Source organism: Paraburkholderia sp. OAS925, assembly GCF_040543975.1.
In the GTDB taxonomy this organism is placed as follows: Bacteria; Pseudomonadota; Gammaproteobacteria; order Burkholderiales; family Burkholderiaceae; genus Paraburkholderia; species Paraburkholderia graminis.
This window is the reverse complement of sequence record NZ_JBEUNO010000001.1, coordinates 3,335,911-4,249,516: the sequence shown is the minus strand read 5'-3', so window position 1 is coordinate 4,249,516 and position 913,606 is coordinate 3,335,911. Positions and strand designations below refer to the sequence as shown.

The 913,606-nt window shown below is 63.2% G+C and carries 799 protein-coding genes, 23 tRNA genes, 3 rRNA genes, 2 other RNA genes, 36 pseudogenes and 3 riboswitches (1 of these 866 cut by a window edge); of the genes and pseudogenes, 531 read left to right on the top strand and 332 right to left on the bottom strand.

Annotated elements, in window-relative coordinates:
* Window positions 1-107 precede the first annotated feature (107 nt).
* The 49 genes and pseudogenes from ABIE53_RS18800 to dsbD all read left to right on the top strand — a co-directional run bounded on the left by ABIE53_RS18800 (window position 108) and on the right by dsbD (window position 38,029).
* A tRNA-Tyr gene (locus ABIE53_RS18800) sits at window positions 108-193 on the top strand.
* A gap of 41 nt (window positions 194-234) precedes the next feature.
* Window positions 235-308, top strand: a tRNA-Gly gene (locus ABIE53_RS18795).
* A gap of 16 nt (window positions 309-324) precedes the next feature.
* Window positions 325-399, top strand: a tRNA-Thr gene (locus ABIE53_RS18790).
* A gap of 63 nt (window positions 400-462) precedes the next feature.
* Window positions 463-1,653: an elongation factor Tu gene (tuf, locus tag ABIE53_RS18785; RefSeq protein WP_012434572.1), complete on the top strand. Its 1,191-nt coding sequence runs from the start codon at window positions 463-465 to the stop codon at window positions 1,651-1,653.
* Window positions 1,654-1,717: 64 nt separating this feature from the next.
* Window positions 1,718-1,793 (top strand) — tRNA-Trp (locus ABIE53_RS18780).
* Between the two features lie 35 nt (window positions 1,794-1,828).
* The gene (gene secE, locus ABIE53_RS18775) at window positions 1,829-2,209 is read left to right on the top strand and encodes a preprotein translocase subunit SecE (protein WP_015003929.1); all 381 of its coding nucleotides are present in this window, start codon (window positions 1,829-1,831) and stop codon (window positions 2,207-2,209) included.
* Between the two features lies 1 nt (window position 2,210).
* On the top strand, window positions 2,211-2,768 hold the full coding sequence (gene nusG, locus ABIE53_RS18770) for a transcription termination/antitermination protein NusG (RefSeq protein WP_007180147.1): 558 nt from the start codon (window positions 2,211-2,213) through the stop codon (window positions 2,766-2,768).
* 161 nt (window positions 2,769-2,929) lie between these two features.
* Window positions 2,930-3,361 carry a 50S ribosomal protein L11 gene (rplK, locus tag ABIE53_RS18765; RefSeq protein WP_007180146.1) on the top strand — a complete coding sequence of 144 codons (432 nt, stop codon included), beginning with the start codon at window positions 2,930-2,932 and terminating at the stop codon, window positions 3,359-3,361.
* On the top strand, window positions 3,362-4,060 hold the full coding sequence (gene rplA, locus ABIE53_RS18760) for a 50S ribosomal protein L1 (protein WP_006053278.1): 699 nt from the start codon (window positions 3,362-3,364) through the stop codon (window positions 4,058-4,060).
* A 300-nt stretch (window positions 4,061-4,360) separates the two neighbouring features.
* Window positions 4,361-4,864, top strand: coding sequence for a 50S ribosomal protein L10 (gene rplJ / locus ABIE53_RS18755; protein ID WP_006053279.1), 504 nt, complete (start codon window positions 4,361-4,363; stop codon window positions 4,862-4,864).
* Between the two features lie 63 nt (window positions 4,865-4,927).
* A complete protein-coding gene (gene rplL, locus ABIE53_RS18750) occupies window positions 4,928-5,302 on the top strand; it encodes a 50S ribosomal protein L7/L12 (protein WP_029972178.1) in 375 nt (124 codons plus the stop codon).
* 369 nt (window positions 5,303-5,671) lie between these two features.
* On the top strand, window positions 5,672-9,778 hold the full coding sequence (gene rpoB, locus ABIE53_RS18745; protein ID WP_029972179.1) for a DNA-directed RNA polymerase subunit beta: 4,107 nt from the start codon (window positions 5,672-5,674) through the stop codon (window positions 9,776-9,778).
* Window positions 9,779-9,799: 21 nt separating this feature from the next.
* Entirely contained in the window at window positions 9,800-14,038 is a 4,239-nt protein-coding gene (gene rpoC / locus ABIE53_RS18740; RefSeq protein ID WP_029972180.1) for a DNA-directed RNA polymerase subunit beta', read from the top strand.
* Window positions 14,039-14,237: 199 nt separating this feature from the next.
* The gene (gene recQ, locus ABIE53_RS18735; protein ID WP_029972181.1) at window positions 14,238-16,085 is read left to right on the top strand and encodes a DNA helicase RecQ; all 1,848 of its coding nucleotides are present in this window, start codon (window positions 14,238-14,240) and stop codon (window positions 16,083-16,085) included.
* Window positions 16,086-16,307: 222 nt separating this feature from the next.
* Window positions 16,308-16,688, top strand: a complete 381-nt coding sequence (gene rpsL / locus ABIE53_RS18730) for a 30S ribosomal protein S12 (protein ID WP_006053290.1) — start codon at window positions 16,308-16,310, stop codon at window positions 16,686-16,688.
* Window positions 16,689-16,869: 181 nt separating this feature from the next.
* The gene (gene rpsG, locus ABIE53_RS18725; RefSeq protein ID WP_006053291.1) at window positions 16,870-17,340 is read left to right on the top strand and encodes a 30S ribosomal protein S7; all 471 of its coding nucleotides are present in this window, start codon (window positions 16,870-16,872) and stop codon (window positions 17,338-17,340) included.
* A 133-nt stretch (window positions 17,341-17,473) separates the two neighbouring features.
* On the top strand, window positions 17,474-19,576 hold the full coding sequence (gene fusA / locus ABIE53_RS18720; protein WP_029972182.1) for an elongation factor G: 2,103 nt from the start codon (window positions 17,474-17,476) through the stop codon (window positions 19,574-19,576).
* Between the two features lie 47 nt (window positions 19,577-19,623).
* The gene (tuf, locus tag ABIE53_RS18715; RefSeq protein WP_012434572.1) at window positions 19,624-20,814 is read left to right on the top strand and encodes an elongation factor Tu; all 1,191 of its coding nucleotides are present in this window, start codon (window positions 19,624-19,626) and stop codon (window positions 20,812-20,814) included.
* 144 nt (window positions 20,815-20,958) lie between these two features.
* Window positions 20,959-21,271: pseudogene (gene rpsJ / locus ABIE53_RS18710) on the top strand (30S ribosomal protein S10).
* 201 nt (window positions 21,272-21,472) lie between these two features.
* On the top strand, window positions 21,473-22,132 hold the full coding sequence (rplC, locus tag ABIE53_RS18705; protein WP_029971245.1) for a 50S ribosomal protein L3: 660 nt from the start codon (window positions 21,473-21,475) through the stop codon (window positions 22,130-22,132).
* The gene (gene rplD, locus ABIE53_RS18700; protein ID WP_007180136.1) at window positions 22,132-22,752 is read left to right on the top strand and encodes a 50S ribosomal protein L4; all 621 of its coding nucleotides are present in this window, start codon (window positions 22,132-22,134) and stop codon (window positions 22,750-22,752) included. Before rplC ends, rplD begins: the two co-directional genes overlap by 1 nt.
* Window positions 22,749-23,063 carry a 50S ribosomal protein L23 gene (gene rplW / locus ABIE53_RS18695; protein WP_007180135.1) on the top strand — a complete coding sequence of 105 codons (315 nt, stop codon included), beginning with the start codon at window positions 22,749-22,751 and terminating at the stop codon, window positions 23,061-23,063. The genes rplD and rplW overlap by 4 nt, the downstream gene beginning before the upstream one ends.
* Window positions 23,064-23,065: 2 nt before the next feature.
* Window positions 23,066-23,893 carry a 50S ribosomal protein L2 gene (gene rplB, locus ABIE53_RS18690; protein WP_029971246.1) on the top strand — a complete coding sequence of 276 codons (828 nt, stop codon included), beginning with the start codon at window positions 23,066-23,068 and terminating at the stop codon, window positions 23,891-23,893.
* Between the two features lie 10 nt (window positions 23,894-23,903).
* Window positions 23,904-24,179 (top strand): 30S ribosomal protein S19, encoded by a 276-nt coding sequence (rpsS, locus tag ABIE53_RS18685; RefSeq protein WP_004199273.1) that lies wholly within the window; start codon window positions 23,904-23,906, stop codon window positions 24,177-24,179.
* Between the two features lie 7 nt (window positions 24,180-24,186).
* Complete coding sequence (rplV, locus tag ABIE53_RS18680) at window positions 24,187-24,519, top strand: 50S ribosomal protein L22 (protein WP_007180133.1); 333 nt, start codon at window positions 24,187-24,189, stop codon at window positions 24,517-24,519.
* Window positions 24,520-24,530: 11 nt separating this feature from the next.
* Entirely contained in the window at window positions 24,531-25,337 is an 807-nt protein-coding gene (gene rpsC, locus ABIE53_RS18675; protein WP_012434570.1) for a 30S ribosomal protein S3, read from the top strand.
* A gap of 2 nt (window positions 25,338-25,339) precedes the next feature.
* Window positions 25,340-25,756, top strand: coding sequence for a 50S ribosomal protein L16 (gene rplP / locus ABIE53_RS18670; RefSeq protein WP_013340739.1), 417 nt, complete (start codon window positions 25,340-25,342; stop codon window positions 25,754-25,756).
* 10 nt (window positions 25,757-25,766) lie between these two features.
* Window positions 25,767-25,961, top strand: coding sequence for a 50S ribosomal protein L29 (gene rpmC, locus ABIE53_RS18665; protein WP_007180130.1), 195 nt, complete (start codon window positions 25,767-25,769; stop codon window positions 25,959-25,961).
* On the top strand, window positions 25,958-26,230 hold the full coding sequence (gene rpsQ / locus ABIE53_RS18660) for a 30S ribosomal protein S17 (RefSeq protein WP_007180129.1): 273 nt from the start codon (window positions 25,958-25,960) through the stop codon (window positions 26,228-26,230). The genes rpmC and rpsQ overlap by 4 nt, the downstream gene beginning before the upstream one ends.
* Before the next feature lie 289 nt (window positions 26,231-26,519).
* Window positions 26,520-26,888: a 50S ribosomal protein L14 gene (rplN, locus tag ABIE53_RS18655; protein ID WP_006052212.1), complete on the top strand. Its 369-nt coding sequence runs from the start codon at window positions 26,520-26,522 to the stop codon at window positions 26,886-26,888.
* Window positions 26,889-26,897: 9 nt separating this feature from the next.
* Window positions 26,898-27,206 carry a 50S ribosomal protein L24 gene (gene rplX, locus ABIE53_RS18650; protein ID WP_006052213.1) on the top strand — a complete coding sequence of 103 codons (309 nt, stop codon included), beginning with the start codon at window positions 26,898-26,900 and terminating at the stop codon, window positions 27,204-27,206.
* Window positions 27,207-27,223: 17 nt separating this feature from the next.
* Complete coding sequence (gene rplE, locus ABIE53_RS18645) at window positions 27,224-27,763, top strand: 50S ribosomal protein L5 (RefSeq protein ID WP_006052214.1); 540 nt, start codon at window positions 27,224-27,226, stop codon at window positions 27,761-27,763.
* Window positions 27,764-27,770: 7 nt separating this feature from the next.
* The gene (rpsN, locus tag ABIE53_RS18640) at window positions 27,771-28,076 is read left to right on the top strand and encodes a 30S ribosomal protein S14 (RefSeq protein ID WP_006052215.1); all 306 of its coding nucleotides are present in this window, start codon (window positions 27,771-27,773) and stop codon (window positions 28,074-28,076) included.
* Window positions 28,077-28,090: 14 nt separating this feature from the next.
* Window positions 28,091-28,486 carry a 30S ribosomal protein S8 gene (gene rpsH / locus ABIE53_RS18635; protein ID WP_006052216.1) on the top strand — a complete coding sequence of 132 codons (396 nt, stop codon included), beginning with the start codon at window positions 28,091-28,093 and terminating at the stop codon, window positions 28,484-28,486.
* Between the two features lie 18 nt (window positions 28,487-28,504).
* Window positions 28,505-29,035, top strand: coding sequence for a 50S ribosomal protein L6 (gene rplF, locus ABIE53_RS18630; protein WP_006052217.1), 531 nt, complete (start codon window positions 28,505-28,507; stop codon window positions 29,033-29,035).
* Window positions 29,036-29,047: 12 nt separating this feature from the next.
* The gene (gene rplR, locus ABIE53_RS18625; protein ID WP_006052218.1) at window positions 29,048-29,413 is read left to right on the top strand and encodes a 50S ribosomal protein L18; all 366 of its coding nucleotides are present in this window, start codon (window positions 29,048-29,050) and stop codon (window positions 29,411-29,413) included.
* Between the two features lie 14 nt (window positions 29,414-29,427).
* Window positions 29,428-29,946: a 30S ribosomal protein S5 gene (gene rpsE, locus ABIE53_RS18620; RefSeq protein WP_006052219.1), complete on the top strand. Its 519-nt coding sequence runs from the start codon at window positions 29,428-29,430 to the stop codon at window positions 29,944-29,946.
* Between the two features lie 10 nt (window positions 29,947-29,956).
* Complete coding sequence (gene rpmD / locus ABIE53_RS18615; RefSeq protein WP_006052220.1) at window positions 29,957-30,139, top strand: 50S ribosomal protein L30; 183 nt, start codon at window positions 29,957-29,959, stop codon at window positions 30,137-30,139.
* Between the two features lie 29 nt (window positions 30,140-30,168).
* Window positions 30,169-30,603, top strand: a complete 435-nt coding sequence (gene rplO / locus ABIE53_RS18610; RefSeq protein ID WP_006052221.1) for a 50S ribosomal protein L15 — start codon at window positions 30,169-30,171, stop codon at window positions 30,601-30,603.
* Between the two features lie 47 nt (window positions 30,604-30,650).
* The gene (gene secY, locus ABIE53_RS18605) at window positions 30,651-31,997 is read left to right on the top strand and encodes a preprotein translocase subunit SecY (RefSeq protein WP_006052222.1); all 1,347 of its coding nucleotides are present in this window, start codon (window positions 30,651-30,653) and stop codon (window positions 31,995-31,997) included.
* 8 nt (window positions 31,998-32,005) lie between these two features.
* Window positions 32,006-32,224: a translation initiation factor IF-1 gene (gene infA / locus ABIE53_RS18600; RefSeq protein WP_004521905.1), complete on the top strand. Its 219-nt coding sequence runs from the start codon at window positions 32,006-32,008 to the stop codon at window positions 32,222-32,224.
* A gap of 20 nt (window positions 32,225-32,244) precedes the next feature.
* The gene (rpmJ, locus tag ABIE53_RS18595; protein ID WP_004199844.1) at window positions 32,245-32,361 is read left to right on the top strand and encodes a 50S ribosomal protein L36; all 117 of its coding nucleotides are present in this window, start codon (window positions 32,245-32,247) and stop codon (window positions 32,359-32,361) included.
* Window positions 32,362-32,402: 41 nt separating this feature from the next.
* On the top strand, window positions 32,403-32,768 hold the full coding sequence (gene rpsM / locus ABIE53_RS18590; protein ID WP_006052223.1) for a 30S ribosomal protein S13: 366 nt from the start codon (window positions 32,403-32,405) through the stop codon (window positions 32,766-32,768).
* A 28-nt stretch (window positions 32,769-32,796) separates the two neighbouring features.
* Window positions 32,797-33,201 (top strand): 30S ribosomal protein S11, encoded by a 405-nt coding sequence (gene rpsK, locus ABIE53_RS18585; RefSeq protein ID WP_006052224.1) that lies wholly within the window; start codon window positions 32,797-32,799, stop codon window positions 33,199-33,201.
* 156 nt (window positions 33,202-33,357) lie between these two features.
* On the top strand, window positions 33,358-33,981 hold the full coding sequence (gene rpsD / locus ABIE53_RS18580) for a 30S ribosomal protein S4 (RefSeq protein ID WP_006052225.1): 624 nt from the start codon (window positions 33,358-33,360) through the stop codon (window positions 33,979-33,981).
* 123 nt (window positions 33,982-34,104) lie between these two features.
* Window positions 34,105-35,082 (top strand): DNA-directed RNA polymerase subunit alpha, encoded by a 978-nt coding sequence (locus ABIE53_RS18575; protein ID WP_006052226.1) that lies wholly within the window; start codon window positions 34,105-34,107, stop codon window positions 35,080-35,082.
* 167 nt (window positions 35,083-35,249) lie between these two features.
* Window positions 35,250-35,642, top strand: coding sequence for a 50S ribosomal protein L17 (gene rplQ, locus ABIE53_RS18570; RefSeq protein WP_006052227.1), 393 nt, complete (start codon window positions 35,250-35,252; stop codon window positions 35,640-35,642).
* A gap of 198 nt (window positions 35,643-35,840) precedes the next feature.
* Window positions 35,841-36,177: pseudogene (gene cutA / locus ABIE53_RS18565) on the top strand (divalent-cation tolerance protein CutA).
* Complete coding sequence (gene dsbD, locus ABIE53_RS18560) at window positions 36,170-38,029, top strand: protein-disulfide reductase DsbD (protein ID WP_029971249.1); 1,860 nt, start codon at window positions 36,170-36,172, stop codon at window positions 38,027-38,029. The pseudogene cutA and the gene dsbD overlap by 8 nt, the downstream one beginning before the upstream one ends.
* A gap of 149 nt (window positions 38,030-38,178) precedes the next feature.
* Here dsbD and hemB read toward each other — a convergent pair whose 3' ends face one another.
* Window positions 38,179-39,177, bottom strand: a complete 999-nt coding sequence (gene hemB / locus ABIE53_RS18555; protein ID WP_029971250.1) for a porphobilinogen synthase — start codon at window positions 39,175-39,177, stop codon at window positions 38,179-38,181.
* 263 nt (window positions 39,178-39,440) lie between these two features.
* On the bottom strand, window positions 39,441-40,094 hold the full coding sequence (gene yihA / locus ABIE53_RS18550) for a ribosome biogenesis GTP-binding protein YihA/YsxC (protein WP_006052231.1): 654 nt from the start codon (window positions 40,092-40,094) through the stop codon (window positions 39,441-39,443).
* A gap of 217 nt (window positions 40,095-40,311) precedes the next feature.
* On the opposite strand from yihA, the gene ABIE53_RS18545 reads away from it, so the two are divergent.
* The 5 genes from ABIE53_RS18545 to msrQ all read left to right on the top strand — a co-directional run bounded on the left by ABIE53_RS18545 (window position 40,312) and on the right by msrQ (window position 46,397).
* A complete protein-coding gene (locus ABIE53_RS18545; RefSeq protein ID WP_006052232.1) occupies window positions 40,312-40,965 on the top strand; it encodes a c-type cytochrome in 654 nt (217 codons plus the stop codon).
* Between the two features lie 116 nt (window positions 40,966-41,081).
* Complete coding sequence (locus tag ABIE53_RS18540; RefSeq protein WP_114156528.1) at window positions 41,082-43,280, top strand: cytochrome c biogenesis protein ResB; 2,199 nt, start codon at window positions 41,082-41,084, stop codon at window positions 43,278-43,280.
* Between the two features lie 4 nt (window positions 43,281-43,284).
* On the top strand, window positions 43,285-44,496 hold the full coding sequence (gene ccsB / locus ABIE53_RS18535) for a c-type cytochrome biogenesis protein CcsB (RefSeq protein ID WP_006052234.1): 1,212 nt from the start codon (window positions 43,285-43,287) through the stop codon (window positions 44,494-44,496).
* A 183-nt stretch (window positions 44,497-44,679) separates the two neighbouring features.
* Window positions 44,680-45,675 carry a protein-methionine-sulfoxide reductase catalytic subunit MsrP gene (msrP, locus tag ABIE53_RS18530; protein ID WP_006052235.1) on the top strand — a complete coding sequence of 332 codons (996 nt, stop codon included), beginning with the start codon at window positions 44,680-44,682 and terminating at the stop codon, window positions 45,673-45,675.
* An 11-nt stretch (window positions 45,676-45,686) separates the two neighbouring features.
* Entirely contained in the window at window positions 45,687-46,397 is a 711-nt protein-coding gene (gene msrQ / locus ABIE53_RS18525) for a protein-methionine-sulfoxide reductase heme-binding subunit MsrQ (protein ID WP_171800589.1), read from the top strand.
* 88 nt (window positions 46,398-46,485) lie between these two features.
* Here the strand turns inward: msrQ and lysA are convergent, their stop codons facing one another.
* Together lysA and ABIE53_RS18515 are read right to left on the bottom strand one after the other, a co-directional pair.
* Window positions 46,486-47,748: a diaminopimelate decarboxylase gene (gene lysA, locus ABIE53_RS18520; RefSeq protein ID WP_114156526.1), complete on the bottom strand. Its 1,263-nt coding sequence runs from the start codon at window positions 47,746-47,748 to the stop codon at window positions 46,486-46,488.
* Between the two features lie 9 nt (window positions 47,749-47,757).
* Entirely contained in the window at window positions 47,758-48,132 is a 375-nt protein-coding gene (locus ABIE53_RS18515; protein ID WP_114156525.1) for a lipoprotein, read from the bottom strand.
* A gap of 35 nt (window positions 48,133-48,167) precedes the next feature.
* Here ABIE53_RS18515 and cyaY point away from each other — a divergent pair, with 35 nt between their 5' ends.
* The gene (gene cyaY / locus ABIE53_RS18510) at window positions 48,168-48,485 is read left to right on the top strand and encodes an iron donor protein CyaY (protein WP_006052238.1); all 318 of its coding nucleotides are present in this window, start codon (window positions 48,168-48,170) and stop codon (window positions 48,483-48,485) included.
* 96 nt (window positions 48,486-48,581) lie between these two features.
* Here the strand turns inward: cyaY and ABIE53_RS18505 are convergent, their stop codons facing one another.
* Window positions 48,582-50,975, bottom strand: a complete 2,394-nt coding sequence (locus tag ABIE53_RS18505; RefSeq protein ID WP_114156524.1) for a penicillin-binding protein 1A — start codon at window positions 50,973-50,975, stop codon at window positions 48,582-48,584.
* Between the two features lie 254 nt (window positions 50,976-51,229).
* On the opposite strand from ABIE53_RS18505, the gene pilM reads away from it, so the two are divergent.
* From pilM to ABIE53_RS18470, 7 genes are all read left to right on the top strand, one after another.
* Window positions 51,230-52,222: a type IV pilus biogenesis protein PilM gene (gene pilM / locus ABIE53_RS18500; RefSeq protein ID WP_029971258.1), complete on the top strand. Its 993-nt coding sequence runs from the start codon at window positions 51,230-51,232 to the stop codon at window positions 52,220-52,222.
* Window positions 52,219-52,959 (top strand): fimbrial assembly protein, encoded by a 741-nt coding sequence (locus tag ABIE53_RS18495; RefSeq protein WP_192700436.1) that lies wholly within the window; start codon window positions 52,219-52,221, stop codon window positions 52,957-52,959. Before pilM ends, ABIE53_RS18495 begins: the two co-directional genes overlap by 4 nt.
* Window positions 52,956-53,891 carry a hypothetical protein gene (locus tag ABIE53_RS18490; RefSeq protein ID WP_029971260.1) on the top strand — a complete coding sequence of 312 codons (936 nt, stop codon included), beginning with the start codon at window positions 52,956-52,958 and terminating at the stop codon, window positions 53,889-53,891. Before ABIE53_RS18495 ends, ABIE53_RS18490 begins: the two co-directional genes overlap by 4 nt.
* Before the next feature lie 125 nt (window positions 53,892-54,016).
* Window positions 54,017-55,636, top strand: coding sequence for a type IV pilus secretin PilQ (locus tag ABIE53_RS18485; protein WP_244230945.1), 1,620 nt, complete (start codon window positions 54,017-54,019; stop codon window positions 55,634-55,636).
* A gap of 106 nt (window positions 55,637-55,742) precedes the next feature.
* A complete protein-coding gene (gene aroK, locus ABIE53_RS18480; protein ID WP_006052245.1) occupies window positions 55,743-56,294 on the top strand; it encodes a shikimate kinase AroK in 552 nt (183 codons plus the stop codon).
* Window positions 56,295-56,302: 8 nt separating this feature from the next.
* Window positions 56,303-57,379, top strand: coding sequence for a 3-dehydroquinate synthase (gene aroB, locus ABIE53_RS18475; protein ID WP_167450656.1), 1,077 nt, complete (start codon window positions 56,303-56,305; stop codon window positions 57,377-57,379).
* A gap of 68 nt (window positions 57,380-57,447) precedes the next feature.
* The gene (locus tag ABIE53_RS18470; RefSeq protein ID WP_029971264.1) at window positions 57,448-58,653 is read left to right on the top strand and encodes a deoxyguanosinetriphosphate triphosphohydrolase; all 1,206 of its coding nucleotides are present in this window, start codon (window positions 57,448-57,450) and stop codon (window positions 58,651-58,653) included.
* Between the two features lie 78 nt (window positions 58,654-58,731).
* Here the strand turns inward: ABIE53_RS18470 and ABIE53_RS18465 are convergent, their stop codons facing one another.
* Window positions 58,732-59,112: an ElaB/YgaM/YqjD family protein gene (locus ABIE53_RS18465; protein ID WP_114156520.1), complete on the bottom strand. Its 381-nt coding sequence runs from the start codon at window positions 59,110-59,112 to the stop codon at window positions 58,732-58,734.
* Between the two features lie 384 nt (window positions 59,113-59,496).
* The gene (locus ABIE53_RS18460) at window positions 59,497-60,222 is read right to left on the bottom strand and encodes an OmpW/AlkL family protein (RefSeq protein WP_006052249.1); all 726 of its coding nucleotides are present in this window, start codon (window positions 60,220-60,222) and stop codon (window positions 59,497-59,499) included.
* Window positions 60,223-60,409: 187 nt separating this feature from the next.
* On the opposite strand from ABIE53_RS18460, the gene ABIE53_RS18455 reads away from it, so the two are divergent.
* The 3 genes and pseudogenes from ABIE53_RS18455 (at window position 60,410) to ABIE53_RS18445 (ending at window position 67,774) form a co-directional block, all read left to right on the top strand.
* Window positions 60,410-61,117 (top strand): transposase, encoded by a 708-nt coding sequence (locus tag ABIE53_RS18455; RefSeq protein ID WP_006052250.1) that lies wholly within the window; start codon window positions 60,410-60,412, stop codon window positions 61,115-61,117.
* A 322-nt stretch (window positions 61,118-61,439) separates the two neighbouring features.
* A pseudogene (locus tag ABIE53_RS18450) lies at window positions 61,440-66,145 on the top strand (glutamate synthase-related protein).
* 159 nt (window positions 66,146-66,304) lie between these two features.
* The gene (locus tag ABIE53_RS18445; protein ID WP_006052252.1) at window positions 66,305-67,774 is read left to right on the top strand and encodes a glutamate synthase subunit beta; all 1,470 of its coding nucleotides are present in this window, start codon (window positions 66,305-66,307) and stop codon (window positions 67,772-67,774) included.
* A 185-nt stretch (window positions 67,775-67,959) separates the two neighbouring features.
* Here the strand turns inward: ABIE53_RS18445 and ABIE53_RS18440 are convergent, their stop codons facing one another.
* Entirely contained in the window at window positions 67,960-69,225 is a 1,266-nt protein-coding gene (locus ABIE53_RS18440; protein ID WP_114156519.1) for a D-amino acid dehydrogenase, read from the bottom strand.
* Window positions 69,226-69,293: 68 nt separating this feature from the next.
* Window positions 69,294-70,553 carry an MFS transporter gene (locus ABIE53_RS18435; protein WP_006052254.1) on the bottom strand — a complete coding sequence of 420 codons (1,260 nt, stop codon included), beginning with the start codon at window positions 70,551-70,553 and terminating at the stop codon, window positions 69,294-69,296.
* A 417-nt stretch (window positions 70,554-70,970) separates the two neighbouring features.
* Between ABIE53_RS18435 and ABIE53_RS18430 the strand changes: the two genes are divergently transcribed.
* Window positions 70,971-71,855, top strand: a complete 885-nt coding sequence (locus ABIE53_RS18430) for a tyrosine-protein phosphatase (RefSeq protein ID WP_114156518.1) — start codon at window positions 70,971-70,973, stop codon at window positions 71,853-71,855.
* A gap of 394 nt (window positions 71,856-72,249) precedes the next feature.
* Here the strand turns inward: ABIE53_RS18430 and ABIE53_RS18425 are convergent.
* Window positions 72,250-73,597: pseudogene (locus tag ABIE53_RS18425) on the bottom strand (ATP-binding protein).
* Complete coding sequence (locus ABIE53_RS18420; protein WP_006052257.1) at window positions 73,594-74,334, bottom strand: response regulator; 741 nt, start codon at window positions 74,332-74,334, stop codon at window positions 73,594-73,596. Before ABIE53_RS18420 ends, ABIE53_RS18425 begins: the two are co-directional and overlap by 4 nt.
* Window positions 74,335-74,797: 463 nt before the next feature.
* Between ABIE53_RS18420 and ABIE53_RS18415 the strand changes: the two genes are divergently transcribed.
* From ABIE53_RS18415 to ABIE53_RS18400, 4 genes are read left to right on the top strand one after another with little or no spacing between them, the layout of a single operon-like run.
* Complete coding sequence (locus ABIE53_RS18415) at window positions 74,798-75,007, top strand: hypothetical protein (protein WP_006052258.1); 210 nt, start codon at window positions 74,798-74,800, stop codon at window positions 75,005-75,007.
* Between the two features lie 45 nt (window positions 75,008-75,052).
* Entirely contained in the window at window positions 75,053-75,220 is a 168-nt protein-coding gene (locus ABIE53_RS18410) for a DUF6726 family protein (protein WP_321175810.1), read from the top strand.
* A gap of 3 nt (window positions 75,221-75,223) precedes the next feature.
* Complete coding sequence (locus ABIE53_RS18405) at window positions 75,224-75,943, top strand: hypothetical protein (RefSeq protein ID WP_006052260.1); 720 nt, start codon at window positions 75,224-75,226, stop codon at window positions 75,941-75,943.
* Between the two features lie 52 nt (window positions 75,944-75,995).
* Window positions 75,996-76,664 (top strand): flagellar basal body L-ring protein FlgH, encoded by a 669-nt coding sequence (locus ABIE53_RS18400; RefSeq protein WP_114156517.1) that lies wholly within the window; start codon window positions 75,996-75,998, stop codon window positions 76,662-76,664.
* A 20-nt stretch (window positions 76,665-76,684) separates the two neighbouring features.
* Here the strand turns inward: ABIE53_RS18400 and ABIE53_RS18395 are convergent, their stop codons facing one another.
* The 5 genes from ABIE53_RS18395 to ABIE53_RS18375 form a co-directional block, all read right to left on the bottom strand.
* Window positions 76,685-77,428 (bottom strand): response regulator, encoded by a 744-nt coding sequence (locus tag ABIE53_RS18395; protein WP_053858810.1) that lies wholly within the window; start codon window positions 77,426-77,428, stop codon window positions 76,685-76,687.
* Between the two features lie 90 nt (window positions 77,429-77,518).
* A complete protein-coding gene (locus tag ABIE53_RS18390) occupies window positions 77,519-78,160 on the bottom strand; it encodes a hypothetical protein (protein ID WP_029971271.1) in 642 nt (213 codons plus the stop codon).
* A gap of 94 nt (window positions 78,161-78,254) precedes the next feature.
* Window positions 78,255-78,725 carry a hypothetical protein gene (locus tag ABIE53_RS18385; RefSeq protein ID WP_006052265.1) on the bottom strand — a complete coding sequence of 157 codons (471 nt, stop codon included), beginning with the start codon at window positions 78,723-78,725 and terminating at the stop codon, window positions 78,255-78,257.
* Window positions 78,726-78,941: 216 nt separating this feature from the next.
* Window positions 78,942-79,742, bottom strand: coding sequence for an SDR family NAD(P)-dependent oxidoreductase (locus tag ABIE53_RS18380; protein ID WP_114156516.1), 801 nt, complete (start codon window positions 79,740-79,742; stop codon window positions 78,942-78,944).
* The gene (locus ABIE53_RS18375) at window positions 79,739-81,490 is read right to left on the bottom strand and encodes an ABC transporter ATP-binding protein/permease (protein ID WP_114156515.1); all 1,752 of its coding nucleotides are present in this window, start codon (window positions 81,488-81,490) and stop codon (window positions 79,739-79,741) included. The genes ABIE53_RS18380 and ABIE53_RS18375 overlap by 4 nt, the downstream gene beginning before the upstream one ends.
* A 416-nt stretch (window positions 81,491-81,906) precedes the next feature.
* A riboswitch (TPP riboswitch) is annotated at window positions 81,907-82,030 on the top strand.
* Between the two features lie 219 nt (window positions 82,031-82,249).
* Between ABIE53_RS18375 and ABIE53_RS18370 the strand changes: the two genes are divergently transcribed.
* The 29 genes from ABIE53_RS18370 to tatC all read left to right on the top strand — a co-directional run bounded on the left by ABIE53_RS18370 (window position 82,250) and on the right by tatC (window position 104,808).
* On the top strand, window positions 82,250-83,380 hold the full coding sequence (locus tag ABIE53_RS18370) for an FAD-dependent oxidoreductase (protein WP_006052268.1): 1,131 nt from the start codon (window positions 82,250-82,252) through the stop codon (window positions 83,378-83,380).
* Window positions 83,381-83,449: 69 nt separating this feature from the next.
* Window positions 83,450-83,647, top strand: coding sequence for a sulfur carrier protein ThiS (thiS, locus tag ABIE53_RS18365; RefSeq protein WP_006052269.1), 198 nt, complete (start codon window positions 83,450-83,452; stop codon window positions 83,645-83,647).
* 129 nt (window positions 83,648-83,776) lie between these two features.
* Window positions 83,777-84,592 (top strand): thiazole synthase, encoded by an 816-nt coding sequence (locus ABIE53_RS18360; protein ID WP_029971276.1) that lies wholly within the window; start codon window positions 83,777-83,779, stop codon window positions 84,590-84,592.
* A complete protein-coding gene (thiE, locus tag ABIE53_RS18355; RefSeq protein WP_192700437.1) occupies window positions 84,589-85,701 on the top strand; it encodes a thiamine phosphate synthase in 1,113 nt (370 codons plus the stop codon). The genes ABIE53_RS18360 and thiE overlap by 4 nt, the downstream gene beginning before the upstream one ends.
* A gap of 93 nt (window positions 85,702-85,794) precedes the next feature.
* Window positions 85,795-86,616 (top strand): ABC transporter ATP-binding protein, encoded by an 822-nt coding sequence (locus tag ABIE53_RS18350; protein WP_192700438.1) that lies wholly within the window; start codon window positions 85,795-85,797, stop codon window positions 86,614-86,616.
* 8 nt (window positions 86,617-86,624) lie between these two features.
* A complete protein-coding gene (gene mlaE, locus ABIE53_RS18345) occupies window positions 86,625-87,392 on the top strand; it encodes a lipid asymmetry maintenance ABC transporter permease subunit MlaE (protein ID WP_053859096.1) in 768 nt (255 codons plus the stop codon).
* Window positions 87,393-87,480: 88 nt separating this feature from the next.
* The gene (gene mlaD / locus ABIE53_RS18340) at window positions 87,481-88,035 is read left to right on the top strand and encodes an outer membrane lipid asymmetry maintenance protein MlaD (RefSeq protein ID WP_006052274.1); all 555 of its coding nucleotides are present in this window, start codon (window positions 87,481-87,483) and stop codon (window positions 88,033-88,035) included.
* An 11-nt stretch (window positions 88,036-88,046) separates the two neighbouring features.
* On the top strand, window positions 88,047-89,099 hold the full coding sequence (locus ABIE53_RS18335) for an MlaA family lipoprotein (RefSeq protein ID WP_114156512.1): 1,053 nt from the start codon (window positions 88,047-88,049) through the stop codon (window positions 89,097-89,099).
* 120 nt (window positions 89,100-89,219) lie between these two features.
* Window positions 89,220-89,852: an MlaC/ttg2D family ABC transporter substrate-binding protein gene (locus tag ABIE53_RS18330; RefSeq protein WP_006052276.1), complete on the top strand. Its 633-nt coding sequence runs from the start codon at window positions 89,220-89,222 to the stop codon at window positions 89,850-89,852.
* The gene (locus ABIE53_RS18325) at window positions 89,849-90,160 is read left to right on the top strand and encodes an STAS domain-containing protein (RefSeq protein WP_029971279.1); all 312 of its coding nucleotides are present in this window, start codon (window positions 89,849-89,851) and stop codon (window positions 90,158-90,160) included. Before ABIE53_RS18330 ends, ABIE53_RS18325 begins: the two co-directional genes overlap by 4 nt.
* A gap of 270 nt (window positions 90,161-90,430) precedes the next feature.
* The gene (locus ABIE53_RS18320) at window positions 90,431-91,363 is read left to right on the top strand and encodes an ABC transporter ATP-binding protein (protein WP_006052278.1); all 933 of its coding nucleotides are present in this window, start codon (window positions 90,431-90,433) and stop codon (window positions 91,361-91,363) included.
* On the top strand, window positions 91,360-92,124 hold the full coding sequence (locus ABIE53_RS18315) for an ABC transporter permease (RefSeq protein WP_006052279.1): 765 nt from the start codon (window positions 91,360-91,362) through the stop codon (window positions 92,122-92,124). Before ABIE53_RS18320 ends, ABIE53_RS18315 begins: the two co-directional genes overlap by 4 nt.
* A 15-nt stretch (window positions 92,125-92,139) precedes the next feature.
* Window positions 92,140-92,379 carry a BolA family protein gene (locus tag ABIE53_RS18310; RefSeq protein ID WP_006052280.1) on the top strand — a complete coding sequence of 80 codons (240 nt, stop codon included), beginning with the start codon at window positions 92,140-92,142 and terminating at the stop codon, window positions 92,377-92,379.
* 111 nt (window positions 92,380-92,490) lie between these two features.
* A complete protein-coding gene (gene murA, locus ABIE53_RS18305) occupies window positions 92,491-93,753 on the top strand; it encodes a UDP-N-acetylglucosamine 1-carboxyvinyltransferase (protein WP_114156752.1) in 1,263 nt (420 codons plus the stop codon).
* Entirely contained in the window at window positions 93,750-94,448 is a 699-nt protein-coding gene (gene hisG, locus ABIE53_RS18300) for an ATP phosphoribosyltransferase (RefSeq protein ID WP_053858805.1), read from the top strand. Before murA ends, hisG begins: the two co-directional genes overlap by 4 nt.
* A gap of 61 nt (window positions 94,449-94,509) precedes the next feature.
* The gene (gene hisD / locus ABIE53_RS18295; RefSeq protein ID WP_006052283.1) at window positions 94,510-95,832 is read left to right on the top strand and encodes a histidinol dehydrogenase; all 1,323 of its coding nucleotides are present in this window, start codon (window positions 94,510-94,512) and stop codon (window positions 95,830-95,832) included.
* A 200-nt stretch (window positions 95,833-96,032) separates the two neighbouring features.
* Window positions 96,033-97,103 (top strand): histidinol-phosphate transaminase, encoded by a 1,071-nt coding sequence (gene hisC / locus ABIE53_RS18290; protein ID WP_029971281.1) that lies wholly within the window; start codon window positions 96,033-96,035, stop codon window positions 97,101-97,103.
* Between the two features lie 85 nt (window positions 97,104-97,188).
* The gene (gene hisB, locus ABIE53_RS18285) at window positions 97,189-97,776 is read left to right on the top strand and encodes an imidazoleglycerol-phosphate dehydratase HisB (RefSeq protein ID WP_006052285.1); all 588 of its coding nucleotides are present in this window, start codon (window positions 97,189-97,191) and stop codon (window positions 97,774-97,776) included.
* Between the two features lie 51 nt (window positions 97,777-97,827).
* Window positions 97,828-98,448 carry a YchE family NAAT transporter gene (locus tag ABIE53_RS18280; protein WP_006052286.1) on the top strand — a complete coding sequence of 207 codons (621 nt, stop codon included), beginning with the start codon at window positions 97,828-97,830 and terminating at the stop codon, window positions 98,446-98,448.
* Window positions 98,445-99,086: an imidazole glycerol phosphate synthase subunit HisH gene (hisH, locus tag ABIE53_RS18275; protein WP_006052287.1), complete on the top strand. Its 642-nt coding sequence runs from the start codon at window positions 98,445-98,447 to the stop codon at window positions 99,084-99,086. The genes ABIE53_RS18280 and hisH overlap by 4 nt, the downstream gene beginning before the upstream one ends.
* Window positions 99,087-99,300: 214 nt before the next feature.
* Window positions 99,301-100,053 (top strand): 1-(5-phosphoribosyl)-5-[(5-phosphoribosylamino)methylideneamino]imidazole-4-carboxamide isomerase, encoded by a 753-nt coding sequence (gene hisA / locus ABIE53_RS18270; RefSeq protein WP_006052288.1) that lies wholly within the window; start codon window positions 99,301-99,303, stop codon window positions 100,051-100,053.
* 305 nt (window positions 100,054-100,358) lie between these two features.
* Window positions 100,359-101,132, top strand: a complete 774-nt coding sequence (hisF, locus tag ABIE53_RS18265) for an imidazole glycerol phosphate synthase subunit HisF (RefSeq protein ID WP_107710622.1) — start codon at window positions 100,359-100,361, stop codon at window positions 101,130-101,132.
* Window position 101,133: 1 nt separating this feature from the next.
* Window positions 101,134-101,544, top strand: a complete 411-nt coding sequence (hisI, locus tag ABIE53_RS18260) for a phosphoribosyl-AMP cyclohydrolase (RefSeq protein ID WP_006052290.1) — start codon at window positions 101,134-101,136, stop codon at window positions 101,542-101,544.
* Window positions 101,541-101,933, top strand: a complete 393-nt coding sequence (locus tag ABIE53_RS18255; protein WP_006052291.1) for a phosphoribosyl-ATP diphosphatase — start codon at window positions 101,541-101,543, stop codon at window positions 101,931-101,933. The genes hisI and ABIE53_RS18255 overlap by 4 nt, the downstream gene beginning before the upstream one ends.
* A gap of 121 nt (window positions 101,934-102,054) precedes the next feature.
* A complete protein-coding gene (locus ABIE53_RS18250; protein WP_006052292.1) occupies window positions 102,055-102,450 on the top strand; it encodes a DUF4870 family protein in 396 nt (131 codons plus the stop codon).
* 90 nt (window positions 102,451-102,540) lie between these two features.
* Window positions 102,541-102,906 carry a histidine triad nucleotide-binding protein gene (locus ABIE53_RS18245; RefSeq protein ID WP_006052293.1) on the top strand — a complete coding sequence of 122 codons (366 nt, stop codon included), beginning with the start codon at window positions 102,541-102,543 and terminating at the stop codon, window positions 102,904-102,906.
* Window positions 102,907-103,181: 275 nt separating this feature from the next.
* Window positions 103,182-103,424 (top strand): Sec-independent protein translocase subunit TatA, encoded by a 243-nt coding sequence (tatA, locus tag ABIE53_RS18240; protein WP_006052294.1) that lies wholly within the window; start codon window positions 103,182-103,184, stop codon window positions 103,422-103,424.
* Window positions 103,425-103,463: 39 nt separating this feature from the next.
* Window positions 103,464-103,994, top strand: a complete 531-nt coding sequence (gene tatB, locus ABIE53_RS18235) for a Sec-independent protein translocase protein TatB (RefSeq protein ID WP_107710621.1) — start codon at window positions 103,464-103,466, stop codon at window positions 103,992-103,994.
* Between the two features lie 34 nt (window positions 103,995-104,028).
* Window positions 104,029-104,808, top strand: coding sequence for a twin-arginine translocase subunit TatC (gene tatC / locus ABIE53_RS18230; RefSeq protein WP_107710620.1), 780 nt, complete (start codon window positions 104,029-104,031; stop codon window positions 104,806-104,808).
* A gap of 140 nt (window positions 104,809-104,948) precedes the next feature.
* Here the strand turns inward: tatC and ABIE53_RS18225 are convergent, their stop codons facing one another.
* Window positions 104,949-106,163, bottom strand: coding sequence for a Do family serine endopeptidase (locus tag ABIE53_RS18225; protein ID WP_029971284.1), 1,215 nt, complete (start codon window positions 106,161-106,163; stop codon window positions 104,949-104,951).
* 19 nt (window positions 106,164-106,182) lie between these two features.
* On the opposite strand from ABIE53_RS18225, the gene ABIE53_RS18220 reads away from it, so the two are divergent.
* The 8 genes from ABIE53_RS18220 (at window position 106,183) to ABIE53_RS18185 (ending at window position 112,703) form a co-directional block, all read left to right on the top strand.
* Window positions 106,183-106,929: a Nif3-like dinuclear metal center hexameric protein gene (locus ABIE53_RS18220; protein WP_006052298.1), complete on the top strand. Its 747-nt coding sequence runs from the start codon at window positions 106,183-106,185 to the stop codon at window positions 106,927-106,929.
* A 230-nt stretch (window positions 106,930-107,159) separates the two neighbouring features.
* Window positions 107,160-107,780, top strand: coding sequence for a ubiquinol-cytochrome c reductase iron-sulfur subunit (petA, locus tag ABIE53_RS18215; RefSeq protein WP_029971285.1), 621 nt, complete (start codon window positions 107,160-107,162; stop codon window positions 107,778-107,780).
* Entirely contained in the window at window positions 107,780-109,159 is a 1,380-nt protein-coding gene (locus ABIE53_RS18210; RefSeq protein WP_107710946.1) for a cytochrome b, read from the top strand. The genes petA and ABIE53_RS18210 overlap by 1 nt, the downstream gene beginning before the upstream one ends.
* 23 nt (window positions 109,160-109,182) lie before the next feature.
* Window positions 109,183-109,938, top strand: coding sequence for a cytochrome c1 (locus ABIE53_RS18205; protein ID WP_029971286.1), 756 nt, complete (start codon window positions 109,183-109,185; stop codon window positions 109,936-109,938).
* Between the two features lie 96 nt (window positions 109,939-110,034).
* Window positions 110,035-110,646, top strand: coding sequence for a glutathione S-transferase N-terminal domain-containing protein (locus ABIE53_RS18200; RefSeq protein ID WP_006052302.1), 612 nt, complete (start codon window positions 110,035-110,037; stop codon window positions 110,644-110,646).
* A 70-nt stretch (window positions 110,647-110,716) separates the two neighbouring features.
* Window positions 110,717-111,256: a ClpXP protease specificity-enhancing factor gene (locus ABIE53_RS18195; protein ID WP_107710947.1), complete on the top strand. Its 540-nt coding sequence runs from the start codon at window positions 110,717-110,719 to the stop codon at window positions 111,254-111,256.
* 19 nt (window positions 111,257-111,275) lie between these two features.
* Window positions 111,276-111,351 (top strand) — tRNA-Thr (locus ABIE53_RS18190).
* A gap of 224 nt (window positions 111,352-111,575) precedes the next feature.
* Entirely contained in the window at window positions 111,576-112,703 is a 1,128-nt protein-coding gene (locus tag ABIE53_RS18185; protein WP_192700439.1) for a methyltransferase, read from the top strand.
* A 180-nt stretch (window positions 112,704-112,883) separates the two neighbouring features.
* Here the strand turns inward: ABIE53_RS18185 and ABIE53_RS18180 are convergent, their stop codons facing one another.
* Window positions 112,884-114,176, bottom strand: coding sequence for a TIGR03862 family flavoprotein (locus tag ABIE53_RS18180; RefSeq protein WP_107710949.1), 1,293 nt, complete (start codon window positions 114,174-114,176; stop codon window positions 112,884-112,886).
* 413 nt (window positions 114,177-114,589) lie between these two features.
* On the opposite strand from ABIE53_RS18180, the gene ABIE53_RS18175 reads away from it, so the two are divergent.
* Entirely contained in the window at window positions 114,590-114,799 is a 210-nt protein-coding gene (locus tag ABIE53_RS18175) for a DUF1059 domain-containing protein (RefSeq protein WP_053859095.1), read from the top strand.
* A gap of 151 nt (window positions 114,800-114,950) precedes the next feature.
* On the opposite strand, the gene ABIE53_RS18170 is transcribed toward ABIE53_RS18175, so the two are convergent.
* Entirely contained in the window at window positions 114,951-115,271 is a 321-nt protein-coding gene (locus tag ABIE53_RS18170) for a type II toxin-antitoxin system HicA family toxin (RefSeq protein ID WP_006052307.1), read from the bottom strand.
* A gap of 394 nt (window positions 115,272-115,665) precedes the next feature.
* Here ABIE53_RS18170 and ABIE53_RS18165 point away from each other — a divergent pair, with 394 nt between their 5' ends.
* Window positions 115,666-116,508, top strand: a complete 843-nt coding sequence (locus ABIE53_RS18165) for a class I SAM-dependent methyltransferase (protein WP_053858801.1) — start codon at window positions 115,666-115,668, stop codon at window positions 116,506-116,508.
* Between the two features lies 1 nt (window position 116,509).
* Here ABIE53_RS18165 and ABIE53_RS18160 read toward each other — a convergent pair whose 3' ends face one another.
* Together ABIE53_RS18160 and ABIE53_RS18155 are read right to left on the bottom strand one after the other, a co-directional pair.
* Complete coding sequence (locus tag ABIE53_RS18160; RefSeq protein ID WP_107710950.1) at window positions 116,510-117,064, bottom strand: DUF1415 domain-containing protein; 555 nt, start codon at window positions 117,062-117,064, stop codon at window positions 116,510-116,512.
* 101 nt (window positions 117,065-117,165) lie between these two features.
* Window positions 117,166-117,831: a TetR/AcrR family transcriptional regulator gene (locus ABIE53_RS18155; RefSeq protein ID WP_107710951.1), complete on the bottom strand. Its 666-nt coding sequence runs from the start codon at window positions 117,829-117,831 to the stop codon at window positions 117,166-117,168.
* A gap of 160 nt (window positions 117,832-117,991) precedes the next feature.
* Here ABIE53_RS18155 and ABIE53_RS18150 point away from each other — a divergent pair, with 160 nt between their 5' ends.
* Complete coding sequence (locus ABIE53_RS18150) at window positions 117,992-119,275, top strand: MFS transporter (protein WP_053858798.1); 1,284 nt, start codon at window positions 117,992-117,994, stop codon at window positions 119,273-119,275.
* 162 nt (window positions 119,276-119,437) lie between these two features.
* Complete coding sequence (locus ABIE53_RS18145) at window positions 119,438-120,031, top strand: nitroreductase family protein (protein ID WP_006052312.1); 594 nt, start codon at window positions 119,438-119,440, stop codon at window positions 120,029-120,031.
* An 85-nt stretch (window positions 120,032-120,116) separates the two neighbouring features.
* Here ABIE53_RS18145 and ABIE53_RS18140 read toward each other — a convergent pair whose 3' ends face one another.
* Window positions 120,117-121,595, bottom strand: coding sequence for an MFS transporter (locus tag ABIE53_RS18140; protein ID WP_006052313.1), 1,479 nt, complete (start codon window positions 121,593-121,595; stop codon window positions 120,117-120,119).
* 185 nt (window positions 121,596-121,780) lie between these two features.
* Here ABIE53_RS18140 and ABIE53_RS18135 point away from each other — a divergent pair, with 185 nt between their 5' ends.
* Window positions 121,781-123,031 (top strand): Hsp70 family protein, encoded by a 1,251-nt coding sequence (locus ABIE53_RS18135; protein ID WP_107710952.1) that lies wholly within the window; start codon window positions 121,781-121,783, stop codon window positions 123,029-123,031.
* Window positions 123,032-123,154: 123 nt separating this feature from the next.
* On the opposite strand, the gene ABIE53_RS18130 is transcribed toward ABIE53_RS18135, so the two are convergent.
* A complete protein-coding gene (locus ABIE53_RS18130) occupies window positions 123,155-123,358 on the bottom strand; it encodes a cold-shock protein (RefSeq protein WP_007180251.1) in 204 nt (67 codons plus the stop codon).
* Window positions 123,359-123,786: 428 nt separating this feature from the next.
* Here ABIE53_RS18130 and ABIE53_RS18125 point away from each other — a divergent pair, with 428 nt between their 5' ends.
* The gene (locus ABIE53_RS18125; protein ID WP_006052754.1) at window positions 123,787-125,382 is read left to right on the top strand and encodes an APC family permease; all 1,596 of its coding nucleotides are present in this window, start codon (window positions 123,787-123,789) and stop codon (window positions 125,380-125,382) included.
* Window positions 125,383-125,522: 140 nt separating this feature from the next.
* Here the strand turns inward: ABIE53_RS18125 and ABIE53_RS18120 are convergent, their stop codons facing one another.
* The 7 genes from ABIE53_RS18120 to ABIE53_RS18090 all read right to left on the bottom strand — a co-directional run bounded on the left by ABIE53_RS18120 (window position 125,523) and on the right by ABIE53_RS18090 (window position 131,727).
* Window positions 125,523-126,308, bottom strand: coding sequence for a DODA-type extradiol aromatic ring-opening family dioxygenase (locus tag ABIE53_RS18120; protein ID WP_029971295.1), 786 nt, complete (start codon window positions 126,306-126,308; stop codon window positions 125,523-125,525).
* A 134-nt stretch (window positions 126,309-126,442) separates the two neighbouring features.
* Window positions 126,443-127,045, bottom strand: a complete 603-nt coding sequence (locus ABIE53_RS18115; RefSeq protein WP_107710953.1) for a UbiX family flavin prenyltransferase — start codon at window positions 127,043-127,045, stop codon at window positions 126,443-126,445.
* 40 nt (window positions 127,046-127,085) lie between these two features.
* Window positions 127,086-127,397, bottom strand: a complete 312-nt coding sequence (gene grxD, locus ABIE53_RS18110) for a Grx4 family monothiol glutaredoxin (RefSeq protein WP_006052757.1) — start codon at window positions 127,395-127,397, stop codon at window positions 127,086-127,088.
* A 157-nt stretch (window positions 127,398-127,554) separates the two neighbouring features.
* Complete coding sequence (gene prmC / locus ABIE53_RS18105; RefSeq protein WP_114156511.1) at window positions 127,555-128,424, bottom strand: peptide chain release factor N(5)-glutamine methyltransferase; 870 nt, start codon at window positions 128,422-128,424, stop codon at window positions 127,555-127,557.
* A 6-nt stretch (window positions 128,425-128,430) separates the two neighbouring features.
* On the bottom strand, window positions 128,431-129,513 hold the full coding sequence (prfA, locus tag ABIE53_RS18100) for a peptide chain release factor 1 (RefSeq protein ID WP_006052759.1): 1,083 nt from the start codon (window positions 129,511-129,513) through the stop codon (window positions 128,431-128,433).
* A 128-nt stretch (window positions 129,514-129,641) separates the two neighbouring features.
* Window positions 129,642-130,928, bottom strand: a complete 1,287-nt coding sequence (gene hemA / locus ABIE53_RS18095; RefSeq protein WP_006052760.1) for a glutamyl-tRNA reductase — start codon at window positions 130,926-130,928, stop codon at window positions 129,642-129,644.
* Between the two features lie 88 nt (window positions 130,929-131,016).
* Entirely contained in the window at window positions 131,017-131,727 is a 711-nt protein-coding gene (locus tag ABIE53_RS18090; protein ID WP_107710955.1) for a response regulator transcription factor, read from the bottom strand.
* A 199-nt stretch (window positions 131,728-131,926) separates the two neighbouring features.
* Here ABIE53_RS18090 and ABIE53_RS18085 point away from each other — a divergent pair, with 199 nt between their 5' ends.
* The 3 genes from ABIE53_RS18085 to ABIE53_RS18075 are packed head-to-tail and all read left to right on the top strand — an operon-like array spanning window position 131,927 to window position 134,725.
* Window positions 131,927-132,208 carry a hypothetical protein gene (locus ABIE53_RS18085; RefSeq protein ID WP_107710956.1) on the top strand — a complete coding sequence of 94 codons (282 nt, stop codon included), beginning with the start codon at window positions 131,927-131,929 and terminating at the stop codon, window positions 132,206-132,208.
* Between the two features lie 19 nt (window positions 132,209-132,227).
* Window positions 132,228-134,042, top strand: coding sequence for an aminopeptidase P family protein (locus tag ABIE53_RS18080; RefSeq protein WP_107710957.1), 1,815 nt, complete (start codon window positions 132,228-132,230; stop codon window positions 134,040-134,042).
* 59 nt (window positions 134,043-134,101) lie between these two features.
* Window positions 134,102-134,725: an HAD family hydrolase gene (locus ABIE53_RS18075; protein WP_107710958.1), complete on the top strand. Its 624-nt coding sequence runs from the start codon at window positions 134,102-134,104 to the stop codon at window positions 134,723-134,725.
* A 76-nt stretch (window positions 134,726-134,801) separates the two neighbouring features.
* Here the strand turns inward: ABIE53_RS18075 and ABIE53_RS18070 are convergent, their stop codons facing one another.
* From ABIE53_RS18070 to ychF, 8 genes and pseudogenes are all read right to left on the bottom strand, one after another.
* Entirely contained in the window at window positions 134,802-135,926 is a 1,125-nt protein-coding gene (locus ABIE53_RS18070) for a DUF748 domain-containing protein (RefSeq protein WP_029971301.1), read from the bottom strand.
* A 332-nt stretch (window positions 135,927-136,258) separates the two neighbouring features.
* The gene (gene ettA / locus ABIE53_RS18065) at window positions 136,259-137,926 is read right to left on the bottom strand and encodes an energy-dependent translational throttle protein EttA (RefSeq protein WP_006052766.1); all 1,668 of its coding nucleotides are present in this window, start codon (window positions 137,924-137,926) and stop codon (window positions 136,259-136,261) included.
* Between the two features lie 217 nt (window positions 137,927-138,143).
* Window positions 138,144-138,446 (bottom strand): DUF3761 domain-containing protein, encoded by a 303-nt coding sequence (locus ABIE53_RS18060; protein ID WP_006052767.1) that lies wholly within the window; start codon window positions 138,444-138,446, stop codon window positions 138,144-138,146.
* Between the two features lie 51 nt (window positions 138,447-138,497).
* Window positions 138,498-139,586 carry a sn-glycerol-3-phosphate import ATP-binding protein UgpC gene (locus tag ABIE53_RS18055; RefSeq protein WP_107710959.1) on the bottom strand — a complete coding sequence of 363 codons (1,089 nt, stop codon included), beginning with the start codon at window positions 139,584-139,586 and terminating at the stop codon, window positions 138,498-138,500.
* A 76-nt stretch (window positions 139,587-139,662) separates the two neighbouring features.
* Window positions 139,663-140,508 (bottom strand): sn-glycerol-3-phosphate ABC transporter permease UgpE, encoded by an 846-nt coding sequence (gene ugpE / locus ABIE53_RS18050; RefSeq protein WP_029971302.1) that lies wholly within the window; start codon window positions 140,506-140,508, stop codon window positions 139,663-139,665.
* A complete protein-coding gene (gene ugpA / locus ABIE53_RS18045) occupies window positions 140,505-141,389 on the bottom strand; it encodes a sn-glycerol-3-phosphate ABC transporter permease UgpA (RefSeq protein ID WP_006052770.1) in 885 nt (294 codons plus the stop codon). The genes ugpE and ugpA overlap by 4 nt, the downstream gene beginning before the upstream one ends.
* Window positions 141,390-141,464: 75 nt before the next feature.
* Window positions 141,465-142,800, bottom strand: a pseudogene (ugpB, locus tag ABIE53_RS18040) (sn-glycerol-3-phosphate ABC transporter substrate-binding protein UgpB).
* Between the two features lie 224 nt (window positions 142,801-143,024).
* Complete coding sequence (ychF, locus tag ABIE53_RS18035) at window positions 143,025-144,119, bottom strand: redox-regulated ATPase YchF (protein WP_006052772.1); 1,095 nt, start codon at window positions 144,117-144,119, stop codon at window positions 143,025-143,027.
* Between the two features lie 269 nt (window positions 144,120-144,388).
* Here ychF and ABIE53_RS18030 point away from each other — a divergent pair, with 269 nt between their 5' ends.
* From ABIE53_RS18030 to ABIE53_RS18015, 4 genes are all read left to right on the top strand, one after another.
* Window positions 144,389-145,561 (top strand): UbiH/UbiF family hydroxylase, encoded by a 1,173-nt coding sequence (locus ABIE53_RS18030; RefSeq protein ID WP_029971305.1) that lies wholly within the window; start codon window positions 144,389-144,391, stop codon window positions 145,559-145,561.
* Between the two features lie 175 nt (window positions 145,562-145,736).
* Entirely contained in the window at window positions 145,737-146,462 is a 726-nt protein-coding gene (locus ABIE53_RS18025; RefSeq protein WP_006052774.1) for a DsbC family protein, read from the top strand.
* A 94-nt stretch (window positions 146,463-146,556) separates the two neighbouring features.
* Window positions 146,557-148,347: a M61 family metallopeptidase gene (locus ABIE53_RS18020; protein ID WP_053858786.1), complete on the top strand. Its 1,791-nt coding sequence runs from the start codon at window positions 146,557-146,559 to the stop codon at window positions 148,345-148,347.
* Between the two features lie 153 nt (window positions 148,348-148,500).
* A complete protein-coding gene (locus ABIE53_RS18015; protein WP_006052776.1) occupies window positions 148,501-149,097 on the top strand; it encodes an FMN-dependent NADH-azoreductase in 597 nt (198 codons plus the stop codon).
* A 180-nt stretch (window positions 149,098-149,277) separates the two neighbouring features.
* On the opposite strand, the gene ABIE53_RS18010 is transcribed toward ABIE53_RS18015, so the two are convergent.
* The 8 genes from ABIE53_RS18010 to rpe form a co-directional block, all read right to left on the bottom strand.
* Window positions 149,278-150,132, bottom strand: coding sequence for a uracil-DNA glycosylase (locus ABIE53_RS18010; protein WP_006052777.1), 855 nt, complete (start codon window positions 150,130-150,132; stop codon window positions 149,278-149,280).
* Between the two features lie 100 nt (window positions 150,133-150,232).
* The gene (locus ABIE53_RS18005; RefSeq protein ID WP_192700440.1) at window positions 150,233-150,859 is read right to left on the bottom strand and encodes a CYTH domain-containing protein; all 627 of its coding nucleotides are present in this window, start codon (window positions 150,857-150,859) and stop codon (window positions 150,233-150,235) included.
* A gap of 51 nt (window positions 150,860-150,910) precedes the next feature.
* Window positions 150,911-151,708 carry an indole-3-glycerol phosphate synthase TrpC gene (gene trpC, locus ABIE53_RS18000; RefSeq protein ID WP_006052779.1) on the bottom strand — a complete coding sequence of 266 codons (798 nt, stop codon included), beginning with the start codon at window positions 151,706-151,708 and terminating at the stop codon, window positions 150,911-150,913.
* 43 nt (window positions 151,709-151,751) lie between these two features.
* Window positions 151,752-152,783, bottom strand: coding sequence for an anthranilate phosphoribosyltransferase (gene trpD / locus ABIE53_RS17995; RefSeq protein WP_044022011.1), 1,032 nt, complete (start codon window positions 152,781-152,783; stop codon window positions 151,752-151,754).
* A 17-nt stretch (window positions 152,784-152,800) separates the two neighbouring features.
* A complete protein-coding gene (locus ABIE53_RS17990; RefSeq protein WP_006052781.1) occupies window positions 152,801-153,394 on the bottom strand; it encodes an aminodeoxychorismate/anthranilate synthase component II in 594 nt (197 codons plus the stop codon).
* Between the two features lie 13 nt (window positions 153,395-153,407).
* The gene (gene trpE, locus ABIE53_RS17985) at window positions 153,408-154,901 is read right to left on the bottom strand and encodes an anthranilate synthase component I (protein WP_006052782.1); all 1,494 of its coding nucleotides are present in this window, start codon (window positions 154,899-154,901) and stop codon (window positions 153,408-153,410) included.
* 366 nt (window positions 154,902-155,267) lie between these two features.
* Window positions 155,268-155,984 (bottom strand): phosphoglycolate phosphatase, encoded by a 717-nt coding sequence (locus ABIE53_RS17980; protein WP_006052783.1) that lies wholly within the window; start codon window positions 155,982-155,984, stop codon window positions 155,268-155,270.
* Window positions 155,985-155,995: 11 nt separating this feature from the next.
* Window positions 155,996-156,679, bottom strand: coding sequence for a ribulose-phosphate 3-epimerase (gene rpe / locus ABIE53_RS17975; RefSeq protein ID WP_029971312.1), 684 nt, complete (start codon window positions 156,677-156,679; stop codon window positions 155,996-155,998).
* A 352-nt stretch (window positions 156,680-157,031) separates the two neighbouring features.
* Here rpe and apaG point away from each other — a divergent pair, with 352 nt between their 5' ends.
* Window positions 157,032-157,406: a Co2+/Mg2+ efflux facilitator ApaG/CorD gene (apaG, locus tag ABIE53_RS17970; protein WP_006052785.1), complete on the top strand. Its 375-nt coding sequence runs from the start codon at window positions 157,032-157,034 to the stop codon at window positions 157,404-157,406.
* 104 nt (window positions 157,407-157,510) lie between these two features.
* Here the strand turns inward: apaG and ABIE53_RS17965 are convergent, their stop codons facing one another.
* Window positions 157,511-157,756: a hypothetical protein gene (locus ABIE53_RS17965; RefSeq protein ID WP_165919889.1), complete on the bottom strand. Its 246-nt coding sequence runs from the start codon at window positions 157,754-157,756 to the stop codon at window positions 157,511-157,513.
* Here ABIE53_RS17965 and mltA point away from each other — a divergent pair.
* Complete coding sequence (mltA, locus tag ABIE53_RS17960; RefSeq protein ID WP_006052787.1) at window positions 157,701-158,825, top strand: murein transglycosylase A; 1,125 nt, start codon at window positions 157,701-157,703, stop codon at window positions 158,823-158,825. The genes ABIE53_RS17965 and mltA overlap by 56 nt on opposite strands.
* A gap of 259 nt (window positions 158,826-159,084) precedes the next feature.
* Here the strand turns inward: mltA and paaK are convergent, their stop codons facing one another.
* From paaK to paaN, 5 genes are all read right to left on the bottom strand, one after another.
* Window positions 159,085-160,389, bottom strand: coding sequence for a phenylacetate--CoA ligase PaaK (gene paaK, locus ABIE53_RS17955; RefSeq protein WP_006052788.1), 1,305 nt, complete (start codon window positions 160,387-160,389; stop codon window positions 159,085-159,087).
* A gap of 231 nt (window positions 160,390-160,620) precedes the next feature.
* Window positions 160,621-161,100 carry a hydroxyphenylacetyl-CoA thioesterase PaaI gene (gene paaI, locus ABIE53_RS17950; RefSeq protein WP_006052789.1) on the bottom strand — a complete coding sequence of 160 codons (480 nt, stop codon included), beginning with the start codon at window positions 161,098-161,100 and terminating at the stop codon, window positions 160,621-160,623.
* 1 nt (window position 161,101) lies between these two features.
* Window positions 161,102-161,893, bottom strand: coding sequence for a 2-(1,2-epoxy-1,2-dihydrophenyl)acetyl-CoA isomerase PaaG (gene paaG / locus ABIE53_RS17945; RefSeq protein WP_006052790.1), 792 nt, complete (start codon window positions 161,891-161,893; stop codon window positions 161,102-161,104).
* A gap of 45 nt (window positions 161,894-161,938) precedes the next feature.
* Window positions 161,939-163,141: a 3-oxoadipyl-CoA thiolase gene (gene pcaF, locus ABIE53_RS17940; RefSeq protein ID WP_006052791.1), complete on the bottom strand. Its 1,203-nt coding sequence runs from the start codon at window positions 163,139-163,141 to the stop codon at window positions 161,939-161,941.
* Between the two features lie 123 nt (window positions 163,142-163,264).
* A complete protein-coding gene (gene paaN, locus ABIE53_RS17935) occupies window positions 163,265-164,965 on the bottom strand; it encodes a phenylacetic acid degradation protein PaaN (protein WP_006052792.1) in 1,701 nt (566 codons plus the stop codon).
* A gap of 131 nt (window positions 164,966-165,096) precedes the next feature.
* Here paaN and ABIE53_RS17930 point away from each other — a divergent pair, with 131 nt between their 5' ends.
* The 6 genes from ABIE53_RS17930 to rrf all read left to right on the top strand — a co-directional run bounded on the left by ABIE53_RS17930 (window position 165,097) and on the right by rrf (window position 171,746).
* The gene (locus ABIE53_RS17930) at window positions 165,097-165,873 is read left to right on the top strand and encodes an enoyl-CoA hydratase (RefSeq protein ID WP_006052793.1); all 777 of its coding nucleotides are present in this window, start codon (window positions 165,097-165,099) and stop codon (window positions 165,871-165,873) included.
* A gap of 478 nt (window positions 165,874-166,351) precedes the next feature.
* Window positions 166,352-167,884 (top strand): 16S ribosomal RNA (locus ABIE53_RS17925).
* A gap of 72 nt (window positions 167,885-167,956) precedes the next feature.
* Window positions 167,957-168,033, top strand: a tRNA-Ile gene (locus ABIE53_RS17920).
* Window positions 168,034-168,089: 56 nt separating this feature from the next.
* Window positions 168,090-168,165, top strand: a tRNA-Ala gene (locus ABIE53_RS17915).
* 353 nt (window positions 168,166-168,518) lie between these two features.
* Window positions 168,519-171,401, top strand: a 23S ribosomal RNA gene (locus tag ABIE53_RS17910).
* 231 nt (window positions 171,402-171,632) lie between these two features.
* Window positions 171,633-171,746: ribosomal RNA gene (rrf, locus tag ABIE53_RS17905) — 5S ribosomal RNA — on the top strand.
* The 16S, 23S and 5S rRNA genes sit together here with 2 tRNA genes alongside, the layout of an rRNA operon.
* A 75-nt stretch (window positions 171,747-171,821) precedes the next feature.
* Here rrf and ABIE53_RS17900 read toward each other — a convergent pair.
* Both ABIE53_RS17900 and ABIE53_RS17895 read right to left on the bottom strand, forming a co-directional pair.
* Window positions 171,822-172,001, bottom strand: a pseudogene (locus ABIE53_RS17900) (lipocalin family protein); the annotation flags it as partial.
* Window positions 172,002-172,070: 69 nt separating this feature from the next.
* Window positions 172,071-173,267, bottom strand: coding sequence for a M20 aminoacylase family protein (locus ABIE53_RS17895; RefSeq protein WP_044022067.1), 1,197 nt, complete (start codon window positions 173,265-173,267; stop codon window positions 172,071-172,073).
* A gap of 181 nt (window positions 173,268-173,448) precedes the next feature.
* On the opposite strand from ABIE53_RS17895, the gene ABIE53_RS17890 reads away from it, so the two are divergent.
* Together ABIE53_RS17890 and ABIE53_RS17885 are read left to right on the top strand one after the other, a co-directional pair.
* Window positions 173,449-175,527: a molybdopterin-containing oxidoreductase family protein gene (locus tag ABIE53_RS17890; RefSeq protein ID WP_044022068.1), complete on the top strand. Its 2,079-nt coding sequence runs from the start codon at window positions 173,449-173,451 to the stop codon at window positions 175,525-175,527.
* 155 nt (window positions 175,528-175,682) lie between these two features.
* On the top strand, window positions 175,683-177,356 hold the full coding sequence (locus ABIE53_RS17885; RefSeq protein WP_029971524.1) for a long-chain fatty acid--CoA ligase: 1,674 nt from the start codon (window positions 175,683-175,685) through the stop codon (window positions 177,354-177,356).
* A gap of 178 nt (window positions 177,357-177,534) precedes the next feature.
* Here ABIE53_RS17885 and ABIE53_RS17880 read toward each other — a convergent pair whose 3' ends face one another.
* Window positions 177,535-178,704: a porin gene (locus ABIE53_RS17880; protein WP_006053201.1), complete on the bottom strand. Its 1,170-nt coding sequence runs from the start codon at window positions 178,702-178,704 to the stop codon at window positions 177,535-177,537.
* Between the two features lie 302 nt (window positions 178,705-179,006).
* Here ABIE53_RS17880 and coq7 point away from each other — a divergent pair, with 302 nt between their 5' ends.
* From coq7 to lpxC, 18 genes are all read left to right on the top strand, one after another.
* A complete protein-coding gene (gene coq7 / locus ABIE53_RS17875; protein WP_006053202.1) occupies window positions 179,007-179,645 on the top strand; it encodes a 2-polyprenyl-3-methyl-6-methoxy-1,4-benzoquinone monooxygenase in 639 nt (212 codons plus the stop codon).
* 412 nt (window positions 179,646-180,057) lie between these two features.
* Window positions 180,058-180,486: a division/cell wall cluster transcriptional repressor MraZ gene (mraZ, locus tag ABIE53_RS17870; protein ID WP_006053203.1), complete on the top strand. Its 429-nt coding sequence runs from the start codon at window positions 180,058-180,060 to the stop codon at window positions 180,484-180,486.
* A 15-nt stretch (window positions 180,487-180,501) separates the two neighbouring features.
* Entirely contained in the window at window positions 180,502-181,455 is a 954-nt protein-coding gene (gene rsmH, locus ABIE53_RS17865; RefSeq protein ID WP_006053204.1) for a 16S rRNA (cytosine(1402)-N(4))-methyltransferase RsmH, read from the top strand.
* Window positions 181,452-181,802, top strand: a complete 351-nt coding sequence (ftsL, locus tag ABIE53_RS17860; RefSeq protein ID WP_006053205.1) for a cell division protein FtsL — start codon at window positions 181,452-181,454, stop codon at window positions 181,800-181,802. The genes rsmH and ftsL overlap by 4 nt, the downstream gene beginning before the upstream one ends.
* Window positions 181,799-183,664, top strand: a complete 1,866-nt coding sequence (locus ABIE53_RS17855; protein ID WP_006053206.1) for a peptidoglycan D,D-transpeptidase FtsI family protein — start codon at window positions 181,799-181,801, stop codon at window positions 183,662-183,664. The genes ftsL and ABIE53_RS17855 overlap by 4 nt, the downstream gene beginning before the upstream one ends.
* Window positions 183,661-185,208, top strand: a complete 1,548-nt coding sequence (locus ABIE53_RS17850) for a UDP-N-acetylmuramoyl-L-alanyl-D-glutamate--2,6-diaminopimelate ligase (protein WP_006053207.1) — start codon at window positions 183,661-183,663, stop codon at window positions 185,206-185,208. Before ABIE53_RS17855 ends, ABIE53_RS17850 begins: the two co-directional genes overlap by 4 nt.
* Window positions 185,205-186,632: a UDP-N-acetylmuramoyl-tripeptide--D-alanyl-D-alanine ligase gene (locus tag ABIE53_RS17845; protein WP_192698728.1), complete on the top strand. Its 1,428-nt coding sequence runs from the start codon at window positions 185,205-185,207 to the stop codon at window positions 186,630-186,632. Before ABIE53_RS17850 ends, ABIE53_RS17845 begins: the two co-directional genes overlap by 4 nt.
* A gap of 17 nt (window positions 186,633-186,649) precedes the next feature.
* Window positions 186,650-187,819: a phospho-N-acetylmuramoyl-pentapeptide-transferase gene (gene mraY / locus ABIE53_RS17840; RefSeq protein WP_006053209.1), complete on the top strand. Its 1,170-nt coding sequence runs from the start codon at window positions 186,650-186,652 to the stop codon at window positions 187,817-187,819.
* A gap of 27 nt (window positions 187,820-187,846) precedes the next feature.
* The gene (gene murD, locus ABIE53_RS17835; RefSeq protein WP_006053210.1) at window positions 187,847-189,361 is read left to right on the top strand and encodes a UDP-N-acetylmuramoyl-L-alanine--D-glutamate ligase; all 1,515 of its coding nucleotides are present in this window, start codon (window positions 187,847-187,849) and stop codon (window positions 189,359-189,361) included.
* Window positions 189,358-190,629: a putative lipid II flippase FtsW gene (gene ftsW, locus ABIE53_RS17830; RefSeq protein ID WP_006053211.1), complete on the top strand. Its 1,272-nt coding sequence runs from the start codon at window positions 189,358-189,360 to the stop codon at window positions 190,627-190,629. Before murD ends, ftsW begins: the two co-directional genes overlap by 4 nt.
* Entirely contained in the window at window positions 190,626-191,744 is a 1,119-nt protein-coding gene (gene murG, locus ABIE53_RS17825) for an undecaprenyldiphospho-muramoylpentapeptide beta-N-acetylglucosaminyltransferase (RefSeq protein ID WP_192698729.1), read from the top strand. The genes ftsW and murG overlap by 4 nt, the downstream gene beginning before the upstream one ends.
* A complete protein-coding gene (gene murC, locus ABIE53_RS17820) occupies window positions 191,741-193,144 on the top strand; it encodes a UDP-N-acetylmuramate--L-alanine ligase (protein ID WP_006053213.1) in 1,404 nt (467 codons plus the stop codon). Before murG ends, murC begins: the two co-directional genes overlap by 4 nt.
* A gap of 1 nt (window position 193,145) precedes the next feature.
* Complete coding sequence (locus tag ABIE53_RS17815) at window positions 193,146-194,087, top strand: D-alanine--D-alanine ligase (protein WP_114156502.1); 942 nt, start codon at window positions 193,146-193,148, stop codon at window positions 194,085-194,087.
* Between the two features lie 34 nt (window positions 194,088-194,121).
* Window positions 194,122-194,874 (top strand): cell division protein FtsQ/DivIB, encoded by a 753-nt coding sequence (locus ABIE53_RS17810; RefSeq protein ID WP_029971515.1) that lies wholly within the window; start codon window positions 194,122-194,124, stop codon window positions 194,872-194,874.
* A gap of 27 nt (window positions 194,875-194,901) precedes the next feature.
* Complete coding sequence (gene ftsA, locus ABIE53_RS17805; protein ID WP_013340575.1) at window positions 194,902-196,134, top strand: cell division protein FtsA; 1,233 nt, start codon at window positions 194,902-194,904, stop codon at window positions 196,132-196,134.
* A gap of 117 nt (window positions 196,135-196,251) precedes the next feature.
* Complete coding sequence (gene ftsZ, locus ABIE53_RS17800) at window positions 196,252-197,448, top strand: cell division protein FtsZ (protein ID WP_029971514.1); 1,197 nt, start codon at window positions 196,252-196,254, stop codon at window positions 197,446-197,448.
* A 222-nt stretch (window positions 197,449-197,670) separates the two neighbouring features.
* Window positions 197,671-198,174, top strand: a complete 504-nt coding sequence (locus tag ABIE53_RS17795) for a peroxiredoxin (protein WP_006051820.1) — start codon at window positions 197,671-197,673, stop codon at window positions 198,172-198,174.
* A 295-nt stretch (window positions 198,175-198,469) separates the two neighbouring features.
* The gene (gene lpxC, locus ABIE53_RS17790; protein ID WP_029971512.1) at window positions 198,470-199,387 is read left to right on the top strand and encodes a UDP-3-O-acyl-N-acetylglucosamine deacetylase; all 918 of its coding nucleotides are present in this window, start codon (window positions 198,470-198,472) and stop codon (window positions 199,385-199,387) included.
* Between the two features lie 83 nt (window positions 199,388-199,470).
* Here lpxC and ABIE53_RS17785 read toward each other — a convergent pair whose 3' ends face one another.
* Complete coding sequence (locus ABIE53_RS17785; protein ID WP_006051822.1) at window positions 199,471-199,956, bottom strand: DciA family protein; 486 nt, start codon at window positions 199,954-199,956, stop codon at window positions 199,471-199,473.
* A gap of 1,216 nt (window positions 199,957-201,172) precedes the next feature.
* Between ABIE53_RS17785 and ltrA the strand changes: the two genes are divergently transcribed.
* The 5 genes from ltrA (at window position 201,173) to ABIE53_RS17760 (ending at window position 208,607) form a co-directional block, all read left to right on the top strand.
* Window positions 201,173-202,873 carry a group II intron reverse transcriptase/maturase gene (gene ltrA / locus ABIE53_RS17780; RefSeq protein ID WP_192698730.1) on the top strand — a complete coding sequence of 567 codons (1,701 nt, stop codon included), beginning with the start codon at window positions 201,173-201,175 and terminating at the stop codon, window positions 202,871-202,873.
* Between the two features lie 202 nt (window positions 202,874-203,075).
* Window positions 203,076-205,886: a preprotein translocase subunit SecA gene (gene secA, locus ABIE53_RS17775; RefSeq protein ID WP_006051823.1), complete on the top strand. Its 2,811-nt coding sequence runs from the start codon at window positions 203,076-203,078 to the stop codon at window positions 205,884-205,886.
* Between the two features lie 150 nt (window positions 205,887-206,036).
* On the top strand, window positions 206,037-207,278 hold the full coding sequence (argJ, locus tag ABIE53_RS17770) for a bifunctional glutamate N-acetyltransferase/amino-acid acetyltransferase ArgJ (RefSeq protein WP_006051824.1): 1,242 nt from the start codon (window positions 206,037-206,039) through the stop codon (window positions 207,276-207,278).
* Window positions 207,279-207,318: 40 nt separating this feature from the next.
* Window positions 207,319-208,188 (top strand): ATP-binding protein, encoded by an 870-nt coding sequence (locus ABIE53_RS17765; protein WP_006051825.1) that lies wholly within the window; start codon window positions 207,319-207,321, stop codon window positions 208,186-208,188.
* Window positions 208,185-208,607, top strand: a complete 423-nt coding sequence (locus ABIE53_RS17760) for an NUDIX domain-containing protein (RefSeq protein ID WP_006051826.1) — start codon at window positions 208,185-208,187, stop codon at window positions 208,605-208,607. The genes ABIE53_RS17765 and ABIE53_RS17760 overlap by 4 nt, the downstream gene beginning before the upstream one ends.
* 65 nt (window positions 208,608-208,672) lie before the next feature.
* On the opposite strand, the gene yacG is transcribed toward ABIE53_RS17760, so the two are convergent.
* From yacG to ABIE53_RS17715, 9 genes are all read right to left on the bottom strand, one after another.
* Window positions 208,673-208,870 carry a DNA gyrase inhibitor YacG gene (gene yacG, locus ABIE53_RS17755; protein ID WP_029971508.1) on the bottom strand — a complete coding sequence of 66 codons (198 nt, stop codon included), beginning with the start codon at window positions 208,868-208,870 and terminating at the stop codon, window positions 208,673-208,675.
* 141 nt (window positions 208,871-209,011) lie between these two features.
* Window positions 209,012-209,767 (bottom strand): cell division protein ZapD, encoded by a 756-nt coding sequence (zapD, locus tag ABIE53_RS17750; protein ID WP_006051828.1) that lies wholly within the window; start codon window positions 209,765-209,767, stop codon window positions 209,012-209,014.
* A 275-nt stretch (window positions 209,768-210,042) separates the two neighbouring features.
* Window positions 210,043-210,645, bottom strand: coding sequence for a dephospho-CoA kinase (gene coaE / locus ABIE53_RS17745; protein ID WP_006051829.1), 603 nt, complete (start codon window positions 210,643-210,645; stop codon window positions 210,043-210,045).
* Window positions 210,646-210,648: 3 nt separating this feature from the next.
* Window positions 210,649-211,602, bottom strand: a complete 954-nt coding sequence (locus ABIE53_RS17740) for a prepilin peptidase (RefSeq protein WP_006051830.1) — start codon at window positions 211,600-211,602, stop codon at window positions 210,649-210,651.
* A 27-nt stretch (window positions 211,603-211,629) separates the two neighbouring features.
* A complete protein-coding gene (locus ABIE53_RS17735; protein WP_006051831.1) occupies window positions 211,630-212,859 on the bottom strand; it encodes a type II secretion system F family protein in 1,230 nt (409 codons plus the stop codon).
* On the bottom strand, window positions 212,856-214,148 hold the full coding sequence (locus tag ABIE53_RS17730; RefSeq protein ID WP_006051832.1) for a GspE/PulE family protein: 1,293 nt from the start codon (window positions 214,146-214,148) through the stop codon (window positions 212,856-212,858). Before ABIE53_RS17730 ends, ABIE53_RS17735 begins: the two co-directional genes overlap by 4 nt.
* 185 nt (window positions 214,149-214,333) lie before the next feature.
* Window positions 214,334-215,629, bottom strand: coding sequence for an HlyC/CorC family transporter (locus ABIE53_RS17725; RefSeq protein ID WP_044021886.1), 1,296 nt, complete (start codon window positions 215,627-215,629; stop codon window positions 214,334-214,336).
* 204 nt (window positions 215,630-215,833) lie between these two features.
* A tRNA-Pro gene (locus ABIE53_RS17720) sits at window positions 215,834-215,910 on the bottom strand.
* A 48-nt stretch (window positions 215,911-215,958) separates the two neighbouring features.
* Window positions 215,959-216,951, bottom strand: a complete 993-nt coding sequence (locus ABIE53_RS17715) for a polyprenyl synthetase family protein (RefSeq protein ID WP_006051834.1) — start codon at window positions 216,949-216,951, stop codon at window positions 215,959-215,961.
* A 249-nt stretch (window positions 216,952-217,200) separates the two neighbouring features.
* Between ABIE53_RS17715 and rplU the strand changes: the two genes are divergently transcribed.
* The 4 genes from rplU (at window position 217,201) to proB (ending at window position 220,335) form a co-directional block, all read left to right on the top strand.
* A complete protein-coding gene (gene rplU / locus ABIE53_RS17710) occupies window positions 217,201-217,512 on the top strand; it encodes a 50S ribosomal protein L21 (RefSeq protein ID WP_006051835.1) in 312 nt (103 codons plus the stop codon).
* A 25-nt stretch (window positions 217,513-217,537) separates the two neighbouring features.
* Window positions 217,538-217,801, top strand: coding sequence for a 50S ribosomal protein L27 (gene rpmA, locus ABIE53_RS17705; protein WP_006051836.1), 264 nt, complete (start codon window positions 217,538-217,540; stop codon window positions 217,799-217,801).
* A gap of 228 nt (window positions 217,802-218,029) precedes the next feature.
* Complete coding sequence (gene cgtA, locus ABIE53_RS17700; protein WP_192698731.1) at window positions 218,030-219,151, top strand: Obg family GTPase CgtA; 1,122 nt, start codon at window positions 218,030-218,032, stop codon at window positions 219,149-219,151.
* Window positions 219,152-219,216: 65 nt separating this feature from the next.
* On the top strand, window positions 219,217-220,335 hold the full coding sequence (gene proB, locus ABIE53_RS17695; protein ID WP_006051838.1) for a glutamate 5-kinase: 1,119 nt from the start codon (window positions 219,217-219,219) through the stop codon (window positions 220,333-220,335).
* A gap of 115 nt (window positions 220,336-220,450) precedes the next feature.
* On the opposite strand, the gene ABIE53_RS17690 is transcribed toward proB, so the two are convergent.
* Window positions 220,451-221,008 (bottom strand): CNP1-like family protein, encoded by a 558-nt coding sequence (locus tag ABIE53_RS17690; protein WP_006051839.1) that lies wholly within the window; start codon window positions 221,006-221,008, stop codon window positions 220,451-220,453.
* Window positions 221,009-221,091: 83 nt separating this feature from the next.
* Entirely contained in the window at window positions 221,092-221,832 is a 741-nt protein-coding gene (locus tag ABIE53_RS17685) for an RNA pyrophosphohydrolase (RefSeq protein ID WP_006051840.1), read from the bottom strand.
* Window positions 221,833-222,129: 297 nt separating this feature from the next.
* Here ABIE53_RS17685 and ABIE53_RS17680 point away from each other — a divergent pair, with 297 nt between their 5' ends.
* Complete coding sequence (locus ABIE53_RS17680; protein WP_192698732.1) at window positions 222,130-223,866, top strand: proline--tRNA ligase; 1,737 nt, start codon at window positions 222,130-222,132, stop codon at window positions 223,864-223,866.
* 12 nt (window positions 223,867-223,878) lie between these two features.
* A complete protein-coding gene (locus ABIE53_RS17675; RefSeq protein ID WP_006051842.1) occupies window positions 223,879-224,478 on the top strand; it encodes a MarC family protein in 600 nt (199 codons plus the stop codon).
* A gap of 87 nt (window positions 224,479-224,565) precedes the next feature.
* Here the strand turns inward: ABIE53_RS17675 and ABIE53_RS17670 are convergent, their stop codons facing one another.
* Both ABIE53_RS17670 and ffh read right to left on the bottom strand, forming a co-directional pair.
* The gene (locus tag ABIE53_RS17670; protein WP_006051843.1) at window positions 224,566-225,117 is read right to left on the bottom strand and encodes a hypoxanthine-guanine phosphoribosyltransferase; all 552 of its coding nucleotides are present in this window, start codon (window positions 225,115-225,117) and stop codon (window positions 224,566-224,568) included.
* A 132-nt stretch (window positions 225,118-225,249) separates the two neighbouring features.
* On the bottom strand, window positions 225,250-226,617 hold the full coding sequence (ffh, locus tag ABIE53_RS17665; protein ID WP_006051844.1) for a signal recognition particle protein: 1,368 nt from the start codon (window positions 226,615-226,617) through the stop codon (window positions 225,250-225,252).
* 80 nt (window positions 226,618-226,697) lie between these two features.
* Between ffh and ABIE53_RS17660 the strand changes: the two genes are divergently transcribed.
* The 7 genes and pseudogenes from ABIE53_RS17660 to ABIE53_RS17630 all read left to right on the top strand — a co-directional run bounded on the left by ABIE53_RS17660 (window position 226,698) and on the right by ABIE53_RS17630 (window position 235,170).
* Entirely contained in the window at window positions 226,698-227,645 is a 948-nt protein-coding gene (locus ABIE53_RS17660; protein WP_006051845.1) for a cytochrome C assembly family protein, read from the top strand.
* A gap of 9 nt (window positions 227,646-227,654) precedes the next feature.
* Window positions 227,655-227,963 (top strand): PP0621 family protein, encoded by a 309-nt coding sequence (locus ABIE53_RS17655; RefSeq protein ID WP_006051846.1) that lies wholly within the window; start codon window positions 227,655-227,657, stop codon window positions 227,961-227,963.
* Entirely contained in the window at window positions 227,960-228,556 is a 597-nt protein-coding gene (gene ampD, locus ABIE53_RS17650) for a 1,6-anhydro-N-acetylmuramyl-L-alanine amidase AmpD (protein ID WP_006051847.1), read from the top strand. Before ABIE53_RS17655 ends, ampD begins: the two co-directional genes overlap by 4 nt.
* Window positions 228,557-229,126: 570 nt before the next feature.
* Window positions 229,127-232,133: pseudogene (locus tag ABIE53_RS17645) on the top strand (ribonucleoside-diphosphate reductase subunit alpha).
* Between the two features lie 715 nt (window positions 232,134-232,848).
* Window positions 232,849-234,081: a ribonucleotide-diphosphate reductase subunit beta gene (locus ABIE53_RS17640; protein ID WP_192698733.1), complete on the top strand. Its 1,233-nt coding sequence runs from the start codon at window positions 232,849-232,851 to the stop codon at window positions 234,079-234,081.
* 84 nt (window positions 234,082-234,165) lie between these two features.
* On the top strand, window positions 234,166-234,492 hold the full coding sequence (locus tag ABIE53_RS17635; RefSeq protein ID WP_006051851.1) for a hypothetical protein: 327 nt from the start codon (window positions 234,166-234,168) through the stop codon (window positions 234,490-234,492).
* Window positions 234,493-234,522: 30 nt separating this feature from the next.
* Window positions 234,523-235,170: a histone H1-like DNA-binding protein gene (locus ABIE53_RS17630; RefSeq protein ID WP_006051852.1), complete on the top strand. Its 648-nt coding sequence runs from the start codon at window positions 234,523-234,525 to the stop codon at window positions 235,168-235,170.
* A gap of 259 nt (window positions 235,171-235,429) precedes the next feature.
* Here ABIE53_RS17630 and ABIE53_RS17625 read toward each other — a convergent pair whose 3' ends face one another.
* The 10 genes from ABIE53_RS17625 to ABIE53_RS17580 form a co-directional block, all read right to left on the bottom strand.
* Entirely contained in the window at window positions 235,430-235,906 is a 477-nt protein-coding gene (locus ABIE53_RS17625; RefSeq protein ID WP_006051854.1) for an outer membrane lipoprotein, read from the bottom strand.
* Window positions 235,907-235,931: 25 nt separating this feature from the next.
* Complete coding sequence (locus tag ABIE53_RS17620) at window positions 235,932-236,870, bottom strand: carbohydrate kinase family protein (RefSeq protein ID WP_006051855.1); 939 nt, start codon at window positions 236,868-236,870, stop codon at window positions 235,932-235,934.
* Window positions 236,871-236,967: 97 nt separating this feature from the next.
* Window positions 236,968-237,468 carry a thiol peroxidase gene (gene tpx / locus ABIE53_RS17615; protein ID WP_006051856.1) on the bottom strand — a complete coding sequence of 167 codons (501 nt, stop codon included), beginning with the start codon at window positions 237,466-237,468 and terminating at the stop codon, window positions 236,968-236,970.
* Between the two features lie 73 nt (window positions 237,469-237,541).
* On the bottom strand, window positions 237,542-238,864 hold the full coding sequence (locus ABIE53_RS17610; RefSeq protein ID WP_006051857.1) for a zinc-ribbon and DUF3426 domain-containing protein: 1,323 nt from the start codon (window positions 238,862-238,864) through the stop codon (window positions 237,542-237,544).
* A 48-nt stretch (window positions 238,865-238,912) separates the two neighbouring features.
* Entirely contained in the window at window positions 238,913-239,815 is a 903-nt protein-coding gene (prmA, locus tag ABIE53_RS17605; RefSeq protein WP_192698734.1) for a 50S ribosomal protein L11 methyltransferase, read from the bottom strand.
* A gap of 3 nt (window positions 239,816-239,818) precedes the next feature.
* Window positions 239,819-241,186, bottom strand: a complete 1,368-nt coding sequence (accC, locus tag ABIE53_RS17600; protein ID WP_006051859.1) for an acetyl-CoA carboxylase biotin carboxylase subunit — start codon at window positions 241,184-241,186, stop codon at window positions 239,819-239,821.
* Window positions 241,187-241,350: 164 nt separating this feature from the next.
* Window positions 241,351-241,830: an acetyl-CoA carboxylase biotin carboxyl carrier protein gene (gene accB, locus ABIE53_RS17595; RefSeq protein ID WP_006051860.1), complete on the bottom strand. Its 480-nt coding sequence runs from the start codon at window positions 241,828-241,830 to the stop codon at window positions 241,351-241,353.
* A gap of 71 nt (window positions 241,831-241,901) precedes the next feature.
* A complete protein-coding gene (gene aroQ, locus ABIE53_RS17590) occupies window positions 241,902-242,357 on the bottom strand; it encodes a type II 3-dehydroquinate dehydratase (RefSeq protein ID WP_006051861.1) in 456 nt (151 codons plus the stop codon).
* Window positions 242,358-242,551: 194 nt separating this feature from the next.
* Window positions 242,552-243,121, bottom strand: coding sequence for a TlpA family protein disulfide reductase (locus tag ABIE53_RS17585; RefSeq protein ID WP_044021888.1), 570 nt, complete (start codon window positions 243,119-243,121; stop codon window positions 242,552-242,554).
* 9 nt (window positions 243,122-243,130) lie between these two features.
* Window positions 243,131-243,784, bottom strand: coding sequence for a hypothetical protein (locus ABIE53_RS17580; RefSeq protein ID WP_006051863.1), 654 nt, complete (start codon window positions 243,782-243,784; stop codon window positions 243,131-243,133).
* A 281-nt stretch (window positions 243,785-244,065) separates the two neighbouring features.
* Here ABIE53_RS17580 and mpl point away from each other — a divergent pair, with 281 nt between their 5' ends.
* The 16 genes from mpl to pyrF all read left to right on the top strand — a co-directional run bounded on the left by mpl (window position 244,066) and on the right by pyrF (window position 262,268).
* A complete protein-coding gene (gene mpl / locus ABIE53_RS17575) occupies window positions 244,066-245,460 on the top strand; it encodes a UDP-N-acetylmuramate:L-alanyl-gamma-D-glutamyl-meso-diaminopimelate ligase (RefSeq protein WP_006051864.1) in 1,395 nt (464 codons plus the stop codon).
* Window positions 245,457-246,059 (top strand): YqiA/YcfP family alpha/beta fold hydrolase, encoded by a 603-nt coding sequence (locus ABIE53_RS17570; RefSeq protein ID WP_006051865.1) that lies wholly within the window; start codon window positions 245,457-245,459, stop codon window positions 246,057-246,059. The genes mpl and ABIE53_RS17570 overlap by 4 nt, the downstream gene beginning before the upstream one ends.
* 239 nt (window positions 246,060-246,298) lie before the next feature.
* Window positions 246,299-248,419: a ribonuclease catalytic domain-containing protein gene (locus ABIE53_RS17565; protein WP_006051866.1), complete on the top strand. Its 2,121-nt coding sequence runs from the start codon at window positions 246,299-246,301 to the stop codon at window positions 248,417-248,419.
* Complete coding sequence (gene aroE / locus ABIE53_RS17560; protein WP_192698735.1) at window positions 248,416-249,279, top strand: shikimate dehydrogenase; 864 nt, start codon at window positions 248,416-248,418, stop codon at window positions 249,277-249,279. Before ABIE53_RS17565 ends, aroE begins: the two co-directional genes overlap by 4 nt.
* 46 nt (window positions 249,280-249,325) lie before the next feature.
* Window positions 249,326-250,048, top strand: coding sequence for a monofunctional biosynthetic peptidoglycan transglycosylase (mtgA, locus tag ABIE53_RS17555; protein ID WP_006051868.1), 723 nt, complete (start codon window positions 249,326-249,328; stop codon window positions 250,046-250,048).
* Between the two features lie 646 nt (window positions 250,049-250,694).
* The gene (locus ABIE53_RS17550) at window positions 250,695-251,702 is read left to right on the top strand and encodes an IclR family transcriptional regulator (RefSeq protein ID WP_006051869.1); all 1,008 of its coding nucleotides are present in this window, start codon (window positions 250,695-250,697) and stop codon (window positions 251,700-251,702) included.
* A complete protein-coding gene (locus ABIE53_RS17545; RefSeq protein WP_192698736.1) occupies window positions 251,699-252,883 on the top strand; it encodes a 2-dehydro-3-deoxygalactonokinase in 1,185 nt (394 codons plus the stop codon). The genes ABIE53_RS17550 and ABIE53_RS17545 overlap by 4 nt, the downstream gene beginning before the upstream one ends.
* A 36-nt stretch (window positions 252,884-252,919) precedes the next feature.
* Window positions 252,920-253,600 (top strand): 2-dehydro-3-deoxy-6-phosphogalactonate aldolase, encoded by a 681-nt coding sequence (locus ABIE53_RS17540; RefSeq protein WP_006051871.1) that lies wholly within the window; start codon window positions 252,920-252,922, stop codon window positions 253,598-253,600.
* The gene (locus ABIE53_RS17535) at window positions 253,597-254,373 is read left to right on the top strand and encodes an SDR family oxidoreductase (RefSeq protein ID WP_006051872.1); all 777 of its coding nucleotides are present in this window, start codon (window positions 253,597-253,599) and stop codon (window positions 254,371-254,373) included. Before ABIE53_RS17540 ends, ABIE53_RS17535 begins: the two co-directional genes overlap by 4 nt.
* Window positions 254,374-254,538: 165 nt before the next feature.
* Window positions 254,539-255,537, top strand: a complete 999-nt coding sequence (locus ABIE53_RS17530; RefSeq protein WP_006051873.1) for an arabinose ABC transporter substrate-binding protein — start codon at window positions 254,539-254,541, stop codon at window positions 255,535-255,537.
* 170 nt (window positions 255,538-255,707) lie between these two features.
* Window positions 255,708-257,240, top strand: a complete 1,533-nt coding sequence (araG, locus tag ABIE53_RS17525) for an L-arabinose ABC transporter ATP-binding protein AraG (RefSeq protein ID WP_006051874.1) — start codon at window positions 255,708-255,710, stop codon at window positions 257,238-257,240.
* Window positions 257,241-257,292: 52 nt separating this feature from the next.
* Window positions 257,293-258,309: an L-arabinose ABC transporter permease AraH gene (araH, locus tag ABIE53_RS17520; RefSeq protein ID WP_006051875.1), complete on the top strand. Its 1,017-nt coding sequence runs from the start codon at window positions 257,293-257,295 to the stop codon at window positions 258,307-258,309.
* A gap of 27 nt (window positions 258,310-258,336) precedes the next feature.
* Window positions 258,337-259,137, top strand: coding sequence for an SDR family NAD(P)-dependent oxidoreductase (locus ABIE53_RS17515; RefSeq protein ID WP_006051876.1), 801 nt, complete (start codon window positions 258,337-258,339; stop codon window positions 259,135-259,137).
* On the top strand, window positions 259,134-260,054 hold the full coding sequence (locus ABIE53_RS17510) for an SMP-30/gluconolactonase/LRE family protein (RefSeq protein WP_006051877.1): 921 nt from the start codon (window positions 259,134-259,136) through the stop codon (window positions 260,052-260,054). Before ABIE53_RS17515 ends, ABIE53_RS17510 begins: the two co-directional genes overlap by 4 nt.
* Window positions 260,055-260,288: 234 nt before the next feature.
* Window positions 260,289-261,368 carry an aldose 1-epimerase gene (locus tag ABIE53_RS17505; protein WP_006051878.1) on the top strand — a complete coding sequence of 360 codons (1,080 nt, stop codon included), beginning with the start codon at window positions 260,289-260,291 and terminating at the stop codon, window positions 261,366-261,368.
* A gap of 84 nt (window positions 261,369-261,452) precedes the next feature.
* Window positions 261,453-262,268, top strand: coding sequence for an orotidine-5'-phosphate decarboxylase (gene pyrF / locus ABIE53_RS17500; RefSeq protein ID WP_006051879.1), 816 nt, complete (start codon window positions 261,453-261,455; stop codon window positions 262,266-262,268).
* Between the two features lie 166 nt (window positions 262,269-262,434).
* Here the strand turns inward: pyrF and ABIE53_RS17495 are convergent, their stop codons facing one another.
* The 4 genes from ABIE53_RS17495 to thiL are packed head-to-tail and all read right to left on the bottom strand — an operon-like array spanning window position 262,435 to window position 265,068.
* Window positions 262,435-262,965: a cupin domain-containing protein gene (locus ABIE53_RS17495; protein ID WP_006051880.1), complete on the bottom strand. Its 531-nt coding sequence runs from the start codon at window positions 262,963-262,965 to the stop codon at window positions 262,435-262,437.
* Between the two features lie 28 nt (window positions 262,966-262,993).
* Window positions 262,994-263,494: a CinA family protein gene (locus ABIE53_RS17490; RefSeq protein ID WP_006051881.1), complete on the bottom strand. Its 501-nt coding sequence runs from the start codon at window positions 263,492-263,494 to the stop codon at window positions 262,994-262,996.
* A 28-nt stretch (window positions 263,495-263,522) separates the two neighbouring features.
* Entirely contained in the window at window positions 263,523-264,080 is a 558-nt protein-coding gene (locus ABIE53_RS17485; RefSeq protein ID WP_006051882.1) for a phosphatidylglycerophosphatase A family protein, read from the bottom strand.
* A complete protein-coding gene (thiL, locus tag ABIE53_RS17480; protein WP_006051883.1) occupies window positions 264,070-265,068 on the bottom strand; it encodes a thiamine-phosphate kinase in 999 nt (332 codons plus the stop codon). Before thiL ends, ABIE53_RS17485 begins: the two co-directional genes overlap by 11 nt.
* 96 nt (window positions 265,069-265,164) lie before the next feature.
* On the opposite strand from thiL, the gene ABIE53_RS17475 reads away from it, so the two are divergent.
* From ABIE53_RS17475 to ABIE53_RS17465, 3 genes are all read left to right on the top strand, one after another.
* Window positions 265,165-267,504, top strand: coding sequence for an NADP-dependent malic enzyme (locus tag ABIE53_RS17475; protein ID WP_192698737.1), 2,340 nt, complete (start codon window positions 265,165-265,167; stop codon window positions 267,502-267,504).
* Between the two features lie 420 nt (window positions 267,505-267,924).
* Window positions 267,925-268,341: a ribonuclease gene (locus ABIE53_RS17470; protein ID WP_006051886.1), complete on the top strand. Its 417-nt coding sequence runs from the start codon at window positions 267,925-267,927 to the stop codon at window positions 268,339-268,341.
* Window positions 268,342-268,348: 7 nt separating this feature from the next.
* On the top strand, window positions 268,349-268,918 hold the full coding sequence (locus ABIE53_RS17465; RefSeq protein WP_029971475.1) for a barstar family protein: 570 nt from the start codon (window positions 268,349-268,351) through the stop codon (window positions 268,916-268,918).
* Between the two features lie 184 nt (window positions 268,919-269,102).
* On the opposite strand, the gene ABIE53_RS17460 is transcribed toward ABIE53_RS17465, so the two are convergent.
* From ABIE53_RS17460 to speE, 3 genes are all read right to left on the bottom strand, one after another.
* Complete coding sequence (locus ABIE53_RS17460; RefSeq protein WP_006051888.1) at window positions 269,103-269,843, bottom strand: 16S rRNA (uracil(1498)-N(3))-methyltransferase; 741 nt, start codon at window positions 269,841-269,843, stop codon at window positions 269,103-269,105.
* Window positions 269,844-269,862: 19 nt separating this feature from the next.
* Window positions 269,863-270,276 carry a VOC family protein gene (locus ABIE53_RS17455; RefSeq protein WP_006051889.1) on the bottom strand — a complete coding sequence of 138 codons (414 nt, stop codon included), beginning with the start codon at window positions 270,274-270,276 and terminating at the stop codon, window positions 269,863-269,865.
* 115 nt (window positions 270,277-270,391) lie between these two features.
* On the bottom strand, window positions 270,392-271,273 hold the full coding sequence (gene speE / locus ABIE53_RS17450) for a polyamine aminopropyltransferase (RefSeq protein WP_006051890.1): 882 nt from the start codon (window positions 271,271-271,273) through the stop codon (window positions 270,392-270,394).
* Between the two features lie 301 nt (window positions 271,274-271,574).
* On the opposite strand from speE, the gene tkt reads away from it, so the two are divergent.
* Both tkt and gap read left to right on the top strand, forming a co-directional pair.
* The gene (gene tkt, locus ABIE53_RS17445; RefSeq protein ID WP_006051891.1) at window positions 271,575-273,596 is read left to right on the top strand and encodes a transketolase; all 2,022 of its coding nucleotides are present in this window, start codon (window positions 271,575-271,577) and stop codon (window positions 273,594-273,596) included.
* Window positions 273,597-273,704: 108 nt separating this feature from the next.
* A complete protein-coding gene (gap, locus tag ABIE53_RS17440) occupies window positions 273,705-274,715 on the top strand; it encodes a type I glyceraldehyde-3-phosphate dehydrogenase (RefSeq protein WP_006051892.1) in 1,011 nt (336 codons plus the stop codon).
* Between the two features lie 121 nt (window positions 274,716-274,836).
* Here the strand turns inward: gap and ABIE53_RS17435 are convergent, their stop codons facing one another.
* Window positions 274,837-275,532: a FadR/GntR family transcriptional regulator gene (locus ABIE53_RS17435; protein ID WP_006051893.1), complete on the bottom strand. Its 696-nt coding sequence runs from the start codon at window positions 275,530-275,532 to the stop codon at window positions 274,837-274,839.
* 228 nt (window positions 275,533-275,760) lie between these two features.
* On the opposite strand from ABIE53_RS17435, the gene ABIE53_RS17430 reads away from it, so the two are divergent.
* From ABIE53_RS17430 to ABIE53_RS17420, 3 genes are all read left to right on the top strand, one after another.
* Window positions 275,761-277,089: a C4-dicarboxylate transporter DctA gene (locus tag ABIE53_RS17430; protein WP_006051894.1), complete on the top strand. Its 1,329-nt coding sequence runs from the start codon at window positions 275,761-275,763 to the stop codon at window positions 277,087-277,089.
* 275 nt (window positions 277,090-277,364) lie between these two features.
* Window positions 277,365-278,375, top strand: a complete 1,011-nt coding sequence (alc, locus tag ABIE53_RS17425) for an allantoicase (RefSeq protein ID WP_006051895.1) — start codon at window positions 277,365-277,367, stop codon at window positions 278,373-278,375.
* 14 nt (window positions 278,376-278,389) lie between these two features.
* Window positions 278,390-278,926: an ureidoglycolate lyase gene (locus ABIE53_RS17420; RefSeq protein ID WP_006051896.1), complete on the top strand. Its 537-nt coding sequence runs from the start codon at window positions 278,390-278,392 to the stop codon at window positions 278,924-278,926.
* 148 nt (window positions 278,927-279,074) lie between these two features.
* On the opposite strand, the gene fur is transcribed toward ABIE53_RS17420, so the two are convergent.
* Window positions 279,075-279,503: a ferric iron uptake transcriptional regulator gene (gene fur, locus ABIE53_RS17415; RefSeq protein WP_006051897.1), complete on the bottom strand. Its 429-nt coding sequence runs from the start codon at window positions 279,501-279,503 to the stop codon at window positions 279,075-279,077.
* Between the two features lie 158 nt (window positions 279,504-279,661).
* On the opposite strand from fur, the gene ABIE53_RS17410 reads away from it, so the two are divergent.
* The 13 genes and pseudogenes from ABIE53_RS17410 to ABIE53_RS17355 all read left to right on the top strand — a co-directional run bounded on the left by ABIE53_RS17410 (window position 279,662) and on the right by ABIE53_RS17355 (window position 302,739).
* A complete protein-coding gene (locus ABIE53_RS17410; protein ID WP_006051898.1) occupies window positions 279,662-280,492 on the top strand; it encodes an outer membrane protein assembly factor BamE in 831 nt (276 codons plus the stop codon).
* Window positions 280,493-280,690: 198 nt separating this feature from the next.
* Window positions 280,691-281,488, top strand: coding sequence for a 4-hydroxy-tetrahydrodipicolinate reductase (gene dapB, locus ABIE53_RS17405; protein ID WP_044021887.1), 798 nt, complete (start codon window positions 280,691-280,693; stop codon window positions 281,486-281,488).
* A gap of 33 nt (window positions 281,489-281,521) precedes the next feature.
* Window positions 281,522-282,241 (top strand): MotA/TolQ/ExbB proton channel family protein, encoded by a 720-nt coding sequence (locus ABIE53_RS17400; protein WP_006051901.1) that lies wholly within the window; start codon window positions 281,522-281,524, stop codon window positions 282,239-282,241.
* Between the two features lie 20 nt (window positions 282,242-282,261).
* Window positions 282,262-282,735 (top strand): ExbD/TolR family protein, encoded by a 474-nt coding sequence (locus tag ABIE53_RS17395; RefSeq protein ID WP_006051902.1) that lies wholly within the window; start codon window positions 282,262-282,264, stop codon window positions 282,733-282,735.
* Window positions 282,736-282,889: 154 nt separating this feature from the next.
* Window positions 282,890-285,481: a leucine--tRNA ligase gene (gene leuS / locus ABIE53_RS17390; protein ID WP_006051903.1), complete on the top strand. Its 2,592-nt coding sequence runs from the start codon at window positions 282,890-282,892 to the stop codon at window positions 285,479-285,481.
* 91 nt (window positions 285,482-285,572) lie between these two features.
* Window positions 285,573-286,127 carry an LPS-assembly lipoprotein LptE gene (locus ABIE53_RS17385; RefSeq protein ID WP_029971464.1) on the top strand — a complete coding sequence of 185 codons (555 nt, stop codon included), beginning with the start codon at window positions 285,573-285,575 and terminating at the stop codon, window positions 286,125-286,127.
* A gap of 39 nt (window positions 286,128-286,166) precedes the next feature.
* Window positions 286,167-287,288 carry a DNA polymerase III subunit delta gene (gene holA, locus ABIE53_RS17380; protein ID WP_006051905.1) on the top strand — a complete coding sequence of 374 codons (1,122 nt, stop codon included), beginning with the start codon at window positions 286,167-286,169 and terminating at the stop codon, window positions 287,286-287,288.
* 242 nt (window positions 287,289-287,530) lie between these two features.
* Window positions 287,531-288,802, top strand: a complete 1,272-nt coding sequence (locus ABIE53_RS17375) for a glutamate-5-semialdehyde dehydrogenase (RefSeq protein ID WP_006051906.1) — start codon at window positions 287,531-287,533, stop codon at window positions 288,800-288,802.
* Between the two features lie 152 nt (window positions 288,803-288,954).
* Window positions 288,955-289,371 (top strand): CopD family protein, encoded by a 417-nt coding sequence (locus ABIE53_RS17370; RefSeq protein WP_006051907.1) that lies wholly within the window; start codon window positions 288,955-288,957, stop codon window positions 289,369-289,371.
* Window positions 289,372-290,475: 1,104 nt separating this feature from the next.
* Window positions 290,476-294,864 (top strand): annotated as a pseudogene (locus tag ABIE53_RS17365) (ESPR-type extended signal peptide-containing protein); the annotation flags it as partial.
* Between the two features lie 166 nt (window positions 294,865-295,030).
* A pseudogene (locus ABIE53_RS32005) lies at window positions 295,031-295,087 on the top strand (hypothetical protein); the annotation flags it as partial.
* A complete protein-coding gene (locus tag ABIE53_RS17360; RefSeq protein ID WP_376915639.1) occupies window positions 295,067-301,867 on the top strand; it encodes a YadA-like family protein in 6,801 nt (2,266 codons plus the stop codon). The pseudogene ABIE53_RS32005 and the gene ABIE53_RS17360, both read left to right, overlap by 21 nt.
* Window positions 301,868-301,992: 125 nt before the next feature.
* On the top strand, window positions 301,993-302,739 hold the full coding sequence (locus tag ABIE53_RS17355) for an OmpA family protein (RefSeq protein WP_006051910.1): 747 nt from the start codon (window positions 301,993-301,995) through the stop codon (window positions 302,737-302,739).
* A 79-nt stretch (window positions 302,740-302,818) separates the two neighbouring features.
* On the opposite strand, the gene ABIE53_RS17350 is transcribed toward ABIE53_RS17355, so the two are convergent.
* Entirely contained in the window at window positions 302,819-303,664 is an 846-nt protein-coding gene (locus ABIE53_RS17350; protein WP_006051911.1) for a MurR/RpiR family transcriptional regulator, read from the bottom strand.
* Window positions 303,665-303,954: 290 nt separating this feature from the next.
* Between ABIE53_RS17350 and edd the strand changes: the two genes are divergently transcribed.
* The 4 genes from edd to ABIE53_RS17330 all read left to right on the top strand — a co-directional run bounded on the left by edd (window position 303,955) and on the right by ABIE53_RS17330 (window position 308,814).
* A complete protein-coding gene (gene edd, locus ABIE53_RS17345; RefSeq protein WP_006051912.1) occupies window positions 303,955-305,883 on the top strand; it encodes a phosphogluconate dehydratase in 1,929 nt (642 codons plus the stop codon).
* Window positions 305,884-306,002: 119 nt separating this feature from the next.
* Window positions 306,003-306,644 (top strand): bifunctional 4-hydroxy-2-oxoglutarate aldolase/2-dehydro-3-deoxy-phosphogluconate aldolase, encoded by a 642-nt coding sequence (gene eda, locus ABIE53_RS17340; protein ID WP_006051913.1) that lies wholly within the window; start codon window positions 306,003-306,005, stop codon window positions 306,642-306,644.
* A 270-nt stretch (window positions 306,645-306,914) separates the two neighbouring features.
* Window positions 306,915-308,309: a GntT/GntP/DsdX family permease gene (locus ABIE53_RS17335; protein WP_006051914.1), complete on the top strand. Its 1,395-nt coding sequence runs from the start codon at window positions 306,915-306,917 to the stop codon at window positions 308,307-308,309.
* 10 nt (window positions 308,310-308,319) lie between these two features.
* Window positions 308,320-308,814, top strand: a complete 495-nt coding sequence (locus tag ABIE53_RS17330; protein WP_053858727.1) for a gluconokinase — start codon at window positions 308,320-308,322, stop codon at window positions 308,812-308,814.
* A gap of 96 nt (window positions 308,815-308,910) precedes the next feature.
* Here the strand turns inward: ABIE53_RS17330 and purB are convergent, their stop codons facing one another.
* Window positions 308,911-310,299, bottom strand: a complete 1,389-nt coding sequence (purB, locus tag ABIE53_RS17325) for an adenylosuccinate lyase (RefSeq protein WP_006051916.1) — start codon at window positions 310,297-310,299, stop codon at window positions 308,911-308,913.
* A 234-nt stretch (window positions 310,300-310,533) separates the two neighbouring features.
* On the opposite strand from purB, the gene ABIE53_RS17320 reads away from it, so the two are divergent.
* The 6 genes from ABIE53_RS17320 to ABIE53_RS17295 all read left to right on the top strand — a co-directional run bounded on the left by ABIE53_RS17320 (window position 310,534) and on the right by ABIE53_RS17295 (window position 316,362).
* On the top strand, window positions 310,534-311,490 hold the full coding sequence (locus ABIE53_RS17320; protein ID WP_006051917.1) for a LysR family transcriptional regulator: 957 nt from the start codon (window positions 310,534-310,536) through the stop codon (window positions 311,488-311,490).
* Window positions 311,491-311,640: 150 nt separating this feature from the next.
* Window positions 311,641-312,963: a Glu/Leu/Phe/Val family dehydrogenase gene (locus tag ABIE53_RS17315; protein ID WP_006051918.1), complete on the top strand. Its 1,323-nt coding sequence runs from the start codon at window positions 311,641-311,643 to the stop codon at window positions 312,961-312,963.
* Window positions 312,964-313,246: 283 nt separating this feature from the next.
* The gene (locus ABIE53_RS17310) at window positions 313,247-314,140 is read left to right on the top strand and encodes a glutamate/aspartate ABC transporter substrate-binding protein (protein ID WP_006051919.1); all 894 of its coding nucleotides are present in this window, start codon (window positions 313,247-313,249) and stop codon (window positions 314,138-314,140) included.
* Between the two features lie 82 nt (window positions 314,141-314,222).
* Entirely contained in the window at window positions 314,223-314,963 is a 741-nt protein-coding gene (locus ABIE53_RS17305; protein ID WP_006051920.1) for an amino acid ABC transporter permease, read from the top strand.
* Window positions 314,963-315,640: a glutamate/aspartate ABC transporter permease GltK gene (gltK, locus tag ABIE53_RS17300; RefSeq protein WP_029968252.1), complete on the top strand. Its 678-nt coding sequence runs from the start codon at window positions 314,963-314,965 to the stop codon at window positions 315,638-315,640. Before ABIE53_RS17305 ends, gltK begins: the two co-directional genes overlap by 1 nt.
* Window positions 315,637-316,362 (top strand): amino acid ABC transporter ATP-binding protein, encoded by a 726-nt coding sequence (locus tag ABIE53_RS17295; RefSeq protein ID WP_006051922.1) that lies wholly within the window; start codon window positions 315,637-315,639, stop codon window positions 316,360-316,362. The genes gltK and ABIE53_RS17295 overlap by 4 nt, the downstream gene beginning before the upstream one ends.
* A gap of 103 nt (window positions 316,363-316,465) precedes the next feature.
* Here the strand turns inward: ABIE53_RS17295 and ABIE53_RS17290 are convergent, their stop codons facing one another.
* Window positions 316,466-317,404, bottom strand: a complete 939-nt coding sequence (locus tag ABIE53_RS17290; RefSeq protein WP_083803853.1) for a class II glutamine amidotransferase — start codon at window positions 317,402-317,404, stop codon at window positions 316,466-316,468.
* Between the two features lie 251 nt (window positions 317,405-317,655).
* Between ABIE53_RS17290 and pyrC the strand changes: the two genes are divergently transcribed.
* The 3 genes and pseudogenes from pyrC to rnpB all read left to right on the top strand — a co-directional run bounded on the left by pyrC (window position 317,656) and on the right by rnpB (window position 320,112).
* Entirely contained in the window at window positions 317,656-318,726 is a 1,071-nt protein-coding gene (gene pyrC, locus ABIE53_RS17285; protein WP_053858725.1) for a dihydroorotase, read from the top strand.
* A gap of 18 nt (window positions 318,727-318,744) precedes the next feature.
* Window positions 318,745-319,611, top strand: a pseudogene (locus ABIE53_RS17280) (DUF3025 domain-containing protein); the annotation flags it as partial.
* 87 nt (window positions 319,612-319,698) lie between these two features.
* An RNA gene (rnpB, locus tag ABIE53_RS17275) (RNase P RNA component class A) lies at window positions 319,699-320,112 on the top strand.
* Window positions 320,113-320,199: 87 nt separating this feature from the next.
* Here the strand turns inward: rnpB and ABIE53_RS17270 are convergent.
* On the bottom strand, window positions 320,200-320,622 hold the full coding sequence (locus tag ABIE53_RS17270; RefSeq protein WP_006053300.1) for an OsmC family protein: 423 nt from the start codon (window positions 320,620-320,622) through the stop codon (window positions 320,200-320,202).
* Window positions 320,623-321,265: 643 nt separating this feature from the next.
* Between ABIE53_RS17270 and rplM the strand changes: the two genes are divergently transcribed.
* The 3 genes from rplM to erpA all read left to right on the top strand — a co-directional run bounded on the left by rplM (window position 321,266) and on the right by erpA (window position 322,641).
* A complete protein-coding gene (rplM, locus tag ABIE53_RS17265; RefSeq protein ID WP_020069304.1) occupies window positions 321,266-321,694 on the top strand; it encodes a 50S ribosomal protein L13 in 429 nt (142 codons plus the stop codon).
* Between the two features lie 11 nt (window positions 321,695-321,705).
* Window positions 321,706-322,098 carry a 30S ribosomal protein S9 gene (gene rpsI, locus ABIE53_RS17260; protein ID WP_007180423.1) on the top strand — a complete coding sequence of 131 codons (393 nt, stop codon included), beginning with the start codon at window positions 321,706-321,708 and terminating at the stop codon, window positions 322,096-322,098.
* A gap of 177 nt (window positions 322,099-322,275) precedes the next feature.
* On the top strand, window positions 322,276-322,641 hold the full coding sequence (gene erpA / locus ABIE53_RS17255; RefSeq protein ID WP_029968241.1) for an iron-sulfur cluster insertion protein ErpA: 366 nt from the start codon (window positions 322,276-322,278) through the stop codon (window positions 322,639-322,641).
* A gap of 99 nt (window positions 322,642-322,740) precedes the next feature.
* Here erpA and ABIE53_RS17250 read toward each other — a convergent pair whose 3' ends face one another.
* The gene (locus tag ABIE53_RS17250) at window positions 322,741-323,871 is read right to left on the bottom strand and encodes an anhydro-N-acetylmuramic acid kinase (protein WP_192698900.1); all 1,131 of its coding nucleotides are present in this window, start codon (window positions 323,869-323,871) and stop codon (window positions 322,741-322,743) included.
* Window positions 323,872-324,121: 250 nt separating this feature from the next.
* Here ABIE53_RS17250 and tyrS point away from each other — a divergent pair, with 250 nt between their 5' ends.
* From tyrS to ABIE53_RS17235, 3 genes are all read left to right on the top strand, one after another.
* On the top strand, window positions 324,122-325,375 hold the full coding sequence (gene tyrS / locus ABIE53_RS17245) for a tyrosine--tRNA ligase (RefSeq protein WP_006049907.1): 1,254 nt from the start codon (window positions 324,122-324,124) through the stop codon (window positions 325,373-325,375).
* Window positions 325,376-325,424: 49 nt separating this feature from the next.
* Window positions 325,425-325,895, top strand: a complete 471-nt coding sequence (gene dtd, locus ABIE53_RS17240) for a D-aminoacyl-tRNA deacylase (protein WP_006049908.1) — start codon at window positions 325,425-325,427, stop codon at window positions 325,893-325,895.
* Window positions 325,896-325,961: 66 nt separating this feature from the next.
* On the top strand, window positions 325,962-326,633 hold the full coding sequence (locus ABIE53_RS17235; protein WP_006049909.1) for a histidine phosphatase family protein: 672 nt from the start codon (window positions 325,962-325,964) through the stop codon (window positions 326,631-326,633).
* A gap of 130 nt (window positions 326,634-326,763) precedes the next feature.
* On the opposite strand, the gene ruvB is transcribed toward ABIE53_RS17235, so the two are convergent.
* The 3 genes from ruvB to ruvC all read right to left on the bottom strand — a co-directional run bounded on the left by ruvB (window position 326,764) and on the right by ruvC (window position 329,128).
* Window positions 326,764-327,828 (bottom strand): Holliday junction branch migration DNA helicase RuvB, encoded by a 1,065-nt coding sequence (gene ruvB, locus ABIE53_RS17230; protein WP_006049910.1) that lies wholly within the window; start codon window positions 327,826-327,828, stop codon window positions 326,764-326,766.
* A 121-nt stretch (window positions 327,829-327,949) separates the two neighbouring features.
* Window positions 327,950-328,531 carry a Holliday junction branch migration protein RuvA gene (gene ruvA / locus ABIE53_RS17225; RefSeq protein ID WP_006049911.1) on the bottom strand — a complete coding sequence of 194 codons (582 nt, stop codon included), beginning with the start codon at window positions 328,529-328,531 and terminating at the stop codon, window positions 327,950-327,952.
* 54 nt (window positions 328,532-328,585) lie between these two features.
* Window positions 328,586-329,128: a crossover junction endodeoxyribonuclease RuvC gene (gene ruvC, locus ABIE53_RS17220; RefSeq protein WP_006049912.1), complete on the bottom strand. Its 543-nt coding sequence runs from the start codon at window positions 329,126-329,128 to the stop codon at window positions 328,586-328,588.
* A 128-nt stretch (window positions 329,129-329,256) separates the two neighbouring features.
* Between ruvC and ABIE53_RS17215 the strand changes: the two genes are divergently transcribed.
* Window positions 329,257-329,496 carry a hypothetical protein gene (locus tag ABIE53_RS17215; RefSeq protein WP_006049913.1) on the top strand — a complete coding sequence of 80 codons (240 nt, stop codon included), beginning with the start codon at window positions 329,257-329,259 and terminating at the stop codon, window positions 329,494-329,496.
* A 151-nt stretch (window positions 329,497-329,647) separates the two neighbouring features.
* Here the strand turns inward: ABIE53_RS17215 and purH are convergent, their stop codons facing one another.
* From purH to ABIE53_RS17190, 5 genes are all read right to left on the bottom strand, one after another.
* Window positions 329,648-331,213: a bifunctional phosphoribosylaminoimidazolecarboxamide formyltransferase/IMP cyclohydrolase gene (gene purH, locus ABIE53_RS17210; protein ID WP_006049914.1), complete on the bottom strand. Its 1,566-nt coding sequence runs from the start codon at window positions 331,211-331,213 to the stop codon at window positions 329,648-329,650.
* A gap of 56 nt (window positions 331,214-331,269) precedes the next feature.
* The gene (locus tag ABIE53_RS17205; RefSeq protein WP_006049915.1) at window positions 331,270-331,503 is read right to left on the bottom strand and encodes a Fis family transcriptional regulator; all 234 of its coding nucleotides are present in this window, start codon (window positions 331,501-331,503) and stop codon (window positions 331,270-331,272) included.
* Complete coding sequence (gene dusB, locus ABIE53_RS17200; protein ID WP_044021263.1) at window positions 331,500-332,576, bottom strand: tRNA dihydrouridine synthase DusB; 1,077 nt, start codon at window positions 332,574-332,576, stop codon at window positions 331,500-331,502. Before dusB ends, ABIE53_RS17205 begins: the two co-directional genes overlap by 4 nt.
* A gap of 217 nt (window positions 332,577-332,793) precedes the next feature.
* Entirely contained in the window at window positions 332,794-334,068 is a 1,275-nt protein-coding gene (locus tag ABIE53_RS17195; protein ID WP_006049917.1) for a UbiH/UbiF/VisC/COQ6 family ubiquinone biosynthesis hydroxylase, read from the bottom strand.
* 6 nt (window positions 334,069-334,074) lie between these two features.
* A complete protein-coding gene (locus ABIE53_RS17190) occupies window positions 334,075-335,481 on the bottom strand; it encodes an aminopeptidase P N-terminal domain-containing protein (protein WP_006049918.1) in 1,407 nt (468 codons plus the stop codon).
* A 256-nt stretch (window positions 335,482-335,737) separates the two neighbouring features.
* Here ABIE53_RS17190 and ABIE53_RS17185 point away from each other — a divergent pair, with 256 nt between their 5' ends.
* A complete protein-coding gene (locus ABIE53_RS17185; protein ID WP_006049919.1) occupies window positions 335,738-336,352 on the top strand; it encodes a glutathione S-transferase C-terminal domain-containing protein in 615 nt (204 codons plus the stop codon).
* Between the two features lie 258 nt (window positions 336,353-336,610).
* Complete coding sequence (gene loiP, locus ABIE53_RS17180) at window positions 336,611-337,369, top strand: metalloprotease LoiP (protein ID WP_006049920.1); 759 nt, start codon at window positions 336,611-336,613, stop codon at window positions 337,367-337,369.
* Window positions 337,370-337,460: 91 nt separating this feature from the next.
* Here loiP and lnt read toward each other — a convergent pair whose 3' ends face one another.
* The 7 genes and pseudogenes from lnt to ABIE53_RS17145 form a co-directional block, all read right to left on the bottom strand.
* Complete coding sequence (gene lnt / locus ABIE53_RS17175; protein ID WP_006049921.1) at window positions 337,461-339,185, bottom strand: apolipoprotein N-acyltransferase; 1,725 nt, start codon at window positions 339,183-339,185, stop codon at window positions 337,461-337,463.
* Window positions 339,186-339,264: 79 nt separating this feature from the next.
* Window positions 339,265-340,158: a CorC family transporter gene (locus ABIE53_RS17170; protein ID WP_006049922.1), complete on the bottom strand. Its 894-nt coding sequence runs from the start codon at window positions 340,156-340,158 to the stop codon at window positions 339,265-339,267.
* Between the two features lie 384 nt (window positions 340,159-340,542).
* A complete protein-coding gene (locus ABIE53_RS17165; RefSeq protein WP_192698739.1) occupies window positions 340,543-341,310 on the bottom strand; it encodes a gamma-glutamylcyclotransferase in 768 nt (255 codons plus the stop codon).
* A 61-nt stretch (window positions 341,311-341,371) separates the two neighbouring features.
* The gene (gene ybeY, locus ABIE53_RS17160) at window positions 341,372-341,833 is read right to left on the bottom strand and encodes an rRNA maturation RNase YbeY (protein WP_006049924.1); all 462 of its coding nucleotides are present in this window, start codon (window positions 341,831-341,833) and stop codon (window positions 341,372-341,374) included.
* 58 nt (window positions 341,834-341,891) lie between these two features.
* Complete coding sequence (locus ABIE53_RS17155; RefSeq protein ID WP_006049925.1) at window positions 341,892-342,965, bottom strand: PhoH family protein; 1,074 nt, start codon at window positions 342,963-342,965, stop codon at window positions 341,892-341,894.
* 110 nt (window positions 342,966-343,075) lie between these two features.
* Window positions 343,076-344,462 (bottom strand): annotated as a pseudogene (gene miaB, locus ABIE53_RS17150) (tRNA (N6-isopentenyl adenosine(37)-C2)-methylthiotransferase MiaB).
* Window positions 344,463-344,615: 153 nt separating this feature from the next.
* The gene (locus ABIE53_RS17145; RefSeq protein ID WP_006049927.1) at window positions 344,616-345,608 is read right to left on the bottom strand and encodes a LysR family transcriptional regulator; all 993 of its coding nucleotides are present in this window, start codon (window positions 345,606-345,608) and stop codon (window positions 344,616-344,618) included.
* Between the two features lie 119 nt (window positions 345,609-345,727).
* On the opposite strand from ABIE53_RS17145, the gene ABIE53_RS17140 reads away from it, so the two are divergent.
* From ABIE53_RS17140 to ribB, 4 genes are all read left to right on the top strand, one after another.
* Complete coding sequence (locus ABIE53_RS17140) at window positions 345,728-346,126, top strand: VOC family protein (protein ID WP_006049928.1); 399 nt, start codon at window positions 345,728-345,730, stop codon at window positions 346,124-346,126.
* A gap of 42 nt (window positions 346,127-346,168) precedes the next feature.
* Window positions 346,169-347,356 carry an MFS transporter gene (locus tag ABIE53_RS17135; RefSeq protein ID WP_006049929.1) on the top strand — a complete coding sequence of 396 codons (1,188 nt, stop codon included), beginning with the start codon at window positions 346,169-346,171 and terminating at the stop codon, window positions 347,354-347,356.
* A gap of 242 nt (window positions 347,357-347,598) precedes the next feature.
* Window positions 347,599-348,288, top strand: a complete 690-nt coding sequence (locus ABIE53_RS17130; protein WP_006049930.1) for a helix-turn-helix domain-containing protein — start codon at window positions 347,599-347,601, stop codon at window positions 348,286-348,288.
* A gap of 115 nt (window positions 348,289-348,403) precedes the next feature.
* A riboswitch (FMN riboswitch) is annotated at window positions 348,404-348,588 on the top strand.
* Between the two features lie 154 nt (window positions 348,589-348,742).
* A complete protein-coding gene (gene ribB, locus ABIE53_RS17125; protein ID WP_006049932.1) occupies window positions 348,743-349,459 on the top strand; it encodes a 3,4-dihydroxy-2-butanone-4-phosphate synthase in 717 nt (238 codons plus the stop codon).
* A 62-nt stretch (window positions 349,460-349,521) separates the two neighbouring features.
* Here ribB and ABIE53_RS17120 read toward each other — a convergent pair whose 3' ends face one another.
* From ABIE53_RS17120 to glpD, 4 genes are all read right to left on the bottom strand, one after another.
* Window positions 349,522-350,208 (bottom strand): HAD family hydrolase, encoded by a 687-nt coding sequence (locus ABIE53_RS17120; RefSeq protein ID WP_006049933.1) that lies wholly within the window; start codon window positions 350,206-350,208, stop codon window positions 349,522-349,524.
* Window positions 350,209-350,365: 157 nt separating this feature from the next.
* Window positions 350,366-351,079: an MIP/aquaporin family protein gene (locus tag ABIE53_RS17115; protein WP_006049934.1), complete on the bottom strand. Its 714-nt coding sequence runs from the start codon at window positions 351,077-351,079 to the stop codon at window positions 350,366-350,368.
* 122 nt (window positions 351,080-351,201) lie between these two features.
* Window positions 351,202-352,710 carry a glycerol kinase GlpK gene (gene glpK, locus ABIE53_RS17110; protein WP_006049935.1) on the bottom strand — a complete coding sequence of 503 codons (1,509 nt, stop codon included), beginning with the start codon at window positions 352,708-352,710 and terminating at the stop codon, window positions 351,202-351,204.
* 202 nt (window positions 352,711-352,912) lie between these two features.
* Window positions 352,913-354,442, bottom strand: coding sequence for a glycerol-3-phosphate dehydrogenase (gene glpD, locus ABIE53_RS17105; protein WP_006049936.1), 1,530 nt, complete (start codon window positions 354,440-354,442; stop codon window positions 352,913-352,915).
* Between the two features lie 200 nt (window positions 354,443-354,642).
* On the opposite strand from glpD, the gene ABIE53_RS17100 reads away from it, so the two are divergent.
* Window positions 354,643-355,017 carry a hypothetical protein gene (locus ABIE53_RS17100; RefSeq protein ID WP_175130891.1) on the top strand — a complete coding sequence of 125 codons (375 nt, stop codon included), beginning with the start codon at window positions 354,643-354,645 and terminating at the stop codon, window positions 355,015-355,017.
* A gap of 242 nt (window positions 355,018-355,259) precedes the next feature.
* Here ABIE53_RS17100 and ABIE53_RS17095 read toward each other — a convergent pair whose 3' ends face one another.
* Together ABIE53_RS17095 and ABIE53_RS17090 are read right to left on the bottom strand one after the other, a co-directional pair.
* Window positions 355,260-355,457 carry a hypothetical protein gene (locus tag ABIE53_RS17095; RefSeq protein WP_006049938.1) on the bottom strand — a complete coding sequence of 66 codons (198 nt, stop codon included), beginning with the start codon at window positions 355,455-355,457 and terminating at the stop codon, window positions 355,260-355,262.
* Between the two features lie 318 nt (window positions 355,458-355,775).
* A pseudogene (locus ABIE53_RS17090) lies at window positions 355,776-356,556 on the bottom strand (DeoR/GlpR family DNA-binding transcription regulator).
* Between the two features lie 448 nt (window positions 356,557-357,004).
* On the opposite strand from ABIE53_RS17090, the gene ABIE53_RS17085 reads away from it, so the two are divergent.
* A complete protein-coding gene (locus ABIE53_RS17085) occupies window positions 357,005-357,832 on the top strand; it encodes a ferritin-like domain-containing protein (RefSeq protein WP_006049940.1) in 828 nt (275 codons plus the stop codon).
* A 135-nt stretch (window positions 357,833-357,967) separates the two neighbouring features.
* Complete coding sequence (locus tag ABIE53_RS17080; protein ID WP_006049941.1) at window positions 357,968-358,489, top strand: hypothetical protein; 522 nt, start codon at window positions 357,968-357,970, stop codon at window positions 358,487-358,489.
* Between the two features lie 46 nt (window positions 358,490-358,535).
* On the opposite strand, the gene ABIE53_RS17075 is transcribed toward ABIE53_RS17080, so the two are convergent.
* The 4 genes from ABIE53_RS17075 to ABIE53_RS17060 form a co-directional block, all read right to left on the bottom strand.
* Window positions 358,536-360,068 carry a DEAD/DEAH box helicase gene (locus ABIE53_RS17075; RefSeq protein ID WP_029968197.1) on the bottom strand — a complete coding sequence of 511 codons (1,533 nt, stop codon included), beginning with the start codon at window positions 360,066-360,068 and terminating at the stop codon, window positions 358,536-358,538.
* Between the two features lie 229 nt (window positions 360,069-360,297).
* Complete coding sequence (trhA, locus tag ABIE53_RS17070) at window positions 360,298-360,918, bottom strand: PAQR family membrane homeostasis protein TrhA (RefSeq protein WP_006049943.1); 621 nt, start codon at window positions 360,916-360,918, stop codon at window positions 360,298-360,300.
* 131 nt (window positions 360,919-361,049) lie between these two features.
* Window positions 361,050-362,348: a c-type cytochrome gene (locus ABIE53_RS17065; protein WP_006049944.1), complete on the bottom strand. Its 1,299-nt coding sequence runs from the start codon at window positions 362,346-362,348 to the stop codon at window positions 361,050-361,052.
* Window positions 362,349-362,369: 21 nt separating this feature from the next.
* Complete coding sequence (locus ABIE53_RS17060; protein ID WP_029968196.1) at window positions 362,370-363,101, bottom strand: c-type cytochrome; 732 nt, start codon at window positions 363,099-363,101, stop codon at window positions 362,370-362,372.
* Window positions 363,102-363,505: 404 nt separating this feature from the next.
* Between ABIE53_RS17060 and copC the strand changes: the two genes are divergently transcribed.
* Together copC and ABIE53_RS17050 are read left to right on the top strand one after the other, a co-directional pair.
* Window positions 363,506-363,883 (top strand): copper homeostasis periplasmic binding protein CopC, encoded by a 378-nt coding sequence (gene copC, locus ABIE53_RS17055; protein ID WP_006049946.1) that lies wholly within the window; start codon window positions 363,506-363,508, stop codon window positions 363,881-363,883.
* Complete coding sequence (locus tag ABIE53_RS17050; protein ID WP_006049947.1) at window positions 363,880-364,809, top strand: CopD family protein; 930 nt, start codon at window positions 363,880-363,882, stop codon at window positions 364,807-364,809. The genes copC and ABIE53_RS17050 overlap by 4 nt, the downstream gene beginning before the upstream one ends.
* Window positions 364,810-365,052: 243 nt before the next feature.
* Here ABIE53_RS17050 and ABIE53_RS17045 read toward each other — a convergent pair whose 3' ends face one another.
* The 3 genes from ABIE53_RS17045 to dgoD form a co-directional block, all read right to left on the bottom strand.
* Window positions 365,053-365,313, bottom strand: a complete 261-nt coding sequence (locus ABIE53_RS17045) for a YodC family protein (RefSeq protein WP_232292287.1) — start codon at window positions 365,311-365,313, stop codon at window positions 365,053-365,055.
* 17 nt (window positions 365,314-365,330) lie between these two features.
* Window positions 365,331-365,633 carry a hypothetical protein gene (locus tag ABIE53_RS17040; RefSeq protein WP_006049949.1) on the bottom strand — a complete coding sequence of 101 codons (303 nt, stop codon included), beginning with the start codon at window positions 365,631-365,633 and terminating at the stop codon, window positions 365,331-365,333.
* Window positions 365,634-365,965: 332 nt separating this feature from the next.
* On the bottom strand, window positions 365,966-367,114 hold the full coding sequence (dgoD, locus tag ABIE53_RS17035; protein ID WP_006049950.1) for a galactonate dehydratase: 1,149 nt from the start codon (window positions 367,112-367,114) through the stop codon (window positions 365,966-365,968).
* A 93-nt stretch (window positions 367,115-367,207) separates the two neighbouring features.
* Here dgoD and ABIE53_RS17030 point away from each other — a divergent pair, with 93 nt between their 5' ends.
* On the top strand, window positions 367,208-367,915 hold the full coding sequence (locus ABIE53_RS17030) for a FadR/GntR family transcriptional regulator (RefSeq protein ID WP_044021245.1): 708 nt from the start codon (window positions 367,208-367,210) through the stop codon (window positions 367,913-367,915).
* A gap of 25 nt (window positions 367,916-367,940) precedes the next feature.
* On the opposite strand, the gene ABIE53_RS17025 is transcribed toward ABIE53_RS17030, so the two are convergent.
* From ABIE53_RS17025 to ABIE53_RS17005, 5 genes are all read right to left on the bottom strand, one after another.
* Window positions 367,941-368,282 (bottom strand): hypothetical protein, encoded by a 342-nt coding sequence (locus ABIE53_RS17025; RefSeq protein ID WP_006049952.1) that lies wholly within the window; start codon window positions 368,280-368,282, stop codon window positions 367,941-367,943.
* Between the two features lie 106 nt (window positions 368,283-368,388).
* Window positions 368,389-368,465 (bottom strand) — tRNA-Met (locus tag ABIE53_RS17020).
* Window positions 368,466-368,581: 116 nt separating this feature from the next.
* Window positions 368,582-370,240 (bottom strand): MFS transporter, encoded by a 1,659-nt coding sequence (locus ABIE53_RS17015; RefSeq protein ID WP_006049953.1) that lies wholly within the window; start codon window positions 370,238-370,240, stop codon window positions 368,582-368,584.
* Window positions 370,241-370,457: 217 nt separating this feature from the next.
* Complete coding sequence (locus tag ABIE53_RS17010; RefSeq protein ID WP_006049954.1) at window positions 370,458-372,005, bottom strand: sensor histidine kinase; 1,548 nt, start codon at window positions 372,003-372,005, stop codon at window positions 370,458-370,460.
* 8 nt (window positions 372,006-372,013) lie between these two features.
* The gene (locus tag ABIE53_RS17005) at window positions 372,014-372,817 is read right to left on the bottom strand and encodes a response regulator transcription factor (RefSeq protein WP_044021267.1); all 804 of its coding nucleotides are present in this window, start codon (window positions 372,815-372,817) and stop codon (window positions 372,014-372,016) included.
* A 233-nt stretch (window positions 372,818-373,050) separates the two neighbouring features.
* Between ABIE53_RS17005 and recA the strand changes: the two genes are divergently transcribed.
* The 8 genes from recA to ABIE53_RS16965 all read left to right on the top strand — a co-directional run bounded on the left by recA (window position 373,051) and on the right by ABIE53_RS16965 (window position 381,728).
* The gene (gene recA / locus ABIE53_RS17000) at window positions 373,051-374,124 is read left to right on the top strand and encodes a recombinase RecA (protein ID WP_006049956.1); all 1,074 of its coding nucleotides are present in this window, start codon (window positions 373,051-373,053) and stop codon (window positions 374,122-374,124) included.
* Between the two features lie 7 nt (window positions 374,125-374,131).
* Window positions 374,132-374,977: a recombination regulator RecX gene (gene recX, locus ABIE53_RS16995; protein ID WP_053858707.1), complete on the top strand. Its 846-nt coding sequence runs from the start codon at window positions 374,132-374,134 to the stop codon at window positions 374,975-374,977.
* A gap of 268 nt (window positions 374,978-375,245) precedes the next feature.
* On the top strand, window positions 375,246-375,950 hold the full coding sequence (locus tag ABIE53_RS16990; RefSeq protein ID WP_006049958.1) for a DUF2889 domain-containing protein: 705 nt from the start codon (window positions 375,246-375,248) through the stop codon (window positions 375,948-375,950).
* Between the two features lie 29 nt (window positions 375,951-375,979).
* Complete coding sequence (gene sucC, locus ABIE53_RS16985) at window positions 375,980-377,149, top strand: ADP-forming succinate--CoA ligase subunit beta (protein WP_006049959.1); 1,170 nt, start codon at window positions 375,980-375,982, stop codon at window positions 377,147-377,149.
* A gap of 131 nt (window positions 377,150-377,280) precedes the next feature.
* On the top strand, window positions 377,281-378,162 hold the full coding sequence (gene sucD, locus ABIE53_RS16980) for a succinate--CoA ligase subunit alpha (protein WP_006049960.1): 882 nt from the start codon (window positions 377,281-377,283) through the stop codon (window positions 378,160-378,162).
* A gap of 144 nt (window positions 378,163-378,306) precedes the next feature.
* Complete coding sequence (locus ABIE53_RS16975) at window positions 378,307-379,011, top strand: TerC family protein (protein ID WP_006049961.1); 705 nt, start codon at window positions 378,307-378,309, stop codon at window positions 379,009-379,011.
* 145 nt (window positions 379,012-379,156) lie between these two features.
* Window positions 379,157-379,789, top strand: coding sequence for a pilin (locus ABIE53_RS16970; protein WP_006049962.1), 633 nt, complete (start codon window positions 379,157-379,159; stop codon window positions 379,787-379,789).
* Window positions 379,790-379,949: 160 nt separating this feature from the next.
* Complete coding sequence (locus ABIE53_RS16965; protein ID WP_006049963.1) at window positions 379,950-381,728, top strand: PglL family O-oligosaccharyltransferase; 1,779 nt, start codon at window positions 379,950-379,952, stop codon at window positions 381,726-381,728.
* 52 nt (window positions 381,729-381,780) lie between these two features.
* Here the strand turns inward: ABIE53_RS16965 and moaC are convergent, their stop codons facing one another.
* Window positions 381,781-382,257, bottom strand: coding sequence for a cyclic pyranopterin monophosphate synthase MoaC (gene moaC, locus ABIE53_RS16960; protein WP_006049964.1), 477 nt, complete (start codon window positions 382,255-382,257; stop codon window positions 381,781-381,783).
* Window positions 382,258-382,430: 173 nt separating this feature from the next.
* Here moaC and ABIE53_RS16955 point away from each other — a divergent pair.
* Window positions 382,431-384,162, top strand: a pseudogene (locus ABIE53_RS16955) (M48 family metalloprotease).
* Window positions 384,163-384,223: 61 nt separating this feature from the next.
* Here the strand turns inward: ABIE53_RS16955 and ABIE53_RS16950 are convergent.
* The 6 genes from ABIE53_RS16950 to ABIE53_RS16925 form a co-directional block, all read right to left on the bottom strand.
* Window positions 384,224-384,814 carry a DUF2946 family protein gene (locus ABIE53_RS16950; RefSeq protein WP_006049966.1) on the bottom strand — a complete coding sequence of 197 codons (591 nt, stop codon included), beginning with the start codon at window positions 384,812-384,814 and terminating at the stop codon, window positions 384,224-384,226.
* Window positions 384,807-385,946 carry a YheT family hydrolase gene (locus ABIE53_RS16945; protein ID WP_192698741.1) on the bottom strand — a complete coding sequence of 380 codons (1,140 nt, stop codon included), beginning with the start codon at window positions 385,944-385,946 and terminating at the stop codon, window positions 384,807-384,809. Before ABIE53_RS16945 ends, ABIE53_RS16950 begins: the two co-directional genes overlap by 8 nt.
* A 40-nt stretch (window positions 385,947-385,986) precedes the next feature.
* Window positions 385,987-386,433 carry a nuclear transport factor 2 family protein gene (locus tag ABIE53_RS16940; protein WP_006049968.1) on the bottom strand — a complete coding sequence of 149 codons (447 nt, stop codon included), beginning with the start codon at window positions 386,431-386,433 and terminating at the stop codon, window positions 385,987-385,989.
* Between the two features lie 168 nt (window positions 386,434-386,601).
* Window positions 386,602-387,627, bottom strand: coding sequence for a lipopolysaccharide heptosyltransferase II (gene waaF, locus ABIE53_RS16935; protein ID WP_006049969.1), 1,026 nt, complete (start codon window positions 387,625-387,627; stop codon window positions 386,602-386,604).
* A 167-nt stretch (window positions 387,628-387,794) separates the two neighbouring features.
* Entirely contained in the window at window positions 387,795-387,989 is a 195-nt protein-coding gene (locus ABIE53_RS16930) for a zinc-finger domain-containing protein (RefSeq protein ID WP_006049970.1), read from the bottom strand.
* A 44-nt stretch (window positions 387,990-388,033) separates the two neighbouring features.
* On the bottom strand, window positions 388,034-388,957 hold the full coding sequence (locus ABIE53_RS16925; protein WP_006049971.1) for a branched-chain amino acid transaminase: 924 nt from the start codon (window positions 388,955-388,957) through the stop codon (window positions 388,034-388,036).
* A gap of 289 nt (window positions 388,958-389,246) precedes the next feature.
* On the opposite strand from ABIE53_RS16925, the pseudogene ABIE53_RS16920 reads away from it, so the two are divergent.
* From ABIE53_RS16920 to ABIE53_RS16880, 9 genes and pseudogenes are all read left to right on the top strand, one after another.
* Window positions 389,247-389,995: pseudogene (locus ABIE53_RS16920) on the top strand (AzlC family ABC transporter permease).
* On the top strand, window positions 389,992-390,315 hold the full coding sequence (locus tag ABIE53_RS16915; protein ID WP_006049973.1) for an AzlD domain-containing protein: 324 nt from the start codon (window positions 389,992-389,994) through the stop codon (window positions 390,313-390,315). Before ABIE53_RS16920 ends, ABIE53_RS16915 begins: the two are co-directional and overlap by 4 nt.
* A gap of 267 nt (window positions 390,316-390,582) precedes the next feature.
* A complete protein-coding gene (locus ABIE53_RS16910) occupies window positions 390,583-391,776 on the top strand; it encodes a phosphoglycerate kinase (protein WP_006049974.1) in 1,194 nt (397 codons plus the stop codon).
* A gap of 400 nt (window positions 391,777-392,176) precedes the next feature.
* Window positions 392,177-393,613, top strand: coding sequence for a pyruvate kinase (gene pyk / locus ABIE53_RS16905; protein ID WP_006049975.1), 1,437 nt, complete (start codon window positions 392,177-392,179; stop codon window positions 393,611-393,613).
* Window positions 393,614-393,749: 136 nt separating this feature from the next.
* Window positions 393,750-394,814, top strand: a complete 1,065-nt coding sequence (gene fba / locus ABIE53_RS16900) for a class II fructose-bisphosphate aldolase (RefSeq protein WP_006049976.1) — start codon at window positions 393,750-393,752, stop codon at window positions 394,812-394,814.
* Window positions 394,815-394,968: 154 nt separating this feature from the next.
* Complete coding sequence (locus ABIE53_RS16895) at window positions 394,969-395,859, top strand: phosphoribosylaminoimidazolesuccinocarboxamide synthase (protein ID WP_006049977.1); 891 nt, start codon at window positions 394,969-394,971, stop codon at window positions 395,857-395,859.
* A 54-nt stretch (window positions 395,860-395,913) separates the two neighbouring features.
* Window positions 395,914-396,432, top strand: coding sequence for a 5-(carboxyamino)imidazole ribonucleotide mutase (purE, locus tag ABIE53_RS16890; RefSeq protein WP_006049978.1), 519 nt, complete (start codon window positions 395,914-395,916; stop codon window positions 396,430-396,432).
* Between the two features lie 107 nt (window positions 396,433-396,539).
* Entirely contained in the window at window positions 396,540-397,736 is a 1,197-nt protein-coding gene (locus ABIE53_RS16885) for a 5-(carboxyamino)imidazole ribonucleotide synthase (protein ID WP_006049979.1), read from the top strand.
* Between the two features lie 10 nt (window positions 397,737-397,746).
* The gene (locus tag ABIE53_RS16880) at window positions 397,747-398,826 is read left to right on the top strand and encodes an L-threonylcarbamoyladenylate synthase (RefSeq protein ID WP_006049980.1); all 1,080 of its coding nucleotides are present in this window, start codon (window positions 397,747-397,749) and stop codon (window positions 398,824-398,826) included.
* Window positions 398,827-398,993: 167 nt separating this feature from the next.
* Here the strand turns inward: ABIE53_RS16880 and ABIE53_RS16875 are convergent, their stop codons facing one another.
* From ABIE53_RS16875 to dacB, 3 genes are all read right to left on the bottom strand, one after another.
* On the bottom strand, window positions 398,994-400,247 hold the full coding sequence (locus ABIE53_RS16875) for an SGNH/GDSL hydrolase family protein (RefSeq protein ID WP_006049981.1): 1,254 nt from the start codon (window positions 400,245-400,247) through the stop codon (window positions 398,994-398,996).
* 82 nt (window positions 400,248-400,329) lie between these two features.
* The gene (locus ABIE53_RS16870; RefSeq protein ID WP_114156455.1) at window positions 400,330-401,292 is read right to left on the bottom strand and encodes a sterol desaturase family protein; all 963 of its coding nucleotides are present in this window, start codon (window positions 401,290-401,292) and stop codon (window positions 400,330-400,332) included.
* Window positions 401,293-401,449: 157 nt separating this feature from the next.
* On the bottom strand, window positions 401,450-403,171 hold the full coding sequence (dacB, locus tag ABIE53_RS16865; protein ID WP_044021249.1) for a D-alanyl-D-alanine carboxypeptidase/D-alanyl-D-alanine endopeptidase: 1,722 nt from the start codon (window positions 403,169-403,171) through the stop codon (window positions 401,450-401,452).
* Between the two features lie 155 nt (window positions 403,172-403,326).
* Between dacB and ABIE53_RS16860 the strand changes: the two genes are divergently transcribed.
* The 6 genes from ABIE53_RS16860 (at window position 403,327) to ABIE53_RS16835 (ending at window position 408,994) form a co-directional block, all read left to right on the top strand.
* Window positions 403,327-403,989: a response regulator gene (locus tag ABIE53_RS16860; RefSeq protein ID WP_006049984.1), complete on the top strand. Its 663-nt coding sequence runs from the start codon at window positions 403,327-403,329 to the stop codon at window positions 403,987-403,989.
* Window positions 403,990-403,993: 4 nt separating this feature from the next.
* A complete protein-coding gene (locus tag ABIE53_RS16855) occupies window positions 403,994-405,295 on the top strand; it encodes an ATP-binding protein (protein ID WP_006049985.1) in 1,302 nt (433 codons plus the stop codon).
* A 151-nt stretch (window positions 405,296-405,446) separates the two neighbouring features.
* The gene (locus tag ABIE53_RS16850; RefSeq protein WP_006049986.1) at window positions 405,447-406,955 is read left to right on the top strand and encodes a DegQ family serine endoprotease; all 1,509 of its coding nucleotides are present in this window, start codon (window positions 405,447-405,449) and stop codon (window positions 406,953-406,955) included.
* A gap of 255 nt (window positions 406,956-407,210) precedes the next feature.
* Window positions 407,211-407,708: a hypothetical protein gene (locus ABIE53_RS16845; protein WP_006049987.1), complete on the top strand. Its 498-nt coding sequence runs from the start codon at window positions 407,211-407,213 to the stop codon at window positions 407,706-407,708.
* 127 nt (window positions 407,709-407,835) lie between these two features.
* Window positions 407,836-408,228 carry a DUF427 domain-containing protein gene (locus ABIE53_RS16840; RefSeq protein ID WP_006049988.1) on the top strand — a complete coding sequence of 131 codons (393 nt, stop codon included), beginning with the start codon at window positions 407,836-407,838 and terminating at the stop codon, window positions 408,226-408,228.
* A 31-nt stretch (window positions 408,229-408,259) separates the two neighbouring features.
* On the top strand, window positions 408,260-408,994 hold the full coding sequence (locus tag ABIE53_RS16835) for an SRPBCC family protein (RefSeq protein ID WP_006049989.1): 735 nt from the start codon (window positions 408,260-408,262) through the stop codon (window positions 408,992-408,994).
* 226 nt (window positions 408,995-409,220) lie between these two features.
* On the opposite strand, the gene ABIE53_RS16830 is transcribed toward ABIE53_RS16835, so the two are convergent.
* Window positions 409,221-410,222, bottom strand: coding sequence for a helix-turn-helix domain-containing protein (locus tag ABIE53_RS16830; protein WP_006049990.1), 1,002 nt, complete (start codon window positions 410,220-410,222; stop codon window positions 409,221-409,223).
* A gap of 206 nt (window positions 410,223-410,428) precedes the next feature.
* On the opposite strand from ABIE53_RS16830, the gene ABIE53_RS16825 reads away from it, so the two are divergent.
* Window positions 410,429-411,055 (top strand): cysteine hydrolase family protein, encoded by a 627-nt coding sequence (locus tag ABIE53_RS16825; protein ID WP_006049991.1) that lies wholly within the window; start codon window positions 410,429-410,431, stop codon window positions 411,053-411,055.
* A 56-nt stretch (window positions 411,056-411,111) separates the two neighbouring features.
* Here the strand turns inward: ABIE53_RS16825 and ABIE53_RS16820 are convergent, their stop codons facing one another.
* Window positions 411,112-411,750: a TetR family transcriptional regulator gene (locus ABIE53_RS16820; protein WP_006049992.1), complete on the bottom strand. Its 639-nt coding sequence runs from the start codon at window positions 411,748-411,750 to the stop codon at window positions 411,112-411,114.
* A 427-nt stretch (window positions 411,751-412,177) separates the two neighbouring features.
* On the opposite strand from ABIE53_RS16820, the gene ABIE53_RS16815 reads away from it, so the two are divergent.
* The 3 genes and pseudogenes from ABIE53_RS16815 to ABIE53_RS16805 all read left to right on the top strand — a co-directional run bounded on the left by ABIE53_RS16815 (window position 412,178) and on the right by ABIE53_RS16805 (window position 418,155).
* Entirely contained in the window at window positions 412,178-413,410 is a 1,233-nt protein-coding gene (locus ABIE53_RS16815) for an efflux RND transporter periplasmic adaptor subunit (protein ID WP_006049993.1), read from the top strand.
* Between the two features lie 18 nt (window positions 413,411-413,428).
* The gene (locus ABIE53_RS16810; RefSeq protein WP_006049994.1) at window positions 413,429-416,623 is read left to right on the top strand and encodes an efflux RND transporter permease subunit; all 3,195 of its coding nucleotides are present in this window, start codon (window positions 413,429-413,431) and stop codon (window positions 416,621-416,623) included.
* 1 nt (window position 416,624) lies between these two features.
* A pseudogene (locus ABIE53_RS16805) lies at window positions 416,625-418,155 on the top strand (efflux transporter outer membrane subunit).
* A gap of 192 nt (window positions 418,156-418,347) precedes the next feature.
* On the opposite strand, the gene ABIE53_RS16800 reads toward ABIE53_RS16805, so the two are convergent.
* Window positions 418,348-419,757, bottom strand: a complete 1,410-nt coding sequence (locus ABIE53_RS16800) for a nucleobase:cation symporter-2 family protein (protein ID WP_006049997.1) — start codon at window positions 419,755-419,757, stop codon at window positions 418,348-418,350.
* A 30-nt stretch (window positions 419,758-419,787) separates the two neighbouring features.
* On the opposite strand from ABIE53_RS16800, the gene ABIE53_RS16795 reads away from it, so the two are divergent.
* The 4 genes from ABIE53_RS16795 to fghA all read left to right on the top strand — a co-directional run bounded on the left by ABIE53_RS16795 (window position 419,788) and on the right by fghA (window position 423,907).
* Window positions 419,788-419,985 carry a hypothetical protein gene (locus ABIE53_RS16795; RefSeq protein WP_006049998.1) on the top strand — a complete coding sequence of 66 codons (198 nt, stop codon included), beginning with the start codon at window positions 419,788-419,790 and terminating at the stop codon, window positions 419,983-419,985.
* Window positions 419,986-420,196: 211 nt separating this feature from the next.
* Complete coding sequence (locus ABIE53_RS16790; protein WP_006049999.1) at window positions 420,197-421,666, top strand: xylulokinase; 1,470 nt, start codon at window positions 420,197-420,199, stop codon at window positions 421,664-421,666.
* A gap of 229 nt (window positions 421,667-421,895) precedes the next feature.
* Window positions 421,896-423,002, top strand: a complete 1,107-nt coding sequence (locus ABIE53_RS16785; RefSeq protein ID WP_006050000.1) for an S-(hydroxymethyl)glutathione dehydrogenase/class III alcohol dehydrogenase — start codon at window positions 421,896-421,898, stop codon at window positions 423,000-423,002.
* A gap of 38 nt (window positions 423,003-423,040) precedes the next feature.
* Window positions 423,041-423,907, top strand: a complete 867-nt coding sequence (gene fghA, locus ABIE53_RS16780) for an S-formylglutathione hydrolase (protein ID WP_006050001.1) — start codon at window positions 423,041-423,043, stop codon at window positions 423,905-423,907.
* Between the two features lie 68 nt (window positions 423,908-423,975).
* Here the strand turns inward: fghA and ABIE53_RS16775 are convergent, their stop codons facing one another.
* The 3 genes from ABIE53_RS16775 to ABIE53_RS16765 are packed head-to-tail and all read right to left on the bottom strand — an operon-like array spanning window position 423,976 to window position 426,687.
* Window positions 423,976-424,758 carry a metal ABC transporter permease gene (locus tag ABIE53_RS16775; RefSeq protein ID WP_006050002.1) on the bottom strand — a complete coding sequence of 261 codons (783 nt, stop codon included), beginning with the start codon at window positions 424,756-424,758 and terminating at the stop codon, window positions 423,976-423,978.
* Entirely contained in the window at window positions 424,751-425,731 is a 981-nt protein-coding gene (locus tag ABIE53_RS16770) for an ABC transporter ATP-binding protein (RefSeq protein ID WP_175130890.1), read from the bottom strand. The genes ABIE53_RS16775 and ABIE53_RS16770 overlap by 8 nt, the downstream gene beginning before the upstream one ends.
* A complete protein-coding gene (locus tag ABIE53_RS16765) occupies window positions 425,728-426,687 on the bottom strand; it encodes a metal ABC transporter solute-binding protein (RefSeq protein WP_006050004.1) in 960 nt (319 codons plus the stop codon). The genes ABIE53_RS16770 and ABIE53_RS16765 overlap by 4 nt, the downstream gene beginning before the upstream one ends.
* 317 nt (window positions 426,688-427,004) lie before the next feature.
* Here ABIE53_RS16765 and ABIE53_RS16760 point away from each other — a divergent pair, with 317 nt between their 5' ends.
* The 6 genes from ABIE53_RS16760 (at window position 427,005) to ABIE53_RS16735 (ending at window position 433,140) form a co-directional block, all read left to right on the top strand.
* On the top strand, window positions 427,005-427,787 hold the full coding sequence (locus tag ABIE53_RS16760) for an L-iditol 2-dehydrogenase (RefSeq protein ID WP_006050005.1): 783 nt from the start codon (window positions 427,005-427,007) through the stop codon (window positions 427,785-427,787).
* A 91-nt stretch (window positions 427,788-427,878) separates the two neighbouring features.
* Window positions 427,879-429,201 carry an ABC transporter substrate-binding protein gene (locus ABIE53_RS16755; protein WP_006050006.1) on the top strand — a complete coding sequence of 441 codons (1,323 nt, stop codon included), beginning with the start codon at window positions 427,879-427,881 and terminating at the stop codon, window positions 429,199-429,201.
* 262 nt (window positions 429,202-429,463) lie between these two features.
* A complete protein-coding gene (locus ABIE53_RS16750) occupies window positions 429,464-430,399 on the top strand; it encodes a carbohydrate ABC transporter permease (RefSeq protein ID WP_006050007.1) in 936 nt (311 codons plus the stop codon).
* The gene (locus tag ABIE53_RS16745; protein WP_006050008.1) at window positions 430,396-431,271 is read left to right on the top strand and encodes a carbohydrate ABC transporter permease; all 876 of its coding nucleotides are present in this window, start codon (window positions 430,396-430,398) and stop codon (window positions 431,269-431,271) included. The genes ABIE53_RS16750 and ABIE53_RS16745 overlap by 4 nt, the downstream gene beginning before the upstream one ends.
* Window positions 431,268-431,969 (top strand): HAD family hydrolase, encoded by a 702-nt coding sequence (locus ABIE53_RS16740; protein ID WP_192698743.1) that lies wholly within the window; start codon window positions 431,268-431,270, stop codon window positions 431,967-431,969. The genes ABIE53_RS16745 and ABIE53_RS16740 overlap by 4 nt, the downstream gene beginning before the upstream one ends.
* 61 nt (window positions 431,970-432,030) lie before the next feature.
* A complete protein-coding gene (locus tag ABIE53_RS16735; protein WP_029968138.1) occupies window positions 432,031-433,140 on the top strand; it encodes an ABC transporter ATP-binding protein in 1,110 nt (369 codons plus the stop codon).
* 32 nt (window positions 433,141-433,172) lie between these two features.
* Here ABIE53_RS16735 and ABIE53_RS16730 read toward each other — a convergent pair whose 3' ends face one another.
* The 3 genes from ABIE53_RS16730 to dalD form a co-directional block, all read right to left on the bottom strand.
* On the bottom strand, window positions 433,173-434,120 hold the full coding sequence (locus ABIE53_RS16730) for a sugar-binding transcriptional regulator (protein WP_029968136.1): 948 nt from the start codon (window positions 434,118-434,120) through the stop codon (window positions 433,173-433,175).
* 123 nt (window positions 434,121-434,243) lie between these two features.
* The gene (xylB, locus tag ABIE53_RS16725; RefSeq protein ID WP_006050013.1) at window positions 434,244-435,725 is read right to left on the bottom strand and encodes a xylulokinase; all 1,482 of its coding nucleotides are present in this window, start codon (window positions 435,723-435,725) and stop codon (window positions 434,244-434,246) included.
* Window positions 435,726-435,839: 114 nt separating this feature from the next.
* Window positions 435,840-437,252 carry a D-arabinitol 4-dehydrogenase gene (gene dalD / locus ABIE53_RS16720; RefSeq protein WP_006050014.1) on the bottom strand — a complete coding sequence of 471 codons (1,413 nt, stop codon included), beginning with the start codon at window positions 437,250-437,252 and terminating at the stop codon, window positions 435,840-435,842.
* Window positions 437,253-437,638: 386 nt separating this feature from the next.
* On the opposite strand from dalD, the gene ABIE53_RS16715 reads away from it, so the two are divergent.
* From ABIE53_RS16715 to ABIE53_RS16685, 7 genes are all read left to right on the top strand, one after another.
* Window positions 437,639-438,631, top strand: coding sequence for an AraC family transcriptional regulator (locus ABIE53_RS16715; RefSeq protein ID WP_006050015.1), 993 nt, complete (start codon window positions 437,639-437,641; stop codon window positions 438,629-438,631).
* A gap of 122 nt (window positions 438,632-438,753) precedes the next feature.
* Window positions 438,754-439,701 (top strand): ABC transporter substrate-binding protein, encoded by a 948-nt coding sequence (locus tag ABIE53_RS16710; protein ID WP_006050016.1) that lies wholly within the window; start codon window positions 438,754-438,756, stop codon window positions 439,699-439,701.
* 71 nt (window positions 439,702-439,772) lie between these two features.
* On the top strand, window positions 439,773-441,293 hold the full coding sequence (locus ABIE53_RS16705) for a sugar ABC transporter ATP-binding protein (protein ID WP_006050017.1): 1,521 nt from the start codon (window positions 439,773-439,775) through the stop codon (window positions 441,291-441,293).
* Window positions 441,280-442,287: an ABC transporter permease gene (locus ABIE53_RS16700; protein WP_006050018.1), complete on the top strand. Its 1,008-nt coding sequence runs from the start codon at window positions 441,280-441,282 to the stop codon at window positions 442,285-442,287. Before ABIE53_RS16705 ends, ABIE53_RS16700 begins: the two co-directional genes overlap by 14 nt.
* A 43-nt stretch (window positions 442,288-442,330) precedes the next feature.
* Window positions 442,331-443,428, top strand: coding sequence for an erythritol/L-threitol dehydrogenase (locus ABIE53_RS16695; RefSeq protein ID WP_006050019.1), 1,098 nt, complete (start codon window positions 442,331-442,333; stop codon window positions 443,426-443,428).
* 45 nt (window positions 443,429-443,473) lie between these two features.
* Window positions 443,474-445,018 carry an FGGY-family carbohydrate kinase gene (locus ABIE53_RS16690; RefSeq protein ID WP_006050020.1) on the top strand — a complete coding sequence of 515 codons (1,545 nt, stop codon included), beginning with the start codon at window positions 443,474-443,476 and terminating at the stop codon, window positions 445,016-445,018.
* Window positions 445,015-445,752 carry an SDR family oxidoreductase gene (locus tag ABIE53_RS16685; RefSeq protein WP_192698744.1) on the top strand — a complete coding sequence of 246 codons (738 nt, stop codon included), beginning with the start codon at window positions 445,015-445,017 and terminating at the stop codon, window positions 445,750-445,752. The genes ABIE53_RS16690 and ABIE53_RS16685 overlap by 4 nt, the downstream gene beginning before the upstream one ends.
* 97 nt (window positions 445,753-445,849) lie before the next feature.
* On the opposite strand, the gene kynA is transcribed toward ABIE53_RS16685, so the two are convergent.
* The 3 genes from kynA to kynB are packed head-to-tail and all read right to left on the bottom strand — an operon-like array spanning window position 445,850 to window position 448,730.
* Entirely contained in the window at window positions 445,850-446,794 is a 945-nt protein-coding gene (kynA, locus tag ABIE53_RS16680; protein WP_006050022.1) for a tryptophan 2,3-dioxygenase, read from the bottom strand.
* Window positions 446,795-446,804: 10 nt separating this feature from the next.
* The gene (gene kynU, locus ABIE53_RS16675) at window positions 446,805-448,055 is read right to left on the bottom strand and encodes a kynureninase (protein ID WP_006050023.1); all 1,251 of its coding nucleotides are present in this window, start codon (window positions 448,053-448,055) and stop codon (window positions 446,805-446,807) included.
* Window positions 448,056-448,091: 36 nt separating this feature from the next.
* Window positions 448,092-448,730 carry an arylformamidase gene (gene kynB, locus ABIE53_RS16670; RefSeq protein ID WP_006050024.1) on the bottom strand — a complete coding sequence of 213 codons (639 nt, stop codon included), beginning with the start codon at window positions 448,728-448,730 and terminating at the stop codon, window positions 448,092-448,094.
* Window positions 448,731-448,859: 129 nt separating this feature from the next.
* Between kynB and ABIE53_RS16665 the strand changes: the two genes are divergently transcribed.
* Window positions 448,860-449,375 carry an Lrp/AsnC family transcriptional regulator gene (locus tag ABIE53_RS16665; RefSeq protein ID WP_006050025.1) on the top strand — a complete coding sequence of 172 codons (516 nt, stop codon included), beginning with the start codon at window positions 448,860-448,862 and terminating at the stop codon, window positions 449,373-449,375.
* A gap of 63 nt (window positions 449,376-449,438) precedes the next feature.
* On the opposite strand, the gene ABIE53_RS16660 is transcribed toward ABIE53_RS16665, so the two are convergent.
* Complete coding sequence (locus tag ABIE53_RS16660; RefSeq protein WP_006050026.1) at window positions 449,439-449,948, bottom strand: flavin reductase family protein; 510 nt, start codon at window positions 449,946-449,948, stop codon at window positions 449,439-449,441.
* A 257-nt stretch (window positions 449,949-450,205) separates the two neighbouring features.
* Between ABIE53_RS16660 and msrA the strand changes: the two genes are divergently transcribed.
* Complete coding sequence (msrA, locus tag ABIE53_RS16655; protein WP_006050027.1) at window positions 450,206-450,754, top strand: peptide-methionine (S)-S-oxide reductase MsrA; 549 nt, start codon at window positions 450,206-450,208, stop codon at window positions 450,752-450,754.
* A 34-nt stretch (window positions 450,755-450,788) separates the two neighbouring features.
* On the opposite strand, the pseudogene ABIE53_RS16650 reads toward msrA, so the two are convergent.
* The 4 genes and pseudogenes from ABIE53_RS16650 to ABIE53_RS16635 form a co-directional block, all read right to left on the bottom strand.
* Window positions 450,789-452,343 (bottom strand): annotated as a pseudogene (locus ABIE53_RS16650) (DUF72 domain-containing protein).
* Window positions 452,344-452,404: 61 nt separating this feature from the next.
* Window positions 452,405-453,619: a class I SAM-dependent methyltransferase gene (locus ABIE53_RS16645; RefSeq protein WP_006050029.1), complete on the bottom strand. Its 1,215-nt coding sequence runs from the start codon at window positions 453,617-453,619 to the stop codon at window positions 452,405-452,407.
* 143 nt (window positions 453,620-453,762) lie between these two features.
* Complete coding sequence (pdxH, locus tag ABIE53_RS16640) at window positions 453,763-454,404, bottom strand: pyridoxamine 5'-phosphate oxidase (protein ID WP_006050031.1); 642 nt, start codon at window positions 454,402-454,404, stop codon at window positions 453,763-453,765.
* A gap of 35 nt (window positions 454,405-454,439) precedes the next feature.
* On the bottom strand, window positions 454,440-454,643 hold the full coding sequence (locus ABIE53_RS16635) for a hypothetical protein (protein WP_149029195.1): 204 nt from the start codon (window positions 454,641-454,643) through the stop codon (window positions 454,440-454,442).
* Here ABIE53_RS16635 and tcdA point away from each other — a divergent pair.
* Window positions 454,642-455,493 (top strand): tRNA cyclic N6-threonylcarbamoyladenosine(37) synthase TcdA, encoded by an 852-nt coding sequence (tcdA, locus tag ABIE53_RS16630; RefSeq protein ID WP_006050032.1) that lies wholly within the window; start codon window positions 454,642-454,644, stop codon window positions 455,491-455,493. The genes ABIE53_RS16635 and tcdA overlap by 2 nt on opposite strands.
* Window positions 455,494-455,535: 42 nt before the next feature.
* Here the strand turns inward: tcdA and trxA are convergent, their stop codons facing one another.
* Window positions 455,536-456,384 (bottom strand): thioredoxin, encoded by an 849-nt coding sequence (trxA, locus tag ABIE53_RS16625; RefSeq protein ID WP_006050033.1) that lies wholly within the window; start codon window positions 456,382-456,384, stop codon window positions 455,536-455,538.
* A gap of 108 nt (window positions 456,385-456,492) precedes the next feature.
* A complete protein-coding gene (locus tag ABIE53_RS16620; RefSeq protein WP_006050035.1) occupies window positions 456,493-457,368 on the bottom strand; it encodes a pirin family protein in 876 nt (291 codons plus the stop codon).
* Window positions 457,369-457,541: 173 nt separating this feature from the next.
* Here ABIE53_RS16620 and ABIE53_RS16615 point away from each other — a divergent pair, with 173 nt between their 5' ends.
* From ABIE53_RS16615 to ABIE53_RS16605, 3 genes are all read left to right on the top strand, one after another.
* On the top strand, window positions 457,542-457,775 hold the full coding sequence (locus ABIE53_RS16615; RefSeq protein ID WP_006050036.1) for an antitoxin: 234 nt from the start codon (window positions 457,542-457,544) through the stop codon (window positions 457,773-457,775).
* Window positions 457,775-458,176, top strand: coding sequence for a type II toxin-antitoxin system VapC family toxin (locus ABIE53_RS16610; RefSeq protein WP_006050037.1), 402 nt, complete (start codon window positions 457,775-457,777; stop codon window positions 458,174-458,176). The genes ABIE53_RS16615 and ABIE53_RS16610 overlap by 1 nt, the downstream gene beginning before the upstream one ends.
* 85 nt (window positions 458,177-458,261) lie before the next feature.
* A complete protein-coding gene (locus tag ABIE53_RS16605) occupies window positions 458,262-459,143 on the top strand; it encodes an O-acetylserine/cysteine exporter (RefSeq protein ID WP_006050038.1) in 882 nt (293 codons plus the stop codon).
* Window positions 459,144-459,231: 88 nt separating this feature from the next.
* Here the strand turns inward: ABIE53_RS16605 and ABIE53_RS16600 are convergent, their stop codons facing one another.
* Window positions 459,232-460,860, bottom strand: a complete 1,629-nt coding sequence (locus ABIE53_RS16600) for an N-acetylmuramoyl-L-alanine amidase (RefSeq protein ID WP_006050039.1) — start codon at window positions 460,858-460,860, stop codon at window positions 459,232-459,234.
* A complete protein-coding gene (tsaE, locus tag ABIE53_RS16595) occupies window positions 460,842-461,405 on the bottom strand; it encodes a tRNA (adenosine(37)-N6)-threonylcarbamoyltransferase complex ATPase subunit type 1 TsaE (protein WP_006050040.1) in 564 nt (187 codons plus the stop codon). Before tsaE ends, ABIE53_RS16600 begins: the two co-directional genes overlap by 19 nt.
* A gap of 17 nt (window positions 461,406-461,422) precedes the next feature.
* Between tsaE and queG the strand changes: the two genes are divergently transcribed.
* The 3 genes from queG to xerD are packed head-to-tail and all read left to right on the top strand — an operon-like array spanning window position 461,423 to window position 464,152.
* Window positions 461,423-462,670, top strand: coding sequence for a tRNA epoxyqueuosine(34) reductase QueG (gene queG, locus ABIE53_RS16590; protein WP_029968112.1), 1,248 nt, complete (start codon window positions 461,423-461,425; stop codon window positions 462,668-462,670).
* Between the two features lie 46 nt (window positions 462,671-462,716).
* Window positions 462,717-463,187, top strand: a complete 471-nt coding sequence (locus tag ABIE53_RS16585; protein WP_006050042.1) for a methylated-DNA--[protein]-cysteine S-methyltransferase — start codon at window positions 462,717-462,719, stop codon at window positions 463,185-463,187.
* Window positions 463,184-464,152 (top strand): site-specific tyrosine recombinase XerD, encoded by a 969-nt coding sequence (gene xerD / locus ABIE53_RS16580; RefSeq protein ID WP_192698745.1) that lies wholly within the window; start codon window positions 463,184-463,186, stop codon window positions 464,150-464,152. Before ABIE53_RS16585 ends, xerD begins: the two co-directional genes overlap by 4 nt.
* Before the next feature lie 13 nt (window positions 464,153-464,165).
* On the opposite strand, the gene ABIE53_RS16575 is transcribed toward xerD, so the two are convergent.
* Window positions 464,166-465,734, bottom strand: a complete 1,569-nt coding sequence (locus ABIE53_RS16575; protein ID WP_006050044.1) for a class I adenylate-forming enzyme family protein — start codon at window positions 465,732-465,734, stop codon at window positions 464,166-464,168.
* 140 nt (window positions 465,735-465,874) lie between these two features.
* Between ABIE53_RS16575 and ybaK the strand changes: the two genes are divergently transcribed.
* Together ybaK and plsY are read left to right on the top strand one after the other, a co-directional pair.
* The gene (ybaK, locus tag ABIE53_RS16570) at window positions 465,875-466,366 is read left to right on the top strand and encodes a Cys-tRNA(Pro) deacylase (RefSeq protein ID WP_006050045.1); all 492 of its coding nucleotides are present in this window, start codon (window positions 465,875-465,877) and stop codon (window positions 466,364-466,366) included.
* A gap of 145 nt (window positions 466,367-466,511) precedes the next feature.
* A complete protein-coding gene (gene plsY, locus ABIE53_RS16565) occupies window positions 466,512-467,153 on the top strand; it encodes a glycerol-3-phosphate 1-O-acyltransferase PlsY (RefSeq protein WP_006050046.1) in 642 nt (213 codons plus the stop codon).
* A 137-nt stretch (window positions 467,154-467,290) separates the two neighbouring features.
* Here the strand turns inward: plsY and ABIE53_RS16560 are convergent, their stop codons facing one another.
* Window positions 467,291-467,776: a YajQ family cyclic di-GMP-binding protein gene (locus ABIE53_RS16560; RefSeq protein WP_006050047.1), complete on the bottom strand. Its 486-nt coding sequence runs from the start codon at window positions 467,774-467,776 to the stop codon at window positions 467,291-467,293.
* Window positions 467,777-467,946: 170 nt separating this feature from the next.
* Here ABIE53_RS16560 and murB point away from each other — a divergent pair, with 170 nt between their 5' ends.
* The gene (murB, locus tag ABIE53_RS16555) at window positions 467,947-468,993 is read left to right on the top strand and encodes a UDP-N-acetylmuramate dehydrogenase (protein WP_006050048.1); all 1,047 of its coding nucleotides are present in this window, start codon (window positions 467,947-467,949) and stop codon (window positions 468,991-468,993) included.
* A gap of 174 nt (window positions 468,994-469,167) precedes the next feature.
* Here the strand turns inward: murB and ABIE53_RS16550 are convergent, their stop codons facing one another.
* Window positions 469,168-470,394 carry an argininosuccinate synthase gene (locus ABIE53_RS16550; protein ID WP_006050049.1) on the bottom strand — a complete coding sequence of 409 codons (1,227 nt, stop codon included), beginning with the start codon at window positions 470,392-470,394 and terminating at the stop codon, window positions 469,168-469,170.
* A gap of 254 nt (window positions 470,395-470,648) precedes the next feature.
* The gene (argF, locus tag ABIE53_RS16545; protein WP_006050050.1) at window positions 470,649-471,578 is read right to left on the bottom strand and encodes an ornithine carbamoyltransferase; all 930 of its coding nucleotides are present in this window, start codon (window positions 471,576-471,578) and stop codon (window positions 470,649-470,651) included.
* A 494-nt stretch (window positions 471,579-472,072) separates the two neighbouring features.
* Between argF and ABIE53_RS16540 the strand changes: the two genes are divergently transcribed.
* A complete protein-coding gene (locus tag ABIE53_RS16540) occupies window positions 472,073-472,420 on the top strand; it encodes a DUF3579 domain-containing protein (protein ID WP_006050051.1) in 348 nt (115 codons plus the stop codon).
* A 187-nt stretch (window positions 472,421-472,607) separates the two neighbouring features.
* Here ABIE53_RS16540 and rpsT read toward each other — a convergent pair whose 3' ends face one another.
* Window positions 472,608-472,886 carry a 30S ribosomal protein S20 gene (gene rpsT / locus ABIE53_RS16535; protein WP_006050052.1) on the bottom strand — a complete coding sequence of 93 codons (279 nt, stop codon included), beginning with the start codon at window positions 472,884-472,886 and terminating at the stop codon, window positions 472,608-472,610.
* 553 nt (window positions 472,887-473,439) lie between these two features.
* On the opposite strand from rpsT, the gene murJ reads away from it, so the two are divergent.
* Both murJ and ABIE53_RS16525 read left to right on the top strand, forming a co-directional pair.
* Window positions 473,440-474,990, top strand: coding sequence for a murein biosynthesis integral membrane protein MurJ (gene murJ / locus ABIE53_RS16530; RefSeq protein ID WP_006050053.1), 1,551 nt, complete (start codon window positions 473,440-473,442; stop codon window positions 474,988-474,990).
* Window positions 474,991-474,995: 5 nt separating this feature from the next.
* Window positions 474,996-475,838: a SirB1 family protein gene (locus ABIE53_RS16525; RefSeq protein WP_029968099.1), complete on the top strand. Its 843-nt coding sequence runs from the start codon at window positions 474,996-474,998 to the stop codon at window positions 475,836-475,838.
* 125 nt (window positions 475,839-475,963) lie between these two features.
* Here the strand turns inward: ABIE53_RS16525 and ABIE53_RS16520 are convergent, their stop codons facing one another.
* From ABIE53_RS16520 to lpxK, 5 genes are all read right to left on the bottom strand, one after another.
* The gene (locus tag ABIE53_RS16520) at window positions 475,964-476,722 is read right to left on the bottom strand and encodes a 3-hydroxyacyl-CoA dehydrogenase (RefSeq protein ID WP_006050055.1); all 759 of its coding nucleotides are present in this window, start codon (window positions 476,720-476,722) and stop codon (window positions 475,964-475,966) included.
* Between the two features lie 172 nt (window positions 476,723-476,894).
* Entirely contained in the window at window positions 476,895-477,560 is a 666-nt protein-coding gene (gene adk / locus ABIE53_RS16515) for an adenylate kinase (RefSeq protein WP_006050057.1), read from the bottom strand.
* Window positions 477,561-477,768: 208 nt separating this feature from the next.
* Window positions 477,769-478,569, bottom strand: coding sequence for a 3-deoxy-manno-octulosonate cytidylyltransferase (gene kdsB / locus ABIE53_RS16510; protein WP_006050059.1), 801 nt, complete (start codon window positions 478,567-478,569; stop codon window positions 477,769-477,771).
* A gap of 325 nt (window positions 478,570-478,894) precedes the next feature.
* Window positions 478,895-479,098 (bottom strand): Trm112 family protein, encoded by a 204-nt coding sequence (locus ABIE53_RS16505; protein WP_006050060.1) that lies wholly within the window; start codon window positions 479,096-479,098, stop codon window positions 478,895-478,897.
* Window positions 479,079-480,095 (bottom strand): tetraacyldisaccharide 4'-kinase, encoded by a 1,017-nt coding sequence (gene lpxK, locus ABIE53_RS16500; RefSeq protein WP_006050061.1) that lies wholly within the window; start codon window positions 480,093-480,095, stop codon window positions 479,079-479,081. Before lpxK ends, ABIE53_RS16505 begins: the two co-directional genes overlap by 20 nt.
* 579 nt (window positions 480,096-480,674) lie before the next feature.
* On the opposite strand from lpxK, the pseudogene xseA reads away from it, so the two are divergent.
* The 4 genes and pseudogenes from xseA to ABIE53_RS16480 all read left to right on the top strand — a co-directional run bounded on the left by xseA (window position 480,675) and on the right by ABIE53_RS16480 (window position 485,785).
* Window positions 480,675-482,055: pseudogene (gene xseA, locus ABIE53_RS16495) on the top strand (exodeoxyribonuclease VII large subunit).
* 217 nt (window positions 482,056-482,272) lie between these two features.
* A complete protein-coding gene (gene sodB / locus ABIE53_RS16490) occupies window positions 482,273-482,851 on the top strand; it encodes a superoxide dismutase [Fe] (RefSeq protein ID WP_006050063.1) in 579 nt (192 codons plus the stop codon).
* 312 nt (window positions 482,852-483,163) lie between these two features.
* Window positions 483,164-483,739 (top strand): glycine zipper family protein, encoded by a 576-nt coding sequence (locus tag ABIE53_RS16485; RefSeq protein WP_006050065.1) that lies wholly within the window; start codon window positions 483,164-483,166, stop codon window positions 483,737-483,739.
* A 294-nt stretch (window positions 483,740-484,033) separates the two neighbouring features.
* Window positions 484,034-485,785, top strand: coding sequence for a PQQ-binding-like beta-propeller repeat protein (locus ABIE53_RS16480; RefSeq protein ID WP_006050066.1), 1,752 nt, complete (start codon window positions 484,034-484,036; stop codon window positions 485,783-485,785).
* 72 nt (window positions 485,786-485,857) lie between these two features.
* Here the strand turns inward: ABIE53_RS16480 and ABIE53_RS16475 are convergent, their stop codons facing one another.
* Window positions 485,858-487,453: an NYN domain-containing protein gene (locus tag ABIE53_RS16475; RefSeq protein WP_192698746.1), complete on the bottom strand. Its 1,596-nt coding sequence runs from the start codon at window positions 487,451-487,453 to the stop codon at window positions 485,858-485,860.
* A 138-nt stretch (window positions 487,454-487,591) separates the two neighbouring features.
* On the bottom strand, window positions 487,592-488,251 hold the full coding sequence (gene clpP / locus ABIE53_RS16470; RefSeq protein WP_006050068.1) for an ATP-dependent Clp endopeptidase proteolytic subunit ClpP: 660 nt from the start codon (window positions 488,249-488,251) through the stop codon (window positions 487,592-487,594).
* Between the two features lie 198 nt (window positions 488,252-488,449).
* Between clpP and ABIE53_RS16465 the strand changes: the two genes are divergently transcribed.
* Window positions 488,450-489,712 carry a sigma-70 family RNA polymerase sigma factor gene (locus ABIE53_RS16465; protein WP_006050069.1) on the top strand — a complete coding sequence of 421 codons (1,263 nt, stop codon included), beginning with the start codon at window positions 488,450-488,452 and terminating at the stop codon, window positions 489,710-489,712.
* On the opposite strand, the gene ABIE53_RS16460 is transcribed toward ABIE53_RS16465, so the two are convergent.
* The 3 genes from ABIE53_RS16460 to ABIE53_RS16450 all read right to left on the bottom strand — a co-directional run bounded on the left by ABIE53_RS16460 (window position 489,668) and on the right by ABIE53_RS16450 (window position 494,806).
* Window positions 489,668-490,942 carry an EAL domain-containing protein gene (locus ABIE53_RS16460; protein ID WP_044021278.1) on the bottom strand — a complete coding sequence of 425 codons (1,275 nt, stop codon included), beginning with the start codon at window positions 490,940-490,942 and terminating at the stop codon, window positions 489,668-489,670. The genes ABIE53_RS16465 and ABIE53_RS16460 overlap by 45 nt on opposite strands.
* Before the next feature lie 787 nt (window positions 490,943-491,729).
* The gene (mdtD, locus tag ABIE53_RS16455) at window positions 491,730-493,115 is read right to left on the bottom strand and encodes a multidrug transporter subunit MdtD (RefSeq protein ID WP_232292290.1); all 1,386 of its coding nucleotides are present in this window, start codon (window positions 493,113-493,115) and stop codon (window positions 491,730-491,732) included.
* Between the two features lie 281 nt (window positions 493,116-493,396).
* Entirely contained in the window at window positions 493,397-494,806 is a 1,410-nt protein-coding gene (locus ABIE53_RS16450) for an aminotransferase-like domain-containing protein (RefSeq protein ID WP_053858671.1), read from the bottom strand.
* Between the two features lie 173 nt (window positions 494,807-494,979).
* Here ABIE53_RS16450 and ABIE53_RS16445 point away from each other — a divergent pair, with 173 nt between their 5' ends.
* Entirely contained in the window at window positions 494,980-495,297 is a 318-nt protein-coding gene (locus ABIE53_RS16445; protein WP_006050074.1) for a DUF2917 domain-containing protein, read from the top strand.
* 99 nt (window positions 495,298-495,396) lie between these two features.
* Here ABIE53_RS16445 and ABIE53_RS16440 read toward each other — a convergent pair whose 3' ends face one another.
* On the bottom strand, window positions 495,397-496,623 hold the full coding sequence (locus tag ABIE53_RS16440) for a citrate synthase family protein (protein ID WP_192698748.1): 1,227 nt from the start codon (window positions 496,621-496,623) through the stop codon (window positions 495,397-495,399).
* A gap of 119 nt (window positions 496,624-496,742) precedes the next feature.
* Here ABIE53_RS16440 and ABIE53_RS16435 point away from each other — a divergent pair, with 119 nt between their 5' ends.
* Window positions 496,743-498,152, top strand: a complete 1,410-nt coding sequence (locus ABIE53_RS16435; protein ID WP_006050076.1) for a CoA transferase — start codon at window positions 496,743-496,745, stop codon at window positions 498,150-498,152.
* Window positions 498,153-498,216: 64 nt separating this feature from the next.
* Here the strand turns inward: ABIE53_RS16435 and ABIE53_RS16430 are convergent, their stop codons facing one another.
* Window positions 498,217-498,963, bottom strand: a complete 747-nt coding sequence (locus ABIE53_RS16430) for a GntR family transcriptional regulator (RefSeq protein WP_006050077.1) — start codon at window positions 498,961-498,963, stop codon at window positions 498,217-498,219.
* A gap of 228 nt (window positions 498,964-499,191) precedes the next feature.
* Between ABIE53_RS16430 and ABIE53_RS16425 the strand changes: the two genes are divergently transcribed.
* Entirely contained in the window at window positions 499,192-500,037 is an 846-nt protein-coding gene (locus tag ABIE53_RS16425) for an aldo/keto reductase (protein ID WP_006050078.1), read from the top strand.
* Window positions 500,038-500,068: 31 nt separating this feature from the next.
* On the opposite strand, the gene ABIE53_RS16420 is transcribed toward ABIE53_RS16425, so the two are convergent.
* The 11 genes and pseudogenes from ABIE53_RS16420 to ABIE53_RS16370 all read right to left on the bottom strand — a co-directional run bounded on the left by ABIE53_RS16420 (window position 500,069) and on the right by ABIE53_RS16370 (window position 512,739).
* Window positions 500,069-500,551, bottom strand: a complete 483-nt coding sequence (locus ABIE53_RS16420) for a hypothetical protein (protein ID WP_006050079.1) — start codon at window positions 500,549-500,551, stop codon at window positions 500,069-500,071.
* A gap of 114 nt (window positions 500,552-500,665) precedes the next feature.
* Window positions 500,666-502,810: an ABC transporter ATP-binding protein gene (locus tag ABIE53_RS16415; RefSeq protein ID WP_006050080.1), complete on the bottom strand. Its 2,145-nt coding sequence runs from the start codon at window positions 502,808-502,810 to the stop codon at window positions 500,666-500,668.
* Window positions 502,807-503,676, bottom strand: coding sequence for an ABC transporter permease (locus ABIE53_RS16410; RefSeq protein ID WP_006050081.1), 870 nt, complete (start codon window positions 503,674-503,676; stop codon window positions 502,807-502,809). The genes ABIE53_RS16415 and ABIE53_RS16410 overlap by 4 nt, the downstream gene beginning before the upstream one ends.
* Window positions 503,673-504,680, bottom strand: a complete 1,008-nt coding sequence (locus ABIE53_RS16405; protein WP_006050082.1) for an ABC transporter permease — start codon at window positions 504,678-504,680, stop codon at window positions 503,673-503,675. The genes ABIE53_RS16410 and ABIE53_RS16405 overlap by 4 nt, the downstream gene beginning before the upstream one ends.
* Before the next feature lie 59 nt (window positions 504,681-504,739).
* Entirely contained in the window at window positions 504,740-506,413 is a 1,674-nt protein-coding gene (locus ABIE53_RS16400; RefSeq protein ID WP_006050083.1) for an ABC transporter substrate-binding protein, read from the bottom strand.
* Between the two features lie 369 nt (window positions 506,414-506,782).
* Window positions 506,783-507,811, bottom strand: a complete 1,029-nt coding sequence (locus ABIE53_RS16395) for a HoxN/HupN/NixA family nickel/cobalt transporter (RefSeq protein WP_192698749.1) — start codon at window positions 507,809-507,811, stop codon at window positions 506,783-506,785.
* An 18-nt stretch (window positions 507,812-507,829) separates the two neighbouring features.
* Window positions 507,830-508,356: pseudogene (locus tag ABIE53_RS16390) on the bottom strand (cupin domain-containing protein).
* Between the two features lie 196 nt (window positions 508,357-508,552).
* Window positions 508,553-510,658: an elongation factor G gene (gene fusA / locus ABIE53_RS16385; RefSeq protein ID WP_006050086.1), complete on the bottom strand. Its 2,106-nt coding sequence runs from the start codon at window positions 510,656-510,658 to the stop codon at window positions 508,553-508,555.
* Between the two features lie 254 nt (window positions 510,659-510,912).
* Window positions 510,913-511,443, bottom strand: a complete 531-nt coding sequence (locus ABIE53_RS16380) for a DUF192 domain-containing protein (protein ID WP_006050087.1) — start codon at window positions 511,441-511,443, stop codon at window positions 510,913-510,915.
* A gap of 145 nt (window positions 511,444-511,588) precedes the next feature.
* Window positions 511,589-511,783, bottom strand: coding sequence for a hypothetical protein (locus tag ABIE53_RS16375; protein ID WP_027212290.1), 195 nt, complete (start codon window positions 511,781-511,783; stop codon window positions 511,589-511,591).
* A gap of 386 nt (window positions 511,784-512,169) precedes the next feature.
* A complete protein-coding gene (locus ABIE53_RS16370; RefSeq protein ID WP_006050088.1) occupies window positions 512,170-512,739 on the bottom strand; it encodes a pseudouridine synthase in 570 nt (189 codons plus the stop codon).
* Between the two features lie 339 nt (window positions 512,740-513,078).
* On the opposite strand from ABIE53_RS16370, the gene icd reads away from it, so the two are divergent.
* The 9 genes from icd (at window position 513,079) to ABIE53_RS16325 (ending at window position 519,441) form a co-directional block, all read left to right on the top strand.
* Window positions 513,079-514,335: an NADP-dependent isocitrate dehydrogenase gene (gene icd, locus ABIE53_RS16365; RefSeq protein WP_006050089.1), complete on the top strand. Its 1,257-nt coding sequence runs from the start codon at window positions 513,079-513,081 to the stop codon at window positions 514,333-514,335.
* A 251-nt stretch (window positions 514,336-514,586) separates the two neighbouring features.
* The gene (locus ABIE53_RS16360) at window positions 514,587-514,877 is read left to right on the top strand and encodes a DUF1330 domain-containing protein (protein ID WP_216649322.1); all 291 of its coding nucleotides are present in this window, start codon (window positions 514,587-514,589) and stop codon (window positions 514,875-514,877) included.
* Between the two features lie 168 nt (window positions 514,878-515,045).
* Window positions 515,046-515,459, top strand: a complete 414-nt coding sequence (locus ABIE53_RS16355) for a PAAR domain-containing protein (protein WP_029968055.1) — start codon at window positions 515,046-515,048, stop codon at window positions 515,457-515,459.
* A gap of 3 nt (window positions 515,460-515,462) precedes the next feature.
* Window positions 515,463-515,972: a DUF4123 domain-containing protein gene (locus ABIE53_RS16350; protein WP_006050092.1), complete on the top strand. Its 510-nt coding sequence runs from the start codon at window positions 515,463-515,465 to the stop codon at window positions 515,970-515,972.
* Window positions 515,965-516,432 (top strand): hypothetical protein, encoded by a 468-nt coding sequence (locus ABIE53_RS16345; RefSeq protein ID WP_006050093.1) that lies wholly within the window; start codon window positions 515,965-515,967, stop codon window positions 516,430-516,432. Before ABIE53_RS16350 ends, ABIE53_RS16345 begins: the two co-directional genes overlap by 8 nt.
* Window positions 516,320-516,922 (top strand): restriction endonuclease fold toxin 5 domain-containing protein, encoded by a 603-nt coding sequence (locus ABIE53_RS16340; protein ID WP_044021255.1) that lies wholly within the window; start codon window positions 516,320-516,322, stop codon window positions 516,920-516,922. Before ABIE53_RS16345 ends, ABIE53_RS16340 begins: the two co-directional genes overlap by 113 nt.
* A gap of 7 nt (window positions 516,923-516,929) precedes the next feature.
* Window positions 516,930-517,652: an immunity 52 family protein gene (locus ABIE53_RS16335; RefSeq protein ID WP_044021257.1), complete on the top strand. Its 723-nt coding sequence runs from the start codon at window positions 516,930-516,932 to the stop codon at window positions 517,650-517,652.
* Between the two features lie 24 nt (window positions 517,653-517,676).
* On the top strand, window positions 517,677-518,405 hold the full coding sequence (locus ABIE53_RS16330; protein ID WP_192698751.1) for an immunity 52 family protein: 729 nt from the start codon (window positions 517,677-517,679) through the stop codon (window positions 518,403-518,405).
* Window positions 518,406-518,631: 226 nt separating this feature from the next.
* Window positions 518,632-519,441: a hypothetical protein gene (locus ABIE53_RS16325; RefSeq protein WP_310072839.1), complete on the top strand. Its 810-nt coding sequence runs from the start codon at window positions 518,632-518,634 to the stop codon at window positions 519,439-519,441.
* A 174-nt stretch (window positions 519,442-519,615) separates the two neighbouring features.
* On the opposite strand, the gene ABIE53_RS16320 is transcribed toward ABIE53_RS16325, so the two are convergent.
* Complete coding sequence (locus ABIE53_RS16320) at window positions 519,616-519,822, bottom strand: cold-shock protein (RefSeq protein ID WP_007180614.1); 207 nt, start codon at window positions 519,820-519,822, stop codon at window positions 519,616-519,618.
* Window positions 519,823-520,370: 548 nt separating this feature from the next.
* Between ABIE53_RS16320 and clpS the strand changes: the two genes are divergently transcribed.
* Both clpS and clpA read left to right on the top strand, forming a co-directional pair.
* Entirely contained in the window at window positions 520,371-520,685 is a 315-nt protein-coding gene (clpS, locus tag ABIE53_RS16315; RefSeq protein ID WP_006050100.1) for an ATP-dependent Clp protease adapter ClpS, read from the top strand.
* A pseudogene (gene clpA, locus ABIE53_RS16310) lies at window positions 520,682-522,980 on the top strand (ATP-dependent Clp protease ATP-binding subunit ClpA). The gene clpS and the pseudogene clpA overlap by 4 nt, the downstream one beginning before the upstream one ends.
* Window positions 522,981-523,075: 95 nt before the next feature.
* Here clpA and dut read toward each other — a convergent pair.
* The 6 genes from dut to ABIE53_RS16280 all read right to left on the bottom strand — a co-directional run bounded on the left by dut (window position 523,076) and on the right by ABIE53_RS16280 (window position 530,495).
* A complete protein-coding gene (dut, locus tag ABIE53_RS16305) occupies window positions 523,076-523,522 on the bottom strand; it encodes a dUTP diphosphatase (protein ID WP_006050102.1) in 447 nt (148 codons plus the stop codon).
* Between the two features lie 17 nt (window positions 523,523-523,539).
* Window positions 523,540-524,559: an LLM class flavin-dependent oxidoreductase gene (locus ABIE53_RS16300; RefSeq protein ID WP_006050103.1), complete on the bottom strand. Its 1,020-nt coding sequence runs from the start codon at window positions 524,557-524,559 to the stop codon at window positions 523,540-523,542.
* Window positions 524,560-524,623: 64 nt separating this feature from the next.
* Window positions 524,624-525,838: a bifunctional phosphopantothenoylcysteine decarboxylase/phosphopantothenate--cysteine ligase CoaBC gene (gene coaBC / locus ABIE53_RS16295; protein WP_192698753.1), complete on the bottom strand. Its 1,215-nt coding sequence runs from the start codon at window positions 525,836-525,838 to the stop codon at window positions 524,624-524,626.
* 139 nt (window positions 525,839-525,977) lie between these two features.
* Window positions 525,978-526,484 (bottom strand): signal peptidase II, encoded by a 507-nt coding sequence (gene lspA / locus ABIE53_RS16290; RefSeq protein ID WP_035569887.1) that lies wholly within the window; start codon window positions 526,482-526,484, stop codon window positions 525,978-525,980.
* An 11-nt stretch (window positions 526,485-526,495) separates the two neighbouring features.
* Window positions 526,496-529,333: an isoleucine--tRNA ligase gene (ileS, locus tag ABIE53_RS16285; protein ID WP_006050107.1), complete on the bottom strand. Its 2,838-nt coding sequence runs from the start codon at window positions 529,331-529,333 to the stop codon at window positions 526,496-526,498.
* Window positions 529,334-529,499: 166 nt separating this feature from the next.
* Window positions 529,500-530,495: a bifunctional riboflavin kinase/FAD synthetase gene (locus ABIE53_RS16280; protein ID WP_006050108.1), complete on the bottom strand. Its 996-nt coding sequence runs from the start codon at window positions 530,493-530,495 to the stop codon at window positions 529,500-529,502.
* Window positions 530,496-530,612: 117 nt separating this feature from the next.
* On the opposite strand from ABIE53_RS16280, the gene purN reads away from it, so the two are divergent.
* The 6 genes from purN to nadC all read left to right on the top strand — a co-directional run bounded on the left by purN (window position 530,613) and on the right by nadC (window position 537,566).
* Complete coding sequence (purN, locus tag ABIE53_RS16275) at window positions 530,613-531,266, top strand: phosphoribosylglycinamide formyltransferase (RefSeq protein WP_006050109.1); 654 nt, start codon at window positions 530,613-530,615, stop codon at window positions 531,264-531,266.
* Entirely contained in the window at window positions 531,263-532,522 is a 1,260-nt protein-coding gene (locus tag ABIE53_RS16270; protein ID WP_006050110.1) for an RsmB/NOP family class I SAM-dependent RNA methyltransferase, read from the top strand. Before purN ends, ABIE53_RS16270 begins: the two co-directional genes overlap by 4 nt.
* Window positions 532,523-532,594: 72 nt before the next feature.
* Entirely contained in the window at window positions 532,595-533,968 is a 1,374-nt protein-coding gene (locus ABIE53_RS16265; protein WP_192698754.1) for a mechanosensitive ion channel family protein, read from the top strand.
* 202 nt (window positions 533,969-534,170) lie between these two features.
* Window positions 534,171-535,367, top strand: a complete 1,197-nt coding sequence (locus tag ABIE53_RS16260) for a DesA family fatty acid desaturase (RefSeq protein WP_006050112.1) — start codon at window positions 534,171-534,173, stop codon at window positions 535,365-535,367.
* A 130-nt stretch (window positions 535,368-535,497) separates the two neighbouring features.
* Window positions 535,498-536,637, top strand: a complete 1,140-nt coding sequence (nadA, locus tag ABIE53_RS16255) for a quinolinate synthase NadA (protein ID WP_006050113.1) — start codon at window positions 535,498-535,500, stop codon at window positions 536,635-536,637.
* Entirely contained in the window at window positions 536,637-537,566 is a 930-nt protein-coding gene (nadC, locus tag ABIE53_RS16250; protein ID WP_006050114.1) for a carboxylating nicotinate-nucleotide diphosphorylase, read from the top strand. The genes nadA and nadC overlap by 1 nt, the downstream gene beginning before the upstream one ends.
* Before the next feature lie 81 nt (window positions 537,567-537,647).
* Here the strand turns inward: nadC and nadB are convergent, their stop codons facing one another.
* The 4 genes from nadB to radC form a co-directional block, all read right to left on the bottom strand.
* The gene (gene nadB, locus ABIE53_RS16245) at window positions 537,648-539,246 is read right to left on the bottom strand and encodes an L-aspartate oxidase (RefSeq protein ID WP_006050115.1); all 1,599 of its coding nucleotides are present in this window, start codon (window positions 539,244-539,246) and stop codon (window positions 537,648-537,650) included.
* Window positions 539,247-539,484: 238 nt separating this feature from the next.
* Window positions 539,485-539,652: a 50S ribosomal protein L33 gene (rpmG, locus tag ABIE53_RS16240; RefSeq protein ID WP_006050116.1), complete on the bottom strand. Its 168-nt coding sequence runs from the start codon at window positions 539,650-539,652 to the stop codon at window positions 539,485-539,487.
* A gap of 10 nt (window positions 539,653-539,662) precedes the next feature.
* On the bottom strand, window positions 539,663-539,896 hold the full coding sequence (gene rpmB, locus ABIE53_RS16235; RefSeq protein WP_006050117.1) for a 50S ribosomal protein L28: 234 nt from the start codon (window positions 539,894-539,896) through the stop codon (window positions 539,663-539,665).
* A 283-nt stretch (window positions 539,897-540,179) separates the two neighbouring features.
* On the bottom strand, window positions 540,180-540,944 hold the full coding sequence (gene radC, locus ABIE53_RS16230) for a RadC family protein (protein WP_006050118.1): 765 nt from the start codon (window positions 540,942-540,944) through the stop codon (window positions 540,180-540,182).
* 177 nt (window positions 540,945-541,121) lie between these two features.
* Between radC and ABIE53_RS16225 the strand changes: the two genes are divergently transcribed.
* The 7 genes from ABIE53_RS16225 (at window position 541,122) to ABIE53_RS16195 (ending at window position 548,178) form a co-directional block, all read left to right on the top strand.
* Window positions 541,122-541,577 (top strand): FKBP-type peptidyl-prolyl cis-trans isomerase, encoded by a 456-nt coding sequence (locus ABIE53_RS16225; RefSeq protein WP_006050119.1) that lies wholly within the window; start codon window positions 541,122-541,124, stop codon window positions 541,575-541,577.
* Window positions 541,578-541,579: 2 nt separating this feature from the next.
* Window positions 541,580-542,539 carry a 4-hydroxy-3-methylbut-2-enyl diphosphate reductase gene (ispH, locus tag ABIE53_RS16220; protein WP_006050120.1) on the top strand — a complete coding sequence of 320 codons (960 nt, stop codon included), beginning with the start codon at window positions 541,580-541,582 and terminating at the stop codon, window positions 542,537-542,539.
* 545 nt (window positions 542,540-543,084) lie between these two features.
* Window positions 543,085-544,284, top strand: a complete 1,200-nt coding sequence (locus ABIE53_RS16215) for a branched-chain amino acid ABC transporter substrate-binding protein (RefSeq protein WP_006050121.1) — start codon at window positions 543,085-543,087, stop codon at window positions 544,282-544,284.
* 229 nt (window positions 544,285-544,513) lie between these two features.
* Complete coding sequence (locus tag ABIE53_RS16210) at window positions 544,514-545,464, top strand: branched-chain amino acid ABC transporter permease (RefSeq protein WP_006050122.1); 951 nt, start codon at window positions 544,514-544,516, stop codon at window positions 545,462-545,464.
* Window positions 545,465-545,486: 22 nt separating this feature from the next.
* Window positions 545,487-546,656 carry an ABC transporter permease subunit gene (locus tag ABIE53_RS16205; RefSeq protein ID WP_006050123.1) on the top strand — a complete coding sequence of 390 codons (1,170 nt, stop codon included), beginning with the start codon at window positions 545,487-545,489 and terminating at the stop codon, window positions 546,654-546,656.
* A 23-nt stretch (window positions 546,657-546,679) separates the two neighbouring features.
* Window positions 546,680-547,456: an ABC transporter ATP-binding protein gene (locus ABIE53_RS16200; RefSeq protein WP_006050124.1), complete on the top strand. Its 777-nt coding sequence runs from the start codon at window positions 546,680-546,682 to the stop codon at window positions 547,454-547,456.
* Between the two features lie 17 nt (window positions 547,457-547,473).
* Window positions 547,474-548,178, top strand: a complete 705-nt coding sequence (locus ABIE53_RS16195) for an ABC transporter ATP-binding protein (RefSeq protein ID WP_029968028.1) — start codon at window positions 547,474-547,476, stop codon at window positions 548,176-548,178.
* 142 nt (window positions 548,179-548,320) lie between these two features.
* Here ABIE53_RS16195 and ABIE53_RS16190 read toward each other — a convergent pair whose 3' ends face one another.
* The 3 genes and pseudogenes from ABIE53_RS16190 to ABIE53_RS16180 all read right to left on the bottom strand — a co-directional run bounded on the left by ABIE53_RS16190 (window position 548,321) and on the right by ABIE53_RS16180 (window position 551,286).
* Window positions 548,321-548,788: a GNAT family acetyltransferase gene (locus ABIE53_RS16190; RefSeq protein ID WP_044021325.1), complete on the bottom strand. Its 468-nt coding sequence runs from the start codon at window positions 548,786-548,788 to the stop codon at window positions 548,321-548,323.
* 19 nt (window positions 548,789-548,807) lie between these two features.
* Entirely contained in the window at window positions 548,808-549,992 is a 1,185-nt protein-coding gene (locus ABIE53_RS16185; protein WP_192698755.1) for an acetylornithine transaminase, read from the bottom strand.
* Between the two features lie 261 nt (window positions 549,993-550,253).
* Window positions 550,254-551,286 (bottom strand): annotated as a pseudogene (locus tag ABIE53_RS16180) (CDP-6-deoxy-delta-3,4-glucoseen reductase).
* Between the two features lie 137 nt (window positions 551,287-551,423).
* Between ABIE53_RS16180 and ABIE53_RS16175 the strand changes: the two are divergent.
* A complete protein-coding gene (locus ABIE53_RS16175; RefSeq protein ID WP_044021327.1) occupies window positions 551,424-552,482 on the top strand; it encodes a Rossmann-fold NAD(P)-binding domain-containing protein in 1,059 nt (352 codons plus the stop codon).
* A gap of 103 nt (window positions 552,483-552,585) precedes the next feature.
* On the opposite strand, the gene ABIE53_RS16170 is transcribed toward ABIE53_RS16175, so the two are convergent.
* Window positions 552,586-552,774 carry a hypothetical protein gene (locus ABIE53_RS16170; protein WP_192698756.1) on the bottom strand — a complete coding sequence of 63 codons (189 nt, stop codon included), beginning with the start codon at window positions 552,772-552,774 and terminating at the stop codon, window positions 552,586-552,588.
* 200 nt (window positions 552,775-552,974) lie between these two features.
* Window positions 552,975-553,694: a pseudouridine synthase gene (locus ABIE53_RS16165; RefSeq protein WP_006050131.1), complete on the bottom strand. Its 720-nt coding sequence runs from the start codon at window positions 553,692-553,694 to the stop codon at window positions 552,975-552,977.
* 93 nt (window positions 553,695-553,787) lie between these two features.
* Between ABIE53_RS16165 and ABIE53_RS16160 the strand changes: the two genes are divergently transcribed.
* From ABIE53_RS16160 to ABIE53_RS16120, 9 genes are all read left to right on the top strand, one after another.
* Window positions 553,788-555,041, top strand: a complete 1,254-nt coding sequence (locus ABIE53_RS16160; protein ID WP_006050132.1) for an MFS transporter — start codon at window positions 553,788-553,790, stop codon at window positions 555,039-555,041.
* Between the two features lie 157 nt (window positions 555,042-555,198).
* Window positions 555,199-556,182 (top strand): MurR/RpiR family transcriptional regulator, encoded by a 984-nt coding sequence (locus tag ABIE53_RS16155; RefSeq protein ID WP_006050133.1) that lies wholly within the window; start codon window positions 555,199-555,201, stop codon window positions 556,180-556,182.
* On the top strand, window positions 556,179-557,180 hold the full coding sequence (locus ABIE53_RS16150) for an isoaspartyl peptidase/L-asparaginase family protein (RefSeq protein WP_006050134.1): 1,002 nt from the start codon (window positions 556,179-556,181) through the stop codon (window positions 557,178-557,180). Before ABIE53_RS16155 ends, ABIE53_RS16150 begins: the two co-directional genes overlap by 4 nt.
* Before the next feature lie 59 nt (window positions 557,181-557,239).
* Window positions 557,240-559,162, top strand: a complete 1,923-nt coding sequence (locus ABIE53_RS16145; protein WP_006050135.1) for a dipeptide ABC transporter ATP-binding protein — start codon at window positions 557,240-557,242, stop codon at window positions 559,160-559,162.
* 123 nt (window positions 559,163-559,285) lie between these two features.
* The gene (gsiB, locus tag ABIE53_RS16140) at window positions 559,286-560,848 is read left to right on the top strand and encodes a glutathione ABC transporter substrate-binding protein GsiB (RefSeq protein WP_006050136.1); all 1,563 of its coding nucleotides are present in this window, start codon (window positions 559,286-559,288) and stop codon (window positions 560,846-560,848) included.
* Between the two features lie 118 nt (window positions 560,849-560,966).
* The gene (gsiC, locus tag ABIE53_RS16135; RefSeq protein WP_006050137.1) at window positions 560,967-561,887 is read left to right on the top strand and encodes a glutathione ABC transporter permease GsiC; all 921 of its coding nucleotides are present in this window, start codon (window positions 560,967-560,969) and stop codon (window positions 561,885-561,887) included.
* Window positions 561,888-561,894: 7 nt separating this feature from the next.
* Complete coding sequence (gsiD, locus tag ABIE53_RS16130; RefSeq protein ID WP_006050138.1) at window positions 561,895-562,800, top strand: glutathione ABC transporter permease GsiD; 906 nt, start codon at window positions 561,895-561,897, stop codon at window positions 562,798-562,800.
* Window positions 562,797-563,894 carry a DmpA family aminopeptidase gene (locus ABIE53_RS16125; RefSeq protein WP_006050139.1) on the top strand — a complete coding sequence of 366 codons (1,098 nt, stop codon included), beginning with the start codon at window positions 562,797-562,799 and terminating at the stop codon, window positions 563,892-563,894. The genes gsiD and ABIE53_RS16125 overlap by 4 nt, the downstream gene beginning before the upstream one ends.
* Window positions 563,894-564,730: a M55 family metallopeptidase gene (locus ABIE53_RS16120; protein ID WP_006050140.1), complete on the top strand. Its 837-nt coding sequence runs from the start codon at window positions 563,894-563,896 to the stop codon at window positions 564,728-564,730. Before ABIE53_RS16125 ends, ABIE53_RS16120 begins: the two co-directional genes overlap by 1 nt.
* A 22-nt stretch (window positions 564,731-564,752) precedes the next feature.
* Here ABIE53_RS16120 and ABIE53_RS16115 read toward each other — a convergent pair whose 3' ends face one another.
* Window positions 564,753-565,766, bottom strand: coding sequence for an alpha/beta fold hydrolase (locus tag ABIE53_RS16115; RefSeq protein WP_006050141.1), 1,014 nt, complete (start codon window positions 565,764-565,766; stop codon window positions 564,753-564,755).
* A gap of 215 nt (window positions 565,767-565,981) precedes the next feature.
* Between ABIE53_RS16115 and ABIE53_RS16110 the strand changes: the two genes are divergently transcribed.
* Complete coding sequence (locus ABIE53_RS16110; protein ID WP_175130889.1) at window positions 565,982-567,376, top strand: amino acid permease; 1,395 nt, start codon at window positions 565,982-565,984, stop codon at window positions 567,374-567,376.
* A 141-nt stretch (window positions 567,377-567,517) separates the two neighbouring features.
* Here the strand turns inward: ABIE53_RS16110 and ABIE53_RS16105 are convergent.
* Together ABIE53_RS16105 and hemN are read right to left on the bottom strand one after the other, a co-directional pair.
* Window positions 567,518-567,602 (bottom strand) — tRNA-Leu (locus ABIE53_RS16105).
* A gap of 106 nt (window positions 567,603-567,708) precedes the next feature.
* Window positions 567,709-569,094 (bottom strand): oxygen-independent coproporphyrinogen III oxidase, encoded by a 1,386-nt coding sequence (gene hemN / locus ABIE53_RS16100; RefSeq protein ID WP_006050144.1) that lies wholly within the window; start codon window positions 569,092-569,094, stop codon window positions 567,709-567,711.
* Between the two features lie 266 nt (window positions 569,095-569,360).
* Between hemN and ABIE53_RS16095 the strand changes: the two genes are divergently transcribed.
* The 3 genes from ABIE53_RS16095 to ABIE53_RS16085 all read left to right on the top strand — a co-directional run bounded on the left by ABIE53_RS16095 (window position 569,361) and on the right by ABIE53_RS16085 (window position 571,264).
* Window positions 569,361-569,669 carry a YkgJ family cysteine cluster protein gene (locus tag ABIE53_RS16095; RefSeq protein WP_006050145.1) on the top strand — a complete coding sequence of 103 codons (309 nt, stop codon included), beginning with the start codon at window positions 569,361-569,363 and terminating at the stop codon, window positions 569,667-569,669.
* A gap of 74 nt (window positions 569,670-569,743) precedes the next feature.
* Window positions 569,744-570,334, top strand: a complete 591-nt coding sequence (locus ABIE53_RS16090; RefSeq protein WP_006050146.1) for a DUF1439 domain-containing protein — start codon at window positions 569,744-569,746, stop codon at window positions 570,332-570,334.
* An 87-nt stretch (window positions 570,335-570,421) separates the two neighbouring features.
* Window positions 570,422-571,264, top strand: coding sequence for an undecaprenyl-diphosphate phosphatase (locus tag ABIE53_RS16085; protein WP_029968002.1), 843 nt, complete (start codon window positions 570,422-570,424; stop codon window positions 571,262-571,264).
* A gap of 107 nt (window positions 571,265-571,371) precedes the next feature.
* Here ABIE53_RS16085 and trmB read toward each other — a convergent pair whose 3' ends face one another.
* The gene (gene trmB, locus ABIE53_RS16080) at window positions 571,372-572,154 is read right to left on the bottom strand and encodes a tRNA (guanosine(46)-N7)-methyltransferase TrmB (RefSeq protein ID WP_006050148.1); all 783 of its coding nucleotides are present in this window, start codon (window positions 572,152-572,154) and stop codon (window positions 571,372-571,374) included.
* 548 nt (window positions 572,155-572,702) lie between these two features.
* On the opposite strand from trmB, the gene ABIE53_RS16075 reads away from it, so the two are divergent.
* A complete protein-coding gene (locus tag ABIE53_RS16075) occupies window positions 572,703-572,975 on the top strand; it encodes an aggregation-promoting factor C-terminal-like domain-containing protein (protein WP_006050149.1) in 273 nt (90 codons plus the stop codon).
* Between the two features lie 67 nt (window positions 572,976-573,042).
* Here ABIE53_RS16075 and ABIE53_RS16070 read toward each other — a convergent pair.
* The 4 genes from ABIE53_RS16070 to ABIE53_RS16055 all read right to left on the bottom strand — a co-directional run bounded on the left by ABIE53_RS16070 (window position 573,043) and on the right by ABIE53_RS16055 (window position 575,353).
* Window positions 573,043-573,116 (bottom strand) — tRNA-Gly (locus ABIE53_RS16070).
* Between the two features lie 85 nt (window positions 573,117-573,201).
* Entirely contained in the window at window positions 573,202-573,765 is a 564-nt protein-coding gene (locus ABIE53_RS16065; RefSeq protein ID WP_006050150.1) for a YggT family protein, read from the bottom strand.
* A gap of 233 nt (window positions 573,766-573,998) precedes the next feature.
* Entirely contained in the window at window positions 573,999-574,319 is a 321-nt protein-coding gene (locus ABIE53_RS16060) for an EthD family reductase (protein ID WP_006050151.1), read from the bottom strand.
* A 77-nt stretch (window positions 574,320-574,396) separates the two neighbouring features.
* A complete protein-coding gene (locus ABIE53_RS16055; protein ID WP_006050152.1) occupies window positions 574,397-575,353 on the bottom strand; it encodes a Rossmann-like and DUF2520 domain-containing protein in 957 nt (318 codons plus the stop codon).
* 274 nt (window positions 575,354-575,627) lie between these two features.
* On the opposite strand from ABIE53_RS16055, the gene ABIE53_RS16050 reads away from it, so the two are divergent.
* The 3 genes from ABIE53_RS16050 (at window position 575,628) to ABIE53_RS16040 (ending at window position 577,635) form a co-directional block, all read left to right on the top strand.
* The gene (locus tag ABIE53_RS16050) at window positions 575,628-575,789 is read left to right on the top strand and encodes a hypothetical protein (protein WP_165919826.1); all 162 of its coding nucleotides are present in this window, start codon (window positions 575,628-575,630) and stop codon (window positions 575,787-575,789) included.
* Window positions 575,790-576,157: 368 nt separating this feature from the next.
* Window positions 576,158-576,469, top strand: coding sequence for a hypothetical protein (locus ABIE53_RS16045; RefSeq protein WP_006050154.1), 312 nt, complete (start codon window positions 576,158-576,160; stop codon window positions 576,467-576,469).
* 191 nt (window positions 576,470-576,660) lie between these two features.
* Window positions 576,661-577,635 (top strand): threo-3-hydroxy-L-aspartate ammonia-lyase, encoded by a 975-nt coding sequence (locus ABIE53_RS16040; RefSeq protein WP_006050155.1) that lies wholly within the window; start codon window positions 576,661-576,663, stop codon window positions 577,633-577,635.
* An 81-nt stretch (window positions 577,636-577,716) separates the two neighbouring features.
* On the opposite strand, the gene ABIE53_RS16035 is transcribed toward ABIE53_RS16040, so the two are convergent.
* Complete coding sequence (locus ABIE53_RS16035; RefSeq protein WP_006050156.1) at window positions 577,717-578,415, bottom strand: LysE family translocator; 699 nt, start codon at window positions 578,413-578,415, stop codon at window positions 577,717-577,719.
* A 58-nt stretch (window positions 578,416-578,473) separates the two neighbouring features.
* Window positions 578,474-580,042, bottom strand: coding sequence for a UbiD family decarboxylase (locus ABIE53_RS16030; protein WP_006050157.1), 1,569 nt, complete (start codon window positions 580,040-580,042; stop codon window positions 578,474-578,476).
* Between the two features lie 614 nt (window positions 580,043-580,656).
* Here ABIE53_RS16030 and ABIE53_RS16025 point away from each other — a divergent pair.
* Complete coding sequence (locus ABIE53_RS16025) at window positions 580,657-581,871, top strand: lytic transglycosylase domain-containing protein (RefSeq protein WP_006050158.1); 1,215 nt, start codon at window positions 580,657-580,659, stop codon at window positions 581,869-581,871.
* Window positions 581,872-582,043: 172 nt separating this feature from the next.
* Here ABIE53_RS16025 and ABIE53_RS16020 read toward each other — a convergent pair whose 3' ends face one another.
* The 10 genes from ABIE53_RS16020 to ABIE53_RS15975 form a co-directional block, all read right to left on the bottom strand.
* Entirely contained in the window at window positions 582,044-583,240 is a 1,197-nt protein-coding gene (locus ABIE53_RS16020; protein WP_006050159.1) for a pyridoxal phosphate-dependent aminotransferase, read from the bottom strand.
* 152 nt (window positions 583,241-583,392) lie between these two features.
* On the bottom strand, window positions 583,393-583,827 hold the full coding sequence (nusB, locus tag ABIE53_RS16015; RefSeq protein ID WP_006050160.1) for a transcription antitermination factor NusB: 435 nt from the start codon (window positions 583,825-583,827) through the stop codon (window positions 583,393-583,395).
* Complete coding sequence (ribH, locus tag ABIE53_RS16010) at window positions 583,824-584,330, bottom strand: 6,7-dimethyl-8-ribityllumazine synthase (protein ID WP_006050161.1); 507 nt, start codon at window positions 584,328-584,330, stop codon at window positions 583,824-583,826. Before ribH ends, nusB begins: the two co-directional genes overlap by 4 nt.
* 48 nt (window positions 584,331-584,378) lie before the next feature.
* Window positions 584,379-585,515: a bifunctional 3,4-dihydroxy-2-butanone-4-phosphate synthase/GTP cyclohydrolase II gene (gene ribBA, locus ABIE53_RS16005; RefSeq protein ID WP_006050162.1), complete on the bottom strand. Its 1,137-nt coding sequence runs from the start codon at window positions 585,513-585,515 to the stop codon at window positions 584,379-584,381.
* 190 nt (window positions 585,516-585,705) lie between these two features.
* Window positions 585,706-586,020: a CcdB family protein gene (locus ABIE53_RS16000; protein ID WP_006050163.1), complete on the bottom strand. Its 315-nt coding sequence runs from the start codon at window positions 586,018-586,020 to the stop codon at window positions 585,706-585,708.
* Entirely contained in the window at window positions 586,020-586,256 is a 237-nt protein-coding gene (locus ABIE53_RS15995) for a type II toxin-antitoxin system CcdA family antitoxin (RefSeq protein WP_149029194.1), read from the bottom strand. Before ABIE53_RS15995 ends, ABIE53_RS16000 begins: the two co-directional genes overlap by 1 nt.
* 287 nt (window positions 586,257-586,543) lie before the next feature.
* Window positions 586,544-587,158 (bottom strand): riboflavin synthase, encoded by a 615-nt coding sequence (locus tag ABIE53_RS15990; protein ID WP_006050165.1) that lies wholly within the window; start codon window positions 587,156-587,158, stop codon window positions 586,544-586,546.
* A 15-nt stretch (window positions 587,159-587,173) separates the two neighbouring features.
* Complete coding sequence (gene ribD, locus ABIE53_RS15985) at window positions 587,174-588,331, bottom strand: bifunctional diaminohydroxyphosphoribosylaminopyrimidine deaminase/5-amino-6-(5-phosphoribosylamino)uracil reductase RibD (protein ID WP_029967988.1); 1,158 nt, start codon at window positions 588,329-588,331, stop codon at window positions 587,174-587,176.
* A gap of 58 nt (window positions 588,332-588,389) precedes the next feature.
* Entirely contained in the window at window positions 588,390-589,673 is a 1,284-nt protein-coding gene (hemL, locus tag ABIE53_RS15980) for a glutamate-1-semialdehyde 2,1-aminomutase (protein ID WP_006050167.1), read from the bottom strand.
* Between the two features lie 166 nt (window positions 589,674-589,839).
* The gene (locus ABIE53_RS15975; RefSeq protein WP_006050168.1) at window positions 589,840-590,427 is read right to left on the bottom strand and encodes a hypothetical protein; all 588 of its coding nucleotides are present in this window, start codon (window positions 590,425-590,427) and stop codon (window positions 589,840-589,842) included.
* Between the two features lie 250 nt (window positions 590,428-590,677).
* On the opposite strand from ABIE53_RS15975, the gene ABIE53_RS15970 reads away from it, so the two are divergent.
* The gene (locus ABIE53_RS15970; protein WP_006050169.1) at window positions 590,678-591,898 is read left to right on the top strand and encodes a Bcr/CflA family multidrug efflux MFS transporter; all 1,221 of its coding nucleotides are present in this window, start codon (window positions 590,678-590,680) and stop codon (window positions 591,896-591,898) included.
* A 162-nt stretch (window positions 591,899-592,060) separates the two neighbouring features.
* Window positions 592,061-592,291 carry a hypothetical protein gene (locus ABIE53_RS15965; RefSeq protein WP_006050170.1) on the top strand — a complete coding sequence of 77 codons (231 nt, stop codon included), beginning with the start codon at window positions 592,061-592,063 and terminating at the stop codon, window positions 592,289-592,291.
* 23 nt (window positions 592,292-592,314) lie between these two features.
* Here ABIE53_RS15965 and ABIE53_RS15960 read toward each other — a convergent pair whose 3' ends face one another.
* From ABIE53_RS15960 to rph, 5 genes are all read right to left on the bottom strand, one after another.
* Window positions 592,315-592,686, bottom strand: a complete 372-nt coding sequence (locus tag ABIE53_RS15960) for a DUF3800 domain-containing protein (RefSeq protein WP_006050171.1) — start codon at window positions 592,684-592,686, stop codon at window positions 592,315-592,317.
* A 157-nt stretch (window positions 592,687-592,843) separates the two neighbouring features.
* Window positions 592,844-592,933, bottom strand: a tRNA-Ser gene (locus ABIE53_RS15955).
* A gap of 55 nt (window positions 592,934-592,988) precedes the next feature.
* Window positions 592,989-594,218, bottom strand: coding sequence for a radical SAM family heme chaperone HemW (hemW, locus tag ABIE53_RS15950; protein WP_192698757.1), 1,230 nt, complete (start codon window positions 594,216-594,218; stop codon window positions 592,989-592,991).
* Window positions 594,215-594,862 (bottom strand): RdgB/HAM1 family non-canonical purine NTP pyrophosphatase, encoded by a 648-nt coding sequence (gene rdgB / locus ABIE53_RS15945; protein WP_006050173.1) that lies wholly within the window; start codon window positions 594,860-594,862, stop codon window positions 594,215-594,217. The genes hemW and rdgB overlap by 4 nt, the downstream gene beginning before the upstream one ends.
* Window positions 594,855-595,595: a ribonuclease PH gene (rph, locus tag ABIE53_RS15940; protein WP_006050174.1), complete on the bottom strand. Its 741-nt coding sequence runs from the start codon at window positions 595,593-595,595 to the stop codon at window positions 594,855-594,857. The genes rdgB and rph overlap by 8 nt, the downstream gene beginning before the upstream one ends.
* A 220-nt stretch (window positions 595,596-595,815) precedes the next feature.
* Here rph and ABIE53_RS15935 point away from each other — a divergent pair, with 220 nt between their 5' ends.
* From ABIE53_RS15935 to ABIE53_RS15915, 5 genes are all read left to right on the top strand, one after another.
* On the top strand, window positions 595,816-596,739 hold the full coding sequence (locus ABIE53_RS15935; RefSeq protein ID WP_006050175.1) for a YicC/YloC family endoribonuclease: 924 nt from the start codon (window positions 595,816-595,818) through the stop codon (window positions 596,737-596,739).
* Window positions 596,740-596,756: 17 nt separating this feature from the next.
* Window positions 596,757-597,440 (top strand): guanylate kinase, encoded by a 684-nt coding sequence (gmk, locus tag ABIE53_RS15930; RefSeq protein WP_006050176.1) that lies wholly within the window; start codon window positions 596,757-596,759, stop codon window positions 597,438-597,440.
* 60 nt (window positions 597,441-597,500) lie between these two features.
* A complete protein-coding gene (rpoZ, locus tag ABIE53_RS15925; RefSeq protein WP_006025620.1) occupies window positions 597,501-597,704 on the top strand; it encodes a DNA-directed RNA polymerase subunit omega in 204 nt (67 codons plus the stop codon).
* A 129-nt stretch (window positions 597,705-597,833) separates the two neighbouring features.
* Window positions 597,834-600,197, top strand: a complete 2,364-nt coding sequence (locus ABIE53_RS15920; protein ID WP_006050177.1) for a RelA/SpoT family protein — start codon at window positions 597,834-597,836, stop codon at window positions 600,195-600,197.
* A gap of 92 nt (window positions 600,198-600,289) precedes the next feature.
* A complete protein-coding gene (locus ABIE53_RS15915; RefSeq protein ID WP_006050178.1) occupies window positions 600,290-600,781 on the top strand; it encodes a phage protein NinX family protein in 492 nt (163 codons plus the stop codon).
* Window positions 600,782-600,898: 117 nt separating this feature from the next.
* Here ABIE53_RS15915 and ABIE53_RS15910 read toward each other — a convergent pair.
* Both ABIE53_RS15910 and ABIE53_RS15905 read right to left on the bottom strand, forming a co-directional pair.
* A tRNA-Arg gene (locus ABIE53_RS15910) sits at window positions 600,899-600,975 on the bottom strand.
* A gap of 68 nt (window positions 600,976-601,043) precedes the next feature.
* Window positions 601,044-601,120, bottom strand: a tRNA-Arg gene (locus ABIE53_RS15905).
* Window positions 601,121-601,240: 120 nt separating this feature from the next.
* Between ABIE53_RS15905 and greB the strand changes: the two genes are divergently transcribed.
* Complete coding sequence (gene greB, locus ABIE53_RS15900) at window positions 601,241-601,810, top strand: transcription elongation factor GreB (RefSeq protein ID WP_029967984.1); 570 nt, start codon at window positions 601,241-601,243, stop codon at window positions 601,808-601,810.
* Window positions 601,811-601,936: 126 nt separating this feature from the next.
* Here the strand turns inward: greB and ABIE53_RS15895 are convergent, their stop codons facing one another.
* Window positions 601,937-603,082: a porin gene (locus ABIE53_RS15895; protein ID WP_006050180.1), complete on the bottom strand. Its 1,146-nt coding sequence runs from the start codon at window positions 603,080-603,082 to the stop codon at window positions 601,937-601,939.
* Between the two features lie 538 nt (window positions 603,083-603,620).
* Complete coding sequence (locus ABIE53_RS15890; RefSeq protein WP_006050181.1) at window positions 603,621-603,884, bottom strand: hypothetical protein; 264 nt, start codon at window positions 603,882-603,884, stop codon at window positions 603,621-603,623.
* 429 nt (window positions 603,885-604,313) lie between these two features.
* Here ABIE53_RS15890 and ABIE53_RS15885 point away from each other — a divergent pair, with 429 nt between their 5' ends.
* Window positions 604,314-604,517 carry a cold-shock protein gene (locus ABIE53_RS15885; protein WP_006050182.1) on the top strand — a complete coding sequence of 68 codons (204 nt, stop codon included), beginning with the start codon at window positions 604,314-604,316 and terminating at the stop codon, window positions 604,515-604,517.
* 191 nt (window positions 604,518-604,708) lie between these two features.
* Window positions 604,709-605,864 (top strand): annotated as a pseudogene (locus tag ABIE53_RS15880) (exonuclease domain-containing protein).
* A 91-nt stretch (window positions 605,865-605,955) separates the two neighbouring features.
* Here ABIE53_RS15880 and ABIE53_RS15875 read toward each other — a convergent pair.
* On the bottom strand, window positions 605,956-606,552 hold the full coding sequence (locus ABIE53_RS15875) for a chorismate mutase (RefSeq protein ID WP_006050184.1): 597 nt from the start codon (window positions 606,550-606,552) through the stop codon (window positions 605,956-605,958).
* Between the two features lie 279 nt (window positions 606,553-606,831).
* Window positions 606,832-606,981, bottom strand: coding sequence for a hypothetical protein (locus tag ABIE53_RS15870; protein ID WP_006050185.1), 150 nt, complete (start codon window positions 606,979-606,981; stop codon window positions 606,832-606,834).
* A 675-nt stretch (window positions 606,982-607,656) separates the two neighbouring features.
* On the opposite strand from ABIE53_RS15870, the gene ABIE53_RS15865 reads away from it, so the two are divergent.
* Complete coding sequence (locus tag ABIE53_RS15865; protein WP_175130875.1) at window positions 607,657-607,857, top strand: hypothetical protein; 201 nt, start codon at window positions 607,657-607,659, stop codon at window positions 607,855-607,857.
* A 125-nt stretch (window positions 607,858-607,982) separates the two neighbouring features.
* Here ABIE53_RS15865 and ABIE53_RS15860 read toward each other — a convergent pair.
* The 5 genes from ABIE53_RS15860 to pepN form a co-directional block, all read right to left on the bottom strand.
* Window positions 607,983-608,058: transfer RNA gene (locus ABIE53_RS15860), tRNA-Thr, on the bottom strand.
* Between the two features lie 54 nt (window positions 608,059-608,112).
* Window positions 608,113-609,129 (bottom strand): class 1 fructose-bisphosphatase, encoded by a 1,017-nt coding sequence (locus ABIE53_RS15855; protein WP_006050187.1) that lies wholly within the window; start codon window positions 609,127-609,129, stop codon window positions 608,113-608,115.
* A 165-nt stretch (window positions 609,130-609,294) separates the two neighbouring features.
* Window positions 609,295-609,750, bottom strand: a complete 456-nt coding sequence (locus tag ABIE53_RS15850) for a HigA family addiction module antitoxin (protein WP_044021311.1) — start codon at window positions 609,748-609,750, stop codon at window positions 609,295-609,297.
* Between the two features lie 16 nt (window positions 609,751-609,766).
* Window positions 609,767-610,048 (bottom strand): type II toxin-antitoxin system RelE/ParE family toxin, encoded by a 282-nt coding sequence (locus tag ABIE53_RS15845; RefSeq protein WP_029967972.1) that lies wholly within the window; start codon window positions 610,046-610,048, stop codon window positions 609,767-609,769.
* A gap of 197 nt (window positions 610,049-610,245) precedes the next feature.
* Window positions 610,246-612,951, bottom strand: a complete 2,706-nt coding sequence (gene pepN, locus ABIE53_RS15840; protein ID WP_192698758.1) for an aminopeptidase N — start codon at window positions 612,949-612,951, stop codon at window positions 610,246-610,248.
* A gap of 270 nt (window positions 612,952-613,221) precedes the next feature.
* On the opposite strand from pepN, the gene ABIE53_RS15835 reads away from it, so the two are divergent.
* Window positions 613,222-613,920 (top strand): DUF4136 domain-containing protein, encoded by a 699-nt coding sequence (locus ABIE53_RS15835; RefSeq protein ID WP_006050191.1) that lies wholly within the window; start codon window positions 613,222-613,224, stop codon window positions 613,918-613,920.
* A 75-nt stretch (window positions 613,921-613,995) separates the two neighbouring features.
* Here the strand turns inward: ABIE53_RS15835 and ABIE53_RS15830 are convergent, their stop codons facing one another.
* Window positions 613,996-614,568, bottom strand: coding sequence for a TMEM165/GDT1 family protein (locus tag ABIE53_RS15830; RefSeq protein ID WP_006050192.1), 573 nt, complete (start codon window positions 614,566-614,568; stop codon window positions 613,996-613,998).
* A 10-nt stretch (window positions 614,569-614,578) separates the two neighbouring features.
* Window positions 614,579-614,797, bottom strand: a riboswitch (yybP-ykoY riboswitch).
* Between the two features lie 521 nt (window positions 614,798-615,318).
* Here ABIE53_RS15830 and ABIE53_RS15825 point away from each other — a divergent pair.
* The 18 genes and pseudogenes from ABIE53_RS15825 to ABIE53_RS15740 all read left to right on the top strand — a co-directional run bounded on the left by ABIE53_RS15825 (window position 615,319) and on the right by ABIE53_RS15740 (window position 632,459).
* Entirely contained in the window at window positions 615,319-616,020 is a 702-nt protein-coding gene (locus ABIE53_RS15825) for a beta-ketoacyl synthase chain length factor (RefSeq protein WP_006050193.1), read from the top strand.
* Window positions 616,004-616,798: a lysophospholipid acyltransferase family protein gene (locus ABIE53_RS15820; protein WP_006050194.1), complete on the top strand. Its 795-nt coding sequence runs from the start codon at window positions 616,004-616,006 to the stop codon at window positions 616,796-616,798. Before ABIE53_RS15825 ends, ABIE53_RS15820 begins: the two co-directional genes overlap by 17 nt.
* Window positions 616,773-617,072: a phosphopantetheine-binding protein gene (locus tag ABIE53_RS15815; RefSeq protein WP_006050195.1), complete on the top strand. Its 300-nt coding sequence runs from the start codon at window positions 616,773-616,775 to the stop codon at window positions 617,070-617,072. Before ABIE53_RS15820 ends, ABIE53_RS15815 begins: the two co-directional genes overlap by 26 nt.
* Window positions 617,069-617,326: an acyl carrier protein gene (locus tag ABIE53_RS15810; protein ID WP_006050196.1), complete on the top strand. Its 258-nt coding sequence runs from the start codon at window positions 617,069-617,071 to the stop codon at window positions 617,324-617,326. The genes ABIE53_RS15815 and ABIE53_RS15810 overlap by 4 nt, the downstream gene beginning before the upstream one ends.
* On the top strand, window positions 617,326-617,988 hold the full coding sequence (locus tag ABIE53_RS15805) for a COG4648 family protein (RefSeq protein ID WP_006050197.1): 663 nt from the start codon (window positions 617,326-617,328) through the stop codon (window positions 617,986-617,988). Before ABIE53_RS15810 ends, ABIE53_RS15805 begins: the two co-directional genes overlap by 1 nt.
* Complete coding sequence (locus ABIE53_RS15800) at window positions 617,988-619,694, top strand: ApeI family dehydratase (protein ID WP_192698902.1); 1,707 nt, start codon at window positions 617,988-617,990, stop codon at window positions 619,692-619,694. Before ABIE53_RS15805 ends, ABIE53_RS15800 begins: the two co-directional genes overlap by 1 nt.
* A pseudogene (locus tag ABIE53_RS15795) lies at window positions 619,694-621,419 on the top strand (glycosyltransferase family 2 protein). Before ABIE53_RS15800 ends, ABIE53_RS15795 begins: the two are co-directional and overlap by 1 nt.
* Window positions 621,406-623,019 carry an HAL/PAL/TAL family ammonia-lyase gene (locus ABIE53_RS15790; RefSeq protein WP_006050200.1) on the top strand — a complete coding sequence of 538 codons (1,614 nt, stop codon included), beginning with the start codon at window positions 621,406-621,408 and terminating at the stop codon, window positions 623,017-623,019. The pseudogene ABIE53_RS15795 and the gene ABIE53_RS15790 overlap by 14 nt, the downstream one beginning before the upstream one ends.
* Complete coding sequence (locus ABIE53_RS15785; RefSeq protein WP_006050201.1) at window positions 623,016-623,447, top strand: acyl-CoA thioesterase; 432 nt, start codon at window positions 623,016-623,018, stop codon at window positions 623,445-623,447. Before ABIE53_RS15790 ends, ABIE53_RS15785 begins: the two co-directional genes overlap by 4 nt.
* Complete coding sequence (locus tag ABIE53_RS15780; RefSeq protein WP_006050202.1) at window positions 623,435-624,115, top strand: outer membrane lipoprotein carrier protein LolA; 681 nt, start codon at window positions 623,435-623,437, stop codon at window positions 624,113-624,115. The genes ABIE53_RS15785 and ABIE53_RS15780 overlap by 13 nt, the downstream gene beginning before the upstream one ends.
* Window positions 624,115-626,580 carry an MMPL family transporter gene (locus ABIE53_RS15775; RefSeq protein WP_192698759.1) on the top strand — a complete coding sequence of 822 codons (2,466 nt, stop codon included), beginning with the start codon at window positions 624,115-624,117 and terminating at the stop codon, window positions 626,578-626,580. The genes ABIE53_RS15780 and ABIE53_RS15775 overlap by 1 nt, the downstream gene beginning before the upstream one ends.
* Complete coding sequence (locus tag ABIE53_RS15770) at window positions 626,577-627,773, top strand: beta-ketoacyl-[acyl-carrier-protein] synthase family protein (protein ID WP_114156382.1); 1,197 nt, start codon at window positions 626,577-626,579, stop codon at window positions 627,771-627,773. The genes ABIE53_RS15775 and ABIE53_RS15770 overlap by 4 nt, the downstream gene beginning before the upstream one ends.
* Before the next feature lie 5 nt (window positions 627,774-627,778).
* Window positions 627,779-628,264, top strand: coding sequence for a hotdog family protein (locus tag ABIE53_RS15765; protein ID WP_114156735.1), 486 nt, complete (start codon window positions 627,779-627,781; stop codon window positions 628,262-628,264).
* Window positions 628,261-628,986 carry a 3-ketoacyl-ACP reductase FabG2 gene (locus tag ABIE53_RS15760; protein ID WP_006050206.1) on the top strand — a complete coding sequence of 242 codons (726 nt, stop codon included), beginning with the start codon at window positions 628,261-628,263 and terminating at the stop codon, window positions 628,984-628,986. Before ABIE53_RS15765 ends, ABIE53_RS15760 begins: the two co-directional genes overlap by 4 nt.
* Complete coding sequence (locus ABIE53_RS15755) at window positions 628,986-630,212, top strand: beta-ketoacyl-ACP synthase (protein WP_175130874.1); 1,227 nt, start codon at window positions 628,986-628,988, stop codon at window positions 630,210-630,212. The genes ABIE53_RS15760 and ABIE53_RS15755 overlap by 1 nt, the downstream gene beginning before the upstream one ends.
* On the top strand, window positions 630,209-631,462 hold the full coding sequence (locus ABIE53_RS15750) for a beta-ketoacyl-[acyl-carrier-protein] synthase family protein (protein ID WP_006050208.1): 1,254 nt from the start codon (window positions 630,209-630,211) through the stop codon (window positions 631,460-631,462). Before ABIE53_RS15755 ends, ABIE53_RS15750 begins: the two co-directional genes overlap by 4 nt.
* Before the next feature lie 55 nt (window positions 631,463-631,517).
* Window positions 631,518-631,943 (top strand): hypothetical protein, encoded by a 426-nt coding sequence (locus tag ABIE53_RS15745; protein WP_044021313.1) that lies wholly within the window; start codon window positions 631,518-631,520, stop codon window positions 631,941-631,943.
* A gap of 72 nt (window positions 631,944-632,015) precedes the next feature.
* Entirely contained in the window at window positions 632,016-632,459 is a 444-nt protein-coding gene (locus ABIE53_RS15740) for an excinuclease ABC subunit A (protein WP_006050210.1), read from the top strand.
* A gap of 43 nt (window positions 632,460-632,502) precedes the next feature.
* Here ABIE53_RS15740 and ABIE53_RS15735 read toward each other — a convergent pair whose 3' ends face one another.
* Window positions 632,503-633,231: a class I SAM-dependent methyltransferase gene (locus tag ABIE53_RS15735; protein WP_192698760.1), complete on the bottom strand. Its 729-nt coding sequence runs from the start codon at window positions 633,229-633,231 to the stop codon at window positions 632,503-632,505.
* 120 nt (window positions 633,232-633,351) lie between these two features.
* Between ABIE53_RS15735 and ABIE53_RS15730 the strand changes: the two genes are divergently transcribed.
* Complete coding sequence (locus ABIE53_RS15730; protein ID WP_192698761.1) at window positions 633,352-634,584, top strand: NAD(P)/FAD-dependent oxidoreductase; 1,233 nt, start codon at window positions 633,352-633,354, stop codon at window positions 634,582-634,584.
* 36 nt (window positions 634,585-634,620) lie between these two features.
* On the opposite strand, the gene guaD is transcribed toward ABIE53_RS15730, so the two are convergent.
* From guaD to ABIE53_RS15680, 10 genes and pseudogenes are all read right to left on the bottom strand, one after another.
* Window positions 634,621-635,988 (bottom strand): guanine deaminase, encoded by a 1,368-nt coding sequence (gene guaD / locus ABIE53_RS15725; RefSeq protein WP_006050213.1) that lies wholly within the window; start codon window positions 635,986-635,988, stop codon window positions 634,621-634,623.
* A 112-nt stretch (window positions 635,989-636,100) separates the two neighbouring features.
* A pseudogene (locus tag ABIE53_RS15720) lies at window positions 636,101-637,148 on the bottom strand (adenosine deaminase).
* Window positions 637,149-637,196: 48 nt separating this feature from the next.
* On the bottom strand, window positions 637,197-638,213 hold the full coding sequence (gene xdhC, locus ABIE53_RS15715; RefSeq protein ID WP_053858611.1) for a xanthine dehydrogenase accessory protein XdhC: 1,017 nt from the start codon (window positions 638,211-638,213) through the stop codon (window positions 637,197-637,199).
* A gap of 144 nt (window positions 638,214-638,357) precedes the next feature.
* A complete protein-coding gene (gene xdhB, locus ABIE53_RS15710) occupies window positions 638,358-640,817 on the bottom strand; it encodes a xanthine dehydrogenase molybdopterin binding subunit (protein ID WP_192698763.1) in 2,460 nt (819 codons plus the stop codon).
* Window positions 640,817-642,361, bottom strand: a complete 1,545-nt coding sequence (gene xdhA, locus ABIE53_RS15705) for a xanthine dehydrogenase small subunit (RefSeq protein WP_192698764.1) — start codon at window positions 642,359-642,361, stop codon at window positions 640,817-640,819. Before xdhA ends, xdhB begins: the two co-directional genes overlap by 1 nt.
* A gap of 505 nt (window positions 642,362-642,866) precedes the next feature.
* A complete protein-coding gene (locus ABIE53_RS15700) occupies window positions 642,867-643,376 on the bottom strand; it encodes a disulfide bond formation protein B (RefSeq protein WP_006050218.1) in 510 nt (169 codons plus the stop codon).
* 162 nt (window positions 643,377-643,538) lie between these two features.
* On the bottom strand, window positions 643,539-644,918 hold the full coding sequence (locus ABIE53_RS15695) for an amidase (protein WP_192698765.1): 1,380 nt from the start codon (window positions 644,916-644,918) through the stop codon (window positions 643,539-643,541).
* Between the two features lie 80 nt (window positions 644,919-644,998).
* Window positions 644,999-645,679: a GntR family transcriptional regulator gene (locus ABIE53_RS15690; RefSeq protein ID WP_192698766.1), complete on the bottom strand. Its 681-nt coding sequence runs from the start codon at window positions 645,677-645,679 to the stop codon at window positions 644,999-645,001.
* Between the two features lie 78 nt (window positions 645,680-645,757).
* Window positions 645,758-647,119: an MFS transporter gene (locus ABIE53_RS15685; RefSeq protein ID WP_192698767.1), complete on the bottom strand. Its 1,362-nt coding sequence runs from the start codon at window positions 647,117-647,119 to the stop codon at window positions 645,758-645,760.
* Window positions 647,120-647,126: 7 nt separating this feature from the next.
* On the bottom strand, window positions 647,127-647,813 hold the full coding sequence (locus ABIE53_RS15680; protein ID WP_192698768.1) for a DUF2848 domain-containing protein: 687 nt from the start codon (window positions 647,811-647,813) through the stop codon (window positions 647,127-647,129).
* 181 nt (window positions 647,814-647,994) lie between these two features.
* Here ABIE53_RS15680 and ABIE53_RS15675 point away from each other — a divergent pair, with 181 nt between their 5' ends.
* The 4 genes from ABIE53_RS15675 to ABIE53_RS15660 all read left to right on the top strand — a co-directional run bounded on the left by ABIE53_RS15675 (window position 647,995) and on the right by ABIE53_RS15660 (window position 653,319).
* Complete coding sequence (locus tag ABIE53_RS15675; protein ID WP_107710726.1) at window positions 647,995-649,752, top strand: cation:proton antiporter; 1,758 nt, start codon at window positions 647,995-647,997, stop codon at window positions 649,750-649,752.
* A gap of 128 nt (window positions 649,753-649,880) precedes the next feature.
* Window positions 649,881-651,524: a gamma-glutamyl-gamma-aminobutyrate hydrolase family protein gene (locus tag ABIE53_RS15670; protein WP_029967929.1), complete on the top strand. Its 1,644-nt coding sequence runs from the start codon at window positions 649,881-649,883 to the stop codon at window positions 651,522-651,524.
* A 434-nt stretch (window positions 651,525-651,958) separates the two neighbouring features.
* The gene (locus ABIE53_RS15665; protein WP_114156370.1) at window positions 651,959-652,711 is read left to right on the top strand and encodes a DUF2968 domain-containing protein; all 753 of its coding nucleotides are present in this window, start codon (window positions 651,959-651,961) and stop codon (window positions 652,709-652,711) included.
* 176 nt (window positions 652,712-652,887) lie between these two features.
* Complete coding sequence (locus ABIE53_RS15660; RefSeq protein ID WP_376915525.1) at window positions 652,888-653,319, top strand: hypothetical protein; 432 nt, start codon at window positions 652,888-652,890, stop codon at window positions 653,317-653,319.
* Between the two features lie 1,512 nt (window positions 653,320-654,831).
* Here the strand turns inward: ABIE53_RS15660 and ABIE53_RS15655 are convergent.
* Window positions 654,832-655,365 (bottom strand): GNAT family N-acetyltransferase, encoded by a 534-nt coding sequence (locus tag ABIE53_RS15655; protein ID WP_192698770.1) that lies wholly within the window; start codon window positions 655,363-655,365, stop codon window positions 654,832-654,834.
* A 338-nt stretch (window positions 655,366-655,703) separates the two neighbouring features.
* Here ABIE53_RS15655 and ABIE53_RS15650 point away from each other — a divergent pair, with 338 nt between their 5' ends.
* Entirely contained in the window at window positions 655,704-657,005 is a 1,302-nt protein-coding gene (locus ABIE53_RS15650; RefSeq protein ID WP_192698771.1) for an MFS transporter, read from the top strand.
* A gap of 197 nt (window positions 657,006-657,202) precedes the next feature.
* Here ABIE53_RS15650 and ABIE53_RS15645 read toward each other — a convergent pair whose 3' ends face one another.
* Window positions 657,203-659,050, bottom strand: coding sequence for a tetratricopeptide repeat protein (locus ABIE53_RS15645; protein ID WP_192698772.1), 1,848 nt, complete (start codon window positions 659,048-659,050; stop codon window positions 657,203-657,205).
* A 125-nt stretch (window positions 659,051-659,175) separates the two neighbouring features.
* On the opposite strand from ABIE53_RS15645, the gene ABIE53_RS15640 reads away from it, so the two are divergent.
* The 3 genes from ABIE53_RS15640 to ABIE53_RS15630 all read left to right on the top strand — a co-directional run bounded on the left by ABIE53_RS15640 (window position 659,176) and on the right by ABIE53_RS15630 (window position 662,499).
* Window positions 659,176-659,535: an ArsR/SmtB family transcription factor gene (locus tag ABIE53_RS15640; RefSeq protein WP_035569918.1), complete on the top strand. Its 360-nt coding sequence runs from the start codon at window positions 659,176-659,178 to the stop codon at window positions 659,533-659,535.
* On the top strand, window positions 659,532-660,584 hold the full coding sequence (locus ABIE53_RS15635) for a cation diffusion facilitator family transporter (protein WP_114156367.1): 1,053 nt from the start codon (window positions 659,532-659,534) through the stop codon (window positions 660,582-660,584). Before ABIE53_RS15640 ends, ABIE53_RS15635 begins: the two co-directional genes overlap by 4 nt.
* Before the next feature lie 187 nt (window positions 660,585-660,771).
* Entirely contained in the window at window positions 660,772-662,499 is a 1,728-nt protein-coding gene (locus tag ABIE53_RS15630) for an FAD-dependent monooxygenase (protein ID WP_192698773.1), read from the top strand.
* Window positions 662,500-662,531: 32 nt separating this feature from the next.
* Here ABIE53_RS15630 and ABIE53_RS15625 read toward each other — a convergent pair whose 3' ends face one another.
* Genes ABIE53_RS15625 through ABIE53_RS15610 form a run of 4 tightly spaced genes read right to left on the bottom strand, consistent with a single transcriptional unit; the run spans window position 662,532 to window position 667,832 of the window.
* Window positions 662,532-662,783, bottom strand: coding sequence for a formate dehydrogenase subunit delta (locus tag ABIE53_RS15625; protein WP_006050235.1), 252 nt, complete (start codon window positions 662,781-662,783; stop codon window positions 662,532-662,534).
* Window positions 662,784-662,790: 7 nt separating this feature from the next.
* A complete protein-coding gene (gene fdhF / locus ABIE53_RS15620; RefSeq protein ID WP_053858598.1) occupies window positions 662,791-665,769 on the bottom strand; it encodes a formate dehydrogenase subunit alpha in 2,979 nt (992 codons plus the stop codon).
* Between the two features lie 15 nt (window positions 665,770-665,784).
* Window positions 665,785-667,350, bottom strand: a complete 1,566-nt coding sequence (locus ABIE53_RS15615) for a formate dehydrogenase beta subunit (protein ID WP_114156366.1) — start codon at window positions 667,348-667,350, stop codon at window positions 665,785-665,787.
* Complete coding sequence (locus ABIE53_RS15610) at window positions 667,347-667,832, bottom strand: NAD(P)H-dependent oxidoreductase subunit E (protein WP_006050238.1); 486 nt, start codon at window positions 667,830-667,832, stop codon at window positions 667,347-667,349. The genes ABIE53_RS15615 and ABIE53_RS15610 overlap by 4 nt, the downstream gene beginning before the upstream one ends.
* 134 nt (window positions 667,833-667,966) lie before the next feature.
* Between ABIE53_RS15610 and ABIE53_RS15605 the strand changes: the two genes are divergently transcribed.
* Together ABIE53_RS15605 and ABIE53_RS15600 are read left to right on the top strand one after the other, a co-directional pair.
* Window positions 667,967-669,046 carry a substrate-binding domain-containing protein gene (locus tag ABIE53_RS15605; protein ID WP_192698774.1) on the top strand — a complete coding sequence of 360 codons (1,080 nt, stop codon included), beginning with the start codon at window positions 667,967-667,969 and terminating at the stop codon, window positions 669,044-669,046.
* A gap of 121 nt (window positions 669,047-669,167) precedes the next feature.
* Window positions 669,168-669,431: a hypothetical protein gene (locus ABIE53_RS15600; RefSeq protein ID WP_029967912.1), complete on the top strand. Its 264-nt coding sequence runs from the start codon at window positions 669,168-669,170 to the stop codon at window positions 669,429-669,431.
* 87 nt (window positions 669,432-669,518) lie between these two features.
* Here ABIE53_RS15600 and ABIE53_RS15595 read toward each other — a convergent pair whose 3' ends face one another.
* The 5 genes and pseudogenes from ABIE53_RS15595 to ompA all read right to left on the bottom strand — a co-directional run bounded on the left by ABIE53_RS15595 (window position 669,519) and on the right by ompA (window position 672,931).
* Window positions 669,519-669,878 (bottom strand): COG4315 family predicted lipoprotein, encoded by a 360-nt coding sequence (locus tag ABIE53_RS15595; RefSeq protein ID WP_006050242.1) that lies wholly within the window; start codon window positions 669,876-669,878, stop codon window positions 669,519-669,521.
* Window positions 669,879-670,181: 303 nt separating this feature from the next.
* Window positions 670,182-670,551, bottom strand: a transfer-messenger RNA (tmRNA) gene (ssrA, locus tag ABIE53_RS15590).
* A 149-nt stretch (window positions 670,552-670,700) separates the two neighbouring features.
* Window positions 670,701-671,414, bottom strand: coding sequence for an HAD family hydrolase (locus ABIE53_RS15585; RefSeq protein ID WP_192698775.1), 714 nt, complete (start codon window positions 671,412-671,414; stop codon window positions 670,701-670,703).
* Between the two features lie 25 nt (window positions 671,415-671,439).
* Window positions 671,440-672,139, bottom strand: a pseudogene (gene ubiG / locus ABIE53_RS15580) (bifunctional 2-polyprenyl-6-hydroxyphenol methylase/3-demethylubiquinol 3-O-methyltransferase UbiG).
* Window positions 672,140-672,283: 144 nt separating this feature from the next.
* On the bottom strand, window positions 672,284-672,931 hold the full coding sequence (ompA, locus tag ABIE53_RS15575; protein ID WP_006050245.1) for an outer membrane protein OmpA: 648 nt from the start codon (window positions 672,929-672,931) through the stop codon (window positions 672,284-672,286).
* A gap of 487 nt (window positions 672,932-673,418) precedes the next feature.
* Here ompA and gyrA point away from each other — a divergent pair, with 487 nt between their 5' ends.
* The 17 genes and pseudogenes from gyrA (at window position 673,419) to cysM (ending at window position 693,056) form a co-directional block, all read left to right on the top strand.
* Entirely contained in the window at window positions 673,419-676,055 is a 2,637-nt protein-coding gene (gene gyrA / locus ABIE53_RS15570; protein WP_175130873.1) for a DNA gyrase subunit A, read from the top strand.
* 138 nt (window positions 676,056-676,193) lie between these two features.
* Window positions 676,194-676,796, top strand: a complete 603-nt coding sequence (locus tag ABIE53_RS15565; protein WP_006050247.1) for a DUF2059 domain-containing protein — start codon at window positions 676,194-676,196, stop codon at window positions 676,794-676,796.
* 316 nt (window positions 676,797-677,112) lie between these two features.
* Window positions 677,113-678,196, top strand: a pseudogene (gene serC / locus ABIE53_RS15560) (3-phosphoserine/phosphohydroxythreonine transaminase).
* Between the two features lie 75 nt (window positions 678,197-678,271).
* Window positions 678,272-679,354 carry a prephenate dehydratase gene (pheA, locus tag ABIE53_RS15555; RefSeq protein ID WP_006050249.1) on the top strand — a complete coding sequence of 361 codons (1,083 nt, stop codon included), beginning with the start codon at window positions 678,272-678,274 and terminating at the stop codon, window positions 679,352-679,354.
* Window positions 679,355-679,441: 87 nt separating this feature from the next.
* The gene (hisC, locus tag ABIE53_RS15550; protein WP_053858595.1) at window positions 679,442-680,554 is read left to right on the top strand and encodes a histidinol-phosphate transaminase; all 1,113 of its coding nucleotides are present in this window, start codon (window positions 679,442-679,444) and stop codon (window positions 680,552-680,554) included.
* 51 nt (window positions 680,555-680,605) lie between these two features.
* The gene (locus ABIE53_RS15545) at window positions 680,606-681,547 is read left to right on the top strand and encodes a prephenate dehydrogenase (protein ID WP_192698776.1); all 942 of its coding nucleotides are present in this window, start codon (window positions 680,606-680,608) and stop codon (window positions 681,545-681,547) included.
* Between the two features lie 33 nt (window positions 681,548-681,580).
* Window positions 681,581-682,885: a 3-phosphoshikimate 1-carboxyvinyltransferase gene (gene aroA / locus ABIE53_RS15540; RefSeq protein WP_192698777.1), complete on the top strand. Its 1,305-nt coding sequence runs from the start codon at window positions 681,581-681,583 to the stop codon at window positions 682,883-682,885.
* Window positions 682,886-682,919: 34 nt separating this feature from the next.
* Window positions 682,920-683,603 (top strand): (d)CMP kinase, encoded by a 684-nt coding sequence (gene cmk, locus ABIE53_RS15535; RefSeq protein ID WP_006050253.1) that lies wholly within the window; start codon window positions 682,920-682,922, stop codon window positions 683,601-683,603.
* Window positions 683,604-683,791: 188 nt separating this feature from the next.
* On the top strand, window positions 683,792-685,525 hold the full coding sequence (gene rpsA, locus ABIE53_RS15530) for a 30S ribosomal protein S1 (RefSeq protein ID WP_006050254.1): 1,734 nt from the start codon (window positions 683,792-683,794) through the stop codon (window positions 685,523-685,525).
* Between the two features lie 94 nt (window positions 685,526-685,619).
* Entirely contained in the window at window positions 685,620-685,943 is a 324-nt protein-coding gene (locus tag ABIE53_RS15525; RefSeq protein WP_006050255.1) for an integration host factor subunit beta, read from the top strand.
* Between the two features lie 383 nt (window positions 685,944-686,326).
* A complete protein-coding gene (locus ABIE53_RS15520; protein WP_029967902.1) occupies window positions 686,327-686,620 on the top strand; it encodes a LapA family protein in 294 nt (97 codons plus the stop codon).
* Window positions 686,621-686,690: 70 nt separating this feature from the next.
* Complete coding sequence (gene lapB, locus ABIE53_RS15515; RefSeq protein WP_006050257.1) at window positions 686,691-687,866, top strand: lipopolysaccharide assembly protein LapB; 1,176 nt, start codon at window positions 686,691-686,693, stop codon at window positions 687,864-687,866.
* Window positions 687,867-687,934: 68 nt separating this feature from the next.
* Complete coding sequence (locus ABIE53_RS15510) at window positions 687,935-689,338, top strand: UDP-glucose dehydrogenase family protein (protein WP_029967901.1); 1,404 nt, start codon at window positions 687,935-687,937, stop codon at window positions 689,336-689,338.
* Window positions 689,304-690,317 (top strand): D-glycero-beta-D-manno-heptose-7-phosphate kinase, encoded by a 1,014-nt coding sequence (gene rfaE1, locus ABIE53_RS15505; RefSeq protein ID WP_114156364.1) that lies wholly within the window; start codon window positions 689,304-689,306, stop codon window positions 690,315-690,317. Before ABIE53_RS15510 ends, rfaE1 begins: the two co-directional genes overlap by 35 nt.
* Before the next feature lie 141 nt (window positions 690,318-690,458).
* Window positions 690,459-691,451 (top strand): ADP-glyceromanno-heptose 6-epimerase, encoded by a 993-nt coding sequence (rfaD, locus tag ABIE53_RS15500; RefSeq protein ID WP_006050260.1) that lies wholly within the window; start codon window positions 690,459-690,461, stop codon window positions 691,449-691,451.
* A gap of 76 nt (window positions 691,452-691,527) precedes the next feature.
* On the top strand, window positions 691,528-691,893 hold the full coding sequence (locus ABIE53_RS15495) for a ComEA family DNA-binding protein (RefSeq protein WP_006050261.1): 366 nt from the start codon (window positions 691,528-691,530) through the stop codon (window positions 691,891-691,893).
* Between the two features lie 259 nt (window positions 691,894-692,152).
* Window positions 692,153-693,056: pseudogene (cysM, locus tag ABIE53_RS15490) on the top strand (cysteine synthase CysM).
* Between the two features lie 139 nt (window positions 693,057-693,195).
* Here the strand turns inward: cysM and mltB are convergent.
* On the bottom strand, window positions 693,196-694,368 hold the full coding sequence (mltB, locus tag ABIE53_RS15485) for a lytic murein transglycosylase B (protein WP_006050263.1): 1,173 nt from the start codon (window positions 694,366-694,368) through the stop codon (window positions 693,196-693,198).
* A gap of 313 nt (window positions 694,369-694,681) precedes the next feature.
* Here mltB and ABIE53_RS15480 point away from each other — a divergent pair, with 313 nt between their 5' ends.
* Together ABIE53_RS15480 and ABIE53_RS15475 are read left to right on the top strand one after the other, a co-directional pair.
* Window positions 694,682-695,605 (top strand): histone deacetylase family protein, encoded by a 924-nt coding sequence (locus tag ABIE53_RS15480; RefSeq protein WP_006050264.1) that lies wholly within the window; start codon window positions 694,682-694,684, stop codon window positions 695,603-695,605.
* A 13-nt stretch (window positions 695,606-695,618) separates the two neighbouring features.
* On the top strand, window positions 695,619-696,419 hold the full coding sequence (locus ABIE53_RS15475) for an enoyl-CoA hydratase (RefSeq protein ID WP_006050265.1): 801 nt from the start codon (window positions 695,619-695,621) through the stop codon (window positions 696,417-696,419).
* A gap of 3 nt (window positions 696,420-696,422) precedes the next feature.
* Here ABIE53_RS15475 and ABIE53_RS15470 read toward each other — a convergent pair whose 3' ends face one another.
* Window positions 696,423-697,355 (bottom strand): alpha/beta hydrolase, encoded by a 933-nt coding sequence (locus ABIE53_RS15470; RefSeq protein WP_192698778.1) that lies wholly within the window; start codon window positions 697,353-697,355, stop codon window positions 696,423-696,425.
* Window positions 697,356-697,595: 240 nt separating this feature from the next.
* On the opposite strand from ABIE53_RS15470, the gene ABIE53_RS15465 reads away from it, so the two are divergent.
* The 6 genes from ABIE53_RS15465 (at window position 697,596) to ABIE53_RS15440 (ending at window position 703,953) form a co-directional block, all read left to right on the top strand.
* Window positions 697,596-698,630: a methionine ABC transporter ATP-binding protein gene (locus ABIE53_RS15465; RefSeq protein WP_006050267.1), complete on the top strand. Its 1,035-nt coding sequence runs from the start codon at window positions 697,596-697,598 to the stop codon at window positions 698,628-698,630.
* On the top strand, window positions 698,620-699,273 hold the full coding sequence (locus tag ABIE53_RS15460) for a methionine ABC transporter permease (RefSeq protein ID WP_006050268.1): 654 nt from the start codon (window positions 698,620-698,622) through the stop codon (window positions 699,271-699,273). Before ABIE53_RS15465 ends, ABIE53_RS15460 begins: the two co-directional genes overlap by 11 nt.
* Before the next feature lie 15 nt (window positions 699,274-699,288).
* Complete coding sequence (locus ABIE53_RS15455; protein WP_029967888.1) at window positions 699,289-700,086, top strand: MetQ/NlpA family ABC transporter substrate-binding protein; 798 nt, start codon at window positions 699,289-699,291, stop codon at window positions 700,084-700,086.
* A 237-nt stretch (window positions 700,087-700,323) separates the two neighbouring features.
* A complete protein-coding gene (locus tag ABIE53_RS15450) occupies window positions 700,324-701,073 on the top strand; it encodes an electron transfer flavoprotein subunit beta/FixA family protein (RefSeq protein WP_006050270.1) in 750 nt (249 codons plus the stop codon).
* Between the two features lie 21 nt (window positions 701,074-701,094).
* Window positions 701,095-702,030, top strand: a complete 936-nt coding sequence (locus ABIE53_RS15445; RefSeq protein ID WP_006050271.1) for an electron transfer flavoprotein subunit alpha/FixB family protein — start codon at window positions 701,095-701,097, stop codon at window positions 702,028-702,030.
* 132 nt (window positions 702,031-702,162) lie between these two features.
* Window positions 702,163-703,953 carry an acyl-CoA dehydrogenase gene (locus tag ABIE53_RS15440; protein WP_192698779.1) on the top strand — a complete coding sequence of 597 codons (1,791 nt, stop codon included), beginning with the start codon at window positions 702,163-702,165 and terminating at the stop codon, window positions 703,951-703,953.
* 197 nt (window positions 703,954-704,150) lie between these two features.
* Here the strand turns inward: ABIE53_RS15440 and ABIE53_RS15435 are convergent, their stop codons facing one another.
* Window positions 704,151-705,494 carry a D-amino acid dehydrogenase gene (locus ABIE53_RS15435; RefSeq protein WP_374710183.1) on the bottom strand — a complete coding sequence of 448 codons (1,344 nt, stop codon included), beginning with the start codon at window positions 705,492-705,494 and terminating at the stop codon, window positions 704,151-704,153.
* A gap of 108 nt (window positions 705,495-705,602) precedes the next feature.
* Between ABIE53_RS15435 and ABIE53_RS15430 the strand changes: the two genes are divergently transcribed.
* Window positions 705,603-706,103: an Lrp/AsnC ligand binding domain-containing protein gene (locus tag ABIE53_RS15430; RefSeq protein ID WP_006050274.1), complete on the top strand. Its 501-nt coding sequence runs from the start codon at window positions 705,603-705,605 to the stop codon at window positions 706,101-706,103.
* Window positions 706,104-706,200: 97 nt separating this feature from the next.
* Window positions 706,201-707,346: a PA0069 family radical SAM protein gene (locus ABIE53_RS15425; RefSeq protein ID WP_029967878.1), complete on the top strand. Its 1,146-nt coding sequence runs from the start codon at window positions 706,201-706,203 to the stop codon at window positions 707,344-707,346.
* Between the two features lie 33 nt (window positions 707,347-707,379).
* Here the strand turns inward: ABIE53_RS15425 and ABIE53_RS15420 are convergent, their stop codons facing one another.
* Complete coding sequence (locus ABIE53_RS15420) at window positions 707,380-707,847, bottom strand: NINE protein (protein ID WP_029967875.1); 468 nt, start codon at window positions 707,845-707,847, stop codon at window positions 707,380-707,382.
* A gap of 436 nt (window positions 707,848-708,283) precedes the next feature.
* On the bottom strand, window positions 708,284-709,471 hold the full coding sequence (locus ABIE53_RS15415; RefSeq protein ID WP_374710190.1) for a PQQ-dependent sugar dehydrogenase: 1,188 nt from the start codon (window positions 709,469-709,471) through the stop codon (window positions 708,284-708,286).
* A 171-nt stretch (window positions 709,472-709,642) separates the two neighbouring features.
* Here ABIE53_RS15415 and rpsP point away from each other — a divergent pair, with 171 nt between their 5' ends.
* From rpsP to ABIE53_RS15385, 6 genes are all read left to right on the top strand, one after another.
* Window positions 709,643-709,897 (top strand): 30S ribosomal protein S16, encoded by a 255-nt coding sequence (rpsP, locus tag ABIE53_RS15410; protein WP_006050280.1) that lies wholly within the window; start codon window positions 709,643-709,645, stop codon window positions 709,895-709,897.
* A 132-nt stretch (window positions 709,898-710,029) separates the two neighbouring features.
* Window positions 710,030-710,788: a ribosome maturation factor RimM gene (gene rimM / locus ABIE53_RS15405; RefSeq protein WP_192698781.1), complete on the top strand. Its 759-nt coding sequence runs from the start codon at window positions 710,030-710,032 to the stop codon at window positions 710,786-710,788.
* A gap of 38 nt (window positions 710,789-710,826) precedes the next feature.
* Entirely contained in the window at window positions 710,827-711,594 is a 768-nt protein-coding gene (gene trmD / locus ABIE53_RS15400; protein WP_006050282.1) for a tRNA (guanosine(37)-N1)-methyltransferase TrmD, read from the top strand.
* 146 nt (window positions 711,595-711,740) lie between these two features.
* Entirely contained in the window at window positions 711,741-712,127 is a 387-nt protein-coding gene (gene rplS, locus ABIE53_RS15395; protein ID WP_029967865.1) for a 50S ribosomal protein L19, read from the top strand.
* A 92-nt stretch (window positions 712,128-712,219) separates the two neighbouring features.
* Window positions 712,220-712,939 carry an NUDIX hydrolase gene (locus ABIE53_RS15390; RefSeq protein WP_192698782.1) on the top strand — a complete coding sequence of 240 codons (720 nt, stop codon included), beginning with the start codon at window positions 712,220-712,222 and terminating at the stop codon, window positions 712,937-712,939.
* A 113-nt stretch (window positions 712,940-713,052) separates the two neighbouring features.
* The gene (locus ABIE53_RS15385; protein ID WP_006052832.1) at window positions 713,053-713,991 is read left to right on the top strand and encodes a CobD/CbiB family protein; all 939 of its coding nucleotides are present in this window, start codon (window positions 713,053-713,055) and stop codon (window positions 713,989-713,991) included.
* Between the two features lie 83 nt (window positions 713,992-714,074).
* On the opposite strand, the gene ABIE53_RS15380 is transcribed toward ABIE53_RS15385, so the two are convergent.
* From ABIE53_RS15380 to ABIE53_RS15370, 3 genes are read right to left on the bottom strand one after another with little or no spacing between them, the layout of a single operon-like run.
* Window positions 714,075-714,395, bottom strand: a complete 321-nt coding sequence (locus ABIE53_RS15380) for a putative signal transducing protein (protein ID WP_006052833.1) — start codon at window positions 714,393-714,395, stop codon at window positions 714,075-714,077.
* A gap of 1 nt (window position 714,396) precedes the next feature.
* Window positions 714,397-715,362 (bottom strand): ribosome small subunit-dependent GTPase A, encoded by a 966-nt coding sequence (gene rsgA / locus ABIE53_RS15375; RefSeq protein ID WP_029967858.1) that lies wholly within the window; start codon window positions 715,360-715,362, stop codon window positions 714,397-714,399.
* Window positions 715,359-716,618, bottom strand: a complete 1,260-nt coding sequence (locus ABIE53_RS15370; RefSeq protein WP_006052835.1) for a M48 family metallopeptidase — start codon at window positions 716,616-716,618, stop codon at window positions 715,359-715,361. Before ABIE53_RS15370 ends, rsgA begins: the two co-directional genes overlap by 4 nt.
* A gap of 154 nt (window positions 716,619-716,772) precedes the next feature.
* Between ABIE53_RS15370 and orn the strand changes: the two genes are divergently transcribed.
* Window positions 716,773-717,384 (top strand): oligoribonuclease, encoded by a 612-nt coding sequence (gene orn / locus ABIE53_RS15365; RefSeq protein WP_029967855.1) that lies wholly within the window; start codon window positions 716,773-716,775, stop codon window positions 717,382-717,384.
* Window positions 717,385-717,407: 23 nt separating this feature from the next.
* Here the strand turns inward: orn and mog are convergent, their stop codons facing one another.
* Window positions 717,408-718,064 carry a molybdopterin adenylyltransferase gene (gene mog, locus ABIE53_RS15360; RefSeq protein WP_051153924.1) on the bottom strand — a complete coding sequence of 219 codons (657 nt, stop codon included), beginning with the start codon at window positions 718,062-718,064 and terminating at the stop codon, window positions 717,408-717,410.
* A complete protein-coding gene (gene yjgA / locus ABIE53_RS15355; protein ID WP_114156731.1) occupies window positions 718,045-718,662 on the bottom strand; it encodes a ribosome biogenesis factor YjgA in 618 nt (205 codons plus the stop codon). The genes mog and yjgA overlap by 20 nt, the downstream gene beginning before the upstream one ends.
* 244 nt (window positions 718,663-718,906) lie before the next feature.
* On the opposite strand from yjgA, the gene pmbA reads away from it, so the two are divergent.
* Window positions 718,907-720,277 carry a metalloprotease PmbA gene (gene pmbA / locus ABIE53_RS15350; protein ID WP_053858577.1) on the top strand — a complete coding sequence of 457 codons (1,371 nt, stop codon included), beginning with the start codon at window positions 718,907-718,909 and terminating at the stop codon, window positions 720,275-720,277.
* A gap of 141 nt (window positions 720,278-720,418) precedes the next feature.
* Here the strand turns inward: pmbA and ABIE53_RS15345 are convergent, their stop codons facing one another.
* Window positions 720,419-720,919: a dihydrofolate reductase gene (locus ABIE53_RS15345; RefSeq protein WP_114156352.1), complete on the bottom strand. Its 501-nt coding sequence runs from the start codon at window positions 720,917-720,919 to the stop codon at window positions 720,419-720,421.
* A 783-nt stretch (window positions 720,920-721,702) separates the two neighbouring features.
* On the opposite strand from ABIE53_RS15345, the gene ABIE53_RS15340 reads away from it, so the two are divergent.
* Both ABIE53_RS15340 and thyA read left to right on the top strand, forming a co-directional pair.
* Window positions 721,703-723,097, top strand: coding sequence for a sigma-54 dependent transcriptional regulator (locus ABIE53_RS15340; RefSeq protein ID WP_006052841.1), 1,395 nt, complete (start codon window positions 721,703-721,705; stop codon window positions 723,095-723,097).
* 297 nt (window positions 723,098-723,394) lie between these two features.
* Window positions 723,395-724,165 (top strand): annotated as a pseudogene (gene thyA / locus ABIE53_RS15335) (thymidylate synthase); the annotation flags it as partial.
* A 425-nt stretch (window positions 724,166-724,590) separates the two neighbouring features.
* Here thyA and ABIE53_RS15330 read toward each other — a convergent pair.
* Window positions 724,591-724,851: a helix-turn-helix domain-containing protein gene (locus tag ABIE53_RS15330; RefSeq protein WP_192698783.1), complete on the bottom strand. Its 261-nt coding sequence runs from the start codon at window positions 724,849-724,851 to the stop codon at window positions 724,591-724,593.
* 222 nt (window positions 724,852-725,073) lie between these two features.
* Between ABIE53_RS15330 and ABIE53_RS15325 the strand changes: the two genes are divergently transcribed.
* From ABIE53_RS15325 to ABIE53_RS15315, 3 genes are all read left to right on the top strand, one after another.
* Entirely contained in the window at window positions 725,074-725,673 is a 600-nt protein-coding gene (locus ABIE53_RS15325; protein ID WP_192698784.1) for a hypothetical protein, read from the top strand.
* A 19-nt stretch (window positions 725,674-725,692) separates the two neighbouring features.
* Window positions 725,693-726,214 carry an HAD domain-containing protein gene (locus ABIE53_RS15320; protein ID WP_192698785.1) on the top strand — a complete coding sequence of 174 codons (522 nt, stop codon included), beginning with the start codon at window positions 725,693-725,695 and terminating at the stop codon, window positions 726,212-726,214.
* A 294-nt stretch (window positions 726,215-726,508) separates the two neighbouring features.
* Window positions 726,509-727,042: a hypothetical protein gene (locus tag ABIE53_RS15315; RefSeq protein WP_192698786.1), complete on the top strand. Its 534-nt coding sequence runs from the start codon at window positions 726,509-726,511 to the stop codon at window positions 727,040-727,042.
* 82 nt (window positions 727,043-727,124) lie between these two features.
* Here ABIE53_RS15315 and ABIE53_RS15310 read toward each other — a convergent pair whose 3' ends face one another.
* The 3 genes from ABIE53_RS15310 to ABIE53_RS15300 form a co-directional block, all read right to left on the bottom strand.
* A complete protein-coding gene (locus ABIE53_RS15310; protein WP_192698787.1) occupies window positions 727,125-728,885 on the bottom strand; it encodes a hybrid sensor histidine kinase/response regulator in 1,761 nt (586 codons plus the stop codon).
* A 260-nt stretch (window positions 728,886-729,145) separates the two neighbouring features.
* A complete protein-coding gene (locus ABIE53_RS15305) occupies window positions 729,146-729,361 on the bottom strand; it encodes a hypothetical protein (protein ID WP_376915802.1) in 216 nt (71 codons plus the stop codon).
* A 79-nt stretch (window positions 729,362-729,440) separates the two neighbouring features.
* On the bottom strand, window positions 729,441-729,956 hold the full coding sequence (locus ABIE53_RS15300; protein ID WP_192698788.1) for a hypothetical protein: 516 nt from the start codon (window positions 729,954-729,956) through the stop codon (window positions 729,441-729,443).
* 588 nt (window positions 729,957-730,544) lie between these two features.
* Here ABIE53_RS15300 and drmD point away from each other — a divergent pair.
* From drmD to ABIE53_RS15260, 8 genes are all read left to right on the top strand, one after another.
* Window positions 730,545-733,448 carry a DISARM system SNF2-like helicase DrmD gene (gene drmD, locus ABIE53_RS15295; protein WP_376915500.1) on the top strand — a complete coding sequence of 968 codons (2,904 nt, stop codon included), beginning with the start codon at window positions 730,545-730,547 and terminating at the stop codon, window positions 733,446-733,448.
* 3 nt (window positions 733,449-733,451) lie between these two features.
* Complete coding sequence (locus ABIE53_RS15290; protein ID WP_192698790.1) at window positions 733,452-737,723, top strand: Eco57I restriction-modification methylase domain-containing protein; 4,272 nt, start codon at window positions 733,452-733,454, stop codon at window positions 737,721-737,723.
* Window positions 737,724-737,753: 30 nt separating this feature from the next.
* A complete protein-coding gene (gene drmA / locus ABIE53_RS15285; RefSeq protein WP_192698791.1) occupies window positions 737,754-741,305 on the top strand; it encodes a DISARM system helicase DrmA in 3,552 nt (1,183 codons plus the stop codon).
* Window positions 741,302-743,137 carry a DrmB family protein gene (gene drmB / locus ABIE53_RS15280; protein ID WP_192698792.1) on the top strand — a complete coding sequence of 612 codons (1,836 nt, stop codon included), beginning with the start codon at window positions 741,302-741,304 and terminating at the stop codon, window positions 743,135-743,137. The genes drmA and drmB overlap by 4 nt, the downstream gene beginning before the upstream one ends.
* A complete protein-coding gene (gene drmC / locus ABIE53_RS15275; protein ID WP_376915497.1) occupies window positions 743,134-743,946 on the top strand; it encodes a DISARM system phospholipase D-like protein DrmC in 813 nt (270 codons plus the stop codon). Before drmB ends, drmC begins: the two co-directional genes overlap by 4 nt.
* A gap of 430 nt (window positions 743,947-744,376) precedes the next feature.
* On the top strand, window positions 744,377-746,137 hold the full coding sequence (locus ABIE53_RS15270) for a hypothetical protein (RefSeq protein WP_192698794.1): 1,761 nt from the start codon (window positions 744,377-744,379) through the stop codon (window positions 746,135-746,137).
* 35 nt (window positions 746,138-746,172) lie between these two features.
* Complete coding sequence (gene tcmP / locus ABIE53_RS15265; RefSeq protein WP_192698795.1) at window positions 746,173-747,372, top strand: three-Cys-motif partner protein TcmP; 1,200 nt, start codon at window positions 746,173-746,175, stop codon at window positions 747,370-747,372.
* Window positions 747,373-747,705: 333 nt separating this feature from the next.
* On the top strand, window positions 747,706-748,455 hold the full coding sequence (locus ABIE53_RS15260) for a DUF5131 family protein (RefSeq protein WP_192698796.1): 750 nt from the start codon (window positions 747,706-747,708) through the stop codon (window positions 748,453-748,455).
* Between the two features lie 8 nt (window positions 748,456-748,463).
* Here the strand turns inward: ABIE53_RS15260 and ABIE53_RS15255 are convergent, their stop codons facing one another.
* Window positions 748,464-749,738 (bottom strand): three-Cys-motif partner protein TcmP, encoded by a 1,275-nt coding sequence (locus tag ABIE53_RS15255; protein WP_192698797.1) that lies wholly within the window; start codon window positions 749,736-749,738, stop codon window positions 748,464-748,466.
* 711 nt (window positions 749,739-750,449) lie between these two features.
* On the opposite strand from ABIE53_RS15255, the gene ABIE53_RS15250 reads away from it, so the two are divergent.
* The 7 genes and pseudogenes from ABIE53_RS15250 to ABIE53_RS15220 all read left to right on the top strand — a co-directional run.
* Entirely contained in the window at window positions 750,450-751,646 is a 1,197-nt protein-coding gene (locus ABIE53_RS15250) for a tyrosine-type recombinase/integrase (protein WP_192698798.1), read from the top strand.
* Window positions 751,639-753,753 carry a site-specific integrase gene (locus ABIE53_RS15245; RefSeq protein WP_192698799.1) on the top strand — a complete coding sequence of 705 codons (2,115 nt, stop codon included), beginning with the start codon at window positions 751,639-751,641 and terminating at the stop codon, window positions 753,751-753,753. The genes ABIE53_RS15250 and ABIE53_RS15245 overlap by 8 nt, the downstream gene beginning before the upstream one ends.
* A gap of 2 nt (window positions 753,754-753,755) precedes the next feature.
* Window positions 753,756-754,610, top strand: coding sequence for a hypothetical protein (locus tag ABIE53_RS15240; protein ID WP_376915493.1), 855 nt, complete (start codon window positions 753,756-753,758; stop codon window positions 754,608-754,610).
* Window positions 754,585-755,643, top strand: coding sequence for a site-specific integrase (locus ABIE53_RS15235; protein WP_376915491.1), 1,059 nt, complete (start codon window positions 754,585-754,587; stop codon window positions 755,641-755,643). The genes ABIE53_RS15240 and ABIE53_RS15235 overlap by 26 nt, the downstream gene beginning before the upstream one ends.
* Window positions 755,636-756,085, top strand: coding sequence for a hypothetical protein (locus ABIE53_RS15230; protein WP_192698801.1), 450 nt, complete (start codon window positions 755,636-755,638; stop codon window positions 756,083-756,085). Before ABIE53_RS15235 ends, ABIE53_RS15230 begins: the two co-directional genes overlap by 8 nt.
* Before the next feature lie 12 nt (window positions 756,086-756,097).
* A complete protein-coding gene (locus ABIE53_RS15225) occupies window positions 756,098-756,931 on the top strand; it encodes a thymidylate synthase (protein ID WP_192698802.1) in 834 nt (277 codons plus the stop codon).
* 278 nt (window positions 756,932-757,209) lie between these two features.
* Window positions 757,210-757,419, top strand: a pseudogene (locus tag ABIE53_RS15220) (thymidylate synthase); the annotation flags it as partial.
* Window positions 757,420-757,516: 97 nt separating this feature from the next.
* Here the strand turns inward: ABIE53_RS15220 and ABIE53_RS15215 are convergent.
* Entirely contained in the window at window positions 757,517-760,282 is a 2,766-nt protein-coding gene (locus ABIE53_RS15215; protein WP_192698803.1) for a DUF6600 domain-containing protein, read from the bottom strand.
* Window positions 760,283-760,502: 220 nt separating this feature from the next.
* A complete protein-coding gene (locus ABIE53_RS15210; protein ID WP_006052844.1) occupies window positions 760,503-761,216 on the bottom strand; it encodes an ArsR/SmtB family transcription factor in 714 nt (237 codons plus the stop codon).
* A 234-nt stretch (window positions 761,217-761,450) separates the two neighbouring features.
* Between ABIE53_RS15210 and ABIE53_RS15205 the strand changes: the two genes are divergently transcribed.
* From ABIE53_RS15205 to ABIE53_RS15185, 5 genes are all read left to right on the top strand, one after another.
* The gene (locus tag ABIE53_RS15205) at window positions 761,451-761,588 is read left to right on the top strand and encodes a hypothetical protein (RefSeq protein WP_165919783.1); all 138 of its coding nucleotides are present in this window, start codon (window positions 761,451-761,453) and stop codon (window positions 761,586-761,588) included.
* A gap of 242 nt (window positions 761,589-761,830) precedes the next feature.
* Window positions 761,831-763,114, top strand: coding sequence for an MFS transporter (locus tag ABIE53_RS15200; RefSeq protein ID WP_192698804.1), 1,284 nt, complete (start codon window positions 761,831-761,833; stop codon window positions 763,112-763,114).
* Window positions 763,114-764,520: a GlxA family transcriptional regulator gene (locus tag ABIE53_RS15195; RefSeq protein ID WP_192698805.1), complete on the top strand. Its 1,407-nt coding sequence runs from the start codon at window positions 763,114-763,116 to the stop codon at window positions 764,518-764,520. The genes ABIE53_RS15200 and ABIE53_RS15195 overlap by 1 nt, the downstream gene beginning before the upstream one ends.
* 37 nt (window positions 764,521-764,557) lie before the next feature.
* Complete coding sequence (locus ABIE53_RS15190) at window positions 764,558-764,716, top strand: hypothetical protein (protein ID WP_165919784.1); 159 nt, start codon at window positions 764,558-764,560, stop codon at window positions 764,714-764,716.
* 269 nt (window positions 764,717-764,985) lie between these two features.
* Window positions 764,986-765,492: an acyl-CoA thioesterase gene (locus ABIE53_RS15185; RefSeq protein WP_006052848.1), complete on the top strand. Its 507-nt coding sequence runs from the start codon at window positions 764,986-764,988 to the stop codon at window positions 765,490-765,492.
* 211 nt (window positions 765,493-765,703) lie between these two features.
* Here ABIE53_RS15185 and fumC read toward each other — a convergent pair whose 3' ends face one another.
* The 5 genes from fumC to ABIE53_RS15160 all read right to left on the bottom strand — a co-directional run bounded on the left by fumC (window position 765,704) and on the right by ABIE53_RS15160 (window position 772,298).
* Window positions 765,704-767,104 (bottom strand): class II fumarate hydratase, encoded by a 1,401-nt coding sequence (gene fumC, locus ABIE53_RS15180; RefSeq protein ID WP_107706425.1) that lies wholly within the window; start codon window positions 767,102-767,104, stop codon window positions 765,704-765,706.
* 15 nt (window positions 767,105-767,119) lie between these two features.
* Entirely contained in the window at window positions 767,120-768,736 is a 1,617-nt protein-coding gene (locus ABIE53_RS15175; RefSeq protein WP_192698903.1) for a phospholipase D family protein, read from the bottom strand.
* A 160-nt stretch (window positions 768,737-768,896) separates the two neighbouring features.
* The gene (gene panS, locus ABIE53_RS15170) at window positions 768,897-769,856 is read right to left on the bottom strand and encodes a ketopantoate/pantoate/pantothenate transporter PanS (protein ID WP_029967821.1); all 960 of its coding nucleotides are present in this window, start codon (window positions 769,854-769,856) and stop codon (window positions 768,897-768,899) included.
* Between the two features lie 496 nt (window positions 769,857-770,352).
* Window positions 770,353-771,762, bottom strand: a complete 1,410-nt coding sequence (locus tag ABIE53_RS15165; protein WP_029967820.1) for an MATE family efflux transporter — start codon at window positions 771,760-771,762, stop codon at window positions 770,353-770,355.
* A gap of 317 nt (window positions 771,763-772,079) precedes the next feature.
* The gene (locus ABIE53_RS15160) at window positions 772,080-772,298 is read right to left on the bottom strand and encodes an RNA-binding S4 domain-containing protein (protein ID WP_006052853.1); all 219 of its coding nucleotides are present in this window, start codon (window positions 772,296-772,298) and stop codon (window positions 772,080-772,082) included.
* A gap of 346 nt (window positions 772,299-772,644) precedes the next feature.
* On the opposite strand from ABIE53_RS15160, the gene ABIE53_RS15155 reads away from it, so the two are divergent.
* From ABIE53_RS15155 to ABIE53_RS15145, 3 genes are all read left to right on the top strand, one after another.
* Window positions 772,645-773,124 carry a hypothetical protein gene (locus ABIE53_RS15155; protein ID WP_114156346.1) on the top strand — a complete coding sequence of 160 codons (480 nt, stop codon included), beginning with the start codon at window positions 772,645-772,647 and terminating at the stop codon, window positions 773,122-773,124.
* Window positions 773,125-773,232: 108 nt separating this feature from the next.
* Window positions 773,233-773,514, top strand: a complete 282-nt coding sequence (locus ABIE53_RS15150; protein ID WP_006052855.1) for a hypothetical protein — start codon at window positions 773,233-773,235, stop codon at window positions 773,512-773,514.
* 257 nt (window positions 773,515-773,771) lie between these two features.
* Entirely contained in the window at window positions 773,772-775,967 is a 2,196-nt protein-coding gene (locus tag ABIE53_RS15145) for an ATP-dependent helicase (protein ID WP_114156345.1), read from the top strand.
* Between the two features lie 494 nt (window positions 775,968-776,461).
* Here ABIE53_RS15145 and ABIE53_RS15140 read toward each other — a convergent pair whose 3' ends face one another.
* The 8 genes from ABIE53_RS15140 to fdxA form a co-directional block, all read right to left on the bottom strand.
* Window positions 776,462-777,229, bottom strand: coding sequence for a DUF4088 family protein (locus ABIE53_RS15140; protein ID WP_006052857.1), 768 nt, complete (start codon window positions 777,227-777,229; stop codon window positions 776,462-776,464).
* 715 nt (window positions 777,230-777,944) lie between these two features.
* A complete protein-coding gene (locus tag ABIE53_RS15135; protein ID WP_107706430.1) occupies window positions 777,945-778,274 on the bottom strand; it encodes an AzlD domain-containing protein in 330 nt (109 codons plus the stop codon).
* Complete coding sequence (locus ABIE53_RS15130) at window positions 778,271-779,035, bottom strand: AzlC family ABC transporter permease (RefSeq protein ID WP_107706431.1); 765 nt, start codon at window positions 779,033-779,035, stop codon at window positions 778,271-778,273. Before ABIE53_RS15130 ends, ABIE53_RS15135 begins: the two co-directional genes overlap by 4 nt.
* Before the next feature lie 49 nt (window positions 779,036-779,084).
* Window positions 779,085-779,915: a helix-turn-helix transcriptional regulator gene (locus ABIE53_RS15125; protein ID WP_192698806.1), complete on the bottom strand. Its 831-nt coding sequence runs from the start codon at window positions 779,913-779,915 to the stop codon at window positions 779,085-779,087.
* A 141-nt stretch (window positions 779,916-780,056) separates the two neighbouring features.
* The gene (locus ABIE53_RS15120; protein ID WP_107706433.1) at window positions 780,057-780,569 is read right to left on the bottom strand and encodes a CreA family protein; all 513 of its coding nucleotides are present in this window, start codon (window positions 780,567-780,569) and stop codon (window positions 780,057-780,059) included.
* 151 nt (window positions 780,570-780,720) lie between these two features.
* Window positions 780,721-780,796 (bottom strand) — tRNA-Asn (locus ABIE53_RS15115).
* Window positions 780,797-780,858: 62 nt separating this feature from the next.
* Window positions 780,859-780,934, bottom strand: a tRNA-Asn gene (locus ABIE53_RS15110).
* A 114-nt stretch (window positions 780,935-781,048) separates the two neighbouring features.
* The gene (gene fdxA, locus ABIE53_RS15105; RefSeq protein ID WP_006052862.1) at window positions 781,049-781,372 is read right to left on the bottom strand and encodes a ferredoxin FdxA; all 324 of its coding nucleotides are present in this window, start codon (window positions 781,370-781,372) and stop codon (window positions 781,049-781,051) included.
* Window positions 781,373-781,666: 294 nt separating this feature from the next.
* On the opposite strand from fdxA, the gene pncB reads away from it, so the two are divergent.
* The 5 genes and pseudogenes from pncB to ABIE53_RS15080 all read left to right on the top strand — a co-directional run bounded on the left by pncB (window position 781,667) and on the right by ABIE53_RS15080 (window position 787,715).
* Window positions 781,667-782,863 carry a nicotinate phosphoribosyltransferase gene (pncB, locus tag ABIE53_RS15100; protein ID WP_006052863.1) on the top strand — a complete coding sequence of 399 codons (1,197 nt, stop codon included), beginning with the start codon at window positions 781,667-781,669 and terminating at the stop codon, window positions 782,861-782,863.
* Between the two features lie 150 nt (window positions 782,864-783,013).
* Window positions 783,014-783,677: pseudogene (locus ABIE53_RS15095) on the top strand (LutC/YkgG family protein).
* 88 nt (window positions 783,678-783,765) lie between these two features.
* On the top strand, window positions 783,766-785,196 hold the full coding sequence (locus tag ABIE53_RS15090; protein ID WP_114156344.1) for a sodium:proton antiporter: 1,431 nt from the start codon (window positions 783,766-783,768) through the stop codon (window positions 785,194-785,196).
* Window positions 785,197-785,250: 54 nt separating this feature from the next.
* Window positions 785,251-786,240 carry a 2-hydroxyacid dehydrogenase gene (locus ABIE53_RS15085; protein WP_192698807.1) on the top strand — a complete coding sequence of 330 codons (990 nt, stop codon included), beginning with the start codon at window positions 785,251-785,253 and terminating at the stop codon, window positions 786,238-786,240.
* Complete coding sequence (locus ABIE53_RS15080; protein ID WP_192698808.1) at window positions 786,237-787,715, top strand: DNA recombination protein RmuC; 1,479 nt, start codon at window positions 786,237-786,239, stop codon at window positions 787,713-787,715. Before ABIE53_RS15085 ends, ABIE53_RS15080 begins: the two co-directional genes overlap by 4 nt.
* Window positions 787,716-787,822: 107 nt before the next feature.
* On the opposite strand, the gene ABIE53_RS15075 is transcribed toward ABIE53_RS15080, so the two are convergent.
* The 5 genes from ABIE53_RS15075 to ABIE53_RS15055 all read right to left on the bottom strand — a co-directional run bounded on the left by ABIE53_RS15075 (window position 787,823) and on the right by ABIE53_RS15055 (window position 794,789).
* The gene (locus ABIE53_RS15075; RefSeq protein ID WP_006053283.1) at window positions 787,823-788,098 is read right to left on the bottom strand and encodes a hypothetical protein; all 276 of its coding nucleotides are present in this window, start codon (window positions 788,096-788,098) and stop codon (window positions 787,823-787,825) included.
* Window positions 788,099-788,186: 88 nt separating this feature from the next.
* Window positions 788,187-789,491: a molybdopterin molybdotransferase MoeA gene (gene moeA / locus ABIE53_RS15070; RefSeq protein WP_029967808.1), complete on the bottom strand. Its 1,305-nt coding sequence runs from the start codon at window positions 789,489-789,491 to the stop codon at window positions 788,187-788,189.
* Window positions 789,492-789,553: 62 nt separating this feature from the next.
* On the bottom strand, window positions 789,554-790,192 hold the full coding sequence (gene mobA / locus ABIE53_RS15065) for a molybdenum cofactor guanylyltransferase MobA (protein WP_029967807.1): 639 nt from the start codon (window positions 790,190-790,192) through the stop codon (window positions 789,554-789,556).
* Window positions 790,193-790,199: 7 nt separating this feature from the next.
* Window positions 790,200-791,309: a GTP 3',8-cyclase MoaA gene (gene moaA / locus ABIE53_RS15060; RefSeq protein ID WP_006053286.1), complete on the bottom strand. Its 1,110-nt coding sequence runs from the start codon at window positions 791,307-791,309 to the stop codon at window positions 790,200-790,202.
* Between the two features lie 189 nt (window positions 791,310-791,498).
* On the bottom strand, window positions 791,499-794,789 hold the full coding sequence (locus ABIE53_RS15055) for an Rne/Rng family ribonuclease (protein ID WP_192698809.1): 3,291 nt from the start codon (window positions 794,787-794,789) through the stop codon (window positions 791,499-791,501).
* Window positions 794,790-795,516: 727 nt separating this feature from the next.
* On the opposite strand from ABIE53_RS15055, the gene ABIE53_RS15050 reads away from it, so the two are divergent.
* The 4 genes from ABIE53_RS15050 to ABIE53_RS15035 are packed head-to-tail and all read left to right on the top strand — an operon-like array spanning window position 795,517 to window position 798,658.
* Complete coding sequence (locus ABIE53_RS15050; protein WP_006051925.1) at window positions 795,517-796,554, top strand: RluA family pseudouridine synthase; 1,038 nt, start codon at window positions 795,517-795,519, stop codon at window positions 796,552-796,554.
* The gene (locus ABIE53_RS15045; protein ID WP_006051926.1) at window positions 796,547-797,206 is read left to right on the top strand and encodes an HAD-IIIA family hydrolase; all 660 of its coding nucleotides are present in this window, start codon (window positions 796,547-796,549) and stop codon (window positions 797,204-797,206) included. The genes ABIE53_RS15050 and ABIE53_RS15045 overlap by 8 nt, the downstream gene beginning before the upstream one ends.
* Complete coding sequence (locus tag ABIE53_RS15040; RefSeq protein ID WP_192698810.1) at window positions 797,203-797,622, top strand: Rieske (2Fe-2S) protein; 420 nt, start codon at window positions 797,203-797,205, stop codon at window positions 797,620-797,622. The genes ABIE53_RS15045 and ABIE53_RS15040 overlap by 4 nt, the downstream gene beginning before the upstream one ends.
* Before the next feature lie 40 nt (window positions 797,623-797,662).
* A complete protein-coding gene (locus ABIE53_RS15035) occupies window positions 797,663-798,658 on the top strand; it encodes a S49 family peptidase (RefSeq protein WP_192698811.1) in 996 nt (331 codons plus the stop codon).
* 90 nt (window positions 798,659-798,748) lie between these two features.
* Here the strand turns inward: ABIE53_RS15035 and ABIE53_RS15030 are convergent, their stop codons facing one another.
* Both ABIE53_RS15030 and ABIE53_RS15025 read right to left on the bottom strand, forming a co-directional pair.
* On the bottom strand, window positions 798,749-799,468 hold the full coding sequence (locus tag ABIE53_RS15030; RefSeq protein WP_006051929.1) for an SAM-dependent methyltransferase: 720 nt from the start codon (window positions 799,466-799,468) through the stop codon (window positions 798,749-798,751).
* Window positions 799,465-800,082, bottom strand: coding sequence for a Maf-like protein (locus ABIE53_RS15025; RefSeq protein ID WP_192698812.1), 618 nt, complete (start codon window positions 800,080-800,082; stop codon window positions 799,465-799,467). The genes ABIE53_RS15030 and ABIE53_RS15025 overlap by 4 nt, the downstream gene beginning before the upstream one ends.
* Before the next feature lie 306 nt (window positions 800,083-800,388).
* On the opposite strand from ABIE53_RS15025, the gene ABIE53_RS15020 reads away from it, so the two are divergent.
* The 22 genes from ABIE53_RS15020 to nagZ all read left to right on the top strand — a co-directional run bounded on the left by ABIE53_RS15020 (window position 800,389) and on the right by nagZ (window position 820,566).
* On the top strand, window positions 800,389-801,033 hold the full coding sequence (locus ABIE53_RS15020) for a YceD family protein (RefSeq protein ID WP_029967796.1): 645 nt from the start codon (window positions 800,389-800,391) through the stop codon (window positions 801,031-801,033).
* A 102-nt stretch (window positions 801,034-801,135) separates the two neighbouring features.
* Window positions 801,136-801,315, top strand: coding sequence for a 50S ribosomal protein L32 (gene rpmF, locus ABIE53_RS15015; protein WP_006051932.1), 180 nt, complete (start codon window positions 801,136-801,138; stop codon window positions 801,313-801,315).
* A 123-nt stretch (window positions 801,316-801,438) separates the two neighbouring features.
* Window positions 801,439-802,545 carry a phosphate acyltransferase PlsX gene (gene plsX, locus ABIE53_RS15010; RefSeq protein WP_006051933.1) on the top strand — a complete coding sequence of 369 codons (1,107 nt, stop codon included), beginning with the start codon at window positions 801,439-801,441 and terminating at the stop codon, window positions 802,543-802,545.
* Window positions 802,545-803,534 (top strand): beta-ketoacyl-ACP synthase III, encoded by a 990-nt coding sequence (locus tag ABIE53_RS15005; protein ID WP_006051934.1) that lies wholly within the window; start codon window positions 802,545-802,547, stop codon window positions 803,532-803,534. Before plsX ends, ABIE53_RS15005 begins: the two co-directional genes overlap by 1 nt.
* 103 nt (window positions 803,535-803,637) lie before the next feature.
* Entirely contained in the window at window positions 803,638-804,573 is a 936-nt protein-coding gene (fabD, locus tag ABIE53_RS15000) for an ACP S-malonyltransferase (protein WP_192698813.1), read from the top strand.
* Window positions 804,574-804,646: 73 nt separating this feature from the next.
* On the top strand, window positions 804,647-805,396 hold the full coding sequence (gene fabG / locus ABIE53_RS14995; protein ID WP_006051936.1) for a 3-oxoacyl-ACP reductase FabG: 750 nt from the start codon (window positions 804,647-804,649) through the stop codon (window positions 805,394-805,396).
* A 150-nt stretch (window positions 805,397-805,546) separates the two neighbouring features.
* Window positions 805,547-805,786 carry an acyl carrier protein gene (acpP, locus tag ABIE53_RS14990; protein ID WP_004197638.1) on the top strand — a complete coding sequence of 80 codons (240 nt, stop codon included), beginning with the start codon at window positions 805,547-805,549 and terminating at the stop codon, window positions 805,784-805,786.
* A gap of 243 nt (window positions 805,787-806,029) precedes the next feature.
* Window positions 806,030-807,268, top strand: a complete 1,239-nt coding sequence (gene fabF / locus ABIE53_RS14985; protein ID WP_029967791.1) for a beta-ketoacyl-ACP synthase II — start codon at window positions 806,030-806,032, stop codon at window positions 807,266-807,268.
* 70 nt (window positions 807,269-807,338) lie between these two features.
* Window positions 807,339-807,770, top strand: a complete 432-nt coding sequence (locus ABIE53_RS14980) for a protein YgfX (RefSeq protein WP_310072955.1) — start codon at window positions 807,339-807,341, stop codon at window positions 807,768-807,770.
* Window positions 807,771-807,885: 115 nt separating this feature from the next.
* Window positions 807,886-808,485, top strand: a complete 600-nt coding sequence (rpoE, locus tag ABIE53_RS14975) for an RNA polymerase sigma factor RpoE (RefSeq protein ID WP_006051939.1) — start codon at window positions 807,886-807,888, stop codon at window positions 808,483-808,485.
* Window positions 808,486-808,568: 83 nt separating this feature from the next.
* The gene (locus ABIE53_RS14970) at window positions 808,569-809,201 is read left to right on the top strand and encodes a sigma-E factor negative regulatory protein (RefSeq protein ID WP_006051940.1); all 633 of its coding nucleotides are present in this window, start codon (window positions 808,569-808,571) and stop codon (window positions 809,199-809,201) included.
* Window positions 809,202-809,205: 4 nt separating this feature from the next.
* Entirely contained in the window at window positions 809,206-810,249 is a 1,044-nt protein-coding gene (locus tag ABIE53_RS14965) for a MucB/RseB C-terminal domain-containing protein (protein WP_006051941.1), read from the top strand.
* A 35-nt stretch (window positions 810,250-810,284) separates the two neighbouring features.
* Window positions 810,285-811,811: a DegQ family serine endoprotease gene (locus ABIE53_RS14960; protein ID WP_107706443.1), complete on the top strand. Its 1,527-nt coding sequence runs from the start codon at window positions 810,285-810,287 to the stop codon at window positions 811,809-811,811.
* Complete coding sequence (locus ABIE53_RS14955; RefSeq protein WP_029967786.1) at window positions 811,808-812,083, top strand: glutaredoxin family protein; 276 nt, start codon at window positions 811,808-811,810, stop codon at window positions 812,081-812,083. The genes ABIE53_RS14960 and ABIE53_RS14955 overlap by 4 nt, the downstream gene beginning before the upstream one ends.
* 213 nt (window positions 812,084-812,296) lie before the next feature.
* Window positions 812,297-814,090: a translation elongation factor 4 gene (gene lepA, locus ABIE53_RS14950; RefSeq protein ID WP_006051944.1), complete on the top strand. Its 1,794-nt coding sequence runs from the start codon at window positions 812,297-812,299 to the stop codon at window positions 814,088-814,090.
* Between the two features lie 18 nt (window positions 814,091-814,108).
* Entirely contained in the window at window positions 814,109-815,002 is an 894-nt protein-coding gene (gene lepB, locus ABIE53_RS14945) for a signal peptidase I (protein WP_029967785.1), read from the top strand.
* A gap of 139 nt (window positions 815,003-815,141) precedes the next feature.
* Window positions 815,142-816,407: a ribonuclease III gene (gene rnc / locus ABIE53_RS14940; RefSeq protein WP_192698814.1), complete on the top strand. Its 1,266-nt coding sequence runs from the start codon at window positions 815,142-815,144 to the stop codon at window positions 816,405-816,407.
* A gap of 51 nt (window positions 816,408-816,458) precedes the next feature.
* Window positions 816,459-817,358: a GTPase Era gene (gene era, locus ABIE53_RS14935; protein WP_029967782.1), complete on the top strand. Its 900-nt coding sequence runs from the start codon at window positions 816,459-816,461 to the stop codon at window positions 817,356-817,358.
* A complete protein-coding gene (recO, locus tag ABIE53_RS14930; RefSeq protein WP_053858552.1) occupies window positions 817,345-818,268 on the top strand; it encodes a DNA repair protein RecO in 924 nt (307 codons plus the stop codon). The genes era and recO overlap by 14 nt, the downstream gene beginning before the upstream one ends.
* Window positions 818,265-819,029 (top strand): pyridoxine 5'-phosphate synthase, encoded by a 765-nt coding sequence (pdxJ, locus tag ABIE53_RS14925; RefSeq protein WP_006051949.1) that lies wholly within the window; start codon window positions 818,265-818,267, stop codon window positions 819,027-819,029. The genes recO and pdxJ overlap by 4 nt, the downstream gene beginning before the upstream one ends.
* Before the next feature lie 25 nt (window positions 819,030-819,054).
* A complete protein-coding gene (acpS, locus tag ABIE53_RS14920; RefSeq protein WP_053858551.1) occupies window positions 819,055-819,471 on the top strand; it encodes a holo-ACP synthase in 417 nt (138 codons plus the stop codon).
* 66 nt (window positions 819,472-819,537) lie between these two features.
* Window positions 819,538-820,566 (top strand): beta-N-acetylhexosaminidase, encoded by a 1,029-nt coding sequence (gene nagZ, locus ABIE53_RS14915; protein ID WP_192698815.1) that lies wholly within the window; start codon window positions 819,538-819,540, stop codon window positions 820,564-820,566.
* 73 nt (window positions 820,567-820,639) lie between these two features.
* Here the strand turns inward: nagZ and ABIE53_RS14910 are convergent, their stop codons facing one another.
* Together ABIE53_RS14910 and ABIE53_RS14905 are read right to left on the bottom strand one after the other, a co-directional pair.
* Window positions 820,640-822,022, bottom strand: a complete 1,383-nt coding sequence (locus ABIE53_RS14910) for a sigma-54-dependent transcriptional regulator (RefSeq protein ID WP_006051952.1) — start codon at window positions 822,020-822,022, stop codon at window positions 820,640-820,642.
* A 356-nt stretch (window positions 822,023-822,378) separates the two neighbouring features.
* The gene (locus ABIE53_RS14905) at window positions 822,379-822,585 is read right to left on the bottom strand and encodes a CsbD family protein (RefSeq protein ID WP_006051953.1); all 207 of its coding nucleotides are present in this window, start codon (window positions 822,583-822,585) and stop codon (window positions 822,379-822,381) included.
* A gap of 56 nt (window positions 822,586-822,641) precedes the next feature.
* Here ABIE53_RS14905 and ABIE53_RS14900 point away from each other — a divergent pair, with 56 nt between their 5' ends.
* Window positions 822,642-822,827: a hypothetical protein gene (locus tag ABIE53_RS14900; RefSeq protein WP_157140683.1), complete on the top strand. Its 186-nt coding sequence runs from the start codon at window positions 822,642-822,644 to the stop codon at window positions 822,825-822,827.
* Between the two features lie 17 nt (window positions 822,828-822,844).
* Here ABIE53_RS14900 and efp read toward each other — a convergent pair whose 3' ends face one another.
* Together efp and earP are read right to left on the bottom strand one after the other, a co-directional pair.
* On the bottom strand, window positions 822,845-823,402 hold the full coding sequence (efp, locus tag ABIE53_RS14895; RefSeq protein ID WP_006051954.1) for an elongation factor P: 558 nt from the start codon (window positions 823,400-823,402) through the stop codon (window positions 822,845-822,847).
* 317 nt (window positions 823,403-823,719) lie between these two features.
* Window positions 823,720-824,935 (bottom strand): annotated as a pseudogene (gene earP, locus ABIE53_RS14890) (elongation factor P maturation arginine rhamnosyltransferase EarP).
* A 153-nt stretch (window positions 824,936-825,088) separates the two neighbouring features.
* Here earP and uvrC point away from each other — a divergent pair.
* The 8 genes from uvrC to ABIE53_RS14850 all read left to right on the top strand — a co-directional run bounded on the left by uvrC (window position 825,089) and on the right by ABIE53_RS14850 (window position 831,459).
* The gene (uvrC, locus tag ABIE53_RS14885) at window positions 825,089-827,272 is read left to right on the top strand and encodes an excinuclease ABC subunit UvrC (RefSeq protein ID WP_192698816.1); all 2,184 of its coding nucleotides are present in this window, start codon (window positions 825,089-825,091) and stop codon (window positions 827,270-827,272) included.
* Between the two features lie 222 nt (window positions 827,273-827,494).
* Window positions 827,495-828,088 (top strand): CDP-diacylglycerol--glycerol-3-phosphate 3-phosphatidyltransferase, encoded by a 594-nt coding sequence (gene pgsA, locus ABIE53_RS14880; RefSeq protein ID WP_029967771.1) that lies wholly within the window; start codon window positions 827,495-827,497, stop codon window positions 828,086-828,088.
* A gap of 219 nt (window positions 828,089-828,307) precedes the next feature.
* Window positions 828,308-828,383 (top strand) — tRNA-Gly (locus ABIE53_RS14875).
* An 81-nt stretch (window positions 828,384-828,464) separates the two neighbouring features.
* A tRNA-Gly gene (locus ABIE53_RS14870) sits at window positions 828,465-828,540 on the top strand.
* A gap of 99 nt (window positions 828,541-828,639) precedes the next feature.
* Window positions 828,640-828,713: transfer RNA gene (locus tag ABIE53_RS14865), tRNA-Cys, on the top strand.
* Window positions 828,714-828,872: 159 nt separating this feature from the next.
* Window positions 828,873-829,631, top strand: a complete 759-nt coding sequence (locus ABIE53_RS14860; protein WP_192698817.1) for a TraB/GumN family protein — start codon at window positions 828,873-828,875, stop codon at window positions 829,629-829,631.
* Between the two features lie 186 nt (window positions 829,632-829,817).
* Window positions 829,818-830,798, top strand: coding sequence for a sensor domain-containing diguanylate cyclase (locus tag ABIE53_RS14855; RefSeq protein WP_192698818.1), 981 nt, complete (start codon window positions 829,818-829,820; stop codon window positions 830,796-830,798).
* Between the two features lie 136 nt (window positions 830,799-830,934).
* Window positions 830,935-831,459, top strand: a complete 525-nt coding sequence (locus ABIE53_RS14850) for a GNAT family N-acetyltransferase (RefSeq protein ID WP_192698819.1) — start codon at window positions 830,935-830,937, stop codon at window positions 831,457-831,459.
* A 138-nt stretch (window positions 831,460-831,597) separates the two neighbouring features.
* Here the strand turns inward: ABIE53_RS14850 and ABIE53_RS14845 are convergent, their stop codons facing one another.
* Genes ABIE53_RS14845 through ABIE53_RS14835 form a run of 3 tightly spaced genes read right to left on the bottom strand, consistent with a single transcriptional unit; the run spans window position 831,598 to window position 833,730 of the window.
* The gene (locus ABIE53_RS14845) at window positions 831,598-832,509 is read right to left on the bottom strand and encodes a cytochrome c oxidase assembly protein (protein ID WP_192698820.1); all 912 of its coding nucleotides are present in this window, start codon (window positions 832,507-832,509) and stop codon (window positions 831,598-831,600) included.
* 18 nt (window positions 832,510-832,527) lie between these two features.
* Complete coding sequence (locus ABIE53_RS14840) at window positions 832,528-833,016, bottom strand: copper chaperone PCu(A)C (protein WP_192698821.1); 489 nt, start codon at window positions 833,014-833,016, stop codon at window positions 832,528-832,530.
* A 9-nt stretch (window positions 833,017-833,025) separates the two neighbouring features.
* Window positions 833,026-833,730 (bottom strand): SCO family protein, encoded by a 705-nt coding sequence (locus ABIE53_RS14835; protein ID WP_374710184.1) that lies wholly within the window; start codon window positions 833,728-833,730, stop codon window positions 833,026-833,028.
* Between the two features lie 372 nt (window positions 833,731-834,102).
* Here ABIE53_RS14835 and otsB point away from each other — a divergent pair, with 372 nt between their 5' ends.
* On the top strand, window positions 834,103-834,852 hold the full coding sequence (gene otsB, locus ABIE53_RS14830) for a trehalose-phosphatase (RefSeq protein WP_192698823.1): 750 nt from the start codon (window positions 834,103-834,105) through the stop codon (window positions 834,850-834,852).
* A gap of 82 nt (window positions 834,853-834,934) precedes the next feature.
* Window positions 834,935-836,396 (top strand): annotated as a pseudogene (gene otsA, locus ABIE53_RS14825) (alpha,alpha-trehalose-phosphate synthase (UDP-forming)).
* A 149-nt stretch (window positions 836,397-836,545) separates the two neighbouring features.
* Here the strand turns inward: otsA and ABIE53_RS14820 are convergent.
* Window positions 836,546-838,381 carry an ABC transporter ATP-binding protein gene (locus tag ABIE53_RS14820; RefSeq protein WP_035569805.1) on the bottom strand — a complete coding sequence of 612 codons (1,836 nt, stop codon included), beginning with the start codon at window positions 838,379-838,381 and terminating at the stop codon, window positions 836,546-836,548.
* A 713-nt stretch (window positions 838,382-839,094) separates the two neighbouring features.
* Here ABIE53_RS14820 and ABIE53_RS14815 point away from each other — a divergent pair.
* The 3 genes from ABIE53_RS14815 (at window position 839,095) to ABIE53_RS14805 (ending at window position 841,884) form a co-directional block, all read left to right on the top strand.
* Window positions 839,095-840,159, top strand: a complete 1,065-nt coding sequence (locus ABIE53_RS14815; RefSeq protein ID WP_192698825.1) for a glycosyltransferase family 4 protein — start codon at window positions 839,095-839,097, stop codon at window positions 840,157-840,159.
* A 255-nt stretch (window positions 840,160-840,414) separates the two neighbouring features.
* Entirely contained in the window at window positions 840,415-841,266 is an 852-nt protein-coding gene (locus ABIE53_RS14810) for a hypothetical protein (RefSeq protein WP_053858542.1), read from the top strand.
* Window positions 841,267-841,419: 153 nt separating this feature from the next.
* Window positions 841,420-841,884 carry a DUF2214 family protein gene (locus ABIE53_RS14805; RefSeq protein ID WP_192698826.1) on the top strand — a complete coding sequence of 155 codons (465 nt, stop codon included), beginning with the start codon at window positions 841,420-841,422 and terminating at the stop codon, window positions 841,882-841,884.
* A gap of 72 nt (window positions 841,885-841,956) precedes the next feature.
* Here ABIE53_RS14805 and ABIE53_RS14800 read toward each other — a convergent pair whose 3' ends face one another.
* From ABIE53_RS14800 to ABIE53_RS14780, 5 genes are all read right to left on the bottom strand, one after another.
* Complete coding sequence (locus ABIE53_RS14800; RefSeq protein ID WP_192698827.1) at window positions 841,957-843,840, bottom strand: ABC transporter ATP-binding protein; 1,884 nt, start codon at window positions 843,838-843,840, stop codon at window positions 841,957-841,959.
* Between the two features lie 544 nt (window positions 843,841-844,384).
* Window positions 844,385-844,459, bottom strand: a tRNA-Val gene (locus ABIE53_RS14795).
* A gap of 48 nt (window positions 844,460-844,507) precedes the next feature.
* Window positions 844,508-845,251, bottom strand: coding sequence for a DNA polymerase III subunit epsilon (dnaQ, locus tag ABIE53_RS14790; protein ID WP_192698828.1), 744 nt, complete (start codon window positions 845,249-845,251; stop codon window positions 844,508-844,510).
* Window positions 845,252-845,326: 75 nt separating this feature from the next.
* Window positions 845,327-845,773, bottom strand: a complete 447-nt coding sequence (gene rnhA / locus ABIE53_RS14785; RefSeq protein WP_006051973.1) for a ribonuclease HI — start codon at window positions 845,771-845,773, stop codon at window positions 845,327-845,329.
* Window positions 845,770-846,642 (bottom strand): class I SAM-dependent methyltransferase, encoded by an 873-nt coding sequence (locus ABIE53_RS14780; protein ID WP_114156325.1) that lies wholly within the window; start codon window positions 846,640-846,642, stop codon window positions 845,770-845,772. The genes rnhA and ABIE53_RS14780 overlap by 4 nt, the downstream gene beginning before the upstream one ends.
* A 19-nt stretch (window positions 846,643-846,661) precedes the next feature.
* Here ABIE53_RS14780 and gloB point away from each other — a divergent pair, with 19 nt between their 5' ends.
* From gloB to ABIE53_RS14750, 6 genes are all read left to right on the top strand, one after another.
* Window positions 846,662-847,453, top strand: a complete 792-nt coding sequence (gene gloB, locus ABIE53_RS14775; RefSeq protein WP_192698829.1) for a hydroxyacylglutathione hydrolase — start codon at window positions 846,662-846,664, stop codon at window positions 847,451-847,453.
* 156 nt (window positions 847,454-847,609) lie between these two features.
* The gene (locus tag ABIE53_RS14770; RefSeq protein WP_192698830.1) at window positions 847,610-849,274 is read left to right on the top strand and encodes a transglycosylase SLT domain-containing protein; all 1,665 of its coding nucleotides are present in this window, start codon (window positions 847,610-847,612) and stop codon (window positions 849,272-849,274) included.
* A 637-nt stretch (window positions 849,275-849,911) separates the two neighbouring features.
* Window positions 849,912-851,066 (top strand): glutamine-hydrolyzing carbamoyl-phosphate synthase small subunit, encoded by a 1,155-nt coding sequence (gene carA, locus ABIE53_RS14765; protein WP_053858539.1) that lies wholly within the window; start codon window positions 849,912-849,914, stop codon window positions 851,064-851,066.
* 123 nt (window positions 851,067-851,189) lie between these two features.
* Window positions 851,190-854,444 carry a carbamoyl-phosphate synthase large subunit gene (carB, locus tag ABIE53_RS14760; RefSeq protein ID WP_192698831.1) on the top strand — a complete coding sequence of 1,085 codons (3,255 nt, stop codon included), beginning with the start codon at window positions 851,190-851,192 and terminating at the stop codon, window positions 854,442-854,444.
* Window positions 854,445-854,674: 230 nt separating this feature from the next.
* Entirely contained in the window at window positions 854,675-855,151 is a 477-nt protein-coding gene (gene greA, locus ABIE53_RS14755; protein WP_013340018.1) for a transcription elongation factor GreA, read from the top strand.
* Window positions 855,152-855,171: 20 nt separating this feature from the next.
* The gene (locus ABIE53_RS14750) at window positions 855,172-855,684 is read left to right on the top strand and encodes a DUF4149 domain-containing protein (protein ID WP_029967739.1); all 513 of its coding nucleotides are present in this window, start codon (window positions 855,172-855,174) and stop codon (window positions 855,682-855,684) included.
* 103 nt (window positions 855,685-855,787) lie between these two features.
* On the opposite strand, the gene ABIE53_RS14745 is transcribed toward ABIE53_RS14750, so the two are convergent.
* Complete coding sequence (locus tag ABIE53_RS14745; protein WP_029967738.1) at window positions 855,788-856,315, bottom strand: YhbY family RNA-binding protein; 528 nt, start codon at window positions 856,313-856,315, stop codon at window positions 855,788-855,790.
* Between the two features lie 213 nt (window positions 856,316-856,528).
* Between ABIE53_RS14745 and ABIE53_RS14740 the strand changes: the two genes are divergently transcribed.
* The 11 genes and pseudogenes from ABIE53_RS14740 to phoR all read left to right on the top strand — a co-directional run bounded on the left by ABIE53_RS14740 (window position 856,529) and on the right by phoR (window position 868,923).
* Entirely contained in the window at window positions 856,529-857,191 is a 663-nt protein-coding gene (locus ABIE53_RS14740) for an RlmE family RNA methyltransferase (RefSeq protein ID WP_006051982.1), read from the top strand.
* Window positions 857,192-857,325: 134 nt separating this feature from the next.
* Window positions 857,326-859,216, top strand: a pseudogene (ftsH, locus tag ABIE53_RS14735) (ATP-dependent zinc metalloprotease FtsH).
* A gap of 82 nt (window positions 859,217-859,298) precedes the next feature.
* Window positions 859,299-860,198, top strand: a complete 900-nt coding sequence (gene folP, locus ABIE53_RS14730; protein WP_083803855.1) for a dihydropteroate synthase — start codon at window positions 859,299-859,301, stop codon at window positions 860,196-860,198.
* 26 nt (window positions 860,199-860,224) lie between these two features.
* A pseudogene (glmM, locus tag ABIE53_RS14725) lies at window positions 860,225-861,584 on the top strand (phosphoglucosamine mutase).
* Window positions 861,585-862,081: 497 nt separating this feature from the next.
* Window positions 862,082-863,113 (top strand): phosphate ABC transporter substrate-binding protein PstS, encoded by a 1,032-nt coding sequence (gene pstS, locus ABIE53_RS14720; protein WP_006051986.1) that lies wholly within the window; start codon window positions 862,082-862,084, stop codon window positions 863,111-863,113.
* 204 nt (window positions 863,114-863,317) lie between these two features.
* Entirely contained in the window at window positions 863,318-864,319 is a 1,002-nt protein-coding gene (gene pstC / locus ABIE53_RS14715; RefSeq protein WP_053858536.1) for a phosphate ABC transporter permease PstC, read from the top strand.
* Window positions 864,316-865,212, top strand: coding sequence for a phosphate ABC transporter permease PstA (gene pstA, locus ABIE53_RS14710; RefSeq protein ID WP_107706458.1), 897 nt, complete (start codon window positions 864,316-864,318; stop codon window positions 865,210-865,212). The genes pstC and pstA overlap by 4 nt, the downstream gene beginning before the upstream one ends.
* Before the next feature lie 17 nt (window positions 865,213-865,229).
* A complete protein-coding gene (pstB, locus tag ABIE53_RS14705; protein WP_006051989.1) occupies window positions 865,230-866,078 on the top strand; it encodes a phosphate ABC transporter ATP-binding protein PstB in 849 nt (282 codons plus the stop codon).
* Between the two features lie 28 nt (window positions 866,079-866,106).
* Window positions 866,107-866,811, top strand: coding sequence for a phosphate signaling complex protein PhoU (gene phoU / locus ABIE53_RS14700; protein WP_006051990.1), 705 nt, complete (start codon window positions 866,107-866,109; stop codon window positions 866,809-866,811).
* A 26-nt stretch (window positions 866,812-866,837) separates the two neighbouring features.
* On the top strand, window positions 866,838-867,539 hold the full coding sequence (gene phoB / locus ABIE53_RS14695) for a phosphate regulon transcriptional regulator PhoB (protein WP_006051991.1): 702 nt from the start codon (window positions 866,838-866,840) through the stop codon (window positions 867,537-867,539).
* A gap of 70 nt (window positions 867,540-867,609) precedes the next feature.
* Window positions 867,610-868,923: a phosphate regulon sensor histidine kinase PhoR gene (gene phoR / locus ABIE53_RS14690; protein WP_192698832.1), complete on the top strand. Its 1,314-nt coding sequence runs from the start codon at window positions 867,610-867,612 to the stop codon at window positions 868,921-868,923.
* 98 nt (window positions 868,924-869,021) lie between these two features.
* Here phoR and ppk1 read toward each other — a convergent pair whose 3' ends face one another.
* A complete protein-coding gene (ppk1, locus tag ABIE53_RS14685; RefSeq protein ID WP_006051993.1) occupies window positions 869,022-871,085 on the bottom strand; it encodes a polyphosphate kinase 1 in 2,064 nt (687 codons plus the stop codon).
* Window positions 871,086-871,288: 203 nt separating this feature from the next.
* Between ppk1 and ppx the strand changes: the two are divergent.
* A pseudogene (ppx, locus tag ABIE53_RS14680) lies at window positions 871,289-872,916 on the top strand (exopolyphosphatase).
* A 101-nt stretch (window positions 872,917-873,017) separates the two neighbouring features.
* Here the strand turns inward: ppx and ABIE53_RS14675 are convergent.
* The 5 genes from ABIE53_RS14675 to ABIE53_RS14655 form a co-directional block, all read right to left on the bottom strand.
* Window positions 873,018-873,830, bottom strand: a complete 813-nt coding sequence (locus tag ABIE53_RS14675) for a GNAT family N-acetyltransferase (RefSeq protein WP_006051995.1) — start codon at window positions 873,828-873,830, stop codon at window positions 873,018-873,020.
* Window positions 873,831-874,088: 258 nt separating this feature from the next.
* Window positions 874,089-874,547 (bottom strand): SixA phosphatase family protein, encoded by a 459-nt coding sequence (locus ABIE53_RS14670; protein WP_006051996.1) that lies wholly within the window; start codon window positions 874,545-874,547, stop codon window positions 874,089-874,091.
* A gap of 291 nt (window positions 874,548-874,838) precedes the next feature.
* Window positions 874,839-874,915: transfer RNA gene (locus tag ABIE53_RS14665), tRNA-Pro, on the bottom strand.
* Between the two features lie 73 nt (window positions 874,916-874,988).
* Window positions 874,989-875,147 carry a DUF3309 family protein gene (locus ABIE53_RS14660; protein WP_006051997.1) on the bottom strand — a complete coding sequence of 53 codons (159 nt, stop codon included), beginning with the start codon at window positions 875,145-875,147 and terminating at the stop codon, window positions 874,989-874,991.
* Window positions 875,148-875,505: 358 nt separating this feature from the next.
* On the bottom strand, window positions 875,506-875,682 hold the full coding sequence (locus tag ABIE53_RS14655) for a hypothetical protein (RefSeq protein ID WP_006051998.1): 177 nt from the start codon (window positions 875,680-875,682) through the stop codon (window positions 875,506-875,508).
* A gap of 155 nt (window positions 875,683-875,837) precedes the next feature.
* Here ABIE53_RS14655 and ABIE53_RS14650 point away from each other — a divergent pair, with 155 nt between their 5' ends.
* Window positions 875,838-876,005: a hypothetical protein gene (locus ABIE53_RS14650; protein ID WP_006051999.1), complete on the top strand. Its 168-nt coding sequence runs from the start codon at window positions 875,838-875,840 to the stop codon at window positions 876,003-876,005.
* A gap of 505 nt (window positions 876,006-876,510) precedes the next feature.
* Here ABIE53_RS14650 and ABIE53_RS14645 read toward each other — a convergent pair.
* The 5 genes and pseudogenes from ABIE53_RS14645 to ABIE53_RS14625 form a co-directional block, all read right to left on the bottom strand.
* Window positions 876,511-877,860 (bottom strand): annotated as a pseudogene (locus ABIE53_RS14645) (MATE family efflux transporter); the annotation flags it as partial.
* Window positions 877,857-878,165, bottom strand: a complete 309-nt coding sequence (locus tag ABIE53_RS14640) for a DUF2288 domain-containing protein (protein ID WP_192698835.1) — start codon at window positions 878,163-878,165, stop codon at window positions 877,857-877,859. The gene ABIE53_RS14640 and the pseudogene ABIE53_RS14645, both read right to left, overlap by 4 nt.
* A 978-nt stretch (window positions 878,166-879,143) precedes the next feature.
* The gene (locus ABIE53_RS14635) at window positions 879,144-879,470 is read right to left on the bottom strand and encodes a hypothetical protein (protein ID WP_006052003.1); all 327 of its coding nucleotides are present in this window, start codon (window positions 879,468-879,470) and stop codon (window positions 879,144-879,146) included.
* Window positions 879,471-879,578: 108 nt separating this feature from the next.
* Window positions 879,579-880,301, bottom strand: a complete 723-nt coding sequence (locus tag ABIE53_RS14630; protein WP_114156320.1) for a peptidoglycan DD-metalloendopeptidase family protein — start codon at window positions 880,299-880,301, stop codon at window positions 879,579-879,581.
* Between the two features lie 175 nt (window positions 880,302-880,476).
* Complete coding sequence (locus tag ABIE53_RS14625) at window positions 880,477-881,385, bottom strand: aldose epimerase family protein (protein ID WP_192698836.1); 909 nt, start codon at window positions 881,383-881,385, stop codon at window positions 880,477-880,479.
* 588 nt (window positions 881,386-881,973) lie between these two features.
* Between ABIE53_RS14625 and ABIE53_RS14620 the strand changes: the two genes are divergently transcribed.
* On the top strand, window positions 881,974-882,804 hold the full coding sequence (locus ABIE53_RS14620) for an undecaprenyl-diphosphate phosphatase (RefSeq protein WP_006052006.1): 831 nt from the start codon (window positions 881,974-881,976) through the stop codon (window positions 882,802-882,804).
* Between the two features lie 70 nt (window positions 882,805-882,874).
* Window positions 882,875-882,951, top strand: a tRNA-Arg gene (locus ABIE53_RS14615).
* A 192-nt stretch (window positions 882,952-883,143) separates the two neighbouring features.
* Here the strand turns inward: ABIE53_RS14615 and ABIE53_RS14610 are convergent.
* A complete protein-coding gene (locus ABIE53_RS14610) occupies window positions 883,144-884,721 on the bottom strand; it encodes an acid phosphatase (protein WP_192698837.1) in 1,578 nt (525 codons plus the stop codon).
* Between the two features lie 213 nt (window positions 884,722-884,934).
* On the opposite strand from ABIE53_RS14610, the gene ABIE53_RS14605 reads away from it, so the two are divergent.
* Window positions 884,935-886,365: a cytochrome-c peroxidase gene (locus tag ABIE53_RS14605; protein WP_192698904.1), complete on the top strand. Its 1,431-nt coding sequence runs from the start codon at window positions 884,935-884,937 to the stop codon at window positions 886,363-886,365.
* 85 nt (window positions 886,366-886,450) lie between these two features.
* On the opposite strand, the gene ABIE53_RS14600 is transcribed toward ABIE53_RS14605, so the two are convergent.
* Window positions 886,451-886,690 carry a hypothetical protein gene (locus ABIE53_RS14600; RefSeq protein ID WP_053858528.1) on the bottom strand — a complete coding sequence of 80 codons (240 nt, stop codon included), beginning with the start codon at window positions 886,688-886,690 and terminating at the stop codon, window positions 886,451-886,453.
* A gap of 285 nt (window positions 886,691-886,975) precedes the next feature.
* On the opposite strand from ABIE53_RS14600, the gene ABIE53_RS14595 reads away from it, so the two are divergent.
* Complete coding sequence (locus tag ABIE53_RS14595) at window positions 886,976-887,365, top strand: hypothetical protein (protein WP_006052010.1); 390 nt, start codon at window positions 886,976-886,978, stop codon at window positions 887,363-887,365.
* A gap of 67 nt (window positions 887,366-887,432) precedes the next feature.
* Window positions 887,433-887,882, top strand: a complete 450-nt coding sequence (locus ABIE53_RS14590; RefSeq protein ID WP_029967715.1) for an NUDIX hydrolase — start codon at window positions 887,433-887,435, stop codon at window positions 887,880-887,882.
* Window positions 887,883-888,004: 122 nt separating this feature from the next.
* Here the strand turns inward: ABIE53_RS14590 and ABIE53_RS14585 are convergent, their stop codons facing one another.
* A complete protein-coding gene (locus ABIE53_RS14585) occupies window positions 888,005-889,714 on the bottom strand; it encodes a glutamine--tRNA ligase/YqeY domain fusion protein (protein ID WP_192698838.1) in 1,710 nt (569 codons plus the stop codon).
* A gap of 563 nt (window positions 889,715-890,277) precedes the next feature.
* Here ABIE53_RS14585 and ggt point away from each other — a divergent pair.
* Window positions 890,278-892,035 (top strand): gamma-glutamyltransferase, encoded by a 1,758-nt coding sequence (ggt, locus tag ABIE53_RS14580; RefSeq protein ID WP_114156318.1) that lies wholly within the window; start codon window positions 890,278-890,280, stop codon window positions 892,033-892,035.
* A 92-nt stretch (window positions 892,036-892,127) separates the two neighbouring features.
* Window positions 892,128-892,691 carry an RBBP9/YdeN family alpha/beta hydrolase gene (locus tag ABIE53_RS14575; RefSeq protein WP_114156317.1) on the top strand — a complete coding sequence of 188 codons (564 nt, stop codon included), beginning with the start codon at window positions 892,128-892,130 and terminating at the stop codon, window positions 892,689-892,691.
* Window positions 892,692-892,860: 169 nt separating this feature from the next.
* On the opposite strand, the gene ABIE53_RS14570 is transcribed toward ABIE53_RS14575, so the two are convergent.
* Complete coding sequence (locus ABIE53_RS14570; protein WP_114156316.1) at window positions 892,861-894,081, bottom strand: CaiB/BaiF CoA transferase family protein; 1,221 nt, start codon at window positions 894,079-894,081, stop codon at window positions 892,861-892,863.
* A gap of 302 nt (window positions 894,082-894,383) precedes the next feature.
* Here ABIE53_RS14570 and alaS point away from each other — a divergent pair, with 302 nt between their 5' ends.
* Window positions 894,384-897,008 carry an alanine--tRNA ligase gene (gene alaS, locus ABIE53_RS14565; protein WP_114156315.1) on the top strand — a complete coding sequence of 875 codons (2,625 nt, stop codon included), beginning with the start codon at window positions 894,384-894,386 and terminating at the stop codon, window positions 897,006-897,008.
* A gap of 235 nt (window positions 897,009-897,243) precedes the next feature.
* Here alaS and ABIE53_RS14560 read toward each other — a convergent pair whose 3' ends face one another.
* Entirely contained in the window at window positions 897,244-898,218 is a 975-nt protein-coding gene (locus ABIE53_RS14560; RefSeq protein WP_006052019.1) for a LysR family transcriptional regulator, read from the bottom strand.
* Between the two features lie 146 nt (window positions 898,219-898,364).
* Between ABIE53_RS14560 and ABIE53_RS14555 the strand changes: the two genes are divergently transcribed.
* The 9 genes from ABIE53_RS14555 to ABIE53_RS14515 all read left to right on the top strand — a co-directional run bounded on the left by ABIE53_RS14555 (window position 898,365) and on the right by ABIE53_RS14515 (window position 909,035).
* The gene (locus ABIE53_RS14555; RefSeq protein ID WP_114156314.1) at window positions 898,365-899,708 is read left to right on the top strand and encodes a YbfB/YjiJ family MFS transporter; all 1,344 of its coding nucleotides are present in this window, start codon (window positions 898,365-898,367) and stop codon (window positions 899,706-899,708) included.
* A gap of 307 nt (window positions 899,709-900,015) precedes the next feature.
* On the top strand, window positions 900,016-901,047 hold the full coding sequence (locus ABIE53_RS14550; protein ID WP_006052021.1) for a threonine aldolase family protein: 1,032 nt from the start codon (window positions 900,016-900,018) through the stop codon (window positions 901,045-901,047).
* 511 nt (window positions 901,048-901,558) lie between these two features.
* On the top strand, window positions 901,559-902,089 hold the full coding sequence (locus tag ABIE53_RS14545; protein WP_053858521.1) for an NUDIX domain-containing protein: 531 nt from the start codon (window positions 901,559-901,561) through the stop codon (window positions 902,087-902,089).
* Between the two features lie 173 nt (window positions 902,090-902,262).
* Window positions 902,263-902,727, top strand: coding sequence for an acyl-CoA thioesterase (locus ABIE53_RS14540; RefSeq protein ID WP_114156313.1), 465 nt, complete (start codon window positions 902,263-902,265; stop codon window positions 902,725-902,727).
* Between the two features lie 2 nt (window positions 902,728-902,729).
* On the top strand, window positions 902,730-903,668 hold the full coding sequence (locus ABIE53_RS14535) for a branched-chain amino acid ABC transporter permease (RefSeq protein ID WP_006052024.1): 939 nt from the start codon (window positions 902,730-902,732) through the stop codon (window positions 903,666-903,668).
* Complete coding sequence (locus ABIE53_RS14530; protein WP_192698839.1) at window positions 903,661-905,001, top strand: branched-chain amino acid ABC transporter permease; 1,341 nt, start codon at window positions 903,661-903,663, stop codon at window positions 904,999-905,001. Before ABIE53_RS14535 ends, ABIE53_RS14530 begins: the two co-directional genes overlap by 8 nt.
* On the top strand, window positions 904,998-905,750 hold the full coding sequence (locus ABIE53_RS14525) for an ABC transporter ATP-binding protein (protein WP_114156311.1): 753 nt from the start codon (window positions 904,998-905,000) through the stop codon (window positions 905,748-905,750). The genes ABIE53_RS14530 and ABIE53_RS14525 overlap by 4 nt, the downstream gene beginning before the upstream one ends.
* Window positions 905,747-906,469 carry an ABC transporter ATP-binding protein gene (locus ABIE53_RS14520; RefSeq protein WP_114156310.1) on the top strand — a complete coding sequence of 241 codons (723 nt, stop codon included), beginning with the start codon at window positions 905,747-905,749 and terminating at the stop codon, window positions 906,467-906,469. Before ABIE53_RS14525 ends, ABIE53_RS14520 begins: the two co-directional genes overlap by 4 nt.
* Window positions 906,470-906,740: 271 nt before the next feature.
* Entirely contained in the window at window positions 906,741-909,035 is a 2,295-nt protein-coding gene (locus ABIE53_RS14515; RefSeq protein WP_114156309.1) for a hypothetical protein, read from the top strand.
* A gap of 36 nt (window positions 909,036-909,071) precedes the next feature.
* Here the strand turns inward: ABIE53_RS14515 and iolB are convergent, their stop codons facing one another.
* The 4 genes and pseudogenes from iolB to ABIE53_RS14495 form a co-directional block, all read right to left on the bottom strand.
* Window positions 909,072-909,872 (bottom strand): 5-deoxy-glucuronate isomerase, encoded by an 801-nt coding sequence (iolB, locus tag ABIE53_RS14510; protein ID WP_114156308.1) that lies wholly within the window; start codon window positions 909,870-909,872, stop codon window positions 909,072-909,074.
* Window positions 909,869-910,781 (bottom strand): annotated as a pseudogene (iolE, locus tag ABIE53_RS14505) (myo-inosose-2 dehydratase). The gene iolB and the pseudogene iolE overlap by 4 nt, the downstream one beginning before the upstream one ends.
* The gene (gene iolD, locus ABIE53_RS14500; RefSeq protein WP_114156306.1) at window positions 910,778-912,805 is read right to left on the bottom strand and encodes a 3D-(3,5/4)-trihydroxycyclohexane-1,2-dione acylhydrolase (decyclizing); all 2,028 of its coding nucleotides are present in this window, start codon (window positions 912,803-912,805) and stop codon (window positions 910,778-910,780) included. Before iolD ends, iolE begins: the two are co-directional and overlap by 4 nt.
* Window positions 912,802-913,606, bottom strand: the 3' end of a protein-coding gene (locus tag ABIE53_RS14495) for a bifunctional 5-dehydro-2-deoxygluconokinase/5-dehydro-2-deoxyphosphogluconate aldolase (RefSeq protein ID WP_374710185.1). 1,265 nt of this gene lie beyond the right edge of the window; the window shows 805 of its 2,070 coding nt (coding positions 1,266-2,070); its start codon lies beyond the right edge, outside the window; it ends in the stop codon at window positions 912,802-912,804. The genes iolD and ABIE53_RS14495 overlap by 4 nt, the downstream gene beginning before the upstream one ends.

Genomic DNA, 913,606 nt, shown 5'->3' with positions numbered 1-913,606 from the left:
ACGGCAGTGCTAAAAACACTGCATATAAGTGAGAGCATTTGGGTTTGGAACAGTCGACTAACTCTTGACATCGAGCGGTTGTTCCCCCATAATCATCAGTTCTCTGCGGAGGGGTGCCCGAGTGGCTAAAGGGGGCAGACTGTAAATCTGTTGGCTTACGCCTACGTTGGTTCGAATCCAACCTCCTCCACCAGAATGCAAGTTGTAGCAGTTGTTGGGAATCCATGGGTCCTTGCGGGTGTAGCTCAATGGTAGAGCAGAAGCCTTCCAAGCTTACGACGAGGGTTCGATTCCCTTCACCCGCTCCAGCAATATAGAAGTAGCGCCCATGTGGCTCAGTGGTAGAGCACTCCCTTGGTAAGGGAGAGGTCGGCAGTTCGATCCTGCCCATGGGCACCAGAAGTACTCGGTGATTGTTTGCGCCCGGCGCAACGTACGGATAAATCCTCTTAGGAGTCGAAAATGGCCAAGGGTAAGTTTGAGCGGACCAAGCCGCACGTGAACGTCGGCACGATCGGTCACGTTGACCACGGCAAGACCACGCTGACGGCAGCGATCACGACGGTTCTGACGCAGAAGTTCGGCGGCGAAGCGAAGGCATACGACCAGATCGACGCGGCGCCGGAAGAAAAGGCACGTGGCATCACGATCAACACGGCACACGTCGAGTACGAAACGGCTAACCGCCACTACGCACACGTCGACTGCCCGGGCCACGCTGACTATGTGAAGAACATGATCACGGGCGCGGCACAGATGGACGGCGCGATCCTGGTGTGCTCGGCCGCTGACGGCCCGATGCCGCAAACGCGTGAGCACATCCTGCTGGCGCGTCAGGTTGGCGTGCCGTACATCATCGTGTTCCTGAACAAGTGCGACATGGTGGACGACGCCGAGCTGCTGGAGCTGGTCGAGATGGAAGTGCGCGAGCTTCTGTCGAAGTACGACTTCCCGGGCGACGACACGCCGATCATCAAGGGTTCGGCCAAGCTGGCGCTGGAAGGCGACAAGGGCGAGCTGGGCGAAGTGGCGATCATGAACCTGGCCGACGCGCTGGACACGTACATCCCGACGCCGGAGCGCGCAGTGGACGGCGCGTTCCTGATGCCGGTGGAAGACGTGTTCTCGATCTCGGGTCGCGGCACGGTGGTGACGGGTCGCGTTGAGCGCGGCGTCGTGAAGGTCGGCGAGGAAATCGAAATCGTCGGTATCAAGCCGACGGTGAAGACGACCTGCACGGGCGTGGAAATGTTCCGCAAGCTGCTCGACCAGGGTCAGGCAGGCGACAACGTCGGTATCCTGCTGCGCGGCACGAAGCGCGAAGACGTGGAGCGTGGCCAGGTGCTGGCCAAGCCGGGTTCGATCAACCCGCACACGCACTTCACGGCTGAAGTGTACGTGCTGAGCAAGGACGAAGGCGGCCGTCACACGCCGTTCTTCAACAACTACCGTCCGCAGTTCTACTTCCGTACGACGGACGTGACGGGCTCGATCGAGCTGCCGAAGGACAAGGAAATGGTCATGCCGGGCGACAACGTGTCGATCACGGTGAAGCTGATCAACCCGATCGCGATGGAAGAAGGTCTGCGCTTCGCTATCCGTGAAGGTGGCCGTACCGTCGGCGCAGGTGTCGTTGCCAAGATTCTCGAGTAACGCCAGATAGTTCTCGTTAATCTGTAGTTTCGGGGTTGGCGGTGTCGTCAACCCCAAATGGTTTAGGGGTATAGCTCAACTGGCAGAGCGTCGGTCTCCAAAACCGAAGGTTGGGGGTTCGATTCCCTCTGCCCCTGCCAACTCTCGCGTCAAATTGACGCTTCGTTAAGGTGTTATGGCGAATCCTTCCGTCGAAACTGTAAATACATCCGGCGACAAGCTGATGCTCGTCGCGGGCGTATTGCTAGTCTTGGCCGGGTTCGTGGGGTTCTTCTGGCTTAACGGTCAGGAATGGTACGTCCGCGGAGCCGCCTTGGCTGTTGGTGCAATCGCGGGTGTTGCAGTCGGTCTTCTATCCGCGCCTGGCAAGGGTTTCATCGCTTTCGCCAAAGATTCGTACAAGGAAGTCCGCAAGGTTGTCTGGCCGACTCGCAAAGAGGCTACTCAGACAACGTTGGTGGTGTTTGGCTTCGTGTTTGTGATGGCGATCTTTCTTTGGGTTAGCGATAAATCCATCGAATGGGCGATTTTCTCGGTGATTCTGGGTTGGAAATGATATGAGCGATACTCCGGCATCTCCGAGCGGCAAACGTTGGTACGTCGTGCACGCCTACTCCGGCATGGAGAAGAGCGTGCAACGCGCGCTTCAGGAGCGCATCGAACGCGCCGGCATGCAAGACCAGTTTGGCCAGATCCTCGTCCCGACCGAAGAGGTTGTCGAGGTGAAGGGTGGTCACAAGTCGGTGACCGAACGTCGTTTCTTCCCGGGCTACGTGCTCGTGGAAATGGAAATGACGGATGAAACGTGGCACCTCGTGAAGAACACCGCGAAGGTCACGGGTTTCGTAGGTGGTGCGCGTAATCGCCCGAGTCCGATTTCCCCGCGGGAAGTCGAGAAGATCATGTCGCAGATGCAGGAAGGCGTGGAAAAGCCGCGTCCAAAGACCCTGTTCGAGGTCGGCGAGATGGTCCGGGTAAAGGACGGTCCTTTCACCGATTTCAACGGCAGCGTCGAAGAAGTGAACTACGAAAAGTCGCGCGTCCGTGTATCCGTTACGATCTTCGGCCGTGCAACGCCGGTCGAGCTGGAATTCGGCCAGGTCGAAAAGTTGTAATCCAGAATTCCGCGGAGCGCGCCTATCGGCGCGTTTCGCACTTCGCGCTTACGGTCCGCGTAATGACCGTTGAGGAGCGTAAGTAGCCGGATTCCGGTGAACGCGCGCTACTACTCACTGAACGTTTGCAGCCAACGCGACGTTCCAACGAGGTTTTCAACATGGCAAAGAAAATCATCGGCTTTATCAAGCTGCAGATTCCTGCAGGTAAAGCCAACCCGTCGCCGCCGGTCGGTCCGGCACTGGGCCAACGTGGCCTGAACATCATGGAGTTCTGCAAGGCGTTTAACGCGCAGACTCAAGCTCTGGAACCAGGTCTGCCGATTCCGGTCGTGATCACCGCGTTCGCTGACAAGAGCTTCACGTTCGTCCTGAAGACGCCGCCGGCAACGGTTCTGATCAAGAAGGCAGCGAAGATCGACAAGGGTTCGAGCAAGCCGCATACCGACAAGGTCGGCAAGATCACCCGCGCTCAAGCTGAAGACATCGCCAAGACCAAGATGCCCGATCTGACGGCAGCTGATCTGGACGCAGCGGTTCGTACGATCGCTGGTAGCGCCCGCTCGATGGGCATCACCGTGGAGGGCGTGTAAATGGCTAAGCTTTCGAAGCGTCTGCAAGCATTTGCAGCAAAGGTTGACCGTCAGAAGCTGTACCCGATCGACGACGCTCTGTCGCTCGTGAAGGAATGCGCAAGCGCAAAGTTCGATGAGTCGATCGACGTCGCTGTTCAACTCGGCATCGACGCAAAGAAGTCGGACCAAGTGGTCCGCGGTTCGGTCGTTCTGCCTGCAGGTACAGGCAAGTCGGTGCGCGTGGCAGTGTTCGCGCAAGGCGAAAAGGCTGAGCAGGCTCGCGCAGCCGGCGCTGAAGTCGTCGGTATGGAAGACCTGGCTGAACAAGTCAAGGCCGGCAATCTGGACTTCGACATCGTGATCGCTTCGCCGGACACGATGCGTGTTGTTGGTACGCTCGGTCAGATCCTCGGCCCGCGCGGCCTGATGCCGAACCCGAAGGTCGGTACGGTCACGCCGGACGTCGCGACTGCGGTCAAGAACGCCAAGGCTGGTCAGGTGCAATTCCGTGTCGACAAAGCGGGTATCATCCACGCCACGATTGGCCGCGCTTCGTTCGAGCCGACGGCTCTGCGCAGCAATCTGAGCGCGCTCATCGACGCACTGCAAAAGGCCAAGCCGGCAACGAGCAAGGGCGTGTACCTGCGTAAGGTCGCTCTGTCGAGCACGATGGGTGTCGGCGTTCGCGTCGATCAGGCATCGCTCGCGGCACAGTAAGTAATTCATCGCCTCGATGAAAATCGGGGCGGTTTATGGGCTTTGGGCGGTTGTGAGGTGGCAGTTCGCATCAAGCAACCGGTTGTCAAAGACCGTTGGCGGGCACGCAGCAGGTAGGCGGACCCTTAATGCAAAGCCAACGCAGATGGCGAACCCGAAAAGGTTTTGTAGTGATGAAACCGGTTGGCATCCGCAGCAATGCGTGTGTCGGGCGGTCGAAATACTCCTGACTGGTCGGACGCCGTTATTGAACGCGGTACACAAGGCGCACGCTGCGTGTATCGAATCTGGAGGTTAACCGTGCCACTCAACAAAGAAAGCAAGCAGGCCGTCGTCGCTGAGGTTGCCGCGCAAGTCGCGAAAGCCCAGACCGTGGTTCTGGCTGAGTATCGTGGGATCACGGTTGGCGATCTGACCAAGCTGCGCGCGAAAGCGCGTGAGCAACAGGTCTACCTTCGCGTGTTGAAGAACACGCTGGCGCGTCGCGCTGTCGAAGGTACGCCGTTCGCTCCGCTGGCAGAGCAGATGACTGGCCCCCTGATCTACGGCATCTCGGAAGATGCAATTGCCGCTGCTAAGGTCGTCAATGACTTCGGCAAAAGCAATGACAAGTTGGTCATCAAGGCTGGTTCCTACGAAGGCAAGGTGATGGACAAGGCTGGCGTGCAAGCGCTGGCAAACATCCCGAGCCGCGAAGAACTGCTCTCCAAGCTGTTGTACGTCATGCAAGCACCTGTTTCTGGCTTTGCGCGCGCTCTGGCCGCGCTGGCAGAAAAGAAACAAGGCGAAGAAACCGCTGCGTAATGTACTTCAGTCGAGCGTGATTGATCGCTGGCTGTATCCGAATTCAATTTAGGAGTATTTCAAATGGCAATCGCAAAAGATGACATCCTCGAGGCAGTAAGCTCGATGTCGGTTCTGGAACTGAACGAACTGGTCAAGGCGTTCGAAGAAAAGTTTGGCGTGTCGGCAGCTGCTGTTGCAGTGGCAGGCCCGGCAGGCGGCGGCGCTGCTGCTGCAGCTGAAGAGCAAACCGAATTCACGGTCAACCTGGTTGACGTTGGCGCGAACAAGGTTTCCGTCATTAAGGCAGTTCGTGAACTGACGGGTCTCGGCCTGAAGGAAGCGAAGGACCTGGTCGACGGCGCACCGAAGCCTGTTAAGGAAGCGGTACCGAAGGCTGCTGCAGAAGAAGCCAAGAAGAAGCTGGAAGAAGCCGGCGCGAAAGCTGAAATCAAGTAAGTTTCAGCGCGCTGTGCGAAGGCTGGCGGTTTTTCACCGCCGGCCTTTTTGTGCTTTGTGGGGGACGCGTTTTTGCCTCGCTGTACGGCAATAATGTGACTCCCAGAAGCCAAAGAAAACCGCCTATCGGCAACATTGACCGGCGCTTCTCTTTGTCTTCTGAAGCGACTGCAGAAGGCAAGTTTGGTCGGGTAGCGGGCAACATAGGCATCCGCTGCCGTCAGCCAGCGGTTGGTAGCGGCCAACCACCAAGCTTCTAGGCTCGTTCAAGCCATCGGACGGCCATCGGGTCTCAGTCGGTGAACACTCGGGTTGTCTCATCAAGGTATCCTGCCTCGACAACAATGCCCGCCGTGATTCGGAGATCGTATGCAATATTCCTTCACCGAGAAGAAGCGCATTCGTAAGAGTTTTGCGAAGCGCCCCATCGTTCACCAAGTACCTTTCCTGCTGGCTACCCAGCTTGAATCATTCAGCACGTTTCTGCAAGCAGACACGCCGTCTACGCAGCGCAAGCCGGAAGGCCTGCAGGCTGCGTTCACATCCGTTTTCCCGATCGTTTCGCACAACGGGTTCGCACGTCTTGAGTTCGTCAGCTACATGCTGTCGCCGCCGGCATTCAACATCAAGGAATGTCAGCAGCGCGGTTTGACGTACTGCTCGGCGCTGCGCGCGAAAGTGCGTCTGGTGCTGCTCGATAAAGAATCGCCGAGCAAGCCGGTCGTCAAGGAAGTGAAGGAACAGGAAGTGTACATGGGCGAAATTCCGCTCATGACGCCGACGGGTTCGTTCGTCATCAACGGTACGGAGCGTGTGATCGTTTCGCAACTGCACCGTTCGCCTGGCGTGTTCTTCGAACACGACAAGGGCAAGACGCACAGCTCGGGCAAGCTCCTGTTCTCGGCACGTATCATTCCTTACCGCGGTTCGTGGCTCGACTTCGAGTTCGACCCGAAGGACGTGCTGTACTTCCGCGTCGACCGTCGCCGCAAGATGCCGGTCACGATCCTGCTGAAGGCAATCGGCCTGACGCCGGAACAGATCCTCGCAAACTTCTTCGTGTTCGATAACTTCACGCTGATGCCGGAAGGCGCGCAGATGGAGTTCGTGCCGGAGCGTCTGCGTGGCGAAGTCGCGCGCTTCGACATCACGGACCGTGACGGCAACGTGATCGTCCAGAAGGACAAGCGGATCAACGCAAAGCACATCCGCGACCTGGACAACGCGAAGACCAAGTTCATCTCGGTCCCGGAAGACTATCTGCTCGGCCGCGTGCTGGCGAAGAATGTCGTCGACGGCGACACGGGTGAAGTCATCGCCAACGCGAACGACGAAATCACTGAAACCGTCCTCGAGAAGCTGCGCGAATCGAAGATCAAGGACATCCAGACGCTCTACACGAACGATCTGGACCAGGGTCCGTACATCTCGTCCACGCTGCGTATCGACGAAACCGCGGACAAGATGGCCGCGCGCATCGCGATCTACCGCATGATGCGTCCGGGCGAACCGCCGACCGAAGAAGCGGTCGAGGCGCTGTTCAACCGTCTGTTCTACAGCGAAGACGCATACGACCTGTCCAAGGTGGGCCGTATGAAGTTCAATCGTCGCGTGGGCCGCGACGAGATCATCGGACCGATGACGCTGCAAGACGACGACATCCTCGCCACGATCAAGATCCTGGTCGAGCTGCGTAACGGCAAGGGCGAAGTGGACGACATCGACCACTTGGGCAATCGTCGTGTGCGTTGCGTCGGCGAACTGGCGGAAAACCAGTTCCGCGCAGGTCTCGTGCGTGTCGAACGTGCTGTCAAGGAACGCCTCGGCCAGGCCGAAAGCGAAAACCTGATGCCGCACGACCTGATCAACTCGAAGCCGATTTCGTCGGCGATTCGCGAGTTCTTCGGTTCGTCGCAGCTGTCGCAGTTCATGGACCAGACCAACCCGCTGTCGGAAATCACCCACAAGCGCCGTGTTTCGGCACTTGGCCCGGGCGGTTTGACGCGTGAGCGCGCTGGCTTTGAAGTCCGCGACGTGCATCCGACGCACTACGGTCGTGTGTGCCCGATTGAAACGCCTGAAGGTCCGAACATCGGCCTGATCAACTCGTTGGCTCTGTACGCGCACCTGAACGAATACGGCTTCCTGGAAACGCCGTATCGCAAGGTCGTGGACAGCAAGGTGACGGATCAGATCGACTATCTGTCGGCGATCGAAGAAGGCCGTTACGTGATCGCTCAGGCGAATGCGGCCGTGGCTGAAGACGGCTCGCTGACCGACGAACTGGTGTCGTCGCGTGAAGCCGGCGAAACGCTGATGGTCACGCCGGACCGCATCCAGTACATGGACGTGGCGCCGTCGCAGATCGTGTCGGTGGCCGCATCGCTGATTCCGTTCCTCGAGCACGACGACGCGAACCGCGCGTTGATGGGCTCGAACATGCAGCGTCAGGCTGTGCCATGTCTGCGTCCTGAAAAGGCCGTGGTCGGTACGGGTATCGAGCGCACGGTGGCGGTCGACTCGGGCACGACGGTTCAGGCATTCCGCGGCGGTGTGGTCGACTATGTCGACGCAGGCCGTATCGTGATTCGCGTGAACGACGAGGAAGCGGTGGCTGGCGACGTCGGTGTCGACATCTACAACCTGATCAAGTACACGCGTTCGAACCAGAACACGAACATCAACCAGCGTCCGATCGTGAAGGTCGGCGACAAGGTTTCGCGCGGCGACGTGCTGGCTGACGGCGCATCGACGGATCTTGGCGAACTGGCTCTCGGCCAGAACATGCTGGTCGCGTTCATGCCGTGGAATGGCTACAACTTCGAAGACTCGATTTTGATCTCTGAGAAGGTGGTGGCCGACGACCGTTACACGTCGATCCACATCGAAGAACTGAACGTCGTGGCTCGCGACACGAAGCTCGGACCGGAAGAAATCACGCGCGACATCTCGAACCTCGCGGAAGTGCAACTTGGCCGTCTCGACGAGTCGGGCATCGTGTACATCGGCGCGGAAGTCGAAGCAGGCGACGTGCTGGTCGGCAAGGTCACGCCGAAGGGCGAAACCCAGTTGACGCCGGAAGAAAAGCTGCTGCGCGCGATCTTCGGTGAAAAGGCTTCGGACGTGAAGGACACGTCGCTGCGCGTGCCGTCGGGCATGAGCGGCACGGTCATCGACGTACAAGTGTTCACGCGTGAAGGCATTCAGCGCGACAAGCGTGCGCAGCAGATCATCGACGATGAACTGAAGCGCTACCGCCTCGACCTGAACGACCAGCTGCGCATCGTGGAAGGCGACGCGTTCCAGCGTCTCGCACGTATGCTGACCGGCAAGGTCGCGAACGGCGGTCCGAAGAAGCTCGCGAAGGGTACGAAGATCGAACAGGCTTACCTGGAAGATCTCGACCATTACCACTGGTTCGACATCCGCCTCGCGGACGAAGAAGCAGCGGCACAGCTCGAAGCTATCAAGGACTCGATCGAACAGAAGCGTCACCAGTTCGACCTGGCGTTCGAAGAAAAGCGCAAGAAGCTCACGCAAGGCGACGAACTGCCGCCGGGCGTGTTGAAGATGGTCAAGGTGTATCTGGCAGTCAAGCGCCGCCTGCAGCCTGGCGACAAGATGGCCGGCCGCCACGGTAACAAGGGTGTCGTGTCGAAGATCGTTCCGATCGAAGACATGCCGTACATGGCCGACGGCCGTCCGGCTGACGTCGTTCTGAACCCGCTCGGCGTGCCGTCGCGGATGAACGTGGGTCAGGTTCTCGAAGTGCATCTGGGTTGGGCCGCGAAGGGTCTCGGCTGGCGTATCGGCGAAATGCTGCAGCGTCAGGCGAAGATCGCTGAACTGCGCGAATTCCTGACCAAGATCTACAACGAGTCGGGCCGCGCCGAAGAGCTGGACAGCTTCACCGACGAGGAAATCGTCGAACTGGCGAAGAACCTGCGCGAAGGCGTGCCGTTCGCAACGCCGGTGTTCGACGGCGCGACGGAAGAAGAAATGTCGCGCGCGCTGGATCTGGCTTTCCCGGACGACATCGCGAAGAACCTCGGCATGACGCCGTCGAAGAATCAGGTGCGTCTGTACGACGGCCGCACGGGCGAAATGTTCGAACGTACGGTGACGGTCGGCTACATGCACTACCTGAAGCTGCACCACCTGGTCGACGACAAGATGCACGCGCGTTCCACGGGCCCGTACTCGCTCGTGACGCAGCAGCCGTTGGGCGGTAAGGCGCAGTTCGGTGGCCAGCGTTTCGGTGAAATGGAAGTGTGGGCGCTCGAAGCGTACGGTGCATCGTACGTGCTGCAGGAAATGCTGACGGTGAAGTCGGACGACGTGACAGGCCGGACCAAGGTGTACGAGAACCTGGTCAAGGGCGATCACGTGATCGATGCAGGCATGCCGGAATCCTTCAACGTGCTGGTGAAGGAAATCCGCTCGCTCGGTATCGATATCGACCTCGACCGCAACTAATCGGACTACTGGAGAGAAGCGATGAAAGCTTTGCTCGATCTATTCAAGCAAGTCCAACAACCTGAAGTTTTTGACGCGATCAAGATCGGTCTGGCCTCGCCGGACAAGATCCGTTCGTGGTCTTTCGGTGAAGTGAAGAAGCCGGAAACCATCAACTACCGGACGTTCAAGCCGGAACGCGATGGTCTGTTCTGCGCGAAGATTTTCGGGCCGATCAAAGACTACGAATGCCTTTGCGGCAAGTACAAGCGCCTGAAGCATCGTGGCGTGATCTGCGAGAAGTGCGGCGTCGAAGTGACGCTCGCCAAGGTGCGTCGTGAACGGATGGGCCACATTGAGCTGGCCTCGCCGGTCGCGCACATCTGGTTCCTGAAGTCGCTGCCGTCGCGTCTGGGCATGGTGCTCGACATGACGCTGCGCGACATCGAACGCGTGCTGTACTTCGAAGCGTATGTGGTGATCGATCCGGGCATGACGCCGCTGAAAGCGCGGCAGATCATGACCGAAGAGGATTACTACAACAAGGTCGAAGAGTACGGTGACGAATTCCGTGCCGAGATGGGCGCGGAAGGCGTTCGCGAACTGCTGCGTGCGATCAACATCGACGAACAGGTCGAGATGCTCCGCACCGAACTCAAGAACACGGGTTCGGAAGCGAAGATCAAGAAGTACGCGAAGCGCCTGAAGGTGCTCGAGGCATTCCAGCGTTCGGGCATCAAGCCTGACTGGATGGTGCTCGAAGTGCTGCCGGTGCTGCCGCCGGAACTGCGTCCGCTGGTGCCGCTGGATGGCGGCCGCTTCGCGACGTCGGACCTGAACGACCTGTATCGCCGCGTGATCAACCGTAACAACCGGTTGAAGCGTCTGCTCGAACTGAAGGCGCCTGAAATCATCGTCCGCAACGAAAAGCGGATGCTGCAGGAAGCCGTCGATTCGCTGCTCGACAACGGTCGTCGCGGTAAGGCAATGACCGGCGCGAACAAGCGTCCGCTGAAGTCGCTCGCCGACATGATCAAGGGTAAGGGCGGTCGTTTCCGTCAGAACCTGCTCGGTAAGCGCGTTGACTATTCCGGCCGTTCGGTGATCGTGGTCGGCCCGACGCTCAAGCTGCATCAGTGCGGTTTGCCGAAGCTGATGGCGCTCGAACTGTTCAAGCCGTTCATCTTCAACAAGCTCGAAGTGATGGGTGTCGCTACCACCATCAAGGCTGCGAAGAAGGAAGTCGAGAACCAGACACCGGTGGTGTGGGACATCCTCGAAGAGGTGATCCGCGAACATCCGGTCATGCTGAACCGTGCGCCGACGCTGCACCGTCTTGGCATTCAGGCTTTCGAGCCGGTGCTGATCGAAGGTAAGGCGATCCAGCTGCATCCGCTCGTTTGCGCGGCGTTCAACGCCGACTTCGACGGTGACCAGATGGCTGTTCACGTTCCGCTGTCGCTCGAAGCGCAGATGGAAGCGCGCACGCTGATGCTGGCGTCGAACAACGTGCTGTTCCCGGCTAACGGCGATCCGTCGATTGTGCCGTCGCAGGATATCGTGCTCGGTCTCTACTACGCGACCCGTGAAGCAGTGAACGGCAAGGGCGAAGGCCTGACGTTCACGGGCGTCTCGGAAGCGCTGCGTGCCTACGAGAACAAGGAAGTCGAGCTCGCCTCGCGCGTCAACGTGCGGATCACCGAAATGGTCCACAACGAAGACAAGTCGGAAGGCGCGCCGGCATTCGTGCCGAAGATCACGCTGTATGCAACGACCGTCGGCCGTGCAATCCTGTCGGAGATTCTTCCGCCGGGCCTGCCGTTCTCGGTGCTGAACAAGCCGCTGAAGAAGAAGGAAATCTCGCGCCTCATCAACACCGCATTCCGCAAGTGCGGTCTGCGCGAAACGGTGATTTTCGCCGACCAGTTGATGCAGTCGGGTTTCCGTCTGGCAACGCGCGCTGGTATTTCGATCTGCGTGGACGACATGCTCGTTCCGCCGCAGAAGGAAACCATCGTCGGCGACGCTGCGAAGAAGGTGAAGGAATACGACCGTCAGTACATGTCGGGTCTCGTCACGTCACAAGAGCGCTACAACAACGTGGTCGACATCTGGTCGGCAACGTCGGAAGCGGTCGGCAAGGCGATGATGGAGCAGCTCTCGACGGAGCCGGTGGTCGATCGCGACGGCAACGAAACGCGTCAGGAGTCGTTCAACTCCATCTACATGATGGCGGACTCGGGTGCTCGTGGTTCCGCGGTTCAGATTCGTCAGCTGGCCGGTATGCGTGGCCTGATGGCCAAGCCGGACGGCTCGATCATCGAGACGCCGATTACGGCGAACTTCCGCGAAGGCCTGAACGTGTTGCAGTACTTCATCTCGACCCACGGCGCACGTAAGGGTCTGGCTGATACGGCACTGAAGACGGCGAACTCCGGTTACCTGACGCGACGTCTCGTCGACGTGACGCAGGATCTGGTGGTGGTCGAGGACGATTGCGGTACGTCCAACGGCGTCGCCATGAAGGCGTTGGTCGAAGGCGGTGAAGTCGTCGAAGCTCTGCGTGACCGTATCCTGGGTCGCGTGGCGGTGGCTGACGTCGTCAATCCGGAATCGCAGGAAACGCTGTACGAATCGGGCACGCTGCTCGACGAAGACGCGGTCGAGGAAATCGAACGCCTCGGCATCGACGAAGTGCGCGTGCGCACGCCGCTGACTTGCGAAACGCGTTACGGTCTGTGCGCAGCCTGCTATGGCCGCGACCTGGGCCGTGGCTCGCTCGTGAACGTCGGTGAGGCTGTGGGTGTGATCGCCGCTCAGTCGATCGGCGAGCCGGGCACGCAGCTGACCATGCGTACGTTCCACATCGGTGGCGCGGCGTCGCGTGCGGCAGTGGCTTCGTCGGTTGAAGCCAAGTCGAACGGTACGGTGCGTTTCACGTCGACGATGCGTTACGTCACCAACGCGAAGGGCGAGCAGATCGTCATCTCGCGCTCGGGCGAAGCGATGATCACCGACGACCACGGTCGCGAGCGCGAACGTCACAAGGTGCCGTACGGCGCGACGCTGTTGCAACTGGACGGCGCGCAGATCAAAGCCGGCACGCAACTGGCGACGTGGGACCCGATGACGCGTCCGATCATCACCGAGTACGGCGGTACGGTGAAGTTCGAGAACGTCGAAGAAGGCGTGACGGTTGCGAAGCAGATCGACGATGTGACGGGGCTGTCCACGCTCGTCGTGATCGACGTGAAGCGTCGCGGTTCGCAAGCCGCGAAGACGGTGCGTCCGCAGGTCAAGCTGCTCGACGCGAACGGCGAGGAAGTCAAGATCCCGAACACCGAGCACTCGGTGCAGATCGGCTTCCAGGTCGGCGCTCTGATCACTGTGAAGGACGGTCAGCAAGTGCAGGTCGGTGAAGTGCTCGCACGTATCCCGACTGAATCGCAGAAGACGCGTGACATTACCGGCGGTCTGCCGCGTGTGGCGGAACTGTTCGAAGCACGTTCGCCGAAGGACGCAGGTATCCTGGCGGAAGTCACGGGTACGACGTCGTTCGGTAAGGACACGAAGGGCAAGCAGCGTCTCGTTATCACGGACCTCGAGGGCAACCAGCACGAGTTCCTGATCGCGAAGGAAAAGCAGGTTCTGGTTCACGATGGTCAGGTCGTCAACAAGGGCGAAATGATCGTGGACGGACCGGCCGATCCGCACGACATCCTGCGTCTGCAGGGCGTCGAGGCGCTGTCGCGCTACATCGTGGACGAAGTGCAGGACGTGTACCGTCTGCAAGGCGTGAAGATCAACGACAAGCACATTGAAGTGATTGTTCGTCAGATGCTGCGCCGCGTGCAGATTACGGACAACGGCGATACGCGCTTCATCCCGGGCGAACAGGTCGAGCGGTCGGATATGCTCGACGAGAACGACCGTATGATCGCGGAAGACAAGCGTCCGGCAACGTACGAAAACGTGCTGCTCGGTATCACGAAGGCCTCGTTGTCGACCGATTCGTTCATCTCGGCGGCGTCGTTCCAGGAAACGACCCGCGTGCTGACCGAAGCGGCGATCATGGGCAAGCGCGACGACCTGCGCGGTCTGAAGGAAAACGTGATCGTCGGCCGTCTGATTCCGGCCGGTACGGGTCTCGCGTTCCACAAGGCGCGCAAGAGCAAGGAACTGTCCGACCGCGAGCGTTTCGATCAGATCGCAGCGGAAGAGTCGTTCGAATTCGGTACGCCGGAAACCCCGGCCGCCGAACAGCAGCACTCAGGCGAGTAAGTCCCGGCGGCGTAAGCCGCTTGGGCTCTAGCCAGCGAAGCCGCTCAGTTTCGACTGAGCGGCTTTTTTTATGCGCCTTTTTGCCGCGCGACGTCGCCGATTCCTAGCCCGGATGGCTAACGTTGTCGCAAAGCGCGGGCGCAGCACGAATGCGTTGGTAAAATTCGTGTCACCGCTTTACGCCGCCTCTCTCAAATTCATGTCCCGTCCGCTCGAAATCCTCAACGAAGTTTTTGGTTACCCCGCGTTCAGAGGACAGCAAGGCGAAATTGTCGAGCACGTCGCCGGCGGCGGTGACTGTCTCGTGCTGATGCCAACGGGCGGCGGCAAATCGCTGTGCTATCAGATTCCGTCGCTGGTGCGCCGCGAAGGCGGCTTCGGCACGGGCATCGTGGTGTCGCCACTGATCGCGCTGATGCAGGACCAGGTGGCTGCGCTCACCGAAGTCGGTGTGCGCGCGGCGTACCTGAACTCGACGCTCTCCAGCGCCGAGGCGATGGCTACCGAACGCGCGCTGCGCGACGGCGAGATCGACTTGCTTTACGTGGCGCCCGAGCGCCTGATGACGCCGCGATTCCAGGAACTGCTGGAACGCACGCGCATCGGACTTTTCGCGATCGACGAAGCGCATTGCGTGTCGCAATGGGGGCACGACTTCCGGCCGGAATACATTCAGCTTTCCGTGCTGCACGAGCGTTTCCCGAACGTACCGCGCATTGCGCTGACGGCGACCGCGGACGCCATCACGCGCGACGAAATCATTCATCGTCTCGCGCTCGACGACGCTCGCATTTTCGTCTCGAGCTTCGATCGGCCGAACATTCGTTATCGGATCGTCGAAAAAGACAACGCGCGCACGCAGTTGCTCGACTTTATCCGCGCGGAACACACGCGAGCCGACGGCACGACCGACGCTGGCGTCGTCTATTGTCTGTCGCGGCGCAAGGTCGAAGAGACGGCCGAGTGGCTCAAGGAAAAGGGCATGCGCGCGCTGCCGTATCACGCCGGCATGGAATTCGAAACGCGCCAGAAGCATCAGGAAATGTTCCAGCGCGAGGAAGGCATTGTGATGTGCGCGACGATCGCGTTCGGTATGGGCATCGACAAGCCGGACGTGCGGTTCGTCGCTCACCTCGATTTGCCGAAGAGCGTCGAAGGGTATTACCAGGAAACCGGCCGCGCGGGCCGCGACGGCATGCCGGCCAATGCGTGGATGGCCTACGGCCTCGGCGACGTCGTGCAGCAGCGCAAGATGATCGACGAATCGGACGCCGACGACGCGCATAAGCGCGTCCAGACCGGCAAGCTCGATGCGCTGCTCGGCCTGTGCGAGGCTGCGACCTGCCGGCGCGTGCGGCTTCTGGCGTACTTCGGCGAATCGAGCAAGCCTTGCGGTAACTGCGACAACTGCCTCGAGCCGCCCGCCACATGGGACGCGACGCGCGAGGCGCAAATGGCGCTGTCGTGCGTGTTCCGGGCGCAGCGGGCGAGCGGTTTTCACTTCGGCGCCGGCCATCTGATAGATATTCTGCGCGGCAACCGGAGCGAAAAAATCGTTCAGCGCGGTCATGAGAAGCTGACCACGTTCGGCATTGGCGCGGCGCTCGGCGAGCCGGAGTGGCGCGCGGTGTTTCGACAGCTCGTGGCGTTCGGCTATCTGACGGTCGACCATGAGGGCTTCGGCTCGCTTGTCCTGACCGAGGCGAGCAAGCCCGTTCTGAAAGGCGAACAGAACGTGACGATGCGCCGCTATGTGAAGCCGACGCGCACGCGTCAGTCGTCCGGACGAACCAGCGAGCGGGCGGACCCGACCATCGGAATGGGGCCGCGCGAGCGGGCGCGCTGGGAGCGTTTGCGCACCTGGCGCACGGAAACCGCGAAGAGCGACGGCGTGCCCGCCTACGTGATTTTCCACGACGCGACACTCGCGGAGATCGCGCGCAACGGCCCAGACTCGATCGAGGACTTGCGAGGCATTCCAGGCATGGGCGCGCGCAAGCTCGACCGTTTCGGGGACGAACTGCTCGAAGTCGTCGCCGCGGACTAAGCCGTCCGCGGTCGCCGCAACAGGTCCACAGGTCTGCGAAACATTGCAACCTGTTGACTCGCTTAGTATTTTCGGAATATTATGCTAGGTTCCGGTTCTTGGGATGCTTGCGCGCGGACTCTGTTCACGCGCTCGCGGTCGCAGCCGGAAGTTCGATGCGCAGTCGTTTTCGCTTTGCCCGAAAACAGATGCGTCGATTTTGTTCAATTTCAGGAATAGACAATGCCAACCATCAATCAACTGGTTCGCAAAGGCCGCACGTCGGAAACGACGAAGAGCAAGAGCCCGGCCTTGCAGGACTGCCCCCAGCGTCGCGGCGTGTGCACCCGTGTGTACACCACGACGCCTAAGAAGCCGAACTCGGCACTTCGTAAGGTCGCGAAGGTGCGCCTCACGAACGGTTTCGAAGTTATTTCGTACATCGGTGGTGAAGGCCACAACCTGCAGGAACACTCGGTCGTGCTGATTCGCGGCGGCCGTGTGAAGGACTTGCCGGGTGTGCGTTACCACATGGTTCGCGGCTCGCTGGATACCCAGGGCGTCAAGGATCGTAAGCAGGCTCGCTCGAAGTACGGTGCGAAGCGTGCCAAGGCCGGCAAGTAATTCGCCGGTCAGCAGCAGTTAAGGTCGCCTGCAAAGGCGGTAATAGCGGTGGTGCCGGAATCGCCGGTGCTGTCGAGTAAGTGGTCACCCGACCAGGCTGGTAAGTCGTAAGAGATGAATCGGGTTAGTTGGTGGCCGCGGGGCTAAAAGTAGCTCCAACTGAAAAGTTAAAGGAAGAAACATGCCGCGTCGTCGCGAAGTCCCCAAGCGGGAAGTGTTGCCGGATCCGAAGTTCGGTAACGTAGATGTAGCTAAGTTCATGAACGTGCTGATGCTGTCCGGCAAGAAGTCTGTTGCCGAGCGCATCGTGTACGGCGCTTTCGAACAGATCCAGACCAAGGGTGGCAAGGACCCGCTGGAAGTGTTCACGGTAGCGCTCAACAACGTCAAGCCGGTGGTCGAAGTGAAGAGCCGCCGCGTTGGTGGTGCGAACTATCAGGTTCCGGTCGAAGTGCGTCCGTCGCGTCGTATGGCATTGGCGATGCGTTGGCTGCGTGAAGCCGCGAAGAAGCGCAGCGAGAAGTCGATGGCCCTGCGTCTGGCAGGTGAACTCTCCGAAGCGGCCGAAGGCCGTGGCGGCGCAATGAAGAAGCGCGACGAAGTTCACCGGATGGCAGAAGCCAACAAGGCGTTCTCGCATTTCCGTTTCTAAGCTTCCCGCATCGGGTTAGCAGAAACAACGGAAAGAAATTCCGGGCGGGTGCGCTTACAAAGCGCCTCGCCCGTTTGTGTTACAGCGCGATGGGTATTTTTCTCGCATCGCGTTATCCCAATAGAGGATCAAAGTGGCTCGCAAGACACCTATCGAGCGCTACCGTAACATCGGTATTAGCGCTCACATCGACGCCGGCAAAACGACGACGACCGAGCGCATCCTGTTCTATACCGGCGTGAACCACAAGATTGGTGAAGTTCACGACGGCGCTGCGACCATGGACTGGATGGAGCAGGAGCAGGAACGCGGCATCACGATCACGTCGGCTGCTACGACGGCGTTCTGGAAGGGCATGGCCGGCGACCGCGCTGAGCACCGCATCAACATCATCGACACCCCGGGTCACGTCGACTTCACGATTGAAGTCGAGCGCTCCATGCGCGTGCTCGACGGCGCGTGCATGGTGTACTGCGCTGTGGGCGGCGTGCAGCCGCAATCGGAAACGGTCTGGCGTCAGGCTAACAAGTACAAGGTTCCCCGTCTCGCGTTCATCAACAAGATGGACCGTACCGGCGCGAACTTCTTCAAGGTTTACGACCAACTGAAGCTGCGTCTGAAGGCAAACCCGGTTCCGGTCGTGGTGCCTATCGGCGCGGAAGAAAACTTCACGGGCGTCGTCGACCTGATGAAGATGAAGGCGATCATTTGGGACGACGCGTCCCAGGGCACCAAGTTCTCGTACGAAGAAATCCCGGCTGAACTCCTCGATTCGTGCAACGAATGGCGCGAGAAGATGATCGAAGCGGCCGCTGAGTCGAGCGAAGAATTGATGAACAAGTACCTGGAAGAGGGCGAGCTCTCCGAAGCGGAAATCATCAAGGGTCTGCGCGACCGTACGATCGCTTGCGAAATCCAGCCGATGCTGTGCGGCACCGCGTTCAAGAACAAGGGCGTGCAGCGTATGCTGGACGCGGTTCTGGACTTCCTGCCGTCGCCGATCGACATTCCGCCGGTTACGGGCGAACTGGAAAACGGCGAGAAGGGTGAGCGCCGTGCTGCCGACGACGAAAAGTTCTCGTCGCTGGCATTCAAGATCATGACCGACCCGTTCGTCGGCCAGCTGATCTTCTTCCGTGTGTACTCGGGCGTCGTCAATTCGGGCGACACGGTGCTGAACGCGACCAAGGACAAGAAGGAACGTCTCGGCCGTATTCTGCAGATGCACGCGAACCAGCGCGAAGAAATCAAGGAAGTGCGCGCGGGCGACATCGCCGCGGCGGTCGGCCTGAAGGAAGCGACGACGGGCGACACGCTGTGCGATCCGCAACACCCAATCGTCCTCGAGCGCATGATTTTCCCGGAACCGGTGATCTCGCAGGCTGTTGAGCCGAAGACGAAGCCTGACCAGGAAAAGATGGGTCTGGCACTGAACCGTCTGGCTCAGGAAGATCCGTCGTTCCGCGTCCAAACGGACGAAGAATCGGGCCAAACCATTATTTCGGGCATGGGCGAGCTCCACCTCGAAATTCTGGTTGACCGTATGAAGCGCGAATTCGGCGTGGAAGCAACTGTCGGCAAGCCGCAGGTTGCGTACCGCGAAACGATTCGCGGCAAGGCGGAAGACGTTGACGGCAAGTTCGTCAAGCAGTCGGGTGGTCGCGGCCAGTACGGTCACGCGGTCATCACGCTCGAGCCGAACGAGCAAGGCAAGGGCTACGAGTTCCTGGACGAGATCAAGGGCGGTGTGATTCCGCGTGAATACATCCCGGCAGTCGACAAGGGTATCCAGGAAACGCTGAAGGCTGGCGTGCTGGCGGGCTTCCCGGTCGTTGACGTGAAGGTTCACCTGACGTTCGGTTCGTACCACGACGTCGACTCGAACGAAAATGCATTCCGCATGGCCGGTTCGATGGCGTTCAAGGAAGCAATGCGCAAGGCTCAACCGGTCATCCTCGAACCGATGATGGCTGTTGAAGTCGAAACGCCTGAAGATTACATGGGCAACGTGATGGGCGACCTGTCGGGTCGTCGCGGCATCGTGCAGGGCATGGACGACATGGTTGGCGGCGGCAAGATCGTCCGCGCAGAAGTTCCGCTGTCGGAAATGTTCGGCTACTCGACGTCGCTGCGTTCGCTGACCCAGGGTCGTGCAACGTACACGATGGAGTTCAAGCACTACGCTGAAGCACCGCGTAATGTGTCGGAAGCGATCATCAACGCCAAGTCGAAGTAATCGCGCGGCAAGTCATTCAACGATTAACTTTTTGAAAGAAGAGAAACATGGCTAAAGGTAAATTCGAACGGACCAAGCCGCACGTGAACGTCGGCACGATCGGTCACGTTGACCACGGCAAGACCACGCTGACGGCAGCGATCACGACGGTTCTGACGCAGAAGTTCGGCGGCGAAGCGAAGGCATACGACCAGATCGACGCGGCGCCGGAAGAAAAGGCACGTGGCATCACGATCAACACGGCACACGTCGAGTACGAAACGGCTAACCGCCACTACGCACACGTCGACTGCCCGGGCCACGCTGACTATGTGAAGAACATGATCACGGGCGCGGCGCAGATGGACGGCGCGATCCTGGTGTGCTCGGCCGCTGACGGCCCGATGCCGCAAACGCGTGAGCACATCCTGCTGGCGCGTCAGGTTGGCGTGCCGTACATCATCGTGTTCCTGAACAAGTGCGACATGGTGGACGACGCCGAGCTGCTGGAGCTGGTCGAGATGGAAGTGCGCGAGCTTCTGTCGAAGTACGACTTCCCGGGCGACGACACGCCGATCATCAAGGGTTCGGCCAAGCTGGCGCTGGAAGGCGACAAGGGCGAGCTGGGCGAAGTGGCGATCATGAACCTGGCCGACGCGCTGGACACGTACATCCCGACGCCGGAGCGCGCAGTGGACGGCGCGTTCCTGATGCCGGTGGAAGACGTGTTCTCGATCTCGGGTCGCGGCACGGTGGTCACGGGTCGCGTTGAGCGCGGCGTCGTGAAGGTCGGCGAGGAAATCGAAATCGTCGGTATCAAGCCGACGGTGAAGACGACCTGCACGGGCGTGGAAATGTTCCGCAAGCTGCTCGACCAGGGTCAGGCAGGCGACAACGTCGGTATCCTGCTGCGCGGCACGAAGCGCGAAGACGTGGAGCGTGGCCAGGTGCTGGCCAAGCCGGGTTCGATCAACCCGCACACGCACTTCACGGCTGAAGTGTACGTGCTGAGCAAGGACGAAGGCGGCCGTCACACGCCGTTCTTCAACAACTACCGTCCGCAGTTCTACTTCCGTACGACGGACGTGACGGGCTCGATCGAGCTGCCGAAGGACAAGGAAATGGTCATGCCGGGCGACAACGTGTCGATCACGGTGAAGCTGATCAACCCGATCGCGATGGAAGAAGGTCTGCGCTTCGCCATCCGTGAAGGTGGCCGTACCGTTGGCGCAGGTGTCGTTGCCAAGATTCTCGAGTAAAATCGCGGATTGACGTTTTGGCAGTAAAGCTTTTGCAGTAAGTGGTGCCCGGAGCCGGGCGCCCGCTTCCGGCGGGCATCCGGCTCTACGCTCTTTTATCGTCTGGCGGTGCAATACCGCCTCGCTCTTTTCCAAGGAATTGTCATGCAGAACCAGAAAATCCGCATTCGCCTGAAGGCTTTCGACTATCGCCTGATCGATCAATCGGCTGCTGAGATCGTCGACACCGCGAAAGCGGACTGGCGCAATCGTTCGTGGTCCGGTGCCGCTGCCGACCCGTATTCAACGCTTCGACATCCTGCGTTCGCCGCACGTCAACAAGACGTCGCGCGATCAGCTCGAAATCCGTACGCACCAACGCCTGATGGACATCGTCGATCCGACGGACAAGACCGTCGACGCACTGATGAAGCTGGACCTGCCGGCTGGCGTGGACGTCGAAATCAAGCTGCAATAAGGCCCTTGGGCCGCACCCGGCACGCCGGGTAACGCTAAGTCTTTGATTGCTTGCGGAAAACGAAAAGCCTCGCTATAATGCAAGGCTTTTCGCGCATTGGCGCAAAAAAGTCGGTGTGCTGCAGCGTGAATTCACGCCCGAAACGGCACCGGCATTTTGTAAATTAGCCCCGACCAATCGCAGTCGGGAATGGAGAAAACGATGAGCCTTGGACTCGTAGGTCGCAAGGTTGGCATGACCCGTATCTTCACGGCAGAAGGGGATTCGATTCCCGTTACCGTGCTGGACGTGTCCGACAACCGCGTGACGCAGATCAAGACTGTTGAAACCGACGGCTACACGGCCGTGCAGGTTGCATTCGGTACGCGCCGTGCATCGCGTGTGACGAAGCCGTTGGCCGGTCATCTCGCCAAAGCCGGTGTTCAAGCCGGTGAAATCCTCAAAGAATTCCAGATCGATGCCGCTAAGGCTGCCGAGTTGTCGAACGGCGCCGTGGTCGGTCCTGACCTGTTCGAAGTGGGCCAGAAGGTCGACGTGCAAGGCGTGTCGATCGGTAAGGGCTACGCCGGTACCATCAAGCGTTACAACTTCGCATCCGGCCGTGCATCGCACGGTAACTCGCGCTCGCACAACGTGCCGGGTTCGATCGGTATGGCGCAGGATCCGGGTCGTGTTTTCCCGGGTAAGCGCATGACCGGTCACATGGGTGACGACACGGTAACGGTGCAAAACCTCGAAATCGCTCGTATCGACGCTGACCGCAACCTGTTGCTGGTCAAGGGCGCCGTTCCGGGTGCGAAGGGTGGCAAGGTATTCGTTACGCCGGCCGTGAAGACGCGTGCCGTGAAAGGAGCGAAATAATGGAACTTAAGCTCCTGAATGCCAATGGTCAGGAAGGTGCAGGCGTTAGCGCGTCGGACGTCGTGTTCGGCCGCGATTACAACGAAGCCCTGATTCACCAGGTCGTGGTGGCGTATCAAGCGAATGCCCGTAGCGGCAACCGCGCGCAGAAGGACCGTGAGCAAGTCAAGCACACGACCAAGAAGCCGTGGCGCCAGAAGGGTACGGGCCGGGCCCGTGCCGGTATGTCGTCGAGCCCGTTGTGGCGCGGCGGTGGCCGGATCTTCCCGAATTCGCCGGAAGAAAACTTTTCGCACAAGGTCAACAAGAAGATGCATCGCGCAGGTCTCTGCTCGATCTTCTCGCAGCTGGCCCGCGAAGGCCGTATCTCGGTGGTCGACGAGCTGACGCTCGAAGCGCCGAAGACGAAGCTGCTGGCCGAAAAATTCAAGGCGATGGGTCTCGACTCCGTGCTGGTGATTACCGACACGGTTGACGAAAACCTGTACCTCGCGTCGCGCAACCTCGCCCACGTGGCGGTTGTCGAGCCGCGTTACGCCGACCCGCTGTCGCTGATCTACTTCAAGAAGATCCTGATCACGAAGGCTGCGGTCGCCCAGATCGAGGAGTTGCTGTCATGAGCGAGATTCGCAAAAACGATCATCGTTTGATGCAGGTCCTGCTCGCGCCGGTGATCTCCGAAAAGGCGACGCTGGTGGCCGACAAGAACGAGCAAGTCGTGTTCGAAGTCGCGCCCGATGCCACGAAGCAGGAAGTGAAAGCTGCAGTCGAGCTGCTGTTCAAGGTGGAAGTCAATTCCGTCAACGTGCTGGTCTCGAAGGGCAAAGCCAAGCGCTTTGGCCGTTTCATGGGCAAGCGCAAAGACGTGAAGAAGGCGTACGTCTGCCTGAAGCCCGGCCAGGAAATCAACTTTGAAGCGGAGGCCAAGTAATCATGGCAATCGTTAAAGTTAAGCCGACTTCGCCGGGCCGCCGCGCGATGGTCAAGGTGGTCAACAAGGATCTGTACAAGGGCAAGCCGTTCGCACCGCTGCTCGACGCGCAATCCTCGACCGCCGGCCGTAACAACAATGGTCACATCACCACGCGTCATAAGGGTGGCGGCCATAAGCATCACTATCGTGTCGTCGACTTCCGTCGCACGAAGGATGGCATTCCGGCAAAGGTCGAACGTCTTGAGTACGATCCGAACCGTAGCGCGAACATCGCGCTGGTTCTGTACGCAGACGGCGAGCGCCGTTACATCATCGCTCCGAAGGGTGTCACCGTCGGCCAGCAACTGATGTCGGGTTCGGAAGCGCCGATCCGCGCAGGCAACACGCTGCCGATCCGTAACATTCCGGTCGGTACGACGATCCACTGCATCGAAATGCTGCCGGGCAAGGGCGCGCAAATGGCGCGTTCGGCTGGTACGTCGGCGATGCTGCTGGCTCGTGAAGGCATCTACGCACAGGTCCGCCTGCGCTCGGGTGAAATCCGCCGCGTTCACGTTGAGTGCCGCGCGACGATTGGTGAAGTTGGCAACGAAGAGCATAGCCTCCGTCAAATCGGCAAGGCTGGCGCGAACCGCTGGCGCGGTATCCGCCCGACGGTGCGCGGCGTTGCAATGAACCCGGTCGATCACCCGCACGGTGGTGGTGAAGGCAAGACGGCTGCAGGTCGCGATCCGGTGAGCCCGTGGGGCACGCCTGCTAAGGGTTATCGCACCCGCAGCAACAAGCGCACGACGAGCATGATCGTCCAGCGCCGTCACAAGCGTTAAGGAGTAGGCAATGGCACGTTCTGTAAAAAAAGGTCCGTTCTGCGACGCCCATTTGCTGAAGAAAGTTGAGGCGGCAGCAGCTTCGCGGGATAAGAAGCCGATCAAAACCTGGTCGCGTCGCTCGACGATCCTCCCGGATTTCATCGGTCTGACGATCGCCGTTCACAACGGCCGTCAACACGTTCCGGTGTACATCTCGGAAAACATGGTCGGCCACAAGCTTGGCGAGTTCGCACTGACCCGTACGTTCAAGGGTCATGCAGCCGACAAGAAGGCTAAGAAATAAGGGGCTCATGATGGAAGTGAAAGCAATTCATCGCGGTGCCCGCATCTCGGCGCAGAAAACGCGCCTTGTGGCTGACCAGATCCGCGGTTTGCCGGTCGACAAGGCGCTGAACGTTCTGACGTTCTCGCCGAAGAAGGCTGCGGGAATCGTGAAAAAGGTCGTGCTGTCGGCGATCGCGAATGCGGAGCATAACGAAGGCGCCGATATCGATGAGCTCAAGATCACGAGCATCTACATCGACAAGGCTGCGTCGCTCAAGCGTTTCACCGCGCGCGCTAAAGGCCGCGGTAACCGCATCGAGAAGCAATCCTGTCACATCACTGTGACGGTCGGGAATTAAGGGGTCATACGATGGGACAGAAAATTCATCCGACTGGCTTCCGTTTGGCCGTCAGCCGCAATTGGGCGTCGCGTTGGTACGCGAACAACAACAATTTCGCGGCGATGTTGCAGGAAGACATCGGTGTTCGTGAATACCTGAAGAAGAAGCTGAAGAACGCGTCCGTCGGTCGCGTGGTGATCGAGCGTCCTGCAAAGAACGCACGCATCACGATTTTCAGCTCGCGTCCGGGTGTCGTGATCGGTAAGAAGGGTGAAGACATTGAACTGCTGAAGTCCGAGCTGCAAAAGCGCATGGGCGTTCCGGTTCACGTCAACATCGAAGAAATTCGCAAGCCGGAAACCGACGCGCAACTGATCGCGGATTCGATCACGCAACAGCTCGAGCGCCGGATTATGTTCCGCCGCGCGATGAAGCGTGCGATGCAAAACGCGATGCGTCTGGGTGCCCAAGGCATCAAGATCATGAGCGCTGGCCGTCTGAACGGTATCGAAATCGCTCGTACGGAATGGTATCGCGAAGGTCGGGTGCCGCTTCATACGCTGCGTGCTGATATCGACTACGCAACTTCGGAAGCGAAGACGACGTACGGCATCATCGGCGTGAAGGTGTGGGTCTACAAGGGCGACACGCTCGGCCGCAACGACGCACCGGTGGTTGAAGAAGTCGCCGAAGAAAAGCGTCCGCGCCGCAACGCACGTCCGGGTGGCGATCGCCGTCCGCGTCGCGATGGTGAAGGTGGTGGCCCGGCAGGTGCACGCCGTGGCGCTCCTCGTCGTGCTGGCGGTGCCGGCGGCGACGGGAAGACTGGAGAATAACGATGCTGCAACCGAAACGCAGAAAGTATCGCAAAGAGCAGAAGGGTCGTAACACCGGTGTCGCTACCCGCGGTAACGCGGTGTCGTTCGGTGAGTTCGGCCTGAAGGCTATCGGTCGTGGTCGTCTGACCGCGCGCCAGATTGAAGCGGCACGTCGTGCAATGACGCGTCACATCAAGCGTGGTGGCCGCATCTGGATCCGCATCTTCCCGGACAAGCCGATCTCGCACAAGCCGGCTGAAGTACGTATGGGTAACGGTAAAGGTAACCCTGAGTACTACGTCGCAGAGATTCAACCGGGCAAGATGCTGTACGAAATGGACGGCGTAACCGAAGAGCTGGCACGCGAAGCGTTCCGTCTGGCTGCAGCTAAGCTGCCGCTGAAGACGACGTTTATCGTGCGTCAGCTCGGCGCCTAAGGAGCAAATGATGAAGGCTTCCGAACTTCACCAGAAAGATCAGGCCGCGCTCAACAAGGAGCTGTCGGACCTGTTGAAGGCGCAATTCGGCCTGCGCATGCAACTCGCGACCCAGCAGCTTACGAACACGAGCCAGCTGAAGAAGGTTCGTCGCGACATCGCACGTGTGCGGACCGTCCTGACTGAGAAGGCGAACCAGAAATGAACGATAGCGTAAAAACCTCGCTCAAGCGGACGCTGGTCGGCAAGGTCGTCAGCAACAAGATGGACAAGACGGTCACCGTGCTGGTTGAGCACCGCGTGAAGCACCCGATCTACGGCAAGTACGTTGTGCGCTCGAAGAAGTACCACGCGCACGACGACGCGAACACGTACAACGAGGGTGACCTCGTTGAAATCCAGGAAACTCGTCCGATTTCGAAGACGAAGGCTTGGGTTGTGGCTCGCCTGGTCGAGGCTGCTCGCGTCATTTGACGCCGCATAGCTGCAGAAGTAGTTGAAATCGCAGTAGATTTCGCTTGCAAGACCGAGATTATTTGTTATAATCTCGGTCTTCCCTCTTTATGGGAGCCCCGTCGCGGGCGAAGTTGGTGGGGGAAGCGGTTCAGGCGCCAGTCTGTCCCGAAGGATTCACCGGATTGCGATGGCGGGTTTCGTTTGCCGTCGCTGCTGTTCTAACCCAAGCAGCCGATTGGCTGACGGGACCAAGACTGACCGGGTACGCCATGGTGGTGTGACCGGATTAAGTTGGGAAAGATAAACCATGATCCAGACCGAAACTCGGCTTGAAGTGGCCGACAACACGGGTGCGCGTGAAGTCATGTGCATCAAGGTGCTCGGCGGCTCGAAGCGTCGTTATGCCAGCATTGGCGACATCATCAAGGTGACCGTCAAAGAAGCAACGCCGCGCGGGCGCGTGAAGAAAGGCGAAATTTATAACGCCGTGGTGGTTCGCACCGCCAAGGGCGTGCGCCGTCAGGACGGCTCGCTGATCAAGTTCGACGGCAATGCTGCAGTGCTGTTGAATGCCAAGCTCGAACCTATTGGCACCCGTATTTTCGGGCCTGTCACGCGCGAGTTGCGTAGCGAACGATTCATGAAGATCGTTTCGTTGGCACCTGAAGTGCTGTAAGGAGTCGCGATGAACAAGATTCGCAAAGGTGACGAAGTTATCGTCATCACCGGCAAAGACAAAGGCAAGCGCGGCGTCGTGCTGTCCGTTGGCGAAGGCAAGGTCATTGTCGAGGGTATCAACCTCGTCAAGAAACACGTCAAGCCGAACCCGATGAAGGGTACGACGGGTGGTGTGGAAGCCAAGACGATGCCGCTGCAAATTTCGAACGTCGCATTGGTCGACGCGAATGGCAAGGCGTCGCGTGTAGGCATCAAGGTCGAAGGGGACAAGAAAGTTCGTTTCCTTAAGACGACCGGTGCCGAGCTGAGCGCCTGACGCTGCGGAGTAAAAAAATGGCTCGTTTGCAAGAGTTTTACAAAGAAAAGGTTGTACCCGGCCTCATCGAGAAGTTCGGTTACAAGTCCGTGATGGAAGTGCCGCGCATCACCAAGATCACCCTGAACATGGGCCTTGGCGAAGCGGTTGCTGACAAGAAGATCATCGAAAACGCCGTTGGCGACCTGACGAAGATTGCAGGCCAGAAGCCTGTGATCACGAAGGCACGCAAGGCAATCGCTGGCTTCAAGATCCGTCAGGGCTACCCGATCGGTGCAATGGTCACGTTGCGCGGTCAGGCAATGTACGAATTCCTGGACCGTTTCGTGACGGTCGCGCTCCCCCGTGTGCGTGACTTCCGTGGCGTGTCGGGTCGTGCGTTCGATGGTCGCGGCAACTACAACATCGGTGTGAAAGAGCAGATCATTTTCCCCGAAATCGACTACGACAAAATCGACGCACTGCGTGGGCTGAACATCAGCATCACGACGACTGCGAAGACCGACGACGAAGCAAAGGCTCTGCTCGCCAGCTTCAAGTTCCCGTTCAGAAACTGAGGTTACCGTGGCTAAACTGGCACTGATCGAACGTGAAAAGAAGCGTGCTCGCCTCGCTGCTAAGTACGCGCCTAAGCGTGCAGAGTTGAAGGCGATCATCGGCGATATGAGCAAGTCGGACGAAGAGCATTACGCAGCACGTCTGGAACTGCAACAACTGCCGCGCAACTCTAACCCGACCCGTAAGCGCAATCGTTGCGCGATTACCGGTCGCCCGCGTGGCACGTTCCGTAAATTCGGGCTGGCGCGTAACAAGATTCGCGAAATCGCGTTCCGCGGCGAGATCCCTGGCCTGACCAAGGCGAGCTGGTAATAGGAGAAACGTAAATGAGCATGAGTGATCCTATCGCCGATATGCTGACTCGCATCCGCAACGCGCAGATGGTCGAGAAGGTTTCGGTGACAATGCCCTCGTCGAAAGTCAAGGTTGCGATTGCGCAGGTCCTGAAGGACGAAGGCTATATCGATGATTTCGCAGTGAAGTCCGAAGGTGCGAAGTCTGAATTGAACATCGTGTTGAAGTACTACGCTGGCCGCCCGGTCATCGAGCGCATTGAACGCGTCTCGAAGCCTGGTCTGCGTGTGTACCGCGGCCGTAACGACATCCCCGTGGTCATGAATGGCCTCGGCGTGGCAATCGTGTCGACGCCCAAGGGCGTGATGACGGACCGCAAGGCGCGCGCAACGGGCGTTGGCGGCGAAGTCATCTGCTACGTCGCTTAAGGCCGAAAGGAGAGAAACATGTCTCGAGTAGGTAAGAGCCCGATCGCGCTGCAAGGCGCAGAAGTGGCCCTGAGCGATGATCGCATCACCGTCAAGGGCCCGCTGGGTACGATTACGCAGGCGGCAAACCGCCTCGTGAAAGTGGTGAACGACAACGGCATTCTGAAGATCGAGCCGGTTGACGAAAGCCGCGAAGCGAATGCGATGTCGGGCACGATGCGCGCACTGGTTGCGAACATGGTGAACGGCGTGACGAAGGGTTTCGAGCGCAAGCTGACGCTGGTAGGCGTCGGTTACCGCGCACAGGCGCAAGGCGACAAGCTGAATCTGTCGCTGGGTTTCTCGCACCCCGTGGTGCACCAGATGCCGGAAGGCGTGAAGGCTGAAACCCCGTCGCAAACCGAAATCGTGATCAAGGGGATCGACAAGCAGAAAGTTGGCCAGGTCGCTGCAGAAGTGCGCGGCTATCGTCCGCCGGAGCCCTACAAGGGCAAGGGCGTGCGCTATGCCAACGAGGTCGTGATCCTCAAAGAAACGAAGAAGAAGTAAGGGTGCGCAATCATGGATAAGACTCAATCTCGCCTGCGCCGCGCTCGTCAGACGCGTATCAAGATCGCTGAGCTGCAGGTCGCGCGTCTCGCCGTGCATCGCACAAACACGCACATCTATGCGCAAGTGTTCTCGCCGTGCGGCACCAAGGTGCTCGCCAGCGCGTCGACGCTCGAGGCCGAAGTGCGTGCGCAACTGGCTGATCAAACGGGCAAGGGCGGCAACGTCGCCGCTGCCACGCTGATTGGCAAGCGCATTGCAGAAAAGGCTAAGGCTGCCGGCATCGAATCCGTCGCCTTCGACCGTTCGGGTTTCCGTTACCACGGCCGCGTGAAAGCGCTGGCTGATGCGGCGCGCGAAGCCGGACTCAAGTTCTAAGGGAAGAATTCGTCATGGCAAAGATGCAAGCGAAAGTTCAGGCTGACGAACGCGACGACGGCCTGCGCGAAAAGATGATTTCGGTCAACCGCGTGACCAAGGTCGTGAAGGGTGGCCGCATTCTCGGCTTCGCCGCACTGACCGTGGTTGGCGACGGTGATGGCCGCGTCGGTATGGGCAAGGGCAAGGCGAAGGAAGTGCCGGTCGCTGTCCAGAAGGCGATGGAACAAGCCCGTCGCAACATGTTCAAGGTGCCGCTTAAGAACGGTACTCTGCAACACGAAGTGCACGGCAAGCACGGCGCATCGATGGTCCTCCTCGCCCCGGCGAAGGACGGTACCGGTGTGATCGCCGGCGGCCCGATGCGCGCAGTGTTCGACGTGATGGGCGTGCAGAACGTTGTGGCCAAGAGCCACGGCTCGACGAACCCGTACAACCTCGTTCGTGCAACGCTCGACGGTCTGCGCAAGCAGTCCACGCCGGGCGACATCGCGGCGAAGCGCGGCAAGTCCGTCGAAGATATTCTGGGCTAAGGTGGACACCATGTCTGAAAAAACTGTCAAGGTCCAGCTCGTCAAGAGCCTGATCGGCACCCGTGAAACGCACCGTGCAACGGTGCGTGGCTTGGGTCTGCGCCGACTCAACTCGGTCAGCGAGTTGCAGGACACGCCGGCCGTGCGCGGCATGATCAACAAGGTTTCGTACCTCGTTAAGGTCATCAGCTAAGCGGCTGACCAGGACTCAAGGAGTTGATAATGGAATTGAATGATCTGAAGCCGGCTGAAGGCGCGAAGCACGCAAAGCGTCGCGTTGGTCGCGGTATCGGCTCTGGCCTCGGCAAGACCGCTGGCCGTGGTCACAAGGGTCAGAAGTCGCGTTCGGGCGGCTTTCACAAGGTTGGCTTCGAAGGCGGTCAAATGCCGCTGCAACGTCGCCTGCCGAAGCGTGGCTTCACCTCGCTGACGAAGGAATTCGTCGGTGAAGTGCGTCTCTCGGATCTGGAAAAGCTGCCGGTCGACGAAATCGATCTGCTGGCTCTGAAGCAAGCCGGCCTGGTCGGCGAGCTGATCAAGAGCGCCAAGATCATCGCGACGGGCGAGCTGAAGCGCAAGATCGTTGTGAAGGGTCTGGGTGCGACGAAGGGTGCGCGCGCTGCTATCGAGGCAGCCGGCGGCTCTTTTGCCGAGTAACGCGCAAGTTATTTTGCCGTCACTAGCATTTGCATCGGAGAAGGTACTTGGCTAACAGCCCGAGTCTCGCAAAACCCGGTCGCAGCGCGGCGAAGTTTGGCGATCTGCGTCGGCGGGCAGTGTTTCTGCTGCTGGCGCTGATCGTCTACCGTGTCGGCGCGCACATTCCGGTGCCGGGTATCGACCCGGACCAACTGGCGAAGTTGTTCCAGAGCCAGTCGGGCGGCATCCTTGGCATGTTCAACATGTTCTCGGGTGGCGCGCTTTCGCGGTTCACGATTTTCGCGCTTGGGATCATGCCGTATATCTCGGCGTCGATCATCATGCAGTTGTTGGCAATTGTCTCGCCGCAACTCGAAGCGTTGAAGAAGGAAGGGCAGGCGGGGCAACGAAAGATCACGCAGTACACGCGTATCTTCACGGTCCTGCTGGCAACGTTCCAGGCTTTCGGCATTGCCGTAGCCCTGGAAAATCAGCCGGCTCTGGTGATCGATCCGGGAATGGTGTTTCGGTTGACGACGGTCGTGACGCTGGTGACGGGCACGATGTTCCTGATGTGGCTGGGTGAGCAGATCACGGAGCGCGGGCTTGGCAACGGTATCTCGATCATCATTTTCGGCGGTATTGCAGCGGGTTTCCCGAATGCAATCGGTGGTCTTTTCGAACTGGTGCGAACCGGCTCGATGAGCATCATCTCGGCGATTATTGTCGTCGCGCTGATCGCCGCAGTGACGTACCTGGTGGTGTTCATCGAACGTGGCCAGCGCAAGATCCTTGTGAACTACGCGAAGCGGCAAGTCGGTAACAAGATTTACGGCGGTCAATCTTCACATTTGCCGCTGAAGTTGAACATGTCGGGCGTGATTCCGCCGATCTTCGCATCGTCGATCATTCTCTTCCCGGCAACCATCCTGAACTGGTTCAGTTCGGGGTCGCGCACCAGTTGGTTCGCAGACACGCTGCACAACGTGGCCGAGGCCATTAAGCCCGGTCAGCCCGTGTACGTGTTGCTGTACGCGTTGGCGATCGTTTTCTTCTGCTTTTTCTACACCGCGCTGGTGTTCAACAGCAGAGAGACGGCCGACAACCTGAAAAAGAGTGGCGCTTTCGTTCCTGGCATCCGCCCGGGCGATCAAACGGCGCGATATATCGACCGCATCCTCACGCGTCTGACGCTGGCCGGTGCGATCTACATCGTGTTTGTTTGCCTGCTGCCCGAGTTTCTGGTGCTGCGCTGGAACGTGCCGTTTTATTTTGGTGGAACGTCGCTGCTGATCATTGTCGTCGTCACAATGGATTTCATGGCGCAGGTGCAGTCGTACGTTATGTCGCAACAGTATGAATCGCTGCTGAAGAAGGCTAATTTCAAAGGCGGCGGCGTCCCGATGCGTTGAAAGGACTTATGGCCAAAGACGATGTTATCCAGATGCAGGGTGAAGTCATCGAAAACCTGCCTAATGCTACCTTCAGGGTGAAGCTGGAAAACGGCCATGTCGTATTGGGACACATATCCGGCAAGATGCGGATGCACTACATCCGAATCCTGCCGGGCGACAAGGTGACGGTTGAATTGACGCCTTACGATCTCTCGCGTGCGCGGATCGTGTTCCGGGCGAAGTGATTTGAAAAAAGGGTAATATCATGAAAGTGATGGCATCGGTTAAGCGCATTTGCCGCAATTGCAAGATCATCAAGCGCAAAGGCGTTGTGCGCGTGATTTGCAGCTCTGATCCGCGCCACAAACAGCGTCAAGGCTGAACGCCGCGCTTTTGCTTGCGCTTTTTGTTTGAGGAAAAACAATGGCTCGTATCGCAGGGGTTAACATCCCGAATCACCAGCATACTGAAATCGGCCTGACGGCTATTTACGGTATCGGCCGCACGCGCTCGCGCGACATTTGCGTCGCTGCTGGTGTGGCATTTTCGAAGAAGGTCAAAGACCTGAACGACGCAGACCTCGAAAAGCTGCGTGAAGAAGTCGGCAAGTTCATCGTTGAAGGCGATCTGCGCCGTGAAACGACGATGAACATCAAGCGCCTGATGGATCTCGGCTGCTACCGTGGCGTTCGGCATCGTAAGGGCTTGCCCCTGCGCGGCCAACGTACGCGTACGAATGCCCGTACGCGCAAGGGTCCGCGTCGTGCAGCGCAATCGCTGAAGAAGTAAGCGGAACTGACAGTTACAGGAAAACGTAATGGCTAAGGCTTCGAACAACTCCGCGGCGCAACGCGTTCGCAAGAAGGTCAAGAAGAACGTCGCCGAGGGCGTGGTTCACGTTCACGCGTCGTTCAACAACACCATCATCACGATCACCGATCGTCAAGGCAATGCACTTGCCTGGGCAACGTCGGGTGGTCAGGGCTTCAAGGGTTCGCGTAAATCGACCCCGTTTGCAGCTCAGGTGGCGGCCGAATCGGCTGGCCGCGTGGCGATGGAATACGGCGTGAAGAACCTCGAAGTGCGGATCAAGGGCCCCGGTCCTGGCCGTGAATCGGCGGTGCGCGCGTTGCATGGTCTTGGCATCAAGATCACGGCAATCTCCGACGTGACCCCGGTCCCGCACAACGGCTGCCGTCCGCCGAAGCGTCGTCGTATCTAAGACGCTGTTTTCGCTAGCGCCTGTTGCCGCTGGTTCAAGTGACCGGCGAAACAGGCTGCTTGCGCTATTGAATTGACTAAGCCCACCGTTCGACCCAAAGGGTTCGGACTAGCGCGAGTGCGAGCATTCGCGTGATCAATCAACGAAGGAATCAACGTGGCACGTTATATCGGCCCTAAGGCCAAGCTGTCCCGCCGTGAAGGCACTGACCTCTTCCTGAAGAGCGCCCGTCGTTCGCTCGCTGACAAGTGCAAGCTTGACAGCAAGCCCGGCCAGCATGGCCGCACCTCGGGTGCGCGTACGTCCGACTACGGCACGCAGCTGCGCGAAAAGCAAAAAGTGAAGCGCATCTACGGTGTTCTGGAGCGTCAATTCCGCCGTTACTTCGCCGAAGCCGACCGTCTGAAGGGCAACACGGGTGAAAACCTGCTGCAATTGCTCGAGTCGCGTCTGGATAACGTCGTGTACCGCATGGGCTTCGGTTCGACGCGTGCTGAAGCGCGTCAGCTGGTGAGCCACAAGGCGATCACGGTGAACGGCGTCGTGTCGAACATCCCGTCGATGCAAGTGAAGGCAGGCGACGTCGTCGCAGTGCGCGAACAGAAGAAGAAGCAAGCGCGTATTCTCGAAGCGCTGTCGCTGGCTGAGCAAGGTGGCATGCCGAGCTGGGTCGCCGTGGATTCGAAGAAGTTCGAAGGCACGTTCAAGTCCAAGCCGGAACGCAGCGACATCGCTGGCGATATCAACGAAAGCCTGATCGTCGAATTGTATTCGCGGTAATCGGATTAACGGCCGGGGCACCTCGTTGCGTTGCGCAAGGGGGCGTCTCGGCTGTTTATTTTCAGGTTGTTACCGGTCAGCCTTATCGGTGTAACGAGCCGAGGGTATTGAAAAGGAAAACCTATGCAAACCAGTTTGTTGAAGCCCAAGATCATCGCAGTTGAATCGCTGGGCGAAAGCCACGCGAAAGTGGTCATGGAACCGTTTGAACGCGGTTACGGCCACACCTTGGGTAACGCGCTCCGGCGCGTGCTGCTGTCGTCCATGATCGGCTATGCGCCGACCGAAGTGACGATCGCAGGCGTCGTACATGAATATTCGACGCTCGACGGTGTGCAAGAGGACGTGGTCAACCTGTTGTTGAACCTGAAGGGCGTGGTGTTCAAGCTGCATAACCGTGACGAAGTGACGGTTACGCTGCGCAAGGAAGGCGAAGGCGTTGTGACCGCTGGCGACATCGAGCTGGCGCACGACTGCGAAGTGATCAACCCTGACCACGTGATCGCGCATCTGTCGAAGGGCGGCAAGCTCGACGTTCAGATCAAGGTCGAAAAGGGCCGCGGCTACGTGCCGGGCAATGTGCGTCGTTATGGCGAGGAGTCGGCCAAGATTATCGGCCGTATCGTGCTGGACGCGTCGTTCTCGCCGGTTCGCCGCGTGAGCTACGCCGTTGAAAGCGCTCGCGTCGAACAGCGTACCGACCTCGACAAGCTCGTGATGAACATCGAAACGAACGGTGTGATTTCGCCGGAAGAAGCGATCCGTCAATCGGCGCGCATTCTGGTCGATCAGCTGTCGGTGTTCGCTGCACTGGAAGGCACCGAAGCAACGGCTGAAGCGCCGTCGCGCGCACCGCAGATCGATCCGATCCTGCTGCGTCCGGTCGATGATCTCGAACTCACGGTTCGTTCCGCGAACTGCCTGAAGGCCGAGAACATCTACTACATCGGCGACCTGATCCAGCGCACGGAAAACGAGCTGCTCAAGACGCCGAACCTGGGCCGCAAGTCGTTGAACGAAATCAAGGAAGTCTTGGCGTCGCGTGGTTTGACGCTCGGCATGAAGCTGGAAAACTGGCCGCCCGCAGGGCTGGATAAGTAACTCGGCAGTCATCCGGGGCAGAGCCCGCCGCTGTACTGGCAAGGACGCGGATTTTCCTTTAAAATCCGCGTCTTGTCTTTTTTCACTACCGGCCCGTGCACTCGCTACTTTGGTAGATCGAGCGCGATAGAAGAGCTGGATCAAAACTTTGAATCGAAGGAATTAACATGCGTCACCGTCATGGTCTGCGGAAACTGAACCGCACGAGCAGCCACCGTCTGGCAATGCTCCGTAACATGTCCAACTCGCTGATCGAGCACGAAGTCATCAAGACCACGCTGCCGAAGGCGAAAGAACTCCGTAAAGTTGTCGAGCCGCTGATCACGCTCGGCAAGAAGCCGTCGCTGGCAAACCGTCGTCTGGCGTTCAACCGCCTGCGCGATCGTGACTCGGTCACGAAGCTGTTTGAAGTCCTCGGCCCGCGTTACGCTACCCGTCCGGGCGGCTACCTGCGCGTGCTGAAGTTTGGCTTCCGCGTCGGCGACAACGCACCGATGGCTCTGGTCGAACTGCTCGATCGTCCGGAAGTTGAAGAAGTCGAAGTGCAAGAAGCTGAATAAGCTTTGAAGCGCTGATAGCACAGAAGAAAGCCAGGCTCACAGCCTGGCTTTTTTGTTTATGGCGGCAGACGTAGTAGGCGCGCTGGCACAGGCGGCGAAACGCCGCATCCTCGCGTCCACGCGGTCGGGCAGCCAGCGGCGGTCCAAGACCAGGTGATACGATATTGACACGCAAATTGTGCCTGGCTGGAGCTTGCTGTGAACGTGAATGTGACTCTCCTTCTCACGACGGTGCCCGACGCGGCCGCTGCACAGAAGCTGGCCGCGGACGCATTGGCCGCACGCCTGTGTGCATGCGTCACGCAGCTCGGCCCGGTGCAGTCCAGTTACCACTGGCAGGGTCAGCTAGAAACAGCGCAAGAAATCCAGCTGCTGTTCAAGACCAGCGCCGCCCGCGCGCTTGAGCATGCTCGAGCAGTACCTACAGGCAAACCATCCCTACGACACGCCGGAAATCCTGTCATGGCAAGCTGCCGCGTCGGCCGCCTATGGCCAGTGGATCACTTCTGAAACCCAACGTCCCCTACATGTTTAACGGTCTCAACCGACGCGCGCGCCACGCGTTGCGTACCGCCCTCCTCGTTTTCGCGTGCCTGATCCTCGCGCAGTTCGGCTCGCTTGCCCGCGCTTCGGACGACTTCCTCGATCCTGCCGTCGCCTTCAAATTCAGCGCGACCGAGAAGCCCGGCGAGGTCGATGTGACCTACAAGATCGCGGACGGCTACTACATGTACCGCGAGCGCTTCGCATTTGCGGCCCGCAACGGAAACGCGACGATCGGCGAACCGCAGTTGCCGGCGGGTCATATCAAGTTCGATCAGACGTTCAACAAGAACGTTGAGACGTATCGCAACGAACTGACGATCCGGATTCCCGTGAAGCAGGCCGCAGGTGGGTTCGATCTGGCGGTCACATCGCAAGGCTGCGCGGACGCCGGCATCTGTTATCCGCCGATGGAGCGCGTCTACCACGTCAGCGGCGCAGCGCTGCTGCCTGCCGGCAGCGCGGCTGCGCCGCAGTCCACGGCAAACGACGCGCCGTGGTACGAACGCGCCACCAGCGCCGACTACGCGCAATCGCTGCTGCAAGGTGGAGGTTTCCTCGCGATCATCGGGCTTTACTTCGTTGCGGGCATCGTGCTGAGCCTGCTGCCGTGTTCCTATCCGATGATTCCGATCCTGTCGGCGATCATCATCGGTGAAGGCGCGCGGGTCACGCGGGCGCGCGGCTTCGCGCTGTCGCTTGCCTATGTCATCGGGATGGCGCTGGTGTACACCGCGCTCGGCATTGCCGCCGCGCTGGTCGGGCAGAGTCTTGGCGCCTGGCTGCAAAACCCGTGGGTGTTGGGCGCGTTCGGCGTGCTGCTGACCGTTTTCGCGCTCACGCTGATCGCCGGGTTTGACATTGCGTTGCCGCAGCGCTGGCAGGACGGCGCGTCGCACGCGTCGGCGGGACGTTCGGGCGGCAAGTTCGCAGCCGTCGCCGGAATGGGCGCGCTGTCGGCACTGGTGGTCGGCGCCTGCATGACTGCGCCGCTTTTCGCGGTGCTGGCCTTCATCGCGCATACGGGGAGCGCGGTGCTCGGCGGCGCGGCGCTGTTCGCAATGGGGCTGGGGCTTGGCGTGCCCCTGATGATTGTCGGTCTCGGCGCCGGGACTTTGCTGCCGCGCGCCGGCGCATGGATGGACGACATCAAGGTGCTGTTCGGCGTCGTGCTGCTCGCCGCGGCGCTGTGGATCGTGTGGCCCGTGCTTGGAGCAACCGCCACGATGTTGCTCTGCGCGCTCTGGTTGCTGATCGCCGCCGCATGCGTGGGCCTTTTTTCCGCGCCTGGCGTTCAGGCGTCGATATGGCGGCGGCTTGGACGCGGCATCGGCGCGGCCCTCGCTGTTTGGGCGGCCGTGCTGCTGGTCGGACTTGCTGCGGGTTCGTCCGATCCATTGCGTCCGCTCGCCGTGCTGGCGTCGCGGTCGGCGGCGCCGGCCGAGACGTCTGTGGCCGGCGCGCCGCAAACCGCGTCGCACGACGATCTGGCGTTCCAGGCGGTGCGTTCATCGGCGGAACTGGACGGCGCCGTCAAAGCGGCGGCACAGCCCGCCATGCTCGATTTTTACGCGGACTGGTGCGTAAGCTGCAAAGAGATGGAGAAATTCACCTTCAGCGATCCGCGCGTCCAGGCGAAGTTAAAGCAGATGAATCTGCTGCGCGCCGACGTCACCGCGAATAACGCCGACGATCAGGCTCTGCTCAAGCGATTCGGCCTTTTCGGCCCGCCGGGGATTATCTTCTTCGACCGCGGCGGCAAAGAGGTGCTGCGTGTCGTCGGTTACGAATCGGCTGACAAATTCCTGCGTTCGCTCGAGCGGGCGAGTGCGCCGCAGACCTGATCGCACGCAAATCACACGACGATGTGCAACGCGCGGGGCTTACGTCCGCGTAAACGCACAAAAAACGGAGGCGCGACTAAAAGTCCGCCTCCGTTTTCCATTTCTAGCGAGTTCTTCGCTACACCCGCTAACCTAAAACCCAACCCAACTCACTTCTGCGACCGCAGAATCCGCGCCGCATCCAGCGCGAAATACGTCAGAACGCCGTCCGCGCCCGCACGCTTGAACGCGAGCAGCGATTCCATCATCGCCTTGTCGTGATCGAGCCAGCCGTTCTGGGCCGCCGCTTTCAGCATCGCGTACTCGCCGCTGACCTGATAGACGTAGGTCGGGAACTGGAACTCGTCCTTCACGCGACGCACGATGTCGAGATACGGCATGCCCGGCTTGACCATCACCATATCGGCGCCTTCGTTGATATCCGCCTGGACTTCGCGCAGCGCTTCGTTCGAATTCGCCGGGTCCATCTGGTACGTCATCTTGTTGCTTTTGCCGAGGTTCGTGGCCGAGCCCACGGCGTCGCGGAACGGGCCGTAGAACGCGGACGCGAACTTGGCCGCGTAAGCCATGATCCGCGTATGCACATGGTCCTCGCTTTCCAGCATTTCGCGGATGGCGCCAATGCGGCCGTCCATCATGTCCGACGGCGCAACGATATCGACGCCGGCCTCGGCCTGCGCGCGCGCCTGCTCGATCAGGATTTCGACGGTTTCGTCGTTGATTACGTAGCCCGTCTCGTCGAGCACGCCGTCCTGGCCGTGGCTCGTGTACGGGTCGAGCGCGACGTCGGTCAGCACGCCGAGCTCCGGGAAGTGCTTCTTCAGTTCGCGAACCGCGCGCGGAATCAGGCCCGCGGGGTTGGCCGCCTCACGGCCATCGGGCGTTTTCAGCGCCGGCTCGATCGCCGGAAATAGCGACAGCACGGGCACGCCCAGCTCGACGCATTGCTCGGCGACTTTCATCAGCAGGTCGACGGAAACGCGATCGACGCCGGGCATCGACGGCACCGCTTGCCGAATATTCGTGCCCTCGACCACGAACACGGGATAGATCAGGTCGTTGGTGGTGAGAATGTTTTCGCGCATCAGACGGCGCGAAAAGTCGTCGCGGCGCATGCGGCGCGGGCGATAGTGCGGGTAGAAGCTCATGTGGGATAGAAAACGTGAGTGTCTTGAGTGGGGCGGTGACACGAGCGGCACCAACTGCAGGCGGCCACTCGCGGAAACTTTTCAAGACAATGGTATATCATACCGATCGAGCAAGGCGCCTGGCGCTGACCTCCCCGCTTCTCCTCCCTGAGCGGGTGCCTGTCGTTTTTCGATTAGGCTGTTTGACCCGCCGTTAATGCGGCGGGTTTTTTTATGCGCCGACGAAAACGGCGCTTTCCCCGATTCGAAAACCAGGACTCGGCTTACTGCGCGGCGTCCGTTTCGCCTTTGGCGCCGGGGATCAGCCAGCTTTCGACCAATTCATGCGCCTCGTCGATACCGACACGCTTGAGCGCCGAAAAAAGCTGCGCCGTCAGTTCGCCCTGGTAGCCCGCGGCACGATACTCGGCGAAACCCTTCTGCGTTGTGCGCAACGCATTCACACTTTCCTGGCGCGTCAATTTGTCGCATTTGGTCAGCAGCGCGTGAATCGGCTTGCCGGTCGGCGCGAACCACTCGATCATTCGCCGGTCCAGATCGGTCAACGGACGGCGCGAATCCATCATCAGAATCATGCCGCGCAATTGCGAGCGCGACTGCAGGTACGTGGAAAGCAGCGCCTCCCAGTGGGCCTTCGCCGCGCCAGGCACTTCGGCGTAGCCGTAGCCCGGCAGGTCGACCAGATGGGCGACCGGTTCGTCCTCGCGGCCGACCGAAAAGTAGTTGATGTGCTGTGTGCGCCCTGGCGTCTTACTCGCGAATGCCAGCCGCTTCTGATTGCACAGAATGTTGATGGCCGTCGACTTGCCCGCGTTCGAGCGCCCCGCGAAAGCGATCTCGGGCTGAGCGGTGGCAGGCAGATCGCGCAGGTGATTGACGGTCGTGAAGAAGCGCGATTGGTGGAGCAGGAAGGACATGAGCAGGCCAGAATTCGAGACGCCGGGGAACCCGGAGTGGGGACGGGTCAAGCCCGACTGGCGTCTTAGCGATTAGCGAGTTATTGTACAATACGATGGTTTACTGAAAACCTGAGGGGGCCAGCCCGCGTGCCTCGGCGGCTCCTGGCGGTCACTTGGGTCGCCGTCGTATTGTGCAAAACCTCTAAAATCCCACAAGACGAGACAGGGTGTGCGAATGAATCGACTGTGCAAGGCTCTGATGGTGTTTCAGGTAGCGGCAGGTCTTTCAGGTTTGGCAATTCAGGCACGAGCAGCAGATCCGGCAAAGCCGGACATCAACCGGGGGCAGGCAATCGCGGTGCAGGTTTGCGCGTCGTGTCACGGCGCAGACGGTAATAGCGCCGGCGGTGCCTATCCGAAGCTCGCGGGTCAGCATCCCGACTATCTCGTCAAACAACTCAAGGATTTCAAGCTGCAGCCCGGCGCCAAGCAGCCCGTGCGCAACAATGCGATCATGACGGGCATGGCGTCAGCGCTGTCGGATCAGGACATGGTCAACGTCGCTGCCTATTTCGCGACGCAGGCTCCGAAGCCCGGCTATGCGCACAACAAGAACACCGTGCCGCTCGGGCAGAAGATCTATCGTGGCGGTATTGCCGACAAGGGCGTGCCGGCATGTGCAAGCTGTCACGGGCCCACGGGTCAAGGTATTCCGTCGCAATATCCGCGTTTGTCAGGACAATGGGCGGAGTACACGGTGGCGCAGTTGAACGCGTTCACGCAAGGTCCGGGCGCGCGCAATAACAACGAGGCGATGCATGCTGTCGCAACGCGTCTGTCGGACAGCGAGATAAAGGCTGTAGCCGATTACATCGCGGGCCTGCATTAAGAGGTTCGCGCGCAAGTGCAACCGGCCCGTCGAGGCCGGTGAAAAACAAGAAAAGGGTGGGGGCGTCGTATCTACGATCGCCCTTCACCCTTTTTTGCTGTTCAGTCGGAGTATGAATGAGCGTCACCACGTCGGGTTTGCAGTCGAAGTCGGGCAATCGCGTCTTGCGCAGCGTCATCGAAGTATTGAGTTCGATGCGTTTTGCCATTGCGCTGCTTGTGATTCTGTCGATCGCCAGCATCATCGGCACCGTTCTCACGCAGGACGATCCCTACCCCAACTACGTCAATCAGTTCGGTCCTTTCTGGGCCGACATCTTCCGCTCGCTGAGCCTCTACACGGTCTACAGCTCATGGTGGTTCATGCTGATTCTCGGCTTTCTGATGGTGTCGGTGTCGCTGTGCGTGATCCGCAACGCGCCGAAAATGATCGCCGATACGAAGAGCTGGAAAGACAAGGTCCGCGAAGCCAGCCTGCGTGCGTTCCATCACAAGGGCGAATTCGCGGTGCATGGCACGCGGGCGCAGACCGCGGCGGTGCTCGCGAAACTATCGGCGAAACTCGGCTATAAGTTCGTCACGCGGGAGTCCGAGGGCGCGACGCTGATCGCGGCCAAACGCGGCGCGTTGACCAAGCTCGGCTACATTTCCGCGCACATTGCAATCGTCGTGATCTGCCTGGGCGGCCTGCTCGACAGCAATCTGCCGATCAAGCTGCAAATGTGGCTCTTCGACAAGTCGCCGATCCGCGCGAACACGGTCATCAACGACATTCCTCCGGAACACCGTCTGTCGCAATCCAATCCGACGTTCCGCGGTTACGCGTGGGTGCCGGAAGGGCAGCACGTGTCGACCGCGATCCTGAACCAGCCGGACGGCTCGCTGATTCAGGACCTGCCGTTCTCGATCGAGCTGCAGAAGTTCATCGTCGACTATTACTCGACGGGCATGCCCAAGCTGTTCGCGAGCGACATCGTCGTGGTCGATCACAAGACCGGCGCCCGTGTGCCGGCGCGCATCGAGGTGAACAAGCCGTTCGAATACGACGGCGTGTCGATCTATCAATCGAGCTTCCAGGACGGCGGCTCGCAAATGCAGATGACCGCGTTTCCGATGACCGGCGCAAGCGCGGCAACCGCGCCGTTCGGCGGCGCGATCGGCGGCAATGCGCCGTTGAGTTCCGCGACGCCGCTTGCCGACGGCCAGACGGTCGAGTTCACCGATTTCCGTGCGATCAACGTCGAAAACATTTCGAACGCCAACGGCCAGACGGATGCTCGCGGCGTCGCCGCGCACCGCTCGCTGAAGGAAGCGTTCGACGAGCGGCTCGGCTCCGGCGCGAAGACTTCGAAGCCGCTCGAGCTGCACAACGTCGGCCCTTCGGTGCAGTACAAGGTGCGCGACAAGGACGGCCAGGCGCGCGAGTACAACAACTACATGCTGCCGGTCACGGTGGGCGGCGAGCGGTTCTTCCTCGCCGGCATGCGCCTGAATCCCGACGATCCGTTCCGCTACCTGCGCATTCCCGCGGACAGCGGCGGCACCGTCAAGGAGTGGATGAACCTGCGCGCCACGCTGGAAAATCCGGCGGCGCGCGCACAAGCCGCTCGCCGCTTCGCGCAGCGTTCGGTGCCGGAAGCGAACACCGAATTGCAGCAGCACCTGGAAGAAAGCGCGCTGCGCGTGCTGACCCTTTTTGCCGGCGCAGACACAAGCGTCAAGATGCCGAACGGCCAGCCGGTGGGCGGCTTCCAGGCGATCGCCGGATTCATCGACCATTCGGTGCCGAAGGCCGACCAGGAAAAGGCCGCGGGTTTGCTGCTGCGTATGCTGGAAGGCTCGATGTGGGACCTCTGGCAACTGTCGCGCCAGCAAGTCGGCCAACCGCAGGCAGACGCGAACGCGGACGCGAGCCGCTTCGTCCAAAGCTCGATCAACGCGCTATCGGACAGCTTTCTGTATGGATCGCCGGTCTACTTGCAGCTCGATTCCTTCAAGCAGGTGCAAGCCTCGGTATTTCAGCTGACGCGCGCGCCCGGCAAAAAAGTCGTGTATCTTGGCAGCCTGCTCCTCGTATTGGGCATCTTCTCGATGTTCTACGTCCGCGAACGGCGCCTCTGGTTCTGGCTCAAAGATAGTGAGCAGGGCACGCATGTCGTGATGGCAATGTCGAGCGCCCGCAAGACGCTCGACTTCGAGAAAGAATTTGCTCAGACGCGCGACGCGGTCGGCGCCGCGCTGAGCGCGAAACCCGCTGATCCAGCATCCGGCAACGCGGGCGCGCAGTCCGCAAGCTCACAAGATTCGACCCGGTAATACCATGGACTTGACTCAGGTTTCCTCATCCTCTCCTTCCTCGTCCCGGCCTGCCAGGGCGGCCGCGGACGAAGCGCTCAACGCGGCTCAATACGACGAGCGGCCGTTTCTGAAGCGGCTCGGCATTGTCGACTGGCTGTTCGCCCTCGCGATGGTCGCGGGCGCCGGGTTCGCGCTGACGCGCTATCACCCGTTCATGAATTACTACGACAAACTGGTGCTGGTGTGCTCAGTGCCGGTGTTCGTCGTGCTCGGCTGGCGCTGGAAACCGGTGCGTCCGCTGATGGCGGGAATCGCGGCGCTGTCGCTGCTGGCCATCCAGATTTATCACGGCGATCTGAGCCGCGCCGACAACGCGTTCTTCCTGAAATACTTCCTGTCGAGCCAGTCCGCGATTCTGTGGATGAGCGCGCTCTTCGTCTTCGCGACCGTGTTCTACTGGATCGGCTTGCTGTCGCGCTCGCCCACGGGCGGCGCGATCGGCTCGCGCATGACGTGGGTTGCGGTGCTGATGGGGTTTGTCGGTCTGATGGTGCGCTGGTACGAGTCGTATCTGATCGGCGCGGACGTCGGCCATATTCCTATCTCGAACCTGTACGAAGTGTTCGTGCTGTTCAGCCTCATCACCGCGCTCTTCTATTTGTACTACGAGCAGCACTACAACACGCGCGCGCTCGGCGCCTTCGTTCTGCTCGTGATCAGCGCCGCCGTCGGCTTCCTGATGTGGTACTCGGTTGCCCGCGACGCGCAGCAGATCCAGCCGCTCGTTCCGGCTCTGCAAAGCTGGTGGATGAAGATCCACGTGCCGGCGAACTTCATCGGCTACGGCAGCTTTGCGTTGTCGGCGATGGTGGCGGTCGCGTATCTGGCCAAGGAGCGCGGCGTGCTGGCCGATCGTCTGCCTGCGCTCGAAGTACTCGACGACGTCATGTACAAGTCGATCGCCGTCGGCTTCGCGTTCTTCACGATCGCGACGATTCTCGGCGCGCTGTGGGCGGCCGAAGCGTGGGGCGGTTACTGGAGTTGGGACCCGAAGGAAACGTGGGCGCTGATCGTCTGGCTGAACTACGCGGCCTGGCTGCACATGCGTCTGATGAAGGGGCTGCGCGGCGCGGTTGCCGCATGGTGGGCGCTGACGGGTCTGCTGGTCACGACGTTTGCGTTCCTCGGCGTGAATATGTTTCTGTCGGGGCTGCATAGTTACGGCAAGCTGTAATATCCGCCGTTCTCGACCGACAAAGAACCGCCGCGTGTTTCACACCGGCGGTTTTTTTATGGCTGGCGGAATATTTGCGCATCGAATGTGTTTGTTTTATAGAGCGCGCATGGATAGCCCGACGAGCGATCATCACCTGGCCCCGTTAGATGTTTCAACGCAAGGGCCGCAAGGAGCAGCGCGATGTGGATCAAGCGAAGCGACAGGATTCAACTCACCGGCGACGATATCGCTCGCAGCGAAATCACGCCGCAGCACATTTTCGAAAACCGGCGGCGCGTGCTGCAGGCGGCCGGCGCGTTGGCGCTCGGCGGTCTGATCGGCGTGAACGGCGAAGCGCTGGCTGCGTACACGTCGACCGATCCGAAGGCGCAGAAGCTCAGCGCGAAGACCAACGCGAAGTTCATCGCGCTCGACAAGATCACGCCGTTCAAAGACATCACCACCTACAACAACTACTACGAGTTCGGCACCGATAAGTCCGACCCGGCGCAGCACGCGGGCACGCTGCGTCCGCGTCCGTGGAAGGTGAGTGTCGAAGGCGAAATCAAGAACCCGAAGGTGTATGACATCGACGAGTTGCTCAAACTCGCGCCGCTGGAGGAGCGCGTGTATCGGCTGCGCTGCGTCGAAGGTTGGTCGATGGTGATTCCGTGGATCGGCGTGCCGCTCGCGGAACTCATCAAGCGCGTGCAGCCGACCGGCAACGCGAAATACGTGCAGTTCATCACGCTCGCGGATCCGTCGCAGATGCCGGGGCTTTCCACGCCAATACTCGACTGGCCTTATTCCGAAGGCTTGCGCATGGACGAGGCGATGAATCCGCTCACGCTGCTCACGATGGGCGTCTACGGTCAGGTGCTGCCGAATCAGAACGGCGCGCCGGTTCGCATCGTGGTGCCCTGGAAATACGGCTTCAAGAGCGCGAAGTCGCTCGTGAAAATCCGCTTTGTCGAGAAGCAGCCGCCGACGAGCTGGAACACGTACGCGTCGAGCGAGTACGGGTTTTATTCGAATGTGAATCCGAATGTCGACCACCCGCGCTGGAGTCAGGCGACCGAGCGGCGCATCGGCGAGGACGGGTTTTTTACGCCGAAGCGTAAGACGTTGATGTTCAACGGCTACGGCGATCAGGTCGCGTCGCTGTATCAGGGCATGGACCTGAAGAAAAACTTCTGAGCGACATGACGATGGCTTCCGACACTCAATCCGTCGCTCGCACAGAGCGCAACGCGCCGCGAGCGCAGGCTCGCGCAACGCAGACGGCGGGCGCGACGGCGAAACGGCCGAGCGCCGGCGCGCGCTGGGTCGTGCCCGCGAAAATCGCGGTGTTTATCGCCGCGTGGTATCCGCTTGCGCGCATCGTGCTGTTCGGTATGACCGACCGGCTCGGCGCCAACCCGATCGAGTTCATCACGCGTTCCACGGGGCTCTGGACGCTCGTGTTTCTGTGCATCACGCTGGCCGTGACGCCGTTGCGTCGTCTGACAGGCGTCGCGGCGTTCGTACGCTTTCGCCGCATGCTTGGGCTCTACGCGTTTTTCTACGCGACGCTGCATTTCACGACGTACCTGTGGTTCGACAAGTGGTTCGACGTCGCTGAAATCATCAAGGACATTGGCAAGCGGCCGTTCATCACCGTGGGCTTTGCCGCTTTCGTGCTATTGATCGCGTTGGCTGCCACGTCGCCGCGCGCAATGGTGCGCAAGCTCGGCCGCCGCTGGCAGACTTTGCATCGTGCGATCTACGTGATCGGAGCGCTGGCGATTCTGCATTTCTGGTGGATGAAGGCCGGCAAGCACGACCTGATTCTGCCGAAGATCTACGGCGCGATCATGCTGGCGCTGCTGGGCTGGCGCCTGATCGTGTGGCTGCGAGCGCGCAGTTTGAAGCCGCGTTAGACGAGCGCGCGCCGCAAACAAAAAAGGCGATGCCACCGAGGGCATCGCCTTTTTTATTCAATCGCCGGTTGAGACGTCGCGGCGCTGGTTACGCCGGCAAGATCGCTTCGCCCGAAAACAGTTGCTGGACTTCCTCGCGCGCGCGGACCACATGCGCCTGTGTACCATCGACCATCACTTCCGCTGCGCGCGGACGCGTGTTGTAGTTCGAACTCATCGCGAAGCCATAGGCGCCGGCCGAACGAATCGCGAGCAGATCACCCGGCTCCACGGACAGCAGCCGCTCGCGTCCAAGCCAGTCGCCGCTTTCGCAAACGGGACCGACGATGTCGTAGACATGCGCCGGCACGTCGCGCTTAACCGCGGCGTCGATTGCGTGATACGCATCGTACATCGCGGGACGGGCGAGATCGTTCATGGCCGCATCGACGATGGCGAAGTTCTTTTCAGCGCCCGGCTTCAGGAACTCGACGCGCGTGAGCAGCACGCCCGCATTGCCGACGAGCGAGCGGCCCGGCTCGAAGTACACCTCGCGATGGCCGTGGCCGCGCGCCTCGATCCGGTCGAGCACGGTGCGCACGAACTCGCCGATATCCGGCGGCGTCTCGTCGTCGTAAGTAATGCCCAGACCGCCGCCCACGTCGATATGGCGGATCGTGACGCCGTCCTGCTCGATCTGCTCGACCAGTTCGAGGACTTTGTCGACCGCGTCGAGATAAGGCGCGATCTCGGTAATCTGCGAACCGATATGGCAGTCGATGCCGACCACCTCGAGGTTCGCCATGGCCGCGGCCGCCTGATAGGTCGCGCGCGCATCTTCGAACGCGACGCCGAACTTGTTCGACTTGAGCCCGGTGGAAATATACGGATGCGTTTTCGCGTCGACATCCGGATTCACGCGCAGCGAGACCGGCGCCTTCTTGCCCATTTGCTCAGCGACCTGGTTCAGCCGATCGAGCTCCGGTATCGACTCGACGTTAAAGCACTTGACGCCCGCCGCGAGCGCCTCGCGCATTTCGTTGGCATGCTTGCCGACGCCGGAAAACACCGTGTTTTCCGCTTTGCCGCCGGCGGCCAGCACGCGCGCCAGTTCGCCGCCCGACACGATGTCGAAGCCCGCGCCGAGGCGCGCGAACACGTTCAGCACCGCGAGATTGCTGTTGGCCTTGACGGCGACGTGCACGCTCGCGCGACGGCCGGCGCATGCGCCGGCGTACGCGTTCCACGCGGCGGTGAGCGCGGCGCGCGAATAAACATAGAGCGGCGTGCCGAACTGTTCGGCGAGCGAAACGGCGGACACGCCTTCGGCGTGAAGCACGCCGTCGACGTAGTCAAATGCAGGTCGAGTCATGCGAAGGTCTTATTGAGCGGGAGTGGCGGCGGGCTGCGAGGTCGGCTGCGAAGCTGCCTTTGAAGCCGATGCAGCGGAAGCTGCGGACGTAGGCGATGCAGACAGCTCATCTGCCGGTGCAAGCGAAAGCGGCGTGCCGGAAGTATCGGGAATGGAGTCTGAGTCGGCAGCGGTTTCTGCGCCCGGTTTCACTTCATCAGGCGACGGCGGCTGCGTGCGGTCGATCGGCTTGGCCGGCAACGGCGGCACCGTGGGCAAATAGAGCGAACCGCGTTGCCCGCAACCGGTGAGCGAACCGCCGAGCGCGCAACCTGCGAGAATGGCTAAACCCGCTACAATCGCGCGGCCGGGCGCCGCCGCGCGCATCCGAGATACGACTCGCATGACTGTCCCTGAATAAATAATCGATGGAGTTTAGCATGTCCGATAGTGATTACCTGACCCGCGCGGAGGCCGCGCTAGCCGTCATCGAACGCGCTTTGGACGACACCGAGGCCGACATCGAACTCGAGCGCAGCGGCAACGTGCTGACCCTCGAGTTCGCGAATCGCTCGAAGATCATCGTCAACCTGCAACCGCCTATGAGCGAGATCTGGATCGCCGCGAAAGCGGGCGGTTTTCACTACCGTTTCGTCGACGGCGAGTGGCGCGACACGCGCAGCGGCAAGGAGTTTTTCGAGGCGCTCTCCGAATACGCGACGCAGCAGGCTGGCGAACCGGTCCACTTCGAAGCCTGAACGCAGAGTCGGGCTGTCGACGGAAAGAAGGTCAAAAAAAAGCCGCCGCGCATGATCTGCGCGGCGGCTTTTTTCTTTAGCAAGCGGGACGCTATGTCAGTGCCCGCGGAACAGATTCATGATGTCCTGCTTCTCCTGCTCGCCGACCTGTCCCGGCGCGGCGGATGCTGCGCTCGCTTCGTCGAGCGCAGCCTGGCTGATGCCGACCGTCGAGACAAAGCCGTGCCCCGGCGTGAATTCGTCGAAATACAGTTCGGAGCCGATTTCGGTCACGCCATCGGGCTTCGGCATCTTGTAGTCCGGCACGCCTTTGAGCGCGCGTCCCATGTACTCGATCCACACCGGCAACGCGAGGCCGCCGCCGGTTTCCTTGTCGCCGAGACTGCGCGGGTTGTCGTAGCCGATCCACGCAATCGCGGTGAGCGTGTGCTGATAGCCGGCGAACCAGGCGTCGCGCGAATCGTTCGTCGTGCCGGTCTTGCCGCCGAGATCCGTGCGCTTGAGCGCGTTCGACTTCGCGCCCGTGCCGCGCTGCGCGACGCTTTGCAGCAGGCTGTTCATCACATACGCGTTGCGCGGCTCGATAGCGTGCGGCGCGCTTTGCTCGGCGACGAGCGGCTGCGCGTGCGCGACGACGACGCCGCGCGGATCGGTGACTTCGGCGATCAGGTACGGGTTGATCCGATAGCCGCCGTTCGCGAACACCGAGAACGCGCCCGCCATCTGCAACGGCGTGACGAGACCCGCGCCGAGCGCCATCGGCAGATACGCCGGATGGCGGTCCGCATCGAAGCCGAAGCGCGTGATGTACTGCTGCGCGTACTTCGTGCCGATGTGGTTGAGGATACGAATCGACACCAGGTTTTTCGACTTCTGCAAAGCGGTGCGCATGCTCATCGGACCGTCGAAACCGCCGCCGTAGTTCTTCGGCTCCCACGGCTGGCCGCCCGTTTCCGCGGCGCTGAAAAAGAGCGGCGCGTCGTTGATGACGGTTGCCGGACCGAGTCCCTTTTCGAGCGAAGCCGAATAGATGAACGGCTTGAAACTCGAGCCCGGCTGGCGCCACGCCTGCGTGACGTGATTGAACTTGTTCTTGTTGAAGTCGAAGCCGCCGACGAGCGCACGAATCGCGCCGTCCTGCGGCACGACGGAAACGAAGGCACCTTCGACTTGCGGCAACTGGGTGATCGCCCACTCGCCTTCGTCGTTCTTCACCAGACGAATGATCGCGCCGGGCCGCAGCCGCTGATTCGGCTGCGCGCGTGCGCTTAGCGCCGATTGCGCGAAGCGCAGGCCGTCGCCCTGAATGGTCGCCACATTGCCGTCGATAAACGTGGCCTGCACCTGCTTCGGGCTCGCCGCCGTCACGACTGCCGCGATGATTTCGCCGTTATCGGGATGCTCGAGCAGCGCGTCGTCGATGGCCTGCTCGCGGTCGTCCGCGTCCGACGGCAAGTCGATGAACGCCTCCGGGCCGCGATAACCGTGGCGCCGCTCATAGTCCATCAAACCTTTGCGCAACGCGCGATAGGCGACGTCCTGATCGGCGGAGTCGATCGTCGTCACGACGTTCAGGCCGCGCGTGTACGCTTCCTCGCGGTACTGCGCGTACATCATCTGCCGCACCATTTCCGCGACATACTCCGCGTGCACGCTGAACTCCTTGCCGGCGCCCTTCACGACAAGCGGCTGACGGCTCGCTTCGTCGTACTGCTGCTGGTTGATGTAATGCAGCTCGTACATGCGCTGAAGGATGTACTCCTGGCGCACCTTCGCGCGCTTCGGATTCACCACGGGGTTATACGCGGACGGCGCCTTCGGCAAGCCGGCCAGCATCGCGGATTCCGCGAGCGTCAGGTCCTTCAGATCCTTGCCGAAATACACGCGTGCCGCGCTCGCGAAACCATATGCGCGCTGACCCAGATAGATCTGATTCATATACACCTCGAGAATCTGATCCTTGCTGAGCTTCGACTCGATCTTGTACGCGAGCAGCATCTCGTAGATCTTGCGCGTATAGGTCTTCTCGCTGGACAGGAAGAAGTTGCGCGCGACCTGCATCGTGATCGTGCTCGCGCCTTGCGTCGCGTGGCCATTGGTCAGCGCGACGAAGCCGGCGCGCGCGATGCCCGTCAGGTCGACGCCGCCGTGATCGTAAAAGCGCGCGTCTTCAATGGCGAGCACGGCCTTCTTCAGGCTGTCGGGCACGTCCTGAATGCGGACGATGTCGCGGCGTTCTTCGCCGAACTCACCGATCAGCACGTGATCGGCCGTATAGATGCGCAGCGGCACTTTCGGCCGGTAGTCGGTGAGCGCTTCGAGCGAGGGCAGGTTAGGCGTCGCGACCACGAGCGCATAACCGAGCACCAGCAGCACGCACGCGATGCCCGCGACGATCAGGCCAAAAAACCCAAGCAGGAGCTTGAGCCACAACGGGCGTTTGCGCTTAGGCGGCGCGGGCGGCGGAGAGGTGGGAGACGTGGATTGCATATAGGCACCAAAAAACAGTCCCGCGATTATAGCCGCCCCGCTTTTCAGCTTTCGGCATGCTTACTGACAGTTCTTTACAAGTCTCCGCGCCACGTTGAATGAGGCCTCACTGTAGCTGCTTTGACGATCGCCGGCGCGTCGGTTTCGACGACGTTGGCCGTTTGGCTGAGTGTCGCTCAGACGCGCCGATGCGCACAATCCTCCTCGCTGCTCGCGTTCGAATCGTTCGCCGCGCGAGTCTCAGGGAGGGCGTGATGACAATAAGAAGTTCATGGCTGGAAGCTGTGCAGGCGGGTATGCAGCGTTTCGCTGCGGGTATCGACGTGAGTTCGCAGGACGTGCGGCTCGTCGTGGTGAGTCAGCGTGCGCGAGCCTGCGCGTCGTTGCAGATCGAATATGTGCGCACGGTGCCGTTGCCGCCGAATGCAATGGCCGGCATCGAGATCGCGGATCGCCAAGCGGTCTCGCGCGCGTTGCGCGATGCGTTTGCCGATCTGCCTCATTCATGCGCGACGTCCGCATTGCGATGCGCGATGGCGGTGCCCGCGTCCGCGACGCTGACCGCCACGGTCCCGCTCGCACGCCTCGCCGTGCAAAGCGGTGGCGCGGAAGACGGCGGATATGAACTCGCCGAGCTCGAACCGGCGGTGATGAGCGAAGTGGAACGCATCGCGGGACTCGAGCGGCACGCATTGGCCGTCGACTGGTTTGTCGATGACCGGCCGTCGCCGGTTCGTTCGGTGACGATTGCCGCGACCGCGCGTCAGCATATCGAAGCGCGCATCGAATGCGCGGCGGCCGCGGGCATTTCGCTGACCGCGATAGACGGCGAGCCGCATGCCGCGCTGCGTGCGATGCGCTATGCGGCGAGCCGCGAGCTCGATCCACATGAACCTTATGTGGCGTTGTGGATCGGCGCCGACGGCGTGCAAGGCTGGCGTCTCGTCGACGACAGCGTCGCCGCCGAAATGCGCTATCCCGCGCCCGAGCATTCCGATCTCGCCGACGCATTGCGCGATCTGGCGCATGGCCCGGAGTGCGACTGTGCGCTGGTGGGCGGCGAACTCGATCTGCTCGAGGGCGTCGGCTTCTCGATGGCGGATATCGCGGATGTTCTCGGCTGCACCGTGTTGCCGTTCGAGTGCGGCGCATTGGGCGGCGTCGCGCGCAAGCTGAGCGATCCGCTGCTGCACGAACCGGCAGGCGCCGTTGCATTCGGGCTTGCGTTGCGCGGGGTGCTCGAATGAGCGCGGCCGTTTTCGACGCACGACATCTCGGCGCGGCGGCGCAATCGCATGTCGCGCGCGACATGCGCCGGCTGCGCGCGGTGAATTCGTTCACGCCGAGGCTCGGCGGTTTCAATCTGCTGCCGCACAGACAACGCGACGCGCGGCTTGCGCGTCGGCGGTGCGTCCTTCTATGGGCCGCCGCCGCGTTGGCCGGCTGCGCTGCTGTGGTTGCGCTCGCCGGATATCAGATGGTCGAGAAAGCGCGGCTCGATGCGCAGCGCGAGTCAGCCGAGCAGGCGCTTGCGCAGCTCGCCGCTCCGCTGGCCGAGCATACGAAGCTGCTGCGCGCGCGCGACAGGCAACGCGATGAAGCCGCCCGCGCAAAACGTCTCGCCGAGCCGCTCACCTATTTGCGCGATCTGCTCGATGCGCTGAGTTTCGAACCTGGCGACGGTGTGCTGTTGCAGCAGCTTCGCCAGCGCGAGCATGAGACCGAGCTCGTGGCGAGTTCGCGAGCGCACATCGATTCCGCGCAGTGGCTCAAGCGCCTCGGTGCGATACGCGGCGTGGAGAGCGCGGAGATGAGCGAATCGCATCGCGCGTCGGGCAAGGCGAATGCCGCGGCGAGCACTGCCGGCTCAACGGAGTTCGGTGCCCGCCTGCGCTGGGAGCACACCATAAAAAATACGGCCGAGCATGCGGGCCTGGCGGCATCGCCGAAAACGAGCGCCGATCACAGCGGAGGTTTGAAATGAGTACGACGTTTATAGACTTCGGCGGCGCGCAACAGCCAGGTTCCATGCTGGCGCATTGGATCAAACGTGCGCGCGCGCCGCTTCATACGTGGAGCAGGCGTCGCCGCTGGGCGGTTGCGTTGTTGATTGCGCTGGTGGTGTTCGGCCTCGGCGCGCATGGATGGATCGTGGCCGATCTCGGGCGCCTCGAAGCAAGCCGCGCGGCGCTGCATGCGAGCGCGCAGCGTCTCGCGGAGGCAAAGCGTGCGCTTTTGCAATTGCCCGCGTTGCGTCGCGAAGCCGATGCGGCGAGCGGAACGACAGGAGGCGCGTGGCCGTCGCGGGCGCAATGGACTTCGGCGGATGACGTGCGCGTCGTCTCCGAACTCGCTGCGCAAAACGGCGTGATGTTGCTGGCAGTGGAGCCCGGCGCCGCGAGCGGCACGGGCGCACAAAGCGAGCGGCCGTTGCAGCTCTCTGCGCATACCGACTTTATCCATCTGATGTCGTTTCTGCGTGGCTTGACGGAGTTGCCGGTACTGATGGTTCCCGTCGACGTCACAATCAAGCGCGATGCGGCGTCGCTCTCGGTGAACGCGACGCTGCGCGTGTACAGCGGTTTGCGCCCGGCGCCTGTGAGCCTCTCGGTGCAGGAGCTCGCCGACGCAAGCCTTGATTCGGATGACGAAGAAGATGTCGTGTTCTTCGACCCGTTCTCGCCCGCCCAGATGCAGGCCGCGATCGACTTGCCCGGGCTCGCGCAACTGCGCCTTGTTGGATTGCTGCATGACCGTGCGCGCGGTCTGGCGTTAGTCGATACGCCGGACGGCGCAGCGACTGTCGCGTCCGGTCAGCAGATCGGCGACGAGCGCTTCACGCGCTTCGATGCGTCGGGTATCACGCTCGCCCGAGGTGATGCGACGCGCACGCTGCTGCTCGCGGAGGCTTCGTGATGAGCATCAGGAAGGTCTTGTGTGCCGACGCGCGGTCGATTGTGGGCGCTGTTCTTCGCCGTGCGGCCCGCGCATGCTCCGGCTCTGGGCTGCCGATTAGCGTGCATTTCAGCGTGTGCGTCAGCATGGCAATCGGCGTGGCGCTGAGTGCCGGCATCGCGCAGGCGGCGATTCCATCGCTGCCACCGTTGCCTGCCTATCTGCCGCTCGACGAGGCATCGTCGCCTTCCGACGCGCGCTACGATGCCCCGCCGCTGCCACGCGGCACGATCGCCGAGACGCCGAACCCGTTCCGCGACGATTCTCCCGATGACACGGCGGTCTCACACACGACGCCTGCGCTGGCCGATCGAACCCACACGGGCGATGCAACCGACCCCGCCGACGGCTCCGCGCCTCTTGGCCCGCAAGCGGCAGCCTTAAGTCGCGAGGCCGCTGCGACATCATCCGCGCTCGAAGGCCCGCCCGTCCCGTTGCCGCCGCTCGCACGCCTGAGCGGCGCGCCGAAAACCGCCGCCGACGCCTCGCTAGCAGCCGACGACAAGCCGATCTCGCTGAACTTCCAGCGCGCCGAGCTGGGCGCGGTGCTGAATGCGTTTGCGCAATTCACCGGCTTGAACATCGTCGCGAGCGAGAGAGTGCGCGGCGCCGTGTCGCTGCGCCTCGACAAAGTGCCGTGGCGCGTCGCGTTCGACACGCTGCTCGACGTTCACGGCCTCGCGATGGAGCGCCACGGCAACGTCGTGTGGGTCGCGCCCATCGCGGATCTGGCGGCGCGCGAGCGGCAGCGCTACGAGGCCCACGCGCGGGCCGCCGATCTCGAACCGCTCGCGAGCCGCACATTCCAGTTGCACTATGCACGCGCCGAAGACGTGCGGCGTCTGTTGACCGGCTCGGGCAACCAGCGCGTGCTGTCGAAGCGCGGCGCCGTGACCGCCGATCCGCGCACGAATCTGCTGTTCGTGACCGACCTGGAGGGCCGCCTCGCGCAGATAGCCGCGCTGCTTGCTTCCGTCGACCGGCCGACGCGGCAGGTGCTGATCGAGGCGCGCATCGTCGAAGGCGAGCATGGTTTTTCGCGCAATCTCGGCGTGCGGCTTTCGATGGCGGGCACCAGCGCCGACGGCACCACGCGTGGCCTCAGCGGCGGCAAGGACGGGCTGGTCGCCGATCTGTCCGCGCGGCCGATCGCGGGCTTCGACGCCGCCACGGCCGGGCTCACGCTGTTCGCGGCGGGCGCGACGCGGCTTCTGAACATCGAATTGAGCGCGCTCGAGGCCGAAGGGCGTGGAGAGGTCGTTTCCAGTCCGCGCGTCGTTACCGCCGACCGGATGAAGGCCGTGGTCGAGCAGGGCACCGAACTGCCGTATCAGGCGAAAGTCGGGCAGGGCGTGTCGGGCGTGCAGTTCCGGCGGGCCACGCTGAAGCTCGAAGTCGAGCCGCAGATCATGCCGGACGGCCGCGTCGTGCTAGACCTCGATGTGGCCAAGGACAGCGTCGGCGAACAGACCGACGCCGGTCCCGCGATCAACACCAAGCACGTGCAAACCCGGGTCGAAGTGGAAGACGGTGGTACGGTGTCGATCGGCGGAATCTACGCGACGGACGGTCGCGACGATGTGACTCGGGTGCCGCTCCTGGGCAAAATACCGGTTTTAGGCGCGCTTTTCCGCCATCGGGCCCATCGCGACCAGCGCAGCGAACTGGCTGTTTTCATCACGCCGCGCGTCGTTCAGACGAATTGAGGGCACGCGCCCGCCGCGCGAAAGCGGCGGCGCGCAGGCTCGACAAGGCAGCCGCTTTGCCAGTAAGCTGCGGCACGAACCATACCGGATTAGCCAGAGGACACCGTTGCAAGCGCGGGACGCACACGCCAATGTATTTTTTGTAGGGCTCATGGGGGCAGGAAAGACCACCGTGGGCCGGGCCATTGCGCGCCGTCTCGATCGCCCGTTCTTCGATTCGGACCATGAAATCGAAGCGCGTACGGGCGCGCGCATTCCGGTGATCTTCGAGCTCGAGGGCGAAGCCGGCTTTCGCGACCGCGAGGCGAGCGTCATTTCGGAACTCACGGAGCGCGACAACATCGTGCTGGCAACCGGCGGCGGCGCCGTGCTTCGGCCGGAAAACCGCGCGGCGCTGCAAAACCGCGGCGTCGTGATTTACCTGCGCGCGAATCCGCACGATCTGTGGCTGCGCACGCGGCGCGACAAGAATCGTCCGCTTCTGCAAACGGAAGACCCGAAAGCGCGGCTCGAAGCGCTCTACGAAGTGCGCGATCCGCTCTACCGCGAGTGCGCGCATTTTGTGATTGAAACAGGCCGGCCTTCGGTCAACGGACTCGTCAATATGGTTCTGATGCAGCTCGAGATGGCCGGCGTCGCCAAACATCCTGCGTCATAATGGGCCGTATGATTACCGTCAACGTCGAACTGGGCGAACGCGCCTACCCCATCCATATCGGTGCCGACCTGATCGGCCAGACTGCGCTGTTCGCGCCGCACATTGCGGGCAATTCGGTCACGATCGTCACCAACACCACCGTCGATCCGCTCTATGGCGACACGCTGCGCGCGGCGCTTGCGCCGCTCGGCAAGCAGGTGTCCACGGTCGTGTTGCCCGACGGCGAGGCGTACAAGAATCTCGAAACGCTGAACCTGATTTTCGACGCGCTGCTCGGCTCGCGCGCCGACCGCAAGACGACGCTGATCGCGTTGGGCGGCGGCGTGATCGGCGATATGACGGGTTTTGCGGCGGCCTGCTATATGCGCGGCGTGCCGTTCATCCAGGTGCCGACCACGCTGCTCTCGCAGGTGGATTCGTCGGTGGGCGGCAAGACGGGCATCAATCATCCGCTCGGCAAGAACATGATCGGCGCGTTTTATCAGCCGCGAGCGGTGATCGCCGACATCGGCGCATTGCGCACGCTGCCCGCGCGCGAACTGGCGGCGGGCATCGCCGAGGTCATCAAGACCGGCGCGATTGCCGACGCCGGCTTTTTCCGCTGGATCGAGGCCAACGTCGAGGCGCTCAATCGCTGCGAACCCGCGGCGCTCGCGGAGGCGGTCAAGCGCTCATGCGAGATCAAGGCGTCGGTGGTCGCGCAGGACGAACGCGAAGGCGGGCTGCGCGCCATTCTCAACTTCGGCCACACGTTCGGTCACGCGATCGAAGCGGGCCTTGGCTACGGCGAGTGGCTGCACGGGGAGGCCGTCGGCTGCGGAATGGTGATGGCGGCGGATCTGTCCGTGCGTCTCGGCTATCTGGACGAAGCGTCGCGCAAGCGGCTCGTCGACGTGATCGTCGCCGCGCATTTGCCGACCCGCGCGCCCGCGCTCGGCGAATCGCGCTACATCGAACTGATGCAGGTCGACAAGAAGGCGGAAGCCGGCGCGATCAAGTTCATTCTGCTGAAGCGTTTCGGTGAGACGCTCATCACTCAGGCACCCGACGCCGAGGTGCACGCCACGCTGGCCGCCGCCGTCTGATACGCGGACATTCCAGCAAGGCGCCGCGCACGGCGTCGAGCGGCGCCGCCCATGTTTCGGAGAAGCCGGTGACAGACAGGCGCAGCGACGATGTAAAGCAGCAACCCGCCGCAGCCGCGGCCGCGCTCGGCGCGCTCACGCAGGAAGCGCTCGAAGCGCATCTCGCGCCATATGCCGCGCACTCGGCGCATTCGCGCGGGCGCCGCTATCCGGAAGCCCCGCCGAGCGCGCGCACCGAGTTCCAGCGCGACCGCGACCGCATCGTTCATTCGACGGCGTTCCGCCGCCTCGAATACAAGACGCAGGTGTTCGTGAACCATGAGGGCGACCTGTTCCGCACGCGTCTCACGCATAGTCTGGAAGTCGCGCAGATCGCGCGCTCCGTGGCGCGTAACCTGCGCGTGAACGAAGACCTCGTCGAAGCCATTTCTCTTGCCCACGATCTCGGCCACACGCCGTTCGGTCATGCCGGCCAGGACGCGCTGAACGAGTGCATGCGCGAGCACGGCGGCTTCGAGCACAATCTGCAAAGCCTCGCAGTGGTGGACGATCTCGAGGAGCACTATGGCGCGTACAACGGCCTGAACCTGTGTTTCGAAACGCGCGAAGGCATTCTCAAGCATTGCTCACGTGAGAATGCGCGGCGGCTCGGCGCTTTAGGCGAGCGGTTTCTCGAAGGGCGTCAGCCGTCCATCGAAGCGCAGATCGCGAATGTCGCCGATGAAATCGCCTACAACAATCACGATGTCGACGACGGTCTGCGCTCGGGTTTGCTCACCGTCGAGCAACTCGCCGAAGTCGAGCTTTGGCAAACGCACTTCGAAGCGGCGCGGCGCGATTTCCCGCAGATCGAAGGCCGCAGGCTGATTCACGAGACGGTGCGGCGCATCATCAATACGCTGATCGTCGATCTTATCGACACGACCAAGCTGAACCTTGCGCATCATGCGCCCGATTCGCTCGACGCCGTGCGCGCGGCGCCGGCGCTCGTCGCGCATAGCGAGCCGATCGCGGCCCAGGCGGCGGCGCTCAAGCGCTTTCTGTTCAAGAACCTGTACCGCCATTACCGCGTGATGCGGATGGCCAACAAGGCGCGCCGCGTCGTCGTCGGTCTGTTCGACGCGTTCACCGACGATCCGCGGCTCCTGCCGCCCGGCTATCAGTCGACCGACGCCGCGCTGCAACCGCGCCTGATCGCGCATTACATCGCGGGCATGACGGACCGCTATGCGCTGAAGGAGTATCAGCGCCTGTTCGTCATCGACGACAACTGAGCGGCCACGACGGCGACGCCGTAGCGTGCCGCAGTGGCCGCGCGCCTGGCAAGCGCGCGCTCGCAGTAGCCGCGCCTGTCAGCGCACCCGCGAGGCAAACAGCGCGCCTACGATCAACGCGAGGCCGCCGACAATCGCCAGCGTCTGCCACGGATTCTCATGCACGTAGTCGTCGGCATCGGCTAGCGCGACGTTCGCGCGTTCGCGCACGGCTTCGCGCGTGTCGCTTAAACGGGCGCGCGCGTTGTCGAGCTGCTTGCGCAATTTGCCGCGCAGTGCGACGGCGTCGGCCTGCGTGCCGTCCGCCAGGGTGGACTCCAGCTCGGACATCAGCGTGCGCAGTTCGCCTGCAATGTCTTCGGCCGCGTGGCGGCTGTGTCGCGCAATGCGTCGCGCGCGGCGGCTCGTGCTGGTCCAGGATTCGCCGAGGGCGTCTCGCGTATTCGGAAGTGCTGTCATGGTCGCTCCGTCGATGAGGGTGAAAAAGGCCCACGTTCACGGTTGCGTTAAACCTGATCGCAACGCAGGAAACACCAGCAGAACGCAACTTCGGTGCCACAGCCGAATGCTCCGCCCACGGCGGCGCGCGCCGAATTTCCTCAGCACATATTGCCTTCGCGACGGGTCAAATTTACAAACGCAGCGGCAACGGGACGCGCGGCATCGGTAAAGCCGGCGCGGTGGCTCGCCGCGCGCACAAAATAAAAAACGCCGCCATTGGATGAATGACGGCGTTGTTCAAGCCCCGGAAATTCGACTACCCTAATCGCACGGCATAGTTCGATGCCCGCGCGTTGAACGCTGTGCGAAGCGGGCGTTCGGAGCGACTGCAAAAAGCGAGTGTTAAAAGCGGTAACCGATATTGACGTACGTAACGATCGGGTTCAGCTTGATCTTGGTTTCCGATTGCACATTGAGCGTGCCGACCGGCGTCTTCGCCTGCGTGTTCAGTTTGGCCGTCGTGCTGAGCGGCAGGTACGACACCGAAGCGCCTGCGAACCAGTGCTCGTTGAACGCGTAAGTGAAACCCAGATTAAACACCGGCTCCCACGAACTATCCGTAGTGACGCTGGTCGGACCATGCAGGACGTTTGCCTGAAATGCGCCGTTGGTGATCTTCTCGTCGGTGAACCAGATACGGCTCACGCCGATACCGAGATACGGACGGAACGTAGCAGTGGGGGCGTTGAAGTAGTACTTGAACAGCAGCGTCGGGCTCCACTGTTTTGCCTGCCCGATCTTGCCGAATTGTTCGAGGCTGCCGCTGCCGTTCAGGTCGAACGAAGGCGGATAGCCAACCACGAATTCGGTCGCGATATGGTCGGTGATGAAGTAGCCAAGAGCCAGGCCGATGGTGTCGGCCGAACTCAGCGTTGCTCCGGTGTTCGGTTCGGTGATGTTGGTCGGACTGCCGCCGATGCTCGTCACTTTCAGGGGCTTGCTGCTCGATTGAGGCGCAAGATGGAACCAGCCTGTTGTGACGGTAAAGCTACCGGCCGATTGTGCGTATGCTGCCGTTGTCATGCCGGCTAGCATCGCGGTCCCCACTACGGCCTGTTTTAATTTCATATGTGCTCCTCCAAAAAAGGCCCGCTCATTATGAACACAACGTTTGAAACTAACCATACGCGGCGGTTAGAGTTTTCTCCCTAAGCCACGCGCGCTTTCTGGCCTGGCCGCGCCGCGCCGAATCTCCGGCGCATGCGGCTCTTCGGACCTTCGGGTATGTACCAACGCGACTATCGGATACTTCAGCATGGCACGGCTTGCACGTCTTTATGTTCCTGACCAGCCGCAGCACGTCATCCTCCGCGGACTCGATCAGCAGCCTGCGTTCGTCGACGACCAGGACTATGAATTGTTCATCGACTGTTTGAAAGCGGCTTCCCGCGACCATCACCTGTCGATCCACGCTTATGCGTTGATGCCGGGCGCGGTTCAACTGCTCGTCACGCCGACCGAGGAGTCGAGTCTGCCCAAGGCGATGCAGGCGGTGGGGCGCCGCTATGTGGCGCACTTCAACCGTCGCTACGCGCGGCGCGGCACGCTGTGGGAAGGGCGTTATCGCGCCACGGTGATCGAGGGCGAGCGGTACTTTCTGCTGGCGAGCCGCGTCGTCGAAATGTGTCCGGTGCGCATGCAGCTCGTGAGCGCGCCGGAAGACTACCGGTGGTCGAGCTACCGGCATCACATCGGTCTCACGCTCGACAGCCTGATCACCGACCATCCGCTTTACTGGTCGCTCGGCAATACGCCATTCGAGCGGCAACGCGCGTACCGCGAGCTCTGCGAACAGCCACTCGACGAACGCGAGGCAAGCCAGCTTCAGCAGGCCACCTTAAAGGGCTGGGTGCTCGGCAGCGACACGTATCGCGAATGGGCGGCGCGCGCGGCGAACCGGCGCGTGTCTCCGTTGCCGCGCGGACGGCCGCGCAAGGTTCGCGAGACGCCGCAGACGCAATAAACGCAGCGAGCGCCCACGCTCGATAGGCAATCAGAATCAACGGTTTAGGTTTTGAACGGCATTCGGACATGCCGTTTTATTTTGCCCATTTTCGATATGGCACCAATAAAAGCGAGCCGCAATGCACCAAATTGATAATTGGGGATCGAACGCAACGTTTTATTTGCTATTCCGTTGATTCGTCGCGTATATTCCGAATTCCGGCGTTTTTGATATGTGCAGGATGCAGCCTCAGAAGCGCCTTCGCCGTTGCGGGTGTGCACGTGCGGCAATAGAAAAAACGGTTTAACGGCCTGTCCGGCCCCTCACAGACGGTGTCCCCATGAACGATCACCAGCAACCGGTTCACCCGGTTCCCGCCGCGCAAGGGTTGTACGACCCGCAAAACGAACATGACGCCTGCGGCGTCGGCTTCGTCGCTCATATCAAGGGCAAGAAAAGTCACGAGATCATCGAGCAGGGCCTGAAGATTCTGGAGAATCTCGACCACCGCGGCGCTGTCGGCGCCGATCCGCTCATGGGCGACGGCGCGGGCATTCTGATCCAGATTCCGGACGGTTTCTATCGCGAGGAAATGGCACGGCAAGGCGTGACCTTGCCGCCGTTCGGCGAATACGGCGTCGGCATGGTGTTCCTGCCGAAGGAACACGCATCGCGTCTCGCCTGCGAGCAGGAACTGGAGCGCACGGTCAAGGCCGAAGGTCAGGTCGTGCTCGGCTGGCGCGACGTGCCGGTCGATCACACCATGCCGATCTCGCCCACTGTGAAGGCGAGCGAGCCGCTGATCCGCCAGATCTTCATCGGCCGCGGCAAGGACATCATGGTGACCGACGCGCTCGAGCGGAAGCTGTATGTGATCCGCAAGACCGCGAGCCACCGCATCCAGGCGCTCAAGCTCAAGCACGGCAAGGAATACTTCGTGCCGTCCATGTCGGGCGCGCACGGTGGTCTACAAGGGGCTGCTGCTCGCGGGTCAGGTCGGCGTGTACTACCGCGACCTGCAGGACGAGCGCACGGTGTCGGCGCTCGCGCTCGTGCATCAGCGCTTCTCGACCAACACGTTCCCGGCGTGGGAACTGGCTCACCCGTACCGGATGATCGCCCACAACGGCGAAATCAACACGGTGAAGGGCAACGTCAACTGGCTGAACGCGCGTACCGGCGCGATCGCGTCGCACGTGCTCGGCGACGATCTGCCGAAGCTGTGGCCGCTCATCTATCCGGGCCAATCGGACACGGCATCGTTCGACAACTGCCTCGAACTGCTCGTGATGGCCGGCTATCCGCTCGTCCACGCCATGATGATGATGATCCCGGAAGCCTGGGAACAGCACACGCTGATGGACGACAACCGCCGCGCGTTCTACGAATACCACGCCGCGATGATGGAGCCGTGGGACGGCCCCGCTGCAATCGCCTTCACCGACGGCCGCCAGATCGGCGCGACGCTCGATCGTAACGGCCTGCGCCCGGCGCGCTACATCGTCACGGACGACGACCTCGTCATCATGGCGTCCGAAGCGGGCACGCTGCCTATCCCCGAGTCGAAGATCGTCAAGAAGTGGCGTTTGCAGCCGGGCAAGATGTTCCTGATCGACATGGAACACGGCCGCATCATCGACGACAAGGAACTGAAGGACAACCTCGCCAACGCGAAGCCGTACAAGAGCTGGATCGACGCCGTGCGCATCAAGCTCGACGAGATCGAGCCGAAGGCCGAAGACGTCGCGACGGAACGCCGCGAAGCCGCCGCGTTGCTGGATCGTCAGCAGGCGTTCGGCTACACGCAGGAAGACCTCAAGTTCCTGATGGCGCCGATGGCGCAAGCCGGTGAAGAAGCCGTCGGTTCGATGGGCAACGACTCGCCGCTCGCGGTCATGTCCAACAAGAACAAGACGCTCTATCACTACTTCAAGCAGCTGTTCGCGCAAGTCACGAACCCGCCGATCGACCCGATCCGCGAAAACATGGTGATGTCGCTCGTGTCGTTCGTCGGTCCGAAGCCGAACCTGCTCGACACGAACAACATCAACCCCCCGATGCGTCTCGAAGTGTCGCAGCCCGTGCTCGACTTCAAGGACATCGCCAAGATCCGCGCGATCGATCAGTACACGGGCGGCAAGTTCAGCTCGTACGAACTGAACATCTGCTATCCGGTTGCGTGGGGCAAGGAAGGCATCGAGGCGCGTCTCGCGTCGCTGTGCGCGGAAGCCGTCGACGCCGTCAAGTCCGGCTACAACATGCTGATCGTGTCGGACCGCAAGACCGACCGCGACAACGTCGCGATCCCGGCGCTGCTGGCCACGGCCGCTATTCACACGCATCTCGTGCAGCAAGGTTTGCGCACGAGCACCGGTCTGGTCGTCGAAACCGGATCGGCGCGTGAGACGCATCACTTCGCGCTGCTCGCGGGCTATGGCGCGGAAGCCGTGCATCCGTACCTCGCGATGGAAACGCTCGCGCAGCTCGCGGCCGGCCTGAAGGGCGACCTGTCGGCGGAGAAGGCGATCTACAACTTCACGAAGGCGGTCGGCAAGGGCTTGCAGAAGGTCATGTCCAAGATGGGCATTTCGACCTACATGTCGTACACCGGCGCGCAGATTTTCGAAGCAGTCGGCCTCGCTGAAGACCTCGTGCAGAAGTACTTCAAGGGCACGTCGTCGAAGGTCGGCGGCATCGGTTTGTTCGACGTCGCCGAAGAAGCGATCCGTCTGCATCGCGATGCGTTCGGCGACAACCCGGTTCTCGCGAGCATGCTCGACGCGGGCGGCGAGTACGCGTATCGCGTGCGCGGCGAAGAACACATGTGGACGCCGGATGCGATCGCCAAGCTGCAACACTCGGCGCGCAGCAACTCGTATCAGACGTACAAGGAATACGCGCATCTGATCAACGATCAGACCAAGCGTCACATGACGTTCCGCGGCCTGTTCGAATTCAAGCTCGATCCGGCCAAGGCAATTCCGCTCGACGAAGTCGAACCGGCGAAGGAAATCGTCAAGCGTTTCGCGACCGGCGCCATGTCGCTCGGCTCGATCAGCACCGAAGCGCACGCCACGCTGGCGGTCGCGATGAACCGCATCGGCGGCAAGTCGAACACGGGCGAAGGCGGCGAGGACGAAAACCGCTATCGCAACGAACTGCGCGGCATCCCGATCAAGAACGGCGACACGATGAAGTCCGTCATCGGCGACGAAGTGATCGTCGACATTCCGTTGAAGGACGGCGATTCGCTGCGCTCGAAGATCAAGCAGGTCGCATCGGGCCGCTTCGGCGTGACGGCGGAATACCTCGCGTCCGCCGATCAGATCCAGATCAAGATGGCGCAGGGCGCGAAGCCGGGCGAAGGCGGCCAGTTGCCGGGCCACAAGGTGTCCGACTACATCGGCAAGCTGCGTTATTCGGTGCCGGGCGTCGGCCTGATTTCGCCGCCGCCGCACCACGACATCTATTCGATCGAAGATCTGGCGCAGCTCATTCACGATCTGAAGAACGCGAACCCGGCGGCGAGCGTCTCGGTGAAGCTCGTGTCGGAGTCGGGCGTCGGCACGGTTGCCGCGGGCGTTGCCAAGGCGAAGGCCGATCACGTCGTGATCGCGGGCCACGACGGCGGCACGGGCGCGTCGCCGCTGTCGTCGATCAAGCACGCCGGCACGCCGTGGGAACTCGGTCTCGCCGAAACGCAGCAGACGCTGGTGCTCAACCAGTTGCGCGGCCGTATCCGCGTGCAGGCCGACGGTCAGATGAAGACCGGCCGCGACGTCGTGATCGGTGCGCTGCTCGGCGCCGACGAATTCGGCTTTGCGACGGCGCCGCTCGTCGTCGAAGGCTGCATCATGATGCGCAAGTGCCATCTGAACACGTGCCCGGTCGGCGTAGCGACGCAAGATCCGGTGCTGCGTGCGAAGTTCAAGGGCCAGCCGGAACACGTCGTGAACTTCTTCTTCTTCGTCGCTGAAGAAGCACGCGAACTCATGGCGCAACTGGGCATCCGCAAGTTCGACGATCTGATCGGCCACGCCGAATTGCTCGACATGAAGAAGGGCGTCGAGCACTGGAAGGCGAAGGGTCTCGACTTCTCGCGCGTGTTCTACCAGCCGCAAGTGCCGGCCGAAGTCGCGCGCAAGCACGTGGAACAGCAGGATCACGGTCTCGATCGCGCGCTCGATCACACGCTGATCGAGAAGGCGAAGGCGGCCATCGAGAAGGGCGAGCATGTGTCGTTCATCCAGCCGGTGCGCAACGTCAATCGTACGGTCGGCGCGATGCTGTCCGGCACGATCGCGAAGAAGTACGGCCACGACGGCTTGCCCGACGACACAATCCACATCCAGTTGAAGGGCACGGCGGGCCAGAGCTTCGGCGCGTTCCTCGCGAAGGGCATCACGCTGGATCTCGTCGGCGACGGCAACGACTACGTCGGCAAGGGTTTGTCAGGGCGGGCGGATCATCATTCGTCCCACGAACGATTTCCGCGGCAAGTCGGAAGAGAACATCATCTGCGGCAACACGGTGATGTACGGCGCGATCGAAGGCGAAGCCTTCTTCCGCGGCGTGGCGGGCGAACGTTTCTGCGTGCGTAACTCGGGCGCGACGGCGGTTGTCGAAGGCACGGGCGACCACGGCTGCGAATACATGACGGGCGGCACGGTGGTCGTGCTCGGCGAAACCGGGCGCAACTTTGCAGCGGGCATGTCGGGCGGCATCGCTTATGTGTACGACCCGGACAACACGTTCGCGGGCAAGTGCAACAAGTCGATGGTTGCGCTCGATCCGGTTCTGCAGCAGGCCGAACAGGAACGCACGGTCGACCGCGGCCTGTGGCACGCCGGCACCACCGACGAAGCGCTGCTGAAGGGTCTCGTCGAGCGTCACTTCCAGTTCACGGGCTCGCCGCGTGCAAAGGCGCTGCTCGAAAACTGGGACGCGTCGCGCCGTCAATTCGTGAAGGTGTTCCCGACCGAATACAAGCGCGCGCTCGGCGAAATGGCAGCGAAGAAAGCGAACAAGGAAGTGCTCGCCGCCTGAGCGCGGATTGAGCACTGACTGAACGCTGACTAAGCGCTGACTAAGCGCCGACCGCTCCCGCACAGTAGACGTCACCTTTAGCCGTACCCGCCGCCGCTCGACAATCCGATGCGCGGCGGGTCCAGATTACCCCTAGATACAGATAGAGAAGAGAACCACATGGGCAAGGCAACCGGTTTTCTCGAGTTCGAGCGCCGCCACGAGGCGTACGAAGCTCCGCTCACGCGTGTGAAGCACTACAAGGAATTCGTCGCGGCACTCACCGACGACGAAGCGAAGATTCAAGGCGCACGTTGCATGGACTGTGGCATCCCGTTTTGCAACAACGGCTGCCCGGTGAACAACATCATTCCGGACTTCAACGACCTGGTGTTCCATCAGGACTGGAAGACCGCGATTGAAGTGCTGCACTCCACGAACAACTTCCCGGAATTCACGGGCCGCATCTGCCCGGCGCCGTGCGAAGCAGCGTGCACGCTCGGCATCAACGACGACCCGGTCGGCATCAAGTCGCTCGAACACGCGATCATCGACAAAGCGTGGGCCGAAGGCTGGGTCGCGCCGCAGCCGCCGAAGCACAAGACCGGCAAGAAGGTCGCCGTGGTCGGTTCGGGCCCTGCTGGCCTGGCCGTCGCGCAGCAACTCGCGCGCGCGGGCCACGAGGTCACCGTGTTCGAGAAGAACGACCGCATCGGCGGCCTGCTGCGTTACGGCATTCCCGACTTCAAGCTGGAGAAGTGGCTGATCGACCGCCGCATGCGCCAGATGGAAGCGGAAGGCGTGACGTTCCGCGCCAACGTGTTCGTCGGCAAGGCGGACTCGCTGCCGCCGTACATCGGCAACACGGCGAAGGAAACCATCACGCCCGAGCAGTTGAAGGAAGACTTCGACGCGGTCGTGATCGCCGGCGGTTCGGAAACGCCGCGCGATCTGCCGGTGCCAGGACGCGAGCTGGAAGGCATTCACTATGCAATGGAATTCCTGCCGCAGCAGAACAAGGTCAACGCCGGCGACAAGGTCGCGAACCAGTTGCTCGCGAAGGGCAAGCATGTGGTCGTGATCGGCGGCGGCGATACGGGCTCGGACTGCGTGGGCACGTCGAATCGTCATGGCGCGAAGAGCGTCACGCAATTCGAACTGCTGCCGCAACCGCCGGAAGAAGAGAACAAGCCGCTCGTGTGGCCGTACTGGCCGATCAAGCTGCGCACGTCGTCGTCGCATGACGAAGGCTGCTCGCGCGATTGGGCGGTCGCCACGAAGCGCCTCGAAGGCAAGAACGGCAAGGTCGAAAAGCTGATCGCGGCACGCGTCGAATGGAAGGACGGCAAGATGGTCGAAGTGCCGGGTTCGGAGTTCGAAATGAAGGCCGACCTCGTGCTGCTCGCGATGGGCTTCACGCAGCCGGTGTCGCCGGTGCTCGAGGCGTTCGGCGTCGACAAGGATGCGCGCGGCAACGTGCGTGCTTCCACTGAGGGCGACAAGGCGTATTACACGTCGGTGGACAAGGTGTTCACGGCGGGCGACATGCGTCGCGGCCAGTCGCTCGTGGTGTGGGCGATCCGCGAAGGTCGTCAGTGCGCGCGTTCGGTCGATGCGTTCCTGATGGGTCATTCGGAACTGCCGCGTTAAACGTCTGTCTCGCCGCCAGCCAGGGTTTGCAGGAAGAGGTGGAGACGACGACGGTGCTTGCCTCGTGTTAAGCGGGCGGCACCGCCGAGAGCAGTGAGAACAAAGCCGGGCACCTGAGAAGGTGACCCGGCTTTTTAACGTGCGGTTTCTGCGTGCCTTAGTGCCTTAAATTGCGCAGAGACTAGCTACTTCCGATAACGCGCCAACGTCAGCCCGTCCAGATCGATCTCCGGTTCGCGCTGCGTGATCAGATCCGCAACCACACGCGCCGAGCCCATCGACATCGCCCAGCCCGTCGAGCCGTGGCCGAGGTTGAGCCACAGGTTGCCGATGCCCGAAGGTCCGAGCAACGGTGCGCCGTCGGGCGTCATCGGGCGGCGGCCGACCCAGAAATGCGCGGACGTCGGCGCCGCGGCGTGCGGAAACCAGTCGGCCAGCACTTTCATCAGCGTCTGCAACGCCTGCTCGCGCAGCGTCGCGTCGCGGTTGCCGAGTTCCGCCGTGCCGGCCACCCGCAGGTTATCGCCGAAACGCGTGATCGCCGTCTTCAGCGATTCGTCCATGAGCGCGGCGCGCGGGGCCTTTTCGTCGTCGATCACAGGCAGCGTCGCCGAATAGCCTTTCACCGGATAGAGCGGCACCTTCACGCCAAGCGGCGCGAGCAACGCCGCACTGTCGACGCCCAATGCCACGACCACGCCGTCGGCCGGCACCGTCTCCGCGCCGCGCTCGCTTTCGACACGCACCGCGCGCACGACGCCGCCTTCCACGTCGAGCGATGTCACGCGCGTGTCGAAGCGAAAGCGCACGCCATGACGTTCGCAGATGGCGCGCAGTTCACGCGTGAAGCGGGCGCAGTCGCCGGCTTCGTCGTCGGGAAGATGGACGCCGGACACCGGCGTCGCGCGTGCCCAGCGCAGGCCCGGCTCGATGTCGACGCATTGCGCGGCGCTCACTTCCCGATAAGCGATGCCCGCGTCGCGCAGCACCGCGAGCGCCGGCTGTGCGAGTTCGACGTCGTACTCGCTGCGAAAGAGCTGCAGATAGCCCTGGCTGCGGCCGTAATCGAACGGATGACGGCTGCGGAATTCGCGCAGACACTCGCGGCTGTAGTAAGCGATGCGCTGCATCCGCTGCTTGTTGACGCGAAAGCGCTCGAGCTCGCATTCGCGCAGCCAGCGCGCGATCCAGCGCCATTGAGCCGGGTCCAGCGTCGGCCGGAAAATCAGTGGCGAAGCGGGCTTGAACAGGTACTTGAGAATCTTGGCCGGCATGCCGGGCGCGGCCCACGGCGTCACATAGCCGGGCGCGATCACGCCCGCGTTGCCGAAGCTCGTGGCGAGCGCGACGTCCGGCTCGCGTTCGATCAGCGTCACCTCGCAGCCTTGCTGGCGCAGGTAGAAGGCGGTGGCGACGCCGATCACGCCGCCTCCGAGAACAATCGTTTTCATGTGCTGTTATCAGGCAAATCAGCGGCAACGTCGGGTCGCGATCTCAGGTCGCAACTCAGGCCGCCATGTCATGCAGCAGGATGCGCCGCGCCGAGCACCTTGCCCTTCGTCTCAGGCAGGCACAAAGCGGCGACGATCACGAGCAGATAACCCGAACCGGCGACAATCCCCATTGCCTTCACGAGCGACATGCCCTGCGAAAGCGTACCGACGAGAATCGGAAAGAACGAGCCGAAGCCGCGCCCCAGGTTGTAGCAGAAGCCCTGGCCCGATCCGCGAATCGCGTTCGGATACAGCTCCGACAGATACGCGCCCACGCCGGCGAAAATCCCTTGCACGACGATGCCGAGCGGAAAGCCGAGCGCGAGCATCATGCCGTCGGTGATCGGCAGCATCGTGTAGATCATGCCGAGCACGAACGAGCCGATCGCGAACAGGATGAACGACGCGCGCCGGCCGATCTTGTCGCACAGAATCGCGCCGACGATATAACCGGTGAACGAGCCGACAATCAGCACGATCAGATAGCCGCTCGTGTTGAACACCGACAGATGGCGCACGGTCTTCAGATAGGTCGGCAGCCACGTCGTAATCGCGTAATAGCCGCCGAGCATGCCGGTGCATAACGCGCTGCCGAGCAGCGTCGTGCGCAGATGAGGCAGCGAGAAAATCTGCAGGAAATGCGCGGTCTCCAGGCCGCTGTCGCGCGCACGGCGCGTCTCGAGATAAATGTCCGGGTCGCTCACGTTGCGGCGAATGTAGATGATCCACGCCGCGGGCAGGAGGCCGATCCAGAAACAGGCGCGCCACGCGACTTGCTCCGGCAGCAACGCAAAGAACGCCCAATAGACGATGGCCGCGGCCGCCCAGCCGAACGACCAGCTGCTCTGAACGGTCCCGACGGCTTTCGCTCGATGCTGCGGCGAGCGTATCGTCTCGGCCATCATGATTGTGACCACTGACCATTCACCGCCGAAGCCGATGCCTTGCAGCGTGCGTGTCGCGAGCAGTTGCCAGAACGAATGCGTGAAGCCGGACAGAAACGTGAACAGCGCGAAAGTCGCGATGGTCCATTGCAGCACGCGGATGCGGCCGTAGCGGTCGGCCAGAATGCCGGCGAGCCATCCGCCGAGCGCCGATGAAATCAGCGAACTCGTCGCGATCATGCCCGCTTCGCTTTTGCTCATGCCCCACGTCGCGATCAGCGTTGGAATCAGGAACGAGTAGATCATGAAGTCGAACGCGTCGACCGCGTAGCCGCCGAAACCCGCGTAGAGCGTGCGGCGTTCCCGCTGCGTCAATTCGGTGAACCATTGGAGAGAAGGCATGTTTGTTGTGTTCTCCTGGGCTTTTCTTGTGTGCGTGCGGCTCGAGGGGAGGTCTTTGTATTCTACGGGGCGAGGCGTCGTGCGGTCACTTGTGGTCAAAATTGGCAGCAGACGGTAAGCAGGGAGTAAGCAGCCGACAGGAGACGAAATGCCTGGGAGAATGGCTTAAGAAGCGCTTTTTCGCGCGTGATTGCAGCGGGCATATCGGAAGCGCGCGCGGCACGGGCAAAGACCAAGCTGACCGTTGCTTACGAACTAATACGTCGTAACCAAAAAAATATTGGAAACGTTAAACTGCGCCCGCAGCGCTCAGGCTGCACTTTTTTTACTCACCTCGCGCATGACACATCAGATCGCCTAATGCCCGCCACCGCGAAAACCTGTCCGGCAACTCGCCGCCACCTTGTTCCCCCGGCCATGCCCGCGCACTCGCTGGCGGCATGCGCGTCGCGACGGACGTTCCTGAAGCGCTCCGCCAGCGTGCTGCTGGTGTCCGGCGTGGGCAGCTCGCTGCTTTCCGCATGCGGCGGCGGCCTCGGCGACGAGCAGAGCGACACGCCGCGGCTTGCATCGGTGGACAATTTCCGCGATGTCGCGGGCGCTGCGGCCGGCTATCCGACCGTCGACGGCAAGAAGATGCGGCGCGGCCTCTTTTTCCGCGCGAATGTGCTGACGCTGAGCGTGGCCGATCAGACGGAAATGGAGCGGCTCGGCATTGCGAGCGTCTACGATTTGCGCACGCCGGGCGAAGTCGAGCGCACCGCCGACATGCTGCCGCACGGCGCGGTTTCGCAAACGCTCGATGTGCTCGGTGTGCGCGACTTCACGCCGCCGCCTTTCGATTCAGCCGCTGGCGCGACCGCGTTCATGGAGTCGCAGGCGCGCGACTATGTGACCGGCGCGGCGCAGCGGGCGAACTTCGGCGCGCTGCTGCGCCAGCTCGCGGACGGCACGGGCCCGCAGCTCTTTCATTCCAACGCGGGTAAGGATCGCGCCGGCTGGGTCGCGGCGCTGCTGCAGAGCATTGCGAATGTGCCGCTCGACGTGATCATGCAGGACTATCTGCTGAGCAATGTCTACCGCGCGCAGGCCATCAGGTCGCTGAAGGAAACATTGCGCGCGCAGGACGGCGACGCGCTCGCCGCGATTCAGGAACCGTTGCTTGGCGTGCAGGAAAGTTTTCTGCAGGCTGGCTTCGATCAGGTGCAGACGAGCTACGGCACGATGACGCGCTATCTGACTGACGGGCTTGGCGTATCGGAGGCGGCTATCGAGAGCTTGCGGAGCCGGCTGGTTGTTTGATGTGGCGGCGAGGGAGCGGGTTAGGCGCGTGGGCCGAGCGGGCTAGCTGAAAACAGCGGCTGAAGATGCGCGCCAAACGCGCGGGCCGAACGCGCCGGCCGAACACGCAGGTCAAACACGCAGGCCGAACACGCAGGCCGAACAGGCAGGCCGAACACGCAGGCCGAACACGCAGGCCGAACACGCAGGCCAAACACGCAGGCCAAACACGCAGTCAAAAAAAATCCGCCCCGGATACGCGGGCGGACTGAGAAGGGCGGCATCGAGGTTGCCGGGGCCAACTATAAGGCCCGCGGTCATGCGTTAGCCGATGCGGTAAGGCAGCGTAAGCGCGCGCCTTGCGCCGCGCCGCGCAGTGCGATCACGACCGCTACCGCTACCACGAGCCCACCTGTCATGTCGATGTCGACGCAGGCACCGCCACCACCCCCACCGGCAACTCAATACACACTTCCAGCCCACCCTCGGCGTGATTGCGCACGTGGCAACGTCCGCCGCGATCGTGCGCGAGCCGTGCGACGATCGCGAGACCGAGACCGCAATGGCCTTCGCCGCCGCGCGCGGCGTCGAGCCTCACGAACGGTTTCATCGCGGCGGCAATGCGGTCGTCGGGAATGCCCGCGCCATGATCCCGCACGCTGATGACCCAATGTCCGTCGCTGCGCGCGGTGCGGATATCGACGGGCGGCGCGCCATGTTCGAGTGCGTTATCGACGAGGTTGGTCGCCAGCCGATCGAGCAGCGTGCGCGGCAACGTGAACGACGGGCCGGCACGCAGATCCAGCGCGAACAGCCGGGCTTCGCCGCCCGCGTCCTGCGAGCCCGAGCCATCGACGGCGCTGTCAATCACACTGTCACCCACACCATCACTATCCGAAAACTGCTCGCGCAAGAATTCGTCGACCTGAACCGGCGGACCGGCATCGGCGGATTGACCGGCGAACTCCAGAAACTGCTGGACGATGTTAGTCAGCGAATCGACATCGCGAATCAGCCCGGCACGCTCGCTTTCCGCGACCAGCACGCTCGCGCGCAGCTTCAGGCGCGTGAGCGGCGCTTTCAGGTCGTGCGCGACGCCGGCGAGCATGACCGCCTGGTCGTCGCCGGCCTCGTTCAGGCGCCGCATCATGTCGTTGAACGAGCCAATCAGCTCGCGCAGTTCGCGCGGGCCTTGCACGGTCACCGGTTCCGGTCGGCCCGCCCGAACCGAAGACGCGCGCGGCGTCGGCGACGCGCGACAGCGGACGCTGCATCTGCCACACCGCGAACAGCGACAGGATCAACGCGGCGGCCAGCATCGAAATGGCTTCGATCAGAAAGCGCGGCGGCGGCGGCAGATCGACCGGCAGCACGACCCAGTTCGACTTGCCCGGAAACAGCACCCACAGTTGCGGCGGACGCAGATCGTCGACGGCAATCTGGGTGCCTGGCGGAAGCGTCTCACGCAGATGCTGCGTCAACTGAACAACCAGGTGCTCGGTGGGTTCGCGCAGATGGACGCTCGGCGGCATGTTCCAGGTCGGAACCAGATGCACGCGCATGGCCGGCGCGAGCGCGGCGCCCTTGATCGGCTCGCCGTTGATGGCCTGCAGCGCCAGCACGACGCCGCGCGCAAAGCCGTCGATCTCATGGCGCGGCGGCTGCATCACCACCAGCACGAACCAGCCGGCCTGAATCGCCAACAGCACCGCCGTCGAAAGCAACGCCATTCTGCCGAACAGCGTGTTCAGCGGGTTTCTCATGCGTTCGAGGCGGCCTCGTCGGAGAACGGTGTGCCGTCGGCGTCGGGTACGAAAACGTAGCCCTTGCCGCGCACGGTTTGCACGTAGCACGGATTGGACGGATCGTCCTCGATCACGCGCCGCAGTCGCCAGATCGGCACGTCGAGGCTGCGATCGCGGAAGGCGAGGTTGTCGCGGTGCACGAGGTCGTGAATCAGCACACGCGATAACACCTTGTACGGGTTGTTGACGAAGATCTTCAGTAGCGCGAACTCACTGTCGCGCAACGGCAGCTTCGTATCGGCGCGCGACAGCGAGCGTGTGGCGAAGTCCAGTTCGAACGGGCCGAACCTGTACGGCTTGCGGGCTTCCGGCGCGCTCGTGGTCGACGGCCCGCGGCGCCGCAGCACCGTGTGGATGCGCGCGAGCAGTTCGCGCGGATCGAAGGGCTTGGTCAGATAGTCGTCCGCGCCGAGCGATAGCCCGACGATGCGGTCGGCCACCGTGCCGCGCGCCGTCACGAAGATCACCGGAATGTCGTCGCCGGCGGCGCGCAGCGCGGTGAGCGCGCGCAGGCCGTCGGTGTTCGGCATCATGATGTCGAGCACGACGACCGACGGCCGTTCGCGCTCGAGCCGGCGCTGGAGATGGGTGCCGTCATGCAGCACCGACGCGTCAAAGCCGTTCGACTGCAAGAACTTGCAAAGCAGATCGCGTACGACCGGATCGTCGTCGACGATAAGGACCTGTGGATTCATGGCGAAATTCTAGACCGGCGCGCGCGACGCGCGGCCGACTGTTTTCTTACCAATGCTTACCCGATGCGGTGCGAGTTTTTCGGCGCGATTCTGGCGCAATTGGGCGCAATGTTCGCACACGCGAGCGTAAGGCCCGTCAACCAAGGTTCACAGCATATTTCAGCACTGCCGCTTCTGGCAACGCGGGCGCGCGTGCGGGCCTCGCATTCGATGTGCGCACGCGGTATTTCTCGAAACAGTTTGCGCACAACGGCAAGTGCCGGAAAGCACTCGCAACGCGTCGTAAGCACCGTCGAAAAGCGCGCTTTTCTTCGTGCATCGGCGAGGCGTGGGCGGCGAGATGATTCGTCCTGCGATACGTCGCGCCGCACGCCGGCAGAGCTTCAGGCTCTCATCCGGCGCACGCGGTGCGCGACCGACATCTTGCCAAACCCAGCCCAACCAGCGCCATGCGAGGCTCATCATGACTGTTCCCAGCAACCTCAATTCCACCCATTTTTCTTCGATTGCGCCCACCAAGGCGACGGAAAAGCCGGCGTCCAACGGCAGTTCCGCAGCGACAAGCGGGAGCGGCAGCGGCAACGCGCAAGCCAAGGGCTCGGCGACTCAGCCGCAGCCGCAGCCGTCGGTGCCCGCGGGCCTCGTCGGCCATCACGTCAACACGACCGCCTGACGTACCGAGGCGCGCGTGTCGACATCAATAATTTCCGGGCGCGTCGTGCGCGCCGCTGCGTGGCTCGCGCTCGGCGCGGCGCTGTTGCCGCTCGACGGCTGCGCCGTTGCCGCGCTGCCTTGCCGGCTGACCTCGGCGACGCTGAAGATCATCCCGGTCGTCGGCCATGCGGCGGCCACGCCGTTCGACATCTGCTCATCCGCGATCGATTGAAACATGAGACCACAACGGATTGCCTGCGCGCTGGCGCTGCTGTGCGGCACATTCTCGCTGACCGTGCCGGCGCAGCCGGCGGCGCGCGATGCGGGCGCCGCAGCTTCGGCGCCGGCATCGAAGGACGCATTCGCCGACGCCCGCCGACGCGCGCAGGACACGCCATTCGCATTCCGCGGCATTGCGCTCGGCATCACGCTCGATGAATTCCGCGCCGGTTCGAAAGTGCGTGCGACGCCGGTCGGCAGCGTGCCGGTCTGCGAGACGGACGTGCAGGCGGGCGCGCTCGGCATGCGGCTGAAGTCGCACGAGAGTCTGACCGTCGCGTGCCGCTGGGCGCATCGCGACGATAACGGTTGGGCGCTGTCGCAAGCGGTCGTCGACGGTGCGCCGGCGGCCGAGCATGTGCTGCGTTTCGCGCGCATGGAAGGGCAAAGCGCGCTGCGGCTCTACGAGATTTCCTTCGTGATCGACGAAGTCACCGCCGAAGATCTGCGCGACGCGCTCGCGGACCGCTACGGCCCGCCGCGTCATGCGACGCGGAACGTGTCGTCGCCGGGCGCGCTGCCGGTCTACGTGTGGGAAAACGCGGTCAGTTCGATCACGTTGTGTTTCCTGCCGGGCACGCGCAACGGCACGCTCACTTATCTGCTGAAGGGGTCGGACGCGTGGGTGAAGTCCGTCGTGCGGCAGTGGCAGGCGAGCGATGCAGAAGCCGGTTGATGCAGCGGCGCCGATGCGCGGATCAGCACCATTCAGCGAGGGAGTAAACCCGATGCCTACGCTACGTTTTTCCGTCGCGCTATGCGCGGCGGCATGTGTGTCCGCTTGCGCGAGCGGACAGAGGTCGATTGTCGAAACACCGATGGCGCCGCCGCTCGTGTCCGCGCCGCTGAACGTCAACACGCAGGGCGCGATCTATCAGGCGGGCACGCTGATGGTGCTGTACGAGACGCCGCGCGCGCAACACATCGGCGACGTGCTGACGATCCGTCTGTCCGAGTCGTATAGCGGGAACAACAGTTCGACGGCGGCCGCGAGCCGGGCGAGCAGCATCACCGCCGATGCCGCCGATAAATCGACGGGCGCCGCCGCGCGGCTCGCGAGGCTCTTCAACATCGGCTCGGCCAGCACCGAATTCAAAGGACAAGGCAGTCTCACCGACGCGAGCGCGATGACCGGCACGCTCGCCGTGACCGTGATCGGCACGATGCCGACCGGCAACCTGGTCGTGTCGGGCGAAAAGGTGATTTCGATGGGCGGCAACCGCGACCGCTTGCGGCTGTCAGGCGTGGTGAATCCTAAGGATATCGAAACAGGCAACTATGTCGCGTCGAGTAAGGTCGCGAATGCGCGCATCGAGCAGGCCGGCGCCGGCATGATCTCCGACGCGACGACGATGGGCTGGCTGCAGAGAATGTTTTTGAGCGTGCTGACTTTCTGAGGCGTCGTCAACGAACGCGCTCACTGCGCAGCCGCGCCCGCTCCGCGCTCGGCCGCGCCGATCTCGCCGTCCGGCACGAACACATAGCCGCGTCCCCACACCGTTTGCACATAGCGCGGCTCGGACGGATCGACCTCGATCAGCCGACGCAAACGCCAGATCGACACATCCAGACTGCGGTTGCGATGCGTCTCGCTATTGCCGTGCAGTTTTTCGAGCAGTTGCGCGCGCGTGAGCACGGTCATCGCGTGAGTGACGAACACTTTCAGCATCGCGAATTCGCTTGAGCGCAGCGTGATGCGTTCGCCGTCGCGGCGCAATTCGCGCGCCGGGAAATTCACCTCGAAGCGGCCGAAGCGATACGGCGCGCGTTGTTCGGGCGCGCTCGGCGCAATCGAGCCGCGCCGGCGCAGCACCGTGCGAATCCGCGCGACGAGTTCGCTCGGTTCGAACGGCTTGCCGAGATAATCGTCCGCGCCGAGTTCGAGACCGATCACACGGTCGATCGGATCGGCGCGTGCGGTCAGCAGAATCACGGGGATATCGTCGCCCGCCACGCGCAGCGCGCGCAGCGCACTGATGCCGTCGAGCTCGGGCATCATGATGTCGAGCACGACCAGCGCGGGACGCTCGTCCTGAAGCTTGCGCTGCAGCGCCATGCCATGTTCGAGCGTGGCAACCTTGAAGCCGCGCCCTTCGAGATACTGGCTGACGAGCTCACGTACGACGGGGTCGTCGTCGACGACCAGAATGGATTGGTTCATTCAGGTCATCTTAGTGATCCGCGCGCGCGCAGCAAAGCGGCTAACGCTTTCCAATCCTTTCTCGCGTAAGAGAAAGCAACCGGCATGCGGCTAGTTGACCTGCGAGGTCTGAATCGTCTGCCGTGTTTCGCGGCCGAAATCGGTCCGGTCGATCACCATCTTGTCGATCAATCCATTGAGTTTGGTCGACGCCGACGAGAAGCGGTCGCTGTTCAGGCCGCCCGTCTGGTAGCGCGCGGTGACGAGAATGCGGCCACTCTGCACGAGCGTCAAATCGATGACCGACAGATACTGGATCGCGTCGTCGCTGAACGAGCGGCGGCCGTAGTCGATCGCCGCGTTATAGACGAGGCGCGCCTCGCAGCCGGCGGGCGAGGTGCCGGGATTGTAGACATCCGAACGAATGCCGCGGCGATCGAGCGCGAGTTGCAGCGCCGGCACGAAATCGCCGACCGACACAGCAGTGTTCACCTCGATGCAAACATGCCGCACATCCGCGGGACGGCCGCTCACGAAGGTCGGCGACGAATAGTTCGCGGCGATGGCGTAGCCGGCCTGGATCACGGAGCCGGTGGCGTCGGCTGCCTGGATCAGCGTCCACGCGCAGCCGTTCAGTCCGACCGTCAGCGTCGTACAGGCGACGAACCGCGCGCTCGGCCGCCGCAACCTGACCCAGGCCGCGCGAGGGGCTCGCGTCAAAGCGTTAGCGCGTGTGGTGGTCAGGAAGGTCATCAAGCGGAGCCAAATGCGAGAAAGGCAAGCCATGCGGATCGGCTGAGCGAAGCGAAATGCGGCGGAACGCGCATCGTCCTCGACGTGTCTGCATTCAGCGCGCGACGCGCAGCCGCAACTCGTTTTGCCCTTGCACGCTCGCAGTGACATTCACGCGCCGCTCGGCGGTCGTCACGATGAAATGCTGGCGCGTCGGCGTGTTCACGTCATGCACGACGTTCGGAAAGCACGCGGCGATGTCGGCGCCGATTTCCTCGAGCGGATCGTTGACGACACCGTCGGCTTGCCAGTGCGCGCGCCAGTGGCAGTCGTACGCGTGCGCGTTGGCGCGGCAGTCTTCGGCGCTCGCGACGCCCGGCAGTTGCGCGGCCGGTTGCGTGTGCAATTGCTTGTAGTCGGATGCTTCGACGATGTGCCTGAGCGCGGGGCACACGTCGGCGGGTTCGTTCGGCGGCGTGGTTTGCGCGGCATGAGCAAGATGAGCGGCACTTCCGAGCAGCACGGCCGCGGAGAGAGCAAGGCCGAGCCGGTGAATCGAAGGATAAGAGCGGCGATCGAATGACATGAGCGAGAGTCCGTTAGCAGTGGATGGCGTGCGGGCCGCAGGGGACGGCGCGCACGACTATCGTCGCTGTTTCGGGCTCGTTTCAAAGGGCTGAAAAGCTTGCCCGCTTCGCAAATGCTTTCGAGGTGTTCTCGCGTGTTTCGGGATCTTGCCGCGGCTCGCGCGAATGTGAGTACGGGTGCGAGTGCGTTGGCGAACGGCGCGCGGCGGTGTGAATCAGCCGAGCGTCAGTCCGCCGTCGACGTGAATCACCTGGCCGGTGATGTGACGCGCTTCGTCGGAAAGCAGGAAGGCGATCAGCGCGGCAATGTCGGCGGGCTCGGCGATGTGGCCGAGCGGTGTCGATTCCGCGGCACGCGTCCACACGGCGGCGTTATCGGCGCTCGGTCCGCGGTCCTTGCGCGTATAGCCGGGCGCGACGCAATTCACGGTCACGCCATGCGGCGCGAGTTCGGCGGCTGCGGTTTTCGCGAGCGACTCGAGCGCCGCCTTGGCCGCGGCGGTCGCGGCAAACGGCGTATCCGCGCGATAACGATGCGCGACGAACGAACTCAGCGCGATCACGCGGCCGCGCTTCGAGGTTTCCAACGCAGGCGTCGCGCGCTTCACGAGCGCCGCGAAGGCGGCGGGCATCGCGGCGAATGCGGCGCCGAGCACATCGGAATCGAGCGTCTGGAGCGTCTGGCGCTGCGCATGCCCTGCGTTCGCGACCAGTTGATCGAGTGCGCCGAAGTTCGCGAGCGTTTGATGCACCACATGTTCCGCGGCGCCGCGCTCGGCGAGATCGCCCGTCACCGTTGCGCAGGCCGCGCCGTTCGCGCTGCAATCGGCGGCAACCTGCGTGAGACGCTCGCGCGACTCGCGCTCGGCGCCGCGTGCGTGCAGCATCAGCGCGGTGCGCGGCGCGGCGATCCGCCGGGCCAGCGCCGCGCCGATGCCGGAACCCGCGCCGGTGATCAGCACGACGCGATCAAAGCCCGCACTGGCTTCGCTCGCTGCGGCGCTCTCCGGGTTCATGCCGCGACCGCTTCGCCGGCGCGCTCGACTTCGAGCGTTTCGTCATGGAACGCCGCCAGCGATTCGCGATGCGCGACGCTGACGATGGCCGCCTTCGGCAGCCGCTCGGTGAAGAGGCGATAAAGACGCGCTTCGTTCTCGGCATCGAGCGCGCTCGTCGCTTCGTCGAGAAACAGATAGTCGGGCTTGTGCAGCAGCACGCGCGCGGCGGCGAGGCGCTGTTGCTCGCCCGGCGAGAGCACGCGCGTCCAGTGCGCGGATTCCTGCAAACGGTCCGCGTATTGCGACAAGTGGCAGACGACGAGCGCCTCGCGGCATTCGTCGTCCGTATACGTGTCGGCCGCCGACGGATACGCGAGCGCCGCCTTCAGCGTGCCGATCGGCATGTAGCTCACTTGCGGAATGAACATCATGCGGGCGTTGACGGGCGCATCGATCGCACCATCGCCGAACGGCCACAAGCCGGCGAGCGCGCGCATCAGCGTGCTCTTGCCCGAGCCGGACGGCCCGCGCACGAGCCAGCGCGAGCCCGGATGAATCACGATGTCGCGGATGCGCGAGAGCGGGCTGCCGTTCGGAAGCGCGAGCTGGAGGCCGTCGGTGGAGAGCTTGTCGGCGTCGACGAAATGCAGGTTGATGCCGCCGTGCGCGGTGGCCGGCGAGACGGATTCCTTCAGACGCGGCGCATGCACGACCCGCTTGAATTCGCGCAGACGGTTGACCGTGGCGCGCCATTCGACCAGCGTCGAGTAACTGTTGATGAACCACGAGAACGAATCGCTGACCGTGTTGAATGCGCTGGAGATTTGCATCAGCACACCGAACGTGAAGGCGCCCGCGAAATAACGCGGCGCGGCGACGACGAGCGGAAAGATGATCGCGATCTGACCGTAGAAGCTCAGCACGAAGGTGAGCCGCTTCGTGTACTTCATGACCTGCCACCAGTTATCGCGGATGCGGCCGAACAGCGAATGGGCGTTCGTCTTCTCCGTGTCCATGCCGTTGTAGAACGCGATCTGCTCGGCGTTCTCGCGCAGACGGATCAGGCCGAAACGGAAATCGGCCTCGACTTTCTGCGCTTGATAGTTGATCGGCACGAGCGGATGACCGACTTTCTGGATCACGAGCGAGCCGACCACTGCGTACAGCGCGGCTGCCCACACCATGTAGCCGGGAATCTGCAGCGGCACGCCGCCGAGCGTGATGGTCAGCGCGCCGGCCAGCGCCCACAGGATCGTGATAAACGAGACGAGCGTGACGACCGTGGACAGCAGATCGAGCGTGAGCGACAGCGTGGTCGTGGCGAACGACTGCAGGTCGTCGCTGATCCGCTGGTCTGGGTTGTCGGCGAGGCGGTCGCGCTCGATCCGGTAAAACGCGCTGTCGTGCAGCCACTCGTTCAGATAGCGCGTGGTCAGCCACTGACGCCAGCGAAAGCCGAGCATCTGGCGCATATAGCGTCCGTACACCGCGAGGATGATGTAGCCGAACGCGAGCCCGGAAAAGATCATCAGCAGATGCGGGAAGTCGCGTACGTTCTTGGTTTGCAGCGCGTTATAGAAGTCGGCGCTCCAGCGGTTCAGGCGGACGTTGATCCATACCACCGCGAGGTTCATCGCAATGATCGCGATGAGCATCCCCCACGCCGTCTTTTTTTCTTCCGACACCCAGTAAGGCTTGATGAGGCTCCATGCGGAGACTTTCTCGTCGGGCGGCAGCGCGGGGCTGACAGAAGTATTCGTTGTCATGAGCGTCCTGGGAGTGCTGTTCGATTCGGGCCGGTCCACGCGGGCCGACCCCTCGCGGGTCTTCGTATCTGTCGTGTCTTGTCTGTGCATATCTGCGCGGTCACGGCGGCTGACGGCCGGGCGCCGCGGCGACTGCCGATTCTGGCGCGAAGCCCTTAAGCGAAAATTAATTCGCGGCGCCGGCGCGAAGCCGGCAGTCATTGCTGCCGCCTCTGCGCGAGCACCGCCGCGACATAACCGCCGACCGTTCGCGCGATGCCGCGTTTTCCGCGTCATCTCTCGTGGCATTGTGCCAGAGCGCTGGGCCGCTCATCCGGCTAAAGCGTAAGGCGCAAAAGGTGGTGCCGGATCAAGCCGCGTGCGCCGCGATGCGCCGCTCGTTTGCGAGCGCCGCGCCTTTTATGGTCTAATGACCTTCGACGAAACAGGGGTGCTTTGCACTTGAGCGGCGTGATTCTCACGCTGCGGCTGCGAGGCTGAGAGAGACCCTTTGCACCCGATCCGGGTAATACCGGCGCGGGAAGTTTCCGGAAGCAGCCAGTCTTCCATTCCCCGCCGGGCGGCGTACTTCATTGGAGTACGCATGTTGCCTGGCCGGCCTTGCCCGCCGGTTTCGTCCTGGGTACGCGCTTTTTGTCGGCCGTACGGAAAGGACTCGATGACCGCCTATTGTTCAGTTATGTGTTTTGCTCCTTGTCGCGCCGTTCTTGACGCGCGCTGCATTGCTTTTGTCCGTCGTATCGAAGCGGAGCGCGCACGATGAGCCGCGCCGCACAACCCGATTTCGCTGTGCTCGGCGGCGGTCTGTGCGGGCGCCTCGTCGCGTGGCGGCTCGCCGGAGAAGGACATCGCGTGGCGCTTTATGAGCGCGGCGACGCCGACGGCTCGCAGGCTGCCGCGTGGGTCGCGGCCGCCATGCTCGCGCCGCTTGCCGAAGCCGCCAGCGCCGAACTTCTGATTACGCGTCTCGGCGCCGCATCGCTCGAAACCTGGCCGCAAGTGCTGGCCGGGCTGCCCGAGCCGGTGTTTTTCCAGCGCAATGGCACGCTCGTCGTCTGGCATCACGCGGATCGGACTGAGGCGCCGCTGTTCGAAAGACGCGTGCGCTCGAACGCGCCGGCCGAACTGCTGGACGGCGGCTTTGTCACGCTGGCCGGCGCGCAACTCGGTGCGGCCGAGCCTGCGCTCGCGGGGCGCTTCAATCAGGGCTGGCTGCTGCCGCGCGAAGGTCAACTGGACAACCGCCAGGTGCTGCGTGCGTTGGCGGCGGGTCTTGCGCAACGCGGTGTGGAAACGCACTGGAATACGCCCGTGCTCGATGGGGCGCTGCCGCCTGCGCGCATCACCATCGACTGCCGCGGCCTCGGCGCGAAACCCGTGCTGCCGACGCTGCGCGGCATCCGCGGCGAAGTCGCGCGCGTGCACGCGCCCGGCATTAATCTGACGCGGCCGGTGCGGCTGCTGCATCCCCGTTATCCGCTCTACATCGCGCCGAAGCAGGACGATTTGTATGTGATCGGCGCCACCGAGGTGGAAGGCGAGGACATGTCGCCCGTCAGCGTGCGATCCGCGCTGGAGCTGCTGAGCGCGGCGTTTTCCGTGCATCCGGGCTTCGGCGAGGCGCGCATTCTCGAACTGAATTCGCAGTGCCGTCCGACCTTGCCCGATCATCGGCCGGCGCTGTTGTGGGACGGCGCGCAGACGCTGCGCGTGAACGGGCTGTACCGGCACGGCTACATGATCGTGCCCGAGGTCGCCGACGAAGCCGCGCGCTTCGCGGCGGCGCTGCTGGACGGACGCATCGGCGACGCCGACGCGTTCGCGGACTGGCGGCGCGCCGCGCGCTGGAGCGAACTGTTCCACGAGCAGCGCGCGCGGGAGCCCGCATGAGCGCCGGCCGCCGGCGCGACGCTGCGAACGCCTGCGCAATTGCCATCGACTGAACCGTATTCGAACACCATGGACATTCATATCAATCAGAAGCCGTTGTCGCTGCCCGAAGGCGCGACTGTCGCCGATGCGCTCGCCGCGTACGGCGCGCGGCCGCCGTTCGCCGTCGCGCTGAACGGCGATTTCGTCGCGCGCACGCAGCATGCGGCGCGCGCATTGCAGCCGGGCGACAAGCTGGACGTCGTGCAGCCCGTGGCCGGCGGTTGAGCGCGTTGCCGCGCCAAACCAAGCCAGCCGTTCACGCAATCGCAGACGAGCGAACACGACCACGCACGACCACGCACGATCACGAGCAATCGCCGCCCGCCCCGCCTTGCCGGAGACCAGATGATGCAAATGACTTCCCCCCAAACCGCCGACGCGCTCACGCTCTACGGCCAACCCTTCGCGAGCCGGGTGCTGCTTGGCACGTCGCGCTATCCGTCGCTGCAATCGCTGTCCGATTCGATCGACGCCGCGCGCCCCGGCATGGTGACCGTCGCGCTGCGCCGGCAGATGAACGAAGGCGGCGCCGAAGCCGGCTTCTTCGATCTGCTCAAGCGCCACGGCGTGCCGCTTTTGCCGAACACGGCAGGTTGCCTGACCGTCGGCGAGGCGGTGGCGACCGCGCACATGGCGCGCGAAATATTCGAAACCGAGTGGATCAAGCTCGAACTGATCGGCGACGACTACACGCTGCAGCCCGATCCGGTCGGCCTGATCGAGGCGGCGGCGAAGCTCGTCAAGGACGGCTTCAAGGTGCTGCCGTATTGCACCGAAGACCTGGTGATCGGCCGCCGTCTGCTGGACGCCGGCTGTGAGGCGCTGATGCCGTGGGGCGCGCCGATCGGCACCGGCAAGGGCGTGATCAATCCGTATGGCTTGCGAGTGCTGCGCGAGCGGCTGCCTGACGTGCCGCTGATCGTCGACGCCGGGCTCGGCGTGCCGTCGCACGCGGCCCAGGTGATGGAGTGGGGTTTCGACGGCGTGCTGCTGAACACGGCGGTGTCGCAGGCCACGCATCCCGACGCGATGGCGCGCGCGTTTGCGCTGGGCGTCGAAGCGGGCCGTCAGGCGTTTCTCGCCGGACCGATGGCCGAGCGCGAAAGTGCGCACGCGAGCACGCCGGTGGTCGGCATGCCGTTCTGGCATCAGGACGGGAGCGCCGCATGACGCAGACCCTGGCCCTGAAAGACCGCGACCTGTTCTGGCCGCCCGCCGACGAGCTCACCGAAGCGACCGAGCGCATCCGCGCCCGTCTCGGCGACTGGCCGCCCACGCACGCGCCGTGGCGCATCTGCCTGACCGCGCCGGATCAGCCGAATGGCGGCGATCTGATCGTGCTCGCCGATGCCGCGCGGCACGGCGAACAGATGGCGCGCTGGCTCGTGCAGGGTGCCGCGGTGGTCGAGGCCGCCGAGAACAAGGCGACGCTGCATCTCGGAGGCGAAAAGTACCGTCTGGAAGGCCATCTCGCGGAAGACTGGATTCCCGCGCTCGCCGCGTTCCTCGACTGCGGTTTCGATCCGCACGACGCGCTCGTGCTGGCGCTCGCGTGGCGCGACGGCGACGAAACCCGGACCAACGCCGCCGGCGACTCGTTCCCGTGCGATCTGGCTGCCTTTCCGCGTCTTGCCGGTTTGCCGCAAGCGCCGGCGCAGCCGTTCCCGCGCTGCCCCGAACGGCTCGGACTTTATCCGGTGCTGCCGAGCGCCGAGTGGGTCGAACGCGTGGTCGGCTACGGTGTGAAAACGGTGCAGTTGCGCCGCAAGTCCGCCCATCCCGCCGACGAACTTCAGCGCGAGATCGCCCGCTGCGTCGCGGCGGGAAAGCGGCACGACGCGCAGGTTTTCATCAACGATCACTGGCAGGTCGCGCTCGATGCGGGCGCCTACGGCGTGCACCTCGGCCAGGAAGACGTGCACACGGCGGATCTGGCGGCGCTGGCGGCGGCCGGCATCCGGCTCGGTCTGTCGACGCATGGCTTCTACGAAATTCTGAAGGCGCTGCACTTCCGCCCGAGCTATATCGCGTTGGGAGCGGTGTTCCCGACCACGACGAAAGTGATGCCGACCGCGCCGCAGGGCGTCAAGCGCCTCGCGCGCTACGTCCCGCTGCTGGACGGCGTCGTGCCGCTGGTGGCGATCGGCGGAATCGATTTGCAGGTGCTACCCGAGGTTCTCGCGACGGGCGTCGGTTGTGCGGCGGTGGTGCGCGCAGTCACCGAAGCGTCCGATCCGGCGGCCGCCGTTGCCGCACTGCAACAAGCTTTTACGCAATAATCGTCATGATTGGTTAAGGGACAGGGCGCCTCACGGCAACATTTGCATGATGGCCCTATAATTCGGCCTTCCGTGCAAAAGGATTGTCACTCAGTGTCTTCCCCATCCGAGACCTTACTCGAGCTGCGCGACGTCGACTTCGGTTACGGCGACCGGCTCGTCCTGTCGAACCTGAACCTGCGCTTTCCGCGCGGCCAGGTCGTCGCGGTCATGGGCGGTTCGGGTTGCGGCAAAACAACGGTGCTGCGGCTGATCGGCGGTCTGGTTCGCGCGCAGCGCGGCGAGATTCTGTTCCACGGCGAAAACGTCGGCGCGCAAACGCGCGACGGCCTGTACGCGCTGCGCCGCAAGATGGGCATGCTGTTCCAGTTCGGCGCGCTGTTCACGGACATGTCGGTGTTCGAAAACGTGGCCTTTGCGCTGCGCGAGCACACCGATCTCCCGGAGGAACTGATCCGCGATCTCGTGCTGATGAAGCTCAATGCGGTCGGCTTGCGCGGCGCGCGCGACCTGCTGCCGTCGGAGATTTCCGGCGGCATGGCGCGGCGCGTGGCGCTCGCGCGCGCCATCGCCCTCGACCCCGAACTGATGATGTACGACGAGCCGTTCGCCGGCCTCGACCCGATCTCGCTCGGCATCACCGCGAACCTGATTCGCGCGCTCAACCGGGCGCTCGGCGCGACGTCGATTCTGGTCACGCACGACGTGCCGGAGTCGTTCGCGATCGCGGACTACGTGTATTTCCTCGCCAACGGCGGCGTTCATGCCGAGGGCACGCCGGCGCAACTGCGCGCGTCGACTGATCCGACGGTGCGGCAGTTCATCGACGGCGCGCCGGACGGTCCGTTCAAATTCCACTATCCGAGCAGAACGCCGCTCGCGGCGGACTTCGGCGTCGTCGGAGGGCGGTCATGATCGGCACATTGATCTCCTCGGTCGGCCGCGTGGTGCTCGACGGGCTCGGCACGGCCGGCTACGCGACGCGTTTTTTTCTCCGGCTGCTGGTCGAATTTTTCCCGCTGCTGCGCCGTCCGCGGCTTGTCACGAAGCAGATCCACTTCGTAGGTAATTATTCGCTGGTGATCATTGCGGTGTCGGGGCTGTTCGTCGGCTTCGTGCTGGGCTTGCAGGGCTATTACACGCTCAATCGCTATGGTTCCGAGCAGGCGCTCGGGCTGCTGGTCGCGCTCTCGCTCGTGCGCGAACTCGGGCCGGTCGTCACGGCGCTGCTTTTCGCCGGCCGCGCGGGCACCTCGCTCACCGCGGAAATCGGCTTGATGAAAGCGGGCGAGCAGCTCACCGCGATGGAAATGATGGCGGTCGACCCGGTCAAGGTCGTGGTCGCGCCGCGTCTGTGGGCCGGCATTATCGCGATGCCGATTCTCGCGGCGATTTTCAGCGCGGTCGGTATCGCGGGCGGCTATGTGGTCGGCGTGCTGCTGATCGGCGTCGATGCCGGCGCGTTCTGGTCGCAGATGCAAGGCGGCGTGGACGTCTGGCGCGACGTTGGCGCGGGCGTCGTCAAAAGCGTGGTGTTCGGCCTTGCGGTGACGTTCGTGGCGCTCTTCCAGGGCTACGAAGCGCGGCCGACGCCCGAGGGCGTGTCGCGCGCCACGACGAAGACGGTCGTGTATGCGTCGCTCGCGGTGCTCGGCCTCGATTTTCTGCTGACCGCGCTGATGTTCAGTTAAGACTGCGTTGCCTGTTTTGCCGCTGCGGCGCGTCACTGAGCGCGCGCGGCGGCGCGACGGCGGCGCGGCGATTCACTTTGGGATGACGATGAAAAAGACTGCTCTCGACTTCTGGGTCGGCCTGTTCGTGGTGTTGGGTTTCGTGGCGCTGCTGTTTCTCGCGCTGAAGGCCGGCAACATGAGCTCGCTGTCGTTCCAGGCGACTTATCCGGTCAAGCTGAAGTTCGACAATATCGGAGGATTGAAGGCGCGCGCGCCCGTCAAAAGCGCGGGCGTGACGGTGGGCCGGGTCGCCTCGATCGGCTTCGACAGCAACGCCTATCAGGCGCAGGTGACGATCGACATCGACAAGCAGTATCAGTTTCCGAAAGACACGTCGGCGAAAATCCTGACGTCGGGGCTGCTCGGCGAGCAATACATCGGCCTCGAACCGGGCGGCGATACTGAAATGCTCAAAGCCGGCGACACCATTTCGATGACGCAATCGGCAATCGTGCTTGAAAACCTGATCGGACAGTTCCTCTACAGCAAAGCGGCCGATTCGGGCGCATCGAAGCCGGGCGCCGCATCGGTGGCACCGGCGGCAGCACCCGCTCCGGCGCCCGCGGCGGCGGTGCCCGCTTCCGGCTCGGCCGGTCAATAAGGAGAACAACAATGCAGACCTTACAGGCCGGGGGCGCGCGCGTCTTCCGGATGGGTAGACTGGCGGTTGCGGCCGCGATCCTGGCCGGTTGCACGACGGTGCAGACGCCGACCAAGGGCGATCCGCTCGAGGGCCTGAACCGCACCATCTTCACGGTCAACGACAAGCTCGACCAGTACGCGCTGAAGCCGGTCGCGAAGGGCTATGTGTTCATCACGCCGCAGCCGGTGCGCGACAGCGTGACGAACTTCTTCTCGAACATCGGCGACGTCTACATTGCGGCGAACAACCTGCTGCAACTGAAGATCACCGACGGCGTGCAGGACATCATGCGGATCGTGATCAATACGATCTTCGGTGTCGGCGGATTGTTCGACGTGGCCACGCTCGCGAAGCTGCCCAAGCACGACAACGACCTCGGCCTGACGCTCGGCCATTACGGCGTGCCTGCGGGGCCGTATCTGGTGCTGCCGCTGTTCGGTCCGAGCACCGCGCGCGACGCGGTCGGCTCGATCGGCAATTACTATATCAACCCGCTCAGCTACGTCGATCCGGCGGGCTTGAGCTGGGCGCTGTACGGTCTGAACATCGTCAATACGCGTGCGAATCTGCTGAATGCGAGCGACGTGCTGGAAGGCGCCGCGCTCGACAAGTATTCGTTCGTGCGCAACGCGTATCTGCAACGCCGCGAGTATCTGCTGTCGGACGGCAAGCAGTCGCAGGCGCTGCCGAACTATGGCGATGAAGCGCCGCTGCCGAAGTACGAAGACGTCGACGGCACGCCCGCCGGCGCGCCGGCCGGTGCAGTGACCGGAACCGCGGGCGCGGCGGGAACGAGCGGTGCTGCCGCGAAGGCGTCGGCTGCATCCGGTGTGAGCGCCGCGACGCCGCCGCAAGCCGCGTCAGCCGCTGCAACGGCGAACGGCGCCTCGGCGCCCGAAGCGGCTTCGGGCGCGGAAACGCCGCCGCTCGACCTCAACGGCGGTCCGGAAACCACGCAGATTCCGGCGGGTCAACTGGTGCCGCCCACGCGCTTCAACTTGCCGTCGTTCAAGTTGCGATGAGCGTGCCGGCGCGGCCGTAACAGATCGATACGACTCTCGCAGTTTGCGCATGGATTGCCGCTGAACTCGCGTGTTAATGTCGCCTCAAACGGTTGCACTATTTTTTAAGCAAGGCTCGATATGAAAAAATTCTTTCTGATTCCGTTGTTTGCAGCGTTGTTCTCTTTCGTGAGTGTTGGAGCATCGGCGCAAGCCGTCGACAGCAGCGCGCCCGACGTGCTCGTCAAGACCGTCACCCAGCAGGTGATCGACGCGGTGCGCGCCGACAAGTCGATCCAGCAGGGCGACATTTCGCACATCACGCGTCTCGTCAACGAAAAGATCCTGCCGTACACGGACTTCCGCCGCACCACGCAACTGGCGATGGGCCGCAACTGGCGCACGGCGACGCCCGAGCAGCAGAGCCAGGTCGTCGAACAGTTCAAGATGCTGCTGATCCGCACGTATTCGGGCGCGCTCGCGCAGGTGCGCGACCAGCAGATCCAGTACAAGCCGTTCCGCATGAATCCGGACGACACGGACACGGTGGTCCGTTCGGTCGTGATGAACAACGGTTCGCCGATCGAGCTCGACTACCGTCTGTACAAGACGCCGCAAGGCTGGCGCGTGTATGACATCAACGTGCTCGGCGCGTGGCTGATCCAGGCTTATCAGCAGCAGTTCAGCGAGCAGATCCAGCAGAAGGGCGTCGACGGACTGATCCAGTTCCTCACGCAGCGCAATCAGCAACTCGCCGCGGGCAAGCAGTCGTGAGCGAAGTGCTGAGCCCCGTCGCTCAACGGTTCGCGAGCGGCGCGACGCTGACCCACGCGAGCGCGAAGGCCGCGCTCGCGGCGGGTCTCGAGCGAATCGCAGCGGGCGCGGGCGGCGTCGATTGCGCGCCGCTCACGCACTTCGATTCATCGGCGCTGGCCGTGCTTCTCGCATGGCGGCGGGCCGCTCAGGCGCGCGGCGGCGCATTCGAAGTTCTCAATCTGCCGGCCGGGCTCGCGAGTCTCGCGCAAGCCTACGGCGTCGATACGCTGATCGCCGGTTCCATCGAAGGCGCTCGCGCCGCGTGAGCGGTCCGGCGCGCTTCAGCGCCGGCTTCACGCGATTCTGCTCACGTCGTTCGCCAGCTTGCCGTCAGCGCCACACGCGCGCGCACCTGACGCGTTCATCACGCTTCCCGCTATCCCCCGACTGAGATAGGGCCGCCAGGTTTTGCCCTATAATCAAACGTTTTTTGGGCCACGGTTAGGGCAATCCCACCGGCCCCAATTCCGTTTTTTCCAGCACTTTGCGCCCGCCCAGGGCTCCTTTAAGCGCCGCGACGCACGCGGCGCACTGTCATGTCAGCCATAGAAATTCGTAACGTCAAAAAGCGCTACAAGGACTTGCAGGCGCTCAAGGGCGTCAGCCTCACGGTGGAAGAAGGCGAGTTCTTCGGGCTGCTCGGTCCGAACGGCGCGGGCAAGACAACGCTCATCAGCATTCTCGCGGGACTCGCGCGCGCGGACGAAGGCAGCATCGCGGTGCGCGGCCACGACGTCGTGGGCGACTTCCGCGCGGCGCGCCGCGCGTTGGGCGTGGTGCCGCAGGAACTCGTGTTCGATCCGTTCTTCACGGTTCGCGAAACCTTGCGCATTCAGTCCGGCTACTACGGGCTGCGCAACAACGACGCGTGGATCGACGAAATCATGGCCAACCTCGACCTCACCGAGAAAGCCGACGCCAACATGCGCGCGCTGTCGGGCGGCATGAAGCGCCGCGTGCTGGTCGCGCAGGCGCTGGTGCATCGGCCGCCGGTGATCGTGCTCGACGAGCCGACCGCGGGCGTCGACGTCGAGTTGCGCCAGACGCTATGGAAATTCATCTCGCGCCTGAATCGCGAAGGTCACACGATCGTGCTGACCACGCACTACCTCGAGGAAGCCGAATCGCTGTGCGACCGCATCGCGATGCTGCGTCGCGGCGAAGTGGTGGCGCTGGACCGTACCAGCACGCTGCTGCAACGCTTCGCCGGCATGCAACTGTTCGTGCGTTTCGCGCAAGGCGTGCTGCCCGCCGAACTGCGCCCGCTCGAAGCCGAGGGCGGCGCGGGCAACGGCAATGGCCGCCAGCATCTGCTGCGTCTCGCGAGCTATGACGACGTCGAGAAGATTCTCGCGCAATGCCGCGCGGCAGGCTGCACATTCGAAGAAATCGAGGTCCGTAAAGCCGACCTCGAAGATGTTTTCGTTCAGGTGATGAACGGTCCGGAAGTGATCGAGGGGCTCGCATGAGCGGCTATAGCGGTTTCGGCACGCTGTTCTATAAAGAAATCCTGCGCTTCTGGAAAGTGTCATTCCAGACCGTGCTTGCGCCCATCATCACGGCGCTGCTGTATCTGACCATTTTCGGCCACGCGCTGCGCAATCATGTGCAGGTTTATCCGGGCGTCGAATACACGAGTTTCCTCGTGCCGGGCCTCGTGATGATGAGCGTGTTGCAGAATGCGTTTGCGAACAGTTCGTCGTCGCTGATCCAGTCCAAGATCACCGGTAATCTGGTGTTCGTGCTGCTGCCGCCGCTGTCGCACTACGAGATGTTCGCCGCGTATGTTCTCGCGGCGGTCGCGCGCGGTCTCGCGGTCGGTTTCGGAGTGTTCATCGTGACGATCTGGTTTGTGCCCGTCAGCTTCACCGCGCCGCTCTACATCATTCTGTTTGCGATTTTCGGCGCCGCGATTCTCGGCACGCTCGGTTTGATCGCGGGCATCTGGGCCGAAAAGTTCGACCAGCTCGCCGCATTCCAGAATTTTCTGATCATGCCGCTCACGTTTCTCTCAGGCGTGTTCTACTCGACGCATACGCTGCCGCCGGTGTGGCGGGAAATATCGCGGCTCAATCCTTTTTTCTACATGATCGACGGCTTTCGCTATGGCTTCTTCGGGATGTCGGATATCAATCCGCTCGTGAGCCTTGCGATCGTCGCCGGTTTCTTCGTGGTGCTGGCCGTGGTGGCGATGCGCATGCTCGCGTCCGGCTACAAGCTGCGCCACTGACGAGGAGCTTCTCACATGTTGCCGACTCCCGAACAGGTCAAGCAATACATCGCCGCTGGGCTCGCTTGCCAGCATCTCGAAGTCGAAGGCGACGGTCAGCATTTCTTTGCGACCATCGTTTCTCCGAGCTTCGAGGGCAAGCGTCTGATCCAGCGTCATCAACTCGTGTATGCGGCGCTCGGCGACCGCATGCGCGAAGAAATCCACGCGCTCAGCATGAAAACGCTGACGCCCGCCGAATGGCAGAACGCGTAATCTGGAAATTTAGTGCGAATTACTCAGGAAGGACGCGACGCCGGCAGCGGCGCGTCGAACACAATCAAGGCAGTTCCGGCTGAAGTCCGGATCGATCAGGAACACACAGGCATGGACAAACTCGTCATTGAAGGTGGCTACCCGCTGTCGGGTGAGGTCGTTGTCTCGGGTGCGAAGAACGCGGCGTTGCCGATTCTGTGCGCGAGTTTGCTGAGCGCGGAGCCGGTGCAGCTCGACAACGTGCCCGATTTGCAGGACGTGCGCACCATGCTCAAGCTGCTCGGGCAAATGGGCGTGCGTATCGAAAGCGGCGAGGGGCGCGTGTCGCTCGACGCGTCGAAGGTCGACAACCTCGTCGCGCCGTACGAAATGGTCAAGACCATGCGCGCGTCGATTCTCGTGCTCGGGCCGCTCGTCGCACGCTTTGGGCACGCGCGCGTGTCGCTGCCGGGCGGTTGCGCGATCGGCGCGCGTCCGGTCGATCAGCACATCAAGGGCCTGCAGGCGATGGGCGCCGAGATCACGATCGATCACGGCTTCATCGAAGCGCGTGCGGAGCGGCTGAAGGGCGCGCGCATCATCACCGACATGATCACGGTGACCGGCACCGAGAACCTGCTGATGGCAGCCGTGCTCGCCGAAGGTGAAACGGTCATCGAGAACGCGGCGCGCGAACCGGAAGTGGGCGACCTCGCGCACCTGCTCGTGCAGATGGGCGCGAAGATCGAAGGCATCGGCACCGACCGTCTCGTGATCCAGGGCGTGGACAAGCTGCACGGCGCAAAGCACACGGTGATTCCGGACCGCATCGAAGCCGGCACGTTCCTGTGCGCGGTGGCGGCGGCCGGCGGCGACGTCACGCTGAAGAACGTGCGTCCGCAGACTCTGGACGCGGTGACCGCCAAGCTGCGCGAAGCGGGCGTGACGATCGACGAAGGCGACGACTGGATGCGCGTGCGCATGGACAAGCGTCCGAGCGCGGTGTCGTTCCGCACGTCCGAATATCCGGCGTTTCCGACCGACATGCAGGCGCAGTTCATGGCGCTGAACACGGTCGCGGACGGCAAGGCGCAGGTCGTCGAGACGATCTTCGAGAACCGCTTCATGCACGTGCAGGAGCTGAACCGCCTCGGCGCCAACATCACGACCGACGGCAAGACCGCGCTCGTGACGGGCGTCGAAAACCTGTCGGGCGCGAAGGTCATGGCGACGGATCTGCGCGCGTCGGCGAGCCTTGTGATTGCCGCGTTGCGCGCGGAAGGCGAGACGCTGATCGACCGTATCTATCACCTGGATCGCGGCTACGACCGGATGGAAACCAAGCTCAACGCGATCGGCGCGAAGGTGCGGCGCATTGCCGGGAGCCAGGCATGAGTTCGATGCCGCAAACGTCGAGCTCGCCGGCGGTCAGCGCGCCGTTGACGCTGGCTTTGTCGAAGGGGCGTATCTTTGAAGAAACGCTGCCGCTGCTCGCCGCGGCCGGCATCGAAGTCGCCGAAGATCCGGAAAGCTCGCGCAAGCTGATCCTGCCGACCACCGACGCGAACCTGCGCGTGATCATCGTTCGCGCGACCGACGTGCCGACCTACGTCGAATACGGCGCGGCGGACTTCGGCGTGGCGGGCAAAGACGTGCTGCTCGAACACGGCGGCAGCGGGCTGTATCAGCCGGTGGACCTGGACATCGCGCGTTGCCGCATGTCGGTCGCCGTTGCGGCGGGTTTCGATTATGCGAACGCGGTGCGCCAGGGCGCCCGCTTGCGCGTCGCGACCAAGTACGTCGAGACCGCACGCGAGCATTTCGCCGCCAAGGGCGTGCACGTCGACCTGATCAAGCTGTATGGTTCGATGGAGCTCGCGCCGCTCGTCGGTCTCGCGGATGCGATCGTCGATCTGGTGAGTTCGGGCAATACGTTGCGCGCCAACCATCTGGTGGAGGTGGAGGAAGTCATGCAGATTTCATCGCGCCTCGTGGTGAACCAGGCGGCGTTGAAGCTCAAGCGCGCTGCGTTGCGGCCGATTCTCGACGCGTTCGAACGCGCGACCAAAGCCGGCGTTGCGGCGGCCTGACATCCGCATCGAATCAGTCTGACCTTGCTTTAAAGCGCGCCTTACCGAAACGGATACCCGTATGTCTATCAAGATTCGCAAACTCGATTCCACGGCTCGCGACTTCCAGAAGTCGCTGCACGCGGTGCTCGCGTTCGAGGCGAGCGAAGACGAAGCAATCGAGCGCTCGGTCGCGCAGATCCTGAACGACGTGAAGGCGCGCGGCGACGCGGCGGTGCTGGAATACACGAACCGCTTCGACCGGCTCGACGCGAAGAGCGTCGCGGCGCTGGAGCTGCCTATCTCCGAGCTGGAAGCGGCGCTCGAAAGTTTGGAGCCGAAGCGCCGCGCGGCGCTCGAAGCGGCGGCGGCGCGCGTGCGCGGCTATCATGAGAAGCAGAAGATCGAGTGCGGCAGCCATAGCTGGCAGTACACGGAAGCAGACGGCACCGTGCTCGGCCAGAAGGTCACGCCGCTCGATCGCGCGGGTATCTACGTGCCGGGCGGCAAGGCGGCGTATCCGTCGTCGGTGCTGATGAATGCGATTCCGGCGCGCGTGGCCGGCGTGCGCGAGATCGTCATGGTGGTGCCCACGCCGGACGGCGTGAAGAATCCGCTCGTGCTGGCGGCGGCGTTGCTCGGCGGCGTGGATCGCGTGTTCACGATCGGCGGCGCGCAGGCTGTAGGCGCGCTCGCGTACGGCACCGAAACCGTACCGGCCGTCGACAAGATTTGCGGCCCCGGCAACGCGTATGTCGCGTCGGCCAAGCGGCGTGTGTTCGGCACGGTCGGCATCGACATGATCGCCGGGCCGTCGGAAATTCTCGTGTTGTGCGACGGGACGACCGATCCGCGCTGGGTCGCGATGGACCTGTTCTCGCAAGCCGAGCACGACGAACTCGCGCAGTCCATTCTGCTGTGTCCGGACGACGCGTTCATTGGCCGCGTGAAGGACGCCATCGACGAACTGCTGCCCACCATGCCGCGCCGCGACGTGATTCAGGCATCGCTCGAAGGGCGCGGCGCGCTCGTCAAGGTGCGCGACATGGCCGAAGCCTGCGCGATCGCCAACGACATCGCGCCGGAACACCTTGAGATATCGGCGCTGGAGCCGCATCAATGGGGACAACTGATCCGCCATGCGGGCGCGATCTTCCTCGGCCGCTATACGAGCGAGAGCCTCGGCGACTACTGCGCGGGACCGAACCACGTTCTGCCTACGTCGCGTACCGCACGGTTCTCGTCGCCGCTCGGCGTCTATGATTTCTTCAAGCGTTCGAGCGTGATCGAAGTGAGCGCGGAAGGCGCGCAGACGCTCGGCGAAATTGCCGCCGAACTCGCTTACGGCGAAGGCTTGCAGGCCCACGCCCGCAGCGCCGAGTACCGGATGCGGCAAGGCGGTTGAGGGGATCGGGGCTCAGTCGCTCCACCGCTGCGCGCCTTGCCCCGCATAAGCCGTTCGGCGAATCGCCGCCTCATAACAAGAACGAACAACAAACGCACAACACAGACCAACCCGGCGCGGCGAGCCTGCCGCGCAACGAGGCGTGTCCGCAGCGTCCCATGCGCCTTGCATGCGACGCGCGCGGCCCGGCCCACTGACTTATGACGACACCTCAAGACATCATCCGCCACGACGTGCTCGCGATGACGAGCTATCCGGTACCCGACGCCACCGGCTACATCAAGCTCGACGCAATGGAGAACCCGTTTTCGCTGCCGCCGACGCTGGCCGCGCATCTCGGCGAGCATCTGGCGGGCGTCGCGCTGAACCGCTATCCGGCGCCGCGTCCGGAAGCGCTCATCGAGAAGATCAAACGCACGATGGGCGTGCCGGCCGGTTGCGATGTGCTGCTCGGCAACGGCTCGGACGAGATCATCAGCATGCTCTCGATTGCCTGCGCGAAGCCGGGCGCCAAGGTGCTCGCGCCCGTGCCGGGCTTCGTCATGTATCAGATGTCGGCGAAGCTGGCGAACCTCGAATTCGTCGGCGTGCCGCTGAACAGCGACTTCACGCTCGATACCGAAGCGATGCTCGCGGCCATCGCCGAACACCAGCCCGCGGTTGTGTATCTCGCGTATCCGAACAATCCGACCGGCACGCTCTTTAACGACGCCGACATGGAGCGCATCATCGCCGCGGCGACGAAGAGCCTGGTCGTAATCGACGAGGCTTATCAGCCGTTTGCGCAGCGAAGCTGGCTGCCGCGCGCCGACGCGTTCGACAACGTGGTGGTGATGCGCACGGTGTCGAAGCTGGGTCTCGCCGGCATCCGCCTCGGCTATCTGGTTGGCAAGCCCGCGTGGCTTAACGAACTCGACAAGGTGCGCCCGCCGTACAACACCAACGTGCTGACCCAGGCGGCCGCGGATTTCCTGCTCGATCACGTCGACGTGCTCGACTCGCAGGCGGCGAAATTGCGCGACGAGCGTACGAAACTCGCAGACGCCGTCGCTCAATTGCCCGGTGCCGAAGTGTTTCCGAGCGCCGGCAATTTTCTGCTGGTGCGCGTGCCCGACGCGTCGATTCTGTTCGAAACCCTGCTCACGTCGCGGGTTCTGGTCAAAAACGTGAGTAAAATGCACCCATTGCTGGCGAATTGCGTGCGTTTGACCGTTGGTTCTCCCGACGAAAACGCCCAGTTGCTTGCCGCGCTGAAGCTCGTATTGCACTGAGCGTGCAATAAGCGTGCATTAAGCGGCGGCTCGCCGCTCCCCTCCCACACTACTAGCGCTTTCTAGCCAGATTCGAGGAATTACCATGCGCCTTGCGGAAGTCGTTCGCAACACCAGCGAAACGCAGATCCGTGTCAAGATCAACCTGGACGGCACCGGTCAGCAGAAGCTGGCCACCGGCGTGCCGTTCCTGGACCACATGCTCGACCAGATCGCGCGGCATGGCCTGTTCGATCTCGACATTGAAGCGCATGGCGACCTGCATATCGACGACCATCATACGGTCGAAGACACCGGCATCACGCTCGGCCAGGCCGTCGCGAAAGCAATCGGCGACCGCAAGGGCATTCGCCGCTACGGCCATTCGTATGTGCCGCTCGACGAAGCGCTGTCGCGCGTCGTGATCGACTTTTCGGGCCGTCCGGGCCTCGAGTTTCATGTGCCGTTCACGCGTGCGCGCATCGGCACGTTCGACGTCGATCTGTCGATCGAATTCTTCCGCGGCTTCGTGAACCATGCGGGCGTGACGTTGCATATCGACAATCTGCGCGGCCTGAACGCTCACCATCAAATGGAAACGGTGTTCAAGGCGTTCGGCCGCGCGCTGCGCATGGCCGTCGAACTGGACGAGCGCGCGGCGGGGCAGATTCCGTCGACCAAAGGCAGTCTTTAAGCGACTTATTTACCGGGACCGGAACCGCGCCGTGCGCGCGCCCGGTGTTCAATGGATATTCTGAAGTCGTTTATCTCGCTGCTCGCGCTGATCAATCCGGTCGGCGCGATTCCGTTCTTCATGAGCCTGACGGCGAATCAGAGCGACGTCGAACGGCGCAGGACCATTCGGATCGCGGCTATTTCGGTGTTCTGCGTGATCGCGGTGACGACGCTGCTCGGGCAGCAGATCATCAGCTTCTTCGGCATTTCGGTCGGTTCGCTCGAAGTGGGCGGCGGCATCATCATGCTGCTGATGGCGATCAACATGCTGAACGCGCAGATCGGCAACAGTCGTTCGACACCGGAAGAGCGCGACGAAGCCGAGCAGAAGGACAACATCGCGGTCGTGCCGCTGGCCATTCCGCTGTTGACCGGGCCCGGCGCGATCAGCACGACGATCATCTATGCGGCCAGTTCGCCGCATTGGTACGACCGCATCGGTCTGATCGCGATCGGCGCGGTGCTGGCGGCGATCTGCTTTTTTTCGCTGCGCCTCGCTGAACCGATTGCACGCTGGGTCGGTCGCACCGGTATCAACATCGGCACGCGGCTCATGGGTTTGATGTTATCGGCGCTGGCGGTGGAATTCATCGTCGATGGATTGAAGGCTTTGCTGCCTACTTTGAAATGAAAACTTCGATAGCGATTGTGGATTACGGAATGGGCAACCTGCGCTCGGTGGCGCAGGCGTTGCGCAAGGCCGCGCCGGAAGCGGACGTGGCGATCGTCGACCAGCCGGAAGCGATCCGCGCGGCCGACCGCGTCGTGCTGCCCGGCCAGGGCGCGATGCCCGACTGCATGCGCAGTCTCGCTGAGTCCGGCCTGCAGGAAGCGGTCGTGGAAGCGTCGCGCACGAAGCCGCTGATGGGCGTGTGCGTGGGCGAGCAGATGCTGTTCGACTGGAGCGCCGAGGGCGGCACGCCCGGCCTCGGACTGCTGCCGGGCAAGGTGCTGCGCTTCGACCTGGAAGGCCAGGTGCAGGACGACGGCTCGCGCTTCAAGGTTCCGCAGATGGGCTGGAACCGCGTGCGCCAGGCGCAGCCGCATCCGCTGTGGGACGGCGTGGCCGACAATGCGTTCTTCTACTTCGTGCATAGCTATTACGTGGTGCCGGACAATGCCGCGCACACGTCGGGCGAGACGGTGTACGGCGTGCCTTTTACGTCGGCGGTCGCGCGGGACAACATCTTCGCGACCCAGTTTCACCCGGAAAAGAGCGCCGAAGCCGGGCTGCGCGTGTATCGCAACTTCGTGCACTGGAACCCGTGAGCGCCTCGCTTCCTGCTGCCGCGGCGCGCTGTTTTGCCGCAAGCGGGGCATTCGCCGCGCGCTGCGGCGGCCGCATCCTGATTTCGCTTTGCGCCGCCGGTGCGCAAGAGCGTCGAAAGAGTTGTACTAAACTAGCGAGACGGCGTTTGGGCGGGCTGGCCGACCAGCCGCCGCCGCCGCCCTTCAACCCATTCCCACTCAACACCCGATTGCTATGCTGCTGATCCCCGCCATCGACCTGAAAGACGGTCAGTGTGTACGCCTCAAACAGGGCGATATGGACCAGGCGACGATATTCTCCGAGGAACCGGCGGCGATGGCCCGACATTGGGTCGAGCGCGGCGCGCGCCGTCTGCACCTCGTCGACCTGAACGGCGCGTTCGCCGGCAAGCCGAGGAACGAAGACGCGATTCGCGCGATCATCGAGGAAGTGGGCGGCGAGATTCCCGTGCAGCTCGGCGGCGGCATCCGCGACCTGAACACCATCGAGCGCTATCTCGACGACGGTCTCGAGTACGTGATCATCGGCACGGCCGCGGTGAAAAATCCGGGCTTCCTGCAGGACGCGTGTACCGCGTTCGGCGGCCATATCATCGTCGGGCTGGATGCGAAAGACGGCAAGGTCGCGACCGACGGCTGGAGCAAGCTGACGGGTCACGAAGTGGCCGATCTGGCGCGCAAGTTCGAGGACTACGGCTGCGAGTCGATCATCTACACGGACATCGGCCGCGACGGCATGCTCCAGGGCATCAACATCGAGGCGACGGTGCGCCTTGCGCGCGCCGTGAAGATTCCGGTGATCGCAAGCGGCGGGCTGTCGAATCTCGCCGACATCGAATCGCTGTGCGAAGTCGAGGGCGAAGGCATTGAAGGCGTGATCTGCGGCCGGGCGATCTACTCGGGCGATCTCGACTTCACGGCCGCGCAGACTTTGGCAGACCGGCTGCGCGAATCGGACGACGCCTGAGCGCTGCTCGGCTGCGCAGCGGGCGAGTGGGCGAGCGGTTGAACGGATGAGCGCGGCGGCGTGGTCAGCCTCGCGTCTGAGGACAACGCCCGCCGCACGCAAGCACGCGCTGCATGCCTGCTCACCTGCTCGCCTGCATGCGGCGCAATGCGAGCCGCAGTTGGCGGTGGCTTTCTGAACAAGCGCCCCAAGCGCCACGCGCCGAACCCGCCGCGAGCAACCCGGCCCGGCACCCCGGCCCATCACCGCTCGCCTGCGGTCCAGGCGAGCGGCCTCATCAGCGGTATTGGCAGAATTGCAAGATCATGGCTCTAGCTAAACGCATCATTCCCTGTCTCGACGTCACCGCCGGCCGCGTGGTCAAGGGCGTCAACTTCGTCGAACTGCGCGACGCGGGCGATCCCGTGGAAATCGCGCGCCGTTACGACGATCAGGGCGCGGACGAACTGACTTTCCTCGACATCACCGCGACTTCCGACCAGCGCGACCTGATCCTGCCGATCATCGAAGCAGTCGCCTCGCAAGTGTTCATTCCGCTGACAGTCGGTGGCGGCGTGCGCGCCGTCGAAGACGTGCGGCGCCTGCTCAACGCGGGCGCGGACAAGATCAGCATGAACTCGTCGGCGGTGGCGAATCCGCAGCTCGTCAAGGACGCCACGGACAAATACGGCTCGCAATGCATCGTGGTCGCGATCGACGCCAAGCGCGTTTCCGCGGACGGTGAGCCGCCGCGCTGGGAAGTCTTCACGCACGGCGGACGCAAGGCGACCGGCCTCGAAGCCGTCGAATGGGCGCGCAAGATGGCCGAGCTCGGCGCGGGCGAAATCCTCTTGACCAGCATGGATCGCGACGGCACGAAAAGCGGCTTCGACCTCGCGCTCACGCGTGCGGTCTCCGACGCGGTGCCGATTCCGGTGATCGCCTCGGGCGGCGTCGGCAATCTGCAGCATCTCGCCGACGGCATCAAGAGCGGCCACGCCGACGCGGTACTCGCCGCGAGCATCTTCCACTACGGCGAGCACACGGTGGGCGAGGCCAAGCGCTTCATGGCCGGGCAGGGCATTTCGGTGAGGTTGTGACGTGGTGAATCCAACGGCAGTCAATTGGCTCGACAAGGTCAAGTGGGACGCGAACGGCCTTGTGCCGGTGATCGCGCAGGAAGCGTCGACGAACGACGTGCTGATGTTCGCGTGGATGAACCGCGAGGCGTTGGCGAAAACCGTCGAACTCGGCCGCGCGGTGTACTTCTCGCGCTCGCGCCAGCGGCTGTGGTTCAAGGGCGAGGAGTCCGGCCACGTTCAGCATGTGCATGAAGTGCGGCTCGATTGCGACGAAGACGTCGTGCTGCTGAAGGTGGAGCAGGTGTCCGGCATTGCGTGCCACACCGGCCGCCACTCGTGTTTTTTCCAGAAATTCGAAGGCTCGACAGATGACGGCGACTGGATTGCCGTCGATCCCGTGCTGAAAGACCCCGAACACATCTACAAATGACGCAGACCACCCAAGCCGCATCCGCCAATCCATCCACGACCGATACGTTGATGCGCCTCGCGGCGATCATCGACAGCCGCAAGGGCGGCGACCCGGACGTGTCGTATGTGTCGCGCCTGTTCCATAAGGGCGACGACGCGGTGCTGAAGAAAATCGGCGAAGAAGCCACCGAAGTCGTGCTGGCCGCCAAGGACACGCGCCACGGCGGCGAGACGAAGGCGCTCGTCGGCGAGGTCGCGGATCTGTGGTTCCATTGCCTCGTCATGCTGTCGCACTACGATCTGAGCCCCGCGGACGTGCTCGCCGAGCTGGAGCGCCGCGAAGGCATGTCGGGCATTGAGGAAAAAGCGCTGCGCAAGAGCCGCGAGCGCGAGCAGAACGGCGATTGAGCGCGCGATTTTCCCGAGTGCGATTTCTGCTGTTTCTTCGCGCGGTTTGCCTTGAAGTGGCGAGCGCCGGCGCCCACATTGCAGTGAACGCATCGCAAACCCATCGTCCGGAGGACGCAGCATGGAACAGTCGCACCAGAGTTATCCGCCGCCGGCTTACCGCCACGCGATCGAGCCGGAGCGGGAACGCAGCCTGCGCACGCTGACGCATGTGCTGTACGCGCTGTATGCGGTTCACTGGCTGACGGGCGGCCTGACGATCCTGATCGCGATCATCATCAATTACGTGAAGCGCGGCGACGCGGCCGGCACGCCGTATGAACCGCATTTCGAGTGGCAGATCCGCACGTTCTGGATCGGCCTGCTGGGTTACGCGATAGGCGGGCTGCTGGTGTTCGTCTTCATCGGCTTTGCGGTGCTCTGGGCCGTCAGCATCTGGATGTTGTACCGTATTATCAAGGGCTGGCTGTATCTGTACGATAACAAGCCGCTTGCGAATCCGCGGGCGTGGTTCTGAATTGGTGTCATGTCATGCGGCGCCGGCGCAAATCCGCTCTGCCGCATCGAGCCACGCTTCGCGCTTTAGCCCTACCGCGTCAGGAATACGATGAGTCACGACCCGAATTGCCTCTTCTGCAAGATCGCCGCCGGCGAGATCCCGTCGACCAAAGTCCATGAAGACGAAGAGTTTCTTGCCTTCCGCGACATCCGTCCGGCGGCCGAAACCCATGTGCTGGTCATTCCGCGCAAGCACATCGCCACGCTCACGGACTGCACCGAAAGCGATGCGCCCATGCTTGGTAGAATGCTTGTTTTGACTGCGCGTTTGGCCGATCAGTTGGGCGTGGCGTACACCGGTGGAGAAACCGGCTTCCGCACCGTCATCAATACCGGCCCGGGCGGCGGGCAAGAGGTGTATCACCTGCACGCGCACATTCTGGCGGGGCCGCGTCCGTGGCAGCGCATGGGCTAATGGGCCTGGCGCAGCCTGGCTTGGCCGGGCCGCGGAGACGTTGCCGGGTGCACAGCCAATTTTGCCAGGCTGTTTTTGCCGCGCTGTAATTTTGGCGACGCGATTCTCTGGCCACAATACGGGCGAGGTCCGGCGTGCGAGGTCCTGGCGAAACAGCGGCACGCGCGGCAACGCTGCTGTAACGTATAGATGAAGCGCAAGCGCTTCGATTCACGCCGCAAGGCAGACGAGTTTTTGCCGCATTACGTGCGGCGTCGGGGTTAAGGAGAGTAGTCATGGGTTCGTTGAGTATTTGGCATTGGTTGATCGTGTTGCTGATCGTGGCGCTCGTGTTCGGCACGAAGAAGCTGCGCAACATCGGCGGCGATCTGGGTGGCGCTGTGAAGGGCTTCAAGGAAGGCATGCGCGAGAACGAAACGCCTTCGGCGGACGCGCAGCAGCAGCGCGAACTGCCGCGCAACGGCGCGGTGGATGTGGAAGCCAAGGAAAAGACCCCGCGTTCGGGCGATTACCGCTAAGCCGCGGGCCAACCGCGTTACTGACGGACATTTCCCTCCATGCTGGACCTCGGTCTAACCAAGATGGCGCTCATCGGCGTCGTCGCACTGGTCGTGCTCGGCCCTGAGCGGCTGCCGCGCGTTGCCCGCACGGCGGGCGCGCTGTTTGGCCGCGCGCAGCGCTACATCAACGACGTCAAGTCGGAAGTCACGCGGGAAATCGAACTCGACGAATTGCGTCGCATGAAAACCGAGTTCGAGACGGCGGCGAGCAACGTCGAAACGGCAGTTCAGGAAAACCTGCGCAAGCATGAGAGCGAACTGAACGACGCGTGGAACAGCGGGACGTCCGTGTCGCCGAGCATCGCCGGCGGGGCGCTCGAAGACGCCGCCGGCAATGCCGGCAGCACTTCGTGGCAGAACAGCACGCCAGCCGCGGCGGCCAAGCGCAAGAACTGGCGCGTCAAGCAAACGGCAATGCCCACCTGGTACAAGCGCGCGACCACGCGCCGCACGCGCGTGCAGTCCGGGGCGGCACGCGTTGCGCGGCATACGCCTGCCAGCATGCGTCGTCCGACGCGGTTTTTCTGATGATCAGAACGACAATCTCTAACCGAGGGCCGGTGTGAGCGACCCCCAGAAAAACCAGGACGAAGGCACTGAAGAGACCTTCATTTCCCACCTCGTTGAATTGCGCGACCGCATCATCCGCGCGGGCCTTGCCGTCATCGTGGTGTTTATCGGGCTCGTGTATTGGGCGCCGGACATCTTCCGGCTGCTGGCGCGCCCGCTGATGCAGAACCTGCCCAAAGACGGCAAGATGATCGTGACCGACGTCACCGGCTCGTTCTTCGTGCCGATGAAAGTGACCATGCTGGTCGCCTTCGTGATCGCGCTGCCTATCGTGCTGTATCAGATCTGGGCGTTCGTCGCGCCGGGTCTTTATCAGCACGAGAAGAAGCTGGTCGGGCCGCTCGTCGGCAGCAGCTATACGCTGTTTCTCTGCGGCATGGCGTTCGCGTATTTCGTTGTGTTTCCCACCATCTTTCGCGTGATGGCGCATTACAACGCGCCGCTCGGCGCGGAGATGACGACGGACATCGACAATTATCTGAGCTTCGTGCTCACCATGTTCATTGCGTTCGGCGTGACGTTTGAAGTGCCGATCGTCGTCGTGCTGCTCGTGCGCATGAACGTCGTGACGCTCAAGAAGCTAAAGGAAATCCGGCCGTATGTGATCGTCGGCGCGTTCGTGATTTCGGCCGTGGTCACGCCGCCGGACGTCTTCTCGCAACTGATTCTGGCCATTCCGCTGATCGTTTTGTACGAGGCGGGGATCATCGCGGCGCGGTTGATTGTCGGCAAGCAGCCGGCGGTGGTCGAGGACGCGAGTCCGCCGGGCTAATGCAATGCATGCCGCGTGGCGCGGCTGCAACGCGTAAGCAAACAAAGCAAAAGGGCAGTCCGTTGCGGACTGCCCTTTTTACGTTCTACGTTCTACCAGCGGATTCGGCACGGGCGCTACTACCCGCGCACCGCTTGCGCTCAACCGCCTTCGTCGTCCTGCTGCTCGCTGTCGTCGGCGGGCTGTTTCGGCGGAGGCGGCCGCTTGCCGATGACCACGTCGACATCCAGCTCGCGGTTCTTGCGCACCAGATGCACCTTGGCGGCCGTGCCCGGCTTGATCTGCGCGATCACGTTCAGCAGGCGCGTGGTGTCGGTGATTTCCTGACCGTTGACGCTCATCAGGATGTCGCCTGGCTTGATGCCCGCGCGGTCGGCGGGACCGTTCTTCAGCACGCCCGCGACGATCGCGCCCGACTTCTGGTCGAGCCCGAACGACTCGGCGATTTCCGGCGTCACGTCTTGCGGCTCGACGCCGATCCAGCCGCGCGTGACCGAACCCGTCGTGATGATGCTTTCGAGCACGCTGCGCGCAGTCGACACCGGAATCGCGAAGCCGATGCCGAGCGAGCCGCCCGAGCGCGAGTAAATAGCGGTGTTGATGCCGAGCAGATTGCCGTTCACGTCGACGAGCGCGCCACCCGAGTTGCCGGGATTGATCGCCGCATCGGTCTGGATGAAGTTTTCGAACGTATTGATGCCGAGATGATTGCGGCCGAGCGCGCTGACAATGCCCATCGTGACCGTCTGCCCGACGCCGAACGGATTGCCGATGGCCAGCACCACGTCGCCCACGCGCGTCTGCTCCATGCGGCCGAGGGTGATGGTGGGCAGGTTGGTCATGTTGACCTTGAGCACGGCCAGATCCGTTTCCGGATCGATGCCGATCACCTTGGCGTTCGTGGTGCGTCCGTCGGCGAGCGCGATTTCAATCTGATCCGCACCGTCGACGACGTGCTGGTTCGTTAGAATGTACCCTTCCGAACTCACGATCACCCCGGAGCCCAGGTTCGCGGCCGGTTGTTCGCGCTGCCTGCGATTGTTCTTGTCGCCGAAGAAGTAGCGGAACAGCGGGTCTTTCGCGCGCGGGTCCGGCGGCAGTGAGCCATCTTTGCTGGAAAAGACGTTTACGACCGCGGGCATGGCCTTTTGCGCGGCGTCGGCATAAGACGCCGTTGCGGGCCCGCTGCCCATGCCAGGCGCGACTTCGCGCAGTGCGACGATCGGTTCGGCAAGTTGCTTGCCGAATTGCCCTTGACGCTGAAGCCACTGCGGTTTGAGGGTCGCGATGATGAACATCAGCGCCAACAGCACAGTCACCGCTTGGGCAAAGAACAGCCAGAAGCGTCTAAGCATCTGAAGACTAGAGGTTTATATGGATCGGATCGAACTTGAATTGTACTTGAACAATCTCCTTGAAACCGCGCGGTTCAAGGACTATTGCCCGAACGGTCTGCAAGTCGAAGGGCGCCGCAAGATCGGCAAACTCGCGACCGGCGTGACCGCGTCAGTTGCGTTTCTCGAAGCCGCGCTCGATTGGGGCGCGGACGCCGTGCTGGTCCATCACGGCTACTTCTGGCGCAACGAGGCGCCGCAGATCACCGGCCGCAAATACGGGCGCCTGAAACTGCTGCTCGCCAACGACCTGAACCTGTTCGCCTATCACCTGCCGCTCGACGACCATCCCGAGTTCGGCAACAACGCGCAGATCGGTGCGAAGATGGGCTGGATCAGCGACGCGCGTTTCGGCGAGAACGACCTCGGCTGGCTCGCCACCTTCGCAATGCCGATCACGCTCGCGCACTTCACCGCCGAGATCGAGCAGACGCTCGGCCGCACGCCGCTCGTGTTCGGCGACCCGGATCGCAGTCTGCGCCGCGTGGCGTGGTGCACGGGCGCCGCGCAAGGCATGTTCGACGCGGCGATCAACGCCGGCGCCGACGTCTATCTGACGGGCGAGGTGTCGGAGTCGGTCATGCACACGTCGGCAGAAAGCGGCGTAGCGTTTCTCGCGGCCGGCCATCATGCGACCGAGCGCTTCGGCGTGCAGGCGGTGGGCAAGCATCTGTCGGAGCAGTTCGACATCGAGCATCTCTTTATCGATATTCCGAATCCCGTTTGAGTCGTTGAAATATCAAATGGGCATTAGCGAAGCAAAAGGCACGAATAACGGAGGGGACACTTAAAAGCTGCTGCAAAAAAGTTTGTGATGCGTACGGAGAAACCCTGAGTTATCAAGGGCTTCGCACGGTTTTTGGCAATCGGCCCTTGTAAATGGCGACTCCATTCGAGCAAACTAGCGGCGGTAGAAGCGACGTGAAGGAACAATCCAACTCAGAAGTGGGGCGTGTAATGCGAGACAAGGAAGATGAACGCGTCGACGGCAGCCGCCGTACCTGGCTGATAGCGACGACCGTAGCAGGTGGCATTGGAGGCGTTGCCACTGTCGTACCCTTTGTTAGTTCGTTTGCACCATCTGAAAAGGCCAAGGCAGCAGGAGCCCCGGTCGAAGTCGACATCAGCGATCTCAAGCCCGGCGACATGAAGACCGTGGCCTGGCGCGGCAAGCCCGTGTGGATCATCAACCGCACCGAGAAGATGCTCGCCGACGTCAAGAAGGCCGACAACGAAGTCGCCGATCCCGCGAGCAAGAATCCCTTTTCGTTGCCGCTGCCGGAGTACTGCAACAACGAATTCCGTTCACGCGCCGACCACAAGAACGTTTTTGTCGCCGTCGCCGTGTGCACCCATCTGGGCTGCACGCCGACGCCGCGCTTCCAGGAGGGCGCGCAGCCCAATCTTCCGGACGACTGGCCTGGCGGCTTCCTGTGCCCGTGCCACGGCTCGACCTATGACATGGCCGGCCGCGTCTTCAAGAACAAACCTGCGCCGCAGAACCTCGACATCCCGCCTTATATGTTCACGTCGGCCAATGGGCTCGTGATCGGCAAGGACGAGAAAGGAGAAGCGTAATGGCGATCGAACACGAAGTGGAGACGGCCGGGCTCGTCGGCTGGATCGACCGGCGCTTTCCGTTCACGTCCACCTGGAAGAAGCACGTCTCCGAATACTACGCACCGAAGAACTTCAACTTCTGGTACTTCTTCGGCTCGCTCGCGCTGCTCGTGCTGGTGAACCAGATCGTCACCGGCATCTTCCTCACGATGAACTACAAGCCCGACGCGACGCTCGCGTTCGGCTCGGTCGAGTACATCATGCGCGAGGTGCCGTGGGGCTGGCTGATCCGCTACATGCACTCAACGGGCGCGTCGATGTTCTTCGTCGTCGTGTATCTGCATATGTTCCGCGGGCTGATGTACGGCTCGTATCGCAAGCCGCGCGAGCTCGTGTGGATCTTCGGCTGCGCGATCTTTCTGTGCCTGATGGCCGAGGCGTTCTTCGGTTACCTGCTGCCGTGGGGCCAGATGTCGTTCTGGGGCGCGCAGGTGATCGTGAACCTGTTCTCGGCGATTCCGTTCATCGGGCCGGACCTGTCGCTGTGGATTCGCGGCGACTACGTGGTGTCCGACGTGACGCTGAACCGCTTCTTCGCGTTTCACGTGATCGCGATTCCGCTGGTGCTGCTCGGGCTGGTCGTCGCGCATCTGGTCGCGCTGCACGAAGTCGGCTCGAACAACCCGGACGGCATCGAGATCAAGGCGAAGAAGGACCCGGACGGCATTCCGCTCGACGGCATTCCGTTCCACCCGTACTACTCAGTGCACGATTTCTACGGCGTGTGCATCTTCCTGATGATCTTCGCGGCGATCATCTTCTTCGCGCCTGAAATGGGTGGCTACTTCCTCGAAGCGAACAACTTCGTGCCGGCCAACCCGCTGCAGACGCCGCCGGAAATCGCGCCGGTCTGGTACTTCACGGCCTTCTACGCGATGCTGCGCGCCACGACCGATCCGTTCAAGATCGTCCTGATGATCGTGATCGCGCTGCTCGGCCTGCTTGCGTTGGTGCGCGCGCGCGGCAAGTGGAAGCTCGGCCTGCCGGTGCTCGCCGTGCTCGTGATTCTGGCCATGGCGTTCACCGAATCGAAGTTCTGGGGCGTCGTGGTGATGGGCGGCGCGGTGGTTTCGCTGTTCTTCCTGCCTTGGCTCGACCGCTCGCCGGTGAAGTCGATCCGTTACCGGCCGTTCTTCCACAAGGTGTTCTACGGGATTTTCGTGCTCGCTTTCCTGACGTTGGCGTTCCTCGGCACCAAACCGCCGTCGCCGGTCGCTACGTTGATTGCGCAGGTGTGCGCGCTGATCTACTTCGCGTTTTTCCTCGGCATGCCGTTCTGGACGCGGCTTGGCACGTTCAGGCAGCCGCCTGAGCGCGTGCGCTACAAGCCCCACTAATCGAGAGCGAGGAGAACACGAAGATGAAAAAACTGCTTTCGACGTGCGCGCTGATCGGCGCGACACTGCTCGCGGTGCTGAGCGGCCCGGCGTATGCGGACGAGAATGTTCATCTCGACCGCGCGCCGGATAACGCAGACAATTTCGCTTCTTTGCAGCACGGCGCGCAATTGTTTGTAAACTACTGCCTGAATTGCCACAGCGCGAACCTGATGCGCTACAACCGGCTGACCGACCTCGGCATCGCGCCGAGCGAAATCCAGTCGAACCTGCTTTTCACCACCGACAAAATCGGCAACACGATGACCGTCGCCATGCGCCCGGACGACGCGAAAGCGTGGTTCGGCGCGAGTCCGCCGGATTTGTCGGTGGAAGCGCGGGCGCGCGGCAAGGACTGGCTGTACACGTATCTGCGCAGTTTTTATCGCGACAATACGCGGCCGACCGGCTGGAATAATCTGGTGTATGAAAACGTGAGCATGCCTCACGTGCTGTGGCAGCTTCAGGGGCAACGTACTGCGAAATTCGGTGACGAAGTCGACGAAAAAACGGGCGAGACGGTGCACAAATTTGTGGGCTTCCAGCAGGTCACGCCGGGGACGATGTCGCCGGTAGATTATGATTCTGCTGTGGCCGACCTTGTGTCGTATATGTCCTGGATGTCCGAGCCGACTCAGAAAACCCGCAAGCAGCTTGGCGTGTGGGTGCTGCTGTTCCTCGGTATTCTGAGCTTTTTCGCCTGGCGACTGAACGCCGCGTACTGGAAACATATCAAATAATCACGCCGCTATACGGCGTGGGGCCGGCGCCAGGAAAAACCTGCTGAACGGTTTTTCCGCGCGCTGGCCTTTCAGCTTTTTGAGGAAACGTAAATCATGATGGTTCTGTATTCCGGCACAACTTGCCCGTTCTCCCAGCGCTGCCGGCTGGTGTTGTTCGAAAAGGGCATGGACTTCGAGATCCGCGACGTCGACCTGTTTAACAAGCCGGAAGACATCGCCGTGATGAATCCGTATGGTCAAGTGCCGATTCTCGTCGAACGGGACCTGATTCTGTACGAATCGAACATCATCAACGAGTATATCGACGAGCGCTTCCCGCACCCGCAGCTCATGCCGGCCGATCCGGTCCAGCGTGCGCGCGCGCGCCTGTTCCTGCTGAACTTCGAGAAAGAGCTGTTCGTCCACGTCGGCACGCTCGAGAACGAAAAGGGCAAGGCTGCGGAGAAGAACCACGAGAAGGCGCGCCTCGCGATTCGCGACCGTCTGACGCAACTCGCGCCGATCTTCCTGAAGAACAAGTACATGCTCGGCGAAGAGTTTTCGATGCTCGACGTCGCCATTGCGCCGCTCTTGTGGCGTCTGGATCACTACGGCATCGAACTGTCGAAGAACGCGGCGCCGCTCATGAAGTACGCCGAGCGCATTTTCAGCCGTCCGGCTTATATCGAGGCGCTGACGCCGTCGGAAAAGGTGATGCGTCGTTGAGTTTGGCTTTGGGCAAGGGCGCCGCGCGGCCACGCGCGCGCGGTGCCCGCGCCCGGTAAGAGGACTGCTGATGCAAGAGATTTCCACCAAGCCTTATCTGTTGCGCGCGCTGTACGAATGGTGCACGGATAACGGCTACACGCCGCACATTGCAGTGCGCGTCGATAATCAGACGCGTGTGCCGCGGCAGTTTGTGCGCGACAACGAGATCGTGTTGAACATCAGCTTCGAGGCCACGAGCCAACTGCAGATGGGCAACGAGTGGGTCGAGTTCAGCGCCCGTTTCTCCGGCAAGTCGCACAAGATCGAAGTGCCTATCGCCAATATCCTCGCCATCTACGCGCGCGAAAACGGGCAAGGCATGGCGTTCCCGGTCGAGTCGACAGGCGGCGAGGCGCAGGATTCGGGCGCCGACGCCGAAACGGTCGAGCCGTCCACCGCGCCGAGCGTGTCGACTGCGCCGAGCGTGTCGAGCGCGCCGCGTGCGGTCAACAAGGCGCCCGCAGCCGACGATGCCGCCGCCAAAGCCGAGCGCGCGCCGCAGGGCGACCAGCCCGACGACGACGGCTCGAAAGGTGGCGGGAGGGCTCGCCTCAAGATCGTAAAATGAAGTAGAATCACGGCCTCATGCCGGCTTAGCTCATCAGGTAGAGCGCTTGACTTGTAATCATGAGGTGGCGGGTTCGAGTCCTGCAGCCGGCACCAGTTGTGCGAAACGGGGTTTCTGTTCAGTCAGGAACCCCGTTTTTTATTGGCCAATCGGCGCTTTGTCACCGGCTTCGGAACGGGTCGAGGTGAGCGCGGGTGAGGGCTAAAATCGCCATATCTCTTTCACCTTGTCGATGGTGGACAAAACTGTCTACATTCGATGAGGTCTCGCCACCCGCAGCGCGCCGCGACGCGCCTTTCGCAAAACGACCCACTTCATCATGAACAGCCCTGCAAGCATCACCTGGCCGGAAGCCGACGGCCCCCGCACCGCACGTTGGCGCTCCGAAGCGGCGGTGCCGCCGCCGAAACGCGTGATCGTCGCCGACGACCGGACCACCGCGGACTCGGCCTACCGGCTCGCCTGTGAAGGCACCGCGCTGTTGTGGAACGGCGACTTTCAGAACGCGCGCCAATTGCTGCAGGCGTTCACGCGGCGGCTCGAGCGCAAACCGCGCAAGCAGGGTGAGACGCCGCTCGACGCGTTTAATCTGCATCGGCAGACGCAGTCGCAGCGCGCGCGCACGCTCGGCATGATCCTGATTCCGCTCAACGCCGAGTACGCGATTCCGCTGCGCCGCGCGCCCGACGTGCGGCAGGCGTGCATCGAAACGTACGGCCCGCCGACCGATGAGGCGTCGGTCGTGTCGCTGCGCGAGCTGCTCGGCATGATCGGCGCGCACGAGTGGCGCAAGAAGGGCGTGGAGATTCCCGCGCTCGGTGACCGGATTCATCCGCATTACGGCGTCTTTTCGCCGGTGCGCGGTGAATATGTGGATCTCGTCGCGCGCACGCCGTTGCCTTCGCTGAACAAGGCGTTCGACGTTGGCACGGGAACGGGCGTGCTGGCGGCGCTGCTCGCGAAGCGTGGCGTGAAGAAGATCGTCGCGACCGACCAGGACCCGCGAGCGCTTGCATGCGCGCGCGAGAATCTGGCGCGGCTCGGATACGAGCAGCAAGTCGATGTGGTGCAAGCCGATCTGTTTCCGGAAGGGCGCGCGCCGCTCATCGTGTGCAATCCGCCTTGGGTGCCGGCGCGGCCCGCTTCGCCGATCGAATATGCGGTCTACGATCCGGACAGCCGCATGCTGCTCGGTTTCCTCAAGGGCTTGTCGGAACATCTGTCACCGGGCGGCGAGGGCTGGCTGATTCTGTCGGATTTTGCCGAGCATCTCGGATTGCGCACGCGCGAATGGTTGCTTGCCGCGATCGCGGATGCGGGGCTGACGGTGGTGGCGCGCGAGGATATTCGTCCGCGGCATCCCAAGTCGACCGACGAGAGTGACCCGCTGCATAAGGCGCGGATGGTGGAGATGACGTCGCTTTGGCGACTCAAGGCGCGGGGTTGACGATTGCTTGAGGGCGCGGGCTTAGAGGCGCAGTTTGGGGCGGTGGCGGCTGTTTGGCCTATCAGTCGCCTCAATGTCCGACGCCCGACGCCCGTTGGGCGCTACTCCTGCGGAGCGCCCGCCATTTCTGCCGGGCTTCCGCACCCTTCGCCACCGCGGCACTCAGCCGTGCCACACACCTCACGACAACCTGTCCCGCGCTCCAACAAACGCCGCTGCCCCACGCCCCGCCACCAACCCGCTCGCGAAACACGCCGTTAGCAGATAACCGCCCGTCGGCGCTTCCCAATCCAGCATTTCCCCGGCGCAGAAAACGCCCGGCAAACTTTCGATCATCAGATGCCGATCCAGCGCCTCGAACGGAATGCCGCCGGCGCTGCTGATCGCTTCCGCAATTGGCCGTGCGCGCAACAGCCGCACCGGCAGCGCCTTGATTGCGTGCGCGAGACGCGTCGAATCGGCGAAAACGTCCTTCGGCAGAATTTCGTGCAGCAGGGCCAGTTTTACACCGCTAATGCCGACTCTTCCCTGCAGATGGCTCGACATCGAACGTGAGCCGCGCGGCCTCGTCACTTCCGCGATCACCCGCTCGAGAGCCAAGCCCGGCGCCAGGTCCAGCGAGATCGTGAGTTCGCCGTCAGCGAGAATCCGCTCACGAATCGGCGCCGAAAGCGCATAGATCAGACTGCCTTCGAGGCCCGTTTCGGTCAGAAGTATTTCACCTTGTCGATTGTGGACTTTTCCGTCTACATCGGTCAGTGAAATGGCCACGGACTTCACCGGCTGACCGGCGAAACGCTCGCGCAGATAAGGGCTCCAGTCGGCGTCGAAGCCGCAGTTCGCGGGTTGCAGAGCGCGCACATCGACGCCTTGCGAGGTGATGAACGGCACCCACGCCGCGTCGGAGCCGAGCCGCGGCCAGCTTGCACCGCCCAGTGCCAGCACGACGGCGTCGCAGTCGACGAGCCGTTCGCCGTCAGGCGTCTCGAACCGCAAGCCGGCCGCCGCGTGCGCGGACGCGCCGGCTACACCGCCCGTTTGCAAGCCGTTCCAGCCGCTCCACTTGTGCCGCATGTGAAAGCGCACGCCGCCTTCCTTCAACCGATGCAGCCACGCACGCAGCATCGGCGCGGCTTTCATGTCGGTTGGGAACACACGCCCCGAACTGCCGACGAACGTCTCGACGCCAAGATCATGCAGCCAGGCGCGCAACGCGTCGGGACCGAACGCGTCGAAGAGCGGCGCGATCCACGGGCGGCGCGCGCCATAGCGATCGAGAAACGGCTCGAGCGGCTCCGAATGCGTGATGTTCATGCCGCCTTTGCCCGCCATCAGGAATTTGCGGCCGACGGAGGGCATCGCGTCGTAGACGTCGACCTGCACGCCTTCCAGGCAAAGCGCCTCGGCGGCCATCAAGCCGGCGGGTCCGCCGCCGATCACGGCGACCCGGGCGGAATCGAATGAAGATGACATGCGGGCCTGTGGAGAGGGGAAAAGGCGGCGCGCCGCCGCTGTAACTCACGGCTGAAGCCGAACGGCCGCGCAAAGCGCTGACTAGAAAATCAAGCTGCCGTGTCCGCGCTGCGAAGGGCGCTATTTTCACATTGCAGGCGGCCCGGAGCAAACGCGTGCACCGCCGCCACGGACGCCAGAACGCTACATTTCGGCGCGTCGATACCGCAGCACACGTCGGCGCGCCGCTTTGTTATTCAGCATCGCGAACTATAATTTTTGGACACCTTCCATCGGGCGCAATTCGCGTCGTTCCCGCGTCGATTCCACTGATCTTCGTTGCCGCACCGCATGCCGTGGCGTGACGGGTGAGCTGCGGGTTCGCGCCTTACGGCCCGCGTGGAGGTTCACATATATCGATCAAGGAGACTGCCATGACCCGCCATTACATCGACTGCCGGGAGTTCCCGAGCGAAATGAACTGCACGGTCGCGCTATCGGCCGATAACGAGAACGAACTGCTCGACGCGGCCGTACAGCACGCGGTCAGTGTGCACAAGCATGCCGACTCGCCGGAATTGCGCTCGCAATTGAGGACGCTCTTTCACGAAGGCACGCCGCCGGTAGAGGCGCCGCGCATGTGAATCGCGGATTCGAGCGTCGGATCTGAAGTCAGGCACGAGAGAACGAAGCGCCGACTCGCGGGGAGGCGAGCGGCGCTTTGGCCGCTCGCGCGAGTCGCGGCGTGGAACGCGCGTCGTCTGCACACGCGCTGCACGCGCGATTCACGAGCTTTCAGCTCGGATAAGCCTCGTCGACCTTGAGCCCGGCCAGCTTGAAGATCACGCGCAGCGTTTGTGGTTTGATGTCGCGCCGCGAAGCGAGCGTCGTCATCACGAAGTCCAGCACTTTCGCGTACTTGAGAAGCGTCAGGCATGTTTCCATGTCGACGCTGCCGTCGCGCATGACTTCGGCGAGGCGAAGCATTTCCGTCGAGATGTCGCGCGCCATCTCCAGCTCGAGCTGCTGTTTCTCCGTCCAGGCGGGCATGGCGGTGAGCTTCGCCATCATTTCCTGGAACTTCTGTTCGACGTTTCCGTTGGGTACCGTATCCATTGCTGCCTCTTCTATTGTCCGGGCGCGCGTCCAGTTGAGCTCGCGGCGCGCCGTCGGTTACGTAACGTTCGGCCCGTGTTACCGGACCGTCCTCCCCACATGCATTTGGGCCATGCGTTCGTGACGACGGCCGACAGCTTGTTGTTATAGGCACCACGGCTTATGCCTCTGGGACCACGGCGGCGCTGAACGGTTCTGCGAGAATCCGCGTCAGGCGCCAAACGACCCAGGTCGCGCCGGAAAGAGCAGGAAGCGTTCCAGGAACGCAGCGTTTCCTGCAACTTTTGCACGCTCGCCGGTGAAAGGGCCGCCGTTTGGGTAAACTGGCAGCAACTTATGCTCTTTTCCGTCACCTGACGCACGTTCACGCTGCATTTGCCGACGGTCCCCCACGATGTCCAGCAAAACCCACGAAATCCGCCCCAACCAGTCCATCGAGCTGCTCAAGGAACTGCATATCCTGACGCGCGACGGCAAGATGAACCAGGACAGCCGCCGCAAGCTGAAGCAGGTCTACCATCTGTTCCAGTTCATCGAGCCTCTGCTCAAGGACGTGAAGGACCAGAAGGGCGCGGTCACGCTCGTCGACCACGGCGCCGGCAAGTCATATCTAGGTTTTATCCTGTATGACCTGTTCTTCAAGGAGTTTCAGGATGCCGCGGGTGGGGCGTCGCACATTTACGGCATCGAAACGCGCGAAGAACTCGTGACCCGCTCGCAGGAACTGGCGGCGCGGCTCGGCTTCAAGGGCATGTCGTTTCTGAATCTGTCGGTGGCGGAATCCATTACGTCGGACAAACTGCCGGCGCAAATCGACATTGTCACGGCGCTTCACGCGTGCAATACCGCAACCGACGACGCCATTCGCTTCGCCCTCGAAAAGAAGGCTAAATACATCGTGGTGGTGCCGTGTTGCCAGGCCGAAGTGGCGGGCGTTTTACGTCAAAACAAAAGTAAATCGCTGGGTCACGCATTAACGGAAATCTGGCGGCATCCGTTGCATACGCGCGAATTCGGCAGCCAGATTACCAACGTGCTGCGCTGCCTGCAATTAGAGGCACACGGTTATCAGGTCAGCGTAACCGAACTGGTGGGCTGGGAGCATTCGATGAAAAACGAACTGATCATCGCCCAGTTCAAGGACTTGCCGCGTCGGCGCCCGGCCGAGCGGCTCAGCGAAGTGATGCAGACACTGGGTATCGAGGAACTGAAAGAGCGGTTTTTCGTTTCCGCCTGAATCAGATTTTCATCAATTTATTCCAGCCGGCCAATCCGATTCGCCGCAGTGTTTCCTGATTCCGCTCGTAGATTTGTTCGGCATCGGGAAACGCCTGAACCGCGCGCTCAATACTGTCTTCTCTGAGTAAATGCAGAATCGGATACGGCGCGCGATTCGTGTAATTCTCAATGTCGTCGGGATCGGCGCCTTCGAACTGATACAACGGGTGAAAACTCGCAATCTGGATAATGCCTTCGAGCCGAAGCTGCTTCAGCATTCTTTCGGCGAAGAATAGCGCGTCGTTGTAATCGAGAAAATCGCCTAGCGCTTGAGGCAGGATTAGCAGCGTCGTGTCCACGGTCGCCGGGTCCGCGGCGACTAGCGTGTTCAGTTCGTTTTCCAGATCGGCCAGCACGCCTTCCAGGTTTATCGCATCGCTCACGGCGTAGCGGATTTGCCCTTTCACATGCACGGCCTTGGCGAACGGGCACAAGTTGAGCCCGATGACGGCCTCAGTCAGCCAGTGACGGGTGGCGGCAACGACAGCATCGTGCGATTCGGCGGGCAACGGCATGGCAGGCGGCAAGCGGCGGGAGAGGCAAAGCGCCATTTTAACGGGCGCGCGTGTGTCTGCGTTGCGCCACTGCCGCAAGAAATTGGACCAGCAAACAAAGCCTAAGACGCTGGCTTCGCACCGCAAGCCCCCGCGATCAATAACGCCGCCGCTTTCGGCGCGGCGAGCACCGGCCCCGATCCCGCGCGATACGTCTGGCTCGCCGCGTACACGCCCTCGATCAGCAAAGCGAGCGCGTTCGCCAGCATCTCGGGATCGTCCGCGCCGGCGGCCGTCGCCAGTTCCGTCAGGCGCGCGAGCAGGCGCTCCTTGTTCCGAAACACGAACTGGCGGGCCGCGTGTTCGGTATCGGAAAACTCGACGGCGACGTTCACGAACGGACAGCCGCGATAATCTTCAAGCGACGCCCGCGCCGCGAGGTCGTCGAAATATTGCTGCAACTGCTTCGCCGGCTCGCCGGGATGTTTCGCGAAGCTCTTCTCCACGTAACCGAAGAATTGCGCGTCCTTGCGCTCGAGATAGGCCATCACGAGTTCGTCTTTCGACGAAAATTGGCGGTACAAACTCATCTTGTTCACGCCGGCCCGCTCGACAACCGCATCGACGCCGACCGCCCGCACGCCTTCGCGATAGAAGAGTTCGTCCGCGGCGCGCAGCAAATGCTGCTGCGCTTCGGGGCCGGTCGTCTGCGTTGCGCGCACGCGCCGTGAGGCGGGCACAGTCGCAGCGCGCGAACCGGCTCGTTTGGAGGTATGGCTTTCAGACATGGACGGCCCCTTGATTCAATCGACGCCTTGACATGTTACCGACCGGTAACTAAGATCGCAACACTGATTGTGACTGATCTGTCACAAGTCCCTTACGGAAACCGTAATAGTACGAACACGAACCGTGCGGGCAACTCGAATCCGCGCGATAGGAGAGCCGATGAACTGGGCAGCAAGACTGATAGGCAGGCGTTTTCACTACGGCTGGTTGACGGTCGCGGTGGTGTTTCTGGTGTTGCTCGCGGCCGCCGGCACGCGCGCCACGCCGAGCGTGATGATGGTGCCGCTCGAGCATCAGTTCGGCTGGAGCCGCGCGACGATTTCGCTCGCGATCTCGGTCAACATCGCGCTCTACGGGTTGATGGGGCCGTTCGCGGCGGCGGCCATGCAGCGCTTCGGCGTGCGTCCCACGCTGCTGATCGCGCTCGGCACGATGGCGGCGGGCGTCGCGCTGTCCTCGCTGATGACCCAGCCGTGGCAGATGATCCTCGTCTGGGGCGTGATGGTCGGCGGCTCGACGGGTGTGGCGGCGCTGTCGTTGTCGGCGACTGTGGTGACGCGCTGGTTCACCACGCACCGCGGGCTCGTGATGGGTATTCTCACGGCGAGTTCGGCGACCGGCCAACTCGTGTTCCTGCCGATGCTCGCGGCCATCGCCGAGCATTACGGCTGGCGTCAGGTCGTGTGGGTCGTCGCGGCGGCTGCGGCGATCGTGCTGCCGCTCGTCGCCTTTTTGCTGCCGGAGCGTCCGTCGGATGTCGCGCTGCGTCCCTACGGCGAGCCGCATGACGCACCCGCGGCCGCTACGGCCACGAAGCAGAATCCGCTCGCGATCGCGTTCGGCACGCTTGCCATGGCGAGCAAGACGCGCGATTTCTGGCTGCTGTTCTTCAGCTTCTTCATTTGCGGCGCAAGCACGAACGGCTATGTCGGCACTCACCTGATCGCGATGTGCGGCGATTACGGGATGACCGAAGTGCAGGGCGCGTCGCTGCTGGCCGCGATGGGCATCTTCGATCTGTTCGGCACGACGCTCTCCGGCTGGCTGTCCGACCGCTTCAATAGCCGTGTGCTGCTGTTCTGGTATTACGGGCTGCGCGGCTTGTCGCTGATGTATCTGCCGCACGCCTTTGGCATCGACTTTTTCGGTTTGCCGCTTTTCGCCGTGTTCTACGGGCTCGACTGGATCGCGACCGTGCCGCCGACCGTGCGTCTCGCCACGGACGTCTACGGCAAGGAGGCGGCGCCTGTGGTGTTCGGCTGGGTTGTGGCCGGGCATCAGCTCGGCGCGGCGTTCGCGGCGCTCGGCGCGGGCATGCTGCGCGCGAGCCTCGGCACATACACGGTGGCGTCGATGATTTCGGGCGGTTTGTGTCTCGTGGCCGCGGTCATCGTGTTGCGGATCAACCGGCCCGCCAAGGCGCCGGAGCCGCAGCCGATCTGACGCCACACATGGAGTAACGCGGGCGGCGCTGCGGCGCACCCGCGTCTTGCCATCTGAGCAAAAAGAACCGTACGCATTGGGCAGCGCGCGTGTCGAACCTTGGGTATGCTATGTGGCCTCGGGCAGCCGCCCGCGATCATGAATTTCTATTGAGAGAAGCGCATGACCCACAAACCCGCCCCTACCGAAGTTGCCATTCACGAGTTGATTGCCGGTCGCTGGAGCCCGCGCGCGTATTCGAGCGAACCGGTGAGCCGCGACAATCTGCGCGCAGTGCTCGAAGCGGCTCGCTGGGCGCCTTCGTCGTATAACGCGCAGCCCTGGCGTTTTCTGGTGTTCGACCGCAGCGCCGACGAAGTGGCGTTCAAGCAGGCGTTCGCCACGCTGGTGCCGTTCAACCAGGGCTGGAACGCGCCCGCGCCCGTGCTGATCGCCGTGACCGCGCAAACGCGCACCGCCAAGGGCGAAGTGAATCGCTGCGCGCAATATGACGCCGGCGCAGCCGCGATGGCGCTCGTGCTGCAGGCGCATGCGCTCGGCCTCGCCGCGCATCAGATGAGCGGCTTCGACCAGAACGCGTTCCGCACCGCTTTCGATCTGCCGAACGACGTCGAACCGATTGCGATGATTTCGCTTGGCCATTACGGCGAGGTCGACAAGCTCGACCCGGTTCTGCGCGAACGCGAGAAGTCGGTGCGCCAGCGTTTGCCGCTTGCGGAAATCGCCTACAGCGGCGGCTGGAAGAAGCCGTTCTGAGCTAGCTTACGTTGCTGGATACGTCGGGAAGAAACGCGCGGCGCCGACCGCGCGTTTTTTTATCGGCTGCGTAAAAGCGACTTCGTTAAGCCGCCTCGTCATCGCTCACGCTCGAAAGCGGCGTGGCCACATGCTCGAGAGACTTGCGCTCGGCATCCACGCCCCAGATCGCCGCGATCACGGCGGCCGCGAGCATCAGCGCGGAGCCGACCAGATAACCCGAGAACACCTCGCTGCGCTGATGCGTGTCGATCAGCCGTCCGAAGAAAGCCGGGCCGGCGATCCCGCCGAGCGCCGTGCCGAACGCGTAAAACACGGCGATGGCGAGCGCGCGGATCTCCAGCGGAAACGATTCGCTCACGGTGAGATAAGCCGAACTCGCCGCAGCCGACGCGAAGAAGAAAATCACCATCCACGAGGCGGTCTGCGTGACGACCGTCAGCACATGCTGCTGGAACAGGTAGCCGCTTACCGTCAGCAAAATCGCCGAAATGCCGTAGGTCGACGCAATCATCTTGCGCCGCCCGATCACGTCGAACAGCCGGCCGAGCATCAGCGGCCCGAGAAAATTGCCGAGCGCGAAGGGCAGCAGATACCAGCCGATATGGTCGCCCGGCACGCCGTAGAAGTCCGTCAGCACCAGCGCGTAGGTGAAAAAAATGGCGTTGTAGAAGAACGCCTGCGCGGTCATCAGCGAAAGGCCGACCAGCGCGCGCCGTCGATGCAGATTGAAAAGCGTGTGGAACACCTCGCGCAGCGGCGTGTGGCCGCGCGCACGCAGACGCAGGCGCGTGAGGCCGTCGGCGGCCAGCGCGTGACCTTCGCTGCGAAAACGCGTTTCGATTCCTTCGACGATCGCGCGCGCGTCGCGCTCGTGCCCGTGCGTGAGCAGCCAGCGCGGGCTTTCGGGCACCCAGATGCGCATCGGCAAGATGGTTAATGCGAGCACGGCGCCGATCAGAAAGCACGCGCGCCAGCCCCAGTCGCCCGGCAGCAGGTTCGGATCGAGCAGGATCAGCGAACCGGCGGCGCCGAGACCCGCGCCGACCCAGAACGTGCCGTTGATGGCGAGATCGATCCAGCCGCGCACGCGAGGCGGCGTGAACTCCTGAATCGTCGAATTGATCGCGGTGTATTCGCCGCCGATGCCCGCGCCCGTCAGAAAGCGGAACAGCAGGAAACTGGCGAGATTCCACGACACGGCGGTCGCCGCAGTCGCCGTCAGATAGACCGCGAGCGTGATGAAGAAGAGCTTGCGCCGGCCCAGCCGGTCCGTGAGCCAGCCGAAGCCGAGTGCGCCGAGCACCGCGCCGGCAATGTAGGCGCTGCCGGCGAGCCCCACGTCCGCGTTGGTGAAATGCAGTGACGGGCTAGACTTCAACGCGCTCGCGACCGCTCCGGCGAGCGTCACTTCGAGTCCGTCGAGAAGCCACGTCACGCCCAGCGCGACGACGATCAACGTGTGAAAGCGCCCCCACGGCAGGCGGTCGAGCCGGGACGGCAAATCCGTTTCGATGATCCCGGCGGTTTTTCGCTGGACGTCGGCGGCAGGCGGCGCGCTCATTGCTGGTGGTCTCCTGAATCGTTGAAATGCGGCGGCTCGAACTGGCCTATGCAGCAACTTCTATTCCGCGCCTCCAGTGCACCATTGGGCACCTTCGCGCTTTTGGCAAGTTGATGCTGATCCGGCTTTCGTGATACAAAGCCGCTCCTACCTGTGCGCGCCAGCCGTGAGCGGCCATTCCTGCCATGAACTATTGCGCGATTGACTTCGGTACTTCCAACTCGGCCGTAGCCGTTCCTGACGGCGCGGCGCTCAGGCTCGCAGCCGTCGAAGGCGCTTATACGACGCTGCCTACGTCGGTGTTCTTCAATACCGACGAAGACACCCGCGAGTTCGGACGCGCGGCGCTCGCGGCGTACATCGACGGTTTCGACGGGCGGCTGATGCGCTCGATGAAAAGCATCCTCGGCTCGCCGCTTGCCGACCATTCGACCGATCTCGGCGACGGCACGGCGATCAAGTACACCGATATCATCGCGATCTTCCTCGACCATCTGAAGCGCTCGGCGGAGAAAGCCACAGGCGCGCCGATCGAGCGCGCGGTGCTGGGCCGCCCGGTGTTCTTCGTCGACGACGATCCGCGCGCCGATCAGATGGCGCAAAAGCAGCTCGAAGCGGCGGCACGCGCGGTGGGCCTGCGGGACATTCACTTCCAGTATGAGCCGATCGCGGCCGCATTCGACTACGAATCGCGCCTCACGCAGGAAGGGCTCGTGCTGGTGGCCGACATCGGCGGCGGTACGTCGGACTTTTCGCTGGTGCGCGTCGGACCGGAGCGGATGAACCGCGTCGAGCGCAAGAACGACGTGCTGGCCCATCACGGCGTGCACGTCGCGGGCACGGACTTCGATCGCCGCGTCGAACTGGCGACGATTCTGCGCGAGCTCGGCTATCAGTCGCTCGACCCCGAAGGCCGCGAACTTCCGAACCGCGTCTATTTCGATCTGGCGACGTGGCACCTGATCAATACCGTTTATGCACCGAAGCGCGTCAGCGAACTGGCGCTCATGCGGCACCTGTTCACCGAAGTTAAACACCATGATCGCCTGATGCGCGTGGTGGAGCGGCGCCTCGGTCACGCTCTGGCCGCGCATGCGGAAGAGGCGAAGATCGGCGTCGCCGCGGGCGGCGAGACGGTGATCGATCTCGACGAAGTCGAAGACGATCTGCGCCTTGCATTCGACGAGGCGCAACTCATCGAAGCGGGAGAGGACGAAACGCGCCGCATCGTGGCGGCGGCGCGCGACACCGTGCAGACAGCCGGCGTGTCGATTCGCGACGTGAGCGCGATTTACTTCACGGGCGGCTCGACCGGCCTCGCGTTTCTGTCCGGCGCGTTGGCGGCGGCATTCCCCGATGCCGAAGCGGTATTCGGCGACCGTCTCGCGAGTGTCGCAACGGGACTCGGCATTCACGCGCGGCGCGTGTTCGCGTAACTGCGAACCGCCGCTTTATATTGCGAAGATAATCGCCGCGCGCGAACTCGGCGAATTGCCGGCGCAATAAAAAACCCCGCCGAGGCGGGGTTTTTTTGCGTCCAGAAGGAAGCAGCGTAGCGCTTACACCGGCTTGATGTTAGCTGCTTGCTTGCCCTTCGGGCCCGTCTTCACTTCAAACGTAACCTTTTGGTTTTCTTGCAGCGTCTTGAAGCCTTCCGTGCGGATTTCCGAGAAATGCGCGAACAGATCTTCGCCGCCGCCGTCCGGGGTGATGAAGCCAAAGCCCTTTGCGTCATTGAACCACTTGACGGTACCGGTTTCCATATTACTTGTTCCTAAAGATGGTGAATAAGGCCGAAGCCCGTTGAGTGCATGAAAATCAAGGAAGGGGGTAATGGGACCAACCGGAGTACCGTTGATGGGCGAACTACGAAAGACCAATTCACTCGCCGCTTGAAATCCTGCCCGAACGTTATACGGCGATTTCGAGAGAAGGTCAACACTCGGCGCCCAACTTTACAAAAATTCGCGATACCGCCCCGAAAAGTTGCTTACAAAGCTTGCGGAGTCGGCGGATTTTTTGCTAGGGAGAACCCTTAGTTTCACTGCAGGCGCCGGGTGCAACCGTTAAACTACGCGCCCGCGCCGGTTGCACCATTGGGATAACCGTCGCGCATACATGCGCGTCACCCGTTTTCTCGTCATAAGCGCGATTCATGGGGTGCCGACGTGGTTCTGAAACAGGAGAAGACGTGAAAAGTTCTATACAACGGAACATCGGGCCCTTCGCACTCATGCTGACCGGCCTGGGTTCGATCATCGGCTCGGGCTGGCTGTTCGGCGCGTGGAAGGCCGCGAAAATCGCGGGCCCGGCGTCGATCTGCGCGTGGATCATCGGCGCCGTCGTGATTCTCGCGATCGCGCTGACCTACGCCGAGCTGGGCGCGATGTTCCCGGAATCGGGCGGCATGGTGCGCTACGCGCGCTATTCGCACGGCGCGCTGGTGGGCTTCATCAGCGCGTGGGCCAACTGGATCGCCATTGTTTCGGTGATTCCGATCGAGGCCGAAGCATCCATTCAATACATGAGCACGTGGCCGTATCCGTGGGCGCATGCTTTATTCGTCGATGGCTCGTTGACTACGACCGGGCTGCTACTCTCGGCGGTCCTCGTAGTTATCTATTTCCTGCTGAACTACTGGGGCGTGAAGCTGTTCGCGCGCGCCAACTCGGCCATCACGATCTTCAAGTTTCTGATTCCGGGCGCGACCATCCTCGGACTGATGCTGACGGGCTTCCACAAGGAAAACTTCGGCGAAGTGAGCACGTTTGCGCCGTATGGCTGGTCGGCGGTGCTGACGGCGGTCGCGACAAGCGGCATCGTGTTCGCATTCAACGGTTTCCAAAGCCCGATCAACCTGGCGGGTGAAGCGCGCAATCCGGCCAAAAGCGTGCCGTTCGCAGTGATCGGCTCGATCCTGCTCGCGCTCGTCATCTACGTGTTGCTGCAGGTCGCGTATATCGGCGCCGTCAGCCCGACTGACGTGATGAAGGGCTGGAGCCACTTCAATTTCGCTTCGCCGTTCGCGGAACTGGCGATCGCGCTGAACCTGAACTGGCTCGCGATTCTGCTGTACGTCGACGCCTTCGTCAGCCCGAGCGGCACCGGCACGACCTACATGGCGACCACCACGCGCATGATCTACGCGATGGAGCGCAACAACACGATGCCGAAGATTTTCGGCAGCGTGCATCCGTTCTACGGCGTGCCGCGTCCGGCGATGTGGTTCAACCTGCTGGTCTCGTTCATCTTCCTGTTCTTTTTCCGCGGATGGAGCTCCCTCGCGGCGGTGATTTCGGTTGCGACCGTAATCTCGTACCTGACCGGCCCGATCAGCCTGATGGCGCTGCGCCGCGCAGCGACGGACCTCGAGCGCCCGCTGCACATCCCCGGCATGCAGGTGATCGCGCCGTTCGCGTTCGTATGCGCGTCGCTGATCCTGTACTGGGCAAAGTGGCCGCTGACGGGCGAAATCATTCTGCTGATGGTCGTCGCGCTGCCGGTGTACTTCTACTTCCAGGCGAAGTCGGGCTTCGGCGGCTGGGGCCGCGACCTGAAGGCGGCGTGGTGGCTGGTCGCTTATTTGCCGGTGATGGCGATCCTCTCGCTCATCGGCAGCAAGGAGTTCGGCGGTCGTGGCGTTCTGCCGTACGGCTGGGACATGCTGGTCGTGATCGCGTTCTCGCTCGTCTTCTATTACTGGGGCGTGAATAGCGGCTATCGCTCGGAGTATCTGGAAGAGCGTCAGACGCACGACGAAGTGCTCGAAGGAATGGGCGCGCACTGAGGTGCCGCGCTGCGCCGGGCGGTTGATGGTCCGGCTGCATGCTAAAAAAGCCCGTCTGAGTTTTTGCTCAGGCGGGCTTTTGTTTTTGCTTTTTGCTTTTGCCGCGGACGCCGCGAGTCGTTCTTTGTCGGGTCCGGCGCTCAGGCCGTGCCGAACACGTAGTTCGTCATGGCGAGCGAGCGCTGATAGGTGCCGAGCGATTGAATTGCCAGCGAGTAATCGTCGTCGGCGGCACCGAGCGCTGCGAAGACCGGCAGCAGATGCTCGTCGGTCGGGTGCATCAGCACCGCATGCGGCGCTTTGTGGCGATAGTCCAGCAACGCGTCGATGTCGCGCGCGGCGAGCCGTGCTTCGAACCAGTCGGTGAATTCGGCGACGCGCGGGTCGGCATCTTCCGGCCGCGCGGAAAAATCGGCGGCGCGCAGATTGTGCGTGATCTGGCCCGAGCCGATCACCATCACGCCGTCGTCCCTCAACGCGCGCAGCGCGCGGCCGACCCGAAAGTGATGCGCGGCGTCGAGGCGCGGTTGGATCGACAACTGCGCGACGGGCACGTCCGCATCCGGAAACATCAGCAGCATCGGCACCCATGCGCCGTGGTCGAGCCCGTGCGGCTCTTCGCCGGCGTGCATGCCGCTGTCGCGAAGCAGCGCGGCGGCGCGTCGCGCGAGATCGGCCGCGCCGGGCGCCGGATACTGGATCTCATATAACTGGCGCGGAAACCCGTAGAAATCGTGGATGGTTTCGGGCTTGGCGGCAGTGCTCGCCACCGGCTGCGCGGTGCCCCAATGCGCGGATAGCATCAACACGGACTCGGGACGCGGCAATTGCGCGCTCAGCGTCGCAAACTCGGCGGACGGCAGCGACGGATCGATCGGCAGCGTCGGCGCGCCGTGGGAAAGAAAAAGCGAAGGCAAGCGGTTCATGGCAGCGACGCGCTGTGAGGCGCGGACGAAGTTCGGTTGCTGTCAATATAGAGCCGCACCGTCGTTTGATAAACGGGTGAAAGCGGAATTGATTGTCTTGCGGTGGTTGGTAATCTCGGCGGACGGACGACCGATTACCCCTGGTCACCGCCTCGTAATCCGGCCCACGCCGGCGATAGCGCCGGTCCCAACGCAAACAGATCCAGCACGCGGGCAACCGTGTGATCGACCATGTCGTCAATCGTCGCTGGTTGGTTGTAAAACGCAGGCAAGGGCGGAAAGATCACGCCACCCATCTCCGTCACCGCCGTCATATTGCGCAGATGCGCGAGATTGAACGGCGTTTCGCGCACCAGCAGCACGAGCCGGCGGCGCTCCTTGAGGGTGACGTCGGCGGCGCGGGTGATCAGGTTGTCGGAGAAACCATGTGCGACGCTCGCGAGCGTTTTCATCGAACACGGCGCGACGACCATGCCGTCCGTCGCAAACGAACCGGACGCGATGCTCGCGCCCATGTCGCGCACCGAATGGACGACGTCCGCGAGCGGATGCACGTCTTCCTTCGACAACTGCAATTCGTGGCGGATATTGAGCCAGCCGGCGCTCGAAATCAGCAGATGACTTTCGACGCCGCCGAGCTTGCGCAACGTCTGAAGCAAGCGGATGCCGTATATGGCGCCGGTCGCGCCGGTGATGGCGACGATCAGCCGGCGTGGCGCCGCAGCGCGTGTTTCCATGACTGGCGGCGCCTCGTAGGAACAGCTTCGGACTGAACGATCAGGCCGCGGCGAACAGTTGCTGCAATTCGCCCGATTCGTACATTTCCATCATGATGTCCGAGCCGCCGACGAATTCGCCCTTCACATAAAGCTGCGGAATGGTCGGCCAGTTCGAGAACTGCTTGATGCCCTGGCGAACTTCGTCGTCTTCGAGGACGTTGACCGTCTTGAACTCGTTGACATTGCACGCCTTCAGGATCTGGATGGCGCGGCCGGAAAAGCCGCACATCGGGAACTGGGCGCTGCCCTTCATGAAGAGCACGACGTTGTTTTCGTCGACGATTTGCTTGATGCGTTGTTGCGTATCCATGACTGACCTTGCGGTTCCGAGTATGTGTAGGGAATAGGCTGAAATGATAGCGGATTTCGCCCGCACCGGCCGACGGCCGCTTTGTCCATCCGCGCGTTGCGGCTATTGCGGCGGCTTGCGTCAGCTAGCGTGCTGAGGTATCAGCATGTCAGCGTGCTCAGCCGGCAAGCCGCCCGCCGCTGATTCGCTCGATGCCCGCAAGGTCGCGCTCCGATCTGACATCCACGAAGCCTTGCCCTGTCAGAAGTTCGCGGACGGCTTCGGCCTGATCGTAGCCGTGCTCCATCCACAGAACGCCGCGCGCGGCAAGACGCGCGGGCGCGCCGGCGACGATCGCGCGGATCGCGCTGAGGCCGTCGGCTTCGTCGGTGAGCGCGCCGCGCGGCTCGTAGCGCAAGTCGCCTTGCTCCAGATGCGGGTCGCCGCTCGCGATATACGGCGGGTTGCTCACGATCACGTCAAAGCGCAGCGCCGTATCCAGCGAGCCGTACCAGTCGCTTTGCGCGAACGTCACGGCGCCGCCTGGCCGTTTCGCATCCAGCAGACGCGCGGCGTTGCGCGCCGCGACCGCGAGCGCTTCCGCCGAACGGTCGAGCGCGGTCATTTGCGCGTCCGGGCGCATCGACGCGATCGCCAGTGCAATGGCGCCCGTGCCGGTGCCGAGATCGAGCACGCGCGGGCGCGGAAGATTTTCCATCGCCGTGAGCGCCGTTTCGACCAGCAATTCGGTCTCCGGACGCGGAATCAGCACATGCGGCGTCACCTCGAACTCAAGCCCGAAGAACTCGCGGACGCCGACCAGTTGCGCAATCGGTTCGCCGGCCACGCGCCGCGCCTGCAACGCGAGATAACGCTCGACGCACTCGCTGTCGAGCGCTTCGTCCGCGCGCGTGATCAACTGCGTATGGCGCCAGCCGAGCACATGCGTGAGCAAAATGCGCGCTTCGAGCGGCGGCAGCGGCGAGGCGCGCAACAACGCCGCGGGCGTGGCCGCCTGGTCGCGATTGGGCGGCGCGTTCGCGGTCATCGGCGCTCAATCCGCGTCGCCGAGCGAAGCAAGCAGCTCCGCCTGATGTTCGCTGACGAGCGCGCTGATCAGTTCGTCGAGATCGCCGTCCATGATTGCATCGAGGCGATACAGCGTCAGATTGATCCGATGATCTGTCAGACGCCCTTGCGGGAAGTTGTAGGTGCGAATCCGCTCCGAGCGATCGCCCGAGCCGATCAGACTCTTCCGCGTCGCCGCTTCTTTCGCCTGCTGCTCGTGCGACTGCTTGTCCTTGATGCGCGCCGCGAGCACCTTCAGCGCGCGGTCCTTGTTCTTGTGCTGCGAGCGGTCGTCCTGACATTCGACGACGATGCCCGTCGGCAAGTGCGTGACGCGCACGGCCGAATCCGTCTTGTTGATGTGCTGACCGCCCGCGCCCGACGCCCGGAACGTGTCGATGCGCAGATCGGCCGGATTGATTTCGACTTCGCCGATCTCGTCGGCTTCCGGCATGACCGCCACCGTGCACGCGGACGTGTGAATGCGGCCCTGCGTTTCGGTTGCCGGCACGCGCTGCACGCGATGGCCGCCGGACTCGAACTTCAGCTTCGAATATGCGGCTTCGCCCGCGATCCGCACGATCACTTCCTTATAGCCGCCCAGATCGGATTCGCTCGCCGACATCATCTCGACCTGCCAGCGGTTGCGCTCGGCGTAGCGCAAATACATGCGCAACAGGTCGCCTGCAAAAAGCGCGGACTCGTCGCCGCCGGTGCCGGCGCGAATTTCGAGGAAGATGTTGCGGTCGTCGTTCGGATCTTTCGGCAACAGCATCTTCTGCAGTTCGCCGCCGAGCTGTTCCATGCGCTCACGCGCCGCGCGAATTTCCTCTTCGGCGAATTCGCGCATGGAGATGTCCGTCAGCAGTTCCTGCGCGGTGGCGGCGTCGTGCATGGCCTGGCGCCACAGCGCGTATTGCTCGACGACGGGCCCAAGCTCGGCGTGTTCGCGCGTGAGCTTGCGATATTGATCGAGGTTCGAGGTGATGTCCTCGCGGCTTAACAGATCGTTCAGTTCGGCCAGCCGTGTCGTCAGCTGGTCGAGCTTGCGTTGCATGCTCGTTTTCATCGGGCGGGTATCGGAGCGGGCTCCGGAAGGACAGCAACCAGGAAAATGGGCGGATGCCCGGGACAGAAGCATGTGGCGGGCCACTGCGAGGCCACCGGCGGGTGGCGCGGACGAGGCGGTGCGCGCCGCTAACGTTCCGAGGAACCGGAGTGTTTGTAGAAGCCGCCCATCAATTCGATGAGCGTGTCGCGGTTTTCACCGCTAGCGCGGTTAAGCGCGTGAGTGGGACCGTGAATCAGCTTGTTGGTCAGCGCTTGCGAAAGCGCCTCGATCACCGCGGCAGGATCGTCGCCGCGCGCGAGCATTTTCTGCGCGCGTTCGACTTCGGCCCGGCGCAGCACGTCGGCTTGCGTATGCATGTGACGGATCACCGGCACGATGCTGCGCGCCTCGAGCCACTGCATGAAGTTCTGCACGCGCGTTTCGATGATCGCTTCGGCCTGTGCAACCGCGGCCTGGCGCGACGCATTGCCTTCGCGGACGATCGCGCCGAGGTCGTCGACGGTATACAGGAACACGTCTTCCAGCTTGCCGACTTCCGGTTCGATGTCGCGCGGAACCGCCAGATCGACCATGAAGATCGGCCGATGGCGGCGCGCCTTGACCGCGCGCTCGACCGCGCCCAGGCCGATGATCGGCAACGTGGAAGCCGTGCACGACACGATGATGTCGAACTCGTGCATGCGCGTCGGCAAGTCCGACAGCGGAATGGCCCGGCCGTTGAAGCGCTCCGCGAGCCGCGTGCCGCGCTCGGCCGTGCGGTTCGCGACCACGAGTTCACGGGGCTGCTGCGCGGCGAAGTGCGTCGCGCACAGCTCGATCATTTCGCCCGCGCCGATGAACAGCACGCGCTGGTTCGACACCTTGTCGAAAATACGTTGCGCGAGCCGCACGGCAGCGGCTGCCATCGAAACCGACTGCGCGCCGATCTCAGTCGTGCTGCGCACTTCTTTTGCGACGGCGAACGTGCGCTGGAACAACTGGTTCAGATAAGTGCCGAGCGCGCCTGCTTCGGACGCGGTGCGCACGGCGTCCTTCATTTGTCCGACGATTTGCGTTTCGCCGAGCACCATCGAATCGAGGCCCGAGGCGACGCGGAACGCGTGGCGCACGGCTTCCGACTGCGGCAGCGCGTAGACGTGCGGCGCGAGTTCCTCGATGGGCAGGTTGTGATACCGCGACAGCCATTGGATCGCGGCTTCGCGCGCGGCCTGGTCGTCGGTCGCGCAATAGAGTTCGGTGCGATTGCAGGTAGAGAGAATCGCCGCTTCAGGCGCCGAGCGGGCCGTGCCGCCGAGCCAGACGCTCTTGAAGGTGTCCAGTGCAGGCTTGATCTGTTCGAGCGGAAACGCCACGCGTTCGCGCAAGGCGACAGGCGCTGTGTGGTGATTGATTCCGATCGTTAAGAGCTGCATGCTGGGGAGCTATGGTTTAGCCCCATATTATAGCGTTTTCGCGATTCTTACTCGCTGCGCCTCGCACCCGCGCCGCTTATGCCAGCCATCAGGCCGGTGCGGCAGCGCCTTCCACGGAAAATGCGTCGAGCTGATAGCCGTAGCCGTACAGCGGCGCAAGCGAATAGCCATGCTCCGGGCGCAATTCGAGCTTGGACCGCACGCGCGACGCGTGCGTGTCGACGGTGCGCGACTTTACGTCGCGGCGCCGTGCCCACACGGTTTCCATGATGTGCGCGCGCGACACGGGCCGCGACAGATTGGTGAACAGCAGCAGCGCGAAGCGGAACTCCTTCGGCGTCAGCGTGACCACGCGGTTGCGGAACGTGACGGCGAAGTTGGCGGCGTCGAACGTATAGCCGCGAATCACGTCGTGCCGTCGATTGGGCGGCCGGCGCAAGCCTGCGCGCCGCAGCAGCGCGTCGACGCGCGCGAGCGTTTCGGGGCCGCGTACCGGCTTGGCGAGACAGTCGTCGGCGCCCGCGTGCAGCACGGCGACGATCTGGCTTTCGCGCGGCTCCGTCATCATCACGATGACCGGCAGGCTCGGCAGAAGGGCTCGGGCGCGCGCGATCACATCTTCGGCGGAATGGTCGCCGGTCCAGTTTTCGGTAATCAGCAGATCGAAGAATTGGTCCGCGGCTTGCGCGAGGAACGGGGCGCTCGTGGCGAAGTGCTGACACACGTGGCCGCCGGCGAACATGAGCCGGGTGACCAACTGGGCGTGCCGCGGGTCCGGCTCGATAAGGGCGATTCGCATGCGCGCAATCCACTTGACGACGGCCAGGAACCAGGCTTTTCCGTAAGGCCTCCAGCTTGCCTAACATCACCCCGACCCCTAAACTCAACCGCTGTGCGGAAAGCGCCGTGCTGATTTTTTGAGAAGAGACAAAAATGCTAGCTGTCGTTGTGCCTCGCGCCCATGAGACAAATCCGAAACTGCGCGAGTCCATCCGCTGATGGGCTGGGCTGGAATCGTCGTACTCGGAGCCGCAATCGGCTTCGCGGGCTGGTGGTTGCATCCGCTGCGCCGCTTGAACAACGCCGGCCGCTCCGGCGGCTCGAAAGGCGCCCGCCTATGGGTGGCGCTGCTGGCCGGCGTGCTGGGCGCGATCGTCGCGCGCATGGCCGGCAATGTGATCGGTCTTTTCCATGACGGCGAGATACTGGAATGGCCTGTGTGCACGGCCGTCGCCATGATCGCCGTCGCCGTGACGGTCGGCTTGCTTTCCCGTCGATGAATACTTGCAGGTGACCTCCATGAATGCCCGACTTCCCCAAACTTCTTCCATTCCCGAACGGCTCGCCGGCTTGCGCAGCGCGATGGCGCGCGAAGGCGTCGCCGCTTACCTCGTGCCGTCCGCGGACCCGCATTTGTCCGAATATCTGCCGGGGCGTTGGCAGGGCCGCGAGTGGCTGTCCGGCTTCACCGGCTCGGCGGGCACGCTGATCGTCACCGCCGACTTCGCGGGCGTCTGGACCGACAGCCGCTACTGGGAGCAGGCCAATGCGCAACTGGCCGGCAGCGGCGTTCAGCTCATGAAGATGACCGGTGGTCAGCAGACCGCGCCGCATTTCGAGTGGCTCGCTGAAAACGTGGCGCCGGGCGGCACCGTCGGCGTGGACGGCGCCGTGCTCGGCGTGGCGGCGGCGCGGGCTTTGACTCAAGCGCTCACGGCGCGCGGCGTGAAGCTGCGCACCGACGTCGATCTGTTCGACGGCATCTGGCCGCAGCGCCCGTCGCTGCCCGATGCGGCGGTGTTCGAACACGCCGAGCCGCATGCAAGCGTCGCGCGTTCGGAAAAGCTCGCACAGGTCCGTCGCGCAATGGCGGAAAAGGGCGCGCAGTGGCACTTCATTTCCACGCTCGACGACCTGGCGTGGCTCTTCAATCTGCGCGGCGCCGACGTCAGCTTCAACCCGGTTTTCGTCGCGCACGCGTTGATCGGCGAACACGGCGCGTCGCTTTTCGTCTCCGACGGCAAGGTGCCGCCCGCGCTCGCCGAAGCGCTCGCGCGCGACGGCGTCAATGTCGAGCCCTACGCGAAAGCGGCCGATGCGCTCGCCGCGCTGCCCGCCGGCAGCACCTTGTTGATCGACCCGCGCCGCATCACGTACGGCTCGCTGCAATCGGTGCCGTCGACGGTGAAGGTGGTCGAGGCGGTCAATCCGTCCACCTTCTTCAAGTCGCGCAAGACCGAAGCCGAGGCGAAGCACGTGCGCGAGACGATGGAGCAGGACGGCGCGGCGCTCGCCGAATTCTTCGCGTGGTTCGAAAGCGCGCTCGGCCGCGAGACGATCACCGAACTCACTATCGACGAACGTCTGACGGCCGCGCGCGCGCGTCGGCCGGGTTTCGTGTCGTTGAGCTTTGCGACCATTGCGGGCTTCAACGCGAACGGCGCGATGCCGCACTATCGCGCGACTCGGGAATCGCATTCGGTGATCGAGGGCAACGGCCTGTTGCTGATCGACTCCGGCGCGCAGTATCTGAGCGGAACGACCGACATCACGCGCGTGGTGCCGATCGGCACGATCAGCGACGCACAGCGGCGCGATTTCACGATCGTGCTGAAGGGCACCATGGCGCTGTCGCGCGCGAAGTTTCCGCGCGGCATCCGCTCGCCGATGCTCGACGCCATCGCGCGCGCGCCGATCTGGGAAGCCGGTGCCGACTACGGTCACGGCACGGGCCACGGTGTCGGCTATTTCCTGAACGTTCACGAAGGCCCGCAAGTAATCGCGCACTACGCGCCGGCCGAACCGTGGACGGCGATGGAAGAAGGCATGATCACGTCGATCGAACCGGGCGTCTACCGGCCAGGCAAGTGGGGTGTGCGGATCGAGAATCTGGTGCTGAACGTGCCCGCCGGTCAGACCGAATTCGGCGACTTCCTCGAGTTCGAGACGCTCACGCTGTGCCCGATCGACACGCGCTGCCTCGACTTGTCGCTGCTGCGCGACGACGAACGCGCGTGGCTCAACAGCTATCACGAGACGGTGCGCACGCGCCTCGCGCCGCATGTTTCCGGCGACGCGAAGACGTGGCTCGAACTGCGCACGCAGCCTGTCTGAGCAGCAAACCGTATAACGACGCATAACGACGTTTAACGAAGCATAGCCACGGAGAGCGCATGGCCATCAAGGCAGTGGTGTTCGATTTCGGCGGCGTGCTGATCGACTGGAATCCCGAGTACCTGTATCGGCAACTGATTCCAGACGAAGCCGAGCGCCGCTGGTTTCTGACTCACGTGTGCTCGATGGATTGGGTGGTTCGCCAGGACGGCGGCCAGCCGATCGCCGAGGCAACGGCCGAACTCATCACGCGCTTCCCCGACCACGAAGCGCTGATCCGCGCGTTTTACGAGCGCTGGCACGAAATGGTGGCCGGCGTGCTGGACGACGGCGTCGCGATCATGGAAAAGCTCGAGGCCGCCGAGGTGCCGCTCTTCGGCCTGACGAACTGGTCGGCCGAGACCTTTCCTTATGCGTGGGAAAACTACCCGGTGCTGCGGCGCTTTCGCGACATCATCGTGTCGGGGCGGGTAGGTCTGGTGAAGCCCGATCCGGCCATCTTCGCGGCCATGCTAGAGCGGATTCACGCGCAAATGCCGGCCATCGAACCGTCCGAACTCGTCTTTATCGACGACAACCCGAAGAACGCCGCAGCCGCTACGGCGCTCGGCTGGTACGGCGTGCATCACGTCAGCGCCGCGCAGACCGAAGCGAGGCTGCGCGAACTGGGGTTGCCGGTTTGACTAGACGCGCGTGGCAAACGCAGAGCGCTTGGGCGCATCCGCTTGCGCGCCGTGTTCGCCACGCGGTTTGATCCGCTCACTGCCCCAGCAAATTCTTCAACGCATTTCCCAGGCCTTTTACCGTTTCGCCCGCGCCTTTCGCCACGCCTTCCACGCTGACGCCCAGCGCTTTCGCGAAGCCGGCGGCGATGCGCGTCGTCAGCCCTTCCTGCACCGAGAATTTCGGGTCGCGTAAATTGCCGTCGAGCACGAAGTGCAGCGTGATGTCGCCGTTGTGCGCCTTCAAAGCGGCAACCGCGGCCTTCGTCGGAATGGACATGAATGTGTCGAGCGGATTGCCGGTGTCCGCAAGTTGCAACTGATGAACCGTGATCGTGCCGGGCGCGTGCAACTGATAATTGCGCACCGACGACTCGATGCTCATGTCGATCGTGCCGCTTGTCACTTGCGCCTTCGCGCCGGCTTTCTTCACGAGATACGGATCGAGCATGACGACGTCGACGCCGCGCAGTGTGCTGGTCGTCTGCGAATCCTTGCTGGCGATTTTGATCCAGCCGCTGAACGTCACCGTGCCGGTGTGCGACGGCCCTTTGATCGAGCCTCTGACATTGACGTTGGTCGGCTCCGTGAGCGCGGGCAGACGAATGTTGTCGACGGTCGCGTTCGCGTCGCTCACCGTCACCTTGTAAGCGGGCGAGCCGACCGTCATGTCGTAGAAATGAAAGCGGCCCTGCTCGAAACTGATGTGATCGACCTGCTTGTCGCGCGGCATCGAACTCGCTGATGCGGCACCTGCGTCGTCGTTAGTGCTGTTGACCGATTGACGCAGATTCGGCAGCAGACGGATCGTGCCGTTTTGCGTGCGCAGCACCGCCATGTCGAAACCGCGCACCGTCACGCTGCGGATATGCATGCGGTGCTGGAGTAGATCGCGGATGTCCGGCGTCAGGATGATCTCGTCCGCTCTCAACGGATCGCCGGCGGGCCAGCCAGGCGGCGGCTTCAACAGAACGTTGCTGAGATGCACGGAGGTCAAGCCGACGTCGATGCTTTGCGCGCTGCCAAGCGGACCGAGCGCCGCGACCACGCGCGCTTTCACTTCGCGCTGCGCGTATTGCAGCAGGCCGAATGCAATAACGACGAGCACGACCAGCACGCTGCTCGCGGCAGCGATCCAGCGTTGGCTCTTCGACATTGCCATGCTTGTTCCCTCGTCACCGCAACGGTTTTGTTCCCGATAACGCGCGCCAGCCAATACAAGTCGCGCGGACGACATATAGCACGCGCAACGGAGCAATGCGTGTGCCGTGTCGCATGTCGCCGATGTCTGGCGTAGGTGAAGGGTATCGAAGGAGGGTAGGGAGTTGCTGCGAAGAACGGCTGAGCGTACGGCGCACGCTGACCGTTTGCAAAGCTGAGGGGATAACTGCGCCCGAACGCGGCCCACTCGTCTTCCGACGAGCAGACCGCTTTTCGCGCAGCTTCTGACGCGGTGAACCTTTAACGCCGTGTACCTTTAACGCCGCGTGAACCTTAACGCGTGATCGGCTTATACCGCAGACGCTTCGGACGCGCCGCTTCTTCACCCAGGCGTGCGCGCTTGTCCGCTTCATACTCCTGGTAATTACCGTCGAAGAACGTGATTTGCGAATCGCCTTCGAACGCGAGAATGTGCGTCGCGATCCGGTCGAGGAACCAGCGGTCGTGCGAAATCACCATCACCGAGCCGGCGAATTCGAGCAATGCGTCTTCGAGCGCGCGCAGCGTTTCGACGTCGAGATCGTTCGACGGTTCATCGAGCAGCAGCACATTGCCGCCCGCAATCAACGTCTTCGCGAGATGCAGACGGCCGCGCTCGCCGCCCGACAGATTGCCGACCGTCTTCTGCTGATCGCCGCCCTTGAAGTTGAAGCGGCCAATGTAGGCACGCGACGGCGTCTCGTACTTGCCGACCGTCAGCACATCGGCGCCGCCGGAAATCTCTTCGAACACAGTCTTCGTCGAATCGAGCGCGTCGCGGCTCTGGTCGACGTAAGCGAGCTTCACCGTCGGCCCCATGACGATCTCGCCCGAATCCGGTTGTTCGCGGCCAGTCAGCATGCGAAACAGCGTGGACTTACCCGCGCCGTTCGGACCGATGATGCCGACAATCGCGCCCGCCGGCACCTTGAAGCTCACGTTGTCGAGCAGCAGACGGTCGCCATACGACTTGCTGACGTTCTTGAACTCGATCACTTCATTGCCGAGGCGGTCGCCGACCGGAATGAAGATTTCCTGCGTTTCATTGCGCTTCTGATAGTCCTGGCTGTTCAGTTCCTCGAAGCGCGCAATACGCGCCTTCGACTTCGCCTGACGGCCCTTCGGATTCTGGCGCACCCATTCCAGTTCTTTCTTGATCGCCTTCTGACGCGCGGATTCCGACGCTTCTTCCTGCTTCAGGCGCTCTTCCTTCTGATCGAGCCAACTGCTGTAGTTGCCCTTCCACGGAATGCCGTGGCCGCGGTCGAGTTCGAGAATCCACTCGGCCGCGTTATCGAGGAAGTAGCGATCGTGCGTGACCGCGACGACGGTGCCCGGAAAGCGCGTGAGGAACTGTTCGAGCCAATCGACCGATTCCGCGTCGAGGTGGTTGGTCGGCTCGTCGAGCAGCAGCATGTCGGGCTTTTCGAGCAGCAGCTTGCACAGCGCGACGCGGCGCTTTTCGCCGCCCGACAGATGTTCGATTTTCGCGTCCCAGGCCGGCAGACGCAGCGCGTCGGCGGCGATCTCGATCTGCTGTTCGGCGCTGCCGCCGTCGGTGGTCGCGAGAATCGCTTCGTACTTCGCCTGCTCGGCGGCGAGCGCGTCGAAGTCCGCGTCCGGTTCCGCGTAGGCCGCGTAAATTTCATCGAGCTTCTTCTGCGCGTTGAACACGTCGCCGAGACCTTCTTCGACGGTTTCGCGCACCGTCTTGTTCGGATCGAGCTGCGGCTCCTGCGGCAGATAGCCGATGTTCAGATTCGGCATCGGCGTCGCTTCGCCTTCGATGTCCTTGTCCACACCGGCCATGATGCGGATCAGCGTCGACTTGCCCGAGCCGTTCAGGCCGAGCAGGCCGATCTTCGCGCCGGGGAAAAACGACAGCGAGATGTCTTTCAGGATTTGACGCTTGGGCGGCACGATCTTGCCAACCCGGTTCATGGTGAAGACGTATTGGGCCATTTGCTTGTGTGCTTGATAGACGTTGACGACGCCGGCCGCGTTCGGGCGGGCAGCCGTGGGTGGATCGGTAATCGGTGTGTGCCGGGGCGGCGTCGAACACGCTGTCAGCGCAACGACGCGAGCACGCCGGGTGCAAATCGCATTGTACTTCGGCAGGGGAGTGCGGGCGGTAGCGCGGCTTGCGGCTTGTGTCAGTTCGCGCGCAGCGGCGGTGAAATCACAGCCAGCTTGCTACGCCGCCGTGCCGCGAGCAGGTGCCGCTGTGGTGCCGGCTGAAGCTGTAGGTGCCGTCGCGGCAGCGGGCGGTCGCGCCGTCGGGCGCCTTGCCTGAGAGTGAGCGGGCCGGCGCGTGTACCGTGTTGCCGTCGCGATTCGTGTAGGTGTTGTGATTGCTGAGGTCGGCTTCGTCGGGCGTTGTGCCTGGCGCGACGTACGCGAATGCCGGCGAGATGCTCAACGATAGCGTCAGCAACAGCGCAACCGATGCGCCACGGGCGGTTCTAAGACCAATACCTTGCATGGCGTTAGAGATCGTTCTTGTAGTTGTGAGTATTGTTATGAGGCGCTCAACTTAGTTCACCCGCCGGCCACTCGTCGAATCGAAGAAATGCAGATGACGCGCGGGCAACGCGACCTGCAATGCCTCGCCAGCCGCGGGCCGATGCGCGTGCGGCAAACGCACGGTCACGTCATGCTTGCCCCATCGTCCGTGCGCGAGATTGTCGGCACCGAGCAACTCGCATGAATCGACGGTGAGCGTTGCGTGCGGCGCATCCGCTTGCCCCGGACTCATGTGCTCCGGACGAATACCTAGCGTGTATTCGCGCCCCTTGGCGACTTCGCCGCCAATCGACGCCACGCCCGTGAGCGGCAGTTGCGGCCCGTTGCCGGCGATGTCGAACGTGGAGCCGTCGTCGGACACACGGCCTTGCAGCAGATTCATTCCCGGCGACCCGATGAAGCCCGCGACGAACACCGTCGCCGGCCGTTCGTAAACTTCGGTCGGTGCGCCGATCTGCTCGGCGTGGCCCTTGTTCATCACGATCACGCGTTGCGCGAGCGTCATCGCTTCGATCTGATCGTGCGTGACGTACAGGCTCGTCGTAGAGAGCCGCGCATGCAGACGCTGAATCTCGAGCCGCATTTGCACGCGCAGACGCGCGTCGAGATTCGACAACGGTTCGTCGAAGAGAAACACGGCCGGTTCTCGCACGATCGCGCGGCCCATTGCCACGCGCTGACGCTGCCCGCCCGACAGTTCGCGCGGCTTGCGCTGCAACAGCGCTTCCAGTTCGAGAATCTGCGCGGCGGCGTTCACGCGCTGCGCGATCTGCGCCCGCTCGACGCCCGCGATCTTCAGCGCATAGCCCATGTTTTCGGCCACGCTCATATGCGGATAGAGCGCGTAGTTCTGAAACACCATCGCGATGTTGCGGTCCTTCGGCTCCAGTTCGTTCACCACTTTGCCGGCGATCGAAATGCTGCCCTCGGAGATGCGCTCGAGTCCTGCGACCATCCGCAGCAACGTCGATTTGCCGCAACCGGACGGCCCGACCATGACGACGAATTCGCCGTCGTTCACATCGACGTCGATGCCGTGCAACACGAACTGTTTGCCGTCGTAGGTTTTTTTAACGCCTTGCAGTGTCAATGCAGCCATGCGGTTTTAGCCCTTCGTTTGCGTGTCTTTTGTCATTCGTGCGTGCTTGCCTCGTGCGCGGTTTGCGCCGCGCGGATCATTTCTCGGCATCCACGAGACCGCGCACGAACCAGCGCTGCATGGTCAGCACGACGGCGAGCGGCGGCAGCATCGCGAGCAGCGTGGCCGTCATCACGAGATGCCATTCGGTGGCCGTGTCGCCCGAAGCAATCATGCTCTTGATACCGACGACGGCGGTTGTCAGCGACTGCTGGCTCGTGATCAGAATCGGCCACAAATACTGGTTCCAGCCGTAAATAAACGTGATGACGAAGAGCGCCGCCATGTTCGTTTTCGACAGCGGCAACACGACGTCCCAGAAGAAACGCATCGCACCCGCGCCGTCGATGCGCGCCGCTTCCATCAACTCGTCGGGCAGCGTCATGAAGAACTGGCGAAACAGGAACGTGGCCGTTGCGGACGCAATCAGCGGCAACGTCAAACCGCTATACGTATTGCTCAGATTCATCGACGACACGACTTGCACGGTCGGGAAGATACGCACTTCGACCGGCAGCATCAGCGTGATGAAGATGAGCCAGAACGACAGGTTGCGAAACGGAAAGCGGAAGAACACGATCGCATACGCGGAGATCATCGACACGGCGATCTTGCCGATCGAAATGGCGAGCGCCATCACGAGGCTGTTGAACAGCATGCGGCCGAACGGCGCTGCCGCGTTGCCGCTGCCGTGCGCCCACACGGTCGCGATGTTGTCGAACAGATGCGAGCTCGGCACCAGCGACAGCGGCACGGTGAAGATCTGCTGTTCGTTCATGGTCGCCGCGCAGAACGCGACGTACACCGGAAACACGACCAGCACGACGCCGAGTATCAGCACCGCGTGGCAAAAGAGGTCGAAACCGCGGCGGTTCTCGATCATGAGTATTGAACCCTGCGTTCGATGAAGCGGAATTGCACGACCGTCAACGCGACGACGATCACCATCAGCACGACGGATTGCGCGCCCGAGCTGCCGATGTCGAGTCCCTGGAAACCTTCGGCGAAAATCTTGTAGATCAGCGTGCGCGTCGATTGAGCGGGGCCGCCGCCCGTCGCTGCATCGATCACCGGAAAGGTGTCGAAGAACGCGTAGGTGATGTTGATGACGAGCAGGAAGAAGCTCGTCGGCGACAGCAGCGGCAGGGCGATGCCGAAGAAGCGCCGCACGGGACCGGCGCCGTCGATGGCGGCGGCTTCGATCAGCGAGCGCGGAATCGCCTGCAAGCCCGCGTAGAAAAACAGGAAGTTATAGCTGACCTGCTTCCACACCGACGCAAGCACGACAAGAAACATCGCTTGTCCCGCGTTCAAAGCGTGATTCCACACAATGCCTTGCTTCGCGAGCGCGAACGTCACGAGGCCGATGCTCGGGTTGAACAGAAACGACCACAGCACGGCGGCGATGGCCGGCGCGACCGCATACGGCCAGATGAGCAGCGTCTGATACGCCTTTGCGCCGCGCGTCACGCGGTCCGCGCAGACCGCGAGCAGCAGCGAAATCACGAGGCCCGATACGGTGACGAGCGCGCAGAAAATAATCGTCGTGTTGAACGACGACAGATACAGCGGATCGGCGAAGAGCTGCTTGAAATTCGCGAGCCCGACGAATTCGCTCGACGTGCCGAACGCGTCCTGACTTTGCGTGGATTGCCACAGCGCTTCGCCGGCGGGCCACAGAAAGAAGAGCGCCGTGATCGCGAGTTGCGGCGCGACGAGCAGATAGGGCAGCAGGCTGGTGCCGAAGCGGGAGCGCTTTTCCATCGAGGAATCTCAAGAGTTTTGCTGCAAGCGGGTTCCGGCGCGAGTGCGCCGGAACCGACGATGCCGACGCGGGAATTAACTGCCCGCTTTCTCGAAACGCCGCAGCAGTTCGTCGCCGCGCGAGACCGCCGAGTCGAGCGCCTGTTGCGGCGTCTTCTTTTTCACCCCACACCTGCTCGAGCTCTTCGTCGATGATCGTGCGGATCTGCGGCATATTGCCAAGGCGCAAGCCCTTCGTGTACGGCAGCGGCGGCTTGTTGAGCATCTGCTTGATCGCCGTATCGCTGCCGGGGTTCTTCTCGTAGAAGCCCTGTTGCTGCGTCAACTGATACGCGGCGGTCGTGACCGGCAAATAGCCGGTGTCCTGATGCCACTTCGCGGCGACTTCGGGCGAGCTCAGATACGACAGGAATTTCGCCACGCCTTTGTAGACGGCCGGGTCCTTGCCCGCCAGCACCCACAAGCTCGCTCCGCCGATAATCGCGTTCTGCGGCGCGCCCTTCACGTTCGCGTCGTAAGGCATCATGCCGGTGCCGAAGTTGAACTTCGCGTACTTCTTGATCGTGGCAAGCGAGCCCGACGAGTTCGTGATGATGCCGCAGTCGCCGCTATAGAACTTCGAGATCGGTTCGTCCTTGCGGCCAACGTACGTGAACGTGCCGTCTTTCTGCATGCTCTGCAGGAACCGGATGTGCGCGACCTGCAGCGGCTTGTTGAATTCGAGTTGCGCATCGGCGCCGTCAAAACCGTTGTTCTTTGATGCGAACGGCGCGCCGTGCCACGCGCTGTAGTTCTCCAACTGAATCCAGCTTTGCCAGCCCGACGAATAGCCGCACGCCATGCCCGACGCTTTCAGCTTCTGCGCGTCGGCCTGGAGCTCGGCCCAGGTTTTCGGCGGCTGGTTCGGATCGAGACCGGCTTTCTTGAACGCGTCCTTGTTGTAATAGAGGACGGGCGTCGAGCTATTGAAGGGCATCGAAATCAGATGGCCCGTTTTCGCGTCGCTGTAATAGCTTGCGATGGTCGGCACAAACGCCTTTTCGTCGAGCGGCACGCCGGCTTGCTTGAACACGTCCGAGACGGGCACGACGGCTTTCTTAGCCTGCATCATCGTCGCGGTGCCGACTTCGTACACTTGCAGGATGGACGGCGCGTTGCCGCTGCGATAAGCGGCGATGCCGGCCGCGAGCGTCTGGTCGTAAGTGCCCTTGAACACCGGCACGATCTTGTAGTCCGACTGCGACGCGTTGAACGCGTTGGCGATGTCGTTCAGACGTTCGCCCAACGCGGCTTCCATGGCGTGCCAGAACTGGATTTCAGTGGCGGCCTGGGCCGTCTGGCTCATGCCGACGGTGCCCACACTCAGTACAGCGGCGACGGAAAGCGAACGGAACAGCGGCTTGAAACTCATCGATTTGTCTCCTCATCGGAAGGTGCGCGAATGCGAATCGCGCGATTCTATTTGTGTTCGATGACAGTCCGGCGTCGGCCGGCGGATGCCGCAATTTAACATCGGCTGTGAGGAAACTGGAATAGCTGGGTTCTCTAATGCAAAAAGCCCGCGCGAGGCGGGCTTTTCAAAACGCCGGCGTGAGCCGCCAGGCGGTGCTGCGAATATTGCGGCTTTAAAGGCCTTTACACGTTGAACAGGAAGTTCATCACATCCCCGTCGTGCACCACATATTCCTTGCCTTCCGCGCGCATCTTGCCGGCTTCTTTCGCGCCTTGCTCGCCCTTATAGGTGATGTAGTCGTTAAACGAAATGGTCTGCGCGCGAATAAAGCCGCGCTCGAAGTCGGTGTGAATCGCGCCCGCGGCTTGCGGCGCGGTATCGCCGACATGAATGGTCCACGCGCGCACTTCCTTCACGCCTGCGGTGAAGTAGGTTTGCAGGCCGAGTAGCTTGAAGCCCGCGCGAATCACGCGGTTCAGGCCCGGCTCTTCCATGCCCATGTCGGCGAGGAACACTTCCATGTCGGCTTCGTCGAGGTCGGCGATTTCCGCTTCGATTGCTGCGCACACCGCGACGACCGGCGCATTTTCCGACGCCGCGAACTTCGCGACCGCGTCCAGATGCGGATTATTCTGGAAGCCGTCTTCCTTGACGTTCGCCACATACATGGTCGGTTTCGCGGTGATCAGGCAGAACGGCTTAAGCGTCGCCTTCTCTTCGTCCGACAGATCGAGCGCGCGCACGGGCTTGGCCTGATCCAGTTGAGCGCGCACCTTTTCCAGCACGGCGGCGTTCTTGATGGCTTCCTTGTCGTTGCCCGACTTGGCGGCCTTCGAATAACGCGCGAGCGCTTTTTCAACCGTTGCCAGGTCGGCCAGCGCGAGTTCGGTGTTGATGACTTCGATGTCCGACAGCGGATCGATCTTGTTCGCGACGTGAATCACGTTCTCGTCTTCGAAGCAGCGCACGACGTGCGTGATCGCGTCCGTTTCGCGGATGTTGGCGAGGAACTGGTTGCCGAGACCTTCGCCCTTGCTTGCGCCCGCCACCAGACCGGCGATGTCGACGAATTCCACGACCGCCGGAAGGATGCGCTCGGGCTTGACGATTTCCGCGAGCGCCTTCAGGCGCGCGTCCGGCACTTCCACGATGCCGACGTTCGGCTCGATCGTGCAGAACGGATAGTTTTCGGCGGCGATGCCCGCCTTGGTCAGCGCATTGAACAGAGTGGACTTGCCGACGTTAGGCAAGCCGACGATGCCGCATTTGAGGCTCATGGAAATCCTTCAGTGATTCAGTAAATTGCGTGATGCGCTCGACGCCGTATTGCAGGATTCGTGAGCCTTCGGCTTGGGCCGGCAAGAAAAACGCAGCGGAGCGGGACACGACACCAGAGCGGGCGTTGGCTCGACGGTTCTGGGCGGTTTTGTCACGGAAAGCGTAATTGTAACCCGTCTTGTAACCCGTCCCACCGGCTCCTTGACGTGGCTTCAGGAAGCTGCGCGCCCGGTCCGTCCCCCACAACCCCCACGGCTATAATGCGCGGATGAACGCACACCATCAGACTTTCGATGCCGCGGTGATCGGCGGCGGGCTGGTCGGCAAGACCGCCGCGCTCGCGCTCACGCAAGGCGGACTGCGCGTCGCGCTGCTCGCGCAAGCCTGCGCGCCGCTGGCCGCCGGCGCTTCGTTCGACTCGCGGGTGTACGCGTTGTCGTCCAGTTCGCAGGCGCTGCTCGAGCGTTTGCGCGTGTGGCAGGCGCTCGATCTGTCGCGGCTTGGCCCCGTCTACGACATGCGGGTCTATGGCGACGCTCACGCGGAGCTGCATTTCTCCGCGTTTCAGGCGTCGGTGCCGCAACTGGCGTGGATCGTGGAGTCGTCGGTGATCGAGCGCGCGCTCGACGCGGCGTTGCGCTTTCAGCCGAATCTCACGTGGATCGACAGCCGCGCCCAGGCGCTCGATTTCACCGCCGAAAGCGCAAGCGTCGGTCTCGCGAACGGCAACGTGCTGGTGGCGGATCTCGTCGTCGGAGCGGACGGCGCGCATTCGTGGGTGCGCGCGCAGATCGGCTCGAAGATGAACCGGCGCGACTATCGGCAGACGGGCGTCGTCGCCAATTTCAAGGCGGAAAAGCCGCACGGCGAAACCGCGTTCCAATGGTTTAAAGACGGCGAAATCATCGCGCTGCTGCCTATGCCGGACGGCCACGTGTCGCTCGTCTGGTCGGCGCGCACCGAGCACGCCGAGCAACTGATCGCGCTCGATCCCGCGCAACTCGCCGCCGAAGTGGAGCGCGTGACGGGCGGCCAGCTCGGCGGACTCGATTGCGTGACGCCCGCGCAGGGTTTTCCGCTCGCGCTGCAGACCGTGGACCGCCTCGTCGCGCCGCGCGTGGCGCTGGTCGGCGACGCCGCGCATCTGATCCATCCGCTCGCGGGCCAGGGCATGAACCTCGGTCTGCGCGACGTCGCGGCGCTGGCCGATACGGTCGCAGGCAAGGAGTCGTTCCGCGATCTCGGCGACATGGTGCTGCTGCGGCGCTACGAACGCGCGCGCCGCGAAGACATTCGGGCGCTGATGATCGCCACCGACGGCCTGCAAAAACTCTTCTCGGTGCCCGGACCGTTGGCGAAGATCGTGCGCAATAGCGGCATGGCTTTCGTCGGCGCGCAGCCGTTCATCAAGCGCTGGCTGGTGTCGGCGGCGCTTGGCTGAAGCGGCCGCCGAACTCCCTTCAAGATGCGCGCGAAAACGCCCGTTGAAATACCGCGCGGCATTTGCGGCCGATGACACGGGTATCATGAACGCACAGAGGCGGTTCGCGTCAAACCGGCAACCTCGCAAAACGCCAACTCGTGCCCAATGCGCACGATTGAACCAGGAATTCAGCATGAAAAAAACCTTCCGCATGGCGGCTGCCGTGCTCGCGATTGCCGCCGTCACGATCGGCTGCTCCGCGCAGGCCGACCAGACCACCGACAAACTCAAGGCCACGCTGCAAACGCGTCTTGCCGACGTGACGATCAAGAGCGTGACGAAGTCGCCGATTGCCGGCCTTTACGAAGTGAACCTCGGCAGCCAGATCGTCTATAGCGACGCCAACGGCGACTATGTGCTGCTCGGCGACATGGTCGATACGAAGACGCGCAAGAATCTGACGGACGCGCGTCTGTCGGAAACGAATCGCATCGACTTCGCGAGCCTTCCGTTTGCGAACGCGGTCAAAGTGGTGAAGGGCAACGGCGCGCGCAAGATCGCCGTGTTCTCCGATCCGAACTGCCCGTACTGCAAGCAGCTCGAAACCACGCTGAAGTCGATCGACAACGTGACCGTCTACACCTTCCTGTACCCGGTTTTGTCGCCGGATTCGACCGCCAAGTCGAAGTCGATCTGGTGTTCGGCGGACCGCGCGAAGGCATGGGAATCGTGGATGCAGAACCATCAGGCGCCCACCGCCGCCGGCACCTGCGACACCGCCGCGATCGACAAGAATCTCGCGCTCGGCCACGCGATGAACGTGGAAGGCACGCCGACCGTGTTCCTCGCCGACGGCCGCCGCCTGCCCGGCGCCGTGCCGGCCGACCGGCTCGACAAGGAAATGGCCGCGGTGCACTGAGCACGCGGCTCACACCTGACAAAGGAGGCGCGAGAGGCGCCTCCTTTCGCATCAAGCTCCCAAACAATCACACAGAAAAATCCACTCGCCGCCGATGAAGCCGATCCGCTACACCATCGTTCCCAAGCAGCCCGCCGCCCATCTGTTCGAAGTCACCGTGACCGTCGCCGATCCCGATCCGGCCGGCCAGCGTTTCATGCTGCCGGTGTGGATTCCGGGCAGCTACATGGTCCGCGAGTTCGCGCGCAACATCGTCACGCTGCGCGCTTTCAACGACGCGGGCCGCAAGGTGCGTGTCGAGAAAACCGACAAGCACACGTGGCAGGCCGCGCCGGTGAAGGGTGCGCTGACGCTGCGCTACGAGGTCTATGCGTGGGATTTGTCGGTGCGCGCCGCGCATCTGGACGACACGACGGGTTTTTTCAACGGCACAAGCGTGTTCCTGGCCCCGCTCGGTCACGAGGACGCGCAGTGCGTCGTCGACATTCAGAAGCCGCAGGGCGCGGCGTATCGCGGCTGGCGCGTCGCGACCGCGCTGCCGGAAGCGCGTGGCACCAAGCGCTACGGCTTCGGCGAATATCGCGCGCAGAACTACGATGAACTGATCGACCATCCCGTGACGCTCGGCGAATTCGAGCTTGCGACATTCAACGCCCACGGCGTGCCGCACGACGTCGTGATCGCCGGGCGCGTGATCGCGCTCGACATGGCGCGGCTTTGCGCGGACCTGAAGCGCATCTGCGAAGCGCAGATCGCGCTGTTCGAGCCGAAGTCGAAAAAAGCGCCGGTGGATCGCTATGTGTTCATGACGCAAGCCGTCACCGACGGTTATGGCGGGCTCGAACATCGCGCGTCGACGGCGCTCATCTGCAATCGCGGCGATCTGCCGGTGCAGGGCCGCGATGCGCTCACCGAAGGCTATCGGACTTACCTCGGCCTGTGCAGCCACGAATATTTCCACACGTGGAACGTGAAGCGCATCAAGCCGGCGGTGTTCGCGCCCTATGACCTATCCGTCGAAAACTACACGTCGCTGCTGTGGCTGTTCGAAGGCTTCACCTCTTACTACGACGACCTGATTCTCGTGCGCAGCGGCCTGATTTCCGCCGACGATTACTTCGGCATGCTCGGCAAGGTGATCGGCGGCGTGCAGCGCGGCAGCGGGCGCACGAAGCAGACCGTCGCCGAAAGCTCGTTCGACGCGTGGGTCAAATACTATCGGCAGGACGAGAACGCGCCGAACGCGATCGTCAGCTATTACACAAAGGGCTCGCTCGTCGCGCTTTCCTTCGACCTGGCGATTCGCGCGCAAACCGGTCATCGCAAGTCGCTCGATGATGTGATGCGTCTGCTGTGGCAGCGCTTTGGCCGCGACTTCTATCGCGGCAAGCCGGTTGGCGTGGAGGAGGGCGAAGTCGAGGCGCTCATCGCCGAGGCGACCGGTGTGCAACTCGGTGAGCTGTTCGCGCAAGCCGTGCACGGCACGCGCGATCTGCCGCTGGAGACGTTGCTCGAACCGTTCGGTGTGACGATCGCGCCGGAGCCTGACAAGAACGGCAAGCCGTCGCTCGGCGCGCGTGTGCGCGGCGGCGCCGATTGCACGCTGGCCGCGGTCCACGAAGGCAGCGCAGCGCAGAAAGCCGGGCTCTCGGCCGGCGACGTGCTGATCGCGCTCGACGGCCTGCGCGTGACGGGCACGAATCTGGACGCGCTGCTCGCGCGCTATCAGCCGGGCGCGAAGGTCGAAGTGCACGCGTTTCGCCGCGACGAGCTGCGCACCGCGCAACTCAAGCTGGACGGGCCGGAAGTGTCGCGCTACAAGCTCGCCGCCACCGACAAGCGGCCCGCTGCCCGCAAGGCGCGCGAACGCTGGCTCGCAAGCTGATTGTAATTGTCGCCCGGTTTAATTGACGTGCTCAGCGGCGGATTGTTCTACCAGTGCAACAATCCGTCGCCGCGGGATGGCTTTTTCCGCAGTCGGTAAAAAAACACAATGACTCCACTCGCGCAAAACTGCGCGCCCACTACTGGAGTCACCATGACCACGATCCTGCAAATCAACTCGGCAGCCCGCTCGCAAGGCGCGAATTCCACGTTGCTCGTCAACGAACTGACCGAAAAGCTGCAACAGTCGAATCCGGGCGCGCAAGTCGTCGTCCGCAACCTGCAAGCCGAACCGCTGCCGCACCTGGACGACGCTGTCCTCGGCGCGTTCTTCACGCCGGCCGACCAGCGGACCGCCGAGCAAGCCGCCATCGCCGCCCGCAGCGAAGCGCTGATCGCTGAACTGCAAGCCGCCGACATCGTCGTGATCGGTGCGCCGATGTACAACTTCGGCATCTCGTCGCAACTGAAGACGTACTTCGACTTCATCGCGCGCGCCGGCATCACGTTCAGCTATACCGCAAACGGTCCGCAAGGTCTGGTGACGGGCAAGAAGGTCTACGTCGTGTCGGCTCGCGGCGGCAAGTATGTCGGCACGCCGAACGACAGCCAGACCCCGTATCTGAAGAGCTTCCTCGGCTTCCTCGGCATGACCGACGTGAACTTCATCTACGCCGAAGGCCTGAACATGGGCCCGGACGCAGCGAGCGCCGCGCTGGCCGCCGCGCGCGAAGCGATCGCTGTTGCTTGAGGTTGAGATGTCGGCTTCGGGCCGACTGTTCGGGGCTGGTGACGCCGCTTGACTGCGGCGCCTGGTTTCTCGATGCAATTGGGAACGCCACGGGGTGTGAGCCACGTGGCGTTTTTGTTTTGGGCGGCGTGGGAGCGCGGGAGCGACGGTGATGCCGAAGCCCGAAGCCCGAAGCCGCGCCTACGCCAGCATCTGCGCCTGATCGGGCAAACGCCAGTCGATCGGTGTGCGGCCGTGCTGCACGAGATACTCGTTGGCCTTCGCGAAATGCCCGCAGCCGAGAAAACCGCGATGCGCCGACAACGGCGAAGGATGCGGCGCCTCCAGCACGTAATGCGATTTGCCGCCGAACAGCGCGCGCTTCGCTTGCGCGTGCGCGCCCCACAGCATGAACACGAGATGCTCGTGGCGCATGGCCAGTTCGTGAATCAGCGTATCGGTGCATTTTTCCCAGCCGCGCTTCGCGTGGCTCGCCGCCGAATTACGCTCCACCGTCAGCACGGTGTTCAGCAGCAGCACGCCTTGCTTCGCCCAGGTGTCGAGGCAACCGTGGCGCGGCGGCTCGTGGCCGAGGCTCGTCGCGATTTCCTTGAAGATGTTGCGCAGCGACGGCGGCGTGCGCACATTCGGCGCCACTGAAAACGCGAGCCCATGCGCTTGCGGCGTGCCGCGATCTTCGCCGTGATACGGGTCCTGGCCGAGGATGACGACCTTCACATCATCGGGACTCGTGAGACGCAACGCGCGGAAGACGTCGGTGGGATAGACGGTTTTACCGGCGGCGCGCTCACCGTCGACGAAACGGCAAAGCGGCGCGTAGGCATCGCTTTCGATGAAGGGCTTCAGGTGCGCGCGCCAGGCAGCCGGCAATGCGGCGAACTGCGCTTCGAGCGTGAGCGTGCCGTGGGCGTGTTGCTGCGATGACGACGGCGATGGCGTTTCGGTTGCGCCGGATGTGTCGCTCGCGGGCGCGGCAGCGTCGCCGAATAGCGAGGCCTGCGATGGCGTCGAGCGGGTACGGGATGAGGAAGTCATGGCGCAGAAGTGTCGCAGCAAATGCGGTGTGACTCAAGTTGAGGCGGATGCCAGCGTTGGCTACGTCAAGGCCCGCTTGGCCGGCGACGTATTCAACCCCTCACCCCGCCCGCAACTGATACCCGCGCTGCGCCTTGCTCACATTTTCCGGCGCAAGCCCCGCAACCTGCTTGCCGAGCTCGACAGAAAGCGCATGCAGCGCGGCTTCGTCGCCGGATTTCAGTTCGAGCTCGATCTCCGAAATCGGCGCGCGGCGCAGTTCGCTGTTCACTTCGGCGAGCACGTTGCCTTGATCGATCGCGGCTTCCACTTGCGAACCGTCGACGCTCACATTCCACAGCGTGCGCGTGAAATCCGTGCGAAACAGTTCGATCAACCGCGGCGCCGCTTCGCGCAGCGCTTCGGCAGCGGCCGGCTCGTCGCACTCAAGCAGCAGCGCATCGATTTCAAGCGCTTCGCCCGCGACCGGCATTTCCCATTCGTGACGGCTATGCAAACCATTGCTCGCGTTGCCCACCGTCTTGAAGGTTTGCAGCCAGCCGTCGGGCGTGTGACGCAAACGCAGCGCGCTCTCCGACGCTGCGAGCGCAAGTTGCGGCGTGTCGAAATAAATATTCGACAGCTTGATCGCGCGGCCTTCGTCGCCGGTGCGCGCGACGAACCACGCCGACGCCGCCTCGACTTGCGCCACCGGCAGCAGCAACTTGATTTCGCGTTCCATGCCCATGATCTGCTCCGCTATGTTCCGCCAGATGCCGTTAAACGCGACGCGTCGTCGTCACGCCGCGCCTGGAAAGAACATGCGCGCAAGCTCCACGCCCGGTTCGGCGGCGCGCATGAACGCCTCGCCGACGAGGAACGTGTTCACGTCCACCGCACGTAGCCGTTCGACATCGGCACGCGACAAAATGCCCGATTCCGTCACGACGATGCGGTCGTCGGGAATCGCGTCGAGCATGCCGATTGTCGTTTCGATCGACGTCTCGAACGTGCGCAAGTTGCGATTGTTGATGCCGATCAGCGGCGTTTTCAGCGTGAGCGCCTGCGTCAACTCTTTGTCGTCGTGTACTTCGACCAACACTGCAAGACCGAGCGATTGCGCCAGCGCTTCGAGATCCTGCATCTCCGAAGTGTCGAGCGCGGCGGCGATCAGCAGGATCGCGTCGGCGCCCATCGCGCGTGCCTCGACGATCTGATACGGATCGACGATGAAATCCTTGCGCAGCACCGGCAACTGACAGGCGGCGCGCGCCTGCTCGAGGTACGCGACGCTGCCCTGGAAGAACTGCACGTCGGTCAGCACGGACAGGCAAGCCGCGCCATGCTTTTCATACGAACGCGCGATTTGCGCCGGCACGAAGTCTTCGCGCAACACGCCTTTCGACGGGCTCGCTTTCTTCACTTCCGCGATCACCGCGGCGAGACCCGCCGCATGCTTCGCACGCAATGCGCCGACGAAATCGCGAAGATCGCGCGACGACGCTTCGAGGCGCAATTCTTCCAGCGGCGCGCTTTGTTCGGCCGCGCGGACTTCTTCGCGTTTGACCGCGATGATGCGGTCGAGGATGTCGCTCATAAGTGTCTCGTTACGTTGGTTGCTGCGTGATCAGTGCTTGAATTCAGTGCTTGAATTGCTGCGTGAAGCGAATCAGTTCGTCGACTTTCGCGCGCGCCTTGCCGCTTGCAATGGCTTCGCGCGCAAGCTGAATACCGTCCGCAATCGACGACGCCACATTCGCCGAATAGAGCGCCGTGCCCGCGTTCAGCGTGACGATCTCGCGCGCGACGCCCGGCTTGTTGTCGAGCGCCTCGAGCAGCATCGCTTTCGACTCAGCGGCATCCGCCACTTTCAGCGTGCGGTTCGACACCATCTGCATGCCGAAGTCTTCCGGATGAATCTCGTACTCGTGCACTTCGCCGTCGCGCAACTCGCCGACTTGCGTTGCTGCGCCGAGCGAGACTTCGTCCATGCCGTCCATACCGTACACCACGAGCACATGCTTTGCGCCGAGGCGCTGCATCACGCGAACCTGAATGCCGACGAGGTCCGCATGAAATACGCCCATCAGTTGATTCGGCGCGCTGGCCGGGTTCGTCAACGGACCGAGAATGTTGAAGATGGTCCGCACGCCGAGTTCGCGGCGCACCGGCGCGATGTTCTTCATCGCCGGGTGATGATTCGGCGCGAACATGAAGCCCATGCCGGTTTCGGCAATCGACGCCGCCACTTGTTCCGGCTGCAAGTCGATATTCACGCCGAGCGCTTCGAGCACGTCTGCGCTGCCCGACTTGCTCGACACGCCGCGATTGCCGTGCTTCGCGACTTTCGCGCCCGCCGCCGCCGACACGAACATGGTCGCCGTGGAAATGTTGAAGGTGTGCGAACCGTCGCCGCCGGTGCCGACGATATCGACGAAGTTCGAGTTGTCCTGCACCTCGACGTGCCGGGCAAATTCACGCATCACCGTCGCGGCTGCGGTGATTTCGCCGATGGTCTCTTTTTTGACGCGCAAGCCGGTGATGATCGCGGCCGACATCACGGGCGACAGCTCGCCGCGCATGATGAGCCGCATCAAATGCAGCATTTCGTCGTGGAAAATCTCGCGGTGCTCGATGGTTCGTTGCAGCGCTTCCTGCGGCGTGATGGTCATGATGTTGTCTCGCTTCATCAGGCGGTGCGTTGGGCCGTCTTCGCTTTCGACTGCTTCACGAAGTTTTCGAGCAATGCGTGACCGTGTTCCGACAGGATCGATTCCGGATGGAACTGCACGCCTTCGACGGCAAGCTCCTTGTGACGCACGCCCATGATCTCGCCGTCGTCGGTCCACGCGGACACTTCGAGGCAATCGGGCAGCGACTCGCGTTCGATCGCGAGCGAGTGATAGCGCGTCACGACGAAATGCTTCGGCAGGTCGGCGAATACGCCTTTGCAGTCGGTTTCGATCGTGCTGACCTTGCCGTGCATGATGGTTTGCGCGCGCACCACGCGTCCGCCGAATGCTTCGCCAATCGCCTGATGGCCGAGGCACACGCCGAGAATCGGCGTCTTGCCGGAGAACTCGCGCAGCACGTCGAGCGTGATGCCCGCGTGTTGCGGATTGCTCGGGCCGGGCGACAGGCAGATGCGCTCGGGGTTGAGCTTCGCGATTTCGTCGAGTGTGATTTCGTCGTTCCGATAGGTGCGGACGTCTTCGCCGAGTTCGCCGAAGTACTGCACCAGGTTGTAGGTGAACGAGTCGTAGTTGTCGATCATGAGCAGCATGGTGTGTCTCCGGTCAGAAGTCGCTATCGAGGCCGTCTTGAACCTGTTCGGCCGCGCGCAACACGGCGCGCGCCTTGTTCTCGGTCTCTTGCCATTCGGATTCGGGCACCGAATCCGCGACGACACCCGCTGCGGCCTGCACATACAGATTGCCGTTCGCGATCACGCCGGTGCGGATCGTGATGGCGAGATCCATTTCGCCGGTGAACGACAGGTAGCCCACGGCGCCGCCGTACAGGCCGCGCTTCACCGGTTCGAGTTCGTCGATCAGTTCCATCGCGCGAACTTTCGGCGCGCCCGACAGCGTGCCGGCCGGGAAGGTGGCGCGCAGCACGTCGAAATTGGTCGTGCCGGGCTTGAGCTTGCCTTCCACCGAACTCACGATGTGCTGCACATGCGAGTACTTTTCGATGACCATCTTGTCGGTCACGATCACCGAGCCGATCTGCGCGATGCGGCCCACGTCGTTGCGCGCGAGGTCGATCAGCATCACGTGCTCGGCAATTTCCTTCGGGTCGTTCAGCAGTTCGGTCGCGAGTTCGGCGTCGCGTTCGGGCGTGTTGCCGCGCGGACGCGTGCCGGCGAGCGGCCGAATCGTCACGATACGATCTTCGCCGCGCTTTTCCTGGCGCACCAGAATTTCCGGCGATGCACCGACCACATGAAACTCGCCGAAGTTGTAGTAGTACATGTACGGCGACGGATTCAGCGACCGCAGCGCGCGATACAGCGACAGCGGATTGTCGCGATACGGCTTCGTCAGACGCTGGCCGACCTGCACCTGCATCAGTTCGCCTGCGGCAATGTATTCCTTCGCCTTGCGTACGGCTGCGAGGTAGTCGTCTTTAGCGAACTCGCGATACGTCTCGGTGCGCACGCTCGCCGACGTGACCGGCGGCTCGACGGTCGAGCGCAAACGCTGGCGCAATTCGCGCAGACGCTGCTTTGCTTTCGTGTATGCCTCGGGTTGCGTCGGATCGGCGTAGATCACGAGGTACAGCTTGCCCGCGAGGTTGTCGATCACAGCGACTTCTTCTGTCAGAAGCAACTGAATGTCCGGCAGATTCAGATCGTCTTTTGGTGCGGTGTGCGCGAGCTTTTTCTCGATGTAACGCACCGCGTCGTAGCCGAAATAACCGGCGAGACCGCCCGCGAAACGCGGCAAACCCGGACGCTGCGCGACCTTGAAACGGCCCTGGAATTGCTGGATGAACTCGAGCGGATCGCCTTCGTGCGTTTCGACGACCTTGCCGTCGCGCACGACTTCCGACACGCCATTGCGAGTGCGCAACAACGTGCGCGCCGGCAGACCGATGAACGAATAGCGCCCGAAGCGCTCGCCGCCCACTACGGATTCCAGCAGGAACGAGTTAGCGCCGTTGCGCTCGGTCTGCGCCAGTTTCAGATACAGCGAGAGCGGCGTTTCGAGATCGGCGAGCGCCTCGGCGATCAGCGGAATGCGGTTGAAGCCCTCGTTGGCGAGGGACTGGAATTCGAGTTCGGTCATGTTCCGATCCTGTTCGTAGGTCCGGCGGCAGCGTGCGTCGGACAAAGCGGGGCATGCGCAGCCGGTCAGGCGTTCATTCGACATTGACGATGATGAACCGACCGGCGCGATTTTCCCATCGACGCAAGCACGGAGTTCCGGCGCGCAGTTGTACTTTGCAAGTACACGCGGGCCGAATCAGGCGATGCAGCGAAACGAGACGATGGAAAAACGCGTGAGCGCAGCGAAGTAAAAAACGGTTGCCGAAGACGAGCTTCAGCGTACCTCAGGCGAGGTTAGCGCGACCAGCGACGCCAGGGCCAGGCTCCCCGGTCGATGCTAATCAGACTCCGTTTTTTATTCAGAAACATGAGGATGAAGGACTTTTCAAGTCGTGGAATGGTGCGCTGCGATCGCCTTGGCGGCGTCCAGCAGCGAGGCAACTATACCATCGGATTTTATTGTTTGTATAGCTTGGCCGTGGTTGTAGCCGTAGGGCACCGTGAGCGTCGACATGCCCGCCGCGCGGCCCGCCAGCGCGTCGTTTTCCGAATCGCCGATGGCCACCGTGGCGCGCGGTTCGACGCCCAGTTGCGCGGCGGCCGTGAGCATGGGCAGCGGGTCCGGCTTCTTTTTTGGCAGACTGTCGCCGCCGAGCACGACGCTGAAATATTGCGCGAGCCTGTATTGTTCCAGCAGTTCGACCGCGAAGCGATGCGGCTTGTTGGTGACGCACGCGAGCTTGAGGCCCGCGTCGCGCAGGGCCGCGAGGCCGGCTTCGACGTCGGGATAAAGACGCGTGTGCAAGCCGTTGATTTTTGCGTACTCCGCCTGATAGATGGCGAGCGCTTCGTCGAAACGGTCTTGCGCGTGCTCCGCTTCGAAGCGCGGCGCGAGCACGCTGCGGATCAGATGCTCAGAGCCCTTGCCGACATAGCCGACCACTTCCTCGCGCGAGGTTTCCTCCGCGTCGAGTTGCGCGAGCATGCCGTTCAGGCCGGCGGTGAAGTCGTCGGCGGTGTCGATCATCGTGCCGTCGAGGTCGATGATCGCGGCTTGCAGGCGGGAGCCGGTGAAGGTCGGGGCGGGGAAGGTGGACGTCATCGGGCGCGGTTTCAGTGCTGAATGTTGGCGAGCGCGGCGCGCATCTTGTCGATCACGACCTTGTGGTCCGGCTGGCCGAAGATCGCCGAGCCCGCGACGAATGTATCGGCGCCGGCGGCGGCGATTTCCGCGATGTTGTCGACCTTCACGCCGCCGTCCACTTCGAGATGAATGTCGCGGCCGGTGCGCTCCTTGTACGCGTCGATCCGTTTGCGCGCCTCGCGCAGCTTGTTCAGCGCTTCGGGAATGAACGACTGGCCGCCGAAGCCCGGATTCACCGACATGATCAGCACGAGGTCGAGCTTGTCCATCACGTGATCGAGATAATTCAGCGAGGTGGCCGGGTTGAACACCAGGCCGGCCTTGCAGCCGTGATCGCGGATCAGCGACAGCGTGCGGTCGATGTGGTCCGAGCCTTCCGGGTGAAAGCTGATCAGATTCGCGCCCGCCTTCGCGAAGTCCGGCACGATGCGGTCGACCGGACGCACCATCAGATGCACGTCGATGGGCACGCCGACATGCGGACGAATGGCTTCGCACACGAGCGGACCGATGGTCAGGTTCGGCACGTAGTGGTTGTCCATGACGTCGAAATGGATCCAGTCGGCGCCGGCGGCGACGACATTGCGGACTTCTTCGCCGAGGCGGGCGAAGTCGGCGGAGAGAATGCTGGGAGCGATGCGGAATTGCGTCATGGCGGCGGGCGGATGCAAGCGGGAAAGCGCCATTTTACCGTTTTGTGCGCGTGGCAAGCGGCTGGGCGGCGGCGTGGCGTTGCGCCGGTGCTCCGGTGCTCCGGTGCGCGTCGTGGTCCCTGGAACAGGCAGTCGTCGCGCTTTTTCGGCGTCCAGTCGCGAAACGGGTGCGGCGCCTGCGCCTCTTCGCGCCCTAAGCGTGCTTGTCCAGAAGATATGTCCGGTTGCGGGCGCCTCGCGCATGACGCAGAATGCCAAACCATGGCGCTGCGTCGCCAATGGGCCGTGAAGCCGTTGGCGCTCGGGCCTTCCAGCGATCTTGTCGCCCCCGTTTCAGCAGATTGGAATCAGGATGAGCCAGTATGAATTCAGCGTGTCGGCGCAGGTGCAGTTCCTGCCCGAAGAATCGGACCCGGAGCGCCGCCAGTACGCGTTCGCTTATACGCTGACCATCCGCAACACCGGTCAGGTGCCCGCGCAATTGATCGCGCGGCATTGGGTGATCACAGACAGCGAAAAGACCGTGCAGGAAGTGAAGGGTCTCGGCGTGGTGGGACACCAGCCGCTGCTCAAACCCGGCGAGCAGTTCGAATATACGAGTTGGGCGGTTATCGCCACACCGGTCGGCACGATGCGGGGCGAGTACTTCTGCGTGGCCGAGGACGGCGAGCGTTTCGACGCGCCCGTGCCGGAGTTCATTCTGCGCATGCCGCGTACGTTGCATTGAACCGTGGGCGTCTGGCGCGGTCTTTAACGGTTCGATATAGCAGGTGCGATAAGCGGTTCGATAACGATCGATGCGCGCGGTGCAATGCGTGAATCGGCGCCGCGTCAGTGCGGTTTTTGTGGCGTCTTCGTTTCCCGGCTGTCGGCGCGCGCTGCTTTCTTTTTACCGGACGACGTCCACACGACGATGAACACGAGCAGGAACAGCGCGAGAAGCGATTCCAGCGCGAAGACAAGCATTGGGTATTCGTCGAATAGATCAGACATGGCGGTTTCCATCAAGAACGAACATTGTATGCGTTTTGTCGGCGCGGCCGGAGCCTGGCTCGGCGCGCTTTCGATGGCGGCCATACTCGCCGCCTGCGGTGGCGGCGGCTCGGTGCGGCCAGTCGCTTCGCCACCCACGGGGGCCGCGATCATCCCCGGCCAGATCGCCGCGACGCGGCTTACGGCGGTAGCGTGGCAGCAGGTTCCGGGCTGGCAGGACGATTCGCTGATCGGCGCGACGGCCGCGTTGCGGCAAAATTGTCTGAGGCTCGCGCGTCAGGCGAACTGGGCACGCGCCTGTGCGGCAGCGGCGCAGCTTGACGATCTCGACGTGACCGGCGCCCGGGCTTTTTTTGAAGCCTATTTCACGCCCTTCCAGCTCGCGAACAACGACGGCACGCTCGACGGTCTCGTCACCGGCTACTACGAGCCGTTATTGCGCGGCTCGCGCACGCGGCATGGTGTTTATCAGACGGCGCTGTATCGTTGGCCGTCGAGTTATCGCCCTGGCGTCGCGTTGCCGCCGCGCGCGCAACTCGAACGGACGGGCGTGCTGAACGGCAACGAGCTTGTCTGGGTCGACGACCCCATCGAAGCATTTTTCCTGCAAGTGCAAGGCTCCGGCCGGATCGTGATGGAAGACGGCAGCGTGATGCGCGTCGGCTTCGGCGGCACGAACAACCAGCCGTACAAATCCATTGGGCGGTGGCTGCTGGATCGCGGCGAGCTCACGCCTGCGCAAGCCACCATGCAAGGCATCAAGGCCTGGGCGCGCGCGAACCCGAATCGTGTGGATGCGCTGCTCGATACCAATCCGCGCTTCGTGTTTTTCCGCGAAATGCCGTCGGTGGAAAGCATGGCGAAGGGCACCGCCGATGGTCCGATCGGCGCGCTCGGCGTGCCGTTGACGCCGGAGCGCTCGATCGCCGTCGATCCCACCTCGATTCCGCTCGGCACGCCGGTGTTTTTGCAGACCACGAGGCCGCTGACGAATTCGCCGATGAACCGTCTGGTGTTTGCGCAGGACACCGGCTCGGCGATCAAGGGCGGTGTGCGCGCCGACTACTTCTGGGGTCTCGGCGATGACGCGGGCGATCTTGCTGGCAAGATGAAGCAGGGCGGTCGGATGTGGGTGCTGTTGCCGAATTCTTGAGGGTGGTCGCGGGCGCGTCTGGGGCTTCTGGCGGCCGTGAGTGTCGCTGCGGGGCATTGGGTGTGGCTTGTGGCCGGTTTACCGCAGACGCACGCACAAGCGCTGGTGCTGAAACCGTTGCCGGCGTTTGTGGGGCTGTTCGTCTTGGGCGGCGCGGTATTAGTGGCATGAGAGCCACTGGAGCCACTAAGGCCACCAGCGGCGTTAGCGCCAAATTTTCGCGCGCCCATTTGCAGGGCGCCTGCAACTTCTTCCGGCCTTACAACCCCGACTTGCGCTTGTCGACTACGCGCCTCGCCTTCCCCACCGAACGTTCGATTCCATTCACCGCCAGCACATTCACCACCGCGCTGACGCCGATCAGCGCCTTGATGTCATAGGCCAGCGCCTGCTTCGCGAGATTGAGCGCGGCAGTGTCGGGCGCGGTTTCGGGACACGGTTCGACGTTTAGCGTCAACACGTCGAGCGGACCTTCCCTGGTCAGCACGATCTGATAGTGAGGCGCGAGAGTGTGCTGCTTGAGCAGCAGTTCCTCGATCTGCGTCGGGAACACGTTAACGCCGCGCACGATCATCATGTCGTCCGAGCGGCCGGTGATTTTTTCCATGCGGCGCATCGTGCGGGCGCTGCCTGGCAGCAGGCGCGTGAGGTCGCGCGTGCGGTAACGAATGATCGGCAACGCTTCCTTGGTGAGCGACGTGAAGACCAGTTCGCCGAGTTCTCCGTCCGGAAGAACTTCGCCCGTTTCCGGGTCGATGATCTCGGGGTAGAAATGGTCTTCCCAGATCGTCGGACCGTCTTTCGTTTCAACGCATTCCGACGCCACGCCTGGTCCCATCACTTCCGACAGACCGTAAATGTCGACCGCGTCGATGCCCATGCGCTTTTCGATCGCCTGACGCATGTCGTTGGTCCACGGCTCCGCGCCGAAGATGCCGATGCGCAGCGAGCAACCGGCAGGGTCGATGCCCTGGCGCTCCAACTCGTCGGCGATCGACAGCATGTAGCTCGGCGTCACCATGATGATGTCGGGCCGGAAGTCCTGGATCAATTGCACCTGCTTTTCTGTCTGGCCGCCGCCGAACGGAATAACGGTGAGGCCCGCACGCTCCGCGCCGTAGTGCGCGCCGAGACCGCCAGTGAAGAGGCCGTAACCATAGCTCACATGCACCTTGTCGCCAGGCTTGGCGCCGGCCGCGCGGATCGAGCGCGCGACGAGATTCGCCCACGTGTCGATATCGCGAGCGGTGTAGCCGACCACAGTCGGCTTGCCTGTCGTACCCGACGAAGCGTGAATCCGCGAGATTCGTTCCTGCGGCACGGCGAACATCCCGAACGGGTAGTTGTCGCGCAAGTCCTTCTTGGTCGTGAACGGGAAGCGTGCAAGGTCCGCAAGCGTCGTCAGGTCGTTCGGATGAATGCCCGCTTCGTCGAACTTGCGACGATAGACCGGCGAGTTTTCGTAAGCGTGGTTCAGCGACCACTTGAGCCGTTCAAGCTGGAGCGCCGCAAGTTCGTCGCGGCTGGCGGTCTCGATAGGATCGAGCGGAAGGGCGGGGCTCATCGAATGTCTCCTTACTGCCTCAATGCTGGGTCTGTTATAGATTGCGCTCGCGCGTAAAACTTCGAACGACGGCGCTGAAACTGCGGACGGCCGCCATTGCGGTGAATTGCTGGCCGGTCTCACCGCTCACGACTGTCTCGGACTGGCGACTCTCGTGTGGAGCGCTTGCCGTGTGCCTTTTGTTTTGGCTGGTCTTTTCGCTCTGCGCTGCGGATGCTGTAGCGCTTCGCGTTACTCCGGTCCCGTGTGCGATGGTGTCTGCGGAATCACGCTGCCCTTGATTTGCGCCGATTTGCCGCGAAACATTGCCACCGTATCGCCGGCGCGATTGGTCACGCGAATATCGTAGATGCCGGTGCGGCCGTTCAATGTCTGTTCGACCGCTTCTGCGGTGAGCACATCGCCGCCATGCACGGGACGCAGGAACTCGATCGAGCAGCCGGATGCCACGGTATTCACGTTGCGCGAGTTGCACGCAAATGCAAAGCTCGAATCAGCGAGCGTGAATATCAGGCCGCCATGACAAATCTGATGGCCGTTCAGAAAGTCTTCGCGCACAGCCATTCGCAGACGCGCATACCCGGCGCGCACTTCCACGATCTCGAGGCCGAGCGCGCGGCTGCACGCATCGTTTTCATACATCGCGGCGGCGGTTGCGCGGGCCAGTTCGTCGGGCGTCATTTCCGCGGGGTAGAGAGGTTGCGTCGACATATCAGCGGCCCTCGAAGCGCGGCGCGCGCTTTTCGACGAAGGCGCGAACGCCTTCCGCATAGTCGTGTGACGCACCCAGCTCGCGTTGCAGGTCGCGTTCAAGGTCGAGTTGCTGATCGAGCGTTTGTGTGGCGCCGGCACGCATGGCGCGCTTGATCCCGGCGATCGCGCGCGTGGGTTGCTGCGCGAGTTGTGCCGCCAGGGTGGCCGCGGCTGCCGCGAGTTCCTGATCGTCGACCGCTTGCCAGATGAGGCCCCAGCTTTCGGCTTTCTCCGCGCTGAGTTTGTCGCCGGTGATGGCGAGTCCCAACGCGCGGGCCATGCCGACGCACTGCGGCAAGAACCACGTGCCGCCCGAATCCGGCACGAGGCCAATCTTCACGAAAGCCTGGATAAAGCTGGCCGAACGCGCCGCGAGAACGATGTCGCACGCGAGCGCGAGATTCGCGCCGGCGCCCGCAGCCGTGCCGTTGACAGCCGCAATCACCGGCAGCGGCAATGCTTGCAGGCGGCGAATCAGCGGATTGAAATGCGCGTCGATCAGGTCGCCGAGATCTGTCATCGCGCCGGGCGTGAAATCCAGATCGGCGAGGTCCTGTCCTGCACAGAAGCCGCGGCCCGAGCCGGTCAGAATGAGCGCGCGCGCGCCGGATTTTTCTACTTCGCCGAGCGCCGCCGCCAGTTCCTCATGCATCGCGCGCGTGAAGCTGTTCAGCTTGTCGGGACGGTTCAGCGTGATGGTGGCTACGCGGCTCGATGTGTCGATATCGAGGCGGATCGCTTCATACGACATTGGGTGTCTCCTCAAAGTCTCGTTCGCGGAACTGCAGTGCCTATTTCACAGCCTTTCGATGACGAGTGCGATGCCTTGGCCCACGCCGATGCACATCGTGCAAAGCGCAAAGCGCCCGTTGCAGCGTTCCAGTTGGTACAGCGCAGTCGTGATAAGGCGCGCACCGGATGCGCCGAGCGGATGTCCGAGTGCGATCGCTCCGCCGTTGGGATTGACGCGCGGATCGTCGTCGCGCAGGCCGAGCGTGCGCAAAACCGCGAGTCCTTGCGACGCGAACGCCTCGTTCAGCTCGATCACGTCGAACTGCTCGAGCTTCATGCCGAGTTGCCTGAGCAGCTTTTGCGTGGCCGGCGCGGGACCGATACCCATGATGCGCGGCTCGACGCCCGCCGTCGCCATGCCCACCACGCGCGCGCGGCGACGCAGACCGTACTGGTCGGCCGCCTGCTGGTTCGCGAGCAGTAGGGCGCAGGCGCCGTCGTTCACACCCGATGCATTGCCGGCAGTCACACTGCCGTCCGGACGAACGACACCCTTGAGCCTCGCCAGGCTTTCGAGCGACGTCTCGCGCGGATGTTCGTCAAGCGTCACGCGAATCGGATCGCCTTTTTTCTGCGCGATTTCCACACCGACAATTTCCTGCGCCAGCGTGCCGTCCTGCTGCGCGCGCGCGGCCTTCTGCTGGCTCGCCAACGCGAACGCGTCCTGATCGGCGCGGCTGATTCCGAACTCGACGGCCACGTTTTCCGCAGTTTCCGGCATTGAATCGACGCCGTACTGTCGCTTCATTAGCGGATTGACGAAGCGCCAGCCAATCGTCGTGTCATAGATATCCGCTTGCCGAGCAAACGCGCTCGCCGCCTTGCCCATCACGAACGGCGCGCGAGTCATGCTTTCGACGCCGCCAGCGATCATCAGGCGGGCTTCGCCTGCCTTGATGGCGCGCGCTGCTGTTCCGACGGCGTCCATGCCCGAGCCGCACAGACGGTTGATCGTGGAACCGGGGACGTCGGTAGGCAACCCCGCGAGCAATGCCGACATGCGCGCTACGTTGCGATTGTCTTCGCCGGCCTGGTTCGCGCAGCCGTAGATCACGTCGTCCACGGCGCGCCAGTCCACGCCGGCATTGCGCTCGATCAGTGCCTTGATCGGCACGGCGCCGAGGTCGTCGGCCCGCACGTCTTTCAGGGCGCCGCCGTAACGGCCGATGGGGGTGCGAATCGCGTCGCAGATAAAGGCGTCGTTCATATCCGTTCCTGTGAGGCGGACCGGCGTTCAATGCCGATCCGATGTCATGTTAGTTGGCGCGCACGGCGTGGTCCATTCGGCCAAAAGGCATAGGACGATCGACGTGCTTTCGTCTTATGACTTTCAGCCAGCTACCGCTGGGGCCGCTTTCGGTTCAACATGAACGCGGCTTTGGACTACGCGGAAGCGATTGGCGACGAAGGCCGCGTCGGTGAGCGCCGCGTTGGCCGCGGGGTTGGCGCCCGTGCCGTGGAAGTCGGAGAACGCTGCCGACTGATTCACGAACACACCGCCCGTCAGGTTGATCGACAAAGCGACGCCGCCGCGGAGCGACGCCTCGTGCGCGTCGTCGAGCACGGCGTCGTCGGTGCTGTAGACGGACAGCGTTAGTGCGCCGTGCTCGGCGGCGATGGCGCCAGCAAGTTCAAGAGACTGCGCAGTCGAGTCGGTAGCGATCACGAAGGAGATCGGACCGAACCATTCCCTCGTGAACTGCGCGCGGTCGGTTGCGGCGTCGAGTTGGACGACCAGCGGCGTGCGCACGCGGGCAACCGGAAAGGCCGGATGCTCGAGCGCCTGGCTTTCGACCAGAACACGGCCGAGTTTCGTCGCTTCGTCGATGCGTTGGGTGACGCCTTCGTTTTGAATGGCGCCGAGGAGTTCGACTGCGCGAGCGGGGTCCGCGACGAGTTTTTGCACGGCGCCGGCGATTGCCTGCGCGACTTCGTCAAACGTGAGCGCACCTTCTGCAGTACGGATGCCGCCGCGCGGCACGTAGATGTTTTGTGGCGCTGTGCACATCTGCCCGGAGTAGAGCGCGAGCGAGAACGCGATGTTGCGGGCGGCGGCTTTGATGTCGTCCACCGAGTCGATCACGATCTGGTTCACGCCGGCTTTTTCGGTATAGACCTGCGCCTGGTGCGCGTTGCGCTCGAGCCAGGTGCCGTTTTGCGTGCTGCCTGTGAAGTCGATCAGCTTGATCTCGGGGCGCACGGCGAGGCTTTGGACAATCGCGCCGTCGTTCGGCTCAGTGGCGAGCAGCGTGACGACGTTCGGGTCGAAGCCGGCCTCGCGTAGAACGTCGCGCGCAATTCGCACGGTTATGGCGAGCGGCAGGATAGCGCCCGGATGCGGCTTGACGATCACGGCGTTGCCCGTCGCGAGGTCGGCGAAAAGGCCCGGATAGCCGTTCCATGTCGGAAACGTGCAGCAGCCGAGTACCAGGCCGGTGCCGCGGGGCACGATGGTGTAGCGCTTGTGCATGGCGAGCGGCGGGTTCTTGCCTTGCGGCTTTTCCCAGTGAGCGTCGGCGGGAATGCGGCGCAACTGGTCCCACGCATACACGACGGCTTCCAGTGCCCGGTCTTGCGCGTGCGGCCCGCCTGCCTGGAAGGCCATCATGAAGGCCTGGCCGGTCGTGTGCATTACGCTGTAACCGATCTCGAAGCTCGCGCGATTAAGCCGTGCCAGGATTTCGAGCGATACGCCAACCCAGGCCTCGCGACCCGCGGCGCGCCAGCCCTGTTGTGCGATCGCGGCGGCGGCGATCAGTGCGTCGGGATCGGATTTGGGATAACGGATAGCGAGCGGGAAGCCAAATGGCGATACTTCCGCGCCAACGGTTTCTCCAGTAGAGGGCTGGTCGAGTTCGAAGGCGGCGTCCAGATGCGCTTTGAAGGCGGCTTCGCCGTCCGCATTGGCGGTTTCCCCGTACACTTTCGGACTGGGCATTTCGACGAACGGGCTCCAGTAACCGCGCGTCTCGGCCGCGGCGAGCGCCTTTTGCAGCGTGTCTTCGTGCTTGGTGAATAACGGATGTGTCATGGCAGAGGCTTGGCTGTACGTTGGGGGAAGCCCGTCTAATAATTGACCGACCGGTTGGTTGGTGAATGTTAGCATTATTAAGATGGGCGCGCGAAGCGTTTTTCGCGCTCGGTCAATCACAAGGAGGCGGCATGGTTTACGAGAACATTCTGGTTGAAACGCGGGGACGGGTCGGACTCGTTACGTTGAATCGTCCGAAGGCGCTGAATGCGCTGAACGATGCCTTGATGGACGAGCTAGGCGCGGCGCTGCGCGAGTTCGACGCCGACGACGGCATCGGCGCAATCGTGGTGACGGGTAGCGAAAAAGCGTTCGCGGCCGGTGCCGACATCGGCATGATGGCGACCTATTCCTATATGGACGTCTACAAGGGCGACTACATCACGCGTAACTGGGAGACGGTGCGTTCCATTCGCAAGCCGATCATCGCGGCGGTGGCGGGCTTCGCGCTCGGCGGCGGCTGCGAACTGGCCATGATGTGCGACATGATCTTCGCCGCGGACACGGCGAAGTTCGGCCAACCGGAAATCAAGCTCGGCATCATGCCGGGCGCTGGCGGCACACAGCGCCTCCCGCGCGCTGTGTCGAAGGCCAAAGCGATGGACTTGTGCCTGACCGCGCGTTTCATGGATGCGGCGGAAGCGGAGCGGGCCGGGTTGGTGTCGCGTGTGATTCCGGCGGGCTCGCTGATAGAGGAGGCGATTGCCGCGGCAGCGACGATAGCGGAGTTCCCGCTGCCGGCAGTCATGATGGTGAAGGAGTCCGTCAACCGGGCGTACGAAACGACGCTCGCCGAGGGCGTGCATTTCGAGCGCCGTCTCTTTCATTCGCTGTTCGCAACGGAGGATCAGAAAGAGGGCATGGCGGCGTTCGTGGAAAAGCGCAAACCGGTTTTCAAGCACCGTTAATAGGCTCGTCAAAATAACGCTTGCAAGGCGCCAGCCGGCTCGCTAGAATCTCGCTCTTTCGTGCTCCGGACGCCGGGGCACGGGAAGCGGGAGAGCCAATGGCGGCAAGGCTTCCAGCGGTGGCGGCAGGTTCAGGCAGTAGCAAAAACCTGTTGACGGCGCGACGGAAGTTCTTCATAATCTCGCTTCTCTGCTGCTGATGCAGCGACGCAGAACGAAGCAGTGCCGGGTGGTTGAAGTGGGCGCTGTGAAGTGTGCGAACCGATCTTTAAAAACTAACAGCCGATAAGTGTGGGCGCTTGATGCGCGACGCGCGCCGGGTTGCGGGGTTTAACTCCGGAATCTGGCGAGAAGCGAAAGTATCAAGTCTCACACAGTAATGAAAGGAAGGTTTGGTCATCGAAAGATGGTTAGACACTTCGTCAGTACGTTGAGTGAGCGACCGGGTTCGAAAGAGCCCGAAAACAGTAACAGGTTTGAACTGAAGAGTTTGATCCTGGCTCAGATTGAACGCTGGCGGCATGCCTTACACATGCAAGTCGAACGGCAGCACGGGAGCAATCCTGGTGGCGAGTGGCGAACGGGTGAGTAATACATCGGAACGTGTCCTGTAGTGGGGGATAGCCCGGCGAAAGCCGGATTAATACCGCATACGCTCTGCGGAGGAAAGCGGGGGATCCTTCGGGACCTCGCGCTACAGGGGCGGCCGATGGCAGATTAGCTAGTTGGTGGGGTAAAGGCCTACCAAGGCGACGATCTGTAGCTGGTCTGAGAGGACGACCAGCCACACTGGGACTGAGACACGGCCCAGACTCCTACGGGAGGCAGCAGTGGGGAATTTTGGACAATGGGCGCAAGCCTGATCCAGCAATGCCGCGTGTGTGAAGAAGGCCTTCGGGTTGTAAAGCACTTTTGTCCGGAAAGAAAACCGCCTGGCTAATATCCGGGCGGGATGACGGTACCGGAAGAATAAGCACCGGCTAACTACGTGCCAGCAGCCGCGGTAATACGTAGGGTGCAAGCGTTAATCGGAATTACTGGGCGTAAAGCGTGCGCAGGCGGTTCGCTAAGACAGATGTGAAATCCCCGGGCTTAACCTGGGAACTGCATTTGTGACTGGCGGGCTAGAGTATGGCAGAGGGGGGTAGAATTCCACGTGTAGCAGTGAAATGCGTAGAGATGTGGAGGAATACCGATGGCGAAGGCAGCCCCCTGGGCCAATACTGACGCTCATGCACGAAAGCGTGGGGAGCAAACAGGATTAGATACCCTGGTAGTCCACGCCCTAAACGATGTCAACTGGTTGTCGGGCCTTCATTGGCTTGGTAACGTAGCTAACGCGTGAAGTTGACCGCCTGGGGAGTACGGTCGCAAGATTAAAACTCAAAGGAATTGACGGGGACCCGCACAAGCGGTGGATGATGTGGATTAATTCGATGCAACGCGAAAAACCTTACCTACCCTTGACATGTACGGAAGTCCGCTGAGAGGTGGATGTGCCCGAAAGGGAGCCGTAACACAGGTGCTGCATGGCTGTCGTCAGCTCGTGTCGTGAGATGTTGGGTTAAGTCCCGCAACGAGCGCAACCCTTGTCCCTAGTTGCTACGCAAGAGCACTCCAGGGAGACTGCCGGTGACAAACCGGAGGAAGGTGGGGATGACGTCAAGTCCTCATGGCCCTTATGGGTAGGGCTTCACACGTCATACAATGGTCGGAACAGAGGGTCGCCAAGCCGCGAGGTGGAGCCAATCCCAGAAAACCGATCGTAGTCCGGATCGCACTCTGCAACTCGAGTGCGTGAAGCTGGAATCGCTAGTAATCGCGGATCAGCATGCCGCGGTGAATACGTTCCCGGGTCTTGTACACACCGCCCGTCACACCATGGGAGTGGGTTTTACCAGAAGTGGCTAGTCTAACCGCAAGGAGGACGGTCACCACGGTAGGATTCATGACTGGGGTGAAGTCGTAACAAGGTAGCCGTATCGGAAGGTGCGGCTGGATCACCTCCTTTCCAGAGCTGAACGTGTCAAACGTTGAGCGCTCACGCTTATCGGCTGTAGTGAAGAAACGCAGACAGACTCAGGGGTCTGTAGCTCAGTCGGTTAGAGCACCGTCTTGATAAGGCGGGGGTCGATGGTTCGAATCCATCCAGACCCACCATGTCATGTCTGGTGAGCTGATGGACTGAAACCTCTGGTGCTGCTGTGCAGTGACTTGGGGGATTAGCTCAGCTGGGAGAGCACCTGCTTTGCAAGCAGGGGGTCGTCGGTTCGATCCCGTCATCCTCCACCAATCCTCAATGCGTAGCGTTCTGTGAAACAGGCAGAGCGTTGTGCATTGGCGATTGAGCCAGTCAGCAAGTGGTATGAAGCAGAGCTTTGTATCGGCTGTCGTTCTTTAACAATCAGGAAGAAGTAGTAAAGAGATTCACGAAAGCATGCTTAGAGATGGGTGTGCGAGTAGGTGAATCAGGGTTGTGATTGTATCGATGTATTTTAAAGGTAATCGAAAGATTGCTCTTGGAATACGGCGCAACACGAATACTCAACCTGTAGCGAGTGATCGGATCGCTGGTCCCCTTCGGGGATCGGGCCAGAGTAAGTGCTAAAGCACTAACACTGGCCGAGAAGACACACCCGTTATAGGGTCAAGCGAACAAGTGCATGTGGTGGATGCCTTGGCGATCACAGGCGATGAAGGACGCGGTAGCCTGCGAAAAGCTACGGGGAGCTGGCAAACGAGCTTTGATCCGTAGATGTCCGAATGGGGAAACCCACCTCTTTTGAGGTATCCGTGGCTGAATACATAGGCCATGCGAAGCGAACGCGGTGAACTGAAACATCTAAGTAACCGCAGGAAAAGAAATCAACCGAGATTCCCAGAGTAGTGGCGAGCGAAATGGGACCAGCCTGTACTCTTTATCTTCATTGTTAGTCGAAGGCTCTGGAAAGTGCCGCCATAGCAGGTGATAGCCCTGTAGACGAAAACAGCGAGGAAGAACTAGGTGTACGACAAGTAGGGCGGGACACGTGAAATCCTGTCTGAAGATGGGGGGACCATCCTCCAAGGCTAAATACTCGTGATCGACCGATAGTGAACCAGTACCGTGAGGGAAAGGCGAAAAGAACCCCGGGAGGGGAGTGAAACAGATCCTGAAACCGCATGCATACAAACAGTCGGAGCCTTCGCAAGAGGGTGACGGCGTACCTTTTGTATAATGGGTCAGCGACTTACATTCAGTGGCAAGCTTAACCGATTAGGGCAGGCGTAGCGAAAGCGAGTCCGAACAGGGCGTTCAGTCGCTGGGTGTAGACCCGAAACCAGGTGATCTATCCATGGCCAGGATGAAGGTGCGGTAACACGTACTGGAGGTCCGAACCCACTAACGTTGAAAAGTTAGGGGATGAGCTGTGGATAGGGGTGAAAGGCTAAACAAACCTGGAAATAGCTGGTTCTCTCCGAAAACTATTTAGGTAGTGCCTCGTGTATCACCTTCGGGGGTAGAGCACTGTCATGGTTGTGGGGTCCATTGCGGATTACTACGCCATAGCAAACTCCGAATACCGAAGAGTGCAATCACGGGAGACAGACATCGGGTGCTAACGTCCGGTGTCAAGAGGGAAACAACCCAGACCGCCAGCTAAGGTCCCCAAATATGGCTAAGTGGGAAACGAAGTGGGAAGGCTAAAACAGTCAGGAGGTTGGCTTAGAAGCAGCCATCCTTTAAAGAAAGCGTAATAGCTCACTGATCGAGTCGTCCTGCGCGGAAGATGTAACGGGGCTAAGCCATATACCGAAGCTGCGGATGCACATTTATGTGCATGGTAGGAGAGCGTTCCGTAAGCCTGCGAAGGTGCACTGGAAAGTGTGCTGGAGGTATCGGAAGTGCGAATGCTGACATGAGTAGCGATAAAGGGGGTGAAAGGCCCCCTCGCCGTAAGCCCAAGGTTTCCTACGCAACGTTCATCGGCGTAGGGTGAGTCGGCCCCTAAGGCGAGGCAGAAATGCGTAGCTGATGGGAAGCAGGTTAATATTCCTGCACCAGTGTTGAATGCGATGGGGGGACGGATCGCGGAAGGTTGTCCGGGTGTTGGAAGTCCCGGTCCTTGCATTGGAGAAGGCGCTTTGGCAAATCCGGGCGCGGAATTCAAGGGTGCGAGGCCAGTCGTTTAGGCGACGAAGCAATCGGAAGTGGTTCCAGGAAAAGCCTCTAAGCTTCAGTTCAACAGTGACCGTACCGCAAACCGACACAGGTGGGCGAGATGAGTATTCTAAGGCGCTTGAGAGAACTCGGGAGAAGGAACTCGGCAAATTGGTACCGTAACTTCGGGATAAGGTACGCCCCTGTAGCCTGACTGGCCTGCGCCAGAAGGGTGAAGGGGTTGCAATAAACTGGTGGCTGCGACTGTTTAATAAAAACACAGCACTCTGCAAACACGAAAGTGGACGTATAGGGTGTGACGCCTGCCCGGTGCCGGAAGATTAAATGATGGGGTGCAAGCTCCTGATTGAAGTCCCGGTAAACGGCGGCCGTAACTATAACGGTCCTAAGGTAGCGAAATTCCTTGTCGGGTAAGTTCCGACCTGCACGAATGGCGTAACGATGGCCACACTGTCTCCTCCCGAGACTCAGCGAAGTTGAAGTGTTTGTGATGATGCAATCTCCCCGCGGCTAGACGGAAAGACCCCATGAACCTTTACTGTAGCTTTGCATTGGACTTTGAACCGGTCTGTGTAGGATAGGTGGGAGGCTGTGAAGCGTGAACGCCAGTTTGCGTGGAGCCATCCTTGAAATACCACCCTGATCTGTTTGAGGTTCTAACCCTGGTCCGTGAATCCGGATCGGGGACAGTGCATGGTAGGCAGTTTGACTGGGGCGGTCTCCTCCCAAAGTGTAACGGAGGAGTACGAAGGTACGCTAGGTACGGTCGGAAATCGTGCTGATAGTGCAATGGCATAAGCGTGCTTAACTGCGAGACCGACAAGTCGAGCAGGTGCGAAAGCAGGTCATAGTGATCCGGTGGTTCTGTATGGAAGGGCCATCGCTCAACGGATAAAAGGTACTCTGGGGATAACAGGCTGATACCGCCCAAGAGTTCATATCGACGGCGGTGTTTGGCACCTCGATGTCGGCTCATCTCATCCTGGGGCTGTAGCCGGTCCCAAGGGTATGGCTGTTCGCCATTTAAAGAGGTACGTGAGCTGGGTTTAAAACGTCGTGAGACAGTTTGGTCCCTATCTGCCGTGGGCGCTGGATATTTGAAGGGGGCTGCTCCTAGTACGAGAGGACCGGAGTGGACGAACCTCTGGTGTACCGGTTGTCACGCCAGTGGCATCGCCGGGTAGCTATGTTCGGAAGAGATAACCGCTGAAAGCATCTAAGCGGGAAACTCGCCTTAAGATGAGATATCCCCGGGGCTTCGAGCCCCTTGAAGGGTCGTTCAAGACCAGGACGTTGATAGGTCAGGTGTGTAAGCGCAGTAATGCGTTCAGCTAACTGATACTAATTGCCCGTAAGGCTTGATCCTATAACAGGTGTGTCTCGACCAGCGTTAGCGCTTTAGCGCTTACACTGGTCCGATCCCCGAAGGGGATGCGCTGGAACTCCCCGCCAGGGAGAACAGGACGCACGGTTGAGTGATCGATGTTGTGCCTCGAACAACACAGCCCAAACAGCTTTACCCTGGTGAGCATCACCAGAAACTACTTCTTCCGGATTGGTTGTGTTGGCCCAAAACCCAGCACGACAACAAGTCATGCCTGATGACCATAGCGAGTCGGTCCCACCCCTTCCCATCCCGAACAGGACCGTGAAACGACTCCACGCCGATGATAGTGCGGATTACCCGTGTGAAAGTAGGTAATCGTCAGGCTCCCCAGCAGTGTCAGAAACCCCACCCCGCAAAGGTGGGGTTTCTGCGTTTACGGCGCTGGAAAATACGGCGCCGTCACGGCCCGCCCATGCGCAGAGCGCCGGCATAGCCGGTCAGTTCCAGATACGCACGCCCGAGCTCAGTACCATCGCGGCTCACCCGCGCCGCGCCTTCCCAGTACACCGCGCCGGTCGACTGCCGCGAGTCGAGTTCCTGATCGTCCATCAGCGGATCGGGCTGCCAGGTCAGCAGGCCAGGTAAGTCATCCCCGCGTTCCTGAACCGACGGACACACAACACATCGTCCCGTCCCCGACTTTCCGTCCTACTTCTCTACCGCCAGAAACCGCTGCGCAAGCCGCACCCAATACGTCGAGCCGATCGGCAGCAACTCATCGTTGAAGTCATAGCTCGCGTTGTGCAGCATGCAGGGGCCTGCACCGTGGCCGGCGTCGCGATGGCCGCCCTCGCCGTTGCCAAGAAACGCATAACATCCCGGCTTCGCCAGCAGCATGAACGAGAAGTCCTCCGCGCCCATCGTAGGTTCGACCGAGTCGTCCACCTTTTCTGCCCCGACAACTTCCTTCATGACGGCGGCCGCAAACCGCGCTTCCTCACTGCTGTTGATAGTGGGCGGATAGTTTCTGTGGAAATGAACGTCGACCGTGCAATCGTAAGCGTCCGCCGTGCTTTGAGCGATTTTGCGCATGCGCGCTTCGATCAGATCGAGCGTTTCAGTCGTAAAAGTCCGTACGGTGCCCGCGATCCACGCATCGTTAGGGACGACGTTGACTGCATCGCCGGCATGAATTTGCGTGATCGAAAGCACAGCCGTATCCAGCGGCTTCTTGTTCCGCGTGATGATGCTTTGCAAGCCATTAGCGATCTGCACAGCGGTAAACACCGGATCGCGTCCGTTGTGCGGCAGCGCTGCGTGCGAGCCAACACCTTTAATCTCAATGCGGAATTCGTTGCTGGACGCCATGATCGGCCCTTCGGTTACGCCGAAGTGGCCCGCCGGCATGCCCGGCCAGTTATGGATGCCGAACACTGCATCCACAGGAAATTTTTCGAAAAGGCCGTCGTCGATCATGGCCTGCGCGCCGGCGCCGCCTTCTTCGGCCGGCTGAAAAATGAAAACGATGGTGCCGTCAAAATCGCCATGCTTCGCCAGATGCCGGGCTGCGCCGAGCAGCATCGCCGTGTGTCCATCGTGACCGCACGCGTGCATTTTTCCATCGTTTTTCGACCGATGTTCGAAGCTGTTCAGCTCCTGAATCGGCAACGCGTCCATGTCGGCGCGCAGCCCGATCGAGCGCTTGCCATTGCCACGCTTGAGCACGCCGACAACACCTGTCTTGCCCAGTCCGCGATACGTTTCTATACCCCATGACTCGAGCGTCTTCGCGACCAGCTCCGAAGTCGCTGTTTCTTCATAACGCAGTTCGGGATGAGCGTGGATCGTTCGTCGAAGAGTCTGGATTTCTCCGTGAGCAGCCTGAATTTCGGGGATCAGTTTCATAATAGAGTGCCGATGTGCTTGCGCTTTGACTTGCATGGAATCGCTCGGGCGACATGCGCCCGGGCGCAGTGCTAACGATTCTACGCCGAAGGCTTTTTGGCGGCAGCATGCAGGCAACCGCCGGCGGACGTAATAAAATCCCGCGTTGCGCCCTGCTTACCGTCTCCTGAATGGTTACCCAATGAACGCTCCGATCGAATTCGCTCGCGCAGTTTGCCCGCACGACTGCCCCGACACCTGCGCGATGCGGGTAACAGTCGAAGGCGACCGGGCAATCAAGGTCGTCGCCGATTCAGATCATGCTCCGACCCAAGGCGCGTTGTGTACCAAAGTCAGCCGCTATGCGGAGCGCGTTCATCATCCGCAACGCCTGACGACGCCCATGAGGCGCGTCGGCCGCAAGGGCGAGGGCCGTTTCGAGCCGATCGGCTGGGAAGAAGCGTTGGAGCTGGCTGCAAAGCGCCTGCGGGAGATAGCCGGCCGCGCGCCGCAAGCCATCCTTCCATATAGCTACGCGGGCACGATGGGCCTCGTCCAGGGCGACAGCATCGCGCAGCGCTTCTTCCACAAGCTGGGCGCGTCGCAACTGGACCGCACCATCTGCGCGGCAGCCGGCGCCGCTGGCTTGAAATACACCTACGGCGCGAGCATCGGCATGCTCACCGAGTTTTTCGAGGAAAGCGAGGTCATCCTCATCTGGGGCTCCAACCCGATTGCGTCGAACCTGCATTTCTGGACGCGCGCGCAGCAGGCCAAGCGCCGAGGCGCGCGCCTCATTGCAATTGACCCGTATCGGTCGCTCACGGCGGAGAAGTGTCACCAGCACATTGTGCTGAAACCGGGCACCGACGGCGCCTTGGCGCTCGGCATGATGCACGTCTTGATCTCGGAAGACCTGCTGGATCACGCTTACATCGCCGCGCACACGTTGGGCTTCGCCGAGCTGAAGGCTCGTGCGCTCACCTATCCGCCGTCGCGGGTGGCAGAAATTTGCGGCATCGACGAGCAGGTTATCGTCGACCTCGCGCGACTTTACGGCAGCACGAAGAAAGCGGCGATTCGCCTGAACTATGGTCTGCAGCGAGTGCGCGGCGGCGGCAACGCGGTGCGCGCAATCGCGTGCCTGCCGTCGCTCACCGGCGCGTGGCGCGAGCGTTCGGGCGGCGCCTTGCTGTCGTCGTCCGGTTGGGCGCCGGTGGACTCGCATGCGCTGCAGCGTCCGGACCTGATGCCCGGCTGGCCGGCGAGCCCGAGCCGCGTCATCAATATGAATGCAATCGGCGACGCGCTGCTGCACCCAGGCGACGCCGAGTTCGGTCCGAAAATTGAGGCGATCGTCGTGTATAACTCGAATCCGGTTGCCGTCGCGCCGGATTCGGGGCGCGTCGCCGCCGGCTTCGCTCGAGAAGACCTCTTCACGATCGTGCTGGAGCACTTCCAGACCGACACCGCCGATTACGCCGACCTTCTGCTGCCCGCCACCACGCAGCTCGAGCATCTCGACGTGCATAAGTCGTACGGCCACACGCACGTCATGGTGAATTTGCCGGCGATTCCGCCGGTCGGCGCGGCGCGTCCCAATACGGAGATCTTTCGCGGCCTCGCGCGCCACATGGCGCTGGATGAACCGGCGCTCTTCGAAAGCGACGAAGCCGTTGCTCAAAACGCATTCCGCTGGCAGGACAAGAAGCTCGAAGGCGTGAACTGGGAAGCGCTCAAGCAGGCCGGCTGGGCAAAGCTGAACCTGCCCGACGCGCCTTTTGCCGAAGGCGGCTTTCACACGCCGTCGGGGAAGTGCGAGTTCTACAGCGAGCGGCTCGCGCAGCAGGGCCTCGACCCGCTTCCGGATTACCTGCCGCCCTATGAGTCGGCGGAATTCGCGCCTGAACTGGCTGCCCGCTATCCGCTCGCGATGATCTCGCCGCCCGCGCGCAACTTTCTGAACAGCACGTTCGTCAACGTCGAAAGTCTGCGGTCGACGGAAGGCGAGCCGCATCTCGACATCCACCCGGCCGACGCTGAGCCGCGTCACATCGCCGACGGCGATTACGTGCGCATTTTCAACGACCGCGGCTCGATGCAGGCGCGCGCCCGCGTCACCGACCGTGCGCGCGAAGGCCTTGTGGTCGGCTTGTCGATCTGGTGGAAAAAGCTCGCGCCCGACGGCCGCAACGCCAATCAGGTCACGAGCCAGGCGCTTACCGATCTCGGCGGATCGGCAACTTTCTACGACTGCCTCGTCGAAGTGGAGCGCGTCTGACGCGCTCTTGCAACATCGCGCAAGCCTCGCCAACAAGGCTTCCAAAGGTTCGAGGCAGCAGTCTAACGCAGCCGTTTTTCGCGAATAGCGCAGGGACGCCCATGCTACGATGCGTTTTTAGCACGACCATTCGAAAATAAAGAAGGAGACGCTGCATGGATAAAATCTGGCTGAAATCCTACCCGCCCGGCGTTCCCGCAGAGATCGACCCGACCCGCTATTCGTCCGTCGCCGAACTGCTCGAGGAAGCATTCCGCGAGCACCGCAACAAGCCGGCGTTCGTCTGCATGGGAAAGGGCATCAGTTACGGCGAACTCGACGCGCTTTCGCGCAAGCTGGCCGCGTGGTTTCAGTCGAAGGGCCTTGCGCGCGGTGCCCGCATCGCAATCATGATGCCGAACGTGCTGCAATATCCGGTCGCGATTGCGGCGATTCTGCGGGCAGGTTATGTGGTCGTGAACGTCAACCCGCTCTATACGCCGCGTGAGCTCGAGCATCAGTTGAAAGACAGCGGCGCGGAAGCAATCGTCCTGCTAGAAAATTTCGCCGTCACGTTGCAGGCCGTCGTACGCAATACCGCTGTCAAGCACGTCGTGGTCGCCGCAATGGGCGATCTGATGGGCGTGAAGGGCGCTGTCGTGAACTTCGTCGTGCGCCGCGTGAAGAAAATGGTGCCCGCCTGGAGTTTGCCCGGTCACGTCAAATTCAACGCGGCTATCGCCGAAGGCGAGCGCCAGACTTTCAAGCCCGTCCAGCAAGGCCCCGACGATGTCGCGTTCCTTCAGTACACCGGCGGCACGACCGGCGTGGCGAAGGGCGCCACGCTGCTGCACAGGAACCTGATTGCGAATGTGCTGCAGTCCGAAGTGTGGCTCAATCCGGTTCGCGCAAACCGCACGGACATCGAGCAGTTCATCACGGTTGTGGCCTTGCCGCTGTACCACGTGTTTGCGCTGACGGTGTGCGGCCTGCTGACCATCCGCACAGGCGGACTCGGCGTGCTGATTCCCAATCCGCGCGATATTCCCGGCACGATTAAGGCACTGCAGGGTTACGCAATTACCACCATCCCGGCAGTCAACACGTTGTACAACGCGCTGTTGAACAGTCCTGACTTCGACAAGCTCGACTTTTCGAAACTGATCGCGGCAAACGGCGGCGGAATGGCCGTCCAGGAAGCTGTCGCAAAGCGCTGGTTCGAGCACACAAAGACGCCGATCATCGAGGGCTACGGTTTGTCCGAGACGTCGCCGTGCGTCACCTGCAATCCCGTGACGGTGACCGAATATAGCGGCACGATCGGGCTGCCGTTGCCGTCGACCGAAGTCTCCATCCGCGACGACGACGGCAACGAAGTGCCGCTCGGGCAACCGGGCGAGATCTGCATCCGCGGCCCGCAGGTGATGGCTGGCTATTGGAACCGGCCGGAAGAAACCGCGAAAGTCATGACGCCGGACGGCTTCTTCAAATCGGGCGACGTCGGCTTCATGAACGACCGGGGTTTCGTGAAGATCGTGGACCGCAAGAAGGACATGATTCTGGTTTCCGGCTTCAACGTGTACCCCAACGAAATCGAGGATGTGGTCGCGAAGCTACCCGGCGTGTTCGAGGTCGCGGCGGTCGGTGTGCCGGATCAGCACTCGGGTGAGGCGGTGAAGTTGTTTGTCGTCAAGAAAGACGACGCGCTGACGGACGCCGACATATTCGCCTACTGCAAACAGCAGCTAACCGGCTACAAGCGGCCGAAGATCGTCGAGTTCCGTACCGAGCTGCCCAAGAGCAATGTCGGCAAGATTTTGCGTCGGGAACTGCGTGATGGGCGGGCGTGAGCGGAAGCCCAACATCGCGGACGCTGACGCGTCGTAACGCGTAGGCATCAGCTGCATTCGAAGGCCCGGCTGACACGACAAGTCAGCCGGGCTTTTTCGTTTCCGCGCATCCTACGACGGCCATAAAAAAAAAGGCGCCCGAAGGCGCCTTTGAGGCAAACTGCGTTTTTACGACTTATTAGAACTTGTGGCGGATGCCGACGCGAGCTGCGAGCTGGTTCTGGTTCGACGAGCCCGACAGGCCGTTGATGCCAGCCGTTGCCGTGACGACGGCGCCTGCCGCATTCACGGTTTCGCCCGTAGCGTGCTGGTACACACCGATCACGTAGACGTCGGTACGCTTGGACAGGAAGTAGTCCACGCCCAGCGCGCCTTGGTGGTACTGAGCGCGCGAGTTGCCGTTGACTTCCGAACCGCGCGTGTAGTCATACGCTGCGCCGACCAGCAACGCCGGGGTCAACTGGTACTTGAAGTTGACTTCCGCGTTGTTGAACGTAGCCGTTTGGCCCTTGAACGGCGATGCGTACGACGCGCCCAGGTTTGCAAAACGGATGTTCGAGTACGTCAAGCCGAGGGTTGCTGCGCCGAACGTGTAAGCACCGCCTGCACCGATAACCTGGTACGTGTTAGCCGATGCGAAGCCAGCGTAGACCGGCGACGTCACTGCGCCAGCCGGCGTAGCTGCCGTGCCGCCGTTGTTGAACAGACCACCCGAAGCTGCCGGCGTGCGCGCGTTCAAATAACCAACGCCCAAGACCAACGGACCGTTGTTATAGCCAGCGCCCAACGACCAGATCTGGTTCTGCGAGAAGTTGCCTGCAACACCGCCGAAGCTATACGTGCCGCCGAACTTCAGGCCGCCGTAATCCGCGCTCGTGTACTTGACCGTGTTGTTCGTACGGTATGCGTTGTTGAAGTTGTCGATGTCGCCCGGGTGAGCAGCGATGTAGCCGCCCCACTGGTCGCCGGCTTCCAGCGGACCGACGTAGTCGACGACGGAGTCGTATTGACGACCCAGCGTGACCGTGCCGAACTGGCTCGACAGACCGACGTAAGCTTGACGACCGAACATCAGGCCGCCTTGACCCAGCTTGCCGTTGTTCACGTCAAAGCCGTTTTCCAACACGAAGATTGCCTTCAGACCGCCGCCCAGATCTTCCGTGCCGCGCAGGCCGAAACGCGAGCCTTGCATGACGCCGCTGGACAGGTTGTACAGGTGCTTGCCACCCGAGTTGGTGTTGATGTTGAAGCCTTCGTCAATGATACCGTACAGGGTCACGCTGCTCTGAGCATGTGCGACGCCTGCGAATGCGCCCAGTGCTGCGAGAGCGAGAAGCGACTTTTTCATCGAATGATCTCCAAGGATTACGAATCTTTTTTACAAGGCGAATATTTATGTAGCGTTGAGGCCTTGCTTGTCCAACTTCGCGAGAAGTTGCACGTAATGTAACAAAAGGGCTACATGGCACAAAGAAAAAGGACGCTGCCCGGACGGCTCCTGTTTCGTTTACGCAACATGATCTAAAATCGAAATCTTGATGCCTTCAGCGGCTGGATCAGCCCGGCGCGAAGGCCGTGTTTTTTCCCGCGAAGCCTTGTCGCCCGGGCCACGAAGAACGCGAAGCAAGTTGTCGAATCACGGAGTGCCGAATGTTTCTGGACGAGTTGATTACTGAATTTGATCGGGGTTTACGCTCAATGACGGGCGTTTCGCGCATGAGCCGTCCTTTGCCAGTTCCGCAAGAATCGGCGGCTTCGGCCGAGGCGCCCGAGCTCTCGCCGGCCGAGCGCGCGCACTCCGCGGGTCTGATGCGCGTGAACCATGTCGGTGAGGTCTGCGCGCAGGCGCTTTACCAGGCACAGAAGCTCGCGACCAGTTCGCCGTCGTTGAGAAGCGTGTTCGATCGCGCCGCAGTCGAGGAAGAAGATCACCTCGCATGGACGGCGAAGCGTCTCGAGGCGCTCGACTCGCGTCCCAGTCTGCTGAATCCGCTTTGGTACGCAGGCGCGCTCGCCATCGGGCTCGCGGCCGGACGCATGGGCGACCGCGTGAGCCTCGGCTTCATGGCCGAAACCGAGCGGCAGGTCGAACAGCATCTGGACAGCCACCTCGATCGTCTGCCGGTCGGTGATCGCGAATCGCGCGCGATTGTCGAGCAGATGCGCGTCGACGAAGCCGGACATGGAAAAGCCGCAATTGACGCCGGCGGCATCGAGTTGCCGTTCCCCGTGCGCGCCATGATGCGCGCGATGTCGAAAGTGATGACCCGCACCGCGTACTACATATAAGAACCGCCGAGTTTCCGTCTCACCACGCAAGGTGGGACGACGCCCCGCGCGTCGTCCCCGCGTAGCCGCCGAAAACCCCGCCGCACACCTTCCAGACGCCCTTCACGATCGCTTACGCCCCGCGCTGTTCGCCCGCACTTTTCACGTATCACCTTCAGAAGCCTCAGTAGTCCCTTCATTTATAACGATTTTCCGTTTTTCGTCTGACATGAAGGACTCGCGCTAAGTCCTTGTTCTAACAAACAAAATTCGCTCGAAAACGGCCTGTCTCCCTTGACCCGTGTTTAGCGTTCCTCTAAAGTGGGAGACAGTGTGAGAAAGTGTATTTTTGTGTGATCTCACGGGTGGTTTCGGGTAGATTTTTACGAATTGGGCAGCCGGCGCAAAGGCGCGGGCCAAGAGGGAGAGCGAAGTGTTCCAAGGGGCGTCGGCGCTGACGCTCGATGCGAAAGGGCGGATGTCTATTCCGTCCCGCTATCGGGATGCGCTGCAAACACAGGCAGAGGGCCGGGTGACGATCACCAAGCACCCGGACGGCTGCCTGTTGCTCTTTCCGCGCCCGGAGTGGGAAATCTTCCGCGACAAAGTCGACAAGCTGCCCATGAACGCAGCCTGGTGGAAGCGCATCTTTCTCGGCAATGCAATGGACGTCGATATGGACGGCGCGGGCCGCGTGCTCGTGTCGCCGGAATTGCGCGCGGCCGGTTCGCTGGAAAAAGAAGTGACGCTGCTCGGCATGGGGCGCCACTTCGAACTGTGGGACGCACAGATTTACGCCGCGAAGGAACAGGCGGCCATCGCCGAGGGCATGCCCGAAGCGTTGAAGAACTTCACGTTCTGATCGCGGCATACATATATGGCATCTGCGATGAGAAACGAATTGCAGCATCGCACGGTGCTGCTGGAAGAAGCGGTAGCGGCGCTGGTCACGCGCGCGGACGGCGTCTATGTCGACGGCACGTTCGGGCGCGGCGGCCACAGCCGTCTGGTGCTGGAGAAGCTGGGGCAAGCGGGGCGTCTGATCGCGTTCGACAAAGACCCGCTCGCCATCGCCACGGCGCAGCAGATCGGCGATCCGCGCTTTGGCATCGTGCACGAGAGTTTTGCTTCACTGCGCACCGCGATTGCGGAGCGCGGGATTGAACGGGTGTCGGGCGTTTTGCTGGATCTGGGCGTGTCGTCGCCGCAAGTCGACGATCCGGAGCGGGGTTTCAGTTTCCGCGCCGACGGCCCGCTCGACATGCGGATGGACCCGACGCGCGGCGAGTCTGCCGCTGACTGGCTGGCGCGGGCCACGGTGCAGGAACTGACGGAGGTGATACGAGATTATGGGGAAGAACGGTTTGCTTTTCAGATTGCAAAGGCGCTTGTTGCTCGCCGGGCAGAGTCCGACCGTCTTGGGCCTCTCGTCAGCACGGGCGAGCTTGCCCAAATCGTGGCTAACGTCGTCAAAACCCGTGAGAAGGGCAAGGATCCGGCAACCCGCACCTTTCAGGCTATACGGATTCACATCAATCAAGAGCTTGCGGAGCTGCAAGTCGTTTTAGAAGCAGCGTTGTCGCTGCTGGAGCAAGGGGGGCGGCTGGTGGTCATCAGCTTTCATTCGCTCGAGGACCGGATCGTCAAGCGATTCATGCAGGCACACGCCAGTGCGCCCGCGGTCGATCGTCGTCTGCCGATTCGTGCCGTCGACCTGCCGAGCCCTCCGCTCAAAATCATCGGCCGCGTGTTTGCGAGCGACGCTGAAGTCGCCGCGAACCCGCGCGCCCGTTCTGCCGTGATGCGTGTGGCGGAGCGGATCGCACCATGAATCGCCTCAATATCTTCCTGCTGATGATCGTGATGGGCTGTGCGTTGTCGGTTGTCAACGCAACGAACCAGCAGCGCCAGATCTTTATCCAGTTGCAGCGCGCGCAGTCGCAGGAGCGCCAGTTGCAGCAGGACTATTCGCAGCTTCAATATCAGCAGAGCGCGCTCTCCAAGACGTCGCGCATCGAGCAGTTCGCGACCACGTCGCTGAAGATGCAGGCGGTCAGCACCGGGCGCACGCAATACCTGACGCTCGACCCCGGCGCCGCAAAGGCCGAAGACGCGCCGATTCCGACTTCGGCTCCGGCATCGGCGCCGTCGGCGACTCGCAGCGGAGGCGTTCGATGAAAAAATCGTCCAGCCGCAAGAGCGTCGCTTTCTCGGCTAATCCGATCCTGTCCGTGCGCCTGCCGATGTGGCGCTCGAAGCTCGTCGTGTTCCTGCTCTTCATGGCGTTTGTCGCGCTGACCGCGCGCGCCTTCTGGATTCAGGGACCCGGCAACGCGTTCTATCAGAAGCAGGGCGAAATCCGCTATCAGCGCCGCCTCGAATTGCCGGCCACGCGCGGCAAGATTCTCGACCGCAATGGCCTCGTGCTGGCCACGAGTCTGCCGGTGCGTGCGATCTGGGCGATCCCGGAATCGGTGCCGGACGACCTCGGCGCGGACAAGCTGAACTCGCTCGGCAAACTGCTCGGCATGACCGATAAGGAATTGCGCAGGAAGCTCTCGGAAGACAAGAACTTCGTGTACGTCAAACGCCAGGTGCCGGTGGATATTGCCGAGAAGGTGAAGGCGCTCGACATCCCCGGCATTTACGCGCGCGACGAGTACAAGCGTTTCTATCCGGAAGGCGAGATCACGGCTCACCTGATCGGCTTCACGAACGTCGAGGACGAAGGCCAGGAAGGCGTCGAACTCGGCGACCAGAAGCTGCTCGCGGGCATGTCGGGCAGCCGTCGCGTGATTAAAGACCGCATGGGCCACATCATCGAGGACGTGGACGAGCAGGTCGTGCCGCACAACGGCCAGGACGTGGATCTCTCGATCGACAGCAAGATCCAGTACATCGCGTACACGAACCTGAAAGCGGCCGTCGAAAAGTTCAAGGCGAAGGCCGGCGCGGCGATGGTGATCGACGTGCGGAGCGGCGAAGTCCTCGCGCTCGTCAATTACCCGACCTACAACCCGAACGACCGGTCGCACATGACCGGCGACCAGTTGCGCAACCGCATCCTCACCGACACGTTCGAGCCGGGCTCGATCATGAAGCCGTTCACGGTGTCGCTCGCGCTCGACCTGCACCGCGTCACGCCGACTACACTGGTTGATACAGGCGGCGGCCGCTTCGTGCTCGACGGTGCGCCGATTACCGACGACAGCGCGTTCGGTGTCCTGACGGTCGGCGGCGTGATCCAGAAGTCGAGCAACATCGGCGCGACGAAGATCGCGATGCAGTTGAAGCCCGAAGAGATGTGGAACATGTACACCAGCATCGGTCTTGGCCTCGCGCCGAAGGTCGGTTTCCCGGGTGCGGCGGCGGGACGTCTGCGTCCGTGGAAGAGCTGGCGCCGTATCGAGCAGGCGACCATGTCGTACGGCTACGGCCTGTCGGTGTCGCTGTTCCAGCTCGGCCGCGCGTACACGGCCATCGCGCACGACGGCCAGATCATGCCCGTGTCGATTTTCCGCACGCCTGGCGACCAGCCGGCAACCGGCCCGCAAATCTTTTCGCCGACCACCGCCCGCGAAGTGCGCGCGATGCTCGAAACCGTCGTCTCGCCGGGCGGCACGTCGCCGGATGCGGCGGTGCCGGGCTATCGCGTCGGCGGCAAGAGCGGTACGGCGTATAAGCACGGCCCTCACGGCTACGATCACTCGAAGTATCGCGCGTCGTTCGTCGGCATGGCGCCGATGCCGAATCCGCGCATCGTCGTCGCGGTATCGGTCGATGAACCGACGGCGGGCAGTCACTTCGGCGGTCAGGTGTCGGGTCCGGTGTTCTCGGGCATCGTCGGCGATACGCTGCGCTCGCTGAACGTGCCGCCGCAAATGCCGGTCAAGCAGATGGTCGTGTCCGACGACTCCGCGTCCGCTGCGCCTTCGGCCACTCCCGCGCCGTCCGCAACGAAGAAGATTTCGGCGAACGCGAGCGCGAAGAAGATGACGATTTCCGCGAATGCGAAGACCCATGCGGGAGTCGTTCGATGAGCGCGCTGCGCAACAATCATCCGTCGCATCGGCAAATTGCCGAAGCGTTGAACTGGCTGCAAGCGCACCTGCAGCGAGGCGCGCATCTGCACGCGGACACGCGTTCGCTCACAGCCGGCGACGCGTTTTTCGCCTACGCCGTGGATGGCGCGGACAACCGCGCGTTCATCGACGGCGCGCTTGAACGCGGCGCTGCCGCGGTGCTCGTTCAGCCGGAAGGTTTCAGCGGCGCGATCGACGCGTCCACCACGCTCGCGGTGCCCGCGTTGAACGAGCTCGCGGGCTCGATTGCCAGCGCGTGGTACGGCGATCCGAGCGACAGCATGCTCACGGTCGGCGTCACGGGAACGAACGGCAAGACGTCGTGCAGCCAGTGGATTTCGGCGGCGCTCACCGCGCTTGGCAAACGTTGCGCGATCATCGGCACGCTCGGCACCGGCTTGCCGGGACAACTCGTGCACACCGGCTTCACGACACCCGACGCGCCGCAACTCCAGCGCAGTCTCGCGCAGTTGCGCGACGCGGGCGCAAAGGCCGTTGCAATGGAAGTGTCGTCGCACGCGTTGCACCAGGGGCGCGTGAACGGCACGGCGTTCGACATCGCCGTGTTCACGAATCTCACGCAAGACCATCTGGACTATCACCACACGTTCGAGGCGTATGAGGCCGCGAAGGCGCGCCTCTTTGCCTGGCCGGAACTGCGTGCGGCCGTGATCAATCGCGACGACGCGGCGGGTCGCCGTTTGCTGGCAAGCACGCAAGGCCACGCACGCACGATCGCGTATGGTCTCGATTCCGCACAACAAAGCGCGCCGCAAGCCGACGCGTCGCTGCTCGCATCGAACGTGCGCGCGACGCCCACCGGCACCGCGTTCCACCTGAGCACATCAGACTGGGGCAATGCCGAAGTCGAAGTGCAAACGCTCGGCGCATTCAACGTCAGCAATCTGCTCGGCGTACTCGGCGCGTTGCTCGCCGCTGAGATTCCCTTCGATGCCGCCCTCGCCGAACTCGCGAAGCTCGAATCGGTGAACGGCCGCATGCAGCGCCTCGGCGGCCGCTTGCAAAACGACGAACCGCTCGTCGTGATCGACTACGCGCACACGCCCGACGCGCTGGAAAAAACACTCGAAGCGTTGCGTCCGATGGCGGCCGCGCGAGGCGGCGAACTGATCTGCATGTTCGGCTGCGGCGGCGATCGCGATGCAACCAAGCGTCCGCTGATGGGCGCCATCGCCGAAAAGATGGCGGACGGCGTGGTGGTCACGAGCGACAACCCGCGCAGCGAAGATCCGCAATCCATCATCGAGCAGATCGCAGCGGGAATGAAAGACGCGTCGAAGGCACGCCGCATCGAGGACCGCGCGAGCGCGATCCTTCAGGCGATCCGCGGCGCCGCGCGCGAAGACGTCATCGTGCTGGCTGGCAAAGGGCACGAAGCAACACAGGAAATCATGGGTAAAAAGCGCGCTTTCTCCGACCAGGACCACGCCCGCCTCGCGCTCGCCGCGCGGGCCACGCAGGCACGCGGAGGTGGCGAATGAGCGCGCAAGGCAATGCGATGTTCACGCTGCGTGAAGCGGCCGCGCTGATTCCAGGCGCAACGGTTATCGGCGACGACAGCGTTGCGTTCGAACGCGTGTCGACCGACAGCCGCAGCGCAGGTCCCGGCGATCTGTTCGTCGCGATCAAGGGCGATCGCTTCGACGCGCATGACTTCCTCGCCGACGTCGCCGCGCGCAACGTGAGCGCCGCGCTCGTCGCGCGCGTGCCCGGCGGCTGGAGCGTGCCCGCCTTGCGCGTGGCCGACACGCGCGTTGGACTCGGCGCGCTGGCTCGCGGCTGGCGTCGCAAGTTCAGCATGCCGCTCGTCGCCGTGACCGGCAGCAACGGCAAGACCACGGTCAAGGAAATGATCGCGTCGATTTTCGCCGCAGCCGTCGGCGTCGATGCGCGCCTTGCCACCGCCGGCAACTTCAACAACGACATTGGCTTGCCGCTCACGCTGTTTCGTCTGAATGCCGCGCATCGGTTGGCGGTCGTCGAACTCGGCATGAATCATCCGGGCGAAACGTCGCTGCTCGCGAAAATCGCCGAGCCGACCGTTGCCGTGGTGAACAACGCGCAGCGCGAGCATCAGGAATTCATGGCGACCGTCGAAGCGGTCGCGCTCGAGCATGCGAGCGTGATTCACGCGCTCACGCCTGATGGAATCGCTGTCTTCCCCGCCGACGATGCCTACGCAAGCATCTGGCGCGTGGCGGCCACGGGCAACCGCATCGTCGACTTCGCGCTGAACACGGCCGAGCGCACAACGGAAGCGGCGGTTACGGGCACGTTCGACGGCAAAGTACTCAGCATCCAAACGCCCGAAGGCCACACAAATATCACGCTGCAAGTGCTCGGCAATCACAACGCGCACAACGCGTTAGCTGCGACGTCAGCGGCGCTTGCCGCAGGCGTTTCGCTCGACGCTATCAAGCGCGGCCTCGAATCGTTCGGCGCGGTGAAAGGCCGCCTGCAGGTCAAGCACGCCGCGCTCGGCACGCTCGCGGGCGCGACCGTGATCGACGACACCTACAACGCCAACCCCGATTCGATGCGCGCCGCGATCGACGTGCTCGCGTCGCACGCATCGCCGCGTGTGCTGGTGATGGGCGACATGGGCGAAGTCGGCGACAACGGGCCGGAATTTCACCGCGAAATCGGCGCCTATGCGAAGGAACGCGGTATCGACGCGCTGTACGCAATGGGCGACGCCTCGCGCGACGCCTGCACCGCGTATGGCGCAAGCGCCCATCACGTCGCCGACGTCGGCACGCTGGTCGCGCAATTGCAGCAGGCCGGTTTCGGTCCTGCTGCAACGTTTCTCGTGAAAGGCTCGCGCTTCATGCAAATGGAGCGCGTGGTGGACGCCGTAACGAGTCCACAACCCAACGCAGCGGGCAGCGCGCCCGCTGCACACTGAAATAGAAGGACCGAAGCATGCTACTGGCGCTGGCGCAATGGCTGCAGAATGACGCAAGCTTCTTGCGCGTGTTCAGTTATCTGACTTTCCGCGCGGTGATGGCCACCATCACCGCGCTGTTGATCGGGCTCGTCTGCGGCCCGGCTGTGATCCGCAAGCTGACCGCGATGAAGGTCGGCCAGGCTGTCCGTAAAGACGGCCCGCAAACGCATCTCGTGAAATCCGGCACGCCGACGATGGGCGGCGTGCTGATTCTGCTCGGCATCGCCGTCGCTACGCTGTTGTGGGCCGATCTGACCAACCGCTTTATCTGGATCGTGATTCTGGTCACGTTCGGCTTCGGCGTGATCGGCTGGGTCGACGACTATCGCAAGGTCGTCTACAAGGACCCGCGCGGCATGTCGTCGCGCGAAAAGTATTTCTGGCAGTCGGTGATCGGTCTCTTCGCCGCCGTGTATCTCGCGTTCAGCGTGTCCGAAGCGAGCAATGTGCGCGTGTTCGATCTGTTCATGGCGTGGGTGCGCAGCGGTTTGTCGATGGGCTTGCCCGCGCGCGCCGATTTGATGCTGCCGTTCGTCAAGTCGATCAGCTATCCGCTCGGCGTGTGGGGCTTCATCGTGCTGACATATCTGGTGATCGTCGGCGCGAGCAACGCGGTGAATCTCACCGACGGCCTCGACGGTCTCGTGATCATGCCGGTCGTGCTGGTCGGCGCATCGCTCGGCGTGTTCGCTTACGTGATGGGCAGCTCGGTCTACTCGAAATACCTGCTGTTTCCGCACATTGCAGGCGCAGGCGAATTGCTGATTTTCTGTTCGGCGATGGGCGGGGCCGGCCTCGCGTTCCTCTGGTTCAACACGCACCCGGCGCAGATGTTCATGGGCGACGTCGGCGCGCTCGCGCTTGGCGGCGCGCTCGGCACGGTGGCGGTGATCGTGCGTCAGGAAATCGTGCTCTTCATCATGGGCGGCATCTTCGTCGCGGAAACGCTTTCGGTGATGTTGCAGGTGACGTGGTTCAAGTTCACCAAACGCCGTTTCGGCGAAGGCCGGCGTCTCTTCAAGATGGCGCCGCTGCATCACCATTTCGAATTGTCGGGTTGGAAGGAAACGCAGGTGGTCGTGCGCTTCTGGATCATCACATTGATGTTGTGTCTGTTCGGATTGTCCACGCTCAAGCTGCGTTAAGCAGAAGGTATTAAAGGGAAGCAGACGATGTTCGGCGAGAAGTTTCGGGATCGGCAAAAGCCGATGGTGCTCGTGCTGGGACTGGGTGAATCCGGTCTCGCGATGGCGCGCTGGTGCGCGCGGCACGGCTGTCGGCTGCGTGTGGCCGATACGCGCGAAGTGCCGCCGAACCTGTCCGCCCTGGAAGCGCACGGCGTCGACGCTGCGTTTGTCGGCGGCCCGTTTTCGCCGGTGCTGCTGGAAGGCGTGGAACTCGTCGCGATCAGCCCCGGTTTGTCGCCGCTCGCCGCCGATCTGTTGCCGCTGATCACGGCGGCGCGCGAGCAAGGCATCCCTGTGTGGGGCGAACTCGAACTCTTCTCGCAAGCGCTGAAGACGCTCGGCGAAAGCGGTTATGCGCCGAAGGTCGTCGCGATCACCGGCACCAACGGCAAGACCACGACGACGAGCCTCACGGGGCTGCTGTGCGAACGCGCGGGCAAGAAGGTCGCGGTCGCGGGCAACATCAGCCCGGCGCTGCTCGACAAACTGAGCGAAGCCATCGACAACACCGCGCTGCCCGACGTGTGGGTGCTCGAACTGTCGAGCTTCCAGTTGGAGACTTCGCATACGTTCGAGCCGGACGCGGCGGCGATCCTCAACATCACGCAGGATCACCTCGACTGGCACGGCGGCCTCGATGCGTATGCCGCTGCGAAAGGCCGCATCTTCGGTACACAAACCGTGCGTGTGCTCAATCGCGACGACGCGCGCGTCATGGCGCTCGCGCCTTCGGAGCCGGGCGATGTCGACGTGGTGACCTTCGGCGTAACCGAACCGAAGAACGACGGCGATTACGGTTTGCTGCGCGATAACGCGATGATCTGGCTCGTCGAAGCACACGATCTCGACGCGAGTGAAGACATCACGCCGAAGCGCCGCCGCAAAAACGAAGCGGTCACGCCGCCGAATATTGCGCTCAAGCGCCTGATGCCTGCCGACGCGCTGCGCATTCGCGGTCTGCACAACGCGGCCAACGCGCTCGCCGCGTATGCGCTCGCACGCGCGATCGGCTTGCCCGCCGCGCGCCTCTTGCACGGCTTGCGCGAGTACCGCGGCGAGCCGCATCGCGTGGAATTGATTGCGTCGATCGACGGCATCGACTACGTGGACGACAGCAAGGGCACCAATGTCGGCGCGACGGTCGCCGCGCTCGACGGCCTCGCGCAACGCGCGGTGCTGATCGCCGGCGGCGACGGCAAGGGCCAGGACTTCGAGCCGCTCGCCGCGCCGGTCATGCGCTGGTGCCGCGCGGTGATGCTGATTGGCCGCGACGCGCCGCAGATTCGCGCGGCACTCGAAGACACCGGCATCGCGATGACCGATCACGCGACGCTCGAAGAAGCGACGCGTGCCGCCGCTGCACTCGCACAACCTGGCGACGCCGTGCTGTTGTCGCCCGCTTGCGCGAGCTTCGACATGTTCAAGGGTTACGCGCATCGCGCCGCGGTGTTCCGCAGCACGGTGGAAGAAATCGCGGCCGAACGGGGGACGATGATATGAGCTGGTCCGAACGATTCGGTTCGCGCACAGGCGCAGGCGCCGGTGACACGGCCAACGCAGCACGCGTCGGTGGCCGCACGGGCGGCAGCGGTCTCGCGAGCGCCGTCAATGGCGTGCGGCCGCTGCGCTCGCGCATGCTCGACTACGATCATTCGCTGCTGTGGGTGGTCGTCGCGCTGCTCGGGCTCGGCGTCGTGATGGTGTATTCGGCGTCGATCGCGATGCCCGATTCGCCGAAGTACGCGTCGTATCGCGACTACGCATTCCTTGTGCGTCAGATCATCTTCGTGACGATGGGCGCGGTGGTCGGCGTCATAGCGTTCCGTATTCCGATTTCGACGTGGGACAAGTACGCGCCGAAGCTCTTTCTGATCGCGCTCGTCGCGCTGGTCATCGTGCTGATTCCGCACGTCGGCAAGGGCGTGAACGGCGCGCGCCGCTGGATTCCGCTCGGCATCACGAATATGCAGCCGTCCGAAATCATGAAGCTCGCGGTGACGATCTACGCGGCGAACTACACGGTGCGCAAACAGGAATACATGCACAGCTTCGCCAAAGGCTTTCTGCCGATGGCGATGGCGGTCGGCTTCGTCGGCGCATTGCTGCTGCTCGAGCCGGACATGGGCGCGTTCATGGTGATCGCGGCGATCGCAATGGGTCTGCTGTTTCTCGGCGGCGTGAACGGCAAGCTGTTCGGCGGCCTCGTCGCCACGGCGGTCGGCACGTTCAGTTTGCTGGTGTGGGCGTCGCCGTGGCGGCGCGAGCGGATTTTCGCGTACCTCGATCCGTGGGACGACCGTTATGCGCAGGGCAAGGCGTATCAACTGACGCACTCGCTGATCGCATTTGGCCGCGGCGAGTGGTTCGGCGTGGGACTCGGCGGCAGCGTCGAGAAGCTCAACTATCTGCCCGAAGCGCATACCGACTTCATCCTCGCTGTTATCGGCGAGGAGCTCGGCTTTGTCGGCGTACTCATCGTGATCGTGATGTTCTACTGGATCGTGCGCCGCGCGTTCGAGATCGGCCGCCAGGCGCTGGCACTCGACCGCACGTTCGCGGGTCTCGTTGCGAAGGGCGTCGGCATCTGGTTCGGCGCGCAGACGTTCATCAACATGGGCGTGAACCTCGGCCTGCTGCCGACTAAAGGTCTAACGTTGCCGCTCGTCAGCTACGGCGGCTCGGGCATCGTGCAGAACTGCATCGCCATCGCGGTGCTGCTGCGGGTGGATTACGAAAATCGTGTGCTGATGCGAGGAGGGAAAGTATGACCTCCACGCAGCAACGCACGCTGATGGTGATGGCCGGTGGCACCGGGGGACACGTGTTCCCTGGGCTCGCGGTCGCGCACCTGATGCAGGCGTGGGGCTGGAAGGTCGTATGGCTCGGCAATCCCGCGGGCATGGAAGCGACGCTCGTGCCGAAGCACGGCATCCCGATGGAATACGTGCGCTTCGGCGGACTGCGCGGCAAGGGCCTGAAAACGAAGCTGATGCTGCCGCTGAATCTGCTGCGCGCATGCATGCAAAGCTTGAGCGTGCTGCGTCGCGTGAAGCCGGATGTGGTGCTCGGCATGGGTGGCTACATCACGTTTCCGGCCGGCCTGATGACCGCGTTCAGCGGACGTCCGCTCGTGCTGCACGAACAGAATTCGATTGCGGGTCTCGCAAACAAGGTGCTCGCGAAGCTCGCCAAACGCGTGCTCGTTGCGTTTCCGAATGCGTTGCCGCACGGCGAATGGACCGGCAATCCGATTCGTGCGGAACTTGCGCGCGCGATTGCGCCCAAAGCACGCTATGCAGAACGCAACGGTCCGTTGAATGTGCTGGTGGTCGGCGGCAGTCTCGGTGCCGCGGCGCTCAATGAAGTCGTGCCGCGCGCGGTCGAGCTGCTGGCCCCGAACGAACGTCCGCGCATCGTGCATCAGGCGGGCGCAAAACATATCGACGCGCTGCGCGAGAACTACGCGGCAGCCGGTTTGCAAACGGGCGCTGACGTGCAACTCGTGCCGTTCATCGACGACATGACGAGCGCCTATGCAAGCGCGGACCTCGTGATTTGCCGCTCGGGCGCGATGACCGTGTCGGAGATTTCAGCGGTAGGTGTGGCCGCGTTGTTCGTGCCGTTCCCGTATGCGGTGGACGATCACCAAACCACTAATGCAGCGTTTCTCGCCGACAACGGCGCGGCGCTGGTCGTGCAGCAACGCGATCTGTCGGCGGAAAAACTCGCCGGCTGGTTGCGCAGCCAGACGCGGGAAAGTCTCGCGGAGATGGCGGAGCGTTCGCGCTCGCTCGCGAAACCCGACGCCACTGAACAGGTCGCGCAGATTTGCGCGAGCGTGGCGGGTTCGATTTCGGGCGCGAGCCCAGAAGGAAAGCAATGAAACACATCGTCAAACATATTCACTTTGTCGGCATCGGCGGTGTCGGCATGAGCGGCATCGCGGAGGTGCTGCTCAATCTCGGCTATCAGGTGAGCGGCTCGGACTTGTCGAGCAACGCTGTCACGGATCGCCTGGCCGCACTCGGCGCGCGTATCGCAATCGGTCACGCGGCGGAGAACATCGAAGGCGCGAACGCGGTGGTCGTCTCGACCGCGGTGCGCAGCGACAACCCGGAAGTGCTGGCCGCGCGTCATCGACGTATTCCGATCGTGCCGCGCGCGGTCATGCTCGCGGAACTGATGCGCCTGAAACAGGGCATTGCGATTGCCGGCACGCACGGCAAGACCACGACCACGTCGCTGGTCGCAAGCGTGCTCGCTGCGGGCGGGCTCGATCCGACCTTCGTGATCGGCGGACGGCTGATCAGCGCGGGCGCGAACGCGCGGCTCGGCACGGGCGACTTCATCGTGGCCGAAGCGGACGAATCGGACGCGTCGTTCCTGAATCTCTTTCCGGTGATCGAAGTCATCACGAACATCGACGCCGATCACATGGACACCTATGGCCACGACTTCGCGCGGCTCAAGCAGGCGTTCATCGAATTCACGCACCGTCTGCCGTTTTACGGTATCGCCGTGTTGTGCGTCGACGATCCGAACGTGAAGGAGATTCTGCCGTTCGTGTCGAAGCCGATCATCCGTTACGGCCTCGCACCCGACGCGCAAGTGCGCGCGGTCAACGTCGAAGCGCGCGACGGCAAGATGCATTTCACCGCGATGCGCGAAGACGCGGCGCCGCTCGACATCGTGTTGAACCTGCCGGGCGAGCACAACGTGCAGAACGCGTTGGCCGCGATCGCGATTGCGACTGAACTCGAAGTGAAAGATGCCGATATCCAGCGAGCGCTGGCGGATTTCAACGGCGTGGGCCGGCGCTTTCAGCGCTACGGCGAGGTGCCGGTCACAAGCGACGGCGAGCCGCGCGGCGCCTACACGCTGGTCGACGACTACGGCCATCATCCGGTCGAAATGGCGGCGACGGTCGCGGCGGCGCGCGGCGCATTTCCGGGGCGGCGTCTCGTGCTCGCGTTCCAGCCGCATCGCTTCACGCGCACGCGCGATTGCTTTGAAGATTTCGTCAAGGTGCTGTCGACGGTCGATGCGCTCGTGCTGACCGAAGTGTATTCGGCCGGCGAAGCGCCCATCGTCGCCGCGGACGGTCGGGCGCTCGCGCGCGCGTTGCGCGTCGCGGGCAAGGTCGAGCCGGTGTTTGTCGATACGGTGGATGAAGTGCCGGACGCGCTCGCAGCATTGGTGCGCGACGGCGATGTGGTGATCACGATGGGCGCGGGTTCGATCGGCGGTGTGCCGGGTCGCCTCGCTCAGGAAACGAAGGTGTGAGATGAGCAGTATCGACCCGAAAAATTTTGGCAAGGTGGCCGTGCTGCTCGGCGGCAATTCGGCCGAGCGCGAAGTGTCGCTCAATTCCGGGCGCCTCGTGCTGCAAGGTCTGCGCGACGCCGGCATCGACGCGCATCCGTTCGATCCGGCCGAGCGTCCGCTCGCCGCATTGAAGGACGAAGGCTTCGTGCGCGCCTTCAATGCGCTGCATGGCGGCTACGGCGAAAACGGCCAGATTCAGGGCGCGCTCGATTTTTACGGCATCAAGTACACGGGCAGCGGCGTGCTCGGCTCGGCGCTCGGGCTCGACAAATTCCGCACCAAGCTCGTGTGGCAGCAACTCGGCATTCCGACGCCGCCGTTCGAAGCCGTGCTGCGCGGCGACGACTACGAAGCGCGCGCGCAGGAGATCGTCGCGAAGCTCGGCTTGCCGCTCTTCGTAAAGCCGGCGAGCGAAGGGTCGAGCGTCGCGGTCATCAAGGTGAAGAGCGCGGACGCGTTGCCTGCGGCGCTCGTCGAAGCGGTGAAGTACGACAGGATCGTGGTGGTCGAGAAGAGCATCGAAGGCGGCGGCGAATACACCGCGTGCATCGCAGGCGATCTGGACTTGCCGGTGATCCGCATCGTACCGGCCGGCGAGTTCTACGACTACCACGCGAAGTACATCGCCAACGACACGCAGTATCTGATTCCGTGCGGTCTCACGCCCGCTGAAGAGACGCGCATGAAAGTGCTGGCGCGCCGCGCGTTCGACGTGCTCGGCTGCACCGACTGGGGCCGCGCCGATTTCATGCTCGACGCGGACGGCAACCCGTACTTCCTCGAAGTGAACACGGCGCCCGGCATGACCGATCACTCGCTGCCGCCGAAGGCGGCGCGCGCGGTGGGCATCAGCTATCAGGAACTGGTGGTCGGCGTGTTGGCGCTGACCTTGAAGGATTGATCAGGACTACGCGGGGCAACCCGAAAGCAACACCATGTGGAACAACGTTCGCCAGCTCAATCTCGCCGCCAGCGCATTGCATGCGTTGCTGGTGCTCGTGCTGCTGGCGGCTGGCGCTTACTGGATGATCCAGCGTCCGAATTTCGCGCTGCGCGAGATTCAGATCGACGGCGATACGGAGCACATCAATTCGCCGACGGTGCGCGCGGGCGTGGTAGGTCGTTTGAAGGGCAACTTTTTTACGGTGGATCTCGACGTCGCACGTCAGGCGTTCGAGCAGATGCCGTGGGTGCGTCACGCGAGCGTGCGGCGGGTCTGGCCGAATGCGCTGGCTGTCACGCTCGAAGAGTACAAACCGCTTGGCACGTGGGGCAGCGATCAACTGGTGAGCGTCGACGGCGAGCTGTTCACCGCGAACCAGGGCGAGCTCGAACAGGAGCTTCCCGCGTTCGACGGCCCGGACGGCACGGCGAAAGAAGTGGTCGCGCGTTATCACGACTTTCAGAAGTGGTTCGCGCCGCTGGGCGCCACGCCGGAAGAAGTCACGCTGTCGCCGCGTTACGCGTGGACGGTGAAGCTGTCGAACGGAACGCAGGTGGAGTTGGGACGCGAGCGCAATCAGGACACGCTGCTCGATCGGAGCAAGCGCCTGACGGCGGCCTGGAACGCCGTGACGCAACGTTGGGGGAAGGATATCGAGTATGCGGACTTGCGCTATCCGAACGGTTTCGCGATTCGTGCCGCTGGCATGCGCTTTATCAGCGAACCCGACAAGGGCAAGAAGTAAACGGACATCACACGCAATGAGCACGCTATGAGTAAAGACTATAAAGATCTGCTGGTCGCCCTCGACATCGGGACGTCGAAGGTGGTGGCCATCGTCGCCGAATTGAAGGGCGAAGGTCACTACGAGGTGATCGGCCTCGGCCAGAGCGAATCGAAGGGGCTCAAGAAAGGCGTGGTGGTGAACATCGAAGCCACTGTGCAGTCCATTCAACGTGCGCTCGAAGAAGCCGAACTGATGGCCGACTGCAAGATCACCAACGTTTTCACCGGCATCGCCGGCAGCCACATTCGCAGCTTCAATTCGAGCGGCATGGTGGCGATCAAGGAGAAGGAAGTCACGCAGGCCGATGTGGCGCGCGTGATCGAAACGGCGAAGGCGATCAACATTCCGACCGACCAGCAGGTGCTGCATATCCTCACGCAGGAATTCATCATCGACGGTCAGGAAGATGTGCGCGAGCCGATCGGCATGAGCGGCATTCGCCTCGAAGTGAAGGTGCATATCGTCACGGGCGCGGTGAGCGCGGCGCAGAACATCGTGAAGTGCGTGCGCCGCTGCGGCCTCGAAGTGAACGATCTGATTCTGCAGCCGCTCGCGTCGTCGCTCGCGGTACTGACGGAAGACGAGAAGGAACTGGGCGTGGTGCTGGTCGATATCGGCGGCGGCACGACGGACATTGCGATTTTCAGCGAAGGCGCGATCCGTCATACGGCTGTGATTCCGATTGCCGGCGACCAGATCACGAGCGATATCGCCATGGCCTTGCGCACGCCGACGCCGGACGCGGAAGACATCAAGGTGGATTACGGCATCGCGAAGCAGGCGCTGGCCGATCCGGACGAAATGATCGAAGTGCCGGGTCTCGGCGAGCGCGGTCCGCGCACGCTGTCGCGCCAGGCGCTGGCGGCGGTGATCGAGCCGCGTGTCGAAGAACTGTTTTCGCTCGTGCAGCAGGTGGTGCGCGAGTCGGGTTACGAGGAACTGCTGAGCTCCGGCGTGGTGCTGACCGGCGGCGCGTCGATGATGCTCGGCATGGTCGAACTGGGTGAAGACATTTTCCTGAAGCCGGTGCGTATCGGCGTGCCGGAATACGCGGGCGGTCTCGCCGACGTCGTGCGCAATCCGCGTTATTCGACGGCGATGGGTCTGCTCGTCGAAGGACGCTCGCAACGCATGCGCGGCCGCAAGGTCGCGGTGCAATCCGGTTCCATGGGACAGGTGTTCACGCGCATGAAGGACTGGTTCCTCGGCAACTTCTAACGCATTCGTTTTCAAAATACGCGCTGGTGCCGGCGGCTGGCGCGCGACAGGAGGTTGCCCGATCTCCTGCCGAATAACGGCCGAGTGGCTGCAATTTTTTATCTTGACGGAGGCATCATGGATTTCCAAATGCTGGAAACCGAAACGAACGGCACCATCATCAAGGTGGTCGGAGTAGGTGGCGCTGGCGGCAATGCTGTTCAGCACATGATCAACAAAGGCGTGCAAGGCGTCGACTTCATCGTGATGAACACGGACGCGCAGGCTTTGTCGCGTTCGCGCGCCACCGCGGTGATCCAGTTGGGCAACACGGGTCTGGGCGCCGGCGCCAAGCCGGAAATGGGCCGCGCCGCAGCGGAAGAAGCACGTGAGCGCATCGCCGACGCATTGCGCGGCGCGCACATGGTCTTCATCACGGCCGGCATGGGCGGCGGCACGGGCACGGGCGCAGCACCCGTGGTCGCGCAGATCGCGAAAGAGATGGGTATCTTGACTGTTGGCGTGGTCAGCAAGCCGTTCGAGTTCGAAGGCGGCAAGCGCATGCGTGTGGCAGAAGCCGGTTCGCAGCAACTGGAGGATCACGTCGACTCGCTGATCGTCGTTCTGAACGACAAGCTGTTCGAGGTGATGGGCGACGACGCCGAGATGGACAAGTGCTTCCAGTGCGCAGACGACGTTCTGAACAACGCAGTTGCCGGCATCGCGGAAATCATCAACGTCGACGGTCTGGTGAACGTCGACTTTGAAGACGTGAAGACGGTGATGGGCGAGCAGGGCAAGGCGATGATGGGCACGGCGACCGTTGCCGGCGTCGATCGCGCGCGTCTCGCTGCCGAGCAGGCTGTTGCAAGCCCGCTGCTGGAAGGCGTCGATCTGTCGGGCGCGCGTGGCGTGCTGGTCAACATCACGTCGAGCCGTTCGCTGCGTCTGTCGGAAACGCGCGAAGTAATGAACACGATCAAGAGCTACGCGGCGGAAGACGCAACGGTGATTTTCGGCGCGGTGTACGACGATGCAATGGGCGACGCGCTGCGCGTGACGGTCGTCGCAACGGGTCTTGGCCGTGCAGCGAAGAAGCAGCAATCGGCACCGATGACGCTGCTGCGCACCGGCACCGACAACCAGCCGATCGCCGCACAACACGGCTCGTACGCAACGCCGTCGCACGCCAGCACGGCGGACTACGGCGCGCTCGACACACCGGCTGTATGGCGCACGTCGCGCGACACCGCGGCTTCGCACGTGCAGGCGCTGCAGGAAAAGGGCGTCGACACGTACGACATTCCGGCATTCCTGCGCAAGCAGGCGGACTGAGCGCACGGGAGGCTTTCGCTGTCCGCGCCGTTTTAGTTTCCGGCGTTGGCGGACGAATGCACGAGCGTGGCGGGTGAACGGCTAACAAGCCGCGTATCGTCGGATTCGCGGCAAGGACAAGTGCCCTCTTCGGAAAACGAAGCGGTTTGGGCAACTGTCGCCGATTCACTGCGACACGATAACGTGCGGGCGATGCTTCGCATCGATGCAAAGGACTGAGCAATGATTCAAGCAGGTGACAAGCTGCCCGACGCAACGCTCTTCGAGTATGTCGAAGACGAGCGCGCGGGCTGCACGATCGGGCCTAACAGCTTCGACGTGCGCGAGCAGACGGCGGGCAAGCGCGTGGTGATCTTCGGATTGCCTGGCGCGTTCACGCCGACCTGTTCTGCCAAACATGTGCCGGGTTACGTCGAACACGCTGAGCAGTTGCGCGCGGCCGGCATCGACGAAATCTGGTGTGTGTCCGTGAACGACGCGTTCGTAATGGGCGCGTGGGGACGCGATCTGCATGCCTCGGGCAAGGTGCGCATGATGGCGGACGGCAGTGCGGCTTTCACACGAGCGCTCGGTCTCGAGCAGGATTTGTCGGCGCGCGGCATGGGAATCCGTTCCCAGCGCTACGCGATGGTTGTCGACGACGGCGTGGTCAAGACGTTGAGCGTCGAGGCTGCCGGCAAATTCGAAGTAAGCGATGCAGGGAGTATTCTCGCAACGTTGAGCTAGTTATCAGCGCGTCGGCGCCTTCGCCTTCGCACGCGGTTATCCGCGTGGCGCAATGGCAACGGTTGCGACGACGCTTTGTGACAGGCCGTTACGCGGGCCGACGACCGGAAACGCCTCCGTTCCGGACGTCGGCCCGTCACGCTTTCCCTCACGGGCGCCCGTTGAAAAAGACGGGTAATGCAGCGAAACAGATTGATACTTTCCGCGCGAAGACGCTGCTTAGGGTTATGGAGTATAATTCGCGCTATGGAATAAAAAGTCCCGATTGGGATTTTCAATCGAGCAAAAGATGACCATGTTGAAGCAGCGCACTATCAAATCAATCGTCAAGACGGTCGGCATCGGCTTGCACTCCGGCCGAAAGGTCGACCTGACGCTCCGTCCCGCAGCGCCGGACACGGGCATTGTCTTTTCGCGCGTGGATTTGCCCACGCCGGTGGACATTCCTGCGTCGGCAATGGCGATTGGCGATACGCGTCTCGCTTCCGTATTGCAGAAAGACGGCGCGCGCGTGTCGACTATCGAGCATTTGATGTCCGCCTGCGCCGGTCTCGGCATCGACAATCTGTATGTCGACGTGACCGCGGAAGAAATCCCGATCATGGACGGCAGTGCCGGCTCATTCGTGTTTCTGATTCAGTCCGCGGGAATTGAAGAACAGAACGCGCCGAAGAAATTCATCAAGGTGACGAAGCCGGTCGAGATTCGCGACGGCGACAAATTCGCTCGCCTCGATCCGTATTTCGGTTTCAAGCTCAAATTCACGATTGATTTCCGCCACCCGGCCGTGGATAAAACCGGTCAGGCGCTGGAAGTCGATTTCGCCAATACGTCGTATGTGCGCGAAATCGCGCGCGCACGCACATTCGGCTTCGCGCATGAAGTCGAGATGATGCGCGAACTGGGCCTCGCGCGCGGCGGCAGCATGGACAACGCGATCGTGCTCGACGAGTACCGCATTCTGAATAACGACGGCCTGCGTTACGACGACGAGTTCGTGAAGCACAAGATGCTCGACGCGATCGGCGATCTGTACGTGATCGGGCATCCGTTGCTGGCTTCGTACAACGCGTACAAGTCGGGCCACGGCCTGAACAACGCGCTGCTGCGCGAACTGCTGGCGCACGAAGATTCGTACGAGATCGTCACGTTCGACGACACGCAAAAGGCGCCGCGCGGCTTCGCATACGAGACGCAGACGGCTTTTGCGTAGGGAATTCGCGTCAAGTCTTCGGTGAAACTTCCGAAGCGGGCGTACGAAAAATAAGCGGCTCATGTGAGCCGCTTATTTTTTGTTCAACGATTTCTCCGATGCCGCGCCGCCATCTTCGCCAACGCTTCGCGTAGAGGCGACGGCGCGAGCGATTCGCTCAACGCATGCAGCGCATCGGCGCCGGCCGGTGTCATGCGCGCCTGCTTGGGCTGCGGCGGCTCCTTGACGGGCTGCGGCCGCACCCGAATGCGCAGCGCATTGACCGGCCAGCCGCGCTGCTGCAAATCCGACAAAAGCCGCGGCTCGAGATGGCGCAGTCGCGCCGCCAGCGCGTTATGCGCGGCGAACAGCGACAGCACGCCTTCCTTGATGAAGCCCGGCTCCACGCTCGATCCCAGATAATCGGGCAGCAGCTCGCGCAAGTCCTTCTCGAGCGCGGCGATCTGCTCGACGCCCGCGCGCAGCGCGGCAAACGCGTCGGTGCGCCTGAGCACCTCGGCGACCGGCTGCGGCCGGCGCACGTTGAACTGCTTGGGCGGCGGCCTTGAAAAGGAAGGAAAACGGCTCATGTTTGACAGTGAGGGCGCGTTCGCACCCGATGTGCGCACACGTCGCGATTGTACCGTGCGAGATGCCCCGCGACGCGCCCGTATGCACGCCGCCGAAGCTCCGCGCGACGGGCGTTGCTGCCCCGCCGAAGTCGCGCCGCGGACAGAGGCGCGGGCGGGGGCGCGTGCTAAAATGCCCGATTCGGTGCGACACGCACGCTCGTGTCCGACTGCTCCACGTTACGGAGCATCGACTAGAGGGTTATTGAGGCAACTCACCATGCCCTCCGCAGGCGGCCCCCTTGTGGGCCGCACTTTAGGAAGCAGATGCAACCCTCTGGGAAGCATCCTTGTAGTGAAATTGGAAACCGGAGCAATCAGCCGGGAACCTTGTTGCATGGGCCTGATTACCGTCAGGTCCCGCCCAGTCAGCGGCTTCACCTCCGCCGACAGGGCGGGGTGATGTTTGCAATTCCCTCGCCTTCAGGCAAGGGTTTCGCTAAACGATACGAGCGAAAAGCTCGGTGTGTCATTGTTCGACCTCGTTTGCTGGACGACGAGGGTAGTGAACCTGCTGTACGACCAGCAGTAGCCTAGGAAGACATGCGTCACTGGCAACGGTGGCGTGTGAAGCTCTTCTGACAATGTAGCCCCCGGACGTTTCGGGCAGATTGGTTCCGCGAGGAGCGGTCTGGATACTCCTAGCAGCAAGGGGGTAAGGCGCTAGGCTGGCTGATAGGGTTAACGGAAGTGAACTGCTGATAAACCTCGTTAGCATTGTGTGCCAAAGCTGCTGATAGGCACTAACCAAAAGGTATGCGGTTGGATAGCCCGCTCGAATCTCGGGTTACGTCGTTCGTGATACCGCCGGGGAATAGGCAGAACCTAAGTCAGTCGTGTGACATGCCGGGAACGTGGTAAGCCTGTATGGTTGCCAGCGCAGTAAGGCTGGCAGGCGAACCGCAAGGGACGCTGTTGATTGTGCAGGTATGGGAGGACGGAAAAAGCGAAAGCCGGGCTGTAATGGTTCGGATAGGGGTTGGAACATCACCCCACGCGAAAGCGGGCAGACTTCCGTCTGGTCTACCGTCGCAAGACGGCTGACTACCCTCTGTAACTTGGTCAGATGCAGGTGCATGCGCCTGCATTGAGTTTTGTTGTTCCCCAGCGGGGTGTATCTACCCCGCTGGGGGAGATGCGCCTTCTGTCTGGGGACTTTTCCAGGTAGGAGAGCAGCATGAAAGTATCTGGTCGAAAGACCGGATCTGCGCTTTCCCGCGCGCCGGACAACTGGTACGCCGTAGATTGGCGACGGGTTGAGCGGAACGTGAGAGGGATGCAGATTCGAATTGCGAAGGCGACGCGGGAAGGTGACTGGCGTAGGGTGAAAGCCCTGCAACGGATGCTAACTCGCACGTTGTCTGCGAAGCTGTATGCGGTACGACGTGTTACGCAAAACCAGGGTGCGCGAACGGCTGGAGTCGATCGCGAGCTATGGGATTCGCCTGACAGCCGGTGGGAAGCCATCGGCAGGTTGAAGCGGCGCGGATACAAGCCTCTGCCATTACGGAGAGTCTTTATCCCCAAGGCCAATGGGAAGGAACGCCCTCTGGGCATTCCGACCATGCGGGACAGGGCGATGCAAGCTCTGCATCTGCTGGCTTTGGAGCCAGTATCGGAATCGACGAGTGACCTGAATTCCTACGGGTTCAGGCTAAATCGTTCGACAGCTGATGCGATGGCCCAAATCCGCGTTTGTATGTCCCAAAAGGCTTCTGCCAAATGGGTCCTCGAAGCGGATATCAAGGGATGCTTTGACCATATCAGTCACGACTGGTTGGAAAACAATGTCCTGATGGACAGAGTAATCCTCCGGAAATGGTTGAAGGCTGGCCTGATTTATAAGGGGCAGCTACAGGCGACTGAGGCCGGTACGCCGCAGGGAGGCATCATCTCCCCGACATTGGCAAACGTAACGCTGAATGGGCTGGAGCGAGAACTGGAAGTGCACCTCGGTGCAAAACTAGGGATCATGAAAGCTCGAAGGCTCAAAGTGAATGTGGTGCGGTACGCGGACGACTTTGTAATCACCGGCGACTCGCGTGAGTTGCTGGAGTGCGAAGTCCGACCTTGGGTAGAGGCATTCCTTGCGGTTCGGGGGCTGCAGTTATCGGAGGAGAAGACGCGGATCACTCACATTGACGACGGCTTCGATTTCCTTGGGTGGAATTTCCGAAAGTACTCCGGAAAGATGCTCATCAAACCGAGCAAGAAGAACGCGAAAGCGTTCTACAGCAAGGTGGCGGAAACGATTCGCAGCAACAAGACGGTGAAGCAGGAGGAGATGATCCGACTGCTAAATCCAATGTTGCGCGGATGGGCGCAGTATCACCATCCGGTTACGGCCAAAAAGGCGTACACCCACATGGAGCATCTGGTGTTCCGGAGGCTCTGGTGGTGGTCCAAGCGGCGACATCCCCGAAAGAGCAGCAGTTGGGTGCGACAGAAGTACTTCCACTCAATCGACGCTCGACAGTGGGTGTTTGCGGTCCGGACGGTTCGAGACGATGGCGGTTGGGGCCTGATGGAGTTGTACCAACTCAGCGGTACGGCGATCAGGAGACACAAGAAGATCCAAGGAGAATTCAATCCCTTTGATCCGAAGTGGGAGCAATATGGCGAGCAACTGCGGCAGACGCGTCTGTGGGATTCGATGCGCTACCGGAAACAGTGGGCAAAGCTGTACATGTCGCAGAGCGGGCTGTGTGCGCACTGCGGCTGTGCCTTGACGGACGAAACAGGCTGGCACGACCATCATCTGGAATATCGGATGCATGGCGGGTCAGACAAGTTGTCCAACCGGGTCTTGCTTCACCCGCACTGTCACCAGCAGGTACACGTTGGTAAACTTGCAGTAACTAAGCCGGTTCTGTCGTAGACAGAACTTTGTTTGTAGATTTGAGCCGTATGCGGGGAAACTCGCACGTACGGTTCTCGGGGGGCCCGATCTTCGTAAGAAGGTCGGGCTACCCGACAATTCACTCTTGGACTAAGCCGCCGAGGCCATTCCGACCCCGGAGCGCGCGTGCTTTTAACCGCACGCCGCGACCAGCCGAAGCCGCGACGCAGACACCGATCCGATGACCACCGGTTTTCTACAGAAGATTTTTGGCAGCCGCAACCAGCGGCTAGTCAAGCAATATCAAAAGACCGTCGCGGCGATCAATGCGCTCGAGCCGCAGATCGAGCAATTGACGGACGATCAACTGCGCGCCAAAACGGACGAGTTCCGCCAGCGCATCGCGAGCGGCGAGTCGCTCGACAAGCTGCTGCCGGAAGCCTTCGCGGTCTGCCGCGAGGCGAGCAAGCGCGTGCTGAAAATGCGCCACTTCGACGTGCAGCTGATCGGCGGCATGGTCCTGCATTACGGCAAGATCGGCGAAATGCGCACCGGCGAGGGTAAAACGCTCGTCGCCACGCTGCCGGTCTACCTGAACGCGCTGTCGGGCCGCGGCGTTCACGTCGTCACGGTGAACGACTACCTTGCGCAGCGCGACGCCGAATGGATGGCGCGCCTCTACAACTTCCTCGGGCTGTCCGTCGGCATCAATCTGTCGCAGATGGATCACGACGCGAAGCAGCAAGCGTACGCGGCCGACATTACGTACGGCACGAACAACGAGTTCGGCTTCGACTACCTGCGCGACAACATGGTGTACGAGCCCGAAGCGCGCGTGCAGCGGGGGCTGAACTTCGCCGTCGTCGACGAAGTGGACTCGATCCTGATCGACGAAGCCCGTACGCCGCTGATCATCTCGGGCCAGGCGGAAGACCACACCGAACTCTACGTGCGCATGAACGCGCTGCCGCCGCTGCTCGAGCGCCAGATCGGCGAAGAGAAGGCGGACGGCACCGGCGTCGAAAAGCCGGGCGACTATACGCTCGACGAGAAAGGCCGCCAGGTTTTCCTGACCGAATCGGGCCACGAGAAGGCTGAGCGCCTGCTCGCCGAGTGGGGCTTGATCGGCGAGGGCGAAAGCCTCTACGCGCCGCAAAACATCACGCTGATGCACCATGTGTACGCCGCGCTGCGCGCACACACGCTGTTCTACAAAGACCAGCATTACGTGGTGCAAAACGGCGAAGTGATCATCGTCGACGAATTCACCGGCCGTCTGATGGCGGGCCGCCGCTGGTCGGACGGGCTGCACCAGGCTGTCGAGGCGAAGGAACACGTGAAGATTCAGAGCGAGAACCAGACGCTCGCTTCCATCACGTTCCAGAACTACTTCCGCATGTACGCCAAGCTCGCCGGCATGACCGGCACGGCGGACACGGAAGCCTACGAATTCAACGAGATCTATGGTCTCGAAACGGTCGTCGTTCCGACCAATCGTCCGCCCAAGCGGATCGACAAGCAGGACCAGATTTACAAGACCGCGAAGGAACGCTACGACGCGGTGATCCGCGACATCCGCGATTGCTATGAGCGCGGGCAGCCGGTGCTGGTCGGCACGACGTCGATTGAAAACTCCGAGCTGCTGTCGCATCTGCTGAAGCAGGCGGGTCTGCCGCACGAAGTGCTGAACGCGAAGCAGCATGCGCGCGAAGCGGAGATCGTCGCCGAAGCGGGCCGTCCGAAGCGCATCACGATCGCCACGAACATGGCCGGTCGCGGCACGGACATCGTGCTCGGCGGCAACGCGGAAAAGCAGGCGTCGTTCATCGAACTGGACGAGACGATTCCCGAGGACGAAAAGCGCCGCCGCATCCAGAAGCTGCACGACGAATGGCAGGCGCTGCACGACCAGGTGAAGGCCGCGGGCGGTTTGCACATCATCGGCACAGAGCGTCATGAATCGCGCCGGATCGACAATCAGCTGCGCGGCCGTGCGGGCCGTCAGGGCGATCCGGGTTCGTCGCGCTTCTATCTGTCGCTGGAAGATCCGCTGCTGCGCATTTTCGCGGGCGACCGCGTGCGCGCGATCATGGACCGCCTGAAAATGCCGGAAGGCGAGGCGATCGAAGCGGGCATCGTGTCGCGCTCCATCGAATCGGCGCAGCGCAAGGTCGAGGCGCGCAACTTCGATATTCGTAAGCAACTGCTCGAATACGACGACGTCTCGAACGATCAGCGCAAGGTCATCTACCAGCAGCGCAACGAACTGCTCGAGGCAAACGACATCACGGAAACCATCGGCGCAATGCGTCATGGCGTGATTGCGGACATCGTTCACCAGTTCGTGCCGGCGGGCAGCATTGAAGAACAGTGGGACGTGCCGGAACTCGAGGAAGTGCTGCGCAACGAATGGCAGCTCGACCTCGCGATCCAGGAAATGATCAACGAGTCGAACTCGATCACGTCGGACGAGATTCTCGAAGCGGTGGAGGCTGCCGCGGACGAAGCATACGAGGCGAAGGTCGAACTGGTCGGCCGCGAATCGTTCAGCGCGTTCGAGCGCTCGATCATGCTGCAAACGCTCGACCGTAGCTGGCGCGAACATCTGGCGGCGTTGGACCACTTGCGCCAGGGCATCCATCTGCGTGGCTATGCGCAGAAGAACCCGAAGCAGGAATACAAGCGCGAGGCGTTCGAACTGTTCGCCGCGATGCTCGACGCGGTCAAGCTCGAAGTCACCCGCATCGTGATGAACGTGCAGATCCAGTCGCCGGAGCAGCTCGAACAAGCGGCCGAACAGATGGAAGAGCAGGGCGGCCATCTGGAGAACGTCGAGTTCCGTCATGCGGAATTCGCCGAAGCGTCGGCTGCGGCGCCCGCCGCCGTGGAAGCCGCGACTGCCGCGATGATCGGCGACGCAATGAGCCACGCGTCGTCGTCGCAAGCGGCCTCGGCTGTCGGCGCGGACGGCGTGCCGAAGGTCGGCCGCAACGATCCGTGCCCGTGCGGCAGCGGCAAGAAGTACAAGCAGTGTCACGGCAAGATCGCATAATGCCGAAAGCGGCGCGCCTCTGAGCGCGCCGCGTCGCTTTGCCAGTATGTTGTGGTTGATTTCGCGGTGCTCCGGCATCTTGCCCGAGCCACCAGTTCCGTTTTCCTCGATGCCGGCGCCCGCCGGCATTTTCTTCGACAGGTCGCGACCATGGCTGTCAATTTCCCCTCGATCGATCCCGCTCAACTGCATCCCGTCGCCGGCGTCACGCTCGGCTGGGCGGAGGCGAACATTCGCAAGCCGAACCGCAAGGACGTGCTGGTCATTTCCGTCGACGAAGGCGCGACGGTAGGCGGCGTGTTCACGCAGAACCGTTTCTGCGCGGCGCCGGTCACCGTGTGCCGCGAGAATCTCGAGCGCGTGCGCGCCGGAGGCAAGCCGATTCGCGCGCTCGTGATCAACACCGGCAACGCGAACGCGGGCACCGGCGAACCGGGCCTCGCGCATGCGCGCGAAACCTGCGCGGAACTCGCCCGCCTCGCGGACATCGCGCCGGAACAGGTGCTGCCGTTTTCGACCGGCGTGATTCTGGAACCGCTGCCGGTCGATCGGTTGAAGGCCGGTTTGCCTGCCGCGCTGGCCAATCGCAAGGAAGCCAACTGGTACGACGCCGCGCAGGCGATCATGACCACCGACACGCTGCCGAAAGCCACCTCGCGCCAGGTCACGATCGAGGGCCACACCGTCACGCTGACCGGCATCAGCAAGGGTGCGGGCATGATCAAGCCGAACATGGCGACCATGCTCGGCTTCCTCGCGTTCGACGCGGCGCTCGCGCAGCCCGTGCTCGACGCGCTGGTCAGGCACGTGGCGGACCGCTCGTTCAACTGCATTACGATCGACGGCGACACGTCGACCAACGATTCATTCATCCTGATCGCGTCGGGCAAATCCAGCCTGCCGGCGATCACGTCCACCGACTCGCCCGCTTATGCAGCGTTGCGCGACGCGGTGACCGAAGTCGCGCAGACGCTCGCGCAATTGATCGTGCGCGACGGCGAAGGCGCGACCAAATTCATGACGGTTCAGGTGGAAGGCGGTTCGAGCGTCGGCGAATGCCGCCAGATCGCGTATGCGATCGGCCATTCGCCGCTCGTGAAGACGGCTTTCTACGCATCGGACCCGAACCTCGGCCGCATCCTGGCGGCCATCGGCTATGCCGGCATCGACGATCTCGATGTCGGCAAGATCGATCTGTATCTGGACGACGTGCTGGTCGCGACTGCCGGCGGCCGCAATCCGGCGTACCGTGAAGAAGACGGCCAGCGCGTCATGAAAAAGAGCGAGATCGGCATTCGCGTCGTGCTCGGTCGCGGCAATGCGCAAGCCACGATCTGGACTTGCGATCTGTCGCACGACTACGTGAGCATCAACGCCGACTACCGCTCGTAATCCGGTTCATCACGCGGCCTCGGGCCGCTCATTCATTGTCATGGACAAACTCGAACAGTTTCTGACACGGGCCGAAGCTGTGCTCGTCCGCCTCGAAGCGATGCTTCCGCCCGCCGCGCCTGAAATCGACTGGTCGGCGGCGGTGGCGTTTCGTTGGCGCAAGCGCCAGGGGCGCGGCTATCTGCAACCGGTGCCCGCCATCTCGGACATCACGCTCGACGATCTGCAAAACATCGATCGCCAGAAAGCGCTCATCGAGCAGAACACGCGCCAATTCGTCCACAAGCTGCCCGCGAATAACGTGCTGCTGACGGGCGCGCGCGGCACCGGCAAGTCGTCGCTGATCAAGGCGTGCCTGAACGCGTACGCGAAGGACGGCCTGCGTCTCATCGAAGTGGACAAGGACGACCTGCACGACCTGGGCGACATCGTCGATCTGATCGCGAAACGGCCGGAACGCTTTGTCGTGTTCTGCGACGACCTCTCGTTCGAAGACGGCGAGTCGGGCTACAAGGCGCTGAAAGTCGCGCTCGACGGCTCGGTCGCCGCACAATCGGACAACGTGCTGATTTACGCGACGTCGAACCGCCGCCATCTGCTGCCCGAGTACATGAGCGACAACGAGACCTACAAGCACACGTCCGATGGTGAGATTCATCCGGGCGAGCTTGTCGAAGAAAAGATCTCACTGTCAGAACGTTTCGGGCTGTGGGTCAGCTTTTATCCGTTCAAGCAGGACGACTACCTGTCGATCATCGCGCATTGGCTGCGGCATTTCGGCTGCAACGACGCCGAAGTCGAGGCGGCGCGCGGCGATGCGCTGGTGTGGGCGCTCGAGCGCGGGTCGCGTTCGGGGCGCGTGGCGTGGCAGTTCGCGCGCGACTGGTCCGGCCGGAAAGCTCAGGCATGAGCGACGCTCTGACAAACGCAGCGGGCCGCCCGGTCACAGAGGTTGCCGTCGGCGTGCTCGTGCAGCCGGACGGGCGCTATCTGCTCGCCCAGCGTCCGGCCGGCAAGCCGTACGAAGGCTACTGGGAGTTTCCGGGCGGCAAGCTGGAGGCGGGGGAGTCGGTCGAGGCGGCGCTCGCGCGGGAGTTGCACGAGGAACTCGGCATCGACGTGAAGGCCTGTCACCTCTGGCATACGCTCGAACACGACTATCCGCACGCCTACGTGCGGCTCTTTTTCTGCAAGGTGACGCAGTGGACGGGCGAGCCGCATGGCCGCGAAGGTCAGGCGTTTGTCTGGCAGGCGCTGCCCGCCGACGTGTCGCCGCTGTTGCCGGCCACCATTCCAGTGCTGGAATGGCTCGCGGCGGAGAAACAGTAATCGGGAAAGGAAACGGCGCGGTTGCGGCCACTCGCGCTCAGGTGCGGCGCGCCGTACCGTACCGGTCAATGCGGGTTGTAGTCCCCGTCAGGCGTCTCGTCCGACGACGCTTCCTGATCGGTCCCGCCGATCTTGTACTTCTCGGCGGCCCAGGCGCCTAGATCCATCTGCTTGCAACGCTCGGAGCAGAATGGGCGAAACCGGCTTTCAGGTGTCCAGCGGACGTCCTTTCCGCAAGTGGGGCATTTGACGACGGTTGGCATACGGTCAGGCAACTAGTGCAATTTGAACAGTAACGAATATAAGGGCATTTGGCGCCGCTTTAAAGGCGCGGCCGACCGGGGGGGCGCCTGCTGTACGTATCTGTGAATCCGAATCTGTCCGACAGTCGGAACGGACGGGGCTTACAGGCTGCAAAGCGTGAGCTGGAAGGGCACGTCGACGTCCACCGCGCGCGGACGCAAGTCGCCGTCCTGCACCGTGAAGCGCACCCACAGCATGTACTTGTTCGCGCTGGCCTCGGGAATCACACGCAATTCGGGCGCCACGCGTACCTGCATCAACTGATACGAGCGGCCCGACAGCATTTGCTGATAGCTGCCCGCCATCGCCATGACCTTCGACGCCTGGCCGGACTCCCGTGCAAGCCTCAGCACGATCGTGGCGGCGTCGCGCAGCGGCAGCAGCGGCATGACCCATTTCGCGATGTCCTGACGGCGCTGATCCGGATGAAGCTGCTGCCACGCATAGTACGACGGCAGATCGAACTTGCAGGTGCCGCCCGGAATGATCGCGCGGCTGCGGATGCTCGCAAGCCATTCGTTCTCTGCAAGATGCTGGCCGGTCTTGCCCTGCATCTGCGAAAGCCCCGCCAAGGTCTGCTCGATTTCGCCGAGCACGGCTTCAAGCGCGCTCTGCTCGATTCCCGGATTGCCGCGAAACGGCGCGAGCGTTTGCCGCTGCCGCTCGAGTTCCTTCATCAGATCCGACTTGAGATCCGCGCGACCCGCTACCTCGGAGATTTCGAACAGCGTAGTCAGTGCGACGTGATGTTCCCTGGCGTCTTGCTGCGTCAGAAAGAACGTGAAGCGCTCGAACAGATCTTCGAGGCGCAATAGCGTCCGGATTCGCTCGTTGAAGGGGTACTCGTAAAGGATCAAGCGGGCTCGCCTCGGGCGTGGTCGGTGACGGGAATGCAGGACATTCTAATGCCGTGGGACTACCCTAGCAATCGCGCGCTTTTTGTGCGCGTCTGTGCAAACTTTTCTGCGCGTTTTCGGCGGTTTTCAGCTGCTTCGGCATGCAGACTGTGCCGAAGTTCAACGATTCGCGCCAACGGCTGACGTCAGGCATCGGCGTGCGGTTTTGTCGTCAAAGCGAGATGCCCGCGGCATGCGTGCAGACGCTCGCGCTGCGCCGCTGACTTCTGTGCCGCTTACGCTCCCACGAGCGCAAGGTACGCGCGATGCTGCGCGTCGACTTGCGCCGCCAACGCGGCAAGCGGCGCGTTGTCGTTCACGATCACGTCGTCGGCGGCGGCGAGGCGCGCTTCGCGCGTTGCCTGGCGCGCGATGATCGCAAGCACCTGATCGCGGCTGAAACCGTTGCGGCTCATCACGCGCGAGATTTGCGTCTCCACGCTGCAGTCCACGGCGAGCACGCGATCCACCCGGTTTTTCCAGCTTCCCGACTCGACGAGCAGCGGAACCACGACGATCACATACGGCCCCTTCGCCTCGCGTTGTTCGCGTTCGGTCTCTGCGCGAATCAAAGGATGCGTGATGTTCTCGAGGCGCTTGCGCGCCGCGTCGTCGCTGAAGACGAGTGCGCGCATGCGCGCGCGGTCGAGCGAGCCATCGGCGGCGACGAATGCACTGCCGAACTCGGCGGCGATCTGCGGCATCGCCATGCCTTGCGGCGCGGTGATGCGATGCGCGATCACATCGGTGTCGACGAGCGGCACGCCGTGCGCCGCGAAGAGATCGGCTACCGTCGATTTGCCGCTGCCGATGCCGCCAGTGAGTCCCACCACGAACATGCTTCAGCCTCCGAGAGCCAGATAAAGCGGTGTGCCGAGGAACAGCGTGAGTGCGCCGCCCGCTGCCAGAAACGGACCGAAAGGCAGCGGTTCTTCGAAGCGCATGCGGCCGCGCCACGTGGCCGCGAGGCCGACGACCGCGCCCGCCACGGCGGCCACCAGCACGATCTGCGGCAGCGCGGCCCAGCCGAGCCACGCGCCGAGCGCGGCGAGCAGCTTGAAGTCGCCGTAACCCATGCCGTCGATACCTCGCACCAGCCGGAACAGCCAATGCACGGCCCACAGCACGAGGTAGCCGAAGATCGCGCCCAGCACCGCATCGTGCAGCGTCGCGAACATACCGTTGAAATTGACGATGATGCCCGCCCACAGCAGCGGCAACGTCATCGAGTCGGGCAGCAGATGCGTGTCCATGTCGATCGCGCTCATTGCCAGCAGCGCCGCACACAGCCCGAATGCGGCAAGCGCGGCGAGCGTCGGGCCGAACAGCGCGAGCGCGAGCGCCGCGAGCGCTGCGCTGGCCAACTCGAGCAGCGGATAACGCAGGCTCACGCGCGCCTTGCACGCCGAGCAGCGGCCGCGCAGCAGCAGGTAGCTCAGCACCGGCAGGTTCTCCCACGCGCGCAGCACGTGCCCGCAGTGAGGGCAGGCGCTACGCGGCACCCACAGGTTGTAGCGCACCGGCAGGCCGTCTTCTTCGAGAGCTTCGTCCGTCGCCTCGCTCACTTCGAGACGCCATGCCCGTTCGAGCATGATGGGCACTCTATGCACGACCACGTTCAGAAAGCTGCCGATCACGAGACCGAACACGATTGCAAAAGCGAACTGCAATGCAGTGGGCAGGCTGCCGAATGCCTGGCCGGAGCCGGCCGCGAAATGCGCCGGCAGCAGGCTTGAAAGCGGGCCCGAAAGCAGGCTGGATGAGGTGTCTGGCACGAGTGAATGAGCTGCCTGCATGGATAAACAATGGATTCGGCTGCGATGCTACACCACGTTGCCGAGTTGAATAATGGGAAGATACATCGCGATGACGAGGCCGCCGACGAGCGCCCCCAGCACAATGATGACGAGCGGTTCGCACAGGCTCGACAGCGTGCCGATTTTTTCGTCGACCTGACGATCGGCAAGCGACGCCACGTCGAGCAGCATTGTGTCGATTGCTCCGGACTCCTCGGCAACCGCGATCGGCTGCACGACCTCGGGCGGAAAGCAGCGCGCCGCGCGCATGGCCGCGGCAAGCCGTTCGCCGCGCCGCAGCCTCACCGCGATGTCGACGGTCGCGCGATCGAAAAATGCATTGCCGGTGGCGTGCGTGAGCGAGTCGAACGCATCGGCGAGCGGCGTGCCGGCCGACAGCAAGGTGCCGAGCGCACGGCTCCAGCGCGCGGCACAAAGCGTCGCGAGCAACGCGCCGGCGATTGGCATTTTCAACGACAGGCGCGCGAAGCGGATGCGCGCCGCTTCCGAACGTCGCAGGAGAAACGTCACAGCCGAACATGCGGCGACGATGACTGCGATCGCGGGCACGCTCCACGTCGCGACGCCGGACGACAGCGCCAATACGAATTGCGTGGGCGCGGGCAACCGGGCGCCGAAGCCGTCGAAGATCTGTTTGAAGGTCGGGACGACCCAAACGAGCAACGCTGCGGTGATTGCAACAGCTAGCAGCAGGATCGCGACCGGATACGTCAATGCAGCACGCACTTTTGCGCGTTGCGCGGCGGCGCGTTCGCGGTCGTCGGCGATTCGCGCGAGAACGGCGGGCAAGGCGCCTGCCGCTTCGCCCACCTGCACCAGTTGGCAATACAGTGCGTTGAACTGCGCTGGGTGCCCGTGCAACGCAGCGGAAAAACGCAGACCCGCGGTGATGTCGCGTGCCAGTGCGCCGACGATGCGCGGCATGCCCGCACGGCGCGAGTTTTGCGGCTGAGCCAGCAGATCGAGCGCGGGCGCGAGCGGCAAGCCGGCGCGCAGCAGGCTGGAAAGCTGGCGTGTGAACAGCGTGACTTCGGCGGCATTCGCTTTTGGGCGCGGCGCCGGTCCTTCCGTCTTCAGGTCGGCCAGGAAGACATTCTCGCGCTTCAGAAGTGTCCGCGCAGTGGCTGCGTCCGGTGCGATGAGCACGCCGGTTTTGCGGCTGCCATCGACGTCGACGCCGCGCCATCGGAAGCGCGTATCGGTCGATGCAGGACGGCGCGTTATCGGGGTGCTCACGCCAGCTCCGTTGCCGCAAGCGCTTCGGCGAGGCTCGTGGTGCCGTCGCGCACCAGAGCCAACGCGGCGGCGCGCAGCGTGCCGACCCGTTCGCCGTGCGCCTGCCGCGCGAGTTCATGGCTGCCGGCACGCGCGACGATCAGATCGCGCATGGCAGCGGACACCGGCATGACCTGATGGACGCCGACGCGGCCCCGATAGCCGATGCCGTGGCAAGCGGCGCAGCCTGTGGCCGCATACGGCTGCCAGTCGCCGAGCTGATCGTCGGCGAAACCGGCGGCACGTAGGGCGGCGGCCGAATGTGGCGCGGGCGCCCGGCACGCCGCGCACAGGCGCCGCACGAGCCGCTGCGCGGTCACCATGCGCAGCGCGGCGGCCAGGTTGTACGGTGCGACGCCGATGTCGATCAGGCGCGCGACGGCGGCCGGCGCGTCGTTCGTGTGCAATGTGGACAGCACCAGGTGGCCGGTTTGCGCGGCTTTTACGGCGACGTCGGCGGTCTCTTCGTCGCGTATTTCGCCGACCATGATCACATCCGGGTCCTGGCGCAAAAACGCCCGCAACGCGACCGCGAAAGTCAGCCCGGCCTTCTCGCGCACGCTGACCTGGTTGATGCCGGCTAGCTGGATTTCGGCCGGATCTTCGACGGAACAGAGATTGCGCGCCTCGCTATTGAGCAGGTTCAGAAAGCAGTACAAGGACAGCGTCTTGCCGCTGCCTGTCGGTCCCGTGACGAGCACGAGACCGTGCGGCGCGCGAATTGCCGCATCGACGGCATCGCGCTGCTGCGCGTCGAGCCCGAGCAAGTCGAGCGAAAGATCCGCCGGCAGCGCGTCGAGCCTGCGCAGCACGAGCTTTTCGCCGAACAGCGTGGGCAGCGAGTTGACGCGGTAGTCCTCGAGCCGTCCGGGCGACGTGGCGATACGCAGCCGGCCGTCCTGCGGCACGCGCCGCTCGGCGATGTCCATGCGCGCAAGCACCTTCACACGCGTGATGAACGCGTCTCGCAGATGAGCCGGAGGCGGCGAGATTTCGTGCAGCACGCCGTCGATACGCAGGCGCACGCGCCAGCCGTTTTCAGCCGGCTCGATGTGCAGATCCGACGCATTGCGGCGCGTCGCTTCGCGTAGCGTGTCCGTCAAGAGACGCACGGCGGGGGCGTTGTCTGGATCGTTGAGCGTTGCCGCGCCTGAGTCGGCGGTGAGCGGGTTGGGCTTGTTGCGCGACGCGTTTGCGCCGTCGGTGGGCAGCGGCCGCAGCGATGCGGCGGGTTGAAAAGAAGCTTGCATGAGGAGCCGGCGATGCGCCGCCTGTAGAACACGACGGCTCCAGTTTCCGGCAAGGCGCGTCTGAATGACACTCGGCCATTCGGCTAATGGTGCGCGCTCGGACCTTGTGCGATGCTGTGTGTGCGGGCGGTGAGGCGAGCGGTTGGTCCGCATGCGAGGCGACCAACGACCGCCCGCGCAATGCGCTAACCGAGCAGTGCCTTGCCCTTTGCGCGCGCCGGCGGTTTGAACAGCTTGACGGTGCGGATCGCCTGGTCGTCGCTGCGCATGACTTCGAGTTTGACGTCGCGGATCTGCACGCACACGTCGCCGTCGGGAATGTCCTCGAGAATTTCGAGGATCAGGCCATTGAGCGTTTTTGGGCCGTCAGTAGGCAGCGTGAGTTGCAGCCAGCGGTTGAGCTCTCGCAGCGGCATGCTGCCCGCGACGATGCATTCGCCATGCTCGTTCCAGCCGCCGCGTGAACTGGCGCCACGCGGGATCGAGGTAGTGAATTCGCCGATCAGTTCCTCGATGATGTCTTCCGGCGTGACGAGCCCTTGCAGTTCGCCGTATTCGTTGACGACGAGCGCAATGCGGTGGCGGCTCTCCTGGAAATACTGCAACTGCTGGAACACGGGCGTGCCGGTCGGCACGAAGTAAGGCTCGGTGAGCAGTTCGCGCAGCGTCTCGCGCTCCAGTTCCTGGTTATGCAGAGCCGCGAGCGTCTTGCGAACGTGCAGTATGCCGAGCACGCGGTCGATGTCGCCCTGATAGACGATCAGCTTGTTGTGATAGCAGGTTTCGAGCTGATGCAGGATCTGTTCGAACGGCGCGTCGAAGTCGAGCGCTTCGATGCGGCGGCGCGGGATCATCACGTCGTCGACGGAGATGTTTTCGAGGTCGAACAGATTGAGCAGAATACTGCGGTGCTTGGTCGGCATGAAGCTGCCGGACTCGAGCACGATGGTGCGCAATTCCTCGGTGGACAGGCGCTGGTCGCGCGCGCCTTTTGTGTTGATGTGCAGCACCCGCAAGATGCCGGTGGCGAACAGGTTGACGAACCACACGAGCGGTCTGGCGACGCGCATCATCGGCGCGATCAGCAGACTGGCGGGCAGTGCGATTTTCTCGGGGAAGGTCGCGCCCACGATCTTCGGCGTGATCTCGGCAAAGACGATGATCAGGAAGGCGACGATGCCGGTCGCGATCGACAGTACGAGGTTGTTGCGCCCGAACGTGTGCAATGCGATCGAAGTCGTCAGAACCGGGATGATCGTGTTGAACAGATTGTTGCCGATCAGCACGACGCTCAGCAGTTGATCGGTATGCGCGAGCAGACCCTGCGTGGTCTTCGCGCCGAGCGCGTTTTTGCTAGCGAGATGCTTCAGCCGATGGCGGTTGAGCGCCATCATTGCCGTTTCGGAAATCGAGAAGAAGCTCGAGCAGACAAGCAGCAGGAAGACGGCGCCAATCTGCGCCCATAAGGGAAGTTGTTCCACGCGTCGCGAAGGATAGAGGGGGAAAGGATGGAGAGAATATAGCAGAGGGGGCTGCCGAAGCCGTGCGCGGCGCCGCCCTGAAAACAGGGCCTTTGCGCTCGACATGGCCGCGGCATGCGGGCTCTAACGAAGATGCGCCGCAAAAACAAAAAACCGCCGAGCAAGCTGGGCGGTTTTTCGAGCCTTGAACTAACAAGGCAAATCTGGTCGGGGTGAGAGGATTCGAACCTCCGGCCTCTACGTCCCGAACGTAGCGCTCTACCAGGCTAAGCTACACCCCGAAAAGTACTGCGAACTCGATTCAGACTAAACCGGCGTTTCCGTCTCGTTTAAGACTGTCTCGCCGTCGAGTAAGAACATAATTCTAGCAGGCTTTCTTTGTAAATGGAATCCGGGAACGAAGAAATTGCGGCGGCGGCTGCTTGCGCCTCCTGCTTCGCGCATTCGAGCGTGTGGTCGAGCGCGCCTGAACGCGTGATGGCTTCGAAAATCGTTTCGAAACGGTCGGTGCCGCCTTGTTCGATGGCCTCGCGGGCAAGCGCCGATTGCTCGGGCGTGCCGCGCTCGATCAGATAGATGAGCGGCAGCGTGGGCTTGCCTTCGCGCAAATCGTCGCCGGCATTTTTACCCATGGACTCTGCCGTGCCCGTGTAGTCGAGCCAGTCGTCCATGATCTGGAAGGCCGTGCCGATGCGCCGGCCGAATTCCGCCGCGGCCGCTTCGATGCGGGCGTCCGCGCCGGCCAGCACCGCGCCGAGTTGCGCGGCGGCCTCGAACAGCTTCGCCGTTTTGTAACGGATCACCTGCATGTAGCGGGCTTCGTCCACGTCGGCGTCGTGCATGTTCAGCAGCTGCAGCACCTCGCCTTCCGAGATGATGTTGGTCGCCTCGGCCAGGATCTCCATCACGCGCATCTTGCCTACCCCGACCATCATCTGGAACGAGCGCGAATACAGAAAATCGCCGACGAGCACGCTCGCCGCGTTGCCGAAGAGCGCGTTGGCCGTCTGGCGGCCGCGCCGCAGATCGGATTCGTCGACCACGTCGTCATGCAGCAGCGTCGCCGTGTGGATGAACTCGACGACCGCCGCCAGTTCATGCCGATGCCCCGTGGTTTCTCCGAGCGCGCCGGCCACCAGCAGCAGCAGCGCGGGCCGCAGCCGCTTTCCTCCGGCACTGATGATGTACTCGGAGATCTGATTGATCAGCATCACCTCGGACGCAAGACGGTGCCGGATGACGCGATTCACCTGCTGCATGTCTTCGGCTATCGGAGCGAGCAGGCTGGCGGCGTTGGAGGAGGGGGTGGCAGTCGACGACATGATGGCTGAATTGGGTAGTGCCGCGAATTATAAGGCGAATCGCGGTGGTTCCGGGTCGCGGACTGCCGTGCGCCGCGCCTTACGGCAGCGCACAGAACAGCGTGGAGCGGCGCCCGGCGGCGCGCCGCGCGTCACCCGGACGGCACGCGGCGGCTCTCAATGAGTTTTGACCGAGCAGCTAACTCTATGTATAATCACGGGTTTCCGCGCGCGGTGCGTGGAAAAAATGAACACAGAGTGAGGTTCTCAATGTACGCGGTCATAAAAACCGGTGGCAAGCAGTATAAAGTTGCCGTCGGCGAAAAACTTAAAGTAGAACAGATACCGGCAGACATTGACGCTGAAATCACGCTCGACCAGGTTCTCGCAGTGGGCGAAGGCGAATCGATTAAGTTCGGTGCGCCGCTGGTCAGTGGGGCTTCCGTCAAGGCTACCGTCGTGTCGCAAGGTCGTCACAAGAAAGTGACCATCTTCAAGATGCGTCGCCGGAAGCACTACCAGAAGCATGGCGGCCACCGCCAGAACTATACCGAACTGCGCATCGACGCGATCAACGCGTAAGCGCACCGGTTAAGGAGCAAATCAAATGGCACACAAAAAGGCAGGCGGATCGTCCCGGAACGGCCGCGACTCCGAGTCGAAGCGACTTGGCGTGAAAGTGTACGGCGGTCAGGCTATCAACGCTGGCGGCATCATCGTTCGTCAACGTGGCACGCGCATGCACGCTGGCGAGAACGTCGGTATCGGCAAGGATCACACCTTGTTCGCGCTGACGGACGGCCACGTCAAGTTTTCGACGAAAGGCGCCGCGAAGAAGCACATGGTCAACGTGATCCCGGCAGCAGTCTGAGCTTGCTCAGGCACGGGCTTCAGGACCGGAAAAAGGCCCCGCGAAGTTAGCGGGGCTTTTTTTATTGCGGTAGCGGCTGTTGCCGCCGCGAATTCTGACGTCGTCCTATGCCGTTCGGTCGATTGATCATCGCGCGGCGGGCGCGGCAAAATAGCTGTATCAGGCAGTATCCGGCAACAACACATCTGGCAGCACCATCTGGCTGTACACCACGGGACGGAGTTACGCATGAAGTTCATTGACGAAGCGAGGATTGAAGTCATCGCCGGCGACGGAGGGGATGGCAGCGCGTCGATGCGCCGCGAGAAGTTCGTTCCGTTCGGCGGCCCCGATGGCGGCGACGGCGGGCGGGGCGGCAGCGTGATTGCGGTAGCAGACCGCAACGTCAACACGCTGATCGACTATCGCTACGCGAAAAAACATATGGCGCGCAACGGCGAAAACGGCCGTGGCGCGGACTGCTACGGCAAGGGCGGCGACGACATCACGCTGCGCATGCCGGTTGGCACCACGATTACCGACATGGAAACCGGCGAACTGATCGCGGATCTGACCGAGCACAATCAGAGCGTGAAAATCGCGGAGGGCGGTGCCGGCGGTTTGGGCAACCTGCACTTCAAGTCCAGCACGAACCGCGCGCCGCGCCAGAAAACGGACGGCAAGCCGGGCGAGCGCCGCATGGTGCGCCTCGAACTCAAAGTGCTGGCCGACGTCGGTCTGCTCGGCATGCCGAACGCGGGCAAGTCAACGTTCATTTCTTCGGTATCGAACGCGAAGCCGAAGATTGCCGACTATCCGTTCACCACGCTCGCGCCTAATCTCGGCGTGGTGCGCGTCGGGCCGAGCCGCAGCTTCGTGATCGCGGACATTCCGGGCCTGATCGAAGGCGCGGCTGAAGGCGCGGGGCTCGGTCACCAGTTCCTGCGGCACTTGCAGCGCACAGGTCTGCTGCTGCATATCGTCGACATCGCGCCGTTCGACGAATCCGTCGACCCGGTCGCGGAAGCCAGGGCGATCGTCAACGAACTGCGCAAGTACGACGAGCAGCTGTATCAGAAGCCGCGCTGGCTGGTGCTCAACAAGCTCGACATGGTGCCCGAGGACGAGCGCGAAGCGCGCGTGTCGGCGTTCCTCGAAGGCTTCGGCTGGGACGGTCCGGTGTTCGAAATCTCGGCGCTGACCGGTCAGGGTTGCGAGAGCCTTTGCTACGCGGTGTTCGACTACATCGCCGCGCATTCCGAAGCTCAGCGCGCGGCTGAGGCCGAAGATCTCGCCGCCGACGTGCGCTTTCGCGACAAGCCCGAAGCGCCGGCCGCCGCCAGCGAATCCAGCGCCGATCCGCAGGAATAAACAACGGGAGCGCCGGCCTTTCGGGGCCGGTGCGTGTCAGGCGTCATCTTGGGAGACCACGCACAATGCGTTCCGTCATCGCAGATTCACGGCGATTGGTAGTGAAAGTCGGCTCGAGCCTCGTCACGAACGACGGCCGGGGCCTCGATCATGCTGCGATCGGCCGCTGGGCTGCGCAGATCGCCGCGTTGCGCGCTCAAGGTAAGGAAGTCGTGCTGGTGAGCTCCGGCGCGATCGCGGAAGGCATGCAGCGGCTCGGCTGGACCAAGCGGCCGCGCGAAATCGACGAATTGCAAGCGGCCGCCGCCGTCGGTCAAATGGGCCTTGCCCAGGTCTACGAAAGCCGCTTCGCCGAGCATTCCATTCAGACCGCGCAAATCCTGCTGACGCATGCCGACCTCGCGGACCGCGAGCGCTATCTGAACGCGCGCTCCACGCTGCTGACGCTGTTGCGGCTCGGCGTGGTGCCGATCATCAACGAGAACGACACGGTCGTCACCGACGAAATCAAGTTCGGCGACAACGACACGCTCGGCGCGCTCGTCGCGAACCTGATCGAGGGCGACGCACTCATCATCCTCACCGATCAGCAAGGGCTTTTCACCGCCGATCCGCGGAAAGATCCAAACGCGACGCTGGTTCAGCAGGCGGATGCCGGCGCGCCCGACCTGGAGGCGATGGCCGGCGGCGCTGGCTCGAGCCTCGGCCGAGGCGGCATGCTGACCAAGATTCTCGCCGCCAAGCGCGCCGCGCACAGCGGGGCGAACACGGTGATAGCCAGCGGCCGGGAAGCCGACGTGCTGTCGCGGCTCGCCTCGGGTGAAGCGATCGGCACGCAACTGATCGCACGCACCGCGCGCATGGCAGCACGCAAGCAATGGATGGCCGATCACTTGCAGGTGCGCGGCCACGTCGTGATCGACGACGGCGCCGTCGAGAAGGTGACCGCGGGCGGCAAGAGCCTGCTGCCTATCGGCATTGTCGGCGTTCAGGGTGCGTTTGCGCGGGGCGAGGTGATCGCTTGCCTGAACGCAGCGGGCCGGGAGGTGGCGCGCGGCCTCACCAATTACAGCAGTGCCGAAACCAAGCTGATTCAGCGGCGTCCGAGCGGCGAGATCGAGTCGGTGCTTGGCTATATGCTCGAACCGGAGCTGATTCATCGGGACAACTTGGTGCTGGTTTGAGCGGGTAATCAGCGGCCATTGGCCAGCGGCCGGCAAAGAGACATCAGGCGGCAATTAAAAAAGCCGTTCCAGTCACGACTGGAACGGCTTTTTTGCCTGAAGCACCGTCAACGGTTCAATGAATTAAAGACGTCGCCGTGCGCTTATAGCGGATGTTCTCGATAATCGACTTGGCGCTGCCTGTCGGCAGCTTGTTTGCGCACAGATAATCCTGATACAGCGCCGCGTGATAAGCGTTCAGCGCGCCGTTCTCGATGCGCGTGAAGTCGTTGGCAACGGTTCTGTCCCAGCCGTCGTGATCGGCGTTCAGACCGGCATACAGACGCCATTCGTAGGTGTCGCAGCGAATGCCCTCGTAGTTCACATTGCGCGCGCCGCTCGGGCTCGTGACCACCACCGTGTAGCGCACCACGCCGTCGGAACCCACCGTGAGCGACGTCGGATCTATCGCGAAATGCAGCGGCGTATTGCCCGACACTTCGAACGGAAGGAGGCTGGAGTCCTGCGGCAGCGGCGGCAACGTCTCGACCTTGTTTTCGACCCAATTGGTAGGCCGGTCGAGCAGATAGGTAAACGCGCTGTCATCCTTATTGGTGGGTTTGCCGGCACTCGAACAGCCAGCCAGAAGGGCGCCGGTGGCGACGCACGCCACGACGAGAGCGAGAGCTTTCAATATGGTTTTCCTCAAAAAACGGGCGCGGCTCCCGGGTCCGGGGGCCGCGCCCGCATAGCGGCACGGAAAGCCGCGCAGAACGATCAACTACGCACGCCTTGGCGAAGCAACGAAACGGCAGCCTCGCGAGCTGCGTCTTCTTCAAGCTCCGACGCGGCGCTGGCCTCGTCCGTTGACGCGGCATTTTCACCGCAGTCGGACGCGCTTGTTGTGCGAACCGAAGTTTCGATTCTGACGGACGTGACCGTTGTCACCGTCATTACCGTGGAATCCGGCGGACTTTCCATTGACGACGCTATCCGTGGATAGCGCGGCCCATGATGAGCGCCGGGTTTTTCCGCACGCGGCACAGTCCGGCGCATGAAACGGGACAGCTCCGTCAGCGCCAACTGATACACATCCCGCTTGAACTCGATCACACAGTCGAGCGGCACCCAATATTCGTTCCAACGCCAGGCATCGAACTCCGGGTGGTCGGTGGCGCGCAAGCAGATGTCGCAATCGCGCCCCACCATTCGGAGCAAAAACCAGATTTGTTTCTGGCCGCGGTAATGACCGCGTACCTCACGCTTGATGAACTTGTCAGGCACCTCGTAACGCAACCAGTCGCGCGTGCGACCAATCACCTTGACGTGCTCAGGAAGCAGCCCGGTTTCTTCGTGTAACTCCCGATACATCGCTTGCACGGGGGTCTCTCCGTACTTGATGCCCCCTTGCGGAAACTGCCAGGAATGTTCACGGAGCCGTTTGCCCCAAAACACCTCGTTGTGCGCGTTCAAGAGGATGATGCCGACGTTCGGGCGAAAGCCTTCACGATCCAGCATACAACCACCTTCGAATCCTTTAAAATTGCTTTGATTATAAACAGATAACGGCCCTGACGCACCGATTCGCACCAGAATGGAACGATTCGCCGCAAAAGGCCTGCATTTGCGGTAGCCTGTCAAGCTTCCCGCGCGTCATCCCTTGTGCAGAAGGCTTTGCGCGGCGGCGTCGCCGGCGCTTTGGCGTCGGTGCGGCGCAGTGCAGCACACCGCGGGTTCTGGCGCCGCAGCCGTGTCGATTTCCCGTTTCACCCTTTCGGGCGGTCCCTCCGGAGCCGCCGCTTTTGGAAAATCTGAATGAAAGCTTCCCGTTTCTTTATCGGCACCCTGAAAGAAGCTCCGGCAGACGCCGAGATCGTCAGCCACAAGCTCATGGTGCGCGCCGGCATGATCCGCCGCGTCGCCGGCGGCATCTATAACTACCTGCCGATCGGCCTGCGCTCGATCCGCAAGGTGGAAGCCATCGTGCGCGAGGAAATGAACCGGGCGGGCGCTATCGAATTGCTGATGCCGGCCGTGCAGCCGACCGAGTTGTGGCAGGAGTCGGGCCGCTGGGAAAAATACGGCCCCGAATTGCTCCGCTTCAAGGACCGCAAGCAGTCCGATTTCGTCATCGGACCGACGCATGAAGAAGTGGTGACGGACATCGCGCGTGGCCAGATCAAGAGCTACCGTCAGTTGCCGGTCAACTTCTACCAGATCCAGACCAAATTCCGCGACGAAATCCGTCCGCGTTTCGGCGTGATGCGCGGCCGCGAGTTCATCATGAAAGACGCGTACTCGTTCGACAAGGACGCGGCGGGTCTGCGCGAGTCGTATCGCAAGATGTACGACGCGTACGTGCGCATTTTCACGCGCCTCGGTCTCGACTTCCGCGCGGTCGCGGCGGACAACGGTTCGATCGGCGGCAGCGGCTCGCATGAGTTTCACGTGATCGCCGAAACGGGTGAGGACGCAATCGCCTATTGCCCGACCTCCGACTTCGCCGCGAATGTCGAAGCGGCCGAAGCATTGCCGCTGTACGCGCAACGCGCCGCTCCCGCCGAGGAGCTGAAGAAGACGCCCACGCCGGGCAAGGCAAAGTGCGAGGCCGTCGCCGAGTATCTGAACATTCCGCTCGAACGCACCATCAAGTCGATCGTGCTCGCGACCGAAAACGAAGGCGCTGAGCCGACCATCTGGCTGCTGATGCTGCGCGGCGATCACGATCTGAACGAGATCAAGGCAAACAACTTGCCGGGCCTCACCGACTTCCGCATGGCGACTGAGGCTGAGATCATCGAGACCTTCGGCACGCCGCCGGGCTATCTCGGCCCGCTCAACACGAAGAAGCCGGTGAAGGTCGTGGCGGACCGCACGGTCGCGAACATGAGCGACTTCGTGGTCGGCTCGAACGAGGTGGACTTCCACACCACCGGCGTCAACTGGGGCCGCGATTTGCCGGAGCCCGTCGTCGCGGATATTCGCGACGTCAAGAAGGGCGATCCGTCGCCGGACGGCAAGGGCGTGCTCGACATTTGCCGCGGCATCGAAGTCGGTCATGTGTTCCAGCTCGGCACCAAATATTCCGAAGCGATGAACGCGACCTGCCTCGACGAAAACGGCAAGCCGCAGCCGATGGAAATGGGCTGCTACGGCGTCGGCATCACGCGTATTCTGGGCGCCGCGATCGAACAGAATTTCGACGACAAGGGCATCATCTGGCCGGAATCGATCGCGCCGTTCGAAGTCGTCCTGTGCCCGATGGGCTATGACCGCAGCGAAGCCGTGCGCGAGCAGGCCGACAAGCTGTACGCGGAACTGGTGGAAGCGGGCATCGACGTGATTCTGGACGACCGCGGCGAACGCCCCGGCGTGATGTTCGCCGACTGGGAGCTGATCGGCGTGCCGCATCGTCTCGTGATCGGCGACCGCGGCCTGAAGGAAGGCAAGCTCGAATATCAGGGCCGCCGCGACGCCGAGGCGACCCTGCTGCCGGTCGACGAAGCCGCGCAAACGGTGATCGCGAAGGTGCGCGCGGCGCTCGCGCGCTAAGCGGAGCGGACGGTGGAGTACACCTTCCTGTCCGCGACCGTCCTGCTGATTCTCATCACCGATCCGCTCGGCAACATTCCGCTCTTCATCAGTTGTCTGCGCGGTGTGTCGCCGAAGCGGCGCACCGCCGTGATTCTGCGTGAGGTCGCGATTGCGTTTGCGATCCTGCTGCTGTTCATGGTGCTGGGCGACGCGTTCTTGCGGATGATGAGTCTCACGGACCAGTCGTTGCGAATCGGCGGCGGCATCGTGCTGTTTCTGATTGCGCTGCGCATGGTGTTCCCGCATCCGGACGGCCCGTTCGGCGGCGACGCGCGCGGCGGCGAGCCGTTGATCGTGCCGCTCGCCATTCCGGCGCTGGCCGGACCGTCGGCGCTCGCAACGGTGATGCTGTTGACGTCGCAGGCGCCCGGCAAGATGTTCGAATGGATCGGCGCGCTGACCGTCACCATGATCGTTTGTGCTGTGGTGTTGATGCTGGCCGAGCGGATTCAGGCATGGCTCGGCGAGCGAACCATGATGGCATTCGAGCGTCTGATGGGACTCGTGCTGGTCGCGATTTCCGTCGAGATGATGCTCGGCGGTATCCGCGCCTTCGTGCATCAACTGTGAAGCCGGCGGCGCGCGTTATCGCTGCGCAATGAAAAAAGCGGCCCAGGTAGGCCGCTTTTTCGTTCCAGCGCAAGACAGATGAAGAACTCACGCGCCTTCGGTCAGCGCGCGAATGGTCGGCAGGTTGCGCCAGTAGCCTTTCGCGTCCATGCCGCAGCCGAACACATAGCGGTCCGGCACTTCGAAGCCGCAGTAGTCTGGGCGCAGCGGCTTGGCCTTCGGAATGATCTTTTCGCACAGCACCGCGCTCAGGAAGCGCTTCGCGCCCATCGCGAGGATGCGGTCGCGAATCGCGGCCATGGTCTCGCCTTCGTCGAGAATGTCGTCGAGCACCAGCACCACGCGATCCTTCACCGACTCGGCCGGCGCCACGCGCCACTGCATCTCGTTGCCGCCTTTGGTGGTGTTGCGATAGCGGGTCAGGTGGATGTAGTCGAACTCGAGCGGAAAGTCGAGGTGCGGCAACAGCATGCCGGTGAACACTGCGGCGCCGCCCATCACCGAAAGCACGAGCGGGAAGTCCTCGCTTATTTCGGCGCGGATGGCGGCAGCCATGCCGCTGATCGACGCGTTCACGTCGTCGGCCGAAACGATTTCTTCGGAGTGGCTAAAAATGTGGAGAGCTTCTTCGCGGTTCATGACGTCTGACGGGCGGTGACTGTATACATAGTGTGAGCGGGAATGCTCTCAACCAATTCCTCTTTCGAGGCGGCGGCTATCGGCGGGCGCAGTGCAACCCGCACGACGCGCGCGCCGCCGTCTTGCTAAAGCTTAGCGCATGCCGGGCAACATGCCCTTCATGCCGCGCATCATCTTTTGCATGTTGCCGCCCTTCAGCTTTTTCATCATCGTGCGCATCTGGTCGTACTGGTTCAGCATGCGGTTGACTTCCTGCACCTGCACGCCCGCGCCCGCGGCAATGCGGCGCTTGCGCGTGGCCTTGATGAGATCCGGCTTGGCGCGCTCGAGCGGCGTCATCGAGTTGATGATGCCTTCCATGCGGCGCATCTGCTTTTCAGCCTGGCTCATGTCGGCGCCGGCGGCGGCCTGCTGGAATTGCGCGGGCAGCTTGTCCATCAGCGACGACAGCCCGCCCATGCCCTTCATTTGCGTGAGCTGCGCGCGGAAATCGTTCAGGTCGAAGTCGCCGCCTTTCTTCACCTTGTCGGCGAGTTTTTGCGCGGCCTGAACGTCGACGCCCTTCTGCGCTTCTTCGACGAGCGCGAGAATGTCGCCCATGCCGAGAATCCGGTTCGCCATGCGATCCGGATAAAACACTTCGAGGCCGTCGAGCTTTTCCGCGACGCCGACGAACTTGATCGGCCTGCCCGTGACGTGACGCACGGAGAGTGCCGCGCCGCCGCGCGAGTCGCCGTCGAGCTTGGTCAGCACGACGCCGGTGAGCGGCAGTGCATCGCTAAACGCTTTGGCCGTGTTGACCGCGTCCTGACCGAGCATCGCATCGACGACGAACAGCGTTTCCGCCGGCTTCAGCGTGGTATGCAGCGCGGTGATTTCCTGCATCATCGCTTCGTCGATACCGAGACGGCCGGCCGTGTCGACGATCAGCACGTCGTGATAGTGACGCTTGGCCCAATCCACCGCCGCACGCGCGATGTCCACCGGCTTCTGATCCGGTTCCGACGGGAAGAAATCCGCGCCGACCTGCTCGGTCACCGTCTTCAACTGCGCGATAGCAGCAGGGCGATAGACGTCGCACGAAACGGTCAGCACTTTCTTCTTGTACTTCTCGCGCAGCAGCTTGGCGAGCTTGCCGACCGTGGTCGTCTTACCCGCGCCCTGCAAACCCGCCATCAGGATGACGGCCGGCGGCGTGACGGCGAGGTTGAGCTCCGAGGCCTTGCCTTCGTAATCGCCGCCGATCACCGCGGTCAACTCGCGCTGCACGACGCCGACGAGCGCCTGACCCGGCGACAGACTGCTGATGACTTCCTCGCCGAGCGCCTTCCCTTTCACCTTCGCGATGAACTCGCGCACGACGGGCAGCGCCACGTCCGCCTCGAGCAGCGCAAGGCGCACTTCGCGCAGCATTTCCTGGGTGTTCGCCTCGGTGAGCCGGGCTTCGCCGCGCAGCGTCTTGACGACGCGCGCCATCCGTTGAGTCAGATTGTCGAGCATGGGGAGCGATGAACAGTGCGGCCCGGGCGGGCGCGAAGCGGAAGACGTCGCGGGGCGGGGGCCTAGTGTAAACTTCGAATATGGATATTGTACTGTATGCCCTCACCGCGCTCCTGTACGGCGGACTCGCCGTAGCGGGCTGGCGCTCGCACCGGCACGCCGGATCGCGCTCCATGCTGGAGAGCGTCGCGCCCATGCCGGCCGGCGCGGCAACCGCGGCCGACGCGCGTTCCGGGTTCGCCGGGGCCGCGGCGTCGGGCATGAGCTCATCGGGCCGCGCGCTGCTGTTCGTCGCGCTGCTCGCGCACGGCGTGCTGCTGCACACCACGATCTTCCCGCAGAACGCGATGGTGTTCGGCTTCGCCTTCGCGCTCTCCGCGATGTTCTGGCTCGGCGCCGGCATCTATTGGATAGAGAGCTTTTTCTTTCCGCTCGACGGCTTGCGTCTGCTGGTCTTGCCGCTCGCCTGCGTCGCGTCGCTGCTGCCGCTCGCGTTCAACGGCGTGCGTGTGCTGCCGTATTCGGCCGCGCCCATGTTCAAGCTGCACTTCCTGATCGCCAACATCGCGTATGGCCTGTTCGCGATCGCGGCGCTGCACGCCGTTCTGATGCTGCTCGTCGAGCGGCGTCTTCATGCGATGCGCGGCGGCGTCGCGCAGCGGCATGTGGCCGCAGCGGGCAACGGCTGGCTCTCCAGTTGGCTCGATACACTGCCGCCGTTGCTCACGCTCGAGAAGCTGCTGTTCCGTCTGATCGGCGCGGGCTTCGTGCTGCTCACGCTGACGCTGGTATCGGGCATTCTGTTCAGCGAGCAACTGGTCGACCGCGCGCTGCGGCTCGATCACAAGACCGTGTTCGCGATTCTTTCGTGGGTGATGTTCGGCGCGCTCTTGACGGCGCGCAAGGTGTCCGGCTGGCGCGGCCGTGCCGCATTGCGCTGGGTGCTGGCTTCGTTCGTCGCGTTGCTGCTGGCGTACGTCGGCAGCCGTTTTGTTTTCGAGGTGCTGTTGCACCGAGCTGTAGTGTGAGCGTGTCCCATGCGACAAATCTTTTTGCTGATCGTGTTGTTCATCGTCGGGCAGTGGCTCGTGAAGGCGCTGCGCCGTCATGACGCGCACACCGCGCAACGTACCGGTGCTGGCGGCGCGCGCGGCGCTGCCAATAACGGCAACGGCGCCGCGCGTCAGCCCGAGGCGCCGCAACTCGCGGAGCCGATGATCCGTTGTGTCGAGTGCGGCGTGCATGCGCCGAAGAGCGACTCGGTGGTCGTGGCGGGCCAGGTGTTCTGCAGCGCCGCGCACGCGCAGCGGCACGGCACGCGACCCACGGGCCGCGACGCCCGATGAGCGTCGAGTTCACCGTCGACGCAGACGGTTGGGCCGCGCAAGCACGCAAACTGCCGTCGCCGAACTTCGAGGCGCGGCCACAAGGCGCGGTGCCCACGCTGATCGTGGTGCACAACATCAGCTTGCCGCCCAATGAATTCGGCGGCACGGCTATCGCCGAACTCTTCCTCAATACACTCGATTGCGACGCTCACCCGTATTACGACGCGCATCTGCGCGGCGTGCGCGTGTCGGCGCATTTCGTGATTCATCGCGACGGCGCCCTCGAACAGTTCGTGTCGTGCAACGAGCGCGCGTGGCACGCGGGACCGTCGAATTTTTTCGGCCGCGAGCGTTGCAATGATTTCTCCATCGGCATCGAACTCGAAGGCAGTGACACAACTGCTTTCGAGGCGGCTCAATACCGCACGCTGAGCGCGCTCGTGAGAGCGCTCGCGGCACGTTATCCGATCGAAGCCCTCGCCGGACACTCCGACATTGCGCCCGGCCGCAAGACCGATCCGGGCCCCCACTTCGAATGGGCGCGCCTGCAACGCGACACCTCGCTCGCGGATCGGTATTTCCCCTATCTCAAGTTTTCCAAAACGCGGTAACGGCCGTTCGCGCGAGCTCGCGTGATGCGAGGAGAACGAGGCGCAGCCTCGCTCTCCGGGGAGCCGGCTTCGCGTCGCGCGAGCCAAAAGTCAATACGTTTCGGATAAATAAAACGATTTGATCTGTCTTGAAAGTCCACTATACTTGGTGCCACAAATTCAGTTACGCACTAGATGTTGTGTGTCCTGTGTATAACTGTGTGAATAACCAAGTGCATAACATAGTGCACAAGTCTGCGGCGCCCCGCTCTCCGAGCATGGCGCCGCAAGCATTCCAGGCAGCGAAAAAGAATTCCTGCAGGGCGGCCGGTGAAACGTAAGAGCGGGTAGAGCGCGGGGCAAGCGCGAACCAACCGGCGGCAACCATAAGCATCAGGAAAGGGGCTGAGAGTGATCGCGAGAACTACGACGAAGACCGTTACGAATTCGAATCAGGCTTCATCGCAGTCGCATTCCGTCAGCCGCCGAGGCCGGCCTCTTTCCTGCACCCCATCGCTCGCGCACGCGGCGCAGCGTTCGTTTTAATCCGCGGCACTCGCCGCAACATTTCCAGGACCAGGAGCTTTGCACATGCAAACCACCGACAACGCGACGACCCGGTATGAGGGATCACCGACTGGCCAGGCTTTCGGCCAGGCACAAGGCGCCCAGGCGCTCGCGCCGCAAGCGACGTACGCCGACTACAAGGTGATCCGCCGCAACGGCAGCGTGGTGTCGTTCGAGCCGTCGAAGATCGCCATCGCCGTGACGAAGGCATTCCTCGCTGTCAACGGTGGTCAGGGCGCGGCATCCGCACGCGTGCGCGAACTGGTCGAGCAACTCACGCAGAACGTGGTGCGCGCGCTGGTGCGCAGCCGTCCGAACGGCGGCACGTTCCATATCGAAGACATTCAGGATCAGGTCGAACTCGCGCTGATGCGCGGCGGCGAGCACAACGTCGCGCGTGCTTACGTGCTGTATCGCGAGAAGCGCACCCAGGCGCGCGGTCACGACGAACAGGTGGCCGGCAGCACGCCGGGCCTCACCGTTACCGACAACGGCGTGTCGCGTCCGCTCGACATGGCTGCGCTGCGCGGCATCATCGAGTCCGCTTGCGCGAACCTGGGCGACGCCGTGAGCGCCGAGCCGATCGTCGCTGAAACGGTCAAGAATCTGTACGACGGCGTGCCGATGAGCCAGGTCTACGACTCGGCGATCCTGGCCGCTCGCACGATGATCGAAAAGGACCCGGCTTACAGCCAGGTCACCGCGCGCATTCTGCTGCACACGATCCGCCGCGAGATTCTCGAAGAAGAAGTCACGCAAGCCGAAATGGGCGAGCGTTACGCCGAGTACTTCCCGCAGTTCATCAAGCGCGGCGTGCAAGCCGAGTTGCTCGACGACAAGCTGCTGCAGTTCGACCTGAAGCGTCTGGGCGCCGCGCTCGATAACAACCGCGACCTGCAGTTCGGCTACCTCGGTCTGCAAACGCTGTACGACCGCTACTTCCTGCATCACGACGGCGTGCGTATCGAAATGCCCCAGGCATTCTTTATGCGTGTCGCAATGGGCCTGTCGCTGAACGAGATCGACCGTGAAGCGCGCGCGATCGAGTTTTACAACGTGCTGTCGAGCTTCGACTTCATGTCGTCCACGCCGACGCTGTTCAACTCGGGCACGCGCCGCTCACAACTGTCGTCGTGCTACCTGACCACGGTCGACGACGACCTCGACGGCATCTACGAAGCGCTGAAGGAAAACGCGCTGCTCTCGAAGTTCGCCGGCGGTCTCGGCAACGACTGGACGCGTGTGCGTGCGCTCGGCTCGCACATCAAGGGCACCAATGGCAAGTCGCAAGGCGTCGTGCCGTTCCTGAAGGTGGTGAATGACACGGCCGTCGCCGTGAACCAGGGCGGCAAGCGCAAGGGCGCGGTGTGCGCGTACCTGGAAACGTGGCACCTCGACATCGAAGAATTCCTGGAGCTGCGCAAGAACACCGGCGACGACCGTCGCCGCACGCACGACATGAACACGGCGAACTGGATTCCCGACCTGTTCATGAAGCGCGTGATGGAAGGCGGCGACTGGACGCTGTTCTCGCCGTCCACCTGCCCGGATCTGCACGACAAGTTCGGCGCCGAGTTCGAAGCGGCTTACACGGCTTACGAAGACAAGGTCGCGCGCGGCGAGATCAAGCTCTTCAAGAAGGTTCCGGCGGCGCAACTGTGGCGCAAGATGCTCGGCATGCTGTTCGAAACCGGCCATCCGTGGATCACGTTCAAGGACCCGTGCAATGTGCGCTCGCCGCAACAGCACGTCGGCGTCGTCCACTCGTCGAACCTGTGCACCGAAATCACGCTGAACACGAGCGACGCTGAAATCGCCGTCTGCAACCTGGGCTCGGTGAACCTCGTCGCGCATCTGAAGGAACAGGCCGACGGCACGCTCGTGCTCGACCACGACAAGCTCAAGCGCACCGTCAGCGTCGCGATGCGCATGCTCGACAACGTGATCGACATCAACTACTACGCAGTCGCCAAGGCGCGTAACTCGAACCTGAAGCATCGTCCGGTCGGCATGGGCATCATGGGCTTCCAGGACTGCCTGCATCTGCTGCGCACGCCGTACGCGTCGGAAGAAGCGGTGAAGTTCGCCGACACGTCGATGGAAGCGGTCTGCTACTACGCTTACTACGCGTCGACGGAACTGGCGCAGGAGCGCGGCCGTTACTCGAGCTATCGCGGCTCGCTGTGGGATCGCGGCATTCTTCCGCAAGACTCGGTCAAGCTGCTGGCCGACGCGCGCGGCGGCTATGTCGAAGTCGATTCGAGCGAGTCGATGGACTGGACCGAACTGCGTCAGCGCATCGCCACCTACGGCATGCGCAACTCGAACTGCATCGCGATCGCGCCGACCGCGACCATCTCGAACATCATCGGCGTGTCGGCCTGCATCGAGCCGACGTTCCAGAACCTGTATGTGAAGTCGAACCTGTCGGGCGAATTCCACGGTGGTCAACGACTACCTGGTGCGCGACCTGAAGGCCCGTGGTCTGTGGGACGAAGTGATGGTCGCCGACCTGAAGTACTTCGACGGCACGCTCTCGCGCATCGACCGCATTCCGGCGGACCTCCGCGCGATCTACGCGACCGCGTTCGAAGTCGATCCGAAGTGGCTGGTCGAAGCGGCGTCGCGTCGTCAGAAGTGGATCGACCAGGCGCAGTCGCTGAACATCTACATGGGTGGCGCATCGGGTAAGAAGCTCGACGAGATCTACAAGCTCGCATGGGTGCGCGGTCTGAAGACCACGTACTACCTGCGCACGATGGCGGCCACGCACGTCGAGAAGTCGACGGTCGCTCACGGCGCGTTGAACGCAGTGAGCTCGGGCGGCGGCGAAGGTGCGGGCGGTGCCGGTGGTGTCGGCGGCGGCGCGGCAGGCGGCTTCGGCGTGAGCGGCGGTGCGGGTGTCGGCGGTTTCCAGGCAACGGCGGCAGCGCCGGCAGTTGCAGTGGAAGCAGCGCCCGAAGCGGACGGTCCCGTGTGCATGATGCGTCCGGGCGATCCTGGCTTCGACGAGTGCGAGGCTTGCCAGTAAGCGGCAAGAGCGAGCAGTAGAAGCAGGCAGTCGCAGTGAGTGGTACGAGTAAGCAGGTTCGTTGTTTGCTGGAGCGTTCTAGGTAATGACCCGCATGCAGCGATCGACGAACCTGATAGAGATGAAGCAGAGATAAGCCGACGAGCGGCGCGGCAGCAAGGTGGATGAAGTCGAAGGCCGCACCGCTCATCGTCGGACCGTTGCAAAGTGAAGTAGAGAAGCAACGAGTCGGCATGTCACGAAGCGCGCAAGACGACACCGACTGCAAGACCCGCCGCTTCAATCGCCGCTTCACCAACGCTTCAATCAACGCAGCGACGCAGCGATGAAATGATGCAGCGATGAAACGACGCAGCGAACAACGCAACCGGCCACATGCATCGCGCGACATCGCATTGAACTTCATCTCGCTAGCGCGGACGAACCCGCAACGCGCATCGAAGTGCACATCGAAGTGCAGTACACAGCAACCGCACTCCGCAATACAGATAGATAGAGCAGCGAAACGTCGCTCGGACACGTTGCTCTTCGAGCTCGCGAAGCACCTCGACGACACAGCTTGAAGTCGCATCACTCAAGGCAACGTTCACAGTCTGTTGAACAAAGTGTTGTATGAACGTAGCAACGCGAATCGAAAACAGGATTTTTCGCAAGCGGACTCTTTTATCGCTCGTGAAAAGATGGTACAAACCGTTCTAAATTGATGGTGACATTTATGCTCAACTGGGATGACGAGATCACTGCCGTAACTCCCTCGAGCGCTACGCAACAGAACGTGTTGCGCAACGCTGCGGGATCGGCTGTCGGTTCGCAAGTCGAAACGCGTTCCGCTCCTCATGCTCTCTCGGCTTCAGACATCTTCGCGAACGACATCGCTGTCGCTCCCGCTGCTAACGTTGCTCGTGCTGCTGGAACGGCTGCCGTTTCCGAAGCGCGGGTGAATGTCGCCGACAAGCGCATCATCAACGGCCAGACCGACGTCAATCAGTTGGTGCCGTTCAAATACAAGTGGGCCTGGGAAAAGTATCTGGCTGGTTGCGCCAACCACTGGATGCCACAAGAAGTGAACATGTCGCGCGACATCGCCCTGTGGAAAGACCCGAACGGTCTGACCGAAGACGAGCGCCGCGTCGTCAAGCGCAACCTGGGCTTCTTCGTGACGGCCGATTCCCTCGCCGCCAACAATATCGTGCTGGGCACCTACCGCCATATCACGGCGCCCGAATGCCGCCAGTTCCTGCTGCGCCAGGCGTTCGAAGAGGCGATCCACACGCACGCATACCAGTACATCGTCGAATCGCTGGGTCTGGACGAAGGCGAAATCTTCAACGCGTATCACGAGGTTCCCTCGATCCGCGCGAAAGACGAGTTCCTGATTCCGTACATCAATGTGCTGACCGATCCGGGCTTCAAGACCGGCACGCTCGAGACAGACCAGACTCTGCTTCGCTCGCTGATCGTGTTCGCCTGTGTGATGGAAGGCCTCTTCTTCTACGTCGGCTTTACGCAAATCCTGGCGCTTGGCCGCCAGAACAAGATGACCGGCGCGGCGGAACAGTATCAGTACATCCTGCGCGACGAGTCGATGCACTGCAACTTCGGCATCGACCTGATCAACCAGATCAAACTCGAAAACCCGCAACTCTGGACGGCTGAGTTCCGCGCGGAAATCCGCGAGATCTTCCAGCAAGCGGTCGAACTCGAATATCGTTACGCGGAAGACACGATGCCGCGCGGGGTGCTCGGCCTCAATGCGTCGATGTTCAAGAGCTATCTGCGCTTCATCTGCAACCGCCGTTGCCAGCAGATCGGTCTCGATCCGCTGTACCCGAACGAGGAAAACCCGTTCCCGTGGATGAGCGAGATGATCGACCTGAAGAAGGAACGCAACTTCTTCGAGACGCGTGTGATCGAATATCAGACTGGCGGCGCGCTGACCTGGGAGTGATCCGGGTTCGTACCGCGATGTATTCATCGATGGGGATGCCGTGGCTTCGGCTGCGGCGATTATGTTTAGGAGCTGAACCGCCTGATGCAAAGCGTGCCTCGTGCGCCGCGTGCCTTCGCGGCCCACAAACATGACCGGCACTTTGCGAACCCTTCAGTGGGATGGGCAAACTTCCCCCCGGAAAAAGCCGTCGGCGGTATCGCCGTCGGCTCGATCAAGCAATTGCCGGCGTTGATTTCCAACGCCGATGACATTTGGCGCGCGGTGCCTTGCGGCACGGCGCGCCTTACCGCATTCATTAGCGTAAGCGCGCGGCACCTGCGTACGCCGATGAATAGCCCGCTTCGTAGCGCGCGCCCTGAGAAGCGTCCGCGGGAAGCGGGTTTTGACGAAGGGTGTAGTTTGAACTGACTCTCATCTGAAAACCTGAAGGAGAAAATGATGGCAACTGCAAAGAAAGCCGCCGCTAAGAAGCCTGCAGCAAAGAAGGTCGCAGCAAAGAAGGCAGCTCCGGCGAAGAAGGCCGCACCGGCCAAGAAGGTAGCAGCGAAGAAGGCTGCTCCGGCTAAGAAGGTAGCGGCGAAGAAGGCAGCGCCGGCGAAGAAGGTAGCAGCGAAGAAGGCTGCGCCGGCCAAGAAGACCGCAGCGAAGAAAGCAGCACCGGCCAAGAAGGTAGCAGCGAAGAAGGCAGCGCCGGCGAAGAAGGCTGCAGCGAAGAAGGCTGCACCGGCGAAGAAGGCGACTGCGAAGAAGGCAGCGCCGGCCAAGAAGGCCGCTGCGAAGAAGGCCGCGCCTGCGAAGAAGGCTGCTGCGAAGAAAGCCGCGCCTGCCAAGAAGGCTGCTGCGAAGAAGGCTGCGCCTGCGAAGAAGGCTGCTGCTAAAAAGGCTGCGCCTGCCAAGAAGGCTGCTCCTGCGAAGAAGGCCGCTGCTGCTCCCGCGAAGAAGGCCGCGCCTGCGAAGAAGGCTGTTGCCAAGAAGGCTGCACCTGCACCCGCTGCGACTTCCGTTTCGAGCGCACCGGCAGCAACGGTGAAGACCGCGCTGAACCCGGCAGCAGCATGGCCGTTCCCGACGGGCAGCCGTCCGTAATCGGGCTGTTCAGCGGTAGCAGTACTTCGACGCATCGCATGATGTGTCGATGATCGAGTAGCGCTTCACGCAGTCTCGCGAGCGCTACTCGGTCAGGATCCCGTTGCCGGTTTCGGCGACGGGATTTTTTTCGTCCGTACGAGTCGATACAAACGGAAGCAGCACGAATGCGCAGGCGAAAAAAAACGCATGCACAGGGGAGGGCATGCGTGTGAGGTCGATGCGGCCGCATGAAGCTGGCCGCTCGAGAGGGGAAAGCTTAGTGCGTGACGCGCGTGACGCCGCCGCTGGAAAGCAGCCGGACGCGGTCGCCGGCGCGGAAAATCTCGCCGGTTGAGCTTTGCGTGATCGCGCGAATGTCGCCGTTATCGAGCCGCACGGTAATTTCCAGACCGTCGCGCACGGCCACCCGGTTCTCGACCGAGTTGCCCGCCACCGCACCCGCCAGACCGCCAATAATGCCGGTGACGATCGAGCCCGTGCCGCCGCCGATAGTGCTGCCGGCCACCGCGCCGAGCGCGCCGCCGCCGATCGCACCGAGGCCGCTCGGCTGACCGTTGTTCGAGCTGATCTTGACGGCGCGCACGCTGTCGACCATGCCCATGCGGACCGTTTCCTCGCGCTGCGCCTGCGACGCGGTGTAGACGTCGGCGGAACTGCTGTTATACGCACACCCCGACATGGCCAGCGAACCGGCGATCAAGGCGGCCACTATCAGGCGACTCGTTGTTCTCATTCCCTAACTCCAATAGCTTTCGGTATTACGGCAGGTCGTACCCGAACGCCTGCTTGAACCGTTCGTTGATCTGCGCCCGGGTGGGCGCGTAATTTTGCGGACCCTGCTGTTCGATCTTCAGTGCGCCCATGAGGCTCGCGAGACGGCCCGTGGTCGCCCAGCCAAGCTTCTTTTCGATGCCGTACAGCAAGCCGCCGCGAAACGCGTCGCCGCATCCTGTCGGGTCGAGCACCTGCTGTGCCTTGACGGCGGGAATGTCTTCGACGCCGCCCGCATGATGAATCTGCGCACCGTGTTCGCCGAGCGTGACGATGAGCGCTTCGACCTTGCCGGCGATCTCCTCGATCGACCAACCCGTCTTGTTGCTCACAAGTTTGGCTTCGTAATCGTTGACAGCTACATAGGTCGCAAGTTCAATCATGCGCCGCAGTGCAGCACCGTCGAAGAGCGGCAGTCCTTGGCCCGGATCGAAGATAAACGGCACGCCCGCTGCGGCAAGATGCTCGGCGTGCTGGATCATGCCGTCGTAGCCGTCCGGCGCGACGATGCCGAGCGTGATGTCCTTCGCTTCGTCCGCGCGGTTCAGATGCGACTGCATCATCGCGCCCGGATGGAACGCGGTGATCTGGTTGTTCTCGAGGTCGGTGGTGATCATCGCCTGCGCCGAATAGGTGCCCGGCACGACCAGCACGTTTTCCGTCGACAGCCCGAGCTGCCTGAAGCGGTCCATGTAAAGCTGCGCGTCGACCTCGCCGAGCGTGCCCATGATGCGCGCGTCGCCGCCGAGCAGATTCAGCGAATAGGCGATGTTGCCCGCGCAGCCGCCGAACTCGCGGCGCATCGTCGGCACCAGAAAACTCACGTTCAGGATGTGGACCTGCTCCGGCAGGATGTGCTCCCGGAACCGGCCTTCGAAAGTCATGATGTTGTCGTAGGCGAGCGAGCCGCAAATCAGCGTAGCCAAGGCGAGCGTTCCTGTAAAAAAAGAATGAAGAAATCGGGGTGACGATGTGAAAGCGCCGCGCGTGGAGCGCGGCGCCGGAGTCTGCTACGCCGAGGTTTTACTTCAGCGCGGCGAGTGCTGCGTCGTAGTTCGGTTCGTTCTTGATCTCGCTGACCAGTTCCGAGTGAACGACCTTGTCGTTCTCGTCGATCACGACGACGGCGCGCGCGGTGAGGCCCGTCAACGGACCGCTGGTGACGTCGACGCCGTACGCCTGCGCGAAGTCATGGCCGCGGAACGTCGAGGCCGTCACGACGTTCTCGATGCCTTCGGTCGTGCAAAAGCGCGACGCCGCAAACGGCAGATCGCCCGACACGACGATCACGGCCGTGTTGCTGAGCTTCGCGGCGGCTTCGTTGAACTTGCGGGTGGACGTCGCGCAGGTCGGCGTGTCGAGGCTCGGGACGATGTTCAGCACCTTGCGCTTGCCCGCGAAATCGGCGAGCGACAACGGCTTCAAATCCTTGCCGACCAGCGAGAAAGCGGGCGCGGTCTGGCCGGCCGACGGAAAGCTGCCGGCTACTTCGATCGGGTTACCGCCCAGCGTGACTTGACTCATGTTGTTGTGCTCCGAAAGTTCGTCTGTGACGACGGTGAGCGCGCCCGAATCGAGCCGGACGCGCGGGGATGCGTTACGGATAGAAAATCTGTACGCGGAAATTCGACGCGACCGCGTTGCCCGTATCGAGGCGCACGATCATGGTTTGCGTCATGTGCGGCGGCAGGCCGGCTGCGATCGGCGTGCCCGGCGCCACGTAGTCTTGCGGAAACAGCACGCGGCGCAGCGCGATGTTGTTCTGGTCGTCGAGCAGCGTGAGTTCGATCGCCGGGTAGGCGAGCGCGACGTTAAAGCGGTTGCGCAGCGGCATGCGCAACTCGAGCTTATGCGGCCCGTCGACTTGCCGCAGATCGGACGGCTCGACCTGCAGACCGTCGATGTCGTGCGGCGCCGTGACCTGGCAACCGAGTTGCGCGCATACCTTCGTGTACAGCGCCTGGCTGCGCGGCATATAGACGAGCACCGTTTCGCGTTGCCACCATGCGAGCTGCGCCAGCAACGCGATGACGAGCAGTCCCGCCGCCACCGATCCGCCGATGATCCACGCAAGGCGGCGCGGCTCTGCAGGGCGGGTTTCCCGCACCACCGGGAACGGATCGGCGTCGTCGTTGACCGGCTGCACGGAGAACGGCTCGCCGTCCGGCGTGGCTGCCGCGCGTGCCGGGCCGCGCAGATCGAGATCGTCGTCGAAATGCGGGTGCGGATGCGTTGTGCCGAGGCCGGCCGCGCCTACGCCGGTCGTGCCGAAATGCGGTTCGTTGTCGGGGAATCCGTGGAAACTTGCCGACTCGTTCAGCACCGGTTCGTCGGGCTCGGAGCCGGGAGCGCGCTCTGTCTTATGCCAGACGCGCGGTGCTTCGTCGGCGGGCGGCTGCGTTGCTGGTTCGTTTGCCGGTTCGCTTGCCGGTTCCGTGTCATACGCGAACGGTTCGAGCGGTGCGTCCGCGAGCAGCGGTTCGTGATCGGCTGCAGCCGTCGGCGCGCTGCCTGCGGGCAAGCGCGGTTCCTTCGGCGCAGCACCCACTGCATCCGTTGCACCCGCTGCCGCCGATGGACCTGCGCCCACGTAGCGCGGCTGCGCCGAGACGTTCTCTGCGTTGTGCCTGAGGCGTTCCTCGAAGAGCGGCGTGGGTCTCGGCGCCCACGGGTCCCACGCTGAGGGGCTGAAATCCGCGCCGCTCGGGCGCACGCCCGCAAGCGCCTCCATGGCCGCGGCTGCGGAGACCTGTCTTGCAGTGGAGAAGTCGCCCGCTTCGCTGATGTCGTAGAGGCTGCCGGATGCATCGAATACTTCGTGGCACTGCCCACAGCGCACGAGCCCGCGACGCAGCGCGAGCTGCGCCGGTTGCAGGCGGAAAACGGTTTCGCAGAAGGGGCAGCGCGTTGCCAGAAGCATAGTGAGCCGGTTAGCCAGGAGGCCGTTGGTTGGACAATGCGCCTTATTCTAATGGCTTTCGCGACGCGTTCCCGTTAAGCATACCCAGCCTTCGTGTTCGCGCCATACGCCGATGTCGATCCACCGCGCGTACACCTGCGCGACTTCGTCGGCCTGGCGCGCCAGGATGCCGGACAATGTGATCCGTCCACCGGGTTTGACCTTCGACGACAGCATCGACGCCATCAGCTTGAGCGGATTGGACAGGATATTGGCGACCACAATCTCGAATTCACCGGTCGGACATTCGTCGGGTAAGCCGTAGGTGACTTCAGCGCGGTTGCGCTCGCTGTTGTGACGCGCCGACTCGACCGCTTGCGGGTCGATATCGATGCCGTACACCGGATTCGCGCCGCACTTTTTGGCGAGAATCGCGAGGATGCCGGAGCCGCATCCGTAGTCGAGCACGGACTGTCCGGGCTTCACCGATTGCTCCAGCCATTCCATGCACAAACGCGTGGTCGGATGGCTGCCCGTGCCGAACGCAAGGCCCGGATCGAGTTCGAGTATCAGCGCGTTCGGGTCCGGCGCGTCGTGCCACGACGGCACGACCCAGATCCGCTCGCCAATCGGAATCGGATCGAATTGCGACTGCGTGAGCCGCACCCAGTCCTGTTCCTCGACTTCACGCACGGTGAAAGGCGGCGCTGCGGCGAGACCGATTTCATTCGATGCCGCCGCGAGCAGCACCGCGGGATCATGCTCTTGCGCAAGCAGCGCGATCACGCGCGAATGCTGCCATGCGGTGCGGTCGGGCGTGAGACCGGGCTCGCCGAAGAGCGGCTGCTCATCGGGCGTGTCGGCGTCCGCATCTTCCACGGACACCGACAGCGCGCCCAACTCGAGCAGCGCGTCGGACAATTCCTCCGCGTGCTCGCGTGCCAGTTCGGCGACCAGTTCCCGGTAACTCATGACTTACGCTTCTTCCGGCGCGGCCTGCTGCTTCGCGGCCAACCGGTTCTCGAGGTAGTGAATGCTCGTGCCGCCTTCGACGAACTTCGCGTCGAGCATCAACTCGCGATGCAACGGGATGTTCGTCTGAATGCCTTCCACGACCATTTCCGACAGCGCGATGCGCATCCGCTTGATCGCCTGCTCGCGCGTCGCGCCGTAAGCGATCAGCTTGCCGATCATCGAATCATAGTTCGGCGGCACGAAATAGCCATTGTAAGCATGCGAATCGACGCGGATGCCGGGACCGCCCGGCATGTGCCACGACGTCAAACGTCCCGGCGACGGAATGAACTTGAACGGGTCTTCGGCGTTGATCCGGCATTCGATCGCGTGACCCTTGAAGACGATGTCGCGCTGACGGAACGCGAGCTTCTCGCCGGCCGCGATGCGGATCTGTTCCTGCACGATGTCGACGCCCGTGATCAGTTCCGTCACCGGGTGTTCGACCTGCACGCGCGTGTTCATTTCGATGAAGTAGAACTCGCCGTTTTCGTACAGGAACTCGAACGTACCCGCGCCAAGATAGCCCATCTTCTTGCAGGCGTCGGCGCAACGATCGCCGATCCGGTCGATCAGACGGCGCGCGATGCCCGGCGCCGGCGCTTCCTCGATCACCTTCTGGTGACGGCGCTGCATCGAGCAGTCACGCTCGCCGAGCCAGACCGCGTTCTTGAACGAATCGGACAGCACCTGAATTTCGATGTGCCGCGGGTTCTCCAGGAATTTCTCCATGTAGACCTGCGGGTTGCCAAACGCGCGGCCGGCTTCTTCGCGCGTCATGTTGACCGCGTTGACGAGCGCCGCTTCCGTGTGCACCACGCGCATGCCGCGGCCGCCGCCGCCGCCCGCCGCCTTGATGATGACCGGATAGCCGACCTGGCGCGCAATTTTCACGATCTCTTTCGGATCTTCGGGCAACGCGCCTTCCGAACCCGGCACGCAGGGCACGCCGGTTTTGATCATCGTTTGCTTGGCGGTCACCTTGTCGCCCATCATCCGGATCGTTTCCGGGCGCGGGCCGATGAAGGTGAAGCCGGACTGCTCGACACGCTCGGCGAAGTCGGCGTTCTCCGACAGGAAGCCGTAGCCGGGGTGGATCGCTTCGGCGTCCGTGACTTCCGCCGCGCTGATCAGCGCGGGCATGTTCAGATAGCTGAGATTCGAGGGCGCCGGGCCGATGCAGACCGCCTCGTCCGCGAGCTTCACGTACTTGGCTTCCTTGTCGGCTTCCGAATAGACGACGACCGTCTTGACGCCGAGTTCGCGGCAGGCGCGCTGGATACGAAGCGCGATCTCGCCGCGATTGGCAATGAGGATTTTTTCAAACATAGCGGGTTTTCGACTCATCAGTGGGCGCCGGGTTGTTCACAACACCGGCTGCCTCAGAAGATCGGATGCGCGCCGTGCCCAACGGGCGCCAGTAACGCAAGGGGCACAGCGAGCGCAACGGCATGCGCGCGGCAAGGCGCGGGTGCGCCGCCGCGGTGAGCCACTTAGCCGACCACGAACAGCGGCTGGCCGTATTCCACCGCCTGACCGTTTTCGACGAGGATTTCCTTCACGACGCCGGACTTGTCCGACTCGATTTCGTTGAGCAGCTTCATCGCTTCGATGATGCAGATCGTCTGGCCTTCCTTGACCGTATCGCCGACCTGGACGAACGGCTCGGCGCCCGGCGACGGCGCACGATAGAACGTGCCGACCATCGGCGACGTCACGACGTGGCCCTGCGGAGCGGCTGCCGCCGGCGTCGCCGGAGCGCCTGCCGCGGCGCCTGCGGCCGGAGCTTCGCCGCCGTTGGCCGGCGCACCCTGCGCGAACTGCTGCGGCGCGTACGAAGGGGACTGTTGCACGTAAACCGGCGGCGCATTCTTGACGATGCGCACCTTGCCTTCGCCCTCGGTCACTTCGAGTTCGGAGATGCCGGACTCCGAGACCAGGTCGATCAGAGTTTTCAGTTTACGTAGATCCATCAGGAAGCCCCTTTCAATGCGTGGAAGTGCCGGCGCGTGGGCGGCCGGCGCAAATTAGACGTGTTGTTGATTCAGCCGCGCGACGAACCGGCCGCCAGCCGGTCGAGCGCGAATTCGAGCGCGTATAGATAGCCCTTCCAGCCGAGACCGCAGATCACCCCTTCGGCCTGGTCGGAAAAATACGAGTGGTGCCTGAACGGCTCGCGGCGATGCACGTTCGACAGGTGAATCTCGACGAACGGAATACCGACGCCCGCCAGCGCGTCGCGAATCGCCACGCTGGTGTGCGTGTACGCGGCGGGATTGATCAGAATGAAATCGGTCTTTTCGGTGCGCGCGGACTGGATGCGATCCACGAGCGCGCCTTCGTGGTTGCTCTGGAACGACGCCAGTTCAACCCCGGCGTCCGCTGCGCGATCGGCGAGCGCCTGATCGATCTGCGGGAGCGTCACGCGGCCATAAACCTCGGGTTCCCGTGTGCCGAGAAGATTGAGGTTGGGGCCGTGCAGTACCAGCAGTCGCGTCATGGTCGCTTCTTTTTCCGTGGAATTGGGCGCACTTTAGCGCTGATTAGAGAAACTTGTCTAGTTTCCTGCACGGACGGCGCGTTGTGAGCGCTCTTTTGACGGCTGCGCGGCGGTTCAACTTCTCCCAATTCCGCGCGATTTCCGCGTAACTTCGCGCCTTTCCGCCGCAAACGGATGTCAAAAGATTAGGAAATTTACAGCGAGTCGAGCGTCTGTTTCAGCGCTTTTGGATCGATCTGGCCTAATTTTGTCGCGCGAATGTTGCCGTTGGCGTCGATGACTACGGTGAATGGCAGCCCGCCCGCCGTATTGCCGAAGGCCCGCGCGAGGTCGGCGCCGCCAAAGCCCGTCACGTAGACTGGATAGGCGACTTGCACCTTTTGCAGGAATGTCTGGACGTTTTTCTCCGAATCCACGCCAAGTCCGACGAACTGGATGCCTTTGCCCGCGTAGTCGCGCTGAAGTTGCGACAGCGCCGGCATTTCCTCGACGCAGGGGCCGCACCATGACGCCCAGAAGTTGACGACAATTGGCCGGCCCTTCAGCGCAGTTAGCGATTCGGGCTTGCCGTCGGCTGTCTTGACCGGCATCGCCCAAAACTGCGCCACGGCGCTTTCTTTTGACGCGGGCTGCGCTGTCTGCGCCACATCGCTCACGCCATCGCCCTCGTGGTGGCGGCCGTTCAGCCAGTGATTGGCCGCGACGCCGCTCGCGGCCGCGATCACGGCGACGAAAACGCCGAAGAGAATCCGTCTGGTGTTCATCATGCGTGTCTAGTTGGTGGAAGGTGCGACGCCGCCGCCGTCGAGCAGCAATTGAACCGCCTGCAGATTCGCGCGCGCCGTGCGTCCGCGCGCGTCGGCCTTGACCGCGCCGCGCAGGTCGTCTGATTGGTAAAGGGCGACGTGAACCCCGACGGGTTCGGCGTCGCGTCCTTCGCTCGCCGACCGCCACAGGAAGCTCAGCGTCTCGACGTAGCCGCGCCCGGCGAAATGGCGCGTCTCCGAAACGTCGTACTGAATGTTCGCGTTCAGAAAGTAGATGGCGACTTCCTTCGGGTCGTCGCAGAACAACTGAAGGTGAATGTCGGAATGCTCGCCGGCCGTGCCGCCGAGCACGGCGCCCGTCAGGTACGGATTGAACGGCGCGAGCCGCTCCATCCATTCGACCGCGATACGCCGCAGGCGCCGCAACAGCGCCGGCTGACTGTCGCCCTGGAAGAGCGACTGGTATTCGCGGATTTCTTCCTCGATCTGGTCGTTATCCGGCAGCCATTCGCCGGCGACGCGGCTTTCCCCGACCACCTGCCGGGCCGCTTTGCGCTTGGCCGTTGCGTAGTCGAGGCCGTCTTCCGCAATCAGGCGCGCGGCCGCGACCGCGATTTCCTCGCGCACGCGCTGCGGATCAAAATGTGATTTGCGAACCATTCGTCCATCATACTAGAGATTGATGACAGCCCTTTCCGGCGGCCCGGACCGCTGTGGGCGCGTGCCAGGGGCGTGCCGGGGCGGGCGAGCGCGCTTAGGTCTTCGGGAGGCGTCGGTTACAATAGCGACCTTTGTGGGCAGCCGTTTCGGCTGCTCCCCATCTCACGTCCCTCGCAGCAAAGCGCCGGCCGCCCGGCGTTTTTCTGGCCCCCTCGGGGTCGGGCGCCAAGCGCCGGGTGAGGGGCCTTCCAGGAAAAACGCCCGCGCGGCACGACAGGCTTATGCACATCCACATCCTCGGTATCTGCGGCACGTTCATGGGCGGTCTCGCGGTCCTCGCGCGCGGCGCGGGCCACACGGTGACGGGCTGCGACGCCGGCGTCTATCCGCCCATGAGCACGCAGCTCGAGGCGCAAGGCATCCGGCTGATCGAGGGCTACGACGCGGAGCAGTTGAACGGCCTGAACGCCGACCTGTTCGTGATCGGCAATGTGGTCACGCGCGGCAATCCGTTGATGGAAGCGATTCTCGACCGCGGCCTGCCGTATGTGTCGGGCCCGCAATGGCTCGGCGAACACGTGCTGAACGGCAAATGGGTGCTCGCCGTGGCCGGCACGCACGGCAAGACGACGACCACGTCCATGCTGACCTGGCTGCTGGAAGACGCCGGTCTGAACCCCGGCTTTCTGATCGGCGGCGTGCCGCTCAATTTCGGCGTGTCCGCGCGGCTCACGGATTCGAGCTTCTTCGTGATCGAGGCGGACGAATACGACACCGCCTTCTTCGACAAGCGCTCGAAGTTCGTCCACTACCGGCCGAAAACGGCCGTGCTGAACAACCTCGAGTTCGATCACGCCGACATCTTCCCGGATCTCGCCGCCATCGAGACGCAGTTCCACCATCTGATCCGCACCGTGCCGCGCATTGGCCGCGTCGTGACGAACGGTCGCGAAGACGCGCTGGAGCGCGTGCTGACGCGCGGCTGCTGGAGCGAAGTGGAGCGCTTCGGCGTGCAGGGCGGCTGGGAAACGCTGCCCGCGGAAGACGGCGTGCCCGTCGACGAACGCTTTGCCGTGTATCACAACGCCGAGCGTGTGGGCGTGGTCGAGTGGCAGGTGCAGGGCGAACATAACCGGATGAACGCGCTCGCCGCGATCGCCGCCGCGCGCCATGTCGGCGTGCCGCCGGCGCAGGCGGCGAAGTCGCTGGCGAGCTTTCGCAACGTGAAGCGGCGCATGGAAGTGCGCGGCAGCGTGGACGGCGTAACCGTCTACGACGACTTCGCTCATCATCCGACCGCGATCGAAACGACCGTGGCGGGCCTGCGCGCACGCGTGGGCCGCGACAACACGCGCATTCTCGCGGTGCTCGAGCCGCGCTCGAACACGATGAAGCTCGGCGTGATGAAAGCGCAATTGCCCGCCAGTCTCGCCGACGCCGATCTGGTGTTCGGCTACGGCGCGCCGAGCGGCCGCGACGCGCTCGGCTGGAACCTGGGCGAAGCACTCGCGCCGCTCGGCGCCAACGCGCAAGCCTTCGACAATCTCGACGCGCTCGTCAAAGCGGTAGTGCATGCGGCGCGCCCCGGCGACCAAATCCTGGTGATGAGCAACGGCGGCTTCGGCGGCGTGCATCAGAAACTGCTCGACGCCCTTTCCGCGCGAGGCGCCACGTGATCCTTTATCTGCACGGCTTCCGCTCGTCGCCGAATTCGTTCAAGGCGCGCCTGCTGGCGGCGCGCCTTGTCGAACTGGGTCGCAGCGACGAATGGTGCTGCCCGATGCTGCCGGTTTCACCCTCCGAGACGATTGCGCTCGCGGAGTCGCTAGTGGCCGCTGCCGGCACGCAGCGCGTGACCGTGATCGGCAGTTCGCTCGGCGGCTACTTCGCCACGTATCTGGCGGAAAAGCACGGCTGGCCGGCCGTGCTGCTGAACCCGGCGGTCGTGCCGCAACGCGACCTGAGCGCCTATCTCGGCGAGCAGCCGTTGTGGCATGGCGGCGGCAGCATCGTCGTCGAGCCACATCATCTTGACGAATTGCGGGCGCTGAGTGTGACGTCCATCACGCGCCCCGAACGTTATTATTTGCTGGCCGCGACCGGCGACGAAGTGCTCGACTACCGCGAAATGCTCGCGCACTATCCGGGCGCGCGCACGACGCTGATCGAGGGCAGCGACCACGCGATCAGCGAGTTCGCCGATTATGTCGACGACGTACTGGCGTTTTGCGACGCCGAAGACGTCGAGCCGCCTGCGCCGCGCGAAGCAGCTTGAGCAATAGCCGGACTTAACCAGAGTTAGCCAGACATAGCGAACGCCTGGCCGGGTCGAAGCCGAACGTAGCCGGCGCGATCCAGAAAGCGGACCGCGCGGCAGCAGAAGCGCTGCCCGCCATCAGATTCATGCCGCACAGATTCATGCCGCATGCGCGCCTCGCGCGCGGCGGACCCACCATCACGAACACGTTGCCGTGCCGCGCACGCCGGCGGATGCAAGTCAGACGAGAGTATTGAGTGAACGTTTTCTTCGAGGAATCGGGCAGTTTCAAGGCCGGCAGCGTGCTGTCGCGCCAGGGCGATGCGTTTCAGGTCGAGTTGCCGGGCGGCCGCCGCGCCAAGGTGCGCGCCAAGGATGTGCTGATCGAGTTCGACAAGCCAGGCGCGGCCGAGTTAATGCAGGAAGCAGACGCCGTCGCGCAGGACATCGATCTCGACTTCCTGTGGGAATGCGCGCCCGACGACGAGTTTCCGTTCGCCACGCTCGGCGCGGAATATTTCGGCGAGCGTTTCGGTCCGACCGAACGCGCGGCGCTGGTGCTGCGCATGCATGGCGCGCCGGTGTATTTCCGTCGCAAGGGCCGCGGCATGTATCAGCGCGCGCCGCAGGAGCAGCTCAAGATGGCGCTCGCCGGCCTCGAGCGCAAGCGGCAGCAGGCGCTCATCCAGCAGGGCTACGAGGAAGAGCTGAAGGCCGGCCGTTTGCCCGAGGCGTTCACCGGCAAGACGGCGCTCGCGTTGCTGACCAAGCCCGACAAGAACACCATCGAGTACAAGGCGCTCGAAGCCGCCGCGGCCGCGCGCGGCATTTCGCAGGCGCGGCTGATGCTGGAATGCGGCGCGATTCCGTCGGCGCGTGCGCTGCACGAGGCCAGATTCCTCGCCGAGTTTTTCCCGCACGGCACCGGCTTTCCGCCGGTCACGCTCGGCAGCTTGCCGGACGATTTGCCGGAAGCCAACGTGCAGGCATTCTCGATCGACGACATCACGACCACTGAAATCGACGATGCGTTCTCCGTCGAGCATCTCGCGGACGGCCGCGTGCGGATCGGCGTGCACATCGCCGCGCCGGCGCTCGGCATTCAGCGCGGCGACGAGGTCGATGCGATTGCGCGCACGCGTCTGTCGACGGTTTATATGCCGGGCGACAAGATCACGATGCTGCCCGACAGTGTCGTCGATGCGTTCACGCTTGCCGAGGGCGGTTTGCGTCCCGCGCTGTCGCTCTATGTGATCGTCAATCGCGAGACGCAGGAAATCGTCGCGAGCGAAACCCGCGCCGAGCGTGTGTTCGTGAAGAACAATCTGCGTCACAACACGCTCGACGAACTCGTCACCGAAGAAGCGCTCGCCGCCGGAACGGGCGAGTATCCGCACAAGGAAGACATCGCGGTGTTGTGGCCGTTCGCGCAGGCGCTGTTCGAAAAGCGTCAGGCCGCGCGCGCGGGCTACGGTCTGCGCCGCGAGGTGCAGCGCAATACCGACTTCAACTTCTACGTCGAAGGCGAACACATCACGATTACGCCGCGCCGGCGCGGTTCGCCGCTCGACACGATCGTCGCCGAACTGGCGATTCTCGCGAATTCGTCGTGGGGCGCGTTCCTGCACGATCACGGCGTGCCGGGCATCTATCGCACGCAGCGCGCGTTCGGAGCGCCGACCGGCCCCAAGCGCACGCGCATGCAGACCAATGCCGCGCCGCACGAAGGGCTCGGCGTCACGCAGTACGCGTGGAGCACGTCGCCGCTGCGCCGTTACGTCGACCTGGTGAATCAGTGGCAGTTGCTCGCGTGCGTGCAGCATGGCGTGACCGCCAAGCTGGCCGCGCCGTTCAAGCCGAAAGACGCCGATCTGTTCGCCGTCGTGCAAGGTTTCGACGATACGTATACCGCGTACGCCGATCATCAGCGTCGCATGGAATATTTCTGGTGCCTGCGCTGGTTGAAGCAGGAGAACAGGAAGCAGGTGGTGGCGTCGGTGGTGAAGGGCGATCTCGTGCGGCTCGAAGAGATTCCGTTGCTGCTGCATGTGCCGGGGCTCGGCGTGCATGCACGCGGCACGCGCCTGCAGATGGAAGTGATGTCGATCGACGAATTGACTGTCGAGGCGTCCGTGCGTCTTCTGCATGTGCTCGACGCGCCTACTGTGACGAGCGGCAGCGAAGCGGAAGAAGCGGACGAGACGGACGAAGGCGAAGAAGAGGAAATCGTCGAGGCATCGGACGAAAGCGCCGAGAGCGAAGCCGAGGCGCAAGCCGAAGCGGATGCCGAAGGCGATTCCAATGCGAACGATGCTTCGGGCAGCGAAGGTTCGTCGAATGCCGACGCCGGGCAGCACATCACGGAACCCGGACGATGAGCGCGGCAGAAACGAAAGACCGTTACGCGGTGATCGGCAATCCGGTCGGCCATAGCAAATCGCCGTTCATTCACGGCCGCTTTGCCGCGCAGACGGGCGAGGCGCTCGAATACGGCGCGTTGCTCGCGCCGGTGGATGCTTTCGTGCCGCACGTGCGCGCCTTTATCGACGCGGGCGGCCGCGGTCTCAACGTGACAGTGCCGTTCAAGCTCGACGCGCACGCTTTCGCCGACAGCCTCTCGCCGCGCGCGGCCGCTGCCGGCGCGGTGAATACGTTGCGCGTCGATTCGAGCGGCATCTACGGCGACAACACCGATGGCTTCGGGCTCGTGCGCGACATCGAAGTGAATCTCGGCGTGCCGCTGAAGGGCGCGCGCGTTCTGCTGCTTGGCGCCGGCGGCGCCGCGCGCGGCGTGGTGCTGCCGATGCTCGAGCGCGCGCCGCATACGCTCACCATCGTCAACCGGACGGCCGAGAAGGCCGAGGCGCTGGTCGCGCAGTTCGCGCAAGCCGCGAGTGACGCCGCTTGCCGTCTGAGCGGCGGCAACGCGCGCGCGATCGAGGCGGGCGCTTACGACGTGATCGTCAACGCGACGGCGGGGAGTCTCGAAGCGTCGTTGCCGGAGTGCGACGAGCGCGCGTTCGGCAGCGGCACGCTTGCCTACGACATGATGTACGGCGCGCATCCGACCGTCTTCATGGAGCACGCGGCGAAGCTCGGCGCGCGCGGCGCCGATGGTCTCGGCATGCTCGTCGAGCAGGCAGCCGAATCGTTTTACGTCTGGCGCGGCGTGCGGCCCGACGGCGCGCCTGTGCTCGCCGAACTGCGCGCGTTGTTGACGGCGCCGTCGCACGCCTGACGCGCGCATCCGTCACACCTGCATTCACACGAGGCCCCTCACTACGATGACAGCAACGCGGCGCGCGAGCCGGGCGAGTCCGGCGCGATGGATCGTTTATCTTGTCGCCGTGCTGGTGTTCGCGTGGCTCGCGACGCAGCTGTTTTACTTCGCGCAGATCGCGGTGTGGAACTATGTGAATCCGCGCTCGACGGCTTATATGCGCTCGGATGCGTGGCGCTTGTCGCGAGAGAGGCCCGATCTTTCGATGCAGCATACGTGGGTGCCGTATGAGCAGATTTCGCGCAATCTGAAGCGGGCGATCATTGCCTCCGAAGACGCGAACTTCGTCACCAACAACGGCTACGAAACGGACGCGATTTTGCAGGCGTGGGAGCGCAACAAGTCGAAGGGCAAGATTGTGCGCGGCGGCTCTACGATCACGCAGCAATTGGCGCGCAACCTGTTTTTATCGCGTGAGAAGAGTTATATCCGCAAGGGGCAGGAGTTGATTGTCACGTGGATGCTGGAGACCTTGATGGACAAGGAGCGCATCTTCGAGATCTATCTGAATTCCGTCGAGTGGGGCAATGGTGTGTATGGCGCCGAGGCGGCGGCGCGTTATTACTATAAGACGTCGGCGAGTGCACTGAGTGCCGCGCAGTCGGCGCGGTTGGCGGTTATGCTGCCGCAGCCCAGGTATTTTGATGAGCATCGGGGGTCCAGGTATCTTTCGCAGAGGTCGCGGGTGATTGGGCGGAGGATGGGGGCGGCTGAGTTGCCCGAATAGTTATGCCTGTGGCGCTCTTGTTTACCCTTTGGCCTTTCGTTGAATTCGTTGTGGTCTATTTGTGTTGTCCCTGGCTTGCTTTGGCCTTTCCTTGATTTCATGGTGGTCTATTGGCGTTGCCCCTGTGCGGGGCGGCACTCACTTTCTTTGCCGCCGCAAAGAAAGTGAGTGCCGCCCCGCACAGGGGCAACGCAAATAGACCACCGCGAAATCAAGGAAAGGCCAAAGCGAGCGAGTGGGACCCACTTATAAGCCACCGGTGTGAGCCCGCTTTCTTTGCTTACTTTCTTTGCGGCGGCAAAGAAAGTGAGTGCCGCCCCGCACAGGGGCAACGCGAATAGACCACCGCGAATTCAAGGAAAGGCCAAGACACGAACCCAACCCAACAACCAAACCAAGCCCACGGCAACCCAAATCCCATTATCTGACCACTCCAATCACATATTGGAGCTTTCTCAAAAACACCCCTACAATCCAGACCAACAAGCAGACACGTCTGCGCCAGCAAAAAAAAACCGGAGACAAAGCCCAACCATGCCTAGCCAAACCACCTGGCAGCACCGCCGCGCCCGCAGCGTCGCGCGCACTCAAGGCCCGCTCTCCGGCCCCGCGCTGTAAGCGCAGAAACCACGAAAAGCGAATCGCCATGAACAAAGCGATGCCGAATCACGCCGAGAGCGCTGCCGAAGCCGAACTGACGCCGCGCGCCGACCACGCGTCGAGCCCCGCGCCGCGCGCCTCGGCGACCGCCGCGAAAGCGCCACGCCCCCCGGCCACCGCCGCCAAAGCCCCCCGCGCCGCCGCGCAACCCACCATCGTCAACGAAATTGCGTTGCCGAGCACGCTGCTCGACATCACGCCGCAACAGGCCGGCACGCAGACGCTCCTGCGCGGTCTCGCGATTCTCGAGGCGGCCGCCGCCGGCGTGCGCGATCTGCGCACCTTCGGCGCGGCGCTCGGCACGACGCGCAGCACCACGCATCGGCTGGTGAGCAGCCTCGTGCAGGCGCGCTACCTGCGCCAGGTGCAAGGCGGTTATCTGCTCGGCCCCAAGCTGATCGAACTCGGCACCATCGCGCTCGAGCAGATGCCGCTCACCGCGGTCGCTCGTCCGCATCTGGAATCGCTCGCGGAACAGACGCTCGACACGATTCACCTCGGCGTGCGCGACGGCGACGACGTGCTGTACATCGACAAAATCCCCGGCACGCGCGGCCTCGAAATGCGCTCGCGCGTCGGTCACCGGATGCCGCTCGCGTCGACGGGCATCGGCAAGGCCATGATGCTCGACCTCAAGCCCGAGCTCTGGCAGTCGCTGTTCGACGCGTCGCGCCGCGCGCTCGCCAGCGTCACGTTCAAGCCCGATAACCGTCCGGACGCGCAGACCTTCATGCAGCGCATGACGAACTACGCGGCCGGCGGCTACACGTTCGACCTCGAGGAAAACGAAGCGTCGATTCGCTGCGTCGCGGCTCCCGTGCGCGACGCGTCGGGCGCGATCGTCGCGGCGCTGTCGGTGGCGAGCACGATTCCCTATATGTCGCTCGAACGCATGGACGAACTGATTCCGGTCGTGCAGCGCGAAGCGCGCGCGATCTCCGAAGAACTCGGCTGGCGCGCCCCGCAACCCACCACCCGCAGGATCAAGCGATGAAACAGGCGGGTTCTCCCACACCGTCGGACGCGCAACTCGCAGCCGGCGCCGGAGCCGATGCACGAGCCGACGCCGGAGCCGACGCACGAGTCGAAGCCGGAGCCGACACACAAGCCGGCACACAAGCCGCCAGTCACGCAGCACTGATCGCGCTCGACTGGGGCACGACGTCGCTGCGCGCGTATCTCTACGACGCGGCCGGCAACGTGCTCGCGACGCGCGCATCGACGGCCGGCATCATGAACCTGCCGCGCAGCGCGGAACACGGCGGCTTCGACGCGGCTTTCGAGGACGCCTGCGGCGCCTGGCTCGGCGCCGCGCCCGCCACGCCGGTCATCGCGGCGGGCATGGTCGGCAGCGCGCAAGGCTGGCTCGAAGCGCCTTATGTCGATGCACCCGCGAACGCGGACGCGCTCGCCGCCGGCATCGTGCGCGTCGAGGCGGCCTGCGGCGCGACGCTGAACATCGTGCCCGGCGTGCTGCAACGCGGCGAGCTGCCCAACGTGATGCGCGGCGAGGAAACGCAAATATTCGGCGCGCTAGGCCAGGATCTGGATAACGCCGATAGCGCCGATAGCGCCGATAGCGCCGATAGCGCCGATAGCACCGATAGCACCGATAGCACCGACACCAGCAAGCGCGCGCTCATCGGCTTGCCCGGCACGCACGCGAAGTGGGCAGTCGTGCAGGCGGGCCGCATCGAACGTTTTCATACGTTCATGACCGGCGAAGTATTCGGCGCGCTGCGCGAACACACCATTCTCGGCCGCACGATGGTCACGCCCGATCGTCCGGATACCGAAGCGTTTTTGCGCGGCGTGAAAATCGCGCGGGACAAGGGCCAGGCGGGCATGCTCGCCACGGTCTTCAGTTCGCGCACGCTCGGGCTCACCGGGCAACTTTCGCGCGAGCAGCAGCCGGACTATCTGTCCGGCTTGCTGATCGGGCATGAACTGGCCGGCCTCGAAGCCGTGCTCGCGCAGCAGCAGAGTTCGCTCGCAGGCCAAAGCCTGCGCCTCATCGGTAACGAAGCGCTGTGCGAACGCTATCGCGTCGCGCTCGCGCAGTTCGGCTGCACGCAGGCCGAGCTCGTCAGGCAGGCGACAGAGCGCGGCTTGTGGCGCGTCGCCTCGCAGGCGGGGCTCGTCAAGCCGGCCGCCCACGCGGCGCGGGCCGGTTAAGCGGCCACGCCGTCATCCACGAAACAGGGAAACGACATGCAACCTCACATCAATCTGCCCGCTCCGTACATGCCGCACGCGGGTCTGATCGCGGCGTTCGAGGCATGTCCGCTGATCGCGATCATGCGCGGCGTGACGCCCGCCGATGCGGCCGAGCAGGGTCAGGCGCTGTACGAAGCGGGCTTTCGCATCGTCGAAGTGCCGTTGAATTCGCCGCAGCCGTTCGACAGCATCGCCGCGATCCGCAAGGCGCTGCCCGCCGATGCGATCGTCGGTGCGGGCACGGTGCTGCATCCGAGCTTCGTCAAGGACGTGAAGTCGGCCGGCGGCGAACTGATCGTCATGCCGCATAGCGATTCGGAAGTGATCAGCGCCGCGAAAGCGCAAGGCATGGCTTGCTCGCCGGGCGTCGCGACGCCGACCGAGGCGTTCATCGCGCTCAAGCACGGCGCCGACGTGCTGAAGATGTTCCCCGCCGAGCAGCTCGGCTGCCAGGTCGTGAAAGCATGGCGCGCGGTGATCGCGGCGCAGGTGCCGCTGGTGCCCGTCGGCGGCATCACGCCGGACAACATGGGGCCGTTTCTCAGCGCGGGCGCGAATGGCTTCGGGCTCGGTTCGGCGCTGTACAAGCCGGGTCAGAGCGCGGCCGTGACGGCGTCGCACGCGAAGGCGTTCATCAACGGTTTGCGCGTGGCGCGCGCAGGTGCGAAGAAATGACACGGCTCGCCGGCAAAGTCGCTTTGGTGACGGGCGCAGGCCGCGGCATCGGCGCGGCGATCGCGCTTGCGTTTGCACGCGAGGGCGCGGCGGTCGCGCTCGCCGAACTCGACATCGACACGGCGCGGCAAACGGCTTTGCAGATCGCATCTGAAACGGGCGCGCGCGTGTTGGCCGTGCATACCGACGTGACGCAGTCGGCTTCGGTTCAGCACGCCGTGAGCGAGGCGGAACGCGCGCTCGGACCCGTCGACGTGCTGGTGAACAACGCGGGCATCAACGTATTTTGTGACCCGCTCACCATGACCGACGACGACTGGCGCCGCTGCTTCGCGGTCGATCTCGACGGTGTGTGGAACGGGTGCCGCGCGGTGCTGCCGGGCATGGTCGAGCGCGGCGCGGGCAGCATCGTGAATATCGCGTCGACGCATTCGTTCAAGATCATCGCGGGCTGCTTTCCGTATCCGGTCGCGAAGCATGGCGTGATTGGGCTCACGCGCGCGCTCGGCATCGAATACGCGCCGCGCAACGTGCGTGTGAACGCGATCGCGCCGGGCTACATCGAGACGCAACTGGCGCACGACTGGTGGAACGAACAGCCGGACCCGGCCGCCGCGCGACAGGCGACGATCGATTTGCAGCCGATGAAGCGCATCGGCCGTCCGGAAGAAGTGGCGATGACGGCGGTGTTCCTTGCGTCGGATGAAGCGCCGTTTATCAACGCCACCTGCATCACCGTGGACGGCGGGCGCTCGGTGCTGTATCACGACTGAGCCGTGAAAGAAGGGCGCAACAGAACAACGCAAAAGAACAACGCAGTAAAAAAGAAAAACGCAGCACCGTTTCACCGGACGACGCGCTGGCCGCGTGTGTCACAACCGGTACAAGAAGACGCGGCCGATACCTTCTCGTTATCAATTAGTCAGGAGACACACAACATGAAACGCAGAATATTCCTCACGCTGGCAGCAGCGGCGGCGGGTGTGCTTTTCAACGCAACCGCCGCTCAAGCCGCCGATCCGGTCAAGATCGGTTTTCTCGTGAAGCAGCCGGAAGAACCGTGGTTCCAGGACGAATGGAAGTTCGCCGAAATGGCCGCCAAGGAAAAGGGCTTCACGCTCGTGAAGATCGGCGCGCCGTCGGGCGAGAAAGTGATGAGCGCGATCGACAACCTGTCGGCGCAAAAGGCACAGGGCTTTGTGATCTGCACGCCTGACGTCAAGCTCGGACCGGGCATCGTCGCCAAAGCGAAGGCCGACGGCCTGAAGATGATGACCGTGGACGACCGTCTCGTCGACGGCGCGGGCAAGCCGATCGCGTCGGTGCCGCACATGGGCATCTCGGCGTACAACATCGGCAAGCAGGTCGGCGACGGCCTCGCAGCCGAAATCAAGAAGCGCGGCTGGGACATGAAGGATGTCGGTGCAATCGACGTCACTTACGAACAGCTGCCGACCGCGCATGACCGCACGAGCGGCGCCACCGACGCACTGCTCGCCGCCGGCTTCCCGAAGGCCAACGTGATCGCCGCGCCGCAAGCGAAGACCGACACGGAAAACGCGTTCAACGCCGCCAACATCGCGCTCACGAAGAACCCGCAGTTCAAGCACTGGGTGGCTTACGCGCTGAACGACGAAGGCGTGCTCGGCGCGGTGCGCGCAGCGGAAGGCCGCGGCTTCAAGGCGGACAACATGATCGGCATCGGCATCGGCGGTTCGGATTCGGCATTGAACGAGTTCAAGAAGCCGAACCCGACTGGCTTCTTCGGCACGGTCATCATCAGCCCGAAGCGTCACGGCGAGGAAACCTCCGCGCTGATGTACGACTGGATCACGCAAGGCAAGGCACCGCCGCCGCTCACGCTGACGACCGGCATGCTGGCGACGCGTGAGAACGTCGGCGAAGTGCGCGAGAAGATGGGTCTGGCTTCGAAGTAAGCCGCTTTGAACGCAGTTCGATGAAGTGAATCGCCGGCGCGTCGGTTGAAATACGACGCGCCGGCAATAGCCATAGAACACCAGTAGTCCAGACATGCCGCGCCTTTGCAAAGACTGGAAGGCCGGCAACGCAGGGCAAGGCTGTTCGAATGAAACAGCGAGGAGGCGAAGTGTCAGCGACGCTACGTTTTGACAATATCGGCAAGGTTTTTCCAGGCGTGCGCGCGCTCGACGGTGTGTCCTTCGACGTCAACGTCGGCCAGGTGCACGGCCTGATGGGCGAGAACGGCGCAGGGAAATCGACCCTGCTCAAGATACTCGGCGGTGAATATCAGCCCGACTCGGGCCGCGTGATGATCGACGGCAAGGAAGTGCGCTTTACGAGCGCGGCTTCGTCGATCGCGGCCGGCATAGCGGTGATTCACCAGGAACTGCAATACGTGCCCGACCTCACGGTCGCGGAAAATCTGCTGCTTGGCCAGTTGCCGAATTCGTTCGGCTGGGTCAAGAAGCGCGATGCGAAGCGTTTCGTGCGCGAACGTCTCGAGGCAATGGGCGTCGCGCTCGATCCGGACGCGAAGCTGCGCAAGCTCTCCATCGCGCAACGGCAGATGGTGGAAATCTGCAAGGCGCTGCTGCGCAACGCGCGCGTGATCGCACTCGACGAACCGACGAGTTCGCTCTCGCATCGCGAGACGGAAGTGCTGTTCAAGCTGGTGCGCGATCTGCGCGCCGACAACCGCGCAATGATCTACATCTCGCATCGCATGGACGAGATTTACGAGCTGTGCGACGCATGCACGATCTTCCGCGACGGGCGCAAGGTGGCTTCGCATCCGACGCTCGAAGGCGTGTCGCGCGACACCATCGTCAGCGAAATGGTCGGGCGTGAAATTTCGGACATCTACAACTATTCGCCGCGGCCGCTCGGCGAAGTGCGCTTCGCGGCGAAGGCCATTGAAGGTCACGCGCTTTCGCAGCCGACCAGCTTCGAAGTGCGGCGCGGCGAGATTGTCGGCTTCTTCGGACTAGTGGGCGCGGGCCGCAGCGAACTGATGCATCTCGTGTACGGCACCGAGCACAAGAAGGGCGGCGAACTGCTGCTCGACGGCAAGCCGATTCGCGTAAAGAGCGCGGGCGAAGCGATCCGTCACGGCATCGTGCTGTGTCCGGAAGACCGCAAGGAAGAAGGCATTGTCGCGATGGCGACCGTGTCGGAGAACATCAACATCAGTTGCAGGCGGCATTACTTGCGCGCGGGCATGTTCCTCGACCGCAAGAAAGAGGCCGAAACCGCGGACCGTTTCATCAAGCTGCTGAAGATCAAGACGCCGAGCCGTCGACAGAAAATCCGCTTCCTGTCGGGCGGCAATCAGCAGAAGGCGATCCTGTCGCGCTGGTTGGCCGAGCCCGATCTGAAGGTGGTGATTCTCGATGAACCGACGCGCGGCATCGACGTCGGCGCGAAGCACGAGATCTATAACGTGATCTATCAGCTCGCCGAACGCGGCTGCGCGATTGTGATGATCTCGTCGGAATTGCCTGAAGTGCTGGGTGTATCGGACCGCATCGTCGTGATGCGCCAGGGCCGCATTTCCGGCGAGCTCGCGCGCAACGACGCAACGGAACAAGCGGTGTTGAGCCTCGCGTTGCCGCAAAGCTCGACCGCACTGCCAGCAAGCGCCGCTCAACAGGCGGCCTGAACATCATTTGGACGCAAGTCCGCAACCCGTGAGGAACGGGAGGAGTCTTCAAATGCAAGCTAGAGAAAACCTCGCGCAACAGGCCGCCAAGAGCGCCGCCGAAGCGCTGATTCCGCAGACGAGCGACAAGGCGAAGTGGTGGCAGCAGATCACCGAGTACAGCCTGATCCTGATCTTCGTCGTGATGTTCGTGACGATGTCGCTGACCGTCGATCACTTCTTCTCGATCGAGAACATGCTCGGCCTCGCGCTGTCCATTTCGCAGATCGGCATGGTCGCGTGCACGATGATGTTCTGCCTCGCGTCGCGTGACTTCGACCTGTCGATCGGTTCGACGGTCGCGTTCGCCGGCGTGTTGTGCGCGATGGTATTGAACGCCACCGACAACACGTTTATCGCGATCGTCGCGGCAGTCGCGGCGGGTGCGGTGATCGGTTTCGTCAACGGCGCGGTGATCGCTTATCTGCGCATCAATGCGCTGATTACCACGCTCGCGACGATGGAAATCGTGCGCGGCCTCGGCTTCATCGTGTCGCATGGTCAGGCGGTCGGTGTGTCGTCGGATACGTTCATCGCGCTCGGCGGTCTCAGCTTTTTCGGCGTCTCGCTGCCGATCTGGGTCACGCTGCTGTGCTTCATCGTGTTCGGCGTGATGCTCAATCAGACCGTGTATGGACGTAACACGCTTGCCATCGGCGGCAATCCGGAAGCGTCGCGTCTTGCGGGTATCAACGTCGAACGCACGCGCGTCTACATCTTCCTGATCCAGGGCGCGGTGACCGCGCTCGCCGGTGTGATTCTGGCTTCGCGGATCACCTCCGGTCAGCCGAACGCCGCGCAAGGCTTCGAGCTGAATGTGATCTCGGCGTGCGTGCTCGGCGGCGTGTCGCTGCTCGGCGGACGCGCGACGATTTCGGGCGTCGTGATCGGTGTGCTTATCATGGGCACGGTCGAGAACGTGATGAACCTGATGAACATCGACGCGTTCTATCAGTACCTCGTGCGCGGCGCGATCCTGCTCGCCGCCGTGCTGCTCGACCAGTTGAAGAACCGCGGATCGCGGGATTAATCCACTCGCTCTAAAAGGAATCGAACGATGTCGTCTCCGGCCAACGCAAACGAGCGCCTCGCGAACAACGTATTCGCGCGCTACCCGAGTCTTGTCGACCGCACGGTGCTGATCACGGGCGGCGCGACCGGCATCGGCGCATCGTTCGTCGAGCATTTCGCGGCGCAAGGCGCGCGCGTCGCGTTCTTCGATATCGACGCGACGGCGGGCGAAGCGCTCGCCGACGAACTCGGCGACTCGAAGCACAAGCCGCTGTTCCTGCCGTGCGATCTGACGGACATCGACGCGCTGCAAAAAGCCATCGCCGATGTCAAAGCCGCGCTCGGCCCGATCGAGGTGCTCCTGAACAACGCGGCGAACGACAAGCGCCACACGATCGGCGAAGTCACGCGCGAGTCTTTCGACGCGGGCATCGCGGTGAATATCCGTCATCAGTTCTTCGCGGCGCAGGCGGTGATGGAGGACATGAAGGCGGCGCAGAGCGGCTCGATCATCAACCTCGGTTCGATCAGCTGGATGCTGAAGAACGGCGGCTATCCGGTGTACGTGATGTCGAAATCCGCGGTGCAGGGTTTGACGCGCGGTCTTGCACGCGATCTCGGCCACTTCAACATTCGCGTGAATACGCTGGTGCCGGGCTGGGTGATGACGGAGAAGCAGAAGCGTCTGTGGCTCGACGACGCGGGACGCCGTTCGATCAAGGAAGGCCAGTGCATCGACGCGGAACTCGAGCCCGCCGACCTCGCGCGCATGGCGCTCTTCCTCGCCGCCGACGACAGTCGCATGATCACCGCGCAGGACATCGTCGTGGATGGAGGCTGGGCGTGACGGCGAGCGTGGACGTGCGTGCTCCTGCGCACGCGCCGCGCGCGGCGCTTCTCGTCGACAGCAAGTGCACGTTGGGCGAGGGCGCGACGTGGTGCGCGACAACCGGCCGCTTCTACTGGACCGATATCGAAGGCGCACGCCTGTGGCGCTACGATCCGCGCGACGGCCGCAGCATGTCGTGGACGATGCCTGAGCGCCTCGCCACCTTCGCGCTGTGCGCCGATCCTCATTACCTGCTGCTCGGCCTCGCGTCGCGGCTCGCGTTCTTCGATCTCGCGACCGGCGAGACGCGCCATATCGTCGATGCGGAGCCTGGTCGGAACACGCGGGTGAACGACGGCCGCTGCGATCGGCAGGGGCGTTTTGTGTTCGGCACGAAAGACGAAGGCTCGCCGTTGCGCGCGATCGGCGGGTTTTACCGGCTCGATCGTGATTTGACGCTGGAGCGCTTGCCGTTGCCCGCGCCCGCCATTTCGAACAGCATCGCGTTCAGTCCCGACGGCGCGACGATGTACTACTGCGATTCGCCGACGCGTGAGATTCGCGCCTGCGACTACCTGGCGGACGGCGGCATCGCCAACGACCGCGTGTTCGCGCGCCTCACCGATGCAACCGGCGAGCCGGACGGCTCGACCGTCGATCGCGACGGCGGCTTGTGGAACGCGCAATGGGGCGGCGCGCGCGTCGTGCGCTACGGCGCCGACGGCGTCGAGACGGAGCGCGTCGACGTGCCCACGGTGCAGCCGAGCTGCGTCGCGCTGGGCGGCGCGCAGTTGGGCACGCTGTACATTACGAGCGCGCGCGTCGGTCTCGACGCAGCCGCGCTCGCGGGCGACTCGCGCGCCGGCGGCGTGTTTATCGCGACGCCCGCGCGGCGTGGTTTGCCGGAGCCGGTTTTTGCAGGCGCGCCGGCGTAGGGAAGTGTGACGCCGCGTCGCTTGCGACGGGGCGGTGCAGCGGTGCAGAACCTAGACAGCAGCGGCGAGTCCGATGCAAGGTGTCGATGCCGATGTCGCGACATCGCGCATGAACGCCGGCAACGAAGCCGCGCAGCAACCAGAGTTCGGACCAGAGGCGACCGGTTCAAGAAAATCGCCCGACAGCATCCGTCAGCCATGACGGCAACGTGCAAGCCTCTCGAAGGAGCAGATATGACTGTTGCGAACCCTGTTTCCGCCTTTTCCCAGAACGCTCAGAACTCACCCGGCGCGCAGAGCCGGCGCTCGCGGCTCGCGGCCGCGGCCAATCCGGTGCTGGCGGGGCCGAGCACATCGGCAGTGGCAGTCGGTGAGACTTCGGCCGGCGATGTCGCGTGCGTCACGCTCGCCAATGCGCAGTTGCGGCTCGACGTCGCGCCGACGCTCGGCGGCGGCATCACGCGCTTCGACTGGCGCGACGACGGCGCGCTCACGCCGATCTTCCGGCGCTGCCGCCACGTCGCCGCCGACACGCAGCCGAACGAACTCGCCTGTTATCCGCTGCTGCCGTACTCGAACCGTATCGGCGGCGGACATTTCAATGTCGCGGGACGGCGCGTCGACGTGGCGCGCAATTGCGCCGACGAGCCTTTCCCGATTCATGGCGACGGCTGGCAGTCCGCGTGGCAAGTCGCCGATTCGGACCGCGAGTACGTGCGGCTCACGCTCGATCGGCGGGACGGCAAGCCGTACGCGTTTCGTGCGGCGCAGACGTATAAGCTCGACGGGCCGTCGCTCGTCATCACGCTCGAAATCGAAAACGCGGGCCGCGAGGCTTTGCCGTTCGGCCTCGGCGTGCATCCGTTTTTCGTGCGCGATGCGGACACCGAGTTGTCGGCGGCGGCGGGCGGTCTGTGGCTCGCCGGCGACGACTGGCTGCCGGTTCGTCACGTACAGGCGCCGCCGGCGTGGCAGTTCGGCGTGGCGTATCCGTTGCCGGAGACCATCGTCAATCATGCGTTCACGGGCTGGAGCGGGCAGGCGGCTGTGGTCTGGCCGAAGCGCCGGCTGTCGCTGAACATTGCCGCCGACACCGATTACTACGTGCTGTACACGCCGCCAGGCGAGGACTTTTTCTGCTTCGAGCCGGTCGATCATCCGATCAACGCGATGAATCTGGCGGGCGGCGCGTGCGAAAACGGCATGACGCTGCTGGGACGCGGCGAGCGGCTCACGAGGAGCTTCCGGTTTACCGTCGAGCGCACCGGTTTGCGTTCGATGCCGGGCGCGCGCGGAACGCGGCGCCGGCAGTAGGGGCGGGCAACCACCGCCGACCCGCCGCGCCGGGCAGGTAAAATACGCGCCTTCCCCGATTACCGGCTCGCCGCGAGACTCACCATGTCCAACTTCATCCAGACACTCAACGACGCCTGGCAGCGCACCAACTCGCTGCTGTGCGTCGGCCTCGATCCCGAGCCGAGCAAATTTCCCGGCGCGCTAGCCGGCCGGCCCGACGCGATCTTCGACTTCTGCCGCGAGATCGTCGACGCGACCGCGCCTTACGCGTCGTCGTTCAAGCCGCAAATCGCCTACTTCGCGGCGCATCGCGCGGAAGACCAGCTTGAGCAGCTGATCGCGCATATTCACGCGCATCATCCGGGCTTGCCGGTGATTCTGGACGCGAAGCGCGGCGACATCGGCAGCACCGCCGAGCAGTACGCGCGCGAAGCGTTCGAGCGCTACCAGGCGGATGCGGTCACGGTCAATCCGTACATGGGTTTCGATTCGATCGAGCCGTACTTGGAGCACGAAGGCAAGGGCGTGATCGTGCTGTGCCGCACGTCGAATGCAGGCGGTTCGGACCTGCAATTTCTGGAGACGGGCGGGCGTCCGCTCTATCAGGTCGTCGCGCAACTGGCGGCGGAGAAGTGGAACGCGAGCGGCCAGCTCGGGCTCGTCGTCGGCGCGACTTTTCCGAAGGAAATCGAAGTGGTGCGCGGGATTGTCGGCGATATGCCGCTCCTGATTCCGGGCATCGGCGCGCAGGGCGGCGACGTTCAGGCGACCGTCGGCGCGGGCCGCACCGCGAACGGCACGGGCATGCTGATCAACTCGTCGCGCGCGATCATCTATGCGGGCAAGGGCGAGGACTTTGCGCAGGCGGCGGCGAAGGCGGCGATGGAAACGCGGGAGCGGATTAACGCGTTTCGGTGAGGGGTGGTTTGGCGGTTTGGCGGGTGTTTCGGTGGTCGGCTGGTTGGTCGCCTGATTTATCGCTTGCGCTTGCCGCGTGGGTTTGTCGCTTCCCTAACGGCCCGACGCTAGCCGCTATGGGCGATCGCAATTCACGCCAGCCGCGCCACACAGTAGCCGTTGCGCTTCACGCGCCGGCCGTTGGCCCCAACCGCTCAATAAACGCCGCATGTTGCGGATAGCGCGATTTCAACGCATCGACATCCGCAAGCTCGAACTCGCTGAACTCGAAACCGGGCGCGACGGTGCAACCAACCAGCGCGAAGCTCGCCGGGTCCGCGCATTCGGCGGCGAACCACAAACCGGCCGGCACCACGGCCTGAAACACCGCGTCGCGGTGAATCAGCGCATTACCGAGCTTGTGCGTGACCAGCTTGCCGGCTGCGTCGAGTACGTGAACGTTCAGCGGCTCGCCGGCGTAGAAATGCCAGACTTCATCGGATTTGATCCGATGCCAGGCCGAATGCGCGCCGTCGCACAGCAGGTAGTAGATGGCCGTCGATGCCGAGCGCGTCTCCGTCGTTCCGTCCGCCGCGCCGTCGTTCCGGCTCACGCGCTCCGCCGACCGATAGGTCTCGCTGAAAAATCCGCCTTCCGGATGCGGCTTCAGATCGAAGCGGCGGATCAATTCGTCTCGGGCTGCATCGGAATCCGGCATTCGTTTCGTCTCCACGCAACTGCAACGGTCAATGTTCGCGCTCGTCGAGCAGCGCGAGGACGCCGCGCAGCGCGTGCGCCGCGGCCTGCACGCGAATCTGCTCGCGGTCGCCCTTGAAAACCTTCGTCTCAACCGATGTATGCAGCCGGTTGCTCCAGCCAAACGACACCATGCCGACCGGCTTGGTCTCGGTGCCGCCGCCCGGACCGGCGACGCCAGTGATCGACAGCGATACCTGCGCGCGGCTGTTGCGCAGCGCGCCTTCGGCCATCGCGCGCGCCACCTGCTCGCTGACCGCGCCGAATTTCTCGATCATGTCGGCGGGCACGCCGATCATTTCGCTTTTCGCCTGATTCGAGTACGTGACGAAGCCGCGCTCGAACCAGCCGCTGCTGCCGGAAATGTCGGTGATCGCGGTCGCGACCATGCCGCCCGTGCACGACTCGGCGGTGACGAGCATCAGGCGCTCGTCGCGCAGGCGGTTGCTCACGCGGATCGCGAGCTGGTGAACGACGGAATCGGTAGGCATGGCGTCAATCCGGAACGGGGCGCAACGGTTAAACGGACATGCGCCAAAGCGCAATCACGAGCAGCGTGAAAAACGCGGCGACGAGGTCGTCGAACATGATGCCAAAACCGCCTTTCAGCCGGCGATCAAAGTAGCCGATAGGCGGCGGTTTCACCATGTCGAAGAAGCGGAACAGCACGAACGCCCAGAACTGCCCGGTCAGCGTGACGGGCGTAACCATCAGCAGAACCAGCCAGAACGCGACGATTTCGTCCCATACGACCGGCGACGGGTCGTCGGTGCCGAGCCTCTTCGCGGTAAAACCGCAAATCGCAATGCCGCCGACAAAGCCGACGCCGATCAGCACACCCCATTCGATTACCGTCAGATAGCGGCTGAAGACGGCAAAAGACGCCCACGCGAACAGCGTGCCGATCGTCCCAGGCGCGAACGGCGACAAGCCGCTGCCGAAACCGAGCGACAGAATATGCAGCGGATGCGACAACATGAAGCGCGCGGTCGCGCGGCGCGGCTGCGGGCGTTGCGGCTTGGGAGGCTGGCCGCCGACGAACTCGTCGGCGGGCCGAAGCGGAGGATCAGTCTGCATGAAAGTGGTCGAAGCCTTGCAACGTCAGGGTGAGCGGCGCGCCGGCGGCGTCGCGCCAGTCGATCGCGGGGCGATCCGCCGCCGATTGAAGAGCGCTTATTGTACCGATGCGGGTGACCGGCACGCCCGCCTTATGCCCGGCGTTTTCCACCGCGACGCGCGCGGCGGGCGGCGCGGTGAAGCAGAGTTCGTAGTCGTCGCCGCCTGCGAGCGTGCAGCGCCGCTGCGTATCCAGCGGTAGCTTGCGCAGCGCGGCCGAACGCGGGACGGCGTCGGCGTCGACGGTGGCGCGCAGCTTCGAGCGATCCAGAATGTGCTTGAGGTCGCCCGCGAGTCCGTCCGATACGTCCAACGCGGCGCGCGCGACGCCGCGCAGTGCTAGACCCAGCGCGATGCGCGGCTCCGGGCGTTCGAGCGCGCGGCGGAAGCTTGCGGCGTCGGCCGCATCCGCCTGCCACTCGCCGCGCTGGATGCCGAGTCCGGCGCGCGCATCGCCGAGCGTGCCGGACACCCAGATGTCGTCGCCGGCTTGTGCGGCGTCGCGTCGCAGGGCCGCTTGCGGCGGCACGCTGCCGAACACGGTGATGCACAGGTTCAGCGGCCCGCCGGTCGTATCTCCGCCGATCAGCGCGCAACCGTGCCGTTCCGCGAGCGCGAACAGGCCCTCGCTGAACGCGGCGAGCCACGCCTCGTCGGCTTTCGGCAGCGAGAAGGCGAGCGTGAACGCCTGCGGTTGGGCACCCATCGCGGCAAGGTCCGACAGATTCACGGCGAGGGCCTTGTGGCCGAGCGCCTCGGGATCGACATCGGCGAAGAAATGGCGGCCTTCCACCAGCATGTCCGTCGATATCGCCAGCATTTCGCCGGCGCGCGGCGCGAGCAGCGCGCAGTCGTCGCCGATGCCGAGCGAGCCGTCCGCGGCAACCGACGGCTGGCCCGCCGCGCGGCGGGCAAAGAAACGTTCGATCAGCGAAAACTCTGAGAGCATTGTGAGGAAAAGTGCAGGCACCACTGGCTTTCGCTACCTTTCGGTCGCGGCAGTTGTACCCGTATTGAAGGAATTGGGCCGGCAATTGGGGCTACAATGCCGTCGAACATCTATTCTAATCCGCACTTCGAAGCCCGCCTTATGTCGACTCCCGTCAATAGCAAACTCCGCGAAGCCGCCCTCGATTACCACGAGTTCCCGACTCCAGGGAAGCTCGCGATCTCCCCGACCAAGCAGATGATCAACCAGCGCGATCTCGCGCTGGCGTACTCGCCGGGCGTCGCGTTCGCGTGCGAGGAAATCGTCGAAAACCCGATGAATGCGGCGCGTTTCACCGCGCGCAGCAACCTCGTCGGCGTCGTCACGAACGGCACGGCGGTGCTCGGCCTCGGCAATATCGGGCCGCTCGCGTCGAAGCCGGTCATGGAAGGCAAGGCCGTGCTGTTCAAGAAGTTCGCCGGCATCGACGTGTTCGATATCGAGCTGAACGAGTCCGATCCGCACAAGCTGGTGGACGTGATCGCGGCGCTCGAGCCGACTTTCGGCGGCATCAACCTGGAAGACATCAAGGCGCCGGACTGCTTCATCGTCGAGCGCGAATGCCGCAAGCGCATGAAGATTCCGGTTTTCCACGACGACCAGCACGGCACGGCGATCGTCGTCGCGGCGGCGATCACCAACGGTCTGAAGGTGGTCGGCAAGGACATCAAGGACGTCAAGCTCGTGGCCTCCGGCGCGGGCGCGGCGGCGCTGGCGTGTCTGGACCTGCTGGTGGACATCGGCCTGCCGCTCGAGAACATTCTCGTGACCGACCTCGCGGGCGTGGTATACAAGGGCCGGGTCGAACTGATGGACCCGGACAAGGAGCGCTTTGCGCGCGAAACCGAAGCCCGCACGCTCGCCGAGGCGATTGGCGGCGCGGACGTTTTCCTCGGGCTGTCGGCGGGCGGCGTGCTCAAGCAGGACATGGTCAAGCAGATGGCCGACAAGCCGCTGATTCTCGCGCTCGCCAATCCGACGCCGGAAATCCTGCCGGAACTGGCGCTGGAAGTGCGTCCGGACGCCGTGCTGTGCACGGGCCGCACCGACTATCCGAACCAGGTGAACAACGTGCTGGTGTTCCCGTTCCTGTTCCGCGGCGCGCTGGACGCGGGCGCGACGACGGTCACGCGGGAAATGGAAATCGCCGCGGTCAACGCGATTGCGGAATTGGCGCGCCAGGAGCAGAGCGACATCGTCGCGACGGCTTATGGCATTCAGGACCTGTCGTTCGGGCCGGAATATCTGATTCCGAAGCCGTTCGATCCGCGCCTGATCGTCAAGGTCGCGCCGGCGGTGGCGAAGGCCGCGATGGATTCCGGCGTCGCCGAGCGTCCGATCCAGGACATGGAAGCGTACGAACAGCACCTGCAGCAGTTCGTGTATCACAGCGGCACGACGATGAAGCCGATCTTCCAGCTCGCGCGCGGCGTCGAGCCGGAGAAGAAGCGCATCGTGTTCGCGGAAGGCGAGGAAGAGCGCGTGCTGCGGGCGATGCAGATCATCGTCGACGAAAAGCTGGCGAAGCCGATCCTGATTGGCCGTCCGGCCGTGATCGAGCAGCGCATTGCGCGCTATGGGCTGCGCCTCGTCGCGGGCCAGGATTACACGGTCGTGAACACCGATCACGACGAGCGCTACCGCGATTTCTGGCAGGAATACTACAAGATGATGTCGCGCAAGGGCATCACGCAGCAGATGGCGAAGCTCGAAATGCGCCGCCGCACCACGCTGATCGGCGCGATGCTGGTGAAAAAGGGCGAAGCCGACGGCATGATCTGCGGCATGGTGAGCACGACGCATCGCCATTTGCACTTCATCGACCAGGTGATCGGCAAGCGCGAAGGCTGTGCTGTCTACGCCGCGATGAACGCGCTGGTGCTGCCGAATCGCCAGATTTTCCTCGTCGATACGCACGTGAACGTGGATCCGACGCCGGAACAACTGGCCGAGATCACGATCATGGCCGCCGAGGAAGTGCGCCGTTTCGGTATCGAGCCGAAGGTCGCGCTGGTGTCGCACTCGAACTTCGGATCGAGCCACGCGCCGACCGCGCAGAAAATGCGCGACACGCTGACGATTCTGCGCGAACGCGCGCCGGATCTTCAGGTGGACGGCGAAATGCACGGCGACGTCGCGCTCGACGCCAATCTGCGCCGCGAAATTCTGCCGGACTCGACGCTCGAAGGCGATGCGAACCTGCTGGTGCTGCCGAACATCGACGCGGCCAACATCTCGTACAACCTGCTGAAGACGGCGGCCGGCAACAACATCGCGATTGGCCCGATGCTGCTCGGCGCGGACAAGCCGGTGCATGTGCTGACGGCGTCCGCAACGGTTCGGCGCATCGTCAACATGACGGCGCTGCTGGTCGCGGATGTGATCGCGGCGCGTTGATCGCACGGCGCTGGCTGGTTGCGTAGTAAGCACCGGCCGGCGCACGCAAATCTGCCGGCTACCTTGGCCGGCATCTCGCCCTGCAAAAAAAAAAGGCGTGTCCGCAATGGACACGCCTTAGGGCGAACAGGGGATAGCCGCCCCAAAACGGCAAACAACAGGCATCGTTACAAGAATCCCGCTTCCGAACTCCGGCGACGGAGGCCCGGCGGGCGGTTGTTTTTGCTTCGTTGGGCTAATACTAGCCCGAGTGAGCAAAATTTTCTGTCAAAAGTCGTCAAAGTGCGGCCAGCAGCGCGTCGCCGTCGATTTGAGCAATTTCGCGCGCCTGGCGAACGTTGATTCCAGGGACCATTAGCGATACCCTTACGACTTTCATGGTCGTCAAACTCGTGATCTAACCGCCGGGAATCTTGGTAAATGGCACGCAGCTGGCAGCGGATCAAGGGCGTGCTGATCGGTGCGGCTGCGCTGTGCGCTTTCTGCGGCCCCGTGCCTTACGCCTTCGCGCGCAACTACACGGCACCCGCCGGCACCGATGCACAGGCACTCGGCACTGTCACGGTGGCGCAACTGCCCCGTCAGGCGGTCGATACATTGAACTTGATTGCCGCAGGCGGGCCTTATCCATATGAAAAGGACGGCGTCGTATTCGGCAACCGCGAACGGTTGCTGCCGCCCAACCGGCGCGGCTACTACCACGAATACACCGTTCCCACGCCTCGCTCACGTAATCGCGGGGCGCGTCGCATCGTCTGCGGAGGTCCGCTGAAGCGAACCGACAATTGTTACTACTCGGACGACCACTACACCAGTTTTAATCGTATTGTTGAATGACATCGGGATGAACGGCATGAGCGACAACGTCTACGCGCACGACACCGGAGTCGCGACGGATCTTTTCGCGGCCGGCGAGGGCAACCTGTTCCAGCGCGTCATGCAAATGCGCGCGGGCGATCAGGGCCGTGAGAACCGGAGCGAGCCTGACAGTGTGGTTTCATCGAACGAGGAGCCCATGAGTCTTTTCAAGACCGTACGACCGAACATCGTACAGTCGATCCGCGCGTTCCGCGTTCAGGATCTCGCGGACGAGGCGAATCAACTAGGTCAGCACTTTCTCTATGCGTATTGCGCCAATGCGCAATCGAAACAGGAAGTGCTCGAGACCATCGCAACCTCGTTCCTGTTTCCGAAACATTTTGGCAAGAATTACGACGCGCTCTACGATTGCCTGACCGATCTCGTCCACAAGGCCGGTGCGCAGCCGGGTTTCGTGATCGTGCTGGAGCAATTGCCCGTCGCACAGAAGTTCGACAAGGAAGGCCGCGAGACGCTGCTGGACGTGTTCCGCGAGGCCGCCGAATTCTGGGCTGAGCGTAAGGTCGCGTTTCGGGTGTTTTATTCGTTTGCCTGAATAAGCTAAAAACCCTGAGGCTTTCGCGTCCTGGCTGGATTGCAGCCGGAGATTGCCGCCAGAACGATAAAGGCCCGCCAATTGGCGGGCCTTTGTTTTGGCTTTTGCGCGGAGGCGTTGCGGCCGCTGCTGATGCCGCGGCCTTAGTCAGTGCCGCTGGCCCGACAAGAGTCCAATCGGCCGCTCACCACCCGCCCCAGCCAGCCGCCAGCGCCGACAGCACGGCCATGCCGGCGGTTTCCGTGCGCAGCACGCGCGGTCCGAGCCCCACAGCCTGGAAGCCATGATCCATCGCGGCGGCTTCTTCGGCGGCGGAAAAACCGCCTTCCGGGCCGACCAGCACGGTGACGGGCCCCTTCGGCGGAGCCGCAGGCAAGGCCGAGAAAGGGATGCTGGCGCGCGGCGACAGCAGGATGCGCAGTTCGTCGCCGGCGGGAACGCGCGGCATCGCGCTGAGCCATGTGGCGATTTCACGCACCGGCATGACTTCGGGCAGACGGTTGCGCCCGCATTGCTCGCAGGACGCTCGCACGATGCCTTCCCAATGCGCATGCCGTCGCGCCGCGCGTTCTCCCGCCAGACGCACCACGCTGCGCGTGGTGGTGAGCGGCACGAAGCTGGATGCGCCGAGTTCCACGGCCTTTTCGATCAGCCAGTCCATCTTGTCGCCGCTCGCAATGCCTTGGGCGAGCGTGAGCCGGTAAGGCGTTTCGACTTCGATATCGCGGAACTCGCGAATTTTTACGGTGACCGCGCGGCGTTCGATGGCGGCGAGTTCGGCGCTGTATTCACCGCCTTCTCCGTTGAAAAGCACGATGGAGTCGCCCACCTGCAAGCGCAGGACAAGGACGTGCCGAACGACGTCATCGGGAAGCTGCACGATGTCGTCGGGCGAAAGGGACGTACCGACGAAGAAGCGAGGCATCAGAAAAATACTCATTAGTTCACGAAAGGTGGCGAGCGAGCGCCCAACGGTAGCCGTCCAGATCCTCAACCTGGGCGAAGCGGTCGCCCCAGAACTGGTCCTGCGGCTCGCTCAGCGATTTTGCCCCGGCGGCGAGCGCCCGGGCGTAAACCGCGTCGACATCGTCGACATAGACATAAAACGATTGCGGCGCAATCGCGCCTGCGCTTCGCGGTGTTTTCGCGGTCGAGCCGAACGCGCCTTCCGGCGCGAACATCACGATCAACTGGCCCTGATACGTCATCTCGACGTGCATGACGACGCCGTCGTCCTGCACGCTGTCCCGCAACTCGAAGCCGAACGCCGCGGTGTAGAACGCGGTCGTGGCACGCGCGTCGCGCACCGTCAGATAGGGGGTCAACCAGGGCACACCGGCTGGGCGGGAGGCGGTCATGGAGTTCTCCGGATCTATGGGTTGTTGGGCGCGTGCTCGGAAGCCGGCAGCGAGTCCCGTATCGTCTGTCTATGAGATAGCGCGCACGGGCCAAGCCGAGCATTTTGCCCGGTCGTTAGCGTGCTGGCTTTAAGAATTGACCTAGTTTACCGCTGGCTGACGGCGACGCCGCAAAGAGCCCGGCGTGCGTGGCCGCGCTGTAATGCTTCAATGCGTCGATTCGACGCGCGGCGAGGCGCGCGGTCACGTCATCGGCGGTTAGTGCGGCGGGGTCGAGCGTGTCGCTGGCTGTTGCCATCATCCATAGCGAGCCGTATAGCGGGATGAAGGTGCTCATGTTGCGTACGACGGCGAACGCGCGGCGCAGGTCGTCGAGCAGACCGGCAATTCTGCCGGCGTGGAAATACGGCGAGCCCAGATGGATCGATACCGCGGCAGTCGGGCTCATCACCCGCTTCAGTTGGCCGTAGAAGGCTGTCGTGTACAGGCCGGCGGCGGGCGAGTCCGGCGGCGTCACGTCGAACACGATCAGATCGAACTGCATGGATTGCGCGTCGGCTGCTGCGGCCACGTAGTGCGCGGCGTCGCCGATTACCAGTTCGACGCGCGCATCGTCGAAGGCGCCGCCGTGCACGTCCGGCAAATACTCGCGCGTCAGGCGAACCACCTGTTCGTCGAGCTCCGCCACGACGATTCTTTCGATTCCGGGATGCGCGAGCAGTTGCCGCGCGGCGCCGCCGTCGCCGCCGCCCAGCACGAGCGCCGCCTTCGGCGCCGGATGCGCGAGCGCCGCCGGATGCACCATGCACTCGTGATAGATGAACTCGTCGCCGGTGGACGTCATCGGGCGGCCGTCGAGCGTGAAAAGCCGGCCGAGCTGGCGCGTCTCCCACACCTCGATGCGTTGATACGGCGAGTCAACGCGCGCAAGCAGCGACGCGTGCGGAAATCCGTAGACGACGTCGGGTGTGGGATGGAACAGCAAAGAGTCGCTCAAGGGTTGGCCTGCATAAAAACGCGTTGAGTTACGCCGCTCAATTTTAACGACCCACGGCGTTCCTGGCCCGCCGCCACGCCCGGACCAGCCGAGCTTCGACCTGACGATGCGCACGCCGCCATGCGGCCTGGCGCACTGGGGCCGGTGCGGCCTTCTGTTAGAATGTCACGCTTTCAGCCTTGTCCGTTTGCTCTGCCCGTTTCGCGTCTTCAGGCGCCGCACCGTGCGCCGAAGCGGACTGGCCGCCGAGCTTCCGGGCCTCAAGCGCGCACCGCTTTTTGACTCTGTCTCCGGACTCGACATGACGACCCCGTCTCCCGCACCCACTTCCCTGATGGCCAACGCGATCCGCGCGCTGTCCATGGACGCCGTTCAACAAGCGAATTCCGGCCATCCCGGCATGCCGATGGGCATGGCCGAAATCGGCGTGGCCCTGTGGTCGCGCCATCTGCGCCACAATCCGAAGAATCCGCAATGGGCAGACCGCGACCGTTTCGTGCTGTCGAACGGCCACGGCTCGATGCTGCTGTACTCGCTGCTGCACCTCACCGGCTACGACCTGCCGATCAGCGAGCTCAAGAACTTCCGCCAGATGCATTCGAAGACGCCGGGCCACCCGGAATACGGCATCACGCCGGGCGTCGAAACGACCACCGGCCCGCTCGGCCAGGGCCTCGCCAATGCGGTCGGCATGGCGCTCGCGGAGTCGCTGCTCGCCACCGAATTCAACAAGCCTGACGCGAAGATCGTCGACCACCACACGTACGTGTTCGTCGGCGACGGCTGCCTGATGGAAGGCATCTCGCACGAAGCCTGCTCGCTTGCCGGCGTGCTCAAGCTGAACAAGCTGATCGCGTTCTACGACGACAACGGCATCTCGATCGACGGCGAAGTGGTGCACTGGTTCCACGACGACACGCCGAAGCGCTTCGAAGCCTACGGCTGGAACGTGATCCCGAACGTGGTCGGCCACGACGTCGACGCAGTCGACGCGGCCATCAAGCAGGCCAAGCAGTCCGACAAGCCGACGCTGATCTGCTGCAAGACCGTGATCGGCGAAGGTGCGCCGACCAAGGCCGGCAGTCACGATTCGCACGGCGCGCCGCTTGGCGAGAAGGAAATCGCGGCGACGCGCGAAGCCATCGGCTGGAAGTGGGAGCCGTTCGTGATTCCGCAGGAAGTCTATGCGGCATGGGACGCGAAAGAAGCCGGCGCGCGCTTCGAGTCCGACTGGAACAAGGCATTCGCCGCCTACGCTGCGAAATATCCGCAAGAAGCGGCTGAATTCACGCGTCGCAGCGGGAAGCAACTCCCCGCGGACTGGAAGGAAAAAGCGAAGGCGATCATCGCCGGCGCTAACGAGCGCGCGGAAACCATCGCGACTCGCAAGGCGTCGCAGCAGGCTATTGAAGGTTTGTCGGCGGTGCTGCCGGAACTGCTGGGCGGCTCGGCCGACCTGACCGGTTCGAACCTGACCAACTGGAAGGCCGCAAAGCCGGTCCGCGTGAACGAGGAAGGCCGCGCGGCGGGCAACTACGTCAACTACGGCGTGCGCGAATTCGGCATGAGCGCAGCGATCAACGGCCTCGCGCTGCACGGCGGCTTCAAGGCGTTCGGCGGCACGTTCCTGACGTTCTCCGACTACAGCCGCAACGCGCTGCGCGTCGCCGCGCTGATGAAGGCGCCGTCCATCTTCGTGTTCACGCACGATTCGATCGGTCTCGGCGAAGACGGCCCGACGCACCAGTCGGTCGAACACGTCGCGAGCCTGCGCCTGATTCCGCATTTGCAGGTGTGGCGTCCGTCGGATACCGTGGAAACGGCGGTGGCATGGACGCAGGCCGTCGAACACAACGGCCCGTCGTGCCTGATCTTCAGCCGTCAGAACCTGCCGTTCTCGGAGCGCACGGATGCGCAAATCGCCAACATCGAAAAGGGCGGTTATGTGCTGCGCGACTGGAACGACGAGATCGTCGCGCGCAAAATCATCCTGATCGCGACGGGTTCGGAAGTGGAACTGGCGCTGAACGCGGTCGAGCCGCTGGCGCGCGAAGGCATTGCGGCGCGGGTCGTGTCGATGCCGGCGACCACCGTGTTCGACAGGCAGGACGCCGAGTACCGCGAACGCGTGCTGCCGCAAGGCGTGCGCCGCGTCGCGATCGAAGCGGGCGTGACGGATTTCTGGCGCAAGTACGTGGGTCTGGAAGGCGGCGTGGTCGGCATCGACACGTTCGGCGAATCGGCCCCGGCTGGCGTGCTGTTCAAGCATTTCGGCTTCACCGTCGAGCACGTGGTGGAGACGGCTAAAGCCGCACTCGGCTGATTCAGGACAAAGCGTTGCCGCGCGCGTGGAAGCACAACATGAACGCGTGGCGACGCGGCCGGTCAGACGGAACATCGACGTATTTTTTCAGCCATCAGGAGATAGACCATGACGATTCGCGTCGCAATCAACGGCTACGGCCGGATCGGCCGCAACACGCTGCGCGCCTTCTATGAAAACGGCAAGAAGCACGATATCGAAATCGTCGCCATCAACGATCTCGGCGATGCCAAGACCAACGCCCACCTCACGCAATACGACACCGCGCACGGCAAGTTCCCGGGCGAAGTGTCGGTGGACGGCGACTACCTGGTTGTGAACGGCGACAAGATCCGCGTGCTGGCCAACCGCAACCCGGCTGAGCTGCCGTGGGGCGAGCTGAACGTCGACGTCGTGATGGAATGCACGGGCTTTTTCACGACCAAGGAAAAGGCAAGCGCGCACATCAAGGGCGGCGCGAAGAAAGTCATCATCTCGGCGCCGGGCGGCAAGGACGTCGACGCAACGATCGTCTACGGCGTGAACCACAACGTGCTGAAGGCATCGGACACGGTCATCTCGAACGCTTCGTGCACGACGAACTGCCTCGCGCCGCTCGTCAAGCCGCTGAACGACAAGATCGGCCTCGTGAACGGCCTGATGACGACGATCCACGCGTACACGAACGACCAGGTTCTGACGGACGTCTATCACGAAGACCTGCGCCGCGCGCGCTCGGCCACGCATAGCCAGATCCCGACCAAGACGGGCGCTGCTTCGGCGGTCGGCCTCGTGCTGCCGGAACTGAACGGCAAGCTCGACGGCTACGCGATTCGCGTGCCGACGATCAACGTGTCGGTGGTCGATCTGTCGTTCATCGCCGCGCGCGACACGACGGTCGAAGAAGTCAACGCGATCATGAAGGAAGCGTCGCAAGGCGCGCTGAAGGGCATCCTCGGCTATAACGACGCGCCGCTGGTGTCCATCGACTTCAACCACAACCCGGCTTCGTCGACGTTTGACGCTACGCTGACCAAGGTGTCGGGCCGTCTCGTGAAGGTGTCGAGCTGGTACGACAACGAGTGGGGCTTCTCGAACCGCATGCTGGATACGGCGGTTGCGCTCGCCAACGCGAAGTAAGGTTCGAGGCTTCGCTCGGGCCGCCGGAGTTGCGCCAGCGGTTCGTCCCGCGCAACATTCCGGCGCAAAAGCCGACGCAGAAGCCACTGCCGCTCCAAAGCCGCTCTACGGAGCGGCTTTTTTACGCCTGCGGAGTCGGGAAATAGACGCCGGCGCGCTGCGCGGCGTTCGAAATATGCGTCTCGATGGCTTTGCCCGCCGCGGCTGAATCGCGTGCCTTGAGCGCGTCCAGAATCGCGCGGTGCTCGGTGTAGGTCGACAGCACCAGTTCGCGCCGGTAAAACGGCATGCGCTGGCTTTCCTTCATGACGTCCGCGCTGCTGCTCAGAATCGACTCGATCGCGGCGTTGCCCGCAATGTTCACGATACGCATGTGAAAGTCGTAGTCGAGGCGCGCGGCCTCGTCGAGTTCGTCGCACGCGAGCGCCGTCTGCATGGCCGTGATGTTTTCCTCGAACCAGACGAGGTCGGAATCGCTGACGGCGAGCGCCGCCATGCGCGCGATAAACCCTTCCAGCGCGTAGCGCATCTGATAGGTGTCGGGCAGCGAAGACTGCGCGGCAAAGCGCCAGGACTGCGCCGCCGCCGACGCCTGCGCGCGCTCCACATACACGCCCTTGCCAGGCCTGATCACGAGCAGCCCGAGCGCCTCGAGCGTGGACAGCGCCTCGCGCAGCGACGCGCGGCTGATCGCGAGTTCTTCCGAAAGCTGGCGCTGCGCCGGCAGCAGGCTGCCCACCGGATAAACGCCCGCTTCGATCCGCTCGCGAATGGTCGCGATGGCGGCATCGGTGACGGTGTGCGGGACATTTTTCATCGGAATTCACCTCGAAGCGCGGTCTGACCGGCATTGTAGTACGCGGCCCGAAGAACGTGGAATTAACGGCGACCAAGCTGCGTCGCGAACCGCACAAGCGAGCGACACAGCGCGGGTAAACACCGTTTCAAGACGCCTTGACGTCAGTATATCGGCTTCCTACTATCCACCATAACAGATCTGGTCGGACCAGTCTGAACAGATGGACATCCACCTCAGGAGGAAGCCGTGCTGAAGTTTCTCAATTCGCTGTTTGGCCGGGTCGTCATAGCGCTTCTGATCGGCGTCGCGATCGGCGCGCTTTACCCGCAGTTCGCGCAATCGCTGCGTCCGCTCGGCGACGGCTTCCTCAAGCTGATCAAGATGGTGATCGGTCCGATCGTGTTTTGCGTCGTGGTGAGCGGCATGGCGCACGCGGGCGATCTGCGCAAGGTCGGCCGCGTCGGACTGAAGGCGGTGATCTACTTCGAGGTGATGACGACGATCGCGCTCGTGATCGGCGCGGTGCTGGCCTACGCAACGCGTCCTGGCGCCGGCATGAACATCGACCTGCATTCGCTCGACCCGGCCTCGCTCTCCACCTACACGGAGCACGCGAAGAGCCTGAAGGACACGGCCGGTTTTCTGCTGAAGATCATTCCGGACACCGCGTTCAACGCGTTCGCCACCGGCGACATTCTGCAGATTCTGGTCTTTTCGGTGCTGTTCGGCTCGGCGCTTTCGTTGCTCGGCAGCAAGGGCCAGCGCGTGGGCAGCATGATCGACGAACTCGCGCAGGTGTTCTTCCGCGTGATGGGTTTCATCATCAAGCTGGCGCCGCTCGGCGTGCTCGGCGCGATTGCCTTTACGACCGGCAAGTACGGCGTCGAGTCGCTCAAGCAGCTCGGCATGCTGGTGCTCGTGTTTTACGCGAGCTGCGTCGTGTTCGTGGTGGTCGTGCTGGGCGTCGTCATGCGGCTCGCGGGCTTTAGCATTTTCAAGCTGATCCGTTACCTGCGCGAAGAGTTGTCGATCGTGCTCGGCACCGCTTCTTCCGATGCCGTGCTGCCGCAAGTCATGCGCAAGCTCGAATGGATGGGCGTGAAGGATTCGACGGTCGGTCTCGTGATTCCGACCGGCTACTCGTTCAATCTCGACGGCTTTTCGATCTATCTGACGCTCGCGGTGCTGTTCATCGCGCAGGCGACCAACACGCCGCTTTCCACGCACGATCTGATCGTGGTCGTGCTGGTGTCGCTCGTGACGTCGAAGGGCGCGCACGGCATTCCCGGCTCCGCGATCGTCATTCTGGCGGCGACGCTGTCCGCGATTCCGGCGATTCCCGTGCTTGGGCTCGTGCTGATTCTTCCCGTCGACTGGTTCGTCGGCATTGCCCGCGCGCTGACCAACCTGATCGGCAACTGCGTGGCGACGGTGGTCGTCGCCGTGTGGGAGAAGGACATCGACCGGGCGCGCGCGCATCGCGTGCTGAATGGCGATGCGGATTTCCGCTATGTCGCCGGCGGCGAGGAAGCTGCTGTCGAACCGGTAAGCGGTCACAGCGCCCCCGCTGTTTGAGGGCGGCTTTAAGGGCAGTACGAAGGGCAGCACAAATGGCGGCGCGAATGGCGGCGCGTGGCGAGACCTCGAAGCGAGCCACGCCGCCTCGCGCCGGCCGGTTTGGCCAGGCCGCGGGCAGAGCCACCGCTCGCTACCGTTGCTGTCCGCGAAACCCGCTCGCACGTTTGCCTGACGCTTCGCAATCCCACGCCCCGACGCCGCCCGCTTTCTCCGCCGACAAACCCGCTGGACCGCCGGCGCATCTCCAACTTCACGTCGCTTGACTGCAAACCATGGCTAATCCGATCCTCGACCCGAACGCTCCCGCTTTCACCCGCCGCTACATGAATCTCGCCGACCCGCGGCTCGGCGCAAAGGCGCTCTTCGCCAGCGACGAATTCTTCGCGCCGAAAGAACGCATGCTCGATCCGCAGCCGGCGGTATTCATCCCCGGAAAATACGACGACCACGGCAAGTGGATGGACGGCTGGGAAACCCGCCGCAAGCGCACGAGCGGCCACGATTTTTGCGTGATCCGCCTCGCGCGGCCGGGCGTCGTGCACGGCGTCGATCTGGACACGAGCCACTTCACCGGCAATTTTCCGCCGGCGGCGTCGATCGACGCCTGTCACGCGGACGGCGACGTGCCGCCCGACAATGCCGACTGGCAAACGCTGGTTCCCGCGACGACGCTCCAGGGCAATCAGCACCATTACGTCGAAGTGAACGACGCGCGTGCCTTCACTCACTTGCGCGTGAACCTGTACCCGGACGGCGGCCTCGCGCGTTTGCGCGTGTACGGCCACCCCAGGCGTGACTGGGAACGCGTGGAGCGCGGCGCGCTGCTGGACCTCGCGGCGATTGAAAACGGCGCGTATCTGGTCGCCGCCAACAACCAGCATTTCGGCCCCGCCTCGCAGATGCTGATGCCCGGCCGCGGCGTCAACATGGGTGACGGCTGGGAGACGCGGCGCCGCCGCGAGCCGGGCAACGACTGGGCGATCGTCGCGCTGGCGCGGCCGGGCGTGATCCGCAAAATCGAAGTGGATACCGCGCATTTCAAGGGCAATTTCCCGGACCGCTGCTCGTTGCAGGCCGCGCGCGTCATCGGCGGGACCGACGATTCGCTCGTTACGCAAGCGATGTTCTGGCCCGTGCTGCTCGATGAGCAGAAGCTGCAGATGGATCACGTACACACGTTCGCGGACGGCCTCGCGTCGCTCGGGCCGGTCACGCACGTGCGTTTCAATATCTTCCCCGACGGCGGCGTGTCGCGGCTGCGCCTGTGGGGCGAGATCGCGTAAATGGAGCGTCACGCATGAAGACCCCGGAAGCGGCTTTGAAACCCACATTGCAACTGCAGCGTCTGACGCGCGAGGCGTTCGCGCCGTTTGGCGACGTGATCGAACTCGAAGGCGCGCGTCATTTTCCGATCAACGGCGGCACGACCGAGCGCTATCACGACCTCGCGCGCGTCGACGTGGCGGACGACGGCGGGCGGCCGCTCGTCAACCTGTTCCGGGCGCAGCCGCATGCGTTGCCGCTCGACATCGCGATGATGGAGCGGCACCCGCTCGGCAGTCAGGCTTTCATTCCGTTGACGCCGTGCCGCTATCTGATCGTCGTCGCGCCGGCCGGCGAGCTCGATTGCACGCAGATGCGCGGCTTCTGGACCGACGCCTGGCAGGGCGTCAATTATGCGAAGGCCGTCTGGCATCATCCGCTTCTCGTGCTTGATCGCGTGAGCGATTTTCTCGTCGTCGATCGCGGCGGTGAGGGGCGCAATTGCGACGAGCAGATGTTGCTGCAGCCGTGGCGGCTCGTGTTCGCGGAGAGCGTCGAAATACCGGCGTAAGCGCTGAAGTAAGCAAGTGAAATGCAGTAGCGCAACGCACCGCTTTTCATTCGACGAAAAAATGGCCCGGCCGATTCACCACCGGCCGGGCCATTCTGTGCTTATCGCTTAACTTCCGACCGCGCCCCCCGACACGGCCGATACCACGTCAATGCTTGCGATGCGGGCAATTTTCCTTCGTGCAGGCACCGTACAGCGCCAACGCGTGTTCCTGCAGCTTGAAGCCGCGTTCCTTCGCAATGGACTGCTGACGATTCTCGATTTCCGAGTCGAAAAACTCTTCCACGAGGCCGCAATCGAGGCACACCAGATGGTCGTGGTGCGACCCTTCGTTCAGTTCGAACACCGCCTTGCCCGATTCGAAATTGCTGCGCGACAGCAGGCCGGCCTGCTCGAATTGCGTCAGCACGCGATACACGGTGGCAAGACCGATATCGAGCTCTTCGTGCAGGAGATTGCGGTACACGTCTTCGGCCGTCAGGTGACGGACGGGGCTGTGCTGAAAAATCTCAAGGATTTTGAGGCGCGGAAGGGTCGCCTTGAGCCCGATATTCTTGAGATCGGTTGGATTGGTCATGACAAGGGATCCCTAGAGTACAATGCTGGGCTCTCATAGTAATGTGTTTTTGCCGTTCTGGTCATCTTCGATGGAATGAAACTCGCGCGGCTCGTCAGCGGGCCCGCACGGTGAGTGAAATGATTTCAAAATCTCAATTGATCTACCGGGGGAGCCGCATGCGGGGTACCTTGATCGCTGTTGCGGCTGTCGCGATTCTCGCAGGATGTTCCACGTACGACAGCCTCACGCAGCGGATTGCTCAAAGCATCACGCCGTACCGGATTACCGTTGTGCAAGGCAACTTCGTCTCGAAAGAAGCTGCTTCGCAAATGCAGGTGGGCATGTCGCGCGCGCAGGTGCGTCAGTTGCTCGGCACGCCGCTTCTGGCCGACATGTTCCACGCTGACCGCTGGGACTACGTGTTCTATTTCAAGCGCGGCTCGACCAACGTCGTGCAGCAGCGCGACTTCATCGTCCTGTTCGCCGGCGACCGCGTCGCGAGCTGGAGTGGCGGCGAAGATCTGCCGTCGAACCTCGAACTGCTCGCCGAAATCGACGGCGACAAGCGCGGCAAGAAGGCAGCGGTGCCTAACGTAGCAAGCAGCGCTGCGGGCGCAAGTGCGCCGGTCGCCGCTGCGGCCCCGGTCACCGTGGACACCACGCGCTCGCCGTCCGTCGAGGGTGCAGCGGCCGCCGCCGCGCCGTCCACGGATGCGAACGCCGAAGCCGCACAAGCCGCCAATCGTGCGACGAATGCCGTGCAGGCGCCGTCGCGCAATACGCGCTCGTCGGTGCGCTCAACGGCGCCAACCGCGAATGCCGGCGGCGTGCCGCCGCAAGGCGCCACGTCCGCTGGTCAGCCGCAGTTCCAGTTCCATCGTCCGCCGCCTCCCGCGCCGTCGTCGCAGGACAATCCGGTCGGGCCGAGCGGTTCGTCGCAAAGCGGCAGCAGCCCGACGTACAACGCACCGTTGACCGCGCCGTCCACTTCGGGAACGAGCCAGTAATATCGTTGTCCTTGTTTTAAGACGGTAGCCGCGCAAGCGCCCCGCTGCAACGCGACTTCTTGCGTTGCGTCGGACCAAGCCAGGTTGCGCGGCGCCGTCCGGTTCTCTGCTGTTCCAGTCATGCGCGGCGCGAGGGCGTGCTGCCCGCCGCCGCTTTTGCCCGCGCTTGCCGGGCCGTTCTTTCGAACCCTCGTAGCCATGAAAATTGCGATTGCTGGCGCATCGGGCCGTATGGGCCGCATGCTCATCGAAACGGTTCTTAACGATTCCGACGCCACGCTGTCCGGCGCGCTCGACCGCCCGGGCTCGCCGCAACTCGGTCAGGACGCCGGCGCTTTTGTCGGCAAACAGACGGGCGTCGCGCTGACGGACGACATCGAGCGCGTGTTCGCCGAGTCCGACTATCTGATCGACTTCACGCGCCCGGAAGGCACGCTCGTGCATCTCGAAGCGGCGCAGCGCCACAACGTGAAAATGGTGATCGGCACGACCGGCTTCGACAACGCGCAGAAGGCGCAATTGCGCGCCGCGGCGGACAACGTCGCGATCATGTTCGCGTCGAATATGAGCGTGGGCGTGAACGTCACGCTGAAGCTGCTCGAATTCGCGGCGAAGCATTTCGCCACCGGCTACGACATCGAGATCATCGAGGCGCATCACCGTCACAAGGTCGACGCGCCGTCGGGCACCGCGCTCACCATGGGCGAGGTGATCGCGAATGCGCTAGGCCGCAATCTCGACGACTGCGCCGTCTACGGCCGCGAGGGCGTGACGGGCGAACGCGATCCGTCCACCATCGGCTTTTCGGCGATTCGCGGCGGCGACATCGTCGGCGATCATACGGTGCTGTTCGCGGGCATTGGCGAGCGGATTGAAATCACGCACAAGTCGGCGAGCCGTCTCTCGTACGCGCAGGGCGCGCTTCGCGCCGTGCGTTTCCTCGAAGGCCATCAGACCGGCTTCTTCGACATGCAGGACGTGCTCGGCTTGCGCTAGGCACAGTCCGGCACATTCTTTCGGCGAGGCCAGATGGCAGGCGGCAGCGGCATCATCCATTACCTTCAAACGAGCGACGCGATCACGCATGGCGTCGCCTATGTGCTGTTGGCGATGTCGGTGGCGAGCTGGTGCTTTCTGATCGTCAAGAGCTGGGTGCTCGTGCGCGCGAAACGCCAGGCGACGCGCGCGATTGCGCGCTTCTGGCAGGCGCCTACGCTCGCTGAAGGCGTCGCCGCACTGAAGCGCGCCGACCGCGAGCGCGTCTTCTCGCCGCTCGCCGAAGCGGCGCTCCATGCCGCCGAGGTCGATATTCCCGGTGCGTTGCTCGCGCGCGTCGAGCGCGGCGAGCGGGTGCTGAGAGCACTGCGCCAGGCGCTTAGCGCGTCGCAACGGCGGCTCGAATTCGGGCAAGTGCTGCTGGCCTCGGTCGGCAGCACGGCGCCTTTCGTCGGGCTGCTCGGCACTGTGTGGGGCATTTATCACGCGCTCGGCAGCATCGCGGCGAGCGGGCAGGCACAGATCGAAAACGTCGCGGGCCCGGTCGGCGAGGCGCTCATCATGACTGCCTTTGGCCTCGTGGTCGCGATTCCTGCGGTGCTCGCGTACAACGTGCTCGGGCGTCTCGTGCGGCAGTTGTCGGAGGAACTCGACGGCTTCGCGCACGATCTGCACGCGTACGTCTGCGCGCCCGCCGGCCAGCCACAAGCGCCGCTGCGTGGCCAGCAGGCCGCCGCTCAGCAAGCTCACTGAGCGCGCGGCGAGGAGGCGACATGGCATTCGGCGGACTCGAGAAAAAGCAGACGGCCGCGCCGATGGCCGAGATCAACATGACGCCGTTGATCGACGTGATGCTCGTGCTGCTCGTGATCTTCATCATTACCGCGCCTTTGTTCACACACGCTATCCGGCTCGATCTGCCGAAGGTCGCCGCGGCGCCGGCGCGCGAAACGCCGCAAACCATTTCGCTTTCAATCGACGCCGCGGGCAAGCTCTACTGGAACGGCAGCCTCATCACGCTCGACCAGATGCGCGCCCGCTTCGCGCAGGCAGCGAAAGCGGCGGACGCGAGTGAAGCCGTGCAGAACGGCGACGCCGGCAAAGCGACTGGCCAGCCCGAAATCCACCTGCACGCCGAGCGCAACACGCGCTACGAGGTGATCGCGCAGGTGATGGGCGCCGCGCAGCAGGCCGGTCTCGAGCGGATCGGCTTCGTGACGGACCCGCCGCCGGCCGCGCGGCAGTAAGCGCGCGGCTTCAGAGCGCGGCGCAGCCGTCCGCGAACGGTATAATCAGCCCTTTCCCCCGCAGAAGGGGAAACGACGCCATTTCATCCAGCAAAAGCACCAAAGCAGCATAGCGGCCGGTGCGGAAGCACCGAACCCAGCGACCCATCACACCATGCACGAAAAATACGTTCCCTCCGACGTCGAATCCGCCGCGCAAGGGCAATGGCGCGCCATCGACGCGTACAAGACGACGGAAACCACCGACAAGCCCAAGTTCTATTGCGTCTCGATGCTGCCGTATCCGTCGGGCAAGCTGCACATGGGGCACGTGCGCAACTACACGATCAACGACGTGATGTACCGCTATCTGCGGATGAACGGCTACAACGTGCTGATGCCGATGGGCTGGGACGCGTTCGGCATGCCTGCGGAAAATGCCGCGATGGCCAACAATGTGCCGCCGGCCAAGTGGACCTACGACAACATCGCTTACATGAAGAAGCAGATGCAGTCGATGGGTCTCGCGATCGACTGGTCGCGCGAAGTCGCCACCTGCAGCCCCGACTACTACAAGTGGAACCAGTGGCTGTTCCTGAAGATGCTGGAAAAGGGCATCGCGTACAAGAAAACCGGCACCGTCAACTGGGACCCCGTCGATCAAACCGTGCTCGCGAACGAGCAGGTGATCGACGGCCGCGGCTGGCGCTCGGGCGCGCTCGTCGAAAAGCGCGAAATCCCGATGTACTACATGCGCATCACGCAGTACGCGGACGAACTGCTGAACGATCTCGAAGGTCTCGGCTGGCCCGAGCGCGTGAAGATCATGCAGCAGAACTGGATTGGCAAGAGCTTCGGCGTGAACTTTGGCTTCCCGTATGAAATCGACGGCGAACAGAAGCTGCTGCGCGTGTTCACCACGCGCGCCGACACGATCATGGGCGTGACGTTCTGCGCGATCGCCGCCGAGCATCCGCTCGCCACGCGCCTCCTGAAAGACAAGCCGGAACTGCAGGCTTTCATCGACGAATGCAAGCGCGGCGGCGTTGCCGAAGCCGACGTCGCGACGATGGAAAAGAAGGGCATGGCCACCGGCTTCTACGTCACGCATCCGCTGACGCAGGAACGGGTCGAAGTGTGGATCGGCAACTACGTGCTGATGAGCTACGGCGAAGGCGCGGTGATGGGCGTGCCGGCGCACGACGAGCGCGACTTCGCGTTTGCGAAGAAGTACGGTCTGCCGATCAAGCAGGTGGTGGCGGTCGAAGGCAAGGAATTTTCGACAGACGCGTGGGAAGAATGGTACGGCGAGAAGACGGGCACGCTCGTCAACAGCGGCAAGTACGACGGCCTCGATTACGAACAGGCGGTGGACGCGATCGCCGCCGACCTGAAAGCGCTCAGCCTCGGCGACAAGCAGATCACGTGGCGTCTGCGTGACTGGGGCGTGTCGCGCCAGCGCTATTGGGGCACGCCGATTCCGATCATCCATTGCCCGAAGTGCGGCGACGTGCCGGTGCCGGAAAAAGATCTGCCGGTCGTGCTGCCTGAAGACCTCGTGCCGGACGGCACGGGTAATCCGCTCGCGAAGTCCGAAGCGTTCGTGAACTGCGCCTGCCCGACTTGCGGCGGCGCGGCCAAACGCGAAACCGACACGATGGACACGTTCGTCGATTCGTCGTGGTACTTCTACCGCTACGCGTCGCCGGATGCGAAGACGATGGTCGACGAGCGCACCGATTACTGGGCGCCGATGGACCAGTACATCGGCGGTATCGAGCACGCGATTCTGCACCTGTTGTACTCGCGCTTCTGGGCCAAGGTGATGCGCGACCTGGGTCTCGTCAAGTTCGGCGAGCCGGCCAGGAACCTGCTCACGCAGGGCATGGTGCTCAACGAAACGTACTATCGCGAAGACGCGACGGGCAAGAAGACCTGGTACAACCCGGCAGACGTGACCGTCTCGTTCGACGACAAGGGCCGCCCGGTCGGCGCCGTGCTGAACTCGGACGGCGAGCCGGTCGTGCTCGGCGGCGTCGAGAAAATGTCGAAGTCGAAGAACAACGGCGTCGATCCGCAATCGCTGATCGATCAGCACGGCGCGGACACCGCGCGTCTGTTCGTCATGTTTGCCGCGCCGCCCGAGCAGCAGCTCGAATGGTCGGGCTCGGGCGTGGAAGGCGCGAGCCGCTTCCTGCGCCGCGTCTGGAATTTCGCTCAGGCGAACGAAGCCGCGTTGCGCGCGGGCGGGCAGTTCGACGCCGCGCAACTCGGCGACGCCGACAAACTGCTGCGCCGCGAAGTCTATAGCGTGCTGAAGCAGGCCGACTTCGACTACCAGCGTCTGCAGTACAACACGGTCGTGTCGGCCGCGATGAAGATGCTCAACGCGCTCGACAGCGCGAAGGGCGCGCTGCCGGGCGTACTGCGCGAAACGTACAGCGTGATGCTGCGTGTGCTGTATCCGGTCGTGCCGCACCTGACGTTCCAGCTCTGGCAGGAACTCGGTTATGCCGACGAATTCGGTTCGCTGCTCGACGCGCCGTGGCCGAAGGTCGACGAAAAAGCGCTCGAGCAATCGGAGATCGAACTCGTGCTGCAGGTGAACGGCAAGGTGCGCGGCGCGCTGACGGTGGCGAAAGACGCGTCGCGTGAATCGATCGAACAGCTCGCGGCCGCGCATGAAATGGTCGCGAAGTTCAGCGAAGGCAAGGCGCCGAAGAAGATCGTCGTCGTGCCGGGCCGTCTCGTGAACGTGGTCGTTTGACGACACAGCAACACCTGCCGGCCGGCAACGCGCCGCCTCGCGCGGCGTCGTTTGCCGAGCGCCGGGAATCCACTGCGAACCAGGAGCCAATGTGACTCGCAGATCGCTTTTTGTAACGCTGGCTTGCAGCGTATTGATGTTGTCCGCATGCGGCTTCCAGTTGCGCGGTCAGCAGGACTATGCGTTCAAACGCCTCTTCATCGCGGGCGGCTCGCCGGCCGCGGGCGCGCGGCTCACGCGCATGGTGCAGGGCGGCAGCGACACGGTGGTGGTGAAGTCGGTTGCCAACGCGGACGCGACGTTGCAAATCACCGAAAGCCGCGGCACGAGCACGCTGACGCTGAATTCGCTGGGCGTCGTCTCCGAGTATCAATTGAACCTTGCGATGAACTACACGCTGATCGGCAAGGACGGCACCGTGCTGATTCCGCCGAGCGTGATCGCGCTGAACCGCGCGATGACCTATAGCGACAAGTACTCGCAGGCGAAGACCGCCGAGTCGGAAATCCTTTTTGCCGACATGGAAAACGACGCGATCGACCAGCTCACGCGACGTCTGTCGAGCGTGCGTTCGATGCATCCGGCGCCGGGCGAGCAGGTGCCGGGCGTCGTGCCGCGCGCGCCGTTGCCGCCGCCGCCGCTGTGAGCGGCGGGCACGTCGACCTGACCGGACATCAGCATAGCCATGCAACTGCGACTTGACGCGCTCGAAGCGCATCTGGCCAAGGGACTCGCCGGACTGTACGTCGTGTACGGCGACGAGCATCTGCTCGCGCAGGAAGCGTGCGACCGGATTCGCGCGGCGGCTCGCGCGGCCGGCTTTACCGACCGCTCGGTCTTCACCGTCGAGCGCAGTTTCGACTGGAGTTCGTTGCTCGGCGCGAGCCAGTCCATGTCGCTGTTCGGCGACCGTCAACTGGTCGAATTGCGCATTCCGTCGGGCAAGCCCGGCAAGGAAGGCGCCGAAGCGCTGAAGGCGCTCGCGGGCTCCGTCAACGACGACGTGCTGACCATGATCACGCTGCCGCGGCTCGACGCGGCCACGCAAAAATCGGCGTGGTTCACGGCGCTCGCCGACGCGGGCGTCGCGTTGAAGATCGATCCCGTCGAGCGCGCGCAATTGCCGAACTGGGTCGGCCAGCGGCTCGCGGCGCAGGGTCAGCGGGTGGCCGCGGGCGAGGAAGGGCGGCGCGCGTTGGCGTTTATCGCGGAGCGTGTCGAAGGCAATCTGCTCGCCGCGCATCAGGAAATCCAGAAGCTCGGGCTGCTGTATCCGGCGGGTTCGTTGAGCTTCGAACAGATACACGACGCGGTGCTGAACGTCGCGCGTTACGACGTCTTCAAGCTGAACGAGGCGATGCTTGCCGGCGACGTCGGCCGCTTGTCGCGCATGCTCGACGGGCTGCGCGGCGAAGGCGAGGCGGCGGTGCTGGTGTTGTGGGCCGTCGTCGAGGAATTGCGCACGCTGCTGCGGATCAAGCGCGGCGTCGCGGCCGGCAAGCCGCTTGCCATGCTCGTGCGCGAAAACCGCGTGTGGGGTCCGCGCGAGCGCTTGATCGGGCCGGCATTGTCGCGTGTCACCGAGGCGGCGCTGGAAAAGGCGTTGGCGCTGGCGGCGCGGCTGGATCGGCAGGTGAAGGGATTGTCGGGCGGGACGCCGGGTAATCATCGCAACGATCCGCCGCCCGATCCGTGGGACGGGCTGTTCGAGCTTGCGATGGTGGTGGCGTCGCCGAGAACGTCTGCTGCGCCGCCGCCGCGACCTGCTCGGCGTGCGGCTGCGGCCGCGGTGCGCAGGCCGGCGTGAGTTTCGCTGGTGCTGTAGGCGGCGGGGTTTGAGGTGTCGCGGTGCTGAGCCAGTCAGCCGTACAGCGAGGCCGGACCGGCTCGGCTTGCCGTGCACCAGCAGTCTTGCGGATCTCAACCGCGCTAACCGCGCCCTCGCAAGCAAAGCGCCCTGGCCCGACTTACAATCGCTGGATCTTTCGCTAATCAGCTAATCAGCCTGCTCGCCGCGCGTCGGCGTGCCCGGCAATACGAGAATCATCCATGGATATCGACCAGTACATGACCGACCTCGGCCGGCGCGCGCGCCGGGCATCGCGTGCGATGGCGCGGGCGTCGACGGCTGCGAAGAACGCCGCCCTCGCGGCGGTGGCGGCGGGTATCGAGCGCGATGCCGCGTTGCTCAAGGAAGCCAACGCGCGCGACGTCGCACGCGCTCGCGATAAAGGTCACGACGCGGCTTTCATCGACCGTCTCACGCTGTCGGACAAGGCGCTCAGGACGATGGTCGAAGGTCTGCGCCAGGTCGCGGCGCTCGCCGATCCGATCGGCGAGATCAGCAATCTGAAGTACCGGCCGAGCGGCATCCAGGTCGGGCAGATGCGCGTGCCGCTCGGCGTGATCGGCATCATCTACGAATCGCGTCCTAACGTCACGATCGACGCCGCCGCGCTCTGCCTCAAATCGGGCAACGCGACGATTCTGCGCGGTGGTTCGGAAGCGCTCGAATGCAACACTGCGCTCGCGAAGCTGATCGGCGAGGCGCTCGAAGCGGCCGGTTTGCCGCAAGACGCCGTGCAGGTTGTTGCGACGTCGGACCGCGCCGCGGTCGGCAAACTGATCACGATGACCGAATACGTCGACGTGATCGTGCCGCGCGGCGGCAAGAGCCTGATCGAGCGGCTCATGAACGAAGCGCGGGTGCCGATGATCAAGCATCTGGACGGCATCTGCCACGTATACGTGGACGACCGCGCCGATCTTAAGAAGGCGCTGACCGTTTGCGATAACGCCAAGACGCACCGCTACGGCACCTGCAACACGATGGAGACGCTGCTGGTCGCGCGCGGCATTGCGTCCGACGTGCTGCCGCCGCTCGGCAAGCTGTATCGCGAGAAAAATGTCGAATTGCGCGTGGACGCGGCGGCGCGTGCTGTGCTGGCAGACGCGGGCGTGGGTCCGCTCGCCGACGCAACCGAAGAAGACTGGCGCACCGAATATCTCGCGCCGGTGCTCGCGATCAAGGTGGTCGACGATCTCGACGCCGCCATTGAGCACATCAACACGTACAGTTCGCAACATACCGACGCGATCGTCACGGAGGACCACGACCGCGCCATGCGCTTCCTGCGCGAAGTGGATTCGGCGAGCGTGATGGTGAACGCATCGACGCGTTTCGCCGACGGCTTCGAATTCGGTCTCGGCGCGGAAATCGGCATTTCCAACGACAAGCTCCACGCGCGCGGCCCGGTGGGGCTGGAAGGGTTGACGTCGCTGAAGTATGTCGTGCTTGGGCATGGCGAAGGCCGCCAGTAGGCGCCTGCACGATGGGAAGCGTGGCCGTGCAACGCGGCCACGCATGATTGTTTCAAATCCCGCGACCGCTGATCACTTTGCGTCGCGGCACAGGCCCGGCATGATCGTCGGCGCTCTCCACAATAACTCACACACCACCAAGGACTCCCACGATGCTCTGGATCAAGACGTTCCATATCGTTCTGATCGCTTCCTGGTTCGCCGGCCTGTTCTATTTGCCGCGCATTTTCGTCAATCTGGCGATGGAAACCGAACCCGCCGCGGTGAAGCGTCTGCTGATCATGGCGCGCAAACTGTTCCGCTTCATGTCGTTTATCGCGGTGCCGGCGCTCGCTTGCGGGCTGTGGTTGTGGCTTGTCGTCGGTATCGGACGAGGGCAGGGATGGCTTCACGCGAAGGTTGGCGTGGTCGTGCTGCTGGTGATTTACCACGCTTACTGCGGCGTGCTGCTGCGCACTTTCGAGCGCGGGGAAAACCGTCGCTCGGACAAGTGGTATCGGATGTTCAATGAACTGCCGGTGCTGGGGATGCTGGCCGCGGTCGCGTTGGTGGTGATCAAGCCGTTTTGAGAGGTACGCGGCTGTGAGACTTGCACAGGCTGTGCGGATGGTTGAAACGCCGGTCTGCTGATGCCGCTATGTGCGCGCTCCTGACCGTTGTGCAGAGCAGGCGCCGGACGGGCCGCAAGCCTTGGTCAAATCAGGGCATGAGCAGGCCCATTACAGGCCAAACGGCTCGGCTTTCCCGAGTTCCGTCACTGTCAACGGGAATCGACTGGACGTAACCGGCTTGCAGCACTCCGGCGTGATAGGCCGGAGCGGGCGTTTAGCGCGGATGGCTGGGAAGCGCAGGTCCGCGTAGAGGACGGCCGATGCGGCCGTGATTGTCACCGCAATTCAACGCTCCAGCTGCCATGGAAGCGTCGATCTTTAAAAGTAAATCAAACCGCCTCCGGTCAACTAACCACCGCCTCGCCGCGGTTTTTTTTCGCGCTCATCTGCGAATTCCGCCGTCTTTTATGTGGAGGCAAATTTGGCGGTTTAAAACTTGTGTTGGCCTGATGCCATCGAGGGCAAGCTCGTCATTGTTCTAGTGACGGCCGGAGTTATCAAATAAAGAAATAATAGAAATAAGACAAATCCTAAAAAGCGCTATTCCCGTGGTTTTTCGAATCTTAGGACTTTTCTGAATTTTAGTCCGTATATTTCCTGGCCGGGCCATCGCATAATCGCGCAATCGTCGGTCTGCCTCGTTCGTATTTCAAATTCGCGCGATGAGACAAGCGCTGCGGTCGCACGGGCAAAGCCCCGTCCACAGGCCGTGTTCCTCCAGATCGAACTGCATCGAATAAGAATAATCCTAAATAAAGTTCGATGCTTGCCTGCCTTAAAGCCACTTCTTTACAGAATTTCAAGGATCCGTGAGGTTCTGGCGCGAGTCGCGTTTCCTAGTATGTGACAGTCGACTGAGACCAATTAAGCATAGTCTGATTATCTCCAGAGTCGCTCAGTTTTATATTGAGATCTTCGCTGGAAGGATATTAAGACAGTCTCAAGTGCATAAGTGCGACGGTCAGATTGAATCCTTTTGGCAGCTCGTTGGCAGCGACGCACCACGTTAATCAGCACGGTGCCGCGCAGATCCCAGTCATCACGCCTTTACAGGATGAAATCGTGAACAAGTCGTACAAAACAGTTTGGAATGAGACTACCGGTACATATGTTGCAGCGCCGGAAGTGGCGAAGGGACGCGGGAAGAGCGGCCGCAAGGCACGTAGCATCAAGGCGCTAGGCGCAAGCGGAGTGCTGGTTGCTGCCGGGGTGGGATTGTCGGCGTTCGCACCATCCGCGATGGCGGGCTCGATCATCAATTGCGGGAATGCAATAAACTCTTATGCCAGCTTTAGCGCGGCCCAAGCTGGTGCATGGACGAACACGCAGCAGGCTGCGACATGCTTCAGCGGTAGCTCGAGCCTCGGCACTGGAGTAGTCCTTTCCGAAAACGGCAACTACTTCAGTCCTGACGGCACGAACGCCGCGATTCTCGTGGGCGCTTCCGGGAGCAACGCGACGGGAAAGGTCACGATCTACGGCCCGAGCGGCATTGCAATGATGAACCAGGTCGACATGACCAGTCACAAGATCGTGAACGTTGCAGCCGGTACCGTCAGCAGCATTAGCGGCGACGCGATCAACGGCAGCCAGCTCTACGCGGTGAGCGCTTCGGCGGCCAGCGCCATTGGCGGCGGTTCCACGGTTAGCTCGACGGGCGCGATTAGCGCACCTAGCTACGCGCTGACGAACGCAAATTCGATCGACGGTACGACGGGCGCGAAGACGGACATCGGCACGGCGTTCGGCACGGTGGATACGGCACTGGGCAAGCTGAACACCTCGATCACCAACATCAACAACGGCCAAGGTACACGCTATTTCAAGGTGACTGGGAACAACGACGGCACGGACGACGCCAAGGCGGGTGCATCAACATCATCATACGGCTCAATCGCCATTGGTCCGAAAGCTTTGTCGTGGACGTCTGGCATGGCGACGAACGACGCTATCGCCATAGGCGACTCAGCGTACGCGACGTACGTCGGAGATACCGCGATAGGCGGCTTCGCGACAGCCGGCGGAGGATCGTCGACGGCCATCGGTTACGGCGCATCGACGCTGAACGCCATATCCACGAACAACATGGTTGCTCTCGGCACCTCTGCTTCCGCTGGCGCCGCGAACTCGACCGCACTCGGCAGCTACGCGCTTACGTCTGGCGCGGGCGCAGTCGCCGTTGGCTACCTTGCAACAGCCACCACATCGAATTCGGTGGCGCTGGGCTCGAATTCGGTGGCGAACTCGGCCACGCTGGCGACGGCAGGCTTCACGCCCATCGGTGGCACGGCGATCTCGGCAGCCACGGCAACAGGTGGTGAAGTGTCGGTGGGCGCAGCAGGTGCAGAGCGTCGTGTCACGAACGTGGCAGCAGGTCTGAATGCCACGGACGCGGTGAACGTGAGCCAGTTGCAGTCGGAAGACGCGAAGGTGAACAACGTTTCGAACAACGTTTCGAACGTCGCGAACAACCTGGCGAACACGAACAACAACGTCGCGAACCTGAGCGGCAACGTCACCAACATCAACAACACGGTGAACAGCATCGTGAACGGTGGCGGCATCAAGTACTTCCACACGAACTCGACGCTGGCTGATTCGTCGGCTGCGGGCGTCGACAGCGTGGCGGTCGGACCGAACGCAATTGCTCGTGGTCAAGGCAGCATTGCGATCGGCCGGAACGCATCGATGGCGGCCGCCACACCCGCAGATGGAGCGATCGCGATTGGCGATGGCAGCTATACCGCTTACTCGCAGGATATGGCGCTCGGTCAGAACGCTACGGCCGGCGGTGGGGCCTCCATCGCGATAGGCGCACAGGCATCTACCGTTGCAGGTAGCGGTATAAACAACCAGGTTGCTGTGGGCACGGGGGCCACCAGTGGTGCTAACAATGCCACGGCGTTGGGTGGCCTTGCCACTGCTTCAACAGTCAACTCGGTGGCATTGGGTGCTAACTCGGTGGCGAACTCGAGCACGCTGGCGACGGCAGGCTTCACGCCGGTCGGTGGCACAGCAATCTCGGCAGCGACGGCAGCCGGCGGTGAAGTGTCGGTGGGCAAGGCAGGTGGTGAGCGTCGCATCACGAACGTCGCAGCAGGTCTGAACGCCACGGATGCAGTGAACGTAAGCCAGCTGCAGTCGGAAGACGCAAAGGTGAACAACGTCTCGAACAACGTTTCGAACGTCGCGAACAACCTCGCGAACACCAACAACAACGTTGCAAACCTGAGCGGCAACGTCACCAACATCAACAACACGGTGAACAACATCGTGAACGGTGGCGGCATCAAATATTTCCATGCCAATTCCTCTTTGGCGGACGCATCCGCGACGGGCTCGAACAGCGTTGCTGCCGGACCGGTTGCCGTGGCTAGCGGCGTCAGTTCGACCGCAATGGGCTGGGGAGCGCTCGCGTCAGGAACAAACTCATCCGCGTTTGGCGAGGCTGCCACCGCCGCTGCATACAATGGCGTGGCGGTTGGCGAAGGTGCGACATCCACCGTTAGTGGCACGACGTCGAACACCAACGGCTGGGGAGTTGCGATCGGTGGTAATGCGAATGCCGGCGCTCATGCAGCAGTCGCGGTAGGTCCTCACGCCAACGCGACGGCCAGTGAGGCTATCGCTATCGGCGACTATTCCAGCGCCACTGCAATAAATACTGTTGCGCTGGGGCAAGGCGCCTCGGCCGCAACCGTGAACTCGGTTGCGCTCGGCGCCGGGGCGGTGGCGAACTCGGCCACGTTGACGACGGCAGGCTTTACGCCGGTCGGCGGCACGGCGATCTCGGCAGCCACGGCAGCCGGCGGCGAAGTGTCGGTGGGCGCAGCAGGTGCAGAGCGTCGCATCACGAACGTCGCAGCCGGTCTGAATGCGACCGATGCCGTCAACGTGAGCCAGTTGCAGTCTGAAGACGCGAAGGTCAACAACGTCTCGAACAACGTGTCGAACGTCGCGAACAACCTGTCGAACACCAACAACAACGTTGCAAACCTGAGCGGCAACGTCACGAACATCAACAACACGGTGAACAACATCGTGAACGGTGGCGGCATCAAGTATTTCCACGCGAACTCGACGCTGGCTGATTCGTCGGCGACGGGCACGAACGCAGTCGCAATCGGCGGTGCAGCGTCGGCGACGACGGCGAACTCGGTAGCACTGGGCTCGAACTCGGTGGCGAACTCGGCCACGCTGGCGACGGCAGGTTTCACGCCGACGGGCGGTACGGCGATTTCCGCAGCGACGGCAGCCGGCGGCGAAGTGTCGGTGGGCAAGGCAGGTGCAGAGCGTCGCATCACGAACGTCGCAGCGGGTCTGAGCGCGACCGATGCAGTGAACGTGAGCCAGTTGCAGTCGGAAGACGCAAAGGTCAACAACGTTTCGAACAACCTGTCGAACACGAACAACAACGTCGCGAACCTGAGCGGTAACGTCACCAACATCAACAACACGGTGAATAACATCGTGAACGGTGGCGGCGTCAAGTACTTCCACGCCAACTCGACGCTGGCTGATTCGTCGGCAACGGGTACGAATGCTGTGGCAATCGGTGGTGCAGCCTCGGCAACGACGGCGAACTCGGTAGCACTGGGCTCGAACTCGGTGGCGAACTCGGCCACGCTGGCGACGGCAGGCTTCACGCCGGTCGGCGGCACGGCAATCTCGGCAGCCACGGCAGCCGGCGGCGAAGTGTCGGTGGGCGCGGCAGGTGCAGAGCGTCGTATCACGAACGTCGCAGCAGGTCTGAACGCGACCGATGCAGTGAACGTGAGCCAGCTGCAGTCGGAAGACGCAAAGGTGAACAACGTCTCGAACAACGTGTCGAACGTCGCGAACAACCTGGCGAACACCAACAACAACGTCGCGAACCTGAGCGGCAACGTCACCAACATCAACAACACGGTGAACAACATCGTGAATGGTGGCGGCATCAAGTACTTCCACGCTAACTCCACGCTGGCTGATTCGTCGGCAACGGGCACGAACGCGGTGGCAATCGGTGGTGCAGCGTCGGCGACGACGGCGAACTCGGTAGCACTGGGCTCGAACTCGGTGGCGAACTCGGCGACGCTGGCGACGGCAGGCTTCACGCCGACGGGTGGCACGGCGATCTCGGCAGGGACGGCTCTGGGCGGCGAAGTGTCGGTGGGCAAGGCAGGTGCAGAACGTCGCATCACGAACGTGGCAGCGGGTCTGAGCACGACCGATGCAGTGAACGTGAGCCAGTTGCAGTCGGAAGACGCAAAGGTCAACAACGTTTCGAACAACCTGTCGAACACCAACAACAACGTCGCGAACCTGAGCGGTAATGTCACCAACATGAACAACACGGTGAACAACATCGTGAACGGTGGCGGCGTCAAGTACTTCCACGCGAATTCGACGCTGGCGGATTCGTCGGCAACGGGTACGGACGCAGTGGCGATCGGTGGCAACGCTCAGGCGACGACGGCGAACTCGGTGGCCTTGGGCTCGAACTCGGTGGCGAACTCGGCGACGTTGACGACGGCAGGCTTCACGCCGGCTGGCGGCACGGCGATTTCGGCAGCCACTGCTGCTGGTGGTGAAGTGTCGGTAGGCGCGGCAGGTAAGGAACGTCGCATCACGAAATGTGGCAGCGGGTCTGAACGCGACGGACGCAGTGAACGTGAGCCAGCTGCAGTCGGAAGACGCAAAGGTGAACAACGTTTCGAACAACGTTTCGAACGTCGCGAACAACCTGTCGAATACGAACAACAACGTCGCAAACCTGAGCGGTAACGTCACCAACATCAACAACACGGTGAATAACATCGTGAACGGTGGCGGCGTCAAGTACTTCCACGCCAACTCGACGCTGGCTGATTCGTCGGCAACGGGTACGAATGCTGTGGCAATCGGCGGTGCAGCGTCGGCGACGACGGCGAACTCGGTGGCCCTCGGCTCGAACTCGGTGGCCAACTCGGCCACGCTGGCGACGGCAGGCTTCACGCCGGTTGGCGGCACGGCGATTTCGGCAGCCACGGCAGCCGGCGGCGAAGTGTCGGTGGGCGCGGCAGGTGCAGAGCGTCGTATCACGAACGTCGCAGCAGGTCTGAACGCGACCGATGCAGTCAACGTGAGCCAGTTGCAGTCGGAAGACGCAAAGGTGAACAACGTCTCGAACAACGTGTCGAACGTCGCGAACAACCTGGCGAACACCAACAACAACGTCGCGAACCTGAGCGGCAACGTCACCAACATCAACAACACGGTGAACAACATCGTGAATGGTGGCGGCATCAAGTACTTCCACGCTAACTCCACGCTGGCTGATTCGTCGGCAACGGGCACGAACGCGGTGGCAATCGGCGGTGCAGCGTCGGCGACGACGGCGAACTCGGTAGCACTGGGCTCGAACTCGGTGGCGAACTCGGCGACGCTGGCGACGGCAGGCTTCACGCCGACGGGTGGCACGGCGATCTCGGCAGGGACGGCTCTGGGCGGCGAAGTGTCGGTGGGCAAGGCAGGTGCAGAACGTCGCATTACGAACGTGGCAGCGGGTCTGAGCGCGACCGATGCAGTGAACGTGAGCCAGTTGCAGTCGGAAGACGCAAAGGTCAACAACGTTTCGAACAACCTGTCGAACACCAACAACAACGTCGCGAACCTGAGCGGTAATGTCACCAACATGAACAACACGGTGAACAACATCGTGAACGGTGGCGGCGTCAAGTACTTCCACGCCAACTCGACGCTGGCTGATTCGTCGGCAACGGGTACGGATGCGGTTGCGATCGGCGGCAACGCACAGGCGACGACGGCGAACTCGGTGGCACTGGGCTCCAACTCGGTGGCGAACTCGGCGACGTTGACGACGGCAGGCTTCACGCCGGCTGGCGGCACGGCGATTTCGGCAGCCACTGCTGCTGGTGGTGAAGTGTCGGTGGGCGCGGCAGGTAAGGAACGTCGCATCACGAATGTGGCAGCGGGTCTGAACGCCACGGATGCAGTGAACGTGAGCCAGCTGCAGTCGGAAGACGCGAAGGTCAACACGGTCAACAACAACCTGAACAACCTGAGCAACACGGTGAACAACATCACCAACGGCGCGGGTACGAAGTATTTCCACGCTAACTCGACGCTGGTCGACTCCTCAGCAGTGGGTACGAACGCAGTGGCGATCGGCGGTGCAGCAACTGCGACGACGGCGAACTCGGTGGCACTGGGCTCCAACTCGGTGGCAAACTCGGCCACGCTGACGACGGCAGGCTTCACGCCGGTCGGTGGCACGGCGATCGCGGCAGCGACGGCTGCTGGCGGTGAAGTGTCGGTGGGTGCAGCGGGTGCAGAGCGTCGTATCACGAACGTGGCAGCGGGTCTGAACGCGACCGATGCAGTGAACGTGAGCCAGCTGCAGTCGGAAGACGCAAAGGTCAACAACGTTTCGAACAACCTGTCGAACACCAACAACAACGTTGCAAACCTGAGCGGCAACGTCACCAACATCAACAACACGGTGAACAACATCGTGAACGGTGGCGGCGTCAAGTACTTCCATGCGAACTCGACGCTGGCTGATTCGTCGGCAACGGGCACGAACGCGGTGGCAATCGGCGGTGCAGCCTCGGCGACGACGGCAAACTCGGTGGCCCTCGGCTCGAACTCGGTGGCGAACTCGGCCACGCTGGCGACGGCAGGTTTCACGCCGGTCGGCGGCACGGCGATCTCGGCAGCCACTGCTGCTGGTGGCGAAGTGTCGGTGGGCGCAGCAGGTGCAGAGCGTCGCATCACGAACGTGGCAGCAGGTCTGAACGCGACCGATGCAGTGAACGTGAGCCAGCTGCAGTCGGAAGACGCGAAGGTGAACAACGTCAGCAATAACCTGAGCAACCTGGCAGGCAATGTCACCAACATGAACAACACGGTGAACAACATCGTGAACGGTGGCGGCGTCAAGTATTTCCACGCGAACTCGACGCTGGCGGATTCGTCGGCAACGGGTACGGACGCAGTGGCGATCGGCGGCAACGCTCAGGCAACGACGGCGAACTCGGTGGCACTGGGCTCGAACTCGGTGGCGAACTCGGCGACGCTGGCGACGGCAGGCTTCACGCCGGTCGGCGGCACGGCGATCTCGGCAGCCACGGCAGCGGGCGGTGAAGTGTCGGTGGGCAAGGCAGGTGCGGAGCGTCGTATCACGAACGTCGCAGCGGGTCTGAACGCAACGGACGCAGTGAACGTAAGCCAGCTTCAGTCGGAAGACGCGAAGGTCAACAACGTTTCGAACAATGTGTCGAACGTTTCGAACAACCTGGCCAACACCAACAACAACGTCGCGAACCTGAGCGGCAACGTCACCAACATCAACAACACGGTGAACAACATCGTGAATGGTGGCGGCATCAAGTACTTCCACGCCAACTCGACGCTGGCGGATTCGTCGGCAACGGGTACGGACGCAGTGGCAATCGGCGGCAACGCTCAGGCAACGACGGCGAACTCGGTGGCACTGGGCTCGAACTCGGTGGCGAACTCGGCGACGCTGGCGACGGCAGGCTTCACGCCGGTTGGTGGCACGGCGATCGCAGCAGCCACGGCAGCGGGCGGTGAAGTGTCGGTGGGCGCGGCAGGTAAGGAGCGTCGCATCACGAACGTGGCAGCAGGTCTGAACGCCACGGATGCAGTGAACGTGAGCCAGTTGCAGTCGGAAGACGCGAAGGTGAACAACGTCTCGAACAACGTTTCGAACGTTTCGAACAACCTGTCCAACACCAACAACAACGTCGCGAACCTGAGCGGCAATGTCACCAACATCAACAACACGGTGAACAACATCGTGAATGGTGGCGGCATCAAGTACTTCCACGCCAACTCGACGCTGGCGGATTCGTCGGCAACGGGTACGGATGCAGTTGCGATCGGCGGCAACGCTCAAGCAACGACGGCGAACTCCGTAGCACTCGGTTCCAACTCGGTGGCGAACTCGAGCACGTTGACGACGGCAGGCTTCACGCCGGTCGGTGGCACGGCGATCGCAGCAGCGACGGCAGCCGGCGGCGAAGTGTCGGTGGGCAAGGCAGGTGCGGAGCGTCGTATCACGAACGTGGCAGCAGGTCTGAACGCTACGGATGCAGTGAACGTGAGCCAGTTGCAGTCGGAAGACGCGAAGGTGAACAACGTTTCGAACAACGTTTCGAACGTCGCCAACAATCTCGCGAACACCAACAACAACGTCGCGAACCTGAGCGGCAACGTCACGAACATCAACAACACGGTGAACAACATCGTGAACGGTGGCGGCATCAAGTACTTCCACGCGAACACCACGCTGGCGGATTCGTCGGCAACGGGTACGGACGCAGTGGCAATCGGCGGCAACGCGCAAGCGACGACGGCGAACTCGGTGGCACTGGGCTCCAACTCGGTGGCGAACTCGGCGACGTTGACGACGGCAGGCTTCACGCCGGTCGGCGGCACGGCGATCGCAGCAGCGACAGCAGCTGGTGGTGAAGTGTCGGTGGGCGCGGCAGGTAAGGAGCGTCGTATCACGAACGTCGCAGCCGGTCTGAACGCGACTGATGCAGTGAACGTGAGCCAGTTGCAGTCGGAAGACGCGAAGGTCAACAACGTTTCGAACAACCTGTCGAACACGAACAACAACGTCGCAAACCTGGCGGGCAACGTCACCAACATCAACAACACGGTGAACAACATCGTGAACGGTGGCGGCATCAAGTACTTCCACGCGAACACCGCGCTGGCGGATTCGTCGGCAGTGGGTATGAACGCAGTGGCGATCGGCGGCAACGCGCAAGCGACGACGGCGAACTCGGTGGCACTCGGCTCCAACTCGGTGGCCAACTCGACCACGCTGACGACGGCAGGCTTCAACCCGGGTGGCAGCGCGATCTCGGCAGCCACGGCAGCCGGTGAAGTGTCGGTGGGTGCGGCAGGTGCTGAGCGTCGCATCACGAATGTGGCAGCAGGTCTGAACGCCACGGACGCGGTGAACGTGAGCCAGTTGATGTCGGAAGATACGAAGGTGAACCAGGTCGGCGCGAGCACGGCCTCGTCGCTGGGCGGTGGTTCGACCTACGATTCGACGACGGGCGCAATCACGGCTCCGACGTACTCGGTGGGCGGCACGACGGTGAACACGGTGGGTGACGCGATCACCAACCTGGACGGCCGCACGACGCAGAACACGACGAACATCGACAGCCTGACGCAGAACATCGCCAACGGTTCGGTCGGTCTGGTGCAGCAAGACCCGACGTCGCGCAACATCACGGTGGCGAAGGATACCGACGGCACGGTGGTTGACTTCACGGGTACGGCAGGCACGCGTACGCTGACTGGTGTAACGACTGGTGATTTGAGCGCATCGAGCACGGACGCAGTGAACGGCTCGCAGCTGTACGCGACGAACATGAACGTGTCGAACGTCGCGAACAACCTGTCGAACACCAATAACAACGTCGCAAACCTGGCAGGCAATGTCACCAACATCAACAACACGGTGAACAACATCGTGAACGGTGGCGGCATCAAGTACTTCCACGCCAACTCGACGCTGGCGGATTCGTCGGCAACGGGTACGGATGCAGTGGCGATCGGCGGCAACGCGCAAGCGACGACGGCGAACTCAGTAGCACTGGGCTCGAACTCGGTGGCCAACTCGACCACGCTGACGACGGCAGGCTTCAACCCGGGCGGCAGCGCTATCTCTGCAGCCACGGCAGCCGGTGAAGTGTCGGTGGGTGCAGCAGGTGCTGAGCGTCGCATCACGAATGTGGCAGCAGGTCTGAACGCCACGGACGCGGTGAACGTGAGCCAGCTGATGTCGGAAGATGCGAAGGTGAGCCAGATCGGCACGAGCACGGCCTCGTCGCTGGGTGGCGGTTCGACCTACGACTCGACGACGGGCGCAATCACGGCTCCGACGTACTCGGTGGGCGGCACGACGGTGAACACGGTGGGTGACGCAATCACCAACATCGACGGTCGTACGACGCAGAACACGACGAACATCGACAACCTGACGCAAAACATCGCCAACGGTTCCGTCGGTCTGGTGCAGCAGGACCCGACGTCGCGCAACATCACGGTGGCGAAGGATACCGACGGCACGGTGGTTGACCTTACGGGTACGGCAGGTTCGCGTACGTTGACTGGTGTGGCCGCAGGCGCGGTCAACGCCACGAGCGTGGATGCAGTGAACGGTTCGCAGTTGTATGGCGTGAGCCAGTCGGCGGCAGATGCCCTCGGCGGCGGCTCGACGGTGAACAGCGATGGCACGATCTCGGCCCCGACGTACTCGGTGGGCGGTACGACCGTGAACAGCGTGGGTGACGCGATCACCAACATCGACGGCCGTGTGACGCAGAACACGTCGGACATCACCAACATCAACAACACGCTGAACAACATCACCAGCGGTGGCACCGGTATCAAGTACTTCCACGCCAACTCGACGTTGCCGGATTCACAGGCAACGGGCGCGGAATCGGTGGCGATCGGCGGTAATGCGCAGTCTCTGGCGACGAACTCGGTTGCACTGGGTTCGAACTCGGTGGCTGACCGTGCGAACACGGTGTCGGTGGGCTCGGCGGGCAACGAACGCCAGATCACCAACGTCGCAGCCGGTACGGCCGACACGGACGCAGTGAACGTCGCTCAGTTGAAGGCGTCGGGCATCATCAACCCGAACGGCACGACCAACGCGGCAGTCACGTACGACCACAACGCCGACGGTACGACCAACTACAGCAGCATTACGATGGGTAATGGTGCTGCGGGCGGCACGACGATCCACAACGTGGCAGCAGGCACGTCCGGTGACGACGCAGTCAACGTCGACCAGATGAACTCGGCGATCTCGACGGTGACGAACATTGCGCACGCGGCCAACAACCCGATGTTCGCAGCAGACGGCAACCGCGATACGGAAGCAGCAGTTGCAAGCGGTACGCATTCGACCGCAATGGGTGCGAACGCAAGCGCAACCGCGGCGAACTCGGTGGCACTGGGTGCGAACTCGGTGGCTGATCGTGCGAACTCGGTGTCGGTGGGCTCGGCAGGTAACGAACGCCAGGTCACCAACGTCGCGGCCGGTACGGCAACGACCGACGCGGTCAACGTGGGTCAGTTGAACGACGCCATCGGCTCGGCGGTCGGCAATCTGCCGGCTGGCATGACCTCGAAGGCCTACACCGATCAGCAGATCAACTCGGTGCAGAACAGCGTGAGCCAGGTCGCCAAGAACGCGTACGCCGGTGTCGCAGCCGCTACGGCGCTGACGATGATCCCGGACGTCGATCAAGGCAAGACGATCGCGGTCGGTATCGGTGGCGGTTCGTATAAGGGTTCGCAGGCTGTCGCGCTCGGCGTCTCGGCGCGTATCACCGAGAACCTGAAGATGAAGGCCGGCGCGGGCACCAGCTCGCAAGGCACGGCGATCGGCATCGGTGCTTCGTACCAGTGGTAAGCGCCGTGATGGATCGGACGCAAGTCCGGTCCATCAACCGGAGCTGTCTTGACTAGAACTGTAAGCGCGCTCTTGTCCGCAGGACACGGGGCAAGGGCGCCGCTTCAATCACTGCATTCGTGAAAATGAACACTTCTCTTTTTAAATATCTCCGCGCGTTGGTCTCAGGCGCGTCTTTGGCGATCTTTGCAGCGTGCAGTACGCAATCTGGACCGTCCTACACGCTGCGTACGATCAGTCCGCCGAACCAAACCGTACCGACTTATTGGGTTAGCTGCCTCGGACTTCTCGACAGCTCGCAAACCTGCGTGCGCGTGGCCGAAGAAACCTGCCAGGCCAAGCCGATTACGTGGCTCGGCGCGGTCGACGGCGTGAGCAACAACCAGCCGGTGAAAGATGCGCGTGAAATGACGTTCATGTGCGGCGCGCCCGTCGCACAGCAGCCGGTCGCACAACAGCCGGCGCCGCAACAGCCGGTTCAGCAGCAAGAGGCTGCGCAGCCGCAAGCAAAGCCGGCCGCGCCGCAGGCTCGGCTGCTGCTGCAAGGCAACGCCAACTTTGCAACGGACAGCGCGACGCTCAGCCCGATCGCGAAGGAAAACCTGGATCACTTCATGGCCGCCAACAAGGGCGCGAATCTGCGCCGCGTGACGGTGACGGGCTACACCGACAAGACGGGTTCCGAAGCACACAACCTGGCGCTGTCGAAGGCTCGTGCCGAAGCGGTCGTGCAATATCTGCGCGATGGCGGTCTCGAGGGTGAGCAGTTCGTCGCACAAGGCCTCGGCAGCGCCGATCCGGTTGCGTCGAATGCAACGGCCGAAGGTCGTTCGCAGAACCGCCGCGTCGATGTTCGCGTGGTCGCCGAGTAACTGGCCGCGTGCATCGTTTGACCTGAGTTTGACCTGAAAAAGGCCTGCCATCGAGCAGGCCTTTTTCATTTGCGCCTCTTCAGCTTTCGCCGTCGATTCTCAGCCGGCCGATCACTTCTTTCGCCTTACCCATCCGCTCGACAAGCTCAGGCCCGCGCTTGAGCGCGACGCCGACGGCGAGAATGTCGCCGATGGCGAGATGCGACATGCGCGACGTCATCGGCGAAAACACATCGCTTTCCTCGACGACATTTGAGAAGAGACAAATCGACGCGAGCTTCGCAAGCGGCGACGATCCATGTGTAATCGCAATCACTTTCGCGCCGCGATTGAGCGCGGAATGTGTCGCTTCGATGATGTCCCGGGTTCGACCGGTATTCGATACCGTCACGATCACATCGCCGGGGCCGAGCAGTGCGGCCGACATCGAGTAGGTGTGCGGATCGGAGTAGGCGACGCTCGGCATGCCGAGCCGGAAGAACTTGTGCTGGATGTCCTGCGCCGCAATACCTGAACCGCCCGCTCCATAGAACTCGATGCGCGCCGCGTTCGCCAGCAGGTCGACGGCTGCTTCGACACTATGCGGCGACAAGCTGTTGCGCACCTGGATCAGCGTGCCGATGGTCCGGTCGAAGACCTTGGCGATCAGACCCGGCGTACCCTCGTCCGGCCGCACATCCCGATAAACCGCCGGCACTTCAGTAGCGATGCCTTGGGCCAGCCGGATCTTGAACTCGCGAAACCCCGAAAAACCCAGCGCATGACAGAACCGCGCGATAGTCGGCTGACTCACACCCGCGCGCGCGGCGACTTCCGTCATGGAAAGGTCTAGCACCTCGCGCGGCGCCTCGATCACGTAGTCGGCGAGCTTGCGCTCCGACGGGCGCAACTGCTCGCGCATCTCTTCGACCTGGGACAGCATCATTGGAAAACTCGCACTATGCTGAAGAATGCGTGGACTATAGCTTGATTGGCCGAAAGGTACAAAAACTACATTATCGCCGTAGGTGTTATCCCTAGGTTCAGGTGTTATTCGTCCGATGCGCCGCCAGTAAAGGGCTTCGCGGAGTTTCGCCAAACTGCACTGCAGCAAGATTTCCAATTGCGGCCATGTAGTTTTTCTACTAAGATTCCTTTCGCCGGTCTCTCCGGCGACCCCGCGATACCCACCTGGCATAGCGCGCCCAATCTGCCGCCAGCGACGAAGGAGCTCCGATGGTTTCCCCGCATTCGCAATTGTTGAAAGTCACGCAGCGCGTGATCGAACGCAGCAAGCCCACTCGTGAGGCGTATCTCTCCCGCATTCATCAGGCGCAGGGCCGGTTCCCGGCGCGCGGCGCGCTTTCCTGCGCGAATCTGGCGCACGGGTTCGCGGGCCTCGAAGGCAACGACAAGCTCGTCATCAAGCAGATTCGCGAGCCGAACATCGGCATCGTTTCGTCGTACAACGAGATGTTGTCGGCGCACGCGCCGTACAAAAACTACCCGGACATCATCAAGCAGGCCGCGCGTGAAAACGGCGGCGTCGCGCAATTCGCGGGCGGCGTGCCGGCCATGTGCGACGGCATCACCCAGGGCAACGCGGGCATGGAACTGTCGCTGTTCTCGCGCGAAGTGATCGCGATGAGCACGGCGGTCGCGCTCACGCACAACATGTTCGACGCGGCGTTGTGCCTCGGCATCTGCGACAAGATCGTGCCGGGCCTTCTGATCGGCGCGCTGCAGTTCGGCCATCTGCCGACCATCTTCGTGCCGGCCGGCCCGATGACGAGCGGCCTGTCGAACGACGACAAAGCCAAAACCCGCCAGCAGTTCGCAACCGGCCAATGCGGTCGCGACGCGCTGCTCGAAGCGGAAGCCGCTGCGTATCACGGCCACGGCACCTGCACGTTCTACGGCACGGCGAACAGCAATCAGATGCTGATGGAAATCATGGGCCTGCATCTGCCGGGCTCGGCTTTCGTGCATCCGCATACGCCGTTGCGCGACGCGCTGACCGCACAGGCCGCGCGCCGCGTGCTCGATCTGACGGTCGAGCGCGGCAATTACACGCCGATCGGCCACGTGATCGACGAAAAGGCGATCGTCAACGGAATCGTCGCGTTGCTCGCGACGGGCGGCTCCACCAATCACACGCTGCACCTCGTCGCCATTGCGCGCGCGGCGGGCATCGTGATCGACTGGGACGATTTCGACACGCTGTCGCAAGCCGTGCCGCTGCTCGCCAAGATTTACCCGAACGGCAAGGCCGACGTGAACCATTTCCATGCAGCGGGCGGCGTCGCGTTCCTGGTGCGCAATCTGCTGGAAGGCGGTTTGCTGCACGAAGACGTCAACACGGTCGTCGGCGAGGGGCTGCATCGCTACACGGAAGAGCCGAAGCTGATCGACGGCAAGCTGCAATGGGTGCCGGGCGTGGAAACCAGCGCCGACACAGCGGTGCTGCGCGCCATCAAGGAGCCGTTCCAGCCGGACGGCGGCTTGCGTCTGATGCAGGGCAAGCTCGGCCGCGGCGTGATCAAGATTTCGGCGGTTGCGGCGCAGCATCGCAAGGTGAAGGCGCCGGCCATCGTGTTCGATTCGCAGGAAGCCGTGCAGGAGGCGTTCGACAACGGCGAGCTCAAGCGCGACTTTGTTGCCGTCGTGCGCTTCCAGGGCGCGCGGGCGAACGGCATGCCGGAACTGCATCGTTTGACGCCGCTGCTCGGCGTGTTGCAGGATCAGGGTTTCCATGTCGCACTCGTCACGGACGGCCGCATGTCGGGCGCGTCGGGTAAAGTGCCCGCGGTCATTCATCTGTCGCCGGAAGCGTTGCTGCAAGGGCCGATCAGCAAGGTGCACACGGGCGACATGCTGGTGATCGACGCCGAAGCCGGCGTGCTCGACGTCGAGATCGACGCCGCCGAATGGGCCGCGCGACCTAACGCCGCGCCGCTCAATCAGGCGGAAAACGAAGTGGGTTTCGGCCGCGAACTGTTCGGCGTATTCCGCGCGGCGGCGGCGCCGGCGGAGCAGGGCGCGTCGGTGTTCGGTCCGATGGTGGGCGAGCGTCCGGCAGCGCACGGCGAGCACGCGGCGTCTGCTGTGCAGCACGCCGCCGCACAGCACGGCGAAACGCGTACCAGCACCACTCAGGCAGGCTAGCAGTCTTCGCAAACAAGCCAACGGACAGTCGAACCAGGTCCAACGAAGTCCAACCGGGCAGCCCGCCAAAGCCCGCCCGGCGACGCAACAGACGGTTGGCAGAAACAAGGAGTTTCACTATGACGTCGAAAACAGTAAGTGAGATCGTCCGCCTGGGTCCGGTGATTCCGGTGCTCGCGTTCGATTCGGTCGAGCAGGGCGAACACGTGTCGCGCGCGCTGCATGCGGGCGGCGTGAAGGTGCTGGAAATCACACTGCGCACGGCGGCGGGGATTGCCGCGATCGAGCGCGCGAGCCAGTTGGCCGAAGACATCGTGGTGGGCGTCGGCACGATCACGAAGCCCGAGCATTGCGCGCAGGCGAAGAAAGCAGGCGCGCAGTTCGGCGTGTCGCCCGGACTCACGAAAGACATGCACAAGGCCGCGCAGGATGCCGGCCTGCCGCTATTGCCGGGCGTGATGACGCCGAGCGACATCATCACCGCGCTCGAACTCGGCTATGAAATCGTGAAGTTTTTCCCGGCGCAGCAGGCGGGCGGCGTGCCGATGCTGCAAGCTTTTCATGGTCCGTTTCCGACGCTGAAGTTCTGCCCGACGGGCGGCATCACGGCGGAAACCGCCACGCACTTCCTGTCGCTGCCGAACGTGGTCTGCGTGGGCGGCTCCTGGCTCACGCCGAAAGCCGCGGTCGCCGCGCAAAACTGGGACGAAGTCACGCGCCTCGCGCGCGCGGCGAGCCAATTGGCCGCACCCGCTCACTAGTCGATAACCGCCGCGTTCTGGCGAACACAGACGCGGACGCAGACGCAGACACAGCAAGCTCTCAACCGGAGCCTCGCCGATACAGCCGCTTCAGGCTGTCGCAGCGAGGCTTCGTTGCAAAGATGCTGCGGGTTTCGCGGGCTTTTCAAGACAACAGACAGTAAAATTCAGCGACCGCGCGGTTTGCCGTCCTCGAGGCGCAGCGGTCGCCATGAGACGAGGTGGCTGCCGTCTTCGCACCCACAATCAATAACGCAAAGGAGGAGCTTCATGGAAGCTGTTCACGGCAGCATGCTGCTGGTTTACGGGGTGATCGCCATCGCCCTGCTGATCTTGTTGATCACGCGCTACAAGGTCTATCCGTTCCTCGTCCTGATCATTGTGTCGCTGCTGCTGGGGCTTGCCTCCGGTATGCCGATGGCGACCATCGTCAAGTCGTTCGAAACCGGCAACGGCAACACGCTCGGGCACATCGCGGTGGTGGTGGGCCTCGGCACGATGCTCGGCAAGATGATGGCCGAATCGGGCGGCGCGGAACGCATCGCCACGACGCTCATCGACTGGTTCGGCGAGAAGAATATTCACTGGGCGATGATGGTCGTCGCGATCATCGTCGGCTTGCCGGTGTTCTTCGAAGTCGGCTTTGTGCTGCTGATTCCGATCGCGTTCAACGTCGCGAAGCGCACCAACAAATCGCTGCTGCTCGTCGGCCTGCCGATGGTCGCCGGCCTGTCCGTCGTGCACGGGCTGATTCCGCCGCACCCGGCCGCGATGCTCGCCGTGCAGCAGTACCACGCGGACATCGGCAAGACGATTGCGTATGGTCTGATCGTCGGCGTGCCGACGGCTATCGTCGCCGGTCCGCTGTTTGCGCTGATGATCAACCGCTACATCAAGCTGCCGCAAGAGAACGCGCTCGCCGCGCAGTTTCTGAACAGGGACGACGTCGCGCTCTCCGGCACGCCGGGCGGCGCAAACGCAGCGCCGAAACGCGAACTGCCGAGCTTCGGCATTACGCTGTTCACGGTGTTGCTGCCGGTGATCCTGATGCTGGTGGGCAGCTGGGCCGATTTGGTATTCACGCCGAAGACCTTGCCGAACGACCTGCTGCACTTCGTCGGCAATTCGGACGTCGCGCTGCTGATCGCCGTGCTGGTCAGCTTCTGGACCTTTGGTGCGAGCCGCGGTTTCAATCGCGACCAGATCCAGAAATTCTGCGGCGAATGTCTGGCGCCGATCGCGGGCATTACGCTGATCGTCGGCGCGGGCGGCGGTTTCGGACGCGTGCTGATGGATAGCGGCATTTCGAAGGAAATCGTGGCTGCTGCGACCTCCGCGCATTTGTCGCCGCTGCTGTTCGGCTGGCTCGTCGCCGCGCTGATCCGCCTCGCGACAGGTTCGGCGACGGTCGCGATGACCACCGCCTGCGGCATCGTTGCACCGATCGCGGCGGCCAGCGCGATCCAGGTGAAGCCGGAACTGCTGGTGCTGGCAACCGGCTCGGGCTCGCTGATCTTCTCGCACGTGAACGACGGCGGTTTCTGGCTGATCAAGGAATACTTCGGTATGACGGTGGGGCAGACCTTCAAGACATGGTCGCTCCTCGAGACCATCATTTCGTTGATGGGTTTGCTGTTGACCTTCGCGCTCGCGGCGGTCCTGTAAGGAGTTTTTGATGATTTTGATCGCAATGGGCGTGTCGGGCGCCGGCAAAACGAGAATTGGCGAGATGCTGGCGGAGCGCCTGCACTGCGCGTTCACCGACGGCGACGCGTTTCATAGCGCCGCAAACAAGGAGAAGATGCACCACGGCATTCCGCTCACCGACGAAGACCGGTGGCCGTGGCTCAAAACTATCCGCGCCGCGATCGAAGAAAAGCAGAAGGCGGGCGAGACGGCCGTGTTCACCTGTTCGTCGCTGAAGCGTTCGTATCGCGACATTTTGCGCGACGGCGACAAGGACGTCTGCTTCGTGTACCTGAAGGGTTCGCGCGAGGTGCTGCAAGAGCGTTTGACCACGCGCACGGGCCATTTTTTCGACCCGTCGCTGCTGCAAAGCCAGCTCGACACGCTCGAGGAACCGGGCGCGGACGAGGCGGTCACGGTGAGCATCGAACTGTCGCCGGAACAGATCGTCGACGATGTGTTGAAGCAGGTCGAGAAGCGTTAATCCGCCATCCTGAACTAACCGTTCAGACGAAGAAAAGCCGCTCCGGGGAGCGGCTTTTCTTTTGCTTGACGAGCAGAACAGCGGATGAATCAGGCTTTAGCCGATGCGCTTCGCCAACTCGACTGCCTTGCCGATGTACGAACCCGGCGTCATCGCGAGCAAACGGTCTTTCGCGTCCTGCGGAATTGCGAGCCCGCCGACGAACGCCTGCAGCGCCTCACGCGTGATGCCCTTGCCGCGCGTCAGTTCCTTCAACTGCTCGTACGGGTTCTCGATGCCGTAGCGGCGCATCACCGTTTGCACCGGCTCGGCCAGCACTTCCCAGCAGTTGTCGAGGTCTTCGTTCAGACGCTGCGCATTCACTTCGAGCTTGTCCAGACCGCGGATCAGCGAGTCGTACGCGAGCAGCGAATAACCGAACGCGACGCCCATGTTGCGCAGCACCGTCGAATCGGTCAGGTCGCGCTGCCAGCGCGACACCGGCAGCTTGTCGGCGAGGTGGCGCAGCGTTGCGTTCGCGAGTCCGAGATTGCCTTCGGAGTTTTCGAAGTCGATCGGGTTGACCTTGTGCGGCATCGTCGACGAACCGATCTCGCCGGCCTTCGTGCGCTGCTTGAAATAGCCGACCGAGATGTAGCCCCACACGTCGCGGTCGAGATCCAGCAGGATCGTGTTGGCGCGCGCGACGGCGTCGAACAGTTCGGCCATGTAGTCGTGCGGCTCGATCTGGATCGTGTACGGATTGAACGTGAGCTTCAGACGCTGCTCGACCACTTCGCGCGAGAACGCTTCCCAGTCGAACTCCGGATACGCCGACAGATGCGCGTTGAAGTTGCCGACCGCGCCGTTCATCTTGCCGAGCAGTTCGACCTTCGCGATGCGCTCGATCGCGCGTTCGAGACGTGCGGCGACGTTGGCGATTTCCTTGCCGAGCGTCGTCGGGCTGGCCGGCTGGCCGTGCGTGCGCGAGAGCATCGGCTGTTCCGCGTGCGCGTGAGCGAGCGCGACGAGCTTCTGATGCACCGTGCGCAGCGCCGGCAGGATCACATGCTCGCGCGCGCCCGCCAGCATCAGGCCGTGCGACGTGTTGTTGATGTCTTCCGACGTGCACGCGAAATGGATGAACTCGCTTGCGCGCTCCAGTTCTTCCTGACCCTTGACCGATTCCTTCAGCCAGTATTCGACCGCCTTCACGTCGTGATTCGTCACGCGCTCGATGTCCTTGATGCGCGCGGCGTCATGCGCGGTGAAGCGCTCGGCCAGTTGCAGCAGGAATTGTTCGGCGGCGTCCGAAAAGCGCGGCACTTCGGCGAAACCGGCGCGCGAGAGCGCGATCAGCCAATGAATTTCGACCGTCACGCGATTGCGCATGAACGCGGCTTCCGAGAGCCAGTCGCGCAGGGCTTCGGTTTTCGACGCATAGCGGCCGTCGAGCGGAGAGAGCGCATTCAGCGCGAACAGAGTGTCGGGGCGGGTGTCGGACATGATGGCGGCTGGTCTAGGCGTTGAGCGCTCGCTGCAGTCACAGCGAGCGGATCGGAACGGAGGGAACCGCGAATTTTACCACCAGAGGCGGATTCGCCCGGAATAGGCCGGACGCGCGTGAGCCGCAGCGGACGACGCGAACGCAAAGTCGGCTGCCGGGTGGAGCGTGAGCATTCGCATCGGCAGAGCCACTAGAATGCTGACTTCCTCTCTCTCGCCGGCAGCAGGCTTCGCATGGAACTGAAATGGCTCGAAGACTTCGTTTCGCTCGCGGAAACGCGCAGTTTCAGCCGCTCGGCTGAACTGCGTCACGTCACGCAGCCGGCGTTCTCGCGGCGCATCCAGGCGCTCGAGGCGTGGCTCGGCACGGAGCTCATCGACCGCTCGGTGTATCCGACGCGTCTCACGCCGGCGGGCCAGGTGTTCAACGAGCAGGCGCTCGCGATGCTTTCGCAGTTCCACGAGGCCCGCGCGCTGTTGCGCGGCCACACGGCGACGCCGCAAGCGACGATCGAGTTCGCGGTGCCGCACACGCTGTCGCTCACGTACTTTCCGCGCTGGCTGCAACGCATCGAAGCGCAGATGGGCCCGATTCATACGCGGCTGCGCGCGCTTAACGTGCACGACGCGGCGCTCTCTCTGGTGGAAGGCGGCTGCGATCTGATGATGGGCTATCACCATCCGAGTCATCCGGTCGCGCTCGACCCGGCCCGCTACGACATGCTGACGCTCGGCAACGAGCCGATCAGTCCGTTCTCGGCGCCGGGGCGCGCCGGCCGGCCGCGTCATACGCTGCCGGGCACTGCTGAAGCGCCCACGCCCTATCTGTCGTACACGCCGAATGCGTATCTGGGGCGCATGACCGAGGTGATTCTCGCCAACGCCCCGGAGCGTCTCAATCTGGACCGGCTCTACGAAACCGACATGGCCGAAGGTCTGAAGGCGATGGCGCTCGCCGGCCACGGCATCGCTTTTCTGCCGCACAGCGCTGTGGAAGACGCAGTCGCCGACGGCAAGCTGATTCGTCTGGACCGGGCGACGCGCGGCACGCCCGAAGGCCAGCTCACGCTCACGATGGAGATACGCCTCTACCGTGACAAGCTGGCCGCGAAAAGCGACGACGCGCGGCAGATTCTCGTGCGGCAGTTGTGGGACGTGGTGTCGGAAGAACTGGCGGAGCGCGGCGCGTAAGAGAGCCTCGCCAAACCTGCGCGCCCGCGACGCGAATTTGCGGCTTCCGAAGGGTTATGCAAAAAAGACATAATCGGATAAGGAAACGGCATTGGATTTCAAAACGGCCTTTTTCGACAATGCTGCTACTCGATCAACGCCGGAGCGTTCATGTCTTCCCAGCAGCAAGCCGCCCAATCTGCCCAATCAGCATTAACGTCGCAGTCCGTCCCCTCCTACCTGAATAGCGAAGACCTCGGCCCGTGGGGCAACTACCTGCGCCAGGTCGATCGCGTCGCGCCGTACCTCGGCTCGCTGTCGCGCTGGCTCGAAACCCTGAAGCGCCCGAAGCGGATTCTGATCGTTGACGTGCCTATCGAACTCGATAACGGCACGGTCGCGCACTTCGAGGGCTACCGCGTGCAGCACAACGTGTCGCGCGGTCCAGGCAAGGGCGGCGTGCGTTATCACCAGGACGTGACGCTGTCGGAAGTGATGGCGCTGTCCGCGTGGATGTCGGTGAAAAACGCTGCGGTGAACGTTCCTTACGGCGGCGCGAAGGGCGGCATCCGCCTCGATCCGCGCAAGCTGTCGCGTGGTGAACTCGAGCGCGTCACGCGCCGCTACACCAGCGAAATCGGCATCATCATCGGACCGAACACCGACATTCCCGCGCCGGACGTGAACACGAACGAGCAGATCATGGCGTGGATGATGGACACGTACTCCATGAACCAGGGCCAAACGGCAACCGGCGTCGTGACCGGCAAGCCGATCACGCTCGGCGGTTCGCTCGGCCGCCGCGAAGCGACGGGCCGCGGCGTGTTCGTGGTCGGATGCGAAGCGGCACGCCGCATCGGCTTCGACATCGAAGGCGCGCGTATTGCAGTGCAAGGTTTCGGCAACGTCGGCGGCATCGCGGCGCGTCTGTTCCAGGAAGCGGGGGCGAAGGTCGTCGCGGTGCAGGATCACACCGGCTCGCTGTACAAGTCGACCGGTATCGACGCTGTCGCGTTGCTGGAACACGTGGCGAAGACGGGCGGCGTGGGCGGTTTCGCCGAAGCCGACTCGGTGACGAACGAAGAGTTCTGGACCGTCGAATCGGACATCCTGATTCCGGCCGCGCTCGAAAACCAGATTACCGAAAAGAACGCCGGCAAGATCAAGACGAAGATCGTCGTGGAAGGCGCGAACGGCCCGACCACCACGGCCGCCGACGACATCCTGCACGACCGCGGCATCCTCGTGATTCCGGACGTGGTGGCCAACGCGGGCGGCGTGACGGTGTCGTACTTCGAATGGGTGCAGGATTTCTCGAGCTTCTTCTGGACCGAAGACGAGATCAACCAGCGCCTCGAGCGCGTGATGCGCGAAGCGTTTGCGGCCGTATGGCAAGTGTCGAGCGAGCAGAACGTTTCGGTGCGGACGGCGGCGTTTATCGTCGCGTGCAAGCGGATTTTGCAAGCGCGCGAAATGCGCGGTCTGTACCCCTGATCGCGGGCTTGTAAAGCGAACGGCGGATTCGCTACCTCGCGGGTGCGCCGCGCATTTGAAGTAAATGCGCATGCCTGAACGCACTTCACAAGAGCGCGTGTTTTACCTGGCGGGCGGCATCGCGACGATGCTGCCCGCCTTTGCATATCCGGAAAGGTTGACCGGCTGCGCGAAGCCGCCGCCGACCAATAGCGGCGTGCACGCAACAACAATGGTTTATAGCCATACTTTCAGAATAATTACTTTGCTAAACTGGCGCCGGTTCTTGCCAAGGAGATCAAACATGAAGGTTAAAAAAGCTGCGCTGCTGCTCGCGACTCTCGGACTGTTTACGGTTGGCGCGCACGCGCAAGACGCCGGCACGCTGAAAAAAATCAAGGACACGGGCGTCATCGCGCTGGGTCATCGCGAGTCGTCGATTCCGTTTTCGTACTATGACGACAAGCAGGAAGTCATCGGCTATTCGCAGGAATTCGCGCTGAAGGTGGTCGAGGCGGTCAAGCAGAAGCTCAACGCGCCGAACCTGAAAGTGAAGCTGATTCCGGTCACGTCGCAAAACCGTATTCCGCTGGTGCAGAACGGCACCGTCGACATGGAATGCGGCTCCACCACGAATAACGCGGAACGCCAGCAACAAGTGGCGTTCTCGAACACGATCTTCGTGATCGGCACGCGTCTGATGACCAAGAAAGATTCGGGCATCAAGGACTGGGCCGACCTGAAGGGCAAGACGGTCGTCACGACTGCCGGCACGACGTCCGAGCGCCTGCTTCGCAAGATGAACCAGGACAAGAGCCTGGGCATGAACATCATCAGCGCGAAGGATCACGGCGAGTCGTTCCTGACGCTCTCCACCGGCCGCGCCGCTGCGTTCATGATGGACGACGCGTTGCTCGCCGGCGAGCGCGCAAAGTCCAATACGCCGAACGATTTCGTGATCGTCGGCGCGCCGCAATCGCATGAAGCATACGGCTGCATGCTGCGCAAGAACGATCCGGAATTCAAGAAGGTCGTCGACGATGCAATCGCGAAGGTCGAAACTTCGGGCGAAGCCGACAAGATCTACAAGAAGTGGTTCGAATCGCCGATTCCGCCGAAGGGCTTGAACCTGAACTTCCCGGAAAGCGACGACATGAAGGCGCTTTACAAGAATCCGAATGACAAGGCAATCGATTAAACCTTAGCTGTTTTTTTGAAATGCTGAATGAAACGGAAGGGGCCACGCGCTTCTTCCGTTTCTTTTTGCTGGAGTCTTGGTCATGTCATATCACTGGAACTGGGGCATTCTGCTGAGTCCCGTCTCCACCGGCGAGCCGACCACTTATCTGGGCTGGCTGCTGTCGGGTTTCTGGGTGACGATTACCGTGTCGCTGTCGGCATGGGTGATCGCGCTGATCGTCGGCTCGTTGTTCGGTGTGCTGCGCACGGTGCCGAACAAGTGGGCGTCCGGCATCGGCACGCTCTACGTCGCGATTTTCCGCAATATTCCGCTGATCGTGCAGTTTTTCATCTGGTATCTGGTGATACCGGAGTTGCTGCCGGCATCCATCGGAAACTGGTTCAAGCAACTGCCGCCAGGCGCGCAGTTCTTTTCTTCCTCGATCATCTGTCTCGGGCTCTTCACCGCCGCGCGCGTGTGCGAGCAGGTGCGCTCGGGCATCAACGCGCTGCCGCGCGGCCAGCGCGCCGCGGGCCTCGCGATGGGCTTCACGCAATGGCAGACGTATCGCTACGTGCTGCTGCCGGTCGCGTACCGGATCATCGTGCCGCCGCTCACGTCCGAGTTTCTGAATATCTTCAAGAACTCGGCGGTCGCGTCGACCATCGGTCTGCTCGATCTCTCCGCCCAGGCGCGACAGCTTGTCGACTACACGTCGCAGACGTATGAGTCGTTCATCGCTGTCACGCTCGCGTACGTGCTGATCAATCTGGTCGTCATGCAATTCATGCGCTGGGTCGAAGCGAAGACCCGGTTGCCCGGCTATATCGGAGGCAAGTGATGCACCATTTCGACTGGAGCGGTATTCCGGGCGCATTGCCTACGTTGTGGACCGGCGCGGTCGTCACCTTCAAGATCACGCTGATCGCGATCGTGATCGGCATTGTGTGGGGCACGGTTCTCGCCATGCTGCGGCTGTCGTCGTTCAAGCCTTTCGAGTGGTTCGCGAAGGGCTACGTGACGATTTTCCGTTCGATCCCGCTGGTCATGGTCCTGCTGTGGTTCTTCCTGATCGTGCCGCAATTGCTGCAGAACGTGCTCGGTCTGTCGGCGGATATCGACATTCGTCTCGCCTCGGCAATGGTCGCTTTCTCGCTGTTCGAGGCGGCGTATTACTCCGAGATCATTCGCGCGGGGATTCAGTCCGTGCCGCGCGGGCAGGTCAACGCGTCGTTCGCGCTCGGCATGAACTACGCGCAGTCCATGCGTCTCGTGGTGCTGCCGCAGGCGTTCCGCGCGATGGTGCCGCTGCTGCTCACGCAGGGCATCGTGCTCTTTCAGGATACGTCGCTCGTCTACGTGATCAGCCTCGCCGACTTCTTCCGCACTGCCACGAATATTGGCGATCGTGACGGCACGAATGTCGAGATGGTACTGTTCGCGGGCGCGTGTTATTTCGTGATCTGCGTGGTCGCGTCGAGCCTTGTCAAAGGTCTTCAGAAAAAGGTCGCAAGATGATCTCTATCAAGAATGTTTCGAAGTGGTACGGCCAGTTTCAGGTGCTGACGGACTGCACGACGGAAGTCAAAAAGGGTGAAGTGGTGGTGGTGTGCGGACCGTCGGGTTCGGGCAAGTCCACGCTGATCAAGACCGTCAACGGACTCGAGCCGTTTCAGAAGGGCGAGATTGTCATCAACGGGCAGTCGCTGACGGATAAGAAAACCAATCTGTCGAAGCTGCGCTCGAAGGTCGGCATGGTGTTCCAGCACTTCGAACTGTTCCCGCATCTGTCGATCGTGCAAAACCTCACGCTCGCGCAGATCAAGGTGCTCGGCCGTTCGAAGGACGAAGCCTCGGCGAAGGGTCTGAAGCTGCTGGACCGCGTCGGCTTGCGCGCGCATGCGGACAAGTTTCCGGGGCAATTGTCGGGCGGTCAGCAGCAGCGTGTGGCGATTGCGCGCGCGTTGTCGATGGATCCAATTGCAATGCTGTTCGACGAGCCGACCTCGGCGCTCGATCCGGAAATGATCAACGAAGTGCTCGACGTGATGGTCGAACTCGCGCAGGAAGGCATGACCATGATGTGCGTCACGCACGAAATGGGCTTCGCGAAGAAGGTCGCGCATCGCGTGATTTTCATGGACAAGGGCTTGATCGTCGAGGACGACCGCAAGGACGACTTCTTCGACAATCCGAAGTCCGATCGCGCGAAGGATTTTCTGGCGAAGATCCTGCACTGAGGGCAAGCGTTGCCGCGTGGTTGTCGCGGCGGGCGCTTCAACGAAAAAGCCGCTTGAACAAGCGGCTTTTTTTATCGATGCGTGGTCGCCGCGGCTACGGTTTTCACGACTCGAAGGCGGCCGCGTCGTCGGCCGCTTCCAGATCGACTTCCAACTCAGCCGCGGCAGATTGGGCCGCCGCCGAAGCCGCAATCGTGCTCGCCGAAGCGGACGCGTCCAGCGCCGGATTGCGCAGCTTTTCCAGCACCGAGGCCGGCACCGGCACATTGACGCGGCCAATCACGTCGCCGTGCTGGAACATCAGCAGATCGCCCGGTTCGAACGCGGTCCACACTTCGTTGTCGGTCAGCGGCTGCGTCGCGATCACGGCGACGCGGTCTTCCGGCGTCGTGTACTTGGCGAAGTCGATGGACACGTCCGCGTCGACAAGATGCGCGGTGGAAAAAGGCCAGCGCCGCACGATGTAATGCAGATGCGTCGAGCAATGCGCAAACAGCGCCTGGCCGTTCGACATCAGAAAATTGAACACGCCGAATTGCGTGATTTCGCGCGTGAGCTTTTCGAGCGCGGCGAAGAGTTCGTTGAGCGGCGGTTGCTGCGCGCCGGGAAACGCCTTGCGCAAACCTTCGAGCAGCGCGCAGAAAGCGAGCTCGCTGTCGGTCGTGCCGACCGGCTGATACACGCCTGAGAGCACCGGCGAATAATCCTTCAGATCGCCGTTATGCGCGAAGATCCAGTGACGCCCCCACAGTTCGCGCATGAACGGGTGGCAGTTTTCCAGCAGAATGTGCCCTTGCGTCGCCTTGCGGATATGCGCGATCGTGTTCTTCGACTTGATCGGATAGCGCTTGACCATCTCGGCGATCGGCGAGGTAGCCGACGATTGATGGTCGATGAAAAGGCGACACGCTTTGTCTTCGAAGAAGGCGATGCCCCAGCCGTCGGCATGGTGATCGGTGACGCCGCCGCGCGCCGCAAAGCCGGTGAACGAGAACGTGACGTCCGTCGGCGCGGCGCAGTTCATTCCTAGAAGTTGGCACATGTTGCGGGTAGGCCTGTGAACGGGGCGAGCCGTTACAATGATGATTTTCCAAGCATATCACCGAGCCACGAACGCCAAATTGCAAAATTGACGTGTGTTCAGGCCGCAACACGGCGGTTTGACCTCAGCGCCGGTGCATTGCTGGGGCGTTGTTCGCGCATCGCTCGCGCATCGTTCCGATTCGTCGTTGCGCCTTGTTCGGCTCTTATTCCGCTCCATTCGCTCCGTTCCGCTCTCGCTCTTCTCTCGCCATGACCGCTCCCAACGCTGCTTCCGCTTCCCTCGACTCCGTTACGCTCACCCGTCCTGACGACTGGCACCTGCACGTGCGCGACGGCGCCATGCTGGCGGCGGTGCTGCCGGATACCGCGCGCCAGTTCGGCCGCGCGATCATCATGCCGAACCTGAAGCCGCCGGTCACGACGACGGCGATGGCCCAGGCTTACCGCGAGCGGATCGTCGCCGCCATTCCGGCCGGCGCGCAGTTCGAGCCGCTGATGACGCTGTACCTGACCGACAACACGCCGCCCGATGAAATCCGCCGCGCGCGCGAAAGCGGCTTCGTGCACGGCGTGAAGCTCTATCCGGCGGGCGCGACGACGAACTCGGACGCGGGCGTGACCGACATCATGAAGTGCGCGAAAACGCTGGAAGTGATGCAGGAAACCGGCATGCCGCTGCTGGTGCACGGCGAAGTGACGGATTCGTCGATCGATCTGTTCGACCGCGAGAAGGTGTTCATCGACCGGGTCATGACGCCGCTGCGCCGCGAGTTTCCGGCGCTGAAGGTGGTATTCGAGCACATCACCACGAAGGACGCCGTCGACTACATCCGCGAAGCCGGCGTCGCGCCGGAACTGCTGGGCGCGACGATTACCGCGCACCATCTGCTCTACAACCGCAACGCGATTTTCCAGGGCGGCATTCGCCCGCATTACTACTGCCTGCCGGTGCTCAAGCGTGAGACGCATCGGCTCGCGCTCGTCGAAGCGGCGACGTCGGGCAATCCGCGCTTCTTCCTCGGTACGGACAGCGCGCCGCATCCGAAGGGTTTGAAGGAACACGCGTGCGGCTGCGCGGGCTGCTACACGGCGCTGCACGCGCTCGAGTTGTACACCGAGGCTTTCGACAAAGCCGGCGCGCTCGACAAGCTCGAAGGCTTCGCGAGCTTCTACGGCGCGGATTTCTACGGTTTGCCGCGCAACGCGGGCAAGGTCACGCTGCGTCGCGAGGAATGGACGTTGCCGGCGGAGTTGCCGGTCGGCGATACGCCGGTCGTGCCGCTGCGCGGCGGTGAATCGATTGGCTGGCGCCTGATCTGACGCGTGGGTGACGCGGAGATGGCGGAGCCCGAGGCGAGGCGCGAAACGGCGCCCGCAACGACTGAACCGGTACAACTCGACGTGAGCGCGCGCCACGACGAAGGCCGCGGCACCGGCAATGAAGCGCTCCCGCCAGGCGCGCGGTCGGGCTTCGCCGCAATCGACTGGTCGAAGCCTTGGTTCGCGCCGTTCGCCGAGCGCGGCCAACGCTGGCAGCGGGCCGCGCTCACGAGCTACGCCGCGTTGCTTGCCGAAATGAACGCCGACGCGTCGAAGGCGCGGCAAGTGACAGGCCGCGGCCAGCGGCTCGCGTTCATCGCGCAGGACGAGCTGCCGCCCGGCGCCGCCTACGAGGCGCACATTGCGTCCACCGGCTGCGTGCCGACGCGCCACAATCTGCACGACTTCTTCAACGCGTCGATGTGGTTTGCGTTTCCGCGCATCAAGGCGGCGCTGAACGCGCGGCAGTCGGCGGCCATCGACTTGCTGGGCGTCGGGCCGACGCGCGGCGGCGTGCGTGACGCACTGACGCTCTTCGACGAAAACGCGCTGCTGTTTGCTTGCGCCGATCCGCGCTTGAGCGCTGCGCTGCGTCAGTTCGACTGGCGCACGCTGTTGCTCCAGCGGCGCGACGCATGGGGCGCATCGGGCGCGAGTTGCGAGGTGCGCTGCTTCGGCCACGCGCTGCTCGAAAAGCTGATCGCGCCGTTCAAGGCGTGCACCGGGCACGCGTGGATTGTCGACGTGCCGCCAGCGTACTTCGAATGGGACGCCGCTTCGCGCGACGCGTGGCTCGACGAGGCGGTCAGCGCCGCGTTGCTGAATACGGAAGCGTTGACGAGCCGTATGTTTGCGCCGCTTCCGGTGCTGGGCATCCCCGGCTGGTGGCCGGAAAACGAGACACCGGCCTTCTATGACGACACGTCCGTATTCCGCGCGGGCCGGCGCGCAGATGCTAAAATCGGCGCCAGCAAAGCAGGCCAGGCAGTCGCGGCCTCGGCGGCTTCGGCCAAAGAGGGCGAGGAAAGTCCGGACTCCACAGGGCAGGGTGATGGCTAACGGCCATCCGTGGCGACACGCGGAACAGGGCAACAGAAAGCAAACCGCCGATGGCCCGGCGCAAGCCGGGATCAGGTAAGGGTGAAACGGTGCGGTAAGAGCGCACCGCGGCTGCTGCAAGGCAGACCGGCACGGTAACCTCCACCCGGAGCAATTCCAAGTAGGCAGGCGCGCATCTTCGAGATGCAGGACGGGGCCCCCGTCTCGTCTGCGGGTAGGAAGCTTGAGCGCGTCAGCAATGGCGCGCCTAGAGGAATGGCTGCCACGCGCGTCGCGTCTTCGGACGTTGCGCGTGCACAGAATCCGGCTTATCGGCCTGCTTTGCCACCACACAAACAAATGCCGGCGTCTTTTAGGGACGCCGGCATTTTTCGTTGATGCGGCCCGCGGGCCGCGGCACTCAGTTCCGCTGGTTCAGCTCGGCACGATATCGAACGAGTGGGTCAGTTCGGCCGTCTTCGCGATCATGATCGACGCCGAGCAATATTTGTCGTGCGACAGGTTGATCGCGCGCTCCACGGTCGCCGGGTTCAGGTTCTTGCCCGTCACAGTGAAGTGAAAGTGAATCTTCGTGAACACTTTCGGATCTTCGCTGGCGCGCTCGGCCTTCAGCGTCACCGAGCAGCCGGCGATTTCCTGACGGCTTTTCTTCAGGATCATGACGACGTCGTAGGCCGTGCAGCCGCCCGTGCCGAGCAAGACCATTTCCATCGGACGCGGCGCGAGATTGCGGCCGCCGCCTTCGGGCGCGCCGTCCATCGCGACCAGGTGGCCGCTGCCCGTCTCGGCCGCGAACGCCATCCCGTCTTGCCCCATCCAGCTTACTTTGCATTCCATGCTGTGCTCCACCGCGCTTCGACTATCGAGACGGCATTGTAGCCCGGCGTTTCGGTGTCCGCCCGAGGCGACGTCGGCGGGAAATTATGCGCAATCGCCGCTTGTATGTTGCAGCGCGGCATGGACGGCGGCAGGGTGGAGTTCGAGGCGGGTTTAGGGGTTTTACTCTAGAGCGCGTCGTTCACTCAGGGCGGAGCAGTCGGCGGACGCCTTTATTTGCAAGCCCCACAACAAGTCGGGCCGCCGCCGCCGTCAAACCACATTATGAAAATCGATTTCGCAATGCAAATGTTCTTGCGTCGCACAAGGATGCTTCATATAATTGCCTCATCGGTTGCAGCAGTGCGCAACCTCCGCTGTCTCCTCCACCTCCTCCTTTGGTGGATTAAACCCGAACCGCTAGTTCGGGTTTTTTTTCGCCCGCGCCGGCCTGCATGACGTGCGCTCGCGGGAGCCAATATCAGGCGGCTCCCGCACCAAATCCCGCACGTTTTGACTTGACGTCACAAATTCCTTTATAATTCAGGGCTTTTCCGCATCCGCGCCCGCGGAGGAAGAACCAGGGAGAGCCTGCACGCGCCTCGATGCGCACACTACAAGCAGGAAAAAATACATTGGGCGCAGCAATTTTTTTGGATCGATCATGAAGACGTTTTCCGCAAAAGCCCATGAGGTTACGCGTGAATGGTACGTGATTGACGCGACGGATAAGGTTCTCGGGCGTGTCGCCAGCGAAGTGGCACACCGTCTTCGCGGCAAGCACAAGCCTGAATTCACTCCGCACGTCGACACCGGTGATTTCATCATCGTTATCAACGCCGGCAAGCTGAAGGTCACGGGCAACAAGGCTACTGACAAGAAGTACTACCGTCACTCGGGCTACCCGGGCGGTATCTATGAAACGACGTTCGGCAAGATGCAGGAACGCTTCCCGGGCCGCGCGCTCGAGAAAGCGGTCAAGGGCATGCTGCCGAAGGGCCCGCTCGGCTACGCGATGATCAAGAAGCTGAAGGTCTACGCTGAAGCAACGCATCCGCATTCGGCACAACAGCCGAAAGCGCTCGAGATCTAAGGGGAGCCCACATGATCGGTAACTGGAATTACGGCACGGGCCGCCGCAAGAGCGCCGTCGCACGCGTCTTCATCAAGGCTGGCAAGGGCGAGATCATTGTCAACGGCAAGCCTATCGCCGATTACTTCTCGCGCGAAACGTCGCTGATGATCGTGCGTCAGCCGCTGGAACTCACGAACCACGGCGTCACGTTCGACATCAAGGTCAACGTGAACGGTGGCGGTGAAACGGGTCAAGCCGGTGCGGTTCGCCACGGCATCACCCGCGCGCTGATGGACTACGACGCAACGCTGAAGCCGGAACTGTCGAAGGCTGGCTTCGTTACGCGTGACGCTCGTGAAGTCGAACGTAAGAAGGTCGGCTTCCACAAGGCACGTCGCCGGAAGCAATTCTCGAAGCGTTAATCGTTTCGGGTGCGAACCGGCTTATCGCTGGAACGCAGCAAAAGCCGCCAACGCTATCGCGAAGGCGGCTTTTTTTATGGTGGCGGCACCCTGTAAGAACCCATTGATTTTGTGGGCATCAGCACGATATTGAGATCAGCCCTACAATAGCGGTTAGAAGCTTTCTGGAGAGTTCGAATGAACGCAGTCACCGACACACCCGTGACCGAGATGCCCGCCCCCTTCGTTTTTACCGACGCAGCGGCTGACAAGGTCAAGCAACTGATCGAAGAAGAAGGCAATGCGGACCTGAAACTGCGCGTTTTCGTGCAGGGCGGCGGCTGCTCGGGCTTTCAATACGGCTTTACGTTCGACGAAGCCGTCAACGAAGACGACACCGTCATGAACAAGAGCGGCGTGCAATTGTTGATCGATTCGATGAGCTACCAGTACCTGGTGGGCGCTGAGATCGATTACAAGGACGACATCAACGGCGCGCAATTCGTGATCAAGAATCCGAACGCAAGCACCACTTGCGGTTGCGGATCGTCGTTCTCGGTTTAAAGCCGGGTAGACAGCGTATTGCATAAGAAACGGGGCTTCGGCCCCGTTTTTTATTGGCGGCGCGGCAAAGCGAGAGCCTCCCTCCGCGCGAATCAACCCTCAGCGCGGATAAATCGCCCCCAGTACCCGCTCAGCGCTCGCACCCGTCACGGCCGGCAAACTGCCCGGCAGGCGCGCCACGCAGCGCATCGCGAGCCACGCAAACGCGAGCGGCTCGACCTGGCTTGGCGGCACGCCGAGCGCGTCGGTGGTCATCACCGGCACGCCGCTCGCGCCGCTATCGTCCAGCGCCTGCTGCAAGGCCTTCATGATCTCGGGATTGCGCGCGCCGCCGCCGCATACGTAGACCGCTTTCACATCCGATGCATGCCGTTCGATCTCTCGCGCCACCGACACCGCGGTCAGCGCGACGAGCGTCGCCTGCACATCGGCGGGCGCGAGCCCCGCGAACGGCTGCAGCCTGGCGTCGAGCCACTCGGCGTTGAACAGATCGCGCCCGGTGCTTTTGGGCGGCTGTTGCGCGAAGAACGGCTCGTCGAGCAGCGCGTTCAGCAGCGAGCGGTCGACCTGGCCGCTGGCCGCGAAATGACCGTTTTCATCGAACGGCTTGCCGAGATGGCGTTGCGCCCATTCGTCGAGCAGCGCGTTTGCCGGCCCGCAATCGAAGCCGCGCACGCTGCCGGTCGCATTCAGGATCGTGATATTGCTGATTCCGCCAAGATTGCAGACAACGCGCGTTTCGTCCTTCGAGCCGAACACGGTTGCGTGAAACGCGGGCACGAGCGGCGCGCCCTGGCCGCCTGCGGCGACGTCGCGGCTGCGGAAATCGGCGATCACGTCGATATGCATCATTTCCGCGAGCAGCGCCGGGTTATTGATCTGCCGCGTATAGCCCTTTTCCGGCCGATGCCGCACCGTCTGCCCATGCACGCCGATCGCGCGTACCTCGGCGGCGGACACGTGGCAGCCGCGCAGCAGCTCGTGACAGCACACGGTATATCGCGTGGCGAGCGCGTTGGCGGCGAGCGCCTCGCGTTCGATCTCGTTTTCGCCCGGCTGTTGCAGCGCGAACAGCGCCTCGCGCAGGCCCGCCGCGAAACCGACGAACGCCTCGGCCAGCACCACGGGCGGCTTCCCGTCGGCGAACCGGACGGCCACGCCGTCCACGCCGTCCATGCTCGTGCCTGACATCAATCCAAAGTAGACGCCGTCTGCGGGCTCTTGCGCCACGTTGCTGCTCCTGTCGATGATGAGTTGCGGGTTCATTGCCGCCAGTCGGCCGCTGTTTCTGCCGCCTGTTGGCGAAGGTTGTAGCAGATTATCGGCGCAAGCGCGGTCGAAGATGAAGCGCGTCGCCATGCTTCGCTGGTCGTCCGGCTGCGAATGCCACGCGTATACAGGCGCTCGAGCCCGCTTCAGTGGGCGCGGCGGCGCGCATCTATGGGACAATCTGTTTTTTTCGCGACTTCAAGTTTCCAGCATGAGCACCGAGTCCAACAAGCCGAACCCCGCCGCCCCCGCTTTCCCGATCACCGACGAAGTCCGTCACGCGCTCGCCATTACCAAGCGCGGCGTCGACGAATTGCTGATCGAGGAAGAATTCGCGCAAAAACTCGCGAAGAGCGCGGCTACCGGCACGCCGCTGCGCATCAAGCTCGGGCTCGATCCGACCGCGCCGGACATCCACATCGGCCACACGGTCGTGCTGAACAAGATGCGCCAGTTGCAGGACCTCGGTCACACGGTGATTTTTCTGATCGGCGACTTCACGTCGCTGATCGGCGATCCGTCGGGCCGCAACGCCACGCGCCCGCCGCTCACGCGCGAGCAGATCGAATCGAACGCGAAGACGTATTTCGAGCAGGCTGCGCTCGTGCTCGATCGCGAGAAGACCGAGATCCGCTACAACAGCGAATGGTCGATGCCGCTCGGCGCCGACGGCATGATCAAGCTCGCGTCTCGCTACACGGTGGCGCGCATTCTCGAGCGAGAAGATTTCACCAAGCGTTTCCAGAGCGGCGTGCCGATTTCGATCCACGAATTCCTGTACCCGTTGATGCAGGGCTACGACTCGGTTGCGCTCAACGCCGACCTCGAACTCGGCGGCACCGATCAGAAGTTCAACCTGCTCGTTGGTCGCGAACTGCAGAAGCAGTACGGCCAGGAGCAGCAATGCATTCTGACGATGCCGCTGCTGGAAGGCCTCGACGGCGTCGAGAAAATGTCGAAGTCGAAGAACAACTACATCGGCATCAGCGAAAAGCCGACAGACATGTTCGGCAAGCTGATGAGCATTTCCGACACGCTGATGTGGCGTTACTTCGAACTGCTGTCGTTCCGTCCGATGGACGAGATCGCGGCGTTCAAGCGTGAAGCCGAGGCAGGCCGCAATCCGCGCGATTTCAAGGTCATGCTGGGCCAGGAAATCGTCGCGCGTTTTCATTCGCCGGCCGACGCCGAGCGCGCGCTCGAAGACTTCAACCACCGCGCGAAGGGCGGTGTGCCGGACGATATTCCGGCGGTCGCGCTCGCCGGCGCGCCGCTCGCGATCGGCCAGTTGCTCAAGCAGGCGAACCTCGTGCCGTCGACGAGCGAAGCGCTGCGCAATATCGAGCAGGGCGGCGTGAAAATCGACGGCGCGACCGTCTCGGACAAGGGCTTGAAAGTCGAGGCGGGCGAGTACGTCGTGCAGGTCGGCAAGCGCCGCTTTGCGCGCGTCACGCTGACCGCCTGACTATGACCGTGCGTGCGATGAATCGTAGCGCACAGCCGGAGCCCGTCCGATGATCGCGTTGATCCAACGGGTGCGGCGCGCCGAGGTGCGTGTCGTGGAGGGCGGCAACGAGCGCGTGACCGGCGCCATCGGCGCGGGCCTGCTCGCGCTTGTCTGCGCGGAGCGCGGCGACACGCAAGCCGCGGCCGACCGGCTGCTGGCGAAGGTGCTCGGCTACCGCGTGTTCAGCGACGCCGCCGGCAAGATGAATCTGTCAGTGCAAAACGTGGACGGCGCGGGGCGTGCGGGCGGCTTGCTGCTGGTGTCGCAGTTCACGCTGGCCGCGGACACGAACAGCGGGCTGCGTCCGAGCTTCACGCCCGCCGCGCCGCCGGACGAGGGCAAGCGTCTGTTCGACTATTTCGTGTCGGCGGCGCGCGCGAAACATCCCATCGTCGCGACCGGCGAATTTGGCGCGGACATGCAGGTGTCGCTCGTCAACGACGGCCCCGTCACCTTCTGGCTGCAAACCAACGCCTGAACGTCGCGCGGTTCTTGCGACAATAGCGGCCTGGCACAACCGGCGAACAGCGCCCACTTCGATCCCATGACCACGCAGATCCTGTTTATCCGGCACGGCGAGACCGACTGGAATCGCATCAAGCGCATTCAAGGGCATATCGACATTCCGCTCGCCGAAGCGGGTCTCGCACAGGCGCAGAAACTGGCTCGCCGTATCGCCGATGACGTGAAGCACGGCGCGCGGCTCGACGCGATTTATTCGAGCGATCTGCAACGCGCGCGGCAAACCGCGCAGCCTATCGCCGACGCGCTCGGCTTGCCCGTGCAGTTGCGCGAAGGCTTGCGTGAGCGTTCGTACGGCGCATTCCAGGGCCACGACAGCGACGAAATCGCCGCGCGTTTTCCCGACGAATACGCGCATTGGCAGACTCGCGATCCTGGCTTTGCGCCGCCCGAAGGCGAATCGCTGCGCGTGTTCTACCATCGCGTGTTGCATGCAATTGAGCCGCTTGTGGCCGCGCATCCGGGTGGCCGGATCGCCTGCGTCGCGCATGGCGGCGTGCTCGATTGCGTGCGCCGCTTCGCGTGCGGCTTGCCGCTCGATGCGCCGCGCGACTACCCGCTGTTGAACACGGGCGTGAACGTGGTCGATTACGACGACGGGCGCGCGACGGTGGTGTCGTGGGGCGATGTATCGCATCTCGACGCACCGAGCGCCGACGACAGTTTCAAGAAGGTGCCGGAACCGGGGCGGTAATCAGGCGTTGGATGCGTCGGGCGGTGCGCGTTGCGCCGCCTGCGCGCAGGGCCATGCCGCACGCTGAACTGAACTCAGCCCTCACGCGGCTAAGCCGCACATCAACTGAACTCCCACACCCAATCCGCACTCAACTCGCAGCCGAGTCCCACAAGCCAGGCAGCCCGCTCGACGCTTCCGGCGCCGCAAGCCCGAAGTGCCGGTAAGTGAGCAGTGTCGCCACGCGGCCGCGCGGCGTGCGCTGCAGGAAGCCTTGCTGGATCAGATACGGCTCGAGCACGTCTTCGATCGTGTCACGTTCCTCGCCGATCGCCGCCGCCAGGTTGTCGACGCCGACCGGTCCGCCGTCGAACTTGTGCAGGATCGCTTCGAGCAGCTTGCGGTCCATCAGATCGAAGCCGACCGCGTCGACGTCGAGCATGCGCAGCGCCGCGTCGGCCACTTCCGCGGTGATGTTGCCGTCGGCCTTGACCTCAGCGAAATCGCGCACGCGCCGCAGCAGCCGGTTGGCGATACGCGGCGTGCCGCGCGCGCGCTTCGCAATTTCAAATGCGCCGTCCGGATGAATCTGCGCATTCAGCAGCGAAGCCGAACGCGTGACGATGCGCGCAAGTTCCTCGGCGTTATAAAACTCGAGCCGCGCAACGATGCCGAAGCGATCGCGCAGCGGATTCGTCAGCATGCCCGCGCGGGTGGTCGCGCCGACCAGCGTGAACGGCTGCAAGTCCAGCTTCACGCTGCGCGCGGCTGGCCCTTCGCCGATCATGATGTCGATTTGATAATCCTCGAGCGCGGGGTACAGGATTTCCTCGACGACCGGCGAGAGCCGGTGAATTTCGTCGATGAACAGTACGTCGTTGGCTTCGAGATTGGTGAGCAGCGCGGCGAGGTCGCCCGCGCGTTCGAGCACTGGTCCGGACGTCTGCCGCAGATTCACGCCCATTTCGCGCGCGATGATATGCGCGAGCGTGGTTTTGCCAAGACCCGGCGGCCCGAACAGCAATACGTGATCGAGCGATTCCGAGCGGCGCTTCGCGGCCTCGATAAAGATTTCGAGCTGGCCGCGCACCTTTTCCTGCCCGACATATTCTTCGAGCTGACGAGGGCGCAACGCGCGTTCGAACGCTTCCTCGTTCGGCGAGACGGGCGTGGCCGCGATGATGCGCTCGGCGGCGAGTTTGTCGGTTTCGATCATCCGGTCATTGTACCGCGCGAGGAGCGCGGCGAAACCCGGCCGAATGGCCAGGGTGCGCGGCTTCGCAAACTGTGGAAAGCTTGCTGCATCGGTCGTGCGGCCCGCGCACTGTGAAAAAGCCTCAGGCCTTCGACAAGGCCTTCAACGCAAGCTTGATGCCTTCGGACACGCCCGTGCCGGCCGGCACGTTTTTGACTGCGGCGAGGGCTTCCTTCTCCGAGTAGCCCAACGCGAGCAGCGCATTGAGAATGTCCGACGCGTGACCGGATGCGGACACCGTGCCGGCCATCGCGCCCAGGTCGGCGCCGAGCTTGCCCTTCAACTCGAGCAGCAAGCGCTCGGCCGTCTTCTTGCCGATGCCCGGCACGCGCGTGAGGCGCGCGGCGTCCTGCAGCGTGACCGTCTGCGAGAGCTCGTGCACGCTCATGCCGGAGAGCACGGCGAGCGCCATGCGTGCGCCGATGCCGGAGATCTTCAGCAGCTCGCGGAAGGTCGAACGTTCCTCGGCGGTGCCGAAGCCGTACAACAGGTGCGCATCTTCGCGCACGATCATTTGCGTGAGCAGCACGACGCGCTCGCCAGTGGACGGCAGGTTGTAGAACGTGCTCATCGGCACGTCGACTTCATAACCGACGCCGTTGCAATCGACGAGCAGATGCGGCGGGTTTTTTTCCAGCAGAACGCCGGCAATGCGACCGATCATGGCGAGTTCGAACTTGTGAGAAAGGGCGAGTGTAGCGCAGCGCGTGCCGCGCACCTATCCCACCAGACGCCCGCGTCTGACCCGCAGCCCTTTCTTTGCAAGCGATGGCGCGATGCCGCCGAGCGTGCTCAACGTCGTGCCGCCGTGCGCGTGACAGATCGCCATGCCGAGCGCGTCGGCGGCGTCGGTGCCCGGCACGCCGGAAAGATTGAGCAGGCGCACGACCATCTGCTGCATCTGCTCCTTGGTCGCGCGGCCGTAGCCGACCACCGCCTGCTTCAACTGCAGCGCGGTGTATTCGGCAACCGGCACGCCGCCCGCGACGAGGCCGCAAATGGCCGCGCCGCGCGCCTGACCGAGCAGCAAGGTGGACTGCGGATTGACGTTGACGAACACTTTTTCGATCGCCGATTGATCCGGCGAGTGCTGGCGAATCAGCGTCGAAATGCCTTCGAAAATAGTGCCGAGGCGCGACGGCAGATCGGTGTCGGCGGTCTTGATAACGCCGCTCGCGACGTAGCTGAGCGTGTGTCCGCTTTGGTCGATCACGCCGAAGCCCGTCACGCGCAAGCCGGGGTCGATGCCAAGAATTCTCATGAAGTGCCGCACATGCGGTTAAAGCCAGGTGCCTGCGATACTACAACAGACGCGCCGCACGGCGGCCCGCAAAAGGCGGCGCGGGCGGAATAAAAACTGCTGCGTCTGTCGGAAGGAGGTGATCGGATATGCAGCGCTATGGAAACAGAAGCGGGACATCCGGCGTCGTGGCCTACGAAATCGGCGATAACTTTGTCGCTGCCCGCTTTAACTCGGGCACGACGTATTGGTACTCGAAAAAAAGCGTCGGCGTCAAACACGTCGCGGCGCTCAAGCGGCTCGCGAAACAGGGCGAGGGTCTCGGCACCTACATCAGTCAGCATCCGGAAGTGAGGGACGGCTACGAGCGCAAGGACCCACCGGACTGATCACCTATGACGCCTCACGAACGCCGACGGCCCAACGCTGACCGCCGCAGGAGCACCAAAACAAAACGGCCCGGCGGAAAATTCCACCGGGCCGTTCTATCGTCTCTTACCCTGGACACGGCAAAACAACACGCCGCCGCTCAAGCCAATATCAATGCCGGAAGTGACGCACGCCGGTCAGCACCATCGCGATGTTGTGCTCGTCCGCGGCGCTGACCACTTCGTCGTCGCGCATCGAGCCGCCCGGCTGGATCACGCACGTCGCGCCCGCTGCCACGACCACGTCGAGGCCGTCGCGGAACGGGAAGAACGCATCCGACGCCACCGCCGAACCGGTCAGGGCCAAGCCCGCGTTCTGCGCCTTGATGCTGGCGATGCGCGCCGAATCCACGCGGCTCATCTGACCCGCGCCGACGCCGAGCGTCATGCCGTTGCCGCAGAACACGATCGCGTTCGACTTCACGTACTTGGCGACGCGCCAGGCGAACAGCAGATCGTCCATCTCCTTCGGCGTGGGATGACGCTTCGTCACCACGCGCAATTCGCGCGGCTGCACGTTTTTCGAATCGAGCGATTGAACCAGCAGGCCGCCGCCCACGCGCTTCAGATCGAACGCGTTATGGCCTTCGCCCAGCGCGATTTCCAGCAGACGCACGTTCTGCTTCGCTGCGAAAACCTGGCGCGCTTCGGCGCTGAACGACGGCGCGATCAGCACTTCGACAAACTGCTTGGCCACTGCTTGCGCGGCGGTTTCGTCCACTTCGCGATTGAACGCGATGATGCCGCCGAACGCCGAAGTCGGATCGGTCTGGAACGCCTTCGAATACGCTTCGTTCGCGTCCGCGCCCACCGCCACGCCGCACGGATTCGCGTGCTTGACGATCACGCAGGCCGGCACGTCGAAGGTCTTCACGCATTCCCACGCCGCGTCCGAATCCGCGATGTTGTTGTACGACAGTTCCTTACCCTGCAACTGGTTGTAGTTCGCCAGCGCGCCGGCCGGCACCGACAGATCGCGATAGAACGCAGCGCTCTGATGCGGATTTTCGCCGTAGCGCAAGTCCTGCACCTTGTCGAAGGCGAGGTTGAACGTAGCCGGATAAGCGTTGCGCGACGAGTGTTGCAGTTCGTCGGTGAGGCTCGTCAGATAGTTGGTGATCGCGCCGTCGTATTGCGCGGTGTGCGCGAACACCTTGGTCGCGAGACGGAAGTTCGTCTTGTACGAGACCGCGTTGCTGTTCGCGCGCATTTCGTCGAGCACGACCGCGTAATCAGCGGGATCGACCACCACGGTCACGTCGCGATGATTCTTCGCGGCCGAGCGCAGCATGGTCGGTCCGCCGATGTCGATGTTTTCGATCGCGTCTTCCAGCGAGCACTCTTCCTTCGACACCGTCTGCACGAACGGGTACAGGTTCACGACCAGCAGGTCGATGGTCGGAATGTCGTGCTTCTCGAGCGCCGCCATGTGTTCCGGCAGATCGCGGCGCGCGAGAATGCCGCCGTGCACCTTCGGATGCAGCGTTTTCACGCGCCCGTCCAGCATTTCCGGGAAGCCCGTGTAGTCGGCGACTTCGGTGACGGACAGACCCGCGTCCGCGAGCAGTTTCGCGGTGCCGCCGGTCGACAGGATCTTGACGCCGAGGTCCGACAGCGACTTGGCGAAGTCGACAATGCCGGACTTGTCGGAAACGGAGATGAGCGCTTGCTTGATCATGATGAAGACGAAAAGCCGAAGGGAAACGTGGCAGGGCGCGAGAAAACTAGAACCCGCTACAACAGACCATGCTGTTGCAGCTTCTTGCGCAGCGTATTGCGGTTGATGCCGAGATACTCGGCGGCCAGCGACTGATTGCCGCCGGCCTGCTCGAGCACCACTTCGAGCAGGGGTTTTTCAACGCACGAAATCACCATGTCATAGACGTCGTGCGGATTCGAGCCGTCGAGATCCTGGAAGTAGATGCCCAGGCTGTCGCGGACAGATTGTTCGATATTGTTCTTGCTCATGCAGCTAGTCGGTCGGTGTGGTTCTCGCCCTGGTTGTCGAGCCCGGCATCGCCGGGTGATTCGTCGACGTAGACGAGGCGGTCGGAGATCGCCTTCTGCGCGTCGAAAAATTCGTTGACGGCGAGGAGTTGTTCGCGCGTGCTGTCCAGCGTATTCATGCGATGCCGGAACAGGTTGGCGCCGGAAAGGCCGCGAGTGTACCAGCCGATGTGCTTGCGCGCAGTGCGAACGCCCGTAAATTCGCCGTAGAAACCGTAGTGATCTTGCAGGTGCTCGTTCATGACCTGCTGGATTTCGTCGATGCGCGGCGGCGGCAGCAACTCGCCCGTTTGCAGGAAATGCTCGATCTCGCGGAACAGCCACGGACGCCCCTGCGCCGCGCGGCCGATCATGATCGCGTCGGCGCCCGTCACGGCGAGCACATGGCGCGCTTTTTCCGGCGACGAAATGTCGCCGTTGGCCACGACCGGAATGCGCACCGCCGCCTTGACCGCGGCGATGGTCTCGTACTCGGCGTCGCCGTGATACAGGTCGGCGCGCGTGCGGCCGTGCACGGTCAGCATGGAGATGCCGGCGGCCTCGGCGAGACGCGCGACGTTCAGCGCGTTTTTGTTCTCGCGATTCCAGCCCGTGCGGATTTTCAGCGTGACCGGCACCGCGTCGGGACCGACGCCCACTGCCGCGACCACCGCCTCGACGATGCGCTGCACGAGCGGCTCGTTTTGCAGCAGCGCCGAACCGGCCGCGACGTTGCAGACCTTCTTGGCCGGACAGCCCATGTTGATGTCGATGATCTGCGCGCCGTTCGCGACGTTGTAGCGGGCGGCTTCGGCCATCATGTCGGGGTCGGCGCCGGCGATCTGCACGGCGATCGGCTCGACTTCGCCCGCGTGGTTCGCGCGGCGCATGGTTTTCTCGCTCTTCCACAGTTGCGCGTTCGACGCGACCATTTCCGACACCGCATAGCCCGCGCCGAGCCGTTTGCAAAGCTGGCGGAACGGACGATCGGTGACGCCGGCCATGGGCGCGACGAACAGGTTGTTACGCAGATTGTGCGAGCCGATGGTGGGCATGACGTGGACGCGCGCGCCGCCGATTGTTCGATTCGTCAATCGGAGCATTCGCGAAATGCGAGGGAAAACCGCCATTTTAGCGTTAACAGATAGCCCGCACTTCAATTGCGGGCGTCGTAACCCATTAAATCTTCTATGAAAGTGGCCGGCGTCATAGAGTCGGCGCCGCTCGCGCGAGGGTTCGCGCGAGGGTTCTTGGTTAAGTGGCCCGCGCTTGTCAGCGGCGCTGTCCGAACATCATTTGACGCGCGAGCGCGGTCTTCACCGGCGGCACGAATTCCAACGCGGTGAGCGCAAGCCCGCGCATGATCGCGAGCGGCGCGAAGTCGACGGTGAAAAGGCGCGCGAGCGTGTCGGTGGCGCCGATCGTCAAGCGCCGGTCGAGCGCGCGACGCTGCGCGAAAGTGGCGAGCGCAAGCGTCGTCGGGCCTTCCGCCGACAATGCGTCGGCGAGCGCGTGCGCGTCGCGCAAACCCAGATTGAGCCCTTGGCCCGCAACCGGATGCAGCGTCTGCGCGGCATTGCCGATGGCGACGACCCGGCCGCTCACCTGCGTATCGACGGCGTTCAACCCGAGCGGGAACGACGCCCGTCCCTTGATGTGCGTGAAGCGTCCCATGCGTCCGCCGAATGCGGCGCCGAGTTCGCGCAGGAATTCGTCGTCGGGAAGCTGCGCGCGGCGCGCGGCTTCTTCGGGCGCGCAGCACCAGACGAGCGCGTAGTCGGCGCCGCGCACGCCGCCCATCGGCAGCAAGGCAATCGGGCCTTCCGGCGTGAAGCGTTCCCACGCGACATGCGGTTGCGGCGTCGACACGCTCACCGTGCCGACCAGCGCCGTTTGCCCGTAGTCGCGTGTGCCGGGTTTATCGGCGCCTTTGTCCGCGCCATTTGTGGCGCTGTCTCCCTCGCGCTTTCCAGCCTTCTGCGCACCCCGCTGATCACCGAACAAACCGCCTTCCGCGCTCACCAGAATGCGCGTGCGCAGCCGGCGCGTGACGCCCGCGGTTTCGATCGGCAGCGTGACGCCGTCGTGTTCCTGAACCGGCGCCGCGGCGGACGTCGAACGGAACCAGTGGACTCGCGTTGCATGCACCGCTTCGGCCAGGCCGTGCACGATCGAGCCGTAGCGCAGCACGTAGCCGAGCGCCGGCAGTCCGTGCTCGCCGTGATCGATCAGCGTGCGGCCGAAGTGTCCGCGCTGCGAGACATGGATGCGCTGGATCGCGGTTGCGTCGGCGGGCCAGCGCAGCGGTTCGAGGATCATGCGGCTGCCGTGCGAGACGGCGATCGCGCGCGGGTCCGCGATCGAATCTTCGGGCTCGCGTGCGTCGATCAGCGCGATCTTCAGCTCGCGCGTCGCGCTGCGGCGCGCGAGCCAGCCGGCAAGCGCGAGTCCGACCGGCCCCGCGCCGACGATCGTCACGTCGAAATCGAAATGCTGATTGAGCGCCGCGGGCTTCAGGATGACCGTGGACGGAGAAGCATCGTTCATGGCCGGTTACGTCCTTGTCTGCTGAGCCGCGCGGGCTTCCTGCATCAGCGCCTCGATTTCGTCGGCGGCCACCGGCACGTCGCGGGTAATCAGTTCGCAGCCCGTTGGCGTGACGATCGCGTCGTCCTCGATGCGGATGCCGATGTTCCAGTAGCGCTCGGGCACGCCTTCGGCCGGCCGGATGTACAGGCCGGGCTCGATAGTCAGCGTCATCGACGCCTGCAGTGTGCGCCACGGCAGCACGCCTGCCTCGTCGCGCGGCGCGCCGCGCTCGCGGTAGTCGCCGACATCGTGCACGTCCATGCCGAGCCAGTGGCCGGTGCGGTGCATGTAGAAGGGCGCGTAGGCGCGCTCGGCGATTACGTCGTCGACGGAAGCGAACTTCGCACGGTCGACGATGCCCGTGTCCAGCAAGCCTTGCGACAGCACGCGCACGGCCGCCTGATGCGGGTCGTCGAAGGTCGCGCCGGCGCGCGTCGCGTCGACGGCGGCCTGCTGCGCGGCCAGCACGATGTCGTACAGCTCGCGCTGCGCCGGCGTGAAGCGGCCGCTCGCCGGGAAAGTGCGCGTGATGTCGGACGCGTAGCCGTCGAGTTCGCAGGCCGCGTCGATCAGAATCAGGTCGCCGTCCTGCGCAATCGCGTTGCCGGCCGGGTAGTGCAGCACGCACGCATTCGCGCCCGCGGCGACGATCGACGTGTAAGCGGGCGCCTGCGCGCCGAACTTGCGGAACGTGTAGAGCAGCTCCGCTTCGAGTTCGTACTCGCGCACGCCGGGACGGCACGCGGCCATCGCCCGGCGGTGCGCCTGCGCGGAAATTTGTCCGGCGCGGCGCATGATGGCGAGCTCGTGGTCGTCCTTGATGAGCCGCATCTCGTCGAGTAACGGCAGCAGATCGCGCGCGGCCGTGGGCGCCGCGACGCCGCTGCGGCCCTGCGTCCGCACGGCTTCGAGCCAGCCGCGCACCTGGCCGTCGAGTTCGTCCGACATGCCGAGCGCGTAGTGCAGCGACGGCTTGTCCGCGAGAAGCCGCGGCAGGTGTGCGTCGATTTCGTCGAAGGGAAACGCGGCGTCAAACCCGAACGCGACACGCGCGCCGTCGGGCCCGAAACGGAAACCTTCCCAGATCTCGCGCTCGACGTTTTTCTCGCGGCAGAACAGGATCGACGCGGGCTCGCCGGGAGCGGCGCTTGCGTCGAGCACGAGCAGCGCCTCCGGTTCGGTGAAGCCGGTCAGGTAGTAGAAGTAGCTGTCGTGCCGGTAGGGGTAGTCGGCGTCCCGGTTGCGCAGCGCTTCGGGCGCGGTCGGCACGATGGCGACGCCGCCGCCCGCTGCACGCAGCGCGGCGAGTACGCGCTCGCGGCGCGTGCGGTAGACGTCGATGGCGATGGTGGGTTCGGTCGGCTGGTTCATCGTGCGATTGTAGCGCCCAATGCGCGGACGAATTTGCGCCGGCGCGTTGGGGCGGCGCGTTGCGCGGGCGCGCGGGATTGGTCGGGGCCAAACCGCCCCTTGGCCATTCAGCCAGCTAGACGGCGCGCGCGCGGCGCGGCAATGTTGCAATCCATCCACAGCGACTGAGCGTGCGGCTCGCGAAGCGGGCGCGGGGCGCTCGCGCACGCCGCTCAGCACTTATACTTTCGCCGGATTCAGAAAAAGGCAGATGGCAATGATGAAACTCATCGGTTCGCTCGCCAGCCCGTTCGTGCGCAAAGCGCGCATCGTGCTGGCCGACAAGAAGATCGACTACGAGCTGGTGCCCGAGAACGTCTGGGCGCCGGACACCCGCATTCATACCTTCAATCCGCTCGGCAAGGTGCCGTGCCTTGTGATGGAAGACGGCGAAGCGGTGTTCGACTCACGCGTGATCTGTGAGTACGTGGACACGCTGTCGCCGGTCGGCAAGCTGATTCCGCAATCGGGACGCGAGCGCATCGAGGTGCGCTGCTGGGAAGCGCTCGCCGACGGTCTCCTCGACGCCGCCGTGCTGATTCGCCTCGAAAGCACGCAGCGCACGCCGGAGCAGCGCGTCGACGCCTGGGTGGCGCGCCAGCAGCGCAAGATCGACGAAGCGCTCGTCGCGATGTCGCAAGGGCTCGCGGCCAAGCCGTGGTGCGCGGGCAATCACTACACGCTCGCCGATATTGCGGTGGGCTGCGCGTTGGGCTATCTGGATTTCCGCATGCCGGAGCTGAACTGGCGCGATGCGCATCCGAATCTCGACAAGCATTTTCAGAAGCTTTCGCTGCGCCAATCGTTTATCGATACTGCGCCGGCCAACTGAGCAGCTAAATAAAAGCGAAGTTGCTAACGGATAAGGCAAGTTTGCAAAATTGCGTTAATCGTACTTTCAAAGTCATGAATTAAAGCTTTCAGTTGTGGTAAAAAAGCGCCTGCCCTCAGGCGCTTTTTTTCGTCTGTCGCGTGGGCAATGGTCATGCAGTCAACATATCCGGCGTTTTCGCGCCGATATGCGCCGTTGCAAATGGGCGGCGAGTCCATCGCGCCGTCGAACGAATAACACCACAAAGAGACTTTCATAATGAAACCGTATCGCCTTGTTATTGCCGCTTCCGTCTGCTCGCTGTTTGCCGCGTGTTCCAGCGTCAGCAACCTGGACCCGTCTTCGCTGATTCAGTCCGGCCAACTGGCCACGCAGGCCGCCACGCTGTCGGACGCCGACGTGCGCGCGCTCACCGACAAATCGTGCGCGCAACTCGACAGCGAAAACACAATTGCGCCGGCCAACAGCAAATACCAGAAGCGCCTGAACAAGATCGCCGCGCAACTGGGCGACAACATCAACGGCACGCCGGTGAATTACAAGGTGTATGTGACGAAGGACGTCAATGCCTGGGCGATGGCGAACGGCTGCGTGCGCGTCTACAGCGGCCTGATGGACATGATGAACGACAACGAAGTGCGCGGCGTGGTCGGCCATGAAATGGGCCACGTGGCGCTTGGCCACACGAAGAAGGCGATGCAGGTCGCGTATGCGACGTCGGCGGTGCGTTCGGTGGCGTCGTCGGCGGGTGGCGTTGCAGGCGCGCTGTCCGGCTCGCAATTGGGCGAGTTTTCGGAAAAGCTGATTAACGCGCAATTCTCGCAAACGCAGGAAAGCGCCGCCGACGATTATTCGTTCGATTTGCAGAAAAAGAAGAATCTCGATCCGTCGGGTCTCGTCACGGCGTTCAACAAACTCGCGCAAATGGACGGCGGTAAATCGAGCATGCTGAGTTCGCATCCGGCATCGCCGGCGCGTGCGCAGCATATTCAGCAGCGCATTGCGTCGAATCAGTAAGCCTGGTTTGAGCGGATGAAAAAACGCGCGCTGGCGGTTATGCCGCAGCGCGCGTTTTTTATTGCTGTGCTTTTTATGGCTCTTTTATCGCTTACTGCCCGCCATTTCCCGCGTCACCGTTTTTGCGACGCCTGATGCCCGGCCCGAACGCAAAGCCGAATGCCAGCAGCAATAACGAAACCGCGAGCACCGTGTTATTGCCGCTCGTCACATACGGCGTGCGGCCGGCTGTGCCTTGCACGGTGACGTCGAGCGAGCCGATCGTGTAGGGCGCGAGCTTGCCAAGCACCTTGCCGTTGGCGTCGATGGCGGCCGTCGTGCCGGTGTTGGTCGCGCGCAGCATCGGCCGGCCGGTTTCCAGCGAACGCATGCGCGCAATCTGCAGATGCTGCTCGAGCGCGATCGTGTCGCCGAACCACGCGAGATTCGTCGAGTTGATCAGCACGCCCGGCGGCGTATCGCTTTCGCGGATCGTCCGCGCAATCTCTTCGCCGAAAATGTCCTCGTAGCAGATGTCGACCGCGACCGGCTGGTTATGCACGACGAACGGCTTCTGCACGGGGCCGCCGCGCGCGAAATCGCCGAGTGGAATATTCATCAGATTGACGAACCAGCGAAAGCCCCACGGCACGAATTCGCCGAACGGCACGAGGTGATGCTTGTCGTAGCGGTAAATATCGCGCGTGCCGGGCGTGACGCCGAACAGGCTGTTCGTGTAGTCGACCACGCGGCCCTCGGGCGTGACCGAGCCGCCGACAGCGCCGAACAGGATCGCGCTGCCCGTCAAATCGGCGAAGCTGCGCACCGCCGACGCAAACGGCACCGGCAGTTGCTGCGCGAGCACCGGAATAGCGGTTTCCGGCGTGACGATCAGATCGGCCGGCTTCGAGGTGATCATCTGCTGATACTGGTCGATGGCGGCGCGCACACCCGCTTCCTCGAACTTCATGTCCTGCTTGACGTCGCCTTGCAGCAGACGCACGGTCAGCGGCGCGTTGGCCGGCACCGTCCACTTCGCGAGCGGCAGCAGCAGGCCGGCCGCGATCAACGCGACTGCGATACCGGCCGGCACCGCGACACTCGCCGCGTTTGCGCTGCCGCGCGTGTCGCCGCTGCTTGCCGACGTTTCGCGAGACGCCCGCGAACGGCGCAGCAACGCGAGCAACGCCTGCACGATCAGCGCGGCCACGAGTGCGAGCATCCAGCCGACGCCGTACACACCCGCGAGCGGCGCGAATCCGGCGAACGGGCCGTCGACTTGCGCATAGCCGCTCGCGAGCCACGGAAAGCCGGTGAACACCGTGCCGCGCAGCCATTCGCCGATAGCCCATGCACTCGCGAAGGCGAGCGCGCCATGCCACGTCGGCGAAAACGGCATGTCGACCGCGGACTTGCCGTTGCGCGCGTGACCCGCGCAAAACGACCAGACGCCCGCGGCAAGAGCGGGATACAGCGCGAGGTAGAGCGAAAACAGCACGAGCGCAGCGCCGGCGAGCGGCGCGGGCATGCCGCCGAAATCATGCATGCTGACGTAGAGCCACCACACGCCGCTCACGAAGTTGCCGAAGCCGAACGCGCCGCCCGTCAGCGCGGCGCTTTTCCAGCCGGTCGTGCGCGTCAGCCAGCCGAAGAGGAACACGAAGATTGCCAGTTCGAGCCAGCCGCCGTGCGGCGTCGGCGCGAACGACAACGTGTTGGCCGCGCCGGCCGCGAGCGCGACGAGGTAATGCCAGCGAGGCAGCGCACGCACGCCCGTCGGTCGCGCGGCGGTCGTGTTCACGCCGCGGCGCGAGGAGGAAGTGATCGGGTCGGCCATTGTTGCGCGGTCGGCGAGAGGAGTGACAAGTTGGAAAGGCTCGGGCGAAGGCCGAAGGTCGGCAGGCGGGCAGGACCGCTCAGGTCTGCACGTGCTGCGCTTCGCGCTCGCGCTGACCGGCAAGCGGATCGCGCCGCACGAGCAGCATGTGAATCTGGCGTGCGTCGCCGCGCAGAATTTCGAAGATCAGATCGTCGATGCGAACCTTCTCGCCCCGGTGCGGCACGCGCCCGAAATAATGCGTGACGAGCCCGCCGATCGTATCCACTTCTTCGTCTGAATAATGCGTGCCGAAGGCCTCGTTGAACTGCTCGATCTCGGTCAGCGCGCGCACGCGAAAGCGTCCGTCCGGCGACGCGATGATGTTGCCGCTTTCCTCGTCGAAATCGTATTCGTCCTCGATGTCGCCGACGATCTGCTCCAGCACGTCTTCAATCGTAATCAGGCCGGCCACGCCGCCGTATTCGTCGACGACCACCGCGAGGTGATTGCGATTCACGCGAAAGTCGTGGAGCAGCACATTCAACCGCTTCGATTCGGGGATGAACACCGCGGGCCGCAGCATGCCGCGCACGTCGAACTCTTCCTCGGCGTAGTAGCGCAGCAGGTCTTTTGCGAGCAGCACGCCGATCACGTTGTCGCGATTGCCTTCGTACACCGGATAGCGCGAGTGCGCTTTTTCCAGCACGTAAGGGATGAATTCGGCGGGGTTGTCCGCGATGTTGATCGCGTCCATCTGCGCGCGCGGCACCATGATGTCGCGTGCGCTCAGTTCGGAGACCTGGAATACGCCTTCGATCATCGACAGCGAGTCGGCGTCGATCAGGTTGCGCTCGTGCGCGTCCTGCAGGATTTCCAGAAGTTCGGCGCGCGAGTCGGGCTCGGGCGAGATGAAGTCGGTCAGACGCTCGAGCAGCGAGCGCTTTTCGTGCGGTTTGTCGGTTTGGCGTCGACTGGGATACGTGTCGTTCATGGTAGTGCGCCCGGCAAGACTGGGCGCGCTGTTGCAGAGCATTAAGGATACACCAGGCACATGGCAGGACCGTGTCCCACCCGGCCGGGCGATGAATGAAACCGGGCTGACAGGGTCCGACGCAAGCGGCGGGCCGTGGGTCAATCCTAACTGATTACGCGGTGAAAAGCGTCCTGGAGAAAAAACCCGGGCGCTTCACGGAACAATCGCGGAACATTCGCGAAACGAACGGCGGAGCGAAGGGCGCTTTCTTTCATGCGATTTCGCGCGTGCTCGTTTGCTCGTGATTGCGGCGAAAAGAGTGCATCGCAGGTTCGATGGCGCGGCTATTCGCCAGTTGCGGTCTGCGCGTTGCGTCCGCATGTGGCGCTTCGGCGTACGCGCTCACAGCTTCGTCTGCGGCTGTGTGCGAAGCTCGCCGCCGCTTGAGTCGCCGCTTGAGTCGCCGCTTGAGTCGCCGCTTGAGTCGCCGTTCGCCTCCGTCCCATCACTCGCAGCCTGGCAGCGCGCGAGCAGCGCTTCCAGCGCGCGATCCGGCATGCCGCTTTCGCGCAGCGCGTGAACCGTGCGGCTCACGTACTCGAGCGTCGTGCCGTAGCGGCCGCGCGCGCAGCCGAGCACCGTTTTGACGACCTCGTCGCCGAGCTTGCCGGTGTACGTCGGCACGTCGCGGCGCATCACGAACGCAAGTGCGTCGACGCGCCGGCCGTCGGCGAGCACACAGGGCAGCCACGCGGGCCGGTAGGAACCCATCGGCATTTCGCGGCGCCACAGCGCCTCGAGATGCGGCATCGCGCCTTCTGCCGCGAGACGAAACGCGATGCCCGTACACGAGCCGCCGCGATCGAGCGCGAGCACAAGCCCCGGCTGCTCCGGCGTGCCGCGATTCACGCGCGACCACAAATACAGCCCGCGGTGATAGCCGTGCACCTTCGAGCGCGTGGCTTCGACAGTGGGCAGTCCAGGGTTCCAGATCAGCGAGCCATAGCCGAAGAGCCACAAGTCGCTTTGCCGGTCCCAGTCACGCAGCGTGCATTCCAGCGACGCGCGCAGTTCTTCGTCGGTCAGCAGCCGCGACTCGCCGAGCGCGGGCGGATAGTCCGGGCAGGGCGGCCGGGCGTCAGTGTCGGCGTCGGAAGGAAAGGAACTCACGGTTCGGTTCGGGCAGCGTGCAGTGGTTAAAGGTTAGCGGCTAACAGTCAAGGGTCAACGGTCAACGGTAGGGGTCGGGAAAGCCGAGCTTGCCGAGAATCTCGGTTTCGAGCGCTTCCATTTCCTCGGCTTCTTCTTCGACTTCGTGGTCGTAGCCTTGCGCATGCAGCGTACCGTGCACGAGCAGATGCGCGTAATGGGCGACGAGCGGCTTGCCCTGCTCGGCGGCTTCCTTTTCGACAACCGGACAGCAGAGGATCAGATCGCCAGTGACGGGATCGTCCTCCGACTCCGCGTATGCAAACGTCAGCACGTTCGTCGAATAGTCCTTGCCGCGATACGTGCGATTCAGCGTGCGGCCTTCCTCGGCGTCGACGAAACGCACGGTCAGCTCGCCGTCGGCGAAAAGCGCGGCCTTGATCCAGCCGGCCACCGTCGCGCGCGGCAGCACGGCCTTGTGTTCGGGCCACGCCTTCGCGGCCGGGAATTGCAGATTCAGCGTCAGTTTCGGGGCGCGGCTCATGCTTGTTCGATGTCTTATCAGGCGAGGTGTTGCGCGCTGCGCTGTGCGTCGGGCCGCATCAACGCGAATCCGCGGGGCTGGCGGTCTTCTGCGAATGCGCGTCGTAGGCCTCGACGATTCGCGCGACGAGCGGATGGCGCACCACGTCCGCGCTGGTAAAGCGCGTGAGCGCAATGCCGCGCACGTCCGACAGCACCTGCTGCGCCTCGATGAGCCCGCTCTTGTGGCCGCGCGGCAAGTCGACCTGCGTCGTGTCGCCGGTCACCACGGCCTTCGAGCCGAAGCCGATCCGCGTGAGAAACATCTTCATCTGCTCGGGCGTGGTGTTCTGCGCCTCATCGAGAATGATGAACGCGTGATTCAGCGTGCGCCCGCGCATGTACGCGAGCGGCGCGATCTCGATCATCTGCCGCTCGAACATCTTCGCGGTCTTGTCGAAGCCGAGCAGATCGTACAGCGCGTCGTACAGCGGACGCAGGTACGGATCGACCTTCTGCGCGAGATCGCCCGGCAGAAAGCCGAGCCGCTCGCCGGCTTCGACGGCCGGCCGCGTCAGCACGATGCGCTTGACCTGATCGCGCTCGAGCGCGTCCACGGCGCAGGCCACCGCCAGATACGTCTTGCCGGTGCCCGCCGGGCCGATGCCGAAGGTGACGTCGTGCGAGACGATCTGCTTCAGATAGTCGCGCTGCGCCGGCGTGCGGCCGCGCAGATCGGCGCGCCGGGTGTAGAGCTTCGGACCGAGTTCCTCGGCGTCGTCTTCGAGAAGATCGGCGGGCTGGTCGAACGGATGGTCGGGGTTGCCCGGAAAGCCAGGCTCGCCGGCTTCGTCGCCATTGCCGTTGCCGTTCGTGCGATGCCGCGCCGGGTGGCGCACTTCGACGAGCGCGAGCTGGATGTCGTCGACCGACAGCGGATCGCGCGCGTTGTTGTAGAAGTTTTCGAGCGCGGTGAGCGCGAGTTTCGCGCCGCGCCCGCGGATCGTGATGCGGTGTCCGCGGCGTTGCAGCGTCACGTCGAGCGCCTGCTCGATCTGCCGCAGGTTTTCGTCGAGCGGTCCGCAGAGGTTGGCGAGCCGCGCGTTGTCGTCGCGCGGAGCGGTGAATTCCAGATGCGGCTGAGTGGTTTTCAAGGCGATGAGTCGATCCTGTCGGTTTCAGTACGCGGGCGGCGGCGGCCGGCTTGCAGTTTTACGTTCGCGTGGCGCCGCGCGCGTGGCGTCAATGGTCGGTCATTGGTCAGTCAATGGGTGGCGGCGCTCGCACCGTTTTCTGCATTGTCGTGCACCAGCACAAGCTCGCCACGCAGCGAATGTGGGTACGCTTTGACGATTTTCACGTCGACCATCTGACCGGTCAGCCGAGCATGCGAAGCCAGCGGCGCCGGGAAATTCACCACGCGGTTGTTCTCCGTGCGGCCCGCGAGCTCGTTCGGGTCCTTGCGCGCCGGACGCTCGACCAGAATACGCTCCACCTTGCCGACCATCGAATCGCTGATGCGCTGGACGTTTTCCTCGATCGTGGCTTGCAGGTGTTGCAGGCGCTTCAGCTTCACTTCGCGCGGCGTGTCGTCGTGCAGGTTCGCAGCCGGCGTGCCCGGACGCGGACTGTAGATGAATGAGAAGCTCGTGTCGTACTTCATCTCGTGCACGAGCGCCATCATCTTGTCGAAATCTTCTTCGGTCTCGCCGGGAAATCCGACGATCATGTCAGTGGACAGCGACAGGTCCGGGCGAATCGCCCGCAGCTTGCGGATCACCGACTTGTACTCGAGCACCGTGTAGCCGCGCTTCATCGCCATCAGAATGCGGTCCGAACCGTGTTGCACCGGCAGATGCAGGTGGCTCACGAGCTTCGGCACCTTCGCGTAGGTGTCGATCAGACGCTGCGTAAATTCCTTCGGGTGCGACGTGGTATAGCGAATCCGTTCGATGCCCGGAATATCGGCGACGTATTCGATCAGCGTCGCAAAGTCGGCGATTTCCGACGAGCCGACGGTCAGCGCGCCGCGATAGGCGTTCACGTTCTGACCCAGCAAAGTGACTTCGCGCACGCCCTGATCGGCGAGACCGGCAATTTCCGTCAGAACGTCGTCAAGCGGACGGGAGACTTCTTCGCCGCGCGTGTAGGGCACGACGCAGTAGCTGCAGTACTTGCTGCAACCCTCCATGATCGACACGAAAGCGCTCGGGGCCTTCCACGCGCGCGGGCGGCAGATGGTCGAACTTTTCGATTTCGGGAAACGAGATGTCGACCTGCGCGCGGCCGCTTTCGCGGCGCTTGTCGATCATTTGCGGCAGACGGTGCAGCGTTTGCGGGCCGAACACCAGATCGACATAAGGCGCGCGCGCGACGATGGACGCGCCTTCCTGGCTCGCCACGCAGCCGCCCACGCCGATGATCAGGTTGGGATTGGCTTCCTTCAGCTCGCGTACGCGGCCGAGGTCGGAGAACACTTTTTCCTGGGCTTTTTCGCGCACCGAGCAGGTGTTGAACAGAATCACGTCGGCGTCTTCGGGCGTGTCGGTCTTGACGAGGCCCTCAGCCGCGCCGAGTACGTCGACCATCTTGTCGGAGTCGTACTCGTTCATCTGGCAGCCAAAGGTCTTTACATAAACTTTCTTGGTCATCGAATTTCGCCGGTCGCAGTGGTTAACCTGGGGGCGCTGTATAAAGGGTCGAGGAGAGGCGAAAACGTGCGCGATGTCCGTGGGACGGGGCTTCTGGTCGCCGTCGGCTGGGCTTTAGCCGCAGCCCGCGCGCGCTTGCCGCGTAACGCAATATTATAGCCCTTCGCCGGATAGGGCCTCGCGGCTGATATCGGTCTCCGGCGCCTCCAGCGCTGCGGGCGGCAAGCCGAGCAGGCCTTCCAGTTCGTCCGATACCTGCGCGAAGCGCTCGCTCAGAAAATCCAGCAGCACGCGCACGCGCGGCGCCATGAAGCGGTTGCGGTGGTAGAGCGCGTGCAGCGGCGCGTCCGGATAGCGCCATTCGGGCAGCAGGATTTTCAGGCCGTCCGCGCGCAGATCCGCTTCCACGTCCCACATCGACTTGATCACGATGCCGTAGCCGCGCAGCGCCCATTCGCGGGCGACGGCGCCGTCGTTGGTCTCGCGCGCGGTTTCGAGCGGCACCGTGTAGTTCTGCACTTCGTCACCGCGCGTGAACCGCCATTCGTTGGCCGGCCCCGAGCCGGTGTTGAGTACGATGCAGTCGAAATTGGCGAGATCGTGCGGATCTTCGGGCTCGCCTTTGCGCGAGATGTATTCCGGCGACGCGCACAGCACGCGCCGGTTCGGCGCGAGCTTGCGGGCGACGAGCGAGCTGTCTTGCGGCACGCCGAAGCGGATCGCGAGGTCGATGTCCTCCTGCACGAGATTCGACAGCGAGTCCGACAGCGTGAGCGCGAACGTCACTTCAGGGTAGAGCGCGTTGAATTCGTCGAGCCAATGCATCAGCAGATTGCGGCCGAAGTCCGAAGTCGCCGACACGCGCACCTTGCCGCGCACCACGCCTTGTCCAGCCTGGAGCGCGGCTTTCGCGTCGTCCAGCGATTGCAGCGCCTGGCGGCAGCAGTTCAGATAGAGACGGCCTTCGTCGGTGAGCCTCAACTGGCGGGTCGTGCGTTCGAAAAGCCGCGCCTTCAGGCCGGCTTCGAGCTTGGCGAGGCGCGCGCTCGCGGCGGCGGGCGTGAGACCCATTTTGCGGCCCGCCGCGGACAAGCTGCCTTGCTGCGCGGCCTCGACAAAGAGGCGAATGTCGCCGAGATTATCCATCGCTCGCTTCAAATGGCGTTTGAAAATGCTTCAAATGCTACGCCAATTATCAAATGGCCGCCGCGCGCCGACAATTCGTTTCTCGAAAACTCATGTGGCGCTGAGCGCCGCCGGAAATCATGCAACTGGATCACGCGACCATCGTCACGGCCGATCTCGACGCGGCCCGCCGTTTCTTCGTCGATATTGCCGGCTTGACGCAAGGCGCGCGTCCGCCGTTTTCCGTCGACGGCTACTGGCTCTACGCCGACGGCCGGCCGGTCGTGCATCTGGTCGAGGCGAGCGCACCGGACCCGTCGCTACGCGCGGCGCCGCGCATCGACCATATCGCCTTCCGTCTGGAAAGCGCCGCCGAATGGCAGGCGCTGCTCGCGCGCCTGCGCGCATCCGGCGTCGTCTATCGGACGGCGCAAGTCCCGCCGATGGCCCCGCAAGAAGCCGCCATGCAGATTTTCGTGGCGCTCGCGCCGGGCGTCGCCATCGAGTTCGTGACGGCGCTGCATCACGCTCAACCGTAAAACCAACCGTAAAACTTCGAACCTGCAAGCTGGAGAACAACAATGCCGATTCCACTACTCGCGCTGGCGATCAGCGCCTTCGCGATCGGGACCACCGAGTTCGTCATCATGGGCCTGCTGCCCGAAGTCGCGCGCGATCTTGCCGTGTCGATTCCATCGGCGGGACTGCTCGTGAGCGGCTATGCGCTCGGCGTCGCCGTGGGCGCGCCGCTGCTTGCGGTCGTCACGAGCAGAATGCCGCGCAAGCTCGCGCTGCAGTTGCTGATGGGCGTGTTTATCGTCGGCAATACACTGTGCGCGATTGCGTCGAGCTATTCGGTGCTGATGATCGCGCGCGTCGTGACCTCGTTCGCGCACGGCTCGTTCTTCGGCATCGGCGCGGTGGTGGCGGCGTCGCTCGTGCCGTCGGAAAAGCGCGCGAGCGCGATTGCGCTGATGTTCACCGGCCTCACGCTCGCGAACGTGCTCGGCGTGCCGTTCGGCACGTTCGTCGGCCAGGAGTTCGGCTGGCGCGTCGCCTTCTGGATTGTCAGCGCGTTCGGCGTGCTGTCGCTGGCGGGCGTGACGGCGCTCGTGCCGAATCGCCACGATTCCGCCCCGGCCGGTCTCGGCCATGAAGTGCGCGTGCTGAAGGACCCGCAAGTCTGGACCGCGCTCGCGATGACCGTGCTCGGCTTCGGCGGCGTGTTCGTCGTGTTCACGTACATCGCGCCGATTCTCGAGCAGGTGAGCGGCTTCTCGCCGCGCGCCGTCACGCTGATTCTCGTGCTGTTCGGCGTGGGATTGACGATCGGCAACACCGTGGGCGGCAAGCTAGCGGACCGCGCGCTGATGCCTTCGCTGATGGCCATTCTCGCGGCGCTTGCCGTCGTGATGGCGCTGTTCGCCCGCACCAGCCATTCGCAGGTGGCCGCGGCGGTCACCGTGTTCGTGTGGGGCATCGCCGCGTTCGCGACCGTGCCGCCGTTGCAGATGCGCGTGGTCGAGAAGGCGGCCAAGGCGCCGAATCTCGCGTCGACGCTGAACATCGGCGCGTTCAACGTCGGCAATGCGGGCGGCGCGTGGCTCGGCGGTCTCGTGATCGACCACGGCCATTCGCTCGATACGTTGCCGTGGGTCGCGGCGGCGGTGAGCTTGAGTGCGTTGCTGCTGACGTGGTTCGCATCGCGCATGGACACGCCGGCATCCGATGAAGCGCGAAGCGGCGTGCAGGTGCGCGAGCGGGCGTGAGTCCTGGCGAGGCGTGCACGCGGAGGCCGTTGCACGCCATCACAGCCGCAATCGCAATCGCGACCACAACCAAACGCGCACTGCGCTCCGCATATGAAAAATGCGCACAAGCTTTGCGAAAAGCGTCCTCCGCAATACTGATAACAGTGTGAAGATAACTTCGTTGGGCGCTGCGGGGCGCGATGCTATCTTGCTTCCACTAACTGTTTGCCCGCCGCCCGGCGGCGCTTCTGGAGGCAATCATGCATTCCCCGCTTGCTCTGGTCCGCGATCCCACGGCCGATACCGATGCGCCGCCGCGTGCCGCTGAACCTTTCGACGCGCTCGAACATCTCGTCGGCGTGAATCTCGCGCGTTTGCGCGCGGAACGTCAGTTGTCGCTCGACGCATTGGCCCGCGCGTCCGGCGTATCGCGCGCGATGCTCGCGCAAATCGAATCGGCGCGCAGCGTGCCGTCCATCAAGGTGCTGTGCAAGGTGGCCGCCGCGTTGAAGGTGTCGGTCGCGGCCTTCCTGCGACGTCACGCGACGAACGGTTTCGAGCACTTGCCGGCGGAGCGTTCGTCGCGCATCGTCAGTTCCAACGGACGCTATTCGGCTCGCCCGCTCTATCCCGACAACGAGCCGACCGCCGCCGAATTTCACGAGCTGCGCATCGCGCCGTTGCACACGGAAGCGGGCGTGCGCCGCGCGCCTGGCACGACGGTCAATCTCGTCGTCAGCGAGGGCACGCTCGAGGTCAGCGTGCACGATCAGCGCCAGTTGCTGGCAACGGGCGACGCGATCGTGTTCGACGCCGATCAGCCGCATAGTCTGCGCAATCCCGGCGACACCGAAGCGCGCGCGTTTCGAGTGACGCTGAAGGCCGAGACGCCGCCGCGCTGGGACGTGCCGGCGCAGCACGACACGTCGCGCGAGGCTGCGCCCGTTTGATCGAATGCGCCGCATAGGCGCCGCCCGGGCGCGAAACCCGTCCGGGCAGTAGGGGTTGCGCTGCGGTTCGCGCGCGACTGTTGTATGCTTGGCCCGCCGGTTCGTCCGGCAATCAGTGCGTCTTCAGGGCGGGGCGAAATTCCCCACCGGCGGTATGCCGGCAGCGCGAAAGCGCAGGCCGGCGAGCCCGCGAGCGCCCGCAATAGCGCGGTTTTCAATCGACCGAAAGCCGCCGCGGGGTCAGCAGATCTGGTGAGAAGCCAGAGCCGACGGTCACAGTCCGGATGGAAGAAGATGTGCAGATAGTCATGTTCGTTTCCGTGGCGCCGCTCGCATGTCGGAGTGGTGCGCGAACGCCGCCTGCATCGTGAGGCGGCGCTGCACGGCGCGTCTTTGTCTGTTTGCAATGCCCTGAAACGTTTCTCGCCCAACTTTTGCGATGAGCGTTTCAACCATGTCCTTTGCTACTTTTCCCGCTCCTTCGACGCTTGCGCACGACGCATTCGCCGATCTCCCGCTGCTCTCCACCGAAGCCGTTCCGCCGCGTATCGCCGCCGCCTTGCAAGCCATGCGCGAAGGCCGCGCCGTCGTGCTGCAAGACGACGACGACCGCGAGAACGAGGCCGATCTGATCGTCTCCGCCGAGCGTCTTTCCGTCGAAACCATGGCGCTGCTGATTCGCGAATGCAGCGGCATCGTGTGCCTGTGTCTGACCGACGACAAGGTCCGCGCGCTCGAACTTCCGCCGATGGCCGTCAATAACGAAAGCCGTCACGGCACCGCGTTCACGGTGTCGATCGAAGCGCGCGAGGGCGTGACGACCGGCGTGTCGGCACTCGACCGGCTGACGACGATCTGCGCGGCGATTGCCGATAACGCGAAGCCTGCCGACATCGTGAGCCCCGGCCATGTGTTCCCCTTGCGCGCGATGCCGGGCGGCGTCCTCGCGCGTCGCGGACATACCGAAGGCACCGTGGACCTCGCGATTCTGGCGGGGCTCAAGCCCGCTGGCGTGCTCTGTGAATTGATGAACGCCGACGGCACGATGACGCGCGGCGCCGACGTCGAACGCTTTGCCGCAAAACACAATCTGCCGATGCTGACGATTGCGGAGCTGGCCGAGTTTCGCCTGGCGCTGACGCAGGCGCGCGAATGCGTCGAAGAGGCTTGAATTCAAGGTGAATTCAAGGCGGTGAGCGGCGTGGCGCGTGAAGTGGGCGGTTCTCTGAACCGCTACGACTGCACGTCGCCGAACTCGCCGCGCACACCTGCGTCGATTAACGCCGGCAATTCGTCCATGTGCTGCATGATCCGCGTGATGCCCATGTTGCGCAGCGCGTCCGCGTAGCCGTCGGGAATATGGCTCGCGCCGACAAACGCGATCGTCTTCATTCCCGCCGCGCGCGCCGCGTTCAAGCCCGCCACGCTGTCTTCCACGACGATGCATCGCGATGGATCGACGCCGAGCGTCTGCGCGGCGAACAGGTACACGTCAGGGAACGGCTTCGGCCGCGCGACCTGTTCCGCGCTGAACACGCGATCGCCGAAAATCTGCTGCAATCCGGCGCGCCGCAGCGATGCGGCGACGCGCGACATGCGGCTGTTCGACACCACGGCGGCCGGCAGCGTCACACGCTGCAGCGCGTCGCGCACACCGTTGATCGGACTAAGCGACGCAGCGAGCGCGAGTTCGACGTTGTGCTCGATCGTGTTCAGAAAATCGGCCGGCAGCGTGATGCCGAACGTGGTCTCGATGCCTTCGAGAAAGCGCGAGGTTTGCTGGCCAAACGCCGTCTTGACGATAGGCTCGAAGTCGAGGCCCGGAAACGTAGTCGAGAGCGTCTCGTACATGACGCGGTCGGCGATGACTTCACTGTCGACGAGTACGCCGTCGCAGTCGCAGATAAGGTGGTCGATCATGCGTGGAGGAACCGGAAAGCGGTGGCGCGCGCAGACGCCATAGCCACGAATAGCCGGCTCATGCGCGCGGTGTGAAAGCGCCATGATACGTGCTTCGGCGGCGCTTTCACTCCATCGCATCGCATTGCGTTGCTCGCGATTCGCGAGCGCGCCGCGCTCAACGCGCGTGCAGATACAGATAAAGCCCCGCCGCGACCGCGCCGCCGACGAGCGGACCGCACACGGGAATCCACGCGTAGCGCCAGTCGCTGTCGCGCTTGCCGGGGATCGGCAGCAGCGCATGCATCAGACGCGGCGACAGATCGCGCGCGGGACTCATCGCGTAACCCGTCGGTCCGCCGAGAGAAATGCCGATGCCGAGCACGAGCAGTCCGACCGGCAGCGCGTCCAGCGCGCCGAGCCCGACTTGCGGCGAAGCGAGATACAGCACGCCGAGAATCAGCACGAACGTGGCGATCATCTCTGTCAGCAGGTTGTGCGGCACGCTGCGAATCGCGGGCGCGGTGCAGAACACGCCGAGCTTGACGTCGGCGTCGCCTTCCTTCGCGAAGTGCTGCCGATACGCGACCCACACGAGCAGTGCGCCCGCCATGCCGCCGAGCATTTGCGCGGCCACATAACCGGGCACCTTGGCCCACGCGAACTTGCCCGCGAGCGCGAGGCTGATCGTCACGACCGGATTCAGGTGCGCGCCGCTGTACGAGGCCGTCACGTAGACCGCGATGAACACGGCCATCGCCCAGCCCATGACGATCACGATCAGGTCCGCGCCTTTGCCCTTGGTGCGTGCAAGCAGCACGTTGGCGACAGCGCCGTCGCCGAGCAGCACGACCAGTGCCGTGCCGATGAATTCCGCAATGTAAGGAGACATCGTTGGTTATCCGAAATATTGTTGTTAGGGAAGCCGCGAGGCGGGCGGCTTCGTTGCGGCTTTATCTCAGGTTGGCGTTAGCCCTGCAGAACGTTCACTCGTGAATAGCGCCGCGCGCAAGCTCAGGAGCTGGAGGGCGCATCGGCCCAGGCTTTGGCGGCGCGAATCGCGCGCTGCCAGCCGTCGAGGCATTCCTTCACGTCCTCTTTGCCGAGCGCGGGCGTAAAGCGTCGATCGAGCTTCCACTGGCTTTGCAGTTCGCCGACATCTTTCCAGTAGCCGACGGCGAGCCCCGCGAGATACGCGGCGCCGAGCGCCGTGGTTTCCGACACCTTGGGACGCACCGCGTCGACGCCGAGAATGTCGGCCTGGAATTGCATCAGCAGATTGTTCGCGCATGCGCCGCCGTCCACGCGCAATTCGCCGATGCGAATGCCGGAGTCGGCCTCCATCGCCTTCAGCACGTCGAGCGATTGATACGCAATCGAATCGAGCGCCGCGCGCGCGATATGCGCGGACGTCGTGCCGCGCGTCACGCCGAACAGCGTGCCGCGAGCCCGCGCATTCCAGTGCGGCGCACCCAGGCCGGCGAACGCGGGCACCAGATACACGCCGTCGCAATGCGGCACGCCGCGCGCGAGCGTTTCGATTTCAGCCGCGTTCTTGATGATGCCGAGACCGTCGCGCAGCCATTGCACGACCGCGCCGCCGATGAAGATGCTGCCTTCGAGCGCGTAGTTGATCTGATCGCCGATCTGCCACGCAATCGTCGTGACGAGATTGTTCTTCGATTCGATTGGCTTGTCGCCGGTGTTCATCACGAGAAAGCAGCCGGTGCCGTAGGTGTTTTTCACCATGCCCGACTCCGTGCACATCTGGCCGAACAGCGCCGCATGCTGGTCGCCGGCGATGCCCGCGAGCGGAATCTTCGACGCGAACACCGTGGTCTTGGTCGGCCCATACACTTCCGACGAAGGACGCACTTCCGGCAGCATGCTGCGCGGAATGTCGAGCGCGTCGAGCAATTCGTCGTCCCATTTCAGCGTGTGGATATTGAAGAGCATGGTGCGCGATGCATTCGTCACGTCGGTGACGTGCAGGCCGCCCTTGGTGAAATTCCACACGAGCCAGCTATCCACCGTGCCGAATGCGAGGCGGCCTTGCTTCGCCTTGTCGCGCGCGCCTTCCACGTTGTCGAGAATCCAGCGAATCTTGGTCGCCGAGAAATACGAGTCGATCGGCAACCCGGTCTTCGCACGCACGCGGGCTTCGAGTCCCTGCTCCTTGAGCTGGTCGCAGAAGTCGGCGGTGCGGCGGTCCTGCCAGACGATCGCGTTGTAGATCGGATGCCCGGTTTCGCGGTCCCACACGATCGTCGTTTCGCGCTGATTCGTGATGCCGATGGCGGCAATCGACGTGCCGTTCATGCCGGCGCGCGTGACGGCTTCGGCGGCGACGCCCGCCTGCGTCGACCAGATTTCCTGCGGATCGTGCTCGACCCAGCCCGGCCGCGGATATATCTGCTCAAACTCCTTTTGCGCCGTCGACACGACATTGCCGAGGCGGTCGAACAGCATCGCACGCGAACTGGTGGTGCCCTGGTCAAGCGCGAGGATGTACTGATCCTGCATTGTCTCTTCTCCATGCATTTTATGAGTCGCCGTGACAGCTCGAATAGCTTAAGCGGTTCAAGCAGCTCGAGCAGTTCAGGCTGCGTGCCGGCGACGGGAACGGCTTGTCGTTTCCAGCGCGCCGCAACGGAGTCCGCGCGTGCGCGTGGCCGAACGAGCCGAAGGGTAAAGCGGTTGTGTTCGGTCTTGTTCGGTTTTCTTGTTACGCGCGCTGTCGCTCGGGTTCGTGTGCGAACCATGCGTCGATGTCGCGCGTGATCGCGTCGAGCGTGCCCGGCTCGACGTGAAGGCCGAGTTTCGAGCGGCGCCAGAGAACGTCCTGCGCGCTGCGCGCCCATTCGACGTCGCGCAGATAAGACAGCTCGGCCTCGTAAAGACCCGGCGCGAACGCGTGGCCGAGATCGGCGAGCGAATGCGCATGGCCGATCACCTTCGTCACACGCGTGCCGTAAGCGCGCGCGAGGCGATGCGCGAGATCGTCGGGCAACCATGCGTAATGCTGCTTCAGCTCGGCGAGGAAGCGCTCGAAGTTCGCGTGCGCAATATCGCCGCCTGGCAACGACGCGCCGGCCGTCCACGACGGCGCACCTTTGCCGAGCGCGGCCGCGAGTTTGTCGACGGCTTCTTCCGCGAGCTTGCGGAACGTCGTGATCTTGCCGCCGAACACCGATAGCAGCGGCGCTTCGCCCGCGGGCGCGTCGAGTTCGAGCGAGTAGTCGCGCGTGACGGCCGACGGATTGTCGGCGCCTTCTTCTTCGAGTAGCGGCCGCACGCCCGAGTAAGTCCAGCGCACATCGGCCGGCGAGATCTTCTGCCTGAAATAGCGATTGATCGAGTCGCACAGGTACTGCGTCTCGTCGGCGGTGATCGCGACCTGCGCGGGGTCGCCGCGATATTCGATGTCGGTCGTGCCGATCAGCGTGTAGTCGTGCTCGTACGGGATCGCGAAGATGATCCGCTTGTCCGGGTTCTGGAAAATGTACGCGTGGTCGTGCTCGAACAGCCGCCGCGTGACGATGTGGCTGCCTTTGACGAGCCGCACGCTGTGCGACGCCGCGCGGCCCAGCGCGCCTTGCAGCAGTTCGCCGACCCACGGGCCGGCGGCGTTGGCGATCGACGCGGCACGCACGTCGAGGGTCGTGCCGTCCGCGCGCCTGAGTTGCGCGCGCCATTCGCCGCCGGCGCGCACCGCGCTCAGCAGCTTCGTGCGCGTGAGAATCTTCGCGCCGTGCTCGGCAGCGTCGAGCGCGTTGAGCACGACGAGGCGCGCGTCGTTGACCCAGCCGTCCGAGTACACGAAGCCGCGCTTGATCGATTCGACGAGCGGCGCGCCGGCCGGATGATCGCGCATCACGATGCCGCGCGAGCCGGGAAGCAGCTCGCGCCGTGCGAGGTGATCGTAAAGAAAGAGGCCCGCGCGGATCAGCCAGGCCGGGCGCAGATCGGGCATGTGCGGCATCACGAAGCGCAGCGGCCACATGATGTGCGGCGCGGCGCGCAGCAAGGTCTCGCGTTCCTGCAATGCTTTGCGCACGAGCCCGAACTCGCGGTACTCGAGGTAGCGCAAGCCGCCGTGAATCAGCTTGGTGCTCGCGGACGATGTATGCGCCGCCAGGTCGTCCTGTTCGCAAAGCAGCACGGACAGTCCGCGGCCGGACGCGTCGCGCGCGATGCCCGCGCCGTTGATCCCGCCGCCCACGACGAGCAAATCGTATTTCGTGCCTTGCGTCACCTGCTGCGTCTCCTGCGGCGTATGGGAAGCGGTCTGAAAATCGACCGAACGGCTCGTGTTCGTTTTCGAACTTTAATGAACATATTCGAAAAAGTAAAGTTCGTGGTGCCTGAGCGCGACTGTATCGAATGGCTAGGGTAGTGGCGCGACGCGCGGCCACGGACGATACTCTTGGCACTGGCCATTTCTGGGTGAATTTCATGCGTGGACTTTTCATGGCGGGCGCCGCTGCGTTGCTCGCAGGGTGCGTCGCTTCGCCGAGCCTCACTGGAACGATGGGCGCACCGTCGTTCGTTTCATTGCAGCAGATGTGCAGCGCGCAGACTGTCGATTACGGCAACGACGCGCAGGGCGTGTATGCGACGCTGTTCGATGCGTATGTGGCGAACCGGCGTGGGCGCTTGTCGAAGGACGATTACTGCGCGTTCCAGGCGTCGATTGCGCAGCGCTACACGAGCCAGGGCGCAAGTGCGGACCCGCAGCTTCGTAATCAGTGGGTCGCGTTCTTTACCGAGCAGCGCGCGCGAGCGATCAGTTGGCGCGCGGCGGTGGACCCGACTTTGCGGAGTGGTTGAAGGCGCGGTGGGTCGCGTTGGGTTGTGTTGCGTTAGCGAACCAGGGCCGCAGGGCGCAAGTTTTGAAGCGTGCCAAATCGAAGCGGGCGCCGTTAAAGGCGCCCGCGTGGACACAAGCATAAAAGACGAAAGCGCTCGGCGGTCAGCCGCCGCGGCATTGCGTTGCCGCCAGCCGCGCGCGGCGATCGCCGTTCACCGTTCGGCCACAACCGGCGTCGAGCCCGACGATGCGCGGGTCGTTTTCAGGAAAGTCGTTTAATCGCTCGAAGTGCGCTATCGCCGGATTCCGTTACACGCCATTGTTCATTGCCCGAGGCGAGCCGCTCCAGTTGCACGAGCTGGCGTTCGAGGAGGGCGTCGAGTTCTTCTCGCTCCATGTCGACTTGATTGGGAGCGTCCTTGACGAGCAACAACGTGGCGAATTCGTGCGGACTCAGCATCGTTTCTCTCCATGTCAAGCAAACGCGGACAGCCTCGACGGCGACTGGCATCGAATGGCAGGGCCATTGCCAGGTGGTCCGCAAAAAATCGGGCGGGAGGTACGGCTTACGACAGTTTTGACTTCGCACCGGCGGCACGCGAGAGCGCAACGAACGCCGGGAACTGGAGTGTAGTCAAGCGAACGTTAAACACCAAACCGGCCCCTGCAAATTTTCCCTTTGACAATCAGGCGTCGCAGAGGCGGTTCGCGGCGGCGGGCAGATCCATGATTTCACTTGAAGTTCGGCGTGCACTGCAACATGCCGGCCAGCGCCGGGTCACGCGGCCACATACACCTGGCAATTGGCCGTATTGAGCGTTTCGACCATGTCGGCGGGCGGCGCGGCATCGGTGAAAAGTGCGTCGATCTGGTCGAGATGGCCCTGACGGACCAGCGCCGGGCGGCCGAACTTGGAGCTGTCGGCGGCCAGAAATACGGTGCGCGCGTGCTGGATGATGGCTTCGGCGACGCGCACTTCGCGGGTGTCGAAATCGCGCAAGGTGCCGTCGGTCTCGATGCTCGAGGTGCCGATGATCGCGAAGTCGACCTTGAACTGACGGATGAAGTCGATCGCCAGTTCGCCGACGATGCCCTTGTCCCACGGTCGCACGATGCCGCCCGTGACGAGCACTTCGCAATCGGGATAGCCGCTCATCATGCTGGCGACGTTCAGATTGTTAGTGATCACGCGCAGGCCGCGGTGCCGGTTGAGCGCGCGCGCGACTTCCTCTGTGGTCGTGCCGAGATTGATGAAGAGCGACGCCTGATCGGGAATGTGCGTGGCGACTAACGCGGCGATGCGCCGTTTCTCGTCGTGGAACATGCGCTGACGCGCGGTGTACGAGACGTTCTCGGAACTGGTCGGCAAACTCGCGCCGCCGTGATAGCGGCGCAGCAGGTTCATGTCGGCGAGCCAGTTGACGTCGCGGCGGATCGTCTGCGGCGTCACGTCGAAGTGGGACGCGAGGTCGTCCACGGTCACGAAGCCGTCGCGTTGCACCCACTCCAGCAGTTCCTGTTGCCGGGGCGTTCAGCGTGAGGCGGGGATCTCGGGTCATGGTCTCGGGTCGTGAGTTTGTTATGGCGTCTGCCCGCGGCGGCGCGGGCAGGGCGGGAACGAGCGTGCGCGTATTGTAAGACCATCGCGGGGCGCGTCCGCCAACTCAGAGGATCGTCGCTATCTCCACGCCGTCATTCGCGAGCCGCCGTTACTCGCATTTCGCGAAGCAAGGCGAGCTTGCCGAGCCGGCTTTTTTGCCGGGCGCTGCAATCGCGCTTGCCTCACTGAAACTTTCGTCTATCGTGGAATTGGAACTGCGGCCAATCGGCACGGTCTGTGCTGGGTTGTCTGCAGACTTGCGAAACAGAGGCTAAGATGCAGACACAAGGGGTTAACTCTAATTCACGGCGCTGTATCCGACACGGCGAACCGCAACGCGAGGCAGCGCAATAGCAGCGGTTGCGAGCATGCTCCACGAGTCGATACAGCTTTCGGAGCAAGACACGATGCACACAGAGCTGAACCATGTCATGCCCTGGCGAATCGAGGACATCGACCTCACTCGGATCGACCGCCAGAAAGCCGTCGCAAATGAAGACCTGTTGTTGCTGCTGTGCGCCGCTTCGTTTATTGAAAGCGGTACTGATCTTTACACCAGTAATCTCAGCCAGTTCTTTAACGACGATCCCGAAGTTTCCGCGTGGCTCAACAACGAATGGGAGCCCGAGGAAATGCAGCACGGCCGTGCGCTCAAGACGTATATCGCGTACGTGTGGCCCGAATACGACTGGGACACCGCGTTCCGCAACTTCATGGACGAGTATTCGCTGACCTGTTCCGTCGAAGATTTCGAAAAGACTCGCGCGCTGGAAATGGTGGCGCGCTGCGTCGTTGAAACAGGCACCGCGACGCTGTATCGCGCGATCGGCGAGTGTTCGGACGAACCGGTTCTCAAGCAGATCACGGACAACATTCGCACGGACGAAGTCCGCCATTACAAGCACTTTTTCAAGTACTTCAAGAAGTACAACAAGATCGAGGGCAATGGCCGGCTCGCGGTGCTCGGCGCACTAATGCGCCGCGTGATGGAGATCAAGAACGAAGATTCGGAGATCGCCTTGCGTCACGTGTTCGCGATTCGTTATCCGGAACGCGTGCGCGATCAGGCGTATAACCGCGAGCGCGCCGCGCGCATCAACGCGCTCGTGCGGCGCAATCTGTCGGCGGACATGTGCGTGAAGATGCTGCTCAAACCGCTCGATTTGCCCGCGAAGATTCAACCCGGCGTGCACTATCCGCTCGCGAAGATCACGCAGCATGTGTTCTTTCGGTGAGGGCGTAGCAGGTTAGTGACGCATTGCTTAGGTCACGCGCGCAAACGCGCCGTCAAAGAAATGGCCCGCTCGATGCGGGCCATCTGCTTTTCGAGGCATGATGACGAATGCTTGCCTCTTAACCGGACCTTTGCGATGAGCGATTCCTCTCAGCCACAGCGCGCACTCGATCAGACTGCATTCGACGAATGGCCCGACTCGATTCGCGCGCTCTTCGACGGCTCGTCGCTCGCGAGCAAGACCGGCTTCACCGCGTCGCTCCTGACCGTCGACGTGAATCAGCACATTCGCACGTCACTGCTCGGCATCGGCGAGTTATACGCGCCCGATTCGCGCACGCTGTGCATCGCGCTGTGGCCGCAGGCGCGGGCGGCGCGCGCGATCGCACGGAGCGGGCGCGCGGCCTTGAGCTTCGTCTTCGACGACGTGTTCTACCAGGTGCAGTTGCTCGCCGCACCACTGCCTTCCGCGGACGGCGACGACAGCGGTCTCGTCTATATGAACTGCTCTATCGAGTCGGCGGAAACGCAAAGCGTGCAGTATGCGCGCCTGACGAGCGGCATCACGTTCGAGCTGGATGTTGGGAGAGAGAAGGTGCTCGACCGATGGGAACGGCAGGTCGAGCATTTGAAGCGAGCCGCGTCGTCGGGTGGGTGACTTGCGGCTCGCGTTCGTGTTGCGGCTGGGTTGTGGCTAAGCTTGGTTAGCGACCGCGCTGACCGCTGCGCGCCGGATTGCCACCGCGCGGCGAGTCGTTGCGTGACTTTGCGCCGCCGAGCAATGCGCCCGGATTGCCACCCTGAGGTTTGCGCGGCGCGTGCTGCGCGGCGCTACCTTCATGAGCAATCGCGCGCGGACGATCGTCCTGACGCTGACCGTCGCGGCGCGGCTGGCCGCCGTTGCCGGCCGGCTTCGCGCCTTGCGGCTTCGGCTGCTGCTGAGCGTTCGCCGGACGTTGCCCCGAGCGTTGCGCTGGCTTTGCCGCGCCGCCGTTGCCGCCCTTCGGCGCGCCTTGACCCTGGCGCGGCGAACGTCCGCCGCCACCGCCGCCGCCTTGGCCGCGGCGCAGAATCGGCTCCGGCTTCGCAGTCGGGTCCGGTTCGAAACCGGCGATCACTTCCTGCGGCACCGGACGCTTGATCAGCTTCTCGATGTCCTTCAGCAACTGCAATTCGTCGACGCACACGAGCGACACCGCTTCGCCCGTCGCGCCCGCGCGGCCCGTACGGCCGATGCGGTGCACGTAATCTTCCGGCACATTCGGCAAGTCGAAATTGACGACGTGCGGCAACTGATCGATGTCGATGCCGCGCGCGGCGATGTCGGTCGCCACCAGAACCTGCAGCGTGCCGTCCTTGAACTCGGCCAACGCGCGCGTGCGCGCCGACTGGCTCTTGTTGCCGTGAATGGCGAGCGCGCTGATGCCGTCCTTCGTCAACTGCTCGGCAAGGCGATTCGCGCCGTGCTTGGTGCGCGTGAACACCAGCACCTGAAACCAGTTGTGCTGCTTGATCAGGTGCGTGAGCAACTCGCGCTTCTTGTCGCGATCCACCGGGTGGATTTTTTGCGCGACGGTTTCCGCCGTCGTATTGCGGCGCGCGACTTCGATCAGCGCCGGCGAGTCGAGCAGGTTGTCGGCGAGCGTCTTGATCTCGTCGGAGAACGTGGCCGAGAACAGCAGGTTCTGCCGCTTCGGAGGCAGCTTCGCGAGCACGCGCTTGATATCGTGGATGAAGCCCATGTCGAGCATGCGGTCCGCTTCGTCGAGCACGAGAATCTCGAGATGCGACAGGTCGATGGTCTTCTGCTGCATGTGGTCGAGCAAACGGCCCGGCGTTGCGACGACGATGTCCACGCCGCTTCTCAATGCACCGATCTGCGGATTAATGCCGACGCCACCGAACATCACGGTCGACTTCAGCTTCAGATATTTGCCATAGGCACGCACGCTTTCTTCAACCTGCGCGGCGAGTTCGCGCGTGGGCGTGAGAATGAGCGCGCGCACGGCGCGCTTGCCCGACGCCGACGTGTTCGCCGGCATGGAGTTCAGACGCTGAAGGATCGGCAGCGTAAAGCCGGCCGTCTTGCCGGTGCCGGTTTGCGCGCCGGCCAGCAGATCGCCGCCGTTGAGCACAGCCGGAATCGCCTGAGTCTGGATAGGAGTCGGAGTGGTGTAGCCGAGTTCGTGTACAGCGCGGACCAACGGTTCGGACAAGCCGAGGGAATCAAAAGACATAAATGCTCTTTGCAATGCAGTTTCGCGAACGGCGCATGTGAGCGCCGGCGGGGCACGAATGCGGCTTCAATGCCGCACGTACGCGCCGCCTGGCGTGATCGAGATCAAGGCCGAGGCCCAGTTCCGTTCGCAGGGAAATCGGCGGCACGCTCGAGATGCGTGCCGGATGCTTCAACGCGCTATGCAGACACGTTGACTGGCCTTAAGTTGCATTTCGCCGCCGTGGACGTCACGCGACATAGCGCGCGACGCTGACGAATTGACACAGACTGCCCGCCAGTACGAACAGGTGCCAGATACCATGTCCGTGCCGGATGCGCTCGTCGTTGATGAAGAAGTAGATACCGGCGCTGTAGATGACCCCGCCGGCCACGAGCCAGGCAGTGCCCGCAGCCGGTAATGCTTCCAGCAGCGGGCGGACGGCAACGAGCGCGAGCCATCCCATCAGGACATACAGCACCATCGAAACGCTGCGGGTGCGTCGCCCGAGCGTCAGTTCCTGCACGATGCCAAGAGCGGCAAGCCCCCAGCTCACGCCGAACAGCGACCAGCCCCACGGCCCACGCAACGTGACAAGCGTGAACGGAGTATAGCTTCCGGCGATCAGCAGATAGATCGCCGAGTGGTCGCATTTCTGCAGCACCGCCTTGACGCGCGGGTTGCGCACGCTGTGGTAGAGCGTCGAGATAGCATACAGCACGAACAGCATCGCACCGTACACGCTGAAGCTGACCACCTTGTACGCGTCGCCTTCGACCGCGCCCATCGTCACGAGCGTCACCAGCCCCGCCACCGACAGCACGGCGCCGACGAGGTGGGTAATGCTGTTCAAACGCTCACCGACATGCACGGTCTTTTCTCCTGCACGGTTTCATTGGGGCAAAAGTTGCCGCGGTAACTACCCCATGATACCGGTCATCAAAAAACGAAGGGCGCGGCCGCGAATCTCGCAGGCCGCGCCCTTGATGCTACAAACGCTGCTTAGTCGAGCGGCGCCGAACGCAGATCGGACACTTGCTGCGGCGACACGGCCGTGCCGTGGTTGCCCCACGACATACGGATGTACGTCACGACCGCTGCGACTTCCTGATTCGACAGCGACTGTGCGAACGGCGGCATGCCGTACGGATGCGGGTTCGCGTCCGTGCTCGGCGGATAACCGCCGTTCAGCACCATGCGGATCGGGTTGACCGCCGACGGCATCTGGATCGACTGGTTGTTCGCGAGCGGCGGGAAGGCCGGCGGCATGCCGAGACCATTGTCCGCGTGGCACTTCGCGCAGTTGTCAGCGTAGATCTTCTGACCTTGCTTCAACAGTTCGCCGCCGAACTTTTCGGACGTTTCGAGCTGCATCGGCTCAGGTGCTTCGCTCTTCTGCGGAATCGTCTTCAGGTACGTGGCCATTGCGTTGATGTCCGCATCGCTCATGTACTGCAGGCTGTTGTGGACCACTTCCGCCATCGGGCCGAACACTGCGCCGCGGTTCGACACGCCGGTTTTCAGCAGATCGGCGATGTCTTTCGTTTCCCAGTCGCCGAGACCCGCTTCCTTGTTCGACGTGAGCGACGGCGCGTACCAGTTCTGCAGCGGGATCAGACCGCCGGCGAAAGCCGCCGAGCTGACCGGGCCGCCCATTGCGTTGATCGAGGTGTGGCACATGCCGCAATGGCCGAGACCTTCGATCAGATACGCGCCGCGGTTCCACTCGACCGACTTGGTCGGGTCCGGCTTGTACTCGCCTTCACGGAAGAACAGCGTGCGCCAGCCGATCAGCATGTTGCGCTGGTTGAACGGGAACTTGAGTTCGTGCGGACGGCTCGGCACGGCAACCGGCGGCACCGAACGCAGATACGCGTAGATCGCGTCCGAGTCGGCGCGCGTGACCTTCGTGTAGCTCGTGAACGGGAAGCCCGGATAGAGCAGGCTGCCGTCTTTCGAGCGGCCCGTGTGCATGGCGCGATAGAAGTCGTCCTGCGTCCACTTGCCGATGCCGTACTGGTCGTCAGGCGTGATGTTCGGCGTGAACATCGTGCCGAACGGCGTGGCCATGGGCAGACCGCCCGCGAATTGCTTGCCGCCGCGCACCGTGTGGCAGGCGATACAGTCGCCGGCGCGGGCGAGGTACTCGCCCTTCTTGACGAGCGCGGCCTGGTCGGCCGGCGTTGCCGCCACGGCCGAGCCGTTATGCAGATTGTCGCCGCCCGACCACAGGACGGGGACGAGTGCAGCAGCCGCGACAACGACAACTGCCGAGAGGGCGAACAAAGACTTGCGTTTCATTTGAGTGTCTCTCCCGGTGCCTTATTGCGGTTCGCTGCCGCAGGCAAGCGGAGTCTTCATCGAGCGGGCCGGAGCCGGCACGGGGTTTTGTGGAGCCTGTTGCGTGGAAAGCCACGCAGCGACCGCGTTGACGTCTTCGTCGGTGAGACGCGTGGCGATGGTGTGCATGCAATCAGGTGCGATTGCGTGGCGCGTGCCCGAACGCCATGCGCCGAGCTGCGCGCTGATGTAGTCGGAGTGCAGACCGACCAGACCCGGAATGGCCGGCTCCATGCCGGTCAGGCTCTTGCCGTGGCAAGCCGCGCAAGCCGGAATCTGCTTCGACGCGTCGCCGTTCAGCACGATCTGCTGGCCGCGCGCGAGCGTGGTGGACGAAACCGTCGGCTTGGCCGGCGCCGGATACGGCGGGCGCTGCTTCGAGAAGTACGTGGCGATCTGATGCAGATAGTCGTCGGAGAGATACGTGACGAGGTAGTTCATGGGCGGATACTTGCGGCGCCCTTCGCGGAAATTCTGCAACTGGTTGTACAGATAGTCGGCCGGCTTGCCCGCGAGGCGCGGGAAGTAGTCGTTGTCCGTGCCTTGACCGTGTGTGCCGTGGCAGGCCGTGCAACCTTGCACGCGCGCTTCCATCGTATCGGGGGCCTTCGGTTGAGTCTGCGCTTTCGCAGCGCTATAGACACCCGCGGAGCCGATCAGCAGAAGGGCAAGCAACGGGCGGAAAATGCGTCTTGAAGACACGCGTAACTCCATCAAAATCGGGGACCTGACCGAACTTCGAGCGGCTCGGTGTGAAGGGCAGCCGGCGCTGCGGCGACGCAGCATTCTATCATCGAAGGGTGATGATGACTATTTGCCGCACGCGCGACGCTTGCGGGTGTCACAGGCGTGCGACAGTTTGACGCGCATTGCCGGGCCCGAGCATGTTCATGCACGCCTTCCGACTTTTTACTGCGTCGTCCACGGTTGCAAGCGCTGTACCCGGCGAACTTTTACGCGCGATGTTGAACCCACGCGCACGCGGACCATCGAAGCGTACACTTCCGGGCGCGCCGGGCTGCGCGTTCGATCTGTTCGCGCGGCGCGAGCGGTCTGCTGCATTCCGCTCCAGCCCTGCCGGCCACTGCCGTTTTCCTGTTCACCGCTATCGGCCTTACATGAAGCTAATCCATCTTATTCGTCCGGCGCGGCTTTCATTCGCGTTCGGCGCCGCGGCGCTCTTGCTGACGTCCACGGCATTCGCGCATGCGCATCTCGTTTCCAGCGAGCCGGCTGCCAACGCCGAAGTCGCCGCACCCGCCGAGGTCACGCTGCACTTTACGGAGCCGCTCGAACCGGCGTTCAGCAAGATCGCGCTCGCCGATGCCAATGGCAAGCCGGCCGCATCGGCTGCGTCGCAAGTCGATAAACAGGATGCGCGCGTCATGCATCTGCCGCTGCCGCAGTTGGGCGCGGGCCACTACGCGGTGCATTGGACCGCGGTTGCCACCGACGGTCATCGCACGCAAGGCGACTTTGCGTTCACTGTCAAATGAGCATCGACGGACTGTGGATCGGGCAGGTCGCGATGGCCGCGCTCATGAATGTCGCGTTTGCGTTTGCCGTCGGTTCGGCGTTGCTCGGCGCGTGGCTGGCGGACGATGCCAAGGCGAAGATCTCGCCCGCGCAACCCGCGTGGTTGCGCGCGCAACGGTCGTTGCTGACGGCGAGCGTCGTGCTGGTGCTCGCGGATCTCGGCTGGCTGCTGTATCAGGCGGCGTCGATGAGCGGCGTGGCATTGCCCGCCGCGTTCGGCATGGTGCCGACCGTGCTTTCGCAAACGCATGTCGGCTATGGCTGGAGCGTTGCCTTCGCCGGCGCGCTGATTTTGCTCGGCACGGCCATGACGAGTCACGGCGGCATGCTGCGCAATGCGCTGCTGTGGCTCGCGGTGATCGTCATCGCGGCGGGCAAGGCGTCGCTCGGACATGCGGCGGACGCCGGCCTCGCGTCGGCGGCCATCGCGATGCAAACGCTGCACGTGCTCGTGACGACCGTCTGGGGCGGCCTCGCGATCACGGCCGGGCTTGTCGCGTTGCCGGCGCTGGGCGCGTCGACGGCGCGCGGCGTGCTGATCCGCACGGCGACGCAGGTGTCGAATGTGTCGCTGGTCGCGGTCGGGTTTGTCATCCTGTCCGGCATCTTCAATGCGGTGCGGGGTTCGGGCGGGTCGTTGCTGGCGATCGAGTCGAGCTCGTGGGGCCATGTGCTGATTCTCAAGCTCACGCTCGTCGGACTGGCGCTGGTGCTTGGCGGACTGAACCGCTTCCTCGCGCTGCCGCGCTTGCGCCGCACGGCATCGACGATGGACGCGCATACCTTCGTCAACGTGCTTTACCTGGAAGCACTTGCGTTGATCGGCGTTCTTGTCGCGGCCGCCGTGCTGTCGCATAGCGTGCCGGCGTTTGCGGCGCTTGGGTGAGGGGTGGTTGGGTGGGTTTGGATGGGGCAAGGCGGCGGTGACTGTGCGCCTTGCCGCGTCACCTCGGGCGACGCGTAGTTCGCACGCGTCGCGTAGACAAGCGGCGGTGCGCCTTGCCGCGTCACCTCAGACAACGCGCAGTCCACACGCGTCGCGTAAAAAACGCCGCGCAGTTTTGACGCGCGGCGCAGTAGACACGGCCGCTCATCTCAGCAAGCGAATCCGCTAGTACCCGCCAATCCGCTACTGCCCCGCAGCCGACAACCGCCTCTCCACTTGCGCCGGCTCCAGCGTTTCCTCGGGAAACATCTCCTGCATCAGTTCGCCCGTATCGGTGAACCATTGGCAGATCAGCCAGTTGCCTGACGCGAACAGCACGGGACCGCTCCATGTGACGGTCATCGGCGATCCGCCCGATTTCAGCCTCAGCACATCGCCGACGCCGTACACCGGCCTGGTGAGCCGGGCCGTTCTGGCGATGCGCGTCGATAGCATGTTCAGCATGTGGCCGCCCGATCGATTCATTCGAGGCCCAGCCGATGCCCGACGATCGGCGCGCTAAAGAGCGCGATCGCGCAGCCTGCCGCTTTTCCTTCGAGTTCGGCTGCGGCCGCGTGCGCGCCGTAGACATGCGCCAGCACGTCGAAAAGCTGCGGAATGCAATAGATGACGGCGGCGGCGATGAACCATTTTTCGAGCGCCGCGATGCGCCAGCCGCGTTCATACGCGACGGCCGCGCCGATGATGCGCAGCACGCCGAACAGCGCGAGCGCGCCGACGGCCGCCTGTTCGCGCAGCAGATAGTCCGGAATGAATTCGCCCATGAAAGCCCCCGATGCATTTTGTTGTCGAGTGCATTTGAGCAAGGACCACGCCATGTGACTGTCTGATGCCGAACAAAGGGCGCGAGCGCCTTTGTCGACGGGGCTTTGCGGGGCGCAGAGGCAAGCGGCGCGAGCGTCTTGCGAGCGCTGCTGGAGCCGGTTTGGTCCCGGACGTTACGTTACTGAGACGGCCGCGCGTCACGTCGCCGTAACGTGTGGCTGCATCGCGCGAATCGCCCGGCTGTCGACGCACAAAAGAGAGCGCCGCCCGCAGGCGGCGCTAGTCAGTTAGTCAGTTAGTCAGCAAACCGGCTCAGTCAGCAAAGCTCCGCTCACCACTCCGCGACGCTGCCGTCCGCGTGACGCCAGACCGGATTGCGCCAGCGATGCCCGACCTTCGCCATCTCGCGCACCTTCTCTTCGTTCACCTCGATACCGAGACCCGGACCTTGCGGAATCGACACGAAGCCGTCTTCGTATTTGAAGACTTCCGGGTTCCTGATGTAGTCGAGCAGGTCATTGCCCTGGTTGTAGTGAATGCCGAGGCTCTGTTCCTGGATGAACGCGTTGTAGCTCACCGCGTCGATCTGCAGGCAGGTGGCGAGCGCGATCGGACCGAGCGGGCAGTGCAGCGCGAGCGCGACGTCGTAGGCTTCCGCCATCGACGCGATCTTGCGGCACTCCGTGATCCCGCCCGCGTGCGAGGCGTCCGGCTGGATGATGTCGACGTAGCCGCCCGACAGGATGTGCTTGAAGTCCCAGCGCGAATACAGACGCTCGCCCAATGCAATCGGCGTGTTGGTCTGGTTGACGATGTCGCGCAGCGCTTCCGCGTTTTCCGACAGCACCGGCTCTTCGATGAAGAGCAGCTTGTACGGGTCGAGCTCTTTCGCGAGCACTTTGGCCATCGGCTTGTGCACGCGGCCGTGGAAATCCACGCCGATGCCAATGTCCGGTCCCACCGCCTCGCGCACCGCGGCCACGTTGTTGATGACGCCTTGCACCTTGTCGAAGGTGTCGATGATCTGCAGTTCTTCCGAGCCGTTCATCTTCACGGCCTTGAAGCCGCGCTCGACCACGGCGCGCGCGTTGTTCGCAACGTCGCTCGGACGGTCGCCGCCGATCCACGAATACACCTTGATCCTGTCGCGCACCTGGCCGCCGAGCAGCGCGTGAATCGGCACGCCATGATGCTTGCCCTTGATGTCCCACAGCGCCTGATCGACGCCGGCGATCGCGCTCATCGTGATCGGACCGCCGCGATAAAAGCCCGCGCGGTACATGACCTGCCAGTGGTCTTCGATCAGAAGCGGGTCTTTGCCGATCAGATAGTCCGACAGTTCTTCGACGGCCGCGGCCACCGTATGCGCGCGGCCCTCGACCACCGGCTCGCCCCAGCCGACGATGCCTTCGTCCGTCTCGATCTTGAGGAAGCACCAGCGCGGCGGAACGATGAACGTTTCAAGCTTGGTGATTTTCATGGCGTGCGTCTCCACTCATTGCGAAATATTCGAGGGTTTCCATGCTACCGCACAATCGCGCTAAAGTACTATTAATAGTACTATTCGCCACATATTGAGCGGCGCCGCCGCCGGGAGAAAGCTATTCAGCACGATCTGCATGGGCGCGTCGCGCATTTGCTGGGCACGGCGATTTTGCGTGGCGACTACGCGCCCGAATCGATCCTGCCGCGCGAGGCGGAGTTAATGGGCACTTTGGGCGTGAGTCGCACTGTGTTGCGCGAGGCGCTGCGCACGCTGACGTCGAAAGGGCTGATCGAATCGCGGCCGCGCGTGGGCACGCGCGTGCGGCCGAGGCACGCGTGGAATCTGCTCGATGTCGATGTGCTCGACTGGTATTCGCGCGTCGCCGAGCCGATGCAATTCGCGCTCAAGCTGCAGGAAATGCGCGAGATGATCGAGCCGTATGCCGCCGGTCTCGCGGCGGCTTCGCACGCGGATGACACGTTCGGCGCGCTGGCCGCCGCCCACGCGGCGATGGCCGCGGCGCGCAATGTCGACGAATGGGTAAGGGCGGATCTGCAGTTTCACCTGAGCGTGCTGATCGCGTGCAGCAACGAATTGCTGATTCCGCTCGGCACACTGATCGAACGTACGCTCGAGGCGCAGCTTCGGCTGAATGCGAAGCGCGCGGAGGTTTTCAATGCGTCGCTCGCGGAACATACGGCCGTGTTCGAGGCGATTCGCGAGCGCGACGCCGCCGCCGCGCGCGACGCGATGGCGCGCCTGCTCGGCGTGACGCGCGGGCGCATCGAGGCGTGATCGCGCCGGTTCCCGGATGGCTCGCTTACTTGGCTTCCGGGCCCGTCGTGGCCGCGCCCGACGACGGCGCCAGTTCATAACAGCCCGGCACTTTCTTGCTCGCCTCGGAGGCTTGCGAATCGATGCACTTGAAGGCGCTCTGGTCGCGCTGCACGAAGATCGTATCGGCCGGGCCGCCGTCGGCGCGAGGCGTATTGACGACGGCGACGATCCTGTAGCCGTTCTGCAGAAGCGTCGACAAGGTGGTCTGGCTTGCGCGCCACTGGTTGTCGGTCGGAGTTTGCGCCTGAGCCGCGCTCACGGAAGCGGCGCCCCAAAGCGCGATCGATGCGATGGCCACGGCGCGCGCGGCGGTGCGGAACGTCATCAACAATCCTCCTTGAAGTTGCGAGTGTCGGTGCCTGAATGAAAAATAGACAGCCAGAAACGAAAAAGCCGCTGGACCTTGTGGGTCAGCGGCTTTTTCTTGCAACTGGTGGCGAATCAGGGACTCGAACCCCGGACCTGCGGATTATGATTCCGTCGCTCTAACCAACTGAGCTAATTCGCCGAAAGAAGCGAGATTATGAGGATAGCGCCTGGGGCTGTCAACCCCCGGCGCGCAACTTTTTTAAACTGCCGCCTCATGAGCCCGCAAGCGCGGGCCTGCGGGGCGGCGGGTCCCGGTCAATCCTTCGCGTAAATGTCCGAGTCTTTCGTTTCGCGGACGAACAGCATGCCGATCACAAACGTGATGAGCGCGATCACGATCGGATACCACAAGCCCGAGTAGATGTTGCCCTTCGCCGCGACGATCGCGAACGCGGTGGCCGGCAGGAAGCCGCCGAACCAGCCATTGCCGATGTGATACGGCAGCGACATCGACGTATAGCGGATACGCGTCGGGAACATCTCCACCAGCATTGCCGCGATCGGTCCGTAGACCATCGTCACGTAGATCACGAGGATCGTCAGGATCACCACGCTCATCGGCCAGTTGATCTGCGACGAGTCGGCCTTCGGCGGATAGCCCGCGGACTTCAGCGTCGTGGCGAGCGTCTTGTCGAACGTCTTGCCCTGTTCCTTGGCGTCGGCGGCCTTGCCGTCATACGTGTTCACCACCGTATCGCCGACCTTGATCTGCGCCGCCGTGCCCGCCGGCGCCGCGACGTTCTCGTAGTTCAGGCCGGCCTTCGAAAGCGCACTCTTCGCGATGTCGCAGGAACTCGTGAACTTCGACGTGCCGACCGGGTTGAACTGGAACGAGCATTCGTCGGGATTCGCGATCACGACGATCGGCGCCTTGGCCGTAGCCGTTTCCAGCGCCGGGTTCACGTAGTGCGTGAGCGCCTTGAAGAGCGGGAAGTACGTCAGCGCGGCGATCAGCAGCCCGGCCATGATGATCGGCTTGCGGCCGATGCGGTCCGACAGCGAGCCGAAGAACAGGAAGAACGGCGTGCCGATCAGCAGCGCGATGGCGATCATGATGTTGGCCGTTGCGCCGTCGACCTTCAGCGTCTGCGTCAGGAAGAACAGGCTGTAGAACTGGCCCGTGTACCACACCACGGCCTGGCCGGCGGTCAGGCCGATCAGCGCGAGAATCACGATCTTCAGGTTCTTCCACTGGCCGAACGCTTCGGTAAGCGGCGCCTTCGACGTCTTGCCTTCGGCCTTGATGCGCTCGAACACCGGCGATTCATGCAGTTGCAGGCGAATCCACACCGAAATGGCCAGCAGCACGATCGACGCGATGAACGGAATGCGCCAGCCCCATGCGCCGAACGCGTCTTCGCCCATCGCCGTACGCACGCCGAGAATCACGAGCAACGAGAGGAAGAGGCCGAGCGTGGCCGTCGTCTGAATCCAGGCAGTGTAGAAGCCGCGGCGTCCCGGCGGCGCATGTTCCGCCACGTAGGTCGCGGCGCCGCCGTACTCGCCGCCGAGCGCCAGGCCCTGCAGCATCCGCATCGCGATGAAGATGACCGGCGATGCGATGCCGATCGCCGCATAGCCGGGCAAGAAGCCGACGAGGAACGTCGACACGCCCATGATCACGATCGTGACGAGGAACGTGTACTTGCGGCCGACCATATCGCCGAGCCGCCCGAACACCACCGCGCCGAACGGCCGGACCGCGAAACCCGCGGCGAAGCTGAGCAGCGTGAAAATGAAGCCGGCAGTCGGATTGACGCCGGAGAAAAAGCTCTTGCTGATGAAGGCGGCCAGCGAGCCGGCCAGATAAAAGTCGTACCACTCGAAAACCGTACCTAGCGACGATGCGAAGATCACCCGCTTCTCATCGCGCGTCATGGGCACGGGCGAAATGTGTCCGCCTACGGTAGCCATATGTCGTCTCCAATATTGATATGCACGCGGTGCGCCGGCCCGCGGCGTTCCGTGCAACCGATTATTGGAGTGAAAACTTACGGCCTACTGACGTGAATGGTTGCGCCGATGGCTTGCTGACCCGCGACGAAGGTTCGTGAAAATAGGTCAATTCTGGTTCAACGCCGTGCAATATGCTGTGAACGCCGGACAACTTGGCTTTGGCGGCTTGTGGCTGTCAGCCCGCGTTAGGGTAAGTCCTGCCCCGCTCGAGCACATGCAAACTGACACGCACCAGCGTTCCCGCGAGCCGCGGCGCGGTTTGATAGACGTTGTCGTCGATCGTCAGCTCGCCGCCGTGCATCGTCGCGATTTCGCGGACGATCGCAAGCCCGAGGCCGCTGCCGTCGCCTTCGCGGCCGAGAATCCGGTAAAAGCGCTCGACGACCCGCGAACGTTCGGCGGCTGGAATGCCGATGCCAGTGTCTTCCACTTCGAGATGCACGAGCCGCGCGGCGGCGTCGCGCCTCACTCTCACGGTGATGCGGCCGCCCTCCGGCGTGTAGCGGATCGCGTTGTCGATCAGGTTCGACAACATCTCGCGCAGCATTACCGGATTGCCGTCGACCTCGATGGGTTCTTCCGGCGCCTCGTAGCCCAAATCCATCTGCTTGGCGAGCGCGGCCTGCACCCAGTCGCGCACGGCATTGCGCGCGACTTCCGTCACTTCCACCGGCGTGAAGATCTGTCCGGACATGCGGTTTTCGGCGCGCGCGAGCGCAAGCAGTTGCGTGACGAGCCGCGCCGCGTGCTCCGAGCTTGTCGCGATCTGCTCGAGCGAGCGATGCACTTCCGCCGACGCGTCTTGCCGCAGCGCGAGCTCAGCCTGAGTGCGCAGGCCGGCGAGCGGCGTTTTCATCTGATGCGCGGCGTCGGCGATAAAGCGCTTTTGCAATTCCATGTTCTGCTCAAGACGCGTCAGCAGATCATTGAACGACGTGACGAGCGGCTCGATCTCCGGCGGCGCGCGACGCGCCTCGAGCGGCGACAGATCGTCGGGCCGACGCGCGCGGATGTGCGCCTGCAGCGCGTGCAGCGGCGCGAGGCCGCGCGAAAGGCCGAACCACACGAGCAGGATCGCGAGCGGCAGGATCACGAACTGCGGCAGGATCACGCCTTTGATGATGTCGTTGGCGAGCTGGCTGCGTTTGTCGAGCGTCTCGGCGACCTGCACGAGCACCGGCTCTGCGCCGGGCGTCTGCGGGAATTCGACCGTCGTATAGGCCACGCGGATGTCGTTGCCGCGCAGCATGTCGTCCCGGAAAGCGACAAGGCCCGGTTGCGGCCGGTCGTCTTCGTGCGGCAGCGGCATGTCGCGCTCGCCCGCCACCAGCTCGCCCCGCGTGCCGAGCACCTGATAGAAAACACTGTCGACGTTGTCCGTCCGCAAAAAGTCGCGCGTGGAATCGGGCAGCGTCAGCTCGGCCACGCCGTTGACCGGATGAATCTGCCGAGCGAGCACGTAGGCGTCGGTTTCCAGCGCGCGGTCGAACGGCCCGTTCGCGATCGACTTGGCGACCAGATAAGTGACGGCCAGGCTCATCGGCCAGAGCAGCAGCAAAGGCGCGAGCATCCAGTCGAGAATTTCGCCGAATAGCGAGCGCGGGCGCGCCTCGGCGGCGGCTTCGGTTTCGTCGGGCGGGGCGAACGGATTGGCGTAGCGCTCGTCGCGCGCCTCGTCGAGGTCCGCCGGGCGGGCCGTCGCGCGATCTGCGCGTGCGGACATGATGTGCTCTATTTGTAGTGGTGACTCGCCGGCATTCCGCCGGCCGGCGTTGACGGCGATGGTGCCGGTTCGGGCGCGGCGGGTGTGGTTGCCGCCGCATTCGCGCCGGCATTCGCACTCGCATTCGCACTGGCATTCGCGGGCGCGACCGCTTTCTCGAGGCAGTAGCCGAGCCCTCGCACGGTGATGATGCGCACGCCGCTCGGCTCGATTTTCTTGCGCAGCCGGTGCACGTAGACCTCGATTGCGTTGTTGCTGACTTCCTCGCCCCATTCGCAAAGATGGTCGACGAGCTGTTCCTTCGAAACCAGCCGGCCGATCCGTTGCAGCAGCACTTCGAGAAGACCCAGCTCGCGCGCCGACAGGTCGATCACCTGATCGTTGATATAGGCGATCCGGCCCACCTGATCGAAGCCCAGCGAACCGTGCCGCACGATCGTCGGACCGCCGCCCGCGCCGCGCCGCGTGAGCGCGCGCACACGCGCTTCGAGTTCGTTGAGGGCAAACGGTTTGGCCATGTAGTCGTCGGCGCCGAGGTCGAGGCCCTTGACGCGCTCGTCGACGCTGTCCGCGGCAGTCAGAATCAGCACCGGCAGGTTCGAATTGCGCGCGCGCAGGCGGCGCAGCACCTCGAGCCCGGACATGCGCGGCAGGCCGAGATCGAGAATCAGCAGGTCGAAACTTTGCATCGACAGCGCGGTGTCGGCCTCGACGCCGCTCTTCACGTGATCCACGGCATAGGCCGATTGGCGGAGTGATCGAACCAGACCGTCCGCGAGTATGCTGTCGTCTTCGGCAATCAGAATTCGCATGATGCGCCAGCTCAGGGCCTTGGCCGGCACCTCGGGTGTCCCCGCGGCGCACAGCGGTCTCCGAATCATTGTGGGTGGTTGGGCGGCGCGACAGTAAAAATGCGCGTTCGCATCAGAATCACGCTTGCCAAAACCACTGTTTTTTTATACAGTGTCTGAGTTTCGTGTGCTGTCCTTCAAAACTGGACGACACATCTGCCTCAGACGCCGTTCATCATAGCAAAGGACGATTCATGGAAGAAAGCAAGAAAGGCTCGGCTGGACTGACTGCTGAAAAGAGCAAGGCACTCGCTGCCGCCCTCGCGCAGATCGAAAAGCAGTTCGGCAAAGGGTCGGTCATGCGGCTCGGCGCAGGTGAGGTAGTCGAAGACATCCAGGTCGTTTCCACCGGATCGCTCGGCCTCGACATCGCGTTGGGCGTCGGCGGTTTGCCGCGTGGCCGCGTGGTCGAAATCTATGGTCCGGAGTCGTCGGGTAAGACCACGCTGACGCTGCAAGTCATCGCCGAAATGCAGAAGATCGGCGGCACGGCAGCGTTTATCGACGCGGAACACGCGCTGGACATTCAATACGCGGGCAAGCTCGGCGTGAACGTGAACGACCTGCTGGTGTCGCAGCCGGACACGGGCGAGCAGGCGCTGGAAATCGCCGACGCACTGGTGCGCTCGGGCTCGATCGACATGATCGTGATCGACTCGGTCGCGGCGCTCGTGCCGAAGGCTGAAATCGAAGGCGAAATGGGCGACTCGCTGCCGGGTCTGCAAGCGCGTCTTATGTCGCAAGCGCTGCGCAAGCTCACCGGCACGATCAAGCGCACCAACTGCCTCGTGATCTTCATCAACCAGATCCGCATGAAGATCGGCGTGATGTTCGGCAATCCGGAAACCACCACCGGCGGTAATGCGCTCAAGTTCTATGCGTCGGTGCGTCTCGACATTCGCCGCATTGGCTCGATCAAGAAGAACGACGAAGTGATCGGCAATGAAACGCGCGTCAAGGTGGTCAAGAACAAGGTTTCGCCACCGTTCCGCGAAGCGATCTTCGACATTCTGTACGGCGAGGGTATTTCGCGTCAGGGCGAAATTATCGACTTGGGCGTGCAGGCCAAAATCGTCGACAAGGCCGGTGCGTGGTACAGCTATAGCGGTGAGCGTATCGGCCAGGGCAAGGACAATGCGCGTGAATTCCTGCGCGAAAATCCGGATATCGCTCGTGAGATCGAGAACCGCATCCGCGAATCGCTGGGTGTGAATGCAATGGCCGAGGCAGTGACCGGCGCAGGCGCAGAAGTCGCGGACGAAGAGTAACCACTACGTGATACGCAAGGGCCGGCCATTGTCCAATTCTGGACGCAACGTGGGCGGCCCGCGTAATGACGGGAGCGATTCGCCCGAACGTTCGGCGCATGCGGATCTATCCGAAACATCGGATCGCTTTGATCCGTTCGATCGGCCTGAACCGTTCGACGCACACGATCGCGCCGCAGGCCGTGGCCTGCGGCGCGCGCTGTTGCCAGGTCAGCCCGACCAGTCCGCTGAGGCTACCTACACGCGCTCGAGTGAGTCGCGCGGCTCACGCAACTCGCGTAACAACTCACGCAGCTCGCTTCGTTCGCATGGGTCAAGCGGCTCACGCAGCACATCTGCCTCAGACCAAACACCCGGCGACGCAGATCCCGCCCCAAGCGAAGCAAAAAAATCCCAACGCCCAGCACGTTCGCTCAAAGGACGCGCGCTCGGCTACCTATCGCGCCGCGAATATAGCCGCAGTGAACTTGCACGCAAGCTGAAGCCCTTCGTCGAAGAAAGCGATTCGCTCGATACGCTGCTCGACACGCTCGAAGCCGAAAACTGGCTATCCGATTCCCGCTTCGCCGAAAGCCTGATTCATCGTCGTTCGTCGCGACTGGGTGCGAGCCGCATCGTTGGCGAATTGAAGCAGCACGCGGTGGATCGCACGCTCGTCGACGAAGCGAGCGCTCAATTACGCGAAACGGAACTGGCGCGCGCCCAAGCCGTATGGCGCAAGAAGTTCGGTCAGCTTCCGGAGACCGCGGCTGAGCGCGCGAAGCAGGCGCGCTTTCTCGCGTCACGCGGCTTTTCTGGCGCGACGATCGGCAAAATCCTCAAAGGTATCGACGAAGAATGGAGCGGTGAATAACGGCGAAGGCGGCGACTAGCAGCGAAGGGCGCGAAATGACGCGAAACGGCGGAAAGTGCCGCGAAGCGCCAGAAGCAGGACAAGCACCACAAGTCCCACCAAACCGCATCACCCACACTAACGCTTCAACCCAACCTTCCCCCCACCAACTCCAGCCATAACCCCACCCATAACCGGCCAGCAGGCCGTCCCCGCCGCATTCCGGGCTGTCCCGAATACCCAGTATGCTAAAATTCACGCGTTTTCCAATTCGGCCTTTCCTTTCCGCATGCCGCTTTCCTCGTCAGTGCCCCGTCAATTGCGCCATCGTCGCGCAATCCGGGCGGAAGCTTATGAACGAGCCGATGGCCTGTGGGATGTGGAAGCGTGCTTGACCGACGAAAAGCCACGCGACGTGGTCCTTGCGTCGGGCGTCCGGCCCAATGGTCAACCGATCCATGAACTCTGGCTTCGCATCACCATCGATCGCAAGCTCAATGTCGTCGACGCCGAGGCGTCGTCCGACTGGGTGCCCTATCCTGGGCTCTGCCAAGCCAGCAATCCCGCCTATCGTGCCCTCATCGGGCTCAATCTGTTCCACAACTTCCGTCGCGATGCTGCCCGTTTGCTGGCCGGCACGGCGGGTTGCACGCATCTCACCGAGCTGTGCGCGATCCTGCCGACCGCAGCGATCCAGGCGTTCGCCGGCGACGTATGGAACACCGGTGACAGCACGCCAGGCGCGAGTGCAAGTTCAGAAAGCGAGTCGACCGACGGCACCGCCGAACGTCTAAACGAAAAACCGCCATTCCAGTTGGGACGCTGCCACGCGCTGCGTTTCGACGGGGAGGCAGTGCAGCAGTTTTACCCGCGCTGGTATGGCCATGCGCCACGCCCAGCAGACCGCCCGGCATCGCCAGACAACGGGGCGGCCCGCCACGAAGGCAGGGGCAATGCGCCCGGCATGTTGGACGGTAGCGGAAGCGATGTTTAATCCAACTCTCAGACTGAAGGGAATCACGCATGAAGATTCACGAGTACCAGGGTAAGGAAATCCTGCGGAAATTCGGCGTCGCGGTACCGCGCGGCAAGCCGGTCTTCTCGGTGGATGATGCGGTCAAGGCCGCGGAAGAGCTCGGCGGCCCGGTGTGGGTCGTGAAGGCTCAGATCCATGCGGGTGGCCGTGGCAAGGGTGGCGGCGTGAAGGTTGCCAAGTCGCTGGATCAGGTTCGCGAGTACTCGAACCAGATCCTCGGCATGCAGCTTGTCACACACCAGACTGGTCCGGAAGGCCAGAAGGTGAACCGCCTGTTGATCGAGGAAGGCGCGGACATCAAGAAGGAACTGTATGTCGGCCTCGTGATCGATCGTGTTTCGCAGAAGATCGTCGTGATGGCGTCGAGCGAAGGCGGCATGGACGTCGAGGAAGTCGCGGAAAAGACGCCCGAGCTGATCCACAAGGTTGCCGTCGATCCGTCGACCGGCCTGAAGGACGCCGAAGCAGACGACCTCGCGAAGAAGATCGGCGTGCCCGACGCGTCGATCCCGCAAGCACGCGCGATCCTGCAAGGCCTCTACAAGGCGTTCTGGGAAACCGACGCATCACTCGCCGAAATCAACCCGCTGATCCTGACGGGCGACGGCAAGGTCATCGCACTCGACGCCAAGTTCAACTTCGATTCGAACGCACTGTTCCGTCATCCGGAAATCGTCGCGTATCGCGATCTGGACGAAGAAGATCCGGCTGAAGTCGAAGCGTCGAAGTTCGACCTCGCGTACATCTCGCTCGACGGCAACATCGGCTGTCTGGTGAACGGCGCGGGCCTCGCAATGGCGACGATGGACACCATCAAGCTGTTCGGCGGCGAACCGGCGAACTTCCTCGACGTGGGCGGTGGCGCCACGACGGAGAAGGTCACGGAAGCGTTCAAGATCATGCTGAAGAACCCGAACCTGACCGCGATTCTGGTCAACATCTTCGGCGGCATCATGCGCTGCGACGTGATCGCGGAAGGCGTGATCGCGGCGTCGAAGGCCGTGTCGCTGAAGGTGCCGCTCGTGGTCCGCATGAAGGGCACGAACGAAGACCTGGGCAAGAAGATGCTCGCCGATTCCGGTCTGCCGATCATCTCGGCTGACAGCATGGAAGAAGCGGCTCAGAAGGTCGTCGCGGCTGCCGCGGGCAAGGCGTAATCAGCCTCCCACGGCGTTTACCAGGATTACGAATGGCGGCGCACGGTAGCGCACGGGCAACGCGGGCGAGAACGTTCCGCCTCGTTGCTCGTCGCGCCATCGTGTGACGCCAAACGAACAGAGGTCAATACATGTCGATTCTGATTAACAAAGACACCAAGGTCATCACGCAGGGCATCACCGGCAAGACCGGTCAGTTCCATACGCGTGCTTGCCGTGAATACGCAAACGGCCGCGAAGCGTACGTCGCAGGCGTGAACCCGAAGAAGGCCGGCGAAGATTTCGAAGGCATTCCTATCTACGCAAGCGTCGCTGAAGCCAAGGCTGAAACGGGCGCGACCGTGTCGGTGATTTACGTTCCGCCGGCAGGCGCTGCTGCTGCAATCTGGGAAGCAGTCGAAGCCGACCTGGATCTCGCGATCTGCATCACGGAAGGCATTCCCGTCCGTGACATGATCGAGATCAAGGACCGCATGCGTCGCGAAAACCGCAAGACGCTGCTGCTCGGACCGAACTGCCCCGGCACGATCACGCCGGACGAACTGAAGATCGGCATCATGCCGGGTCACATCCACCGCAAGGGCCGCATCGGCGTCGTGTCGCGTTCGGGCACGCTGACGTATGAAGCAGTCGGCCAGTTGACGGCGATCGGCCTCGGCCAGTCGTCGGCAGTCGGTATCGGCGGCGATCCGATCAACGGTCTGAAGCACATCGACGTGATGAAGATGTTCAACGACGATCCGGATACGGACGCCGTCATCATGATCGGCGAGATCGGCGGTCCGGACGAAGCGAACGCGGCTGAGTGGATCAAGGGCAACATGAAGAAGCCGGTGGTCGGCTTCATCGCCGGCGTCACGGCGCCTCCGGGCAAGCGCATGGGCCACGCCGGCGCGCTGATCTCGGGCGGTGCGGATACGGCCGAAGCGAAGCTGGAAATCATGGACGCCTGCGGCATCAAGGTCACGAAGAACCCGTCGGAAATGGCGCGTCTTCTGAAGGCAATGCTGTAAATCGAAACTGGCGCCCAGTTCGAGCGCCTTTTTTGATACGCTTACGAGATCCTTTCGTAGCGTGCGTTCTCAAAAGCGGGGGAGTTAAACACTCCTCCGCTTTTTTATTGGCCGCGCGTCCGCTTCCTTCTTATTCTTTTGCTCATGCTCGAGTTCCTCGCCACGCTCCATTGGGGCGCAGTCATTCAGATCATCGTCATCGACATTCTGCTCGGTGGCGACAATGCCGTCGTGATCGCGCTGGCCTGCCGCAACCTGCCGCCCGCGCAGCGCACGAAGGGCGTGCTGTGGGGCACTGCGGGCGCGATCCTGCTGCGCGTGGTACTGATCGCGTTCGCGGTCGCGCTGCTCGACGTGCCGCTGCTGAAGTTCGCGGGTGGGCTGTTGCTGCTGTGGATCGGCGTCCGGCTGATGGCGCCGGCGCACGACGCGCACGAAAACGTGAAGCCCGCCGATAAGCTCATCTCGGCGATCAAGACGATCATCGTCGCCGATGCCGTGATGAGTCTCGACAACGTGATCGCTATTGCGGGCGCCGCCGAGGCCGCTGACCCGGAGCATCGCCTCGCGCTGGTGATCTTCGGACTCGTGGTGAGTATCCCGTTGATCGTATGGGGCAGCCAGATCGTGCTGAAACTGCTGGACCGGTTCCCGATCGTCATCACGCTCGGCGCCGCGTTGCTCGGCTGGATCGCGGGCGGGCTCATCATCAACGATCCGGCCGGCGACCGTTGGCCGGTCCTCGACACGCCGCTCGCCGAATACGGCATGAGCATCGCAGGCGCGCTGTTCGTCGTGATCCTGGGTTATGTGATCAAGCGCCGCAACGCGAAATCCGCGGCGGCCTGAAGGAACGCCAAGCATCACACCTGCGTGCGTTCCAGGTTCAACGTTAGCCATTCGGCTGACTGTCCGAGACGAGCGTCGCTCGCTACGATCAAAGCGCCTGTTCCCGATTCGTGGAGCAGGCGCTTTTCGTTTCAGGAGCCTGCCGATGATCGTCACCTTGCCTTATTCCCCTTATTCGCAATCCACGCTGGCGCACTCGCGATTCGCGCGAGCGCGCTGGTCCGCAACACTCGCGCGAGCGTGCCGCCGCGTCGGCTCGCGCCTCGGTCTCGGCTTCACGCTGATCGAACTGATGATCGTGCTGGCGATCGTCGGCGTGATCGCGGCCTATGCGATTCCCGCGTATCAGGACTACCTCGCACGCAGCCGCGTGGGCGAGGGACTGTCGCTCGCGTCGTCGGCGCGTCTTGCCGTGTCGGAAAACGCGGCGAGCGGCAACGCGTTCGGTGGCGGCTACGCGTCGCCGCCCGCGACGCGCAACGTCGAGTCCGTTCATGTCGACGACGACAGCGGGCAGATCACCGTCGCCTTCACGACGCGCGTGGCGCCGGCCGGTTCCAACACGATCACGCTCGTGCCGTCGGTGCCCGACAACATCGATGCGCCCACCGCGCGTGTCTCGTTGGCGAAGGGCGCGGTGCAGGCGGGCGCGCTCGCGTGGGAATGCTTTGCCGGCGGCAAGACCGCGTCGTCGTTGCCGGCGCCGGGCGCAGGTCCGATGCCCGCGCAGGCGCCGACCTTGCCCTCACACCTCTCACCTCCCGAGTGCCGCGCGTAATGCAACACGCGTGATGCGACACGCGCGACGCATGCACGCACGGATAGCTAGCCGTTCAAACGTAAATCGCTGATTTTCGGGATATTTCGGCCCAGCCGGCGCACAGCGCAAGGATTTTTTTGTATAGTGCGCCGGTTGCTGACGCCCACCCGCTTACTCGATGCCCACACCTTTCGCGCGCTACCTTTCTCTCATTCTGTTGGCTCTCGCGTTGGTGCTGCCTTATGCAGTCGTCAACCATACCTATCCGATTCCGACGTTCTACGCTGAATTCACAGCCCTCGCTTTGTACCTGCTGATGGGCGCCGGCGTGGTCTTGCTGGTCGCGGGTTCGCAGCCGCGCATCGGCTTTGCGTCGCCCGTGGTGGCGCTCGTGCCGCTGCTGTTCGGGCTGTTGCTGGTCGCGCAGTCGGTGCTGCTGCCGGTCTCGCAACCGTCGATGAACTGGCTCGGCGGCGGCTTTCTGTTGGCTGCATTCATGGCGACACACGCGGGCTACGGCTTCGCGCGCGCGAAGCTCAGCGAGACCGCGTTGCGCTGGGCGGCTTGCGCGCTGGTCGTCGGCGGGCTGTTTGCAGTGTTCTGCCAGGTCATCCAGCTCTTTCACCTGGAGACGCGCGTGTCGCCGCTCGTGGTCGCGTATAACGTGACGGTCGAGCGCCGGCCGTTCGGCAACATGGCGCAGGCGAACCACCTCGCCACGTATATCGCGTTCGCGATGGCCGGCGCGCTGTTCCTCGTGCAGACGCGCCGGATCGCCGTCCCGATCTGGGCTCTCGTCTCCACCATCTTTGCAGTGGGGCTCGCGTTGACGGTGTCGCGCGGCCCGTGGCTGCAAATGGGTGTGATCGTCGTGGCCGGTTTCTGGATGGCGTTCGCGCAGACCCGCGCCGAACCGCAGTTGCGCCGCAGTCATCGGCAATGGCTGATTCCCATTGCGCTCGCTGTGCTGTTCTTCGTCGTGAATGCGCTGATTCGCTGGGCCAACGTGCGCTATCACCTCGAACTCGGGCAGTCGGCGGCGGATCGTTTCAAGGACGCCGGCCAGATCGCGCCGCGGCTCGCGCTGTGGAAATACGGCTGGACGATGTTCCGCACGCATCCGTTGCTGGGCGTCGGCTGGGGCGAGTTTCCGAGCTATCAGTATCAGTACGCGAAGACGCTCGGCGGCGTCGAGATCGCCAATAACTCACACGACGTTTTCATCGATCTGCTCGCGAAAACCGGCCTGATCGGTCTTGCGATCGTGCTGTTCGGCCTCGTCACGTGGCTGGTGCGTGTGGTGCGCGCACCGCAGAGCGCCGGGCGCGTATTCGGCATTGCGCTGATCGGCGTGCTCGTCATGCATGCGCTCGTCGAATATCCGCAGCAGTACATGTTCTTCCTGCTGCCGGCCATGTTCGTGTTCGGCCTGCTCGAGACGCGTCCGTTGCGGCTCGTGCCTGCGCGTCTGTCGTTTGGCGTATTCGCGGCGATCGTGTTCGGCGGCATTGCCGCGCTTTATCCGGTGTACCGCGATTACGCGCGCGCCGAGGTGCTGTACTACGGCTCGCGTCCGGCCGAGCAATATCGCGCGGACCCGTCGTTCCTTTTCCGGGCGTGGGGCGGGTACGGCATGGCAACGCTGTTGCCGATGAACTCGATGGACCTTCAGCACAAGCTCGCGATGCATCGTCAGGCGATGGCGCTGTTGCCCGGCGAAACCGTGCTGCGTCGTTATGCGGTGCTACAGGCGTTGAGCGGAGACACGGCCGCGGCATTCGATACCGTCGAGCGACTGAAAATCTTCGCGGAGGAACTGAAAGACTGGCCGTCGCAGTTGAGCTATCTGTATCAACTCTGCGATGAACAGAAGACGCTTGCCGGCTTCAAGGCGGAACTCGTCAAGCGTTACGGTCTGCCGTCGGGCGATGTCGAGCAGGAAGACGACGAGGAGTGAGGCGGGTCTTGGGTGGAAGTATCGGAGGAGGAGCGTGATCGCGAGCGTCGCCTTACGCCGCCACCCAATCCCCCGACTTCCCACCATGCTTCTCCATCACCCTCACATCGGTGATCGTCATCCCGCGATCCACCGCCTTGCACATGTCGTACACCGTCAGCAGCCCGACCTGCACGGCGGTGAGCGCTTCCATCTCGACCCCGGTTCTGCCTAGCGTTTCCACCTGCGCGGTGCAATGCACGGCGGGCGTCTTGTCGTCCAGTTCGAAGTCCACCTTCACGCGTGTCAGCGCGAGCGGATGACACAGCGGAATCAGATCCGCCGTGCGCTTTGCGCCTTGAATCGCGGCGATACGCGCAACGCCGATCACGTCGCCCTTTTTTGCGTTGCCGTCGCGGATCAGCGCGAAGGTTTCGGGCAGCATGCGGATCGAGCCGCGCGCGATGGCGATGCGCTTCGTCTCCTGCTTGCCGCCGACGTCCACCATATGCGCGTCGCCGGCAGCGTCGAAATGAGTGAGTTCAGGCATGGTTGGCTCCTTCAGAGGGCGCCTATCATAGCAGTGCGGTGCGCCCGTCCGGCCCTGCGCCGGCCTGCCGGATGAGTGCGTCGACTGATTACAATTGCGCCATGCCCGCTATCTTAGTCGCGCGATGATCCGAGCGGCGGGCGTCGCTTTCGACTCCGTCATACGAACTCGCAATGCGTCTGAAACGGTCTCTTGCTGCGTTGCTCTGTGTTGCGCTGGCCGCGCCGCCTGGCGCGTTCGCGCAGACACGCGCGGCGTCCGGCGCTGCGCCGATGCAGTCCGCTGAGCCGCCGCTCGTCAGCGGGCCGGTCGAGTCATACGCCGATCCGATCGTGCCGCCCGACATCGCGCAAGGCGTATTCGGCGTGTACGGCGGCGCGCAAAGCCGCTTCTCCGGCAACTCGGGCGCGAACCGCGGTAGCAACGGTGGTGGCACCGGCGGCTGGCGTGCGCCGATCGTCGCGCAGCAATTGCCCGACCTCGGCAGCGGCGGCGCGGGGACGCTCACGCCACAAGCCGAGCGCAAGCTAGGCGAACGCGTGATGCGCGACTTGCGGCGCGACCCCGACTATCTCGACGACTGGCTGGTGCGCGACTATCTGAATTCGGTCGCCGCGAAACTCGCCGCAGCGGCGAACGCGCTGTATATCGGCGGCTATCGGCCGGACTTCGATCTGTTCGCCGTGCGCGACGCGCAGATCAACGCGTTTTCGCTGCCCGGCGGTTTCATCGGCGTGAACACGGGGCTGATCGTCGCGACGCAAAACCGAATCCGAACTCGCGTCCGTACTCGGTCACGAGATGGGCCATGTCCTGCAACGCCATATCTCGCGGATGATCACCACGGGCGAGCGCAGCGGCTACGCGGCGCTCGCGGGCATGCTGTTCGGCGTTCTCGCGGGCGTGCTTGCGCATAGCGGCGACCTGGGCAGCGCGATTGCGATTGGCGGTCAGGCTTACGCCGTGGACAACCAGTTGCGCTTTTCGCGCTCCGCCGAACACGAGGCGGACCGCGTCGGCTTTTTGCTGCTCGCCGGCGCGGGCTACGATCCGTACGCGATGACGGCGTTCTTCGCCCGTCTCGACCGTGCGGCGATGAGCGATACCGGCATTCCGGCCTACGCGCGCACGCACCCGCTGACCGGCGAGCGGATCGCCGACATGGAAGACCGCGCGCGGCGTGCGCCATACCGGCAACCGCATCAGGTGGCCGAGTACGGTTTCGTGCGCGCGCGGGCGCGCTTGCTGCAGGACCGCTCGCGCAGCGAATACGCCGACGAGATTTCGCGCATGCGCTCCGAAATCGAAGACCGCACGGCGCTGAACGTCGCGGCGAACTGGTATGGCATCGCGTATGGCCAGATGCTGCTCGAGCGTTACGACGACGCGGCTTCGTCGCTGGCGTCGTCGCGTGCGGTGTTTTCGGCTGGGGCACAGGCGGACGGCGACGCCGCGCGCACTTCCCCAAGTCTCGACGTGCTCGCCGCCGACATCGCGCGGCGTGCCGGCCGCGACGAAGACGCGGTGCGTCTTGCCGATCTCGCGCAAAAGCGCTGGCCGCAATCGAACGCCGCCATCGACATGCACATTCGCACCTTGCTGAGCTTGCGGCGATTCGCCGAGGCGCAGGCGCTGGCGCAGAAGGAGACGCGCGCGCAGCCGGATCAGCCGGCGTGGTGGTTGTATCTGGCGCAGGCGAGCGCGGGGACGGGCGATGCGCTCACGCGTCATCGCGCGCTTGCCGAGAAATTCGCGCTGGAAGGCGCGTGGCCGTCCGCGATCCGCCAATTAAAGGACGCGCGCGATATGAAGACGATCGGCTATTACGATCTGGCTACCGTCGACGCGAGGCTGCACGAGATGGAGAACCGCTACAAGGAAGAGCGGCTGGATGAGAAGGGTTAGGCGCGAAGTTCATGAACCCGCTCCTCTGAAGCATGCAAGCTGCGCGACGAGATGCCGAACCTCAAACCATCGCAGCCGGACTCGCCACAAACCCAAAGCGCGACGCAACTTCTTCGCTCCGTATCGGCTGAAGCGGCAACGTGACGCCGCCGTTCCAGTGGAACTCGCCGCTCAGGGAGTCGTCGGCGAGCGTCGCGTGGTCCGCGAAAACTTCGAGATCGTGATCGTGCAGAACGGCGATGCGCGGCGGCGCTGAGGGATTGCCAGGATCGGAAGCACCAGCGAACAGAATCCCGCCCTCATCGTCGGCAAACACGGCCGACGGTTCGAAACCATTGCCCACCTGATCTTTCAGCGCGAGCGCGCCGTCCGCCTCGACCGACAAACGCACGACCCACGGCGTATAGCCCAGCTCGACATACACGCGCTGCGGTCCGTTCTGAAAGAACCACTGCCCGCGTTCGTCGCGCTCGTAATTGCGATTGATGAAGCCGAGCAGCGCTTCGTGACGGATCGGCGTGCCGGGTGATCCGCTCGCCTGCGCGGCTTCGTCGCGCATGCGCCACTGGCCGCGCCGGTCGAGCATGAGCCAGCCGGTGCAAGCCGGTACGTTCGGCCACTTGGCCAACGCCTGTTTGACGATGTCATCCATGATCGACGTGCTGCTCCAGATAGCCGAACACGCGCCGCGACAACCAGTCGATCCGGCCAGGAAACGGTCCGGTCATGAAGCCGGCGTGACCGCCATGCCTCGGCTGATCGAGCTCCACCGCCGCCGACACCTCATGCCGCGACGGCAGCGCCTCGGCGGGCAGGAACGGATCGTTGCGCGCGTTCAGGACGAGCGTGGGCACCTGAATGTGCGGCAGCAACGGCCGCGTGGTGGCCACGCTCCAGTACTCGTCGGTATCGCGAAAGCCGTGCAGCGGTGCGGTCACGACGTTGTCGAACTCGTACATCGTACGGCTCGCGAGCATCGCGCCGCGGTCGAACAGGCCGGGAAACTGTACGAGCTTCTGGTCGGCCTTCTGCTTGAGCGTCTTGAGGAAGCTGCGCGTGTAGATCATGCCGAAGCCTTGCGACAACGCGCGGCCCCCGGCGTGCACGTCGATGGGCGTCGAGATCGCAGCGGCGGCGTGGACGACCGACGCCGCATCTTCGCGCCGCTCGCCGAGCCAGCGCAACAGCACATTGCCGCCGAGCGACACGCCCGCGGCGACGAGCGGCCCGCGATGCGCGGCGCGCAGGCGTCGCAAAATCCAGTCGACTTCGTTGCTGTCGGCCAGATGATAGAAGCGCGGCAAGCGGTTCAGCGCGCCGCTGCAACTGCGAAAGTGCGGCACCACGCCGTGCCAGCCATATTCGCGTGCGGCCGCCATCAACGACGATGCGTAATGCGAGGCGGAGCTGCCTTCCAGGCCGTGGAACAGGACGAGCAACGGCGCTTCGGCTGAGGGACTCTGACTAAGCGCCGCGTCTGCTGTCATGACCGAGGCTGGCGCGTTGTCGTGCCGAACCCAGTCGACGTCGATGAAATCGCCGTCAGGCGTGTCCCAGCGCTCGCGGCGAAACGACACGGCCGGGCGGCGCGCGAACAGCGACGGCACGATGGTTTGAACGTGCTTGTTCGGCAACCAGAGCGGCGCACGATAGAGCAGGTCTTTGGCGACCTCGACGGTGGCTTCGATTGTGGCTTCGACAGCCGCCGCGGCGCGAGCCGCGTCATCGGGAGCGGGGCGCTCTTGTGGCGTCCCCCACGGGGACTTGCTGCGGGGCGTGCTCATGCCGGCTTCGAAGCGAGAGTGTGGCGGCGCGGAGCGCGCGTCAGTGAAGCGACCCTTGGCCGTGCCGCATCTTGGTCGCGAACTGGCTGGCTGCTTCATTGGGCATCGGGCTCGCGTGAATGTGCGCGATGCGCCATTCGCCGCGTTCATGGACCATCACGTAGGTGGTGAAGACCATCGCCGGCGTGGCTTTCGGATCGACCGGACGATGCGCTTCCGCGATCGCATAAACGACCGTGCCGAGACTGTCGTAGACGCGAATGTCGAGCGGCTCGATCGAGACCGGCGCGGTTTCCAGCTGGATCTGCAAGCCCGTGCGGATGCTTTCGAGGCCGTGCAGATGCGAGCCGTCGGCGCAAATGCAGCTCACGAACTCCTCATCGATCCACAGGCCCATCAGGCTGTCGATATTGACCTCGGCGACGGCCTGGTAATAGGCGTTGAGGGTATCGGCGGCGGCTTCGAAGATATGGGCAAAACGTGGCATGGCTCGTCAGTCTCTTGTGCGCGGCGCGCGGTTGCAAGGCAGCGGTCAGCGGGACAGTCCGGTGCGCCGGACATTCGCACCCGAGCGCCAGAATGCCCGCGCCGCAAGGCGCGAACATGACGCGACGCGCTCAGGGGCGTGCGGTGTTGCGTGCAAGTGTCAGCCGGCTCAGCGGTGCGCGAGCAACATGCCGCGCAAATCGCCGAAAACCTGCTCGGCGCTCAACTGCTTCAGGCAGTTCAGATGACCCAGCGGACACTCGCGCTGAAAACAGGGGCTGCATTCGAGATGAAGCCATTGTACCTTCGCAAGCTCCGACAAGGGCGGCGTGTGCCGCGGATCGGTCGAGCCGTAGACGGCCACGAGCGGCCGGCGCAGCGCGGCCGCGACGTGCATCAACCCGGAATCGTTGGTGACGACTGCGTTGGCCCGCGAGATCAGCGCGCACGCTTCGCCGAGCGCCGTCTGGCCGCACAGATTGCGCACGTTCGGCGCTTTTTCGGCGATGGCCTGCGCAAGCGGCGCATCTTTCGGCGAACCGAGCGCGACGATCTGCGTGTACGGGAACGACTGGCCGACCATTTGCGCGAGCGCCGCGAAGTGCTCCGGCGGCCAGCGCTTGGCCGGGCCGTATTCCGCGCCGGGGCAGAACACGAGCAACGGCACCCGCGTGTCGAGATTGAAGCGCGCCGATACGCGCGCCGCCTCGTTCAGATCGGCGTCGAGCCGCGGCATCGGCAGGTCGTCGGGAATCTTCGCGCCGGGCGCGTAGGCGAGAGCGGCGTAATGGCCGACCATCGGCGGACGCTCGTCCTTGCGCGGATTCGCGTGGCGCACGTTCAACAGGCCGATGCGGCTTTCTCCGGTATAGCCGATGCGCAGCCGGATGCCGGCCATCCACGGAATCAGCGCGGATTTCAGCGAGTTCGGCAGCACATAGGCCGCGTCGTAGCCGACGTCGCGCAAGTCGCTCGCGAGCTGCCAGCGACGCAGCATCTGCAGCTTGCCGTGCGCGAGATCGGTCGCGTAGACGTCGCGGATTTCCGGCATGCGTTCGAGCACGGGCGCGACCCACGAGGGCGCGACCGCGTCGATCGCCATGCGGGGATGCAGTTTCACGAGGCGCGCAAAAAGCGGCTGCGCCATCAATGCGTCACCGATCCAGTTCGGTGCGATAACCAACGCGCGACGCATCAGAGTGGGTGTCCGGTGTCGAAACGAAGCGCCGCGCGCGATGCGCGTGGCGCTTCGTTTAAATGAAAGTAAAGGGAAAAGGCCGTCGGCCGCAGGCACGCCGCAACGGCGCGCCCGCAATCAGTCGACAGCCGATGACGCAGACGAACGGCGCTCAGGTGTGAGGTTCAGTGACCCTTGATCACTTCGCCGTCGCGCAGCTTGTAACGCGTGCTGCAATAAGGGCAGCGCGCCTCGCCGTGCGAGACGTCGATAAAGACGCGCGGGTGCGCACTCCAGCGCGGCATGGCCGGATTCGGGCAGTACGCCGGGAGGTCTTTTGCCGTGAGTTCGACCAGCGGCATTTCCTTGATATCGCTCATGAGACTTTCTCGTTGTATGCAGGGTGCGCGCGGTGCAATGCGCGTTAAATCTTGGTCAGCCAGTGCGCGTACTTGTCGCTCTTGCCGTTGACGATGTCGAAGAAGCCCGACTGCAGCTTCTCCGTGATCGGGCCGCGGGCGCCCGCGCCGATGGTGCGGTTATCCAGTTCGCGGATCGGCGTGACTTCCGCGGCGGTGCCGGTGAAGAACGCTTCGTCGCAGGTGTAGACCTCGTCGCGCGTGATGCGCTTTTCGATCACCTGGATGCCCGCGTCGCGCGCGAGCGTGATGACCGTGTCGCGCGTGATGCCGTCGAGGCACGACGACAGGTCCGGCGTGTACAGCTTGCCGTTGTTCACGAGGAAGAAGTTCTCGCCCGAGCCTTCCGACACGTAGCCGTCCACGTCGAGCAGCAGCGCTTCGTCGTAACCGTCGGCGACGGCTTCCTGGTTCGCGAGGATCGAGTTCACGTACCAGCCCGACGCCTTCGCGCGGACCATCGACACGTTCACGTGATGACGCGTGAACGACGACGTCTTCACGCGGATGCCCTTGGCAAGCCCGTCTTCACCGAGGTAAGCGCCCCACGGCCACGCCGCGATCGCGACATGAATGGTATTGCCCTTGGCCGACACGCCGAGCTTTTCCGAGCCGACCCAGATGATCGGGCGCAGATAGCACGACTCGAGCTTGTTTTCGCGGACCACTTCGCGCTGCGCGGCGGCGAGCGTTTCATGGTCGAACGGCACGTCCATCTGAAAGATCTTGGCCGAGTTCAGAAGACGCTTGGTGTGTTCCTGCAGACGGAAAATCGCGGTGCCGCCGTCTGCCGTCTTATAGGCGCGCACGCCTTCGAAAACGCCCATGCCGTAATGCAGCGTGTGGGTCAGCACATGGATCTTGGCATCGCGCCAGTCGATCAGCTTGCCATCCATCCAGATCTTGCCGTCGCGGTCGGCCATTGACATACGGTTCTCCAGCAGGTGCGTGTTGGTGTGGAACCCCAAGCCCGTCGACTCGCGCGGGCGCCCGAAGCGCGGGAAAGCCGGGACGCGCCCGAAATTTCCGATGGGGTGCAGCGAAGAGCGTTATTTTAGCGTCTTTTGCACACGAAACGGGCATTTGGACGCAGGTCGGGCGCTATAATTCGGCGCACGCATAATTCACATCCGGCCGCGCCAGCGGGTGCTTCACGACCTGGCGCCGATTTCGCTCCATTTCCTCATCGCGGCCTTCGGCGCCCGCGCTTTTCGCCTCATGCTCGCTCGCCTGTCAGATACCGATCGCCGCGCTTTCCTCGAGGGCGCGCGCGCCTATTCGCCCACGCTCATGGCGATCTGCTCGTGGGGGCTCGTCACCGGCATCGCGATGAGCAAGTCCGTGCTCACGCTGCCGCAGGCGCTCGCCATGTCGCTGCTGTGTTACGCCGGTTCGTCGCAACTCGCCGTGCTGCCGCTCCTCGCCGCCAAGCTGCCCATGTGGACGGTGCTGCTCACGGCCGCGATGGTGAATACGCGTTTCGTGATCTTCAGCGCGTCGGCCTTGCCCCGCATTTTTCCTATCTGTCGATGTGGCGGCGCATCGCGCTCGGCTACTTCAACGGCGATGTGATCTATCTGCTGTTCCTCAAGAAGAACTTCCCGACCGGCTACGTGCCCGGCAAGGAGGCGTACTTCTGGGGCATGGCGGTGTCCAGCTGGCTGTCGTGGCAGGTGGCGTCGATAGCGGGCATTCTGCTGGCGAGCCTGATTCCGGATAACTGGGGACTCGCGCTCGCGGGCACGCTGGCGCTGCTGCCCATCATGGTCGCGGCGATCGCCACGCGTTCCACGCTGGTGGCGGTGTGCATCGCGGGCATCGTGTCGTTGCTCGCTTTCGATTTGCCGTATCGCCTCGGGCTGCCGCTTGCGGTCATCGCGGCGATTCTCGCGGGCAGCGCGGCCGATCTGATGGCCGAGCGCGCCGACTTGCGCCGCGTTCGCAACAGCGCGGGAGATTCGCGATGACGTCCGTGGAAGTGTGGCTCGCCATTCTCGGCATGACCGTCGTCACCGCGGTGACACGCGCGATGTTTCTAATCGGCGGCGAACGCACGGTTTTGCCGGCGCGCGTGCAGCGCATGCTGCGCTACGCACCCGCCGCGGCGCTCGCCGCCGTCGTACTGCCGGACGTGCTCGGCACGCCCGACGGCCTGTCGTTCGCGCCGTCGAACCATGAGTTCTATGCGGCGCTCGCCGGCCTCGGCTGGTTTTTGTGGCGGCGCACCATGCTTGGTACGATCGTCGTCGGAATGATCGTGTTCACGGTCTTGCGCCTCTTGATGTAGTTTCAGGCGTTGCGATGTTGCATTGCGGCATGCGCCGCGCGGCATTCGAATACGGGAGATTCGCCCGCGGGCGGGTCAGAAGGCTGTGCGGATCAGTTAAAATGCCCCTTTCCGGGATGACCGCGCCAACGCCTGGCGCCCGCGCCGCGGCGTTCGCACCGGCCTCCCGCTTCGTGGGGGCCGCCGTGCCGACGCGCCGCAGTTGCTGCGCCGAAAGCCGTGTGCGCCGTCCGCCATCGCCTTCCATCAACTCGCACACAAACGCCCATGAACAAGGTACTGCGTCTCTCCGATCTGATCGCCGAAGGCAAGCTGTCCGGCAAACGAGTGTTCATCCGCGCCGATCTCAACGTGCCGCAGGACGATCAGGGCAACATCACCGAAGACACCCGCATCCGCGCCTCGGTGCCGGCGGTCAAGGCAGCGCTCGACGCGGGCGCCGCGGTGATGGTCACGTCGCACCTGGGCCGTCCGACCGAAGGCGATTTCAAGCCGGAAGACTCGCTCGCGCCGGTCGCGAAGCGTTTTGCCGAACTGCTCGGCCGCGACGTGCCGCTGGTGGCGAACTGGGTCGAAAACGGCGTGAACGTCGCGCCGGGCCAGGTCGTGCTGCTGGAAAACTGCCGCGTCAACAAGGGCGAAAAGAAGGATTCCGACGAGCTCGCGCAGAAAATGGCGAAGCTCTGCGACATCTACGTAAACGACGCGTTCGGCACCGCGCACCGCGCCGAAGCGACCACGCACGGCATCGCCAAATATGCGCCGGTGGCTTGCGCCGGTCCGCTGCTGGCCGCCGAACTCGAAGCGCTCGGCCAGGCGCTGGGCGCGCCGAAGCGCCCGCTGGTCGCGATCGTCGCGGGCTCCAAGGTTTCGACCAAGCTGACCATTCTGAAGTCGCTCGCCGAGAAGGTGGATCAGCTGATCGTCGGCGGCGGCATTGCGAACACGTTCATGCTGGCCGCGGGCCTGAAGATCGGCAAATCGCTGGCCGAAGCCGATCTGGTGAGCGAAGCCAAAGCCATTATCGACGCAGCGAAGGCGCGCGGCGCATCGGTGCCGATTCCGACCGACGTGGTCACGGCCAAGGAGTTCTCGCCGACCGCCAAGGCCGAAATCAAAGCCGTCGCGGACGTCGAAGACGACGACATGATCCTCGACATCGGACCGGACACCGCGAAGGCGCTCGCCGCGCAACTCGAAAAGGCCGGCACCATCGTGTGGAACGGGCCGGTCGGCGTGTTCGAGTTCGACCAGTTCGGCAACGGCACCAAGACGCTGGCCGACGCGATCGCGAGGTCGTCGGCATTCTCGATTGCGGGCGGCGGCGATACGCTCGCTGCGATCGCCAAGTACGGCATCCACGACAAGGTCAGCTATATCTCGACGGGCGGCGGCGCTTTCCTCGAGTTCCTCGAAGGCAAGAAGCTGCCGGCGGTCGAAGTTCTGGAATCGCGGGCTTAACGTGGCGGCGCGCTCCCCAACGGCGAAGTCTGCGAAAGCGAACGGTCAGCGCGGCAAGCCGCGCGACACCGCGGCAGCAACGGCGGGGGAGCGTACAGCGCGCCCCGACGCCGCGACGGCGGCCAAGGAGTCCGAGCTTGCCGGCACGGTTGCCGCCGCGCTGGCCACCGCACTCGAAGCTGCTGCCGGCGAAGCCACGCCGGCGGTCAGCGAATCGGAGCAATCCGTCGCACCCACATCTCCACCCGCGCCCCCCGCGCCGGTGTCGAATACCGCTTCACCCCATAAAGCGACGCTGGTTTCAACCGGCGCGCAGCCCCTGGCAGCATCTTTCGGTGCGCAGCCTCCGCATCCGACTCGCAGCGCTCTTTCCAGCGATCCTATCCAGACGAGGAGACTCATGCATCGCGCCACCAAGATTGTCGCTACCATCGGACCGGCTTCCAGCACGCCGGAGATCCTGCTGCAAATGATTCAGGCAGGCGCCGACGTGGTGCGGCTCAATTTCTCGCATGGCACCGCGGACGACCACCGCCAGCGCGCCGAATTCGTGCGCGAGGCGGCTCGCCAGGCGGGCCGCGAGGTCGCCATCATGGCGGACCTGCAAGGCCCGAAGATCCGGGTCGGCAAATTCGAAAACGGCAAGGTCACGCTCGTCTCCGGCGAGCCGTTCATCCTCGACGCCGACTGCGAGCTCGGCAACCAGGAACGCGCGGGTCTCGACTACAAGGACCTGCCGCGCGACCTGAAGCCGGGCGACGTGCTGCTGCTCAACGACGGCCTGATCGTGCTGAACGTTCAGCGCGTGCTCGGAAACGAGATCCACACGATCGTGAAGATCGGCGGCGACCTGTCGAACAACAAGGGCATCAACCGCCAGGGCGGCGGCCTGACAGCGCCCGCGCTGACCGCCAAGGACATGGAAGACATCCGCACGGCCATGTCGCTCGGCGTCGATTTCGTCGCGGTGTCGTTCCCGAAGAACGCGACCGATATGGAAATGGCGCGGCAGCTCGCGAACATCGCCGGCGCGCCGTATGGCATCAAGCCGAAGATGATCGCCAAGATCGAGCGCGCGGAAGCCATTCCGGCGCTGCAAGGCATTCTGGACGCATCGGACGGCATCATGGTCGCGCGCGGCGATCTCGCCGTGGAAGTGGGGAATGCCGCAGTCCCCGCGCTGCAAAAGCGCATGATTCGGATGGCGCGCGAATCGAACAAGTTCGTGATTACCGCGACGCAGATGATGGAGTCGATGATCTACGCGCCGGTGCCGACGCGCGCCGAAGTGTCGGACGTCGCGAACGCAGTGCTCGACGGCACGGACGCGGTGATGCTGTCGGCGGAATCGGCGGCGGGCAAGTATCCGGTGCAGACCATCGAGACAATGGCCGCGATTTGCGTGGAAGCCGAGAAGTCGGAGCAGTCGGAACTGGACAAGGATTTCCTCGACCGCACGTTCACGCGCATCGACCAGTCCATCGCGATGGGCGCGCTGTTCACGGCGTTCCATCTGGGCGCGAAGGCGATTGTCGCGTTGACCGAATCCGGCTCGACCGCGCTGTGGATGTCGCGTCACTGGACGCACGTGCCGATTTTCGCGCTCACGCCGCGCGTCGGCAGCGAGCGGGCCATGGCGCTGTACCGCAACGTGACTTCGCTGCATCTGGACACGAACACCGACCGCGACACGGCGTTGCAACAGGCGTTGGAGACGGTCGTCGGCAAGGGTTATGCGTCGCGCGGCGACATGGTCGTGCTGACCGTCGGCGAGCCGATGGGCCAGGCCGGCGGCACCAATACGCTGAAGATCGTGCGCGTCGGCGAGCCGTATTGACCGGCGGTACTGGCCGACTGGCGCAGGCTTGATCGAGCGAAGCAGGCTGGCCGACAGGTATGCGGCTTGCTTCGCTTTCTGATCGCCCAAAAGATGCCGGCGGCAAAAGAATTCGTTTCAATCTAAGGAGTACAGCATGCCTCTCGTATCAATGCGTCAACTGCTGGACCACGCCGCTGAAAACGGCTACGGCCTTCCGGCATTCAACGTGAACAACCTGGAGCAGGTGCAGGCGATCATGGCGGCGGCCGACAAGGTCAACGCTCCGGTCATCATGCAGGCATCGGCCGGCGCGCGTAAGTACGCGGGCGAAGCGTTCCTGCGCCATCTGATCGAAGCAGCGGTCGAGTCCTATCCGCACATTCCCGTCGTGATGCATCAGGACCACGGCCAGTCGCCGGCGGTCTGCATGGCGGCGATCCGCAGCGGCTTCACCAGCGTGATGATGGACGGCTCGCTGGAAGCCGACGGCAAAACCGTCGCTTCGTACGAGTACAACGTCGAAGTGTCGCGCAAGGTGGTGGAAGCGGCGCACTCGATCGGCGTGACGGTCGAAGCCGAACTCGGTGTGCTGGGCTCGCTGGAAACCATGAAGGGCGACAAGGAAGACGGCCACGGCGCGGAAGGCACGATGACCCGCGAGCAATTGCTGACCGACCCGGAGCAGGCCGCCGACTTCGTCAAGCTCACGCAATGCGACGCGCTGGCCATCGCCATCGGCACCTCGCACGGCGCGTACAAGTTCAGCAAGAAGCCGACGGGCGATATTCTGTCGATCCAGCGCATCAAGGAAATTCACCAGCGCATTCCGAACACGCACCTGGTGATGCACGGTTCGTCGTCGGTGCCGCAGGAACTGCTGGCCGAGATCCGCGAATTCGGCGGCGACATGAAGGAAACCTACGGCGTGCCCGTCGAGGAAATCCAGGAAGGCATCAAGCACGGCGTGCGCAAGGTCAATATCGACACCGACCTGCGTCTCGCGATCACCGGCGCGATTCGCCGCTACATGGCGACCAATCCGGGCAAGTTCGATCCGCGCGATTATCTGAAGCCGGCGCGCGAAGCCGCGATGAAGATTTGTATCGAGCGCTACACGCAATTCGGCTGCGAAGGCCAGGCCGGCAAGATCAAGCCGGTTTCGCTTGATAAAATCGCGGAGAAGTACAAGTCGGGCGAACTCGCGCAAGTCGTCCGCTAAGCTCCCGTTAAGCTCGCGGTTGCGTCATTTTTTGCTGTGCGCCTGGCCGTTTGGCCAGGTTGTCGTCAGATCGCCGTTCCCGCATCATCCGGGGAACGGCGTTTCCCTTTTGTTCCGCTCACACTTTTTGCCTCACTTTTAGCGAACCACGACGATGTCTACCCTTTACGAATCCACGCTCCGCTCGCTGCCGCTGCTCGGCCGCGGTAAAGTCCGCGACAACTATGCGGTGGGCAACGACCAGTTGCTGATCGTCACGACCGACCGTCTGTCGGCGTTCGACGTCATCATGGGCGAGCCGATTCCGAACAAGGGTCGCGTGCTCAACGAAATGGCCAACTTCTGGTTCGAGAAGCTCAAGCACGTCGTGCCGAATCACCTGACGGGCGTGGCGCCCGAGTCGGTCGTGGCGGCTGACGAAGTCGAGCAGGTCAAGGGCCGCGCGGTGGTCGTCAAGCGCCTGGAGCCGATTCTCGTCGAAGCCGTGGTGCGCGGTTATCTGGCCGGCAGCGGCTGGAAGGACTACCAGGCCACCGGTTCGGTGTGCGGCGTGGAATTGCCGCCGGGCCTGCAAAACGCGCAGAAGCTGCCTGAGCCGATTTTCACGCCGGCAGCGAAGGCCGAAATGGGGCATCACGACGAAAACATCACCTACAACGAGATGGAACGCCGCATCGGCACCGAACTGTCGGCCACGATCCGCGACATCTCGATCCGGCTGTACAAGGAAGCCGCTGACTATGCGGCGACGCGCGGCATCATCATCGCGGATACGAAGTTCGAGTTCGGTCTGGACAACCACGGCAAGCTGTACCTGATGGACGAGGCGCTCACCGCCGATTCGTCGCGCTTCTGGCCGGCCGACCAGTATCAGGTTGGCACGAATCCGCCGTCGTTCGACAAGCAGTTCGTGCGCGACTGGCTTGAAACGCAAGACTGGGCGAAAGAGCCGCCCGCGCCGAAGCTGCCGGACGACGTGGTCCAGAAGACGGGCGAAAAATACCAGGAAGCGCTCGAACGTCTGACCGGGCACAAGCTCGCCTGACCGCTTCCGACCCGCCAACCCGTAGCAGCGAAGCCGCAAGAGGAAAGCCGCAAGATGAGTGAAGCACAGACCGCCCATACGCATGGCGCGCCGGTTGTCGGCGTGCTGATGGGCTCCAGCTCCGACTGGGAAGTGATGAAGAACGCCGTCGCGATTCTGCAGGAATTCGGCGTGCCGTACGAAGCGAAGGTCGTCTCCGCGCACCGCATGCCGGACGAAATGTTCGCCTATGCTGAAAGCGCGCGCGAGCGCGGCATCCGCGCGATCATCGCGGGTGCGGGCGGCGCGGCGCATCTGCCGGGCATGCTGGCCGCCAAGACCACGGTGCCGGTGCTCGGCGTGCCGGTGGCGAGCAAGTACCTGAAGGGCGTCGACTCGTTGCATTCGATCGTGCAGATGCCCAAGGGCGTGCCTGTCGCGACCTTTGCGATCGGCGAGGCGGGCGCGGCGAATGCAGCGCTCTTCGCCGTGTCGATCCTGAGCGGCACGAGCGCGGAATACGCGGAGAAGCTGGCGGCGTTCCGCGTGCGCCAGAACCAGGCGGCTCACGCGATGGTGCTGCCGGCGCTGTGAGCGCCAACTGACCAGCGACTGCTACACGACGTCCCCTGTCCGACCTACCCGCCGGGCGCTTGCCACTGCTGAACCGCATGCACGCCCGGCCGCGACCGACCACCAAGATGAACCCAGACAACACACCGGTTTCACCGATTCTGCCAGGCGCATGGCTTGGCATGGTCGGTGGCGGCCAGCTCGGCCGCATGTTCTGCTTTGCCGCACAGGCCATGGGCTACCGCGTCGCCGTGCTCGATCCGGACGAAAACAGCCCGGCAGGCTCGGTCGCCGACCGCCATCTGCGCGCGGCTTACGACGACGAAGCGTCGTTGACCGAACTCGCGCGGCTGTGCGCGGCGGTCTCCACTGAATTCGAGAACGTCCCGGCCGCAAGCCTCGACTTCCTCGCGAAGACCACGTTCGTCAGCCCCGCCGGCCGCTGCGTGGCCGTCGCACAGGACCGCATCGCCGAGAAGCGCTTTATCGCGTCGTCGGGCGTGGCGGTCGCGCCGCATGTCGTGATCGAATCATCGGACGCGCTCGCCGCAATGGACGATGCACAGCTCGACGCCGTGCTGCCCGGCATCGTCAAAACGGCGCGCATGGGCTACGACGGCAAAGGCCAGATCCGCGTGCGCAATGCCGAGGAAGTGCGCGAGGCGCACGCGTCGCTCGGCGGCGTGCCGTGCGTGCTCGAAAAGCGTTTGCCGCTCAAGTTCGAAGTCTCCGCATTGATAGCGCGCGGCTCGAGCGGCACGTCGGCCGTCTATCCGCTCGCGCAGAACACGCACCGCGACGGCGTGCTGTCGCACACCATCGTGCCGGCGCCGGACGCGAGCGCGACGCTTGTCCAGCAGGCGCAACAGGCCGCGCTGCAAATCGCCGACAAGCTCGGCTATGTCGGCGTGCTGTGCGTCGAATTCTTCATTCTCGAAGACGGTTCGCTGGTGGCCAACGAAATGGCGCCGCGTCCGCACAACTCGGGGCACTACACCGTCGACGCCTGCGCGACCAGCCAGTTCGAACAGCAAGTGCGCGCGATGACCGGCATGCCGCTCGGCGACACGCGTCAGCATTCGCCGGCCGTCATGCTGAACATTCTCGGCGACGTGTGGTTCCCAAGCGGGCCTAAGGGCGCGTCGGTCACGCCGCCCTGGCACGAGGTGGCGGCGATGCCGGCCGCCCGCCTGCATCTGTACGGCAAGGAAGAAGCGCGTTGCGGCCGCAAGATGGGCCACGTGAACTTCACTGCCGCGACGCTCGAAGAAGCGCGCACGGCGGCACGCGATTGCGCGCGCCTTCTGCATATCCCCACGAGCTGACGCGCGCGCCATGCCCGATCCACAGACACCCGGCCAGGCCGGCCATTCCGACCAATCCGGCGAAGGCGCCGCGAACGCGCTGCCTGTCAGCGCCGCGCAGATCGAGCATGCGGCGGCGCTGCTCGACGCGGGCGGTCTCGTCGCGTTTCCGACGGAGACGGTCTATGGCCTCGGCGGCGACGCGGAAAATCCCGACGCCGTCGCGCGCATCTACGCGGCAAAGGGCCGGCCGGCCAATCATCCGGTGATCGTGCATCTCGCGCCGCAGGGCGATCCGAACTATTGGGTCGAGCACTTGCCGCAAGAGGCGCAGCGTCTGATCGACGCCTTCTGGCCGGGGCCGCTCACGCTGATTCTGAAGCGCGCGGCGCGCATCCCGGCGGCCGTCAGCGGCGGGCAGGATTCCGTTGGCTTGCGCTGTCCGTCGCATCCTGTGGCGCAGGCGCTGCTCGAAGCGTTCAGCTCGTTGCGCGCCGGGCACGGCGGCGTGGCGGCGCCGTCGGCGAATCGTTTTGGGCATGTGAGCCCGACCACCGCGCAGCATGTGCGCGACGAGTTCGGCAGTGCGATTCATGTGCTCGACGGCGGCGCGTCCGACGTCGGCATCGAGTCGACCATTGTGGATTTGTCGCGCGGATTCCCCGCGTTGCTGAGGCCGGGCCGGGTCACGCCGCAAGACATCGCCGATGTGCTCGGCGAAGCGCCGCGCCTGCCCGATGGTTCCGACGCCACCGCGCCACGTGCTTCCGGCACGCTGAAGGCGCATTACGCGCCGCGCACGCCGCTCGCATTGCTGCCGTTCAATGCGCTCGAGCCGTTGCTCGCCGCGCGCGCAGCCGGCGAGCGCGTTGCGCTCGTCGCGCGGGCATCGCGAGCGGGGCATTGGGCCGACGCCGAGGGCGTGCACTTCATCGCCGCGCCGGAAGATCCGCATGTCTATGCACGCGAGCTGTACGGCTTGCTGCGCGCGCTGGATCGCGCGAACGTCGCGCGTATTCTGATTGAGAAGCTGCCTGATACGATCGAATGGATCGCCGTGAACGATCGGCTCGGCCGCGCCGCGGCCGCGTTCGAGGCGCAAGGGCACTGAGTTTTGCTTTGCTGTCGCTTCGCAAGCGCTTGATCGAAGCCGCAATAAACACGCAATAAAAAAACGCCTGGCTACTCAATCGACAGAATCGATAAGCCAGGCGTTGCTCAATCCTTCCTTCGCGGAAAGCGACCGCGCGCCGCGCGGCCGAACTCCACTCACTCCACTTACTTACCCAGTCCCGTCGCCGCGATCTGCTGCTGAACGTACTGCGCGAACAGCGCGTGCATGTGCGAGCTCGGGTGAACCGTGTCCGCGAACATGTAGGTCTGATCCGCGCCGGCCACCGTGTACGTCTGCGGCGAGCAGAACAGCGAAGAGCCGAACTGCGCGCCGTACTGCTCCGGCGTCAGCCCGTTCGTCGCGCTCGGATTGGCGCGGGCGTAAGCGGTTGCGTTGGTCTGCATCGCGGTAAGGTTGCAGGCCGTGCCGGTGTTCGACACCGTGAAGCCGAGCGCCTTGTAGTTCGGCAACTGCTGATCCTGCCAGGTGAACGCATCGACCACGATCACCTTGCCCGTTCCGAGCAGACCGAGCGCCGTGAGGTTCTGCACGAACAGATAGTTATACGCCGCGGAGATTCCCGACAGCAGCGCGGCCGAGCCCGGCGTGCTCGCGTTGGCCGCGACGCCGAGCGGCGTATTGCCGATGTCCGGCACCGTCGACACCACGACGTGCGTCGCGCCCGCGTTGACGATGGTCTTGACTTGCGCGGCGAGCTGGCTGGCAGCCTGAGCAACCTGGGGATTGGACAATTGCTGCAGATAGCCGACGATGAACGCAACCTGGCCCGCCTGCGTATTCGGCAGCTTGCCTGCCTGCACGAGCAACGGGAACTGCGTCTGCAGCGCGGCGCCGAGCGCCGTGAGATTCGCGGTGTTTTCGGCGAACTGGAAGATGTCGTTCGCGCCGCCGTTCACGAGCACGAGCTGGTTCGCATTGAAGCTCGTATGGGCGCTCAGGTAGTTCTGCACCTGACCCACGATAGGCACGGTCGTGGCCGCCATATTGTTCGGCGCCCAGCCTTTGCCTTGAGCATTGACGACGTCCGAGCCGCCCTGGGCGTAACCGAAGCCGCCTGCCGCGGCGAGCGGCTTACCGAAGCCGCCGAGGTAGGCGGGCTTCAACGTGTCGCCGTAATACTCGGCGACTTTTTGCGTCCACACTTCGCCGGGGTTGGTCGTGAAGCGGCCGCCGCCGAAGCTCCCCTGGATGACCGGCGCATACGTGCCGACGTCCGACAGGCTGTCGCCGAACGAGACCACCTGCAGCTTGACGCCGCCTGCCGGCGTGCTGCTGCTGGCGTTGTTGTTGTCATCGCCGCCACCGCCGCAAGCGGCGAGCAGCGCAAACGCGGCGCTGGCTACGGCAATTTGCGTGACGCGCAACCAATCCTGTTTCCTCGATGCTGTTTGCTTCATGTTGGCTACATCTCCTCGTATGTTTGGCCCTTGCGCCATGTATTGCAGGCCGCGTCCGCCGCGTCGGCGGCGTGACGACAGCTTACAGAATCTTCCAGGGTCTGCGTCGTGCTGATAACGCGGCCTTGTTGTTGTTTTCGTTGTCGTTGAGCGTTGTGTGGGCCGTTGAAGCAGCCATGCGCCGCGCATGATAATCGGCGGCCCACGCGGGCGGCGCGAACAGCGCGCGCAGCTTGTCGGGCACACTGCGCGCGCTCGCGAAGTCGCGCGCCATCGACGCCCATTCGTGAAACGTCGCCCTCAGCGGGTTGTAGGTATGAAGCGGCTCGACGATGCCGTAGACCGGCGGCTCGCGCGGGTCTTCGTCGACGTAACTGCCGAACAGCCGGTCCCAGATCACCAGCACGCCCGCATAGTTGCGGTCGATATAGCGGTCGTTGCGCGCGTGATGCACGCGATGAATCGACGGCGTGTTGAACACGTATTCGATCCACGCAAACTTGCCGCCGATCTTGCCGATCGCCTGCGTATGCACGAAAAACTGGAAGCCGAGATTGATCAGCACGATCGCCACGATCTGCTTCGGCGGAAAGCCGAGCACGGCAAGCGGAATCCAGAAGAGCCACATGCCCGCAACCGGATACATGAGGCTCTGCCGGAACGCGGTCGAAAAATTCATCCGCTCCGACGAGTGATGTACGACATGCGCGGCCCACAACCAGCGCACGCGATGACTGCAACGGTGAAACACGTAGTAGAGCAGATCCTGCGCGACGAACAGCAGCGCAAACGAGAGCCAGCCCGCTTGCCAGATGTGGACGCGGTAGTGATCGTAGAAGAACGCATAGACGGGGAGAATCGCGAGCCACGCGAGCTTGTCGGCGGCTTGCTGCATGAGCGCGAGCGCCGCATTGCAGAGCGTGTCGCGCCAGCTATAGAGCCGTGCGCCGGGGCGCGTTCGCCGCAGGTGCCACGCCTCCCAGCCGATACATGCGAGAAAGACTGGCGCCATGGCGAGCAGCAGCAATTCGGCATCGAATTGCATGGTGTCTTCCTCCGTGGTCCCTTGCCGCCGCGTGACATGCCGCGGTGTTCTGTCGTGGGTTGTTGTTATGGTTCGGGCGTGACATGCGGCCCGAACACTGCCCGACAGCGTACACGGTTACGCGCGTGGCGCGCGTGGCCTTCGCTAGAAGGAATCCTCAATGGGCGCCGCGCGTGCGCGGGTTTTTCCTGGGCTTGCCGCGCGGTGCCGCGCTCGCCGGTTCGGCGGCGGGCGCGGAGATTTTGCTGAAGCCCGTGGCCGGTCCTTGATAAACCCATTCGAGCAGCGCGTCGTGCGCCGCGCGCGCGGCTTCCGAATGCGGATCGTTGATGAAGCTCACCACGACATAGCTGTTGCCGTCCGCGGATGCCACATAGCCCGCGATCGCGCGCACGTCGCGCAAGGTGCCGGTCTTGATCTGCGCGTTGCCGCCCGCGCCCTGGTTGGTCAGGCGGTTGCGCATCGTGCCGTCGACACCCGCAATCGGCAGCGACTGCACGAACACCTGCGCCACCGGACTTGCGTTCGCCCGTTGCAGCAAATCGGCGAGCGAGAGCGCCGTGATGTGCTCGTCACGCGAGAGGCCCGAGCCGTTGTCGAGCGTCAGATATTCCATGTCGATGCTGTCGCGCCGCAGGAAGGCCTCGATCGCGCGGGCCGATTTGGCGGTCGTGGCGGGCGGCTTTTCTTCAGCCGCGCCGATCGACAGGAACAGGTTGCGCGCCATCGTGTTGTTGCTGAACTTGTTGATGTCGCGCACGACGTCCGACAGTATCGGCCCCTGATGCGTGGCGACGAGCTTCGCGCCGACGGGGACCGCCCCTTCGCGTGTCGTGCCGCTGAACGTGCCGCCGGTTTGCTGCCACAGCGCAAGGAAGCCGCCCGCGAAGAACGCCGAATGATCGAGCACCGCGACGTTGATCGTGCGCGGGCCGCAGCGCACCGAATAGTCGCCGGCGAACGACGCGACGACCGTGCCGTTCGGCGTCGGCGTGACGGTGGGCGAGACGGAAGCCGCTTCGCCGCGGCACGGGCCGTTGACCGCGCGCATCTGATTGTCGATCTGCAACTGCGCGAGGGCGGGCAGGACGTCGATTGCGACGGTGCCGTCCGGCGAAGGCGTCAGCGTGAACGACAGCGACTTGAACGCGTACAGCAGCGGATCGGGACCGACGTTGTACGGCGCGTTGGCGTCGTCGTCGAAGGCGGGCAGGTCGCGCGTCGACGGATCGAAGTAGCGCTTGTCGAGCACGAGCGCGCCGTCGATGCCGCGAATCCCGGCCTTGTGGATCTTCTCCACGAGGTCGATCAGTTCCTCGGGCACGAGCTTCGGGTCGCCCGTGCCCTGAATGTACAGATTGCCGTGCAGCACGCCGTTGGCGTCGAGCGTGCCGTCGCTATAGGCGCTCGTGCGCCAGCGGTAGTCGGGGCCGAGAATGGACAGGCCGGCGTAAGTGGTGACCAGCTTCATCGTCGATGCCGGCATCATCGGCTTGCCGGCGTTCAACGCGACGATCGGCGTGCGGTCGCCGACTTTCTCGACGACCACGCTGATCGACGACAACGGTACGTGCGCGCGCTGCAAGCCGATCATGACGGACTGCGGCAACACGGTGCTGACGTTCACGCTCGGATGCGTGGCCTTGACGCGCGCCTCGGCGGCGAGCGGCAACGATGCGGAGCCGACGAGCGCCGCGCAGACGAACAGCCACGCCGCGTTCGCGCGCGTCACAACGCGGCGTGGCGGTATTGAAGGCGGCGTCGAAACCGAAGCGTCAGCCGAACAGGCGATGAAAGCGATGAAAGCGGAACTCAGGCGCGAACGCAGCGCCGCGTAATGAAAACGGCGTGCGACGGAAGAGATGAAAGCGTGCGTCATGAACGGGCGAGAAAGCAAAATGTCAGGGCGTTGTGCGACGCAAAGCGCCCATTGTAGTGACATGCGTGCAGCCTGCGGCGAAAAATGCGTCGTCGGGCGCGCAGTGCGAAGCGGGCGCTAGAATGCGGCATCATCGAATGTTGAGGAATGTGACCATGCGCATCTTGCTAGTCGAAGACGACCGGATGATTGCCGAAGGCGTGCGCAAGGCGCTGCGCGGCGAAGGCTTCGCGGTCGACTGGGTGGAAGACGGCGAAGCGGCGCTCAGCGCGGCGTCGAGCCAGCCCTACGATCTCGTGCTGCTCGACCTCGGCCTGCCCAAGCGCGACGGTCTCGACGTGTTGCGCACGCTGCGTGCGCGCGGCCACGCGTTGCCGGTGCTGATCGTCACCGCGCGCGATGCGGTGGCCGACCGCGTGAAGGGCCTCGACGCCGGCGCAGACGATTACCTCGTCAAGCCGTTCGATCTCGACGAACTCGGCGCGCGCATGCGGGCGCTGATTCGCCGCCAGTCGGGACGCAGCGATTCGACCATCCGCCACGGCAATCTGACGCTCGATCCCGCGTCGCATCAGGTCACGCTCGACGGCGCGCCGGTCGCGTTGTCGGCGCGCGAATTTGCCTTGCTCGAAGCGCTGCTCGCGCGGCCAGGCGCGGTGCTGTCGAAGAGCCAGCTCGAGGAAAAAATGTACGGCTGGGGCGAGGAGATCGGCAGCAATACGGTCGAGGTCTACATTCACGCGCTGCGCAAGAAACTCGGCGCGGAGCTGATCCGCAACGTGCGCGGCCTCGGCTACATGATCGCGAAGGAAGCCTGAGCCGATGCGATCCATCCGCCGTCAATTGCTGGTCTGGCTGCTTGCGCTCGTGCTGCTCGGCGTCGGCATCGCGGGCTGGCTGATCTATCGCCAGGCGCTTGCCGAAGCCAACGAACTGTTCGATTACCAGCTGGAGCAGATCGCGGCGGCGTTGCCCGCCGAACCGTTCTCGCAAGTGCTCGGCTCGCGCGATACCGGCGACGAAGGCATCGTGCTGCAAATCTGGAACCGCAACGGCGTGCTGATGTACTACTCGCGTCCGCGTGCGCCGCTCGCGCCGCGCGCCGAACTCGGCTTCTCGACCGAGCACACGGAACGCGGCGAGTGGCGCGTGTATGGCGCGATCGTCGGCGATAACGTCGTGCAGCTGGCGCAGCCGCTCTCGGTGCGCAACCGCCTTGCCGCCGACGTCGCGTTGCGCACGCTGTGGCCGCTGATCGTGCTGTTGCCGGTGCTCGGGCTCGCGGTGTGGGTCATCATCGGACGCGGGCTGCGTCCTTTGCGGCGCGTGACGAGCGCGCTCGACACGCGGCATCCCGAGGCGCTCGATCCGTTGCCCGATCAACGTCTGCCGCTCGAAGTGCAGCCGCTCGTTCGCGCGCTCAACGGGTTGTTGCAGCGGCTCGCCACCGCGCTCGATATCCAGAAGGCTTTCGTCGCCGATGCGGCGCACGAACTGCGCACGCCGCTCGCCGCCGTGCAGATTCAGGCGCAACTGGTGTCGCGTGCAAAAGACGACGCCGCGCGCGGCGAAGCGCTCGCCGATCTTCAAGCCGGCGTGACGCGCGCCACGCGCCTCGCCGAGCAACTGCTCGCGCTCGCGCGCTCGGAGCCGGACGGCCTTGCCGCGACCGATGCAATCGACTTGCGCGCGCTCCTCTCGGACTGCGTGCTCGCGTATGCGCCCCTTGCGCAGGATCGCGGCGTCGATCTCGGCATCGAGGCGAGCGAGTCGGCCACGGTGATCGGCGACCCCGAATCGCTGCGCGTGATGTTCAACAATCTCGTGGACAACGCAACCAAGTACACGCCGCGAGGCGGGCGCGTCGACGTGAGCCTGCATGTGGAAGGCGGGCATCCGGTCGTGCGTATCGCCGACAGCGGACCGGGCATCGAGCCGGCAGAACGCGAGCGCGTGTTCAACCGTTTCTACCGCGCGGGCGCCGGCGAAAATCGCGTGCGTACCGACGTGGCCGGCAGCGGATTGGGCCTCGCGATCGTGCGGCGCATCGCGACCCAGCATCAGGCGGCGATATCGCTCGACGAATCGCCGGCGGGTGGGCTCCAGGTCACAGTGCGCTTCTAGGCGACAAGGTTTCAACTTCCTTTCTAAAGAAAAGCCCCTGAAACAAGGGCTAAACTAGTCGAACGCGATCTGTCGCTGCTTAAGTCTCCTTTAAGCGATAACGCTTACGCTTCCTGACATCCAAGTTTCTTTCTCCAGTCAGGAGCACACAATGAACGCGAAAACCTTGTCCCGCAGCGCCGTCGCGGCTGCTGTCGCCGTAGCGCTTTCCGCCGGCTATGTGGCGGGCCATCGCGACGTGCCGGCGCCGCAGGTCATCACGCCGGCGCAAGCCGCGATGATGCCCGCCGAAGCCGCTGCGAAAACCGGCATTCCCGATTTCTCCGGTCTCGTCGAAACCTACGGGCCGGCCGTCGTCAACATCAGCGCGAAGCATGTCGTGAAGCGCGCGGCGCTGCGCGGCAACGGTGGCAATGGCGGCAACCAGTTGCCGATCGATCCGAGCGACCCGTTTTATCAGTTCTACAAGCACTTCTTCGGCGGCATGCCGGGCATGCAAGGCGGCGACGGCGGCGATGTGCCCGATCAGCCGAGCGCGAGCCTCGGCTCGGGCTTCATCGTCAGCAGCGACGGTTATATTCTGACCAACGCGCATGTGGTGGACGGCGCCAACGTCGTCACTGTGAAGCTCACCGACAAGCGCGAATTCAAGGCCAAGGTGGTCGGCGCCGACAAGCAGTCCGACGTGGCCGTGCTGAAGATCGATGCGGGCAATCTGCCCACGGTCAAGATCGGCGATCCGCGTCAGAGCAAGGTCGGGCAGTGGGTCGTCGCCATCGGCTCGCCGTATGGTTTCGACAATACGGTGACCTCGGGCATCATCAGCGCGAAGTCGCGTTCGCTGCCGAACGAAAACTACACGCCGTTTATCCAGACCGACGTGCCGGTGAATCCGGGCAATTCGGGCGGGCCGCTCTTTAATCTGCAGGGCGAAGTGATCGGCATCAATTCGATGATCTACTCGCAGACGGGCGGCTTCCAGGGGCTTTCGTTCGCAATCCCGATCAACGAGGCGATCAAGGTTAAGGACGACATCGTCAAGACCGGTCACGTGAGCCGTGGACGCCTCGGCGTCGCGGTGCAGGGCATGAACCAGACGCTGGCGAACTCGTTCGGCATGCAGAAGCCGCAAGGCGCGCTCGTCAGTTCCGTCGATCCGGGCGGCCCCGCCGCAAAGGCCGGCTTGCAGCCGGGCGACGTGATTCTCTCGGTGAACGGCGAGCCGGTGACGGATTCGTCGGCGCTGCCCTCGCAGATCGCCGGTCTCGCGCCTGGCAGCACGGCCGCGGTTCAAGTGTGGCGCGACAAGGGCACGAAGGATCTGAAGGTGACGATCGGCTCGTTGTCCGACAGCAAGGTCGCTTCCGACAAGGCCGATCAGCCGACGCAGTTGCAAGGGCGTCTGGGCGTCGCCGTGCGTCCGCTGACGCCGGAAGAAAAGAGCAGCGCTGCGATCTCGCACGGGCTCTTGGTGCAGCAGTCGGGCGGCGCGGCGGAAAGCGCGGGCATCCAGCCGGGCGACGTGATTCTCGCGGTCAACGGCCGGCCCGTCGCGAGCGTCGATCAGTTGAAGCAGATGGTTGCGGGCGCAGGCAATAGCATCGCGCTGCTGATCCAGCGCGACAACGCGCAGATCTTCGTGCCGGTGGACCTCGGCTGATCGACGGCGCAGGCCGAGTTCCGATCTGACGTATCGCATGAAGTAAGGCTTGCCGGTCTGTTTGCAGTTACTGCACACAGACCGGCATTTTTGTTTTCAGGGCTGAAGCCGCGAGGCGGCGCTTTGCGGCAGGGGGCGTGCACGGCGGCGGTTTGCCGGCCCGGCGAGCGGCCGCGTGGCACGCGGGTTGCGTCCATCCTTGATCCGGCCTCATCGACGGGTGCCGGACGAAGGATGTCAATAAGGAGCAAACCGATGAAAAACCAACGCACTCAGCGAAAGATCGTAGCCGCCGCGGCCAGCGTGGCGCTCACTCTCGGTCTGGTGGGCGGCGCGTACGCGCAGCAGGCGAGCGACGTAACCGGTGGCACCACCACCGACCAGACGAGCGCAGGCAACGTCAACGGCGGAGGTCTGCCGCAAATCCAGCAGCAAGGCGACGTGTCGTTCGTCTCGGGCGGCGTCGGTCTCGACGAGTCGAAGGCGCTGCAGCAGGCGCAAAGCCAGTGGCCGCTGTCGCTGCGCTTCACGGGGCCAGGCTCGGACTTTCTCGCCGACGTCCATGTGCGGATCGTCGACGCGCATAACGGCGAGGTGTTGAGCACGACGTCGCGCGGTCCGTACATGCTCGTGAAGCTGCGGCCGGGCCGCTACACGGTGCATGCGGCCTACAAGGACCGCGACCAGTCGAAGGCCCTGACGGTCCCGGCGAAGGGCACGGCGAAAGCGGCGTTCTACTGGAACACCCAGTAAACCCGAGGCTGACGGGGTATCCGCATGGACGCCGCGCAATCGTGAGAACTTTGACAGATAATGAAGCCACGGGCCTGTCCCGTGGCTTTGCTGTTTGCACGACCGCACACTTTCACGGAGCCGAGACATGAGCGATGCCTTGACACCCCACGGAAGCCGGGACAAGTCCGCCGGCGGACATGCCATCGCGATCACCGGCAACGATCACCGCGTCCGCGTGATCCACGGCGGCGTGACGATGGCCGACACGCACGCCGCGCTGACACTCAGCGAGACCGGCCTGCCCGACGTGTTCTACTTTCCGCGCGAAGACGTGAACATGGCGCGGCTCGAGCGCTCGACGCACACCACGCACTGCCCGTTCAAGGGCGACGCGTCGTACTTTCATCTGCGCACCGAAGACGGCCTGATCGAAAACGCCGTATGGAGTTACGAGACGCCGTTCGAGCAGGCGGGCCGAATCAAGGGCTATCTCGCGTTTTACTCATCGCGCGTCGACCGCATCGATCAGACGTCCTGATCGGCTGTCGCGCGTTCGTCGGGAGGCTGGGATGGAACTGAACGACGCGTTGCGGATTCCACTTGCGCCGTCCGATGTCTGGGACGCGTTGCAAGACCTCGCGCTCCTGCGCGCCAGCCTCGATAACTGCGAGTCGTTCACGCGCTTTGCGCACGGCGAATACGCGCTGACCATGACGGTTCCGCTCGGGCCGCTGCGCGCGCGTTACGAAGTTCGCGCGCACGTCGCCGGCCAGGATTCGGGCCCCGCCGATGCGGAACGCCGCACCATCAACTTCAAGGCGCGCGCCGACGGTGTCGGGTCGCTGCGCGGACAGATCGAAGTGCGGCTGCGCGCGGAAGAGGGCGCGGCGGGCGGTCGCGAGCGCGGCACGCGGATCGACTACACGATCTGGGCGACGTCGTCGGGACCGCTCGCGCAATTGCCCACGCGTCAACTCGAAAACGCGCTGCGTCAACTCGCCGACGATTTCTTCGCCGAATTCAGCGCGGTCGTGTGCGCGAAGCACGGCCAGGGTCCGAATCGCGCGCGCGGTTCGGCGGCGCGTCGCCAGCATGTGTTTTTGCGGCCGATCACGTTGGGCGGCATCGCGCGGCGCACTCGCGGTGAAGACGGCGGCGCGCTCGGCGGACGGGCGGCGAGCGTATCGCACAGCGTCTCGCATCACGAACCGACGCCGCATGCCGTGCCGAACTGGGCGTGGGCGGCGATGATTTTTCTTGTCGCGTTGTTGTTGTATGTCGCGCGGTGGATTAGTGAGCGGTGAGGGCGAATTGCGCCGCGCTGACGTTGGCGTGTGACGCGCAACCCATGACGACGACTGTCGCGCCGGCGCGACTACGAAATCGCGGTGCGTGCCTACGAAAGGACGTCGTTCCGGGCCGCGCTTGGTCTTGTCGCGCGCTCGTTGCCGGGCGGGGGTTGCTTTCTCGCTGAGCGCCTGATACGTCGCGAGCTTCGCCCATCGCGCCACTCGCATCGGCTACACAGCGTCACGCACCGCGAAACTCCCTTCGCCACGCCGACGGCGACCTGCGAAACGCGTCCGCGAAATGCTGGCGCAGCGATGCCGCCGACCCAAACCCGGCCATGCCCGCGATCGCCTCCACCGACTCATCCGTGCTCTCGAGCAACTGCTGCGCGCGCCCGAGCCGCTGCGCGAGCAGCCATGCGCCGACAGTCGTGCCCGTGGCGAGCCTGAAGCGCCGCGTGAAAGTGCGGCGGCTCATCAGCGTGCGCGCCGCGAGGCTGTCGAGCGTATGCGGCGCGTCGAGATTGCCGCGCACCCAGTCGAGCAGGCCCGACAGCCGGTCTTCGCGGATGTTCGGCGGCACTGGCTGCTGAATGTATTGCGCCTGCCCGCCTTGCCGATGCGGCGACACCACCAGCCGGCGCGCGACGAAGTTCGCCACTTCCGCGCCGCACATCTTGCGCAGCACATGCAGGCAGCAATCGAGTCCCGCCGCCGTTCCTGCCGATGTCAGCACGTTGCCGTCGTCAACATACAGCACGTCGCGGTCGAGCCTCACGCGCGGGTAGCGGCGCGCGAAGTCGTCGGCCCACGCCCAGTGCGTCGACGCCGGGCGCTCGTCGAGAATGCCGGCCGCGGCCAGCACGAACGCGCCGAGGCATAGTCCTACGAGTTGCGCGCCGCGCGCATGGGCCGCGCGCAGCGCGTCGAGCAAGGCCGCGGGCGGCGGCTCGTCGGGATCGCGCCAGCTCGGCACGATGATCGTGTGGGCTTCGGCCAGCGCTTCGAGGCCATGCGTGACGGCGATCGAGAAACCCGCGGTCGTCGTCAGCGGGCCGGTTTCGGCCGCGCACACGCGAAAATCGAAATGCGGCACGGCGCCGCTGCGGTCCTCGCCAAAAACCACGCACGGCACCGCGAGGTGAAATGGACTGATGCGGTCGAAGGCGATCACCGCGACGATGTGCGCGTGCTGTGGATCGGACGAAGCGGCCAGCGCAGCCGATGCGGCGGATGCAGCCATGAGTCGGGCACCTGGTGGAATGACAACGTCGGTGGGAAAAGCAATGGCCCGATTCTAGCGAAGATTGTCAAACGGGCCGCTGTTGTCGAAGGCGCGGTGGAGGAACAATGCGTCATCGCCGCTGCCGTTGCGGCTTGCAGCCCGGTCTTCCGCGCTCGCAGCAACGGCGGCGCGCGACCTCGATCAACATCCACAGGAGTCTTGCCATGACCAGCCCGCGCCGCGCGCTCATCGTCATCGACGTGCAGAACGAATACGTGAGCGGCGATCTGCCGATCGAATTTCCGGAGGTGCAAAGCTCGCTCGCCAACATCGGCCGCGCGATGGATGCGGCGCGCGCGGCCGGCGTGCCGGTCGTCGTCGTGCAGAATTTCGCGCCGGGCGGCTCGCCGATCTTCGCGCGCGGCAGCGACGGCGCGGAACTGCACCCGGTGGTCGCCTCGCGCGAGCACGATCACTACGTGGAAAAGTCGCTGCCGAGCGCCTTCACCGGCACGGATCTCGCCGAGTGGCTGACCGCGCGTCAGATCGACACGCTGACGGTCGCCGGCTACATGACGCACAACTGCGATGCGTCGACGATCAACCACGCGGTCCACGCCGGGCTCACGGTCGAGTTTCTGCACGATGCAACGGGCTCGGTCCCATACGAAAACAGCGCGGGCTTTGCGAGCGCAGAGGACATCCACCGGGTATTTTGCGTGGTGTTGCAGTCGCGCTTCGCGGCGGTCGCGAGCACGGACGAATGGCTTGCCGCGGTGAAAAGCGGCGTGCCGCTGGAACGCGGCAATATCTATGCGTCGAATCAGAAAGCGCGCAGCAGGAACCGCTGACAGCAGAGCCACGGACGCGGCTGAAAAGCCGCGACGAGCCCGAGCCGCCGACAGCCTTACGCCAACTTGCGCAGCGCCGGGCTCATGCGCAGCGCATCGAAGATGCCTTCGACCATGCGCTCGCCGAGCGCGGCGAAATCGGTCGCATCGGGCAGGAACAGCATGTCGCGCAACGATCCGCCGACAAACGCATGCACCATCGCCGCGGCCAGCTTCGTGTCGAGGTCCGCGGGCAATTGCCCCTTCGAGATCGCATTGCGCAAGCCGCCTTCGATCTTGACCAGCGCCTCGCGCATGTTGGTCTGATAGCGGACCATCACCGGTCCCATTTCCTCGACCAGCTCGCACTTCAGAAACAGAATGTCGAACACGCGGCGGCGGCGCGGATCGTTCGCGGTGTCGCGCACGCACACAATACAGATTTCCATCAGACGGCCGAGCGGATCGGGCTCGTTGGGGTCCAGCGACGCGGCCTTGAGTTCGTCGAGCGGCAGCAGCACCCGGTCGAACATCTCCGTGAACAGGTCGCTCTTGTGCGAGAAATGCCAATAGATGGCGCCGCGCGTGACGCCGGCCGCCTGCGCGATGTCCGCGAGCGACGTGCGCGATACGCCTTTTTCGAAAAACACTCTTTCTGCCGCGTCGAGAATGCTATTGCGCGTCTCCAGCGCTTCTTCCTTGGTTCGTCGCACCATGGTTATATGACCTGCCCTGATTGTGGGGTTTTCCCGAGCTTTTTTAAGTACGCCCGGTGACAATCCGTCTGCTCTTGAGTGTTTGCCGAAGCATTCTTGCCGGTCCCCGCCCTGCACGAGAAGCAACGCACTTTTACATTCATTCTTGAATGTATATATAATAGCACCCCACGATCGGATAGCCCAAGCCGTGACGACCAGTTAATATCCGTCACTGTTGCCTTTCAAAACGCTCTTTGCGTCGCGCCCGAACGGGCGGCGCCGTGCGGCATTTCCCGGTTTGGCGCATATCGCCCAGGTGCCTCGTAACTTCGGTACGTCTTCACGGGCTTCCGGTCGAGCGTCGCAAGACGCATGTGTGCGCTGCTGTCCCCGGGGTAGGGATGCGCGCACTTTTTCATTCTCAGTCATAGACAGAGGTCGCTCCATGCGCGTCGAACGGGTTCCATTCCGCTTAATCAGTGCCGCGACGGCTGCCATATTGCTGGCAGCATGCGGACCAAAACAATCTGCCCCGCCGCAACAGACGCCCGAAGTTGGCGTCGTCACCGTCCAGCCGACTACCGTACCTGTCGTCACCGAATTGCCCGGCCGCACCAGCGCCTTCCTGGTCGCGCAAGTGCGCGCGCGGGTCGACGGCATCGTGCTGCGCCGTGAGTTCACGGAAGGCGGTCAGGTCAAGGCGGGTCAACGTCTGTACAAGATCGATCCGGCGCCTTATATCGCCGCGCTGAATAACGCGAAGGCCTCGCTCGCCAAGGCGCAGGCCAACCTTGCGTCGACCACGGCGCAGGCCAGCCGCTTCAAAGTGCTGGTCGCCGCCAACGCGGTCAGCAAGCAGGACTACGACAACGCGGTGGCCGCGCAAGGCCAGGCCGCGGCCGACGTCGCCGCCGGCAAGGCCGCGGTCGAGACGGCGCAGATCAACCTCGGCTATACGGACGTCACCTCGCCGGTGACGGGCCAGGTCGGTGTATCGCAAGTCACGCCGGGCGCGTATGTGCAGGCGAGCGCCGCGACGTTGCTGGCCACCGTCCAGCAGCTCGACCCGGTCTACGTCGACCTGACGCAATCGAGCCTCGACGGTCTGAAGCTGCGCCGGGAAATTCAGGAAGGGCGTCTCAAGACGAACGGACCTGACGCAGCGAAGGTCTCGCTGATTCTCGAAGACGGCCGCACCTATTCGGAAAAGGGCAAGCTGCAGTTCACCGACGTCACGGTCGACCAGAGCACCGGTTCGGTCACCGTCCGCGCGATCTTCCAGAACAAGGACAAGGTGCTGCTGCCGGGCATGTTCGTGCGCGCGAAGATCGAGGAAGGCGTGAACGAGAACGCGCTCGTCGTGCCGCAGGTCGGTATCACGCATGACCAGAAGGGTCAGCCGACCGCGCTCGTCGTCGGCGAAGACAACAAGGTCGCGCTGCGTCAGCTTGTCACGTCGGGTACGTACGGTTCGAACTGGGTGGTCGAGAACGGGCTGAAGCCGGGCGACCGCGTGATCGTGCAGGGCACCGACAAGGCGAAGCCCGGCATGCAGGTCAAAGCCGTTGCCGCACAACTTCCCGCCTCGCCAGCCTCGGGCGCAGCCGCCCAGGGCGCGCCGGCCGCCAGCGGCGCTGCGCAGACGGCTCAACCCGCTTCCGCAGCATCGGGCGCGTAATAACAGGGAGCCCGCCACATGGCAAAGTTCTTTATTGATCGCCCGATTTTTGCATGGGTGATCGCCATCATCCTGATGCTCGCGGGCATTGCGTCGGTGTTTACATTGCCGATCGCGCAATACCCGACCATCGCACCGCCGGCTGTGCAGATCAGCGCAACCTATCCGGGCGCGTCGGCGAAGACGGTCGAAAACACCGTCACGCAGGTGATCGAGCAGTCGATGAGTGGTCTCGACCACTTGCTGTATCTGTCGTCCACTTCGGACGACTCGGGTACGGCAACCATCACGCTGACGTTCGCGGCCGGCACCAATCCTGACATCGCGCAGGTGCAGGTGCAGAACAAGCTGCAGCTCGCCACGCCGCTGTTGCCACAAGCCGTGCAGCAGCTCGGCACGAAGGTCACGAAGTCGAGCAGCAGTTTCTTGCTGGTCATGGCGTTCGTGTCCGAAGACGGCAGCATGAACAAGTACGACCTCGCGAACTACGTGGCGTCGAACGTGCAGGACCCGGTCAGCCGTATCGACGGCGTGGGCACGGTCACGCTGTTCGGCTCGCAGTACGCGATGCGCATCTGGCTCGACGCGAACAAGCTCACCAACTTCGGCCTCACGCCGGTGGATGTGCAGAGCGCGTTGCAGGCGCAGAACGTTCAGGTCGCGGGCGGCTCGCTCGGCGGCACGCCGTCGGTGCCGGGGCAGGTGTTGCAGGCGACCATCACGGAAGCCACGCTGCTTAATACGCCGGAACAGTTCAGCAACATTCTGCTGAAGGTGAATCCGGACGGCTCGCAAGTCCGCATCAAGGACGTGGGGCGTGTTGAGCTGGGCGGCGAGAACTACAACTTCGACACGAAGTACAACGGTCAGCCGACCGCGGGCTTCGGTATTCAGCTCGCCACGGGCGCGAATGCGCTGGCTACCGCGAAGGCGGTGCGCGCGAAGGTCGACGAGTTGTCGAAGTACTTCCCGCACGGTCTCGTCGTGAAGTACCCGTACGACACCACACCGTTCGTGCGTCTGTCGATCGAGGAAGTGGTCAAGACGCTGCTCGAAGGTATCGTGCTGGTGTTCCTGGTGATGTACCTGTTCCTGCAGAACCTGCGCGCCACGTTGATCCCGACGATCGCCGTGCCGGTGGTGCTGCTGGGCACGTTCGCGGTCATGAGCGTGGTGGGCTTCTCCATCAATACGCTGTCGATGTTCGGTCTCGTGCTGGCCATTGGCCTCCTGGTGGACGACGCGATCGTGGTGGTGGAAAACGTCGAGCGGGTGATGGCGGAAGAGGGCTTATCGCCTCGCGACGCGACCCGCAAGGCGATGGACCAGATTACCGGCGCGCTCGTCGGCGTGGCGCTCGTGCTGTCGGCGGTGTTCGTGCCGGTGGCGTTCTCGGGCGGCTCGGTCGGCGCGATTTACCGGCAGTTCTCGCTGACGATCGTGGCGGCGATGGTGCTGTCCGTGCTGGTCGCGCTGATTCTCACGCCGGCCTTGTGCGCGACGATTCTCAAGCCGATTCCGCAAGGTCATCACGAAGAGAAGAAGGGCTTCTTCGGCTGGTTCAACCGCACCTTCAACAAGAGCCGCGACAAGTATCACTCGGGCGTGCACCACGTGATCAAGCGCTCGGGCCGCTGGCTCATCATCTATATGGTGGTGATCTTCGCGGTCGGTCTGCTGTTCGTGAAATTGCCGAAGTCGTTCCTGCCTGACGAAGACCAGGGCACGATGTTCGTGCTCGTGCAAACGCCGTCCGGCTCGACGCAGGAAACCACGGCGCGCGCGTTGAAGGACGTGTCGGACTACCTGCTCAACGGCGAGAAGGCGATTGTCGAATCGACCTTCACGGTGAACGGCTTCAGCTTCGCGGGCCGCGGTCAGAACGCGGGTCTCGTGTTCGTGCGGATGAAGGACTACGCGCAGCGTCAGCATGCGGACGAAAAGGTGCAGGCGCTGGTGGGCCGTCTTTTCATGCACTTCGGCAGCTATAAGGGCGCGCTGGTGTATCCGGTGAATCCGCCGTCGATTCCGGAACTCGGCACGGCCGCGGGCTTCGACTTTGAGCTGCAGGACCGCGCGGGTGTCGGTCACGCCAAGCTGATGGAAGCGCGCAACATGCTGCTCGGCATGGCCGCGCAAGATCCGACGCTGGCTCAGGTTCGTCCGAACGGGTTGAACGATACGCCGCAGTTCAAGGTGAATATCGACCACGAAAAGGCGGCGGCGCTCGGCGTGTCGTTGTCGGCGATCGACCAGACGTTCTCGATCGCGTGGGCGTCGCAGTACGTCAACAACTTCCTCGATACCGACGGCCGGATCAAGAAGGTCTACATGCAGGGCGATGCCCAGTTCCGCATGAAGCCCGAAGACCTGAACGCCTGGTACGTGCGCAACACGGGCGGCGGCATGGTGCCGTTCTCGTCGTTCGCAAGCGGGGAGTGGACTTACGGTTCGCCGAAGCTCGAGCGCTACAACGGTATTTCCGCGGTGGAAATCCAGGGCGCGGCGGCGGCGGGCAAGTCGACCGGTCAGGCAATGACCGCGATGGAAGCGCTCGTGGCGAAGCTGCCCGCGGGTATCGGCTACGAGTGGACGGGTCTGTCGCTGCAGGAGCGTCAGTCCGGTTCGCAGGCGCCGATCCTCTACGGCATCTCGATCCTCGTCGTGTTCCTGTGTCTCGCGGCGCTGTATGAAAGCTGGTCGATCCCGTTCTCGGTGATCATGGTGGTGCCGCTCGGCGTGATCGGCGCACTGCTGGCCGCGACGCTGCGCGGGCTCGAAAACGACGTGTTCTTCCAGGTCGGTCTGCTGACCACGGTGGGGCTGTCGGCGAAGAACGCGATTCTGATCGTGGAATTCGCGCGCGAGTTGCAGCAGAGCGAAGGCATGGGCCCGATCGAGGCCGCGCTGGAAGCGGCGCGTCTGCGGCTGCGCCCGATTCTGATGACCTCGCTCGCGTTCATTCTCGGCGTGATGCCGCTCGCGATCAGCAACGGCGCCGGCTCGGCGAGCCAGCACGCAATCGGTACGGGCGTGATCGGCGGCATGTTGACGGCGACCTTCCTCGCGATTTTCATGATCCCGATGTTCTTCGTCGTGATTCGCGCGAAGTTCGGCGGCGAGACGGAAGACCCGGATGTGGCGCTTGCACACTACAACCAGCACCATCCGCATGATCCGGACAGCAATGCCTCGGGCAAGGACGGACATTGAGATGCAAAAACACTCTTTGATTGCAGTAGCGGTCGCGCTGTTCGCCGCTGGTTGCACGATGGCGCCGAAGTACGAGCGCCCCGCCGCGCCGGTGACGAGCAACTTCCCGACCGGCGGCGTGTACGAAACGCAGCCGGGCGCGACTCAACCGGGCCAGTCGGGCGCGCGCAGCGCGAACGGCGTGGCCGCGGCGGACATCGGCTGGCGCGATTTCTTCGTCGATCCGCGCATGCAGCGGCTGATCGACATCGCGCTGAAGAACAACCGCGATTTGCGCGTGTCGGTGCTGAACATGCAGGCGTCGCAGGCGCAGTTCCGCATCGTTCGCGCGGGCCTGTTCCCGACGCTCGACGCCGCGGCTTCGCAAAGCAAATCGCGCACGCCGGAGAATCTGTCGGTGGGCCGGCAGGACGATTAGCAACTCGTATTCGGTCGGTCTGAACGCTTCGTGGGAAATCGACTTCTTCGGTCGCATTCAGAGCTTGAAGGATCAGGCGTTGGCGCAGTACCTGGCCACCGCGCAGGCGCGCAAGGCGGCTGAAATCGCGCTGGTTTCGCAGGTCGCGAATCAGTACCTGACGGTGCTCGAACTCGACGATCTGCTGAAAGTCACGCAAGGCACGCTGAAGACCGCCGAGGAGTCGTACCGCATCACGAAGCTGCAGTTCGACAACGGCACGGGCTCGGAACTCGATCTGCGCCAGGCGCAGACCGTGGTCGAGCAAGCGGGCGCGAACCTGCAGGCGCAGGAGCGCTTGCGCGCACAGGCCGAGAATGCGCTCGTGCTGCTGCTCGGCGAGCCGCTGCCGGCTGATCTGCCGCCGGGCCTCACGCTCAGCGACCAGAATCTGCTGACGGACATTCCGGCGGGCTTGCCGTCCGATCTGCTGACGCGTCGTCCGGACATCATGGAGGCCGAGGAGAATCTGCTCGCGGCCAACGCGAATATCGGCGCGGCACGGGCGGCGTTCTTCCCGAGGGTCTCGCTCACGGGCAGCTTCGGCACGCTGAGCCCGACGCTCGGCGGATTGTTCAAGCCGGGTTCGGCCGCGTGGAGTTTTGCGCCGTCCATCACGTTGCCGATTTTCGAAGGCGGCCAGAACAAGGCCAACCTCGACCTCGCCAACATCCAGAAGAACGCGCAAATCGCCACGTACGAAAAAGCGATCCAGACGGCCTTCCGCGAAGTGGCGGACGGGCTCGCCGCGCGGGGCACGTACGATCAGCAGATCCGGTCGCTCGAGCGCAATGCGTTTGCAGAACAGCGCCGGCTGGATCTGTCGACTCTGCGTTATACGAACGGCGTCGATAGTTATCTGTCGGTGCTGACCGCGCAGACCGATCTGTATTCGGCGCAGCAGTCGTTGATCACCGCGCGCATGCAGCGCCTGCAGAACCTGGTCACGCTGTACCAGGCGCTCGGCGGCGGGTGGATCGAGCATAACGGCGATCAGCCGCGTCCGCCCGATGTCCCGGTCGACTACGGCGCGGCCAGCGCGCCGGCGGCGGCTTCCGCTGCTACCGCGGGCTGAGCGTTGCGGTAATCGACGCTTGAAAAGCACAACGCCACGGCATGCCGTGGCGTTGTTTTTTTATGGCGGTTCTCTGACAGACAGCGGCTCGCCTAGCTAGCGTGGCTTCGCGACTGAGCGGCGCTCGGCGCTTCGCCGCCATAAGCCGCGAAGCCATAAGCCTCGGAGCCATAAACCGCAGAGCCACGAGCCTCAATGCAAATCCGCCGCCCGCAGCATTTCATCGCGCGGCGGCTCCTTGCCGCCGCGTCCGTCGAAATCATGGCCGGCCGCACGGATTTCGCACTGCGCCTTCTTCTCGCTTTTTACGCCGTTAAAAATCAGATTCAGCACGACCGCGGACACCGAAGCCAGCAGAATCCCGCTGTGCAGAAGCGGCGACAGCGCAGCCGGCAGCCTCGCGAAGAAGTGCGGCGACACCACCGGCACGAGCCCGAGGCCGACACTCACCGCGACGATGAACAGGTTGTGGTGATTCTTCACGAAGTCCACCTTCGACAGCACCTTGATGCCGTTGGCCGCGACCATGCCGAACATCACGATGCCCGCGCCGCCGAGCACGAAAGCCGGCACGGAGGCGACCACTTGCGCCATCTTCGGAAAGAGGCCGAGCATGACGAGAATCACGCCGCCCATCGCGCAGACGAAGCGGCTTTTCACGCCCGTCACGCCGATCAAGCCGACGTTCTGCGAGAACGACGTATGCGGAAACGAGTTGAAGATGCCGCCGATCAGCGTGCCGAGTCCATCCACGCGCAGGCCGCGCACCAGCGTTTTCTGATCGACCGGCCGGTCGACCATGTCGCCGACCGCGAGGAACATGCCGGTCGATTCGATGAAGGTGACGAACATCACGGTCACCATCGTCGCGATGGAAAGCGGATTGAAGTGCGGCAGGCCGAAGTGGAACGGCATCACGAAGCCGACCCACGGCGCATGCGTGACACCGTCCATATCGACGCGGCCGAGCGCGAGCGCGATCGCAAAGCCCGCGACGATGCCGAGCAGCACCGAGATGTTGGCGACAAAACCCTTTGCAAACTTGTTGATGAGCAGGATCAGCATCAGCACGATCAGCGACAGGCCGAGGTACACCGGATTGCCGTAGTCGGGATTGCCGACGCCGCCCGCTGCCCAATTGATGCCGACGCCCATCAGCGAGAGGCCGATCACCGAAATCACCACGCCGATCACGACCGGCGGGAAGAAGCGCAGCAGCTTGCCGACGGCCGGCGCGAGCAGAATGCCGATCACGCCAGCGGCGATGGTCGAGCCGAAGATGTCGAGAATGCCGAGCGAGGGGTTCGTGCCGATCGCGACCATCGGGCCGACCGCGGCGAACGTGCAGCCCATGATGACCGGCAGGCGGATGCCGAAGATCCACAAGCCGAGCGTCTGGATCAGGGTGGCTATGCCGCAGGAGAACAGATCGGCGCTGATCAGGAACGCGATCTGGTCTTTCGGCAGCTTGAGCGCCGCGCCGACGATCAGCGGCACGGCGACGGCGCCGGCGTACATCACCAGGACGTGCTGGATGCCGAGGGTGAGCAACTGGCCTGCGGGCAGCCGCTCGTCGCACGGGTGAACCGTGTTCGATTGCATAACGTCTCTCTCCACCGTCTGAGTTTTGGGATGGACTCCAAGGTATCGGGGACGAAAAAGCGCAACAAGACCGCTGGCGCCTATTCCGGCATTCCCGGTCACGATATGGGTAGCGCGGCTTTCACGCTTCAGATCGCGGCGAAGAGCGGTTTCATTGGCGGTCAGCCCCGTGTGGCGGCGCTGCGTGCGCGCTCGCGCCGCGTGCCCGAGCTGCTGCGATATATGTGAGAATCGATGACGTGTATCCGGCCGCGCGCATAGTCGTATTTTGGCGCGGCTCGCCGCGGGGCGGGGTTAACCCGCGATTTGCCGACTTTTCAGCTCGCGGCCACGCGGCCAGGTGGCCACGCAAAGCGCGCGTGCGGCGGGCAATACCAGGCGACTTGCCGCATCTCCAGCGCGCGCTTCTTCGCGCCTCAACCGACCACATTGACCCCTCATGAGTTTTCTCGGCATCGACCTCGGCACCGGTTCCCTCAAAGTCGCAATCGTCGATGAAGACGGTCATGAGCAGGCGGTCGCAAGCGTCGCTTATGCGCTCGAGACGCCGCATGCCGGCTGGGCGGAAACGTCGGTGCAAACATGGTGGCGCGCGCTCACCGAAGCCGCGGCGCGCTTGCCCGAAGCGCTGCGCCGCGAGGTCAAGGCGATCGGCTTGTCGGGGCAGATGCACGGCGTCGTGTTGATCGACGAAACAGGCAATGCCGTGCGGCCCGCGATGCTGTGGCCCGACACGCGCGCGCTTTCCCTGCTCGACGCGTGGCCCGAGCCGCAGCCGAATCCGGTCGCGCCGGGCATGGCCGGTCCGTTGCTGCGCTGGATCGTGCGGCACGAACCGGAGTCGGCGCGCCGCACGCGTTGGGCGCTGCAGCCGAAAGACTGGCTGCGCGTGGCGCTGGGCGGCGCGGTCGCGACCGATCCTTCCGACGCGTGCGCGACCGCGCTCGCCGATCCTGACGGCGCGTGGGACACAGCGCTGCTTGAGCGCCTCGGTATTCCGCATGAATGGTTCGCGCCTGTGGGGCCGTCGTATGCCGCTGCCGGCGTGCTCTCGCCGGATGCTGCGCAGGCGTTGGGACTGCGCGCGGGTATCGTGCTCGCGACAGGCGCCGCCGACACGCCCTGCGCCGCGCTCGGCAGCGGCCTTGCTCGCGACGGCGACGCGCTGCTGACCACCGGCACTGGCGGCCAGATCGTCGTGCTCGCCGAGCATGAGCCTGCCGCGGTCAGAGGCTTGCATCGTTATCGGGCGGCGAGCGATCACTGGTATCGGATGGCCGCGATGCAAAACGTCGGCATCGCGCTGGAACGCGCTCGCGGATGGCTGTCGTATGAATGGGCCGATGCTTATAACGAGGCGTTTGGCGATTGTGTCAGCCTGAGCCCTGAGGGCAACGCGCACGCGAACAACGTCGCGCCTGGTGCACCGCTCACCTTCCTCCCCTACCTCACAGGCGAGCGCACGCCCTGGCTCAACGCATCGGCGCGGGGCGGCTGGCTCGGACTTGCGCTCGATCACACGCGCGGCGCGATGATGCGCGCGGCATTCGAAGGCGTCGCCTTTTCGCTGCGAGCAGGGCTCGATGCGATTCGCGCGAGCGGCGCAACGGTGACGGCGTCGAAGCTCGCAGGAGGCGGTTCCGTCGATGCGCGCTGGCGGCAGTTGCTCGCCGATGCGCTGAACGCCGAACTGCATGCGGTCGATTGCCCGAATGCGGCGCCGCGCGGCGCGGCGATTCTCGGCGGCATCGCGAGCGGTTACTGGCATGTGCACGATCTCGCCGCGCTCGCGCCGGGCGCGACGCACGTGGCGAGCCCGCGAGGCGATCGCGCGCTTGCCGATCGCTATGCGCGTTTTCTCGATCTGTATGGCCGCGTCGAGACATGGTTCGACGCACCGACGCCTTAAGGACAAAGCCGCGATGTCACGTGCTGACAATGCCGTGACGCACTTTGCAATACCATGACGCTTTTCATGCGTTAGCCTGTAGCTCGCGCAGCACGGCATCGACCGTAGCCTTCCCGGACATTCGCGCGCCTTAACGCACTGCAAACGCACTGCAAACGCACTGCCAACGCACTGCCGCACTAGACGGCGCGACGTTCAACGCATTCACCGACTCACAGGAGCATTCACGATGAAGACCAAAGCAGCAATCGCATGGAAAGCCGGCGCACCGTTGACGATCGAGGAAGTCGATCTCGAAGGCCCGCGCGCCGGCGAAGTCCTGATCGAAGTGAAAGCGACCGGCATCTGCCACACCGACTATTACACGCTCTCGGGCGCGGACCCCGAAGGCATCTTCCCGGCGATTCTCGGCCACGAAGGCGCGGGCGTGATCGTCGATACCGGTCCGGGCGTCGGCACGCTGAAGAAGGGCGATCACGTCATTCCGCTTTACACGCCGGAATGCCGTCAGTGCAAGTTCTGTCTGTCGCGCAAGACGAATCTTTGTCAGGCGATCCGCGCGACGCAAGGCAAGGGTTTGATGCCCGATGCGACCTCACGCTTTTCGCTCGACGGCAAGCCTCTGTTTCACTACATGGGCACGTCTACGTTTTCGAACTACATCGTCGTGCCTGAAATCGCGGTCGCGAAGGTGCGTGAAGACGCGCCGTTCGACAAGATCTGCTACATCGGCTGCGGCGTGACGACCGGCGTCGGCGCGGTCGTGTATTCGGCGAAGGTGGAAGCGGGCGCGAACGTCGTCGTGTTCGGCCTCGGCGGCATCGGGCTCAATGTGATTCAGGGCGCCAAAATGGTAGGCGCGGACAAGATCATCGGCGTGGACATCAATCCGGGCCGCGTCGAACTGGCGAAGAAGTTCGGCATGACGCACTTCATCAACCCGAACGACGTCGAGAACGTGGTCGATCACATCGTGCAGCTCACCGATGGCGGCGCGGACTATTCATTCGAGTGCGTCGGCAATGTGAAGCTGATGCGTCAGGCGCTCGAATGCACGCATAAGGGCTGGGGTCAGTCGTTCATCATCGGCGTGGCGGCGGCGGGCGAGGAGATCAGCACGCGTCCGTTCCAGCTCGTCACGGGCCGCGAGTGGAAAGGCTCCGCATTCGGCGGCGCGCGCGGTCGCACGGACGTGCCGAAGATCGTCGACTGGTACATGGAAGGCAAGATCAATATCGACGATCTCATCACGCACCGTCTGCCGCTCGAGCGCATCAACGAAGGCTTCGATCTGATGAAGAAGGGCGAATCGATCCGCTCGGTCGTGCTGTACTAACGCGGCTTATTCAGAGCGCTTGAACAAGGAGCAAGACGATGCTTGAGCTATTGTCGTCGCACGCCTGTCATGGCGGCGAGCAGCGTTTTTACCGCCACGAGTCGCATACCATCGGCCTGCCGATGCGCTTTTCGGTGTACTTGCCGCCGCAGGCGTTGCAAGCGTCGCAGGCAAATGCAAACGCGAAGGTGCCCGCGCTGTTTTATCTCGCAGGCCTCACTTGCACCGAAGAGACCTTCGCGATCAAGGCGGGCGCGCAGCGCTTCGCGGCGCAACACGGCGTGGCGCTTGTCGCGCCGGACACGAGTCCGCGCGGCGCGGGCATTCCGGGCGAGAGCGCGGCGTGGGACTTCGGTGTGGGCGCGGGCTTTTACGTCGATGCGACACAGGAGCCGTGGGCGCGGCACTATCGGATGTACTCGTATGTGCGCGACGAGCTTCGCGAGACGGTGTTGAACGAACTGCCCGTCGACGCTTCGCGGCTCGGCATCTTCGGTCATTCAATGGGCGGCCACGGCGCGCTGATGCTGGCGCTGCGCAATCCGGACATCTATCGCTCGGTGTCGGCGTTCGCGCCGATTGCCGCGCCCACGCGCTGCCCGTGGGGCGAAAAAGCGTTCACCGGCTATCTCGGCGACGACCGCGAGGCGTGGAAGGAGTACGACGCGAGCGAACTCGTGGCGCGCGCATCGAGCAAGTTTGCGGAGGGCATTCTGCTCGATCAGGGACTCGCCGATCAGTTTCTCGCCGAGCAGTTGTACCCGGACGTGTTCGAGGCAGCGTGCCGTGACGCGGGCCAGCCGCTGACGTTGCGCCGTCATGCGGGCTACGACCACGGCTATTACTTCATCTCGACGTTCATCGAGGATCACATCGCGCATCACGCGAAGGTGCTGCTCGGCTGACTTTAGTCGTGCAGGCAGATGGCGGCGCCGTTGCGGGCCGCCATCGCGTGCTTTGCGTTAAAGCGGTTTCAGCGGCGCTTCAGCAGACTCGCGCCATACACGACGGCGGAGAGCGCGGTGATCCAGAAGCTCGTCGGCCAGTCGGTATAGAACGCGAGCGTCACGCCGAGCCAGGCTTGCAACAGCGCGAGGCCGGCGGCCAGCACGAGACCGGCCGAGAGCCGCGTCGTCATGTTTTGCGCGGCGGCGGCGGGCCCGACCATCAGCGTAAAGACCAGCAATACGCCGACAATCTGCGTGCACGCCGCCACCGCGAGCGCGGCTATCGCGAGAAACAGCACGGACACGAGGCGCAACGACACGCCCTTGGCTTCGGCCAGTTCGGGTTGCAACGAAGCGAACAGCAACGGCCGCATGATGGCCGCGAGCGCGACCAGGCTGACGACGCCCAGGCCCGCGAGCACAGCGAGCGTCGATTCGTTCACGCCGAGCACGTTGCCGAACAGCAGCGCGGTGACCTGCGTTGCATAGGCCGTGAAGAAGTGCAGAAACAGCAGGCCGAAGCCGAGCGACAACGACAGAATCACGCCGATGGCCACGTCGCGTCCGGCGAGGCGTTCGCCGAGCGCGCCCATGCCGATGCCCGCGGCCAGCGTGAAGCCGACCATCCCCCAGATCGGCGAGATGCCGATCAGCACCGCGCCGGTCGCGCCGGTGAAGCCGACGTGCGAGAGCGCGTGGCCCGCGAACGTCTGTCCGCGCATCACGAGAAAATAGCCGACCACGCCGGCGAGCACCGCGACGATCCCCGACGCGGCAAACGCGTTCACCATGAAGTCGTATTCAAACATCGTGCTTGTGTCCGTCGCGTGAGTCGTGCTGATGCTGCTCGTGTGAGTGGCCGTGCGAATGGCCGTGCGAATGCGTGTGTCCGCCGTTCTCGTCGTGCTCGTGTTCGTGATCGTGCTTTTCCACTTCGACGCCGCCCGACATCACGAAGATGCGGCCGTTCACGCGCATCACATCGATCGGCGAGCCATAGAGGCGCGACAGCACGGGCCGCGTGATGACTTCGTCGACGGTGCCGAGCGCCGCGACGCCGCTGCCGAGATACAGCACGCGATCGAGCGAGTTCAGCAGCGGATTCAGTTCGTGCGCGGAGAACAGCACGGCAATGCCGAGTTCGCGCTGCACGCGGCGCACCAGTTCGACCACGCTCTTCTGATGATGCGGATCGAGGCTGATCAGCGGTTCATCGAGCAGCAGCAGTTTCGGCGAGCCCAGCAGACATTGCGCGAGCAGCAGGCGCTGACGCTCGCCGCCCGAGAGTTCGGACAGCGGCCGCTCGGCGAGCTTGCGGCCGTCCACGAGTTCAAGCACGCGCTCGACGTCCGCGCGCGTTTTCGCGTCGGCGTGAGGCAGGCCCCAACGGTGACCGTCGGCGGCCATCGCGACGAAATCGCGGCCGCGCACGCGCCGTCCGGCGAGCGCGCTGCGCGTTTGCGGCATATAACCGATCGATGCGTTGCCGCGTTCCACCGGATGCCCCAGCACACGGATCGTTCCGCTTGCCGCCGGCACGAGGCCGAGCACCGCGCGCATCAGCGTGGTCTTGCCCGCACCGTTCGGCCCGAGCACGCCGATGAATTCGCCCTGATTCACGACGAAGCCCGTATCGCGCAGGATCGTGCGGCCGCCGAGTTCGAGCGTGACGTGATCGAGTTCGAGCACGGGTGCGCGGCTTGCCGCGGGCGTGTCGGTGGACGCCGCCGTTGACGCCGTGGTTGACGGATAGGCTGGCGTGCCGCGGCCAGTGACATTCATTGGCTTTTTCCTTTGACGCCGCCAGGCGCTGCGCCCGCATTGCCCGCATTGTCCGCGCCGCCTTTTGCCAAAGCTGCGCCGAGTGCGTCGAGCTGCGACAGCATCCACGTCTGATAGGTGGTGCCCGCGGGTTGCGTTTCGGTGACGCTCACCGTCGGCACCGTGGATTGCTGCGCGAGTTTCAACATGCGTTTGGTCAGGGCCTCGGTTGCCTGGCTGTTATAGATCAGAACACGCACGCGCTTCTCGCGCAGATCGCGTTCGAACGCGACGATGTCCGACGCGCTCGCCTCCGTCTCGTTCATGGCCGCCATCTGGAAGCGCATGTTGCGCATGGCGAGCCCGATGGCGTCCGACATATAGCCGAACACCGGCTCCGTTGCCGTGACCGGCGTGCCCGCATAGCGGCCATGCAGTTCGGCGACCTTGGCCTCGACGGGTTTCAGCGAGTCGAGAAACTTCGCGAGGTTCGCATCGTACGCCGACTTGTGCGCCGGGTCAGCCGCGACGAGCGCCTCGTTCACCGCGCGCGCCACCTTCGGCATGGTCGCAAGGTCGTACCAGAGGTGCGGATTGTCGCCGCTTTTCCTGCCGGTCAACTGCGCCGCAACGATCGTCGTGCGCTTGCCGCTCTGCGCGCTCTTCGAGGCTGCCAGCAATTTTGCCATCCACGGATCGTAGTCGGCGCCGTTGTACACGACAAGGCGCGCATGCTGCAACGCGCGCGCCGTCTTCGCGCTCGCTTCGAACAGATGCGGGTCCTCGTCCGGATTGCTGAGAATGCTCGTCACGTCGACATGATCGCCGCCCAGTTGCTGCACCACGTCGCCGTAGAAATTTTCCGCGGCGACCACCGGGATTTTCGCATCCGCCGCGAACGCTGCATGGCTTAACGCGAACGCGGCTGTGACTGCGGCGACATACTTCGCGAGCGACATCGTGACGAGCTTCTTCATGGTGTGTCCTGCTGCAAGAGGTTGAGTGGATCGCGGACATGACGGCGATGGTTCAGCCGATGTCATGTAGCCGTAAGCACGGGCCGTCCGACGAGGCCGAAATGATATAACGTATCTCGTTTTCGTGTCATCCCGGACTCGACAGAAGCTGGCAAGCCGGCGATGCACTCGTTGCGCGCTGCACCATCGAAATCTGATAGAGCGCCTTGACATGACCCGGTGCGTATCCGATCATTCGATCACAAACAGAGCAATTGATCACGTAATGAGCGTTCGCTCACTGTGCGTCGAAAAGCGAAACGAACCGGAGACAAAGCGTGGCGGCACGACTGCAAGACAAGGTGGCCATTCTGACGGGCGCGGCAAGCGGAATCGGTGAAGCCGTCGCGCGGCGCTACCTGGATGAAGGCGCGCAATGCGTGCTCGTCGACGTCAAGCCGGCGGACAGTTTCGGCCAGGCGCTGCGCGCCTCGCATGGCGAGCGCGTGCTGACCGTCACCGCGGACGTCACGCGCCGCGACGACATCGAGCGCATCGTCTCGAGCACGGTCGAGCGTTTCGGCCACATCGACATTCTCTTCAACAACGCGGCGCTCTTCGATATGCGCCCGATCCTCGACGAATCCTGGGACGTGTTCGATCGCCTCTTCGCGGTCAACGTGAAGGGCATGTTCTTTCTCATGCAAGCCGTCGCGCGGCGGATGGTCGAGCAAGGCCGCGGCGGCAAGATCGTCAATATGTCGTCGCAAGCGGGGCGGCGCGGCGAAGCGCTCGTGTCGCATTACTGCGCGACGAAGGCCGCGGTGCTCAGCTATACGCAATCCGCGGCGCTGGCGCTTGCGCCGCACAAGATCAATGTGAACGGCATCGCGCCAGGTGTTGTCGATACGCCGATGTGGAACGAAGTCGACGCGCTCTTCGCCCGTTATGAAAACCGGCCGCTCGGCGAGAAGAAGCGCCTCGTCGGCGAAGCGGTGCCGCTCGGGCGCATGGGCGTGCCGGAAGATCTGACGGGCGCCGCGCTGTTCCTCGCCTCCGCGGACGCGGACTACATCACCGCGCAAACGCTTAATGTGGACGGCGGTAACTGGATGAGTTGAGGGTTTGCCCGCGCGCTTATCTCTGTCATTCAGCGCCATTTCGTAGAACAAACGCAGCATCACATAACGCACGAGAAAGGAGACAACACACATGAAACCAGCCCTCAAGTCCGCGCTCAAGACGATGAGCGCAGGCGCCGCTGCCTGCTTTGCGCTAAGCGCGTCGGCGGCCACGGTGACGATCGCGACGCTGAACAATCCGGACATGATCGAGCTGAAGAAGCTCTCGCCAGAATTCGAAAAGGCGAATCCGGATATCAAGCTGAACTGGGTGATTCTCGAGGAAAACGTGCTGCGTCAGCGCGCCACTACCGACATCACGACTGGCAGCGGCCAGTTCGACGTGATGACGATCGGCGCCTATGAAACCCCGCAGTGGGGCAAGCGCGGCTGGCTTACGCCGCTCACGAACCTGCCCGCCGACTACGATCTCAACGACGTCGTGAAGACGGCCCGCGACGGACTTTCCTCCGGCGGCCAGTTGTACGCGCTGCCGTTTTACGTCGAAAGCTCGATGACGTATTACCGCAAGGACCTGTTCGCAGCGAAGGGCCTGAAAATGCCCGATCAACCGACCTACGACCAGATCGCGCAATTCGCCGACAAGCTCACCGACAAAGCCAACGGCGTGTACGGCATCTGCTTGCGTGGCAAGGCCGGCTGGGGCGAGAACATGGCCTACGGCACGACGGTCGTGAACACGTTCGGCGGCCGCTGGTTCGACGAAAAGTGGCATGCGCAACTCACGTCGCCGGAATGGAAGAAGGCGATCACGTTCTATGTCGATCTGCTGAAGAAGAACGGCCCGCCCGGAGCGAGCTCGAACGGCTTCAACGAAAACCTCACGCTGATGTCCTCGGGCAAATGCGCGATGTGGATCGACGCGACCGTGGCAGCCGGCATGCTTTACAACAAGCAGCAATCGCAGATCGCGGACAAGGTCGGCTTCGCGGCCGCGCCGGTGGCGGTCACGCCGAAGGGTTCGCACTGGCTGTGGGCGTGGGCGCTGGCGATTCCGAAGTCGTCGAAGCAGGCCGACGCGGCGAAGAAGTTCATCGCGTGGGCGACGTCGAAGCAGTACATCGAACTCGTCGCGAAGGATGAAGGCTGGGCTTCGGTGCCGCCGGGAACGCGTCAATCAACCTATGCGCGTCCGGAATACAAGCAGGCCGCGCCGTTTGGCGACTTCGTGCTGAAGGCGATCGAGACGGCCGATCCGGAACATCCGACGTTAAAGCCCGTGCCGTACACCGGTGTGCAGTTCGTTGGGATTCCTGAGTTCCAGTCCTTCGGCACGGTGGTCGGTCAGAGCATCTCCGGCGCGATTGCCGGTCAGATGACCGTCGACCAGGCGTTGGCGGCAGGGCAGGCCACCGCGGATCGCGCAGTGAAGCAGGCCGGCTACCAGAAGTAATGCCGAAGTCGGTCGCACTTCGCGACTGACTGAAGCAACGGAACTGAACCACGGAACCGAAGCACGGAACCGAAGCACGGAACCGAAGCACGGAAACAAGCCCTGTGGCACGCGCCGGCTGACGCCCGTCAGCCGGCTCACGCAGTACAGCGGGCCGTCACGGCCGCACTAAGCCGTCACGCCGTTTTGTCCTCGCATCAAAAGCGACATGGCGATTCATGCGGCTCGTGCCGCCCGCGCATTACCGAACAGGTGGTCAATCATGCGTCCTCTGCGCCTGCCTCTCATGCATGCCCATCCTCAGACAGAAAAAGAACGCGAAGTCCGCAAAGCCAATTCGGCGCGCTGGCTCGTGTCGCCGTCGGTCGCGGTTCTGTTGCTGTGGATGACGATTCCGCTCGCGATGACGATCTGGTTTTCGTTCTCGCGCTACAACCTGCTGAACCCGGACCTGAAGGGTTTCGCCGGCTTCGACAATTATCAGTATCTTGCCAGTGACCCGTCGTTCGGTCCGTCGATTGGTCATACGCTGCAATTGATCGTGGCGGTGCTGGTGATCACGGTGGTGGGTGGCGTGCTAATGGCGATTCTGTTCGATCGCAAGTTCTACGGCCAGGGCGTTGCGCGGCTGCTTGCAATCGCGCCGTTCTTCGTGATGCCGACGGTGAGCGCGCTGATCTGGAAGAACATGATCTTGCATCCCGTGTATGGCCTGATTGCGAGCGGCATGCGCGCAATCGGCCTGCAACCGATCGACTGGTTCGCCGAATATCCGTTGACCGCGGTCATCATGATCGTCGCGTGGCAATGGCTGCCGTTCGCGTTTCTGATTCTGTTCACGGCCATCCAGTCGCTCGATCAGGAGCAGAAAGAAGCGGCGCGCATTGACGGTGCAGGCCCGTTCGCGATGTTCTTCTACATCACGCTGCCGCATCTGAAACGCGCGATTGCCGTGGTCGTGATGATGGAGACGATTTTCCTGCTGTCGATCTTCGCGGAAATCTATACAACGACGGGCGGCGGTCCGGGCACCGCGACCACTAATCTGTCGTACCTGATCTATTCGCTCGGCCTGCAACAGTTCGACGTCGGTCTCGCATCGGCGGGCGGCATTCTCGCTGTCGTGCTGGCCAACATCGTGTCGTTCTTCCTCGTGCGCATGCTCGCGAAGAACCTCAAAGGGGAGTACGAAAAATGAGCCACGTTGCCTCTACTCCGGCGTCGACCACGGCGCCCGTCACCGTGCATGCCAAGTCGCCGTTCGATACGATCCGCCGCGCAATTCCCGGCGTGCTCGCCTGGCTCGTCGCATTGCTGCTGTTTTTCCCGATCTTCTGGATGACGATCACCGCATTCAAGACCGAGCAGCAGGCGTATTCGTCGTCGCTATTTTTCACGCCGACGTTCGACAGCTTTCGCGAAGTGTTTGCGCGCAGCAACTACTTTTCGTTCGCGTGGAATTCGATTCTGATCTCGGTCGGCGTCACCGTGCTGTGCCTGATTCTGGCCGTGCCCGCCGCGTATGCGATGGCCTTTTTCCCGACGCGCCGCACGCAAAAAGTTCTGCTGTGGATGCTGTCGACGAAGATGATGCCGTCCGTCGGCGTGCTCGTGCCGATCTATCTGCTGTGGAAAAACAGCGGCCTGCTCGATACCGTGTCGGGTCTCGTGATCGTCTACACGCTGATCAATCTGCCGATCGCGGTGTGGATGTCGTTCACGTACTTCGCTGAAATTCCGCGCGATATTCTCGAGGCAGGACGCATCGACGGCGCGGCGACGTGGCAGGAAATCGTCTATCTGCTGATGCCGATGGCGCTGCCGGGGCTTGCTTCCACCGCGCTGCTGCTCGTGATTCTTTCGTGGAACGAAGCATTCTGGAGCATCAATCTGTCCAGTTCCAATGCCGCGCCGCTGACTGTGTTCATCGCATCGTATTCGAGTCCGGAAGGGCTCTTCTGGGCCAAGCTGTCCGCGGCTTCGCTGCTTGCCGTGGCGCCGATTCTGATCGTCGGCTGGTTGTCGCAGAAGCAGCTCGTGCGCGGCCTCACGTTCGGGGCGGTCAAATGACGGCAGACACGCGTGCAGCAAATCTCGCGCTGATCTGCGATTGCGACGGTGTGTTGATCGACAGCGAAGCGGTGGCCGCGCGCATGCTCGTGCAGGAACTCGAGGCGCGCTGGCCCGGCGCGAATGTCGAACCGGTCGTGCTGCCGCTGCTCGGTCTACGCATCGAAAGCGTGCTGACGGGCACGGCGATGCAGCTCGGCAAGAGCCTCGGCCTCGACGACATCGACGCGATTCGCCGTTCTGTCGAAGCCGCCGCGATGCAGGCGCCGGCAGTGGAAGGCATCGAGCAGGCGCTCGCGCAAGTGCCGCTCGTGAAGGGCTGCGCGAGCAACAGTTTTCGGCCTTATGTGGAGACGGTTCTGGCTCGCACGGGCCTCGTGCGGTTCTTCGGCGATCGCCTCTTTTGCGCCGACAGCGTCGCCAATCCGAAGCCCGCGCCCGACGTTTATCTCGCGGCGGCGCAGGGTTTGCGGCTCGCGCCGTTGGCGTGCCTCGTGGTGGAAGACAGCGTAACCGGCGTCACGGCCGCAAACGCGGCGGGCATGACGGTGCTTGGCTTTATCGGCGGCGGCCATGCAAGCGATGCGCAGATCGACAAGCTGCATAAAGCCGGCGCGCGTCATGTATTCGACGACATGCAGCAGTTGCCGGAACTCGTCGCGCAATGGACGCTGAGTGCAACGGCTGCGGCGCCTTGAACGCACAAGCAACGCAATAGCACCACACAAGCAACACGCAAGCATTACACGGAGACACATCATGGCAAGCGTAACTCTGCGCAATATCCGGAAGGCTTACGACGACACCGAGGTGATGCGCGACATCAACCTCGACATCGCGGACGGCGAGTTCGTCGTGTTCGTCGGCCCGAGCGGCTGCGGTAAATCGACCCTGATGCGGATGATCGCCGGTCTCGAAGACATCAGCGCCGGCGATCTCACCATCGACGGGACACGCATGAACGATGTGCCGCCCGCAAAGCGCGGCATCGCGATGGTGTTTCAGTCGTACGCGCTGTATCCGCACATGACGCTGTACGACAACATGGCGTTCGGCCTGAAACTCGCGGGCACGAAGAAGCCTGAGATCGACGCGGCCGTGCGCAATGCGGCGAAGATTCTGCATATCGATCACCTGCTCGATCGCAAGCCGAAACAGCTTTCGGGCGGCCAGCGTCAGCGCGTTGCGATTGGCCGCGCGATCACGCGTAAGCCGAAGGTCTTTCTGTTCGACGAACCGCTGTCGAATCTCGACGCCGCTCTGCGCGTGAAGATGCGCCTCGAATTCGCGCGTCTGCATGACGAACTGAAGACCACGATGATCTACGTGACGCACGATCAGGTCGAAGCGATGACGCTTGCGGACAAGATCGTCGTCCTGTCCGCAGGCAATCTCGAACAGGTGGGCAGTCCGACAATGCTGTATCACGCGCCGGCCAATCGTTTTGTCGCGGGCTTTATCGGTTCGCCGAAAATGAATTTCATGGAAGGCGTGGTGCAGTCGGTCACGCACGACGGCGTGACGGTGCGCTATGAAACCGGCGAGACGCAGCGCGTCGCTGTTGAACCGGCTTCGGTGAAGCAGGGCGACAAGGTGACGGTCGGCATTCGTCCCGAGCATCTGCATGTCGGCATGACGGATGACGGCGTGTCGGCCCGCACGATGGCCGTCGAATCGCTCGGCGACGCCGCGTATCTGTATGCGGAGTCGAGCGTGGCGCCGGATGGTTTGATCGCGCGCATTCCGCCGCTCGAACGGCATGCGAAGGGCGAGACGCAGAAGCTCGGCGCGACGCCCGAGCATTGTCATCTGTTCGATAGCGACGGTAAGGCGTTCCAGCGCAAGATCGTCGAAGTGCTGGCGGCCTGAGTTCTACCCGCTAGAAGGGGGCGTGCGCCGCTTCACGCCTCCAGCGCCGCGCGCGCGCACAGCTCATCGGTGACGAGCCCCGACAGCCAGCCGCCCTTGAGCACGGCGATCAGCGCCTCGCGCTTGCGCTTGCCGCCCGCGAAGCCAATGGTGGGCCGCTGCGGCGGCGAGTCGATTGAAATGCTGGTCACGCGCCGGCCTGTGGGCGACTCGACACGCGCGCCGGCGGCATTAATTGGCAGTCCGAGCATTTCCGCCACCGCACCGCCTTGCACCAGCTCTTTTACTTCCGCCGACGTAATAAAGCCGTCTTCGTGCAGCGGGCATTTCGGCCCGATATTGCCGATGCCGACAAACGCGACATCCGCCTCGGCCGACAACGATTCGACGATCCGATACAGCCGGTGATTGCACCACTGTGCACGTTCGGCCTCGCTATCGGCGATCAACGGCGCGGGCAGCAGAAAATGCTTGCCGCCCGTCTTCTCCGAAATGTGCAGCGCGACGTCATAGCGGTTCGAGGAGCCGTCCTGGGCGATCGCTCCGACCATCGATACCAACCGATGCTGCGGACGGTCTAGCTGCGCGATCTGGTCGACCGCGGCTTTGAGCGTCCGGCCGCTGCTGACGGCGACCACCATCGGTTTTTCTTCCGTGAGGTAACGCTCCATCACCTGCGCGCCGGCTACCGCGAGTTTGCGGTCGACTTCCTCGGGCGTGTCGCTGTCGATGGGCACGACTTCGCACATCGACAGGCCATAGCGTTTGGACAATTGGTCCGCAAGCGACAGGCAGTCCGCCAGTTGATGATCGACGCGCACGCGGATCAGGTTCTTTTCCACCGCGAACGCGACGAGCCGCTGCGCAACCGGGCGCGACACCTGGAGCTTCTCGGCGATCTCGTTCTGCGTATTGCCCGCGACGTAGTAAAGCCACGCGGCGCGAGTAGCAAGGTCTAATTTTTCTGTGGACTTGGGCACGGTGACGATCCGCTTGAGGGGCGCCGATGATAGCAGCCGGTTCATGCATGCCGATGCATCACGATGCATGGCGGCACGGCCGGCTGCGGTTTGCGCTGCGTTGCTATGCGCCTGGATGAGCGCCTAGATGAGCCGCTCGCGAGCGGAGTCGAAGAGCGGCCGCACATGACGGTACAGCGCACGATAAGCGTCGAGCCGCGCGCGCAATTCGGCATGACGGCGCGCGTTCGGCGTGAACTCTTTTTCGATCGGCGGTTTGGCGAGCACGATCGCCGGATCGCCGCCCGCTGCGAGCCAGCCGAGGCGCGCCGCGCCGAGCGCCGCGCCCGTCTCGCCGCCGCCGTGCTTGCGCGTCGCGGTGTCGAGCGCGTCGGCGAGCAGTTGCGCCCAGTAGTCGCTGCGCGCGCCGCCGCCTAACAGCGAGAACGCTTTCGCTTCGGTGCCGGCCGCGCGCAGTGCGTCGAGGCCGTCGGTGAGCGCGAGCGTCACACCTTCGAGCACCGCGTAGCCGAGCAACGCGCGATCCGTCGCGTGATTCATGCCGAAGAAAACGCCCTGCGCGTAGGGGTCGTTGTGCGGCGTGCGTTCGCCCGACAGATACGGCAAGAAGAGCGGCGCGGTGTTGAGCGCATCCGCGGGCAGCGCTTCGATTTCGGCGAGCAGCGTGGGTTCGTCGGTCGAGGTCAGCTTGCAGACCCAGCGCAAACAGCTCGCCGCGGAGAGCACCACGCTCATCTGATGCCAGCGGTCGGGAATCGCGTGGCAGAACGCGTGGACAGCGGACGCGGGATTCGGCCGGAAGCTGTCGCCCACCACGCACAACACGCCCGACGTGCCGAGCGACACGAAGCCGTCGCCCGGCTGCGTCGCGCCGATGCCGATGGCACTCGTCGCATTGTCGCCGCCGCCGGCCGCGACGATCACGCCGTCGCTCAAGCCCAGTTCGCGCGCGACCTCGGGCAGCAATGTGCCGGACGGCGCGCTGCCTTCGGCGAGCGCCGGCATCTGCGCGCGCGTCATGTTGCAGGCGGCGAGCAGCGAATCGGACCAGTCGCGTTTCGCGACATCGAGCCACAACGTGCCGGCCGCATCCGATGGATCGGACACCTTGCCGCCGGTGAGTTGCAGACGCAAGTAGTCTTTCGGCAGCAGCACGCAGGCGGTGCGCGCAAAGATGTCCGGTTCGTGACGCGCGACCCACAGCAGCTTCGGCGCGGTGAAACCGGGCATCGCAAGATTGCCGGCCACGCTATGCAAATCGGGCGCGCGCTCCGTGAGCTCGGCGCACTCCTTGTCGCTGCGCATGTCGTTCCACAGGATCGCGGGCCGCAGCACGCGGTTCTCCGCGTCGAGCAGCACCGCGCCGTGCATCTGCCCGGACAGGCCGATGCCGCGAATCTGCGCGAACTCGTCGGGATGCTTCGCGCGCAGTGCGGCGAGCGCGCTTTGCGTGCCCGTCCACCAGTCTTCGGGATTCTGCTCGGCCCAGCGCTGATGCGGGCGCGAAACGGTGAATGGCGAGCCGGCGGTGCCGATCACGCGTCCCGTCGACGCGAGCAGCAGGACTTTCACTTCGGACGTGCCGAGGTCGATGCCGAGATACATGGGCGCGAAACCTTCGTCGTTGGAGATGCGCTACTTTAGCCGCACGCCGCGCGCGGTGCCATGCGCATTAAGCCTGGCACCGCGCGAATCCGGCTGGTGTTTTTGCGGCGCGGCTTACGCCTGACCGCGTTTTGCGAGCCACACGTCGACGCGCGCGAGGGCGCCGGCCAGCGCCGATTCGAGCTCCTGCGTCGCGGCCATGCTGCCCCACAGCAGACGGTCGGCGGCGAACGCCTGCAACGGATCGGGCGCCGCGAAGAAGCCGCGCGCGACGCGCTCGTCCATCACGCCGTCCTGATACGTGTAGGGCAGCGTGCCCGTCTGCCAGCGTTCGAGGAAGCGGAAGAACAGCGCGGGCAGCATCGCGGTGGCCGCGGGCGTGACGCCTCGCTCGAAACATTCGGCGAGCGTCGGCGCGATGAAGCCAGGCAGTTTGGAGAAGCCGTCCGCCGCGACGCGCTGGTTCGTGTCCTGGATATAAGGATTGCCGAAGCGCTCGAGCACGACATCGCGATAGCGTTCGAGATCGAGCGGACTCGGCGAGAGACAGGGGATCACATCCTGCGTCACGTAATCGAACGCGAACTGGCGGATGTCGGCGTCGTGCGTGCCTTCGTGAATGTAGTCGAGACCGACGAGCGTGCCCGCCCACGCAATGCAGCTATGCGTCGCGTTGAGAATGCGGATCTTCGCTTCTTCATAGGGCAGCACGGAGTCGACCAGCTCCGCGCCGACTTTCTCCCACGCGGGACGCCCGGCGATGAAGTGCTCTTCGATCACCCATTGGATAAACGCTTCGCCCATCACCGGGCATGCGTCGTCGACACCGGTTGCGGCCTTCACGCGTTCGCGCACGTCCGGCGTCGGACGCGGCGTGATGCGGTCGACCATCGAACTCGGGCACGCGGTGTTGTCGTCGAACCACTGCGCGAGTTCGTCCGCGCCGCGCAGTTCGAGAAACGCGCTCATGCCCGCATGGAAACGCTCGCCGTTGCGGCGCAGGTTGTCGCACGTTTGCAGCGTGACGGGGCCCGCGCCGGCTTTCATGCGCGCGTCGAGAATGGCCGCCAGCGCGCCGTAGATGGTCGTGTGTCCACCTTTGAGATCGGTTGCGAGATCGGGATTCGCGGTGTCGAGCTGGTCGTGTTCGTCGAGGTAATAGCCGCCTTCGGTGACGGTGAACGCAATGATCTTGCACGCGGGATCGGCGCCCGCTTCGATCAGCGTGTCGAGGCTTTGCGTCCACGGCAGCACGCGCTCGATCGAGCGGATCGTCTCGTAAGCGCGCTCGCCTTGCGGCGTGACGGTCTCGAGCGTATAGACGCCGTCTTGCGCGGCCAGTGCTTCGAGCACCGCATTCATGTCGCTGCGAATATTACCGACGGTGAGCGACCAATGCGGTTCGCCCGGCAGCTTCGCTTCGTTCAATCTATGGAGATACCACGCCTGATGCGCGCGATGAAACGACCCCGCGCCGATATGCAGGATCACCTGTGCGGCCTCGCCGCTGCCTTGCCCGCTGCTCATTGTGCGTCTCCATCTGTCTGGGCTGTTGCGCGGCTTGTCGCGCGCATTTATTGGTCGTTAGAGCATTTGCTCTGTATGTGAGCGAATGATCGTACCAGCTGAAACGAAAGTCAAGGCGGCCACAGGATGTTTTCGTGGCGCGGCGCGGCGGGCCAAGGCTGCAACGCATCACGAATCGCGTCGATACATGCTTCGTGGCGCGCTTCATCGGCTCTTTTGCATTGCATCATTCTTGACCTTCGGCGCGTCGGGACTTACCCGAATGCAAAAAAGTATCGGTACGCGGTTTCATTTTTAGTGGTGGCGCGCGCGTTTCAAGACTACTTTTCGCTATACAAGACGAAGACGAGCGGCATCTCCCTTGAGCCGCTCCATGGAGGCAGACAGTGCAACCCGATCTGGAGATCGTGGCCGTACGCCGCGACGAGTCGTTCAAAGTGTGGTCGCACGGCTATCCGTATCGCACGGTACGCTGGCACTTTCATCCCGAGTACGAGATTCATCTGATCGTGGCGACGACCGGGAAGATGTTCGTCGGCGATCACATCAGCAGCTTCGCGCCCGGCAATCTCGTGTTGATGGGTCCGAACCTGCCGCATAACTGGGTGAGCGATGTGCCCGAAGGCGAGAACATCGCGCAGCGCAATCTCGTCGTGCAGTTCGGCCAGGAGTTCGTGTCGAGTTGTCTTGAGAGCTTTCCCGAGTGGCGTCAGGTGGAGGCGCTCCTTGCGGACTCGCGCCGCGGCGTGTCGTTCGGCGCGCGCACGAGTGCGGCGATTCAGCCGCTTTTTCTCGAACTATTGGGCGCGCGGGGATTGCGCCGCCTCGTGCTCTTCATGTCGATGCTCGAAATCCTTATGAGCGCCGAAGACCGCGAGACGCTCGCGAGTCCCGCGTATCAGGCCGATCCGACGGGCTTCGCGTCGACGCGCATCAACCATGTGCTTTCGTATATCGGCAAGAACCTCGCGAACGATTTGCGCGAATCGGATCTCGCGCAACTGGCCGGCCAAAGTGTGAGTGCGTTTTCGCGTTATTTCCGCCGGCACACGGGCCTGCCGTTCGTGCAGTACGTGAACCGCATGCGCATCAATCTCGCTTGCCAGTTGCTGACCGATAGCGAGCTGAGCGTGACCGACATCTGCTTCAAGGCGGGCTTTAACAACCTGTCGAATTTCAACCGGCAGTTTCTCGCGGTGAAGGGCATGGCGCCTTCGAAGTTTCGCCGCTATCAGCAATTGAACGACGCGAGCCGCGATGCTTCGGAAGAAGCGGCCGCGCGCGGAAGGGGCGTCGACGACGCGCCCGCCATCGTGCTCGCGCCAGGCTTGCCGCGTCCTGCCGCCGCTGCTTATCCGTCAACCTATCCACCGACGTAGCCTCTGCGTATTTCACCGCCGCGCTTTTCTGCAAGGCGCTTTGTTTCACCCGCGTTTCAACACGTATCGCGCTGTCCGCCGACAGCGTGACGGACGTGCTCACTTCAAAAACGGAGACAACCATGACGCAAACCCTCGTGACGCAATCCATCATCCAACAGGCATCGTTGAAGACTTTCGCGAGCCTCGCATTCGGCCTCGCGCTGATCGCCGCGCCTGCCGCGCAGGCCGCACCGCTGAAGATCGGCATGACGTTTCAGGAACTGAACAATCCATATTTCGTGACGATGCAGAAGGCGTTGAACGACGCCGCTGCGTCGACCGGTGCAACGGTGGTCGTCACCGACGCGCATCACGACGTGAGCAAACAGGTGAGCGACGTCGAAGACATGCTGCAAAAGAAGATCGACATTCTGCTCGTGAATCCGACCGATTCGACGGGCATTCAATCGGCGGTGACGTCGGCGAAAAAAGCGGGCGTGGTGGTGGTCGCAGTGGACGCGAACGCGAACGGTCCCGTCGATTCGTTCGTCGGCTCGAAGAACTTCGACGCGGGACAGATAGCCTGCGAGTACCTCGCCAAGTCGATTGGCGGCAGCGGCGAAGTGGCGATTCTCGACGGCATTCCGGTCGTGCCGATTCTCGAACGCGTGCGCGGCTGCAAGGCGGCGCTTGCGAAGGCGCCGGGCGTCAAGCTCGTGGATACGCAGAACGGCAAGCAGGAACGCGCGACCGCACTGTCCGTCACCGAGAACATGATTCAGGCGCATCCGAACCTGAAGGGCATCTTCAGCGTGAACGACGGTGGATCGATGGGCGCGCTCTCCGCAATTGAGTCATCGGGTAAGGACATCAAGCTGACGAGCGTCGACGGCGCACCCGAAGCGATTGCCGCGATTCAAAAGCCGAATTCGAAATTCATCGAGACGTCAGCGCAGTTTCCTGCCGACCAGGTGCGCATTGCACTCGGCATCGCGTATGCGAAGAAGTGGGGCGCCAATGTGCCGAAAGCGATTCCGGTCGACGTGAAGATGATCGACAAGAGCAACGCGAAGGGTTTTAGCTGGTAAGCCCAATGCCCGCCGCGCTGTGTTTGCGGTGGTCGATGTAAACACGGCGGCGGGCAGTGATGGAGCACCCGATGGACACGATATTGAAACTCGAGAACATCAGCAAAAGCTTTCCCGGCGTGAAGGCGCTGCAAGGCATTCACCTGGAGATTGCGCGCGGCGAAATCCACGCGCTGCTCGGCGAAAACGGCGCGGGCAAGTCGACGCTGATGAAGATTCTGTGCGGCATTTATCAGCCGGACGAAGGCGCGATCACGATCGACGGCGAGCCGCGGCACTTTGCGAATTATCACGACGCGGTCGCTGCGGGCGTCGGCATCGTGTTTCAGGAATTCAGCCTGATTCCGTACTTGAATGCAGTGGAGAACATCTTTCTCGGCCGCGAAATGAAGAACGGCCTGGGCCTGCTCGAACGCGGCAAGATGCGGCGCGCGGCGGCCGATATATTCGCGCGGCTCGGCGTGTCGATTGATCTGTCCGTGCCGATTCGTGAACTGTCGGTTGCGCAGCAGCAGTTCGTCGAGATCGGCAAGGCGTTGTCGCTCGAAGCGCGCATTCTTATTCTTGACGAACCGACCGCGACACTCACGCCCGCCGAAGCCGAGCATCTCTTTGCCATCATGCGCGACCTGAAAAAGCAGGGCGTGGCGATGATTTTCATCTCGCATCACCTGGAAGAAATCTTCGAGGTCTGCGACCGCATCACCGTGCTGCGCGACGGTCAGTATGTCGGCATGACCGATGTCGCGCAGTCCGACGTGAGCCGGCTTGTCGAGATGATGGTGGGACGCCGCATCGAAAACAGTTTTCCGCCGAAGCCGCCGCTGTGCTCCGACGCGAAGATCGTGCTGGACGTACAGAAGCTGCAGTTGCATAAAGACAGCCCGGTGCTGCAATTCACGCTGCGCGAAGGCGAGATTCTCGGTTTCGCGGGACTGGTCGGTTCGGGCCGCACCGAGACCGCGCTCGCCGTGATCGGCGCGGACGCGGCCTATGCGAAGGAGATTCGCATCAACGGCGAGGCCGCGAAACTGTCGGACCCGGCGGATGCGTTGCGCGCGGGCGTCGGCATTCTTCCTGAAAGCCGCAAAACGGAAGGGCTGATTACGGACTTCTCGATCAAGCAGAACATCTCGATCAATAACCTCGGCAAATACCGCTCGCTGCGATTTTTTATCGATCAGCGCAGCGAAGCGCGCGCCACCGCCGACATCATGAAACGCGTCGGCGTGAAAGCGCCGACCATGCATACGGAAGTCGCCACGCTGTCGGGCGGCAACCAGCAGAAAGTCGTGATCGCGCGCTGGCTGAACCACCACACCAACATCCTCATCTTCGACGAACCGACGCGCGGCATCGACGTCGGCGCGAAGGCGGAAATCTATCTGCTGATGCGCGAACTCACCGCGCGCGGCTATTCGATCATCATGATTTCGTCGGAACTGCCGGAGATCGTGGGCATGTGCGACCGCGTCGCCGTGTTCCGGCAAGGCCGCATCGAAGCGCTGCTCGAAGGCGATCAGATCGACTCGAACGCCGTGATGACCTATGCAACCGCCGGCACTCGTGGAGCCCTGCATGAACACGCCTAATCCCTCTTCGCCGCCGAAAACGTCGAGCGTCAGCGGCAATACGCCCGGCGCACCCGTGCGCTTCACCTGGGCCGCGTTGAAGCGCTCGACGCTCTTCTATCCGTTCGTCGGTTTGCTCGTGGTTTGCATCGTGATGGTGTTCGCGAGCGACAGCTTTCTCTCCGGCGCGAACATCGAGAACGTGCTGCGCCAGGTGTCGATCAACGCGATCATCGCCGTCGGCATGACGTGCGTGATTCTCACGGGCGGCATCGATCTGTCGGTCGGCTCGGTGATGGCGCTTTCGGGCACGCTCGCCGCGGGACTGATGGTGGCCGGCATGAACGCAGTTGCCGCGTTGGCGGTTGGCGTTGCGGTGGGTCTCGGCTTCGGCGCGGCCAACGGGTTCTTCGTCGCGTTCGCCGGCATGCCGCCGATCATCGTCACGCTCGCGACGATGGGCATCGCGCGCGGCCTCGCGCTGATTTACACCGGCGGCTATCCGATCGACGGCTTGCCCGAGTGGGTCAGCTTCTTCGGCAGCGGCAAGATTCTCGGCATTCAGGCGCCCGTCGTGATCATGGCGGTGATCTATGTGATCGCGTGGGTGCTGCTCGAACGCATGCCGTTTGGCCGCTACGTGTACGCGATTGGCGGCAATGAACAGGCGACGCGTCTGTCGGGCGTGCGCGTCGCGCGCGTGAAGCTGATCGTCTACACGATTGCAGGTTTGACGTCTTCGTTTGCCGCCATCGTGTTGACCGCGCGTTTGATGAGCGGCCAGCCGAATGCGGGCGTGGGCTTCGAACTCGACGCCATCGCGGCCGTCGTGATGGGCGGCACGTCGATCTCCGGCGGACGCGGTTCGATTATCGGCACGTTGATCGGCGCGCTGCTGCTCGGTGTGCTGAACAACGGACTCAACATGGTCGGCGTGAATCCGTATGTGCAGAACGTGATCAAAGGCGGAATCATTCTGCTCGCGATTTACATCAGCCGTGACCGCAGAAAGTAACGCTTTCTTCTCCATTGATTTTCACTTCCGGCAGGACCATGCAATGACGAATGAATTCACTCCATCCGACAAGCAGGACATGACGGCGATTGTCTGCCACGCACCGAAAGACTATCGCGTCGAACAGGTAGCGAAGCCGCGCGCGCGAGCGCATGAACTGGTGATTCGCATCGCCGCATGCGGGATCTGCGCGAGCGATTGCAAATGCCATTCGGGCGCGAAGATGTTCTGGGGCGGGCCGAGTCCGTGGGTTAAAGCGCCGGTGATTCCGGGGCACGAGTTCTTCGGCTTCGTGCAGGAACTCGGCGAAGGCGCGGCAGAACATTTCGGCGTGAAGATCGGCGACCGCGTGATCGCCGAGCAGATCGTGCCTTGCGGCAAGTGCCGTTATTGCAAATCCGGCCAGTACTGGATGTGCGAAGTGCACAACATCTTCGGCTTTCAGCGTGAAGTCGCCGACGGCGGCATGGCCGAGTACATGCGTATTCCGCCGACCGCCATCGTTCACAAGATTCCGGACGGCATTTCACTCGAAGACGCCGCTATCATCGAACCGCTGGCGTGCGCGATTCACACGGTCAATCGCGGCGATGTGCAGTTGGATGACGTCGTCGTGATTGCAGGCGCGGGTCCGCTCGGTTTGATGATGACGCAAGTCGCGCATCTGAAAACGCCGAAGAAACTCGTCGTGATAGATCTGGTGGAAGAGCGCCTCGCACTCGCGCGCGAGTATGGCGCGGACGTGACGATCAACCCGAAACAGGACGACGCGCTCGCGATCATCCATTCGCTCACTGACGGCTACGGCTGCGACGTCTATATTGAAACGACCGGCGCGCCGGTCGGCGTCAATCAGGGCATGGATCTGATCCGCAAGCTCGGGCGCTTCGTCGAGTTCTCCGTGTTCGGCGCGGATACGACACTCGACTGGTCGGTGATCGGCGACCGCAAGGAACTCGATGTACGCGGCGCGCACCTCGGACCGTATTGCTATCCGATTGCAATCGATCTGCTCGCGCGCGGACTCGTGACGTCGAAAGGCATCGTCACACACGGCTTTTCTCTGGAAGAATGGGACGAGGCGATCAAGGTCGCCGATTCGCTGGATTCGATCAAGGTGCTGATGAAGCCGCGCGCGTAAGCGCCGGCATCTACTGAAGCGCAGCGCTACAACAACGGAGACTGTATGGAATACGTCATCGGCGTCGACATCGGCACGCAGAGCACGAAGGCGCTGCTGGTTGATCGGCACGGCGCTATCGTTGCGCAACACGCGTCGAGCTATCAGCCGGATACGCCGAAGCCTCTATGGGCCGAGCAATGGCCGGCGGTGTGGTTCAAGGCGGTCACCGAATGCATTGCCGCGTGCGTGCAGAAGGCGAAACAGGCGGGCGTCGCGGCGGATTCCATCAAGGCCGTGTGCGTGAGCAGCCTGTATGGCGGCTCGGGCATTCCTGTGGATAGCGAGATGCGGCCGCTTTATCCGTGTCTGATATGGATGGACCGGCGCGCAACCGATCAGGTCGAATGGGTGCACCGCAACGTCGACCTCGAGCGGCTGTACGCGATCACCGGCAATGGCGTGGACAGCTACTACGGCTACACGAAGATGCTGTGGCTGCGCGATCACGAGCCCGACGTATGGGCGCAAACGCGTTACTTCCTGCCGCCGAACGCGTATGTGATCTACATGCTGACGGGCGAAGTCGCGGTCGATCACAGCTCGGCGGGCAACATCGGCGGCATCTACGATATTGCGCAGCGCGACTGGTCCGACGAGGCGCTCGACATGCTCGGCATTCCCGCGACGATGATGCCGGAGCGGCTCGTCGATTCATCGGAAGTGGTCGGCGGCTTGCTGTCGCAATGGAGCGGGCAGCTCGGACTCGCGGCAGGCACGTCGATTGTGGCGGGCGGCGTGGACGCCGCGGTCGCGACATTCGCCGCGGGCGTGAGCCGAGCAGGGCAACATGTCGCGATGATCGGCACGAGCATGTGCTGGGGCTACGTCAATCAGACGGTCGATGCGCGCCACGGATTGATCAGCATGCCTCACGTTTTCAACGGGCAGCGCGACATCTATGTGTTCGGCGGCGCGATTACCGCGGGCGCGTCAGTGACGTGGTATCGCGATCAGTTCTGTCATGCCGAAATGGAAGCCGCGCGCGCGACGCCGCATGGCGATCCCCATCGTCTGCTCGAAGACAATGCATCGAAAGTGCCGGCGGGATCGGATGGCGTGATGTTTTTGCCTTATCTGATGGGCGAACGCAGCCCCGTGTGGGACGCCAAGGCGAGCGGCGCGTTCGTCGGCCTGAGCCTTTTTCATACGCGGGCGCACTTGTATCGCGCGGTGCTCGAGGGCGTGTCGTTTGCGTTGAAGCACAACATCGAGGCCGGACGCCAGGGAGCGCAGTCGTTGGAGGACAAGCTGATCGTGGTCGGCGGCGCCGCGCATTCGGACTTGTGGATGCAGATCATCGCCGACATCACCGGCTATCCGGTCTATACGATCGAGCAGGAAGTGGAGGCGGCGATGGGCGCCGCGTTGCTCGCCGCGCTCGGCGTCGGGCTGATTTCGCGCGAGGCGGCGCAGGGCGGCTGGATCACGCTGATCGAGCGCGCACAACCGGACGCCGCGCGAATGGCGCGTTACGAAGAGCGCTTCGGCATCTATAAAGACCTGTATCCGGCATTGAAGCCGGTCATGCATCGCTTGCAAACATCATGAATGCTACTTTCGATTTTTCCGGCCGCTCGATATTCGTGACGGGCGCCTCGAGTGGAATAGGGCGCGCGACGGTCGAGATGTTGTGCGCGAGCGGTGCCGATGTCGTCGCGGCGGCACGCAATGCGAACGAGCTTGCGCGTCTCGCCGAGGAGACCGGCTGCGAGCCGTTGAAGCTCGACGTCAGCGACGAAGCCGCAATCGACGAAGCGTTTCTATCGCTCGGTGCTTTCGACGGTCTGGTGAATTGCGCGGGCATTGCGTTGCTCGAACGCGCGGTGGAGACAACGGCCGCGAGTTTCGACCGCGTGATGGCGGTGAACGCGCGCGGCGCGGCGCTGGTGGCGAAGCATGTGGCGCGAGGGATGATCGACGCGAAGCGGGCCGGCAGTATCGTGAACGTTTCGAGTCAGGCGGCGCTTGTCGCGCTTGACGATCACCTGAGCTATTCGGCTTCGAAGGCCGCGCTCGATGCGATCACGCGGGCTTTGTGCATCGAGTTGGGACCGTTTGGGATTCGTGTGAATAGTGTGAATCCGACTGTTACGCTGACGCCGATGGCCGTGCAGGCGTGGAGCGATCCTGTCAAGCGCGAGCCTGCACTTAAGGCTATTCCGCTTGGGAGGTTTGCCGAGCCGGTTGAAGTGGCTTCGGTGGTGGCGTTCTTGTTGAGCGATGCGGCTTCTATGGTGAGTGGGGTTTCGCTGGCGGTTGATGGGGGATTTGTGGCGCGGTGACATTTACTGCTGCAGCGCGTGCGGCGCCGCTCGAGACATGACTGTCTTGTCACTAACGAGCGAAGCGGGTTAGACAAAAACTCGCCGCAGCTCGTCCCTACAACACCGTCCTGACATGCCAAAGCTCAGGAAACAAAACCACATCGAGCATCTTGCGCAGATAAGGCGCGCCACTGGTCCCGCCCGTCCCCTGCTTGAAGCCGATAATCCTCTCGACGGTAGTAACGTGCCGGAACCGCCACTGCCGGAAAGCGTCCTCGAGATCGACCAGTTCCTCGGCCATCTCGTACAACTCCCAATGCTGCGAAGGATTGCGATACACCTCTAGCCAGGCCGCTTCGACGGAAGCATCGTGAACCGTGGGCTGCGTCCAGTCGCGCGCGAGCCGCGACGGCGAAATCGCAAAGCCGCGACGCGCAAGCAGCTTCACCACTTCGTCGTAGAACGACGGCGCTTCCAGTGACGCCTTCACCTCCGCAAGCACATCGGCACGATGCGCATGCGGCTTGAGCATCTGCTCGTTCTTGTTGCCGAGCAGAAACTCGATCTGCCGGTACTGATAAGACTGAAACCCCGACGAGCTGCCCAGGTAAGGCCGCATCGCCGTGTATTCGGACGGCGTCATTGTCGCGAGCACGCTCCAGGCCTGCACGAGCTGCTCCATGATCCGCGAGACGCGCGCGAGCATCTTGAACGCCGGCGGCAACTCGTCGCGATGCACGGCGTCGAGCGCGGCGCGCAACTCGTACAGCGCGAGCTTCATCCACAATTCGCTGGTCTGATGCTGAATGATGAACAGCATCTCGTTGTGATCGGGCGACAACGGATGCTGCGCATTCAGCACCGTCCCGAGCGACAGATAATCGCCGTAACTCATCGAGCCGGAGAAGTCGAGCTGCGCGTCGTGCCAGCCATCCTCGGCTGAAGAAGCGTTCGTAGCAGCAGTCGCAGCGTCGGCGGACGCAGCGCTCCCATGACCGAACGGGCAACCTTGCGCGGGCTTTTCTTCGGGCAAGCCCGGCGTTTGCATGTGATCGTTCATCGTGCGCTCCTCAGGTCACGGCGCCGCGCGCGGCAAATTCCGGCGCGCGCCAGGTCTCGCGTGCGAGCACGTCGCGCAAGGTTTCGACGGCGTCCCATACATCCACGAAGCGCGTATAAAGCGGCGTAAAGCCGAAGCGCAGCACATGCGGCTCGCGATAATCGCCGATCACCCCACGCGCGATCAACGCCTGCATCACCTCATAGCCATGCGGATGCTCGAAGCTCGCATGCGAGCCGCGCTGCGAGTGTGCGCGCGGCGTGACGAGCTTCAACGGAAATTCGCTGCAACGCGCTTCGACGAGTTCGATAAAGAGATCGGTCAGCGCCAGCGACTTGCGGCGAATCGCCTGCATGTCGGTCTGCAGAAACACGTCGAGCCCGCATTCGACGAGCGCCATCGACACCATCGGCTGCGTGCCGCACAAATAGCGGCCGACGCCCTGATCCGGCCGATACGTCGGGTTCATCTCGAACGGCGCGGCATGTCCCCACCAGCCGGACAGCGGCTGCGCAAAGTTATTCTGATGGCGCTTCGGCACCCACACGAAGGCAGGCGAGCCCGGACCGCCGTTCAGGTACTTGTACGTGCAGCCGACTGCGTAGTCGGCGCCGACGCCGTTCAGGTCGACCGGCACCGCGCCCGCCGAATGCGCGAGGTCCCACAGCGCGAGCGCGCCCTTGTCGTGAATCAGCTTCGTCAGCGCGGCCATGTCGTGCATGTAGCCGGTGCGGTAGTTCACATGCGTGATCATCGCGATCGCGGTGTCGTCGCCGATTGCTTCGGGCAGCTCCGACGGGTCGTCGACGAGACGCAGTTCATAGCCGCGGTCGAGCTGCTCGATCACGCCCTGCGCGATGTACAGGTCGGACGGGAAATTCGAACGCTCGGACACGATCACGCGCCGCTTCGGGTCGCGCGCGTCGGCGAGCCGCAGTGCGGCGGACAGCACCTTGAAGAGGTTGATCGAAATCGTATCGGTGACGACGACTTCGTCCTCGGCGGCGCCGATCAGCGGCGCGAGTTTATTGCCCAAGCGACGCGGCAGCGCGAACCAGCCCGCCGCGTTCCAGCTGCGGATCAAACCCTCGCCCCATTCGGCGGCGATCACGGTTTGCGCGCGTTGCGCGGCGGCGGCCGGCGGCACGCCGAGCGAATTGCCGTCGAGGTAGATAGTGGTCGACGACAGCGCGAACTGGTCGCGCAGTGTCGCGAGCGGGTCGGCGCTGTCGAGCGCCAAGGCTTCTTCGCGATGATTCATGGTGGTCTCGTTCGTTCGCGTATTGCGGATTGGAAGTCAGTGCGCGTCGGGCAGCGCGCGCAGGACCGCGCGCACGGGGCTCGCGTCGAGCGTGGTCAGCTTGAGCGGCAGCGCGATCAGTTCGTAATCGCCGGGCGCGACGTCGTCGAGCACGATGCCCTCGAGAATCGCCATGCCGTGCGCGCGAATACGGTGATGCGCGTCCATCGTCTTCGATTCCTGCGGGTCGAGCGACGGCGTGTCGATGCCGATCAGCTTCACGCCGTTGGCCGCGAGCAGGTCGATCGTTTCGGGCGCGACGGCGCAGAAGCCGCTGTCCCACGCCGCGGTCGGCGCGTTTCTGTAAGTGCGCAGTAAGACTCGCGGCGGCAACCCGCCCAACGAGTCACGCAGATGTTGTGGCGTGACAACAGGCGACGCGCCGATGCAATGAATCACGCGGCATCGTCCGAGATAGGCGTCGAGCGGCACCTGGCCGATTGCGGCGCCCTCCGCGTCGTAGTGCAGAGGCGCGTCCGTGTGCGCGCCGGTATGCGGCGAGAGCGTCAGCCGCGCGACGTTGACGGGCGAGCCGGCCTCCATCCGCCAGACGCGCTCGATGCCGACGGGCGTGTCGCCTGGCCAGACGGGCGTCGCCGTATCGACGGCAGGGGTGATGTCCCAGAGTGTTTGCATGTCCGCATGGAAGGTGGAGGTCTATACGGAATGATAGGTGGCCAGCCGCGAAATGTGATTGCGAAAAAATCTCCTTCTAAGCCCGGTCTTGGAACATAATTTGAGTTAAATGGGAAAGGGAGACCGAATATGAACGCGATCTCGCTCGACGCCACCGATTGCCGTATCTTGACGGTGCTTCAGCAGGAAGGACGAATCAGCAATCTCGATCTCGCGGAGCGCATCTCGCTGTCGCCGTCGGCGTGTCTGCGGCGCTTGCGTCTACTGGAAGAACAGGGCGTCATCGAGCACTATCGCGCGTGTCTGAACCGCGAAGTGCTGGGCTTCGAGCTGGAGGCGTTCGTTCAGGTGTCGATGCGCAATGAACAGCAGAATTGGCACGAGCGCTTCGCTGAAGCGCTGCGCGACTGGCCGGAAGTGGTCGGCGCTTTTGTCGTGACGGGCGAGACGCACTATCTGCTGCGCGTTCTCGCGCACAACCTCAAGCACTATTCGGATTTTGTGTTGCAGCGTCTCTATAAGGCGCCGGGCGTGCTGGATATTCGTTCGAATATCGTGCTGCAGACCTTGAAGGAAGATTCGGGCGTGCCGGTTTCGCTGGTCACGCGCAACAACACCCACGGCGCGCCGCACAACGATCGCTGAGGCGCCCTCTGCGCGCAGCGCCGGCCTGGCCCTGGCAAGGGCCGTTGCAAGCGCCGCGTGCGCTTACAACGACTTGAGGCCGTGGAACTGGCCGTTCTGGAAAACGAGCGGCGCCATGTCGGCGGCATTCTCGTGCACGCCGCAGCGCTCCACCTCGCCGACGAAAATCACGTGATCGCCTTCTTCGTAACGGCTGCGGTTATGGCATTCGAACCACGCGAGCGCGCCGTCGAGCACCGGCATACCGCTGTCGCCCGCCGCGTGCGATACGCCTTCGAAGCGGTCGCCCTTCACCGTGGCGAAGCGCTTGCATAGATCGAGTTGCGACGCCGCCAGCACGTTGACGACGTAGTGGCTGTTCGCGCGGAACACCGACATCGACGCCGAGCGCGTGGCGAGACTCCACAGCACGAGCGGCGGCTCGAGCGAAACCGAATTGAACGAGCTGGCGGTGATGCCGATCAACTGGCCGGACGGCGCACGCGTCGTGATGACGGTGACGCCCGTAGCGAACTGGCTGAGCGCCTGCCTGAAGGCCGGCTGGTCGAAGTTGGGCGGGCTGGCGTGCTTCATTGCGCGCAAGCCGCCGATGCGTGGCGGCCGGAAGCCGCGCCGAAGCTCTCGCGCGCACGGCGGGAAACAGTTGATTCGAAAGTCATAGTGAAAATCGTCGATTTGCCCCAATTTTAACTGCAATCGCGGTGCACTGACCGCGACGCAACCGGCGCATCGCAAAACCCGCTAAGCTGGAACGCTACCGCCGATGGCATGGGCGTTGCGGCAAAGCGAATGCGGCATCGGCCGATCACGAGTGAGAAGGAGCATGCAGCATGAGTCAGACAGGCGAAGTCGCCACCTTGGGTGGCGGGTGTTTCTGGTGCCTCGAAGCGGTTTATCTGGGCGTCGACGGCGTCAACTCGGTGGAGTCGGGCTATGCGGGCGGCCACACGCAGCGTCCGACCTACGAGCAGGTGTGCGACGGCGCGACGGGGCACGCGGAAGTGGTGAAGGTCGAGTTCGATCCGTCGAAGATCAGCTACGGCGAGATCCTCGAAATCTTCTTCGCGATCCACGATCCCACGCAGTTGAACCGGCAAGGTAACGATGTCGGCCCGCAATACCGCTCGGTCATCTTCACGCATTCCGACGCGCAGCGTGAAGCCGCTTTGCAGGTGATCCGCGAAATCGGCGAGCAGGGCATTCACGACGGCCAGATCGTCACGCAGGTGTTGCCGCTCGACGGCAACTACTGGCCTGCCGAGGCCTATCATCAGAATTATTTCGCGCAGCATCCGGAGCAAGGCTATTGCTCGTTCGTGGTCGCGCCGAAGGTGGCCAAGTTCCGGCAGAAATTTGCGCATCGGATCAAGGCGGGTTGAGGCGGGCCGGCGCGGGTCGGCGCGGGGTCGGCGTTCAGTGCGGCTCGCTGCTGTTCGAGTCGCTGGTCTGAGCGCGGCTCGCGTCGCCCGGCGGATCTGGCGGGCGCGGCTCCTGAGGTTCACTGTGTTGCATCGCTGCGGCATTCACGGCGTCTGCTTGCTGCTGTGAGGGCTCCTGCTCGCGGCGGTGGCCGTGCTCGTGTTCCTCCTGTTCGTGCTCGTGCTCATTCGCGAGCCGCGCATACGCTTCAATGATCTCGCGCGCCCAACTCGACGCAACTGAGCGGCGCCGAACCTTCCGCCTTGTTATTCACCGCGATCACCACCGGCTGGCCGGCCAGCGCATAGCGCGCGGCTAGTTCCGCGAGCGACGCACGCGTGGCCGGATCGCGGTCGACGAGCTTATCGAACGGCTCGTATTTCGCCTTCGCCTGCTCGTATTTGAAGCCGCCGTGCAGGCTCCAGCGCACGACCAGCGGACCGGCCGGCTCGCCGTCCAATAGTGCGAGCGCCGCCGCCTGCCGCAGCGGATCGGGCATCCGCGCGTGAATGCCGACGCAGTAGCGCACGCCCGCCGCTTTCAGCGTACGAATGAAACGCGGCGTGAGCAAACTGGCGTCGCGGATTTCGACTGCGTAGCAGGTGCCTTGCGGCAGCGTGGGCAAGGCCGCGAGGAACTCGGCCAGCCGTTCGATGAAAACCGCGGGCTGCGCGAGCATCTGGTCGGGCAGCGGCGACAACTGGAACACGAGCGCGCCGGCCTTCGCGCCCAGGCCTTCGAGACACGGCGTCACGAAGTCGTCGATCGCCATTTGCGCGTTCAGAAAACACGGATTCAGCGCCACCGGCTCGCCGCGTTCGGCGCGCACGGTGGCGTCGGTGATCGTCATCGGCGCCTTGACGATGAAGCGGAAATGCTCGGGCACCTGCTGCGCGTAGCGCAGGTATTCGGTGACGGTGAGCGCCTGATAAAACGACCGGTCGATGCTGACCGTCTTCAGCAGCGGATGCGCGCCGTAGGCGGTCAGGCCGTCGCGCGACAGCTTGCTGTTGCTGTATTCGTCGCCGTAGACGATGCCGTTCCAGCCGGGAAACGACCACGTCGATGTGCCGAGGTGCACTTGCGGCGGCAGTTGTGAGGCGAGCGCGAGTACGTCGGGCGAGGGCGGGGCCGCGAGGATTTCGCGAGTGCGGCGTTTTTTGGGGGCGTCGGTGGTGGGGGCCGTTGGTGTGGCCATAGGCGCCGGCTCGGGCGCTGCTTCTTCTTGCCACAGCGACGCGGCGGCGGTTGTAGAGCGGGCGGGTTGGCGGTTTTCGATTTTCGGCGCGTGAGTTACAAAAGGCGCATCGGCTTGCGCGTCCAACGGTGCTTGAGCGCCTGAACGAGCGCGCGACGGTTTCGCGCGGGCTTCGGCTTTCGGCGCTGCGGGCGCCGCTTGCACCGGCATCCCGAACAGATCGAACTGCGCCGCTTCGCCTGGCGCTTCCGCTTCGCTCGACGCCTCGCCTCCGCTCCGCACTCCCACGTCGCTTTGCTCGCCGCGTTCGTCCAGCGCCTCTTCCTCTTCTCTTGTCCCGCTCTGACCCATCGAGATTTTCACTAGTAAGCACCGCGACCGCCCGCGCTAGCACGACGCCGCGGCGCTCACCTCACAGCGGCTTCTCGTACATGTAGCGGCGCGACCACGGCAGGGTTTTCGCACTGCGGCCGGCCCTGCGGCAGACGACCTGATAGATGGAGACGTCGTCGTTTTCGAATGCATACGCGCAGCCGGCCAGGTACACGCGCCAGATGCGGAATTTTTCGTCGTCGACGAGCTTGCGGGCTTCTTCCGCGTGCGTCTCGAAATTTTCCGCCCAGATGTCGAGCGTGTGCGCATAGTGACGGCGCAGGCTTTCCACGTCAACCGCTTCGAGCCCGCCGCGCTGCATCGACTCGAGCGCGAGGCTGATGTGCGGCAGTTCGCCGTCCGGAAACACATAACGGTCGATGAACTCGCCGCCGCCCAGCGCCGTCTCGCCGCTGTCCGCATCGCTCGACGTGATGCCGTGATTCATCGCGATGCCGTCGTCGGCGAGAAGGTCGTGCACTTTCTTGAAGTAGCCCGGCAGGTTCTTGCGGCCCACGTGCTCGAACATGCCGACGCTCGTGATGCGGTCGAATCGTCCTTCGACGTCGCGATAATCCTGCAGACGAATCTCGATCTGATTCTCGAGGCCCGCGGCTTTCACGCGCGCCGTCGCGAGGTCGAACTGGTTTTGCGACAGCGTCACGCCCACGCATTGCGCGCCGAATTTTTGCGCCGCGCGCAGCACGAGCGCGCCCCAGCCGCAGCCGATGTCGAGCAGCCGCTGACCCGGCTGCACCTGAATCTTCGTGAGGATGTGGTCGATCTTCTTGATCTGCGCGGTGGCGAGATCTTCGTCGCCGTTCTCGAAATAGGCGCACGAGTAGACCATGTTCTCGTCGAGCCAGAGCTTGTAGAACTCGTTCGAGACATCGTAGTGATACTGGATGGCCTTTTTATCCGACGCCTTCGAATGCTGGAAATAGCGCCGCACGCGCGCGAGCTTGCCCGCACTATTGACGGTGTTGCGCGCGAGCTGATAACCGACGTTGATGATGTCCGAGAGCTTGCCCTCGATGTCGATCTTGCCCTTGACGTACGCCTCGCCCAGGTTGTCGAGGCTCGGTTCGAGCAGATAAGGCAACGCCGTTGCGCTCTTGACGTGCAGCGTGACCTGCGGCGCGGCGAACCGCCCGAAGTCGTGCTGCTGGCCGTCCCACAGCACGAGACGCGCCGGCAAATCAGCCTTGGTTTTTACTTCTTCCACCCACTGCGCCAGCTTTTTCTCCCAGAACATGCGATTTCTCCGTGTCCGTTGAATTAAAGCGAAGCTTGTGTGGATCGCAGCCCGATGCGGCGCAACTCCCATGCCGCGAGACGCGATCCTTGCGCCGCGCGCTGCTACGTCGGCAACGCGCTGACGACATTGTTAGTGCTGGTTCAGGGCGACAGACGGCAGATTTGCCAGTCGCTGTTTTCGCTCGAACGCGTGTAAAGCAGACGGTCGTGCAAACGCGACGGCCGGCCCTGCCAGAATTCGATTGCTTCGGGCACCAAACGATAACCGCCCCAATGCGGCGGACGCGGCGGTTCGTCGCCGTATTGCAGGCGCATTTCGCGTTCGCGCGTTTCGAGCTGCGAACGGCTTTCAATCACCTGACTTTGATTCGACGCCCATGCGCCGATACGCGAACCGGGCGGACGCGACGCGAAATACGCGTCGCTTTCCGCCGCGCTCGTTTTGACGACGCGCCCCTCGATGCGCACCTGGCGCTCGAGCTCGATCCAGTAGAAGAGCAGGCTCGCGTACGGATTCGCGGCCAGCTCGCGGCCCTTGCGGCTTTCGTAGTTGGTGAAGAACACGAAGCCTCGTTCGTCGACGCCCTTGATCAGCACGATGCGCGCTGAAGGCCGGCCGCGCGAGTCAACGGTGGCGAGCGTCATCGTATTCGGTTCGGGCAGTTTCGCCTCGACGGCCTGCTGAAACCAGACGTCGAATTGCCGGAACGGGTCGCGGTCGACGTCGCCGATGTCCAGAGAACCCAGCGAATAATTTTTTCGAAGTTCGGCGAGTGAGGTCATGTTCTTATGCGCACGCTACAGTCAGCCCAGTATAGCTAAGGCGCCAATTTTTTGCCCGCAGCCAGATCAAGCGCGATGCACCGGTGCCGCGCTTTCGCGGGTTTTCGAACGGCGACTTTCTCACGGTGATTGCCGCGGCAATGCTGATCCATGCGTTCAGGCAAAATACGGACTGCGCGATTCACATGCGCTTTCTGCCTTGCGCTTTCTGCTTTCTTGCCTTCAACGAGTTCCATCATGTCGACCACCGCGCAATCCGATCTTACTACCAGCCTCGACGGGCATGAAGCCGCCGACCGCGCGCGACGCTTCGGCGGCATTGCGCGTCTGTACGGCGCGCCCGCGCTTGCCGCGTTCGAGAGCGCGCATGTGGCGGTGATCGGTATCGGCGGAGTGGGCTCGTGGGTCGCCGAAGCGTTGGCGCGCAGCGCGGTGGGCACGCTGACGCTGATCGACCTCGACAATGTTGCTGAAAGCAATACGAACCGGCAGATTCATGCGCTCGACGGCAACTACGGAAAACCGAAGGTCGAAGCGATGGCCGAGCGCATCGCCGCGATCAATCCGTCGTGCGATGTGCGTCTCGTGGAAGACTTCGTGGAGCCCGACAATTTCGCGGCGACGCTCGGCGGCGGCTTCGATTATGTGATCGATGCGATCGACAGCGTGCGCACCAAGACCGCGCTGATCGCATGGTGTGTCGAGCGCAAGCAGCCGTTGATCACGATTGGCGGCGCGGGCGGCCAGCTCGATCCCACGCGCATTCGAATCGACGATCTTGCAGCGACGATTCAGGACCCGTTGCTATCCAAAGTGCGCGGACAGTTGCGCAAGCAGCATGGTTTTCAGCGTGGGCCGAAAGCGAAATTCAAGGTGAGCGCCGTGTATTCCGACGAGCCGCTGATCTATCCCGAAGCCGCCGTCTGCGACATCGATGCGGAAGCGGAGCACGTCGCGACATCGCCGGGATATACGGGGCCGGTCGGTCTGAATTGCGCGGGCTTTGGTTCGAGCGTGTGCGTGACGGCGAGCTTTGGCTTCGCCGCGGCCGCGTATGTGTTGCGGGCGCTGGCGAAGCAGGCGGTGTGACCTTTAGTGCGCAGCGGGTGCGCAAGGCACCGGATCTGGTATCTAGTACAGCGCGGCGCTCAGCTTGCGGCGCCATTGCGCGACGAGTTCCGGCTGATGCGCGGCCAGATCGAACACCGAGAGCATCGTCTTGCGGCCGATGTCGTCGCGGAACGTGCGATCGCGCTGCACGATTGCCAGCAGATGCTCGAGCGCGCCCGCATATTTGCGGCGTGCGATCAGCGCGCTCGCGAGATCGAAGCGCGCTTCCAGATCGTCGGGATGGCTCGCGACGCGCGCTTCGAGCGCGTCGGTCGGCGGCAGATCGGCCGCGGCATCCACGGCGTCCAGACGCGTCTTGATCGCGTTGAAGCGCGCGTCGATGCCTTGCGTCGTTTTCGGCGACAGCAAATCGACCTCGTCGCGCGCTTCGTCGATACGGTTGTCATCGAGCAGCATCTCGATGCGGTCGAGGCGCGCTTCGTCGAAGGCCGGGTCGATGGCGAGCGCGGCCTGCAACGCCTCGTAAGCGTCCTCGCGGCGGCCTTCGGCCAAGGCGGCCTGCGCGTCGAGACGCGCGGCGTCCGCGCCTTGCGGCACGAGCCGTTCGATGAATTCGCGCAGTTGCCCTTCAGGCAGCACGCCGACGAACTGATCGACCGGCCGGCCGTCCGCGAATGCCATGACGTGCGGAATGCTGCGCACCTGGAAGTGCGCGGCAAGTTCCTGGTTCTCGTCCACGTTCACCTTGACGAGCTTCCATTTGCCGGCGCCTTCGGCCTCGAGCTTTTCCAGCATCGGGCCGAGCGTTTTGCAGGGGCCGCACCACGGCGCCCAGAAATCGACCAGCACAGGGGCCAGTGTCGACGCCGTGATGACGTCCTTTTCGAATGTGGCCAGAGTGGTGTCCATTACGTCCTCGTCGATAAAACGGTTTGTCTGTTAGCTGGGGCCGAACTGCGCGGATTCAATGCGTGTTGACGCCGCGCCCGCGCCTGAAATCCGCCGTCATTTCCGCCGTCACTTTTTTAGCGGCAGCGGTATCCATTCGGTTTCGCCCGGCACTGTGCCCATTTCCTGATTCGTCCACGCGAGTTTCGCGGCTTCGATCTTCTCACGCGAACTCGCGACGAAATTCCATTCGATAAAGCGTTCGCCGTCGAGCTTTTCGCCGCCGAGCACCATCACGCGCGCGCCGTGCGTGCTCGCGAGCGTGACGGTTTCGTCGAGCGCGAGCACGGCCATCTGACCGACTTCGAGCGGCGTGCCGTCGATCTCGAGATCGCCTTCCACCAGATACACGCCGCGCTCCTCGTGCTCCGGTTCGAGCGCGAACGCGCTGCCCGGCGCGAACTCGCCCGCGACATACAGCGTGCCGGAAAACGTGCTGACGGGCGAACGCTGGCCGAACGCGGTGCCGGCGATCACGCGCAACGTGACGCCGTTGCGCTCGACCACCGGCAGCGTGTCCGCGCTGTGATGCGCGAACGACGGCGCGACCTCTTCGTCGTCGAGCGGCAGCGCGACCCAGGTCTGAATGCCGTGGATGGTCTGGCCGCGCGCGCGGTCTTCGGCGGGCGTGCGCTCGGAATGGACGATGCCGCGTCCGGCCGTCATCCAGTTGACGTCGCCGGGGACGATTTTCTGTTCCGAGCCGAGACTGTCGCGATGCATGATCGCGCCTTCGAACAGAAATGTCACCGTGGCGAGGCCGATATGCGGATGCGGACGCACGTCTAGGCCGACGCCGGGTTCGAGCGTCGCCGGGCCCATGTGATCGAAGAAGATGAACGGTCCGATCAGACGCGCGGCCATTGCAGGCAGCACGCGCCGCACAGTCAGACTGCCGACATCGCGCAGATGCGGTTTGAGAACTGCTTTGATCGAAGAGGACATGGGGCGCTCGGCAAGAAGGGATGAGGAAAATTCTTAATGGATGATTCTACTGCGTTGGCTCAGCCAGCGCCTCCAGCCAGGCTCGGCGTACACACATGTATTTACATCGCGCCGCTGCCCGTCTATAGTGATGTATGTACATTGGATGTACATCATCGTATGAGGAGCGGAACGTGCTGACCAAGGTTTTTCGCAATGGCAATTCGCAGGCCGTGCGCATTCCGGCTGAACTGGCGTTTAGCAGCGTCGACATGGAAGTGGAAATCGAGCGGGTCGGCGACGAACTGCGCATTCGTCCCACGCGCCGCCCGCTCGCCGGCGTACTAAAGAAATTCTCGAAGTTCAGCCCGGATTTCATGGCGGAAGGCCGCGGCGACCACGAGCAGGCTGAGCGCGAGGATCTGTAATGCCGCGCTACATGCTGGACACCAACATGTGCATCTACCTGATGAAGAATCAGCCGGAGCAGGTTGCGAAGCGTTTTGCGGAATGCTTCGTCGGCGACGTCGTGATGTCCGCCATTACTTTCGCCGAGCTGGAGTACGGCGTGGCGGTCTCGGCCAATCGTGCGCGCGAGCGTCGCAACCTTGCGGCGCTTGTCGAAGACATCCTGGTTGCGCCGTTCGACAGCGCGGCGGCGAGTGCCTACGGCCCGATCCATGAAGCCACGCGCGAGCGCAAGAAGGACCAGCTCGACAAGCTGATCGCGGCCCACGCGGTCTCGCTCGACGTCGTGCTCGTCACCAACAATGAGCGCGATTTCACGGCCTATCCCGGCCTGCGTATCGAAAACTGGCTCAATGCCTGAGCGCACGGCGACTGCGCTTTCGGTCCCGTGCGAATTTCCCACGCTCCGCTAAACTGACGGGTTCAACACTTTATTGGAGACCGGCATGTCGCCGAGGGACCTGCTGCTCGCGCTCGTCGTCGTCATTGCGTGGGGCGTCAATTTCGTCGTTATCAAGGTCGGCTTGCATGGCGTGCCGCCGATGCTGCTCGGCGCGCTGCGCTTCACGCTCGCGGCAATACCGGCGGTGTTTTTTGTCAAGCGTCCACAATTGGCATGGCGCTGGTTGCTGGCCTATGGCTTGACGATCTCGCTCGGGCAGTTCGCGTTTCTGTTCTCGGCGATGTACGTCGGCATGCCGGCCGGACTCGCATCGCTCGTGTTGCAGGCGCAGGCGTTTTTCACGCTGATCTTCGCCGCGTTCTTCTTGCATGAGCGTTTTCGCTTGCCGAATGTCGCCGGTTTGCTGATCGCCGCCGCGGGCCTCGCCGTGATCGGCATGCAGGGCGGCCATGCGATGACGCTCGCCGGCTTCCTGCTCACGCTGTGCGCCGCGTGTTCGTGGGCGCTCGGCAACATCGTCACGAAGAAGGTCGGCAAGGTCGACCTCGTCGGCCTCGTGGTGTGGGGCAGTCTGATTCCGCCGCTGCCTTTCTTCGCGCTGTCGTATGCGTTCGAGGGTCCGCAGCGGATCGCGGCGGCGCTTTCCGGCATCAGCGCGATGTCGATTTTCGCGGTCGTCTATCTCGCGTTTATCGCCACGCTGCTCGGCTATGGATTATGGAGCCGTCTGTTGTCGCGCTATCCGGCGAGCCAGGTCGCGCCGTTTTCGCTGCTCGTGCCGATCGTCGGTCTCGCATCGGCGGCGGTCTTTCTCGATGAGCGGCTCTCCACCGCGCAGATCGCCGGTGCGGTGCTGGTGATGGTGGGGCTCGCGGTGAACGTATTCGGCGGCTGGGTCGTGCAGCGCTTGTCGCTGGCGCGTTGAAACGGGTGCACGATCGAAAACGGCCGCATTGCTGCGGCCGTTTTTTTGTTGGAGCGCTGGACGAGAACAACGCGCGAAAGACACATCGTCACGTCATGCGATTCTTTGCCAGCGGCGGATTCGCCGCGAAATAACGCTTGATGCCGGTCATGATCGCATCGGCCATCTTCTCGCGATAGGCGTCGTCGTTCAGGCGCCGCTCCTCGTCGGGATTGCTGATGAACGCCGTTTCCACGAGGATCGACGGAATGTCGGGCGCCTTCAACACCGCGAAGCCCGCCTGTTCGACCGAACCTTTGTGCAGCTTGTTGATCCCGCCGATTTCCTTCAGCACGAAGTTGCCGTAGCGCATGGAGTCGCGAATCTGCGCGGTGGTGGACATGTCGAACAACGCGCGATTCACGGTGGCGTCGGCGGATTTGATGTTGATGCCGCCAATCTGGTCCGACGCGTTCTCCTTGTTCGCCATCCAGCGCGCGGCCGCGCTCGACGCGCCGTGCTCCGACAACGCGAACACCGACGAGCCGCGCGCCTCGGGCGTGGTGAACGCATCGGCGTGAATCGACACGAACAGGTCCGCGCCGACGCGCCGCGCTTTTTGCACGCGCACGTTCAGCGGCACGAAGAAGTCGGCGTCGCGCGTCATCATCGCGCGCATGTTCGGTTGCGCGTCGATCTTCGCGCGCAGTTTCTTCGCGATGTCGAGCGCGACGTGCTTCTCGTAAGTGCCCGAGCCGCCGATCGCGCCGGGGTCTTCGCCGCCGTGTCCCGGATCGATCGCGACGGTCAACAGGCGCACCGTGTTGCTCTTGCCCGACTTCGGCGTGGTGAACGCGTAGGTGTCGTCGCCACTGTCGTCGTTATCCAGACTTTTGGCGCTGTTGGCGCCGCTGCCGCTGCCCTTGTTGCGCGCGATCGCCGTGGGCGGTGTGACGGGAGTGGGCGGCACGCCAGGCGTTGGCGTCGGCGTCTTCGCAATGATCGGCGGCAAACCTGGCGACCCGGACGTAGAGCCGGACGGCGACCCACTGTGCGCCGGCGCATGCGGTGCGCCCGCCGCGGACCCGCTGCCGCCGTTCTGCGCATAGCGCTCGAAGAACGCCTCGCTGTTGTCGGCGGCCGGCGGCGTCGTGCCGGGGCCGCTCAACGTAGCGGGCGGCGCGCTGTTTTCTTCGTTCAGCGTTTGCTGCTTGCGCTCGCTTTGCGCGAGCAGTTCCATCAACGGATCGGGCGCGACGGCCGGATACAGGTCGAACACGAGCCGGTACTTGTACGCGCCGACGGGGGGCAGCGTGAACACCTGCGGCTTCACCGAGCCCTTCAGATCGAACACCATGCGCACGACGTGCGGCTGGAATTGCCCCACACGCACCGATTGAATTTGCGGATCGTTCGGCGTGATCTTCGATACGAGATCCTTCAACGCCTGGTCGAGATCCAGGCCGCTCAGATCGACGACGAGCCGGTCAGGGCCCTGAAGCAACTGCTGCGCGTTTTGCAGAGGCTGATCGGATTCGATGGTGACGCGCGTGTAGTCGCGCGCCGGCCACACGCGCACGCCGAGCACCGAACTCGCCAGCGCGAGACGCGGCGCGACGAGGCCGAGCACGAGCGTGGACGCGCCCGCGCGCAGAATCTGCCGGCGCCGCCAGTTATGCGTCGCGGTGGCCGCCGATTCAATCGAGCGGAACGGTTTGATCAACATCTTTCGAGACATGCCTTTCCTGTTTCGCTGTATGCCTGTGCGACGAGTGTGCGGCCGTCGCCCTCGCCAGCCAGGTCGAGCGAGAAGACGAGATCCGGCACGCCGAGCAGCGCGCCGGCGCGTTGCGGCCATTCGACGAGGCAAACCGCGCCGCTGTCGAAATACTCGCGAAAGCCCGCGTCGGCCCATTCGGCCGGATCGGTGAACCTGTAGAGATCGAAGTGGTAAAGCGCGAGTTCCCCGGTGGGCCGCTCGAGTACATAAGGCTCGACGAGCGTGTACGTGGGACTGCGCACGCGACCGGTGTGACCGAGGCCGCGCAAGGTGGCGCGCACGAGTGTGGTCTTGCCGGCGCCGAGATCGCCGACCAGTTGTACTTGCAGACCGTGGAATGCCTGAGCGTTCGCGTTGCCGTCATGCGCGACGGCGACGCTTTCGATTGCCCGCGCGAAGCGCTCGCCAAATGCGAGCGTGGCGGCTTCGTCCGCGAACGAGAAGACGCGTTCGAGCAGAACTTCGGCGGGCGGCGCGATCGCGCGATCGGGATGGTCAGGCATTCTCGTAAAATGACGTGATGAACCGAAGTCCGGAGTCCCCCGTGTGCCCTGTGTCCAATGCGCCTGCAACTGGCGACGAGGCGCGTGCCGAGCGTCAATTCGATGAAGCGGCGCTGCATGCGCTCGCGCAAAACATCAAAACGTGGGGCCGTGAACTGGGTTTCGGGGCGATCGGCATTAGCGATACCGACCTCTCCGCTGCCGAAGCGCCGCTTGCAGCCTGGCTGGAAGCGGGTTGCCACGGCGAGATGGATTATATGGCCAAACACGGTATGAAACGCGCGCGGCCTGCCGAGCTTGTGGCCGGCACGCTACGTGTGATTACCGCTCGCATCGCCTATTTGCCCGCTGATGTACTGAACGGAAAGCAGCCCGAAAGCGACTCGTCCAAAGGGCCGCTCAATCAGGACTGGCGGGGCGCCGAGCATGCGCGGCTGGCCGATCCTGCTGCTGCCGTCGTGTCGATTTATGCGCGCGGCCGCGACTATCACAAGGTGATGCGTAACCGTCTGCAACATCTGTCAGAGAAAATTCAGGCGGAGATCGGCGCGTTCGGTTATCGCGTGTTTACCGACTCGGCGCCAGTGCTCGAAGTCGAGCTTGCGCAGAAGGCCGGCATCGGCTGGCGCGGCAAACACACGCTGCTTTTGCAACGCGACGCGGGCTCGCTGTTTTTTCTCGGCGAAATCTACGTCGATGTGCCGTTGCCGACGGACGCCGAGACATCGCCCGAAGTCGCGCCCGAAACGCCGGGCTCGCATTGCGGCAGTTGCTCGCGCTGCATCGACGCATGTCCGACAGGAGCGATCGTCGGTCCTTACAAAGTGGATGCGCGTCTGTGTATCTCCTATCTGACGATCGAACTGAAGGGCAGCATTCCTGTGGAGATGCGTCCGCTGATCGGCAACCGCGTGTATGGCTGCGACGATTGTCAGCTCGTGTGTCCGTGGAACAAGTTTGCGCAGGCCGCGCCGGTCGCCGATTTCGACGTGCGTCATGGGCTCGATCGCGCGTCGCTGGTGGAGCTGTTCGGCTGGAGCGCGGACGATTTCGACACGCGCATGCAGGGCAGCGCGATACGGCGCATCGGTTACGAGAGCTGGTTGCGCAACCTTGCGGTCGGGATGGGCAATGCACTGCGTGCATCGCGCGACGCGTTGAGCGCGGAGGCACGCGAGGCGATTGTCGAGGCGCTCAGGCGCCGTGCCGACGATCCTTCGGCGCTCGTGCGCGAGCATGTGCAATGGGCGCTCGAAGCGGCGTAAACTATCGGCAATTCATGGCTTACGTTGTGGTGTGCGAGGAGGCGACATGTTCAACGCAGTGATCGATGCGCCGTTCGGCAAGGTCGGCATTCGCATCGAAGGCGAGGCGGTGCGCGAGATCGTCTATCTGCCGGAGTCGATGCAAAACGTCGCGCCGGACACGCCGTTGGCGCAACGCGCTGTCGAGCAGATCGAGCGGTATTTCGCGGAGCCGTCGGCGAAATTCGACTTGCCGCTCGCGACCGCGGGCACCGCGTTCCGGCGGCGTGTGTGGCAGGCGCTGTGCGAGATTCCGCCCGGCGCGGTCGTCACGTATGGGCAACTGGCAAGGCAGCTCGGCAGCGTGCCGCGCGCGGTCGGGCAGGCGTGCGGCGACAATTGTTTTCCTATCGTGATTCCGTGTCATCGCGTGGTGAGTTCGAGCGGCATCGGCGGATTCGCGCATCATGCCGACGACGGCTTCTTTCGCAACGTCAAGCGCTGGCTGCTCGCGCACGAAGGCATTCCCTACGCATGAGCGATACCCTGGTTGAGGACGCGAGCGCGGACCCAGGCGCAGACGCAAGCGCGGGCTTCGCGCAGTCGCCTTTGTTCGCGGCGAGTTCGGCGTCGATCGACGCATTCTGCGACGCGCTATGGCTCGAACACGGCCTCTCGCGCAACACGCTCGACGCGTATCGCCGCGACCTGCGTCTCTTCAGCGAGTGGCTCGCGCAAACGCGCGGCGCCTCGCTCGACATCGCCAGCGAGGCCGATCTGAACGCGTACAGCGCGGCGCGTCGGAAGGACAAATCGACGTCGGCGAACCGGCGCCTCTCGGTGTTTCGCCGCTATTACGGTTGGGCTGTGCGCGAGCATCGCGCGAAGGTTGATCCGACGCTGCGCATTCGTTCGGCGAAGCAGCCGCCGCGCTTTCCGTCGACGCTCAGCGAAGCGCAAGTCGAGGCGCTGCTCGGCGCGCCCGACATCGACACGCCGTTGGGTCTGCGCGATCGCACCATGCTCGAGCTGATGTACGCGAGCGGCTTGCGCGTCACCGAACTCGTCACGCTAAAGACCGTGGAAGTCGGCCTGAACGAAGGCGTGGTCCGCGTGATGGGCAAGGGTTCGAAAGAGCGCCTGATTCCGTTCGGCGAAGAAGCGCACGGCTGGATCGAACGTTACTTACGCGACGCGCGGCCAGCGCTGCTCGGCGCGCGCGCCGCCGATGCGCTGTTCGTCACCAATCGCGCCGAGGGCATGACGCGCCAGCAGTTCTGGAACATCATCAAGCGGCATGCGGCGGCGGCCGGCGTGCATGCACCGTTGTCGCCGCACACGTTGCGGCACGCGTTCGCGACGCATCTGCTCAATCACGGCGCCGACCTGCGCGTGGTGCAGCTACTGCTCGGCCATACCGACATTTCGACCACGCAAATCTACACGCACGTCGCGCGCGAGCGGCTCAAGTCGCTGCATGCGGTGCATCATCCGCGCGGGTGACGTGCACGCAGCTTCAAAGCAATTCGCGCAGCCGGTGCTTGAGAATTTTTCCCGTCGATGCCGCGGGCAATGCCGCAAGCACCTTCACTTCGGCGGGGCGCTTGTAGGGCGCAAGGCGTTCGGCGCACCACGCGGCAAGCTCAACCGGTGTAACGGTCGCGTGAGCCGCCAGTTCGACGAACGCGATCACTTCCTCGTTGCCCTCGACTGCGCGCCCGATCACCGCCGACTGCACGACTTGCGGATGCGCGTTCAGCACATGCTCGACCTCGGCGGGATAAACATTGAAGCCGGAGCGGATGATCAGGTCCTTGCTGCGTCCGACGATATGCAGCGCGCCATCGGCGTCCTGCCGCGCGAGATCGCCGGTTTTCAGCCAGCCGTCTTCGGTCACTGCGGCGCGCGTTTGCTCCGGGTTGCGGTAGTAGCCGAGCATTACGTTCGGGCCGCGCACCCATAGCTCGCCGATTGCGCCGGGCGCGGCGTCCGCGCCGTCGAGTTCGACAAAGCGCACTTCGACGCCCGGAATCACTTCGCCGACCGAACAGTCCGCGCGCGGCGCATCGAGCATGGTCTGCGAGACAGTCGGACTGCTTTCGGTCATGCCGTAGCCATTATGCAGCGGCAAACCGTACACGCTTTCGACGTGGGCTTTCAGCGCCGCGTCGAGCGGCGAGCCGCCCGAATACACAAAGCGCAGATGCGGCGCGCGCCATTCATGCCCGTGCGTCTGCAAATGCTCGAGCAGTTTGGCGTGCATCGCGGGCACGCCCTGAAAGATCGACACGCGTTCGTCGGTGAGCGCGCGGCGCACGGCTTCGGGCGCGAAGCGCGGCGCGAGCCGCAAGGTCGCGCCGGCGTGCAGACTGCCGAGGCACACCGACGCGAAGCCGTACACATGCGAGATGGGCAGCACGGCATAGACCACGTCGTCGGGACGAACCTGGCGCAGCCGGCTCGACACGGTGGCGATAAAAAGCAGATTGCGATGCGACAGCATCACGCCCTTCGGCGCGCCCGTCGTGCCGGTTGTGTAGATCAGCGCCGCGCATTGGCGCTCGCTCGCGGCTTCTACCGGTTCCGCTTGCGTTTGCGCCGAGTCGTCCGCCACGTAGGACCATGCGCCGATGTCCGGCGTCATGCCCGGCGCTTCACGTGCCTGATGACGCTCTGCATGCTGACTCGCATCGACCGAGCTTTCGACCATATACGCGGTGACGCGCGGCTTCGCGTGCGCGCGGATCGCGTCCAGTTCCGCCGCCGACAGACGCGCGTTCGACACCAGCGCCCACGCGTCGAGCCGCGCCGTGGCGAACAGCAGCACGATCTGCGCGATGCTGTTCTCGGCGACGATCATCACGCGGTCGCCGCCTCGCACGCCCCACTCGCGCAGCAACGCGGAGACCGTGTCCACGGCCTCCATGAGCTGCGCATTGGTGAGACGACGCGCGTCCTCGATCAGCGCGACGTGTTGCGGATCGCGCGCGGCGGCCAGCGCGGGAATATCGGAAATGCGCGCGGGCAGGGCGGCCAGCAGCCCGGGAACGTCGATCGTGGAGCGTAAAGCGGAAGCGGTGGTCAAGTGCGTCTCCTAAGGGCGATTGCGTGACCGGCGTGCATCGCGCCGGAAGATTTTCGAACGATCGTGCCACAATGCCCGAAGCCGCACAATTGGCCATTCGGCAAATAGCCGTTGTGCAAAGTCGCCATTACAATGCGCCGATGAGCAAATCCAGACACGTTTCCGAAACGCCCGCCACGCAGTTTCTGCGTCGGCACGGCGTGGCTTTCGGCGAGCATCCGTACGATTATGTGGAGCATGGCGGCACCGGCGAATCGGCGCGTCAGCTTGGCGTAGACGAGCATCAGGTCGTGAAGACGCTCGTCATGGAGGACGAGCACGCGAAGCCGTTGATCGTCCTCATGCACGGCGACCGCACGGTCAGCACGAAGAACCTCGCGCGGCAGATCGGCGCGAAGCGCGTCGAGCCGTGCAAGCCCGAAGTGGCGAACCGTCATTCCGGCTATCTGATCGGCGGCACGTCGCCGTTCGGCACGCGCAAGCAGATGCCGGTGTACGTCGAGTCCACCATTCTGGAGATGGAGCGCATCTGGCTGAACGGCGGCCGGCGCGGTTTTCTCGTCAGTATCGAGCCGAAAGTGCTGACCGGATTGCTGGGCGCGAGGCCGGTGCAGTGCGCGAGCGTCGATTGACGTTTGCCTGAATGTTTCCGCGGTGCGCGCGTTCGGTAGAATGTGCGCCGCTTCGGTTCGCCGCCGCGTGCTGCGTGCCGGCTTTCGTTCCCTGTTGCGGTTGAGGTATCCAGTTGCAGACCGCCGATCCTTATAAGAGTCACAGATGCAAAACCTGATCGTTGCTGTCGTTGCCTACCTGATCGGTTCGGTGTCGTTCGCCGTGATCGTGAGCGCCGCGATGGGGCTCGACGACCCGCGCTCGTACGGCTCGGGCAATCCCGGCGCGACCAACGTGCTGCGCAGCGGCAGCAAGAAGGCCGCGATTCTCACGTTGATCGGCGACGCCTTCAAGGGCTGGTTGCCCGTGTGGTTCGTCGCGCATTTCGGCGCGCGCTACGGGCTCGACGATACGTCGGTGGCGATTGCGTGCGTCGCCGTGTTTCTCGGCCACCTGTATCCGGTGTTCTTCCGCTTCAAGGGCGGCAAAGGCGTGGCGACGGCCGCCGGCGTGTTGCTCGCGATCAATCCGATTCTCGGCCTCGCCACGCTTCTGACGTGGCTGATCGTGGCGTTCTTCACGCGCTATTCGTCGCTGGCGGCGTTGGCTGCGGCAGTGTTCGCGCCGATCTTCGACGGCTTTCTGTTCGGGCCGCACGTCATCGCGCTGGCGATCGTCGTGATGAGCTCGCTGCTCGTGTGGCGTCATCGCGGCAATATCGGCAAGCTGATGCGCGGCGAGGAAAGCCGTATCGGCGATAAGAAGAAGGCGGCGGCTGCGAGTGCGGTGAGCGGCGAGGATCGTTGAGCGGGTGGCAGTGCGGAGTGCTGCTACGTGCGAAGTGCGCTCTGCGCCCTACGCGCTCCGACTTTCGATGCGCTGCGGCGCTCCCGCTTGTCAATGCAGCGCCGCTGAAACCGGCGCTGCGTCGATGACATAAACGCTCAGTCGCGGAAGTTATTGAAGTCGAGCGGCGTGTCCGTCACGTCCTTGCGCAGCATCGCGATCACGCTTTGCAGGTCGTCGCGTTTTCCCCCGGTGATGCGCACCGCGTCGCCCTGAATGCTCGCCTGAACCTTGATCTTGCTGTCCTTCACGAGGCGCACGATTTTCTTCGACAGATCGCCCGACACGCCCTTCTTGATCTTGATGACCTGCTTGACCTTGTCGCCGCCGATCTTCTCGATCTTGCCGTAGTCGAGGAAGCGCACGTCGACGTTGCGCTTGGCCATTTTGGAGATCAGCACGTCTGTGACCTGGCCGAGCTTGAAGTCGTCGTCGGCGTAGGCGGTGATTTCGTTTTCCTTGTGTTCGACGCGCGCGTCCGACCCCTTGAAGTCGAAGCGGGTTGAGATTTCCTTGTTGGACTGCTCGATCGCGTTCTTGACTTCGATCATGTTCGCTTCGCAGACGACGTCAAACGATGGCATTGCATTCTCCCAATAGTGCGGCGGTGCGCGACGCGGCCGGCGGCTCGTCGCGGGGCACTCGCTATAATCACGGACCAGCGTCATTTTACCGACGCAACCCTCATTTGCCCAAGGCCGCCGCGCGGGCCCGCAGCTCACGGCAGTTTGCCCGCCCCTTAGTTCTCATTCCGATGTCTCAAACCGATTCCGCCGAGTTCATTGCCGGCTATCCGCTGAAGGCGCACAACACCTTTGGTTTCGACGTCCACGCGCAGTGGGCGTGCCGCATCGAGCGTGAAGCGCAGTTGCCGGCCGCGGCGCACGATCCGCGCATTGCTGGTTTGCCGCGGCTCGTGCTCGGCGGCGGCAGCAATGTGGTGCTGACGCGCGACTTCGCGGGACTGGTGCTGCTCGTGGCGCTGCGCGGACGCCGTGTCGTCGGCGAGGACGACGAAGCCGTCTATGTGGAGGCAGCCGCCGGCGAGCCGTGGCACGAGTTCGTCGGATGGACGCTGTCGCAGGGTTTGCCGGGCCTCGAAAACCTCGCATTGATTCCAGGCACGGTGGGCGCCGCGCCGATTCAGAACATCGGCGCGTACGGGCTGGAAATGTGCGAGCGCTTTGCCTGGCTGCGCGCCGTGGAACTGGCTTCCGGCGAGTCGGTCGAGTTCGATGCGCGGGCCTGCGCGTTCGGCTACCGCGACAGCTTTTTCAAGCGGGAAGGGCGCGACCGTTTCGTCATCACGTCGGTTACGTTCCGTTTGCCGAAAGCCTGGCAACCGCGCGCGAACTATGCGGATCTCGCTCGCCAGCTCGCTGCTGACGGCTACCACGCGGACGGCAAGGAGCCGGATGCGCAAGCCATCTTCGACGCGGTCGTCGCCGTGCGGCGCGCCAAACTTCCCGATCCGCTGGAACTCGGCAACGCGGGCAGCTTCTTCAAGAATCCCGTGGTGAACGCCGATCAGTTTGAAGCGCTGAAAAGCCGGGAGCCGGATGTCGTGTCCTACGCGCAGCCGGACGGGCGCGTGAAGCTCGCGGCGGGCTGGCTGATCGACCGATGCGGCTGGAAGGGCCGCTCGATCGGCGCCGCCGCCGTGCACGAGCGCCAGGCGCTGGTGCTGGTGAATCGCGGCGGCGCGAGCGGGGCGGACGTGCTGGCCCTCGCGCGTGCGATCCAGCATGACGTGCTGGAGAGATTCGGCGTCGAGTTGGAGGCGGAGCCGGTTTGCTTGTGAGCGTGCGGGCTAGCGAGTGGAGTGGCCTTGTCGGCGTTTGCAGCGCGCATGAAGAAAGGCGCCGCGAGTTTCCTCGCGGCGCCTTTCTTTTCGTTGCATCTATCGCGCTAGCGGGAAACCCTGTTTAACCGCAAGGTTTCCGCCAAGCCAAGCCACGCCTCGACAACGCTCCGCTTAACCGCGCTGACGGCGCGCGTTCTCCGCGATCCGCATACGCAACGCGTTCAGCTTGATGAAGCCGCCGGCGTCGGCCTGGTTGTAGGCGCCGCCGTCGTCGTCGAAAGTGGCGATGGTCTTGTCGAACAGCGTTTCCTTCGAATCGCGAGCGACGACCGACACGCTGCCCTTGTAGAGCTTCACGCGCACCCAGCCGTTGACCTTCTCCTGCGTGTGGTCGATCAGCACCTGAATCGCGCGGCGCTCCGGGCTCCACCAGTAGCCGTTATAAATCAGCGCGGCGTAGCGAGCCATCAGGTCGTCCTTCAGGTGCGCGACTTCGCGGTCGAGCGTGATCGACTCGATGCCGCGGTGCGCCTTCAGCATGATCGTGCCGCCCGGCGTTTCATAGCAGCCGCGCGACTTCATGCCGACATAGCGGTTTTCCACCAGATCCAGACGGCCGATGCCGTGCTTGCCGCCAAGACTGTTCAGCTCGGTCAGCATTTCGGCCGCCGACAGACGCTTGCCGTTGATCGCGACCGGATCGCCGTGCTCGTATTCGATGTCGACGTACTCGGCCTGATCCGGCGCCTGCTCCGGCGACACGGTCCAGCGCCACATGTCGGCTTCCGCCTCGGCCTTCGGGTCTTCGAGGTGACGGCCTTCGAACGAAATGTGCAGCAGGTTCGCGTCCATCGAGTACGGCGCGCCGCCTTGCTTATGCTTCATTTCAATGGGAATGCCGGCTTTTTCCGCGTACGCGAGCAGCTTTTCGCGCGACAGCAGATCCCATTCGCGCCACGGCGCGATCACCTTGATGCCCGGCTCGAGCGCGTAGTAGCCCAGTTCGAAGCGAACCTGGTCGTTGCCCTTGCCGGTCGCGCCGTGCGACACGGCCTGCGCGCCGGTGGCGCGGGCAATCTCGATCTGACGCTTCGCGATCAGCGGACGCGCGATCGACGTGCCCAGCAGATATTCGCCTTCGTAAATCGTGTTGGCGCGGAACATCGGGAACACGAAGTCGCGCACGAATTCTTCACGCAGGTCTTCGATAAAGATGTTGTCCTGCTTGATGCCCAGTTGCAGTGCCTTCTTGCGCGCCGGTTCCAGCTCTTCGCCCTGGCCGATGTCGGCCGTGAACGTGACGACTTCGGCGTCGTAGTTGTCCTGCAACCACTTCAGGATGACGGAGGTGTCGAGGCCGCCCGAATAGGCGAGCACGACTTTCTTGATATCGCTCATGGTGAACTCGTAGCTGGAGAAAGCGGGAAAACAAGGCGCGCCGGCGGTTCCGGAGCGCGGAAAACAACTATTTTGACACTAAAACGGCGCGCGTCCGCGTTTTTGGCTGTTGCGGCGAATATTGCGGAGCGCTGGTGAGGCTGCTGCGGGCCGAAGCGCGGTGCGCGATACGCGGTCCCGGCGTGGACGGCTTGCGTCGTAGTCAAGGCCGAACGCCGCGCCGCGCTTCGCGCAAATGCCGCGCGGCAATGCGCTCAGTGATTGAGCTTGCCGAGCAGCAGATATTCCATCAGCGCCTTCTGTACGTGCAGACGGTTTTCCGCTTCGTCCCACACGACGCTTTGCGGGCCGTCGATCACTTCCGCGCTCACTTCTTCGCCGCGATGAGCCGGCAGGCAGTGCATGAAGAGCGCGTCGGCGTGCGCGCGCGACATCATTTCCGCGTCGACGCACCAGTCGGCGAAGGCTTTCTTGCGCGCTTCGTTTTCGGCTTCGAAGCCCATGCTGGTCCACACGTCTGTCGTGACGAGATCGGCGCCCGCGCAGGCTTCGTTCGGATCGTCGAATTCCTCGTAGAACGGCGCGCTTTCCGCGGCGACGAAGCCGCGGTCGAGCTTGTAGCCCGGCGGCGTGGAGAGGCGCAGCTTGAAGCCGAGAATCTGCGCGGCTTCGATCCACGTGTAGAGCATGTTGTTCGCGTCGCCGACCCACGCGACCGTCTTGCCGCGAATCGGACCGCGATGCTCGAAATACGTGAAGATGTCGGCCAGCACCTGGCACGGGTGATATTCGTTTGTCAGCCCGTTGATCACCGGCACGCGCGAATTTTCGGCAAAGCGCTGAATGATGTCCTGACCGAACGTGCGGATCATGATGATGTCGACCATGCGCGAGATGACCTGCGCAGCGTCTTCGATAGGTTCGCCGCGGCCGAGCTGCGTGTCGCGCGTGCTCATGAAAACGGCGTGCCCGCCCAACTGGAAAATGCCGGCTTCGAACGACAGGCGCGTGCGCGTCGAATTCTTTTCGAAGATCATGGCGAGCGTGCGGTCGTGCAGCGGATGGTAAGTCTCGTAGTTCTTGAACTTGCGCTTCAGAATTCGCGCGCGCTCCAGCACGTACTCGTAGTCGTCTAGCGAGAAATCCTTGAACTGCAGATAGTGGCGAATTTTCTTGGCGGTCATGAAACAAATACGGCGGTCTCACCCGGCAGGATTGCCGGACGGCGCCGCCGTCGTTTTGTGGTAACTCAATGCAGCATAAAGGATTTCGCCTCATTTGACGAGTCGGCCAAAAGGCCGGGAAAGCGCTTTGAAAGCCGCGCTGCGCTGCCGAAACAAGCTTGTGTGCAGTGCGGAAAAAGGTCCGCTGCGCTATAATCTGCGGGTTATTCATAGGCCCAGCAGGCCCGTGCTTCGTGGTGAGGGCACAGGCGTCGCGTGGCGGCTCGAGCGGTTCGCAAGGCGCCGCCTTTGTGCGGGATGCTTCGTTGATGCGCCGTTTTGAGCTAGGCACACCGCGTGCGTCATACCGCGCACGTCATAGCGGCCAAACCGCTTTGCACGATCCTGCGGCGGCGCTCTCTGGAGCGGTTCACTCGCCGGGCACAGCGTTTCGAAATCCGTTTTGTTGCTTGCTGTCGCCGTCATCCGCTGGGCAGTCACACAGGTATTTCTACATGGCCGAAGCAGCTCCAACCGAATACTTCATTCAGGGCATCACGTCGACGGGAAAAAGATTCCGGCCGAGCGACTGGTCGGAGCGTCTCGCAGGTGTGATGTCATCTTTCGGACCGGGTGCCAGAAAGGGCCCCAACGCCTACATGCAGTACTCGGTGTACGTCCGGCCGACCATGATCGGCGACCTCAAGTGCGTGATTCTCGATTCGCGCCTGCGCGACATCGAACCCATGGCGTTCGACTTCGTCATGAACTTCGCCAAAGACAACGACCTCGTGGTGACGGAAGCGTGCGAGCTGGAACTGGAGCATGCGCCGCCGCCGCAGACGAAGCGGCACATCATCTAGCGCCAGCGAAACCGGCTCGCAGAAAAGCAAAACCCGCCACATCGGCGGGTTTTTTCATGCTGGCGTTGCTGCGCCAATCGGCCATTCTCTTCCGCTACGCGCGCGTGGCAAACAAAAAAGCCCGCCAAAGCGGGCCTTCATGCGCAGCGGAAACAGGAGGTAGCCCGCCGGAGCGGGCCGACCGGAATTACTGGGCTGCGGGAGCCTGCAGACCCTTGATGGCTGCGGCGAGGCGGCTCTTATGGCGAGCTGCCTTGTTCTTGTGAACGATTTTCTTGTCGGCAATGATGTCGATGGTCTTCGACGATGCCTGGAAGATTTCAGCGGCCTTGGCCTTGTCGCCGGCGTCGATTGCCTTGCGCACTGCCTTGATGGCCGTGCGGAACTTCGAGCGCAGTGCCGAGTTGTGCGAGTTTGCCTTGGCGGCCTGGCGGGCGCGCTTGCGTGCTTGTGCGGAGTTAGCCATGACGGTTCCTTATCCTGTTCCTGTTTCCAGTACCTGACCTTCAAGTGGTGAGGCGCTGCTTTTAGATCCGAACTCTTGGAAGCGATTGCCCAAGAGCGCAAAAGTGTCGAAAAACGATCGAACTACGCGAAGGCGGGCCCGTGTTTGCGGCGCCATGTTCCGGCATATCTGAAGGAAGTGGCGGCCCATATTCGTTCACATTCGTGACACCTGGCGCCGACCTCGACCCTCGTCCGGAAGCCGTCCGAGAACTGAGCGAGCTTCGAAACCGGCGATTATAGCAACAAAATCAGGGACGTGGCAACGGGAATGCATGCCGCGCCGCCGGCTCGGGGGAGGCCAGACCCGCCCGCGCGAGTCGGATTGCTGCCCGGCCGCGGTTCACCGCGCCCGAGCGCGGCCCGATTGCACAAGCCCTTGCCGGCCGCCCCCGGCGCGCGCGAAAAAATGCAGCGGAATTCGCTGCCCCAACCGAACGTCTCTAGAGGAAATCGGTCCGAATCGCTTCCTGGCTCGTCGTCCGCCTTTGCGGCACCCTTATAATAAGCGCCCCATGAATCTATTCCGAGCCCTGCTGACGGTCAGCGGTTTCACGCTGTTGTCGCGCGTGACCGGACTGGCCCGCGAAACGCTGATCGCGCGCGCGTTCGGCGCCAGTCAATACACTGACGCGTTCTACGTCGCCTTCCGCATTCCCAACCTGCTGCGCCGCATTTCCGCCGAAGGCGCGTTTTCGCAGGCCTTCGTGCCGATCCTCGCCGAGTTCAAGAACCAGCAAGGACATGACGCCACCAAGGCGCTCGTCGATGCCACCTCGACGGTGCTCGCCTGGGCGCTCGCGGTGCTGTCGCTCGTCGGCGTGCTGGGCGCGTCGGGCGTCGTGTTCGTGGTCGCGTCGGGCCTCGCTCACGAAGGCCAGGCCTACGCGCTCGCGGTCACGATGACGCGCATCATGTTCCCGTACATCATCTTCATTTCGCTGACGTCGCTCGCGTCCGGCGTGCTGAACACGTACAAGAACTTCTCGCTGCCCGCGTTCGCGCCGGTTTTGCTGAACGTGTCGTTCATCGTTGCCGCCGTGTTTTTCGCGCCGCGCATGCACACGCCGGTCTATGCGCTTGCGTGGGCGGTGATCGCGGGCGGGTTGTTGCAGTTCGTCGTGCAACTGCCGGGTCTCAAGAAGATCGACATGGTGCCGCGCATCGGCCTCAATCCGCTGCGCGCGCTCGCGCATCGCGGCGTGAAGCGCGTGCTGTGGAAGATGGTGCCGGCCATGTTCGCCGTCTCCGTCGCGCAGATCAGCCTCATCATCAATACGAATATCGCGTCGCGCATCGGGCCGGGCGCCGTCTCGTGGATCAACTACGCGGACCGGCTGATGGAATTTCCGACCGCGCTGCTCGGCGTCGCGCTAGGCACGATCCTGCTGCCGAGTCTTTCGAAGGCGCACGTCGACGCCGATCCTCACGAATATTCGTCGCTGCTCGACTGGGGTTTGCGCGTCACGTTTTTGCTCGCTGCGCCGAGCGCCGTTGCGCTGTTCTTTTTTGCTGAGCCGTTGACGGCCACGCTGTTTCACTACGGCAAGTTCGACGGCAACGCGGTCGTGATGGTGGCGCGCGCGCTGGCCGCTTACGGCGTCGGCCTGATCGGCCTGATTCTGATCAAGATCCTCGCGCCCGGCTTCTACGCGAAGCAGGACATCAAGACGCCGGTGAAGATCGGCATCGGCGTGCTGATTCTTACGCAGTTGAGCAACTACGTGTTCGTGCCGATCTTCGCGCATGCGGGGCTCACGCTGAGCGTCGGGCTCGGCGCTTGCGGCAACGCGCTGTTGCTGTTCCTCGGATTGCGCAAGCGCGGCATCTATACGCCGTCGAGCGGCTGGCTCAAGTTCTTCGCGCAGTTGTTCGGCGCGTGTCTGGTCCTCGCGGGCACCATGCGTTGGCTGTCCATCAGCTTCGACTGGATCGGCATGCATGACCGGCCCATCGACCGCATGGCGCTGCTCGCTGCCTGCCTCGTGCTGTTCGCGGCGCTATATTTCGGTATGCTTTGGCTGATGGGCTTCAAGTACGCGTATTTCAAAAGGCGAGTGAAGTGATGACGATCACGCGGGTTCTCGACTATTTCAGCACGCTCGTCGCCGAAGACGAGAGCTTGCCGCTGACAGAGGCGGCGCTCTCGCTCGCGCAGGACGCTTACCCGGATCTCGATCTGCAAGGCACGCTGGCCGAGATCGACGAACTGGTGGTGCGCCTGCAGCGCCGCATGCCGGATGACGCGGACATCCGCCAGAAGGTCGGCATTCTGAACCGGTTCTTCTTCCGCGAGTTGGGTTTTGCCAGCAATCTGAACGACTATTACGACCCCGACAACAGCCATCTGAACGCGGTGCTCAAACGTCGCCGCGGCATTCCGATTTCGCTCGCGGTGCTGTATCTGGAGATGGCCGAGCAGATCGGCATTCCGGCGCGCGGCGTATCGTTTCCCGGTCATTTCCTGTTGCGTGTCACGACGCCCGACGGCGACGTGATGCTCGATCCGACGAGCGGACATTCGCTGTCGGAATCGGAAATGGTCGACATGCTGGAGCCGTATGTGGCGTCGGCCGGCGAGTCGGTGAGCCGGGCGCTGCGCATGCTGCTGCAGCCGGCCACGCGGCGCGAGATCATCGCGCGTATGTTGCGCAATCTGAAGTCCACGTATTTGCAGACCGAGCGCTGGCAGCGCCTGCTTGCCGTGCAGCAGCGTCTCGTGATCCTGTTGCCCGACAGTATCGACGAGATTCGCGACCGCGGTTTTGCGTATGCGCGTCTGGACTATTTGCGCCCGGCGCTCGAAGACCTCGAGCGTTATCTCGGCGAGTGCCCCGATGCGGAAGACGCAACCGTTGTGGAATCGCAGTTGCAGGAATTGCGTCAGCGCACGCAGCATAACGATCGCGACTAGCGAGCAGCAAAGCCGTCAACGGTCGTTAGGCCGCGCGCTAAAAACAGAACGCCTGCACGGGATTCGCGTGCAGGCGTTTTTCGTTATTGCGGCGGCAAATCGCAACGGCAATTCGCGGCGCGTCGTTACTTCGGCTGCATGCGAATCGCGCCGTCGAGACGAATCACTTCGCCGTTAAGCATCGGATTGTCGAGAATCTGCTTCGCGAGCATCGCGTATTCGATCGGTTTGCCGAGGCGCGGCGGGAACGGCACCATCGCGCCGAGCGCGTCCTGCACTTCCTGCGGCATGCCGAGCAGCATCGGCGTTTCGAAGATGCCGGGCGCGATCGTCATCACGCGGATCGCGTTGCGCGACAGGTCGCGTGCGATAGGCAGCGTCATGCCGACCACGCCGCCTTTGGACGCCGCGTAGGCCGCCTGTCCGATCTGGCCGTCGTAGGCCGCGACCGACGCCGTGTTGATGATCACGCCGCGTTCGCCGTTCGCATTCGGCTCGTTCTTCGACATCGCAGTGGCCGCGAGGCGAATCATGTTGAACGTGCCGATCAGATTGATCGAGATGGTGCGCGCGAACGCGTCGAGCGGATGCGGGCCGTCCTTGCCGACGGTCTTCGCGGCGGGCGCGACGCCCGCGCAATTGATGAGGCCGCGCAGCGTGCCGAGTTTCGTCGCGGCTTCGACGGCTCGCGTCGCATCGTCCTCGCGGCTCACGTCGCATTTGACGAAAACGCCGCCGAGTTCCTTGGCGAGCGCCTCGCCGGCGTCCTGATTCAGGTCGGCGAGCACCACCTTGCCGCCGTTCTCCGCGAGAAGGCGCGCGGTCGCGGCGCCAAGCCCCGATGCGCCGCCGGTGATCAGGAATGCGTTGTCACGAATCTCCATCTCTGCTCCTTTCCTTGATACGGTAAGTAACGTCCAGATCGAATATCTTTTCGATCATGGATGATCCCACATCGCCATCGCCGAGGAGCAAATTAAAACGGCCGTGCTGAAGGCATAAAAAAACCCGCCGGAAAGAGGCGGGTTTTTTGCCAACGCAAGCTGCGGCGTTGAATTACTTCAGCGCGTCGAACACGCGGTCGCGGATTTCCTCGACCGTGCCGAGGCCGGAGATGCGGCGGTATTGCGGCGCCTTCAGCGATGTGGTCGCGTCGCCGTTCTTCGCCCAGCCGTTGTAGTAGTCGATCAACGGCTTGGTCTGCGCTTCGTATACCTGTAAGCGCTTCTTGACGGTTTCTTCCTTGTCGTCCTCGCGCTGGATCAGCGGCTCGCCCGTCACGTCGTCGAGACCTTCCACCTTCGGCGGATTGAACTTGACGTGATATGTGCGGCCCGACGCGGCGTGCGAGCGGCGGCCGCTCATGCGCACGATGATCTCGTCGAACGGCACGTCGATTTCCAGCACGTAGTCGATCGCGACGCCGGCCTGCTTCATCGCCTCCGCTTGCGGAATGGTGCGCGGAAAGCCGTCGAACAGATACCCGTTTGCGCAGTCCGGCTGTTGCAGACGCTCTTTCACCAGGTTGATGATCAGCTCGTCTGTGACGAGTTCGCCTGCGTCCATGAAGCGCTTCGCCTCGAGGCCGAGCGGCGTGCCTGCCTTGACGGCCGCGCGCAACATGTCACCGGTGGAAATTTGCGGGATGCCGAATTTTTCCTTGATGAAGTTTGCCTGAGTGCCCTTACCCGCGCCGGGCGCACCCAAAAGAATCAAACGCATGTGTATCTCCAGATCTATGTGAATTCTTGGTGGCGCTGCGGTCGTCCCACGAGGGGCAAGGGACCCGCGTCGGCTGCCGCTTCGCGTTTCGCGCTGCACGTCGACGACGGCGCTGCTGAAACACGTACGGCGCGACCGGGCAAACCCTGGCTCTCGCTAATCACGGGAGGCGCGCACAAGCGTCCGATTATGCCACGGGTTTTTGCGCTCAAGACCCGAATAAAGCCCGCACGCGCGCGAGGTCCGCGGGCGTGTCCACACCCGGCAACGGCACTTCGGGCGTGACCAGGACGGCGATGCGTTCGCCGTGCCACATCGCGCGCAATTGCTCGAGCGCTTCGACCTGTTCGATCGGCGAGATCGCCAGATCGGGATAGCTGCGCAGGAATTTTGCGCGATACGCATACAGCCCGATATGCCGATGAACCACGGCGGGCGAGGGCGGCACAGGCATCGACGCGACGTTGGGCCAGTGCGGCTGATAGGCGTCGCGTGCCCAGGGAATCGGCGCGCGCGAGAAGTAGAGCGCTACGCCGCGCGCGTCGAGCACGACCTTGACGACGTTGGGATTGAAAATCTCCGCGGCATCGGCGATAGGATGCGCCGCGGTGGCGATCGCGCAATCGCTGCGTGCCGCGAGATGCGACGCGACGCCACGCACGAGAGACGGATCGATCAGCGGTTCATCGCCTTGCACATTGACCACGATCGTCTCGTCGCTCCAGCCGAATTGCGACGCGACTTCGGCGAGACGGTCCGTGCCCGACGGATGATCGGCGCGCGTGAGCACGGCTTCGAAACCATGCTCGCGGGCGGCGTCGAGTACCGACTGAGCGTCCGATGCGATCAACACCTGCTCGGCGCCCGATTCGCGTGCGCGCTCGGCGACCCGCACGACCATCGGCTTGCCGCCGATATCGGCGAGCGGCTTGTTGGGCAGACGGGTCGACGCGAGGCGTGCCGGCACGACGGCAATGAACGGGGGCGTGGCGGAGGCGGTGTGGGTCATCGGAGAGATGAGGAAGTGGGGGGGAAGGGGAGAGGGAGGTGGTGTGGGGTGCGTCAGGGGGTGGGAGCGGGAGCGGGCTAACGAGAGCTGACAATTTTGACGAATCAACGAGGGCCAACAAGCCACGCGATGAGCTGCGAGCCGAGGAGCCAGCCAAGTCCCGAGCCGCAAGCCAACCGGCACAACCGGCCAACGAGCCACCTTGGCAACCGGCACACTAATCTTGCACCAATCGCCGCTTCGTAAACATGGCCAACCACCCGCCGCTAACAGACCCGAAACTGGCTCCGCGCGAAATCCTCACGCCGCGCCAGCCCGACACGCCTCAGGCCACCGACCCCGGATTCAGATCCACAGGCGTGCCTTCGACAGTCTGCCGCGCTTCGTCGACCAGCATGACGGGGATGCCGTCGCGAATCGGATAGGCGAGCTTGTCCGCGTTGCAGATCAGCTCCTGCGCGGAACGGTCGTAGCTGAGCGGGCCCTTGCAGATCGGGCAAACGAGAATTTCAAGCAGGCGAGCGTCCACGGACTTTCTCCACAACTAATGCAATGAGGCGATGATCGAGCGCGGCTTCGACGGGAACAACCCAGATGCGCGCGTCGCGCCAGGACCCCAATTTTACCGCATCCTTTTCCGTTATCAGGATGGCGTCGGCGTCGGCGCCCGTAAAAGGATTGCGCTCGAAAGCGTAGTGATCGGGCAGCGCGCGTGTCTCAGGCGCGAGGCCGGCGGCGCGCAGCGTGGCGAAAAAACGCTCGGGCGCGCCGATGCCGGCGGCCGCCAGCACGCGCTCGCCGCGGAACTGCGCGAGCGGGCGGCGCAACGCCGGGTTATCGAGATGCCACGCGTCGGCCGGTGCAAGCTGAAGCGCGAACGTGTTCGGCCACGGAGGCAGCGTCTTCGCGTAAGGGTCGTTGATCAGCGTGGCGTCGCGCCGACGCGAGAGCGGCTCGCGCAAGGGACCCGCCGGCAGCAGAAAGCCGTTGCCGCCGAGCCGGTGATCGAACACGACCAGCTCGGCGTCGCGCGCGAGCCGGTAGTGCTGAAGGCCGTCGTCGCTGACGATCACGTCGACGTCGCGATGCGCCGCGCACAACGCCTCCGCCGCCGCCACGCGGTCCGGGCACACCCAGACCGGCGCGCCGGTGCGGCGCGAGATCAACAGCGGTTCGTCGCCGCCGACACTGGCCGCCGAGGCGGGCGTAACCGGCGTCGGCGTCTTGACCCGCGCGCCGTAGCCGCGCGACACGACGCCAGGGTTGAAGCCGGCGCCGCGCAACGCTTCGACGAGCGCGATCACGGTCGGCGTCTTGCCGGTGCCGCCGACGGTCACATTGCCGACCACCACCACGGGCACGCCCACGCGCACCGGCTTAATCCAGCCGAGCGAGAATGCCGCGCGGCGCAGCGCGGCGACAGCGCCGAACACGCATGCGAGCGGTGTCAGCGACCACGCAAGCGGTCCGCGGTGCTGCCACTCGCGCCCCACGCGCGCTTCCAAACGATCGAAGATTCCGCTCATCGGCAGGCCGGGCGGACGAGCGGCTCGCCGCTCGCGGGACGGCGCGAGCGCGGCGGCGTGAAGGCGCCAGGGGCAATACGCGGGACAGGCATCAGCGCGATTCTCCGGACGGTCGAAAAACTTAAAAGCAGAAAGGGAAGCATAGGCAGCGCGTGTCAGCAGCGCCCTTCGTCACGCGCACGTTGCGGCGCTTGCGTGCGTGCTTTTCCCTTACTGTCGAACCCGCCACTCTAGCGCGCACGCGTCCCCGGCCGCAAGTCGCGTTGGCTGCGTCCTATGCCTGCCGCGTCGCGTGTTGCGCCTCTTGCAGCCTGTGGATAACTTTGTGGAGAACCCGCCCGCCGCAGCGCCTCAAGGGCCGTTGCAAGCGCCTTGCGTCGGCGATCACCTCAGGAGGTCATCAGTAAATTTCATATAAATCAACGGGATGCTTCGGTTTCCCGTAGTTTGCCGGGCGCGTGGCGGAATTCGCCTTGACGGTCCCGGCATGTGGACACTTTTAACAATTTGCGCGTCGCGCTGGACGCGATTGGCCACTCGGTCTATCGTCTGTCCGGCCAGTCACCACCATCCCTTCGCATGAATTCCGACAGTTCCCTTACCTCGTCGACGATGCCCGGCGGCGAAGTCGTCGTTCCCGTTTCCGCTCTGAATCGCGCGATCGGCAGCATGCTCGAGCGCTCGTTTCCGCTGGTGTGGGTTGCCGGCGAAGTCTCCAATTTCACGCGCGCCGCGAGCGGTCACTGGTACTTTTCGATCAAGGACGCGCAGGCGCAAATGCGCTGCGTGATGTTCCGCGGCCGCGCGCAATACGCCGAGTTCACGCCGAAGGAAGGCGACCGCATCGAAGTGCGGGCGCTCGTCACGATGTACGAGCCGCGCGGCGAACTGCAACTGAACGTCGAGGCAGTGCGGCGCACCGGCCAGGGACGTCTTTACGAAGCGTTTTTGCGGCTCAAGGCACAGCTCGAAGCCGAGGGCCTTTTTGCCGCCGAACGCAAGCGCGCGCTGCCGTCGCATCCGCGCGCAATTGGCATCGTCACGTCGTTGCAGGCCGCGGCGCTGCGCGACGTGCTGACGACGCTGTCGCGTCGCGCGCCACATATTCCCGTGATCGTCTATCCGGCGCCGGTGCAAGGCGTGGGCGCAAGCGCGAAGCTCGCGGCAATGGTCGATGCGGTCAGCGCGCGGCGCGAGGTCGACGTGTTGATCGTGTGCCGTGGCGGCGGCTCGATTGAAGACCTGTGGGCCTTCAACGAAGAAGTGCTCGCGCGCGCGATTGCGGAGAGCGCGGTTCCGGTCGTGAGCGGCGTGGGGCACGAAACCGATTTCACGATCGCCGATTTCGCCGCCGATGTCCGCGCGCCCACGCCCACAGGCGCCGCCGAACTGGTGAGCCCGCAGCGCGTGCTGTTGCTGCGCGAGCTCGACCATCGCCATGCGACGCTTGCACGCGGCTTCGGCCGGATGATGGAGCGGCGCGCCCAGCAGCTCGACTGGCTCGCGCGCCGGCTTGTGTCGCCCGCCGAGCGTCTCGCGCGGCAACGCACGCATTTGCAGCAACTGAGCGCGCGGCTCGCGTCGGCCGGGGCAAGGCCCGTGCGCGATGCCCGAGCGCGGTTTTCGCTGCTGCAGATGCGTTGGCAGCGCTGGCGTCCGGATCTCGCTGCGCATCAGGCGCGGCTTGGCAATCTCACGCAACGGCTCGACGCCGCATTGCTGCGTCAGCATGAACGTCAGGCCGCGCGCATCGCCACGCTGTCGGCGCGGCTCGAAGTGCTGAGTCCGCAGCGCACGCTCGAGCGCGGCTATGCCGCGGTACTCGATGCACAGACCGGCCGCGCGGTGCGCGCGCCGTCGTCGTTGAAACCGGGACGCCGCCTGACGATGCATCTCGCCGAGGGCACCGCAGACGTCGCCCTCGCCCGATGTGCAGCCGCGTCTTGCCGACGGTTTCTGACATCGCGCTGACACGCTGCGCGTGCGTAGTTTTGACTGCGCGAGCTCGCGTTTGCAGAGCAAACGGAAGCACTAATTACGCGGTTTTGCGGGCGATTCGCCGATGCCGGACATAAAGTCCGTTCGTTTGCGGGGTTATTCCAAGTCGCCTACAATCGAGTGCTCTAAAGCGTTATCCGCAGACTCCCCACAACAGATACAGACTGAAGGAAAGCACCATGGAACATACGCTCCCGCCGCTGCCGTTCGCGAAAAACGCACTCGCTCCGCACATGTCGGAAGAGACGCTCGAGTTTCACTACGGCAAGCACCACCAGACCTATGTGACCAACCTGAACAATCTGATCAAGGGCACGGAGTTCGAGAATCTGTCGCTCGAAGAAATCGTGAAGAAGTCGTCGGGCGGCGTGTTCAATAACGCAGCTCAAGTGTGGAACCACACGTTCTTCTGGAACAGCCTGTCGCCGCAAGGTGGCGGTGCACCGACCGGCGCGCTGGCCGACGCGATCAACGCCAAGTGGGGCTCGTTCGACAAGTTCAAGGAAGAGTTCGCGAAGACCGCAATCGGCACGTTCGGCTCGGGCTGGGCATGGCTCGTGAAGAAGGCAGACGGTTCGCTCGACCTCGTGTCGACGAGCAACGCTGCGACGCCGCTGACCACGGACGCCAAAGCGCTGATCACGATCGACGTGTGGGAACACGCGTATTACATCGACTATCGCAACGCGCGTCCGAAGTTTGTCGAAGCTTACTGGAACATCGTCAACTGGGAATTCGCGTCGAAGAACTTCGCGTGATTTTTCGGTGTGTTGCGGCGTTGGGCCGGCTTTGAATCGGCTCTGAATCGGTTCACAACGGCCGCTATGCAAGAAAGAAAAGCCCTCGATGTGAGGGCTTTTCTGCTTTTTGCGCGTCGCCGCGCGAGCATCGTTCATGGGCTTGCACAATCTTTGTCACTGTTCGTAACCGCGCGATAACGCACATCGCGTGGCTCAGGCTTGCGGCGCGGCTTCGCGCACGGGCATAAAACATACGGTAACGATGCGGTAAACATCGCGAGCGTGGATTCGCATAACGTGTGATTTCCAATCCACGCTATTCGCGCCATCATGATTTCACGTCTAACACCGTTGCGCGTCGCGCTGCCTCTCGGGGCCGTCGCGCTCGCGCTATTGGGCGGCTGCGCCGTCGTGCCGCCGAGCGGCCCGTCGGTGGTGGCCATGCCGCGCAGCGGCGAGCCGCTCAGTCAGTTTCAACAGGACGACTACACGTGTCGCGACTATGCGTTCCATTCGTCCGATGCGGCCGGCGCTTCGCAAGGAGCGACCACCAGCAGCGTCAACAGCGCGGCGGTGGGAACGTTGGGCGGCGCCGCCGTCGGCGCATTGCTTGGCGCGGCGGCGGGCAATGCCGGAGCGGGTGCGGCGATCGGAGCGGGCAGCGGTTTGCTGATCGGCGGCGCGGCTGGCGCCAACGGCGCGCAGTACTCGGCGAACAGCTTGCAGGCGCGCTACGACGCAGCCTACGCGCAGTGCATGACGTCGAAGGGCAACACGATCTCGCAGCCGCAAGTGCCGGTCTACGCGCCGCAGCCTGTGTATGCGCCGCAACCGGTTTATGTTGCGCCGCGGCCGCGCTATTACGGACCGCCGCCCGTAATTTACGCGCCTTATCCGTACTACTGATGCTTTCATTCCGATGCTTTGATGCCTGACACGCGATCGCGCGTGCGGTCGCGCCTTGCTTTCGCGTTGCGCCGCCAGCCGCGCGTTTGCCTGGCGGAGAGTGGCGAGACCCTGGCGGCATGGAACTCCGCAAACGGCGTACGGTTAATTGGCCGCGGACGTTGAGTGTGATCAGCCATCAGCCATCGGAAGATGTGCACGGGGCGTCCCTCCGCGGCACGCGACGTGTTCGCATCACGCGCAGCCTTCGTCTTGCGGAACTGAGCGTCGCATCGTTTGAGAGACGAGGCGGACATGCGTATCTCGCGAGGTGGCGGCGACCGGCTATCGGCCGGGCCGTGGGTTCGTGTGTGCACAGTGGCGGCGCTGCTCACTGTTGCGTGGGGGTTTGCTTCATGTGGCGGCGGCTCGGGCGGATCGCCGGGAGCGGCGTCTACATCGTCGGGCGGAGGGGCGAGCGGTGGTGGCTCGGGTGCGGGCAGCAGCGGCTCAGGCTCAGGCGCGGGGAGCGGCGCGGGCGGGGCTGCACCCGCCGGACCCGTATTCGCCACCGACGTGCTGATGCACCACAACGACCTTGCGCGCACCGGCCAGATGCTTGCCGAAACCACGCTGACGCCCGCCAACGTCAACCCATCGAGCTTCGGCAAAGTCGCGTTCCTTGCGGCGGACGGCAAGGTGGATGCCCAGCCGCTCTTTGCGACAGCGTTGTCGATTGGCGGCGCGCCGCACGACGTAGTCTACGTCGCGACCGAACACAATAGCGTCTATGCGTACGACGCCACCAGCTTCGCGCAGTTGTGGCACGCGACGCTAAACGGCAGCGGCGAAACGCCCAGCGACGACCGCGGATGCCCGGACATCACGCCCGAGATTGGCGTGACGTCGACGCCGGTGATCGACCGCTCGCGCGGCCCCAACGGCGCGCTATACGCGGTCTCGATGACGAAAGACAGCGGCGGCGCCTACCATCACCGCCTGCACGCACTCGACCTTGCGACGGGCGCCGAACTGTTCGGCGGTCCCACCGAGATTGCGGCGACTTATCCGGGCGGCGGCGCGGGGAGCGTCAACGGCGTCATTACGTTCAACGCGTCGTTGCACACGGAGCGGGCGGCATTGACGCTCGTTGGCGGCAACATCTATATGGGCTGGACGGCGCACTGCATGTCCGGCGCTTACACCGGCTGGCTCATGGCGTACAACGCCGGCACACTCAAGCAGACCAGCGCGCTCAACATCACGCCGAACGGCAGCCAGGGCTCGATCTGGATGGCCGGCTCCGGCATGGCTTCCGACGGCTCGTCCATCTATGTCGTCGACGGCAACGGCACGTTCGGCACGACGCTCAATGCACAGGGCTTCCCGGTCGACGGCAACTTCGGCAACTCGCTGATGAAACTGTCGGCTGGCCAACTGCAAGTCACCGACTATTTCGCGATGTCCAACGTAGTCGAAGAGGCCAATACGGACAACGACTTCGGTTCTGGAGGCGTGATGTTGCTGCCGGACCAGACGACCGCGGCCGGCGTGGTCAAGCATCTTGCTGTGGCGGCCGGCAAAGACAACCACATCTATGTGGTCGACCGCGATTCAATGGGCAAATTCAGCCCAGCGGCCAATAACATCTGGCAAGAACTCATCGGCACGCTTGCTGGCGGCATCTGGGGTTCGCCGGCTTATTACAAGGGCGTCGTGTACTACGGAGGGCTAAACGACAACCTCAAAGCGTTGCCGATCGCTGGCGCGTTCCTCGCAACGACGGCTTCATCTCGAAGCCCGACGACCTTTGCCTATCCGGGCGCAACGCCGGCGATTTCCGCCAATGGCGCGAGCAACGGCATTGTCTGGGCCGCGGAGAACGGCTCGACTGGCGCCCTGCATGCCTACGACGCGAGCAATCTTGCCAACGAGCTGTACAACAGCAACCAGGTGGGCACGCGCGATCAATGGGGCGCGGGCAACAAGTTCATCACGCCGATGATCGCGCGCGGCAAGGTTTATGTCGGCGCGACCAACGGTGTTGCGGTGTTCGGCTTGCGGTGACACTTGGCTTTGGCCGCTGCCGGGTGCGGAGCAAGGCGCGAACTATTCGGTGTGGTTCGGTGTCGTTCGGTGTCACTCGGTGTCGTTGCCTCCCGTTGTCTTGCGCGGCCGGCGGTTGCGCGACGACGCGGTTTTACGCGCGGCTTTCCTGGCGGGCGCGGGTGTTTCCTCTGCGGTCGGTGAAGGTTCGGTTGCTGGCGATGCGGTGTCTGGAGTGTGCGCGGTGTTCGCCGTGTTCGTGTTGCTTGCCGTGTCGTCCGATCGTGCTGCGGTCTTCCGCGTTTTCTTCGCGGCCGTTTTACGCGGCTCGCGTTGCTTGCGACGCTTGGGCTGCGTTTCGTCGGTCTGGTGCAAGTCGGCATTTTCGGCCGCGCCCGCCTGATCAGAAACATCGCCCGGTTCGTTCGTGAGCGCTTGCGGCAGCTCGGACGTCGCGCGCTTGTTTTCCGCTTCAGGGGCATACATCGCATCGCCTTCAGCCTGGCTCAGGTTGGCTCCGTTTTCTTCGCGTCTGGTGCGTCGGGTGTTGGCGGCTTGCGGCGTCCTTCGTGGCGCCGTTTGGTGGCCGGCTTCCTCTGCGCTTCCCTGTGCCGTCTCGTGCGTGGCTTCGCGGGCGGCTTGCTGGCTTGCGCCTCGCTTCCGATCTCCACGACCCCGACGACGAGACTCGTGTTTGGCGCCTTTTTCCGCTTGCGCCGCGCCAACCGTCTGCGACTCGTCAAGTTGTTCCGCTACCTCTGCGGTGTCGACAGTTTCGCTTCCACGCGCCGCTGCATGCTCGCCCGCCGGTTCGCCCGCGCTTTCTCCGACACCTTCCCCCGCAGCGCCCGAAACCGTGCTCCGATATACGTAAGCCCCTGATTTTTCGTCGCGGCCGAATTCCAGCAGCCCGCGCGCGTGCGCCTCTTCGAGCAGATTGCCGAACGCGCGAAAGCCATAATAGGTTTCGTTGAAATCCGGCTTGCGCCGCTTGATCGCGTTCTTCAATACGGACGCCCAGATTTTCCCGCTGTCGCCCCGCTCGGATGCAAGCGCGTCGAACGTTTGCACCGCAATCTCCACCGCCTTGGTGCGGCGCTTTTCCAGATCTTCCTTGTTGCGGCTTTTCTCTTCGTCCTGCGATACCTTGGCTGTCGGCTGAGCGCTCTTCTGCTGGCGCAAGGACTCCCGTTTGGCGACGGTGCGCTGACTTTCGCGTACCAGGTCGTCGTAAAAAAAGAACTCGTCGCAGTTCGCGATCAGCAGATCAGACGTGGACTGCTGGACGCCGACACCGATCACCTGCTTCGCGTTCTCACGCAATTTCGACACGAGCGGTGAAAAGTCCGAGTCGCCGCTGATGATCACAAACGTATTGACGTGCGACTTCGTGTAGCAGAGGTCGAGCGCGTCCACGACGAGCCGGATGTCCGCCGAATTCTTGCCCGATTGACGCACGTGCGGAATCTCGATCAGCTCGAAATTGGCTTCGTGCATCGCACCTTTGAAGCTCTTGTAGCGATCCCAGTCGCAATACGCCTTTTTCACGACAATGCTGCCCTTGAGCAGCAGACGTTCGAGCACCAGCTTGATATCGAACTTGTCGTACTTCGCGTCCCGCACGCCCAGCGCGACGTTTTCGAAGTCGCAGAATAGCGCCATGCTGACGGTTTCGTTGGATGACGCCATGTAAATCTCCATTGAAGCGCTCGTCGGAGTCGACGAATCGCGACCATGATAGCGATTCCAGCCAACGTGATCAGCTTTTGTCGGGCAGACCAGTGCAAGCGCGGGCAGTTGAACCCGGCACAGTTCAACCGCGCTGCGCTATACGTCATGGTGTCTGTCCGACGCCACCGAAGACGAGTTCAGCGCCGCCCGCGTTTCCAGCACTTCGTCCACGAGGCCATAGGTCTTTGCCGCGGACGCGGACATGAAATTGTCCCGGTCTGTGTCGCGCGCGACTTCCTCGATGCTGCGCCCCGTGCGTTCGGCCATCATTGCATTGAGACGTTCGCGCAGATAGAGCACTTCCTTAGCTTGAATGTCTATGTCCGCTGCCGTGCCCTGGCTGCCGCCCGAAGGCTGGTGAATCATGATGCGCGCGTTGGGCAACGCGTACCGCTTGCCGCGTTGGCCCGCGCACAGCAGGAATGTGCCCATGCTCGCAGCAAAACCTGTGCATAAAGTGGATACCTCCGGCTTGATGAACTGCATGGTGTCGTAAATCGCGAGCCCGTCGTACACCGAGCCGCCGGGCGAATTGATATAAAACGAAATGTCCTTGTCCGGGTTCTCCGACTCCAGAAACAGTAATTGCGCCACAATGAGACTGGCCGATTGCTCGTTCACGGGTCCGACCAGAAACACGATGCGCTCGCGCAGCAGACGCGAGTAGATGTCGTACGCGCGCTCGCCGCGGCCGGACTGCTCGATCACGGTTGGCACGAGGCCAAGGCCGGTAACAGGTGGATAGCTCGATTGCATATTTGCCTCGTCAAAAGTGGGCTGCTGTCCCTATGACGACCCGGCCGTCGGCGGCGTGACATAAATTTTTTTTCGCGCGCCTGTCACGCGGCGGCTCGCCCAATCGTCAAGCTGCAATGGATGTCTTTGCGGCGCGCGGTCGAGGAATCTGGCAGGCGGCGCACGCGCTTTTACCACGCACGATCTGGAGGTCTACGCATGAAAGAACACGAAATCGACAAGGCATCCAGCTTCGGGGCGGTGCGGGCCCGCCTGCTCGCGTTGGCGTACCGCATGCTCGGCAGCCGTGCGGAGGCGGAAGACATCGTGCAAGACGTCTGGCTGAAGTGGCATCTCGCTGATACGCATGAGGTGCAGACGCCGGCCGCGTGGCTCACCACGCTCACCACGCGCACGGCGATCGACCGTCTGAGAAATGTGCAGCGCGAGCGCGAGTCTCAGGCCACCGGCTGGCTGCCGGAGCCGTGGCTCGACGAATTCGCGCCATCGGCTGAAGAACTCGCGCTGCGTGCGGCGGAAATGTCCTATGGCGTGATGCTTTTGCTCGAGCGCCTCAAACCCGACGAGCGCGCCGCGTTTGTGCTGCATGAAGCGTTCGATTGCGACTACGCGGAGATCGGCAGGATTCTTGAACGTAGCGCGGCCAGTTGCCGGCAGATCGTGCATCGGGCGAGGGCGCGCCTGCAGCGCGCGGGCGCACCGTTGCATCGGGCCGATCCGGAGAGTCACGCGCGGATTGTCGAGCGCTTGCGCAACGCACTTGAGGCGCAGGACAGGACTAGCCTGCTCGAGCTGTTTAGCGATGCGCCGCATGTCGTCAGCGACGAGCCGGTGTGCGGCCCGCCGCTGAATGTGCCGGGCGACTCACCGGCCGTTGTGCGTGCCGCTGCCTCGACAAACTGCTATGCACACGCCGATGCACGCGCGCTTGGTGTGCCGCCGAAGGCGTTCGCCCAGGCACGCACCGGCGCGTCAGACCGCGCATTGGGTGACTGGATGGAGAAGGTGACGTCGCTTGCACGTCAGGCGAGCCACGTGGAACTGGTATCGGTGGAGGGGGCGTTGTCTATCGCGCTGCTTATCGAAGGCGACGTCGTTGCGTTGATCGACATCGCCACGGAGGGCTCTGGCAGCGGCGCGGCGACAGGCATGAAAAACGGGACGACCGGCGGCTTCGACACTGGCTTCGAGAGCGACCTTACAACCGGGCTCGCAACCGGGTTCACCACCGGCGAGGCGCACGGTCATAGGTGGGCCCACGGTCCGCTCAACGGCGCTGCAAGAATCGTTTCGTTGCACGCAGTGACGAGCGCATCGCGATTGCAGGCCGCCAATCGTGTGCTGGGCCGCACTGCGGTCACCGAATTGCTGGCGCGCATTCAGCAGCGCTCGGTCGACTCCGTGGACTCTGTCGACTCAGTTGCGATGGGCCGCGACTTCCCAGTTGATGTCTACGCATAGCACTTGCGTGCCGCCGGGCGTATGCGCGGCGATCGAAGCGGTCACGCACAAATGCGCCTCATTGATCGACAGATAAGGAGGAGTGAGATGCACGCGCCCAGGCGTACGCATCGCCTGAATGAAGTAAGGCCGGCGCTCCCAGCTTGCACCTTCGGAATGCAATAGCGGACGGAAGCGTTTCGCGCGTTGCGACGCGCGGCCAGGAGGCAGCACGTTGTCGCCGATTTGCCGTCCGGAGCCATCCAGAATGAAGCAGCGTGCTGTCTCGCCGAGCTTAAGCAGCGCGGCCGTCGCGTCAGCGGCTGGCTGCCCGGCAACCAGCTGTGCGGCTGCGGTTTCGAGCGCGCTGACGTACGGTGCGAGCCGCGTCGCCTGCGCGCGTTCACGCGTGGCAACACGCTCGCGCAGCGCGGCGGAGAGCGAGTCCATCAAGCCGGCAGCGGCTTGCGGCTTGACCGGTTCGACGCTCGGCCCAGCGAAGAATGCGCCCTGGACGAAATCGACGTTGCATTCGAGTGCGATCAGCGCATCGCGCTCTGTGGTCAGGCCGCCCATCAGGACCAATTGGCCGGATTCATGCAGCAGGGAGACGAGACCGGGCAGCACGCGTTCAATGTGCGAGTGCTCGCTTGCCTGCGCAAGAATGCAGCGGTCGAGCGTGACGATATCGGGGCGCAGATTCCACACGCGGTCGATGTTCGAGTGCTTGGCGCCGAAGCCATCGAGCGCGATGAGGAAGCCCGACTTGCGCAACGCGTCGATGATCTCGGCGAAACGCGTCGTTTCTCCGCCCGCTTGCTCGGAGACCTCGAGCACTACGCGCTGCGGCGGCAAGCCCAACGCCTTGAGCCCGGCGAGCAGCGCGTCGCCGTAGCTCGTGTCCATCAGCGCGGCCGGATGGAGACTCAGAAAGAGCCATTCGTCATGACTGTCGAATGCATTGAAGTTGCCAAGGTGGAGCGACTCGGCCAGCCGGCCGAGTTCCAGCAAGTCGCCGCGGCGCGCGGCCTGCGTGAACACCTCGTGCGAGGGGACTTGCCGCGCATGCTCGTCGTGCGCGCGCAGCGAGGCGTGATAGCCGATCGCGCGCCGGTGCGACACGGAGAAAACCGGCTGAAATACGCTGAAAACGGTGTAGCCGCCGTAGAGAACGGTGCGCCGGGAGCCCTCGTCGCCGGCCATCGGGCGGGGAGGCTGAAAACCGGGAGGATCGAGTTCGATCATGCTCATCATGTCAGTCGTGTGGGTGGCGGCCGGATTAGGGGCTCAATGCGGAAGCTGCACGCGCAATGCGTAAGTTTACAGGATAGGCGAGCAAGATCTATGCGCATACGAAAGGCTGGCGGGGTGCGCAGTTGGCGCGCGAGCTGCCGAGTGTCGGTCAACGACGCGGGCACCGGCATGATGTATCGCACTTCGCTGGTGCGGGCTGCGCCCCGTTGCGGGTCGAAGTTGGTGGTGCTCATGTTGGGCCTGAATGTGAGCAAAGCGACCATCTGCGGCGTGGCATCGGTTGAGCCGCCGCTCGGACGGTGCGGCGCTATGACGGCTTCGCGTAGGCGGCTAGCCCTCAGCCCTGAGACCTCACACATCAACCTTCAACCTTCAACCTTCAACCTTTAACCACGAACCACGAACCACGAACCACGAACCACGAACCACGAACCACGAACCACGAACCACGAACCCCCAGCCACGAACCCCCAGCCACGAACCCCCAGCCACGAACCCCCAGCCACCAGCCACCAGCCACCAGCCACCAGCCACCAGCCACCAGCCTTCACCCCTCAGCGGCTAGCCTCCACCGTTCCACCTCCAGCCCCCAAGTCATCGAGCCGCCGAGCCATCAAGCCATCAAGCCATCAAGCCATCGAGCCATCGAGCCATCGAGCCGCCGAGCCGCCGAGCCGCCGAGCCATCGAGCCATCAAGCCATCAAGCCATCAAGCCATCAAGCCACTTCCGCCCGCATTCCAAGCGCAACCTTCCCACCAGCAAACCCCCACCAACCCCACCCCTCACGTCCGCTCAGAAGGATCAGTTTTCCTGGCCGGCGTCCGGATATCCGGCGACAACTGCGCGAAGATCCACGCCGAACCCGCGGTGATAATCCCCACGCAAAGGAACGTCGCATGAAACGCGGGCAGAGAGTTGGCAGCCGTCACGCGCGGCAAGAGCCCGGTGAAGGTCGCCAGCAGCGCGCCGGCCACGGTGACGCCGAGGCTCATCGACAGCATCTGGACCAGTGAGAACAAACTGTTGCCGCTGCTTGCGCCGCCGGTGCCGAGATCCTTGAGCGTCAGCGTGTTCATCGCGGTGAATTGCATCGAGTTGACGCCGCCAAACAACGCCAGTTGCACGAGCCTCAGCCACAGCGGCTGTCCCGCGTTGGTCAGCGAGAAGCTGGCCATCGTCAGGCCGACGAGAACCGTGTTGACGATCAACACGCGACGATAGCTGTACCTGACGATCAGCTTCGTCACGAGCCGCTTCGACGCCATGCCGGCAGCAGCAACGGGCAGCATCATCATGCCGGCTTCGAATGCGCTGTAGCCGAGACTCACTTGCAGCAGCAGCGGAATCAGATAAGGCATCGCGCCGCTTCCGATCCGCGCGAACAGATTGCCGAGCAGTCCGACACTGAACGTGTGAATCTTGAACAGGTCGAGCGGAAAAATCGGCGCGGGCTCGCGCACCGCGTGCAAGCCATAGGCGACGAAGCAGGCCAGGCCCAGAATCAACAGCACCAGCACCGTTGCGTGTTGAATGCCGAATTCGGTGCGGCCATCGAGTGCAAAAGAAATCGCCACCATGCCGACGACCAGCAGCAAGTAGCCCTTGACGTCGAACCTGCCGACCTCTTCGTTGCGGCTGTCGGGCATGAAGATGAAGGTGGCGATGCATCCGGCGATGCCCACCGGCACGTTGATCAAAAAGATCCAGTGCCACGACGCGATCTTGACGAGCCAGCCGCCCAGCGTCGGGCCGATCAATGGGCCAATCAGTCCGGGAATCGCGACGAACGACAGCGCCGGCAGATAGCGCTCTGCCGGAAAAGTCCGCAGCACGGCGAGCCGTCCGACCGGCAGCAACATCGCGCCGCCCACGCCTTGCACGATCCGGAAGATCACCAACTGGTTCAGCGTGTGAGCGTTCGCGCACAGCAACGAGCCGACCGCGAAAACCAGAATCGCGCTGAAGAACACGCGTCGCGTGCCTAGTTTGTCGGCGAGCCAGCCGGAGACCGGGATCATCACGGCCATCGTCAGCGAATAGGCGATCACGACGGACTGCATGCGCAACGGCAATTCGCCGAGGCTCGTCGCCATCGCCGGGAGGGCGGTGTTGACGATCGTCGAGTCGAGCGTCTGCATGAAAAAGCCGGTGGCGACGAGCCACAGCATGACCGTCAGCGAGCGGGCGGAAGGCGCGCTGGGCGCGACGGTCGAGGGAGCGGGCTGGGTCGGCGGCGTGGACATGAAGTAGCGGCTTGGCGCTCAGAACGGGCAGGAACTCGCTATTCTAGGGAAAAGCCGCGGACGACACAGCGAGGGGTCGGGCCGCAGCACCGCGCGAGACGAGCGTGTTCGCATCTGCTGCGCGGTATCGTTTGGAGAATGCACCGACGCAGCACGGCCGCGGTGCGGAGCCAGGCTCAGACATCCAGCGCGCAAGTCCCAGTCACTCACTTCAACTTCGCCGCCGCCCGAAAAAACGCCTGCGCACGCGGCTCGTTACCGAACGCCGCGTGAATTCGAATCCACGGACTCGGCTCCATACCCGGCCTGAAGTAACTGCCCGGCGCAACCGTCACGCCCAGCGGCGCGCCGCATTCCACCAGCCGCTCGGCATTGTCCACGTGCGGCACGCGCGCCCACAAAAATTTTCCGCCGACGGGCTTCTCGAACACTTCCCAGCCCTCATCCTCGAGTGTCTGGATTGTCGAGCCGAGCGCGTCACGCATACGGCGGCGCAGTCGTTCGAGATACTTACGATATGCGCCGCGCTCGAGCAGCGACGCCGTCACTGTTTCCGCGAAAAGCGAGCCGCCGATGCTCGTCAGCATCTTGATGTCGACGAGATCCTTGATGATCGCGTGACTCGCGACCACGCAGCCGATGCGCAACGACGACGACAGCGTCTTCGACAGTCCGCCGATGTAGATCACATGTTCGAGCTGATCGAGTGTGGCGAGGCGGTCGGTGACGTCGGTCTGAAAGTCGGCGTAGATATCGTCTTCGATGATCGTAAAGCCGTGCTCGCGTGCCAGTTGCAGCAGCCGGAACGCGACCGGCGGCGCGACCGTGGTCCCGGTCGGATTGTGAAACACGGTATTGATGAAGAACAGCTTGGGCCGGTGCTGCTTCAACTGCGCCTGCATGACGTCGAGATCCGGCCCGCTGCGCGTGCGTGGAATGCCGACGAGCCGCACGCCGTGCAGCTTCAGCAGGCCGTAGAGATTGTAGTAGCCGGGGTCTTCGACGAAGATCGTGTCGCCCGCCTTCAGCATGTAGCGCATCAGCAGATCGAACGCCTGACTCGCGCCGTTCGTGATCAGGATCTGCGACGTGTCAGCACGAATCCCGAGTTGCGCGATTCGCGCCTGCAAATGTTCGCGCAAGCTGAGGTTGCCGAGCGGCGTCGCGTAATCGACCATGCTCGCGGGATCGGTGCGCAGCACGTGCCGTATCGCCTGCGCGATGCTGTCCGTATCGCGCCACGGCTCGGGGATAAAGCCGCTGCCGAGCTTCAGCGTTTCGCCGGGATGGTTGAACTGCTGCAGCAGATGGTCGGATTCTTCTTCGGCGCGGCGCGGGTCCGAGGTGCCGTCGCATTGCGCGCCGCCGGGCGGCCGGTCCGCCACATAGAAGCCGGAACCGTGGCGCGAGTCGATGTAACCGAGCGATACCAGCCGGTCGTATGCCTCGATGACCGGAAAGCGGCTCACGCCGTAGTCGGCGGCGAACTGGCGGATCGACGGCAATTTCGAGCCCGGATGCGCGGTCCGTGAGCGAATCCAGGTGCTGACGCCCGCGACGATCTGCTCCGTCAGCGGTACGCCATTGTCTCTATCAAGCTGAATCTCAAGTCGCATGTGCTTTCCTTCCCGGACGGGACGTGCGGTGCGGTTCAGGAGCTCACACACGCCAACTGTTCGGTTTTTCGACTGCACAGTTCCGATGAAACTGTTCGGAACTGTGCATGGGTATCCGATGATCGCACGACAATAATCGATACAACACAAAAGCCCTCTGAAGGAGAACGGCCATGCGTGAAGTGCGGATTTTCGAACTGGAACATGACGAGCCGGTGGCCGCGTGGCGCGTCGCGCGCCCGTCCACTTTCAAGGTGATCTCGGGTGAAATCTGGCTAACGGTCGAAGGCGACCGCGACGACTATTGGCTCGCCACTGGCGAATCGATCGATCTGCCGCGCGGGGCCGTCGCGTGGATCAGCGCGGGAGAGGCGGGTGCGCGCTTCGCGCTCGCCAGCGGCTCGGAGCGTAGTGCGGAACGCGGCCCGGCGAGGCCGACGCGCGGTGCGGCGGTGCCGAGCTGGCTGCCGCGTTGGCTCGGCGCTATGTGAAGGAGCGGAGGGGAGCGTTTTGCGCGACAGTCGTTGCGTGAAGAGAGAAGGAGCCCGCCGGGCCGGCGCGTAGGTGCCCCGCCCGACGACAAGAAACGCTCAACTCTCCCCTACATACCTCGCCCGCGGCCGGATCAAGCCGCCGTCGCGCGCCTGTTCCATCGCATGCGCGATCCACCCGACGACACGCCCCACCGCAAACAACGTGAAAGCGGCGCCCACGGGCAAGCCAAGCACCCGCTCGATAGCCGCGAGCGCAAAGTCGACGGTCGGCTCAGCGCCTGTCGTATCGCGGACCGCCCGCGCCAGCGCCTGCACCTCGCCGAGCGGCGAGCGCGCCGGCGCGCACTCCCGTAACAATTCCAGCAGGAGCCGCGCGCGCGGATCGCCTTGCGGATACAGCGGATGGCCGAAGCCGGACAGCACCGGCCCCTGCGCGCCGTGCTCATCGCGCGATAGACGAGTGGCCAGGTAACGATCGAGATCGGCGGCGCGCGACGCTTCTTCGAACAACGCCGCGATGCGCATGGTCTCGCCGCCGTGACGCGGGCCGGCCAGCGCGGCGAGACCGCCCGCCACCGCGCCGAACAGATGCGTGCCCGTCGACGTAATGCAGCGAACCGTGAACGTCGACGCATTCAGCTCATGGTCCGCGCACGCGACCAGCGCGGCGCGCAGCAGCGCCGCCTGCTGCCGGTTGCGGACCTGCCACGCGGACGCCAACTGTCGATGCAGCGGCGCATTCGAAGGCGCGGCCGAGATCATCGCGGCGGCCAGCAGCCGCATCACGGCGCACGCGTTGTCCAATTGCGCATCGCGCCCGAGCGCCCAGACCCGCGGCATTTGCGCGGCCGCCGCGGGCAGCAGCACGAGCGCGCGATCGAGCGGCGTGCTGTCGCCCCACAGCTTCAGCCACGCGGCCCATTGAGCGGCGCCGAGCGGGACGGGCGGCGCATCGGCGATACGCGCCGCGCTGCACTCCCACAGCAACGCCGCAATATCTTCGAGCGATTCGGTGCGCGCGAGCTCCATCGCATCGCGTCCGCGATACAGCAGGCGACCGTCGGCGACGAGCGTAATCGACGATTCCAGCACCGGTACGCCCCAATCCAGCACTTTCTGCGCGACCTTGCCCGCGCGCTTGCCGTCTTCCTTGCGCCGCGCGAGCCGCCGCACTTCGCGCGCGTCGTAGCGGCGATGCTTGCCTTGTGCATCCGGTGACGAACTCAGCAAGCCGCGGCTCACGTACGCATAAAGCGTGGTCACGCTGATGCCGAGTTCGGCGGCGGCTTCGGTGGCAGTCAAGGAATCGGGAGATAGGGACATGAGGATAGGCCGCACAACAACCAAACAAATCAATATACATTGATTATCACAATCAAGATTGATTCAAACAACCCACGCTCCTAGACTCATCCACATTCCTCGACCCGAATGTGAACGCCATGACCCCCGAACTCGCACTCGATCACATCTGGACGCTCGCAGGCTGCGAGCGAGCCGCGCTTCGCTCGGTTCACTTCACCGGCAGCGAGCCGGCCTTGCCGTCCGTGTTTCGCGTCGGCGCGCTGGCGTGCGCGACCATCGCCGCGACGGGGCTGGCGGCGGCTGAATATCATCGGTTGCGCACGGGGCGCGGGCAGCCCGTGAGCGTGGACATGCGCCGCGCGCTGGCTTCGTTTCGCAGCGAACGTTATCTGCGAATCGACGGTGGTCCGCCGCCCGCGCTGCGCGATCCTGTGACGGGTTTCTATGAGACGCGCGACGGCCGCTGGATTCAATTGCACACGAACTTCGCGCATCATCTGGCGGGCGTATTGAAAGTGCTCGGCTGCGAGAACGACCGCGCGGCGGTTGCATCGGCGATACGTGGATGGGATGGCGCCGCGCTCGACCAGACGCTCGCCGACGCCGGCCTGTGCGCCGCGTTGATTCGCACGCCGCAAGAGTGGACCGCGCTCGATCAGGCAAAGGCAATCGCGCGTCTGCCGCTCTTCGAAATCGAGCGAATCGGCGATGCCCCGCCGGAACTCGCGACGCGGCATGCGTCGCCGTCGGTGAATGCGGGCAGCCGGCCGCTGTCGGGTGTGCGCGTGCTGGACCTGTCGCGCATCATCGCCGGTCCGGTCGGTGGGCGCGCGCTCGCGCAGCATGGCGCCGAAGTGTTGATGATCAACGGCCCGCATCTGCCGAACATTGCGCCGCTCGTCATCGACAACGGCCGCGGCAAGCGCTCGGCCGTGCTCGATCTGCGCGATGCGGCAGGCCGCGAAACGCTGCGCGGCTTGACACGCGATGCCGATGTCTTTCTACAGGCGTATCGCCCCGGCGCACTGGCGGCGCGCGGATTCGGTCCCGACGATGCAGCGCGTCTGCGGCCCGGCATCGTCTACGTGTCGGTGTGCGCGTATGGATACGAAGGGCCGTGGGCGTCGCGGCGCGGGTTCGACAGCCTCGTGCAGTCCGCGAGCGGCATCGCGGCGACGGAGCAGCGCGCGGCGGCATCCGCGGAGCCGAGGCATCTGCCGTGTCAGGCGCTCGATCACGCGACCGGCTATCTCGCCGCGTTCGGCGCGATGGCCGCGTTGGCGCGGCGCGCCACCGAAGGCGGTAGCTGGCATGTGAAGGTGTCGCTCGCGCAGACGGGCCGCTGGCTGCAATCGTTCGGCGAGATTCCCGACGGCTGGCAGGCGCCTGAGCTCACGCTCGACGACGTGCGCGACTGCCTCGAAACCGTGCAGTCCGGGTTTGGCCGCGTGCAGGCCGTGCAGCCTGCCGAGCAGCTCGATGGGACGCCGGCTTTCCTCGCACTGCCACCCGCGCCGATCGGCACGCACGAGGCGAAGTGGGTTTGATGCGTTGATGCGGCCGCATCACGACGGCCGCATCGAAGAAAGCTTGCACGGCAAACCCCACGACCTACTTCCTCAACTCCGCCACAAAATCGTAGTAATCGTTACGGCAATAAGTGTCGGTCAGTTCAATAGCGCGCTGATCCGCCGTATAGCCCACACGAGTGATCAACAGCAGCGCCTCATTCGGCGCGATGCTCATTTGCTGCGCGATTTCCTCGCTCGCATTCACCGCGCGGAAATGCTGCAACGCGCGGACGATGGTCAGCCCGCGGTTCTCCAGGTACGTATAAAGCGAATCGCCGATGGCCTGCGGATCGGGAATCACCGCAGCCGGAAAGGTCGAGTTCTCGACGGCCATCACGATGCCGTCGGCGAGACGCAAGCGCCGCAGACGCGTCACCGCCGCAGCCGGCGACAGCCCGAGCTGGATCACTTCATCGCGATTGGCCGGCAGGATCTCGCGCGACAGCCACTGAGAACTCGGCGTAAAGCCCCGCCGCCGCAGCATTTCGCTGAAGCTCGACAGACGCGACAGCGGATCTTCGTAGCGCGGCGTGATGAAACTGCCGGCGCCCTGCGTGCGTCGAATCAGGCCTTGTTCGACGAGCAACGCGATGGCCTTGCGAGACGTGATTCGCGAAACGCCAAGCGCCTCCGAGAGTACACGCTCCGAAGGCAGCGCTTCGCCCGCGTTCCAGCGATTCTCGTGGATTGCGGCGCCGAGCTTGCGGGCAAGTTGCAGGTAGAGCGGTGTGTCGTTTTCCGGGTCCGGGCGCAGGTCGCGCCAGCGGTCTTCCGAGGCAGAGGTCATGGGGCTTACGCTAGAAGGGCGAGGAGCAATTCTAAGACATCGGCGCGCGACGTTATAGCGGGCTTTTGCCTGGTCATCGGTCGGATCGCGGCGCAGCCGGTAAACTCGTCGATGCGTCGTCGATGCGTCGTCGATACGGATCGAGCAGCAGCGCCGTGCGCCGGGTCTGTGTTTCGCGCCGTCGCATGGTCGGACATTCAGCCATAGTCAGTCACTTCAGGAGCCAGCATGACGAGCGACATCGCAAGCGTGAGCCTGCCCGACGGCGAGCGCATCCCGAAACTCGGGCAGGGCACATGGGAGATGGGCGAGCAGCCGGCGCGCCGCGCGGCTGAGATCGACGCGCTGCGATACGGCGTCGAGCTCGGCATGACGCTGATCGATACCGCCGAAATGTACGGCGACGGCGCAACCGAATCGCTGCTCGGCGAAGCGCTTGCAGGACTGCGCGACCAGGTGTTCCTTGTCAGCAAGGTGTATCCGCATAACGCGAGCCGGCGCGGCGTGATTGCGGCGTGCGAACGCAGCCTCAAACGTCTGAACACGGATCGGCTCGATTTGTATCTGCTGCACTGGCGCGGCTCGGTGCCGCTCGCGGAGACGGTCGCGGCCTTCGAGGCGCTGCGCGAAGCCGGCAAGATCCGCCACTGGGGCGTGAGCAACTTCGATACCGACGACATGGAAGAACTCGTGGCCACGCCCGGCGGCGAGTCGTGCGCGACGAACCAGATTCTGTATAACGTCGCGCGGCGCGGGCCGGAGTTCGACCTGCTGCCCTGGCTCGCCGCGCGCAACATGCCGGCCATGGCCTACAGTCCCGTCGATCACGCGCGTCTGCCGCGCCGCTCGCCGCTCGACGATATTGCGAGCGCGCGCGGCGTCTCGGTGTTCCAGGTGGCGCTTGCGTGGGTATTGCAGCAGCCAGGCGTGTTCGCGATTCCGAAGGCGGGCCGCGTCGAGCACGTGCGCGACAACTATCGTGCGCTCGAGTTGCGGCTCGACGCAGAGGAGCTTGCCGCCATCGACGGCTACTTCAAGCCGCCGCGCGGCAAGCGCGCGCTGGAAATGCTCTGAGCGTCGTGCTCATCGCACGGGCAGTGCGTCGTCAATTGCAACTGTGATGCATGTGCACCGAGCCCAGCACCGCGACTTCGGCGGGCGTGTGCTTGAGCGACTCGTCGTTGACCTGGCCCGCGTCCGTGACGAATTCCTCGACGATCGACGACACCGGCGCATTGCGCAGACACAGCGACACGCGCTGCGTTTCGTTGGCCGGCAAGGACGTGCGTTGACCGAGGAACAACACGCCGTACTGATAGCCGTGGATGATCCCGCGAATCGCGCCGACACACTGGCCCTGCGCGACGTTATCGTTTTTCTGCTTGCAGGTCTGCGCGAGCGAGTACGCGGAGAAGCTGGGATCGACAGGCGGCGCGGCCTGCGACAACGTGGGCGAGAGCGGCTGCGCGGCCGGCGCCGGCTTTTGCGTGCCGGTCTGCGCATGCGCAAGCGAGGCGAGACTCAAAGCGGCGGCCGCGGCAAGGCCGGCGACCGCACGCACCGCGTAGCGGGGGACGTTTCGTTGCATGTTGTGATGCCCTCATATCGAACGTTGAATTGATATGAGGCAATTGCGGCGCTTTGGTTCCAGGCACGCGCGGCTGGCGCATCTATTGCGATGGGTCGCGTCCGGCGTTTTGCGTTAGACAGTTGGCGCGTCGTCGGGAATGTCGTTGACCTCGTCGCGCGGGGCGGCTTGCAGCATGCGCAATTGATCGACGGGAATATGGCAGCGGATCAGGTGCTTGCCTTCGGTAGTTTCCGTGCCGCCGCTTGCGTCCGCAAACGGCGGGTCCTGCTGCTCGCAGATCGCGCCCAGCTTGCGCGGGCAGCGCGTATGAAACACACAACCCGACGGCGGCGATGCGGCGCTCGGCAAATCGCCTGAAAGCCGAATGCGGGTTTTACGCGCGTGGGCATCGAGTGTCGGTACCGACGACAGCAGCGCTTCCGTATAAGGATGCTGCGGTCCGTCGAACACCGCGGCAGCCGGCCCGATTTCGAGCAGCCTGCCGAGATACAACACGGCGATACGATCGGACAGATAGCGCACGACATGCAGATCGTGCGAAATGAACACGTAGCTGACGCCGCGCTCACGCTGCAAGTCGGCGAGCAGATTGAGAATCGCGGCCTGCACGGAGACGTCGAGCGCGGAAGTCGGCTCGTCACACACCACCACGCGCGGCTCGCCCGCGAATGCGCGCGCAATCGCGACGCGCTGCTTGAGTCCGCCGGAAAGCTGGCGCGTGCGCGAGCCGAGATAGCGCTCCGGCAAACGCACGGCGGCGGTCAGCGTGGCAAGCCGTTCGTCGATGGCGGCGCCGCGCAGCTCGCCAAGACGCGACAACGCGCGGCCTATCAGCCGCTTGACCGAATGCGCGCGATTCAACGCCGAGTCGGGATTCTGGAACACGATCTGCAGCGACTTGACCTGCTCGTCGTTGCGTCGCGTGACGCGCGCGGCGAGCGGCGCGCCGTCGAGTTCGAGCACGCTGCCGGCGTCGGGCGTGAGCAGGCCGAGCATCAGCTTCGCAAGCGTCGTCTTGCCGCTGCCCGATTCGCCGACGAGGCCGAGCGTCTCGCCGGCTGCGAGATCGAGCGATACGTTGTCGACCGCGCGCAACCCGCCGCCCGATACATGGAAAGTCTTCGACAGATTTTCGGCCCGCAGCACGAGCGCACGCGGCTCGTTGCCGCTCATCGCGCGATGGTCCGCGGGCAACGCTTGCGCGCTTGCGCGCGGCAACTCGATCGCGCGCTCGTGATAATGGCAACGCGACATCTGATCGCCATGCGCTGCGCTCACGCGATACGGCGGCGGCGCTTCGCGGCGGCAGCGGTCGTCGGCGAGACGGCAACGCTCGGCATAGATGCAGCCTTGCGTGACCGACCCCGGCGACGGCAAGCCGCCCGCAATCGTATCGAGCCGCTCGCTGTCCTTGCTGCGCCCCGCCGTGGGCAGGCAGCGCAACAAGCCCACCGTGTACGGATGACGCGGCCGCGTGAAGACATCTTCGGTCGCGCCTTCCTCGACCAGCTTGCCCGCGTAAAGCACGCCGACGCGCTCACACATGCGTCCGATCACGGCGAGGTTATGGCTGATGAACAGCACGGCCGTGCCCAGCTCCGCGCGCAGTTGCGCGACGAGGTCGAGCACTTCGGCTTCGACCGTGGCGTCGAGCCCCGTGGTCGGTTCGTCGAGAATCAGCAGCGCCGGGTTGGAAGCGAGCGCCATCGCGATCACCACGCGCTGCTGCATGCCGCCCGACAATTGATGAGGATAGCTGGCCATCACCCGCTCGGGCGACGCAATGCGCACCCGTTGCAACATCTCGAGCGAGCGCTGCAATGCTTCTTCGCGCGCGAGACCGGCGGCTTCGAATGCTTCGGACACTTGCCGCGCAACCGTGAGCGACGGATTCAACGCGCGGCCGGGGTCCTGATAGACCATCGAAATCGTATTGGCGCGCAGCGCCCGCAATGCATCGGCGTCGAGCTTGTTCACCTCCGCGCCCGCGATCGCGATCTTGCCCGCCTTCACTTTGCCGTTGCGCGGCAGATAGCGCAGCGCCGCCATCGCGACGGTCGACTTGCCGCAGCCCGATTCGCCGACGAGCCCATACGCCTCGCCGCGCCGCACGCGAAACGACACGTCTTGCAGCACTTCGCGATCGCGTCCGCGCATCCGGTACGTGACCGTCAGGCCGACGACGGTCAGCGCATCCGTGCGATCGCTCTTCGAGACGTCGAAGGCGGGGAACGAGGAGGGCGGCGGTCCGTTCATCGGTCGAGTACACCTTGTACGCCGTCGGCGATCAGATTCACGCCGACCACGAGCGACGCAATCGCGGCGGCCGCGAACACGACGGTCCACCATGCGCCGCCTGCCATCAGCGTGTACGACTCGGAGAGGGCGAGGCCCCAGTCGGCGGATGGCGGCTGAATGCCGAAGCCGAGAAACGACAGCGTGGCCACCGCGAAGATCGCGTAGCCGAGCCGCACGGTCGCCTCGACGATGATGGGCGGCAGCACGTTCGGCAAGATCTCCGCGAACATGATGTACGGCGCGCGTTCGCCGCGCAGTTGGGCGGCGGCCACGTAGTCGAGATGGCGCTCGGCGAACACGGCCGCGCGCACGGTGCGCGCGGTGATCGGCGCGAACGTGATGCCGATCACGAGTATTACCGTGAAGTTCGACGCGCCCACCGCGGCAAGCGCGAGCAACGCGACGATCACGAGCGGCAGCGCGAGAATGGCGTCGATCGCGCGGCCCACCACGTTGTCGACCCAGCCGTCGAAGTAGCCGACCACGAGACCGAGCGCGGTGCCCGTCGCCGTGCCGAGCAGCGTCGCGAGCGGCGCAATCGTGAGAATGTCGCGCGCGCCGACGATCACGCGCGAGAACACGTCGCGTCCCAGTTGATCGGTGCCGAACCAGTGCGTGTGATCAGGCGGCATCAGCGAGTTGAGCGGGTCGGACGCGTAGGGATCGACGGGCACAAACCACGGCCCGGCGATCGCGCAAACAATCCACCATACGACGATGACAAGGCCGACGACGAACGTCGGCGAGCGCAGCAGCACGCGCAACGGGTCGAAGCGCGGCTCGCTGGCGGCGCGCGGCGCGGCCGGTGGAACGATCGTGCTCATTCGGCGCTCCTCACGCGCAAGCGCGGATTGAGCAGCACGTGCAACGCATCCGCGATCAGATTGGCGGCGGTGTACACCACGCCGATGGTCAGTACGCCGGCTTCGAGCATGGGGAAGTCTTTGGCCTTCGCGGCGTTGTAGATCAGCGAGCCGATGCCCGGATAGCGGAATAGCGTCTCAACCACGACGAGGCCGCCGATCATGTAGCCGAGTTGAGTCGCGGCCACGGTGATGGTCGGCAGCAGCGCATTGCGCAGCACATGCCGCCAGATCACGACATGACGCGGCAAGCCCTTCAATATCGCGGTGCGCGTGTAGTCGGCGTCGAGCGCTTCGACGGTGCCGGCGCGCGCCATCCGCGCGATGTAGCCGAAGAACACGAGCACGAGCGGCAGGATCGGCAGGATCAGGTAACGCAACTGTTCGAGCGCGCCGGCATCCGGCGGATACGACGCCTCGATGGGCAGCCAGCGCAGCCACACGCCGAACACGAGAATCAGCACGATCGACGAGACGAACTCGGGCACGACAGTCGCCGACAAGCCCGCGATGCTGATCGTGCGATCGAGCCAGCGTCCCGCGTGCATGGCGGACCACACGCCGCCCGCAATGCCGAGCGGCACGACGACGATGAACGCGAGCAAGCCGAGCTTCGCGGAATGCGCGAGCGCATCGGCGATGAACGGTCCCACCGGCTCGCGATACGCGTACGAAAGCCCCATGTCGCCGCGCAGAAAATGCGTGATCCAGTCGACGTATTGCGTCGTCAGCGGACGGTCGGCGCCGAGTTGATGATTCAGCGCGGCGACCGCGCGCGCGTCGGCGAGCGGACCGAGCACCGCGCGGCCGATGTCGCCGGGCAACAGTTGGCCGCCCGCAAACACGATCATCGACAACAGCCACAGCGTGATCAACGAGAGGCCGACGCGCGTCGCCAGAAAACGCACGACGCGCCCGGCGTTGCCGTTCGGCGCGGAAGCGGAGGGATTTGCAGTGGTCGACATAGTGAACGGCTGACCAGTCAAAGGCGGCGCGCGAGTAAAACGCTCAGACGCTGGGACGCTCAGGCGCTCAGCACCGCGCGGTCGAAATAAAGCTGCGCGAGCGCGGTGAAACGCACGCCGTTCACGCCCTTGCGCATCGCGATCAGTTGATCGTAGAAGAATGGAATGATGATCGGCGTTTCGTCGAGCAACAAGGTCTGAATCTGCCCGGAGATTTTCTTCTGCGAGGCGAGGTCGACAGCCGCGACGAACTGCGCGACCAGTTGATCGTATTGCGGATTCTGAAAGTGCGCGGCATTCCATGTGCCGCCGCTCGTGAGCGGCGCATTCAGGAACACGTTCGGCACGCCGCGATGACCGTAGTCGGTGATGCCGAGCGGCGAGTCGAGCCAGTCCGATTTGCCCGGCGTGCCCGCGCCGTAATACAGCGACTGGCTCTCGACTTTCAGATTGATGCGCACGCCGATCGCCTTCGCCGCGTTCTGCACGACGACCGCGAGATCGGGAATCTCCATGTACTTTTCGGTGGTCAGCGTGACGTCGAAGCCGTTGGGCACGCCCGCTTGCGCGAGCAACTGCTTGGCCTTCGCGACGTCGATCCTGCGCTGCGGCACGCCCGCATCCGACGAAGGAAACACCGGCGCGAACGGACTGTCGTTGCCGAGTTGCGCGCGGCCCTTGAAGAGGCCGCGCACCAGGACGTCGCGATCGAGCGACAACGCGAGCGCCTGGCGCACGCGCTTGTCCTTGAAGAGCGGATTGTCGTTGCGCATATGAATCTGCCGATGCGCGCTCGACTTGACGCCCACTGCCTTGTAGTCGGGATTGTTCAGAATGGCCGCGCCGCCCTGCACGGTGAACGTGCCCATCACGTCGGCCTGATGGCCTTGCAGCGCGAGCAGTTGCGCCTGCTGGTCCGCGTAAAACGAAAACTGTACGCGTTGCGGTAACGCTTTTTCGCCCCAGTAATCGGGATTGCGCACGAACGACGCGCCGACCTTCGCCTGATATTTTTCGAGCTTGAACGGACCGGTGCCGATGAAGCTCTTTTCATAACCGCCCGCGTAATTCGCCGGCAGGATCACTGCGTTGTAATTGTCCGAAGAAACGTAGTAGGGGAAGTTGCCGTTCGGTGCATCGAGGTGGAAAGCGACCGTGTGGTCGTCGACCGCTTTTGCACCGCCTTTCGACAGCACGCCTTTTAATACCGAGAGCGCCGCCGAGCCGCTTGCCGGATCGGCAAGACGGTCGAACGTCGCGACCACGTCTTTCGCGGTGAACGGCTGGCCGTCGTGGAACTTCACGTTCTCGCGCAGCTTGAAGGTCCACACATCGCCCTTGTCGTTCGGTTTCCACGACAACGCGAGCGCCGGCTTCAGAACGAGCTTTTCGCCGTCGTCGTCGATCAGGAATTCGCCGGTCTGGTTCAGCAGCGCGAGGCTCGCCGCGTCCGTCACCGTGAGCGGATCGACGGCGCCGGCAGGCGTCAGATGCGCAACGCGAATCGTCTGATTCGACGGCGTGCCGGGTTTCGCGCTGCCCTGTGCCGATGCGCGCGGCGCGTCGAGCACGCCGCCGCCCACCAGCGACAAGCCGATCACGCTCGCATAGCGCAGCAGTTCGCGGCGCGTGATGCGGCCGGCGCGGAATTCGTCGATGGCGTGATTGCCGTAGGCGTCGGCGGTGCGGCGGGCGAGGTCGAGAGCGGGGAATCGGTCAGCGGGAGTCTTCATCGTTGGAATGTCCAGTCCGTTCGGTTGCCGGTTCTGAGAAGCCGCGCCGGATGCGCGGCAGGTTGACTGCGCATGGGCGCTGTTTCGGCGATGCAAGGCCGTTTCAGTTTAAGCGATTGCTCGCGGATTGGAGCGCTCGCGTCGGCGTGAGATCCGCGATCGGCGGATAAAAAGGGCCGGTGTGTGTCGTGATGACAACGGTTGCGATGGCTTCACGGGGCATCGCGCGGAAGCCGCGCGTCCCTGCTGCGGGCTGCGCGCGTGGACTTCGATTGCCATTGGCGCCGCTATAGCGAACGAACCGGCAACGGAGCTATGAAGAGCTTGAACGCTCGAGCGCTGTTGAACGCTCGAGCGCGGTTCATCAACTCACCGCGCTGCGACGTCCGGCCGCCGCCAGCGATGAAACAGCACAGAGCCGATCCAGCACGCCATGAACGCGGCGACGATTCCGTAGCCGAGCACACCGAACTGCTCGTTGACGCTCGCCGCCGCATCCCACACGCCGCCACTGAGCCCGAGCTTGTCCGACAGCAGTCCCAACGCTTCGACGCCGCCGATCACAATCGCGATGACCGCCGACACGAACGTGATGCTCGCGTTGTAGTAGAGCTTGCGCTTCGGGTCGTCCATCGCCCAGCCGTATGCGTGGACCATCAGCACGTTATCCGTCGAATCGACGAGCGTCATGCCCGCGGTGAAGAGCGCGGGGAACACGAGGATCGAATACAGCGGCAAGCCCTTGCCGGCTTCGGACGCGGCGATCGCGAGCAGACCGATCTCGGTGGCGGTGTCGAAGCCGAGGCCGAACAGCACGCCGACAGGGTACATATGCCAGCTTTTCGTCACGAGCCGGAACAGCGGCCGCAGCGCGCGCGATAGAAGGCCGCCGGGTGCGCCTGCATCGGCACGATCGAACGCGATCACAGCGGCTTCGCCGTCGCGCTGCACATGACGATAGCGGCGCCATACATCGCGCAGAATCACGAGATTCACAGCCGCGAGCACGAGCAGAAACGTCGCCGAAACCAGCGTGCCGATCGTGCCGCCCACGGCCTTGAACGTCTCGAAGCGGCCGTGCAGCGAATGCGCGGTCCACGCAATGCCGAGCGTCGCCAGGATCACGATGGTCGAATGTCCCAGCGAAAACGCGAGACCCACGCCAAGCGGGCGCTTGCCGGTCTGCATCAGCTTGCGTGTGACGGCGTCGATGGCGGCGATGTGGTCCGCGTCGACCGCATGGCGCAGACCGAATCCATACGCGAGCAAGGCCGTGCCGACGAGCAGCGGATAGTGGCGGAACGCGATCAACGCCCACGCCCAGGCGGCGAGGTTGGCGGCGGTCAGAACGGCGTACAGCGTGAGAAGGCGAGGGCGCAGCGAAGCGGTCGGCGTCATGAGTCGCGTGAGAGTGGATTAGTGATCGTGCGGATGTTTGTGAATCGGATCGACCCAGTACACCGTTTCGGGCTGCTCGACGGCGTCGATGTTCAGATTGACCACGACCGCTTCGTTGTCGCTGCGCACGAGCACGCATTCGAGCGGATCGTCGGTGCTCGCATTGATCTCCTGATGCGGCACATACGGCGGCACGAAGATGAAGTCGCCGCGGGGCCCGCTTCGGCGGTGAACTCGAGATGCTCGCCCCAGCGCATGCGCGCCTGGCCGCGCACTACGTAGATCACGCTTTCGAGCGCGCCGTGATGATGCGCGCCGGTCTTCGCATTCGGATGAATCGTCACGGTGCCGGCCCAGATTTTCTGTGCACCGACGCGTGCCGCATTGATCGCGGCGGCGCGATTCATGCCGGGCGTCTGCGCCGTGTTGGTGTCGAGCTGATCGCCCCTGATGACCTTGACGCCATGCTCGCGCCAATCGACAGGCGCCGGCTGCGGCGCGTCTTTCTCGTCGTTGTAATGCGGATGTTCGTGATCCTGGCTCATCGCGTGTCTCCTCGTGGCTTGGGAGGCGGGGCGAACTTCGCGGCCCCGTCCGGCATTTTTACACGTTAAAAAAGCTGCGCGTCGCGTGAGTGCGCTCACGAGCTTATTCGATCGACGAAAAAAAGCCCGTCCACGAGGGACGGGCTTCGCCTGCTTTGCCTTGCAGAACCCAGGCTTTTGTCACCGGCGCACAGGCTTACTTGTGCTTCGCGTTGATGACGGCTTCCGCGACGTTGTTCGGCGTTTCAGCATAGTGCTTGAACTCCATCGTGTAGGTCGCGCGGCCTTGCGTCGCCGAACGCAGCGACGTCGAATAGCCGAACATTTCCGCCAGCGGCACTTCCGCGCGCACGAGCTTGCCGCCGCCGCCCGCGATGTCTTCCATGCCTTGCACCATTCCGCGACGGCTCGACAGATCGCCCATCACGTTGCCCATGAAGTCTTCGGGCGTTTCGACTTCGACGGCCATCATCGGTTCGAGCAGCACGGGCTTGGCCTTGCGCATGGCTTCCTTGAACGCCATCGAGCCGGCCATGCGGAACGCGTTTTCATTCGAGTCCACGTCGTGGTACGAGCCGAAGGTCAGCGTCACCTTGACGTCGACCACCGGATAGCCCGCAAGCACGCCGGCCTTCAGCGTTTCCTGGATGCCCTTGTCGACGGCCGGAATGTATTCGCGCGGAATCACGCCGCCCTTGATCGCGTCGACGAATTCGTAGCCCTTGCCCTGCGGCGCGGGCTCGAGCGTGATGACCGCGTGGCCGTACTGGCCGCGGCCGCCCGACTGCTTGACGAACTTGCCTTCGACGTCCTCGACCTTGTTGCGCACCGTCTCGCGATAAGCAACCTGCGGCTTGCCCACAGTCGCCTCGACACCGAACTCGCGCTTCATCCGGTCGACGAGAATTTCCAGGTGCAGCTCGCCCATGCCGGAGATGATTGTCTGGCCGGATTCCTCGTCCGTTTGCACGCGGAACGACGGGTCTTCCTGCGCGAGACGATTGAGCGCGATGCCCATCTTTTCCTGGTCGACCTTGGTCTTCGGCTCCACAGCCTGCGAGATCACCGGCTCCGGGAAGATCATCTTTTCGAGGATGATCACGTTGTTCGGATCGCACAGCGTGTCGCCGGTTGTCGCTTCCTTCAGGCCGACCGCCGCGGCGATGTCGCCTGCGTAGACTTCCTTGATTTCCTTGCGCTCGTTCGCGTGCATCTGCAGGATGCGGCCGAGGCGCTCCTTCTTTTCCTTGATCGCGTTGTAGACCGTGTCGCCCGAATTCACGACGCCCGAGTACACGCGGAAGAAAATCAGCTGGCCGACGAACGGGTCGGTCATGATCTTGAAGGCGAGCGCCGAGAACGGATCGGTGTCGTTCGGATGACGCTCGATTTCGTTGTCGTGTTCGTCGTGACCGGTGATGGCGGGCACGTCGACCGGCGACGGCAGGTAGTCGATCACCGCGTCGAGCATGGCCTGCACGCCCTTGTTCTTGAACGCGCTGCCGCACAGCATCGGCACGATTTCATTGGCGATGCAGCGTGTGCGGATGCCGTGCTTGATTTCGTCTTCGGTCAGCGTGTCGCCGCCCAGATATTTTTCCAGCAGTTCCTCGCTCGCTTCGGCGGCGGCTTCGACCATCTTGTCGTGCCACTCCTTAGCCGTTGCCGCGAGTTCCGCGGGGATATCGCGGTACTCGAACTTGATGCCCTGGTTCTCTTCGTCCCAGAAGATCGCCTTCATCTTGACGAGATCGACCACGCCTTGGAAGTGCTCTTCCGCGCCGATCGGAATCTGGATGGGCACGGCGATACCTTTCAGGCGGTCGCCGATCTGACGCTGCACGCGGAAAAAGTCCGCGCCGACGCGGTCCATCTTGTTGACGAACGCGATGCGCGGCACCTTGTACTTGTTCGCCTGACGCCAGACGGTTTCCGATTGCGGCTGCACGCCGCCGACCGAGTCGTAGACCATGCAGGCGCCGTCGAGCACGCGCATGGAGCGCTCGACTTCGATCGTGAAGTCGACGTGCCCCGGCGTGTCGATGATGTTGATCCGATGCTCGGGATAGTTGCCGGCCATGCCCTTCCAGAAGGCGGTGGTGGCCGCCGACGTGATCGTGATGCCGCGCTCCTGCTCCTGTTCCATCCAGTCCATCGTCGCCGCACCGTCGTGAACCTCGCCGATCTTGTGGGTCACGCCGGTGTAGAACAGGATGCGTTCAGTGGTGGTGGTTTTGCCGGCATCGATGTGAGCGCTGATGCCGATATTCCGGTAGCGCTCGATGGGAGTCTTGCGGGGCACGTGAACCTCCTTGGAATAGCGCGCCTGAAACGCTTGCCGGGCGGCAGTCTGTGCCGCCCGAACCGCGGGAGTGCTGCGTTGCTAAGACTACTAGGATAGCGCGTCGGCCCGTCTTTTGCAGGAATCTTGCCAGGTGTGGCTGTGGCGTGGCTGGCGGTGTGGCTGGCGGCGCGCGGAGCGTAAAAACGACAAAAGCCGATGCCTTATGAACAGGCACCGGCTTTGCGGTGAGCGAGGCGACGCTGCGCGTGGTTTTACTGCGCCGCCGGAAGCCCCTGAATCTTCATGCCAGGCTTGATCCCTTTCGACGTGAACCAGCCCTTGCTCATCTCGAGCGCGTACACGCCGTTGTTCTTCGGGCAGTGGTTATTCGTCGTCTCGGCCTGCATTTCGTCGATGTCGGTCACGGTGCCGTCCGCGCGAATGAACGCGATCGACAACGGAATCAGCGTGTTTTTCATCCAGAAGCAATGCACGGCGTTTTCATTGAAGACGAACAGCATGCCTTCGTTGGGCGCGAGGCTCGTGCGGTACATCAGGCCCTGCTCGCGGTCGGCGTCGTTCGCGGCGACGGCCGCGTCGATCACGAACATGCCCGCGGTCAGCTTCGCGCGCGGAAATTCGCCTGGCTGTTTTGCGCCAGAGGGCATTTGCTGCGCGTGAGCAGGCAGTGCATTCAGAGCCGAAAACGACAGGGCCGCGAACGGCAGGATCGCGGCAACGGCGAGACGTGCCATGAAAGGTGTCATGAAGCGCGCCATCAACGAGCGCAGGGGAAATCGCACGGCGTGACTCCTTGCTGAGATTAACCGGGGAATGTTACGCGAGCGCGTCAAAAACAAAAAGGCAGATCGCCTTGCGGTGATCTGCCTTTCAACGCCGTAAGAACGGCAATGAAGCGAGTTCTTGACTGCGTTTTTTACGACAAACTTACTCCGAAGCTGCCGAAGCGGCTGCTGCAGCAGCTGCCTTCTTGTGCGACTTCTTGTGAGCGTGCTTCGTGGTCTTCTTTGCCGACGAAGCTGCTGCTGCCGGAGCTGCCGAAGCTGCTGCCGGTGCCGAAGCTTGTGCGAATGCTGCCGTTGCGAAAAGGCCAGCGACCAGAGCGGCGATCAGTTTGTTCATTTTGAAAATCCTCAGCTTGAGTTAATTAACCAAATGACCCGGTTATGTTTGAGTCATGTCGGTAAACGTGCCATCCACCTTTCGGTTGACAGCGCATCGAACAAATTTTCGACGCGTCTGCCGAGCGCTCAGACTGCCCGCACGGACCGCACAAGCGGCTTGTACAAAGGCTCTTAAGGCTGAATGCCGGACAGCTTCGGGCGGCATCTGCGTCGAATAACGCGTGAGCTTGCGCACCGGTTGACGTCAATTTTGCGGAAAATTTCAGCACGCGACATTGAGTTGAACCAGGCTTCGAGCCGTGCATGCGCGAGCCGCTGTTTCACGGCTTTTTCATTAGCTGGTTTCACGCGCGATTTTGTTCGCGCATACAACGAGTTAGCGAATCAGGCGACGCCTTCCCAAGGCGCGTTGTGCGGCAACTCGACGCTCTCGCCCGGTTGCAGGCCGAGCGAAAAAATATCCAGCGCGCCCATGCCGACGCGCACGAGACGCAGCGTCGGAAAGCCGACCGCGGCCGTCATGCGGCGCACCTGGCGGTTCTTGCCTTCGGTGATGGACAACTCGATCCATGTCGTCGGAATCGCGGCGCGATAGCGAATGGGCGGCGTGCGCGTCCATAGCGTGTCGCCTGGCTCGACGTACTCGGCGCGACACGGCTTCGTCACGTAATCGCCGAGATCGACGCCGCGCGCGAGCTTCTTCAGCGCGGCCGAATCCACCGCGCCTTCCACTTGCGCCCAATAGCGCTTGACGAGCTTGTGACGCGGCTCGGCGATGCGCGCTTGCAGCGCGCCGTCGTCGGTGAGAAGCAGCAGGCCCTCGCTGTCCGAATCGAGACGGCCCGCCGGATACACGCCCGGCACCTTGACCCAGTCGGCGAGCGACGCGCGCGTTTCGTGCGCGGAAAACTGGCAGATGGTGCCGAACGGCTTGTTCAGAGCGATGAGGCGCATAGGAAGGTGATGATGTCGTGCGGCGCCCGCCGCAGCAGCATGAGGCGCGACGCGGGGCCGCAGGAGCGATGCCTGTGGCGAATGGCGGGATAATAATGCATAGGGCGCGGCGGGGCGGCTGCGCTCATCGACGAGATGGACAAGACAACAGACGGACGCCGTGCTTTATCCCAGTCTGCATGTTGGAAAACCCCGAGCCGCGGCGGCCTCGATGCCGCGGCCGTGTGGGCTAGAATAACGGCCAGGCCGCGTGCGCGCGTCCGGCATTGCGCGTAGCGAGGAGCATCGTCTTGGCAGTCTCCCATCAGCTTGCAGCACAGCCTTCACTGGAGTCCGATCATGCCGTATCAGCACATCAAGGTTCCGACCGGTGGTGACAAGATCACCGTCAATGCGGATTTCTCGCTCAACGTTTCGGATCAGCCGATCATTCCGTATATCGAAGGCGACGGCACCGGCCTCGACATCACGCCGGTCATGATCAAGGTCGTGGACGCAGCGGTCGAGAAGGCTTACGCGGGCAAGAAGAAAATCCACTGGATGGAGATCTACGCGGGCGAGAAATCGACGCGAGTGTACGGGCCGGACGTGTGGCTGCCTGAAGAAACGCTACAGGTGCTGAAGGAATATGTGGTGTCGATCAAGGGACCGCTCACCACGCCCGTCGGCGGCGGCATCCGTTCGCTGAACGTCGCGCTGCGTCAGGAACTCGATTTGTACGTATGCCTGCGTCCGGTGCAGTATTTCAAGGGCGTGCCATCGCCGGTGCGTGAGCCGGAAAAGACCAACATGGTGATCTTCCGCGAGAACTCCGAAGATATCTACGCGGGCATCGAATGGCCGGCCGAGTCCGAGCAGGCAAAGAAGGTCATCAAGTTCCTGCAGGAAGAGATGGGCGTGAAGAAGATCCGCTTCCCGGATACGTCGGGCATCGGCATCAAGCCGGTCTCGCGCGAGGGCACGGAGCGTCTCGTGCGCAAGGCGATCCAGTATGCGATCGACAATGACCGCCGCTCGGTCACGCTCGTGCACAAGGGCAACATCATGAAGTACACGGAAGGCGCGTTCCGTGACTATGGTTATGCGCTCGCGCAGAAGGAGTTCAACGCGGAGCTGATCGACGGCGGTCCGTGGATGAAGGTCAAGAATCCGAAGACGGGCGGCGACATCGTCGTCAAGGATGTGATCGCCGACGCTTTCCTGCAGCAGATTCTGTTGCGCCCCGCCGAATACGACGTGATCGCCACGCTCAATCTGAACGGCGACTACGTGTCTGACGCGCTGGCCGCGCAAGTGGGCGGCATCGGCATCGCGCCGGGCGCGAACATGTCGGATTCGGTCGCGATGTTCGAGGCCACTCACGGTACGGCGCCCAAGTACGCGGGCAAAGACTACGTGAATCCGGGCTCGGAAATTCTCTCGGCGGAAATGATGCTGCGCCATCTCGGCTGGCTCGAGGCGGCGGATCTGATTATCAAGTCGATGGAAACGTCGATTCTGCAAAAGCGCGTCACGTACGACTTCGCGCGTTTGATGGAAGGCGCGACGCAGGTGTCATGTTCGGGGTTCGGGCAGGTGATGATCGAGAATATGTAGTCTGGCTTTGGGGACGCGCGGCAACGTCCCGTCAGGTCGATAAAAACCCAGCTAATGCGAACGATTAGCTGGGTTTTTTATTTCATGTTCGTTTGCGCGGCGCGCCAACACGGATTATTAGTGCGGCTCGAATTGTCTTGTTCTTCGCGACGGCTTTATCGGCGGCATTGACACGGGCACAGTGCGAGGCTCGGGCTGCGCACAGTGCGCGGCCGTCAACCACAGGAATATCACACGTGCCAAAAGGTTATTTGATCGCACACGTCAACATCACCGACGCAAACGCTTACGCCATCTATTCAAAAGCCGCAGGCGAAGCGATAGCGAGCTTCGCCGCGAAACACGTCGCGCCAAAGGTCATCGCAGTTTCCGGCCGACACGAACATGTGGAGGGCGAGACGCACACGAAGCACATGGTTATCGAATTCGATTCGTTCGCTGACGCGAAGGCGTTCTATGAGAGCCCGGAATATCAGGCGGCGAAAGTTTTGCGCGCAGGGGCGGCGAGCGGGAATTTTGTTTTGGTGGAGGGAACGGCTTAGGTAGTGTGTTGAGCAGCGCTTTAACCAACAACGGAAAGGCGAGGTCGATTGAAAAATAAACTCCGGAAAGTGAATTAACACTTCTTAAGCTCTCGCACATCCCGACTCGTTCGTTTTGTCGCTTGCCGATGATAAAGTTCAGACGAAACAGAACTGAGAGAGGGCCACTTGGGACGCAGCATTATTTGCGAAGGCGACACAACGTCGCACGGCGGCAGAGTGCTTGAAGGAAACCCGACAGCAACGGTGGAAGGCAAGCCCATTTCGGGCGTCGGCCATATGGTTGCGTGTCCGCAATGCAAGGGCACATTTCCGATCTTGCCCGACGTGCTCGGCCGTCGTTATCCGCACGCAATCGACGGTCGAAATACGGCTGTCGAAGGTATGCGCACTGCATGCGGCGCGACGCTGATCGCGTCGCAGTCGAGTTCCGCTCTTAGCGACGACGGGCAAGGGCAGGCGCATACCGGCGCAGCGCTCGCGGCGGCTACTGCGTTGCCGCTGTCTCCGAGTCCGACGCTCTGCCTCGAATGCCTGAAAGCCGCGGCAGAAAGTGGCGCAACGATGGTGATGCGGGGGTAAGCCGTGCCGTCGACGATCGACACTTATTTCGCACAGCGCCAGGCGCAGGCGACGTTGCCGCTGCGGCTGTATGCGCTCATCGACGCGCTGCTTTATGCGGCCACGGCAGCGAATGGTGATGACGAGTCAGTGGAACGGCCCGCATCCGCTATTGCGTTATTCGACGGCACACCCGACGCATCATTGGCCGACGCCGGACCGTGGTTGATCGATGTCGAGCAGGCAACCGGCGACGTTCGACAGTCACTCTTCGCGATGGGCGCAGGAGCTCAGGGCGTTTCATGGCTCGTCAGCGCCTATCCCTTTGCTTCGCTTGCCGACGAGTTGCGAGCGCGTTTAGACGCGCGCATGCCCGACGGTCGCACCGCGCTGCTGCGCTTTTACGATGCTCGCTTGATGAGCGAGATCGCAGACCTGCTGTCGTTCACGCAGCGCATCGAATTTTTTGTGCCGACGCTCGACTGGCTGATCGAGGTCAACGGCGAACTGACGAGAGTGCACCCGCATGCTTGAGCTGACGACGGAACAGGTTGCGGCGCTGGCCGAAATTGATGCGAAGGGATTTGTCGATGGCGTGCGGGCGGATTTGTGCAAAGACGATCCGAAGCTCGCGGACGACGCGACGCTTTCGTCGCGGCTTTGGCGCGCGTTCAAGGCGGCGCGCGAACCTGGCATCGAGCGTGACGAGAATCTCGTCGCGTTTCTTCGCATCGAGGCGTATGCGCCGGGCTTTTACGAACAGCCCGCAATACGCGCGTGGTTGACGCGTCCGGGCCGCTCGGCGGACGAACGGTTTCACGACTATGTGCGCGTCGTGCGCTGGAAGATCGAACATCCTGAATTTCAGGGAGGACTAAGCAATGGCGGGTCTGGCAATACCGTTAATCGAGGGAGCAGCGACGGCGCTCGGTCCGGTCTTGGCGCGCGTTGGCGCAGCTTTATTGGGCGGGGCGGCGGTAGCGGGAACGGCTAGCATGTCGGGCGATACGACGAAGGAAGACAGCAAGGCCGCGCCGGCTGCGCGGACGCTGCCGCGGACTGAGGAAAGTTGCAAGAAGTGTCCGCCGGAGGGGGGATCGAAGGTTCGCCGCAACCACGGGGTCAACTGGAATTCCTACCAGTATCAAGCGCGAATCACGGGCTTTGCGTTTGACGTCGAGGAATGCCGATGGAGCGACGAGTGGCAATGGCTCGGCATTGACTTCGACGGGTTTCAGGCGGGAGCGTGCATGCTTCAAGAAGCAAAGGGCAAGTACGATCAGTTTCTTGATGGGTCAATCCCGAAGGCCGAAAAGTGGTTCGAAGGTTTCAGGACGATGGAAGACCAGATCGTTGAGCAGGGCACCGTGGTGCGCATGAGTCCGCCTGCACGCATGACGTGGTACTTTCAAACGCCGCTCACGTACAAAAAGATGGCCCCGCTGCTCACGCGCGTGGGCGTTCCAGCTGTCTACCAACCGTGATCCGACAATGGAAATAAATGCACTCTTTCGGGACGCTTCACTGCCGTCCCATGATTTTCGGGAAATGTTGACTCGTGAATCGCGGCTCGTCGCTGCGCTGTTCGCGAAACAGCCGCTGATGGCACATGCCAACTGGCGACTGACAGCCGACTCGCTGGAGGAGGCTCGCCTCTATCCAGCCTTTGACGAAAACGGAGAGCCTTCTACCTCAGCACTCGCCGTGCTGACGACGCGAGCCGGCGGTAAAAAGCGTGGCGTATCGCATGCCGCGATCTGGAATGACGCATGCGATGACGACAGCGCCGTGATTTCATGTCAAGTATCGGATGCAAAGGTGCTGCCCGATCGGGCGACGCTTGATATCGATACGGCGCTGGCCCCAGAATCGGCGGACGACATGGCTCGTGTAGTTCAGGCGATCGTCGCCACATTCGAACCGCTTGTCGTGGAAGTAACGCCGAAAGAATATTTCGAGCGACGCGTATTCGACGACAAACCCGGCGTCGGCTGGATGCTGTACCTGCCAAAAGTCATCACAGTGCAGCAAGTGCCGGAAGCTCGCGCGTTGATTCCCGTGCCCGCGTCCGGCCGCGAGCAAACCGGCACGATCATCGTCAGCGTCACAGACGCGGTCTTCTCCGTCGACAATCCCGAGCACGTCGAAGTCGCAAACCGCATCGAAATTCGCTTGGTCGATCTGGATTTGCTTCCGGCTTACGCCGATATTTGAGCGATGGCACACGTCGGTACGAGGATGGAAATCAACGTTGAGTTTCGCGATGCGACTCTCGCGCCGACCGACTTTGAGATCGCGCTGTCCCGGCTCGGCCGGATCGCGGGCGCAATCGCGCTGCGCGGCGGAATAGCGAAAAGCGAATGGCATCTGAAAGGCTACACGGCGAAAGAGGCTAAGCTGTACCCGGCTTTCGATGGCGACGCACCATCTGCGGCAGCGCTTGCCGTCATCAGAGAGGAATTCCTAGGTGTCACGGATGTGACTTCCGTCGGGATCTGGGCGCACCGGGAAGGAACGGAAATCGGCGGCAGTATGAGGTGTCAGATTTTGCCGCAGGGCGAATCGAGCTCCGTTGAAGTGTCGCTGACGAATCGAGCAGAGATTACAAATGGCGAGCTGATCAACTACGACGACTTCGTATATTACGTCAGCCTCATCGCGACGGAATTCGATCCAATCATTGCTGAAATCTGGCCGCCTGAATATTTCGAAAAACGCATATTCGACGACAAACCCGGCGTCGGCTGGATGTTGTACCTGCCAAAAGTCATCACAGTGCAGCAAGTGCCGGAAGCTCGCGCGTTGATTGCCGTGCCCGCGGCCGGCCGCGAGCAAACCGGCACGATCATCGTCAGCGTCACCGACGCGGTATTCTCTGCGGACAACCCTGAGCACGTCGAAGTCGCAAACCGCATCGAAATCCGCTTGGTCGATCAGGATTTATTACCCGCCTACGCGGACATCTAAGCGCGCGGTGCCAGACCCGCACGCACCGCCACCACACGCAGTTCGCACCCTCTAGAAAACCCGGCCACACCCAATCAGCCGGGTTTTCCCACGCCTAACGATCGCTGATTGCACCCACACCGCCACAGCCCCAACTTTATCGAGACGCACAACGCGCCGCCTCGGTTAAGTTACGGCGCGGCGGACGACAGCCGCCTCCCGCATGCAATCAGATAACGATCAGAACATGAACCCAGCTCACATCGCCGCAAACGTCTACGTCGCCACGCCGAGCTACGGCGCCGTCGTTACCACGGGCTACGCACTCGGACTGCTCGACCTCTACGACATGTCGTCGACACACGGTTTCGGCATTCGCGTGAACTTCAACAGTTTCGACAGCCTCATCACACGCGCGCGCAATACGATGGTCGCCGAATTCCTCGCGGACGACCGCTTTACTCACCTGATGTGGATCGATAGCGACATCGGTTTCAGGGGCGAAGATGTCGTGCGTCTCTTGCGCGTCGATCGACCCGTCGCGGCAGGCGTTTATCCGTTGAAGAACGACGGCTGGCCGGCAACCGGACTCACGCATGCGATGCCGGCCGGTTCGACCAAAGCGGACTTCCGCGCGCTCTACGCGACCTATCCGGCTGTCGCGCGCACCGACTCGCTCGAGCCGGACGCCGACGGTTTCCTCGACGCGCGCTACGCGCCGACCGGTTTCATGCTGATCCGCCGCGAGGTGTTTGTCGCGCTGATCGCGCGTTATCCGGAATTGCGGTGCCGCTCGCCGTTCGTCGGCCGCCCGGAACTCGACGAGGGCAAGACCGCCGACTTTCTTTATGCGTTTTTCGATACCGGAATCGATCCAGAGACGCGGGTCTACCTGTCGGAGGACTACTGGTTTTGTCACCTGGTCGAGAGCATCGGCATCACGCCCGTCATCGATACGCGCTCGAACCTCAGCCACCAGGGCATTGCGACTTACGAAGGCGACCTTTCTCGAAGCCTCGAACTTCAGCGCTCGATGACACACGCCGCCGTGCAATAGCAATAAACAATAGCCAGCGCAACAATTTGCCCGTTATTTGGGACATCGGCGATTCGCCGCGGACGGTAAATCGCCGCACCGAAAACGCACGCAAAAAAAGAAGCGAAAAAATAATCGCCCAAAAAGAAACCCGGCGCGAAGCCGGGTTTCAAAAGGACGGGTATCGAACAAGTATCAGGCGGGTGCCTGGATGTTCGATGCCTGTTTGCCCTTCGGGCCTTGCACGACCTCGAAGGTCACCTTTTGGCCTTCCTTGAGGGTCTTGAACCCATTCATCTGGATGGCCGAGAAGTGTGCAAACAGATCCTCGCCGCCTTCATCCGGCGTGATGAATCCGAAACCTTTTGCGTCATTGAACCATTTGACCGTACCAGTTGCCATTCCAACTTCCCCTGTAACTCATGTCACTACCACGAGCCCTCGAAAAGCTCGACGGCCGCGTGATGCAGCCGCTCCCTCCTCACAAGCTCACCATCGGCATTTTTTCGAAATTTGGCGCAGTGAAAAAAGTGCCAGCTTGATTGTTGAGGCTCTTTATTCGAGTGTCAAGAAAATTTTGAGATGCCCTGACACACGTTGCAAACAGGCGGTTTCCAGGGTTTTTCCCGCTTTCGTTATGTGCGGTTGCGCAAGCGGGCTGTCTTGAAAAGTCGCATAATCGTCTCACATGGTGTTCTGCGGGTCGCTCGCCGCCGGTTGCGCGAGTGGGCGGCGGTCAGCCAGCTCCGGCAGGTTGTGCGATACTCGATCCGACTGCGGCGCAGCACGGCCGCAACGCATGATCTGGACTGGAGCCGGCCCCGCAATCGGCTCGTCGAATGGCGCACGCAGGCGGTAATTTTCGCCGTGCGGTAGCGAACGGGCTCACTGGCCGGCTGGCCGGGTTTTGACAGGATTGCGGGCCTGTCCTAGTTGTTTAGAATGGGTGTATGGCGATTATCCCGGACAAGCAGGACGGCACCGTACTGGAGCGGCAGGAGAAAAAGCTCAAGCCGCCATCCATGTACAAGGTGGTGCTGCTGAATGACGACTTCACGCCAATGGAATTTGTCGTGATGATCGTGCAGGAATATTTCAATAAAGATCGTGAAACCGCAACGCAGGTGATGTTGAAGGTGCATCGCGAGGGCAGGGGAGTTTGTGGGGTCTATACGCGGGACATCGCGTCGACCAAAGTCGAGCAAGTCGTTACCCACGCACGGCAGGCCGGGCATCCGCTGCAGTGTGTGATGGAGGAAGCATGATTGCCCAGGAACTGGAAGTCAGCCTGCACATGGCGTTCATGGAAGCACGCCAGGCGCGGCACGAGTTCATAACGGTCGAACATCTCTTACTGGCGCTGTTGGACAATCCGACAGCGGCAGAGGTGTTGCGTGCATGCGCGGCCAATATCGAGGATCTGCGCCAGAACCTGCGCAACTTCATTCATGACAACACGCCGACCGTGCCTGGCACGGACGACGTCGACACGCAGCCCACGCTGGGTTTCCAGCGTGTGATACAGCGCGCGATCATGCATGTGCAGTCCACCTCGAATGGCAAGAAGGAAGTGACCGGCGCGAACGTGCTGGTCGCGATCTTCGGCGAGAAGGACTCGCACGCGGTGTATTACCTGCAACAGCAGGGCGTGACGCGTCTGGACGTGGTCAATTTCATCTCGCACGGCATCGCCAAGACGAGCAGTTCGGACGCCGCGAAAGCGAGCGACGCGAATGCCGAGTCCGACGAAGCCGCCGCGCAGAAAGAAACGCCGCTCGCCCAGTTCACGCAGAACCTGAACCAGATGGCGAAAGACGGCCGTATCGATCCGCTGATCGGGCGCGAGTCGGAAGTCGAGCGCGTGGTGCAGGTGCTGTGCCGTCGCCGCAAGAATAATCCGCTGCTGGTGGGCGAGGCGGGCGTCGGCAAGACGGCGATCGCCGAAGGGCTCGCCTGGCGCATTACGCGCGGCGAAGTGCCGGATATTCTGGCCGACGCACAGGTGTATTCGCTCGACATGGGCGCGCTGCTCGCGGGCACCAAGTATCGCGGCGACTTCGAACAGCGTCTCAAGACGGTCCTGAAGGAACTGAAGGAACGTCCCCCACGCGATTCTGTTCATCGACGAGATTCATACGCTGATCGGCGCGGGCGCCGCGTCGGGCGGCACGCTGGACGCGTCGAATCTGCTGAAGCCGGCGCTCTCGTCGGGCACGCTCAAGTGCATCGGCGCGACGACGTTCACGGAGTATCGCGGCATCTTCGAAAAGGACGCGGCATTGTCGCGCCGTTTCCAGAAGGTGGACGTGACGGAACCTTCGGTCGAACAAACCGTGGCGATTTTGCGCGGCCTGAAGTCGCGTTTCGAAGAGCATCACGGCGTGAAGTATTCGTCGGGCGCGCTGTCGGCGGCGGCTGAGTTGTCGGCACGCTTCATCACAGATCGTCATCTGCCGGACAAGGCCATCGACGTGATCGACGAAGCGGGCGCGGCGCAACGCATCCTGCCGAAGTCGAAGCAGAAGAAGACCATCGGCAAGAACGAGATCGAGGAAATCATCTCGAAGATCGCCCGCGTCCCGCCGCAAAGCGTGTCGCAGGACGACCGCAGCAAGCTGCAAACGCTGGATCGCGATTTGAAGAGCGTGGTGTTCGGGCAAGACCCGGCTATCGACGCGCTTTCCGCCGCGATCAAGATGGCGCGCGCGGGCCTGGGCAAGCTGGACAAGCCGATCGGCGCGTTCCTGTTCTCCGGTCCCACGGGCGTCGGCAAGACCGAAGTGGCGAAGCAGCTCGCGTTCACGCTCGGCATCGAGCTGATCCGCTTCGACATGTCGGAGTATATGGAGCGTCACGCGGTGAGCCGGTTGATCGGCGCGCCTCCGGGCTATGTCGGTTTCGACCAGGGCGGCCTCCTGACCGAGGCTGTCACCAAGAAGCCGCACTGCGTGCTGCTGCTCGACGAAATCGAGAAGGCGCATCCGGACATCTACAACGTGCTGCTGCAGGTGATGGACCACGGCACGCTGACGGATAACAACGGCCGCAAGGCGGATTTCCGCAACGTCATCATCATCATGACGACGAACGCGGGCGCCGAGGCAATGGGCAAGTCGGTGATCGGCTTCACGAACCGCCGCGAAACCGGCGATGAGATGGTCGACATCAAGCGCATGTTCACGCCGGAGTTCCGTAACCGTCTGGACGCGACCATCAGCTTCCGTGCGCTGGATGAAGAGATCATCATGCGTGTGGTCGACAAGTTCCTGATGCAACTGGAAGATCAGTTGCACGAGAAGAAGGTCGACGCGCTCTTCACCGACGCGCTGCGCAAGCATCTCGCCAAGCACGGTTTCGATCCGTTGATGGGCGCGCGGCCAATGCAGCGTCTGATCCAGGACACGATCCGTCGCGCGCTGGCCGACGAGCTGCTGTTCGGCAAGCTGATGAACGGCGGCCGCGTGTCGGTCGACGTCGATGCGGAAGACAAGGTGCAGTTGACCTTCGACGAGCATCCGGCGCCGCGCAATCCGAATCCGGAAGCGGTGGAAGTCGAGTAAGCGTTAGCGAGTAAGCGTACTGCCTACTCGCCAAACAAAAAACGGCGTGGACCTCAGGGTCCACGCCGTTTTTCTTTGTGCTCAGCAAATCTGGATCAATGCTTGCCGGTGCTGCCGAATCCACCCGCACCGCGCTCGCTTTGCTCGAACTCGTCGACGATATTGAACTGCGCCTGCACGACCGGCACGATCACGAGTTGCGCGAGACGCTCCATCGGATTCAGCACGAACGTTGTCTCGCCGCGGTTCCACGTCGAGATCATCAGTTCGCCTTGATAATCCGAATCGATCAGGCCGACCAGATTGCCGAGCACGATGCCGTGCTTATGACCGAGACCCGAGCGCGGCAGAATCAGCGCCGCATAGCCGGGATCGCCGACGTGAATCGCGAGCCCCGTCGGCACTAATGCGGTTTGACCCGGTTCGAGCGTCAACGGCTCTTTGAGGCACGCGCGCAAATCGAGGCCCGCGCTGCCGGTGGTCGCGTACGCGGGAAGCTGATCGCGCATGCGCGCATCGAGAATCTTCAAGTCGAGTTTCATGCAGGTTTTTCGAGAGTTTAAGGAGTTGAAGCCGGGCGCCCGAGTTCGAACGCGTCGGCAAGAAGTTCATAGGAACGCAGACGCGCGCGATAGCTGCCTGCGACGGTGAGCACGATCAGTTCGTCGGCCTGGAATTGTTCCTGCAATGCACGGAGCCGCTCGGTCACGACTTCGGGCGTGCCGACGATGCTGCGCGGTTTTTCGCGATCGATCACCAGTTGCTCGCGCTCGCCGTACTCCTGCGCGATGCCTTGTTCGACGGTCGGAATCGGCTCATTCAGGCCATAAGCCATTTGCACGCGACGCAGATCGACGGCCTTTTCCAGATCCGCTGCTTCCTGTTTCGTGTCGGCGCAAATCACGAAGACGGCGGCGGCCAGATACGGTTGCTGTGTTTCCTGACTCGCCTCAAAGCGCTCGCGATACGCGCGCGCAACCTGATGTCCGAAATGCGCGTTGATGAAATGCGCGAACGCGAAGCGGATGCCCAACTGCGCGGCGAGCAGGCCGCCGAATTCGCTGGAGCCGAGCATCCATAGTTGCGGGCGCGTCGGCACTTGCGGTTGCAACAGCACGCCTTGCGCGATGTGGTGGGCGGGCAGCGTGCCGTGCATCAGTCCCACCAGATCGGCCACTTGCTGCGAGAAGAATTCGCCGCGGTTGTAGTCGCCGGCAGCGACCGCCTGCGCGGTGCGCATGTCGCCGCCGGGCGCGCGTCCCACGCCGAGATCGATGCGGTTCGGGAACAGCGCCTCGAGCATCATGAATTGCTCGGCGACCTTGAACGGGCTGTAGTACGGCAGCATGATGCCGCCGGAGCCGAGCCGGATGCGTCGCGTGACGCTGCCAAGACGCGCCAGCATCACTTCGGGACATGGGTTCGACACGCCGCGCAAGCCGTGGTGTTCGGCGCACCAGTAGCGCGTGTAGCCGAGGTCGTCGGCAAGTTGCGCGAGTTCGACAGTGGCGGCGATAGCGTCCGCCACCGAGTGCCCTGAGATGACGGGCGTTTGATCGAGCACGGAAAGTAGCGTCATGTCGGTGTGCTCCAGATGCTTCGGTTCGCTTCGCTTTGTGGTGTCTCGGCGGCGCGCGGCAAGTTCAGCGAATCAGGCTTGTGTCGGGCAGACGCTTCGCGATTTCCGCGATCAACGCGCGCGCGAGCGTCTGCTTGTCGGCGCGCGGCAGCCGGGTCACACCGGCGGCTTCGAACAGGATCACTTCGTTGTCGTCCATGCCGAACGTGAGCGGCCCGAGATTGCCGATTAGCAGCGGCACATTCTTGCGCACACGTTTCTCTTCGCCATGCACTTCGAGATCGCCGCTTTCCGCAGCGAAGCCGACGGCGAACGGCGGATGCGGCAGATTGGCCACCGCGGCCAGAATGTCCGGATTCTCGACGAACGAAAACGTGGGCAGCGCGCGGTCGGCGGCTTTCTTGATCTTGTGTTCGCTCGCGTGATCGACGCGCCAGTCGGCGACCGCGGCCACGCCGATGAAGATGTCCGCGTCCGCTACCGAACGCATCACCGCATCGTGCATCTGCTGGGCGGTCTGCACGTCCTCGCGGAACACGCCCCACGGTGTGTCGAGCGCGACCGGACCCGCGACGAGATGCACGTCGGCGCCGGCCTGCTGCGCGGCGCGCGCGAGCGCAAAACCCATCTTGCCGCTCGAGCGATTCGTGATGCCGCGAACCGGATCGAGCGGTTCGAACGTCGGGCCGGCTGTCAGCAGCACGCGTCGACCGGACAGAATCTTCGGCGAGAAAAACGATGCGATCGCTTCGTAAGTTGCCGCGGCTTCGAGCATGCGGCCGTCGCCGATTTCGCCGCACGCCTGCGGTCCCGAATCGGGGCCGAGCACTTCGACGCCGTCCGCGCGCAATTGCGCGACATTGCGCTGCGTCGCCGGGTTCCGCCACATCTGCCGGTTCATCGCGGGCACGACGAGCAACAGACAATCGCGCGCGACGCACAACGTGGCGAGCAGATCGTCGGCCATGCCGTGCGCCAGTTTCGCGAGGAAGTCAGTGGAGGCGGGCGCGATCACGATCGCGTCGGCTTCGCGCGACAGATCGATATGCGCCATGTTGTTCGCGATGCGCGCGTCCCACTGGCTCGTGTAGACGGGACGGCCTGAGAGCGCCTGCATCGTGACGGGCGTGATGAACTGCGTGGCCGCTTCGGTCATCACGATCTGGACGGTCGCGCCGGCCTTGGTCAGAAGACGCGTGAGTTCGGCGATCTTGTAGCAGGCAATGCCGCCCGTCATGCCGAGGACGAGGTGTTTTCCTGCGAGTTCTGCGGTTGCCAACGAAAGCCTCCGACAAAGCGTGGTGACCGAGCGCGGCGCGCTTGCACCGTTGCCGGCCTTCAAAGCGGATTTCTAACGCGCCGCCGTCGAAGCGCGAAAAACCACTTCCGGCGGCCCGCGCCTTGCAACGATCCGCCCGTTAGCGCGACCCGCGTACGCGCCGCAACTCGTCGATGACGAGCAGCACCGCGCCGACCGTGATCGCGCTGTCGGCGAGATTGAACGCCGGCCAGTGCCACGCGCGCACGTGGAAGTCCAGGAAGTCGATCACGTGGCCGTACGCGAGCCGGTCAATCACGTTGCCGAGCGCGCCGCCGAGAATCAGCGCCAGCGCCGTGCAGAACATTTTTTGCCCGCCGTGGCGCTTGAGCAGGTAGCAGATCACCAGCGCGGCGATCACGCCGAGCGCGGTGAAAGCCCAACGCTGCCAGCCGCCCGCCATCGCGAGAAAGCTGAAGGCGGCGCCGCGGTTGTACACGAGGATCAGGTTGAAGAACGACGTGACCTCATGCGCGACGCCGTAGGCAAACACCTTCTGCACCGCGATTTTCGTCAGCTGATCGAACAGGATCACGATCAGCGCGACGCCCAGCCAGGGCGCCAGCGAACTATTGCCGGCGGATGCTTTCGATGTGGATTTCGCCATGGTTCTCGCCATTATGCCGCGCTCCTCGCCTCGCCGGTGCCGAACAGATTGCTGATGCAGCGGCCGCACAGCGTGGGGTGTTCGGCGTTCGCGCCGACATCCGCGCGGTAGTGCCAGCAGCGCTCGCACTTCAGATACTTCGACGTGATCACTTCGACGCCTTCTTCCGCTTCGCTCGCGACCTTCACGACCGTTGCCGCCGATGTGATCAGCACGAACTTGAGGTCGTCGCCGAGGCTCGTCAGCGCGTCGTAACGCGCGCCACTCGCGCGGATTTCCACTTCCGCCTGCAACGACGAGCCGATCAGGTTAGCGACGCGCGCTTCTTCCAGCGCCTTCGTCACGTCGCCGCGCGCGGCGCGCAGCAGCGTCCATTTGTCGAGCAGCGCGCCCGCATCGGGCACGGCCGGGAACGCGTGATACGTCTCGGTGAAGATGGTTTCGCTGTTCGGCTGGAACACCTTCCACGCTTCTTCGGCGGTGAACGAGAGGAACGGCGCCATCAGACGCAGCAAACCTTGCGCGATGTGATACAGCGCGGTTTGAGCCGAGCGGCGCGCGACCGAATCAGCAGCCGTGGTGTAGAGGCGATCCTTCAGCACGTCCAGATAGAAACCGCCGAGGTCTTCCGAGCAGAACGTCTGCAGCTTGGCGACCACCGGGTGGAACTCGTACTTGTCGTAGTGCGAGAGGATATCGTTTTGCAGATTCGCCGACAGCGCCACCGCGTAACGGTCGATCTCGAGCCAGTCTTCCACCGGGCGCGCGTTCTTCTCGTAGTCGAAGTCCGACAGATTCGCGAGCAGGAAGCGCAGCGTGTTGCGGATACGGCGATAGCCTTCCGTCACGCGCTTGAGGATTTCCTCGGAGATCGCGAGCTCGCCGGAGTAATCGGTCGACGCGATCCACAAGCGGATGATTTCCGCGCCGAGGCGGTTCGCCACCTCATGCGGATCGATGCCGTTGCCAAGCGACTTGCTCATCTTGCGGCCTTCGCCGTCGACGGTAAAGCCGTGCGTCAGAAGCGCGTTATACGGCGGACGGCCGTCGAGCATGGAAGCCGTCAACAGCGACGAATGGAACCAGCCGCGATGCTGATCCGAGCCTTCCAGATACAGGTCGGCCGGGAATTGCAGTTCGTCCTTGTGCGAGCCGCGCAGCACGTGCCAATGCGTCGTGCCGGAATCGAACCACACGTCGAGCGTGTCGCGGTTCTTTTCGTACAGATTCGCGTCGTCGCCGAGCAGTTCGCGCGGATCGAGCGTTTGCCAAGCCTCGATGCCGGCCTGCTCGACGCGCTTCGCGACTTCCTCGAGCAACTCGAGCGTGCGCGGATGCAACTCGCCCGTTTCCTTGTGGACGAAGAACGCCATCGGCACGCCCCATTGGCGCTGACGCGACAGCGTCCAGTCGGGACGATTCGCGATCATGCTGAAGAGCCGCTGCTTGCCCCACGACGGATAAAACGCCGTGTTTTCGATGCCTTCGAGCGCGGTTTCGCGCAGCGTCTTGTCGCTGTCGTTCGGCTTCACGTCCATGCCGGCGAACCATTGCGACGTCGCGCGATAGATGATCGGCGTCTTGTGGCGCCAGCAGTGCATGTAGCTGTGCGTGTACTTTTCCGTGCGCAAAAGCGAACCGGCGCTTTGCAGCGCTTCGACGATCTGCGGATTCGCCGCCCAGATCGACAGGCCGCCGAAGAGCGCGAGCGATTCGATGTAACGGCCGTCGCCCATCACCGGATTGATGATGTCGGAATCGGCCATGCCGTGCGCCTTGCACGACACGAAGTCTTCCACGCCATACGCCGGCGACGAGTGCACGACGCCCGTGCCGGTTTCCGTCGTCACGTAGTCGCCGAGATAAACCGGCGACGTGCGCTTGTAGCTCGGATGTGCGGACGCGAGCGGATGGTTAAAGCGCAAGTTGACGAGCTTCGCTCCCGGCGTGGTCGCGATCACCGAGCCTTCCAGACCATACGCCTTCAGGCATGCTTCGACGCGTTCCTCGGCGAGAATCAACAGGCCGCGCGGCGTATCGACGAGCGCGTAGACGATTCCCGGATGCAGGTTCAACGCCTGGTTCGCGGGAATGGTCCACGGCGTCGTGGTCCAGATCACGATGCCGCCTTCGTTGCGCGGCAGCGCGTTCAGGCCGAACGCCTGCGCGGTCTTCTCCGGCTCGGCGAAGGCGAACAGCACGTCGATGGTCGGATCGGTCTTGTCCTTGTACTCGACTTCCGCCTCAGCGAGCGCCGAGCCGCAGTCGAAACACCAGTTGACCGGCTTCAGCCCGCGGAACACGTAGCCTTTTTCCAGGATCTTCGCGAGCGCGCGGATTTCGCCGGCTTCATTCGTGAAGTTCATGGTCTTGTAGGGGTTGTCCCACTCACCGAGCACGCCCAGACGCCGGAAGCCGAGCTTCTGCTTCTCGATCTGCTCGGTCGCGTACGCGCGCGCTTTCTGCATGACTTCCGCGGCGGGCAGCGACTTGCCGAACTGTTTTTCGATCTGGATTTCGATCGGCATGCCGTGGCAGTCCCAGCCCGGCACGTAGACCGCGTCGAAGCCCGCCATGTTGCGCGCCTTGACGATCATGTCCTTGAGGATCTTGTTCACCGCGTGGCCGAGGTGGATGTCGCCGTTCGCGTACGGCGGGCCGTCGTGCAGGATGAACTTCTTGCGACCCTTGCTGGCTGCGCGGATCTTCTCGTAGACCTTGCGCTCCTGCCATTCCTTGACCCATTGCGGCTCGCGCTTGGGCAAGTCGCCGCGCATCGGGAACGGCGTGTCGAGCAGGTTCACGGGGTAGCGTGATTGCGGTTTCGAATCGGCTTTCTTGTTGCTCATGATGTGGTCGCGGTGAATTCTTTATAAGCGCAGCGGGGCGCGGGTTGCGCACGGTGCGCGAGAGGGTTGGGCGCGGCGGCAGGCATGTCGCGCAATGCGCGGATGTCCTTCGATACGCGCAGCGGCGGTCCATGCGGCAGGTGAACGCGCGCAGGGACCGCGGCGGCTATCTAATTCGATCGGTGGCCGACGTGGCGAAACCGGTTGAGCGGCTGCCCGGCGTGCCCGCGCCGACGGCCGCGAACCACGCGCGCGCGTTGGCGACGTCGCGTGCAATCGCGGCGGTGAGCGTTTCGAGGTCGACGTACTTTTCCTCGTCGCGCAGCTTCTTCAGGAATTCGACGCGCACGAGCTTGCCGTAAGCGTCGCCGTGCCAGTCGAGCAGGTGCACTTCGAGCAGCACGCGGCCGGAATCGTCGACGGTGGGACGCAGGCCCAGACTCGCGACGCCAGGCAGCGGTTCGTCGGTCACGCCATGCACGCGCACGACGAAAATGCCCGCGAGCGCCGGACGCTTGTGCGCGATCGGCAGATTGAGCGTGGGAAAGCCGAGATCGCGGCCGAGCTTCATGCCGTGCACGACGTGGCCGCTGATCAGATAGTCGCGGCCGAGCGCGGCGCGCGCCGCGTCGAGATCGCCGGCCACCAATGCCGCGCGCACGCCCGAGCTGGAGATGCGCGCACCGGACGGATCGGCGACCGTGGCCATTTGCTCGACTTCGAAACCGTAATGCTGCCCTGCCGCCTTCAGCGACGTGAAGTCGCCCGCGCGCTTCGCGCCATAGCGGAAGTCGTCGCCGATCATCACCCAGCGCGCGTGCAGCCCATTCACGATGATCCGTTCGACGAACGCGTCCGGCGACTGGCTCGCGAACGTGTGATTGAAGTGCTCGACGACCACGCGGTCCACGCCATTGGTGCGCAGCGCTTCGAGCTTGTCGCGCAGCATCGCGATGCGCGGCGGCGCGCCGGCCGGGTTGAAGAATTCGCGCGGGTGCGGCTCGAAGGTCATCACGCAGACGGGCAGGCCGCGCGCGTCGGCCGCTGCGCGCACGTGCGCGAGCAAAGCCTGATGGCCGCGGTGGACACCGTCGAAGTTGCCGATGGTCAGTGCGCACGGCGCACGGCTTTCAGCGTTGGGAAGACCGCGGAAGACTCTCACGATAGCGCGTCGGGGTAGGGCGGGCGGGGGTGCCGCAAAACAAACGATTATAAACGCTCGGCGCAACGGACGGCGGCGCCTCGCGGTTTGGGTGTCCCCGAATGATAAAATCCGCGCATGAAAAAACTCGTCATCCTGATTTCAGGGCGGGGAAGCAACATGGAAGCCATTGTCCGCGCGTGTGCGGACGAAGGGTGGGCCGCGCAGGTGGCCGCTGTGATTGCCAACCGTCCTGACGCCGCAGGCCTTGCGTTCGCGGCGTCGCACGGCATTGCGACGGCGGTGGTCGATCACCGCCAGTTTCCCGACCGCGAGCGCTTCGATGCGGCGCTGGCCGAACAAATCGATAGTTTCTCGCCGGATCTCGTCGCGCTCGCCGGCTTTATGCGCGTGCTGACGGACGGTTTCGTCGACCGTTATGCGGGGCGCATGCTGAACGTGCACCCGTCGCTGCTGCCGAGCTTTCCTGGACTCAAGACACATCAGCAGGCGCTCGACGCCGGCGTGCGACTGCACGGCGCGTCGGTGCATTTCGTGACGTCGCAGCTCGATCACGGGCCGATCGTCGTGCAGTCGGCGGTGCCCGTCGTGGCCGGCGACACGCCCGCGACGCTCGCCGAGCGCGTGCTCGCGACCGAACACATCATTTATCCACGCGCGGTGCGCTGGTTCGTCGAAGGGCGTCTTGCTCTTGACGGCCTGCGTGTCACGCTTACGCCGCCGGAGCCGCAATGGCTCTTTGCCGGTCACACCGCCGGAGAGGGCGCATGAGATTGCATGGTTTTTTGATTGGACAAACTGAGACTTTGCTGGCTGAAGTCCTAAGACTGAACGGTCCCGCCGACGCCACCACGAGCCGCTTTTTCCGCGCGCATCCGAAGTTGGGGCATGGCGAGCGCGGCGTGATCGCCGAGGCGGTTTTCGCAGTACTGCGCCGGCGCATGGAATTCGCGCATCTGGCCGAAAGCGGCGCCGGCAGCCCGGCGCGCCGCATGGCTTTGCTCGGTCTGATGCAGACGGCGGGCCGCTCGGCGCTCAAGCCGTTCGTGTCGGACTCGGAATCCAGGTGGCTGGAACACGTCGCGATGATCGACCCGGAAAGCCTGCCGCTGCGGATTCGCCTGAATCTGCCGGACTGGATCTATCAGGCGCTGGCCAAGCGTTTTGAAGCCGCGGAACTCGCGCAACTGGCCGCCGCGCTCAACTACCCGGCGCCTCTGGACCTGCGCGCGAACCCGATCAAGGCGAGCCGCGACGACGTGCTGAACGCGCTGTCGAAGGCCGGCATTGAAGCCGGCGCCACGCCGTTCGCGCCGTTCGGCGTGCGGGTGGTCGGCAAGCCGCCGCTCACCAAGCTCGACGCGTTCCAGCAAGGCTGGCTCGAAGTCCAGGACGAGGGCAGCCAGTTGCTGTGCTCGCTCGTCGCGCCCAAGCGCGGCGAAATGATCGTCGACTTCTGCGCGGGCGCGGGCGGCAAGACGCTCGCGCTCGGCGCGGCGATGCGCTCGACTGGGCGTCTCTACGCATTCGACATCTCCGAGCGGCGTCTCGCCAAGCTCAAGCCGCGGCTTGCGCGCAGCGGCTTGTCGAACGTGAATCCGGTGCTGATCGACAGCGAGCACGACGCCAAGATCAAGCGGCTCGCCGGCAAGATCGACCGCGTGCTGGTGGATGCGCCGTGCAGCGGCTTGGGCACACTGCGCCGCAATCCCGATCTGAAGTGGCGTCAGTCGCCGGAATCGGTCGCGGAGCTTGCGCCCAAGCAGGCGTCGATTCTCGCGAGCGCGGCGCGGCTCGTGAAGAAGGGCGGGCGTCTCGTGTACGCGACGTGCTCGATCCTCGAAGCGGAAAACGAAGCGGTCGTGCAGCAGTTCCTCGCGGATCACCCGGACTTCGCGCTCGTCCCGGCGCGTGAAGTGCTGGCCGAGCAGCGCATCGACCTTGAAATGGGCGATTACCTGTCGCTCTGGCCGCATCGCCACGCGACCGACGGCTTCTTCGCCGCCGTGCTCGAACGTCAGAGCTGAGGCCCGACGGGCTGTCCGCCGGCTCGCCGATCGGTTGTTCGATCGAGGCGAGCCGGTCATTCCCGCAACACCATGCAAAACCGACTCTTTTCGCACCTTTTCGGCGATCTCACGCGCGACTTCGGCCAGCCGGTCATGCTGTGGCAAATCGGCTTGCTGCTTACGACGCTCGCGCTCGCGTGGCTGCTCGCGCGCGTGCTGCGCCGGGCGCTCGATTTGCGCCGGCAGACGCGCTACCAGACGCTGCGCTTCGGCGCCGAAAGCCTGAACCGCGCGTTTTTCCCGCTGATCGGCGCGGTGCTGGTGTGGCTCGCGCGCGCGATCGCGGGCCAGTTCATCCACACTGCGCTGCTCGATCTCGCGTTGGTGCCGCTTTTCGGCATCGGCTTGATTTACATCGTGTTTTTCTTCGCGCGACGCGTCTTTAGCCACGACGGCGAGACGCATCCGTGGCTTTTCGTCGTCGAAAAAATCGTCTCGCTGGTCGTCTGGGTCGCCATGGTGCTGACCGTGATGGGCATTCAGGACGACGTGATCGAGTGGATGGCGAGCGTTCACTTTCGCATCGCCAATGCGCATATGACGCTGCTTTCGCTCGTCACCGGCCTGCTGTGGGTGGGCGTGACGATGATCGTCGCGATGTGGCTCGGCTCGGCGTTCGAAGACCGGCTGATGCGCGCCACCACGCTCGACGCCAATCTGAAAGTGGTGGTGGCGCGCGTCGGCCGTGCGGCTTTCGTGCTGGCGGCCGTGCTGATCAGCCTGTCGCTCGTGGGCATCGACATCACCGTGCTCGGCGTGTTCGGCGGCGCGCTCGGCGTGGGGCTCGGTTTCGGGCTGCAGAAGATCGCGAGCAACTATGTGTCGGGCTTCATCATCCTGATCGACCGGTCGTTGCGGATCGGCGACACGATCAACGTGAGCGGCCTGCAAGGCATGGTCACGCAGATCCGCACGCGTTACACGGTCGTGCGTGGCCTCGACGGCATCGAGACGCTGATTCCAAACGAGAAGCTGATCACCGACGTCGTGCAGAACCAGTCGTCGTATCTGACGCGCGGCTATGCGAAGGCGGCGGTGCAGATCGCCTACACGGCCGACGTCGAACAGGCGATGGCGCTGCTCGCGCAAGCCGCCGCCGGCGTGCCGCGCGTCCTCGCGGACCCGGCGCCCACGCCTTACCTGACGAGTTTCGGCGCTGACGGCATCAACCTCGAACTGGGTTTCTGGATCGCCGACGCCGCAACCGGCACCTCGGCCGTGCGCTCGGCGGTCAATCGCAACATCTGGCAGCTTTTCTCCGCGCACGGCATTTCGATTCCTTTCGCGCAACGCGAAGTGCGGATCGTCGGCAACGTCGGACACATTGCAAATATCTCCGGTGTCGCACCGCAGCCGGTAACTATGACCGCGCCTGCCGCCAATCAGGCAGACAACGCGCTCTGACGGGCACTTCTGGGTCTGCGGTGAGTCAAAATGGGCTCATTGCAGACTATCGCTCGTTGATGCCGCACAAAAAATCCCTATTTGTTACAAACACTTGGAACGCTTCCAGTAGAATGTCGTCCAATCCCGCTGTATGCTTTCACTTTCTTGACACGCGCAGTCCGCGGGTGTCTCGTGTCTCTCGTTCCACAGGTAAATTGCCTTGTTGAATTCCTTGCTCGATTTCCTTGCCCACGGCCTGCTGCGCTTCTCCTGGTGGCAACTTGTGCTGTACACCCTCGCGGTCACGCACGTCACGATCATCGGCGTGACGGTTTATCTGCACCGCTGCCAGGCGCACCGCGCGCTCGAATTGCACCCTGTCGTCAGTCATTTTTTCCGGTTCTGGCTGTGGATGACCACGGGCATGCTGACCGGTCAATGGGCGGCTATCCACCGTAAACACCACGCGAAGTGCGAGACCGAAGAAGATCCGCACAGCCCGCAAACGCGCGGCATCTGGAAGGTGCTGCTCGAAGGCGCGGAACTGTATCGCACCGAAGCGAAAAACGAAGAAACGATGCGCAAGTTCAGTCACGGCACGCCGAACGACTGGATGGAGCGCAACGTCTACACGAAGTACCCGATTCTCGGCGTGAGCCTGATGATGGTGCTGAACGTCGCGCTGTTCGGCGTCGTCGGCCTGACCATCTGGGCTGTGCAAATGGTGTGGATCCCGTTCTGGGCGGCCGGCGTCGTCAACGGTCTCGCGCACTTCTGGGGCTACCGCAACTTCAACTCGTCGGACGCCAGCACGAACATTTTCCCGTGGGGCATCATCATCGGCGGTGAGGAGCTGCATAACAACCACCACACGTATGCGACGTCGGCCAAGCTGTCGAACAAGTGGTATGAGTTCGACATCGGCTGGATGTATATCCGCATCATGTCGGCCTTCCGTCTTGCGAAGGTGAAGAAGATCGCGCCCACGCCGCGTCTGACCACCGGCAAGCTGGTGCTCGACCAGGACACGTTGCAGGCCGTGCTGGCAAACCGTTACGAAGTGATGGCGCGTTACGGCAAGGCGCTCAAGCGTGCGTATCGTCAGGAGCTCGCGCATCTGAAGGAAGTCGGCGCACGCGAGAAGTATCAGCTCATGCGCGGCGCGCGCAACTGGTTCCATAAGGAAGAAGCGGGGCTCGACGAGCCGCAGAAACGTCTGCTGCCGCAAATCTTCGCGAACAGCCAGAAACTGAAGACGTACATCGACATGCGCAACGAACTCGCGGCAATGTGGGAGCGCTCGAACGCGTCGCGCGACCAGTTGCTGGTTCAGTTGCAGGACTGGTGTCATCGCGCTGAGGCGAGCGGCATCAAAGCGCTGCAGGATTTTGCAATGCGACTGCGCCGTTATGCTTGATCGCGAAATCCATTAAAATTTCGTTACGTCACAAAACCCCGCGTTGGCGGGGTTTTGCTTTTTGGGCCGCGGAAAATGCAGCATGACGCAGTGCGCAGGCCGCGGCGGCAGAGCGAGGGCAGAGGAGATCATGGATCAGCAGGCGATCAGGACCGTCGAATACGACCGGCCGCAGGCGCAGGGCACGTCCTGCGGGATCGGACAGGCGTGGGCGAAGGTGCCCGACATGCCGTCGGCAGAACAAAAAGTGGCGCTGAAGGAGCGCATCCGTGCATTGCTCAAGCGCGAGAAAGCAGTGCTCGTGGCCCACTATTATGTCGATGCCGAATTGCAGGAGCTTGCCGACGAAACCGGCGGCTGCGTCGCCGATTCGCTGGAAATGGCGCGCTTCGGGCGTGACCATGAGGCGCAAACGCTGGTGGTGGCCGGCGTGCGTTTCATGGGCGAGACCGCGAAGATTCTGAGCCCCGACAAGCGCATTCTGATGCCGGACCTCGACGCTACCTGCTCGCTCGATCTCGGCTGCCCGGTGGATGAATTCTCGGCTTTCTGCGACGCCCACCCGGATCGCACGGTCGTGGTCTATGCGAACACCAGTGCCGCGGTGAAGGCTCGCGCCGACTGGATGGTGACTTCATCGATCGGACTGGAGATCGTTGCCGACCTGCACGCGCGCGGCGAAAAAATCATCTGGGCGCCGGACCGGCACCTGGGCGGTTATATCCAGAACAAGACCGGCGCGGACATGCTCATGTGGCAGGGCTCGTGTCTCGTGCACGACGAATTCAAGGGCATCGAACTGGATTTGCTGCGCGCCGAATATCCCGGCGCGAAAGTGCTCGTGCATCCCGAGTCGCCGGCCAACGTCGTGGCGCTTGCCGATGTCGTCGGTTCCACGACTCAGTTGATCGACGCCGCGCAGAAGCTCGATGCGACGCATTTCATCGTCGCGACGGACCTCGGCATCCTGCACAAGATGCAACTCGCTGCGCCCGGCAAGACGCTGATTGCCGCGCCCACGGCCGGCAACAGCGCGACCTGCAAGAGCTGCGCGCACTGTCCGTGGATGGCCATGAACGGCCTCGCGAATCTGGCCGACGTGCTCGAGCGCGGCCACAACGAGATTTTCGTCGACCGTGCTATTGGCGAACGGGCTCGTCTGCCGATCGACCGCATGCTGGACTTCGCCGCGCGTCACAAGAAGCGCGTGCAGGCGAGCGGCGATCTGGCGCGCGACGCGCAGTTGTATTCGAACGTAGGAGCCGCCTGATGAACGCGGTAGCGCAAAGTTCGGTAGAGGCCGGTTCCGCCGCGTATAGCCAGGCGGAAGCCGTGTCGCCGCTCTTCGCCGAGATCCGCGCGCAGTACGGCGCCGCGTTCGACGCCGCGCTGGCACGCAACGTCGCGGACGCGCTCGCGGAAGACATCGGCACTGGCGATCAGACTGGCCGCCTCGTTCCCGCCGACGAAGTGCGCGACGCGCGCGTCATCGTCCGCGAGGATGCGGTGTTGTGCGGCGTGCCCTGGTTCAACGCCGTCTTGCGCCAGGTCGATCCGCGGATCGAGGCGCAGTGGCGTTATCGCGAAGGCGACCGCATGACGGCGGACACGCCGGTGTGCGAACTGCGCGGGCCGGTGCGCGCGCTGCTTACCGCCGAGCGCAACGCGCTCAACTTTCTGCAGTTGCTGTCCGGCGTGGCGAGCGCGACGCGCCGGTACGTCGACGCAATCGCGCATACGCGCACGCGCATTCTCGACACGCGCAAGACTTTGCCAGGCTTGCGGCTCGCGCAAAAGTACGCGGTGCGTGTGGGCGGCGGCGCGAATCAACGGCTCGCGTTGTACGACGGCATCCTGATCAAGGAAAACCACATTGCCGCCGCCGGCGGAGTGGGCGCGGCCATGAACGCAGCGCTTGCGCTCAACGCGGGCGTCCCGATTCAGATCGAGGTCGAAACGCTCGAACAGTTGGAAACGGCATTGGCGCATCGCGCGCAGTCCATTCTGCTCGACAACTTTTCCTTCGATGCAATGCGCGACGCGGTGCGCATCACCGCCGGGCGCGCGGTGCTGGAAGTGTCCGGCGGCGTCAACTTCGAGACGGTGCGGACGATTGCGGAGACAGGCGTCGACCGCGTGTCGATCGGCGCCCTGACGAAAGACGTGCGAGCGACCGATTACTCGCTGCGAATCGTCTGACGCGGTTTCCAGAAATTAGGCTTCGTGAGACATGAAACGCCATCGCCGGCATGAAAGCCGGCGATGGCGTTTCCGTTTGCATCACACGTTGCGGTTGCGCACGTATTCCGGCGAGAGCACGGTCGGCAGCGCTTTGGGCAAAGTCGCCGGCCAGTCGCGGCTGAAATGCAGGCCGCGGCTTTCGCGCCGCGAGCGCGCGCCGTCGACGATTAGCGAAGCCACGTCCACCAGATTGCGCAACTCCAGCAGGTCGCGGCTCACCTTGAAGTTTGCGTAATACTCGTGAATCTCGTCGCGCAAGAGGGCGAGCCGGTGGCGCGCTCGCGCAAGCCGTTTGTCCGTGCGCACAATGCCCACGTAATTCCACATGAGCCGGCGAAGCTCGTCCCAATTGTGGGCGACCACCACTTCTTCGTCCGGATCGGACACGCGGCTTTCGTCCCAGTCCGGCAACGGCGCATGAACCGCGCCGCTAAAGCCTTCTTCTTCGATGGCGCGCGCAGCCGAGCGGCCGATCACCAGACACTCGAGCAGCGAATTGCTGGCCAGACGGTTTGCGCCGTGCAGCCCCGTGCAAGAGGTCTCGCCGACTGCATAGAGGCCCGCGAGATCGGTGCGGCCCGCCAGATCGGTGACGACGCCGCCGCACGTATAGTGCGCCGCCGGCACGACCGGAATGGGTTCCTTCGTGATGTCGATGCCGAATTCCAGGCAGCGCGCGAGGATCGTCGGAAAATGCTCGTGCAGGAAATCGGCCGGCTGATGGCTGATGTCCAGATACACACAATCGATGCCGCGCTTCTTGATCTCGAAGTCGATCGCGCGCGCGACGATGTCGCGCGGCGCGAGTTCGGCGCGCTCGTCGTGGTTCGGCATGAAACGCGTGCCGTCCGGCAGCTTCAGCACGCCGCCTTCGCCGCGCACGGCTTCCGAAATCAGAAACGACTTGGCGTACGGATGGAACAGGCAGGTCGGATGGAACTGAATGAACTCCATGTTCGAGACGCGGCAGCCCGCGCGCCATGCCATCGCGATGCCGTCGCCCGTCGCCGTGTCCGGATTCGTGGTGTACAGGTAGACCTTGCCGGCGCCGCCGGTGGCGAGCACCGTGTGCGGCGCCTCGATGGTGACGGTGCGGCCGGTTTGCACATCGAGCGCATAGAGGCCATGACAACGGCGTCCCGGCAATCCCAGCCGGTCGGAGGTGATCAGGTCGATCGCGCAGTGATCTTCGAGCAACGTGATGTTCGGATGCCGCCGCACACGCTCGCTGAGCGTGGTGACAACCGCATGGCCCGTGGCGTCGGCCGCATGAATAATCCGCCGGTGGCTATGGCCGCCCTCGCGAGTCAGGTGGAAGCCGAGCTCGGCCGCGTCGTCTTTCGTGAACGGCACGCCCTGGTCAATCAGCCATTCAATCGCGGCACGCCCGTGTTCGACGATGAACCGCGTCGCCGCTTCGTCGCACAGGCCGCCGCCGGCAATCAGCGTGTCGCGCACGTGATTGTCGATGCTGTCCGCGGAATCCAGCACGGCGGCGATGCCGCCTTGCGCCCAATCACTCGCGCCTTCAGTCATCGACCGCTTGGCGATCACCGCAACCCGCCGCGTTTCTGCGAGATTGAGCGCGACGCTCAGCCCCGCGAGACCGCTACCGACAATCGCCACATCGAATTCCATTGCTTGCATCTCCGTCTTTTCGTTTTGCTGTGCAAACGCGTCAATCACGCGCTGCTAAAACGAGAAAGGATACGCGCCGCGACGGTTGAGGGAAAGCTAGCCGGACGGCATAAGACTTCACGACCGCGCACATCAAGGTCAAACGACGGTTTTGACGACCCAAAAACAAAAAAGCCCCGCACGAATGCGAGGCTTTTTGCACATGTCTTTGCCTTCGTCAAAAGGCAGGAGCCAAGACTTACTTGATCTTGGTTTCCTTGTAGTCAACGTGCTTACGGACGACCGGATCAAACTTCTTGATCAGCATCTTTTCCGGCATGTTGCGTTTGTTCTTCGTAGTCGTGTAGAAGTGACCCGTGCCTGCGGTCGATTCCAGCTTGATCTTGTCGCGTGCGCCTTTCGCCATGATTTACTCCTTAGGCTTCACCGCGTGCGCGCAGATCTGCGAGCACAGCGTCGATACCGTTCTTGTCGATCAGGCGCAGGCCGGCGTTCGAAATACGCAGACGCACCCAACGGTTTTCGCTTTCCACCCAAATACGGCGGCTTTGCAGGTTCGGCAGGAACCGGCGCTTGGTTTTGTTGTTCGCGTGGGAAACGTTGTTGCCGCTCATCGGCGCTTTCCCAGTTACTTGGCATACGCGTGCCATGAGAGCACTCCTAATACGCTAATTCTGAGTTCGAACGCCGTGAAAGTTTCCCGAAAAGAGTCGCGCTGAAATCAGGCACGTATCCTTTCCGGAACGCCTTGGTGGCTTCGGAACAGGGGGTTGGAAATAGGCAAACCGGAATTCTAGCAGGAAAAAAGCCGCAAAATCAAACCTTATTTGCGGTGGCGAGACACGGCGCGGCGCCTTTTCGCGTCCCGTTCACGCTTTTTTCATGTCGCCTAAAGAGCGCCGAAAGACCCGTCAAGGTGCCGGTCGCACTGCGTCACGGCCACCCGGCGCGGGCGAACGAGTATACGCTGTCCGCGCCGATCACGAGATGATCGACGAGTTGCACGTCGATCAGCGCCAGCGCTTCACGCAGTGTGCGCGTCAGACTGCAGTCGCTGGCGCTCGGCTGCACCGCGCCCGACGGATGATTGTGCGCGACGATCAGGCTCGCCGCATTGAGCGCCAGCGCCCGCCGCACGATCTCGCGCGGATACACCGCCATGCGCGTGAGCGTGCCGCGCGCGCTTTCCTCGCTGCGAATCAGCCGATGCCGCGCGTCCAGGAACAGCGACACGAACACTTCCTGCGGACGGCCGCCGATCAGAAGCCGCAGGTAATCTTCCACGGCCTCGGGCGAATTCATCAGCGAACGCCGGCGCATCTTGTCGACCAGCGAACGGCGCGCCATTTCCATGATCGCGAGCAACTGCGCTTTTTTCGCGGGCCCGATGCCGCGCAGGCCGTCGAAATCCGCGTAAGTCGCATCGAGCATGGCCCGCAGCGAGCCGAAGCGGTCGAGCAGTTCGCGCGCCACGCTGAACACGTCGTGGCCGGGCAGGCCCGAGCCGAGCACGAGCACGATCATCTCCGTGTCCGACAGCACGGCGGGGCCCTGATCGATGAGCCGTTCGCGCGGCATATCGTGTTTGGGCCATTTGCGCCCGCGGCGCGGATTGGGCGCATCGGCAGGGCGGGCGACGGGCGGCGAACGAGCGAAATCCAACATTGGATCGCCGATTGTGGACGCATAATCAGACATATAGAGACAATTCCTCCGCTTAGGGTTGAAGCTTCGTGCGTGCGATGGACGCAAGCCGAGGCCAGCCATGTGGCTTACAATAGACGCTTTGCGCACGGCACGCCGACGGTGTGCCGCACGCGTCGGCTGCGCCCGCGGCGCACGCGTGAGAGCGCGCTTCGACTGAGCGAGCACTGCATGAGCATCATCGACATTTCCGAAGTGAAGCCCGGTTCACACGTGACGCTTCACTACCGGCTTTCCCTTGCCGATGGCGCCGAAGTCATCAATACCTTCAACGACAAGCCCGCCACGCTGCTGCTCGGCGCCGGTCAGCTCGCGCCGCCGCTGGAAGACATTTTGCTGGGTTTGAAGGTCGGGCACCATTCGACCTTTCGGCTAGATCCTGGCGTCGCCTTCGGTCCGCGCAATCCCGAGTTGATCCAGCGCGTGTCGCTGGCCACGCTGCGCGAAAACAGCATGATCGGTGAGGATTTTTCTCCGGGCGACCTGGTCGAATTCAACGCGCCGGGTGGCGGCCGCTACGCCGGCGTTCTGAAAGAAGTGAGCGAAACGTCGGCCCTGTTCGATTTCAACCACCCGCTTGCCGGCCAGGCGCTGGCGTTCGAAGTGAAAATCATCGGGATTTTGTAAACATGACCATCGCGGATACGACCCTTGCCGAAACCGAGATCCTGCTGGCGCAGCCGCGCGGGTTCTGTGCCGGCGTCGATCGGGCTATCGAGATCGTCGAACGCGCGATCAAGCTGCACGGCTCGCCGATTTACGTGCGTCACGAAATCGTCCATAACGCCTACGTCGTCGAAGATCTGCGCAAGAAGGGCGCGATTTTCATTGAGCGGCTCGAAGAAGTGCCGCCCGGCAACACGGTTATCTTCAGCGCGCACGGCGTGTCGAAAGCGGTGCGCAGCGAAGCCGAATCGCGCGGGCTGCGCGTGTACGACGCGACCTGTCCGCTCGTGACCAAGGTGCACATCGAGGTCGCGAAGATGCGCCAGGACGGCTTCGACATCGTGATGATCGGCCACAAGGGCCATCCGGAAGTGGAAGGCACGATGGGCCAGGCGGGCGAGGGCATGCATCTCGTCGAAGACATCGAGGACGTGCAGGCGCTGCAACTGGCCGACCCGGAGCGGATCGCGTTCGTCACGCAAACCACGCTGTCGGTCGACGACGCCGCCGAAATCATCGGCGCGCTAAAGGCGAAATACCCGTCCATCCGCGAGCCGAAGAAGCAGGACATCTGCTACGCGACGCAGAACCGCCAGGACGCCGTCAAGTTCATGGCGCCGCAGTGCGACGTGGTGATCGTGGTCGGCAGCCCGAACAGTTCGAACTCGAACCGGCTGCGCGAACTGGCTGAAAAGCTCGGCGTGCCGGCCTATATGGTCGATTCGCCGGATCAGATCGATCCGACATGGGTCGAGGGCAAGCGCCGCATCGGCGTGACTGCCGGCGCTTCGGCGCCGGAAGTGCTGGCGCAGGCGGTCATCGCCCGATTGCGGGAGTTGGGTGTGCGCAATGTTCGCGCGCTCGACGGCATCGAGGAAAACATCGCGTTTCCGCTGCCGCGTGGCTTGGGTCTGCCGGCCTGACGGTTCGCAGCCACCATAGACCATAAGAAAGCGCGCCTTCGGGCGCGTTTTTTTTCATCCTGACGCCGCGAAGGCCATTCAAGAAACGGTGCCACATCACTGCGAAATGCGGTTTCCCACACCGACGCAGGCAATCTTTTTTGAAATTCGATCTGGCATTAAATCCCTTTTCGGATGATGCGTCCCCGATTATTTGCGACCTATCCACCCTGTCGCAATTTTGGCGCACTAAAATGGTGCTCGCCAAAGGCGGCTCAACAAAACCCACCATTTGACGTAAACCACGCTGTAGCGGGCCGCAGCGCCGTTCGGCCGCAACACTTGATGCCATGCGTTCCCAAGCCGGTGCAACTGATGCACGAAAAACAGTCGCAACCGGGTTGCGCCTTTTTGCGCGAAAGCGGTCTCAAAATACGGTTGCAATGCAGGAAAACCCTGCCGGTTCAACAATATTGCCCGTCGCAAAATTGGAGTTACAATGCGCGCGTTCTCAAGGCCTTAGCGCCTTCAGACGATGGAATTTGCAAGGGCGGGAGACCTATTTAATGCGAGTCAAGTTTGCTTACGCCGTGTCCATCGCGGCCGCGGTTGCGATGTTGACCGCGTGCGGCAAAAAACAGGATGGCGAGGCGGGAGCAGGTGCGTCGGCGGCAGCAGCATCCGCGGCGCCGGCAAGCGAAGCAATCGTCGTGAAAATCGGCCATGCGGCTCCGTTGACGGGCGGCATTGCACATCTTGGTAAAGACAACGAAAACGGCGCGCGTCTCGCGGTCGAGGAAATCAACGCGCAAGGCCTGACGATCGACGGCCACAAGATCGACTTGCAACTCGACGCGCAGGACGACGCCGCCGATCCCAAAACGGGAACGGCCGTCGCGCAAAAGCTGGTGGACGATCACGTGGTGGCCGTCGTCGGGCATCTGAATTCGGGCGTGTCGATTCCGGCTTCCAAGGTCTATAGCGACGCGAGCATCGTGCAGATCTCGCCGTCGTCGACGAACCCGGCTTACACGCAGCAGGGTTTCAAGACGACCTACCGCGTCGTCGCCACCGACGCGCAGCAGGGTCCCGCGCTCGCCAATTACGCGACGAACGCGCTGGGCGCGAAACGCATCGCCGTCGTGGACGATGCGACCGCCTACGGCAAGGGACTCGCGGACGAATTCGCGAAGACCGCCGAGGCGAACGGAGCGAAAGTCGTCACGCGCGAAGCGACGAACGACCGGGCCACGGACTTCCGGGCCATCCTCACGAAGATCAAGAGTGTTCATCCGGACGCCATCATGTTCGGCGGCATGGACGCAACGGGCGGGCCGTTTGCCAAACAGGCGGCGGCGCTCGGTATCAGGGCAAAAATCCTTGGCGGCGACGGCGTGTGTACCGACAAGGTAGGTGAGCTGGCGGGAACCGCCGTGCAAAACCTCGTCTGTTCGGAAGCGGGACTCGCGCTTTCGAAAATGGACAGGGGAGCGGACTTCGAGAAGAAGTACGTCGACCGCTTCCACACGCCGGTGCAGATTTACGCACCGTTCACGTACGACGCTGTGTACGTGATTGTCGATGCAATGAAGCGCGCTAATTCGATCGAGGCGCCCAAGGTGCTGGCTGCGATGCCGTCCACCGATTACCACGGGGTAATCGGCCGCATCGCGTTCGACGACAAGGGTGATTTGAAAGAGGGCGCCATTACGCTTTACGACTTCAAGGACGGCAAGAAAGCGGTTCTCGACGTCGTGAAGATGTAATGACGGGACGTTCAGCCTGACGGCACCGAACCACCCGACGGTGCCGTTTTTGCATCCGCTGAAGGCTAGCCTGCGACTGTGACCCAGTCGTGAAGGTGAATCGGCGGCGGATAAACCCTTACCGGTCTTTTACATCAGTACCCGCAGTGCCGTTGAGATTGCGTGACGCATCACCGCCCACCGGCTGATGAAGAGCGCGAATCCAGCCGCACGGGCTAAGGAGCATTAAATGGATATCTTCATCCAGCAGGTCCTCAACGGGCTGGTGCTTGGCAGCGTTTATGCCATCATCGCACTGGGCTATACGATGGTTTACGGCATTCTGGGCATCATCAACTTCGCTCACGGCGATGTGTTGATGGTCGGCGCGATGGTTGCGCTGTCAGCCATAGGCGTGCTGCAGAACCACTTCCCCGGCTTGGGCAATGTGCCGACGTTATGCATCGCGCTGGCGATCGCCGCCGTGGTCTGCGCGGTCGTCGGCTACACAATCGAGCGCGTGGCATACCGGCCGCTGCGCAAGGCGCCGCGTCTCGCGCCGCTGATCACGGCGATCGGCGTGTCGATCCTGCTGCAGACGCTCGCCATGATGATCTGGTCGCGCAATCCACTGCCGTTCCCGCAGCTTCTGCCCACCGATCCGCTGAACGTGATCAAGGCCACCGATACGACGCCCGGCGCCGTGATCTCGATGACTGAAATCGTGATCATCGTCGTCGCGTTCCTCGTGATGGCGGGCCTGCTGCTCCTCGTGCACAAGACCAAGCTCGGCCGCGCAATGCGCGCAATTGCCGAGAACCCCGGCGTCGCCTCGCTGATGGGCGTGAACCCGAACTTCGTGATCTCGGCCACCTTCATGATCGGCTCGGCGCTCGCCGCACTCGCCGGCGTGATGATCGCCTCCGAATACGGCAACGCGCACTTCTACATGGGCTTCATCCCAGGCCTGAAGGCGTTCACCGCGGCGGTGCTCGGCGGCATCGGCAATCTCGGCGGCGCGATGGTCGGCGGCGTGATTCTGGGGCTCATCGAACAGTTGGGCGCGGGTTATATCGGCAACCTGACAGGTGGTGTGTTCGGCAGTAACTATCAGGACGTGTTTGCGTTCATCGTGCTGATCATCGTGCTGGTGTTCCGTCCGTCGGGTCTGCTCGGCGAACGCGTTGCGGATCGCGCTTGATCCAGGCCAAGGAGTAAATCAAATGACCTCAATTCAACCGATCGAGCCGTCCACGACGCTCATTCCCGAGAAGAACCTGGCGAAGACGCTGACCGTCGGCATCATCACGGCGGTGCTCGTGATCGCCGCGCCGATGATCATCGGCACCGCGGGCGGCAACTACTGGGTCCGCGTGCTCGACTTCGCGATGCTGTACGTGATGCTCGCGCTCGGCCTCAATGTCGTGGTCGGCTTCGCCGGCCTGCTCGACCTGGGCTACATCGCGTTCTACGCGGTCGGCGCGTACACGGCGGCGCTGCTGTCGTCGCCGCATCTGTCGTCGCAATTCGAATGGATCGCGCATCTCGCGCCGAACGGGCTGCACGTGCCGTTCCTCATCATCGTGCCGTGCGCGATGGGCGTGGCCGCGCTGTTCGGCGTCTTGCTCGGCGCACCGACGCTGCGTCTGCGCGGCGACTACCTCGCCATCGTGACGTTGGGCTTCGGGGAAATCGTGCGGATTTTCCTGAACAACCTCGACCGTCCGGTGAACATCACCAACGGACCGAAGGGCATCACGGCGATTGCGCCGGTGCACCTGGGCGACTTCAGCCTGTCGCAGTCGCACTCGCTATTCGGCTTCCAGTTTCCGTCGGTGTACTCGTACTACTACCTGTTCGTGCTCGCCGCGCTGCTCGTGATCTGGGTGTGTACGCGTTTGCAGCACTCGCGTATCGGCCGCGCATGGGCCGCGATCCGCGAAGACGAAATCGCTGCGAAGGCGATGGGCATCAACACGCGCAACGTGAAGCTGCTGGCGTTTGCGATGGGCGCGTCGTTCGGCGGTCTGTCAGGCGCGATGTTCGGCGCGTTCCAGGGCTTCGTGTCGCCGGAATCGTTCACGCTGCCCGAGTCGATCGTGGTGCTCGCGTGCGTGGTGCTCGGCGGCATGGGCCACATTCCGGGCGTGATTCTCGGCGCGGTGCTGCTCGCGGTGCTGCCCGAATTCCTGCGCTCGACGATGGGTCCGCTGCAGCACATGATCTTCGGCCATGAAATCGTCGATACGGAAGTGATCCGTCAGCTCGTCTACGCATTGGCGATGGTGCTGATCATGCTGTACCGCTCGGAAGGCCTGTGGCCGTCGCCGAAGCACGAAGACAAGATTGCGAAGCTGTCGAAGCGTGCCGGCAAGAAGCCGGTGCGCGCGTAACGGACGCGGATAGGAGAAATCACATGAGCGATAAAAAAATCCGTCTGTCCGTGCAGGGCGTCAACAAGCGCTTCGGCGGTTTGCAGGCGCTATCGGACGTCGGTCTTCAGATCGAGGAAGGCACTATTTACGGTCTGATCGGCCCGAACGGCGCCGGCAAGACCACGTTCTTCAACGTGATCACGGGCCTTTACACGCCTGACTCGGGTGACTTCAAGCTCGACGGCCAGAACTACACGCCGACGGCCGTCTATCAGGTTGCGAAGGCCGGCATCGCGCGCACGTTCCAGAACATTCGTCTGTTCGGCGGCATGACCGCGCTGGAAAACGTGATGGTCGGCCGCCACGTGCGCACGAAGCACGGCCTGATCGGCGCGGTGTTCCAGACGCCCGCCGAGCGCAAGGAAGAGCGCGAGATCAAGGAGCGCGCGATCGAACTGCTGGAGTACGTCGGCATCGCGCAGTACGCGGACTACACGTCGCGCAATCTGTCGTACGGTCACCAGCGCCGGCTTGAAATCGCGCGCGCGCTCGCGACCGATCCGAAGCTGCTCGCACTCGACGAACCCGCAGCCGGCATGAACGCAACGGAAAAAGTTGAACTGACCAGGCTGCTCGACAAGATTCGCGCGGACGGCAAGACGATCCTGCTGATCGAGCACGACGTGAAACTCGTGATGGGTCTGTGCAACCAGATGACGGTGCTCGACTACGGCAAGGTGATTGCGCAAGGTCTGCCGCAAGACGTGCAGAAGGATCCGAAGGTGATCGAAGCTTATCTGGGTGCAGGAGTCCACTGATGTCCACGACGCAAACCATGTTGAAAATCAAGGGCCTTCAGGTCAACTACGGCGGCATCCAGGCAGTCAAGGGCATCGATCTCGAAGTCGCGCAGGGCGAGCTGGTCACGCTGATCGGCGCAAACGGCGCGGGCAAGACCACGACGATGAAGGCGATCACGGGTCTCAAGCCGTATGCCGCGGGCGACATCGAGTATATGGGCCAGTCGATCAAGGGCGTGCCGCCGCACGAGCTTTTGAAGCGCGGCCTCGCGATGGTGCCGGAAGGCCGCGGCATCTTCGCGCGCATGTCGATTGTCGAGAACATGCAGATGGGCGCTTATCTGCGCACCGACACCGACGGCATCAAGGCCGACGTCGATCGCATGTTCGGCTTTTTCCCGCGTCTGAAGGAGCGCGCCACGCAATACGCGGGCACGCTGTCGGGCGGCGAACAGCAGATGCTGGCGATGGCGCGCGCGATCATCTCGCGTCCCAAGCTGCTGCTGCTCGATGAGCCGTCGATGGGTCTGTCGCCGATCATGGTCGAGAAGATCTTCGAAGTGGTGCGCGCGATTTCGGGTGAAGGCATGACCGTGCTGCTGGTCGAGCAGAACGCGCGTCTCGCGTTGCAGGCGGCGAACCGCGGCTATGTGATGGACTCGGGTCTCGTCACGATGTCGGGCGACGCGAAGCAGATGCTGGACGATCCGAAGGTGCGGGCGGCTTATCTGGGTGAATGAGCTGGGTGAATGAGCTGGGTGAATGAGTTGGGCGAATAAGCCTCGCAAACTAAAGCCTCAATAACAAAGGCCGCATGCGTAACCAACGCATGCGGCCTTTGTCTTTGCGCGGCGCGGCGCAGCACACCGCACCACGAAGCACTCAACCCCGCGAAGAATCCGCCAGCTCGCCAAGACGTTTGCCGAAACTCACGACTTCATCCGCGCGATAACCGAGCGCCTCGTAAAACGCGCGCACGTCGTTCTTCGCGGACAGCACTTGCAGGTTCAGCTTCGGGCAGCCCAGCGCGGTCAGCGCCGCTTCGACGTGCGCGACCAGACGCGAGCCGATGCCATGCCGCCGCAACGACTCGTCGACGGCGAGCGAGTAGAGCCAGCCGCGATGGCCGTCGTAGCCGCCCATTACCGTGCCGACCACGCGTTCACCCAGCACGGCCACGAAGAACAATTCGGGCTGCGTCGCGAGCTTGTTTGCGATCGACAGACGCGGGTTGCGTTGCGGCTTCGTCGCGTCCCGGTACTCGGGAAACGCCTGTTGCCACAACGCGATCACGGCGTCGGTGTCGCGTGCGTCGAAACGGCGGATCGAAAGCGCGGCGATTGTGCTCATCATGCGTGGCCCGCTTCGATTACAGCGTGTCGAGGATCGAACGCAGCATCGCCATCATCTGGTCGATCTCTTCATTCGTGACGTTCAGCGCCGGCATGAAGCGCAGCAGGTTCGGACGCGCCGCGTTCAGCAGCAGGCCGTCGGGCTGCATGTCGCGCGCCTTTTCGACGATCTGGTTGCCGATGTCCTTGCCGAGCAGCAGCGCGCGCAGCAGACCTTCGCCGCGCTCGCCCTTGAAGCCGCGCTCTTCCGACAACTCCAGCAGCTTCGCGCGCAGATAGTCGCCGCGCGCGCGCACGCCTTCGAGGAAACCCGGCGCGGTCAGTTGCGAGATCACCGAATAGCCGACGGCCGTCATCAATGGATTGCCGTTGTAGGTGCCGCCCTGATCGCCCGCTTCGAAGATTGCAACTTCGGCTTTCGAGAGCAGCGCAGCCAGCGGCACGCCGCCGCCGATGCCCTTGCCGAGCGTCATGATGTCCGGCTCGATGCCCGACAGCTCATACGCGAACAGCGTGCCGGCGCGACCGCAGCCGCTTTGCACTTCGTCGACGATCAGCAGCAGGTTGTGCTTGCGGGTCAGTTCGCGCAGTTGCTGCATGAACTCGCGCGCGGCGGGAATCACGCCGCCTTCGCCCTGAATGGGTTCGAGCATCACCGCGACCGTCTTCGCGTTGATCAGTTTTTCGACCGACGCGATGTCGTTCAGATCCGCTTTCGGGAAGCCCGGCACTTGCGGCGCGTAGATCGTGTCCCAGCCCGGCTTGCCGCTCGCCGACATGGTGGCGAGCGTGCGGCCGTGGAAGCTGTGATCGAACGTGATGATTTCGAACGCGCCGTCCTTGTTCTTCTTGCCCCACTTGCGCGCGAGCTTGATCGCGCCTTCGTTCGCTTCCGCGCCGCTGTTCGCGAAGAACACCTTGTCGAAGCAGCTATGTTGCGTGAGCAGGCCGGCGAGCTTCGCCATCGGCTCGTTATAGAAAGCCGGCGACGGATTGATGAGCAGTTGCGCCTGCTTGTTCAACGCTTCGATCATGCCTTCGTTGCAGTGCCCGAGCGAGTTCACGGCCCAGCCCTGAATGAAGTCGAGATAGCGCTTGCCGTTGTTGTCGTAGATCCACGAGCCCTTGCCGTGCGTGAAAACGATGTCGGGCCGGTTCGTGATGTACATCAGCGACTCGATCGGATACTCATTGAAGTTCATGACGGCAGGCTCCAGGCAGCGGGTAACAAGTGGGTGAGGGAAAAACAAAAAAGCCACGGCATGCCGTGGCTTTCATGATTCGAACAGCTTGCGCTCTGTTGTAGCGCGAATCCGTGACGAAGCCGGCGGCGTCCCTAGGGAAGCGGCGAGCGGCGACGTCGAAGTTCGGACTGGATGCGGTTCATGCGCGAAAGAATACGACAAGGCAAGCGCCGGTGTAAACCACGAATTTGCACACAGCGCGTCGCGTCGGCGTTTTGCTTAGACGGCGTTGGCGAGATCCGCCGCGCTCGTGAACGAATCCGCGTAGAACTCGTCTTCGGGCAGGCGATGATGTTGCGTGAAATCGCGCTGCGCCGATTCGACCATGACCGGCGCGCCGCACGCATACACCTGATACGCGGACAGATCCGGCAGATCCTCGATCACCGCGCGATGCACGAAGCCGACACGGCCGGTCCACGCATCGCTCGCATCCGGCTCCGACAGCACCGGCACGAACTTGAAATTCGGAATCTCGCGCGCCCATTTGCTCGGCCAGCTCGAGCAGATACAGGTCTTTCTTGCGACGCGCGCCCCAGTACAGCGTCATCGGGCGATTCAGGTTCTTGAACACCGCATGTTCGACGATGGCCTTCAGCGGCGCGAAGCCCGTGCCCGACGCGAGCAGCACGATCGGCTTGTCCGATTCTTCGCGCAGGAAGAAGGTGCCGAGCGGTGCTTCGAAGCGCAGAATGTCGCGCTCTTTCATCGTGTTGAATACGTGGTCGGTAAAGGCGCCGCCGGGCATGTGGCGGATATGCAGCTCGATCGGGCCTTCGGCGTGCGGCGCGTTCGCCATCGAATAGCTGCGGCGCTTGCCGTCCTTCAGAATGAACTCGAGGTACTGGCCGGCAAGATACTGAAGGCGTTCGTTCGCGGGCAGTTGCAGCTTGAGCACGACGACGTCGTCGGCCTTGCGCTCGATCGCGTTCACGCGGCACGGCAGCTTTTTGACCTGCACGTCGCCCACGCCGGCCACTTCGCGGATGTCGATTTCCAGATCCGAGCACGCCGTCGCGCAGCAGAAGAGCGCCATGCCGCGAGTCTTTTCATCGTTCGACAACGCCGACGACGAGTGCGCGCGCTGCTCGACCTGGCCGTTCACCACGGCGCCCTTGCATGAACCGCATGCGCCGTTCTTGCAGCCGTACGGCAGACCGATGCCCTGACGCAAGGCCGCGGTCAACACCGGTTCGTCCTGTTCTACCTGAAACTGCCGGCCGCTTTGCCGGAGCGTGACGTTAAATGCCATATGTGTTCGGAAATGGAAAGTCGGTAATCGTTAATAAGTCACGGCGAGGCTACGGCGAAGCTACAGCGAGGAGCAGCAAGGGCTGCGCCCACTGCCGCCCGATGCGCGCGGCGCGTGGCGGCTACAATGCCTGCACCATGAAAGCGACACGAAACTTCCGCCGTCCGCGCGTGTTGATCGTAGGTTGCGGCGATGTCGGCATGCGTTGCGTGCCTCTGCTGCTGCCGCACGCTCACGTCTTCGCGCTCACCAGCCACGCCGGGCGCTGCGCCGAATTGCGCGCCGCGGGCGTCTCGCCGCTGGTCGGCGATCTCGACGAGCGCCGCAGTCTGAAACGGCTCGCGGGTCTCGCGCCGACCGTGCTGCATCTCGCACCCCCGCAGAAAACCGGCGACGACGACCGCCGCACCCGCGCGTTGCTCGCCACCTTGAGCATGCGCCGCGACTTTGCTTTGGCACGCGCAACACGCTATGCAACCTCGGCGCCGCTTGGGCGCATGCGCCGCGCTCGCGCCTCGTGGGCAACAGCAGGCACAGCGGCAGAACCAGCCAATATTGTACCCGACGGCCTTCGCCGGACCGCGGCTTCGCGCGCGCCCGTGTGCTTCGTCTATGCGAGCACGACGGGCGTCTATGGCGATTGCGGCGGCGCGTGGATCGACGAAACGCGCAGCGTCGAACCGGCCAATGCGCGCGCGAAGCGCCGCGTGTCCGCCGAGCGCCAGTTGCGGCGCGCAACCGCGCGCGGCTCGATTGCCGCGAGCATCGCGCGCATTCCCGGCATCTATGCGGGCAATCGCCTGCCGCTTGCGCGGCTCGAAAAACGCACGCCCGCGCTCGTCGCTACTGACGACGTCTACACGAACCACATTCACGCCGACGACCTCGCCGCGATTCTCGTGCGTCTCGCGACACACGGCCGGCCCGCGCGCGTGATCCACGCGTCCGACGACTCATCGCTGAAAATGGGCGAGTACTTCGATCTTGTTGCGGATGCATTCGGTTTGGCCCGCCCGCCACGCATCACGCGGGAGCAAGCTGAAGCGCAGATCGAGCCGACCTTGTTGTCGTTCATGCGCGAGTCGAGGCGGCTCGTGAATCGCCGGCTGAAAGAAGAGCTGGGCGTGCGTTTGCGCTATCCGAGCGTCGAGGATTTTTTGCGGGAAGCGGGGCGTGGCGAGCAGCGCTCGAAGTGATGAACGACGCCAAACTGTGAAGCGCGATAGCCACGTCGCGTGGCCGCGGACAACAGAGAACCCGGCGCGACCGCTGCGCGCCATGCGCCGCTCGCTTCGCCGTTCAGGTCAGCGCCGGCAGCGCCTCAAGCAGCAAAAAGCACAGCATTGCGCCGACCAACGCGCCGATCAGATTGGGGTCGTACTTGTGCCGCCGCCGCATCACGATCAGAAATCCGCCGATCAGCAGCACCCCGAGACACACGAACGCCACCATCACATATGAGTTCATGATTCCGTTATGGACGATCATGGCGCCTCCTTGAACTCTTTGTAGTCTTTGTTTAGACGAGTATAGGGCGAGCCATGAGCAACCGCATGCTGCGGCGCAGCGTTCAACGCATGCAGGGCGCGAGCGAATGTGCGTCCGCGCGCATCGAATGTCCTGTGTCGTCAGACAGTTGCGTGCGCTATAGCGGCGCTGTTGTCGCGCTGTTGTCGCGCTGTTGTCGTTTACCCAGTCCGTGAAGATCCCAACAGCTTGAGTTCGGTTTCGTCGAGCCATTGCCACGCGCCGGGCGCAAGCGTCGCGGGCAACGCAAGGCCGCCAACGCGCTCGCGATGCAGCGCTTCGCAACGGTTGCCCGCCGCGGCGATCATCCGCTTGACCTGGTGATACTTGCCTTCCATCACGGTAAGCGCGAGCGAATGCTCGCCGCGCGCGTGAGCGTCGATCGCGGCCACCGCTTTCGACTCGCCGTGCAACATCACGCCATCGCGCAACGCGCTCAACTGCCGGTCGTCGATGGGGTGACGCGTGGTCGCGACGTACACCTTCGGCACCTTGCGTTTCGGCGACGTGAACATGTGCACGAACTTGCCGTCGTCGGAGAGCAGCAGCAGGCCGGTCGTGTCCTGATCGAGCCGGCCCACGCATTGCACGCCGCGCTCGGCGAATTGCGGCGGCAGCAGACTGAACACGCTCAAATGATGCTGCGGATCGCGCGAGCATTCATAGCCCGCCGGCTTGTTGAGCAGCAGATACGCATGCTCGCGATACGGCCACGGCACACCGTCGACGCTGAAGCTGAACGACGCGTCGTCGGTTGCAAAGTCCGCATCCGGGTCCGTGCATACGATGCCGCCAATCGCGACGCGAGCGTCCGCAATCAGCGCGCGGCATTGACGGCGCGAGCCGAAGCCCTGGGAGAAAAGAATGCTTTCGAGATTCATGGCGAGCGAAGAATAACACCGCAAGAAGCGGGGCGTGCCGCGCGGCGATCGCGGCCACGATGGTCACTTCCTAATCCGTTGCAGGAGCCATCGATGCACGCCACGCCGTCCTCATCCCGTGTCGCTTTGCCGGCCGCTTTTCAGCGGCTCGCATGGTCGAATCTCGTCGCGCAATCGGCCGAGCAGATCAGTCTTGCCGCCGCGCCGCTCGTCGCAGTGTTCGCGCTCGGCGCCGACGCGCGCGGCACCGGCCTGTTGCAGACAGCGCAGACCTTGCCGTTCCTGTTGCTGTCGATTCCGCTCGGCGTCTGGGCCGACCGCCGCTCGCGCCGCACGTTGATGGCGCTCGCCGAAAGCCTGCGTGTCGTCGCGATGCTATGCGTTCTCATGCTTCTGCTGACTCATGCGCTCAATCTTCCCTTGCTCGGCGTGCTCGGTTTCATCGCCGCGACGGGCACGGTCGCCTACAACGTTGCCGCGCCGTCACTGGTGCCGTCGATCGTCTCGCGCGAAGCGTATGCGAGCGCCAATGGACGCCTTGAACTGGCGCGCAGCGTTGCCTATTCGGCGGGGCCGGCGCTCGGCGGGTTGCTCGTCGGCTGGATCGGCGCGGGCTGGGCATACGGCTGCGCGGCCGGCTTGTCGGCGTTGGCGGTGGCTTTGCTCGCGGGATTGCGCGAACCGCCTCGCGCGCCAGTGCCCGCGCGTCACTTCATGCACGAACTGCGCGACGGCATGCGTTTTGTTTGGCACGATGCCTTACTGCTTCCGATGCTCGCGACCGCGGTCTTTTTCAACCTCGGCTTCTTCGTGCTGCAAGCGGTGTACGTGGCGTATGCGGTGCATCGGCTCGGGCTCAGTGCGTCGGCGGTTGGCATCACGCTTGGCGCGTATGGCGTCGGCATGGTGTGCGGCGCGCTGGCCGCGCCCGCCACCGCGCGACGCCTCGCGTTCGGGCGCGTGCTGATGATCGGGCCGTCGTGCGGACTGCTGGCTTCGCTCGTGATGGTGGCGACGCTCGTCGCGCCGTCGTTCTGGCTCGCGCTGCTGAGCTTCTTTCTGCTCGGCGTTGGGCCGATCCTCTGGGTGGTCGGCTCGACCACGCTGCGTCAGGCCATCACGCCGCAACGGATGATGGGCCGCGTCTCGGCGCTCAACAGCACGGCCACCTACGGCGCGCGGCCTGCGGGCGCATTGCTCGGCGCGTTGATCAGCGCGCATTGGAGTGTGGACGCGTGCCTCGTCGTCGCGGCAGCGGCGTTTCTCGTGCAGGCGTCGATCATTGCGATGTCGCCTGCCGCGCGGCTCGCCCGCATTCCCGAACAGCAGCATGCCGCCGCTTGCTGAAGATCAATTCCATCGCGTGCAGGACGCCAGGGCAAACCCGTAAAAATGAAAATGAATTTTTTTCTTGGCCGATTCCATGTAAATATACTTTCATGCATTCCGCTTACACCACTAAAAACTCGCTGTTGCAAAGACACTACCGCGCTGCATCGCCCGCATGATTCATCAACCGTCCGTTGCATCCAGTCAGGCAGAGCAGGCCATTGCCGCGCGCATCGCAGCGGCGATGCCCACTCTCACGCCGATTCATCGGCGCATGGGCGAGTACGTGCTGGCCAATCTGTTTCGCGCGGCCACCATGCGGATCGACGAACTCGCGAGTGTGGTCGGCGCGTCGGTTGCAACGGCGAATCGCTTTGCGCGCTCGCTCGGCTTCGACGGCTATCCGCAGTTCCGTGAGGCGCTCGTGCGCGGCTTCGAGGCGACGCTCGCGCCGGTCGAGCGGCTACGCAGCGCGCAAGAGTCGCTCGCCGCGGGCGACGATGTCGTCGACGCGTCGCTCGAACAGGCGGCCAGCAATCTGCATTTGACGCGCACCGCGATCGACAGCGCCGCCGCCGAAGCCGTCGTCGAAGCCATTCTCGCCGCGCGCCGCGTGTTCGTGCTCGGCGCGGGCACGAGCGCGTTTCTCGCCGGGCTGATGGAGCACAACCTGATGGCCTATCACGACAACGTGCAGTCGCTCGCGTTCATCGGCGGACCGTCGCATGCCGCGCGGCGTCTGTTCAATTGCGATAAAGGCGACCTGGTGATCGGCATCGCCTTCCCGCGTTATGTCGACGACACCATCGAACTCGCGCGCCGTGCGGCGACGCGCGGGGCACGCGTGCTTGCGCTCACCGACGGTCCGCGCTCGCCGCTCGCGCAATTCGCCGACCTGTCGTTGTATGTGCGCTCCGAACGCCGGCTTGCGGCGAACGCGGACGCGGCCGTTCTCGCGGTGATCGAAGCGCTGTGCGACGCGGTTGCGTATCGCGCGAAACGCTCGGTGAAGGCGGCCGCCGAAGTCACCGAATTTGTCCTGCCGTGGCTTACCGATCCGCTCTCCGCGTCGGCGTTGGCGAGTACGGTCGCGCAAGCGGCCGGCGCTGCTGTCGCAAAACCTCGCACTGCAAAAGCCCAACCCAAACTCAAACGATGAACACCAACGCAGTCATTGCCATTCATGGCGGAGCGGGCACGATCCTGCGGGCGTCGCTCGCGGCGAGCGCCGAAGCCGAATATCACGCGGCGTTGCACGCGGTGCTGAGCGCCGGTCAACGCGTGCTCGCGGACGGCGGCAGCGCGCTCGACGCGGTGAGCGAAGCGGTGCGGCTGCTCGAAGACTGTCCGCTGTTCAACGCGGGCCGTGGCGCTGTGTACACCGCGGCGGGCACGCACGAACTCGACGCGGCGATCATGGACGGCAGCACGCTCGAAGCCGGCGCGGTCTGCTGCGTGAAGCGCGTGCGCAATCCGGTTCTGGCGGCGCGCAGTGTGCTCGAGCGCAGCGAACATGTGCTTTTCACCGGCGAAGGCGCCGAAAGTTTCGCGGCCGCGCAGGGACTTGAATTCGTCGAGCCTGCGTACTTCGATACCGAGGCGCGTCATCGTCAATGGCTGCTTGCGCGCGATCAGCAACGTGCGATGCTCGACCACGACGGCGCGAGCCTCGCTGCTTCGTCATCGTCAACGTCAACGGCTGCTCACGAGCCCACGCCGCACGAACCGATCGATCCGAACCGCAAGTTCGGTACTGTCGGCGCGGTCGCGCTCGACCGGCACGGCCACGTGGCCGCGGCGACATCGACGGGCGGCGTCACCAATAAACAGGTAGGACGCGTGGGCGATACGCCGCTGATCGGCGCGGGCTGTTATGCGGACGACGCGACCTGCGCGGTCTCGACAACCGGCTCCGGCGAAATGTTCATGCGCATGGTCGCCGCCTACGACGTCGCCGCGCAAATGGCCTATCGCAACGTGTCGTTGCACGACGCCGCGCACGACGTTGTGATGAACCGCCTGCCGAAGATCGACGGCCGCGGCGGCCTGATCGCCGTCGACGCGCGCGGCAACATTGCGCTGCCGTTCAATACCGAGGGCATGTACCGCGGTTTCGCGCGCGTCGGCGAAACGCCGGTGACGGCGATCTACCGTTAGTTCGTCATCCAGAATAATATTGCAGAACCGCCCGCGCGTTCGAATTTAAAGGAACCACCGTGCCGACTTCATCGCACACCGCCAGCCCGCTTATTGAACCCTTGCCGCCGCAGCGCGTGCTGTCGGTCGACAACCTGTCGGTTGCGTTTCGCAGCGGCGAGACCACGTTTAACGCGGTGCGCGATCTGTCGTTCACGGTCGAGCGCGGCGAGACGCTCGCGATCGTCGGCGAATCGGGGTCCGGCAAATCGGTGACATCGCTCGCGTTGATGCGGCTGATCGAGCACGGCGGTGGGCGCCTTGCCGGCGGCAGCATCATGTTCCGGCGCCGCGACGGCAACGTGCTCGACCTCGCGAAAGCGTCGTCGGGCACGATGCGTTCGATTCGCGGCGCCGACATCGCGATGATCTTTCAGGAGCCGATGACGTCGCTCAATCCGGTCTTCACGGTGGGCGATCAGATCAGCGAGGCCATTTCGCTGCATCAAGGCAAGAGCCGTTCCGCGGCCTTCGCCGAGACGTTGCGCCTGCTCGAACTCGTGCGCATTCCCGAGGCGCGGCGCGTGGCCGCGCGCTTTCCGCATCAACTGTCGGGCGGCATGCGCCAGCGCGTGATGATCGCGATGGCGCTGTCGTGCAAGCCCGCGTTGCTGATCGCCGACGAACCCACCACCGCGCTCGACGTGACCATTCAGGCGCAGATTCTGCAACTGATCCGCGGCTTGCAGGACGAGATGAACATGGGCGTGATCTTCATCACGCACGACATGGGCGTGGTCGCGGAAGTCGCAGACCGCGTGCTCGTGATGTATCGCGGAGAAAAAGTGGAAGAGGGCGCGTCGGATACGATTTTTGCCGCTCCGTCGCATGCTTATACGAAGGCGCTGCTCGCGGCCGTGCCGCGTCTCGGCGCAATGCAAGGCACCGATCAGCCCGCGAAGTTTCCGATTCTGACCGTCGAGCAGGCGAGCTTGAGCGGCGCCGATGAACCCGTGCGCCCCGCGGCCGCCGTCGCGAAAGAAGAGCAGCCGCGCGTCGATGAAAGCACGCCGCCTATTCTGCGTGTGCGCGATCTCGTCACGCGCTTTCCGGTGCGAAGCGGTCTCTTTGGCCGCCTGACCGGCCGCGTGCATGCCGTCGAAAAAGTCAGCTTCGATTTGCGGCCGGGCGAGACGCTCGCGCTCGTCGGCGAGTCGGGCTGCGGCAAGTCGACCACGGGCCGCTCGTTGTTGCGACTGGTGCAAAGCCAAAGCGGCTCAATCGAATTCAACGGCCGCGAAATCAGTTCGCTGACCGGCGCGTCACTACAGGCATTACGCCGCGACATCCAGTTCATTTTTCAGGACCCGTTCGCGTCGCTCAATCCGCGGCTCACGGTCGGCTTTTCGATCATGGAGCCGCTGCTCGTGCACGGCGTCGCGCAAGGTGCCGAGGCGCAAGCGCGAGTCGCGTGGCTGCTCGAAAAAGTCGGCTTGCCACCCGAGGCCGCGCGCCGCTATCCGCATGAATTCTCCGGCGGTCAGCGGCAACGCATTGCAATTGCGCGCGCGCTCGCATTGAATCCGAAAGTCGTGATCGCAGACGAATCCGTTTCCGCGCTCGATGTCTCCGTGCAGGCGCAGATCGTCAATCTGATGCTCGATTTGCAGCGCGAACTGGGCGTCGCGTATCTGTTCATTTCGCACGACATGGCGGTGGTCGAGCGCGTCAGTCATCGCGTGGCCGTGATGTATCTCGGACAGATCGTCGAGATCGGGCCGCGTCGCGCGGTGTTCGAGGCGCCGCAGCATCCGTACACGAGAAAGCTGATGGGCGCGGTGCCGGTTGCCGATCCGGCGCGCCGTCACGCGAAACGCATGCTCGCCGCCGACGAAATCCCGAGCCCGATCCGCGCATTGAACGATGAGCCTGTGGTAGCGCCGCTTATCGCGGTCGGACCGGATCATTTCGTCGCGCAGCATCGCGTGGGCGGTGCGTATTGAACGAGTCGTCAAAGCAGAACGATTGAACCAAAAGCAGCACAGCAAAAAGCGCCGGCCCGACACGCCGAAGCAAGTCGTCAAACACAACCTAAACCGTTTCAACTCGCAGCCTGGAGCCAACTCATGAACCTGCTGGTCCCGTCTTCTCCGTTTCGTTTGCGCGCGCTGCTCGGCGGCGGCGCAGTAGTGTTCGCCATGCTCGCGGGCAACGCCGCGCACGCCGAAACGACTGCAGTGATGGCCGTCGCCACGAACTTCACGACGCTTGATCCCTACGATGCCAACGACACGCTCTCGCAAGCCGTCGCGAAGTCGTTCTATCAGGGCCTCTTCGGCTTCGACAAGGACATGAAGCTCGTCAACGTGCTCGCCGACAGCTATGAAGCGAGCCCCGATGCGCGCGTCTACACGTTCAAGCTGCGTCATGGCGTCAAGTTCCAGGACGGCACGGACTTCAACGCCAACGCTGTCAAGGCGAACTTCGACCGCGTGACCGATCCGGCGAACAAGCTCAAGCGCTACAACATGTTCAACCGTATCGAGAAGACCGAAGTGGTCGATCCGTACACGGTGAAGATCACGCTGAAGGCGCCGTTCTCGGCATTCGTGAACGTGCTCGCGCATCCGTCGGCGGTGATGATTTCGCCTGACGCGCTGAAGAAATACGGCAAGGACATCGCGTTCCATCCGGTCGGCACAGGTCCGTTCGAATTCGTGAAGTGGGACCCGGCAGGCGACCTGACGGTGAAGAAGTTTGCCGGCTACTGGAAGAAGGGCTACCCGAAGATCGACGCGATCGACTGGAAGCCGGTGGTCGACAACAACACGCGCGCCGCGCTGATGCGTACCGGCGAAGCGGACTTCGCGTTTCAGGTGCCGTTCGAGCAGGCCGCGCAATTGCAGTCGAGCCCGAAGGTCGATCTGATCGCATCGCCTTCGATCATTCAGCGCTATATCAGCCTGAACCTGAATCAGAAGCCATTCGATAACCCGAAGGTGCGCCAGGCGCTCAACTACGCGGTCAACAAGGAAGCGCTGACGAAGGTCGTGTTCGCCGGTTATGCAACGCCGGCTGACGGCGTGGTGCCGCAGGGCGTCGACTATGCGGTGAAGCTCGGGCCGTGGCCGTACGATCCGGCGAAGGCGCGCGCGTTGCTGAAGGAAGCCGGCTATCCGAACGGCTTCGAAACCACGCTGTGGTCCGCGTACAACTACTCGACGGCGCAGAAGGTCATTCAGTTCGTGCAGCAGCAACTCGCGCAGGTCGGCATCAAGGCGCAGGTCGAAGCGCTTGAAGCCGGTCAGCGCGTCGCCCGCGTCGAAAGCGCGCAGGACGCCGCCACTGCGCCGGTGCGCATGTATTACGCGGGCTGGTCGTCGTCGACGGGCGAAGCCGACTGGGCGATCACACCGCTGCTGGCAACCGTCTCGTTCCCGCCGAAGATGATGAACACGGCGTACTACAAGAACGATACCGTCGACAGCGATCTGAAGCAGGCGCTCGAAACCACCGACCGCGCGCAGAAAGCCGCGCTCTACACGGACGCGCAAAAGCGCATCTGGGCCGACGCGCCGTGGATTTTCCTCGTCAAGGAAAAGGTCGTGTATGCGCGCAGCAAGCGTCTGTCGGGTGCGTATGTCGCGCCGGACGGTTCGTTTAACTTCGACGAAATCGCCATCAAGTGACGAGCCGGGCGCGCGGCGCTGCACGTCGATCAGGACGCTTCAGGACGCGCGGCGCCGCGCGCTCGCATGAGCAGTACATGGTATTTCGTTGCCCGAATCATTGCCGGATTGAGCTTCAATGCTGAATTTCATCGTCAAACGTCTCTTTGGTCTGCTGCCGACGCTCGCGATCGTCGCGGTGCTGGTCTTTCTGTTCGTGCATCTGCTGCCGGGCGATCCGGCGCGGCTCGCGGCCGGTCCCGATGCCGACGAAGCGACCGTCGCTCTCGTGCGCGCCGACCTCGGACTCGACAAGCCGATGCCGCAGCAATTCGCTCGCTTCTTCGTGAAGATCGCGCACGGCGACTTCGGCATTTCCACGCGCAGCAAGCGGCCCGTGAGCGAGGAGATCGCCGAGCGCTTCATGCCGACGCTGCTGCTCACGCTCGCGAGCATGGTGTGGGCGGTGGTGCTGGGCATGGGCATCGGCATCGTGTCGGCGGTGTGGCGTAACCGTTGGCCGGACCGGCTCGGCATGACGCTCGCCGTGTCGGGCATTTCGTTTCCTGCCTTCGCGCTCGGCATGCTGCTGATGGAAATCTTCTCGGTGAAGCTCGGCTGGCTGCCTATCGTCGGCGATGGTTCGTGGCAGAGCTACATCCTTCCTTCGCTGACGCTCGGCGCCGCCGTCGCGGCAGTGATGGCGCGCTTCACGCGCGCGTCGTTCGTCGAGGTGATGAACGAAGACTTCGTGCGCACCGCGCGCGCGAAGGGCGTGCCCGAGCGGCTCGTGATCGTCAAGCACTGCCTGCGCAACGCGATGATTCCCGTCGTCACGATGATGGGGCTTCAGTTCGGCTTTCTGCTCGGCGGCTCGATTGTCGTCGAGGTCGTATTCAACTGGCCGGGCCTCGGGCGCCTGCTGGTGGATGCGGTGTCGATGCGCGACTATCCGGTGATTCAGGCGGAGGTGCTGTTGTTCTCGCTCGAATTCATCATCATCAACCTGGTCGTGGACGTGCTGTACGCCGTGATCAATCCGACTATCCGTTTCAAGTGAGGCCCGCATGAGCACGACAGCCACCGAGCCGAATGCGGCCAAAACCAAGAACGCCGAGCGCACGATCCGCACGCCGTGGAGCGAATTCTGGCGCAAGTTTCGCAAGCAGCATGTGGCGCTGGCCGCCGGCATTTTCGTGCTGCTGCTGGTCGTGGTCGCGATTGCCGCGCCGCATATCGTGCCCTACGACCCGGAGAATTTCTTCGATTACGACGCGTTGAACGCGGGGCCTTCCGCTGCGCACTGGTTCGGCGTCGATTCACTGGGCCGCGATATTTTCAGCCGCATTCTCGCGGGCTCGCGCATCTCGCTCGAAGCAGGCTTTCTTTCCGTTGCGATAGGCGCTGTGATCGGCACGTTCTTCGGGCTGCTCGCCGGTTACTACGAAGGCTGGTGGGATCGCATCACGATGCGCGTGGCCGATGTGCTGTTCGCTTTCCCCGGCATTCTGCTCGCGATCGGCGTGGTCGCGATTCTCGGCAACGGCATGGTCAACGTGATCTGCGCGGTGGCGATCTTCAGCATTCCGGCGTTCGCGCGGCTCGTGCGCGGCAATACGCTGATGCTCAAGCAGCTTACGTATATCGAAGCGGCGCGCAGTATCGGCGCGTCGGACTGGACCATCATCGTGCGTCATATCTTGCCGGGCACGATTTCGTCGGTCGTCGTGTACTTCACGATGCGTATCGGCACGTCGATCATCACGGCCGCGAGCCTGTCGTTTCTCGGACTTGGCGCGCAGCCGCCGACGCCCGAGTGGGGCGCGATGCTCAACGAAGCGCGCGCCGATATGGTGACCGCACCGCATATCGCGCTGTTCCCGAGTCTCGCGATTTTCCTCACCGTGCTGGCGTTCAACCTGCTCGGCGACGGTTTGCGCGATGCGCTCGATCCGAAACTCGATCGCGCATGAGTTCGATGCAATCGCAACCTTCGCAGGCTGATAACAACGCGCCGCATATCGGCACATTGCCGAGCGGTGCGCTGGGCACGATCGCCGATGTAGAGGGCGTCACCGTCGGACATTGCACGCTCGCTGAAGGCGCGCTGCAAACCGGCGTGACCGTGATTCGTCCGCATGCGGACGATCCGTTTGTCGACAAGGTGCCTGCGGCTGTGTCGGTGATCAACGGCTTCGGCAAGAGCGTTGGTCTCGTGCAGATCGACGAACTCGGCACGCTCGAAACGCCGATTGCGTTGACCAACACGTTCGGCGTGGCCGCGGTGGCGCAGGCGCAGATTCGCGCGGCGATTAACGCGAACCCAGGCATTGGGCGCGAGTGGCCGACCGTCAATCCGCTGGTGTTCGAATGCAACGACGGATATCTCAACGATATTCAGGCGCTTGCGATCGGCGAACAGCATTTCAACGATGCGTACGCGGCAGCCGGAACTAAGGTGGCAAGCGGCTCGGTGGGCGCGGGCCGCGGCATGTCGTGCTTCGATCTGAAGGGCGGCATCGGCACTGCATCGCGCGTGGTGAGCGTTGCGGGGCGAGAGTACGTCGTCGGTGCGCTCGCGCTCGCTAACTTTGGACGTTTGCCGATGCTGGTTGTCGACGGCCATCCTGTCGGGCGCATCCTGGCTGAACGCGCAGCGAAAGCGAAAGCCGATGCCGATGCAACAAAGCCCGAGCAAGGCTCGATCATCATGATCGTCGCCACCGATGCACCGCTCGACGCGCGTCAACTCAAGCGCCTTTCGTTGCGCGCGGCAGCGGGCCTCGCGCGGACGGGTTCGGTGTATGGCCACGGCAGCGGCGACATAGCGCTCGCCTTTTCGACGGCCTACACGGTGCCGCATCTCGCGCAATACATTGCGCTGCCGCCGCTCGTCGCCGATCAATGCATGGACCCGCTTTTTCGCGCCTGCGCCGACAGCGTCGAGCAGGCGATTCTCGACGCGTTGTGGAGCGCGCAATCCGTCACCGGCCGCGATGGCCATCGACGTCTATCGCTGCGCGAGAGCGTCCCCGACCTCGCTCATTTACTCAAGCAAAGTCCCTGATGAAAGTCCTTATTTCCGCCGACATCGAAGGCATAGCCGGCGTATTTCACCCCGAGCAAACGCGTGCGGGCAACGGCGAATATGAGGCCGCGCGCCGCTGGATGACGCTCGAAGCGAACGCCGCAATCGAAGGCGCCTTTGCGGGCGGCGCGACGCAAGTGTGGGTCAACGACTCGCACGGCGGCTTTCGCAATCTGCTGCCCGATCTGCTCGACGCACGCGCTCAGGTGGTGCTCGGCAAACCGCGCACGCTCGGCATGATGGCGGGCCTCGAATACGGTGCGTCGCTCGTGTTCATGATCGGCTATCACGCGATGTCGCAAACGCGCGGCATTCTCGCGCACACCATCAACAGCTTTGCGTTCGCGCGCGTTTCGCTGAACGGCGTGGAGGTGGGCGAGGCCGGTTTGTACGGTGCGCTCGCTGAAGAATATGGCGCACAGGTAGCGCTTTTATCGGGCGACGATGTATTCGCCGAGGAAACCGCGCCGCGTTTTCCAGGCGCGCGTTTTGTCGTGACGAAGAGCGCGACGGGGCACGCGAGCGGCGTCACGCAATCGCCGGCAAACGCTCGTGCGGCGATAGAGAGCGCGGCGCGCGAAGTCGTGCAGCAGCATCTCGCCGAAGGACGCGCACCGCAAGCAACGCGCGCCGCCGCAGCAAAACCCGTCGAGTGCGAACTGCGCGTGCAGACCAGCGCGCTCGCCGATCTCTTCTGTCAGTGGCCGACCATGACGCGCGTCGATGCGGTCACGCTGCGCTTTAGCGCGGCGTCGGCGGAACATGTGGTGCGCATGCTCAACTGCCTGTCCGCGATGTCGTTCATGCTGCGGTAGCGAGTGTGTTGCGGGCCTACGCCTACTGCTGCCGGCTCAATTCGCGCGCGGCGCGGTCGATCACGTCCGCGATCGCGCCCGCGTGCGAGACCGGCGCGAGATGGCTCGACGCAATCGGCACGACCTTCGCGCCCATCCGCTCGGCCATGAATCGCTCGACGTCCGGCGACACGGCGCGGTCTTTCGTCGTCAGCACGTACCACGAAGGCTTCTCTTTCCACGCGACCTGACTGACCGTTTCGCCGAAGGCCGTCGCGGCGATCGGCACCTGCGCCGCGGACAGCACGCGCGTCACGTTCTCGGGGACGTCGGCGGCAAAATCCGCGTGATACTTGCTGCGATCGAGCCACAGGAAGCCGCTTGCATCCTTCGTGATGCCTGCGCCCGCCGGCATCGGCGCGGCGCGCTTCAGCAGGTCCGTCGTCGACTCGTGCAAGTCCGGCGCAACGGCCGCCACGTAGACGAGGCCCGCGACGTTCGGCGCATTCGCGCCCGCTTCGGTAATCACGACGCCGCCCCACGAGTGACCGACGAGTATCGTCGGCCCTTGCTGGCGAGCCAGCACGCGGCGTGTCGCGGCGACGTCGTCGGCGAGCGAGGTCAGTGGGTTCTGCACCGAACTCACGCGATAGCCCTTTTGCTGCAGCTTCGCGACCACGCCGTTCCAGCTCGAACCGTCGACGAATGCGCCGTGGACCAGCACGACGTTGCGCACGGGACCGGTCATGGGCGCGGTGGCGGGCGGCGCGGCGGCGGCTTTGGCGGGTGGTGCGGACGGTGTGCTCGGCGCGCCTGAAGCGGGAGCGGGCGCGGCGGCGGCGCTGGCTTCGGCGGCAGGCGCCTGGCCGGGCATCCGATCCCGTACAGCGGGCGCGGAAGATTCGGCAGCCGGGCCCGGCATGGGCACCACGCCCGGTGCGGCAGACGTTGCAGGCTCGGGCGCCGGAGCCGGCGTGTAAGTCTGCGCGAACGCGCCGCGGCTCGCAAAACAAAGACACAAGACGGCAGCGCAAACGAGGCGTTTTTTGGGCGACATGCTGAATCTCCGGAGACGGCCAACCCGACTACGGCAACATACCGAACCGGCGCCGCAGTGACAATCACATTCGGCGGAGGCAAGTGCGGCGCGGCACGAAGCGCGGGTTGACACCAGTATTTGGGCAATATCGGCCGGGGTAAAATTTTCGGTTCTGCCGGGGCGGGCCACAAGTCTGCTGTCGGGCGATCGAAATCCATACACTGGGGCGCAATTTGAACAATGCACTACAGCAAGAGGGCCTGAAGCGCGGGCTCAAGAATCGCCATATTCAACTCATTGCGCTCGGCGGCGCGATCGGCACGGGCCTTTTTCTCGGCTCGGCGAGCGTGTTGCAGGCCGCCGGCCCGTCGATGATTCTCGGCTACGCCATCGGCGGAATCATCGCGTTCATGATCATGCGGCAGTTGGGCGAGATGGTTGCGCAGGAACCGGTGGCGGGCTCGTTCAGCCACTTCGCGTACAAGTATTGGGGCGACTTTCCCGGCTTCCTGTCGGGCTGGAATTACTGGGTGTTGTACGTGCTCGTCAGCATGGCCGAACTGACGGCGGTCGGCACGTATGTCCACTACTGGTGGCCGGGTGTGCCGACGTGGGTATCGGCGCTCGTCTGCTTTGCCGGCATCAACGCGATCAATCTCGCGAACGTGAAGGCGTACGGCGAAACCGAGTTCTGGTTTGCGATCGTCAAGGTCGTGGCCGTGATCGGCATGATCCTGTTCGGCGGCTATCTGCTTATTTCCGGCCACGGCGGACCGCAGGCGTCGGTCACGAATCTCTGGAGCCACGGCGGATTTTTCCCGCATGGTTTTCATGGCCTCTTCACGATGCTCGCGGTCATCATGTTTTCGTTCGGCGGACTGGAGTTGATAGGCATCACCGCAGCCGAGGCCGACGAGCCGCAAAAGAGCGTTCCGAAGGCCGTGAATCAGGTCATCTACCGGATTCTGATTTTCTACATCTGCTCGCTGGCGGTGCTGCTTTCGCTGTATCCGTGGAACGAGGTCGCGGCCGGCGGCAGCCCGTTCGTGATGATCTTTTCGCAGATCGGTTCGACGCTGACCGCGAACGTGCTCAACGTCGTGGTGCTGACGGCGGCGCTGTCCGTGTACAACAGCGGCGTGTATGCGAATAGCCGCATGCTGTACGGTCTCGCGGAACAGGGCAATGCGCCGCGCGCGCTGATGAAGGTCGATCGGCGCGGCGTGCCGTATATGGCGATCGGCCTGTCGGCGCTCGCCACGTTCACGTGCGTGATCGTCAACTATCTGATTCCCGCGGAAGCGCTCGGCCTCTTGATGGCGCTCGTGGTTGCCGCGCTGGTGCTGAACTGGGCGCTGATCAGCCTGACGCATCTGAAGTCGCGCCGGGCGATGGTCGCCGCGGGCGAGACGCTCGTCTTCAAGTCGTTCTGGTTTCCGGTGAGCAACTGGATCTGCCTCGCGTTCATGGCGCTGATCCTCGTGATTCTCGCGATGACGCCCGGTTTGTCCGTGTCCGTGTGGCTCGTGCCGGTGTGGCTTGTGGTGATGTGGGCGGGTTATGAGTTCAAGCGCAGGCGCGCGGCGGCGCATGGGAGTGCTGCGCGGGTGGTTGGGCGGCAGAGTTGACGATCAGATGGCGCGACGGGTTGCTGTCGCGCTGCTCAAACCGCGCGACAAGATGGCGAAAGCCAAAAAACGAAAAACCCGCGAAGCGTTCAGCCGGCGCGGGTTTTCTTTGTGTTGCTTGGGTATTGCTCGGAAACTTGATGGTGCCCAGGGCCGGAATCGAACCGGCACGCCTTGCGGCGGGGGATTTTGAGTCCCCTGCGTCTACCAATTTCACCACCTGGGCAGATCTTGCGGCACACGCGTTAAAAACTCTCGCGCGGCGAAGACGCAGATTATGGCCGAAAATCCGCCGACGGGCAAGCCGCCCCCAGCCGCCATTCGCCAGTCGTTCAGACAGTGCGCGAAAACCGTTCGAGCGTCTGCTGGCCGAGATAGCGGTCGAACACCATCGCAATGTTGCGCACGAGCATGCGCCCGGCGGTCCGCACTTCGAGCTTGCGGTCCGTGACCGACACGAGGCCGTCCTGCTCGAAGCCGCGCAAGCGTTCGAGTTCCGGCTCGAACGTATCGGCGAAGCGAATGCCGTACATCGCTTCGAATTCGTCGAAGCGCAGTTCCAGATTGCACATCAACTGGGTGATGATGTCGCGCCGCAAACGGTCGTCGGCGGTGAGGCGCACGCCGCGCGTGATCGCGAGTCGGCCCGCGTCGATCGCGGCGCCATACGCCGGCAGATCTTTTGCGTTTTGCGCGTAGACGTCGCCGACCTTGCCGATCGACGACGCGCCGAAGCCGATCAGATCGCATTCGGCGCGCGTGCTGTAGCCCTGGAAATTGCGGTGCAAGGTCCGCTGTGCCTGGGCGCGCGCGAGTTCGTCGGTGGGCAGCGCGAAATGATCCATGCCGATGTACACGTAGCCGGCCGCGGTCAGACGCTCCACGACGCGTTGCAGGATAGCGAGACGCGCGGCAGGCGAGGGCAGCGCCGCGGCGTCCATCTGACGCTGCATCTTGAAGAGCTTCGGCATGTGCGCGTACGCGAACACCGACAGGCGATCGGGCGCGAGCTCGATCATCGTGTCGAGCGTGCGGCTGAAGCTCGACACCGTTTGATGCGGCAGTCCGTAGATCAGATCGACGCCGATCGAGTGAAAGCCCACGTGCCGCGCAGCCTGCATGACTGACGCGGTCATATCGAGCGGCTGGATGCGGTTGATCGCCTGCTGCACGAGCGGATCGAAATCCTGCACGCCGAGACTCAGCCGATTAAAGCCGAGCTTGCGCAGATGCGCGATCGTATCGGGCGAGGCCTCGCGCGGATCGACTTCGATCGAATATTCGGCTTCGCTGTCGGGCAGCAAGGTAAAGTGCTCGCGGGCCGCGCTCATCAATTCGGCGAGTTCGTCGTTCGACATGAAGGTCGGCGTGCCGCCGCCCAGATGCAATTGCGACACCGGCCGGCGCGTGTCGAAACACGCTGCCTGCAAGGCGATTTCGCGCTTCAACTGTTCCAGATACGGGCGCGCGCGCCCGCGGTTTTTCGTTGCGATCTTGTTGCAGCCGCAATAGAAACAGACGGTGTCGCAGAACGGAATATGGAAGTACAGCGAGAGGTCCGCAGCGGACGCGCCGGGATCGGCTGCCGCGCGCAGATAGTCGGCGAGGTCGAAGTCGTCGCGGAACTGAAGGGCCGTTGGATAGGACGTATAGCGTGGGCCGTTCGCGCTGTATTTGGCGAGCAGGTCGGGGCGAAAGAGCGAATTGGCGTTGGTCATGAGTGGCTTGTATTCGACGGCCGCGATAAGAGGCGCGAGTCGCGCCGGTTGCGCATGGTTTTTTGCGGACCGCGTGGGAACTGCGTGCGACGTACTCGGGCGCCTCGTGAGCGTGGCCTTTATTTAGATCCTTCGGATCCTCAGATCGAGAGCCAGTGTAGGGGAGCCGCCTCGCGCGCGATTGTGTAAAAAGGTCGCACGCGACACGGTGGCACAATGCGGGACTGGCGCTGCGGCGCCGTTGTTCGAATCCAGGAATTTTCGTCGTGAACGATGTGTATGGGCGCGTTGCAAAACGCGAGTCTCTGACCGATCATGCGTGCCGGCCCGATTGCGGCGCGTGCTGCATCGCGCCGTCGATTTCGAGCCCCATTCCGGGCATGCCGAACGGCAAACCGGCAGGCGTGCGTTGCGTGCAGCTTGGCGACGATTTGCGTTGCGCGATCTTCGGACAGCCCGAGCGTCCCGCGTGCTGTTCGGGACTGCAGCCGCAAGCCGAGATGTGCGGAGACGATCGAGGGCAAGCGCTTTTGTGGCTCACGCAACTGGAGGCGCAGACGCAGCCCGCGCGTTGAATCAAACAAGTGCGATGAAACAAGTGCTTTGACAGAGGGCTAAGCCCTCAACTGTGGTCGATTGGAGAAACCGTATGGCTCGATTGGTTGCGCCGGCCCGGCGCCGTTTTTTATTCGCCGCGCTGGCAGGCGCGAGCGCGCTTGGCGCCGTCTCGCTCGCGGCGTGCGCGACGTCGACTTTTCCGTTCATTCCGTCGCACTACACGTTTTCGCAGCAGCAGGTGCAGGACGCCGTGCAGCGGAAATTTCCGTATCAGCGTACGGTTTCTCAGGTGTTCGACGTCGCGTTGAGCCATCCGGTGGTCGGCTTGCTGCCGGACGCAAATCGCGTCTCCGTGAAGCTCGACGCGCACCTCGCGAGCCCCTTCATGCCGCAGCCGGTCGACGGCGTTTTCACACTGTCGAGCGAACTCGCGTACGATGCCGCGAGCCGGTCCGTCGTGCTTAAATCGCCGAATGTCGACAACGTCAGCGTGAGCGGCCAGGCGCAGGCGTACACGCAACAGATCAATGCTGCCGCCGCCGTCCTCGCGACGCAGTTGCTGAGCAACTACCCGATCTACACGTTCAAGCCGGAACAGTTGCAATTTGCCGGAGTGAACTACGAACCCGGTACAATCACGATCCTTACAAACGGTATACGCGTGCAAATCGTCGAGAAATGACGCTGTGCGCGGCCGGCAGGGCCGCGCGTCGCCGTGCTGCTCCTGCCAGTTCCGGCATTCGACAATCAATAGCGATGAGGGGCACGGATGGACTGGTTATTGGCTTGCAAGGCGTTGATTCTGGGCATCGTCGAAGGTCTGACGGAGTTTTTGCCGGTGTCGAGCACCGGGCATCTGATCGTCGCGGGCAGTCTGCTCAATTTCACCGACGAACACGCGAAGACCTTCGACGTCGTGATTCAACTCGGCGCGATTCTCGCGGTGTGCTGGGAGTTTCGCCGGCGCATCGCCAGCGTCGTGACCGGCTTGCCGAGCCGTCCTGAGGCGCGGCGCTTCACGCTCAATGTAATCATCGCAACCATTCCAGCGATCGTGCTCGGACTGCTGCTCGAAAAGTCGATCAAGGCGGCGCTCTTTTCGCCGGTGCCGGTCGCGTTCGCGCTCGTCGTGGGCGGCGTCGTCATCTTGTGGGCCGAGGCTCGGCAGCGCGGGCAAGGCGGCGAAGGCAAGGCCGCCCGCGTGCACGACGTGGACGACATGACGCCAATGGACGCGCTGAAAGTTGGCCTGGCCCAATGCTTCGCGCTCATCCCCGGCACGTCGCGCTCGGGGTCGACGATCATCGGCGGGATGCTGTTTGGTCTCGACCGCCGCGTGGCGACGGAGTTTTCGTTTTTCCTCGCGATTCCGATCATGTTCGGCGCGACGGCCTACGAGTTGTACAAGGACTGGCATCTGTTGTCCGTCGACGCACTCGGCATCTTCGCGCTCGGTTTCGTGGCCGCGTTTGTCAGCGCGTTTCTGTGCGTGCGCTGGCTGCTTCGCTATATTGCCGGGCACGATTTCACGGCGTTCGCGTGGTATCGCATCGGCTTCGGATTGCTGATTCTGCTGGTCGGCTATAGCGGCGCGTTGAGCTGGACGGATTGACGCCGGCGCGCTCTTTTGCGCGAGACAAAAAAGAAGGTCCGCCAATTATGTTGGCGGACCTTTTTTATTGGCCGAGGCCGATGTCCAGGCCGTGAGCGCTTTCGCCTTTACGCGATCTCGCGCTTGCGGAACACGAGATCCCACACGCCGTGGCCGAGCCGCAGACCGCGCCGCTCGAACTTCGTCACCGGACGATAGTCAGGCCGCGGCGCATAGCCGTCGACGGTGTTCTGCAACGACGGCTCCGCGCTCAGCACTTCGAGCATCTGTTCGGCGTAGTTTTGCCAGTCGGTCGCGCAATGCAGATAGGCGCCGGGCTTTAGCCGTGAGGCGAGCAGGGCGACGAACTTCGGCTGAATCAGGCGGCGCTTGTGATGGCGCGCCTTGTGCCACGGGTCGGGAAAGAAAATGTGCACGCCGTCGAGGCTATCGGGCGCGATCATCTGTTCGAGCACCTCGACGGCGTCGTGCTGAATGATGCGGATGTTGGTGAGCGACTGCTCGCCCATCAGCTTCAGCAACGCGCCGACGCCCGGCTCATGCACTTCGACGCCGAGAAAATCGTCGGCCGGACGGTGTGCGGCGATCTCCGCCGTCGTCGCGCCCATGCCGAAGCCGATCTCGAGCACGCGCGGCGCTTCACGACCGAACACGCTGTTCCAGTCGGGCTGCTGCGGCGCGAACGGCACGACGAAGCGCGGACCGAGTTCGTCCATCGCGCGGCGCTGGCCGGTCGACACGCGGCCCGCGCGCGTGACGAAGCTGCGGATGCGTCGGCGGTGCAGGGTTTCGTCTTGCAACGCTTCGGCGTCGGTCTGGTGCGCGTCGGTGTCGCTGGAGGGTGTCGGGAGTTCGTCGGGCAAGCCGGCGTCGTGGGTATCGTGGATCATGGTCGATGCTGCTACAAGGTGAAGGTCGCGGTTGGCGTGGGCATGGGGCATCGGGCGCTTGGGCGCTTTGTGACGCCGCCGCCGCGCGCGGCGCGTAGGCCGCGTCGGCGGCATATTGTGCGCGCCGATTGCCGCGTCGGCTGCCATGCGATCGCGCCGGGTTGCCGCGCCGGCCAGCCGTCGCTATAAAAAAGCCGCCTTCGTCGAGGCGGCTCGTGCTTGATTTCCGCCGAAGGCTCGGCAGTCAGGTGGAGCGGGCGTTGCAAGTGCGCGTAAGGTAGCACAACGCAAAAGGGCGCGTCCAGACAGAGTCCACTTGGCAGCAACGGCGAACCAGGCGACATTACGTTTCGATAACGGAAATCGCCGGTTATGTGATTTAATCGTTCTGTAAGCCATTTCTTCTTTCCAACGATTAATTCACGCGAATATCCGTTATGAGTCAGCACGCACACAGTCACCGCGAAGCAAAAGCACCGAAAACCAGCTGGATCGCAATTGAGCCGAACCGTGTTCCGGCTACTTCACGCAATGCGCTTCGTAAAGCGATGCTGATTGAACGCGTGCCGCTGACGCAATACAACGACCTGCTGTGGCTGATGGCGCAGGAGTCGGGCGGCGCGGTCAATCTGCGCAATTCGAAGTCGGGCGCGCGTGGGCTTTTTCAATTGCTGCCGTCGCAATATGAATTGAATCCGGGCGGCATCGAATCATTCGGCGATGCCGTGGAAGAATGCCGCGGCGGTATTCGATATATTCTCGGCCGCTATCACCATGCGGCGTCCGCACGGTTGGTGTGGCAAGCGAATCACTGGATTTGAAGTTTTGGGGAATGCAGATACTTTCCACGGAACAGCGGCAACGATTGGGCAACTGCCGGAAAGTATCTGGAGCGGGCGATGGGAATCGAACCCACGGCTCTAGCTTGGGAAGCTAGGGTATTACCATTATACGACGCCCGCAGAGCGCGCTATTTTACTCGCGAAAGGGCAGCAAGCGCAAATTGCGCCGCTGCCTTGCTTAGCTCATGGGCCGCGCGAGCGCGCCTCAGATCACGAAGTAAGTGAGCTGAACCGCAGCACGCGTGACCACCATCAACAGAACCTGCACGATCACGAACAGCAGAATCGGCGAGAGGTCGATGCCGCCCAGTTGCGGGATCACTCGCCGCAGCGGGTTCAGAAACGGCGCGGTCAACTGGTACAGAATCGGCATGGCCGGCGAACGCGGATTGAGCCAGGACAGGAGCGCCATCAGAATCGTCAGCCAGATGATCAGGTTCAGCGCCCACTTGATCAGCGTCAGCACCGCGACGATCAGCAGCGTGGGCAGCAGCGTGAGCGGATCGGCGCCGGTCAGCACCACCATCAACACCACGTAGATGATTGCCGCGATCAGCGCTGCGACGAGACTCGCCCAGTCGACGTTGCGCGTGGTCGGCAGAATTCGCCGCAACGGCAGAACGATCCAGTTGGTGGCTTGCAGCACGGCGTTCGTGACCGGGTTGTACGGCGGCATGCGCACGACCTGCAGCCACGCGCGCAGCAGCAGCGCCGCGCCGAACAACGTGAAGAGGGTATTGAGCAGAAAACGGGCGATATCGCCAAACATCTCGTGTCCTTATGCTTCTGATGGCAGCCGTTCAATGGCCTGGGCGCCGGCGCTTCGGTGGGGCGCACGGCGGTTTGTCATGTCGCATGCGCCGCCGATGCGGCCGCATGCGTTGTGCAACGTTGCTAAGACAGCTACGCGGAACACAGTTGCCTCGACGCAAGCGCAACGACTGGCCGCACGAATCGGCCGCCAGCAGTGCCGCTCCGGCTCCGCGTCACGCGTCCGCGTCACTACACCGAAACCTTGATCTCGCTGATGAAAATCGCGCCGTTGCCGCCGTCGGTGTAATTCGGAATGTCGGCAAGAAGCCGCTCCGACGCCGGCTTGAAGACCTTGTAGAAATCCTCGGTGCTGTCGAACAGGAAATGGCCCGCGGCCACATACGGCGGCGGCGTGCCCGGCGGCCCGGCGTTGATGCCCACGTCGACGGACCAGCCCTTCAGCGACGGGCCGAACAGCTCCGCCGCAAGCGGCATATGCGTGGCGCAGTAATACTCCACGTCGAAGTGGCCGTTTTCCCGGTACGGATAGAGGATGCTGACCTTGATCATTGTGCGTTCTCGTCTGTTGGTCCCGAAGCGAGGCGCCGGCGGATTGCGCGCGGCGCCGGACGTCACATTATCACGGCTTACTTGACGCTTGCACCTGCTGCCGCCTGATTGAGTGACCGTCCCAACGATTCTTCGACGGCGTCCGAGATGGCGTCGATCGCGGCGGGCGGCGTGGCGCGGCGTTGCGCCAGCGCGACCGCGCGCCGCGACAGCAAGCCGTACAGCGCGGCATGGTCGCCGCCGAGGCTCTCGAACAGCGCCAACTGTTTCTGCACGACCCCGGTGTCGCCACGCGATATGGGTCCGGCGAGGGCGTTCGACAGCCCCTTGTCGCGTGCGGTTTCGATGGTGCCCGCGAGCATCGGCAAGAGCGCACGCAACGCGTCGTCTTCGGCAAAACCGAGCGTGCGCCACAGCGCGACGCATTCGGCGAGGCTGCACAGCGCGAAGCTCGCCGCGTAGTGGGCGGCGCCGTGGTACAGCATGCGGCTGCCTGGCGGAATCGACAGCGGATGGCAGCGCAGCGCGAGGGCCAACGCGGTCAGCGTGTCCTTCAAGGCGCCGTCGGCCTCGATTGTTATCGAACAGCCGGCGATACGGTCGACGTCGCTCGCCTCGCCGCCGAAAAGGTACAGCGGATGAAACCCGCCGATCGACGCCCCCTGGTCGCGCGCGGGCGCCAGCAGCTCGACCGGCGATGCGCCGCTGCAATGCACGAGCGCCTTGCCGCCGGCTTTGTCTCGGTCCTGGTCCTGGTCCTGGTCCGGCTCAAAACGCAGTATGTGCGCTGACGTACCGATGCTGTCGTCCGGAACGGCTAAAAAGACGACGTCGGCGTTGTCGATGACCTGCTGAGGGTCGTCGAGCGCCAAGCAGCCAGGAATCTGGCTGGCGAGCCGGGCGGCGGATGCCGCGGTACGGCTTGCCACCGCCGTCACGGGATAGCCCGCGCGGGAAAAGCCGAGCGCGAGGCAACGCGCGAGCCGGCCCGCGCCGATAAAACCGAGGCGGGGCAGAGGACGGGACTGGGACATGTCGGCGGGCTCCAGACGGGGCTTGGACGGGAAAGCAGCAGTATCGCGCATCGGCCGGCGGGTGGAGCAAGCAGGCGGAGCAAGCAGGTGGAGCAACTGGCGACGACTGTCGTCAGATGAGTTTGCCGGCGATATGACGCGCACAGCCGGTCATGGCGGCGCGCCGGCCCCGCGGGCTTGAAAACTGCTCACAATTTCCGCATGGCCGATGTGGCCGTGGCTGTTTCATGGGTACGCGCTTAGCAATGTTGCAATCGAACTCGGGGAGGTCACGATGAGCATTTTTTCTTACCGGAAGCATCTGCGGTTTCTGACGCATGCGCAGCGGCGTCGCTGGTGGGACCAGAAAAAACGTCTGAGTCCGCGCGTGCGGATCAGCGTCGCGTACGTTCCGCCGAATGTGTCCCGCGAATTTGCCTACGTGAAAGTCGGCTGACGCCGCACCCAACCTCGGACGAGACAATGCCCGGCCTGCGCGCCGGGCTTTTTATTGCCTGTTGCGCGCCGCCCTCGGTATTAAAGCTAATTTGTAATTAAAGATTACCGGGGTGACGTCCGTTGAACCGGCATGCGCCTGTGGAAACCGTTCGCCGCGTGCGCGACACGCGCAATCGCTTGATTCTGCACGACCTTCCCGCATATCCAACTGCGCCGCCGACGCACCACCGACGTAATTTCTTTTCGCCTATTGCAATTTGCAACAAATGCGAACAGCGTCGCGCGGGCTTTTTAGATAAATTGATTTCGTAGCATGCAAGGCATGCGCAGTCGGCGACCTTGAGTGGGCCGCGCCAGGAGAACAAAGTGAAAAAGATCGTCCCGTTTGTTGTTGCTGCCGCACTCGGCGTGGGGCTTGCCTCCGTCGCGCAAGCGCACGTTTCTGTCGGTATCGGTATCGGGGTACCGGTCGCGCCGGCGTACCCGGTCTACGCGGCGCCTCCGCCGGTGTACTACCCGCCGCCGCCGCCCGTCGTCTATGCACCGCCCGTGGTCTATGCGCCGCCGCCGGTGGTGGTCGGCGGATACGGTGGTTATTATGGTTATGGCCGACCGTATTATCGCCACGGCTACTACCGTGGTGGATATGGCTACGGACACGGCTACTATCGGCGCTAAGCGAGTCAGCTAGCAAGCTGAAGCCCGATGAACGGCGTAACGCCGGCTTGATTGCCGGGTTACGCCGTTTTGTTTTTTGACTAGCTTTCGACGTGTTTTTTCATTGCCTCGCGCGAATGTTCGCCGGCGTTCCAAAGCGGCGGCGAAGCTGGGAGAATGGCCGTCTCGCCACCGCTCAGGAATCTCCGCCGATGCAGCCGAAGCAGCCACTCCCCGCTCCCACATTCGACGACGTACTCGACGCCGCCGCGCGCCTCGAAGGCGTCGCGCACCGCACGCCGGTCTTGACCTCGAGCACCTTCAACGAGCGCACCGGCGCGTCGGTGTTTTTCAAGTGCGAGAACTTTCAGCGGATGGGCGCGTTCAAGTTTCGCGGCGCCTATAACGCGATCTCTCATTTCGACGCCGAGCAGCGCAAGGCCGGCGTGCTGACCTACTCGTCCGGCAATCATGCGCAGGCCATCGCGTTGTCGGCGCGCCTCGCGGGCATCCGCGCGACGATCATCATGCCGCACGACGCGCCCGCCGCCAAAGTTGCCGCGACCAAGGGCTACGGCGGCGAAGTCATCACCTACGACCGCTACAAGGAAAACCGCGAGGAGATCGGCCGGCGGCTTGCCGAGGAGCGCGGCATGACGCTGATTCCGCCGTACGATCATCCGCATGTGATCGCGGGGCAGGGCACGGCGGCCAAGGAACTGATCGACGAAACCGGCCCGCTCGACCTGTTGTTCGTCTGCCTGGGCGGCGGCGGGCTGATTGGCGGCAGCGCGTTGTCGGCGGCGGCACTGAGCCCGGAGTGCGCGGTGATCGGCATCGAGCCGCAAGCAGGCAATGACGGTCAGCAATCGCTCGCGCGCGGCGAGGTCGTGCATATCGACACGCCGCGAACCATCGCCGATGGCGCCGCGTCCACCCATCTTGGCGACTACACGTTCGCGATTATCCGCAAGCTGGTCGCGCGCATCGAAACGGTCACCGACGAGCAATTGATCGAGACGATGCGCTTTTTCGCTCAGCGCATGAAGATCGTGGTCGAGCCGACCGGCTGCCTCGCGGCGGCGGCAGTGCTCAACGGCGTCGTGCCCGTGAAGGGTAAGCGGGTGGGCGTGATCGTGAGCGGCGGCAACGTCGACCTTGAGAAGCTCGCGCAGTATCTGGCGTGATCGCTTGATCGCCCGGCGGCGCCCGCCCGCCGTTGATGTTTGCGAAAACGGCCTCGCCTCGTTGCCGGCGCGCGCCGTTTTTTATCCGCTCGCTGCTTGCGCAACGGGCGAGTGCTGCGCCGTTTGCAATATCAGATCGCGATAGCCGTTCACGATCACGCTATATGAGAAGTACGCGAACAGCAGCGCGGACAGCACATGGCAGGCGCGCAGCAAACCGGTGCCGGCGCGTTTGCGGCCGTGACTGCCCAGACCGCAAATAAACACGGTCCAGCACAAGCCGCCCAGAAAGAAGCCGCCCAGGAACACTGGCGCGGTGGCCGCACTGGTCGCGCCGGCCTTGGCAATCAACGCGCCGCCGACTGCGGCGAACCACAGAATCGCCGACGGCGACGACACGGCGAGCAACACGCCGCGCAAGAAGCCGCGCCACGCCGAAAGATGCGGCGCGTTGACATCGGCCTCGCCGGCGACCGGCGGCGCCGACGCCGGGAACATCGCTTCGCGCGCCATCTTCCATGTGAGAAACAGCAGGATGGCCGCGCCGCCTATCCACACGACCCACCGCACCGACTCGAACTGCAGCAGCGCTGCCATGCCGGCGAGCGCGAGGGCCGCGTAAATCAGATCGCCGACACACGACCCGAGGCCGAGCCAGAAGCCGGGTTTGAAACCGTGCGACAGCGCCAGAGAAATCATCGCGACGTTCACGAGGCCGATGTCGAGACACAGCGACAACGACAGGAAAAACCCGTCGGACATCATCGAAAAGGCATGCATCCGCAGTAACTGCTCCATCGATCTCGTTAGTAGGTTGTTCGGTTATGCGGGGCGGCGCTCAGAGGCCCAGCTCGTTCCACAAACTGTCGATGCGCTGCTTGACCGCCGCGTCCATCTCGATCGGGCGGCCCCATTCGCGATCCGTTTCGCCGGGCCATTTGTTGGTCGCGTCGAGTCCCATCTTCGAGCCGAGTCCAGCGACCGGCGACGCGAAGTCCAGATAGTCGATCGGCGTGCGATCCACGAGCACGGTATCGCGCGTCGGGTCCACGCGCGTCGTGATCGCCCAGATCACTTCCTTCCAGTCGCGGATGTTGACGTCTTCGTCGACGACAACGATGAACTTCGTGTACATGAACTGCCGCAGGAAGCTCCAGACGCCGAACATCACGCGCTTGGCGTGGCCCGCGTAGCTCTTCTTCATCTGCACGATGGCCATGCGGTAGCTGCAGCCTTCGGGCGGCAGGTAGAAGTCGGTGATCTCGGCGAACTGCTTTTGCAGCAGCGGCACGAACACCTCGTTGAGCGCGACGCCGAGCACGGCCGGTTCGTCGGGCGGTTTGCCGGTGTACGTGGAGTGGTAGATCGCGTCGCGGCGCATCGTGATGCGCTCGACGGTAAACACGGGGAACCACTCCTGTTCGTTGTAGTAGCCGGTGTGGTCGCCGTAGGGGCCTTCCAGCGCGTGCTCGTAAGCCGCCGACGCGCCCTTCACTGGCCGCGGCGGCGCGCCAGCAGGAGCAGGCGAGGGCGCGCCTTCCTGCGGGTGGATGAAGCCTTCCAGCACGATCTCCGCGCGCGCGGGGACCTGCAGGCCATCAACGCCGGGCGTGAGGCACCTGGCGAGCTCGGTTCGTCCGCCGCGCAGCAGGCCGGCGAACTGATATTCGGAGAGCGTGTCCGGCACTGGCGTGACTGCGCCGAGGATAGTGGCCGGGTCCGCGCCGAGCACGACGGCGACCGGATACGGCTTGCCCGGGTTCTTCAGCGCGAACTCGCGAAAATCGAGCGCGCCGCCGCGATGCGCGAGCCAGCGCATGATCAGCTTGTTGCGTCCGATTAGCTGCTGGCGATAGATGCCGAGGTTTTGTCGGCTCTTGTTCGGGCCTCTCGTGACGGTCAGGCCCCAGGTGATCAGCGGGCCGGCGTCGCCTGGCCAGCAGGTCTGAATCGGGAGTTTTCCGAGGTCGATGTCATTGCCTTCCCACACGATTTCCTGGCAGGGCGGCGCGCTCACGGTTTTCGGCGCCATGTCCCAGACCGCCTTCGCCAGCGAGAACAGCTTGCCCGCGTCCTTCAGCCCTTTTGGCGGCTCCGGTTCCTTCAGCGCCGACAGCAAGCGGCCGACGTCGCGCAGCGATTCGAGCGCCGCGCCATCGCCTTCGCCGGCCTGCGCGTCGACGCCCATGCCGAGCGCGACGCGCCGCGGCGTGCCGAACAGGTTGCCTAGCACCGGGAACGCATGCGCCCCCTTGTTCTCAAACAGCAAGGCTGGCCCGCCGGCTCTCAGAACGCGGTCGCACAGTTCGGTCATTTCCAGGACCGGCGATACCTTTTGCGGAATGCGGCGCAGTTCGCCGATCGTCTCGAGACGGCCGATGAAGTCGCGCAAGTCTTTGTATTTCATCTTTGCGGTTCAGTGCCGCGAACGGCGAAAAAAGGGAACGGCTGGAACGGCGTGACGCTATTGGCGGCGCCGAGGCGATTGTCGATTTTACCTGCGTTGGTTAGCGCACGTAGATCGGCCGAACGTCATAAGACTCGCGGACGCGGCAAAATCGCCCGAAAAGCGCTTCGCGCGGTGGTTCGCGGGCTCCGAAGGGCCGTCGTTATTACAATTAGTTATACATTTGCCTGTTTGTAGTGTTGACGATCTATAAAACCGTGCCCTAGAATCCGTCCACATTGGTTGCAGGGCGTGGAGTTTTTTACCGCCGCCCCCGGTCCCATCTGACGCAACGCGTCACCGCTTACCGAAGCCCTGCACGGTATTCGTCGGTCTTATTGATGTCCTCGCCAGCGCCATCTGACGCTGGTTTTTCGCGTGGGAGCCACCGCCCGCATGCTTTGCAGCCTGCCGCGGACCGCTTTCAAGATGGCTCCCCACAACGGTATTTGCCGTTTTCCCGACGTCGCTGCTGCCCTAACCAGACAGAGCGCGCGATGTCTTGACTCTGCGAATGTGTGTTGCCGCCTGTTTGTTCAGCGGAATTCGCGGATCATGCAACATGGGAGATCTGAATGAACGCCTGGTTATCGTGGCGTCCTGATGAACGTATCGCGCAGATCGTGCGCGGTGCCGTGCGTCGTGGGACGCAATTGAGTCATCACCTGTTCAGCATTGTCGGCGGCATGGCCGTCGTGCTGGCAATCGCGCTGTGGCTGATGCCGACGTGGCGCGGCACGCTCGCGGCCAAACTGATGCCGGTCCTCTCGGCCGCTGTCCAGGCCGGACCCGCGCGTCTGCTGCAGGGCAATCCGCTGCCGGCTTTCGGGCCGCCGGGGCGCACGTCGTCAGACGAAACGCTGTCTTCGAACACGAACACGAACGCCGCCGACGCGGCCAACGGCAACGGCGCCAGCAACGCCGGCGTGGCCGTCAGCAATACCAGCTACGACGGCGCGTTCGACGGCACCGGCTCGGCCGGCGGCATGGGGATCGCGGCGCTCAACGGCCTCGATCCGCGCACGATGCAAAGCGTCACCGCGCTTGCCCGGCTGATTCCGGCGCAACGCGTTTCCGCCGACGCCCGCGATGACCGCGTGCTGGTCTCGTCGCGTGAACAGGCGCTCGTCGCGTCATACCTTGCCCGGCGCTACCGTGTCGCTCAGGAGCCCGTCAGCGAGCTCGTGAAGGCCGCCTTCGACACCGGCCGCGAAGTCGGTCTCGACCCGCTGCTGCTGCTGTCGGTGATGGCGATCGAATCCGGCTTCAATCCTTACGCCGAGAGCGGCGTGGGCGCGCAGGGTCTGATGCAGGTCATGTCCAAGGTTCATTCGGACAAATTCCAGTATTTCGGCGGCGAGAGCGCGGCGCTCGAACCGGTCGCGAACATCAAGGTCGGCGCGCTGGTGCTGAAGGACTGCATCGCGCGCGGCGGTTCGTTGCCGGGCGGTCTGCGTCTCTATGTCGGCTCGACCTCGCCGGACGACGGCGGCTACGGCGCCAAGGTGATGGCCGAGCGCGGGCGTCTGCGCGACGTCGCGCGTGGCCGCAAGGTGCCGATCAATGCGCCGCAGGCTCCGGTAATCACGGCGTCGAACAATGCGTCGGCTTCTTCTGCGCCGGCTGCTGCGAATAGCAACAATGGCAAGCGCGTGCAGGTGACGCTCGAAGGAAGCCATCCTTTGAGCGCTGCTACGCCGCCGGGCAAGACGCCGGGTTCGTCGGAGCAGGACGATGCCAGCGTGAATGCGCCTAAGCATGTGGCTTCGAATGCGGAGCTGGGTGCGTGAGGGGTTGACGGCTTAAGTAGCTCTCGGCGAAAGCTGAGGGCAGAAAAAAGGACACTTGCGAGTGTCCTTTTTTGCGTTTGGAGGGCTGGTTGTGGGGTTGGCGGTTAGATGGCTGCTGCCACTGGCCTCGCAACTACGCGACCGACGCGCCTACATCAGCCGCCACACCTCGCTACTTTCGCCCAAAAAGCCCCGCAAGGCGCTCGACCGCTTCCTCGAGCTTCGGATACGCGGTCGCATACGACAGCCGGATATATTGCTTCGGCGCATGCGTGCCGAAGTCCATCCCCGGCACCAGCACGACGCCTGCGTCGTGCAGCATCGCCTTGGTGAGCGCCGAACTGTCGCCGGCGGCAGGGTGATTGACGGTCCCGCAGTCGGCGTACACGTAGAACGCGCCGTCGGGCATGACCGGCACCGTGAAGCCGAGCGATTGCAAGGCCGGCGCGATGAAATCGCGGCGTCGCTTGAACTCCAGACGGCGCGCTTCGTAAGTCGCGATGGTTTGCGGTTCGAAGCACGCGAGCGCCGCGTGCTGCGCCAACGCCGACGCGCAGATGAAAAGGTTCTGCGCCAACTTCTCGAACGCGCTCACCATGCCCGGCGGGACCACGAGCCAGCCGAGGCGCCAGCCTGTCATGTTGAAGTACTTGGAGAAGCTGTTGACGGTGATCACATCCTCGCCGTATGACAGCGCGGAGATTGGCTTCGCGTCGTAGCTCAAGCCCTGGTAGATTTCGTCGACGATCGTGAAGCCGCCGCGCGTGCGCACCGCCTTGACAATGCGCTCGAGTTCGGCCGGTTCGATCGAAGTGCCGGTCGGATTGGACGGCGACGCGAGCAGCACGCCGCGCGTGCGCTCGTTCCACAGTCGTTCGACGTCGGCGGCGGTCAACTGGAAGCGTTCGGCAGGGCCGCTCGGCACCATCACCGGCTTGCCTTCGGCGGCGATCACGAAATGGCGGTTGCACGGGTAGCAGGGGTCGGGCATCAGCACTTCGTCGTCGCGATCGACCAGGGCCGCGCACGCCAGCAGCAACGCCGCCGACGCGCCCGCGGTCACCACGATTCGCGCAGGATCGACGTTGACGCCGTAGACCTCCGCGTAGTGGGCCGAAATCGCTTCACGCAGTGTGTGCAGGCCGAGCGCGCTGGTGTATTGCGTGACGCCGCGGCGCAGCGCGTTCGCGGCTGCCTCGATGACCGGTTCCGGCGCGGTGAAGTCCGGTTCGCCGATCCCCATGTGAATGATGTCGCGCCCCTCGCGCTCGAGAAGCGCGGCCTCTTTGGCCAGCTCCATCACGTAGAAAGGCTGAATGGAGTCGACGCGTGCGGCGAGCCGCATAAGAGGTTCGGTCACGGAGTTCATTCGATTAAATCCAGTTCAAAAGCAGAAACCGGACGGCGCCTTGCGCGTTGACACATGCGCACGGCGGCGTCCTTACAGCGATTCGTTCCAATCCGGCCGATGCGCGGCTGCGGCAGCGGCGTTGCGCACCTGAGCCCGCCGCACTCTGACGCCTAGCGCTTGCGAGCCGCTTCGATCTCCGCCGCGCGCAGCTTGGCAGCCAGCTTGTCCAGCACGCCGTTCACGTACTTGTAGCCGTCCACGCCGCCAAACGTCTTGGCGAGCTCGACGGCTTCGTTGATCACCACGCGATAAGGAATGTCGACGTGATTCTTCAGCTCGAATGCGGCGACCAGCAGCACCGCGCGTTCGACCGGCGACAACTGCTCGATCGGACGGTCGAGACACGGAGCGATGTCGGCCGACAGCGCCTCCGAATCGCGGATCACGCCATGCAGAATCGCGTCCAGATGCTCATGATCCGCTTTGTCGAAGCCCTGCGCGCCGCGCAGTTGCGCGTCGATCTCACCGCCGGGCGAACCCGACAGCAGCCACTGATAAAGCCCCTGCGTGGCCAGTTCGCGGGAGCGTCGGCGTGCGCTCTTCATGCCTCTTCCTCTTCTTCGTCTTCTTCTTCGTCGTCGCCGCCCAACTGTTCGAGCGCGACCGCCAGATTCGCCATTTCGACGGCGACGCGCGCCGCGTCACGGCCCTTTTCGGTCATGCGGGCGACCGCCTGTTCGTCGTTTTCCGTGGTCAGCACGGCGTTGGCGACAGGGATGCCGAAGTCGAGGCCGATGCGCGTGATGCCCGCGCCGCTTTCGTTCGACACCAGTTCGAAGTGATACGTCTCGCCGCGAATGACCGCGCCGAGCGCGATCAGCGCGTCGAACTGCGCGCTCTCGGCGAGCTTCTGAAGCGCGAGCGGGATTTCGAGCGCGCCCGGCACCGTGACGAGCAGCACGTCTTCGCCCGTCACGCCGAGGCGCTCCAGTTCCTCGATGCACGAGTCCGCGAGGCCGTTGCAGACCGGTTCGTTAAAACGCGCCTGGACGATGCCGATGCGCAGTCCGTCGCCGTCGAGGTTCGGTTGGTATTGTCCGATTTCCATGTGAATTCCGTAGTGTTTGAGTGGGCGCGAGGCGCGTGAATGGCCGGATCAGCCTTGTTGCGGAGTCTCTGCGATACCGCCGGGCATGGGTACGAAACCGGTGACTTCGAGACCGTACCCCGACATGCTGCCCAGCTTGCGCGGGTTCGACAGCACCTGCATCTTGCCGACGCCGAGCTCGCGCAAAATCTGCGCGCCGATGCCGTATGTCTTGAAGTCGACTGGCCGCCGTTTGAGCGCGTCTGCTTTTTCCTTCGAATCGAACGCCTTGAACACGTCGATCAAATGCTCTTTCGAGTCGCCGCAATTGAGCAGCACGATCACGCCGAGTTCGCGCGAGGCGATCTCTTTCATGGCTGCGTCGAGTGTCCAGGAATGCGTGGATTCGCCGACTTCGAGCAGATCGAGCACCGAAAGCGGCTCATGCACGCGCACGGGCGTGTTCTGCTCGGGCGTCGGCGTGCCGCGCACGAGCGCGATGTGCGGCTGGCCGCTCGGCTGGTCCAGATACATGACCGCGCGAAACGCGCCGTGCGCCGTCTGCATGGTGCGCTCGCAAATGCGCTCGACGATCGACTCCGTGCGGCTGCGATAGTGAATCAGATCCGCGATCGTGCCGACTTTCAGGTTGTGCTGTTTTGCGAACTCCATCAGGTCGGGCAGGCGCGCCATTGTGCCGTCGTCGTTAATGACTTCGCAGATCACGGCGGCCGGCGTGAGACCGGCCAGCGCGGTCAGGTCGCAGCCAGCTTCCGTGTGGCCCGCGCGCACCAGCACGCCGCCCGGCTGGGCCATGATCGGGAACACGTGGCCCGGCTGCACGATGTGCTCGGCCTTCGCGTCCGGCGCGACGGCCGCGGCGATGGTGCGGGCGCGGTCGGCGGCCGAAATGCCGGTCGTCACGCCTTCCGCCGCCTCGATGCTCACGGTGAACGCGGTGCCGTACTGCGTGCCGTTGCGATACGTCATGAGCGGCAGATTGAGCGACTTGCAGCGTTCCTGCGTGAGCGTCAGACAGATCAGGCCGCGGCCGTAGCGGGCCATGAAATTGATCGCTTCCGGCGTGACGAATTCAGCGGCGAGCACGAGGTCGCCCTCGTTTTCGCGATCTTCTTCGTCGACGAGGATCACCATACGGCCGGCTTTGAGTTCGGCGATGATCTCTGGAGTGGAGGCGAGCGTCATGGTGGCGAGTTTTTCGGGAAAGCGCGTATTTTACGCCACGCGCGGTCCCAAGTCGCCTCCGCCGGATGGCATAGGCCGTTTGGCCGACTGGCGATGCGGCGTCGACAGTTGTTATGCTCGGCGAAACGATGGAAGACCGTCCTGGGGACCCTCTTTAGCGAGGCATACGTAGGTGCCAACGCTGAAAGGTTCACCATCCGCCAAATAATCGGTCTAGCGCCGACATGATTTCGTCTTGCCGATGTACGAGCGAGCTAACTGGCTTGGTCAGCGCGCTCCGTGGGACTGCAGCGAGTGTCGGCGTATCGAGCATGCACTCAATACCCTCGATGATGAACACGGGGATCAGATCCGGCGGAAGCGGTACCGGGGCAATCCGGTCCAAGCGGCGTAGCGGGACGACCACGCGGGTCGCCAATCCAGACAGATGATTTCCCTGGACCTCGACGACATATGGCGTACCCAAGTGTCCACTCGGGTTTGAGAAGACGTCGAAGCGGGCCATCAGAACGTCCGGTACTGCGCAAGCGGGAGGCCGTCGCGCTCGACCATGTCGTTATAAGCCTGAATAAAGTCCGCAAATTTGATCGCCCACTGGCGGTCCTTTTCGGCCTGTACCGCCTGCCGGATGGCTCGCTCGCATGTCTGCGAAAAGTTGATGCCCAGTTCCTTGGCGTCCTTGTAGACGTCCTCGGGGAGGCTGATGTTGGTGGCTCGGCGCGGGCTGGTGTCCGTTGTCATGTGTCGCATGTCGGTCCCTCTCATGTGGGAGTTTATGCGCATTGTAGCCCACACGAACGTGTTGTGCTCCCGGTGCTCATGCCGACTTGGCCAAGGTCCGCCGCGTAGCAACCAGCAGCCCTTCTTTCATCGCGACTTTGCACTGCACCAAAGTTAGTGGCCGAGCGGGTGAACAAAGGCTGGCGACGAACTTTTGAGCCTCGTGGGGCTAGAAAGCCGTATGGCTGCGCGAAGCCAACGTCGTGCTCGCCGGCCGTGCTCATCGTGATCCATGACGCCACTGCCACTTACTTCGGCGCGTTCAACATCCGCTCCACATACCGCGCAATCAGATCGATTTCCAGATTCACCGGCGTACCTTCACGCAGATGCTTGAGCGCGGTGACTTCCACCGTGTGGGGAATGAGATTGATCGAGAACTCGCAGCCATCGTCGCGATCTTTAACCGAGTTGACGGTCAGGCTCACGCCGTTGACAGTGATAGAACCCTTGTACGCCAGATAGCGGCCGATCTCGCGCGGCGCCAGCACGCGCAGTTCGTGAGACTCGCCGACCGGCGCGAAGTGGGTGACCGTGCCCAGGCCGTCCACGTGGCCGGAGACGATGTGGCCGCCCAGCCGGTCATGCGCGCGCAGCGCCTTTTCGAGGTTCACTTCGCCGACTTCGCCGAGACCCGCCGTGCAGTTCAGGCTTTCGCGCGACACGTCCACTTCGAACGAATGGTCGGTTTTCGCGACCACGGTCATGCACGCGCCCTGAATGGTGATGCTGTCGCCGAGCTGCACGTCGGCGAGGTCCAGGCCGCCGGCTTCCACGCTCAGACGCACGCCCGCGTCGCCGTTCGTGCCGAGCGGCTTGACTGACTCGATGCGGCCCACTGCCGCGACGATTCCTGTGAACATCGTACTAATCCTCGATCAAAACGAAACGGGTGGGGACGCGGCGTCGGTGTCGCTTGCCGTGGCGCCGGCGGGCACGAGGCGCGCGAGAATCCGCAGGTCCTCGCCGATCCGCTCGACGTTGTGAAACGCCAGCTTGACGCGGCCTTCCAGGGTTTCGGGCGCGCCCAGATTGAACATGCTCATGGAGTCGATGCCGAGCAGGCTCGGCGCGAGATACACGAGCAGTTCGTCGACGCAGCCTTCGCGCAGCAGCGAGCCGTTCAGCTTGTAGCCTGCCTCGACGTGCAGTTCGTTCACCTGGCGCTCGCCAAGCACTTTCAGCATGCCGGGCAGATCGACCTTGCCGGCTGCGTTGGCCATCTGGACGATCTCCGCGCCGCGCTCGCGCAGCGCCTCTGCGCGTTCGCGATGCCGTTCATCCAGGTTGCCGCAGAAAATCAGCGTCGGCGCGCCGGCGAGAATCTGCGCGTGCGGCGACACCTCCAGCTGACTGTCGATCAGCACGCGTTGCGGCTGGCGGGGCGTGTCGACGGCGCGCACCGTCATGCGCGGATCGTCTTCCCTGACCGTGCCGATGCCCGTCAGAATCGCCGACGCACGCGCACGCCACGCATGGCCGTCGGCACGCGCTGCTTCGCCGGTGATCCACTGGCTGACGCCGGAAGGCAAGCCGGTGCGGCCGTCGAGCGAGGCCGCCACTTTCATGCGCACCCACGGCCGGCCGCGCGTCATGCGCGACACGAAGCCGATGTTCAACTCATGCGCTTCGTTGGCGAGCAGGCCGCAGCGCACCTCGATGCCCGCATCGCGCAAAATCGCGAGGCCGCGTCCCGACACCTGCGGATTCGGGTCTTCCATCGCGGCGACCACGCGCGCGACCTGCGCTTCGATTAGCGCGTTCGCGCAAGGCGGCGTGCGGCCAAAATGGCTGCACGGCTCGAGCGTGACGTAAGCGGTTGCGCCGCGCAGATCGTGACCGCGCGAACGCGCGTCTTTCATCGCGCGGATTTCAGCGTGGTCCTGGCCGGCCGGCTGCGTGAATCCTTCGCCGATGACTTCGCCGTTCTTGACGATCACGCAACCCACGCGCGGATTCGGGTCGGTCGTGTACATGCCGCGCCTGGCCAGCGCGAGCGCACGTTCCATGTGGACGAAGTCGGTTTGCGAGAACATCGGTGCCTGGTTGAGTGCGGGTGACGGGGCGGTGGCGTGTGCGGTCAGTACGTTCAGCTCAGGCAGTCAGCGACGCAAATGCGCCACGCGCTGCTTCGATCGTGGCGTCGACGATAGCGTCGTCGTGAGCAATCGAAACGAAGCCCGCCTCATATGCGGACGGCGCGAAGTAGACGCCCGCGTCGAGCATCTTGTGGAAGAACGCGTTAAAGCGCGGCACGTCGCTCTTCGTGACTTCGGCGAAGCTCGTCGGAATGGACTCGGTGAAGTAAAGCCCGAACATGCCGCCGAGCGAATCCGCCGCGAACGGCACATTGGCTTCGCGCGCGACTTTCGTCAGACCTTGCGCGAGACGGGCAGTGCGCGCGGCGAGCGTGTCGTAGAAGCCCGGCGCCTGGATCAGTTGCAGCGTTTTCAGGCCCGCGGCCACCGCGATCGGATTGCCCGACAAGGTGCCCGCCTGATAGACGCCGCCGAGCGGCGCGAGGTGAGCCATGATGTCGCGCCGTCCGCCGAAGGCCGCCGCCGGCATGCCGCCGCCGATCACTTTGCCGAGGCACGTCAGGTCCGGCGTGATGCCGTAGACCTGTTGCGCACCGCCGAGCGCGACACGAAAGCCGCACATCACTTCGTCGAAAATCAGCACCGAGCCGTACTCTGTGCACAGGCGCCGCAATGCTTGCAGGAACTCGGGCGTCGCGCGCACGAGGTTCATGTTGCCCGCGACCGGCTCGACGATCACCGACGCGATTTCGTTGCCGAACGCCTTGAACGCTTCTTCGAGCGCCGCGACGTTGTTGTATTCGAGAACCGTGGTGTGCTTCGCGATGTCCACCGGCACGCCCGCCGACGTCGGATTGCCGAACGTCAAAAGGCCCGAGCCGGCTTTCACGAGCAGGCTGTCCGCGTGGCCGTGATAGCAGCCTTCGAATTTGACGATGCGGCTGCGATTCGTGAAGCCGCGCGCGAGACGCAGTGCGCTCATGGTTGCCTCGGTGCCGCTCGACACCATGCGCACCTGTTCGATCGACGGCACGAGCTTGCAGATTTCCTCGGCGATTTCGATTTCCGATTCGGTGGGCGCGCCGAACGAGAAGCCATTGGCCAGCACGCGCTGCACGGCTTCGAGCACTTCCGGGTGAACATGACCCAGGATCATCGGGCCCCAGGAGCCGATGTAGTCGATATAACGCTGGCCGTCGGCGTCCCAGAAGTAAGGCCCTTGCGCGCGTTCGATGAAGCGCGGCGTGCCGCCGACGGAGCGGAATGCCCGGACCGGCGAATTCACGCCGCCGGGAATGGTGCGTTGCGCGCGCTCGAAAAGGGTTTGATTTTTGGACATGGCGATGACTGGATTGGGTTGCGCGGCGGCGCGGTTTGCTTGCGGGCGAGTCGCGCGGCGCCGGAGTAGGTGAGGAAATTGTACCGGAGTCGGTGTCTGAAGGCTTTGGGCGGCTGTGCGGACTTTGCGCGGCTTTTGCGCGCGGGCGCGGCGTTCAGGCGCACTCTCAGCGCTGCGACGGGCGCTTACGGGCCGGCGCCCTGGCAGGCTCGCTGGCAGGCGGCGCGTTGGCGCCGGCTAGCTTCGCGTGCGCAGCATGCGCCGTTACCTTGCTCGAACGCACTGGACCGGATGGCGCGTCGACTGCAGGCGGCTTGCGCTTTCCCGTGAGTTCGGCCCAACGCTTCTCGAGCGCGCCTTCGGCAATCGGTTTGATCACTGTGCCGGAACTTTGCGCGTCCCACGTCTGCACTGAGAATGGATGTACGCGCAACATGTCGCGAGGAATCACCACGTTCTGATGCGCATCCACAAGCCAGTCATACACGAAGTCGATGCACAGACGATAGCCGCGCTTCGTCGCGGAATCGGGGACCTCGTAGGGCGCGCGCGTCACGTAGCCCGAGCCGAAAATGCCCTTCGGTTCCATCGCGACGCGATGCAGAAACACGCGATCGCCACGCAGGATGCCGCGGGCAAATCCGCAGCCCCAGACGTCGGCGACCGCGATGCCCGCGGCGACGCGTTTCGCCACGTCGGGCAACTCCGGCCACGGCCATTTTTTGGGGCTCCAGATCAACAGAAAGGCAGTCATTTCAGCGTTGCAGATCAGTCACGTTTTGAAGGCGTCGAGGGAATTTCGTACGACGCTCAAGGGTTCACGCGGCAGCTTAACCGATCGGCGGCACGCTTGCCGCGAGGCTTCGTCGAGTGCGAATTGCCGCGCGCTTCGTTTGCCAGGCGCGGCACACGCGGTAAGCGTCGCGTACAATTCATCCGGTCAATGCCGGTCTTTCGTATCACCGCGCCGCCTCGTTAAGGACGCGCGCTTCACCTGGATTCCCATGTCTCATGTCACCGGACGCCGGCCAGATGGCCGGCTGATTCTGTTGCTCGGCGCGCTTGCCGCCTGCGGACCGATTTCGATCGACATGTATCTGCCGAGCTTGCCCACCATCGCGCAGGCATTTGCGATCGGCACGAGCGCGGCGCAGACCACGCTCACCAGTTTCATGTTCGGCTTTTCGATCGGCATGCTGCTTTATGGGCCGCTGTCGGATACCTATGGCCGCCGGCCCGTGCTGCTCGGCGGCATCATCATGTATGCGCTCGCGAGCATTGCGTGCACGCTGTCGTTCTCGATCGGCGCGCTGGTCATCTTTCGCTTCGTGCAGGCGCTCGGAGCAGGCGCGGCCTCCGTGCTCGCTCGCGCCATTGCGCGCGATGCATATGGTCCGACCGACGCGGCACGCGTGTTGTCGATGCTTGCCATCGTCACGTCGATCGGTCCGTTGCTCGCGCCGCTGATTGGCGGGCAATTGCTGCTGCTTGGCGGCTGGCGCATCGTGTTTATCGCGTTGACGCTGTTCGGCACCGTCTGCGCGATAACCGCGTTCCTCAAGGTGCCGGAAACCTGGCCGCGCGAGAAACGCGCGCACTCGGTGCTTCACAAGTCGTTTGCCGCGTATGGCCGACTGTTGCGCGATCCCGTCGCGTGGGGGCACATGTTGTGCGGGGGCATGGCGTTCGCGTCGATGTTCGCGTACATCACGGCGACGCCGTTTGTGTACATCGAATATTTTCACGTGTCGGCGCAGCACTATGGCTTTTTGTTTGCGCTGAACATCGTCGGCATCATGTTCGGCAACTTCATGAATACGCGGCTCGTCGGCCAACTCGGGTCATTGCCGATCATTTCGTTTGCCGCGACCGTGAGTTGCATCGCGTCGCTGTTCGTCTGCCTCGTCTCGTTGACGGGCTGGGGCGGGTTGTGGTCGATCGTAGCGGGGCTCTTCTTCGTGGTCGGCGTGGTGGGTTTGCTGTCGGCCAATTGCACGACCGATCTGATGCATCGCTATCCGGCCAACGCGGGCGCGGCGGCCGCGGTGTTCGGCGCGATGCAACTGGCGCTCGGCGCGCTGTCGAGTCTCGCGGTCGGCCTCTGGACCGATGTCTCGCCGAAGGGCATGGGCATTGTGGTCGGCGTGGCGGGGACGCTGTGTTATGTCGGCCGCATTCTGGTCGTCAGATGGCATGGAACGAAGGCGCCCGTGGCTGTCGTTTGAATGCAGCGTCATGGTGACGGCGTGTTATTGACTTTGGCTGTGTGTCGGCGGGGCCGGCGTGCAGCGTGCATCTAGCGGAAAACACCAGGTGTTGCGCGCACGCGACCTTGCGTTTGAATTTGCATTGCTATGATGAGGTCACTGTTCCTCGGAGCGGCAATCATGGCGATCAGAGATTTGATGAACGGCGAGCGGCAACATGCGGCATTCGCCGAAGCGCAGAAGCTGGCCGACAGCGGCGCCTATCACGATTACACGGACATCGAATACGTATTGCGCTTTGATTATGGCTTGACCGATGTATCGACGCTGCTCGACAGTCAGTTGATGCATCGCGATCTCAACCGGCGTTGTGCGGACGCGCGGGAGAGGGTCGAGGCGGTGAGTGTTTGATGCGAGGATGACGCGAGGCGGCTTCAATCAGATCTACGCGCGTTGGATCGGCGGGTGCTGGAGGTCTTCATTCGCAGATATTGACGCACGCGTTCCAGGCCGTACTGAATGCCGATGTGATAAGGATTGTACGGATTGGTGTATCTGTCCTTCAATTTACGTTTGTCGATAACGACACCAATCACCGTTAAGGGTAAGTCGTCGATTATCGAGGTCAAACGTTCAAGGAACGTTTCTCGTGGCTCCTTGCTGAGTCGGGCAAACGCCCCGCGCTTGCGGCGAATGTCGGACTCATGCAGAACGACGCAATCGTGGCCGAACGTCTCGAACTTCAACCTCTTGATCCGCGGAACCAGGATGTCTGCATAGTCACTTTTCTTGATGAGCAGAAACACAGCACGAATAGTGGGTAATCCGTGTCGATAGACGTACGGCTGTGGTCCCCGCTTTCGTCAACGAAAACGATATAGTCGCTATGCATTCGGCAATGAGATCTTTTATCGGCGCAAACGAAAAACGGGCCTGGCGGCCCGTTTCGTATAAGACAAGTCCTGGCGGAGGCGGTGAGATTCGAACTCACGGAAGGATCACTCCTTCGCCGGTTTTCAAGACCGGTGCCTTAAACCACTCGGCCACACCTCCAAGCCGCAAATTGTAACCTGAAAAAACCTCGCTGCGGCGCTCGAGCCATCCGCATTCACTGCGGATCTTTCAGAAACAACGCCTGTAGATCGTTCAGAAACGCTTGTCCAAGCGGCGTCGGCGCAATCTTCTCGTGATCGCGCGTGATCAGCTTGCGGCGCTCCGCTTCCTGCAAAGCCGGCTCGATCGACGTCATCGGCAAACCCGTGCGTTCGATAAACCGATGCACCGGAAAACCTTCCACCAGCCGCAGCGCATTCAGCATGAATTCGAACGGCAGATCGCGCGGTCCGACTTCATGTTCTTCCTGCACCGCCGCGCCGGCTTTGGCCTGCTCGATAAACGTAGCCGGATGCTTATAACGCGCCTGGCGCAGCACGCGATTCGGAAACGACAGCTTCGTATGCGCGCCGGCGCCAATGCCCAGATAGTCGCCGAAACGCCAGTAGTTCAGATTGTGCTTGCTCTGCCGATGTGGCTTCGCATACGCGGACACTTCGTAGCGCTCATATCCCGCAGCCGACGTGCGTTCCTGAATCCAGTCCTGCATATCGGCGGATGCATCGTCGTCGGGCAGGGCGGGCGGAAACTTTGCGAACAGCGTGTTCGGTTCGAGCGTCAGGTGATAAAGCGAAAGATGCGGCGGCGCGAACGACAACGCGGTATCGATATCGGCCTGGCACTCGGCAAGCGTCTGCTGCGGAAGCGCGAACATCAGATCGAGATTGAAGTTATCGAACGTAGACGCGGCCACCTCGACGGCACGACGCGCTTGCGTCGAATCGTGAATCCGGCCGAGCGCCTTCAGATGCGCTTCATTAAAACTCTGAATGCCCACCGACAACCGGTTCACACCGCTCGCGCGAAACTGAGCGAACTTCGCGGCCTCGAAGGTGCCGGGATTGGCTTCGAGCGTGATCTCGGCATCGGCGTCGAGCGGCAGCAGCGCGCGAATGTCCGACAGCATGCGGTCGAGCCCCGCCGCCGACAGCAAGCTCGGCGTACCTCCGCCGATAAACACCGTATGCACCTGCCGCCCCCACACCAGCGGCAGCGCCATCTCGAGATCGGCGCGCAACGCATCGAGATAATCGTTCTCGGGGAACGTGTCGCCCTTCCATTCGTGCGAGTTGAAATCGCAATACGGACACTTGCGCACGCACCACGGAAAATGCACATACAGCGAAAGCGGCGGCAGCGACGTCAGCCGTATGCTGCCTGGCGACGTGAATGCCTTGATGACGCCATTGCCGACATCGGTGGGCGTCGGCTTGATCGGAATCACGCTTCCTCCGTCAGACGCGCGAGCAGTTGGCGCAACGCAATCGCGCGATGGCTGCTGGCGTTCTTCGCCGATGGCTCGAGCTCGGCGGCACTCGCGTTCAGCGACGGCAGGAAGAAGTACGGGTCGTAGCCGAAGCCATTCGAGCCGCGCGGCGCATCGAGAATCTCGCCGTGCCAGCGGCCTTCGGCGATCAGCGGCTCGGGGTCGTCCGCGTGACGCACGAGCGCGAGAACGCAGTAGTAATACGCGCGTCGATCGCTCTCGCCTTGCAATGCCGAAACCAGCCGCGCGTTATTCGCCGCGTCGCTTTTCTCGCCGCCGGCTAGCTGTGCGTAACGTGCCGAATAAACGCCCGGCGCACCGCGCAGCGCGCGCACGCAAAGACCGGAATCGTCGGCGAGGGCGGGCAGGCCCGTGAGCTTCGCGGCATGCCGCGCCTTGGTCAAAGCGTTTTCTACAAACGTGGGATGCGGCTCTTCCGCTTCCGGCACGCCCAACGCGCCTTGAGCAATCAACTCGATGCCGGCCGCGTCGAGCAGCGCTGCGAACTCGCGCAGCTTGCCCGCGTTATTCGACGCGAGCACGACCTTGTTCAACGACGAACTGGAACTAGCCGCGCCGTTGGCTTCACGAACTTCATTCACCTCGATACTCCAATGCTTCTTTCTGCTTCGCGATCAACGTGGCAATGCCGTCGCTCGCTAGATCGAGCAGCGCGTTCATTTCATCGCGCGAAAAAGGTACGCCTTCCGCGGTTCCCTGAATTTCCACGAAGCCGCCCGCGCCGGTCATGACGACGTTCATGTCGGTGTCGCATTGCGAGTCTTCGTCATAATCGAGATCGAGAACCGGCAGACCGTCGTACACTCCGACCGAAATGGCCGCGACGTAATCGCTGATCGGCGAGCTTTCGATGCGGCCCGCGGCCAGCAGTTTGCTCACCGCGTCGTGTGCGGCGACGAAAGCGCCGGTGATGCTCGCCGTGCGCGTGCCGCCGTCGGCCTGGATCACGTCGCAGTCGATATGCAGCGTGCGTGCGCCGAGTTTTTCCAGATCGAACACCGAGCGCAGCGCGCGGCCGATCAGACGCTGGATTTCCTGCGTGCGCCCGGTCTGTTTGCCGCGCGCGGCCTCGCGGTCGCTGCGCGTATGCGTGGCGCGCGGCAGCATGCCGTATTCGGCGGTGAGCCAGCCCTGGCCGCGATCGCGCAGAAACGAAGGCACGGTCTCGGCGATGCTCGCCGTGCAGATCACCTTGGTGTCGCCGAATTCGACCAGCACCGAGCCCTCCGCGTGCTTCGTGTAGTGGCGCGTGATGCGCACGTCGCGCAACTGATGGGCGAGGCGTCCGCTGGGGCGTTGAGTGGTGTCGGTCATGTGGATTGGGTCAGGAAGAAAGCGGGAGGGGAAAGCAGGATTTTACAGCCGATCGGGGCGCGCATGCGTCCGGCGGCTGGGCGCGTCGGCCGGGGCTCTACAAGGGGTCTCATCGACAAAAATGGGATAATGCCTGTTCACCGCCTCGCGTCTCGTACACGCCGGGCGATTCGACTCTTCGGCCATGCTTTTACGCAAGGCCACCATCGCGAGAAATACGATGATCTACAGCATGACTGGCTATGCGAGCGCGACACGCGAACTCGTCGCGGCTTCGGGCACGGGCGGCGTGAGCGTGTCGGTCGAACTGCGCACGGTGAATTCGCGCTTTCTCGACCTCAACTTCCGTATGCCGGAAGACGTGCGTGTGTGCGAACCCACGCTGCGCGAAATGCTGATGAACAAGCTGTCGCGCGGCAAGGTGGATATTCGCATCAATCTGCAGCGCAGCGAACAGACGGCGAACGCAGGCTCGATCAATCATGACGCACTGACGCAACTGGCGCTGCTCGAGCGCACCGTGCTCGCGACGTTTCCGGAAGCGGGCCGTCTGCGCAGCGGCGAAATTCTGCGCTGGCCGGGCGTGCTCGCCGAGACGGGCGTGGCACCGGACGTGTTGCGCGACGCCGTGCTCGCGTGCGGCAAGCAGGCGATTACCGATCTGATCGACGTGCGGGCCCGCGAAGGCGCGCAACTCGCGACGATGCTGCTCGCCAACGTCACGGAAATGGAAGCGATCGTCACGAAGATCACGCCGCTCGTGCCGGAGTTGATTACGAAGCATCAGCAGAAGATCGTCGAGCGCTTGCAGGAAGCGCTCGGCATTGCGGCGCCGGATACGGCCGCGACCATCGTGTCGCGCGAAGAGATCAACGAGCGGATTCGCCAGGAAGTGACGATGTACGGCATCCGCATCGACATCGCCGAAGAACTGTCGCGCCTCACGGCTCACCTGAACGAAACGCGTCACGTGATCCAGAAGGGCGGCAAGGTCGGCAAGCGGCTCGACTTCATGATGCAGGAGCTGAATCGCGAAGCGAACACGCTCGGCTCGAAGGCGGCGGCGAAAGAACTGGCGGATTCGTCGATGACGCTCAAGCTGCTCATCGAACAGATGCGCGAGCAGGTACAGAATCTGGAATAAGGCGGGAGCATCACAACATGACCGATCATCACACACGCGACAGCGGCGCGCCGCGCAACCCGTATGCCGGCGCATATCCCGGCAACCTGTTCATGGTCGTCGCGCCTTCGGGCGCCGGCAAGTCGACGCTCGTGAATGCGCTGCTCGCCCGCGACGAAGCGATCCGTCTGTCGATCTCGTACACGACGCGCCCGCCGCGTCCGAAGGAGCAGGACGGCGAGCACTATCACTTCACCACCGTCGACGATTTCATGCAGCGTCATGATGCCGGCGAGTTTCTCGAAAGCGCAGAAGTGCACGGCAACTACTACGGCACGTCGCGCGTGTGGATCGAGGAGCAGATGAAAAGCGGCCATGACGTGCTGCTCGAAATCGACTGGCAGGGCGCGCAGCAGGTGAAGAAGCAGTTTCATAACGCGGTCGAGATTTTCATCTTGCCGCCGTCGCTCGAAGCGCTCGAAGAGCGCCTGAAAAAGCGCGGCCAGGATGAGCCGAACGTCATCACGCGACGTCTGCTTGCGGCGGGCAGCGAGATGGCGCATGCGGCCGAAGCGGAGTACGTGGTGATCAACGAGAACTTCGATCGCGCGCTCAGCGAACTGCAGTGTCTCGTGGCCGCGACGCGTTCACGCTTCGCCTCGCAATACGCGCGTCATACGCAGCTTTTTGTGCAACTCGGCATTCACCTTCCGCACCCCTGAGCGCGGCGGCGATTCGAGCACATAAGGTAGAATAAGCAACATACTGAGAAGGAACCCAACATGGCCCGCATTACCGTCGAAGACTGTCTCAAACAGATCCCGAACCGTTTCGAACTCGCGCTTGCCGCGACCTATCGCGCGCGTCAGCTCGCTCAAGGTCACACGCCGAAGATCGAAAGCCGCGACAAGCCCACGGTCGTCGCGCTGCGCGAGATCGCTGCCGGCCAGGTCGGTGTCGAAATGCTGAAGAAGGTGCCGGTTTAAGGCGCGCTTTCCCCGCTTCTGATTATTGATTCGCCACATGTTTCTGGCGCGTTTTCCAGTCACACCTGCTTTACCTGATTGCATCAACGTGCAGACCGGCGTCCACTCCTAACCGCTACGGAGGCGAACATGAGCACCACCCCGCCCACCGCCACGGAAGCGGAGCACGACGCCGATTCACCTTCGTCCGCACGCAAGTACATCGACGCGGTCCTCGAACAGTCGTTTCGCCATCTGTTCGGCCCGACCGCCACGCCGGAGCAACCGCGCCGGCATGACGTCGTTTCCATTGCCAAGCTGACGTCCGCTTTGTCCGGCTATCTGCAGCCGGAGGAAATCAAGGACGTCAAGGCGGCCTTCCATTTCAGCGACGAAGCTCACCTCGGCCAGTATCGCCAGAGCGGCGAGCCTTACATCACGCATCCGGTTGCCGTCGCGGAAATCTGCGCCGGCTGGAATCTGGACGGCCAGGCCATCATGGCCGCGCTGCTGCATGACGTGATGGAAGACCAGGGCGTGACCAAGGCCGAGCTCGCCGAGCGTTTCGGCGCGAAGGTCGCTGAACTGGTCGACGGTTTGTCGAAACTCGACAAGATGGAGTTTCGCAATCGCGAGGAAGCGCAGGCGGAAAACTTCCGCAAGATGCTGCTCGCAATGGCGCGCGACGTCCGCGTGATTCTGGTCAAGCTCGCCGACCGGCTGCACAACATGCGCACGCTCGGCGCGGTGCCGCCGGAAAAGCGCCGCCGCGTGGCGCGCGAAACGCTCGATATTTACGCGCCGATTGCACACCGGCTCGGTCTGAACAATACGTATCGCGAGCTGCAAGACCTGAGCTTTGCGAACTTCAATCCGCATCGGTACGCCACGCTCGAAAAAGCCGTCAAGGCCGCGCGCGGCAACCGGCGCGAAGTGGTCGGGAAGATTCTGGAATCGGTGCAGCGCGCCATCGCCGACGCGAAGATCGACGCGGAAGTCACCGGCCGCGAGAAAACCATCTTCAGCATCTATAAGAAGATGCGCGACAAGCAGTTGTCGTTCTCCCAGGTGTTGGATGTGTACGGCTTTCGCGTGGTGGTCGACAGCGCGCTCGAGTGCTACACCTGCATCGGCGCGCTGCATGCGTTGTACAAGCCCGTGCCGGGCAAGTTCAAGGACTACATCGCCATTCCGAAGGTGAACGGCTATCAGTCGCTGCACACCACGCTCGTCGGCCCGTTCGGCGCGCCGATCGAGTTTCAGGTGCGCACGCGCAAGATGCACGAAATTGCCGAAGCCGGCGTGGCCGCGCACTGGCTGTACAAGAACGGCAGCGCCGATCTCAACGACGTGCAAAAGCGCGCGCACCAGTGGCTGAAGTCGCTGCTCGACATTCAGAGCGAAGCCGGCGATTCGAGCGAATTCCTCGAACACGTCAAGATCGATCTGTTTCCGGATGCGGTCTACGTGTTCACGCCGAAGTCGAAAATCATGGCGCTGCCGCGCGGCGCCACCGCGCTCGACTTCGCGTATTCGATCCACAGCGACCTGGGCAACCAGTGCGTCGCGGTCAAGATCAACAACGAATTGCTGCCGCTGCGCACGGAGTTGAAGAGCGGCGACATCGTCGAAGTCATTACGGCGCCGTATTCGAAGCCGAATCCCGCGTGGCTCGGTTTCGTGCGCACCGGCAAGGCGCGCTCGGCGATTCGCCATTATCTGAAGACGATGCGCCTGAACGAATCGGTTCAGCTTGGCGAGCGCCTCGTCGATCAGGCGCTGAAGGGCTACGGTCTCGCGCTGTCGGACGTGACGCCCGAGGCATGGGAAAAGCTCGTTCAGTGGACCGGCAACAAGAACGGCCAGGAAATCTTCGCGGACATCGGTCTCGGCCGGCGCGTGGCGGCGGTCATGGCCAAGCGCATCGAAGTGCTGATGAGCGGCCGCGACGCCGACGACGACTCGCGCTCCGATTCGGGCTCGGCGCCTCATGCGCCGCCGGTCGTGATCACCGGCACCGAGGGCATGTCGGTGCAACTGTCCGCCTGCTGCCGTCCGATTCCCGGCGACGACATCATGGGCTACATCGGCATCGGCCTCGGCATGGCGATCCACACCACCGACTGCCGGGTTGCCCAGCGCATTCACCGGCGCGATCCGGCGCGCTGGATCGACGTGGCCTGGGCGCCGCAGCCGGGGCGTCTGTTCGACGTCGCGGTGAAGGTGCTGGTCAAGAACACCAAGGGCGTGTTCGCCCGCGTGGCCGCGGACATTACGTCGGCGGACGCCAACATCGTGCACATCGCGATGGACGAAGATCTGTCGCAGGAATCCACGGTTCTGCGCTTCGTGATCCAGGTCAGCGACCGCGTCCATCTTGCCAACGTCATGCGCCGCGTGCGCACGAATCCCGACGTGATGCGCATTGCGCGCGAACGGCCGAGCGACGACGGGCATCATCGGCATGACGGCGGCAGCGGCATGCGGATCGAGCGCGAGCGGGCCGATTACTGATCCGGCGCGTGCTGGTGAAGCAAATGTCGTTTCTTCTGCAGGAACACACCGGCGATAGGCGAGTCTGACCTGAAAACTCAGGGAGAACGCTGATGAAAGTAGCTGACCTAGAGGGCCTCGCACTCGACTATTGGGTGGCCCGCAGCCTGCACGACTTCGTGCGCGAAATCCAGTTCACCGACAGCGGCGAAACCGTCTCGATTCGCGGCAACGACCGCGGTCGTCCGTGGGACGGCCGCTTCACGCCGAGCAAGTCGTGGGATGCCGCGGCAGTGGTGCTGGAGCGCGCGCGTCGGATCGAAATGCGCGAACGCAGCGAAGAGGGGCCGGCACAGTGCGTCGCGGAATTCGAAGGCGGTCGCGGACCGGTGGAAGGGCGCGCGGACTCGGTGCGCGTGGCACTGCTGCGGGCGTTTGTCGAAAGCCGGTTTGGCGATAGCGTCGGCGACGTGCTGCATGAACCGCAGTTGCTGATGGGCGTTAGCGCGCGGCGCATTGCCGAGGCGACGGCGGGCGATACGTTCGAAGACGTTCCTAGCCCGGACGGACATATCGGCGATATTCAGTCGCCGCCGCGGCCGTAAATAAGCGCGCCGCGGCCACGAGTGGCTGGTCGAATCGAATAATCGGAGTAAAACGGCGGCGTCGAAAAACGTCGTCGAAAAAACAAAGGGCCTTCCGATTGGAAGGCCCTTGAAAAGTGGTGCGGCTGGCAGGATTCGAACCCACGACCCCTTGGTTCGTAGCCAAGTACTCTATCCAACTGAGCTACAGCCGCACGCGAAACTGGTAAAGCGAAATTGGGTAAAACGTAAGGGCCTTCCCGGAGGAAGGCCCTCGAATAAGTGGTGCGGCTGGCAGGATTCGAACCCACGACCCCTTGGTTCGTAGCCAAGTACTCTATCCAACTGAGCTACAGCCGCACGCAGAAACGAGATTATAGCAAAGGTTTCAAAAAAGGGAAGCGTGTAACTGCGATTTGTCTCATTGCCATGATCGTGTACCCTAGTGAGGCAGTCGTTTGCTGCAGCTTATGGATCATCATGAACAAGGCCTTTGTCAAAGAGTCGAGCGAAGATAACGACGACGATCTCGACGTCGCCCAGCCGGACATCCCAGCGGGTACCAAGAACTACATCACGCCGGCGGGCTACCGCCGCATGCGCGACGAACTGCTGCATCTTATCGACGTCGAGCGGCCGGAAGTGGTCAAGCTCGTGTCGTGGGCGGCGTCGAATGGCGACCGCTCGGAGAACGGCGATTACATTTATGGCAAGCGCCGCCTGCGTGAGATTGATCGGCGCATTCGTTTTCTGACCAAGCGTCTCGATCTCGCGGAGATCGTGGACAGCAGCAAACAGGAGAATGTCGATCAGGTCTTTTTCGGCGCCACGGTCGAATACGCGACGCAAGACGGCGACGAGCATACGGTGACGATCGTCGGTATCGACGAAGTCGATCTGGACATCGGGCACGTGAGCTGGATTTCGCCGATCGCGCGAGCGCTGCTGAAGGCGAAGGTCGGCGATACGGTGACTTTGTATACGCCTGCCGGACCGCAGCCGATCGACATACTCGACGTCAAATATCCGCCGCCCGATAACGGCGGCTAGTGTTCCATCCGGGCTGATTCCGCCGCGTCCGTCGCGTCGGTGGCCTTCGCGGCGTTCCAGGCAGGGCAGGCAATAAAAAAGGCGCCGCAAGCGGCGCCTTCCCTGTCGCGAGTCCTGTCTGCCGCTTTAGAAGCGGTGACGCAGGCCTGCCGTGACAGCGATCTGCTTGTTGTTGCTCGAAGCAGCCAGACCGTTGATGTCCGCATTAACAACCGCGTTCTCGTTGACTTGCTGGTATTCACCCTGCAGGTAGACGTCCGTGCGCTTGGACAGTGCGTATGCCGTTTGCAGGTTGAACTGGTTCCAGTGCGGACGGGTGCCGGCGAGGCTGGCGCGCGTGTACGTGTACGAACCGGCGATGCTGACAGCCGGCGTCAGAGCGTAGCGAGCGTTAGCTTCGAAGTTCTGGAAGTGCGCGCTGTCACCACCGAAGGCGACGCCGCCCGTCTGGCCCGACGCGCCTGCGCCGATGCCGGCGAGGCCCGACAGGTTCGTCTGCGAGTACACGAGGCCGACGGTCGCCGGACCGAACGCGTAGCTCGCGCCCGCGCCCCACGTCTGCTGACGGCTAGCGAAGAAGGTGTTGTCGCTCGACACTGCGCCGCCGGCGTTGAACGCCGCAGCCGCGCCCGTCGCGCCGTTGTTATTCAGTTGCAGGTACGCTGCGCCGACATTCAGGCCGCCCCAGTTGTACGATGCGCCGGCGCTGTAAGCGCGGTTGTTGGCGAAGCCGTCAGCCTGGTTCGAGAAGCCGTACAGGCCGCCGAACTTGAAGCCGCCGTAGTTCGCGCTCGTGTACTTGACCGAGTTGTTGATGCGGAACGAGTTGTTCAGGTTGTCGTTGTCGAACGGATGGGCGAACTGCGTGCCGCCGTACTGCGTGCCGGTCAATGCGAGCGGGCCGACGAAATCGACCATGCTGTCATATTGACGGCCGAGGGTCACGGCGCCGAACTGGTTGCTCGACAGACCGACGAATGCCTGACGGCCGAATTCGCGGCCGCCTTGCTTCAGCGAACCGTCATTGATGCCGAAGCCGTTTTCCAACGTGAAGATTGCCTTCAGGCCGCCGCCGAGGTCTTCAGCGCCGCGCAAGCCCCAACGGCTGCCGTTCACCGAGCCGCTGGTTTGCTGCCAGTTGCTGTGACCGTGCTGGTTGTTGGTGTACGTGATGCCGGCGTCGATCAAGCCGTACAGAGTGACGCTGCTTTGGGCGTGCGCCGCGGTGGCAAAAACGCCCGTCAGGGCTGCGACCATGAGAGTCTTTTTCATCTTGTTACTCCGAAAGCAAGAATTGGCGGTGAATGCTGCTTCGGAAAACCTTCACGCGGACGCTGCGAGAGGCGTATCCGCGAGAAGAGCGTCTGAATGCGGCGCTGTTTTCCGGTTACGCAAAGTGTAGAGAGACCGTCTAATCAATGGGCGTTTCTGTTTTCGCAATAGAGTATTACGCCGTTCGAAACGATATGTGGACGCGTTGAAAGCCCCGCCGGTTAAGGCTTTCGAGAGTACCAAGGGCTCATGCAAGGGGTGCGGAGGAATTGGCGTTGCTTATATACGACGCTTATCCGATGCGAAAAAACAACAAGAGCGGCTATGCGAAGTTATTGTTGTTGTTAATGCAATAAACGATTGTTATTTGTGTGAATAATCGGACTCGGAAATAAGCGCTATACTGAATTACCGCTTTCCGAAGCGGACTTTTTCGTTGTCGAAAAAGATCTCCAAACCTTTGTCAGCGCGACTTCCCAGTCGCGCTTTTTTTTGCGCGCTCAGAACTGCGAAGCCCGATTTGGCGCGTGACTTCCGCTCAATGCGCCGGTGCGGCGTAGTCGGTGTTCCACCGTTCGGTCGGCGTCGAGGAACTCCAGTCCTCCATGACGTAGCGCCGGGCGTCCATCGGCGACGACAGCAGGTTTTGCCAATGATCGCCGTGCCATACCGGGTCGAATTCGAGGGCCGACGAGTTCTGCCGGTCTGCTTCGGCACTGGAAGTGCGAGATGCTTGCGACGGTGATTGAGCGAAATGAGGAATGAGCCGGGCAAGAATGAGGCGGATGGTATGGAACTGCATGGCAATCTCCTGATGCGCATTACTGCAAATACATAGCTTCATGATGCGGTTCGTTCGGCGAGGCGAACAAGTCGGAGAAACACTTACCAAAGTCACAAATCGTTACAAACGTCGCGTGCATTTCGGGAAGTCTTTTCTCTTTTCCTGTGCTCGCGTTAAAGGAGGAGTAAATTTGACGCGAGCGCGAGCACCCAAACGCCGGTTATTTCCGCCATTCGGCTAACTTTTCGCTTATCCAATGTCGTACTTAAGGACTATTAAAAATTCACTTGACGGTGATTCACCGCGCCCCGTATAACGGCAAAGCTGAATTCAGTAGCCGCTCCGAGTGCGCAATGCCTCCGGGATATTCCTTATGGATAAGATGGCAATGGATTGAGGCGTTGAGGGCATTGCCCGATTTGATAATTCGTTGAGGGAAACTGGAAAATGGAAACAGGTATCGTCAAATGGTTTAACGATGCTAAAGGTTTTGGCTTCATTACGTCCGATTCGGGTGGCGAAGATCTCTTTGCGCATTTCTCGGAGATTCGCAGCGAAGGCTTTAAATCGCTGAAGGAAAACCAGCGTGTATCTTTCGACGTCAAGGCCGGCCCCAAGGGCAAGCAGGCGGCGAATATCCAGCCGCTGTAAGCGGTAGTGCCGCTGCCCCGTAGCGTGCGGGGCGGGGTCCGCTGCTAAAGGCCCTCGCGATTCATCGCGGGGGCTTTTCTTTTTATTCGCTTCGGTCGGGCGTGTGGTCCCGCTGGCGCGATCTACGCACGGTCGGCGGCCGCCAACTAGTGCATACTTGGCGCAAAGTCACGCGTCCAAGCATTCTCTCCATGTCCGAACAGTTTTTGGCCGAACCGGCCTTCGCAGAGCCCATCGTCTTTGTCGATCTTGAAACCACCGGCGGCTCGACCAGCGAGCACCGCATTACCGAGGTCGGCGTCGTCGAAGTCGGGCCGGCCGGCGTCACGCGCTGGAGCAGCCTCGTCGATCCGCAGCAACCGATTCCGTCCTTCATTCAGCAGCTGACCGGCATCACGAATGCGATGGTGCGCGGCGCGCCGACATTCGACGCCATCGCGCCCGAACTCTTTGCCCGCCTGAACGGCAAACTGTTCGTCGCGCATAACGCGAGCTTCGACCCGGGGTTTCTTGCGCGGCGAATTCCGGCGCGCCGGTATTTCATTCGACCCGGACGTGCTGTGCACCGTGCGCCTGTCGCGCGCGCTATTTCCGTCCGAAAAGCGTCACGGACTCGATGCGCTGGTCGAGCGTCATTCGCTCGTGCCGTCGGATCGCCACCGCGCGCTCGCCGACGCCGATCTGATCTGGCAGTTCTGGCAGCGCCTGCATGGCCTCGTGCCGCTCGACGTTTTACGGGCGCACATCGAGCGCACGACCCGGCGCTACCGGCTGGCCGGCAACATCACCGAAGATCTGCTCGACACGGCGCCTGCGGGCTGCGGCGTCTACGCGTTCTATGGAGACGACGACTTGCCGCTGTATGTCGGACGAAGCGTTCGCGTCCGTCAGCGGCTTCGCGCGCATCTGACAGGGGAGCGCCGTTCGTCGAAGGATATACGGCTTGCGCAGCAGGTTCGGCGTGTCGAATGGCGCGCGACGGGCGGCGAGCTGGGCGCAATGCTGACAGAGGCACAGTGGATTGCGGCGCTGCGGCCGGGGCACAATCGCGCGCCGCGCGTCGCCAAGAGCGATCCCATCGACGCGCCGTGGCCGTTTGTCGGGCCTGTCGTTTTCGAGGAGCGGGAACAAGCGTCAGAGGCGTGCGCTTTTCATGTTGTCGACCGCTGGTGTTATATCGGCCATGCGCCGTCGCTGGAGCAGGCGACCGAGTTGCACACGTCGCGTCTGGATAGCAGCGGCTTTGAGCTTTCGACGTATCGGATTTTGCAAAGCCATCTCGCACGCGGTTTGCGGATGACGCCGCTGACGGTCGTGAACGCGGAGCCTGTCGTGGGCGTTGCCTGACCGCTTCGCCTGCACATTCACCCGCTCGTTCCGCCCGATCGTGCAAGCCCCGCAGCGCGATCAGTCCACGCCTTCCTCCTGGCGTCCGCCGTCAGCCCGTCGCGCCGACGCCGCCGCTTTCGCACACGTGTCCAAGCGCATGAGTTAGCGCATTCGACCGGGTCGAGTCATAGCGGGTCAGCGACTTCCAGTTAGCGAGCGCTTGCGCGACGCGCGACGGACAGTCCGGCGCCGCGCGCAGCGGTTGCACGCGGGCGAGGCCGGCGACGAGCGCCTGCGTCAAGCGGTCCAACTGAGGGCGCGTGCTCGTCGCGAGGTCCGGCGCCGGTTCTTGTGGCGGCTGAGTCGCGCGCCAGTTCGCGAACAGCGCGTTTTGCACCTCTTTGCTGGCGTCTATCTGATCCTGGAAGAAAGCGCGCGCGAACGCCGGATCCACGTTGGCCGCCGCGGCTCGCTTTTCCACATCGGCGAGCAGCGCCTGTTCGCGCGGCGTGTCGGTGATCGCTTGATGGTTGGCCCACTTCCAGCGCGCCACCGGCTCGGCGAGCGCAAGGCGTTGCCACGCAAGCGCGATCACGTTGGTTAGCGCGGTATCGTCGCCATCGGCAAAGGCGGGGGCTGGCGCGAACGCGGCACAGGCGAAGAGCGCCAGCGCGCACGGCGCAGCGAAGCGAAACAATCGATTCATGGGATCAACGGTCGGCCGGGTGGCGCAGAAGGAAAAACCAGAAGAATAGACGATCTACGATCGCACAGGCGCGCTCCCGGGCGGAGCCGCTGCTGGGAAGCAGAGCACAACCGATGCTCGCGCAAGCAGAAGCGCGCAAGCGCAACGACAGGCGCCGGCACTACGCGGCGGCAGTCCGTCTATTGGTAGCGTCCAAACGAAAGCGATCGGGGAGCGCGCGAGCCACCAGACCTCATGCACGAGACACGAAGACCGCTGCTGCGTTGCGCCACTGCACAGTTACTTTGCGTCGCACGACTTACGTTGTTCGTCGAAAAAGGCGCGCACGTGCTCCGGCAGTTCCGCACCCAAAAATTCGACGCCGACAGGTTCCGGATCCGGGCTAAAAACTTTATCCGGGGTCGGAATCTTCGGTGGTTTGGCATCCATGATCTTTCTCCTTTACAAACTCATTATTCCCTCTGGCCCCGATCAGCACCAGTGCCCGATTAACATCACGCGTTCTTTGTTGCTTTAACGGCACAGCGCACCATTTCAGCAGAGTCTTCTGATTAAATTTATAGGTTCGCAGCTTGTGTTGTTCTGTGGGCTTGCGTACGTTCAGCGCATCAATTCATCGGTAGATTCCCTGGCGCCTTGTCAGGCGGGCCGCCCAAGCACTGCCGCCTCTCGGTCTCGCGAGTCCGCTCCTGTTCATTCCGGGTATTCCCCGATTCAAAGCTTCTTGTGCGCCGCCGCATCGGAATCGTTTTCCGCACTAAAAGGCGAACGTTCGTTTATTACCGAGCCGGACCTTATATCGCGAGAAAGCTTTACCTCTTTGTAAACGAGCGACGTGTCGCGCCGTTGACGATCAACGGCCTCTTTTTTCAAGCGCGACTTAAGACTTTTTAGGAGTTTCACTGAATGGTTTAAGCATTCGGCCGGCGTTGCATTCCAGCTCGCGCATTTCGCGACAAAACATCATCGCTCGATGACAACGCCGGCAGCCGCGATCCTGGCTTCTATGATGTGAAGACGTATCGGCAACCGAGAGTGCGTTGGGCAACGGACGCGCGTCTGCCGATGCGGAAGATGGTCGTCTTCGCCTTCAGAGAGTGGGTCATGGAAAACGCTGTGTACTGGAAGGGACGTCAGGTTGGCATCGAATGCGACGGCCGCATCTCGTGGTTTCCGTCAGCGCCGCAGGAAGCGGTCGCTGCGTATTGCGGCGAGAAACGCAGCAACGTCGAGCAGGGCGTCGCGACAAACGATTCCGTCGTCGCGCGCAACCTCGTCACGATCGCGCGCTTGCACGGCGACTGAGCGGACTTCTGCGGATAGCCAAAGCCAACTAGTAACCGCAGACGCGTGTTGTCCCAACCTCGATAAACGCATCGCCAAAACAAAAAGCCCAGTCGCGAGGACTGGGCTTTTTGCTTGAATCTTGATGGTGCCGGAAAGAGGAATCGAACCCCCGACCTTCGCATTACGAATGCGCTGCTCTACCGTCTGAGCTATTCCGGCATCAGGAGAAGCGAGATTATAGGGACTTCTTTATTGGCTTGGCAAGCCCCTCGGTCAATTTTTTGTTTCGAGATGGTAGCGGGTCACGCGGTCCACTTCGTTCTTCGAGCCGAGGAACACCGCGACGCGCTCATGCAGGCTCTTCGGCTGAATATCGAGAATGCGTTTCTCGCCATTGGTCGCGGCGCCGCCTGCCTGTTCGACGATAAACGCCATCGGGTTCGCTTCGTACATCAGACGCAGCTTGCCCGGCTTGTCCGGCGTGCGCTTGTCGGCCGGGTACATGAAGATGCCGCCGCGGTTCAGGATACGATGCACGTCCGCGACCATCGACGCGATCCAGCGCATATTGAAGTCGCTTTGACGCGGACCTTCCTTGCCTTGCTTCAATTCGCCGATGTACTGCTCGACGGGCGGATACCAGTGCCGCTCGTTCGACGCGTTAATCGCATATTCGCGCGTCTCGACCGGAATGCGCATGTCGCTTTGCGTAAGCACCCATGAACCGAGCTCGCGGTCGAGCGTGAAGCAGTTCACACCGTTGCCGGTGGTCAGTACCAGCACCGTTTGCGGCCCATACACCGCGTAACCCGCGGCGACCTGCTGCGTGCCCGGCTGCAGGAACGACTGCTCGGTAGGCTGCTGGCCGTCCGGGCAGCGCAGCACTGAAAAGATGGTGCCGATCGACACGTTCACGTCGATGTTCGACGAGCCGTCGAGCGGATCGAACACGAGGAGATATTCGCCCTTCGGATAGTTCGCGGGAATAGGGAAGAACTGCTCCATTTCCTCCGATGCCATGCCTGCCAGGTTGCCGCCCCATTCATTCGCTTCGAGCAGGATCTCGTTTGACAGAATATCGAGCTTCTTCTGTACTTCGCCCTGCACGTTCTCGCTGCCCGCGGTGCCGAGCGCATCGCCCAACGCGCCCTTGCTGACGTGATAGCTGATCGCCTTGCATGCCCGCGCGACAACTTCGATCAAAAGGCGCAGATCGGCCGGCAGGTTATTGGTTTCCCGCTGCTGCTCGATCAGGTACTTCGTGAGAGTGGTACGACGTTGCAAGGACATTGCTGTACTCCAGGAGGCTTGAGGAATATCCGGATTTTAACCGCTCGGTGTGTCTGCCCCGTGCTTTTGCTGTGGGCGGAGAGATGAAAAACGCGCGCGACGCGGCCAGTGAGCAGCAACGAGCATAACCGGCGGCCAAAGCACAACCCAAACCACAACCGGCGGTCAGCCTTTGCGCCGGACCTTGCCCGCCGTGGCGCTGCCGCTCACGCTCGCTGCGAGCGCCGCGGCGCGCGCATGTTCCGCGGAAACCTTGGGGAGCTTCGGGCGATCGGCCTTCGGCATGGGTTCGATCTCGCGTTCGATCTGCGCGCCCGCCGCAGCCGTGGCGACGCGCAGGTCGTAGGCGATTTGCAGATTGAGCCAGAACTGCGCGCTCGCGCCGAAGTAGCGCTCGAGCCGCAGCGCGGTGTCAGCCGAGATCGCGCGCTTGCCACGCACCACGTCGTTGATGCGCGGCGCCGGTACGCGCAACGCAAGCGCGAGCGCATTGACGGACATGCCGAGCGGTTCGAGGAATTCGCTGCGCAAAATCTCCCCCGGATGGATTTCCTCGATGCTGTCTCCGGTGTCGATGCCGGAGAAATCGGTGCTGGCCAGATCGGAGCGTTTGATGACCATGTCGGTCTCCCAATAATCAGTGATAGTCGACAATCTCAACATTCAGCGCCTCGCCGTCGATAAAGTGAAAACAGATGCGCCATTGCGCATTGATCCGGATGCTCCACTGCCCGCTGCGCTGCCCCTGCAATGCTTCGAGCCGGTTGCCGGGCGGCGCATGCAAACTATGGACGGTGTCCGCGGCGTCGATCATCAGCAGCTTGCGGTACGCGAGCGCCTGGATATGACGCGGCAGCGCATGCACGAACCTGCCCTGAAAAATTCTTGCCGTAGCCTTGTCGCCAAATGTCGTGATCATGGGAATGATATAACGCATCGCGTTAAACGTAAACCGTTAATTGAATGCGTTTACTTTCCCTCAATGCGGCGCTTAAGAACAGTCGGCCAAATGGCTAACGTCGACGTGAACCTGCCACCGGGTCGTCGCAACACAAGGGCGAAAAAAAGCCGGCAACGCGTGCCGGCTTTCGGGGTTGAGAACCGCTCAAACGCGCATCATGCGAGCGCCTTCTCGACGATTTCGCGCACGTCGCGCGACTTCACTTGCGACGCCACTTTCTCCAGCGCCGCACGCATGCCATCGCGCAGCGTCGGCGTGAAGCGGCGCCACAATTCGAGCGAGCGTGCGAGGCGGGCGGCCACTTGCGGATTAATTGCGTCGAGCGCGATCACCTGGTCGGCCCAGAACGCGTAGCCCGAGCCGTCTTGCGCATGGAACTGCGCGGGGTTGGCCGCGCAGAAGCTGAAGATCAGCGAGCGCGCGCGGTTCGGATTTTTCAGATTGAAGGCCGGATGCGTCATCAGCTTGCGCACGATTTCGATCACCGGCCGCTGCGCACTGCCGCGCTGCGTGGCCTGCAACGCAAACCACTTGTCGATCACGAGCGGCTCTTTCTCGAAACGCCGGTAGAAGTCGTCGAGCGCATGCTGCGCCTCGGCGCTGCCGCCATTGGCCGCTGCGGCGTTGAGCAGCGCGGACAACGCCGCGGCGCGGTCGGTCATGTTGTTCGCGGCCTCGTATTGCGCCGACGCGAGCCGCACGGCTTCGGCCGGATCGTCGAGCTCGGTCAGATACGAGAGCGCGAGATTCTTCAGAGCGCGATGTCCGGCCGCGGCCGGCGTGGCTACGTACGGACCCGCCGTGCGATGCTTCTCGTAAATGCTCAGCCATTCGCCCTTGAGCGCATTCGCGAGACGCTTGCGCACGAACTGCCGCGCCGCATGCACGGCCGCCGGATTCGACTCCGTCATCTGCTCGGCCAGATAGGCCTCCGACGGCAGCATCAGCGCGAGTTCGCGGAACGCCGGCGACAGCGATTCGTCCGTGAGCACGCGCGCGAACGCGGCGACCACCGAGTCGTCGAGTTGCAGTTGCGCGCCGTTCGCCGCCTGGCCGGCGAGCGTCAGCAACTCGCGCGTGGCAAGGCGTTGGCCGGCTTCCCAGCGGTTGAACGGATCGCTGTCGTGCGCGAGCAGGAACGCGAGCTGTTCGGCCGGATAATCGTATTCGACGATCACCGGCGCCGAGAAATTACGCAGCAGCGACGGCAACGGTTCGTCTTCGACATTGACGAACGTGAACGTCTGCTCGGTCTGCGTCAATTCGAGCACGCGCGTGGTCGAGTCGGAAGCGCGCGCTTCGCCTTCGAGTTGCAGCGGCAGATCGTTGCCGTCCTTGCCGATCAGGCCGATGGCGAACGGAATCAGCAGTGGTCCCTTCTGCGTTTCGCGCGCGGCCGGCGCGGCGTCGCCATAACCCTGCGTGAGCGTCACGCTGTAGCGGCGCGCCGCCGCGTCGTAACGGGTGCGCACCGACACGCGCGGCGTGCCCGCCTGGCTGTACCAGCGCTCGAACTGCGCGAGGTCGCGGCCGTTCGCGTCGGCGAGCGCATGACGGAAATCGTCGCACGTCACGGCCTGGCCGTCGTGACGCTTGAAGTACAGGTCCATGCCCTTGCGAAAACCGTCGCGGCCGAACAGCGTCTGATACATCCGCACGACTTCCGAGCCTTTTTCGTAGACGGTCATCGTGTAGAAGTTGTTGATCTCGACGTAGCTCTCCGGGCGCACCGGGTGAGCCATCGGGCCGGCGTCTTCGGCGAACTGCATCTGGCGCAGCACGCGCACGTCTTCGATGCGCTTCGTCGCGCGCGCCGCTTCGTCGCCGCTGCTGGTCAGTCCGGCGGCCATGTCGGCGGAGAATTCCTGATCGCGGAACACGGTCAGCCCTTCCTTCAGGCTCAATTGGAACCAGTCGCGGCAGGTCACGCGGTTGCCGGTCCAGTTATGGAAATACTCGTGGCCGACCACCGCCTCGATGTTCGCGAAGTCCGTGTCGGTCGCCGTTTCCGGGTTCGCCAGCACGTACTTCGTGTTGAAGATATTGAGCCCCTTGTTTTCCATCGCGCCCATGTTGAAGTCGCTCACCGCGACGATCATGAAGCGGTCGAGATCGAGTTCGAGGCCGAAGCGCTGTTCGTCCCAGCGGATCGAATTGATCAGCGAATCCATCGCGTGACGGGTCTTGTCGAGATCGTGCGGCTCGACCCACACCTGCAGCAGCTTTTCCTTGCCCGAGCCGGTTTTCAGACGCTCTTCGAGCGCAACGAGCTTGCCGGCGACAAGCGCGAACAGATAGCTCGGCTTCCTGAACGGATCTTCCCAGCGCGCGAAATGACGGCCGTCCGGCAGATCGCCTTCCTCGAGCAGATTGCCGTTCGACAGCAGCACCGGATAATCGGCCTTGCTGGCTCGCAGCATGACCCTGTAGGTCGACATCACGTCCGGCCGGTCGAGGAAATAGGTGATGCGCCGAAAGCCCTCGGCCTCGCACTGCGTGAAGAAGTTTCCGCTCGACACATACAGGCCCGAGAGCGTCGTATTCGCCGCCGGATTGCAGATGCTGGTGAGCGTGAGCTCGAAGCTGTCGGGCACGTTGTCGAGCACCAGCCCGTGCTCGTGCGGATGCGCGTTGGCGAACGGCTGACCGTCGAGCGTCGCGCCGACGAACTCCAGTTGTTCGCCCATCAGTTCGAGATGCGGCGCGCGCGCGGCGTCCGGGTTGCGGCGCACGCGCATCGTGTTCTTTACGACCGTGCGTTCGGGCAGCAGATCGAACTCGAGCGCGACGGTGTCGATCAGAAAAGCGGGCGGCGCATAATCGGCGCGGCGGATCACATTGGGCGTTGCGGTATCGGCCATGGCGTTCTGTAGTGATGGGACTCGAGCGGCCGGCGCACGAAGACGCGCGAGCCGGGCTTGTCGAGCCATTGTACAAAGCCTCGGGCAATCGTGCGGCGCGCGCTTTTCAGATAGCCGTTCGGCCGATGCGCGCTCGGACGCCCGCACCGCTCTTGCTCACGCTCAAGCTCCTGCGGCGTGGGAGCGGAAGGGAGCGGAACGGCGCGGCGCGATCGACGGTCATACGTACAATCAAAGACGAACGAACAGAAACGCTTCACGAGGTAGACCATGACAACGAATATCTGGACGCGCCGGGCCATGCTGCTGCTCGCGGCACTGAGCGTGCTGCTGTCCGGCTGCACGACCTACGTGACCACGCAGGTCACCGCGTTCTCCGACTGGAGCGGCGGCGACGCGGCCCGCACCTACGCGTTCACACGCGAGCCCGACCAGCGGAACAATCTCGAGCTGACCACCTATGAGCGCATCATCGCCAACGAACTCGCCACGCATGCGTTCCGCCAGGTTGACGGCAACGACGCGCGCTATCTCGTCGGGCTCTCGTATGGAATCCGCTCGGACATGGTGACGGTGGCCGAGCCGGTCTACTACAACCCGTGGCCGGCGCCTTACTGGGGCTGGGGCCGTCCGTACGATCCGTGGGGGCCGTGGGGTCCGTTTCCCGCAGGCTACGTGAACCAGAGCTATCCGATCTTCACGCATCTGCTCGGCGTGCGGATCACCGAGCGCGCGACGGGCAAGGAGGTCTACAACGTGACCGCGCGCAACTCGGGCGGCGAGTCGTCGCTGGTGAGGGCCATGCCGTATCTGGCGCGCAGTGCGCTTGCCGACTTCCCGCTCGGCAACGGCGTCGTGCGTACGGTGAAGATTCCGCTTGGCAACAGCGCCGGTGCTTCCAACGAAACGGCGGTGCCGGCTGCCGCCGCGTCCCCGGCTGCAGCGTCGGGCGCGAAAGCCGTGCAATGACCGCGACGCAACCGCAAGCGCGATAAAAGCGTGACAAGAGCGCGATCCGGCAAATGCCGGCATCGCGCACCTTCGTCAGAGCCCGCCGCCGAACAGCGCCATCGTTCCGAGAACCACGAACAGCACGGCGGCGATGCCGTGCACGATCCCGGTCGGCAGACGGTGCGCGAAGCGGTCGCCGAGCAGGATCGCCGGGACGTTGGCGATCATCATGCCGAGCGTGGTGCCCGCCACCACGCCGAAGAAGTCGTGAAAGCGCGCGGCGAGCGCAACCGTCGCGATCTGCGTCTTGTCGCCCATTTCCGCGAGGAAGAAGGCCACGACAGTCGCGCCGAACACGCCAAGATGCGTGCGGTTCGTGTTGGCTTCTTCGTCGTCGAGCTTGTCGGGCACGAGAATCCACAAACCCATGCCGATGAATGAAATGGCCAACGCCCAGCGCATGATGGCCGGCGTGAGCAGCGAGCCGAGCCACGCGCCGAGCGCGCCTGCGCCCGCGTGATTGACGAGCGTCGCGACCAGCACGCCGAGGATGATCGGCATCGGCTTGCGATAACGCGCGGCGAGCACGAGCGACAGCAGCTGCGTCTTGTCGCCGATTTCGGCGAGCGCGACCGCTCCGGTGGAAATGAGGAAAGCGTGGAACACGTGGGTTGGAATCCGCGGGCCGGGAAATGAACGAGCGACGACCCACGACACGCCGGGCCCAATTGCGGCGGGGTGTGGGTCATCGGTCTCGCCAGGCCAGAGGCTGCGGCTGCCACGGCCATGACGGCCAAGTCTGTTGACAGGCGCCCCCGCGAGCGCACGTTGTTGCGAGCCCGGCTAGATGCCGGGCGAACGTGGCGCGGGGCGGCTACTCCCCAATGAGGGACGGATTATAGCAGGCGTCGCCGCGCGACCGTTCTGCCGGGAGCAGAATTCGCGTGAAATCGGATCGCATGTATTCGACTGCAACAGTCGTCGCAGAAAGTTAATTGAAAGCATTCGCGGGATCCTCTTTGCGAACGCGACCACTGACAGTCGAATTCCCAAAAACCTACAGATGTAGGGATATTCCCAGGCCCAGATGGGAAATTTCTGCAAATCGCCATAGCGCTCAAATTAGCGTCGTAAACGCGAGACGGATACAGATGGATACGTCTTTTGTGGCTGATTTAATTCAGAATATTCAGTATGATTCCGGCGACTAAGGAAGCCTGAGCCAAACTACACGGCCAATCGTCAATGGCCTAAATAATCGGGCCAAAGTGCCGTTAATTCGCTGAACCCTACAAAAGAAGTCTGGATTGTCCCCCGGCTGGAAATTGCCGGTCCGCGCGGCGCGCATACGCTGTGACGGCTGCGTATTCCGTCAGGCGCTTCAGCCTCTCCTTGCTTCAACGCGCGAACACCGATATGCCCGATCCGCACTGGACCATTCCGGTCGCTCGCTGGTCTAGCTGGCCTGCTGCCACCACCGCCGCACCCGACATCGGTTTTATCGAACCGATCGTGCGGCGGCGTCTCAGCACGCTCTCGAAAGCCGCGCTGAAGGTGGCGCACGATTGCGTCGGGGCCGACGAGGCGCGCGTCGTCTTCGCGTCGCGGCACGGCGAACTGCGCCGCACCACGGAGATTCTGCGCGCCATCAGTTCCGGCGAGCCGGTGTCGCCGACGGCCTTTAGCCTCTCGGTGCTCAATGCGATGACGGGCGTGTTCGGCATCGCGCGCGGCGACCGCTCGGCGGCGAGCGCCATTTCGGCGGGCCCGGAAACGCTCGGTTATGCGCTGCTCGAGGCGTATGCGCAACACGCAACGCAATTGGCGTCACCGGTCCTGCTGGTCTACGCCGACGAACCGGCCGACCCCGCATACGGAACGATCGACGATGAAGTGCAGGGCGGCGCGATCGCGCTGCTCTTGAGTAACGAAACGGCGCTCGGCCATCTGGTCTGTACACAGTCCGCGTCGCCGCGCCTGCACGATTCGGAGCCCGCAGCAACCCGCTTCGCCACGCAAAGCCAGGCGCTGCTGCATTGTCTTGAAACCGGCGAGCCCGCGGCCTGGCAAGGCGCCGGCGTCCTTTGGCAGTGGGAGTGGCATGACCGCGCGGCTTGACTACACGTGGCGATTCTTCGCCACGGGCATGGCTTTCGTCGTGTTCGGCATCTGCGGCGTGCTGTTTTCGGTGCTGGTGTTTCCGCTCGCGTGGCTGTGGCCGCATCGTGCGTCGCGGCAGTTCGCGGTGACGAGCATCATCCACTGGTTTTTCCGCGCGCTCGTCGGCGCGTTGCAGCTGATCGGCGTGATGAAGCTCGAAGTGTCGGGCGGCGAGGCGCTGCGCGCGCGCGGTCCGTCGATCGTGGTGGCCAACCACCCGACCTACCTCGACGTGATGGTGCTGCTTTCGCTCACGCCGCACGCATGCTGCGTCGTGAAAAACGCGCATTGGAGCAACCCGTGTTTCTGGGGCATCGTGCGTTCGGCGGAATACGTGAGCAACGCCGATCCCGCGGAGCTCGTCGAAGCAGGCGCAAGGCAGCTCGCGGCAGGCTATACGATGATCATTTTTCCCGAAGGCACGCGCAGTCCCGCGCGCAACCGGCTGCATGCGTTTTCGCGCGGCTTCGCGCACATGGCGCTGAAGGTGGACGCGCCGATCGTGCCGGTGCTGATGGATTGCGATCCGCCCGCGTTCACGAAACAGATGCGCTGGTACGACGTGCCGGCGCGAGCGTTCCGCATGCGCGTGAACGTGCTGGAGCCGCTCGGCGTCGAGCGGCTCGCGGCAGACGACACAACACCGGCTCTCGCTGCGCGCAGCGTGACGAGCGCCGTCGAAGCACACATTACCCGGCACCTGTTCGATTATGGATTCTTTAAAACTGGAAATTAAGCAGCTTCTGATCGAGGCACTCGATCTGGAAGACCTGAGCCCCGCCGATATCGACGACGATGCACCGTTGTTCGATACCGACGGTATCGGTCTCGATTCGATCGACGCACTGGAAATCGGCATCGTGCTGCGCAAACAATATCAATTGACCATTGCGGCAAACGACGACCGCACGCGCGAGCACTTTCGCTCCATCAGCACGCTGGCCGCGCTGGTGGCAAGTCAGCGCGAAGCGGCGCACGCCGCGAACGAAACCAACAGCAAAGGGGAATGACCGTGTCCGAGGCAGAGATTCTTGAACGCATCCGCGCCATCTTTAAAGAGAACTTCGCAATCGAGCCCGAGCGCGTGACACCCGACGCGCATCTGTTCGAAGACCTCGATCTGGACAGCATCGACGCGGTCGATCTCGCGATCAAGCTCCAGGAAATGACCGGGCGCCGCATCAAGCCGGAAGAGTTCAAATCGGTGCGCACGGTCGGCGACGTGATCGGCGCGGTCGAATCGCTGCTGGCGGCTCAAGGCTGATGCCGGCAGTGCGTTCGCGCACACGGGCGGCCGATCAGCCCGCCGCAAGCGCTTCGTCCGCGGCTGAACGCCATTGGCTGAAGGCGGTCGTGCAAGTGCTGGTGAAGCTCGCGTATCCCGCGTTGATTCTGTGCGCGTGGCGTTGGGACACGCCGCGTTACGTCGGCTGCATGCTGTTTGCGATTCTGTGGCTGCAGCGCTGGGCAGGCAGCGGTCCGGTCGCGACTTCGCTGCGGCGTCTTTCCGCCATCGACTGGACCGTGGTCGGCTTGCTGAGCTGCGCGTCGGCGGCCATCGTGCTCACCAACAGCGAGCTGCTGTTGCGCCTCTATCCGTCGCTCGTCAATCTCGGGCTCCTGATCGCGTTCGGCGCGACGCTCGTGCGCGGTCCGTCGATGGTCGAAAAATTTGCGCGCCTCGGCAAGCCCGACTTGCCGCCGGGCGCAGTGCGCCACACGCGGCGCGTCACTCAGGTGTGGTGTGTGTTCTTTCTACTGAACGGTGCTTTTTCCGCGTATACCGCGCTCTACTGGAGCCGCGCAAGCTGGTCGCTGTATAACGGCGCGATTGCCTATCTGCTGATCGGTGTGCTGCTGATCGCCGAGGTCGTGTGGCGCTATCTCGTCGTGCTGCCGCGAGCCGCGCGTTCGGAGGCGGCGTGATGATCGCGTTGCACGACCTGTTGTCCATTCCGCTCGATGCCGCCGCTTCACGCGTTGCCGTTTGCCGCGATCGCACGGCGCTGCTCGATCGCGCCGCGTTTCGCGCGCGCGTCGCGGCGCTCGTTGCGCTGGTGCAATCGCAAGCGGCGCAACGCTATGCACTGTGTATCGACGATCCGTTCGATTTCGCGTGCGCGTTGTTCGCGCTCTTCGCGTGCGGCAAGGAGCCGGTGATTCCGGCGAACGCGACGCCCGGCTATCTTGCCGATCTCGCCGACGCGTACGACGTCGTGCTGACCGACGCGACGCTGCAGTTGCATGCGCAAGCCGATGCGCAAGCCGAGGCAGCCGCGTCCGCGCTCGACAAAAACATCGACCCCCAAGCGCCGCTCACGCTCTACACCTCGGGCAGCAGCGGCCGTCCGAAGCCGATCCGCAAAACGCTCGCGCAGTTCAACGCCGAAGTGCACACGCTCGAGAAGCAGTGGGGCGCGCTCGTCGGCGACGCAACCATGCTCGCGAGCGTGCCGCATCACCATATCTACGGTCTGCTGTTTCGCGTGATGTGGCCGCTTGCCGCCGGCCGCGCATTCGATCGCGAGATCAGCATCGAACCGCTGCATCTGCAAACGCAGATCGCGCAATGCGGCGCGGCCGTGATCGTATCGACGCCCGCGCAGTTGTCGCGCTGGCCCGCGCTGCCAGGCTTCGCCGCATTGACGCCCGCGCCGCGCGCGGTTTTTTCGTCGGGCGGTCCGCTCGCGCTCGAAGCCGCGCAGCAATATGCGGCGGCTTACGGCGCCGCGCCGCTCGAAATCTACGGCAGCACGGAAACGGGCGGCATTGCATGGCGTCGTCAGGACGAGACCGATGCATGGCAAGCGACGACCGGCATCGAAGTGCGTTGCGACGAAGACGGTGCGCTCAACGTGCGCTCGCCGCATCTCGACCATAGCGGCTGGCATCGCACCGACGACAAGATCACGTTCGACGCGCAAGGCCGTTTCCGTTTGCAGGGCCGTCTCGATCGCGTGCTGAAGCTCGACGGCAAGCGTGTGTCGCTGCCGGAACTCGAAGCGCGTCTCGCGCTGCATCCGTATGTGATGCAAGCGGCAATTGCGCCGCTCGAAGGCGGCGCGCGTGAGCGCGTCGGCGCGGTCGTCGCGTTGACGGGAGCGGGCAACGACGCGTTGCGCGACGAAGGCCGCGTGGTCCTCGCGCAAAACCTGCGCCGCCATCTCGCCGATTACTTCGACGCGGTCGTGTTGCCGCGCCATTGGCGCTTTCGTCTCGCGTTGCCGTTCGACGCACGCGGCAAGCTGCCGGTGTCCGCGGTTGCTGCGGCGTTCGAGCCGCGCGCCGAAGGTTTCGAGCTGCTTGCCGAAGCGCGCGCCGGCGACACGCTGCACTACGAACTGCGCGTGCCGCCCACGCTGATTCATTTCGCCGGCCATTTTCCCGGACTGCCGATTCTGCCGGGCGTCGTGCAAGTCGATTGGGCGGTGCGTCTGGCCGCCGAACAACTGCCGTGCGCGCACAGCGTCGCGTCCGTCGACCGGTTGAAGTTCATGGCGCCGGTGTCGCCGGGCTCGGTGTTGAAGCTGACGCTCGCGCACGATAGCGCGCGTCAGCGCGTGCAGTTTGCGTACCGCGTGAACGAGCGCGATTGCGCATCGGGCGTGATCGTTTATCGGGAGAGCGCGTGATGAATTTCGCTCCCTGCATCGTGATCCCGATCTACAACCACAAGGACGCGATCGGCGCGACCGTCGCGCATCTCGCGGTGCACGGCTTGCCGATTTTCATCGTCGACGACGGTAGCGACGAAGCCACTCAACAGGTGCTCGCCGAGCTTGCGCAGCAATACGTGCAGCAAGTCTCGCTGCTGCGTCTGCCGGTCAACGGCGGCAAAGGCGCGGCGGTGATGGCGGGCCTGGGCGCCGCGCGCGACGCGAAGTACACGCACGCGTTGCAGATCGACGCGGACGGCCAGCACGACGCCAATGACGTGCCGCGTTTCATCGAAGCCGCGCGCGCCGAACCCGGCGCAGTCATTCTGGGCCGTCCGGTGTATGACGAGAGCGTGCCGAAAGCGCGACTCTACGGCCGTTATCTGACGCATGTGTGGGTGTGGATCGAAACGCTGTCGCTCACCATCCGCGATTCGATGTGCGGCTTTCGCCTCTATCCGCTTGCGCTCGCGTGCGAGTTGATCGACAGCGTGCAGTTACCCACGCGGATGGACTTCGACATCGAGATTCTGGTGCGCCTGTATTGGCGGCGCGCCGCGTTTCGCGCGATTCCCACGCGCGTCACGTATGCGAGCGACGGCGTCTCGCATTTCGACGTGCTGTGGGACAACGTGCGCATCAGCCGCAGTCATACGCGGCTCGTGTGCGGCATGCTGCTGCGTCTGCCGATGCTCGTCGCGCACAAGTTCATGCCGCGCCGCGCCGTGCTCGCGGACGTGCAAAGCGAGGCGAACGCGCAGGACTGGTGGCGTATCGCCGAGCGCGGCAGTCATCTCGGCATGTCGTTGCTCGCGCTTAGTTGCAAACTGTTCGGCCGACGTTTCACCGCGCTATGGCTGCATCCGATCGTCGCGTATTTTCTGCTGACGGGACGTGCCGCGCGCGAGGCCTCGGCCAATTACTTCACGCGTTTGCGTGAGGCCGCGCCGCATGGCGAGACGCCGCGACCCGGCTGGCTGTCCGCGTATCGACACATGCTGGCGTTCGCGCAATCGGGCTTCGACAAGCTCGCCGCGTGGTCCGGCCGCGTCAACAATGCCGACGTCAAGTTCGAAGATCCTTCGGCTTTCGAAGCATTGGTCGCGAGCGGCAAGGGCGCGCTCGTGATCGGCGCGCATCTCGGCAATCTGGAGATGACGCGTGCGCTCGCCGCGCAGGGCGCCTACGCGAAAGTCACGGCCGTCGTCTACACGGAACATGCGCGGCGCTTCAATAGCGTGCTCGCGTCGGCGAACAGCGAGTTCGCGCGTCATCTGCTCGAAGTCGCGGACTTCGGGCCCTGAAACGGCGATGCTGATGCAGCAGCGTGTCGACGCCGGCGAACTGCTCGTGATCGTCGGCGACCGCGTGCCCGCGCACGAAGCGGGCCGCACCACCCAGGCGCGCTTTCTCGGCGCCGATGCGCCCTTCGCGCAGGGCCCCTACGTGCTCGCGCATGCGCTCGGCTGTCCCGTGTATCTCTTCTTCTGCCTGAAAGAGCAGGGCGGTTATCGTCTTTACTTCGAGCCGTTCGCGGAGCGCATCGAGTTGCCGCGGCGCGAACGCACGCAGCATCTCGCGGCGTGGGCGCAGCGTTATGCCGCGCGTCTCGAACATTATTGCCGCAAGGCACCTTATCAATGGTTCAACTTCTTCGATTTCTGGGCCAGCCCCAAGCGAGGCGCGAATGGCCGAACATGATCTGATCGACGCGCCGGATGCCGGCGTGCAAGCGGTTTCAAATCGCGGCGGCAACGCGGCTCCGGTGGTGATCGGCGCACGCAAGCTGACTATCGAGGACGTCGTCGCGATCGCGCAGCATCGCGCGCCGGTCGCATTGAATACGGACCCCGAGTGGCGCGCGCGCATTCAACGCGGCGCGGATTTCCTGCGCCGCCATCTCGCGGCGGGCGCGACGGTCTACGGCGTCAACACCGGTTACGGCGACGCCTGCGTGGTCGATGTGCCGATGGAACTCGTCGAAGCCTTGCCGCTGCAACTCACGCGTTATCACGGCTGCGGCATGGGCCGCTATCTCGACGACGGCGAGACGCTTGCCGTCATCGCCGCGCGTCTGAACTCGCTCGCGTATGGTTTTTCGGGCGTGCGCCCCGTGCTGCTCGAACGTCTCGCGGACCTCGTCAATCATCGCGTGCTGCCGCGTATTCCGGCCGAAGGATCGGTCGGCGCGAGCGGCGATCTCACGCCGCTTTCATATGTCGCCGCCGCACTCGCGGGCGAACGCGAAGTCATGTTCGAAGGACGTCTGCGCGACGTGCGCGAAGTGTGGAGCGAACTCGGACACACGCCGCTCACGCTCGCGCCCAAGGAAGGCCTCGCGCTGATGAACGGCACGGCAGTCATGACCGGACTCGCGTGTCTCGCGTTCGCGCGCGCGGATCATCTGACGCGGCTCGCCGCGCGCCTGACCGCGCTGTGCACCGTCGCGCTCGACGGCCGCGCCGCGCATTTCGACGCGACGCTCTTCGAAGTGAAGCCGCATGCGGGCCAGGCCGAAGCCGCCGCCTGGATTCGCGCCGATCTCGAAGGACGCGACGATACGCCGGGTCATCGCTTGCAGGACCGCTATTCGATTCGCTGCGCGCCGCATGTGATCGGCGTCGGGCGCGATGCGCTGAGCTGGGTGCGCCGCGACATCGAAAACGAATTGAACAGCGCGAACGACAACCCGCTGATCGACCCCGACAACGAACGTGTTTTGCATGGCGGCAACTTCTACGGCGGCCATATTGCGTTCGCGATGGACTCGCTGAAAGTGGCCGTCGCGAATCTCGCCGACCTGATGGACCGGCAACTGGCGCTGCTCGTCGACGTGAACTTCAACAACGGTTTGCCGCGCAACCTGAGCGGCGCAGCGCCCGCGCGTGCGGCCATCAATCACGGCTTCAAGGCCGTGCAGATTTCGTCGTCCGCGTGGACGGCGGAGGCGCTGAAGAACACGATGCCCGCCAGCGTGTTTTCGCGTTCGACCGAAGCTCACAATCAGGACAAGGTCAGCATGGGCACGATCGCCGCGCGCGACTGCCTGCGTGTGCTCGAATTGACCGAGCAGGTCGCGGCCGCGCATACGCTTGCCACCGTGCAGGCGGCGCAGTTGCGCCTGCGAATCGACAGTGCGACGCCGGTGCCCGCGCCGTTGCAAACGTTCGTGGAAAACGTCGGCGCACAATCGCCTTTCGTCGACGAAGACCGCGCGCTCGAATCCGACCTGCGCGCACTGACCGCGCGCATCGCCGCATGCGAGTTGCTGCACGACTATCGCGGAGGCTCAGAAGCATGAGCGCCGCCCGCAAGGTATTGAGCGCGAGCGCGACGGTCGAAGTGCCGTTTCACGACGTCGACGCGATGAACGTGTGCTGGCACGGCCATTATCTGAAGTACTTCGAGATCGGCCGTGCGGCGCTGTTGCGCGCGTTCGATTACGACTACCGCGAAATGCAGGCGTCGGGTTATCTGTGGCCGATTGTCGAAGCGCACTTGAAGTACGTGCGTCCGGCAACCTACGGCCAGAAACTCGACGTGCGCGCGCAACTGCTCGAACACGAAAACCGCCTGAAAATAGGCTATGAAATCGTCGATTGCGCGTCGGGCGCGCGGCTCACGAAGGGCTACACGATTCAGGTGGCTGTCGATGCCGCGACGCAGGAATTGCAATTCGTGTCGCCGCCCGTCGTGTTCGAAAAACTGGAGCGCGTATGGGCAGCATGAATTGCTACGGGCGACTAAGCAAAGCGCTATGCAACGCGCTATGCGCTCTCGCGCTTTCGGGCGCATTCAGCGTGGCCGCATCGCCGGCTTCGGCAGCATCCGCGGACGGCAACCCCGCACTCGTCTCGCAGATCGCATCGCACCTTGCCGCGGCCAAGGGCGTGCGCGCGCAGTTCACGCAGACGCAGACACTCGCCGCGATGAAGCAGCCGCTCGTCAGCACGGGCTCGCTGCTGTTCGTGCGCGAGCGCGGCGTGATCTGGCAAATCGCGACGCCGTACAAAGCCACGTATGTGATTACCGATGCAGGCGTCGCCGAAGTCAACGCCAACGGTCAGCGTGTCACCGCGCACAGCGCGCAGGGCACGCGCGGCGTCGCGCAAGTCTCGAAGATGATGCGCGCGATGCTCGGCGGCGATCTGTCCGCACTGTATTCGCAATTCGACGTAGAGGCCGAAGGCAGCCCCACGCACTGGCGCATGCAGCTCACGCCGAACCAGCCGCAAATCGCGCAGTCCATCAAAGGCTTGCAGATGAGCGGCGGCGATTATCTGCAGAACCTGCGCATTGCGCTTGCCAACGGCGATACGACGCAACTCGAGTTCAGTAAAAGCGAGGCGGTGAGCGAACTCGCGCCGGCCGAACGCAGCCTGTTCGGGACGCCGTAATGGATTTGCTGCGACACAGATCCGCGAGACAGACATGGGGCGTGCGCGCCGCGTGGCTCGCGCTCGCGCTCGTCGCAGCGCTGTATTGCGGCTGGCGTTTCGCGGGACCGTCACCGTTGCAGACCAATTTGCTCGCGCTGTTGCCCGCGACCGAAGCGGACCCCGTCGCGGAAAAAGCCGTCGATATGCTCGCGAGCGCGCTCGGCGACCGCACCGTTTTTCTCGTCACGAGTCACGACGACGCGCACGCGAAAGCGGCGGCGAAACAGCTCGGCGCATCGCTGCGGACAAGCGGCGCATTCGCTTCGGTGACGGCGGAATTGCCGCCGTTCGATCTGTCGCAAATCGCGGCGTTGTACATGCCGTATCGCTTCGGCTTGCTGACGCCTGCCGATCGTGCGGCAATCGCCGGCGGGAACGCAGCGGATTCGACGCTGCGCGATGCGCTGGCTCAGCGCATCTACAGTCCGCTGCGCGGCGGACTCACCACGTCGCTATCGGACGACCCGTTCGGCTGGCTCGAACATTGGCTCGGCAATCTGCCGCTTGCCACGTCGAACCTCGAACTCGAGGACGGTCTGCTCGTCTCGCATCGAGGCAATGCGACAAGCGTGCTGATCGTCGCGACGCTGCCCGGCTCGGCCTATGAAACGAAGACGCAGCACGCGGTGCTCGGCGCGTTGGCGCAAGGCGAAAGCGCGCTGAAGCACGCGTTCCCCGACGTGTCGGTGGCGCGCACCGGCGCCGTGTTCTACGCCGAATCGGCGCGCAGCGCATCGGAGCGCGAAGTGCACGCGATCGGCATTGCGTCGCTCGTCGGCATTGCGTTGCTGATGATGTGGGTCTTCCGCTCGCCGCGCCTGCTGCTGCTCGGTTTCGTCTCGACCGCGCTCGGCATTGTCTGCGCGCTTGCGGTCACGTTGCTCGTATTCGGCAAGCTGCATCTGCTGACGCTCGTGTTCGGCGCGAGCCTGATCGGCGAAGCCGTCGATTATTCGATTCAGTATTTCGTCGTCTATCTCGGCGCGGGGCGAGACTGGGATGCGCGGCGCGGCGCACGCGCGGTGCGTCCCGCGTTGAGCGTCGCGCTGGCCACAAGCCTGCTCGGCTACGCGATCCTGACATGGGTGCCGTTTCCCGCGCTCAAGCAGATCGCGTGCTTTGCAATGGCGGGCATCGTGACGGCGTTCGCTTCGGTGATGTGGCTGTTGCCGGCGTTGCTGCCGCACGCGCCGAAGCGCAGCCCGCGGCGTCTGTTCGAACGCGCCGCGCGCCTGCTCGGCGTGTGGCATCGCATGATCGGCGGCAAGCGCGCGTGGTTCGTCGCCGCGCTGCTGCTGATTGCCGCAATTCCTGGCTGGCTGCGCCTCACGAGCGACGACGACATCCATCTGCTGATCCAGCGCGATGCGTCGCTGGTCGCGCAGGAAGACAAGGTGCGCGAAGCGGTCGGCGTGGATAACAGCGCGCAGTTTTTCGTCGTGCGCGGCGAGACGGCGGACGTCGTGTTGCAGCGGGCCGAAGCGCTCGGCGCGAAACTCGACGCGTTGAACGGCACGGCGGACAAGACGGGCGGTTATCAGTCGGTTGCGCAATTCGTGCCGTCCGCGCGTCGGCAGAATGAAGACCGTGCGTTGCTCGCGCAACATCTGTTCAACGACCCGGCCGCATTGCGCGCGACGCTGCTGCAAGCAGGCTTCAAAGACGAAGTCGCCGATGCGTGGATCGCCGCTCAAGCGAAGCCGCAAGCGCTGTTGAGTATCGACTCATGGCTCGCCGCGCCGTGGTCGCAACCGTATCGGCATTTGTGGCTCGGTCAGGTCGACGCGGCGAGCCATGCGTATGCGGCCGTCGTGATTCCGCAAGGCGTGACGCCGCGCAACGAGCCCGCGTTGATCGCCATCGCGCAGGCGCTGCCGGGTGTCGCGTTCGTCGACAAAGCCGCGAGCGTGTCGAAGCTGTTCGGCGCGTATCGCGTGGATAGCGGCTGGTGGCTCGGCGGCGCGCTGACGCTCGTTCTGGTTCTGCTGATCGTGCGTTACGCTGCGCGGCGCGCTGTGTCACCGAATGCAGGCGGCGCAGTCTCTCTGCTTGAGCGCGTGCGCGGCGGCGTCGCGGTGACGTTGCCGGTGCTGCTCGCTGTCGGCGTCACGCTCGCCGCATTCGGTTATGCGCGGGTGCCGCTGAATCTGTTCAACTGGCTTGCGCTGATGCTCGTGCTCGGCGTGGGCGCAAACTACGCGGTGTTTCTGCGCGAAGGATGCCTGCGCGCGGACGCCGATCTCGGCGCGGTGTGGACCGGCGTGCTGTTGTCGGCGGCGACCACGCTGCTGTCGTTCGGCATGCTCGGCATGAGCGCGATGCCCGCGTTGAAGAGCTTCGGCGCGACGCTCGCGCTCGGCATCGCGGTATCGGTGCTGCTTGCGCCGATCGGCATGCCATCGGAAACAAGGAGGGCCGCATGAAAGCGCCATCAGTTTATTTGCACGCGCTCGGCATGATCAACGCGCTCGGCGGCGACCTCGACAGCATCGTGCCGGCGCTCGCGGCTTGCGACGCGCGCGGCATGGCAAGCATGCACACCGGTATCGGCGACGCGTTTGTCGGCAGCGTCGTGACGCCGCTCGAACTCGCGCCGTCCGCGGATCTTGCGCGCTACGACTGCCGTAACAACCGCTTGCTGCTCGCGGCGCTTGCGCAGATCGCGCCTGCCGTCGACGCAGCGCGCGAGCGCTATGGCGCGCATCGAATCGGCGTGGTGCTCGGCACGAGCACGTCGGGCATCGAAGCGGCCGAAGCCGCGTTCGTCTATCAGGCACAAGCGGGCGCGCTGCCGTCGAGCTTCAATTACCGGCAGATGGAGATCGGCACGGCCGCGCCGTTCGCGGCCGCGGCGCTCGGGGTGAAAGGGCCGGCGTATACGATCTCGACCGCCTGCACGTCGAGCGCGAAGGCGTTCGCATCGGCGCGGCGCTTGTTGCAGTTGCAACTATGCGACGCGGTCGTGGTGGGCGGCGTCGATTCGTTATGCGAGCTCACGGTGCAAGGCTTTGCGTCGCTCGAATCGACGAGCAGCGCGCGCAGCAATCCGATGAGCCGCAATCGCTGCGGCATCAATGTCGGCGAAGGCGCAGCCGTGTTCCTGATGAGCCGCGACGAAGCGGCGGTGCGTCTTGCGGGCGTCGGCGAATCGAGCGACGCGCATCACATTTCGTCGCCCGATCCGCAAGGCGTGGGCGGCGAACTCGCGTTGCGCGAGGCGCTGGCCGATGCGGGCATTGCGCCGTCGTCTATCGGCTATGTGAATCTGCACGCCACGGCGACGCGCAAGAACGACGAGATGGAAGCGAGCCTGATGTCGCGCGTCTTTCCCGAAGGTGTCGCGACGAGCGGCACAAAGCCGCTGACCGGTCATCAACTGGGCGCCGCGGGCGCGACGGAGCTTGGCTTCGTGTGGCTCACGCTCGCGCGTCAGGACGTTGCGCTGCCGCGCCATCTGTGGGACGGCGAGGCCGACCCGGCCCTGCCCGCGCTCGACCTCGTGGAAACCGAACGTTTCTTGCCGCGCGAGGCGGCCACGCAGGGAGCCACCCGATACGCGATGAGCAACTCGTTTGCATTCGGCGGCAGCAACGTCAGCCTGATTCTTGCAGGATGAGCGCGATGAACGACACGCGAACTATCGACGAACTGCTGCAGCAACCGATCGAAGCGATCATCCCGCATCGCGGCACCATGCTGCTGATCAACGGCGTGGACGCGTTCAGCGAAGAGACGCTGACCGCGCGCGCGACCGTTCACGCCGACGCATGGTACGCCGACGCGCAAGGCGCGATGCCCGCGTGGATCGGCATCGAACTGATGGCGCAGACCATTGCCGCGCATGTCGCGCTGCTGGCCATGCGAGGCGGCGGCCGTGCGCGGCCCGGCGTGCTGCTCGGTTCACGCAGCTACAAGGCGTTGCAGCCGAGCTTCGCAGGCGGCGCACAACTGCTGGTTCACGCAACGGAACTGCTGCGCAGCGAGGAAGGCCACGGTGCGTACGAATGCACGATTCAAGACGGCGACGTGTGCTGCGCCGAAGCCGTGATCAAGGTGTTTCAGCCAGCCGATTTTCAGTCATTCATTGAGGGGAGTTTCAGTTCATGAGCCGGCGTGTTCTCGTTACCGGCGCAAGCCGCGGCATTGGCCGCGCGATTGCGTACCAGTTGGCCGCCGACGGCTTCGCGGTGTCCGTGCATTGCCGGACCGGACGCACCGAGGCCGAAGCGGTCGCAACGGGCATCGCCGCGCAGGGCGGCACCGCGCGCGTGCTGCAGTTCGACGTGCGCGAGCGCGCGGTATGCCGCGAAGTGCTCGAAGCCGATGTCGCGGCGCATGGCCCGTACTACGGCATCGTATGCAGCGCCGGCGTGACGCGCGACGCCGCGTTTCCCGCGCTCAGCGACGAAGACTGGGACATCGTGATCGAAACCGGCCTCGACTCGTTCTACAACGTCGTGCATCCGTTGACGATGCCGATGGTCCGCGCGCGCAAGGGCGGTCGCATCGTGACGATCGCGTCGGTGTCGGGCGTGATGGGCAATCGCGGCCAGGTGAACTACAGCGCGGCGAAGGCGGGTCTGATCGGCGCGACCAAGGCGCTCGCGGTCGAACTGGCGACGCGCAACATCACTGTCAATTGCGTGGCGCCCGGTCTGATCGAAACCGGCATGCTCGAAGAGATGCAGCTCGAACACGCGCTGAAGACGGTGCCGATGAACCGCGTCGGGCAGCCTGCGGAAGTCGCGTCGGTGGTCAGCTTCCTGATGTCGGATGCGGCCTCGTATGTCACGCGCCAGGTGATCGGCGTCAACGGCGGGATGATCTGATGAAGCGAGTCGTCATTACCGGCATGGGCGGCGTCACCGCGCTCGGCGATAGTTGGGACGCCATCGAAGCGCGCCTGAAAAGCGGCGTGAATGCCGTGCGGCGCATGCCCGAGTGGGACTACTTCGAATCGCTGCATACGCGGCTCGCGTGTCCGTTGCCGGGCTTCGTCGCGCCCGCGCATTATCCGCGCAAGAAAACGCGTTCGATGGGCCCTGTGTCGCTGTATTCGGTGCGCGCAAGCGAACTCGCGCTCGCCGATGCGGGCCTCGCCGACGACGCCAGCATCAAGGACGGCCGCATGGGCGTCGCCTACGGTTCGTCGTCGGGTTCGGTGCAGCCGATCCGCGCGTTCGGCACGATGCTTGAAACCGGCTCGATGAGCGACGTCACATCGAACAGCTACGTGCAGATGATGCCGCACACCACGGCCGTCAACGTGAGCCTGTTCTGGGACCTCAAGGGGCGCATCATTCCGACCTCGTGCGCGTGCGCGTCGGGCAGCCAGGCGATCGGCTACGCGTATGAAGCGATTCAGACGGGCAAGCAGACGCTGATGCTCGCGGGCGGCGCCGAAGAATTGTCGGGGCCCGCCGTCGCCGTGTTCGACACCTTGTACGCAACGAGCACGCGCAACGACGAGCCGCATCTCACGCCGCGTCCTTTCGATGCCGCACGCGACGGCCTCGTGGTCGGCGAAGGCGCGGCCACGCTCGTGCTGGAGGAATACGAACACGCGGTGGCGCGCGGCGCGCGGATTCACGCCGAGATTGTCGGCTTCGGCTGCAATTCGGACGGCGCACACATGACGCAGCCGACCGCGGAAACGATGGCGCTCGCAATGCAGCTCGCGCTGAACGACGCGCAGCTTCCGCCCGACGCAATCGGGTATGTGAACGCGCACGGCACGTCGACGGATCGCGGCGATGTCGCCGAAAGCCACGCGACCCTTCAGACCTTCGGCGAACGCATGCCGATCAGTTCGCTCAAGAGCTATGTCGGGCATACGCTCGGCGCGTGCGGCGCGCTCGAGGCGTGGTGGACCATCGAGATGATGAAGCGCAACTGGTACGCGCCCACGCTGAACCTGAACAATGTCGATCCGGCTTGCGCGCCGCTCGACTACATCGTTGGCACGGGCCGCGAGATCGACGCCGAACTCGTGATGAGCAACAACTTCGCGTTCGGCGGCATCAATACGTCGCTGATCTTCAGGCGCGTTCGATGAGTGTGAAGCTGCAACGCGTCGTGGTCACGGGCATGGGCATCGTGTCGTGCCTCGGCAATACGCTCGACGAAGTGTCGGCCGCGTTGCGTGCAGGCACGTCGCGCATCGAGCGGATCGACGCATGGCGCGAGCGCGGTTTCGGCTCGCAGGTCGCGGGCGTCGCATCGGTCGATAGCGAGCCGCCGTTCGAGCGCAAGCTCGAGCGCTTCATGGGCGATACCGCGCGTTTCGCGTGTCACGCCGCGAAGAAAGCGATTCACGACGCCGGCCTCGACGCCGCCATGCTGCGCTCGCCGCACGCGGGCACGGTGATCGGCTCGGGCGTCGGCACCATGTCGAGTTACGACGCGGCGATGGCCGTTGCGAACACGCGCGGCGTCGAAAAAGTGCCGCCCTATACGGTGCCGCATGCAATGAGCAGCACCGCGTCGGCGAATGTCGCGCAGGTGTTCGGGCTCGAAGGCGTCAGCTATTCGCCGTCGTCGGCGTGCACGACGTCCGCGCTCGCGATCGGCCAGGCAATGCAACTGATCCAGACCGGCCGTCAGCAGATCGTGCTCGCGGGCGGCAGCGAGTCGTTGCACGACAACATGACGCTGATGTTCGACGCGATGGGCGCGCTGTCGCGCCGCTTCAACGATACGCCGCAGCGTGCGTCGCGTCCTTATGACAGCGAGCGCGACGGCTTCGTGATCGCGTCGGGCGGCGGCGTGCTCGTGCTGGAGGCGCTGGATCACGCGTTGGCGCGCGGCGCACGCATCTACGCGGAGCTGACGGGATTCGGTGATTGCACCGACGCCGGCATGGTCACGCCGCGCGCGGCGGGCATCGCGAGGGCGATGCGCGGCGCGCTGAACGAAGCGGGCAAGGCACCGGATTACATCAACACGCACGCACCATCCACGCCGCTTGGCGACGTCGAGGAATTGCGCGCGTTGACGCAAGTGTTCGGCGCGGCTTCGGAGCGAGGCATACCCGCGTTTTCGTCGACGAAGGGCATGACCGGGCATCCGCTTGGCGCTTGCGGCGCGCACGAGGCGATCTACACGCTGCTGATGATGCGCGACGGTTTCATCGCGGGGACAACGGGGATCGAAAGCGCGGGGATTGAAAGCGCGGAGCCGGCAATCGACGGCATGCCGCTCGTGCGCGAGACGCGCGACGCGCGCATCGATACGGCGATGTCGGTCTCGTTCGGATTTGGCGGCAGTTGCGCGAGCTTGATGTTCGAGGCGTGGCGGGGCGGCTGAAACGGCCGCGATTTTAAAAACGAGGGTAATAAGAATGACAAAAGCAACGAAGAGAATGGTGAAAGCAGCGCTCATGCTGGGCACATTGACGATGGCAGCCGCAGCGCTGACGGGCTGCGCGACGCAAGTCAAATCGCTGCCGCTCGCGGCTGCGGGCGGCGAATCGCGCGGCGCCGTGCCGGTGTATTTCGGCGAGCAGAATCATCCGGCGGTGAAGCGCGACCTCGGCGACGTTTCGTACTCGGTGCGCATTGCGCGCAAGGTCGCCGATGCCGACGACGCATGCCGCGACGCGCTTACCGAAGCCATCGGCAAGCTGCGCGCGGCGGCACGCGAACGCAGCGCGAATGCGGTGATCGACATCAAGACGCGCTTTCACAGCAGCGAGAGCAATTCGTCGCGCGAGTTCACCTGCGGCGTAAGTCAGAGCGCCGCGGCGATTGCAGTGAGCGGCAGGCTCGTCGTGCTCGAGGCGAACTAAGGCGCGCTCGCTCGTGAGGCAATAGTAGATACGTCAATCGTAAAACGGATAACAACCAGCAAAGGAGTATCAATGAAACGCCATCTGATGTCTGTCACACTCGCCGCTTCGTTCACCATGCTGAGCGCTGCACCGGCTTTCGCACGCGACACGGTGGAAAACTATCCGATCGAACCGGCGTTGCACAGCGAGCCGGGCAAGGTCAGCGACGACATCGCATTGTATTTCGCGGGCCAGCGGCATCCGGCCGTCGCGAAGAAGATCGGCGAGTTCGCCACCAACAAGAAGACCAACGCGTTCGGCAAGAGCGATACCGACGCGTGCCAGCATGTGTTCCTGTCGGCGGTGATCGAGTTGCAGGACCGCGCGCGCAAGGAAGGCGGCAACGCGGTCATCAACATCAAGAGCAACTACAAGAACGAAGTGCGCGAGAGCGCGACCGAGTTCACCTGCGGCGCGGGCGCCGTGATTGCCGGCGTCGCGCTGAAGGGCGATGTCGTCACGCTGCGTAAGTAAGCAGGCTAAGTAAGCCAAATAAGCGGGCTGCGGAGCACCTGATTCAATCGGCCTTGACCGCCGCGACATTGACGAGCGTCTCGCGGCGCTTGCCGGGTTGCGGACGGTAAAGGCCGAGCCGTTCCAGCAGACCGAAGTCTTTGGCGCGGCTCCACCAGAGGTAGGGCAGCGAGACGTTGCGTTCGGTAAAGCTGAAGCCGCCGCGACGGATCATGTCGAGATAGCCATCCGCGCTTTTTTGCACCTGCATAGGATGGCGAAACAATAGCCGGATCACCCACGATCTGATGTACGCGTCGGTGGATTCGGCGAACAGCAGTACGCCGCCTGGCTTCAGCACGCGGCGGAACTCGGCGAGCGCGCGGTCCTGCTCGACGAGATGATGGAAAGTCTGATGGCAGAACACGATGTCGGCGCTTGCATCGGGCAGCGGCAATTCGGCGCAGTCGCCGTGCAGCAGCTCGATGTCGGCGACTTTATCGCGGCAGGCTTGAGCCGCATTCGCGGCGAGCGCGAGAGACGGCTCGTGATAGTCGATGCCGACAATGCGGCGCGGCTTGAACGCATCCGCGAGCAGACGAAACGAAATGCCTTGTCCGCAGCCCACGTCGACGATGACGGGCGCCGCGGGCAACGGTGTGTCGATCAGACGCTTGAGGTCGTTGATCGCGACACGCAGCACGTGGTGTTCCCACGTATGCGTGCGCAGGAACCAGATTCCGAATGCGGTTTCCGGCACGAAGGGCACGGTGGATGGATGAGACGGCGGCACGCTGGGCTCCCCGGAAAAACGGTTCTTTCTGTTAGAGATGCAATGTAACAAGGCGTAAGGATGCAGCGTAATGCTGCGTCGAGCAAGCAAACGATTGAGGCAAACTTGAGTACACATGTCATGAAGCATACGGCGGCCGATGTCGTCATCATCGGCGCAGGGCCGGCCGGGGCAGTTGCCGCGGCGTTGCTGCGCAAGGCGGGCCGCTCGGTGCTCGTGCTGGAGCGTCAGCACTTCCCGCGCTTTTCGATTGGAGAGAGCCTGTTGCCGCAAAGCATGGCTTATCTCGAGGAAGCGGGCATGCTGCAAGCGGTGGTCGAAGCAGGGTTCCAGTACAAGAACGGCGCACAGTTTGTGTATCGCGACCGGTCGTCGTCGTTCGATTTCCGCGACAAGCATTCGGCGGGATGGGGCACGACGTATCAGGTCGAGCGCGCGGCGTTCGACGACATCCTGATTCGCTGCGCGGCCGCGCAGGGCGCCGACGTGCGCTTCGGCCACACGGTGCAGGCGGTTCATACGGACAGCGTTGCGCCGCGCGTCGACGTGACCGACGAGGCCGGTCATGCGTATCAGATCGAAGCGCGCTTCGTGTTCGACGCCAGCGGCTTTGGCCGCGTGCTGCCGCGTCTACTCAATCTCGAAGCGCCCACGCGCATGCCGACGCGCGCGGCGCTGTTCTCGCATGTGTACGACGGTCTGCCGGCCGGCGCGCATGATCGCAACAAGATATGCGTGGCCACGCACCCCGAGCGTCGCGACGTGTGGTTCTGGATGATTCCGCTCGCGGGCGGACGGTCGTCGGTGGGCTGCGTCGCGGAGTCGAGTTTTCTCGACGTGCCGGAAAACGAACGCGAGGCGATGCTGCGCGCGCTGATCCAGAAGGAGCCGACGTTCAACCGGCTGATCGGCGATGCGCCGTTCCTGATGCCGGTGCGTCACATCGGCGGGTACTCGGCGAATGTCGAGCGCTTGCATGGGCCCGGCTATGCGCTGCTCGGCAACGCGGGCGAGTTTCTCGATCCGGTGTTTTCATCCGGCGTGACGATCGCGCTGCGCTCGGCGCATCTCGCGGTGCAGACCTTGAACCGTCAACTGGACGGCGAGCAGGTCGACTGGTCCGCGCAATACGATGTGCCTTTGCGCAAGGGCATCGACACGTTCCGCGCGTTTGTCGAGCGCTGGTATAGGGGCGAACTGCAGGACATCATTTTCTATCCGGACCAGACGCCGTCGATTCGCCGCATGATCAGCTCGGTGCTCGCGGGCTACGCATGGGACGAATCGAACCCGTATGTCGCCGATCCGGTGCGCAGGCTCAACGCGTTGCACGAGGTGTGCACGCAGCGTTGATTGGGCGTTAGCTTTTACTGTAGCTGTCGCGCTTCGTCAGGCCACAACCGGTGCCATGTGCGCCACGCGAGGCGCATGCTCGCGCACATCGTCGCGGCGATGCACGCGCTTGCCCGCCGCATACGTTTCATAGACAGCGCGGTCGTCGCCGAGCAGCGCGAACGCGAACAGCAACTCTTCGAGCGATTCGGTGCGCGCCGTGCGGCGCGCCAGCAGCGGCGTCGCTTGCGGATCGAGCACGACGAAGTCCGCTTCGGACTTCGGCTTCAACGTGCCGACTTTATCCGCGAGATCGAGCGCTTGTGCGGCGCCCGCGGTCGCGAGATAAAACATCCGCGTGGCCGTCAGATGATGTCCGGTCAAGCGTGCAACCTTGTGCGCTTCGTTCATCGTTTGGAGCATGGAAAACGACGTGCCGCCGCCGACGTCCGTTGCGAGCGCAACGGGCATGCCGGCTTCGTCGGCCTTGTCGAAATCGAATAGACCGCTGCCGAGAAAGAGGTTCGACGTCGGGCAATGCGACGCGACCGTGCCGGTTTGCGCCATGCGTTTGCGGTCTTCCGCGTCGAAGTGAATGCAATGGCCGTACACCGCGCGGCGGCGCAGCAGACCGTAGTGATCGTAGATGTCCAGATAGCTGCGGTGGCCCGGAAAGAGGCTATTGACCCACTTCACTTCATCCAGATTTTCCGCGACGTGGCTCTGCACGAACACATCCGCATGTTCGCGCGCGAGCACGCCACACGCTTCGAGTTGCGCTTCCGTCGAAGTCGGCGCGAAACGCGGCGTGAGCGCATACATCTGTCGGCCGCGGTTGTGCCAGCGGCCGATCAGTTCGGCGCTGTCGTCATAACCGGATTGCGCAGTGTCGCGCAGAAACTCCGGGCAGTTGCGATCCATCAGCACCTTGCCCGCGACCATGCGCAGATTGCGAGCCTCGCTCTCGGCGAACAACGCGTCGGCGGATTGCTTATGCACCGTGCAATACACGAGCGCGGTCGTCGTGCCGCAAGCCAGCAGTTCCTCGAGGAAGAAGGCCGCGGTGTCGCGTGCGTAGGCTTCGTCGGTGAAACGGCGCTCGGTCGGAAACGTGTACGTGTCGAGCCACGGCAACAAACCCGACGCGGGCGACGCGATCATGTCGGTCTGCGGATAGTGAATGTGCGTGTCGATGAAGCCCGGCACGATGAGTTTGTCGCGCATGTCCTGCACGGACGCGCCCGGCGCGAGTTGCGACGCGAGCGCGGCATACGCGCCCGCCGCGACGACATGGCCGTCTTCGACGATCAGCAGGCCGTCCTCATGGAAGACCGCCGCATCGGGCGAGCGCGACGGATCGCCGTTAAAGGTCAGCAATTGCGCGCGAAATGCCGATTGCGCCGGCGCCTGTGCAGAATGAGTCATGGGAAAACCGTCTCCGAAATGAAAGCTAAGCAGCGTGTGCGGCGCTTGATTGACGCCGCGCGCGCTGCGATACATCGGCCCTTTATCGGCTTTAGTGCCTTTTTAAGTGCCTTTAATGCGGGCCGTTTTGATTCCAGTACGCGTCGAGCTTCGCGATCAGTTCGGCGCGTTCGTCGGGCGTCACGAACGACGCCTCGAAGCCGTTGCGGATAATCGTGTAGACGTGGCTGTCGTCGAGCTTCAACGCGTCGATGGTGGCCGCGTAGTTCGCGTTCACGTAGCCGCCGAAATACGCGGGGTCGTCCGAATTCACCGTGACCGCGACGCCGCGATCGAGCAAATCCTTCAGCGTATGTTTGGTGAGATCGTCGAACACACAGAGCTTGAGATTCGACAACGGACACACCGTCAACGCGACGCGCGTGTCGGCAAGACGCGCGACGAGCGCCGGGTCTTCGATGCTGCGCACGCCGTGATCGACACGGTCGACCTTGAGCAGATCGAGCGCTTCATAGATGTACGACGGCGGGTCCTTCCTCGCCCGCATGCGCGACGAGCTTGAGCCCAAGTTCACGCGCCTTTGCGAACACACGCTCGAACTTCGACGGCGGATGGCCGCGCTCCGACGAATCGAGTCCCACGCCGATCAGGCGATGCTTGTACTGCTCGAACAAAGGCCGCGCTTCCTCGAACGTGGCGAGCGCGTCTTCCTCGGATAGATGCCGCAGGAAGCACAGAATCAGCTTGCTCGTCATGCCGCGCTGTTGCGCGTCGGCGAGCGCGCGTTCGATGCCGGCCACGACCGTCGCGATCGGCACGCCGCGCTCGGTATGCGTCTGCGGATCGAAAAAGATTTCGCTGTGAATCACGTTGTCGGCGAGGCAGCGCTCGACGTACGCCATCGTCATGTCGTAAAAGTCCTGCTCGTGCAGCAGCACGCTCGCGCCGGCGTAATAGATGTCGAGGAACGATTGCAGGTCGGTGAACGCATACGCCGCGCGCAGCGCTTCAATCGAGTCGTACGCGAGCTTCACGCCGTTGCGCTTCGCGAGCGCGAAAATCAGTTCGGGTTCGAGCGAGCCTTCAATGTGGATATGCAACTCGGCCTTCGGCGCGAGCAGGGTTTTTTCAACGAGAGTGGCAGGGCTTGTTCTATTCATGGTCGGTCAGAATGTGTGTGTGTTGTTGCTCGCCGTCGGTCGAAACAGTCAAACCGTTTGCGCCGTGCGATGCAGGCTCGCGTTGGCTTCGACGGCTTGAAGCAACTGCGCGGCCGCGGAAATCGCAATGATTTCCGGCGATTTGTCGACGATGCCGTCCACCCCGAGCGGGCACTTCATCCGCGCAATCCATGCGGGATCGATGCCGCGCGCGGCGAGCCGGTGCTCGAACTGCTTGCGCTTGCTGTGCGAGCCGATCATGCCGAAGAACGCGAAGTCGCGGCGCCGCAGAATGCGCTCGGCCAGTTCGAGATCGCGCGTATGGTTGTGCGTCATCACGATGAAGTACGTATTCGGCGCGGCCTCGTCGACGGCTTCGTCGGGCGCGTCGTTCGCGTCGATCTTCACGTTGTGCGCGTGCAGCGATTCGACGGGCGGAAACTGCGCGTCGCGTTCGTCGACCCAGCGCACCGTGCAAGGCAGCGTGGCGAGCACGCGAACCAAAGCGGCGCCCACGTGGCCCGCGCCGAACAGCACGACCGGGAAGTCGCCCGGCGCGATGGTTTCGGTGAGCAGCGCGCCGCTGTCGTCGAAACCGGCGCCGTCCCACAGCAGGCAGTCGGCGGCATCCACGCCCGGCTCGGGATCGGAGAGCATCACCGCGTCCGGCGCGGGGCCGAATGATACGCTACGCACCGTCGATTGACCGGCCGCGAGGCGCTTCGCAATCGACGTGATCCAGCCGAGGTCGCCCACGTCGAGCCGCTCGAATGCGAGCACCACTGCGCCGCCGCAGCATTGACCGAGGCTCGGGCCGAGCGCGAAACGCTCGAGCCGGCGCATGTGCGGCGAGCGCATGCCATCGCGCAACACCTGGCGCGCGGTCTCGATCGCTTTCCATTCGAGGTGGCCGCCGCCGATCGTATGCTTCGCCGAATCGCGCGTGACGATCATCTTCGTGCCGGCTTCGCGCGGCGCCGAACCTTCGACGCGCGCGACCGTCACCAACACGGCCGCGTCGCCGTGTGCGAGCAGATGTTGCAGGTCAGGTAGCCAGGCTTGCATCCGGCGATTCTCCGTGGAGTGCCGCGCGCGGTGTCCGCGCGGCCGGTTGAGCGTGGCGCGATGCGTTGGGGTCGCGTCGGGCTGTGGCGTTGTTCATTGCGTTACTCATTGTTTTGTTCAGTGCTTTGTTGAGTGCGGTTCGGCTCAAGCCGTGGTGTCCGTGATCGTCGCATGATTCGCAGTGCGTTGCGCCGATGCGGCCTCGTTCGCTTCGTCGACACTCGATGCACTCAACGCATCCAACGCATCGAGAATCGCTTCGGGCGTGGCCGGCGCACGCAATGACGGCGCGCATCGCGCGTTCGGCACAGCGGCCGCAATCGCATCGCGGATCGCGAGAAACACCGAGAACGGCAGCAACAGCGGCGGCTCGCCGACCGCCTTCGAGCGGAACACCGTCGGTTCCGCGTTCTGATTGTCGTAGAGCCGCACGTTGAATGCGGCGGGCGTGTCGCTCACCGCAGGAATCTTGTAGGTGGACGGCGCGTGCGTCATCAGTCGGCCGTCGCGATTCCACCAGAGTTCCTCGGTGGTGAGCCAGCCCATGCCCTGAATGAAGCCGCCTTCGATCTGGCCGAGATCGATCGCCGGATTGATCGACTGACCGGCGTCGTGCAGCACGTCGGCGCGCAGCAGTTTCCATTCGCCGGTCAATGTATCGATCGCGACTTCGGACACGGCCGCGCCGTACGCGAAGTAATAAAACGGATGACCGGTGAGCGTCTTCGCATCCCAATGCACTTTCGGCGTCGCGTAGAAACCGTCCGACCACAACTGCACGCGCGCGAGATATGCGGCGCCGACCAGTTGCTCGAAGGGCATCGCGCCGCCGTTGACCGACACCTCGCCGCTCGCGAACCGCACGTCGTCGGCATGACCGCCTAACTGCTTCGCCGCGAGTTCCGCGAGCCTCGCGCGGATCGTGCGCGCCGCGGCTTCGGCGGCTTTGCCGTTCAGATCGCTGCCGGTGGAAGCCGCGGTCGCCGATGTGTTCGCGATCTTCGACGTATCCGTTGCGCTCACACGCACGCGCGAGAGCGGCAAGCCGAATTCGCCGGCGACGACTTGCGCGACCTTCGTGTTGAGCCCCTGGCCCATCTCGGTGCCGCCATGATTGACGAGCACCGAGCCATCCTTGTAGACATGCACGAGCGCGCCTGCCTGATTCAGAAACGGCACGTTGAACGATATGCCGAACTTGACCGGCGAGAACGCGAGGCCGCGCTTGAGCACCGGACTCGTCGCGTTGAACGCGGCGATCGCTTCGCGGCGCGCGCGATAGTCGCTCGAGTCGAGTAGCTCGTCGGTCAAAGGCGCGAGGATGTTGTCTTCGACGCGCTGTCCGTAGGGCGTCGTATCGCGTTCGCCGATGCCGTAGTAGTTGGCCGCGCGCACGTCGAGCGGATCGCGGTTCAATTGACGCGCGATGCTGTCGAGCATCACCTCCATCACTAGCGCGCCTTGCGGTCCGCCAAAGCCGCGAAACGCGGTGTTCGACTGCGTGTTGGTCTTGCAGCAGAGCGCGACGATGTCGACATCGGACAGGTAGTACGCGTTGTCGAAGTGACAGACGGCCCGTGTCGCGACGGCGCCTGACAGGTCCGCGGAATAGCCCGCGCGCAACGCGATTTCCACGCGTGCGCCGAGAATGCGGCCGCTGTTATCGAAGCCGGCCTCGTATTCGTAGATCGCGTCGTGACGCTTGCCGGTAATCATGAAGTCGTCGTCGCGATCGGCGCGCAACTTCACCGGACGGCGCAGCAGCTTCGCCGCGAGCGCGGCCACGCACGCGAACAGCGCCGACTGCGATTCCTTGCCGCCGAAGCCGCCGCCCATGCGCCGGCATTCGCACACCACGTTGTGCGCGGGCCAGCCGAGCATATGCGCGACGACCTGCTGCATTTCGCTCGGATGCTGCGTCGAACTGTAGACGAGCATGCCGTCCATCTCTTTCGGCACCGCATACGCGACCTGGCCTTCCAGATAAAACTGTTCCTGGCCGCCGACTTCGAACGTGCCGCTGATCCTGTGCGGCGCAGCCGCGATCTTTGCATCGGGATCGCCGCGCTTCAGATGCAGCGGCGGCAGCACGAACTGCTTCGCGGCCTTCGCGTCAGCCGGCGTGAGAATCGCTTCGAGCGGTTCATAGCGGATCACGTCATCGCTTTTGGCGAGCGCGGCCGCGCGGCGCGCAAGATCGTGGCTTTCCGCGATCACGGCGAACACGGGCTGGCCGAGATACAGCACTTCATTCACGGCGAGGATCGGATCGTCGTGCAGCACCGGGCCGCAATTGTTTTCACCGGGGATGTCGTCGGCGCTCAGCACGGCGATCACGCCGGGCGCTTTTCTGACCGCGTCGAGATCCATCCACACGATGCGCGCATGCGCGTGGCGCGAGAGGCCGAGCGCCGCGTGCAAGGTGCCGTGCAATTCGGCGATGTCGTCGGTATACGTCGCTTCGCCGCTTACGTGCAGCGCGGCCGATTCGTGCGGCAGCGCGACGCCGATCGCGGCCTCGCTTTCGCGCGCGGCGGCCTGGCGTTCAACGGGATGCGCTCCGGCGTCCGCGGCGCGTTCGACAAAAGCATCGGTGCGGTTCATCACGACGGCTCCTTCGCAATCGCGTCCGGCGTGCCGGCTTCGAACGCGAACACATTGACGTCGAAGAGCGCGAGCGGCGCGTCGTCGCGCGTTTCCAGATAGCAGCGCCACAGCAGGTTGCGCGCGACCTTCAGCCGATACGCGCTCGACGCGCGCATGTCGGTGAGCGGCTGGTAGTCGGCGGCGAGCACGTTCATGGCCTGCCGCGCCGTCGCTTCGTCCCATGTCGCGCCGGTTAGCGCGGCCTCGGTTTGCACGGCGCGCTTAGGCGTGGCCGCCATGCCGCCGAACGCGACGCGCGCCTCGCGGATCGTGCCGCTATCGTCGATATGCAGCGCGAATGCCGCGCACACCGCGGAGATGTCCTGATCGTAGCGCTTCGACACTTTGTACGTGCGAAAGCGCAGCGTGCCGCCAGGCCGCGGCACGCGCAGCGCGGCGACGAATTCGCCCGCGGCGAGCGCCGTCTTCTGATAGCCGAGATAGAACGCGTCGAGCGGCAGCGTGCGCGTTTTCGCGCCGTGACGCAGCACGACTTCGGCGCCGAGCGCGAGCAGCGCGGGCATCGAATCGCCGATGGGCGAGCCGTTCGCGACGTTGCCGCCGAGCGTGCCGGCGTTGCGGATCGGCAGCGACGCGAAGCGCGTCCACAGTTCGGCGAGTTCGGGGTAGTCGGCGGCGAGGGCCGCGTACGCGTCTTCGAGCGTGACGGCGGCGCCGATGGTCAGCGTTTGCGCGTCGTGCTCGACCGTCTTCAGTTCGCGCACGTTGCCGATATACAGGATGTCGCCGAGATCGCGGAATTGCTTCGTGACCCACAGGCCGACATCGGTGCTGCCCGCGACGAGCCGCGCTTCCGGATGCTCGGCGCGAAGCTGCGCGAACGCGTCGAGTGCGACGGGCCCGTAAAACGCCGGCGAGCCGAACGCAGCGCCACGTGCATCGGCGGCGCGGTATTCGAAGGTGTCGTTGCGTTGCAGTTCGCGCAGTGCTGTTTCAATTGCCTCGCGGTCGAGCGTCGTGCGCGGGTATTGCGCGTAGTCGAACATTTTCTGCGCGGCGTCGACGATCGGCCGGTAGCCCGTGCAGCGGCACAGGTTGCCGGACAGCGCAGTGTTGATTTCGTCGCGCGTCGGCAGGCCGGCCGCGGCCGGCTGGTTTTCGTACAGCGCCCACATCGACATGACGAAGCCGGGCGTGCAGAAGCCGCACTGCGAACCGTGGCAGTCGACCATCGCCTGTTGTACGGGATGCAGCGTGCCATCGGCGGCGCGCAGGTCTTCGACGGTGAAGAGCGCCTTGCCGTCGAGCGTCGGCAGAAACTGGATGCAGGCGTTGACCGCTTTCAGCGCGAGCGCGCCGCGCGCGTCGAGTTCGCCGATGACCACGGTGCAGGCGCCGCAGTCGCCTTCAGCGCAGCCTTCCTTGGTGCCGGTGCAATGCAGGTCTTCGCGCAGATGCTGGAGCACCGTGCGCGAGGCGGGCACGCCCGCGACCTCTTGGACGGACCCCTGGCGATAAAAGCGGATGGTTTGCGTTGTCATGGCGAATCCAGAAGACAGTGCGGACCGGGCGCGCGTTACGCATGGGGTCGCGCCAAAGCCGGCCTCGCGCACGTAGATCGCCATCCAGAACCGAAGATAGCACTCCCGCGCCCCAAAAATATTTCCGATGCCGCATGAAGCTTATGCGGAACAAGCAATGAGATAAGTCCGATTTGTGTCGGATTCGTGAGGGGCGGGGAAGTTGCGTTGGGGCGCGGTGTTGCCTGCCAGGCGGTGGGCGGCGCTGCGGTGGCTGTGGCGCTCGCGGTGCGTGTGCCCGGCTTCGAAAGCGCCGGTGTTTTCGCACTTGCTGACGGCGCCGCCGCGCGTCTGGGGTGGCGGCACGCGACGCGGCGGAGAGCGGCGGTGGGCCGTGCCGGACGGCGCGCTATGGCGGAGGCGCTGCTCGGTAGGGTAGTGTGCGGTGCGGTAGCACTAGCGGGCTGCCCGCGCGAGGCCGGAGCCCAGCGGCAGCTCCAACCCCGCCCCAACCAGCGAATCCCGCCTACGCGATCCGTCGACGATTGCGCACCAGACTCAGCGCCAGCGGCACAAAAGCCAGCACAAAGCCGACGAGCGCCCACATCGGCAGCGTGAGCCCGAGGATAGGCGGATAAGCGGTTTCGCACAGCCCCGCGACCTTGAACACGCCCGGCAGCCAGTGCGCGGGCGGCAGGCTGTCGACGATCGGCTGCAGCGCGTCGAAGCCGCAGCTAAAGCCCGGATTCGCCTGCACATACACGTGGCGGACGGCGGTCACAATGCCGGCCAGCGCCGACAGCGCAGCCATGACTTCCAGCAGACGCACGCCGCGCCAACTGTTAAAACGCGCGCCGAGGAACGCGAAGATCGCGATCAGCAGGAAGAAATACCGCTGGATGATGCACAGCGGGCACGGGTCTTCGTGCTTGAAGTATTGCAGGTACAGTGCGCCGGCCACGAGGCCGACGCAGATCAGGCCTAGCAGGACCAGCAGGGAGCGCTCGCGGCGCAGCATCGCGTTGTCGTTGTTCATGGATCGTGTGGCTGTGTGCGTGTGTTGTGCGGCTGTTGTGGGCTGTCAGGCGGTCGTTATGGCCGTCTGTCAGCGAAAAGGGCAGGTGCCCGCGATTCTAGCGCGAACCCCCGCCCCCACGGCGCCACGCACTCAGGCGCGCTTCGATGCCGCAGGCGCGCGTCAGCGAATCGCGTTGAGCACTGCCTCGGCGCCGCGGCCGATGGCGAGCAGCGCGTCGTCGGCGTGCGGCGCGCCAGCCAGCATCAGGCCGACCGGCGCGTCGCCGCGCAGGTGGCACGGCAGCGACAGCGCACACGCGTCGAGGAAATTGAACACGCCTGGATTGCGCAGGATCAGCGCGTTGATGCGGCCGAACAGGTCGTCGTCGGAAACCAGTTCAGCGACGCGCGGCGGCACCACCGGCACCGTCGGCGCGACGACCGCGTCGAAGCGCTGCCACAGCGTGCGGGCGGCTTCGGCGAGCATTGCGTCGCGTTCGGCGAGCAGGTCGAGATAGTCGGCGGCGCTGGCGGGCTGGCCCTTCAGAATGCGCACCAGCACGCGCGGATCGTATTGTTCGCGATGCTTTTCCAGCAACGGACGATGCCACGCATATGCCTCGATCGGCGAAAAGCCGAAGCGGTTGATCTCCGGCAGACGGTCGAGCGGCGCAAAGCGCACTTCGCTGACAATCGCCCCGGCCGCTTCGAGATGCTTGAGCGCCGTGTCGATGGCGGCGGCGACCGCGGGCTCGACGCCGTCGGTGACGTAGTTCGTGAGCACGCCGAGGCGCACGCCTTCGAGCGGGCGCGCGGCCGGCACGCGCGGCTCGAGGCCGGCGAGCATGCGGTCCACCAGCGCGCAACACGCCACGGAAACGCCGATCGGCCCGAACGAATCGAGCGTCGACGAAAGCGGCACGCCGCCTTGCTTCGGAATTCGCGTGGACGTGGGCTTGAAGCCGGTCAGCCCGCATAGCGCGGACGGAATGCGGATCGAGCCGCCGGTGTCGGTGCCGAGCGCGACGGCCGCCATGCCGTCCGCAACGGACGCCGCCGCACCCGACGACGAGCCGCCCGAGATGCGCTCGTCGCCTTTCACGTCGCGGCGGTACGGCGACAGCGGGTTGCCGTAATGCGGATTGAGGCCGAGCCCGGAGAACGCGAACTCGCTCATATTGGTGCGCCCGACGATCACCGCGCCCGCGCGTTTGAGGCGCGCGACGGCCACCGCGTCCTGCTTGGCGGCGGGCGCGTCGGCCAGCACCGTCGAGCCGGCGCGGGTCGGCTGGCCTTCGATGTCGAACAGGTCCTTCACCGATACCGGAATGCCCGCGAGCGGCGACAGAACCGTACCGGCGGCGCGCAGACGGTCGTGCGCGTCGGCGGCCTGGCGCGCGCCGCCGGCGTCGACGTGCATGAAGGCGACCGCGCCCTGGCCGGCCGGATCGGCGATCCGTTCGAGCGCGGTTTCGACGAGCGCGCGGCTCGTGGTCCGTCCCGCGGCGAGATCGGCGGCGAGTTGGGCAAGCGGCGGGAAGGGCGTGAATTCGGTGGCCATGATGTCGTTCGATCCGGTTGGACTGTATGAAGCCGCTTCGCTAGCGTGACTCGCAAGCGGCTGGGTCAAATGCGTGTCGATCAGATGCGGTTGAACAGCGTCGCGCGGAATGCCTCGATATGTTTTTGCACCGAGCGGCGCGCGCCTTCGGCGTCGCGCTCGCGCAGCAGGCGGAACAGTTCGAGATGTTCGTCGTGCACGTCTTCCAGATGATGCGGCTCGGACAGCGAAATGAACCAGAAGCGCAGCGAGCGCTCGTGCAGCCCGCGCAGAATGTCGGCCAGCACGGCATTGCGCGAGCCCGCCGAAATGGCCAGATGGAATTCGCGGTCGATGTCCATCATGCCTTCGATGTCGTGCGCGGCGACGCACACGGCCGAGCGTTCGAGCAGCGCCTGCATCGCGTCGTAGTCGTGCTGCTGCGCATGGCGCGCGGCCAGCTCGACACAATAGCTTTCGTTGACGAGGCGCACGTCGATGATCGACAGCACGTCGTCGAGCGAAACCGGACGAACCATGATGCCCTTGCGCGGCATGATGGTCAGCATCCCTTCGTGCACGAGCCGGTGCAACGCCTGGTGCACCGGCGTTCTGCCGATGCCGGTCAGCGCCATCAGCTCCGCCTCGTTGAGCACCTCGCTCGGCCGCAAACGCATCGTGATGATCTCGCGCTTGACGAACGCATACGCCTGTTCGGCGAGACTCGCGTTGGCGGTCGCTCGGGTGGGGCGCGGAGGGCGGGCGGTCTGCAAAAGCGTCATGTGAAAGAGTGCGGACTAGGTCGTCCGGGCATTGTAGAGCAAGGTTTTATGCGCACGGGCGGGTTGGCCCGTGCGCTATCACGCGCGTCCCGGCACCGCCGCTGCGGCGTGCTCGACTTTCACGCGCGGCATCATCAGCGTGACGAGGCCGCCTACGATCAGCGCGCCCGCGATCAGCACGAGCCCGAACGTCACGCTATGCGTCGCGTCCTTCACGATGCCGAGCACATACGGGCTCACATAGCCGGCGAGGTTCGCGATTGAGTTGATCACCGCAATGCCCGCGACGGCGGCCGTGCCTTGCAGGAAGCTTGTCGACATCGACCAGAAAATGCCGAAGCCCGCCAGAATGCCGATATACGCAATCGACAAACCCGTGACCGCAAGCGGAATCGAATTCGTGACCGACGCGCTGCCGAGCAGCCCCGCCGCGCCGATGAAGCAGCACACCGCGTAATGCCAGCGGCGCTCGCCCGTCACATCCGACGAGCGGCCAATCAGGATCATGCCGATGCCCGCGGCCAGATACGGAATCGCGGTGACGAAGCCATTGCTGACGAGGTTCGTCACGCCGAGGTCCTTGACGATCTGCGGCAGCCAGAACGAGAAGCCCGCATTGCCGGTGACGAGGCAAAAGTAGATCAGCGTGAGCAGCCAGAAGCGGCCCGAGCGCAACGCCACCGCGAGGCTATGCTCGGCGCCTTGCGCGGCGGCCGCGGCGTTCTCGCGCGAGAGGCGGGCGAGGATCACGCGCTTTTCATCGTCGGTGAGCCAGGCGGCTTCGGCGGGCGTGTTGCGCAACACCGCGAGCGCCCAGAAGCCGGCGAGAATCGACGGAATGCCTTCGATCAGGAACATCCACTGCCAGCCGCGCAAGCCGTGTGCTTCGTGCAGCGCCGACATCAGGAAGCCCGACAGCGGCGCGCCGATGATGCCCGCCACCGGAATCGCGGCCATGAACACGGCGACCATCCGCGCGCGCCGGTCCGACGGAAACCAGAACGTCAGATAGAGCACCACGCCCGGCACGAGCCCGGCTTCGGCGACGCCAAGAAAGAAGCGCAGCACGTAGAACATGGTTTCGCTGCGCACGAACATCATCAGGCACGACAGCAGGCCCCACAGCATCGTGATGCGCGCGATCGTGGCGCGAGCGCCGAACTTCTTCAGCAGCAGATTGCTCGGCACTTCGAACACGAAATAGCCGAAGAAGAAAATCCCTGCGCCGAGTCCGTACGCCGCGTTGGAGAGCCCGAGGTCGCCGGTGAACTGCAGCTTCGCATAACCGATGTTGACGCGATCCAGATACGACAGCACATAGACGAGAAACAGGAACGGCATGATGCGCCACGTGATCTTGCGGATGGCGGCGGCTTCGAGCGAGGCGTCGGTGGACGCATCGGCGGACGGGTGCGCGGCGGACGGCGAGGGGTTGCTCATGAGTGCCTCATTCGACGATGGACAACGCGCGCACGCGATAGGCGTGGCGCAGCGTGCGGTTCAGGACGGGGTCGTGCAATTCGAGTTCGAGCGCGTCGCCGTCGGCCATGCCGACGATGCCGCCTTGCACCGCGAGCGTCCCGCAGAACATGGCCGCGCCTTCGCTAAGCGGGGCGCGCGCGAGCAGATCGGCGGCGGACAGCAGCGACGCGACGCTGCCTTGCTGATAGACGCGCCGCTCGCCGTTCGCGAGCGCAAAGGCGCGCAATTCGAGTTGGTCCCAATGGTCGCGGACATCGTCGAAACGCCATGCATCGCGCGCGATGGGTTTCGGGCACACCTGCTTCGAGACCGTCACGCCATACGCTTCGACTTCGCGGTCCGTGTGGTCGGAGCCGACGGTGACGAGTAACCCTTCGTCCGATTGCACCAGCACGCATTCCGCTTCGCCGCTCGACTTCGTGCCGACCACGTCGATCTGTTCGGCTTGCGTGAGCAGTTCGGAGCCGAGTCGATAGAAACAGGGCGTAGTGGACGGGCGCTTCACGCCCAGTTCGGCCAATTCGGCAATGTGATGCTCGATCGCGGCCTGGTCGCGGCCGGCCCAACCGGCAATCGTCAGACGGTCCACTTTGATCGACGCGGTGCGCGCGGCGCCCGAACGATCTACAACTTGAAAAGACACCTGCTGCATCACTTGGCTCCAAAGAAATATGCGGCAAATATTATTGTGATATTTCACAGGCGTCCAGCGTGTCAAAAACATTTGCAACTCGGACGAGCGAGGTGTCGCGCTTTATTTGGCGCGGGTCCGACGTTGAGCGCGCGTTTGTTACACTCTTCGTTGACATTACTTTTTGTAAGGGATCGGACGCATGCATGAAGGCATCGGCTTCATTCAGGATCTGGCGGTCGTGATGGCGCTCGCCGGCGTCGTCACGGTGCTGTTCCATCGCCTGAAGCAGCCGGTGGTGCTCGGCTATATCGCGGCGGGCGTGATCATCGGGCCGTACACGCCGCCGTTTCAGTTGATCCACGACGAACAGACCATCAAGACGCTCGGCGAACTCGGTGTGGTTTTCCTGATGTTTTCGCTCGGTCTCGAATTCAGTCTGCGCAAGCTGTTCAAGGTCGGCGCGACTGCGATCGTCGCGGCGCTTTCCGAAATCGTGCTGATGTTGTGGCTCGGCTATGAGATCGGCAGCGCGTTCGGCTGGAGCCCGATGGATTCGCTGTTCCTCGGCGCGATACTCGCGATTTCGTCGACGACGATCATCGTCAAGGCATTGTCCGAACTCGGCCTGAAGCGCGAGAGTTTTGCGCAACTGGTGTTCGGCATTCTGATCGTCGAGGACATTCTCGCCATCGCGATGTTGGTGCTGCTGTCCGGCATCGCGCAGACGGGGGAGTTGAGCGCGGGCGTCGCCGTCGTCACGCTCGGCAAGCTGCTGCTGTTCATGACGGTGTCGCTGGTGGTCGGCATTCTCGTCGTGCCGCGGGCGCTCAACTACGTGGCGCGCGCCCGCAGCGACGAGATGCTGCTCGTCGCCGTGCTCGGCTTCTGCTTCGGCTTCTGTCTGCTCGTCGTCAAGCTCGATTACAGCATTGCGCTGGGCGCGTTTCTGATCGGCGCGATCATGGCCGAGTCGCGGCATCTGCATCGCATCGAGCATCTGATCGCGCCGCTGCGCGATGCGTTTTCCGCGATCTTCTTCGTGACCATCGGCCTGATGCTGAATCCGGCCGTGCTCGTCGATTATGCGTGGCCGATCGCGGTGATCACGATCGCGGTGATCGTCGGCAAGATCGTGTCGTGCGGACTCGGCACTTTTCTCGCGGGCAAGGACGGACGCACGGCGATGCGCGTCGGCATGACCGTTTCGCAGATCGGCGAGTTCTCGTTCATCATCGCGTCGCTTGGTTTGACGCTCAAGGTGACGAGCGCGTTTCTGTATCCGATCGCGGTCGCGGTCTCGGCGCTCACCACGTTGTTCACGCCGTATCTGATTCGCGCCGCCGATCCGCTGACGCGCCGTTTGGCTCACGCTATGCCGCGCACGCTGGTCAACGTGTTCGGCATGTATAGCCAGTGGCTCGGCAGCCTGAGCACCGGAAGCGGCGAGCCGACGCTTTTCAGCATGACGCGGCGAATCATCCTGCAGATCGCGGTGAATCTGGCACTGGTCGCTGCGATCTTTCTGATGGTGTCCTACGGCGCGCCTTACATCAGCAGCTTGCTGACGCACTGGATCAGCGCCGAGCCGATGCAGCGTGTGGTGCTGTGGAGCGCCGCCTTGCTTGTGTCGATGCCGTTTCTCGTGGCGGTTTATCGCAAGACCAAGTCGCTCGCGTTGCTGCTTGCGGAAGTGAGCGTGCAGCCGGCGACGGCGGGGCGCTTCACGAGCGCGCTGCGCTATGCGATCTCCGATCTGGTGCCGGTGGTTTGCATGGTCGGCGTGTTTTTGCTCGTGGCCGCGCTGTCGGGCGGGATTCTGCCGCCGACCGGTCTGCTCGCCGTCGTGCTGATCTGCGCGGCGCTGCTGCTCGCGCTTGTCTGGCGCTGGTGCGTGAAGATTCACGCGGCTATGCAAATCGCGCTGCGCGAAACTTTCGACGAACAGCCTGATCCTTAAGTTTGACGGCAGTGGGCGGCGCGGCCGGACAATGTGAGCAATTGTGTGCGCGTTTGCCCGGTCCGGCACGCTGGCGGATAATCAGGGCATATTCATTCGTTCGCGTGGAAGGCGCCCCTCCGACAGTCATGAGCGAAAACAAACCTGAAAACGCCGGTCAAGCCGGTGGAACTTCGACGTCTTCGGTGACGGCGGGGATGGCGGGAACACCTGGAACGCCGGGGACTTCGGCAACGTCGGGAACGCCCGCGACGTCCGCAACGCCTGGCACCACAACAACGCCTGGTCAAGCGCCCGCCGAACCGGCGGCTTCCTTGCCCCTCTCGCATGAAGATGCCATTCAGTCGCCGGTGAAAGACCCTGTGACTTCGACTGCGGTGTCATCCTCATCGACGGCGGGGCGTGCGGCGGCTCTTTCGTCCGGGGGCGGTGCGTCGGTGTCATCGCCGATTTCCGCGCCTCCAGGCTCGTCGGAAGCCGCGGCGAGGTCGTCGACGGACGCTCCCGAAAGCGCGTCCACCGTGACGCCCGTCGACAGGCGCACGGCCCAGCAACGCGACGCCGCCGAAGCGCGCAGTGCCGCTGCGGCGTCGGTCGCGAAGCAGGAAGCGGCCGTCCACGAACGCGATGCGCGCACGACGCGCGGCCGCGACGCCGCGTCGTCCATTCCTCCCGCGCCGCCCACGCAGTCTTCACAGCCTCGCGGCGCGGCGCCGCTCACGAGCGAACCGATCGAAGGCGAACTGATCACCTCGACCGACGAAGTCCTCGACGCCGAGGCCACCACGGCGTCCACCGCGCGTCCCGCCGGCTCGCCGCCGCCGGGCTTCGGCGCGGCGCCCGATTTCAGCGCGACCAATCCGCCGCCGCCGAATGCATTGCCGCCTTCGCCGCCGCGCTATCTGAAGCAGACGGATTCGGCGTGGTCGGTGTTCGGCCGCATCATCGCGGCGCGCGCGCGGCAGCTATTCGACCGTGCCGGCCAGCGGATCACGCAGCGCACGCTGCGCATCGGCGTATCGGCGCGCATCTTTCACCCCGAGCCCGGCGCGAAAGGGCTGCGCGGCAAGACGCTGCAATACCTCGAGGAATCGATTGCGCATTGGGTGATGTCGCGCGACGTGCTGGTATTCATGATTCCGACGGTCGGGCACCAGGGCATGCTGCATCCGAGCAATATCCGTTTGCGCGATTACGCGAAGCATCTCGACGGGCTGCTGCTGCAAGGCGGCGCGGACGTGTCGCCGCAGTCGTATGCGGAAGCGGCGACCCGCCCCGAATGGCCCGGCGACCGCGTGCGCGACATGTACGAGCTGGAACTGCTGCATGAATTCATCGAGTCGGGCAAGCCGGTGCTCGGCGTGTGCCGCGGCTGCCAGCTCATCAACGTGGCGTTCGGCGGCACGCTGTATCAGGACATTGCGACCGATGTGCCGACGGCGGGCGCGCACGTCAACGAAGATTACGATCAGCACCGCCATGCGATCCATTTCCCGGACGGGTCGACGCTCGCGAACATGTTCCCGGCGCGGCGCGATGTGATTGTCAATTCGATTCACCATCAGGCGGTCAAGACGCTCGGCCGCGATCTGAATATCGAGGCGGTGTCGGCGTCCGACGGCATCATCGAAGCCGTGCGCTATCGGCGCGCGCCTTTCGTGATGGGCGTGCAGTGGCATCCGGAGTTTCATCGCGCGGGCGGGCCGGAGCTGCTGGATTGCACGCCGCTGCTCGATACTTTCTTGCGGGTGGCGCGGGAAACGCGGTTTTAGGCGAGTGCGCCGTAGCTGCATCCAGCCTGCGCGTCCGCGCTCGTCGCCACTTACGCGGCACGCCCGGCGCGCCGACGGACATCCTGGGCGCTTCGCCCGCGCGGCTATGCGACGTAACCTGACCGGACCGCGGCCCGGCCGCTAGAAAATCTGATTCGTTTCGAGGCGCTACTGTCCAGGTGGCGCCTCGTTTTTTATGCCGTTGACGGTTATTTACACATCTTGCTTTTGGCCGCCCCGAGTCGGGCGATTAGCGCTTTTCTCACATCCGGCTCTCTTCAGATTTCGCGATAAGCGTCTTTGTCGCCTAATTCGGACACCATAGTTTTATCTCGATTTAAAGTCCAATTTTGCGACGCTTCAATGCTTCGCTTAAGCACAAATCCGCGCGATAATTCAAGGCTGTTTTTTGGATCCGCATGGAGCATGCAGATATGAAGCACCCCTTATTGGTACGGCGCGCCCTGCTGCTCGCGGCGTCGTGTCTGCTGTTGCAGCATGGCGGGTCTGTGCTTGCCGCGCAGGGCGAAGAGGCCGCGCCGATCGTCGGCACACGGCCGGCCCTCAATACGCTGACGCCGCAGCCTGTCGCCGACGCGCTGCGCGATGCGGCGTCGGGTTCGTCGGCTTCATCCGCGTCGTCGGCTTCGGTTTCGGGTTCGTCGTCGGCGGTGGAAGTGCAAGGCAATGTCGCCGAGTTGATGCAGATGATTCAGGACACGAAGCTGAGCGAACTGCGCACCACTTACAACGGCAGCTACGGCGCGAGCCTGTTTTTCTATCCACGCGAGTTGACGTACTACGTCGCGTTGTTTCAGAACAAGCATTTCTGGCGGGTGATCAAGTCGGCGGATGCGGGGCGGGCCGAGGCGATTTACGCGGGCTTCGCGCAGCAAACCGCGCAGCTTGCCGAGGTCGAGATTCGCCGCACGCAGTTGCAGGCGCAGAAGCTGTACATTGAAGACGTTATTGCGTTGTCAGAAGACCGGGCGAAGCGCCTGCAAGCCGATCTGGAAGTCGCGCGCACACAGCAGGCGAAGGTCAACGACTATCAGCGCCAGACGCAGGACGAAGCAGCCGCGTTGCGTGAAGAGAAGGAACGCGCACAGGCGCAACTGCGGCAGGTGCAAGGGCAGGTCATGCTATTGCAACGGCAGATGGAGATGGGTCTGCCAGGCCAGAAGTAAAGGCGCGGTTGGAGTGCGAAAAAACCCGGCTTGGATAGCCGGGTTTTTTTATGGCGCGCGTTGCAGGGCTATCGAGTGAATTGGTCGGGGACTTCGGTCACGCGGCGCTGCGAGAGTCGGTTTATCCATTGCGGGCTGGTGTTCGGCGATGGATTCGCGGATGAGGGTGGTTGGGGTTGTTGCGCTTGTTGCGCCGGTTTCGCTTGTTGCGCAGGCTGCGCCGGTTTCGGCTCCTGCGCTTGCTGGATCGGTTTCGCCTGCTGCGCTTGTTGGATGCGTTGTGCGTCCTGGGCGTCTCGCGGGTGCTGAGCGTCTTGGGCCTGTTGGGCGTCCTGCGCCGGCTTCGCCTGTTGCGCAGGTTGCACTGGTTTGGCCTGCTGCGTTTGTTGCGCAGGTTTCCCCCGTTGCGCTTTTTCTATGGGTTGCGCGTCTTGAGCGTCTCGGCGGCGTTCGGCGTCTCGGGCCTGTTGGACTTCTTCCGCTACTTGCGACCATTGCGCCGACTGCGCCATTTGCGCCGCTTGCGCGCGACCGCTGCTACCGACGCCCGCGCTCATGTCCATCGACGCGTAATCGTGCGTGCCCAACTGCGCCGGCCGAAGCGGTGAGTATGCACCCGCAACGGACGGCTTGACGATCGTTCGCGGCGCGGTCGCTTGCGCTGCGATGCTCGACGCGTCGACGGCTGCATACCGCCGATGGCTCACCGCGGCGCCATCTGCAAGATGCCGTTGCATGTCCACATGACGACCGTCTTTCCTTGCAGCAAGCTGGTCGCGTGCGCGTGTGATCGACCTGTCTGCTGACATGCGCCGCTCGATAGGCTTTGCTGTTTCCGGGCGTCCAGCGGTCGCGCCGACGACAATGCCTCGGCCCGCTTCCGGCACCGACGCGGCGTGCGCAAGCTGCGTCGCGGAAGCTGCACTCGCGGGCTTCGCGCGCACGGCTTCGTGGGTCTTGTTGGAACTGTCGGCGCCGCGGCGCAACGGAGTTTGCGCAGCCATCGTGTTGGGGACGGCAACGGCTCCTTCCGCGGATTTCATGTCGTGACCGTTGCGCGGATGCGAGGCGCCGTCATGGGTGGCCATCCACGTAAGCAGTGCCGCGCCGCTCACAGCGCAGACGCCGCCCGCGAGCGCCCACCGCGGCGGGAATAGCGCGCGAGGCGCGCGCTGTGCGGCTTCTGAAGGATGTGTTGTCTCGGTTGCGCAAGCATCCGGCGAAACGGCAGCTTGTGCGAAAGGCAATGCGTCGGCGAGCACCGGCGCATCCGTCCAAGCCGAACCCACCGGCGGCATCAAATCCACCGAGCGCGCAGAAGCCACCGAAGCCACCGAAGCCACCGAAGCCACCGAAGCCACCGAAGCCGCAGGACCCGCAGGACCCGCAGAACCCGCAGAACCCGCAGAACCCGCAGAACCCGCAGAACCCGCAGAACCCGCAGAAGCCACCCCCCACGGAACCTCCAACGCCTCTACCTCCACCCCTTCGCCAATCCGCGACGCCCCCTCGCCACCCACCGACCCTGCACCCATCGCAACCACCGCGTCGCCTCGCCGACCCTCCGGCGCCACCCATCGACAAAACGAGCGAATCGGCTGCTGGCTCAAATCAAACGTTTCGAGGACCGCGCGGTATAGCCCGTGTAGCCCCCTGTCCAGCGAATAGCATGGCGCGAGCAAGGTCCAGCCGCGGCCAAATGGCGCCGGCACATCATTGAACGGGCGCGAGCGCGGCAACGCCATCGCGCCTTCGACTACGGTTAACGGTGTGGTGGACATCGCTCTCTTGCAGCGCCTCGGGGAGGGACGCCGCCTGGGCATCCGTGGGTCGGTGACGAGGGGCTCGGCGCGCTACGCAAAAACGCTACGCAAAAACATCACGCGAAAGCGCCTCGCGCGTGCATGCGAGGGCAACAGCGCAGAGGCGCAGCAACCCACCAACACGCGCTCGCACGCATGCGGAAGGACGCATCGGCGCCGTGCGTGGAAAGCCATCGTCGGGAAGAGAAGATGATGCGCTGGAATGAAACGCCGTAACGCTCGGAAGCTTCGCAAAGTACCTGCGGATACTTCCTGGATCTGCGCTAACGGACACGACAAACGTCGGTCAAACGCGGATCAAACGCCAGCCCCGTCCAATCGATAAACATAACGCAGCGCAGTGATGTCCACGCCGCCCATGCGGTCCGGTTCCGCGCCGGCGAACTGCCAGCCTTGCCGCTCATAAAAGCCGATCGCGGGCATATTGCCTTCGAGCACATACAGATGCAGCTGCGTCTCACCTTGCGTACGAGCCCAGTCTTTGGCGGCGCGCATCAACAGCTTCCCGACGCCGATTCCCTGGGAGCCCGGCAGTGCGTGAAGGTTATCGAGCAGCACGCCCCACGCGGACTCCGGCTGACGCTCGACACACACGAAGCCGATCGGCTCGTCGTCCAGCACCGCGATCAGCACGATGCGGCGCTCGCCGCCCGGCGCGCGCATGCGCGCCTGCCACCAGTCCGCGCGTTCCTGCGCGACCTCGCCGTCGAGAAAAGCGTCGGGCAGCAGGCCACGGTAAGTGGCGCGCCAACTCGTGGTGTGAATCGACGCGATGAGCGCGGTGTCGGCGACGGTGGCGGTGCGCAGCGACAAGGCAGGGGCGGTCTGCATGAGAGGCATGGGAAGCGTGGGAAGGATGGGAACGGCATCGACGGGAATGGCTGAATCGCAATTTTAGCGGCCGCCCGCCGCCGCGCTGGTTGTAATGAAAATGTAGGGAATACGCAACAGTGCCATCGACGGTAACATGTGGCGGCGCGGCTCCCGGCGGTTCACAACGTTTACCCTGATACCGCTCCAGCGCCTTCGCTTGCAAAATGCTGCGCCCCTCGGCGCGGCGCTATCCGCAGCGGCCGTTTGCCTGTGGCATCCGCCAGTTCGACAAGGCGGCCCGTTTCAACTGCCAGATCGCCGTCGTTCGCGCGGCGTGGGCTTATCAGAGAACGTCAATGTCAACAGCGTCCCACGCTATTTCTTCGTCGGAAGAATCCAAGGTCAAGACAGTGTTCCGCGTGGTCAGCGGCAACTTTCTTGAGATGTACGACTTCATGGTCTACGGCTACTACGCGTCTGCGATCGCCAAGACCTACTTTCCGAGCGGCAGCGAATTTGCGTCGCTGATGCTCTCGCTGTCCGTGTTCGGCGCGGGCTTCCTGATGCGGCCGCTCGGCGCGATCGTCCTCGGCGCGTACATCGATCATCATGGCCGGCGCAAGGGGCTCATTCTCACGCTCGGCCTGATGGCGCTCGGCACGCTCACGGTGGCGTCCATTCCAGGCTACGCGACGATCGGCGTGCTCGCACCGGTGCTCGTGCTGTTCGGCCGGCTGCTGCAGGGCTTTTCCGCGGGCGTCGAACTCGGCGGCGTGTCGGTGTATCTGTCGGAAATTGCCACCAAGGGAAACAAGGGCTTCTATTGCGCGTGGCAGTCGGGCAGCCAGCAGGTCGCCGTGGTGTTCGCCGCGCTGATCGGCGTGATGCTCAACAAGACGCTGCCCGCCGACCAGATGAGCGCATGGGGCTGGCGCGTGCCGTTCCTGATCGGCTGCCTGATCGTGCCGTTCCTGTTCATAATCCGCCGTTCGCTGAAGGAAACCGCGGAGTTCTCCGCGCGCAAGCATCGTCCGCGCATGGGCGAGATCATGAAGAGCATGGCCGCGAACTGGGTCACGGTGCTGGGCGGCATGGGCATGGTCATCATGACGACGGTGTCGTTCTACATGATCACCGCTTACACGCCGACGTTCGGCAAGGAAGTGCTGAAGCTGTCGGCGATCGACACGCTCGTCGTCACCGTGTGTATCGGCCTGTCGAATCTGATCTGGCTGCCGCTCGCGGGCGCGCTGTCGGATCGCATCGGCCGTCGTCCGGTGCTGCTGGCTTTTACCGCGCTGACCATCGTGAGCGCTTATCCGGCGCTGCAATGGCTCGTCGCCGAGCCGTCGTTCGCGCGTCTGCTCACGGTCGAGCTGTGGCTGTCGTTCCTGTACGGCAGCTACAACGGCGCAATGGTCGTCGCGCTGACCGAAGTGATGCCGGTCGAAGTGCGCACTGCGGGCTTTTCGCTGGCTTACAGTCTCGCGACGACGATCGGCGGCTTCACGCCGGCCATTTCGACGCTGCTGATTCATTCCACCGAAAACAAGGCGGCGCCGGGTCTCTTCCTCGGCGTGGCGGCGATCTGCGGACTGATCGCGACGCTCGTGTTGTACCGCACGCCTGAATCGCGCAATCAATACAAGGGCGCGTGAGGCGTGGCGCGCGCTGACGTCTGCTGCGGCGTCGGCGCATAAAAGGAAACCCCGCGCTCGACGGAACGCGGGGTCGCATTGAGATGGTCATTAAAACCCTGCACGCGAGCTTCACTGCAGGGTTTTTGTTTGTTGGCTTGACTCGCGATTTCCGCGCGGATTCAACGCTTGTTCAGCGCTTTGTTCAACGCGCGACGCTAGCCGCGGCGCAGTTCTTCCGCGACGGCTTCCACCACTTCCCGCCAGGCACCCGGCCGCGGCTGGCGCACCAGTTTCGCGCTCGCGTACCACGGGCTGCGCGCGTCGTCGTGACACCAGCGCCAGTCGGGCGCGAACGGCAGCATCAGCCACAGCGGCTTGCGCAGCGCGCCGGCGAGATGCGCAATCGACGTATCGATCGACACCACTGCATCGAGCCGTTCGATGATCGCCGCCGTATCCGCGAAGTCGCCGATCCGCTCGTCGAACCGATGAATCGACCCGCCGCGCGGATGCCCGTCGAGCGCCGCGCGTTCTTCGGCGCTGAGGTGAGGCTGCAGCACAATCCAGTCGATGCCTTCGAGCGCGAAAAGCGGCTCGAGCGCGGCGAGCGGCATCGAACGCGTTTCGTTTTGCTGGATGCGCCCGGACCACGCGAGCCCGATCTTACGCTTCGCCTGGCCGCCGATCGAACCGCGCCATTTGCGCCGATACGCGGGCGGCGCGCTCAGATAAGGCGTGCGCTCGGGAATCGTGGCGAACGTCGTGCCGAGCGCGAGCGGCAAGCTCAGCAACGGGCATTGGACGTCGGCGGCGGGGCGCGGTGCGCCTCGCGCGATGAGCGTCACGCGCCACGCTTCCGCGACCGGCGCGAGCAGCGGCAGCAACGGCGGCTGCACTTCGAGCACGACGCGCGCGGCACGCTGCGCGGCGAGCGAGACGAAGCGCACGAACTGCAGCGTATCGCCGAAACCCTGTTCCGCATGGATCAGCAGCGTGCGCTGCGCGGCCGGCTCGCCGTGCCAGCGCGGCAAGGTCTCGATCGCCGGTTCGGCGACGGTTTGCAGACGCCATTCGTATTCCGGCAGGCCGCGCGCGAAATCGCCCAACGCGAGCCACGCGAGCGCGCGGTTCATATGCGCGGACGCGAGATCGGGCTGCAAGCGCAACGCCTGATCGAATGCGCGCAGTGCGGTGGCGTGCGCGCCCAGCGCCTGGTGCGCGGTGCCGAGACTCAGCCAGGCGAGCGCGAATTGCGGATCGAGCCCGACCGAGCGTTCGAGATACGGTATCGCCTCCGTGTGGCGCCCGAGCGCGGCCAGTGCATTGCCCATGCCGTAGATGGCGGGCGGCAGGTTCGGCTGCAACGCGAGCGCCGCTTCGAACGACGCGACGGCTTGCGCGTGGCGGCCGGTGGCGTCGAACGTATTGGCGAGGTTGAAATGCGCGGCGACGAAGCGCGGCTCGGCGGCCAACGCGGCCTTGAAGCAGGGAATCGCTTCGTCCGCGCGGCCGAGCGCATTGAGCGACATGCCCATGTTGTTCAGCGCGCCCGCGTGTCCGGGGCGCAGCTCGAGCGTGCGCCGGAACGACGCGATGGCTTCCTCGTGACGCCCGAGCGCGTGCAGCGCGTTGCCGAGATTGTTGTGCGAGGAGGCGTCGTCCGGTTGCAGGTGCAACGAACGGCGGAACGCGTCCGCGGCGTCCTCGTGACGGCCCGTTGCCGCATACGCGTTGCCGAGGTTGTAGTGCGCCATCGGGAACGACGGCGCGAGCGTCAGCGCGTTGCGGAACTGGTCGATGGCCTCGTCGATCTGGCCGAGGGCCTTCAGCGCGTTGCCGAGGTTCAGCTGCAGCGCGGCGTCTTGCGGGCGCAGGTTGACCGCGCGCCGCACCAGCTCGGCGGCTTCGGCGTGCTGGCCCTGCTGATGGCGCAGCACGCCCAGCAGATGCAACGCGTCGACGTGCGCGGGATTGCCGTCGAGCGTCGCGCGGTAGCCGCGTTCGGCGTCGTCGAGGCGGCCGTCACGATGCGCCGCGAAAGCGCGGTCAAATACAGGTTGCATGACGGGGGATGGTAGTCGGGTGAGGCAGAGGCCGCATTTTCCCACACTCGCGGAGGCTCGCTCCGGTTTGACCCGTTGCGCGGCTTTCGCTTAACCTGTGAATACCTGTTCATATGTACGCTGCCATGATTCCTGCTACGGTCTCTGCGCCATCGCCTGCGGGCTTCGAGCCGCACGCGGCAAAAAGCGTCGCGCCGCTCGCCGATCTGTTTCGCCTGCTCGGCGATCCGACGCGGCTGCGCATCGTGCTCGCTTGCGTCGACGGCCGGCGCGCGGTCGGTGCGATTGCCGACGAGCTCGGTTTGTCGCCGTCGCTCGTGAGTCATCATTTGCGGCTGTTGCGCGCGGCGCGGATCGTGCGGGCGCAGCGGCAGGGCAAACAGGTTTTCTATTTCGCCGCCGATCGCCACATCAGCGCGATGCTGGCCGGCATGCTTGAACACGTCGCCGAGCCTACCAGTGACGACGCATTGGATCTGCCATGAAGACAATCGAAGAAAGAGAAGATGGGCAACAGGACACGCATAGTCACGGTCACGGTCACGGTCACGGCAAACACCACCACGACGACCACGGCCACAACCACGGCACACACCACTCGCACTCACACAGCCACGACCACGGCCACGGCCATCATCACCACCACGCGCCCGTAGCCGGCCACGGCTTCGCGTTCGCGCTGGCCGTCGCGCTGAACGTCGCGATCGTCGTGATCCAGGCCGTGTACGGCGTGCTCGCGCATTCGACCGCGCTGCTCGCCGACGCCGGCCACAATCTCTCCGACGTGCTCGGCCTGCTGCTCGCATGGGGCGCCGCCTGGCTCGCGACACGCCGTCCTTCCGCGCGCTACACGTTCGGCTACGGCAGTTCGTCGATACTCGCGTCGCTGGCGAATGCGGCGCTGCTGCTGTTCGCGTGCGGCGTGATCGTCGCGGAAGCCATCGACCGTCTGATGAACCCGGCGCCCGTCGCGGGCCTCGCGGTGTTCGTCGTCGCGGCGGTGGGCATGGTCGTCAACGGACTGTCCGCGTGTCTGTTCATGCGCGGGCAGAAGGAAGACCTGAACATCCGCGGCGCCTTTCTGCACATGGCCGCCGACGCCGGCGTGTCCGCGGCGGTCGCGATCAGCGGCCTCGTGATTCTCTACACCAACTGGACGTGGCTGGACCCGCTGATGAGCCTGCTCGTGGTCGCGGTTGTCGTCTACGGTACGTGGGGTCTGTTGCGCGACTCGGTGCGCCTCGCGCTCAATGCGGTGCCCTCGGGCGTCGATGTCGAGCGCATCCGCGACTATCTCGCCGATCAGCCCGGTGTCGAGGACGTGCACGATCTGCACATCTGGGCGCTGTCCACCACCGGCAACGCGCTCAGCGCGCATCTCGTGATGCCGGCAGGCCATCCCGGCGACGAGCGGCTCGACGGCATCGTGCTCGCGTTGCGCGAACGTTTTTCGATGCAGCACGCGACGCTGCAAGTGGACCTCGGCACGACCGATCATCGTTGCGCGATGGAGCATCCGCACACTGCGCGCTGAAGCACGCGACGAAAGCGCGCATTCATGCATAACGCGTCGCCGACGTACATCGCGGAACACGCAAGCGCGGACGGCCGCCGCGAGCCCGACCGCTATGCGCGATACGCCTCGCATCCGATGCAGCCCGCAGTCCGGCGCGCGGGCGCGGGTTGTACACTAGAGCGCACTGTGGTCTGCGGAGTTTCGCATGAACGCTGCTGCTAATAATGCGTCGCCGGTGCTGATCGTCGGGGCGGGGCCGACCGGGCTCGCCGCCGCCATGAGTCTCGCGCGCGCTCACATCCCCGTGCGTCTCATCGACCGCGCGATGCAGCCGAACCCATATTCGCGGGCCATCGGCATTCAGGCGCGCACGCTTGAACTGCTGGAGCAGCATCGGCTGGCCGAACGGTTTCTCGAACTCGGCCATCGCGCGCGCGTCGCCAATCTGTTTTCGAACGGCATGCGCCTCGCGCAGCTCGACTTCGATCCGCTGCACACGCGCTATCCGTATCTGCTGTTTCTCGATCAGTCGGTGACCGAGCGTTTGCTCACCGAGCATGTCGCGACGCTCGGCGTGACGATCGAGCGCGGCGTCGAACTCACGATGTTCTCGCAAGGCTCGGTCGGCGTTCAGGCGACGCTGCGGCGCGCCGACGGTCACACGGAAACGCTGCGTCCGTCCTACATGATCGCCGCCGATGGCGCGCACAGCGCGATCCGCCACGGGCTCGGGTTGAACTTCGTGGGCAAGACGTCGGAGCAGACGTTCCTGCTCGCCGATGTTCACGCGGAAACCGATTGGCCCGACGACGAATTTCACATCTTCGCTTCAGGCGAAGGTCTCGTTGCACTGTTTCCGATGGGACACGGCCGGCATCGTCTGATCGCGGATCACGCCGTCGAGCCGACGCCGGCCGCTGCCGCGCCGCTCTCGCCGGTGGTGCTCGGCGAGCCGCCGCTCGCACGCGTGCGAGCGCCGTCGCTCGACGAATGCAAGGCGCTCGTTGCGAGGCGCGTGCATGAACGCGTCGACGTATCCGAGGTTGCGTGGTCCTCGTACTTCCATGTGAACAGCCGGATGGTGGAGCGCCTGCGCGTCGGGCGCGTGTTCCTTGCCGGCGACGCCGCGCATGTGCACAGCCCGGCCGGCGCGCAAGGCATGAACACGGGCATCCAGGAAGCGTTCAATCTCGGCTGGAAGCTCGCGCGCGTATTGAAGGGCGCGGCGCCCGATCGTCTGCTCGACACCTACCATATCGAGCGGCATCCGATCGAGCGCGACGTGCTGCGGCAAACCGGCTTTATCACGCAGATGGCCGAGGCGGATCACGGTCCGCTCAAGCTGCTGCGCGAGCGGGTGATGCCGGTTCTTGCCGCGCTCGGTCCGTTGCGCGACGCGGCGCGGCTCACGATCAGCGAGTTGTCGATCCAGTACCGGCGCAGTCCGCTGACGCTCGAGCGCGTGCTCGACGGTGGGCCGCGCGCGGGCGAACGCGCGCCGGATGCGGTCGTGCATGTGGTCGACGGTCCGCTTGGGCGAGCGCCCGGCATCGGCTGTATTTACGATCTGCACGACCCGGCATTTTTCTCGCTGTTTCTGCTGGTGCCGCCGTTGCCCGCCGACGACAAACCGCTCGATCCCGACGCAAAGCACGCACCGCCCGCCGACGCCGAACTCGAGCGGCTGACGGCCGACATGGAGAAGCTATTGGAAGGGGCGGTGCGCATCTGGCGCGTGACGGATACGAGCGGCGACGGCGGGCCGTCGTTGGCCGAATCGTATGGACGCACGCGGCCGTCGTTTTATCTGCTGCGGCCCGACGGCTACATCAGCGCGCGCGGACGCACAGGCTCCGATCTGAACGGCCTGCTGCGGCACTGTGAAGCGTGGTTCACCGTCGATGGACAGATACCGGAGCAGACGGCCGTGTGAGACGGCCGTCATGCACCCGTCCTGTGCACTCATCACGCGATGGAAGGCTCAGCGGGCGTCAGACGCTCGCGGTTCTTCACGAGCGCTTCCTTCACGATTGCCGACATCTCGATGCCGCCCGCCTGCGGCGCATCGAGCGCTGCGAGCAGCGCGCGCCGCATGCGCGGCTCCCAGAAGCGGCGGATATGGTCGGCGACACCGGTGATGGCTTCTTCGCGATCCGGCATCGAATCGAAAAAATCGCCGATGCGGTTCGCCATGTCGATCAGATTCTGAGTGTCCATCGTCGCCTCACTTACCCGACGTCGCGTTGGCCAGCTCGCGCTGCTTGAGCAACTCGAGTTGCTCCGCGTTGAAGCGCGAATACTCTTTCTGCCACTCGGACGGCTGTTCGACCGGCATCACCTGCACGGCGGTCACCTTGTATTCCGGACAGTTGGTCGCCCAGTCCGAACTCTCGGTGGTGATCACGTTCGCGCCCGATTCGGGGAAGTGGAACGTCGTATAAACGACGCCCGGCTGCATCCGCTCGGTCACTTTCGCGCGCAGCACGGTTTGTCCCGCGCGCGATTCGATACCGACCCAGTCGCCCGTCTTGATGCCGCGTTCTTCCGCGTCGTGCGGATGCAGTTCGAGCCGGTCCTCGTCGTGCCAGCGCGAGTTCTCCGTGCGCCGCGTTTGCGCGCCCACGTTGTACTGCGACAGGATGCGCCCCGTCGTCAGCAGCAGCGGGAACTTGCGCGTGACTTTTTCCGGCGACGCGATGAACTTGGTAATCACGAACTTGCCCTTGCCGCGCACGAACGTGTCGACGTGCATGGTCGGCGTGCCGTCCGGCGCCTCTTCGTTGCACGGCCACTGGATGCTGCCCAGCTCGTCGATCTTCTTGTATGACACGCCGTGGAAGGTCGGCGTGAGACGCGCGATCTCGTCCATGATTTCGGACGGATGCGTGTAGTCCATTTCGTAGCCGAGCGCGCGCGAGAGCAGCAGCGTGACTTCCCAGTCGGCGTAACCCGGCACCGGCGGCATGACCTTGCGCACGCGCGAGATGCGGCGCTCCGCGTTCGTGAAGGTGCCGTCCTTTTCGAGGAAGGTCGAGCCGGGCAGCAGCACATGCGCGTACTTCGCGGTCTCGTTCAGGAAAATGTCCTGCACGACGATGCATTCCATCGCCGACAACGCCGCCGCCACATGATGCGTGTTCGGGTCCGACTGCACGATGTCCTCGCCCTGGCAGTACAGGCCCATGAAGCTGCCGTCGAGCGCGGCTTCGAACATGTTCGGAATGCGCAGACCCGGCTCGGTTTGCAGTGAGACATTCCACGCGTCTTCGAACTGCGAGCGCACGATCGTGTCGCTGATGTGGCGATAGCCCGGCAACTCATGCGGGAACGAGCCCATGTCGCACGAACCCTGCACGTTGTTCTGGCCGCGCAGCGGATTCACACCGACGCCTTCGCGGCCGATGTTGCCCGTCGCCATCGCAAGGTTCGCGATGCCCATCACCATCGTCGAGCCTTGCGCGTGTTCGGTGACGCCCAAGCCGTAGTAGATCGCCGCGTTGCCGCCCGTCGCGTAGATGCGCGCGGCTTCACGCACGTCCTTGGCCGGCACGCCGGTCACGGCTTCCGTTGCTTCGGGCGCATTCTCCGGCAGCGCGACGAAATCACGCCATTGCTCGAACGCGCGGCCTTCGCAGCGTTCGGCGATGAACGCTTCGTTCAGCAGCCCTTCGGTGACGATCACATGAGCGAGCGCGTTGACCACCGCGACGTTGGTGCCGGGGCGCAATTGCAGATGATGCGATGCCTTCACGTGCGGCGTATCGACGATGTCGATGCGGCGCGGATCGACCACGATCAGCTTCGCGCCTTCGCGCACGCGGCGCTTCAGACGCGAGGCGAACACCGGATGGCCGTCGGTCGGATTCGCGCCGATCACCATGATGACGTCGGCTTTATCGACCGAGGCGAAGGTCTGCGTGCCCGCCGATTCGCCGAGCGTCGTCTTCAGACCGTAGCCGGTCGGCGAGTGGCAAACGCGTGCGCAGGTGTCGACGTTGTTGTTGCCGAACGCGGCGCGCACGAGCTTCTGCACCAGATAGGTTTCTTCGTTCGTGCAACGCGACGACGTAATGCCGCCGATCGAATCGCGCCCGTGCTTCGCCTGAATGCGGCGGAATTCCGAGGCCGCGTAATTGATCGCTTCTTCCCAGCTCACTTCGCGCCACGGGTCGGTGATCTTCGCGCGGATCATCGGCTTCGTGATGCGATCCTTGTGTGTTGCGTAGCCCCATGCGAAGCGGCCCTTCACGCACGCGTGTCCTTCGTTCGCCTGGCCGTTCTTGAACGGCACCATGCGCACGACCTGGTTGCCCTTCATCTCCGCCTTGAACGAGCAGCCGACGCCGCAATACGCGCAGGTGGTGACGGCCGAATGCTCGGCCTGGCCCAGCATGATCACGGTCTTTTCCTGCAACGTCGCGGTCGGGCAAGCGGCCACGCACGCGCCGCACGACACGCACTCCGAATCCATGAACGGCTGGTTTTCGCTCGCGGCCACGCGCGATTCGAAACCGCGCCCGGCGATGGTCAGCGCGAACGTGCCTTGCGTTTCCTCGCACGCGCGCACGCAGCGATTGCAGACGATGCACTTCGCCGGATCGTAGGTGAAGTACGGATTCGATTCATCCTTCTTGTCGTTCAGGTGATTCGCGCCGTCGAAACCGTAGCGCACTTCGCGCAGGCCGGTCACGCCCGCCATGTCCTGCAGTTCGCAGTCGCCGTTCGCGGGGCAGGTCAGGCAATCGAGCGGGTGATCGGAGATGTACAGCTCCATCACATTGCGGCGCAGCGATTGCAGACGGTCGGTTTGCGTGCGCACTTTCATGCCGGCTTCGACCGGCGTCGTGCACGAGGCCGGATAACCGCGCTTGCCTTCGATCTCGACGAGACACAAACGGCACGAGCCGAACGGTTCCAGCGAATCGGTTGCGCAAAGCTTCGGCACGTTCACGCCTGCTTCGACGGCGGCGCGCATCACCGATGTGCCGGCCGGCACCGTGACCGCCTGGCCGTCGATTTCAAGCGTCACGTCGACGTCCGCATGACGCGCGGGCGTGCCGAAATCGGTTTCGTCGAAGTACGAGCGCGGGGCTTGCGTTTGAGCCTGCGCTTGCGATTTGCACGCGCAGTTGCCGGATCCGCAGCCGCCCGCCGAGGGGACTTGCTTCGGGGCGCCGGCAGTAGAGTTGAGCATGTCTGACATAGTTGGGCTCCTCGTTCAGGCCGCAGCTTTCGGTGCATCGGCGCCAGCGCCGGCGAGGCCGAAGTCTTCAGGAAAATGGTCGAGCGCAGACATCACCGGATACGGCGTCATGCCGCCCATCGCGCAAAGCGATCCGGACACCATCGTGTCGCACAGATCGCGCAGCAACTGCACTTGCCGCGTCGACGTATCGCCGTTCCGCATGCGCGCGATCACCTCGACGCCGCGTGTCGAACCGATGCGGCACGGCGTGCACTTGCCGCACGATTCGATCGCGCAGAAGTGCATCGCGTATTGCGCGAGTTCGGCGAGATTCGACGTGTCGTCATGCACGACAAGGCCGCCGTGACCGACCACGGCGCCGACCGCCGCATACGCTTCGTAATCCATCGGAATGTCCCACTGGCTTTCCGGCAGATAGGTGCCGAGCGGGCCGCCCACTTGAACGGCGCGCGCCGGCCGGCCGCTTGCCGTGCCGCCGCCATAGTCGTAAATCAGTTCGCGCAGCGTCACGCCGAATGCAAGCTCCACGAGCCCGCCTTGCTTGACGTTGCCCGCGAGCTGAAACGGCAGAGTGCCGCGCGAGCGACCCATGCCGAAGTCTTTGTAGAACGCCGCGCCGCGCGCGAAGATGATCGGCACCGTTGCCAGCGTGATGACGTTGTTGATCACCGTCGGCTGACCGTAGAGGCCGACGAGCGCGGGCACCGGCGGCTTCGCGCGAACAATGCCGCGCTTGCCTTCGAGCGATTCGAGCAGCGCCGTTTCCTCGCCGCACACATACGAGCCCGCGCCTTTTGCGACGAACAGTTCGAAGCGATGCGCGGAGCCGAGCACGCTGTCGCCGAGCCAGCCGGCGGCGCGCGCCTTCGCGATTGCCGCTTCGAGCGTGGCGATCGAATGCGGATATTCGCTGCGCACGTAGATGTAGCCCGCCGTCGCGCCGGTCACGACGCCCGCGATGATCATGCCTTCGATCAGCACATACGGATCGCTTTCCATCACGAGGCGGTCGGAGAAGGTGCCCGAGTCGCCTTCGTCGGCATTGCAGACGATGTACTTCTGCGCGGCCTTCGCGGCGCGCACGGTGCGCCACTTGATGCCGGCCGGGAACGCGGCGCCGCCGCGTCCGCGCAGGCCGGATTCGATCAGCGCTTCGCAGGCGGCGTCGCCGTCGGTCTGCAGCGCATTGCGCAGACCTTCGAGGCCGCCGTGCGCGACGTAGTCGTCGGTGGAAAGCGGGTCGGTAATGCCGATGCGCGCGAACGTCAGGCGCTGCTGCTTCTTCAGATACGGAATCTCGTCGACCACGCCGACGCGGCGCGCATGCTCGCCACCGTCGATAAAGCCCGCGTCGAACAGCGCGGCCACGTCGCTTTCGTCGACGTTCGCGTAACCGATGCGTCCTGCGGCGGTTTGCACTTCGACGAGCGGTTCGAGCCACAACAAGCCGCGCGAGCCGTTGCGAACGAGTTCGATCGTGATGCCGCGGCGTGCCGCCTCGGCTTTGATCGCGTCGGCGAGCGCGTCCGCGCCCAGTGCGAGTGCCGACGAATCGCGGGGAACATAGATACGCGTCATGCCGTCACCTCCACGCATTTGCTGGCAGCCGCGAAAATCGCGTCGAATTTTTGCGGCGTGATTTTCGCGTGCAGCGTGCCGTTCACCATCATCGCGGGCGAAAGCGCGCATTGGCCGAGGCAGTACACCGACTCCAGTTCCACCGCGGCGCCGGCTTTGTGTTCGGCGTCGAAGCGGCAGCCCGTATGCGACTCGATGTGCTGCGCGAGCGCCTCGGTGCCCATGCTGCGGCAGGCTTCCGCGCGGCACAGTTGCACCGTGACGGGCGCGGCCGGCTGCGTGCGGAAATGGTGGTAGTACGTGATGACGCCGTGCACTTCCGCGCGCGACAGGTTCATCGTGCGTGCGAGAGGTGGAACGGCGGCGGGCGGCACGTAGCCGAGTTCGTCCTGAATCGCGTGCAGCACGGCCAGCAGCGACCTGCCAGGTTGTGCGTGGCGCGCTACGAGCTCTTCCGGCGCGATGGCGATGAGATCGTCCAAGTGGGGGCTCCTCCAAAGTCATATATGCACTTGTTATTCATAATGCGTGCACTTATGCTTCGTCTATTCGATATGGGATAGCCGAACGATAGGCGGGCGAAACGGCCGATGCAATAGGAAATACCTGCACATATATGATCAGAATCGAGTGCCACGCTCAACTAGTATTGAAGTGCCCGGATGGCCGGGAGGCAAGCCTGTCGGACGTCGTGCCGCTGCTCGCTCTCGTGGACGAATCCGGCAGCATCGCGCAGGCGGCGACGCTTAAGGGTTTGTCCTACCGTCATGCGTGGGGTTTGTTGCGCGCAATCGAGGAGCGTCTGGGCGGTCCGCTGATCGCGAAGGAGCGCGGCCGCGGCTCCGTGCTGTCCGAACTCGGTCAAGCGGTGCTGCGTGCGCAGCGTCTGTGCGGCGAACGGCTCGACGGCAACATGCAGGCGCTCGCGAGCGAAGTGGCGAGCGATCTGAACCGCTGGCTTGCGCCGCCCGTCGATCACGTGCGCATTCATGCGTCGCATGGTTACGCGGTGGCCGCGCTCGTCACCGCCTTGGTCGCGCAGGAGCTTCCGGTCGACATCAAGTACCGCGATGGCGCCGATGCCGTGAGCGCGCTCGCTCGCGGCGAGTGCGAGCTGGCCGGTTTCCACTTGCCGCTAGGCGAGTTTCGCGCGGCATGTGCGGACACGTACCGGCGCTGGCTCGATCCACAGCGTCATGTGCTCGTGCATCTGACGCGGCGCAAGCAGGGGCTCTTTCTCGGCAAGGGCAATCCGAAACGGATTCTTGGCCTCTCAGATCTTTCTCGCGACGACATTCGCTTCGTCAATCGGCAGCATGGTTCCGGCACGCGCATGCTGCTCGATCTGGCGCTGCGCAAGCTGGGCATCGACCCGGATGGCGTGAACGGCTATGCGTCGGCGGAACTCACGCATTCGGCGATCGCGGCGTTCGTCGCGAGCGGGATGGCGGACGTGGGTTTCGGCGTGGAACCTGCCGCGCATCATTTCGGACTCGACTTCATCCCCGCTGTCGACGAAGACTATTATTTCGCGTGTGACCGCGCTCGGCTCGAGCGCGCGCCGCTGTCGGCGGTCATCGAACTGCTGCGAAGCAGCGCGTTTCATGCGAGCGTCGATCGGCTGCAAGGCTACGATCCGCGTGACTGCGGCAAGCTCGTGGATCTCGAAGCGGGATTGAGCGGAGCGGGCGCGTAAGCGGTGGTAAACAACGCGCCGCGCATCTCACGTGCTCGCCGCTGCGGATGGCTTTCGTTTGCGATACTCTCTAAGCTTCCGTTTTTTGCCAACCCCGCGCGTCGCCGCGCTTCGAATCGATATGAAAGTTCTTCTACATGCATGTGCTGCGGCCGCGTCGGCCGGCTTGCTGCTCGCGACCGCCTCGGTCGCTGTCGCGCAGAACTCGCCGGGCGTGCCGGGCGGCATTCTGCAGGAGCAGTTCCGGCTTGCTGAACATCCGCAAATGCCGTTCGCCGCGTCGGCGCCGTCGGACAAGTATCAGTCCGGCAAGAAATCGGCGATGCGCAAGCGCGGCGACCTGGGCGATCCGAACGGCTGCAATCTGCAATGTCCGAAGGAATAGCAGGCTTAGCGGCCTGCTCGAAGTGCACGAATCTCGATGACGCCGGCAATTTGCCGGCGTTTTTTATGGGCTCGCGGGTGTCGACGGTCAGGGCTTCGCGGTGTGCCACACGTCCTTGAAGCCGTCTCCTTTGGTGTCGCCCGCCTGCTTGTCGGCCGCGTAGCGATAGAGCGGATGACCTTTGTATGCCCATTGCTGCTTGCCGTCCGCGGACGGGATCAGCGTCCAGTCTCCCGACGGCTTGTCCGACGAACTCGCGACCGCGGCCGGCCAATAGCTCGTGCAGCCGCCGGTGCACGCGCTCACGCCGGGCGTGGTGTCCTTGTCGAAGGTATAGAGCGTCATGCCGTCGGCGCTGACGAAGCGGCCGTCGACTACTTTCGGAGGCTCGGCGAAAGCGCTCTGTTGCAAGGCGAGCAGGGCGAGGCAGAAGAGGGTCTTGCGCATGATGTCGGCTCCTGTTTGTTGTGTGGATTCGCGTGCGACGCGGCGTGCGTCGGCGCGTGAGTATTAACGGATGGGGTCGTGGGTTTATTCCGGGGGTGTTTCGTGGGTGTTTCGTGCGCGCGCGCGGTGCTGGCCTGAAGGGCCGTTCTGGGCAGCGGCGCGCGGTTGGAGCAGGCAGGCAGCGGGGGCGCGGTCCATCCGCCGATGCATCGGCGATGCAAAACAAAAAACCCCGAAAGGCTCACGCCGTCGGGGTTCTAGTTTAAGCGGTGCGCAAAGCACTGCACTTTGCTGCAAGGTGTGTGGTGGAGGCGGCGGGAATCGAACCCGCGTCCAGAAGCACTCTACGACCAGTTCTACATGTTTAGTTCTGTCTTTTGATTTAACCGTAGTGACGCGGACGAACACGCTGCACTACGGCGATTCACTAGATTTTCGACCCGGACGTCGTGACACCGTCAAGGCTTAACTGACGTATATGACCTCTGTCGGTATTGCTACCGGTCTTGCGACACTAGCCCGTCAGTGAACTAGGCAGAGGACGGCGGCCCTTAGGCTGCCAGTGCGAACGTATCGTCGTTTGCAGTTACGTTTTTCCCATTGATTAACGAGGTGACGGGTCCTCGACATGCCCTAGCCGCTTCGCAACCCCTGTCGAAACCAGGTCGCCCCCGCGGTTCGTTGCTCGGAACGTTGAGCCAAAGTAGATTTTACAATAATTTGACGGCCGTGTCTCGGCTTGCTTTCGGCGCGTTTCTGGGACGTTTCCGTGCGGTTCGAGCCGCGCGTAACGGCCACCCGCGCCGCACATCGATTGGGTTGTTAGCCGATATCGCGCAACAGCCGCTGCAACTCGGCTGGCGACTGCACAACGTGCTGCGCATGCCATTGCGTGGGCGGGATGTCGTCGCCGCAATAGCCGTATGCCGCGGCCACGGTCTTCATGCCGGCAGCGAAGCCCGCCTGCACGTCGCGCAGATCGTCGCCGACGTAGACGATGCGCTCCGGCGCCACATCGAGCGCCCTTGCCGCGTACAGCAGCGGCGCGGGGTGGGGCTTCGAGTGAGGCGTCGTGTCGCCGCTCACCACGCAGCCTGCGCGCTCCTCCAGACCGAGTTGTGCGACCAGCGGTTCCGTCAGCCGCGCGACCTTGTTCGTGACGATGCCCCAGCGCACGTCGCGCGCGTCGAGTTCGTCGAGCAATTCGGGAATGCCGGGAAACAGCGTGGTCTCGATGCAGAGGTCGGCTTCGTAGTTGGCGAGAAACTCCTCGCGCATCGACGCAAACTCGTGGTCGTCCGGCCCAATGCCGAACCCGCCGCAGATCAGCCCGCGCGCGCCGGCCGACGCCAGCGGGCGCAGCTTTTCGAGCGGCACCATTTCCAGTCCGCGATCGTGACGCATCTTGTTGACGGCGGCGGCCAGGTCGGGCGCCGTGTCGGCCAGCGTGCCATCGAGGTCGAACAGCACGGCTTGGCAAAGACCGAGCGAATCTTCGTTGTCTTCGCGCTGGGGCAGGGGCGTGGGATCGCTCATTGATTTTCTTGTCGGCAGTGGGGGATCACGCGTCGCGGCGGCAGGCGAGCATGTAGTTCACGCTCGTGTCGGCGGACAGTGCGAAGTGCTTGCTGAGCGGGGTGGTACACGATACCCTTGATGTCCGCCGTACGCAGCCCCGCCGCGCGCACGAAACCGGCGAGCTCCGACGGGCGAATGAACCGCGCGTAGTCGTGCGTGCCCTTGGGCAGCATCCGCGCAATGTATTCGGCGCCGATCACGGCGAACAGGTACGACTTCACGTTGCGATTGAGCGTGGAGAAGAACACCCAGCCGCCCGGTTTGACGAGCGTCTTGCACGCCTCGACTATCGCCGACGGCTGCGGTACGTGCTCGAGCATTTCCATGCAGGTGACGACGTCGTAGGTGCCCGGTTCGCGGGCGGCCAACGCCTCCGCCGCGATTTCCTCGTAACTTACGGTTACACCACTTTCAAGGCTGTGAAGATCCGCGACACCGAGTGCCTCGCTCGACAGGTCAATGCCTTTGACGTGCGCGCCGAGGCCTGCCATGGATTCCGACAGGATGCCCCCGCCGCAGCCGATGTCCAGCACGTGCTTGCCGGCCAGATGCGCGTGGGCGTCGATCCAGTTCAGACGGACGGGGTTGAGTTCGTGCAACGGTTTGAATTCGGCGTTCGGGTCCCACCAACGATGTGCGAGGTCGCTGAATTTCTGCAGTTCGTGGGGATCGGCGTTGGTCATGGCAAAGCTGCCTCGATGAGAGCGGTGAGCGGGCGCTCGAGGATAAACCCGGAGTATATAGGCGACGGACCGGAGCGGCAAAATGCGGCCGGCAATAAAAAAGCCCCGCCGAAGCGGGGCTTTTGGTACTGCGTGTTTTGCAGCTTACTGCTTCGAAGTACCGACAACTTCGACTTCCACGCGACGATCCGGTGCGAGGCAGGCGATCAGTTGCTTGCGGTTCTTCTGGTTGCAGCCGGTCGTGACCGGGTTGCGCTTGCCCTTGCCTTCCGTGTAGATACGGTTGGATTCGATGCCCTTGCTGACCAGGTACGCCTTCACAGCTTGAGCGCGACGCAGCGACAGACGGTCGTTGTACTTGTCCGAACCGATGCGGTCCGTGTAACCCGTTGCCACGACGACTTCGAGGTTCAGGCCTTGAATCTTCGATGCCAGATCGTCCAGCTTTTCCTTGCCAGCCGGCTTCAGGACAGCCTTGTCGAAGTCGAACAGTGCGTCAGCTTGATAGGTGATCTTCTGGCTGGTGATGGCCGGTGCCGGTGCGACCGGAGCCGGCGGCGTCGGAGCCTGGGCAACCAGTGCGCCGTCGCACTTTGCGTTAGCCGTTGCCGGCGTCCAGAATGCATCGCGCCAGCAAAGCTCGTTCGTGCCGTTCATCCACACGTATTCGCCAGTACCATTCACCCAGTTGTCATTGGTAGCTTGTCGCGACGCCGGCACCGACTGTGCCATGGCGGATGCAGCCATAACCGCGGTAGCTGCAATGAACGCGAGCTTTGAAAGTTTATTCATATTTCTCCTCTCGAAATTGAGATTACCGCAGGTTTACTGCGAGCCTGTTGACGAAGACAAGTCATACATTGCTCGAAGTATAACATTGGTGCGGAACAAAAAACGTTGTGTGTAGACTTCGAGCAGCGTCTGACTCTTTGTGCGTTGGCATTTTGCCATATCGTTCCCTTCCGACGATAAAAAAATCCGCCCCCGATCAAATCGCCTTCCAATTGTGGTGCATGCGCAACAGAAGCAATCGCCCGCAGCGTCCCGCCAGTCATGGCTCGGCGGCGAATTGCCCCACGCATGAATCGAGCCTGATCCGCCCAAAAGAAGTGCCGCGCGGAACTTTTTCGGGACGGCTTGCTAATAGGTATACGTCGGGTGACGTGACGTGGTCGGGCGCGGATTCCCGGCATGTTAGAATCGCGTGATGCATTGCGCCTGCAATGCTTACGCGAGGGCGCCGGATTCTCGCCGCCTTCGCACGTAAAAGATACGGATAATGGATCAATTCGCCAAAGAGACTCTGCCAATCTCCCTCGAGGAGGAAATGCGCCGTTCGTATCTCGATTACGCGATGAGCGTGATCGTAGGGCGTGCGCTTCCCGATGTTCGCGATGGCCTGAAGCCGGTGCACCGGCGCGTGCTGTACGCGATGCACGAACTGAACAACGACTGGAACCGCGCGTACAAGAAGTCGGCGCGTATTGTCGGTGACGTCATCGGTAAGTACCACCCGCACGGCGACACGGCTGTTTACGACACCATCGTCCGCATGGCGCAGGACTTTTCGCTGCGCTACATGCTGGTGGACGGCCAGGGCAACTTCGGTTCCGTCGACGGCGACAACGCCGCGGCCATGCGTTACACCGAAATCCGCATGGCGAAGATCGGCCACGAGCTGCTCGCCGACATCGACAAGGAAACGGTCGACTTCACGCCGAACTACGACGGCAGCGAAAACGAGCCGGCCATTCTGCCGGCGCGCATTCCCAATCTGCTGATCAACGGTTCGTCCGGCATCGCGGTCGGCATGGCGACGAATATTCCGCCGCACAACCTCAATGAGGTTGTCGACGCGTGCCAGCACCTGCTCAAGAATCCCGAAGCCACGATCGACGAGTTGATCGAGATCGTTCCGGCACCCGACTTCCCGACCGCCGGCATCATCTACGGCGTGGCGGGCGTGCGCGACGGTTATCGCACCGGCCGCGGCCGCGTGGTGATGCGCGCGCTCACGCACTTCGAGGAAATCGATCGCGGCCAGCGCATGGCGATCATCGTCGACGAATTGCCGTATCAGGTGAATAAGCGCTCGCTGCTCGAGCGTATCGCCGAACTGGTCAACGAGAAGAAGCTCGAAGGCATTTCCGACATCCGCGACGAGTCCGACAAGAGCGGCATGCGCGTCGTGATCGAGCTGAAGCGCGGCGAAGTGCCGGAAGTGGTGCTCAACAATCTGTACAAGGCGACCCAGCTCCAGGACACCTTCGGCATGAACATGGTCGCGCTGGTCGACGGCCAGCCGAAGCTGCTGAACCTGAAGGAGATGTTGTCGTGCTTCCTGTCTCATCGCCGGGAAGTGCTGACGCGGCGCACGGTATACGAACTGCGCAAGGCGCGTGAACGCGGCCATGTGCTCGAAGGTCTGGCCGTTGCGCTCGCCAATATCGACGAGTTCATCGCGATTATCAAAGCCGCGCCGACTCCGCCCATCGCCAAGCAGGAATTGATGGCGCGTCCGTGGGATTCGTCGCTGGTTCGTGAGATGTTGTCGCGCGCCGAGCAGGAAAACGCGTCGGCGGGTGGTCGCGAAGCCTATCGCCCGGACGGATTGAATCCGTCTTTCGGTATGCAGGCCGACGGCCTTTACCGTTTGTCCGACACCCAAGCTCAGGAAATTCTGCAGATGCGTCTGCAACGCCTGACGGGTCTCGAGCAGGACAAGATCATTGGCGAGTATCGCGACGTGATGGCGCAAATCGCCGACCTGCTGGACATTCTGGCTCGCCCGGAACGCATTACGGCGATCATCGTCGACGAACTGACGTCGATCAAGTCGGAATTCGGCGACGCGCGTCGCTCGAAGATCGAACTGAACGCCACCGAGCTGAACACCGAAGACCTGATCACGCCGCAAGAGATGGTCGTGACCATGTCGCACGCCGGCTACGTGAAATCGCAGCCGTTGTCGGAATATCGCGCGCAGAAGCGCGGCGGTCGCGGCAAACAGGCGACTTCCATGAAGGAAGACGACTGGATCGACACGCTCTTCATCGCGAACACGCACGATCACATCCTGTGCTTCTCGAACCGCGGCCGCGTGTACTGGGTCAAGGTCTACGAAGTGCCGCAGGGCTCGCGCAATTCTCGCGGCCGCCCGATCGTCAACATGTTCCCGCTGCAAGACGGCGAGAAGATCAATGTTGTGCTGCCGGTTAAGGAATTTTCCGCAGACAAGTTCGTCTTTATGGCGACCGCGTTAGGAACAGTAAAGAAGACGCCGCTGGAAGCCTTCAGCCGTCCGTTGCGCAAGGGTATTATTGCGGTCGGTCTGGATGACGGCGACTACCTGATCGGCGCCGCCATCACAGACGGTCAGCACGACGTGATGCTGTTCTCGGATTCGGGCAAGGCGGTTCGCTTCGACGAAAACGACGTGCGGCCGATGGGCCGCGAGGCGCGCGGCGTGCGCGGCATGCAACTCGACGAAGGCCAGAACGTGATTGCGTTGCTGGTGGCGGGCGACGAGCAGCAGTCGGTGCTCACCGCAACGGAAAACGGCTTCGGCAAGCGCACGCCGATCACCGAGTACACCCGTCACGGCCGCGGCACGAAGGGCATGATCGCAATCCAGACGTCCGAGCGCAACGGCAGGGTCGTCGCGGCCACGCTGGTCGACCAGGAAGCGCAGATCATGCTGATCACGACCACGGGCGTTCTGATCCGTACGCGCGTGTCGGAAATTCGAGAAATGGGCCGTGCAACTCAAGGTGTTACACTCATCAGCCTTGACGAAGGCACCAAGCTTTCAGGTCTGCAACAGGTTGCCGAGGCGGAAGCGGAAGGCGATGTCGAAGGTGACGCCGAAGGTCCTGCTGAAGGTGGTAACGGCGGGGAAGACGGCGGCGCGGCTTGATCCCACTTGGATCCGCTGACCGTGCTTTCGCTTCACGCCCGGTGACTGATTGAAAGCTCCGCAGGACATATAGCGTGTCGGGCCGACACGCTTCTTGCGCGGCTGGCAGTTCAAGTTAATTTCTATTAGGGAGTAATGATGCAAAAACGATTCAAACAACTGATGTTGCTGGCTGCCCTCGTGCCGACCTTTGCCATGGCTCAAGCACTCCAGAGCCCGGGTTCGTCGGCTCCGGCTGCTGCTGCAGCACCGGTTGATCCGGCCAAGCAGGCTGCCATCAAGGACCTGCTGGACGCAATCGACGCGCAAAAGCTCGTCGGCGCAATTGGCAATAGCGCGCAAATGCAGGCAAAGCAGCTGGTTCCGGCAATCCTGTCGGACGCGCTGAGCGAAAACAAGACGCTGACGGACAAGCAGAAGCAGGCTTCCGTCCCGACGCTGCAAAAGAATGCAGTGCCGAAGCTGGTTGACGGCGCGGGCCAGGTGTTCGCGACGGACAGCTTCCGCCAGGACGCAATGCAAGCTCAGTACGACGCGTACGCGAAGTACTACAGCACGTCGGAAATCAAGGATCTGACTTCGTTCTACAAGAGCCCGACCGGCCGCAAGTTCATCCAGGTTCAAGACCAGGTTGGCCGCGACGTCGTCAATGGCTTGATGCAGAAGTACATGCCGCAATCGATCAAGGCAACGCGCGACCAGGCTGACAAGGAAGTCGCTTCGGTCAAGCCGGCTAAGTAAGCCCGACGCGAAAGCTGCACTGATACTGCGCTAGCGCGTCGCCCGGCGGTCTGATTCCAGGCCGCCGCGTTTGGCGGGTTAGCGGGGACAATGCGATAATGGCCGTTTGCGCGAGTGCGCAAACGGCCATTACTTTTTTCGGCGGGAAATGTCCACGCCGCAGCGGTCTGCCAGGCTGCAGCGGTCCAGTACCGCGATTCCCGTCGGCCAATAGATGTAGCCACTTTCCGGTAGTTTGTTTTCGCGGCGACCGACTCGCCGGCTCGCCGACCAGCGCCCCGGCTTTTCGTGTTCGCACCGCTTTCAGGATCTCACGATGCGCGTCTTTAATTTCTCCGCCGGCCCTGCGGCCATGCCCGAAGAAGTGCTGCGTCAGGCAGCCGACGAGATGCTCGACTGGCAAGGCAGCGGCATGAGCGTGATGGAAATGAGCCATCGCGGGAAAGAATTCATGTCGATCCACGAGGAAGCGCTCGTCGATCTGCGCGAATTGCTGGCCGTGCCGGCGAGCCATCGGATTCTGTTCCTGCAAGGCGGCGGTCTCGGCGAAAACGCGATCGTGCCGATGAACCTGCTGGGCTCCAAGCCCCGCGCCGATTTCATCGTCACCGGGTCGTGGTCGCAAAAGTCCTTCAAGGAAGCGCAGAAATACGGCACCGTGCACGTCGCCGCGAGCGGCCAGACGGCGGACGGCTTCACGCGCGCGCCGGCATTTGCCGAGTGGCAATTGTCGGACGACCCGGCTTATGTGCATCTGTGCACGAACGAGACGATCCACGGCGTCGAGACATTCGAGATTCCCGACCTCGGCAACATCCCGCTAGTGGCGGACGCGTCGTCGCACATCCTGTCGCGTCCCATGGACATCGCCAAATACGGTGTGCTGTTCGGCGGCGCGCAGAAGAACATCGGCATGGCCGGCGTGACGGTGGTGATCGTGCGCGAGGACATGCTGGAGCGCGCCATGCCCATCTGCCCGTCGGCGTTCGAATGGAAGACGGTCGCGGAAAACAATTCGATGTACAACACGCCGCCCACCTACGCGATCTACATCGCGGGGCTCGTGTTCAAATGGTTGAAAAAGCAGGGCGGCCTCGCTGCGATGGAAGCGCGCAATGTCGAAAAGTCGAAGCTGTTGTACGACGCAATCGACTCGAGCAGCTTCTATCTGAACAAGGTCGAGCGTGGCTCGCGCTCGCGGATGAACGTACCGTTTTTCCCTCGCCGACGAGTCGCGCAACGAAGATTTCCTTGCCGGCGCGAAAGCGCGGGGAATGGTGCAGCTCAAGGGCCACAAGTCCGTCGGCGGCATGCGGGCGTCGATTTATAACGCGGTCCCGCTCGAAGGCGTCAAAGCGCTTGTCGAATACATGAAGGAATTCGAACGCCACAGCGCCTGAGTGCTTCGGCATTCGGCGCGCGTATCCTTTCAGCATGCATTTTTGCAGCAGCTACCGGCAGGACCGTTTTCACGCATGGACGACGAACTCAATAATCGACTCAAGCCGCTTCGCGAACGCATCGACGCGCTCGACGCGCAGTTGATCGCGCTTCTCAATCAGCGCGCCGCGGTGGCGCTGGAAGTGGGCGAGGTCAAGAAGCATTTCAACGCGCCGGTGTTTCGGCCCGAGCGCGAACAGCAGGTGATCGCGCGTCTGCAGGACATGAGCGAAGGCCCGCTTGCGAGCGAGCACATCAGCGCAATCTGGCGCGAGATCATGGCCGCCAGCCGCGCGCTCGAAAAGACCATCAAGGCGGCGTATCTCGGGCCGGTCGGCACGTACAGCGAGCAGGCCATGCACGAGTACTTCGGCCAGTCGATCGAGGGTCTGCCATGCCCGTCGATCGACGAAGTATTCCGCTCCGTCGAGGCGGGCGCTGCCGAATTCGGCGTCGTGCCCGTCGAGAATTCGACCGAAGGCGCGGTGTCGCGCACGCTCGATCTGCTGTTGCAAACGCAACTGACCATCGGCGGCGAACTTGCGTTGCCGATTCATCACAATCTGCTGACGCTGAACGGCGGCCTGACCGGCGTCACGCGCGTTTGCGCGCACGCGCAGGCGCTCGCCCAATGTCAGCGCTGGCTCGCGACGAATGCGCCGCATCTGGAACGCCAGGCGGTATCGAGCAACGCGGAAGCGGCGCGCATGGCGGCGGAAGATCCGAGCGTCGCGGCCATCGCCGGCGATCGCGCGGCGACTCACTACGGTTTGCAGGTCGCCTACGCGCTGATTCAGGACGATCCGCACAACCGCACGCGCTTCGTCATGATCGGCAAGGAGCGCACGGGCGCGAGCGGCAATGACCAGACGTCGCTGATCGTGTCCGTGCCGAACGAGCCGGGCGCGGTGTTCAAGCTGCTGGAGCCGCTCGCGCGCCATAGCGTGTCGATGACGCGCTTCGAATCGCGGCCCGCGCGCGTGGGCACGTGGGAGTACTACTTCTACATCGACGTCGAAGGCCATCGCGACGATCCCGCAGTGGCCGCCGCGCTGACCGAACTCGGTGAGAAGGCAGCATTCCTGAAGATTCTGGGCTCGTATCCGCGCGCCCGCTAACAACACTGCCACGCGGCGGGCAAGCGCGAGTCAGGCAGTATGCCGACGCGCTCGCCGCGACTTTTCCAATAATCGTTCGGAGATTTCATGACAACGTCCTTCGGTCCTTCTTACGTGCGCGCCATAGCGCCTTACATCGCCGGCAAGCCGATTTCGGAAGTCGCGCGCGAGTTCGGGCTGGACGAAGCGAAGATCGTGAAACTGGCGTCGAACGAGAATCCGCTCGGCATGCCCGAGTCGGCTCAACGCGCGATGGCGCAGGCGGCGAGCGAGCTGGGCCGCTATCCCGATGCGAACGCGTTCGAACTGAAGACCGCGTTGAGCGAGCGCTACGGCGTACCGTCGGACTGGATCACGCTGGGTAACGGCAGCAACGACATTCTCGAAATTGCCGCGCACGCGTTCGTCGAAAAAGGCCAGGCGATTGTCTACGCGCAGTACTCGTTCGCGGTCTATGCGCTTGCCACGCAGGGTCTTGGCGCGCGCGCGATCGTCGTGCCGGCCGTCAAGTACGGCCACGATCTGGACGCGATGCTCGCCGCGATCACCGACGACACCCGTTTGATTTTCGTCGCCAATCCGAATAACCCGACCGGCACATTTATCGAAGGTCCGAAGCTCGAAGCGTTTCTCGACAAGGTGCCGCGCCACGTGGCCGTGGTGCTGGACGAGGCGTACACGGAATATCTGCCGGCAGAAAAGCGCTACGACTCGATCGGGTGGGTGCGCCGATATCCGAACCTGCTGGTGTCGCGTACGTTCTCGAAGGCGTTCGGCCTTGCAGGCTTGCGCGTCGGCTTCGCGATCGCGCAGCCCGAGTTGACCGATCTGTTGAACCGTCTGCGCCAGCCGTTCAATGTGAACACGCTCGCGCAAGCTGCGGCGATTGCCGCGCTCAACGACCAGGCGTTCCTCGAAAAGACCGCGGCGCTGAACGCGCAGGGCTATCGTCGTCTGACAGAAGCGTTCGACAAACTCGGCCTCGAATACGTGCCGTCTGACGGCAACTTCGTGCTGGTGCGCGTCGGCAATGACGACGCGGCGGGCAATCGCGTGAATCTCGAATTGCTGAAGCAGGGCGTGATCGTGCGTCCAGTCGGGAACTACGGTTTGCCGCAGTGGCTGCGCGTGACCATCGGGCTGCCGCAAGAAAACGAAGCGTTCATCGCCGCGCTCGAAAAAACCCTCGCCACCGTCTAGGCGGCGAATTCTGACCCGCGCGCCCGTCTATATGAGCGGCGCGCTTTTTGTGTGACCGACGTGGCCGCGTTTTCTTTTGACAAGCTGGTGATTTTCGGTGTCGGCCTGATCGGCGGATCGCTTGCGCGCGCGCTGCGCGAGCGCGGCGAAGCCGACGGGGCGCGCACGGTGATCGGCGTGGGCCGTTCGGCTGCGTCGAGCGCGCGCGCGCTGGAACTGGGCGTGATCGACGGCGCCGCCGCATTGAACGACGACGCGGCGTTGCGCAACGCGCTCGCGGGCGCCGACTTGGTGCTGCTCGCGGCGCCCGTCGCGCAGACCCAGCCGCTGCTCGAGCGCATCGCGCCGTTCCTCGACGCGAACACCATCGTGACCGATGCCGGCAGCACCAAGTCCGACGTCGTGGCCGCGGCTCGTGCCGCGCTCGGCGCGCGCATCGGGCAGTTCGTGCCGGGGCATCCAATCGCCGGCCGCGAGTCGAGCGGCGTCGAGGCCGCGTTGTCCGACCTGTACGTCGGCCGCAATGTCGTGCTGTGTCCGTTGCCGGAAAATGCACCGCATACCGTCGAGCGTGTGGCGGCGATGTGGCGCGCGACCGGCGCACTCGTGCGCGACATGGCGCCCGGCCAGCACGACCAGGTGTTTGCGTCGGTCAGTCATTTGCCGCATGTGTTGTCGTTCGCGCTCGTCGAGCAGATTCTGAATTCGCCCGATGCCGCGTTGAAGTTTTCTTTCGCCGCGGGCGGTTTTCGCGACTTCACGCGCATTGCGGCGTCGAGTCCCGAAATGTGGCGCGACGTCTGTGTCGCCAACCGCGCCGCACTGCTCGACGAACTCGACGCCTACACGGCGGTGCTCGCGCGGCTGCGCACGGCGATAGAAGCTGGCGACGGCGCCGCGCTCGAAGCCGTATTCGCGCGCTCGCGCGTGGCGCGCACAGAGTGGCAGGAACAACGCGCGGGCGGCGCCGCGCAAGGCGAGGCATCGAAATAGCCGCGTCGAAATAACCGGAAACTGGACTCAATCATGGAATTCCTCGATCTCGGACCATTTTCTCGTGCGTCCGGCACAGTTCGTCTGCCTGGCTCGAAAAGCATTTCGAACCGGGTGCTGCTGCTCGCCGCGCTCGCCGAAGGCGAAACGACGATCACGAACCTGCTCGATTCCGACGACACGCGCGTCATGCTCGACGCGCTCGAGAAACTCGGCGTGCGTCTGAAGCGCGAAGGCGACACGTGCGTCGTGACCGGCACGCGCGGCGCGTTCACCGCGCGCACGGCCGATCTCTTTCTCGGCAACGCCGGCACGGCGGTTCGCCCGCTGACGGCGGCGCTCGCCGTGAATGGCGGCAATTACCGCATCCACGGCGTGCCGCGCATGCATGAGCGGCCGATTGGCGACCTCGTCGACGGGCTGCGGCAGATCGGCGCGAGAATCGACTACGAGGAAAACGAGGGCTATCCGCCGCTGCGCATCCGCCCCGGGCAGATTTCCGCCGAGGCGCCGATCCGCGTGCGGGGCGACGTCTCGAGCCAATTCCTCACGTCGCTTCTGATGACGCTGCCGCTCGTGCGCACCGCAAGCGGCGTGACCACGGTTCAGGTGGACGGCGAACTGATCTCGAAGCCCTACATCGAGATCACGATCAAGCTGATGGCGCGTTTTGGCATCAACGTTGAGCGCAATGGCTGGCATCAGTTCGTCGTGCCGGCAGGACAGCGCTATCAGTCGCCGGGCACGATCATGGTGGAAGGCGATGCGTCGTCGGCGTCGTATCTGCTCGCGGCCGGGGCGCTCGGCGGCGGGCCGGTGAAAGTGGAAGGCGTCGGCCGTTCGAGCATTCAGGGCGACGTCGGCTTCGCGGACGCGCTCATCAGAATGGGCGCGAACCTGCAAATGGGCGACGACTGGATCGAAGTGCGCGGCGTCGGCACCGACCACGGCAAGCTCGACCCGATCGACATGGATTTCAACCTGATTCCGGACGCCGCGATGACCATCGCGGTCGCCGCGCTGTTCGCCGACGGCACGACCACGCTGCGCAACATCGCGAGCTGGCGCGTGAAAGAGACCGACCGGATCGCGGCCATGGCGACCGAACTTCGCAAGGTCGGCGCAAAAGTCGAGGAGGGCGAAGACTTCCTGATGGTCACGCCGCCTGAAAAGCTGATTCCGAACGCGTCGATCGACACGTACGACGATCACCGCATGGCGATGTGTTTTTCGCTCGTGAGCTTGGGCGGCGTGCCGGTGCGGATCAACGACCCGAAGTGCGTCGCGAAGACATTCCCCGATTATTTCGAGCGCTTCACCGCGCTCACTCACCCTTGATTCGCTACGAATCGCCTGACGTGCGACCTTTTCGATGAAACCGATCCGTCCCTTTCACCAGACGCCCGTCATTACAATCGACGGCCCCAGTGCCTCCGGCAAAGGCACCGTGGCCGCGCTGGTCGCCGCGAGCCTCGGCTTTCACCTGCTCGACAGCGGCGCGCTGTACCGGCTCGCGGCGCTCGCGAGCATCCGCTACAACGTCGCGGCAGACGACGTCGACGCGCTTGTAAAGCTGATCGACGACCTGCATATCACGTTTCGCGAGGGTTTGGCGCAACTGGACGGCGTCGACGTCTCGGCGGAAATTCGCGCGGAGGAAGTCGGCAGCCGCGCGTCGGCGATCGCCGTGCACGCGCCGGTGCGCGCCGCGCTGGTGGCGCGCCAACGGGCTTTTCGTAAGGAACCGGGGCTGGTCGCGGACGGTCGCGACATGGGCACCGTCATCTTCCAGGACGCCGTTCTGAAGGTGTTCATGACCGCCAGCGTGGAGGCCCGCGCGGCGCGGCGGCATAAGCAATTGATACAAAAAGGCTTTTCTGCTAATATTGATGACTTGCTCCGGGATTTGCGCGAGCGTGACGAGCGCGACAGTCAGCGCTCAGCCGCGCCGCTTAAGCCCGCAGCGGATGCAAAACTGCTCGACACGTCCGCCTTGTCGGTCGATCAGGCGGTCGAGCAGGTGGTGCAATGGTACGAAGCCCTGGTCCATGCGTGATTGATTGCCTGACGCATGGCTGCCATGAAGCATGGCTCTCGCCGAACAGGCGGCCGCGGTCGTAGTTTCATTGATTGCTGGTGCTTCGCGATGGTCGCGAAGCGTTGTATTAACCCTTTAACCCCGCGTGGCATTCGCATTCTTGCCGTAGTTGCTGACCGTCCGGCCAGCCGGGCAGCGCGAGAACCATGCAAATTTCGATTTTTATGTCCGACCTGCAAACCTCTACCCCGAATACCGAATCTTTTGCGGCTCTGTTCGAAGAGTCGCTGACCAAGCAAGACATGCGCGCCGGCGAAGTGATCTCCGCCGAAGTCGTGCGTGTCGACCACAACTTCGTGGTCGTCAACGCTGGTCTCAAGTCCGAAGCCTACATCCCGCTCGAAGAGTTCCTGAACGACGCGGGCGAGGTAGAAGTGCAGGCGGGCGACTTCGTTTCCGTCGCGATCGACGCGCTGGAAAACGGCTATGGCGACACGATCCTGTCGCGCGACAAGGCGAAGCGTCTGGCTTCGTGGCTGTCGCTGGAAAAGGCTCTCGACAACAACGAACTCGTGACCGGCACGATCACGGGCAAGGTCAAGGGCGGCATGACCGTGATGGTCAACGGCATCCGCGCGTTCCTGCCGGGTTCGCTGGTCGACACGCGTCCGGTCAAGGACACGACCCCGTACGAAGGCAAGACGCTGGAATTCCGCGTCATCAAGCTCGACCGCAAGCGTAACAACGTCGTGCTGTCGCGCCGCGCCGTGATCGAAGCAACCCAGGGCGAAGAGCGCGCGAAGCTGCTCGAAACGCTGAAGGAAGGCGCGATCGTGGAAGGCGTGGTGAAGAACATCACCGACTACGGCGCGTTCGTGGACCTCGGCGGTATCGACGGCTTGCTGCACATCACCGACATCGCATGGCGTCGCGTGCGTCACCCGAGCGAAGTGCTGTCGGTTGGCCAGGAAGTCACCGCGAAGATCCTCAAGTTCGACCAGGAAAAGAACCGCGTTTCGCTCGGTATCAAGCAACTGGGCGACGATCCGTGGGAAGGCATCTCGCGCCGTTACCCGTCGGGCACGCGTCTGTTCGGTAAGGTCACCAACATCACCGACTACGGCGCATTCGTCGAAGTGGAATCGGGCATCGAAGGCCTCGTCCACGTGTCGGAAATGGACTGGACGAACAAGAACGTTGCACCGTCGAAGGTTGTGCAACTGGGCGATGAAGTCGAAGTCATGGTTCTCGAAATCGACGAAGACCGCCGCCGTATCAGCCTCGGCATGAAGCAGTGCAAGCCGAACCCGTGGGACGACTTCAGCCGCAACTTCAAGAAGGGCGACAAGCTGCAAGGCGCAATCAAGTCGATCACCGACTTCGGCGTCTTCATCGGTCTGCCGGGCGGCATCGACGGTCTGGTTCACCTGTCGGACCTGTCGTGGTCGGAAACGGGCGAAGAAGCCGTTCGCAAGTACAAGAAGGGCGACGAAGTGGAAGCGATTGTTCTCGGCATCGACGTCGAGAAGGAACGCATTTCGCTGGGTATCAAGCAGCTCGAAGGCGACCCGTTCAGCAACTTCGTTGCAATGAACGACAAGGGTTCGATCGTCGACGGCGTGGTCAAGACGGTGGACGCGAAGGGTGCAGTGGTTCAGTTGTCGACGGAAGTCGAAGGCTACCTGCGCGCTTCCGAAATCGCACAAGACCGCGTGGAAGATGCTCGCAACGTGCTGAAGGAAGGCGACAAGGTCAACGCGATGATCATCAACATCGATCGCAAGTCGCGTGGCATCAACCTGTCGATCAAGGCGAAGGACTCGGCTGAGCAACAGGAAGCGATCCGCGGCCTGGCTTCGTCGGATTCCAGCGCGGCTGCTACCGGCACGACGAACCTCGGCGCGCTGCTGAAGGCCAAGCTCGACGGCCAGAACCAGTAATTGAGGAACGCCCCCAACCTGCCGTTCGCGGCAGGTTCCCCAACGGGGAAGTTTTGGGGGTGGCTCGGCGTTTTCTTGAGAGGTCTGCTGCAGTATGACCAAATCGGAATTGGTCGCCCAACTGGCTACGCGTTTTCCGCAACTTGTATTGAAAGATGCGGATTTCGCGGTCAAGACGATGCTCGATGCGATGTCTGAGGCGCTTGCCAAAGGTCACCGCATCGAAATTCGAGGTTTCGGCAGCTTTGGCCTGAACCGCCGTCCTTCCCGCGTCGGGCGCAATCCGAAGTCGGGCGAAAAAGTGCTGGTGCCTGAGAAGTACGTACCGCATTTCAAGCCGGGCAAGGAGTTGCGTGAGCGGGTCGATCGTCGTGCGGGCGAGCCGTTGAAGGCCGAAGAGCCGGATGACGATCTGTAAAAGACCGCTCTGTGCGCGTTATGCACTCTGCAGCGGTCGGCAAAAGACCAGAAAAAGCGCCTTTAGGCGCTTTTTTTTTCGCCCGTGCGCTTTGTCGACACGCAGGCATGTACTCCACTAACGGCGCCCCGAGCCGCGCTATCAGTCGCGCTCGAAACCGCGCTTCCGGCGAGCCGCGCTTTTACTCCAGCTTCCTGTCCCGCTCCCAGCCGCATTTCGCATCGCGTTTCGCCGGCACATTCTGTAAGCCCGCGATCCGCCAGTTCCTGCCCAGCCGCGAGGGCTTCAATTACAATACGGGTCACTTCGGCGCGGGCAAACACCGTGGCGCGACGCGTCATCAAGCCGGCGTCACCCCGCAACTGCCGTCAAGAGATCTATTCATGAAATTTATCGTCTGGCTGATCCGTGTACTGGTGTTCGTGCTGCTGCTGGTGCTCGCACTCTCCAATACACAACCCGCTACGCTGAATTTCCTCGCGGGTTACGCCTGGTCGGCACCGCTCATCCTGATCGGCCTCGCGTTTTTCGCGGTCGGGCTTGTCGCCGGCCTCGTTTCGTCGATGCCGGCCGTGGTCCGCCTTCGCATGGAAAACGGCCGCTTGAAGCGCGAGTTGCGGGTGGCTCGCGAGGCGCCGGTGGTTGTCGAACAGCCGCCCATGCCGCCGTTGATCTGATTGTGCCGTTCGCCGCGCGCCCCTTGCGCGGCATCCCGTTCCCGCCTTCCGGCTCATTTGCATTCATCGCATGGATCTAGACTTCTGGTGGCTGCTCGTCATTCCCGTCGCTTTCGCGTTCGGCTGGATGGCTGCGCGCTACGACCTCAAGACGCTGCTGTCAGAAAGCGCCAATCTGCCGCGTTCCTATTTCCGCGGCCTCAACTTCCTGCTCAACGAGCAGCCGGACCAGGCGATCGACGCGTTTATCGAAGTCGTCAAGCTCGATCCCGAAACCGTCGAATTGCATTTCGCGCTCGGCAACCTGTTCCGCCGCCGCGGGGAAACGGATCGCGCGATACGCGTGCATCAGAATCTTCTCAGCCGCGCCGATCTGCCGGTCAGTGAGCGCGATCACGCGCTCTTCGAACTCGGGCAGGACTTCCTGAAGGCCGGTCTGCTGGACCGCGCGGAAGAAACCTTCCGTTCGCTCGAAACCGGCGACTACGCGTTGGGCGCGCAGCGCGCGCTCCTCACCATCTACGAAATCGAGAAGGACTGGATCAAGTCGATCGACACCGCCCGGCATCTCGAAACGATGGGCGCCGAGTCGCTGGACAAGGAAATCGCGCAGTTCCATTGCGAGCTCGCGCAGGAAGCGCTGCAACATCAGAAGCCCGACGAAGCGCGCCGTCAACTCGGCTTCGCGCTGAAGGCGAACCCCGGCAACGTGCGCGCCACGATTCTGTTCGGCGATGTCGACGCAGCCGGCGGCGCGCAGGAAGCCGCGATCGCGCAATGGCGGCGCGTCGAGGAGCAGAATCCGGCGTATCTGCCGCTCGTCGCCGAAAAGCTGATGAAGGCCTATGAAGCGCTCGGCCGCGCGCAGGAAGGCGCCGATCTGCTGACCACGTGGGTCGACCGCTATCCGAGCAACGATCTGCTCGACGTCGCCTATCAGCACGTCGCGTCGTTGCGCGGGCCGGACGCCGCGCACGCGCTGGCCCGTTCGCAGATGCAGAAGTCGCCGAATCTCGCCGGCATGACGCGCCTGCTTGAGGCGCAGCAGGCTGTCGCGGAAGAGCCGCGGCGCAGCGAGCTCGAACTGATGCGCACGCTAATCCGCCAGCGCACCAAGAATCTGCCGCGCTATACGTGCCAGAATTGCGGTTTCAGGGCGCGGCTTTTCTACTGGCAGTGTCCCGGCTGCAGCGGTTGGGAAACCTACGCGCCGCGCCGGGTCGAGCCGATCACTGCGTCGAACTGAGGTCGCCCGCGGCTTCGGCAGCGTGTTCATGACCGGGATCATCACCGGAACTTTCAACCGGAAAGCGTATGAAAATCACCATTATCGGCACTGGCTATGTGGGCCTCGTCACGGGCGCATGTCTCGCTGAAATCGGCAACGACGTCTTCTGTCTCGACGTCGATCCGCGCAAGATCGAAATCCTCAACAACGGTGGCGTGCCGATCCACGAGCCGGGCCTGCAGGAAATCATCGCGCGCACGCGCGCGGCCGGGCGCATCACGTTTTCGACGGACATCGAGGCGAGCGTGGCACACGGCGACGTGCAGTTCATCGCGGTAGGCACGCCGCCCGACGAAGACGGCTCGGCGGATCTGCAATACGTGCTCGAAGCGGCGCGCAATATCGGCCGCACGATGAACGGCTTCAAGGTGATTGTCGATAAGTCGACGGTGCCGGTCGGCACCGCGCAGCGCGTGCGCGCGGTCGTCGAAGAAGAGCTCGCGAAGCGCGGGCTCGCGGGCAGCGAAAAGCATCGCTTCTCGGTCGTGTCGAATCCCGAGTTTCTGAAGGAAGGCGCGGCGGTGGACGACTTCATGCGGCCCGACCGCATCGTGCTCGGCAGCGACGAAGACCAGGCCGGCCAGCGCGCGCGCGAACTGATGAAGCGCCTCTACGCGCCGTTCAATCGCAACCACGAACGCACGCTCTACATGGACGTGCGCTCGGCCGAATTCACGAAATACGCGGCCAACGCGATGCTGGCCACGCGCATCTCGTTCATGAACGAAATGTCGAATCTCGCGGACCGCGTCGGCGCCGACATCGAGGCGGTGCGCCGCGGCATCGGCTCCGATCCGCGTATCGGCTATCACTTCCTGTACGCCGGCTGCGGCTACGGCGGCTCGTGCTTCCCGAAAGACGTGCAGGCTTTGATTCGCACCGCGAGCGAAGAGGGCCACAATCTGCGCATTCTCGAAGCCGTCGAGGAAGTGAACGACAAGCAGAAAGACGTGCTCGTGCAGAAGATCACGCACAAGTGGGGCAACGATCTGGCCGGCCGCACGTTCGCCGTCTGGGGCCTCGCGTTCAAGCCGAATACCGACGACATGCGCGAAGCGCCGAGCCGTCGCGTGATCGCCGAGCTTCTCGCGCGCGGCGCGCAGGTGCGCGCGTACGATCCGGTGGCCGTGACCGAAGCCCGCCGCGTCTTCGCGATGGATCTGCACGACGCGCCCGACCAGCTCGCGCGTCTCACGTTCACGAGCACGCAGGACGAAACGCTCACGAACGCCGATGCGCTTGTGGTCGTCACCGAATGGAAGGAGTTCAAGAGCCCGGACTTCGTGCATCTGAAATCGGTGCTGAAGTCGCCGGTCATTTTCGACGGCCGCAATCTGTACGAGCCGGATGCGATGAACGAACTCGGCATCGACTATCACTCGATTGGACGCCCCTATGCCCAACCCACTGAACTTGCGACCGATGTCTGAGGCGCGGCCCGGCTCCATCACACCATCGCCGTCGCTGTCGCCGGCACTGACGGTGGTGCCGCGCGCGCAACTCGCGGCCGCGCGCGTGCTTGTCGTCGGCGACGTGATGCTCGATCGCTATTGGTTCGGCGACGTCAATCGCATCTCGCCGGAAGCACCGGTGCCGGTCGTGCACGTGCAGCGCCAGGAAGACCGCCTCGGCGGCGCGGCCAACGTCGCGCGCAATGCGGCGGCGCTCGGCGCGCAAGCGGGCCTGCTGTGCGTCGTCGGACATGACGAGCCCGGCGAGCGCATCGTGCAGTTGCTCGGCGAGAGCGGCGTGAATCCGCATCTGGAACGCGACCCCGCGCTGCTCACGACGATCAAGCTGCGCGTGCTGTCGCGTCAACAGCAGTTGCTGCGTGTCGATTTCGAGAACTCGCCGGCGCACGAGGTGCTGCTTGCAAGCCTCGCGCGCTTCGACGAATTGCTGCCCGCGCACGACGTGATCCTGATGTCCGATTACGCGAAGGGCGGGCTGACGCACGTCACGCAGATGATCGCGAGAGCGCATGCCGCGGGCAAGCCTGTGCTGGTCGATCCGAAGGGCGACGACTGGGAGCGTTATCGCGGCGCCACGCTCATCACGCCGAATCGCGCGGAGTTGCGCGAGGTGGTCGGCCAGTGGAAGTCGGAAGAAGACCTGATCGAGCGCGTGAACAAACTGCGCGCGGATCTGCAGTTCAAGGCGCTGTTGCTCACGCGTTCGGAAGAAGGCATGACGCTCTTCTCCGACGACGGCATCCTGCACGCATCGGCCGTCGCGCGCGAAGTGTATGATGTTTCGGGCGCGGGCGACACCGTGATCGCGACGCTCGCGGCCATGCTGGGCGCGGGTCTCACGCTGGTCGAAGCAGTCGGTCTAGCCAATCGCGCGGCCGGCATCGTGGTCGGCAAACTGGGCACGGCCACCGTCGACTACGACGAACTCTTTCACTGACGCGGCCCGCCCGATCCTGCACCGCAAGCCGACGGCAGCGCGCAAGAAGGATCGGCGGAACGCCAACCAGACCTGCCGATCGAGGCCGGCGTCTCGTCGTCCGCTTCGATCCTACACAAGGCTCATTACCGCGGGACCATCATGACTCTCATCGTCACCGGCGCGGCCGGCTTTATCGGCAGCAACCTCGTGAAAGCGCTCAACGAGCGCGGCGAACAACGCATCATCGCCGTCGACAATCTGACGCGCGCCGACAAGTTCAAGAATCTGGTCGACTGCGAAATCGACGACTATCTGGATAAGACCGAATTCGTCGAGCGCTTCAAGCGCGGCGACTTCGGCAAAGTGCGCGCGATCTTCCACGAAGGCGCCTGTTCGGACACGATGGAAACCGACGGCCGCTACATGATGGACAACAACTTCCGCTACAGCCGCGACGTGCTCGACGTGTGCCTCGCGCAGAACATCCAGTTCCTGTACGCGTCGTCGGCGGCAACGTATGGCGGCTCGAGCCGTTTCGTCGAAGAACGCGAAGTCGAGCAGCCGCTGAACGTGTACGGCTATTCGAAGTTTCTGTTCGACCAGGTGATCCGCCGCGTGCTGCCCACCGCGAAAAGCCAGATCGCGGGCTTTCGCTATTTCAACGTCTACGGTCCGCGCGAAACGCATAAGGCGCGCATGGCGTCGGTAGCGTTTCACAACTTCAACCAGTTCCGCGCCGAGGGCAAGGTCAAGCTGTTCGGCGAATACAACGGCTATGCCGCGGGCGAGCAGACGCGCGATTTCGTCTCGGTGGAAGACGTGGTCAAGGTCAACCTGTTCTTCTTCGACAACCCGGACAAGTCGGGCATCTTCAATCTGGGCAGCGGACGCGCGCAGCCGTTCAACGACATCGCGAGCACGGTGGTCAACACCCTGCGCGCGCTGAACAACGAGCCGCCGCTGTCGCTCGCCGACCAGGTGCAGCGCGGGCTGATCGAATACATTCCGTTCCCCGACGCATTGCGCGGCAAGTATCAGTGCTTCACGCAGGCGGATCAGTCGAAGCTGCGCGCGGCCGGCTACGATGCGCCGTTTCTGAGCGTGCAGGAAGGTGTCGACCGATACGTACGTTGGCTATTCGGCCAGGTGTAAATAGTTCGGATACCTGTTTAAACTGGAATCTCCCGGTTGGTGATGTCGCCGACCGGTTGTACAAGGGAGATTCCATATGTTTCGAAAAATTCTGGTTACCGCAGCAATGCTCGCCGCTTTCGGCCACGCGTATGCGTCGGTTGACGTCAACACGGCTAACGAGGACGCGCTGCGCGGCGTCAAAGGCATCGGTCCTGCCAAAGCGAAAGCCATTCTCGAAGAGCGCGCCGCACATGGTCCGTTCAAGGACCCGGCCGACCTCGGCAAGCGCGTCAAGGGCATGGGCGGGCATACCGTCGAGCGCCTGCAGGCGGAGGGTCTCGCTGTCGGTCCGGCTGGCGCGGCTGCTGGCCCGCAGGTTGCGGCGTCTTCACAGAACAAGGGCGCGGCCGTTGCGGCCAATACGCCGAAAGGCGGCGCTACCGTGGCGGTGAAGAAATAGCCTGACAGCCTGACGCGGGCTCGCGCGCGGCGCGTGTAGCCGCGCGCGATTCGCCATCGTTGTCCTTCATGGTCGGAGCCGGCAACGCCGCTCCTTAAGCTGTCATTCGCATGACTGGCTCCCGCGGTACTCAGCCGCGGGTTTTTTGCGTGGGCGCTGCGTGCATCCATGCGCGCAGAAGGGCCGCGCGGCAGCGGCGGGCACCGTGGTTTAGAATCGATGGATTGAGACTCCGCGCATCGACAGCACCTGAACCGATATGGCTTACAAAACGATTGAAGACACGATCGGCAATACGCCGCTCGTGCAACTCGTCCGGCTCACCGACGACGAGATCCGCAGCCGCAATAACGTGGTGCTCGCCAAGCTCGAGGGCAACAATCCCGCCGGCTCGGTGAAGGACCGCCCGGCGTTGTCGATGATCAAGAAAGCGGAAGCGCGCGGCCGTATCAAACCGGGCGACACGCTGATCGAATCGACGAGCGGCAACACCGGCATCGCACTCGCGATGGCCGCGGCGATCCGCGGCTACAAGATGGTGCTGATCATGCCGGAAGACCTGTCGGTGGAGCGCCGTCAGAGCATGGCCGCGTATGGCGCGCAAATCATCCTCACGCCGGTCACGGGCGGCATGGAGTACGCGCGCGATCTTGCCGAACAGATGCAGCGCGACGGCAAGGGCATCATCCTCGATCAGTTCGCGAACCCGGACAATCCGGCGTCGCACGTCGAAGGTACGGGCCCCGAAATCTGGCGCGATACCGAAGGGCGCATCACCCACTTCGTTTCGTCGATGGGGACGACCGGCACGATCATGGGCGTGTCCACGTATCTGAAGCAGCAGAACCAGGCAATCGAGATTATCGGCGCGCAGCCGGAGGAAGGTTCGCGCATTCCAGGCATCCGCAAATGGCCGGAAGCGTATCTGCCGAAAATTTTCGACCGCAGCCGCGTGGATCGCGTCGAGAACGTGAGCCAGGCGGCAGCCGAGGCAATGGCCCGGCGGCTTGCATCGGTGGAAGGGATCTTCGCGGGCATTTCGTCGGGCGGCGCGTGCGAAGTCGCGTTGCGCGTCGCGCGGCAAATCGAGAACGCGACCATCGTGTTTATCGTCTGCGATCGCGGGCGACCGTTATTTGTCGACGGGCGTGTTTCCGGCGTAAGGCGGCAATACGGGTGCGGCTGGCGGCGTTCGGCGCCTTGCTGCTTGCGGACAAAGAAAAAAGCGCCTGCCGGCGCTTTTTTCTTTTCCATCACATCACATGCGAAGCGATCCGACAGCGCGCCTCGCGCTGCCTAACTTCATTGCGAAGCGTCGCTCGCCGGCGCCGCGTTATCGACGGAATTGCCGTTGGAATTTCCGTTGGCATTGCCGCCGTCGCTCGCTTCCATCTGCGACTTGATGCGCTGCCCCAACTGATAAACCGCGAGCGCATAAAAGAAGCTGCGGTTATAGCGCGTCAGCACATAGAAGTTCTTCAGGCCCAGCATGTATTCCGTGCCGCGTCCGGGCGAGGGCAGATCCACCACCGTGACCGGCGTTGCCACTTCGGAAGAGATATTTACGTTCGGCTCATTGAGCACGAGCCCGGCGCGCAACAACTGGTCGAGCGGCCAATGCGGCTCCGGCGCACCGTCGGCGGCTGCTTGCGCGACGCCGAGGCTGCCCGCATCGCTACCGATCTTCCACACGACCGGCCGGCCGTTCTCCCAACCGTTCTTGCGCAGATAGTTGGCGACGCTGCCGATTGCATCCGCCTGGCTCGTGCGCAGGTCGATGTCCTTGTGGCCATCGTAGCTGACCGCATACTGCACGATGCTGCTCGGCAGAAATTGCGGAATGCCGATCGCGCCGGTGTACGAGCCGAGCACCGTGCTCGGATCGATCTGCGAATCGCGCGTCCACACCAGGTAGTCTTCGAGATTCTTGCGGAAGGTCGCCTGGCGGTCCGCGCGATTCGGTGTATTCGGGTAATCGAAACTGAGCGTGGTCAGTGCGTCGAGCACACGGAAGTTGCCCATGAAACGCCCGTAAATCGTCTCCACGCCGAGAATGCCGACGATCACTTCCGGCGGCACGCCGAACTCTTCATACGCGCGCTGCAGCGTGGCCCGATTCGCGCGCCAGAAACGGATGCCGGCGTTGATGCGGATCTGATCGAGAAAGCGCGACTGGTACACGCGCCAGTTTTTCACCGCGGCCGACGGCGACGGCGTGACCAGCTTCACCGCGGTCGCCGAATAGCTGACGCCGGCAAACAGCGAATGCAGCGCGGCTTCGTCGAAATCGTAGCGCGCCGCCATGTCGTTGATGAACGCATCGACATTCGCGTTGTTCGCGTAACGCTGCGGAATAATTTCTTCCTCAAACGTTTGCCCTTGCGGAACGGCGGTTTGCGGCTGCGCCTGAGCGACAAGTACGGGCGGTTTTTTGCCGGTGCTCTGCGCGAGAGCCGGAGTGGTTGCCATGAACATGCACGATGCGGTGGAGAGTGCGGCGGCGATGGTTCGGATGCTGAGCCGGTTTCGTGCAGACAGAGCAAGCTTGACGGTCATAGTGAGCTGGGGGCGCAGAGCGAAAGGACAAAGACGGGAGGAAAACGGAACGGGCAGTATACCCGAGGCCTCTTGCGAAACTGTGCCGGACACGTCACAGCGGCGTGATGCGGAACGACGCGTCATCGCTGCGTCGTGTGGTAACTTCATGAATGTTGGCGCGCCGTGGGCGCGCGCCCCTGGACGGAGACACGCCGCGCACGCTGCCAGCGCTGCGCCGCAGAAAAGAATCATGGCAACAGGTTTCTATTCCCACGCCGACTGTCTGCTGCACGATATGGGGCAATGGCATCCCGAATGCCCCGCACGGTTGCAGGCCATCGAAGATCAATTGATCGCGAGCCGCATCGACGCGTTGATCGAACGCGAATCGCCGCCGCTCGCCGACGAAGCGGCGCTGCTGCGCGTGCATACGCAGGCGCACATCGACTACATCCGTAGCTGTTCGCCTGCCGAGGGCCGCGCCGAGATCGACCCCGACACGTCGATGAACCCGCACACCTTGCAGGCGGCGTTACGCGCAGCCGGCGCGGCGGTGGCCGCTACCGACGCGGTCATCGAAGGCCGCTTCGACAACGCTTTTTGCAGCGTGCGCCCGCCCGGCCATCACGCCGAGCCGGCGCGTGCAATGGGCTTCTGCTTCTTCAACAACGTCGCCATCGCCGCGCGTCATGCGCTCGAGGTGCACGGCTTGCAGCGCGTTGCGATCATCGACTTCGACGTGCATCACGGCAACGGCACCGAAGCGGCGTTTTCGGGCGACCCGCGCGTGCTGATGTGCAGCATCTTCCAGCATCCGTTCTATCCGTTCACGGGCGCCGACAATCAGGCGCCCAACATGTGCAACGTGCCGATGCCCGCGCGCTCGAAAGGCATGGCCGTGCGCGAGGCGGTGGACATGCTGTGGCTGCCGCGTCTGAACGACTTCAAGCCGGAGATGCTGTTCATTTCCGCGGGCTTCGACGCGCATCGCGAAGACGACCTCGGCAACATGGGCCTCGTCGAAGACGACTACGTGTGGATTACCGAGCAGATGCGCGACGTCGCGAAACGCTATGCGAGCGGGCGGATCGTGAGTTGTCTCGAAGGCGGCTACAACCTGTCCGCGCTCGGGCGCAGCGTGGTTGCCCACGTGCGCGCGCTGGCCGAAATCTGAGGAAGAGCAAGCCATGAACGAGGATGCACGCAGCGCTTCGCTAGTGGAGACGGAAACCGGCGCGTACGGCGTACCCGGCGTCGTGCGTCTGACGATGAACCGGCCCGACGCTTTCAACGCGCTCTCCGAAGGCATGCTCGACGCGTTGCAGGACGCGCTGAACGAAGTCGCGCGATCGGAGGCGCGCGTGGTCGTGATCGCCGGCGCGGGGCGCGCGTTCTGCGCGGGACATGATCTGAAGGAAATGCGCGCGGCGCCGTCGCTTGCGTATTACCAGGCGCTGTTCGCCCGCTGCACGAAACTCATGCTGACGATCCAGCGCTTGCCGCAGCCGGTGATCGCGCGAGTGCATGGCATCGCGACGGCGGCGGGCTGCCAGCTTGTTGCGATGTGCGATCTCGCCGTGGCTTCCGATACCGCGCGTTTCGCCGTGTCGGGCGTGAATCTCGGGCTCTTTTGCGCGACGCCGTCGGTGCCGCTGTCGCGCAATCTGTCGCGCAAGGCGGCGCTCGAAATGCTGTTGACCGGCGATTTCATCGACGCCGCCGAGGCGAAGCAGCAGGGCCTCGTCAATCGCGTCGTGCCGCTGGACTCGCTCGACGCGGAAGTGGCGCGGCTTGCCACCAGCATCTGCGCGAAACCGGTCGAGGCGGTCAGCGCCGGCAAGGGTCTCTTCTACCGGCAACTGGAAATGGGCATCGAGGCCGCGTATCAACTCGCGGGCCAGACGATGGCCTGCAACATGATGGACGATTCCGCGCTCGAGGGCGTGCAGGCGTTCATCGACAAACGCCCGCCTGACTGGAAGCGCTAGGCGTTAAAGCGCCCGCTGCGCGCGCTGAAGAACCCACTCGATCAGTTCGCCGATCACGCGATCGCGGTCGAGATCGTTCATCGTCTCGTGATAGCCCGCTTCGTATAGCCGGAGCGTCTTGTCCGGCGAACCGGCGTGCTCGCCGAACGTTCGGCTGCCTTCGGGCTCCGTGAGCTTATCCGCGGTGCCGTGATAGACGAGAAGCGGCAGACGCAGGCCCGCGCGTCCGCGTTCGATGCGCGCCATCGCGAGCAGCAGTTCCGCGCCGGTGCGCGCCGGAATCGCCGCGTGATGCACGAGCGGGTCGCTGCGATTGGCGTCCACGACGGATTGCACCCGAGACAGCAGCGCGGCGTCGATTTTCATCGCCGGAAAGCCTGGCCAGACGCGGCTGATAACCTGACTCAGCGCGAGCATCCAGCCCGGCACGTCGCGGCCAGGCGCGAGCGCGGGGCTCGACAGGATCAGACCGCTCAGATTGGCGCGGCTGCCTGTTGCTTGCGAGGCGGCGCTGGCGCGCTCGATTGCGTAGAGCGCGGCGATAGCGCCGCCCATGCTATGACCCATCAGGAACAGCGGCGTCTGGTTCTGCACCGTCCGAACCGCGGCGTCGAGCAACGCCTGCGCATCCAGCAGGTAATCGTCGAATCGTTCGACGTAGGCGCGCTTGCCCGGCGCGCGGCCGTGACCGCGCAAGTCGATCGCCAGCAGTTCGATCCCGGCTGCATTGAGCCGTGCGGCCAGCGCCGAATAGCGGCACGCATGCTCGGCGAGTCCGTGAATCAGCGCAATGCTCGCGCGCGGCGCTTTGCGGGTTGGCCAACGGTATAGCGGCAGTTCGAGGCCATCCGCCGTGGTGGCGGTCGAGCGCACCGGCTCCGCGCTGTCTGCTCCGGTTTCATCGCCAGAGGCGAAGGGCTGTTGCGAGGTCTCCATGGCGCGCGTCCGTGAATTGGGGTTCGCGCGATCATAGACCCTCGCCCCTCGCGTCAGCGGAAATGGGCGGCGGGTCCGTCCTCTAATATCTAACAGTTATGAAAAGATCGTAATTGATTATTAAAGGGAATGCCCCGGGCGCGGTAGAATCGCGGGCTCAAATTCCCAATAAAAGTAACGGCGGCCGCTTGGCCGGGGAGCGCACGACGCTCGTCGGCAAACCCGCCGTTTCGTTTTTCCATGATCGAAATACGCAATATCTCTCAGCGGTTCGCGGGGCCCCGGGGCTGGGTCGAGGCGCTGCACAACGTCAATCTGTCGATTCCGGCGGGCGAGGTGTTCGGCATCATCGGCCGCAGCGGCGCGGGCAAGAGCACGCTGGTCCGCACGATCAACCTGCTGACGCGTCCGACCGAAGGCAACATCGTCGTCGACGGCCGCGATCTGACCACGCTGCCCGCCGCGCAACTGCGCGAAGCGCGCCGCGAGATCGGCATGATCTTTCAGCACTTCAATTTGCTGTCGTCGCGCACGGTGTTCGAGAACGTCGCGTTGCCGCTCGAGCTTGCCGGCATGAAGCGCGACGAGATCGAGGCGAACGTGTTGCCGCTGCTGGAACTCGTGGGCCTGTCCGCGCAGAAGGACCGCTATCCGGCGCAGATCAGCGGCGGGCAGAAGCAGCGCGTCGGCATCGCGCGCGCGTTGGCAAGCAAGCCGAAGGTGCTGCTTTCCGACGAAGCGACGTCCGCGCTCGATCCCGAAACCACCCGCTCGATTCTCGATCTGCTCAAGCGCATCAACCGCGAACTGAACCTGACTGTCGTGCTGATCACGCATCAGATGGATGTGATCAAGCAGGTGTGCGATCGCGTCGCCGTGCTCGACGCGGGCCGTGTCGTCGAACAGGGCAAGGTGATCGACGTGTTTCTCCAGCCGCATCACGAAGTCACGCGCGCGCTGATCGGCGACGTGATCGCGCAGGAACTGCCGCCCGCGATGAAGGCGCGCGTCGCCGAACGTCTGAAGACGGGCAGCGGTCACTTGCTGCGCCTCGCGTTCACGGGTTCGGGCGTCGATCAGCCGATTCTCTCCGAGACGATCCGCCGCTACGAACTCGACTTCAACATCCTGCACGGCCAGATCGACGAGATTCAGGGGCAGGCGTTCGGCTCGCTCGCGGTGCTCGCGGGCGGCGAACCGGCGAAGGTGGCGCAGGCGCTCGCGTATCTGCGCGAACAGGGTGTGGTGGTGGAGGAGCTCTCGTATGTTGAGTGAAATGTTCGATATGTTCGTCCAGTCGTTCTGGGAAACGCTCGTGATGGTGGGCATTTCCGGTCTGGTCGGCGCGTTGGTGGGCTTGCCGCTCGGCGTGCTGCTGTATCTGACGGACCGTCAGGGCGTGTTGCAGAACGTCGCGGTAAATCGCGTCGTCGGCATGGTCGTGAATGCGGTGCGCTCGACGCCGTTCATCATCCTGCTCGTGGCGGTGATTCCGTTCACCCGCCTCGTGGTCGGATCGTCGATCGGCACGGCCGCGGCCGTGGTGCCGCTGACGATTGCCGCGGCGCCGTTCATCGCGCGTCTCGTCGAAACGGCGCTGCGCGAAGTCGATCGCGGGCTGATCGAAGCGGCTCAGGCGATGGGCGCGACCACCAGCCAGATCGTCTTCAAGGTGCTGTTGCCGGAATCGCTGCCGGGCGTCGTGGCCGGCTTGACCATCACGTTCGTCTCGCTGGTCGGCTATTCGGCGATGGCCGGTGCGATCGGCGGCGGCGGTCTTGGCGACCTCGGCATTCGCTACGGGTATCAGCGTTTTCTGCCGGAAGTCATGTTGACAGTCGTCGTGATTCTTATCGTGTTCGTGCAGTTGGTGCAGTCGTTCGGGGATTGGCTCGTGCGTCGTCTGAGCCATAAATAAATCAAAAGGTCCATCATGCAACGTCGTTTCATAGTCAAGCTGGTCGCGGCATTCGGCGCCGCGTCGCTGTTCGCCGCAAATGCGGCCCACGCTGAAGACACCATCAAGGTCGGCGTGACCGGCGGTCCGCACGCGCAGATCATGGAAGTCGTGAAGAGCGTCGCCGCAAAGAACGGTCTGAACATCAAGGTCGTCGAGTTCTCCGACTACGTGCAGCCGAACGCGGCGCTCGCGGGCGGCGATCTGGACGCCAACAGCTATCAGCACGACCCGTACTTGCAGGCGCAGGTCAAGGACCGCGGCTACAAGCTGATTCGCGTCGCCGATACGGTCACGTACCCGATGGGCATCTACTCGAAGAAGGTGAAGTCGCTGGCCGAACTGCCGCAAGGCGCGAAGATCGCGGTGCCGAACGATCCGACCAACGGCGGCCGCGCCTTGCTGCTGCTGCAAAAGCAGGGGCTGCTGAAGCTGCGTGCCGAAGCGGGCCTGAAGGCGACCCCGCTCGACATCGTCGAAAATCCGAAGAAGCTGAAGATTGTCGAACTGGACGCCGCGCAGATTCCGCGTTCGCTCAACGACGTGGACGCCGCCGCGATCAACACCAACTTCGCGATGGAAGCCGGCCTCAAGCCGAAGCAGGACGCCATTGCAATCGAAGACCCGAAGGGTCCGTACGTGAACGTCATCGCGATCCGCGAGGCCGACAAAAACAAGCCGTGGGTCGCCAAGCTCGTGGCCGCCTACCATTCGCCGGAAGTGAAGCAGTTTGTCGACAGCAAATTCGGCGGTTCGGTGGTCACGGCCTGGTGATCTGAAGCCGTCAGATACCGCGTGAGCAGCCGGCGATATGAAAATTAGAGTCGTAAATCGGAACCCGGGGTTGTCACCCGGGTTTTTTCGCGATTAAAATAGAACGACCGTTCGATATTGCCGTCACGCCGCGGGGGAGCGATATCCTCCTGCTAGAGCGCCCGCGACAAAGCTGCCACGAGGGCAGTCGTTATAATGTTCGTTGGGTTGACGTATTCGTAACTTTGGAGCGTGTGCATGAAAATCCTGGTGCCAGTCAAGAGAGTGGTCGACTACAACGTGAAGGTCCGGGTCAAGTCGGACGGCACGGGCGTCGACATCGCGAACGTGAAGATGTCGATGAATCCGTTCGACGAAATCGCGGTTGAAGAAGCGGTGCGTCTGCGTGAAGCGGGCGTGGCGACCGAGGTGATCGCCGTGTCGGCGGGCGCGACGCAATCGCAGGAAACGCTGCGCACGGCGCTCGCCATCGGCGCGGATCGCGCGATCCTGATCGAGTCGAACGAAGAATTGCAGCCGCTGGCGGTCGCGAAGCTGCTGAAGGCGCTCGTCGACAAGGAACAGCCGCAACTGGTGATTCTCGGCAAGCAGGCTATCGACGATGACTCCAACCAGACCGGCCAGATGCTCGCCGCGCTGGCTGGATTGCCGCAGGCGACGTTTGCGTCGAAGGTTGTCGTCGCTGACGGCAAGGCGACCGTGTCGCGCGAAGTGGATGGCGGCGCGGAAACGCTGTCGCTCAAATTGCCCGCTGTCATCACGACCGATCTGCGCCTGAACGAGCCGCGCTACGTGACGCTGCCGAACATCATGAAGGCGAAGAAAAAGCCGCTGGAAGTCGTCAAGCCCGAAGACCTCGGCGTCGATGTCACGCCGCGTCTAAAGACGCTGAAGGTCGTTGAGCCGCCGAAGCGCTCCGCCGGCGTGAAGGTGCCGGACGTGAAGACGCTGGTCGAGAAGCTGAAGACCGAAGCCAAGGTGCTTTAAGGAACGCGGGAGACAGGGCAAATGACGAATCTTGTAATAGCAGAACACGACAACGCATCGATCAAGGCCGCGACGCTGCACACCATTGCAGCCGCGCAAAAGATCGGTGGTGACATTCACGTACTGGTAGCCGGTCAGAACGCGCAGGCCGCAGCGGACGCAGCCGCGAAGATCGCCGGCGTTTCGAAAGTGCTGCTGGCCGACGCGCCGCAGCTTGCCGAAGGACTCGCGGAAAACGTCGAGGCGACGGTGCTGAACATCGCGAAGGACTACTCGCATATCCTCGCGCCGGCTACCGCTTACGGCAAGAACATCGCGCCGCGTATCGCCGCCAAGCTCGACGTCGCGCAGATCAGCGACATCACGGCGGTCGATTCCACCGACACTTTCGAGCGTCCGATTTACGCGGGCAATGCGATTGCGACGGTGCAATCGGCTGATCCGATCAAGGTCATCACGGTCCGCACCACCGGCTTCGACGCAGTGGCGGCTGAAGGCGGCAACGCATCGGTGGAAAAAATCGAAGCGGCGGCAGACGCGGGCATCTCGCAGTTCGTGAGCCGCGAAGTGACGAAGCTCGACCGTCCGGAACTGACGTCGGCGAAGATCATCGTTTCGGGTGGCCGCGGCCTCGGCAACGGCGAGAACTACACGAAGGTGCTCGAGCCGCTCGCCGACAAGCTGAACGCGGCGCTGGGCGCATCGCGCGCTGCGGTCGACGCCGGCTTCGTGCCGAACGACTATCAGGTCGGGCAGACCGGCAAGATCGTCGCGCCGCAACTGTATGTGGCCGTCGGCATTTCCGGCGCGATCCAGCATCTGGCCGGCATGAAGGACAGCAAAGTGATCGTCGCGATCAACAAAGACCCGGAAGCGCCGATTTTCAGCGTCGCCGATTACGGTCTCGTCGGCGATCTGTTCACGCTTGTGCCGGAACTCGTGAGCGAACTCGGCTGAGCGTGTTAGCGCCATATAAAGCCATCTGCAAAGCCGTTTAACGGCGTTTCGCAACGCATTGGCGACACAAGAAGGGCGCTGGACCGAACAAGTCCCGCGCCCTTTTTCCATCAGGCAGGAGGAGAACAGAAAATGAGCTATACGGCGCCCATCAAGGACATGCTGTTCGTGATGAACGAACTGGCGGATCTCGAACAGATCGCGACGCTGCCGGGCTTCGAGGACGCGAACCTCGACACCGCTCAGGCCGTGCTGGAAGAGTCGGCGAAACTGTGCGGCGAGGTGCTGGCTCCGCTGAACGTCGAAGGAGATCGCAATCCGAGCAGTTGGAAAGACGGCGTCGTGACGGCGACGCCCGGCTTCAAGGAAGCGTTCCGTCAGTTTGCCGAGGGCGGCTGGCAAGGCGTGCAGCATCCTGTGGAGTATGAAGGCCAAGGCCTGCCGAAACTCATCGCCACACCTTGCGTTGAGATGTTGAACGCGTCGAATCTGTCGTTCGCGCTGTGCCCGTTGCTGACCGACGGCGCGATCGAGGCGCTGCTGACCGCCGGCACCGACGCGCAAAAACAGACCTATGTGCCGAAGCTCATTTCAGGCGAATGGACCGGCACAATGAACCTCACCGAGCCGCAGGCCGGCTCGGATCTCGCGCTCGTGCGCACGCGCGCCGAGCCGCAAGGCGACGGCTCATTCAAGCTGTTCGGCACGAAGATTTTCATCACGTGGGGCGAGCACGACATGGCGGAGAACATCGCGCATCTCGTGCTTGCGCGCACGCCGAATGCACCCGAAGGCGTGAAGGGCATCTCGCTCTTCATCGTGCCGAAGTTTTTGATCAACGAGGACGGTTCGCTCGGCGAGCGCAACGACGTGCATTGCGTGTCGATCGAGCACAAGCTCGGCATCAAGGCGAGCCCGACGGCCGTGCTGCAATTCGGCGATCACGGCGGCGCGATCGGGCATCTGATCGGCGAGGAAAATCGCGGCCTCGAGTACATGTTCATCATGATGAACGCGGCGCGGTTCGCCGTGGGCATGCAAGGCGTCGGCGTATCGGATCGCGCGTATCAGAAGGCGGCGGCCTATGCGAAGGAGCGCGTGCAAAGCCGTCCCGTCGACGGCTCCGCGAAACAGCCGGTGGCGATCATCGAGCATCCCGACGTGCGCCGCATGCTTTCGACGATGCGCGCGCTCACCGAAGCGTCGCGCGCGCTGGCTTATGTCGCGGCCGGGCATTGCGACATCGCGCATCGCCATCCGGACGAAGCCAAGCGCGCCGAACATCAGGCGATTTACGAGTTTCTCGTGCCCGTAGTGAAGGGCTGGAGCACGGAGTTGTCGATCGACGTAACCAGCCTTGGCGTGCAGGTGCACGGCGGCATGGGTTTCATCGAAGAGACGGGCGCCGCGCAGTATTACCGCGACGCTCGCATTCTGCCGATCTACGAAGGCACGACCGCGATTCAGGCGAACGATCTGATCGGCCGCAAGACGGTGCGTGACGGCGGCAAAGTCGCGAAGTCGCTGCTTGCAAGCGTTGCCGAAACCGTCGGATTGCTCGGCGCGCAAGAGGGTCCGGCGTTCCGATCGATGGAAAAGTATCTTGCAGAGGGGCAGCGCTCGTTAGGCGCGGTGGTCGATTTCGTCGTCGCGAACACGAAGGGCGATCCGAACGCGGTGTTTGCCGGCAGCGTGCCGTATCTGAAGCTCGCGGGCATTGTGCTGGGCGGCTGGCAAATGGCGCGTGCGCTGCTCGTGGCCGCTCGGAAGCACGACGAAGACCCGCAGTTTTACGGCGCCAAAATCGCGACCGCGCAATTCTACGCGGAGCATGTGTTGCCGCTCGCGACCGCGCTGGAAGCGTCGATCGTCAGTGCGAAGGGCGGCGAGGGCGTGCTGGCGTTGTCCGCGGATCAGTTTTGATGCGGCGCGAAGTCTGAGGTCTTGCTGAGTAAACGAAAACGGCGCCTTGCAGCGTTAACTGAAGCGCAGGCAATTGGACATTGATCCAATTTCTGCGGTCAGTTCGCAAGGCGCCGTTTGTCTTTTGGCGAGCCGGCTTGTGCTGTTACAGCCGGCTGGAAACGTGCCGAGCATGACCACGCCCGGCGCTAGAAGCTTCAGGCATAAGCCGGACGATGTGCAGCGCCGCTCTCGCCGAAATAGCGATGCACCGACAGGTCGTCTGCCTTGATCGCCGGCTGCTTGCCGGACATCACATCGGCGAGCAACTGGCCCGAACCGCACGACATTGTCCAGCCGAGCGTGCCGTGCCCCGTGTTGAGGAACAGGTTCGGCACGGGGGTGCGGCCGACGATCGGCGTGCCGTCCGGCGTCATGGGCCGCAGGCCGGTCCAGAAGCTGGCCTTCGACGTGTCGCCGCCGCCCGGGAACAGGTCGTTCACGCACAGCTCGAGCGTTTCGCGGCGCGCCTGGCGCAACGACTTGTCGAAGCCGACGATTTCAGCCATCCCGCCGACGCGAATCCGGTTGTCGAAGCGCGTAATCGCGATCTTGTAGGTTTCGTCGAGCACCGTGGAAACCGGCGCGGCGGCTTCGTTGACGATGGGCGCCGTAATCGAGTAACCCTTCAGCGGATAGACCGGAATCTTCACGAGGCCGGACAGAAATTTCGTCGAGTAAGAACCGAGTGCGACGACGAACGAATCGGCGCGTACCAATTCCTGGCCGCACTGCACGCCGGCGATGCGGTCGCCGGCCATGGCGAGCGCGTCGATCGGCGTGTTGTAGCGGAATTTGACGCCCATCTGCTCGGCCAGCGCGGCGAGACGCGTGGTGAACATCTGGCAGTCGCCGGTCTCGTCGCCCGGCAGGCGCAGACCGCCCGTGAGCTTGTGCGAGACCGCGGCGAGCGCCGGTTCGGCCTGAGCCAGTTCCGCTGCCGACAGCAGTTCGAACGGCACGTTGGCCTCGCGCAGCACGGCGATGTCTTTGGCCGCGCCGTCGAATTGCTGCTGCGTGCGGAATACCTGCAGCGTGCCGCCGGTGCGGCCTTCGTAGTGGATGCCGGTTTCGGCGCGCAGCGCTTGCAGACAATCGCGGCTGTATTCGGCGAGGCGGACCATGCGTCCTTTGTTGACCGCGTAGCGCGACGCCGTGCAGTTCTGCAGCATCTGCCACATCCATTGCAACTGGAACTGCGTGCCGTCGAGGCGAATGGCGAGCGGCGCGTGTTTCTGGAACATCCACTTGACGGCTTTCAGCGGCACGCCGGGCGCGGCCCACGGCGACGCATAGCCTGGCGAGATCTGGCCGGCGTTGGCGAAACTTGTTTCGAGCGCCGGGCCTGGCTCACGATCGATCACGGTCACTTCATGACCCGCGCGTGCGAGGTAATACGCGCTCGTTACGCCGACGACGCCACTGCCCAAAACGACGATTCGCATAGCTGCTCCAGATGATTCGCAAGATTTGCGGGCGTTGTGTTGTTCAGTTCGCTTCAATCGTTCGATTAACGACGTGAAACGCGGTTCGCCCAGTGTTAAGCGCTATACTATTGGCGAACTTGCAGGTTTTGTTATTGTATTTCTGCGATTTTCAGAATAAACACTATGCGCACCCAACGTCAGCCGGTCCGAACCCTCGACAAGCTCGATCACAAGATTCTTCGGCTGCTGCAGCAGGACGGCCGGATGGCCATGAAAGACCTCGCGGAACAGGTCGGGCTGTCGGTCACGCCGTGCATCGAGCGTGTGAAGCGCATGGAGCGCGACGGCGTGATCACCGGCTACTATGCGCGCGTGAATCCGGCCGAGCTGGGCGCGGCGCTGCTGGTGTTCGTCGAAATCACGCTCGACCACAAGAGCGGCAACATGTTCGACCAGTTTCGCCGCGAGGTGCAGAAGATCCCCGAAGTGCTCGAGTGCCATCTCGTGTCGGGCGATTTCGATTATCTGATCAAGGCGCGCATCGGCGAGATGGCCGACTACCGTAAGCTTTTGGGCGACATCCTGCTTCAGCTTCCGGGCGCCGTGCAGTCGAAAAGCTATGTGGTGATGGAAGAGATCAAGGAAACGCTGACCATCCCGGTCGGGGATGAAACCACGCGCTAGGCTCGTTGCACGGCGCTCGACAAACGGCGTAAACACTGTATATTTATACAGGTGTTCTGCGCCGTTTTGTTTGCCCTGTTCACTTGTCCAGCCAGCCGTGACCGAGCCCGATTTCCCTTCCGCTGCCGAGTTTCCAATCGCGCCGCCGGTGCCCCGCAAGGGGCGCGGTGCGGTCACGAACGTGCAAGGCCGGTACGAAGTCGACCAGCGGGAAGCGGTGGACGACGGTTGGTTAGCCACGCCGGAAGAAGGTGAAGCGCCGAAGGCGCTGCGCACCCAGGTGTTCGAGGAAAGGGCGAAAAGCATTCTCACGCGTAACGCGTCGCCGGACATTCCGTTTAGCGTGTCGCTGAATCCATACCGCGGTTGCGAGCACGGCTGTATTTATTGTTTTGCGCGGCCCACGCATAGTTATCTCGGCCTCTCGCCGGGGCTCGACTTCGAAAGCCGCATTTATGCGAAGGTGAACGCGCCCGAGCTGCTTGAGCGCGAGCTGTCGAAAAAGTCCTATGAGCCGGAGCCCATTGCGCTTGGCGTCAATACCGACGCGTGGCAGCCTGCAGAACGCGAGTGGCGGCTCACACGGCGCGTCGTCGAGATTCTGAGCGAGCGTAATCATCCATTTGCGGCTATTACGAAGTCGTCGCTGATCGAGCGTGACCTGGATCTGCTTGCGCCCATGGCGGCTCGCGGCCAATTCATGGCGGCCATTACCATCACGACGCTCGACGCCGACATTGCGCGCACGCTCGAACCGCGCGCGGCTACGCCGTCGCGGCGTTTGCGCACGATCCGCACGCTGAGCGAAGCGGGCATTCCGGTCGGGGTGAGCATTGCGCCAGTGATTCCGTTTGTCACGGAGCCGGACATGGAGCGCGTGCTCGAAGCGTGCGCGGAAGCCGGCGCCAGCAACGCGAGCTATATCGTGCTGCGCCTGCCGTGGGAAGTTGCGCCGCTGTTCAAAGACTGGCTCGCCGCGCATTTCCCCGATCGCGCCGAACGGGTCATGGCGCGTGTGCGCGATATGCGGGGCGGCAAGGACTACGACTCGTCTTTCTCCACCCGAATGAAGGGGGAAGGCTTGTGGGCCGATCTGCTCAAGCAGCGATTCCACAAGGCGGTGCGCCGTCTAGGGCTGAATCAGCGCGACCGCGGCATTCTGGATATGTCGCACTTCAAGCGTCATGAGGTGCCGCGGAGCCAGGCGGCGACTGGCGACAATCCGCAGCTTGATCTTTTTTAGTGGACGGTGCGTGTAGTGCGCGTGGTCCTTCTGCTATTGCGACAGCGCCTTCGCCGCCTGGACTTGGCCTTCGAAGTAGGTCTGGAAGGAAATGGCGAGACCGGTCATCAACAGAAACGCGCCGATCAGCAGCGAAAAGATCACCACGAAGATCACGGTCCACCCCGAGCGGCTTTGTCGCTGCGTGTGCGCATTGAATTGCCGGTCCCACTTTTCGTCCGGGCGCAGACCATAGACGATCGCGGCGAGAAACGCGGCCAGAAGCGAAACGGCGCCGGGGAATGCGAGCACCCAGCCGAGTATCGAAGAGCGTTCGCTCGCTACCAGCAACATCGCGCCGGGAATGCCGATTACGGTGCCAAGCACGTGGGCCCAGCCGTAGACGTCGCGCGGACCGCACAGATAAAAGCGATGCGCGCCGAGGCTGCCCAGGAAAAACGCCAGCGCGGCGGTAATCGTTTTGGATCGGAAGTAAGTCGAGGTCGAAGCAGACGTGGACATGTGGGCGTGGGTAGCGTGATGGGCAGCGCGAACTGACGGGCAAAGACGGCAGCGCGGACTGATGGTCGAAAGCTGTGGTGCAAATGAGCGGTGAATTGTTGGCCGCGTTGTTGGCCGTATTGTTGGCCGCGAACCGTCGCGCATTCTACGCCGCCGGCGGGCGACCGGTCACGTGGCGTAGAGCCTCAGGCGGCGGGCGCGCAGGCAAGGCGGGGGCGTTGCCGTGTTCGTCGGCGGCGGTTGCAGGTGCGGCATCGCCGAGGGCTTCAGCATTGGCGTCGGCAGCGGCAGCGACCACCGTTGCGGCATCGCCGGCTTCACACCGGCAGTGGCACGCCTAGGCCTATACGTCTTAGCCTGCCCCGGGCACATCCGTCCGCGTGACGTCCCGGACCGCGACCACAAGCCCCGAGCCGCCCGGCGCCAGGGTAGCCGCTCAAGGCACCGAGTACGTGACGCGGTAAATGGCGCCGGCGTAGTCGTCGCTGATCAGCAGCGACCCGTCTGGCAGCGGCAACACGTCGGCGGGGCGGCCCCACACGGTTTCTCCCGGCTGAAGCCATCCCTCGGCGAAAACCTCCTGCCGCACGTGGCTGCCGTCCGGCTCCGTCACGACTCTTACTACGCGGTAGCCGGACTTCTTACTGCGGTTCCAGGAACCGTGCTCGGCAATGAAAATGTTGTGGCGGTAGTCGGCCGGGAACATCGAGCCGCTATAAAAGCGCATGCCGAGCGCGGCGACATGCGCGCCCAATTTGACGACCGGTGGCGTGAATGCGCTGCACGGATGGCCCGCGCCGAATTGCGGGTCGGCTACCGCGTCGGCGTGACAGTACGGAAAGCCGAAATCGAGACCGGCGCGCGGGGCGCGGTTGAGTTCGTCGTCGGGTACGTCGTCGCCTAGCAGATCGCGGCCGTTGTCGGTGAACCAGAGTTCGTGCGTCGCCGGATGCCATGTGAAGCCGACGGAGTCGCGTATGCCGCGCGCGACCACCTCGTAATGGCTGCCGTCGGGGTCCATGCGGCCGATCATCGCGTAGCGGTCGCGATCTTTCAGGCAGACGTTGCAGGGTGCGCCTTGCGGGACGTAAAGCTTGCCGTCCGGGCCGAAAGCAATGAATTTCGCCCCGTGATGAGTCTCGGCGGGCAATTTGTCCGTAACGACCGCCGGCTGCGGCGGCGCGCTCAGGCGCGTGTCGATCAAATCGAAGCGTAAAATTCGCGACACCGCCGAAACGTACAACGCGCCGTCGTGCCAGGCGACGCCGACGGGGGCCTCGAGACCCGTGGCCACGATATGTCGGGCGGCGACTCGCGCACCTTGCAGTTCGAGCGCATAGACGTGGCCGTCGAGGCTGCCTATATAGAGAATGCCCTTTGGCGACAAAGCCATCGCGCGTGCGCTCGGTACTGCGTCCGACAAGACTTCGATATGAAAGCCCGGCGGCAGTTTGATGCGCTCCACAGGCGGCGCGGCCAGGGCGCTGCACGCGACGACGGCCAGCAACGCGCCCACCGCGCTGCCAAAACCGCGGAAACCACGAAAACCGCGCGGACGGCAAACGGATGCAGGCCGGCGGGCGGAAAGGATGCGAAACAGCGCGGTTTGCAGCAGAGATTTCACAGGCATTCCGTCAGGTCCTCCATGTGTTTGCGCCAGCTTGCGCGCCCGCGCTGTCGGGGCGGCGCACCCCGATTGCTCAGTTTATCCGGGTAAGTGTTTGTTATGGCGTCGGTTTCCCGCTATAATCGCGTGTTTCAGTCGTTCCGAACCCCGGTTTTCAAGGATTCTAGTATGGTCATCATCCGCTTGGCTCGTGGCGGCTCCAAGAAGCGCCCGTTCTACAACATCGTCGCAACCGACTCGCGTAACCGTCGTGACGGCCGCTTCATCGAGCGCGTTGGCTTCTACAACCCGGTCGCTACGAAGGGCGAATCGCTGCGTATCGCTCAAGATCGCCTGACGTATTGGCAAGGCGTTGGCGCACAACTGTCGCCGACCGTCGAGCGTCTCGTGAAAGAAGCGCAAAAGGCGCAGCCGGCTGCTTAATGGTAGCTCGCATGCGTATCGTCGTCGGTTTGGCCGGCGGCTCGCGCAACTCGCGTGAGCAGTCCGATGCGCAAAATGTTTTGCCGAAACAGGCGTCGAAGTTCGCAGCAAGGCTCAATCTGAGGTCCCGTCATGTCTGAGCGTGATTCCGGCAGTTCAGGTCGCGTAAAGGCAGCGGAAGCGGCTACACAGGCCGCTAAAGAGGCGAGCCCGCGCGCAAAGACGCCTGCTCAGGCGCCGTTCGGTGCATTCGTCCGCAAGTCGGGCGAGCGGGCCGGCGGCAAGGCGAAAGCCAATGTTGAAAACACCGGTTCCGAGGCAGCAGCAATGCGCGCGGAAACGGCGGAGAGCTGGCCGGTGGACGCGGTCGAAGTCGGTGCAATCGTCGACGCTTACGGCCTCAAAGGCTGGGTCAAGGTGGCCGCGCATGCGGACGCCGGGCATGGCGGCGACGCTTTGCTGAGCGCCAAGCGCTGGTGGCTCATGAAAGGCCGCGAGCGCCAGTCGGCGCCGTCGCTGCAAGCCAAAACGCATAGCGACAGTGTCGTAGCCCTTCTGGGCGGCGTCGCTGACCGCGACGCGGCGCTGGCGCTGCGCGGCTCGCGCGTCTACGTGAGCCGCAGCGAATTTCCGGCGCTTGAAGCCGACGAATTCTACTGGGTCGACCTGCTCGGCCTGGACGTGGTGAACCTTGCCGGCGTCAACCTGGGCAAGGTTGCAGACATGATCGACAACGGTGCGCATTCGGTGCTGCGCATCGAATACGCAGCGGCCGACAAAACCGGCAAGCCGGGCACGGCCGAGCGCTTGATCCCGTTCGTCGGCGTGTTTGTCAAAACGGTGGACCAGGCGGCGAAGCAGATCATCGTCGACTGGGAAGCCGATTATTGATAGTTCAGCAAATCGAGTTCGCTACAACGGAGAGAGCGATGCAGTTCGATGTCGTCACGCTCTTTCCCGAAATGTTTCGCGCGCTGACCGACTGGGGCATTACCAGCCGGGCAGCAAAGCAGCAGCGCTATGGGTTGCGTACGTGGAATCCGCGTGATTTCACCACGGACAACTACCGCACAATCGACGATCGCCCGTACGGCGGCGGCCCCGGCATGGTCATGCTGGCCAAGCCGCTGGAAGACGCGATCGGTGCAGCGAAGGCTGCGCAGGCGGAGCAGGGCATCGGCGCCCCGCGTGTCGTGATGATGTCGCCGCAAGGCGCCACGCTGAATCACGAACGTGTGATGAAGTTCGCCTCCCAGCCTGGTTTGATTCTGCTGTGCGGCCGCTACGAGGCGATCGACCAGCGTTTGCTCGACCGGGTTGTCGACGAAGAAATCAGTCTCGGCGACTTCGTGCTGTCGGGCGGCGAGTTGCCCGCCATGGCGTTGATGGATGCAGTCGTGCGCCAGTTGCCCGGCGTGCTCAACGATTCGCAGTCGGCGGTACAGGACAGTTTTGTCGATGTGCTGCTCGATTGTCCGCACTACACGCGGCCTGAGGAATACCACGGCGTGCGTGTGCCCGATGTGCTGCTCGGCGGCCATCATGCGGAGATCGAAGCGTGGCGTCGGCGGGAAGCTTTGCGCAATACGTGGCACAAGCGGCCCGATTTGATCGTTAAGGCCAGAAAGAACAAGATGTTGAGCCGTGCCGACGAGGCATGGCTTGCAAGTCTCGCGAAGGAAGAGCCGAAGGCGTAAAGCCCCGGCCTTTCGAGCGGACACCAGGCGGCGCCGCACATGCGTGTTCGGCGCCTGATGTGAACCCATCCTCTATCGGGGCCGTAGCCGCGCATATCGATGCAAGGCAGGTACGAACGCCGACAAGATGGACTTAGGAGTCAGTGATGAATCTGATTGCAAAACTCGAGCAGGAAGAAATCGCGCGCGCCCTCGGCGAGAAGACCATTCCCGAATTCGCTCCCGGCGATACGGTGATTGTCAGCGTGAACGTGGTTGAAGGTACGCGTAAGCGTGTCCAGGCTTACGAAGGCGTCGTGATCGCCAAGCGTAACCGTGGTCTGAATTCGTCGTTCATCGTCCGCAAGATTTCGTCGGGCGAAGGCGTCGAGCGTACGTTCCAGACGTACTCGCCGCTGCTGGCTAGCATCGTCGTCAAGCGTCGTGGCGATGTGCGTCGTGCAAAGCTGTACTACCTGCGCGAGCGTTCGGGCAAGTCGGCTCGAATCAAGGAAAAGCTGGTCTCGAAAGACCGCGCTGCTTCGCAAGCGTAACTGCTGTAAGAAAAAGCACCCCTCGCGGGTGCTTTTTTGTTTGCCAGGTCAAAATAGCGGCATCGCGTCCATCCGCTCATTCGAGAGATCCGTTGATCCGCCCCGTCTTAGAACCTGAAGCCCTGCCGATCGAGGCAACGGGCGCCCACTTGCCGCCAGTCGCCGCGGAGCGTCTTACGCCCGATGGCCTTCGAGCGCGCTTCAAGCAGCATCTTTCCTGGACACCCGAGCCGATTATCGAGGCGCCGTGGCGCGACATTCACGCCGATCCGCGTGTCGCCTCCGTGCTGGTGCCGCTCGTGATTCGCGCGAATGGACTCACGGTGTTGCTGACGCAGCGTGCCGATCATCTCAACGACCATGCCGGTCAAGTCAGCTTTCCGGGCGGACGTCAGGAGCCTTTCGATGCCGACGCCACCGCGACCGCCTTGCGTGAAGCGCAAGAGGAAGTGGGCCTCGCGCCTTCGCGGGTCGAGGTGCTCGGCGCGTTGCCCGACTATCTGACGGGCACCGGGTTTCGCGTCACGCCTGTAATCGGCCTGGTGCACCCGCCGTTCGCGTTGAAAGCGGACGCGCTCGAGGTCGCGGAGGTCTTCGAAGTGCCGCTCCCGTTCCTGATGAACCCGGCGCATCACGAAGAACGCGTCTTCCGCTATGAAGGCGGCGAGCGCCGCTTCTTCGCGATGCCGTACCCGCGCGGCGCATCGCTCGAAGCAGCCGAACAGGGTGTCGGCGGAACGGGTAGTCACTACTTCATCTGGGGTGCGACAGCGGCGATGCTGCGCAATTTCTATCGCTTTCTGGCGGCTTGACGGGTGTTCTTATGTGCGGACGTTGGGTGTTTGGCAACGTCCCGCTCAGTGGCATCCGACCCTGTGCTATCGTTATGAACCAATCGTAAAACTCGAAAAGCACGGCGCATCGCATGACTTTTTTTTCCGTATTGCTGGCTCTGATCATTGAACAGGTGCGCGCACTGTCGCCGAACAATCCGGTATCCGCGCTGCTTCAATACCATGCGGAGTCGGCGGCGCACGGATTCGATGCGGGCAAGCCCAAGCATGGTCTGCTTGCATGGCTCGTCGTCGTGGTGCCGTGGACGCTGGCCGTCGCGCTCGTCTACTACGTTCTGTACAACATTCACTTCGTGCTGGCGTTTCTGTGGAATGTCGCGGTGCTGTACTTCACGCTAGGCTTCCGCCAGTTCAGCCATTACTTTACCGACATCCATCTCGCGCTCAATAACGACGACGTGCCGCGCGCGCGCGAAATTCTCAACGAATGGACCGGCCTCGACACGCTCGACATGCCGGTCAGCGAGATCGTGCGTCATACGCTGATTCACGCGGTGGTCGCGTCGCATCGCCATGTTTTCGGCGTGTTCTTCTGGTTTCTGATTCCCGTTGGGCCGGCCGGCGCTGTGCTGTATCGGATCGCCGAGTATCTGTCGCGCACGTGGGCGCGGCCGGTGGACGATCGTACCGTCGCGTTTTCGAGCTTCGCGCAGCGCGCGTTCTTCGTGATCGACTGGATTCCGGCGCGGCTCACGTCGCTCGGCTTTGCCATTGTCGGCAATTTCGAAGATGCGATTTACGCGTGGCGCAACCACGCGCGGCAGTGGCCGGATGCGAACGACGGCGTGCTGCTCGCGGCGGGTAGCGGTGCCCTCGGCGCGCGTCTGAGCGGGCCGCTTGCCGAGCCGTCGAGTCTTGATGCACTCGCTACTGGCGACGGCGGTCCGATGCAGGTGGGTGACGACTGCACGCCGCGCACGTTGCAATCGGCGGTCGGACTCGTCTGGCGCGCGGTCGTGCTGTGGATGATTCTGTTGCTGATGCTCACCATCGCCGTGTGGCTGGCTTGAAGCAACACACGTGATGTGCGTAAAAAAACGGGCAATCGCCCGTTTTTTTACGACCTCGACCTCGCAGCCCGCGCCAGACCCGTTCACCCATCCAAAGGATCGCGCGCCGTCCCGCACTGCCAGCACACGGTGAACTGCGCTTCGAGCTTTTCGCCGCATTGCCGACATTGCCAGCCGGGCGCACCTGCGGCCGGACCTCGCGACGCCGCATCGATCAGACGTCGCGCCACGGCCTCGTCGCGATCGTCCACGAGCCACAACTCGGGCGCGCACTGATCCGCGGGAATGTCGCCGAGCGCGCCGTTCAGATAGCGGTTGTGCAGCTCGCACGCGATGCCGGCTGCGGCCAGCACATTGATCCAATGCTGTCCGATGATGAGATTCGGCGCGCGCATCAGCTTCATGTCAGCGCACGATCTGGCTGGCTTCATGCACGAGTTGCGCGTACAGCGCATGCCGTTCGCGACGGATGCGGCCGTCCGCGACCGCTTCGAGGATCGCGCAGCCGGGCTCGTGCAAGTGATGGCAGTTGTAGAAGCGGCAGTTAGGCAAGAGAGGCCGGAACTCCGGGAACGCGCGCTCGAGCCGGCCCTCGGTCAAATGATGCAGGCCGAATTCCTGGAAGCCAGGCGAGTCGATCAGCGCACCGTTCCCGCCGTTCCCTCCATCACCCGGCAGCGCGCCGGGCAACGGATAAAGCCGCGTAAACGTCGTCGTATGGCGCCCGCTGTTCAACGCGGTCGAAATCTCGCGCGTGGCGACTTCGGCGTTTGGAATCAGCAGGTTCACGAGCGTCGATTTGCCCATCCCCGACTGGCCGAGCAAGAGCGTCGAGTGGCCGTGCAAATGGTCGATCAACGTCGCGCGGGCGTCGTCGGGTTGCGTCTTGATCGACACTTCCAGGACCGTATAGCCGAGTGCACGATAGGGCTCGAGCCGTTTGCGGGCGCCTTCGAGCGAATCGGTCACGTCGATCTTGTTCAGCACGATCAGCGGCTTGAGCTCGTTGGCCTCGGCGGCGACGAGCGCGCGCCCGAGCAGGTCTTCGCTGAAGTGCGGTTCGGTCGCGAGCACGATCAGCAACTGGTCGAGGTTCGCGGCGAAGAGCTTCGACTTGTACTGATCCGAGCGATACAGCAGATTGCGCCGCTCGCCGATTTCGACGATCACGCCCTGGTCCGCGGACGTCGGCTCGTAAATCACGCGATCGCCAACCGCGACCTCGCTGCGCTTGCCGCGCGGGAAGCATTGCAGCAGCGCGCCGCCGTCTTCGGGCGCGACCAGATAGTGGCGGCCATGCGCGGCCACCACGAGGCCGCCTACGCGCGTGCTGGACGTTGCGCGCGGCGCTTTCGGAGAGCGGCCGCTCATGCGTGCCGCAACAGTCGGTCGATCCGCTGCGAAGCCGGCGGATGCGAGTAGTAGAACGCGGTGTAGAGCGGATCGGGCGTCAACGTGGACGCATTGTCTTCGTACAGCTTGACGAGCGCGTTGACGAGGTCTTGCGCATCCGTTTGCGTGGCGGCGAACGCGTCGGCCTCGAACTCGTGTTTGCGAGAAGTCAGGCTGCCAAGCGGCGTGACGAAGAATACGAACACCGGCAGCGCGAGGAAGAACAGCACGAGCGCAAGACCGCTATTGCCGCCGATGAGCGACGGCCTCACGCCCAGTCCTTCATAGAACCAGACCTGCTGCGTGAGCCAGCCGAGCAGCGCGAGCATCGCGAGGCTGATCGCGAACGTGACGAGCATCCGCTTGATCACGTGACGACGCTTGAAATGGCCGAGCTCGTGCGCGAGCACGGCCTCGATCTCGCTGCCCGACAGGCGCGCGAGCAGCGTGTCGAAAAACACGATGCGCTTGGCCGCGCCGAAGCCCGTGAAGTACGCATTGCCGTGCGCCGAGCGGCGGCTGCCGTCCATCACGAAGAGGCCCTTGGCCGCGAAGCCGCAGCGCTTCATCAGCGCTTCGATGCGGCTTTTCAGCGCTTCGTCCTTAAGCGGCTCGAACTTGTTGAAAAGCGGCGCGATAAACGACGGATACAGCACCAGCACGAGCATCTGAAAGACGACCCAGACGATCCACGTCCACAGCCACCAGAAGCTGCCCGCCTGGTTCATCAGCCACAGCACGACAAAGAGCAGCGGCAGGCCGAACGCGGCGCCGAGCAGCACGCCCTTCAAACGGTCGACGACGAAAATCCGCTTGCTCATCCGGTTAAAGCCGAAGCGTTGCTCGATCACGAACTGACGGTAGTAGTCGAATGGCAGATCGATCGCGCTGGTGATCGCGATCACTGCCGCGACGAGTGCAATCTGGCCGACATAGCCGCGGCCGAGCCAGTCGGTGATCGCCAGATCGAGCGCCTGCACGCCGCCGAGCAGCGTGAGGCCGATCAGCACCGCCGCGCCGACGACGATCTCGATCATCGTGAGACGCGTGCGCTCGACGGTGTAGTCGGCGGCGCGCTGGTGCGCGGTGAGCGCGATGGTGCCGGCAAACTGGCTCGGCACCTGCTCGCGATGGCGCGCGACGAAGCGGATTTGCCGCGACGCGAGCCACAGCTTGGTGCCGACCATCGCCACGACGGCGACGACGAACAGGACGGTGAAGTACAGGGTAGGCATCCGTGGATTCCGTGGTATCTATGCGAGAATTATATGTTTCTTCCCGCGTCGCAGCGGGGGCCGGCTTAAACCATCCATAACCATTTCACACGAACGATCGCCGCGGCGTCCGGGCTTTCACCAAGCTCGCGGCCGGGCCGTCAAGGTTGCCTTCATGACTGACATCCTCCAATCCCCTGCACCAGTGCCGCTCGTGCGCAGCGACATGAACCTCGTCTGGCTGGACATGGAAATGACCGGGCTCGATCCGGACTCCGACCGCATCATCGAAATCGCCGTGGTGGTCACGAATTCGACGCTGGACAGAATGGCCGAAGGTCCGGTTCTCGCGATTCATCAGAGCGACGAGACGCTCGCCAAAATGGACCAGTGGAATCAGAACACGCATGGTCGTTCCGGGTTGATCGACCGTGTGAAGGCGTCCACCGTCAGCGAAATCGAGGCCACCGAACAGATCCGCGCATTTCTCGCGCAGTACGTGCCGCCCGGCAAATCGCCGATGTGCGGCAACTCGATCTGCCAGGACCGCCGCTTCATGGCGCGCTGGATGCCCGAGCTCGAGACGTTCTTCCACTACCGCAATCTGGACGTGAGCACGCTGAAGGAACTCTGCCGCCGCTGGCAGCCCGCGATCTACAAGGGTTTCCAGAAGCGCGCGATGCACACGGCGCTGGCCGACATCCACGAGTCGATCGACGAACTGAAGTACTACCGCGAACACTTCCTCATTCCGCCGGCGCCCGACGCCTCGATGAACGCCGAATAACCGGCGAGCGAGCGCGAAATAAGTCAGGCCGGCCTCGGCGCGCGCACCGCGTTCTTCGGCCGGAACGCTTTCACGACCTCGGCGTTGGTCTCGACATACGGCCCGCCGATCAGGTCGATGCAGTACGGCACCGCGGCGAAAATGCCCGGCACCTTCACCGCGCCTTCTGCATCGCGCAAGCCTTCCAGCGTTTCCTTGATCGACTTCGGCTGGCCCGGCAGATTGACGATCAGCGCCGCGTGGTCCGCCGTTTCGCGGATCACCGCGACCTGGCGCGACAGGATCGCGGTCGGCACGAAATTCAGGCTGATCTGCCGCATCTGCTCGCCGAATCCCGGCATTTCCTTGGTAGCGACGGCAAGCGTCGCCTCGGGCGTCACGTCGCGCCGCGACGGGCCGGTGCCGCCGGTGGTCAGCACGAGGTCGCAGCCGACTTCATCGACGAGCTCCGCGAGCGTGGCGGAGATGGTCGGCGCGTCGTCCTGGATCAGGCGCGTGACGACCTGCCACGGCGAACTCAAGGCCGCGCCGAGCCATTCCTGCAGCGCCGGGATGCCCTTGTCCTCGTACACGCCGGTGGACGCGCGGTCGCTGATCGACACTAGGCCAATCAGGATCTCGTCGGGATGATTGCGCACGAGCTTGTGATTGCCTGGCGAGTCAGGCGTCGCGGTCGTCATCGTCGTCTTCCTCGGCGTCAGCGTCTGCGTCTGCGGCATCGGTCGCGGCGGCGGGGCCGTCCGCGTTCTTGATCCACTGGAACAGCTCGCGGAAATAGCGCGGCGGCTTGTTCTGCTGCGCCTCTTTGCGCGCATTGCGAATCAGCGTGCGGCCTTGCTGCGGATCCGCGTTCGGATGCTGGCGGATGAATTCGGTCAGCGCGGCGTCGTCGGCGAGCAGCTTGTCGCGAGTGCGCTCGATCCAGTGCAGCTTGGCCGTTTCCGCCTTGTTGACGCCGTTGTAGGTGTCGAGCGCGGTGCGCAGCGCGGCGGTTTCGTCGTCGAGCAGCGAGCGCATTACGCGGCCGACGTACTGAAGCTGACGGCGCTTGCCTTCGTGGTCGGTGATGCGGCGCGCCTCGCGCACGGCGTCGTCGAGCTTTTCGGGCATCGGCATGCGCTTGAGCGCGTCTTTCGGCAGCGCGATCAGCGCCTCGCCCAGCTCCTGCAGCGCGTGCATTTCGCGCTTCAACTGGGACTTGCTCGGACGGTCGTAGCCGTTCTCGTCGACTTCCGGCTCGGCGGATTCGATGGGTTGAATGCGGGTTTTGCGTGTCATGCCGATATTGTAGCGTGCCGGGCCCCGCAAGCCCGCCGCCGCGCCGTATAGAGCGGCGCGCGCGCTGCGGAAAACCGCGCTGCGAATGCCAGGTGCGCGAGCGCTTAGCTTGCTATGATCGCGGGATGCTTCAACGATGCTCATGCGCCCGTCATGCGCAGATTCGGCGCACGCAATCGCGCGGCACGCGAACACGCATGGGCGAACACCCGGGCCGCTCGGCCCCAAAAGGACGGCAACGACAATGGCAGCAGACATGGACGTCAAGCAGCGCTTTTTTCCGCATACCCAGGATGAACTGAAGGAAATCGCCTCGGACATCCTTCGTCACGCGAAGTCGCTCGGCGGCACCGACGCGGCGACCGAAATTTCCGAAGGCGACGGCCTGTCCGTCTCCGTGCGGCGCGGCGAAGTCGAAACGATCGAGCACAACCGCGACAAGATGGTCGGCGTGACGGTGTTCATCGGCAACAAGCGCGGCAACGCGAGCACTTCCGATTTTTCGTCGCAAGCGCTGAAGGACACGGTCGCGGCGGCGTACAACATCGCGCGCTTCACGGCCGAAGACGATTGCGCGGGCCTCGCCGAAGCCGAGCTGCTCGAAACGGAGCCGCGCGATCTCGATCTCTATCACCCGTGGAATCTGTCCGCCGACGAAGCCGTGGAAATCGCCCGTCGCGCGGAAGACGCCGCGTTCGCGACCGATCCGCAGATCAAGAACTCGGAAGGCGCGAGCGTGTCGGCGCAGCACTCGCAGTTCGTGCTCGCCACGTCGCGCGGCTTTCTTGCGGGCTATCCGTACTCGCGGCATTACATTGCGTGCGCGCCGATTGCCGGCAGCGGCCGCAACATGCAGCGCGACGACTGGTACACGTCCACGCGCAGCGCCGAACAGCTTGCCGATCCGGAAGCGGTTGGCCGTTACGCGGCGCAGCGGGCGCTCGCGCGCATCGGCGCGCGCGGTCTGGATACGCGCAAGGTGCCGGTGCTGTTCGAGGCGCCGCTCGCCGCCGGTCTGCTCGGCGCGTTCGTGCAGGCGACGAGCGGCGGCGCGCTGTACCGCAAGACGACGTTTCTCGTCGACAGTCTCGGCAAACCGGTGTTCGCCCCGCATGTGCAGATCGTCGAAGATCCGCATGTGCCGCGCGCGATGGGCAGCGCGCCGTTCGACGAGGAAGGCGTGCGCACGCGGCAGCGCTCGGTCGTGAAAGACGGCGTCGTCGAAGGCTATTTCCTGTCCACTTACTCCGCGCGCAAGCTCGGCATGCAGACCACCGGCAACGCCGGCGGCTCGCACAACCTGTCGCTGCAGAGTTCGAGCACGCGTCCCGAGGACGACTTCGAGGAGATGCTGCGCAAGCTCGGCACCGGCCTTTTGCTGACTGAACTGATGGGGCAGGGCGTGAACTATGTGACGGGCGACTATTCGCGCGGCGCGTCGGGCTTCTGGGTCGAGAACGGCAAGATCCAGTATCCGGTCGAGGAGATCACCGTCGCGAGCACGCTGCAGGAGATGTTCCGCCATATCGTCGCGATCGGCGCGGATACCATCACGCGAGGCACCAAGCAGACTGGCTCGGTGCTGATCGAGCGGATGACGATCGCGGGGCAGTAAGCGGTTTCACTGTTGCGGCGGCGCTCGCTACGGGCGCCGCAGACGAAAACGCCACGCCTGGCTTGCGTGGCGTTTCGCTTTTGACGGCGCGCTTCATGGCTCGCTTCATGGCGCGAGTCGGTGCTTCATGAGGCCGCGGCCTCAGCGTTTTTTGCGCTTATACGTCACGAACGCATAGTCGAAATCGTTCGGCGCGTGCGCGCGATGCGTTTCGTGCGCGACTTCTTCCCACTCGTCCGGGTCGACGGCGGGGAACGTCGCGTCGCCCTGGAAATCGGCCGAGATCTCGGTGACGATCAGCTTGTCCGCGAGACGCAGCCCTTCCACATACAACTGCGCGCCGCCGATCAGAAACGCTTCCGGCGCCTGGTCTTGCGCCGCGAGCTTCAGCGCTTCGCCGAGCGTGGTCGCGGCGTCGCAGCCCTGGAAGCGCCGCGTGGCGTCGCGTGTCACGACGATGTTGCGGCGTCCCGGCAGCGGCCTGCCGATCGACTCATGCGTCTTGCGGCCCATGATGATGGGCGCGCCCATCGTCGTGCGCTTGAAAAACGCGAGGTCTTCGGGAAGTCGCCAGGGCAACTGGTTGTCGCGGCCGATCACGCCGTTATTGGCGCGAGCGACGATCAGGGTGAGCGTCGTCATCGAATGGAAGGGGGAACGTAATCGGATCGATTCTACCTGAGCGAAGCGCCGCGGCCGCCGACGGAGCCGGCAGCGGCAACGGTAGCGGCGGAGCGACCTCGTCCCACAAGGTCACGCGCGCGCTTTTCGCACGCGCCGGTCGTGGCGCGCCGCGAGTCCCGATCCGCGGAATCGGCATCGTGATCGTCCGACAAAGTACCGCATGCGTTGCAATCCGTGCCCGACGGACGCGCAACCGAAGTGTTCGCATAATGACTCTCCAGATGCAGGCAATTAGCGAAACACGTGCCACCGGGCGCAATCCCTTGGTGGGTCGGGTTGCAACTTCTTGCTCGCGCAATCCGATAAAAGGAATCGGCTGTAAACGTTTCAGGTCTGAAACGGCGAGAAGAAAATACCTATTAACTGTTAATTGCAGCGGTATGAACTACCTCCAGCGCTATGTATGAGAGAACCGCTTCCCACAATTGGTTATTCGTAAGTTGATTACTTATTTATCCCCGCGCGCGCCTTGCTGGACAAGGGCAGCCGGATTAAATTCGCATAATTGTTTTCCAAGCGGCGCGCGTATAGTAAGCTCTCGGAAAGAGCTTCAAATTTAAAAAAGCCCGCTAACGGGCCGTCTCAAACACACACGCCGCTTTCTGGGGATCAGCTGTCCGCACGGAATGGAATGGCCGTTCGGTTTTTGCTATTTGCGAATCCCGAATGTGCCAGCGTGTCTGAATTGCGGTTCAGGTGCGTGCATCATCCTTAACGTTCGTTGACGAGAGGATCTGAATAATGGAACCCGCAACGCGGCAACTGATTTACGTTTCGCGAGAGCCAAGCGCGGAACTGAACACCCGCTTTCACCAGCGTGGCTGGCATGTGGAAGTGGTGGGATCGGCGCGCGACGCGCGCCGGGCCGTACGCGCCGGTTCGGCAGCGGGTGGCCTGCTTGATCTGTCCAGTCATTTCCAGCCGCATGAAATCGCCGCTTTCGAATCCTGCCTGACCATGCCGAACGTCGGCTGGGTCGCCGCGACCATGCCCGGCCAACTCCAGGACGCGGCGCTGCGCCGCCTCGTGCGCGATTATTGTTTCGACTATGTGACCGTGCCGTATTCCGGCGACCGGATCGTCGATTCCGTCGGCCATGCATACGGCATGATTTCGCTCGGCGAACCGGCTTCGAACGACGGATCGCAAGGCGCAGAAGGCGAAATGGTCGGCTCGTGCGACGCGATGCTCGCGCTGTTCCGTTCCATCCGCAAAGTTGCGATGACCGATGCGCCGGTCTTTATCTCCGGCGAATCGGGCACCGGCAAGGAACTCACGGCGGTCGCGATTCACGAGCGTTCGTCGCGGCGCAATGCGCCGTTCGTGCCGATCAACTGCGGCGCGATCCCGCCGCATCTGCTGCAGTCCGAACTATTCGGCTACGAACGCGGCGCGTTCACGGGCGCGAATCAGCGCAAGATCGGCCGCGTTGAAGCGGCCAACGGCGGCACGCTGTTTCTCGACGAAATCGGCGATCTGCCGCTCGAAAGCCAGGCGAGCCTGTTGCGCTTCCTGCAGGAGCGCAAGGTCGAGCGGCTCGGCGGTCATAGCGCGATCGACGTCGACGTGCGGATCATTTCCGCCACGCACGTCGACATGACGGCGGCCATGATCGAAGGCCGTTTCCGCTCGGATCTTTACCATCGGCTGTGTGTGCTGCAAATCGACGAGCCGCCGCTGCGCGCGCGCGGCAAGGATATTGAACTGCTCGCGCGTCACATGCTGGAACGTTTCAAGAAAGACGCAAGCCGGCGGCTGCGCGGCTTTGCGCCCGACGCGATCGCGGCTTTGCACAACTACGGCTGGCCGGGCAACGTGCGCGAGCTGATCAACCGCGTGCGGCGAGCCATCGTGATGTCCGAAGGACGCGCGATCACGGCGCGCGATCTGGAGTTGGCCGAGTACGTCGAGATCGTGCCGGTCTCGCTCGCGCAAGCGCGCGAAGCCGCCGAGCGTCAGGCTATCGAACTCGCGCTGTTGCGGCATCGCGGGCGTCTTGGCGACGCCGCGCAGGAGCTCGGTATTTCGCGCGTCACGCTATACCGGCTGCTCTGCTCGCACGGCATGCGTCATATGGAAAGCGAGCCGCTTTCGGCGCCGAACGGTACGTTGCCGGCATCGGTGCCGCATCTCTGAGCTGAGGGGCGGGCTTTACCGGGCGTTGCGTCTGTGAATGAGCGCCGCTGCGGGTGCTGAGTTGCGCCGCGGCGGCGACTTGCGGGTGCGCCTGCGTAGTGTTGGCGTTGCGCGCGTTCGCCTCGCCTCGCCCCGATCCTGGTTCCGTCTGTTCTCACCACTGCTCATCAGTTCCCGTCTGTCGCATCGCGGCGGCGGCGCCATGTCGCCGCGCTTGGTAAAATCGGGTTTTCCGCTCAATCTCGCGGCACGCCGGCTGTAGCGTGCGCCGGCCTGCGCCGCGTCGAAGGAACCCGCATGAAACAATACCTGGACCTCGTCCGCACGATTCTCGACACTGGCTCGTGGCAGGAGAACCGCACCGGCATTCGCACGATCAGCATGCCGGGCGCCATGTTGCGCTTCGATCTCCAGCAAGGTTTCCCGGCGGTGACGACGAAGAAACTCGCGTTCAAGTCCGCCGTGGGCGAACTGGTCGGTTTCCTGCGCGCGTCGCGCAGCGCGGCGGATTTCCGCGATCTCGGCTGCAAGGTGTGGGACGCCAACGCGAACCAGAACCCGCAGTGGCTGGCCAACCCGTATCGCGAGGGGCCCGACGATCTCGGCGATGTCTACGGCGTGCAATGGCGTCAATGGCCGGCGTACAAGGTGCTGGACGCCGCGGCGAGCGCGCAGCTTGCCGACGCGACCGCGCGCGGCTTTCAAGTAGTGACGGAGTTCGACGAAAACGGCAGCCGCAAGGTGCTGCTGTACAAGGCAATCGATCAGTTGCGCCAGTGTCTCGACACGATCATGCAGAACCCGTCGGACCGGCGAATTCTGTTTCATGCGTGGAACCCGGCCGTGCTGGACCAGATCGCGTTGCCCGCGTGCCATCTGCTTTATCAGTTCCTGCCGAACGTCGCGCGCAAGGAGATTTCGCTGTGCCTGTACATCCGCAGCAACGATGTCGGGCTCGGCACGCCGTTCAATCTGACCGAGGGCGCGGCGTTGCTGCATCTGGTCGGCCGCCTGACGGGCTATACGCCGCGCTGGTTCACGTACTTTATCGGCGACGCGCACATCTTTGCGGAACCAAAGTTAGTACCAACCTACCACTGATACTGGCTTCCAGCCAATTCTTGGGTGGCATTTCTATAAAAACTACCACCACTCGACCGAAAAGCATCGAATACCGTTCGTACGGCACACGCCCCTTGGCGGTTCAGTGGCCGTTGTCTTTTAGAGACAATCCTCATAGCCTCATTGAGCACGAGATTCGGTTTTTCGCCTCTTATTTTACGTTTACGTAAAGGTAAAGATTAGCTCCCGCATAGATTTAGCGCGGTCATATTGGAAGCGGAGGGATGACGGAGATGGCAGAGCTGTCCGGGTGCCCTCATCTTGTAACAATCGCCAGAGGCGAAATTCGTTGGCGCGCCCCGAGCGCCAGACGTAACCCGATTTCAAGTTTGCCGACCCAGCCAATTGACAATTTTTGGTCGAACAGTCTGTCAGCTATCCGAGGGTGGTGCGACGTACGCTTTCAAAAAAACTTCGGGACTTTCGCCCAGTGCATCCGCTATGCGCTGCACGCTGTCTAGAGACACGTTACGCACTGAGCGTTCGACGTGGCTGATGTACGTGCGGTGAAACCCGCAGAGCACACTTAGTTGTTCTTGGGAGAGTTTTTTCTCTTGCCGTAGACGACGCACGTTTTCGGCGAAGCGTCGTCGTAACCAAGGGTCGGCGACAGTGTTATCAATTTCTTCCATGCCCGGAGCGTCGCCGAACACAGCTTTCTAGTCTACTCCATACGAGTCTACTGCGTTTGAGTCTACTGCGTTTACATCTACTGCGTTTGAGTCTACACTGAGTCCTGAAGTCGGGCGCGCTTTCCGGCGTCAATTTCTTCTGACCGTCGAACTGAACAACCGTCGCCACTCCTTAAGGAGCAGTTTTGCCCCCTACTTGGCCCCGAGAAGCCAGGGTCCCTTATGGTCTACATTCATTTTTGCGTGAGCGGTGTGCTCGGCACGTTGGGTACGCATTCGCCTGTGACGACACGAGAAGGAGAGATTGCGGCAACCCGCTCACTCGAACGCGATGTGTTGTTGTTGGCGAATACGCTGAAAGCCTATCCTGGAGCGGTAGTCGTCATTGGCAACGATTGGCCCTTCAGCTACGACCTTGAAAAGGTGCGGCGCGCGAGTCGTCCTTTCGGTCAGCGGGTTGTAAACGTGGTAAATACAATTGGTTCTACTAAGGAGGCTGCGGTGCTTGATTTTATGGAGGGGCGCAACGACCTCTTTCTCATTGTGGCATCCAATGACTACGAGTTTTCCGAGTTGACCGTCGCCCAACGTATAGATGTCGACCATAAGAGCGGCTTTGATGAGGCAGCGCGTGTACAACTCGAGGCAAGGCTGGATGCGCTAAAAGAGGACGTCACGCGACCGCTATCTGATGACGAAGTTTTGAGGGCGAGCGTTAGTCGTTCTGCTTTACGCCGCGCAAGAAGATACATCGCGCCGATGCGTGCTGCTGAAGATTTGCAGTTTCAGCGTAGCCTCCGCTCGCTCATGGCCGGAGGGTGAATAAGTGCGGAGATATTAAATGACGGCACGAAAGATTCTGTTTCTTGACATCGACGGGGTCCTGCATCGTGGAATCGCACGTAGGTCTGGCGACCGTGTTGTGAGCAGCGCTCCAGGAGTCATAGAGCTTTTTGAGTTTGCGCCGGCGCTAGACGAACTGCTGCGCCCGTATCCTGATATCGAAATCGTCCTGTCGAGCGACTGGGCGCTGGTCCTCGGGATTGAATTTACGCGGAACGCTATTCCCTCACTACTACTGCGTGACCGCATCGTAGGTGCAACGTACGAAGGCTCCATATTCAACGCTTATTTTTGGTCCGTGGTGCCGCGCGGGGACCAGGTTCTGGACTATGTGAGTAGACACTCACCCATGACATGGCTAGCCGTCGACGACCGCGCCGATGGATTCGCAGCGCACCGACATCAGCTTATTCACTGCGAGACAGACGTCGGCCTTGGCGACCCGGCAGTTGTAGAGCAATTCCGCTACCGGTTGAAAGAATACTTTTCCGACACTTCCAGAGTCGACATAGGTGAATAAGTCCATTGTGGACGGGAGACGTCGGAGCGAGACTCATAGCCGAGGACATGGTGGTAAGCGAAACCGACGTTTGAGGCGGGAACTCAACGAGGCTATCGACCAAGGCCTCAGGCCTCACATCGATGCAATGACTCCACGCTGCTACGTAATGCTGATGACTATGTCAAGTAGCGAGTTGGGTCGCGCGTTTAAGAACGCGTTGCGAGATGAACTGTACGAATGGCGTCGCAATGCGAAGTCAGCAGCACATCCAGCGCCAGCGCTACGGCGTAGACTGAGACGCTGAGTCACCCCTTGAACAAGGAAGGATTCGACAAGATGGAACGCAGTGGCACGCCCGGGCAAAGCGCAGAACAATCAGGTCAGCAAGTAGCACCGCTCGTCCGAGTCTCCGAAGCCGGTTGGTTTCACATTCGGTTCGAAGTGAAAAACGGCAATGCCGCATCGCAGGGTGCTTTTATCGCTCAGACGTTACCTAAGCTGCGAGCTCTGCTAGGCAAGGGAAACGGCGAGGTGCCAATTCTCCATCTTTTTTCGCAAAAATTCGATAAGACATTCGCGCTCAGGCGCGTAGTGGGATACAGGGCGCTAAGAGGTACCAACCTGCATATGTTTGAGCTAGAAGACGGACATTCCGTGCTCTGGTGTTCAAGTAGTGACGAGGAGGGGCCATGCGCCGAAGTCGATGAACTGGTAGCCATTGGTCGACTTGCCGATACCTCCGCGCTCACTACGCAGACTGACAGTACAGCACGTGAAAACGATAGACGCTCCACAATTGCGCTTTGCACCCCTCAAGAGGTTCAAGCTCCCCGTGACCGCCGGTGAATAAATAGGTGCACCAAGGGCTGCACCGGTCAAGAGTAAGTTCTCGTGAACGCCGAGGTCCGTATCGCCGGGAGAAGGTGCGTTAACTGCGCAGCACTTCACCCAAGTCCTCGAGAGACGGTGGCTTCACTAGATAGCACTCAAAGTCGTCCGAAAAACGTTCGGCTATTTCCGTCGAGGCGTATCCAGAGAGCGCTACCAAGCGGGTCGAGGCGCACTGCGGACATTGCTTCAGCAGACGCGCCAGCTCGTGACCGTCCATGCCGGGCATGTTGATGTCAATCAAGGCCACATCTGGCGCAAAGAATTCAACGAGTGCCAGGGCTTCCGGTCCGCTCTGTGCACGCTTCACCTCGTGGCCGTCCAGCGTCAGCAATATCGCCAGCGCTTCAGTCGCATCGGGAATATCGTCGACAAGCAGAATGCGGGCAGGCGGTATCCCATGGGAGGTCGGTGCCGCGTGAGCAACCTGGCTTCGGCAAACAATGGGCAGGCGCATGATGACTTCCGTGCCCTTGCCTTCGCCGTCGCTGTGAACTGCAATCTCGCCTTGGTGCGCATTTACCAGATACCTGACGACGGACAATCCGACGCCGAGGCCTCCTTCTGCGCGCATGCGCACGTCAGGAGCTTGTGTGAACAAGTCAAAGACATGTGGCAGCAACTCAGGAGCGATGCCAATGCCGGTGTCGCGAATGGTGATAATGACTTCCCTCGGCGTTGAATCATGTTCAGGAATTGTCTCGGGGTCGGGGGCCTCAACGCGGAGAACGATTTCGCCGTCACCGCCCGAGGGCGTGTACTTGACCGCGTTCCCCAGCAGGTTCGATAAGACCTGCGTCAGGCGGCCGGCGTCGGCAAACACCGTCACCGGATACGGCGGCTGTTCGGCACGTAACCGATGCTGGCGTTTCTCGGCCTCCACCCGGACAGTGCCCATCGCATCCGTTACGATGTCGCCAAGCAGACCATAGGTGCGGCGTACAGCCAGCTTGCCGGTCCTGATGCGTGAGGCGTCCAGCAGGTCGCTCACGATGCGCTTTAGTTGTGCCACCTGTCGATTGGCAACGGCCAAGGCGGACAGCACTGCAGGACTGCCGGCGGCCAGCTTCTGCGCAGCTGCCAGTGCGCTGTCTACAGGAGCGAGCGGACCACGCAGTTCATGACCCACCAACGCGATGAAATTGTCTTTGTTGGCTTCTGCTTCGGCAAGCGCGCGTCTCGCGGCCTCGGCCTCCGCAGCTCTTGCTTCGGCGTCGGCGTTCGCCTGCCTGATGCTCAATGCTGCGCACGTAAAGTTCGCCAGGCTTGTCAGGATTCGACGATGTTCGTTGTCAAAGCAATGCGCTTCGTCGTGCGACATTACCCATAGCGCGCCCCACGGCTCAGGTGTGCCTGGAACCGGCACCACGAGTTCTTCTGTAATTTCCGGCTCGATGTCGGCAAGGCAAGCAAACTGGCGTTTCGGCGAAGCAAAGAGCTGCGGTGAATCGAGCTCGAGCGTCACACCTGCAGGGCTCTCGTTTGAGGGAAGGATGCGGTCTACATATGCTGCGCACCGGCCAGATACGGCAACCCACCGAAACGTGGAATGCTGCGTAACATTACGGTCCCGTAAACTGATGCCCGCGCTACCGGCACCGCAAAGCGCCAAGGCCATGTCGACAAGTGTTTGAAGCATGACGGCATCCGATGCCCCCAGTGCTTTGGCCAGGTTATGCAGTGCCGCATTTTCAGCCGCGTAATCGGGTGCGCGGTGCGGCCGCGCGTCGAGTATCTCGGTGGCAAGCATCTGCGCGCGCTGCGCATCGCCAGCTGCATCGGAATGTGACAGCCTAGGCATACCTTCGTCTCGCGGAGTCTAGGATTTTGGAAGGTAAGACGTCAACGCACCAATTCTAGTTCGGCATTTTTGACTGAGCTACCTGACACGCATATGTGGGCACGCAACATCGCTGAAACGGGACTAACAATCAGCGTGTCGGCGCTTCTTGACGAACGGACCGTACTACCGTGCCCACCGACGAAGCGTGAATCAGCAGATGTATCCGGCGGTGCCAATTCCCGTTCGGCCCACGCGCCGGGTTCTAGCCTGCACTCGCGCTAACCGTGGGTATCGACCCACGCTCTTGCCCAAGCTAGCCCCGCGTACTGTGCTTCCTCCGAATCAAACAGCTCCAGGACCCCGGAAGTGCAGATGAGCTTGTTACCCCGGATGATGGTTCCGCCACCCGCATAGCGCTTTGGCGTCAGAAGCTCTGCCTGTTGTGCAATTGCGTGACCCCACAAGTCGTAGCCTTTGTATGTATCTCGTTCCATCGTTCGACCACTGAGTTCACTTGGTGTGAAAAGAAACTGCCTCCGTCTTGGGTAACTTTCGACCACCTTCATGTCGGCATCAGCGTCGCTCCCAGCGAATGGGGCCGATTCTCTGTAGCTCCTGCATCAACCTGCGGCGAATTCTGCCCAAGGATTTACGCGCATCGTCCACCGTGGCGTATTCCTTCCGCAGATGCCAGTAGCCCTCGCCCGCCATCGCCTCCAGTTCAGACAACGCATAGCGGCCGGTTTGCACCTCGAGCGCGAGCCGACCTACTACCTCCCGTGGATGGCGGTTCCAGATGCGGCGCAACTCTTCGTCGAGCGGTGTAACGAACGGGGGCAGGCCGTACCTGCATCGTTCGGCGCGCGCGCGGCGCTCGCGATGCCAAGGTAAATCGGCCGCCGGTGGGTCCACAACTGGACCTGCCGTGAGCATCCGGTCTCGCTTCGTATGCTCGAGCCGGTAGACGCATATGTCGTAGGCGTACCAGTCGGACCGGGCTTCCTCATCGGTAAGCCATATCGGCGTGGGCACAAACCGAGCCTTGACCTCGTCCCAGACTGCCCACTTGTATTCCCAAACTGGCTCCATGACCTTACAAGATTACTGTATGAATGTACAGTATATCCGGGCACGCGAGTAGATGGGCGCGATGTAGCGCCTCGATGTAAGCCGTGTGTCCGAACTATGCGTGTCGTCAGGAGGCATCGGCGTAGGGCCTCCCGGCGGCTCATGCCGCGACGGCGTGTACAAAGGTTTCCGGGCACCTATTATTCACCTCATTTAGGCTGCTCGCCGCGCCGGGCCAACGGATTTCTCGTGGTTTCTCCACTACCTCCTTCTCAAATGCTGTGTTTTGGCCCGAAAATGCAGCCCTGACCTGCTTAAGATAAGAAGCTATGACCATCGTTGAGTCCATAGGGGTGCCAGTCAGTGGCCAGCTGGTATCGGTTCGTAACCGAAGGTACGTTGTTACTTCGGTAGCCGCTAGCGGCATGACCGATTCCGCCAGTCGCCAAAATCTGGTCTCGCTTTCGAGCGTGGAAGACGATGCGGCCGGCGAAGAACTGCGGGTGATATGGGAGTTGGAGCCCGGTGCTTCGATTCTCGAGCGGGCGTCGATGCCGGAGGTAACGGGGTTCGACGAACCGGAAGCGTCTCGACGCGTTCCTCAATGCCGTGCGCTGGGGTGCCGTCGCTCAAGGCGATACCCGAACGCTTCAGGCACCCTTCCGCAGCGGTGTTGAAATCGAGGACTATCAACTCGACCCATTGGCTCGCGCCATTCAAATGCCTCGCGTCAACCTACTGATTGCGGATGACGTCGGTCTAGGGAAGACCATCGAAAGCGGCTTGGTCATCCAGGAGATGATGCTGCGCCACCGGGCGAGAACGGTGCTAATCGTCTGTCCGTCCGCAATCCAGATTCAGTGGCGCGACCAGATGCGGGACAAGTTCGGACTCGAATTCCGCATCGTGGACAGTGATTTGATGAAGGACCTTCGTCGGACCCGTGGTTTGAATGTGAACCCATGGACACATTTTCCGCGCCTCATCACATCCATCGACTTTCTCAAGCGTGAACGGCCGCTACGACTGATGCGAGAGGCGTTGCCCGCACCTGGGCAGCCGATTTACCCGCGCCGGTTTGACCTGCTGGTTGTCGACGAAGCCCACAACGTAGCACCGGCAGGTACTGGGCGATACGCGACCGATTCGCAACGGACGGCGGCAGTTCGCCTGTTGACGCCACACTTCGAGCATAAGCTTTTTCTGTCGGCAACACCCCATAACGGCTATACGGAAAGTTTTTCTTCTTTGCTCGAACTGCTGGACAATCAGCGATTCGCGCGCAGTGTCCGACCGAATCCGGAGCAGCTGGCAGCAATCATGGTTCGACGGCTGAAGCGCGAGCTGCCACCACGATGGGACGGAACGCCCCGGTATCCGGAGCGCATCATCGAACCTTTGGAAGTGCCATATGCCGACGCCGAGCGGGCAGCCCACCGGGCGCTCGTCCGGTATACGGAGCTGCGTACTCGAACTGCACAGGACGACGCGGAGCGCTTTGCGAGTGAGTTCGTAATGAAATTGCTTAAGAAGAGACTCTTCTCTTCACCGGAGGCATTTCGCCTCACGCTCGAGAAGCATCTTGACTCGCTCCGAAGCGCGCGTCGGTCCACTGGCCACAAGCAACAACCAGTCGTGGGTATTCTGCGTCGCCAGGTCGAAGCGCTAGACGAGGATGCGGCCGACGATAGCGAGCTGGATTTCGCAACAGATGAAGTTGTCGATTCGGCGGTCGCACTCTTCAGTCCCCTGACTGACGAAGAGGAGCAACTGCTCGCCGAAATGCGTTCTTGGGCAACCGACGCTTCAATGAGGCCAGACGCAAAAGCAGCAGAAATGATTTCTTGGCTGAAGTCGACGCTTTTTTCCAATGGAGGCTGGAGCAGCGAACGCGTCATCATATTTACGGAGTACCGTGCGACGCAGAAGTGGCTGCAGGGCGTACTCGCCTTCAACGGATTCACCGGCGAAGACCGAGTAATGACAATGTACGGCGGTATGCATAGTGATGACCGCGAACGTGTGAAGGCAGCGTTCCAGACATCGCCGGACAAATCACCTGTTCGTATCCTGCTTGCGACCGATTCCGCGTCGGAAGGTATCGACCTACAAAATTACTGTTCGCGCCTCATACACTACGAGATTCCGTGGAATCCGAATCGTATGGAGCAACGCAATGGCCGAATAGACCGGCATGGTCAGCGCCAACGGCACGTGATGATTTACCACTTCGTCGGTAAAGGGTATCGCCAAAATGCCCGGATTGGGGCCGAGTCTGCGCCGGGAGACTTAGAGGCCGACCTCGAGTTCCTCATGCGCGCTGCTCAGAAGGTGGAAAACATCCGCGAAGACCTAGGGAAGGTCGGCCCGGTTATTTCCGCGCAAGTCACTGAGGCGATGCTTGGGCGTCGCAGACACCTCAATACGGAGCAGGCTGAGCGCGATAGCGAGGCTTCGCGGAAGCTACTTCGAGTCAGGCACGACCTTCGGGCCCAGCTTCAGCAGCTTCACGAGCAACTTAACGAGACAAAGCGCGAACTGCATCTAGACCCAGACAACATTCAGTCGGTCGTGGAGGTGGGATTGTCACTGGCCGGACAACTGCCCCTGCGAGAGGCTTCTCTCGAAGGCGTCTGGCCTGACCCGACAGGGAAGCGCAAAAAGTGTCCAGTCTTTCGACTGCCCAATCTCACGGGGTCTTGGAGTCACGCGACCGAAGGGTTGCGGCATCCACACACGAAGGAAGTCCGCCCGATTGTCTTCGACCATACCCTTGCGAGCGGTCGAGACGATGTCGTTCTCGCACACCTAAATCACAGACTCGTTCAGAACTGTTTGCAGCGATTGCGGGCGGAGATTTGGTCCGTTGCCGGTCATCATCGGCTTCACCGTGTCACCGCCCGAGTGATTCCGAACCAAATGTCCGATGTTCCTCTTGTTATCGCCCACGGTCGACTGGTCGTACTCGGCGGGGACAACAAGCGCATTCACGAGGAAATCATTTTCGCAGGCGGCGAGCTACGAGAAGGGCGCTTTGCGCGAATTCCACAAGTTGGCCGCCTGGAGCAGGTGCTGGGCGTTGCCACGCTTCAATCGCCCACGGAATCGCTGCAGCAACGTCTGACAGAGCTCTGGCCAACCCACGAGGAGGCGGTGCTTCGTTCGCTCGAGGCCCGCATGAAGGATAGGACTGAGACGTTACAGAATCGACTCGATGAGCGAGCTACCCGTGAAATTGGTGCGATGCGCGCTGTGTTGGGCGAGTTGCAGACGAGCATCCGTTCACAGTTGCATGAAGTCACCCCTCAACTTGAGCTCTTCTCAACGCCGGAGAAAGAGCAGTTTGAGCGGGACCGCAGCGCGTTGGAGCGGCGTCTCGATGAGCTACCGGAAGAAATGAAACTAGAAGAAAAAATTATCTTGGCACGATATGCGGAGCCGAACCCGCGCCTTTTCCCTGTATCAGTGACCTACCTGATTCCCGAAGTCCTTGCTCGCCAGGGAGCGGCCTAAGTCATGTCCATTGCTCGCCAACATAACGAATGGTTGTCGCTAATTGAGGTTTCTGGACCGTTTCTTTCCTTGCCCGTGTTGTTACGAGTGTTTCCCCAAGGGCTGGACGCGCATGACTCGGAGACGTCCAAGAACGTTCGTCTCGCATTCGCCGAATGGGAAGAGCATCGGCAGGAAGTCGCGATTCACACGGCATGGGTCGAACTCGTGCTTAAGCGCACACTTGGCTATCCGGAGGACTATTTTCTCAAAGGGCAGGCGTTGCCCGATGGCTTAGAGGCGCGCCTTCACGAGCACGGCGAAACTCTGCGGCCGACATATGCGCTTAAGGCACCAACTGAAACGTTTCCTCGCATGTTGGTAAGCGTATATTCGGCGAGCCAAGCGCTGACGAAGCCGGTAGCCGGTGCTGCATGGAAGACCGGGTCGCCTGACACACGCATGATGGCGTTGCTGCACGCGACCGGAGTTCCACTCGGTCTTGTGACCAATGGAGAGAAGTGGCTCCTGGTTGCGGCGAAGCCTGGTGAGACCACGAGTTACGTTACATGGGATGCGGGCTTGTGGTCGGAGGAACCGCTTACGCTCCAAGCATTCGTTTCTCTGCTTGGAGTTGCACGCTTTTTCGGCGTGGCTGAGAGTGAGACCCTTCCCAACATGCTCGCGGAAAGCGCGCTAAATCAGCAGGAAGTCACTGACCAACTTGGTCAGCAGGTCTTGAAGGCAGTTGAGGTATTAATTCAAGCGCTTGACCGCATCGACAACGAGCAGCAAAGGCGACTACTGCGGGGCATCGGGGAGAAAGAGCTGTATCAAGCCGCTCTCACGGTCATGATGCGCTTGGTCTTCTTGTTTTCGGCGGAGGAGCGCGGGCTTCTTCTTCTCGGTGACGCATTGTACGACCGTCACTACGCCATCTCGACGCTGCGCGACCAGCTCCGCGAGGTAACTGACGAGCAACTCCTCGAGTATCGGCATGATGCGTGGGCTCGACTGTTGGCTACTTGTCGCGTCATCTATGGCGGTGTTGAGCACGAAGCAATGCGTCTTCCCGCGTATGGAGGGGGCCTTTTTGACCCAGACCGGTATCCATTTCTCGAAGGGCGAGATGCAGGTGCGATGTGGGTAGACGTGCCCGCTGAACCTCTTCCCATCAGCAATCGTACTGTATTGCACCTATTAGAGTCGTTGCAATTTCTGCGCGTCCGCTTGCCCGGTGGTGGAGTTGAGTCGCGTCGCCTCTCGTTCCGCGCACTAGATATCGAACAGATAGGTCATGTGTATGAGGGGCTACTGGACCATACCGCAAAACGCGCCCAATCGACGGTACTTGGCCTCAAAGGGGGAAATGGCGATATTGAGCTATCGCTCGATGAACTCGAGGACCTTGCTTGCCGAGGGGAAGACGTTCTGGTTAGCTTTCTAAAGGAAAAAACGGGCCGCACGCCTGCTGCGATTCGGAAGGCGTTAGCCCAAGCAGAGTCCGCTGACTCTTTGAGGTTGCGAACTGCGTGCGGCGATGAAGACAAGCTTTATGAAAGTATCAAACGATTCCACTTGCTGATGCGCGAGGACGCTAATGGATATCCAATAGTCATTCATCAAGGGAGCATCTACGTTACGTTTGGAGTTGACCGTCGCAGCACGGGAACGCACTACACGCCACGTACCCTGACAGAAGCAGTCGTGAAGACTGCGTTGGAGCCCCAAGTTTACGAGGGCGTCGACCATGGCGCGGAACCAGCGCTGGTGCGACTCAAGGCACCGGCCGAAATTCTTCGGTTAAAGGTGTGCGACTTTGCCTGTGGTTCGGGGGCATTCCTTGTGCAGGTGTGCCGATATTTGTCGGAACGATTGGTCGAAGCATGGGCGCAAGCCGAGTCGCAGCAACCTGGCGTACGGTTGACTGTTCCTGAGGCGCTGGAAACAAGTTGTCGTCATACTGAGCAACTGCTACCCGCCGAGCTAGACGAACGACTCGCCGTCGCTCGCCGCTTGGTCGCGGAGAGGTGTATCTATGGCGTGGATGTCAATCCGATGGCGGTTGAGATGGCAAAGCTATCTTTGTGGCTAGTGACATTGCACCGCAATCGGCCGTTCACGTTCCTAGACCACGCAATTAAATGTGGCGACAGTCTAGTGGGTTTGCACTCGGCAGGGCAAATTGCGAGCTTCCATCTCCTTCCGTCGCGAGCGCATAAACGCTTGCACGACTACGTCAAGCAACACTATGAACAGCTATTGCATGATGCAAGATTAAAGCGCGAAGAACTGGAGAGCTTTACCGTGCTTGGTATTACCGACGCCGAGGCCAAGCAATTGCTTAATCAAGAGGCCGAAGCAGCCCTCGAGGGGGTGAGAGTACTGGCTGACCTCGTTGTTGGCGCTGGGATGTGGGCGGCAGGCACGAACATTTCGCGTAGCTTCAAGCTCCTAGACACGAAGTTGGATGAGCTTTTGCTTGACGCTGGTGCTGTTATGAACGGTGAAAGTGGCAACGCATCCGATAAGTACAGGGGACTATCGTCGCTTCAACAAGCTGCGAACTCTTTACTTAACACGTCGTGGTCTGCGGACAACAGGAGAACGTTTCATTGGTTAGTCGAGTTTCCGGAAGTGTTTTTGCGAACCGAAAATCCGGGCTTCGATGCAATTGTCGGAAATCCTCCGTTTGTCGGCGGTAAGAAGATTTCGGGATTGCTTGGCGACAACTACCGTGATTACCAGATTCTTTTCGCTGCGGACGGAAGAAAGGGACATGCCGACCTATGCGCTTATTTTTTCCTTCGAGCAGCGCAATTGGTCAAAGTCGACGGAAATATCGGACTTCTGGCCGTCAACACTATCGCGGAGGGCGATACTCGCGAGGTTGGTTTAGAGGCAATGCTTCAAACCGGAGAGTCAATCTATGCTGCGACACCGAACTTCCCATGGCCGGGCGTAGCAGCAGTCGAGGCGAGCGCGGTGTACATCCGGAAGGGCAAGTGGCAAGGCCGATTTAGGTTGAACGAGGCGGACGTCCCTACCATTTCTGCTTTTTTGTCAGGGGAGGAAGAGTGGAGTCCGATGCGCCTTAAGAGCAATCAAGACAAGTCGTTCATTGGGTCGTACGTTTTGGGTATGGGATTTACCATGAGCGAGGCGGACGCGAATGCTTTGATTGAAATGGACCCAAGGAACGCGCAGGTGCTCTTTCCATACATGAATGGCGAAGACCTAAATTCAACGGCGGACCAACGGCCGTCGAGATGGGTCATCAACTTCTGGGATTGGCCGTTGGCCAGAGACGCGGACGGTAAATGGGGCGACGCAGACGAAGCACAACGCGCGCGATGGATTCAAAATGGAAGTGTGCCGCTTGACTATCCAGAAGCGGTTGCTGAGGATTTTCAAGAAGTCTGTGCCATAGCCGAGAGCAAGGTGAAGCCGGACCGCCAACGAAAGAACGATGATGGAAGCTTCGCACTTCGGAAGCCGTTGCCGCAACGCTGGTGGCAGTACGCGGATAAGCGCCCCGCGCTATATCACGCCATCGGGCGCGGTGCCGTCTTCGCGCGACATCCTGAAACGTGGCAGCAAAGTATGCCACCCTTGGACATGGTCCTCACCTATGCGCGTCACAGCAAGCATTGGTGTCCGGACATGGTGCCGAGTGACATGGTGTTTTCTGATGCGCTTGGCGTGAACGCAATGGGCGCGTACTGCGATTTTGCATTGTTGCAATCGTCAGTCCACGGCGAATGGGCGTGGAAGCTTGCGTCCAGCTTGGAATCTCGACTGAGGTATACGCCGAGTGATGTTCTCGAACCCTTCCCGTTTCCTGCCGAGTACAGTCATCTTGAGCAACTGGGGGCCGAATACTTTCAGGTGCGCAGAGAAATTATGCTGGAGGAAGGTATCGGCCTTACGCAAACATATAATTTATTCCACACCTGCGAGTGCACAGCAACTAACGTTGTGCGGCTAAGACGGCTTCAGGCAGCTATTGATGACGCGGTAATTGCGGCATATGGCTGGCACGACATCGAACTCAAACATGATTTCTATGCCGTTGATTACCTCCCGGCCAATGACCGCATTCGTTTCACGATAAGCGACGACGCACGACTGGAAATAATTCGAAGGCTCATGCGCTTGAACAGGGAGCGATATGAGTTTGAGCAAAAAATGGCTACAGTGGTCGATGAAGAGGTGGCCGCTGACCGCAGCCGCATCCGCAAGCGTAGCAATCAAGCCCAAGCCAATGCGGCGGGATTGCAAGCGGACTTGTTCTAAATCTAGCCACACGCATATTGGATAACCACGATGGGAAACCATTCCAAGAACCAAGCATCGCTGGCTGCAGCGGTTCCGACTAGTGTTCAGTTGCGCGCGGAGTTGGAAGAACTTGTGGAGCGGGAGCTCCTTGGGCCTCGCGGTGGTGCCGATGAAGAGGTTGCAGAAACACGAGTCCAAGACCGTTATCTAGTCGGCATGCTTTCGCCCCGAAATAGGCGGTTGCGCGCGAATGAGATGGATGTACTCTCGGACGACGAGTCGGCATCCGGGGAGGACGGTGCCACGGACGACGCCCCGCTTCCGACGGATTCATTGTCCCCGTCTTCGATAGGGCTCACATGTACGATAGCCGGAGAGGTCCAGTCTGTCGTTGTGACGGGGCGATGGGGGCGCTATAAACGCGAAAGGAGTTCGACTCAGGTCAATGAAAAGGGGAACCCGCTGACGGTCTGGAAGCGGTACCCGATGGGCAACGTCGGCCTTCCTATCCCCCTCATCGAAGGCGATATTCCTCCCGTGCCTCTTGATATGTCCCAGCCTGACGTCTACCTCCAGGGAAGGGTTCGTAAGCTCAATGGCGACTGGGTTGTTTCACTGTTCATGGTCAACGGGCAAACAGAGAGCGAATCCCTTAAAGATGAGATGTGGGCCTTCCAACCCGAACTTGAAGTTCGCGGTGCTGAGGGCGGGGCCGTCTTTCGACGCAGGCATTTGTTCCGTGACGAGGCAAAGGCTGACCCTGTGCAGCATGCGGAGCAGATGGCGCTTGAGATGCTTTATCGAGCACAGGTTGAATTCGCTGTGGGCCACGGGGTTGCTGTGCATGCAGACGTCGACCCGGGGGACTCCACAAAGTGTGTTCGTTTGCGGACGCGAGCGATACCGACATATGAAGTACCTCAGACGACACCGCCTACAGCAGAGGACATCCCTCGTTTGGCTGAGGTAGTTCTTGACATGAAAGCGCTCGCCGAAATGTCGGACGAGGAGCTGTTCCGGTCGCTTCGTGCATTGCCGGCTGCGTATAAGGAATGGATTGAAAAGGAGTCGGCCCGAATCGACGACCCGAAGGAAGAGCTCGAGGCCTATCGCAAGGTTGCCGAGAGCGCTATCACCAACTGCGAAGTCGCGTGTGAGCGCATCGCGGCTGGTATCGAGCTCCTCCAGCAAGATGCCAAGGCGCTGAAGGCGTTCCGGTTCGCTAACCGCGCGATGTGGCAGCAGCGCAGCCACACGCTCATTTCGGAGTCGAAGCGCGCCGGAAGAAAAGTGGGCGCTGAGGAGCTCGACCGACCAGAGAACTATTCGTGGCGACCGTTTCAGTTGGCATTCGTGCTCCTCAATCTGCCAGGCGTAACGCAACTTGACCATCCTGAGCGAAGCAGTGCGCCTTCGGCCATCGCCGATTTGCTGTGGTTCCCGACTGGTGGTGGTAAGACCGAGGCGTACCTTGGCTTGACGGCATACACGCTTGGCATCCGACGCCTTCAAGGCAGCGTGGCAGGACGACTGGGCCACGCTGGCGTCGCGGTCATCATGCGCTATACGCTTCGGTTGCTCACTTTGCAGCAGTTCCAGCGTGCCGCTGCGCTGATTTGTGCATGTGAGGTCATCCGCCGAGGGTCGCCCGACGTTTGGGGCACGGAACCATTCCGCGTCGGGCTTTGGGTCGGCATGAAGACGTCGCCCAACACCGTCGCCGATGCACATCAATCGACGCTGGGTGGGCGTGGCGTTGGCATGGGCAGTGGTACGGGCTCTCCGCTACAGCTGACCAACTGTCCTTGGTGTGGTGAAGGTCTGGACCTTGGGAATGACGTAAAGGTGGAGACGTATGCTCAAGGAAGAGCGCGTGTATTCACATACTGTAGCGACAGGCTAGGCCAATGCGAATTTAGTCGCGCGAAGGCACCGGATGAAGGAATTCCTGTGCTAACGGTGGACGAAGAAATCTATCGCCGGCTGCCAGCGTTGCTGATAGCAACAGTTGATAAATTCGCCCAGATGCCCTGGAATGGCACGACGCAGATGCTGTTCGGTCAGGTTGACGGGTATTGCCCGCGCCATGGGTTTACTTCGCCATGTCTGGAAGATGCTTCGTCTCATCCGACCAAAAACGGACTACCAGCAGTAAGGGCTGTAGAGCATGGGCCGCTTCGACCGCCTGACCTGATTATCCAAGACGAATTGCACCTTATCTCCGGCCCGCTGGGGAGCCTCGTTGGGCTGTATGAGACGGCGGTGGACCAGCTGTGCTCCTGGAGCGTAGATGGAAAAGTCGTTCGCCCAAAACTGATTGCCTCTACAGCGACTATCCGTCAGGCAACGGAGCAGGTGCGCTCGCTATTTTTACGTGATGTTCGCGTGTTCCCACCCCAAGGGCTCGATGTTCGGGATAATTTCTTCAGCTTGCAGCGGGAACCTAGCGAACGATATCCGGGACGCCGTTATGTCGGGGTGAGCGCGTTCGGGCGTCGACTGAAGGTAGCGCTGATTCGCGTCTATTCTGCTTATCTCGCGGCCTCTCAAGCGTTGTTCTTGAGGTACGGCAAAGCAGCAGACCCTTGGATGACGTTGTTGGGCTACTTCAATTCCATGCGAGAACTCGGCGGTATGCGCCGACTCGTGGACGACGACATTCGCGCACGTCTGCGCGATATGGATAGTCGTGGGCTCGCGAAGCGTCACACACCGGCCCTCGAAGAATTGACCTCGAGAAAGAGTTCGCGCGATATTCCCGCTTTGCTAGACCGACTTGAGTTTGCTCACGACCCACTGTTGCCGCCCCATGCTCGAGCAGCCAAAAAACCGCTTCGCGCGAACCCGCTTGACGTCGTTCTGGCAACGAACATGATTTCTGTCGGGGTCGACGTCAAGCGGTTGGGTCTTATGGTTGTCGGTGGGCAGCCGAAGGGGACCGCTGAGTACATTCAGGCGACTAGTCGCGTCGGGCGAAACACGCAGGCTCCGGGTTTGGTTTGCACGGTCTATAACTGGGGGCGGCCGCGTGACCTTTCTCACTACGAGCGATTCGAGCACTACCACTCGACCTTCTATCAACACGTGGAGGCACTTTCAGTCACGCCATTCGCAGCCCGAGCGGTCGACCGAGGAATATCTGCAGTCCTCGCCGCATTGGTTCGTTTGCCTGCGTCCGAATTCAACGAGAACTTGGCGGCCGGACGGCTGGACGGCTCGCACGCAATCGTGAAGGACGCAGTTAAGGCAATAACTGAGCGAGCCATGTCCGTAACCCAGTCGACGGCGCAAGGACAGCGGGTAGAGAAGCTGTTGAAGGCCCGCATAGATTATTGGCTCAAGAAGGCTGCACCGAAGCCTGGCGGCGCTCGGCTGGGGTTTCAAGGCCAAAGGGACGGAACGACGGTTGCGTTGCTCGAGAAAACCGGAGCGGGAGATTGGGAAGAATTCACCTGCCTCGGTTCGCTTCGTGACGTGGAGCCGAGCGTTGGGCTAATCATGGACGATAAACCGCTCGACGACGGATACGGACAGGGATATTCGGCTCCATTGCCGGCGACCGCAAGTACCCCGCCGGCAACGAACGGAGGACAACAATGACAAAACACAAGGTCGGCGATATCCGACCCACGCAACTGCTGAACGTTTACGGTGTTGGCGCAATGATTGACCTCCCCAACATTGCCGGGATGGTCATGGGCTTGGACGATTGGGACACGACTCATTCTATATTGGTCAGCGAAGAACGCCTGCTTCGCGCCGTACGGGCGCAACTCGGTAATCAGGTGGAAAAGCTCTTGCTGCCTCCGGTGGAGCCCGACACTGCCTCTACGGACCCGCTCGGAACGGCAAAAATTGGGATACCGGTTGCGGCGTTTCCGCAGTGGTTTCGCTGTCCGTGGTGCGAACTGTTGGCACCAATCAGTTCTGGACTATTCGAGCTAAAAACGGACCCTTATCGGCCCGACCGCGCGCGCTTTGTCCATGCAAACTGCAATAAGGCTGGACAGCCACCGGTTGCACTTCCGGCGCGCTTCCAGATGGCATGTAGTCACGGGCATCTGGATGACTTTCCGTGGTTGCGCTTTGTGCATCGTGGTGCAGCAACGTGCAATGGCCCATTGCGACTCAAGAAAATTGGCGCTTCAGACGAGGCCGTCGATTTGCTGGTCAAGTGTGACACGTGCGGGCTTGACCGGCGCATGTCAGATGCTTTCGGAGAGGTTGCCGAAAGCGATGCTGTATTCGAATGTCGCGGGCGGCGGCCACATTTGCGAGATTTTGCGCCAAGCGGCTGCGACGAGCATGCTGAGACTATGCTGCTGGGGGCGTCCAACAGTTGGTTTGGGATTTCTCTATCAGCACTTTCAATTCCGATGTTCGTGGACAAGCTGCCGCAGCTAATCGAGGAACGTTGGGCAGTCCTGCAACATATTCCATCGCGGGAGACAGTCGGGGCCTTTAGGGCTGTTGGGAACCTGAAGGGTTTGGAAGACTACGGCGACGATGCCGTATGGGATGCAATTCAAAACAAGAAGGACGGGACTCAACCCGACGACGAGGATTGGAATCTGAAGTTGCCGGAGTGGAATGTCTTTGTAAGCGCAGACCCAACCGTTAATACTCGGGACTTCCAATTAACCCCCGTTGCTGCGCCGCACGGATACGAGCGATATTTTGAGAAGGTCGTCCGTGCGGAACGCTTACGAGAGGTGCGAGCGCTAACAGGGTTCACGCGCATCGAGTCACCTGGCGACTACTCTGACCCTAGTGAAATTCCCGATTCGTTGCGAGCACCGCTGGGGAGAAGCAAGCCAATCTGGGTGCCTGTCTCAGAAGTGCGGGGGGAAGGAATCTTTCTGCAATTTTCGGAGCAGGAAATACGTAAATGGGTGCGGCGAGTCGACGCTCAAGACGGGGAGATGTTCCGGGCCCACGCCGCATGGCGTAGGGCGCGGCGCATACCTGAGCCTGAGAGCGGCTACCCGGGGATTCGCTATGCGCTGATTCATTCTTTCTCCCACGCCCTGATGCGGCAGTTGTCCATGGAGGCCGGGTACTCTTCAGCCAGCATCCGTGAGCGTATATATGCCCAAGATGGTGGGAACGATGAACCTGCAATGGCGGGCTTGCTTCTCTATACAGCAGCACCAGACAGCGAGGGAACTCTTGGCGGGCTTGTGTCGCTGGGCGAGCCGAACAGGCTTGGACGATTGATTAGGCTGGCGTTGGAGGAAATTCGACTTTGTGCTTCGGACCCTTTGTGCGGAGAGCATCGGCCCGCGCTCGACGGAACTTCCTCGCTACACGGTGCAGCCTGCCACGCGTGCATGTTTTCCCCTGAGACTTCATGCGAGCGCGGAAACAAATATCTTGACCGAGGACTCCTCGTCCAGACTATTGGTGGTGGCAACGTTCCTTTTTTTGAATGATGATGAGTCTGCCGACACCTCTTCTCGATGCGGTCGCGGATTTTTCCGCTCACGTCTCTTCCGATGCTGTTATTGCGACGGCGGTGCAGTTAAGGCAACTGCGTGAAACTGAGAAACTGGAGGCGGCGTTACTGCAGATGCAACGACGCCTACACCCCACGGCTCGCACTAAGTTTCAGCTAATCATCGAGGAATGGCGTCGCGGGGCTCAAGGTGTTCCGGCCGCCGAACTCGCTGCGGCCATTGAAGGGGCTCTCCACCAAGCCACCAAGCTACGGGGTGAAAGTAGCGTCGAACTTGTATGGTCAGGTCCCGCCACACCGTGGTCCGGATTTAGAAGTACAGAACAAGTTCTTCTCGAAGTGATAGGAGGCGCGCGACGGTCACTGTTCATCGTAACGTTTGCAGCCTATAAGGTTGGGGCCCTCGTTCAGGCAATAGAAGCTGCGGTAAAACGTGGCGTTAAAGTATCTTTTCTTTTGGAGGACAAGGAGGAAAGCGACGGCAAGGTCAGATTTGACGCAGCGCTTGGGCTCACTTTATCCCGCCTCGAGCGCGTTACGACCTACGTTTGGCCGCTGTCGAGACGACCAAGAAGTAGCCAGGGTCTTCACGGTTCGCTTCACGCGAAGTTTGTGGTTGCAGATGACGACGTGCTGTTTGTGTCAAGTGCGAATCTGACTGACTATGCGATGAACCTTAACGTCGAATTGGGAACGTTGCTGCGCGGAGGTGACGCTCCGAAGCAAGTAGCCCTGGGCCTTGCAGCGCTTGTGCGAGACGGAGTATTTCGAGCGGCGGAGCTGTAAACGGAAATGCCCGTGATTAGGTGCGGGCACAAAGCGAGCCCTTACCTGCTAACTATTGCACGCAACGTTCCAATAGAACATCGCGCGTTGTTGCTAGGTTTGGTCATTGATTACACGAAAATCTATGCACGATGCATTGAGCGCGGAAATGCCACCGGAGATGCCTGAAGACGGCGCTTTATCCAAAAGCGCAGGTATGCTGGTTCTCTGGGGTTGTTGGATTGCTGATTCCCCTGAAACATTGTCAGGTAATATATGCTAGACAAAGCAATAAAGAGTAGGAGGGGAAATGCAAGAGGTAAAAGCAGCTGGTCCTCCACGACATCGGCAAGAGCACGACCATCGTAATCTCACGACGCCTCACAATACGGCCCTAGCGGCCATTAGGTGACGTGTGAAGTAGATAGAAGAAGGCACGGGGAGTTCGACAATGAACAGGAAGGGCACGCGGGCGCGCGGCGATGTTTCCGAAGAGCGCTTCATTGCGTCTGGAATTGATAAGGTTTTCGAACATAGAAAGAATTACATAGTTGTCGGACTGACAGGGCGAACGGGCAGCGGCTGCTCGACCGCAGCGCAGATTCTCTCGACATCGTTCGAAGCGCTTAGACTGCCGAGCGTTGCCAATCCCCCGGTGACACAGGAGGATAGGAAATCAAGGATTGTGCGGCTTTGGGCTGAAACGCACTGGAGACCTTTCAAGACGATAGGAGTGACAGCACTAATCCTAGCGCTGGCCTTGGAGAGCGGCGCTGCGCCAATGGTTCAGTTGGTCGAGCCAGCTCTGGGGAGCGCCGCTGCGGCTGCACTGCTTCGGAAGTTGGTCAAATACCAAGGGAAGATTCGGAAAGCCTTCAGGGTCGCCAGGACATTGAAAAGCGTCGAGTATTCGCCAGAAGAAATTGTTGCTTCCGCAGAGGTATTTATCAAGCACATCAACGATGCGCTTGAGATTGTCAGGCAGGCAATGACATCGCACAAAGCTGCATATACGAAACTGTTTCAGACACTGGGAAATAACATTAGATGCTCCGGCTCGCCCTTTCAGGAAAAGATAGAGCCTGACGAAATATTCACAATCCCTGCAACGCTTGAGGTGGTAATTCGCCTGTTGCGGAATTATTTTGATTGCATCGGTGAGAAGCAGATGTACATCGTGATTGATGCTCTGCGACACCCATATGAAATCAGGTATTTGAGAGAAAGAATCTCTTCCTTTTATACAGTGGCTGTCAGTACGACGGACGCGGAGCGAAGGAGAAGACTGCATGCCATGCAGTTCACCGATTCGCAAATGCTACAACTCGACGAAACGGAATACCCGAATCGTATTGCGGACGCCACCAAGTATGTGGATTTGGTGAAGCAAAATATCCAAGCTTGTCTCGAACTCTCCGATATATATATTTCAAATGTCGGTGGTGATGACCAAAACCGCATCGAGCTCACGCGGCAGCTAGTCCGATACATATCGTTGATGCAGCATCCCGGTCTTGTCACGCCTACGCCGATTGAACGATGCATGCAGGCGGCACTTACAGCCAAAGCAAATTCTGGTTGTATATCCCGTCAAGTTGGCGCGGTTGTAACTGACGAAAGGTTCTCAATCAAGGCAATGGGATGGAACGATGTCCCTGAAGGGCAAATTCCTTGTTTGTTGAGAAATGTAGCCCACTTGATGCGAGGTAACTGCGACCCGGTTGCGTACAGTGACTATGAAAAGAGCAATGTTGAGTTTAAGGAAACGGTGGCGGGTCTCTACCTCGGGTCAAACGGGGCTGAGAGTTACGAGGGGAGGAACTTGAGTTATTGCTTTAAAGCTGCATATAACAAGCAGACAAAGCAAAAAAATCAAGTCCATACCCGCTCGCTGCACGCGGAAGAAAACGCGTTTCTTCAAATCGCGAAACATGGCGGTCCAGCGATACAGGGGGGATACCTGTTCACGACAGCCAGCCCGTGTGAATTGTGTGCAAAGAAAGCATACCAGTTGGGTATCAAGAGGATTTTCTATATTGACCCTTATCCGGGGATAGCGAGTAAGCATGTGCTCGCATCCGGTGTTGCACGACCGGAAACCCGACTTTTTGATGGGGCGGTTGGAACTGCATATCACGATTTATACCAGCCCATCATGTCATACAAGGATGAATTACCTCACCTCCTCGCGGGCGTTGAACTCGCCCCCTGACTGTTGCGAGACCAACACGGGAAGGGGAGATTTCAGTGTCGTCAATCGTTCCGGATGCCTATGAGGGCCGAGAGCAGGCGCTGGTGAAGCACGAGCTGCTTCGTCACTATCTTGAAAAGCTCGTCATGATTATCGGCATGCACGCAAAGCAGCGAGGGCATGTCGATATCTGCTATGTAGATTGTTTCGCCGGCCCCTGGGGTGCAATCGACGATGCTCTGGAAGGAACATCAATATCGCTCTCGCTTCGAATTCTGTCTGCCTGCAGCGAAGCCTTGGAGGCGCGGGGCATCCGTGTGACTATGCGCGCCCTGTATGTGGAAAAAAGTCGGAAAGCGTTTGCGCGATTGCAGGACTACTTGGCGAAGCATGCTCCAAGGAGCGTGCAATCAACCTGCCTGTGTGGGGATTTTCTAAACCTGCGGCAGGACGTATTGAAGTGGTGTGGGGACGATGCGTTCACATTCTTCTTCGTCGACCCCAAAGGATGGAAGGAGATAGCGCCTTCCAGTTTAGCCCCTTTGATTCAGAGACGGCGGTCCGAGCTGCTCATCAACTTTGCCTTTAACAACGTCAACCGCACGGTCTCGATGGGCGCTTGGCAGGCGGAGATGGCGAAGTTGTTGGATGGTTCGCTCGATTTGAGCAATCTGAGCGCTGCTGAGCGCGAGGTCGCTCTCGTCGATGCATATAGAAAAGGGCTTGCGCGTCATCAGGAGGTGAGGCCGACACGTTTTCGTCCGAGAACGGCCTATGTGACGGTTCTTGACCCCGTTCAACAGCGGACAAAGTATCACTTGGTCTATTTGACCTGCCATCCGCAAGGAATTATCGAATTTATGGGGGTGTCCGAGCATGTCGATATTGTCCAACGTCGGGTCCGGTCCGCGACCAAGCTGGATGCGAGAGCAAGGGAAACCGGTATCCTCGACATGTTCGGCTCTTCCGTCGACGCGCAAGAGGGGGCGCGCGAAAGGCTGTACGGGGCCGACGATGTTGATGCGTTCTGGCGACGCTATCTCTCTAACGGCCCGCGTGCGGTTGACTCGGAGGCATTCGCCGACATCCTGGAGCAGACGAACTGGTTTCCAACTGACCTCCAGGCGTCACTAGTACGCCTGATTAAGTCTGGAGAGCTCCGCAATTGCGATGCAAATGGGCGTACACGCTGGAAGCGACCGTTGCACTTTGAGAGGGGGGAGCGTCTGGCGCTTGTCTTAGCGGCAAGCGCATAAATTCCGCTTTCGCAATTTCGCCGACTTTGCTCCGCCGAGCAGTGAAGCCAGTCTTCGTACGAGAGATGAGGAAAATGTCACTAAATGTTGGAGCTCGAGAGTGAAGTTGGACAAAACAGATGGGCGAGCGGAGCACCTGCGCGATACACAATTCAGCCCAACCGCTTTGCTTATTCAATAGGCGAAAGCTGGATACGCTTCTGTCGGTATTGAATCGAGGAGGCGGCTCTTCGTCGATTTCCGCTGCGCGCGCGGATGGAGATTGGAGCGCCTGCCGTTAGGCTAGTTCACTCCACGGGGTACAATTCGGCATACTAGAGAACGGAGCAGACGATGAGCGGCGGCCAGAGCAAGATTGAGTGGACGGAGCGGACATGGAATCCCACTGTCGGCTGCACCAAGCTATCTCAAGGCTGTAAGAATTGCTATGCGGAGGGCATGGCGCGTCGTCTGCAGGCCATGGGTACGCCGGGTTACGAAAACGGCTTCAGGCTTACGTTGCTCGAGAATCGGCTCGATGAGCCATTGCTGCGAAGCAAGCCGACCGTCTACTTCGTGAATTCAATGTCTGACCTGTTCCATCAGTCGGTGTCGGACAGCTACATCACCCGCGTCTTTGACACGATTCGCGCCTGCCCTCAGCACACGTTCCAGATTCTGACTAAGCGTGCCGAACGATTGGCCTCGTATTGTGGACGGCATGACATTCCGGTCAATGCATGGTTGGGCGTCTCTGTGGAAGACAAACGGCATGGCGTTCCAAGAATCGACCATCTGCGCAACGTAAAGGCTGGTATTCGTTTCCTTTCTGTGGAACCACTGCTGGAAGACGTTGGTCGCCTTAACCTCCACAAAATCGACTGGGTCATTGTCGGTGGTGAGTCCGGTCCTAAAGCACGCCCCATGAAAACTGAGTGGGTCGAGCGGGTCAAGGAGCAATGCGAATCACAGGGCGTCCTGTTCTTCTTCAAACAGTGGGGCGGTTGGGGCGCAGACGGAGTTCGGCGCTCGAAAAAGGCAAACGGGCGGTTGCTCGCCGGTCAGACGTGGGATGCGATGCCTGACCCGGCGGCACTCATCTGAGTGAGTCGTCAGATGATAATTATCTGACGCGAGTGTTCGATTACATCCGTCAATGCGTAGTTCTTCGACACACGCCGAACCCGCGCGTCCTTGTTAGAAACGATGATGTTTCCGGCGCTATGTAGGCGTTGTACGACCATCTGCAGCCGGGATTCGTCAGCCATCGTGTTTGAGATGTGCTGTTCAAAGAACTGCTGGAGGCTGACGGGTTGCGAGGTTTCAGAAAGGCTGCGCCCTAACTGGTCAACTAACTGGTTTACACACTGCTCGCCGGCATCCGGTCCGAATAGGAGTGGAGATTGGCGGCTGTAACTCTCGTCAGAGCGGGGGTTGTAGCCCAACATGAAGAGGCCGGGTTCAAGCTCGTGACCGAATTCACTCGAATGCTCCCAGTGGAGCTGCTTCATCACATCGTGCGCCTTATAGCGCCGCGAGAGGTGAACGAGCCAGTAGCTCCATGAGTTCACCTGGCTTGGACGCACGAAAAACAGCGTCATGAACGGCGCACCGGTCGCCTTCTTAAGGCCATGCGCCACATGTCGTTGAAGAACGGCGCGCCAGTCTGATTTCGACTTGATGTAGGGTAGCTGCTCCCAAGGCATGTACTCTTCAAGGCCAATCGCACGCAACGGTTTGCGGTTCTTCTCGAGCTTGCTCAGATACGTGAACATGGAATCCACGTTGAAATTCAGGATGATTTCTGCGCCTGGCAATTCACCCATGAGCCATCTCAATGTCTCCATCGGCACTGCCGTATAACTGTATTGGTCGAGCAGGAAGATTACCCGTCCACCGCCTTTGCGAGCTTTCACGCGGTCGACGATGTTCGGCAGTGCTTCTAGGAACGACTGTGCCCTGGTCTGCACGCGCGCGGCGTCCACATCGTCGAATGAGCGAATGGACCGCTGTCCGGTGAGATGCCAGTCAAGATACTTGATGGTTTCGGGATTGTTGTCGACAAAAAAGTATTCGGCATCGATGTCGCGCTGCCTGGTGTGTCTGCCCAGATTTAACTCGACGCGGGCTCGCTGGACGGCTTTGAGCATCAAGAGGGGGGTGCCGTCAAAGAGGTTCTGCCCGTCTTCCGACAGGTACTGTCCACCACCGCAAAACCCGTCGACAAGAGTCAGGGTGAGCTTTGGAATGTGCGCTGGGGCCATCACCGTCTTGATGTATCGATAGACATAGCTCTCTACGATGGCGTGTTTGACTGCGCTATGTTGGTCCAGCACCGGGGGAGCGGTGCCGACTATCCATTGATATTTATCTTTTATCTTGGGCATGGTCCGCGTGGGGCTGCGTATTTGCATTGAAGATTATCAGCTTTTCAATCGTGCGGACGTCAGCGTCAACCGGGATGGTCGGATTATGCATAACGCATATTACGAGGTGGCGACGTTTTCCTTGCTAGGGATTCGACCCACAAAAGCATAGCGGGACATGCGCTAACGAGCTGGCTTGACCTGGTCAGCGCGCGGAATGCAGAAGGGAGAATGCTATTGGGTGGGCGACGTCGAGACCATAGTGGAGCGAGACGTAATCAGACCTTTGTTCACAGTGCCCCCAATCGCCGTGCACGTGACCATGATGAGATAGCGTGTTTGTAGAAAGACATTTTCCCTTTAAAAAAAGCGCCGTCTGACCCCACAGCCATGGATGGAAATTTAAATCCTCAGTGTGGAAACCTGTAAGACGATAAATGGCGCGTGCATGTTTTTACACCTGCTAATAATAAAAAACTTGATTGTAATGCAAGGGGATTTTCATGGTCTTTGACGAGTCGGAGATTAGAAACTAATATTGGCTCGTGTCTGTGAGGCGTGAGGGGGCGGGCGAGATTGAACTAGTGGAGATTGTGATAAGTAGTGCAGAGTGATTCGCGACTTCGATAATTCTGAACAGAAGGCCGATAGAAGTTCACTGAGTTCTCGTTATCGACGGGGTTGGCGCGTGGTGGGACGCTAGAAATGCGAAATATATTAGAAGGGAACTTCGTGGAAGTCGCGAGCAGTGAATCAACCATCACGGTGCTGTCGACCGGCAAGCAGTTCGATTTGTCACTTAGAAGAGGTGTTTATCCTATCTACAGCGTCGTCGACTCACAAGGTGCCGTCGTAGAGAGTATGCACCGTTGGCTACGTTCGCTGCGGGCTCAGATAGGTCTTACCGTTTCCGAACATACCGTACCGCTTTATGGGCGCATCCTCTCGTATCTGTGCCGCTGGTTAGAACATGCCCAACTGTACCCCAGCCTTAGCATCGACGAGCAATTGAAGATACTTAGCCGTTGGGACATCACTAAGTGGCTCAATCACATGAAGGAGCATGGAGCTTCGAGCCACCATACATTGCATACACGAGAGGCTTGTCTAAAAACCTTTCTTGAATGGCTTACGACAAAAGAAGCGGGGCAGTTGAGGGACGCGGAGAATTCGCCGTACGGACGCGACGGTAAGCTTGGCTATATAACTGCAACACCAAATGCTCGAAGTCCAAAATTTGTTTCTCCAGAAATCGTCGTGGAACTTCTAAATAGTATGTATAACGAATGCGAGAGATGTATGTTCCACGCGCAATACGACATGGGCCTGAGATTGTCTGACGTGATTAGGATGACCGTCGACGATATTCCGGACGACAACGCATACAACCCGGCTCTTGAGTTCATACCTCTCTGTGTCAAGCGTTCAAAGGGGCGGGGCGGTCAGTCTCCAGAGAAGATAACCCTGGTTTCGCGCGCTGTTCTCAGGAGAATCAAGCGCTACCACGGTACGCCCGAGTACAAGCTCGCGCCGGACTGGGATATTCATGACCCGAAGAAACCAGCTTTTCTCACCGCTAACCGAATAGTGTGGTCGAAAAGGAATGCGTCGAAGCAGTTCAACAGCGCCGTTCGCAGGAGCACGCTCTCGAAGATTTCGACGCACTGGATGCGCCACGGCACGGCCTATTCGGTTTTGCGCTCGGATATGGGAAAGGACTACCAAGACAGAATGCTCATTGTGCAACAGATGCTCGGTCACAGAGATTTGACAACCACTGAGATTTATACCCAGATTCCCCCGTCCCTCCTGCAAGCATTGACCAAGGCAGGAAGTGCAATCAATCGTCTGGGTGAGGCCGAATCCATTCGCGAGAAGACGTATCTCGGCCCGCTGCAGCATCGGGAGATGAGGGGCCATCATGCTTAACGAACCTATACGGCTTCATAAACCTCCGAAGCCGACAGTCGCCGACCCGCATGCTCAAATCAAGTGGATATTTTTTCAGCTTGAGGCTGAAGACGAGCCGGAGACGGCAGCGCGATTCCGCTACTCGAAGAACAAATATCTTCAGTTCGTATTGGAAACACATGCGTACTACCCTGAGCTTGAAGTGGATGCGCGTTTTTTCCTCGCCGACCACTGGGAATCGGATGCTTTAGTACGTTTCACTGGATGGTTGGCGGGTCAGAAACTCGCGAGCAAGACGCGCTACAGCATATACAAGGCTGTTCGGCAGGTCATGGATATGGCCTATGCGCTTCGCGTTACCGACACGGTTGTATATCATGCGCCGATGTTCAAGGGCGTCTCCGAAACCAAGGAGCGTTCCGCATACAGCGACGCCGAGCAAGAAGTCATCAACGCGGCGGTAGCGCGATGGATTGGGTTGGCGAATAGCGTGCTTAACGGTTACAAACCATCGGGCGATGGCCTCCCGTACCGTAGGCGGAGGGCAGGTTTGCCGGCACTTCACCTGGACGGTCGTGAGTACACCGTGGAGGAAGCCTCGAGGCATTTTGGTGTACGGTTCGCGGACATTTCCTTTCGCATTCGTACAGGCTGGAACGCTCGCCAAGCGGTCGGACTTGATGCACCACCGCGTCCCACGTCTGCGCCCATCGGAATTAGAGTTGAGGGCGTCGATTATCGGAGTATCAGCGCGGCGGCCAAGGCGTATGGTGCTGACCCCAGCCACGTTGGCTCCCGACTTCGTCTAGGATTCACCCCCGAACAAAGCGTCGGAATTGCCCCGCTCTATGTACATAAAAGTGATGACAGAGCGCTGCTCTGGCGATTCGAGAACGAATTCGGCTGTGACGCGTTGGCGATGTATGAGGACTTTTACCGCAACAGAAATCGGCTCACAGCAGTGTGTACCATGAAGCGTTTATCGGGGCTCTTTATCCGATGGGGTGTCTGGCCACATGTTGACGACAGAATGCTGATGCCGTTGGCGGTAGAGCTGGGTATGCTGACGGGCCTGAACGTTGAGGCGCTCAAGGAGCTCACGATTGATTCCTATCAGAAAGAACACGTGCTTACCCGGCAGCCTGTAATCGTCTATCGAAAGCGGCGTGCCGGTACCTCTACTCGGTCGGAGGATAGGGAACTGCATTTGCAACTGCTCGAGATGGAAGAGCTTTACCTTGAGGATTCGGTTGTTGGTCGAGTCGAGAGGGTCCTTGGTCTTATTCTCGCGCTAACGTCGCGTATCAGAAGTGATGCACCTACCGATATTGCTCACCGCCTTTTTATATTTGAGCATGTGGAGCGTACGAGAAGAGAGGGAAAGCGAGCGGTCGTTGCGCTGGAACCTAAACGTAAGGCCGGGCACTGGTATCGCCGATTCTGTACTGATGAAGGGCTATATCGTTTGTTTGGTGAAAGATTTAATTTCAATCTTGCCCGTTGCCGCCCGACGCTAGCCACTAACCTGGTCCTGGCAGGCGCGTCATTGTTCGAGGTCCAGGTAGCGTTGTCGCATGAAAGTATCACTACCACTGCGACTTATCTGGATAGCCAGGGGCTTCAACCGGTCTTCAATCGTACTGTCTCTGAGGCACTTCAACGCATCTCTCTTCGCTCGAAGAAGTTGTTCGAAACCGAGCGAGCGGAAACGCAATCAGGAAAGCCATGTGCGAGGTCCACACGGGATGGGTTCCACGAAACGCTTTCGGGATGTGGTTGCCATGACCCGTTTAATCCGAGTGAAAACGTACGTACCGTCACGAAGCATGTTGAGGGGGCAGTGTGCCGGAACTGGAATATGTGTTTGCGTTGCGATTCTTCAATCGTCACTGAAAGGTCGCTTCCCAAGTTGGTGGTGTATCGGAATCGAGTCAGGGTCGCGCTTAATGAAGACTCTCCGTCAATCCAGGGGAAGAAAGAACTTCTGCAAGACACACTTGAACTCATCCAAGGAATTTTGACAGAGGACGTCGTTTTTCCTGCTGACATACTTAGGCAAGCTGAGTATATGGCAGCGACGATGGATGACATCCTCGTCGACCATCTGATTTATCAAGGACTATAGCGATGGAAAGAGCCTCGCGCATCCCGTCCGTCGCTGATGTCATCGACGGACGGGCGATTTTTAGGGATGACATGCCCGTCTGGTATGGAAGGTTCGGCGACGATGTCTGGCCTTTTGTTAAGGCAAGCTCTCCTCTTTACCAAGGACCGACGACCTCAAGTTTCGTTTGGATAGACTACATCGAGGGGAAGGGAACTGCACATGAGCATCCAAATTCCACCCACAAGACGAGATATCGTTACTGTCTTACTAAGCAGATTGTTCGCGACCTTAAGATAGCCGCAGTGATTCACGGACATTTCCCTGCGTTAATTCGAGACGGGCACAGCGCGAAGCGGAAACTTGACGCGAAGACGGTAAAGGGGAGAATCGATGAGTTGGCTAAATTTTTCTCGCTCGTTATCTTGAGAGGAAGGGAAGATGGGGTTGAAATAAGCAGCCTTGCAGATATCCCGTTCCCACTTGTTAAAGTGGTCATTGCTTCGTTTTCGGGGCGGGCAGAGCATCTTAAGCGAGCGCTAAAACTGATATCCGACCCAAGTGTGCAGAAGAATCTTGGTGCGCCGCTTCAGTGGGGTCTCGCCGACATTACGCGTGGTTCGATGCCGTGGAGGGAGTCAGAGAGTGGAGATGGAATTGCTACCTTGTCAGATGAACAGTTCATTTATATATTGGATTTTTGCAAGAAGGCCATTTCGGAGTTTAAACACTTTACCCGTTTGAAAATTCATGATGGCGACTGTCAGACTCTGGCCATGGCACTTTTCGGAGGGGACGAACGCTGCGACGGAAGGCGCTTTCGATTGCTATTATCGGGGGAACAAGAAGGAGTTGTTAACCCGAACCTTCCTCGATAAGTATGGCGTGACGCCGGAGTCACTTCACAAAATCATCAAGGATGGCCATACCGCAGCGATGCTGCTGATTCTCCTATTTACGGGTATGCGTGATTCCGAGGTTGTGTATTTGATGCGAGACTGCCTAAAATTTGAGCACGGCTACTGGTTTCTCGTGTCCAAGCAGGTGAAGCACCGTCCAAAGGATAGTCCCGTTTGCGAAGGATGGCTTGCCATCGATATTACCAGGGATGCGTATGACATTCTTATGTTTCTAGCTGAGAAAGTGGGAAGTAAGTTTTTATTTTCGTCGCCGTGGCGAGGAAGAAAGAGTCAGACGGGCTATAAACTTGGTGCGCTGAATGAGCTATTCGGCCGATGGTTGAAGACCAAGGATGGGCGTGGTTTATTTCGTGACTGGCCATTTTCTGTGCATCAATGTCGTGAGACGTTGGTATCGCAACTTGCGCAGCAGGAGGTCGGACTGCCGTTTATCAGCATGCAGCTCAAACACTTTCGAAGCCAGTTCAACGCTATGCCGAACTCCGTTACGGCTGGATATGGCCAATACCGCAAACAGTTGTTGACCAGCGTATCAAACCGCCTCGCAGGCGCTAGAGAGAAGGCTCTGTTGGATGTGTACGGCGAAGGCGCGAAGTTTGCCGGCGGTGGCGCGGCAACGCACAAGGCGCGCATTGACGCTTTCTTCGCGGGCCTCGGTTTGTTCGGAGAGCGTCGCGAGAAGTACATCAGAGAAATGGCCAGACGAGGAGTCAAACTGATGCCGACGAGCATCGGAAACTGTGCTAAAGACTTCACTATTTCGACGGACGACCAGACCCCGCCGTGCTACGGTGATTATCAGTGTGACCCGAACTGTTCGAGCCACGTTATCACGAGTTCGTCGGCAAGAGCACTTGTCGCAAGAAGGAATCATGCGGCAGAGCAGGCAGAACGGGAGACCAATCCCGCCTACAAGAAGGTGTGGTGGGGCCTCGTTGAGTCTTTGGACGGCCACGTTTCCAAGCTCGGAACGGAGAGCGCTCATGGTTGACCAACGCCCCCCCGAGCTGACAAGCCATATCGAAACTACCGCCGAGAATAATGATAGGCTTATCCTCAAAGCTCTTGAGGAACTGGGTGACCCTAAAATGCGCGGAAGGCGCAAGTCAACGGTCGCGGTGGTTTCCAAGATGACGGGGTTGGCTCCAAACACTATACGCAACCGAGAGTGGGCCCGAAAAAAGATACGCGAACTTAAGCATCCGCTTAAAAATGGGCCCGAGTCGGACAGTGACGCCAGTGTCGAGCCCACCGTGCCTACGCTGGCACAGCTGCGCGCGCGCATCGGTCGCATCTTGCAGCAGAATGCGTTGCTATACGAACAAATCCTGGAGTTACGCGAGACAATTGGCCGCAAGGACAAGGAAATCGCCGGACTCAAGGACCGTAAGAAATTGTCAATCGTCCCTCCTGTTGGTGGGACAAACGGATAACTGGACGTACGAATGAAGCAATACCTCGAACTTCTTCGAGACATACTGGATAACGGCGTCACCAAGGGCGACCGTACTGGAACCGGCACTACTTCGGTGTTTGGGCGGCAGTTGCGACACGACCTTTCCAAGGGGTTTCCGCTGCTGACGACGAAGAAGTTGCATTTCAAGAGCATTGCCAACGAGCTTATTTGGTTTCTTAGCGGAAACACGAATGTCGGCTGGCTGCAGGAAAATGGAGTGAGCATCTGGAACGAGTGGGCGACAGAAGATAACGAGCTCGGACCGGTGTACGGCAAGCAGTGGACCGCGTGGCCGACCAAGGATGGTGGAACCATCAATCAGATTGACTACGTAGTGGAAACGCTGCGCAAAAACCCCAACAGCCGGCGAATCCTGTTCCATGGTTGGAACCCCGAATATCTGCCGGATGAGTCCATCAGCCCTCAGGAAAACGCAAGGCGAGGTCGCATGGCGCTTCCGCCGTGCCACCTTCTGTACCAGTTCTATGTGGCTGAAGGCAGACTTTCCTCTTTGCTGTACATAAGAAGCTCCGATAGCTTTCTTGGGTTGCCCTACAACATTGCCTCGCTCGCGCTTCTGACCCATATGGTTGCGCAGCAAACTGACCTTGTGCCTCACGAAATTGTGGTCAGCATCGGTGACCTGCATGCATATTCAAACCATATGGAACAAATTCAGACGCAGTTGTCTCGCGATGTGAGGGCGCTGCCCCAGCTTGTAATCAAGCGGAAGCCTGCGTCGATTTACGAGTACAAGTTTGAGGACTTTGAGGTGGTTGGGTACGACCCGCATCCATCCATCGCTGCCCCTATCGCTGTCTGACTCCCGCTATTCAGGGAGACAATTCGGTTGCGCCTGCCGGACTTTCCGGTAGGCGCTTTTTCTTTTGCGCTACAGATTGATTGGCCAATCATGCGCGCACAAGCGCAAGCAACCATCAACACAGGCGGAGGACTGCGTTGTGCACTGCTACTGCAACAGAAGTGCTGCTTAAATGGCACCTAAAACTGGTTCTAAAAAACAAGTGGCCGGAGGCGCATTTTCGGTTCAAAGGTTAAGAAAAACCGTCAAGGATGGTACTTTGCTTTTGGTTCGTTAAACACATCTACGAGAATCAGCTTGCCATGCTGCAGGAGCAGCTCAAGCGCGAGCCGTATGAAAGCCCGACGCTCGCGATTTCCGATCGCGTGCCGGACTACGCGAAGACCGGCGTGTACGAGCCGGAATGGCTCGAGAAGATCGAACCGTCGGACTTTTCGCTGGTCGGCTATCGGCATCACGAGCCGCTAACGGCGCCGATGGCGGTTTAAGCGGCGCTGTACGGAGAAGGGTAAAGCCCCTGCGATGTGAATCGCGGGGGCTTTTTTTATGTCGATGAACGTTGCGGTTTGGGAAAGCAGAGAGCGCTTAGCCTCGGTGATGCTCGTCGTGGCCACCGCCCGACCGCTGCTCGCCGTGCGGCGGTTGTGGTTGCGGCTGCGGACGCGGTTGCTGCTGCTGCGCTTGCGGCTGAGGACGCGGCTCGGGGCGCGGCTGCGCTTGCTGCGGATGGAACTCGGGGCGCGGCTGCTGCTGAGCCTGCGGCTGAGGACGTGGTTCTGGACGCGGCTGCATCTGCTGCGGATGGAACTCGGGACGCGGTTGTTGCTGCGCCTGCGGCTGAGGGCGCGGTTCGGGGCGCGGCTGCATCTGCTGCGGATGGAACTCCGGACGCGGCTGCTGTTGCGCCTGCATCTGCTGCGGATTGAGTGCGGAACGCGGCTGCTGTTGCGCCTGCGGCTGACGCTGCGGCTCAGCCCCCGGCTGTGCCTGCTGCTGACGAAACTCCTGCCGAGGCGGCTCTTGCCCCCGCGGTTGCGGGCGCACTTCGCCACCAGCCTGCGCCTGAACCCCCTGACGCGGTTGCTCCTGAACTTGCTGCGGCCGCCCAAGCGCCTGCGCGCGTTCGTCGCGCTGCGCCGGCTGCGCATCCTGCCGCAGCCCCTGACTTTGACCTTGCCCGATCCGCGTCTGCTGTCCCACGGCGGGATTCTGCACCGGACGAGGCACACCGCCTTGCCGCCCCGCGGCATCCACGTCACCGCGAGCCTGCTGGGCGCCGCCGACCCTTGGCGCCTGCGATCCCTCACCTCCGCGCTGCAAACTCTGCTGCGCTTGCTGAGCCATCGGCACATGCGGCTGAGTCCAGGCAGGCTGCTGACGACCATCGGCTCCAGCTTGCCGCCCCGCGTCCTGTGACCGCGCAAACCCGGCCGCGTTGCCGCCGTTCTCACGCGGCGGACGCGGCACGCCGTTCGCCGCGCCAGCCGGCTGACCGTTCGCCACTGCCTGCATGCCGGGCCGCCCCTGCTGCATCGCTGCATGCGGCGGTTCGCCTGCGCCAGGCGCCTCGCCGGGGCGGCGCGTTGCCTGCTCACCGCGATCAGCAGCGCCCGGCGCGGGCCGCCCGCCAAGCCCCGGCTCAGGAGCCGGCGCGCCTGCTGCCGCGCCAGGCATTCGTCCCGGAAGATGCGACTGCACGACCCGGACGTTCTGCATCGGCGAAGAACCAGGCGCGCCCGCGAAGTGCGCCGGCACCGACGTCCGCACGATCGGCTGCCCCGCGCCAGGCACGCGCGCCCCGCTTTGCGCAAAACGCTGCGCGAGGCCGTCGTGGTACGCGGGCGGCAGCGACGGACTGCGCGTCGCCATCACCGGACGCCCGATGACGCCCGCCGGCGGTCGGTAATTCGCGTTGCGCTGGCCGGGCCCGAAGCTCTCGCGCACCGGCGCGATGCCCGGAGCGCCGGGGTTGATCCGCGCGTTGCGCCACTGCGCCGGGTCGACCTTCTGCGCGAACCGTCCGACCGGCTGTCCGTGAACGAAAGCCGTCGCGGGCACGGCGGTCACGGCCCGCGGCGCCCGATAGTTGATGTACGTGTTGTGGACGTTGGTGATGTTGGTGATGTTGGTGATGTTGGTGTGGTTGTAGTTGTTGACCACCGTCGTGCGATTGACGCGTTCGTAGTAGCGCGGGCTCCAGTTGTCGCGGCCGCCCCATTGCGGGTGCCATCGTTCGCCGGGGCCGAGCGGGAACCACGCGACGCCCGCAGCCATCGCGCCGCCGATCGCCAGATTCACGCCCCAATCGACCCCGCCGCCGCCACCACCGACGAACGCCACCAGCGCCGGCGCATAGACCGGCGGCGCGTTGACCACCACAGGCCCCGGCACCCACGCCCACGAATCGTCGACATAAGCCCAGCGGCCGTAGTGGTAGGGCGCGAAACCCCACGGCGCGTCGTCGACCCATGTCCAGCCCCACGGCGCCTGCCATACCCAGTGGCCGTCGTGATAGGGCGCCCAGCCTGCGGGCGTCGCGCGCGGCACCCAGACTTCGCCGTATTGCGGACTGCTGCGCCACGTGCCGTTGGCGTCGAGGTCCTGATAACCGGGAATTTCGCGCGATACATACCGCGCCGATACCGAGCGGTCTTCCGCGGCGTCGCGGCTCGCGGCCCATTGGTCGAACGCGTCGGCGCCCGGCGCGCCGTCGTCGGCGAGCGCCTGCAGATCGGTGCCGGCAAAGCGCAAGTGCTGGCCGGCGGCGATCGGCACCTGAGCGCCGTCGCCATACGCCGTCGCGCTGCCGCTGCGCACGGTGACGGTGGTGCTGCTGCCGTCGGGCGCGACGTCCACGCGGTAGTCGCCCGCGCCGTTCAGCCCGAGCGCGAGATTCGGGGTGTCGATTTCATACGACGAGCCCGGCGGCAATTCCCGCACGCGCGCCGACAAAGTACCTTGCGCGACTTTCAACTGCGCGCTGTTGTCGTCGAGATTGAGCAGATCGAGACTGGTGGACTCGCCCAGACGCACGGCCGTGGAGCCGATATGCAGCTCGGAGCGTGCGTTCCGGTCATTCCACAACTGATCGCCGGTGGTGAGCGGCCGATTGATCTGGGCGTACGACCAGTCGGCGGCGCCGGCGGGCTCTGTCGTGACGGTCCCGGCCATGTAGTTCAGACGCGCGACGCGCCCCGGCGGATCGGCGTCCTGCGTCGCGACGCCTTGCGGTGCGGGAACGGCTTGCTGCGCGAGCGCGCATTGCGTCGCGAACAGGAAGGCGGCGGTGGCGAGCAACGTGTAGCCGAGTGTCCGATGTCTCGACGGTTCGCGCGGGGTCGTGGTTTTCATGATTCGTTCTCCGACGGACGATGCACATGCAGCATCCGTGAACCACTCTACCCGCGCCCTATGTTTCAAGGCCCCCACTTTTGTAAGGCCGTCTCACCAGCGGTAACAAAAGGTCTCGATCGAGGCGTGGAGGCGGGCTCGGCTGCGTTTGGCGCGGCAACCCGGACTGAACGCCGAGCCGCGCCGGAGTCAACGCTTCGGCGTTCCGCCTGCCCGCCGCTCACTCCGCGAGAAACGCGTCGAAATGCCGATGACCTGCCGGCGTGATCCGCAAAATGCGCGGCCGCTCGGTCCGTTCGACCCAGCCGCGCGCCGCCCACGAATCCAGCAATGCCGCGCCGAGCGCGCCGCCGAGGTGCGGGCGTCGCTCGCTCCAGTCCGGGCATGTGCAGGCGAAGCGGCGTCGACGGCTGCGCTGCGCCGACACGTCGATGCCCCAGTCGGCGAAGCGGGCAGCGCCGTCGGACGTGGCTTCGAGCGACGTCCCTTGCAGGCTCAGCAGTCCGCGGCCGACGAGCCGCTCGAACACCCGCACCGACAGTTCGCCCGCCATGTGGTCGTAGCAGGTGCGCGCGTAGCGCATGTCGGTCGGCACCGTGCGCACCGGACGCGGCGCGGGGCGCTGGGGCGCGCTGACTTGCGCGACGTTGGCCAGCGCTTCGATGGAGGCCGCGATATCCGCCGATGCAATCCGGAAATAGCGATGCCGGCCGCGCACTTCGAGCGCGAGCAGGCCGCCGTCGGTGAGACGCGCGAGATGCGCGCTGGCCGCCGACGGCGACAGCCCGGCGATCATCGTGAGTTCGCCGGCGGGGCGGGCGCTGCCGTCCATCAGCGCCCACAGCATGGCTGCGCGGCCGGGGTCGGCCAGCAGCGCGCCGATCCGGCTCAAGCCTGGAAAATGATTGTGTTCATCTGCTAGGAAGGCGGGCATGGGGCGCTCCGTGTTCGGTCTTTCGGGCGATGCGCGGGTCGCACAACGCGTCATGTGCCACTCTACGCGGCGCATGCATTCGATGTTTCAGCTTAGCGTGAACCGTCGAATGCAGCAGCTACGAAAACCCGGCCCGTCTGCGGGCGGACCGTGCTCGGCGCTTGCCTGTGCGTTCATGCGTGCGCTTCCACTGCCAAGCTAGAATCGACGCCTGTCTTTCGAAGGAACGCAGTCATGAAAATGGTTTTGGCCTTAGTGGCGTCGATCGTGTTGCTGGGCGCTTGCGCGCAGGGCGGTTCGACGTCGGGCGCGGGCACCGGCAGCGTCACCATGTACGGCACGATCGACGAAGGCATCACTTTTCGTAAGTAACGGAACGGCCGCACGGTCTGGTTAAACGGTCCCGAATGGCAGAAAGTGATGCATCATTGTCATGACTGCCACGCGCGAGCATGTGACGATGCGGCTTTCGCTACTCGAGCCACTCAGGCCACTCGAGGCACCTGGCCCACTTCGCCCACTTGGACCACGGAAGCCGCGATGGCTTGAACAGCGACCGCCGCGACGGTGCGCTCAGAGCCGCCGCGATCACTCTCCGCCGCCGGAACCGACCTATGCCGCCAGCCGCTTCTGCTTCCGCCTCCGCCCCCAGCACCGCTTCAACCTTCTCCGACCACGCCGCCGATCTGCGCGGCCCCGATCCCCACGGCCGCCGCGCCGCGCGCGTGCTGGCCGTTTGCCAGGCGCTGTACACATCGTCGGTATCGATCGATCTGACGCTGACCGGGCTCGTCGGCTACACGCTCGCCGACGACAAGGCGCTCGCCACACTGCCGTTCTCGTTGATCACGGTCGCGGCCGCGCTGACGACCGTCTTCGCTTCGTTCCTGATGGCGCGCATCGGCCGTCGCGCGGGCTTCGTACTCGGCGCGGGCGTCGGCGCGCTGGGCGGCGCGGTGTCCGTGTGGGCGATCTTCCATCACGACTTCTGGGCGTTCTGCGCGGGCACGGCGACCGTCGGCGTGTTTCAGGCGTTCGCGCAGTACTACCGGCTGGCCGCCGCCGACGCAGTCGGACTCGAAGGCAAGAGCCGCGCGATCTCGACGGTGCTCACGGGCGGCGTCGTCGCGGCCGTGTGCGGTCCGCTGCTCGCCGCGTGGAGCAAGGACTGGCTTGCGCCCGTCGCGTTCGCGGGCTCCTATGCGCTCGTGACCGGACTCGGGCTCGCGTCGATCGTCCTGCTGATGCTGCTGTACCGCGACATGGCGCCTGCGCCCGCCGCGGCCACTTCCGACGACGCCGCGCGGCCTCTGCGCGAGATCGTGCGGCAGCCGATCTTCGCGGCGGCGCTCGCGAACAACGCGCTCGGCTATGCCGTGATGATGTTCGTGATGACCGCGACGCCGATCGCCGCAGTGGCGTGCGGGCACAGCATCGGCGACGGCGCCGCGATCATCCAGTGGCATCTGGTCGGCATGTTCGCGCCGTCGCTGTTTTCCGCGCGGCTGATCCGGCGCTTCGGCGTGCTGCCGGTGATCGGTGCGGGCATCGCGCTGTCGGCGTTGTGCGGCGTGTTCGCGTTGCGTTCGACCGATCTCCCGCATTTCTACGCCGCGCTCGCGTGCCTGGGCGTCGGCTGGAACTTCATGTTCGTCGGCGGCTCGACGCTGCTCGCGCAATCGTACCGGCCGTCGGAGCGCGCGAGGACGCAGGCGACCAGCGAATTCACCACGTTCGCGTGTTCCGCGCTCGGCTCGCTGTTCGCCGGGCAATTGCTGGCGCGCTTCGGCTGGGCGGCGATCAATGCGGCGATCTTTCCGCTCCTCGGCGTGGCGGCGCTTGCGACGCTGGCTTACGCGCGCTCGTTGAAGCGCCGCGCGGCGTCGGGAGTCGCGTGATGAGCGCGCGTCATATCGTGTTCGCCGTCGCGCCCGATCTCGTGTTGCTCGACGCATGCGGCCCGCTCGAAGCGTTCTGGCGCGCGGAACTGACTATGGCCGCGGGGAGGGGGGATGGTAGGGGCGCTGGTGCTGGCACTGGCAACGGCACTGGCTCCGGCTCTGGTTCTGGCTCTGGTTCTGGCTCTGGTTCTGGCTCCGGCTCCGGCTCCGGCTCCGGCTCCGGCTCCGGCAACGGCAACGGCAACGGCAACGGCAACGGCAACGGCAGCGGCAGCGGCAGCGGCAGCGGCAGCGGCAGCGGCAACGGCAACGGCAACGGCAACGGCAACGGCAACGGCAACGGCAGCGGCACTGGCAACGGCAACGGCAACACCAACGGCAACACCAACGACGCCTCGCCCGTGCCCCACTCGCCGCACTCCCGCCCCGTCGCGTACCGCACGACGGTTGCATCGATCGACGGCGGCGTCCTTCAGACTTTTCCTGGCCTGCCGGTCGTGACCGAACGGCTCGACTCGCTCGACGCCCAGCCGATCGACACACTGATCGTCCCCGGCGTTCCCATCGATGAGCACTGCACGCTGCAACCCGAACTCGTCGCGTGGATCAGGCGCAATGCGCCGCGCGCCCGCCGCATCTGCTCCGTGTGCACCGGTGCGTTCTACCTGGCGGCGGCGGGCCTGCTCGACGGCCGGCGCGCGACCACACACTGGCGCGAGGCCGCGCATCTCGCGCGCCGTTTTCCCAATGTGCACGTCGACGCCGATCCGATTTTCATCCGCGACGCGGGGTCGGGCGCGCGGTCACACGAACACAGCAGCACAACCCCGCGCGAAAGCGTGGTCTGGACCTCGGCAGGCGTGACCGCAGGCATCGATCTCGCGCTTGCATTGATCGACGAAGACCTCGGCCACGCAGTCGCGATGCAGGCCGCACGGCGCCTCGTCGTCTTCATGAAGCGGCCGGGCGGCCAGTCGCAGTTCAGCGCGGCGCTGGCGGCGCAGGCATCGGCGGGCGGGCCGTTCGACGCGTTGCATAGCTGGATGGCCGCGCATCTGCGTGACGATTTGACGGTCGAGCGGCTCGCCGAGCGCGCGCGGATGACGCCGCGGACTTTCGCGCGCCGCTACGTCGACGAAGTGGGGCGCACGCCGGCGAAAACCGTGTCGGCGCTGCGTCTCGAAGCGGCTTCGCGGGCGCTCGCGGAATCACGTCGGCCGCTTAAGCGGATCGCGCTCGACTGCGGCTTCGGCAGCGAGCAGAACTTGCGGCGCGCGTTCGTACGGCGCTTCGGCGTGTTGCCGCTCGATTATCGCGAGCGGTTTATGTCGGCGGCAGCAGCGCCGTCGTCGGCGGCGAGCGGCGTGGTTGCCGCGGACAGCGGGCGCCTCGAAACGCTCTGAACCGCGATGCTCGCGCGGAGAACCCGCGCATCGAGTAGTGGAAATTCGACGTCAAAATCCGCGCCACGCGTCGCCGCACCGCTTCGGCGTGCTGCCGCTCGATTATCGGGAGCGGTTCCTGTCGGCGGCAGCAGCGCCGTCGTTGGCGGCGAGCGGTGCGATTGTCGCGGACAGCGCGCGCCTCGAAACGCTCTGAACCGCCGCGCTCGCGCGCCGAGACCCGCCGCATCGAATCGTGGAAATTCCGTGTCGAAGAAGTCTCTGGCACGCGTCGCCGCGCCGCGCGCGGCCGCACCCGTCGCCATCGTCGTCGACCTTAAGCGCTCAACAAGGCCAGCCGCCGCCCAAACAGGCACCACCTCGTCCACCTATCGCCTCACCAGCCGATCCGACAAATTGGCGCGCCGTCAATATTGCGCTCGTATAATCGCCTCCTTTCAATGCATCCGATTGACCGGAGTCAAGATGAGCAGCCATCCTGCAGCGCCGCTGGACCGTTCCGAAACCACCTTCCGTTTTCTCGCCGAACCGAGTTCGGTCAACTTCGGCGGCAAGGTGCACGGCGGCGCGCTGATGAAATGGATCGACGAAACCGCCTATGCGTGCGCGGCCGTCTGGTCGGGGCGTTATTGCGTGACGGTGAGCGTCGGCAACATTCGTTTTCGTCGGCCGATTCTGGTCGGCAACCTCGTCGAATTGCGCGCGCGGGTCGTGGCGACGGGACGCACCAGCATGCACATCCACGTGTCGGTGCAGGCGGGCGATCCGAAGGGCGGGGAGCTGCTGCAAACCACGGACTGTCTCGTCGTGATGGTCGCGGTCAACGAGAACGGCAGCCCGGTGCAGGTGCCGTCGTTCGTACCGGAAACCGACGAGCAGAAGCGCCTCGCGAGATACGCAATGGATGTGAAGGAAGCGCTCGACGCGATCGTCGAACTGAAGCCCGAAGAAGTGGCGCAGGGCAAGATCTGAACAACGAGGGTTACGGGCGCCGACTTCAAAGCGGTGCGAGCCACAAGCGCACGCACCTCACGTACCGAACCCACGTTTCCAGACCGAAAATCAAAGCGGGCAAACCGGGCAAACCGGGCAAACCGGGCAAACCGGGCAAACCGGGCAAACCGGGCAAACCGGGCGACTCACCACGAGCCGCCCAACAACCGCCCGAGGCGTCGAGGCGTCCCTACGGCGCCGAATGCCCGACCATATCTCCCGGCCGCACCCATTCGTCGAACTGCTGCTCGGTGACATGACCGAGCGCGAGCGCCGCGGCTTTCAGCGTGGTGCCTTCCTTGTGCGCCTTCTTCGCGATCTGCGCGGCCTTGTCGTAACCGATGTGCGGATTGAGCGCCGTCACGAGCATCAGCGATTCGTTGAGCAGCGTGTCGATCCGCTCGCGATTCGGCTCGATGCCAACCGCACAGTTCTCGTTGAAACTGCGCGCGCCGTCCGTCAGCAGGCGAATGGATTGCAGTACGTTGTGCGCAATCATCGGCCGGAATACGTTCAGTTCGAAGTTGCCGCTCGCGCCGCCGACGTTCACCGCGACGTCGTTGCCGAACACCTGCGCGCACAGCATCGTCAATGCTTCGGACTGCGTCGGATTGACCTTGCCCGGCATGATGGAGCTGCCCGGTTCGTTCTCGGGAATCGACAGTTCGCCGAGGCCGCAGCGCGGACCGCTCGCCAGCCAGCGGATGTCGTTCGCGATCTTGTTCAGGCTCGCGGCCACCGTCTTCAGCGCGCCGTGCGCGAAGACGAGTGCATCGGCGGCCGCCATCACTTCGAATTTGTTGGGCGCGGTAACGAAGGGCACGCCGGTGAGCTTCGCGATCTCCGCCGCCACCTTCTGCGCGAACTGCGGATGCGCGTTAAGGCCGGTGCCGACCGCCGTGCCGCCCTGCGCGAGTTCGTACAGATGCGGCAACGCCGATTCGACGTGGCGAATGCCCTGGTCAAGCTGCGCGACGTAACCTGAAAACTCCTGGCCGAGCGTGAGCGGCGTCGCGTCCTGCAAGTGCGTGCGGCCGATCTTGACGATGTCGGCGAACGCGCGCGCTTTGCCGTCGAGCGTATCGCGCAGTGTCTTCAAAGCGGGCACGAGATGTTTGACGATGCCATGCGCGGCGGCCACGTGCATCGCAGTCGGAAACACGTCGTTCGACGATTGCCCGCGATTCACGTCGTCGTTCGGATGAACCTTGCGCGCCTCGCCGCGCTCGCCGCCGAGCAGCTCGCTCGCGCGATTCGCGATCACTTCGTTGAGGTTCATGTTGGTCTGCGTGCCGGAGCCGGTCTGCCAGACGGCGAGCGGAAACTCTTCCGGATGCTTGCCGTCGATGATCTCATCCGCCGCCTGCATGATCGCGCGCGCCTTGCTTTCGTCGAGCACGCCGAGGCCCAGGTTCACCTCGGCGGCGGCGCGCTTGATCACGGCGAGCGCGGTGATCAGTTCGGGCGATTGCTTCTCGGTGGAAATGCGGAAATTCTGCAGCGAGCGCTGCGTTTGCGCGCCCCATAGACGGGCGTTCGGCACGGCGATTTCACCGAACGTGTCGCGCTCCATTCGTACGTCTTCAGTCATGGTTCAGCTCCGCTTTTAAAGTTCTGCGTTGACCGGCAATAAGGAGAATAGCCCGGTTAGCGCATTCCGGTATAACCCTGCCTGCGGGTCGAAAATATACGTACGCCGCACGCCGTTCTCGACGTCGGTCCAGACGAGCGGCGACAGCGGCGCGCCGATCGAGCGGAGATAGGCGAGCTGCGCGTCGTCGGCGAGCGTCACGCGATAGCTTTGTTGCGGTTCGATCGCGCGGTCGAAGATGTCAGCCACCTGCGCCGCCAGTTCCGGACTGTGGATCACGAGCGCGAGTTCGGTGTTCAGGTTCGCCGAGCGCGGATCGAGGTTCATTGAACCGATCACCAGAATGCGCCGGTCGATCATAAAAGTCTTCGCATGCAGACTCGCGCGCGAACGCGAGCCCGCGAAACCCGCGGCCGGCGTTTCCTGGCGCGGTCGGAACTCATATAGCTCGACGCCCTGCTTGAGCAGCGGCACGCGAAACGGACTGTAGCCGGCTTGCACCGCGACCGCGTCGGTGGCGGCGAGTGAATTCGTCAGGATTGCTACGCGCACGCCGCGCTGCGTCAGTTCGCTGAGCGCCTTGACGCCCGCCTCGTGCGGAACGAAGTAGGGCGACACGATCAGGAAATCCTTGTGCGCGTCCTTGATCAGTTCGCCGAGCCGCTTCAGCGGCGGACTCACGTAGTCCGGCGACGGGTTCTCGATCTTCTCCGGCTCATCCGCCTTGAACTCGGCGTGCGCCCACGTCAGGCCGAGTTGCCTGCTGGAAATCTGCGCGGCGAGCGGCGTCGCATTCAGCGGCTTTGCGTTGTATGGATCGGCGTTGGTGCGCCAGTGCTGGCGAAGATCGTCGCGCGTCTGGTCGAGTTCCTTTGCGTCGAACTTCTGCTTGTTCAGCACACGCAACGGATACGCGAGACTGCTGTTCCAGTAGTCGTCGAAGCTCGCAGAGACATCGGCGGTGATCGGACCGGCGGCGAGCACGTCGATGTCGCGGAACTGCAGTACCTCGCTCGCGCTGAAGTATTCGTCGCCGAGATTGCGGCCGCCGACAATCGCCAACTGGTTGTCCGCGATCATCGCCTTGTTGTGCATGCGGCGCGTGAAGTGGCCGATCTGCGTGAAGAGATTCGTGGTGCGCTCGAACACGCCTTCGCGCGCACTGCCGAACGGATTGAAGACGCGAATCTCGATGTTGCTGTGCGAATTCAGGCCCGCCATGATGCGGTCGATGTCCTTGAAATTCAGGTCGTCGACCAGCATGCGTACGCGCACGCCGTGATCCGCCGCATAGAGCGCCGCGCCGAGCAGCAGCTTGCCGGTGGTGTCCTCGTTGGCGATGTAGTACTGCATGTCGAGCGTTTTGGTCGCCGCGCGGGCGAGCGCGATGCGCATCTGCAACGCGTCGGTGCCGCTCGAGAGCACGCGAAAACCCGACTCGTCCGGATGAGCGGCTTCGAGCGGCGCGAGCGCTGCGCGAAGCGGCGTGTTCTCGGTGGCGGGCAGCGCGTGAGTGACCGGGCGGTCGAACGCGGTGGCGGGCGGCCTCGTCGCGCACGCGGTCAGAAATGCCGATGCGCAGCACAGCAGGAAGAAATGTCTCGTAGAACTGATTGCACGCTTGCGCTGCATCGCGGTCTGCTTTTGTTGTGTAGGCAACTGCACGCTCTTTCCCCTTTGTTGTTCAGGCTTTTCGTGCGGCGGCGCAGTGTCTTCACACGCGCCGCCGAGAAAACCATTCTAAGGGGAATCGGGCCGCCGGACTGTTGGCGGCGGCACGAGATGGGCGTGCTTAGACGCGTCCGGGATTCACCGCGCGTTCGTCGTTGGCATGGGTCGAGCCTTTCGCCGGACGCCCTGCCCAGAAGCCCGCGAGCAGCGAGCCCGAGAGGTTGTGCCACACCGAGAACAAGGCGCCCGGCAACGCGGCGATCGGCGTGAAATACAGCTTGCCGAGCGTCGCGGCGAGGCCCGAGTTCTGCATGCCGACTTCGATGGCGAGCGTGCGGCAGACGGCTTCGTCGAAACCGAGCAGACGGCCGCCCCAATAACCGCCGAGCAGACCGATGCCGTTGTGCAGCACGACGCCGAACATCACGACGAGGCCGACGGACGCAATGCTCTTTTGCGTGCCGCCCACCACCGCGCCGATGATCAGCAGAATCGCGACCATCGACACGAGCGGCAGCACGGGTTCCACTTTGCGCACAGTCTTGTTGAACAGATGATTCACCGCGAGGCCGACGACGATCGGCAACGCGACGATCTGCAGGATGCTCATCAGCATGCCGTGCACGTCGACCGCGATCGACGCGTCCACATAAAGGCGCGTGAGGAGCGGCGTCGCGAACACGCCGACCAGCGTGGACAACGCGCTGATCGTTACCGACAGCGCGACGTCGCCGCGCGCGAGATAGATCATCACGTTCGACGCCGTGCCGCTCGCGACGCTGCCGACCAGCACCATGCCCGCCGTCAGGTCGGGCGGCATGCGCAACGCCTTCGCGATCGCCCAGGCGGCAAGCGGCATGACGAGGTAATGCAGCACGATGCCTGCGATCACCGGCGCGGGCCGCGTGAAGACGCGCTGGAAATCGGCGACGGAGAGCGTGACGCCCATCGCCAGCATGATGATGGTCAGGAGTGTGGTGACGTGCGGCGCGATGCCGGAAAACGATGCCGGCGACGAATAGGCGGCAACCGAAATGAGCACGGCCCAGAGTGGAAAGAGACGGGTGATGCGGGCAAGCATGAGGCGAGGTCCTTGGTTGGGTATTTTTTCGTGAGAAGCGACTGGCGAAAAGCGCGGGTCTCTAGTAATGCCGTATTAAGCGCTATTGGCGCGGCGCGCGGCGATGGTTCTGCGAAGCGGCGGTGCCGTTATGGATCGGATCGGCCGCGCGCGAGCCGCTTACCCGCAGCGTGTGTGTCGCGCCGGTTGCGCTGTTCGTCTCTTGCAGGAGAAAGGCAGTGCGTCAGCGGATGGCGGACCTGCCGGCGGCGCGGTCCTTTGTGAGGAGCGCGGCCGCGTTTTTTCGTCGGATGGACGCGGGGTCGCGTCGCTCGGAACGAACGCGCATTTTACCGTTGCCGCGCAAAGGCTGCCGGACGCTTCGTTGCGCGTGCAACGAAAGTAAGCGTTCCGCGAGGCAGCACGAAGTAGCGCCTCGACGCACGAAATTGCCGCTGCCGTACTCGCGCTTATTTCCGCGCGCTCATTCCCGCAGACCCGCCTGGTCCTGCCGCTTTCACACCGATGCAGCAGGCGGCGCGTCCTTCGCCGGCACGCGCCGCAAGCTCAGCTTGTGAAAGCGCAGCGTCATCAGCAGCGCGACGCTCGCGAGCCCGGCCGCGAGTCCCCACCACAAACCGCGCGCGCCGAGCCCGAAGTGAAACGCGAGCGTATAGCCGGTCGGAAAGCCGATCACCCAGTAACCGAAAGCCGCGGCGATCATCGGTATACGGGTGTCTTTCAGACCGCGCAGGCAACCGGAACCGACTGTCTGCATGCCGTCGACGATCTGAAAAATAGCGGCCACGCCGAGCAGCGAACTCGCGAGCGCGACGGTCGCGGCATTCGCCGGATCGTCGAGATGCAGGTAGAGGCCGACGATCCAGTGCGGCGCCGCGATCAGCACGATGCCCGACAGCGTCATGAAGCCGACGCCGAGCGCAAGCGCGACGAAGCCCGCGTGGCGCGCGGCCAGCGGCTGCCCCGCGCCGGACCAGAAGCCGACGCGCACATTGGCCGCCTGGCCGATCGCGAGCGGCACCATGAACGCCACCGACGCGACGTTCAGCGCGATCTGGTGCGCGGCCAGTTGCGATTCGCCGAGCAGGCCGACCATCAGGCCGGTCGCGAGAAAGAGCGTCGACTCGACGCCATAGGTGATCGCGACGGGCCAGCCGATGCCGAACAGCTCGCCCATCAGCGGCACATTGGGGCGCGTTGCGACGACGAAGTGGCGATAGCGCGGCCGCAGGTGCAACAGTGCCATCAGCACGAGGGCGGTCAGCCAGACGGTGATCGACGTCGCGGCGGCCGAGCCAAGAAAACCGAGCCGCGGCAGGCCGTACGCGCCGTGAATCAGCCCGTAGTTCAGGACGCCGTTCACGCCGACGCTCACGAGCGATACCCACAGGAGCCGCCGCGCCGCGCCGATCGCCGGCAAAAACGAGCGCATCAGACCCACGCCGATCAGGCTGCCGAGCGCGCCCCAGCGCAGCACCGCCGCATATTCGCCGACGTTGTGCGCGAGCAGCGCGGGCTCGCCGAACGCGAGCAGGATCGGCGTGGCGAACGACAGCAGCGCGAACGCCGGCACCGACAGCAGCACCGACAGCACGAAACCCGTCCAGTAGATGTGCGGCACGCGGCTTTCGTCCTGCGCGCCGCGCGCATGCGAGACGCTTACGCTGACGGACGTCAGCACGCCCTGCAGCAGCGTCACCACGACGAAGAAGAGATTCGCGCCGAGGCCGCCGGCCGCGAGCGCGTCGGGGCCGAGCGAGCCGAGCAGGATGGTGTCGGTGACGGCCATCGCCATTTGCGACAGTTGCGCGATCGCGAGCGGCGCGGCGAGCCGCGCGGTGTCGGCGGCGTGGCGCGAGAAAGTCGGCGGCGGGGCGGCGGACCGGGTGAAGCCGGATTGGGTCATGGAGCGTGCGTATTGAGCGGATCGGGACAGCGCGTTGGGCGACAGGGGCATGGGCTTGCGGGCGGCGCGGCTTACGCACGGCGTAGCGGCCGGCGCACGAGGCGCGGGCAAGCGGGGGACGCGGCGGCGGCTAAAAGCTGGCGCGTTCGCCGCGATGGCGCGTGCAGCCACGAGTTCCGAAGCCGACGACGTCGGTCCATGCGCGTGTCTGGCAAAACCAACAGCTTATTGTGTGGCCGCTGAACTGTCGATGGAGAACGCACGTTTTTGGTGCGCGAGCCGGCTGCGGAATCTCGTGGTCCGGCGGAGCGCCCGCGTCACGCCTCGTGGACGGCGATTCGCGTGTCGCCGAGCAGCACCACCTGACCCGCGCGGATCTTGCACGTTTTACGCGTTTCGACGCGGCCGTCGACGGTCACCGCGCCGTCGGCGACCATCAGTTTGGCCTGGCCGCCGCTGTCCGCGAGTCCCGTAATCTTCAGCAGATTGTGGAGTTCGACGTAGTCGCCAGTGAGCGTGAAATCGAGGTTGGGCATGGGCGTTGCACCTTCAGGCGAGGGGTTCGCATCATAAGCCACAAGCTTGCCCTGAAGAAGGCGCGCTGTGTTTGCCCGTGTGTTTGCCCGCGTCATTGCGGATGCCGGCCGCGCGTCGGCGAGCGCATCGCAAGCAAATGCAAGCAGATGTTATGCGCTTGTCAGAAAGTGAAACGTCGCGTAACACCGGTCGCCACGAAACGACTTCACTCGTAAAGTGGGTCTCAGCAGCAAAGCTTGCCGAAAACTTGTTCGGCTGTGAGCAGACCGGGAGGCGTCCTGCAAAGCGCCGCCACGACGCGGCGCCGGACGGCTCGCATCACGACAACTTGAAGAGGAAATCGCCATGACCCAGATTCGTACGCTACTCATCGGCACAGCCATGACCGCCTTCGCCGCAACCGCGGCTGTGGCGCAGACCAGCCAACCCGTTCAGCCAATCCAGCCGGCCGCGGGCGTGAATACGCAAGCGCAACTTCAGGCACAGACGCCGGGCGCCGATGTCGCGCCGGCAGCGCCCGCCGCGCAGGGCGTGCAGCCGGTCACGCCGCCGCCGACGCGTCTGACGGCGCCGGGCTCGGCCGATCCGCTCGTGCAGAAGCGCGAAGCGAACGCGAAGGCGAGCGCGGAATACCGCGCGTCGAAGAAGGCATCGAAGGCCGAGTTGAAGCAGCAGCAGAAGGCCGCGAAGTCCGAATACACGGAGCAGGTGCGCGACGCGAAGATCAACATGAAGGCGGACAAGCAGGCCGCCAGCAACGAAATGAAGATGAACATGCAGGGCCAGGCCGGCGCGCAGACCGACGGCGGCGAGGTCAAGCATTAATCGCCGGTCGCGTCGGGGCGCGATGCGCCCGGCACGTCGGACTTGCGCCCGGGCGCGACGCGCTCTCGCCCGGGCCCATGAGATTTAGATTTGGCAAGGAGGTATCGCATGAACAGCACTCAATCTACGAAGTCGATGAAATCCGCCGCTGGCCGGCTTTGCGCGCTGATGATCGCGGGCTGCCTGTCGTCGGTGGCTTTCGCCCAGGCTAGCGATCCGGCCGCCGCCCCGGTCACGCACGCCGACAAGAAGGCGGCGAAGGAGCAGTCGAAGGCGGACAAGAAGGCGGCTGTCGCGCAAGCCAAGGCCAACAAGGAAAAGACTGAGGCGCAAGCCGACGCCGATAAGGCTAATGCCGAGGCCAATTTGAAGGATGCCAAGAAGCAGTAGGGTTCTGGCTCTCGGCTCGATGAAGGAGCCGGAAGGCTTGCTGGTCCATGACGGCCCGTTCAGCGTGAAGCGAACGGGCCGTTGTGTTTTCTGACTCGGGCTTGCTGGCCGCCGACGCCATACGGCGCCACGCGTCCCGCGCCAAGTCTGCGTACAACGCCCGGAGCCGTCCGCGAAAAAAGGGCGCTTGTGCGCCAGGGTTGTATGGATATACAGTATGCGTCGCTCCCCAATCCATCCAATGCCTGCCAAAAAACGTGCTTTCCGTCGCCGAATCTCCGCCGCCATCCGACGCCGCCGCCTGGCTCACGAAGCTCAACGACGCGCAGCGCGAGGCCGTCGAATACGGCGCGGATACGCCGCACGCACCGCCCGGCGCGTTACTGGTGATCGCGGGCGCGGGTTCCGGCAAGACCAACACGCTCGCGCATCGCGTCGCGAATCTGATGGTGAAAGGCGCCGATCCCCGGCGGATTCTGCTGCTCACGTTCTCGCGCCGCGCGGCGCTCGAAATGACTCGCCGCGTCACGCGCATCGCCACCGCGGCGCTCGGTACGCGCGCCGCGCTCGCGCAAGGGCTGACGTGGGCGGGCACCTTCCATAGCGTCGGCGCGCGGCTGTTGCGCGAATATGCGGAGCTGATCGGCCTTGCGCCGGCCTTCACGATCAACGACCGCGAGGATTCCGCCGACCTGATGAACCTGGTGCGTCATGAACTCGGGCTGTCGGCGAAAGAACGGCGCTTTCCGGCCAAGAGCACCTGCTTCGCGATCTATTCGCGCGTGGTGAACACGGGCGCGTCGCTCGGCCAGGTTTTGGACAGCGCGTTTCCGTGGTGCCGGGAATGGGAGGCGGATTTGCGCATGCTGTTCGCCGCTTATGTCGACGCCAAACAGAAGCAAAGCGTGCTCGATTACGACGATCTGCTGCTCTACTGGTCGCACATGGCCGCCGAGCCGGCCATTGCCGCCGATCTGTCGGCGCGCTTCGATCATGTGCTCGTCGACGAGTATCAGGACACCAACCGCCTGCAGGCGTCCATCCTGCTCGCGCTGAAGCCCGACGGCCGCGGCCTGACCGTGGTCGGCGACGACGCCCAGTCGATCTACTCGTTTCGCGGCGCGACCGTGCGCAACATTCTCGACTTTCCGGCGCAATTCGATCCGCCCGCCACGCAGATCACGCTCGAGCGCAATTACCGTTCGACACAGCCGATTCTCGCCGCGTCCAATGCCGTGATCGAACTGGCCAGCGAGCGCTACACGAAGAACTTGTGGACCGACAAGGCATCGGCGCAACGCCCGCGTCTCGTGACCGTCGCCGACGAGGCCGACCAGGCGCGCTACGTCGTCGAACAGGTGCTCGAAGCGCGCGAGCAGGGCATGAAGCTGAAATCGCAGGCGGTGCTGTTTCGCGCCGCGCATCACAGCGCCGCGCTCGAAATCGAGCTTACGCGGCGCAACATCCCGTTCGTCAAGTTCGGCGGACTCAAGTTTCTCGATTCGGTGCATGTGAAGGACGTGCTTGCCGTGCTGCGCTGGGCCGAGAATCCGCGCGATCGCGTGGCCGGCTTCCGCGTCGTGCAACTGCTGCCGGGCGTGGGGCCGGCCACCGCCGCGAAGGTGCTGGACGAGATCGTCGCTCGTGCCGGCGCCGGTGTCGGCGCAGGTGTCGGCGGCGGTGCTGGCGGCGGTGTCGGCAATCCGGCCGGGACTGTGGCCGAGGGTCTGGCCAACTCGGCGGCCAACGCGCTCGCGGCGTTCGCGCCGCCGCCCCGCGCGCAGGAGGACTGGCATCCGTTCGTCAGGCTGATGTCGAGCGTGTACGGGCGGCAGACGCCGTGGCCCGCCGAGTTCGAGATGGTGCGGCGCTGGTACGAGCCGCACCTCGCGCGCAATCACGAAGACGCCGCGATCCGCCATGCCGACGTGCTGCAGATGGAAAGCATCGCGGGCACCTATGCGTCGCGCGAACGCTTTCTCACCGAACTGACGCTCGATCCGCCCGACGCCACCAGCGACGAATCGGGCGTGCCGCTCATCGACGAAGACTATCTGATCCTGTCCACCATTCATTCGGCGAAGGGGCAGGAGTGGCGCAACGTGTTCGTGCTGAATGGTGTCGACGGCTGCATTCCGTCCGACCTCGGCACGGGCAGCGAAGACGAAATCGACGAGGAGCGCCGTCTGCTCTACGTGGCGATGACGCGCGCGAAGGAAGATCTGCATATCGTCGTGCCGCAGCGCTTTTACGTGCACAACCAGACGCATCTCGGCGACCGCCATGTGTGGGCGTCGCGCACGCGCTTCATTCCCGCGCATCTGATGCCCTTGTTCGACGCTTATGCGTGGCCGCGCGTGCCGGTGGCGAGCGCGCCGACAGCCGCCGGGCTGGCCGCGGCGGCGCAGGCGAAGATCGAAATCGGGGCGAGGCTTAGGAAGATGTGGGATTGAGAGCCGGTTATAGCCGGTTGCTGGCGGCTTGCCGGAGCAGTCATCGGCGAGACAAGTGGGGTCGGTGCGGCGGGGCGCTAGCGGCGCGGCGGGGGCGAGCAAGGTGACCAGAGGCCGCAGCGCCCCAATGCCCCGGAAGCAGCCACGCGAGGCGGCCACCGCGGCCAAAGACCGCAGCGCCAAAGACCGCAGCGCCAAAGGCCGCAGCGCCCAAAGGCCACCGCGCCCAAAGGCCACCGCGCCAAGGCCACCGCGCCAAGACCACCGCGCCAAGACCACCGCGCCAAAGACCACAGCGCCAAAGACCACAGCGCCAAGACCACCGCGCCAAGACCACAGCGCCAAGACCACAGCGCCAAGACCACAGCGCCAAGACCACAGCGCCAAGACCACAGCGCCCAAGGACCACAGCGCCAAGACCACCGCGCCAAAAACCACCGCGCCAAAGACCGCAGCCACAAATTGCCCGGAAAGCGGCTAAGCGCTCACCACGCTTACCGCGACTGACGTTGCTGCTGCTGAGGCGTCGGACGCGGCGGAACGAAAAAGTTGCGCAACCATGCCGCCATCCGCGAGAACACGTCGTACGGTTCTTCGACGAAGATTTCCGGTTTCAGCAGGCGCAAATATTCCATGATCTGCTGCGCTTCCTGTTTCTGGAACGAGCCGTGCGAAATGCCGAGGCGCAACAGCCCGCGCAGTTCGCCGAGCTTTTCGCGCGCCGTGCTGCCCACGTTCGTTTCGCACGCGACCTTCGCCTCGTACACACGCTGACGCAGCGATTCGACGAGCCGCCATGCCGGCGTCTGCATGACTTCCTCGAGCGCCTGGATGTCCTGCACGGCGCCCTTGATCTGCGCGGCGAGCGGGTCGACCAGCACGGCGTCGCCTTCGGCTTCCTTGACGATGGCCGCCGCCCAGTCGCGGCACTGCTTGGCGAGTTCTTCCGGCGTCCATTCCGAGCGTGCCGCGAAGCCGAAGCCGAACTCGCCCGCCTGCTGCATCAGAATCGCGACGACGTCCGGAAACTCCTTGTCCAGCGTGCGTTTCGCCCATGCATACTGGCCGCCCTGCAACATCCGCTGAACCGCGTGTTCGGTCAGCGGCACCATGTTGTCGAGCAGCTTGGCGCGCAAAAAGTCCTCGAACGACGGCGTCGCGAACTGCGGATCGAGCTTCAGCGATACGCGCAGAAAAGCCTCGAAATCCTTGCGCAGCGTCGCGATGGTCTCGTCTTTGAGCGTGAGGGTGATTTGACCCATGTGTCTATCCCGTTTGGTCCTGCCGCGCGGCCTCGTCGTGTGCTCCGGTCGCAAGCGGACCCGGAGATTCGACGCGCGATGGCCACGCGCTTGATTCCTGCCTGTTGCCGCGTCGTTGGCGGGACGTATCCCGTATCCCGACGAGCGGACCTCGACTGCTTATCGGCGGATTGACGGGAAACTTAAGGGTTTTATCGGGTAGCGCGCGGGCGCTGGAGGCGTCCTTTGGTGGCGGGATGCGGCGAGGATGCTGAGGAGCGGGCGGCGGCGACGGCGGCCAATGCGTCCGGCGAGCGGGACGAGCGGGGGCGTTGGTGGCGGTGGATTATGCATCCGGCGCGCGGACGAGCGGGCGTAGGCGGCGGTGGGCACTGCATCGGGCGAGTGGACGAGAACGCGTAGGCGGCGGGCAATGCGTCGGGTGAGTGGACGAGCGGGCGGCGGCAGCTGACTATGCGTCCGGCGCGCGGACGAGCGGGTGTAGGCGGCGGTGGGCACTGGATCCGGCGAGTGGACGAGCACGCGTAGGCGACGGGCAATGCGTCGGGTGAGCGAACGACCGGGCGTTAGCGGCGGCGGGCAACGCGTCAGGCGAGCAGACGCGCAGGCGTTTGCGGCGGCCGGCCGCCGCAGCCATTGGCAATGCGACGGGCGCAACCGCCACCAGCGCCGCTTCCCACGTGAGTAGGCACTCACCAGGGCGCCGCCCAAGTCACTACCTCAGCACCACGCATTGCCACACAAAAAACACCGTCAGCCCAATCGCGATGGTGACCAGCGGGCGCCGCGTCAGCGCGCTCGCCGCCACGGCGGCCAGCGCGCCGACCAGTTGCGGATTGCGCCAGGTCAACTCGGCGCCGGCGTCGGCGCCATGCGGCGAGACGGCCATCGGCACGATGATCGCTGTCAGCACGGTGACCGGCACGAAGCCGAGGGCAGTGCGCACCAGCGGCGGAAACACCAGCCGGTCGCCGAGCACGAAGACGGCCGCGCGGATCACCCAGGTGATCAGCGCCATGCCAAGTATCAGGACGACGTAGTTCATCGCGACGCCTCCGCGGAACGGCGCGAGCGCCGCGAACGAAGCCCCGGCGTCGACAGCAGAACGCCGACGACCACGCCCGCGAACACCGCGGCGAGCAGGCCGAGCTTGTACGGCCACGCCTGCCACAGGAAAGCCAGCGTGCCCGCGGTGGCCGCGGCCGCGATGTAACGCAGCGCGACCAACTGAGGCACGACGATCGCGATAAACGTCGCGACCATCGCGAAGTCGAGCCCGAGCGATTGCAGGCCCGGAAACGCCGCGCCGAACAGCAGACCGGCGACCGTCCAGCACTGCCAGTTCAGATACATCGCGAGACCCGCGCCGAAGAAGTAGTGCGGTCCCACGGTGCCCGGCTCACGGTGGCGATAGTGCTCCCAGGCGACCGCGAAGACCTCGTCGGTGAGAAGCGCGCCGAGCGCCCAGCGCCAGCGCGCCGGCAGATGCGCGACATGCGGCGCGAGTGTCGCGCTGTACAGCACGTGCCGCAGATTGACGACGAGCGTCGTCGCCCAGATCACGGCAAAACTCGCGTGACCGGCAATCAGCCCGAGTGCAATGAACTGCGCGGAGCCGGCGAATACGACGAGCGACATCAACTGGCCGTGCCACAACTGCAGCGGGCCGGACGCGACGAGCGTGCCGTAAATGACACCGAAGGGCGCTGCGCCGATCATCATCGGGATGATGTCGCGTGCGCCGGCGGTGAATTCCTTGAGATGGTTCGAGCGGGTCAAGACTTGCCTCCTTGAGCCGGGAAGCATAGCGGGCGAGGCGCGGCCGCACTTGTACGTTCTTGCGGACGAGCGATCGTCACGCTCCCTGCCAGCGTCCGGGCGGCACGCCGAACATGCGCCGGAAGTGCCGCGTGAAATGGCTCTGGTCGGTAAAGCCGCTGGCGGCGGCTACATCGGTGACGGGAACGCCCGCGCGCAGCGGCGCAAGCGCGCGTTGCAGCCGCACCTGGTTGCGCCACGCGTGAGGCGGGAGGCCAGTGGCGCGGTTAAAGAGCCGCGCCGCGTGAAACGGCGAGAGCCCCGCGGCCTGCGCGATCTCGGCGAGCGTAACCGGTTCGAGAAGATCGCCTGTCAGACGCTCTTTCATCGTCGCGACGCGGGCGTCGTCGGCGGCGACGCGCGAGGACTCCGGCTGTGTCTGCGCGTAGCGCACGAGCAAGGTGGACAGCGCGTCGAGCATCGCGGCTTCCGCGGCGAGCGCGTCGGTGCCGTTTTCGAGCAGACAATGCGCGTTCGCGAGCCGCGCGGCGAGATCAGGATCGCGGATCACGCCGGGCGTGAACCACGGCAGCGGCTGCGGCTTGCCGGCGACTTCGTCGGCGAGTTCGTGGATGAACTGCACGGGCGCATACATCACGCGATACCGCCAGCCGGCCTCCACCGCCTTCGAGCCCGTGTGCAACTCGCCGGGGTTGATGATCGGCACGCCGCCCGCTTCGGCAACGTAGTCCGAGCCGCGATACCGGTAGCCTTCCGCGCCCGCGACGATCACCGGGATCGTGTACGCGTCTTGCCAATGCGGCGCGAATTCGTGATCGTGGTATTCGGCCGTGAGCAGGTCCGCGCCGGGCAGAAGCGGCGTGCGCCAGTAACGGGCGGAGTTGCGAAAACGATGAGCGGCGGTCATGGCATGGCTTTCATTCAGCCACTCAGTTTAGCGCGGGCAAGCGGTCGGCGGCATGCGCCTTCCGGCTATGCGCATGCTGCACTTTTTCGTAGGACGCTGGTTATGTGCTGCTATGTCGCGCGTTGTCTCGCCGCTGCGGGCTCACTTGAGCGGAATGGTCGTGCCGGCCGGCATGGGCACGGCGCTCACGCTGTTTTTCGCGCTGCCGCTCACCACGCGGTCGCTGTACGTGAGATAGACGAGCGCGTTGCGTTTCGTGTCGACCACACGCACGACATGCAGCGCCTTGAAGATCAGCGACATGCTGACGGAGAACACATCGGCTTGCTGCTTGAGCGGTCCGCTGAAATGGATCGCACCGACCTGGCGGCAGGCGATGGACGCCTCCGTGGGATCTTCGGCGATGCCGAGCGTGCCCTTGACGCCGCCCGTCCGCGCGCGCGATACGTAGCAGGTCACACCTTGCACGAGAGGATCGTCATAAGCCTCGACGACCACGCGATCCGAGCCGGTGATGCGAAAGTTCGTATTGACGCTGCCGACTTCCTCGGCGTGCGCAAACGGCACGAGCACGGTGGAGGCCAGTGCAAACGCAGTTGTAAGTGCGACCGCAAACGCGGCCGCAGGCGCGGTGCGCAACGAGATGAATTTCATGAGATTGCCGACTGATGATAGGGTTCGTTGGGCAGCGCGGTGATGCGCTGCGAAGCCGTCATCGTATACCGCCGCGTCGTTCGCGCGACGATGGATGGCCAAAGCCATCGGCAAAACAAAAAGGCCCGCATGGATGCGGGCCTTCGAATTTTGGCTCCTCGACCTGGGCTCGAACCAGGGACCTACGGATTAACAGTCCGGCGCTCTACCGACTGAGCTATCGAGGAACAGCAGTACAACTTGATCTACATAAAAAAGCCCGTCTTGGTTAACGGGCTTTTGCAATTCTTGGCTCCTCGACCTGGGCTCGAACCAGGGACCTACGGATTAACAGTCCGGCGCTCTACCGACTGAGCTATCGAGGAACAGAACAACAACAGCAGAGAAACGGAATTGTAGGAGCAGCTTTCGCACCTGTCAATACTTCGCGTTCATCTCGATTTGGCTGAAACGGCCGCGTACCGACAGCGCCGCAACGCTCAGCGCACCAGCAGCGCGAGCTTTTCCTTGACGTCCTTGAACTCGTCGGCTTCCGGCAGCGGGGCCTTCGTCTTGGTGATGCTCGGCCAGTTCTTGGCGAGATCGGCATTCAACTCGATGAAGTTTTGCTGGTCGCCCGGCACGTCTTCCTCGGCGTAAATGGCGTTCACCGGGCACTCGGCCACGCACACAGCGCAGTCGATGCATTCATCGGGGTCGATCGCGAGGAAGTTGGGACCTTCGCGAAAGCAGTCCACCGGGCACACATCGACGCAGTCGGTATAGCGGCACTTGATGCAGCTTTCGGTCACAACGTGAGTCATTCAGGCAGCTCCTGCATGCGGAATCAGAAAGGCGCAAACGCCAAAAGCGCTATTGTAACGTAACGTCAAGAGGCGCATGCGGCATCACACAACGCCTTTTATATGTTTTCGTGATTAGTTTATTGCGTCCGAAAACAGTATCCCGCCGACGGCAAGCGGCGCCGCGCGGGCCGCGGCCGGGAGCCTGAAGGCCGGCGCATTCGGGTAACATGCGTCAAGCCGGTGCGCACGAGGCGCGCCGTATGCATGGGTTGAGTCACGCCTCCCGTACTTCGCAGTCCCGTTCGCACCATCATGATTATTACTTCGCTGCTCGACACCGATCTGTACAAGTTCACGATGATGCAGGTGGTCCTGCATCATTTTCCCGCGGCCAACGTCGAGTACCGCTTTCGTTGCCGCACGCCGAACGTCGACCTCGTGCCGTACATCGGCGAAATACGCGCGGAAGTGCGCAAGCTCTGCAAGCTGCGCTTTACCGACGAAGAGCTCGACTACCTGCGGCGCATGCGTTTCATCAAGGGCGATTTCATCGAGTTTCTCGCGCTCTTTCATCTGAACGAGAAGTACATTTCGATCGAGCCTTCGCCGAAGAACAACGGCGAGATCGACATCGAGATCAAGGGTCCGTGGCTGCACACGATCCTGTTCGAGATTCCGATGCTCGCGATCGTCAACGAAGTCTATTTCCGCAACACGCAACAGGAACCGGACTACAGCGAAGGTCGCGGACGTCTCGTCGAGAAGATGAAACTTCTCGGCGCGCGGCCGGAATTCGCCGACTGCAAGATCGCCGACTACGGCACGCGCCGCCGCTTCTCGAAGCAATGGCACGAAGAAGTGATCCTCACGTTGAAGGACGGTCTCGGCGAGCAGTTCGCCGGCACGAGCAACGTCTTTTACGCGATGAAGCACAGCCTCACGCCGCTCGGCACGATGGCGCACGAGTACCTGCAGGCATGCCAGGCGCTGGGTCCGAGGCTGCGCGATTCGCAGATCTTCGGCTTCGAAATGTGGGCGAAGGAATATCGTGGCGACCTGGGTATCGCGCTGTCGGACGTGTACGGCATGCAGGCGTTTTTGCGCGACTTCGACATGTACTTCTGCAAGCTGTTCGACGGCGCGCGTCACGACTCCGGCGATCCGTTCGATTGGGGCGAGCGCCTGCTCCAGCACTATGAAGCGAACCGTTGCGATCCGCGCACGAAGATCCTCGTGTTCTCCGACGCGCTCGACATTCCCAAAGTGCTGCAACTCTACGAGCGCTTCCGCGGACGGTGCAAGCTCGCGTTCGGCGTGGGCACCAATCTGACCAACGACCTCGGCTATAACCCGCTGCAGATCGTCATCAAGATGGTCCGTTGCAATGGGCAGCCGGTGGCGAAACTGTCGGATTCGCCGGGCAAGAATATGTGCGACGACAAGGCGTATCTCGCGTATCTGCGGCAGGTTTTCGGCATCGCGCAGCCCGAGGAAGAGCCCGCGAAGTAGCGGGTTTGTAGCGCGTTTGTCGCGTGTCCGATGTGTTCCTATGCCGTTCGGCCAGGGTGTTCGCGCGGAGGGTGGCCGGTATAATTCCTCGCATGCACGCCCCGCATCTCGCATGGCCATGCACACGAGGACTATCGAGGACTTTCGCATATGGACACATCGATTGCCCGCCGCAATATCCTGGCGCGCATCCGCGCGGCGCAAGGCCGTGAGCCGGAGCCGTCCGCGTCCGAACGCGAGGCCGCGGCGGATTATCTCGCGCGCCATCCGCCGGGTCCGCGCCCCGACATGCCTGCAGATCTCACCGCGCGCTTCATCGAAGAAGCGCAGAAATTGTCCACCACGATCGACACGGTCGAGTCGCTGAGCGACGTGCCGATCGCCGCACATCGCTATCTGGTCGAACATGCATTGCCGTTGCAGGCGATCGCGTGGCAGACGCTGCAGGATCTGCGCTGGAGCGACGCGGGCCTCACCGTCGAATTTCGCAAGCCGAAAGACGGCGACGTGGTCGGTCTCACCGGCTGCTTTTGCGCCACTGCCGAAACCGGCTCACTCGTGCTGCTGTCAGGGCCCGAGACTTATGCGTCGGCCGGCCTGCTTCCGGAAACGCACATTGCCATCGTGCCGGCTTCGCGCATCGTGGCTGGAACATGAAGAAGCGTTCGCGCTGATTCGTAGCGAGCGGGGCGAACTGCCGCGTGCGGTCAATTTCGTTTCGGGGCCTTCACGCACCGGCGATATCGAACAGACCATCGTGCTGGGCGCGCACGGGCCCTATCGGGTGCACGTGATCGTCGTACTCGGCGCCTGAGTGCCGCGGCGGCGTCTATTCGTTCGCCGATGTACGCCGGCTTGCGCCGTCAGTTGCCATTTCAAAAGAACCAGGGAATCTGTTGCATATGACTAGACGTGCCGCTCCGGCGAGCATGGTGCTCGCTGCTGCATTGACGTTAATGAGCTGGCCTCAACTCGCGTGCGCCGCGACATTGGATGGCGCAACGCTTTCCGCGCTATGGGGATTGCCGTTCGCCGGCGTGCTGCTTTCCATTGCCGTCTTTCCGCTCGTCGCGCCGGCTTTCTGGCATCACCATTTCGGCAAGATCGCGGCGGCGTGGGCGCTGGCGTTTCTGGCGCCGTTCGCGTTCGCATTCGGCTCGGACGTTGCCTTCGCCACGCTCATCCATGCGTTACTCGAAGAGTACATTCCGTTCATCGTGCTGCTTACCGCGCTCTACACGGTCGCGGGCGGTATTTGCGTGCGCGGCAATCTGCACGGCACGCCGCGGCTGAACGTGACGATCCTCGCGCTCGGCACCTTGCTCGCGAGCGTGATGGGCACGACCGGCGCGGCCATGCTGCTGATCCGACCGTTGCTGCGCGCGAACGATAATCGGCGGCATGTCGTTCACGTCGTCGTGTTCTTCATCTTTCTGGTGGCGAATGCCGGCGGCTCTTTGTCGCCGCTGGGCGATCCGCCGCTGTTCCTCGGCTTCCTGCAGGGCGTCGACTTCTTCTGGACCACCACACATCTCGCGTTGCCGATGCTGTTCGTGTGCGCCGTGCTGCTCGTCGCGTTCTATTGTCTCGATTCGTATTATTTCCATCGACGGGAAGAGGAGCGCTCGCTCTTCCTCGATCCGACGCCGGATTCGCCTCGGCTCGGGATCGACGGCAAGATCAATTTTGTGCTGCTCGGCGCGGTGGTCGGCCTCGTCCTGATGAGCGGGCTATGGAAGCCGGGCGTGAGCTTCGACGTGTTCGGCACGCACGTGGCCCTGCAGAATGTCGTGCGCGACGTTGCGCTCATCGGCGTCACGGTGCTTTCGATTCTGTGGACGCCCCGTGCGGCTCGCGCGGGCAATGACTTCAACTGGGCGCCGATCGAAGAGGTCGCCAAGCTCTTTGCCGGCATCTTCGTGACGATTGCGCCGGTTATCACGATGCTGCGTGCGGGCGAAGCCGGCGCGTTTGCCGGCATCGTGCATCTGGTCAACGATTCCGCGGGCCAGCCGCACGACGCGATGTACTTCTGGGCGACGGGCCTGCTATCTTCGTTTCTCGACAACGCGCCCACCTATCTCGTGTTTTTCAACCTGGCCGGCGGCGACGCACAGTCGCTAATGACCACTGGCGCCACCACGCTTGCTGCGATCTCGGCGGGCGCGGTCTTCATGGGCGCGAACAGTTATATCGGCAACGCGCCGAACTTCATGGTGAAGTCCATCGCGGAGTCGCGCGGTGTGCGCATGCCGAGTTTTTTCGCTTATCTCGGTTGGTCAGGCGCGGTGTTGCTGCCGCTTTTTCTCGTCACCGGCTGGCTGTTTTTCTGACACCGGGCCTGCTGCCGAGGCCGTCTCACTCGATTCGCTACACGGAGAATTGCAATGCAGAAGATCCTCGTCGCCCGTCCGATTTTTCCTGACGTGATCGAACGGCTTCAACAGTATTTCGACGTCGACTGGAATCAGGGCGACGTGCTGCCGGCGGAAGAACTGAAGCGCCGCCTCGCCGACAAGGACGGCGCGCTGACTGCCGGCGACCCGATCGGCGCCGACGTTCTCGCGGCCGCGCCGCGTCTGCGCGTGGTGTCGAATATGGCGGTGGGCTACAACAACTTCGACATGGCCGCGTTCAACGCGGCGAACGTGCTCGGCACGAACACGCCGGACGTGCTGAACGAATCGACCGCCGACTTCGGCTGGGCGCTGATGATGGCCGCGGCCAGGCGCATCGCCGAATCGGAGCACTGGCTGCGCGCGGGCAAGTGGCAGAAGTGGTCATACGACGGCTTTCTCGGCGGCGACATCCACGGCTCGACGCTGGGCGTGATCGGCATGGGCCGTATCGGTCAGGCGCTCGCGCGGCGTGCGCGCGGCTTCAACATGCAGGTGATCTATCACAACCGTTCGCGCGTCGCGCCGGAAATCGAAGCTGAGCTGAACGCCGAATATGTGTCGAAGCAGGACCTGTTGCGGCGCGCCGATCATGTCGTGCTCGTTTTGCCGTACACGCAGGAAAACCATCACACGATCGGTGCGGCCGAACTCGCGCTCATGAAGCCGACCGCGACGCTGACGAATATCGCGCGCGGCGGCATCGTCGACGATGCGGCGCTCGTTCAGGCGCTGCGTGCAAAGCAGATCGCCGCAGCCGGTCTCGATGTGTTCGAAGGCGAGCCGAATCTGAACCCCGATCTGCTCACGGTGCCGAACATCGTGTTGACGCCGCACATCGCGAGCGCGACAGAAGCGACGCGCCGCGCGATGGCCAATCTCGCCGCGGACAACCTGATCGCCGGCCTTGGCGAAGGTCCGCGCGCGGGTCAGCCGCCTAATCCGATCAATGCCGAAGTCATCGGCCGGGCGCGTGCATGACGATGATTCTGGTCGCGGCCGTCGCGGTGCTGGCGGTCGCTCTTGTGCTTGCTTTGGCGTTGCTGATGCGCGGCCGGGGCCGCGCCGGCGAACAGGAACAGTTCGACCTGCTGAACGAACGCATCGACGCGGCAGCCGATGCGCAGGCGCACGCGTATGAGCGCCTCGAGCGGCAATTGCGCAACGACATCACGGAGACCGCGCGCGTGTCGCGCACTGAGCAGAGCAGCGGCTTCGCGCATTTCCAGCAGACGCTGGCCGCGCAATTCAGCAGCATGACGACGGTGCAGGGCGGCAAGATCGACGGATTCGCGCAACAGCTCGACGCGGTACGCCACAGTCTGCAACAGCAGGCGCAGCAGGCGCGCGATGAACAGGGGCGCTCGCTCAAACAGTTCGGCGATACGCTCAGCCTGCAACTCGGGCACCTCACCGAGGCGAGCGACCGGCGCTTCGCCGAAGTTCGCGCGACCATCGAGCAGCGGCTGAAGGACATCGAGGCGAACAACGCGAGCAAGCTGGAAGAAATGCGCCGCACCGTCGACGAAAAACTGCACGCCACGCTCGAACAACGCCTGGGCGAATCGTTCAAGCTCGTGTCCGACCGGCTCGAGCAGGTGCATCGCGGCCTGGGCGAAATGCAGACGCTTGCGGCCGGCGTCGGCGATCTGAAAAAGGTGCTGACGAACGTCAAGACGCGTGGCACCTGGGGCGAAGTGCAGCTCGAGGCATTGCTCGAGCAACTGCTCACCGCGGACCAATACGCGAAGAACGTGGCCACGGTGCCGAAAAGCGCTGATCGCGTCGAGTTTGCGATTCGCTTGCCGGGGCGGGTAGAAGCGGGCGTGGCGGGCGCGGCCGGTGCCGCGGGCGGCGCGGCGGCGCCAGTGTGGCTCCCAATCGACGCGAAGTTTCCGCGCGAAGACTACGAACGCCTGATCGACGCGCAGGAAAGAGCCGACCCGCTCGCGGTAGAAGAAGCGTCGCGCGCGCTCGAAGCGCGGATTCGCGCGGAGGCACGCAGCATCGCCGAGAAGTACGTGTCGCCGCCGCACACCACCGACTTCGCGCTGCTGTTCCTGCCGACCGAAGGTTTGTACGCCGAAGTGCTGCGTCGGCCGGGGCTCTCGGATCTGCTGCAACGCGAGTATCGCGTGACGATTGCCGGTCCCACCACGCTGACCGCGCTGCTCAACAGTTTGCAGATGGGTTTCCGCACGCTTGCCATCGAACGGCGCTCGAGCGAGGTGTGGCAGGTGCTCGGCGCGGTCAAGACGGAGTTCGGCAAATTCGGCGATGTGCTCGCGAGGACGAAGGCGCAGCTCGAAACGGTCACGCGTTCCATCGAAGCGGCGGAGACACGCACTCGCGTCATGAACCGCAAGCTGCGCGACGTGGAGGCGCTACCCGGCGAGGAGGCGAATGGTTTGATAGGCGGCGGTGCAGTGCCGGGCATCGAGCCCGATGAGCAATGAGGCGGCAGGAGGCTGACGCCACGCGTGGACATCGGCGGTCCGCGCCTGCTGCTCGACCGGGCCCGCGCTCGCGGGCTCGGCGGCAGTGACGCGGAACGCAGCGCGCGTCATGCTTCTTCGGGTGCGTCGGTCAACTGGATTTCAATGCCGCCGAAGCGCGACGCCACCCAGTTGTACGCGTGGCAGGCGATCCACAGCAGGATGAAGCCGAGAATCGCATTCAGCAGCAGCGCGCTGAACACCGTGCTCAATTCGACCGAACCGTAGCGCACGAACGCGACCAGCACGCCCAGCAGCACGATAGGCACGGAGAACGTCAGGTAGACGAGGATAAGTGCTTTGGCCGTTTGTCCCGGTGCAATGAACGAGATCTGTTTTTTCATGTAAGTCAAACCCGCATGTCGTAGTGGTAATGGGTAAAACAAATGTGCCGGTGATGACAGCGCCGGATCGCGAATATTCGACGAACCGTTAGATCAGGCCGTGGAACAGCATGATACTGACGCGCTCGCCCTCGGCAACGTCGCCGTCTTCATGGCCGAGCACGATGAAACAATTCGCCTCGCTCATCGAACTCAGCACGCCCGAGCTTTGCGACTCTGTCGGCGTGACCTGCCATTGGCCGTTTGCATGCTGGGCGGCGATGCCGCGCTGAAACTCCGTGCGTCCGGGGCGCTTGCGGATCGAGCGCAGGCTTGCCGCGTGGATCACCGGCAGCGGCTGCGGCGTGGCGCCCGACATCAGCAGCAGAACCTCGCGCACGATCTGATAGAACGTCACCATGACGGCCACCGGATTGCCCGGCAGACCGAAGAATAACGCAGGCAGTCCGACACCCGGCCGCTCGCCGGACCATATGCGGCCAAATGCGAGGGGGCGGCCGGGGCGCATGGCGAGACTCCAGAACGCGACGTCGCCGAATGTCTGCAACAAGCGCCTCGTCACATCCGCCTCGCCGACCGAGACGCCGCCCGAGGTCAGCACCACGTCCGCGCTCGCCGCGGCGCTGCGCAACGCGGCTTCGAGCGCGGCGGGTTCGTCGCGGATCACGCCGAGATCGAGCGTGTCCACGTTCAGGCGCCGCAGCATCGCAAAGAGCGTGTAGCGATTGCTGTCGTACACGGAGCCCGCTTCGAGCGGCTCGCCGAGCGAGCGCAACTCGTCGCCGGTCGAAAAGAAGGCGACGCGCAAACGCCGCCGGACATTGATTTCCCCGATGCCGAGCGAAGCCAGCAAGCCTAAATCGGACGCGCGGATCACGCGGCCCGCGCGCAACGCCGCGTGGCCGCGGGCGAGGTCCTCGCCTGCGAGCCGCCGGTTTGCGCCGGCCTGCACGGCATCGGCTGCAAAACGGATCGACGCAGAATCGGCGCTGCGCTCGACCAGTTCCTGCGGCACGACCGTATCGCAACCGTCCGGAATGCAGGCGCCCGTCATCACGCGCACGCATTGCGCCGTTGCTTCGACGCGGCCCGCGAACGGATGGCCCGCCAAAGCCTTGCCGACCACCGCGAGTTCGACGGACGGCGCGCCGCTCGTCAATGCGGCGCGATTGAACGCATAGCCGTCCATCGCGGAATTGTCGTGCGAGGGAACGTCGATCGGCGAGACGATGTCTGCGGCGAGCACACGGTCGAGTGCATCGCGCAATGCCACGCGTTCGACCGCGGCGACGGGCGTGGCCCACTCGCGAGTAATCGCCTGAGCCGCCGAAACAGGCAGCGCATGAGGATCGTACTGCGCGACGCAGCGGGAAAATTCGTTTTGCGTGGTCATGAAGAAGCGGGACGTCGCGGCCGGCGGCGGGCGTGGCGCTTGCCGTGCGGCGGAGCGGGATTTCAGCCGGGACCCCGATGACGCTCGAGGTCGGCGAGTTCTTGTAAAGAATTGATATTGTAAAACGCGCGCTCGTCGGTAAAGGCGACTTCCACGGTCGTGTGGCGCGCGTACCACGCGCGGACCTTGCGCTCGCCGGCTTCGAGAAAATCCGCGAGGTCGTCGGCGAGACGGGTGCGCAGCAGCGCGAAGACAGGGTGGAGCGATACGTTGCCGCCGGCGTCCGAGGTCGTGACGGTGGCGATGTCGGCCGCGCTCGACTCGAGCGCTTCAGCGAGCCGTGCACCCAGATCCACGGGTAGCCACGGCGTGTCACACGGTGCGCTCAGCAGATAATCGCTTTGGGCCGAGCGCAAACCGGCGAGCAAACCGGCCAGTGGGCCAGGAAAGTCGGGCAGCGTGTCGGCGACGATCTTTGCGCCGAACGGCGCGCCGAGTGCGGCGTAAATGTCCGCGTGACGATTCGCGCTGATCAGCAGCGCGGCGGTTTGTGGCGCGAGGCGCTTCAACACATGCGCGGCGAGCGGTTCGCCGTGCAGTGGCTGCAAGCCTTTGTCGACGCCGCCCATGCGGGTGCCGCGCCCGCCCGCGAGCACGAGGCCGGTGATCCGTTCGCGTGTCGGCCGCCGGGTTGGCTCCATGCGCCGATCAGCCGCCGATGTACGACATTTCGACGCGGCGGGCATCCTGCGCGCCCGGGTCGGCCGCGTTGCTGCCGCGCAGTTGCGAGTAGCGGTCGCCGCGGCCTTGCCAGATTTCGGCGACGGCGGTCGCGATGTCGGCGTCGCTTGCTCCGGCGCGCAGTAGCGCGCGCAGGTCGTGGCCCGCCGATGCGAACAGGCACAGGTACAGCTTGCCCTCGGTCGAAAGGCGCGCCCGTGTGCAGCTTGCGCAGAACGCGCGCGTGACGCTGGAGATCACGCCGATCTCGCCGCTTCCGTCCGCGTAACCCCAGCGTTGCGCGGTTTCCGCGGCGCTATGCGCTTCGAGCGGCGCAAGCGGGAAATGCTCGGCGATGCGCGCGACGACGTCGGCGGAAGGCAGCACTTCGGTCATGTTCCATCCGTTCGACGTGCCGACGTCCATGTACTCGATGAACCGCAGCACCGTGCCCGAGCCTTTGAAATGGCGCGCCATCGGCACGATTTCGCTGTCGTTCGTGCCGCGCTTGACCACCATGTTGACCTTCACGGGCGCGAGTCCCACAGCCTGCGCGGCGGCAATGCCGTCGAGCACGTCGGCTACCGCGAAGTCCGCGTCGTTCATGCGGCGAAACAGCGTGTCGTCGAGCGCGTCGAGGCTGACCGTCACGCGAGTCAGGCCAGCGTCTTTCAGGCTGCGGGCTTTGCGCGCGAGAAGCGAGCCGTTGGTGGTCAGCGTCAGGTCGAGCGGCCGGCCGGCCGGCGTGGTGAGTTGCGCGAGCCGCTCGATCAGGAATTCGAGGTTCTTGCGCAGCAGCGGTTCGCCGCCCGTCAGACGAATTTTCTCGACACCATGCGCGACGAAGAGCCGCGCAAGCCGTTCGATTTCCTCGAAGGTCAGCAACGCGCTGTGTGGCAGGAACGCGTAGTCCTTGTCGAACACGGCGCGCGGCATGCAGTAGACGCAGCGGAAATTGCACCGGTCCGTCACCGAAATGCGCAGGTCGCGCAGCGGGCGCGCGAGCGTGTCATGCAGCGCGCCGCTAGGCGTTTGCAGCGGACCGGAGATGACCGGCGCCGCGCTGAGATCGGCAACAGGGATGATGCGTCGGGACATGGGTTGCTTGGGTTGCGCCAAACCGGGAAGGCGAGTTCTTCATTCTATCGGAAATGCATGTTCCAGCAGGGCGAGGGCGGGCGCCTTCGGGGTTTACGGGGATGGCTACTGGCTGCGGGCTGACTGCGGTTCTTCGGGCGAAAAAAAGCCCGCCGGTGAGGCGGGCTTTTCGAAAGCGGCATCGCAAACTTACTGCGGATGCCTGTTGGTTTCAACTTGCTGCATCGGCGCGCTGTCGGTCGGCGGTAACGGCTTGCGTTCGCGCACGACGCGCGGCGGCTTCACCGTCTGCGCGGCGGCTTCCTGCGCGGCGCGCAGCTTGTCGGCGTCCGTATTGACCCAGACGAGACCGGCTTTCTCCAGCACGGGCTTCAGCGCTTCCGCCGAAACCCCGCCGTTGAACGACGCCTGAGCCGGCCTGGCCGCATGCGACACCTCTGCTGCCTGCGTGGCTTGCACGGCTTGCGACGGCGCTGCAATCGCCGGCTCCACTGCCGGCGCGGATTCGTCCTCGGCCGGTTTCGGCTCGACGATTTCGGCTTGCGGCGCGGGCTCAGCGACCGGCGCGGCGACTACTTCGGCCGGAGCGGCGGGCTCGACGTGAGCCGGTGCTGCTTGCGCTTCAGCGGCGGGCACAACAGCCGGTGCCTCTTCATGAACGACCGGTTCTGCAGCCGGCGATACCGTTTCCGCAGCCGCGAGGACTGCCTGAGCCGGTTCGGCGGGCGCGGTGGGCGCGACCGGCGCTTCGGCAACCGGCGCTTCGGCAACCGGTTCGACGGCAGCCGGAGCAGCCGGCAGTTCCGCGACCGGCACGATCGTTTCGGTCTTCGCAGCCTTTTCGGCGGCGAGGGCCGGCGTTTCCGTGGCCGCGTGCAGTTCACTGACGACAGCCTTTTCGGTCGCGACAGCCGCAACGACGACTTCCACCGGCGCCACTTCATTCGCTTCGTTCGCTTCCGGCTTGCGTTCCACCGGCTGCTGGGCGACGCGCACGGGTGCGTCCTCGCTCACGTTGGCGTTGTCGCCTTCCGCTTCCGCGACGTCCGCAGCCAGATTGCCGTTGACGTCTTCCTCACGCTCACGACGACCGCCACGACGGCCGCGACGGCGACGACGACGCTCTTCGCCCTCACGCGCCACCGCTTCCTGATCGACCGGCGCAACGTTTTCAGTGAGGGCGGCCTGGTTTTGCGCCACGTCCTCTGCGATCTGGGTATCGGCTTGCGTCAACGCGTCCGCGGTTTCCGTCTGCGGCTTGCGACGCTCGCCGCGCTCAGTACGTTCGCCACGTTCACGACGCTCGCCGCGTTCCTGGCGTTCGCCACGCGGGGTGCTTTCGACTGCCTCGGCACGGTCGGCGCCGCGGGTGTCGCGGTCGCGGCCTTCACGGCCTTCGCGTGCTTCGCGCGGCTCACGGTTCTCACGCGGTTCGCGGTTGCCACGCGGTTCGCGTGCTTCCCGTGCCTCGCGCGGTTCACGGCCTTCGCGTGGTTCCCGAACCTCGCGTCCCTCGCGTGCTTCACGCGGTTCGCGTTCCTCACGACGCTGCGACGGCTGCTGGCCCTGACGGCCGCCGTTCGCACCTTCACCACGCGCTGCCACGTCACGGCCGCCCGCGCCGCCACGGCGATTGCGGTTACGGTCGCCGCCGCGCTCGCCGGTACGCTCACCGCGCTCCGTGCGTTCGCCGCGCTGCGGACGGGCCTGCTTTTCTGTCGTAGCCGGCGCAACCGGTGCCGGCGCCGCCGGCTGTACGCCGAACAGATTCTTCAACCAGCCGATGAAGCCGCCGCTCGCCTGCGTCACCGCAACCGGAGCCGGTGCCGCGACCGGGCGAACCGGCGCGCTCGGCGCCGGCTTCTCAGGCGTGATGCCCTTGACCGCCGCTTCCTGCTTCGGCTTCACTTCTTCGGTGCGCTTGCTGTAGCCGGTTTCCGACTCGAGCTCGCGAGCCGCTTCCTCGGCCATCTTCCACGAAGCGCGCGGCTCGTCCAGACGGGCGTCGTCGTGACGCAGGCGTTCCAGCTTGTAATGCGGCGTGTCCAGATGCTTGTTCGGCACCAGCACGACATTGACCTTGAAGCGCGACTCGATCTTGTTGATTTCCGAGCGCTTTTCGTTCAGCAGGAAGGCCGTCACTTCGACCGGCACCTGGCAATGGATCGCCGCGGTGTTTTCCTTCATCGCTTCTTCCTGAATGATCCGCAGCACTTGCAGCGCGGACGATTCGGTATCGCGGATATGACCCGTGCCGTTACAGCGCGGGCAGGTCACGTGGCTGCCTTCCGACAGCGCCGGACGCAGACGCTGACGCGACAGTTCCATCAGGCCGAAGCGCGAAATCTTGCCCATCTGGACGCGCGCGCGGTCGTGCTTGAGCGCGTCTTTCAGGCGCTGCTCGACTTCGCGCTGGCTCTTGGCCGACTCCATGTCGATGAAGTCGATCACGATCAGGCCGCCCAGGTCGCGTAGACGCAACTGGCGCGCGACTTCGTCGGCGGCTTCGAGGTTCGTGCGCGCGGCCGTTTCCTCGATGTCGGCGCCCTTGGTGGCGCGGGCCGAGTTCACGTCGATGGCGACGAGTGCTTCCGTGTGGTCGATCACGATCGCGCCGCCCGACGGCAGCGGCACCGTGCGCGAGTACGCCGTTTCGATCTGATGCTCGATCTGGAAGCGCGAGAAGAGCGGCACGTCGTCGTGGTAGCGCTTCACCTTGCTGACGTTGTCCGGCATCACGATGTCCATGAAGGCGCGCGCCTGGTCATGGATTTCGGTGGTGTCGATCAGAATTTCGCCGATGTCCGGCTGGAAATAGTCGCGAATCGCGCGAATCACGAGGCTCGATTCGAGGTAAATCAGCATCGGCTGGCCGGTCGAACCGCTTTGCGACGCGGCTTCGATCGCGCGCCACAGCTGCATCAGGTAGTTCAGGTCCCACTGCAGTTCTTCCGCGCTGCGGCCAATGCCGGCCGTGCGCGCGATGATGCTCATGCCTTCCGGCAATTGCAGCTGCGCCATGGTTTCGCGCAGTTCCTGACGGTCGTCGCCTTCGATCCGGCGCGACACGCCGCCGCCGCGCGGGTTATTCGGCATCAGCACCAGATAACGGCCGGCGAGCGAGATGAACGTGGTCAGGGCTGCGCCCTTGTTGCCGCGTTCTTCTTTTTCGACCTGAACGATCAGTTCCTGACCTTCCTTGAGCGCGTCCTGGATGCGGGCGGAGCGCATGTCGACGCCGTCGCGGAAATACTGGCGGGCGACTTCCTTGAACGGCAGGAAACCGTGGCGGTCTTCGCCGTAGTTGACGAAACAGGCTTCGAGCGACGGCTCTATGCGGGTGATGATGCCCTTGTAAATGTTGCCTTTGCGCTGTTCGCGCCCGGCGGTTTCGATGTCGATGTCGATGAGTTTTTGCCCATCGACGATGGCGACGCGCAGTTCTTCCTGCTGCGTCGCATTGAACAACATGCGTTTCATTGAACGGCTCCAGAGCGGCTCGGCCGGCCTCCGCTCCGCGGTTGTCAGGCGCGAGAGCGGGAGGCAGCGGCATGCCGCGCCTTATTGTGTTTTCACAAGCACGCTGGAGCGGGAAGAATGGCGGGAGAATTGCCTGAGAGGGCCCGGCTCCACAAACAAAGGAGCGCGGTGCCGCAGGGCACATGCGAACACGGCTTCAAATAACGACCCGACACGCCGCGGGTTCTGCCGGCAGACCTTCATAAACCCACGTCCCCCTCGCCGGCGCGCCGACTGGGCGCGGGACCGGAGGGTCGAAGGCTGCGGTCATGCCGCAACGGGAAGTTCGCGCAAGAGGCGCGTCTTTTCCTGCTGGGGGTGTCTCGCCTCATTTTGACGTCGCCAAGTCTTGCACTTTCTACAAGACGCCACGGGCGCACGCCGTATTTTCGCAACCTGCAGCTTCGTACAGCCGGGCGTAACGCCGCCCGATACCGAAGCTGGAAGTTAAATTCTTTTTTACCAAAATTCCGTTACCGTCGAAGCCGACCTTGACCGAACGCGCCTGTGGGCGCCGTCCCTGCCGGGTACTGACTTCGTGCGTGCAACTTGTTGCATCTCATTTTCAGGGCGAGCAACCAGCCCCCGGCACAAGTAAAATAACGATTTACGCTTGCACCTGCGCAGTCCGCCCGAATTCCGGACACTGCGCCGGCCGCCGCAGACTGCTGGGCAAATTATATTCAGAATGAAAGAGTTAGGCAAAATATCCCAGAAATCGGTAACAAGCGCGGTCGCGAGCGACCAGGTCTCCGTCATCGAGATCGACGACAGTGCGGCCGGACAGCGCATCGACAACTTTTTGTTACGCGTCTGCAAAGGCGTGCCGAAAAGCCATATTTACCGCATCCTGCGCAGCGGGGAAGTGCGCGTCAACAAGGGCCGGATCGACGCGCAGTACCGGCTTGAACTCGGCGATCTGGTGCGCGTGCCGCCCATCCGCGTCGCGCAACATGACGAAACGGTGCCGTCAGCGCCGGTTCCGAGCGCCGAATTCAGGATCATTTTCGAAGACGAGCATCTTCTTGTCATCGACAAACCGGCCGGCGTCGCGGTGCACGGCGGAAGTGGCGTCGCCTTTGGCGTCATCGAGCAGATGCGCCAGTCGCGCCCGCAGGCGAAGTTCCTCGAGCTCGTGCATCGGCTGGATCGCGAGACGTCCGGCATCCTCATGCTCGCCAAGAAGCGTTCGGCGCTCGTCAATCTGCACGACCAGATCCGCGAGAACCGAATGGACAAGCGGTACTATGCGTGCGTCCACGGCGAATGGGCGAGCGACTGGGGCCGCCGTCGGGCGGTGAAGGAGCCGCTGCACAAATATCTGACCGCGGACGGCGAGCGGCGCGTGCGCGTGCAGGCCGACGGTCTGGCGTCGCACACGGTGTTCAACCTGATCGACCGCTGGCCGGACTACGCGCTGCTGGAGGCGGAGCTGAAGACGGGCCGCACCCATCAGATACGCGTGCATTTGCAGCATCTGGAGCTGCCGATCGTCGGCGATGCAAAATACGGCGACTTTGCGCTGAACAAGGCGCTCGCCCGCTCGAACGCGAAGCCGGGGCTCAAGCGCATGTTCCTGCACGCTTACCGCCTGAAGCTCACGCATCCGGCCACTGGCGCGCCGCTGCAACTGGAGGCGCCATTGCCGGCCGAGTGCCGCAATTTCATCGCGCAGCTCAACGAATTACGAAATGGGTCATACCCGGAGACGGCACCGCATGGCTAGAGAGCAATTTGACCTGATCGTCTTCGACTGGGACGGGACGCTGATGGATTCGACTGCGCACATCACGCGCAGCATTCAGGCGGCGTGCCGCGATCTCGGTTTGCCGGTGCCCGCGGACGAAGCGGCGAGCTACGTGATCGGCCTCGGCCTGCGCGACGCGCTGCAGATCGCCGCGCCCACGCTCGATCCGGCCGACTACCCGCGGCTCGCCGAGCGCTACCGGTTTCACTATCTGGTAAAGGATCAGACCACGGAGTTGTTCGCCGGCGTGCGCGAGATGCTCCAGGAGCTGCGCGATCAGGGCTATCTGCTGGCGGTCGCGACCGGCAAGAGCCGCGTCGGCCTGAATCGTGCGCTCGATCAGGTGCGGCTCACGAGCCTGTTCGACGGTACGCGCTGCGCGGACGAAACCTTCTCCAAGCCGCATCCGGCCATGTTGCACGAACTGACGCGTGAACTGGGGCAGGACCCGGTGCGCACGGTCATGGTCGGCGATACGACACATGACCTACAGATGGCGATCAACGCGGGCGTCGCGGGTATCGGCGTGACCTACGGCGCGCATCCGGCGGACTCGCTGAGCGCGCTGTCGCCGAAATATATGGCGTCGAGCATCAGCGCGCTGTCGGGCTGGCTGAAGGACAACGCATGAGTCCGGCGGAAGAGCCCGGCGGGCGGGCAACGGAGGCGGCGCAGGCCGTGCGCGTGTGCCGTTCGGAGGAGTTGGTCGATGGCGGCAGCGGCGTTCGGCGTGCCGCGCGAGTCGGCGCCGAAGAAGTCGTGGTGTTTTTCGTCCGCTACGACGGTCGCGCTTACGGCTATCTGAACCGCTGCGCGCACGTGCCGATGGAGCTGGACTGGGCAGAGGGTCAGTTCTTCGAATCGTCGGGTTTATACTTGATGTGTGCCACCCACGGGGCAATTTACGCGCCGGACACCGGCAAATGCGTAGGCGGTCCGTGCCGCGGCGGGCGGCTGCGAGCGCTCCAGGTCGACGAACGCGATACGCCTGAAGGCCGCGCCGTTTTCTGGCTTCCCGACGGCGAACTGCGGCCCATCGAGTCCTGATCGGCGTCGCCCCGTCTTTCTCCCTTACTGAAAAGCCTGAATGTCCGACAACTTGACGCCTGAATCCAAAGAGCCGTCCACGAACGGCCGCGCTAGCGCCGAACCCGGCTGGGAGCGCGCGGCGCTCGAGCGCATCGCGCTTGCCGCGGTCAATGAACAACGGGCCGCGCGCCGCTGGAAAATCTTTTTCCGTCTGCTTTTCCTGGCCCTGGTGGCTTTCGTCGTCTGGACCGTGTTCGATTTTTCCGGCGACAAGCTGGCGGCTTCCGGCCGTCACACGGCGTTGATAGCGCTCGAAGGCGAAATATCGGCGAATACGCGTGCGAACGCCGAAGATATCAGCGCCGCGCTGGAAAGCGCGTTCGAAGACTCCGGCACGGCGGGCGTCATTCTCCGCTGCGACAGCCCCGGCGGCAGCCCGGTCCAGGCGGGCATTATCTACGACCAGATGCGGCGTTTGCGCGCGAAACATCCGTCAATTCCGCTTTATGTGGTGGTCGGCGACATGTGCGCGTCGGGCGGATACTACGCCGCGGCGGCGGGGGACAAGATTTATGTCGACAAGGCGAGCATCGTCGGCTCGATCGGCGTGCTGATGGACAGCTTCGGTTTCACCGGGCTGATGGACAAGCTCGGCATTCAGCGCAGGCTGCACACCTCGGGCGAGAACAAGGGTTTTTACGATCCGTTCTCGCCCGAAACGCCGAAGATGGACCAGCACGCGCAGGAAATGCTCGACCAGATCCACGCACAGTTCATCGAAGCAGTGCGTCAGGGCCGCGGCAAGCGTCTGCATGAGACGCCGGATATGTTCTCCGGCCTCTTCTGGACGGGTCAGAAGAGCGTCGAACTCGGTCTCGCCGATGGTTTTGGCGACGCGAACTACGTGGCGCGCGAAATCATCAAGGCGCCGGATATCGTCGATTACACGGTCAAGGAAAGCATTACCGACCGCGTCGCGCGTAAATTCGGCGCGGCCGTGGGCAATGGCGCGGTACACGCGTTGGCGCTTGGCGGGAAGCTAGGTTTGCGCTGAGGCGAGGCGGCCGGAAAGGCTTGTGGGGCTCGTGCCGCGCGCCGGGATTAGCCGCGCGGTCCCCGTCTTCACACTTCAGCCGCCTTCATCTCACGCCGCCAATATCAGAAAAATGGCGGGGCGCTTGTGCAAGTCGAGCGCCGGTTTCTTCTTCCAGTCCGCCACCGTGTGGCTGCGGATGGTTTCGGTGTCCAGCGTCAGGTCGACTGCGACGCAAACCAGCGTCGACGGCGCGCAGGTGGCGAGCAATGTGTCGAGCAGCGCCCGGTTGCGGTACGGCGTCTCGATAAAAATCTGCGTCTGCTTGCCCTTGCGCGATTGCATTTCAAGATCGCGCAGACGTTTTGCCCGCTCTGCCGCATCGACCGGCAAATAGCCGTGGAATGCGAAGCTTTGTCCATTGAGCCCCGAAGCCATTAGCGCCAGCAAAATGGAGCTAGGCCCGACGAGCGGCACCACCTTCACACCGCGCTCGTGCGCCCGACGCACCAGCAGTGCGCCTGGGTCCGCCACCGCCGGGCAGCCGGCTTCCGAGACGAGGCCCGCGTCGGTGCCGGCGAGTAGCGGCGCGAGCAGTTTGTCGATTTCGCCGGCCGGCGTGTTGACGTTCAGTTCGCGGATCTCGATGTCCTGAATCGGCCGCTCGGTGCCCACTTTCTTCAGGAACGCGCGCGTCGTCTTCGCGTTTTCGCCGATGTAATACTGCAACGCCGCGGCCCGGGCGCGCACGGGAGCGGGCAGGACAGCGCCGAGCGCGTCCGCGTCGCCTTCGCCTAGCGTGTTCGGGATCAGATAGAGCGTGCCGCTCATTGCGCCCCCAATAGCGGATAGCCCGCCGTCAACAGCATGCCCGACAGCGCGATCAGCGGCAGGCCGATGAGTGCGGTCGGATCGTCGGAGTGGATTGCTTCGAGCAGCGCAATGCCGAGCCCCTCGGACTTCGCGCTGCCGGCGACGTCGTACGGCGTTTCGGCGCGCAGATAGGCTTCGAGCGCCGCATCCGGCAGGTCGCGAAATTGCACGCGAGTGACGACGTCGACGGTCTGCGCGGCCCCCGAGCGGCTGTCGAACAGGCACAGCGCGCTATGGAACAGGACTTCGCGGCCGCGCATCGCCTGCAGTTGGGCGAGCGCCTTGTCGTGCGTGCCGGGCTTGCCGATTTGCAGGCCGTCGTAGGTGGCGACCTGGTCGGAGCCGATCACCAGCACCGCCTGATCCGGCGAAAATGTCCGGGCCACGGCGCGTGCTTTCGCCTCGGCGAGCCGCAAAGCGGTGGCCTCGGGCGTTTCACCGGCATGCGGCGTTTCGTCGATCGCGGGCACGGCCACGTCGAATGGAACGCGCAGGCGTTCGAGCAACTCGCGGCGATACGGCGAACTCGACGCCAGAATCAGGCGTGACGGGCTTTGGGGGGAATCTGGCATGGTCGATCAACGGCTTGAAGGGCGGGGCATACAGGGTTGCGCGAAGGCCACGCCGGTACGGGCTTAAGTGTTTGACTCGAAAAGACAAAACGGATATGATTTTGGGCTTTTCATCGGTATGCTTGCGTCAGGCGGGCTCGGTGCGTGCTGAAGCAGGTCGAGAGCAAATCAAGAGCTGCCGGGCACATTGCCGAAGTTACGCGGGCATTCTCGCAACTGATTTACCCCGCGATTTGGCGGCGCGAAACAAACAAACGTCGACCAACAGCAAAAAGCGGCGAAACCTTTGCCGACGCAGGAGCGCACATGACTCAACATCCTGGCAAACCTGCAGGTCTGTCCGACCCGCATGAACTCGATCTGTTCGAATTTGCGCGGAGCGGCCGGCAGGCCGCGGGTGTCGTGCGCGTCTCGCAACTGCCGCGCATGTTAAACGAAGTCCCGGCAGAAGCGCCAGACCGCGATACCGGGTTCACCTGGCAAGCCGAAGGGTCGACGCAGCCGGAATTGCAGGACGACGGCACCGAGGGTCCCCAGCCGTATTTGAGGCTGGCGATTCACGGCGCGGCATGGCTCGAATGTCAGCGGTGCATGACACCGTACTCGCAGGCCTTCAATGTCGACGCGACCTACCGGATCGTCAGCACTGAGGCGGAAGCCGAAGAGTTTCCGCTCGACGAAGATGAAGTCGAAGTGATCGTGGGCTCGCGCCAGTTCGATCTCATCGACCTGATCGAGGAAGAGTTGCTGCTTTCCTTGCCGCTTGTGCCCAAGCACGAGGTTTGTCCCGAGGTGCACGAGAGTCTCGTCTCTGGTGCGGCCGGTGCCGAGGGCGAGGGCGACGAAGCCGCGCTGGACGAAGCTGGCGAGGGCGAAGAGCCCGAGCGGCCGAATCCGTTCGCGGCGCTCGAAAGTCTCAAGCGCGGTGAGCCGGGCGACAAGAAGCACTGAACAGTTGCATGGGAGCGCGAAGCGGGGCGCATAGGCCATTCGGCCAGTGGCGGACACCGTGTCGGGCTGTGTTAGAATTCGGAAAATTTTTAGGAGTTAGTCATGGCAGTTCAACAAAACAAGAAGTCGCCGTCGAAGCGCGGCATGCACCGTTCGCACGATTTCCTGACGGCAGCGCCGCTGGCCGTGGAACCGAGCACGGGCGAAGTGCATCTGCGTCACCACGTTAGCCCGAACGGCTACTATCGCGGCAAGAAAGTCGTCAAGACGAAGAACGACTAATCGTTTCACTGCGTTGCGCCCACTGGCGTTTCGCGTGGCGATCAGCTCGCTTGACATTTTCCGGCTCGGCAAAAAGGCGGCATTCAATTGCCGCTTTTTTATGTCTGAAATTCGCCGCACTCCATGACAGTAAAGCTCACGATAGATTGCATGGGAGGCGACCACGGCCCGTCCGTGACCGTTCCCGCTGCCGTCAACTTCGTTCGCTCGCATCCCGACGCGCAGTTGCTGCTCGTCGGCATTGAAAGTGCGATTCGTGCGCAGCTGAAGAAGTTGAAGGCTCAGGACCTGTCGGCGTTGACGGTCGTTTCCGCTTCCGAGATCGTCGCGATGGACGATCCGGTCGAAGTCGCGCTGCGCAAGAAAAAAGATTCGTCCATGCGCGTGGCGCTGAATCGCGTCAAGGAAGGCGAGGCGCAAGCCTGCGTCTCCGCCGGCAACACCGGCGCGCTGATGGCGGTGTCGCGCTATGTGCTGAAAACGCTGTCGGGCATCGAGCGCCCGGCGATTGCGTCCGCCTTGCCGAACCCCAACGGCTACACGATGATGCTCGACCTGGGCGCCAACGTCGACTGCGAACCGCAGCATCTGCTGCAATTCGCGGAGATGGGGCACGCGCTCGTGTCCGCGCTCGAAGGCCGCGAGCGGCCCACCATCGGCCTCCTCAATATCGGCGAAGAAGTCATCAAGGGCAACGACACCATCAAGCGTGCCGGTGAACTGCTGCGCGCGAGTACACTGAACTTCCACGGCAACGTGGAAGGCAACGACATCTTCAAAGGCACGGTCGACGTGATCGTGTGCGACGGGTTCGTCGGCAACGTGGCGCTCAAGACGTCCGAAGGCCTCGCGCAGATGCTGTCGAATATCATCAAGGAAGAGTTCGGCCGTTCCTGGCTCACGCGAGTCATGGCGGTGCTCGCATTGCCCGTGTTGATGCGTTTCAAGAAGCGCGTCGATCATCGGCAATACAATGGTGCCGCGCTGCTCGGCCTGCGCGGACTGGTGATCAAAAGCCACGGTTCGGCAGACGCCTACGCGTTTGAGTGGGCTATCAAACGCGGGTATGATGCCGTCAAAAACGGCGTGCTGGAGCGCCTTGCGCAAGCGATGGAAGAGAACGCGGGTTCTCTTGAACAGGCGGCGCGCGACGCAAGCGGTGCGGGCCACGCAAGCCCCATCGCAGGCCAGCCGGCCGAGCCCTACGCTGCGCAATCCTCGAAGGCATAATGGCTCAATCGACAATTTATTCCCGCGTCCTCGGCACCGGCAGCTATCTGCCGCCCGCGCGCGTCACCAATCAGGACCTCGCCGAGCGTCTCGCGAAGCAGGGCGTCGAGACGAGCGACGAATGGATTGTGGCCCGCACGGGCATCCATGCGCGCCACTTCGCCGATCCGGACGTCACCACGAGCGACCTCGCGCAGTTCGCGTCGCAGCGCGCGATCGAAGCGGCGGACATCGACCCGCAAGCCATCGACCTGATCATCGTCGCGACTTCCACGCCTGACTTCGTGTTTCCGAGCACGGCGTGCCTGTTGCAGAACAAGCTCGGCATCAAGAATCACGGCGCGGCTTTCGACGTGCAGGCCGTCTGCTCGGGCTTCGCCTACGCAGTGGCAATGGCGGACAGCCTGATTCGCGGCGGCCAGCATCGCACGGCGCTCGTCGTCGGCGCGGAGACGTTCTCGCGCATTCTCGATTTCAACGACCGCACGACCTGCGTGCTGTTCGGCGACGGCGCCGGCGCGGTGATCCTGCAGGCATCGGCTGAGCCGGGTGTGTTGGCCAGCGCTTTGCACGCGGACGGCAGCCATTCGGGCATTCTCTGCACGCCGGGCAACGTAAACGGCGGCGTGGTGGCGGGCAGCGCGTTCCTGCACATGGACGGGCAAGCGGTCTTCAAGCTCGCCGTCAACGTGCTGGAAAAGGTCGCGGTCGAGGCGCTCGAGAAAGCGAACCTGTCGGCCGATCAGATCGACTGGCTGATTCCGCATCAGGCCAATATCCGCATCATGCAAAGCACTTGCCGCAAGCTCGGCTTGCCGCAGGAACGCATGGTCGTCACGGTGGGCGAGCACGGCAATACGTCGGCGGCGTCCATTCCGCTCGCGCTCGACGTCGCGGTGCGCGACGGCCGCATCAAGCGCGGCCAGAACGTGCTGATCGAAGGCGTCGGCGGCGGCTTCACGTGGGGCGCGTCGGTCATCCGCTACTGATAACGGGCCGATTTCCGGCGGCGCCTTTCAGGGCGCCTTGCGCCGCGTCCGCGCGCTTTGAAGCCGCGCGCCTACATCTGACTAAATCGTTTTTGGGGACGATATGAAATTTGCGTTCGTTTTTCCCGGACAGGGTTCGCAATCGGTCGGCATGCTCAACGCGTTTGCCGATCACGCCATCGTGCGCGAGACGGTTCAGGAAGCCTCCGACGCGCTCAATCAGGACCTCGGCAAGCTGATCGCCGAAGGTCCCGCCGAAGATCTGAATCTCACCACCAACACGCAGCCGGTCATGCTCACCGCGGCCTACGCGATCTATCGCGCGTGGCAGCAGGCGGGCGGCCCGGCGCCGGCTATCGTCGCGGGTCATAGCCTCGGCGAATACACGGCGCTCGTCGCGGCCGGTGCGATCGCGTTTCGCGATGCCGTGCCGCTCGTGCGCTTTCGCGCGCAGGCCATGCAAACGGCAGTGCCTGTCGGCGAAGGCGGCATGGCCGCGATTCTCGGTCTCGACGACGACACGGTGCGCGCGGTGTGCGCGGAAGCGTCGGTTGCAGGCGTCGTCGAAGCGGTCAATTTCAATGCGCCGGCGCAAGTCGTGATCGCGGGGCACAAGGCTGCTGTCGAGAAAGCGTGCGAAGTGGCGAAAGCGAAGGGCGCGAAGCGCGCGTTGCCGCTGCCGGTGTCTGCGCCGTTCCACTCGTCGTTGCTCAAGCCCGCTTCGGATCAACTGCGCGAGTACCTGGCGAGCGTCGACGTGAAGGTGCCGTCGATCCCCGTCATCAACAATATCGACGTCGCGATCGTCAACGAGCCGGCGCAGATCAAAGACGCGCTGGTGCGTCAGGCGGCCGGTGCGGTGCGCTGGGTCGAGAGCGTGCAGGCAATGGCCGCGCAAGGCATCACGCACGTCGTCGAATGCGGGCCGGGCAAGGTCCTTGCGGGCCTGACCAAACGCATCGACGGCAATCTGGTCGGCGCTTCGGTGTTCGATCCGGCCTCGCTCGAGGACACGCTCAAGCTCGTGACAGCAGGCTAAGCGCGACGCCGCACAGACGCGGCAACTCGTATCGGCAATCAATCAGCCCTGCGAAGGGCATTCGGATCGACAGATGGAAAAGAATCTCGACAAGCACATCGCAATCGTAACGGGCGCCTCGCGCGGCATCGGCCGCGCCATCGCCATGGAACTCGCGCGCCAGGGCGCCACCGTGATCGGCACGGCGACCAGCGAAAGCGGCGCCGCGGCGATCAGCGAAGCGTTCAATGCAGCCGGCGTGAGCGGTCGCGGCGCGGTGCTCGACGTGAACGACGCAGCGGCTGCGGAAGCGCTGATCGACGGCACGGTGAAGGAATTCGGCACGCTCAGCGTGCTCGTGAACAACGCCGGCATCACGCAGGATCAACTCGCCATGCGCATGAAAGACGACGACTGGGATGCGGTGATCGACACCAATCTCAAGTCGGTGTTCCGTCTGTCGCGCGCGGTGCTGCGTCCGATGATGAAGGCGAAGGGTGGCCGCATCATCAACATCACGTCGGTGGTCGGTTCGGCGGGCAACCCTGGGCAGATCAATTACGCCGCGGCGAAAGCGGGCGTGGCGGGTATGACGCGCGCGCTCGCACGCGAGATCGGCAGCCGCGGCATCACGGTGAATTGCGTGGCGCCTGGCTTCATCGATACCGACATGACGCGCACGTTGCCCGAAGAGCAGCAAACCGCGCTGAAAACGCAGATTCCGCTGGGCCGTCTCGGCAGCCCGGAAGACATCGCGCACGCTGTCGCATTCCTCGCGTCGCCGCAAGCCGGTTACATCACCGGCACGACGATGCATGTGAACGGCGGAATGTACATGTCGTAACCAAATTCGGTTACTATCCGCGCCTTGATGCGTTTGCGAATGCGTAAGGCGCATGCCTTGACAGCAACCTGATGCGCCGCTTTTTTGCCGGGTCAAACCTGATAAAATGCGCGCACCTGTATTTTTGAACTTCTTTCCCTTGGAGGGGTAATGGACAATATCGAACAGCGCGTCAAGAAGATCGTCGCAGAACAACTGGGCGTGGCCGAAGCTGAAATCAAGAACGAAGCTTCGTTCGTGAACGACCTCGGCGCCGACTCGCTGGACACGGTTGAACTCGTGATGGCCCTCGAAGACGAATTCGGCATGGAAATTCCGGATGAAGAAGCCGAGAAGATCACCACCGTTCAGCAAGCGATCGACTACGCTCGCGCAAACGTCAAGGCCTAAGGTCATTCGCGCCTGCGTTTCTGCGTTCGCGGCGCATGACGCCCTGCCGCGTCGGTTGCCGACGCTATTGGGGCTGGCGTGTTTTGCCACGCCGCTTGTCGCAAGAGTTGCCATGCAGGAGCCAGCGATGTTGACAGCGCAAGTTTCCGCGCGATTGCCGACTTAACAGCCACAGGGTACACAGGGCAGGTTCCTGTGGCCGCTGTGGCTTTTGCTTTTGTCATCTATGAAAAAGGGGTTACCGTGAGCCGCCGTCGTGTTGTTGTTACAGGCCTGGGGCTGATTTCGCCTGTTGGCAATAATGTTGCCGACGGCTGGGCCAATCTGGTCGCCGGCAAGTCGGGTATTGCCAATATCACGAAGTTCGACGCTACGAACTTCTCGACTCGTTTCGCCGGCGAGGTGAAGGGCTTCAATATCGAGGACTACATCCCCGGTAAGGAAGCGCGCCACATGGACACGTTCATCCATTACGGCGTGGCTGCCGGCATCCAGGCGATGCAGGACAGCGGCCTTGAAGTCACCGACGAGAATTCGGAGCGTATCGGCGTCGTGGTCGGCTCGGGCATCGGCGGTCTGCCGATGATCGAAGTCACGCAGACCGAGCTGCTCAATCGCGGCCCGCGCCGCATTTCGCCGTTCTTCGTGCCGGCGTCGATCATCAACATGATCTCGGGTCATCTGTCGATCAAGTTCGGCATCAAGGGTCCGAATCTGGCGATCGTCACCGCGTGTACGACGGGTCTGCACTGTATCGGCGAGGCTTCGCGCCTGATCGAATACGGCGACGCCGACGTGATGATCGCGGGCGGCGCTGAATCGACCGTGTCGCCGCTCGGTATCGGCGGCTTCGCGGCGGCGCGCGCGCTGTCGCAGCGCAATGACGATCCGGCAACGGCGAGCCGTCCGTGGGACAAGGACCGCGACGGTTTCGTGCTCGGTGAAGGCGCCGGCGTGATGGTGCTGGAAGAGTATGAACACGCGAAGGCGCGCGGCGCGAAGATCTACGCGGAAGTCGGCGGCTATGGGATGAGCGGCGACGCGTATCACATGACCGCACCGCTCGAAGACGGCGACGGCGCACGCCGCTGCATGCTCGCGGCCATGAAGAACGCGGCCATCAACGCGGATCAGGTGAATTACCTGAACGCGCATGGCACGTCCACGCCGCTCGGCGATCTGGCTGAAACCACCGGCATCAAGCGCGCATTCGGCGACCACGCCAGGAACATCGTCGTGAATTCGACGAAGTCGATGACGGGTCACCTGCTCGGCGGCGCCGGCGGTCTCGAGTCCGTGTTCACTGTGCTCGCCGTGCATCATCAGGTGTCGCCGCCCACGATCAACATCTTCAACCAGGACCCCGAGTGCGACCTGGACTACTGCGCCAATACCGCGCGGGAGATGAAGATCGACGTCGCGCTGAAGAACTCGTTCGGGTTCGGCGGCACGAACGGCACGCTCGTGTTCAAACGCGCCTGACGCTCGTAGCCGGGTGACGCACCAGTCGACGGCGCCGGCCTCGCCGGCGCTTTGCCCTGAAACAACGGCTATGTCCGAAAGAGCGCCGCAGCGAATTGCGCTGCGGCGCTCTTTCGCGATGCGCGTTGCGTCGGCTGCTTTTGTAGCGACGGCGTCGGCGGCGGTTTATCGCTGCGTGTCGCCGTGGCTCGGCGCGTGGCAGGCGGTTCCGTTGACGCTTGCCGTGTTCGCGCTCCTCGCGCTTTGCGCGCTGAGGCACGACCGGGCGCAACCTGTGGCTCTGCAGATCGGCCGCGAGAATCTCATTGCGTGGGGGCGGGCCGGTATCCTGCTCGCACAAGGCCGCATAGCGGGCTGCGCGCACTGGGGCGACCGTTTGCTGGTGCTCATCCTGAAGCCGGACGAGGGTGGCCGGCAAACGCTGCTGGTTCCCGCCGACACCGTCCCGCCAGCGGTCTTTCGCGAGTTGGCGGTGCGCGCCCGGCGCCGCGCCGGCGCGTGACTGTTACGACTGTAACCGCTGTTACCGCGCGGCATGACCTCCGTAACGTGCCTCGCCGAGGGGGACGCTACAATGGTGCCCCCGTCATGCGCCCTCAAGTTAACGGATTTATCAGGTGAGCGAAAAAGAAATTGATCAGGTGCTGGTCGAGCGCGTCCAGAAGGGCGACAAGGCCGCGTTCGAGCTTCTGGTCTCCAAATACCACCGCAAGATTCTCCGGCTGATTTCGCGCCTCGTGCGCGATCCCGCCGAAGTCGAAGACGTTGCACAAGACGCTTTCATCAAGGCGTACCGGGCGTTGCCGCAATTTCGCGGGGAATCCGCGTTTTATACGTGGTTGTACCGGATTGCGGTCAACACCGCGAAGAACTACCTTGCGACCCAAGGCCGGCGCGCACCCACATCGACCGAAGCAGATGCTGAAGAAGCTGAAACTTTCTCGGACGCCGACCAACTAAGGGATATCAACACGCCTGAGTCGATGTTGATGAGCAAGCAGATCGCTGAGACGGTCAATGCTGCGATGGCGGTTTTACCGGAAGAGCTGCGTACCGCCATTACTCTTCGTGAAATTGAAGGTTTGAGCTACGAGGAAATCGCTGAGATGATGGGCTGCCCAATCGGCACCGTCAGATCGCGAATTTTCCGCGCTCGCGAAGCCATTGCGGCAAAATTGCGTCCGTTGCTTGACACACCCGAAGGCAAGCGCTGGTAAGTCACTAGCGCGCCGAACGGGGCTCGGGTGCAATATCTGGATTAGTGGTGTCACTACGGGGTTTTCGTAAGATGGGGAGCATCATGGGGTCGGTCTCGATGCAATCGCAAGCCAGTTCGCGCGGCGAGCGTCTGTCAGCTTTTGTCGACGGCGAGCTGTTCGGTGAAGAGCATCTGAATGTGGACAAGTTTGTGTCCGAGCTGGACGGCGAAGATCGCGCCGCATGGTCCAGCTATCACCTGATCGGCGACGCATTGCGTTCCGACGATCTGGCGGTCGGTTCCGCGGCTAGCAACGCGTTCCTGAGCGGATTCGCTGCGCGCTTCGAAAGCGAGCCGCATCTGCTCGCGCCATCCGCTCAGCCGGTTACGCGCCGTCTGCTGGCGCTGCGTCGCCGCGTGGTGCCGGCTTTCGCAGTCGCTGCCGCGGCCGCCACGCTGACGTGGATCGTCGTGCCGCAACTGCAGGGCGTGCCGGGCGGCCCCGGCGCGACGCAGGTCGCCTCGGTGTCCTCGCATGGCGATGCGCTGCAAAAGGTCGCGATGGCGTCCGTGCCCTCGGCGAATGTGATGCCGGTCGCGCAAGACGCCAACATCATTCGCGACGCGAGTCTCGACCAGTATCTGGAAGCACATCAGCAATTCGCGCAGCAACCGGTCATGCCGGGTTCCATGCCGCTGATCCGCGCCGCCGCCGTTTCCACGCAAGGCCAATAGTTTGATGCAGACTCCGCGGTTCAATAAAACGACTATCTGGGGGCGGCTGCCGGCATTTCTCTTCTGCGCAGCCGTATTGTTGTCCGCGACACCGCGGGTCTTTGCACAAACCGACGATCCGCTCGTCGCCCGTCGCACGGCCGCCGATCTTCTCGATCGCATTCACCAGGCCGCGCAGCAGCAGAACTACGAGGGCGCGTTCGTTTATCAGCGCGGCAACTTCGTTCAAACGTCGCGCATCGCGCATTACGCGACCCGTGCCGACGGCGAATTCGAGCAGTTGGAAAGCCTCGACGGCAAGCCGCGCAAGATGCTGCGCCATAACGACGAGCTCTACACGTTCGTGCCGGAACGCCACTTGTGCGTCGTTGAAAAACGCCAGAACAAAGACTCGTTCCCCGCGTTGCTGGCTGTGAGCGGCGAACAGGTTCTGTCCGTGTATGAACCGAAACTGCTCGGCGACGATCGCGTTGCCGGCGTCGAAAGTCAGGTGATCGAACTCGATCCGAAAGACGCGTACCGCTTCGCTTACAAACTGTGGGCCGACAAGAAGACCGGCTTGCTGCTGCGCGCGCAGACGCTCGACCCGAACGGCCAGGTGCTCGAACAACTGTCGTTCTCCCAGATTCGCATCGGCGTGCCCGTCGACAAGACTGGCATTGTCAACGGCATTCGCAATACCGCCGGCTGGACCGTGGTGCGCCCGCCCATTGAACCGGTGGATATGGCCGCGCAAGGCTGGCAGTTCGGGGCCTCGGTGCCGGGTTTTCGCAAGATCCGCGAATTGCGTCGTCCGATGGCGGCGCGCGAGGCGGGCCAGCCGACCATTCCGGTCGATCAGGCTGTGTTCTCGGATGGTCTAGCCGCGGTCTCGGTCTTCATCGAGCCGGTTGAGAACAACACGCGCAAGGAAGGCGCGGGCAGCAGCGGCGCGACGCACGTGCTGGTGAAGCGGCGCGGCGATTTCTGGATTACCCTGCTCGGCGAAGTGCCCCAGGCCACGTTGCAGCAATTTGCCTCTGCCATAGAATACAAGGCTCCGAAGTAATTCTCCGACTCCTGAATCCCTCGGCTTCCTACGATATGACGACTTTCTCGGTGCGCAAATTCCTCGCGGCCGCGGTGGTGGCGGCATGTTTGCCGTTCGCACCGCACACGGCGTCGGCCGCTTCCGCCGCCAATCTGCCCGACTTCACCGACCTTGTCGACAAGGTCGGTCCGGCGGTCGTCAACATTCGCACGACCACGCGCGCGACGAGCAGCGGCCCGCGCGGCGCGTTGCCGCCGGGTATGGACGACGGCGACATGTCGGAGTTCTTCCGGCGCTTTTTCGGCATTCCGATGCCGCAGTCGCCGCAATCTCCAGGCGCGCCGCGCGGCGGCGATAACGGTGGCAGCGGCGGCAGTGGCGGAAGTGGCGGCGGTCAGGACACGCCCGACAGCAACGACCCCGAACAGAACAGCGGCGTCGGCTCGGGCTTTATCCTGTCGGCTGACGGCTACGTGATGACTAACGCGCACGTCATCGACGACGCGGACACCATCTACGTCACGCTGACCGACAAGCGCGAGTTCAAGGCGAAGCTCATCGGCGTGGACGATCGCACCGACGTCGCAGTCGTGAAGATCAGCGCCGCGAATCTGCCGACCATCACCATCGGCGATTCGAACAAGGTTCGCGTGGGCGAGTGGGTCGTCGCGATCGGTTCGCCGTTCGGCCTCGAGAACACGGTGACGGCCGGCATCGTCAGCGCGAAGGGGCGCGACACCGGCGACTATCTTCCCTTCATCCAGACCGACGTGGCCGTCAATCCGGGTAACTCGGGCGGACCGCTCATCAACATGCAGGGCGAGGTGATCGGCATCAACTCGCAGATCTACAGCCGCACCGGCGGTTTCATGGGCATTTCGTTCGCAATTCCAATCGACGAAGCGATGCGCGTCGCCGATCAGCTGAAGGCGTCGGGCAAGGTCGTGCGCGGCCGGATCGCCGTGGCAATCGGCGAAGTGACCAAAGACGTCGCCGATTCGCTCGGCTTGCCGAAGGCGCAGGGCGCGCTCGTCAGCAGTGTCGAGCCGGGCGGCCCAGCGGACAAGGCCGGTGTACAGCCGGGCGACATCATCCTGAAGTTCAACGGCCATTCGGTCGATACGGCGACTGACCTGCCGCGCATGGTCGGCGACACGAAGCCGGGCACGAAGGCCACCATCACCGTGTGGCGCAAGGGCCAGACGCGCGACCTGCCGGTGACCATCGCCGAAATGCAGCCGGACAAGACCGCCAAGGCCGACCAGAAGAAGCCGCAGCCGCCGAAGCAGCGCGCCACGAACGCCTTGGGCGTGGCCGTCAGCGACATTCCGGCCGATCAGTTGCGCGCGCTCAAACTGCGCAACGGCGTGCAGATCGACGCAGTGGACGGTCCCGCTGCGCGAGTCGGCTTGCAGAAGGGCGACATCATTTTGCGCGTCGGCGATACCGACATCACGAGCGCGAAGCAGTTCGACGAACTGAGCTCGCACCTGGATTCGCAAAAGATGGTCGCGCTGCTGGTTCGCCGCGGCGAGAACACGCAGTTCGTGCCGATTCGTCCGCGCGGCGTTCAGAAATGACGGAGAGGGCGCCGCTCACGCTCTACGGGCGCGCGTGGTGCCATCTGTGCGACGACATGCGCGCCGCGCTCGAGCCCTTGCTGGCCGAGTTCGGCGCGCAGGTCGAAGTTGTCGACGTCGACAGCGACCCGTTGCTCGAAGCCCGCTACAACGAACTTGTGCCGGTTTTGCTGTGCGACGGCGTCGAACTGTGTCACTACCATCTCGACGAATCGCGGGTGCGCGCTGCGCTCATGGCGCGCGCTAAGGCCGCATCGGCGGCCACACGTTGAGAGCGGCCGCGCTCTCGTCATCAGGCGCTGGCACGCGCTTTCAGCTCTGGCGGAGGTCGAATCGCGCGTGCTGCGCCGTTCGTCTCGCCGTCCCACCCTCGCAAGATCCGCCGGGCACCTGCCTTTTCGGCTAAAATAGACAGGTTTTTCACCTACTTACAAGGCGTGCTCCGCTATTGTCCGAGCGCGCCTTTTTTGCTTGATCGGCACTGAATGGATCATATTCGTAACTTCTCGATCATTGCGCACATCGACCACGGCAAGTCGACGCTTGCCGATCGCATCATCCAGATTTGCGGCGGCTTGTCCGACCGCGAGATGGAAGCCCAGGTGCTCGACTCGATGGACCTCGAGCGCGAGCGCGGCATCACCATCAAGGCGCAAACCGCGGCGCTGGCGTATCGCGCGCGCGACGGCAAGGTCTACAACCTCAACATGATCGACACGCCGGGCCACGTCGACTTCTCGTACGAAGTCAGCCGCTCGCTGTCCGCGTGCGAAGGCGCGCTGCTGGTTGTCGACGCGAGCCAGGGCGTCGAGGCGCAAACGGTCGCGAACTGCTACACGGCAATCGAACTCGGCGTCGACGTCATTCCGGTGCTCAACAAGATCGATTTGCCGGCCGCCAACCCCGAGAACGCGATCGCCGAAATCGAAGACGTAATCGGCATCGACGCAACGGACGCCACGCATTGCAGCGCGAAGACCGGCCAGGGCGTCGAAGACGTGCTCGAAGCGCTGATCGCGAAAGTGCCGCCGCCGAAGGGCGATCCCGAAGCGCCGCTGCAGGCGTTGATCATCGACTCGTGGTTCGACAACTACGTCGGCGTCGTCATGCTGGTGCGTATCGTCAACGGCACGCTGCGTCCGAAAGACAGAATTCGCATGATGGCCACCGGCGCCCAATATCCGGTCGAGCATGTCGGCGTGTTCACGCCGAAGTCGAAGAATCTGGAATCGCTGTCGGCGGGGCAAGTGGGCTTCATCATCGCCGGCATCAAGGAATTGGCCGCGGCGAAAGTGGGCGATACGGTCACGCTGCTGAATCGTCCGGCTGCCGAGCCGCTGCCGGGCTTCAAGGAAGTGAAGCCGCAGGTGTTCGCCGGTCTCTATCCGGTCGAAGCAAACCAGTACGACGCGCTGCGCGACTCGCTCGAAAAGCTGAAGCTCAACGACGCGTCGCTGCAATACGAGCCGGAAGTTTCGCAAGCGCTTGGCTTCGGTTTCCGCTGCGGCTTCCTGGGGCTGCTGCATATGGAGATCGTGCAGGAACGTCTCGAGCGCGAGTTCGATATGGACCTGATCACCACGGCGCCCACGGTGGTCTACGAAGTCGTGCAACGCGACGGCACGACCATCATGGTCGAGAATCCGGCCAAGATGCCGGAGCCGTCGAAGATCGAGGAAGTGCGCGAGCCGATCGTCACGGTGAATCTGTACATGCCGCAAGACTACGTCGGCCCGGTGATCACGTTGTGCACGCAAAAGCGCGGCACGCAGATCAACATGCAATATCACGGCCGCCAGGTGCAGCTGACCTACGAAATTCCGATGGGCGAAGTCGTGCTCGACTTCTTCGACCGCCTGAAGTCCATTTCGCGCGGCTATGCGTCGATGGATTACGAGTTCAAGGAATACCGCGCGTCGGATGTCGTGAAGGTCGACATGCTGATCAACGGCGACAAGGTGGACGCGCTGTCGGTCATCGTGCACCGTTCGCAAAGCCAGTATCGCGGCCGCGAAGTCGCGGCGAAAATGCGCGAGCTGATTCCGCGGCAAATGTACGACGTCGCGGTTCAGGCCACCATCGGCTCGAACATCATCGCGCGTGAAAACATTAAAGCGTTGCGTAAGAACGTGCTGGCAAAATGCTACGGCGGCGACATTTCTCGTAAAAAGAAGCTGCTGGAAAAGCAGAAGGCAGGCAAGAAGCGAATGAAGCAAGTGGGGTCCGTCGAGATTCCGCAAGAGGCTTTCCTCGCCATCCTGCGTGTCGAAGACAAATAAGACGAACAACGGAACCCTATGAATTTTGCGCTGATTCTTTTTGTGCTCGTCGTTTTGACGGGCGTCGCATGGGTCGCAGACAAACTGGTGTTTATGCCGCAACGGCGGCGCGCGGCAGATGCCGTGGTCGCCGAGTTCGACCGTCAGCAGGAACGCGTGGGCGAGCGTTTCGCCGACGAAAACGCCGCGCAAACGCGCGCGCGTCTGCGTGACGACAAGCTGCGCCAGCCCTGGTGGCTCGAGTATTCGGCGAGCTTTTTCCCCGTCATTCTGGTGGTTTTCGTGGTGCGCTCGTTCGTTGTCGAGCCGTTCAAGATTCCGTCTGGTTCGATGGTGCCGACGCTGCTGGTGGGCGATTTCATCCTCGTCAACAAATTCGATTACGGCCTGCGTCTGCCGATCGTCAACACGAAAATCACCGAAGGCCGTCCGCTTCAGCGCGGCGACGTGGTCGTGTTCCGCTACCCGAAAGACGAGTCGGTCGACTACATCAAGCGCGTGATCGGCTTGCCCGGCGACACCGTTGCCTATCAGGACAAGCAGCTGACCATCAACGGCAAGCCGGTGCCCGAAACGCCGCTGCCCGATTATCTCGACGAAGAGCGTCTCGGCTATGCGAAGCAGTTCGAAGAAAATCTCGACGGCCGCAAGAACGCGATTCTGAACAATCCCGCGGTGCCGCCGTTTATCGTCGGTGCCGAAGATTATCCGTATCGCGATAACTGCAGCTACAACGCGCGCGGCGTGATCTGCAAGGTGCCGCCGGGCAATTACTTCATGATGGGCGATAACCGCGATAACAGTGCGGACAGCCGCTATTGGGGCTTCGCGCCGGACAAGAATATCGTCGGCCGCGCGTTTTTTATCTGGATGAACTTCAGCAATCTCAAGCGCATCGGTTCGTTCCAGTGAGCGATCACGCGCGATCCCTGTAAGTGGCAACGTGTTATCACGCCACTTTAAGAAAGTCCGGTAACGTCGCTTCACCACGCTTTTTCCGCTGGCCGTACCGCGTTTTCGCCCGGTACGGCGCCCGCGTTATACTCTGCCCATGCCCTCATCTCCGTTGGAAAGCCGTCTGCGCTATGAATTTCGCAATGCGGAATTGTTGCGCCAGGCTTTAACGCACCGCAGTCACAGTTCCACGCATAACGAACGGCTCGAATTTCTTGGCGACTCCGTTCTGAATTGCGCGGTGGCTGCGCTTTTGTTCCAACGTTTCGGCAAGCTGGACGAAGGCGATTTGTCGCGCGTCCGTGCAAATCTGGTCAAGCAGCAATCGCTGTACGAAATCGCCCAGGCCCTGAATATTTCCGAAGGTCTTCGCCTCGGCGAGGGCGAACTGCGCAGCGGCGGTTTCCGTCGGCCGTCGATTCTCGCCGACACGCTCGAAGCCGTGCTGGGCGCGGTGTTCCTCGACGGCGGCTTTGACGCCGCGCAGACGGTCATCAAGCGTCTTTATGTGCCGATTCTCGATCATATCGACCCGCGCACGCTCGGCAAGGACGCCAAGACGCTCCTTCAGGAATATCTGCAGGGACACAAGATCGCGTTGCCGACGTACACCGTCGTCGCCACGCATGGTGCGGCGCACAATCAGCAGTTCGAAGTCGAATGCACCGTGCCGAAGCTGGACGTGAAGGTGTCCGGCTCGGGCGCGAGCCGCCGCGCGGCAGAGCAAGCCGCGGCGAAGAAGGCGCTCGACGAAGTCATGGCCGCGGCGCCGGCTGTCGTCTCCAAGTCGAAGCGGTCGAAGGGCGCGCGCGCGGCGAAAAAGGCCGAGGCGGAGATCGTGCCGGGCGTGACGGGCGTGCAGGCGGCGCTGGATCTGCGCAGTCCCGACCGCAAGAACGAACGCGCGGCGGCGCGCGGCGAAACGCGGACGGCGCCGGCCGCTGAACCGATACCGGAACGCACGGCGATCGCGGTGGCGGCCGTCGCTGCGCCGCTCGCGGTGATTCGCGCCGCGCATGTCGAGTACAGCGCGCCGGAGAAGCTGGAGCGCGCAGACAAGGTGGAAAGAGGCGAAAAGGCGGATAAAGCCGACAAGCTAGACAAGCCCGCCGCCGAACCGAAGATGGCCGAAGCGAAGCCCGCCGAAGCCAGGCCCACCGACCCAAAACCCGCCGAACCCGCCGCCCGCACAACCGACAAGCCGCACCGCACTCGCGACGCCGCGGCTAGTGCGGCGGCCAGTGCAGCGACCAATGCGGCGGCCAGCTCCGCATCGCCCGCAACGAACGCGGCGGCGCCCACCGAACACGAACCCGGCGTAGCCGACGCGGTACAAACGCGCGTCGCCGACGCGGGCCATTGATTGCCTCGGCGCGCGACTTCCGCGCGTCCCCGAACCTGCCGTAGCCCGAATATGAACGCTCCCACTCCCACTGGTTTTCGCTGCGGCATGGTCGCGATCGTCGGCCGTCCGAACGTCGGCAAATCCACGCTGATGAACGCGCTGGTCGGCCAGAAAGTCAGCATCACGTCGCGCAAGGCGCAGACTACGCGCCATCGCATCACCGGCATTCACACGCTCGAAGACGTCCAGTACATTTTCGTCGACACGCCCGGCTTTCAGACCAAGCACAGCGGCGCGCTGAACCGTTCGCTGAACCGCGCGGTGACGTCCACGCTGACTTCCGTCGATGCGATCCTGTTCGTGATCGAAGCCGGTCGCTTCGGCCCGGACGACCAGAAAGTGCTCGACCTGATTCCGCCGTCGGTGCCCACGCTGCTGATCGCGAACAAGCTCGATCGCGTGTCGGATAAAGATTCGCTGTTCCCGTTCATGCAGCAGATGAGCGCGCTGCGTCCGTTCAACGAGATCGTGCCGCTGTCGGCCAAGAATCCCGACGACATCAAGCGTCTGATGGCGACCATCAAACCGTATCTGCCGGAAGGCGCGCCGATCTACGGCGAAGACGATCTCACCGATCGCAGCGAACGCTTTCTGGCGGCCGAAATCCTGCGTGAAAAAGTGTTTCGCTGGACCGGCGACGAACTGCCGTACACGAGCACCGTGCTGATCGACAAGTTCGAAACCGAAGGGCGCCTGCGCCGAATCTTCGCGACGATTCTCGTCGAACGCGATACGCACAAGGCAATGATCATCGGCCAGAAAGGCGCGAAGCTGAAGCAGATCAGCACCGAGGCGCGCCTTGACATGGAAAGGCTGTTCGACGGCCCGATATATCTCGAAACCTTCATCAAGGTGAAGAGCGGCTGGGCCGACAACGAAGCAGGACTTCGTGCGTATGGGTACGAATGACGCGTGGGTCACGCTGAATTCCGGCACCGACCCGGACGACTCCGAGTCGGCCGAGCCGTCGCGCGGCCGCGCGAAGTCCACGCGCGCTAGCCGCCAAACTTCCACCAGAAAGACCTCCAGCGCCGATGCCGGCGCTGCCGGCGACGAGCCGCGCAAGACGCCGGCTCGCAAGTCGTCGCGCTCGGGCTCCGCTTCCGAATACCGGATCGCCGAGCAGCCCGCATTCGTTCTGCACAGCTATCCGTATCGCGAGACGAGTCTGATCATCGACGTGTTGTCGCGCGATCATGGCCGCCTCGCGCTCGTCGCGAAGGGCGCGAAGCGTCCGCACTCGGCGTTGCGCGGCGTGTTGCAGACGTTCCAGCCGCTCGCGCTGTCGTGGTCGGGCAAGTCGGAAGTGCGCACGCTGACCGGCGCCGAATGGGTCGGCGGCATGTTGCCTTTGACGGGCGACGCGCTCCTGTGCGGCTTCTACGTGAACGAGCTGCTCGTGAAGTTCTGCGCGCGCGAAGATCCGCATCCGCAACTGTTCCATCACTACGTCGTCACGATGACACGCCTCGCGCATGACGAGCCGCCCGTGCAGGTGCTGCGCTCGTTCGAGCGCGTGCTTTTGCGCGAGACCGGTTACGCGATGTCGCTCGATCGGACGGTCACGCGCAAAGCGGTCGATGCCGGCAAACGCTACGTGTTCGACCCCGAGCGCGGCGTGCGCGAAGCGTCCGACGACTTGCCCGCGCAATGGCCCGTGGTCGCGGGCCAAACCTTGCTCGATATGGAACAGGACGATTACCATCGAGCGCAGACCGTGGCGCAAAGCAAAACGCTGATGCGCTTTCTGCTCAATACTTACCTTGGCGGCACGCCGCTCGCGACGCGCCAGATCCTGATCGACTTGCAGAACTTATGAGCTTCTTTCTAACGTCGCCGAATGTGATCGATCTCGGCGTGAATATCGATCACGTCGCCACGCTGCGCAACGCGCGCGGCACGTCGTACCCCGACCCGATCCGCGCCGCGTTGATGGCGGAGGAGGCCGGCGCCGACGCCATCACGTTGCACCTGCGCGAGGACCGCCGCCATATCGTCGACGCCGACGTGCGCGCGCTGCGTCCGCTGCTGAAGACGCGGATGAATCTCGAATGCGCGGTCACGCAGGAAATGCTCGACATCGCTTGCGACGTGCAGCCGCACGACGTCTGCCTCGTGCCGGAAAAGCGCCAGGAGCTGACGACCGAAGGCGGGCTCGACGTGGCCGGCCAGTTCGAGGCCGTGCGCGCTGCATGCAGGCAGCTTGCGGACGCGAACTCGCGCGTGTCGCTTTTCATCGATCCTGACGAGACGCAGATTCGCGCGGCGCACGAAGCGGGCGCGCCGGTGATCGAGCTGCATACCGGCCGCTACGCCGAAGCGCACGATCCCGCGGAACAGCAGCGCGAATACGAGCGCGTGGTCCGCGCGGTCGAGTTCGGCGCGACGCTCGGCATCAAGGTCAATGCGGGCCACGGCCTGCACTACACGAACGTCCAGCAGATCGCGGCGATCGACGGCATCGTCGAACTGAACATCGGTCATGCGATCGTCGCGCACGCGATCTTCGCGGGCTGGGACAACGCGGTGCGCGAGATGAAGGCGATCATGGTCGCCGCGCGTCTCGGCGCACGCGCCTGATGCCGTCGCCGGGACGGTCGCGCCTATGACGATCTACGGTATCGGCACGGACATCGTGCAAGTGAGCCGCGTCGCCGCGGTGATGACGCGCACCAACGGCCGCTTTGCCGAGAAGGTGCTCGGCCCCGACGAACTGCGCGTCTATCACGCACGCAATGCGCGGTCCGCGGCGCGCGGGCTCGCGTTTCTGGCCACGCGCTTTTCGGCGAAGGAAGCCTTCTCGAAGGCGATCGGCCTCGGCATGCACTGGCCGATGACATGGCGCGCGCTGCAAACGCTCAACAAGCCGAGCGGCGAGCCGATGGTGGTCGCATCGGGCGAACTCGCCGAATGGCTCGAGGCGCGCGGCATCACCGCGCGCGTCACGATCAGCGACGAGCGCGATTACGCGGTGTCGTTTGTGATCGCGGAAAGCGCTGAGCCGTCATCCCGCGTTGAATAGACACCACTCCGAATGCGGCCGAAACGGCCGCGTCTGTCCTTGCACGCAATCTTCCAACGGAATTCGATGAAAACCATTCCCGGACCGGTGATGCTCGACGTCGTCGGCAAAACGCTGAACGACGACGACAAGCGCCGCCTTGCTCACCCGATGACCGGCGGCGTGATCCTGTTCGCGCGCCACTACGAGAGCCGCGCGCAACTCATCGCGCTGACCGATTCGATCCGCGCGATTCGCGACGATCTGCTGATCGCGGTCGATCACGAAGGAGGCCGCGTGCAACGCTTTCGCACCGACGGTTTCACCGTGCTTCCGGCGATGGGCAAGCTCGGCGCGCTGTGGGACAGCGACGTTCTGCATGCCACCAAGGTCACGACGGCGGTCGGCTATATCCTCGCTTCCGAGCTGCGCGCGTGCGGCATCGACATGAGCTTCACGCCGGTGCTCGATCTGAACTACGGGCAGTCGCAGGTGATCGGCGATCGCGCGTTTCATAGCGACCCGCGCGTGGTGACGCTGCTTGCGAAAAGCCTCAACCACGGTCTCGCGCTGGCCGGCATGAGCAACTGCGGCAAGCATTTTCCGGGGCACGGTTTTGCACATGCCGATTCGCACGTCGCGATGCCCGTCGACGATCGTTCGCTCGACGAAATTCTGCGCGACGACGTCGCGCCGTACGATTGGCTCGGTTTGTCGCTGGGCTCGGTGATTCCCGCACACGTCGTCTATCCGCAAGTCGACTCGAAGCCGGCGGGTTTTTCGCGCGTGTGGCTGCAGGAGATTCTGCGCGGCAAGCTGCGCTTCGAAGGCGCGATTTTCAGCGACGACCTGTCGATGGAAGCCGCGCGGCAGGGCGGCACGCTCACCGAAGGCGCGACCGCGGCGCTGCAGGCCGGCTGCGACATGGTGCTGATCTGCAATCAGCCGGAACAGGCCGAAAAGGTGCTGGACGAGTTGCGCTTCACGCCGTCGAAGGAATCGCAGCAGCGGCTTAAGCGCATGCGCCCGCGCGGCAGGGCGCTCAAGTGGAGCAAGCTGGTCGCGCAGCCGCAGTATCTGCAAGCGCAGACGTTGCTGCGCAGCGCGTTCGCCTGAGCGGCGAGCGGAGGCAACAAGAAAACGGCGCCTTGTTCACAAGGCGCCGTTTTTCATTGCATGTTCGCGCGTGTCAGTTCAGCCGCATCCGCTGCAGCTTGTTATAGAGCGTCTTGGGACTGATGCCGAGCAGCGACGCCGCCCGATGACGCGTGCCGCCGACCGCATCGAGCGTCGCGCGAATCAGCATCTCTTCGACATCCGCGAGCGGCGTGCCGACCGTGACCTGCACGCGGCTGCCGTTCAGATCGCGGCCGTTGACCGAGCCCGCTTCGTCGGCGCGCAGCGATTCGAGCACATCGCCCGACGCGAGATAGGCGCGCCGCACGCGGTCCTCCAGCTCACGCACGTTGCCCGGCCATTCGTAGCTCAGACATTCGCGCAGGAAATTCGGCCCGACCTGTTTCGCGACATCCGACGCGCCGCGCGCAGCGGCGTCCTGATTCAGTTCGTCGACGATGGCCTGCGCGATCAGCGCCGGGTCCTCGCCGCGCTCGCGCAACGGCGGCAGCGTCACGGCCGCGGCTTCGAGGCGCAGCGCGAGATCTTCGTGCAGGCTGCCGTCAGCGACCGCGGCGCGCGGCGCCTTGCGCGTCGACGCGATCAGGCGGAAATCGGTCACCACCTGGCTCGTTCCGCCGACGCGCATGAAGGTCTGCGAATCGAGCGCGCGCAGCAGCGCCTCCTGCTGGGCGCGCGGCAACTCCGCGATTTCGTCGATGAAAAGCGTCCCGCCGCTCGCCTGCTCGAAAAGACCAGGCTCGCGCTGCTCCGCGCCGCTGAACGCGCCGCGTTCGTGGCCGAACAGGATGCTGTCCAGCGAACGCAGCGCCGCCGTGCCGCCCGCGCTGCGGCAGTCGAGCGTCACAAACGGACCTTTGCGGCGCCGGCTCATGTCGTGCATTGTGCGCGCGGCGACCTGCTTGCCGGTGCCGGCTTCGCCTGAAATCAGCACGGCCGCTTCCGTCGGCGCGATATGTTCGATGGTGTCGTAGACGTGCTGCATCGCGCCGCTGCGGCCGAGCATCGAGCCGAAGCGGCCCAGTTGGCGCAGCGACGTACGCAGCGTCTGAACTTCCTCGGTCAGCTCGTAAGGCCGCGGAATGCGCGCGAGCAGACTGCGCAGCCGCGGAATGTTGACGGGCTTCAGCAGATAGTCCCAGATGCCGTGCCGCAAGCCCTCGATCGCGCTTTCGACGGTCGCGTTGCCCGTCATGACGATGACCGGCAACGCGCCGCCTGGCGGATGCGCGGGCAGATGCTGCAACAGGTCGAGCCCGCTGCCGTCCGGGAGGTTCAGGTCGACCAGCACGACATCGGGGATGAAGCGTGTGAGCGCGGCCCGTGCCTCGGCGATGGTCGTCGCCGTGTCGACGGAAAAGCCGTCGGCAGCAAGAATGGCGGACAGACCAGACAGGCTATTGGGATCGTCTTCAACAATCAGGGCGTGTGGCATGGCGAGCGCAACTTTTTAAATGAATGGAATATCCGTTGCCGCGCTGCAATTGCTGCGCGTGGCGGGGGCACGATGGCTGGCCGGTACTGTCGGTCGGATGCGTCGCCACGCGCGCAGCCTCAGCCGAGGCGGCGTAGCAGCGGCCTTCCAGTCGGCATGAGCACGGTATCCGGCGCGCAGGGCGCCGGGCGAAGCGGACGGCGAGTCGACTCACGTAGTTCGGGTCCTTTGCTGTAGCAAAAGGGCGGTGCGCGACGCACCGATGCACGTCGCGCTGCCCCCGGTCCAAATCCGCCGGCATCCTTGCGGCCACGGCGTGGCCGGCAAGGGCGCCGGTATTTACGTCGGTTCTGCTGTCAAAAATCGCGGTTGCTGTCGAAAAAGCGGCGCACTTCGCGCTCGGCGTCTTCGCGGCTCTTGCCGTAGCGTTCCTGGATCAGCCCGGCGAGACGGTCGGCGCGGCCTTCGGCCCGCGTCAATTCGTCGTCGGTGAGCTCGCCCCACGCCGCCTTGGCCTTGCCAACGAGCTGCTTCCACTTGCCTTCAGCGATGTCGTTGTTCATCTCGCATCTCCGGTCGACAAACATAAGGTAAGTGCTGACTAGCATGACTTGTGCCAATGCGCTTTGATTCGCTAGATCAAGGGCTTACATCGGCGCGGGCGGCAAGATCGGGCAACGCGACCGGCAATTTGGACAAAATTGCCGGTAAAGTTTTCCTCAACGATACTCGGCGGCACAAAAAAGAAAAAGCGCCCATTTGGGCGCTTTCGTATTTTTTCTCAGCGCGCGATGCATTGCGCTGAGATCAGGTTGCCGGCGTTTAGGCGCGGCTGCGGTACTCGTGCGTGCGCGTGTCGATTTCGATCTTGTCGCCGATGTTGCAGAAAAGCGGCACTTGCAGTTCGAAACCGGTGTTGAGCTTGGCGTTTTTCAGCACCTTGCCCGACGACGTATCGCCCTTGACAGCCGGTTCCGTGTAGATGATTTCGCGAACCAGCGTGGTCGGCAGTTCGACCGAGATGGCCTTCTCGTTGTAGAACACGACTTCGCAAGCCATGCCGTCTTCGAGGTAATTCATCGCGTCGCCCATCATTTCGGCTTCGACTTCATACTGGTTGTAGTCGGCGTCCATGAACACGTACATCGGGTCGGCGAAGTACGAGTACGTCACTTCCTTGCGCTCCAGCACGACGACGTCGAACTTGTCGTCTGCCTTGTAGACGCTTTCCATGCCTGCGCCGGTCAGCAGATTCTTGAATTTCATCTTGACGACGGCGGAGTTGCGGCCCGATTTGTTGTACTCGGCCTTTTGCACGACCATTGCGTCTGTGCCGATCATCACGACGTTGCCGGTGCGGAGTTCCTGTGCGGTCTTCATAAAACTGTCCTGTACGAAATTAATAGCTTCAACTTGTGCTCAACGGCATACGGCGCAAGCGGCTTCGACGTTTCCTGCGCTTTGCGCCGCGCCGCGACGAGGCGGCATGACGGGAGGCGATGCACGAAGCGTGGTTGGCTTGCCGCGGGATTCACGAGTGGCGCCGCTCGGCAGCATGGTCCTGACGCGGGTTATTCCGACTCTGCCTCGCCTTTGCGACCGTTTCAGGTCGGAAAAGAGCTCGGACGAAACCGGAAACACCAGGATTTTTTGCTGCGATCGGACCGCGCTTGCGTCGTCGGCCGTTGGATAACCGCTTATTTTAACTGAGTTTTTGTGAACAAGGCGAGATTTCCGGCGAGGTCGCCGACTTGCGCCAGCTCGCCGGCCCATTCGAGCGCGCGCCGCCGCAGCGCCGGGTAGTGGCGGCGCAGCGCTGCCCAGTCGGGCGCGCCGGCGCCGTTCCATGCATGCCAGAAGCCGGCGAGCGCAGAGGCGGCATCGGCGGGAAGCGTGCGGGCGTAGTGCGCGAGCGCCGCGTCGAGCTTCGGCAGATGGGCGTCGTCGGCTTGCGGGTAGATGTGCCAGACAAAGGGCTTCGCTGCCCACTGCGCGCGCACGAACGAATCTTCGCCACGCACGAAGTTGACGTCGCTTGCCCACAGCAGCGCGTCGTATCCGGATTGTTCGGTGAATGCGAGGCCGTGCGCGTTCAGCGCGCCGCGTTCTGCGTGCGCGCCCGCGCCGAACGAAGCCAGCCCGAAAAAGCGCGCCAGCGCGCCGGAAATGCGGCCCTCCGGCGCGAGTAGCACGATCGGCTCGTCGCCGTCGCGCCATTGTTCGAGCAGACTGTCGACGGCGGGATTTTCGTAGGCGAACAGCGAGACGACCGTGGCGCCGACCGGCGGCGCGCGGCCCACGGTTTTCCGCCACCACGCGTCGCGCGCAGCGGGCGACGCTTCGAACGCGGCGCGCGCTGCCTCCAGATGGTTCTCCTTCAGCACGCCGCCGGTGCCCGGGCCGAGTCCCGGAAAGAAGAACGTCTTGACGAGCGGATAGCGAGGATGCGGCGACGGCCGCAGATGAAAATCCGCGACCCAGTCTTCGGCGGCTCAGATATTCAAGGTTGATCCACACGGGCGCGCGCTCGCGCTGCGCCATCGCCGCCACGTAGACGGGCGGCAGCTCGCAGGCAAATGCTTCGATGACGACGTCGGCGATTTCGAGCGTGTCGCCCGCGTGCGCGGGCGTGTGCCAATGCTCCACGACGATCCCGTCCACCGTCTGCCGCGCGCGATCCAGCGCGAGCGACGGGCACAGTCTCTGGAACGCATGCAGATCGTCGACGAAGACGCGCACCTGCCAGCCGTGTTCGCTCGCGAGTTGCCGCGCGAGGCGCCAGCACACGCCGATGTCGCCGAAATTGTCGATCACCGCGCAGAAAATATCGCAGGCGATCGCTACGGGCGTCGCTGCGGGCGATTCGATAGACGAGCCGGCAGACGGGCCGGCAAGCGGCGCAGTGGAGGACATCGCAGGGCTCCGGCGGACGCGGAATGTTCTAAACTGGCGATTCTAAAGCACTCGCACGAAGAAGCACCCGTCGGATTTTCTTGCGCCGGCGCTCATGCGGCGCGCGGCCCACGGCGCGCCGCTTCGCAAGACAGTTCCACCAGCCGATCCTGCATGACCGAACCCGAAGCAAGCATCGAATTCGAGCCCAAGAAAGTGCTCGCCCAGTTGCCGCATCTGCCAGGCGTCTATCGCTATTACGATACGCACGGCGCCGTGCTGTACGTCGGCAAGGCGCGCGACCTGAAAAAGCGCGTGTCGAGCTATTTCACGAAGACGCAACTGTCGCCGCGCATCGCGATGATGGTGACGCGCATCGCGCGCATCGAGACGACCGTGACGCGCTCCGAGGCCGAGGCGCTGCTGCTCGAAAACAATCTGATCAAGGCGCTCGCGCCGCGCTACAACATTCTGTTTCGCGACGACAAGTCGTATCCGTATCTGAAGCTGACCGGTCACAAGTTTCCGCGCATGGCGTATTACCGCGGCTCGGTGGATCGCAAGAACCAGTACTTCGGGCCGTTTCCGAGCGCGTGGGCCGTGCGCGAGAGCATCCAGATCCTGCAGCGCGTGTTCCAGTTGCGCACCTGCGAGGACTCCGTCTTCAACAACCGCACGCGGCCGTGTCTGCTGCATCAGATCGGCCGCTGCACGGCGCCGTGCGTCGGCAACATCAACGAAGCAGACTATGCACGCGACGTCGCCAACGCGTCGCGCTTTCTGCTCGGCCGCCAGGGCGAAGTGATGAAGGAGCTCGAGCAGAAGATGCATGCGTTCGCGAGCGAGCTGAAGTTCGAGCAGGCCGCGGCGGTGCGCAACCAGATGAGTTCGCTGTCGACGGTGCTGCATCAGCAGGCGATCGAGGTCGGCAGCGACAGCGACGTCGATATTCTCGCCGTGGTCGCGCTGGGCGGGCGCGTCTGCGTGAATCTCGCGATGGTGCGCGGCGGCCGGCATCTCGGCGACAAGGCGTATTTCCCTGCGCACGTCGAAAGTGCGTTGACCGCGGACGAGGGCGGGCTGGAAGACGCAGGAGATGAGGGCGCGCTTACTGATGTTGCGTTGGATGCGGGGTCGTCAGTTGAAGAGAGCGCGGGCAACGAGGCTGGGTCGCTCGATGCGGACGCGCTCGCGATCGCACAGGAGTTGCCGCCCGAAGAAGACGAGGCGGGCGAAGCCGACGCCGAAGCCGAAGCCGATTCCGCCACCACCCAGGAGCCCGCGAAACAACCCAAACCCCGCGCCGCAGCCGGCATCGAATCCGAAGTGCTCGAGGCGTTCATCGCCCAGCATTATCTCGGCAACCGGGTGCCGCCCGTCCTCGTGGTCAGCCACGCGCCGGCCACGCGCGAACTCGTCGACGTATTGATCGAGCAGGCCGGGCATAAGGTCACCGTGCTGCGTCAGCCGCAAGGCCAACGCCGCGCGTGGCTCGCGATGGCCGAGCAGAACGCGCGGCTCGCGCTCGCGCGGCTCTTGTCGGAGCAGGGCTCGCAGCAGGCCCGCACGCGCGCGCTCATCGACACGCTCGGCATGGAGTGCGACGACCTCGCGCATGTGCGCATCGAGTGCTTCGACATCAGCCATACGATGGGCGAGGCGACGCAGGCGTCGTGCGTCGTGTATCACCATCACAAGATGCAGTCGTCGGAATATCGCCGCTACAACATCACCGGCATCACGCCCGGCGACGACTACGCGGCGATGCGCCAGGTTCTCACGCGCCGCTACGAGAAGATGGTCGAGCAGGCCGCCGCGAATGCCGTCGACGAAGCCACCGACTTGCAAAGCGACGCCGCCGACAATCCGCCGTTGACGCAGCAAGCCGGCGAACCGGTCGCGTCGGGCGGAATCTTGCCGAGCATCGTGTTGATCGACGGCGGCAAGGGCCAGGTCGAAATCGCGCGCCAGGTGTTCGCGGAGTTGGGGCTGGACACCGGCATGCTGGTCGGCGTCGCGAAGGGCGAGGGGCGCAAGGTCGGCCTCGAAACCCTGATTTTCGCCGACGGCCGCGCGCCGCTCGAACTCGGCAAGGAAAGCGCGGCACTGATGCTGGTCGCGCAGATCCGCGACGAAGCGCACCGCTTCGCCATCACCGGAATGCGCGCGAAGCGCGGCAAGACGCGCCAGACGTCGCGGCTCGAAGAACTCGAAGGCGTGGGCGCGAAACGGCGTCAGCGGCTGCTGGCGCGCTTTGGAGGATTGCGCGGCGTGGTCGCGGCGAGCGTCGAGGATCTGGCGAGCGTCGAGGGCATTTCGCAGGCGCTCGCCGAGCAGATCTACCGGCAATTGCACTGATTCGCTGCGCGCGCTGGATGGCGTCGTTCGACTGGAAAGTGGCTGCGAAGTGGCTGCGAAGTGGCTACGAAGTGGCTACGTCTTGCGAAACGCGCGCGGACGCCGCCCGCGAGCCTGGCGCCGATTCCCGGCGCCGACGCCTCGCTTCCGGGCCGCTTTGCTTGTGGCAGGCACGGTGACACGGCACAATTGCAACTCTCCCGTCAGACGCTGCGCCTGCCCATGCCGTTCAATTTCCCGATTTTCCTGACCTGGCTGCGGATCGTTCTGATTCCGCTCGTCGTCGGCGTGTTTTATTTGCCCGACATGATGATGAGCCCCGCGCACCGCAATCTCGCGGCGGCGACCATCTTCGTGCTGGCCGCGCTGACCGACTGGTTCGACGGCTACCTCGCGCGCAAGTGGAATCAGACGTCGGCGTTTGGCGCGTTTCTCGATCCGGTCGCCGACAAGCTGATGGTGACCGCCGCGTTGCTCGTGCTCGTGCAGCTCGCGCGAATCGACTCGGCGATTGCGCTCGTGATCGTCGGGCGGGAGATCGCCATTTCGGCGCTGCGCGAATGGATGGCGCAGATCGGCGCGTCGAAGAGCGTCGCCGTGAATTCGCTCGGCAAGTTCAAGACCGCTTGCCAGATGGTCGCGATTCCGATGCTGCTGTTCAACGGCGTGTTGCCGTTCGGCGGCGGCGTGGCGATCGACACGCGCACGTGGGGTCTGTGGCTCATCTATCTCGCCGCCTTCCTGACCATCTGGTCGATGCTCTATTACATGAAGCTCGCGTGGCCGCAAATTCGCGAGCGGGGCGGGGCCGTCTGAGTGCGTTCGCTCGCTTGCATGGCGGTTGCATGTCGGTCGCATGCCGGCGACAGACGGAGAGACACGGCCACGTCGTGAGTGAAATCTGTTCAGTTAAAGAGATTCGCTAAAGGGGTTGACACGTTTCAGTCGTTTCTCCATAATCTCGTTTCTCCGATGCACGCGGTTTCAAACATCGGGTGCAGTAGAGCGTAGTACGCAGCAGTAAGCAGTCAATACGCGGGAGTAGCTCAGTTGGTAGAGCGCAACCTTGCCAAGGTTGAGGTCGCGAGTTCGAGCCTCGTCTCCCGCTCCAGATTTTTGAAGCAGCGCGTTGTAGGTTTGGCGAATTAAGTTTTGCGAAGTAAGAGTGCAAGGCGTTGCGAAGCAGTGCAATGCGGGAGTAGCTCAGTTGGTAGAGCGCAACCTTGCCAAGGTTGAGGTCGCGAGTTCGAGCCTCGTCTCCCGCTCCATACATCAGGGGAAGCAACGCTTCCCTTTTTGTTTGGTGGACTTGAAGCTTGTCCACGAGACAAATCAGCGAATCTGCAGCTAGATTCCGATCCGCTTGCGGCGCGATAGCAAAGCGGTTATGCAGCGGCCTGCAAAGCCGTTTAGGCCGGTTCGACTCCGGCTCGCGCCTCCAGTAGTTGAAGTGCAGAAAAGCCCCGCCATGTCGGGGCTTTTCTTTTTGCGCGTTCACAATCTCTTTGCCTTGCGTGTCGATTGCGATGCGCATCGCCGGCTACGCGACACGCGCACCATCTGGCGCACAATGCGGGTTTCGTCCTCGTCATCAACGCGCATGTATCTACACATCCCCGGCACTAACGTGCGCCTGCTTGGCTCCATGCATCTCTTTCCCGCGTCGAGCCGCAGAACGCCGCCCTGGATCGAAGAAGCCTATGACTGGGCCGAAACGCTGGTCTTCGAATCCGATCCGCCGACGATCCTGCCGTTCCTGAAAGCCGATGTCGAAGGCGGCGCACAAGTTCTGCAATCGCTCGTTCCCGCCGACGCCTGGACTCGTCTGCAAGCCGCCTGGCCCACGGAAGGTCCGTTGGCGCCGCTCGCGGATCTTCGTCCGTGGGCCACGCTGATCGTTGCGCCGACACTTTTCCAGCAGCTTGTCGACGGCGTCGAGCCGCGCATGCTGCGGTGGGCGAATGCGCATGGCAAACCGTATCGGTATCTGGAGACGGCGAGCGAGGTCGCCGACGCGCTCGAGTCCATTCCGCTCGACACCGTCGCCGCCGCGCTCTCACTGCTGATGTCCGATACCGGCGAGCCGCAGCGCACGCTCGAGCGCATGCATGCTGCATGGCTCGAAGGCGATCTGCCGGCCGTGGCTCGCATCGCCGATGAATCGCCGATCTTCACGTTGCCCGCGATCCGTCACGCGATTCTCGATGCGCGCAATCGTCTGTGGGCGCAGCGCGTGCGCGACCTGTTGCCGCAAGCGCAACGAACCCTGGTGGTGGTCGGCGCGCTGCATCTATGCGGGCCGGGCAACCTTGTCGAATGCCTCGGGCGGCCCGCACAACCTATACTCGACGACGAGTAACGACGACGAGTAGGCCGACGAGCAACGACGACGAGCAACGACGACGAGTCACGACGACGAGTCACGACGACGAGTCACGACGACGCTTCCGGGAACTTGTCCAGATGCGCAAAATCGCACGATTGACACAGCCCGGATTGCCCACATTGCCACTGCCTCGCGCAAGATGGTCTCAGGGGACACGCCATGCATACACCACCGATTCCCAGCAACGAAAGCACGCGGCTCGACACGCTACGCGCACTGCATATTCTCGACACGCCGCCCGAAGAGCGCTTCGACCGCCTCACCCGGCTTGCGAAGCGTCTGTTCGGCGTGCCGATCGCGCTCGTCAGTCTCGTGGACGCGAACCGGCAATGGTTCAAGTCGTGTATCGGTTTGACAGCGAGCGAGACTTCGCGCGACGTCTCTTTCTGCGCGCATGCGATCCTCGACGATGACATCCTGGCCGTGCCTGACACGCTCGCCGACGAGCGCTTCCACGACAATCCGCTCGTGACCGAGGCGCCGAATATTCGCTTCTATGCCGGCTGTCCGCTGACCGTGCCAAACGGCAGCAGGCTCGGCACGCTATGCCTGATCGACGTGAAGCCGCGCGAGCTCGACGACGAAGAGCGCGAACTGCTGCGCGATCTCGCACGCATGGCCGAACAGGAGCTCGCGGCCGTGCAGCTTGCCACGCTGGACGACCTGACGCTGCTGTCTAACCGGCGTGGTTTTTCCGCGCTCGCGCAGCATGCGCTGAATGTCTGCAAGCGGCTCGACAGGCCGGCGTCGCTGCTGTTCTTCGATCTCAACGATTTCAAGCAGATCAACGACACGTTCGGTCACGCGGAAGGCGATCACGCGCTGAAGACTTTTGCCGACGTACTGCGCGGCACGCTCCGCGAGAGCGACGTGATCGGGCGGCTGGGCGGCGACGAGTTCGTCGTCCTGCTCAGCGACACGGACGCCGCCGCCACGCAGGAAGTGACCGAGCGGCTCACGCATTCACTCGATGAGCGCAATGCGCAGGCGCAGCGCGGTTACAGCATTCGCTTCAGCGTGGGCCAGATCGAGTACGACGCGGCGCGGCACGGTTCCATCGCCGAATTGCTGTCCGCTGCCGATGCCGCGATGTACAGCCACAAACAGGCGTCGAAGGCGCGGGCCGCGCGCGAGGCGTGAGTATCTTCGATGGGTTGCGCTTCGTTGTCATTGGTTGCACACCGCCGCGCGCGGCATAATTGCGCGGTCGCCGCTCTAATGCGGTCATCACGCCGCACCCTCGAACGGCGCACCTTTTTCTTTTAGCAAAGCTCTCATGACTGAACCGCAGCACACTGCCGCCGCCCGCGTCGCGGCACTCGGCTGGCGCTGGAAAGCGTTCGACGAACTGACGAGCGCGGAGGTCTACGCGATGCTCGCCGCGCGTAGCGCTGTCTTCGTGATCGAGCAGAACTGCCTGTATGGCGATATCGACGGACTCGATCTCGACGCGTGGCACCTGCTCGCGTTCGGCCCGGCTGCGGATGCGTCCGGGCAAGCGCTCACGGGCGCCGCGCGGCCGCCGCTCGCCGGCTATCTGCGCGTGCTTCTTCCCGACGCCGACGACGCCGATATTCGCATCGGCCGGGTGCTGACGACCGCGGCATTTCGCGGCATCGGTCTTGGCAACGCGATGCTGGATCGCGCGATCGCGCATATTCGCAAGCAGTGGCCCGGCACGCCGATTCGCCTGCATGCGCAGGCCCATCTGCAAGGTTTCTATGGCGCGTTTGGTTTTGAGCCGGTGTCCGAGATTCACGAGGAAGACGGCATTCCGCACGTGTGGATGCGTTCGGCGTGATGGAGACTCCGCTGCGATGAGCGCACGCCCGAGCGGCGTGGGATAAGTAAGACCGCGCAAGCCGCGAGCAAGGCGCAGCCGTGCGTTAGCCGCGCATCAGCAGCAAAGCCGACCACGGCAGCGCATCATAGCCCCGCCTCAACGCTGCCCCGCGTCGCTCGTCGAAGCCGCCTTCGCGGTGAGTGTGCCGCCCGTCGGCCTGCTCGCATTAGCCACCACCACCGCACGCCGTTCCCCACGCACGCGTCCGCGAGCCGACAGACGCATCCAGTGGCGCAACGCCAGCAGCGCACCTATCACGCTCATCATCGAGCCGGGGATCCACAGCAGCAGCCCGCCGATCTGTTGATCGCGCATCGGGCTAAGCCAGGTGAACGCGCGGCCGCAGATCGAATAGATCGGATACAGCTCGCGCGGCGTGAAGAAGATGAATGCGCCGAGGACGATCTGCGGCGGAATCGCGGCGATCACCACCAGCACGCGCTTGCCGGGCGACAAACGCGCGGGCGGCGCCGGACGCGGATCGAGCACGAGCCACCAGAACAGCAGGCCGTCGATCACCATGCTCCAGTTCATCACGCGATAAAGCCGCCAGTCGAGCATCGCGACAAAATGAATCGGCGACATCAGCCAGAAGTAGATCAGCCCGACGAACAACGTCACCGCGACGACCGGATGCATCACCACGTCGATCAGCTTGCGCACGAACGGCATCGCGAGCGCGGGCCGCACGAAACGCTGGCGCCAGCCGAACGGAATGCCGGCGCGCAATGCCGCGCCCGGATACGACAGCGCGATAAAGAACGGTCCGAGATGATGCAGCACCAGATGCTGCGCGCGATGCATGAAAAACTCATGCTCGAAGAAATAGTCGAGCCGCGTGTGCAACGCGACGTACAACGCCACGAGCCCGAACCAGAAGGAAATGCGCCGCGCCACCGACACCTTCGCCTTGCGCGCGCCGCGCACGAACAGGACGGCGGGCAGCAGCAGAGCGACGACGACCGTCGGCGAAAATTCCCAGGGATCGAGCCAGTACAGCAGGTCCATTGCCGCGAATCGCTCCGCTTACTTCGTTTGCGCGGGCGACTTGACCGCGAAGGGCGTGTCGAGCGTCGCGCCGTCGGAGAACTTCAGCTTCAGGTGCACGGTGTCGCCCGGCGCGATCTTGTGCTTCGCGTCTTCGAGCATCACGTGATAGCCGCCGGGCGCGATCGCTACCTGTCCGTGCGCGGGCACCGTGAGCTTGTCGACCATCACCATCTTCTGCGACGAACCGTTCGAGACCGTTTGATGCAGCATCGCGTCGCCGTAATCGCTGCTCGAAATATCGACGAGATCGAGCGGCTTGTCGCCCGCATTGACGAGCGTCACGTAGCCGGCCGCCGGCAGATTGTTCGGCAGCCAGCGCACCCATGCGTCTTTGGCGGTGATCGCTTGCGCGCCGGCGGCGTGGGCGGCGCTCGCGAAGGCGAGCGAAAGGGCGAGGGCGCCGGCAAGAGCGGACAGCGTTCTGGTTTTACGGATGACGTGCGTCACGTGGTTGATCTGGGTCATGGCTGAAGGTCAGGAGCGTTGATCGACGATGCGTCGCAAGTCTTGGGCGATCGCATCGGGCGTGTCGTTGTCGGTCGCGAGCAGGCGCGCGCGGCCTTCTGCGTCGAATACATAGACGGCGGAACTGTGCGTGACTTCGTAGCTGCCGTTTGGGTCGCGCTTTTCCATCTGATAAGCAACGCGGTAGCGCTTCGCGAGCGACTCGATCTGCCGGTCGGTGCCGGTCAGCCCTTCGGCATGCTTCGAGTCGAATGCGCCGACATAGTCGTGCAGGGCTTGCGGTGTGTCGCGCGCCGGATCGACGGTGACGAACAGGATGCGCACCTTCTGCGCGTCGGGGCCGAGTTTGTCGAGCACCTGCATCAGCCGTCCCATCGTTTCGGGGCAGACGTCCGGGCAATGCGTGTAGCCGAAATAGACGAGCGATGTGCGGCCTTTGAACGACGCGCCCGTGACGGGCCGGCCGTCGTCGCCCGTCAGCGAGAAATCGAGGTCGGGCAAATGGCCGCTCACGTTCGTCAAATGCCACGGCTCCGCGCGATTGGTGCAACCGGCAAGCGCGATCACGGCGACGAGCGCGCAGGCTTTGGCCGTCGACATCGATGCGTGCGCGAGTCCGGCGCGAAGCGATGACGCGTGAGCAGGTTGCAGCCGTCGCAGTGAGATGATCGGGAACAAAGCAGGTATCAATGACTCGATTGTAGAGCGGCGCATTGCCGCCGCGCGCCCCGCGCTAGCTCGCACCCGGGCGTGCGTGCGTTGAGGCGGACGGTTCGCGATCATGGACAAAAATCGTCGTAACGCCAAAGTCTCGTGTGGCTGCGACTGTATCGCAAAATGACGGAAGGCGTCGCTCGCAGCCCACGGGCGCACGGCTTGCGAGGCAATTTGACGCACATGGCTGAAAGCGCGCTGAAGCCGGATCGTTTCCGTTTTGAATGCAATTCGACTGGGCGCGGCATGATCGCGCCGCCGCACCTTGCGTTCGCGCTTGCCGCGCGGCCTGGTTTCTCGAAAAATTGATGGATGCGCGGTAAGATGCGCACACTTTTCCGGCTGCACAAGGCCGAAAGGCAAATTAACCCGATGCAAGCACTTCCGGCTTTCCTGTCTCCGAGCGAGACCGCGTTTTTCTTCGATTTCGACGGCACGCTCGTCGAACTCGCGCCCACGCCGGATGGCGTGCAGGTGCAACCTCGCGTGATTGAACTGCTTGGCGAACTGCGACGTTTGACGAACGGTGCGGTCGCCGTGGTGTCGGGCCGCGGTATCGACAGCATCGACGCTTTTCTCGGCATGCCCGATCTGCCGATTGCCGGTTTGCACGGCGCCGAGCGGCGCGACGCAAACGGCGACACTCAGCGCATCGGCTTTCACGACGAGCGGCTGTTGCGCATGGAGCAGGTGCTCGCCGAAGTCGTCAACGCGAACCCCGGCATGCTGCTCGAAATCAAGGGCGCGGCGCTCGCGCTGCACTATCGCAACGCGCCCGATCGCGAGACCGCTGCGCGCGAGGCGACGGAGCGGCTGGTCGCGGATTACCCGAACTCGTATGTGCTGCAGCCGGGCAAGATGGTCTACGAAATCAAGCCGAAGGATGTCGACAAAGGCCGCGCGCTGCGTGCGTTCCTCGATGAGCCGCCGTTTGTCGGACGCAAGCCGCTTTTTGCCGGCGACGATTTGACCGACGAAAAAGGCTTCGCGGTCGTCAACGAACGCAACGGACTGTCGATCAAGGTCGGCACGGGCGACACGACGGCACAAGCGCGCGTGGAGTCGGTGACCGCGCTGCTCGACTGGCTCGCGACAGTGGTCGCGGCCGCGCGTGGCGCATGACGCTCGCATCGCCCGCGCTGCAACGCATACAACGCGCACGACATAGCGCGACAACAACGTATTACATCGGGGACAGCGCTTCATGAGCCGACTGATTATCGTTTCGAACCGGGTCGCGCCGATCTCGGAGGGCGGCCCGGCGGCAGGCGGTCTCGCGGTCGCGCGTATACGACGCGCTCAAGGAAACGGGCGGCATGTGGTTCGGCTGGAGCGGCGAGGTGCTGAGTTCGGGCCAGCCGCAGATCAAGCTCGAAGAGCGCGGTCCGGTGACCTTCGCGACCATCGCGCTGATGCGGCGCGATTACGACCAGTACTACCGCGGCTTCTCGAACGCCACGCTGTGGCCGGCTTTCCACTATCGGGCCGATCTGGTGCAATACGACCGGCACGATTTCGGCGGCTACTGCCGCGTGAATGCCTGGCTCGCCCAACAACTCGTGCCGCTCTTGCGCGACGACGACGTCATCTGGGTCCACGACTATCACCTGATCCCGTTTGCCGAGGCGTTGCGCGCCGCGGGCGTGAAGAACCGCATCGGCTTTTTCCTGCACATTCCGTTTCCCGCTTCGCAAGTGCTGCTCGCCGTGCCGCCGCATCGCGAACTGGTGCAAGCGCTGTGTTCGTTCGATCTGCTCGGTTTCCAGACGGCGCCGGATTTGCGCGCGTTCTGCGATTACATCGTCAACGAGGCGAACGGCACCGTCGACGCGTCGTCCGACGGCCCGCTCTCGATTCATGCGTTCGGCCGCACGCTGCGCGCCGCCGCTTACCCGATCGGCGTCTATCCGGACGAGATCGCCGAACTCGCGAAAGCGGGCGAGCGCGGCAAGCCGGTGCGCACGATGAAAGCGACGCTGCATTCGCGCAAGCTCATCATGAGCGTCGATCGCCTCGATTATTCGAAGGGACTCGTCGAGAGGTTCCGCGCCTTCGAGCGTCTGCTGGAACACGCGGCGGCGCAGCGCAACAAGGTGTCGTTCCTGCAGATCGCGCCGCCCACGCGCGCCGACATGCACGCGTATCAGGACATCCGTCTGCAACTGGAAGGGGAGTCGGGCCGCATCAACGGACGTTTCGCCGAACTCGACTGGACGCCGATTCTCTACATCCACAAACAATATGAGCGCTCGGTGCTTGCCGCGCTGTTTCGCACCGCGCACGTCGGCTACGTGACGCCTCTGCGCGACGGCATGAACCTCGTCGCGAAGGAATACGTATCGGCGCAGGACCCGGAGAATCCGGGCGTGCTCGTGCTGTCGCGCTTTGCCGGCGCCGCGCAGGAACTGGACGGCGCGCTGATCGTGAATCCTGTCGATATCGACGGCATGGCGGACGCGCTCGCGACGGGGCTCGAGATGCCGCTCGCGGAGCGCCAGGCGCGTCATCGCGACATGATGGCGCAACTGCGCGAGAACAATGTCTCGGTGTGGCGCGACAACTTCATGCGCGATTTGCAGAGCGCCAATGGTGCAGCACGCACCGCAAGCGCACGGCCGCGCGCCCGAGTGGGGAAAAAAACCGCGCGCGAGATTGTGGCGAGCTAGCGGCGGGGCGCGACGCGCAGCGCTCGCAATGACGATGCGGTAGCGAGCTCGTAAAGCCAGCGCAGAAAGCAGAAAAGCCGCTTTTCAAGCGGCTTTTCTGCTGCTGAGTGACTGCGCTTAATGCGATGTGGCGCAATGCGGCGCGCGCCTCAGATCACATGCTGTTCATCGACCTTCTTGCCGCCCACATGCAGCGTCGTGCCTTTGCCGTATTGCTTCGAAAGCAGATCGCGATAGAGGCCGGGGCGCTGGCGCAGCTCTTCGGGACTGCCGTCGTCGATGACCTTGCCCGCGCTCATCACGATGATGCGGTCGAAGTTATGCAGCGTCGACAGGCGGTGCGCGATCGCGATCACCGTGCGGCCGACCATCAGCCGGTCGAGCGCCTTCTGGATCGCTTCTTCCGATGCGCTGTCCAGCGCCGAGGTGGCTTCGTCGAGCAGCAGGATCGGCGCGTTCTTCAGGATCGCGCGTGCGATCGCGATGCGCTGACGCTGTCCGCCGGACAGCTTCACGCCGCGGTCGCCGACGATCGTGTCGAAACCTTCCGGCATCGCCTCGATGAAGTCCGTGCAGCGCGCCTCGCGCGCCGCCGCCAGCACTTCGTCGCGGCTCGCTTCGGGGCGGCCATAGGCAATGTTCTCGTACACCGTGCGATGGAACAGCGAAATATCCTGCGGCACGAGCGCGATGGTGTGGCGCAGGCTGTCTTGCGTGATCGTGGCGATGTCCTGTCCGTCGATCTTGATCGCGCCGCCTTGCGTCTCGTAGAAACGCTGGAGCAGGGCGAGCACCGTCGACTTGCCCGCGCCCGACTTGCCGATCAGCCCGACACGCTGACCCGGTTCGATATGCAGATCGAAATGATCGAGGATCGGCCGGCGGCGCGGATACGCGAACGTCACGCTTTCGAAGTCGACGCGCCCGCCTTGCGGCACGAGTTCGGTGGCGCCGTCGCGATCGGGCATGCCGTGCGGCTCGAGCAGCGTGCGCACGGCTTCGGCGAGTCGCGCGACGTGCTGCGTGACGTCCACCAGTGCGACCGCGAGGTCGCGCGTGCCGTGCAGAATCGTGAAGCCGAGCGAGCTGACGAGCACGATGTCGCCCGAAGTCGCCTTGCCTTGGTCCCACAGCAACAGCGCCCAGCCGAGCAGACCCGCCGACAGCAGCGCGGTGATCACCGCGTGCAGCAGGCGCAGCTTCTCGAGATACAGCAGGCTCTGCTGACGCGCGTCCATCTCGGCCTTGACCGTCGCGCCGAAACGCTGCTGCTCGCGAAACGTCATGCCGAACGCGCGCACGAGGCCCATGTTGCTGATGACGTCGACGAGCTCGCCGTCCACCGAGGCCGCTCTAGTCGCGAAATGGTGATGGCGCACCGAGCCGCGGCCGGCGAGCTTGTACAGCACCACCGACAGAATCGCCGAGCACAGCATCAGGCCGCCCGCCATCAGCGGGTTGACCGCGATGATCATGAAGATCGCGCCGAGCACGGCGATGCACGGCGGCAGGACGTTCCACGCCGTGGTGTTTTCGGCGGTGTAGACGGCGTTCGAGGTCGCGGTGATCCGGCTTGCCAGCATGCCGGGCTGCTTCTCGGCGTAGTAGGTCGGCGAATGTCCGCTCAGATACTGGAAGAGGTCGCGCCGCAAGTCGCCGGTCACGGCGACGAACGTATGCGCCGCGACCCAGCCGCCGACCCGCCACAGCAGGTTATCCGCCGCGATCAGTCCGACGAGGATCGCGAACGCGCCCCACAGCGGCCCGGGATGATGCCGGCCGGTGCCGAGCACGTCGATAAGATGTTTGATCGCGTACTGCGAAGCGAGCGCACAGCCCACGGCCGCTACCACGCTGCACAGCACGATCGTATGAGCGAGCGGATGGCGGCGGATAAAACGGAAAAGGAACGCAAGCGGCCTGTGCGCATAGCTCGCGAGCTTTGCGTTTTCGGCGTTGCGCTGGGCGATGGTCAAATGTTCCAATTGATCGAGAGGTCGGTGTGGTTCGGAGGTGTGCATGCAAGCCATGGGCCACGCGAAAAAGCATCGCGGCGAAGCCAATGCTTCGCATTGTAAACATGCAAAGACGATTGCGCCCTGTGTATCCGGGCTTTTGGCGCGATTGATGTCGCGATGGACGTCCGCGATCTACCTCTTGCTCGACTGACTGCGGCGGCAGTGGTTCACGCGGATCGCGGAATATTTCGGGATATAATTACAAATTGCATTCAGCCCGGCGCTGAATTCTCTTCAACGGGTGCCGGTACGCTTGTGCAAGAACTTACAAAGCACGACCGTCGAGCCGGGGCAAGCATGCACGACGGCACAGCAGCAAGCCAGTCGTTACTGTAGAACTGCCTTGCAAAACAAGGGTTTGCAAAGTGTATCCCTGCTGTAACAAAGTAAAGTCTTTGAAATGTTGTGGTGCAGCGAGAATCCCGGCATCGATAATGCATGCGCTGTAGGCCCTGCCGAAATTTCTGACAGTTTGTCAACGTCGGGCACGTCTGTGCGTTTACCGCACAGGCATGGACGGCGATCGTCGTCCGGGCTATTTAAACTGAAGCGATCCTTCGCAGGCTATCTCGAGAGAATAGGCCCGCGCCGGCGTGTCCGGCCCGACTGCCCTGGCGAGCAAGCGAGTCGCTTTTACCAAACGCAGTACTTTTGCCGGTTTTTTACGAGGAGTTCTTCATATGCGAATCGCTCAAATCGCTCCGTTGCACGAGGCGGTTCCTCCCAAGCTGTACGGTGGTACGGAACGTGTGGTGTCTTATCTGACCGAAGCGCTGGTCGAGCAGGGCCACGACGTCACGCTCTTTGCGAGCGGCGATTCGCAAACCTCGGCAAAGCTCGAAGCGTTCTGGCCGCAAGCACTGCGCCTTGACCCGACCATCCGCGACGTGATGGCGCCGCACATGCTGCTGCTCGAAGAAGTGCGCCGCCGCGCGGAAGAATTCGACGTGCTGCATTTCCACATCGACTATTACCCGTTCTCGCTGTTCGCGCGCCAGCCGGTGCCGTTCGTGACCACGCTGCACGGCCGTCTCGATCTGCCGGAACTTCAGCCGATCTTCAACACGTTCAATGACGTGCCGGTCGTCTCGATCTCGGACAACCAGCGCATTCCGCTGCCGCAGGCAAACTGGCTGCAAACCGTCTATCACGGTCTGCCGGAAAACGTGCTCACGCCGATCAAGAACGTCGAGCCCGGCTACCTCGCATTCCTCGGCCGCGTTTCGCCGGAGAAGGGTCTCGACCGTGCGATCCGCATCGCCGGCCAGGCAGGCATGAAGCTCAAGGTCGCGGCCAAGATCGACAAGGCCGATCGTGCCTATTACGAAGAAGTGATCAAGCCGCTGATGGCGCTCCCGCACGTCGAATACATCGGCGAAATCGGCGAAGCCGAAAAGCGTGAGTTCCTCGGCAACGCGCATGCACTGGTGTTCCCGATCGACTGGCCGGAGCCCTTCGGTCTCGTGATGATCGAAGCAATGGCTTGCGGTACGCCGGTGATCGCGTTTAACCGCGGTTCGGTGCCGGAAGTGATCGACAACGGCGTGTCGGGCTTCGTCGTCGAAGACGAAATCAGCGCGGTCGCGGCGGTCAAGCGTCTGCACACGCTGTCGCGCCAAACGGTGCGCAAGTCGTTCGAAGCGCGTTTCTCGTCGAAGGTGATGGCGCAGAACTACGTCGCGACGTACGAAGAACTGCTGCGTCGCAAGCACCGCACGGTGCTGCGCGAAGTCAACGCAAACTAAAACGCTAGACCGGAAGCTGCCGGTCGAAGCAAACCGGTTCGGCGGATCAAGCGTGTTACAGCGCTTCGCCGGCCACCCGCAACGCCCCGCGTGCCACGCGCTCGCGGGGCGTTGTTGCATGCGCGCCGCGTTTTTTCGCGTTTCGCGATGCAAAGCGGGTGTTTCGCGACCGCCGCAGCAGCCGCCTTTCGTAATATCCCTATAATGGCCGTGCCGCAAATTTGGCTGCGGCGCCGCCGACGACAGGAGGATGCCTTGGCGAGAACGAAAGAGACGCGAGCGAATGCCGCGCCCGGCGCCGGAACGATTTTCGCGCTGCGCGCCATCGGTCTCGTGCTTCTCGCCCGCTGGCTGTTTTCCATGTCGGCGATGGATCTGACGACGTCGCTATCGGCGATGGCGTCCTCGCCGTGGGCGTGCGTCAACCTCGTCTTCCTGTTCCTGCTGATCTTCTTGCCGGGCGCGCGCGCCGTGGCCGAGCGTCCGTTCCATCCGCTGCCGCAATGGCTGCGGCAAGCGCTGCGTCTCTTTGCGTTCCTCGGGTTTCTGTTTGCGGTCTGGGTAGTCAGCGCGTTTGCGATGAGCGCCGGCTGGCGCCGCGCCGCGCAAACCGTGGCTGCGACCAACGGCTGGCTGCTGGTCGCACCGGCGCTCTACGCGGCGGTCCTGTGGATCTGCCGGCCGCGGCCGCTGTGGCGCACCAACATCGCCGCGCGACGCTTTGCGATCGGACGCTATGCGGTCTCGCTCGACCCGCTGACACGCACGGTGAGCGTGTGGGCCGAGCGTCGCAAGGTGGGGCAGTACGACGCGCGCGAGCTCTCGGTGCGCTGGGCCGACGGTGCGGGCACGCGGTCTGCGGCGCCGCCCACGCCGGTGATCGCGCTGCATGCCGCGGGCGATGCGGTGACGTCGTCTGCGCCGCGCGCGAGCGGCGCGCCGTCGCTTGCGCGTGCTGCGTTTGGCCGTCGTCCGAAAATCGAATTGCTGTGGGATTCGCCTGCGGCCGCGGGTCATAACCGGCAGACCGTGTTTCGCGCCGCGTTGACGACCGAAGGCGATCGCGTCGCGGCACGCGCGCTCGACAGCACGTTGCGGCAAGTCTGAATGTGAAGCGCGCTGTGTGCCGTCGCTCACATGCCATGACGGACGAGCGCGTTGTAAAGTAAGCCGTGGTCGATAATGAAACCAGGACGCCGCCCGCGCTTGACGGCGGGCGAGCGATAACAACGATGTGCCGTGTCGTTAGCAGGAGTCGCTATGCTGGTTCGCTGGTTACTTGCCGCTCTTCATCTGCTTGCTTATGGCTTCGCGCTTGCGTCGATCCTGCGGCGCACGTGGTCGCTGCGTCGCGCGGCGGTGCCGGCCGCGCTGCGCTCCGTGTTCCGGGCCGACACGCGGTGGGGCCTGTCCGCGCTGGTGCTGATCGTGACGGGGCTGATGCGCGTTTTCGGTTCTTACGAGAAGGGCGCCGACTACTATCTCCACGAGCCGCTCTTTCACCTCAAGATGACGCTGCTCGTCATCATCATCCTGCTTGAAGTTCCGTCGATGCTCGCCTTGATGCGCTGGCGCGCGTCGATACGAAAGGGCGAGGCGCCGGACCTGCACAACGCACGCCGCTACGCACACCTGAGCGTGATTCAGACGGTCTTGCTCGTGCTGATGGTGTTCGCCGCAACCGGCATGGCGCGCGGCATCGGCTTGCCTGCGGGCGCGGTGTAAGCCGGCGGCGCGTCAACGGAATAGGCCTTGAATAAAGGCATTTCCGTGTGACGCGCGTCATCGTCGGCGTTCTTACTTGCCGACCAGCAGGCTCGAATCGTCGGTCGCCGAACTGCGCATGCGCGCCGTTTCCTGGCGGACGGCGACGGCCGGTTCGCTCAAGCCTTTGATCAACTCCAGCGCCTGCCGCTCGAAGAGCCGCCGGTACAGGCCGTTCTCGAGACCGATCAGCGTTTCGTGGCTGCCTTCTTCGATCACCTTGCCCTTGTCGAGCACGAGCAACCGGTCGAGTGCGCGCACGGTCGACAGGCGGTGCGCGACCACGAGCGTCGTGCGGCCGAGCATCAGCCGCTCCATCGCCTGCTGGATCAGCACTTCGCTTTCGCTGTCGAGGCTCGATGTCGCTTCGTCGAGAATCAGAATGCGAGCATCGGCGAGAAACGCGCGCGCGATTGCCACACGCTGACGCTCGCCGCCCGACAGCTTGATGCCGCGCTCGCCGACCAGCGTGTCGTAACCGCCGGGCAACGCGCTGATGAAGTCGTGCGCGTTCGCAAGCCGCGCGGCTCGCTCGATGTCGGCGCGACTCGCGTCCGGACGCGCATAGGCGATGTTCTCCGCCAGCGAGCGGTGAAACAGCACCGGCTCCTGCTGCACGATCGCAATCTGGCTGCGCAATGACGCCTGCCTGACCTGCGCGATGTCCTGACCGTCGATCGTGATGCGGCCTTCCGAAACGTCGTAAAGGCGCTGGATCAGCTTGATAAAGGTCGTCTTGCCCGAGCCCGAATGGCCGACCAGCCCGACGCGTTCGCCAGGCGCAATGCGCACGGAGAAGTCGCGGTACAGCGGCGTGGCGTTCGCCCCATAGTGGAAGGTGACGTGCTCGAAGCGGATCTCGCCTTTGCCAATCGCGATCGGACCGGCGCCCGGCCGATCTTCGATACCGAGCGGCTGGCGCTCCAGCGACACGAGTTCTTCCATGTCGTTGACGGAGCGCTGCAAGTTCCGGATGTGCATGCCCACGTCGCGCAAATACCCTTGCAGCATGAAGAACATCGTCAGCGCGAACGTGATGTCGCCGACGCTCGCCTCGCCGCGCAGCCACAGCACCAGAGCGGCGCCGAGGATGGCCGTCTGGATCGCCACCAGCATCGCGCCCTGCACGCCGCCGTTGATCGTGCCGCGGATCCACGTGCGCCGCGTGCGTTCGCGCCATTTGCCGATCACGCGCGCAAGCAGCACTTCTTCGCGCTCTTCCGCGCCGAAGGCCTTGACCACGCCGTTGCAGCTCACCGCGTCCGCGAGCGCGCCGCCCATGCGCGTGTCCCACGCATTGGCGAGGCGCGCGGCGGGCGCGACATAGCCGAGCGACAGCGCGACCGTTACCGTGATGTAGATCAGCGAGCCGATGCCGACCACCGCGCCCATCATCGGCCAGCGCCAGCCGAGCAGCAGCGTCGCGCCAACCAGCATGATCAGCGACGGAAACAGCGCGATCAGCAACGTGTCGTTCAGCAGGTCGAGCGCCCACATGCCGCGCGTGATTTTGCGCACGGTGGAGCCCGCGAAGCTGTTCGCATGCCAGTCGGTCGAAAACCGCTGCACGCGATGAAACGCGTTGGCGGCGATCTCGCTCATCATCTTCAGCGTCAGCTTGATGATGTTGAAGTACATGCCTTGCCGCAGCAAGGTCGCGCCGAGGCCGAGCGCGCCGAGCACGCAAAACGCCGTGACCGCCGCGTGCCAGGCGCTGCCGCGCGCGGCCGGGCCCGACGCGATGGCGTCGACGAGGTGGCCGGCGAACATCGGCGTCAGCACGTCCGCCACTGCGGAGAGCATGACGAGCGCTGCAATGACGACGATGCGCCAAGGCTGTTTCGCCCAGTGAATGAAGGTGAAGCCGAGGACATCCTTAAAGGCTTGTCCGCGAAAGTCGAGTTTTTTTCCGGTCATTTTTCGACAACCCGGGCGCGCATGGCGCAACGGGGTTCCAGTCAAAAGCAGGATGAAGAGATAGTCGAAGCACGCGGTTAAACCGCAATGAAGCTGCGGCAATGAAACTGCGGGCAACAAGCCTGCGGAGCGAGCGGTGGACTATCTGGAATTGCGCGGCGCGCCTTGTCGGGCGGCACCGCGGATGGCGACAGGTCAGTGACCCGTCAGCGGCGACTCAGGAAACAACTGAGAGGCAAACGCGAGCGCCGCGGGACCATGTCAGGGACGGCCATATGCACTGCAAACATGTGACGCCTCCCTGTGGTCAATGAGGTGGAGAAAGTAGACGGGGCGAATGCCCGAACACCGACTATATCAGCGCTGTTTTGCCGTCGCAATCGACGAGGTTTCGGTGTTGACGGCGCGGCTGATTAGGGAGCCGCAAAACCGGATGCCAATACAACGACAAGACAGCAACGACAAGACAGCGCGCCAAAACGGAAAAGGGCTCACGCATTTCTACGTGAGCCCTTTGTCTTCGGTGATCGACGCACCAAGAATCTGGTGGGTAGTACTGGGATCGAACCAGTGACCCCTGCCGTGTGAAGGCAGTGCTCTACCGCTGAGCTAACCACCCGAAGAGATCGAGATTATGTCAGGGATTTTTGGCTTCGTCCAGCACTTTTTAAGCGGCTTGCTCATCCGACACGGCCGACACCGGTGCAGGTTCGAGACGCCACACGCTCGTGCCTTTGATCGCCTTGTCGAGGCCGTCGAGAACTTCCTGATGCGCGGCGAGCTCGTCGTCGCTGGCCGCGATCACCACGAGATCCAGCGATTCGATCGCCACGCGCGGCGCATGCGCTTCGCCGCCGGCGTGCGATTCGCCGAGCATGTCGATGACGAGGCTTTCCTGGCCGCGCGTCATCGCAAGATAAACCTCGGCGAGCAGTTCCGAGTCGAGCAGCGCGCCGTGCAGCGTGCGGTGCGCGTTGCTGATGCCGAAGCGATCGCAGAGCGCGTCGAGCGAATTGCGCTTGCCGGGGAACATCTGCTTGGCGCGCGCGAGCGTGTCGATGATCTCGCCGCAATACTTGCTCACGGGCGGCAGGCCGAGCAACGCGAATTCGGCGTCGAGAAAGCCGATGTCGAACGGCGCGTTGTGAATGATCAGGTCCGCGCCCTGGATAAAGTCGCGAATCTGGTCGGCGATGTCGGCGAACTTCGGCTTGTCGCTGAGGAATTCGGTGGTCAGGCCGTGGACCGCCAGTGCGCCGGGATCGCTGTCGCGTTCAGGATTGATATAGAAATGCAGGTTGTTGCCGGTGAGCCGCCGGTTTACCAGTTCGACGCAGCCCAGCTCGAGGATGCGGTCGCCGGTGCGGGCGTTGAGGCCCGTCGTTTCGGTATCGAGGATCAGTTGACGCATATCGGTTTTAGCTTTGCCTCAGAAGTTGCAGCCGCAAACAAGCAGCAAAAGAACGCGCGGGCCGGCGGCTTGGCGTCATAGTTCCGCGAGCGACGCGACGCCGCGGTTGGCGAGCTGATCGGCGCGCTCGTTCTCCGGGTGCCCGTTATGGCCGCGCACCCAGCGCCATTCGATTTCATGCTGCGCGACGAGCGCATCGAGCCGCTTCCACAGATCCGCGTTCTTGACCGGCTGCTTCGCCGCCGTGACCCAGCCTTTCTTTTTCCAGCCGTGAATCCACTCGCTGATGCCTTTCTGCACGTACTGCGAATCGGTGTGCACGACGGCCTTGCACGGACGCTTGAGCGCTTCGAGCGCGGAAATCACGCCCATCAGCTCCATGCGGTTGTTGGTCGTATTCGCTTCGCCGCCGAACAGCTCTTTTTCCTGATCGCCGAAGCGCAAAAGCGCGCCCCAGCCGCCGGGGCCGGGATTGCCCTTGCAGGCGCCGTCCGTATAAATGTCGATGATGTTCGCTGTCATTGAGTGTGGTTGCGTGTATTCGGTGTGGCGGCGGGCGCGAGGCCCGCGGCGAGGACGGGTTTCTTCACCTTCAGCGGTCCGACGAGGCGCATGCCGCGCACGCGCTTGATCGCCTTGATCATGTAGGTCGCGCCGAAAATCGGCCACCAGCGGTCGCCGGCGGCTTCCATGAAGCCGTAGCGCGAGAGCCACTGGTCGCTGTCGAGCGGCGGACGATAGCAGCCGAAGCGCCCGCGTTCAAGGTCGAATCCGAGCAGCTTGATCCAGTCCTTAAGACGCGTGAAGGCGATCAGATCGACGGCGGCGGGCACGAACGGCCGGCCGGTCATCTTGCCGACCGATTGCCGCGCGCCCCAGAGCGACAACGAGTTGAAGCCGAGAATGATCAGTTGGCCTTCCGGCATCAGCACGCGTTCGGCTTCGCGCAGCAGGCGGTGCGGGTCGCTCGTAAATTCGAGCGTGTGCGGCATCACGATCAGGTCGACGCTCTGCGCCTCGAACGGCAGATCGAGCAGATCGCACCAGACGGCACTGCGCCCCGTTGGCGAAGGCAGCGGCGCAAACGCGCCGCGCGCCGGGCCGTGCGTCGCCCCGTGCGTCGGGTTGCCCGCTCCGTTGCCGGCGTGCGCGTCCGCGCGCGGAAAGCTGTAGGGCGCGCTCGCGCCGCTGGCGGCATCCAGCACCAGTCCGCGGCAAGGCATGCGATTTTCGCGCAAGGCGTCGAGCTGCGGCAGGCCGAGTTGCAGCGCGTGGTAGCCGAACACGTCCGACACCACACGGTCGAGCTGGGTCTGTTCCCAGTCGAGCACGTAACGGCCAGGCGGCGAATCCGTCCAGGCGGGCCAGTCTATAATCGCTCGGTCAGTCATATCAAAGAATGCGTCGCCTATGAATGCGCTCGAGTACGTACCGGTCCCGGCGTTTGAAGACAATTACATCTGGGTCGTTTCCGACGGACACCACGCGGTAGTCGTCGATCCGGGCGAGGCCGCTCCGGTTCGCGCCTATCTGGCCAAACGCGGGTGGCGTCTGAGCGCTATTTTACTCACGCACCATCATCAAGACCACGTCGGCGGGGTGGCCGATCTGCTGAACGGCCAGGACGTTCCCGTCTACGGGCCCGCCGGTGAAGCGATCGAGCGTGTCACGCAGCGTCTTGAAAATGGCGATCGGGTGACGATTGCCGGGCCCGCGCTCGAGCTGAGCGTGCTGGACGTGCCAGGTCATACGAGCGGCCACATCGCCTATTTTCAGGCGGCTGATCCCGGCGGCACGCCTCATGTGTTTTGCGGCGATACGCTGTTCGCTTGCGGATGCGGCCGGCTGTTCGAAGGCACGCCGCAGCAGATGCTGGCGTCGCTCGACTCGCTCGCCGCGTTGCCCGGCGAAACGCAAGTGCACTGCGCGCACGAATATACGCTCTCCAACATCCGCTTCGCGCTCGCCTGCGAGCCGGGCAATGCCGACTTGCAAGCCTGGCGGGACCAGGCGGCCGACTTGCGAGCCCGCAATCTGCCGACGCTGCCCACCACGATCGCCCACGAACGCGCGGTGAATCCTTTCCTGCGGGCCGGCAATCCCGCCGTCCAGGCAGCCCTGCAAGAGCAGTTGCACGAGAAAGTATCGGACCGGCTGGCAGCGTTCACGCTGATGCGCGAATGGAAGAACCGCTTCCGGTGACCGGGTCGGCCCTGGGGTCTTCCTCAAGCGAAGAATCGGAAGAATTCGCCAAGCCTTAGATTTGCTTGATTTTTTCGTCAATTTCCAATTGACGTAGACGTTAGGGTTTCGTACTATCGGCTGCAAATTCCAGCCCTTGTGGAAGCCGAGACGTTCATGCGATTTATCTTTAGTGCGTTGCTGGTCCTGACGCTCGCCGCCTGCGCGAGCCAGGGACCAACGACGGTCAGCCCCACCACCGCAACAAATCCCGCCAGTCAGCAAGCCGTAGCAGACGCACTTCGCAAGACAGCCACCGCCAAGGAAACCATCAACGTCGACAAAGGCTCAGTCACGCAGTTGACGAGCGCGGACGCCGACTTGTGGGGCCGTATTCGCCGTGGTTTCCAGATGCCCGACCTGCAGACCGACCTGGTCGACATGCAGGTCAACTGGTATGCGCAGCGTCCCGATTACGTGCAGCGCATGACCGAGCGCTCGCAGAAGTACCTGTACCACATCGTCGAGGAGCTCGAGGCGCGTCATATGCCGACCGAGCTCGCGCTGCTGCCGTTCATCGAATCGGCGTACAGCCCGCAGGCGTTGTCGGTCGCGAAGGCGGCCGGCATGTGGCAGTTCATGCCGGGCACCGGCCGCACCTACAACCTCAAGCAGAACATGTGGCAAGACGAGCGCCGCGACGTGCTGGCGTCGACCAGCGCCGCGCTCGACTATCTGTCGCGTCTGCATGACATGTTCGGCGACTGGCAGCTCGCGCTCGCGGCGTACAACTGGGGCGAGGGCAACGTGCAGCGCGCCATCGCGCGTAACGAAGCGGCGGGCTTGCCGACCGACTATCTGAGCCTGCGCATGCCCAACGAAACGCGCAACTATGTACCGAAGCTGCAGGCCGTCAAGAACATCGTGATGAACCCGCAGATGTACGGGCTCGCGCTGCCGTCCATTCCGAATCACCCGTATTTCGTGACCGTCACCACGTCGCACGATATCGACGTGGACATGGCCGCCAAGCTCGCCAATCTGCCGCTCGACGAATTCCGCTCGCTGAACCCGTCGTTCAGGAAGCCGGTCATTCTCGGCGCGACGCAGCCGCAAATCCTGCTGCCGTTCGACAATGCGAGCGCGTTCGAGCGCAATCTGAAAACGTACTCAGGTTCGCTGTCGTCGTGGACCACGTACACGGTCACCGAGCGTTCGGCGCCCGCGGCGATTGCGCAAAAAATCGGTGTCGACGCCGACACGCTGATGGAAGTGAACAAGATTCCGGTCGGCATGCGTCTTAAGCCGGGCTCCACGATTGTCGTGCCGCGCGGTTCGGACGACGACGAGGACATCAGCGCGGACGTCGCGGAAAGCGCCGTGCTCGCGATGGAGCCGGACGTCCCCGACACGCGCAAGATGCTGATCCGCGTGCGCCGCAATCAGTCGATGGCGGCTATCGCGCTGCGCTACGGCGTGTCCGTCGGCCAGTTGAAGGCGTGGAACCGCACGCATCGCGACAGCGTCTCACGCGGCCAGGTCGTCGTGCTGCACGTGCCGGTCGGGCGGGCAGTCCCGAGCGAACCGGGGCCGGAGCGCATCGCGACCGACGTCGAAGGTGGCGGGGTCCAGAAGATCGGCACGCGCGTCGGCGGCTCGAAGCGCGAAGCGCGCAGCGAGAGGACGAAAGGGCGCGGACATTCGGCGGCGGTGGTGAAGGTGTCCGAGCCGGTGACGAAGGGCGGCAAATCGAAAGCGTCCGCGGCGCCTGCCGGCAAGGTGACGAAGGTATCGGCTTCCACCTCCAGCAAGAGCAGCAAAAGCACGAAGAAGAGCAACTGATGCAGGTTAATGCTGGTTGATGCGCCGATCGGGCTTCTGATCGACGCAGAACCTGCCGCGCTCCGACATGAAATGAGTTTTCGACGCCGTCGCCCTGTGGTGACGGCGTTTTTCATTGTGCGCCGTACGACAGTTGGTGCTTGCCTACCGGCCGGGGCGTGCCGCTGCCGTCGGGCGCCAGGCACGACGATGCGCGAATCTTTCCTCCGAGATTTCGATCCCGCCGCCGGGCGTCTTGACGCTATCCCGAAACGGCCGCTGCGCATAAGCTTGGCAACCGCGCGAGCCGCTCGCAGCAAGGCTTTGACCCGCCGGACCAGCACCGCCACGCCCCCGCCCAGCCATCTCGGATTTGGAGAGAACGGCGGTTTCCGGCTATAATTCCAAGGTTTGAGCTTATCAACCCGCACCCTAGCGCCTACCTCTCCCATACCGTTCATCCGCCGCGCGCCACAGGCGTAGCAAGAAGGGCCCGCACCTCGCCGATCCGTCCACACAATGGACCCATCGTGCGCCCCTTGCGACGTCAACGGCAGTACGCGAGCGAGTCTGCGCGCGCATCCCGTGATGCTGTTCGCTGCGGCTCGCAAACCGGATAGGCAGGTCGGCAACAGGGTGTTCCCCCAAGGAGTCTCCCGTGTTGCCGTCATTTTCTCCCGCTCTGCTCGCGCTCGCCGACGGCACGGTCTTTCGTGGTTATTCGATCGGCGCCCCCGGGCATACCATCGGCGAAGTCGTGTTCAACACGGCTATCACCGGCTATCAGGAAATCCTGACTGACCCGAGCTACGCGCGCCAGATCGTCACCCTCACGTATCCGCACATCGGCAATGTCGGCGTCAACGCCGAAGACGTCGAAGCGACGAAAGTCCATGCCGCCGGGCTGATCATTCGCGATCTGCCGGTCCTCGCGTCGAACTTCCGCATGGAGCGCACGCTCAGCCAGTATCTGCAGGACGAAGGCGTGGTCGCCATCGCCGGCCTCGACACCCGCAAGCTGACCCGCGTTCTGCGCGACAAGGGCGCGCAGAACGGCGCGATTCTCGCCGGTTCGGACGACGAAGCAAAGGCCATCGAACTCGCGCGTTCGTTCCCGGGCCTCTCGGGCATGGACCTCGCGAAGGTCGTGTCGACGAAGGAAACCTACGAGTGGACGCAAACCGAATGGCGTCTCGGCAGCGGCTACGGCAAGCAGAACGCGCCGAAGTACCGCGTCGTCGCGTTCGATTACGGCGTCAAGTACAACATCCTTCGCATGCTGGCCGAGCGCGGTTGCCACGTCACCGTGCTGCCGGCGCAAGCCACCGCGGCTGACGCGCTAGCGCTCAATCCGGACGGCATCTTCCTGTCGAACGGCCCCGGCGACCCGGAGCCGTGCGACTACGCGATCAAGGCAACCAAAGAGCTGATCGAGCGCGGCATTCCGACCTTCGGCATCTGCCTCGGCCATCAGATCATGGGCCTCGCGCTCGGCGCGAAAACCGTGAAGATGAAGACCGGTCACCACGGCGCGAATCATCCGGTGAAAGACCTGGAAGACGGCCGCGTGGTCATCACGTCGCAGAACCACGGTTTTGCTGTCGATGCGAACACGCTGCCCGCCAATGCCCGCGTCACGCATGTGTCGCTCTTCGACGGCACGCTGCAAGGCTTCGCGCTCTCCGACAAGCCGGCTTTCTGCTTCCAGGGGCATCCGGAAGCGTCGCCGGGCCCGCATGACATCGCGTATCTGTTCGACCGCTTTACCGGGTTGATGGACGCGAAGAAGGCCGGCAAGACCGCGGCGGCTTAAGAACGCACGCCGCGGCAAGCCCGGCGGCAAGCCCGGAATCAGGCAGCCAGAAGCAAAGCGCGCGCAACGCCCACGCGGCGCGCGCCGACGGAAAGAATTCAGGAATACATTAGCGAGAGCGTTATGCCCAAGCGGACAGACATCAAGAGCATTCTCATTATCGGCGCGGGTCCGATCATCATCGGTCAGGCGTGCGAGTTCGATTACTCGGGCGCGCAGGCATGCAAGGCGCTGCGTGAGGAAGGCTACAAGGTCATCCTCGTCAACAGCAATCCGGCGACGATCATGACCGACCCGAACACGGCCGACGTGACCTACATCGAGCCGATTACGTGGGAAGTGGTTGAGCGCATCATCGCGAAGGAGCGCCCGGACGCAATCTTGCCGACCATGGGCGGCCAGACCGCGCTGAACTGCGCGCTCGATCTCCACGCGCATGGCGTGCTGACCAAGTACAACGTCGAGCTGATCGGCGCGTCGCCGGAAGCCATCGACAAGGCGGAAGACCGCCAGAAATTCAAAGACGCGATGACGAAGATCGGCCTCGGTTCGGCCAAGTCGGGCACCGCGCATTCGATGGAAGAAGCGCTGGCGGTGCAAGCGGACATCGCGGCACAAACCGGCAGCGGTGGCTATCCGGTCGTGATCCGTCCGTCGTTCACGCTCGGCGGCTCGGGCGGCGGCATCGCGTACAACCGCGAAGAGTTCGAAGAGATCTGCAAGCGCGGCCTCGATCTGTCGCCCACGCGCGAGTTGCTGATCGAAGAATCGCTGCTCGGCTGGAAAGAGTACGAGATGGAAGTGGTCCGCGACAAGAAGGACAACTGCATCATCGTCTGCTCGATCGAAAATCTGGACCCGATGGGCATCCACACCGGCGACTCGATCACCGTCGCGCCGGCGCAAACGCTCACCGACAAGGAATATCAGGTGCTGCGTAACGCGTCGCTCGCGGTGCTGCGCGAGATCGGCGTGGACACGGGCGGCTCGAACGTGCAGTTCTCGATCAATCCGAAAGACGGCCGGATGATCGTGATCGAAATGAACCCGCGCGTGTCGCGTTCGTCGGCATTGGCGTCGAAGGCCACCGGCTTCCCGATCGCCAAGGTCGCGGCCAAGCTGGCAGTCGGCTACACGCTCGACGAGCTCAAGAACGAAATCACCGGCGGCCAGACGCCGGCATCGTTCGAACCGACTATCGACTACGTCGTCACCAAGATTCCGCGCTTTGCGTTCGAGAAATTCCGCGAAGCCGATTCGCGCCTGACCACGCAAATGAAGTCGGTCGGCGAAGTCATGGCGATTGGCCGCACCTTCCAGGAATCGTTCCAGAAGGCGCTGCGCGGTCTTGAAGTCGGCGTCGACGGTCTGGACGAAAAGACCACGAACCGCGACGAGATCATCCGCGAAATCGGCGAAGCCGGCCCGGATCGTATCTGGTACGTGGGCGACGCATTCCGGATCGGCATGACGGCGCAAGAAATTTTCGAAGAGACGTCGATCGACCCGTGGTTCCTCGCGCAGATCGAACAGGTCGTGCTGAAGGAAAAGGCGCTGGCCGGCCGCACGCTCGCGAGCCTTTCGAAGGAAGAGCTCAAGTATCTGAAGCAGAGCGGCTTCTCCGACCGGCGTCTCGCGAAGCTCGTCGGCGCGAAGCCGGCGGAAGTGCGCGCGCGCCGCATCGAGTTGAATGTGCGTCCGGTGTACAAGCGCGTCGACACGTGCGCGGCGGAGTTCGCGACGAAAACCGCGTACATGTACTCGACCTACGAGGAAGAGTGCGAAGCGAACCCGACGAACAACAAGAAGATCATGGTGCTGGGCGGCGGCCCGAACCGGATCGGCCAGGGCATCGAGTTCGACTACTGCTGCGTGCACGCCGCGCTCGCCATGCGCGAAGACGGCTACGAAACGATCATGGTCAACTGCAACCCTGAAACCGTTTCGACCGACTACGACACGTCCGACCGTCTGTACTTCGAATCGCTCACGCTCGAAGACGTGCTCGAAATCGTCGACAAGGAAAAGCCGGTCGGCGTGATCGTGCAATACGGCGGCCAGACGCCGCTGAAGCTCGCGCTCGACCTTGAAGCGAACGGAGTGCCGATCATCGGCACGTCGCCGGACATGATCGACGCAGCCGAAGACCGCGAGCGTTTCCAGAAGCTGCTGCAAGACCTCGGCCTGCGTCAGCCGCCGAACCGCACCGCGCGCGCCGAAGACGAAGCGCTGAAGCTCGCCGACGAAATCGGCTATCCGCTCGTCGTGCGTCCGTCGTACGTGCTGGGCGGCCGCGCGATGGAAATCGTCCACGAGCCGCGCGATCTCGAGCGCTACATGCGCGAGGCCGTGAAGGTATCGAACGATTCGCCGGTGCTGCTCGACCGCTTCCTGAACGACGCGATCGAATGCGACGTGGACTGCATTTCGGACGGCGAGGCGGTGTTCATCGGCGGCGTGATGGAGCACATCGAACAGGCGGGCGTGCACTCGGGCGACTCGGCTTGCTCGCTGCCGCCGTACTCGCTGTCGAAGGAAACCGTGGCTGAGCTCAAGCGCCAGACCGGCGCGATGGCGAAGGCGCTGAACGTGATCGGTCTGATGAACGTGCAGTTCGCGATTCAGCAAGTGCCGCAGGCGGACGGCTCGAAAGAAGACGTCATCTACGTGCTGGAAGTGAATCCGCGCGCCTCGCGCACAGTGCCGTACGTGTCGAAGGCGACCAGCCTGCCGCTCGCCAAGATCGCGGCGCGCGCAATGGTCGGCCAGAAGCTCGCGCAGCAAGGCGTGACGAAGGAAATCGAGCCGCCGTACTTCAGCGTGAAGGAAGCGGTGTTCCCGTTCGTCAAGTTCCCGGCAGTCGATCCGGTGCTCGGACCCGAAATGCGTTCGACCGGCGAAGTGATGGGCGTGGGCCGCACGTTCGGCGAAGCGCTCTTCAAGTCGCAGCTCGCGGCGGGCTCGCGTCTGCCGGAGTCGGGCACGGTGCTGCTGACGGTGATGGACGCCGACAAGCCGAAGGCCGTCGAAGTCGCGCGCATGCTGCACGAACTCGGTTATCCGATCGTCGCCACCAAGGGCACGGCAGCCGCGATCGAAGCGGCCGGCGTGCCGGTGAAGGTCGTCAACAAGGTGAAGGACGGCCGTCCGCACATCGTCGACATGATCAAGAACGGCGAGATCGCGCTGGTCTTCACGACCGTCGACGAAACGCGCGCGGCGATTGCCGATTCGCGTTCCATCCGCATGAGCGCGCAGGCCAACAAGGTCACGTACTACACGACGATGTCGGGCGCGCGCGCGGCGGTCGAAGGCTTGCGCTACCTGAAGGACCTGGAAGTCTATGATTTACAAGGTTTGCACGCTCGCCTAAACTAAGGCTTCGAATACCTGTCCAGGATGTAAGTGCCGCGGTTAAGCGGCGTTTCGCAGGTGCTGTGGTCCGGGTTTTCCCCCGGCCGCCGGCTCCCGCGAAATGCACTTAACCGCGGTGATTTTTTTTACGGCCGTTTTTTGTTCCAAAGCGCTCCCATCTGCCGCTTTAGCGCCAGATCCCAAAAAGGGCCGGGAGGGTTTGGAGCGGCCCGGCGTTTTTTCGAGAGTTGTTTATGAGCACTATTCCATTGACCAAGCGCGGCGCAGACATGCTGCGCGACGAATTGCAGCGGCTGAAATCGGTCGAGCGTCCCGCCGTGATCAACTCGATCGCGGAAGCGCGCGCGCAGGGCGATCTGTCCGAAAACGCGGAATACGATGCCGCGAAAGAGAAGCAGGGCTTCATCGAAGGCCGCATCGCCGAAATCGAATCGAAGCTGGCGGGCGCGCAGGTGATCGACCCGTCGCAAGTGGAGGCGGACGGCCGCGTGGTGTTCGGCGCGACCGTCGAACTGGAAGACCTGGACTCGGGCGCATCGGTCAAATATCAGATCGTCGGCGACGACGAAGCGGACATCGACCACGGCCTCATCTCCATCAGCTCGCCGATTGCGCGCGCGCTGATCGGCAAGTCCGAAGGCGATGTCGCGTCCGTGCAGGCGCCAGGCGGCGTGCGCGAGTACGAAATCATCGCGGTCAGCTACGTTTGAAGGCGACTCCGGTGTCACTGATGCCGCATCGAATCTTTCGTCTGCTGACGGTCGTGTGGGTCGGCAGTCTGCTGACTATCGGCTATGCAGTCGCGCCGGTGCTGTTCACGTCGCTGGACCGGTCGACGGCGGGCGCGGTGGCGGCGCAACTGTTTCGCATCGAAGGTGTGCTTGGCGCGGTCTGCGGCATTTTGCTGCTCGGTCTCGCCAACGTGGTGATCCGGCGCGGCGGCAACGCATACCGGCGCTTGCGCTGGCTGGTGGCCGGCATGCTGGTCTGTGTGCTGGTCGGTTATTTCGCGTTGCAGCCCTTCATGAACGCGATGCGCGTGGCCGCGCTGGAAGCCGGCACGGACATCGCGCATTCCGCCTATGCGGCACGCTTCGGCATGCTGCACGGCGTCTCGAGCGTGTTCTACCTGATCGAAAGCCTGCTGGGCATTGTGCTCGTGTGGAAATTGCCCGTGGGCACGGGAGCCGGCGCCGCGCAGCAGGGCGCTCGCGACGATGTGTCCGGAAAAGTAGCGGGCTAGGAAGGCTGGCGGTTGCGGCAGGCGCCGCACGCAACGCAGGCAAGGTGCGGCTCGCGCCGCACCGTTGATCCGCCTGCCTGTTTCAATCGATTATTTCGACTGCTTATTTCGACTGATGCGCGCGCTTCGCGCTGGTTTGCCGCTTCTTCGCGCGCTTGATGTTGCCGCCTTGCGTGACGCGCTCGTTGCCGCGTACCAGCACGGCTTTCGCCTTCGGCTTGCGCATGGGCACTTCGCTCGGCTTCACGACCTTGACGACGCGCGGCGCGCGGCCCTTGCCGGGGTTGGCTTCGACGGCGGCTTCGCGGGCGCTCGGCAGTGCGCCGCGTTTGCCTTTTACCGCGGGTTGTGCGGCGGCTTCGGGCTTCCAGATGACCAGCAGCTTGCCGATATGCTGGATCGGCGCGGCGTTCAGCTTGTCGCAGATCTGTTCGTAGATCGCGATGCGCTCTTCGCGTTCGTCGCCGAACACGCGGATCTTGATCAGCTGATGAGCGGCGAGGTGAACCTTGATCTCGGCGAGCACGGCGTCGGTCAAACCTTCGGCGCCGACGAGCACGACCGGTTTGAGCGCATGTGCCTGGGAGCGCAACTCGGCGCGTTGGTCGGAAGAGACTTTGAGGGCGGGCATGTGAAGTGGGAGACTCGACTAAAATGGCGGCACCTGCGCTCCCCAGTCCGTCTTTCGGCGAATTGGAGCGGAACACGATTGGGACACTGCGGCAGGCGGCGCGTCAGGACAACAGAATCGCGGATAACTGCCAGTTTTCTGGCGGGAGCCGCGCGAATTAACCGCGTATTATCCGCTAAAGCGTGACATGACGCAGCAAGAGTTCAACGTTTAATGGCAAAAAACAAGTTTAATACGGCGTGGCTGCACGACCACATCAACGATCCCTACGTGAAAATGGCGCAGCGGGAAGGCTATCGCGCCCGCGCCGCCTACAAGCTGAAGGAAATCGATGAGCAGGACAAGCTGATCCGGCCGGGGCAGGTCATCGTCGATCTCGGTTCGACGCCGGGCAGCTGGAGCCAGTACGCGCGCAACAAACTGGCGAAAGGGTCGCAGCGCGACGCGGAACGTCAGGGCGGGATCGACGGCACGATCATCGCGCTCGATCTTCTGCCGATGGAACCGGTCGCCGACGTCCACTTCATTCAGGGCGACTTCCGCGAGGAAGCCGTGCTCGGCCAACTGGAAGAATTAGTCGGAGAGCGGCAAGTCGATCTTGTAATTTCGGATATGGCGCCCAACCTGTCGGGAGTGGCATTGGCGGATGCGGCGCGAATCGAGCATTTGTGCGATCTCGCGCTGGAATTTTCGCAAAATCACCTGAAACCGGATGGAGCCCTTTTAGTCAAATGCTTTCACGGCAGCGGTTACAGCCAGATTGTCGAAAAGTTCAAGCGCCAGTTCAAGGTGGTGGCTGCCCGCAAGCCCAAGGCTTCGCGGGACAAGTCGTCGGAAACGTTTATTTTGGGTAAGCATCTGAAAAGGCCCGCGTAGGGCGCCGCGTAGTCCCCGCCATGCTATTTCTGTGGTAGCGAAACCTTATGGCAGGGGTCTGCGGACTGGATTAGAATGCTTTCGTGGTGCCGCAAGGCAAATGTAGGCGCCCGTCTAAGTGAAGGAGTGGTGCTTTGAACAACAATATGTTTTCGAAGGCAGCAGTGTGGCTGGTTATCGCACTGGTGCTATTTACGGTGTTCAAGCAGTTCGACAAGCCCCGTGTCCAGGAAGGCGTTTCCTATTCGCAGTTCATGGACGACGCGAAGAACGGCAAAGTCAAGAACGTCATTGTCCAGGGGCGGAACCTCACGGTCACTCCAGCAGACGGCCAGAAGTACCAGATCGTGTCGCCGGGCGACATCTGGATGGTCGGCGATCTGATGAAGTACGGCGTTCAGGTAAGCGGCAAGGCTGACGACGAACCCAATGCGCTGGTTTCCGCGCTGTATTACCTCGGGCCGACGATCCTCATTATCGGTTTCTGGTTCTACATGATGCGACAGATGCAGGGAGGCGGGAAAGGCGGCGCCTTCTCGTTCGGCAAGTCGCGCGCGCGTCTGATCGACGAAAACAACAACGCAATCAATTTCACCGACGTCGCCGGTTGCGACGAAGCGAAGGAAGAAGTCTCCGAACTGGTCGATTTCCTGCGCGACCCGCAGAAGTTTCAGAAACTCGGTGGCCGTATTCCGCGTGGCGTGCTGCTCGTCGGCCCACCGGGAACGGGTAAGACGCTGCTCGCTCGCGCCATCGCGGGCGAAGCGAAGGTGCCGTTCTTCAGCATCTCGGGTTCGGACTTCGTCGAAATGTTCGTCGGCGTCGGCGCGGCTCGTGTGCGCGACATGTTTGAGCAGGCGAAGAAGCACGCACCGTGCATCGTGTTCATCGACGAAATCGACGCGGTCGGCCGTCATCGCGGCGCCGGCATGGGCGGCGGTAACGACGAGCGCGAGCAGACGCTGAATCAGATGCTCGTCGAAATGGACGGCTTCGAGGCGAACTCCGGCGTGATCGTAATCGCCGCAACGAACCGTTCGGACGTGCTCGACAAGGCGCTGCTGCGTCCGGGCCGTTTCGACCGCCAGGTGTACGTCGGTCTGCCGGATATTCGCGGCCGCGAACACATCATGAAGGTTCACCTGCGCAAGGTGCCGATTTCGAACGACGTCGACGCAGCGGTCATCGCGCGCGGCACGCCGGGCTTCTCGGGCGCCGATCTGGCGAACCTCGTGAACGAAGCGGCATTGTTCGCGGCACGCCGCGGCAAGCGCATCGTCGAAATGACGGATTTCGAAGACGCGAAGGACAAGATCTTCATGTGGTCCGGAGCGCAAGTCGGCCGTGATCCGCGAAGAGTCGAAGCGCGCTACCGCGTATCACGAGTCGGGCCACGCAGTCATTGCGAAGCTGCTGCCGAAGGCCGACCCGGTGCACAAGGTCACGATCATTCCGCGTGGCCGGGCATTGGGCGTCACGTGGCAGTTGCCGGAGCACGACAACGAAACGTACTCGAAAGACTATCTGCTTGACCGTCTTGCGATTCTGTTCGGCGGCCGCGTTGCGGAAGAGTTGTTCCTGAACCTGATCAGCACGGGCGCGTCGGACGACTTCAACAAGGCCACGCAAACCGCGCGCGCCATGGTCGCTCGCTTCGGCATGACCGACGCGTTGGGACCGATGGTCTACGTGGACGACGAAAACGACGCCACGCCGTTTGGTCGCGGCTTCACGCGCACCATTTCGGAAGCCACGCAGCAGAAGGTCGACGCGGAAATTCGCCGCGTGCTGGACGAGCAGTACAACCTCGCGAAGCGCCTGCTGGACGAAAACCGCGACAAGGTCGAGGCGATGACCGCCGCGCTGATGGAGTGGGAAACGATCGACGCCGATCAGATCAACGACATCATGGCAGGACGTCCGCCGCGCTCGCCGAAGAGCTCGCCGCCGTCGGCAAGCGACGCGTCGTCGGGCGGCAGCCCCGGTACAGAAGTCAAGCCGGGTAGCGCGACCGCGCCGGCCTGATCGGCTGGCAGTAGAAAGTGCGGGCCGGTGTGTTTCACACCGGCCCGTTTTGCATTTATCCGCCTATTCGACTTCACGCTACGTGTCTACCGCCGCTTTCTCTCCTTCCACCATCCCCGAGCCGTTGCAGTGCGGGCGGTTCAAGCTGAGCTTCGAACGCCCGTTGGTCATGGGCATCCTGAACGTCACGCCCGATTCTTTCTCCGACGGCGGCCAGTACGCGATGCGCGCCGATGCGTTGCGCCAGGCGGAGCGCATGATGCTCGAAGGCGCGGACATCATCGACATTGGCGGCGAATCGACGCGCCCCGGCGCGCCGCCCGTGCCGCTCGACGAAGAACTCGAGCGCGTGATACCGCTTATCGAGCAACTGCGTGGCGCCAACGTGCCGCTCTCGGTCGACACCTACAAGCCCGAAGTGATGCGGCATGCACTGAGCGCGGGCGCCGATCTGATCAACGACATCTGGGGCTTTCGCATGCCCGGTGCCGTGGATGCGGTGCGCGACAGCGACTGCGGCCTGTGCGTGATGCACATGCTGGGCGAGCCGCAGACCATGCAGCTCGGCGAGCCGGCTTACGGCGATGTCGTCGGCGAAGTCAGGCAGTTTCTGGAGGAACGCGTGGCGGTGCTTACGCAGGCGGGCATCGCGCGTGGCCGGATCAGCGTGGACCCCGGTTTTGGTTTCGGCAAGGCCGTGGTCGAGCACAATTACGCGCTGCTCGCGCGGCTCGCGGACACCGCGCCGCGGGCAGAGCCGCCGTATCCGATCCTCGCGGGCATGTCGCGCAAATCGATGATCGGCGCAGTCACGGGACGCGCGGCGCCGGAGCGCGTCGCGGGCAGCATTGCCGCCGCGGTGTTGGCAGCGGAACGCGGCGCCGCAATCTTGCGCGTGCACGACGTCGCACAAACAGTAGACGCATTGAAAGTCTGGGCAGCTCTGCGCGACGCGGCGAATGGCGCCGGCCCGCGCGGATGAGCCCAAAGCAAGGAGGAATATAAAAGATGGCACGTCGTTATTTCGGCACGGACGGTATTCGGGGCAAGGTCGGCGAAGGGCCTATTACGCCGGAATTTGTATTGCGGCTCGGCTATGCAGCGGGCAAGGTGCTCGTCGGCGCGGACCGCTGGGCGCGCACGGGCACGCGGCCCACGGTGCTGATCGGCAAGGACACGCGGGTGTCGGGCTACATGCTCGAGGCCGCGCTCGAGGCGGGTTTCTCGGCGGCCGGTGTCGACGTGATGCTGGCGGGCCCGATGCCGACGCCGGGCATCGCCTATCTGACGCGCGCGCCTGCGGCTCGCGGCCGGCGTCGTGATCAGCGCGTCGCACAATCCGTATTACGACAACGGCATCAAGTTCTTTTCCGCCGACGGCAACAAGCTGCCGGACGACGTCGAATCGCAGATCGAAGAGCACCTCGAGTTGCCGCTCGCCTGCGCGGCGTCGGAACAGCTCGGCAAGGCGCGGCGTCTCGACGACGCAGCGGGCCGCTACATCGAGTTCTGCAAGAGCACGTTTCCGGCCGCGTTCGATCTGCGCGGGCTGAAGCTGGTGGTCGATTGCGCGCACGGCGCCGCGTATGACGTCGCGCCGCACGTGTTCCACGAGCTGGGCGCCGAGGTCATTCCAATCGGCGTCGCGCCGAACGGCTTCAACATTAACGACGGCGTCGGCGCGACCGCGCCCGATGCGCTGGTGCGCGCGGTGCGGGCGAATCACGCGGACCTCGGCATCGCGCTCGACGGCGACGCCGACCGTCTGCAGGTCGTCGACGCGGCAGGGCGCCTCTACAACGGCGACGAACTGCTGTACGTGCTGGTGAAGGACCGCATCGCGACCGACGGCAAAGTGGAAGGCGCGGTCGGAACCTTGATGACCAATATGGCCGTCGAGGTCGCGTTGCAGGCGGCGGGCGTCAAGTTCGTGCGCGCGGCAGTCGGCGACCGCTACGTGCTCGAGCAGTTGCGCGAGCACGGCTGGCAGCTCGGCGCGGAGGGGTCCGGCCACATTCTGTCGCTCGACCGCCATTCGACGGGCGACGGCATCGTCTCCGCGCTTCTCGTGCTCGCCGCGATGAAGCGCAGCGAAAGAACGCTTTCCGAACTGCTCGACGGCGTCACGCTGTTCCCGCAGAAGCTGATCAACGTGCGCATGAAGCCGGACGCCGACTGGAAGGGCAGCGACGCTATCCGGCGCGCGATTGCGAGCGCGGAAGACGCGCTCAATGGCCGCGGGCGCGTGCTGATTCGCGCGTCGGGCACGGAGCCGGTGCTGCGCGTGATGGTCGAGGCGGAGCACGTCGACGACGCGCTGCGCCACGCTGAAGCGATCGCGGCCGCGGTGAAGCAGGCGACGGCGTAAGCGGTCACTCACCTGCGAGCGTGGCGGCTGTGTGTCGCCCTGCTTGTCTGTAGGACCGTGGGCGTTTCCGCCGCAGTTGCCTGACGGAACGCGCCCGCCAAACCGCATATCTGCCCTGGCTTAGGCGCGTCTGCGGATCTTTCTACTCATTCGCGGTCGCCGCGCTCGGCCGGCACGCGTGCATTCGCCCACTGGCGTACCCGGAAGCCCGCAGCCGCCACACCCGCCTCTTTGCCCCGGCGCAAGAGCGCCTTCCAGCCGGACCGTCCCGTCCTGGTCGCATCCGCAAACGTTCGCGCCCCATCTTTTTCGCCTAATCTCTACAAGGCACGGCCAAACCGCCACCAAGCCACCGATCTACCCGCGCAAACGCCTTTCACATTAGTAACCCCACTGTCACACGCGTTTCACGGTTAGTCACGTTACTGTCACAAAGAGACCCTAAGCTTCGCGGTGTTCAGTTATCCGCTCACACCGCTCACACCTTGGAGGTTTCGATGAAATTGATGCAAACCGTGTTCGCTGGCGTCGCTGGCGCGTTCTTCGCGATGGCCGCAAACGCAGCAGACATCACCGGCGCGGGCAGCACCTTCGCAGCACCGATCTACACGAAGTGGGCCGACGCCTATCAGAAGTCCGGCGGCGGCAAGGTTAACTACCAGGGCATCGGCTCGTCGGGCGGCGTGAAGCAGATCATCGCCAAGACGGTCGATTTCGCCGGTTCCGACGCTCCGCTGAAGGACGACGAACTCGCGAAAGACGGCCTGTTCCAGTTCCCGACGGTGGTCGGCGGCGTGGTGCCGGTCGTCAACGTGCCGGGCGTGAAGCCGGCTGAACTGGTGCTGTCGGGCGAAGTGCTGGGTGACATCTATCTGGGCAAGATCAAGAAGTGGAACGATCCGGCGATCGTTGCACTGAACCCGAAGGTCAAGCTGCCCGACACCGACATCGCCGTGGTGCGCCGCGCCGACGGTTCGGGCACGAGCTTCATCTGGACGAACTACCTGTCGAAGGTCAACACGGAATGGAAGTCGAAGGTCGGTGAAGGTTCGACGGTCAACTGGCCGACCGGCACGGGCGGCAAGGGCAACGACGGCGTCGCGGCTTTCGTGCAACGCCTGCCGGGCGCAATCGGTTACGTCGAATGGGCGTACGCGAAGCAGAACCACATGACCTACGTCGCGCTGAAGAATTCGACGGGCACGGTGGTCGAGCCGAAGACGGACACGTTCAAGGCAGCGGCAGCGGGCGCGGACTGGTCGAAGTCGTTCTATCAGATCCTGACGAACGAGCCGGGCAAGAACGCATGGCCGATCGTCGGCGCAACCTTCGTGCTGTTGCACACGACGCAGGAAAAGGCGCCGCAAGGCAGCGAAACGTTGAAGTTCTTCGACTGGGCGTTCAAGAACGGCACGCAGGCCGCGAACGATCTGGACTACATCTCGCTGCCGGAATCGGTCGTGTCGGAAATCAAGACGCAGTGGAAGTCGAAGGTGAAGGACGCTTCGGGCAAGCCGATCGCCGAGTAAGCACCGCCCCCGCAGTAATGGGCAACCGCTTCACGTAACACATTGGCCGTCCTCGCGTGAGGACGGCCAATGGCATTGACCGGCGCCGCTTTCATCGGCCGAACCCGGCGGGCGCCAGCGTCATCAGTGCATGTACGCACCACCTGCATCATCCGCCGCGCGACATACGTCGCATGGCAACTGGAAAAGGTCCATCAGGCTCTTATGTCCGACATCCAATTAGCGTCAGGCGCAACGGGAGCGACGCCGCCAGGCAGCGCCTCGCAGCAGAAAGCGCCCAGCCGCGCCGGCGACGTGATCTTCGGCGGCCTTGCGCGCCTTGCCGCCATCGTTACGCTGTTGCTGCTCGGCGGCATCATTGTGTCGCTCGTCGTCGCCTCCATGCCGTCGATCAGGCAGTTCGGCCTCAGCTTCCTGTGGAACGCCGAATGGGATCCGCCCAGCAAGCAGTTCGGCGCGCTGGTGCCGATCTACGGCACGATCGCCACGTCGATCATTGCACTCATCATCGCGGTGCCTGTGAGCTTCGGCATCGCGCTCTTTCTGACCGAACTCTCGCCCGCGTGGCTGCGCCGGCCGCTCGGCATCGCGATCGAACTGCTGGCCGCGATTCCGTCGATCGTCTACGGCATGTGGGGTCTGCTCGTGTTCGCACCGATCTTCGCGACGTGGTTCGAGAAGCCGCTCGGCGCGGTGCTCGGCGGCATTCCGGTGATCGGCGCGCTGTTCCAGGGCGCGCCCATCGGCATCGGCATTCTGTGCGCCGGCGTGATCCTCGCGATCATGATCATTCCGTACATCGCTTCGGTGATGCGCGACGTCTTCGAAGTCACGCCCGTGCTGCTGAAGGAATCGGCGTACGGCATCGGCTGCACGACGTGGGAAGTGATGTGGAAGATCGTACTGCCCTTCACGAAGAGCGGTGTGATCGGCGGCGTGATGCTCGGCCTCGGCCGCGCGCTCGGCGAAACGATGGCCGTGACCTTCGTGATCGGCAATACGAATCTGCTCGACAACGTGTCGCTCTTTTCGCCGGGCAACAGCATTACGTCGGCGCTCGCCAATGAATTCGCCGAAGCCGATCCGGGCCTGCATACGTCGGCGCTGATGGAGCTCGGCCTCATCCTCTTTGTGATTACCTTTATCGTGCTGGCGATTTCCAAGGTCATGCTGCTGCGTCTCGAGAAAGGGGAGGGCGCGAAATGAGCCGGACCACCTTGAACATGCCGGGTTCGAACGATGCGGCCGCGCTCGAAAAAATGCGCGTGCGTCTGCAAGGACGCCGCCGCCTGCAAAACGCGATCGCGTTGACGCTGTCGCTCGCGGCAATGGCCTTCGGTCTGCTGTGGCTGGTCTGGATTCTGTACACGACGCTGCGCCTCGGCATCGGCGGCTTGTCGATTGAACTGTTCACACAGTCCACGCCGCCGCCGAATACCGATGGCGGCGGTCTCGCCAACGCGATCGTCGGCAGCTTGATGCTGGTTGTGCTCGCAACATTCGTCGGCACGCCGATCGGCATTCTCGCCGGCGTCTATCTTGCGGAATACGGGCAGAAGGGCTGGCTCGCGAGCGTCACGCGCTTCATCAACGACATTCTGTTGTCGGCGCCGTCGATCGTCGTCGGTCTCTTCGTCTATGCGCTCGTCGTGGCGAAGATGGGCCACTTCAGCGGCTGGGCCGGCGTGTTCGCGCTCGCGCTGCTGCAGATTCCGATCGTGATCCGCACCACCGAAAACATGCTGAAACTCGTGCCGAACGCATTGCGTGAAGCGGCGTTCGCACTCGGCACGCCGAAATGGAAGATGGTGCTGTCGATCACGCTGAAGGCGTCGATTGCGGGCATCGTCACCGGCGTGCTGCTCGCTGTTGCACGCATTGCAGGCGAAACCGCGCCGCTGCTTTTCACCGCGTTGTCGAACCAGTTTTTCTCGGCGGATATGAGCCAGCCGGTGGCCAATCTGCCGGTCACGATCTACAAGTTTGCGATGAGTCCGTTCGCGCAGTGGCAATCGCTCGCGTGGGCCGGCGTCTTCCTGATCACGCTCGCGGTGCTCGGACTGAACATCCTCGCGCGCACGATCTTTTCGAACAAGTAAGGGCGGAGTGTAATCCGATGAACATGGCAGAAACTCAACTCAATCCGATCTCGCGCCCCACCGCGCCCGCCGGTTTCGATCCTGCACAAAGCGGCCAGGAGCCGTCGCCGTCGCGTCCGAAGATCGAGGTCAACGACCTGAACTTCTTCTACGGCAAGTATCACGCGCTGAAGAACATCAACCTGCAGATTCCCGAAGGCAAGGTGACCGCGTTCATCGGTCCGTCGGGCTGCGGAAAGTCGACGCTGCTGCGCACCTTCAACAAGATGTACGCGCTGTATCCGGAGCAACGCGCCGAAGGCGAGATCCTGATGGACGGCGAAAACCTGCTGACGTCCAAGCGCGATATTTCGCTGCTGCGCGCGCGCATCGGCATGGTGTTCCAGAAGCCGACGCCGTTCCCGATGTCGATCTACGACAACATCGCGTTCGGCGTGAAGATGTTCGAATCGCTGCCGCGCTCCGAGATGGACGACCGCGTCGAATGGGCGCTCACGAAGGCCGCGCTCTGGAACGAAGTGAAGGACAAGCTCGGCCAGAGCGGCTACGGTTTGTCGGGCGGCCAGCAGCAGCGTTTGTGCATCGCGCGCGGCATTGCGATCCGTCCTGAAGTGCTGCTGCTCGACGAGCCTTGCTCGGCGCTGGACCCGATTTCGACGGGCCGTATCGAAGAACTGATCGCCGAATTGAAGAGCGATTACACGGTCGTGATCGTCACGCACAACATGCAACAGGCGGCCCGCTGTTCGGACTACACTGCCTATATGTACCTGGGCGAACTGATCGAGTTCGGCGACACCGAAAAGATCTTCATCAAGCCGGTCCGTAAAGAAACGGAAGACTACATTACAGGCCGCTTCGGCTAATTCGCCGGGCAAAACAACGGAGTACGACATGTCCGATAAACATTTGTCCAGCCAGTTCGACGCCGACCTGAACCTGGTTTCCTCGAAGGTGCTCGAAATGGGCGGCCTCGTCGAATCGCAGATCGTCAACGCGATGCAGGCGCTCAACGAATTCGACCTCGACATCGCCGAGCAGGTGATCGCCGCCGAAGAGCGTCTGAACAAAATGGAAGTGGAAATCGACGAGGAATGCAGCAACATCATCGCGCGCCGTCAGCCGGCCGCGCGTGACTTGCGTCTGTTGATCGCGATCTCGAAGACCATCACGAACCTCGAGCGCGCCGGCGACGAAGCCGAGAAAATCGCCAAGCGCACCAAGCGTCTGATGGAAGACGGCGCGTCGCGCACCATCAATATCGCCGAGATCAAATTGTCGGGCGAAATGGCGGTGTCGATTCTGCGCCGCGCGCTCGATGCGTTCGCGCGTCTCGACACGGTGGCCGCCGCGCAGATCGTGCGCGACGACAAGGCGATCGACGAAGAATTCCGCGCGTTCGTGCGCAAGCTGATTTCGTACATGACCGAAGATCCGCGTTCCATTTCGGTGGGCCTCGATTTTCTGTTCATTGCGAAGGCGATCGAACGGATCGGCGATCACGCGAAGAACATCGCCGAATTTATTATTTACATCGTGAAGGGCACGGACGTGCGGCACAAGTCGCGCGACGCGCTCGAACGCGAAGCGCTCAGTTAATCCAGAGATAAGGACCAGAGGTGCCGATGCCCAGCAGCATTCTCGTCATTGAAGATGAGCCCGCCATTTCCGAATTGATTTCGGTGAATCTTCAACACGCCGGACACTGCCCGATTCGCGCGTACAACGCGGAACAGGCGCAGAACCTGATCAGCGACGTACTGCCCGACCTCGTGCTGCTCGACTGGATGCTGCCGGGCAAGTCGGGCATTGCGTTCGCGCGCGACCTGCGCAACAACGAACGCACGAAGCACATTCCGATCATCATGCTGACCGCGCGCGGCGACGAGCAGGACAAGGTGCTCGGCCTCGAAATCGGCGCGGACGACTACGTCACCAAACCGTTTTCGCCGAAGGAACTGATGGCGCGCATCAAGGCGGTGCTGCGCCGCCGCGCGCCGCAATTGACCGAAGACGTGGTCGCGATCAACGGGTTAAAACTCGATCCGGCAACGCATCGCGTGGCCGCGCATGCCGAAGGCAGCGAGATCAAGCTCGATCTCGGTCCGACCGAATTCCGTCTGCTGCACTTTTTCATGACGCACCCGGAGCGCGTGCACAGCCGCACGCAACTGCTCGATCAGGTGTGGGGCGATCACGTGTTCGTCGAAGAGCGTACCGTTGACGTGCATATCAAGCGTCTGCGCGCGGCGCTCAAGCCGGCAGGTTGCGATGCTATGATCGAGACGGTCCGCGGCAGCGGCTACCGCCTGGCCAAGAGCGCCTGATCTCAGCTTGATCCTGCGCGATCTCTTGCAGCGGCGGCGCGCACGCCGTTTTCTTCGATCGTTTTAGACCATGAACATCATCTGGGCGCGCTCCGTCGTTTCGATCGTGCTGCTCGCCATCCTGTGCGTGGTGGTCGGCGCATTAGTGAACGTGAAGGCGGCATTGATCCTTGCGGTCGTCATGCTGCTTTTGCAGAGCCTCTTCGGCACTTTCCATAAAGAGCGTTTGTGGCGTTTGCTCGACGCGCCGGTGTACGGCGAAGTGCCGAGCGCCCCCGGCATCTGGGGCGAAATCTACTACCGTTTGCATAAGCTCGCGAAGCGCTGGCATGCGCAGGTGCGCCAGGTCGAGCAGCAGCATTCGCGCTTCATTCAGGCTATTCAGGCGTCGCCGAACGGCGTCGCGATGCTCGACGATCACGATCAGATCGAGTGGTGCAATGCCATTTCCGAAGAACATTTCGGGCTCGACGCGAAGCGCGATTTGCGTCAGCACATCACGCATCTGGTGCGTCAGCCGGACTTCGTGCGCTATCTGAATTCGCATCAGTACGAGCAGATGCTGATCATGCGCGGCATGGGCGAGAAGCGGCAGAACGTGCTGTCCGTGCAGGTGTTTCCTTATGGCGAGAATCGCAAGCTGGTGCTGTCGCAAGACATCACCGAGCTCGAGCGCACCGACGCGATGCGCCGCGATTTCGTCGCCAACGTGTCGCATGAACTGAAGACGCCGCTCACGGTTCTGTCGGGCTTTCTCGAAACGATGCGCGAGCTGCCGTTAAGCGAAGCGGAACGCGCGCGTTATCTGGAACTGATGGAGCAGCAGGCGTCGCGCATGCGCCATATCGTGAACGATCTGCTCGTGCTCGCCAAACTCGAGGGCGACAACAAGCCGCCGAGCGATCAGATGATCGACATGCGCGCGGTGTTGCGGCATCTGCGCGACGACGCCGAGAGCCTGTCGAGCGACCACCACATCATCACATTCGAAGCGGACGAAGGGCTGACCGTGACGGGCGTCGAAACCGAGCTTCTGAGCGCGTTCGGCAATCTCGTGACCAACGCGATTCGCTATACGCCCGACGGCGGCACGATCAGAGTGAGCTGGCAGACGCAAGGCGGCGCCGCAGTGTTCTCGGTGACCGATAGCGGCCTCGGCATTCCGGCCGCGGACATTCCGCGGCTCACGGAGCGCTTTTATCGCGTGGACCGCAGCCGCTCGCGCGACACCGGCGGCACGGGCCTCGGACTCGCGATCGTCAAGCATGTGCTGCAACGGCACGACGCGCAGCTCGACGTGAAAAGCGAGGAAGGGCGGGGCAGTACGTTTAGCGTGAAGTTTCCGTTGTATCGCACGACGCGCCGGCAACCGGCGCATGCATAACAGCGCCCCTGTCAAAGACAAAGCCCGCTAAGGAAGCCCGCTAACCAAGCGGGCTTTTTTTATGCATCAGCGCACCCGCATGTGGCGGGTGCCAACACTCACGAACAGAACTTTGCCAGCAGACTCATCTGCGCGTTGCGCGACGACTTGCCGGGCCGCCGCCGACGATAATGCCCGTCGCTTTGCATGAGCCACGCCGACTGATTGTCGCCGAGAAATGCGGACAGCCCTTCGGCGATCACGCGCCGCTTCAGCCGCCGGTTATTAACCGGGAACGAGACTTCGACGCGGCGGAAGAAGTTGCGATCCATCCAGTCCGCACTCGACAGATACACCTGCTCGCGGCCGTCGTCGTAGAAATAATAGATGCGATGATGTTCGAGAAAGCGCCCGACAATCGAGCGCACCGTGATGTTCTCCGACAAACCCGGCACGCCCGGCTGCAACGAGCATACGCCGCGCACGATCAGATCGATCTTCACGCCCGCCTGCGACGCTTCGTACAACTCCGCGATCACCGTGGGTTCGAGCAACGCGTTCATCTTCGCGACGATGCGCGCCTTCTTGCCCGCACGCGCATGCTCGGCTTCGGCACGAATCGCCTCGACGAGTTTCGGATGCAGTGTGAACGGCGATTGCCACAACTCGTGCAGCTTCAGTTCGCCGCCAATGCCGGTCAGTTGCTGGAATACATGATGCACGTCCTCGCAGATCTTCTGGTCCGCTGTCATCAGGCCGAAGTCGGTATAAAGACGCGCGGTGCGCGGATGATAATTGCCGGTGCCGAGATGCACGTAACGCTTGAGCGTCGTCTTGCCGCCCACCGTCGCGCGCCGCACGATCAGCATCATCTTCGCGTGGCACTTGTGGCCGACCACGCCATAGACCACGTGCGCGCCGACCGCTTCGAGTTGCGAAGCCCAGTTGATATTCGTTTCTTCGTCGAAGCGCGCAAGCAGTTCGACCACGACCGTCACTTCCTTGCCGTTGCGCGCGGCTTGCATGAGCGCGTCCATCAACGGCGAATCGGTGCCCGTGCGGTAGATGGTCTGCTTGATCGCGACCACGTTCGGATCTTTAGCCGCCTGCAACAGCAACTCGAGCACCGGCTGAAAACTCTCATACGGATGATGCAGCAGCACGTCGCCCTGGTCAATCACGTCGAACATGCTCGCGGCATTCGCGATATGCGCGGGAATAGCCGGAATGTGCGGGACGAACTTGAGGTCCGGCCGATCGACCATCTCCGGCAACTGCATCAGACGCACGAGATTAACCGGACCGTCCGCGTAATAACAGTCCTTGTTCGAGAGGCTGCTTTCGTCGAGCAGACGCCGCACGACATGCGCTGGCGTTTCCGCCGATACTTCGAGCCGCACCGCATTGCCCAGATGCCGCGCGGGCAACTCGCCTTGCAGCGCTACGCGCAGATTGGTGATTTCGTCTTCATCGACGAAGAGTTCGCTATTGCGCGTGATGCGAAACTGATTGCAGCTACGCACGACGAGATTCGGAAACAGCTCGCCGACAAAGCGTTGCAGCAGCGAGCTCAGCAGAACGAAACCATGCGGATAGCCCGATAGTTCCTGCGGCATGCGCACCAGCCGCGGCAACGCGCGCGGCGCCTGCACGATGCCCATCATCGCCTGACGGCCGAAGGCGTCCTTGCCTTCCAGTTCGACGACGAAGTTCAGGCTCTTGTTGAGCACGCGCGGAAACGGATGCGCCGGATCGAGGCCGATCGGCGTGAGCACCGGCAGCAGTTCGTCGAAGAAGTAATTGCGCGCCCATTCGGTCTGCGCCTCGTTCCATGCTTCGGTGCCGTGAAAATAGATGCCTTCCGCTTCGAGCGCGGTAAGCACGGTGTCGTGCAACATCGTGTACTGCCGATGCACGAGCTTTTGCGCACGCTCGACCACGAGGTCGTACACATGCTGCAGCGACATGCCGTCCGGCGACAGTGCGCCTGGGTTGTCGCGCATCTGCTCCTGCAATCCGGCCATGCGGACTTCGAAGAATTCGTCGAGATTGCTACTGGTGATGCAGATGAAACGCAGGCGTTCGAGCAAAGGAACGGCGGGGTCGGCAGCTTGCGCCAACACGCGCTCGTTGAAACCCAGAATGCCCAGCTCGCGATTCAATAAGGGGTAGCGGATGGACATCGGCAGCGAGAATGGAATTTCGGGTATAGGGGCGGAAAGACGCTCGGAAATTCTCACAATATGATGACATTGTTATGACATTCTCAATGTTATAAATTCTACGCTGTCTTCCTCGCGTGTCGTCAAGCTGACGCAGTGAGTATGGGACCATGGGGCAACCCCATTTTCGCGAGGTGGACATCGTGAGCTCCGGTACGCTTAGAATGGCGTCTTTGAACAGCGCGGCCGGTCGCAAGGCGCCCGGAGCCTCGGGCGGAGGTTCCGCCTTGCTCACATCCACCGCTGCCGCGCTCGCGCGCATGGAGTCCGCATACCCGATGGTCAATACCCCACAACTCCTTGCCGCCGTCGATCTCGGTTCGAATAGCTTCCGGCTGATCGTCGGCCGCGTCGAGGAAACCGACGCCGGCAGCCAGATCTATCAGGTCGATGCGTTGCGCGAGCCGGTGCGGCTCGCCGCCGGATTGTCGCGCGACAAAATGCTCGACCGCGCGTCGCAGGTGCGCGGCTGGGACGCGCTGAAACGCTTCGGCGAGCGGCTGCGCGACTTTCATCCCGATCACGTGCGCGCCGTCGCAACCAACACGCTGCGCATCGCGAAGAATGCCGGCGAATTCCTCGGCGAGGCGCAAGCGGCGCTCGGCTTCCCGATCGAAGTGATCGCGGGCCGCGAGGAAGCGCGGCTCATTTACGCCGGCGCTGCGCACTCCGTGCCGGCGAGTGCGGGCAAGCGGCTCGTGGTGGATATCGGCGGCGGGTCGACGGAGTTCATCATCGGTTCGCATTACACGCCGATCAAGATGGAGAGCCTGTATATCGGCTGCGTGAGCCATAGCCGCACGTTTTTCCCGGCAGGCAACGTCGACGAATACACGATGCGTCAGGCCGAACTCGCCGCGGGCCGCGAAATCCAGATCATTTCGTCCGAGAATACAAGAAGACCGGTTGGGAGCAGGCCATTGGTTCGTCGGGCACGGCGCGCGCGCTCGCCGAACTGGTCGAGGCAAACGGCTTCAACGATGCAGGTGTCATGCACGGCATTTCGCGCGGCGGCCTGGAGCGCCTGAAGCGCGCGCTGATCAAGGCGGAGAACGTCAACCGGCTGAAGCTCGTCGCGCTGAAGGGCGACCGCATTCCGGTGCTGGCCGGCGGTCTGTCGATCATGATCGCGGTGTTCGACGAACTGGGCGTCGATTACGTCGATACGACGGACGGCGCATTGCGTCTTGGCGTGCTCTACGACCTGCTCGGCCGTTCGCAGCACGAAGACATGCGCACGGTCACCGTCGAAGGCTTCATGCGCCGCTATGGCGTGGATCGCGCGCAGGCGGGGCGCATCGGCGAGCTTGCCGTGCGCTTCTACGATCAGTTCGACGAACCGGACGAAGAACGTCGCGTCGAAAATCGCATGTTCCTCGGCTGGGCGGCGGCGCTGCATGAGATCGGCTTGTCGATCTCGCACAGCGCGTATCACAAGCATTCGGCGTACATCGCGAGCAACGCGGACATGCCCGGCTTTTCGCGCACCGACCAGGCGCGGCTCGCGGCGCTCGTACTCGGTCACGCGGGCAAGCTCGGCAAGCTGTCGCAAACGCGCGAGGTCGAGTGGCCGCTGCTGTTCTGCTTGCGGCTCGCGGCGCTGCTGTGCCGCCGGCGTGCGGATGTCGGTCTGCCCGGCATCTCGGTCGCGCAGGCTAACGGCGGTTATGAAGTGCGTTTGCCCAATGAGTGGGTCGCCAATAATCCGTTGACCGACTACAGCCTGATCCAGGAAGCCGCGGAGTGGGAAAAGGTTGGGATTCCGTATCGAGTGGTTTATACGGACGAGTGACGCATCTGCTTTTCGTTTTGCCAGCCTTTGGCAAAGCAGCTAGCAGATGAAGAAAAGCCCGGTTTTTACCGGGCTTTTCTGTCCATGCGGAGGTTGTGCGCTCAGCGCGGCATGGCATCGCCGAGGAAGTGCCGCGCGTAACGCGCATTGATGTCGGACAGACGGAACAGCGTCAGGAAATCGGCCGTGTTGAAGTCGGGGTCCCATGCCGGCGCACCGCAAATTTTCGCGCCGAGACGCAGATAGCCTTTGACGAGCGGCGGCGGCGCGACGTTTGCGCCGGTTTGCAGTTCGTCGACGGGCAACGGCGTGTGGGGAAACGCGCGATATTCGGGCGCGGTCAGCGCGCTGTCGCGCAGCGAGCAATACAGGTTCGCGGCGTAGTGGCCGCCGTCGACCATCGCGACGCTCGCGCAGCCGAGCATCGTCTCGTAGCCGTTGTGCTGCATGTAAGCCGCGAGGCCCGCCCACAGCGACATGATGACCGAGCCGCTGCGATAGTCGGGATGCACGCACGAGCGGCCTACTTCGACCATCTTCGCGCGCAGGTGCGTGAGACGCGAGACGTCGAACTCGCTTTCCGCATACAGACGCCCGATGCGCGCCGCCTGGTGCGGCGGCAATGCGCGATACGTGCCGACCACCTTCAGCGTGTCCAGATCGCGCACCAGCAGGTGATCGCAATACGGATCGAACGAATCCACGTCGAGACCGGCGGGACCGGAGAGGCGTGCGCCCATTTCATCGGCGAACACACGGTAACGCAGACGCTGCGCCTCGCGGAGTTCTTCGTCGGTGCGAGCCCACGTGACTCGCAGCCGATGCTGCGCGGTGACCGTCTCTTCAGCGCGGGGCAGGCGGCGGGACTCGAAGATCGAAGCGAGGGGCAGGGTAGGCGTCGGCAGTTCTCGCATTGGGCGTCCTGGTCGAAAAAAGGATGAGTCTTTTTTCGCCAATGTAGTAACGCGTGGTGACGCTCGCATGGCAAAGCTGTGACGATTGGATGACTGCCTGTAAGGGGCAGTGGAGGAATCGTGCGGGGAGGCGGTTTGTGAGGCGCTCCTTGAGGCGCATGCGCGCTTATTTTATGTGCTGCGGTGCTGCCGCTGCGGTCTTTGCGGCTTGCGGCTTGCGGTTTGCGGCCGCGGTTTGCGCGCGGCCTGTGAACTGGTTCAGACCAGCTCGGGCGTGATGGCCGCGTGCAGCACAGCTTGGTCGTCGCCGTGGCGCTCGCGGCTCGCGATCCACCATAGGCCGGCTTTCTTGATGGGCCAGCTTGCGTCGCTGCTCGCGAGCAGTCTCGCGGCGACGTGGCCGAGCGTCGGCTGATGACCGACGATCACCACCGTTTCGGCGATGCCTTTCGGCCAGCCGGCGGCGGTCAGCACATCGAGCGCACTGGCATTCGGCGCGAGTTCGCGCACGACGCGGTACTGGTCGCTCAGCGTCTCCGCGGTCTGGATGGTGCGCACGGCGGGGCTCGCGAGGATCACGGCGTCGTCGGGCAGGCGCGTGCGCAGCCACTTCGCGACGTTTTGCGCCTGCTTGCGGCCACGCGTGGTCAGCGCGCGGGCGAGATCCGTGGAGGCGTAGTCTTCGGCTTCGGCGTGACGCCAGAGAATCAGATTCATGCGGGCTCCTTTTCTCGAGTCTGAGTGCGGCGAGGGGGCGCGGAGGGGCGAGTTTGGCGGTGTGCTCTGTCCGTGTCCACTGTCGCATGCGGGTGCGGCGGGTTGCAAGGCGGGTAAGGCGGCTTGCCTTGTCACCTCGTCTCGTCTCGTTGCTCGCGTCGAGCGTTCGAATGTCTTACTAGCAGATCGCGGTCCTGAATGCCGCCGGCGGCGGACGCCCAAAAGCAAAAACCCGCGAAGCCGAAGGCTACGCGGGTTCTGTGATGCGCTTATTGCTTGATGCCAATTTCGTGGTCGGAGCGAAAGGATTCGAACCTTCGACCCTCTGATCCCAAATCAGATGCGCTACCAGGCTGCGCTACGCTCCGACGAATCCGAGATTCTACGTGGCTTTAGGTGCCAGAGTCAATCGCGAATTGCGTCGGAGCAAAGTTAGCCGCGTCATATGCGCCCGAGCACCAGCAACACGATGACGATGATCAGCACGACGCCGAGCACGCCGGTCGGGCGGTAGCCCCAACCGCTGCTATACGGCCAGGTCGGCAGCGCACCGATCAGCAGCAGGATAAGCACGATGAGCAGGATGGTTCCGATCGTCATTTGAGTTCTCCCTCTCGGCCCGAAAGGGTGCTGGGCCGCAGTCTGGTTGATCCGGCGCACATTGCTTGCCGCGACAGGCGACGCGCAACGCACGCGCTCCTTGCAGCCTGCGAATCAGCAACGCGCGTGCCCAGGGAGTTGTCGAGGAGGGGGCGAGGGGCGACGAGGGGCGACGGTAGAGCGACGAGCAAGAGCGCCGCTTGGCGCGCATGGCCACGCGGACGAGATCACTCGACGATCAGCAGCGGATCGGGCGCCAGCTCCAGCGAACGCCTTCAAGAAACAAAATCACGCGAACAAAACGACACCGTCCCGCGAGCGCGGGCTCATCTGCAAACGACCGGCGCCAGCCGCGGTTTCAATGCCGGCGACGCATCCAATGCGGCATATGCGGATGCTGATGACTTATCCAGTGATGCAGCATGCCTTCGCCATGTTCGCGTCGATAGGTTCTCGATTCGAAGATGGACAGTGCCAGCAGCACCGCGAGGCCTACTCCGAGTCCGACCAGACCGGCGATCGATTCAGCGTCCATGGCAGTCTCCTTTCACGTTCGGCTGTGACTTTATAGTAGGTCAAGCATCGCGAAATGGCAGAGGCGGCTGCGCGTGCGGCGTCATGGAATGCGCGTTGCGGGTAGACCTCCGCGCTCCCGTCGTGCACACCTTTTCGTTAGAGAGATTAGCGTCTATGTTCCGCGTTTCGATGATTGCATTGCTGCTCGCCGCCGGTGTCGCCGGCTGTGCGGATGGACCGTCCGCCCATCACGCCGGCCCGCCGCAGGACCCCGCCGATTATCACGGCGTGCCCACCGACACCCACCCGCCCGCGATGGTGCCCGCGCCCGTCGCGCGTTGAGCCTGAGTTGAGTGTTCGTTGAGTTTGCGTCTGCGATAAAGCGAAGCGTCGATGCGGGCACACCGGCGCTTCTGACCCACGCACACTGTTTGCGCGGAATGCGAGGGCTGCAGGCATTCTAGAGCCGCGTCCCCGCGGGATATGTGTGCGCTTGTTTCAAGGCGTAACGGGGAAGCGACGCGGCGAGGCCAGGCGAGTTACGGGCGAGCGGCGACGCAACGACGACCAAACCGCGAGGCAACTGCGGCACAGAGTCGATCCGCATTTGGTGGGCGACGCAACGACGACGCAACCGCGAGACGACCACGCAACCGCGCAGCAACCACGAGGAGGATGAGGTGACGACGACGCCACCGCGGCAACGCAACCGCGCCATACGAGAGCGCCGTACGACCACAGTACCAGCACACGAATCTCGAACTCGACCAGCGCTTCCAAACCCAACCGCGGGCGACGGCGGAACGCAACGCCCAATCGCCAGAGAAAACGCCCCTACACCCCCGCCCCCCCCGACCCCACGCACCAGCCCCGGCAAATACCGCCCGAGCGTCACACCGCGCGCGGCCATGAAGACGAGCATCGCGGCCCACAGTCCGTGGTTGCCGCACAGCGCGAGCAGCGGCCACGACGCGCCGACGAAAACCGCGAACGACACGATCATCGACGTCATCAGTTCGCGCGTCCGCGTCGCGCCGATAAACACGCCGTCGAGCACATAACCCGCCACCGACACCACCGGCGAAAGCGCCGCCCACGGCAGATACAGCTCGGCCGTGGCGCGCACGCTGGCCTGATCGGTGAGACCTTCGACGATCCACGAACCCGCGCCCGCATACACCAGCGCGAAGCCGCACGCGCCGAGCGCCGACCACAGCGCCGTCACCTTGACCGCCTGCACGAACGCATGCCGGTCGCGCGCGCCGATCGCCGCACCGACGAGCGCCTCGGCCGCGTGCGCGAAACCATCGAGCGCATAAGCCATGAAGGTCTGAAAATTCAGCAGCAGCGCATTGGCGGCGAGCGTCGCGTCGCCTTGCCGCGCGCCGAGATGCGCAAACCATCCGAACGACAGCAGCAAACACAGCGTGCGCACGAAGATGTCGCGATTGAGCACGACGAGCCGCCGCAGCGCCGCAGTGTCAAAAAGCGCGTGGCGGTTCAGTGCAGGCAGGCCGCGCGGCCTGCCATGCCACAGCAGCGCCGCGCCGAGCACGAAGCCGAGCGCGTCCGCGGTGGCGGTGGCCGCGCCGATTCCGGCGACACCCCAATCGAACGCATGCACGTACACGAAGACGGCGACAATGTTCACACCGTTGATGAATACCTGCGACAGCAACGCGAGCCGCACGCGCTGCGTCCCGAGCAGCCAGCCAAGCACCACGTAGTTGCCGAGCGCGAGCGGCGCGGCCCAGATGCGCGCATGGCAGTAAAGCCGCGCGTTGCGCTGCACGGCCTCGCTGCCGCCGATGGCGCGCAGCGCGTAATCGATGAGCGGCGCTTGCAGCGCGAGCACCGCCGCGCCGATCAGAACCGCGAGCAACAGCGCGCGCACGACGTTATCGCGTAGCCCCGCATCGTCGCGGGCGCCGTGCGACTGCGCGACGAGGCCCGTCGTGCCCATGCGCAGAAAGCCGAAACCCCAGAACACGAAGTTGAAAAACAGTCCGCCGAGCGCGACGCCGCCCAGATACGACGCGCCGTCCAGGTGTCCGGCGACGGCGGTATCGACGGCGCCGAGAATCGGCTGCGTCAGATTCGCGAGGACGATCGGAAACGCAAGCTCGAGCACGCGGCGGTGCCAGCGCACCGGCGGCGCGGACGCGGGCGCGGGCACCGGCTGCGCGGCTTCGCTCAATGGCGTTCCTGCACGCACACCCACGGCGACACGACCACGGCCCACAGGTCAGGATTGCGCGAGGCGAAGTCGGCGGCGGTTTCCGCTTGCACACGCTCGACCAGTCCGGACGACAGCCATTGCGTGACCTGCGTGGTGTCGTCGCTGGCGATGGCTTCGGCCACGCTCACCAGATCGAGGTCGCTCGCGACGCGCAGCAGCATGCCGCGCGCAAAAAAGCGTTCCAGCTCCGGCCAGCCGATTTTCGCGGTTTCGGCGAGCAGTTTGGTGTACAGAGGGCTGTGGGTCGCGTCGTTGGAAGTCATCGTAAGCGGGGTTCTGGCGGGGGTCGATACTATAAACCATCGGCGCGGGCAGCCTGCGCGGCGCGCAGCGTTCCGCGGCGCCGGGCCGTTGGGCAGTGATTCGATTCTGAACCTTCATGTCGCGCGGTTCAACGGCGCGAGCGGCTCATAAAAACCATTGCCGCGCGGACGGATTATGACTTTCGGCCGACTTGTGCAGCGACGTTCAAACGATTAACATCTGATTATTAATTATGAGCAGACGATTTTAACCAGCCGGTTCTGTCTGTCTATTTAAAGTTGGGATATTTCGCCAATTGCGAACTTCTGTGGAGGATATTCGGTCGGCACAGGCGCGGTCAATCAAGCTAGTTAATAGAAACGGTGCGGTGGCGCACTAAGCGCTTTTCGCGGCACTGCCCGACGAGATCACGTCCGGCGTGTCCGCTCAACATCGCTGTAAAACTTTCCTCAGCCCAATACGCGGGGCCCGGCACGAGCATTGCTCCGTGCGGGTCTCGGGCGCATTAGGCAAATTAGCTTATGAATTAAAGAGCCCGTTGATCAACAGATAAGAGCCCCGTGCACGCCTTTTATTCACCGAGTTTTGCGTTCACATAATGCGGAATCCGTGCGTCGCATCACACTGTTCGGATAATTAATATATTGCGCTTGTAAAAGCCGGTTGTTAAATTTCGTTCTGGCGCATGGTGAACCGGTCCTTTGCCGATATGCGCCGAACCCCCGTTAGCCCGGCCTCGCGCCGGGCTTTTTTTTGCCTGCTTTTTAACCGCGGTCACCGCGACGACATACGTCGCGCGGATCATTAAACTTACCTTTCCTTTCGTCGATTATGAACGGGGTAATCATTTTCGTCGCGCTGTGGCCGATTGCATTCGCGGCTTTGCTGGCCTTCGCCGCGCACATCGAACCGGGTTCAGGGCGCTGGCTGCGCCGTCGGCTGGATTCACCGCAATCGGGCGGCGCGGCCAGCGCGGCTTATTGCTTGCAGCGGACGACCATCGACCGGTTCTTCACGTTCGCGCCGAAAATGCCGCCCACGGTGCCGCCCGAGGTGGCGCCGTTATCCACATCTTTCGAAACGACGTCGTAGCCGTAATTACCGCAGACTTCGCCCGCGCGTTTATAGCATTCGGCCCAGCTCGTGCTCGCGTCGCTGCCGCTGCAGTTGATCGCGAAGCCGGTGTCCCCGCTCGGCAAGTAGGTCATGGTGGTGGTCGTGGAACAGCCGGCCAGGCTGCCCAGTGTCAGCACGCCGACACCGATCGCCGCGGCCGTCGCCACGGACGCCAATGCGCTCTTCATTACGGATTTCCTTGCAGATGACGTGGCAGACGTGACGGGTGGCCACGTCTGCCGGATTGAGCGTTTATAGCACGCGGGGTTCCCCGCGCGACCGACGCCGCGGCGCGCCTAGCGCGGCGGCAGCGCGCGCGACGGGTCAATCGAGCGGCCCTGATAACGCAGCTCGAAATGCAGCATCACGCGGTTGGTATCGGTGTCGCCGATCTCCGCGATTTTCTGACCTTGCGCGACCGTTTCGCCTTCCTTCACGAGCAGCGCGCGATTGTGCGCGTAGGCGGTCAGATACTCGGCGTTGTGCTTGAGAATCAGCAGATTGCCGTACCCGCGCAGTCCGTTGCCGGCATAGACGACGGTGCCGGCCGCCGCCGCGACGACGGGTGTGCCCGCCGGCGCGGCAATGTCGATGCCCTTCGAACTCGAGCCGTCGAAGCCGCGAATGACGCTGCCGCTCGTCGGCCAGATGAGCGAAATCGACGACGACGGCGCGGACGACGGCGCATTGTCGCCCGGCGCGGGACGCGGCGCGGCGGACGCACTCGCGCTGCCATTGCCGTTGCCGTTGCTGCGCACGGCGCCGCTCGTCGAGGCCACACCGTTGGGCGGCTCGACACGCAGCACTTGTCCGACTTCGATGCTGTCGGGGTTCGTCAGGTTGTTCCAGCGCGTGATGCTTTGCACCGATTGCCGGTGACTGCGCGCGATCTTCGACAGCGTGTCGCCCCGTTCGACGCGATAAAAACCCGGACCCACCGGCGCCGACCCGCACGCGGCGATGAGCGCCACCAACGACACGCACGCGAGTCGTTTGATCATTCTTGTTGTTTCAGGCATTGGACCTCGCAAAGCGCTGCCGCGCGCCGATCCCGATCACGCGGCAGGTGGATACAAAGCGTCCGATTCTAACGGTTTTGCGTTGCAGCATCGGAAAAGCGGCCAGGAAGGATGACGTCGCCCACCTTCTAACGACGCATGCTCCGTCCCGCTCAGGCCACAAACTCCGCCGCGCTCAGCCCAGTTTGCCTACATGGATGCGCAAAGCAGCCGCTTCGGTTTTGCCCGGCTCGAGCCAGCGCAGCCCCATGCCGTTGTGAATCGCATCGGGCAAGCCGAGCCACGGTTCGACGCAATAGAAGTCCGACTCCGGCGCTTCCGTCCAGGTCGTCACCGCATACCAGGGCACGGAGTTCGGTCGTTGGAGATCGATCGTGATGACGCGGCCGAGGCCCGGCGCGATCAGCCGCACGGGTTGCTGCGGCGTGCCGGTCAGGCAATGGAAGCGGTCGTGAATGCGCGCTTCGTCGAGCGTGTAGCGCGCTTCGCCTGGCTCCGCGGCGCTGATCGAACCGTCGGCCTGCTGGAAACGCCGCTCGGTGGGCGGCAATTCCAGCGACGTCTCGCCGCGCTGCGTGTGCGGCAGCGTGAAGTAAAAGTGATGGCCGGCGTAGTAGGGCAACGGGGCATCGCCGGTATTGGTGGTGGTTAGCGTGACGTCGAGCGTTTGCGCGTCGATCAGCGTGTACGCGGCTTCGAAGCGAAAGCCGAACGGATAGCCGCCGCGCGTCGCTTCGCTATCGGTCAGCACGAGGCGCAGGCCGGCGCCGTGCACATCGGCGTGGGCGTCGAACGGCAGGTCGCGCGCGAAGCCGTGCATGGGCAGCTCGCGCACCGTGCCCTGCGCATCGCGCCAATAACCGATCTTGCCGTCCACGCGATGACGTCCGAGAAACGGAAACAGCAGCGGATTGCCGCCGCGGATGCGCGCCGGCTGGCTCCAGTCGGCGTGTTCCGGCCAATGAATCACCTCCTCGCCGTCGATGAGCCACGAAAGCAGACGGCCGCCGGCTTGCGGCGCAAAACGGAGCACGGAGGCGTCCTGGGCGATTTCGAGAATGTCCTGCTGCGGAGAAAGAGGCATGGTCGATGGCGTGATCAGTAAGTGTTGAGCCGGCGCAAGCCCCGCCGGCCGAGACGACGATTTTGCTCTGCTTTGGCCTACGGGGAAACCCTTCTCGGGAAATTGCGAGTGTCGCGAGTTGGCGGTTGTTGCCGATAATCCGTCTCACTGCCCGGTGACTTCTACCGCCGGGCGAGATCGCTCAGGAGGCGTCATGGATCTCGCAATGGCAATGGGTGTCGCGCTCTTCGGCATGTTCACCGCAAGTACCGTCTACTTCTTCTACAAGCTCGAGCGCTGATCCGGGCGTCCGCTCGCTGCGCGACGCGCGGCTTGCGATCCGTAAGCTTCGCGCGCTTCCAGGCGCGCTGATCGCACGTCTCGCCGTCAGACGATTGAAAGGGCTGCTGCTGGTCGGCGGCCCTTTTCGTTTGCGTTTCGCTGACAACTGTATCGAGTTGTGACGCAGCGCGTCAAAATTTCCCCGAATGTGGCCGAGGCGCTTGGCGCTGACTTGCCACCCAGGCATAATCGGTGCGCTTTTTGACGCGCCGGCTGATTCATTGTGCGGCGCGCTGTCCCCGACATCTTCCTTACAAGGACTGCCGCGTGAATCTGTCGTTTCTGATCTTCCTGAGCGTGCTGCAAGGCGTGACCGAACTCTTCCCCGTGAGCAGTCTCGGGCATACGCTGCTCATTCCCGCATTGTTCGGCATGCATATCGATAAGCACGCGCCGCAGTTGCTGCCGTTTCTCGTCGCGCTGCATCTGGGCACGGCGTTCGCGCTGCTGTGGTATTTCCGCGAGCGCTGGTGCGCGCTGGTGCGCGGCTTCTTCGCGTCATTCGGCGGACGCCGCAACGACGACGCGCACATGATGTGGGCGCTGATCATCGGCACGATTCCGGCGGGACTCGTCGGCCTGCTGCTGGAAAAGCGGCTCGAGCGCATCTTTCACGATCTGCGCATTGTCGCGATTGCGCTGATCGTCAACGGCGTGCTGTTGTGGGTGGGCGACCGCCTGCAGCGCTCGCGCGCGCATCAGGCGCCGGAGAAGATGACCTTCCGCCAGGCGTTTTTCGTCGGCCTCGCGCAGGTCGGCGCGCTGATTCCGGGCTTCTCGCGCAGCGGTCTCACGATGATCGCCGGCAACGCAGCGGGTCTCACCGCCGAGAAGGCCGCGGAGTTCTCGTTCCTGCTCGGCACGCCGATCATTTTCGCGGCCGGGCTGCTCGAACTGCCGAAGCTCTTCCATGCGCCGGGCCAGCTTGCGGACGCACTGCTCGGCGGCGTGCTGACCGCTATCGCCGCGTATCTCAGCGTGCGTTTCCTGATGCGCTATTTCGAAGGCCGCGGACGCCTTGCTTCGTTCGGCGTGTACTGCGTGATCGCGGGCATCGTGTTCCTCGGCTGGTTCGCACTGCATCCGCAGCCGGTCTGATAATGTTAAGGATGCCCGCCGCGTTCTGGCGGGCGCGGGGCGATCGGTTATAATCCGGGCCCAGTCGTGTGCGGCGGTAGCTCAATTGGATAGAGCACAGGTCTTCTAAACCTGAGGTTGTGAGTTCGATCCTCGCCCGCCGCGCCATCGTCTGCATGAAGAATCCCATCTACCGACTATCCGGCGATGGGATTTTTTTTCGCCCGCGTTTTCGTCAACCCTTGCGCCAATAAAAAAGGGCAGCCGAAGCTGCCCGTCGAAAGCCGCACCGCGCAGGCCGGCTGTTGCTTACCGTTGTGGCTCGCTATCGCGTGTTCCGCATGTTTCGCGCGTTCACTTTCACTGCCTGATGTTCAGCGCGGCGGTCAGGTCGCCCATCGGCTTGCTGCCGTTGGCGACGAGAGCGGCGTCGCGGGCCGCGATGCCCGGCAGCGTCGGCAGCGAGAAGCGATGCGTGATGAAGCGCAGGATCGACGTCGTGTCGTATTGCGTGTGATCGACGAAACCCTTCTTCGCGAACGGCGAGATGATGAGCGCCGGAATGCGCGTGCCCGGACCCCAGCGGTCGGCCTTCGGCGGCGCGACGTGATCCCAGAAGCCGCCGTTTTCGTCGTAAGTCACGACGACCAGCATGTTGTTCCACTGCGGGCTTTTTTGCAGATGCGAGATGACATCGGCGATATGCTGGTCGCCCGACGCGACGTCGGTGTAGCCAGGGTGCTCGTTCAGGTTGCCCTGCGGCTTGTAGAACGTGACTTGCGGCAGCGTGCCGCTGTCGATCGCCTTGATGAACTCCGAGCCGCCGAGGCCGCCGTCGAGCAGATGCTGCGCGCGGTTTGCGCTGCCCGGCGCGAGATCGGCGAAGTAGTTGAACGGCTGGTGATGCGGCTGGAAGTTCGGCGCGGTCAGATTCGCGCCGTAAATCACATTCGACGTGCCGTTCTGCGCCGCCGACAACGCCGCGCCCCACGCGCCGCCGTACCACGCCCACGACACCTTCGCGTTGTTCAGCAGATCGCCGATGTGCTGCTGCGTCTGGGCCGGCAACGTCGTGGCCGCGCCTGGGTCGGCGAGATTCGCGTCGCCGCCCGAGGCCGCCTTGTTGCCGCTCGGCTGATACGGCGGCTGCATCGTGTTGATCGCGAAGAAGTCGGGCGTGAGGTTGCCCGACAGCACGAACTTCGGCGGGCCGTTGAGCGCCGAAGCCGGCGAGTTCGACGCGAGCTTGAGCGTCACGCCGTCGCTTTCGACTGCCGAAATCGAGCCGGCCGCCGGGCTCTTGTCCGCGTTCGGATAGACCGGCGTGCACGCGCACACGAGCCACTGGTGATTCAGGAACGAGCCGCCGAATGCGCCCATGAAGAAGTTGTCGGCCAGCGTGTATTGCTGGGCGATTTTCCACAGCGGTAGCTTGTCGGCGTCGAGCGTGTAGTGGCCCATCACCAGGCCGCCCGAATCGGCCCATGCGGCGAACTTGTCGTTCTTGCCGCCGTCAATCTGCATCTGGTTTTCATAGAAGCGGTGATACAGATCGCGCGTCGTCTTCGTGATCGGCGTGTTGAAACCGTTGGGGTCGTCGATCGCGAACGGACTGTTCGGCAAGTTGGCGGTCATCGCTTGCGTGACGACCGGCGTCACGCCCGTTTGCGTGAGACCGTTCCAGACTTGCGGCAGCGTCGCGAGTGTCGAGCCGTCGCGGTCCAACTGTTTGGCAGCGGTCGCGCTGACGTTCTGCAAACCGTTCGCGCCCGGGAAGTTGCCATACAGATTGTCGAAGCTGCGGTTTTCCGCGTAAATCACCACGACCGTCTTGATCGAAGCGATGTCGGGTTGCGTGACCTCGTTGCCGCCGCACGCATACAGGCTTAACGCTGCGGCGATCGCCAACGGCGTCGCGCAGATCAGTTTCTTGTTCATTTATCTGGATTCTCTCTCTCGCGTTGGGGACGGGCCTCGGGCATTCCTTAACCCGATGACCGCGCGCAAAAGTGTGGCAATGCAATTTGACAGAAAGATGTATTCATTACGGATCGCTTTGAATCGGCGATGGCCGTCGGCTGGATGTCATTTCGACGACATACGGATGAAATACCCTCGCGGACTTCGATAGCGCACATTCACATCATTCATATGCGGCTCGGTTTGTCGGGGATCAGGAAGACGGTAGGGCGCGTGACGGCGCGACGCGGCGTGCAAGCGGATGCCGATGCGGTCCACGCTGAGCGCGCGGTGGCGGTTGCTCGCGGGCTGGGGTCTGGATTGGCGTCGACGGTTGCATTGGCGGCCGTGGTGGTAAGCGCGGGGCTTGCAGGTTGCGATTCGGGCGCGAACGCGCAGTCGGGTTTGGCGTCGGCGTCGGCCGCCGCCTCCGCTGCGCAGCCGGTGAAAGTGGCCGCTCATGAAGCCGCGCCGGCCGGCGGCCAAACGCGCGCGCAAGTCTACGAATCGGTGCGCAAGATGAGCGCGCTTGGCAAGCAACTGTTCTTCGATCCGTCGCTATCGGGCTCGGGCAAGCTCGCGTGCGCGTCGTGCCACAGTCCCGACCACGCGTTCTCGCCTGCCAACGCGCTGTCCGTGCAACTGGGCGGCAGCGACATGCATCGCGTCGGCATGCGCGCGGTGCCGACGCTCAAGTACCTGCAATCGGTGCCCGCGTTCGCCGAGCACTATCACGAGTCCGACGACGAAGGCGACGAAAGCGTCGACGCGGGCCCGACCGGCGGACTGACGTGGGACGGCCGCGTGGATCGCGGCGGCGACCAGGCGCGAATTCCGCTGTTGTCGTCGTTTGAAATGGGCAGCTCGCCGGCGAAAGTCACCGCGGCGGTCAAGGCCGCGCCGTACGCCGGCGATTTCCGCGACGCGTTCGGCAAAGACGTTTTGGATAACGACGACGCGACCTTCAAGGCGGTGCTGCAAGCGCTCGAGACCTTCGAGCAGACGCCCGAGCTGTTCTATCCGTACAGCAGCAAGTACGACGCGTACCTGGCGGGTAAGGCGCAGCTCACGCAAGCCGAGCTGCACGGCCTGCAACTTTTCAACGACGAGAAGAAGGGCAACTGCGCGAGCTGCCACATCAGTCAGCGCACGATGGACGGCGCACCGCCGCAGTTCAGCGACTTCGGCCTGATCGCGATCGGCGTGCCGCGCAATCGCGCGCTGCCGGTGAATCGCGATTCGCGCTTTTACGATCTCGGCGCGTGCGGCCCGGAGCGTACCGATCTGAAGGGACGCTCGGAGTTCTGCGGCATCTTCCGCACGCCGACGTTGCGCAACGTCGCGTTGAAAAAGAGCTTCTTTCACAACGGCATCTATCACTCGCTCGAAGAAGTACTGCACTTCTATGCCGAGCGCGACACGAACCCGGAGAAGTTTTATCCGGTTGTCAAAGGCAAGGTGCAGAAGTTCGACGATTTGCCGCGGCGCTATTGGGCGAATCTGAACATGGAGCCGCCGTTCGATCGCAAGCCGGGCGACAAACCCGCGCTCGACGATGCGGAAATCAAGGACGTGGTGGCGTTTCTGAATACGCTCACCGATGGGTATAAAGCGGGGAATTAAAGCGACGGGGCTTGCGGGATGGAAGTGCTACTTGCGTGCGAGCGCGTGGCCCGCATGAATCGATTGGCGCCAGCAGCGCGCCGGTTTAGACGCGTGCGTCGGCGAGTATGACGTAGCAGGCCGACAGCAGCATCGCAAAAGAGACGAGCAGACACGCGATGCCGGCGCGCGTCACGAGGTTGGGCCAGCGCGGCCGGCGAAGTCCGTCGATGCGGACGATAGGGCGCGCGAGACCGGGGTCGCGGCGAATCGCGACGGGCACGAGCGCAAGGCAAAGCAGCGCGAGTGAGACAGCGAAGGTTTCGAGGGCAACGGAGAGTTCCATGATGGGGCGTTTGAAGTCGTTCAGCGTGAAGACGCAATACGGCCAATCATAGGAATGCAGGTTACGCGGCGATATGGGAGCTATCCTAAAAATGCCGACCTTTGCGTGCTTGCGGCCAACTGTCGCTGCCGACGGACGCATGGCGGCCTATGAGGCGACGCGACGCCAGGCTGTTGGAAACGGACATGCTATGCTTTTGGGGTCCAGATCAAGAGCCGCATAAGCTTCACAAGCCGTACAAGCTGCGCTCATGACCGCCCGAAACGTTTCCGAGGAGAACCCTTCATGTCGATGCGAACCCGTGCTTTCCGTCAACTGACCGCCGCCGGTCTGCTGCTTGGCGCGGCGATTGGCGCCCAGGCAGCGAATCTGGGCTTCCTGAACGACACGCCGATCAGCTACATGAAGCAGCGCGACGTCGACTCAGTGAGGCAGGCCGTCTTTACCACGCTCGATCAAAAGCAGGACGGTGAAACCACCACCTGGGTCAACGAAGGCACGCGCAACAGCGTGAAGATCGACGCGACCATTCAGGTCGTGAAGACGTCCAAGGAAGGCGCGCGCACCTGTCGCGACCTCGGCATCGTTCTGAACGCGAAGGGGCAGTCGATGAACCTGCACCCGCAATTCTGCAAACAGGGCAGCGGCACCTGGCAATTGCAGAAAAAGCATTGAGCATGCAGGCAGTGCTGATCGACCACACGCGCGGGCAAGCCGCAAGCCGGGCGCGGCGCGCGCGGCGATGAGTCCGCGGGTCGTCTCGTGCGGCATCGTCCTGCTCGATCCAGAGGGGCGCGTGCTGCTCGCGCACGCCACCGAAACATCGCACTGGGACATTCCCAAAGGTCACGGCGAGGAAGGCGAGGCGCCGCACATCACCGCGCTGCGTGAGATGGTCGAGGAGACGGGAATCGCCATTGAGCCCGAGCGTCTGAAAGACCTGGGCCTTTTTGTCTATCGGCGCGACAAGGATCTGCATCTGTTTGCGGCGCGCGCGACCGCGGACGAACTCGATCTGAGTTCATGCACCTGCACGTCGCTGTTTCCGCGCCGCTCGGACGGCACGCTGATTCCGGAGATGGACGCGTATCGCTGGACCGCACCCGACGAAGTGGACAAGTACGCGAGCCGCAGCCTCGCGCGGCTCTTTCACACAACGCTTTCGCTGACGGAGTTGCATCGGTCGCTGTAGCGGGCGCTGTAGCGGCGAGCGCCGACAGATGCAAAAAACAAAAGGCGTGCATCGGATGAAACCGATGCACGCCTTGATCGACCACCAGATGCGCGACTAGCGCGCTCTCAGGCCATAACACCTCAGGCCGGCTTGCCCCAACTATCGCGCAAGCTCACGATCCGGTTGAACACCGGCTTGCCCGGTTTCGAATCGACGCGGTCCGCGACGAAGTAGCCGTGCCGCTCGAACTGATAGCGCTGCTCCGGCAACGTACCGTGCGCGCCCGGCTCGAGGTACGCGTTGACCACGCGCTTCGAATCCGGGTTCAGCGCTTCGAGGAAATCGCGGCCGCCGGCGTCCGGCTGCGGCTCCTTGAACAGACGGTCGTAGATGCGCACTTCGGCCGGGCACGCGGCTGCCGCGCTGACCCAGTGAATGTTGCCCTTGACCTTATAGTTGTTCGCGCCTTCGGTGCCCGACTTGCTGTCGGGGAAGTAGTTGCAATGCACCGCGACGATGTTGCCGTTCTCGTCCTTCTCCGCGCTCGTGCACTCGATCACATAACCGTAGCGCAGACGCACCTTGTTGCCGGGGAACAGGCGGAAATAGCCCTTCGGCGGCGTCTCGGTGAAGTCGTCGCGCTCGATCCACAGCTCACGCGAAATCGGAAACTCGCGCACGCCTTGTTCCCGATGATGCGGATGCACCGGCGCGCTGCAGGGCTCGGTGAGGCCAACCGGGAAGTTGTCGATGATCAGCTTCAGCGGGTCGAGCACCGCCGCGATGCGCGGCGCCTTCTCGTCGAGATCGTCGCGCAGCGCGCCTTCGAACACGCTCATGTCGATCCACGAATCGACCTTCGTCACGCCGATGCGCTCGCAGAACAACTGGATCGACTCCGGCGTGAAGCCGCGCCGGCGCACGCCGACGATGGTCGGCAAGCGCGGGTCGTCCCAACCGTCGACGTGGCCTTCATTCACGAGTTGCAGCAGCTTGCGCTTGCTGGTGATCGCGTACGTGAGGTTCAGTCGCGAGAATTCGATTTGCTGCGGCAGCGGACGCGTGAAAATGCCGGCATCGGCGAGCTCGTTCAGAATCCAGTCGTACAACGGACGATGGTCTTCGAATTCGAGTGTGCACAGCGAATGCGTGATGTTTTCGAGCGCGTCCGAGATGCAGTGCGTGTAGTCGTACATCGGGTACACGCACCACGTATCGCCGGTGCGGTAATGATGCGCGAAGCGAATGCGGTACAGCACCGGGTCGCGCATGTTGAAGTTCGGCGACGACATGTCGATCTTCGCGCGCAGCACGTGCTCGCCTTCCTTGAACTCGCCCGCCTTCATGCGGCGGAACAGGTCGAGGTTTTCTTCCACCGAACGCTCGCGGAACGGCGACGGCGTGCCGACTTCGGTGGCCGAGCCGCGGTTCGCGCGCATTTCTTCCGCCGACTGGCTGTCCACATACGCCTTGCCGCGCTGGATCAGCAGCTCGGCGAATTCGTACAGCTTGTCGTAGTAGTCGCTCGCGTAGTACAGGTGTTCCTTGCCGTCTTTCTGCCACTCGAAGCCGAGCCAGCGCACGGCGTCGATGATCGACTCGACGTATTCGACGCTTTCCTTTTCCGGATTGGTGTCGTCAAAGCGCAGATGGCACACGCCGCCATAGCTGCGCGCGACGCCGAAGTTCAGGCAGATGCTCTTCGCGTGACCAATGTGCAGATAGCCGTTCGGCTCGGGCGGAAAGCGCGTTTCGACGCGCTGGCTCCACTTGCCGGTGCGGTTGTCGTCGTCAATGATGTTGCGGATGAAATTGGATGCCGCTGGCGCGTCGTTGCGTTCGGTATTCATGCGAGATGGTGAAAGTCTGTCGGGGGCGCGCGGTGCGCTCACTTATCCGACAATTCTACCTGACGAGGCTCGATGCGGCAGGCGAGTGCGGGCTGTGGCCGACGTTTGAGCGCGGTTCGTGTGCGGTTGTGGGGATTCTAGGGCGCGCGGGAAAGCGCTGAGGCCGGCGGGAATGCTGCGCTTTTTTGTTTTTTGCGCAGGTCTCGCGGGCGGGTGCGCGGCCGTCGGCTCGCTGACATGCGGCCGATCGTCGGAGGCGTGGTGGCCGCGGGCCTCGCGGCCCCGCGGCTTGACGGCTTGACGGCTTCGCGGCCTCACGGCCTCACGGCCTCACGGCTTCGCGGCCTCACGGCCTCACGGCTTCGCGGCCTCACGGCCTTACGGCTTCACGGCCACACGGCCTCACGGCCTCACGGCTTCGCGGCCTTACGGCCTCACGGCGCATGTGCCCCTCGCCGCCGCCGGCGCGCGCGAACCGCGCCGGCTATCGCCGGCTTGCACCGGCCGTTGCTGTTCGTGCAACATGGCGCCCTCAGTTCGTCCTCAATGCCGGAGTTTCTCGGATGCCAATGCCGACGCACGGCGCGCCTCGCGCGCCTTTCACCTTTTTCTGGCGGCGGGCCGCGGCCGCGGCGCTATTCGCCGCGCTCACCACGCTCACCACGCTCACCGCCGGCGTACTCGCGCCCGCTCCGGCGCTCGCAAAAACGCCACTGCCCAAAGCCGTCTTCGATGCATCCGCCGTTGCGACGCCGGACCGCTTCAGCGCCGACGCCGCGCAGCAGATCTTTGCCGCGGGCGGCAACGCGGTCGATGCCGCGGTAGCCATCGCCTTCACGCTGGCCGTCACGCGCCCCGACGCGGGCAATCTCGGCGGCGGCGGGTTTATGACGCTCTTCGTCGACGGCAAGCCGTATTTCCTCGATTACCGCGAGCGCGCGCCGCAACAGGCGACCCGCGACATGTATCTCGACGACAAGGGCAACGTGGTGCCGGGCATGAGCGTCGTCGGGCATCGCGCGGTCGCGGTGCCGGGAACGGTCGACGGCATGTGGCAGGCGCAGCAGCGTTTCGGCAAGCTCAAGTGGAAGCAGGTGCTCGCGCCCGCAATCCGTTATGCCACCGACGGCTTTCAGGTCGACCCCTGGCTTCAGCAGCGGCGCGACGCCACGGCGAAAAATTTTGCCGGCAAGACCAATTTCGATGCCTACTTCTCGAGTCTGAAGGCCGGCGCCACGTATCGACAGCCCGAACTCGCGCAAACGCTCGCGCGCATTGCGAGCGACGGCGGCCGCGAGTTCTACGAAGGGCGCACCGCCGATCTGCTCGCGCAGCAGATGTACGGCCACGGTCTCGTCACCCGCGCCGATCTGCTTCAATACAAGGCCCTCTGGCGCCAGCCGCTCGCCGCGAACTGGAACGGCTATCAGGTGCTCACTGCGCCGCCGCCGGGTTCGGGCGGCGTCGGATTGATACAGATGCTCAAGATGAAGGCCAATGTGAAGCAGGCTTTCGACGGCCTCGAAGTGAATTCCGCGCCGTACATTCATCTGATCGCGCAAATCGAGGACCGCGTGTTCGCCGACCGGCAGCAATACCTGGGCGACCCCGACTCGTACAAGCTGCCGGTCGACAAGCTGCTCGACGACGCCTACCTCGCCCAACGCGCCGACGAAGTCAAAGCCGACGAGGTGCCGGGCGCGACGCCCGTCAAGCCGGGCCTTGGCGAAGCGCCGCCGGAAAAGGCGCAGACGACGCACTTCTCGGTCGTCGACAAATGGGGCAACGCGGTGTCGAACACGACGACGCTCGACGGCGAATTCGGCTCCGGCGTGGTGGTCGACGGCGCCGGCTTCCTGTTGAACGACGCGATGGACGACTTCGTGACGAAGCCCGGCACGGCGGGCCAGTCCGGCGCCGAACTCAACACGATATCGCCGGGCCGGCGCCCGCTTTCGTCGATGACACCGACCATCGTCCTCAAGGACAACAAAGTGTCGCTCGTGATCGGCACGCCTGGCGGCTCGCGCATTCCGACCTCGATTTTTCAGGTGATGACCGATCTGTACGACTTCAACATGACGCCCGCCGACGCGCTCGCGGCGATGCGCTTTCATCACCAGTTGCTGCCGCAAAAGACGATCTACTTCGAGCCCTACCGGCCGATTACCGGCGAACTGGCCGAGCAGTTGCAAGCGATGGGCTACGCGCTCGAAGCACAATCGTTCAACGGCGACGTGCAGATGATCCGCATCGACGGCACCATGCCCGAGCCGGCCGCCGATCCGCGCGGTATAGGAGTGGGGCGCGTGATACGTTAAATGCCACGGTAAGCGCGACGTTAAGCGCGACGTTAAGCGCGCTCGGCCGCATTCACGATTGCATCGCCAAAAACAACACGACGGGGAACACCATGAACGCACGAAAACTCAACGCACTCATCCTGCCCGGCTACCAGAACTCCGGTGCCGGGCATTGGCAGACTCGCTGGGAGGCGCTCGATCCGGCATTCACTCGCGTGCAGATGCCGGACTGGGATCATCCCGTGCGCGACGCGTGGTGCCGCGCGCTCGACGTCGCGGTTGCAGCCGTCCCCGCCGCGGATGCGCCGATCGTCTTCGCGGCCCACAGCCTCGGCTGCCTGACAGTCGCGTTCTGGGCGTCGCAGTACGCGAGCGCCGCGCAGCTTGCCAAGGTCGCCGGCGCGCTGCTGGTCGCCGTGCCCGATCCGGTCGAGGCCCACTTTCCGCAGGACGCCGTCGGCTTTGCGCCGGTACCGCTCGAGCGCCTGCCGTTCGCGAGCATCGTCGTCGCGAGCACGGACGACCCGTACGGCGGCGTGCCGTTCTCGCAAGCCTGCGCGAAAGCGTGGGGCAGCCGCTGGATCGACGTCGGCCCGCGCGGGCACATCAATGCCGACAGCGGACTCGGTGACTGGCAGGACGCGCGCGACTGGCTGGCGTCGCTCGGCAAGTGAGCATGAAAGCGCATGGCCGCCATAAGCGTGAACGCGAGGCAGCCGCGCTAGATGCGTCGTGACATTGGTCCGCGCGGCTCTCCGTAGCACGCGCGCCGAACCGTCGACACGACGCTCGCCGCAATCGCGACTACATCGCTCTATCGCGCCCGCCCGTCGACGGCATGCTTCAAATCACCGCCTGATTCCGCAACGCCGCGATCCGCGCATCGTCGTAACCGAGCACCTCGCGCAGCACGCTCTCCGTGTGTTCGCCGAGCGTCGGCGGGTGAGTGAGCGCCTGCGGCGGCGTGCCCGTCATGTTGATCGGATTGCGCACCAGCTTGACGGTGCCGCCCGACGGATGCGGCAAGTCGACCTGCATGCCGCGCGCCACCACCTGCTCGTTCTCGAACACTTCGGCGAGATCGTTGATCGGACCGCACGGCACGCCCGCGGCCTCCAGCGCCGCGATCCATTGCTGCTTGCCCTGCAGGCCGACCATCTCCGCGAGAATCGGCACGAGCACGTCGCGGTTGCGCACGCGCGCGGGGTTGGTCGCGAAACGCTCGTCATCGGCAAGATCGGGACGCCGGCCCACTTCGACGAACTTGCGGAACTGCCCGTCGTTGCCCACCGCGACGATGATCCAGCCATCGCTCGTCTGGAAGGTCTGGTACGGCACGATGTTGGGATGCGCATTGCCCCAGCGCACCGGCGGCTGACCGCTCGCGAGGTAGTTCGAATTCATGTTGGCGAGCATCGCGACCTGAACGTCGAGCAACGCCATGTCGATATATTGGCCTTCGCCCGTGCGGTCGCGGTGCGTGAGCGCGGTGAGCACCGCGATGGTCGAATACATGCCGGTCATCAGGTCGGCAATCGCCACGCCCGCCTTTTGCGGGCCGCCGCCTGGCTGACCGTCGCGCTCGCCGGTAATGCTCATGAATCCGCCGATGCCTTGCACGATGAAGTCGTAGCCCGCGCGCTGCGCATACGGTCCAGTTTGCCCGAAACCCGTCACCGAACAGTAGATGAGATCGGGCTTCACTTCTTTTAGCGACGCGTAATCGAGGCCGTATTTTTTCAACTGCCCGACCTTGTAGTTCTCGAGCACCACGTCGCTTTGCGCGGCCAGCTCGCGAATGATCCGCTGGCCTTCGGGCGATGCGATGTCGACGGTAACCGAGCGCTTGTTGCGGTTCGCCGCGAGGTAGTACGCGGCCTCGTGTGTGTCCGCGCCGTCGGGCGTCTTCAGGTACGGCGGCCCCCAGTGGCGCGTGTCGTCGCCCACTTCCGGCCGTTCGATCTTGATCACGTCGGCGCCGAAATCGGCAAGCGTCTGCGCGCACCAGGGACCGGCGAGCACGCGGGTGAGATCCAGCACGCGGATATGACTGAGAGCGCCCATGTTTGTCGATGTCTCCAATCCAGGTGGGCGGCGCGCGAGGCACCGCGGATGTGGGCAATCTTAAGCGATTGACGCGGGCCGGCGCAGTCGGCCGAACGTCATAAGACGCATGAGACGCATCAGACGCATGCCGATGTCTCACACTGCCCGGTCAAACCTGGCCGAATGGCTAACGGGCCCGCGGCGCTGCCGCGCAAGGGCGCCGATCCCGTATAATCAGTCGTTTAAGAAACAAACAGTTGGCGCATCTCACGATGCCGCCGGTAGAAGTCTGGAATAGTCAGGACCGTCCCCCGCACGCCATGAAAGCCGCCGAAATCCGCGAGAAATTCCTCAAGTTCTTCGAATCGAAGGGCCATACGATCGTTCGCTCGTCGAGCCTTGTGCCCGGCAACGACCCGACACTGCTCTTCACCAATTCGGGAATGGTGCAGTTCAAAGATGTGTTCCTCGGCGCGGAATCGCGTCCGTATTCGCGCGCCACGACCGCGCAGCGCAGCGTGCGCGCAGGCGGCAAGCACAACGACCTCGAAAACGTCGGCTACACCGCGCGTCACCACACGTTCTTCGAAATGCTGGGCAATTTCTCGTTCGGCGACTACTTCAAGCGCGACGCAATCCACTATGCGTGGGAGTTGCTGACGGGTGTCTACCAGTTGCCCAAAGACAAGCTGTGGGTCACCGTCTATCACGAAGACGACGAAGCGCACGACATCTGGGCGAAAGAAGTGGGCGTGCCGGTCGAGCGCATCATCCGTATCGGCGACAACAAGGGCGCACGTTACGCGTCGGACAATTTCTGGCAAATGGCCGACACCGGCCCGTGCGGTCCGTGCTCGGAAATTTTCTACGACCACGGCCCGGACGTGTGGGGCGGCCCGCCGGGATCGCCGGACGAAGACGGCGACCGTTACATCGAGATCTGGAATCTCGTGTTCATGCAGTTCAACCGTGACGCGCAAGGCAACATGACGCCGCTGCCCAAGCAGTGCGTCGACACCGGCATGGGCCTCGAGCGGATTGCCGCTGTCTTGCAGCACGTGCACAGCAATTACGAAATCGATCTGTTCCAGGCGCTCATCAAGGCTGCGGCGCGCGAAACCGGCGTGAGCGATCTGACGAATAACTCGCTGAAGGTGATCGCCGATCACATCCGCGCGTGCTCGTTCCTGATCGTCGACGGCGTGATTCCCGGCAACGAAGGCCGCGGCTACGTGCTGCGCCGTATCGTGCGCCGCGCGATCCGTCACGGCTACAAGCTCGGCAAGAAGGGTTCGTTCTTTCATCGCATGGTGGCCGACCTCGTCGCGCAAATGGGCGGCGCTTACCCCGAACTGAAGGACGCGGAACAACGCGTGACCGACGTGCTGCGTCAGGAAGAAGAGCGCTTCTTCGAGACCATCGAGCATGGCATGTCGATTCTCGACAACGCGCTCGCCGAGCTGGACAGGAAGGGCGGCAAGACGCTCGACGGCGAACTGGCGTTCAAGCTGCACGACACGTACGGCTTCCCGCTCGACCTCACGGCGGACGTGTGCCGCGAGCGCGAAGTGACGGTGGACGAAGCAGCGTTCGACGAAGCCATGGCGCGTCAGCGCGAACAGGCGCGTGCGGCCGGCAAGTTCAAGATGGCGCAGGGCCTCGAATACTCGGGCGCGAAGACCACGTTCCACGGCTACGAGGAAATCGTTTTCGACGACGCGAAGGTCGTGGCGCTGTATGTGGACGGCGCGTCGGTGCAGCAGGTCACGCACGGCCAGCAGGCCGTCGTCGTGCTCGACCACACGCCGTTCTACGCGGAATCGGGCGGCCAGGTCGGCGACCAGGGCTTGCTCGCCAACGCAAGCGTGCGCTTCGCCGTCGCGGACACGTTGAAGGTCCAGGCCGACGTGGTCGGTCATCACGGCACGCTCGAACAGGGCACGCTGAAGGTCGGCGACGTGGTGAAGGCCGAGATCGACGCAGTGCGCCGCGCGCGCACGGCACGCAATCACTCGGCCACGCACCTGATGCACAAGGCGCTGCGCGAAGTGCTCGGTTCGCATGTGCAGCAGAAGGGCTCGCTCGTCGATCCGGACAAGACGCGCTTCGACTTCGCGCACAACGCGCCCATGACGGACGAACAGATCCGCCGCGTCGAGCAAATCGTCAACGCCGAGGTGCTGGCGAACGCGCCGGGCATCGTGCGCGTCATGCCGTTCGACGAAGCGGTGAAGGGCGGCGCGATGGCGCTGTTCGGCGAAAAATACGGCGACGAAGTGCGCGTGCTCGATCTCGGCTTCTCGCGCGAATTGTGCGGCGGCACGCACGTGCATCGCACGGGCGACATCGGTCTTTTCAAGATCGTGATGGAAGGCGGTGTGGCCGCGGGTATTCGTCGCGTGGAAGCGATTACCGGCGATAACGCCGTGCGCTTCGTGCAGGACCTCGACGCGCGCATCAACGCCGCGGCTGCGGTGCTGAAGGCTCAGCCGTCCGAACTGACGCAGCGCATCACGCAGGTGCAGGATCAGGTGAAGCAGCTCGAGAAAGAACTGAGCGCGCTCAAGTCGAAGATGGCGTCGAGCCAGGGCGACGAACTGGCCGGTCAGGCAATCGACGTCGGCGGCGTGCAGGTTCTCGCGGCAACGCTGGAAGGCGCGGACGTGAAGACGCTGCGCGAAACGGTGGACAAGCTCAAGGACAAGCTGAAGAGCGCGGCGATCGTGCTGGCTTCCGTCGAAGGCGGCAAGGTCAGTCTGATTGCCGGCGTGACGGCGGACGCGAGCAAGAAGGTCAAGGCCGGTGAACTGGTCAATTTTGTCGCGCAGCAGGTTGGCGGCAAGGGTGGCGGCCGGCCGGATATGGCTCAGGCCGGTGGCACAGAGCCGGCCAATCTGCCGGCAGCGCTGGCTGGCGTGAAGGGCTGGGTCGAAGCGCAGCTTTGATTCTGATTCGCTGGTGAGCTGCGGTTGGCTGTTTTAAGGCCGGCTGTAGAGTTCAGAAAGAGGGCCACGTAGCGCGCCGGATTGTCGGCGTGGTGCGTGGCCCGATTTTTTGCACGAGCGGCTTTGCGCAAGCGGTTGCTTGCCGGTTCGGAGCCGGTTGTGAACGCCTCACTTCGGCGTGAACCGCAATCGCTCACTGAAACAGCCGCAAACCACGCAGCGCTTCAGCGCAAAATTACGCGACGTCCGCGCCCACGTCAGCCTGAACGCGTGCATGCGCTTCGGCATCGCCAGCCACATCCGCCACATCGACGCCCCCGGCTTCCCCCAAACCCCGCACATTCTCCTGCCCCAACAGCGTCTGCTTCAACGCATTGAGCGCCGACGAAAAATGCCCGCGTCGCCAGACGAGCAGCGTTTCGATCGCGCCGATGTCCGGCAAGTCATGCACGGCGATATTGCTCGCGTCGGCGGCCAAGCCGAGCACCGACCGCGGCGCCACCGCAACGCCCGCGCCCGCCGCGACGCAAGCCACGATCGCGTGATACGAGCCGAGTTCCAGCACACGCGCCGGCCTCACGCCGTGCTCCAGATACCAGTTCTCGATGTAGGTCCGATACGCGCAGCCGCGCTCGAATGCAACCAGTGTCGACAGCGCGATGTCGCGCACTTCGCGGATCGGCCGATGCCCGCGCGGCGTCAGCATCACGAGTTCCTCCTTGAACACCGGCACCGTCTCGAATACATCGCCGAGGACCGCCGGGTCGAACGGCGTAGCCACCAGAGCGGCGTCGACGTCGAATTCGCGCACGCGCTCGATCAGCTTGCCGGTCGTGCCCGTCTCCAGTTCGAGCGCGACATCCGGCCATTGCTGGTGATACTGCGCGAGCAGGCCCGGAAGACGTGTGGCCGCGACGCTCTCCATCGTGCCCAGACGCAGGCGTCCGCGGGGACGGTCGGCGCGCACGGCATGGCGCGCTTCGTCGGCGAGAGCGAGCAGGCGTTCGGCGTAGGGCAGCAGCGTTTCACCGGCGGGCGTCAGCACAAGACGCCGCCCGTCGCGGATAAAGAGTTCCGCGCCGAGTTGCTCTTCGAGCTGCTTGATGCGTGTGGTGACGTTCGATTGCACGCGGTTGAGCTTCGCGGCGGCGCGCGTCACGCCGTTCTCGCGTACGACGGCCCGAAAAATCGTCAAGGCGGCCAGGTCCACGATTCTCTCCTAGCGATGGATGGTATCCAAATTATTCATTTTTCATGATTGGATCGTCAAGCTAATATGAGACTACCGGTGCGACTCACCGGGCCCGCGATCCCGACGCGGTTTCCACCGCTCCCTCGCCTTTCGAATGGCCGCCCATGAACGATCTCGCTTCCGACGCCCACCGCCTTCCCACCGAATCTCACGCGGCCCGGCGTGCGGCGCTTGCGTGCATGGTGACGCTCGCCGTCGCGCTCGGCGTCGGGCGGTTCGCCTTCACGCCGCTTTTGCCGCTGATGCTGCACGGCGGCGCGTTCGGTCAGCCGCCAATCGACATCGAGCACGGCGGCTGGCTCGCGTCGTTCAACTACGCGGGCTACTTTGTCGGCGCGCTCACGTGCGCGGCGTTGCGCGTGGAACCTGCACGGGTGGTGCGCGCGGGGCTCGCACTGACCGTGCTGTTGACGCTCGCGATGGGCGTCACGAGCCAGTTCTGGGTGTGGGCGGTGGTGCGCTTCGTCGCGGGCGCGGTCAGCGCGTGGACTTTCGTTTTCGCGTCGCAGTGGGGCTTGCGGCGGCTCGCCGAGCTCCGTCAACCTGCGTGGAGCGGCGTGATTTATACGGGGCCGGGCGTCGGCATCGTCGGAACGGGGCTGCTGGTGAGCGCGGCGGGCGGTTATGGCGCGACGGCGGGCTGGATCGGCTTCGGCCTGATTTCGGCGGTGCTGGCGGCAGCCGTGTGGCCGGCGTTTGGCAATGCCGCTGCGTCTGATCGCAAGGCGGCAGGGCGCGCGTCGGCGTTGTCTGCGACAGAACGGAGAGCCAGCGACGTGGCCGCCGCGACGTCGGACGAAACCGGCGCAAGCCGTGCGGGCGCCGCCACAACGCGACATCCAACCGTCAACAGCGCGCCTGCCACGCATCGTGCGGACGCCTTCTGGCTGGTCGTCTTGTACGGCGTGCCGGGCTTCGGCTACATCATCACCGCGACGTTCCTGCCGGTCATCGCGCGCCACGCGTTGCCCGGCTCGCCGTGGCCCGACCTGTTCTGGCCGATGTTCGGCGCGGCGCTGATGGTCGGCGCATTGCTGGCGGCGCGCCTGCCGTTGCATCTGGATAACCGAGTGCTGCTGGCGGGCAGCTACGTGCTGCAAGCCGCGGGTATCGCGCTTGGGATCGTCTGGCCGACGGCGGGCGGTTTCTCGCTCGGCAGCATTTTGATCGGCGTGCCGTTCACCGCGATCACCCTGTTCGCGATGCGCGAGGCGCGGCGTCTGCGCGGCGACGATGCAGCCGGCCTGATGGGCTACGCGACAGCCGCTTATGGCCTCGGTCAGATCGTCGGCCCGCTGGTCGCCGCGCCGATCGCCGCGCACACCGGCTCGTTTTCGCTCGCGTTGTGGCTCGCGGCCGGCGCGTTGCTGGTGGGCGCTGCGGGCCTTGTCGTCGTCGCGCGGATGCCGCGTGGGCGAGGGCGGATGCCGGACTGCGGCTGCGGTTGAGCGCGCGCGGCCACGGCGGCGATGCCGCCCAGGAACAAGGCGGAATTGTCCGTCTGCAGGCTTTTGCTGCTGCGGCTTGGGTTTGGCGGCCATGTCGGCTACGGTTGATGAACAAAAGGAGCGACACGCCAACTGCTATCGGCCAAGCCGAACGGCGAGGAGCCCTAGCGCTTTGCGCCCAGTCGCCCCGCCTCAGCCCCGCTGCCACTTCAGCGAAGCAAAGCGATACAACAAACGGCCGCCGGGCGCACTAAAATGAGCGCTTTCCGTCATCCCCGCGCGCCTGTCGCCGGCCGCGCCGCCCAGCATGCAACATTTCGCGTCCGACAACTACGCCGGCATCTGCCCCGAGGCGCTCGACGCGCTGATCGCCGCCAACAACAGCGGCCACGAACCGGCCTACGGCGACGACTCCTGGACCAGCCAGGTCTGCGACCGTCTGCGTGACCTGTTTCAGACCGACTGCGAGGTGTTCTTCGTGTTCAACGGCACGGCGGCCAACTCGCTCGCGCTGGCGTCGCTGTGCCAGTCGTACCACTCGGTGATCTGCCATGAACTCGCGCACATCGAAACCGACGAATGCGGCGGCCCCGAATTCTTCTCCGGCGGCTCGAAGCTGCTGACGGCGCCGGGCGTTGGCGGCAAGCTCACGCCGGACGCCATCGAGGCCGTGGTCACGCGCCGCGCCGACATCCATTATCCGAAGCCCAAGGTCGTCACGCTGACGCAGTCGACGGAAGTCGGCACCGTGTACAGCGTCGACGAAGTGCGCGCGATCGCGGAGGTCGCGAGGCGGCATCGTCTGAAAGTGCATATGGACGGCGCGCGCTTTGCGAATGCGGTCGCCGCGCTGAACGTGCATCCTTCGGAAATCACATGGCGCGCGGGCGTCGACGTGCTGTGTTTCGGCGGCACCAAGAACGGCTTGCCGGTAGGCGAGGCGGTGGTGTTCTTCGACAGAACGCTCGCCGACGACTTCGCTTACCGCCTGAAGCAGGCAGGGCAGCTTGCGTCGAAGATGCGCTTCATTTCCGCACCTTGGCTCGGTCTGCTCGATAACGACGTGTGGCTGCGCAACGCGCGTCATGCGAACGCGATGGCCGAGCTGCTGCAAACGCGCTTGCAGGACATTCCCGGCGTGAGCATCATGTTTCCGCGCGAGTCGAACGCGGTGTTCGCGCAGTTGCCCGCACGAGCCGCGAAGGCCATGCGCGAACGCGGCTGGAAGTTCTACGAGTTCATCGGCGCGGGCGGCTGCCGGCTGATGTGCGCGTGGGACACGCAGCCGGAAACGGTCGAGCGCTTCGTAGCGGAAGTGCGCGAGCTATGCGCGGCGTAAGATGGCGTGCGTCGCGCAAGGCGCGGAGGGCGCTGGAGGTGGGCGAAGTGGGCGCGGCGGCGAGCGACGCAGGCCATGCAAGCCACGCGAGCGATGCAAGGCACGTGAGCGATGCAAGGTGCGCGAGCGATGCAAGGTGCGCGAGCTATGCAAGGTGCGCGAGCGATGCAAGGTGCGCGAGCGATGCAAGGTGCGCGAGCTATGCAAGGTGCGCGAGCTATGCAAGCCATGCAGGCCACCCACGCCACCCACGCGCGATAGGCCGCACAAGCTACGCACACCACGCACGCAAACCCTCGGGCCATGCTGCCTCAACCCATGAAAGCGACGAGCCGCGCAACCCACAATGCCACACGATCTGCGCTGCGCCAAGCCGGCCTCGCCAGTCCGCAGAGCCCATGAACCGGCGAGGCCCGCACAATAGCGACCGAGGCCCACGCAGCCCAACGCACGAAACGCACCACATGCACCCACCGCCGCCCGCGACAAACCCCACAAAAAACCACTCACCATGACCGACTACCGATTCTGCCCGCGCTGCTCGACGCCTCTCATCGAGCGGGCCGACGCCGAGCATGAAGGCGGGCGCATCCGCCAGACCTGTCCCGACGAGCAATGCGGCTACGTCCACTGGAACAATCCGCTGCCGGTGGTTGCCGCGATCGTCGAATACGAAGGCAAGATTCTGCTTGCGCGCAACGCCGCGTGGGCCGAGGGTGTGTTCGCGCTGATCACCGGCTTCCTCGAAAACGGCGAGACGCCGGAGGAGGGCATTGCGCGCGAGGTGTGGGAGGAGACGTCGTTGCACGCGGAGTCGGTTGAACTGATCGGCGTGTATGAATTCATCCGCAAGAACGAACTGATCATCGCGTATCACGTGAAGGCGCATGGCACCATTTCGCTGTCGCCCGAACTGCTCGAATACCGGCTCGTGGAACCGGCGAATCTGCGTCCCTGGCGCGCGGGCACCGGTCAGGCGCTCGGCGAATGGATGCGGCGGCGCGGTCTGCCATTTGAATTCGTCGACAAGCCGGGACAGTAAGTGCGCGCGCCGAGTTCGACGGGTTCGCCGCAAGCAGGTCTCGCAGCAGCGTCGACGAACGGCACTACGGCACCAATGGCACCAATGGCACCAATGGCACCACGACAACGACTCTCCGCGATGCACCGATAAACAAAAGCGCCCCACAGCCACCTTCGTTCGAACCAACGCCCATGTCCACGACCGCATCCAAACCCCAACCCACCGCACGAAGCGCCTATCCGCATTTCCTCACCATCACCACGCGCTGGATGGACAACGACGTCTACGGTCACGTGAACAACGTCGTCTACTACAGCTACTTCGATACGGTGGTGAACGAGTATCTGATCCGCGCGGGCGTGCTCGACTTCGAGCGCGGCGCGACCATCGGACTCGTGGTCGAAACGCATTGCAACTACTTCGCGCCGGTGGTGTTTCCGGAGCGCGTCGACGCAGGCTTGCGGGTGACGCGGCTCGGTGCGTCGAGCGTGCGCTATGAAGTCGGACTCTTTCGCGAAGGCAGCGACGAAGCCGCCGCCCAAGGCCACTTCGTGCATGTGTACGTGGATCGCGTGACGCGCCGTCCGGTGAATCTGCCCGACGCACTGCGCGCGGCGCTCGAGCCGATCGGCGTTGCCATCGGCACCGCGGACTAGGCGTGCAGTCGTTCGTCATCAATCTGCTGAACGGAATCAGCTTCGGCCTGCTGCTCTTCATGCTGTCGGCGGGCTTGACGCTGATCTTCAGCATGCTCGGCGTGCTCAACTTCGCGCACGCGAGCTTCTACATGCTGGGCGCTTACGTCGGCTATTCGGTGGCGGCGCGCTTCGGTTTCTGGGCCGCGCTCGTGATCGCGCCGCTCGTCGTCGGCCTGATCGGCGCGGCGCTCGAGCGCTGGCTGTTGCGCCGCGTGCGAAGTCACGGACATCTCGCCGAGTTGCTGCTGACCTTCGGCGCGGCCTACGTGCTCGGCGAACTCGTCAAGCTCGGCTGGGGCTTGAGCCCGCTCGGCGCGAGCGTGCCGGCTGTACTCGACGGTCCGCTTTTCACGCTTTACGGCGCGACCTTCGCGCGCTATCGCGCGTTCATGATGGCGCTCTCGCTCGTCATGCTTGCGGCGCTGTACGCGGTGCTGCGTGTGTCGAAGGCGGGGCTCGTGGTGCGCGCCGCGCTCACGCACGCGAGCGCCGTCGAAGCGCTCGGCCACAATGTGCCGCGCGTCTTCACCGGCGTGTTCGCGGCGGGCACGGCGTTGGCCGCGCTGGCCGGCGTGATCGGCGCGCCGCTTTCCGTCATCGAACCGTCGATGGCAGAATCGCTCGGCTCGATCGTGTTCGTCGTCGTGGTGATCGGCGGGCTCGGGTCGCTCGGCGGTGCGCTCGCGGCGTCGCTGCTGATCGGCTGCATTCAGACGCTCGCGGTCGCGAGCGACGTTTCGCTCGGCGACGTGCTCGCCGTTTTCGACGCCTCGCTGCCGCGCGAATGGGACGCGCTGACGCTCGCGCAGCTTGCGCCGCTGATCCCGTATCTGCTGCTCGTCGCGATGCTGGCGTTGCGCCCGCGCGGACTCTTCGGACGGCGCGACGATCATGCGTAAGGTCTCGAAGTCAGCAACTGCAGTCGCCTCGACGATAACGCCCGCCGAGCCCGATGCCCCGCATCAACGCGCGTTATGGCGCAATCTTTTACCGTGGCTCGCGCTGGTCCTGCTGCTTCTTGTGCCGCCGCTGCTGTCGCCGCAAAGCTGGCTGCTCGCCTATCTCGCGCAGACCGCGACGATGATCGTCTTCGCGCTTTCCTACAATCTGATGCTCGGCGAAACGGGATTGCTGTCGTTCGGACATGCGGCGTATTCCGGCCTAGGCGCACTGATCGCCGCGCATCTGTTCAATCGCGCCGGCGTGCCGCTCGTGCTGCTGCCGCTGATCGGCGGGGCAGGGGCCGCGGTATGCGGCGCGCTGCTCGGCTTCATCTCGACGCGGCGCGCCGGCACCGCATTCGCGATGATCACGCTCGGCATCGGCGAACTGGTGGCGGCGGCCGCGTGGACCTTGCCCGACTGGTTCGGCGGCGAGGCGGGCGTCGCGATCGATCGCGCGAGCGGTCCGCCGCTCGGCGCCTTCACATTCGGCCCGGCTCGCGAGGCGTATGCGCTGATCGCGCTGTGGTGCCTGCTCGCGAGCGCGGCGATGTTCGCGCTGTCGCGCTCGCCGTTCATGCGGCTTGCCAATGCGGTGCGCGACAACCCGGCGCGGGCCGCGGCCATCGGCTGCTATCCGCGACGGATTCGCCACGGCGTCGTCGTGATTTCGGCATTTTTTGCGGGCGTCGCGGGCACGCTGGCGCTCATCAATGTCGAGCTGGTGTCGACGGAAAGCGTCGGCATGGTGCGCTCGGGCTCGGTGCTGATTGCAACGGTGATCGGCGGAACGGGCGTCTTTTTCGGGCCGGTCGTGGGCGCGGTCGTGCTGACGTTTTTCAGCGTGGCGGTGGCGAGTGTCACGCGGGCCTGGCTCTTTTATCTGGGGCTGTTCTTCATCGTGATCGTGGTCGCTGCACCGGATGGGATCGCTGGCTTCGCGCAGCGGCACCTGGCGCGGCTAACGCGCTTGGGCTGGCGCTCGTGCCGGGCTGCTTGCATGGTCGCCTATCTGGCAGGCACAGCGGCGCTCCTGCTATGGAGCGCCGCCATCGTGCTCGCGGTGCAGTGGGCCTACGCGGCGCAATTCGGCGCGGACGAAGGCGCCGCGTTGCGCGTCGGCACAGCGTCTTCGCTGATCACGTTTGGCGTGTCGTCACCCTGGCGGCTCGTCGTAGCAATTGTTGCGTTGGCAGCGTGCGGAACGGTAGCGGCGCTCGCCGCGAGCCGCGCGCAAACCCGCCTCGCCGCGCATGCCCGCGCGCTGCACAACGCCGGAGACACACGATGATCCCGGCACTCGCGCTCTATGGCGTCACAAAACGCTTCGGCTCCACGCAGATTCTGCGCGGCGTGAATCTCGCGATCGAACCAGGCGAGCGTCACGCGTTGATCGGCCCGAATGGCGCGGGCAAGTCCACGCTCTTCAATCTGATTGCGGGTGACGCGCGTCCCAACACGGGACGCATCGACCTGTTCGGCGCGGAGATCACGCGGCTCGCGCCGGCGGCGATCGCGCGGCGCGGACTCGCGCGCAGTTTTCAGAGTACGAGCGTGTTCGCGCGCCTGAGCGTATTCGACAACCTCCGTTGCGCCGCGCTGCTCGCCGAGCGCGACCGCTTGCGCTGGTGGCAGCGTTTCGCGGGTTCATCCACGGTCGATGCGCGCGCCTCGCAGGTGCTGCACGCGGTCGGCCTCGGCGCACGCGCGCATGTGCAGGCCGCGACGCTCAGTTATGCCGAGCAGCGCGCGCTCGATCTCGGCATTGCGCTCGCGGGCGGCGCGCATACCTTGCTGCTCGACGAGCCGACGGCCGGCATGAATCGCGCGGAGGCGGCGCGCGCGATCGAACTGATTCGCGAGACCACCGCGGGCCGCACGCTGCTGATGGTCGAGCACGACATGGACGCGGTGTTCGCCATCGCCGATCGCATTTCAGTGCTTGTACAAGGGCGCATTATCGCGACCGGCACGCCCGCGGCGATTCGCGCGGATGCCGCGGTGCGCGCCGCGTATCTCGGCGAAGGTTTCGACGCATGACGCCCTTGCTCGACATTCGCGGACTCAACGCATGGTACGGTCCGAGCCAGGCATTGCATGGCGTGAACCTGCGGATCGGCGCGGGCGAAGTGCTCGCGCTCGTCGGCCGCAACGGCTCGGGACGCTCGACGCTCGCGCGGGCGATCATGGGCCTCGTGCAGTGCGACGGCGAATTGCGCTTTAGAGACCGCTCGCTTGCCGGGCTGCGTACGTTTGAAATCGCGCGGCTCGGTATCGGCTATGTGCCGGAGCATCGTGACGTGTTTCCCACGTTGAGCGTCGGCGAAAATCTCGAACTGGGGGTTGGGCCGGGCAATAGTGCAAATCGCGGACGCGCGCCGCGCTTTACCATCGACGATGCGTATGCGCTTTTCCCAGTTTTGCGCGAGCGCAGGCGCACGCGCGCGGGCGCGCTGTCGGGCGGCGAGCAGCAGATGCTGACGCTCGCGCGTGCGCTGCTCGGCGATCCCGATCTGCTCGTGATCGACGAACCCGGCGAGGGCCTTGCGAGCCTCGTCATGCAGCAGGTCGCGCAATGTCTGCGCATGCTGCGCGAGCGCGGCATGGCGATGCTGCTGATCGAACAGAGGCTCGTGATCGCGGGGGACATTGCGAGCCGCGTCGCGGTGATGGGTCATGGCGAAATCGTGTTCGACGGCGAACTCGATGCTTTCGTGCAGCGCACCGACGTGATGCGCGAGTGGCTCGGTGTCGGTTGAAGGGCGCGCCGTGCCGCTTTGAAAAAAAACCGCGGTGCGATTAGCGTTTGAATTTGCATCGTCGATAGTCCGCTCAGGTCCGGCGCGCAAGGCATTTCGCTGACCGATCGCGGCGATTCAAACGCTTGATCGTTTGGTGAGCGTCCTCCAGAAATCTTGTCGGCAGCGCGCGGACAAATAAAGACAATTATTGAAGACCGCGCGGCGTCGGCGCGCGCGATTTGCGCGTCGAAATGCGTCGAGATGCGTCGCGGCTTCAGGAGGAGACATCATGAAAAACATACGCACGGCCCGCGAGCATGGATGGCGCGCGCCGCTTGTCGCAAGCTTCGCGCTGCTCGTCGCGGCGCTTTCCATGTCTGCATGCGCCGACGCGAATTCGACAACCGCAAACACTGCGCCTTCCGCAGACACGCAAAGCCCAACCGCAAGCCCAACCGCAAGCGCAAGCGCAAGCCCAACCGCAAGCCCAACCGCAAGCGCGCCGCACGCGCAGCCCGCTTCATCCCCACGTCCCGCGATCGAAGCCGCCAAGGCCCGACAACTCGCGTTAGAGCAAAGCATCGCGGCGCGCGTGCCCACAGCGAGCGGCATGAGCATCAAGCGCAGCCGCGCGCTCACGCTGCGCGACTCGGGCATCGACGGCTCGCTGATGCTCGCGCGCGATGTCGACTTTCGCGTGACCGGCGACATCGGCTTCATGATTCACGACATGGCGGCGACGCTCGTGCCGACGCGCGCGGGTGAGCCGATTGTTTTCGATGACCCGACGAGCGTGACGATCGACGTTCATCGCGGCGAAGTCACGCTCGACAGCGCAAAGCTCACGGCGATCTTCGACCGTTATCTGTTCCAGTACCAAGCCTCGCCGCTGCGCAATATGCGCGTGGTGCCGCAAGACGGCGGCAGTTTGCGCATAACCGGCGAGATGCATCGCGATACGTGGGTGCCGATCGTGCTGTCCGGATCGCTTGCGATGCGCGGCGCGGACGAACTCGTGTTCCATGCCGATCACGTCGAAGTCGCGGGCGTGGCCGCCGACCGGTTGATGCAGGCCGCGCATGTGAAGATGGCCGATCTGCTGAAAGTCGATACGCCGATTGCGCGGCTCGACGGCGACGACGTCGTGATGCAGGTCGCGAAGCTCACGCCGCCGCCCGCGCTGCGCATGCGCATCACGCGCATCGACACGAGCGCGGCGGGCGTGCGCTTCACGCTGGACGACGGCACGCTGCCCAACATCGACTGGCCCGCGAACATGCCCGCGCGCGGCATGCTGGTGCAAGGCGGCGACGTGAAGTTCATGCGTTCGATGCCGATGAATATCGACATGGCGCTGACGCCCATCGATAGAAGCGCGCCGTTCGTGCTCGATCTGTACCACTATCGCGAGCAGATGGCCGCCGGCTATTTCACTTTCGACGAAGCCGGCGCGCTCGACGTGCATCTGCCTTCATACGCGACGCTCGCGAGCGCGGCGAAAGAGCCGCCGCCGCGGATCGGCATCGGCATCGGCAGCGCGAGTGCGCGCTTTAACGACAGCCTGATTCGCGCGCAGCAGGCGTCGCTGGCGCAGGCGCGGCTCGTGTGGCAACGTGCGCCGCAGAGTGTGCAACGCGCATCGGCCGCGCATGCGATGCCTGTCAGTCTGCGTACGGGGTTGTCTCGCGGCAGCCGGGACGCTGCAACGCTCACACCCAACGACGAACGTCGTTCGACAGGTCCCACCCCGCTGATCCACGTCGAAAACGTCGACTTCTACGTGGCCGGGCGCATCGGCTTTCACGTGCGTTCGCTCGACGCGCAGATGGTCCCGAAGACGCCTGGCCAACCGGTCGATCTCGACAATCCCGATCAGTACGACATACGCATCATCGGCGGCGAAGTAGTCGAACCGTGGCCGGCGATGGCCGCGCTATTCAACGATTATCTGCTCGATTACGAGCCGCGCTCGCTCAACGATCTGCAACTGAAACCGGTCGACGGCAAGCTCGAAGTCACGGGCGGCATCAAGTTGTGGAATCACTTTCCGGGCGTATGGCTGCCGACGACGATGAGCGGCACAATCGTCGCGCGAGACGAGCGGCATCTCGTGTACGAGCCGGCGTCGGTGAAGGTGCTTGGCGTGCCGCAGGCGGGACTGCTGCGCGCGCTCGACATTCCGCTTGCGTCGTTGACGCCGTTCACGCGCAAGGGCGTCGCGCTCGAAGGCAACCAGCTCGTGTTCGATCAGTACACCGTGTTTCCACCGCCGGTCTTGCAAGGGCGTCTTGCAAGCGCCACCGTCACGGACGAGGGCCTCGTGCTGAAGTTCAAGCGCGAACCCGGCATTACCGTCGCGCGGCCGCCCGCCAACGCTACGAAGAGCTACGTATGGATCGAATCGGGCGACGTGAAGATGTTCAACTCGCTCGTCACGAACGCGCGAACCTTCATCAGCGACAGCTCGAACCCCGGCGTGATGAAGTTCGATTTATATGGCTATCGCAGGGACGTTTCGAAGGGCACGGTAAAAATGAGCACGGACGGCGCGCTCGGCGTGGATCTCGCCGCGCGAGGCAAATAAGAGCGCGCCTGCCTCGCGCGAAGCCAGCCGCACGACTCAATCTTCCTTGTTGACGATCCACTCGTGCGCCGGGTCGTTACGGAAATGCCACGTCCGCTGCGCGCCCGCCATCACGTTCAGATAGTACGAGTCATAGCCATACGGCACGACGACCGGATGATAGCCGCGCGGCACCATCACGACGTCGTGATTCTCGACCGCCATCGATTCGTCGATGTCGCGCATATCGGTGTACACGCGCTGAAACGCAAAACCCTGCGGCGGATTCAGCCGATGGTAGTACGTCTCCTCGAGCGAACTTTCGTGCGGCACGTTGTCGGTGTCGTGCTTGTGCGGCGGATAGCTCGACGCGTGGCCGCCCGGCGTTCTGACCTCGACCACCAGCAGCGACTCGGCGGGTTCGGTCTGCGGAAGAATATCGCAGACGTAACGCGTATTCAGGCTTTTGCCGCGCGTGGAGCGTTTCATCGAAGACGGCTCGATCAGGCGCGCGGGCAACTCGCCTTTTGCAGGCGCGCTCGCCACGCCGATCTCCGCATCGCGGCATGCGCGCACCGCGGCGCGCACGCCTGGCGGCAAATACACCGCATAGGGCGCGGCATCTTCGAACACGCTGTCGCGCGAACCGAGCGAACTCCACTTTGCGTGCTGCGTTTCGATGTCGACCGCGCCCGTGAGCACGACGATGCACACTTCGCGCGACGGCTCGAACACATGCACGACTTCACTCGTGCCGAGACGATAAGCGGCGAAGCCGACATAGCGCCAGCACGCCGACTCGGGTGTCACTCGCGCGATTGTCTGGCCTTCGCGCTCGGCCTTCACTAACAGACTCATGCTGCCTCCTGCGTGTCGAGCGGCGCATCGACCAATGCACGCAATGTATTGAAGCCTTTTTGCGCGTACTCGAACGACGGCGCGACGACCGGGTCCTGTTCTGCTTCGACCACCAGCCAGCCGCAATAGCCGTGCCGCTTCAGACGCGCGATGATCGACGGAAAATCGACGGCGCCGTCGCCGGGCACCGTGAACGCGCCCGCGATCACCGCATCGAGAAAACTCCAGTTGCGATTGCGCGCGAGCTTCATCACGGCGGGGCGCACATCCTTGCAGTGCACATGGCAAACGCGGCCGATGTGCTTGTCGAGCACGGCGAGCGGATCGCCGCCTGCAAACGTGATGTGTCCCGCGTCGAACAGCAGGCCGACTGCGTCGCTCGTGCGCGACATCAACTGGTCGACGTCGGCGGGCGTTTCGACGTACGCGCCCATGTGATGATGGTAAGCAAGCCGCACGCCGCGGCTTAGCGTATAGCGTGCGAATTCATCGACGCGCGCGGCATACGCGGCCCATTGCGCGTCGCCGAAAAAACGCGGCCTCTGATACAGCGGCTTCGGCGCGCCCTGAATCGAATCGGCCACTTCGCCATACACCGTGACGGTCGCGCCATTTTGCGCAAGCAAGTCGAGATGCGGGCCCGACCGCCGCGATTTCCTCTTCGACGCTGCCGCGCGCGAGACGCCCCGAATACCATCCCGACACGAGCGCGAGATCGTATTGCGCGAGCAGCGTCTTCAATGCCTGCGGTTCGCGCGGGAATTTGTTGCCGAGTTCGAAGCCCTGATAGCCGATCTGCCGGCCTTCGGTCAGCGCGACCTCGAGCGGCGTTTCGCCGCCGAGCGAGGGCAGGTCGTCGTTCATCCACGACAACGGATTGATGCCGATGCGTACGTTGAAAGCTGTCATGCGAGCGATCCTCGATCGTTGACGTCGTTGTCCTTTTCGTTGCTGTCCTCTGCAACGCCGGATGGTTTTCCGCGTGCCGCAATCTGGGCATCGTAATTCGCTCGCGCGTCGCGCACGCTTGCCCGCGACGATACTTCGGGCACCGCGACTTCCCACCACCAGCCGCCGTCGGTCGTCGTGCGGGCCGGGTCGGTGTCGATGCTAATGACGTATGTGCGATCCGCGGCGCGCGCACGTTGCAGCGCGGCTTCGAGTTCCGCGACGTTCGCCGCATGCTCGGCATGCGCGCCGAGCGCACGCGCATGCGCGGCGAAGTCGATGCGCGGCGCGCCAAGCGGCCCTTGCTTGCAATCGTCGAGCAGGTTGTTGAACGGCGCACCGCCGCATGCCTGCTGCAGTCGATTGATGCAGCCGTAGCCGCGATTGTCGAGCACCACGACAATCAGTTTCGCGCCGAGCATCACGGAAGTCGCGATCTCGCTGTTCATCATCAGATAGCTGCCGTCGCCGACCATCACGATCACTTCGCGCTCGGGACGCGCGAGCTTCGCACCGAGCCCGCCGGCGATCTCATAGCCCATGCACGAGTAGCCGTATTCGACGTGATACGCGCCCGGCGTCGCCGCGCGCCACAGCTTGTGCAATTCGGCGGGCAAGGTGCCCGCCGCGCATACGACGATGTCGTTGGCCGGCGAGTTCGCGCTCGAACGCTGCACGGCGCCGATCACATCGCCCTCGTAAGGCAGCACGGCGTCGCGCTGCGGCGCGTGCGTGAGCGTATGTACGGTGTCGCGCCAGCTTGCCGCGAGTTGCTGCGCGCGAGCGGTCCACGCGCGGTCCGCATGCCAGTCTTGCAGGCGCGAGCCAGGTCCATGGAGCGCATCGAGTGCATCGAGTGCGAGACGCGCGTCCGCTTCCACCACTTGCGCGCGATGCTTGAGGCCGTCGAATGCATTCGCATTGATGCCGATCACGTCCGCCTGCGTGAAGAGCGTGTTCGAGCCGGTCGTGAAGTCCTGCAAACGCGTGCCGAGCGCGAGCACACAGTCGGCGTCGCGCGCGAGTGCGTTCGCGGCAGGCGAGCCGGTCACGCCGAGCGCGCCAACGTTCAATGGATCGTCCCATGCGAGCGAACCCTTACCCGCCTGCGTCTCCGCGACCGGAATGCCGTGCGCGGCGGCGAAGCGTTGCAGCGCGTCAGTCGCGCGGCCGTACAGCACGCCGCCGCCCGCGACGATCAGCGGCCTCTGCGCGCGCCGCAAGCGCTCGATTGCCCGCTCGATTTCATCGACGCGCGGCGCCGGCGCATAAAACGTCACGACGCGCGGCGCGAAGAAATCGGCGGGGAAGTCCCACGCCTGCGCCTGAACGTCTTGCGGCAACGCGAGCGTGACGGGCCCGCAGGACGCGGCGTCGGTGAGCACGCGCAGCGCGCGCGGCAACGCACTCAACAATTGCGCCGGATGCACGATGCGATCGAAGTAACGCGACACGGGTTTGAACGCATCGTTGGCGGACACGCCACCGTCGTGGAAGTCTTCGACCTGCTGCAAAACCGGGTCCGGCGCGCGCGACACGAAAATGTCGCCCGGCAACAGCAGCACCGGCAAACGGTTCACATGCGCGAGCGCCGCGGCAGTGAGCAGATTCGTCGCTCCCGGTCCGATCGACGTCGTGACCGCCATCATACGGCGGCGGAAATGCGCCTTCGCGTACGCAATCGCGCTATGCGCCATCGCCTGTTCGTTATGCGCGCGCAGCGTGGGCAATTCGTCGCGATGCTGATACAACGCCTCTCCCATGCCCGCGACGTTGCCGTGACCGAAGATCGCGAACACGCCGCCAAAGAGCGGCTCGGTGCCGAGACCGTCTTCGGTCGCGACGCGTTGCGCGGCGAGATAACGCACGAGCGCTTGCGCGGTGGTCAGGCGAATCGTGCCTTCCCGAACCGCGCCGCTTGCGGATGCCGCGTGGCCGTGCTCATGTTCCTGCTCGCGTTTGTGATCCATCATGCGCTGATTCATGCGGCCTGCTCCTGATGAACATGCGTCTTCGCGTCGGGTTCGCCGGCCACGGATTCACGCGCCGCGCGCCACGATGCGATCAGCGTTTCGAAGATGCGGCGCACGCGCGCGATCAGTTCGTCGTCGCCGATTTCACCGGCAAGCCACGCATGGCTCGGCTCGTGAAAGATCGTGCGGCCCACCGTGAAGCCGCGGCACGTCGACGAGCGCGCCGCCGCGCGAAAGCCATCGTTCAACTGCTCGACACCCGCCGACAAACCGAGCAGCACGACACCGCGGCAATACGGATCGCGCTCGGCGATCAACGCGTCGACGTTGCGCCACTGCGCGGCGTCCATCGGTTCGAGCTTCCACCACTCGGGATAGATGCCGATGTTGTAAAGCCGCTTTAACGCGCGGTACACCACGTTCGGTCCTTGCGGCAAGTTCGGGTGCTTCGGCGGAATCACTTCGAGCAGCAACTCGTGGCCGCTTGCCTGCGTTGCATCGTAGAGCGCGCGCAATTGCGCTTCCTGTTCGAGACGCTGTTCGATCGGCTCGTCGGGATGGAATTGCACGAGGCACTTCGCGACGTGCTCTTGCGGCCACGTGACGAGCGTCGTGCCCACGGAGCGTCCATGATCGAAGACGAGCGGCACCGAGCCCGGCAATTCGACGGGGCGCCCGATCCACCAGCCGCGGCCGGTCGCCGCATTCAGCGCATCCTGTCCATAACGATCGTCGATCAGCACGCCGATGCGGCCTTGCAAGCTCAATGCGCTTTCGGTCTGCGAGACCGCCTCGACGAACAGGCCCTTGAGC

Coding starts and splice junctions, on each gene's coding strand:
- tuf (WP_012434572.1), top strand. CDS start 463: ATGGCCAAGGGTAAGTTTGAGCGGACCAAGCCGCACGTGAACGTCGGC.
- secE (WP_015003929.1), top strand. CDS start 1,829: ATGGCGAATCCTTCCGTCGAAACTGTAAATACATCCGGCGACAAGCTG.
- nusG (WP_007180147.1), top strand. CDS start 2,211: ATGAGCGATACTCCGGCATCTCCGAGCGGCAAACGTTGGTACGTCGTG.
- rplK (WP_007180146.1), top strand. CDS start 2,930: ATGGCAAAGAAAATCATCGGCTTTATCAAGCTGCAGATTCCTGCAGGT.
- rplA (WP_006053278.1), top strand. CDS start 3,362: ATGGCTAAGCTTTCGAAGCGTCTGCAAGCATTTGCAGCAAAGGTTGAC.
- rplL (WP_029972178.1), top strand. CDS start 4,928: ATGGCAATCGCAAAAGATGACATCCTCGAGGCAGTAAGCTCGATGTCG.
- rpoB (WP_029972179.1), top strand. CDS start 5,672: ATGCAATATTCCTTCACCGAGAAGAAGCGCATTCGTAAGAGTTTTGCG.
- rpoC (WP_029972180.1), top strand. CDS start 9,800: ATGAAAGCTTTGCTCGATCTATTCAAGCAAGTCCAACAACCTGAAGTT.
- recQ (WP_029972181.1), top strand. CDS start 14,238: ATGTCCCGTCCGCTCGAAATCCTCAACGAAGTTTTTGGTTACCCCGCG.
- rpsL (WP_006053290.1), top strand. CDS start 16,308: ATGCCAACCATCAATCAACTGGTTCGCAAAGGCCGCACGTCGGAAACG.
- rpsG (WP_006053291.1), top strand. CDS start 16,870: ATGCCGCGTCGTCGCGAAGTCCCCAAGCGGGAAGTGTTGCCGGATCCG.
- tuf (WP_012434572.1), top strand. CDS start 19,624: ATGGCTAAAGGTAAATTCGAACGGACCAAGCCGCACGTGAACGTCGGC.
- rplC (WP_029971245.1), top strand. CDS start 21,473: ATGAGCCTTGGACTCGTAGGTCGCAAGGTTGGCATGACCCGTATCTTC.
- rplD (WP_007180136.1), top strand. CDS start 22,132: ATGGAACTTAAGCTCCTGAATGCCAATGGTCAGGAAGGTGCAGGCGTT.
- rplW (WP_007180135.1), top strand. CDS start 22,749: ATGAGCGAGATTCGCAAAAACGATCATCGTTTGATGCAGGTCCTGCTC.
- rplB (WP_029971246.1), top strand. CDS start 23,066: ATGGCAATCGTTAAAGTTAAGCCGACTTCGCCGGGCCGCCGCGCGATG.
- rpsS (WP_004199273.1), top strand. CDS start 23,904: ATGGCACGTTCTGTAAAAAAAGGTCCGTTCTGCGACGCCCATTTGCTG.
- rplV (WP_007180133.1), top strand. CDS start 24,187: ATGATGGAAGTGAAAGCAATTCATCGCGGTGCCCGCATCTCGGCGCAG.
- rpsC (WP_012434570.1), top strand. CDS start 24,531: ATGGGACAGAAAATTCATCCGACTGGCTTCCGTTTGGCCGTCAGCCGC.
- rplP (WP_013340739.1), top strand. CDS start 25,340: ATGCTGCAACCGAAACGCAGAAAGTATCGCAAAGAGCAGAAGGGTCGT.
- rpmC (WP_007180130.1), top strand. CDS start 25,767: ATGAAGGCTTCCGAACTTCACCAGAAAGATCAGGCCGCGCTCAACAAG.
- rpsQ (WP_007180129.1), top strand. CDS start 25,958: ATGAACGATAGCGTAAAAACCTCGCTCAAGCGGACGCTGGTCGGCAAG.
- rplN (WP_006052212.1), top strand. CDS start 26,520: ATGATCCAGACCGAAACTCGGCTTGAAGTGGCCGACAACACGGGTGCG.
- rplX (WP_006052213.1), top strand. CDS start 26,898: ATGAACAAGATTCGCAAAGGTGACGAAGTTATCGTCATCACCGGCAAA.
- rplE (WP_006052214.1), top strand. CDS start 27,224: ATGGCTCGTTTGCAAGAGTTTTACAAAGAAAAGGTTGTACCCGGCCTC.
- rpsH (WP_006052216.1), top strand. CDS start 28,091: ATGAGCATGAGTGATCCTATCGCCGATATGCTGACTCGCATCCGCAAC.
- rplF (WP_006052217.1), top strand. CDS start 28,505: ATGTCTCGAGTAGGTAAGAGCCCGATCGCGCTGCAAGGCGCAGAAGTG.
- rplR (WP_006052218.1), top strand. CDS start 29,048: ATGGATAAGACTCAATCTCGCCTGCGCCGCGCTCGTCAGACGCGTATC.
- rpsE (WP_006052219.1), top strand. CDS start 29,428: ATGGCAAAGATGCAAGCGAAAGTTCAGGCTGACGAACGCGACGACGGC.
- rpmD (WP_006052220.1), top strand. CDS start 29,957: ATGTCTGAAAAAACTGTCAAGGTCCAGCTCGTCAAGAGCCTGATCGGC.
- rplO (WP_006052221.1), top strand. CDS start 30,169: ATGGAATTGAATGATCTGAAGCCGGCTGAAGGCGCGAAGCACGCAAAG.
- infA (WP_004521905.1), top strand. CDS start 32,006: ATGGCCAAAGACGATGTTATCCAGATGCAGGGTGAAGTCATCGAAAAC.
- rpmJ (WP_004199844.1), top strand. CDS start 32,245: ATGAAAGTGATGGCATCGGTTAAGCGCATTTGCCGCAATTGCAAGATC.
- rpsM (WP_006052223.1), top strand. CDS start 32,403: ATGGCTCGTATCGCAGGGGTTAACATCCCGAATCACCAGCATACTGAA.
- rpsK (WP_006052224.1), top strand. CDS start 32,797: ATGGCTAAGGCTTCGAACAACTCCGCGGCGCAACGCGTTCGCAAGAAG.
- ABIE53_RS18575 (WP_006052226.1), top strand. CDS start 34,105: ATGCAAACCAGTTTGTTGAAGCCCAAGATCATCGCAGTTGAATCGCTG.
- rplQ (WP_006052227.1), top strand. CDS start 35,250: ATGCGTCACCGTCATGGTCTGCGGAAACTGAACCGCACGAGCAGCCAC.
- dsbD (WP_029971249.1), top strand. CDS start 36,170: ATGTTTAACGGTCTCAACCGACGCGCGCGCCACGCGTTGCGTACCGCC.
- hemB (WP_029971250.1), bottom strand. CDS start 39,177: ATGAGCTTCTACCCGCACTATCGCCCGCGCCGCATGCGCCGCGACGAC.
- yihA (WP_006052231.1), bottom strand. CDS start 40,094: ATGTCCTTCCTGCTCCACCAATCGCGCTTCTTCACGACCGTCAATCAC.
- ABIE53_RS18545 (WP_006052232.1), top strand. CDS start 40,312: ATGAATCGACTGTGCAAGGCTCTGATGGTGTTTCAGGTAGCGGCAGGT.
- ABIE53_RS18540 (WP_114156528.1), top strand. CDS start 41,082: ATGAGCGTCACCACGTCGGGTTTGCAGTCGAAGTCGGGCAATCGCGTC.
- ccsB (WP_006052234.1), top strand. CDS start 43,285: ATGGACTTGACTCAGGTTTCCTCATCCTCTCCTTCCTCGTCCCGGCCT.
- msrP (WP_006052235.1), top strand. CDS start 44,680: ATGTGGATCAAGCGAAGCGACAGGATTCAACTCACCGGCGACGATATC.
- msrQ (WP_171800589.1), top strand. CDS start 45,687: ATGGCTTCCGACACTCAATCCGTCGCTCGCACAGAGCGCAACGCGCCG.
- lysA (WP_114156526.1), bottom strand. CDS start 47,748: ATGACTCGACCTGCATTTGACTACGTCGACGGCGTGCTTCACGCCGAA.
- ABIE53_RS18515 (WP_114156525.1), bottom strand. CDS start 48,132: ATGCGAGTCGTATCTCGGATGCGCGCGGCGGCGCCCGGCCGCGCGATT.
- cyaY (WP_006052238.1), top strand. CDS start 48,168: ATGTCCGATAGTGATTACCTGACCCGCGCGGAGGCCGCGCTAGCCGTC.
- ABIE53_RS18505 (WP_114156524.1), bottom strand. CDS start 50,975: ATGCAATCCACGTCTCCCACCTCTCCGCCGCCCGCGCCGCCTAAGCGC.
- pilM (WP_029971258.1), top strand. CDS start 51,230: ATGACAATAAGAAGTTCATGGCTGGAAGCTGTGCAGGCGGGTATGCAG.
- ABIE53_RS18495 (WP_192700436.1), top strand. CDS start 52,219: ATGAGCGCGGCCGTTTTCGACGCACGACATCTCGGCGCGGCGGCGCAA.
- ABIE53_RS18490 (WP_029971260.1), top strand. CDS start 52,956: ATGAGTACGACGTTTATAGACTTCGGCGGCGCGCAACAGCCAGGTTCC.
- ABIE53_RS18485 (WP_244230945.1), top strand. CDS start 54,017: ATGGCAATCGGCGTGGCGCTGAGTGCCGGCATCGCGCAGGCGGCGATT.
- aroB (WP_167450656.1), top strand. CDS start 56,303: ATGATTACCGTCAACGTCGAACTGGGCGAACGCGCCTACCCCATCCAT.
- ABIE53_RS18465 (WP_114156520.1), bottom strand. CDS start 59,112: ATGACAGCACTTCCGAATACGCGAGACGCCCTCGGCGAATCCTGGACC.
- ABIE53_RS18460 (WP_006052249.1), bottom strand. CDS start 60,222: ATGAAATTAAAACAGGCCGTAGTGGGGACCGCGATGCTAGCCGGCATG.
- ABIE53_RS18455 (WP_006052250.1), top strand. CDS start 60,410: ATGGCACGGCTTGCACGTCTTTATGTTCCTGACCAGCCGCAGCACGTC.
- ABIE53_RS18445 (WP_006052252.1), top strand. CDS start 66,305: ATGGGCAAGGCAACCGGTTTTCTCGAGTTCGAGCGCCGCCACGAGGCG.
- ABIE53_RS18440 (WP_114156519.1), bottom strand. CDS start 69,225: ATGAAAACGATTGTTCTCGGAGGCGGCGTGATCGGCGTCGCCACCGCC.
- ABIE53_RS18435 (WP_006052254.1), bottom strand. CDS start 70,553: ATGCCTTCTCTCCAATGGTTCACCGAATTGACGCAGCGGGAACGCCGC.
- ABIE53_RS18430 (WP_114156518.1), top strand. CDS start 70,971: ATGCCCGCGCACTCGCTGGCGGCATGCGCGTCGCGACGGACGTTCCTG.
- ABIE53_RS18420 (WP_006052257.1), bottom strand. CDS start 74,334: ATGAATCCACAGGTCCTTATCGTCGACGACGATCCGGTCGTACGCGAT.
- ABIE53_RS18415 (WP_006052258.1), top strand. CDS start 74,798: ATGACTGTTCCCAGCAACCTCAATTCCACCCATTTTTCTTCGATTGCG.
- ABIE53_RS18405 (WP_006052260.1), top strand. CDS start 75,224: ATGAGACCACAACGGATTGCCTGCGCGCTGGCGCTGCTGTGCGGCACA.
- ABIE53_RS18400 (WP_114156517.1), top strand. CDS start 75,996: ATGCCTACGCTACGTTTTTCCGTCGCGCTATGCGCGGCGGCATGTGTG.
- ABIE53_RS18395 (WP_053858810.1), bottom strand. CDS start 77,428: ATGAACCAATCCATTCTGGTCGTCGACGACGACCCCGTCGTACGTGAG.
- ABIE53_RS18390 (WP_029971271.1), bottom strand. CDS start 78,160: ATGACCTTCCTGACCACCACACGCGCTAACGCTTTGACGCGAGCCCCT.
- ABIE53_RS18385 (WP_006052265.1), bottom strand. CDS start 78,725: ATGTCATTCGATCGCCGCTCTTATCCTTCGATTCACCGGCTCGGCCTT.
- ABIE53_RS18380 (WP_114156516.1), bottom strand. CDS start 79,742: ATGAACCCGGAGAGCGCCGCAGCGAGCGAAGCCAGTGCGGGCTTTGAT.
- ABIE53_RS18375 (WP_114156515.1), bottom strand. CDS start 81,490: ATGACAACGAATACTTCTGTCAGCCCCGCGCTGCCGCCCGACGAGAAA.
- ABIE53_RS18370 (WP_006052268.1), top strand. CDS start 82,250: ATGAGCCGCGCCGCACAACCCGATTTCGCTGTGCTCGGCGGCGGTCTG.
- thiS (WP_006052269.1), top strand. CDS start 83,450: ATGGACATTCATATCAATCAGAAGCCGTTGTCGCTGCCCGAAGGCGCG.
- ABIE53_RS18360 (WP_029971276.1), top strand. CDS start 83,777: ATGACTTCCCCCCAAACCGCCGACGCGCTCACGCTCTACGGCCAACCC.
- thiE (WP_192700437.1), top strand. CDS start 84,589: ATGACGCAGACCCTGGCCCTGAAAGACCGCGACCTGTTCTGGCCGCCC.
- mlaD (WP_006052274.1), top strand. CDS start 87,481: ATGAAAAAGACTGCTCTCGACTTCTGGGTCGGCCTGTTCGTGGTGTTG.
- ABIE53_RS18335 (WP_114156512.1), top strand. CDS start 88,047: ATGCAGACCTTACAGGCCGGGGGCGCGCGCGTCTTCCGGATGGGTAGA.
- ABIE53_RS18330 (WP_006052276.1), top strand. CDS start 89,220: ATGAAAAAATTCTTTCTGATTCCGTTGTTTGCAGCGTTGTTCTCTTTC.
- ABIE53_RS18320 (WP_006052278.1), top strand. CDS start 90,431: ATGTCAGCCATAGAAATTCGTAACGTCAAAAAGCGCTACAAGGACTTG.
- ABIE53_RS18315 (WP_006052279.1), top strand. CDS start 91,360: ATGAGCGGCTATAGCGGTTTCGGCACGCTGTTCTATAAAGAAATCCTG.
- ABIE53_RS18310 (WP_006052280.1), top strand. CDS start 92,140: ATGTTGCCGACTCCCGAACAGGTCAAGCAATACATCGCCGCTGGGCTC.
- murA (WP_114156752.1), top strand. CDS start 92,491: ATGGACAAACTCGTCATTGAAGGTGGCTACCCGCTGTCGGGTGAGGTC.
- hisG (WP_053858805.1), top strand. CDS start 93,750: ATGAGTTCGATGCCGCAAACGTCGAGCTCGCCGGCGGTCAGCGCGCCG.
- hisD (WP_006052283.1), top strand. CDS start 94,510: ATGTCTATCAAGATTCGCAAACTCGATTCCACGGCTCGCGACTTCCAG.
- hisC (WP_029971281.1), top strand. CDS start 96,033: ATGACGACACCTCAAGACATCATCCGCCACGACGTGCTCGCGATGACG.
- hisB (WP_006052285.1), top strand. CDS start 97,189: ATGCGCCTTGCGGAAGTCGTTCGCAACACCAGCGAAACGCAGATCCGT.
- ABIE53_RS18280 (WP_006052286.1), top strand. CDS start 97,828: ATGGATATTCTGAAGTCGTTTATCTCGCTGCTCGCGCTGATCAATCCG.
- hisH (WP_006052287.1), top strand. CDS start 98,445: ATGAAAACTTCGATAGCGATTGTGGATTACGGAATGGGCAACCTGCGC.
- hisA (WP_006052288.1), top strand. CDS start 99,301: ATGCTGCTGATCCCCGCCATCGACCTGAAAGACGGTCAGTGTGTACGC.
- hisF (WP_107710622.1), top strand. CDS start 100,359: ATGGCTCTAGCTAAACGCATCATTCCCTGTCTCGACGTCACCGCCGGC.
- ABIE53_RS18255 (WP_006052291.1), top strand. CDS start 101,541: ATGACGCAGACCACCCAAGCCGCATCCGCCAATCCATCCACGACCGAT.
- ABIE53_RS18250 (WP_006052292.1), top strand. CDS start 102,055: ATGGAACAGTCGCACCAGAGTTATCCGCCGCCGGCTTACCGCCACGCG.
- ABIE53_RS18245 (WP_006052293.1), top strand. CDS start 102,541: ATGAGTCACGACCCGAATTGCCTCTTCTGCAAGATCGCCGCCGGCGAG.
- tatA (WP_006052294.1), top strand. CDS start 103,182: ATGGGTTCGTTGAGTATTTGGCATTGGTTGATCGTGTTGCTGATCGTG.
- tatB (WP_107710621.1), top strand. CDS start 103,464: ATGCTGGACCTCGGTCTAACCAAGATGGCGCTCATCGGCGTCGTCGCA.
- ABIE53_RS18225 (WP_029971284.1), bottom strand. CDS start 106,163: ATGCTTAGACGCTTCTGGCTGTTCTTTGCCCAAGCGGTGACTGTGCTG.
- ABIE53_RS18220 (WP_006052298.1), top strand. CDS start 106,183: ATGGATCGGATCGAACTTGAATTGTACTTGAACAATCTCCTTGAAACC.
- petA (WP_029971285.1), top strand. CDS start 107,160: ATGCGAGACAAGGAAGATGAACGCGTCGACGGCAGCCGCCGTACCTGG.
- ABIE53_RS18210 (WP_107710946.1), top strand. CDS start 107,780: ATGGCGATCGAACACGAAGTGGAGACGGCCGGGCTCGTCGGCTGGATC.
- ABIE53_RS18205 (WP_029971286.1), top strand. CDS start 109,183: ATGAAAAAACTGCTTTCGACGTGCGCGCTGATCGGCGCGACACTGCTC.
- ABIE53_RS18200 (WP_006052302.1), top strand. CDS start 110,035: ATGATGGTTCTGTATTCCGGCACAACTTGCCCGTTCTCCCAGCGCTGC.
- ABIE53_RS18195 (WP_107710947.1), top strand. CDS start 110,717: ATGCAAGAGATTTCCACCAAGCCTTATCTGTTGCGCGCGCTGTACGAA.
- ABIE53_RS18185 (WP_192700439.1), top strand. CDS start 111,576: ATGAACAGCCCTGCAAGCATCACCTGGCCGGAAGCCGACGGCCCCCGC.
- ABIE53_RS18180 (WP_107710949.1), bottom strand. CDS start 114,176: ATGTCATCTTCATTCGATTCCGCCCGGGTCGCCGTGATCGGCGGCGGA.
- ABIE53_RS18175 (WP_053859095.1), top strand. CDS start 114,590: ATGACCCGCCATTACATCGACTGCCGGGAGTTCCCGAGCGAAATGAAC.
- ABIE53_RS18170 (WP_006052307.1), bottom strand. CDS start 115,271: ATGGATACGGTACCCAACGGAAACGTCGAACAGAAGTTCCAGGAAATG.
- ABIE53_RS18165 (WP_053858801.1), top strand. CDS start 115,666: ATGTCCAGCAAAACCCACGAAATCCGCCCCAACCAGTCCATCGAGCTG.
- ABIE53_RS18160 (WP_107710950.1), bottom strand. CDS start 117,064: ATGCCGTTGCCCGCCGAATCGCACGATGCTGTCGTTGCCGCCACCCGT.
- ABIE53_RS18155 (WP_107710951.1), bottom strand. CDS start 117,831: ATGTCTGAAAGCCATACCTCCAAACGAGCCGGTTCGCGCGCTGCGACT.
- ABIE53_RS18150 (WP_053858798.1), top strand. CDS start 117,992: ATGAACTGGGCAGCAAGACTGATAGGCAGGCGTTTTCACTACGGCTGG.
- ABIE53_RS18145 (WP_006052312.1), top strand. CDS start 119,438: ATGACCCACAAACCCGCCCCTACCGAAGTTGCCATTCACGAGTTGATT.
- ABIE53_RS18140 (WP_006052313.1), bottom strand. CDS start 121,595: ATGAGCGCGCCGCCTGCCGCCGACGTCCAGCGAAAAACCGCCGGGATC.
- ABIE53_RS18135 (WP_107710952.1), top strand. CDS start 121,781: ATGAACTATTGCGCGATTGACTTCGGTACTTCCAACTCGGCCGTAGCC.
- ABIE53_RS18130 (WP_007180251.1), bottom strand. CDS start 123,358: ATGGAAACCGGTACCGTCAAGTGGTTCAATGACGCAAAGGGCTTTGGC.
- ABIE53_RS18120 (WP_029971295.1), bottom strand. CDS start 126,308: ATGAACCGCTTGCCTTCGCTTTTTCTTTCCCACGGCGCGCCGACGCTG.
- ABIE53_RS18115 (WP_107710953.1), bottom strand. CDS start 127,045: ATGGAAACACGCGCTGCGGCGCCACGCCGGCTGATCGTCGCCATCACC.
- grxD (WP_006052757.1), bottom strand. CDS start 127,397: ATGGATACGCAACAACGCATCAAGCAAATCGTCGACGAAAACAACGTC.
- prmC (WP_114156511.1), bottom strand. CDS start 128,424: ATGACCGCGAACGCGCCGCCCAATCGCGACCAGGCGGCCACGCCCGCG.
- prfA (WP_006052759.1), bottom strand. CDS start 129,513: ATGAAAACGAGCATGCAACGCAAGCTCGACCAGCTGACGACACGGCTG.
- hemA (WP_006052760.1), bottom strand. CDS start 130,928: ATGCAGCTCTTAACGATCGGAATCAATCACCACACAGCGCCTGTCGCC.
- ABIE53_RS18090 (WP_107710955.1), bottom strand. CDS start 131,727: ATGCGAATCGCCCTTATCGAGCCGGACCCGCGGCACGCCCAGTTGGTC.
- ABIE53_RS18085 (WP_107710956.1), top strand. CDS start 131,927: ATGGGCTGGGCTGGAATCGTCGTACTCGGAGCCGCAATCGGCTTCGCG.
- ABIE53_RS18080 (WP_107710957.1), top strand. CDS start 132,228: ATGAATGCCCGACTTCCCCAAACTTCTTCCATTCCCGAACGGCTCGCC.
- ABIE53_RS18075 (WP_107710958.1), top strand. CDS start 134,102: ATGGCCATCAAGGCAGTGGTGTTCGATTTCGGCGGCGTGCTGATCGAC.
- ABIE53_RS18070 (WP_029971301.1), bottom strand. CDS start 135,926: ATGGCAATGTCGAAGAGCCAACGCTGGATCGCTGCCGCGAGCAGCGTG.
- ettA (WP_006052766.1), bottom strand. CDS start 137,926: ATGGCCCAATACGTCTTCACCATGAACCGGGTTGGCAAGATCGTGCCG.
- ABIE53_RS18060 (WP_006052767.1), bottom strand. CDS start 138,446: ATGCAAGGTATTGGTCTTAGAACCGCCCGTGGCGCATCGGTTGCGCTG.
- ABIE53_RS18055 (WP_107710959.1), bottom strand. CDS start 139,586: ATGGCTGCATTGACACTGCAAGGCGTTAAAAAAACCTACGACGGCAAA.
- ugpE (WP_029971302.1), bottom strand. CDS start 140,508: ATGATCGAGAACCGCCGCGGTTTCGACCTCTTTTGCCACGCGGTGCTG.
- ugpA (WP_006052770.1), bottom strand. CDS start 141,389: ATGGAAAAGCGCTCCCGCTTCGGCACCAGCCTGCTGCCCTATCTGCTC.
- ychF (WP_006052772.1), bottom strand. CDS start 144,119: ATGAGCCTCAAATGCGGCATCGTCGGCTTGCCTAACGTCGGCAAGTCC.
- ABIE53_RS18030 (WP_029971305.1), top strand. CDS start 144,389: ATGAACGCACACCATCAGACTTTCGATGCCGCGGTGATCGGCGGCGGG.
- ABIE53_RS18025 (WP_006052774.1), top strand. CDS start 145,737: ATGAAAAAAACCTTCCGCATGGCGGCTGCCGTGCTCGCGATTGCCGCC.
- ABIE53_RS18020 (WP_053858786.1), top strand. CDS start 146,557: ATGAAGCCGATCCGCTACACCATCGTTCCCAAGCAGCCCGCCGCCCAT.
- ABIE53_RS18015 (WP_006052776.1), top strand. CDS start 148,501: ATGACCACGATCCTGCAAATCAACTCGGCAGCCCGCTCGCAAGGCGCG.
- ABIE53_RS18010 (WP_006052777.1), bottom strand. CDS start 150,132: ATGACTTCCTCATCCCGTACCCGCTCGACGCCATCGCAGGCCTCGCTA.
- ABIE53_RS18005 (WP_192700440.1), bottom strand. CDS start 150,859: ATGGGCATGGAACGCGAAATCAAGTTGCTGCTGCCGGTGGCGCAAGTC.
- trpC (WP_006052779.1), bottom strand. CDS start 151,708: ATGAGCGACATCCTCGACCGCATCATCGCGGTCAAACGCGAAGAAGTC.
- trpD (WP_044022011.1), bottom strand. CDS start 152,783: ATGACCATCACGCCGCAGGAAGCGCTGCAACGAACCATCGAGCACCGC.
- ABIE53_RS17990 (WP_006052781.1), bottom strand. CDS start 153,394: ATGCTGCTCATGATCGACAACTACGACTCGTTCACCTACAACCTGGTG.
- trpE (WP_006052782.1), bottom strand. CDS start 154,901: ATGACCGAACTCGAATTCCAGTCCCTCGCCAACGAGGGCTTCAACCGC.
- ABIE53_RS17980 (WP_006052783.1), bottom strand. CDS start 155,984: ATGACGTCCACCTTCCCCGCCCCGACCTTCACCGGCTCCCGCCTGCAA.
- rpe (WP_029971312.1), bottom strand. CDS start 156,679: ATGACGCAATTCCGCATCGCTCCCAGCATTCTCTCCGCCGACTTCGCC.
- apaG (WP_006052785.1), top strand. CDS start 157,032: ATGAGCCAGTATGAATTCAGCGTGTCGGCGCAGGTGCAGTTCCTGCCC.
- mltA (WP_006052787.1), top strand. CDS start 157,701: ATGCGTTTTGTCGGCGCGGCCGGAGCCTGGCTCGGCGCGCTTTCGATG.
- ABIE53_RS17965 (WP_165919889.1), bottom strand. CDS start 157,756: ATGGCCGCCATCGAAAGCGCGCCGAGCCAGGCTCCGGCCGCGCCGACA.
- paaK (WP_006052788.1), bottom strand. CDS start 160,389: ATGAGCCCCGCCCTTCCGCTCGATCCTATCGAGACCGCCAGCCGCGAC.
- paaI (WP_006052789.1), bottom strand. CDS start 161,100: ATGTCGACGCAACCTCTCTACCCCGCGGAAATGACGCCCGACGAACTG.
- paaG (WP_006052790.1), bottom strand. CDS start 161,893: ATGTCGTATGAAGCGATCCGCCTCGATATCGACACATCGAGCCGCGTA.
- pcaF (WP_006052791.1), bottom strand. CDS start 163,141: ATGAACGACGCCTTTATCTGCGACGCGATTCGCACCCCCATCGGCCGT.
- paaN (WP_006052792.1), bottom strand. CDS start 164,965: ATGACACATCCGTTATTCACCAAGCACGAAGACACGCTGCAAAAGGCG.
- ABIE53_RS17930 (WP_006052793.1), top strand. CDS start 165,097: ATGGTTTACGAGAACATTCTGGTTGAAACGCGGGGACGGGTCGGACTC.
- ABIE53_RS17895 (WP_044022067.1), bottom strand. CDS start 173,267: ATGAAACTGATCCCCGAAATTCAGGCTGCTCACGGAGAAATCCAGACT.
- ABIE53_RS17890 (WP_044022068.1), top strand. CDS start 173,449: ATGAACGCTCCGATCGAATTCGCTCGCGCAGTTTGCCCGCACGACTGC.
- ABIE53_RS17885 (WP_029971524.1), top strand. CDS start 175,683: ATGGATAAAATCTGGCTGAAATCCTACCCGCCCGGCGTTCCCGCAGAG.
- ABIE53_RS17880 (WP_006053201.1), bottom strand. CDS start 178,704: ATGAAAAAGTCGCTTCTCGCTCTCGCAGCACTGGGCGCATTCGCAGGC.
- coq7 (WP_006053202.1), top strand. CDS start 179,007: ATGTTTCTGGACGAGTTGATTACTGAATTTGATCGGGGTTTACGCTCA.
- rsmH (WP_006053204.1), top strand. CDS start 180,502: ATGGCATCTGCGATGAGAAACGAATTGCAGCATCGCACGGTGCTGCTG.
- ftsL (WP_006053205.1), top strand. CDS start 181,452: ATGAATCGCCTCAATATCTTCCTGCTGATGATCGTGATGGGCTGTGCG.
- ABIE53_RS17855 (WP_006053206.1), top strand. CDS start 181,799: ATGAAAAAATCGTCCAGCCGCAAGAGCGTCGCTTTCTCGGCTAATCCG.
- ABIE53_RS17850 (WP_006053207.1), top strand. CDS start 183,661: ATGAGCGCGCTGCGCAACAATCATCCGTCGCATCGGCAAATTGCCGAA.
- ABIE53_RS17845 (WP_192698728.1), top strand. CDS start 185,205: ATGAGCGCGCAAGGCAATGCGATGTTCACGCTGCGTGAAGCGGCCGCG.
- mraY (WP_006053209.1), top strand. CDS start 186,650: ATGCTACTGGCGCTGGCGCAATGGCTGCAGAATGACGCAAGCTTCTTG.
- murD (WP_006053210.1), top strand. CDS start 187,847: ATGTTCGGCGAGAAGTTTCGGGATCGGCAAAAGCCGATGGTGCTCGTG.
- ftsW (WP_006053211.1), top strand. CDS start 189,358: ATGAGCTGGTCCGAACGATTCGGTTCGCGCACAGGCGCAGGCGCCGGT.
- murG (WP_192698729.1), top strand. CDS start 190,626: ATGACCTCCACGCAGCAACGCACGCTGATGGTGATGGCCGGTGGCACC.
- murC (WP_006053213.1), top strand. CDS start 191,741: ATGAAACACATCGTCAAACATATTCACTTTGTCGGCATCGGCGGTGTC.
- ABIE53_RS17815 (WP_114156502.1), top strand. CDS start 193,146: ATGAGCAGTATCGACCCGAAAAATTTTGGCAAGGTGGCCGTGCTGCTC.
- ABIE53_RS17810 (WP_029971515.1), top strand. CDS start 194,122: ATGTGGAACAACGTTCGCCAGCTCAATCTCGCCGCCAGCGCATTGCAT.
- ftsA (WP_013340575.1), top strand. CDS start 194,902: ATGAGTAAAGACTATAAAGATCTGCTGGTCGCCCTCGACATCGGGACG.
- ftsZ (WP_029971514.1), top strand. CDS start 196,252: ATGGATTTCCAAATGCTGGAAACCGAAACGAACGGCACCATCATCAAG.
- ABIE53_RS17795 (WP_006051820.1), top strand. CDS start 197,671: ATGATTCAAGCAGGTGACAAGCTGCCCGACGCAACGCTCTTCGAGTAT.
- lpxC (WP_029971512.1), top strand. CDS start 198,470: ATGTTGAAGCAGCGCACTATCAAATCAATCGTCAAGACGGTCGGCATC.
- ABIE53_RS17785 (WP_006051822.1), bottom strand. CDS start 199,956: ATGAGCCGTTTTCCTTCCTTTTCAAGGCCGCCGCCCAAGCAGTTCAAC.
- ltrA (WP_192698730.1), top strand. CDS start 201,173: ATGAAAGTATCTGGTCGAAAGACCGGATCTGCGCTTTCCCGCGCGCCG.
- secA (WP_006051823.1), top strand. CDS start 203,076: ATGACCACCGGTTTTCTACAGAAGATTTTTGGCAGCCGCAACCAGCGG.
- argJ (WP_006051824.1), top strand. CDS start 206,037: ATGGCTGTCAATTTCCCCTCGATCGATCCCGCTCAACTGCATCCCGTC.
- ABIE53_RS17765 (WP_006051825.1), top strand. CDS start 207,319: ATGGACAAACTCGAACAGTTTCTGACACGGGCCGAAGCTGTGCTCGTC.
- ABIE53_RS17760 (WP_006051826.1), top strand. CDS start 208,185: ATGAGCGACGCTCTGACAAACGCAGCGGGCCGCCCGGTCACAGAGGTT.
- yacG (WP_029971508.1), bottom strand. CDS start 208,870: ATGCCAACCGTCGTCAAATGCCCCACTTGCGGAAAGGACGTCCGCTGG.
- coaE (WP_006051829.1), bottom strand. CDS start 210,645: ATGTTCGTGGTGGGACTCACTGGCGGCATCGGCAGCGGCAAATCGACG.
- ABIE53_RS17740 (WP_006051830.1), bottom strand. CDS start 211,602: ATGCAGGCAGCTCATTCACTCGTGCCAGACACCTCATCCAGCCTGCTT.
- ABIE53_RS17730 (WP_006051832.1), bottom strand. CDS start 214,148: ATGCAAGCTTCTTTTCAACCCGCCGCATCGCTGCGGCCGCTGCCCACC.
- ABIE53_RS17715 (WP_006051834.1), bottom strand. CDS start 216,951: ATGTCGTCGACTGCCACCCCCTCCTCCAACGCCGCCAGCCTGCTCGCT.
- rplU (WP_006051835.1), top strand. CDS start 217,201: ATGTACGCGGTCATAAAAACCGGTGGCAAGCAGTATAAAGTTGCCGTC.
- rpmA (WP_006051836.1), top strand. CDS start 217,538: ATGGCACACAAAAAGGCAGGCGGATCGTCCCGGAACGGCCGCGACTCC.
- cgtA (WP_192698731.1), top strand. CDS start 218,030: ATGAAGTTCATTGACGAAGCGAGGATTGAAGTCATCGCCGGCGACGGA.
- proB (WP_006051838.1), top strand. CDS start 219,217: ATGCGTTCCGTCATCGCAGATTCACGGCGATTGGTAGTGAAAGTCGGC.
- ABIE53_RS17685 (WP_006051840.1), bottom strand. CDS start 221,832: ATGCTGGATCGTGAAGGCTTTCGCCCGAACGTCGGCATCATCCTCTTG.
- ABIE53_RS17680 (WP_192698732.1), top strand. CDS start 222,130: ATGAAAGCTTCCCGTTTCTTTATCGGCACCCTGAAAGAAGCTCCGGCA.
- ABIE53_RS17670 (WP_006051843.1), bottom strand. CDS start 225,117: ATGAACCGCGAAGAAGCTCTCCACATTTTTAGCCACTCCGAAGAAATC.
- ffh (WP_006051844.1), bottom strand. CDS start 226,617: ATGCTCGACAATCTGACTCAACGGATGGCGCGCGTCGTCAAGACGCTG.
- ABIE53_RS17660 (WP_006051845.1), top strand. CDS start 226,698: ATGGATATTGTACTGTATGCCCTCACCGCGCTCCTGTACGGCGGACTC.
- ABIE53_RS17655 (WP_006051846.1), top strand. CDS start 227,655: ATGCGACAAATCTTTTTGCTGATCGTGTTGTTCATCGTCGGGCAGTGG.
- ampD (WP_006051847.1), top strand. CDS start 227,960: ATGAGCGTCGAGTTCACCGTCGACGCAGACGGTTGGGCCGCGCAAGCA.
- ABIE53_RS17640 (WP_192698733.1), top strand. CDS start 232,849: ATGCTCAACTGGGATGACGAGATCACTGCCGTAACTCCCTCGAGCGCT.
- ABIE53_RS17635 (WP_006051851.1), top strand. CDS start 234,166: ATGCAAAGCGTGCCTCGTGCGCCGCGTGCCTTCGCGGCCCACAAACAT.
- ABIE53_RS17630 (WP_006051852.1), top strand. CDS start 234,523: ATGGCAACTGCAAAGAAAGCCGCCGCTAAGAAGCCTGCAGCAAAGAAG.
- ABIE53_RS17625 (WP_006051854.1), bottom strand. CDS start 235,906: ATGAGAACAACGAGTCGCCTGATAGTGGCCGCCTTGATCGCCGGTTCG.
- tpx (WP_006051856.1), bottom strand. CDS start 237,468: ATGAGTCAAGTCACGCTGGGCGGTAACCCGATCGAAGTAGCCGGCAGC.
- ABIE53_RS17610 (WP_006051857.1), bottom strand. CDS start 238,864: ATGCTTCTGGCAACGCGCTGCCCCTTCTGCGAAACCGTTTTCCGCCTG.
- prmA (WP_192698734.1), bottom strand. CDS start 239,815: ATGAGTTACCGGGAACTGGTCGCCGAACTGGCACGCGAGCACGCGGAG.
- accC (WP_006051859.1), bottom strand. CDS start 241,186: ATGTTTGAAAAAATCCTCATTGCCAATCGCGGCGAGATCGCGCTTCGT.
- accB (WP_006051860.1), bottom strand. CDS start 241,830: ATGGATCTACGTAAACTGAAAACTCTGATCGACCTGGTCTCGGAGTCC.
- aroQ (WP_006051861.1), bottom strand. CDS start 242,357: ATGACGCGACTGCTGGTACTGCACGGCCCCAACCTCAATCTTCTCGGC.
- ABIE53_RS17585 (WP_044021888.1), bottom strand. CDS start 243,121: ATGAACACCAGACGGATTCTCTTCGGCGTTTTCGTCGCCGTGATCGCG.
- ABIE53_RS17580 (WP_006051863.1), bottom strand. CDS start 243,784: ATGGTTCGCAAATCACATTTTGATCCGCAGCGCGTGCGCGAGGAAATC.
- mpl (WP_006051864.1), top strand. CDS start 244,066: ATGCACATCCACATCCTCGGTATCTGCGGCACGTTCATGGGCGGTCTC.
- aroE (WP_192698735.1), top strand. CDS start 248,416: ATGAGCGCGGCAGAAACGAAAGACCGTTACGCGGTGATCGGCAATCCG.
- mtgA (WP_006051868.1), top strand. CDS start 249,326: ATGACAGCAACGCGGCGCGCGAGCCGGGCGAGTCCGGCGCGATGGATC.
- ABIE53_RS17550 (WP_006051869.1), top strand. CDS start 250,695: ATGAACAAAGCGATGCCGAATCACGCCGAGAGCGCTGCCGAAGCCGAA.
- ABIE53_RS17545 (WP_192698736.1), top strand. CDS start 251,699: ATGAAACAGGCGGGTTCTCCCACACCGTCGGACGCGCAACTCGCAGCC.
- ABIE53_RS17540 (WP_006051871.1), top strand. CDS start 252,920: ATGCAACCTCACATCAATCTGCCCGCTCCGTACATGCCGCACGCGGGT.
- ABIE53_RS17535 (WP_006051872.1), top strand. CDS start 253,597: ATGACACGGCTCGCCGGCAAAGTCGCTTTGGTGACGGGCGCAGGCCGC.
- ABIE53_RS17530 (WP_006051873.1), top strand. CDS start 254,539: ATGAAACGCAGAATATTCCTCACGCTGGCAGCAGCGGCGGCGGGTGTG.
- araH (WP_006051875.1), top strand. CDS start 257,293: ATGCAAGCTAGAGAAAACCTCGCGCAACAGGCCGCCAAGAGCGCCGCC.
- ABIE53_RS17515 (WP_006051876.1), top strand. CDS start 258,337: ATGTCGTCTCCGGCCAACGCAAACGAGCGCCTCGCGAACAACGTATTC.
- ABIE53_RS17505 (WP_006051878.1), top strand. CDS start 260,289: ATGACTGTTGCGAACCCTGTTTCCGCCTTTTCCCAGAACGCTCAGAAC.
- pyrF (WP_006051879.1), top strand. CDS start 261,453: ATGTCCAACTTCATCCAGACACTCAACGACGCCTGGCAGCGCACCAAC.
- ABIE53_RS17495 (WP_006051880.1), bottom strand. CDS start 262,965: ATGCCGGATTCCGATGCAGCCCGAGACGAATTGATCCGCCGCTTCGAT.
- ABIE53_RS17490 (WP_006051881.1), bottom strand. CDS start 263,494: ATGCCTACCGATTCCGTCGTTCACCAGCTCGCGATCCGCGTGAGCAAC.
- ABIE53_RS17485 (WP_006051882.1), bottom strand. CDS start 264,080: ATGCAGACTGATCCTCCGCTTCGGCCCGCCGACGAGTTCGTCGGCGGC.
- thiL (WP_006051883.1), bottom strand. CDS start 265,068: ATGCTCTCAGAGTTTTCGCTGATCGAACGTTTCTTTGCCCGCCGCGCG.
- ABIE53_RS17475 (WP_192698737.1), top strand. CDS start 265,165: ATGCCGTCGAACATCTATTCTAATCCGCACTTCGAAGCCCGCCTTATG.
- ABIE53_RS17470 (WP_006051886.1), top strand. CDS start 267,925: ATGGCACGCAGCTGGCAGCGGATCAAGGGCGTGCTGATCGGTGCGGCT.
- ABIE53_RS17465 (WP_029971475.1), top strand. CDS start 268,349: ATGAACGGCATGAGCGACAACGTCTACGCGCACGACACCGGAGTCGCG.
- ABIE53_RS17460 (WP_006051888.1), bottom strand. CDS start 269,843: ATGCCTCGCTTCTTCGTCGGTACGTCCCTTTCGCCCGACGACATCGTG.
- ABIE53_RS17455 (WP_006051889.1), bottom strand. CDS start 270,276: ATGACCGCCTCCCGCCCAGCCGGTGTGCCCTGGTTGACCCCCTATCTG.
- tkt (WP_006051891.1), top strand. CDS start 271,575: ATGACGACCCCGTCTCCCGCACCCACTTCCCTGATGGCCAACGCGATC.
- gap (WP_006051892.1), top strand. CDS start 273,705: ATGACGATTCGCGTCGCAATCAACGGCTACGGCCGGATCGGCCGCAAC.
- ABIE53_RS17435 (WP_006051893.1), bottom strand. CDS start 275,532: ATGAAAAATGTCCCGCACACCGTCACCGATGCCGCCATCGCGACCATT.
- alc (WP_006051895.1), top strand. CDS start 277,365: ATGGCTAATCCGATCCTCGACCCGAACGCTCCCGCTTTCACCCGCCGC.
- ABIE53_RS17420 (WP_006051896.1), top strand. CDS start 278,390: ATGAAGACCCCGGAAGCGGCTTTGAAACCCACATTGCAACTGCAGCGT.
- fur (WP_006051897.1), bottom strand. CDS start 279,503: ATGACCAATCCAACCGATCTCAAGAATATCGGGCTCAAGGCGACCCTT.
- ABIE53_RS17410 (WP_006051898.1), top strand. CDS start 279,662: ATGCGGGGTACCTTGATCGCTGTTGCGGCTGTCGCGATTCTCGCAGGA.
- dapB (WP_044021887.1), top strand. CDS start 280,691: ATGAAAATTGCGATTGCTGGCGCATCGGGCCGTATGGGCCGCATGCTC.
- ABIE53_RS17400 (WP_006051901.1), top strand. CDS start 281,522: ATGGCAGGCGGCAGCGGCATCATCCATTACCTTCAAACGAGCGACGCG.
- ABIE53_RS17395 (WP_006051902.1), top strand. CDS start 282,262: ATGGCATTCGGCGGACTCGAGAAAAAGCAGACGGCCGCGCCGATGGCC.
- leuS (WP_006051903.1), top strand. CDS start 282,890: ATGCACGAAAAATACGTTCCCTCCGACGTCGAATCCGCCGCGCAAGGG.
- holA (WP_006051905.1), top strand. CDS start 286,167: ATGCAACTGCGACTTGACGCGCTCGAAGCGCATCTGGCCAAGGGACTC.
- ABIE53_RS17375 (WP_006051906.1), top strand. CDS start 287,531: ATGGATATCGACCAGTACATGACCGACCTCGGCCGGCGCGCGCGCCGG.
- ABIE53_RS17370 (WP_006051907.1), top strand. CDS start 288,955: ATGCTCTGGATCAAGACGTTCCATATCGTTCTGATCGCTTCCTGGTTC.
- ABIE53_RS17355 (WP_006051910.1), top strand. CDS start 301,993: ATGAACACTTCTCTTTTTAAATATCTCCGCGCGTTGGTCTCAGGCGCG.
- ABIE53_RS17350 (WP_006051911.1), bottom strand. CDS start 303,664: ATGATGCTGTCCCAGGTCGAAGAGATGCGCGAGCAGTTGCGCCCGTCG.
- edd (WP_006051912.1), top strand. CDS start 303,955: ATGGTTTCCCCGCATTCGCAATTGTTGAAAGTCACGCAGCGCGTGATC.
- eda (WP_006051913.1), top strand. CDS start 306,003: ATGACGTCGAAAACAGTAAGTGAGATCGTCCGCCTGGGTCCGGTGATT.
- ABIE53_RS17335 (WP_006051914.1), top strand. CDS start 306,915: ATGGAAGCTGTTCACGGCAGCATGCTGCTGGTTTACGGGGTGATCGCC.
- ABIE53_RS17330 (WP_053858727.1), top strand. CDS start 308,320: ATGATTTTGATCGCAATGGGCGTGTCGGGCGCCGGCAAAACGAGAATT.
- purB (WP_006051916.1), bottom strand. CDS start 310,299: ATGTCCGACACCCGCCCCGACACTCTGTTCGCGCTGAATGCGCTCTCT.
- ABIE53_RS17320 (WP_006051917.1), top strand. CDS start 310,534: ATGGAACTGAAATGGCTCGAAGACTTCGTTTCGCTCGCGGAAACGCGC.
- ABIE53_RS17315 (WP_006051918.1), top strand. CDS start 311,641: ATGTCTTCCCAGCAGCAAGCCGCCCAATCTGCCCAATCAGCATTAACG.
- ABIE53_RS17310 (WP_006051919.1), top strand. CDS start 313,247: ATGAAGGTTAAAAAAGCTGCGCTGCTGCTCGCGACTCTCGGACTGTTT.
- ABIE53_RS17305 (WP_006051920.1), top strand. CDS start 314,223: ATGTCATATCACTGGAACTGGGGCATTCTGCTGAGTCCCGTCTCCACC.
- gltK (WP_029968252.1), top strand. CDS start 314,963: ATGCACCATTTCGACTGGAGCGGTATTCCGGGCGCATTGCCTACGTTG.
- ABIE53_RS17295 (WP_006051922.1), top strand. CDS start 315,637: ATGATCTCTATCAAGAATGTTTCGAAGTGGTACGGCCAGTTTCAGGTG.
- ABIE53_RS17290 (WP_083803853.1), bottom strand. CDS start 317,404: ATGTGCCAACTTCTAGGAATGAACTGCGCCGCGCCGACGGACGTCACG.
- pyrC (WP_053858725.1), top strand. CDS start 317,656: ATGACCGCTCCCAACGCTGCTTCCGCTTCCCTCGACTCCGTTACGCTC.
- ABIE53_RS17270 (WP_006053300.1), bottom strand. CDS start 320,622: ATGGAATGCAAAGTAAGCTGGATGGGGCAAGACGGGATGGCGTTCGCG.
- rplM (WP_020069304.1), top strand. CDS start 321,266: ATGAAGACGTTTTCCGCAAAAGCCCATGAGGTTACGCGTGAATGGTAC.
- rpsI (WP_007180423.1), top strand. CDS start 321,706: ATGATCGGTAACTGGAATTACGGCACGGGCCGCCGCAAGAGCGCCGTC.
- erpA (WP_029968241.1), top strand. CDS start 322,276: ATGAACGCAGTCACCGACACACCCGTGACCGAGATGCCCGCCCCCTTC.
- tyrS (WP_006049907.1), top strand. CDS start 324,122: ATGAGCACCGAGTCCAACAAGCCGAACCCCGCCGCCCCCGCTTTCCCG.
- dtd (WP_006049908.1), top strand. CDS start 325,425: ATGATCGCGTTGATCCAACGGGTGCGGCGCGCCGAGGTGCGTGTCGTG.
- ABIE53_RS17235 (WP_006049909.1), top strand. CDS start 325,962: ATGACCACGCAGATCCTGTTTATCCGGCACGGCGAGACCGACTGGAAT.
- ruvB (WP_006049910.1), bottom strand. CDS start 327,828: ATGATCGAAACCGACAAACTCGCCGCCGAGCGCATCATCGCGGCCACG.
- ruvA (WP_006049911.1), bottom strand. CDS start 328,531: ATGATCGGTCGCATTGCCGGCGTTCTGCTGGAAAAAAACCCGCCGCAT.
- ruvC (WP_006049912.1), bottom strand. CDS start 329,128: ATGAGAATTCTTGGCATCGACCCCGGCTTGCGCGTGACGGGCTTCGGC.
- ABIE53_RS17215 (WP_006049913.1), top strand. CDS start 329,257: ATGCAGCGCTATGGAAACAGAAGCGGGACATCCGGCGTCGTGGCCTAC.
- purH (WP_006049914.1), bottom strand. CDS start 331,213: ATGATCAAGCAAGCGCTCATCTCCGTTTCCGACAAGTCCGGCATTGTC.
- ABIE53_RS17205 (WP_006049915.1), bottom strand. CDS start 331,503: ATGAGCAAGAACAATATCGAACAATCTGTCCGCGACAGCCTGGGCATC.
- dusB (WP_044021263.1), bottom strand. CDS start 332,576: ATGCCCACCATCGGCTCGCACAATCTGCGTAACAACCTGTTCGTCGCG.
- ABIE53_RS17195 (WP_006049917.1), bottom strand. CDS start 334,068: ATGAACGATGCTTCTCCGTCCACGGTCATCCTGAAGCCCGCGGCGCTC.
- ABIE53_RS17190 (WP_006049918.1), bottom strand. CDS start 335,481: ATGAACCAGCCGACCGAACCCACCATCGCCATCGACGTCTACCGCACG.
- ABIE53_RS17185 (WP_006049919.1), top strand. CDS start 335,738: ATGATGAAACTCATCGGTTCGCTCGCCAGCCCGTTCGTGCGCAAAGCG.
- loiP (WP_006049920.1), top strand. CDS start 336,611: ATGAAACCGTATCGCCTTGTTATTGCCGCTTCCGTCTGCTCGCTGTTT.
- lnt (WP_006049921.1), bottom strand. CDS start 339,185: ATGGCCGACCCGATCACTTCCTCCTCGCGCCGCGGCGTGAACACGACC.
- ABIE53_RS17170 (WP_006049922.1), bottom strand. CDS start 340,158: ATGAACGACACGTATCCCAGTCGACGCCAAACCGACAAACCGCACGAA.
- ybeY (WP_006049924.1), bottom strand. CDS start 341,833: ATGAGCCGCGCCCCGAAACTGACGCTGAATCTGCAATTCCCGGCCGCG.
- ABIE53_RS17145 (WP_006049927.1), bottom strand. CDS start 345,608: ATGGATAATCTCGGCGACATTCGCCTCTTTGTCGAGGCCGCGCAGCAA.
- ABIE53_RS17140 (WP_006049928.1), top strand. CDS start 345,728: ATGCAACTGGATCACGCGACCATCGTCACGGCCGATCTCGACGCGGCC.
- ABIE53_RS17135 (WP_006049929.1), top strand. CDS start 346,169: ATGCCGATTCCACTACTCGCGCTGGCGATCAGCGCCTTCGCGATCGGG.
- ABIE53_RS17130 (WP_006049930.1), top strand. CDS start 347,599: ATGCATTCCCCGCTTGCTCTGGTCCGCGATCCCACGGCCGATACCGAT.
- ribB (WP_006049932.1), top strand. CDS start 348,743: ATGTCCTTTGCTACTTTTCCCGCTCCTTCGACGCTTGCGCACGACGCA.
- ABIE53_RS17120 (WP_006049933.1), bottom strand. CDS start 350,208: ATGATCGACCACCTTATCTGCGACTGCGACGGCGTACTCGTCGACAGT.
- ABIE53_RS17115 (WP_006049934.1), bottom strand. CDS start 351,079: ATGTCTCCTTACATTGCGGAATTCATCGGCACGGCACTGGTCGTGCTG.
- glpK (WP_006049935.1), bottom strand. CDS start 352,710: ATGCAGGATCAGTACATCCTCGCGCTTGACCAGGGCACCACCAGTTCG.
- ABIE53_RS17100 (WP_175130891.1), top strand. CDS start 354,643: ATGCGTGGACTTTTCATGGCGGGCGCCGCTGCGTTGCTCGCAGGGTGC.
- ABIE53_RS17095 (WP_006049938.1), bottom strand. CDS start 355,457: ATGCTGAGTCCGCACGAATTCGCCACGTTGTTGCTCGTCAAGGACGCT.
- ABIE53_RS17085 (WP_006049940.1), top strand. CDS start 357,005: ATGCACACAGAGCTGAACCATGTCATGCCCTGGCGAATCGAGGACATC.
- ABIE53_RS17080 (WP_006049941.1), top strand. CDS start 357,968: ATGAGCGATTCCTCTCAGCCACAGCGCGCACTCGATCAGACTGCATTC.
- ABIE53_RS17075 (WP_029968197.1), bottom strand. CDS start 360,068: ATGTCTTTTGATTCCCTCGGCTTGTCCGAACCGTTGGTCCGCGCTGTA.
- ABIE53_RS17065 (WP_006049944.1), bottom strand. CDS start 362,348: ATGAAACGCAAGTCTTTGTTCGCCCTCTCGGCAGTTGTCGTTGTCGCG.
- ABIE53_RS17060 (WP_029968196.1), bottom strand. CDS start 363,101: ATGGAGTTACGCGTGTCTTCAAGACGCATTTTCCGCCCGTTGCTTGCC.
- copC (WP_006049946.1), top strand. CDS start 363,506: ATGAAGCTAATCCATCTTATTCGTCCGGCGCGGCTTTCATTCGCGTTC.
- ABIE53_RS17050 (WP_006049947.1), top strand. CDS start 363,880: ATGAGCATCGACGGACTGTGGATCGGGCAGGTCGCGATGGCCGCGCTC.
- ABIE53_RS17045 (WP_232292287.1), bottom strand. CDS start 365,313: ATGCTGAACATGCTATCGACGCGCATCGCCAGAACGGCCCGGCTCACC.
- ABIE53_RS17040 (WP_006049949.1), bottom strand. CDS start 365,633: ATGGGCGAATTCATTCCGGACTATCTGCTGCGCGAACAGGCGGCCGTC.
- dgoD (WP_006049950.1), bottom strand. CDS start 367,114: ATGAAAATCACCAAGCTTGAAACGTTCATCGTTCCGCCGCGCTGGTGC.
- ABIE53_RS17025 (WP_006049952.1), bottom strand. CDS start 368,282: ATGACGTTCCGCACCGCCGCGCGCGCCGTGGCCATCGCATCGATCGCG.
- ABIE53_RS17015 (WP_006049953.1), bottom strand. CDS start 370,240: ATGGCTACCGTAGGCGGACACATTTCGCCCGTGCCCATGACGCGCGAT.
- ABIE53_RS17010 (WP_006049954.1), bottom strand. CDS start 372,005: ATGTCCGCACGCGCAGATCGCGCGACGGCCCGCCCGGCGGACCTCGAC.
- ABIE53_RS17005 (WP_044021267.1), bottom strand. CDS start 372,817: ATGCGAATTCTGATTGCCGAAGACGACAGCATACTCGCGGACGGTCTG.
- recA (WP_006049956.1), top strand. CDS start 373,051: ATGGAAGAAAGCAAGAAAGGCTCGGCTGGACTGACTGCTGAAAAGAGC.
- ABIE53_RS16990 (WP_006049958.1), top strand. CDS start 375,246: ATGCCGCTTTCCTCGTCAGTGCCCCGTCAATTGCGCCATCGTCGCGCA.
- sucC (WP_006049959.1), top strand. CDS start 375,980: ATGAAGATTCACGAGTACCAGGGTAAGGAAATCCTGCGGAAATTCGGC.
- sucD (WP_006049960.1), top strand. CDS start 377,281: ATGTCGATTCTGATTAACAAAGACACCAAGGTCATCACGCAGGGCATC.
- ABIE53_RS16975 (WP_006049961.1), top strand. CDS start 378,307: ATGCTCGAGTTCCTCGCCACGCTCCATTGGGGCGCAGTCATTCAGATC.
- ABIE53_RS16970 (WP_006049962.1), top strand. CDS start 379,157: ATGATCGTCACCTTGCCTTATTCCCCTTATTCGCAATCCACGCTGGCG.
- ABIE53_RS16965 (WP_006049963.1), top strand. CDS start 379,950: ATGCCCACACCTTTCGCGCGCTACCTTTCTCTCATTCTGTTGGCTCTC.
- moaC (WP_006049964.1), bottom strand. CDS start 382,257: ATGCCTGAACTCACTCATTTCGACGCTGCCGGCGACGCGCATATGGTG.
- ABIE53_RS16950 (WP_006049966.1), bottom strand. CDS start 384,814: ATGGATGACATCGTCAAACAGGCGTTGGCCAAGTGGCCGAACGTACCG.
- ABIE53_RS16945 (WP_192698741.1), bottom strand. CDS start 385,946: ATGAGCACGCCCCGCAGCAAGTCCCCGTGGGGGACGCCACAAGAGCGC.
- ABIE53_RS16940 (WP_006049968.1), bottom strand. CDS start 386,433: ATGCCACGTTTTGCCCATATCTTCGAAGCCGCCGCCGATACCCTCAAC.
- waaF (WP_006049969.1), bottom strand. CDS start 387,627: ATGCGTCGCGCGTTGGTTATCGCACCGAACTGGATCGGTGACGCATTG.
- ABIE53_RS16930 (WP_006049970.1), bottom strand. CDS start 387,989: ATGAGCGATATCAAGGAAATGCCGCTGGTCGAACTCACGGCAAAAGAC.
- ABIE53_RS16925 (WP_006049971.1), bottom strand. CDS start 388,957: ATGTCAATGGCCGACCGCGACGGCAAGATCTGGATGGATGGCAAGCTG.
- ABIE53_RS16915 (WP_006049973.1), top strand. CDS start 389,992: ATGACGTCCGTGGAAGTGTGGCTCGCCATTCTCGGCATGACCGTCGTC.
- ABIE53_RS16910 (WP_006049974.1), top strand. CDS start 390,583: ATGAACAAGGTACTGCGTCTCTCCGATCTGATCGCCGAAGGCAAGCTG.
- pyk (WP_006049975.1), top strand. CDS start 392,177: ATGCATCGCGCCACCAAGATTGTCGCTACCATCGGACCGGCTTCCAGC.
- fba (WP_006049976.1), top strand. CDS start 393,750: ATGCCTCTCGTATCAATGCGTCAACTGCTGGACCACGCCGCTGAAAAC.
- ABIE53_RS16895 (WP_006049977.1), top strand. CDS start 394,969: ATGTCTACCCTTTACGAATCCACGCTCCGCTCGCTGCCGCTGCTCGGC.
- purE (WP_006049978.1), top strand. CDS start 395,914: ATGAGTGAAGCACAGACCGCCCATACGCATGGCGCGCCGGTTGTCGGC.
- ABIE53_RS16885 (WP_006049979.1), top strand. CDS start 396,540: ATGAACCCAGACAACACACCGGTTTCACCGATTCTGCCAGGCGCATGG.
- ABIE53_RS16880 (WP_006049980.1), top strand. CDS start 397,747: ATGCCCGATCCACAGACACCCGGCCAGGCCGGCCATTCCGACCAATCC.
- ABIE53_RS16875 (WP_006049981.1), bottom strand. CDS start 400,247: ATGAAGCAAACAGCATCGAGGAAACAGGATTGGTTGCGCGTCACGCAA.
- ABIE53_RS16870 (WP_114156455.1), bottom strand. CDS start 401,292: ATGCAATTCGATGCCGAATTGCTGCTGCTCGCCATGGCGCCAGTCTTT.
- dacB (WP_044021249.1), bottom strand. CDS start 403,171: ATGACGCACGCTTTCATCTCTTCCGTCGCACGCCGTTTTCATTACGCG.
- ABIE53_RS16860 (WP_006049984.1), top strand. CDS start 403,327: ATGCGCATCTTGCTAGTCGAAGACGACCGGATGATTGCCGAAGGCGTG.
- ABIE53_RS16855 (WP_006049985.1), top strand. CDS start 403,994: ATGCGATCCATCCGCCGTCAATTGCTGGTCTGGCTGCTTGCGCTCGTG.
- ABIE53_RS16850 (WP_006049986.1), top strand. CDS start 405,447: ATGAACGCGAAAACCTTGTCCCGCAGCGCCGTCGCGGCTGCTGTCGCC.
- ABIE53_RS16845 (WP_006049987.1), top strand. CDS start 407,211: ATGAAAAACCAACGCACTCAGCGAAAGATCGTAGCCGCCGCGGCCAGC.
- ABIE53_RS16840 (WP_006049988.1), top strand. CDS start 407,836: ATGAGCGATGCCTTGACACCCCACGGAAGCCGGGACAAGTCCGCCGGC.
- ABIE53_RS16835 (WP_006049989.1), top strand. CDS start 408,260: ATGGAACTGAACGACGCGTTGCGGATTCCACTTGCGCCGTCCGATGTC.
- ABIE53_RS16830 (WP_006049990.1), bottom strand. CDS start 410,222: ATGGCTGCATCCGCCGCATCGGCTGCGCTGGCCGCTTCGTCCGATCCA.
- ABIE53_RS16825 (WP_006049991.1), top strand. CDS start 410,429: ATGACCAGCCCGCGCCGCGCGCTCATCGTCATCGACGTGCAGAACGAA.
- ABIE53_RS16820 (WP_006049992.1), bottom strand. CDS start 411,750: ATGGTGCGACGAACCAAGGAAGAAGCGCTGGAGACGCGCAATAGCATT.
- ABIE53_RS16815 (WP_006049993.1), top strand. CDS start 412,178: ATGCGCGTCGAACGGGTTCCATTCCGCTTAATCAGTGCCGCGACGGCT.
- ABIE53_RS16810 (WP_006049994.1), top strand. CDS start 413,429: ATGGCAAAGTTCTTTATTGATCGCCCGATTTTTGCATGGGTGATCGCC.
- ABIE53_RS16800 (WP_006049997.1), bottom strand. CDS start 419,757: ATGCAATCGAACACGGTTCACCCGTGCGACGAGCGGCTGCCCGCAGGC.
- ABIE53_RS16795 (WP_006049998.1), top strand. CDS start 419,788: ATGGACTCCAAGGTATCGGGGACGAAAAAGCGCAACAAGACCGCTGGC.
- ABIE53_RS16790 (WP_006049999.1), top strand. CDS start 420,197: ATGAGTTTTCTCGGCATCGACCTCGGCACCGGTTCCCTCAAAGTCGCA.
- ABIE53_RS16785 (WP_006050000.1), top strand. CDS start 421,896: ATGAAGACCAAAGCAGCAATCGCATGGAAAGCCGGCGCACCGTTGACG.
- fghA (WP_006050001.1), top strand. CDS start 423,041: ATGCTTGAGCTATTGTCGTCGCACGCCTGTCATGGCGGCGAGCAGCGT.
- ABIE53_RS16775 (WP_006050002.1), bottom strand. CDS start 424,758: ATGTTTGAATACGACTTCATGGTGAACGCGTTTGCCGCGTCGGGGATC.
- ABIE53_RS16770 (WP_175130890.1), bottom strand. CDS start 425,731: ATGAATGTCACTGGCCGCGGCACGCCAGCCTATCCGTCAACCACGGCG.
- ABIE53_RS16765 (WP_006050004.1), bottom strand. CDS start 426,687: ATGAAGAAGCTCGTCACGATGTCGCTCGCGAAGTATGTCGCCGCAGTC.
- ABIE53_RS16755 (WP_006050006.1), top strand. CDS start 427,879: ATGAAACCAGCCCTCAAGTCCGCGCTCAAGACGATGAGCGCAGGCGCC.
- ABIE53_RS16750 (WP_006050007.1), top strand. CDS start 429,464: ATGCGTCCTCTGCGCCTGCCTCTCATGCATGCCCATCCTCAGACAGAA.
- ABIE53_RS16745 (WP_006050008.1), top strand. CDS start 430,396: ATGAGCCACGTTGCCTCTACTCCGGCGTCGACCACGGCGCCCGTCACC.
- ABIE53_RS16740 (WP_192698743.1), top strand. CDS start 431,268: ATGACGGCAGACACGCGTGCAGCAAATCTCGCGCTGATCTGCGATTGC.
- ABIE53_RS16735 (WP_029968138.1), top strand. CDS start 432,031: ATGGCAAGCGTAACTCTGCGCAATATCCGGAAGGCTTACGACGACACC.
- xylB (WP_006050013.1), bottom strand. CDS start 435,725: ATGTATCTCGGCATCGACCTCGGCACGTCCGAAGTGAAAGTCCTGCTG.
- dalD (WP_006050014.1), bottom strand. CDS start 437,252: ATGAGCAGCGGGCAAGGCAGCGGCGAGGCCGCACAGGTGATCCTGCAT.
- ABIE53_RS16710 (WP_006050016.1), top strand. CDS start 438,754: ATGACGCAAACCCTCGTGACGCAATCCATCATCCAACAGGCATCGTTG.
- ABIE53_RS16705 (WP_006050017.1), top strand. CDS start 439,773: ATGGACACGATATTGAAACTCGAGAACATCAGCAAAAGCTTTCCCGGC.
- ABIE53_RS16700 (WP_006050018.1), top strand. CDS start 441,280: ATGAACACGCCTAATCCCTCTTCGCCGCCGAAAACGTCGAGCGTCAGC.
- ABIE53_RS16695 (WP_006050019.1), top strand. CDS start 442,331: ATGACGAATGAATTCACTCCATCCGACAAGCAGGACATGACGGCGATT.
- ABIE53_RS16690 (WP_006050020.1), top strand. CDS start 443,474: ATGGAATACGTCATCGGCGTCGACATCGGCACGCAGAGCACGAAGGCG.
- ABIE53_RS16685 (WP_192698744.1), top strand. CDS start 445,015: ATGAATGCTACTTTCGATTTTTCCGGCCGCTCGATATTCGTGACGGGC.
- kynA (WP_006050022.1), bottom strand. CDS start 446,794: ATGAACGATCACATGCAAACGCCGGGCTTGCCCGAAGAAAAGCCCGCG.
- kynU (WP_006050023.1), bottom strand. CDS start 448,055: ATGAATCATCGCGAAGAAGCCTTGGCGCTCGACAGCGCCGACCCGCTC.
- kynB (WP_006050024.1), bottom strand. CDS start 448,730: ATGCAAACACTCTGGGACATCACCCCTGCCGTCGATACGGCGACGCCC.
- ABIE53_RS16665 (WP_006050025.1), top strand. CDS start 448,860: ATGAACGCGATCTCGCTCGACGCCACCGATTGCCGTATCTTGACGGTG.
- ABIE53_RS16660 (WP_006050026.1), bottom strand. CDS start 449,948: ATGAAGCACGCCAGCCCGCCCAACTTCGACCAGCCGGCCTTCAGGCAG.
- msrA (WP_006050027.1), top strand. CDS start 450,206: ATGAGTCAGACAGGCGAAGTCGCCACCTTGGGTGGCGGGTGTTTCTGG.
- ABIE53_RS16645 (WP_006050029.1), bottom strand. CDS start 453,619: ATGTTCTGGGAGAAAAAGCTGGCGCAGTGGGTGGAAGAAGTAAAAACC.
- pdxH (WP_006050031.1), bottom strand. CDS start 454,404: ATGACCTCACTCGCCGAACTTCGAAAAAATTATTCGCTGGGTTCTCTG.
- tcdA (WP_006050032.1), top strand. CDS start 454,642: ATGTCGACCACCGCGCAATCCGATCTTACTACCAGCCTCGACGGGCAT.
- ABIE53_RS16635 (WP_149029195.1), bottom strand. CDS start 454,643: ATGATGGAACTCGTTGAAGGCAAGAAAGCAGAAAGCGCAAGGCAGAAA.
- trxA (WP_006050033.1), bottom strand. CDS start 456,384: ATGGACACCACTCTGGCCACATTCGAAAAGGACGTCATCACGGCGTCG.
- ABIE53_RS16620 (WP_006050035.1), bottom strand. CDS start 457,368: ATGTCCTCTTCGATCAAAGCAGTTCTCAAACCGCATCTGCGCGATGTC.
- ABIE53_RS16610 (WP_006050037.1), top strand. CDS start 457,775: ATGCCGCGCTACATGCTGGACACCAACATGTGCATCTACCTGATGAAG.
- ABIE53_RS16605 (WP_006050038.1), top strand. CDS start 458,262: ATGTCGCCGAGGGACCTGCTGCTCGCGCTCGTCGTCGTCATTGCGTGG.
- ABIE53_RS16600 (WP_006050039.1), bottom strand. CDS start 460,860: ATGTCTCGAAAGATGTTGATCAAACCGTTCCGCTCGATTGAATCGGCG.
- tsaE (WP_006050040.1), bottom strand. CDS start 461,405: ATGCCTGACCATCCCGATCGCGCGATCGCGCCGCCCGCCGAAGTTCTG.
- queG (WP_029968112.1), top strand. CDS start 461,423: ATGAACCGAAGTCCGGAGTCCCCCGTGTGCCCTGTGTCCAATGCGCCT.
- ABIE53_RS16585 (WP_006050042.1), top strand. CDS start 462,717: ATGTTCAACGCAGTGATCGATGCGCCGTTCGGCAAGGTCGGCATTCGC.
- xerD (WP_192698745.1), top strand. CDS start 463,184: ATGAGCGATACCCTGGTTGAGGACGCGAGCGCGGACCCAGGCGCAGAC.
- ybaK (WP_006050045.1), top strand. CDS start 465,875: ATGAGCAAATCCAGACACGTTTCCGAAACGCCCGCCACGCAGTTTCTG.
- plsY (WP_006050046.1), top strand. CDS start 466,512: ATGCAAAACCTGATCGTTGCTGTCGTTGCCTACCTGATCGGTTCGGTG.
- ABIE53_RS16560 (WP_006050047.1), bottom strand. CDS start 467,776: ATGCCATCGTTTGACGTCGTCTGCGAAGCGAACATGATCGAAGTCAAG.
- murB (WP_006050048.1), top strand. CDS start 467,947: ATGTCTCAAACCGATTCCGCCGAGTTCATTGCCGGCTATCCGCTGAAG.
- ABIE53_RS16550 (WP_006050049.1), bottom strand. CDS start 470,394: ATGAGCGATATCAAGAAAGTCGTGCTCGCCTATTCGGGCGGCCTCGAC.
- argF (WP_006050050.1), bottom strand. CDS start 471,578: ATGACCGCCAAGAAAATTCGCCACTATCTGCAGTTCAAGGATTTCTCG.
- ABIE53_RS16540 (WP_006050051.1), top strand. CDS start 472,073: ATGGCCGAAGCAGCTCCAACCGAATACTTCATTCAGGGCATCACGTCG.
- rpsT (WP_006050052.1), bottom strand. CDS start 472,886: ATGGCTAACTCCGCACAAGCACGCAAGCGCGCCCGCCAGGCCGCCAAG.
- murJ (WP_006050053.1), top strand. CDS start 473,440: ATGAATCTATTCCGAGCCCTGCTGACGGTCAGCGGTTTCACGCTGTTG.
- ABIE53_RS16520 (WP_006050055.1), bottom strand. CDS start 476,722: ATGGAGATTCGTGACAACGCATTCCTGATCACCGGCGGCGCATCGGGG.
- adk (WP_006050057.1), bottom strand. CDS start 477,560: ATGCGTTTGATTCTTTTGGGTGCGCCCGGCGCGGGTAAGGGCACTCAG.
- kdsB (WP_006050059.1), bottom strand. CDS start 478,569: ATGACCCACACCGCCTCCGCCACGCCCCCGTTCATTGCCGTCGTGCCG.
- lpxK (WP_006050061.1), bottom strand. CDS start 480,095: ATGAGCGGAATCTTCGATCGTTTGGAAGCGCGCGTGGGGCGCGAGTGG.
- sodB (WP_006050063.1), top strand. CDS start 482,273: ATGGAACATACGCTCCCGCCGCTGCCGTTCGCGAAAAACGCACTCGCT.
- ABIE53_RS16485 (WP_006050065.1), top strand. CDS start 483,164: ATGATTTCACGTCTAACACCGTTGCGCGTCGCGCTGCCTCTCGGGGCC.
- ABIE53_RS16480 (WP_006050066.1), top strand. CDS start 484,034: ATGCGTATCTCGCGAGGTGGCGGCGACCGGCTATCGGCCGGGCCGTGG.
- ABIE53_RS16475 (WP_192698746.1), bottom strand. CDS start 487,453: ATGGCGTCATCCAACGAAACCGTCAGCATGGCGCTATTCTGCGACTTC.
- clpP (WP_006050068.1), bottom strand. CDS start 488,251: ATGCAATCGAGCTATCCACCTGTTACCGGCCTTGGCCTCGTGCCAACC.
- ABIE53_RS16465 (WP_006050069.1), top strand. CDS start 488,450: ATGAAAGAACACGAAATCGACAAGGCATCCAGCTTCGGGGCGGTGCGG.
- ABIE53_RS16460 (WP_044021278.1), bottom strand. CDS start 490,942: ATGAGCATGATCGAACTCGATCCTCCCGGTTTTCAGCCTCCCCGCCCG.
- mdtD (WP_232292290.1), bottom strand. CDS start 493,115: ATGCTGTGGCTCGTCGCCACCGGCTTTTTCATGCAGACGCTCGACTCG.
- ABIE53_RS16450 (WP_053858671.1), bottom strand. CDS start 494,806: ATGCGACTTGAGATTCAGCTTGATAGAGACAATGGCGTACCGCTGACG.
- ABIE53_RS16445 (WP_006050074.1), top strand. CDS start 494,980: ATGCGTGAAGTGCGGATTTTCGAACTGGAACATGACGAGCCGGTGGCC.
- ABIE53_RS16440 (WP_192698748.1), bottom strand. CDS start 496,623: ATGTCCCTATCTCCCGATTCCTTGACTGCCACCGAAGCCGCCGCCGAA.
- ABIE53_RS16435 (WP_006050076.1), top strand. CDS start 496,743: ATGACCCCCGAACTCGCACTCGATCACATCTGGACGCTCGCAGGCTGC.
- ABIE53_RS16430 (WP_006050077.1), bottom strand. CDS start 498,963: ATGACCTCTGCCTCGGAAGACCGCTGGCGCGACCTGCGCCCGGACCCG.
- ABIE53_RS16425 (WP_006050078.1), top strand. CDS start 499,192: ATGACGAGCGACATCGCAAGCGTGAGCCTGCCCGACGGCGAGCGCATC.
- ABIE53_RS16420 (WP_006050079.1), bottom strand. CDS start 500,551: ATGCAACGAAACGTCCCCCGCTACGCGGTGCGTGCGGTCGCCGGCCTT.
- ABIE53_RS16415 (WP_006050080.1), bottom strand. CDS start 502,810: ATGAACGGACCGCCGCCCTCCTCGTTCCCCGCCTTCGACGTCTCGAAG.
- ABIE53_RS16410 (WP_006050081.1), bottom strand. CDS start 503,676: ATGAGCACGATCGTTCCACCGGCCGCGCCGCGCGCCGCCAGCGAGCCG.
- ABIE53_RS16405 (WP_006050082.1), bottom strand. CDS start 504,680: ATGTCGACCACTGCAAATCCCTCCGCTTCCGCGCCGAACGGCAACGCC.
- ABIE53_RS16400 (WP_006050083.1), bottom strand. CDS start 506,413: ATGAAGACTCCCGCTGACCGATTCCCCGCTCTCGACCTCGCCCGCCGC.
- ABIE53_RS16395 (WP_192698749.1), bottom strand. CDS start 507,811: ATGACGCCGACCGCTTCGCTGCGCCCTCGCCTTCTCACGCTGTACGCC.
- ABIE53_RS16375 (WP_027212290.1), bottom strand. CDS start 511,783: ATGAACAAACTGATCGCCGCTCTGGTCGCTGGCCTTTTCGCAACGGCA.
- ABIE53_RS16370 (WP_006050088.1), bottom strand. CDS start 512,739: ATGCGCCTCATCGCTCTGAACAAGCCGTTCGGCACCATCTGCCAGTTT.
- icd (WP_006050089.1), top strand. CDS start 513,079: ATGCCGTATCAGCACATCAAGGTTCCGACCGGTGGTGACAAGATCACC.
- ABIE53_RS16345 (WP_006050093.1), top strand. CDS start 515,965: ATGCTTGAGCTGACGACGGAACAGGTTGCGGCGCTGGCCGAAATTGAT.
- ABIE53_RS16340 (WP_044021255.1), top strand. CDS start 516,320: ATGGCGGGTCTGGCAATACCGTTAATCGAGGGAGCAGCGACGGCGCTC.
- ABIE53_RS16335 (WP_044021257.1), top strand. CDS start 516,930: ATGGAAATAAATGCACTCTTTCGGGACGCTTCACTGCCGTCCCATGAT.
- ABIE53_RS16330 (WP_192698751.1), top strand. CDS start 517,677: ATGGAAATCAACGTTGAGTTTCGCGATGCGACTCTCGCGCCGACCGAC.
- ABIE53_RS16325 (WP_310072839.1), top strand. CDS start 518,632: ATGAACCCAGCTCACATCGCCGCAAACGTCTACGTCGCCACGCCGAGC.
- ABIE53_RS16320 (WP_007180614.1), bottom strand. CDS start 519,822: ATGGCAACTGGTACGGTCAAATGGTTCAATGACGCAAAAGGTTTCGGA.
- clpS (WP_006050100.1), top strand. CDS start 520,371: ATGGCGATTATCCCGGACAAGCAGGACGGCACCGTACTGGAGCGGCAG.
- dut (WP_006050102.1), bottom strand. CDS start 523,522: ATGAAACTCGACTTGAAGATTCTCGATGCGCGCATGCGCGATCAGCTT.
- ABIE53_RS16300 (WP_006050103.1), bottom strand. CDS start 524,559: ATGACGCTACTTTCCGTGCTCGATCAAACGCCCGTCATCTCAGGGCAC.
- lspA (WP_035569887.1), bottom strand. CDS start 526,484: ATGGCGAAATCCACATCGAAAGCATCCGCCGGCAATAGTTCGCTGGCG.
- ileS (WP_006050107.1), bottom strand. CDS start 529,333: ATGAGCAACAAGAAAGCCGATTCGAAACCGCAATCACGCTACCCCGTG.
- purN (WP_006050109.1), top strand. CDS start 530,613: ATGAAAAAACTCGTCATCCTGATTTCAGGGCGGGGAAGCAACATGGAA.
- ABIE53_RS16270 (WP_006050110.1), top strand. CDS start 531,263: ATGAGATTGCATGGTTTTTTGATTGGACAAACTGAGACTTTGCTGGCT.
- ABIE53_RS16265 (WP_192698754.1), top strand. CDS start 532,595: ATGCAAAACCGACTCTTTTCGCACCTTTTCGGCGATCTCACGCGCGAC.
- nadA (WP_006050113.1), top strand. CDS start 535,498: ATGGATCAGCAGGCGATCAGGACCGTCGAATACGACCGGCCGCAGGCG.
- nadC (WP_006050114.1), top strand. CDS start 536,637: ATGAACGCGGTAGCGCAAAGTTCGGTAGAGGCCGGTTCCGCCGCGTAT.
- nadB (WP_006050115.1), bottom strand. CDS start 539,246: ATGGAATTCGATGTGGCGATTGTCGGTAGCGGTCTCGCGGGGCTGAGC.
- rpmG (WP_006050116.1), bottom strand. CDS start 539,652: ATGGCGAAAGGCGCACGCGACAAGATCAAGCTGGAATCGACCGCAGGC.
- rpmB (WP_006050117.1), bottom strand. CDS start 539,896: ATGGCACGCGTATGCCAAGTAACTGGGAAAGCGCCGATGAGCGGCAAC.
- radC (WP_006050118.1), bottom strand. CDS start 540,944: ATGTCTGATTATGCGTCCACAATCGGCGATCCAATGTTGGATTTCGCT.
- ABIE53_RS16225 (WP_006050119.1), top strand. CDS start 541,122: ATGAGCATCATCGACATTTCCGAAGTGAAGCCCGGTTCACACGTGACG.
- ispH (WP_006050120.1), top strand. CDS start 541,580: ATGACCATCGCGGATACGACCCTTGCCGAAACCGAGATCCTGCTGGCG.
- ABIE53_RS16215 (WP_006050121.1), top strand. CDS start 543,085: ATGCGAGTCAAGTTTGCTTACGCCGTGTCCATCGCGGCCGCGGTTGCG.
- ABIE53_RS16210 (WP_006050122.1), top strand. CDS start 544,514: ATGGATATCTTCATCCAGCAGGTCCTCAACGGGCTGGTGCTTGGCAGC.
- ABIE53_RS16205 (WP_006050123.1), top strand. CDS start 545,487: ATGACCTCAATTCAACCGATCGAGCCGTCCACGACGCTCATTCCCGAG.
- ABIE53_RS16200 (WP_006050124.1), top strand. CDS start 546,680: ATGAGCGATAAAAAAATCCGTCTGTCCGTGCAGGGCGTCAACAAGCGC.
- ABIE53_RS16195 (WP_029968028.1), top strand. CDS start 547,474: ATGTTGAAAATCAAGGGCCTTCAGGTCAACTACGGCGGCATCCAGGCA.
- ABIE53_RS16190 (WP_044021325.1), bottom strand. CDS start 548,788: ATGAGCACAATCGCCGCGCTTTCGATCCGCCGTTTCGACGCACGCGAC.
- ABIE53_RS16185 (WP_192698755.1), bottom strand. CDS start 549,992: ATGAACTTCAATGAGTATCCGATCGAGTCGCTGATGTACATCACGAAC.
- ABIE53_RS16175 (WP_044021327.1), top strand. CDS start 551,424: ATGAAAGCGACACGAAACTTCCGCCGTCCGCGCGTGTTGATCGTAGGT.
- ABIE53_RS16170 (WP_192698756.1), bottom strand. CDS start 552,774: ATGATCGTCCATAACGGAATCATGAACTCATATGTGATGGTGGCGTTC.
- ABIE53_RS16165 (WP_006050131.1), bottom strand. CDS start 553,694: ATGAATCTCGAAAGCATTCTTTTCTCCCAGGGCTTCGGCTCGCGCCGT.
- ABIE53_RS16160 (WP_006050132.1), top strand. CDS start 553,788: ATGCACGCCACGCCGTCCTCATCCCGTGTCGCTTTGCCGGCCGCTTTT.
- ABIE53_RS16155 (WP_006050133.1), top strand. CDS start 555,199: ATGATTCATCAACCGTCCGTTGCATCCAGTCAGGCAGAGCAGGCCATT.
- ABIE53_RS16150 (WP_006050134.1), top strand. CDS start 556,179: ATGAACACCAACGCAGTCATTGCCATTCATGGCGGAGCGGGCACGATC.
- gsiB (WP_006050136.1), top strand. CDS start 559,286: ATGAACCTGCTGGTCCCGTCTTCTCCGTTTCGTTTGCGCGCGCTGCTC.
- gsiC (WP_006050137.1), top strand. CDS start 560,967: ATGCTGAATTTCATCGTCAAACGTCTCTTTGGTCTGCTGCCGACGCTC.
- gsiD (WP_006050138.1), top strand. CDS start 561,895: ATGAGCACGACAGCCACCGAGCCGAATGCGGCCAAAACCAAGAACGCC.
- ABIE53_RS16125 (WP_006050139.1), top strand. CDS start 562,797: ATGAGTTCGATGCAATCGCAACCTTCGCAGGCTGATAACAACGCGCCG.
- ABIE53_RS16120 (WP_006050140.1), top strand. CDS start 563,894: ATGAAAGTCCTTATTTCCGCCGACATCGAAGGCATAGCCGGCGTATTT.
- ABIE53_RS16115 (WP_006050141.1), bottom strand. CDS start 565,766: ATGTCGCCCAAAAAACGCCTCGTTTGCGCTGCCGTCTTGTGTCTTTGT.
- hemN (WP_006050144.1), bottom strand. CDS start 569,094: ATGACCAACGCCAATTCGCTCTTTCGCCCCGACCTGCTCGCCAAATAC.
- ABIE53_RS16090 (WP_006050146.1), top strand. CDS start 569,744: ATGGCTCGATTGGTTGCGCCGGCCCGGCGCCGTTTTTTATTCGCCGCG.
- ABIE53_RS16085 (WP_029968002.1), top strand. CDS start 570,422: ATGGACTGGTTATTGGCTTGCAAGGCGTTGATTCTGGGCATCGTCGAA.
- trmB (WP_006050148.1), bottom strand. CDS start 572,154: ATGATCCACGATACCCACGACGCCGGCTTGCCCGACGAACTCCCGACA.
- ABIE53_RS16075 (WP_006050149.1), top strand. CDS start 572,703: ATGCTGATTGAACGCGTGCCGCTGACGCAATACAACGACCTGCTGTGG.
- ABIE53_RS16065 (WP_006050150.1), bottom strand. CDS start 573,765: ATGTTTGGCGATATCGCCCGTTTTCTGCTCAATACCCTCTTCACGTTG.
- ABIE53_RS16060 (WP_006050151.1), bottom strand. CDS start 574,319: ATGATCAAGGTCAGCATCCTCTATCCGTACCGGGAAAACGGCCACTTC.
- ABIE53_RS16055 (WP_006050152.1), bottom strand. CDS start 575,353: ATGTCCCAGTCCCGTCCTCTGCCCCGCCTCGGTTTTATCGGCGCGGGC.
- ABIE53_RS16050 (WP_165919826.1), top strand. CDS start 575,628: ATGAGCATTTTTTCTTACCGGAAGCATCTGCGGTTTCTGACGCATGCG.
- ABIE53_RS16040 (WP_006050155.1), top strand. CDS start 576,661: ATGCAGCCGAAGCAGCCACTCCCCGCTCCCACATTCGACGACGTACTC.
- ABIE53_RS16035 (WP_006050156.1), bottom strand. CDS start 578,415: ATGCATGCCTTTTCGATGATGTCCGACGGGTTTTTCCTGTCGTTGTCG.
- ABIE53_RS16030 (WP_006050157.1), bottom strand. CDS start 580,042: ATGAAATACAAAGACTTGCGCGACTTCATCGGCCGTCTCGAGACGATC.
- ABIE53_RS16025 (WP_006050158.1), top strand. CDS start 580,657: ATGAACGCCTGGTTATCGTGGCGTCCTGATGAACGTATCGCGCAGATC.
- ABIE53_RS16020 (WP_006050159.1), bottom strand. CDS start 583,240: ATGAACTCCGTGACCGAACCTCTTATGCGGCTCGCCGCACGCGTCGAC.
- nusB (WP_006050160.1), bottom strand. CDS start 583,827: ATGAAGAGCGCACGCCGACGCTCCCGCGAACTGGCCACGCAGGGGCTT.
- ribH (WP_006050161.1), bottom strand. CDS start 584,330: ATGGAAATCGGACAATACCAACCGAACCTCGACGGCGACGGACTGCGC.
- ribBA (WP_006050162.1), bottom strand. CDS start 585,515: ATGACGCTCGCCTCCACTCCAGAGATCATCGCCGAACTCAAAGCCGGC.
- ABIE53_RS16000 (WP_006050163.1), bottom strand. CDS start 586,020: ATGGCCCGCTTCGACGTCTTCTCAAACCCGAGTGGACACTTGGGTACG.
- ABIE53_RS15995 (WP_149029194.1), bottom strand. CDS start 586,256: ATGACAACGGACACCAGCCCGCGCCGAGCCACCAACATCAGCCTCCCC.
- ABIE53_RS15990 (WP_006050165.1), bottom strand. CDS start 587,158: ATGTTCACAGGAATCGTCGCGGCAGTGGGCCGCATCGAGTCAGTCAAG.
- ribD (WP_029967988.1), bottom strand. CDS start 588,331: ATGTTCTCGCAAACCGACTTCGTCCACATGGAACGTGCGCTCGCGCTG.
- hemL (WP_006050167.1), bottom strand. CDS start 589,673: ATGTCCAAAAATCAAACCCTTTTCGAGCGCGCGCAACGCACCATTCCC.
- ABIE53_RS15975 (WP_006050168.1), bottom strand. CDS start 590,427: ATGACTGCCTTTCTGTTGATCTGGAGCCCCAAAAAATGGCCGTGGCCG.
- ABIE53_RS15970 (WP_006050169.1), top strand. CDS start 590,678: ATGTCTCATGTCACCGGACGCCGGCCAGATGGCCGGCTGATTCTGTTG.
- ABIE53_RS15965 (WP_006050170.1), top strand. CDS start 592,061: ATGGCGATCAGAGATTTGATGAACGGCGAGCGGCAACATGCGGCATTC.
- rph (WP_006050174.1), bottom strand. CDS start 595,595: ATGACCGACACCACTCAACGCCCCAGCGGACGCCTCGCCCATCAGTTG.
- ABIE53_RS15935 (WP_006050175.1), top strand. CDS start 595,816: ATGATCTACAGCATGACTGGCTATGCGAGCGCGACACGCGAACTCGTC.
- gmk (WP_006050176.1), top strand. CDS start 596,757: ATGACCGATCATCACACACGCGACAGCGGCGCGCCGCGCAACCCGTAT.
- rpoZ (WP_006025620.1), top strand. CDS start 597,501: ATGGCCCGCATTACCGTCGAAGACTGTCTCAAACAGATCCCGAACCGT.
- ABIE53_RS15920 (WP_006050177.1), top strand. CDS start 597,834: ATGAGCACCACCCCGCCCACCGCCACGGAAGCGGAGCACGACGCCGAT.
- ABIE53_RS15915 (WP_006050178.1), top strand. CDS start 600,290: ATGAAAGTAGCTGACCTAGAGGGCCTCGCACTCGACTATTGGGTGGCC.
- greB (WP_029967984.1), top strand. CDS start 601,241: ATGAACAAGGCCTTTGTCAAAGAGTCGAGCGAAGATAACGACGACGAT.
- ABIE53_RS15895 (WP_006050180.1), bottom strand. CDS start 603,082: ATGAAAAAGACTCTCATGGTCGCAGCCCTGACGGGCGTTTTTGCCACC.
- ABIE53_RS15890 (WP_006050181.1), bottom strand. CDS start 603,884: ATGCAGTTCCATACCATCCGCCTCATTCTTGCCCGGCTCATTCCTCAT.
- ABIE53_RS15885 (WP_006050182.1), top strand. CDS start 604,314: ATGGAAACAGGTATCGTCAAATGGTTTAACGATGCTAAAGGTTTTGGC.
- ABIE53_RS15875 (WP_006050184.1), bottom strand. CDS start 606,552: ATGAATCGATTGTTTCGCTTCGCTGCGCCGTGCGCGCTGGCGCTCTTC.
- ABIE53_RS15870 (WP_006050185.1), bottom strand. CDS start 606,981: ATGGATGCCAAACCACCGAAGATTCCGACCCCGGATAAAGTTTTTAGC.
- ABIE53_RS15865 (WP_175130875.1), top strand. CDS start 607,657: ATGGAAAACGCTGTGTACTGGAAGGGACGTCAGGTTGGCATCGAATGC.
- ABIE53_RS15855 (WP_006050187.1), bottom strand. CDS start 609,129: ATGTCCTTGCAACGTCGTACCACTCTCACGAAGTACCTGATCGAGCAG.
- ABIE53_RS15850 (WP_044021311.1), bottom strand. CDS start 609,750: ATGGTCATCAAACGCTCCGATCTGGCCAGCACCGATTTCTCCGGCATC.
- ABIE53_RS15845 (WP_029967972.1), bottom strand. CDS start 610,048: ATGATCACGACATTTGGCGACAAGGCTACGGCAAGAATTTTTCAGGGC.
- pepN (WP_192698758.1), bottom strand. CDS start 612,951: ATGGCCGATACCGCAACGCCCAATGTGATCCGCCGCGCCGATTATGCG.
- ABIE53_RS15835 (WP_006050191.1), top strand. CDS start 613,222: ATGACAACGAATATCTGGACGCGCCGGGCCATGCTGCTGCTCGCGGCA.
- ABIE53_RS15825 (WP_006050193.1), top strand. CDS start 615,319: ATGCCCGATCCGCACTGGACCATTCCGGTCGCTCGCTGGTCTAGCTGG.
- ABIE53_RS15820 (WP_006050194.1), top strand. CDS start 616,004: ATGACCGCGCGGCTTGACTACACGTGGCGATTCTTCGCCACGGGCATG.
- ABIE53_RS15815 (WP_006050195.1), top strand. CDS start 616,773: ATGGATTCTTTAAAACTGGAAATTAAGCAGCTTCTGATCGAGGCACTC.
- ABIE53_RS15810 (WP_006050196.1), top strand. CDS start 617,069: ATGACCGTGTCCGAGGCAGAGATTCTTGAACGCATCCGCGCCATCTTT.
- ABIE53_RS15805 (WP_006050197.1), top strand. CDS start 617,326: ATGCCGGCAGTGCGTTCGCGCACACGGGCGGCCGATCAGCCCGCCGCA.
- ABIE53_RS15800 (WP_192698902.1), top strand. CDS start 617,988: ATGATCGCGTTGCACGACCTGTTGTCCATTCCGCTCGATGCCGCCGCT.
- ABIE53_RS15790 (WP_006050200.1), top strand. CDS start 621,406: ATGGCCGAACATGATCTGATCGACGCGCCGGATGCCGGCGTGCAAGCG.
- ABIE53_RS15785 (WP_006050201.1), top strand. CDS start 623,016: ATGAGCGCCGCCCGCAAGGTATTGAGCGCGAGCGCGACGGTCGAAGTG.
- ABIE53_RS15780 (WP_006050202.1), top strand. CDS start 623,435: ATGGGCAGCATGAATTGCTACGGGCGACTAAGCAAAGCGCTATGCAAC.
- ABIE53_RS15775 (WP_192698759.1), top strand. CDS start 624,115: ATGGATTTGCTGCGACACAGATCCGCGAGACAGACATGGGGCGTGCGC.
- ABIE53_RS15770 (WP_114156382.1), top strand. CDS start 626,577: ATGAAAGCGCCATCAGTTTATTTGCACGCGCTCGGCATGATCAACGCG.
- ABIE53_RS15765 (WP_114156735.1), top strand. CDS start 627,779: ATGAACGACACGCGAACTATCGACGAACTGCTGCAGCAACCGATCGAA.
- ABIE53_RS15760 (WP_006050206.1), top strand. CDS start 628,261: ATGAGCCGGCGTGTTCTCGTTACCGGCGCAAGCCGCGGCATTGGCCGC.
- ABIE53_RS15755 (WP_175130874.1), top strand. CDS start 628,986: ATGAAGCGAGTCGTCATTACCGGCATGGGCGGCGTCACCGCGCTCGGC.
- ABIE53_RS15750 (WP_006050208.1), top strand. CDS start 630,209: ATGAGTGTGAAGCTGCAACGCGTCGTGGTCACGGGCATGGGCATCGTG.
- ABIE53_RS15745 (WP_044021313.1), top strand. CDS start 631,518: ATGGTGAAAGCAGCGCTCATGCTGGGCACATTGACGATGGCAGCCGCA.
- ABIE53_RS15740 (WP_006050210.1), top strand. CDS start 632,016: ATGAAACGCCATCTGATGTCTGTCACACTCGCCGCTTCGTTCACCATG.
- ABIE53_RS15730 (WP_192698761.1), top strand. CDS start 633,352: ATGAAGCATACGGCGGCCGATGTCGTCATCATCGGCGCAGGGCCGGCC.
- guaD (WP_006050213.1), bottom strand. CDS start 635,988: ATGACTCATTCTGCACAGGCGCCGGCGCAATCGGCATTTCGCGCGCAA.
- xdhC (WP_053858611.1), bottom strand. CDS start 638,213: ATGCAAGCCTGGCTACCTGACCTGCAACATCTGCTCGCACACGGCGAC.
- xdhB (WP_192698763.1), bottom strand. CDS start 640,817: ATGAACCGCACCGATGCTTTTGTCGAACGCGCCGCGGACGCCGGAGCG.
- xdhA (WP_192698764.1), bottom strand. CDS start 642,361: ATGACAACGCAAACCATCCGCTTTTATCGCCAGGGGTCCGTCCAAGAG.
- ABIE53_RS15700 (WP_006050218.1), bottom strand. CDS start 643,376: ATGAACAACGACAACGCGATGCTGCGCCGCGAGCGCTCCCTGCTGGTC.
- ABIE53_RS15695 (WP_192698765.1), bottom strand. CDS start 644,918: ATGGCCACCGAATTCACGCCCTTCCCGCCGCTTGCCCAACTCGCCGCC.
- ABIE53_RS15690 (WP_192698766.1), bottom strand. CDS start 645,679: ATGACGCTTTTGCAGACCGCCCGCCCTCCGCGCCCCACCCGAGCGACC.
- ABIE53_RS15685 (WP_192698767.1), bottom strand. CDS start 647,119: ATGAGCAACCCCTCGCCGTCCGCCGCGCACCCGTCCGCCGATGCGTCC.
- ABIE53_RS15680 (WP_192698768.1), bottom strand. CDS start 647,813: ATGCAGCAGGTGTCTTTTCAAGTTGTAGATCGTTCGGGCGCCGCGCGC.
- ABIE53_RS15675 (WP_107710726.1), top strand. CDS start 647,995: ATGCATGAAGGCATCGGCTTCATTCAGGATCTGGCGGTCGTGATGGCG.
- ABIE53_RS15670 (WP_029967929.1), top strand. CDS start 649,881: ATGAGCGAAAACAAACCTGAAAACGCCGGTCAAGCCGGTGGAACTTCG.
- ABIE53_RS15665 (WP_114156370.1), top strand. CDS start 651,959: ATGAAGCACCCCTTATTGGTACGGCGCGCCCTGCTGCTCGCGGCGTCG.
- ABIE53_RS15655 (WP_192698770.1), bottom strand. CDS start 655,365: ATGCAGACCGCCCCTGCCTTGTCGCTGCGCACCGCCACCGTCGCCGAC.
- ABIE53_RS15650 (WP_192698771.1), top strand. CDS start 655,704: ATGTCAACAGCGTCCCACGCTATTTCTTCGTCGGAAGAATCCAAGGTC.
- ABIE53_RS15645 (WP_192698772.1), bottom strand. CDS start 659,050: ATGCAACCTGTATTTGACCGCGCTTTCGCGGCGCATCGTGACGGCCGC.
- ABIE53_RS15640 (WP_035569918.1), top strand. CDS start 659,176: ATGATTCCTGCTACGGTCTCTGCGCCATCGCCTGCGGGCTTCGAGCCG.
- ABIE53_RS15635 (WP_114156367.1), top strand. CDS start 659,532: ATGAAGACAATCGAAGAAAGAGAAGATGGGCAACAGGACACGCATAGT.
- ABIE53_RS15630 (WP_192698773.1), top strand. CDS start 660,772: ATGAACGCTGCTGCTAATAATGCGTCGCCGGTGCTGATCGTCGGGGCG.
- ABIE53_RS15625 (WP_006050235.1), bottom strand. CDS start 662,783: ATGGACACTCAGAATCTGATCGACATGGCGAACCGCATCGGCGATTTT.
- fdhF (WP_053858598.1), bottom strand. CDS start 665,769: ATGTCAGACATGCTCAACTCTACTGCCGGCGCCCCGAAGCAAGTCCCC.
- ABIE53_RS15615 (WP_114156366.1), bottom strand. CDS start 667,350: ATGACGCGTATCTATGTTCCCCGCGATTCGTCGGCACTCGCACTGGGC.
- ABIE53_RS15605 (WP_192698774.1), top strand. CDS start 667,967: ATGATCAGAATCGAGTGCCACGCTCAACTAGTATTGAAGTGCCCGGAT.
- ABIE53_RS15600 (WP_029967912.1), top strand. CDS start 669,168: ATGAAAGTTCTTCTACATGCATGTGCTGCGGCCGCGTCGGCCGGCTTG.
- ABIE53_RS15595 (WP_006050242.1), bottom strand. CDS start 669,878: ATGCGCAAGACCCTCTTCTGCCTCGCCCTGCTCGCCTTGCAACAGAGC.
- ABIE53_RS15585 (WP_192698775.1), bottom strand. CDS start 671,414: ATGAGCGATCCCACGCCCCTGCCCCAGCGCGAAGACAACGAAGATTCG.
- ompA (WP_006050245.1), bottom strand. CDS start 672,931: ATGAATAAACTTTCAAAGCTCGCGTTCATTGCAGCTACCGCGGTTATG.
- gyrA (WP_175130873.1), top strand. CDS start 673,419: ATGGATCAATTCGCCAAAGAGACTCTGCCAATCTCCCTCGAGGAGGAA.
- ABIE53_RS15565 (WP_006050247.1), top strand. CDS start 676,194: ATGCAAAAACGATTCAAACAACTGATGTTGCTGGCTGCCCTCGTGCCG.
- pheA (WP_006050249.1), top strand. CDS start 678,272: ATGGACGACGAACTCAATAATCGACTCAAGCCGCTTCGCGAACGCATC.
- hisC (WP_053858595.1), top strand. CDS start 679,442: ATGACAACGTCCTTCGGTCCTTCTTACGTGCGCGCCATAGCGCCTTAC.
- aroA (WP_192698777.1), top strand. CDS start 681,581: ATGGAATTCCTCGATCTCGGACCATTTTCTCGTGCGTCCGGCACAGTT.
- cmk (WP_006050253.1), top strand. CDS start 682,920: ATGAAACCGATCCGTCCCTTTCACCAGACGCCCGTCATTACAATCGAC.
- rpsA (WP_006050254.1), top strand. CDS start 683,792: ATGCAAATTTCGATTTTTATGTCCGACCTGCAAACCTCTACCCCGAAT.
- ABIE53_RS15525 (WP_006050255.1), top strand. CDS start 685,620: ATGACCAAATCGGAATTGGTCGCCCAACTGGCTACGCGTTTTCCGCAA.
- ABIE53_RS15520 (WP_029967902.1), top strand. CDS start 686,327: ATGAAATTTATCGTCTGGCTGATCCGTGTACTGGTGTTCGTGCTGCTG.
- lapB (WP_006050257.1), top strand. CDS start 686,691: ATGGATCTAGACTTCTGGTGGCTGCTCGTCATTCCCGTCGCTTTCGCG.
- ABIE53_RS15510 (WP_029967901.1), top strand. CDS start 687,935: ATGAAAATCACCATTATCGGCACTGGCTATGTGGGCCTCGTCACGGGC.
- rfaE1 (WP_114156364.1), top strand. CDS start 689,304: ATGCCCAACCCACTGAACTTGCGACCGATGTCTGAGGCGCGGCCCGGC.
- rfaD (WP_006050260.1), top strand. CDS start 690,459: ATGACTCTCATCGTCACCGGCGCGGCCGGCTTTATCGGCAGCAACCTC.
- ABIE53_RS15495 (WP_006050261.1), top strand. CDS start 691,528: ATGTTTCGAAAAATTCTGGTTACCGCAGCAATGCTCGCCGCTTTCGGC.
- mltB (WP_006050263.1), bottom strand. CDS start 694,368: ATGTTCATGGCAACCACTCCGGCTCTCGCGCAGAGCACCGGCAAAAAA.
- ABIE53_RS15480 (WP_006050264.1), top strand. CDS start 694,682: ATGGCAACAGGTTTCTATTCCCACGCCGACTGTCTGCTGCACGATATG.
- ABIE53_RS15475 (WP_006050265.1), top strand. CDS start 695,619: ATGAACGAGGATGCACGCAGCGCTTCGCTAGTGGAGACGGAAACCGGC.
- ABIE53_RS15470 (WP_192698778.1), bottom strand. CDS start 697,355: ATGGAGACCTCGCAACAGCCCTTCGCCTCTGGCGATGAAACCGGAGCA.
- ABIE53_RS15465 (WP_006050267.1), top strand. CDS start 697,596: ATGATCGAAATACGCAATATCTCTCAGCGGTTCGCGGGGCCCCGGGGC.
- ABIE53_RS15460 (WP_006050268.1), top strand. CDS start 698,620: ATGTTGAGTGAAATGTTCGATATGTTCGTCCAGTCGTTCTGGGAAACG.
- ABIE53_RS15455 (WP_029967888.1), top strand. CDS start 699,289: ATGCAACGTCGTTTCATAGTCAAGCTGGTCGCGGCATTCGGCGCCGCG.
- ABIE53_RS15450 (WP_006050270.1), top strand. CDS start 700,324: ATGAAAATCCTGGTGCCAGTCAAGAGAGTGGTCGACTACAACGTGAAG.
- ABIE53_RS15445 (WP_006050271.1), top strand. CDS start 701,095: ATGACGAATCTTGTAATAGCAGAACACGACAACGCATCGATCAAGGCC.
- ABIE53_RS15440 (WP_192698779.1), top strand. CDS start 702,163: ATGAGCTATACGGCGCCCATCAAGGACATGCTGTTCGTGATGAACGAA.
- ABIE53_RS15430 (WP_006050274.1), top strand. CDS start 705,603: ATGCGCACCCAACGTCAGCCGGTCCGAACCCTCGACAAGCTCGATCAC.
- ABIE53_RS15420 (WP_029967875.1), bottom strand. CDS start 707,847: ATGTCCACGTCTGCTTCGACCTCGACTTACTTCCGATCCAAAACGATT.
- rpsP (WP_006050280.1), top strand. CDS start 709,643: ATGGTCATCATCCGCTTGGCTCGTGGCGGCTCCAAGAAGCGCCCGTTC.
- rimM (WP_192698781.1), top strand. CDS start 710,030: ATGTCTGAGCGTGATTCCGGCAGTTCAGGTCGCGTAAAGGCAGCGGAA.
- trmD (WP_006050282.1), top strand. CDS start 710,827: ATGCAGTTCGATGTCGTCACGCTCTTTCCCGAAATGTTTCGCGCGCTG.
- rplS (WP_029967865.1), top strand. CDS start 711,741: ATGAATCTGATTGCAAAACTCGAGCAGGAAGAAATCGCGCGCGCCCTC.
- ABIE53_RS15385 (WP_006052832.1), top strand. CDS start 713,053: ATGACTTTTTTTTCCGTATTGCTGGCTCTGATCATTGAACAGGTGCGC.
- ABIE53_RS15380 (WP_006052833.1), bottom strand. CDS start 714,395: ATGAAGCTGATGCGCGCGCCGAATCTCATCATCGGACAGCATTGGATC.
- rsgA (WP_029967858.1), bottom strand. CDS start 715,362: ATGAGCGGCCGCTCTCCGAAAGCGCCGCGCGCAACGTCCAGCACGCGC.
- ABIE53_RS15370 (WP_006052835.1), bottom strand. CDS start 716,618: ATGCCTACCCTGTACTTCACCGTCCTGTTCGTCGTCGCCGTCGTGGCG.
- orn (WP_029967855.1), top strand. CDS start 716,773: ATGACTGACATCCTCCAATCCCCTGCACCAGTGCCGCTCGTGCGCAGC.
- mog (WP_051153924.1), bottom strand. CDS start 718,064: ATGACGACCGCGACGCCTGACTCGCCAGGCAATCACAAGCTCGTGCGC.
- yjgA (WP_114156731.1), bottom strand. CDS start 718,662: ATGACACGCAAAACCCGCATTCAACCCATCGAATCCGCCGAGCCGGAA.
- pmbA (WP_053858577.1), top strand. CDS start 718,907: ATGGCAGCAGACATGGACGTCAAGCAGCGCTTTTTTCCGCATACCCAG.
- ABIE53_RS15345 (WP_114156352.1), bottom strand. CDS start 720,919: ATGACGACGCTCACCCTGATCGTCGCTCGCGCCAATAACGGCGTGATC.
- ABIE53_RS15340 (WP_006052841.1), top strand. CDS start 721,703: ATGGAACCCGCAACGCGGCAACTGATTTACGTTTCGCGAGAGCCAAGC.
- ABIE53_RS15330 (WP_192698783.1), bottom strand. CDS start 724,851: ATGGAAGAAATTGATAACACTGTCGCCGACCCTTGGTTACGACGACGC.
- ABIE53_RS15325 (WP_192698784.1), top strand. CDS start 725,074: ATGGTCTACATTCATTTTTGCGTGAGCGGTGTGCTCGGCACGTTGGGT.
- ABIE53_RS15320 (WP_192698785.1), top strand. CDS start 725,693: ATGACGGCACGAAAGATTCTGTTTCTTGACATCGACGGGGTCCTGCAT.
- ABIE53_RS15310 (WP_192698787.1), bottom strand. CDS start 728,885: ATGCCTAGGCTGTCACATTCCGATGCAGCTGGCGATGCGCAGCGCGCG.
- ABIE53_RS15305 (WP_376915802.1), bottom strand. CDS start 729,361: ATGGAACGAGATACATACAAAGGCTACGACTTGTGGGGTCACGCAATT.
- ABIE53_RS15300 (WP_192698788.1), bottom strand. CDS start 729,956: ATGGAGCCAGTTTGGGAATACAAGTGGGCAGTCTGGGACGAGGTCAAG.
- ABIE53_RS15290 (WP_192698790.1), top strand. CDS start 733,452: ATGTCCATTGCTCGCCAACATAACGAATGGTTGTCGCTAATTGAGGTT.
- drmA (WP_192698791.1), top strand. CDS start 737,754: ATGGGAAACCATTCCAAGAACCAAGCATCGCTGGCTGCAGCGGTTCCG.
- drmB (WP_192698792.1), top strand. CDS start 741,302: ATGACAAAACACAAGGTCGGCGATATCCGACCCACGCAACTGCTGAAC.
- drmC (WP_376915497.1), top strand. CDS start 743,134: ATGATGATGAGTCTGCCGACACCTCTTCTCGATGCGGTCGCGGATTTT.
- ABIE53_RS15270 (WP_192698794.1), top strand. CDS start 744,377: ATGAACAGGAAGGGCACGCGGGCGCGCGGCGATGTTTCCGAAGAGCGC.
- ABIE53_RS15260 (WP_192698796.1), top strand. CDS start 747,706: ATGAGCGGCGGCCAGAGCAAGATTGAGTGGACGGAGCGGACATGGAAT.
- ABIE53_RS15255 (WP_192698797.1), bottom strand. CDS start 749,738: ATGCCCAAGATAAAAGATAAATATCAATGGATAGTCGGCACCGCTCCC.
- ABIE53_RS15245 (WP_192698799.1), top strand. CDS start 751,639: ATGCTTAACGAACCTATACGGCTTCATAAACCTCCGAAGCCGACAGTC.
- ABIE53_RS15240 (WP_376915493.1), top strand. CDS start 753,756: ATGGAAAGAGCCTCGCGCATCCCGTCCGTCGCTGATGTCATCGACGGA.
- ABIE53_RS15230 (WP_192698801.1), top strand. CDS start 755,636: ATGGTTGACCAACGCCCCCCCGAGCTGACAAGCCATATCGAAACTACC.
- ABIE53_RS15225 (WP_192698802.1), top strand. CDS start 756,098: ATGAAGCAATACCTCGAACTTCTTCGAGACATACTGGATAACGGCGTC.
- ABIE53_RS15215 (WP_192698803.1), bottom strand. CDS start 760,282: ATGAAAACCACGACCCCGCGCGAACCGTCGAGACATCGGACACTCGGC.
- ABIE53_RS15210 (WP_006052844.1), bottom strand. CDS start 761,216: ATGCCCGCCTTCCTAGCAGATGAACACAATCATTTTCCAGGCTTGAGC.
- ABIE53_RS15205 (WP_165919783.1), top strand. CDS start 761,451: ATGAAAATGGTTTTGGCCTTAGTGGCGTCGATCGTGTTGCTGGGCGCT.
- ABIE53_RS15200 (WP_192698804.1), top strand. CDS start 761,831: ATGCCGCCAGCCGCTTCTGCTTCCGCCTCCGCCCCCAGCACCGCTTCA.
- ABIE53_RS15195 (WP_192698805.1), top strand. CDS start 763,114: ATGAGCGCGCGTCATATCGTGTTCGCCGTCGCGCCCGATCTCGTGTTG.
- ABIE53_RS15185 (WP_006052848.1), top strand. CDS start 764,986: ATGAGCAGCCATCCTGCAGCGCCGCTGGACCGTTCCGAAACCACCTTC.
- fumC (WP_107706425.1), bottom strand. CDS start 767,104: ATGACTGAAGACGTACGAATGGAGCGCGACACGTTCGGTGAAATCGCC.
- ABIE53_RS15175 (WP_192698903.1), bottom strand. CDS start 768,736: ATGCAGCGCAAGCGTGCAATCAGTTCTACGAGACATTTCTTCCTGCTG.
- panS (WP_029967821.1), bottom strand. CDS start 769,856: ATGCTTGCCCGCATCACCCGTCTCTTTCCACTCTGGGCCGTGCTCATT.
- ABIE53_RS15165 (WP_029967820.1), bottom strand. CDS start 771,762: ATGACCCAATCCGGCTTCACCCGGTCCGCCGCCCCGCCGCCGACTTTC.
- ABIE53_RS15160 (WP_006052853.1), bottom strand. CDS start 772,298: ATGCCCAACCTCGATTTCACGCTCACTGGCGACTACGTCGAACTCCAC.
- ABIE53_RS15155 (WP_114156346.1), top strand. CDS start 772,645: ATGACCCAGATTCGTACGCTACTCATCGGCACAGCCATGACCGCCTTC.
- ABIE53_RS15150 (WP_006052855.1), top strand. CDS start 773,233: ATGAACAGCACTCAATCTACGAAGTCGATGAAATCCGCCGCTGGCCGG.
- ABIE53_RS15140 (WP_006052857.1), bottom strand. CDS start 777,229: ATGGGTCAAATCACCCTCACGCTCAAAGACGAGACCATCGCGACGCTG.
- ABIE53_RS15135 (WP_107706430.1), bottom strand. CDS start 778,274: ATGAACTACGTCGTCCTGATACTTGGCATGGCGCTGATCACCTGGGTG.
- ABIE53_RS15130 (WP_107706431.1), bottom strand. CDS start 779,035: ATGCTTCCCGGCTCAAGGAGGCAAGTCTTGACCCGCTCGAACCATCTC.
- ABIE53_RS15125 (WP_192698806.1), bottom strand. CDS start 779,915: ATGACCGCCGCTCATCGTTTTCGCAACTCCGCCCGTTACTGGCGCACG.
- ABIE53_RS15120 (WP_107706433.1), bottom strand. CDS start 780,569: ATGAAATTCATCTCGTTGCGCACCGCGCCTGCGGCCGCGTTTGCGGTC.
- fdxA (WP_006052862.1), bottom strand. CDS start 781,372: ATGACTCACGTTGTGACCGAAAGCTGCATCAAGTGCCGCTATACCGAC.
- pncB (WP_006052863.1), top strand. CDS start 781,667: ATGATTATTACTTCGCTGCTCGACACCGATCTGTACAAGTTCACGATG.
- ABIE53_RS15090 (WP_114156344.1), top strand. CDS start 783,766: ATGACTAGACGTGCCGCTCCGGCGAGCATGGTGCTCGCTGCTGCATTG.
- ABIE53_RS15085 (WP_192698807.1), top strand. CDS start 785,251: ATGCAGAAGATCCTCGTCGCCCGTCCGATTTTTCCTGACGTGATCGAA.
- ABIE53_RS15080 (WP_192698808.1), top strand. CDS start 786,237: ATGACGATGATTCTGGTCGCGGCCGTCGCGGTGCTGGCGGTCGCTCTT.
- ABIE53_RS15075 (WP_006053283.1), bottom strand. CDS start 788,098: ATGAAAAAACAGATCTCGTTCATTGCACCGGGACAAACGGCCAAAGCA.
- moeA (WP_029967808.1), bottom strand. CDS start 789,491: ATGACCACGCAAAACGAATTTTCCCGCTGCGTCGCGCAGTACGATCCT.
- mobA (WP_029967807.1), bottom strand. CDS start 790,192: ATGGAGCCAACCCGGCGGCCGACACGCGAACGGATCACCGGCCTCGTG.
- moaA (WP_006053286.1), bottom strand. CDS start 791,309: ATGTCCCGACGCATCATCCCTGTTGCCGATCTCAGCGCGGCGCCGGTC.
- ABIE53_RS15055 (WP_192698809.1), bottom strand. CDS start 794,789: ATGAAACGCATGTTGTTCAATGCGACGCAGCAGGAAGAACTGCGCGTC.
- ABIE53_RS15050 (WP_006051925.1), top strand. CDS start 795,517: ATGAAAGAGTTAGGCAAAATATCCCAGAAATCGGTAACAAGCGCGGTC.
- ABIE53_RS15045 (WP_006051926.1), top strand. CDS start 796,547: ATGGCTAGAGAGCAATTTGACCTGATCGTCTTCGACTGGGACGGGACG.
- ABIE53_RS15040 (WP_192698810.1), top strand. CDS start 797,203: ATGAGTCCGGCGGAAGAGCCCGGCGGGCGGGCAACGGAGGCGGCGCAG.
- ABIE53_RS15035 (WP_192698811.1), top strand. CDS start 797,663: ATGTCCGACAACTTGACGCCTGAATCCAAAGAGCCGTCCACGAACGGC.
- ABIE53_RS15030 (WP_006051929.1), bottom strand. CDS start 799,468: ATGAGCGGCACGCTCTATCTGATCCCGAACACGCTAGGCGAAGGCGAC.
- ABIE53_RS15025 (WP_192698812.1), bottom strand. CDS start 800,082: ATGCCAGATTCCCCCCAAAGCCCGTCACGCCTGATTCTGGCGTCGAGT.
- ABIE53_RS15020 (WP_029967796.1), top strand. CDS start 800,389: ATGACTCAACATCCTGGCAAACCTGCAGGTCTGTCCGACCCGCATGAA.
- rpmF (WP_006051932.1), top strand. CDS start 801,136: ATGGCAGTTCAACAAAACAAGAAGTCGCCGTCGAAGCGCGGCATGCAC.
- plsX (WP_006051933.1), top strand. CDS start 801,439: ATGACAGTAAAGCTCACGATAGATTGCATGGGAGGCGACCACGGCCCG.
- ABIE53_RS15005 (WP_006051934.1), top strand. CDS start 802,545: ATGGCTCAATCGACAATTTATTCCCGCGTCCTCGGCACCGGCAGCTAT.
- fabD (WP_192698813.1), top strand. CDS start 803,638: ATGAAATTTGCGTTCGTTTTTCCCGGACAGGGTTCGCAATCGGTCGGC.
- fabG (WP_006051936.1), top strand. CDS start 804,647: ATGGAAAAGAATCTCGACAAGCACATCGCAATCGTAACGGGCGCCTCG.
- acpP (WP_004197638.1), top strand. CDS start 805,547: ATGGACAATATCGAACAGCGCGTCAAGAAGATCGTCGCAGAACAACTG.
- ABIE53_RS14980 (WP_310072955.1), top strand. CDS start 807,339: ATGTCCGAAAGAGCGCCGCAGCGAATTGCGCTGCGGCGCTCTTTCGCG.
- ABIE53_RS14970 (WP_006051940.1), top strand. CDS start 808,569: ATGGGGTCGGTCTCGATGCAATCGCAAGCCAGTTCGCGCGGCGAGCGT.
- ABIE53_RS14965 (WP_006051941.1), top strand. CDS start 809,206: ATGCAGACTCCGCGGTTCAATAAAACGACTATCTGGGGGCGGCTGCCG.
- ABIE53_RS14960 (WP_107706443.1), top strand. CDS start 810,285: ATGACGACTTTCTCGGTGCGCAAATTCCTCGCGGCCGCGGTGGTGGCG.
- ABIE53_RS14955 (WP_029967786.1), top strand. CDS start 811,808: ATGACGGAGAGGGCGCCGCTCACGCTCTACGGGCGCGCGTGGTGCCAT.
- lepA (WP_006051944.1), top strand. CDS start 812,297: ATGGATCATATTCGTAACTTCTCGATCATTGCGCACATCGACCACGGC.
- lepB (WP_029967785.1), top strand. CDS start 814,109: ATGAATTTTGCGCTGATTCTTTTTGTGCTCGTCGTTTTGACGGGCGTC.
- rnc (WP_192698814.1), top strand. CDS start 815,142: ATGCCCTCATCTCCGTTGGAAAGCCGTCTGCGCTATGAATTTCGCAAT.
- era (WP_029967782.1), top strand. CDS start 816,459: ATGAACGCTCCCACTCCCACTGGTTTTCGCTGCGGCATGGTCGCGATC.
- recO (WP_053858552.1), top strand. CDS start 817,345: ATGGGTACGAATGACGCGTGGGTCACGCTGAATTCCGGCACCGACCCG.
- pdxJ (WP_006051949.1), top strand. CDS start 818,265: ATGAGCTTCTTTCTAACGTCGCCGAATGTGATCGATCTCGGCGTGAAT.
- acpS (WP_053858551.1), top strand. CDS start 819,055: ATGACGATCTACGGTATCGGCACGGACATCGTGCAAGTGAGCCGCGTC.
- nagZ (WP_192698815.1), top strand. CDS start 819,538: ATGAAAACCATTCCCGGACCGGTGATGCTCGACGTCGTCGGCAAAACG.
- ABIE53_RS14910 (WP_006051952.1), bottom strand. CDS start 822,022: ATGCCACACGCCCTGATTGTTGAAGACGATCCCAATAGCCTGTCTGGT.
- ABIE53_RS14905 (WP_006051953.1), bottom strand. CDS start 822,585: ATGAACAACGACATCGCTGAAGGCAAGTGGAAGCAGCTCGTTGGCAAG.
- ABIE53_RS14900 (WP_157140683.1), top strand. CDS start 822,642: ATGCGCTTTGATTCGCTAGATCAAGGGCTTACATCGGCGCGGGCGGCA.
- efp (WP_006051954.1), bottom strand. CDS start 823,402: ATGAAGACCGCACAGGAACTCCGCACCGGCAACGTCGTGATGATCGGC.
- uvrC (WP_192698816.1), top strand. CDS start 825,089: ATGACCGAACCCGAAGCAAGCATCGAATTCGAGCCCAAGAAAGTGCTC.
- pgsA (WP_029967771.1), top strand. CDS start 827,495: ATGCCGTTCAATTTCCCGATTTTCCTGACCTGGCTGCGGATCGTTCTG.
- ABIE53_RS14860 (WP_192698817.1), top strand. CDS start 828,873: ATGTATCTACACATCCCCGGCACTAACGTGCGCCTGCTTGGCTCCATG.
- ABIE53_RS14855 (WP_192698818.1), top strand. CDS start 829,818: ATGCATACACCACCGATTCCCAGCAACGAAAGCACGCGGCTCGACACG.
- ABIE53_RS14850 (WP_192698819.1), top strand. CDS start 830,935: ATGACTGAACCGCAGCACACTGCCGCCGCCCGCGTCGCGGCACTCGGC.
- ABIE53_RS14845 (WP_192698820.1), bottom strand. CDS start 832,509: ATGGACCTGCTGTACTGGCTCGATCCCTGGGAATTTTCGCCGACGGTC.
- ABIE53_RS14840 (WP_192698821.1), bottom strand. CDS start 833,016: ATGACCCAGATCAACCACGTGACGCACGTCATCCGTAAAACCAGAACG.
- ABIE53_RS14835 (WP_374710184.1), bottom strand. CDS start 833,730: ATGCGCCGCTCTACAATCGAGTCATTGATACCTGCTTTGTTCCCGATC.
- otsB (WP_192698823.1), top strand. CDS start 834,103: ATGCAAGCACTTCCGGCTTTCCTGTCTCCGAGCGAGACCGCGTTTTTC.
- ABIE53_RS14815 (WP_192698825.1), top strand. CDS start 839,095: ATGCGAATCGCTCAAATCGCTCCGTTGCACGAGGCGGTTCCTCCCAAG.
- ABIE53_RS14805 (WP_192698826.1), top strand. CDS start 841,420: ATGCTGGTTCGCTGGTTACTTGCCGCTCTTCATCTGCTTGCTTATGGC.
- ABIE53_RS14800 (WP_192698827.1), bottom strand. CDS start 843,840: ATGACCGGAAAAAAACTCGACTTTCGCGGACAAGCCTTTAAGGATGTC.
- dnaQ (WP_192698828.1), bottom strand. CDS start 845,251: ATGCGTCAACTGATCCTCGATACCGAAACGACGGGCCTCAACGCCCGC.
- rnhA (WP_006051973.1), bottom strand. CDS start 845,773: ATGACAGCGAACATCATCGACATTTATACGGACGGCGCCTGCAAGGGC.
- ABIE53_RS14780 (WP_114156325.1), bottom strand. CDS start 846,642: ATGACTGACCGAGCGATTATAGACTGGCCCGCCTGGACGGATTCGCCG.
- gloB (WP_192698829.1), top strand. CDS start 846,662: ATGAATGCGCTCGAGTACGTACCGGTCCCGGCGTTTGAAGACAATTAC.
- ABIE53_RS14770 (WP_192698830.1), top strand. CDS start 847,610: ATGCGATTTATCTTTAGTGCGTTGCTGGTCCTGACGCTCGCCGCCTGC.
- carB (WP_192698831.1), top strand. CDS start 851,190: ATGCCCAAGCGGACAGACATCAAGAGCATTCTCATTATCGGCGCGGGT.
- greA (WP_013340018.1), top strand. CDS start 854,675: ATGAGCACTATTCCATTGACCAAGCGCGGCGCAGACATGCTGCGCGAC.
- ABIE53_RS14750 (WP_029967739.1), top strand. CDS start 855,172: ATGCCGCATCGAATCTTTCGTCTGCTGACGGTCGTGTGGGTCGGCAGT.
- ABIE53_RS14745 (WP_029967738.1), bottom strand. CDS start 856,315: ATGCCCGCCCTCAAAGTCTCTTCCGACCAACGCGCCGAGTTGCGCTCC.
- ABIE53_RS14740 (WP_006051982.1), top strand. CDS start 856,529: ATGGCAAAAAACAAGTTTAATACGGCGTGGCTGCACGACCACATCAAC.
- pstS (WP_006051986.1), top strand. CDS start 862,082: ATGAAATTGATGCAAACCGTGTTCGCTGGCGTCGCTGGCGCGTTCTTC.
- pstC (WP_053858536.1), top strand. CDS start 863,318: ATGTCCGACATCCAATTAGCGTCAGGCGCAACGGGAGCGACGCCGCCA.
- pstA (WP_107706458.1), top strand. CDS start 864,316: ATGAGCCGGACCACCTTGAACATGCCGGGTTCGAACGATGCGGCCGCG.
- pstB (WP_006051989.1), top strand. CDS start 865,230: ATGAACATGGCAGAAACTCAACTCAATCCGATCTCGCGCCCCACCGCG.
- phoU (WP_006051990.1), top strand. CDS start 866,107: ATGTCCGATAAACATTTGTCCAGCCAGTTCGACGCCGACCTGAACCTG.
- phoB (WP_006051991.1), top strand. CDS start 866,838: ATGCCCAGCAGCATTCTCGTCATTGAAGATGAGCCCGCCATTTCCGAA.
- phoR (WP_192698832.1), top strand. CDS start 867,610: ATGAACATCATCTGGGCGCGCTCCGTCGTTTCGATCGTGCTGCTCGCC.
- ppk1 (WP_006051993.1), bottom strand. CDS start 871,085: ATGTCCATCCGCTACCCCTTATTGAATCGCGAGCTGGGCATTCTGGGT.
- ABIE53_RS14675 (WP_006051995.1), bottom strand. CDS start 873,830: ATGCGAGAACTGCCGACGCCTACCCTGCCCCTCGCTTCGATCTTCGAG.
- ABIE53_RS14670 (WP_006051996.1), bottom strand. CDS start 874,547: ATGAATCTGATTCTCTGGCGTCACGCCGAAGCCGAAGACTACGCCTCC.
- ABIE53_RS14660 (WP_006051997.1), bottom strand. CDS start 875,147: ATGACGATCGGAACCATCCTGCTCATCGTGCTTATCCTGCTGCTGATC.
- ABIE53_RS14655 (WP_006051998.1), bottom strand. CDS start 875,682: ATGGACGCTGAATCGATCGCCGGTCTGGTCGGACTCGGAGTAGGCCTC.
- ABIE53_RS14650 (WP_006051999.1), top strand. CDS start 875,838: ATGTTCCGCGTTTCGATGATTGCATTGCTGCTCGCCGCCGGTGTCGCC.
- ABIE53_RS14640 (WP_192698835.1), bottom strand. CDS start 878,165: ATGACTTCCAACGACGCGACCCACAGCCCTCTGTACACCAAACTGCTC.
- ABIE53_RS14635 (WP_006052003.1), bottom strand. CDS start 879,470: ATGAAGAGCGCATTGGCGTCCGTGGCGACGGCCGCGGCGATCGGTGTC.
- ABIE53_RS14630 (WP_114156320.1), bottom strand. CDS start 880,301: ATGCCTGAAACAACAAGAATGATCAAACGACTCGCGTGCGTGTCGTTG.
- ABIE53_RS14625 (WP_192698836.1), bottom strand. CDS start 881,385: ATGCCTCTTTCTCCGCAGCAGGACATTCTCGAAATCGCCCAGGACGCC.
- ABIE53_RS14610 (WP_192698837.1), bottom strand. CDS start 884,721: ATGAACAAGAAACTGATCTGCGCGACGCCGTTGGCGATCGCCGCAGCG.
- ABIE53_RS14605 (WP_192698904.1), top strand. CDS start 884,935: ATGCGGCTCGGTTTGTCGGGGATCAGGAAGACGGTAGGGCGCGTGACG.
- ABIE53_RS14600 (WP_053858528.1), bottom strand. CDS start 886,690: ATGGAACTCTCCGTTGCCCTCGAAACCTTCGCTGTCTCACTCGCGCTG.
- ABIE53_RS14595 (WP_006052010.1), top strand. CDS start 886,976: ATGTCGATGCGAACCCGTGCTTTCCGTCAACTGACCGCCGCCGGTCTG.
- ABIE53_RS14590 (WP_029967715.1), top strand. CDS start 887,433: ATGAGTCCGCGGGTCGTCTCGTGCGGCATCGTCCTGCTCGATCCAGAG.
- ABIE53_RS14585 (WP_192698838.1), bottom strand. CDS start 889,714: ATGAATACCGAACGCAACGACGCGCCAGCGGCATCCAATTTCATCCGC.
- ggt (WP_114156318.1), top strand. CDS start 890,278: ATGCCAATGCCGACGCACGGCGCGCCTCGCGCGCCTTTCACCTTTTTC.
- ABIE53_RS14575 (WP_114156317.1), top strand. CDS start 892,128: ATGAACGCACGAAAACTCAACGCACTCATCCTGCCCGGCTACCAGAAC.
- ABIE53_RS14570 (WP_114156316.1), bottom strand. CDS start 894,081: ATGGGCGCTCTCAGTCATATCCGCGTGCTGGATCTCACCCGCGTGCTC.
- alaS (WP_114156315.1), top strand. CDS start 894,384: ATGAAAGCCGCCGAAATCCGCGAGAAATTCCTCAAGTTCTTCGAATCG.
- ABIE53_RS14555 (WP_114156314.1), top strand. CDS start 898,365: ATGAACGATCTCGCTTCCGACGCCCACCGCCTTCCCACCGAATCTCAC.
- ABIE53_RS14550 (WP_006052021.1), top strand. CDS start 900,016: ATGCAACATTTCGCGTCCGACAACTACGCCGGCATCTGCCCCGAGGCG.
- ABIE53_RS14545 (WP_053858521.1), top strand. CDS start 901,559: ATGACCGACTACCGATTCTGCCCGCGCTGCTCGACGCCTCTCATCGAG.
- ABIE53_RS14540 (WP_114156313.1), top strand. CDS start 902,263: ATGTCCACGACCGCATCCAAACCCCAACCCACCGCACGAAGCGCCTAT.
- ABIE53_RS14530 (WP_192698839.1), top strand. CDS start 903,661: ATGCGTAAGGTCTCGAAGTCAGCAACTGCAGTCGCCTCGACGATAACG.
- ABIE53_RS14525 (WP_114156311.1), top strand. CDS start 904,998: ATGATCCCGGCACTCGCGCTCTATGGCGTCACAAAACGCTTCGGCTCC.
- ABIE53_RS14520 (WP_114156310.1), top strand. CDS start 905,747: ATGACGCCCTTGCTCGACATTCGCGGACTCAACGCATGGTACGGTCCG.
- ABIE53_RS14515 (WP_114156309.1), top strand. CDS start 906,741: ATGAAAAACATACGCACGGCCCGCGAGCATGGATGGCGCGCGCCGCTT.
- iolB (WP_114156308.1), bottom strand. CDS start 909,872: ATGAGTCTGTTAGTGAAGGCCGAGCGCGAAGGCCAGACAATCGCGCGA.
- iolD (WP_114156306.1), bottom strand. CDS start 912,805: ATGAATCAGCGCATGATGGATCACAAACGCGAGCAGGAACATGAGCAC.